The sequence below is a fragment of the Maribacter sp. MS6 genome (genome assembly GCF_056839185.1).
The window spans coordinates 3,766,716-4,487,472 of record NZ_CM166389.1; the positions used below are offsets into that span (position 1 = coordinate 3,766,716).

At 39.0% G+C, this 720,757-nt stretch carries 599 protein-coding genes, 5 tRNA genes, 2 other RNA genes and 5 pseudogenes (1 of these 611 running past the window's edge); 343 read left to right on the forward strand and 268 right to left on the reverse strand.

What is annotated here, in order from left to right:
- The 3 genes from MS6x_RS16485 to MS6x_RS16495 form a co-directional block, all read left to right on the forward strand.
- On the forward strand, window positions 1-1,229 hold the 3' portion of the coding sequence (locus tag MS6x_RS16485) for a glycoside hydrolase family 31 protein (RefSeq protein ID WP_482603579.1). Its footprint begins 1,171 nt before the window's first position; only the last 1,229 of its 2,400 coding nucleotides appear in the window; the start codon falls outside the window, past its left edge; it ends in the stop codon at window positions 1,227-1,229.
- Window positions 1,230-1,265: 36 nt separating this feature from the next.
- Window positions 1,266-2,081 carry a M48 family metallopeptidase gene (locus tag MS6x_RS16490; RefSeq protein ID WP_482603581.1) on the forward strand — a complete coding sequence of 272 codons (816 nt, stop codon included), beginning with the start codon at window positions 1,266-1,268 and terminating at the stop codon, window positions 2,079-2,081.
- Window positions 2,082-2,149: 68 nt separating this feature from the next.
- Window positions 2,150-3,502, forward strand: a complete 1,353-nt coding sequence (locus MS6x_RS16495) for an MFS transporter (RefSeq protein WP_482603582.1) — start codon at window positions 2,150-2,152, stop codon at window positions 3,500-3,502.
- 27 nt (window positions 3,503-3,529) lie between these two features.
- Here the strand turns inward: MS6x_RS16495 and MS6x_RS16500 are convergent, their stop codons facing one another.
- Genes MS6x_RS16500 through MS6x_RS16515 form a run of 4 tightly spaced genes read right to left on the reverse strand, consistent with a single transcriptional unit; the run spans window position 3,530 to window position 6,472 of the window.
- Window positions 3,530-4,255 carry a head GIN domain-containing protein gene (locus MS6x_RS16500; RefSeq protein WP_482603583.1) on the reverse strand — a complete coding sequence of 242 codons (726 nt, stop codon included), beginning with the start codon at window positions 4,253-4,255 and terminating at the stop codon, window positions 3,530-3,532.
- 30 nt (window positions 4,256-4,285) lie between these two features.
- Window positions 4,286-5,377, reverse strand: coding sequence for a DUF4097 family beta strand repeat-containing protein (locus MS6x_RS16505; RefSeq protein WP_482607186.1), 1,092 nt, complete (start codon window positions 5,375-5,377; stop codon window positions 4,286-4,288).
- A complete protein-coding gene (locus tag MS6x_RS16510) occupies window positions 5,358-5,918 on the reverse strand; it encodes a hypothetical protein (RefSeq protein WP_482603585.1) in 561 nt (186 codons plus the stop codon). The genes MS6x_RS16505 and MS6x_RS16510 overlap by 20 nt, the downstream gene beginning before the upstream one ends.
- A complete protein-coding gene (locus MS6x_RS16515; RefSeq protein ID WP_482603587.1) occupies window positions 5,918-6,472 on the reverse strand; it encodes an RNA polymerase sigma factor in 555 nt (184 codons plus the stop codon). The genes MS6x_RS16510 and MS6x_RS16515 overlap by 1 nt, the downstream gene beginning before the upstream one ends.
- 443 nt (window positions 6,473-6,915) lie before the next feature.
- Here MS6x_RS16515 and lon point away from each other — a divergent pair, with 443 nt between their 5' ends.
- On the forward strand, window positions 6,916-9,366 hold the full coding sequence (gene lon / locus MS6x_RS16520; RefSeq protein WP_482603589.1) for an endopeptidase La: 2,451 nt from the start codon (window positions 6,916-6,918) through the stop codon (window positions 9,364-9,366).
- Between the two features lie 25 nt (window positions 9,367-9,391).
- Window positions 9,392-10,081, forward strand: a complete 690-nt coding sequence (gene cmk / locus MS6x_RS16525; protein ID WP_482603591.1) for a (d)CMP kinase — start codon at window positions 9,392-9,394, stop codon at window positions 10,079-10,081.
- Window positions 10,082-10,190: 109 nt separating this feature from the next.
- On the opposite strand, the gene MS6x_RS16530 is transcribed toward cmk, so the two are convergent.
- On the reverse strand, window positions 10,191-10,571 hold the full coding sequence (locus MS6x_RS16530; protein ID WP_482603592.1) for a LysM peptidoglycan-binding domain-containing protein: 381 nt from the start codon (window positions 10,569-10,571) through the stop codon (window positions 10,191-10,193).
- Between the two features lie 260 nt (window positions 10,572-10,831).
- On the opposite strand from MS6x_RS16530, the gene rpsA reads away from it, so the two are divergent.
- On the forward strand, window positions 10,832-12,694 hold the full coding sequence (gene rpsA / locus MS6x_RS16535; RefSeq protein WP_482603594.1) for a 30S ribosomal protein S1: 1,863 nt from the start codon (window positions 10,832-10,834) through the stop codon (window positions 12,692-12,694).
- A gap of 159 nt (window positions 12,695-12,853) precedes the next feature.
- On the opposite strand, the gene MS6x_RS16540 is transcribed toward rpsA, so the two are convergent.
- The 3 genes from MS6x_RS16540 to MS6x_RS16550 all read right to left on the reverse strand — a co-directional run bounded on the left by MS6x_RS16540 (window position 12,854) and on the right by MS6x_RS16550 (window position 20,594).
- Window positions 12,854-15,385 carry a TonB-dependent receptor plug domain-containing protein gene (locus MS6x_RS16540; protein WP_482603596.1) on the reverse strand — a complete coding sequence of 844 codons (2,532 nt, stop codon included), beginning with the start codon at window positions 15,383-15,385 and terminating at the stop codon, window positions 12,854-12,856.
- A 13-nt stretch (window positions 15,386-15,398) separates the two neighbouring features.
- Complete coding sequence (locus MS6x_RS16545) at window positions 15,399-17,924, reverse strand: TonB-dependent receptor plug domain-containing protein (protein WP_482603598.1); 2,526 nt, start codon at window positions 17,922-17,924, stop codon at window positions 15,399-15,401.
- A 138-nt stretch (window positions 17,925-18,062) separates the two neighbouring features.
- Window positions 18,063-20,594, reverse strand: coding sequence for a TonB-dependent receptor plug domain-containing protein (locus tag MS6x_RS16550; RefSeq protein WP_482603600.1), 2,532 nt, complete (start codon window positions 20,592-20,594; stop codon window positions 18,063-18,065).
- Between the two features lie 404 nt (window positions 20,595-20,998).
- Between MS6x_RS16550 and pyrR the strand changes: the two genes are divergently transcribed.
- The 9 genes from pyrR (at window position 20,999) to MS6x_RS16595 (ending at window position 28,476) form a co-directional block, all read left to right on the forward strand.
- On the forward strand, window positions 20,999-21,538 hold the full coding sequence (gene pyrR / locus MS6x_RS16555) for a bifunctional pyr operon transcriptional regulator/uracil phosphoribosyltransferase PyrR (RefSeq protein ID WP_482603601.1): 540 nt from the start codon (window positions 20,999-21,001) through the stop codon (window positions 21,536-21,538).
- 3 nt (window positions 21,539-21,541) lie between these two features.
- The gene (locus tag MS6x_RS16560) at window positions 21,542-22,471 is read left to right on the forward strand and encodes an aspartate carbamoyltransferase catalytic subunit (protein ID WP_482603602.1); all 930 of its coding nucleotides are present in this window, start codon (window positions 21,542-21,544) and stop codon (window positions 22,469-22,471) included.
- A 4-nt stretch (window positions 22,472-22,475) separates the two neighbouring features.
- Window positions 22,476-22,808 (forward strand): ribonuclease Z, encoded by a 333-nt coding sequence (locus tag MS6x_RS16565; protein ID WP_482603603.1) that lies wholly within the window; start codon window positions 22,476-22,478, stop codon window positions 22,806-22,808.
- Window positions 22,805-23,710: a ribonuclease Z gene (locus MS6x_RS16570; protein WP_482603604.1), complete on the forward strand. Its 906-nt coding sequence runs from the start codon at window positions 22,805-22,807 to the stop codon at window positions 23,708-23,710. Before MS6x_RS16565 ends, MS6x_RS16570 begins: the two co-directional genes overlap by 4 nt.
- A 55-nt stretch (window positions 23,711-23,765) precedes the next feature.
- Window positions 23,766-24,257 (forward strand): hypothetical protein, encoded by a 492-nt coding sequence (locus tag MS6x_RS16575; protein ID WP_482603605.1) that lies wholly within the window; start codon window positions 23,766-23,768, stop codon window positions 24,255-24,257.
- A gap of 81 nt (window positions 24,258-24,338) precedes the next feature.
- Window positions 24,339-24,986 carry a pyridoxamine 5'-phosphate oxidase gene (gene pdxH, locus MS6x_RS16580; RefSeq protein ID WP_482603607.1) on the forward strand — a complete coding sequence of 216 codons (648 nt, stop codon included), beginning with the start codon at window positions 24,339-24,341 and terminating at the stop codon, window positions 24,984-24,986.
- Between the two features lie 14 nt (window positions 24,987-25,000).
- Window positions 25,001-25,486, forward strand: coding sequence for a SixA phosphatase family protein (locus tag MS6x_RS16585; RefSeq protein WP_482603608.1), 486 nt, complete (start codon window positions 25,001-25,003; stop codon window positions 25,484-25,486).
- Window positions 25,486-27,570 (forward strand): polyphosphate kinase 1, encoded by a 2,085-nt coding sequence (ppk1, locus tag MS6x_RS16590; RefSeq protein ID WP_482607187.1) that lies wholly within the window; start codon window positions 25,486-25,488, stop codon window positions 27,568-27,570. The genes MS6x_RS16585 and ppk1 overlap by 1 nt, the downstream gene beginning before the upstream one ends.
- 12 nt (window positions 27,571-27,582) lie before the next feature.
- Window positions 27,583-28,476, forward strand: a complete 894-nt coding sequence (locus MS6x_RS16595; protein ID WP_482603610.1) for a Ppx/GppA phosphatase family protein — start codon at window positions 27,583-27,585, stop codon at window positions 28,474-28,476.
- Here MS6x_RS16595 and MS6x_RS16600 read toward each other — a convergent pair.
- Window positions 28,473-29,054: a MiaE family protein gene (locus MS6x_RS16600; RefSeq protein ID WP_482603612.1), complete on the reverse strand. Its 582-nt coding sequence runs from the start codon at window positions 29,052-29,054 to the stop codon at window positions 28,473-28,475. The two genes, MS6x_RS16595 and MS6x_RS16600, sit on opposite strands and share 4 nt — an antisense overlap.
- Before the next feature lie 94 nt (window positions 29,055-29,148).
- On the opposite strand from MS6x_RS16600, the gene MS6x_RS16605 reads away from it, so the two are divergent.
- Genes MS6x_RS16605 through MS6x_RS16635 form a run of 7 tightly spaced genes read left to right on the forward strand, consistent with a single transcriptional unit; the run spans window position 29,149 to window position 35,942 of the window.
- A complete protein-coding gene (locus MS6x_RS16605; protein ID WP_482603613.1) occupies window positions 29,149-30,027 on the forward strand; it encodes an EboA domain-containing protein in 879 nt (292 codons plus the stop codon).
- Between the two features lie 3 nt (window positions 30,028-30,030).
- On the forward strand, window positions 30,031-30,939 hold the full coding sequence (locus tag MS6x_RS16610) for a TatD family hydrolase (RefSeq protein WP_482603615.1): 909 nt from the start codon (window positions 30,031-30,033) through the stop codon (window positions 30,937-30,939).
- A 1-nt stretch (window position 30,940) separates the two neighbouring features.
- On the forward strand, window positions 30,941-31,840 hold the full coding sequence (gene eboC, locus MS6x_RS16615; RefSeq protein ID WP_482603616.1) for a UbiA-like protein EboC: 900 nt from the start codon (window positions 30,941-30,943) through the stop codon (window positions 31,838-31,840).
- Window positions 31,841-31,845: 5 nt separating this feature from the next.
- A complete protein-coding gene (locus MS6x_RS16620; RefSeq protein WP_482603618.1) occupies window positions 31,846-33,009 on the forward strand; it encodes a 3-dehydroquinate synthase in 1,164 nt (387 codons plus the stop codon).
- 4 nt (window positions 33,010-33,013) lie between these two features.
- The gene (gene eboE, locus MS6x_RS16625; protein ID WP_482603619.1) at window positions 33,014-34,207 is read left to right on the forward strand and encodes a metabolite traffic protein EboE; all 1,194 of its coding nucleotides are present in this window, start codon (window positions 33,014-33,016) and stop codon (window positions 34,205-34,207) included.
- 1 nt (window position 34,208) lies between these two features.
- The gene (locus MS6x_RS16630) at window positions 34,209-35,582 is read left to right on the forward strand and encodes an alkaline phosphatase family protein (RefSeq protein WP_482603621.1); all 1,374 of its coding nucleotides are present in this window, start codon (window positions 34,209-34,211) and stop codon (window positions 35,580-35,582) included.
- A 6-nt stretch (window positions 35,583-35,588) separates the two neighbouring features.
- Entirely contained in the window at window positions 35,589-35,942 is a 354-nt protein-coding gene (locus MS6x_RS16635; protein ID WP_482603622.1) for a transmembrane 220 family protein, read from the forward strand.
- On the opposite strand, the gene MS6x_RS16640 is transcribed toward MS6x_RS16635, so the two are convergent.
- On the reverse strand, window positions 35,931-37,829 hold the full coding sequence (locus MS6x_RS16640) for a DNA polymerase III subunit gamma/tau (RefSeq protein ID WP_482603624.1): 1,899 nt from the start codon (window positions 37,827-37,829) through the stop codon (window positions 35,931-35,933). The genes MS6x_RS16635 and MS6x_RS16640 overlap by 12 nt on opposite strands.
- A gap of 107 nt (window positions 37,830-37,936) precedes the next feature.
- Between MS6x_RS16640 and rnpB the strand changes: the two genes are divergently transcribed.
- Both rnpB and MS6x_RS16650 read left to right on the forward strand, forming a co-directional pair.
- Window positions 37,937-38,276, forward strand: an RNA gene (rnpB, locus tag MS6x_RS16645) — RNase P RNA component class A.
- A 418-nt stretch (window positions 38,277-38,694) separates the two neighbouring features.
- Window positions 38,695-40,209, forward strand: a complete 1,515-nt coding sequence (locus MS6x_RS16650) for an NADP-dependent isocitrate dehydrogenase (RefSeq protein WP_482603626.1) — start codon at window positions 38,695-38,697, stop codon at window positions 40,207-40,209.
- A 304-nt stretch (window positions 40,210-40,513) separates the two neighbouring features.
- Here the strand turns inward: MS6x_RS16650 and MS6x_RS16655 are convergent, their stop codons facing one another.
- From MS6x_RS16655 to MS6x_RS16680, 6 genes are all read right to left on the reverse strand, one after another.
- Complete coding sequence (locus MS6x_RS16655) at window positions 40,514-41,056, reverse strand: 1-acyl-sn-glycerol-3-phosphate acyltransferase (RefSeq protein ID WP_482603628.1); 543 nt, start codon at window positions 41,054-41,056, stop codon at window positions 40,514-40,516.
- 56 nt (window positions 41,057-41,112) lie between these two features.
- Window positions 41,113-42,240, reverse strand: a complete 1,128-nt coding sequence (locus MS6x_RS16660; RefSeq protein ID WP_482603629.1) for an iron-containing alcohol dehydrogenase family protein — start codon at window positions 42,238-42,240, stop codon at window positions 41,113-41,115.
- A 5-nt stretch (window positions 42,241-42,245) separates the two neighbouring features.
- Complete coding sequence (locus MS6x_RS16665) at window positions 42,246-42,947, reverse strand: HAD family hydrolase (RefSeq protein WP_482603631.1); 702 nt, start codon at window positions 42,945-42,947, stop codon at window positions 42,246-42,248.
- Complete coding sequence (gene kdsB / locus MS6x_RS16670; RefSeq protein WP_482607188.1) at window positions 42,938-43,651, reverse strand: 3-deoxy-manno-octulosonate cytidylyltransferase; 714 nt, start codon at window positions 43,649-43,651, stop codon at window positions 42,938-42,940. The genes MS6x_RS16665 and kdsB overlap by 10 nt, the downstream gene beginning before the upstream one ends.
- A 123-nt stretch (window positions 43,652-43,774) precedes the next feature.
- Complete coding sequence (locus MS6x_RS16675; protein WP_482603633.1) at window positions 43,775-44,347, reverse strand: DUF4126 domain-containing protein; 573 nt, start codon at window positions 44,345-44,347, stop codon at window positions 43,775-43,777.
- 112 nt (window positions 44,348-44,459) lie between these two features.
- Complete coding sequence (locus MS6x_RS16680; RefSeq protein WP_482603634.1) at window positions 44,460-45,893, reverse strand: ATP-dependent DNA helicase; 1,434 nt, start codon at window positions 45,891-45,893, stop codon at window positions 44,460-44,462.
- 102 nt (window positions 45,894-45,995) lie between these two features.
- Between MS6x_RS16680 and MS6x_RS16685 the strand changes: the two genes are divergently transcribed.
- The 16 genes and pseudogenes from MS6x_RS16685 (at window position 45,996) to MS6x_RS16760 (ending at window position 66,262) form a co-directional block, all read left to right on the forward strand.
- Entirely contained in the window at window positions 45,996-46,649 is a 654-nt protein-coding gene (locus MS6x_RS16685; protein ID WP_482603636.1) for a hypothetical protein, read from the forward strand.
- A complete protein-coding gene (locus MS6x_RS16690; RefSeq protein ID WP_482603638.1) occupies window positions 46,624-47,460 on the forward strand; it encodes a DUF3822 family protein in 837 nt (278 codons plus the stop codon). Before MS6x_RS16685 ends, MS6x_RS16690 begins: the two co-directional genes overlap by 26 nt.
- Window positions 47,460-47,995: pseudogene (locus tag MS6x_RS16695) on the forward strand (RsmD family RNA methyltransferase). The gene MS6x_RS16690 and the pseudogene MS6x_RS16695 overlap by 1 nt, the downstream one beginning before the upstream one ends.
- Window positions 47,996-48,581: 586 nt before the next feature.
- Window positions 48,582-49,973, forward strand: a complete 1,392-nt coding sequence (locus tag MS6x_RS16700; protein WP_482603640.1) for an MraY family glycosyltransferase — start codon at window positions 48,582-48,584, stop codon at window positions 49,971-49,973.
- Between the two features lie 112 nt (window positions 49,974-50,085).
- Window positions 50,086-51,582 carry an O-antigen translocase gene (locus tag MS6x_RS16705; protein ID WP_482603642.1) on the forward strand — a complete coding sequence of 499 codons (1,497 nt, stop codon included), beginning with the start codon at window positions 50,086-50,088 and terminating at the stop codon, window positions 51,580-51,582.
- A gap of 26 nt (window positions 51,583-51,608) precedes the next feature.
- Window positions 51,609-52,835 (forward strand): O-antigen ligase family protein, encoded by a 1,227-nt coding sequence (locus MS6x_RS16710; protein ID WP_482603644.1) that lies wholly within the window; start codon window positions 51,609-51,611, stop codon window positions 52,833-52,835.
- Entirely contained in the window at window positions 52,832-53,929 is a 1,098-nt protein-coding gene (locus tag MS6x_RS16715) for a glycosyltransferase (RefSeq protein WP_482603645.1), read from the forward strand. Before MS6x_RS16710 ends, MS6x_RS16715 begins: the two co-directional genes overlap by 4 nt.
- 7 nt (window positions 53,930-53,936) lie before the next feature.
- Window positions 53,937-55,118: a hypothetical protein gene (locus MS6x_RS16720; RefSeq protein WP_482603646.1), complete on the forward strand. Its 1,182-nt coding sequence runs from the start codon at window positions 53,937-53,939 to the stop codon at window positions 55,116-55,118.
- A gap of 229 nt (window positions 55,119-55,347) precedes the next feature.
- The gene (asnB, locus tag MS6x_RS16725; RefSeq protein ID WP_482603647.1) at window positions 55,348-57,201 is read left to right on the forward strand and encodes an asparagine synthase (glutamine-hydrolyzing); all 1,854 of its coding nucleotides are present in this window, start codon (window positions 55,348-55,350) and stop codon (window positions 57,199-57,201) included.
- Window positions 57,198-57,899, forward strand: a complete 702-nt coding sequence (locus MS6x_RS16730) for a WecB/TagA/CpsF family glycosyltransferase (RefSeq protein ID WP_482603648.1) — start codon at window positions 57,198-57,200, stop codon at window positions 57,897-57,899. Before asnB ends, MS6x_RS16730 begins: the two co-directional genes overlap by 4 nt.
- The gene (locus MS6x_RS16735) at window positions 57,896-58,873 is read left to right on the forward strand and encodes a GNAT family N-acetyltransferase (protein ID WP_482603650.1); all 978 of its coding nucleotides are present in this window, start codon (window positions 57,896-57,898) and stop codon (window positions 58,871-58,873) included. The genes MS6x_RS16730 and MS6x_RS16735 overlap by 4 nt, the downstream gene beginning before the upstream one ends.
- A gap of 152 nt (window positions 58,874-59,025) precedes the next feature.
- Window positions 59,026-60,003 carry a GNAT family N-acetyltransferase gene (locus MS6x_RS16740; protein ID WP_482603652.1) on the forward strand — a complete coding sequence of 326 codons (978 nt, stop codon included), beginning with the start codon at window positions 59,026-59,028 and terminating at the stop codon, window positions 60,001-60,003.
- A gap of 20 nt (window positions 60,004-60,023) precedes the next feature.
- Complete coding sequence (locus MS6x_RS16745) at window positions 60,024-60,923, forward strand: polysaccharide deacetylase family protein (protein WP_482603654.1); 900 nt, start codon at window positions 60,024-60,026, stop codon at window positions 60,921-60,923.
- Window positions 60,886-61,983, forward strand: coding sequence for a non-hydrolyzing UDP-N-acetylglucosamine 2-epimerase (gene wecB / locus MS6x_RS16750; RefSeq protein WP_482603655.1), 1,098 nt, complete (start codon window positions 60,886-60,888; stop codon window positions 61,981-61,983). The genes MS6x_RS16745 and wecB overlap by 38 nt, the downstream gene beginning before the upstream one ends.
- Before the next feature lie 144 nt (window positions 61,984-62,127).
- Window positions 62,128-64,455, forward strand: coding sequence for a GumC family protein (locus MS6x_RS16755; protein ID WP_482603656.1), 2,328 nt, complete (start codon window positions 62,128-62,130; stop codon window positions 64,453-64,455).
- A gap of 145 nt (window positions 64,456-64,600) precedes the next feature.
- Window positions 64,601-66,262 (forward strand): glucosamine inositolphosphorylceramide transferase family protein, encoded by a 1,662-nt coding sequence (locus MS6x_RS16760; RefSeq protein ID WP_482603658.1) that lies wholly within the window; start codon window positions 64,601-64,603, stop codon window positions 66,260-66,262.
- Between the two features lie 24 nt (window positions 66,263-66,286).
- On the opposite strand, the gene MS6x_RS16765 is transcribed toward MS6x_RS16760, so the two are convergent.
- Both MS6x_RS16765 and MS6x_RS16770 read right to left on the reverse strand, forming a co-directional pair.
- Window positions 66,287-67,153 carry a hypothetical protein gene (locus tag MS6x_RS16765; protein WP_482603660.1) on the reverse strand — a complete coding sequence of 289 codons (867 nt, stop codon included), beginning with the start codon at window positions 67,151-67,153 and terminating at the stop codon, window positions 66,287-66,289.
- Window positions 67,154-67,344: 191 nt separating this feature from the next.
- Window positions 67,345-68,304: a hypothetical protein gene (locus MS6x_RS16770; protein WP_482603662.1), complete on the reverse strand. Its 960-nt coding sequence runs from the start codon at window positions 68,302-68,304 to the stop codon at window positions 67,345-67,347.
- Between the two features lie 536 nt (window positions 68,305-68,840).
- Here MS6x_RS16770 and MS6x_RS16775 point away from each other — a divergent pair.
- From MS6x_RS16775 to MS6x_RS16785, 3 genes are read left to right on the forward strand one after another with little or no spacing between them, the layout of a single operon-like run.
- Window positions 68,841-69,380: a hypothetical protein gene (locus tag MS6x_RS16775; protein WP_482603664.1), complete on the forward strand. Its 540-nt coding sequence runs from the start codon at window positions 68,841-68,843 to the stop codon at window positions 69,378-69,380.
- A 13-nt stretch (window positions 69,381-69,393) separates the two neighbouring features.
- On the forward strand, window positions 69,394-69,912 hold the full coding sequence (locus MS6x_RS16780) for a phage tail protein (RefSeq protein WP_482603665.1): 519 nt from the start codon (window positions 69,394-69,396) through the stop codon (window positions 69,910-69,912).
- A gap of 34 nt (window positions 69,913-69,946) precedes the next feature.
- Window positions 69,947-75,031 carry a Calx-beta domain-containing protein gene (locus MS6x_RS16785; protein WP_482603666.1) on the forward strand — a complete coding sequence of 1,695 codons (5,085 nt, stop codon included), beginning with the start codon at window positions 69,947-69,949 and terminating at the stop codon, window positions 75,029-75,031.
- 140 nt (window positions 75,032-75,171) lie between these two features.
- Here the strand turns inward: MS6x_RS16785 and MS6x_RS16790 are convergent, their stop codons facing one another.
- The 5 genes from MS6x_RS16790 to gcvT are packed head-to-tail and all read right to left on the reverse strand — an operon-like array spanning window position 75,172 to window position 79,070.
- Window positions 75,172-75,882 (reverse strand): YebC/PmpR family DNA-binding transcriptional regulator, encoded by a 711-nt coding sequence (locus MS6x_RS16790; protein WP_482603668.1) that lies wholly within the window; start codon window positions 75,880-75,882, stop codon window positions 75,172-75,174.
- Between the two features lie 53 nt (window positions 75,883-75,935).
- Window positions 75,936-76,223, reverse strand: coding sequence for a 4a-hydroxytetrahydrobiopterin dehydratase (locus MS6x_RS16795; protein ID WP_379933278.1), 288 nt, complete (start codon window positions 76,221-76,223; stop codon window positions 75,936-75,938).
- A 24-nt stretch (window positions 76,224-76,247) separates the two neighbouring features.
- Complete coding sequence (locus MS6x_RS16800) at window positions 76,248-77,069, reverse strand: sugar nucleotide-binding protein (RefSeq protein WP_482603670.1); 822 nt, start codon at window positions 77,067-77,069, stop codon at window positions 76,248-76,250.
- Window position 77,070: 1 nt separating this feature from the next.
- A complete protein-coding gene (locus MS6x_RS16805) occupies window positions 77,071-77,985 on the reverse strand; it encodes a glutaminase (RefSeq protein WP_482603672.1) in 915 nt (304 codons plus the stop codon).
- A complete protein-coding gene (gene gcvT, locus MS6x_RS16810; RefSeq protein WP_482603674.1) occupies window positions 77,985-79,070 on the reverse strand; it encodes a glycine cleavage system aminomethyltransferase GcvT in 1,086 nt (361 codons plus the stop codon). The genes MS6x_RS16805 and gcvT overlap by 1 nt, the downstream gene beginning before the upstream one ends.
- A gap of 132 nt (window positions 79,071-79,202) precedes the next feature.
- Between gcvT and MS6x_RS16815 the strand changes: the two genes are divergently transcribed.
- Entirely contained in the window at window positions 79,203-80,825 is a 1,623-nt protein-coding gene (locus tag MS6x_RS16815; RefSeq protein ID WP_482603675.1) for an aminopeptidase P family protein, read from the forward strand.
- On the opposite strand, the gene thrC is transcribed toward MS6x_RS16815, so the two are convergent.
- From thrC to thrA, 3 genes are all read right to left on the reverse strand, one after another.
- Window positions 80,822-82,138, reverse strand: a complete 1,317-nt coding sequence (gene thrC / locus MS6x_RS16820; RefSeq protein ID WP_482603677.1) for a threonine synthase — start codon at window positions 82,136-82,138, stop codon at window positions 80,822-80,824. The genes MS6x_RS16815 and thrC overlap by 4 nt on opposite strands.
- A gap of 34 nt (window positions 82,139-82,172) precedes the next feature.
- Window positions 82,173-83,093: a homoserine kinase gene (locus tag MS6x_RS16825; protein ID WP_482603678.1), complete on the reverse strand. Its 921-nt coding sequence runs from the start codon at window positions 83,091-83,093 to the stop codon at window positions 82,173-82,175.
- 81 nt (window positions 83,094-83,174) lie between these two features.
- Window positions 83,175-85,616 (reverse strand): bifunctional aspartate kinase/homoserine dehydrogenase I, encoded by a 2,442-nt coding sequence (gene thrA, locus MS6x_RS16830; protein ID WP_482603680.1) that lies wholly within the window; start codon window positions 85,614-85,616, stop codon window positions 83,175-83,177.
- Between the two features lie 256 nt (window positions 85,617-85,872).
- Between thrA and MS6x_RS16835 the strand changes: the two genes are divergently transcribed.
- Window positions 85,873-87,423, forward strand: a complete 1,551-nt coding sequence (locus MS6x_RS16835; RefSeq protein ID WP_482603682.1) for an NAD(P)H-hydrate dehydratase — start codon at window positions 85,873-85,875, stop codon at window positions 87,421-87,423.
- Between the two features lie 33 nt (window positions 87,424-87,456).
- On the opposite strand, the gene MS6x_RS16840 is transcribed toward MS6x_RS16835, so the two are convergent.
- Window positions 87,457-87,858, reverse strand: coding sequence for an STAS/SEC14 domain-containing protein (locus tag MS6x_RS16840; protein WP_482603683.1), 402 nt, complete (start codon window positions 87,856-87,858; stop codon window positions 87,457-87,459).
- A gap of 201 nt (window positions 87,859-88,059) precedes the next feature.
- Complete coding sequence (locus tag MS6x_RS16845; RefSeq protein ID WP_482603684.1) at window positions 88,060-90,612, reverse strand: ATP-dependent Clp protease ATP-binding subunit; 2,553 nt, start codon at window positions 90,610-90,612, stop codon at window positions 88,060-88,062.
- A gap of 256 nt (window positions 90,613-90,868) precedes the next feature.
- Between MS6x_RS16845 and gyrA the strand changes: the two genes are divergently transcribed.
- Window positions 90,869-93,406, forward strand: a complete 2,538-nt coding sequence (gene gyrA, locus MS6x_RS16850) for a DNA gyrase subunit A (protein WP_482603686.1) — start codon at window positions 90,869-90,871, stop codon at window positions 93,404-93,406.
- Window positions 93,407-93,438: 32 nt separating this feature from the next.
- Window positions 93,439-94,701, forward strand: coding sequence for a tetratricopeptide repeat protein (locus tag MS6x_RS16855; RefSeq protein ID WP_482603687.1), 1,263 nt, complete (start codon window positions 93,439-93,441; stop codon window positions 94,699-94,701).
- Between the two features lie 50 nt (window positions 94,702-94,751).
- Here the strand turns inward: MS6x_RS16855 and MS6x_RS16860 are convergent, their stop codons facing one another.
- Entirely contained in the window at window positions 94,752-95,498 is a 747-nt protein-coding gene (locus MS6x_RS16860) for a C40 family peptidase (protein WP_482603689.1), read from the reverse strand.
- Between the two features lie 18 nt (window positions 95,499-95,516).
- Window positions 95,517-96,692, reverse strand: coding sequence for an acetyl-CoA C-acyltransferase (locus MS6x_RS16865; RefSeq protein ID WP_482603691.1), 1,176 nt, complete (start codon window positions 96,690-96,692; stop codon window positions 95,517-95,519).
- 126 nt (window positions 96,693-96,818) lie between these two features.
- On the opposite strand from MS6x_RS16865, the gene MS6x_RS16870 reads away from it, so the two are divergent.
- The 18 genes from MS6x_RS16870 (at window position 96,819) to mgtE (ending at window position 115,770) form a co-directional block, all read left to right on the forward strand.
- Entirely contained in the window at window positions 96,819-98,855 is a 2,037-nt protein-coding gene (locus tag MS6x_RS16870) for an HD family phosphohydrolase (RefSeq protein ID WP_482603692.1), read from the forward strand.
- 241 nt (window positions 98,856-99,096) lie between these two features.
- A tRNA-Ser gene (locus MS6x_RS16875) sits at window positions 99,097-99,184 on the forward strand.
- 38 nt (window positions 99,185-99,222) lie between these two features.
- Window positions 99,223-99,297: transfer RNA gene (locus MS6x_RS16880), tRNA-Pro, on the forward strand.
- A 589-nt stretch (window positions 99,298-99,886) separates the two neighbouring features.
- Entirely contained in the window at window positions 99,887-100,594 is a 708-nt protein-coding gene (locus tag MS6x_RS16885) for a Crp/Fnr family transcriptional regulator (protein ID WP_482603694.1), read from the forward strand.
- 297 nt (window positions 100,595-100,891) lie between these two features.
- On the forward strand, window positions 100,892-101,299 hold the full coding sequence (locus MS6x_RS16890; RefSeq protein ID WP_482603696.1) for a PepSY-like domain-containing protein: 408 nt from the start codon (window positions 100,892-100,894) through the stop codon (window positions 101,297-101,299).
- 102 nt (window positions 101,300-101,401) lie between these two features.
- A complete protein-coding gene (locus tag MS6x_RS16895) occupies window positions 101,402-102,721 on the forward strand; it encodes an aspartate aminotransferase family protein (RefSeq protein ID WP_482603698.1) in 1,320 nt (439 codons plus the stop codon).
- On the forward strand, window positions 102,718-103,659 hold the full coding sequence (locus tag MS6x_RS16900; RefSeq protein WP_482603699.1) for a carbon-nitrogen hydrolase family protein: 942 nt from the start codon (window positions 102,718-102,720) through the stop codon (window positions 103,657-103,659). The genes MS6x_RS16895 and MS6x_RS16900 overlap by 4 nt, the downstream gene beginning before the upstream one ends.
- A gap of 9 nt (window positions 103,660-103,668) precedes the next feature.
- On the forward strand, window positions 103,669-104,076 hold the full coding sequence (locus tag MS6x_RS16905) for a VOC family protein (protein WP_482603701.1): 408 nt from the start codon (window positions 103,669-103,671) through the stop codon (window positions 104,074-104,076).
- Between the two features lie 3 nt (window positions 104,077-104,079).
- On the forward strand, window positions 104,080-106,830 hold the full coding sequence (locus MS6x_RS16910; RefSeq protein ID WP_482603702.1) for an aminotransferase class I/II-fold pyridoxal phosphate-dependent enzyme: 2,751 nt from the start codon (window positions 104,080-104,082) through the stop codon (window positions 106,828-106,830).
- A gap of 10 nt (window positions 106,831-106,840) precedes the next feature.
- The gene (locus MS6x_RS16915) at window positions 106,841-107,035 is read left to right on the forward strand and encodes a hypothetical protein (RefSeq protein WP_482603704.1); all 195 of its coding nucleotides are present in this window, start codon (window positions 106,841-106,843) and stop codon (window positions 107,033-107,035) included.
- Window positions 107,017-108,417 carry a biotin carboxylase gene (locus MS6x_RS16920; protein WP_482603706.1) on the forward strand — a complete coding sequence of 467 codons (1,401 nt, stop codon included), beginning with the start codon at window positions 107,017-107,019 and terminating at the stop codon, window positions 108,415-108,417. The genes MS6x_RS16915 and MS6x_RS16920 overlap by 19 nt, the downstream gene beginning before the upstream one ends.
- A gap of 74 nt (window positions 108,418-108,491) precedes the next feature.
- Window positions 108,492-109,847, forward strand: a complete 1,356-nt coding sequence (locus MS6x_RS16925) for an NAD-dependent succinate-semialdehyde dehydrogenase (RefSeq protein WP_482603707.1) — start codon at window positions 108,492-108,494, stop codon at window positions 109,845-109,847.
- A 185-nt stretch (window positions 109,848-110,032) separates the two neighbouring features.
- Complete coding sequence (gene corA / locus MS6x_RS16930; protein WP_482603709.1) at window positions 110,033-111,139, forward strand: magnesium/cobalt transporter CorA; 1,107 nt, start codon at window positions 110,033-110,035, stop codon at window positions 111,137-111,139.
- Between the two features lie 105 nt (window positions 111,140-111,244).
- Window positions 111,245-111,946 (forward strand): hypothetical protein, encoded by a 702-nt coding sequence (locus MS6x_RS16935; protein ID WP_482603711.1) that lies wholly within the window; start codon window positions 111,245-111,247, stop codon window positions 111,944-111,946.
- A 260-nt stretch (window positions 111,947-112,206) separates the two neighbouring features.
- Window positions 112,207-112,782: a mechanosensitive ion channel domain-containing protein gene (locus tag MS6x_RS16940; protein ID WP_482603712.1), complete on the forward strand. Its 576-nt coding sequence runs from the start codon at window positions 112,207-112,209 to the stop codon at window positions 112,780-112,782.
- A 57-nt stretch (window positions 112,783-112,839) separates the two neighbouring features.
- Window positions 112,840-113,628 carry a mechanosensitive ion channel family protein gene (locus MS6x_RS16945; RefSeq protein ID WP_482603713.1) on the forward strand — a complete coding sequence of 263 codons (789 nt, stop codon included), beginning with the start codon at window positions 112,840-112,842 and terminating at the stop codon, window positions 113,626-113,628.
- Window positions 113,629-113,631: 3 nt separating this feature from the next.
- On the forward strand, window positions 113,632-114,435 hold the full coding sequence (locus MS6x_RS16950; protein WP_482603715.1) for a CBS domain-containing protein: 804 nt from the start codon (window positions 113,632-113,634) through the stop codon (window positions 114,433-114,435).
- A gap of 21 nt (window positions 114,436-114,456) precedes the next feature.
- Window positions 114,457-115,770: a magnesium transporter gene (gene mgtE / locus MS6x_RS16955; protein ID WP_482603716.1), complete on the forward strand. Its 1,314-nt coding sequence runs from the start codon at window positions 114,457-114,459 to the stop codon at window positions 115,768-115,770.
- 861 nt (window positions 115,771-116,631) lie between these two features.
- On the opposite strand, the gene MS6x_RS16960 is transcribed toward mgtE, so the two are convergent.
- Complete coding sequence (locus MS6x_RS16960; protein WP_482603717.1) at window positions 116,632-118,686, reverse strand: helix-turn-helix domain-containing protein; 2,055 nt, start codon at window positions 118,684-118,686, stop codon at window positions 116,632-116,634.
- 441 nt (window positions 118,687-119,127) lie between these two features.
- Between MS6x_RS16960 and MS6x_RS16965 the strand changes: the two genes are divergently transcribed.
- The 11 genes from MS6x_RS16965 (at window position 119,128) to MS6x_RS17015 (ending at window position 129,033) form a co-directional block, all read left to right on the forward strand.
- Window positions 119,128-119,253 (forward strand): hypothetical protein, encoded by a 126-nt coding sequence (locus MS6x_RS16965; protein ID WP_482603719.1) that lies wholly within the window; start codon window positions 119,128-119,130, stop codon window positions 119,251-119,253.
- Window positions 119,254-119,339: 86 nt separating this feature from the next.
- On the forward strand, window positions 119,340-119,996 hold the full coding sequence (locus tag MS6x_RS16970) for a hypothetical protein (protein WP_482603721.1): 657 nt from the start codon (window positions 119,340-119,342) through the stop codon (window positions 119,994-119,996).
- Window positions 119,997-120,136: 140 nt separating this feature from the next.
- Window positions 120,137-120,787, forward strand: a complete 651-nt coding sequence (locus MS6x_RS16975; RefSeq protein WP_482603722.1) for an ankyrin repeat domain-containing protein — start codon at window positions 120,137-120,139, stop codon at window positions 120,785-120,787.
- A 21-nt stretch (window positions 120,788-120,808) separates the two neighbouring features.
- Window positions 120,809-121,909, forward strand: coding sequence for an acyltransferase family protein (locus tag MS6x_RS16980; RefSeq protein WP_482603724.1), 1,101 nt, complete (start codon window positions 120,809-120,811; stop codon window positions 121,907-121,909).
- Window positions 121,910-122,010: 101 nt separating this feature from the next.
- Window positions 122,011-122,943 (forward strand): NAD(P)-dependent alcohol dehydrogenase, encoded by a 933-nt coding sequence (locus MS6x_RS16985; protein WP_482603726.1) that lies wholly within the window; start codon window positions 122,011-122,013, stop codon window positions 122,941-122,943.
- A 41-nt stretch (window positions 122,944-122,984) separates the two neighbouring features.
- Complete coding sequence (locus tag MS6x_RS16990) at window positions 122,985-123,749, forward strand: DUF6090 family protein (RefSeq protein WP_482603728.1); 765 nt, start codon at window positions 122,985-122,987, stop codon at window positions 123,747-123,749.
- 39 nt (window positions 123,750-123,788) lie between these two features.
- Window positions 123,789-124,379, forward strand: a complete 591-nt coding sequence (locus tag MS6x_RS16995) for a hypothetical protein (protein ID WP_482603729.1) — start codon at window positions 123,789-123,791, stop codon at window positions 124,377-124,379.
- A 149-nt stretch (window positions 124,380-124,528) separates the two neighbouring features.
- On the forward strand, window positions 124,529-125,383 hold the full coding sequence (locus MS6x_RS17000) for a CPBP family intramembrane glutamic endopeptidase (protein WP_482603730.1): 855 nt from the start codon (window positions 124,529-124,531) through the stop codon (window positions 125,381-125,383).
- Window positions 125,384-125,422: 39 nt separating this feature from the next.
- Window positions 125,423-126,466, forward strand: coding sequence for a serine hydrolase domain-containing protein (locus MS6x_RS17005; protein WP_482603732.1), 1,044 nt, complete (start codon window positions 125,423-125,425; stop codon window positions 126,464-126,466).
- 26 nt (window positions 126,467-126,492) lie between these two features.
- A complete protein-coding gene (locus MS6x_RS17010; RefSeq protein WP_482603734.1) occupies window positions 126,493-126,984 on the forward strand; it encodes a thioredoxin family protein in 492 nt (163 codons plus the stop codon).
- 246 nt (window positions 126,985-127,230) lie between these two features.
- Window positions 127,231-129,033: a serine hydrolase domain-containing protein gene (locus MS6x_RS17015; RefSeq protein WP_482603736.1), complete on the forward strand. Its 1,803-nt coding sequence runs from the start codon at window positions 127,231-127,233 to the stop codon at window positions 129,031-129,033.
- Window positions 129,034-129,194: 161 nt separating this feature from the next.
- Here MS6x_RS17015 and MS6x_RS17020 read toward each other — a convergent pair whose 3' ends face one another.
- On the reverse strand, window positions 129,195-129,893 hold the full coding sequence (locus MS6x_RS17020; protein ID WP_482603738.1) for a LytR/AlgR family response regulator transcription factor: 699 nt from the start codon (window positions 129,891-129,893) through the stop codon (window positions 129,195-129,197).
- Window positions 129,893-130,684, reverse strand: coding sequence for a sensor histidine kinase (locus MS6x_RS17025; protein ID WP_071339928.1), 792 nt, complete (start codon window positions 130,682-130,684; stop codon window positions 129,893-129,895). Before MS6x_RS17025 ends, MS6x_RS17020 begins: the two co-directional genes overlap by 1 nt.
- A 207-nt stretch (window positions 130,685-130,891) precedes the next feature.
- Between MS6x_RS17025 and MS6x_RS17030 the strand changes: the two genes are divergently transcribed.
- From MS6x_RS17030 to MS6x_RS17135, 22 genes are all read left to right on the forward strand, one after another.
- The gene (locus MS6x_RS17030) at window positions 130,892-131,779 is read left to right on the forward strand and encodes an ABC transporter ATP-binding protein (RefSeq protein WP_482603740.1); all 888 of its coding nucleotides are present in this window, start codon (window positions 130,892-130,894) and stop codon (window positions 131,777-131,779) included.
- A gap of 2 nt (window positions 131,780-131,781) precedes the next feature.
- Complete coding sequence (locus MS6x_RS17035; protein WP_482603741.1) at window positions 131,782-135,060, forward strand: ABC transporter permease/M1 family aminopeptidase; 3,279 nt, start codon at window positions 131,782-131,784, stop codon at window positions 135,058-135,060.
- Between the two features lie 118 nt (window positions 135,061-135,178).
- A complete protein-coding gene (locus tag MS6x_RS17040; RefSeq protein WP_482603743.1) occupies window positions 135,179-136,285 on the forward strand; it encodes a sensor histidine kinase in 1,107 nt (368 codons plus the stop codon).
- Window positions 136,272-136,994 (forward strand): LytR/AlgR family response regulator transcription factor, encoded by a 723-nt coding sequence (locus MS6x_RS17045; RefSeq protein WP_482603745.1) that lies wholly within the window; start codon window positions 136,272-136,274, stop codon window positions 136,992-136,994. Before MS6x_RS17040 ends, MS6x_RS17045 begins: the two co-directional genes overlap by 14 nt.
- Before the next feature lie 118 nt (window positions 136,995-137,112).
- Complete coding sequence (locus tag MS6x_RS17050; RefSeq protein WP_482603747.1) at window positions 137,113-137,730, forward strand: hypothetical protein; 618 nt, start codon at window positions 137,113-137,115, stop codon at window positions 137,728-137,730.
- A gap of 37 nt (window positions 137,731-137,767) precedes the next feature.
- Entirely contained in the window at window positions 137,768-138,502 is a 735-nt protein-coding gene (locus tag MS6x_RS17055; protein WP_482603749.1) for a CPBP family intramembrane glutamic endopeptidase, read from the forward strand.
- 32 nt (window positions 138,503-138,534) lie between these two features.
- Window positions 138,535-140,760, forward strand: a complete 2,226-nt coding sequence (locus tag MS6x_RS17060) for a CocE/NonD family hydrolase (RefSeq protein WP_482603750.1) — start codon at window positions 138,535-138,537, stop codon at window positions 140,758-140,760.
- Window positions 140,761-141,285: 525 nt separating this feature from the next.
- Window positions 141,286-141,435, forward strand: coding sequence for a glycine zipper domain-containing protein (locus tag MS6x_RS17065; RefSeq protein WP_165586786.1), 150 nt, complete (start codon window positions 141,286-141,288; stop codon window positions 141,433-141,435).
- 65 nt (window positions 141,436-141,500) lie between these two features.
- Window positions 141,501-142,103 (forward strand): hypothetical protein, encoded by a 603-nt coding sequence (locus MS6x_RS17070; RefSeq protein ID WP_482603752.1) that lies wholly within the window; start codon window positions 141,501-141,503, stop codon window positions 142,101-142,103.
- A 102-nt stretch (window positions 142,104-142,205) separates the two neighbouring features.
- The gene (locus MS6x_RS17075; RefSeq protein ID WP_482603754.1) at window positions 142,206-142,958 is read left to right on the forward strand and encodes a type 1 glutamine amidotransferase domain-containing protein; all 753 of its coding nucleotides are present in this window, start codon (window positions 142,206-142,208) and stop codon (window positions 142,956-142,958) included.
- 216 nt (window positions 142,959-143,174) lie between these two features.
- On the forward strand, window positions 143,175-143,573 hold the full coding sequence (locus MS6x_RS17080) for a hypothetical protein (protein WP_482603756.1): 399 nt from the start codon (window positions 143,175-143,177) through the stop codon (window positions 143,571-143,573).
- 219 nt (window positions 143,574-143,792) lie between these two features.
- The gene (locus MS6x_RS17085; protein WP_482603758.1) at window positions 143,793-144,623 is read left to right on the forward strand and encodes an alpha/beta hydrolase; all 831 of its coding nucleotides are present in this window, start codon (window positions 143,793-143,795) and stop codon (window positions 144,621-144,623) included.
- A 228-nt stretch (window positions 144,624-144,851) separates the two neighbouring features.
- The gene (locus MS6x_RS17090; protein ID WP_482603759.1) at window positions 144,852-145,538 is read left to right on the forward strand and encodes a DUF4386 domain-containing protein; all 687 of its coding nucleotides are present in this window, start codon (window positions 144,852-144,854) and stop codon (window positions 145,536-145,538) included.
- Between the two features lie 130 nt (window positions 145,539-145,668).
- The gene (trpS, locus tag MS6x_RS17095) at window positions 145,669-146,751 is read left to right on the forward strand and encodes a tryptophan--tRNA ligase (RefSeq protein ID WP_482603761.1); all 1,083 of its coding nucleotides are present in this window, start codon (window positions 145,669-145,671) and stop codon (window positions 146,749-146,751) included.
- Between the two features lie 223 nt (window positions 146,752-146,974).
- Complete coding sequence (locus tag MS6x_RS17100; RefSeq protein WP_482603763.1) at window positions 146,975-147,544, forward strand: hypothetical protein; 570 nt, start codon at window positions 146,975-146,977, stop codon at window positions 147,542-147,544.
- Window positions 147,545-147,572: 28 nt separating this feature from the next.
- The gene (locus tag MS6x_RS17105; RefSeq protein WP_482603767.1) at window positions 147,573-148,502 is read left to right on the forward strand and encodes a TolB-like translocation protein; all 930 of its coding nucleotides are present in this window, start codon (window positions 147,573-147,575) and stop codon (window positions 148,500-148,502) included.
- Window positions 148,503-148,631: 129 nt separating this feature from the next.
- Entirely contained in the window at window positions 148,632-149,492 is an 861-nt protein-coding gene (locus tag MS6x_RS17110) for an alpha/beta fold hydrolase (protein ID WP_482603769.1), read from the forward strand.
- A 1-nt stretch (window position 149,493) separates the two neighbouring features.
- Window positions 149,494-149,784, forward strand: coding sequence for an alpha/beta fold hydrolase (locus MS6x_RS17115; RefSeq protein ID WP_482603771.1), 291 nt, complete (start codon window positions 149,494-149,496; stop codon window positions 149,782-149,784).
- A 174-nt stretch (window positions 149,785-149,958) separates the two neighbouring features.
- Window positions 149,959-150,723, forward strand: a complete 765-nt coding sequence (locus MS6x_RS17120) for a DUF6090 family protein (protein WP_482603773.1) — start codon at window positions 149,959-149,961, stop codon at window positions 150,721-150,723.
- 27 nt (window positions 150,724-150,750) lie between these two features.
- Window positions 150,751-151,848 (forward strand): adenylate/guanylate cyclase domain-containing protein, encoded by a 1,098-nt coding sequence (locus MS6x_RS17125; protein ID WP_482603774.1) that lies wholly within the window; start codon window positions 150,751-150,753, stop codon window positions 151,846-151,848.
- 105 nt (window positions 151,849-151,953) lie between these two features.
- Window positions 151,954-152,682, forward strand: a complete 729-nt coding sequence (locus MS6x_RS17130; protein WP_482603775.1) for an NAD(P)-dependent oxidoreductase — start codon at window positions 151,954-151,956, stop codon at window positions 152,680-152,682.
- A gap of 140 nt (window positions 152,683-152,822) precedes the next feature.
- On the forward strand, window positions 152,823-153,500 hold the full coding sequence (locus tag MS6x_RS17135) for a DUF6624 domain-containing protein (protein WP_482603776.1): 678 nt from the start codon (window positions 152,823-152,825) through the stop codon (window positions 153,498-153,500).
- Window positions 153,501-153,632: 132 nt separating this feature from the next.
- On the opposite strand, the gene MS6x_RS17140 is transcribed toward MS6x_RS17135, so the two are convergent.
- The 10 genes from MS6x_RS17140 to MS6x_RS17185 all read right to left on the reverse strand — a co-directional run bounded on the left by MS6x_RS17140 (window position 153,633) and on the right by MS6x_RS17185 (window position 164,678).
- Window positions 153,633-155,003, reverse strand: coding sequence for an MBL fold metallo-hydrolase RNA specificity domain-containing protein (locus MS6x_RS17140; RefSeq protein ID WP_482603777.1), 1,371 nt, complete (start codon window positions 155,001-155,003; stop codon window positions 153,633-153,635).
- 3 nt (window positions 155,004-155,006) lie between these two features.
- A complete protein-coding gene (locus MS6x_RS17145; protein ID WP_482603778.1) occupies window positions 155,007-155,849 on the reverse strand; it encodes an ATP cone domain-containing protein in 843 nt (280 codons plus the stop codon).
- 1 nt (window position 155,850) lies between these two features.
- Window positions 155,851-156,750 (reverse strand): mechanosensitive ion channel family protein, encoded by a 900-nt coding sequence (locus tag MS6x_RS17150; RefSeq protein WP_482603779.1) that lies wholly within the window; start codon window positions 156,748-156,750, stop codon window positions 155,851-155,853.
- A 380-nt stretch (window positions 156,751-157,130) separates the two neighbouring features.
- Window positions 157,131-157,970, reverse strand: a complete 840-nt coding sequence (locus MS6x_RS17155) for a universal stress protein (RefSeq protein ID WP_482603780.1) — start codon at window positions 157,968-157,970, stop codon at window positions 157,131-157,133.
- Window positions 157,971-158,133: 163 nt separating this feature from the next.
- The gene (locus MS6x_RS17160; RefSeq protein WP_482603781.1) at window positions 158,134-158,973 is read right to left on the reverse strand and encodes a universal stress protein; all 840 of its coding nucleotides are present in this window, start codon (window positions 158,971-158,973) and stop codon (window positions 158,134-158,136) included.
- A 234-nt stretch (window positions 158,974-159,207) separates the two neighbouring features.
- Entirely contained in the window at window positions 159,208-160,050 is an 843-nt protein-coding gene (locus MS6x_RS17165) for a universal stress protein (RefSeq protein WP_482603782.1), read from the reverse strand.
- Between the two features lie 17 nt (window positions 160,051-160,067).
- Window positions 160,068-160,913: a universal stress protein gene (locus tag MS6x_RS17170; RefSeq protein ID WP_482603784.1), complete on the reverse strand. Its 846-nt coding sequence runs from the start codon at window positions 160,911-160,913 to the stop codon at window positions 160,068-160,070.
- 261 nt (window positions 160,914-161,174) lie between these two features.
- A complete protein-coding gene (locus tag MS6x_RS17175; protein ID WP_482603786.1) occupies window positions 161,175-162,011 on the reverse strand; it encodes a universal stress protein in 837 nt (278 codons plus the stop codon).
- 96 nt (window positions 162,012-162,107) lie between these two features.
- Window positions 162,108-163,160 carry a response regulator gene (locus MS6x_RS17180; protein ID WP_482603787.1) on the reverse strand — a complete coding sequence of 351 codons (1,053 nt, stop codon included), beginning with the start codon at window positions 163,158-163,160 and terminating at the stop codon, window positions 162,108-162,110.
- A 6-nt stretch (window positions 163,161-163,166) separates the two neighbouring features.
- Complete coding sequence (locus tag MS6x_RS17185) at window positions 163,167-164,678, reverse strand: sensor histidine kinase (protein ID WP_482603788.1); 1,512 nt, start codon at window positions 164,676-164,678, stop codon at window positions 163,167-163,169.
- 357 nt (window positions 164,679-165,035) lie between these two features.
- On the opposite strand from MS6x_RS17185, the gene MS6x_RS17190 reads away from it, so the two are divergent.
- The 5 genes from MS6x_RS17190 (at window position 165,036) to MS6x_RS17210 (ending at window position 171,448) form a co-directional block, all read left to right on the forward strand.
- Window positions 165,036-165,830 (forward strand): universal stress protein, encoded by a 795-nt coding sequence (locus MS6x_RS17190; RefSeq protein WP_482603789.1) that lies wholly within the window; start codon window positions 165,036-165,038, stop codon window positions 165,828-165,830.
- Between the two features lie 175 nt (window positions 165,831-166,005).
- Window positions 166,006-167,640 (forward strand): phosphoenolpyruvate carboxykinase (ATP), encoded by a 1,635-nt coding sequence (gene pckA / locus MS6x_RS17195; RefSeq protein WP_482603791.1) that lies wholly within the window; start codon window positions 166,006-166,008, stop codon window positions 167,638-167,640.
- A gap of 12 nt (window positions 167,641-167,652) precedes the next feature.
- Window positions 167,653-169,656, forward strand: coding sequence for a fumarate reductase/succinate dehydrogenase flavoprotein subunit (locus MS6x_RS17200; RefSeq protein ID WP_482603793.1), 2,004 nt, complete (start codon window positions 167,653-167,655; stop codon window positions 169,654-169,656).
- A 19-nt stretch (window positions 169,657-169,675) separates the two neighbouring features.
- On the forward strand, window positions 169,676-170,416 hold the full coding sequence (locus MS6x_RS17205) for a succinate dehydrogenase/fumarate reductase iron-sulfur subunit (protein WP_482603794.1): 741 nt from the start codon (window positions 169,676-169,678) through the stop codon (window positions 170,414-170,416).
- A gap of 309 nt (window positions 170,417-170,725) precedes the next feature.
- Window positions 170,726-171,448, forward strand: coding sequence for an energy transducer TonB (locus MS6x_RS17210; protein WP_482603796.1), 723 nt, complete (start codon window positions 170,726-170,728; stop codon window positions 171,446-171,448).
- A gap of 141 nt (window positions 171,449-171,589) precedes the next feature.
- Here MS6x_RS17210 and MS6x_RS17215 read toward each other — a convergent pair whose 3' ends face one another.
- The 4 genes from MS6x_RS17215 to MS6x_RS17230 all read right to left on the reverse strand — a co-directional run bounded on the left by MS6x_RS17215 (window position 171,590) and on the right by MS6x_RS17230 (window position 178,045).
- Window positions 171,590-173,371: a Na/Pi cotransporter family protein gene (locus MS6x_RS17215; protein ID WP_482603797.1), complete on the reverse strand. Its 1,782-nt coding sequence runs from the start codon at window positions 173,369-173,371 to the stop codon at window positions 171,590-171,592.
- Window positions 173,372-173,964: 593 nt separating this feature from the next.
- Window positions 173,965-175,329 (reverse strand): aldehyde dehydrogenase, encoded by a 1,365-nt coding sequence (locus MS6x_RS17220; RefSeq protein WP_482603799.1) that lies wholly within the window; start codon window positions 175,327-175,329, stop codon window positions 173,965-173,967.
- 369 nt (window positions 175,330-175,698) lie between these two features.
- Window positions 175,699-177,045: a Gfo/Idh/MocA family protein gene (locus MS6x_RS17225; protein ID WP_482603800.1), complete on the reverse strand. Its 1,347-nt coding sequence runs from the start codon at window positions 177,043-177,045 to the stop codon at window positions 175,699-175,701.
- Window positions 177,046-177,070: 25 nt separating this feature from the next.
- A complete protein-coding gene (locus tag MS6x_RS17230) occupies window positions 177,071-178,045 on the reverse strand; it encodes a formylglycine-generating enzyme family protein (protein WP_482603802.1) in 975 nt (324 codons plus the stop codon).
- A 283-nt stretch (window positions 178,046-178,328) separates the two neighbouring features.
- Here MS6x_RS17230 and MS6x_RS17235 point away from each other — a divergent pair, with 283 nt between their 5' ends.
- The gene (locus tag MS6x_RS17235; protein ID WP_482603804.1) at window positions 178,329-178,871 is read left to right on the forward strand and encodes a DUF427 domain-containing protein; all 543 of its coding nucleotides are present in this window, start codon (window positions 178,329-178,331) and stop codon (window positions 178,869-178,871) included.
- A 41-nt stretch (window positions 178,872-178,912) separates the two neighbouring features.
- On the opposite strand, the gene MS6x_RS17240 is transcribed toward MS6x_RS17235, so the two are convergent.
- From MS6x_RS17240 to MS6x_RS17260, 5 genes are read right to left on the reverse strand one after another with little or no spacing between them, the layout of a single operon-like run.
- Entirely contained in the window at window positions 178,913-180,073 is a 1,161-nt protein-coding gene (locus MS6x_RS17240) for a metal ABC transporter permease (protein ID WP_482603805.1), read from the reverse strand.
- On the reverse strand, window positions 180,066-181,181 hold the full coding sequence (locus tag MS6x_RS17245) for a metal ABC transporter permease (RefSeq protein WP_482603807.1): 1,116 nt from the start codon (window positions 181,179-181,181) through the stop codon (window positions 180,066-180,068). Before MS6x_RS17245 ends, MS6x_RS17240 begins: the two co-directional genes overlap by 8 nt.
- 2 nt (window positions 181,182-181,183) lie before the next feature.
- Window positions 181,184-181,924 carry a metal ABC transporter ATP-binding protein gene (locus tag MS6x_RS17250; RefSeq protein WP_482603808.1) on the reverse strand — a complete coding sequence of 247 codons (741 nt, stop codon included), beginning with the start codon at window positions 181,922-181,924 and terminating at the stop codon, window positions 181,184-181,186.
- 36 nt (window positions 181,925-181,960) lie between these two features.
- Window positions 181,961-182,872 (reverse strand): metal ABC transporter solute-binding protein, Zn/Mn family, encoded by a 912-nt coding sequence (locus MS6x_RS17255; protein ID WP_482603810.1) that lies wholly within the window; start codon window positions 182,870-182,872, stop codon window positions 181,961-181,963.
- Between the two features lie 35 nt (window positions 182,873-182,907).
- The gene (locus MS6x_RS17260; protein ID WP_482603811.1) at window positions 182,908-183,561 is read right to left on the reverse strand and encodes a metal-dependent transcriptional regulator; all 654 of its coding nucleotides are present in this window, start codon (window positions 183,559-183,561) and stop codon (window positions 182,908-182,910) included.
- A gap of 93 nt (window positions 183,562-183,654) precedes the next feature.
- On the opposite strand from MS6x_RS17260, the gene MS6x_RS17265 reads away from it, so the two are divergent.
- From MS6x_RS17265 to MS6x_RS17295, 7 genes are all read left to right on the forward strand, one after another.
- A complete protein-coding gene (locus MS6x_RS17265) occupies window positions 183,655-186,021 on the forward strand; it encodes a TonB-dependent receptor (RefSeq protein WP_482603812.1) in 2,367 nt (788 codons plus the stop codon).
- A 10-nt stretch (window positions 186,022-186,031) separates the two neighbouring features.
- Window positions 186,032-186,541: a thioredoxin family protein gene (locus MS6x_RS17270; protein ID WP_482603813.1), complete on the forward strand. Its 510-nt coding sequence runs from the start codon at window positions 186,032-186,034 to the stop codon at window positions 186,539-186,541.
- A 142-nt stretch (window positions 186,542-186,683) separates the two neighbouring features.
- Window positions 186,684-187,730, forward strand: coding sequence for a zinc-binding metallopeptidase family protein (locus tag MS6x_RS17275; RefSeq protein WP_482603815.1), 1,047 nt, complete (start codon window positions 186,684-186,686; stop codon window positions 187,728-187,730).
- Window positions 187,731-188,132: 402 nt separating this feature from the next.
- A complete protein-coding gene (locus MS6x_RS17280) occupies window positions 188,133-189,572 on the forward strand; it encodes a circularly permuted type 2 ATP-grasp protein (RefSeq protein WP_482603817.1) in 1,440 nt (479 codons plus the stop codon).
- 67 nt (window positions 189,573-189,639) lie between these two features.
- Window positions 189,640-190,617, forward strand: a complete 978-nt coding sequence (locus tag MS6x_RS17285; RefSeq protein WP_482603818.1) for an alpha-E domain-containing protein — start codon at window positions 189,640-189,642, stop codon at window positions 190,615-190,617.
- Window positions 190,618-190,741: 124 nt separating this feature from the next.
- The gene (locus MS6x_RS17290; protein WP_482603820.1) at window positions 190,742-191,590 is read left to right on the forward strand and encodes a transglutaminase family protein; all 849 of its coding nucleotides are present in this window, start codon (window positions 190,742-190,744) and stop codon (window positions 191,588-191,590) included.
- 99 nt (window positions 191,591-191,689) lie between these two features.
- A complete protein-coding gene (locus tag MS6x_RS17295; RefSeq protein ID WP_482603821.1) occupies window positions 191,690-193,072 on the forward strand; it encodes a transglutaminase-like domain-containing protein in 1,383 nt (460 codons plus the stop codon).
- A gap of 41 nt (window positions 193,073-193,113) precedes the next feature.
- Here MS6x_RS17295 and MS6x_RS17300 read toward each other — a convergent pair whose 3' ends face one another.
- Window positions 193,114-193,365 carry a hypothetical protein gene (locus tag MS6x_RS17300; RefSeq protein WP_482603823.1) on the reverse strand — a complete coding sequence of 84 codons (252 nt, stop codon included), beginning with the start codon at window positions 193,363-193,365 and terminating at the stop codon, window positions 193,114-193,116.
- A gap of 242 nt (window positions 193,366-193,607) precedes the next feature.
- Here MS6x_RS17300 and MS6x_RS17305 point away from each other — a divergent pair, with 242 nt between their 5' ends.
- The 3 genes from MS6x_RS17305 (at window position 193,608) to MS6x_RS17315 (ending at window position 199,274) form a co-directional block, all read left to right on the forward strand.
- Window positions 193,608-194,810, forward strand: a complete 1,203-nt coding sequence (locus MS6x_RS17305; RefSeq protein ID WP_482603824.1) for a metallophosphoesterase family protein — start codon at window positions 193,608-193,610, stop codon at window positions 194,808-194,810.
- Window positions 194,811-194,814: 4 nt separating this feature from the next.
- Entirely contained in the window at window positions 194,815-197,850 is a 3,036-nt protein-coding gene (locus tag MS6x_RS17310; protein ID WP_482603826.1) for an AAA family ATPase, read from the forward strand.
- 98 nt (window positions 197,851-197,948) lie between these two features.
- Window positions 197,949-199,274: a vanadium-dependent haloperoxidase gene (locus MS6x_RS17315; protein WP_482603827.1), complete on the forward strand. Its 1,326-nt coding sequence runs from the start codon at window positions 197,949-197,951 to the stop codon at window positions 199,272-199,274.
- Between the two features lie 189 nt (window positions 199,275-199,463).
- Here the strand turns inward: MS6x_RS17315 and MS6x_RS17320 are convergent, their stop codons facing one another.
- Entirely contained in the window at window positions 199,464-201,281 is a 1,818-nt protein-coding gene (locus tag MS6x_RS17320; RefSeq protein ID WP_482603829.1) for a hypothetical protein, read from the reverse strand.
- 334 nt (window positions 201,282-201,615) lie between these two features.
- Here MS6x_RS17320 and MS6x_RS17325 point away from each other — a divergent pair, with 334 nt between their 5' ends.
- Complete coding sequence (locus MS6x_RS17325) at window positions 201,616-202,035, forward strand: CBS domain-containing protein (protein WP_482603830.1); 420 nt, start codon at window positions 201,616-201,618, stop codon at window positions 202,033-202,035.
- A gap of 112 nt (window positions 202,036-202,147) precedes the next feature.
- Here the strand turns inward: MS6x_RS17325 and MS6x_RS17330 are convergent, their stop codons facing one another.
- A complete protein-coding gene (locus MS6x_RS17330; protein ID WP_482603831.1) occupies window positions 202,148-203,698 on the reverse strand; it encodes a sulfatase family protein in 1,551 nt (516 codons plus the stop codon).
- 218 nt (window positions 203,699-203,916) lie between these two features.
- Between MS6x_RS17330 and MS6x_RS17335 the strand changes: the two genes are divergently transcribed.
- The 9 genes from MS6x_RS17335 to MS6x_RS17375 all read left to right on the forward strand — a co-directional run bounded on the left by MS6x_RS17335 (window position 203,917) and on the right by MS6x_RS17375 (window position 211,684).
- On the forward strand, window positions 203,917-204,549 hold the full coding sequence (locus MS6x_RS17335; RefSeq protein ID WP_482603832.1) for a Crp/Fnr family transcriptional regulator: 633 nt from the start codon (window positions 203,917-203,919) through the stop codon (window positions 204,547-204,549).
- Between the two features lie 448 nt (window positions 204,550-204,997).
- On the forward strand, window positions 204,998-206,413 hold the full coding sequence (locus MS6x_RS17340) for an MBL fold metallo-hydrolase (protein ID WP_482603833.1): 1,416 nt from the start codon (window positions 204,998-205,000) through the stop codon (window positions 206,411-206,413).
- A 261-nt stretch (window positions 206,414-206,674) separates the two neighbouring features.
- Window positions 206,675-207,343 (forward strand): peroxiredoxin, encoded by a 669-nt coding sequence (locus MS6x_RS17345; protein ID WP_482603835.1) that lies wholly within the window; start codon window positions 206,675-206,677, stop codon window positions 207,341-207,343.
- Window positions 207,344-207,434: 91 nt separating this feature from the next.
- Entirely contained in the window at window positions 207,435-207,779 is a 345-nt protein-coding gene (locus tag MS6x_RS17350; protein WP_482603837.1) for a rhodanese-like domain-containing protein, read from the forward strand.
- 73 nt (window positions 207,780-207,852) lie between these two features.
- The gene (locus tag MS6x_RS17355; RefSeq protein ID WP_482603839.1) at window positions 207,853-208,125 is read left to right on the forward strand and encodes a heavy-metal-associated domain-containing protein; all 273 of its coding nucleotides are present in this window, start codon (window positions 207,853-207,855) and stop codon (window positions 208,123-208,125) included.
- Between the two features lie 52 nt (window positions 208,126-208,177).
- Window positions 208,178-209,185 (forward strand): Tll0287-like domain-containing protein, encoded by a 1,008-nt coding sequence (locus MS6x_RS17360; RefSeq protein ID WP_482603841.1) that lies wholly within the window; start codon window positions 208,178-208,180, stop codon window positions 209,183-209,185.
- A gap of 8 nt (window positions 209,186-209,193) precedes the next feature.
- On the forward strand, window positions 209,194-209,874 hold the full coding sequence (locus MS6x_RS17365; protein ID WP_482603843.1) for an aspartate/glutamate racemase family protein: 681 nt from the start codon (window positions 209,194-209,196) through the stop codon (window positions 209,872-209,874).
- A 134-nt stretch (window positions 209,875-210,008) separates the two neighbouring features.
- Window positions 210,009-210,215: a YgaP family membrane protein gene (locus MS6x_RS17370; protein ID WP_482603845.1), complete on the forward strand. Its 207-nt coding sequence runs from the start codon at window positions 210,009-210,011 to the stop codon at window positions 210,213-210,215.
- A gap of 158 nt (window positions 210,216-210,373) precedes the next feature.
- A complete protein-coding gene (locus MS6x_RS17375) occupies window positions 210,374-211,684 on the forward strand; it encodes an NAD(P)/FAD-dependent oxidoreductase (RefSeq protein ID WP_482603846.1) in 1,311 nt (436 codons plus the stop codon).
- 91 nt (window positions 211,685-211,775) lie between these two features.
- On the opposite strand, the gene MS6x_RS17380 is transcribed toward MS6x_RS17375, so the two are convergent.
- Both MS6x_RS17380 and MS6x_RS17385 read right to left on the reverse strand, forming a co-directional pair.
- Entirely contained in the window at window positions 211,776-213,116 is a 1,341-nt protein-coding gene (locus tag MS6x_RS17380) for an OprD family outer membrane porin (RefSeq protein WP_482603847.1), read from the reverse strand.
- A 5-nt stretch (window positions 213,117-213,121) separates the two neighbouring features.
- On the reverse strand, window positions 213,122-214,093 hold the full coding sequence (locus tag MS6x_RS17385; protein ID WP_482603848.1) for a c-type cytochrome: 972 nt from the start codon (window positions 214,091-214,093) through the stop codon (window positions 213,122-213,124).
- Window positions 214,094-214,360: 267 nt separating this feature from the next.
- Between MS6x_RS17385 and MS6x_RS17390 the strand changes: the two genes are divergently transcribed.
- Complete coding sequence (locus tag MS6x_RS17390; protein WP_482603850.1) at window positions 214,361-214,888, forward strand: DsrE family protein; 528 nt, start codon at window positions 214,361-214,363, stop codon at window positions 214,886-214,888.
- A 249-nt stretch (window positions 214,889-215,137) separates the two neighbouring features.
- Here MS6x_RS17390 and MS6x_RS17395 read toward each other — a convergent pair whose 3' ends face one another.
- Entirely contained in the window at window positions 215,138-216,775 is a 1,638-nt protein-coding gene (locus MS6x_RS17395; RefSeq protein WP_482603851.1) for an ABC-F family ATP-binding cassette domain-containing protein, read from the reverse strand.
- 463 nt (window positions 216,776-217,238) lie between these two features.
- Between MS6x_RS17395 and MS6x_RS17400 the strand changes: the two genes are divergently transcribed.
- The 13 genes from MS6x_RS17400 (at window position 217,239) to xylA (ending at window position 233,864) form a co-directional block, all read left to right on the forward strand.
- Window positions 217,239-218,693, forward strand: a complete 1,455-nt coding sequence (locus tag MS6x_RS17400) for an NAD(P)/FAD-dependent oxidoreductase (RefSeq protein ID WP_482603853.1) — start codon at window positions 217,239-217,241, stop codon at window positions 218,691-218,693.
- A gap of 96 nt (window positions 218,694-218,789) precedes the next feature.
- Entirely contained in the window at window positions 218,790-218,927 is a 138-nt protein-coding gene (locus MS6x_RS17405) for a hypothetical protein (RefSeq protein ID WP_482603854.1), read from the forward strand.
- Between the two features lie 322 nt (window positions 218,928-219,249).
- Window positions 219,250-219,462: a hypothetical protein gene (locus MS6x_RS17410; protein ID WP_482603856.1), complete on the forward strand. Its 213-nt coding sequence runs from the start codon at window positions 219,250-219,252 to the stop codon at window positions 219,460-219,462.
- A 25-nt stretch (window positions 219,463-219,487) separates the two neighbouring features.
- On the forward strand, window positions 219,488-220,801 hold the full coding sequence (locus tag MS6x_RS17415; protein WP_482603857.1) for a TolC family protein: 1,314 nt from the start codon (window positions 219,488-219,490) through the stop codon (window positions 220,799-220,801).
- An 82-nt stretch (window positions 220,802-220,883) separates the two neighbouring features.
- The gene (locus tag MS6x_RS17420; RefSeq protein ID WP_482603859.1) at window positions 220,884-221,966 is read left to right on the forward strand and encodes an efflux RND transporter periplasmic adaptor subunit; all 1,083 of its coding nucleotides are present in this window, start codon (window positions 220,884-220,886) and stop codon (window positions 221,964-221,966) included.
- A 105-nt stretch (window positions 221,967-222,071) separates the two neighbouring features.
- Window positions 222,072-225,293, forward strand: a complete 3,222-nt coding sequence (locus MS6x_RS17425) for an efflux RND transporter permease subunit (RefSeq protein ID WP_482603860.1) — start codon at window positions 222,072-222,074, stop codon at window positions 225,291-225,293.
- Between the two features lie 147 nt (window positions 225,294-225,440).
- A complete protein-coding gene (locus MS6x_RS17430) occupies window positions 225,441-225,746 on the forward strand; it encodes a hypothetical protein (RefSeq protein ID WP_482603862.1) in 306 nt (101 codons plus the stop codon).
- Between the two features lie 19 nt (window positions 225,747-225,765).
- Window positions 225,766-225,957: a YgaP family membrane protein gene (locus MS6x_RS17435; protein ID WP_482603864.1), complete on the forward strand. Its 192-nt coding sequence runs from the start codon at window positions 225,766-225,768 to the stop codon at window positions 225,955-225,957.
- Between the two features lie 428 nt (window positions 225,958-226,385).
- Window positions 226,386-227,639 carry a cell envelope biogenesis protein OmpA gene (locus MS6x_RS17440; RefSeq protein ID WP_482603866.1) on the forward strand — a complete coding sequence of 418 codons (1,254 nt, stop codon included), beginning with the start codon at window positions 226,386-226,388 and terminating at the stop codon, window positions 227,637-227,639.
- 147 nt (window positions 227,640-227,786) lie between these two features.
- Window positions 227,787-229,487: a PorP/SprF family type IX secretion system membrane protein gene (locus tag MS6x_RS17445; protein WP_482603867.1), complete on the forward strand. Its 1,701-nt coding sequence runs from the start codon at window positions 227,787-227,789 to the stop codon at window positions 229,485-229,487.
- Between the two features lie 705 nt (window positions 229,488-230,192).
- On the forward strand, window positions 230,193-230,813 hold the full coding sequence (locus MS6x_RS17450) for a response regulator transcription factor (RefSeq protein WP_482603868.1): 621 nt from the start codon (window positions 230,193-230,195) through the stop codon (window positions 230,811-230,813).
- Between the two features lie 236 nt (window positions 230,814-231,049).
- Window positions 231,050-232,537, forward strand: coding sequence for a xylulokinase (locus tag MS6x_RS17455; protein WP_482607189.1), 1,488 nt, complete (start codon window positions 231,050-231,052; stop codon window positions 232,535-232,537).
- A 1-nt stretch (window position 232,538) separates the two neighbouring features.
- A complete protein-coding gene (gene xylA, locus MS6x_RS17460; protein ID WP_482603870.1) occupies window positions 232,539-233,864 on the forward strand; it encodes a xylose isomerase in 1,326 nt (441 codons plus the stop codon).
- Between the two features lie 125 nt (window positions 233,865-233,989).
- Here xylA and MS6x_RS17465 read toward each other — a convergent pair whose 3' ends face one another.
- Entirely contained in the window at window positions 233,990-235,342 is a 1,353-nt protein-coding gene (locus tag MS6x_RS17465; RefSeq protein ID WP_482603872.1) for a Gfo/Idh/MocA family protein, read from the reverse strand.
- Between the two features lie 305 nt (window positions 235,343-235,647).
- Between MS6x_RS17465 and MS6x_RS17470 the strand changes: the two genes are divergently transcribed.
- From MS6x_RS17470 to MS6x_RS17480, 3 genes are read left to right on the forward strand one after another with little or no spacing between them, the layout of a single operon-like run.
- Window positions 235,648-237,366, forward strand: coding sequence for a GMC family oxidoreductase (locus tag MS6x_RS17470; RefSeq protein WP_482603874.1), 1,719 nt, complete (start codon window positions 235,648-235,650; stop codon window positions 237,364-237,366).
- A 9-nt stretch (window positions 237,367-237,375) separates the two neighbouring features.
- Entirely contained in the window at window positions 237,376-238,092 is a 717-nt protein-coding gene (locus MS6x_RS17475; RefSeq protein WP_482603876.1) for a gluconate 2-dehydrogenase subunit 3 family protein, read from the forward strand.
- Between the two features lie 37 nt (window positions 238,093-238,129).
- Window positions 238,130-238,948: a sugar phosphate isomerase/epimerase family protein gene (locus MS6x_RS17480; RefSeq protein ID WP_482603878.1), complete on the forward strand. Its 819-nt coding sequence runs from the start codon at window positions 238,130-238,132 to the stop codon at window positions 238,946-238,948.
- A gap of 129 nt (window positions 238,949-239,077) precedes the next feature.
- On the opposite strand, the gene MS6x_RS17485 is transcribed toward MS6x_RS17480, so the two are convergent.
- Window positions 239,078-240,202, reverse strand: coding sequence for a glycoside hydrolase family 130 protein (locus tag MS6x_RS17485; RefSeq protein WP_482603879.1), 1,125 nt, complete (start codon window positions 240,200-240,202; stop codon window positions 239,078-239,080).
- 178 nt (window positions 240,203-240,380) lie between these two features.
- Complete coding sequence (locus tag MS6x_RS17490; protein WP_482603881.1) at window positions 240,381-242,201, reverse strand: arylsulfatase; 1,821 nt, start codon at window positions 242,199-242,201, stop codon at window positions 240,381-240,383.
- Between the two features lie 91 nt (window positions 242,202-242,292).
- On the opposite strand from MS6x_RS17490, the gene MS6x_RS17495 reads away from it, so the two are divergent.
- The 5 genes from MS6x_RS17495 (at window position 242,293) to fsa (ending at window position 247,243) form a co-directional block, all read left to right on the forward strand.
- Window positions 242,293-243,084 (forward strand): M15 family metallopeptidase, encoded by a 792-nt coding sequence (locus MS6x_RS17495; RefSeq protein WP_482603883.1) that lies wholly within the window; start codon window positions 242,293-242,295, stop codon window positions 243,082-243,084.
- A gap of 12 nt (window positions 243,085-243,096) precedes the next feature.
- The gene (locus MS6x_RS17500) at window positions 243,097-244,008 is read left to right on the forward strand and encodes an alpha/beta hydrolase (RefSeq protein WP_482603885.1); all 912 of its coding nucleotides are present in this window, start codon (window positions 243,097-243,099) and stop codon (window positions 244,006-244,008) included.
- A 174-nt stretch (window positions 244,009-244,182) separates the two neighbouring features.
- Window positions 244,183-244,259, forward strand: a tRNA-Pro gene (locus tag MS6x_RS17505).
- A 276-nt stretch (window positions 244,260-244,535) separates the two neighbouring features.
- On the forward strand, window positions 244,536-246,566 hold the full coding sequence (locus MS6x_RS17510; RefSeq protein WP_482603887.1) for a transketolase family protein: 2,031 nt from the start codon (window positions 244,536-244,538) through the stop codon (window positions 246,564-246,566).
- A gap of 23 nt (window positions 246,567-246,589) precedes the next feature.
- Window positions 246,590-247,243 carry a fructose-6-phosphate aldolase gene (gene fsa / locus MS6x_RS17515; protein WP_482603889.1) on the forward strand — a complete coding sequence of 218 codons (654 nt, stop codon included), beginning with the start codon at window positions 246,590-246,592 and terminating at the stop codon, window positions 247,241-247,243.
- Between the two features lie 216 nt (window positions 247,244-247,459).
- Here the strand turns inward: fsa and MS6x_RS17520 are convergent, their stop codons facing one another.
- The 4 genes from MS6x_RS17520 to MS6x_RS17535 form a co-directional block, all read right to left on the reverse strand.
- A complete protein-coding gene (locus MS6x_RS17520) occupies window positions 247,460-248,794 on the reverse strand; it encodes a GntP family permease (protein ID WP_482603891.1) in 1,335 nt (444 codons plus the stop codon).
- A 126-nt stretch (window positions 248,795-248,920) separates the two neighbouring features.
- Window positions 248,921-250,549, reverse strand: coding sequence for an alanine/glycine:cation symporter family protein (locus MS6x_RS17525; RefSeq protein ID WP_482603892.1), 1,629 nt, complete (start codon window positions 250,547-250,549; stop codon window positions 248,921-248,923).
- A 114-nt stretch (window positions 250,550-250,663) separates the two neighbouring features.
- Window positions 250,664-251,776, reverse strand: a complete 1,113-nt coding sequence (locus MS6x_RS17530; protein ID WP_482603894.1) for a hypothetical protein — start codon at window positions 251,774-251,776, stop codon at window positions 250,664-250,666.
- A 93-nt stretch (window positions 251,777-251,869) separates the two neighbouring features.
- On the reverse strand, window positions 251,870-253,972 hold the full coding sequence (locus MS6x_RS17535; protein ID WP_482603896.1) for a thioredoxin domain-containing protein: 2,103 nt from the start codon (window positions 253,970-253,972) through the stop codon (window positions 251,870-251,872).
- A gap of 7 nt (window positions 253,973-253,979) precedes the next feature.
- Here MS6x_RS17535 and MS6x_RS17540 point away from each other — a divergent pair, with 7 nt between their 5' ends.
- From MS6x_RS17540 to trxB, 3 genes are all read left to right on the forward strand, one after another.
- Window positions 253,980-255,758, forward strand: a complete 1,779-nt coding sequence (locus MS6x_RS17540) for an arylsulfatase (RefSeq protein ID WP_482603898.1) — start codon at window positions 253,980-253,982, stop codon at window positions 255,756-255,758.
- Window positions 255,759-255,783: 25 nt separating this feature from the next.
- Window positions 255,784-256,914: a formylglycine-generating enzyme family protein gene (locus tag MS6x_RS17545; protein WP_482603900.1), complete on the forward strand. Its 1,131-nt coding sequence runs from the start codon at window positions 255,784-255,786 to the stop codon at window positions 256,912-256,914.
- 107 nt (window positions 256,915-257,021) lie between these two features.
- The gene (gene trxB, locus MS6x_RS17550; protein WP_482603902.1) at window positions 257,022-258,005 is read left to right on the forward strand and encodes a thioredoxin-disulfide reductase; all 984 of its coding nucleotides are present in this window, start codon (window positions 257,022-257,024) and stop codon (window positions 258,003-258,005) included.
- 187 nt (window positions 258,006-258,192) lie between these two features.
- Here trxB and MS6x_RS17555 read toward each other — a convergent pair whose 3' ends face one another.
- The 8 genes from MS6x_RS17555 to MS6x_RS17590 form a co-directional block, all read right to left on the reverse strand.
- Window positions 258,193-258,642 carry a hypothetical protein gene (locus MS6x_RS17555; RefSeq protein ID WP_482603904.1) on the reverse strand — a complete coding sequence of 150 codons (450 nt, stop codon included), beginning with the start codon at window positions 258,640-258,642 and terminating at the stop codon, window positions 258,193-258,195.
- Window positions 258,643-258,740: 98 nt separating this feature from the next.
- Entirely contained in the window at window positions 258,741-259,793 is a 1,053-nt protein-coding gene (locus MS6x_RS17560) for a pyridoxal phosphate-dependent aminotransferase family protein (RefSeq protein ID WP_482603906.1), read from the reverse strand.
- Window positions 259,793-260,803 (reverse strand): dipeptide epimerase, encoded by a 1,011-nt coding sequence (locus MS6x_RS17565; protein WP_482603907.1) that lies wholly within the window; start codon window positions 260,801-260,803, stop codon window positions 259,793-259,795. Before MS6x_RS17565 ends, MS6x_RS17560 begins: the two co-directional genes overlap by 1 nt.
- A 189-nt stretch (window positions 260,804-260,992) precedes the next feature.
- Window positions 260,993-261,724, reverse strand: coding sequence for a head GIN domain-containing protein (locus MS6x_RS17570; RefSeq protein ID WP_482603909.1), 732 nt, complete (start codon window positions 261,722-261,724; stop codon window positions 260,993-260,995).
- Window positions 261,725-261,860: 136 nt separating this feature from the next.
- Entirely contained in the window at window positions 261,861-263,663 is a 1,803-nt protein-coding gene (locus MS6x_RS17575) for a PspC domain-containing protein (RefSeq protein WP_482603911.1), read from the reverse strand.
- 69 nt (window positions 263,664-263,732) lie between these two features.
- Window positions 263,733-264,062, reverse strand: coding sequence for a PadR family transcriptional regulator (locus MS6x_RS17580; protein ID WP_379936505.1), 330 nt, complete (start codon window positions 264,060-264,062; stop codon window positions 263,733-263,735).
- A gap of 175 nt (window positions 264,063-264,237) precedes the next feature.
- Window positions 264,238-264,750 carry a nuclear transport factor 2 family protein gene (locus MS6x_RS17585; protein WP_482603912.1) on the reverse strand — a complete coding sequence of 171 codons (513 nt, stop codon included), beginning with the start codon at window positions 264,748-264,750 and terminating at the stop codon, window positions 264,238-264,240.
- A complete protein-coding gene (locus tag MS6x_RS17590; protein WP_482603913.1) occupies window positions 264,750-265,232 on the reverse strand; it encodes a DUF4870 domain-containing protein in 483 nt (160 codons plus the stop codon). Before MS6x_RS17590 ends, MS6x_RS17585 begins: the two co-directional genes overlap by 1 nt.
- Window positions 265,233-265,424: 192 nt before the next feature.
- Here MS6x_RS17590 and MS6x_RS17595 point away from each other — a divergent pair, with 192 nt between their 5' ends.
- The 3 genes from MS6x_RS17595 to MS6x_RS17605 all read left to right on the forward strand — a co-directional run bounded on the left by MS6x_RS17595 (window position 265,425) and on the right by MS6x_RS17605 (window position 267,666).
- A complete protein-coding gene (locus MS6x_RS17595) occupies window positions 265,425-265,880 on the forward strand; it encodes a DUF4442 domain-containing protein (protein WP_482603914.1) in 456 nt (151 codons plus the stop codon).
- Between the two features lie 127 nt (window positions 265,881-266,007).
- Window positions 266,008-266,805, forward strand: a complete 798-nt coding sequence (locus MS6x_RS17600; RefSeq protein ID WP_482603916.1) for a TIGR00266 family protein — start codon at window positions 266,008-266,010, stop codon at window positions 266,803-266,805.
- Window positions 266,806-267,012: 207 nt separating this feature from the next.
- Window positions 267,013-267,666 (forward strand): DUF2461 domain-containing protein, encoded by a 654-nt coding sequence (locus MS6x_RS17605; protein ID WP_482603918.1) that lies wholly within the window; start codon window positions 267,013-267,015, stop codon window positions 267,664-267,666.
- 48 nt (window positions 267,667-267,714) lie between these two features.
- Here the strand turns inward: MS6x_RS17605 and fabV are convergent, their stop codons facing one another.
- The 7 genes from fabV to MS6x_RS17640 all read right to left on the reverse strand — a co-directional run bounded on the left by fabV (window position 267,715) and on the right by MS6x_RS17640 (window position 276,409).
- Window positions 267,715-268,905 carry an enoyl-ACP reductase FabV gene (gene fabV / locus MS6x_RS17610; protein ID WP_482603920.1) on the reverse strand — a complete coding sequence of 397 codons (1,191 nt, stop codon included), beginning with the start codon at window positions 268,903-268,905 and terminating at the stop codon, window positions 267,715-267,717.
- Window positions 268,906-269,051: 146 nt separating this feature from the next.
- Complete coding sequence (locus MS6x_RS17615; protein WP_482603921.1) at window positions 269,052-270,263, reverse strand: serine hydrolase domain-containing protein; 1,212 nt, start codon at window positions 270,261-270,263, stop codon at window positions 269,052-269,054.
- 32 nt (window positions 270,264-270,295) lie between these two features.
- Window positions 270,296-271,861, reverse strand: a complete 1,566-nt coding sequence (locus MS6x_RS17620; protein ID WP_482603922.1) for a M81 family metallopeptidase — start codon at window positions 271,859-271,861, stop codon at window positions 270,296-270,298.
- A 12-nt stretch (window positions 271,862-271,873) separates the two neighbouring features.
- Window positions 271,874-272,245 (reverse strand): TIGR04076 family protein, encoded by a 372-nt coding sequence (locus MS6x_RS17625; protein ID WP_482603924.1) that lies wholly within the window; start codon window positions 272,243-272,245, stop codon window positions 271,874-271,876.
- Window positions 272,232-273,641, reverse strand: a complete 1,410-nt coding sequence (locus MS6x_RS17630) for a Na+/H+ antiporter NhaC family protein (RefSeq protein WP_482603926.1) — start codon at window positions 273,639-273,641, stop codon at window positions 272,232-272,234. Before MS6x_RS17630 ends, MS6x_RS17625 begins: the two co-directional genes overlap by 14 nt.
- A gap of 2 nt (window positions 273,642-273,643) precedes the next feature.
- Window positions 273,644-274,687: an aldo/keto reductase gene (locus tag MS6x_RS17635; protein ID WP_482603927.1), complete on the reverse strand. Its 1,044-nt coding sequence runs from the start codon at window positions 274,685-274,687 to the stop codon at window positions 273,644-273,646.
- A gap of 3 nt (window positions 274,688-274,690) precedes the next feature.
- Window positions 274,691-276,409, reverse strand: a complete 1,719-nt coding sequence (locus MS6x_RS17640) for a DUF885 family protein (RefSeq protein ID WP_482603929.1) — start codon at window positions 276,407-276,409, stop codon at window positions 274,691-274,693.
- An 80-nt stretch (window positions 276,410-276,489) separates the two neighbouring features.
- Between MS6x_RS17640 and MS6x_RS17645 the strand changes: the two genes are divergently transcribed.
- Together MS6x_RS17645 and MS6x_RS17650 are read left to right on the forward strand one after the other, a co-directional pair.
- Window positions 276,490-277,077 (forward strand): NUDIX domain-containing protein, encoded by a 588-nt coding sequence (locus MS6x_RS17645; RefSeq protein ID WP_482603930.1) that lies wholly within the window; start codon window positions 276,490-276,492, stop codon window positions 277,075-277,077.
- Window positions 277,078-277,118: 41 nt separating this feature from the next.
- A complete protein-coding gene (locus MS6x_RS17650) occupies window positions 277,119-277,631 on the forward strand; it encodes a peptide-methionine (S)-S-oxide reductase (protein ID WP_482603932.1) in 513 nt (170 codons plus the stop codon).
- 44 nt (window positions 277,632-277,675) lie between these two features.
- Here MS6x_RS17650 and MS6x_RS17655 read toward each other — a convergent pair whose 3' ends face one another.
- On the reverse strand, window positions 277,676-278,944 hold the full coding sequence (locus MS6x_RS17655; RefSeq protein WP_482603934.1) for a D-alanyl-D-alanine carboxypeptidase/D-alanyl-D-alanine-endopeptidase: 1,269 nt from the start codon (window positions 278,942-278,944) through the stop codon (window positions 277,676-277,678).
- Window positions 278,945-279,089: 145 nt separating this feature from the next.
- Here MS6x_RS17655 and MS6x_RS17660 point away from each other — a divergent pair, with 145 nt between their 5' ends.
- Window positions 279,090-279,287, forward strand: a complete 198-nt coding sequence (locus MS6x_RS17660; protein ID WP_482603936.1) for a hypothetical protein — start codon at window positions 279,090-279,092, stop codon at window positions 279,285-279,287.
- 27 nt (window positions 279,288-279,314) lie between these two features.
- Here the strand turns inward: MS6x_RS17660 and MS6x_RS17665 are convergent, their stop codons facing one another.
- Window positions 279,315-280,253 (reverse strand): LysR substrate-binding domain-containing protein, encoded by a 939-nt coding sequence (locus MS6x_RS17665; protein WP_482603938.1) that lies wholly within the window; start codon window positions 280,251-280,253, stop codon window positions 279,315-279,317.
- 342 nt (window positions 280,254-280,595) lie between these two features.
- Between MS6x_RS17665 and MS6x_RS17670 the strand changes: the two genes are divergently transcribed.
- Window positions 280,596-282,230, forward strand: a complete 1,635-nt coding sequence (locus tag MS6x_RS17670; protein WP_482603940.1) for a carboxypeptidase-like regulatory domain-containing protein — start codon at window positions 280,596-280,598, stop codon at window positions 282,228-282,230.
- Between the two features lie 382 nt (window positions 282,231-282,612).
- Here the strand turns inward: MS6x_RS17670 and MS6x_RS17675 are convergent, their stop codons facing one another.
- The 4 genes from MS6x_RS17675 to MS6x_RS17690 form a co-directional block, all read right to left on the reverse strand.
- Entirely contained in the window at window positions 282,613-283,029 is a 417-nt protein-coding gene (locus MS6x_RS17675; RefSeq protein ID WP_482603942.1) for a DUF2141 domain-containing protein, read from the reverse strand.
- 136 nt (window positions 283,030-283,165) lie between these two features.
- Window positions 283,166-283,933 carry an SOS response-associated peptidase gene (locus MS6x_RS17680; RefSeq protein WP_482603944.1) on the reverse strand — a complete coding sequence of 256 codons (768 nt, stop codon included), beginning with the start codon at window positions 283,931-283,933 and terminating at the stop codon, window positions 283,166-283,168.
- Window positions 283,934-284,030: 97 nt separating this feature from the next.
- The gene (locus MS6x_RS17685) at window positions 284,031-284,528 is read right to left on the reverse strand and encodes a CIA30 family protein (RefSeq protein ID WP_482603946.1); all 498 of its coding nucleotides are present in this window, start codon (window positions 284,526-284,528) and stop codon (window positions 284,031-284,033) included.
- 150 nt (window positions 284,529-284,678) lie between these two features.
- Window positions 284,679-285,386 (reverse strand): class I SAM-dependent methyltransferase, encoded by a 708-nt coding sequence (locus MS6x_RS17690; RefSeq protein WP_482603948.1) that lies wholly within the window; start codon window positions 285,384-285,386, stop codon window positions 284,679-284,681.
- A gap of 260 nt (window positions 285,387-285,646) precedes the next feature.
- Here MS6x_RS17690 and MS6x_RS17695 point away from each other — a divergent pair, with 260 nt between their 5' ends.
- Window positions 285,647-287,233 carry an amidohydrolase gene (locus MS6x_RS17695; protein WP_482603949.1) on the forward strand — a complete coding sequence of 529 codons (1,587 nt, stop codon included), beginning with the start codon at window positions 285,647-285,649 and terminating at the stop codon, window positions 287,231-287,233.
- Window positions 287,234-287,690: 457 nt separating this feature from the next.
- Window positions 287,691-288,074 (forward strand): winged helix-turn-helix transcriptional regulator, encoded by a 384-nt coding sequence (locus tag MS6x_RS17700; protein ID WP_482603950.1) that lies wholly within the window; start codon window positions 287,691-287,693, stop codon window positions 288,072-288,074.
- A gap of 36 nt (window positions 288,075-288,110) precedes the next feature.
- Here MS6x_RS17700 and MS6x_RS17705 read toward each other — a convergent pair whose 3' ends face one another.
- The gene (locus MS6x_RS17705) at window positions 288,111-289,328 is read right to left on the reverse strand and encodes an RsmB/NOP family class I SAM-dependent RNA methyltransferase (RefSeq protein WP_482603951.1); all 1,218 of its coding nucleotides are present in this window, start codon (window positions 289,326-289,328) and stop codon (window positions 288,111-288,113) included.
- Window positions 289,329-289,400: 72 nt separating this feature from the next.
- On the opposite strand from MS6x_RS17705, the gene MS6x_RS17710 reads away from it, so the two are divergent.
- Complete coding sequence (locus tag MS6x_RS17710; RefSeq protein ID WP_482607190.1) at window positions 289,401-290,426, forward strand: WD40/YVTN/BNR-like repeat-containing protein; 1,026 nt, start codon at window positions 289,401-289,403, stop codon at window positions 290,424-290,426.
- Between the two features lie 70 nt (window positions 290,427-290,496).
- Here the strand turns inward: MS6x_RS17710 and MS6x_RS17715 are convergent, their stop codons facing one another.
- Entirely contained in the window at window positions 290,497-291,309 is an 813-nt protein-coding gene (locus MS6x_RS17715) for an MBL fold metallo-hydrolase (protein WP_482603953.1), read from the reverse strand.
- A gap of 338 nt (window positions 291,310-291,647) precedes the next feature.
- Here MS6x_RS17715 and MS6x_RS17720 point away from each other — a divergent pair, with 338 nt between their 5' ends.
- A complete protein-coding gene (locus MS6x_RS17720) occupies window positions 291,648-292,535 on the forward strand; it encodes a hypothetical protein (protein WP_482603954.1) in 888 nt (295 codons plus the stop codon).
- An 86-nt stretch (window positions 292,536-292,621) separates the two neighbouring features.
- Here the strand turns inward: MS6x_RS17720 and fumC are convergent, their stop codons facing one another.
- Window positions 292,622-294,019, reverse strand: a complete 1,398-nt coding sequence (gene fumC, locus MS6x_RS17725; RefSeq protein WP_482603956.1) for a class II fumarate hydratase — start codon at window positions 294,017-294,019, stop codon at window positions 292,622-292,624.
- Between the two features lie 242 nt (window positions 294,020-294,261).
- Between fumC and MS6x_RS17730 the strand changes: the two genes are divergently transcribed.
- Entirely contained in the window at window positions 294,262-294,435 is a 174-nt protein-coding gene (locus tag MS6x_RS17730; RefSeq protein WP_482603958.1) for a hypothetical protein, read from the forward strand.
- A gap of 235 nt (window positions 294,436-294,670) precedes the next feature.
- Here MS6x_RS17730 and MS6x_RS17735 read toward each other — a convergent pair whose 3' ends face one another.
- From MS6x_RS17735 to prfB, 3 genes are all read right to left on the reverse strand, one after another.
- Window positions 294,671-295,210 carry a hypothetical protein gene (locus MS6x_RS17735; protein ID WP_482603960.1) on the reverse strand — a complete coding sequence of 180 codons (540 nt, stop codon included), beginning with the start codon at window positions 295,208-295,210 and terminating at the stop codon, window positions 294,671-294,673.
- A gap of 71 nt (window positions 295,211-295,281) precedes the next feature.
- A complete protein-coding gene (gene arsC / locus MS6x_RS17740) occupies window positions 295,282-295,626 on the reverse strand; it encodes an arsenate reductase (glutaredoxin) (protein WP_482603962.1) in 345 nt (114 codons plus the stop codon).
- A 94-nt stretch (window positions 295,627-295,720) separates the two neighbouring features.
- Window positions 295,721-296,819, reverse strand: a protein-coding gene (gene prfB, locus MS6x_RS17745) for a peptide chain release factor 2 (protein ID WP_482607191.1) whose coding sequence is annotated in 2 segments (ribosomal slippage) — window positions 295,721-296,755 and window positions 296,757-296,819 — 1,098 coding nt in all. Because the reading frame shifts where the segments join, the coding sequence is not laid out codon by codon here.
- 139 nt (window positions 296,820-296,958) lie between these two features.
- Here prfB and MS6x_RS17750 point away from each other — a divergent pair.
- Window positions 296,959-299,355 carry a zinc-dependent metalloprotease gene (locus MS6x_RS17750; RefSeq protein ID WP_482603963.1) on the forward strand — a complete coding sequence of 799 codons (2,397 nt, stop codon included), beginning with the start codon at window positions 296,959-296,961 and terminating at the stop codon, window positions 299,353-299,355.
- 46 nt (window positions 299,356-299,401) lie between these two features.
- A complete protein-coding gene (locus MS6x_RS17755) occupies window positions 299,402-300,424 on the forward strand; it encodes a threonine aldolase family protein (RefSeq protein WP_482603965.1) in 1,023 nt (340 codons plus the stop codon).
- Here the strand turns inward: MS6x_RS17755 and MS6x_RS17760 are convergent.
- The 3 genes and pseudogenes from MS6x_RS17760 to MS6x_RS17770 form a co-directional block, all read right to left on the reverse strand.
- Complete coding sequence (locus MS6x_RS17760) at window positions 300,419-300,748, reverse strand: YegP family protein (RefSeq protein WP_482603966.1); 330 nt, start codon at window positions 300,746-300,748, stop codon at window positions 300,419-300,421. The two genes, MS6x_RS17755 and MS6x_RS17760, sit on opposite strands and share 6 nt — an antisense overlap.
- Window positions 300,749-300,925: 177 nt before the next feature.
- The gene (locus MS6x_RS17765; RefSeq protein ID WP_482603968.1) at window positions 300,926-301,387 is read right to left on the reverse strand and encodes a thioredoxin family protein; all 462 of its coding nucleotides are present in this window, start codon (window positions 301,385-301,387) and stop codon (window positions 300,926-300,928) included.
- Between the two features lie 21 nt (window positions 301,388-301,408).
- A pseudogene (locus MS6x_RS17770) lies at window positions 301,409-301,734 on the reverse strand (YbaB/EbfC family nucleoid-associated protein).
- Between the two features lie 138 nt (window positions 301,735-301,872).
- Between MS6x_RS17770 and MS6x_RS17775 the strand changes: the two are divergent.
- The 3 genes from MS6x_RS17775 (at window position 301,873) to capB (ending at window position 306,431) form a co-directional block, all read left to right on the forward strand.
- On the forward strand, window positions 301,873-303,930 hold the full coding sequence (locus MS6x_RS17775; RefSeq protein ID WP_482603969.1) for a S9 family peptidase: 2,058 nt from the start codon (window positions 301,873-301,875) through the stop codon (window positions 303,928-303,930).
- A gap of 83 nt (window positions 303,931-304,013) precedes the next feature.
- Window positions 304,014-305,054, forward strand: coding sequence for a cysteate synthase (capA, locus tag MS6x_RS17780; RefSeq protein WP_482603971.1), 1,041 nt, complete (start codon window positions 304,014-304,016; stop codon window positions 305,052-305,054).
- Between the two features lie 117 nt (window positions 305,055-305,171).
- Window positions 305,172-306,431 carry a cysteate-C-fatty acyltransferase gene (gene capB / locus MS6x_RS17785; RefSeq protein WP_482603973.1) on the forward strand — a complete coding sequence of 420 codons (1,260 nt, stop codon included), beginning with the start codon at window positions 305,172-305,174 and terminating at the stop codon, window positions 306,429-306,431.
- Window positions 306,432-306,492: 61 nt separating this feature from the next.
- On the opposite strand, the gene MS6x_RS17790 is transcribed toward capB, so the two are convergent.
- On the reverse strand, window positions 306,493-307,611 hold the full coding sequence (locus MS6x_RS17790) for a GTP cyclohydrolase (protein WP_482603974.1): 1,119 nt from the start codon (window positions 307,609-307,611) through the stop codon (window positions 306,493-306,495).
- An 84-nt stretch (window positions 307,612-307,695) separates the two neighbouring features.
- On the reverse strand, window positions 307,696-308,787 hold the full coding sequence (locus MS6x_RS17795) for a transporter (RefSeq protein ID WP_482603975.1): 1,092 nt from the start codon (window positions 308,785-308,787) through the stop codon (window positions 307,696-307,698).
- An 87-nt stretch (window positions 308,788-308,874) separates the two neighbouring features.
- Here MS6x_RS17795 and MS6x_RS17800 point away from each other — a divergent pair, with 87 nt between their 5' ends.
- The 5 genes from MS6x_RS17800 to MS6x_RS17820 are packed head-to-tail and all read left to right on the forward strand — an operon-like array spanning window position 308,875 to window position 315,196.
- Window positions 308,875-309,138: a DUF4834 family protein gene (locus tag MS6x_RS17800; RefSeq protein WP_482603977.1), complete on the forward strand. Its 264-nt coding sequence runs from the start codon at window positions 308,875-308,877 to the stop codon at window positions 309,136-309,138.
- Window positions 309,139-309,170: 32 nt separating this feature from the next.
- Window positions 309,171-311,603, forward strand: coding sequence for a YfhO family protein (locus tag MS6x_RS17805; RefSeq protein WP_482603979.1), 2,433 nt, complete (start codon window positions 309,171-309,173; stop codon window positions 311,601-311,603).
- A 2-nt stretch (window positions 311,604-311,605) separates the two neighbouring features.
- A complete protein-coding gene (locus MS6x_RS17810) occupies window positions 311,606-312,877 on the forward strand; it encodes a glycosyltransferase family 4 protein (RefSeq protein WP_482603981.1) in 1,272 nt (423 codons plus the stop codon).
- Entirely contained in the window at window positions 312,877-314,331 is a 1,455-nt protein-coding gene (locus tag MS6x_RS17815; protein ID WP_482603983.1) for a lipopolysaccharide biosynthesis protein, read from the forward strand. Before MS6x_RS17810 ends, MS6x_RS17815 begins: the two co-directional genes overlap by 1 nt.
- 28 nt (window positions 314,332-314,359) lie before the next feature.
- Complete coding sequence (locus MS6x_RS17820) at window positions 314,360-315,196, forward strand: RluA family pseudouridine synthase (protein WP_482603985.1); 837 nt, start codon at window positions 314,360-314,362, stop codon at window positions 315,194-315,196.
- Window positions 315,197-315,700: 504 nt separating this feature from the next.
- On the opposite strand, the gene MS6x_RS17825 is transcribed toward MS6x_RS17820, so the two are convergent.
- From MS6x_RS17825 to uvrA, 3 genes are all read right to left on the reverse strand, one after another.
- On the reverse strand, window positions 315,701-316,945 hold the full coding sequence (locus tag MS6x_RS17825; protein WP_482603987.1) for a hypothetical protein: 1,245 nt from the start codon (window positions 316,943-316,945) through the stop codon (window positions 315,701-315,703).
- Between the two features lie 195 nt (window positions 316,946-317,140).
- Entirely contained in the window at window positions 317,141-317,968 is an 828-nt protein-coding gene (locus tag MS6x_RS17830) for a sulfurtransferase (protein WP_482603989.1), read from the reverse strand.
- Window positions 317,968-320,745: an excinuclease ABC subunit UvrA gene (uvrA, locus tag MS6x_RS17835; protein WP_482603991.1), complete on the reverse strand. Its 2,778-nt coding sequence runs from the start codon at window positions 320,743-320,745 to the stop codon at window positions 317,968-317,970. Before uvrA ends, MS6x_RS17830 begins: the two co-directional genes overlap by 1 nt.
- Before the next feature lie 241 nt (window positions 320,746-320,986).
- On the opposite strand from uvrA, the gene MS6x_RS17840 reads away from it, so the two are divergent.
- From MS6x_RS17840 to MS6x_RS17850, 3 genes are all read left to right on the forward strand, one after another.
- On the forward strand, window positions 320,987-321,568 hold the full coding sequence (locus tag MS6x_RS17840; RefSeq protein ID WP_482603992.1) for an RNA polymerase sigma factor: 582 nt from the start codon (window positions 320,987-320,989) through the stop codon (window positions 321,566-321,568).
- A gap of 74 nt (window positions 321,569-321,642) precedes the next feature.
- A complete protein-coding gene (locus tag MS6x_RS17845; RefSeq protein ID WP_482603994.1) occupies window positions 321,643-321,786 on the forward strand; it encodes a hypothetical protein in 144 nt (47 codons plus the stop codon).
- A gap of 316 nt (window positions 321,787-322,102) precedes the next feature.
- A complete protein-coding gene (locus MS6x_RS17850) occupies window positions 322,103-322,684 on the forward strand; it encodes an RNA polymerase sigma factor (protein ID WP_482603996.1) in 582 nt (193 codons plus the stop codon).
- Window positions 322,685-322,911: 227 nt separating this feature from the next.
- On the opposite strand, the gene MS6x_RS17855 is transcribed toward MS6x_RS17850, so the two are convergent.
- Window positions 322,912-323,577 carry an endonuclease III domain-containing protein gene (locus MS6x_RS17855; protein WP_482603998.1) on the reverse strand — a complete coding sequence of 222 codons (666 nt, stop codon included), beginning with the start codon at window positions 323,575-323,577 and terminating at the stop codon, window positions 322,912-322,914.
- Between the two features lie 55 nt (window positions 323,578-323,632).
- On the opposite strand from MS6x_RS17855, the gene bcp reads away from it, so the two are divergent.
- Complete coding sequence (gene bcp, locus MS6x_RS17860) at window positions 323,633-324,088, forward strand: thioredoxin-dependent thiol peroxidase (protein ID WP_482603999.1); 456 nt, start codon at window positions 323,633-323,635, stop codon at window positions 324,086-324,088.
- Window positions 324,089-324,144: 56 nt separating this feature from the next.
- Here bcp and MS6x_RS17865 read toward each other — a convergent pair whose 3' ends face one another.
- Window positions 324,145-325,593 carry a TonB-dependent receptor gene (locus MS6x_RS17865; RefSeq protein ID WP_482604001.1) on the reverse strand — a complete coding sequence of 483 codons (1,449 nt, stop codon included), beginning with the start codon at window positions 325,591-325,593 and terminating at the stop codon, window positions 324,145-324,147.
- Window positions 325,594-325,789: 196 nt separating this feature from the next.
- Here MS6x_RS17865 and MS6x_RS17870 point away from each other — a divergent pair, with 196 nt between their 5' ends.
- Both MS6x_RS17870 and MS6x_RS17875 read left to right on the forward strand, forming a co-directional pair.
- Window positions 325,790-326,560, forward strand: coding sequence for an MBL fold metallo-hydrolase (locus tag MS6x_RS17870; protein WP_482604003.1), 771 nt, complete (start codon window positions 325,790-325,792; stop codon window positions 326,558-326,560).
- Between the two features lie 85 nt (window positions 326,561-326,645).
- On the forward strand, window positions 326,646-327,140 hold the full coding sequence (locus tag MS6x_RS17875) for a hydrolase (RefSeq protein WP_482604004.1): 495 nt from the start codon (window positions 326,646-326,648) through the stop codon (window positions 327,138-327,140).
- Window positions 327,141-327,306: 166 nt separating this feature from the next.
- On the opposite strand, the gene MS6x_RS17880 is transcribed toward MS6x_RS17875, so the two are convergent.
- The 5 genes from MS6x_RS17880 to MS6x_RS17900 all read right to left on the reverse strand — a co-directional run bounded on the left by MS6x_RS17880 (window position 327,307) and on the right by MS6x_RS17900 (window position 332,625).
- Window positions 327,307-327,966: an alpha/beta hydrolase gene (locus MS6x_RS17880; RefSeq protein WP_482604006.1), complete on the reverse strand. Its 660-nt coding sequence runs from the start codon at window positions 327,964-327,966 to the stop codon at window positions 327,307-327,309.
- Window positions 327,967-327,970: 4 nt separating this feature from the next.
- Entirely contained in the window at window positions 327,971-328,303 is a 333-nt protein-coding gene (locus MS6x_RS17885; protein WP_482604007.1) for a hypothetical protein, read from the reverse strand.
- Window positions 328,304-328,306: 3 nt separating this feature from the next.
- The gene (locus MS6x_RS17890) at window positions 328,307-329,566 is read right to left on the reverse strand and encodes a dihydroorotase (RefSeq protein WP_482604009.1); all 1,260 of its coding nucleotides are present in this window, start codon (window positions 329,564-329,566) and stop codon (window positions 328,307-328,309) included.
- A gap of 28 nt (window positions 329,567-329,594) precedes the next feature.
- Complete coding sequence (locus tag MS6x_RS17895) at window positions 329,595-331,517, reverse strand: BatA domain-containing protein (RefSeq protein WP_482604010.1); 1,923 nt, start codon at window positions 331,515-331,517, stop codon at window positions 329,595-329,597.
- Window positions 331,518-331,617: 100 nt separating this feature from the next.
- A complete protein-coding gene (locus MS6x_RS17900) occupies window positions 331,618-332,625 on the reverse strand; it encodes a glycosyltransferase family 2 protein (RefSeq protein WP_482604011.1) in 1,008 nt (335 codons plus the stop codon).
- Between the two features lie 174 nt (window positions 332,626-332,799).
- Between MS6x_RS17900 and MS6x_RS17905 the strand changes: the two genes are divergently transcribed.
- Window positions 332,800-332,884: transfer RNA gene (locus MS6x_RS17905), tRNA-Ser, on the forward strand.
- 1,170 nt (window positions 332,885-334,054) lie between these two features.
- Here the strand turns inward: MS6x_RS17905 and MS6x_RS17910 are convergent.
- From MS6x_RS17910 to MS6x_RS17935, 6 genes are all read right to left on the reverse strand, one after another.
- Window positions 334,055-335,518 carry a CocE/NonD family hydrolase gene (locus MS6x_RS17910; protein ID WP_482604013.1) on the reverse strand — a complete coding sequence of 488 codons (1,464 nt, stop codon included), beginning with the start codon at window positions 335,516-335,518 and terminating at the stop codon, window positions 334,055-334,057.
- A gap of 32 nt (window positions 335,519-335,550) precedes the next feature.
- Complete coding sequence (locus MS6x_RS17915) at window positions 335,551-335,793, reverse strand: hypothetical protein (RefSeq protein WP_482604015.1); 243 nt, start codon at window positions 335,791-335,793, stop codon at window positions 335,551-335,553.
- A 104-nt stretch (window positions 335,794-335,897) separates the two neighbouring features.
- Window positions 335,898-336,716, reverse strand: a complete 819-nt coding sequence (locus MS6x_RS17920; RefSeq protein ID WP_482604016.1) for a DUF4097 family beta strand repeat-containing protein — start codon at window positions 336,714-336,716, stop codon at window positions 335,898-335,900.
- An 80-nt stretch (window positions 336,717-336,796) separates the two neighbouring features.
- A complete protein-coding gene (locus tag MS6x_RS17925; protein WP_482604017.1) occupies window positions 336,797-337,663 on the reverse strand; it encodes a DUF4097 family beta strand repeat-containing protein in 867 nt (288 codons plus the stop codon).
- A 70-nt stretch (window positions 337,664-337,733) separates the two neighbouring features.
- A complete protein-coding gene (locus MS6x_RS17930; protein WP_482604019.1) occupies window positions 337,734-338,543 on the reverse strand; it encodes a HEAT repeat domain-containing protein in 810 nt (269 codons plus the stop codon).
- Window positions 338,544-338,547: 4 nt separating this feature from the next.
- Window positions 338,548-339,102, reverse strand: coding sequence for an RNA polymerase sigma factor (locus MS6x_RS17935; RefSeq protein WP_482604021.1), 555 nt, complete (start codon window positions 339,100-339,102; stop codon window positions 338,548-338,550).
- 441 nt (window positions 339,103-339,543) lie between these two features.
- Between MS6x_RS17935 and MS6x_RS17940 the strand changes: the two genes are divergently transcribed.
- Entirely contained in the window at window positions 339,544-340,761 is a 1,218-nt protein-coding gene (locus MS6x_RS17940) for a glycoside hydrolase family 18 protein (RefSeq protein WP_482604022.1), read from the forward strand.
- A gap of 21 nt (window positions 340,762-340,782) precedes the next feature.
- Here MS6x_RS17940 and MS6x_RS17945 read toward each other — a convergent pair whose 3' ends face one another.
- Entirely contained in the window at window positions 340,783-342,336 is a 1,554-nt protein-coding gene (locus MS6x_RS17945; RefSeq protein WP_482604024.1) for a sulfatase family protein, read from the reverse strand.
- Window positions 342,337-342,534: 198 nt separating this feature from the next.
- Between MS6x_RS17945 and MS6x_RS17950 the strand changes: the two genes are divergently transcribed.
- The 4 genes from MS6x_RS17950 (at window position 342,535) to MS6x_RS17965 (ending at window position 345,498) form a co-directional block, all read left to right on the forward strand.
- A complete protein-coding gene (locus tag MS6x_RS17950) occupies window positions 342,535-342,894 on the forward strand; it encodes a pyruvate kinase (RefSeq protein ID WP_482604026.1) in 360 nt (119 codons plus the stop codon).
- Window positions 342,895-343,007: 113 nt separating this feature from the next.
- Window positions 343,008-343,093, forward strand: a tRNA-Gly gene (locus MS6x_RS17955).
- 208 nt (window positions 343,094-343,301) lie between these two features.
- A complete protein-coding gene (locus MS6x_RS17960) occupies window positions 343,302-344,057 on the forward strand; it encodes a sulfite exporter TauE/SafE family protein (RefSeq protein ID WP_482604028.1) in 756 nt (251 codons plus the stop codon).
- A gap of 241 nt (window positions 344,058-344,298) precedes the next feature.
- Window positions 344,299-345,498: a DegT/DnrJ/EryC1/StrS family aminotransferase gene (locus MS6x_RS17965; RefSeq protein WP_482604029.1), complete on the forward strand. Its 1,200-nt coding sequence runs from the start codon at window positions 344,299-344,301 to the stop codon at window positions 345,496-345,498.
- A gap of 1 nt (window position 345,499) precedes the next feature.
- Here the strand turns inward: MS6x_RS17965 and ribB are convergent, their stop codons facing one another.
- The 8 genes and pseudogenes from ribB to MS6x_RS18005 all read right to left on the reverse strand — a co-directional run bounded on the left by ribB (window position 345,500) and on the right by MS6x_RS18005 (window position 355,249).
- Window positions 345,500-346,642: a 3,4-dihydroxy-2-butanone-4-phosphate synthase gene (ribB, locus tag MS6x_RS17970; RefSeq protein WP_482604031.1), complete on the reverse strand. Its 1,143-nt coding sequence runs from the start codon at window positions 346,640-346,642 to the stop codon at window positions 345,500-345,502.
- Window positions 346,620-348,134, reverse strand: coding sequence for an LptF/LptG family permease (locus MS6x_RS17975; RefSeq protein ID WP_482607192.1), 1,515 nt, complete (start codon window positions 348,132-348,134; stop codon window positions 346,620-346,622). Before MS6x_RS17975 ends, ribB begins: the two co-directional genes overlap by 23 nt.
- A 26-nt stretch (window positions 348,135-348,160) precedes the next feature.
- Window positions 348,161-348,805, reverse strand: a complete 645-nt coding sequence (gene lolA1 / locus MS6x_RS17980) for an outer membrane lipoprotein periplasmic chaperone LolA1 (RefSeq protein WP_482604032.1) — start codon at window positions 348,803-348,805, stop codon at window positions 348,161-348,163.
- 79 nt (window positions 348,806-348,884) lie between these two features.
- Complete coding sequence (locus MS6x_RS17985) at window positions 348,885-351,254, reverse strand: FtsK/SpoIIIE family DNA translocase (protein ID WP_482604033.1); 2,370 nt, start codon at window positions 351,252-351,254, stop codon at window positions 348,885-348,887.
- Window positions 351,255-351,316: 62 nt separating this feature from the next.
- Window positions 351,317-351,682 carry a diacylglycerol kinase gene (locus tag MS6x_RS17990; protein WP_482604034.1) on the reverse strand — a complete coding sequence of 122 codons (366 nt, stop codon included), beginning with the start codon at window positions 351,680-351,682 and terminating at the stop codon, window positions 351,317-351,319.
- A 16-nt stretch (window positions 351,683-351,698) separates the two neighbouring features.
- Window positions 351,699-352,202: a thiol peroxidase gene (gene tpx / locus MS6x_RS17995; protein WP_482604035.1), complete on the reverse strand. Its 504-nt coding sequence runs from the start codon at window positions 352,200-352,202 to the stop codon at window positions 351,699-351,701.
- A gap of 265 nt (window positions 352,203-352,467) precedes the next feature.
- Window positions 352,468-353,955 (reverse strand): annotated as a pseudogene (nhaC, locus tag MS6x_RS18000) (Na+/H+ antiporter NhaC).
- 73 nt (window positions 353,956-354,028) lie between these two features.
- Entirely contained in the window at window positions 354,029-355,249 is a 1,221-nt protein-coding gene (locus MS6x_RS18005; RefSeq protein WP_482604037.1) for an aminotransferase class I/II-fold pyridoxal phosphate-dependent enzyme, read from the reverse strand.
- A gap of 152 nt (window positions 355,250-355,401) precedes the next feature.
- Between MS6x_RS18005 and MS6x_RS18010 the strand changes: the two genes are divergently transcribed.
- Window positions 355,402-355,860, forward strand: coding sequence for an Lrp/AsnC family transcriptional regulator (locus MS6x_RS18010; protein ID WP_482604039.1), 459 nt, complete (start codon window positions 355,402-355,404; stop codon window positions 355,858-355,860).
- A gap of 47 nt (window positions 355,861-355,907) precedes the next feature.
- Entirely contained in the window at window positions 355,908-357,314 is a 1,407-nt protein-coding gene (gene lpdA, locus MS6x_RS18015; protein ID WP_482604041.1) for a dihydrolipoyl dehydrogenase, read from the forward strand.
- A gap of 94 nt (window positions 357,315-357,408) precedes the next feature.
- Here the strand turns inward: lpdA and MS6x_RS18020 are convergent, their stop codons facing one another.
- Both MS6x_RS18020 and MS6x_RS18025 read right to left on the reverse strand, forming a co-directional pair.
- Entirely contained in the window at window positions 357,409-357,639 is a 231-nt protein-coding gene (locus MS6x_RS18020; protein WP_482604043.1) for a CDGSH iron-sulfur domain-containing protein, read from the reverse strand.
- 55 nt (window positions 357,640-357,694) lie between these two features.
- The gene (locus MS6x_RS18025; protein ID WP_482604045.1) at window positions 357,695-358,888 is read right to left on the reverse strand and encodes an acyltransferase family protein; all 1,194 of its coding nucleotides are present in this window, start codon (window positions 358,886-358,888) and stop codon (window positions 357,695-357,697) included.
- Between the two features lie 117 nt (window positions 358,889-359,005).
- Between MS6x_RS18025 and MS6x_RS18030 the strand changes: the two genes are divergently transcribed.
- From MS6x_RS18030 to MS6x_RS18060, 7 genes are all read left to right on the forward strand, one after another.
- Window positions 359,006-359,542, forward strand: a complete 537-nt coding sequence (locus MS6x_RS18030) for an NADPH-dependent FMN reductase (RefSeq protein WP_482604046.1) — start codon at window positions 359,006-359,008, stop codon at window positions 359,540-359,542.
- Window positions 359,543-359,545: 3 nt separating this feature from the next.
- Window positions 359,546-360,844 (forward strand): anthranilate synthase component I family protein, encoded by a 1,299-nt coding sequence (locus MS6x_RS18035; protein WP_482604047.1) that lies wholly within the window; start codon window positions 359,546-359,548, stop codon window positions 360,842-360,844.
- A gap of 280 nt (window positions 360,845-361,124) precedes the next feature.
- Window positions 361,125-362,393 (forward strand): tRNA lysidine(34) synthetase TilS, encoded by a 1,269-nt coding sequence (gene tilS, locus MS6x_RS18040; RefSeq protein WP_482604048.1) that lies wholly within the window; start codon window positions 361,125-361,127, stop codon window positions 362,391-362,393.
- Window positions 362,390-364,354 (forward strand): protein-disulfide reductase DsbD family protein, encoded by a 1,965-nt coding sequence (locus tag MS6x_RS18045; protein WP_482604050.1) that lies wholly within the window; start codon window positions 362,390-362,392, stop codon window positions 364,352-364,354. Before tilS ends, MS6x_RS18045 begins: the two co-directional genes overlap by 4 nt.
- A gap of 109 nt (window positions 364,355-364,463) precedes the next feature.
- A complete protein-coding gene (locus tag MS6x_RS18050; protein ID WP_482604051.1) occupies window positions 364,464-366,857 on the forward strand; it encodes a penicillin acylase family protein in 2,394 nt (797 codons plus the stop codon).
- Between the two features lie 2 nt (window positions 366,858-366,859).
- Entirely contained in the window at window positions 366,860-368,395 is a 1,536-nt protein-coding gene (locus MS6x_RS18055) for a YifB family Mg chelatase-like AAA ATPase (RefSeq protein ID WP_482604053.1), read from the forward strand.
- Window positions 368,396-368,474: 79 nt separating this feature from the next.
- Window positions 368,475-369,455 (forward strand): hypothetical protein, encoded by a 981-nt coding sequence (locus MS6x_RS18060; RefSeq protein ID WP_482604055.1) that lies wholly within the window; start codon window positions 368,475-368,477, stop codon window positions 369,453-369,455.
- Between the two features lie 103 nt (window positions 369,456-369,558).
- On the opposite strand, the gene MS6x_RS18065 is transcribed toward MS6x_RS18060, so the two are convergent.
- From MS6x_RS18065 to MS6x_RS18080, 4 genes are all read right to left on the reverse strand, one after another.
- Window positions 369,559-370,419: a PIG-L deacetylase family protein gene (locus MS6x_RS18065; RefSeq protein WP_482604057.1), complete on the reverse strand. Its 861-nt coding sequence runs from the start codon at window positions 370,417-370,419 to the stop codon at window positions 369,559-369,561.
- A 350-nt stretch (window positions 370,420-370,769) separates the two neighbouring features.
- A complete protein-coding gene (locus tag MS6x_RS18070) occupies window positions 370,770-371,198 on the reverse strand; it encodes a DUF6526 family protein (protein WP_482604058.1) in 429 nt (142 codons plus the stop codon).
- A gap of 114 nt (window positions 371,199-371,312) precedes the next feature.
- Window positions 371,313-371,852, reverse strand: a complete 540-nt coding sequence (locus MS6x_RS18075; RefSeq protein WP_482604059.1) for a Cif family virulence factor — start codon at window positions 371,850-371,852, stop codon at window positions 371,313-371,315.
- Between the two features lie 64 nt (window positions 371,853-371,916).
- A complete protein-coding gene (locus tag MS6x_RS18080) occupies window positions 371,917-372,696 on the reverse strand; it encodes a 3-keto-disaccharide hydrolase (RefSeq protein WP_482604060.1) in 780 nt (259 codons plus the stop codon).
- A gap of 266 nt (window positions 372,697-372,962) precedes the next feature.
- On the opposite strand from MS6x_RS18080, the gene MS6x_RS18085 reads away from it, so the two are divergent.
- The 4 genes from MS6x_RS18085 (at window position 372,963) to MS6x_RS18100 (ending at window position 378,311) form a co-directional block, all read left to right on the forward strand.
- Window positions 372,963-373,535: a hypothetical protein gene (locus tag MS6x_RS18085; RefSeq protein ID WP_482604061.1), complete on the forward strand. Its 573-nt coding sequence runs from the start codon at window positions 372,963-372,965 to the stop codon at window positions 373,533-373,535.
- A gap of 267 nt (window positions 373,536-373,802) precedes the next feature.
- Window positions 373,803-374,681 (forward strand): alpha/beta hydrolase, encoded by an 879-nt coding sequence (locus tag MS6x_RS18090; RefSeq protein ID WP_482604063.1) that lies wholly within the window; start codon window positions 373,803-373,805, stop codon window positions 374,679-374,681.
- 295 nt (window positions 374,682-374,976) lie between these two features.
- Entirely contained in the window at window positions 374,977-376,629 is a 1,653-nt protein-coding gene (locus MS6x_RS18095) for a solute:sodium symporter family transporter (protein ID WP_482607193.1), read from the forward strand.
- 23 nt (window positions 376,630-376,652) lie between these two features.
- On the forward strand, window positions 376,653-378,311 hold the full coding sequence (locus MS6x_RS18100; RefSeq protein ID WP_482604064.1) for an alpha-glucosidase: 1,659 nt from the start codon (window positions 376,653-376,655) through the stop codon (window positions 378,309-378,311).
- On the opposite strand, the gene MS6x_RS18105 is transcribed toward MS6x_RS18100, so the two are convergent.
- The 4 genes from MS6x_RS18105 to MS6x_RS18120 form a co-directional block, all read right to left on the reverse strand.
- A complete protein-coding gene (locus MS6x_RS18105) occupies window positions 378,308-379,735 on the reverse strand; it encodes a M20 family peptidase (protein ID WP_482604066.1) in 1,428 nt (475 codons plus the stop codon). The two genes, MS6x_RS18100 and MS6x_RS18105, sit on opposite strands and share 4 nt — an antisense overlap.
- 95 nt (window positions 379,736-379,830) lie before the next feature.
- The gene (locus MS6x_RS18110) at window positions 379,831-380,949 is read right to left on the reverse strand and encodes a pyridoxal phosphate-dependent aminotransferase (protein WP_482604068.1); all 1,119 of its coding nucleotides are present in this window, start codon (window positions 380,947-380,949) and stop codon (window positions 379,831-379,833) included.
- A gap of 238 nt (window positions 380,950-381,187) precedes the next feature.
- Complete coding sequence (locus MS6x_RS18115) at window positions 381,188-381,751, reverse strand: hypothetical protein (RefSeq protein WP_482604069.1); 564 nt, start codon at window positions 381,749-381,751, stop codon at window positions 381,188-381,190.
- A gap of 10 nt (window positions 381,752-381,761) precedes the next feature.
- Window positions 381,762-382,205, reverse strand: coding sequence for a hypothetical protein (locus tag MS6x_RS18120; RefSeq protein ID WP_482604071.1), 444 nt, complete (start codon window positions 382,203-382,205; stop codon window positions 381,762-381,764).
- A 211-nt stretch (window positions 382,206-382,416) separates the two neighbouring features.
- On the opposite strand from MS6x_RS18120, the gene MS6x_RS18125 reads away from it, so the two are divergent.
- The 4 genes from MS6x_RS18125 (at window position 382,417) to MS6x_RS18140 (ending at window position 386,113) form a co-directional block, all read left to right on the forward strand.
- A complete protein-coding gene (locus MS6x_RS18125; RefSeq protein ID WP_482604072.1) occupies window positions 382,417-383,613 on the forward strand; it encodes an Nramp family divalent metal transporter in 1,197 nt (398 codons plus the stop codon).
- 193 nt (window positions 383,614-383,806) lie between these two features.
- Window positions 383,807-384,547, forward strand: coding sequence for a 5-oxoprolinase subunit PxpA (gene pxpA, locus MS6x_RS18130; protein ID WP_482604074.1), 741 nt, complete (start codon window positions 383,807-383,809; stop codon window positions 384,545-384,547).
- The gene (gene pxpB / locus MS6x_RS18135) at window positions 384,544-385,281 is read left to right on the forward strand and encodes a 5-oxoprolinase subunit PxpB (RefSeq protein WP_482604076.1); all 738 of its coding nucleotides are present in this window, start codon (window positions 384,544-384,546) and stop codon (window positions 385,279-385,281) included. The genes pxpA and pxpB overlap by 4 nt, the downstream gene beginning before the upstream one ends.
- On the forward strand, window positions 385,274-386,113 hold the full coding sequence (locus MS6x_RS18140; protein ID WP_482604077.1) for a 5-oxoprolinase subunit C family protein: 840 nt from the start codon (window positions 385,274-385,276) through the stop codon (window positions 386,111-386,113). Before pxpB ends, MS6x_RS18140 begins: the two co-directional genes overlap by 8 nt.
- Here MS6x_RS18140 and MS6x_RS18145 read toward each other — a convergent pair.
- Entirely contained in the window at window positions 386,110-386,841 is a 732-nt protein-coding gene (locus MS6x_RS18145) for a nitroreductase family protein (RefSeq protein ID WP_482604079.1), read from the reverse strand. The two genes, MS6x_RS18140 and MS6x_RS18145, sit on opposite strands and share 4 nt — an antisense overlap.
- Window positions 386,842-387,208: 367 nt before the next feature.
- Here MS6x_RS18145 and ilvD point away from each other — a divergent pair, with 367 nt between their 5' ends.
- From ilvD to MS6x_RS18190, 9 genes are all read left to right on the forward strand, one after another.
- Window positions 387,209-388,885: a dihydroxy-acid dehydratase gene (gene ilvD, locus MS6x_RS18150; RefSeq protein ID WP_482604080.1), complete on the forward strand. Its 1,677-nt coding sequence runs from the start codon at window positions 387,209-387,211 to the stop codon at window positions 388,883-388,885.
- Window positions 388,886-388,975: 90 nt separating this feature from the next.
- On the forward strand, window positions 388,976-390,709 hold the full coding sequence (ilvB, locus tag MS6x_RS18155; RefSeq protein ID WP_482604081.1) for a biosynthetic-type acetolactate synthase large subunit: 1,734 nt from the start codon (window positions 388,976-388,978) through the stop codon (window positions 390,707-390,709).
- A 32-nt stretch (window positions 390,710-390,741) separates the two neighbouring features.
- Window positions 390,742-391,326 carry an O-methyltransferase gene (locus tag MS6x_RS18160; RefSeq protein ID WP_482604083.1) on the forward strand — a complete coding sequence of 195 codons (585 nt, stop codon included), beginning with the start codon at window positions 390,742-390,744 and terminating at the stop codon, window positions 391,324-391,326.
- Window positions 391,327-391,466: 140 nt separating this feature from the next.
- Entirely contained in the window at window positions 391,467-391,991 is a 525-nt protein-coding gene (gene ilvN, locus MS6x_RS18165) for an acetolactate synthase small subunit (RefSeq protein WP_482604084.1), read from the forward strand.
- 70 nt (window positions 391,992-392,061) lie between these two features.
- Complete coding sequence (ilvC, locus tag MS6x_RS18170) at window positions 392,062-393,537, forward strand: ketol-acid reductoisomerase (RefSeq protein WP_482604085.1); 1,476 nt, start codon at window positions 392,062-392,064, stop codon at window positions 393,535-393,537.
- Between the two features lie 43 nt (window positions 393,538-393,580).
- Window positions 393,581-394,831, forward strand: coding sequence for a threonine ammonia-lyase IlvA (gene ilvA, locus MS6x_RS18175; protein ID WP_482604086.1), 1,251 nt, complete (start codon window positions 393,581-393,583; stop codon window positions 394,829-394,831).
- 11 nt (window positions 394,832-394,842) lie between these two features.
- Window positions 394,843-396,435: an NADP-dependent glyceraldehyde-3-phosphate dehydrogenase gene (locus MS6x_RS18180; RefSeq protein ID WP_482604087.1), complete on the forward strand. Its 1,593-nt coding sequence runs from the start codon at window positions 394,843-394,845 to the stop codon at window positions 396,433-396,435.
- A 268-nt stretch (window positions 396,436-396,703) separates the two neighbouring features.
- Window positions 396,704-397,978 (forward strand): serine hydrolase domain-containing protein, encoded by a 1,275-nt coding sequence (locus tag MS6x_RS18185; RefSeq protein ID WP_482604089.1) that lies wholly within the window; start codon window positions 396,704-396,706, stop codon window positions 397,976-397,978.
- Window positions 397,979-398,060: 82 nt separating this feature from the next.
- On the forward strand, window positions 398,061-398,936 hold the full coding sequence (locus tag MS6x_RS18190) for an NmrA family NAD(P)-binding protein (RefSeq protein ID WP_482604090.1): 876 nt from the start codon (window positions 398,061-398,063) through the stop codon (window positions 398,934-398,936).
- Between the two features lie 359 nt (window positions 398,937-399,295).
- On the opposite strand, the gene MS6x_RS18195 is transcribed toward MS6x_RS18190, so the two are convergent.
- Window positions 399,296-402,550: a WD40/YVTN/BNR-like repeat-containing protein gene (locus MS6x_RS18195; RefSeq protein ID WP_482604092.1), complete on the reverse strand. Its 3,255-nt coding sequence runs from the start codon at window positions 402,548-402,550 to the stop codon at window positions 399,296-399,298.
- A 371-nt stretch (window positions 402,551-402,921) separates the two neighbouring features.
- Between MS6x_RS18195 and MS6x_RS18200 the strand changes: the two genes are divergently transcribed.
- Complete coding sequence (locus MS6x_RS18200) at window positions 402,922-403,455, forward strand: hypothetical protein (RefSeq protein WP_482604094.1); 534 nt, start codon at window positions 402,922-402,924, stop codon at window positions 403,453-403,455.
- A 3-nt stretch (window positions 403,456-403,458) separates the two neighbouring features.
- Here MS6x_RS18200 and MS6x_RS18205 read toward each other — a convergent pair whose 3' ends face one another.
- On the reverse strand, window positions 403,459-404,052 hold the full coding sequence (locus tag MS6x_RS18205; RefSeq protein WP_482604095.1) for a methyltransferase domain-containing protein: 594 nt from the start codon (window positions 404,050-404,052) through the stop codon (window positions 403,459-403,461).
- Window positions 404,053-404,239: 187 nt separating this feature from the next.
- On the opposite strand from MS6x_RS18205, the gene MS6x_RS18210 reads away from it, so the two are divergent.
- Window positions 404,240-407,479, forward strand: a complete 3,240-nt coding sequence (locus MS6x_RS18210) for a S41 family peptidase (RefSeq protein ID WP_482604097.1) — start codon at window positions 404,240-404,242, stop codon at window positions 407,477-407,479.
- 159 nt (window positions 407,480-407,638) lie between these two features.
- Window positions 407,639-407,863, forward strand: a complete 225-nt coding sequence (locus tag MS6x_RS18215) for a hypothetical protein (protein ID WP_482604098.1) — start codon at window positions 407,639-407,641, stop codon at window positions 407,861-407,863.
- A gap of 65 nt (window positions 407,864-407,928) precedes the next feature.
- On the opposite strand, the gene MS6x_RS18220 is transcribed toward MS6x_RS18215, so the two are convergent.
- Genes MS6x_RS18220 through MS6x_RS18230 form a run of 3 tightly spaced genes read right to left on the reverse strand, consistent with a single transcriptional unit; the run spans window position 407,929 to window position 411,418 of the window.
- Window positions 407,929-409,176 carry a metal-dependent hydrolase family protein gene (locus MS6x_RS18220; protein WP_482604099.1) on the reverse strand — a complete coding sequence of 416 codons (1,248 nt, stop codon included), beginning with the start codon at window positions 409,174-409,176 and terminating at the stop codon, window positions 407,929-407,931.
- Window positions 409,177-409,184: 8 nt separating this feature from the next.
- Entirely contained in the window at window positions 409,185-410,615 is a 1,431-nt protein-coding gene (locus MS6x_RS18225) for an amidohydrolase family protein (protein WP_482604101.1), read from the reverse strand.
- 35 nt (window positions 410,616-410,650) lie between these two features.
- Window positions 410,651-411,418 (reverse strand): CDP-alcohol phosphatidyltransferase family protein, encoded by a 768-nt coding sequence (locus MS6x_RS18230; RefSeq protein WP_482604103.1) that lies wholly within the window; start codon window positions 411,416-411,418, stop codon window positions 410,651-410,653.
- Window positions 411,419-411,679: 261 nt separating this feature from the next.
- On the opposite strand from MS6x_RS18230, the gene MS6x_RS18235 reads away from it, so the two are divergent.
- The 7 genes from MS6x_RS18235 to MS6x_RS18265 all read left to right on the forward strand — a co-directional run bounded on the left by MS6x_RS18235 (window position 411,680) and on the right by MS6x_RS18265 (window position 423,832).
- The gene (locus MS6x_RS18235) at window positions 411,680-415,075 is read left to right on the forward strand and encodes a ThuA domain-containing protein (RefSeq protein ID WP_482604105.1); all 3,396 of its coding nucleotides are present in this window, start codon (window positions 411,680-411,682) and stop codon (window positions 415,073-415,075) included.
- A 226-nt stretch (window positions 415,076-415,301) separates the two neighbouring features.
- Entirely contained in the window at window positions 415,302-417,668 is a 2,367-nt protein-coding gene (locus tag MS6x_RS18240; RefSeq protein WP_482604107.1) for a PSD1 and planctomycete cytochrome C domain-containing protein, read from the forward strand.
- Window positions 417,669-417,670: 2 nt separating this feature from the next.
- Window positions 417,671-419,164, forward strand: coding sequence for a DUF1501 domain-containing protein (locus MS6x_RS18245; protein WP_482604109.1), 1,494 nt, complete (start codon window positions 417,671-417,673; stop codon window positions 419,162-419,164).
- Window positions 419,164-420,198, forward strand: a complete 1,035-nt coding sequence (locus MS6x_RS18250) for an NHL repeat-containing protein (protein WP_482604111.1) — start codon at window positions 419,164-419,166, stop codon at window positions 420,196-420,198. Before MS6x_RS18245 ends, MS6x_RS18250 begins: the two co-directional genes overlap by 1 nt.
- A complete protein-coding gene (locus tag MS6x_RS18255; protein WP_482604112.1) occupies window positions 420,198-421,007 on the forward strand; it encodes a chitobiase/beta-hexosaminidase C-terminal domain-containing protein in 810 nt (269 codons plus the stop codon). The genes MS6x_RS18250 and MS6x_RS18255 overlap by 1 nt, the downstream gene beginning before the upstream one ends.
- Window position 421,008: 1 nt before the next feature.
- On the forward strand, window positions 421,009-423,069 hold the full coding sequence (locus tag MS6x_RS18260) for a chitobiase/beta-hexosaminidase C-terminal domain-containing protein (protein WP_482604114.1): 2,061 nt from the start codon (window positions 421,009-421,011) through the stop codon (window positions 423,067-423,069).
- 82 nt (window positions 423,070-423,151) lie between these two features.
- The gene (locus MS6x_RS18265; RefSeq protein ID WP_482604115.1) at window positions 423,152-423,832 is read left to right on the forward strand and encodes a class I SAM-dependent methyltransferase; all 681 of its coding nucleotides are present in this window, start codon (window positions 423,152-423,154) and stop codon (window positions 423,830-423,832) included.
- A gap of 148 nt (window positions 423,833-423,980) precedes the next feature.
- Here MS6x_RS18265 and MS6x_RS18270 read toward each other — a convergent pair whose 3' ends face one another.
- The 7 genes and pseudogenes from MS6x_RS18270 to MS6x_RS18300 form a co-directional block, all read right to left on the reverse strand.
- Complete coding sequence (locus tag MS6x_RS18270) at window positions 423,981-425,618, reverse strand: M1 family metallopeptidase (RefSeq protein WP_482604117.1); 1,638 nt, start codon at window positions 425,616-425,618, stop codon at window positions 423,981-423,983.
- Between the two features lie 430 nt (window positions 425,619-426,048).
- Window positions 426,049-426,806, reverse strand: a pseudogene (gene ppk2, locus MS6x_RS18275) (polyphosphate kinase 2).
- Window positions 426,807-426,896: 90 nt separating this feature from the next.
- Entirely contained in the window at window positions 426,897-427,745 is an 849-nt protein-coding gene (ppk2, locus tag MS6x_RS18280; RefSeq protein ID WP_482604119.1) for a polyphosphate kinase 2, read from the reverse strand.
- A gap of 207 nt (window positions 427,746-427,952) precedes the next feature.
- Window positions 427,953-429,284 carry a M28 family metallopeptidase gene (locus MS6x_RS18285; RefSeq protein ID WP_482604120.1) on the reverse strand — a complete coding sequence of 444 codons (1,332 nt, stop codon included), beginning with the start codon at window positions 429,282-429,284 and terminating at the stop codon, window positions 427,953-427,955.
- A gap of 33 nt (window positions 429,285-429,317) precedes the next feature.
- Window positions 429,318-430,484 carry an MFS transporter gene (locus MS6x_RS18290; RefSeq protein WP_482604122.1) on the reverse strand — a complete coding sequence of 389 codons (1,167 nt, stop codon included), beginning with the start codon at window positions 430,482-430,484 and terminating at the stop codon, window positions 429,318-429,320.
- A gap of 8 nt (window positions 430,485-430,492) precedes the next feature.
- A complete protein-coding gene (locus MS6x_RS18295; RefSeq protein WP_482604124.1) occupies window positions 430,493-432,019 on the reverse strand; it encodes a nuclear transport factor 2 family protein in 1,527 nt (508 codons plus the stop codon).
- 33 nt (window positions 432,020-432,052) lie between these two features.
- Window positions 432,053-434,266, reverse strand: coding sequence for a bifunctional alpha,alpha-trehalose-phosphate synthase (UDP-forming)/trehalose-phosphatase (locus MS6x_RS18300; RefSeq protein WP_482604126.1), 2,214 nt, complete (start codon window positions 434,264-434,266; stop codon window positions 432,053-432,055).
- 204 nt (window positions 434,267-434,470) lie between these two features.
- Here MS6x_RS18300 and MS6x_RS18305 point away from each other — a divergent pair, with 204 nt between their 5' ends.
- Window positions 434,471-436,267, forward strand: coding sequence for a glycoside hydrolase family 15 protein (locus MS6x_RS18305; RefSeq protein ID WP_482604127.1), 1,797 nt, complete (start codon window positions 434,471-434,473; stop codon window positions 436,265-436,267).
- Window positions 436,268-436,397: 130 nt separating this feature from the next.
- Here the strand turns inward: MS6x_RS18305 and MS6x_RS18310 are convergent, their stop codons facing one another.
- From MS6x_RS18310 to MS6x_RS18340, 7 genes are all read right to left on the reverse strand, one after another.
- Window positions 436,398-437,825 (reverse strand): pyridoxal phosphate-dependent decarboxylase family protein, encoded by a 1,428-nt coding sequence (locus tag MS6x_RS18310; RefSeq protein WP_482604129.1) that lies wholly within the window; start codon window positions 437,823-437,825, stop codon window positions 436,398-436,400.
- 100 nt (window positions 437,826-437,925) lie between these two features.
- Window positions 437,926-439,737: an acyl-CoA dehydrogenase family protein gene (locus tag MS6x_RS18315; protein ID WP_482604131.1), complete on the reverse strand. Its 1,812-nt coding sequence runs from the start codon at window positions 439,735-439,737 to the stop codon at window positions 437,926-437,928.
- Between the two features lie 74 nt (window positions 439,738-439,811).
- Window positions 439,812-441,002, reverse strand: a complete 1,191-nt coding sequence (locus MS6x_RS18320) for an acetyl-CoA C-acyltransferase (RefSeq protein WP_482604133.1) — start codon at window positions 441,000-441,002, stop codon at window positions 439,812-439,814.
- 77 nt (window positions 441,003-441,079) lie between these two features.
- A complete protein-coding gene (locus tag MS6x_RS18325) occupies window positions 441,080-443,485 on the reverse strand; it encodes a 3-hydroxyacyl-CoA dehydrogenase/enoyl-CoA hydratase family protein (RefSeq protein WP_482604135.1) in 2,406 nt (801 codons plus the stop codon).
- A 16-nt stretch (window positions 443,486-443,501) separates the two neighbouring features.
- A complete protein-coding gene (locus MS6x_RS18330; RefSeq protein WP_482604136.1) occupies window positions 443,502-443,954 on the reverse strand; it encodes a MarR family winged helix-turn-helix transcriptional regulator in 453 nt (150 codons plus the stop codon).
- Between the two features lie 103 nt (window positions 443,955-444,057).
- Window positions 444,058-444,303: a hypothetical protein gene (locus MS6x_RS18335; protein ID WP_482604137.1), complete on the reverse strand. Its 246-nt coding sequence runs from the start codon at window positions 444,301-444,303 to the stop codon at window positions 444,058-444,060.
- Window positions 444,304-444,488: 185 nt separating this feature from the next.
- The gene (locus MS6x_RS18340) at window positions 444,489-446,258 is read right to left on the reverse strand and encodes an AMP-dependent synthetase/ligase (protein WP_482604138.1); all 1,770 of its coding nucleotides are present in this window, start codon (window positions 446,256-446,258) and stop codon (window positions 444,489-444,491) included.
- 258 nt (window positions 446,259-446,516) lie between these two features.
- Here MS6x_RS18340 and MS6x_RS18345 point away from each other — a divergent pair, with 258 nt between their 5' ends.
- Window positions 446,517-447,626, forward strand: a complete 1,110-nt coding sequence (locus MS6x_RS18345) for a glycoside hydrolase family protein (protein WP_482604140.1) — start codon at window positions 446,517-446,519, stop codon at window positions 447,624-447,626.
- 23 nt (window positions 447,627-447,649) lie between these two features.
- Here the strand turns inward: MS6x_RS18345 and MS6x_RS18350 are convergent, their stop codons facing one another.
- From MS6x_RS18350 to MS6x_RS18380, 7 genes are all read right to left on the reverse strand, one after another.
- Window positions 447,650-450,145: a TonB-dependent receptor plug domain-containing protein gene (locus tag MS6x_RS18350; protein WP_482604141.1), complete on the reverse strand. Its 2,496-nt coding sequence runs from the start codon at window positions 450,143-450,145 to the stop codon at window positions 447,650-447,652.
- Window positions 450,146-450,275: 130 nt separating this feature from the next.
- On the reverse strand, window positions 450,276-453,995 hold the full coding sequence (purL, locus tag MS6x_RS18355) for a phosphoribosylformylglycinamidine synthase (RefSeq protein WP_482604143.1): 3,720 nt from the start codon (window positions 453,993-453,995) through the stop codon (window positions 450,276-450,278).
- Between the two features lie 364 nt (window positions 453,996-454,359).
- Window positions 454,360-455,301: a carbon-nitrogen hydrolase family protein gene (locus tag MS6x_RS18360; RefSeq protein WP_482604144.1), complete on the reverse strand. Its 942-nt coding sequence runs from the start codon at window positions 455,299-455,301 to the stop codon at window positions 454,360-454,362.
- Between the two features lie 128 nt (window positions 455,302-455,429).
- Window positions 455,430-456,425, reverse strand: coding sequence for a UDP-3-O-(3-hydroxymyristoyl)glucosamine N-acyltransferase (gene lpxD, locus MS6x_RS18365; protein ID WP_482604146.1), 996 nt, complete (start codon window positions 456,423-456,425; stop codon window positions 455,430-455,432).
- 279 nt (window positions 456,426-456,704) lie between these two features.
- Window positions 456,705-457,880, reverse strand: a complete 1,176-nt coding sequence (locus MS6x_RS18370; protein WP_482604148.1) for a MalY/PatB family protein — start codon at window positions 457,878-457,880, stop codon at window positions 456,705-456,707.
- Between the two features lie 363 nt (window positions 457,881-458,243).
- Window positions 458,244-459,059 (reverse strand): DUF1853 family protein, encoded by an 816-nt coding sequence (locus MS6x_RS18375; protein ID WP_482604150.1) that lies wholly within the window; start codon window positions 459,057-459,059, stop codon window positions 458,244-458,246.
- 208 nt (window positions 459,060-459,267) lie between these two features.
- Window positions 459,268-460,077, reverse strand: coding sequence for a hypothetical protein (locus MS6x_RS18380; protein ID WP_482604152.1), 810 nt, complete (start codon window positions 460,075-460,077; stop codon window positions 459,268-459,270).
- Window positions 460,078-460,316: 239 nt separating this feature from the next.
- On the opposite strand from MS6x_RS18380, the gene MS6x_RS18385 reads away from it, so the two are divergent.
- Complete coding sequence (locus MS6x_RS18385; protein WP_482604154.1) at window positions 460,317-461,471, forward strand: vWA domain-containing protein; 1,155 nt, start codon at window positions 460,317-460,319, stop codon at window positions 461,469-461,471.
- Window positions 461,472-461,503: 32 nt separating this feature from the next.
- Window positions 461,504-462,973 carry a MoxR family ATPase gene (locus MS6x_RS18390; RefSeq protein ID WP_482604156.1) on the forward strand — a complete coding sequence of 490 codons (1,470 nt, stop codon included), beginning with the start codon at window positions 461,504-461,506 and terminating at the stop codon, window positions 462,971-462,973.
- Window positions 462,974-463,066: 93 nt separating this feature from the next.
- Here MS6x_RS18390 and MS6x_RS18395 read toward each other — a convergent pair whose 3' ends face one another.
- Together MS6x_RS18395 and MS6x_RS18400 are read right to left on the reverse strand one after the other, a co-directional pair.
- On the reverse strand, window positions 463,067-463,552 hold the full coding sequence (locus MS6x_RS18395; RefSeq protein ID WP_482604158.1) for a hypothetical protein: 486 nt from the start codon (window positions 463,550-463,552) through the stop codon (window positions 463,067-463,069).
- A 151-nt stretch (window positions 463,553-463,703) separates the two neighbouring features.
- A complete protein-coding gene (locus MS6x_RS18400; protein ID WP_482604159.1) occupies window positions 463,704-464,141 on the reverse strand; it encodes a hypothetical protein in 438 nt (145 codons plus the stop codon).
- 114 nt (window positions 464,142-464,255) lie between these two features.
- On the opposite strand from MS6x_RS18400, the gene MS6x_RS18405 reads away from it, so the two are divergent.
- The 12 genes from MS6x_RS18405 (at window position 464,256) to MS6x_RS18460 (ending at window position 476,833) form a co-directional block, all read left to right on the forward strand.
- Entirely contained in the window at window positions 464,256-465,041 is a 786-nt protein-coding gene (locus MS6x_RS18405) for a tRNA pseudouridine synthase A (protein ID WP_482604161.1), read from the forward strand.
- A 44-nt stretch (window positions 465,042-465,085) separates the two neighbouring features.
- Window positions 465,086-466,180 (forward strand): magnesium/cobalt transporter CorA, encoded by a 1,095-nt coding sequence (corA, locus tag MS6x_RS18410; RefSeq protein ID WP_482604163.1) that lies wholly within the window; start codon window positions 465,086-465,088, stop codon window positions 466,178-466,180.
- Window positions 466,181-466,325: 145 nt separating this feature from the next.
- On the forward strand, window positions 466,326-467,210 hold the full coding sequence (locus MS6x_RS18415; protein ID WP_482604165.1) for an alpha/beta hydrolase: 885 nt from the start codon (window positions 466,326-466,328) through the stop codon (window positions 467,208-467,210).
- Entirely contained in the window at window positions 467,197-467,994 is a 798-nt protein-coding gene (locus tag MS6x_RS18420; protein WP_482604167.1) for an alpha/beta hydrolase, read from the forward strand. Before MS6x_RS18415 ends, MS6x_RS18420 begins: the two co-directional genes overlap by 14 nt.
- 219 nt (window positions 467,995-468,213) lie before the next feature.
- Window positions 468,214-468,405, forward strand: a complete 192-nt coding sequence (locus MS6x_RS18425; protein ID WP_379934243.1) for a cold-shock protein — start codon at window positions 468,214-468,216, stop codon at window positions 468,403-468,405.
- Window positions 468,406-468,579: 174 nt separating this feature from the next.
- Window positions 468,580-470,517 carry a hypothetical protein gene (locus MS6x_RS18430; RefSeq protein ID WP_482604168.1) on the forward strand — a complete coding sequence of 646 codons (1,938 nt, stop codon included), beginning with the start codon at window positions 468,580-468,582 and terminating at the stop codon, window positions 470,515-470,517.
- Window positions 470,514-471,335 carry a DUF2490 domain-containing protein gene (locus MS6x_RS18435; RefSeq protein ID WP_482604170.1) on the forward strand — a complete coding sequence of 274 codons (822 nt, stop codon included), beginning with the start codon at window positions 470,514-470,516 and terminating at the stop codon, window positions 471,333-471,335. The genes MS6x_RS18430 and MS6x_RS18435 overlap by 4 nt, the downstream gene beginning before the upstream one ends.
- 24 nt (window positions 471,336-471,359) lie before the next feature.
- Entirely contained in the window at window positions 471,360-472,199 is an 840-nt protein-coding gene (locus MS6x_RS18440; protein WP_482604172.1) for an MORN repeat-containing protein, read from the forward strand.
- Between the two features lie 171 nt (window positions 472,200-472,370).
- A complete protein-coding gene (locus MS6x_RS18445; RefSeq protein ID WP_482604173.1) occupies window positions 472,371-472,820 on the forward strand; it encodes a KTSC domain-containing protein in 450 nt (149 codons plus the stop codon).
- Window positions 472,821-472,941: 121 nt separating this feature from the next.
- Entirely contained in the window at window positions 472,942-474,273 is a 1,332-nt protein-coding gene (locus MS6x_RS18450) for a DEAD/DEAH box helicase (RefSeq protein ID WP_482604175.1), read from the forward strand.
- A gap of 5 nt (window positions 474,274-474,278) precedes the next feature.
- The gene (locus MS6x_RS18455) at window positions 474,279-475,592 is read left to right on the forward strand and encodes a DEAD/DEAH box helicase (RefSeq protein ID WP_482604176.1); all 1,314 of its coding nucleotides are present in this window, start codon (window positions 474,279-474,281) and stop codon (window positions 475,590-475,592) included.
- Between the two features lie 83 nt (window positions 475,593-475,675).
- Entirely contained in the window at window positions 475,676-476,833 is a 1,158-nt protein-coding gene (locus MS6x_RS18460) for a PQQ-dependent sugar dehydrogenase (protein ID WP_482604178.1), read from the forward strand.
- Window positions 476,834-476,997: 164 nt separating this feature from the next.
- Here the strand turns inward: MS6x_RS18460 and MS6x_RS18465 are convergent, their stop codons facing one another.
- The gene (locus MS6x_RS18465) at window positions 476,998-478,299 is read right to left on the reverse strand and encodes a sulfatase-like hydrolase/transferase (RefSeq protein ID WP_482604180.1); all 1,302 of its coding nucleotides are present in this window, start codon (window positions 478,297-478,299) and stop codon (window positions 476,998-477,000) included.
- The gene (locus tag MS6x_RS18470) at window positions 478,296-478,988 is read right to left on the reverse strand and encodes a sulfatase-like hydrolase/transferase (RefSeq protein WP_482604182.1); all 693 of its coding nucleotides are present in this window, start codon (window positions 478,986-478,988) and stop codon (window positions 478,296-478,298) included. Before MS6x_RS18470 ends, MS6x_RS18465 begins: the two co-directional genes overlap by 4 nt.
- Before the next feature lie 286 nt (window positions 478,989-479,274).
- Here MS6x_RS18470 and MS6x_RS18475 point away from each other — a divergent pair, with 286 nt between their 5' ends.
- Together MS6x_RS18475 and MS6x_RS18480 are read left to right on the forward strand one after the other, a co-directional pair.
- Window positions 479,275-482,406, forward strand: a complete 3,132-nt coding sequence (locus MS6x_RS18475; protein WP_482604183.1) for a WD40/YVTN/BNR-like repeat-containing protein — start codon at window positions 479,275-479,277, stop codon at window positions 482,404-482,406.
- A 106-nt stretch (window positions 482,407-482,512) separates the two neighbouring features.
- Window positions 482,513-483,094: a fasciclin domain-containing protein gene (locus MS6x_RS18480; RefSeq protein ID WP_482604185.1), complete on the forward strand. Its 582-nt coding sequence runs from the start codon at window positions 482,513-482,515 to the stop codon at window positions 483,092-483,094.
- Between the two features lie 84 nt (window positions 483,095-483,178).
- Here the strand turns inward: MS6x_RS18480 and MS6x_RS18485 are convergent, their stop codons facing one another.
- Entirely contained in the window at window positions 483,179-484,039 is an 861-nt protein-coding gene (locus MS6x_RS18485; RefSeq protein ID WP_482604186.1) for a sigma-70 family RNA polymerase sigma factor, read from the reverse strand.
- Between the two features lie 197 nt (window positions 484,040-484,236).
- Here MS6x_RS18485 and MS6x_RS18490 point away from each other — a divergent pair, with 197 nt between their 5' ends.
- From MS6x_RS18490 to MS6x_RS18580, 19 genes and pseudogenes are all read left to right on the forward strand, one after another.
- Complete coding sequence (locus MS6x_RS18490) at window positions 484,237-484,596, forward strand: adenylate/guanylate cyclase domain-containing protein (protein ID WP_482604188.1); 360 nt, start codon at window positions 484,237-484,239, stop codon at window positions 484,594-484,596.
- Window positions 484,597-484,939: 343 nt separating this feature from the next.
- Window positions 484,940-486,031, forward strand: coding sequence for a nickel-binding protein (locus MS6x_RS18495; protein WP_482604190.1), 1,092 nt, complete (start codon window positions 484,940-484,942; stop codon window positions 486,029-486,031).
- A gap of 131 nt (window positions 486,032-486,162) precedes the next feature.
- Window positions 486,163-486,669 carry a YybH family protein gene (locus MS6x_RS18500; protein ID WP_482604191.1) on the forward strand — a complete coding sequence of 169 codons (507 nt, stop codon included), beginning with the start codon at window positions 486,163-486,165 and terminating at the stop codon, window positions 486,667-486,669.
- A gap of 203 nt (window positions 486,670-486,872) precedes the next feature.
- Window positions 486,873-487,967 carry a nickel-binding protein gene (locus tag MS6x_RS18505; protein WP_482604193.1) on the forward strand — a complete coding sequence of 365 codons (1,095 nt, stop codon included), beginning with the start codon at window positions 486,873-486,875 and terminating at the stop codon, window positions 487,965-487,967.
- A gap of 152 nt (window positions 487,968-488,119) precedes the next feature.
- Window positions 488,120-488,890 carry a methanethiol S-methyltransferase gene (gene mddA / locus MS6x_RS18510; protein ID WP_482604194.1) on the forward strand — a complete coding sequence of 257 codons (771 nt, stop codon included), beginning with the start codon at window positions 488,120-488,122 and terminating at the stop codon, window positions 488,888-488,890.
- Between the two features lie 5 nt (window positions 488,891-488,895).
- On the forward strand, window positions 488,896-490,284 hold the full coding sequence (locus tag MS6x_RS18515; protein ID WP_482604195.1) for an FAD-binding oxidoreductase: 1,389 nt from the start codon (window positions 488,896-488,898) through the stop codon (window positions 490,282-490,284).
- 303 nt (window positions 490,285-490,587) lie between these two features.
- Window positions 490,588-492,140: pseudogene (locus MS6x_RS18520) on the forward strand (DEAD/DEAH box helicase).
- Between the two features lie 181 nt (window positions 492,141-492,321).
- Window positions 492,322-493,575 (forward strand): NAD(P)/FAD-dependent oxidoreductase, encoded by a 1,254-nt coding sequence (locus MS6x_RS18525; protein WP_482604197.1) that lies wholly within the window; start codon window positions 492,322-492,324, stop codon window positions 493,573-493,575.
- 36 nt (window positions 493,576-493,611) lie between these two features.
- The gene (locus MS6x_RS18530; RefSeq protein WP_482604199.1) at window positions 493,612-494,505 is read left to right on the forward strand and encodes a sugar phosphate isomerase/epimerase family protein; all 894 of its coding nucleotides are present in this window, start codon (window positions 493,612-493,614) and stop codon (window positions 494,503-494,505) included.
- Between the two features lie 162 nt (window positions 494,506-494,667).
- Window positions 494,668-495,285 (forward strand): SDR family oxidoreductase, encoded by a 618-nt coding sequence (locus MS6x_RS18535; protein WP_482604200.1) that lies wholly within the window; start codon window positions 494,668-494,670, stop codon window positions 495,283-495,285.
- A 53-nt stretch (window positions 495,286-495,338) separates the two neighbouring features.
- The gene (locus tag MS6x_RS18540) at window positions 495,339-496,442 is read left to right on the forward strand and encodes an alkene reductase (RefSeq protein WP_482604202.1); all 1,104 of its coding nucleotides are present in this window, start codon (window positions 495,339-495,341) and stop codon (window positions 496,440-496,442) included.
- Window positions 496,443-496,664: 222 nt separating this feature from the next.
- A complete protein-coding gene (locus MS6x_RS18545) occupies window positions 496,665-498,215 on the forward strand; it encodes an SDR family NAD(P)-dependent oxidoreductase (RefSeq protein ID WP_482604203.1) in 1,551 nt (516 codons plus the stop codon).
- 76 nt (window positions 498,216-498,291) lie between these two features.
- Window positions 498,292-501,294 carry a WD40/YVTN/BNR-like repeat-containing protein gene (locus MS6x_RS18550; RefSeq protein ID WP_482604205.1) on the forward strand — a complete coding sequence of 1,001 codons (3,003 nt, stop codon included), beginning with the start codon at window positions 498,292-498,294 and terminating at the stop codon, window positions 501,292-501,294.
- A 189-nt stretch (window positions 501,295-501,483) separates the two neighbouring features.
- Window positions 501,484-503,181 carry a gamma-glutamyltransferase gene (gene ggt, locus MS6x_RS18555; RefSeq protein WP_482604206.1) on the forward strand — a complete coding sequence of 566 codons (1,698 nt, stop codon included), beginning with the start codon at window positions 501,484-501,486 and terminating at the stop codon, window positions 503,179-503,181.
- 221 nt (window positions 503,182-503,402) lie between these two features.
- The gene (locus MS6x_RS18560; RefSeq protein ID WP_482604207.1) at window positions 503,403-505,763 is read left to right on the forward strand and encodes a TonB-dependent receptor; all 2,361 of its coding nucleotides are present in this window, start codon (window positions 503,403-503,405) and stop codon (window positions 505,761-505,763) included.
- A gap of 230 nt (window positions 505,764-505,993) precedes the next feature.
- On the forward strand, window positions 505,994-506,395 hold the full coding sequence (locus MS6x_RS18565; RefSeq protein ID WP_482604209.1) for a hypothetical protein: 402 nt from the start codon (window positions 505,994-505,996) through the stop codon (window positions 506,393-506,395).
- Window positions 506,396-506,471: 76 nt separating this feature from the next.
- On the forward strand, window positions 506,472-510,803 hold the full coding sequence (locus MS6x_RS18570) for a CusA/CzcA family heavy metal efflux RND transporter (RefSeq protein ID WP_482604211.1): 4,332 nt from the start codon (window positions 506,472-506,474) through the stop codon (window positions 510,801-510,803).
- A gap of 10 nt (window positions 510,804-510,813) precedes the next feature.
- On the forward strand, window positions 510,814-511,950 hold the full coding sequence (locus MS6x_RS18575; protein ID WP_482604212.1) for an efflux RND transporter periplasmic adaptor subunit: 1,137 nt from the start codon (window positions 510,814-510,816) through the stop codon (window positions 511,948-511,950).
- Window positions 511,951-512,274: 324 nt separating this feature from the next.
- Complete coding sequence (locus MS6x_RS18580) at window positions 512,275-515,133, forward strand: M16 family metallopeptidase (RefSeq protein ID WP_482604214.1); 2,859 nt, start codon at window positions 512,275-512,277, stop codon at window positions 515,131-515,133.
- An 84-nt stretch (window positions 515,134-515,217) separates the two neighbouring features.
- Here the strand turns inward: MS6x_RS18580 and MS6x_RS18585 are convergent, their stop codons facing one another.
- The gene (locus tag MS6x_RS18585) at window positions 515,218-516,123 is read right to left on the reverse strand and encodes an EamA family transporter (RefSeq protein ID WP_482604216.1); all 906 of its coding nucleotides are present in this window, start codon (window positions 516,121-516,123) and stop codon (window positions 515,218-515,220) included.
- A gap of 78 nt (window positions 516,124-516,201) precedes the next feature.
- On the reverse strand, window positions 516,202-516,813 hold the full coding sequence (locus MS6x_RS18590) for a DEAD/DEAH box helicase (protein WP_482604217.1): 612 nt from the start codon (window positions 516,811-516,813) through the stop codon (window positions 516,202-516,204).
- 283 nt (window positions 516,814-517,096) lie between these two features.
- Here MS6x_RS18590 and MS6x_RS18595 point away from each other — a divergent pair, with 283 nt between their 5' ends.
- Window positions 517,097-518,971 (forward strand): CocE/NonD family hydrolase, encoded by a 1,875-nt coding sequence (locus tag MS6x_RS18595; RefSeq protein ID WP_482604219.1) that lies wholly within the window; start codon window positions 517,097-517,099, stop codon window positions 518,969-518,971.
- A 163-nt stretch (window positions 518,972-519,134) separates the two neighbouring features.
- Here the strand turns inward: MS6x_RS18595 and cysM are convergent, their stop codons facing one another.
- Window positions 519,135-520,019: a cysteine synthase CysM gene (gene cysM / locus MS6x_RS18600; protein ID WP_482604221.1), complete on the reverse strand. Its 885-nt coding sequence runs from the start codon at window positions 520,017-520,019 to the stop codon at window positions 519,135-519,137.
- Window positions 520,012-520,803, reverse strand: a complete 792-nt coding sequence (gene epsC / locus MS6x_RS18605; protein WP_482604222.1) for a serine O-acetyltransferase EpsC — start codon at window positions 520,801-520,803, stop codon at window positions 520,012-520,014. The genes cysM and epsC overlap by 8 nt, the downstream gene beginning before the upstream one ends.
- A 93-nt stretch (window positions 520,804-520,896) precedes the next feature.
- Here epsC and MS6x_RS18610 point away from each other — a divergent pair, with 93 nt between their 5' ends.
- Window positions 520,897-521,577, forward strand: a complete 681-nt coding sequence (locus MS6x_RS18610) for a DUF2461 domain-containing protein (RefSeq protein ID WP_482604224.1) — start codon at window positions 520,897-520,899, stop codon at window positions 521,575-521,577.
- Here the strand turns inward: MS6x_RS18610 and MS6x_RS18615 are convergent.
- Window positions 521,566-521,976: a glyoxalase gene (locus tag MS6x_RS18615; protein WP_482604225.1), complete on the reverse strand. Its 411-nt coding sequence runs from the start codon at window positions 521,974-521,976 to the stop codon at window positions 521,566-521,568. The genes MS6x_RS18610 and MS6x_RS18615 overlap by 12 nt on opposite strands.
- A 274-nt stretch (window positions 521,977-522,250) precedes the next feature.
- Between MS6x_RS18615 and MS6x_RS18620 the strand changes: the two genes are divergently transcribed.
- Window positions 522,251-522,643 carry an acyl-CoA thioesterase gene (locus MS6x_RS18620; protein WP_482604226.1) on the forward strand — a complete coding sequence of 131 codons (393 nt, stop codon included), beginning with the start codon at window positions 522,251-522,253 and terminating at the stop codon, window positions 522,641-522,643.
- Between the two features lie 5 nt (window positions 522,644-522,648).
- Here MS6x_RS18620 and MS6x_RS18625 read toward each other — a convergent pair whose 3' ends face one another.
- Entirely contained in the window at window positions 522,649-523,938 is a 1,290-nt protein-coding gene (locus tag MS6x_RS18625; protein WP_482604228.1) for a dipeptidase, read from the reverse strand.
- Between the two features lie 145 nt (window positions 523,939-524,083).
- Between MS6x_RS18625 and MS6x_RS18630 the strand changes: the two genes are divergently transcribed.
- The 6 genes from MS6x_RS18630 (at window position 524,084) to MS6x_RS18655 (ending at window position 533,751) form a co-directional block, all read left to right on the forward strand.
- Window positions 524,084-525,850, forward strand: a complete 1,767-nt coding sequence (locus MS6x_RS18630; protein ID WP_482604230.1) for an ATP-binding protein — start codon at window positions 524,084-524,086, stop codon at window positions 525,848-525,850.
- Between the two features lie 3 nt (window positions 525,851-525,853).
- Window positions 525,854-526,231, forward strand: a complete 378-nt coding sequence (locus tag MS6x_RS18635; RefSeq protein ID WP_482604232.1) for a response regulator transcription factor — start codon at window positions 525,854-525,856, stop codon at window positions 526,229-526,231.
- On the forward strand, window positions 526,228-528,744 hold the full coding sequence (locus tag MS6x_RS18640; protein WP_482604234.1) for a HEAT repeat domain-containing protein: 2,517 nt from the start codon (window positions 526,228-526,230) through the stop codon (window positions 528,742-528,744). Before MS6x_RS18635 ends, MS6x_RS18640 begins: the two co-directional genes overlap by 4 nt.
- Window positions 528,745-528,893: 149 nt before the next feature.
- Complete coding sequence (locus MS6x_RS18645) at window positions 528,894-530,174, forward strand: glycosyltransferase family 2 protein (protein ID WP_482604236.1); 1,281 nt, start codon at window positions 528,894-528,896, stop codon at window positions 530,172-530,174.
- Window positions 530,175-530,176: 2 nt separating this feature from the next.
- On the forward strand, window positions 530,177-532,531 hold the full coding sequence (locus MS6x_RS18650; protein ID WP_482604237.1) for a sulfatase-like hydrolase/transferase: 2,355 nt from the start codon (window positions 530,177-530,179) through the stop codon (window positions 532,529-532,531).
- Entirely contained in the window at window positions 532,528-533,751 is a 1,224-nt protein-coding gene (locus MS6x_RS18655) for a YaiO family outer membrane beta-barrel protein (protein WP_482604238.1), read from the forward strand. The genes MS6x_RS18650 and MS6x_RS18655 overlap by 4 nt, the downstream gene beginning before the upstream one ends.
- 523 nt (window positions 533,752-534,274) lie before the next feature.
- On the opposite strand, the gene MS6x_RS18660 is transcribed toward MS6x_RS18655, so the two are convergent.
- On the reverse strand, window positions 534,275-535,138 hold the full coding sequence (locus MS6x_RS18660; RefSeq protein WP_482604239.1) for a sigma-70 family RNA polymerase sigma factor: 864 nt from the start codon (window positions 535,136-535,138) through the stop codon (window positions 534,275-534,277).
- Between the two features lie 174 nt (window positions 535,139-535,312).
- Here MS6x_RS18660 and MS6x_RS18665 point away from each other — a divergent pair, with 174 nt between their 5' ends.
- The 4 genes from MS6x_RS18665 (at window position 535,313) to MS6x_RS18680 (ending at window position 539,900) form a co-directional block, all read left to right on the forward strand.
- Entirely contained in the window at window positions 535,313-535,756 is a 444-nt protein-coding gene (locus MS6x_RS18665) for a DUF6155 family protein (RefSeq protein ID WP_482604240.1), read from the forward strand.
- 66 nt (window positions 535,757-535,822) lie between these two features.
- Window positions 535,823-536,752 carry a 2-hydroxyacid dehydrogenase gene (locus MS6x_RS18670; protein ID WP_482604242.1) on the forward strand — a complete coding sequence of 310 codons (930 nt, stop codon included), beginning with the start codon at window positions 535,823-535,825 and terminating at the stop codon, window positions 536,750-536,752.
- Window positions 536,753-537,088: 336 nt separating this feature from the next.
- Complete coding sequence (locus MS6x_RS18675; protein WP_482604244.1) at window positions 537,089-538,600, forward strand: DEAD/DEAH box helicase; 1,512 nt, start codon at window positions 537,089-537,091, stop codon at window positions 538,598-538,600.
- Between the two features lie 67 nt (window positions 538,601-538,667).
- Window positions 538,668-539,900, forward strand: a complete 1,233-nt coding sequence (locus tag MS6x_RS18680; RefSeq protein WP_482604246.1) for a glycosyltransferase family 4 protein — start codon at window positions 538,668-538,670, stop codon at window positions 539,898-539,900.
- 46 nt (window positions 539,901-539,946) lie between these two features.
- On the opposite strand, the gene MS6x_RS18685 is transcribed toward MS6x_RS18680, so the two are convergent.
- On the reverse strand, window positions 539,947-540,543 hold the full coding sequence (locus MS6x_RS18685; protein ID WP_482604248.1) for a TetR family transcriptional regulator C-terminal domain-containing protein: 597 nt from the start codon (window positions 540,541-540,543) through the stop codon (window positions 539,947-539,949).
- Between the two features lie 118 nt (window positions 540,544-540,661).
- Entirely contained in the window at window positions 540,662-543,262 is a 2,601-nt protein-coding gene (gene clpB, locus MS6x_RS18690; protein ID WP_482604250.1) for an ATP-dependent chaperone ClpB, read from the reverse strand.
- 160 nt (window positions 543,263-543,422) lie between these two features.
- Between clpB and ytxJ the strand changes: the two genes are divergently transcribed.
- Window positions 543,423-543,818 (forward strand): bacillithiol system redox-active protein YtxJ, encoded by a 396-nt coding sequence (ytxJ, locus tag MS6x_RS18695; RefSeq protein WP_482604252.1) that lies wholly within the window; start codon window positions 543,423-543,425, stop codon window positions 543,816-543,818.
- 98 nt (window positions 543,819-543,916) lie between these two features.
- On the opposite strand, the gene MS6x_RS18700 is transcribed toward ytxJ, so the two are convergent.
- Window positions 543,917-545,101 carry a hypothetical protein gene (locus MS6x_RS18700; RefSeq protein ID WP_482604253.1) on the reverse strand — a complete coding sequence of 395 codons (1,185 nt, stop codon included), beginning with the start codon at window positions 545,099-545,101 and terminating at the stop codon, window positions 543,917-543,919.
- 249 nt (window positions 545,102-545,350) lie between these two features.
- Here MS6x_RS18700 and glyA point away from each other — a divergent pair, with 249 nt between their 5' ends.
- Complete coding sequence (gene glyA, locus MS6x_RS18705; protein ID WP_482604254.1) at window positions 545,351-546,640, forward strand: serine hydroxymethyltransferase; 1,290 nt, start codon at window positions 545,351-545,353, stop codon at window positions 546,638-546,640.
- Window positions 546,641-546,670: 30 nt separating this feature from the next.
- Here the strand turns inward: glyA and MS6x_RS18710 are convergent, their stop codons facing one another.
- From MS6x_RS18710 to MS6x_RS18745, 8 genes are all read right to left on the reverse strand, one after another.
- On the reverse strand, window positions 546,671-547,312 hold the full coding sequence (locus MS6x_RS18710) for a hypothetical protein (protein WP_482604256.1): 642 nt from the start codon (window positions 547,310-547,312) through the stop codon (window positions 546,671-546,673).
- Window positions 547,313-547,484: 172 nt separating this feature from the next.
- Complete coding sequence (locus MS6x_RS18715; protein ID WP_482604258.1) at window positions 547,485-548,162, reverse strand: response regulator; 678 nt, start codon at window positions 548,160-548,162, stop codon at window positions 547,485-547,487.
- Window positions 548,163-548,173: 11 nt separating this feature from the next.
- Window positions 548,174-550,291 carry an ATP-binding protein gene (locus tag MS6x_RS18720; protein WP_482604259.1) on the reverse strand — a complete coding sequence of 706 codons (2,118 nt, stop codon included), beginning with the start codon at window positions 550,289-550,291 and terminating at the stop codon, window positions 548,174-548,176.
- Window positions 550,292-550,361: 70 nt separating this feature from the next.
- On the reverse strand, window positions 550,362-550,541 hold the full coding sequence (locus tag MS6x_RS18725; RefSeq protein ID WP_482604260.1) for a hypothetical protein: 180 nt from the start codon (window positions 550,539-550,541) through the stop codon (window positions 550,362-550,364).
- Window positions 550,542-550,681: 140 nt separating this feature from the next.
- Window positions 550,682-551,416 carry a LytR/AlgR family response regulator transcription factor gene (locus MS6x_RS18730; RefSeq protein ID WP_482604261.1) on the reverse strand — a complete coding sequence of 245 codons (735 nt, stop codon included), beginning with the start codon at window positions 551,414-551,416 and terminating at the stop codon, window positions 550,682-550,684.
- Between the two features lie 149 nt (window positions 551,417-551,565).
- On the reverse strand, window positions 551,566-553,071 hold the full coding sequence (locus MS6x_RS18735; RefSeq protein WP_482604262.1) for a hypothetical protein: 1,506 nt from the start codon (window positions 553,069-553,071) through the stop codon (window positions 551,566-551,568).
- A gap of 69 nt (window positions 553,072-553,140) precedes the next feature.
- On the reverse strand, window positions 553,141-553,530 hold the full coding sequence (locus MS6x_RS18740) for an acyl-CoA thioesterase (RefSeq protein WP_482604264.1): 390 nt from the start codon (window positions 553,528-553,530) through the stop codon (window positions 553,141-553,143).
- 1 nt (window position 553,531) lies between these two features.
- On the reverse strand, window positions 553,532-554,587 hold the full coding sequence (locus MS6x_RS18745) for a glutaminyl-peptide cyclotransferase (RefSeq protein WP_482604265.1): 1,056 nt from the start codon (window positions 554,585-554,587) through the stop codon (window positions 553,532-553,534).
- Between the two features lie 144 nt (window positions 554,588-554,731).
- On the opposite strand from MS6x_RS18745, the gene ffs reads away from it, so the two are divergent.
- Together ffs and MS6x_RS18755 are read left to right on the forward strand one after the other, a co-directional pair.
- Window positions 554,732-554,830, forward strand: an RNA gene (ffs, locus tag MS6x_RS18750) — signal recognition particle sRNA small type.
- Window positions 554,831-554,953: 123 nt separating this feature from the next.
- Window positions 554,954-555,760: an SDR family oxidoreductase gene (locus tag MS6x_RS18755; protein WP_482604267.1), complete on the forward strand. Its 807-nt coding sequence runs from the start codon at window positions 554,954-554,956 to the stop codon at window positions 555,758-555,760.
- Between the two features lie 41 nt (window positions 555,761-555,801).
- Here MS6x_RS18755 and MS6x_RS18760 read toward each other — a convergent pair whose 3' ends face one another.
- Entirely contained in the window at window positions 555,802-557,184 is a 1,383-nt protein-coding gene (locus MS6x_RS18760) for a transaldolase (RefSeq protein WP_482604269.1), read from the reverse strand.
- Window positions 557,185-557,361: 177 nt separating this feature from the next.
- Here MS6x_RS18760 and MS6x_RS18765 point away from each other — a divergent pair, with 177 nt between their 5' ends.
- Both MS6x_RS18765 and MS6x_RS18770 read left to right on the forward strand, forming a co-directional pair.
- On the forward strand, window positions 557,362-558,990 hold the full coding sequence (locus MS6x_RS18765) for an ABC-F family ATP-binding cassette domain-containing protein (RefSeq protein WP_482604270.1): 1,629 nt from the start codon (window positions 557,362-557,364) through the stop codon (window positions 558,988-558,990).
- A 26-nt stretch (window positions 558,991-559,016) separates the two neighbouring features.
- Window positions 559,017-560,144, forward strand: a complete 1,128-nt coding sequence (locus MS6x_RS18770; protein WP_482604272.1) for a hypothetical protein — start codon at window positions 559,017-559,019, stop codon at window positions 560,142-560,144.
- Window positions 560,145-560,164: 20 nt separating this feature from the next.
- On the opposite strand, the gene MS6x_RS18775 is transcribed toward MS6x_RS18770, so the two are convergent.
- Window positions 560,165-560,887 carry a hypothetical protein gene (locus tag MS6x_RS18775; RefSeq protein WP_482604273.1) on the reverse strand — a complete coding sequence of 241 codons (723 nt, stop codon included), beginning with the start codon at window positions 560,885-560,887 and terminating at the stop codon, window positions 560,165-560,167.
- A 303-nt stretch (window positions 560,888-561,190) separates the two neighbouring features.
- On the opposite strand from MS6x_RS18775, the gene MS6x_RS18780 reads away from it, so the two are divergent.
- On the forward strand, window positions 561,191-561,673 hold the full coding sequence (locus MS6x_RS18780; RefSeq protein ID WP_482604275.1) for a fasciclin domain-containing protein: 483 nt from the start codon (window positions 561,191-561,193) through the stop codon (window positions 561,671-561,673).
- Between the two features lie 11 nt (window positions 561,674-561,684).
- Here the strand turns inward: MS6x_RS18780 and pheT are convergent, their stop codons facing one another.
- The gene (gene pheT / locus MS6x_RS18785; protein ID WP_482604276.1) at window positions 561,685-564,114 is read right to left on the reverse strand and encodes a phenylalanine--tRNA ligase subunit beta; all 2,430 of its coding nucleotides are present in this window, start codon (window positions 564,112-564,114) and stop codon (window positions 561,685-561,687) included.
- A gap of 126 nt (window positions 564,115-564,240) precedes the next feature.
- On the opposite strand from pheT, the gene MS6x_RS18790 reads away from it, so the two are divergent.
- A complete protein-coding gene (locus MS6x_RS18790; RefSeq protein ID WP_482604278.1) occupies window positions 564,241-565,467 on the forward strand; it encodes a TlpA disulfide reductase family protein in 1,227 nt (408 codons plus the stop codon).
- A gap of 6 nt (window positions 565,468-565,473) precedes the next feature.
- Here the strand turns inward: MS6x_RS18790 and leuB are convergent, their stop codons facing one another.
- The gene (gene leuB / locus MS6x_RS18795) at window positions 565,474-566,592 is read right to left on the reverse strand and encodes a 3-isopropylmalate dehydrogenase (RefSeq protein ID WP_482604280.1); all 1,119 of its coding nucleotides are present in this window, start codon (window positions 566,590-566,592) and stop codon (window positions 565,474-565,476) included.
- A gap of 2 nt (window positions 566,593-566,594) precedes the next feature.
- Window positions 566,595-567,767: a 2-isopropylmalate synthase gene (locus MS6x_RS18800; RefSeq protein WP_482604282.1), complete on the reverse strand. Its 1,173-nt coding sequence runs from the start codon at window positions 567,765-567,767 to the stop codon at window positions 566,595-566,597.
- 146 nt (window positions 567,768-567,913) lie between these two features.
- On the opposite strand from MS6x_RS18800, the gene MS6x_RS18805 reads away from it, so the two are divergent.
- Together MS6x_RS18805 and MS6x_RS18810 are read left to right on the forward strand one after the other, a co-directional pair.
- On the forward strand, window positions 567,914-569,458 hold the full coding sequence (locus MS6x_RS18805) for a hypothetical protein (RefSeq protein WP_482604284.1): 1,545 nt from the start codon (window positions 567,914-567,916) through the stop codon (window positions 569,456-569,458).
- A 14-nt stretch (window positions 569,459-569,472) separates the two neighbouring features.
- On the forward strand, window positions 569,473-570,339 hold the full coding sequence (locus tag MS6x_RS18810) for a DMT family transporter (RefSeq protein WP_482604286.1): 867 nt from the start codon (window positions 569,473-569,475) through the stop codon (window positions 570,337-570,339).
- Here MS6x_RS18810 and MS6x_RS18815 read toward each other — a convergent pair.
- The 4 genes from MS6x_RS18815 to panB all read right to left on the reverse strand — a co-directional run bounded on the left by MS6x_RS18815 (window position 570,336) and on the right by panB (window position 573,060).
- Window positions 570,336-570,866 carry a DUF4252 domain-containing protein gene (locus MS6x_RS18815; RefSeq protein WP_482604288.1) on the reverse strand — a complete coding sequence of 177 codons (531 nt, stop codon included), beginning with the start codon at window positions 570,864-570,866 and terminating at the stop codon, window positions 570,336-570,338. The genes MS6x_RS18810 and MS6x_RS18815 overlap by 4 nt on opposite strands.
- A 34-nt stretch (window positions 570,867-570,900) precedes the next feature.
- Window positions 570,901-571,599 carry an RluA family pseudouridine synthase gene (locus MS6x_RS18820; RefSeq protein ID WP_482604289.1) on the reverse strand — a complete coding sequence of 233 codons (699 nt, stop codon included), beginning with the start codon at window positions 571,597-571,599 and terminating at the stop codon, window positions 570,901-570,903.
- A gap of 133 nt (window positions 571,600-571,732) precedes the next feature.
- Complete coding sequence (gene lspA, locus MS6x_RS18825; RefSeq protein WP_482604290.1) at window positions 571,733-572,230, reverse strand: signal peptidase II; 498 nt, start codon at window positions 572,228-572,230, stop codon at window positions 571,733-571,735.
- 11 nt (window positions 572,231-572,241) lie between these two features.
- Window positions 572,242-573,060, reverse strand: a complete 819-nt coding sequence (gene panB, locus MS6x_RS18830) for a 3-methyl-2-oxobutanoate hydroxymethyltransferase (RefSeq protein WP_482604292.1) — start codon at window positions 573,058-573,060, stop codon at window positions 572,242-572,244.
- A 129-nt stretch (window positions 573,061-573,189) separates the two neighbouring features.
- Here panB and MS6x_RS18835 point away from each other — a divergent pair, with 129 nt between their 5' ends.
- The gene (locus MS6x_RS18835; protein ID WP_482604294.1) at window positions 573,190-573,648 is read left to right on the forward strand and encodes a nuclear transport factor 2 family protein; all 459 of its coding nucleotides are present in this window, start codon (window positions 573,190-573,192) and stop codon (window positions 573,646-573,648) included.
- Between the two features lie 29 nt (window positions 573,649-573,677).
- On the opposite strand, the gene MS6x_RS18840 is transcribed toward MS6x_RS18835, so the two are convergent.
- Window positions 573,678-574,736 carry a ThuA domain-containing protein gene (locus MS6x_RS18840; protein WP_482604296.1) on the reverse strand — a complete coding sequence of 353 codons (1,059 nt, stop codon included), beginning with the start codon at window positions 574,734-574,736 and terminating at the stop codon, window positions 573,678-573,680.
- Window positions 574,737-574,899: 163 nt separating this feature from the next.
- Here MS6x_RS18840 and MS6x_RS18845 point away from each other — a divergent pair, with 163 nt between their 5' ends.
- Window positions 574,900-575,427, forward strand: coding sequence for a hypothetical protein (locus MS6x_RS18845; RefSeq protein ID WP_482604297.1), 528 nt, complete (start codon window positions 574,900-574,902; stop codon window positions 575,425-575,427).
- Window positions 575,428-575,491: 64 nt separating this feature from the next.
- On the opposite strand, the gene MS6x_RS18850 is transcribed toward MS6x_RS18845, so the two are convergent.
- The 3 genes from MS6x_RS18850 to MS6x_RS18860 form a co-directional block, all read right to left on the reverse strand.
- Window positions 575,492-576,145 carry a hypothetical protein gene (locus tag MS6x_RS18850; protein WP_482604299.1) on the reverse strand — a complete coding sequence of 218 codons (654 nt, stop codon included), beginning with the start codon at window positions 576,143-576,145 and terminating at the stop codon, window positions 575,492-575,494.
- A 180-nt stretch (window positions 576,146-576,325) separates the two neighbouring features.
- Entirely contained in the window at window positions 576,326-577,132 is an 807-nt protein-coding gene (locus tag MS6x_RS18855; protein ID WP_482604301.1) for a TIGR03915 family putative DNA repair protein, read from the reverse strand.
- 176 nt (window positions 577,133-577,308) lie between these two features.
- A complete protein-coding gene (locus tag MS6x_RS18860; RefSeq protein ID WP_482607194.1) occupies window positions 577,309-578,571 on the reverse strand; it encodes a putative DNA modification/repair radical SAM protein in 1,263 nt (420 codons plus the stop codon).
- A 98-nt stretch (window positions 578,572-578,669) separates the two neighbouring features.
- Between MS6x_RS18860 and MS6x_RS18865 the strand changes: the two genes are divergently transcribed.
- Window positions 578,670-579,434: an XRE family transcriptional regulator gene (locus tag MS6x_RS18865; protein ID WP_482604302.1), complete on the forward strand. Its 765-nt coding sequence runs from the start codon at window positions 578,670-578,672 to the stop codon at window positions 579,432-579,434.
- Between the two features lies 1 nt (window position 579,435).
- On the opposite strand, the gene MS6x_RS18870 is transcribed toward MS6x_RS18865, so the two are convergent.
- The gene (locus MS6x_RS18870; RefSeq protein ID WP_482604303.1) at window positions 579,436-579,867 is read right to left on the reverse strand and encodes a GNAT family N-acetyltransferase; all 432 of its coding nucleotides are present in this window, start codon (window positions 579,865-579,867) and stop codon (window positions 579,436-579,438) included.
- Between the two features lie 161 nt (window positions 579,868-580,028).
- On the opposite strand from MS6x_RS18870, the gene MS6x_RS18875 reads away from it, so the two are divergent.
- Window positions 580,029-581,048: a transporter substrate-binding domain-containing protein gene (locus MS6x_RS18875; protein ID WP_482604305.1), complete on the forward strand. Its 1,020-nt coding sequence runs from the start codon at window positions 580,029-580,031 to the stop codon at window positions 581,046-581,048.
- Between the two features lie 71 nt (window positions 581,049-581,119).
- On the opposite strand, the gene MS6x_RS18880 is transcribed toward MS6x_RS18875, so the two are convergent.
- From MS6x_RS18880 to MS6x_RS18890, 3 genes are read right to left on the reverse strand one after another with little or no spacing between them, the layout of a single operon-like run.
- A complete protein-coding gene (locus tag MS6x_RS18880; RefSeq protein ID WP_482604307.1) occupies window positions 581,120-581,833 on the reverse strand; it encodes a hypothetical protein in 714 nt (237 codons plus the stop codon).
- 57 nt (window positions 581,834-581,890) lie between these two features.
- Window positions 581,891-583,579 carry a gamma-glutamyltransferase gene (gene ggt / locus MS6x_RS18885; protein WP_482604308.1) on the reverse strand — a complete coding sequence of 563 codons (1,689 nt, stop codon included), beginning with the start codon at window positions 583,577-583,579 and terminating at the stop codon, window positions 581,891-581,893.
- A 32-nt stretch (window positions 583,580-583,611) separates the two neighbouring features.
- On the reverse strand, window positions 583,612-584,196 hold the full coding sequence (locus MS6x_RS18890) for an acyl carrier protein phosphodiesterase (RefSeq protein WP_482604310.1): 585 nt from the start codon (window positions 584,194-584,196) through the stop codon (window positions 583,612-583,614).
- 95 nt (window positions 584,197-584,291) lie between these two features.
- Between MS6x_RS18890 and glmM the strand changes: the two genes are divergently transcribed.
- Window positions 584,292-585,680, forward strand: coding sequence for a phosphoglucosamine mutase (gene glmM, locus MS6x_RS18895; RefSeq protein WP_482604312.1), 1,389 nt, complete (start codon window positions 584,292-584,294; stop codon window positions 585,678-585,680).
- A 91-nt stretch (window positions 585,681-585,771) separates the two neighbouring features.
- Here glmM and MS6x_RS18900 read toward each other — a convergent pair whose 3' ends face one another.
- Window positions 585,772-586,785, reverse strand: coding sequence for a sterol desaturase family protein (locus MS6x_RS18900; protein ID WP_482604314.1), 1,014 nt, complete (start codon window positions 586,783-586,785; stop codon window positions 585,772-585,774).
- 98 nt (window positions 586,786-586,883) lie between these two features.
- Window positions 586,884-587,780: a lysophospholipid acyltransferase family protein gene (locus MS6x_RS18905; protein WP_482604316.1), complete on the reverse strand. Its 897-nt coding sequence runs from the start codon at window positions 587,778-587,780 to the stop codon at window positions 586,884-586,886.
- A gap of 58 nt (window positions 587,781-587,838) precedes the next feature.
- Between MS6x_RS18905 and MS6x_RS18910 the strand changes: the two genes are divergently transcribed.
- The gene (locus MS6x_RS18910; protein WP_482604318.1) at window positions 587,839-588,489 is read left to right on the forward strand and encodes a rhomboid family intramembrane serine protease; all 651 of its coding nucleotides are present in this window, start codon (window positions 587,839-587,841) and stop codon (window positions 588,487-588,489) included.
- Window positions 588,490-588,623: 134 nt separating this feature from the next.
- Window positions 588,624-590,267 (forward strand): LVIVD repeat-containing protein, encoded by a 1,644-nt coding sequence (locus MS6x_RS18915; protein WP_482604320.1) that lies wholly within the window; start codon window positions 588,624-588,626, stop codon window positions 590,265-590,267.
- Between the two features lie 76 nt (window positions 590,268-590,343).
- Here MS6x_RS18915 and MS6x_RS18920 read toward each other — a convergent pair whose 3' ends face one another.
- On the reverse strand, window positions 590,344-591,474 hold the full coding sequence (locus MS6x_RS18920) for a redoxin domain-containing protein (protein ID WP_482604321.1): 1,131 nt from the start codon (window positions 591,472-591,474) through the stop codon (window positions 590,344-590,346).
- A gap of 99 nt (window positions 591,475-591,573) precedes the next feature.
- Complete coding sequence (locus MS6x_RS18925) at window positions 591,574-592,068, reverse strand: hypothetical protein (protein ID WP_482604324.1); 495 nt, start codon at window positions 592,066-592,068, stop codon at window positions 591,574-591,576.
- 92 nt (window positions 592,069-592,160) lie between these two features.
- Here MS6x_RS18925 and MS6x_RS18930 point away from each other — a divergent pair, with 92 nt between their 5' ends.
- Window positions 592,161-595,076: an FAD-binding and (Fe-S)-binding domain-containing protein gene (locus MS6x_RS18930; RefSeq protein ID WP_482604326.1), complete on the forward strand. Its 2,916-nt coding sequence runs from the start codon at window positions 592,161-592,163 to the stop codon at window positions 595,074-595,076.
- 25 nt (window positions 595,077-595,101) lie between these two features.
- Here the strand turns inward: MS6x_RS18930 and MS6x_RS18935 are convergent, their stop codons facing one another.
- Complete coding sequence (locus MS6x_RS18935) at window positions 595,102-595,929, reverse strand: UDP-2,3-diacylglucosamine diphosphatase (RefSeq protein WP_482604328.1); 828 nt, start codon at window positions 595,927-595,929, stop codon at window positions 595,102-595,104.
- A gap of 190 nt (window positions 595,930-596,119) precedes the next feature.
- On the opposite strand from MS6x_RS18935, the gene aroC reads away from it, so the two are divergent.
- Window positions 596,120-597,184 (forward strand): chorismate synthase, encoded by a 1,065-nt coding sequence (gene aroC, locus MS6x_RS18940; RefSeq protein WP_482604330.1) that lies wholly within the window; start codon window positions 596,120-596,122, stop codon window positions 597,182-597,184.
- A gap of 265 nt (window positions 597,185-597,449) precedes the next feature.
- Window positions 597,450-598,778: a dicarboxylate/amino acid:cation symporter gene (locus MS6x_RS18945; protein ID WP_482604332.1), complete on the forward strand. Its 1,329-nt coding sequence runs from the start codon at window positions 597,450-597,452 to the stop codon at window positions 598,776-598,778.
- Between the two features lie 31 nt (window positions 598,779-598,809).
- Here MS6x_RS18945 and MS6x_RS18950 read toward each other — a convergent pair whose 3' ends face one another.
- Genes MS6x_RS18950 through MS6x_RS18960 form a run of 3 tightly spaced genes read right to left on the reverse strand, consistent with a single transcriptional unit; the run spans window position 598,810 to window position 602,999 of the window.
- On the reverse strand, window positions 598,810-599,217 hold the full coding sequence (locus MS6x_RS18950; protein ID WP_482604334.1) for a thiol-disulfide oxidoreductase DCC family protein: 408 nt from the start codon (window positions 599,215-599,217) through the stop codon (window positions 598,810-598,812).
- 39 nt (window positions 599,218-599,256) lie between these two features.
- Complete coding sequence (locus tag MS6x_RS18955; protein WP_482604336.1) at window positions 599,257-601,119, reverse strand: tetratricopeptide repeat protein; 1,863 nt, start codon at window positions 601,117-601,119, stop codon at window positions 599,257-599,259.
- Window positions 601,116-602,999, reverse strand: a complete 1,884-nt coding sequence (locus tag MS6x_RS18960) for a tetratricopeptide repeat protein (protein ID WP_482604338.1) — start codon at window positions 602,997-602,999, stop codon at window positions 601,116-601,118. Before MS6x_RS18960 ends, MS6x_RS18955 begins: the two co-directional genes overlap by 4 nt.
- Before the next feature lie 294 nt (window positions 603,000-603,293).
- On the opposite strand from MS6x_RS18960, the gene MS6x_RS18965 reads away from it, so the two are divergent.
- Complete coding sequence (locus MS6x_RS18965) at window positions 603,294-604,901, forward strand: thiol-activated cytolysin family protein (protein ID WP_482604340.1); 1,608 nt, start codon at window positions 603,294-603,296, stop codon at window positions 604,899-604,901.
- 77 nt (window positions 604,902-604,978) lie between these two features.
- Here MS6x_RS18965 and MS6x_RS18970 read toward each other — a convergent pair whose 3' ends face one another.
- The gene (locus MS6x_RS18970) at window positions 604,979-605,935 is read right to left on the reverse strand and encodes a cadherin repeat domain-containing protein (RefSeq protein ID WP_482604342.1); all 957 of its coding nucleotides are present in this window, start codon (window positions 605,933-605,935) and stop codon (window positions 604,979-604,981) included.
- A 9-nt stretch (window positions 605,936-605,944) separates the two neighbouring features.
- A complete protein-coding gene (locus tag MS6x_RS18975; protein WP_482604344.1) occupies window positions 605,945-608,113 on the reverse strand; it encodes an endonuclease MutS2 in 2,169 nt (722 codons plus the stop codon).
- 499 nt (window positions 608,114-608,612) lie between these two features.
- Here MS6x_RS18975 and MS6x_RS18980 point away from each other — a divergent pair, with 499 nt between their 5' ends.
- From MS6x_RS18980 to MS6x_RS18990, 3 genes are all read left to right on the forward strand, one after another.
- The gene (locus MS6x_RS18980; protein ID WP_482604346.1) at window positions 608,613-609,662 is read left to right on the forward strand and encodes a DUF6340 family protein; all 1,050 of its coding nucleotides are present in this window, start codon (window positions 608,613-608,615) and stop codon (window positions 609,660-609,662) included.
- 51 nt (window positions 609,663-609,713) lie between these two features.
- The gene (locus tag MS6x_RS18985) at window positions 609,714-610,379 is read left to right on the forward strand and encodes a uracil-DNA glycosylase (protein WP_482604348.1); all 666 of its coding nucleotides are present in this window, start codon (window positions 609,714-609,716) and stop codon (window positions 610,377-610,379) included.
- 69 nt (window positions 610,380-610,448) lie between these two features.
- Window positions 610,449-610,880 carry a response regulator gene (locus tag MS6x_RS18990; RefSeq protein WP_482604350.1) on the forward strand — a complete coding sequence of 144 codons (432 nt, stop codon included), beginning with the start codon at window positions 610,449-610,451 and terminating at the stop codon, window positions 610,878-610,880.
- A gap of 7 nt (window positions 610,881-610,887) precedes the next feature.
- On the opposite strand, the gene MS6x_RS18995 is transcribed toward MS6x_RS18990, so the two are convergent.
- The 5 genes from MS6x_RS18995 to MS6x_RS19015 all read right to left on the reverse strand — a co-directional run bounded on the left by MS6x_RS18995 (window position 610,888) and on the right by MS6x_RS19015 (window position 614,935).
- A complete protein-coding gene (locus MS6x_RS18995; RefSeq protein WP_482604352.1) occupies window positions 610,888-611,733 on the reverse strand; it encodes a substrate-binding domain-containing protein in 846 nt (281 codons plus the stop codon).
- Window positions 611,730-612,602, reverse strand: coding sequence for a nucleoside phosphorylase (locus MS6x_RS19000; protein ID WP_482604354.1), 873 nt, complete (start codon window positions 612,600-612,602; stop codon window positions 611,730-611,732). The genes MS6x_RS18995 and MS6x_RS19000 overlap by 4 nt, the downstream gene beginning before the upstream one ends.
- Window positions 612,603-612,608: 6 nt before the next feature.
- A complete protein-coding gene (locus MS6x_RS19005; RefSeq protein ID WP_482604355.1) occupies window positions 612,609-613,541 on the reverse strand; it encodes a DUF1835 domain-containing protein in 933 nt (310 codons plus the stop codon).
- Between the two features lie 114 nt (window positions 613,542-613,655).
- Entirely contained in the window at window positions 613,656-613,982 is a 327-nt protein-coding gene (locus MS6x_RS19010; RefSeq protein WP_482604357.1) for a translation initiation factor, read from the reverse strand.
- Between the two features lie 2 nt (window positions 613,983-613,984).
- Window positions 613,985-614,935, reverse strand: coding sequence for an isopenicillin N synthase family dioxygenase (locus MS6x_RS19015; RefSeq protein WP_482604358.1), 951 nt, complete (start codon window positions 614,933-614,935; stop codon window positions 613,985-613,987).
- Between the two features lie 125 nt (window positions 614,936-615,060).
- On the opposite strand from MS6x_RS19015, the gene MS6x_RS19020 reads away from it, so the two are divergent.
- From MS6x_RS19020 to MS6x_RS19065, 10 genes are all read left to right on the forward strand, one after another.
- Entirely contained in the window at window positions 615,061-617,037 is a 1,977-nt protein-coding gene (locus tag MS6x_RS19020) for an alpha-ketoacid dehydrogenase subunit alpha/beta (protein WP_482604359.1), read from the forward strand.
- A 154-nt stretch (window positions 617,038-617,191) separates the two neighbouring features.
- Window positions 617,192-617,674 (forward strand): lipocalin-like domain-containing protein, encoded by a 483-nt coding sequence (locus tag MS6x_RS19025; protein ID WP_482604361.1) that lies wholly within the window; start codon window positions 617,192-617,194, stop codon window positions 617,672-617,674.
- A 23-nt stretch (window positions 617,675-617,697) separates the two neighbouring features.
- On the forward strand, window positions 617,698-618,393 hold the full coding sequence (locus MS6x_RS19030; RefSeq protein WP_482604363.1) for a YiaD family glycine zipper/OmpA-like lipoprotein: 696 nt from the start codon (window positions 617,698-617,700) through the stop codon (window positions 618,391-618,393).
- A 75-nt stretch (window positions 618,394-618,468) separates the two neighbouring features.
- Window positions 618,469-619,590, forward strand: coding sequence for an NAD(P)/FAD-dependent oxidoreductase (locus MS6x_RS19035; protein WP_482604364.1), 1,122 nt, complete (start codon window positions 618,469-618,471; stop codon window positions 619,588-619,590).
- On the forward strand, window positions 619,590-620,312 hold the full coding sequence (locus MS6x_RS19040) for a methyltransferase domain-containing protein (RefSeq protein WP_482604366.1): 723 nt from the start codon (window positions 619,590-619,592) through the stop codon (window positions 620,310-620,312). The genes MS6x_RS19035 and MS6x_RS19040 overlap by 1 nt, the downstream gene beginning before the upstream one ends.
- Window positions 620,309-621,364: a type III polyketide synthase gene (locus tag MS6x_RS19045; protein WP_482604368.1), complete on the forward strand. Its 1,056-nt coding sequence runs from the start codon at window positions 620,309-620,311 to the stop codon at window positions 621,362-621,364. The genes MS6x_RS19040 and MS6x_RS19045 overlap by 4 nt, the downstream gene beginning before the upstream one ends.
- A gap of 139 nt (window positions 621,365-621,503) precedes the next feature.
- Window positions 621,504-621,950: a 3-hydroxyacyl-ACP dehydratase FabZ family protein gene (locus tag MS6x_RS19050; RefSeq protein WP_482604370.1), complete on the forward strand. Its 447-nt coding sequence runs from the start codon at window positions 621,504-621,506 to the stop codon at window positions 621,948-621,950.
- Window positions 621,943-623,217: a beta-ketoacyl-[acyl-carrier-protein] synthase family protein gene (locus tag MS6x_RS19055; protein WP_482604371.1), complete on the forward strand. Its 1,275-nt coding sequence runs from the start codon at window positions 621,943-621,945 to the stop codon at window positions 623,215-623,217. The genes MS6x_RS19050 and MS6x_RS19055 overlap by 8 nt, the downstream gene beginning before the upstream one ends.
- 105 nt (window positions 623,218-623,322) lie before the next feature.
- On the forward strand, window positions 623,323-623,577 hold the full coding sequence (locus MS6x_RS19060) for an acyl carrier protein (protein WP_482604373.1): 255 nt from the start codon (window positions 623,323-623,325) through the stop codon (window positions 623,575-623,577).
- Window positions 623,578-623,712: 135 nt separating this feature from the next.
- Entirely contained in the window at window positions 623,713-624,630 is a 918-nt protein-coding gene (locus tag MS6x_RS19065; RefSeq protein ID WP_482604375.1) for a TolB family protein, read from the forward strand.
- A 37-nt stretch (window positions 624,631-624,667) separates the two neighbouring features.
- Here MS6x_RS19065 and MS6x_RS19070 read toward each other — a convergent pair whose 3' ends face one another.
- From MS6x_RS19070 to MS6x_RS19080, 3 genes are all read right to left on the reverse strand, one after another.
- Window positions 624,668-625,609, reverse strand: coding sequence for a TerC family protein (locus MS6x_RS19070; RefSeq protein WP_482604377.1), 942 nt, complete (start codon window positions 625,607-625,609; stop codon window positions 624,668-624,670).
- A 142-nt stretch (window positions 625,610-625,751) separates the two neighbouring features.
- The gene (locus tag MS6x_RS19075) at window positions 625,752-626,288 is read right to left on the reverse strand and encodes a YceI family protein (RefSeq protein ID WP_482604379.1); all 537 of its coding nucleotides are present in this window, start codon (window positions 626,286-626,288) and stop codon (window positions 625,752-625,754) included.
- Between the two features lie 95 nt (window positions 626,289-626,383).
- Window positions 626,384-626,686, reverse strand: coding sequence for an HPF/RaiA family ribosome-associated protein (locus MS6x_RS19080; RefSeq protein WP_482604380.1), 303 nt, complete (start codon window positions 626,684-626,686; stop codon window positions 626,384-626,386).
- Window positions 626,687-627,048: 362 nt separating this feature from the next.
- Here MS6x_RS19080 and MS6x_RS19085 point away from each other — a divergent pair, with 362 nt between their 5' ends.
- From MS6x_RS19085 to MS6x_RS19110, 6 genes are all read left to right on the forward strand, one after another.
- Window positions 627,049-627,372, forward strand: coding sequence for a hypothetical protein (locus tag MS6x_RS19085; protein WP_482604382.1), 324 nt, complete (start codon window positions 627,049-627,051; stop codon window positions 627,370-627,372).
- 47 nt (window positions 627,373-627,419) lie between these two features.
- Window positions 627,420-628,019, forward strand: coding sequence for a DUF4251 domain-containing protein (locus MS6x_RS19090; RefSeq protein ID WP_482604383.1), 600 nt, complete (start codon window positions 627,420-627,422; stop codon window positions 628,017-628,019).
- 199 nt (window positions 628,020-628,218) lie between these two features.
- Window positions 628,219-628,647 carry an FKBP-type peptidyl-prolyl cis-trans isomerase gene (locus MS6x_RS19095; RefSeq protein WP_482604384.1) on the forward strand — a complete coding sequence of 143 codons (429 nt, stop codon included), beginning with the start codon at window positions 628,219-628,221 and terminating at the stop codon, window positions 628,645-628,647.
- A 329-nt stretch (window positions 628,648-628,976) separates the two neighbouring features.
- Window positions 628,977-629,738 carry an SDR family NAD(P)-dependent oxidoreductase gene (locus MS6x_RS19100; RefSeq protein WP_482604386.1) on the forward strand — a complete coding sequence of 254 codons (762 nt, stop codon included), beginning with the start codon at window positions 628,977-628,979 and terminating at the stop codon, window positions 629,736-629,738.
- Between the two features lie 4 nt (window positions 629,739-629,742).
- Window positions 629,743-630,252: a TlpA family protein disulfide reductase gene (locus MS6x_RS19105; protein WP_482604388.1), complete on the forward strand. Its 510-nt coding sequence runs from the start codon at window positions 629,743-629,745 to the stop codon at window positions 630,250-630,252.
- An 83-nt stretch (window positions 630,253-630,335) separates the two neighbouring features.
- Window positions 630,336-631,478 (forward strand): hypothetical protein, encoded by a 1,143-nt coding sequence (locus tag MS6x_RS19110; RefSeq protein ID WP_482604390.1) that lies wholly within the window; start codon window positions 630,336-630,338, stop codon window positions 631,476-631,478.
- Between the two features lie 21 nt (window positions 631,479-631,499).
- Here the strand turns inward: MS6x_RS19110 and MS6x_RS19115 are convergent, their stop codons facing one another.
- The 5 genes from MS6x_RS19115 to MS6x_RS19135 all read right to left on the reverse strand — a co-directional run bounded on the left by MS6x_RS19115 (window position 631,500) and on the right by MS6x_RS19135 (window position 639,056).
- Window positions 631,500-631,973: an FKBP-type peptidyl-prolyl cis-trans isomerase gene (locus MS6x_RS19115; protein WP_482604391.1), complete on the reverse strand. Its 474-nt coding sequence runs from the start codon at window positions 631,971-631,973 to the stop codon at window positions 631,500-631,502.
- Window positions 631,974-633,217: 1,244 nt separating this feature from the next.
- Entirely contained in the window at window positions 633,218-634,372 is a 1,155-nt protein-coding gene (locus MS6x_RS19120) for a DNA cytosine methyltransferase (RefSeq protein WP_482604393.1), read from the reverse strand.
- Entirely contained in the window at window positions 634,369-637,110 is a 2,742-nt protein-coding gene (locus tag MS6x_RS19125) for a BpuSI family type II restriction endonuclease (RefSeq protein WP_482604394.1), read from the reverse strand. Before MS6x_RS19125 ends, MS6x_RS19120 begins: the two co-directional genes overlap by 4 nt.
- A gap of 1 nt (window position 637,111) precedes the next feature.
- A complete protein-coding gene (locus tag MS6x_RS19130; RefSeq protein ID WP_482604396.1) occupies window positions 637,112-638,764 on the reverse strand; it encodes an Eco57I restriction-modification methylase domain-containing protein in 1,653 nt (550 codons plus the stop codon).
- Complete coding sequence (locus tag MS6x_RS19135) at window positions 638,757-639,056, reverse strand: helix-turn-helix domain-containing protein (protein ID WP_482604398.1); 300 nt, start codon at window positions 639,054-639,056, stop codon at window positions 638,757-638,759. Before MS6x_RS19135 ends, MS6x_RS19130 begins: the two co-directional genes overlap by 8 nt.
- A 504-nt stretch (window positions 639,057-639,560) precedes the next feature.
- Here MS6x_RS19135 and MS6x_RS19140 point away from each other — a divergent pair.
- Window positions 639,561-640,775: an FG-GAP repeat domain-containing protein gene (locus tag MS6x_RS19140; protein ID WP_482604400.1), complete on the forward strand. Its 1,215-nt coding sequence runs from the start codon at window positions 639,561-639,563 to the stop codon at window positions 640,773-640,775.
- Window positions 640,776-641,000: 225 nt separating this feature from the next.
- On the opposite strand, the gene MS6x_RS19145 is transcribed toward MS6x_RS19140, so the two are convergent.
- On the reverse strand, window positions 641,001-641,687 hold the full coding sequence (locus tag MS6x_RS19145) for a protein-L-isoaspartate(D-aspartate) O-methyltransferase (RefSeq protein ID WP_482604402.1): 687 nt from the start codon (window positions 641,685-641,687) through the stop codon (window positions 641,001-641,003).
- A 401-nt stretch (window positions 641,688-642,088) separates the two neighbouring features.
- On the opposite strand from MS6x_RS19145, the gene MS6x_RS19150 reads away from it, so the two are divergent.
- Window positions 642,089-644,275 carry an amino acid permease gene (locus tag MS6x_RS19150; RefSeq protein WP_482604404.1) on the forward strand — a complete coding sequence of 729 codons (2,187 nt, stop codon included), beginning with the start codon at window positions 642,089-642,091 and terminating at the stop codon, window positions 644,273-644,275.
- A gap of 214 nt (window positions 644,276-644,489) precedes the next feature.
- Here the strand turns inward: MS6x_RS19150 and MS6x_RS19155 are convergent, their stop codons facing one another.
- From MS6x_RS19155 to MS6x_RS19170, 4 genes are all read right to left on the reverse strand, one after another.
- Entirely contained in the window at window positions 644,490-645,545 is a 1,056-nt protein-coding gene (locus MS6x_RS19155; protein WP_482604405.1) for an NAD(P)-dependent alcohol dehydrogenase, read from the reverse strand.
- Between the two features lie 345 nt (window positions 645,546-645,890).
- On the reverse strand, window positions 645,891-646,778 hold the full coding sequence (locus MS6x_RS19160) for a DUF4382 domain-containing protein (protein WP_482604407.1): 888 nt from the start codon (window positions 646,776-646,778) through the stop codon (window positions 645,891-645,893).
- Window positions 646,779-646,985: 207 nt separating this feature from the next.
- Window positions 646,986-648,017: a M8 family metallopeptidase gene (locus MS6x_RS19165; RefSeq protein ID WP_482604408.1), complete on the reverse strand. Its 1,032-nt coding sequence runs from the start codon at window positions 648,015-648,017 to the stop codon at window positions 646,986-646,988.
- 247 nt (window positions 648,018-648,264) lie between these two features.
- Window positions 648,265-649,800, reverse strand: a complete 1,536-nt coding sequence (locus MS6x_RS19170; RefSeq protein WP_482604410.1) for an AsmA family protein — start codon at window positions 649,798-649,800, stop codon at window positions 648,265-648,267.
- Window positions 649,801-650,094: 294 nt separating this feature from the next.
- Here MS6x_RS19170 and MS6x_RS19175 point away from each other — a divergent pair, with 294 nt between their 5' ends.
- A complete protein-coding gene (locus tag MS6x_RS19175; RefSeq protein ID WP_482604412.1) occupies window positions 650,095-651,405 on the forward strand; it encodes an MFS transporter in 1,311 nt (436 codons plus the stop codon).
- Window positions 651,406-651,945: 540 nt separating this feature from the next.
- On the forward strand, window positions 651,946-653,826 hold the full coding sequence (locus tag MS6x_RS19180) for a hypothetical protein (protein WP_482604414.1): 1,881 nt from the start codon (window positions 651,946-651,948) through the stop codon (window positions 653,824-653,826).
- An 85-nt stretch (window positions 653,827-653,911) separates the two neighbouring features.
- On the opposite strand, the gene MS6x_RS19185 is transcribed toward MS6x_RS19180, so the two are convergent.
- From MS6x_RS19185 to MS6x_RS19195, 3 genes are all read right to left on the reverse strand, one after another.
- On the reverse strand, window positions 653,912-654,691 hold the full coding sequence (locus tag MS6x_RS19185) for a hypothetical protein (protein ID WP_482604416.1): 780 nt from the start codon (window positions 654,689-654,691) through the stop codon (window positions 653,912-653,914).
- 105 nt (window positions 654,692-654,796) lie between these two features.
- Window positions 654,797-655,705: a hypothetical protein gene (locus MS6x_RS19190; protein ID WP_482604418.1), complete on the reverse strand. Its 909-nt coding sequence runs from the start codon at window positions 655,703-655,705 to the stop codon at window positions 654,797-654,799.
- A gap of 404 nt (window positions 655,706-656,109) precedes the next feature.
- Window positions 656,110-656,517: a c-type cytochrome gene (locus MS6x_RS19195; protein ID WP_482604420.1), complete on the reverse strand. Its 408-nt coding sequence runs from the start codon at window positions 656,515-656,517 to the stop codon at window positions 656,110-656,112.
- 280 nt (window positions 656,518-656,797) lie between these two features.
- On the opposite strand from MS6x_RS19195, the gene MS6x_RS19200 reads away from it, so the two are divergent.
- From MS6x_RS19200 to MS6x_RS19215, 4 genes are all read left to right on the forward strand, one after another.
- Entirely contained in the window at window positions 656,798-658,825 is a 2,028-nt protein-coding gene (locus MS6x_RS19200; protein ID WP_482604422.1) for an oxidoreductase, read from the forward strand.
- A 30-nt stretch (window positions 658,826-658,855) separates the two neighbouring features.
- Complete coding sequence (locus MS6x_RS19205; protein WP_482604424.1) at window positions 658,856-658,984, forward strand: hypothetical protein; 129 nt, start codon at window positions 658,856-658,858, stop codon at window positions 658,982-658,984.
- Window positions 658,985-658,996: 12 nt separating this feature from the next.
- Window positions 658,997-659,497, forward strand: coding sequence for a thiamine phosphate synthase (locus tag MS6x_RS19210; RefSeq protein WP_482607195.1), 501 nt, complete (start codon window positions 658,997-658,999; stop codon window positions 659,495-659,497).
- Window positions 659,498-659,652: 155 nt separating this feature from the next.
- A complete protein-coding gene (locus tag MS6x_RS19215; protein ID WP_482604426.1) occupies window positions 659,653-660,213 on the forward strand; it encodes a DUF4494 domain-containing protein in 561 nt (186 codons plus the stop codon).
- A 182-nt stretch (window positions 660,214-660,395) separates the two neighbouring features.
- Here MS6x_RS19215 and MS6x_RS19220 read toward each other — a convergent pair whose 3' ends face one another.
- Window positions 660,396-663,692: a S41 family peptidase gene (locus tag MS6x_RS19220; protein WP_482604427.1), complete on the reverse strand. Its 3,297-nt coding sequence runs from the start codon at window positions 663,690-663,692 to the stop codon at window positions 660,396-660,398.
- A 117-nt stretch (window positions 663,693-663,809) separates the two neighbouring features.
- Between MS6x_RS19220 and MS6x_RS19225 the strand changes: the two genes are divergently transcribed.
- Entirely contained in the window at window positions 663,810-664,394 is a 585-nt protein-coding gene (locus tag MS6x_RS19225) for a pseudouridine synthase (protein WP_482604428.1), read from the forward strand.
- Here MS6x_RS19225 and MS6x_RS19230 read toward each other — a convergent pair.
- The 3 genes from MS6x_RS19230 to MS6x_RS19240 form a co-directional block, all read right to left on the reverse strand.
- Window positions 664,391-665,320, reverse strand: coding sequence for an EamA family transporter (locus MS6x_RS19230; RefSeq protein ID WP_482604430.1), 930 nt, complete (start codon window positions 665,318-665,320; stop codon window positions 664,391-664,393). The genes MS6x_RS19225 and MS6x_RS19230 overlap by 4 nt on opposite strands.
- A 28-nt stretch (window positions 665,321-665,348) precedes the next feature.
- Window positions 665,349-665,810, reverse strand: coding sequence for a cold-shock protein (locus MS6x_RS19235; RefSeq protein ID WP_482604432.1), 462 nt, complete (start codon window positions 665,808-665,810; stop codon window positions 665,349-665,351).
- Between the two features lie 799 nt (window positions 665,811-666,609).
- Window positions 666,610-667,380 (reverse strand): hypothetical protein, encoded by a 771-nt coding sequence (locus MS6x_RS19240; RefSeq protein WP_482604434.1) that lies wholly within the window; start codon window positions 667,378-667,380, stop codon window positions 666,610-666,612.
- Between the two features lie 168 nt (window positions 667,381-667,548).
- Here MS6x_RS19240 and MS6x_RS19245 point away from each other — a divergent pair, with 168 nt between their 5' ends.
- Window positions 667,549-668,178: a GntR family transcriptional regulator gene (locus MS6x_RS19245; protein ID WP_482604435.1), complete on the forward strand. Its 630-nt coding sequence runs from the start codon at window positions 667,549-667,551 to the stop codon at window positions 668,176-668,178.
- Between the two features lie 12 nt (window positions 668,179-668,190).
- Here MS6x_RS19245 and MS6x_RS19250 read toward each other — a convergent pair whose 3' ends face one another.
- Both MS6x_RS19250 and MS6x_RS19255 read right to left on the reverse strand, forming a co-directional pair.
- Window positions 668,191-668,790, reverse strand: coding sequence for a hypothetical protein (locus MS6x_RS19250; protein WP_482604437.1), 600 nt, complete (start codon window positions 668,788-668,790; stop codon window positions 668,191-668,193).
- A 3-nt stretch (window positions 668,791-668,793) separates the two neighbouring features.
- Window positions 668,794-669,282, reverse strand: coding sequence for an RNA polymerase sigma factor (locus MS6x_RS19255; RefSeq protein WP_482604438.1), 489 nt, complete (start codon window positions 669,280-669,282; stop codon window positions 668,794-668,796).
- 126 nt (window positions 669,283-669,408) lie between these two features.
- Between MS6x_RS19255 and MS6x_RS19260 the strand changes: the two genes are divergently transcribed.
- On the forward strand, window positions 669,409-669,552 hold the full coding sequence (locus MS6x_RS19260) for a hypothetical protein (RefSeq protein ID WP_482604439.1): 144 nt from the start codon (window positions 669,409-669,411) through the stop codon (window positions 669,550-669,552).
- A 6-nt stretch (window positions 669,553-669,558) separates the two neighbouring features.
- On the opposite strand, the gene MS6x_RS19265 is transcribed toward MS6x_RS19260, so the two are convergent.
- The 3 genes from MS6x_RS19265 to MS6x_RS19275 are packed head-to-tail and all read right to left on the reverse strand — an operon-like array spanning window position 669,559 to window position 673,482.
- Window positions 669,559-670,659, reverse strand: coding sequence for an amidohydrolase family protein (locus MS6x_RS19265; protein WP_482604441.1), 1,101 nt, complete (start codon window positions 670,657-670,659; stop codon window positions 669,559-669,561).
- Window positions 670,656-671,294: a nucleotidyltransferase family protein gene (locus MS6x_RS19270; protein ID WP_482604443.1), complete on the reverse strand. Its 639-nt coding sequence runs from the start codon at window positions 671,292-671,294 to the stop codon at window positions 670,656-670,658. The genes MS6x_RS19265 and MS6x_RS19270 overlap by 4 nt, the downstream gene beginning before the upstream one ends.
- 31 nt (window positions 671,295-671,325) lie before the next feature.
- Window positions 671,326-673,482, reverse strand: a complete 2,157-nt coding sequence (locus MS6x_RS19275; protein ID WP_482604444.1) for a DUF5916 domain-containing protein — start codon at window positions 673,480-673,482, stop codon at window positions 671,326-671,328.
- Between the two features lie 165 nt (window positions 673,483-673,647).
- Between MS6x_RS19275 and MS6x_RS19280 the strand changes: the two genes are divergently transcribed.
- The 3 genes from MS6x_RS19280 (at window position 673,648) to MS6x_RS19290 (ending at window position 676,141) form a co-directional block, all read left to right on the forward strand.
- Window positions 673,648-674,739 carry a vWA domain-containing protein gene (locus MS6x_RS19280; RefSeq protein WP_482604446.1) on the forward strand — a complete coding sequence of 364 codons (1,092 nt, stop codon included), beginning with the start codon at window positions 673,648-673,650 and terminating at the stop codon, window positions 674,737-674,739.
- 199 nt (window positions 674,740-674,938) lie between these two features.
- Window positions 674,939-675,766 carry an OmpA/MotB family protein gene (locus MS6x_RS19285; protein ID WP_482604447.1) on the forward strand — a complete coding sequence of 276 codons (828 nt, stop codon included), beginning with the start codon at window positions 674,939-674,941 and terminating at the stop codon, window positions 675,764-675,766.
- A 207-nt stretch (window positions 675,767-675,973) separates the two neighbouring features.
- Window positions 675,974-676,141, forward strand: a complete 168-nt coding sequence (locus tag MS6x_RS19290) for a hypothetical protein (protein WP_482604449.1) — start codon at window positions 675,974-675,976, stop codon at window positions 676,139-676,141.
- Window positions 676,142-676,155: 14 nt separating this feature from the next.
- On the opposite strand, the gene MS6x_RS19295 is transcribed toward MS6x_RS19290, so the two are convergent.
- The 3 genes from MS6x_RS19295 to MS6x_RS19305 form a co-directional block, all read right to left on the reverse strand.
- The gene (locus MS6x_RS19295; protein ID WP_482604450.1) at window positions 676,156-677,619 is read right to left on the reverse strand and encodes a M14 family metallopeptidase; all 1,464 of its coding nucleotides are present in this window, start codon (window positions 677,617-677,619) and stop codon (window positions 676,156-676,158) included.
- A gap of 64 nt (window positions 677,620-677,683) precedes the next feature.
- The gene (locus MS6x_RS19300; protein WP_482604451.1) at window positions 677,684-678,343 is read right to left on the reverse strand and encodes an N-acetylmuramoyl-L-alanine amidase; all 660 of its coding nucleotides are present in this window, start codon (window positions 678,341-678,343) and stop codon (window positions 677,684-677,686) included.
- Window positions 678,340-678,768 carry a 3D domain-containing protein gene (locus tag MS6x_RS19305; RefSeq protein WP_482604453.1) on the reverse strand — a complete coding sequence of 143 codons (429 nt, stop codon included), beginning with the start codon at window positions 678,766-678,768 and terminating at the stop codon, window positions 678,340-678,342. The genes MS6x_RS19300 and MS6x_RS19305 overlap by 4 nt, the downstream gene beginning before the upstream one ends.
- Window positions 678,769-678,932: 164 nt before the next feature.
- Here MS6x_RS19305 and MS6x_RS19310 point away from each other — a divergent pair, with 164 nt between their 5' ends.
- Window positions 678,933-679,334, forward strand: coding sequence for a DUF2452 domain-containing protein (locus MS6x_RS19310; protein ID WP_482604455.1), 402 nt, complete (start codon window positions 678,933-678,935; stop codon window positions 679,332-679,334).
- On the opposite strand, the gene MS6x_RS19315 is transcribed toward MS6x_RS19310, so the two are convergent.
- The gene (locus MS6x_RS19315; protein ID WP_482604457.1) at window positions 679,329-680,204 is read right to left on the reverse strand and encodes a pirin family protein; all 876 of its coding nucleotides are present in this window, start codon (window positions 680,202-680,204) and stop codon (window positions 679,329-679,331) included. The genes MS6x_RS19310 and MS6x_RS19315 overlap by 6 nt on opposite strands.
- A gap of 45 nt (window positions 680,205-680,249) precedes the next feature.
- On the opposite strand from MS6x_RS19315, the gene MS6x_RS19320 reads away from it, so the two are divergent.
- Entirely contained in the window at window positions 680,250-681,584 is a 1,335-nt protein-coding gene (locus MS6x_RS19320) for a serine hydrolase domain-containing protein (protein ID WP_482604459.1), read from the forward strand.
- Between the two features lie 331 nt (window positions 681,585-681,915).
- Here the strand turns inward: MS6x_RS19320 and MS6x_RS19325 are convergent, their stop codons facing one another.
- Both MS6x_RS19325 and MS6x_RS19330 read right to left on the reverse strand, forming a co-directional pair.
- Window positions 681,916-682,758: a 1,4-dihydroxy-2-naphthoyl-CoA synthase gene (locus tag MS6x_RS19325; RefSeq protein ID WP_482604461.1), complete on the reverse strand. Its 843-nt coding sequence runs from the start codon at window positions 682,756-682,758 to the stop codon at window positions 681,916-681,918.
- A 232-nt stretch (window positions 682,759-682,990) separates the two neighbouring features.
- The gene (locus tag MS6x_RS19330; protein WP_482604462.1) at window positions 682,991-684,691 is read right to left on the reverse strand and encodes a PorP/SprF family type IX secretion system membrane protein; all 1,701 of its coding nucleotides are present in this window, start codon (window positions 684,689-684,691) and stop codon (window positions 682,991-682,993) included.
- 83 nt (window positions 684,692-684,774) lie between these two features.
- Between MS6x_RS19330 and MS6x_RS19335 the strand changes: the two genes are divergently transcribed.
- Window positions 684,775-685,317 carry a SixA phosphatase family protein gene (locus MS6x_RS19335; RefSeq protein WP_482604463.1) on the forward strand — a complete coding sequence of 181 codons (543 nt, stop codon included), beginning with the start codon at window positions 684,775-684,777 and terminating at the stop codon, window positions 685,315-685,317.
- On the opposite strand, the gene MS6x_RS19340 is transcribed toward MS6x_RS19335, so the two are convergent.
- Window positions 685,295-686,044, reverse strand: coding sequence for a DUF6503 family protein (locus MS6x_RS19340; protein ID WP_482604464.1), 750 nt, complete (start codon window positions 686,042-686,044; stop codon window positions 685,295-685,297). The two genes, MS6x_RS19335 and MS6x_RS19340, sit on opposite strands and share 23 nt — an antisense overlap.
- 113 nt (window positions 686,045-686,157) lie before the next feature.
- Here MS6x_RS19340 and smpB point away from each other — a divergent pair, with 113 nt between their 5' ends.
- Window positions 686,158-686,619, forward strand: a complete 462-nt coding sequence (gene smpB, locus MS6x_RS19345; protein ID WP_482604466.1) for an SsrA-binding protein SmpB — start codon at window positions 686,158-686,160, stop codon at window positions 686,617-686,619.
- Between the two features lie 9 nt (window positions 686,620-686,628).
- Here the strand turns inward: smpB and MS6x_RS19350 are convergent, their stop codons facing one another.
- The gene (locus MS6x_RS19350; protein WP_482604468.1) at window positions 686,629-687,270 is read right to left on the reverse strand and encodes a protein-L-isoaspartate(D-aspartate) O-methyltransferase; all 642 of its coding nucleotides are present in this window, start codon (window positions 687,268-687,270) and stop codon (window positions 686,629-686,631) included.
- A gap of 146 nt (window positions 687,271-687,416) precedes the next feature.
- Between MS6x_RS19350 and MS6x_RS19355 the strand changes: the two genes are divergently transcribed.
- The 8 genes from MS6x_RS19355 to MS6x_RS19390 all read left to right on the forward strand — a co-directional run bounded on the left by MS6x_RS19355 (window position 687,417) and on the right by MS6x_RS19390 (window position 694,994).
- The gene (locus MS6x_RS19355) at window positions 687,417-688,397 is read left to right on the forward strand and encodes a Gfo/Idh/MocA family protein (protein WP_482604469.1); all 981 of its coding nucleotides are present in this window, start codon (window positions 687,417-687,419) and stop codon (window positions 688,395-688,397) included.
- 95 nt (window positions 688,398-688,492) lie between these two features.
- Window positions 688,493-689,386 carry a 3-hydroxybutyryl-CoA dehydrogenase gene (locus MS6x_RS19360; RefSeq protein ID WP_482604471.1) on the forward strand — a complete coding sequence of 298 codons (894 nt, stop codon included), beginning with the start codon at window positions 688,493-688,495 and terminating at the stop codon, window positions 689,384-689,386.
- Complete coding sequence (locus tag MS6x_RS19365) at window positions 689,387-690,616, forward strand: DUF1015 domain-containing protein (RefSeq protein WP_482604473.1); 1,230 nt, start codon at window positions 689,387-689,389, stop codon at window positions 690,614-690,616. It begins immediately after the preceding gene.
- Window positions 690,617-690,645: 29 nt separating this feature from the next.
- Window positions 690,646-691,299 carry a YggS family pyridoxal phosphate-dependent enzyme gene (locus MS6x_RS19370; protein ID WP_482604475.1) on the forward strand — a complete coding sequence of 218 codons (654 nt, stop codon included), beginning with the start codon at window positions 690,646-690,648 and terminating at the stop codon, window positions 691,297-691,299.
- A 55-nt stretch (window positions 691,300-691,354) separates the two neighbouring features.
- A complete protein-coding gene (locus tag MS6x_RS19375; RefSeq protein ID WP_482604477.1) occupies window positions 691,355-692,722 on the forward strand; it encodes an exonuclease domain-containing protein in 1,368 nt (455 codons plus the stop codon).
- 74 nt (window positions 692,723-692,796) lie between these two features.
- Window positions 692,797-693,594, forward strand: coding sequence for an ion transporter (locus tag MS6x_RS19380; protein WP_482607196.1), 798 nt, complete (start codon window positions 692,797-692,799; stop codon window positions 693,592-693,594).
- Complete coding sequence (gene miaA, locus MS6x_RS19385; RefSeq protein ID WP_482604479.1) at window positions 693,587-694,507, forward strand: tRNA (adenosine(37)-N6)-dimethylallyltransferase MiaA; 921 nt, start codon at window positions 693,587-693,589, stop codon at window positions 694,505-694,507. The genes MS6x_RS19380 and miaA overlap by 8 nt, the downstream gene beginning before the upstream one ends.
- Before the next feature lie 4 nt (window positions 694,508-694,511).
- Window positions 694,512-694,994, forward strand: coding sequence for a gluconokinase (locus MS6x_RS19390; RefSeq protein ID WP_482604480.1), 483 nt, complete (start codon window positions 694,512-694,514; stop codon window positions 694,992-694,994).
- 118 nt (window positions 694,995-695,112) lie between these two features.
- Here MS6x_RS19390 and MS6x_RS19395 read toward each other — a convergent pair whose 3' ends face one another.
- The 13 genes from MS6x_RS19395 to MS6x_RS19455 all read right to left on the reverse strand — a co-directional run bounded on the left by MS6x_RS19395 (window position 695,113) and on the right by MS6x_RS19455 (window position 707,552).
- Window positions 695,113-695,826 (reverse strand): response regulator transcription factor, encoded by a 714-nt coding sequence (locus MS6x_RS19395; protein WP_482604482.1) that lies wholly within the window; start codon window positions 695,824-695,826, stop codon window positions 695,113-695,115.
- A gap of 7 nt (window positions 695,827-695,833) precedes the next feature.
- Window positions 695,834-697,414: a sensor histidine kinase gene (locus MS6x_RS19400; protein ID WP_482604484.1), complete on the reverse strand. Its 1,581-nt coding sequence runs from the start codon at window positions 697,412-697,414 to the stop codon at window positions 695,834-695,836.
- An 83-nt stretch (window positions 697,415-697,497) separates the two neighbouring features.
- A complete protein-coding gene (gene coaE, locus MS6x_RS19405; protein ID WP_482604486.1) occupies window positions 697,498-698,082 on the reverse strand; it encodes a dephospho-CoA kinase in 585 nt (194 codons plus the stop codon).
- Window positions 698,079-699,044, reverse strand: a complete 966-nt coding sequence (locus MS6x_RS19410; RefSeq protein ID WP_482604487.1) for a CdaR family protein — start codon at window positions 699,042-699,044, stop codon at window positions 698,079-698,081. The genes coaE and MS6x_RS19410 overlap by 4 nt, the downstream gene beginning before the upstream one ends.
- Window positions 699,041-700,051 (reverse strand): glycosyltransferase family 2 protein, encoded by a 1,011-nt coding sequence (locus MS6x_RS19415; RefSeq protein ID WP_482604488.1) that lies wholly within the window; start codon window positions 700,049-700,051, stop codon window positions 699,041-699,043. The genes MS6x_RS19410 and MS6x_RS19415 overlap by 4 nt, the downstream gene beginning before the upstream one ends.
- A gap of 118 nt (window positions 700,052-700,169) precedes the next feature.
- Entirely contained in the window at window positions 700,170-700,979 is an 810-nt protein-coding gene (locus MS6x_RS19420) for an enoyl-ACP reductase FabI (protein WP_482604490.1), read from the reverse strand.
- A gap of 55 nt (window positions 700,980-701,034) precedes the next feature.
- On the reverse strand, window positions 701,035-702,687 hold the full coding sequence (gene recN / locus MS6x_RS19425; protein ID WP_482604491.1) for a DNA repair protein RecN: 1,653 nt from the start codon (window positions 702,685-702,687) through the stop codon (window positions 701,035-701,037).
- Window positions 702,688-702,742: 55 nt separating this feature from the next.
- Window positions 702,743-703,636, reverse strand: coding sequence for a type IX secretion system protein PorD (gene porD, locus MS6x_RS19430; protein ID WP_482604492.1), 894 nt, complete (start codon window positions 703,634-703,636; stop codon window positions 702,743-702,745).
- Window positions 703,629-704,834, reverse strand: a complete 1,206-nt coding sequence (gene coaBC, locus MS6x_RS19435; protein WP_482604494.1) for a bifunctional phosphopantothenoylcysteine decarboxylase/phosphopantothenate--cysteine ligase CoaBC — start codon at window positions 704,832-704,834, stop codon at window positions 703,629-703,631. The genes porD and coaBC overlap by 8 nt, the downstream gene beginning before the upstream one ends.
- 5 nt (window positions 704,835-704,839) lie before the next feature.
- Window positions 704,840-705,172, reverse strand: a complete 333-nt coding sequence (locus tag MS6x_RS19440; RefSeq protein WP_482604496.1) for a DNA-directed RNA polymerase subunit omega — start codon at window positions 705,170-705,172, stop codon at window positions 704,840-704,842.
- Between the two features lie 12 nt (window positions 705,173-705,184).
- Window positions 705,185-706,003 (reverse strand): outer membrane protein assembly factor BamD, encoded by an 819-nt coding sequence (locus tag MS6x_RS19445; protein WP_482604498.1) that lies wholly within the window; start codon window positions 706,001-706,003, stop codon window positions 705,185-705,187.
- Between the two features lie 122 nt (window positions 706,004-706,125).
- Window positions 706,126-707,016 carry a 4-hydroxy-tetrahydrodipicolinate synthase gene (gene dapA, locus MS6x_RS19450; RefSeq protein WP_482604499.1) on the reverse strand — a complete coding sequence of 297 codons (891 nt, stop codon included), beginning with the start codon at window positions 707,014-707,016 and terminating at the stop codon, window positions 706,126-706,128.
- Window positions 707,017-707,018: 2 nt separating this feature from the next.
- Entirely contained in the window at window positions 707,019-707,552 is a 534-nt protein-coding gene (locus tag MS6x_RS19455; RefSeq protein ID WP_482604501.1) for a DUF6913 domain-containing protein, read from the reverse strand.
- Between the two features lie 45 nt (window positions 707,553-707,597).
- Here MS6x_RS19455 and MS6x_RS19460 point away from each other — a divergent pair, with 45 nt between their 5' ends.
- The 3 genes from MS6x_RS19460 to MS6x_RS19470 are packed head-to-tail and all read left to right on the forward strand — an operon-like array spanning window position 707,598 to window position 709,791.
- The gene (locus MS6x_RS19460; RefSeq protein WP_482604502.1) at window positions 707,598-708,383 is read left to right on the forward strand and encodes a 5'-nucleotidase C-terminal domain-containing protein; all 786 of its coding nucleotides are present in this window, start codon (window positions 707,598-707,600) and stop codon (window positions 708,381-708,383) included.
- A gap of 39 nt (window positions 708,384-708,422) precedes the next feature.
- Entirely contained in the window at window positions 708,423-709,331 is a 909-nt protein-coding gene (locus MS6x_RS19465; RefSeq protein ID WP_482604504.1) for a metallophosphatase, read from the forward strand.
- 19 nt (window positions 709,332-709,350) lie between these two features.
- Window positions 709,351-709,791, forward strand: a complete 441-nt coding sequence (locus MS6x_RS19470; RefSeq protein ID WP_482607197.1) for a GNAT family N-acetyltransferase — start codon at window positions 709,351-709,353, stop codon at window positions 709,789-709,791.
- Window positions 709,792-709,871: 80 nt separating this feature from the next.
- On the opposite strand, the gene MS6x_RS19475 is transcribed toward MS6x_RS19470, so the two are convergent.
- Window positions 709,872-710,258, reverse strand: coding sequence for a hypothetical protein (locus tag MS6x_RS19475; RefSeq protein ID WP_482604505.1), 387 nt, complete (start codon window positions 710,256-710,258; stop codon window positions 709,872-709,874).
- A gap of 267 nt (window positions 710,259-710,525) precedes the next feature.
- Between MS6x_RS19475 and MS6x_RS19480 the strand changes: the two genes are divergently transcribed.
- A complete protein-coding gene (locus MS6x_RS19480; protein ID WP_482604507.1) occupies window positions 710,526-711,002 on the forward strand; it encodes a Dps family protein in 477 nt (158 codons plus the stop codon).
- 157 nt (window positions 711,003-711,159) lie between these two features.
- On the opposite strand, the gene MS6x_RS19485 is transcribed toward MS6x_RS19480, so the two are convergent.
- From MS6x_RS19485 to MS6x_RS19510, 6 genes are all read right to left on the reverse strand, one after another.
- On the reverse strand, window positions 711,160-711,468 hold the full coding sequence (locus MS6x_RS19485; RefSeq protein ID WP_482604509.1) for a hypothetical protein: 309 nt from the start codon (window positions 711,466-711,468) through the stop codon (window positions 711,160-711,162).
- Window positions 711,452-712,705 (reverse strand): cation:proton antiporter, encoded by a 1,254-nt coding sequence (locus tag MS6x_RS19490; protein WP_482604510.1) that lies wholly within the window; start codon window positions 712,703-712,705, stop codon window positions 711,452-711,454. Before MS6x_RS19490 ends, MS6x_RS19485 begins: the two co-directional genes overlap by 17 nt.
- Window positions 712,706-712,857: 152 nt before the next feature.
- A complete protein-coding gene (ligA, locus tag MS6x_RS19495; protein WP_482604512.1) occupies window positions 712,858-714,846 on the reverse strand; it encodes an NAD-dependent DNA ligase LigA in 1,989 nt (662 codons plus the stop codon).
- 5 nt (window positions 714,847-714,851) lie between these two features.
- Window positions 714,852-715,433 (reverse strand): LOG family protein, encoded by a 582-nt coding sequence (locus MS6x_RS19500; protein ID WP_482604514.1) that lies wholly within the window; start codon window positions 715,431-715,433, stop codon window positions 714,852-714,854.
- A 94-nt stretch (window positions 715,434-715,527) separates the two neighbouring features.
- Window positions 715,528-716,397, reverse strand: coding sequence for a peptide chain release factor N(5)-glutamine methyltransferase (gene prmC, locus MS6x_RS19505; protein WP_482604515.1), 870 nt, complete (start codon window positions 716,395-716,397; stop codon window positions 715,528-715,530).
- A 2-nt stretch (window positions 716,398-716,399) separates the two neighbouring features.
- On the reverse strand, window positions 716,400-716,885 hold the full coding sequence (locus tag MS6x_RS19510) for a GNAT family N-acetyltransferase (RefSeq protein ID WP_482604517.1): 486 nt from the start codon (window positions 716,883-716,885) through the stop codon (window positions 716,400-716,402).
- Window positions 716,886-716,983: 98 nt separating this feature from the next.
- Here MS6x_RS19510 and ribD point away from each other — a divergent pair, with 98 nt between their 5' ends.
- Genes ribD through MS6x_RS19530 form a run of 4 tightly spaced genes read left to right on the forward strand, consistent with a single transcriptional unit; the run spans window position 716,984 to window position 720,135 of the window.
- The gene (ribD, locus tag MS6x_RS19515) at window positions 716,984-718,069 is read left to right on the forward strand and encodes a bifunctional diaminohydroxyphosphoribosylaminopyrimidine deaminase/5-amino-6-(5-phosphoribosylamino)uracil reductase RibD (protein ID WP_482604519.1); all 1,086 of its coding nucleotides are present in this window, start codon (window positions 716,984-716,986) and stop codon (window positions 718,067-718,069) included.
- 7 nt (window positions 718,070-718,076) lie between these two features.
- On the forward strand, window positions 718,077-718,664 hold the full coding sequence (locus MS6x_RS19520) for an HAD family hydrolase (protein ID WP_482607198.1): 588 nt from the start codon (window positions 718,077-718,079) through the stop codon (window positions 718,662-718,664).
- Window positions 718,665-719,522: an EamA family transporter gene (locus tag MS6x_RS19525; RefSeq protein ID WP_482604520.1), complete on the forward strand. Its 858-nt coding sequence runs from the start codon at window positions 718,665-718,667 to the stop codon at window positions 719,520-719,522.
- A gap of 10 nt (window positions 719,523-719,532) precedes the next feature.
- On the forward strand, window positions 719,533-720,135 hold the full coding sequence (locus MS6x_RS19530) for an IMPACT family protein (RefSeq protein ID WP_482604522.1): 603 nt from the start codon (window positions 719,533-719,535) through the stop codon (window positions 720,133-720,135).
- A 26-nt stretch (window positions 720,136-720,161) separates the two neighbouring features.
- Here MS6x_RS19530 and MS6x_RS19535 read toward each other — a convergent pair whose 3' ends face one another.
- Window positions 720,162-720,557: an acyl-CoA thioesterase gene (locus MS6x_RS19535; protein WP_482604524.1), complete on the reverse strand. Its 396-nt coding sequence runs from the start codon at window positions 720,555-720,557 to the stop codon at window positions 720,162-720,164.
- Between the last annotated feature and the right edge of the window lie 200 nt (window positions 720,558-720,757).

Sequence of the window (720,757 nt, forward strand, 5' to 3'; positions counted from 1 at the left end):
AAGAGTTTATGTCAGACCTAGGTGTTCACGCCGTTTGGAACGATATGAATGAACCTGCGGTTATGGAAGTACCCTCTAAAACAGCGCCTTTGGATACCAGACATAATTATGACGGCCATCCCTGTACACACAGAAAGGCACACAATGTATACGGTATGCAAATGGTACGCGCTACTTATGAAGGTGTAAAAAAGTACGTGTACCCAAAGCGGCCATTTGTTATAACTAGGGCTGCTTTTGCAGGTACGCAGCGCTATTCCTCAACATGGACCGGGGATAATGTTGCCACATGGGAGCATTTGTGGATTGCTAACGTGCAAATGCAACGTATGTGCATGAGCGGCTATTCCTTCGTTGGCTCCGATATTGGAGGCTTTGCAGAGCAACCAAATGGGGAGCTTTTTACAAGATGGGTACAATTGGGCATTTTTCATCCCTTTTGTAGGGTTCATTCCAGTGGTGATCATGGTGATCAAGAGCCTTGGTCTTTTGGTACCGAGATTACGGATATTGTTCGTAAGTTCATAGAGATAAGGTATCAATTACTACCCTATTTATATACCATGTTCTACAAGTACAGCAAGGAGCAAAAACCAATGCTACAATCTTTGGTGCTTTTTGACCAAGAGGATGTACAGACTCATTTTAGAACCGATGAATTTATTTTCGGAGATCAAATACTGGTCTGCCCGATACAAGAGCCAAACGCCCAAGGTAGAAGGATGTATATTCCTAAAGGAAAATGGTATGATTTTTGGACTGATGCTGCGGTAGAAGGCGGAAAAGAATGTTGGGTTGCCGCAGATTTGGATCGTATGCCCATTTATATCAAAGAGGGTGCAATTATTCCAAAATATCCCGTACAGCAATATGTAGGAGAGTTAACGCTAACAGAACTGATATTGGATACCTATTATATATTGGGAACCGAAACCTCCGAGGTATATGAAGATGCCCAAGATGGCTACGATTATAAAAAAGGACGCTATTCCTTGCGTAACTTTAAGCTAACAGGTAAGGAGAATTCAGTTACTGTACAACAATTTAAGCAGGGTGATTTTGTTACCGGTTATGAAACTTTAAAATTCAATTTTCATGGTCTTCCGTTTAAAATTGATAAAATTACAGTTGACAATGAAGAGGTAGATGTTAAATCGGTAAAACCAAATGGTGCCCCAACCTTATTCATCAATAAAAACTTTACTGTGTTACACCTAACGGGAAAATAATAATTTTGTAATTTTCCGGTACTAAACACTATTAAAATGAAAAAAATACTATTAATATTAACTATTTTTCTTGGCGTCTCGGCCTGTAAGGTGAATCCGTTTACTGGACAAAAAACACTTAATTTTTATCCAAATAGTCAAATTTTTCCAACAGCATTTGCACAATACGATCAATTTTTAGGAGAAAACAAAGTGGTGTCCGGAACTGCCGAAGCACATATGATTACAAGAACTGGTCAGCGTATTTCTGCTGCTGCGGAACGATGGTTGGCAGCAAACGGGTATCCGGGATACCTAAGTGATTATCAATGGGAGTATAACCTGGTTGACAATGAAGCGGTAAACGCATGGTGTATGCCAGGTGGCAAGATTGTTTTCTATACAGGTATATTGCCAATTACACAAACAGAAACCGGTGTAGCGGTAGTCATGGGCCACGAAGTAGCACATGCCTTGGCCGATCATGGTGCCCAACGAATGAGTGCAGGAACCCTGCAACAAGTTGGAGCAGTTGGAGTTGCGGTCGCTACAAGTGGTAAAAGCGCAGAAACACAAAATGCATTCATGCAAGCTTATGGCATAGGTACTTCTGTGGGAGGAATGCTTCCCTTTAGCCGTAGCCATGAAACAGAAGCCGATCGAATAGGGCTACAGATTATGGCCATCGCAGGTTATGACCCTTATGAGGCAGCCAAATTATGGCAACGAATGAAGGCAAACAGTGGGGGAGAAGCTCCACCGGAATTCATGAGCACACATCCATCGAACGATACTAGAATAAACAATTTAACAGCTTGGGCGCCCGAAGCAGCTGAGGAAGCAGCGAAATTTGGAGTTACGGAGTTTAAGTAAATACAAATAGTAGTTTTATTGTATATTGAGAGCCGTTCTTCTTCAGGGAGCGGCTTTTATATTTTTTTATGACCAAAACAATACCAGCCAAGGGTAGTAAAAAGTTGTTGAATGCATGGGCCTTTTACGACTGGGCCAATTCCGTTTATGCCCTTACCATAGCTTCCTCTATTTTTCCCATTTTCTATTCCGCCTTATTTACAACAGAGGACGCGTTGGTGAACGCTTTTGGGTTTGATATGAAGCCCACCGTACTAATTGAGATAGTTACGGCATTTACATTTTTGGTGGTTGCAATTTTGTCTCCTATTCTTTCGGGAGTTGCAGATTATGTTGGGAATAAGAAGACGTTCATGAAATTTTTCTGCTATGTGGGCGGAACGGGCTGTATTGGGCTGTATTGGTTTAGTTTGGACCACATCCATCTAAGTGTGCTTTTTTATTTTATGGGGCTAATAGGGTATTGGGGCAGTTTGGTCTTTTATAATTCCTATTTGCCGGATATTGCTTATGAGGAACAACAGGATAGTATCAGCGCCAAAGGTTTCTCTATGGGCTATGTGGGTAGTGTATTCCTATTACTCGTAAATCTAGCTATGGTCATGAACCCACAATGGTTTGGATTCGACATTGGTACAACGGATGCAGCATTGAATGCTGCCAAATTTGAGGCCATGAAAATATCCTTTATTACGGTTGGATTATGGTGGATACTATTTAGCCAATATACCTTTTATGTGCTGCCCAAAGGAGCTGGGACAACGCACAAGGTAACAAAGGATGTTGTCTTTAACGGTTTTAGGGAATTACGCTCGGTTTGGCAACAATTAAAAGGTAATTTACCATTAAAACGCTACTTAAATGCATTTTTTGTATTTAGTATGGCTGTACAAACCATCATGTTGATGGCCGTTTATTTTGGCGAAAAAGAGATTGCCTGGGCTAGTGATGGTGAAAAGACTACGGGGTTAATTATTAGTATTCTTGTGATACAATTAGTAGCAGTACTAGGCGCGATACTTACCTCAAGAGCGTCCGCTAAGTTTGGGAATATCAAAACATTGATCTTTGTTAATCTGATATGGTTATGTCTTTGTTTTTATGCCTATTTCATGAAAACCCCTATGCAGTTTTATATTGCCGCAGGCTTTGTAGGACTGGTAATGGGCGGAATTCAGGCATTGGCACGTTCTACCTATTCCAAATATTTACCGGATACCGATGATACCACATCCTACTTCAGTTTTTATGATGTAGCCGAAAAGATAGGCATCGTAATTGGAATGGTTATTTTTGCCGTAGTGGACCATCTAAGTAGCATGCGCTACGCCATCCTCTTTTTATTCTTGTTCTTTTTGGTAGGGATTTTATTGTTGCTCCGGGTACCAAATAAAAAGTCCCTTTACAAAAGGGACTCTTAACGTTACTGATTGTTCGTGATTTTGATGTTAGTCTTTTGAAATATCTCCAGAACCGGACGTTTTGGTATCTAGTTTTTCCGGGTTTCCTCTGTAGGTAATATCTCCGGAACCGGAGACTCTGGCTTTAAGCATTTTATTTGCAGTTACTTTTATATCAGCTGATCCAGAAACGGTAGCATCTACATTATCGGCCTCTAGGTCAAAGGCTTTAATATCGCCGCTTCCAGAAATGGTTGCCGAGAAATCTGTAGTATTTCCGCTAAAGGTAATATCGCCAGAGCCAGACATACTTGCACTTACGGTATTGGTTTCTATATCCAAGGTAATATCTCCAGATCCAGACATTGCTGTATCCAGTGTTTCTGTTTTTAGGGTGGTTTTGCCTACAATGTCACCAGATCCAGATAATGAAATAGCGCTTATGCGTTCTACGGGTACCGTTATTCTGATACCGTTATTCCAATCCGATGGTTTTAGGTTTATATTATTTTCAGTTTTAATTTTCAGTTTGCCATTTTTTACCTCGGTAATAATGTATTCCAACAGATTGGATTCTCCTTCCAAGGTTAGCTCACCTTCTTTTCCGTCTACTAAATCTACATCAAACCATCCGGAAACTGCTATGTCATCATAATTGCCGGTAGACCGTTCTATGGTCACTTTATCTCCGTTTCCCTTAATTTTTTTACCCCATTGTGCGGAGCAAGATGCTGTGATTGCTAGTACTAATGTTACTACTATTACTTTTTTCATTTGTATTGTGTTTAGAATGATTAGATGTTACTATTTTTTGTTGAAGCTTATACCTCCATAATCGCTGTTCACAATGATTTGGTTTCCACTATTGGCACTGCCATAGTAACCCTCGTAGTGTTTGTTGTTTGATTTTTCCGTACTTACGTTTATCTCAAAATCATCCTTACCGCTAACTCCGGAATAACTTGTGGTAATATCAAAATCAAAATGATAGTTAGCATTATAACCAATTTTAATTCCGGTATAATCTGTTCGTATGGAAACATTACCTGCATCTTCGGCTAGTTCTGCTATGCGTATAGAGCCGTAATCCGAAACTAGGTCTACATTCCCATGAATAGTACCAAGTCTTATGGTGACATAATCCCCGTTTCCTTGAATATTATTTGCCTCCCCTACAGATAGGTTTCCATAGTCGCCCGTATACTCAAGATTTTCCATAGTGTCGATCGTTGCGTTAGTATAATCTGTATTTATGATTAAGTTGCCCGCTTTTTCAATGGTAAAACCAGAGTAGTCGGCGTCAATTTTACCACTATTTATATATCCTATGGTAGACTTGGAGGTATAATCAAAATTAAGCTGATTGTTTCTGCCGTGTAGTTCGCCTATTTCCAGTCTGCCGTAATCACAATTTATTTTAGCGTGGCCATCTATACGATTAAGGATAATGTTCCCGTAATCATTATCTAGGTTTACACTATTTTTAATGGGAACTTTTATGGTGTAATTAATTTGCATGTTCACATTGTTGTTTTTTCCCCAGTTCCAGCCCCAATTACTTTTTTGCTGGCCATAAGTGGTCCTAGCAGATACTAAACTGCTGCTCGCCTCAAAGTCTACCGAAATTTCATCTAGCTTTTTTTGTACCTTTTCTTGGTTGTCCCCGTTGGTTTTTATGTGCACCTCAATAACGATTCGGTTTTCGTTCCAAGAGGTAATGTTCAAATTGCCATAGTTGTTATTCACTTTTAATAGCGCATCCGCGTTTACATTAAACTCTTTTTTAATGGTTTTTTCTTTGGTGTATTTTCCTCCAAGTTTATCGTTGTTGGCTAATGTCACTACCGGAGCAAGCACTAGGAATAGTAGGGTGAATTTATAGAGTATAGTTCGCATCATTATAGTTTTTTAAATTTTTAATAGTTTCAATTTGTTCAAGTACATCTTGTAATAAGTCAATTCTTGTCTGAAAATTGGTAATCATCGCTTTTAGTAATAGTTTGTTATTTCCTCCAGATAGCATTTCTTGCTCCAATTGGCCATAATCTGTTTCCAATATTGCTAATTGGGTCATGGTATCGGCAATTATTTTTTGCGTCTCAGGAGTACTTTCAGATTGTAGTTCTTTTACTTGTTCTTCAATTAAGCTGGCAAAGTAAAACTGCGTATTGGAAACCTCTGGCGAAATATTGGCCATTTGTTCTTGCCTATCCCTAGTTTGGTTCAAAAGACCAATACTTACGGCAATAAGTACCGCTATGGATGCTGCTATGGACAAAGGTTTCCACCAGGATAATTTTTTAACTGGAGCCTTTGCAACCTCGTTACCAAGTTTCAGTTTTTCCAAAAACCGCTCTTCATGACCCTGGGCAGGCTCTTTTGTATCAAAAGAACCTTCAAGGCTTGCAAAAAGTTGTTCTATGTTGTCTTTTTCCATCAGTTTGTAATTTCTATTTTATTTCTTAAGCTTTCTTTTGCCCTAGATATCATGGTACGGCAATTCGCATAGCTAATATTCATGATTTCACTTATTTCTTCATAGTCGAACCCTTCTATTAAATGTAAGGTCAAAGAAACTCTGTAATTATCTTTTAAGCGGTTCATGGTCTCCATCACTTTTTGAGCCTTTTGATTTACAAACACATGATCCGAAGTAATTCCGTCATTATCTTCGACCTTATAAAGTATATCATCCAATGCAACTTCATTTTTTTTCCGTTGCTTTTTGTAATGATAAATACTGTTGTTTATAACAATTCGTTTTAACCAGGCTCCAAAACTTACTTCCGCTTTAAATGTGTGCAGTTTCGTAAACGCGTTCAAAAACGATTCTTGCATCACATCTTCTGCTTCTGCGCTATCCTTTACAATACGTATGGCCGTGTTGTACATGGCCTTATAATATCGGTTGTAAACTTCTAGCTGTGCGCTTTGTTTTCCACGCATGCACGATTGCAATAATGCATCAATATGTACTTCTTTTTGGCTCAAAAAAGTGATTGGTTTGTCTTATAGATGATGAAAGTTACGGATTGTTACAGTTTGCAATAATTTTTTTTAGTTATTCGTGAGGCTTGAATTTCAAAAGCCATAAGCATGTTGAAACTTGATAGTTGAGTGAAGCCTAGCTTTTTCCGGATGGATATTTTAGTACCTCTTTTGAAGTTTGGAGATGATTTCAGTTCCTTTTAATGGTATCAGTCCTAAGGGTGCTATTTATTGCCATTTCTTTCAATATTATGCAGCTTCGGTAAATTAAGCGGTAGATAGCTTACTTGGTAAGGTAAGGTTGGCATAGGAATTGAATTAAACGAGTAAAGTAGTGTCCTTATGCATAGCATATGAGGTATTTGAGGACATTGCCAGCGTATAAAACGAATTATAAAACTAAATTTTCTGTCACACACGTGACAGAATGGCTGATATATATTGAGATGGGAGATTCTAAATTTTCAAACTTTGACAACATGTCCTTACAGGGTATAGATGATGAAGCAGAATTGATTCCTTTGCTAACGGCAGAGGATGAAGAACAAATGAACGGAGAAACATTGCCCGAAACACTACCGATACTTCCCTTGCGGAACACGGTATTGTTTCCCGGTGTTGTAATACCAATTACAGCAGGTAGGGATTCTTCTATTCAACTGATAAAAGATGCGAACAGTGGAAATAAGGTCATTGGCGTTGTCTCGCAAAAAGATGAGGAAACCGAAAATCCAAAGATAAAGGACATTAATACCTTAGGAACGGTGGCCCGTATTCTAAGGGTGCTTCAAATGCCCGATGGAAATACGACCGTAATTATACAAGGTAAAAAACGTTTTGAAATTGCTGAGGTACTAACACAAAAACCTTATTTTACAGCTACAGTACGCGAAACCGCGGAAGTTAGGCCAGATAGAAATAACAGTGAGTTTTTGGCCATCATCGAATCGATTAAGGATTTGGCCTTAAAAATTATCAAAGACAACCCAAATATTCCTAGCGAGGCATCCTTTGCCATTAAAAACATTCAGAGCGACTCTTTTTTAATCAATTTTGTGTCCTCTAATCTTAATTTGGATGTAAAGGCAAAACAGGAATTGTTAGAAATAGGCGATCTTCAGGAACGCGCTTTGGCCACATTGAAATATATGAATGTGGAGATGCAGAAATTGGAGCTAAAGAACGACATACAGTCGAAAGTACGTAGCGATTTGGACCAGCAACAGCGGGAGTATTTTTTACACCAGCAAATGAAGACCATTCAAGAGGAATTAGGTGGCGTTTCAGCTGACGACGAGTTGGAAGAAATGCGCGCCAAGGCCAAGAAAAAGAAATGGGATACAAAGGTAGAAGAACATTTTATCAAAGAATTGGCCAAGATGCAGCGCATGAATCCGCAAGTAGCGGAATACTCGATTCAGCGTAATTATCTAGACCTTTTCTTGGATTTGCCTTGGAATGAATTTTCAAAAGATAAGTTCGATTTAAAAAGAGCGGAAAGAATTTTAGACCGCGACCATTATGGTTTGGAAGATGTAAAGCGTAGAATTATCGAATACTTGGCGGTATTAAAGTTGCGTAACGATATGAAATCCCCGATTCTCTGTTTATACGGCCCTCCAGGAGTTGGTAAAACCTCATTAGGGAAGTCCGTGGCGGAGGCCTTGGGTAGGGAATATGTTCGTATTTCATTAGGTGGTCTGCGCGATGAAGCAGAGATTCGTGGACATAGGAAAACTTATATTGGTGCCATGCCGGGCAGGATAATTCAAAGCCTAAAAAAAGCGGGAACATCAAACCCTGTATTTATTTTGGATGAAATTGATAAGTTATCCAGTAGTCACCAAGGCGACCCGTCCTCTGCCATGTTAGAGGTGTTAGATCCTGAACAAAACAGTGAGTTTTATGACAACTTCTTGGAAATGGGATACGATCTTTCTAAAGTAATGTTCATTGCCACGGCCAATAATTTGGGTACGATACAACCTGCGCTTCGGGATCGTATGGAAATTATTAACGTAACAGGTTATACGATTGAGGAAAAAGTGGAAATTGCCAAAAAACACTTGCTTCCCAAACAATTAAGAGAGCACGGATTGGATACGTCTCATTTAAAAATAGGGAAACCACAACTAGAAAAAATTGTGGAAGGGTACACCCGGGAATCAGGTGTGCGTTCCCTAGAAAAACAACTGGCCAAAATGGTCAGATACGCAGCAAAGTCCATTGCGATTGAGGAAGAATATGATGTTAAGGTAAGCAATGAAGTAATTATTAAAGTCTTGGGAGCCCCAAAAATGGAGCGGGACAAGTACGAGAATAATGAAGTAGCAGGTGTAGTTACGGGCTTAGCTTGGACCAGTGTGGGTGGTGATATTTTATTTATAGAATCTATTTTATCAAAAGGGAAGGGTACGTTGAGTATTACGGGTAATTTAGGTAAGGTAATGAAAGAATCTGCTACGATCGCCATGGAGTATATAAAATCCAATGCAGAGCGCTTCGGATTGGATCCCGAAATCTTTGAAAAGTATAACGTACACATTCACGTACCGGAGGGGGCTACTCCTAAAGACGGGCCAAGTGCTGGTATTACTATGCTGACCTCCCTTATTTCCTTGTTTACCCAAAGGAGGGTAAAGAAAAGCTTGGCAATGACAGGAGAAATAACGCTAAGGGGAAAAGTACTTCCTGTTGGCGGTATAAAGGAAAAGATTTTAGCTGCAAAACGCGCAAGAATAAAGGAAATTATCCTTTGTGCCGATAATGAACGAGATATTAAGGAAATTAAGGCAGATTATTTAAAAGGACTTACCTTTCATTATGTGACAGATATGCATGAGGTCATAGAAATTGCCTTGACAAATCGGAAGGTGAAGAACGCAAAAAAACTGTAACTAATTTTTGCTTATTTGTAATACAATGAAAAAAATAACCATAGCGATAGACGGATTTTCATCCACAGGTAAAAGTACCTTGGCCAAACAATTGGCAAAATCGCTAGGCTATGTTTATGTGGATACCGGAGCCATGTATCGTGCCATTACCTTATTCGCTATGGACAATGGTTTTATTGGTGCCGGTACTGAAGATATCCAGGGTTTAATTCAAGAACTAGATACAATAAAATTAAAATTTGTATTTAATGCCGAACTTGGTTTTTCTGAAATGTATCTGAACGGTAAAAATGTGGAGAGCGAAATAAGAAAGATGCGCGTTTCTCAGAATGTGAGCAGGATTGCGGAAATTGAGCAGGTTCGTATAAAATTGGTGGACTTACAAAGGGAAATGGGAGCTCAAAAAGGAATCGTTATGGATGGCCGTGATATAGGTTCCGTAGTGTTTCCGGACGCCGAACTAAAGATTTTTATGACCGCCTCTCCAGAAAAAAGAGCGTATAGAAGATATAAGGAACTGTTGGATAAAGGCGAGACGGTTACTTATAAAGATGTTTTGGAAAACGTGGAAAAACGGGATTATATAGATTCTCATCGTGAGTTTTCACCATTAATAAGAGCAAAAGATGCGATTGAGTTCGATAATAGCGATATGGGCCTTAAAGAACAGTTTGAGCGTATGTATAATTTTACGCTTCGTGTGATAGAAAAATAATAATAGTATAGGGTAAATCACATTACTTTCTAAAAATTAAAATGCCGCTGAGGGTTCAGCGGCATTTTTTAATTTACGAAATCACCTTACAAAAGGAAATCCCTACGTCTTATGGATTTGGAATTACCAAAACCTGGTCTGGATGAATAACATCTGGATTTTTAAGTACATTGGTGTTTGCTTCAAAAATTTGCTTGTATTTCATGGCATCTCCATAATAATGCTTTGCAATTTTACTTAAAGACTCACCACTAGCTACGGTGTGTCTGTGGTAAACAGAATCGTCAGCTATGGTAATATTGGCTTTGATATCCGAAGCTTGCTCGCCTCCGATCGCTTTTATTTTGTCCCAAAGCAAATCTTTTTCATAAGGTGTATTTGCTTCACCTTTTATTTTAAGTACATTCCCTTCTTCGGTAACGTTACCATTTTTAATTCCTAATTGCTCACCAAGATCTAAAACGCCTTGGTATTTTGCTTTAACACTCATAATACTTTATTTAACGGTTAATATTGTATGCGAAAGATACTAAATAATTGGAGGAATCAAACCAAATAAATGGTAATCCACACCTACTTTTTAAAGCAAGGATAAATAGTGTTTGTATTTAAGGATATAAGTTGTATTTTTGCACACCTTTTTTACGATAGTCTCAAGAGCAAAAAAAGGAATAAAACTAAAAATATAACAACTTCTACAATAGTCGTTTAGCTCTTGGATATTGTAGAATACAAATTTATAATCAGCAAATGGCTGAAGAAAAAAAACAAGCTGAAGCGGTAGAAACTGCAACAGCAACTCCAGAAACTACGGAAGTAGTTCAAGAAACAAAAGAACAGGCTCCTGTTCAAGATCCACAAGAATTTTTAGAAAACTTTAATTGGGAGAAGTACGAACAAGGAATTGAGCGTGTTGATGATTCCAAATTAAAGGAATTCGAAGAATTGGTAGCAGAGAACTTTGTTGATACTGCCGATGAGGAAGTAGTTACGGGAACGGTAGTGTACATTACGGATAGGGAAGCGATAATTGATATCAACGCCAAATCCGAGGGTGTAATTTCCTTGAACGAGTTTCGTTACAATCCAGATTTAAAAGTAGGTGACAAGGTAGAGGTACTTATTGATATCCGTGAAGACAAGAGCGGTCAATTGGTGCTTTCACACAGGAAGGCACGTACCATTATGGCGTGGGACCGTGTAAATGCGGCGCACGACAAAGAAGAAATCGTTAGTGGTTTTGTAAAATGCAGAACTAAAGGTGGTATGATCGTTGATGTTTTCGGAATCGAGGCGTTCTTGCCAGGTTCTCAAATCGATGTGAAGCCTATTCGCGATTACGACCAATATGTAAATAAAACAATGGAATTCAAGGTAGTGAAAATCAACCATGAGTTCAAAAACGTAGTAGTTTCCCATAAAGCGCTAATCGAAGCCGATATTGAGGAGCAGAAAAAAGAGATCATCAGTCAACTAGAAAAAGGACAAGTACTTGAAGGTGTTGTTAAAAACATTACTTCTTACGGTGTGTTTATTGATCTTGGCGGTGTTGATGGTTTGGTACATATTACAGACCTTTCTTGGAGTAGAATCAATCACCCGAACGAGGTGGTAGAGCTAGACCAAAAATTAAACGTTGTAATTCTTGATTTTGATGAAAACAAGTCTAGAATTCAATTAGGTCTTAAGCAATTGGAAAAGCATCCTTGGGAAGCCCTTAGTGATGAAATCAAAATTGGTGACAAGGTGAAAGGTAAAGTAGTCGTTATTGCAGATTACGGTGCATTTATCGAAGTTGTAGAAGGAGTCGAAGGTTTAATACACGTTTCTGAAATGTCTTGGTCTACGCACTTGCGTTCCGCACAGGATTTTGTAAAAGTAGGTGATGAAGTAGAAGCGGTGGTATTAACATTGGATCGTGAAGATCGTAAGATGTCCTTAGGTATCAAGCAATTGACGCCAGACCCTTGGACAGATATTACCACAAAATATCCAGTAGGTTCCAAGCACAGCGGTATCGTTAGAAACTTTACCAACTTTGGTGTGTTTGTAGAATTGGAAGAAGGTATCGATGGTTTAATTTACATTTCGGATCTTTCATGGACGAAGAAAGTGAAGCACCCATCCGAGTTTACCAACGTCGGTGATACCTTGGAAGTGGAAGTTTTAGAGTTGGATGTTGATGGTCGTAAGCTTAGCTTAGGTCACAAGCAAACTACCGAAAACCCATGGGATAAATATGAGACGGAATTTGCTTTGGGTACCGTTCACACGGCGGCTATTACAGAAATTGTCGATAAAGGTGCAACGATAGACTTTAACGAGGATATAACCGCATTTATTCCACAACGTCATTTGGAGAAAGAAGATGGTAAGAAACTAACGAAAGGCGATGAAGCCGAATTCAAGATTATTGAATTCAATAAGGACTTTAAACGTGTAGTAGCTAGTCATACCGCTATCTTTAGAGAGGAAGAGCAACGTAACGTAAAAGCAGCGGTCAAAAGACAAGCTGCCAGTGCAGACGAAGCGAAACCAACGTTAGGTGATGCGAACGATGCGTTACAAGCATTAAAAGAGAAAATGGAAGCAGATTCTAAAAAGAAGAAGTAAACTTTTAGATTTTCATTACGCAAATTAAAAACCCTTGACTACCTTAGTCAAGGGTTTTTTTAGTATTCAAATGTATTGGTTTGTTTTAATTATTATTGAGAATTACTAGAGGAGCGCACTTACTATACGGCATTTTTACAGCTTAACATCTGTTCATTTTCATTCCACCACCTCAAAATCAAAGAGGCCGTTAACGGGCCTTCCGTCATAGGTAATCCCTTCCACCCTTACCAGGAACGAACCTTCCTTGTCCCCGGTGAAGAAATCTATGTTGGATTTTCCCTCGTTGTCAAAGGCCAGTTCCGGTTGCCAGAACAGGGTGGTGCGGTAATCGGGCTTTTCCGGGTCCTCCTTGGTATAGTCCGGGGTGTAGAATTCCCGCGTCTTGTAAAACCCGGGTATTTGGAAAACGGTTATGCCCGGGGTTTCTAATTGGACGACGGCATCCTTATCGATTAGCGGATTGGTGTACACAGCGATAACACCGTTGGCACCCCTACTTCCCCAAAGAGTAGCATCAGGCCCAGTTACTAAATCAATAAAACTGACTTCCACTGCTCTTAATGTCCCAAGAAAGCCAAAATCTGCTGGAGTGCCATCTACAAGGAGTAAAGGATCTGTACCCGCCATAAAAGATTGTACATTGCTACTAATACGAATGCTTTGTCTTGGGTAAACACCTGTAACGATAACACCAGGTAACCTAGCTAGTAGGTCGATAGCGCCAAGAGCCTCACTGCCTGAAACATCCTCTTTGTAAACGCGGTTCGAGAAAAGTCCTTGGGTCAATTCAGATGTCGGATTCGCCTCTTGAGCAATTTGTCTTCTTGATTTTTTCTTTTCGGTCACCGTGACCTCCTCCAGCTGTGTCACCTTCGTTGGGTCGTACTTAAAATCGTTCACTTTTCGTACATATTCCTCCCTTAGGTATTCCTGGCCTAGCTCTATTGTTCCCCTGTCGGTACGTTCGGATTTCTTTAGCTTGGTACCTAGCTCCGGGTTCTGCCGGTCCAGGACGATCGAGATGTTCTTCTTTTTGTACTCGAACTTGGGCACGGAGTCGTAGGCCTCAACGGTCGCCTCGAGGCTATCGGTGAAGTAGAAGGGCCCGAACTCGAATTCGCCCTTGGCATTGGTCACCTTCTTTGAATTGACAAGTTCCTGTCCGAAGATGTTCAACGTAGCCACCGTTGGCCTGGGTTTATAGGGGTCCTGGAACTTGGTGGTCCTGCCGGTGACCATGATTCCCTTTTCGGGGGCATATTCGGGTAACTTGCTCACGTTCTTGGAGAGCACGTCCTTCCAGACGAACCGTCTCCATCCATGGGTGAGCATGAGTGCATCGAGCTCGAACTTGCGCTGTTTGGAATCCTCGGCGAAGAAATAATCGGGATTTTCTACCTTGCCGCCCAGATCGGAATCCAGCAACAGCCAACTCTTGATGTTCGTGGCGGTTCCCCTGGTACCGTTCCTTGAGACGACGCCCATGGAGAAATCCCCTTTTAGGGGCCGGCCCTCCGCATCGGTCAGGGCCATGTCCAGATCTACCCTGTCACGAAGGCCAAAGGTATTTTTGGGTGCGGAAATGTTCAGACGTGCATCGTTGTCCGGATCGTCCACAAATACGAGCCTTTCGCTTACGGGCTCGCCATCCCTGGTGAAGAGGGTGAACTGTGCCACCCCGTCCTGTAGCTTCTCGGTATAGATCTTTGTGGCATAGGATGCGTTGTCCTCGGAGCTTCCTATTCTCTTGAAAATAAGGTCTCCCCTTAAATGGCCCACGAGCAGGGTGCCCTGGAGTCCGTTCGGGGTGTTGCTCGCCACCTGCACCAGTACATGGTCCTCTCTGTTCTTAAGGCTCAGCACGTAACCGGATTCCTGTGCCTCTGGCAAGGGAAATTTAAGTTCGCTCCCGTTAAAGAGGACGCTCGCATAATATTCCTCTCCCTTCAAGGGAACGAAGCCCACGCTCCCCAGGCCGAACTCGAAGCTCTCGAAGGGCTCCACGATCTCGTCCCTGGAATTTTTGATATGTCCCTTCAGTGCAATTCCGTTCCCCTTGGCGTCGACTACCTCGATTCCCATGGTGCCGGGCAGTCCCTTGACCAGGTGGCCGCCTTCCGGGAAGAACCTGATGTTGGGCCTTCCGGCGATAGCATCGTCCCTGGTCCTGTCGAATCCGCGAAGGGATTTTGCCAAAGGCACCTGTTCCGCGCTAAGCCCGCTACGCACCTCCTGGACGAAGATGGGTATGCTCTTCTCGAAGATGACGGGATCCTCCTCGTTGAGCATGTACTTGGTGTAGGAGCGCAGTGTGTACTCGCCCTGTTCCATATTCCCGTCCAACTGTATATCCCCTGCGGCACCGATGTCCTCCACAAAGAGTTTGCGCTCGGCCACCACGCTGTCCCTGTCGTTTACCAGCTCCACATAGACCACCTTGCTCCTGTCGGACCGGTCGTGGGAGATACCGTCCACGAGGTAGGTCTTGAACCAGATGGTCTCCCCGTTGGTATAGAGGTCCTTGTCCGTATGCAGGTAGGTCTTCTCCGGTGCCAGGTTAAGGCCGTAATCCGTTAATATGGCCCTTATTTTCTGCAAGAGCATATATTCTTGGGCTATGCCGGAGAAGGAGAGCGTGGATAAAACGACTATTATTCCCAATACGATAGATACGCAAACTTTTTTCATAGTAGTAAATGTTTCATTCCATCACCTCAATATCAAAGAGGCCGTTAACGGGCCTTCCGTCATAGGTAATCCCTTCTACCCTTACCAGGAACGAACCTTCCTTGTCCCCGGTAAAGAAATCGATGTTGGACCTTCCGGTGCTGTCAAAGGCCAGTTCCGGTTGCCAGAACAGGGTAGTGCGGTAATCCGGCTTTTCCGGGTCCTCCTTGGTATAGTCCGGGGTATAGAATTCTTTGGTCTTGTAAAAACCTGGTATCTCGAATACCTTTATGCCCGGGGTTTCTAATTGGACTACGGCATCCTTATCGATTATCGGATTGGTATATACCGCGATAACACCGTTGGCGCCCCGACTACCCCATAGTGCGGTCTCCGGGCCAAAAACATAATCTATAAAACTTACCTCTAAGGCTCTTAAAGGTTGCAGCATTGCTATATTGGAAGCTATGCCATCTATAAGTATTAAAGGGGTATTGCCCGCCCCAAAAGAAAATGAAGTAGTCTCAACCCCCTGTTGTGGGTAATTACCGGCAATTCTAAGCCCGGGTATTCTGGCCATCAAATCCATTGCGCTCATGCCTTCGTTCCCTGTAACGTCCTCTTTGTACAATCTTCTTGAGAACAAACCGTTGGTCAACGCCGAAGTTGGATTAGCTTCAAGAGCAATTTGCTTCCTTGATTTTTTCTTTTCGGTCACCGTGACCTCGTCGAGCTGTGTCACCTTCGCTGGGTCGTACTTAAAATCGTTCACTTTTCGTACATATTCCTCCCTTAGGTATTCCTGGCCTAGCTCTATGGTTCCCCTGTCGGTACGTTCGGAATTCTTTAGTTTGGAGCCCAGCTCCGGGTTCTGCCGGTCCAGGACGATCGAGATGTTCTTCTTTTTGTACTCGAACTTGGGCACGGAGTCGTAGGCCTCAACGGTCGCCTCGAGGCTATCGGTGAAGTAGAAGGGCCCGAACTCGAATTCGCCCTTGGCATTGGTCACCTTCTTTGAATTGACAAGTTCCTGTCCGAAGATGTTCAACGTAGCCACCGTTGGCCTGGGTTTATAGGGGTCCTGGAACTTGGTGGTCCTGCCGGTGACCATGATTCCCTTTTCGGGGGCATATTCGGGTAACTTGCTCACGTTCTTGGAGAGCACGTCCTTCCAGACGAACCGTCTCCATCCATGGGTGAGCATGAGTGCATCGAGCTCGAACTTGCGCTGTTTGGAATCCTCGGCGAAGAAATAATCGGGATTTTCTACCTTGCCGCCCAGATCGGAATCCAGCAACAGCCAACTCTTGATGTTCGTGGCGGTTCCCCTGGTACCGTTCCTTGAGACGACGCCCATGGAGAAATCCCCTTTTAGGGGCCGGCCCTCCGCATCGGTCAGGGCCATGTCCAGATCTACCCTGTCACGAAGGCCAAAGGTATTTTTGGGTGCGGAAATGTTCAGACGTGCATCGTTGTCCGGATCGTCCACAAATACGAGCCTTTCGCTTACGGGCTCGCCATCCCTGGTGAAGAGGGTGAACTGTGCCACCCCGTCCTGTAGCTTCTCGGTATAGATCTTTGTGGCATAGGATGCGTTGTCCTCGGAGCTTCCTATTCTCTTGAAAATAAGGTCTCCCCTTAAATGGCCCACGAGCAGGGTGCCCTGGAGTCCGTTCGGGGTGTTGCTCGCCACCTGCACCAGTACATGGTCCTCTCTGTTCTTAAGGCTCAGCACGTAACCGGATTCCTGTGCCTCTGGCAAGGGAAATTTAAGTTCGCTCCCGTTAAAGAGGACGCTCGCATAATATTCCTCTCCCTTCAAGGGAACGAAGCCCACGCTCCCCAGGCCGAACTCGAAGCTCTCGAAGGGCTCCACGATCTCGTCCCTGGAATTTTTGATATGTCCCTTCAGCGCAATTCCGTTCCCCTTGGCGTCGACTACCTCGATTCCCATGGTGCCGGGCAGTCCCTTGACCAGGTGGCCGCCTTCCGGGAAGAACCTGATGTTGGGCCTTCCGGCGATAGCATCGTCCCTGGTCCTGTCGAATCCGCGAAGGGATTTTGCCAAAGGCACCTGTTCCGCGCTAAGCCCGCTACGCACCTCCTGGACGAAGATGGGTATGCTCTTCTCGAAGATGACGGGATCCTCCTCGTTGAGCATGTACTTGGTGTAGGAGCGCAGTGTGTACTCGCCCTGTTCCATATTCCCGTCCAACTGTATATCCCCTGCGGCACCGATGTCCTCCACAAAGAGTTTGCGCTCGGCCACCACGCTGTCCCTGTCGTTTACCAGCTCCACATAGACCACCTTGCTCCTGTCGGACCGGTCGTGGGAGATACCGTCCACGAGGTAGGTCTTGAACCAGATGGTCTCCCCGTTGGTATAGAGGTCCTTGTCCGTATGCAGGTAGGTCTTCTCGGGTGCCAGGTTACGGCCGTAATCCGTTAATATAGACTTCACCTTCTGCAGCAATATGTATTCCTGCGGGAGGCTCGTGAATGAAAATATGGACAAAACGACTACTAAACCAGATACGATAGCGATACGGACTTTTTTCATAAGGTATTTTTTAAATTTATCCATTAAAGTTCAATATTCTTATTGCCCAACACGGAGATTAAATGAACACTTAGAACGATTGACTGAAACTTTAGTGTCAATACCATCAAGGTATTACAACAATTGATCGTTACCAATCTATTCCACCACCTCAATATCAAAGAGGCCGTTAACGGGCCTTCCGTCGTAGGTAATCCCTTCCACCCTTACCAGGAACGAACCTTCCTTGTCCCCGGTAAAGAAATCGATGTTGGACCTTCCGGCGTTGTCAAAGGCCAGTTCCGGTTGCCAGAACAGGGTGGTGCGGTAATCGGGCTTTTCCGGGTCCTCCTTGGTATAGTCCGGGGTATAGAATTCTTTGGTCTTGTAAAAACCTGGTATCTCGAATACCTTTATGCCAGGAGTTTCCTGTTCCACAACCAAATCGGTATCGATTATCGAATTGGTGTACACTCCTATGACACCGTTGGCGCCCCGACTTCCCCAAAAGGCAGTGTCCGAACCAAAAACTACATCTATAAAACTGACGTCTATGGCTCTTAGTTGTTGTAGAAAGAAAAAATCTGACTGCATACCATTTACAAGTACCAATGGTTCTGTACCCGCCTCAAAAGATTGGCCCATACCATTAATCCTAACTTGTTGGTTAGGATATGCACCGGTAACTATTATTCCAGGCATTCTCTGCATGAGATCCATTGCACTCAACCCATCGCTTCCTGAAATGTCCTCTGTATACACTCGTCTGGAGAATAAACTGTTGGTCAACGCCGAAGTTGGATTAGTTTCAAGAGTAATTTGTCTTCTTGATTTTTTCTTTTCGGTCACCGTGACCTCGTCGAGCTGTGTCACCTTCGCTGGGTCGTACTTAAAATCGTTCACTTTTCGTACATATTCCTCCCTTAGGTATTCCTGGCCTAGCTCTATGGTTCCCCTGTCGGTACGTTCGGAATTCTTTAGTTTGGAGCCCAGCTCCGGGTTCTGCCGGTCCAGGACGATCGAGATGTTCTTCTTTTTGTACTCGAACTTGGGCACGGAGTCGTAGGCCTCAACGGTCGCCTCGAGGCTATCGGTGAAGTAGAAGGGCCCGAACTCGAATTCGCCCTTGGCATTGGTCACCTTCTTTGAATTGACAAGTTCCTGTCCGAAGATGTTCAACGTAGCCACCGTTGGCCTGGGTTTATAGGGGTCCTGGAACTTGGTGGTCCTGCCGGTGACCATGATTCCCTTTTCGGGGGCATATTCGGGTAACTTGCTCACGTTCTTGGAGAGCACGTCCTTCCAGACGAACCGTCTCCATCCATGGGTGAGCATGAGTGCATCGAGCTCGAACTTGCGCTGTTTGGAATCCTCGGCGAAGAAATAATCGGGATTTTCTACCTTGCCGCCCAGATCGGAATCCAGCAACAGCCAACTCTTGATGTTCGTGGCGGTTCCCCTGGTACCGTTCCTTGAGACGACGCCCATGGAGAAATCCCCTTTTAGGGGCCGGCCCTCCGCATCGGTCAGGGCCATGTCCAGATCTACCCTGTCACGAAGGCCAAAGGTATTTTTGGGTGCGGAAATGTTCAGACGTGCATCGTTGTCCGGATCGTCCACAAATACGAGCCTTTCGCTTACGGGCTCGCCATCCCTGGTGAAGAGGGTGAACTGTGCCACCCCGTCCTGTAGCTTCTCGGTATAGATCTTTGTGGCATAGGATGCGTTGTCCTCGGAGCTTCCTATTCTCTTGAAAATAAGGTCTCCCCTTAAATGGCCCACGAGCAGGGTGCCCTGGAGTCCGTTCGGGGTGTTGCTCGCCACCTGCACCAGTACATGGTCCTCTCTGTTCTTAAGGCTCAGCACGTAACCGGATTCCTGTGCCTCTGGCAAGGGAAATTTAAGTTCGCTCCCGTTAAAGAGGACGCTCGCATAATATTCCTCTCCCTTCAAGGGAACGAAGCCCACGCTCCCCAGGCCGAACTCGAAGCTCTCGAAGGGCTCCACGATCTCGTCCCTGGAATTTTTGATATGTCCCTTCAGTGCAATTCCGTTCCCCTTGGCGTCGACTACCTCGATTCCCATGGTGCCGGGCAGTCCCTTGACCAGGTGGCCGCCTTCCGGGAAGAACCTGATGTTGGGCCTTCCGGCGATAGCATCGTCCCTGGTCCTGTCGAATCCGCGAAGGGATTTTGCCAAAGGCACCTGTTCCGCGCTAAGCCCGCTACGCACCTCCTGGACGAAGATGGGTATGCTCTTCTCGAAGATGACGGGATCCTCCTCGTTGAGCATGTACTTGGTGTAGGAGCGCAGTGTGTACTCGCCCTGTTCCATATTCCCGTCCAACTGTATATCCCCTGCGGCACCGATGTCCTCCACAAAGAGTTTGCGCTCGGCCACCACGCTGTCCCTGTCGTTTACCAGCTCCACATAGACCACCTTGCTCCTGTCGGACCGGTCGTGGGAGATACCGTCCACGAGGTAGGTCTTGAACCAGATGGTCTCCCCGTTGGTATAGAGGTCCTTGTCCGTATGCAGGTAGGTCTTCTCGGGTGCCAGGTTACGGCCGTAATCCGTTAGTACGGCCTTTACCTTCTGCAAGAGCATATATTCTTGGGCTATGCCGGAGAAGGAGAGCGTGGATAAAACAACTATTATTCCCAATACGATAGATACGCAAACTTTTTTCATAGTATTACTTTTAATTTATAAATTAAATTTAACAATAAAACTCTTTCAATCTATAATTTTTAACAAATGTTTAATTAAAACAGACAAAACTGAACTTTCATTAAGCAAGTTGGGTCATAAGTTCTAGAAATAGAAAGGTAATATTGGTGGAAACTCCGATACTTTTTTAAGTGAGACATTAATAGTTTCCCAATTACTCGGACAATCAACCCCATGTTCAGTGCTGAAATATGTGGGCCATGTACTAACGTAACAAAACATATTACTAGCTAACTTAAGGAAGTGAAAATGGTATTGAAGTATTCTGACCTGCTTTTTGTTTTGAGAGTACGCAACAATTTTATGCAATGATGCTTTAAATAGAATTCCCTATTTTTGTGACGCTAAATGCGTGATGGACTATTATGAGTCAAAAAGTATTACTCTCCTCAAAAGAAATCAACATCATTCTACATCGTTTGGCTTGTCAATTATTAGAGAATCATCTAGATTTTAAAAATACTGTTTTAATAGGTCTGCAGCCCAGAGGAATATACGTTGCGGAACGTTTATGTAAGATTTTACAGGAAGAATATGCCGTTAAACATATAGATGTTGGTGTTTTGGATATTACCTTTTATAGAGATGATTTTAGAAGAGGAGATAAAACATTAGAAGCTACCAAGACTAAAATTAATTTTTTGATCGAGGATAAAAATGTAGTGTTGATAGATGATGTCCTGTATACTGGGCGTAGTATTAATGCGGCTTTAACTGCTCTACAATCCTTTGGTAGGCCGTCAGAAGTAGAATTATTGGCCTTAATAGATCGCAGATTTAGCAGGCACTTACCCATACAACCAAATTATAGGGGTAGGCAGGTAGATGCCATTGATGGAGAAAAGGTAAAGGTGATGTGGAAAGAAAATGACGGAGAGGATATCATATATTTGATTAATAGATAGAAAATGAGCGAACTGAGTGTACATCACTTGTTGGGAATTAAATACCTGAAAGAGTCGGATATTCAACTCATTTTTGAAACGGCAGATCATTTTAAAGAAGTCATCAACCGCTCTATTAAAAAAGTACCTTCGTTACGAGACATTACTATTGCCAATATTTTCTTTGAAAATAGTACGCGTACCAAGTTGTCCTTTGAGCTTGCCGAAAAGCGTTTGTCCGCTGATGTTATTAATTTTTCGGCTAGTCAGTCCTCAGTCAAAAAAGGCGAAACGCTTATAGATACGGTGAACAATATTCTATCTATGAAAGTGGATATGGTGGTCATGCGACACCCTAACCCAGGTGCGGGAATTTTCCTTGCTAAACATGTAAAAGCGTCTATCGTAAATGCGGGCGACGGGGCACACGAACATCCTACGCAAGCACTTTTGGATTCGTATTCTATCCGAGAGCGCCTTGGCGATGTGGCGGGTAAAAATGTGGTCATTGTTGGGGATATCTTGCATTCACGTGTTGCCCTTTCCAATATTTTTGCCTTAAAACTACAAGGTGCCAACGTCAAGGTTTGTGGGCCTAAAACGTTACTGCCGAAGCATGTAGAATCTTTGGGGGTAGGTGTAGAGACCAATCTTCGTAAAGCCTTGGAATGGTGCGACGTTGCCAATATGTTACGCATACAGAACGAACGATTGGATATCAGTTACTTTCCTACCACTAGGGAGTATACACAACAATTTGGGGTCAATAAAATGTTGTTGGATAGTTTGGACAAGGAAATCGTAATCATGCACCCAGGCCCTATAAATAGAGGCGTGGAAATAACTAGTGATGTAGCGGATTCCAAACAATCCATTATTTTAAACCAAGTAGAAAACGGTGTCGCCATCCGTATGGCGGTTATTTATTTGTTAGCTTCCAAGATTAAACAATAACTGTATGATATTTGATAAGGACGGAAATACATCCATTGTGTACCAAGAAAATAGTTCCATTACTACTTTTTTAGACAGTTTAAACAAGTCATACAATATAATCAAGGATGATAATTTGATCCTAAATCTATTTTCCTTTGAAAAACTTACCTCCGGCGATGTGCTGGAGTTTTTGGAATTATCCAACAAACATAAAGAAAACGGAAAGTCCTTTGTAATCGTTACCAACAAGGTTGCTTATGACGAAGTGCCAGAGGAAATAATGGTAACCCCAACCCTACAAGAGGCGAAGGATATTATTGAAATGGAAGAAATAGAACGAGATCTAGGCCTGTGAAGTTGACCATACTCGGTTGCTATGCCGCTACCCCAAGAACCCTTACAAATCCTACTTCTCAAGTACTGGAAATCAAGAACAATATGTTTTTGATAGATTGTGGGGAAGGAACGCAGGTACAGCTCCGTAAGCACAAAATTAAGTTTTCCAGAATTAGCCATATTTTTATTTCGCATTTGCATGGCGACCATTTTTTCGGACTTCCCGGTCTTATTTCTACATTTAGACTACTGGGCAGAGATAAGGAATTACATGTTTATGGACCAAAAGGAATAAAGGAAGCGATAACCCTGTTATTAAAATTAGGAAATTCATGGACGAATTATCCCTTATATTTTCATGAGTTAACGGCTAATGAAAGTGAAGTTGTTTATGAGGATGAAAAGGTTAGTGTTAAAACCATTCCATTGAATCATAGAGTCTATACCAATGGTTATTTGTTTCTTGAGAAGTTAGGGGAGCGAAAATTGGATATCAACGCTGTTACCAAGTATGGAATAGACAAGGCTTATTTTCAAAATATAAAAAACGGGAAGGATGTGGTTTTGGATAACGGAAAGATAATTGCCAATAGCTTAGTTTCTTTTGATCCGCCGAAACCAAAGTCTTATGCCTTTTGTAGTGATACGGCCTATAAACCAGATATTGTTCCCTTAATAAAGGGTGTAGATGCGTTATACCATGAAGCTACCTTTTTAGCATCGGAAGCAGACTTGGCGGTAAAGACCAAACATGCGACTGCAATGCAGGCGGCGCAAATAGCAAAAGATGCCGAAGTAGGCACCTTGGTGCTTGGTCACTATTCTACTAGGTACAATGGCATCTCTCTTTTTAAAGAAGAAGCCCAACAGATTTTTGAGAATGTGCAGCTTGCGGATGATGGGAAGTGTTTTGAGTTTTAAGTCCGGTAGACGCAACCTTTTTCCAAACAATCATCTTACAATTAAATGGATAGTTATGAAAACGGTAAGGATTTTGATCATTCTAGCCATGGGCTTAGTCCTCTCTTGCAATAGCGATAACGATGAAACTATTGATTTAGCCACTATTTCTGGAACTTGGAGTAGGGTAGATGTAATTCCGAGTGGGCGCTCAGCGGAAGATTTTAGGTATTTTGATATGGAAACAATCTATGACTTTAGTCAAGATGAGACGTTTTCGTTCAAGGTTAATTTTTATGGTTTTAAAGATGCCAACCCTAATGAAATCGTTGGGCAATCTATAAATCGTGGTACGTTTAAAGTTGACGGTGATAGTTTGTTTGTTAAGGCACTAACCAAGATATCTTGGGGCAGCGAATATAGTCCAGAACCTGAGACTATTCTTTTAGATGGGCGTTCAGACGGTTTTAGATATGAAATAAAAGACAATATTTTAACCCTATATTATGTTTCCTATCCTGCGGATGCGCCTGTAGATACTCAAATAAGTTATAGCAGAGTAGACTGAATTAAAACCTTTTAAACGTCTTATTAATCTTTTACTTCTCAGTATTTTTACTGATATTTAAATCGTTATTATTTAAGACAGATGCAGAAGGATTTAGGCAATTATAGAAAATCTTACGAGAAAAGTGAACTTATAGAGGAAAATGTATCGGATAATCCCATGCAACTCTTTCAAACGTGGTTTCACGAAACAGAACAATCGGATAGCGTAGATGAACCTAACGCCATGACTGTTTCTACAATCGGTCTGGATGGCTATCCAAAAAGTAGGGTGGTGCTCTTAAAACAGTACACCTATGAAGGTTTTATCTTTTATACCAATTACGATAGTGAAAAAGGAATGGCTATAGCCAAAAATTCACACGTATGTATTTCTTTTTTTTGGCCGGCAATGGAACGCCAAGTTATTATAAAGGGTAATGCTGAGAAAATAGCGGAAAATCTGTCCGATGGATATTTTGAATCTAGACCGGACGGCAGTAAGTTGGGTGCTATAGCTTCCGATCAGAGTACGGTCATAGCGTCGAGAGAAGTTTTGGAAAACAAACTAAAGTTGCTTGAAGAGGAGTATGAAGAAAAGGAAATTGCAAGACCAAAAAATTGGGGCGGTTTCATTGTAAAACCTATTTCTATTGAATTTTGGCAGGGAAGACCTAATAGGTTGCATGATAGGATTCGGTTCAGCCTACAGGAAAATTTTGATTGGAAAATAGAACGATTAGCCCCCTAAAAATAGAGATAGCTATGAAGAATCTGTTATTAATGCGCCATGGAAAATCTTCTTGGGAGCTCAATGTAAACGATGAAGATAGAGCCTTGCTGCAGCGAGGCATAAACGATGCGAAGTTGGTGGGGCAAAAGCTTTCTACGAAGGAACTGAACATTGATTATGTTTATTCAAGTCCTGCGAACAGGGCATTTCATACGGCGATGATATGTTTACGTCAATTAAGATTTCCACTAGATAGGTTTCAAGTGGTTCCGGAGCTATATGATTTTTCTGGGGACCACGTCCTAAATTTTGTTAGAAACCTCCCAGAGGGCATACATACGGTTTTAATTTTTGGGCATAACCATACTTTTACCCATATAGCGAATTCATTTGGAAGTAAACATATAGATAACGTGCCAACTAGCGGGTTTGTTCACCTTCAATTCAATGAGAAAACCTGGGCCGTTATCGAAAAGGGAACAACAGTACAAACTATTTTTCCAAAGCATTTAAAATGATGATGAAAAGCAAGAATCAATATATAAACAGAGAAATAAGTTGGCTTAGATTTAATGAAAGGGTGCTGCAGGAAAGCGCGGACGAAAACGTGCCTTTAATAGAACGTTTGCGGTTTGCCGGAATTTTTTCTAATAATCTGGATGAATTTTTTAAGGTGCGCTATGCAACAGTAAAGCGCATTGTTGAAGCAGGCAGGAAAGGTAAAAGTGTATTGGGTGGAGAAATCGCCAAGGATCTACTTGATGAAATCACCAAAATAGTCATTAAGCAACAAGCCAAGAGCATTGATATTATTTTAAAAATTGAAAAGCAGCTCGAGGAGCAGAACGTATTTCTGATTACGGAGACCGAGCTTTCAGAGTCTCAACAAACCTTCGTTAAGAAGTATTTCTTGCAAAATGTAAGTCCACAGTTAACAACGATAATACTCAGTGATTATGCCGAGTTTCCTACTTTAAAGGATACCGCGGCATACCTCGCCATTAAAATGTTGCTTAAACGGGACGACAGAACTCGCGAGACCTCAAGAAAAATCGAAAAGAGGTTTGCCCTTATCGAAATTCCTAAGGGTATAGAGCGTTTTGTTGTATTACCTAGAGAAGGGGATAAGGATTATGTTATTATGCTAGACGATGTAATTCGTTTTTGTATGGATAGTATTTTTACAATGTTCGACTATAGCTCTATCTCTGCACACATGATAAAAATTACGAGAGATGCTGAATTGGATATTGATAACGATTTGAGTAAAAGTTTTATAGAAAAAATATATTCAAGTGTAGAAGGTCGAAAAATAAGTGACCCTGTGCGTTTCGTATATGATAAAAAGATAGGGAAAGATACGTTGCAATTTTTGAAAGAGAAAATGAACGTTGAGGATACGGATAGTATTATTCCTGGAGGTAGGTATCACAATAAAAGGGATTATTTGAGCTTTCCGAGTTTGGGTCGGCAGGACCTTTTGTATGATAAGATAACGCCCTTACCTGTTAAAGGGTTGAGTTTAGAGGGTAGTTTATTGGAAAAAATTGCCGAAAAAGACTATTTACAATATACCCCATATCATACGTTTTCCTATGTTTTAAAGTTTTTACGGGAAGCAGCCTTAGACCCTAAAGTAAAGACTATTAAAATTACGGTCTATAGATTGGCGAATGATTCGCAAGTTGCAGCGTGTTTATCCAATGCCGTTAAAAACGGAAAACAGGTAACTTTACAAATAGAACTAAGGGCACGTTTTGATGAACATGCCAATATCCGTTATGCAGAGGAGCTGCAGGCGGAAGGTGTAAAACTTATCTTTGGTGTTCCAGGCTTAAAAGTACATAGCAAAATATGTCTAATAGAGCGGGAAGAAGAAGGAAATATGAAACGTTACGGTTTTATAAGTACCGGAAACTTTAATGAGTCTACTGCTAAAATCTACACAGACTATACTCTATTTACGGCCAATGAGCCTATTTTAAAAGAGTTGAACAAAGTTTTTGATTTCTTTGAGACCACCTATAAAATCAATAAATACAAACATTTGATAGTGTCGCCACACTACACTACCAAAGTGTTTAAGGACTTAATAGATAAAGAGATAGAAAATGCGGAAGCAGGAAAAGAAGCATTTATCAAAATAAAGATGAATAGTTTTACCTCTTACGCCATGGTGGATCGTTTATACAAAGCGAGTAACGCAGGTGTAAAAATTCAATTAATCGTTAGGGGTATCTGTTGTTTAATTCCTGGTGTGAAGGGAATGAGCGAGAACATTGAAGCAATCAGTGTCATAGATAAATTCTTGGAACATACTAGATTGTTCATTTTTTGCAATGATGGAGACACTAAAGTGTATATTTCATCGGCAGATTTCATGACCCGTAATTTAGAGAATAGGGTAGAAGTGGGTTGTCCTATCTATGATGCGGATATAAAGCAAGAGCTTATAGATACTTTTGAAACTTCATGGGCGGATAATGTAAAAGCACGTCTTTTTAATGAGGCTCAGAATAACGCATATCGTAAGAACAACAAAGAAAAGGTACGTTCCCAATTTGCTATGTATGATTATTATCTAGAGAAATTGAAGGACTAAAACAATCCAACATTGAATATAAGAAAGTTTGCTGCTATCGATATAGGCTCTAATGCTATACGTCTGCTTACGCACAATGTAATCGAAGAAGCGGGGAAAACAACTCAATTTCGGAAAAGTTCCCTAATAAGAGTGCCGGTTCGTTTAGGTGAAGATTCCTTTACGGTTGGTGAAATTTCCGAGCATAACGTGCAACGAATGGTAAAAACCATGAAGGCGTTTAAACTTTTAATGGAAGTAGCGGGTGTGGAAAAATATAGGGCTTGTGCTACCTCCGCAATGCGGGAAGCGAATAATGGGAACGAGGTAATAACAACCATTTTGGCAGAGACTGGAATACACATTGAGGTAATAGACGGTAAACAGGAAGCGGCTATTATTGCATCTACCGATCTCAAGGAGATTATTAGTCCCGATCAATCTTACCTTTATATCGATGTGGGAGGCGGTAGTACAGAATTTACGCTGTTTACTAACGGGATGATTGAACGCTCTAAATCTTTTAAGCTAGGTACGGTGAGGCTATTGAACAATATGGTGGATAACGGCACTTGGAATAAATTGCAAGAGTGGATTACCAACCATATAAAGCACGTTCCAAAACTAAGTATTATAGGTTCTGGAGGTAATATTAATAAGCTTCATAAGATGTCTGGTCGTAAAGAAGGCCAACCATTATCATATATTTGGTTGAATGCCCAATATCATTTTTTGGAAAGCCTTAGTTATAAGGAGCGCATCTCTGAACTAGGATTGAATCCGGATCGGGCGGACGTTATCATACCTGCCACCCAGATTTTCCTTTCTGCCGCCAAATGGAGCGGGGTTAAAAAGATACATGTTCCTAAAATTGGACTATCGGACGGTATTATCAAAAATCTATACTACGCACAGGCAAAGGACTAACCATGAACGGTTTCCTTGTGCCCTAAGTTTTTCATTAGTTGTGCTTCGTAATGCAGCAAGTCATCCCATTTTTGGTTTACCTCTTTTAAGTCACCGTATTGGCGAGCAAATTTCAGGAACATGGTATAGTGTCCGGCTTCACTGATCATTAATTTTCGATAGAATTCTGCTAATTTTTTATCCTCTAGCTCCTCTGAAAGTAAACGGAAACGTTCGCAACTTCTGGCTTCGATTAAAGCAGCATATAACAACCTATGAACAAGCTGCGTAGTTCTGCTCCCGCCCTTAGGAAAGAATTTTATGAGTTCAAGCACATAGTCGTCCTTACGGTCTCTACCTAAGGTTTGTCCTCTTTCCAATATTAAATCGTGCACCATTTTAAAATGACCCATCTCTTCTCTAGACAACGCAATCATTTCCTCGATAAGCTCTGGATACTCTGGAAACGAAACTATTAATGATATAGCGGTGCTTGCCGCTTTCTGCTCACAGTATGCATGATCCGTTAAAATCTCATCTATATTTTTTTCTACAATATTCACCCATCTAGGGTCCGTAGGTAGTTTTAAGCCTAACATAGTTTTTAGTTTTATTTAAAAAGAATCATCGTTATCAACATAAAGCGTTCTTTACACCACAAAAATAAGGCTAAATGGCTTTTAATAATTAATTTTGAGAAAAGCAATTTTGAAGTTACACGGAATGCAGAAAAGTAAGACGATTTACGAAATCTTGAACAAGAATACAGGCCAGGAAGCAATGGACTGGTTAACTAAAAAAACAACGGCTTTAGAGCATTCGGAATCTGCGCGGGATTTATTTATGACCTATAGTCTATTGGCATCCAAGCTTGATAAAACCCAAATTGTGCATTTTGGTGATAAGTCAAATGAAACCATTTCCTACTTTAAAGCTCATGGAGCTGATGCGCTTCAGATGTCTAGAATATACCTACTTACCAAAGTTCTTGAGGTAAATCCTGAATTTTACACTAAAGAGGTCGCTAAAATTATTGAGGTTGCGGATACCACTGAACTGGAAACTTTTTTAAGATATTTAACAATATTACCAGAATCTGAAAGTTTTAAACATGCAGCCGTAGAAGCCTTGCGTACGAATATATCTATTATTTTTGATGCTATTACTTTGGATAATCCCTATCCGGCATTATACTTTAATGATCAACAATGGAATCAGATGTATCTTAAAGCTGCCTTTATGGAGCGTGATTTAGCACTGATTCAATCTGTAGAGGAAAGGGCGAATGCAGATTTAACCCGAATTATCTCGGATTATGCACATGAGCGTTGGGCGGCTTCAAGAAAAATTGACCCTATGTTCTGGAGGCCGGTTTCTAAATTCATGGATGCTACTCTGCTTTCGGATATGGAGCGTTTATTAACAAGTGAAGACAAAACTGAAAACAAAGCCGGTGCACTTTGCTGTTACTTTTCTGAAGATGAAAGGGCATTGACACTGTTGGAAAAGTATAAAGAATTAAAGGAGCAGGTTGCTTCGGACCATATAACTTGGAACACTTTAAAAAATTAGACTATGCAAGATAAAATGATGATAATAGATCCCCATGTGCACATGAGTGCTCGTACTACGGACGATTATGAAGCGATGGCAGCGGCCGGCGTTGTTGCCGTCATAGAACCCTCTTTCTGGTTGGGACAACCTAGAACTCAAGTGGGTTCTTTTCAAGATTACTTTAGCAGCTTGGTGGGTTGGGAGCCCTTTAGAGCCGCTCAGTTTGGAATAAAGCACTATTGTACCATAGGTCTAAATTCAAAAGAAGCCAATAACGAAGCCTTGGCAGAACAGGTAATTGAACTTTTACCTTTGTACCTACATAAGGAGAACGTGGTTGCCATTGGCGAAATTGGTTATGATGATCAAACTCCAGCGGAGGACAAATTCTTTAGAATGCAATTGGATATGGCCAAAGAATTGAACATGACCGTTCAAGTTCATACACCGCATAGAGATAAAAAGGCAGGGACCATAAAAAGTATGGAAGTCTGTATAGAACACGGTTTGGATCCTGCAAATGTGATTATAGACCATAATAACGAAGAAACCGTTAAGGAAGTTTTAGATCGAGGGTTTATAGCGGCATTTACCATTTATCCTAAAACTAAAATGGGCAATGAGCGCATGGTAGAAGTCGTACGTAAATTTGGTAGTGATAATATTATCGTGGACAGTTCTGCCGATTGGGGTGTTAGCGATCCTATGGCCGTTCCAAAAACTGCATCCCTGATGTTGGAAAGAGGGATTGCAAAAGCCGATGTCGTTAAAACTTGTTACCAAAACGCCTTGGATGCCTTTGGTAAGAACGGAAGAATGAGAGAAGAACACTGGTTGAATCCAAACGGAATAGATCAATCTCAATTATTCAATGATAATAGTGTGCTTCGAGGACAAGTACCAAGAATAGATGAAAACCAAATAAAATAGGATGTCCAATAAACTAATGGGATTGGCGCGCTTGTGTAGGCCAGCGAATCTCCCAACTGCCGCCGCCGATATTTTGGCGGGTATTGCCATTTCCTGTTTTTTCAGTGGAATCGCTTCGGTAGATTATTTTTTGGTAGACACAGGAACCATTACCCTCTTGGTTTTTTCTTCTGTTTTTCTATATGCGGGTGGCGTAGTGTTGAACGACGTATTCGATGCAAAGCTAGATGCTGTTGAGCGCCCGGAACGGCCTATTCCTAGCGGCGTTGTTTCTATTAAGGAAGCAGCTGCCCTTGGGGCTATTCTTATGCTTTTGGGTTGTGCCTTGGCAGTTATGGTATCCGATATATCTGGGTATATAGCCATCATCCTGGCAGCAACCATTTATATTTATGATGCCATTGCAAAGCAACATTCCTTTTTTGGACCCCTAGTCATGGGAATTTGTAGAGGTTTAAATTTGTTGTTAGGTATCTCCATTCTAGGAGAACTTCCCATAATTTGGATTACGATTATCCCTGTACTTTATATATTTGCCATAACCCTGATAAGTAGGGGAGAAGTCCATGGAGATAATAAAAAACATATTGTAATGGCTGCTTTTATTTATGCGGCCGTAATCGCCTTGATTGCAACAGGTGTTGCTATACACAGTACTAATTTATTGATTTCTATACCGTTTTTAACGCTGTTTGCGGTTATGATATACATACCATTAGTAAAAGCCTATAAAGAAAATTCGTCCAAGCATATTAAAAAAGCTGTGATGGCCGGTGTGTTGTCCTTGGTAATAATGGATGCCTGTTGGGCGGCCGGTTTCTCCAATTGGTATATCGCTATAGGCATTTTGTTGCTTTTGCCATTATCAATAATGCTCTCTAAACTTTTTGCCATTACCTAAGACTTATGCAGTTATCCGCTATAAAACAATCATTTACCGTTCACTATGAGTACCAGTTACTTTTTACGCAAGGTGTATTTCATATTGACAATCCCCTCTTCGCAGCGAGTATCGCCAAGTACAAACCCAATGAAGCTGTAAAACTGTTTTTTGTAATCGATAAGGGACTAGCCAATGCACATCCGGATATCTTAATGCAAATTGATGCCTATTGCACAGCACATCGAAAACAATTGAAGCATACCCAAAGCATCGTTTTAGATGGCGGTGAGCAATCCAAAAATAGTAAGGAAGCGATAGAAGCGGTATTGAAAGGTATAAATGACAACGCTATCTGCAGGCATTCATTTGTTATCGCCATTGGTGGTGGTGCGCTTATAGATATGGTAGGTTATGCCGCTGCAATTGCACATAGGGGCGTAAAACTTATTCGTGTTCCCACGACTGTACTGTCTCAGAACGACGCTGCGGTAGGGGTAAAGAACAGCGTGAATATTTTCAATAAAAAGAATTTCTTAGGCACCTTTGCACCGCCGTTTGCTATTATCAACGATAGCAATTTTTTAAGTACCTTGGAACAACGGGATTGGATTTCTGGAGTAGCGGAGGCCATAAAAGTAGCGCTTATCAAGGATAAGGATTTTTTTAAATACATTGCGGACCATGCAATCGATGTAAAGAATCGAGATATGGAGGTAATGCACCATGTCATCTATAGGTGTGCGGAAATGCACATGCACCATATTTCCCAAGGTGGGGATCCATTTGAATCCGGATCTTCCAGACCTTTGGATTTTGGACATTGGGCAGCACATAAAATGGAATATATGACCAACTATAGTTTGCGCCATGGTGAGGCCGTTGCGAAGGGTATAGCCTTGGATGTTACCTATGCGTATTTGGTAGGCTTGATTTCCGAATCGGATTTGGAATATATTTTAAACGTTCTATTGGCTATAGGGTTTAACCTATCCCTTCCCTTGTCAACTGAAGCTGAAACAACGGAACTATTAAAAGGAATAGAGGAATTCCGAGAGCATCTTGGAGGGGAATTGACCATTACCCTTATTTCCGGCATTGGTGTAAAACACGATGTGCATACTATAGATATGAAGTTAATGTCCCAAGCTATATCCAACTTAAATCAGTATGCTACCGTAAACCAATAATCCCATGCATATTGACAATACATACCATCTTTCTTATTGCACCAACATACATCCTGGGCAGGATTGGAAAAATACTTTTGAAAGTTTAAAGCAACACGTACCCACAATTAAAGCCGCGGTCTCAAATTCGAATGCTTTTGGTTTAGGGCTTCGATTGTCCAATACCGCCAGTGAAGAATTGGCTATGGGGAATCATATGGAGCAATTTAAGGATTGGTTGCAAGAGAACGATGTATACGTTTTTACTATGAATGGATTTCCTTATGGAAATTTTCATGACGAGCACGTAAAAGATAATGTTCATGCACCAGATTGGACTACAGAAAACCGACTAACATATACGTTTCGGCTGTTTGATCAGTTGGCGGTTTTGCTTCCAGAGGGCCAATCGGGTGGAGTTTCTACCTCTCCAATCACCTATAAACATTGGTATAAAACCGATGATGATAAAAAATCAGCTTTTGTAAAAGGAGCGGAACAGATGGTACATGTAGCGAAACATTTGTACGATATTGAAAAGAGCACAGGAAAATATCTGCATTTGGACATAGAACCGGAACCGGATGGATTACTTGAAAACAGTGATGAGGTACTTGCTTTTTATTCTGATTATTTAGTTCCGATGGGAATGAAAATGCTTCAAGAATCTTTAAGGAAGAATGCTTCCGAAATTGAAGAGCTCATTAAACGTTACCTCACCGTTTGTTATGATATCTGCCATTTTTCATTAGCCTATGAGGAGCCGGAAGACACCTTTGCTAAATTTAAAAAAGCCAATATAAAGACTGGCAAAATACAAGTTAGTGCTGCTTTGAAAATTCTGTTTAATGGTACTAATGATAATGCGGTTTGGGAACTCCTATCACAATTTAATGAGCCAACCTATCTGCATCAAGTTACAGAGAACCGAGGCGATGAAGTAATTACCTATAACGATTTACCGGTTATTCTTGAAAATAAAGGAATTTTTAAAGAATTACGAGCGCATTTTCATGTTCCCATATTTTTGAAGGAATTTGGAGCTCTTTCTTCAACCCAAGATCACATTTTAAAGACCTTGGAATTTTTAAAGAAGCAGTCTATTACTGAACATTTGGAAATAGAAACCTATACTTGGGATGTATTACCGACCGATTTAAAGGAAGACCTGACCCAATCCATTATACGGGAAATCAACTGGTTAAAAGAACGTTTGTAATATGAAAAAGACCGTTGTAATTAATGTTGTGGGACTTACAAAACGGCTAATAGGGGAACATACACCTTTTATAAAATCGTTTTTAGAAAATGGCCAATCCACCTATATAAAACCAGTGTTGCCTGCGGTAACTTGTTCGGTACAATCAACATATCTCACGGGAAAATGGCCTTCCGAGCATGGTATTGTTGGCAATGGTTGGTATTTTAAGGAGGAATGTGAAGTCAAGTTTTGGCGGCAATCGAATCACTTGGTACAGCAACCTAAAATCTGGGATGCACTTAAAGCTACGGATGCCGATTTTACATGCGCTAATCATTTTTGGTGGTACAATATGTATTCTACCGTAGATTATAGTATTACGCCTCGGCCTAATTATTTAGCGGACGGTCGCAAGATTCCCGATATCTATTCCCAACCGGCCGAGTTGCGCGATACCATGCAAGATAGCTTAGGCACCTTTCCGTTATTTGAGTTTTGGGGGCCAAAAACAACTATAAATTCCTCGCAATGGATAGCCAACGCCGCCATTCAAACCGACGAACTGCATGATCCAACCTTAACCTTAATATACTTGCCGCATCTAGATTATAACTTGCAGCGTCACGGCTTGGATTTTAATATTATTTCCAAGGATTTAAAGGAAATCGATGCGGTGGTAAAACAACTGGTGCAACATTACGAGAATAAAAGTTCAAATATCATACTACTATCGGAGTATGGAATTACAAATGTGAAGAGACCTATACACTTGAATAGGGTATTGCGAAAGAACGGTTACCTAAAAATTAGGGTAGAGCGTGGATTGGAATTATTAGATGCTGGTGTTAGCGATGCCTTTGCGGTGGCGGATCATCAAATGGCGCATGTGTATGTTAAGAATAAAGAAGATATTACCGCTGTCAAGAAACTTATCGTACAGCAGGAAGGGGTAGAACAGGTGTTGTCGGGAGATGAAATTGCTTCAGAACACTTACAACATGAAAGATGTGGAGATTTGGTGGTAGTGGCGGACAGGGATTCGTGGTTTACTTACTATTTTTGGTTAGACGATGCTAAAGCACCAGATTATGCGCGTATGGTGGATATTCATAAAAAGCCCGGATACGATCCAGTAGAAATGATGACTGATCCAAAGGATAAACTGGTTATGGCGAAAGTTATTGGCAAGCTCCTTAAAAAGAAATTAGGTTTCCGAACGGTAATGAATATTATACCTATTGATGCTACGTTAATAAAGGGTTCCCATGGACGTATTCCAGAGGATACCGACGATTATCCTATTCTTATCAGTAATAGTGCTCTAGAAGCAAAAGATACAGTTGTTAAGGCCATAGATGTGTATAAAATAATTGAAAATCAAGTACTAAAATAATGGTGTATGAATCGGATTTTTAAAGGTATTGGCTTTTTATTTTTCCTACTGTTTGGTTTAGGAGCTGCGGTGCAGTATAATGATCCGGATTCCCTCATGTGGATTGTAATCTACCTTGTAGCTGCCCTTATTTCTTTATTTTTTGCATTGAATAAACTTAATATTTTAATTCCATTTATTTGTGGAGTGGCTTGCTTTATAGGTTTTACGTTTCTTTACCCTTCTGATTTTCAAGGATTTGATTTAAATGATGGTGATATTAAGACTGTTGAACTGGGACGTGAAGCCTTTGGCTTATTAATTATTGCTATAATCTGCTCGCTCTATGCGTACCGTTTAAAAGTAGCATCAAAGGTCTAGGTCAAATTCTTTCCGCAACAGGTCTATTGCCGGATTCTTCTCTCTTAATTTTTCATATTTTTCTTCAGGTGTAAATGCGAATTTTTTAGCACTTTTTTCGTTTACGGTAATCTGTAATTGTATGAAATGATTGTTGAGTTTTGCGCGTAGGTACTCCATCAACTCATAGTTTTCGCGCTCAATTTCCTTTTTCATAGTACCGTTGGGCATTTCGATACAGATGACTGAGCCATCTTTTAGTTTCGGAATATCAACGCTCAGGTTTGATGCTAGTATTTTTTGACCTTTGGCATCAATTTGATTTACAAATTCGTTCCAATGTAGTCGTAGTGTTTCTTCTGTAAACGTATCCTTAGGTAACGCATCTTCGTCGATTATGACTTCAATTTTATTTAGTTCGTGCTGCTTTTTCGCTTTTAAACTAGATATGGATAAACCGGAAACCCTTTTTGCCGTGGTCTTTATATTAATGTTAGGGGTACTTGGTTTTTCCTTTTGTGTCGGTAAAGCTATTGCTTTTTGTTCAGGAGATTGTGTAATCTTGGATTCAGGCTCGGATGCAGATGTGGGGATGTCCTTTTGATGGCGCTCTTCATTAACTGGTATTAGGGGTTCTGATACCAAATTTTCAGTAATTTCAACCTCATGAGCTTTAGGCGTATCATTTATTTTTTGGACTTTTGCTTCTTGATTTGCTACTAACTCTTGGGCACTAACCGTTGTTTTATTTGTCTTCGGTGCAGAAGGGATATTATGGTAAAAAGCTGCAGGAGCAATAAAACTGATAGTCTTATTGTGAAGTGCTACCGATTCAGGATTTTTTTTTTCTCCATCAAAATCGATAGAGGCAAGTTTCATTAGTGTAAGTTCCACCAGCAATCGTTGATTTTTACTGGTTTTATAATTGAGATCGCATTCGTTGGCTAAATCTAAAGCTTTGAGCAGGAAAGCGGAGGACGTTCGTTGTGCTTGGTCTCGATAGCTTTTTTGTGCGGCTTCCCCGACCTCTAGGAGCGCAATTGTTTCCTGATGTTGACAGACCATTAAATCCCTAAAATGTGAAGCCAATCCGTTAATGAAGTGATGTCCGTCAAAGCCTAGTGCTAAGGTTTCGTTGAATAGAAGGAGCGCCTGTGGAATATTATGTTCTAAAATAAAATCGGTAGTTTTAAAATAGGTATCGTAATCAAGTACGTTGAGGTTTTCCGTCACCGCCTTTCTGGTCAGTTCTTTTCCAGAAAAACTGACGACCCTGTCAAAAATAGAAAGCGCATCCCGCATAGCGCCATCTGCTTTTTGCGCAATGATATGTAAGGCATCTTCATCGGCATTGATGCCTTGACTTTCTGCAATGTACTTCAAGTATTCTGCAGCATCATTGACTGTAATCCGCTTAAAATCAAATATTTGACATCGAGATAAGATAGTTGGAATAATTTTGTGTTTCTCGGTTGTTGCCAAAATAAATATAGCATGGGCGGGAGGCTCCTCCAAAGTCTTTAAGAATGCATTAAAGGCATTGGTAGACAACATGTGCACCTCATCAATAATATACACCTTGTATTTTCCTACCTGTGGTGGAATGCGGACTTGATCGGTAAGTTCCCGTATTTGATCAACACCGTTGTTGGAGGCAGCATCAAGTTCGAATATATTGAAAGCAAAATCCTCATCCGGACTTTCTGTACCATCGGAATTTATCTGTTTGGCCAATATTCTGGCACAGGTTGTTTTACCAACTCCCCTTGGTCCGCAAAACAAAAGGGCTTGAGCAAGATGATCGTTAATAATCGCATTTTGAAGGGTATTTGTAATGGCCTGTTGCCCTACAACATCCTTGAATGACTGGGGTCTATACTTTCTGGCCGATACAATAAATGGTTCCAAATCTATTTGATTTTGTCCTATTACAAATATAAAAATAGCTTCCTATTCTTTGGTCGATTTAAAGTGTAGATCATCTTTAGTTATCAACAATTGCAGTACATTTGCCAATAGCAGGCCACCTTATCGCTGCGTGTTGAGCTTATGTTCGCACGGAGAGGAAAGTCCGGACACCATAGTGCAGTATAGCGGGTAACGCCCGTCCGCCGAAAGGTGAGGACAAGTGCAACAGAAAGCAAGTACAGTTCGGCTGTAGTGAAATCAGGCAAACTCTATACGGTGAAACGTCATGTAAACCGGCGTCCCGATTTCGATCGGGAAAGGGTTGCGCGCCCGAGCCGAAGGGTAGGCGGTTAGAGCCTTTGGGTAACCACTGGCCTAGATAAATGATAAGGTATTCCTAAACCTAGTTTAGGGTATACAGAATCCGGCTTACGGCCTGCTTTTTTTAATGAAATAGTAAATCTGCTATTTACGGGATTTAACTAGACTACAAGATTTGAGTTTACCCGATTAAAGAATGTAAAAAATACTTTGTTTGGCTACTTTGATTGGTGACACCGTTTTGTTTGTTATTCAAAGCGAGCCTCTGTTTTTCTTAAAAAGAGCCTTGTAATTATTTCCAATACTATAGACTCCCTACTTTGAAAATACCAATTACCACAAGTATTTTACCTTATAATTCAGATACTACATTACTATGTTCTTATTTTTCGGCAAGTCTTTCCTTAATCTAACTCCATGCGGATTACAGTTTACCATATTAGATTAATACCATTAAAATAATTTATAATTTATATGAAAAACATAAATAAAAATATATGGTTTAAATAGTTAATCTTTGTAGTGTTAAACAAATTAATCAACTATGAACAGCAAGGTATTACACGAAACAGTACAAAACAGTTCAAACAAAACAGCGGTTAAAGTAGCTGTAGCAAAAGGTGACGGAATAGGTCCGGAAATTATGGATGCTACCCTTAAAATCCTAAACGCTGCAGGCGCAAACATAGAGCCAGAATATATAGAATTAGGAGAGCAGGTATATTTATCTGGAAATTCTGCAGGTATTGCTAAAGAGACTTGGGAGGTTATAAATAGGAATAAACTGATATTAAAAGCACCGATAACCACTCCACAAGGCAAGGGTTACAAGAGTTTGAACGTCACTTTGAGAAAATCCTTAGGCTTGTTTGCAAACGTAAGGCCTGTTACTGCCTTGCATCCATATGTACATACTCACTTCCCAAACATGGACGTGGTAGTAATCAGAGAGAATGAAGAGGATTTGTATGCAGGTATCGAGCATCAACAGACGCAAGATGTAGTACAATGTTTAAAGTTGATTACAAGACCTGGTTGTGAAAAAATTGTGCGATACGCTTTCGAATATGCACGTGTGTACGGACGCAAGAAAGTGACATGCATGGTGAAGGATAATATTATGAAGCTTACGGATGGCCTGTTTCACCAAGTATTTGATGAAATTGCAGCAGAGTATCCAGAAATAATTAGTGATGCTCAGATTATTGATATAGGTGCTGCCCGATTAGCGGCAAATCCGGAAAATTATGATGTAGTGGTTACTTCTAACCTATATGGGGATATTATTTCGGATATCGTTGCCGAAATTGCAGGTAGCGTAGGAATGGCGGGCTCTGCAAATATTGGCACCAATGTGGCCATGTTCGAGGCTATCCATGGTTCAGCACCGGATATCGCAGGTAAGAACGTCGCAAATCCTTCAGGTTTGATTAACGCAGCCATATCCATGTTAGCGCATGTAGGACAAGCCGGTATTGCGGATAAAATAAAAAATGCATGGTTGGCTGCGATAGAAGACGGATACCATACCGCTGATATTTATGACGAAAAAATCAGCAGGAAAAAGGTTTCGACTTCTGAGTTTGCAGCTGCGGTTATAGCAAAGTTGGGTCAATTTCCTGACAAACTGCCAACAAGTAATATGGCCAAAGGTACTGGGACTATAACCATCCCAGCTTATAAAAGAAGAGTAGAAAAGAAAGTACTGTTAGGTGTTGATATTTTTATAGACTGGAAAGGTTCTGATCCTGAAGAAATTGGACAAGCCTTATCACACTTGGATGCATTTAAATTGAAGCTCAAGATGATTACGAACCGTGGGGTAAAGGTTTTTCCTGGAGGAATGAAAGAGACCTATTGCACGGATCATTGGAGATGTAGGTTTGTTGCAAATGACACACAGGTAACAGGCGGACAACCAGTATATGCCCCAGTTGATTATGAGCAGGTCGTTGCCTTATTATCCAAGTTGTTCAATAAAGGTTTTGATGTTATAAAAACCGAAAACCTTTACGAGTTTGATGGTAAACGAGCCTTTTCGCTAGGTCAAGGAGAGTAACAACCTAAAAAATAAAATTGAAGTAAAGTTAAGTTTGAGTTAGTTAACGTTAGTTAAAAAAGCCACGTGGAGACGTGGCTTTTTGTTTGCAAGAGACATGGACAAAAAGTGTTGTAAATTAGGCTATAGATGTATAATATATGTTATTCTACCAGTTGTGAATTTCCTGTCATCTGTCCGCTTTTTTTTTCATAGCTATTGATTCCATATGCATCTAGGGTAAGCAGTTATGGGATAGTTTACGTCTCTGATATTCATAATAATTGGATATCCTCGCAATCTTTGATTTTTAACTTGAAGACTACTAATAACTATATTCTGGAACCTTTCCTTTTATACCTTTAAAAAAAGCTGTGTAGTTTGCAAAATCTGCTTCTTGGTCACTAGTTGGGAAATGTGGTTTCGAAACTTTTATTTGTTTGTTTCCATAATCAAAGGCTACCAATACAATGGGTACTTTTGCCGCTTTGGCGATAAAGTAAAATCCGGTTTTCCACTGGGTTACTTTTTTGCGTGTACCCTCTGGCGATAAGGAAAGCCTAAACTTTTCTTTTTCCTTAAAAACTTGTGCAATGGCAGAAACTGTATCATTAGATTTACTCCGATCGATTGGCGTACCGCCGGTCCATCTAAAAAACCATCCAAAGGGCGAATCAAAGAGGCTTTTTTTACCTATGTAATTAATTTCCTCTTGCCATACACTACGTACAAGTAAGCCCAGTAAAAAATCCCACCAACTGGTATGTGGGACTACAATGATGACACATTTTTTAATTCCTGATGGAAATTCGCCCACCAAAGACCATTTTAGTATTTTAAAATATATGAATTTAGCTACACTCTGCATTCGCTATGTTTTGATTCTAATGATGGGTCGTTTGTATTTTTATAACAAAACGGAAGCTATATTTTTTTATAGATTGATATAATCTTTTCAGGCGTAATAATTGCTTTCCATTGTTCGCCCAACGCGTTTTCCCAAAGAGGTTCCATTCCCATGGCAATTGCTGCCATTTTATCAAACTCCGCATCCGTTAAGTGCATACAGATGCCTTTAGGGAGCTTAATGTTATGTTTATGCATCATTTCATTAAAAAGTGCCACCCCTTCCGGATAAAACTCCGCTAAATGTTGGAATACCAAACAGTTGCCAATACCATGTTTTACACCTAAAAGAAAACCTAGGCCGTAGCTAAGGGCATGGGCTACGCCTACTTGTGAGTATGCGATACTCATACCGCCATGCCAAGATGCCATCATTAGTTTTTCGCGAGATTCATTTTCTGGGATATCACCAAGAAAAACTTCTTTACAAAGGTCTAGGGCTTTTTCCCCATAACTTTGACTAAAGGCATTTAAAAATGTGCCTTTTAGCGATTCTACACAATGAATGAAACAATCCATTCCCGTATAAAAGAGCTGTTCTTTGGATACACCTTTGGTAAGCTCCGGATCTAATAGTACTTGATCAAAGGTGGTAAAATCAGAATTAATACCTAGTTTTTTATCTGGCCCTAAAAGAACCGTAGTTCTGGATACTTCAGCTCCAGTTCCGCTTATGGTCGGTATACCAACATGGTAAATGGCTTTTTTCTGTACTAAATCCCATCCTTGATAGCCAACAGCACTTCCTGGGTTGGTCAAAAGAATTGCAACTGCCTTGGAGAGATCTAAAATTGTACCGCCGCCAATACCAACGATACCTGAAGGTAACTCTTGGAAATTTTGCTTTATCATCGTTACCAAAGCATCTACTTGTGCCGTACTTGGTTCTTCTTCTGCGGATACATAAATGATTTGATCACAGAATATATTAGGAATCCTGGTCACAAGTTTCGATCCTTCAAAAACAGCATCGACTAGATATATAATAGGAGCTTCAGAATGCTTTCGTTTTGCCATTAGGATATCTCCCAACTGGTCAAAACAGCCGTTGCCGAAAACTACGCGGGGGACCATTGGGAAATTACGATACTTTTCTGATGCTTTAGTAGGTATGTTCTTCAATCTTCTTTCTTTTTTTAGCTCCATTTTACTCATGATAAATAGTCCAGTACATCTGTTAGTTTCTGAACGGTAATATATCCAGATTTCTTTTGTGGGGCAGTTACTTCCTCATGTTTCCAAGTAGTGTGAAAAGGGACGTGAATTGCACTGGCGCCAATATTTACCAAAGGTAACACGTCCGATTTTAAGGAATTGCCTATCATCAAAAATTCGCTTGTAGAAATTTCAAGATGGTTTAGCAAGTCCTGATAGTTTTTTTCTTTTTTATCGCTTAATACTTCTACGTGATGGAAATAGTCTGATAAGTTGGACCTTTCAAGTTTACGTTCTTGGTCTAAGAGATCTCCTTTGGTAAGGACTATCAATCTGTAGTTTCCATTAAGTTTTTTTAATACATCTTCCACACCTTCCAAAATATCTACTGGCTTGGCTATCATTTCTTTGCCTATTTCCAATAGTTTAGAAAGCGTAGCCTGGGGAATCTCATTGTTGGAAAGCTCTAGAGCACATTCTATCATAGATAACATAAATCCCTTTATTCCGTACCCATATAAATCCAAGTTTTTCATAACCGTTATAAACAGCTCCTGATCTATCTTGTTTTTGGTTTCATAAGGTTCTAAAAAATCCGCGAAACGCTCTTCGGCTTCCCTAAAGTAGGTTTCGTTGATCCAAAGCGTGTCATCGGCATCAAAGCCTATGACTTTTATTGGTTTGAAGTCTATTTCCATGCCGCTTGTGCTTTTTCCAAATCTTCCGGCGTATCTATTTCAATTCCCGAAACCGTAGTTTCCACCATTTTTATTTTTTTCCCATATTCTAAATATCTGATAGCCTCAATTTTTTCGGTCGCCTCCAAAGGTAGCATAGGTAGTCTTTGGAAATCCATCAAGGCACTTTTCCTAAAAGCGTAAATACCTTTGTGTTTGTAATACACCGTACCTACATTTTTTGCTCTAGGATAGGGAATAGGCGCACGCGAAAAGTAGAGTGCAAAGTTTCTAGTGTCCACAATGACCTTTACCGTATTGGGGTTATTGATTTCTTCTTCGTCGGTAATTTGTACCATGAGGGATGCCAAATCGATTTCTTTGTGTGTATCGTTCTTAAAAACGGCCAAAACACTGGCAAGACTTTCGCGATCTGTAAAGGGTTCGTCTCCTTGAACGTTTACAATAATATCCACATCCATATCTGTAATTGCCTCCGCTATGCGATCGCTACCGCACTCGTGTTCTTGTTTGCTCATGAGGGCCAAACCACCTGCGCTTATAATCGTGTCATGAATGATAGTACTGTCGGTAACTACATAAACAGCATCAAAGAGTTTGGTAGTAACCGCGGCTTCATAGGTGCGTACAATGACCGGTTTCCCGGAGAGGTCTTGCATTAATTTTGCAGGAAATCTAGAAGCCGCATAACGGGCAGGTATCATGGCGATAATTTTCACTTGCTTTAAAGGTTTAGTTCTATGTTGATTTCTATCGATTAGGTATGTTTGCTTGCTTAACTCTCATGCTGTCTGTATCGATGACGTTTCTACTTATTACATTTTTTATCACCGACCACTTTTTTTAGGTCTAAAGCCTCTGTAGATTCTAAAAATAAGTACTAAAATAATAATCACTAGAACCGAGGCGAATATCGGCGCAAATATAGAGGCTGCAGTAACTACGACGGCTGTTCCTGTTTCCACTGTAGCCAATACAGGATTTGCCATTCCACCTGTAGTTGTGGTCGAAGCAAGGCGCCCAGTAGCTCCAGCTCCTTTAATCGCAGTTGCTGTTCCACCACCGGCAATGATTGCCAAGGACCATGTAACGACGGGATCTAACCCTGCAACGGTAGACACCATCACCGCGGTACCCGCTATGGCTGCCAAGGGTATGGCTATGCTGTCCAGAAGATTGTCTACCCAAGGAATAAAATAAGCGAAAATTTCAACGATGGTAGCAACTCCCAGTGTAAGTAGTGCAGCTAGACTACCAATCCATTGCCAACTATCATTAAGCTCCCAAGTACCAAAATAAGCAGCGAGACTCAAGGCAAAAAGGGGCAGGAAGACACGAAACCCAACAGAGGCAGCCAACCCAACCCCTAAAAATATACTTAACATGGTTTCCGTTGTCATACTTTAAGTTTACTGATTTCTTTTTTTAGCTGTAGCGTTTCTTGTTTGAAACATTATTAACAACATCCCATTTCTGGCTTTAACACTACATAAATACTAAAATAGCCTTTTCTTATTCAACAAAAAAATCGTTCTTAAAGCCAATGAGATATAATTTTTGTTTTGCACGGGTAACCGCTGTATACAGCCATCTTAAGTACTCTTTGTCTATTCCGTTAGGCAAGTAGGGCTGCTCCACGAATACGGTGTTCCATTGGCCACCTTGTGACTTGTGGCAGGTAATGGCATATGAGAATTTTACCTGAAGCCCATTGAAATATTTGTTATTCTTTACGCCAAGGAATTTTTTGTATTTGGAGCTTTCGTGGGCGTAGTCTTTTAGTACTTCTTGGTACAACCTATTGCCTTCTTCGTAAGAAAGTGAAGGCGATTCCGCTTTAATGGTATCCAAAAGAAGGACTGTTTCAAAAGGTGTCATATTGGGGTAATCTACCATTTGTACTTTAACCTCTGCAAATTTAAAGCCGTAGATCTCCTTAAAGTTGAATATTTCTAGAATCTCAATGATATCACCATTAGCAATAAAACCGGCCTCTGAGCTAGGCTTAAGCCAGAAATAATTGTTCTTTACCACCATCATAAAATCTCCCGCCGCTAAATCGTTCTCGAGGAATAGGATACGTTCCCGTATATTAAGATTGTAAAGATTTGCCCTTTTGTTGGAACGTACGATAAAGGCTGTTTCTTCTTTACCGTTTTGTGCGTAGGATTCGTCTATGGCTTCTTGGATCTCGTGTCCGTCAATGAGTCTAACGATGTCTGTATAGGGGAGTACATCAAATTTGAAACTTTCAAAAAAATCGCCTTGTAGTTGTTCCCGTAAAAGGGTAGCATTCAACAAAATTCCAGAATTCTCTGCTTGGCGAACTACCTCGTCTAATTCTAGCTGAATAACTTCCTTGTTGTAGTTCAGGGACAGGGTGCCCGGATCTAGTGCGGGACTTAGACTAAGGTGAACCGGTGGTAATTGTGCGGTATCGCCGATCAATAATAGCTTACAATTATGACCGGAATAAACGAACATCATTAAATCGTTTAACAAGGAGCCATTGTCAAAAAGTTTAGAATCTGCAGCTCTGTCCGGAATCATGGAAGCTTCATCCACAATAAATAAGGTATCCCTATGCTTATTAGGTGCCAATACAAATTGAACACCTCCACCTCCTTGTTTTTTTGGAAAATAAATTTTTCTGTGAATGGTAAACGCTTGGGTTTTGGAGTAATTGGACATTACCTTGGCAGCACGACCTGTAGGAGCCATTAAAACGGCTTTCATACGTGATTTCCACAAGCTGTTGACCACCGTACCGATCAAGGTGGTCTTTCCGGTTCCAGCAAAACCTTTAAGTAGAAAAACTTCATCCTTTTCCTTAGATAACACAAAAGTTGCCAGCTTTTCTAAGGCTATCTGTTGTTTTAACGTTGGTTCATGTGGAAATTTGGTTATTAACTCCTTATAATACGTCGCTGATGTAAGTTGTTTCATGCAAGGTCAAAGATAAAGATGATTTTTTCCGCAAAAACTTTTCTCATTAAAAAAAAATTGTAGATTTGTTGGAACCACTAAATTAAATTAACACTTAACGAAATGAAGACCATTATTCAAATTGTACTTTGGATTGCATGTATTGGTTTAGGATACCTTATCTACAATTCGGTTACCGGACCTATTGAATTTAAAAAAGTTAAAATTGAACGATTTGGCAAAGTCGTTGCAAAGTTAAAGGACATTAGGAACTCACAAGAGGCCTATAAAACGGTTAACGGAAATTATGCCAAGGACTTCAATAGCCTTATCAAATTTATAGATACGGGTAATTATGTTATCACGCAACAAAGAGATTCTTCTTTTATGGAATTTGATAAGTCTTATCAAATTGATATGTTGAAAGAAGTAAAAATAATAGATACTTTAGGTTTTGTGTCGGTAAAAGATTCACTTTTCAAAAAGGACACACGATATAAGAGTTTAATGGACATACCAGGAGCGCCCAACGGCGAGAAGATAAGTATGGATGCTGGTTTTGTTGAAAAAAGTGGGTATAGAGCTCCAGTCTTTGAAGCCAAAGTGGCCAAAAGTATTTTATTGAGCGATCAGCCAAAAGACTTATTAGCACGCGAAAATGCTCAAATGAGTGTTGAAGAGGTAAATGGATCCGAAATTAAGGTTGGATCTATGGACGAAGTAAGTACAAGTGGTAACTGGCCACCGATTTATGACAAAAAAGAGAAAAAACAATAGTTCGGAGATACCGGATAAAAATTTTAAGAAATTGTCCATTCAGGTTAGCTTGAATGGACTTTCTTTTTGTGCGGCCGATACGGTCACACAACAAATTATAGAATCGGACACTGTAGTTTTTGTAAAAGAGCTTAACATTATTGAAGTGCTAGCTCAACTTGATAAACTTTTTAAGAGACACGACTTACACGAAAAACAGTTCGATGAAGTTACGGTAGTGCATAGAAACCATTTGTTCGGTCTGGTGCCAAAATCTCTTTTTGATCCTAATTCACTTTCAGATTACCTCAAGTTTAATGCACGTATTTTTGCAACCGACTCATTGGCCTATGATGAGGTTGAAAACCAGGATATGGTAAACGTCTACGTTCCATACGCGAATATTAATAACTACGTGTATGATGTTTTTGGTGAGTTTACTTTTTTACATAATGGTACGATTATCATACAATCTTTATTAAATGGTTATGGGAGCCATAAAGAGGCAATTTGTTACGCACATGTCAGTAAAAATCAATTGGATATCTGCGTAATCGCACAAAAAAATCTTCTATTGTATAATAGTTTCTTATATGAGACCGACGAAGATTTTGCCTACTATCTACTGTTTGTGTTAGAGCAATTAGAACTGGATACTAATCAAGTACCCGTAAAGCTCTTTGGCGCTATCGAAGAGGATGATCCTGTTTTTGAATTATGTCATAACTACATAAAGAATATCGTTATTTTCGCTCCTGTTTTTCCACAGCATTTGCAGTTATGTGAGCAGGAGGGCCCACGGATAGACTTCACCATTTTAAACACCTTATAATGCGTATTATAGCTGGTAAACATAAAGGAAGACGTCTTACAGCACCAAATAATTTGCCGGTACGTCCTACTAAGGATATGGCGAAAGAGGCCTTATTCAATATATTGAACAACCGTTTTTATTTTCCGGATTTGAAGGTTTTGGATCTCTTTTCCGGTACGGGAAATATAAGCTTTGAGTTTGCTTCTAGAGGCGTCGTACAACTCACTGCAGTGGATATAGAGGCTGGATGTGTAAACTATATAGATAAAATATCCAACGAGTTAGAATTAGGTATAAAAACAATTAAAAGCGATGTTTTTTCATTTTGGCTAAGCATACACAGCAATATGACATTATTTTCGCTGATCCTTTTTACGATATGGAGGAAATCGATTTTGCTAAAATTTCCGAGCTCGTCTTTGCAAATAATATGCTTATAGAGGATGGCGTGTTGATTATTGAACATTCGAAACGAACCAACTTATCTGGATTACCTAATTTTTCCGAAGAACGAAAGTATGGGGGTAGTGCTTTTAGTTTTTTTAGTACTTAAGAGCTATTGACAGACCCTTTTATTCACCTTTTTTTTGATATTTCTTATTTGCTTAAAAGCTGAATGATTGCTTTATATAAGATATTCCGAGACTTCTTCTATTGATCATTGGGATTTTGGTTTTGTTATTTTTTTCACGTTATATCGGAAGTTATAGCATTCGAGGCACAATTATACTTAGGAGCAGTATTCATCATATTGATTATTTGGAAAAAAATATAGCTGATAGGTTTCTTAGTTAAAGAGGAATACTACAAAAAGTGAAAGTGTACTAGTATAAGCTAGGTCAGAAGAAAAGGTAAGACTGTTGTTTATCGATAAGGCCCCAAATAATGGGCGTTTGCGTAAGTTATCGATTAAGGATGCAACATACCGATATATCTTCTAAAGTTTATTGCTTACCCATAGATTTAGCTCAGTAACGTAGTTAGATGTTATTTTTCCCCACAAGAATAATCTAAGAACATAACCTTAAATTTTTTAAGAAAGTCGTTTAGACCTGAGTGCTTTCACTTACTGAATGTTTTATTTAATTAATGAATGCTTGGGTATTGCGTGAAATTTCTTATCGTATTAAACCCTACGAATGAACACTATTAAGGATTTGTTTTTAAATGTGCACTACATGCCACTTTTGGCCGGTTTTTCTGCCTTTGTTCTATCTACCAGATTCTATTTATATCAGGTTATTATCAATGTATCTAAGCAAAAGGGACTCATGGATACTCCGGACAACAGGAAAATGCATAAAGATTTGACCCCTACTTTGGGTGGTTTAGGTATGTTTATAGCATTTTCCCTCTCTATTATTTTTTATGGATTGTTAATTGAGCTGGAGTCTGCAGATCTTATGAAGCTTTTAGCTTTATTGGGTTCATCAATTATTCTTTTGTTTTTAGGCGTAAAGGATGATTTGGTTTCAATGGCTCCAAATAAGAAGCTACTGGGTCAGTTAATAGCCGTTCTTAATGTTGTGGTACTCACGAATGTTAGAATTATTAGTTTTGAAGGAATGCTGGGAGTAGGCGAGTTACCTTACTTCATCTCCATCATGTTTACAGTTTTTGTCTTTGTACTTATCATTAATGCTTTGAACCTCGTAGACGGAATAGATGGTTTGGCAGGATCAATTTCAATTCTTTCAAGTATAGTTTTCGGTATTTTATTCTTTATTAACGAACACTATTTAATGACCTTGATTTCTTTTGTTCTCATTGGTTCTATCCTTGGTTTTCTGAGGTATAATTTGTCAAGTAAACAAAAGATTTTTATGGGCGATTGTGGCTCTATGCTTGCTGGGTTTTTGTTGGCATACCAAGGAATAAGTCTCTTGGCGTTAAATACTACAAGTATTTCATCTTCTTTGGTGTCCAATGCTCCAGTGATTTTATTGGCAATATTGTCCTATCCATTATTTGATTTATTACGGGTGTTTTCAATTCGTATCAAACAGGGTAAAAGCCCGTTTAGTGCAGACGCCAATCATATACATCACAGATTATTGCGAATAGGTCTGGATCACAAGGAAGCAACAATTGTATTAAGTTTATTAAGTATACTGATTATGGGAATTTCCTTTTTAGCCAACGATTTAGAAATTCATACTCATTTATTCTTAACCTTGATAATTGGGCTATTTGTGTACCTAGCTCCATTTTTATCGGTGTTTGACAAAAGGACTATCGAATCACCTTCAGAAATGAAACAACAACCTGTTCCGAATAAGATACAAAGTAAGGCTGGTGGCTTAACAGGCATTAATTCAGATTCGGTAGTCTATTCTAAAAGAAACGGTTTGTTCAAAAATGAGGAAAAGACCAAAATTTCTAAAGAGCCGGAAACAATCGAAGCTAACAATACCAAATTATTGGAAAATAGTTTTAAGCATATTACCCGTGACAGATTAAAAAAGATTCAAAGGCTCAAAGGAAAATTTGCAGAAGAAAAATCTTCAAACCCGGAAAAAATTGTGGACTAGGATTACAGGTATAGTTCAGTGGTTTGCCGTGTAAAATTTAATTGATCGTATCGTTTAAATCATACGCTTTAAGTATAAACAGTGTTAGCCTATTAATATTAATTTATCTAGGGTGTCTAAAGAAGTTCAGCAAAAAAATAGCAGTAGTTACAGACAAATAATGAAGGCTACTTCCATTTTTGGGGGTGTACAGGTTTTTAATATCCTTATTTCTATTGTTAGATCAAAAGTAGTGGCCGTACTTTTGGGACCCGCTGGTATTGGAGTTTTGGGATTGTTTAATTCTACTATTTTACTGATTAGTTCATTGACAAATTTTGGACTAGGAATTAGCGCGGTTAAGGATATTGCTGCAGCTAATGAGACCAACAATAAAAAAAGAATAGAAAAAGTAATTGGTGTTGTAAAGCGGCTGGTGTGGTTTACGGGTATTTTTGGCGCGCTACTAACGTTGGTACTCTCTTCTTGGCTCAGTGAAATTGCTTTTGGTAATAACGAGTATACCATTGCCTTTATTTGGCTTTCCATAACCCTTTTACTTAAACAACTTGCCAGTGGTGAATTTGTTGTGCTACAAGGGCTTCGCAAACTAAAGGAATTGGCAAAAGCCAACGTAGTAGGGTCTGCCTTTGGTTTAGCGGTCTCTATTCCGTTATATTATCATTGGCGTCTAGAGGGTATAGTTCCTGCCCTCATTTTAACAGCCGTTTTTACATATTTGGTAGCACGCTATTATGGAGCTAAAACAAAAATTGAAAAGGCAAAGGTTACGACCGCGGAAATAATGGTAGAAGGCAAGAGCATGATGATGATGGGCTTTATGCTTAGCCTTAGTGGCATAATGGTTCTGGGTGAATCTTATGTCATACGTATTTTTATAAATAATTTTGGTGGTGTCCAACAGGTTGGATTGTACAATGCCGGTATCGCATTGATTTCTACCTATGTAGGGCTGCTTTTTACAGCTATGGAGACAGATTATTACCCAAGACTATCTGCGGTGGCGAGTGATAATGTTAACTCCAACAAACTGGTTAATCAACAGGCCGAAATTGCACTGCTTATCTTGGCACCTGTATTAATTGCTTTTTTAATCTTTATAGAATGGGTAATTATTATACTCTATTCAAGTGAATTTGTTGCCGTAGATGTTATGATCTATTGGGCTTTTCTAGGGATGTTCTTTAAAGTGCCTGCATGGGTAGTAGGTTTTATTTTTATTGCCAAAGGAGAGAGTAAACTCTTTTTTTGGAGTGAGCTTATTTCCAATCTGTATTTGCTTGGGCTTAATTTATTAGGTTACTATTTTTGGGGATTGACCGGATTGGGAGTTTCTTTTCTCGTCTCCTATATCCTATATCTTATTCAAGTTTATTTAATTGCAAGTAAAAATTACGGATTTAGCTTTCATAGCGATTTTGTAAAATTATTCTCAATTCAGTTTGGTCTTGCCTTGCTATGTTTTGGTATCATCTCTTTCTTGTCCTTTCCATGGATTTACGCGCTTGGTGTCCCGATTATACTTTTATCCGCTTGGTATTCGTTTAAAGAATTGGACAAACGTTTGCATTTAAAAGAATTGTTAAACAGTTATGTGGGCAAAAAGTAGGCCTTAGTTTTATTGATGAACTATACATGAGAATTGCAAAAACCATTTTACCGTATCTCATTATTTTTTTCCTCATTTATTTGGGACCACAACCGGTGGGTCCAACAACATTTTCTCAGGTTTGGAAGTTACCCTTATTTGGATTTTTAATATGGCAGGTCATTGTAATTAGGAATAGGGAGAAACCGGGTTTTATAAAATGGTCGTATGCAAGAGCGGCAAAAAACTTGGTTACCGGAGGTTTTTCGGTGAGTTATGTGGCTGGCATCATAGATTTTGTCAGGTATATGATGTTCCCGTTGATGTATGAATATGTATCCTTGAAAGTAAAAGACCTGAAGAAGTTGGATACTATCTTGTTGGGCTTTGCCCAATTCATAATTATTTCTGGAATCCCTTTTGTTTTTGGATTGATTCAGTCAAAGGCCAAGGACGCTATACTTTATGAGGATTTTGATAGCTATGCGGGTATGTTTCAAAACACTCATGGAGCAGCAATTACCACCACTACAGCAGTTCTTATTCTATTGGCTTTCATTAAATTAAAATCTAGTATCATAAAATACAAAAAGCTGAATTACGTGCTTTTGGTATTTGGTATTTATTTGATTTATCTCACATTTATCAGAACTGGTTATGCTATGTTTTTTATTGGGCTTGTATTTATCTTCATGCCGAACAAGTTAACGCTAAAACAAATTTTAGGAGCTGTTTTGGCGGTTGCTATTTTAGTATTTGGCTTTATATATCTTTTAGAAACGAATGAAACCTTTTACAACCGTATTTTTGATATCCGAAATGGAAGACAGACTGCTGCGGGTTCCGGTAGGCTACTGTTTTGGAAAGCTTCCTTTGACCTATGGTTCAATGGTAGCGTATTTGAAATCTTTTTTGGATTTGGCTATGAGGGATTGCTTGATAAAATAGGGGAGGTAACTGGAATAAGGGTATACGCACATAACGAATTCTTTACCCAATTGGGGCAAAATGGTCTCTTAGGCGTTTTATTTTTTATAGGTTACTTAGTATCATTACTAAGGTTTATTTGGGAGCGACGAAAAATGCCGTCCTTTAGACTTTCTATAGCAGTCTATTTTTTATATGTTTCCTTAATGCTTACCCAAGGAGGGATGTGGTTTGAATTGGATGCGTTTATGGTGCTCGTTTTTGTGAAGTTAGAGTTTGAGAGTTTGATTTATAAAAAGGCTATGAAACAGCGTATGCAGGTTAATAACGAAAAGCAATTAGCATGATAAAGAAAGTGCTTATTACAGTTCCTAAGTTAAGTACTCCAGGTGGTGTAAGTGCTTTTTGGAACGCTTTATTACCCGAACTTTATAAGTCTGATACCATTCAGGTAAACACCTTGGAAATTGGTGGGCATGGTATAAATATTTTTGGTCCATTGCTCGATCAACGTAATTTCAGTAAAGCTCTAGGTAAGGACACGGACCTATTTTTTTTAAATCCGTCTTTGGGTTTTCGAAGCTTTTTTAGGGACGGATTGTTTGCCAGGCAACTAGCAAAAAAAGGAATTCCTTTTGTGGCTTTTTTTCATGGTTGGGATTTAGCTTTTGAAGAAAGGGTAGGCCAAAAATACCTACGTTTTTTTAAGACATCTTTTGGAAAGGCAACAACCCTGTTCGTGCTGTCTCAAAAGTTTGGAGAAAAGTTGCGGGAATGGGGTTACCAAGGTAATGTTGTGGTAGAGACCACCGCTGTTGATGCAAAAATGCTTAAAGATTTTAATATCGAACAAAAATATACTTCACAAAATAGTACAGCAAAAATTAGAATCCTCTTTTTATCTAGGCTATTAAAGGAAAAAGGAGTTTATGAAACCATAGATGCTTTTGAAAACATAAGACAAAAATTTCCCAATTTAGAATTGGTAATTGCAGGAGACGGGGAAGCGTTCAAAGCGGTATCGGATTATATAAAGCAAAAGGATGCTATTAGCATGAGCGGCCATGTAGTTGGACAACAAAAGATAAACCTGTTCACTTGTAGTCATATCTATTGTTTGCCAAGTTATAGTGAAGGTTTACCAACCTCCGTTTTAGAAGCAATGGCATTTGGACTACCAATTATTACCACTCCAGTGGGAGGGTTGGAGGATTTTTTTAAAGATGGAAAGATGGGATATTTTGTAGGAGTAGGGAGCGTGTTGGAATTACAGCATAGCTTGGAGCGTTTAGTTTCGGATTCTAAATTGACCGAAGAAATAGGACGTTTTAATTACAAGTATGCTCACGGGATGTTGATGAATACCGCGGTTTCCATAAGATTAACGGACTACTTGATGCAAAGCTTGAACAAGGAACAGAATGACCAGATCATAATCTAACAATTAAATGGATGTACACAAGGATATAGCACTTATTAAAAAGTTTACATTACGAAACAATTTGGAATGTTATGATCCTTATGATGTTTGGATGATAGATTTGGGCATCTATATCAAACAGCTTTACAACACAAATAGAGTTTTAGGTATTTTACCCGCCGCGGCGCTTACGGTTTGGGATAATTTTTTAAATAATAAAACCCGTGTTGTATATAAAAGGCAAGAATATCCAGCGGTACGGGCACAAGCAACTTTAGCTTTGCTTAACCTTTATGAAATTGAAAAGGATAAAGAATTACTCTCAGGAGCTAAAACTCATATAGACTGGTTGATAGCGAATACATGTAAAGGATATTCCGGTCTTTGCTGGGGATTAGGTTTCAAGTGGGCCGCAGGAGATGAACTTGATTATGACGAGAACACGCCATTTAGTACACATACGCCTTATGCTTTGGAAGCCTTGGATAGATATATAGAGTTATCTGGGGATACAAGCTACTTGCCGCATTTAAAAAGTATTTTTAACTTTTTTGAGCAGGATATTAAAATAATGTTTGAAGATGAAAACGTAATTGCTACTTCGTATGGTCCTACTAAAGATCGTTTGGTAACCAATGCAGTTTCTTATGCAATGCTTTCCTATACTATTTTTTTGAAACACCTTCCCGAACAAGATATCTTGCTAAAGGGTAAAATTAGAAAACTCTACCATTTCATTCAGGGCAAACAACGTGCGGACGGATCTTGGTTATATGAACCAGATAGTGAAGATTCCTTTATCGATTGTTTTCACTCTTGTTTTATTTTGAAGAATATCTACAAAACTTCAAAAATGTTCCCTTTGCAGAATAGTGAGGCTGTTGTCGCAATAGGTTATAGTTATGTGAAATCTAACTTTTACAATTCTAGGACCGGACTATTTAAACGTTTCAGTATTAGCAATAAACCCTCAATTGTAAAGTATGATTTGTACGATAATGCAGAAATGCTTCACCTCGCAGTATTAGTGAATGATACAGAATTAATTTTATCCTTATCGGAAAATATTAGTAAGGCATTTGTAAAATCTGGAACCGTGTATTCCATTATTGATATTTTCAATATAAAACGAAATAAAAATACCCTACGGTGGGCAGTAATGCCTTATCTGTATGCTTTATCTACCTGTTTTAAGAAACATCAATACTAGTAATTTTCAAGATTTTAGAACTACATTAAAATACGAAACCACTTTCTGTATTGTAGGTGGTTTTTTACATTATTTTAATCCAATATACACACGATATACAACTTCTTATTTTACTCGTATCTAAGTCGAGAGATACAGCGTTTCATCGGTATTATTGAGCCTCGCGAAGCCAATTAACTAATTTTGATTCTCACATAAGTCTCAGGACTTATATGTAAGAAAAAAAGTTATGTGTGGTATTCTAGGGTCTGTGAATCAAGCTTTTGACGAGGCTATGCTAAATCAAATTAAGCATAGAGGCCCAGATGATTTTGGTATTGATTTCTTTATGGTAAATGACCATAGTATTCAATTAGCACAACGACGACTTTCAATCATTGATCTTTCTCCCGCAGGGCATCAACCTATGATTTCTAGTTGTAAAAAATATGCCTTAATATTTAATGGAGAGATTTATAATCATCAGGATTTACGGAAAAAGTTACCTAAGGATATTCTATATAATGGACATTCGGACACGGAAACCATTTTATATTATCTAATACATTTTGGTGCCAATGCCGTACAGGATTTTAACGGAATATTCGCCATAGGATTTTTAGATGTAGATAAAGCTTCACTTACGTTGGCACGTGACCCTTTTGGCGTTAAGCCATTATATTATTTTGATGATGGTTCAAAACTGATTTTTTCTTCCGAGATACGACCAATAAAGGCCATGCTGAGTGCAGATGAGCTTAACTATGATGGCCTGGCCAGTCTGTTACGATTACGCTACAATGCCGCCCCGAACACACTCTATAGGAAGATTCAAAAAGTATTGCCAGGGCATAGATATGACGTACGATTAAGTGCTAAGCAACTTGACAGTGTTTCGGATTGCTTTTCCAAAGCGTTGCCAACGGCAAGTAAGGATACAAAGGAGCAGTTGGTTCAGCAATATGGAATTGCATTGGAAGAGGCCGTACAGAGACAATTACTGGCAGATGTTGAAGTAGGAATTCTATTAAGCGGAGGGGTAGACTCAGCCGTAATAGCCGCTTTGGCGAAAAAGCATTACCAAGGAAAGCTAAAAGCGTTTACAATCGGGTTCGAAGGTGATTTTGAAGAGGATGAAATAGCGGATGCCCAAGAAACCGCAAGAATTTTAGGACTGGAGCACTATGTTAAAAAAATTTCCTTTTCAGACTTTTTAGGACTTATTAAGGAATGTTCCAGAATAGTTGAGGAACCTCTCGCCACTACCTCAATGATTCCAATGTACTATTTGGCGCAACTAGCGGCAGAGAAGGTAAAAGTAGTTCTCACGGGACAAGGTGCGGACGAGCCTTTAGGTGGGTATACCCGTTATAGGTCAGAACATATAAGAACTAAAATTCCAGCTCCATTTCGTGGTGTCTTAAATCCGATAGCACAATTGGTTGGTAGCAAAAACGAACAGGTAATAAGGGGTGCTAAATCCATAGGGATTTCCGATGAGATAGAACGTTTTTTAACTGTTTATGAAATCTTTTCTAAAGAAGAGATACAAAAATTGATTGCTGTACCAGATGATTTAAGCAAAAAGGCGGTGGCTAATTTTTATGATGTATTGGATTGTGGTTCAAGAATACATTCTGCGGAAAAAATGATGGCCATTGATACGCGAATGAACTTAGCGGATGATCTTCTGAACTATACCGATAAGATCACCATGAATTTTTCAATGGAATGTCGGGTTCCCATGTTGGATGTTGAACTAGTTGAGTTTATGGAAAGCCTTCCGTTATATCTGAGAGTAAATAGTAGACAGGGGAAAATTATTCACAAGGAGTTTGCTAAGACTGTTTTACCTGACAGCATTATAAACAGAAAGAAAAAAGGATTTGAATCGCCTACGAACAGATGGTTTAGGGAGGAAATGGATAGCGTAAAGAAAATTCTCTTAAAAACAGGTTCGCAATTTTCTGAGGTTTTCGATCAAAACTACGTAGCAGAGATTCTGGAACAACATAGCATTGGTTACAATAGAGAAAAACAGATTTTCCTGTTATTGAGTATTTATTTCTGGTTTGAGTCAAATAGTAAAATTAAACAACAATGATTTCTCAATTGCTTAATGGAGTAAAAACTTATGTGCCCAAGTCCAGAAAAGAACTTATGGAATATGTTTTAGCGCATAAAAGTATTTTGGTGGCCGTAAATGCAGAAAAAATTTATCATGCCACAGACCAGACCCGAGCCATTATCAATAGAAATGTAGGCTATGCAGATGGTGTAGGAGCCGTCTGGGCACTAAAGCGCAAAGGGCACAAGAAGGTTGCTAAAATACCAGGCTGTGAACTCTGGCTAAATCTTGTAGAAAGCTATCATGACAGTAAAACATTTTATTTGGTGGGCGGCAAAGAAGAAACTATAGAGACAACGGTAGCCAAACTAAGGAATGAATTTCCTCAAATAAAGATTGTAGGATACAGAAACGGGTACTTAACAAATAATTCCGAACGTCAAGAGTTGATTTCAGACATTTCCCAAAAGAAACCCGATATCGTTTTCGTTGCCATGGGTTCTCCCAAGCAAGAACTTTTAATGGAGGAAATGTATCAAGAACATCCCGCTGTTTATCAAGGTCTGGGAGGCAGTTTTGACGTGTATACCGGTAATGTTAAACGCGCTCCTGAGTGGTGGATAAATAACAATTTAGAAGGGATATATAGAACCTTGAACGAGCCAAAAAAGCGCGTTATGGGAGACATTAGGGTAATGCCATATTTTGTAAGATTAGTATTTAATAGGTTATGATACAACTTTCTACATGCGAACAACATACTAAGTGGAACCAATTTTTAGAAAATCAAAAAGCGGAGCAGCTTATAACCATTGCCCACAACCCATGTTTGGGAAAAATATTGGCTAAAACATTTGGATATGAGAGCAAGAATATGTGGATTAAAAAGGATGGTAACATAGTTGGAGTGCTCCCAAAGGTAAAAATCGGAAGTACTTGGGTATCTATGCCACATTTCTCCTACGGGGGACCTGTTTTAGATGCTAATGCGGATTTAGAGTTTGACCTAACTGAACTTCTAGATAACAAAAAATTTGAGGCTAGGAGCTTTTCCAAATTGACAAAGTACAGATATGCCAAAAAAATTACTTCAATTGTAAAATTGAAGGCCACGGTAGAAGAACAATTTGCAGTTCTTAAATCCGGATTTAGAAGAAAAATACGAAAAGCGGAAAAGCTGAATTTTAGAGCTGCCTGTGGCGGAGCGGAACTATTGGATGATTTCTATACCGTTTATGCCAAAAAAATGTTGGAAAAGGGTTCTCCTCCTTTTGGGAAATCCTTTTTTAGAAATCTGCTTAGGGATTACGACTTTGGCTTGGCAAAAATTTTTGCACTATACGACGGTTCCAAGCCAGTGGCTGCCGGTTTTACCTTGTGTTACTTAGGTTTTAACGAAATGTGTTGGGTAAGTACCGATAGGGACTATGACAGGCTTAATGTAAACTCCTTATTATACTGGAACATCATAAAAAATTCCATTGAAAGGGACTGTGTTTATTTTTCCATGGGACGGTCAACCAAGGATTCTGGTAATCACCACTATAAAAAGCAGTGGCAGCCTATGGAAATACCCATATTTTATAACTACTCCGAACCAGTTGGAAAACCTTTGAAAGAATTTACATTTTTAACTAAGATTTGGAAACTGCAACCCCTACGAACGTCAATATTTTTTGGAAACATTATATCTAAATATGTGTATTGATGTTTTTTGAAAAAGGAAACACTTAACCCCATCTTTTAGCAGACTGTACAAAGAGAAGAACATAAGACAAAAGAACACTATTGATGAATAACAGTTCAAAAGGAAATTACGCTTTAAAGTTGTTTTTTTTAAGGATTCGAAACTAGTTTAACATGATTGAAATTAAGTCTGGTATTGAACAGGGTGTCTGGAACATTTTTTTGGAAAAGGAAAAGGGCCATCAAATGATTACGATAGCCCACAACCCCTCCCTGGGTCCTATTTTGGAAAAAACTTTTGGTTATAACTGCCAAAACCTCGCTATAATGGACGGTAGCAAGATAATCGGTGTCTTTCCCACGGTTCTATTTAAGAACAGAATAATATCGGTACCACATTTTTCCTATGGTGGTCCCATTTTTTCCAGTGCGGAGAACCTGGCTATCACCATAAAATCGATACTAGGAGAGAAAAAGTTCGAGATTAGAAGTTTTTCGAAGCTATCGGACTATGTATATGATAAAAAGGTAAGCTGTGTTCTAGAACTAAAGGACACGAAAGAAGAGCAGATTATGACGGTTAAATCCAAATTACGGCAAAAAATCAGAAAGGCCGAGAAGAATAATTTTACCGTAAAGCATGGGGGACTAGAGCTTTTAGACGATTATTATAGACTATACGCTCAAAAAATGTTACAGTTTGGGTCGCCCCCGATTGGAAAGATATTTTTTAGGAACTTGTTGGAGGACTACAACTTTGGCAAGGCTCAAATAACCGTTGTTTATGACTCAAACAAAGTTATTGCAGTAGGTTTTAGCCTTTCCTATCTGAATTTTAACGAAGTATGCTGGTCCGCAACAGATAATGATTATGACGGTTATAACATCCATGCACTTATTTGTTGGGAGATATTAAAAACGTCTATTGCAGAAAAATACCGATACTTCTCTTTTGGTAGATCTACAATCGATAGTAATAACCATAGATTTAAAAAGCAATGGAATCCAATAGAACTCCCCATTTTTTACAATTATTCCGAACCCTTAGGTAAGTCACTAAAAGATCTTACTTATCTAACTAAGGTGTGGAAACATCAACCCTTGGCAAGTTCAGTATACTTGGGTCATGTGATTTCAAAATATTTGTATTAACAGATTATTAAACTCAGGATATGAATATACTAACGTTTGATATAGAGGAATGGTTTCATCTTTTGGATAATAGTTCGACCAAAACCGAAGCGCAATGGACTAGCTTTGAGCCACGTATTCATCAAAATATGGAGACGATTTACGATATTTTGCAAAAGACCAAAGTGGAAGCTACATTTTTTGTGGTAGGTTGGATGGCAGAGAAATTTCCTGAGGTTATCCGTGGTATTGCCGATCGGGGTTACGAAATAGGTAGTCATACTCATTTACACCAATTGGTGTATGAACAAGACAGTGCTACTTTTTTTAAGGATGTAGAAAAATCCATCAAGACCATAGAGGATTGTACAGGAAAAAAAGTTACGGCTTTCAGAGCACCGGGCTTTTCTATTACCGAACACAATAAGTGGGCCTTTGAAGTACTTTATGAATTGGGAATTAAAGCAGATTCTTCTGTTTTTCCGGCAAGCAGGGCGCATGGTGGACTTCCAGCTTATAAGGTAGCGGCTCCATCTTTGTTAGAATATAACGGGGTAAAACTTCTGGAGTTTCCTATTAACACACATTCGGTCTTTAGTAAGCCTTTGGTCTTTTCCGGTGGAGGTTACTTTAGACTGCTCCCATACGGAATTATTAAACATTGCACCAGAAGTTCTAACTATGTTATGACTTATTTTCACCCACGGGATTTTGATTTTGAACAACCCATTATAAAAGGTTTGTCCCGAGCAAGGCAATTCAAATCCTATGTGGGTTTAAGATCCTGTAAGTCAAAATTAGAGAGATGGCTTAATGATTTCAATTTTATAGACTTAAATACTGCGATAAACGAGGTAGACTGGACAACAGCTCAAACGGTAAATTTAGACGAAACCCATAAAAATGAAAAAATTAACACTTATAGCCGGAGCACGGCCTAATTTTATGAAAATCGCCCCGATTATCCATGCTATAAAAGTAGCAAAGGAGACCGGTAAGGATATTTCCTATAGATTGGTACATACAGGACAACATTATGACAATACAATGTCTGGGAATTTTTTTGATCAATTACAAATTCCTGAGCCAGATGCAAACCTTAAAGCCGGTGGGGGAACCCAAGCGGAGCAAACCGCTAATATTATGATACGGTTTGAAAAGGAACTTCTGGAGAACCCAACCGATTTAGTGCTTGTAGTAGGAGATGTAACCTCTACAATGGCCTGTGCGATAACAGCTCAAAAATTACATACAAAAGTGGCGCATGTAGAAGGCGGAATTCGTTCTAACGATTGGACCATGCCGGAGGAAATCAATAGGTTGGTAACGGACGCCATCACGAATTACTTCTTTACTACTTCAGAAATAGCAAATAACAATCTAAGGAAAGCTGGAGTGCCAGAGGAAAGTATCATGTACGTGGGCAATACCATGATAGATACGCTTTTAAAACAAAGACCAAATTTTAGGAAACCCAAAATTTGGGATGTTCTAAGTTTAAAGGAAAAAGAGTATCTGGTTATGACGCTTCATCGACCTGCCAATGTGGATGAGGAAAGCCAGTTGAAATCCTTATTGGATGAGATAATTGAACATTCAGCTGATTTGCCTTTAATTTTCCCGGTTCATCCCAGAACCGGTAAAATATTACAAAAGTTGAATATAGGTCATGAAAGACTGCATATGATCGATCCCCTAGGTTATTTGGAATTCAATTATTTGGTGCAAAATTCTAAGGCAGTGATAACGGACTCTGGCGGTATTACAGAGGAAACTACCGTTATGGGGATTCCTTGTATGACCTTGCGAGATAATACGGAAAGGCCTGAGACAATTACGGAGGGTACAAACGAGCTTTTAGGTACCGACCCTAAAGCTATTTCACCTGCCATGCAGAAATTATTTTCTGGAAATTGGAAGCAGGGTAAGGTTCCCCATTTATGGGATGGGAACACGGCAACACGTATTATCGATAAATTATTAGAATTCAACGATTTATAAAATGTACATCACTAATAACGTCTAGTTTTGAAAACTAGGGTTTGTCCAAACCGTAGCATATGATAATGGAGAGTGTAGTATACATTTTTAGGTTGGAGATAAGTAGAGTAGAAGAAGTGTAAGAGCACGGATGATAGCAAAATAATGAAAGAAACACCCTATATTTTAGATTTTAAAGAGGAAGATAAGCCTACTTCTGTTAAGGAATTGATGCTAAAGTATCTAAAATATTGGCCGTGGTTTGTAGTTAGCTGTGTACTATTTTTAGCACTTGGGTTTTTTTATGAAAAATATACACCAAGAATATACACCTCAGAAGCCAAAATCAAAATACTTGATAATAGCCAGGAAGCTAAGGTTATTCCTAAGGATGTGCCTGTTGCAAACCAAAACCTAAAGTTAAATCTAGAAAATCATATAGAGGTTTTAAGGTCCAACCAATTGCTTGGTAACGTTGTTAATGAACTAAATTTGGACGTTAACTATTTTGAATATTCAAACTTTAGTTACAGCAGAATTGCCAGCGCACCTTTTGTGATTACCAAGAGTATTAATGAAGAAAAGATAGAGAAGCCTTTAACTTTTGAGATACTAATGAGTACGGCAGGATATCATATTACCGATGAAACGGGCAGAAAATATGTAGTTCCCTACGAGGTAAGTGCAGAAAGTTTAAAAGATATTCTTCCTTTCGGTATTTCAATTCCCACATCTGTAAATGTTGGTATGTACAGGCATAATAAATATAAAGTGGTCCTATTGCCCAAAAGATACGCTACCGCCTACCTTTTAGAAGACCTGAACATAACTACATCAGAAAAACAAAGTGATGTTCTTACGTTGTCTTTAAAAGGACAGTCTAGAAATTTATCGGAAAGCATTTTAAATACCATCATTGAAAATTTTGATGACGATGGTATGGAGAATAAACAATTGGTTACCAGACGTACATTAGAAATTGTAGACGAGCGGTTCAACAGTTTGTCTCGGGAATTGGATTCCATTGAAGCTGGCAAGAAAGATTTTAAAACCGCTGAAGACCTGTCTTATATTCAAACAGATGCGGGTGCCAGTCTACAAAGAAAATCGGAAACGGAGACTGAATTATTAAAATTGGAAACTCAGATTTCATTACTGAATCTATTGGACAGAACGGTTTCTGGCGAGGAAGATTACAACCTATTACCCGCGGATATTGGTTTGGCTAACAGTGCTTTGAACGCAATGGTTGAAAAATACAATGAATTAGCTAGGGAACGGCAAAAATTAAGTGCTTCATTACAAGCTAACCATCCCAATCTGGTAAACTTATCCGACCGTCTAGAATTTTCCAAACAAAATATCCTAAATACGGTTAAGGTGTATAAATCACAACTGGCAATTTCTAGAAGTCAGCTTAATCAACAAAAGAATAAGGTAGACCTCTCGTATTCCGAGCTTCCTGAAAAGGAACGTGTTTTGCGTTCCATAGAACGGCAGCAGGCAATAAAGGAAAACCTCTATTTGCTTTTATTGAAAAAGCGAGAAGAGGCTGCCATAGACTATGCATCTACATCATCTTCCGTAAAAGTGATAGATTATGCTTTGAGTAGTATAAAACCTTTGTGGCCCAAAAAAACAATCATCTACCCAATTTCTTTGTTATTAGGGCTTATGGTGCCATTTATATTTGTTCTTGTGCGCACCTCCTTTGATACCAAACTTCATGACCGTATAGAGGTGGAAACTTTAAATCCCGAAATCCCTACATTGATTGAAATACCCTCTTTTGAAGCGGAAAAGAGCTTTGATAAAGTATCGGTTGGCTCACCTTTGGCAGAAGCCTTTAGGATATTAAGTGCCAACACCGACCACCTTTTAGGTAATAGAGAAACAAGTTTTGGTAAGGTAGTATATGTAACCTCTGCCATAAAGAAAGAAGGCAAGACCTTATTAGCAACAAATTTGTCGTTGGCCTATGCTAGTATGGGCAAGCGGGTACTGCTTGTTGGAGCGGATTTAAGAAACCCACAGTTGCATACATTTACAGAATTGGATAAAGATATACCAGGTCTTTCTAATTATTTAAAAGATCAATGGTTCAGTTTTTATGATGGTATTCACTGTGGTTTTGAAGATTTCCCGCATCACCACATATACCTAAGCGGTAAGATACCTAATAGTGCTCCAGCTTTACTGTCCAGTAAACGATATTTAGAATTTATACAAAAGGCCAAAGAAGAGTATGACTATGTTATAGTAGATACTGCGCCTACGATGCTAGTTACCGATACACTTCTAATTTCCAAAAATGCAGATGCGACCTTGTTTGTGCTAAGGGCCGGCCTTACCGATAAAAAGCTAATGCAGTTCTCCAAAGAATTATCCAAAAATAAAAAGCTCAACAAAATGGCCTATGTCCTTAACGCAGTAGGGCAAATCAAAAAAGGCAACTATAACTATGGTTATGCATATGGTTACGATAACACATAGTAGCATAGATAGTTGGTAGCCCTTGTGTGAATAATGAAGACAACGCTGCTTTTGAATAGGAAAAAAATAGGATCGTACTACGAGCATACAAGTCGTATTGTAATAGATTCTTAAATTGGTATAAATTTTATAAGCTATACATAATTTGAAATTGAGCATAGGCATACTAGTAGAGGAATTACGGTGCTTATCCAACTGGAAACTAAGGATAATACAAGACCTTTTAAATCGTAATGAAATAGAAATTGTTTTAATTTACAAACGTGAAAACGATACTGTACTTCCTATAAAAGTATGCCAATCGAACTTCTTTCAAGAATCAGAATCACGCTTTAGTTTCGGCAAATCATTACTAAGGCGACAACTTTTGTTAGAAGAAAAACATTTTTTCAAAAGGCCGAACACTATAAAAATAAAAGATGTTGTTAGTCAACTTACACATGTAACTAGGGTAGCAGTGAATTTTGTATGCCAAAATGGTATAAAAACCGTTAGTAAAAAGGGTATTCGTAAGATTGAAAACGCCAAACTTGATTTTATAATAAATTTTGATAACATCAATGGTTTAAAAGAAATTACCAAACTACCTCCTTATGGTATTTGGGATTTCGTTTTTTCCGACTCAAAATTAGTCAATAAAGGTCCTATTGGATTTTGGGAAGTATTGGATAAACATGAAGGAATTGGTTTTTCGTTACGTGCATTTACAGGTAACCATAATGAAAAAACGGTGCTGGATACGGCATTTTTTAATCGGGGTTGGTCTATAACAGAAACCCGAAACACAGTTCAAGAAGGCGCGGTTTCTGTTTTTTTTAAGACCATAACAATCCTATTAACCGGGAATTTTCATCATGTAAAACAGAAGGTTACTCCGATTAGTGTTATTGAAGACTTTTCTTTTCTACCGGTGCTCAAATATTGCATGAGCTTTTATCTGACGGTAATTCATAAGATTTTAGAAAAATTGGGAAATCGTTTATTCGCCTTGAGACCGGAGCGTTGGTCACTTTTTTTAGGTGTTGGAGAATTTATGAAAGCAGACCTTGCACTTTCAAAGCCTTTGAATATGCCAAGTGATGAATTTTGGGCAGATCCCTTTTTGTTTAAATACCAGCACCGTACGTACGTTTTTTTTGAGAATTATTCCTATCGTACTAAAAGAGGTAAGATATCTTGTGGTTTGGTAGATGGTACCGACCTTATTGATATTGTTGATGTATTGAATATGGATTATCATTTGTCCTTTCCCTATATTTTTGAGGAAGCTGGTGAGATTTTCTTAATGCCTGAAACTTCTGAAAATGAGCGTTTGGAAATTTATAAGGCAATAGAGTTCCCTATGACGTGGGAGTTGTATACTACCGCATTTGAGGGGGAAAGAGTGGCAGATGCTTTCTTTTATACGGATGAAAACCAACAAAAATGGTTGTTCCTAAACAAGCAGGTTTCGCTAACTTCTCCCATGAATAGCGAGCTATATATCTACAAAGTAGATTCTATTAAGCTAAATGCTATTGAACCTCACACCCAAAATCCAGTGCTCATAGATGCCCGTGTTGCGCGTAATGGGGGCACTATATTCGAATATGAAGGGAAACTTTACAGGCCCTCCCAAAGAAATACAGATGCCATTTACGGTCGTGCATTAAATATCAATAGAATAGAGAAGTTGACTATAAGCGAATATTCCGAAATAACGGAGCGGGTAGTACGCCCCAGTTTTGATAAAGGGCTAATGGCCATGCATCACATACATCAAATTGCCGATGAGTTTGTTTTTGATGCCGCGTATAAAAGAAAATAGCGGCAATCTTATAGTAGGCTCATCTTAGTTCTCCTGAGGAAGTCCCTGCCATATTTCAATATCATCTATCCATTGGTGCATGGGATGCGTATTCCCATAAACCTGAGTTAAAATTATGAAATTCAAATCATCAGAGTTAGTAGTGGTAGGACCGTTGTGCTCTGCAATGATTTCGTTGTTTATGCTCATGGCCGCATAGCCGTTAGAACCAGAACTCCATTTGATATAATACGATACTTTAAACCATTCGTTTCTAATAACGGGAACTGTAGTGTTTTTTACTTGCCATATTGGTTCTGTCGGATTTTTATCTCCTTGAAACAACCAATGCAGCTGACCGTTATTGTCCGTAGCCATGAACGCAATCATTCGAAAACCATTTTGGTTATTTTCATTATAGGCTTTCGTCTTATATTCCCAAATGGCCCGCCATTTATTGGGACCTTGCAAAGAAGTAGCGTCCGTCTTCATCCAATAAGACATGAACAATTCTGTTGGGTTATTTTTTATCCCATTTATTTGATAAGGTGTTTGGGTTACACCAATATCATAGTTAACACGCTGAAATAGCGCTATTGTTTCTTCTCCATCTGGCCCTATAATGTTTTCCAAGTAATTGTCAATGGCCGGGCCTTCATCATCCTGTATGCGATGGATACCCCCAAAATTAGATCCTAATATATTTATGGGCCACGTAAAATTTGTTTCTGAGTCGGTTCCCCGTATTACTTGGTAGTTATCCTGAATGTCATTGATGAAAGTTCCTGCTTCAAATCCAGATTTAAACAATAAGGCAGCAGGTAAATTTCCGGGTGTTTCTAATGAATCGGATTTTTGACAGTTTGCCAACAGTATCAATATGCAGAGTATAGGGAGTGTTTGTTTTTTCATTTTCATCATCGTTGATGTTCGTGTTCGTCAAACTCAAAAGCAATAGATGGCAATTTTTTAGTAAATATAAGCGATTTATAAAACTTATAGATGTCTTTTTTACCCATATGGAGACGGTTGATTAAATCTTAATGCTATAAACGTAAATTACAGACTGTCAATAGGATAAGTAATTTTGAAATTCATTTGGACTAATCTGGTAGGGCATCCCATATTTCAATATCATCTACCCATTGATGCATGGGGTACGTATTTCCGTAGACTTGGGTCAGCATTATAAAATCCAGGTCGTCTGAATTGGCTGTGGTAGCTCCCTTATGTTCACCGATGAGCTTTCCGTTTACTTTCATGGAAGCATAACCGTCTTTTCCGTTGCTCCATTTTATATAATATTCCACTTTAAACCATTCCCCTAAGACAAGGGGTATGCTATAGTTTTCAGTTTGCCAGATAGGATTTTGAGGACTAGTGTCGCCTTGGAATAGCCAATAGGGCTTTCCTTGGTAATCGGTTGCCATAAATGCAATCATTCTAAAACCGTCTTTGTTTGAAGCATAGTCTTTAGTTTTATACTCCCAAATGGCCCTCCATTTGTCTATTCCCTTTACCGCGGTACTGTCTGTTTTGATCCAGTAACTCATATAAAGCTCCGTTGGATTTTCTTGAATGTTGTTTATCTGTAACGGAGTTTGGGTTACGTTTATATCGTATTTTACCTTTTGGAATAGGGCAGTTGTTGCGTTTCCTTTGGGACCATTTGTCTGCACTAGTTTATTTTCTATGGCCTTGCCATCGTCGTCGTTAATTCTATGGATGCCACTAAAATCTGAACCAAGTATGTACAGTGGCCAAGAGAAACCCGTTTTTTCGTCCGTTCCTTTTAGATATTGATAATCCTCAACTGGGTTGCTAAGTTGGACACCTTCAAAACCTGAGCGGAAAAGTAGAGATGGCTCGGTTTGGATTAGGTAACCGTAAGATTTTAGAAACACTTTTCCAGAAGGGTTTTTAATTTTTGTTAAGTAATCTCTAGAGCTAGTATATGTATCCTTACTCTTGTTTAAAGTTTTGGGTATGGTTTTTTGAACCGTGTAGAATGTAATTCCAACTAAGACAGTAAAGAGAAATATTTTATTATCGGGTATTTTCATTCAATATAATCTAGCAATTGCCTTTTGTGTTCATAAAAAATGGGTTGTTTAAAATAGACAAATATACAAGCTACTGTTTTCTTTGGAAAGAAGCCTTCGTTTGGTTTTTTAAATCGGTAAACCGCTTAAATAGAAGATAATAGCAGTAATGTTTTAAATGGATTAAGCAATTAAAATAATAATGATAAGAAACTCTTAGTGTTAAGTCAAGTGTATTTGCAAAATTTATCGTGTATGTAGTTCAAATGTTTTTGATGTCAAATGGGTATACTTAGGTTATAAAATTGAATCTTTTTGGTTTGCCGTTTAGCTCTTGTTTTAACAATAAATGAGTTGGTTTTGTGCTTTTTGAACCGTTTATCGTAAAAAAAGTACTGTTCATACCCTTTATGGTATATTAGTATAATAACCGTTTAACTTGATTGTCGTCAATGGTTTTGAGTTTAAGATTTGTTGATCTTTTTCTTTAGTACCCCATATTTTATTGAGCCACTTTACTTCCTATGGTTTGGTTAACAACAAAATGCAATAGGAATATGAAAAAAAACTACCTAAGAAGGAATTTTCTTAAGAATTCCATTATGGCCACAAGTGGTCTAATTCTTTTTCCAACTATAGCGAGTGCCTCTAATTCTAATAGAAGAAAAGCAAATGCGCTATCCCACCAAACAGATATCCGAAGGAATCTTTTTGGGAAACAAATAGAAATCTCAGGACAAATTTTTGATGCATCGGGTAAAAATACCTTAAACGGAGCTCAGCTAGAGTTTTGGCACCTTTCGCCAAATTCAGAAGAATTTGGCCATAAGGGTAAGCTGGTTACCGATGAAAATGGGTATTATCGATTATTGACAGATTACCCTGATCGGGAGTTTGGTAAACATACCACGATCCATTTTAAAATCTCAGAAGGGAAACAATCAAGTGAAACACAACTTAAATTTTCAGATTTTGGCCCCCATATAACCGATAAACATTGGGAAAACAATAATAGGTTGCCCCCTGACCTCCTTTTTCCTACAATGGAAAAAGCCTCATACAGAACTAAACTCAATTTCAATTTTATAATCAACTAAAAAAATAAAGACTATGGAACCATTTATAGGACAAATCATCATGTTTGGAGGAAATTTTGCACCCAGAGGCTGGGCTTTTTGTAATGGGCAACTTTTACCCATTTCACAGAACTCAGCGTTATTCTCGATTTTAGGCACCACATATGGTGGCGATGGGAGAACAAGCTTTGGACTCCCAGACTTGCGAGGAAGGGTACCTTTGCATTCTGGTTTTTCTACTGGACCAGGTTTGACCAATAGAGCCTTGGGACAAAAAGGCGGCACAGAGACCAATACATTGAACACTACTCAAATGCCAAGCCACAACCATGGGGTGTCACTACCCGGAAAAGAAGAAGCGGATACGGAAACCCCAGCTGGAAATTTTATTGCCGGTGCTGGTTTTGATGGTTTCGGTACAACATCAGACGTTACCATGGGGGCATTGCCACAGAACAATGTGGGTGGTAATTTACCTGTAAATAATATGCAGCCATACACATCTGTTAATTTTATTATTGCATTAGTTGGCCTTTTTCCATCTAGAAGTTAGACTACCACAACGGAATCAACCATAAACCAATTCTATGAAAAAATTTTTACTTTTTTTAGTTGTTATCTTGACAGTATGCTTTTCTAATGCACAAACAGTGTTGGAACCAGGCGATATTGCCTTTTTGGGCGTTAATACAGATGGTACTACAGATGCAGATGATTCCTTCGCATTTGTATTGCTAAAAGATGTTGATGCTGCCACAACCATAATCTTTACCGATCGTGGCTGGAATGATGGCACGGGATTCGTAACGCCTTTGGCTATAGGTGATGGGGAATTCACCTGGACAGCTGGGTCGGCACGTAGTGCTGGTGAAGTTGTCATACTGGATTTTTCTAATTTGAGCCCTGGAGCGGCATCTTTCACGGTCCTTGGGGACCAATTGTTCGCCCTACAAGGTACCATAGCAAACCCCGTGTTTATAGCAGGTATGCAACTTAATATTGGCACGGGAAGCGACGATGCCAACTGGGACGGTGCTTCTACCAGCAATACCACCTCGGCCTTGCCAGATGCATTAACTACAGGCGATACTGCTGTACGATTAACACCTGAGGCCGATAATTGGCAATTTAGTTGTGCGGTAGGATGCCCATTAACGGGTACTCCTGAACAGATACGGGCAATTCTTCATAATCCTACCAATTGGGTGAGTGATAATGATAATGTGTATCCGGGAACGGTTGATACCGAATTTTCAGTAACAAAAGTTCCATTAGGCACCATACAGTTTGCGAGTGCTACGTATTCCGCGAGCGAGGGCGACGGTACGGTCACGCTCGATCTCACCCGTGAGGGCGGCAGTCAGGGTGAACTTACGGTTCAGATTCAGACGTTCGATGGTACGGCCACCATCACCGACGACTATACGGGCATTCCCACCCCGTTGACATTGACTTGGGCGGACGGTAATACGAGCAATAAGACCGTGACCCTTCCTATAGTCGCCGATGCGCTTTCCGAGGGCGACGAAACGTTTACCATGGTGATCAGTAGCAGTACCAACCCGGACTGGGTCGGTGCACCCAGTACCGCTACAGTCACTATTACAGATGATCCGCCGGGCACCATACAGTTTGCGAGTGCTACGTATTCCGCGAGCGAGGGCGACGGTACGGTCACGCTCGATCTCACCCGTGAGGGCGGCAGTCAGGGTGAACTTACGGTTCAGATTCAGACGTTCGATGGTACGGCCACCATCACCGACGACTATACGGGCATTCCCACCCCGTTGACATTGACTTGGGCGGACGGTAATACGAGCAATAAGACCGTGACCCTTCCTATAGTCGCCGATGCGCTTTCCGAGGGCGACGAAACGTTTACCATGGTGATCAGTAGCAGTACCAACCCGGACTGGGTCGGTGCACCCAGTACCGCTACAGTCACTATTACAGATGATCCGCCGGGCACCATACAGTTTGCGAGTGCTACGTATTCCGCGAGCGAGGGCGACGGTACGGTCACGCTCGATCTCACCCGTGAGGGCGGCAGTCAGGGTGAACTTACGGTTCAGATTCAGACGTTCGATGGTACGGCCACCATCACCGACGACTATACGGGCATTCCCACCCCGTTGACATTGACTTGGGCGGACGGTAATACGAGCAATAAGACCGTGACCCTTCCTATAGTCGCCGATGCGCTTTCCGAGGGCGACGAAACGTTTACCATGGTGATCAGTAGCAGTACCAACCCGGACTGGGTCGGTGCACCCAGTACCGCTACAGTCACTATTACAGATGATCCGCCGGGCACCATACAGTTTGCGAGTGCTACGTATTCCGCGAGCGAGGGCGACGGTACGGTCACGCTCGATCTCACCCGTGAGGGCGGCAGTCAGGGTGAACTTACGGTTCAGATTCAGACGTTCGATGGTACGGCCACCATCACCGACGACTATACGGGCATTCCCACCCCGTTGACATTGACTTGGGCGGACGGTAATACGAGCAATAAGACCGTGACCCTTCCTATAGTCGCCGATGCGCTTTCCGAGGGCGACGAAACGTTTACCATGGTGATCAGTAGCAGTACCAACCCGGACTGGGTCGGTACCCCGTCCACGGCCACGGTCACGATATTGGAGCCATGTGAGGTTGCCATTCAAGAACAGCCCTGGGATGTTGTGGTCTGCGAAAGTGAGTCCTTTACTTTAGTTGTAGGAGCCACCGGTAACGGTGGGCTCTCGTACCAATGGCAAATTTCGAACGACAATGGGGCGAACTGGATACCCATGATGGTACCTAATTCAAACTCGGTCACCATAACCAATGTATCCATCGTCCAAAACGCCAACCAGTACAGGGTCATTGTTACATCCGATAACAGCACGCCCATTGACGCTAAGGACGACTGTTCGACGACCAGTGAAACGGCCACCTTAACGGTTAACCCAAAACCAATGGTCGCGATCACGGGAAACGATAGCTATTGTTATAACGGAAACGGTGTCGTCCTCGATGCCGGTGCAGGCTATTCTAGTTACCTCTGGTCGCCCGGAGGGGAGACCACCCAGACGATGACCGCCCTTGAAGGTAGCTATACCGTAACGGTGACCAATGGGTTTGGCTGTGCCACGACTTCAGAGGCCTTTACGGTCACCAATAACCAACAAATGGCATGTACCATTGTACAGGACGTGCTTACCACGGACCACTTGACGCAGGACGGTGTGGCCACGGTTAACCCTAGTGGTGGTAATGGTGTTTATACCTATATATGGGACAATGGCGAAACGACACAGACAGCGACCACGTTAACCTATGGCATGCACAGTGTAACGGTGACGGACGCCAACGGATGTGAGACCAGTTGCCAGATAGATATCGCGAAGGAACTCTACTGTTGGACAAATTTGATACAGAACGTAAGCTATAACGGTGGCAATGACGGTTCTGCCCGGGTAAAAGGTAATGGGGGTTATAGGCCCTATACCTTTGAATGGGAGGACGGCAGTACTGGAGAGGTCAACAGTTCTCTGAGTGCAGGCACCCATTATGTAACCATTACGGATGCCAAGGGTGCTACCTCACGGTGTAGTGTTACCATTACGGAACCCACGGGTGGTAATTGCGATTCGTTCATGGCCACAGTGGAACAGGACAAGCTTACCACGGATCACCTTACCCAGGACGGTGTGGCAACGGTGTACCCAAAAAGTGGTACGGCGCCGTTCACCTATCTCTGGGACAACGGGGAGACCACGCAAACGGCGACACGTTTAACATACGGTCTTCGCAGCGTTACGGTCACCGACGCTTCCGGTTGTGAGACGACTAGTCAAATAGACATTGCCAAGGAGCTGTACTGTTGGATCAACCTTCAGGGGAACGTTAGCGTACACGGCGGTAACAATGGTTCTGCCACGGTACATGGCAACGGCGGTTATAGACCACATACCTTTAGGTGGGACGATGGTTCCACTGCACAGTTGAACACTAACCTAGGTGTAGGAACACATTATGTGACGATAACGGATGCTACCGGTGCCACTTCACGATGTAGCATAACCATCACCCAACCCAACGAAGAGGTATGTGACGGTGTGGACAACGACGGCGATGGTATGATCGATGAGGGCTTCGATGCTGACAACGATGGTATAGCCGATTGTTTCGATACATGTGATAAAGGGGACGATACTGTTGATATGGACAATGACGGTATTCCCGATGCTTGTGATGACAATGTATGCGTAAAAGGGGAGAAGCCCCAGACGGAATGTTATCAAATGGCAGAATGGAACGAGCAGAACTGTAGTTGGGATGTTATTGGAGAAATGCCAGTGCAGCCAATAACGGAGTGCTATCAGACTGCGCAATGGAACGAAGCGACCTGTGAATGGGACATCATTGATGGGAAACCTGAGATGCCGATGACCCTATGCTACCAAACGGCGGTATGGAGCGATCAAATCTGTGGTTGGGAAATCAACGGTGAGAAGCCATTGGAGCCCATGACCGAGTGTCATCAGACTGCGCAATGGAACGAAGCGACCTGTGAATGGGACATAATTGATGGGAAACCGGAGAAGCCCATGACCCTATGCTACCAAACGGCAGTATGGAGCGATCAGATCTGCGACTGGGAGATTAACGGGGAGAAGCCTATTGAACCGGTAACGGAATGTTATCAAACGGCAGAATGGAACGAGCAGACCTGTGAATGGGACATTACCGGTGAGCAACCAACAGAACCGGTAACGGAATGTTACGAAACGGCAGAATGGAACGAAGTTAGCTGCGAATGGGACATTACCGGTGAACAGCCCAATATGCCGATGACACAATGTAATGAAACGGCGGTATGGAACGAAGCTACCTGTGAATGGGACATTATTGAAAACGATAATGACTGTGGCACGGGTACAATCGACCAATGTGAGACGGCATTCGCCAGATCGTCGGATGAGAATGTCCGGACCTGTTTCATAGGCGTTCCCGATGTCAGTGGCAACCGATGGGGATGGATAAATGAGTTCCCTTCCATCAATGGTACCTACCAAATGGAGGTATATGCGGCCGCAGGCCAGTGCGATATTTCCAAAGGTGCCTTGGTAGGAAACGTGGAGGTCATTTACACCGATGGTACTTTAGCGGTGACTGTTTCTACCCTACCTGGTTATAGGATGTCGGAGGCCCAGTTACATGTGGGCAGTCAAATCTTACCAACGCAAGGCAATGGGTTCACCACCGCACCGGGCCAGTACCCTTATGCGGATATGGTCGATGGGGATTTCATCACCTATACCTTTGAAGGCATCAGTGCTGGAGATACGGATAACTTCTATGTTGTGCTCCATGCCAACGTTTGTCCGGTAGCAGAAAATGAGAGTTTAACGGTAAAGCGACCTGTTGCCCAAGTTGAAATGAAGGCCTACCCGGTTCCGTTCAAGGAAAACTTGAACCTCAACGTAGTCTCTCCTAAGAACATGGAGGGAACCTTGTCCTTGTTCAATGGTATTGGACAAAAAGTAAAGGACTTTGGTCAACATAGTTTAACCAAGGGGGACAACGAGATTTACCTGGGTATGGACGAGTTGCCCGTTGGTACTTATTTCATACGTATGAACTCTGTTTATGGAAAAGAAACCTTACAGGTGCTACGAAAATAGGATAGAAGACGTGGAAGGGTTCTATTTTTAACAGGTAGAACCTACACTGAAAATACGGAAAAATGTGAATCTAAAATAAGTATTGATTGCATAAAAAAGCCACTCAAAAGAGTGGCTTTTTTTAGTATAACATGTATTGTTTATTCCTGCATGCTATGGTATACGTTCTGTACATCGTCATCTTCCTCTATTTTTTCCAATAGTTTTTCTACGTCCGCAGCTTCCTCTTCGGTAAGTGCCTTAGTAACTTGTGGAATTCGTTCAAAGCCAGAGGAAAGGATTTCCAATTCCCTATTTTCTAGTTCTTTTTGTATAGCACCAAAGCTTTCAAAGGGGGCGTAAATCAAAATACCATCATCATCTACAAAAACCTCTTCGGCACCAAAGTCAATCATTTCCAGTTCTAGCTCTTCTGGGTCCAAACCTTCTGCCGGAATCCTAAAATTGCACGTATGGTCAAACATAAACTCAACAGAACCGGAAGTTCCCAAGCTGCCGTTACATTTATTAAAATAGCTTCTAACGTTGGCTACGGTCCGTGTATTATTATCCGTGGCAGTTTCTACTAAAATAGCGATACCATGCGGTGCATATCCTTCAAACAGCACTTCTTTATAATCTCCTAGACTTTTGTCGCTTGCACGCTTTATGGCACGTTCTACATTGTCCTTGGGCATGTTTACCGACTTTGCGTTCTGTATAACGGCTCGTAACCTGGAGTTGGAATCTGGATCGGGTCCTCCTTCTTTTACCGCCATGACAATATCCTTTCCTATTCTAGTAAAGGCTTTGGACATGGCCGACCATCTTTTCATTTTTCGTGCTTTTCTAAACTCAAAAGCTCTTCCCATAGTTGTATTTTTAATTTAGGATTCTAAAAGTAATAAAATTTGAAACGACAGTCTTAGTCGCTTTCTACAATATCCTCAATAGCTCTTGCCAGTACAAAATCCTTTTCGGTAACACCGTTAGCATCGTGCGTATTTAATCGAATATTAACTGTTTTATATACATTGCTCCAATCTGGGTGATGCCCCTGCGCTTCGCATTCGAACGCAATGCGTGTCATAACAGAAAAAGCTTCCTTAAAATCCTTAAATTCGAAAGTCGTTTCTATGGCGCCATCTACATATTCCCATCCGTCTAATTGGCCAAGGTAATCCTGTATTTGTTTATCGGTAAATTTCTCCATGTGTATTATATTTAAAAATATATGTCAATTTAAAACGTGATCTTCTATAATATCCTGGTATGTGAACTGTAGGTTTTTTGGCAATTTATTGGTTTTTGGCAATACGGCCAAATAACGGTCTTCATTGGTCGTATATACACGTTTTAGTATTGGATTAAAGGTCCCTACGCGTTCCAAGACTTCTTTTATGAAATCTTCATGATGTACCAAATCTGTACTCCCTAAATGATAAATACCTGTTTTGTTTCTGTTTATAAGATAATGAATTTGCTGTGTTAGTTTATCATCATTCGTCACATTTAGAATTAAATTAGGGAAAACTTCCACAGGCTCATTGTTAAGAATCCGATTTTTCATTTCTTTAATTCTCGGTGATGCGTTTCCAAAAACCATAGGAATGCGCAATATGCCCGCTTTATTTGGAGGCAAGCGAAGTAGCATATTTTCAATTTTTATTTTCAGGCGTCCAAAAACACTTTCCGATAAGGTTTTGTCTGTCTCGTAAGAAGGATATTTGCTGTAGGTGTCAAACACATTTGCTGATGATAGGAAATAGAGTGTACAGGCAGTGTACGTTACATATTCAGTTAAATGTTGATGGGCGATTACTTGTGCCGCAAAATTTCCCCGTAAAGCAGAAATGATAATTTGAGGTTTTACTTTTTCTAACAGCTCAAAGATATCATCGTTCTCTATGTCATACCTAAAAAATTGTTTGTTGGAAGCAAAAGCGTTGGCCGCATGGCAATACGTCCCATAGGTGTCAAAGTAGTTGCACAGCTCCTTGTAAATGGCATTGCCAAGGAAACCACTACCACCCAATATGAGTATTTTTTTACTTTCCAAATTAGAAAATTGATAATCCGGATAGGGTGGTTAAACGTTCCAATGCGGCCATTCCACGGGCAGAATTTCCTTTTTTATTAAGTGGCGGGGACCATGTAACCACACAAAATTTATTAGGTAAAAGGGCAATAATACCACCGCCGACCCCACTTTTTCCCGGTAAACCTACCTCAAAGGCAAATTCACCTGCTTCATCATAAAAACCACAGGTAAGCATTAGCGCGTTAACCCTTTTGATTTGATTTATATTTAGGTGAGTCATATTTCTTTTGCACTTTCCTCTATTTATAAAAAGGTAAAATACGTTGCAGAGCTGGGCACAGCTCATATGTAGGGAGCACTGATGAAAGTAAAAATCCAATACCGTTTCTACATCATTGCTAAGGTTGCCATACGATTTAAGCAGATTGGCAGCTGCGTAGTTTTTAAACCCAGTTTGTTTTTCAGATTTAGCCACATCCTCATCATACGATATGGAGGTGTCGTTCGCCAATTTTCTAACAAACTCCAGAAAATCTTGTTTAGGATCTGCTAACTGGGATACCAAAATATCAGCTATTACGATTGCACCGGCATTTATTAGCGGATTTCTTGGGATACCGTTTTCTAGTTCCAACAAGGACAAATGGTTAAATGGATCCCCGGATGGCTCTACATCCACCCGTTCCCAAACAGCTTCTCCAATGCATTGCAAGGCCATGGAAAGACTTAACACTTTTGAGATACTTTGTATTGAAAATTTTTCTTTACTATCTCCTTTAGCGAATTCGTTTTGATGTATGTCCAGCAGTTGAATTCCAAATTTTGAGTCAGGTATATCAGCTAATTCAGGGATGTAAGAAGCTACTTTTCCTGTATTTGGAAGTTCTAGAACCTCCTTATAAATTTCATCGAGATAGTATTGAAAATTTTGCATTATTTTTTATAAAACGGAAGCTTAACGATGGTGGCAGGAATAGCTTTCTTGCGAATTTGAATTTGAATCTTGCTTCCAATTTCGGAAAATATGGTAGGGACGTAACCTAAACCAATACCTTTACCCATAGAAGGGGACATGGTGCCCGAAGTAACAATTCCTATCTTTTTTCCTTGTCCGTCAACAATGTCATAATCATGTCTTGGAATACCTCGCTCATCTAACTCAAAGGCCACCAGTTTGCGTTCTGGTCCGTGCGCTTTTTCTTTGGCCAATGCTTCACTGTTTACAAAGTCTTTTGTGAATTTTGTAATCCAACCAAGGCCAGCTTCAAACGGTGAAGTGGTATCGTTGATGTCATTTCCGTAAAGGCAATACCCCATTTCTAAACGTAGGGTATCCCTAGCGGCCAAACCTATTGGCTTTATGCCGAAACCAGCTCCTGCCTCAAATACCTTTTCCCAAATCTGTTTTACATCCGTGTTTTTACAATAAATCTCAAATCCACCAGAACCTGTGTATCCGGTCGCAGAAATAATAACGTGTTCTATTCCGGCAAAATCCGCTACGTTAAAATTATAGAATTTAATTTCTTCAAGATTTACAGAAGTCAAGGACTGCATGGCTTCTACCGCTTTTGGTCCCTGTATGGCCAATAAAGAATAATCTTCGGAAATATCGCGCATATCCGCTCCAATAGCTTCGTTGTACTTACTAATATGTGACCAGTCTTTCGCTATGTTCGATGCGTTCACCACCAATAAATACTGTTCTTCCTTTAGTTTGTATATAATAAGATCATCTACGATACCTCCGGTTTCGTTTGGTAAGCAGCTATACTGGGCTTTGCCAATGGTAAGTTTGGCTGCATCGTTAGAACTCACTTTTTGAATTAATTCGAGGGCTTCTGGCCCACTTATTAAAAATTCTCCCATGTGGGACACATCAAAAACACCAACACCGTTCCGAACCGTCTCATGCTCCGCGGTTACGCCCTCGTAGGAAACGGGCATGTTATAACCTGCAAACGGGACCATTTTAGCACCTAAGGACTCATGTGTTTGGGAAAGCGCTGTATTTTTCATCTTCTTTTTATATTTGAGACAAATTTATTCAATTTATTAAGTATTCCCTTCTAAGTCCTTCTTATAATTTTCAATCAGGTGGAGTGGTACAGTCAATGATATAAAAAAGCAGTAATTTACAAGTTTAAATAAATGAATATGTTAAAAAATAGCGCTTTACTTTTTCTGATTGTATCGGTTTGTTTTCATGTAAAGGCACAGGATATACCAACAGATTATTTATCTGCGGAATTTCATAAAGGTAGAAGGGATAAGGTAAGGGAACTCATGACGCCGAATAGTGTTTTGGTATTTTTTGCAAATCCAGAGCGCAATAGAGCGAACGATGTGGATTACATTTACCACCAAGATCCGGATTTTTACTATCTCACAGGTTATAAAGAACCCAATGCCGTGCTGCTCATTTTTGCGGAACCACAAAAAACTCCATCTGGAGCTGCCTATAACGAGCTGATATACGTTCAGAAACGGGATGTTAGGGCCGAACAATGGAACGGAAAACGCTTGGGAATAGCAGGAGTAAAAAATGCATTAGGGTTTGATATGGCTTTTAATGCCGAGGAATTTAAAGACCTGCCTGTGGATTTTAGTAATTTTGATACCGTGTCTTTTTTTGATTTTAAGAATGACTACAGGGATAAAAGCGGTAGCGCAGATTTGTTCGATTTGATCTATATGTTTAAGGATAAGGCAAATTATCCAAGAGATTACAGCGCAACAAAACAAGAATTATACACTAGGATTACCACTACTCCCATTGAGAATAGTGCTAATGTAGCACAAATTTTAGGCCGTTACTTGAGTAGTGATAAGACCCTTCAACAAGACCAACTTTTGCTGGCCTTTGCCAACTCTGATAATGATATTATCAGAAAAGAAATTCGCGAAAAAGTTCTTACTATTCAAAAGACAAATAATTTGGACAGCGGCATGATTAGCGAAATCATGAGGAATTTACGAGAAACAAAAACTGAGGAAGAGCTAGTATTGCTACAAAAGGCCATAGAAATTTCCGCGGTGGGTCAAATTGAGGTAATGAAGGCCATGCACCCTAACATGTCGGAAAGTGAGATTCAGGGTGTGCATGAATATGTCTATAAAAAATATGGTGCGGAATATGAAGGTTACCCTTCCATCGTAGGCGGAGGCAACAATGGATGTATACTGCACTATATCGAGAACAACAAACCCAAAGTTGGAGATGATTTGGTATTGATGGATCTTGGTGCAGAGTACCGTGGGTATACCGCAGATGTTACGCGAACCATTCCAGCGGATGGTACTTTTTCTCCGGAACAAAAGGCGATTTATGATGTGGTTTACGAAGCACAGGAAGCGGGCATAAATGCAAGTATCGTTGGTTCTTCTTTTCAATCGCCTGGGTTGGCGGCGAGCGCAGTAATCGCTGATGGTTTAGTAAGATTGGGTATTATAAGTAATGTTGGAGAAGCGCGTACCTATTTTCCGCACGGAACATCTCACTATTTAGGACTTGATGTCCATGACAAAGGAACTTACGGCCCCTTGCAGGCTAACACGGTAATCACTGTAGAACCTGGAATCTATATCCCGGAAGGTAGCGATTGCGATAAGAAATGGTGGGGCATTGCCGTACGCATAGAGGACGATATCTTAATTACGGATAATGGCCCCGTAAACTTGTCCGCTATGGCGCCTAGAACTACAGAAGCCATTGAGGCTATGATGAAACAGCCAAGCCCATTGGATGATTTTGTCCTACCGTCCTTGGATTAGCGTTTAAGCAGATAGCTTTTTAGTTCGTGATAGTTCTGAATTTTGATGGACTTTTTTTCTTTGTCCATTACTTTTTGAATTTGAGGAGGAATCGCCAATGTTTGTCCTATTGTCTGTTCCACAACATCTAAAAACTTTACAGGATGGGCGGTCTCAAGAAAGATTCCATAGGTGTTCGGATGGTGTTCCTGGTATTTTTTCAGACCCAGATATCCAACCGCACCGTGTGGATCTGCAACGTACCCAGTTTTTTGGTAAATGTCCAAAAGTGCCTTGCGTGTTTCTATGTCAGTAAAGGAGTAGGAGGTAAGCTGCTTTTTCAGTTGTGACAAATCATCTTGAAAAAGATGCCGTATTCTAATGAAATTACTTGGGTCGCCTACATCCATTGCATTTGAAATAGTCGCTTTGGATGGCTTAGGATCGTATATGCCAGTTTTCATAAACTCGGGCACGGTATCATTTACATTGGTAGCCGCTATAAACTGTTTTACTGGCATACCCAATCGTTGCGCAACCATCCCTGCACAGATGTTTCCAAAATTTCCACTTGGAACCGAAAAAGCAATATCTTTTGGGCTTACTTTTTCTTTTTCTACTTTTATACGTACTTGTTTGTAGGCAAATAAGAAGTAAAACAGTTGTGGTAGCCAACGTGCCACGTTAATCGAGTTCGCTGAGGTCAATTGCATCTTTCTTAGCAAATCCTTATCTAAAAATGCTGTTTTGACCATGGTTTGACAATCGTCAAACGTTCCGTCCACAGAAAGGGCGACGATATTTTGCCCTAAGGTAGTTAATTGTCGTTCCTGTATATCACTGACTTTACCGCTAGGATAAAGGATGACTACGTTCACACCCTTTACCCCTAAAAATCCGTTAGCAACAGCCCCACCGGTATCTCCTGAGGTTGCTACAAGGACAGTGACCTCATTGTTTTCGTCTTTTGAAAAATAGCCTAAACAATTGGCCATAAAACGTGCACCAACGTCTTTAAAAGCCATTGTAGGTCCGTGAAACAATTCCAAGGTGGCTACATTGGTTTCGATTTCAACTACAGGAAATTCAAAATCGAGCATATTGGCAAGAATCTCCTTTAATTTGTCATTAGGAATGTCTGCTGAAACAAATTGGTGTATGGCATTAAAAGCTATTTCTTGATCGGTAAGTTCTGGTATCTTATTAAAGAAAGATGCTGGTAGTGCTGTAATATGTTCTGGAAAATAGAGGCCGCGATCCGGTGCAATACCCTTAACTACGGCATCCTTAAAAGATACCACGGGAGCTTCTTGGTTTAGGCTATAAAATTTCATGTGTTAACTTCAGTTGTATGCGTTACTACCTGTATTATAATTGTCTAATGCCACTTGTATTTATCTTCGATATGTGCACATCAAAATCAATTCCTATTTTCTTGTATACTTCCTTCATTCCTGCTCCTACATTCTGTGCCGTGCGTTCTCCATTGCTAAAAGCAAAAATGGATGGGCCAGAACCAGAAATACCGCAGCCTAGGGCTCCGTTGGTCATTGCTGTAGTTTTTATCGCGTCAAAACCTGGGATTAAAATAGACCGAATAGGTTCTACGATATGATCTTCCAAAGAACGCCCGATTAAATTGTAATCCGATGTAAATAGACCGGCAACCAAGCCACCTAAATTACCCCATTGTTTAATACCATCTTCTAAGCTTATGGTAGTTTTTAATATTTTTCTAGAGTCAGAGGTCTTTACTTCAATCTGTGGATGAATAACCGTTGCATAAAGTTCTGTAGGACTTGGAATAGGAATGACATCTAAGGGCGTATAGCTACGAACCAAAGTAAAGCCTCCAAAAAGAGCTGGTGCTACATTATCTGCATGGGCTACGCCGCTAGCTAAGCGTTCACCTTCCATTGCGAATTTTACTAGTTCTACCGTAGAAAATGGTTTGCCTAATAAGAGATTCATGGCCCAAACGGCTCCAGTAGAGCTTGCGGCACTACTGCCTATACCGCTCCCTGCTTTAATTTTTTTATAGATTTCAATGTTAAAACCACCATCGTAATCGCTAACGGCTAACAAGGCTAAACCAGCTACTCCGGCTACGTTTAAGTGCGTTTCCATGGGCAGTTGTTGCCCTTCAAGTTTGGTGATTCGAATACCTTTTTCTCGGGTCTTTCGAACGACCATTTCATCCCCAATGGTGTCTAAGGCAACTCCAAGCACATCGAACCCACAGGAAATATTCGCTATGGTTGCGGGGCAGAATACTTTGATTTCGTTCATAAAAAATATTCTTTTATTTCAAGTTACGCCTATAATTTCGGTATCGATAGCTAAAGCCAAAACACTTGAAATTTGAAATTATCAATAATTACCGATTCGGATAACATCTGCAAACAGGCCAGATGCCGTTACATCTGAACCCGCGCCTGCTCCTTTTACGATTAACGGTTGCGTCGGATACCTATCAGTGAAGAACAGGACGATGTTATCACTACCTTCTAAATTATAAAAATCATGACCTTTTGGAATTTCTTGCAGTCCAACACTCGCATGTCCATTTTCAAATTGCGCTACATATTTTAACTTGGTATCCTTTTCCGCTGCTTGCCTATATATGTTTTGAAACTGCGTTTCGTATTTCTTTAAGGAAGCAAAAAAAGCTGCGTTGGATTCGGTGGCAAGACTTTCTTGTGGAAGAAAGGAGTTGTTGCCAATATCTGCTATTTCCAATGGCGTTCCACTTTCTCTGGCAAGAATCAGTATTTTACGCATGACGTCTACACCACTTAGGTCAATTTTTGGATCCGGCTCGGTATATCCTTCTTCTTGGGCTTGTTTCACAATAGCATGAAAGGTAGTTTTGTCACTAAAGTTATTAAACACAAAATTAAGACTGCCAGACAGTACGGCTTGTATTTTTTGAATCTTATCGCCAGAGGCAATAAGGTGTTTTAAGGTGTCAATAATAGGTAAGCCTGCACCTACATTTGTTTCAAACAGAAACGGAGCGTTATACGTTCGTGCCAGTTCTTTAAGCTCAAGATAATTCGAATATTGAGAGGAACACGCAATTTTATTGCAGGTGACTACAGATATGCTATTTCTTAAATAATCTTTGTATGTATTGGAAACGGCTTCACTGGCAGTATTATCCACAAAAATGCTATTACGTAAGTTTAAAACCTTGACCGTATTAAAAAACTCCTCTTTGCTCGCCTTTACTCCTGCATCTAAAAGCACTTCCCAGTTTTTTAAGGAAATTCCACCATCATCAAAAACCATTGTTCTAGAATTGGATATTCCGACTACCCTTACGTTTAGTTTCAGGGTTTCTTTTAAATACTTTTTTTGTTTTTGTATTTGACCTAGAAACTTAGAACCTACATTGCCCACGCCCATAACGAACAGGTTCAATTGCTTTACATTCTCTTCAAAAAATTCTTCGTGTAAGGCATTTAAGGCCTTTTTCACATCTTTTTCTTCAATAACGCAAGAGATATTCCGTTCAGAGGCCCCTTGCGCAATGACCCTAATATTTACATTATTCTTTCCTAACGTGCTAAACATTTTACCACTTAGCCCTTGATGATTTTTCATATTGTCACCTACGAGTGCTACAATGGCCAATGAGGTCTCTGGAACCACCTTATTTATACGTCCTCTTTCTATTTGATATGCAAAAGCCTCGTTTACAGCTGCTACGGCAACGGCAACATCCTCCACAGAAATACCAATACAAATAGAATGTTCAGAGGAGGCTTGAGTGATAAGCACCACACTAATGTTGGCCTGGGACAGCACTTCAAAGAATTGTTTAGATATTCCTGGTATTCCTACCATTCCGGGCCCTTCTAAAGATAAAAGTGCTATATTTCCTATATGGCTAATACCGCGCACCGTTTTTCCTTTCTCATTTTTAGATTTGGTAATCAAAGTGCCATGGTCATCTGGGCTAAACGTATTTTTGATACGGATAGCTATTCCCTTGGCTAATACGGGTTGTATCGTTGGTGGGTATAGGACTTTGGCTCCAAAATGTGAAAGTTCCATAGCTTCTTCGTAGGAGATATGTGCAATAGGCTTGGCCTGCTTAACCACTTTAGGATTAGCGGTATACATACCGCTAACATCGGTCCAAATCTCTAATGCTTCCGCGTCTAAAGCAGCTGCATAGAGTGCGGCCGTATAGTCAGAACCACCTCTACCTAAGGTTGTTGGGTCACCAATTTCAGATTTAGCTATAAACCCTGGGCAGATGACTACCTTATGTTTTGAAGCACTGAAATAGGCTACACAGTTGGCATTCGTTTTCTCCAAATTAACGATAGTCCTGCCATTTGCTATCCCTGTTATTATAAGGTCCCTGCTGTCTTTATGAGCACAATCGATTCCTTGGCTTTTCAAATATTCACCTATAATATAAGAGGATAGTAATTCACCGTAGGATACAATTTTATCCGATAGTTTTTTGGTTATCTCTCCAATAAAAAAGGCACCCTCTAAAAGGGTTTCCAAGGTATTCAATTCTTTTTTTACGTCACTCAATACTTTGCTTTGGTGCGTAATAGGAAGCAATGCTTTGATTGCTTCCAAATGCCGGGTTTCAATCTCTTTTAAAATCGTCTTATAAGAATCATCCTGTTTTTCTGCTCGGTTACCAGCAGTTATGAGTTCGTCCGTAACACCACCAAATGCGGAGACAACAACGATGATATTATCCGTATAGGTAGTGAGTATATTTTTTATCTTATCAATGTTTACCGGAGTGGCAACGGATGTACCACCAAACTTTAATACTTGCATATTGATTAATTATCAATTTTTATTTGGGATGATTATGTAGGGGTCTGAGATGGAAGATACTATTTTACCCCCTAGGGGTGAGCCCTAAAGGAGCAGTAACACAGCGAATAGCTTTGCTGTGACGAACAAATATTAAGTTAGAATCTATGTAACCCATGTTCTTTGATAAAGGTCAAAAGTAGTACATTTGACTTGCTAATCAAATGATTCTACAAATTTTTACCGAATCGTTATTTTTACTAAAATAAAATCACGGATGAAGCTTTTTAGTGCAGAACAAATATATACTGCTGACAAATTTACCATAGCAAAACAAAAAATTACAAGTGATGAGCTGATGGAAAGAGCTGCTGTTCAAATTTTTAATTGGATGCATTTGAGAATGCAAGGTGCTCCGGTTAAAATTCATTTGTTCTGTGGTATTGGTAATAACGGAGGTGATGGAATTGCTTTAGCAAGGCATCTTCAAGAACATGGCTATAATATTGCCGTATACGTGGTAAATTATAGCACCAAGCGTTCAAAAGATTTTTTAATCAATTTAGACCGACTTAAAGATCGAAAAATATGGCCCCATTTTATGGATTCGGATGGTGAACTCCCTGAAATTGGTGCGGATGATATTGTTGTAGATGCGATTTTCGGTATTGGATTGAATAGACCACCAGCCGCTTGGGTAGGGAAACTCATAAGTCATCTTCATGATTCTAAGGCATTTATATTGTCTGTAGACATTCCGTCTGGTTTGTATGCCAATAGTGTTCCCAAACAAAAGGATGCTGTAGTAAAGGCAAATTTTGTACTGAGTTTTCAAACCCCAAAATTGGTATTTTTTCTTCCGGAAACAGGAAGTTACATTGACCAATGGGAAGTTTTGGACATTGGCTTAGATCCTGAGTTTTTAACCACGGAAGAAGCGGACTATAAGCTGATTGGAAAAAATGAGGTACTACCAATATATATTCCTAGAACAAAGTTTTCGCACAAAGGAACGCATGGTCATGTATTGGCTATAGGTGGTAGTTACGGTAAAATTGGAGCAATTAAATTAACTAGTAGTGCTGCATTAAAAATAGGTAGTGGCCTGGTCACTGCTTATATTCCCAGTTGCGGGTATACTGCACTGCAAACTGCGCTGCCAGAGGCTATGGTGCTAACGGATGGCGATAATTATATTACAAATATAGACCTTGCCATAAAAGCTTCGGCCATTGCTATTGGAATGGGAATGGGTATAGAAACAAAAACTACTAATGCTTTTGCTAATTTTTTGAAATCCAATAGCGTACCCTTGGTTATTGATGCAGACGGTTTAAACGTTCTTGCGGCTAATAAAGAGCTGCTTAAGGATTTACCTAAATTATGTATACTTACTCCCCATCCAGGTGAATTGGAAAGGCTTGTGGGAAAATGGAAAGACGATTTTGATAAACTGGACAAGGTAAAGAAACTATCAAAGAAATTAGACTGTATAATAGTTATAAAAGGGGCCCACTCAATCACCGTTTATCATGATAAGGGATTTGTGAATACCACAGGAAATCCCGGAATGGCAACCGCTGGTAGTGGAGACGTGCTATCTGGAATAATTTCGGGATTAATAGCTCAGGGATATGAACCTTTGAAAGCAGCAATTTTTGGTGTTTATCTGCATGGAAAATCCGCAGACTTACAAATTGAAAATACCGGATATCAATCTTTGATAGCTTCCGATATTGTTGAGGGCTTGGGAGCTGCCTATCTAGACCTTTTTAAACTTCCGGAAGCAGTACAGCAACAGAATACGGATACCCAAGAAAAAAAGTAAAAACCGTAATTTTTAATTCTTTGATGGGATACTTTATTTTGACTTCAGTTTAGTTTTAATCCATTTAAGTGCATTGTCATACTCGATAAAGAATTTCATTGGCTTTTTATAAAACAACTTTTCAATTTTAAAGTTGTGCATATCTATTTCCTTAACGGATACAATTGCAAATGCCTTGAGATTCTCTAGTTCTTTTAGGTAGTTGTAGATGGTAGGGTCTACGGCATAGGAATTCTTACGAAGGCTGATAAAGCCAAAGTTTTTATCCCTAAAATGTATTTCTGAAATTCCAATAATTTGGTAAGCACGTTCAAGTGTTAACGTTGCACCTTCGTCGAAGATAGAAACCATATAATTCTCGTAAACCTGTACTTTTCCAATTTCCAATTGGTACTCTCTAACAATTACTTTTTTCTTCGTTGATCCAACGCTCATTTCGTCTGTATTATAGTGTCTGGGACGAAAGTAAATGTATACTATTACCTAGGATAAAAAAATAGATTAAAGACCTAAATATCGTTCATACTGCGTATAGCTAGAAAATGATATTTTTTAATGTTTACTCGCCTTACAAATTTGCGTAATAAAAAAGAGCCTTATTAAGGCTCTTTTTACTTAAGTTCTTATTAGTAGGATTTATTTTGTTTTAGACGATTCTTCCGCTTTCTTGATTTTAATAGTCAATTCTTCACTTTTTTTATCTAAATCCATAAGAATGCTATCTCCTTCCTCAAGTTTTGAATTTACAATTTCTTCGGCAAGGGCATCCTCTATATACTTCTGAATTGCTCTTTTTAGCGGTCTAGCACCGTATTGCTTATCAAAACCTTTTTCGGCAATGTAATCTTTTGCTTCATCAGTTAGATTTAAATCATAGCCTATGTCCTTAATTCTATTAAATAGCTTGGCTAGTTCAATATCTATAATTTGATGAATATGTTCTCTTTCTAGAGCATTAAAAACGATTACATCATCTATCCTATTTAAAAATTCAGGCGCAAATGCTTTCTTAAGCGCATTTTCAATCACACTTTTTTGGTTTGCGCTTTCCTGTTCCTTTCTGGCGCCTGTTCCAAAACCGACTCCCTGTCCAAAATCCTTTAATTGTCTTGCCCCGATATTGGAGGTCATGATAATTATCGTATTTCTAAAATCGATTTTTCTTCCCAGGCTATCCGTAAGAAAACCATCGTCCAATACTTGTAATAACATGTTAAAGACATCTGGATGCGCCTTTTCTACCTCGTCCAATAGAATTACTGAATACGGTTTTCTTCGCACTTTCTCGGTAAGTTGGCCACCTTCCTCGTATCCTACATATCCCGGAGGCGCTCCAACTAATCTAGAAATAGCAAATTTCTCCATGTACTCGCTCATGTCAATACGTATAAGCGCATCTTCGGAGTCAAAAAGCTCTTTGGCCATTACTTTGGCCAATTGTGTCTTACCTACACCGGTTTGTCCTAAGAATATAAAGGAACCAATAGGTTTGTTGGGGTCTTTAAGTCCCGCTCTATTCCGTTGTATGGCTTTGGACACTTTCGCAACCGCTTCATCTTGTCCAATAACATTAGATTTGATAAGATTAGGTAACTCTGCCAGTTTATTGCTTTCTGTTTGTGCAATTCTGTTTACGGGTATTCCGCTCATCATAGAAACTACATCTGCCACATTGTCCTCCGATACGGTTTCTTTGTTCAGTTTGCTGTCATCTTCCCAGCGTTCCTGAGCAATCGCCAGCTCTTTTTCCAGGCTTTTTTCATCATCACGTAGTTTGGCCGCTTCTTCATATTTCTGTTTTTTGACTACGGAGTTTTTTAACGTCCTTACGTCCTCCAATTTTTTTTCGAGCTCCAATATTTGCTTTGGCACATCCATATTAACGATATGAACTCTGGATCCCGCCTCATCTAAAGCATCGATAGCTTTGTCTGGAAGAAACCTATCTGTCATATAACGACTTGTTAGTTTTACACATGCTTCAATAGCCGCATCGGTATAGCTAACGTTGTGGTGTTCTTCATATTTTCCTTTAATGTTGTGGAGAATTTCTATCGTTTCCTCAATCGTGGTTGGTTCCACTATTACCTTTTGGAAACGTCGTTCAAGTGCTCCGTCTTTTTCGATATACTGTCTGTACTCATCTAAAGTAGTTGCACCTATACATTGTATCTCGCCACGAGCCAAAGCAGGTTTAAACATGTTAGAAGCATCTAAGCTGCCCGTAGCTCCTCCAGCACCCACGATGGTGTGAATTTCGTCAATAAAAAGTATTACATCATCATTCTTTTCCAGTTCGTTCATTACGGCCTTCATTCGCTCTTCGAACTGCCCTCGGTATTTTGTTCCCGCAACTAAAGAAGCAAGATCTAAGGTCACAACTCTTTTATTGTAAAGAATGCGTGACACTTTTTTATCGATAATGCGCAACGCAAGCCCTTCGGCAATTGCACTCTTACCTACTCCAGGCTCTCCTATTAAAAGGGGATTGTTCTTTTTTCTTCTGCTTAATATCTGCGATACCCTTTCTATTTCTTTTTCTCTTCCTACAACAGGATCTAACTTGTTTTCCTCTGCCATCTGGGTAAGGTCGCGACCAAAATTATCTAAAACTGGCGTTTTTGATTTCTTTGTGCCTTTTTGCCCTGAGCTATTTCCAAAAGTATTTTCCTTTCCTTCTTGGGGCTCTCCCGATTCGCTTGAGAAAGATTCCGCGGTTGGGCCATCTACCATATCATCGTCACTGGTAAGCATAAATTTAAATTGTTCTTTAACTCCGTCATAATCTACTTGCAGCTTGTGAAGCAACTTCGTTGTCGGATCGTTTTCATTTCTTAGTATACAAAGTAATAGATGCGCCGTATTAATAGAGGAGCTTTGAAAAAGCTTCGCCTCTAAAAATGTAGTTTTGAGCGCACGTTCTGCTTGTCTTGTAAGATGGAGGTTTTTTTTATCTTTCTGAACTCCACTTGCATTTGGGTTGGATGGACTTAGAATTTCGACTTTTCTTCGTAAATGGTCTAAATCAACATCCAAGGCATCCAAAATGCTGATAGCTTTCCCGTTACCATCCCGAAGAAGCCCTAGCATCAAATGCTCTGTTCCAATAAAATCGTGGCCAAGTCGTAACGCTTCCTCTTTGCTGTAGGCAATTACATCCTTTACCCTAGGTGAAAAATTATCATCCATAAAATATATTATCAGCTATAAAATTAATAAATCTCAGGCAATCCTGAGCAAATACTGTTCCTATAATCGTTAAAGTTCTTTTAATTACCGAAAAAGTAAATCTTTTTAAGCAATTTGTTTGTTAATCATGTTCATATGTTATCCATTTAAAGTGTTGATAAATTATTGAATAAATAGTTGGGCTTCTTCTTTGAAAGGCTTGATTTTGCGTATATTGCCATGCTTTTTTACTAATAAAATACAATAAGAATTTGAAATGGCTGACGGTGAAAAATTGATTCCTATTAATATTGAAGAAGAAATGAAATCTGCCTACATTGACTATTCAATGTCGGTCATAGTGTCACGAGCACTCCCAGATGTCAGGGACGGGCTAAAACCTGTTCACAGACGTGTGCTATATGGAATGCATGACTTGGGTGTTAGGAGCGGTAGTGCGCATAAAAAATCTGCTCGTATCGTGGGTGAGGTTTTAGGTAAGTATCACCCTCATGGAGACACCTCTGTATATGATGCTATGGTCCGTATGGCCCAAGAATGGAGTCTGAGGTATATGTTAATAGATGGGCAAGGTAACTTTGGCTCTATAGACGGCGATAGTCCTGCTGCAATGCGTTATACGGAAGCCCGAATGCGCAAGATGGCCGATGACATGTTGGCGGATATAGATAAAGATACCGTGGATCATCAGTTAAATTTTGATGATTCCCTAAAAGAGCCAACCGTTTTACCTGCAAGAATACCCAACCTTTTGGTTAATGGCGCTTCCGGTATTGCGGTTGGAATGGCTACTAATATGCCTCCTCACAATCTTTCAGAGGTTGTAGATGGAACGGTAGCTTACATTGAGAATAATGATATTGAAATTGATGAACTTATTACGCATATTAAAGCTCCGGATTTTCCAACAGGTGGAATTATATATGGGTATGACGGAGTAAAAGAGGCATTTCATACCGGTCGTGGCAGGGTAATGATGCGTGCTAAGGCTACTTTTGAAGAAGTACAGGGAAGAGAATGCATTGTTGTAAACGAAATTCCATATCAAGTCAACAAGGCCGACATGATCAAAAAAACGGCCGACCTCGTAAACGATAAAAAAATTGAGGGCATTTCTACCATTAGGGATGAATCCGATAGGAATGGAATGCGTATTGTCTATATTCTTAAAAGGGATGCGATACCGAATATTGTTTTAAACACTCTTTACAAGTATACAGCGCTACAAACTTCGTTCAGTGTTAACAATATAGCCTTAGTGAATGGCAGGCCAAAATTACTGAACGTTAAGGATATGATTCATTACTTTGTGGAGCACCGCCATGAAGTGGTTGTAAGACGCACTAAGTTTGAGCTTAAAAAAGCGGAAGACCGTGCGCATATTTTGGAAGGGTTAATCATTGCTTCGGATAATATTGATGAGGTTATCGCAATTATAAGAGCTTCTTCCAATGCTGATGAGGCTCGGGAAAATTTAATGGAGCGGTTTAAGCTTACAGAGATTCAGGCCAAAGCGATTGTAGAAATGCGATTACGTCAACTTACTGGTCTAGAGCAGGATAAATTAAGATCCGAGTACGAGGAGGTTATTGCTACCATAGCAGATTTAAAGGATATCCTTGAGAACAAGGACCGAAGAATGCAAATTATTAAGGACGAACTTCTAGAGGTTAAGGAGAAGTATGGCGACGAACGAAGGTCCGAAATCAATTTTGCAGGTGGCGACCTTAGTATGGAGGACATGATACCTAACGAGCAAGTTGTTATTACAATTTCTAGTGCCGGATACATAAAGCGTACTCCATTAACAGAATATAAAACACAAAATAGGGGCGGAGTCGGACAAAAGGCGTCTTCAACCAGAAACGAGGATTTCTTGGAGCACCTTTTCGTAGGTACCAATCATCAATATATGTTGTTCTTTACTCAAAAAGGAAAATGTTTTTGGATGCGGGTATTTGAAATTCCTGAAGGAAGTAGAACCTCTAAGGGCAGAGCCATTCAAAATCTTATCAATATAGAGCAGGACGATATGGTGAAAGCCTTTATCTGCACACAGGATTTGAAAGATGAGGAATATGTAAATAGTCATTATGTAATCATGGCAACTAAAAAGGGAACGGTTAAAAAAACCTCTTTAGAGCAATATTCAAGACCTAGGCAAAATGGAATAAACGCCATTACCATTAAAGATGACGATGAATTACTAGAGGCGAAGTTGACCACCGGAACGAGTCAAATTTTCCTTGGTTTAAAATCAGGAAAAGCAATTCGTTTTGAAGAAAGTAAGACCAGGCCAATGGGAAGAAATGCTTCCGGAGTCAGAGGAATTACCTTGGCTAACGATAAGGATGAAGTCATTGGAATGGTTTCTGTACATAATTTTGAAGACGAGCTTTTAGTGGTATCCGAAAATGGTTATGGGAAGCGGTCAAGTATCGATGATTACAGAATTACCAATAGAGGAGGTAAAGGGGTAAAGACCATAAGCGTAACCGAAAAGACCGGGAATCTGGTAGCGATAAAGAATGTAACGGATTCTGATGACTTGATGATTATTAACAAGTCTGGTATCGCAATCAGAATGAGTGTTGAAGATCTTAGGGTGATGGGAAGAGCTACTCAAGGTGTGAAGCTTATTAACATAAAAGGCAATGATTCTATTGCGGCTGTGGCGAAGGTGATGAAGGACGATGAAGATTTTGATGAGGCTGGAATAAAGGATATGGAAGTAAAGCCCGAAGAAGATGGCACGGCAATTGATAATACAGATACCGATGGAACCGAAGAATAATTTTTTAAACACTAATAAATAATTTAATACAGATGAAACGTAAGATTTTAATAGTAGCGGCCTTTTCTTTTGCAGTGGCAGGAATGGCTCAGAAAAACGAGATAAAAGCAGCTGAAAAAGCCTTGAAAGGTGGGGATATAGCTTCGGCTAAAACTGCTTTAGAGGCAGCTGAAGGAACAATATCCGGTGCGGATGAAAAGTTACAGGCCCAGTATTATTTTACCAAAGGTAAAATTTATAACGACTTGGCTAAAAAAGGCGATGATAGTGCTTTTCAGAAATCCGTAGATGCCTTTAAGAAGGTTATAGATATCGAAACCGCTAGTGGAAAACAAAAGTATACGAATGAAACCAATCAGTTGATGACCGCTATTGTAGCAGAACTAGTGAATGGCGCTGTATCTGATAACAATGAGAAAAAATTTAAAGAAGGAGCGGATAAACTCTATATGAGTTATCAGTTAAGTCCTCGGGATACCGTTTATCTTTATTATGCAGCAAGCAGTGCCGTAAACGGTGGTTTATATGATGACGCGTTAAAATATTACATTGAGTTACAAGATGTTGGTTATGACGGTAGCTCTGTAGTGTATAAAGCAAAAAATACTGCAACGGGTGAAATGGAACCAATGTCCAAGACGCAACGGGATTTAATGGTGAAATCCGGCACGTATACTGATCCAGTAGATGAGAAAGAACCCTCAAAAAAGGGTGAAATCGTTAAGAATATTGCTTTAATCTACACACAACTTGGTCAGGATGACAAGGCTTTAGGAGCTTATCAAGCTGCCAGAGAAAGTGATCCTGAAGATGTTAATCTTATTTTAAACGAAGCTAACCTTTATTTTAAGCAGGGGGATAAGGAAAAATTTAAGTCTTTAATGGCTGAGGCTATTGCTATCGCTCCTGATAACGCCGATTTATATTATAATGTTGGTGTGATCAATAGTGAGCAGGGCAACATAGATGAGGCTCGCGAAAATTATAAGAAAGTACTTGAGCTTAATCCTGGGTATACCAATGCCTATTTAAATCTTTCTACGACGTATGTTAACGAGGGTAATAGCTTTATTGATGAGATGAATTCTTTAGGAAACTCTAGGGCAGATATCGCTAAATACGAGGAATTAAAAACAAAAAAAGATGGCTTATTTGAAATGGGTGCTCAAACTTTAGAGGACGCCTTGAAAACAAATCCAGATAACCAAGGGATTTTAACGCAGTTGAAAAATATCTATGGTGCAATGGGTGACAATGAAAACTTTATGAGAGTTAAAAAGTTATTGGGAGAATAAATTATTCGCTCACGATTCTATAAAAAAAGGCTTCCATTGGAAGCCTTTTTCTATATTACCTTTTTAATGACCCTGAGCTTATGGGTATAGTTTCGTAGGTTGTTATTAAAAATACCTGTATGGTCTAATCTATCTATTCTTACAATGCCATTCACATGGATAATATAGTTGTTGTCCATGATGATACCTACATGATCTATTACTCCATTGGAATTATCAAAAAAAGCTAAGTCACCAGGCTCACTTTCTTCCACAAAACTTAACGGAGATCCTTGGGACGACTGGTCTAGAGCACTGCGCAAAAGACGATGCCCATTTATTCTATAGACCATTTGGGTAAACCCGGAGGCATCAATACCAAAAGGCGTTTTGCCGCCCCAGAGCTCTGGAGCATTCAAGTAAAGTAGTGCGATTTTAATTAAATTGCCCTTCTCTTTTTGGGTGGTTATCAAATTACCTTCAAAATTCCCACTACCTCCTTTGTCATTGATAGCAGACCCTAATAGCACGGGAGTTAACATAGAATTTTGTTGTTCTACATACGAAATAAGGTCAGATGCGTAATGCTTTGGTGTTTTTTCAATATCCTCATATTCCTCTTTTGTTATAAAATCGAGCTGGGTGTTAAGAATCCATCCTTCTTGCTTGTCAAAAGCCACTCTAATTTTTGACCAATGTTTTCTCGATTCTAAAATTTTGAAATGTTCGCCAAAAAGTAATTGGGTGACCATCTCGCTGGCCTCTTCCGTAATGGCTCTGACCGGGACTATACTTATGGGACAAATACCGTATTGCATTAGATCGTTTTCCGGTAATTACTTTCGTTCTATTACTATAGCTGAGGCTCCGCCACCGCCGTTACAAATTGCTGCAGCTCCTACCGTCGCATTTTTTTGCTCAAGGACATTTAATAGGGTAACTATAATTCTAGCTCCGGAACATCCCAAGGGATGTCCCAAGGAAACCGCGCCTCCGTTTACATTTACGTTTTTATCGCTTAAGCCAAGAAGTTTGATATTAGCGAGGCCTACTACTGAGAACGCTTCGTTAAATTCAAGAAAATCTACCTCCTTTAAAGTTATTCCGGCTCTATCCAAGGCTTTTGGTAGTGCCTTTGCAGGTGCCGTGGTAAACCACTCCGGTTCCTGGGCAGCATCTGCATAGCCTGTTATTTTGGCCAATGGCTTTATATTTAGTTCCTTGGCTTTATCCAAACTCATTAATACAAGTGCCGCTGCACCATCATTTATAGTAGAAGCGTTCGCTGCTGTAACTGTACCTTCTTTAGTAAATGCAGCCCTTAATTTTGGGATTTTTTCTAGCACTACATTCTTATATTCTTCGTCCTCGGATACAACAATAGGTTCGCCTCGTCGTTGAGGAACTGAAACAGGAACAATTTCATTTTTAAAATTCCCTTTTTCCCAGGCAGCCGCAGCCCTTTGGTAGGACTGAATGGCGTAGTTATCTTGATCTTCTCTTGAGAACTCATATTTTTCTGCACAGGCATCTGCACAGACACCCATAGCTTGTTCGTTATATACGTCAACTAGGCCATCTTTCTGCATGCCGTCTATCATAGTCACGGGGCCAAACTTGTTGCCGTTGCGCATCTGAACATAATGGGGAATCATGCTCATGTTTTCCATGCCACCGGCAACTACGATGGAGGTATCGCCAAGGGCAATAGACTGTGCTGCTTGCATTACTGTTTTCATGCCAGAAGCACATACTTTATTTATTGTTGTGCAGGGAACCGTATCTGGAATACCCGCAAAGATGGCTGCTTGTCTAGCTGGTGCCTGTCCGGTTCCGGCCTGAACGACATTCCCCATAAGTACTTCTTCTACCAGTTTTGGGTCTAGTCCAATTTGTTTCAAAGCTCCGGTAATAGCCGTAGCACCTAATCTCGTGGCAGGTACGGTAGACAAGGACCCCATAAAACTACCAATTGGTGTGCGTACCGCAGAAACTATAACAACCTCTTTCATTTTTAAATACTTTTATGTGTTGCGAAATTAGTAAATTCTTTGTCAACCCTATGGTAATACCTTTGATTCCTGATTATAAGGTTATTATTTTCTATTTTTGATCTAGGTTAATGAAATTTCTGCCCATTGGACAATCTTTATAAAAAACAGTCGCACATTTTTAAGCTATTGCTTTACATAGCATCTGTGGGTCTCATAGTTTTTTTCTTCCCGAAAGGAGGTAAATTTAAATACGAATTCCAAAAAGGAAAACCTTGGCAGTTTGAAAATTTATACGCACCCTTTGATTTTTCTATTCAAAAAACCGAAGATGAACTCGCCAAAGAGAAACAAGCAATTATAGATAATCAAACACTATATTACAGATACGACGAGAAAATCGTAAAAAATGTGGTTAGTTCGTTGGATACGAAGTTTGATGCTCAATGGCAAAATAGCGGATTTAAGGAGAAGCAAAAAAATAAATTAAAAGCTACCGCAACCATGATTCTTGATATCATTTATAAAAATGGTATTCTGGACCCGATGGAAACTACGCCAAAGGGGAATTCCATTTTCCTTGTAGTCAATAATGAAGCAAGAAAGGTGTCAGGTTCTGATTTCTATCGTATAAGTGATGTAAATCAATCAATAGAAGATGTCCTTGATAAACAAGGATTATCCGTATTTAACGATGAATTTAAGTCATTATTCTTTGACTTAATCACTCCAAATGTTACACTGGATAAAGAATTAACCGGCAAAACATTGGAGGATGCCCTTTCCAACTTATCCTACACAAGGGGAACCGTAGATGAAGGAACGCTCATTATTGCAAAAGGTGAGGTGGTAGAAGCGGATAATCTAAAAATGTTAGCGTCTTTAAAATCGGAATATGAGTCCGATCTTTGGACAGATTCCAATTCCTATTATATACTGGTTGGTTACACCGTATTGGTGGCACTGGTTCTCTTAATGTTATTCCTGTTTCTTAAGAAGTATCGACAAGAGGTATATGACAACAACACCAAGGTAACCTTTATTTTTTTCAATATTCTATTATTGGTATTTGTAACCACGTTGGTGGTCAACTATAATGAAGCTCTTGTCTTTGTTGTCCCTTTATGTATTCTTCCGCTTATTCTTAAAACCTTTTTTGATGCCCGTTTGGGTCTTTTTGTACACGTACTAACCGTTTTAATTCTCGGGTTTGTTGTTCCAAATAGTTTTGAATATATTTTTCTACAGATTATAACAGGTATCGTCACTATCCTTACCGTATCTGAGCTTTACAAAAGAGCAAATTTGTTTGTTTCCGTTGGTCAGATTACATTAATCTATATTGTAGCTTATTTAGCCTTTCACACCATTCACGAAGGTAATTTGGACAATATCGAATGGTTTACCCTTAGTTTGTTCCTGTTAAATGGGATGATCACACTTTTTGTACAACCGTTGATTTATATTTATGAAAAAATATTCGGTTTGGTTTCCGATGTTTCGTTGCTAGAGTTGTCCGATACGAACTCAAAATTGCTAAAAGAGCTCTCTAATAAAGCACCCGGAACGTTTAATCATTCTTTACAAGTGGCTAACTTGGCAGAAGCCGCTGCTAATGGAATTGGAGCCAATGCCATGTTGGTCAGGGTAGGAGCGTTGTACCATGATATCGGAAAAATGGATAACCCAACCTTTTTTACGGAAAACCAAATTACCAATGTGAACCCTCATGATGAAATTAGCCCTAAGGAAAGTGCACGGATAATTTTAAATCATGTAATTAAAGGAATAGAATTAGCCAGAAAAAATAATATTCCGGATAGGGTAGTGGATTTTATACGCTCGCATCATGGTACATCTTTCGTGTATTACTTTTATAAGCGACAATTAGAAATTGATAGTGAGGTGAACGAAGATGATTTTAGGTATCCTGGCCCGTTGCCCTTTTCAAAAGAAACAGCTATTCTAATGATGGCCGACTCAGTAGAGGCAGCTTCGAAGAGCTTAAAGAATCCTACCTTTCTGATGATAGATGAGTTTGTAGAAAAAATTATTACAGGTCAAATGAAATCCGATCAATATATTAACGCAGATATAACATTTAGAGAAATAGAAACAATTAAGAAAATATTTAAACTTAAACTGACGAATATTTATCATCTACGTGTAGAATACCCAGAGTAGATTATTTGGTTTAGGATATATTGATTTTCTTCCTGTATTTATGGAAATTTATTTGAATTTGCTATCCTACAATTTAGAAGATTTCTGTACCGTGTTGATTATCAATTCTATTTGTTGGTAGTTCGTAAGGTTATCTTGATCTATGAAAATTTTAATGAAAAAGTTTTTAAAATAGTTGGTTTATAGTGTTGTAAAAATGTACATTTGCAACCGCTTTAGGGCGATGTTCATATTAACAAAAGGAGAGGTGCCTGAGTGGCCGAAAGGAACGGTTTGCTAAATCGTCGTACCCCAAAAGGGTACCCAGGGTTCGAATCCCTGTCTCTCCGCAAGTATCTGTGAGAGACAGATAATTAAGATAACCATTCGGGGTGTAGCGTAGCCCGGTTATCGCGCCGCGTTTGGGACGCGGAGGTCGCAGGTTCGAATCCTGCCACCCCGACTAATTGAAAGTAAAACCCTGATAATCAATTGATTATCAGGGTTTTGTATTTTTAAGAGTACTGCCAAAACGTACCAAAACGTTACAAATTATATATCGAACGTGTCCTATTACGTGTCCTATTTTTATCAAAGATCTTCTTAAGTTCTGTGCATAAAGGGTTTTAATATTTGAGTTCTCGGGGAACTCGGACGAGAACTTTAAAATGATTTTTGGATATGAGAATATATTTATTACTAAGGTCTAGGCGTATTTAGAACAAATTATTAGTGTCCCGTAAAAGGTCAATTAAGGAAACTATTAAATGAGATCAAGAATGGGATACTCTTAATAAAGATTTTATTGTTTAGGAAAATTGTTTTGTAAAAAGGCCTAATAAAAAAACTATTAACATCCTGTAAACGAATCTTTTTATAGCCTTATAAACTAAAACTTCTGTTATCTGAAAAGTCCTAGGAAAGCATTTGGATTAGTATAAATAGCAATTTCACCTAATACCTATATAAACCCTTTTTAAAATCATTTTTGTTCATAGTAGATTTAATTGGGTTCGTATTTTAGTACCTTACGGAATAAAGCATTCAAGCTTATGAACAAAGATAATCCAGATTTTAGTCAATATCAAAAAGTGCTTCGGAACTCCGCTTTTTTTGAGGATTCCAGTACTGCTTCGATTGAGAACCTACTGGATTTAATGACCGCTGAGGAATGGAAGGTAAAAAGCTTTAAAAGCAGTTTGGAAGTTTCATCTACGTTTCATGTAATTGTTACTGGTCGACTTAAAGTATTTAAATCAAACCCTGATTCTGGTAGGGAACATACCGTTTTTGTCTTGTCCTGCGGAGATGTTTTCGATGTCTTGTCCCTGCTCGATACAAAACCACATGATGTGTATTGGGAGGCATTAGACACCCTTGAAGTCCTGAAAGTTTCTATGGAACGAATGCGTTTTTGGGTCAATCAAAATCCTGCAATGCATAAGGCTATAATTTACTATTTGGGAGACCGTATGCGACAGCTCATGGATATAGCCACTGACGTTACCCTTCATAGTACCTTAGTTAGACTGTCATCATTGCTGCTTAAAAACATAAATGGAGAAACAAGAAAACTTGAACTGATCAATAACCTGCCCAATGAAGAAATTGCAGGGCTTATTGGTACTACACGTGCAGTTGTCAGTAGGCATATTCAAGAACTAAAGCGGTGTGGCGCGATTTCTGTAAGCCGAAAACAAATAAATGTAAAGAATCTAGAGTTATTATTATCCATAGCCGAAGAAAAACATACTCCCTAATACCCTTGTTTAAGTGGCTTCCCGTTCCAATATATGAGTCTTCCATATTTTTTAAAACCACAATTTAATACAAGTGCTACCTAGGTAGCTGTTCTGACAAGCATAAAGACTTAAATTCAAATACTTGGTTAAGTTAATTCTGCTTCATTCTACCAGAATATCTAAATCGTGATACATCTGTTCCGTTTTTGAACTTAAAAAAGTTTTGGGTTGAGGCTTCAAGTCTTGCCGAAGTTCCAGTAGAATTTATATTGCACCAAATCGAATAGTAACCTTAAAACAAAACTTAACTAACATATGTCCTTATTGTTAAAGCGTTTATTAAGACGCAAGAAAACGTATACAAATCCTATTGTTTTAAACTCATTTAAGTTAAAATTTCCAACTGCAACAAATGTTTTATGGCAACAAGTGGATGTTTTTAAATGGCATGTCAATTTTACCGTGAAAAAGAAAAAATGTACGGCTTTGTTCGATAGTAATGGCACATGGATGGAAACAATAACCTTAGTGCCCTTGGATAAAATTCCAAAACGTTTAAAACTAACCTTGGATGAAAAAGATAATAAGGACGGTCTTCAGAAAATCTACCATATTCAAACTCCGGATAGTAATATATATGAGTTGAATTTAAACAATGGGCTATTTACGCTTAAACTGCTATATGATTTCTCAGGTAAAATTATAGGCAAGTTGTTACTGTAGAAGAAGGCTTCCACTTTAAAGTTTGGTAAACTTTTTAATAACCGAAAAATAATTGTAGGCCATATTATTAAGCGTGCATAATAGAAAACGAAATTAAATATTATGATTAAACAAGTAACTAAGTCACAAGAACTTTTTGAAAGGAGGAAAAGGGCTGTAGCAAATGGGGTTGGAGTGTTCAACACCGCTACTGTACAGCAAGCGAAAGGCGCTATCATCATTGACGCGGATGGCTGTGAACTCATCGATTTTGCAGGGGGTATAGGTGTCGTAAATGCAGGGCATTGTCCAGAACCCGTTGTTGCCGCTATCCGGGAACAGGCTGGAAAATATTTACATACCAGCTTCAATGTAGTGACCTATGAACCCTACATTCAACTTTGCGAAGAACTGGCTGAAATTCTTCCACATGGCGAGCAAACAAAAGTGATGTTGGTGAGCACGGGAGCAGAAGCTGTTGAAAATGCAATTAAGATTGCGCGGCAAGCTACCAAAAAGCAAGCTATCCTTTGTTTTACGGGTGCTTATCATGGGCGCAGTATGATGGCCATGAGCTTGACTAGCAAAGTGAGTTATAAATATGATTGTGGTCCTTTTGCCCCAGAAGTGTATCGATTGCCTTTCCCCAATTTTTATCGCTATCACGGGCAGCGTGATATGGATAAGTTTGTGGACGACGAACTCAAAAGACTTCATGAGAGTGCTTTAAACTTGGTAGACGTCAAAAGTGTTGCCGCTGTTATCATTGAGCCGATACAGGGCGAAGGCGGTTTTAATGAAGTTCCCCAAAGATATTTGGAGGGCTTGCGCGCCTTTTGTGACGAACATGGTATTATGCTGATTATTGATGAAGTTCAGAGCGGATTTTGTCGTACCGGGTATTGGGCCAGTTGGCAACACTATGGGGTAGAACCAGACATTAGTACGTATGCAAAATCTATGGGATCCGGACTGCCCATTGGTGCGGTCATAGGTAAAGCTGAAATTATGGATGCCGCGGCCATCGGATCAATAGGTGGTACCTATATTGGGAGTCCCATTTGCTGCGTTGCTGCGTCGGCTACCATAAAATACATGAAAGACATCAATTTGAACCAGCGTGCCGTTGAAGTTGGGAATACGATTTCCACCCGATTGAAAAACCTTATGCACGAATGTCCAGAAATAGGTGATGTTAGGGGCATTGGCGCCATGATCGGAATTGAATTTGTCAAAAACGGAGATCCCAGACAACCCAATACTGAAGTTTGCGGTAAAATCGTAAAAGGCTGTGCCGAAAACGGATTGGTGGTATTGAGCGCGGGCACATATAAAAATGTAATCCGTATACTTTCCCCCCTTGTGATTACAAACGAAGAGTTAGATAAAGGATTATCCATTTTGGAAAATGAAATTAAAAAGGCTTTAAGCCAAAAATTATGAGACCATTTGCAATAGCAGGAATACAGATGAAAGTATCGGCGGTAATTTCCAATGTGGAAATGATGAAGCTGAAAATCGATATTACCATGAACCTCTATCCATGGATAGAAATGATTATGTTTAGCGAGTTATGCGCCTATGGCCCATTGACACATACCGCCCAACCGATTCCCAATAATTTTGAGGCCGAAATGCAGGCCATGGCCAAAAAATATGGGATTTGGCTACTACCTGGATCTATATTCGAAAAAAGCGAAGGCAAAATTTACAACACGGCGACGGTAATCAATCCGAATGGCGAGATTGTTACCCGATATCGTAAAATGTTCCCGTTCTACCCCTATGAAGTAGGTGTTACGCCAGGAGATGATTATTGTACGTTTGATGTGCCCGGTGTTGCAAAATTCGGCGTATCGATTTGTTACGATATGTGGTTTCCAGAAACTATCCGAACATTGGTATCTATGGGTGCTGAGGTCATTATGCATCCTACAATGTCAGGAACTATTGACCGGGATATCGAATTATCCATCGTCAGAGCCATGGCATCTGTAAACCAATGTTACTTTTTTGATGTGAATGGTCTGGATACAGGAGGTTGTGGGCGCTCGATAGTTTGTGGCCCCGATGGAAGGGTGCTACATCAATCAGAAGGTACGGAAGAAATCATTCCGATTGAATTAAATATAGAGCGGGTTAAAAGAAGCCGAGAATTGGGCATCTTACGCCTAGGGCAGCCTTTGAAAAGTTTTCGTGACCATTTGAAAACCGGCAAGTTTGATATCTATCAGCCAGCCGCTGAAAGTCCATATTTAGATTCTCTTGGCCCGTTGATCAAACCAACAAGATTGGACAAACTAACTGAATTAAAAATCAAGGAAACCAGTCTTGAACAAGTTGCTTCAACGGTTCATTACAAAGGCGATAACTTAATTTAAAATAAAACTATGGGAGGTATTCGAACAAGTAAGAAGAAAAATCAACTAGCAATTAAGGATTACGTAAGTTGGTTTGAAATACCTGCCATAGATTTTCAACAGGCAGTCAATTTTTACAATCATATTTTTGATATTTCATTGGAGCAAAACCAGACAGATGTCAATGCAATGGCCTTTTTTCCTTCAACAACCGGCGTGGGTGGTGGTATTGTAGCAGGGCCTGGATATGTGCCTAGCGACTCTGGTCCATTGGTATATTTGAATGCGGGAAAAGATTTGAGCATTGTATTGAACAAGGTAGAAGAAGTAGGCGGGCGCATTATAATGCCCAAGACACTTATTAGTGAAGATATGGGGTACTTCGCCATTTTTATCGATTCCCAAGGGAACAAACTTGCCCTATATTCTAAAAACTAAATTGTGATAAAAACTAAAATTAAGAATGCACCATACTACAATATAGGTCAACTGCGTGTTGATTACTGGAACAAACTAAAAGTTATAACGGCCGAGTTGGCGAGATGTCACAAAGGTTCGAGGAATGAAAAAGAACATATTGGCGATACCAAATCGCTCTTGAAAGATTTAAAAGGGGTCGAAGTGTATTTTGCGGCTCCCGGTATGACGCGCCTTCAAAAACTTGAACGTGCACTTTCAAATCATGAACATACTTCTTTGGCCAATTTGGTGTCCGAGACTACAAAGCAATTAGTAGGCGATAGTTATAAGAGCAATCCCGATTTTATAGACTTTGATGAACACAGTATCGAATCGGTTGAGGCTCACGAACAGTTGAATACAGTCCGGAAAAACCACTTTGAGGTCTTGTTTGTCGATAATATGTCGATTGAGGAAGAAAAAGAACTGAAACATAGCTTTGGAAAACTACGTGCCCCGCACGATAAATTTACCTACGGTATCGTGGTACAACGGTCTTTTCAAGATGCCATGATAGCTTTGCTTTTTAACCATAATATTCAGGCCGTGGTAGTGCGGTACGCGCCACCGTATCATTCCAAGCTCGTTACACCTCTCATTAAGCCTTACATACAGCAGGTAACAAAGCTAGATTATGCATCGGTTTCAGAGAATGATCTGGGTCCCATAATAGGAAGCTTGATCAAACAATTCAGGCCTGAATTAGATGCGTATTACGTTACGGATACTTCGTTGGGGCGCTTAAAGGATAATACCATAAAAAGCTTCAGACGTATCTTCTATCAGACGGAAGATATTCAAGAATTACATTTAACCATTATGAGGGGGGTTGCGGAACGCTACAACACTCCTTTTTTCTCCGCTTTGGTAGAATACAGCCAAAAGCCGACAGGGGTATTCCATGCGATGCCCATTTCCCGTGGAAATTCGGTTTTCAAATCAAGATGGATCAATGATTTTGGCGATTTCTACGGAAGAAATATGTTTTTGGCGGAAACCTCGGCAACCACTGGAGGTTTAGACTCCTTGTTGCAACCTACTGGGCCAATCAAAAAAGCTCAGGAAATGGCTAGTGATGCCTATGGTTCCCAACATACCTACTTTGTTACAAACGGAACCTCCACGGCGAATAAGATTGTAATGCAAGCCTTGGTACAACCTGGTGATGTAGTACTTATCGATAGGGATTGTCATAAGTCGCACCACTATGGTCTGGTTTTATCAGGTGCCTATCCGGTGTATCTAGATTCTTATCCCATCGAAGAATATTCCATGTACGGAGCGGTACCCTTGGAGCAGATAAAAAGTAAATTAGTAAAGTTGAAAGAAGCGGGAAGGTTGAACAAGGCTAAAATGCTGTTGTTGACCAATTGCACTTTTGACGGACTGGTGTATAATGTGGAAAGAGTGATGGAAGAAGTCTTGGCCATCAAACCCGATATGATTTTTTTATGGGATGAAGCATGGTTCGCTTTTGCCGGCTTTGCTACTAATTACAAGCAACGTACGTCTATGTTCGTAGCCGGTAAGTTATATGAAAAGTATAAAAGCAGTGCCTATAAAAAAAGGTATGCGGAGTACATTAAAACGTTGAAGCCAGATAAGATATCCCTTTTACCGGATCCAGATAAAGTGCGTGTCAGGGCATATGGCACACAAAGTACACACAAAACCCTAAGCAGTTTTAGACAAGGTTCCATGATTCATATCTGGGACCAAGATTTTAGACGAAAAAGTGAAGAAACCTTTTTAGAAGCATATATGACACATACTTCTACTTCGCCCAACTATCAGATGTTAGCGTCGTTAGATGTAGGTCGACGTCAAGTACAATTGGAAGGTTTTGAGCTGGTGGAAAAAAGTATTGAAATGGCCATGGTACTGCGGGCTAAAATTAATGACAATCCTCAATTGAGCAAGTATTTTGACATCCTTACGGTGGCAGATTTTATTCCTTCCGACTATCGTCAAACGGGTTTGAAAGAATACTATTCCAAAGAAGACGGTTGGAACCGGATGGAGGAAGCTTGGGAAGAAGACGAATTTGTCTTAGACCCTACCAAAATAACCTTACATATTGGTAGAACAGGTGTGGATGGCGATACTTTTAAGAATAAGTACCTCATGGATAAATTCAACATCCAAATCAATAAAACATCTAGAAATACGGTGCTCTTTATGACCAATATAGGCACTACGCGTGGGAGCATTACCTACCTGACAAATGCGTTGTTACGAATTGCCGATGAATTAGATGAGGAGTTTAACTCTTTAAATTCCAAGGAAAAGGAAATTCTCCAAAAACGGATACATTCCCTAACGACAGAAGTCCCGCCTTTGCCTGATTTCAGTTATTTCCATCATTCGTTTCAAGCAGTTCCTGGAGTGCCGGGAGGTAATATCAGGGCCGCCTATTTCTTGGCTTACAAAGAAGAAAACTATGAATACGTGCCTCTTAAAAATTGCTTGTCCACAATGGAAAAAGGGAAGGTGCTGGTTGCATCTACCTTTGTAATCCCATATCCTCCCGGTTTTCCGGTATTGGTGCCTGGTCAGGTAGTGAGCGAAGAAATTATCAACTTCCTAACAGTTTTGGATGTTAGTGAAATACACGGGTACAGGGCAGATCTTGGATTGAGAGTGTTCAAAGAAAGTGTTCTTGACCGCCATAAAACAACAACGTCCATGGGCTCCATGCGAATGAACAAAATAAGTAAACCAACTAAAAAATAAAAGAAAAGATATGAGCGCGAAAAAAGTAATTCCAACGGTAGAAAAGACACCAGTCACTGCCAAGAAAACCAAAGCAGTAAAAAAGGCTCCCGTTAAGGTCAAAAAAGCTGCCATAGTTAAAAAGAAATCGGAACCAGAAATGCTGAACGGTGTAGCCGATATTCGAAGATTTTTTATAAGAATGAGGTGCCCTTATATTTTATAAGTGCTACCAATTTTAATATGTTGGGAGCGGATGAATGGATTAAAGGTTTTAAGTTTATCTGTCATATTGAATGTTTTGATGGGCAGCATCCCAATGTTTTTTCCCCAAAGGAAGAAATTCCACATGATGAATTTACAAGTATAGAAGATATCAACAACTACCTCTTGCAGCACCCTGAGGTGCAGGATTATTTAAAGACCCGTAAAACCGGCAAGACTACAGGGAAGGCGATGTTCTTGATGTTTGATGAAAAGACAGAGAAATTGGCTAAAAAATTGGGCTTGCAAGTCATGTTCCCTACAGCCAAGATGCGAACCTTCATGGATAATAAAGTGAACACCAACCGTATCGCTGAAAAGGCAGGTGTGCCATGTGTGCCCTATGTTTTAACTCCGGTAACGGATTATGCTCACTTGAACAAAGTATCTAAATCCCTAGGAACCGATCTGGTTATCCAAACCCCTTTCGGAGATTCTGGTCATACTACATTTTTCATTTCCAATGAAAAGGAGTTTAAAAAGCATGAAGCGGAAATTGTGAAAGAAAAAGAGGTTAAAGTAATGAAGCGTATCAATTGCAAGGGTTCTGCCATAGAAGCCTGTGTTACAAGACATGGTACCATTGTTGCCCCATTAATGACCGAACTTGTAGGTTTCAAGGAGATGACACCGTACAAAGGCGGCTGGTGTGGTAATGAGATATATCCCAACGCATTTACCCCTGAACTGAGAGCAAAAGCGACAAAATACACCCAGCTTTTTGGCGATCAATTACGAAAAGAAGGCTATAAAGGCTACTTTGAACTTGATTTCCTGATTGACCAAGACAATGGAGAAATTTACCTAGGCGAATTAAATCCAAGGGTTACCGGGGCAAGTTCCATAACTAATCATGCAGTATTCGCACTGGCTGATGCACCCCTCTTTGTATTCCATATTCTGGAATGGATGGATGTTGATTATAAGTTGGACGTGAAAGAACTGAACGCACGTTGGACCAAACAAGAGAATATTGACGGATGGAGCCAATTGATTATTAAACATACGGAAGATACCATTGAATATGTATCGGAAGCTCCAGCGTCAGGTATTTACAAGATGTTCGATAACGGCCATATTCAATTCGATAGGATGGATACCCACAGAAGAGCTGTAGAAACCGAAAGTGAAGCTTTCTTTTTACACATTTCAAAGAAAGGGGATTACCTCTATGAAGGTGCCGATCTAGGAATTTTAGTTTCAAGGGGTCGTATGATGACGGATGATTTCAAATTAAATGCTCGAGCAAAAAACTGGATAAAAGCCATTCGTTCAAAATATACCACCGAGTTGGTTGAGGACAAACGAAAGCAAGTGGTGCTTACGGGAAGTCTCACAAAATAAAAATATGAGTTTGGATGGCTAAAGGGAATACTAACGGTCATCCCATCCAATTTTACATATAGCCTTATAAAACAATGGAGTTCAAAAGTATAAATCCTTATAACAATCGTGAAGTTGCTTCTCATACAGCACTTACTAAAGAAGCAGTTACAGCTAAACTGGATAATGGATGGGAGGCGTTCCAGACTTGGCGAAAAGTACCGCTTTCAGAACGTACAAAGCTGCTAAAAAAAGCAGGTCAGATATTGCTGGATAATGTTGAAGAATACGCAAAAATGATTACCCTCGAAATGGGAAAACCCATTTCAGAGTCACAGGCAGAAGTAAATAAGTGTGCTTTGGTATGCGATTACTATGCGGAGAATGCCGCAGCCTTTTTGGCCGATGAAATCATTGCCACTGATGCAGCCCTCAGTTTTGTAAGACACGATGCCATAGGAAGTGTTCTGGCCATCATGCCATGGAACTTTCCGTTCTGGCAGGTTTTTAGGTTTGCGGCACCAACGCTAACTGCGGGTAATACGTGTTTACTGAAACATGCGCCCAATGTTTTTGGCTGTGCCAAACTGATAGCGGAAGTTTTTGTAAAAGCAGGATATCCTTCTGACGTATTTCAAAACCTGATTGTGCATCACGACCTAACGGAACATATCATCTCGCATGATAGCGTGCGGGCGGTAACCTTGACCGGAAGCGAAAGGGCAGGCGCTGCCGTTGCGGAAATTGCGGGCCGACACATCAAAAAATCGCTTTTGGAGCTTGGTGGGAACAATGCTTTTATTGTTTTAGAAGATGCAGACATAGACAAAGCTGTAAAAATAGCAATCACGGCCAGAATGCTCAATTGCGGACAGAGTTGTATTGCGGCAAAACGCTTTATTCTAGTGGAAGGTATCTACGACGAATTCGTTTCTAAATTTACTAAAGCCGTCAACGAGTTAAAATCTGGCAACCCGATGGACGAAACAACGCAAGTAGGCCCTCTGGCGCGAAAAGATTTGGCAGACCAGCTCAACCGTCAAGTTAAGGAGTCTGTAAAACAAGGAGCCAAAATATTGCTTGGAGGTAATCAACAAGGTTGCTGCCATGAGCCTACCATTTTGGGGAATGTAGTACCTGGAATGGCCGCTTTTAACGAAGAGACCTTTGGGCCTTTGGCAGCTATGATAAAAGCGAAAGATTTAGATCATGCATTCGCACTTTCAGAACAATCCAGATTGGGTCTTGGAGTAACTGTATGCACAACAAACACAGAACTAGCACTAAAATATGTGGATAGGGTCAGCGATGGCGCCTATTTTATAAACGAGTTGGTAAAGTCAGATCCAAGATTACCTTTTGGCGGAACCAAAAAGTCTGGCTATGGCCGTGAACTGGCTAAGGACGGGATGATGGAGTTTGTAAATAGAAAAACGGTGTATGTAAAATAATAACCTTGAGCAAGGAATAAAGCCTCCAAAGGTTTAAGATGATATGTCAATAGCCGTCCTAGAGAAATAATCAAGTTTTTTTTGCTTTTGGTGCGACTTGAACAATTAGCGAGCAAGGACTATTCTTTTGGCGTTTTATTCTAATCCGACAGCCTTTTTAAGATGAGCCATTTAAACCATAACCTATGAAGTTCATAACCAAGAATATTCTCATACCTACCAAAACAATGGCGAGATTTGTCCATAAGCGTAAAGAAGATATAGGTCTGTCTCCAGATGACATATCCTTCAGGGGTGAAAAAAAAATGGACAACGTAGTTCTTAGAGTTGTTGATTACGATTCGGAGAACCTTTCAGAGCAAATAATCCAGAACATCGATAATGTGCTTGAGCGCAAAAATAAACCCACAGTAACATGGTTTAATATCGATGGGCTACACGATTCTAACCTAATCGAAGAAATAAGTAAAGGGTTTGATTTTGACAAACTTATTCTTGCCGAAGTTATGGATACGCATTCAAGGCCAAAGGTTCATGATTTTGGGGATTGTATTCTATTATCCATTAAAATGCTGCAAGAAAATGAAGCGGGCAATATTATTTCTGTGGAAAATCTAAGTATCGTTTTGACCGATTCAATTGTACTTTCCTTTCAAGAAAAAAGGGGAGACGTTTTTGAACCTGTACGCGAACGTATCAGAAACCAAAAGAAACGAATCAGAACTGAAGGTACCGATTACCTAGTTTTTGCTTTGTTGGACATTGTGGTTGATAATTACATCTATCTCATAGGTATTTTGGGAGAAAAAATAGAAACCCTAGAAGAAACCCTGTTGGAAGAACCAAGAAAAAGTGTAATTGATGAGATTTATACCTACAAGCGGGAAATGAATTTTTTGAGAAAGAATATCACACCGGCAAAGGAAATGATTCTGGCCTTATCTAAACTGGAATCCGAATTAATTGAGGAAAGCTCACATATACATTTTAAGGAATTGTTGTCCAATATTAATCAAGCGGTAGATACATCGGAAACCTATCGCGAAATTCTTTCTGACCAGCTGAATATATATCATACCACTATCAGTAGTAAACTGAACGACGTAATGAAGTTCCTGACCATTTTTTCGGTCATATTCATTCCCCTGACCTTTATCGCCGGTATTTACGGTACCAATTTCGAAGTAGTACCCGAACTGAAATATCAATATAGCTATTTTATCATGTGGGGAGTAATGATAATTGTGGCGGCCGGAATGCTTCTATATTTTAAAAAACGAAAATGGTTTTAATATAATTTGTTTTGATATGAAATGAGCCATAATAACTCTTGATGTCAACCGAGATGTTTAATGGCGAATTACATCTGCACTTTAAAAAAAATAAAATTTGAACAGATGAAATCACGATTTAAAGTAGAACGACTTAGTTTTAAGACTATCCAAGAATTGCCCGATGCATGGACAAACCAAGATTATAGCAACTTGTTAGAAATCATGGATTATGGCGATACGTCTGAATTAACACCCCAAGAGTTTAAGGAACTGTGTTTAATGTCATTGACCGATTATGAACCGGAAGGTGCGGCCAAAATTGTTTTGGAATATGTTTTAAAGGATAAATTGACAAAGGGTCAAATAGAAAATCTTGCCAACGAAATGTTAGATGAAAAAATGTGGGAAGAGTATGCAGACCTTGCGCTTCATGAGGTGTTTTTCAATGTAAATCAATTGCTCTATGAAGCCTATAACGGAAAATTTCCACAGCCCGATGCGGTAAAATTTCAGGTCAAGGTTACTGCGTTTAAAAAGGATGGACTGTCGGTATTCCAACATTTTTCTGAAGCATCTTTGATAAGGTTACTTGTTGCCGGAATGCCGGATAACACCTTAATATTTAGGCTGTTCGAAGAACAAATCGATGGGGAAGAGTTTAAGGATGCCAAGGATATTATTTGGCAACTGAAATCCGAAAAGAACGGTGACCAAGAAATCGTATTTGATATTATCTCGTCAACCTATTGGTTTCATGATTTTAAATATGTTGAAGACTTTGAAGCTGAATCGCATGCTGATGAAACTGAAATCAAAACTGAATAGCACCTGCCTTTGAAATCTTAAAAGGTGCGATTTACGATGACAGCTTCCAGTATTAATGGTTTTTCTCTGGCAATTCTATTATGAACAATATACAAGAAGCTACTAAAAAGGGTGTTAGTGATTATCTTACCCGATACTTTGGTTGAAATGCAGTGGTGTCTTGCAACATCTAATGAAAAAAAGAGAATAGTATAATCGGAAAAACTATACTTGTATAGATAGAGGAAATAATTATATTACCGCTCGTAACAAACTTACCAATGGAATTATATTATACTAAAATCATAGAATCACTAGTAGTAATTACACTATTCATTCTTGTCCGGTTTATAAGCAATAAGTTAATAAACAGGACAATTACTGATAAGCATGTACAGAAATCTAGAAGCCAGCTGATTAAAAGAGCCATTAATTTTATCTCACTCACTTTATGTCTTATTATCCTCCTAGTTATCTGGGGTGTTAAGCATTCAGAATTGGCGGTTTTCGTTGGTTCTGTACTTACCGTCGTAGGTGTTGCGATGTTCGCACAATGGTCAATACTGTCCAATATTACTTCCAGTATCGTCATATTTTTTAACCACTCGGTGAAGATTGGGGATTCAATCGGTATTATGGAAACTAAGGATTACGAAATCAAGGGTGAAGTAATGAATATCGGATTATTCTTTGTAACACTTCAAATGATGGATACCCAAGAAGAAATAACATTGCCAAATAGTATATTTATTCAAAAGACGATAAAAAAGTTAAACGAAAATAGTCCGGTGATTAAAGATACCGTAGAGATTAAAAATGAGGCGGTAACCAAAGATAACGTAGTAAAAACAGAATAGTCTCTATTGTAAATTTATATAATGTATCGCTACTAATTAAGATTTCAATTCATAAATATGAAAGATATTCAGGACATTTTTCAAAATCTCAAAAGTCAATTTCTGGAACTGGTTCCAGACATCTTAGTGTCCCTCTTAGTGCTTATCATAGGATACTTCGTTGCGCGACTTGTTAAATACCTAGTCAAGAAATTCTTCGGTTATTTAGGGAATTTAGCTAGAAGAAAATTCACTAGTATCAATTTCAAACAGGCTGGTTCATTCTTGGGAACGGCCTTTTTCTGGTTGATTATGTTCTCCAGCATCCTTCTCATAACCGATATTCTTGGGCTTACCGTTCTAACCCAGTGGTTTCAAAGCATCATACACTATGTACCGAACATAGTTGCAGCCATATTGATTGTATTTGCCTCAATTGTGCTTGGTAATCTAGTTTCTGACGCACTGCTTTCCGTTGGTAAACGCACCGGTATCAGGTATAGCACTACACTAATAAGAATCATAAGATTTGTACTTCTATTCATGGCCATTGTAATAGCTTTGGATCAGATCGGGATAGAAATATCGTTACTTATTAATATTATCGACATTGTACTTGCCGCTTTGCTATTTGGTGCCGCTTTGGCCTTTGGTTTGGGCGCACGAACATCTATCAGTAATATTCTAGCGTGTTACTATCTTCGTAAACGCTACAAAATTGGCGATGAGATACAAGTAGGTAAAACCAAGGGGATTATTATAAAAATCGATGCTACCAATGTAGTGATGGACAACGAAATCGGTCAGGTTACAATTCCTGCAAAACTGTTTAATGAGACCAAGTCTTACTTAATTAAAAAAGACTAAGCAATGAACGCAAATCAGACCGTACTCAACGATTTCATAACCAAACATCCATTCGCAGCCGCACAGACTCTTGAGCTTTTGCCTAATGAAGAAATCGCATCGTATTTGGAAACCTTGACTCTGGAAAAAACTACTACCCTTTTCAGCCTTATGAATAGTAATAAGGCCGCTGGAAGCTTTTTACTACTTTCCTCCCGCAAAACCAAGGAATTATTGGAAAGAGGTGATGTATCGCTCCTGGCTTCCCTATTGAAACGTATAGATACACCAGGGCGAAATAAGTTATTAAACGTTATTTCATCCGATAGAGCTAACGACATAAACCGTCAGCTTGAAGTCCTTCCCAACACCATTGCTTCAATTATGAAAACGGCGGTTATCGTAACCAGGCGTGTGACTGTAAATGATGCGCTTCAACTTGTAAAGAGAAATACTGGAAAAGAGGAGTTTTATCTGTATGTTGTGGATTTGGAAGGTGTTTTCATAGGTATCGTAAGACCTACGGAACTCCTTAGGGCAGAACAGAATGACGCCATCGAAGATTTGATGATTACAGATATACAGAGTTTCCTAAAAGATATACCTGTTAAAAGCATTTTGGCCCATCCGGTGTGGCACGAATATCAAGAAATACCTATTCTAGATTCATCAGGTAAGTTATTAGGGAAATTACCCCATCGGGGCCTATTAAAACATGTAAACACCCCTGGTAAAAATGCAAGTAACGAAATTGCTGCAACGGGGAGCGCTATCGGCGAACTTTATCGCATAGGTCTTGCCGGATTATTACAAGGTGGCGAAAAATAATATGGATTAAATGTAACTGAAATGAAATCAAACACCGATAACCTAGAAAAGCTTTTAAGAAAAGAGTACCTCACAAAATTTCCAAAGGATGCAGCACATACCTTAGATTCACTTTCAACGGTTTCAATTTTAGAATATATAAAGGCATTACCTATTGAAAACGCTAGAACATTGTTCTTCAATTTGAATATGGAAACTATCGATGAATTGATTCTGCAGCTTGACGACGAGCTTTTCAAAGAGCTTTTCACCAAGGTGGATACACATTCGGCTGCTCGTATACTTTCACGATTCGATAAAAATTTAACTCATAAAAAACTGCAACTACTTCCCGATATCGTATCTAGGGAAATTCTGGATTTTTTGAATTACAATGAAGGTACGGCAGGTTATCTAATGGAAACTGATGTAACCACATTTTATATGGACGATTCGGTGGAAGATGTGTTAACCAGAATCAGAAAAACAGGAAATCGTAGGTTGCTGGTCATTTATATTATTGACAATGAGAGTAAATTGATAGGAAAAGTACCAGTGCATTACATCGCGATATCAAGACCCGATAAAAAGCTTAAAGACCTTATGGACAGTGCACCGTCTATCCCTGCACTCGCATCAAGGGAGGAAGTATTGGAAGCCATCGAGAAAGCAGACCTATTACAGATACCCGTAACGGATATCAACGACCATCTTCTGGGTATTATCAGAAACGATGCATTAATGTCGGCCTCAAAGGAGGAAATAACAGAAAATCTACAGGCAATGTTCGGTGCAGGTCGGGAGGAACACGCGTTGTCCAAAGTCTCATTAGCGGTCAAAAAAAGATTGCCGTGGCTTCAAGTGAACCTAGCTACCGCGTTTTTGGCATCCTTTGTCGTTGGATTATTTGAAGATACCATTGCACAGATTACCATACTAGCTATTTTTCTACCGGTTGTTGCAGGGCAATCTGGTAATACAGGTTCTCAGGCACTGGCGGTTACCATAAGAGGTCTGGCATTAAAGGAAATTAGGATTTCACAATGGTTCAGAGTGGCTAGAAAGGAAATCATGGTAGGTTTTATAAATGGTGTGGCGGTCGCCATTACCACGGGCACTATAGTTTACTTTTGGGCAGACTCTGTCGGCATTGCAATAGTAATTGGTATCTCGATGATATTATCGATGCTTATTGCAGGTTTTGCTGGTGCTATAATTCCAATAGGCTTAAAAGCAATTGGACAAGACCCGGCAACATCCTCCTCTATTATTTTAACAACGGTTACCGATATTTGTGGTTTCCTGAGTTTTCTGGGATTGGCCTCTGCACTGTCATCTGCCTTGGGTATCGTCTAACCCTAGAGTGAATCTCGATAACCAAACATTGATGATGAAAAGGATTATGTGCACACATTTTCAAGATTCATAACAAAGGAACGATTGTTGGGACTTTCTCTTTCCCTGGCAATTAGGGCTAAATGGAATAAGGCTATAAAAAATTAATTCCAACTCTGGTAAGTTAAGTTTTAAAGCAAAAAGTAAGAGTAATTAAATTTGAATCGATTAACATCGTTTTGGTATACCTTTCATATCTTTAAGGTACGAAAGCGTCAAAACGCTGAGAGACATGTCCTTAGACGTGTCCTATTTAAGAAAAAATATTGTACTAAGTTGATTATGAAAGGAATAGGGTAGGGGTTTCTAACTCTGCCACCCCGACTAATACATTTTAAAACCCTGTAAATATTTAATTTACAGGGTTTTTTGTTTTTAGACCTTACGCTAAAACAGTTCAAAACAATACAAAATTCATATCGAACGTGTCCTATTTTCATCAAAGATCTATTTAAGTTCTGTGCATAAAGGGTTTTAACATTTGAGTTATCGGGGAATTCCGATTCGAACTTAAAAGTGATTTTTAAATATCAGGATCAAGCTATTTCTTTTGGCTAAATGGATACATATCAAGTTGGCGGAACTTTTAGCAGGACATTGAACGAAACAACCGTACTATACCTTAAATAGGACATCCCGAAAGAAGATTCTACGCTTGGGGCAAACCGTCTTTAAAACGTCTTTTTTACTTGGCTATTAATTTTCTAATTTAAGCTGACCTTTATTTATAGCAGGCAGCACGTAATCGGTAATCATGTTGTAAGGCATACTATTCTGCTCCTCAATTGGTTTTTCTAAAGGTTCAACGAGAGGAAGCGTTGATTAGTTTATTAATCTTTTTTCGAGTAGTGATTTTCTCAGTTGTTTCTGATTTTCCCAAAATCTATCCTTAATTTTTTGCATAATACCGGCAAACTCTGGATGAGTTTTCAACGCTTTAATTAGTGGTTCATCTTCAATTAATAAAAACCAATACAGATAATTCTCTGTTTCGGAAAATATTCTAAGCTGTTCGATAGCCTCATTGATTTTTCCTTCATAAGCGTATTTCCAAACCAGATTCACACTTCTATAAATCGATTGATCCCTTTCGCAGTATTTAGAGAAATCGTTAAAAAATTTCTCGGCTTGGGTGTCTAAGCCCATCTTTTTATAGACCAGTGCAATTTTGGCGTTTTCCTCTAGATAAATATCCAGTCCATTCGCTTCCCTGGCTTCGACAAATTTTTTATAATGGGAATAGGCACTGTCATAATTTTCCTCGATATAATACAACTTCCCGATGTTCTGTAAAATATCAAGCCGAGTGGTATCCTTCTTCCATTCGTTTATTAGCGAATTTCTGGTCCGCCCAATGTTACCATCGCCGGCGAACAGTATAAATGCTTTCAAAAGTGGCGCATAATAATTTTCAGGGTGGTAATCCAACGACTTATTGATGTATGTTAAGGCCTCATTTATAAATCCCGATGACACAAGGGCGTTACTAAGCTGTAAATAGGTAAGGCTCTGAGTAACGGAATCATTGGCAACAGTAAGCCGAACCCCTTTCAAGGCGTACTCTAGGTATTTATTGGTATTGGGAAGCATATGAGAATAAAATTCCGCAAGCATTTGTACTGCCAGCGATGAATTAGGATTATACTCCAGCGCCTTATCAAGATGTGGCAAGGCCAATTTGTACTCCTTTGTTTGTATGTAGTAAAAGGCCTTGGCCACCAAGCTTTCAGCGGATTTTGAATCATAAAGTAAGGCCTTGTCCGCATAGCTATTGATCTTTTCGGTGTACTGTTTCTCTATTTGAAACATTTCGAGAAGATAGTATGAAATAGCGATGTTGGCATAAGCTAGGGCAAACTCCGGATCTTGCGCTATGGCCTTTTCGAATAATGAAATGGCTTTTTCCAGGCCTTCATTGGTCCTTGAATAATAGGGATCTAATGCTTGCAGGTAGTAATCATACGCCACCAGATTTTCAGTAGGCCTTTTTTCAATTTGCTCCAATTCGGCCGGTGTCACGACTGCTTCAATTGCATCGGCAATTTTCTTCGCGACATCATTTTGCAAAGTAAAGACGTCTACTACTTCTTGATTGTACTGTTCCACCCAAATGGGTGTATCCGATGAAGCTTCGATCAATTGAACATTGAGCAATACCTGATCTCCGACGCGTTGACCACTCCCTTCTACCAAATAGTTGACATTTAGTTCTTCGGCTATTTCTGGAATACCCTTGTCTGTTTTTCTGTATTTCTCTACGGAAGTTCTACTGATGACCCGCAAGGCTTCAATTTTCTGAAGGTTGTTCAGCGCAGATTCCATAAGTCCATTTACGAAATAAAGGTTGGTGGAATCCGCACTTTGGTTTTTAAAGGGCAATACTGCAATGGATTTTTCAATTTTTGGTTCATTTATAGCATCCTTTTTATTGAACAGCATTATGGCAACAGCTATCAATGCTAAGGATGTTGCAGCGATAAGCGGCCAACGGTATTGCTTCAAAAAGTTGGTTTGGACCTTTTCTGTTTCCATCACCACAGTACCTTTTCCAACTTCGCCAGGGGAATATCCGTACTGTTCCCGAAAGCATTTAATGAAATAGGAAGTGCTTCCAAAACCTACTTGATATGAAATTTCGGAAACCGTTGAAGCATCTTCCTTTAACAGATTCATTGCTTCTTTAAGACGGACTTGACGTATAAACTGGCTTGCAGAAAGCTGTGTCTGTTTCTTGATCTTGCGGAGCAGGTTGGATCGGCTCATGTTCGTAGCTTCCGCAAGTTCGGACACCCCAAATTGTTCGTTGGCCAAATTCTCTAGAATTAGGGCTTCCGCTTGTTCGATAAAGGTTGGTTTTTTGGACGCTGGATTTGACATGTTGTTTTTTTGCTGGCTCTAAATTAGGGAAAATCTAGAGAATTATGCGTTATCGCCAACGGCCATCGATTTAGTGGAAAAAGCATCTTTTGCATCATAAGTTACATCGCTGCGCCATAATTTTCATGGCCTCCTGAAACTTTACATAGTTCTCCGCATAGCTCATACGGGTTGCTTCAAGTTCTATAGCACCTTTGTAACATCAATAATTATAATAAACAATTTAAAACTTAACAGCATGAAAGCATCAGTCAACAGAACAGCAACGGAATCTAAAACAGGACGGTATTTCTCATCCTTTAGCGGAAGCAAAAGAAGCCAATGGGCACAGTATAGAAACTTTAACCGCTAATCACGGCTTGAAATAAATAGTAATCAAATAAAATCACAGTCATGAAATCGAAGATTCACGAATACCTATAAAGATTAAATAACAAAGCCATGAGTAAAACGTACATCTATCAATCGCCAACGGAATCTAAAAGGTTCACTTTCCTTACCCACTTCAAGGACAGCAAGAGAATCCGTTGGTCACATTCCAGACCTTACCTTCATTTAGAAGCCTAGTTTGTTGGTTTGGAAAAAGGGGTAGGCCCTAATCAAAGTCTATCCCTTACCACAACAAAATTATAACAATAATTAAAAATGTAATTATGAAATCAAAGATTCACGAATACCTATTAAAATTAAATAACAAAGGCATGAGTAAAACAATCAAAAAACAAATTATGTTAAAAATAGCATGTATTGCCTTTACTCTAGTATCTGCAATGGCATTTGCACAAAACAATACGAACACCCAAAACAGCTTTAACCGAGATGGTTTTATGTTCGAATTTGGTCTAGGTGGTGGTATAATCAGTATAGAAGATAGTGCTGGAACTCAAAGTTTTGATGATACCCAAGGCGGCGGCACTTTTCCTGAATTAAAGTTTGGCTATATGCTAAACAACCGTTTAGCCGTTACCGTTTCTGCACCTGGAATGATTTACACGCTTAATGATAACGACAGGCACTTTGGAGGCATTATACCTTCTGTTCAGTACTGGGTAAAAGACCGGTGGTGGATACATGGTGGTGCCGGTTTGGCCTTAGATGGCCCTGCCTTATATGATATTGAAGATAACATAAATGACGATTGGAATACAGGTTTAGCTGTTATGGCGAGCACGGGTTACGAAGTGTACAGAAAAAACAAATTTGCCTTAAACGTCCAATCCAAATTACTCCTGGGTGGTGTAAAGCTAGATAATAATAATGACAGAGAGGTGGTGCAATTTAGTTTAGGAATTGGCTTTAGCTGGTTTTAATCATTGGCACCGCCAAAGGGTATAATGCCCCAAGCCTTGCCTCGAAATTAAAAGTCAATTTCCTACGAATGCATTGCGGGCTTGCCCCGAGGTCGTTTACTAAAGAAAAAATAAAAGCAATAATCAAAAAAAATATAATCATGAAATCAAAGATTCAAGAATACCTATTAAAATTAAATAACATAATCATGAATAAACCATTTAGAATTAACACATTAAGAACCTTGGGATACATGTCATTAGGCCTTCTTTTACTTACGACCGCATGTGGTCAAACCAGCAGTAAATCAAAAACCGAAGTAACCACCAGTACCGAAACCAAGTCGGTAGTTGATGCACCAGAAATGGATATACAAGCAGCGATACTATCGGACAATCTTGAAGCCGTTAAACAGCATATTTCGGCAGGGACAGATTTGAACAAAAAAGACCCAATGACAGGGGCCACACCACTAATCACGGCAGCGAGCTTTGGTAAGCATAAAATTGCGCAAGCCCTTATTGATGCCGGTGCGGATTTAACGGCTAAAAATAACGATGGTGCAACAGCTTTGCATACCGCCGCATTCTTTTGTAGAGTCGAAGTCGTACAGTCACTTATTGATGCCAAAGCCGATAAGTCCGCTAAAAACAACTTTGGTATGACACCAAGGGAAAGTGTTATGGGGCCATTTGCAGAAATAAAACCTATTTATGAAATGCTTCAGCAACAATTAGGGCCGATAGGTTTACAAATTGAGTTGACGGAAATCGAAAAAACCCGTCCGGTCATAGCAATGATGTTGCAATAATCCATTTTAAAATTAAACACGATGAAAACTGAAAGAAGATATGATATTGATTGGTTACGAGTTATTGCAATTGGCCTGCTGCTCATCTATCATATTGCCATCATATTTCAACCATGGGCCATGTTCATAGGGTTTATCAGGAGCGATGAGTTTCTAGAAGGTCTATGGAAACCCATGACCATGCTGAATGTTTGGCGGATTCCGCTTTTGTTCTATGTCTCAGGTATGGGGCTCTATTTTGCCATGCGTAAGAGAAACTGGAAGCAATTGCTTCTGGAACGGACAAAGCGTATTCTTTTACCCTTCGTCTTTGGCTTTGTAGCCATAACCACCTTACATATGTATATTTTTCAGACGTATTATGATTTGCCGTTGGGCTATTATCCGCATGTAGGGCATTTATGGTTTCTAGGGAATATTTTTGCATACGTCCTACTGTTACTGCCCTTATTTTTCTATCTGAAAAAGAACGAGAATGGAAGATTTAAAAACGGCTTGTCCAAATTCATGGGCAATCCTGTTGGGCCTTTGTCAATTTCTTTATTCTTTGTAGTTGAGGCCTTGCTGGTAAAACCATCATTGTTCGCTTTGTATGCAGAGACCTGGCATGGCTTTTTTCTTGGATTGCTCGCCTTCTTTTTTGGTTTTCTCTTTGTGTACAGCGGTAAAACCTTCTGGCAGACCGTTTTAAAATGGAGGTATTTCTACCTCGCTATAGCAGCCGTTCTGTATAGCATAAGATATTTTGAGTACGCAACTGAGGCACCCGGTTATCTTACGGCCATAGAGGCCAATTGTTGGATTTTTGGAGTATTCGGTTTTGGTTATAAGTACTTGAACAGACCAAGTAAAATCCTAAGTTACCTAAGCCAGGCAGCATATCCCGTGTACATCATTCACATGTTCGTGCTTTATTTTGGGGCGATGCTCATATTACCTTTGCAAATGCCCACAGTGCTAAAATTCATAGCTATTACTGCCTTTACGAGTATTATTTGCTATCTTTTATACGAGTTTGTTCTTCGGAGAGTTGTTTTTTTAAGGCCTTTTTTCGGATTGAAATGGACATTTAACAGATCTAAACGCCTAGCTGCAAAAATCGTATCCGAATCAAAAACATGACGGTTTGTGCAGTTTCACGTAGTTGACACTAGACAGTTCCCCCTATAGTTAATAAAGTCAAATTTGTTGTACAAGACGAAATAAAAATGCTTGTTAAAGTTATGAAAGCAGCCATTTATAATACATACGGCCCACCCAATGTTATCAGCTTGGCAGAGGTAGAAAAGCCGCAGCCCAAGGATGATGAAATCCTTATCAAAATACATGCAGCTACCGTGACATCCGGAGACGTTCGTTTGCGTGGTTCAGATTTTCCGCCATTGTTCTGGCTCCCGGCAAGGCTGCTATTTGGTCTGTTCAAACCAAAAAAGAAGATTCTCGGGCATGAATTGGCCGGAAGTATCGAAGCAGTTGGAAAGGATGTAACCAAGTTCAGAATAGGCGATAAGGTGTTTGGAACAACCACCATGCTGAAGACAGGTTCTTATGCTGAATACATCTGCCTGCCACAAGAATGGAAACATGGGGTTGTCGAAAGGAAACCGGTAAACTTGAGTTTTAGGGAAGCTGCCGCCTTACCTGTGGGTGCGATGACTGCCCTGTTCCTCCTTGAAAAAGCGTACCAAAGTCTCGGTATAAAAGCGGGAGGGAAGGTATTGATTTACGGTGCATCTGGAAGTGTAGGAAGCTATGCCGTTCAAATCGCAACTCAGTATGGTGCAACCGTCACTGGGGTATGCAGTGGTTCTAATTTTGAAATGGTAAAATCATTGGGCGCTAAAAACGTAATAGATTATAAAGTAGAGGATTATTCACGGCGTGAAGAAAAATTCGACATAGTTTTTGACGCTGTAGGAAAGACCACAAAATCAAAGTTAAAGAAAGGATTACATGCCAAAGGCGCTTTGGTTTCTGTAAAAATGTTGACAAAAGAAAAAAGTGAACATATAGAACAGATAAAGGAATTTGCAGAAAAGGGAAAGTTAAAACCATTTATTGACAAAACCTATGCGCTAAATGACATTGTAAAGGCACATGAATATGTTGATTCAGGACGAAAAAGGGGGAACGTTGTCATTGATATCATACAATAACAAGAGTATTTCGTTCAATATTCGATTAAAAAATAATCACAATGAAAATCTTCAGAAAAATACGGTTTGAACTATTGGGTGAAAATAAGACTAAACATTATCTGCTGTATGCTGTAGGGGAAATTGTGCTGGTTGTCATCGGAATATTAATTGCTTTACAAATTGACAATTGGAACCAGTCCAGAAAAGATGACAATGCCCTAAAAGAATATTTAGTAAAAATCAAGTCCCACACTTTGGAAGATCTTCGGCAACTAGAGGAGATAACACAGGGCAGGGCACAAATAGCCGATTTATGCAAAAAGGCCCGTACAAGTATCTTGGATAAGACAGAAGATGAGAATCTCCATATCTTTAAGTTCAGTGGTCTTGCCTTTGCGGATTTCTATTTTAAACCGAATACAGGCGGATATGAAGCCCTAAAAAATTCCGAATATTTTGGAAAGATCAACAATACCCCGTTGGATTCGCTATTGACCAAATACCATAGTTTAGTAGAAGTCATTGCCGAAAACGAGAAAAGTTATAACGATTATATGGTGAATCAAGAGGCCTATCTTTCTACCCAGTTCGATGTATCGTTAATTTTTGCGTCGGCCGTTATGACACAAGATGCCTTAAGCATGAGGGCAACGCCCCAATCTGAGTACGATGAGGCCTTTAAGCAATATACGGCGTCCGCTCCTTACCGAAATGTTATTAGTTTGGCGGCCTTTCAATTTGATGAAATGATCAATCAGTATAATCAACTAGGAGCTATTGGACAAAGCGTTAGCAAAGAAATAGATGCAATTACCAATGATTAAATTTTCAAGGCCTATTTGTTAAATACTAGCACTAAAAAAATGACCAATAAAAAACCAAAACAAATAACCAAATTCTTTCAGAAAAATATTGCTGGTAAAAAAGTAGTATCACTTTTCATAATTACCAATGTAGTATATGTATTCATGCTTACTGTTACTATTCCCAAAACAATGGAATTTTCAAATGGCATGAAATTGCTTGATATGCTACCAATGGGATATGACTTCAATTATGTCGACCAACTATGCAACACACTCGGAGAAATTGGACGTAAGACTTATTTAAGCAATCAAATACCTGTGGATATGGTTTATCCACTTTTATTTGGAATAAGTTATTGCTTAGTACTTGCCTATTTTCTTAACAAACTCGACAAACTAAAAACGGTGTTGGCATATCTCTGTCTTTTGCCTTTATTAGCCGGAGCGATGGATTACGCTGAAAATATAGGAATCATTGCTATACTCAACAGCTATCCCGAAATAGACCATAGTACTGTAACAATAACGAGTAGTTTCAGTCTTCTTAAGAGTACGATCACGACACTCTATTTCGTGATTTTAATAATATCGCTGGTAGCACTAGGAATTAGAACTCTGAGAATAGGTAAAAGTACCAGGTCTAGTTAATGGAATGGGCTGTTAAGAATGATATCCAATTCATTGGGCAAAGGATAGCTATTGAACAACTATTTAGCACCATTGGCAAGAAAAACAAAGATGTAAAGACAATCAAATTAGCACTGTAAATAGACGTGTAGTCACCTAATAAACTTATTATGAGTAACGAACCAAAAAATCAGAAAAAAGTCCGGAAAACGATACTGTTGTTTTTGGGTATTTTGACCCTGCTAAGTACTATCTGTTATTACGCAATACTCAAGCTGAACCCTACAAGCATCTATGTCGGGGCTTTAATGATGAGCCCTGCATTATCCGCCTTTATTACATTAAAGCTACTGAAAAGACCGATTTCAAGTCTTCCATGGGGTCTTAAACGTTTGAAAAATTTGCGCCTATCCTATTTGATTCCGGTAGCCTATATTATGATTGCCTATGTATTGATTTGGGTTTTCGGTTTTGGAAATGTGCTCAATCAGGAAACTATCACCGAGTGGTCGCAAGAATTAGGCATGGAAGGTTTCAATAGTACTATTATACTATTGACTATGATTGTTCTCTTATCTATTGTTGGTGTTGTAAAGAACATTGGTTCGACATTGGGCGAGGAAATTGGATGGCGGGGATTCTTCATCTACGAACTTCGGAAACTATTTTCCTTTGGCACTGTTTCTATAATTAGTGGCCTAATTTGGGCGATATGGCATTGGCCAATTATCTTTTTGATATACAAGGGAAGTGGAAACCTGTTGCTACACATTACAGCTTTTACCGTAATGATAGTGGCAATTTCGGTCATTTTGGCCTACTATACTTTTAAATCCAACAGCTTGTGGCCTGCGGCCCTATTTCATTCTGTACACAATATATTCATACAGAAGATTTTCACGCCGTTGACGATAACAAATGACCGCACTACTTTTTGGATAGATGAATACGGACTCATGCTACCGATTATTACGACGCTATTTGCCATCTATTTTTGGCGAAAGGCGAAAATTGAGAATCTATAGGTTTTAAGACAATAAAATGAAAAAACAAACAACCGTATTATGGCAAAGAAACAATCAAAACGAATACTCAAAATCATATTAATTATGGCAAGCATCAGCTCACTATTCTTTGTACCATGGATTTTGCTAAGATTACTGTTAACACCATTACCAGATACGGTTCAGGAACAGGTCAATGATGCCATTGGATACGGTTTGGACGGCATGATTGTTTATGTAGACCAAGCTGGAAAGCCACCTGAGTTTTATGCCGCTGGCTGGCAGGATCGAAAAAATAAGATTCCTGCCAACCCAAAAGCTTTATTCCGGATTGCCAGCATTAGCAAGTTGTATGTTGCTGTTGCTGTAGCAAAATTAGTTAATGACAATCAGTTGTCTTTAGACAAAACGCTCGCTGATTATATGCCGGGACTGGTGGGACGAATTGAAAATGCGGATAAAATCACCTTGAGAATGATGGTGCAACATCGGTCTGGTATTCCGAACTATACGGACTTTCCGGGTTTTTGGGTAAACGATTATTCGAAAAACACCAAAGAATCGCTCGATTTGGTCCTCGATACTCCTGCCGATTTTAAACCGGATAAAAAATATAGGTACTCAAATACCAATTATCTGTTGATTGGCGAAATCTTGGATAAAACATTGGGATATAGTCATCACCAATTTATCAAAAAAGAAATTTTAATACCCCTTGGGCTCAACCATACCTACAGCTTGCTAAGTGAAGTGAATTTAGACGATGTTATGAGCGGATATGCCGTGGATTATGAGCCAGACCTTAAGCCCAATGATTTTGTAAGCCCTGCCGGCTCAATGGTGGCTACAGCACAGGATGTGGGTATATTCTTGAGGGCGTTGAACGACGGCTCCTTGCTCAATGATAAGGAACAAGCTATTTATACATCAATCTATGTATATGAACATACAGGATTATTACCAGGTTACAGCAGTATTGCCAAGTATCACAAGGATATTGATGCTGTGGTTGTTCAATTTGTAAATACTAGTGGCGGATACTCTTGGAACGTATCAGAAAAAATTAATAATAGAATTGTAAAAATCCTGAAAAGGAGAAAGTAACCAATACCTTAAAAGTAATATACGCAATGAAAAAAACAGATACTATAGTAACAAATGCATCAAACAATACCCCAAAGCGCATGAAAACTAAATCTCATCCTTTTTGGCGCTGGTTTTGGCTCACTTTCCTTGTTGTTTCTCTTTGGTATGCATGGTATTCATTCTACGTACCTTCAAATGATATGGTTTGGAATGATGACATGGTATCTGCTCAAAAGCTTGCCGACAGTTCTGACAAAAATATTATGTTATTTTTTACCGGGGAATGGTGTTCGCCTTGTCGCATTATGAAGCGTGAAATTTTTGGAGACAAAGAAGCCATGAATGCCATTAATGCGAAAGTAATACCCGTTGAGATTAATATTGATGACCCTAATGTTGAAGAACTCGTAAAGCACTATAACATTGGCGCTACCCCAACCACAGTTTTTATTGATCCTGAAGGAAACGTAATTGATTACGCTGTTGGAAAGGTTGGGAAAACAGAATTCCTTGAAATGCTTAAAAAGCAAAAATAGTTTTCAGAATAGCAATACTAAGGAACAAAAAAAATTAAATAAAAATGATCAATCAAAACCATCAAAAACGAACAATTACAAAATCAATCAATTATCAAAAAAAATGAAATCAAATTAATCAAAAGGCAAGGAAATTTAATTATAGAAATGCTTCTGGTGCTTGGTATCATGACAGGTGTAAAAGCCATTGGAGACCATTTTGATATTATAGCATCAGGCACCATAATCCGGGTTAAACTATTTTAAATGATTAAATCTATTATTTTACTTCTTTCCGTATTGTTTTCTAATATCTCGGTCGCGCAAGAGAAGAACACTTTAAAAGAAGATTTAAAAAAGGCTATTGCGAGCGAAAATTTGACTGGTGCTGTATGGTCAACTGTTAGTGATGATATAGTTACAATTGGAGCAATAGGCTTAAAGAATGCGGAAACAAATGAAATTTTAGACACTAATGATAGGGTATTAATTGGTTCAGTGACAAAAACACTGATTGCCACAGGTATTCTTTGTTTAGCAACCCAGGGAAAATTAGACATTGACTCCCCTGTTTACAAAATTTTATCCAACATAACTTTTGATAACCCCTGGAGAGAAAATAATCCCGTTACAATTAGAGATTTATTAAATCACACGGCAGGAATTGAAGATTCCAGATTTTGGCAGGTTTTCAGCACTAAATCAACTTCTACTACGCCACTAGAATATCTTTTTACTAAAAACCCTACTGTATTGAAAGTGAGAACCATACCTGGAACTCGATTTTCTTACTCAAATATGGGGTATTCCTTTTTAGGTTTAATTATTGAAAAAATCACTCAGGAACCTTACGAAAACTATTTGGATAAAAATCTTCTTGGTCCTTTAGGTATGAAGAACAGCACTTTTCAATTTACAACTCAAAAAGGAAAGAATATTGACCGGCACCTTGCTATGGGACATTTTGAAAATGGGATAACGCAAGAGAACATACCTATGTTTTTACGTCCAGCAGGTCAATTTACCACAACAGCAAAAGATATGGCTCAATATGCCAAATTCTTAATGAGTGATGGCACTATTAATGGAAAGTCGTTTATAGATAAAGCACTTTTAAATCTAATGGGGAATCCAACATCAACAGAATCTTATAAAAATGGATTAAAATCAGGCTATCAGTTTGGACTTAGTTACAGAGATAGATATGGGGTTGTAGGTAAATTCCATCGTGGAAATACAACTGGTTACAGAGCAACATTCTATCTATTTCCTGAGCAAAAAAAAGCATTTTTTATAAGTTTTAATACGGACAGTGAAACTGCTAATTATGAGAAATTTAATAGAATTTTTATAAATCACCTTGAGATTATTAAGCCTGACCAACTGAATGCAAAAGAGAACTTACCATCGAATATTGAAAAATTTGAAGGGTATTATAAAATGAACCCTGTTCGATTTAAACTCTTTGCGTATCTGGATTTACTTTTCAATTCAATAAAAGTGGAGAAGAAAAACAATAGCCTTCTTGTTAAATCTATTCAAATGGAAACTTACACTCTTGTACCTGTTGGAAGTAATTTATTCAGAAAAGAAGATAGAGTAAATTCTTCTCACGTTTTATACAAAAACGGAAGTGTACCAATAATTAGCGATGGATTAGCAACCTACGAAAAAGTTAATACAACTTATTTAGCTTTAATGTGGCTAAGTTTTATTCTGGGATTAATTGGTATAATCGTTATTTTCTTACGTGGATCCTATTTACTCTTTCAGAAAAAACTGTTTAAAAAATACCAGATAATAAGGTTGCCATTTTTATCCATTGTTGGGCTTTTGATTCCTTTTCCTTTTCTTCTAAATCAATCTTTTCTAAACTTAGGAGATTTCACATTTGCAAATATATTGTTGGCTATTGCAACAGGAGCTTTACCTCTGGCAATGATTTTTGGTAGTATAAAAATATGGAGAAACAAAACATTGACAATAGATGCACTAGGAACTTTATTTATCCTACAGTGGACCGTTATTTTAATTTACTGGGGGGTAATTCCTTTTAGATTATGGTCGTAGAAAAGGAAGATTGTAAGCCGTATACAGTTCAGTGTTTCTGATTTTACGATAGGCAAGCCTCGTATTTTACTATCTTGATTTATTACCTTGAAAACCCCATCCAATTTTCTCGCAACCAACCATAAACAAAAACGTTGGCATGTATTAGAGCAAACAATAGCTTATTTCAATAATTGAATGATATTTGTTTTATACAGTTTACCAATAGGCACAATATGATCTCCAATGTAAATTCTGTTGCCTTCTACACTACGTATATGCTTTTTTGCAACTGCAAAAGACTTATGAACTTGAAGAAAATCATTGTCTGAAAATAATTGGATCGTATCCGATATTTTTTCTCGGATGCTGATGATGCCATCAGTAGTAATAACTTTGGTATAGTTGCCAGAAGCTTCAATAAATAGTATGGAATCTATAGCTACCTGAACATGACTATTATTTTGCTTTAAAAAAATATGCTTTCCTTCAGGCTTTATATTCTGCTCCCTTCCCATACTTATTGTACTAATGGTCGAAGACGTTACTTTATTAATAGCACTCAAAAAACGTTCTAAACTAAAAGGTTTTAACAGGTAATCTACAACGTTTAATTCGTAGCCTTCAATTGCGAATTCACTATAGGCGGTCGTGACAATAACTTTAGGAGGTGATGATAAGGTTCTTAAAAATTCAAATCCTTTTAATTTGGGCATATTTATATCTAAAAAGATTAAGTCAACTTGATGTGTATTCAAATACTCAAGCGCTTCCAAAGCGCTATAACAGTTTTTCTGTAACTTCATATGCGGAAGCATTTCACAATATTCCATGATAATCTTGTGGGCTATATGTTCATCATCTATGATTAGATATCTCATTATTTTAATTTTAGAGATAGTTTAACTTTATAACTATTGGTGTTTACGTCAAAAGAAAGAGCATGCTTATTTGGATAAACTAGCTCTAATCTTCTCTTTAAGTTTTTTAAACCAATACCTTCTGTATTGGGTGTTTGTTGTAATTCAAAATTATTTTCAATTATGAAATTTACGTTATTATCCTTTTCGGTGAAGTTAATATGGATATACGCGTCTTTTTCTAAATTTTCCAAGCCATGCTTAAAAGCATTCTCTACCAGAATAATAAATAGTAAAGGCATAATTTTAGCTTGCGGATTCTCAATTTCAGAATTAAATTGAATATCAGACTTTTTATGATAGCGTATTCCTTGAAGTTCAATATAGTTTTTTAAGTAATCTAATTCTTGTTTAAGGGTAACCCAATCTTTTTGGCCCTCATAAATACTATATCGCATCATATCAGAAAGTTTAAGTACCATTTCCCTTTCCTTAGAATCTTTTTCCATTAATCCATACAAATTGTTGAGTGTATTGAAGAAGAAATGTGGGTTTACCTGACTTTTTAAATGCAGTAATTCTGTTTTTTCTTTTTCATTCTTTAATCGAATAATTGATTTGATCTGTTTAAAAACCCAGTGGGCAATTGTAATGATTAAGAGAATAAAGTACAATACAACAAACTCAGCAAACCCTTCTAATTTACCAAAAGTGTCATTAAAGATTACAATGACTATACCTATAATTACAAGGGATATCTTATAAACCCTGTTTATAATTTTCTTATTTCTATCTGATATTTTCAACTTCATAGGTCAAGATTAATTAAATAAAATTCCTCCTACAAATTAGTTGACAAACAATAGATAAGGAGGGATAAACACCTGCTTAGTAGGGATAAAGTACGTTTGCACCCTTCTTAAGGTCTTGTATCACGCTTAACATGAGATGTGTCACTTTTTGTTTTTTACAATTAAGGCCCACCATAAGTTTGCCTCAATCAATCAAAAACGAACAGTATGGAACTTAGAATTGACAATCTATCAAAAACGTATTCAAACGGGATTAAAGCTTTACAAAATATTTCACTAGATATACCAATAGGCATGTTTGGTCTATTAGGGCCAAATGGTGCAGGCAAGTCTACGTTAATGCGAACTATTGCAACACTGCAAGAAGCCGATGCTGGTTCTATTGTTCTTGGAGACATCGATGTATTAAAACAAAAAAATGAATTGCGACAGGTATTAGGTTATTTGCCGCAACAATTTGGTTTGTATCCAAAAATATCTGCCGAAGTATTACTTAATCATTTCGCAGTGCTTAAAGGCATCACTAATAAAAACGAACGCAAAGAATTAGTGAAAGCGCTTTTGTATAAAACCAATTTATATGACGTACGACAACAAAACCTTAAAGGATTTTCTGGTGGGATGAAGCAACGTTTTGGTATTGCGCAAGCCTTACTTAACAATCCGAAGTTACTTATTGTAGATGAACCAACAGCAGGATTGGATCCCGTAGAACGCAATCGATTTTACAACGTTCTAAGTGAGCTCGGAGAACATACCGTGGTTATTTTATCCACACACATTGTTGACGATGTCAAAGAACTCTGCACAAATATGGCCATTATTAATCAAGGACAAGTATGCTTAAAAGGGCAGCCGTTGCAAATACTAGAAGGTCTAAAAGATAAAGTCTATAAAAAAACAATCGAAAAATCAGAATTGAACCTATATAAAGAAAATTATCAGGTCATCAGTGAACGATTATTTCTTGGAAAACCAACCATTCATATCGTAAGTGATACGAATCCAGGAGACGGCTTTTCGCTTATTAATGCCGAATTAGAGGATGTCTATTTCTCGGAAATATTCAATAATACTAACCTTAAATCTTATTAGTTATGTGGTATACTATTTTTAAGTTCGAAATACAATACCGAATTAAACGACCGGACACCTATGTATTCTTCCTTTTTCTATTTCTATTTTCAATTGTTGGTGTTGACTTTATTTTTCAAGGTTCAGACATGGGGTTGATGAAAAATAATTCACCCATAGTGATTGCAAAAACTATGGGAGCCATTACCGGTATATTTATGATTTTAGCGTCAATGATTATGGGCGTTTCCGTACTAAGGGATTTTGAATACAATATAGAATCATTGCTATTTTCTGCACCAATCAACAAAAGAGATTATTTACTAGGTCGATTTTTAGGATCGTTTGCAGTTTTGCTATTTGCATTTGCAGGTATTTTATTTGGCATGATGCTAAGCGAATTTATGCCATGGCATCATCCAGAAGATCTATTAGGGTTTAATGCCATTGTTTATATAAAGACGTTTTTAATGGTAACGTTACCAACGTTGTTTTTTGGAGCTTCGTTATTTTTTGTTACAGGTGCTTTAAGCAGAAACCTGGTGGTAGTCTATACACAAGGTATTATTTTATTTGTGGTTTTTATGCTAACCAAAGCTATCACTAATGAATTTTGGCAAGCCATTCTAGATCCATTTTCGCTAACAACAACCACTTTTGCTACAAAGTCTTGGTCAGCGTTAGAAAAAAGTGCCCAAGAGCTTCCTTTTGTTGGAGCATTGCTGTATAACAAACTATTTTGGATGTCTCTAGGAATACTGGCGCTAATCTATGGGTATAAAAAATTCAATTTTAATGTTGTTAAAGAAAAGCGATCAAAGAGAAAGCAAGTTGAAAAATTAGTTGGTAAAAGCACTAGTGTTTTTAGTGATATAGAAATTCCTGAAGCTACAAAGCAATATGGATTACTTTCAAAATGGAATCAATTAAAACAATTTTCTTGGTTTTACTTTATCAGTATTTGCAAGCAAGCATCATTTTGGGGAATTGTTATTTGTGGGATGATTATCATTCTCATTAATTCCGTAAACCTTGGAACTGTATATGGTGTTGATAGCTATCCAGCAACCTATTTTATTGTTGAAGAACTCAAAGAAACATCCATTTATTTCTTCATAATTATTTTAGTGTTTTATTCAGGTGAATTGGTATGGAAAGAGCGAGGTGCCAAACTTAACTTAATATACGATGCAACACCGCTGTCCAGTTTTATAAAGTTAGCTGGTAAGTATATTGGATTACTCTTAGTGTATGTAGTATTAATGCTCGCATTAATTGGTTCAGGAATGCTATTTCAAACATTAAGTGGGTATTACAAATATGAATTCCAAGTCTATTTTTATGGTTTCTTCTTAGAGATTTTACCGTTTTTAGCACTGTATACATGCATTGCATTTTTTATTCAATCTGTGGTAAACCATAAGTTTGTAGGCATCATGTTGGTGATTGTATTTTTTATAGCCAATGTTGCTTTAGGTTTATTCGGGTTTGATCACGATTTATATTTTTTCGGAGGCAGTGCTTTAGGAACGTATTCTGATATGAATGGTTATGGTCATTTTTTAAAACCCTATCTGTTCATTAAATCATATTGGTTTCTCTTCGGAATACTATTACTAATTATTGGGTCTTTAGTAAACGTAAGAGGTACTGAAACCAATTTAATGCAACGCATAAGAGCTAGCAAAAACAGATTGAGCAAGCCGCTTTTTAGAGTTGCTTCTATGGTCTTTTTAGTATTTATACTAATGGGAAGTTTCATCTTTTACAATACGAATATTTTAAACACCTATTGGACCAATACTAAAGCAACTGAATTTAGAGTAGCTTATGAAAAAGAACTCAAACAGTTTGAATATATACCACAGCCCAAAATAGTAGATGTGAATTTAAAAGTGGAATTGTATCCTTCATCAAGAGATTATACTGCGGAAGGGTATTATATATTAAAAAACACCAATGCGCAACCCATTAATAAGATTCATATTCAGAAACTAATCGAAGAGAATATCACATTAGATACTGTCACTTTTGATGGAGGCGCAAGAGAAAATAATACATACGCTACCTACGATTATACCATCTATCAGTTGCATAGCCCTTTGAATCCTGGAGATTCAATTAAAATGAGTTTTAAGCAATCATTCACTACGAATGGATTTGAAGCAGGTAATTCAAATGCTAATATTGTAAAAAATGGAACATTCTTTAACAATAAAGACTTTCCAACATTAGGTTACAACAGAAAATATGAGCTAAGTGATAGGGATGAACGTTCAGAATATAATTTGCTTGAAAGAACGAATAGAGCTAATAGAAATGACCCTAAAGAATTAGTTAATGCAAGATCTGGTAGTGATTCTGACGGTATTCATTTTGAAATGGTCATAGGAACGGAAATTAACCAAACAGCTTTAGTTCCTGGGAATTTATTGAGGGAGTGGACAGAAAATAATCGCAATTATTTTCATTATAAAATGGAAATTCCAATGATTGATTTTTACTCGATTGTTTCAGCAAGGTATGACCTAAAAAAAGACAAATGGATTTCAAAATCTGATGCTATTTCGAAACAAGTAGATCTGGAAATTTACTATCATAAAGGTCATGAGTATAACATAGATAGAATGATGATGGCTATGAAAGCCTCATTGGATTACTATAGCACAAATTTCAGTCCGTATCAATATGAACAGTTACGTATCATGGAGTTTCCGCGTTATGCGCAATTTGCACAATCATTTCCGGGCACTGTTCCATTCTCAGAATCTATAGGTTTTGTTTTAGATATTGATGATGAAACCGATGTAGATATGGCATTTTATGTAACTGCACACGAAATTGCCCACCAATGGTTTGCTATGCAAGTAGAAGCCGCAAATGTAAAAGGGCAATACTTTATTTTGGAAACGCTTTCTCAATATGCAGCCATGATGGTTTTAAAAGCGCACTATCCAAAAGAAAAGGTTCAGCAATTTTTAGAGTTGCAATTAGAGAAATACGAAGAAGGCAAACTCAGAGAATCTGGAGCAGAACCAACGCTAGCATTAGTAGATAATCAAGACTATATTTATTATGCTAAAGGTGCCATAAACATGTATCAATTTCAAAAGGCAATAGGCGAGGAGCAGGTCAATAAAGCTTTAAGACGCTTTTTGGAAGATTGGAATACCACTAACGGTAAGCTTAAAATGAATACCAATCGCTATGCCACCAGTCAAGACTTGTTGGGCTATTTTAGAGCGGTTACACCAGATTCGTTACAGTATGTAATAGTTGATCTATTTGAAGAAGTTAATTAGGCCAATAATAACGTGGGGTACGGAGTATAGTTTTTATAAATAACACTTAAGCTTTATATTTCACGTTCCTGTACTTTTACTTTTCACTTTAAAAAGTATTTTGTGTCTTTGTCTAAACATGGGTAGCAACAAAAAAATAAATACTAATACTACTAGAACATCCCTTTACTGGAAGTGCCAGTTAATCGGTTGGGGGCTGGTTTCCCTTTTTTGGTTTTATATCGCCTTGTTAAGGGATGATTTTAAAATCTCTCATGCCATTATCAACTACTTCTTAGACATTTTTATATGCATAGCAATAACACATGCGTATAGGACTATGGCAGTACGGCGAAAGTGGAATGAACTAGGTATGAAAAATTTGATTTGGAAAGTAATTCCTGCATTGTTTGTTCTTTCCTTGGCATTTATGTTGTTCATGAATCTTAAAACGTCTGCCTATATTTCTTTAGTAGATAGGCAAAATGATGCTATTAGCAAGCTTTTTGTTTGGAATCCTATTTTTATATGGAATCCTGTTTTAATTACTGGCTTGAGGCATATGACCATTTGGCTACTTGCATATCATTTATATCATTTTTATCAAAGGGAGGTGCAAACTTCCAAAACTAATGCACAACTTTCTCTAATTGCAAAACAAGCGCAGTTAGATAATTTGGCAGCACAATTAAACCCACATTTCTTGTTTAACTCCTTAAATTCTATTAAATCATTAGTAATAGAAAATCCCAAAGGCGCAAGAAGAGCTATTGATTTATTATCAGATTTGCTGCGTTCTTCTTTATATGAAAAAGACAAAGATTTAATTCCTATTGAAAATGAACTTTCTTTAGTCTATGATTACATTGAATTAGAAAAAATGCGTTTTGAAGATCGGCTTCAACTTAAAACCGATATTGATGAGGAAGCACTTAATTACAAGATTCCTGCGTTAAGTATTCAGTTATTAATAGAAAATGCAATTAAACATGGAATCGATTTAAGAGTGGATGGTGGCGTTGTTTTCTTGAAAATAAAAAAGAGGGAGAATTACATTCAAATTAACGTTGAGAATCCTGGTGTAGTTCATAAAAACGAACGTGTTGGGTTAGGTCTGGAAAACTTAAATAAACGCCTGGAAATTCAATATAAGGGTAAGGCAAGTTTTAGTTTAACTCAAAATGAGAATGACTGTGTAGTTGCAGTAATAATAATTCCAATGAATATAGACGATGAAAAAATATAAAACTATAATCATTGATGATGAACGTTTAGCGAGAGAAGAAGTAAAACGCGCATTAGAAAAACATCAAGAGTTTGAAATTATAGGTGAAGCAAGTCATGTAGATGAGGCCATATCTTTAATTGAAGAACTACAACCCGATCTATTGTTTTTAGATATTCATATGCCAGGTAAATCTGGTTTTGATTTATTGGAAGAATTAACAAATGTACCGGACGTTGTTTTTACAACGGCGTACGATCAATATGCCGTAAAGGCTTTCGAGATGAATGCTTTAGATTATTTAGTAAAACCTTTACGAGATGAGCGTTTTTCTAAAACTATTCAAAAGGTAAAGGAAGAACTTTCTAACAGGGTAAAATTAGAGCCTACAACCTTACCCATGCATCAAAAGATATTTATAAAAGACGGAGAGAAATGTCATTTTATTCCGCTAACAGACATTCATTTTATAGAATCTTTAGAAAATTATGCACGGCTGTATTTTGGTTCAGATAAAGCAATGATAAAGCGTTCTTTAAATTTATTAGCAGAAAAATTGGACCCTAAAGTCTTTTTTCGCGTTAATCGAAGTCAAATGATTAACATACATTACATTAAAGAGATTCACCCTTACTTCAATAATAAATTACAAATTATATTAACTACTGGCAAAAAAGTAGAAGTGTCTAGTAGGCAATCAGTTAAGTTCAAAAATTGGAATAGTTTATAAACTCTTTTTACGCTTATTTACGTATATCTGCGTTCCTGTACTTTCCCTTTCTACATTGAAAAACTTACCATTTCTTTGCTTCATAAATGAGTATAATTTTAATGAATAAAATATTGCTATGAGGCATTTTAAAAGTAAATATCAGCTACCTATAATTCTAATTGTCTTTATAACTGGGGGACTTTATTCCTGTATAAATGACACCCTGCAAATCGCTAAGCAGCCAACGTTATCCGATTACTCCGTTGGAGAAAAATGGGTTTGGAAGTATAAGGGAGTTACAACCGAAGGCGAGGTACGTTCAGAGGGGGAGGATACAAGAGAAGTAGTTATTGCAGATGGTGTTTTGGGAATGATAATAGGTAATGATACGATTCCAATAACAGACATCGTAAAACCGGAAGAAAGCGAAACACCAAGATATAAATGGCCTTTAGAAGTGGGTAAAAAGTGGAAATATGAGAAAAATTGGACCAGTCAAGATGGTACCACAGGAAAGCAAAGTCAAGATGTCGAGGTTTTGTCGTTTAAGGAAGAAACAGTAGCAGCAGGAACCTTTATGGCGTTTACCATAGAATACAAGGGAACCGTTTCGAATTCTAGAGGATATAACGCACAAACCGATGAAGTTTGGTGGTATGCTCCAGAATTAAAAAACTTTATTAAAATGACACAAACTCAAGACGATTTTTTGTACAAAGAGGAGTTAAAACACTATTCAAAACCAAACAATTAAAATATATGGTTACCCATAACTTTTTAAATGAATCAACATGACTAAAGAGGTCAAATCGCAATTAACACTAAAAAGGGGAATTCTTGCCATTGTTGTCATGTATGCATGTCAGCTTTTAGCAGGAATTATAACCTCTTATAGTTTTAAGTTCTTTGTACCGTCAAAGACTGTTTCTATAGAGGTGATTGGAGTATCGTCTGCCTTGTTAAGTGGTATAATGATCTTGTTCCTATTCTGGTGGGACCTAAATAGGTCTGGCAAATCATTTTATCCACAGATAGGATTGCAAGCTAGTAAGATCAATAATAACAAAGGAGTTTTATTAGTGATAGCGGCATTGGTATCGACACATTTTTTAGCCTGGATATATAGGTCGGTTATTTTGCCAAGCTTTGACCAAGCAGGCATTATAGGCGGTGGTTCTAAAATGTTTAGTTTTATTCAGGCCAACGGAGGAGTACTTGAAATGAGTGGCTTTTTACTATTGGCACTCATTGTGGGCCCTATAATGGAGGAGGTTGTTTTTAGGGGGTATTTGCAATCGTCATTAGCAAAGCGTATACCTTCTTGGGCAGCAATCATAATTACCTCTGTTATTTTTGCTGCTGGCCATAGTCCCATGATTTTATGGCCAATGTATTTTCTCTTTAGCATTATTTGGGGTTGGATATATGTAAGAACAGGATCTTTAAAAATGGCCATTCTAATCCATGTCTTAAGCAACTTAGTTTATACCGTTATTGGTTTTGCAGGTTGGGATATTCTCGCTTGAGTGAATTTAGTTGCAATTTTGAAAAATAAGCTATGAAAAAGTCAGTCCTATTATCATTTTTAGTTGCAATTAGTATGACTTCTTTTGGTCAAGAATTGCCATTTACGAAGGTGAAACTATCGGATTCAATAGCGATTTCAAAACAGATGAAGCAATTAGCGGCATTATGTAATACTCAAAATTTATCGGATTTAGACTTGTTTAAGTTCCAGTTAATTAGAGGTGATTATGCAGATGCTTTAGTTACGTTCAAAAAAAGAATTGAAGAAACACCCATAGATCAAAGACAGTACTTAGATATATACATGCATTATGTGGAGGCAAAGCGTTCTAAGAACTTTAAAGGAGAGTTTAAAAAATCGTATAGAAAATACGTAAAGAATGCTGATGACATACAAGTTATTAATTTAGATAAAGCATTGATAATTAGAGATCCTACCGATTATTATGTGAATAATTTTAATACTACATATTCTAGTATAGAATCTGAAAATCTATCACAGGAAACCGCCAAGGATTTAGTAAAAAAATATTTTTTAAGAACTGTATTTTCATCAACTAGAGATCTTTATTTTGAAGAAATAAAACAAGACCATGAACGCAGATATAGTATAAACGATAGCATAATAGTACCAATGAAGGATGGTGCAGAAGTTTCTGTGGTAGTGATTCAACGAAAAGGAAAGGTATCGACTAAAAAGCCTGCTGTATTAATTGCTTCTGTTTACGCAGGTACCAATGAAACTGGGGCGATGTTATCTGTCTCAAAAGGTTATGTTGGAGTGATAACGAATACCAGAGGAAAACGCTTAAGTAGTGGAGAAGTAAAGCCTTTTGAATATGAAAACACAGATGTTTATGAAGTAATCGATTGGATTAGTAAACAATCGTGGTCAAATCAAAAAGTAGCCATGTTTGGTGGTAGTTACAATGGCTTTACACAATGGGCTTCTATGAAACACAAAGTGCATCCTGCATTAAAAACCATTGTTCCAATGGTTGCTATTGCTCCTGGTATTGATTATCCGATGGAAAATAATATCCTACACAATTATTCGTATTCATGGAATTTTTATGTGACTAATAATAAGTATTTAGACTTTGATGCTTCAAATGATTTTAATCGTTGGAATACTTTAAAAAACACCTGGTACAAAACAGGAGTTGCTTTTAATAAGCTAGATAGTTTAGACGGGCAAGTAAATACATTATGGAATACCTACATGGCGCATCCTAGTTTTGATGCTTATTGGAAAAAAATGATTCCATATAAACAAGAATTTGCAAAAATTGACATTCCTATTTTAACCATTACTGGTTATTATGATGACTCGCAGAGAGGAGCCCTATATTATTTTAATGAGCATTACAAATATGCAAAAAACCCAAATCATTATTTATTAGTTGGTCCTTATGATCATTGGACTGCGCAAACGAAGCCAGATGAAAGCCTTAGAAATTACAAATTAGACAAATCGGCTTTACTAAATATTGAAGAAGGTCTTCTTTATCAGTGGTTTGATTACATTTTAAAAGGAAAAGAAAAACCAAGCATTTTAAAAGATAAAGTCAACTTTCAGGTAATGGATACCAATACCTGGATGCATAAACCGAGTTTAAGTGCCATGACCAACGATACGTTGACTTTTCATTTAAGTGATGATAAAACGGATGATTTTTATGCGCTTAAATCGAAATCAAATACTTCTAAAATTGATTTAACTGTTGATTTTAAAGATAGAGAAAGCATGAATAACACAGGGTATTATCCTTGGCCTTTAGAAAAAGAAAACATCAATATAAAGGATGGATTGCTTTTTAAATCGGAACCCTTAAAGGAGGATGTGATTATAAATGGATCCTTCCTCGGAAATCTTGAATTTACTATCAATAAAAAAGATGTTGATTATTCCGTTATCCTATATCACTTAACGCCAGAAGGGAACTACTTTCATTTAAGTTATTATATAGGTAGAGCGAGCTATGCCAAAGATCGAGAACAAAGAAATTTATTGACACCGAATCAAAAAACGCAAGTGTCTTTCGACAATTCTAAACTCATTAGTAAAAAGCTACAAAAAGGAAGTCGGATGGTAGCTGTGGTCAATGTGAATAAAAACAATAATGCACAACTTAATTATGGAACGGGGAAGGATGTGAATGAAGAAAATATTAAAGATGCAGAAGTCCCGTTAAAAATTATATTTTCAGGTAATAGTAGTATTTCCTTACCGGTTTGGTATTCCCTAAAGGAATAACCAAATTCTAATAAGTATATCTTATCAATCATTCATCTAATGAAACGGATAAGGGTGAAAATCGGAAGAATCTTATGGCTACTACTCTTAGGTATTTGGAAAACTTAATCATCGAAAAAATAAACTACTGCTTAAGATGGATGTGAAATTAGAAAAATTAATACGAGATGTAATGGGAAGGCTTGTTTGCGTCATAATTTATAGTGCTGCGTCATAATTTTCAATCTATCATCAAACTTTTTATATAAGGCTACATAAGTGTTTATAGGCATATTACTTCTTGATCGATCTTTGTAGAAACGAAAATCAAGTTTTTAATTATTATGAATTTAATCATTTATGTATTTGATGAACTAAGGAAAAATAAGTACTAACAAATGATTATAACGTGCAAATTCTGTTTGTAACTAGTAAGAGGTAGTTTATCATTAACAAAGATTCGAATATCACATAAAGTTTAATTGATTAAAGACCTTTTTTAAGTTTACCCTAATAAAAAAACAAACAATCAAAAAGTGAACAATTATGAATTCAATTAAAAGTAAAAAAGGAATTAGACTTGCAATAGGCATATTTTCAGGGGTATTAGTAGGCTTATTAACCTCAAACATAGCTTTGTGGCTTCCCATTGGAATTGCCATTGGTGCCGCGTTAGAATACTCAAAAAAATCTTAATGTAACAACTGAGATTACAAAATAAATCATCAATCAAAAAACGAACAATTTTGAAATCAATTAAAATGAAAACAATCAAAAAACAAATGGTATCAAGAATTGCTTGTGTAGCCTTTGCAATGGTATCAAGTATAACCTATGCACAAAACGCAGATCCTGAAACAACAACACAAAGGGATGGTTTTATCTTTGAATTCGTTGTAGGAGGAGGTATTATAAGTACAGAAGATAGTGCTGGTATTCAAACGTTTGACACATATCAAGGAACCTTCGTTTTTCCGGATCTAAAGTTTGGTTATATGTTAAACGAAAAACTCGCACTCACAGTCTCTTTACCAGGAAACACATACGAATTTCAAGATAATGACAGGAATTTTGGAGGTTTTATTCCATCTGTACAATATTGGGTAAAAGATCGTTGGTGGATACATGGAGGAATTGGTCTAGCTATAGATTCGCCAGCACTATATGATATTAAAGATAATGTAAATGACGACTGGAACTTTGGCGTCGCTGTTATGGCAAGTACAGGTTATGAGATTTACAAAAAGAAAAATTTTGCACTCAATGTGCAGTCTAAATTAGTTTTGGGCAATGTGTCTTTAGATGGAGGTGCGGATAGAGATGCCGTAATTTTTAATATAGGATTAGGGTTTAGTTGGTTATAAAAATTTATCTATTGCATATATTCTATTGTTGGCATTAATTGTGAAAGACTGTAACATTCTTCTCCATTTATTATCTTATATGAAATTCAATCAATCAAAAAAATGAAAAAAGGACTCCTAGCATTATTCGCATTATTAATTTTTATCTCTTGTAACGATAACAAAACTGAAAAAGGAAGAATATTGGTTATAGTTTCAAATACAGAAGACATGGGCGACCCAGAAAACCATTTTGCTGGGAACAACCTTTGGGAAGTAGCTCCTCCATATCATATTTTTGTTTCTCATGGATATAAAGTTGATTTTGTTTCACCAACAGGAGGAAAAGTACCTTTCTCAATGGATCCTGTTGGAATAAGCAGTTATACTATAAAGTATGAAAATTTTAATGGCAATGTTGAAAATTCATTAACGCCTGATTTAGTAGATTATAAAAACTATAAAGCCGTTTTTATTGGTGGCGGATATGGACCATTATTTGATGTATCCAATAACAAAGACTTATTATCAATAATAGCCAAAATTTATGAAAATAGAGGAATAGTTGGAGGTTGCGGACATGGTCCTGGTGCTTTTGCAAATGTCAAACTTAGTAATGGTGATTATATGGTCAAAGGTAAAAAAGTAACTGGCTTTCCAAATTCGACTGAGATTACCAAAAGTTGGGCTAAAGAAGGTACTTTATTGCCTGTAATGCTGGAAGACCAATTGAGGGAAAATGGAGGAATATTTCAAACTAAAAGTAATTTGAATGATAAGCATGATGTTGTAATTGACAAAAGGATTGTATCAACCATGTTTCTTCCTTCTTCAGCAATAGTTGCAAAAGAAATGATTAAACAAATAGAAAACTAATGCCAACAATACCTATAGCAAATAGGACAAAAAGAGCTGATTTTAATGGCTTGGGCGTGTTTGCTAAGTCCGCCAAATCCTTTGGATTTGGCAATTAAAAAATGAAACTAATTACAAAACAAAAAGCTCTGGCTCGCAGACCAGACGGAAACGAAAAGTTTCCTTGCCTGCCCTACTTGCTATAGCCCGACCGTTGGCAACAATAAAACAAAAAAAATGAACACAAAAATATTAATGATTTCAAGCTGTATTTTTTTAGGTGCTCTGGGAGTCATTCTCACCTTTATGCCTGATGAAATCATCTCAGGTTTTAGCATAACACCAGATTCAATATCAATCTTGTTATTACAATTATTAGGTGCACTTTATCTTGGATTCGCAATTCTGAATTGGATGGCAAAAGGATCTCTAATTGGTGGCATTTACAATAGGCCTATCGCCATTGGGAATTTCATGCATTTTGCAGTTGGGGCATTGGCTTTGATTAAAATAATCACTAAAATTCATATCCATTCAGAAATAGTTATTTCGTTAACTATAGTCTATTCCATTTTTGCAATACTATTTGGTTATGTTTTTAGAACTAATCCATCCAGTATCGAAAAGAAGAATTAAAAACTATTACCAACACGGTATATAGCAAATAGGGCGTTCGGTGGTTTAAAAAAGTTCAATGCTGTTTACCAACACCGCCAAATTGTTGATTTAGCTTTTAAGAATGAATAAATTAAAAACAAAATATAATGCTTTGGCTCAGTGCAAACGTGAAAGTTTATCGCTTTCTACTGCCCTACTTACCATATACTAATCGTTACCAAACATATAAAGCAAACTATGAAAAATTTGACATTTGTAATTTTATATATTCTTCTTTCAGGAGTACAAACCACATTTGGACAGAATGCAACAGATGATATTATAGTAGGAAGTAAGTTCGTTATTAAATCTAATATTTTAGATGAAGAAAGAACCTGTTTAATAAGTCTTCCTGATTCATACAATAATTCATCTGAAGTTGATAAAAAATATCCAGTTATCATATTATTGGATGGATATACTCATTTTAAAACAGCATCTGGAATAGTACATTTTATGAGTTCTAATAGGAATCGAAACAATTTAATGCCTGAAAGTATTATTATAGCCATAGAGAATGTTGACCGAGAACGAGATTTTACAGTTACAAAAATTAAGACCAAACGACCGAATAATATGGGAGGTGGAAGGATTTTTTTGAATTTCATTGAGAAAGAACTAGTACCTTATATTGATAAAAAGTATAAGACAGAACCGTTTAGAACTCTTGTTGGGCACTCTTTAGGAGGACTACTTACACTAAATTCCTATATGGATGAAAATAGCGTATTCAATGCTTACATTTCTATAGACCCAAGTATTTGGTGGAATGAGGAGCTGATGAAAAACAAAGTTGATTCTACTTCCTCAATATCATTAGATAAAAAACTTTATATCGCTACTGCCAATCAAGGAGAGGCTAATTACGAAAGGAATAAACAAAGACACGACTCTCTCTATACTTTAATAACAAAGAAATCGGATAAACCTCTAAATATCGAAATAGAATATTTTGAAAAAGAAAACCATCGCTCTGTACCATTAGTAGCTCTATACGAAGGGTTAAAATATATTAATCAAGAGGAATGATTTCGAAGCTGGTAATATCAACAAATACGTTTGGTAACACCGTAAATAATTTATTGCTGGCTTTTTGCCTACTTGCGAAAGTCTTTGCGGACTTTCTTGGTCGGTAATTAGTTGCTTAAAACACGCAACAAACATATACAAACACGTTGTGTGCCATTAGGGCAAAATTGTAACAATTACCCTTTTACAGAGTCAGAATTAGTATAAAATAATAAAAATAAATAATCTATGATTGCAAATACAGAACAGAAAAATTTAATTAAGACCGCTAGAATAACTGGCTTATGGTATTTAGTGATGGCTATTACAGGAATTCTAGGGTTTATGGTCTTTCATTCTCAAATATTTGTGTCTGGTAATCCTGAACAAACGCTAACAAATTTAGTAGAATTAGAATCTACAGCAAGAATTAGGTTGCTATTAGAATTTGGTATAGTAATTTCTCAGGCTCTTACCGCAGTTTGGTTTTTCAAATTATTTAAAGATAATTATGAATGGGAAGCTTGGACTCTAGGTATATGGGGAATGGTAAATGCTTTAGCCATTATGATTAGTGCAATTTCAATCGCCTCAGCAATAGGTATTGCAAATTCTGAAATAAGTGCTATGGAAGACAAAGTTTTACTAATTCAGGTTTTTCAAAATATTATTTCGAATGCTTGGGGTATTGGTGGCCTATTTTTCGGGTTATGGCTATTTCCAATGGGATACATAGTTATCAAATCTAAAAGGTTGCCTGTCTGGTTAGGAAGAATAATTATTTTAGGTGGTATAGGCTATCTAATTTCTACAGTTATACACTACGCAGGAATTGATTTTAGCTTCAATAGATTTCTTACTATACCTGCAACCATTGGAGAATTTTGGATGATAGGTTATTTACTAATTTTTGGCATAAGACCTAGCTATAAGTAATTACTTTTCTCTCCTACTTCTGAAAATCCTCACGGATTTCAGTTTGGTTTGTACTTGCAACGTTAATTGCTTTTCCACGAAACTACTCATAGCCGAGATCGTTGTGGGTAATGAGAAAAATTGAACTTACTTGAGTAAAATTAAACAAAAAATGATTAATAAAAGTTTTGAAAAAGCAAAAGAGAAAAGCAAATTATTAGAAAATGATTTGTATAAGAATCCTCAAAAGTACCGCGTATTAACGGGAGATAGACCTACAGGTAATTTGCATCTTGGACACTATTTTGGCTCAATTATAAACCGATTAAAATTACAAAGCTTGGGAATTGAGACTTATATTTTAATTGCTGATTATCAAGTGTTGACAGATAGAAATGTTTTTAATGAAATTTCAAAATTCACCTATGAACTAACTTTGGACTATTTAGCCTGTGGATTAGACCCTGAAAATTATAAAACTCATATTTTTCCACATAGTCATATTCCTGAATTAAATCAACTAACTATTCCATTTCTGACATTAGTTTCCAGTTCAGAATTAAACAAAAATCCAACTGTTAAAGAAGAAATTACTGCTTCAGGACTGAGTAATATTAATGCAGGAATGTATATCTATCCAGTTCATCAAGCTGCTGACATTTTGTTTTGTAAAAGTAATGTGGTTCCTGTTGGAAAAGACCAATTACCTCATATAGAATTAACTCGGAAAATTGCAAAGCGCTTTAATACCAAATTCAATAAAAATATTTTTACGGAACCAGTTGCACTTTTTACTGATACCCCTACTATTCTTGGGTTAGACGGTATTCAAAAAATGAGTAAAAGTCGCAACAATTCAATTATGATAAAGTCAACCGATGACGAAACAGTAAAACTAATAAAATCTGCCAAAACTGATTCAAGTCGTTACATATCTTACGACCCCGAAAACAGACCAGAGGTTTCCAACTTACTTAAGTTAGCTTCCTTATGTTCAGATAAAAGTCCAACAGATATTGCTGATAAAATTGGCGACCAAGGTTCAGGAAAACTTAAACAGCTAACAGAAGAAGCCATAAACACATATTTTGAGCCTATTAGAAAAAAAAGAATAGAGCTTGAAAAAAATAAAGATTATGTCAGGGATATTTTGCTTAAAGGTATAAGTAAAGCGAGAGAAACAGCCATTGGAACGTTGAGTGAAGTCACTGAGGCACTGAATATGAAAATATAATAGCACTACATCCAGCAAAGAACTGAAATCGGACTCGATTCAATTTTTTTATTTTGAAAGAATAGAGTTGATTTTGAATGGAATCTCGAAGAACAAATAAAGCGAACGGAAGTATTTCAAAAAAACAAAATAACTAAAACCATCATTCAATTCTACTTTTTCAAGAAGGTAAACTTCATATAAATATCAATCAATAATCATCATTAATCAAAAAAACATCATCATGAAAAAAACTTTAATTACCTTGACTTTGTGCGGACTAACATTAATCGCCAAAGCTCAAAACACAAGTGTAGAAAAATCAACATTCGGATTACAAACTGGAGTTCTAGGAATCTGGGCATATAATGAAGCAAAACTATCAAATACCGTAGCACTGAGAACAGAGCTCGGTTTTGATTTTGGTATTTGGGAAACTACTTTTTACGATGATTATGATTCTCCATTTCTACTAACACCTGTTATAGTTGTTGAACCAAGATTCTATTACAACCTCGAAAAACGTTCAAAAAACTCAAAACCAATTGATGGAAATAGTGGCAATTTTATTGCGTTAAAAATGGGTTATCATCCAGATTGGTTTGTCTTATTCAATACTGACGATGCTCCTGTGGTAAGTGATTTTTCTATTATACCCACTTGGGGAATTAGAAGAAATTTAGGTAAACACTTTAATTATGAAGCAGGTCTTGGTGCAGGATTTAGTTACACATTTGCTAAACGCGCTGGTTATTTAAAGAACAAAAGTGAACTAGAATTAAATATGCACTTGCGAATAGGGTATAGGTTTTAGCAAAAACAATAATAATTTGAATATCAAAATGGAAAAGACCTTCATAACACTACTTATCGCTGGAATACTTTCTTTGCAATCTTGTGATGCAAAAAAACAAAAAACTAAAGATAATAATATACCAACCATTAAAAACCCATATCTGGGACAAAAACCACCAGGATTAATACCCATACCATTTGCCCCAGGTCTTGTATCTACAGATTTGTATGAAGTCAATAGTGCATTCACCCCAGATATGAAAGCGTTTTATTTTATTAGAAGAGGCGAAGAACATAAAAAATCAGCTTTTTACGAATACAAATACAACGAAATTAATGGGAAATGGGAAAAATCTGAAATAGCATCTCCATGGATAGGAAGACCTGTAATATCGCCAGACGGACAAACCATGCATTTAGGTGACAACTATCTAAAAAGAACAGAAACTGGATGGTCAGAATTACAAAAACTAGAACCTCCTACTGTAAGTAATGATTCTATGTATATTATGCGCCTTTCATCGTCTTCAAATGGGACGTACTATTTTGACACCTATAAAGAGAATGATTCAACTTTTCCAATTCGCTATTCGCGTTTAATAGATGGAAAGCATGAGGAACCTAGAGCTTTGCCTAAAGAAATAAACACTGGCACTTTTTTAAGCCATCCTTTTATAGCTCCAGATGAGTCGTATTTATTATTTGATGCTCAAAGGGAAAATGGTTTCGGAGACTCTGATATTTATATCAGTTTTAAAGAAAGTGATGGCACTTGGGGTGATGGGATTAATTTGGGAGATAAAATAAACACTAACGCTTGGGAAGCTTCTGCAAGTATAACGCCAGACGGTAAATACCTTTTCTTTAGCAGAAATGTAGGGTCAGAAGATTTTGAAAATGTAGATATATTTTGGGTACATGCAGAAGTTGTCTTTTCACTTAAAAATACCCATCAAAACATTAAATCAACGCATTAAAAATCATTAATCAAATCAAAACAATTTTAAAGCGAACAATTATGTATTCAGTAACAATTAACATGAGTAATTCGTCATAGTGTTCTACAATACATCAATCATAATCATCAATCAAAAAACGAACAGTTCATGTTTTTCAAATCAAAAGAAGGAAAAGAAAAAATCTTATCCCTTTACAATCAAAAGTTAAATAAGCTGAATATTGAATATTCAGAAAAATTTATAGAAACAAAGTTTGGAGTCACTAATGTTATCATTACTGGCGATACTAAAAACCCTCCATTAGTACTGATTCACGGCACAGGAGGTTGTGCACCACAAATTTTAGATTCTTTACCCAATCTAGCTTCAAAATATTGTGTCTTTGCAATTGATGTCTTAGCGCAGCCCAATAAAAGTGCAGAGAATAGGTTAGACATGAAATCTTTAGATTATGGAAAATGGCTTATTGAAGTAATCATAAAACTAAGACTGAAAGACGTAACCTTAGTAGGTTTTTCTTTTGGTGGTTTCATTAGCTTAAAAGCACTGGAGTTTAACGAGACACCATTTAGACGGATTTTCTTAATCGCTCCTGTCTATATCGTAAATGGCAATCCTCTTGTAGGTTTGTTTAAAATGTTCCTTCCATTAAAAAAGTTTATAAAAACTAACAATCAAAGGCACATTAAAAAGGTAATGAACGTACTTTTTTCTGAATACGATGATTTTGCATTAGAGTTTATGTCTACTACGTTTCAACACTGTAATATGGATTTTTCTCCTTTACCACTACTATCTAAAAATGATGCAAATAGAATAAAAACACCCATCACAATTTTCGCTGCTGAAAAAGACATCATGTTTCCGGGCAAAAAGATGATAAAAAGGGCAACAAAAATCTTTTCCTCTTTAGAACAAACTATTTTAATGGAAGGTTCTAAACATGTACCAAATTCAAAGGATTTTAAAAAAATAGAAGATTTAATTATTGATAAAAACAGGCACTGAAATGATACAAGAAATTAAATCTTTAAAATTTCCCAAATCCAATATAATTTCAATAAATGGAATTGAGTTAGAAGTATTTGAAGCAGGTAAAGAAAATATCGGTAATCCAATTGTACTTTGTCATGGCTTTCCCGAACATGCCTTTTCTTGGCGTTATCAAATACCCGCGCTTGCTAAAGCTGGTTATCATGTCATTGTTCCAAATCAAAGAGGATATGGCAATTCATCGCGCCCTAAAGAAGTAACGGCATATGATATAACCCATTTAACAGATGATTTAGTGGCTATTTGACAAATGATCACTCAAAATTCTCGCGGATTGTACTAACTACAATCAATGTTTTGATTATTTCAATCTGTTTACTAATAGCATATCAAGTAAAATATTTGAATATGGAAATGAATATTTCAAACTATTATTTTTACCCTTAAAAGGATATATTCAATAAGAAAAACTGAACCAATAATGAAATTCTTTAGAAAAATTAGACAAAAGCTTGTCGCTGAAAATAAACTTCGCAGTTATCTACTTTATGCGGTAGGAGAGATCGTACTTGTGGTTATTGGAATACTCATCGCCCTAGCAATCAATAATGGTCAAGAGAAAAAGATTCTAGAAAAAAAGGAGCAAACTTATTTAAAAGGATTACAGGGCGAGTTTGAAATCAGCAAACAGAAACTGGTTAAATTAATTGAGATTAACAGGCGTAATTACATAGGCGCCAAACAAATACTAGAATTCACTACCAATCTAGAAGTAGCGCCTACTGAAGAACAATTTTCAAACTTGTTGTACCAATCCTTCTCATTCGATATCGCGTTTAATCCAAATAACTCACTTTTAAATGAAATGATAAATTCCGGCAGCTTAAAAGACATTACAAATCCAGACCTAAGGATATATTTAACCAATTGGATTTCTACATTGGATGATATTGCTGGTCAAGAACAAGATTTGGCCAATGAAAGGGGAAAAGTACTGGATATGTTCCGAAGAGATGAAAATAGTATACGTACCGTTTTTGAATATGCAAACGCAAAACAACAAGTTAGCTTTCCTAAAAGCGATAATACCATTAGTAATTTGAATTTATTACATTCCGTAGCGTTCGAGAATAACATGTTTATGTTTTACCTAACTAGCTATTCTACAGAAGAAAGTCATTACAATCCATTGATGCAGAATCTAAATTCTATATTGAAATTATTAGAAGCAGAGATTAAGGAATAATCTTAGTTTCGAGTAAATCCGTTGGTTATGTTATCTCCAAAAACAAAGAGAAATATTTCGCGAATTATTCCTTACGCTGTAATTTGGCTCATTTTGGGGTGGGTCAACCTGTTTTCTCAGGAAGCTGTCTTAACTGCTGCACTCGAAGAAAATTCAAATCAGTCTGCCGTTATCAGGATGACTCCCACGGTTTTTCTTTTTGCCAGTATAGCAATTATTGTAGTCGGATCTCTGGTAGGTACCATCGAAGTCGTATGGCTTGGCAATCTGTTCAGCAAAAAGAGTTTTTCACGTAAAATTACCTATAAATTAATTTTTTATACCATTTTCTTATTGTTGGTCATCCTCATATCCTATCCGATAGCGGCTGCTTTGGAGTCGCAAATATCCCTATTTGATGGAATTATTCTTGACAAAATGTTGGACTTTCTAACCAGTATTGAATTTGCGAGTACTATGGTTTCTATTTCATTTAGTCTCTTTGTAAGTCTGTTCTATTCGGAGATCAGTGATAACATCGGTCATGGTGTATTGATGAACTTCTTCACGGGAAAGTATCATGAACCGATTGAGGAAAAACGAATTTTCCTATTTTCGGACATGAAGTCCTCGACCACTATAGCCGAGCAACTGGGGCACATCAAATATTTCGAATTACTAAAGGAATACTATTCCGATTTTTCGGATGCCATCATTCGCCATTCTGGGGAAGTCTATCAATATATCGGGGATGAAATTGTAGTTTCTTGGAAATATGAAGAAGGCATCAAGAACAACAACTGTATCAACTGCTTTTTCGCCATGAAAGAAGCCCTCAAAAAAAGGTCGGGATGGTATTTGTCGACTTTCGATGTAGCACCGACCTTTAAAGCAGGTATTCATGTAGGTAAAGTAACAACAGGCGAAATAGACGCACTTAAAAAAGAGATTATTTTCACTGGAGATGTGCTCAATACGACCGCTCGAATTCAAGGGCTTTGCAATACATACAATGTGGATATTTTAGTTTCTGAAGATTTGATTAAATCTTTGGAACTTGAACCTGAATTTAAAATCAATTCGGTGGGAGTGGTTGAATTAAAAGGAAAAAAAGAGCATATAGCCTTATTTACGATTCCGGAATAATTATCTGGAATTGCATAGGCGTAAATTCAATAAGTAACAAAGTATTGACCCTATCGTCTAATTACCAATCAATCAAAAATTAAAATGCAACAAAAACTCAAAAAAATGACAATACTGGTAGTAGGGGCAAGCGGAGCAACAGGGCAACATTTGGTAGCGCATCTTCTTGAGCAAGGGCATACCGTTAGGGCAGTAGTACGCTCAGCGGAAAGGTTACCGGAATCCATCAGAAATGAGGGTAATTTATTTATTATCGAAGCCAGTATCCTGGAACTCAACGATACGGAAATGGCAGAACATGTAGCCGGTTGTGATGCCGTAGCCTCGTGCTTGGGTCATAACTTGACCTTTAAGGGGATGTATGGCAAACCCCGAAGATTGGTAACCGATGCCGCGCGCAGATTATGTGCCGCGATAAAGGCAAACAAACCCGAAAAACCAATAAAATATGTATTGATGAATACAACAGGGAATAGAAATCGTGATTTGGACGAACCCATTTCTTTGGCTGAAAGAGGCGTTATCGCAGTATTACGCCTGTTGTTGCCCCCACACGTGGATAACGAAAAAGCAGCGGATTATTTACGGACTGAAATCGGCCAAAATAATCCTATCATAGAATGGACGGCAGTCCGACCAGATAGTCTGATCAATGAATCGGAGGTTACCGAATATGAAGTATATCCTTCCCCAACCAGAAGTCCAATTTTTAATGCAGGCAAGGTCAGTAGAATCAATGTGGGTCATTTTATGGCTGCTTTGGTAGACAATGATGATTTATGGCAAAAATGGAAAGGGCAGATGCCTGTGATTTACAGTAAAAAGGTATCTTAATCTTCAGCGCTGGTTTAGAACTATTGTTTCAAACAACTTTTATAGCGTGGAAAATCACTTGACCAAGATGTAACTTTTATCGTTTACATAGTTCAGTTGGTTTTGGTTAAAGAAACGTCGTAAATAAACTTTATTAAAGAATGAAAAATATTATAGTATTCAGTTTACTAGTAGCGATGAGTTGCTCTAGTAAAAACAAGTCAAAAAAAATAGCGACAGCAACGGATAAACAAGAAAGTTTGATTGCAGTTCTTGATACTATCTGGAGGACGGAACAGCGACCAATTACATTAAGAGATTCGCTTATGAATATTTATGGTGCTGAATCGGAATTAGTGAAGAAACAACAGGCAATCTATGAAAGCAATCATATCGTTAATGAACGAAAGGTAAAAAATATTCTAGATAAATACGGCTGGCCAACAAAAGAAATAGCAGGTGAACAAGGAAATTGGACCATATGCAATGTTATTCAACATTCAGATAACGAAGTTCGAATACAATACCTTCCAATGATGAGACAGGCTGTAAAAGATAAAAAATTAGAACCCCGTTTTTTAGTTAGAGCAGAAGACAGAATTGCAACTGAAAGAGGAGATTTACAAATCTATGGCGGACAAATGAAATACTACCCAGAAACTAAAAGTTTTAATCTGTGGCCAGTTTTTGAACCTGAAAATATTGATAAAAGAAGAACTGAAATAGGACTAGATTCAATCGCTATATTTCTAAAAAATAGATTTGAATTTGAATGGAATTTAGAGGAGCAAATAAAACGTACAGCGGAGTTTGAAAGAAACCGGGATACATTAAAATAATGCAATGAAAACAGTCTGGATGCTGTAATTAACTCCAGTACTTAAATATGAGAAGAGATGAATTCATGAAGTTTTAGAAAACGATGAAGTATTGAGCACTGAAAGCTTGCACCTAATGGAACCATCTAAGAATTATATCACAAAGCTCCTCGTATCGTTCAATTTTGGAATAGTGACCTGCCATCCATGAACATCTCTGATTTTAACCCTAAACGCATCCAGTGCTAAAGGTTCGCCATGGATAAGGAATACGGCTTCGGGAATATTCTTGATGTCATTTGTCCAAAGTAATAGTTCCTTCTGATCTGCGTGAGCCGATAGACTTTCTAGATGCCTAATGGTAGCTTTTACAGGATAGTACTTGCCGAACAGCTTTAGCTCATGCGCCCCTTCCAATAGCTGTCTTCCCCGGGTTCCTTCGGCCTGATAACCAACGATCAAAACTGTGGTACTGGGGATATCTATGAGCTGTTTTAGATAGGTTAATACCCTTCCTCCGGTAATCATTCCGCTTCCTGCAATTACAATTTTTGGCCTGGGGTCATCAATAGTTTTCCAAGTATCGGCATAGGAACTTATAATATTGAAATGGTTGCGCATGGCATAATATTCTTGTTTCGAAAGCTTATGCCAATCTGTAAATCGTTCAAAAACAGAAAGTACATTATTGCCCATGGGACTGTCTATGAAGATCGGGATATTAGGAATCTTGTTCTGCTTGTAGAGTTGCCAGAGTTGGTACATAAGCGATTGCAAACGTTCCACTGCGAAAGAAGGAATAATTAGATTTCCTCTTTCATTTATTGTTTTTTTAACAAGCTCCGTAAGGATATCTTCAATATCTTCTGTAGGATGCAGCTTGTTGCCATAGGTGCTTTCTATAAATAGGTAATCTGCCCATTTTGGACGTTTTGGCGGTGCTAATAATAAATCATTCGTTCTACCGATATCACCTGAGAAAACAAATAGCTTCCCAAAGATCTCCAATTCTATAAACGTAGCACCAATAATGTGTCCGTTATATTGGAATTTGAAACGTATGTTATCGGACAACCTAATCCAAACTTCCTTTTCCTCGAAACGAAATAAATCTATAGCCTTTTCTGCTTCCTTTAGGGTATAGAAAGGTAAGGCTGGATGGTGTTTGCTATACTTCTCTTTGTTAGCTCGTTCCGCTTCTTCTTCATGTATCTTGGCACTATCCATAAGAATAATCTGGCTAATGGATAGGGTAGGAGCTGTACCAAGAATGGTTCCTTTGAAGCCTTCTTTCACCAGTCTAGGAAGATACCCTGTATGATCTAAGTGACCATGTGTTAATAGTACGAAATCGATTTTTGACGCATCAATGGGTAAAGGTTGCCAGTTCAGCTGCCGAAGTTCTTTTAGCCCTTGAAACATACCACAATCTATCATAAGGGTTACTTCTGGAGTTTCCAGATAAAACTTAGAACCGGTTACGGTGTTGGAAGCGCCTAGAAAGTGAATTTTTACGGTATTCATTGTCTATTGATTACAAAGTTGTTTGATTTCTTCAAGAATTCTTTCTTTTCTTAGGTTTGAGACACCAAGGTGATCTAAGTAAAATTTATCTTTCCATAGTTGTCTACAGAGTACTACATCCCTACTTAACAAAAAGTTTTTTTCACGGTTGCTTAACAAGGTTGAAACAGTTATCGGATATAGTCCGAGCCTATCTATGCGATCTTTGAGACCATTATTCTTGGGATAGTCCCAACTTAGTAAATAGAGATCGGCGCACTTTCCATAGCGAATCGCATGTGTGGTAAACCGGGTATTGGTCACGACCCAACCACGATCCAAAGTGTTCGTTTGACTCTTTTTAGAGATCCAATGGGCTTTGACATCATTATATCGAGAATGGATATATAATGGTACTTTTACGTTGCAGTTACGTCCTTCTTCACCATGGAATTTACACTCAATAATAGTAGTACATCCCTTTTTTTCGGCTACTACATCTATCTCGTGCGTTACACAGTTACCCTCTAGAGTAACACCTACTTTGGTAGAAAATCCGGAGTATTCCAAAATGGCACTCATAAAACGTTCAAACGGAAACCCAGTTGGTCCGAGCTCATAAATTGCTTTTTTTAATTTGTATTTGGATGCAAAGACCGAGTTCTTTTCCTTTTTAAGCAGTGCAAAGGCTCTATTGTAGATTTCATGGGTAGTAATTCCTTCGTAAAGCTCATCGCGAACACTATCAACAATTTTTTCGACCAAATTATGATTGGCTCCACTATGCTTTAGAGAATTACGAAGTTTGTTCAAAGAAAATTTTACTTTCTCACCAGAGGATTTTATAATTTCAATGTCTTGATTCATATTATTTTTTTAGATTCACCTCCAATTCCGGTATTTTGAGTAATTGTATGGTTGTGGATGCTAAGGTTACCTTGCCATTCGTTTCGGAAATCCTGTTTTCTATTCGTTCGAATAATTGGTGTTTTGTACCTCTTCTTAATTTATAGTCGGTAATGTACCGTAGGTTTATCTGAATCCAATTATCTGTTAGGGTTACAGCCAGGCTAGGCTTCAAGGTTGCATCTTCTATGTAGTAGCGCGCTACCATTTCCTTCCATTTTGCTAAAGAGGTTTCGGTATATTCGGTTAGCAGTTCAGTAGCGGTTTCGAATATGATTTTCTTCGCCATTTCCACATCCGAACCATACGTAATAAGGATATTCAATTCGTCCCAAACAAACGGAAAGTCCATGGAGTAGTTCTTTATGGGGCCTTTGAACACAAAAGCATTACTGATCTTCACTATTCTCCCGGAATAATTATCACTACTGACCCATTCGCCCATTTCCATTAAAGTGGTATAAATGCTATCAATATCAATAACATCACCTTTAATCCCGTTTATTTCTATCCGGTCCCCTGGTTTATATACGCGAACAAAAAAGATATAGAAAGAACCTGCAATACTTAAGATTAGTTCTTGTAAGGTGAATGTAATACCAGCGGTAAATAGACCGATAATAATGGTATAATCAGCTAGGTTTTCTACTGTAAAACTCAAGAGTATTAAAATTACAATAAGGATATAACCTACAACTTCAACTCCTTTTTGAGCTTTGTAACGAATGGCGGCATCGTTTATTCGTCGCTTAAGGAGCTTACGTAAAAATGCAATGACTACAATTATGAAGAGTATCCATAGAATTAGTTTGGTGATCTTTAAAACAATAGGGCGATCAAAAAAAAGTAAAAGCTCATCCATACAGATTCTTTTAGTATATCAATTTGATTCAAAAACTACTCTTGCGGCCTTAGCGGTAACAAGTATTTCTATGTATACAATTCTGAGACAAAGCTTTCATAAGGTTCTTTTTTATGGCCAATTAAGCATAGCTATGGCCAATTAACGATAAACCATCATGGAAGTAACTTGCTATTCATGTTTAAATTTCGTGATGTTTGCTAAGGTGTGTTAGGTAACGTAATCTAAGTTTGCGGTCACTCTTCCATGTGAATATGACGGTTTAGAAAATGTCTTATTGACGCGTAACGGTTTAGTACCTTGACAGTAAGCTAGACAGCCTTCATTAATTGGTTTTTCCTTACCCTTCTAAATTCTCATGTATCTCTTAAACCCTAATTTTAATGTAATGCCAAGATGGGTACGGTAGCATCATACCCTAGCTCCTTTACCAATGGCCTAGAAAATACGCTGCCAAAGAAAAAATGTTTATGATTTATAAAGGCTATCATATCACTATTTCTACTTGCTACAAATAAAGTTATTCCATCTGAAACATCCTTTTCCGATAAGACGTGAAAACTGTGTTCCACGCTCATCAGTATTTCGGTTAAAAGATTTTTGTTCTTTTCCTGTAACGCACTGAGGTCGGTCTTTTTGCTTACATAAAGCACGCGGATTGCGGTCCCGTACATGAGTGCAATTTCAATAAGGTATTTTAGTTCCCTGCGCTTGAATGCAGTTTTATAATCCGTTGGAAAAACAATTTCTACCGGTGGTTTAAATTGATGGTCCGATGGGATGGCCAAAACTGGACATTCCCTGATTTTTTCCATTGCATTAACAGTATTACCACCAAAGATAACTTCTCGATTGGCCGTTGCGCCACGCGTTCCCATGACGACCAGGTCAATATCTTTTTCAGCTATGGTGCGCCTCAAGGCTTCCGATAAAAAATCAAATGTGGAAATTGTGTAATAAGTATGCTTAGGATTGTCATGATGTAACCCTACCATCTCCAATAGTTTTTTAAACTCCTCTTCAGACTTGAGTTTGGCAGTCTCGTACGCCGCGCTCCCAGGCTCCGCAATAGCTAAGTTGTTGGTAGTAAAGCTTTCTACCTTAAATACGTTCAAAAAATAGAACTCACAATTCAGTTTTTTGTATAAATCTAACGCGTACCGCACTGCTTTTAAGGCATTTTTTGAAAAATCTGTAGGTATTAAAATTCTTTTGTCCATAGTGATCTAATTCTTATTCCTACCATAAATATATTTTACTATTTGGTATTTGCCTATGATATATATCAGTCCGTTATAGTAGGTTCCTAGCATAAAATATCTGAATACGGTCTTTATTATTTTATACCTAGGTTCAAGAATAGATTATTATGGCGTCCATATTCTATTCGTGTAGTACCAAAAATGGAACAGTAGTATGATAACTTATTTTTTCAACTGTTGGTCTAAAGAGAATGCGTTCCAAAAAATTTAGATTCTTCGCAACCATTACTATCATATCCAAATTTCGACTTTCTACAAAAAGTTGAACCGCTTCGTCTAGTTTTTTTCCCTTTAGGGTATGAAAGGAATATTGGGTATTGGAGAAATAATCCTTTAAAAAATCACGATTTTTAGATTGAAGGGTGCTCAAGGTATCTCCTTGGTTGGAGAGGTGCATAAACCTCAAGGCTGCCTTATGTATGATCATCAGCTCTTTAATGTTTTCCATGACCTTTGTATCATAACCCAATTGGTAGTCCGTTGGAAACCCAATTTCCTTGGGCCTAGTATAACTTGCACCTTCTGGAACCGCCAAAACTGCACAAGGTATCTTTGTAATTACGTTCCCTGTATTGCTTCCCATAGAAACCGCTTTAAAACCGGACGCACCCTTTGTACCCATGACGATTAAGTCAATACTCTTGTCTTTGACAAACTGTTTAATATGGTCCGTAAAAAAACCATACAATAGTTTTGTTTTAAACGTATGCCTGGTGTTGACCGGTAACCGTTCTATCGATTGAAGTACCTCGTTTAATTTTTTTCTGCTTTCTTCTAAAATTTGGTCTTCAAGTATTTTGGGCGCGGTGATTACGGTTGCTTCACCACCTACATAGGTTGCCGTGGGATGCACATGAACAACATAAAAAGTACATTTCACCTTTTTGAATAAAGCAATACCATAACTAATGGCATTCCAGGCGTTGTCCGAGAAATCTGTTGGTATCAGTATATTTTTCATCTGAGACATTATTTATGCTTAAAAATAATTGGGGGGAACTTATTTTCAAATGATAATCGTCATTTGTATCTGTTTTTTGAATTGTAACGAAGCAACGTTTATTGGTGCTATAGTACTTTCAGAGCGTATTTTTGGCTATACCAATAATTTGGTTGCTTCGATAGTCGGTAAGATTCATATAAATAAAAACGCCTTTTCATCATAGTTTTTAATAACCGTAGGATTAAGGGCTTTCTATTCTGCAAGAATCAAAAGGGGTACGTTGGTATGAAAGGTCATTTTCTTAACCACTGGCTCGCCTATAATTTTTTCCCAGAAACTATGGTGGTACTTTACCAATACCATCATTTCTATCTGCGTGCTATCCATATATGTTTTGAGGGTATGTTCTACGTCGATTTCAAAATCGATATTGTTAAAGGTAACATTCAAATCGCCTAGGCGCTCTTTCAACAATTTTTTATAGATGAGCTGCTGCTCGTTAAGTTCAAATTCTACCGCTACGTGTACTATCTGTATATTGGTATTCCATAGCCTGGCCAACTCTATCATCGGTGCCAGTTGTTTCTTTTCGTATTTTTTCGAAAAATCTGTAGGAAAAGCTAGTGTTTTTAACTGTTGAAAATTAAATTCTTCCGGTACGGCTAAGATGCTACAGTCCTTAATTTTCTTTAATACTTTAACGGTATTACTTCCCATAAAAACCTTTTTTGCACCAGTAGCTCCTTTGGTACCCATACATATAAGGTCAATATCTTTTTTTAGGAGTAGGTACTCTATGGTCTCTTCTAGCGTATCCGATTTTGAGATAGTCTCAAACCTATGCTTAGGATTATGATGATTTTGGTTAAGGTAAAGCAATGTTTTACCTAACTCCCGTTTTGAATTTTCAGATAACGAATCGTAAATAACCCCTAATCTTTGCTGGCCTTTACGTCCTATCATGTTCAATGCCTGTGGTTCATAAGCGTGCACTATGTAGAACTTACATTCTGCGTTGGCATAAAGCTTTAGGGCTGTGAATATGGCGTTCCATGCGTTGTCTGAGAAATCCGTGGGAAGTATTATTTTTTTCATAATTTAAATCTTAATCATTATCGGGCTAGATTTTGCATAACTAAAAACGGAACCTTTGGCTGTAGGCCTATTTCATCTACTGTTGATCGATAAAGCATATCCTCTAAAAAGGAATGCCGTGAATTGACCATAACTAAAAGGTCAATTTCATTGTGTGAAATAAATTCCATAATGGCCTCACTTCTGTTCTTTACCGGTACATTTTCAAAAAATAGAAAGGCATCGGCCAATGATTCTTGCAGGAAACGTTTATTATCTACCTGCCTATGGCTTAAATCTTCAAAATCTGAAATGTAAAGGCAATATATTTTTGATTTAAATTCAGCTGCCAAAGTGTTCAAAAGATTTAATTCTCTTCGTTTATAGGGCAGCATATAGTTTGTAGGAAACGCTATTTTTTTTGGTTGCCGATACTGGTAATGTTCCGGAATAGCCAATACGGGACATTGTACATATTTGAATACCTGTACGGTGTGGCTACCGAAAGTAATCTCCTTGTTCGCCGTTGAGCCTTGAGTGCCCATAATTACCAAGTCTATATTTATTTGGTTCGCGAAATCATTGACCGCATCTACCAAAGACTCAAAGGCAGAAATACCCTCAAAGATATGTTTGGGATTATGGTGTTTTTGGGTTAGTTCCTCTATTATTTGCTTTAGCGATTCATCCGCTTGTTTTTGACTGCTTTTTTTTAGTTTGGCTATCGACTCGTCCGAGTTATTTTTAAAAGGACCATATACTTCATCCGCATAGGCATGCAAGAAGTAGAAGTGAGTTCGTTGACATTTGTAGAGTTGAATAGCATAATTTATGGCATGCATTGCATTCTGTGAAAAATCTGTGGGAATCAATATCGTACGCATAGTATGTCTTTTTATAACTATTCAAAAATATTTTTATTCTCACATAATTACTATGATATATATCATTTGTATACGAGGTGGCCAAAGAAGTATGACTGCGCGCTATGCTATAAATAACAAAAGCAGCATTTTTGCATCAAAACGTATCTCCTTAGCGAGTTACTTTAGAGAAAGCTAGTACGTCTTATACTCTTGTTAAATAGTTACTTGATAAAGGCGATAATAAGAACTATGATTTAGGTGAGTCACGAATTTAGAATGCTACTCATGTAGGACTAACATTGGTACTGTGGTGTGAAAACTTAACTTTTCAATGGTGGTATCAAACAAAAGCTGTTGGAAAAAATTTAGGTTTTTAGCTACCATCGCTACCATTTCTATTTGGTTATCGGCAATAAAATTAAGGATAGCCGTTTTTACATTCTTATCGGATATGTTATGAAAATTGTGGGAGCTAGGGAATAGTTCTCCCAAGTAGTCCTTTAAATATAGTTTGTGTATCTCTTGCGTATTTGTTAGAGGCGTTTTGCTTTTGGAAACATTCAAAACGTGTAAACGGGCTTTCGAAATTCGATACATTTCGGTAATTGCTTCTAAGATGCGGTGTGTATAAAAAAGATTGTAATCTGTTGGGAAGGCAATCTGCTTGGGTTTAGTGGCGGCTGCATTTTCGGGTATGACCAACACATTGCAGAGTACTTTCGTAATTACATCACCTGTATTACTTCCTATTACGGTTGCTTTAAGACCAGAGGCGCCTTTGGTTCCCATAATAATAAGTGCTATTTTTTTCACCTTTATTGTTTTGCGAATGATATCAATAAAGTTACCGTATTCCTGAAGCGCAATAAAATGATGTTTTTCATTAAAGGGTAACTCTTGGATACGTTTAAAAATCACATGTAATCGTTCTTTGGCAGACGGACTCTTTTTTTCGGAAGGTAATGTAAAAGAAGTACTCTTCGTATCCGAATCCTTTAATGAACCAATATGTAGCATATAAAAATTACAAGCTTCGTTCTTAAATAAGCATACGGCATATTTTAAGGCATTCCAGGAATTAGCTGAAAAATCTGTGGGTATTAAAATGTCTTTCATTTACAAGGCTTGGTAATCAAAAATAAGCCTATGAATGCGCGTATAAAATGATATTTGTCAGGTGAAACGGTTTTGATTTGTTAGGTGCTAACTGAGTTAATTTACGTATTGTAGTGCTTTTAGCTCCCTAATCCGAATATTTCGACCTTCGATAGCTATAAGTCCTTCTTTCTTAAAAGTGGAAAGTGTTCGGATAAGACTTTCGGGTGCAATACCTGCTACACTTGCCAAATCACTACGTGAAATTTTAATAGGCTCTTTGGAATTGGTGTTCATTACGTTAGCAAACTGCAATAGTGTTTGGGCTGTTTTTTTTCGTACAGAACTGTAGGCCATTTGTAACAATTGTGCTTTAATTAGGGTAATATTCTTAGTTAAAAGCTCCATCAATTCAAAAGATATATTTTTATTTTTCTCCAATATAGCTTTCAGGTTTTCTTTTGAAATCCCTGCTAATTTTACGGTTTCTATTGCAGTTGCGGTCTCGTTATAAGGACTCTTATTTAGAAAAGAGGTAAATCCTAAAAAGTCATCTGCCCTGTAGAGTGCGGTAATCAGTTCTTTACCATCAGTATCCATACTGTATCCCTTTACCAGCCCTTTTAATATCAAATAAATGTTAGCGGCGCGGGCTCCCTCTAGATAAATAGTTTCACCTTCCTCATAACTTGTAACTTCTCCATTGTCATCAAAAAAGTTCTTTAGTTCGTGCAAGGTGCGCATTTCATCTTCCGAAACTTCAGTATTGCTAGGGTTAGCGTCGGTCATACTGTTTAAAAGCTTAGTCCTGGCCAATCTACTCTCTATTGCGCTAATAAGGTCTTCTTCCAGGAATGGCTTGGTGAGGTAATCGTCCGCGCCCAAATCCATTCCTTTTCGTATTTCTTTGTGCTCCGTTTTAGCAGAAAGGAAGATGAAGGGAATTTGTTTGGTAGTTACATCGGCAGATAAATGCTCCAAAACCCCATAGCCATCGAGCACTGGCATCATAATATCACAAACAATAATATCGGGCAGATACTGCTTGGTTGCTGCGACACCAATTTTTCCGTTTGGGGCGGTTATCACGGAATAGCCCGAAAGCTCTAAAAGCTCCGCCGTGTTTTCGCGTAAGACGGTATCGTCTTCAATCAATAAAATTCGTTTCATTTTCTACTAGCTATTATGTTTTTTAGGAATGCTTACGGTAAAGATAGAACCTTGGTTTTCTTTACTTGAAAAGTCAAGGCTTGCACCTAAGTTTTCCAGGTGCTGTTTTGCTATGTTCAATCCAATACCGGTACCTTGGGTCAAAAGGACATTTTCTGCCCTAAAGTAGCGGTCAAAAATATGTTTTTGGTCCCCTTTAGGTATTCCTATTCCTTCATCGATAATCTTTAGAACTATTTTTTCTTTTTCAATTTCTACCTGTAAGTCGATTATCGCGTCTTCCAAAGAATATTTTATTGCATTGTGAATTAAATTGGATAAGGCCAACGCCAGTGTTTTTTCATCAAATTGTACAATAAGTTCATCTATATTATCTGGATACAGAATCTTTTGCCCATTTTTTAGTAACATATTGCAATCATATACCACTTCATTAATCACTTTGCTTAAAGGAAAACTTTCAATAGTGTAGTTTACTTTGCCAGATTCCAAACGTTCTACGGAAAGGAAGTCGTTTAAGATCGTATCCAAGTATTTTACTTTATTTTTTATCGTTTCCACATGCTTGTCACGTTTTGCTTGCTGCTCGGTCTGGGTATATTTGCCCAACAAGGTAATTGAGGTTAAAATACTGCTTAGAGGTGTTTTAAACTCATGGGAAACCAAGGACAGGAAACGTGTCTTTAGCTCGTTTAGCTCTTTTTCTATTGCCAGCGCCTCAGACAGTTGAATTGTGCGTTCTGCTACTTTTTTCTCAAGTGTTTCGGTATAGTTCTTTCGCTCTGTAATATCCAAAATAATGGCTACAAAGGACTTTTGTTCTCCTATCTCCGAAAGTTGTAGATGCACTTCTACTGGATAGGAAGTTCCGTCTTTTCTTAGGTGTGTGGTTTCGAAATCTACCTTACCCGTTTTGCCTTGTAATAAGGGTTGTATTAATTTACGAAAGGTAGGTCTATTCAATTCTGGCTTAATATCTACAGGGGTCATTGTTACTAGTTCCTCGATAGTATAACCAATGTTTCTTAACGCTTCTTTATTTGCATTTCTAAAACTAAAGGTATCGGCATCGAAAATATACATTTCGTTCAACGATTCATCAAAAATACGTGCCCAATGATGCAGTTCATTTTCTTTTCGTTTACGGTCGGTAATATCTATAATCAATGCCATAACGTATGTTGCACCGTAAACCTGAAAAGGATTGAGCCCTATTTCTACCGGAAATTCATGACTGTTTTTACGAATACCGTATAGATTTTGATCATGCTCAATTCTGCGTTTTTCGTTTTTAGCTATAAACTTCTGAACGTTCGTATTATGGGTATGATGATATTTTTTTGGAATTAGGACATTAAGTGGCTTTCCTAAAAGCTCATGTTTCTTATATCCGAACATTTCCTCGGCTGCGGTATTGGTTGCCACAATAAGCTGTTCTGTATTTACAACAACGATTCCCTCGGAAACTCCTTCCGAGAGAAGGTTGAAAATATTGCTGTTTTTCTGAAATACCCGCATAAACCAAATATAAACTTTTCAAAACGATTTTTAGGGTAGAAAATATAGCTTGTAGTTCATATTTTTTCGAAGTTAGTAACGTATCTCCTGTAATGCAAAAAGACTTATAATTTTAAAATAGGTCAACTGAAATCCATTCAAAATAGGAACATCTTTAGTACAGTAGCTTCCTATTTATTGGGCCATCTTTCATGTAATTAATACTTTAAGGTATGAGCGATTCATTGCGCTCAAAATGTGCTAAATTCTCACCAGTATCAATTAAATGGATTTTTTGTTTATATGACGCCTGTCATATTTTATTTGCCAAAGTGCGTTTATTTTTACAGTGTATCAAACGTAAAACCAAGTGTAGTCATGAAGAAAATCCGTAGCATTTTAATTCCGTTCAATTTTTCTAGAACTGCAAAACGGGCTCTTGCTTATGCGGTTGATTATATAGGCATAGATGAAAATCAAAAAATTGTTTTGGCCTATATTTCGGAGGATCAAAATTTAGAAAAACTGAGGGAGGAGTTTAAGACAACAGAGGAGAAACATCAAGCATCGCTTAAGCAGCCTATAGAATGGATCACTGCAAGCGGCAGCTTGACGGACACCATCATTGAAATCCAAAAAGCCAAAGAGATAGACCTTATCATAATGGGTACTTTTAGTTCTTTAGGCGTTTGGGACGAGGATCTAAGTAATACGTCAACATTGGTTTTAGAAGCAGAATGTCCTGTATTGGTAGTACCTTTTGTTTTGGAAGAATTTAGACTAAAGAACATTGCCCTGGTACTAGGTAAAGAGGAAATAGAAAACACTAAAGTACTGAATACATTATTACACGTAGCACGTAAATTCAATGCTAAGGTTCACGTGATTACCGTAGAAAATAAACCGGAATCTTATGGCTATTCTAAAATAGATGAAAAGAACGAAAATGCATTACAATACTATCTCGAAAATTTTTATTCAGAGCATGTTTTTATTAAAAATCCTGATATTTTGGAAGCAATCTTGACCTATACTTCCGAAAAGAATATTGATATGATTGCGATTCTTCCAAGAAACCATATGGCCAACGGTAAATCGTCAGAAGGCCAACTTACCCAAATGTTAACGTTACATTCCCCAATACCTGTTTTAGCAATTGATAAAACCATTTAATTTTTACACAGGCTATCGTTCAAATTCGTCATTACGAATATGTAGTTCGTTTTTAGAATAGTATTGCTGAATGTGGTCTCCTTTAACTAAAATAGTAGCTCTTTTCAGGTCCCCATTATTTTGGTGCCACGTTTACGAGCTTTTAATATAGTATTAATAATAAAACCTTTACGGTATGGAAATTAAATCAAAAACACCTAAAAATAGCAATCTCAGTAGGTATGGATTGCAAGATGTTACCGCCCACTGGAATTTGGATGCGGATACCCTACAAAAAATTACAATAGAAAAGGGGATGGGAACCCAAAGCGATAACGGAACACTTTGTATTACTACTGGGAAATTTACGGGAAGATCGCCAAAGGACAGATTCTTGGTAAAGGATGCCTATACCAAGGATAAGGTCTGGTGGGGGCGAATCAATAAACCGCTGGAATCCGATAAGTTTGAAATGCTATATAATGAAGTAGCGAAGTATTTATCGGGAAAAGAGGTATATGTACGTGATGCCTATGTATGCGCCCATCCAGAGTATCGGATGAACGTCCGTACGGTTACCGAATATCCATGGTCCAACTATTTTGTCAAAAATATGTTCATTGGCTTGGAAGATTATGAAATAGAGAATTTTAAGGAAGAGTGGTTGGTCTTATGCGCTCCTGGTTATGAGGCGAAAAATCCTGAAATGTACGGTCTAAGAAGCGGGAACTTTTCAATACTCGATTTTACGCGAAAGGTAGCTTTGGTTGCTGGTTCTGCTTACACTGGAGAAATGAAGAAGGGAATCTTTTCTGCTTTGAACCTTATCCTTCCCATTGAAAAAAATGTACTGCCTATGCATTGTTCCGCCAATGTAGGTGAAGCTGGGGATACTGCTATATTTTTTGGGCTCTCCGGAACGGGAAAAACGACGCTATCCGCAGATCCAGAACGAAAATTAATTGGTGATGACGAACACGGTTGGACTGCCGATAATGTCATTTTTAACTTTGAAGGTGGATGCTATGCCAAGGTCATTGACCTTACCGAGGAAAAGGAACCAGATATCTATCGCGCTATTCGTCCAGGAGCACTTTTAGAAAACATAGTGTTTAAAGAAGGTACCAAAGAAGTAGATTATTTTGATAGTTCCATAACCCAGAATACACGGGTAAGCTATCCGATAAAGCATATAGACAACATTGTAATGCCCTCTTTTGCCAAAAACCCGAAGAATGTTTTTTTTCTCACCTGCGATGCCTTTGGTGTACTGCCTCCGGTATCCAAGCTTACACCCGGGCAGGCCGCGTATCACTTTATATCTGGCTATACAGCAAAAGTCGCTGGAACAGAGGCTGGTATCAACGAGCCCGTACCGTCATTCTCGGCGTGTTTTGGTGAGCCATTTATGCCCTTACATCCCACTGTATATGCCGAAATGCTAAGTAAAAAAATGACCGAGGCAGGAGTAAATGTTTGGTTGATCAACACGGGTTGGAGCGGAGGTCCTTACGGTGTTGGTTCTAGAATTAAACTCAAATACACAAGGGCGATGATTTCATCTATTTTAGAGGGGGAATTGGAAAAGGTGGACTACGAGCAGCATCCCATTTTTGGGTTGCACATGCCTAAGTATTGCCATAACGTTCCTTCCGAAATGTTAGATCCCATGAATACTTGGTTGCAAAAAGGAGCCTATGTAAGTAAGGCCATTCAATTGGCACATTCGTTTCATCTAAATTTCGACAAATTTATTAATTTGGCATCGGAGGAAATTATGCATGGCGGTCCATTAATAGATGCGCATCAAATAATGGACAATAACTTGTAAACAATATTTTGGATGAACCGATTGGATGCTAAAATACCATCAGGACCATTAAACCAAAAATGGACGACCCATAAAAATAATCTCAATCTTATAAGTCCCGCCAACAAGCGAAAACTAGATATTATTGTTGTTGGTACCGGTCTTGCCGGTGGGTCGGTTGCGGCCACTCTGGCAGAACTCGGCTACAATGTTAAATCGTTTTGTTTTCAGGACTCTCCACGAAGGGCACATTCCGTTGCTGCGCAGGGAGGTATAAATGCAGCTAAGAATTATCAAGGCGATGGAGATTCTGTTTACCGTTTGTTCTATGACACAATTAAAGGAGGGGATTACCGGTCACGGGAAGCCAATGTATATCGGTTGGCCGAGGTTTCTTCGAACATTATAGATCAATGTGTGGCACAGGGTGTGCCCTTTGCCAGAGAATATGGTGGACTTTTGGATAACCGTTCTTTTGGAGGCGTGCAGGTTTCCCGTACATTTTATGCAAAGGGACAAACAGGACAGCAATTATTACTAGGGGTGTATTCGGCCATGAACAGACAAATTGCCCGTGGTAAAATTCAAATGTTCAACCGACATGAAATGATGGATGTTGTTTTGGTCAATGGCAAATCACGTGGTATTATTTCTAGAAATTTGGTCACTGGGAAAATAGAGCGCCATGGGGCACATGCGGTAATAATAGCGTCTGGTGGCTACGGAAATCTTTTTTATCTCTCAACCTATGCAATGGGGAGTAATGCATCTGCCGCATGGAAGGCACATAGAAGAGGTGCTTTTCTGGCGAATCCATGTTTCAATCAAATACATCCTACCGCAATACCGGTTGGCGGTCCTAACCAATCTAAACTGACCTTGATGTCCGAATCCTTGCGAAACGATGGTCGTATCTGGGTACCTAAAAGCTTAGATGATGCAAAGGCCATTAGAGAGGGGAGAAAAAAACCAGAGGATTTAGGAGAAGACGATCGCGATTATTATTTAGAACGGCAATATCCGGCATTCGGTAATCTCGTACCTAGGGATGTAGCTTCGCGAGCAGCAAAAGAACGTTGTGATGCAGGGTTTGGGGTGAACATAACTGGCCAGGCCGTGTTTTTGGATTTTGCTTCGGCCATTCAACGTTTTGGCAGAGAACAAGCGCACATCAAACGATTAGACAATACAGATGACAAAATTATAGAAGGATTGGGTAGGGAAATGATGAAACAGAAATATGGTAATCTGTTTCAGATGTATCAAAAAATTGTAGATCAAAATCCGTATGAAACCCCAATGAAAATATACCCCACTACCCATTATACCATGGGCGGGCTTTGGGTAGACTATAATTTAATGACAACCGTTCCAGGTCTTTTTGCTATAGGTGAAGCTAATTTCTCCGATCACGGTGCAAATAGGTTGGGTGCATCTGCCTTAATGCAAGGGTTGGCAGATGGATATTTTGTTTTACCTTATACAATTGCGGACTATCTTTCCGAAGAAATCGGTACCGGAAAAATTAGCACTTTGTCTGTTGAATTTGAAAAGGCCGAGATTGAGGTAAAAAATACAATAGATACGTTAATTGCCAATAAAGGATTACATCCCGTAGACTATTTTCATAAAAAGCTGGGCACTATTATGTGGAAGTATTGTGGTATTAACCGCTATAAAAAGGGGCTAGAAACTGCTATGATTGAGATTGCGTTACTTAGAAAGGAATTTTGGGAGAACGTTATTGTTCCAGGAACAGCAAACGAATTTAATGAAGAATTGGCCAAAGCAGGGCGTTTAGCCGATTTTTTGGAATTGGGTGAACTTTATTCCAAGGACGCGTTGAGCCGCAAAGAATCTTGTGGTGCGCATTATCGTGAAGAGCATCGAACCCCAGAAGGCGAGGCTATGCGCGACGATGAAAATTTTGCCCACGTAGCTGCTTGGGAATACATGGGAGAGCCGGGTAAATGGAATTTGCATAAGGAAAAATTGGTATACGAAAGCGTAACCGTACAGCAACGAAGTTATAAATAAACCAAAAAAGGAAATAGGAATGAAACTAACCTTGAAAATTTGGCGGCAAAAGAGTAGCAAGGAAAAAGGAACGTTGACCCAGTATTTATTGGATAATGTGAATCCCGATGATTCTTTTTTGGAAATGTTGGACACCCTTAATTACGACCTTATTTTAAAAGGCGAAAGTCCCATTGCTTTTGATCACGATTGTAGGGAGGGTATTTGCGGTATGTGTTCCCTTTTTATAAACGGTCAGCCGCATGGGCCGGATAGGGGTATAGCTACCTGCCAATTACATATGCGTAGATTTAACGATGGGGATACCATTTATATAGAACCATTCAGGGCCAGGGCTTTCCCGATTATAAAAGACCTTGTTATAGATCGCTCTGCTTTTGACCGCATACAACAGGCAGGTGGTTTCGTATCGGTCAATACTTCCGGCAATACACAGGATGCAAATACGATTCCAATTAAAAAGTCGATTGCAGAAGCCGCATTCGATTCCGCAACCTGTATTGGCTGTGGTGCCTGTGTGGCCGCTTGTAAAAATGCATCTGCCATGTTATTCACATCTGCCAAGATATCTCAGTTATCCCTGTTACCACAAGGAAAAGTGGAAGCAAATACCAGAGTGCAACATATGGTAAAACAAATGGATTTGGAAGGTTTTGGAAACTGCACCAATACCGGCGCATGCGAATTAGAGTGTCCCAAGGAAATAAAACTAACCAATATAGCCCGAATGAATAGCGACTATTTTGAAGCCCATATTTAAAAGTGGTATATAAAGTCTGAGATACACGCTGCTTAATTAAATGCTTTTATTTCTCTTTTCAGGGTTGTTTGGTACTAAGTGCCTCTTCAAATTAGAATCCTATACGCATCTCTATCTTAACTGGGTCGGTTACCTCTGCAGAATAATCGATTAGTAAATAAGCTGATAGCCTTCCTCATGGTTATTAGTTTATCCAGATTCATCCTCTTTTGGAAAATAAACATCGGTGACCAAACTGATATATATCATATTTACTCTTGCAAAATAAAATTAATTTTAAGGAAGTAACCCACTTAAAACCATCCTATTATGCAAGTTAAAAAGAATCCAAAGTTCGATTTGAATTTAAATAGTGGCCTATATTTTGTTATTGGGTTAACCCTTGTACTTTTCCTTACATGGCGGGCATTGGAATATAAAACCTATGATAAAGAAGATTTATTAGTAGAATCAATGAACGTTGTAGACGAAATAAAGGAAGATGTTCCAATGACAGAACAGGTAAAGACATTGCCGCCACCCCCTCCACCAGCAGCGCCGGAAATTATTCAAATCGTGGAGGATAATGATGATATAGAAGAAACCATTATAGAAAGCACCGAGACGGATCAAGAATCTGTAATAGAGGCCCCTGTTGAGGTAGATGATATTATAGTTGATGAATTAGAAGAAGAAATATCGGTGCCTTTTGCCATAATTGAGGATATTCCTATTTTCCCAGGTTGTGAGGACATAAAAATCAAGGAAGAGCAAAGAGCCTGTTTTCAAAAAAAGATTCAAGAGCATGTAGCTAAAGAATTTAAATATCCCGAGGTAGCTATCGAAATGAATATACAAGGTAAGGTATATGTGCAATTTGCCATAAATACTAAGGGATACATTTCTGATATTCGTGTGCGAGGACCTGATAAAAATTTAGAAAATGAGGCTGTTCGTATTGTTGCGGCAATACCAAAAATGACCCCTGGAATGCAGCGGGGTAGGGCCGTACGTGTTCCTTATAGTATACCTATTAACTTTAAATTAGAATAAGGACAATAGGAACAACTTATAAATTGTACGTGTAGCTTTTCTTATATAGAACCTTAATTTGAACCTTTTGATAACTGATCTTTTCGCTGAATAGATTCATTTTGACTGTTCTACTAGAAACAAAATTTAGAAGAAACAAGATTAGGTATTCTCCCGTTCTATTGGTTTTCCATTTTCCAATAAGGAATCTCTTTCTCCATAGAGAAGTTCTGCTACCGATATTAAATTTTTAATCATCTCGTTAAGGTTGTCCTTATCATTGACCAACGAAGAGGCCATGTCAGCATTAATTAGGTCTTTTCGTATTAAGATATTAATAGATTTTGTGTTTTGATATTTTGTTTCTTTTGCTTCGTTTCTAAGTTTCAATAGTTTTGAAAAATAGATTTCTTTATCCTCCTGTGTTCTGAACAAATAAATGACGCGTAGGACCCTAATGATTTTTTTTCGAAACTTATCGTATTCCTTTTCCATATGGCTATTATCCGAGTCTAAATAACGCGATACGTTTCTACCTAATTCCCTAACCGCATTGATAGTCTCCACCATTTTACGATTAGCGATTATTAGTTCAGAAATACGGTTATTCATACGCTCACTCATCTTTAGTTTACTTTGGGCTGTGGTAGCATATCTAATTATTTCTCCGTAGATCGTCTTTACCTTACTGTAGTATAAATCCCTGACATCGGTGTTAAAATTATTTTTTGATTTTTTGATGATATCCTTTGCTTTCAAATCGGATTTTATGTCTTCTCTATGAATGTTTAAAGCATGTGTAACAATTTCAAAGACTGCATTTTCGTACAAATATTTTGATTCATTTGTTAAGGCCAAAACAGCGGTACTCGGAAATTTTAAAACAGTTTCATTTAAATATTTGGGAACCTCTATTCCCTTATCTTTTTTCTCCCTAAAAAAACGAGTCAAGAATTTTTCGGTTGTTTTTATAAGCGGTAGCATTATAATTACACCTAAGACATTGAAAATTGTATGGAACATTGCGAGTTTTAGCGTAAAATCATCAGTGGAAATACCTACTAAATCTGCTAAGTAATCGACTAGGTCTGCTAGCGGAAATATGATGGCCAAGGCGACCACCCCTGTAATCAAATTGAAAATTAAATGCGCTCCTGCCAGTCGTTTTCCGGCAATATTAGAACTTATGGAGCCTAATACGGCGGTAATAGTTGTGCCAACATTTGCGCCTATGGCCAGCGCCAACGCATTTTCATATTCAATTTGCCCAGCGGCCAAAGCGGTTAAAATTAAAGCCAATGTGGCACTACTGGACTGGAGAATTGTAGTTATTACAATTCCGATTCCTGCATAAATGATAATACCTACATATCCTGGTATAGCATATTGGGTTAGATCAATGTATTCCTTGAACACATCAAAGCCTTCTTTCATGTAATGAATTCCCAAGAAGAAAAATCCCAAACCGGCAAGAATATTGCCAATGCCTTTTAGGTTAACCCTTTTCTGCAATGAGAAAACAATACCGAATACGAGCATAGGCATTGCCAAGGCCGATATTTTTATTTTCAAACCAAAAGCAGCTACTAGCCATGCGGTAGCAGTAGTTCCGATATTTGCCCCAAAAATTAAACCCATTCCACCACCAAGGGTAATCAATCCAGCACTCATAAATGAAATAGCAACTACCGATACCAAAGAACTTGATTGAATGAAGGCGGTAACCAAAGCGCCTGCGGCAATGCTTTTATATAGTTTATCGGTTGCTTTCTTTAAGATGTTTTGGAGAGGTCCTTTGGTGAAAACTTTAAAACCTTCCTCCAACATTATCATACCAAACAGTAAAATGGCAACGCCTGCTGTAATCGTTTGAAAGTTTGGGTTAATAAATAAAATAATCCCAAGCAGACTTAAAAAGATATAAAAAAAGGATTTTTTTATCATAGAACACCATAATTGGATGATTGTATTAGATTCATTTTATAAATCAATACTATGTAAATTTAAAGTAAGTATAATGTAAATTAATTACAAATTCCTTCGGAGATTTCTTATTTAAAATTAGAATTGAATTTTAATCGATTCTTTAAATTATCCAGTGCCTTTACCTTGTTCAATATACTTTCCTCTGATTTGACTTTCGTTATCATATAAAAGGGGAACAAGGCACTTACAATTAATATGACTTTAACATAATGCTCTTTTGAATAGCTCTTCGATAAGACTTTTCGGTTGTAACAAGTACTGTAACAACTGGGATGTTATATGGTCTGAATCTTTATAATTGCCGACATCCCATTCATTCCCTTTTACCTGAAAAAGAAGTGAAACAACCAGAAGTTCAATGTCATCTTAGCGTTAGTACTTTTGCCCTTATTGAAAAGAAATGCAGCGGTGGCTAAACCCCTTACTTGCACTTTTACTGGTAGCGTTATAAACGTCCAACACTAATATTTTGTATTGTTAGATTGAATGATTTAATAGGGTAAAATGAAGTGGAGTACTATTCAGGTTAGCGGTAATAAAAAATGTAACTATCAGAACAAGTGTTTCACTTTTTTAATAAACTTTAGGGGCAGCGTATAGGGCGGATAGCGCACAGGAGCCTCAAACCAATTGGCTTTTTTTACAATACTTTTATGGTGAGAAAACAGGTCAAAGGATGTTTTGCCATGGTATGCACCAATACCGCTGTTCCCAACGCCACCAAAGGGCAGATTTTTATTAGTAATCTGTATGATGGTATCGTTTATGGCGCCTCCCCCAAAACTATATTTTTTTATTATTTTTTTTTGGAATGATTTCTTATTGGAGAATACGTACGTTGCCAAAGGCTTGCCGTAGTTCATAATATGGCGCTCAATATCGCCATCGGTTTCGTATGCTATGATGGGCAGAATGGGGCCAAAAATTTCTCCTTGCATTAATTTACTATCTAATTTAGGTTCGTTGACCAAGGTAGGGGAGATAAAGTTTTCCTCATCTGTGGTATTGCCACCGAACAGGATATCCTGCCCTTCCAACATCCCTTTTAAGCCAGAATAGTGGTTCGCGCTTACCGTTCTGGCATAATCTGGTGATGCTTCTGGGTTTTCCCCATAGGAATCCGTAATACTTTGTTTTAAGGCGGCTACTAATTTATTTTTTACAGAATGATGAACCAAAACATAATCCGTGGCAATGCAAGTCTGCCCTGCGTTTAAGAATTTGCCCCATACAATACGTTTTGCCGCTTTAGATATAGATGCGGTTTCATCTACAATAGTCGGATTTTTACCTCCCAGTTCCAAGGTTACGGGCGTTAAATGTTTCGCGGCGCTTTCGTACACAATTTGCCCTACTCGGGTGCTTCCCGTAAAGAAGATGTAGTCCCATTTTTGGGCGAGTAATTCTTGAGATGTTTCCACACCACCTTGGATTACGGTAACGTGAGCTGGCTCAAAACTGGCGGCCACAATTTCCGAGATAATTTTTGCCGTATGTTGTGTCACTTCAGAAGGTTTAACAATGGCGGTGTTTCCCGCCGCTACCGCTGCAATTAATGGCGCAATGGCCAATTGAAAGGGGTAGTTCCATGGGGCAATGATTAAAACGTTTCCGTAGGGTTCTTTGTAGATCCAATCAGATGAGGGCCAATTCATAAGACTACTGGAAACCCTTTCCGGTTCTGCCCATCCGTCAATTTTCTTCAGGGTATTCTTTATATCTGCCAAAACAAACTGAGTTTCGGCTGCCAAGGTCTCGAACTTTGGTTTTTTAAAATCTGCATAGATAGCATCACAGATGTCGTCCTCCCTTGCCACGATTTCGTGTTGGAGTCGTTTCAAGGCTTTTTTTCGAAAAACGACATCCTTTGTTTGCTGGGTCTTAAAAAACTCGACTTGTTGTTGTAGCTGTTGCATCTGTCCTAACTCATTTCAAATTATGTTTCATAAAAATAAGGAAAGTCAACGGCTCTTGTAATTGTGAAAGAATCAAAAACGTGCTCTTTAAAATCCAAAATGATTCTAACTGCAAATGGAACATAAGGACAGGCTTATCAAAACCGCTGACACCGTTTTAAATCCCAATATGGTGCTCATTCTAGATTCTTCAATAATAACCACCTTCAGGATTTTTTTAAAAAAGTAATCCAATATCACATTTTGTAGTTTTTGGTTTTCAAACCAAACGCTAGTAATAAACCTTGGGCTACAAAACGTATTCGTCTTTAATCGTTTCTTTTTACCTAGCTAGTTTGTTCAACATTCACATGCTCCATTCCCATAGACTTAAACAAAAACATCCGTTTCACCTGGCGCAGGAATAGGATAGTGTCCGTTAGTGTCCGGCATTACAGGCGGTGTGGAATTCCAGTCCATATCTTTAGGTACCAAAAGCTGTGTGGATTTCATGGCCTCGTCCCATGTTACCACTTTGCCGGAATAGGTAGCCATTCTTCCCAAGATAGCGGTCATAGTACTTTTTGCTCCGTTTTCCGCATCACTGATGACTTCATTGTTTCGTATGGAAGCAAATAACCTATCGTGCTCTACTTGGTAGGGATTGGGGTCGTTTTTACCACGATGTTCAAATATGGAGTTACCTTCCAAGTCCACAATACTGGCCGTACCCGCGTCTTTCATATCGATACGTCCTTTGGTACCTTGAAAATTCTCGCCCACTTTGGACCAAGTCCCCGGTTGATGGCGGCATTGACTGGAAATTACCGCACCACTTGGGTAGGTAAATTCTACAAAATGATGATCAAATATTTCACCATGGTCAATGCCCGTTCGGATTTGACGCCCGCCCATACCTTGGGCGGCAATAGGATACTCTCCCAAGAACCAGTTGGCAACATCGATATTGTGAATGTGCTGCTCAAGAATATGATCGCCACAAAGCCAGTTGAAGTAGTACCAATTACGCATTTGATATTCCATTTCGGTTTGGCCAGCTTGTCTAGGTCGTACCCAAACGCCTGCGCTGTTCCAATACACTTGGCCGGAGGTTATTTTTCCCACGGCTCCTTCTTCGATTTTTTCGGCAATGGCTAAATAATTATCTTGATAATGTCTTTGTAGTCCGACGACCACATTCAATTTTTTTTCTTTAGCTACCTTGGCCATTTTCAATACCTTCCGTATGCCAGGTACATCTGTTGCCATTGGCTTTTCCATGAATATGTGCTTTCCAGCATTTACCGCATATTCAAAATGATGGGGGCGAAATCCGGGAGGCGTAGCAAGAATTACAACATCGGCTTGGTCTATGGCCATTTTATAAGCGTCAAAACCAACATATTTATGCTTGTCTTTTACGTTCACTTTACCCGTTCCCTCATAGGCTTTTTGGAGATTATTAAGGCTCTCGTCTAGCTGATCTTGAAAAGCATCTGCCATGGCTACCAGTTCTACATTTTCATCTGCTTTCAACGCTTGGTTGGCGGCACCTGTACCACGGCCACCGCAACCTACCACGGCTATTTTCAGTTTTTTATCGTTAAAGACATTTGCCATGGCGTTTAGTTCTATTCCCGGCAAGAGCATCCCTGCTGTTACTAATGCACTGCTTTTAACAAAACCCCGTCTGGAAGGTGTTATTAAATTGGATGTTGATTTTCCTGATTTTTCCATGCGTTTGATTTTTGTGGTTTTATACTTATTGGTTCCAATATTTTTTCATTTCTTTTGGGGCTGGTGCCGATGCTTGTCGCACGATTCTAAACCCTACAAATGGGGCATCGGTATTCCACCATTTACTTTTTGGAAATTGAGGGTCCCGCATTTTCCATTTTTCCATGGAAGGCATTCTAGCAGCACTCCGCAACCATTCTTCGTCATCGTCATATGAACCACCGCGCACTGTTCTTGGATATTCTGTAGTAGCAGTTTCCCAAGGGTTTTCAGTGGTCGATTTTCTATTTTGATATATCTTAGGCAGGTACTGGTCCAAGGTCCATTCTGCCACATTGCCGTGCATATCATATAATCCCCAGGGATTCGGTTTTTTCTGACCGACTTTGTGATAGGTGCCGTTACTGTTCGAATAGTACCAAGCATAGTCGTCCAAGTCCGAAACTTCATCTCCAAAATGATACGCAGTAGTACTTCCGGCCCGTGCCGCATATTCCCATTCGGCCTCGGTAGGCAATCTATAGAAATAGCCTGTTTTTGCGGACAGCCATTTACAAAAAGCAGATGCTGCTAGATGCGTTACATTTCCAACAGGCAATCCAGCATCCGTACCCATTCCCAGACTCATATCTACATAAGGAACGGTTGCCCCAGAGACGGCATCAACCTCCATAGTTAAATCATCACCTTTTTCATAGTTAGTCTCGTTATCTATATTTCGGTTGATGAATAGGTTGTATAATTCCCAAGTAACTTCATATTTAGACATCCAAAACCCATCGATTTCAACGCTATGTGTTGGACCTTCGTCCGTATCCCTGTTTTCTTCGGATTGCGGACTCCCCATCGTGAAACTTCCCTCCGGGATATAGACCATATCAATCGCTAGTTTTGTTCCGGGAAGTTCTTGCCGGTAATGGTGCCCATCTTTTGTTTGTGCATTACAGAAAAAGCTAGCTAACAGGACTCCAACAAGCATTGTGTTGTTACAAGTTATCATTTTCTAAATATAGGTTATTTTAAAAACTTGAAAAAGCCTTTTGTGGTTGATAAGGAAATGGCTATCGTAACTATTTCTTTGGGAGTCTCAAATCTAATGGAGTGGTCAAATTATTTGTAAATATCAGCTTACATCTTTCAAAACAACTATTTAGCAAAGCGCTTATGAGGATTGCACTTGATGCTAAACCGTAGTTTTGAAAAGAGGTTCTTTTAGGAGCGTCAACCATAATCAACTATTTTTAGTACCTTCTGGAAAAGTGTAGATTTTTAAAATTAATTGCATGAAAAATTGGTTGCAACAGGCTCGTGATAGCTGGAACAATACAGGAAAGGAAAGACCGCCATTCGCCATAGCTCCTAAAAAGGGGCAGCGTTCAGTCTGGGATTTTCCACGACCTCCTAAAATCGAAAAAGTACACAAAACCATAGTAGTGAGCATTAAAGGGCAGGTAATCGCAGAGACCGGTAAGGCATTGGCGGTTTTGGAGACGGCTAGTCCGCCTACATACTATATACCACAAGTGGATGTAGATATGGGTATGCTAGTAAAAATAGCAAACAGATCGTCCATGTGCGAATGGAAGGGTCATGCTGTGTATTGGGCTTTGAAAACCATGGGTGATCAACCGGTAGCATGGTCATATCCCAAGCCATTTTCCGAATTTGAAGCGGTAAAAAATTATTTTGCCTTCTATCCACAACAGTTAGAATGTTCGGTGGCCGGAGAAAGAGTGCGGGCACAACCCGGAGCATTTTATGCAGGATGGATTACCTCTGATTTGGTAGGACCGTTTAAAGGAGAAAAAGGTAGCGAACATTGGTAATTTGGAAAAGTACTATTCCATTTCGTATTATAGTTGTTTTACTAACCCCTAAACAGGAAAAATCGTTCTTTTAGCTCTTCAATAGCCGTAGCCTTATTCGTGGTGATATATTTCAATGCCTCGTCAGTAAATTCTTGACCTTTCTCGGTTAAGGAAACGACATCACTTGAAGTTTTTATCAAGTTATTTTTAGTGGCCAATTCAAGAACTGTTTTCGCACGAACTTTCTGCCAGTTAATGTGTTCCCTAAGGTGATTAACATGTCTTTCTTCTTGTTCTGTGTGGTTTTGAAGATGTAATAAGAATACAAGTAGGGAAACTTCTACACGCTGTTGTCGTTCCCTGAAAAAACCAAACAAAACCCCTTGCTTTGGTGAAAATAAATAGGCCGATAAGAATACAATTCCCAATACGGTGGTCATAGATCCAGCAATGGAGGCATCTAAAATATTTGCCATCCAATAGCCCGAAATTGCAGAAAAGACACCAAAGAGACAGCTCAAAACCAGCATTTTTCTCAAGTCGTCCGTAAGTAAGTAAGAAGTTGCAGCTGGCGCAATAATAAGCGCAACTACCAAGACAGCACCTACAGCATCAAAAGCGCCCACAATAGTGACCGAAGATACGGTCATAAGTCCATAATGAACTAATATGGGCGAAAATCCTAAAGTAGTTGCTAAACCTTTGTCAAAGGTGCTTAATTTTAGCTCTTTGAAAAATAGGAAAAGAAGCACTACGGAAACCAGTAAAATCGTGCCGATAACCCAGAGCGACTTAGGCCCAATGTCTGTTCCGGTAATCAGGAGTCGATCAAAAGGGGCAAAGGCTAGTTCTCCCAACAGTACGGCATCAATATCCAAATGCACGTCATTGGCATTCTTGGCAATCATGATAACTCCGATACTGAACAAGGCCGGAAAAACCAATCCAATGGCAGTGTCCTCCTTTACCAATCCTGTTTTTTGGATAAATTCTACCAACACCACGGTAATGACGCCTGTAAGCGCTGCCAGCAGTATTAATAGCGGTGAATTTAAATCTTGAGTGATAAAAAAGCCTAAAACAATTCCGGGAAGTATTGCGTGACTAATGGCATCGCTGATCATCGCCATTTTACGGAGCACCAAAAAAGTACCAGGTATAGCGCAGGCTACAGCAACCAACGCCGCAATGAGCTGTATTTCTAGTTGTGCGCTAGTCATTTTCTTTTCCTATTTGATTAAATATGGATTCTGCTGCTACATAGCCTTTTTCGGTCATTGCCCAATTGTTTCCTTGGAGCTGTATGAACTGTTGTTCCTCTAATTTGGTCAATGTTTTTCTGGTAAAGCCCTGAAAATTATTGAGGATGCGGATGGCATGCGGATGCGATACGTTTTCATGTGTCTTGGCAATGTGGTACATAAATGTCAATGTTTTTTTCAAGTGCAGTTCCCTTCGATTTTTGCGAAAACGGATTTCCCTGAGCAACAATCCCCGCCCAGGGGAAAAAACGAAAGAAATGACTACAAAGGCCGCGGCCACTAATACGATAACAGGGCCTGTGGAGAGGTTATTCTGACTGGCGCTGATCGCAGTACCAAAAACACCTGAAAATGCACCAAAAATTGCAGCCAAAATCACCATGATACCCAAGTTATTGGTCCATTGCCGGGCCGCAGCTGCAGGAGCCAACAACATGGCACTCATGAGTACGACGCCAACAGTCTGTAGGCCTAAAACAATGGCGAGGACTATAAATGTGGTAATCAATATGTCTAAAAAACGAGTATTAAAACCCAAGGTTCTGGTGTAGTCGGCATCAAAGAGCAGCAGTTTGAGTTCTTTCCAAAACAAAAGTAAAACGAGTAAACTAACTCCTGTAACCACGGCCATGATCCACACATCTTCTTCTACCAAAGTAGCAGCCTGACCGAAAAGATACTTATCCAACCCAGCCTGATTCGCGTTAGGCATTTTTTGGATAAAGGTGAGCAATAACATTCCAAAACCAAAAAATAGCGAAAGGATCAGCCCTAAAGCGGTATCGCTTTTTAGACGTGTTCTTTTAACGATACCTTTAATCCAAAATGTACCTACTAGTCCACTAATAAGAGCACCAATTAAAATAATATTGGCATCCTTTATTCCGGTGATCAAGAACGCAATCGCGATTCCGGGGAGTGCGGCATGGGAAATAGCATCACCTAGTAGACTCTGTTTTCGCAACACTGCAAAACTTCCCAACATGCCACAGATGCCACCTAAAATTGCCGTACCTAGTGTAATGGTACGAAGGGTGTAATCTGTGAAGAAGTCGGTTAGTTCCATTCCTATTGATTTACGGCTACTTTATAGTTTATCCCATAGGTTTTGGTGAGATTGTCGTCATTGAAAATATCCATGACGGGCCCTGAGGCTATTCCCTTGACATTTAGGAACGTAACCCAATCAAAATACTCGGGAACAGTTTGTAGATCATGATGTACCACTATTAGTGTTTTTCCTGCTTGGCGGAGTTCTTTCAGGATGTTGATTATGGCCTTTTCCGTGGTGGCATCAACGCCTTGAAAGGGTTCGTCCATCAGATATATTTCTGCATTTTGAACCAAGGCACGGGCTAAAAAAATGCGTTGCTGTTGTCCGCCGCTTAGCTGACTTATTTGCCGACTCTTAAATTCCAACATCCCCACTTTTTCCAAGGCTTCTAAGGACGCTTTTTTCTCTTTTTGTCCAGGACGCCTTATCCAACCCAAACTTCCGTAAGTCCCCATCATGACCACATCTAAAGCGGTGGTGGGAAAATCCCAGTCTACACTTCCTTTTTGCGGAACGTAAGCGACTTTATCCACTTGTTTCTTATAAGCTTCCCCAAAGACTTGAACGGTGCCAGCAATTGGTTTTATAATCCCTAGAATGGACTTTATTAACGTAGACTTTCCTGCACCATTAGGTCCTACGATGGCCATAAGAACCCCTTCAGGAATCACAAGGTCTATATCCCATAAGACCGGTTTGTAGTCGTAGGCTACGGTAAGGTCATCTATTTGTATTGCAGGAAGATTAGTATTCATATGGTCCTTTTTATCTAACTATTTTAATTCAATTACCTAGTCTAAAGCTTCAACAATGGTATTGACATTATACCTAAACATACCTAAATAGGTTCCTTCTTCCGTCCCTGCATTGCCTAAAGCATCAGAATATAAGGTACCACCAATTGCTACTTCAAAACCTTTGGATAGAACCGCTTGCTGCAACGCTTCAATGGTACGTTTTGGTACGCTGGTCTCTACGAAAATGGCTTTTACTTTTTTATCGATAATCAGTTTTGCCAGGTTTTGAACATCTTGCACTCCTGCCTCGGTTGCGGTGCTTAGGCCTTGTAATCCTACCACTTCAAAACCGTAAGCTTCACCAAAATAATTGAAGGCGTCATGAGCGGTAACCAATATGCGCTTTTCCTTGGGCAGCGTGGCGATTGTTTGCTTTATCTCATTTTCCAAGAGGTCCAATTTTTTTAAGTAGGCAGTTTTGTTCGCTTCGAAATATGTGGTGTTTTCTGAATTCAACCTGCTTAATTCTGAGGTTAAATAGTTAGTCAGTTGTTTCCAATAATCAATGTTAAACCATATGTGCGGATCATAGTTAGAAGCAAAATATTCCGAACCTATCAACTTGTTTTTATCCAATGCTTCTGCTAAGGCAATTGTATTGGTATTTCTGCCCATTTTTTCAAAAACATCTACCAGTTTGCCTTCTAAATGTAAGCCGCTGTAAAAAACGACATCGGCATTAGTAAGTTTGGTTACGTCGCCCTCGCTAGCCTTGTATAAATGCGGGTCTACCCCGCTGCCCATAAGACCTTGCACGTTAACCGAATCGCCCCCAATATGCTTAACAAGGTCCGTTATCATGGTAGTGGTGGTTACAATATTTAGTTTTCCATTTTTTGTTTTCTTTTCATCGCTACAACTTGCAAGGAGTATTATAACAAATAGTAATGGTATTATTTTTTTCATGTTTCTATTTAGAAGTGTTTTTAGTGCCTTATCGCTTAGCTTTCAATATAAATGTTATCTGTAGCGGTTTTAGACAATAATATTTCCTTTTTACCTACTAATACCGTCATACTATGGTCAAAGGATTCAATATTAACTACTTCGATAGGGGTATTTAGGCCAATGTCCTGCTTGGCAACGAATTGCAAAAAAGCTGATGAGTTATCATTGAAACCCTTGCAAACACCCTTATCGCCTTGTTTTAGGTGCGATAGTTTCTTTTTGGGGGATTTGGGAAGATTCCCATTTGCATCGGGAATGGGGTCTCCGTGGGGATCATATTCCGGTCGGCCCAAAAAGGCATCTAATTCCTCTACGAGTTTTGGGGATTTTATATGTTCCAATTGTTCCGCCACATCATGTACTTCATCCCAATTAAAATTGAGTCGCTCTACCAAAAAATATTCCCAAAGTCTGTGCTTTCTTACAATAAGCAGAGCATGCTTTCTGCCCGCATCCGTTAATTGTACGCCATAATACTTCTGATAATCTACCAATTCCTTTTCCGCCAATCGCTTTATCATCTCGGTGACCGATGCCGCTTTGGTATGCAGTTGTTCGGAAAGACTACTGGTAGAGATGCCACCATCCACTTCTTCCTGTAAATGAAATATGGCTTTTAAATAATTTTCTTCGGAAGGTGTAAACATAATTTTCAACTAGTATGTAAAGATACATTTTATCTTTTAATAATAAATTATTAGGTTTGCCTAAATATTATATTCAATAGTTTTTAAAATTACATGAAAGAGTCGGTTAAGCTGGTATTTATTATCATATTGGGGCTAGTTTCAGTTGTTCATGGGCAAAAATCAACTGCAACTATTGCGGGGCACATAACTGCGGACGGGAAACCAGTGCCATTTAGCAGCATTTATGTTCAACACATTGGTAAAGGAACCAGTGCCAATGGGGTTGGTTTTTATGAACTAAACCTGCCTGCTGGAACACATAGTATACAGGTTAGTTCACAAGGGTATAGAAGTACCGTTAAAAAGATTACCGTATCGGCTAAGGAACGAATCACAGTCGATTTTGAGCTGTTAAAGGATGCCTTAGGTTTAGATGAGGTTGTTATCAGTGCTACCCGGAACCGAGTAGAACGTAAAAATACACCTGTAGTGGTATCTACCATAAAACCTCGCTTACTTAATGCCACTCAATCGCTTTCTGTCGCAGACGGACTCAATTATGCTCCTGGTGTACGTGTAGAAACCAATTGTCAGAATTGTGGCTTTACCCAAGTACGGTTAAATGGTTTAGCGGGTGGGTATACCCAGGTTTTATTAAATAGTAGGCCTGTATTCTCCTCTTTGTTAGGTGTATATGGTCTAGAACAAATTCCCACAAATATAATTGAGCGAATAGAAGTGGTGCGCAGTGGGGGTTCTGCCTTGTACGGTTCCAATGCTATCGCAGGTACTGTAAATGTAATTACAAAAGATCCCATATTGAATACTTGGGAAATTGGTACCAACTTGGCTTTGATTAACGGGGAAGCTGCAGACCGTATGTTAACGTTTAATACGTCTGTTGTTGCAAATGATTTGAATAGTGGCGTAACGCTATTTGGAACGTATCGTAATCGTGAAGCTTGGGATGCCAATGATGATGGCTTTTCCGAAATGGTAGAGTTGCGTAATAACACAGTAGGTGGAAAAGCTTTTGTTAGACCAAATGACCAGAGTCGGTTATCCGTTAACCTAAACGCCATACGAGAGTACCGCCGAGGTGGAGATCGATTAAATTTGTCTCCGCAGTTTACAGATATCACAGAAGAACTGGATCATGACACCTTTATTGGCGGTATAGCGTATGAAATTAATAGTAAAGATTATACAAGTCAATTCCAAGTCTATTCTTCCGCTTCTTACACAAATAGGGATAGTTACTATGGCGGACTTGGTGGCGGTCGTACACGGCAAGATAGTATATTAGCTAACAATGCTTTTGGAACCACCAAAGACCTTGCTTGGGTGAATGGCGTACAGTTTACAAAAAGCTTTAAGAATAAAGACGTATTGACCATGGGTGCCGAATTTAACTATACCGAAACCGAGGACCGGATTCCTGGTTATAATCGTTTGATTGATCAACGCGTAAATTCATTGGGTGGTTATGCGCAGTATGAATGGAAACCTACCGAAAAATTTACATTACTAGCCGGAACTCGAATTGACAACGTACACGTAGATGGCGATTATTCTATTGGCGGAATTGACCGAGGAGTAGATATAAATCAAACCGCATTTTCGCCAAGGTTAACGGTCTCCTATCAAGTTTTGGAAGACTTAAAATTTAGAGGTGGCTATGCAAAGGGTTTTAGGGCACCACAGGCTTTTAATGAAGATTTGCATATTTCCAGTGTAGGGGGAGAACCTCAGTTTGTGATTTTATCCGATAATTTAGATACGGAATATTCTAATGCCTACACGGGTTCATTTAATTATTCTAAAAATATAAATCTGTTACAGTTAGATTTTCTGTTGGAAGGTTTTTATACCACCCTAGAAGACCCTTTTACCTTAGTGAGTACCGGTGCCGTACTGGAAAACGGTTCTATTCTTGAAGAAGTTCGTAACGGTGAGGGTGCAAAAGTATATGGCACTAATTTTGAGTTTGGTATATCTCCTAATCAAAAATGGCAGTTTCAGTTGGGTGGAACGGTACAGAAAGCAGAATACGATGCACCTCAACTTTTGTTTGAAACCGATGGAACACTTGGTGAAACAGATATTCTTGTAGATGAATTTGTTAGAAACCCTAATTTCTATGGCTACTTGAATACAGCTTGGATCCCTAGTGAACGTTTTAATGTAGATATTACGGGAACGTATACAGGCAGTATGACCGTTCCAAGAGTTATAAGCGATACGGGATTTTTACAATTGAACGATACCGGCTCTTTTTTCGATTTAAACCTAAAGCTGGAATCTCATGTGGATTTTAATGAAAATTTTATGATGACCTTTTCCTTAGGTGTAAAGAATATCTTCAATAGTTTTCAAGATGATTTTGATAGTGGCCCCACGCGGGATTCGGATTATGTCTATGGCCCGGGGACACCGAGAACTTTTTTCTTTGGTGTAAAAATTGGTAAGTTGCATTAAAAGTACGGTCATGGAACTGATGTTTAATAGAAAAGTTTTAGCTGTATTGGGTATGTTCTTCCTTACCTCTATATCACAGTTACTGCAGGCCCAAAACCAGGGCATTAATTGGTTAACCTTTGAGCAGTTGGAAGATTCCTTGGCGGTCAGACCAAAAAAGGTATACATCGATTTTTACGCGGAATGGTGTGCTTATTGCAAAAAAATGGATGAAGCAGCATATTCAGACCCGCAAATCATTAAAATGTTGAATACAGACTACTACGCCGTAAAAATGAATGCTGAAACTACCAATACTATTACTTTTGAGGGTCGGGTTTTTAAAAACAAACAGCTCGGTAAAACACGTAATCCAGTACACGAGCTTCCATTATTATTAGCTACTAGGGAAGCAGTTCCCTTTTCATTGCCTGCAATTGTAATTTTGGACGAATCGTTTCAGATTACAGCTCGTTACTTTGAATATCTTTCCCCAAAACGTATGGCATCTATTCTAAATACGGATTCAACCTTCGATTGAAATAGTAAACCATCGGACTATCTTTTTCAGAATATTAGCTGAATTAGTATGGTGAGGTTTAATTACCAAATTCTTTGCTATCTTTTTTAAGAGGTCCAAGGAAAATATATACCATCTTTGTTACAATACTAAACAAATGCAGATGAAAGTCTTTGAATGTGGTCATTGTAAATACCCCTTGTTTTTTGAGAACAATCATTGTGTAAATTGTGGTCACAATTGTGGTTATAGAGATTGGGACCGTACCATGCTAACGTTCAATCCTTATAGAGATTCTTTGATTTCCGATCGTGAAAATTGGAGTTATAAGTATTGTAAAAATAACCGACATGCAGTCTGTAATTGGGTCTTGGAGCAAAACGATATTCACGAATTCTGTACTGCATGCCAGCTCAACAGAACTATTCCCGATCTTTCCGATGAAGCCAATTTTCCGAAGTGGAAGAGTCTTGAAATAGCCAAACACCGCCTCATTTACCAGCTTCAAAAAATCGGTCTTTCCCTACCAAGCAAAATGGTACAGGAAGAGGGCCTATGTTTCGATTTTATTGGCGAGCAGGGTAATAGGGATGTTATGACAGGCCATGCCAACGGGGTTATTACCATTTTACTCAAGGAGGCCGATTCCGTATCAAGAGAACAGATACGTAAGCAATTAGAAGAACCATATCGAACTTTGATAGGACATTTAAGACATGAAGTAGGACACTACTTTTGGGAACGATTGGCGGCAAATAATCAAATGTTCTTAACTGACTTCAGAACTATTTTTGGCAATGAGCAGTTGAATTATGGAGACGCTCTTCAAACCTATTATGTCAACGGTGCGCCAGTTGACTGGCGCAATTCCTTTATTAGCAAATACGCAACTGCTCACCCCTGGGAAGATTGGGCAGAAACTTGGGCACATTACCTCCATGTGATGGATATGGTAGAGACGGCCCATTTCTTTGGTTTAAAGGTAAATCCGTCTAGTACGAATACAACTATGAACGCAGAGGTTTCCTTTGATCCCTATACGATTGAAAATTTTGAAACGATCGTTAATAAATGTATGCCCTTATCTTTTGCTGTTAACAGTATTAACCGGGCCATGGGCATACCGGATGTATATCCCTTTGTGATTTCGCCGCCCGTAATCAAAAAAATGACATTTATTCACGAAGTATTATGGGCAAAGCGCAGATAGGTTTAGAGCTAAAACGCCATTAGTTATGCCAGTATCTGACATTAAGGTAATTAGCTTTTTCAGCTCCAAGTCGGCATAAACCCTTGCAAAAATAGCTCATCTTAACTCGGGGATAGTGTGGTTCAAGAAACCCTTTAGTTTTCCCCTGGTAATTTTAGGATGTCGTTTGTTGGTTATTTCCGATTTGCATTAATTTCACTTCAACCCTACGAATAGAAAAATATCCGGATTAACTAAAATAGTGACTTAATTTTTACTAAAACATCAGCTTAGGTCCAATTATTTGTTCTATCTTATAAAAGAATCAGAGGATAAAGGTTGATACCCCAATTTTATTTATATTTCCATAGTTCAGATTTCCAACCACTTACTTAATTAGTATTTAAACAAGCACGGAACAATATGTCTAAAGTAGATTTTAGTGAATACCAAATTAGCGGATTTTATGATGAAATGTTCAATGATGGACATATCGTTAGGCCTAGCTACGAACTTTTTAAGAAGAGTTTGGAGGACATAAGCTCCAAAAAACTGAACATGTTGCAACATTCCACAGACCGCGCCCAGTTATCATTGGGTATGACCTTTAATGTGTATAGCGATAATGAAGGTATAGAGCGAATTTTGCATTTGGACATCATTCCCAGAATTGTGAGCGGTACGGATTGGGACAACCTATCTAAAGGACTTCAGCAGCGAATCGTTGCATTGAACTTGTTCATCGACGATATCTACAACGATCAAAAATGTTTAAAGGATAATATAATTCCTAGAGAACTTGTACTTTCCTGTGCAGGCTACCTTAAAGAATGTGTTGGTTTAAAACCGCCAGAAAATGTTTGGAGCCATATCTCTGGTACGGACCTTATTCGCGGTGGTGACGGTCAGTTTTATGTTTTGGAAGACAATTTAAGATGTCCTTCAGGCGTATCCTATATGCTGGAAAATAGGGAAATACTAAAGCGGACCTTCCCGGAAATGTTTGAAAAATTAAAGGTTAGACCTGTACATGATTATTCGCACTACTTACGGGATATGTTGGAGTCGCTTACTAAGGTAGAAAAGCCAACTTTGGTGGTGCTGACTCCTGGTATTTACAACTCTGCCTATTTTGAGCATGCCTATCTGGCGCAACAAATGGGAGCGGAACTTGCCGAAGGACGAGATTTGGTCGTAAAAGATGGCTTCGTGTACATGAAAACTACGAACGGATTGCAAAAAGTAGATGTAATCTACCGTAGGGTCGATGATGATTTTATAGATCCATTGGCATTCAATAAAGATTCTCTTTTGGGAACACCAGGCCTCTTTGGAGCCTATCTTAAAGGAAATGTAGTTTTAGTAAATGCACCAGGTGCAGGAGTTGCTGACGATAAGGCCGTTTACGCCTATATACCTCGATTGATAAAATATTATTTGGGTGAGGATGCCTTACTGCCCAATATTAAAACGTATATCTGTGCAGAAGATGAGGACTGCAAATACGTTTTGGAAAATATTGCGAAGCTTGTCGTTAAGCAGACCGATGGTTCAGGGGGCTATGGCATGTTAATAGGCCCACATGCTACAAAAGCAGAACAGGATGAATTCGTTCTTAAAATAAAGAAAAATCCAAGGAATTATATAGCGCAGCCCATGATTAATCTATCTAGGGTACCCACGCTTTGTGATGAAAGTATCGAAGGAAGGCACGTAGATCTTCGCCCTTATGTATTATACGGTAAAGATATCAAGGTAATACCCGGTGCACTCACCAGAGTCGCTTTGACAAAAGGGTCTTTGGTGGTAAACTCTTCTCAGGGTGGCGGCAGCAAGGATACTTGGGTGCTGGACAAACAATAAACTAATTCTCAAAACCAATAGTTTCCAAAATAGAATCATTTGGAGATTTTCAATTTAAAATAACACTATGCTAAGTAGAATTGCAGATACCATGTATTGGATGAACCGATACCTTGAACGAGCCGAAAATTATGCCCGTTTTATGGATGTAAATTTTAATCTTTCCCTAGAGTCAACACCAGATGCTACGCAGCAATGGCTGCCACTTGTGATGATTACCGGTGATTGGCCCTTGTACGAAAAGCTACATAAGACGGTAGACAAGCAAAACGTTATCCATTTTCTAGGCTTTGATTCTGAAAATCCAAATTCCATATACAATTCTATCTGTAATGCAAGAGAAAATGCACGTGCCATAAGGCCAGAACTGACCAAGGAGGTATGGGAACAAATCAATTACCTGTATTATTTTGTAAAAGAGGGATTAGAGAAAAAACGATGGAAAGAACAAGATCCCCGACTATTTTTTAAAACGGTAAAGGAAGGTATTCAACTCCTGTACGGTATTTTTGATATTTCCATTTCACGTAACGATGGTTGGCATTTTGGCAAAATAGGACAGTTTATAGAGCGTGCGGACAAGACCTCTAGAGTATTGGATGTTAAATATCATATTCTGCTGTCAACGCCCAAGGCGGTTGGTACTCCTTTTGATTTATCGCAATGGGCGGCGCTGTTAAAATCAGTTTCTGCCTACGATATGTATCGAAAAAAATATGGAAAACTTACGGCCGTTAAAATTTCTGAATTTTTGATTCTGGACACGGTTTTTCCAAGATCCATGAACTTTTGTTTGATAGAGGCAGAGAAATCTCTAAAGGCTATTACAGGGAATGATATAGGATTTACCAATAGCGCCGAAAAACAACTGGGAATGCTAAAGTCACAGCTAGAGTTTGCAGATATCAATGAGATTTTTGAAGGAGGCCTGCACGAATATGTAGATGGCTTTCAGAAAAAACTTAATGAGGTATCCGTTTCGGTTTTCAATTCCTTTTTTGACAATACGAACGAACGGATAAGCATACAAACGCAAAGCCAATAGAAAGCGCAACACATTGTTAGTCTATTCTATTACCATAGGATAGCTTTTTATTAGGTGAGCTATCGGATATTTTTTTGTCCAACAAAATCCTTACGTTGCTAATCATAATCAACACAAAGCTCTTATGCAGATTGAAATTATACACGTAACCGAATATGACTATGCAGCTGAGGTGTTTTTTGAACCGCATGTTTTTAGATTCAAGCCAAGGGCAACGCCCTATGCAGAATTATCCCATTTTAACCTAGAGGTGGTTCCAAAGCCCATTGGAATTTCCGAACAGACCGATGCCGAGAACAATACGGTTCATTTCGCGTGGTTTGAGGGCATGTTTCGTAAGATGAGTATTAAGGCAACATCTACACTAAGTGCCAAACCCTATAATCCTTTTAATTTTCTGGTGTCACCGGAACGTTTTAATCAACTGCCTTTTAATTATGGCGATAGTCTAAATTCATTACTAAGGTCCTATTTGGAAAAGATAGCAATTGGTATGGATTTGATAGCCTATGGAGATGCCGTAATGAAGCGCGCAAATAACGACACGTTGACTTTTTTGAGTGACTTGACCAATCGTATTCATAAGGATTTTATTTTGGAAATACGAGATATTGGGGAGCCTTACCTGCCAAATGAAACCTTCAACTTAAAAAAAGCATCCTGTAGGGACTTGGCCTGGATGCAGATTCAACTGTTACGCCATTACGGTATGGCCGCCCGTTTTGTAAGTGGCTATTTTTATGTGGATATCGCCGAACCAAAGTATGAACTCCACGGCTGGACGGAGGTCTTTATCCCCGGAGCCGGATGGATAGGATATGACCCCAGTAATGGCATACGAACTTCAAATATGCATTTTCCTATATGCACCAGCGCCAACTATCAACATACGATGCCCGTTTCGGGGACCGTACGTGGTGATGCGACTTCGGAACTTACAACAGAGTTAGAGATTAATATGGTTAAAACCTGACTTTAATTTTCAACCAGTTATCTTTTCTAAAAGTAGCTCCAGCTGTTCATATAATGTTTGAATTGTCGTACATTGAAGTAAAAATAAGGGAAAAAAGAAATGAAATATTTTAGCTTGGTTTTTGGTTTGATGGTGGCGATTTTGTTTTCCTGTAATTCCAGCCAAAAGAAAAAAGACACACAGAAAGCCTTGGTCACTATTGAAGTTCCCAAAGTAGTAACTGCCGATATTGAGGCAGGTATAAAAGCCAATATTGCCAAAAAGGTAGAAGAAGATGGTGGTTATTTTACTATGAATGCGAACGGAAAGGAGCTACGCCTGCAATTGGTTCGCGTGCATACCGAATATCTTTCCAATCTAGGGCCACGGCGCCATTTTGCTTGTGTAGACTTGGCCGATGTGAGCGGTGATGTCTACGATGTCGATTTTTTCTTGGAAGGGGACCCCGGAAGTATGACGGTGACCGAAACTACGCTTCACAAACTCAACGGAAAGCCATTTTATACCTGGAAACAGCGAGATGATAAAACATGGTATAAGATGCCCGTGCAAGATGCAACCAAGGATTTATTGGGTGTTGTGGAAGGTGAAGATCAATTTGAATTTAGCTACGAGGTTACCTTGCCAAAAATGGAAGAGACTACGAGTATGTGGATTCCCGTTCCCCAGTCCGATCGTTTTCAAACCATAGAACTTGTTTCCATAAAAACACCGGTAGATCATGATTCTCTAAAGGATAAATACAATAAAAACAAGGTCTTACATATGCGTTTTTCTCCCGAACATAGTGGAGAAATGGTAAAACTTGTTTACGATGTAAAAAGAAAGGAAAAACAAGCCTATGAAGATGACACCTCACCCAACGATTATCTGGGGGCCAGTATTTTAATGCCCATTGGAGACAGGTTTAAGATACTATCAGATTCCATTATCGGGAGCAAGCGTAAAGATGGCACAATAATGCAGGCACGAGCACTGTACGATTATATCATAGATAATATGCGCTATATGAAATCTGGAACCTACGGTACAGGAGATGCGGTCTATGCCTGTGATGCGCTAACTGGTAATTGTACGGAGTTCCATTCCCTTTTCATTTCTTTGGCGCGATCTGCTGGAATCCCATCCCGCTTTGCCGTTGGCGCTTCCATCCCGTCCGATCGTGATGAAGGCGGTATTTCCGGTTATCATTGTTGGGCAGAGTTTTATGCCGAAGGAAAATGGTGGCCGGTAGATATTAGCGAAGCAAATAAATATTCTGCCTTGGCTACCTATTATTTTGGCAGACATCCGGCAAATAGAATCGAGTTTACGAGGGGAAGGGATTTGGTTTTGGAGCCAGGGCCTAGTTCGGGACCTATAAATTTCTTGGCCTATCCCGTGATGGAGCAAGCGAACAAACCACTTTTTCCTAAAACATTTTTTTCATTTCAACGGAAAAAAGAAAATGAAGATTCAAAAGACCAAGTCAGTTTGCGCTAACTCTGGTCGTTTTAAATCTTCATTTTTTCAAGTATGTTTAATTATTTCGGATGTTCATCACCTCCAACAGAGTCTTTTTCTCCTGCAGTTGGATGCTCATCACCTCCGGTTGGATGCTCTTCTTTTGCGTCACCATCCTCCGTTGGATGTTCCTCGCTTGTTGGATGTTCTTCTTGTTGTTCCGTGGTTTCCTTCTTTTTCTCTTCCCTGCAAGAAGTTAACGATGTGGCAGCAACAAAGCTAAAAACCATCATAAACAACAATACGCGCTTTAATTCTTTCAATCGATTCATTTTATTTTAGATTTTGGGTTGATTTTATTTTGGAACTATTCCAATTGTTATATAGTAAATATAACGAAATATACCGCACGTATTGCTTTTGCCGTCAATATGGACAGGAGATTATTGTGTGCTGATAATACACTTACATTTGGTTTCTGACTTTACGTTAATATCTTTTTGAAACAGGAACCGAATCTATTTCTTTAAAAATCCATAATATTATAGATCGATACTAAAATGGACTGCCTTACATGAAAATTCTCCATACCTCGGACTGGCATATTGGTAAGCAATTACATAAATATGATTTGGCCGATGATCTAAATCTGTTTTTTGATTGGTTGATACCCTATATAAGGACCGAAGCCATAGACGTGCTCTTGGTCTCGGGCGACGTTTTTGATCAGGCCAATCCGTCACAAGCGGCTTTTAAGCAGTATTATGATGTCCTGCGGCAACTAGTGCAGCTGGATTGTAAGCTTATCATTACGGGTGGAAACCACGATTCTGCCGCTGTCCTTAACGCGCCGAAGGAATTATTGAACGCCTTTGAAATTACCGTTATCGGTGGGGCAACGGAAGAAATATCTGAAATGTTCATCGAAACAGATAAAAATGGGGAGCGACTCATAGTGGCCGCTGTTCCTTTTTTAAAAGACAGGGATATACGAAAATCGGTTGCGGGAGAAACATACGCTACCAAAATCGAGCAGATAAAAGCGGGTTTACAGACTTATTTTTCGGAGGTAAATTCCTACTATACATCAAATTATTCTAATGCATTTTTCGTAGTTATGGGACATTTATTTGTTCAGGGTAGTGTCGTATCCGAAAGTGAACGCGATATACAAATCGGGAACCAGGCTGGTGTTTCGGCAGGGATGTTTCAAGGAGTTCCTAATTATGTGGCCTTAGGGCATATTCATAAGCCGCAGGCTGTATCTGAAGAAGACTACATACATTATTGCGGTTCGCCGGTTTCCTTAAGTTTTTCGGAGAAGGAGGACCAAAAGCAGGTCAATGTAATCACGGTTAAGAATAATAGAATAGCCGAACTGGAAATGGTACCGGTCCCAAAGCAGCGAAACCTCTTGGCCTTTACAGGTACATTGGAAGAAGTAGAGCAACAGATTTTGGGGTACAGCGAAGTAACGCAACTCATATCCCTTGCGGAAGTGATCGTATATGAAGGAACAGAAAGTTTGGAAAGGCGCCAGGCCTTTGAAACTTTTGTAAATGAACAGCCAAATCCACTACTACAAATTGTAAAATCACGACTTACATTCAGTAATAAAGTACGCGGTGCGAGCGATGCCTTCGCTGTAGGTACTGATGTTTCTGACGTAACACCGATGCAAATGTTCGAAAAGAAATTAGAATTGCAATCCGGTCTGGACAATACCGAGGAACTCAAAGCCGCTTTTAGAGATATATTACAGGAACTTAATCTATAGGCTGATGAAAATCTTAAAAATAAGGTTCCAAAACATACACTCGCTCAAAGGAGAGCACGAAATAGATTTTTCCAACGGTATCTTGGCCGAGGCTGGTCTATTTGCCATTACAGGTCCAACTGGCTCGGGCAAATCTACCTTGTTGGATGTAATTACCTTGGCACTTTATAACCGTATTTCGCGGGTAGACCGCACCATTACCAATACCGTTTTGGAAGACGATGGCGGCATTATGACACGGAATATGAGCAGCTGTTATGCGGAAGTGGACTACGCTGTAAATGGAAAAGCATACCGCAGTCACTGGTCTATTGAACGCAACCGAAATAATAATCTGAATGCTAGAAAACAAGAATTAGTCGATGTGGGAACCGGAACCATTCTTGAAAGTGGAACCAAAACCCCGGATAAAAACGAGGAAATTATTCGCTTGAGCTATGAACAGTTTGTGAAGGCGATGGTACTTTCCCAAGGGGAGTTCAGTAAGCTGTTGCAAGCGCCCCGAAACGAACGTAACAAGTTGTTGGAAGATATTACGGGGGCAAAATCCTATCGGAATATTGGAAAGGCGGTTTTTCAGCGTTACGCCGCCGTAAAGAAAAAGGTAGAGTTAAAAGAAGCAGGTTTGGCTGTTATTGACATGCTTTCGGAAGAGGATATTAAGAATAAGCAAGCAGAACTGAAGACTTTGGAAACCGATAAACCCAAAGTGCAAAAGGCCTATGACCAGCAGCGCGAGAAAGTTGAAATTAGGAAGCAACTGGTAGAGGCGGAAAAAACGCAACAACGTTTAGCGGAAAAGGCGGTTGAACTACAAGGATTTTTTAACGATTTTGAAGCTGATAAAACACTGCTGGAACAACATGAACGCTTGGCGAAATATGCCGATTCCTTACGCAATTATGATACTTCCCAGAAAGAACTAGGAAAACTTGAACGGGAAGAAAAAAGGATTCAAAAAGCGAAAGATGAGGAGGAAGAGCAACTCAATAGACAGCTTAAAGCTATAGGAAGCTTAATCGGCGAACCGGTTACCCAGGAAAATGCCAATACCAAACTAGAAGTGTTTAGAAGTGCTATTGCAAAGCTACAGGCAGCAGAAATAGCTAAAAGGAAAGAAGTGCAATTGTATCGGACCCAGATAACAGGTTTGCTAAACAAGTTAGGCCAACTAGGCTATGCATTGCTACCGTTACAAACGCCTAGTGACTTGGAAAAGCAGCTACAGGGTTTGGAAATCGTACTTAAGGAAATAATTGAAAGTTCCGGAGCTGCCTCGCTACAACAATTGGAGACGCAATTGGACGAGTTCCGGAACTTGCAGGAAACTGCGGGACTAGTGTTGGAAAAAAAGAGCCAGCTCTTGAAGGTGGAGAAACTGCTCATGGATGCCTCTGCACAACTAAAGGCAGGGGAGGAAAAAGAGAAAGAGAACAATAATACCCTTGTTATACTTAACAAGGAATTGGTTGGGCTGGAAAGTGAGGTGGCCGGTTTACAAAAAACTTTGGAACACCAGCATAAACATCAAAGCTTGGACGCGCATCGGTTGAAGTTAATAGACGAAGAACCTTGTCCACTTTGTGGCGCCTTGCACCATCCGTATGCGACAAAAAAGCCGCATTTTGATGCCAACGAGGAAAGCTTGAAGCGAAAGGAGTCGGATTTGCACAAGCACCGAGGATTTATCATCAGCTTGGAAGAAAATAACAAGTTTAGGGTAGGGGAGATGCAACGTCTAAAAGTTGAAATCGAACTAAAAACGAAGGAAAAATCCGCTTTGAATACCCAATTGGATGCATTATTGCACCGTTTAAATTGGTCCCCAAAAGAAGATTTGGCTTCCTTGGAAACAAGGCGAAATGAACTGAATACGCAAATTCAAAATTTGTCGGGCTCCAAAAATGCATTTAGGGCAAATGAGGTGCTTCAAGAAGTAAAAGCATCCCAGCAGTTATGGCAAAAAGCACTTGCGGAATACCAAAATAAAGAGGCGGAGCGTGGCAAACGCTATGCAGGTACAAACATTGATACGGAGTCGAACAAATTGGGTACTGCCATTGCAGAAAGTAGTACCTCCAAAAGGAGTTTGGAAAAACAGCTGATGGCCGTCAAAGGGCAATTACAAAAAATTAAGCAGGAAGGAACCGAATATAGGCAGCAGCTAGATTCGATTTTGGCGAAAGAGGAAATCGATGATCTGGAACAGTTGCGGCTTGCCATTTTGCCCGAGGAAATTGCCAAAAAGCACCGCTACCGAAAAAACGAATTGGATCTTTGGAAAGCCAAACTGACAGAAAAACAGACAGCCAATATCGATGCCATCGCTTTATTGACGGCAAAGAACGACCCTAAATATTCTTTTGAGCAACTTTCTGAATTTTTCACGGAATCAAAGGAAAAATGGGAGACGCTATCCGTAAACTTGGGCAAGATTTCGCAGTTGCTGGCAGACGATCAAAAAACTAGGGAAAAGGTTAAAATCGAGCAAGCAGAACTAGGAAAGCTAAAAAAGGACCAATTACTTTGGAAGACCATGAACGACCTGATCGGTGATGCCAATGGTAATAAATTTTCAAATTTCGTTCAGGACCTTACCTTGGAGCAGCTTATTGGGTATGCAAACAAACGCCTATCCGAATTTACAGATCGCTACCTATTGGATATTCCCACAGCGGACGAGGCCGAGAAAAGCGACACCCTTAAAATCTTTGATACCTACATGGGCAATGCAAGACGATCGGTCAAAACCCTTTCGGGTGGGGAAACCTTCTTGGTGAGTCTGGCAATGGCTTTTGCACTTTCCGATATCGCTTCAAGAAACGTAAAAATAGAATCACTATTTATAGACGAGGGTTTTGGTACCTTGGATCCGGAAACGCTTGATCAAGCGATAACCATTCTAGAAAAAATGCAGAACGAGGGCGACCGCTCCGTTGGGGTCATTTCGCACGTTGGTGCATTAAAAGAACGGATTACCACGCAGATACAGTTAGAAAAGAGTAGTCTGGGGCATTCACAGATAAGGGTAGTGCAGTAGGGTAAGCTTTACATAAACTTTAACCTTATTCTAAGAGGGTTGATTTGCCTGTACTAGGCAGAAATATTTATTTTTAAGTCGTTATATATTTTAATTTTATGATTTGTACGTATCAATATTTTCATTTTAAGAATTTCTTTCTTATAACGCTATTCACTTGGTATATAGGAAGCTTAGCTGCTTTTGGGCAAGATAAAGAACCGACATATCGGGCATTTATGTTTCAGAGCGAAACTGCTAATTTTTCAGCTGAAAATTCTGGTTTGGAACTGGAAGCAAAGGCAATACACGAATCCCAGCAACAACTAAATGATAGTCTTTTGCAGGAAGTACGCTTTTGGAATGCCGCATACCCATCCTACCGATGGCACCAAATTATGGTCGCCGCGGGAGACCGTACCAAAGGCCATAAAAATGGCGGTCGTATGGCCATCCTGCATTTGGCAGTTTATGATGCAATGGTACAGGTATTGCAAATTAAGCATCGTACACCTAGGAAAGCTCCGTTTGAATTAAACAATGACATAAAAGCGCTGGCGGAATCTACTTCAGCTTCGAGCTTTATTTGTGAGTATAGTGCTGCGGCGGCGGCAAGTCATAAAATCATAGGTCATTATTTTCCGGAATATCGGTCCAAATTAGATAGTCTGTTAACCCGTTTTAAAACAGCTCGTTTACGGTCTGGGCTCCAATACGAAAGCGATATAGAAATTGGAATGGACATTGGAACTGCTATTGCTAAGAAGTACATTGCCTATGGCAAAACAGACCGTACCGATAAGGAATGGAGCGGGAAACTTCCAAATGATAAAAGGTTATGGAGCGGAACACCAAGCAAATGGGATCCTATGAAAGCGCAATGGAAAACCTTGACGCTAGAGGCCAATGATCAATTTAGGCCGGTACCTCCACCAAGTGATTGGACGGCCGATATGGAAGAACTTAGACAGTTTAACACCGAACATAAAAGCAGCGGCATTGCTTGGAAATGGCGCACAGAGCCGGTTTGGGATAGGGTGGTGGAACGTAAAATCTTGGAATATGGATTGGATTCCTTTCAATCCGCCTTTGCTAACGCCGTGTTCCATACTGCCCGTTTTGATGCAACTATTGCCGCTTGGGACGGGAAGTACCATTATTGGACTATCCGCCCGTTTCAGTATGATCCCAATTTTGAACCAATTTTGGTAGATACGCCAAATTTTCCCGGTTATCCTGCAGGTCATACCACGGTAGCGGGATCCTTGGCAAAAGTGTTATCCCATCTTTTTCCACTTGATAGCGACGAATTTGAAGCCTTAGCAAACGAATGTTCGGAATCCCGTTTTGAAGGTGGAGTCCATTTTAGAACCGATAATGAGGTGGGCCTGGAAGTAGGCAAAAAAGTCGGAGCACAGGTATGGAAGGCATTTTCGGAATTATGAAAATAGAAGAAAAGGCCTAGAGCTCTTAAGTTACTATGAAAAACATAAGATTCTTGGATGGTGCATCTAGTCATGCACCCCAAATTTCTCCGCAATAAAGTATATACCACAGAGAATTAAAATAGATAGGGATTCGGATTATTTCAGGATAGGCACTACGTGTTTGTTTTTATCGTGTTTGGATTTTTGCTAAACTTTAGGTGCTATCGCTGCCTCTATATCGGTTAGGGATTGGACCATTGAATTAACTATGATTCGCGAACCGTGCAGTTGCACCGCTATACAGGTGGGTGACGATTGGGATTCTTCTTTGTTCACCAAGAGGTTTTCATAATAGGCAATACCTTCCAAAAGGTTGGTTCCAAAGCCAATGAGTTGTTTTCTCCGTTTTTCGGTCGGCATTCTTTTGTTATCGGTAATTTGTTCTTTATAATACTGCAAATAGACCTGCAGTTCCTTAATGAACATATTGGGGCGGTCCGTACGGTTCATTATATTGGTTCTGCCGTACACATGGTCTATCATTTTTTTAAGAGAAGTAATTTTTGAGAAATAGGCCATGTTGGGTCCCGGGCAAATAGAAACCCCTTCACCTTCTTCTTTAGTATCCAAGTTATAGGCCAAAAGGGCCGCTGTTCCCAATCCTACACAGGTACAGGATTTTTCGGTAATCTTGATGTATTGGTAGTCAAATTCTGATTTTGATAACCCTTGCGATTCCAGTTCTTTAAGTTTTGCTGCCTGATACTGTCTAGATGCCGTACATAGACCCTTTTCCTTAATATCGGTGTTCAGGGCTACAAACCGCTTTGGGCAGGGGCTTCCCGGTTTGCCTTCTGCTATGCGTTTTGCCTTTTCCAAATCCTTGGTATTTCCCACAAGGCTGTGAAAAGGAATCCCTAAGGGTGATGTATTACTAAGGTAAAGGTCGTCTTCCTGCGCCGCTACCAATTTGTCCAGTGTAGCCTTGTCTACTGTCGTAGCTTCCGGTACCAAAAGAAACGCAGAACCCCAACCTACGGAATCCACGTCATATTCGTTTATCAGGAAATTATGTTCCTCTGCCGTGCCCACACCGCCTTGGGCACTAAGCTTTAAGGGGAGGGGGGTTACGGGTATGGCGCGTTCTTTATTTTTAAGTGCTCCGGATAATATTTCAAATACTGATGTGATAAGTTCCTCACGATTTTCCTTGAACTGTTGTAAGATAGGTCCCATAAGATGGCCGTCGGTGGCAAAAGCATGGCCACCGCAGTTTAAGCCAGACTCTATCCGGTACTCGGAGACCCAGATTCCTTTTTTGGCTAAAAATTTTCCTTGTATCAAGGCGGATCGGTAATCACTTACCTTAAGGATAATCTTCTTTTTTATGTTACCATTTGCATCTGGAAAAAAATCCTCAAATTGCTCTAGATAGGCATACAGTCTGGGATTCATACCAGCAGAAAGTACTACGGAAGATGCTAGGTTGCTATTCGCAAAACCTCTAAGTGCTGCATGGGCATCGTTGTACTCGGAGGGTAACTTATCCTTTTTTATGTAATTATCCTTGTCTACTTTGGTCATGATATTCACATCTATGCCACCCATAGGCATTTGTTCTTTTACCCAATTTGCGATTTCGGATACAGGAAAGGCGTCTTTAGTACGTTGTAAAAACTCCTGTTTAAAGGTTGAGGTGTCCGGCAGCATATTAAAATAGTCCTTAATATCGTTTGCCGTTTCTGTTGTAGCATGTTTGAATACCTCAAATTTTGATTGGGTTAATTCGTTGATTATATTGAGGTAGGAAGTAACCCGTTTTGCTCTAAAATCCTCCATTTTATCGGTGATTTCTTGGTAGGGAAGGTCAAACTTACCGCAGTACATCTTACGAAGTTTCTCCAATAAAATATCATCGACCAGAGAGATGACGGAATCCACCCCTAAATGCGCGACTTTTAAGGGAGAATCTATGGTAAAGCCTATGCCCATTACGGGAATGTGAAAAGAATGTGCGTATGCCATTAAAAATTATATTTTATGTTTTTTGAATAAGGTTACTCGATTGTCGAGTTTAAATTTCATGTTGGTACGCAATGCCTTTAGGGCTATCCCTCAGGTCATTGTAATACAGGTAAATACCCAACAAAAATCGTTGTTTTTGTAAAGCTTAAACATGATTTTTATCAGGTTTCAGTTTGTTTTTTAATACGTCGATATCAATAGTTTTAAAGCGCTCTGTTTCTTTTGCTATATTGTTTGTACAGGTGCGGCTCGTTCTTTTTCAAGAGTGACATTTATCATGTTCTGGGTAGTAGCAATAGTGTAATTTTATTCTATTAATTATAAAATCATCAGAATGAGAAAACGAGTTCCTGTTACCGAGATAATGACAAAGAACGTACTTACGTTAAGTACTAAAGATAATTTAGAAAAGGCTGAAGAACTTTTTAAAAAGCATAAAATCCGCCATGTACCTGTAACTGCGGGGAAAAAGATATTAGGGATGCTTAGCTATACCGATTTAATGCGAATAAGTTTCGCGGATGCCATTGGGGATGATGAATATGATGTAGATACTACGGTTTACAATATGTTCTCTATTGAGCAGGTAATGGCTAAGAACGTTGTTTCCGTTAAACCGAGTACGACCATACAGGAAGTCGCTGAATTTCTGACTAACAAGGAATTTCATGCGCTTCCCGTAGTAGATAATGAAGAGCTGGTAGGCATTGTAACCACTACGGATTTAATTAAATACCTGTTAGCGCAGTATTAAATTTTGCTTCAGGTCGATAAAAAGAATGTCTAAAAAAGTTTGGAAGGTTAACGTTACATGCGATACCGGCCACTTTCTTTTAGGCATTTTTTTTGATTTTGATTGCTGGCTTTTAAGGATGGGAGCTTACTTGGTCGTATGTAGCCTGTAAATCCAATGGATCATCCATGGTTTTTTGTAACTCCATCAAATCCTTAAAAAGTGCTTTTACTTTTTCTTTATACTGGGGATTATTAGCCAAATCGTTCATTTCGTACGGGTCATTTTTCATGTCGAACAAAAGCACCTTATCAATGGTAGGATATACCAACAATTTAAAACCATCCTTGCGGATCATGCGCTGCAAATTCATATAGGCACCATAGACTCCGTTGTAATTTCCTTTTACATTTTCTTCAAATAGCATATTCTTAAAGCTTTTGAACTGTACATAATCTGGTTTTTTAATACCGGCCAAATCCAAACTGGTCGCCATAATATCCTGAAGGTAAATGTCCTCGGTTATTCGTTTTCCTTTAGGAACACCCGGTCCCATAACCATTAGGGGAATACGAATACTGTGATCAAATAAACTTTGTTTTCCCAATAGGCCATGCTGCCCAACAGATAGTCCGTGATCCGCCGCAAAAAAGACATATGTATTAGCCATCTTGCCCGATGCTTCTAGGGCATCCAGAATTTTACCTACCTGTTCATCTAAATGTGAAATAATAGCGTAGTATTCTTGACGGTGCTTTTTAACGGCATACTCGGTTCTCGGATAGGGTGCCAAGGCCTCGTCTCGTAAAGTGGGCTCGTTTCCAATGGCGTCTTTCCATGGATATATTGGTAAAAAATTATCGGGAACGGTAACGGAATCCAATGGGTACTTATCTAAAAACCGCTGCGGTGCTTGTCTTGGATCGTGGGGTGCATTAAATGCCAAGTACATAAAAAAGGGATTTTCCTTTTTTTTAGTTTCTTGCAAGAAATCCATGGCATCGTTGCGTACCACTTCGCTCCAATGGGTGCCACCTTCCCAAAACCCTCCCTGTAGACTATCGGTGGGCGACCATTCGGCATCGTTTTTATCGGTAGGCCGTGCATATTCCATAGGTAGATAGCCGTTCCAATCGGTCATATCGCCCGATTCCGTTTCCCATTTTTTAAAAGCGGCTGACAATTCTCCTCGACGATCGCCAGGCATTCCGGGACGAATATGCTTAGTTTGTGAAAAAATAAGATTAGCAGGTGCCTGTACATGCCATTTTCCCGTCATGTAGGTGTCGTAACTAGCTTGCTCCATTAGCTTGGGCCAGGTTTGCTGTAGTGCCGTACTATCCTTTCCTCCCCACAAACTAGCCTTGTCCTTGGCATTCCATAAATACGCTCCGGAAATAATCATAGCCCGAGACGCAACGCACACGGCACCATGCCAGCCGCCCATATTGTATGCGTGGGTAAAAGTCGTTCCGGAATTGACCATCCGGTCCAAGTTAGGAGTGTAGATTTCTTTATTCCCTAGTGCATGTATTGTCGTAAAGGTCTGGTCGTCGGTAAACAGGAAAACAATGTTGGGTTTTGATGAGGGCTCATAGGCCACTAAATCTTGACTTCGTTTGCAAGCTATAAGGAAAATGGCTAGGCCAATTATTACTAATTTATGTTTAATGTAGGTTCTCATACTATTGGCATCAGAGTGATTCGTAAATTAGGCATAATTAATGGACATTCTCTGACATTAGATTCCCGAGCATAAGTTACCAATTTCAACTGGTTTCACGGCTGCGATTTTTGTAACAATCTTTTAAATACCTTATCTTTCGATACTTATTAAATACTGTTTATCTGCGTGTTGTAATCGAAGATATAAACACCCTACAATCGAAACTAATTTTAAAGATGATTCAGGACTTAAAAGAACACTACGGACATATTTTCGATGATGAACTTTTAAACGAAATAGACGCCTGTGCCGTACTAAAAGAAGTACCGGAGGGAGGGAAGCTCATGGAAATTGGAGACTACATAAAATCCATGCCCCTATTGATTTCCGGTGTTATTAAAGTGCTACGTGAAGATGACAATGGTGATGAGCTGTTGCTCTATTTTTTGGAACATGGAGACACCTGTGCCATGACCTTAAATTGTTGCATGACGCAAAGCCAGAGCGAAATACGCGCTATTGCCGAGACCGATACCAAACTCATTATGATTCCCATAAAAAAAATGGAGGAGTGGATGGCTAAATACCAACGGTGGCGCAATTTCGTATTGGAAAGTTATAATAACAGGTTAAACGAACTTTTGGAAACCTTGGACTCCATCGCTTTTCTAAATATGGACGAGCGTTTACTCAAATACCTAAAAGAAAAAGCTAGGGTAACGAACAGTGCAGCCATCAACAATACCCATCAAGAAATTGCCTATGAGCTGCATACCTCTAGAGTAGTCGTTTCGCGCTTACTCAAAAAGCTGGAAAACATGGGTAAAATTAAGTTGAATCGAAATCAGATTCAGCTATTGGACCTATAATTAAAATACAAATTCAATAAAATAAATCCGACTTTTTTTCGCTAGACGCTAGATACCCAGTCCTCGGTGTTTTATGTTTGTTTCCAATCCACTGTTATAAGGCGTTCCCCCTTCTCAAATTCCTATTGCTTTCAAATAAACTTGCAATTGCTTGGGTATCGTTGTTTTTATCAAACTATGGAAACGATTTGAACTTATGCCTCTGGCACGGAACCTCTAAACCAGAAACGTCAAAAACTTTCTTTATTTGATCCTTCATTCTGAATCATCGGAAATAAAATAAACCTACATTTCTTGAAACTTTAGCTTAATCCTTCCACTTTTAAAGTTGTCCTGACATTTATCATTTCTGAATTAATATGAAAATTAAACCTTTGTAACCTATGTTACTGTAGGTATTTAGGTGCCGTAGTACTTTTACAATATAAACATCCAAAGAAATAGAAAAATGAAAATAGAACAGATTTATACCGGATGCTTGGCACATGCTGCTTACTACTTGGAGAGTAATGGGGAGGCTGCCATTTTTGACCCCTTACGAGAGGTACAGCCTTATATTAACCGTGCCAAAAAGGATAATGCGAAAATAAAATATGTTTTTGAAACGCATTTTCATGCCGATTTTGTGAGCGGCCATCTAGACCTTCAGAAAAAAACAGGTGCAAAAATTGTTTTTGGCCCAACGGCAAAACCTAGTTATGAGGCTTTGATTGCCGAAGACGGACAACTATTTGAAGTAGGGGATTATAAGGTGCAAGTGATTCATACACCAGGTCATACCATGGAAAGTATTACGTATTTGCTCATAGATGAAAAAGGCAAAGAACATGGGATTATTACAGGAGATACATTGTTCATAGGAGATGTAGGAAGACCGGATTTGGCACAGCATGTAATTGCCGACCTTACCGAAGAGAAATTGGCCGGACATCTATTTGATTCCTTACGGAACAAAATTATGCCCCTTAGCGATGATTTGATAGTATATCCAAACCATGGCGCTGGTTCTGCATGCGGTAAAATGATGAGCAAGGAAACTACAGATACCTTGGGCAATCAGAAAAAAACGAATTATGCATTGCGGCCCGATATGACTAAGGAAGAGTTTATTAAAGAACTCCTAACAGGTCTTACAGCGCCACCAAGTTATTTTCCTCAGAATGTGCTGATGAACATCAAAGGATATGATAGTTTGGATACGGTGCTAGATCGTGGTAAAATTCCCCTTTCCCCAGAAGCTTTTGAGGCAGCGGCCAATGAAACGGGAGCACTCTTATTAGATACTAGGAGTGCGGAAGATTTTGCAAAAGGATTCATTCCTAATAGCATTAATATTGGTCTTGAAGGAAGTTTTGCGCAATGGGTAGGAGAAATGATTCCTGATGTAAAACAGGAAATTCTATTGATTACCTATCCCGATAAACAAGAGGAAGCAATTACAAGACTTTCACGAGTAGGCTATGACCATACTATTGGTTTTTTAGAGGGTGGTTTTGCTAGTTGGACCGCTGCGGATAAAGAATATGAAACCGTAGGACGCATTTCCCCTACCGAATTTGAGTCAATCTATAACGATTCCAAACCATTGGTCTTCGATGTTAGAAAGAAAAGCGAGTATGATTCCGAGCATATCGTTGGTGCTATTAATGTTCCTTTAAATGAAATAAATGAGCATTTATCCCAATTTCCTAAAGAAAAGTTTTTTGTACTACACTGTGCAGGAGGCTACCGTAGCATGATTGCGGCATCTATTTTAAAGCAACGGGGTTGGGAAGATGTAGTTGATGTGGATGGTGGTTTTGCGGAAATGAAAAATACATCCGTAGAAAAAACCGAATACGTGTGCCCTACTACCTTGCTTTAAACAAGGACTAGAGATTTTAGAGTTGAGACTAAAAAACTTCTGAAAGTTTTAGTCAGCTGGTTTTTGGTAAACTTTTACAAATACTAAAAACTAGGGATGTTAAATAGTACTTGGGGAATGAATTTAAAAGCTATACGATTAATGGAAAAAATGAAACCGCTTAAATTAAACAAATTAAGTACAGTCTAATAAGGGTTATAGACGCAAATAAGACCACATAGTGTTAAATCTAATATCTAAAATCCTAAATCTAATTTAAAAATGGAAACAACAGAATTAAAAATAACCACAATGCCCAGAATAGGAGATTTAGCTCCAGATTTTGAAGCGGTAACAACGAAAGGAAAAATTAGACTTTCGGATTTTGCGAAGGATAAATGGCTGGTCTTATTTTCCCATCCGGCAGATTTTACCCCAGTTTGTACTACAGAAATGAGCGGATTTGCGGTGCGTAAAAAGGAGTTTGATGCCTTAAACACAGAATTACTAGGTCTAAGTATAGATAGCGTTCACGCCCATTTAGGTTGGGTAAACAATGTAAGGGAGAAAACAGGGGTGTATTTTGATTTTCCCATCATAGCGGATATAGACATGAAGATTTCCAAATTATATGGAATGCTTCAGCCGAATGAGAGCGAAACCGCCGCAGTAAGAGCCGTTTTCTTTATAGATCCAGAAAAGAAAATCCGGTTGATAATGTACTATCCATTAAACGTTGGGCGTAATATGGACGAGATACTACGTGCATTGGAAGCACTCCAAATATCGGACAAATTTAAAGTGGCCATGCCTTTGGATTGGAAGAAAGGTGACCAGGTTATTGTTCCGCCACCAAAAACCTTGGCGGAAATGGATGCAAGGTTAAACGACGACTCCGTAGAGAAGGTAGATTTTTATCTTGCTAAGAAGGAGCTAAACTTAAACGAATAGTAAATTGATTTGGTTGGTTGTTTTTAAAGAAACGGTCAAAGTAAGATTTGACTGTTTCTTTTTCAAAAATCAATTCTTTAAAATATAATATATGTCATTCTTAAGTACCTTATTTGGAATTAGAAACGAAGCATCGGATAAAATCGAGATACTTGATGCAAACAGCTATAAAGAGGCGATTTCCGGTAAAAAAGTACAGCTGGTCGATGTGCGCACCGCCAACGAATTTAAAGGCGGCCATATCAAAAATGCCGTTAATATTGATTTTTTTAATGCAGCCGGATTCAAAAAATCTTTTGATAAAATGAACAGGGAACAACCAATTTACTTGTATTGTCGTTCCGGGGCGCGGAGCCAAAAAGCTGCGCGGAGATTGGTGGATATGGGTTTTTCTCAAATTTATGACCTAAAGGGAGGATATTCGCGTTGGTCGTGAAACCCCCGAACCTGCAATTGGGAAATTTAATACTCCTAGGTTGACCCTTAGGAGAAAATGAATTATTAGCGCTATGAAAACAGCAATAACAATACAGAATTTAAAATGTGGCGGTTGCGTAAAAACCATTACGTCCAAACTAGCGGAATTAGAACATATTTCGGACTTGAACGTAGATGTGGATTCGTCAACCGTAACATTTGAACATAACAACATGGAACATGCTTTAGCGGTTAAGGAGCGGCTAAAATCCTTGGGTTACCCATCCATCGATGATAAAAATTCTATAGGCACTAAGGCGATGTCCTTTGTGAGTTGTGCTACCGGAAAGATGTCCAAAGCATAATAGGAAACATGCATAGAAATAACATGGAACAAAAACCATTAAAACATGACTAATGAAACAGCTGTTATTTTTAGTATCGCTTATTTTAGTGTTCAGTTGTAAGGATGCCCCAAAATCCGGTGTTTCGGAAATAACTACTACAGCAGCGTTAGAGCGTTCTGAAAGGAACCATGAAGGTAGAAAAATCATGGAAACGGAGTTTTATATTTGTCATGATCCTAAGGTAGCGCAAGAAAGTATGATCGCACCGCCAATGATTGCCATAAAAAAGCACTATATAGGTGAAAAAACAACTAAAGAAGAGTTTACCCAAGATCTTATTAAATGGATAAATGATCCAGAAGCTATTACCAAAATGCCCGGTGCACAACGTAAGTTTGGGAAAATGCCTTATATGCCCTACCCGGATGATGTTGTGGAACAAATAGCGGACTACCTGTATGATAATGAAATAGAGAAGCCATCATGGTTCGATGCCCATTTTGAAAGTGAGCACGGCAATGGTAAGGGAATGGGAAAAGGAAAAGGAAAGGGTAAGGATAAAAAGAAAGCAGCAGAGGCACCCCAAGATGCTAATGCCAAAATTGGCATGCAATACGCCTTAGCCGCCAAAGGCGCACTGGGTAAAAACCTAATGAAGGCCATACAGGAACAGGGTACTATAGGGGCGTTGGAATTCTGTAACGTCAAAGCATTGCCATTAACCGACAGTATCGCGCAGCTTAAAAATGCAACTATCAAAAGGGTATCGGACAAACCACGAAATCAGGCAAATACTGCACGCGCAGCCGAGCTTGGCTATATCTCTTATTTCAAGGGGATTGTTGCTTCTGGAACAGAACCCAAACCCATATTAAAAGAAGAGAACAAAAAAGTAAATTTCTATTTTCCCATTACTACTAACGCGATGTGTCTTCAATGTCACGGAACACCTAACAAGGAAGTACAACCCGCAACAATGGCCAAACTTCAAGATTTATACCCTTCCGATAAAGCACTTGGTTATGACACAAATGAAGTTAGAGGTATTTGGGCGATTACTTTTGATGATAAAAAGTAAGAATAGACATGAAAACACTAGGACTAATTGGTGGTACATCATGGCATTCAACAATCGTCTATTATCGTTTGATCAATGAGTTGGTGGGAAAGCAAATTGGTACGCGGGGCAATCCGCCTATGATTATCCATAGTATAAACATTGAAGTTATGCGCGAACAAAATGTGGATAGAATAAATACTACCTATTTGGATGTCGCCCAAAAACTCCAGAAAGCAGGTGCAAAAGGAATTGTTATCTGTGCCAATACGCCGCATATGGCTTATGATTTTGTCCAGCCAAAAATCGACATTCCCATTTTACATATTGCCGATGCCACAGGAAAGGAAGCTGCAAGACTGGGACTCAAAAAATTAGGATTATTGGGTAACCGGCCAACCATGACTAAAGGATTTATTCCCAATGTTTTGATGAAAAAATATGGTATCGAAACACTAGTTCCCGAAACACATAGCATTTCAATGGCGCACGATTATGTTTCCAAGGAGTTGACACAAGGCCAGTTTACCGAAAAGGCCAAAGACTTTTTTCTTGACCAGATTAGTATGCTGATAAAACGTGGTGCCCAAGGAATCATTTTAGGCTGCACTGAGTTGCCCTTGTTGATCAAACAGGAGGACGTCGAAATCACCTTGCTATCTACCACAGATTTACACGCTCAATTGGCGGTAGATTTTATTTTAGATTGATTTTTTTCACTACTTTCAAGTAAGCTTTAACCTGATTATCGAATGTACAAGTAACCATATAATCCTCTTTTACCAATCACCCCTAACTCTTGGGTCGGTAGAAGCTAGGGAATAAAAACAAATAAAATATAATTATGAAAAAAAACATGGGCGGAACTGACCGCATAATTCGTATTATTGTAGCAATGGCCGCTGTAGGTTTGTACTATTTTAAAGTTATCGATGGCACCTTGGCATATGTACTTTTAGCATTGGCCGCCGTTTTTTTATTAACTAGTTTCGTCAGCTTTTGTCCGCTTTACACCCTTTTTGGAATAAATTCATGCAAATTGAAGAAGTAATTTCTTTGGCTTAATAAATTAATAAAGATCTATCCCATTTTTGGGATAGACCTTTTTTGATGCCTTGTTTCCAAGTTTTCAAAAGCTTTGTAACAAATGTTACTGTATTCGCAAAACCATTCGACTATTTTTAAGAAATCAACCAGAAAATAGCTAAAATGAAATCACATCATCAAATTTTGATTATTGGTGGCGGTACGGCGGGTATCATGGTCGCGGCTCAATTATTGAAAAAAGACAAGAACTACGACATTGGCCTGATAGAACCGGCCGATACACATTATTACCAGCCTGCATGGACGCTGGTCGGGGCAGGTACTTACGATTTTGACAAAACGGCCAAACCCATGGCTGAGGTCATGCCCAAGGGTGTAAAGTGGATAAAGGACTATGCCGATGGATTAAATCCTGAGAACAACGCAGTCTCAACTAAAAGCAACGGCACTATTACGTACGATTATTTAGTGGTCGCACCTGGCTTAACCTATGATTTTAGCCTAGTGCCAGGACTTGGTGATGCCATGGATAAGGGGATTGTTTGTAGCAATTATACGAACCCTAAACATACATGGGAGGTAATTAAAAATTTCAAGGGCGGCACCGCACTATTTACACAACCTACTACTCCTATAAAATGTGGCGGTGCACCACAAAAAATAATGTATTTGGCCGAAAGTCAGTTTAGAAAAAGTGGTGTTCGCGAAAAAACAGATGTGGTTTTTGCAACTGGTGGTACGGTCATTTTTGGGGTTAAGGAAATCGCAAAAACGTTGATGGAGGTGGTCGATAGAAAAGATATCAACCTTCGTTTTCACCATAAATTGGTAGAAGTTGATGCAGAAAAGCAGATTGCTTGGTACGAAATGGGCAAGGAGATTAATGCAGGAGGTTGTGTTGTCATTACCGGTGACCAAGCTGAAGAACTGGAGCTTGACGAATCTTTTCAATACAATTACAAGGATGTTAAGGTTACTAAGGATGGCGACCGGTACGGCATACATTACGACATGATACATACGGCACCCCCTTCCGTAGCCCCAAGATTTGTTCGGGAGTCTGTTTTGGTAAACGATGCTGGCTGGGTAGATGTTAATCACCAGACAATGCAGCACAATAGGTTCTCCAATATTTTTGGTCTTGGTGATGTGGCAGCTTTGCCCACGGCTAAAACTGGTGCGGCCATACGTAAACAAGTCCCGATTGTGGTAGACAATATCAACGTGTTGATAAACAAGAACCAAATGGGCACCAAGGAGTATAATGGTTATTCATCTTGTCCGCTAGTGACGGATTATGGAAAAATGGTTTTGGCAGAATTCGACTATAAAAATAACTTTACACCTGATCCAAAACTGAAACAGATGCTAGTTTTTGATTCCTCAAAGGAACATTGGCGTTTGTGGATGTTAAAGAAATATGGACTACCTTATTTGTATTGGAATAAAATGATGAAGGGAAAGAACGTATAATTCTTTTTTCAAAAGAAATTAACTAGCTCAATAAAAAAAATCTCTTTAGTATGGACTTTAGGGATTTTTTTTGATCGTAGTTTTTGGTTGGTTAGAAATTATAGTTCAAAATCAAATCTATATGTACCAGATCTGCTTTGTTAAAGAAGAAATTTGGATTATCCGGAACATCACCATTGGCAATTTTTGAGGTAATCAACAATTCTGGTTTAAGGTGTTTTAGTTTTTTAAAATTAAAGAATAGGTCCAGATTCAGATGCGTGTAGTCCGGCACGGCATATTTATTTAAAACAGCATCAAGTACCGATGGTTTCCAGTGTCGTCCAATGCTCCACGTAGAAACTATTTGAGCATTGTCCTTAATTAAGGGCAGCGTAGTATTAAAGTGAAAAACCAAGGCATGGTTGTCTGCCGTACCTTCACTACGCTCACGTTTTTGAAAACTAAAAAGGTCCTCGCGCCCCCATTCCCTTGGGGAAATAAATTGCCCATGAGGTAATATTCTATTGTAGCCCAAAGAAATTGAAGAATTCTTCCACCCAAAATCAAATTTAATACCTAGAATATCCGCTGAGTTATTATCAAAATAACGAAGGGATTCAATGGCATTGCCACCGTCGCCAATTTTATTTTGGTGTAGCCACTCCATCGCAATGCTAAAGTTTTTAGTCCAGTTAAATGTAGGTTTTAGATAGAAGTTGTTCGCTATATTGTCTACAAATTGATTCCAAAGATTGAGTTGTAGCTTATCCGTAATTTTTAGGTTCGAATTCAATAATATAATATAGTCGGAAACCGTATTGCCAAAATACTGACTAGGCTGTCCCGAGGCATTGCGTCCTACAGGGTAGGTACCAATACTTTCGCCGATTCCAAAAAATTTCCCGGTTGAGCGTGGCGCTATTTGATTTAATACGCCAAGTTGCACTATACTGCCCTTTTTTATCTCGTATTTATACCAGAAACCCTGTACCAAGGTAGGAATCATTCTACCATCTTGAGGATTGATTAGTGGCGTGTTAATTTTGATTCTTCCCAACTTAAAAGTATTTTTTTTAAAAGTGTACGAAGCATAGAGTTCCCCTAGTAAAAAAACGGATTCGTTGGCCAAATCAAGCCGATCGAACAGCCCCTCTTCATATCGGCTTATTCTTCCCGTAGTAGCGTCGGGCTCTTGTAAGTCCTGTATTCCCAAATTAGTGGTGTTGTACAATGCAGCACCCAGTTCAAACCGATTATTAAATTTATAGTGATATTTGATTTTGCCCCCAGTGGCTAAGGCGCGGAAGTCTTTTAAATCGCCTTTGTTTAAGGTATTCATATAATACGTTCTCCATTGTCCGCTAAACGTTCCCATGGCTTCAGTCTCATCGGATTCTTGAGAAACAACAAAAAGAGGAATTAGCAGCAATAAATATAATGGGTTACGCATCAGTCTTATTTGGTTTTGATGATATCGTATTTCTCTTTGTAGTATTCAAAAATCGGTAAAAAGGGACCGTATTTATGTTGTTCTGGCGAGAAATCGTCCACCCAGGGACCGTAAGGGGTAGAAACCGGCTTTAATTTTTTATCGGGATAATCCTCTTCTTTATTTTTCTTTTTGGGCCTATCAAAGCTATTAATGTACCCGGCAACATTGAATGCCTGCTCGTCGGTTAATTTCGGATTGTCCCATGTGGCTTGACCAAATGGCATATTTCCTTTTATAAATTCGGCTGAAGTGATTACCCTATTCATACCGGCACCATCATTATAGCTATCAGCTCCCCACAAGGGTGGATACTGATATCCTTTACTCGCATCAATATGGCGAATACCCTCACCATTTTCCTTGTGGCATAGCGCACACTCTTGGGTATATACAATCTTTCCTCTTTCGAGATTAACAGCGGTATTGGGAATCTTTATTGGAGCGTAGCCTTTAAATTCCTTTTTTCTTTCTTCTGGAATTCCTTCACCCAACCATTCCATGAACGCAACGATAGCTTTTATTTCTTTTGATTCCAAGGGTAGTTTTGTACCGTTCATACTTCGCTCAATACATCCGTTAATACGGTCTTCGATAGTACCTATGGTATTTGAACGCCCTCCAAATTGTGGAAATCGATCTGTAACCCCTACCCAAGATGCCGAACCAGCCTGAGTCCCAGCTTTTAAATGGCAATTGGTACAGGCGAGGTTGTTTCCTGTAAATTGCTTGGTCGTATCAATGACCATAGGCCCCATATTTTTTGATGTTTCGGTAATTAAAAAATAGCCTTGTTTTACTAAAGGGGGCATACTGGATAGCTCGGAAAGCACATTTTTAGGTTGCCAATTCGTTACCGTTTCAACCAGTTTGTCGCTCGCTGGAGGCAATAGATCCGAATTGAAGTAGGGCCCAGAGATAAATAAAAAGAGTAGCAAGGCAAATACGCTTAGTATAAGCAATACTAGTTTACGATAAAGAAGCCGAACCTCTTGCATGAATGATTGTGTGTTTGTGCTATCGGAAAATTTGACATCTAAATAAATACACTGCTAAATTAACCTTTTAGCCTTATTGATGACTGTAGCACAGATAAAACACAAATTTAAAATAACAAGGTGCTTTTTAAAAGGATAGAAAACAGTATTTTAGTACAGATTTATCTCATCTAATTTAGTTTTATAAAATCCAAATAAAACAGCACTATGACCAAATTTACAACTCTTTTTTGCTTGCTTATGGTAACAAGTCTTTTGACGGCTCAAGAATGGACAACCCCTGTAATAGAAGGGTATGGCAAAATAAAACAATTTGAAGATGTTGCCGTGCAACCTGACACAGCCTTGGAATATAAGTTAGTTTTCGATATCACGGGTGAGCGGGAAATGGATGGTGTTAACATTGGAATATGGAAAATTGCAAGGGTAATCAATATGCTAGGGGCAGCAAACGTTCCTAAGGATAACATACATATAGTTGCCGCCATTCATGGAGGTGCTACATTCATTACCTTAAACGATGAAAAGTATCAAGAGAAATACCAAAAAGCCAATCCCAATAACGAACTGCTGAAATTACTAAATGAATATGGAGTAGCGCTCTTTGTATGTGCTCAAGCGACTGCTTCACGAGGATACACTGCAGAAGATTTAAACCCCAACACGAAGTTAGCCCTATCGGCTATGACGGTCCTAGCAAATTATCAACTTCAGGGTTATGCATTAATGCCTTAATTTTTTTTGAATCAAAGATTTTTGAAATTTAAAGATATGCCGAGGATTTATTTACCTACGGAACCCTTCCTAATGTATTTTTTAAGCAGGAGCTCGATAAAATATCCCCAGGTGCTCTTTTGTTGCCTGCTAGGGTATGCTACCAGATTGTTACAGCTTGTTGATAGTTATGGTAAGGAGGAATCATCCTATGCAAGCAACGTTAATACTTAAAATTAATAGTTGTCATTAAAAAGTAGTTTCTTGTCCTTATTTCATCAGGTTGATTTCGGCAATGCTTTTTATCCTGTTTCGTTCTAAAAAGGCATCTATGGTCTCAAAATGTTCTATGACCCGTTGTTCCTTAAATTCAAATACTTTTTCAGATAACCCTTGCAAAAAATCGCGATCGTGGGATACCAGTATTAAGGTGCCATCAAAGGTAGAAAGTGCCTCTTTGAGCACATCCTTGGATTTTAGATCCAAATGGTTGGTAGGCTCATCTAAAATTAGCAGGTTAACCGGTTCCAGTAATAATTTTACCATGGCCAAACGGGTTTTTTCTCCTCCGGAAAGCATGCCTACTTTTTTGTCGATATCCTCTCCACTGAACATAAACCTGCCCAAAATATTTTTTATCTGGGTGCGGATATCGCCATAGGCAACCTCATCCACGGTCTGAAAAATAGTGAGTTCCGTATCTAATAATGCCGCTTGGTTTTGGGCAAAGTAGCCCACTTTTACATTATGCCCCAACTGGCAGGTGCCTTCTACAGGAATCTCGCCTAATATTGCCTTGAGCATGGTCGATTTTCCTTCACCGTTACGTCCTACAAAAGACACTTTCTCACCTCGCGAAATGGACATGTTCGCATTCTTGAACACCACATTATCTCCGTACGATTTGGAAACATCGGTAACTGTTACGGGATAATCGCCAGACCTGGGTGCTGGTGGAAAACGAAGTTTTAAAGAAGATGTGTCAATCTCATCTATCTCAATAATTTCTAACTTCTCTAGCATCCGCTCACGCGATGTTACTTGATTGGTTTTGGAATACGTGCCTTTAAACCGTTCTATAAACGCCATATTGTCCGCAATAAATTTCTGTTGCTCTTGGTAGGCTTTAATTTGATGAGAACGGCGATCTTCTCGCAATTGCAGGTAATGGGTATATTTGGCCTTGTAATCGTAGATGCGGCCCATGGTCACTTCAATTGTCCTATTGGTAATATTGTCAATAAACGCCCTATCGTGCGAAATGACCATAACGGCATTCGCCTTATTGATTAAAAAATCCTCCAACCAGATTACGGATTCTATATCAATATGGTTGGTAGGTTCGTCCAATAGGATAAGATCCGGTTTTTGTAACAGAATTTTTACCAGTTCTATACGCATACGCCAGCCACCACTGAATTCCTTGGTCTGCCGGATAAAATCCTCTTGTTTAAAACCCAGTCCTTTTAAGGCTTTTTCTACCTCGGCATCGTAATTTACGTCTTCGAGGGCATAATACTTTTCGCCCAGATCGGAAACCTTTTCAATAATGCCCATGTAGGCATCGCTTTCATAATCCGTTCTGGTTTCGAGTTCTTTGTTTAATTTTTCCATTTCGTCACGCATTTCAAATACATGGCTAAAGGCCTTGGCCGCTTCCTCAAAAACGGTACAATTGTCTTCCGTTAACAAATGTTGTGGCAAGTAGGCAATAACCGCATCTTTTGGCGCGCGTACATGACCACTATTGGTCTTTTGTTCGCCCGCAATAATTTTCATCATGGTAGATTTGCCGGCACCGTTCTTACCCATTAAGGCAATTTTGTCGGTTGGATTGATCACGAAAGAAACGCCGCTAAATAGCGTAGAACCGCTGAAGGAAACCTCTAAATTATCGACTGAAATCATATTCTAAATTTTAAAGCTGCAAAACTAGGGATAACTATTGTGCGCTTACCCTTGTTTCTGAAATAATTGCGAACAGCCTAGTATGATACTTTAACGATTATTCGATTTTATTAATTTGAATTTGAATTTGAATTTGAATTTGATTTTGTAGTTGAAAGCCGGCTTTACGACCCAGCAGCCACCGAAACCTCGAAGGTCAAACCTTCCGTTTGTTGTTTGAAATAGCTACAACGGATAGTACTTATCTAATTTCTAATAGTGATAAAGCCTAAATCACACCCTTCTTAAGGATTAGCACTCTAAAATTGATAGGTTTTAATTTCTTGTGTAACAAAAGTTGCTGTAGGCACCGTTGATAAGCCTGAACTTTATCATAAGTGTAAGAATGATGTTTAAAATCTAGTGACGAATATCATTTTGCACTTCCTTAAGTTGGATTAGCTTCACATTTAAAACTAATAAAATGTCAAAAATAGTCATCCTTGGAGCCGGTATTTCTGGTCATGTTGCCGCCGCCCACCTACGCAGAAAACTAGGTAAGGAACATGAAGTGGTGGTGGTTTCTCCCAATAGCAATTACCAATGGATACCTTCCAATATTTGGGTAGGTATCGGTAGAATGAAATCTGAAGAGATTCTGTTCCCTTTGGAACCCTTGTACAAGAAAAAGGGGATAGGTTATAAACAGGCCAAGGTGACCACTTTTCATCCAGAAGGTGATGCGGAAACTGCAAAACCTTATGTGAACGTTTCGTATGTTGTGGGTGAGAAAAAAGGCAGTACTGAAAAGGTAACCTATGATTACCTGATCAATGCAACCGGTCCCAAGTTGGCTTTTGATATGACCGAGGGGCTTGATCCCGGTACCAATAAAGCATATTCGGTATGTACATATGGCCACGCGGAACACGCATGGGGCGCTTTGAACGATCTCATACAGCAAATGAAGCAAGGCAAAAAGACGAAAATCCTTATTGGGACTGGACATGGAAAATCTACCTGTCAAGGTGCTGCATTTGAGTATATTCTGAACGTGGAGCAGGAGTTGAGAAGGCATAAGGTTCGGGATATGGCAGAGCTTACATGGATTGCCAATGAGCCAGAGTTGGGAGATTTTGGTATGGATGGCATGTTGCTCAGCTATGGTAGCAACATTATGAAATCCAGTGAAATGGTTGAGATGGTCTTTGAAGACCGTGGGATTAAATGGATTATTGGAGCCGGTGTCAACAAAATAGAGGATGGGTTGGCACATTATGAAACCTTGGATGGCGAATACGATTCGGAAACCTATGATTTTGCCATGTTAATACCGGCTTTTTCAGGTCATGGTTTTAAGGCTTTTGACAAAAACAATCAGGACATAACAGAAAAATTGTTTAAAGGTTTTATGATCGTAGATGCCGATTATACGCCTAAACCTTATGAGGAGTGGAGCGTACAGGATTGGCCGGAAACCTACCAGAATCCTTCCTATCCTAACATATTTGCCCCGGGTATTGCTTTTGCGCCACCACATGCCATTTCCAAACCAAGGGTCAGTAAGAACGGCACGGTAATTTCGCCTGCACCACCGCGTACGGGAATGCCTTCGGGTATTACGGCAAAACTAGTGGCCGATAATATCATAGATACTATTAAGGGAAAGAAAGAGCTGCATCATAAAGGCTCTATGGGGAATATGGGAGCTGCCTGTATTGCATCTGCCGGTTATGGTATGACCAAGGGTAGTGGTATTAGTATTACCACATTTCCTATAGTACCTGATTTTAAGAAGTATCCTGATACACACGGGCGCCAATTGGGAAAGACCTTTGGCGAAATAGGATTGGCAGGACATTGGCTTAAACTGGCCCTGCACTATGCGTTTATGTATAAAGCAAAAATGAAACCTTTTTGGTGGTTGATACCGGAGTAGGTTTCAGTCTTAAGGTTCAAATCTGAATATTTAAACTCTGGCTTCGTAGCGGATTTGTAAACACAAAAACAGACACTAGAAACAAAATAATTTGTTATGAGAAGAATATCAAAGTCGAAACGTTTTTTTATGATGAATCCCATAGTTCAATTTTTTAAGTTCGTTTGGTTGAGCCTAAAAATTTTGGTTATCGTCGCTGGCGGACATGGTGGTACACGTAAAGTAGCTGAATAATAAGCAAAAAGGGAATATATTAAAAAAGCGCCATGTGTAATTATAGGAGCCATTGCTATATTAGGGTTATGCTGAAGCGACACATGCTTACTTGCTCAAAGCCCTAGAATAGGAAGTTTTAAGGCGGATCAATAGGAGATAGCATTTTCAATACCTTTATTGTATCTATAAAAAATTAAGTAACGTATAAAAATTTTGGTTGGTTGTTTTAAAAAGGCATCTTGGTGAAACAGGGTGCCTTTTTTGTTGCTCTGGATTTAAAAGTGAATGAGCTTCAACGCTGAGCAGTCGATGCTATTCAAATGTCTACGATGAATCAAGGATGGAAAATAAATTAGCTATTCGTATGAATTCATTGGAATGGTGTACTAAAAACCGAATTCAAGGTATTATCTATTTTAGAACTAGTATTTCCGATGCTGGGGGTGTGCCCAATATTCCGCTATTTTTTTTTGGTAAACCTCATCATCCTTTTCATATAAATACTTTCCCTTCGGTAACATTGGTTACTGTACGGCCCAAAGAGCAAGCGTAATTTTGTAGTTAAATATTGAAAACAAATGAAGCGATACTTTTTATTAATCTGTTTCTTAACCGCCTTTCAATGGGCAAAGGCACAGGAACCACAATGGATTACCAAGGATGAGGTTCTTGTAAAAATGAAGGATGGCAATACTACTCTTAAAATGGCCGAAAGCGATATAATGGCTGCACAAGGAGACTTTAGGCAGACCAACGCGGTCATTCTGCCAAATATAGGTATTAGCCATACGGGCATTGCCACAACAAATCCGTTAATGGCGTTTGGCTCTAAATTAAACCAGTCCATTTTAACCGCCAATGACTTTAATCCTACTTTGCTTAATGACCCTAGACAAATAGAGGATTATGCCACGCGAATTACAATAGAACAACCCTTGTTAAATTTTGATGGAATATATCAGCGTAAAGCTGCCAAAGCCAAATTAAGGGCAACGGAGTTACAATCTGTTCGTAAGGAGCAATATATTACGTTAGAAGTAGACAAAGCGTACATGCAATTACAGCTGGCCTATAAAACGCTGGACGTATTGCAAAAGGTAAAAGAAACAGCCCTAGAAAATCAGCGTATAGCCATGAATAGTTTTGAACAGGGGTATCTTCAAAAGTCGGATATTTTGGCCGTAAACGTTAGGGTTGCCGAAATTGAAAACCAATTGCAGTATGCGGAAAGCGGCGTGCTAAATGCAAGTAACCAGTTATCTGTGTTGATGAACGATAGTACTTATGCACTGTTGAAACCATCGGACACATTAATGATATGGCCCGTGGAAACCGAGGTGCAAGCTATGGAAACCGTTACCGACAACAGAAGTGATATCCAAGCTATGGAGGCTGCCAGCCAAGCTTACGAACAAATACACAAAGCTGATAAGATGACTTTCTTACCTCGTTTAAACGCTTTTGGAAGGTATGAACTGCACGATGACGAAATTTTTCAAGGCGCTTCGGATGGATATCTTTTTGGGGCGGAATTAAAATGGAACATTCTTGAGGGTTCCAAGCGTTTTGGGAAGGCGCAGAAAAGTAAAGCGGAGTTTGAAAAATCAAAATTAGAACTAGAACAGTATAAAACAAAAAGTCAGGTAGAGCTGAACAGGGCCATGCGCATGCTACAAGACGCCCAAAATAATTTGGAACTCACTGCTCTTTCCTTAGAGCAATCTTTGGAATCGTTACGGATACGGACAAATCGCTTTGAACAGGGCTTGGAAAAAACAACGGATCTCTTAATGGCAGAAACACAATATGCCCAAAAACAATTGGAATATTATGCCACCATTTTTCAGCATAATTATGCGCTGGCCTATGTTCAGTTTTTGACGTCGCCCTAACTACCAATAAGAGAATACTTTAGTTATGAACAAAAAACAATCACTACATACATTGCACAAGACGCTTAATACCAACAATACAATGAAGAATAGAAAACATATAATCGCACTGAGCTTAGGGATAGTCATTTTTGCTACAAGTTGTGGCGATAAAGAATCGAAAGCGACGACCAACACAAGCCCAACAGTTTCTGTTGAAGTTAGGACCACTTCGCAAAATACGGACACCAATTTTTTATCGGTCAGCGGAAAAATCGAAGCTATTAATAGCGCTAATATAAGTACCCGTATGATGGGTTACGTAGATAAAATCTATGTGGATATGGGCGACAAGGTTACCAACGGACAACTGCTACTAAGCATAAATAATACAGATGTTGCGGCAAAATTGGCACAAGTGAATGCAGGTATCACCGAAGCGCAGGCAGCTTTCAACAATGCCAAAAAAGACTTTGAACGGTTTACTGCACTTTTTAATGAAAATAGCGCCTCGCAAAAGGAGCTGGATGATATTACGGCTAGTTACGAAATGTCCAAAGCACGTTTGAACGCTGCCAAAGAAATGAAAAACGAGGTAAACGCCCAATTGTCCTATGCCAATATTCGCGCCCCTTTTAGTGGTGTTGTAACGAATAAATTCATAAAAGCTGGAGATATGGCAAACCCGGGAATGCCTTTATTGGAGGTAGAAGCTCCTGGAAATTTTCAGGTTATGGCTATGGTTCCGGAATCTGAGATATTGGGTATTTCAAATAATAGTAAAGTAGCTATTTTAATTAAAGCATTGGACAAAGTAGTTAAGGGTACGGTTACAGAAATTAGTACTTCGGCAAAGAATACGGGCGGACAGTATATGGTTAAGGTGGTCTTGGAAGAAACCGATGCGAATGTACTTTCCGGGATGTATGCTACAGTGCAGTTCCCGATAGAAAGAAAAGAAGGTTCAAGTGCTATACTAATTCCCTTGGAAGCTGTAGTCGAAAATGGCCAATTGAGCGGCGTTTATACCGTAAGCCAAAGTAACACCGCCTTGTTGCGCTGGTTGCGTTTGGGCAGAACCATTGGAGATGAGGTAGAAGTGCTCTCGGGCCTATCTGCTGATGAGCAGTATATCATTAAATCCGAGGGTAAACTCTATAACGGCGCAAACATTTCAATTCAATAAAAAGCTTGCGTTAGGGATTGCAACGGTTACCCCACAGACAACGATAGTTGCCGAGGAGTAAGAGTGTAAAGCCCGCCCGAACGCCCAACTAATACTATAAAAAACATGAAGGAAGGAATAGCAGGCAAGATTGCCAAGATGTTCATAAGCAGTAAATTAACGGTGCTTTTAATGATCGTTTTCATGGTCATTGGGGTATACAGTTCATTTCTGATACCACGTGAGGAGGAACCACAGATAGATGTGCCTATGGCAGATATTTTTGTTGGTTATCCCGGTGCGAGTCCGACCGAGGTGGAGTCGCGTGTCATAAAGCCATTAGAGCAATTGATCAGTAATATTAAAGGGGTCGAATATGTGTATTCGACATCCATGAAGGAACAGGGGATGGTCATTGTACAGTTTTATGTTGGCGAAGATATTGAGCGCTCTTTTGTGAAGTTGTACAACGAGATCAACAAGCACATGGACCAAATGCCGAAAGGGGTAACTTTTCCTTTGGTGAAAACGCGTGCCATTGATGATGTGCCTATGTTAGGTTTGACACTTTGGAGCGAAAACTACGATAGTTACCAGTTGGGCCAGATGGCACAGGAGTTGGAGAGCGAGATCAAGAAGGTGAACGATGTGGCCGTAACCCATAAAATAGGGGGGCAGGACCGCCAGTTGAGCGTGGTGATGGATAAGGAAAAGTTAGCGGCCAGCGGACTGGACTTTTTAACGGTGGCCGAAATGATACAGGCGAACAATGCGCAATTAAGTTCGGGCAGTTTTGATAAGAACGATACCGAATTCCTGGTAACCACGGGGAACTTTCTGGCAACGGTTACTGACGTAGAGAATCTTGTAGTAGGCGTACAGCAAAATAGACCTATTTACCTAAAACAGGTTGCACAGATTATAGATGGTCCAGAGGTTCCAAAGGATTATGTGAGCCTAGGTTTTGGACAGGCAAGTGAAAAGGCTGCCGAGTACAAGTCGGAATATCCGGCGGTGACGATTTCCGTGGCCAAAAGAAAGGGTGCGGATGCCATGAATATTGCAGAAGTAATTATAGATAAGGTAGACCATCTGCGTACCACCTTGATTCCGGACGATGTACATGTGGAGGTCACCCGTAATTACGGGGAAACTGCTTCCCATAAGGTATCGGAACTATTATTGCACCTTATAGGGTCCATCATGGCAGTGACTTTTGTGGTGATGTTGGCCATGGGATGGCGTGGCGGACTTGTGGTATTTTTATCTGTACCCATTACGTTTGCATTGACCTTGCTGAGTTACTACATGCTAGATTATACCTTAAACAGAATAACACTTTTTGCTTTGGTATTTGTTACAGGTATTGTGGTGGATGACTCCATTATTATAGCAGAGAACATGCACCGGCATTTTAAGATGAAACGGCTGCCTTTTAAGCAAGCGGCACTTTATGCCATTAATGAAGTGGGTAACCCTACTATCTTAGCTACGTTCACGGTAATTGCATCGGTACTGCCTATGGCTTTCGTGTCTGGCTTAATGGGCCCCTATATGGCACCTATGCCTATAGGAGCATCTATCGCTATGATTTTATCTTTATTTGTTGCACTGACCATAACTCCCTATTTAGGTTATATCTTTTTACGTGAAAAGGATAAAAAAGGACAACCGGAAAAAGTGGAAAAGCCTTTGGAAGATACCCTTATCTATAGAATGTACGATAGATTTGAGCGCCCCTTGATCGAGAATTCTAAAAAACGATGGTTATTCTTGGGAGGTACGTTCCTTTTATTGATGGGATCCATGGTGTTGTTCTTCACAAAATCGGTAGCGGTGAAAATGTTGCCGTTTGATAATAAAAACGAATTTCAAGTGGTAATCGATATGCCCGAAGGCACTACATTGGAACGCACGGGAGTTGTGGCAAAGGAAATTGCTCAATATCTAGCTACCCGACCGGAAGTGGTCAACTATCAGAATTATGTGGGCACTTCTGCACCGATTACCTTTAATGGTCTGGTTAGGCATTATGATTTGCGTGGTGGTAGCAATATGGCCGATATTCAAGTGAATTTGGTAGATAAGGGAGAGCGTAGCGCCCAAAGCCATGATATAGCAAAACTATTGCGTCCGGAAATACAGCGTATTGCCGAGAAGTACAATGCCAATGTGAAATTGGTGGAAGTTCCGCCAGGACCACCTGTGTTGTCTACCATTGTAGCTGAGGTGTATGGGCCGGATTATGAAGAGCAAATGCGGATTGCAGATGAAATTCAAGGTATTCTAAAAAATACCGATGATGTGGTGGATATCGATTGGATGGTGGAAGCTGATCAAAAGGAGTATCAGTTTACCATTGATAAGGAAAAGGCTATGCTGTACGGAGTAGCACCAATGCAGATCGCCCATACTATGAATATGGCATTGAGCAACCGTCCTATTACTACCTTATATGATGCCGATGCCACCCAGCAAATAGGGTTGATCTTGGCATTGGATGAAAAGGAGAAATCTACGATTAACGATATTAGTCAGTTAAAAATAGCTTCTAAAATGGGTTCTATGGTTCCTATTGCAGATTTAGTAGCTATACAAGAAACCACCAGCGCAAAGAGCATTTACAGAAAAAATCAAAAGCGCGTAGTGTATGTCTTGGCAGATATGGCAGGTGAATTGGAGAGTCCGGCATACGCTATATTGGGTATGGAGGAGAAGTTGAAAGAGATTTCTTTACCTAAGGGCTACGAAATTCAAGAGTTATATTTAGGTCAGCCTGATTTTGAAGACAATTTTACGGTTAAATGGGATGGTGAGTGGCAGATAACTTTAGAGGTATTCCGAGATCTCGGAATTGCATTTTTGGGAGCCATTATCCTAATCTATATTTTAATAGTAGGATGGTTCCAGAACTTTAAGGCCCCCATTGTGATGATGGTGGCGATTCCTCTGTCATTGATCGGTATCGTTCTGGGACACTGGATCATGGGCGCCTTTTTTACGGCAACATCCTTTATAGGTATGATTGCCTTGGCCGGTATCATGGTGCGGAACTCCGTATTGTTGATCGACTTTATCAATTTACGATTGGCAGATGGTATACCGCTGAAGCAAGCTGCCATTGAAGCAGGTGCCGTGCGAACAACTCCAATTCTGTTAACCGCAGGAACCGTAGTAATTGGTGCTTTTGTCATCCTTTTTGATCCTATTTTCCAAGGTTTGGCCATATCACTCATGGGAGGTACCATAGTATCAACGGTGTTGACCCTCTTGGTGGTACCATTGGTCTATTATATGATTGAAAGGAAGAAGTATCCGGAGAAAGAAGTACAAAGAGAAGCGGAATAAACAATTTGCAGTTGAAAAACGAGTAAATAAAAAATGTGAGTATTATTTGTTTGGGTAGTGAGCATAGGAGCTGATGGATTTTATACGAGTTGTTGAATCCATGTTTTGAGCCTGACAATTGAAACCTTGAAAAATAAAAAAATAATAATGAAACTACTGATTGTAACCGTTGTAGAAGAGTTCCAGAAAGATCTCCTACGACTTTTTAAAGAGGCGAATATTGAGAGCTTTAGTGGTTCGGATATTGATGGTTATAAAAACCCGACCTCCATGGTGCGAACATCCAGCTGGTTCCCTAGCCAAAAAAGCGGGGTGGAATCTAGCTTGTTCTTTTCCTTTACGCAGGATGAAAATATTGATGCCATTTTTAAGGGTATTGAGGAGTTTAATGGTAATCTGGAAACCAACAATCCTATAAAGGCGGTCGTGGTACCAATAGAAAAATCAATTTAATTTTAAATAAATAGAAAACATGTTAAATACATATTTTAGAGTAATCGTAGGTACTATGGTGTTGATTAGCGTTGTATTATCTGCATACGTTAGTATAAACTGGTTATGGTTTACCGTATTTATAGGGGTTAATTTAATACAATCTGCCTTTACAAAATGGTGCTTGTTAGAAACCATTCTTTTGAAATTGGGAGTAAAAAAGGCGAAGTAAAGCGTTTAGGTAAGTATTTGGAGTACTGGTGACTTGAATCACCTAAGCCATTTCTTTTGCTTTATGGTTTAGGTGGTTTGAACGAATTTCCAATTTATTTGTCTCACATGTAAACTCCTGTTAAAAACAGTTGGTGCTTTTCGATTTCTATTTTGACTGTGTTTTTGCATTTTATCGCAAAATTGTTACCACTTGTCCATAAAAGCACAATTAATAGTATTGGTTTCCGTTGATTGCAATTATCAAAGGGTATTATCTGTCTTTTCATTACCTCCCCTGTTTTTTTTATTTTCTTCATCATTAGGTATCTAAAAATCCTGAATTCTCATCGATAATCGGTAAAAACACCAAAAACCTATGAATTTTTGTTAAGTATTGGGTAAAAATCTTTGTTCAACTTTGAAGTCTAAACCCAAAATCTTAATATCATGAGAAATCTTTTACATCAAAAAGTCTCGGTTGGATGCTTTACAGTATTATGCTGTATGGCCTTGAATGCACAAAGAACTGCTTATGCATCTATTGACAAACACAAAATGGATGCTACGGTAAAGCGAATGGAAAATTTCAAACAGTTGAAATCCATGGGCTACTCGGAAAAGGAAGTTTACCAAGACTTAGGAAACGCACATTTTTTATCTGAAAACTATGAACAAGCACTTTTTTGGTATGATCGGTTAATCGATTTAAGCGAGGATGGAATATTGGAAAGCTCCTATCAAAAGCGATACGATCATGCCGTATCTAAGCTGGGCAGCATCAATACTGCCGAAGAAGAAGTAGATGAGAACTGGACGGAGTTGGTTCGTGCCGATTACCAAATGACCCAAGCTTCTCCAAAAAAGAGTAGTGTTTCTTTCAGGGACAGGTTCAAGCCGTTGAATTTGGTGCTGGAGAAAGAAGAACTTGCCGCAAAGGATAAAAATGTAGATCCTGACTTTCTCAAAGAGGTTGCGGACGGTAAAAACAAGTTGGACTATGAAGCTCCCATATCATTAACCAGAGACGGTCAAACAGCCTATTATAGTAAAACTGTTTTCGTAAAGCCATCAACTGGAATCTTTTCAAAAAAAGAACCAGTTCATAAGGTGTATAGAGCGGATAAAGTAAAGGGCAAATGGAAAACTGTACGGGAACTTGCTTTATGTCCAAAGGAGTTTTCTGCGGTGCATCCTGCCATATCCCCTGATGGAAAACGCCTTTTCTTTGCATCGAACATGCCAGGTACCTTCGGAGAATTTGATATTTATGTAACCTCTATTCGTAGTAATGGAGGAATAGGAACCGCTAAAAACCTAGGAGAAAAAGTAAATACAGAGCGTAACGACATGTATCCAAAGGTTATGGAAGATAATACTTTGGTCTTTGCCTCCGAGGGTCATAAAGGTTATGGAGGTTTGGATGTGTATTCTGTACAAGTATCGCAAAGAAGTGTTGGTCTGGCCATTAATATGGGAGGTTCGGTGAATAGTTCAGAAGATGATTTTGCCCTGCAATTGGCTCCGCAAAAAGGAATGGCCTATGTGGTCTCCAACCGTGGAGGTAAAAGCAAATCGGCCCACAAGATTGCTTATACTTATGTAGGGAAAGAGGACATTCCCGAAGGTGATTTTCGATTGTTGGAAGCTATGAATTCTAGTGGACAAGAGAAGTATTCTTCATCCATATTCGAAGACGAATAGCGTTACACACTACATATTTGCGCAAGGAATACCCAACCTTTTAAATGCGCTTTTGATTGACCTTTTAACATCAGTTTATAATTCCAGGTTAATGGGATGGCAACTGTTGTAGGACAACATTTCATCTAAAACATAAAAAATATTCAAATGGACTTTACAAATAAAATAGCCGTACGAATAGTTCTTTTTTCCATACTAACCACAATAGCCAGTAGTTTATCCGTGTATGGTCAAGAGGCGAAAACAGAGATTGCTACTTCCGGTGCATACCATAATCAACTTTTTTTTAATCGATTTTTGATTAACCCAACCTTTTCTTTGGTTCGGGAAAACAAATCCTATCTGAACATACTGCACCGAAACCAATACGCCACGTTCGACGATAACAGTCAAAATTATTTTTTGGGCTTTAGCAACAAACTAAATGACCGAACCGCTTTAGGAATTGGGGTTTATAGTCAGTCGTCTGGTGTGATTCAGGAGTTCGGATTTAATGCAAACTATGCTACATCGGTAAACTTAGGTGCGAATAGTACCCTAGCATTTGGCACGAATATTACCTACGTTAGTAAAGGTGTAGATAAGAATAGAGTGGTCATATCGGAACAGGATCCAACGATTTCAGATGCTCGAAACGAAAGTAGGATTGCCATACAACCAGGGATGAATCTGTCTCTAGGTAATTTTGATTTCGGGGTATATGCTGAAGATTTATTTCGGTACAATCAGACTACAGAGGAGTTTATAATGAATTTGTCACTAAACAGTATCAAGGCATCTGTTCAATATACCCATGAGTTCAAAGCGACCAGAGGACTTTTTAAAAATGCACGATTAATGCCTTTGGCGCAGGTAGGTCAGAACTTGGATGGTAGTCTTTATTATTTAGGTTCTATGGTGTTAGATATGCCAAGTTATGGCTGGTTGCAGGCTACGGTTGATCAGGAGTATGGAATGTCTGCCGGTGTAGGATTTAATTTAAGTAAAACTATGTCGCTTGGGTATCTAATGGAGAAAGACCTGTCAAAGCAGGAAGCTAATTTAGGATGGAACCATGAGTTATCCTTGGCCTATACGTTTAAGAACGAAAATAGCATGGCCAATAGTTATGTAGACAGTTCCAACGATGCTAAGATAGACAGAATCGTACGCAATTACGAGGCACAGATTTCTGATTTATTGGCCGAAAAGGATAAAAAGCAAAAGGAAGCTAAGTTCAATGAAAAAATGGCCAATGGGACTATGGATGAAAACACCTTGGCCTATCAGAACAAGCTTATTTTAGATGAACTTATGATGCGCCAAGATTCTATTGAGACATCTCGTATTGCCGCTTTCGAGGAGCGTTTTGAAACTATTGTCCGACTTTTACGTAATGATATCAAAGACAATATAAAATCTAGCTTACAGGACTATAGCAAGGAAGAGGACACATATTTGGCCAGTACCAATGTAAATACTGCGAAGGAGAACAAATACAACGATTTTGATAGAACGGAATATGCTGAATTACCTGTGAAAGTGCTGGGTGACGCAGATGCCATCGGCATTAAATCGGGATACTACGTAATTGCTAACGTGTACAAGAATAAAAAATATTTGAATGCCTTCGTGGAGAGCCTAAAGAAAAAGGGGCTACAGCCAAAGCAGTTTTACAATAAAGAAAATGGTTTGCATTATGTCTATTTGGCTGATTATGATGTGAAACAAGAAGCACAATTTGCGTCAGTATCTGATTTGGGAGGCAAGTATAGAGACGAAAAATGGATTATGCAGGTAGACCGTTCCACAGCAACTGCTTCTAACGTATACGAAGATGATGAGGGGTACTATAGCAGGGAAGAATAGTGCAAGACAAAAAGAATGTATTTGGTTGTTTAATATATATGTTTTAGTGGATTGTCGATAAGAGGAGGGAAGGTATCCGGGGGGATGGCCAAACCCTCCTTTTTCATTAAAGTGTTTTTGTCTTTTACTAGAATTAAATCAACTATTTCATCCATTTGCATCGATAAACGGTAATCAATTCTTGTATTTGAACGAAAATAAGCACAAATTGAACTAACATATTTTGATATTACATATATTTCAGTTGTAAAAAGCTATTTAGCTAGTTGTTTAACCCCAAATCCCCCCAAGAATATGGATAATTTTTACCTACTATTCCGCTTAAAAAAAAGCTCTGGATTATTCCTGATTAGAGCTACACTTTTAAAGTTCTTAGAAAAACAGACTGCTGTTTTTAATTGGTATCGCTGCGAGTATCTTCTCAAGCATCAAATACCAATAAGATAAGACCATCACATTTTTTATTTTAGGAACGTACTCTTATATCAGTATATAATACATGAGTACGTTGTTATATGTCTTGGTATCCGTTTGATACTAAGCGTGGTATTCGTATGCTTTTTTCTCTAAACCGCTGAGGCTTAGGGAGTGTACTTACTGTTGCTATTTTATTGTAAAACAGAATTAGATACACCTAAACTAAAGACACCGTTAAACTTTGTTACCCTGCTATTTGTAAGCAGGTTATCATGCTAACCCTCTATTATGAAAACTCAAAATTCAAGAATTATTGTTATAGAAAAAGATGAACTTTTAAGTGCTGCATATCAATCCTATGTTGAACCTTTTAGCGAGTTTGTTTTAGCTAAAACCTACACAAATTTAACTAAGGCGTTAAAGGAGTTCAAGAAAACAAAACCGGATATTATTATTTGTGAAGTAGCTTTGGAAAACGGGAATGGCATAGACGCTATAAGCTTGTTTAAAAAGAAAGATAGGAACGTCCAAGTCATTATGATAAGTACAAATAATGATTTTGATGTTATTAAAAAAGCTTTCAAAGAGGGCGCCAACGGCTATCTTACAAAACCTATGAGCTCGGAAAAATTGCATTATGCATTGGTTAGTGTACAACGCGAAGGAGCTGCAATGAGCAATGATATTATTAAGAAAGTAGTGGCGAACTTCCATAAAAAGTCATTTAACTTCTTTTCGGAAAGAGAGAATCAAATTGTAGATTACTTGTTTAAGGGTGCTACCTACAAAATGATTGCAGACAAACTGTTTGTGACAACAAGTACTGTCAATTTTCATATTCAGAATATTTACTTGAAACTGGATGTAAACTCAAAGTCGGAAGCCTTGACCAAGTTGGAACAAATGTAAAAATTACATTTTAATGAAAAAGAAACATATATCTTCTTGTACCATACGGATGCCTTTCGGTTTCATGTTTAGGATTTTTTAATCTCTTATTTTGTTGCAAATCAACAATTTGTAATATTCTTGTAGATTATAGTTTTAACTGGATACCAGAAATATGGGAGCCATAGTTTCATCTGTGCATTTTTGTGCCTATTTTTAACGAGCCGATTTTTTTGGTGATTTTATAAATGAAGCTGATGTATTATTTAGGTCTCGACATAGGAAGTTCTTCGGTTAAGGTAGCCCTAGTGGATGCAGAAACAGGTAAGAGTCTGAGCGTAGTTCAGGAACCGGAAACCGAAATGTCCATTATTGCTGTAAAAAATGGTTGGGCAGAGCAAAACCCGGAAGATTGGTGGAAACATGCATGCGCTGGAATTGCTAAGGTTACCACTGAGAATAAAATTACAAATGCCGAAATAGGAGGTATCGGTATTTCCTACCAAATGCACGGTTTGGTTTTGTTGGATGTGGATGGTAACGTGTTGCGAAATTCCATTATTTGGTGCGATAGCAGAGCGGTAGAAATTGGACAAAAAGCTTTTGAGTCTATTGGAGAAGATAAATGTGCGGCACACTTGCTCAATTCACCATCCAATTTTACGGCTTCCAAGCTTAAATGGGTAAAGGAAAACGAGCCGGAGATTTATGCGCGCGTATATAAATTTATGCTGCCGGGCGATTATATTGCGTACCGTTTATCTGGAACTATGAATACAACGGTATCTGGACTTTCCGAAGGTGTATTTTGGGATTTTAAGAAAGACGACCTTGCAGCTGTACTCATGGACTATTATGGTTTTGATGGCAGTAAGGTTCCGGAGATTGTACCAACGTTTTCAGAACAGAGCACTGTGAACAAAAAAGGAGCTTCTGAAAGTGGATTACATATAGGAACGCCAATTTTATATAGGGCCGGGGACCAACCTAATAATGCCTTGTCGCTCAATGTCTTTAATCCAGGAGAGGTAGCCGCCACAGGTGGTACTTCTGGAGTTGTTTATGCAGTAACGGATAGCCTTTCGGTAAAAGAATATGCAAGAATAAATAATTTTGCCCATGTCAATTATGAATCGGGCAGGAAACTTCGAATTGGTAAGTTGCTCTGTATCAATGGGGCCGGAATTCAATTTCGATGGTTGCTGAACAATTTGGATGTTGCTTCCTACGAAGAAATGAACGAATTGGCAGCTTCGGTTCCTGTAGGCTCGGATGGGGTTTGTGTTATTCCCTTTGGTAACGGGGCGGAACGGATGCTAAATAATAAGGACATAGGTACCCGAACTCTTAACGTCAATCTGAACAATCATACGAAAGCACATTTGTGTAGGGCTGCTTTGGAGGGGATAGCATTTTCTTTTGTTTACGGAATGGATATCTTACGATCGGACGGAAGCCAGATAAATGTAATACGTGCAGGGAATGATAATCTCTTTCGTTCCAAAATATTTTCGAGCACGGTATCCACCCTTATTTCGCATGATATTGAAATATACAATACAACCGGTGCCATTGGCGCGGCAAGGGCTGCGGACCTTCACAAAGGTGATTTTGAGGTGTTCGGCAAACGAATCATGGAAAACGATTATGTAATGACCTACAAACCTTCCAAGGAAGTGGAAGCATACACAAAAGCATACGTAATATGGAAAAACGAACTAGAATTGGTATTAAATAAAAAATAATATGGCAGTAGCAGGAAATAAGGAATATTTTAAGGGCATTGGAAGCATTAAGTTCGAAGGAAGGGATTCTGATAATCCTTTGGCGTTTAAATATTACAACCCTGAGCAGGTTGTCGCAGGAAAAAAGATGCGGGACCATTTTAAATTCGCTGTCGCGTATTGGCATACCTTCTGTGGACAAGGTGCAGATCCTTTTGGGCCTGGAACACAAAACTTTGAATGGGATAAATCCACCGACCCTGTGCAAGCTGCCAAGGATAAGGCCGATGCCGCATTTGAGTTTATTGGTAAAATGGGGTTTGATTATTTCTGTTTTCATGATTTTGACTTGATTCAAGAAGGACCAAGCTTTGCAGAATCCGAAAAACGTTTGGCTACGATTACCGAGTACATCAAAGAAAAGAAAGATGCTACTGGAATCAAATTACTATGGGGAACAGCGAACTGTTTTTCCAACCCAAGGTATATGAACGGTGCGGCTACCAATCCAGACTTTAATGTAGTAGCGAGAGCTGGTGGCCAAATAAAATTAGCCTTGGATGCAACCATCGCCTTAGATGGAGAGAACTATGTGTTTTGGGGTGGTCGCGAAGGATATATGTCGCTTTTAAATACGGATATGGGTAGGGAATTAGACCATATGGGTCAGTTCCTAAGTATGGCGCGTGATTATGCAAGGGCACAGGGATTTCAAGGAAACTTCTTTATTGAACCCAAGCCGATGGAGCCTATGAAGCACCAGTATGACTTTGATACTGCTACGGCTATAGGTTTTTTAAAAGAATACGGACTGGATAAAGATTTTAAAATCAACATTGAAGTAAACCACGCCACTTTGGCGCAACATACGTTCCAGCACGAGATGGCCGTTGCCGCAAAAGCAGGCATGCTAGGAAGCCTAGATGCCAACCGTGGAGATTACCAAAACGGATGGGATACGGATCAGTTCCCGAATAATATTCTAGAAACGACCGAGGCGATGTTGGTTTTTTTAGAGGCCGGCGGACTTCAGGGTGGCGGCGTTAACTTTGACGCAAAAATTAGAAGAAATTCGACCGATTTGGACGATGTTTTCCATGCCCACATTGGTGGTGCGGATAATTTTGCCAGAGCATTATTGACAGCTGATAAAATAATTTCGTCTTCAGCCTATAACAGTCTTAGGGAAAAACGGTATAGCTCTTTTGATTCCGGAAAGGGAAAAGCCTTTGCCGATGGGAAACTAGATTTAAATGACCTGTATACAATTGCGAAAGAAAGTAGTGAGCTAAAATTGCAAAGTGGCAAGCAGGAGTTGTTCGAGAATATTGTGAATCAGCATATTTAGTCGCGGAACTATCCAATAGGCTATGGCTCGATAGCTTGATATATATCTAAAGTCTATATTTCATACCATTATATTTAAAGACAGTGGTTATAACTTAAAACCGTATTCAATCGTTAACAGGTTAGCTACACCTTATCCGGATGCGGATGCTGCCAGGGCGCCCTGTATTCCCGAGTCAATAATTGGGTAGCTTCGGCATCGTCTATAACCGTTCTTGTTTTTGGGTCGTAAACGAGGGGCCGACCAAGATCCATAGCTAAATTTGCTAAAATACAGCTTGCTGAGGAAATGTGCCCCTCTTCAATATCGGCAACGGGGCGAGTGCCATTTTGTATCGCTTCAAGAAAATTAATCATGTGGCCTCTTGTGGCAGGTGCGGCATGGAGTTCGTTATCTTTTTCGACGAGATCTTCTGGATATTTTTCCCTTTCGTACAAAACGTCAAAATGCTTGGGCGTTCCTTCTCCTCTCGGGATAAAATCGGCTTGCATTGGGCTTCCTTTTAGCACTCCCTTGTCACCATAAATGATAAATGCCCACGGATATTCCTTGTCTACCGGATTCCCCCATGATCGATGTTGCCATACGCAGTTAAGTTCAGGATACTCAAAAACGGCCGACTGGGTATCTGGCGTATTCGATTTCCCTTCTTTTTGTACAAAGATTCCACCTTGAGAGCTGACTTTTTGAGGCCAACCCAAGTCCAGCATCCATCGCACTGTATCTAGCATGTGAACGCACATATCGCCCATTATACCGTTGCCGTATTCCCTAAAGGTACGCCACCATCTTTTATGCGGAATCCCATCATAGGGTCTAAGCGGTGCAGGACCGGTCCACATCTCATAATCCAGAAAATCCGGTAACGATTGCTCTGGTGGATTCCCATTTGCACGCATGTGGTAATAACAGCACATTTCTACATGGGCTATGGTACCTAGAAGACCTGCATCAACTATTTCTTTTTTTACATCAATTAAATGTGGTGTGCTTTTTCGTTGTGTCCCTACCTGAACCACACGATTATATTTTCTTGCTGCGGCTACCATGGCCTCACCCTCCATTACGTCTACACTGGTAGGTTTTTGAACATATACATGAGCTCCTGCCTTTAAAGCAGCTATGCAGTGTAGCGCATGCCAGTGGTCTGGAGAACCGATTAGTACGATATCCAGTTTACTATGTTCAAGCATTTCTCTATAATCAGAATACAACTTAGGTTTTTTGCCAGATCTTTGACGTTTTGATATCAGTTCGGAAGCTTCATTTAAATGATTTTGATCTACATCACAGATTGCAATAACGTTTATATTGGCCACCTGTATTAGTTTAAAAAGGTCACTGGTGCCATACCATCCGGCACCAATTAGTCCAACGCGTTTGGGAATTTCATTTTTAAAATATTCAAAACCATAATTGCTTACTGAGGTAAGTAGGAGCGATGCTGAGGTACCTTTTATAAAGTGTCTTCGATTCATGATTGTGTTATTGTAGCGTTCTATACTTGGAATAATAGCAGAATTAATTGATTAAGATACATAATAGTTCAAAAGTAACGGCTTCGTTATTAAGGATTAGTTGATACAACCGTTTATAGAATATAGCCCAGTTCAGTCCAAAATTTAGATTTATATGCTTTTTATAAAATTGATAAAATGAGTAATCTATTTATGTCATTCCCTATGCTTTTGGTGTAACTGGACACTACATGTTTGGTCGTTCGTATAAAAAATATTTAATGTTTAAACCAAAAGCCTTAACTTAACTTCCAAAATTACTATACATGCAAATAAAAGAATCTTCAGAAATTTTTGATGTTATAATCGTTGGCTCCGGAGCTGGTGGTGGTATGGCTACCAAACAATTGGCAGATGCAGGCCTTAACGTTGCAGTAGTGGAGGCTGGGCCATTTTTTGACCCTGCAGATCCCAAAACAATGACCCAATTAAAATGGCCTTATGACTCGCCTCGAAGAGGAGCGGGTACCGATCGGGCTTTTGGGGAATGGGATATGTCCTATGGTGACTGGGAGGTAAAAGGAGAACCGTATACGGTTGAATCCGGAACTACTTTTAAATGGTGGCGCGCGAGAATGTTGGGCGGTAGAACCAACCATTGGGGTCGTATTTCCTTACGTTTTGGCCCGAAGGATTTTAAGGGCAAGACTAGAGATGGATATGGCGAGGACTGGCCTATAGGCTATGATGATGTAAAACCGTATTACGATAAGGTAGATAAATTGATTGGTGTTTTTGGTACTAACGAAGGTTTGGAAGATGATCCAGATGGCTTCTTTCTTCCGCCCCCTAAACCAAGATTACACGAGCTTTTTTATATAAAGGGAGCAAAAAAATCGGGTATTCCAGTAATACCTAGTCGTATGTCCATGTTGACAAAACGAATCAATAATGATCGTGGTATCTGTTTTTATTGCGGACAATGTGGACGTTCCTGTTCTGTGTATGCAGATTTTTCTGCGGGTAGCTGTTTGATATTTCCGGCGCAGAAAAGTGGCGGACAAGTAAAGCTATTCGTCAACGCAATGGTACGCGAGGTAACTACCAACGATGAAGGAAAAGCAACAGGGGTATCTTACATCAGTAAGGAAGATCGAAAAGAATATAAATTAAAGGCAAAGGTAGTAGTTCTAGCGGCTTCGGCCTGTAGTTCTGCACGTATCTTGTTGAATAGCAAAAGTAAGCAGCATCCAAACGGATTGGGCAATAGCAGTAACCTTATCGGTAAATACTTGCATGATTCTACGGGAAGCAGTGGTATGGCTTTTATACCAGATCTTATGAACCGTGATGTTTCCTACAATGAAGATGGCGTGGGAGGTATGCATGTGTATAGTCCTTGGTGGGGAGATACCAAGAAATTGGATTTTCCAAGAGGATATCATATCGAAGTCTGGGGTGGTATGGGGCAACCCAACTATGGTTTTGGCTTTGATCAAGGTGCTTTTAACAAGTTAGTGGGACTTCCTACTGGTGGCTATGGAGATAAGCTTCGTGATGAAGTAAAGTCTTATTATGGTGCAATTGTCGGTTTTGGTGGTAGAGGTGAAGGTTTGGCGGTAAAAGATAATTACTGTGAAATAGACCCTACGACCGTAGATGATTATGGTATACCAGTACTTAAGTTTAATTACAAGTGGTCTGATATTGAAGTGCGGCAGGCCAAACACATGCAAGACACGTTCGAAGAAATTTCACATAACATGGGCGGTATTTATTTGAATAAGCCCGGCAAAGATAGGGATTATGGCCTTCATGCCCCTGGAGAAATTATTCATGAAGTAGGTACGACTCGGATGGGTGATGACCCTACTACGTCGGTAACCAATAAATTTAATCAGTTGCATGATGTGGATAATGTATTCATTGTAGATGCAGGGCCATTTGTTTCTCAAGCCGATAAGAACTGTACTTGGACAATTTTAGCGCTGTCTTGGAGAGCAAGTGATTATATTATCGAACAATTAAAACAGCAAAATATCTAAAGTATGGCAATGGATAGAAGAAAAAGTATACAAACGATGATTTTAGGGGCGGGAGCTTCCGCTTTGGCTTTTCATGGTTGTAAAACAGAAGATAAAACTGCGGATGAGGCATTAACGATTCCAGAGGATACTAAATATTTTGGTAGGACACCGGATGAGTTGGAGCGAATCGAGAAATTGAAAGCAGAACAGCTTTTTAATGAACATGAAATGGAAACCATAGCGGTATTAAGCACTGTGATCCTTCCACCAAAAGAACCACACGGCGGACCGCTAGAAGCGGATGTGCCTGAATTTATAGAATTCATAGGTAAGGATATGCCCGATATGAAAAACACATTGCTTGGAGGCTTAATGTGGATGGATCATAAGAGCAATACCGACTTTGGAATTGAATTCAAGTCGGCTACCTTGGAACAACAAAAACAGATTTGCGATCAAATTTGTTTTCATGATGATGATATACCGCTAGATGAACAGCCTTTAGAAATACAATTTTTTGCTTTGATGCGTAATCTCGTAGTAACTGGGTATTATACGTCTAAAGTAGGTATTGCCGATTTGGGATATAAAGGAAACCAGCCAAACGTTTGGGATGGGGTACCACAGGATGTTTTGGATAAACATGGCGTAGCATACGATCCACAGTGGCTTGCCAAATGTATTGATCAAAGCACTAGGAATACGGTGGCCACATGGGATGATAAAGGGAACTTATTAACCTAATTTATTAGTTTACACTTGTAAATTTAACTTGCTCATAATGAAAAAGTTGTTAATACTTTGCATTTTTCTTAGCTCTAGTGCTGTTACCGTTGGACAGGAATTAGGTTTGCAGTTATACAGTCTTAGAAATCAGTTTAAAACAGACGTTCCGGGTACATTAGATCTTATTGAATCTTGGGGTATTACCAATATTGAAGGAGGTGATAGCTATGGCGTTCCATTGGCAGAGTTTAAAAAAATGTTGAAAGAACGTGGTTTAACCATGCGTAGTATTCAAGGTGGTTATATGGACCTTAAGAACGACGTAGAAAAGGTCATAAAAAATGCTAAGGATTATGATGTTACTTATGTGATGTGTGCCTGGATTGATCATAAAGGCGGTACCTTCGATTTCGCAAAGGCAAAGGAGGCTACAGAAGTTTTTAATAAGGCAGGAAAACGGTTAAAGGAGGAAGGTATTACGCTAGTGTACCATGCACATGGGTATGAGTTTCGAAATTATAAGGACGGCTCTCTTTTTGATTACATGGCTAAAAATGCAGAACATTTTGGCTTTGAAATGGATGTATATTGGGTACAACATGGCGGGGGAAACCCTATGATATTATTGAATAAATATCCAGATAAGTTTAAATTGATGCACTTAAAGGATATGGAACATGGTATGGTAGGCGATGTTTCAGGACATTCGGACGTAGAAACCAATGTTACTTTAGGTACCGGTCAAATAGACATGGACGGGCTTATTAAAAGAGGAAAAGAATTAGGCGTTGACTATTTTTTTATTGAAGATGAATCTTCAAGAGTAGTAGAACAGATGCCGGGAAATGTGAAATTCTTTAGAAGTTTGGAGTAACAAAATTTGATTAAAGAATAAAACCTCTGTTACCACGGTAACAGAGGTTTTTATTTGGATTTATTTCAAATGGGAATGGTGGCACCAATAAAAATCATGCTACTCAGACCTGGCTTCATTCAATTGTTCTTACTCTTTTACCGCTAATCCAACCATAGAGTCCGCCGTACCATAATACAAAAACCATTTATCCTTAAAATATACGAGCCCTTCTATAAATGTTGTGCCGGCTTTATACTGTCCACTAATTTCATGTGGGAGGCTAGGGCATATAAAAGGAGTTTCCAGTCTTTCAATCATCTTTGTAGGGTCATTTTTATCAAACAATACTTGTCCTCCACAGTATGTTCCTTCTGGATACTTGGAAGTCGCACCTTCCCCGCTAAGATTTTTTCCGTTATATAATAGCAGTATGCCGGCATCAGTGTATAGTGCAGGAGGCCCAGGTTCTGTTAAATGGCTGTCAAATTCATTTATGGTGGGGGTAAAGGAGTATAACAATTCGCCATCTTGGTTGAGGGTAGGCTCCCAATCAACTCCATTGGAGGAAACGGCAAGATTAACAAATAGTTCACCCCAGTACATAAGGTACTTACCATCAATTTTTTTAGCAATTAATCTTCCATCCACCAATTCTGTCACCATAGAGCCGGACTTGCTCCATACATCTAGAAATTTACTCTTATGGGCATCTTCAAAAACGGGGCCTTGCTTTGTCCAACTAATAAGATTATCAGAAGTGGCACTAGACAAACGGGCAACATCCTTGTTCCAACTTGTATACATCATAATGTAAGTGCCTTCCGGTGTTTCCACGACTCTGGGGTCTTCGATACCTCCAGGCTGATCCCATTCTGAGAATTCATCATTATCAGGATATAAGATAGGTTGTGGATGCTTTGTAAAATTAATACCATCTGTACTATAAGCTAGTCCAATTCGGGAAGTTCTTCCGCCAAGAATAGCTTCAGGATTATCTTCTGCCCTAAAAAGCACAAATACAGTATCATTACGCACGACCGCTCCTGGATTAAAGACATCGGCCTTTTGCCATTGAACGGCTTTGTTACTTACCGGATCATTGAATACGTACATAGAATCGGCGGTCATGATAGGGTTTACCTTCGTTTTTTTAAAATCTAACATCCATTTTTCATTTGAACTAGTTTGGCTAGTTACAGGGACTTCCTTTGCTTCTTTACAAGAGCTTAAAATAAGGAGTAATGGGAGCGCCACAGCTAAAATGTTTTTCATCTAAATTCGGTTTTGACGTTCAAGGTAAGAATAAAATTATCGGTAATTATATGTAATGGAACTTAAATGTTTACAAAGGGGTTTATGAATACATCTGTATAAAAAATGTACGCACACATAAAGGGTTTTAACTGTTTTAGCTAAGTTTTACACGAGTTTTAATGCATACATTCAAATACTACTCAACGCGCTTAAATAGCAGTAGACGCACATCCATAGCTTTATTTCCTGGAATTTTTACCGCTTCTAAAACCAGCGGGCTTCTTCCCTTAGCAAGAGAAATGTTTCCTAGTATTTTGGATTTAAAGTCCTTTACATAGGATTCCATTCTTGGGCTGCGGTCATGTTCCATACCTGTTAAGGGCGAATCATGAGATTCTGTAAGGGTGGTAATTAATTTATGCTTATCATGCTTTAGCTGAATAGCCACGCCTTCATCGCCCTTTGCCAAGGTATACATTAGAGTTACTTCATAAGTTCCACTTTCTAATACGCTAACATCCCAGGTTATAGCGTCGCTAATACTAGTCCAATTGGTAAAGAAAGTATCGTTTGGAAATCGATTACTTCGTTTGATGTTTCCATATGGTTTACCATCACGTGCCGGCAACTGCGTATACTTATGTTCTGGATGGCCTAAGGTAAAAGGTCTTTGATCTTGTAAGGGCTGCTTTGCTCCGGTGTCTTTTAACCACTTGGATTTAGCTCGCTCTAGCGAATACTTGATTAAAGGCAGGTTTTTGGAAATATCCGATGTTTGTCCTACATCATTTTTCATGTCGTATAAACGCCCTGTTTCATCTAGTCTATAGTGTTGGTTTCTAACACTTGTTCTTCCATTCCAGTGATTGAAGATGAATCTATCTTGTATGGGAAACGTTTCGTTCAAAAGTAGTTTTGACAAATCTATTCCATCTATGGGTTTCTCAATAGAAGTAGAAATTTGGAACAAACCTGCGAGTGTGGGCAGTATGTCAATCGCACTCGCTATCTGTGTTATGCGTTTTCCAGCTTTAAGGGTGCCTTTCCATTGCATGTGTAGCGGAGACCGCACACCCCCTTCATCCGTAGAACCTTTCTTGCCGCGCATGCCAGCGTTCCATCGCCATCCGTTGGGACCATTATCGGACATGAAAATAATCACTGTATTTTCTTCTAGGCCTAATTTGTTTAACCTACTTACGACTCGCCCCACGTTGTAATCTATATTTTCTACCATAGCCAGTGCGGCTTTAGTAAAAGTTAGATCTTCCTCCTCGTTCCCCGTGTATCGCTTTTCCAAGGTCGCATCCTTAAATTTGTTCCAATAGGCATCGGGTACTTGCATGGGACTATGTGGTGTATTGTAAGGTAGATATAGAAAAAACGGACCTTCTTTTTCTTTTTGAATAAATTGTAGCCCTTTGTTTGTAAGGTCATCTACCAGAAAGCCATTGCCTTTTACAATAGTTCCGTTGTACTCTAGCATGGGATCAAAGTAGCTGCCCCAGTGACCTGATGCGAATCCATAGAAATCATCAAAACCTCTGGAATTTGGATGATAAGGAGGTTGCATGCCATTATGCCATTTTCCGTAGGCTGCTGTCGCATATCCCTCTTTCTTTAAAACATCCGCTAACGTGGTTTCATCAAGGTTCATTCGCTCGCCTCCCTCGGATGTTGCGTATACTCCTAAACGTGTAAAGTGCCTCCCCGTAAGTAATTCTGCCCTCGTAGGTGAGCAAACGGGCTGCACGTAGAAATTATTAAAAGAAATACCATTTATGGCTAAACTATCTATATTTGGGGTCTGGATATTTGTATTTCCGTTATAGCTTAAGTCCCCCCAGCCTTGGTCATCTGCAACAATAAGCACTAGATTGGGCGGCGTTTTCTTTTTAGTTTTTAATGCTGAAGCGGTTGGATATTTTTCATTCTCAGATGGCTTTTCTTTTTTATGTTCACTACATGAAACAGCCATCAGAACGACCATTGTTAAAAGAGAAATATAGTGTTTCATAGTTTTTAGTTAAATTGCCTTTAGGTATTTTGTTTGTACAAGTTGGTAGAGAATACAAGCCATAAATGGTATTAGTTAAAACATATAATAGGTGTTAAATTTTCATAGATTTTTTTTCTTAAAAATAGGCATTAAAAAACCGATTGGTACTTCTACTGTCTTTTGTATAATTCTGTTAGGCGTACTTCTCGTCGCTTGCAATGGAGAAAAGAAGAGAGATGAAAAGAAAGACATAGGAATTCCAGAACAGGTAACAAAAGATACAATTAAGGTAATAGCCATTGAAGTTGCGGAACTAAACAAAAAAACGGGTCCAATACCCTTAACATCACTTGCGGATTCTACCTTTATCCGCTTGGCAGATTATAGTGATGGTTTCGCATATGATATGCGTTATGCTACGGAAAATAATTTTCTAAAAGAAAAAGTTTATGATTGCGCGGAGTGCTATACGCGTGTGAAGACTGCCAAGGCCCTTCTAGCCGCCAATGCTGATTTTGAAAAAAGTGGGGTACGAATAAAGTTTTTTGATTGCTACCGACCAAACTCTGTGCAATACAAGATGTGGAAAATTGTTCCAAATCCACAGTATGTGGCGAACCCCAAAAAAGGAAGTATTCATAATAAAGGAGGTGCAGTGGACATCACCTTAGAAACCCTAGATGGGGAAGAATTGGATATGGGAACAGATTTTGATTTCTTTGGAAAGCGCGCTTATCATGATATGACCGATTTACCACAGCAAATTCTAGACAATAGAATACTATTGAAAGAAACAATGGAATCCCATGGTTTTTGGTCTATTCGGACCGAATGGTGGCATTACAATCTTTCGTCCGCTTCAAATGATCGTGTGGCCAATTTTAAATGGGAGTGCAACTAAAATTAATACTGGATGAGAACTTTATTTTTTAGCCTTTTCGTTCTTCTATCGGGAACAATGTTCGCACAAGATGCTATTATTCCGCTTTGGCCTCAGGACCGCATACCAAACAGAGTAGACAGTAACGAAAAAGAAGCACAAGAACAAAATGGAATTTTACGTATTAGTAACGTACAAGTACCTTCTATAGAAATTTACCTACCCGCGGCACAGAACGCTACAGGAGAGGCTATGCTTATTTTTCCAGGCGGAGGATATCAAATACTTGCCTATGATTGGGAGGGTACGGATATTGCTAAATTTTTGAATGGTAAGGGTATCGCTGGGATTGTGGTCAAATATAGATTGCCATCGTCAGCATCGCAGAAGGATAAGCAAAACGTACCACTTATCGATGCTCAGCGCGCATTGCGAATGGTTAGGAGCAAAGCTGCTGAATTTAATATTCAAGCTTCTAAAATTGGAGTATTGGGATTTTCGGCCGGTGGTCACTTAGCCGCAACGTTGGGAACGCGTTTTGATGAAAAAGTGTATGACCCTGTTGACCAAATTGATGTGCTAAGTGCTAAACCTGATTTTATGGCGTTGGGTTATCCCGTGATTACTTTTGGAGAAATGACCCATAGGGGTTCTAAGGGGAATCTGATAGGGGAGAACCCGATAGCTGAAATGACAACATATTTTTCTAATGAGAAACATGTCACTAAAGATACCCCACCCACTTTTTTAGTTCACGCAAGTGATGATCAGGGCGTACCGGTTGAAAACAGTCTCATGTTTTATAAGGCATTGAAGGATGCCGGTGTTTCGGCTACCATGCATATTTATCCCAAAGGGGGGCATGGATTTTCTTTGGCTCGAAATGATGCTCATCTTAGGGGTTGGACGGAACGTATGTTTGAGTGGCTGGAGAGTCTAGAATAGTTTCTATTATTTTTCCAAGAAACATAGCACTACATCTATTCAACTTTTATATTTTTGCAAACTTCTACAAGGGGTGATTCCTTTGTAAAACTCAGGTTAAATGACACTGTGTTTAATTTTGAGTTTTTGAGATATAAAAATGTTGCATCTTATTTTAAGGTGCCTAACTAATTTCGGGATGTAGCGCAGTCCGGTAGCGCACTCGGCTGGGGGTCGAGTGGTCGCAGGTTCAAATCCTGTCATCCCGACCAGTTAAGAAAGTGAGCCATGTAAATGGTTCACTTTTTTGTTTAAAAAAAGTGGCACTTGATTTTCAGCGAATTTTTATACAAGAAAGAGGATATACTATTAATCTGAAGCTTTCTGCTACGACTAATTTTGGAAACAAAACAATTCGTTTTTTAATTTGAAATACCCAACCGTCAAATTCGATTTAAATTTTTGATAGCATTATAAATCGGGTATCTTTGATTTTTAAATTCATATTATATATTTAATCATACCGCGAAACGTAACCATAAGATAAAATGAACAAGGAATTAGATCAAGTAGCCGCAGATAACATTAGAGCTTTGGCGGTAGCCATGGTAGAAAAGGCACAATCCGGACACCCAGGAGGGCCCATGGGAGGAGCCGATTATATGCATATTCTATATTCAGAGTTTTTTAATTATGACCCTACCGATATGCACTGGCCATCTCGTGATCGTTTTTTTATGGATGCCGGACATCTATCTTCCCTTATGTATGCGCAGTATTATTTGTTAGGAAACTATAAAAAAGATGATGTTGCGAATTTTAGACAATGGGGTTCCGTTACTCCCGGTCACCCAGAAGTAGATGTGGAAAGAGGAATTGAAAATACCTCTGGACCACTGGGCCAAGGACATACCATGGGCGTGGGCGCTGCGATTGCCGCTAAATTTCTACAAGCACGCTTTGGAGATTGGATGAATCATAAGGTGTACGGTTTTATTTCCGATGGAGGTGTACAGGAAGAAATTTCGCAAGGTGCCGGAAGGATTGCGGGTCACTTGGGATTGAATAATTTCATCATGTTCTATGATTCTAACGATGTACAGTTATCCTCAAAAACAGATGAGGTAACCTCAGAGGATACGGCCAAAAAATATGAAGCTTGGGGATGGAAGGTAGTTACGATAGATGGTCATGACCATACGCAGATACGAAAGGCACTTACCGATGCGAACGCAGAAACGGAAAAGCCCACTTTGATCATAGGAGAAACCATTATGGGTAAGGGCTGTGTTACCGCAGATGGTTCCATGTATGAAGGATATACGGAACTTCATGGAAAGCCAATTGGTGATACGGGTGCGGATTACGCCAAGACGATGGAGAACCTTGGTGCTGATGTTTCCAATCCTTTTGACATTTTTGAAAAGGTGGCAACGTTTTATGCAGATATTATTGAGCGTAAAACAAAGGCAGCGGCAAGAAAAAAGGAAGAAATAAATAATTGGCGTGAAGCGAATACGGCACTAGCCAACAAACTGGATAAATTCCTTTCAGGGGATTTACCTAATCTGGATTTTGGCTCAATTACACACAAAGAGGGTCTGGCCACAAGAGCGGCTTCTTCTGGAGTCTTGGGCTACTTGGCAGAAAATGTGGAAAATATGATTGTTTCTTCTGCAGATTTATCCAATAGCGATAAAACAGACGGCTTTTTAAAGAAGACCACTATTCTTAAAAAGGGCGACTTTTCAGGGGCCTTTTTGCAAGCAGGGGTAGCAGAATTGACCATGGCGACTATAGCAAACGGAATTGCACTGCATGGGGGTATTATTCCTGTGGTGGCGACATTCTTTGTCTTTTCGGATTATATGAAACCCGCCATCCGTTTGAGCTGTATCCAAGAGCTTCCCGTAAAATTTGTGTGGACCCACGATGCGTTTAGGGTAGGTGAGGATGGTCCAACGCATCAGCCAGTAGAACAAGAAGCACAAATACGATTACTAGAAAAATTAAAGAACCATAGTCACGAGCAAAGTTTCGTTGCCATACGGCCAGCGGATTCAGCGGAAACCAATATTGCTTGGAAAATGGCGATGGAGAATTCAAAATCTCCTACCGGTCTTATTCTGTCCAGACAAGGGATTAAAGACGTACCGGCACAAACAGGGGATAGATATCAAGTAGCAAGAGGTGCCGAAAAAGGAGGTTATTTGGTAAAAAAAGTGGCCGATGCAGATGTGGTGCTTATTGCCAATGGTTCAGAAGTTTCTACCTTGGTGGAAGCTGCGGAACTATTGGAAAGCAAAGAGGGTCTAAAAGTGAATATTGCCTCCATCCCTTCAGAAGGAATTTTTAGACAACAATCTAAGGAATACCAAGAATCTGTAATTCCAGCCGACAAACCTATTTTTGGACTTACGGCAGGTTTGCCTGTTAATTTAGAAGGATTGGCGGGACCAAACGGAAAAGTATTCGGTTTGGAACACTTTGGATACTCGGCACCAGCAAAAGTGTTGGACGAGAAATTTGGATTTACCGGAGCACAGGTATTCACGCAAGTAGTGGACTTTTTAAAATAACGAATCAATTTAAAATACTAAAGATGAAATTTTTTATAGATACAGCAAATTTAAAGGAAATAGAGGAAGCTCAGGATATGGGTGTTTTGGACGGTGTTACCACTAATCCGTCATTAATGGCCAAAGAGGGAATTACTGGAACGGAGAATATCTTGGAACATTACAAGAAAATCTGTAGTGTAGTTCCAGGTCATGTAAGTGCCGAGGTTATTTCCACGGATTTTGAAGGCATGGTTACCGAAGGGGAAAAGCTAGCGGCATTGAACCCTCAGATTGTAGTAAAACTCCCTATGATTGCCGACGGTGTTAAAGCGTGTAAGTATTTTTCCGATAAAGGTATTAAGACGAATGTAACCTTGGTATTCTCTGCAGGTCAGGCACTATTGGCCGCAAAAGCTGGAGCAACTTACGTTTCACCGTTTATTGGAAGGTTGGATGATATCTCAACAGACGGTTTAGGTCTAATTGCCGATATCAGAATGATCTATGACAACTATGGTTATGAAACCGAAATACTAGCAGCATCCGTACGCCACGTAATGCATATTATCGATTGCGCAAAAATTGGCGCCGACGTAATGACCGGACCGTTGTCCGCTATAAAAGGTCTGTTGAAGCATCCATTGACCGACAGTGGCTTAGCTAAGTTTTTGGCGGATTACGAAAAAGGAAACTAGAAAAGTAATTTTTTAAGATATTTATGAAAGTGCAGTTATCTTAATATCAGCATGACTGCACTTCTGTATTAAAGTAAAAATTTAATCTATTATACATCTTTGGTAGCGCTCGTAAAGCTAGTCCTTTGTAGTGGGTATAGCCTCTAATTAACACTGATACGTAACAGCCAAGAATAAAAAATGCATGGGTATTTGGGGTGATGATGAAAACGTTCATTAGACGAATAAAGAAATACAAAAAACGACAAAGGCGGCAAAAACTCCAATAACTAGTGCGCCTCTAGTGTATAATTTATAGCCCGTTTTTACATTCATTCCTGTAAGTTGTGTCACTACCCAAAAGGAACTATCGTTCGCATGCGGAACAACCAAGCCACCCGCACCAATGGCAATAACTACCAAGGCCTTTAGCATTTCAGAATCAAAACCCATAGTGGTCATTAACGGAGCCATTATGGAGGCCGTGGTTATCAAAGCTACAGTGGAAGAACCTTGAGCGGTTTTAATCGCTGCACTTAAAAGAAATGGAAGCCAGATGCCTATCATGATTCCTTCAAATAATTGGGCCATATTGTCACCGATTCCTGAGTTTTGAAGGATTTTCCCAAATATTCCGCCAGCTCCAGTAATCAAAAGTATGGTAGATGCGCTTTGCAAGGCCTTCCCTGTCCAGCCCGCTTCGGACAGCATGGCTATATCAAACTTTTTAGGTAGGGTGAAAGCCAGTAGTAGCCCAAAGAGCAAGGCTATGAGCGGGGAACCTAAAAAAGAAATCAGTTGGAATAAAAAATCATCTTTAGCATCATCCGCGATATTGAATAAAATGATGGACTTGCTTATAATTAGTAGGATGGGGACAACAATAGGTAAAAATGATTTGAAGGTACTGGGTGCTGATTTGGTTTTTTCGATGATGTCTTCCTCTGTAAGGTCAGGATTGGGGTCTATGTAGGTTTTACTGGCAACTCTTTTGGCATATAGTATAGCAACGAAAAGGGAAAGGAGACTTACCACAATACCCAACACCATAACCAGTCCTATATCGGCGTCTAAAATACCAGCTGCGGCAATAGGTCCTGGCGTTGGCGGCACCATTACATGGGTAAGCATAAGGCCAAGAATTAATGCAATACTTGTCCCCGCAATTGATAATTTAGCCTTTTTAGACAAGGATTTGTTTAGTGGGTTTAGGATAATGAAACCACTATCGGCGAAAACAGGTATAGAAACGATATAACCAAGAATACCCATAGCAGCATGGACGTTCTTTTTTCCTATGATGCGCAGTACAAATTCCGCCATCTTGTATGCTGCACCGGTCTGTTCTAAAAAAGCACCTATCAGGACACCAAGCAAAATTACGAGACCTATTTTACCGAGTGTATCCCCAAAACCAGATTCAATGGAAGTGATGAGCACATCTAAAGGCATTCCGGTGCTTATCCCATAAAAGAGGGAAGCGACGAGAAGTGCCAAAAAGGGATGAACATTTAGTTTGGCCGTTAACACTACAATTATTAGGACACTGACAATCAATAAAAATAATAGCATAGGACTGATTTTGAAACTTTAGCTAAATCTAAGGAATTGGAGTTGAAAAAAACGAATGACCCATTTTTAAAAGTAAGCTTTTTTAGTAAAACCAAAGTCAGTCCGATGAAGCGTTCGATGGTCTTTTTAGCTGATTTTAGATTTTGTGCTTATGATATTCAAATATCTTGTAAGCTCCTGTTTTACTTTTGGGAATAAAAAGAACAGCCCTATCATATTAGGAAAAACCAGTGCTAGGAGCATGGCTTCCGAAAATTTGATTACCGCCTCTAAGGTTACTGCTGCGCCCAAGACGGTAAATAGTAAAAATAAGAGCTTAAAGGTCAAATCACTTTGTTTACTTCTTCCGAATAAAAACTTCCAAGCCTGTAATCCATAAAAGGACCAAGAAAGTATTGTGGAGAAAGCAAATAGGATGACAGCGACTACTAAAGCATATGAGGAGCCTGGTATGGCGGTATCAAAAGCTCTAGAAGTGATGTTTACACCACCAAGGCGCGATCCATCCTTCATCAACGCTAGTCCGTCTACAACATCACCATAAACAAAAGCTCCGTTTTCATTGAACATGATGATTACCAAGGCCGTCATAGTGCATATGACTACGGTATCTATAAATGGTTCCAATAGTCCCACCAAGCCTTCGGATGCTGCAAAACGTGTGTTTACTGCTGAATGTGCTATGGCAGCAGAGCCAACACCTGCCTCGTTTGAGAAGGCGGCCCTTCTAAATCCTTGAATCATAACGCCTATGAAACCACCTGTTATCGTTGCCCTTGGTGTAAATGCTTCTTTAAAAATAAGAGTGAAGGCATCATCGATATAGCTGTAGTTAGATAAGATTATGAATAAGGCAGCGCTAATGTAAAGTACCGCCATAAAAGGCACTACTTTTTCCGTGACTTTGGCAATTCTTTTGATACCCCCAATAATGACAATGCCTACGAATACTGCGAAAATAACCCCTATGATACTACCCATCCCTGAACCCCCTAAGGAAAAACGTTCTATAATTTGGGCGGCTGCTTGGTTGGTCTGAAATGCATTTCCTCCACCAAAGGAGGCGCCCACACATAATATGGCGAAAACCGTTGCCAGTACTTTTCCAAAATGTGTATATCCCATTTCGCTTAAACCACGGGATAAATAATACATGGGGCCTCCATATACATTCCCTTGTGCATCTATATCACGGTATTTTACCCCAAGTGTGCATTCTACAAATTTGGAGGACATACCCAAGAGTCCGGCAACGATCATCCAAAAGGTAGCCCCTGGTCCGCCAAAGGATATGGCCACGGCCACCATGGCGATGTTACCAAGGCCAACCGTTCCCGAAACGGCCGTTGTAAGGGCTTGAAAGTGATTGACTTCCCCAAAGTGGCCTTCATCCTTTATGGTGCCTTTTATGTCTTTTGTTGCTTTTAATTTTTGGTCATGAGTAACTTCTCCCGTTTTTTCCAGTTCATCATAGGTTCCACGTACTACCTGTATGGCGGTAGAAAAATGTCTTAGGTTAATAAAGCCAAAATAGATAGTAAAGAACAACGCACCCGATAAAAGAAAAATGAGCACAATAGGAATTCCAATGCCGGCAATGGGTATTTCTGTAAAGATTAAATCTTCCCACCACGTGGCAAGGGGCATAAACGCATCGTTGACCTGTTGGTCTAGTCCTTTGGATTGTCCTGCGGAGAGGCTTGGCAATAGAAATAAAAATAGGTTGGCTAAAGGATACTTCGTTTTGGTAGTCATATATCGGTTTTGACCGCAAAATGGGGTTCCTATTGAAAACAAAATGTGAACGTCAGAAAAAATATTCAAATGTCAGTAATTGCTATACTGACAAATCTTATGAATCGACCGTGTTTAAAGGAAAATATTCTCTGGCGGAATAGCCAAGCGAATTTTGCGCTCTCTTTTTTCGGACACTTCAAATAGTAGACCTTTTAGTGGTTTGAAGTGTTGCTCTCGGGTCCAATTTCCTTTTCCAAAAAGTCCATCTAGAATACCTGTTAAAAGTCGCTTGATCTGGTTATAGTCATTAATGTCGTATTGCTTGTTGCCTACATTAAAATTCTTAGGTCTAATTTCCAACCAGCTATCTTTGTCTTCTTTTTTGTGTTTGGCAAAGGCCAAAAATAAGTCATGAACATTGGGTGTAAGGTTTATTTCTCTTTCTGGCTTACCGGGAATGCCTAGAATGTAAACGCAGTTTGTAGCTTTACCAGCTGTAATTTTCTTATCAAAACGTATTTTAAAATTCACCACATCGGGCAAAATGTTTTCTGAAAGTTCCTTGACCCAACTTAAGGCTAAGGCGAAGAACAACATGATAAGACAGCTTTTGAAGATGGCTGAAAAGAGATTTAGATTTACGGGAGCATCGCTCAGTTTATAAAACTGTGCCACTAGCGTAATCCCGATACATACCAGTGAAAGCCAAGCCAGCAGTCGTAGTCTTCGTTTTGCAAAGGACTCCCATAACACGAGGCCTAAAAATCCTAATGTAAGCAACGCATAGTACACATCCAGTTCGCTTATGATGGCAATGGGCTTACCAGAATACATTTTACTAATGGTCGGAAGCAGTGAAAAAAGAAAAGGCAAGCCAACGATAACCCGCCAGTATTTTGATTTGATCAGCGGTGCAATTGATTTTGGTAGAAATCGAAACCACGGCAAGGCCAACAATATAAACAAGCTATTAAGCAGTGAGAGAACGCTGCGCCAACCTTCTAGCAATAATACATTTGGTACTGCTTGTTGATAGTGGTACACTTGTAGTACACCGGAAATACTCCAACAGAGCACTGACAGCGCAAGCCATACCTGACCAAAATCGTTTTGTTTTTTTCCAATATGCCACCAGATGGCGTATAGGGAGAGAAAGGCAAACAAACAAACCCCAAACTGCCACCAACCATAAAACGTTAGTATTTCTGTGTTTTGTATTAGGGTTGTTACTATGAAAGAAGTCATAAATAAAGAATGATTTAGCCAAATATAGCTAAATGACCTTAGGTTTTTGGCTCCCTAAAAATATTTGAGATGATACGAACACCCAGTCTACTATTAAAAATTTAAGGCAGGTACTGCGGATGTATTTTTTTTATCATCTAAAAGGTTCAACGCCTCATGTACCGTTTTTACAGGAAGCTTACAGGTATGGTCCCGGCAGACATAAATAAAGGTATCTTCATCGTTAAATCTACCTTCAAACAGCGCAAGCTCGCTTTCTACGGCACTACCTACCAATAAGGTGTTCGGTATATGTTCTGTATTCATTGACGCTATTAGGGATTTGGCTTCTCTTCCCACTATGGCTACCTCATAAAACGGATAGGTGCTTTGTAGTAAAATACTATTCCATTTTGCATACGAATACGGCTTTTCAGTAGCAAATGGTACCATTGAGGACAACATGGTCTTCGCTTTTTTTATGGCTTCTTTGTCATAATAAATGTGTCCTAATAATAATAGGTTTTGAGCCATCATAGCATTGGGCGAGGGGAGCACACCATCATCTGTTTTTATGATTTGGGCTATTAATTCATTGCCTTGATTGTAGCTGTACATGCCAGATGCCGTGTCATTGAATTTTTCCTGTGCTGTTTTCGTTAGGTTCTCAGCCAATTTTAGGTAGTCTGGATTTAGGGATACGCCGTACAGGTTTAGTGCCGCATTGGCCAAGAGACTATAATCTTCTAAAAAAGCAGGAATATGTTTGCTATCCTTTTTATAAGAATGCCCCAATTCGCCATCGGTATATCCATTTGTCTGCAGGCTATGAAGGATACCCAGTGCCGTTTCCAAATAGGATTCTGTTCCTAAAGCTTTGTAGGCGTCTACATAACCATTAATAAGTAGGGCGTTCCATGATATCAATATTTTATCATCGGTACGTGGACGTACTCTATTATCCCTTGCTTTTAAGAGTTTTTCGTGCCAAGTTGTTTTTAATTTTGCCAGTTGCGCTAGGGTTAACTTATGCTCGGTAGTAAATTGTGAATCGGCCAAGGTTGTATACAGCACATAGGTATCGTCCTCCCAAACACGTTCTTTTTGAATCGTATAATAGGCGGAAAATAACTCAAAATCTTGCTGAATTATATTCTTTAATTCGGCTTCTGTCCAAACGTAAAACTTGCCTTCCTTACCATCACTTTGTGCATCTAGGGCAGCATAATAGGCTCCATCAGGATTTTTCATTTCCCGTTCCAAAAACGAAATCGTACCCTGTACGACGTTTTTATATTTTTCCTTACGAAATACTTTATAGGCTTTCGCGTATAGACTTAGCGCCTGAGCGTTATCGTAGAGCATTTTCTCAAAATGGGGGATTCTCCATTCAGAATCTGTGCTATATCTGTAAAAACCTCCTGCCACATGGTCGTAAACGCCACCCATAGCCATCTTGTCTAGCGAGTGTTCCACATGTTGCAATGCTTCCGAATCATTGGCAAGTAGTGCATAATCAAGTAAAAAATTCAAGTTAACGGGGAGCATAAATTTCTCTTCGCTCTTTTCGCCACCCCATACGGTGTCCCAATTCGGTTTCCAGTTGTTTAAACTTTCGGTCAGTACTTCTTTATTTAGAATTTCAAAATCTGTGGAGGGAGAGATAAGGTTCATTTCATGAATCCCTTCTGCGACCATATCGGAATATTTTTCTGCTTTTTCCGGGTCTTCCTTGTATAGTTTACTTATTTCTGAAAGTACTTTTTCCCATTGCGACGTGGTGTGATAGGTTCCGCCGTATAATGGTTTTCCATTAGGCAGGGTAATTACGTTCAAGGGCCACCCTCCGTTTCCTTGCATCAATTGTACTGCGGTCATGTACACTTGGTCCACATCTGGGCGTTCTTCACGATCTACCTTTATATTAATGAAATTTTCGTTCATTAATTTAGCGATTGAGTCATTCTCAAAGGTTTCCTCCTCCATCACATGACACCAATGGCAAGAAGAATAGCCTATACTGACTAATACGAGTTTATTCGTTTTCTTAGCCTCGTCCAATGCATCTTGACTCCACGGTCGCCAATCTACCGGATTGTGGGCGTGTTGAAGCAGATAGGGACTGGTTTCGTTAATCAAAGCATTCGTGTATTGATGTTCCTTGGAGGCATTTTGTGTAGGCTCCTTACACGAGGAAATTGCCAATAACGCACTCATCAAAAAGATGAATGACCGAAGTGATTTTTTAGTTGACCAAAAGTTCATAGAAAAGGAGTTCCGTTCGTATATCGATTATTTGTGCAAGTCTACTTTATCAATTCGCTTAAAGGAGGCAGACAAAAGTCAGGAAACTAAAGTACACATTTTAGAAAATAGCATCCTAGTTTTTCTTGATTATTGGTATCTTTTGAATCTAAATTTTTACATTATGCGTCTACCGACATATTATCTGGTTGTAGTCATACTATTTAGTATTTCCTGTGAAGAAAAGAAAACTAATATAGCCACTGCAGAAGCTACTAAACCTAATATCATTTATATTCTAGCAGACGACCTTGGGTATGGCGAGTTAGGTGTCTTTGGACAGGAGAAGATTGAAACGCCACATATTGATGCACTTGCTAGACAGGGGATGTTGTTTACCCAACATTACACCAGTGCTCCGGTGTGTGCTCCAGCGCGTTATATGTTTTTAACGGGAAAACACTCTGGAAAAGCGTACATAAGGGGTAATCACGAATGGCGTGAACGTGGCAATGTTTGGGATTACAGGGAAATGGCAAAAGACTCTACCTTGGAAGGGCAGCACCCTATGCCTAAAGGGACTATAACCCTTGCACACCGTTTACAACAGGTGGGCTACACCACAGGAATGGTTGGTAAATGGGGCTTGGGTGCACCACATACCCATTCTATTCCAAATGAAATGGGTTTCGACTTTTTCTATGGATATAATTGTCAGCGGCAGGCACACACATACTACCCTTTACACTTGTACAAAAATAGGAACCGCATACACTTAAAAAATGATACCATTGCTCCACACACTTCTTTTTCGATGCAATTGGATTCGTTAGACCCTAAGAGTTATGCGAAATTCACACAACCGGAGTATGCCCCAGATCTCATGTTCAAAGAGATTTCTGCCTTTGTATCGGACCAGAATAAAAACCCATTTTTCCTGTATTGGGCAACCCCAATTCCGCATGTGGCTATACAAGCGCCACAAAGATGGGTAGATTATTACATTGAAAAATTTGGGGATGAATCGCCTTACTTGGCGAATAAAGGAAACGGGTATTTTCCACATAGAAACCCAAGGGCTGGTTATGCGGCTATGATTTCTTACTTAGATGAAAATGTTGGTAAATTAGTACAACAGCTTAAGGATCAAGGAATTTACGAGAATACCTTGATTGTTTTTACTTCGGATAACGGACCTACATTTGCTGGTGGTGTAGACCCCGATTGGTTCAATAGCGCAGGGCAGTTTCAAGAAGGGTATGGCAAGGGAAAGGGCTTTGTGTATGAAGGTGGAATTCGTGTTCCAAGTTTTTTTACTTGGCCGGCAAAAATAAAACCAGGTTCAGAAAGTGATCATGCTTCAACACATTATGATATGCTCGCCACCTTCGGAGAAATTACAGGCTACGATGTACCCGAAGAGACAGATGGTATAAGTTTGCTGCCTACCTTATTTGGACAAAAGAATCAAAAAAAGCATGCATTTCTATATTGGGAATTTCCCGAATACGGCGGACAAGTGGCTATACGCATGGGCGATTGGAAAGTGGTTCGCCAGCATTTAAAAGATAAAGAAAAACCTACTTTGGAACTCTACAATCTGGCCACGGACCCTACAGAAACGGTTAATGTAGCCAAGCAACATCCCGAGATTCTTGAAAAAGCCGCTTTGATTTTTAAACAAGAGCATACCAAATCGGAGTTTGAACGGTTTCAGATTCCACTGCTTGAACAGGGATTATTGAGTGAAAGGGATTAAATTTGAGCCATAAGTATTCAAAACCATGAAGTTGAATTTCAGTTCGAAAGTAGTATATAGTATTGGTGTTCTTATCATCTTGTCCTCTTGTAAGAATGAGGTAAAGACGACGGAAAAGATAATAGAAAAACCTGTACAGGTAGAAAAAGTGAGTACGCCGCTAGTGGTCAGTCCACCAGAAGATAGCACAACTCCAGAAGGTATGGTATGGATAGCCGGAGGTACATTTTTGCAAGGTGCGGTAGCACATGATAAGATGGCCATGGAGCATGAGAAACCTGCTTTTGAAGTAACGGTAGACGGATTTTATATGGATGTAACAGAGGTGACCAATGCACAGTTTGCCAAATTTGTAAAGGAAACAGGCTATATCACTACCGCAGAACGGGAAATTGACTGGGAGGAAATGAAAAGGCAAGTACCTGAAGGTACTCCAAAACCTCATGATTCTATTTTACAGCCGGGGTCATTGACCTTTAAAAAGGCTAAGGTATCAGTGCCCAATCTATATGATTTTTCACAATGGTGGAGATGGACCATAGGTGCGAGCTGGCAACACCCGAATGGACCGGATAGTGATATTGAAGGCAAGGATAACTACCCAGTGGTACAAGTGTCTTTTGAAGATGCGATGGCGTATTGTGAATGGTCGGGAAAACGTTTGCCAACCGAAGCTGAATGGGAACTGGCAGCCCGAGGAGGTTCTAATGGTACCATCTATTTTTGGGGCGATAACGCCTCCGTTCTTGGTAAAAAGGCGAATACTTGGGAAGGTGAATTTCCTGTTGATAATACAAAAGAAGATGGTTTTGAACTTCGTGCTCCGGTAAAATCCTATCCTGCCAATGCGTATGGACTTTACGATATGGCCGGTAATGTTTGGGAATGGACGAGTGACTGGTACAATACCAACTACTATAAGGAAATTGCGGCAACAAAAATAACCTTGCGTAATCCACAAGGAGCAGCGCGGCCTTTTACGGCCAACAACCCCTATGCAAAAGAAAAAGTAATTAAAGGCGGGTCTTTTTTATGTAGCGCTTCATATTGCGCTAGCTATAGGGTCTCGGCGAAAATGGGCTCAAGTACCGATTCTTCTTTGGAACATACTGGTTTTAGAACGGTAGTAACCGTGGATATGCTGAAACAACCCTAGCTGTCGGGTTTTTAATAATCGAGCTAAAAACTTTTAATAACTTCGCTGTAAGTTTTTCGACCAAAAACCTACTTTTGTATAAATAAATCGATTGAAAATCAAAGCATATGTCTGATACGATAGAACGATTAAAAACCTTGATTATAGGTTCTGGACCTGCGGGATACACCGCTGCCATTTACGCTGCACGAGCAGATTTAAAACCAGTGATGTACACAGGAATGGAGCCAGGAGGTCAACTAACGACCACTACCGAAGTGGATAATTTCCCAGGATATCCTGATGGCATCGATGGTCCAACAATGATGGTACAATTGCAACAGCAAGCGGAACGGTTTGGAACTGAAGTGCGAATAGGAATGGTTACCGCTTGTGAATTAAGTACTGAGGTTGGTGGTATTCATAAAGTTACCGTAGACAACGGAACCGTTATTGAGGCCGAAACGATAATTATTTCTACAGGAGCCAGTGCAAAATACTTGGGTATTCCTAGTGAACAGCGATTGCGAGGTGGTGGGGTATCTGCTTGTGCCGTATGTGATGGATTCTTTTACAAGGGGCAAGATGTGGCAATCGTTGGTGCAGGTGATACGGCGGCAGAAGAGGCTTCTTACCTAGCTAAAATTTGTAATAAAGTTACGATGTTGGTGCGTAAGGATCACATGAGGGCATCAAAGGCGATGCAGCACCGTGTGAATAGTCTAAAAAATATAGAAGTACGCTACAACACTGAAATAGATGAGGTATTAGGAGAGCAAGTTGTAGAAGGTTTACGCATGGTTAATAACCAAACAGGTAAAAAAGAGGAAATTGAGATTACCGGACTTTTCATAGCAATAGGCCATAAACCGAATACCGATATTTTTAAAGGTCAATTGGATATGGATGAAACTGGCTATTTGATAACCAAGGGAAAATCCACAAAAACAAATCTTCCGGGTGTTTTTGCTTCTGGTGACGCACAGGATAAAGAATATAGACAAGCCGTAACGGCAGCAGGTACAGGCTGTATGGCGGCCCTTGACGCAGAGCGCTACTTAGCGGATATTGGTTCTGTTGAAGAAGCGGTTGCAGATAGTTATAATTTGTAATTATTGAACTACTTAAGAGATAAAAAAAAGCGGCCATAGGGGCCGCTTTTTATTTGGTTGATGGTTGTTAAATTTTGTTCTAAGTTATTTTATTTTTCTAAAAATCGATACCCTATGACCAAAATACTACTGTTTGATACATATCATACGAATTAAGTTAATTGTAGTTATTTTGTTTGATGTATGCCTAATCTATTCTACGATAATTCTCTGAAAATGAACGGTTTCCTTCCGCGTCAGTTGTAATCTGGCTATAGGTGTCTTCATCTAAAATAAGATCAAATTCGAATATTTTAACAGTATCTCTTATGCCCATCATAACAGCGGAACCAAATTCCAGTCGTTCTGTTAATCGGGTTTCCGTATTCGAATAAGAGCCATAACCAAACCATTCTGCCGGGTCATCCGGTGAGTATCGTGTCCACATCACTTTTCCCTTACTATAAATTTTAATTTGTCGATACCCGTTTACGTTCTGTAAGGTATCCGATATACCACTATCATCATAGTTGTATCGGTTTACAAGTTCCCAAGTTCCTTCTAAGGAATTCGTAGCTGTCTGTAGCTTTGCCGAGGTCATACTGGTTACACAAACCAGTAATAACATCAAAAAAGCCAATCCAAGTAATTTTTTCATGGCTCAGTGTTTTAGTGATTATTATTAACATAAAAATTACAAAATATATGGGTATATTCATAATTTTTATGTTAATATTTAATTTATAATCAATCGAATTAACTTAATCGAAATGAATTTGCTAGTTGAGAAAGATTTGAAATATCCTTTTCCGTATGTGTTGCAGATAGTACAATTCTACTCATTACACTTGCATTCTCGTTTGGATATTTAAAATTTGTGACAATAATTTTATGTTGAAATAGAAAATCGGTCAGTTTTTGGTTTTGATATGAAAAGGTCGGATGTCCAGGCATATGGGTAAAACCGGCTAGTTGTTTTGTTTCTGCTAAGAACAAGGTTAGGTTTTTGTTTAAAATGCCTCTTTGTGCTTGATATATCGCTTTAGCTTCAATAAAAGTAGCTAGGGCTGCAGGACTGGCGGGACTGGCTCCTCCAAAAAAAGCGGTATTCTCCATTGTCGCTATTTCCATTGTACTTCCAAAGACAGCACCAGCTTGTATGCCAAATCCTTTACCTAAAGAAGAACATAAAAAAAGTTTTTTTGCGCCTAGTTTTTGAAGATTGTTAAAAACTCCCTCGCCATTTTCTCCTACAACACCTATACCATGGGAATCATCTACCACCAAAATAAGCTGAGATAGGGGTAAGACTTTAAGGTATTCAAAATGAGGGTAATTTAACCCTGAAAAGTCGATACTATCCAAAAATAAAACGGGTTCAGCTGAATTGGCCGAGGCTAAATGTTTGGTAAGCGCTGCACTAAGGTCTTCGTAGTTATCGTAATTCTTATTTTTTTTTGTGAATAGAGCCGAATGGGTGTTGGGAGCATAAAACAATTTATGCTTTTTGTTTTTTAAATAGCTTACCAAGAATTGACCTGCCAAGTACCCAGAAGACATGGTGAGACACCTTTCGCTTCCTACCAGTTCGGATAAATGCTGTTCCGCTTCCTCGAAAACTGTAAAACGGACATTGGATTTTCTTGATGCACCATAATTGGTGCCATATCGTTTCGTTTTTTCAATGAAAATCTCTTGAAACGGTTTGTGATTCTGGAGTCCTAAATAGGCGGTTCCTCCAAAATAGGTAAAGCTTATGTCATCAATTTTTATAATACGACCAGGAAAGGAATCTGTAAAATGTACCATTAGGAGAGGGTTATACCACTACCGGAAAGTTCAGGAAATAGTACTTTTCCATCTCTTAGAATGCGAACCCCATTGGCAATATCTTCTTTAAGGAGTAGGGCGCCATCCATATCTACATAATCCAATTGTGGTAGTAATTGTGCAATAGCGGAAATGCCAACTGTAGATTCCGTCATACAGCCCACCATGACTTTCAGTCCCATTTCCTTTCCTTTTTTGATCATTCGAAGTGCAGGGGTAAGTCCACCACATTTGGTCAATTTAATGTTGATACCGCTAAAATGTAATGCGCATTTTTCCACATCGCTTTCTACGATACAACTTTCATCAGCTATTATAGGCAATACACTTTGGTGCATTACTACTTCCATCCCTTCCCAATCATCTGCCTTTAAAGGCTGCTCCAAGAATTCTACACCTAAATCTTTTAAAAGTGGCGCATTTTTAATGGTTTCGGAAGCTGTCCAAGCGCAGTTGGCATCAATACGAAAAACGGCATCGGTATGTTTCCGTAATTCCCGTACTATGGCAACATCATCATCCGTACCTAGTTTAATTTTGTATATGGGCCAAGGGGTTTCTTTCATTTTCTCCACCATTTTTTCAATAGGAGCAATACCTATAGTATAATTAGTAATAGGGTAGTGGTCTGTTGTGGTTCCCCAGAGTTTGTGTAAAGGTTGCTTTTGTAGTTTTCCATATAGATCATGGGCTGCTAAATCCAAGGCACAAATGGCAAAATTGCTTAGTCCCTTTGAAACCAAAAAGGAATGAAAATTGGTCGGTAAGGAAAAATCATAATTTTCAATTTCAGACTTTAACGCTTTAATCTCCATGATCATGCTTTCCACGGTAATTTTATAGTACGGATTTGAAGTTGCTTCCCCATAACCCGTTTGTCCGTCTAGGGTAAGACCAACAATCATGGTGTTTTGAAAATCATGAGATTCTCTGCTGATACTAAAGGTATGTTTTAATGGAAGTGTGTGTTTGGAAAGACTGATTTTCATTTAAATTGTAATTCGCGAACCTTAGGATATACTATTATTAATATCGGTAGGTTTTAATATTAAGTAGTTAACCGCCCATTATGGGCTTTCATACCCTAAATATAGAGATTAGCAACATATTTTAACCGTAAAACCCAACGAAAAATACGTTGGGCTTTTTTATTAGTGTTGATTGATGAATAAATAGGTCTAGTACTTGTTTACATTACCGGAAACCGATTTGTTTTTGGTTACTTCGGCATCGCCGGAGTAGGAAATATTGCCACCGCTACTTGCATCTGCCGTTAGCGACTTGGATACGTGTATATTAACATTGGCACCGCTGCTAGCTTCTGCCTTACATTCGGTTGTCATAAGGTTTTTACCTCTTATGTTGGCTCCGCTACTTCCATCCACATAGACTTCCAAAGCAGTACCGGAAACATCGATGTTGGCACCACTACTGGCATCTATTTCCAGTTTATCCGCTGTTGTCTCTGCATTAAGATGCGCACCACTGCTGGCATCAAGTACTAAATTACTTGCGGTAATTTTATTTTGTGCTGTTAAATGCGCACCACTAGAGCTAAGTAGACCGGTTACCTCAGGTAGTGAAACAAAAACTTTTTTTGTGGCACGGCCAATATTCTCTATCGCATGTATCTTTAGTTTACCATTTTTTATTTCCGTTCCAATAAGATCAACAATATTTTCGTCCGCTTCTACGGATATACTAAAGTCGTTGGCTTGGGTCACATAAACATCAATACCTTCAGATGCATGTACCTCGGTAAAATCTGAAGTTACTTCTCTGTTTTCTTCTACTACAGTTCCATTCCCTGTTTTACCAGATCCAAAGTTTCCTATGTTGAGGTCAAATCCGCAGGAGGATAAAAATAATGCTAAGGCCAATGCGATACTAATTCTTACTAGTGTTGTCATGATCGTTGTTTTGTTGACCTCGATAGGTTGAGGTCTGATTAATGATTGTTTAGGTTTCTATTGTGTTGTTGTTTCAACACTGTAAATCTCTCTTTTTTTGAATGATTTTACCACTTAAAGTAACCCAACTGTTAGATTAAGGTCTTGAGTTGTTGTTACTGTTGTTGTCGTCTGCCTTTATCTTTATCCCGTTTTCATCTAACTTCATTTTAAAGGACTCCCCATTATCTTTCACATCGATATCGATACCATCTTCATTTATAATGATTTTGCCGTTTTCTCCATTATCATTGATATTGATATCGATACCATTTTCATTTATTCGAATGCGATTGTCCTCGGATTCCTCATCATCCTTTTCAAGTGGGCAATCCAAGCAAACAAGGGTTCCATCTGAAGTCATTTTCCAGATATGGTTATCCAGTTCGTCGGAGGAACGGTCGGTATCGGCACGCATCACCCAACTTCTTCCATTTCCATGATTGTATTTTAAAATCGTACCTACGGGTAACAAAAGATTTATACGTACCTCTTGGTCATTAAACTTACTAGCTCCATCTACGGTTAAGTAATTTTTAAGGTTCACAGTGTTACCCTCTATGGCATAATCATAAGCAATTCCCTCTGCGGTTTCCTTGGCTTCCTTAAACGAGCCACCGTTTGCTTCTTTCCGAACTTCCATTCGAAAAATAGAATCCTTTGATTTCGTCAGTCTAAAGCGAACATCTTCCGATACCAATAGTTTATCCCCATTCTCATCATGTGTAATAATCATATTGCCCATGTGCATAACATTGTTTCTGTCATAATCTGCGGTCACTAGATTAATTTGCAAGGTATCTTTTGGGTTTTCAATATAAAGTTCGCTTTCACTAGTTGTGCTTCCGGAATAGGCTCTTGATGCCGCCTCTCGGATACCAAAAACAATAAGCATGATAATCGACAATAACCAAAGACCTAACAAACTGAATTTTGCAATACTACCAATGGATTTTAAATTACCTACCAGTATTTTTAGACCTAAGTACAAAAGGAAGAAAAAAGGTATTCCAACAGCAAAGAAGGCCAATAAAGAAACTGCCCAGATGGGAAGGTTACTAGAGTTTACCAAGTGGTAGAAATCTATACCTGGTACATGAAACATATCTAATACTCCAACGGATAAAAGTCCAATAAACAAACCTATTAAGGTAGATCCACCGATGATGATCAGTAGGATACCTATGAACTTGGCAAATATTTTGAAAAAGAAAAGAATAATATCTCCAAGGGTATCAAAAAATGTTTTACCTCCTTTTTTGACGGTATCGCCCATTTTTTCATAGTCGACACTTTTTACACGATCCGCAACGTCATCAAAACCCTCTTTTACTTTACGCTCTATGTTACTGATGTTCACATCTTCTCCTCGCATATCAAGCTTTTGGGCTGTTGTAGTTGCTTCTGGGATAAGAATCCAAAGAAGTCCGTAAATAAGGATAAAACCACCGGTAGACCCTATGGTCAAAAGAATCCAAAGAACCCGTACCCATACTGGGTCTATACCAATGTAATGTGCCAAGCCAGAGGAAACACCTGCGACGTATTTACGTTCGGTATCGCGATATAATTTTTTTGATTTCTTGCTAGTGGTGTTCGTTCTCGAGGCTTTTGGTTCATCTTCGAAAATATCCTCATCTACCATATAATCCTCGGGCTGCCCCATGATGGCAATTACGGCATCTACTTCCTTTTCTGTAACCACTTGTCTTTCATTATCCAATTTTTCATTGAACAGTTCTGCGATTCGTGCTTCAATATCGGCAAGTATTTCATCGCTTCCCGGTGTATTGGCAAAGGACCGTTTTACCGATTCCAAGTACCTGCGCATTTTATTATACGCGTTTTCATCTATATGAAAGAGCGTATTTGCTAGATTTATATTAACTGTCTTGTTCATTATTTGATGTTTTATTATTCCGGTCCAAAATCTAAGTAGCGTAGTGGTCCAAGAGCTGTTGATTGATTGTTATTTGTTCTGTGTTACCAAATTAGTTGCCTTTCGTAATTCGTCCCATGTTGTATCCAACTCTTTTAAAAACAGTTTTCCTGTTTCCGTAAGGGTATAGTATTTACGTGGCGGTCCTGAGGTAGATTCCTCCCAACGATAATTCAAAAGGCCTGCATTTTTTAATCGCGTCAATAGCGGATAGATGGTGCCTTCTACCACCAACATTTTTGCGTCTTTTAGCGTTGAAAGTATCTCAGAGGCATATTTGTCCTGCCCGTTAAGGATAGACAAAATGCAATATTCCAAAACACCTTTTCGCATTTGCGCTTTTGTATTTTCTACATTCATAATTTCTTTTTGCTTTGTATGCAGCCCCTTTTGGTTGGGGGATTCTTTAAAATTTTTGGTAAACGTCTGCATGATTAACTATTCGTTTAGTTTTCTGAACTTGTCTACCAAAACAAGTTCTGACTTTAGTGATTGATGAATAAACTCCTAAGGGTGTGATGAGTACCCTGCTTAACTATGGTTCATATTGATGGTCGTAACTCAATTCCCGCTTTACTTTCCAAAACGCGTTTTCCTTGATCCAAACGTGTGTAAACTTTGCGATATCTCCTTTTTGGTATGTGTTGCTTTTATCCAAAGATTCAAACCAATGTATGCCGTGTTGAATGGCGCCGTAAAGTTCGCCGTTCTTATAAAGCGGATACACTGCTAAACTATTTTCTACCAATATCCTTTTAGAAGGCTGCAAATCCGCAGTATTACGTTTCGCGCAATTTGCTTTCATGGGATTTAAAAAGGCCTCCCTACCTTGAGTAAGACCACCTTTGTCGTGGTAAAATTCAAAGTCTTCGGTAAATATTTCTTCTAATACGTCTGTATCACAAGTATTAAAAGCGGCATTGAATAATATACTATCCTTTTTTGCCAATAGGAGGTGTAGCTCAGAATTTGCCTCTAACTGTCCAAAGCATAGGCTGGTGCAGAGCGCAATTATAAAATTTATAATGAGTTTTAGTATCGGTATCATTACTTAATAAATTTTATGGTTAAAGGATATTGAAAGACCTCGCCTTCATTAGTCTTTATCGTAGCAAGAATGGTGTATACAATATTTACCACGAACAAAGCTCCTTGTAATAAACTAGATATGCCCAACGGAAGTAGCCAAGAACCAAAATTGAAATTATCGCTATCAAAATGAATATTAAGATTGTTGTAGTTGCTAAGGCTGTGAAGTCCAAAAAAATCAAAATCAAAAATGTTTGGAAAAAAACCGATGAAGAAAGGGACGCTAATAATACCTGCAACAATAGAGTATAGTAATAGACTAATTTGAAAGTTAAGGGCCTGCTTGCCATTATAGTCTACAAATTCATATTCTTTTTTGTTCGCAGTCCATAATACCAATGGAATAATGAAATTTCCGAAAGGGAAAATGAATTTAGAGAACGTACTCGCATGGATGATCGCGGATAGGTTTCGTTCGTGTTTGGTAAGTGTTTCTGTCATGGCTCGTTTTCTATTGATGATTGATTTTGGGTTACTAGGTTTAGGCTATTTACATGGATTACCTAATAACTTACTATGCAAATATATGGCTAAAAGAAGGTACTATGCAAAACAAAGTACTAAATATTAACAATTAATTAACAATTTACATATCGAATATTTTGAATACTTTTGGGCAAAAAACACCGTGTAATGGCAGTAACTCCTAGCAAATTAAACCTATTTAGCTTCTTTAAATTACCATCTGCGTGGTGGTGCGGAGTTCGGTTAAAGTCCATTGATAAAACGAGGGCGGTTGTCACCGTAACCCACGGCTGGAGAAACCAAAATCCGTTTAAATCAATGTTCTGGGCAGTGCAAGGTATGGCTGCGGAACTGGCTACGGGTGCCATGATGATAGATCAAATTGAGGAGTCAGGACATAAAATATCTATGCTCGTACAAAATAATACTGCAAATTTCTCAAAAAAGGCAACCGGGAAGATTACGTTTACCTGTGAAGACGGTGACCTAATAAAGCAAGCTTTGGATAAAACAATAGCTTCTGGCGAAGGCCAGACTATTTGGATGAAATCTATTGGAGTAAATGAAGATGGGGTAGTGGTATCCACGTTTAATTTTGAGTGGACCGTAAGGTTAAAAGTTTAGGTTATTGTTTGGAATACGTAGTTAAAAGACTGTTTGCCTTAATTATATAGTGTTAGGATATTGTAACAAAAGCGATATTCTTGCAACTAACAAATGTCAATCATTACTTAAACTAAAATCATCAATTATGAACGCACACGAAATAGATTATCAAATTTTTGGAGAAGAGATGCAATATGTGGAGATAGAGCTGGATCCTCAAGAAGCCGTTGTGGCGGAAGCGGGTAGCTTTATGATGATGGACTCCGATATTCAAATGAATACTATTTTTGGCGATGGATCCAATCAAGATACCAGTGTTTTGGGTAAGATTTTTTCAGCTGGGAAGCGTATGTTAACAGGAGAAAGTCTTTTTATGACCGCTTTTTTGAATATCGGTCAAGGCAAAAAGCAGGTCAGTTTTGCTTCTCCATATCCAGGTAAAATACTACCTATAGACCTATCGGAAAAGAATGGAAAATTTATTTGTCAGAAAGATGCATTTTTATGTGCCGCAAAAGGTGTTTCTGTAGGTATAGAGTTTTCTAAAAAATTAGGTCGTGGACTTTTTGGCGGAGAAGGTTTTATTATGCAAAAATTAGAAGGGGATGGAATGGCATTTGTGCATGCCGGTGGAACATTGGCCAGGAAAGAACTCGCTTCTGGTGAAGTCCTAAAAGTGGATACTGGTTGTATCGTAGGTTTTTCGCAAACAGTTGATTATGATATAGAATTCGTCGGAGGTATAAAAAACACCATTTTTGGCGGGGAAGGTCTATTCTTTGCTACACTTCGCGGGCCTGGAACGGTGTATATCCAGTCCTTACCGTTCAGTAGATTGGCTGGGCGTGTCCTTGCATCCATACCAAGAGGGGGTAAGGATAAAGGTGAAGGAAGTTTACTTGGGGGTCTAGGGGATATTCTTGGCGGAGATAGAGGGTTTTAAAAACTTCCGTCATCCCTTTAATCAACGGAAAAGGTAGCTAAAAGCTCTTGGACTTCGTTCAGACTGACAACCTGCTAGTTTTCGGTATTTATGTTTTTTTCAACAAGCTACTTTGTTACGAAAAGCTCGTCATAAACACGATGCGAATTAAAAATTTTATTAGTTATTTTCGTAATTCTAAATTTTAAACTTTGTTTTTTAGACTTTATGGATTTTAAAAATCAGATTAACTTCTTAAAAGAGCTCCAAAAGAATAACAACAAGGAATGGATGGACGCAAACCGAAAATGGTATACCGAAGTTCGAAATGATTTTATACTGTGGTTGGATGGAATGAATACCCAACTTGCCGCAATAGACGATGCCTATTATGATACACCAGGTAAAAAGGGTATCAACCGCATCAATAACAATCTGATGTTCCACCCCGATAAACCCATCTACAAAGACCATTTTGGAGCGGGACTGGACAAGCGGCCCAATACAGGCGACTTTTATATAGAAATCGGTATCGAGCGTTGCATGTATGCAGGCGGACTTTGGCGACCAGACCCCAAGCGTTTGAGAAGTATCAGGGACGCTATTGATTACAATGGAGAAGAACTCCAGAAAATTTTAAATAAAAAGTCATTTAAACAAACCTTTGGAGGACTATGGGAAGATGTGAAACTCACCAATGCTCCTAAAGGGTTTTCAAAAGACCACACGCATATAGATTTACTTCGCAACAAAACCTTTGCAGTAGCCAAGGAATTCTCCAGTAAAGAGCTCTTTACCGGAGATTTTGAGAAAAAAGTCACCAAAGTCTACAAAGAAATGCTTCCGTTTAGACGTTATTTAAATCAGGCGGTTACGGTTTAAGTGTAGTGCTACTTATCCGAAATAAGACGGTGTTGCAACGGAGCTTTTTTACTCGGTAATACTAGGTATACCTGTCATTTCATTTGCTTCTTGATTATAATCCACAGTAGGCACCCTAAAGCCGAAAAGGTTAAAAAATTCGGTCGTGTAACCCTCTAAATCTCCTATTTTAGGAAGGGTTTCGGTTGTGGCTTCCTCCCACAACTTTGCTACCTCTTGTTGAACACTAGCTTTCATTTCCCAATCGTCTATACGTATTCTTCCTTCCTCGTCTGTTGGAATTTCGTCCAAATAGAGTCTTTCCTTAAAGAGCCTGTAAATTTGTTCAATACAACCTTCTTGTAATCCTTTGGCTTTCATCACTTTGTATAATAAAGAAATATATAACGGAATCACTGGAATAGCGGAGCTAGACTGCGTAACCAAGGCTTTATTTACGGATACATACGCTTTTCCACCATTAGTTTTAAGGGTGTCTGTAATAGTAAATGCAGTTTTTTCAAGATCGTCTTTCGCCTTGCCAATCGTTCCTTTACGATAAACAGGTTCTGTTAATTCAGGGCCAATATAAGAATAGGCAACTGTCTTAAAATCTGAAGAAAGTAAATCGGCGGCAAGTAAGGCGTTGATCCAACGTTCCCAATCATCACCTCCCATTACGGTTACGGTATTCTCAATATCTTCCTCCGTACCAGGTTCAATGGTGATTTCATTAACTTCCCCTGTATGAAAATCTACCGTTTTGTTGGTATAGGAATCTCCAATGGGTTTCAACGTAGATCTGTATCGCTTACCGTTATCTGGATGCGTTCTAACCGGGGAAGCTAAGCTATAAATTAGCAAGTCTATCTTTCCAAGGTCTTTTTTGATCAATTCGATTGTTTGTTCCTTAATTTCGTTTGAAAAAGCATCTCCATTAATACTTTTGGCATAAATACCCTCCTTGTTTGCCTCTGTTTCAAAGGCAGCAGTATTGTACCAGCCAGAGGAGGCTGTTTTGCCTTCTGCTGGCGGTTTTTCGAAAAACACACCAATGGTGGCTGCACTACTCCCAAAAGCACTGGTGATTCTAGAAGCTAATCCAAAACCCGTAGATGCGCCAATGACCAATACTTTTTTAGGGCCATCAACAGCTCCTTTTGATTTTATGTAAGCGATTTGATTTTTTACATTTTCCGCGCAGCCAACAGGATGAGCAGTCGTACATATAAATCCGCGAGTTCTAGGTTCAATAATCATATGATAAACAGTTTTATTTTGGATTAGTTATTGTTATCGTGAGGTTTTAAAGATAGTTCGAATTTTATTTATGTATTTGAAAATCGTCTCCAACTTAATTTTTAGGATAAGCTAAGTACTTATTTACCTTAGTTTACCTCTTTTTTTTATTTAGGTAAATGTAGTTTGGATTCATAAGAATCAAGCGTTTTGAAAATACTAATGAATTCCTGAACTCCTTCCTTTGTTAGTTCCGTATTTGCTAGTAGCAGTTTTCCTACTCCAGTTTGGGAATCAAAAAACATGAGCGTTGTTACGGCAGGGTCCCCGCCAGAATGACCAATTTTTCCTTGTGCCGATATTCCCATAAAAATACCCATATTATACTCGTCATTGTAAGTACTTACATTGCGGTCTTTATGATTTTCATCGTTTAGGTTTGGCGAGAAAAATTCGGCATAACTTTTCTTATTTAACAATGTGCCCTTTCCTTGGTATCCGGATATTAGTTCGCGAAGGTATGCTCCTAAATCCTTTGCTGAGGTAATTAACCCTCCATCCGGATAATTGACCAGTTGATAGGGTGCAAGTTCTGTTTCTTTGTCTGCATATAACTTTGTCTGTTTCGATGTATCAACATCATTTGACGACCAACCTGTATTTGACAAGTTCAAGGGTGTAAAAATTTGGGCCTTGGTAAACTGATGAAAAGGTTCATCAACTGCATTTTCTAGTACTAAGGCTGCCAAACCGGCACCAATATTTGAATACTCAAAAATTTCCCCTGGTTTCTTTTTGATAAAATTTTTCTTCTTGTACCATTCTCCTTTTTCACTTAACATATTTTTCAAAAAAAGGGAATAGTCCATTAGTTCGGTTGGTGGCCTGAAATTTTTATTCACCTTGACCCCCTTGTTTTCCTTTTCTTTCAAAACATAGCCTTTTCTTTCATATTCCCTCGCGTCTTTTATCGTTGAGGTATGAGACGCCAATTGTCTGATAGTTATAGATTCCTCTGGGAAATAAGGATTGATAACCTTAAACGGCAAGTATTTGTTTATTGGGTCGTCGAGCTTTAGTTTACCTAATTCCTGCGCTTTTAACAAAGATATACCGATCACTGTTTTGGAGATTGAAGCTATGGTTTGAATGGTATTTGCAGTATATTCCTTTTTTTGTGTGATATCTGAATACCCAAACCCTTGGGTATACACTATAGAATCTGAATTAACAATAGCAACTGAAAATCCGTTGATATGCCCTAGCGTATGAATTTCTTCTAATTCTTCGGTTAACTGCTTTAATGTCGCCTTTGTCGTTTGCGAATAGGCTATAAAAAAAACGGTATTACAAATCACCAGAAACACTAGTTTTTTCATCTGTTTTATCCTTAAAAACTAAAGCTTAATTTTTATTCGTCAGACGCCTTGATTAGTCTCGCACTTAAATCTGGGTCTTTCATTTCCCTATCCAGAGGGAACATTGGTCGTTTGATACGCTCGTATCCTAAACGTTCTAAATCTTGGTCTACACCACCAGGTGTTAATGCCATAACCCAATCGCCACGCATCTCATACAGTTCAGGAACCAGATAGCCTATTTTCACGACAACAATGTCCGAATCCCTTGGGTTTAAGTCTAAATCGGTAAAATCTGATTCTTGGTGGTAGGGTTTACGCTGGTCGGTGACGATTACACTTATGCTTCCAATTTTGACAACAACTTCTACCTTGGCATCTCGGTCGCCCTCCCTTATTGCGGTAACCGTTCCTTCTAACTTTAATGGTGGGGCAAAGCGGTCATCTACCTGTGCACCTGCCATAGCAGATACCGTACCGCCCACACCTACTTCCATTGCTGCTTCAACAAGCGCCGGCCCGGGAATGGAAGCGTAAATTAAGGAAGGTCCGTTTTCAGATTTAAATTCGGGTCGCTGCAATAGTTCCCTGAGCGTCCAAGTAACATCACCGGCACCACCAGCTGTAGGATTATCTCCCATGTCGCTAATCATATATGGTCTTTTGTCGCTCTGCAAAGCCATTTTCAGACTTTCGTCCAGCGTGGCAACTGGAGCTACAAATTCAAATTCATTGCGGACATCCCAAAAGGCATTGGCTAATTTTTCCGCCCCAGCGGAAACCTGTTCTTTGTCATCTCCGGTAACCATGACCACGGCATGATTACGGGGCTCATCGGCCCAAGCATAACCAATCCAAATGGCGGCATCGATAACACCGTCTTGTTTAGTAACCGAAGGTATTTTGGCATACAGGCTTTTACCGGGCTCTATGCGCGTACTGGTCTTTTCGCCCGGTAAGAGAATCGGAACAGGAATCCAAGCCTTGTAGGCGGGCTTACCTTTTCCGTTCTCCAATCGCTCCAGCATCAGATCTATGGAACGCTTTTTTGATTCCAGCGCATCTTCATGGGGTGCCATACGGTAACAAGTAATTAAATCGGAATGTTCCGCTAATCGCTCGGAAACATTACCATGTAAATCCATTGAAGTAGAAATTAATACATCTGTACCAACAATGTCACGAATACGTTTGATCAAATCTCCTTCGGCATCCTCTAAACCTACCACGCTCATGGCACCATGGATATCAAACCAAAGTCCGTCGTATGGGCCATCTGCCTTAAGCATGTTCAACGTTTTTTCAACCATAGATTCGTAGGCTTCTCGAGTTACGATTCCTCCGGGCAGAGATTTGCCCAATAACGTAGGTACCCATTCCGCACGTTTTCTTAGGTCCGAACCTTGATCGAAAAACGAATAGCGCCCAAAAATGGAATCCCCAATTCTGGCATGAAAAGCTTCTTCGTGGGTTTGGGCGGGGGAGAAGGTACTGGATTCTATTCCAATACCGGCAATAGCTACTCTGGGTAGTTTGGTTTCTTCTGAATTTTCAGTTTTGGACTTGCATCCAATTAAAATAAGTGTAATAAGGGCAAGGGTAGTACTGATTTTTCTCATCGCGTATTAGAATTATTTGTTGTTACTTTTTTTTGATTCCCACTTTACAGGACTTACATCATCGTGATTTAGCGTACGGAGACCATCACGATCTATACGCATAACTAATTTGCATTCCGGATCCGGACATACAACCCGAGCATCGGTTTCCATCCAGTCCGCAGGGTGGTTTTTGCGCTGCTTTGTTGGTAATAGGGGAATAGTAGATTGTAGCGCATACAAACAAAAATCGGAATTATCGGGCATAGATAGTTTGCCTCCTTTTAATTGAAAGTTATCACCAATCGTCATTTTACAAGTGCAATTACCGTCAATTTTTTCAACTACTATTGTTAAATCATAGAGTTCGAACTGGTCATCTCTTAAGGCTTTATCTTTTTTCATTTGTTTTTAATTTTGTTCTTCCCCAGCCAAAAATCAAGGTAATCAATGCCATAAGCAACAATCCCCAAGACATAAAATTATGAAGCCCTACATCTAAAGGACTTACTTGTGCGATGCCAAATTCAGTACCTGTGTTCGTCATATTCGCCATTAATATCACAGGAATAAAATAGGGGAGAACGAATGGAAAGATACAGGCGATCAAACTTAATAAATTTGCTCGTCTAATTTTGGATACGCCCATTTGTTCTCCTGTTTTTTTAGTAAAATCGGTCACCATTAATATTGCCACAATACTGTGTGTCGTTAAAAGAACAGCAAAACTCATCACAACAGCAATCCAGCTCTCGGCATGTTTTTCGGTTTTGGCCCGGACGGCGGCAAAGTCTACCAGTCTGTCCATGAGTCCGCTTGCTTTTAAGGTAGCAACCAACCCCATTAACAGGATAGTGAAAATACTCAATCCTACGGCTCTATTAATGCCATCAATTACAAAACTGCGTGCAGCGTAATTTTCTAAATCTAACGAAAGAACTTGTGATACGGGTAATAGTTCCAAAGATAGACCTAATGCGGTTCCGAACAACAATCCAAAAAGAAGGCCGTGTAGGAGGTGTTTTCCCTTTAGGAAAAGATAAATAATTAAAGCGGGCACTAACAGCATGGGCAGTCCGTTTGGATTTCCTAGATTTTCTGAAATGCTCATAGTGGTCAAACTAACATTTGAGTAGGCAGCAATGAAGTATCCGGTTAGGGCAATTAGCGCTGCAGCAATCAAATATTTTAGTCTACTTTTTATCGTAGTACCTATTTCTGCACCTTGGCTCAAGGAGCTAGCAATGGTAGTATCCGATATGGGCGCTATAAAATCCCCAAATGTAGCCCCACCGATTATGGCTCCCGCCAAAGCTGGTAAGTGTGCTCCTAAAAGTCCACCCGAGGGATATAGTAGGGGACTACAAATTAGAATGGTAGCAAAACTTGAACCTGTAGAAAGCGAAACGATACAACAGATAATAAAGGATGCTATCACAAAGCCGGATCCGGATAGGTTTACTTGGTCAGAAAGCCAAATAAGTGCTTCAACAAATCCCGTGAGCGTCATCAATACTCCGATAATGGAAGCTAGAATCCAAGCGGTTATCATAATCATGACAATCTTTTGTGACATTCCCGAAATAACGGCTTCAGAAAATGCCGTTCGATCTTTGCACAAAATAAGTCCCAAACCAAGAGAAAGAATCAATACGGGCCAAAACCCTCTTTCATCCGGTGCTCCTGAAAGAGCAATAGTTATGACACCTGTTACGAAAACTAAAAAAGGTAACAAGGCGCCAATTACACCACCGTAGAATTCGAGTATAGGAAGTTGTTCAGATGTTTCGTTGAGTTGCAAGTTTAGTCTTCGTTGAGGTTATATTTCATGATAGAACCATGTTTTCCCGTTTTGTCGCGTTCTAGTTCGTAAAATGGTCCCTTGGGCCCTTCACTTTGAGAAACGATAGCATTTATTTTAGCGATATCTTCAGTTTTTAACTGAAATGTGTTCAATTTTTGTAGGCTTTTCAAGTGAGTACGGTTACGCGCACCAACAATTACAGCACCTACCATAGGCTTTTGTAATATGTATTTACAGGCAACCTCCGTAATTCCAACCTCATAAATATTGGCGATTTCGCGCAGCGTTTGTAGTGCTTTTTGAAATAAATCATACCCACCAAATTCATCGATAATCAATCGGTATTTGGTAAGGGAACGATTTTCATATGGTGGTGTAGGGTCGGGAGCGTTCAAGTAGCGGTCACTTAGAAAGCCTCCTGCAACTGTACCATAGCAGAGGTACGGTATATTGTGCTGTTCTGCCAAGGCGGTAATGTTCGTTTCCACCCGCTGATCTAATACCGAATATTGAACTTGGTTTGATGCAATGATAACACCCGCATCCAGCATTTCTTGGATACGTTGGGCATCAAAATTTGTAACCCCTAGAAATCTGATTTTTCCGCTTTTTTGTAGTTCGGATAGATGTACCGCGGTTTCGAGATATTTTGGAAATTGATAATCCCACCAGGCAAATTGAACAAGGTCTAATTGTTCCACGCCTAAACGTCTTAACGACCGGTCGATTATTGCCGTAGTTTGTTCCTTTGTTAAACTTGCCAAAGCACTATAGTCAGGAACATATTTCGTATGCACTTGAATAGGGGCCAAATCTCCGTTACTGAACTGGGACTTGTATTTTTTTCTGAATTTACCGATCAGTTCTTCCACACCTGTATAAATATCGGCACAGTCAAAGGTGGTGATACCTGCTTCTACAAAATGCCGCATATCGGATAAGGCCTTATCTTCGGATACAGATCCGTGACCTCCCGCCAAGTGCCAGCCTCCCTTAATTACTCTAGAAACCGAGTAGCCTGGTCGTAGTTCTATTCTTTCCATGGGTTAATTAGGGTTGGTGTTTTTAAATAGCATATAAAACTCATTAATGGGTATAGGTCCTGCTTTCATAACCGTATCCATAAATAGTTTTAAGTTAAATTGATTTCCTAGGCGTTCTTTTTCAGTTTGCAGTAGTTCGGTGAACTGTGCTCCTCCCAAAAAGTAAGAGGTGAGCTGCATTGGAGAACTCTTGATTCGCCCCCACAGACTTTTGGCAAATTGGGGCGCCAACAATGAAGTTTCTGTTGAGAATTTTAGAACCCGCTGCTTGTCCCATCCGTTGCAATGCACCTGAACAGATGTATATGCTCTATTTGCGTTTTCCAAACGTTTGCGTAGGTGGGCAAGCAATGTCAAATGATTACCTGATTCCCAACCAGCATCTAAAAGTACTTTTTCCGTAAAGGTTGCCCAGCCCTCGATGTAAATTCCGTATGGAAATAACAAGCGGATTGGATGCGGCGTTTCCCTACTTATTTTCAATTGCATGTAATGCCCCGGGTACAATTCATGTATTACAATCATGCGATTAAAAGGTTTATTGAACGAAGCCCAAAAATCGATTTGTTCTTGTTTTGGTAGCGTTTCTGGAATAGAAGGTAAATTTAGCGTGGTCATAGGGTTGGGGTCAAAAGGCGGAGCGCTGGCAACCCAGCCTATTCGTGCAGCGGCACCTGCACTTTCAGGTGCGGTTTGTATGTGTAAGGTGTTGTTTTTGGGTAAGGTAGCGATGTCCTTTTCTTGTATAAACGTTATTGCGGAGTCTGCTAACTGTTGCCAAAATTGAAGATAGTCTGTAGCATTTATAGGAGCATCTTTTTCCATATCGGCTAAGGCCAAATTGATAATTTCCAAGTCGCTTTTCGGTATTGTCCTATCCGGATAGGTTTTTCTAAGGTATTTTCTGGAAACATCGGTCATCAAAGCTTTTACGGTCTGTATTTCTTCCAATGCTATTTCTGCCAATTTAGTCGAAGTAAGATTGCTATCGGTATACAATGCCAATCTACGGTCATATTCTTGTGTACCAAGAATAGAAAGCGCGTCACTTGTATTTTTTTGAAGTGTACCTTCAGCAAAGTCTATAAGGTCCGTAACGCTTTGTATGGCACTTGATAGATGTTTGTTGAAGCTGTCACAGGTTTTTAAAACTCCGTTTGAGTGTAGTTGGGTTTCTGCGTCTGTTTGAAGATACTGTTGTGTTTCGTTCAATTCTTCTAGGCCTTTTTTTAATTCGTTCTCTGATACATGTTTTAGATTTTTTTGTGCAGCTTCAGCCAGGCTCGTTATAGCTTGAAGCCGTTCACATAGTAATAATGATTTTTCGGAGCACAGTAGATAATCGGCTTTATTTATAGTGGGAATCGCTTTTGAAATTAATCTAGAGTATAACCGTAATGATGTCGTATGTTCCGAGAGCATTTTCCATTTGTCAACTTCTGACTGTGCCTGTACCCGTAAAAGTCGTCCGTCAATAGCATCAATATCGGAACTTGAATCTACTAACTTTTTTAATATCTCTTCGTTGTAGTCCAACCAATCTTTAACCGTATCTTCAAAGCGTTCTTCATAGTCAAAGATGGATGGTCTCATTCCGGCATTCAAAGCTTTTGAAGGGTAAAATTTCTTCCATTTCAAAATATAGTTTTCTCCCAAGTCTTGTGAAAATAGCGTGAATGGAATCAATAGCAGAATTAGCCAAATGCCGTTAAAGAATTTCATTTTAAAGTTGGTTTTGCTCTTAAACGAGAAAGATACTAATTAATGTGAAAAGATAACTTAAGAGTTTTTAATTTCACCCTGTGAAGAACAAACGTGTAAAGAATATCAAAAAAGAAGTGTTGTCCGATAACTGGTACAGCTTGAACAACTATACTTTTGATTATGAACGAGAAGACGGCAGCTGGGAAACACAACGCAGGGAGTCTTATGATTGTGGAGATGGTGCTGCCATTTTACTGTATAATCGTGAAAGAAAAACAGTAATACTTACTAGGCAATTTCGAATGCCCACCTATGTCAATGGTAACGACGACGGGATGATGGTGGAAGTATGCGCCGGACTTTTAGATGGACTATCACCAGAGGAGTGCATTAAAAAGGAAGCGTTGGAGGAGACCGGGTATAAGATTAGTGAGGTTCAGCAAGTGATGGTTACTTTTATGTGTCCCGGTTCCGTGACTCAGAAACTGTATCTTTTTATAGCTGAATATGACAGTGCCATGAAGACCGAAGAAGGTGGTGGCGCTTTAGATGAAACGGAGAATATCGAAGTCCTGGAATACCCCTTTACAGAAGCTTTGGAAATGATTTCTAATGGTCAAATAAAAGATGCCAAAAGTATTATGCTCTTGCAATATGCTGCATTAATGGGTATTTTTGAAGATTAATCTTGGTGTAATCGACACCAGTTTTTTACGACCAATAGGCCATGCAACAGCTACAGAAAATTGGATTAGGTGGTGGATGTCATTGGTGCACCGAAGCCGTATTTCAATCCCTGAAAGGCGTTTTTGAAGTAGCCCAAGGTTTCATTTCATCTACAGGAGAACATGAATCGTATTCCGAGGCGGTTATTGTTCATTATTCGGAAGATAGTATCCCTCTTAAGGATATTATCGCTATCCATTTACATACTCACAATAGTACCTCCCAACATTCCATGCGCAACAAGTACCGCTCCGCTATCTATGTATTTTCAGATAAAGAGGTGAATTCTATATCAATTATTTTAGAATCTTTACAGAGTGATTTTGACAAAAAATTGATTACGCAAGTCCTTCCGTTTGGTTCGTTTAAAGCCTCTGATAGTCAATTTCATGACTATTATTTCACCGATCCAGAGCGGCCCTTTTGTAAGACACATATTGCTCCTAAATTAAAAGTCTTAAAATCTAAATTCTCCAAAGAATATCGCTGGGACAAAAAGCTTAGCAGTAAATAGAATAAGCCCTCGTTATTTTCTAACATCTTTCACAGAGCAGCTATTCAATAGGTATCCCTAATTTTCTCAAATACCTGTTCCATTCTAGTCTTTACCTGTGATGACGGATGTCTAAAATGATTATTCATAAAACTAAAAATAACCGTCTTGCCAGAATTGGTTAATAGGTATCCACTGAGGCAGTAGTTATTACCTAGACTTCCGGACTTCGCATAAATGTATGGCATTGAGTTGCCTTTATACCAGTCACCCAATGTTCCCGAAATACCTCCTGATGGGAATATTGTAAAAAGGCGTTCTCTTGGAAGATCTTGGTATAAACGTTCCAAGACATGTACTATAGATTGCGGTGTAAACAGGTTATAACGCGAAAGTCCGGACCCATCTACCCACCTAGGTTCCTGTGGCAGGTTTGGCAGTAACTTATCCAAGGTATTGGTTATTGCGAGCTTACTATGTAACGTATCCGTAATTTGGGCAGCCGATAACAACAACAATTGTTCGGCGATAAAATTATCGCTTTCATGCATTAGTCTTACGTACAGGGAATCTGCTGGGATTCCGTATAGTGTTTCTTTAAAGCCTAGGGGCATTTCCTTGGCTATCGTAATTTTCGTTTTCAATTCCTTTTCTAGGATACTTTTTAGAGTACTGTCGCCTGTTTTAAATGGGATTTCCAAGATGTCTGTTCTAGCGGCATCAAAATAGAATAGGTTGCGATGTTCTTCACGGTTGGTCTTATTTGAAATTCGAATTACGCTGTCCTTAAAATATTCGGGAAATACTTTTGTTTCCGGTACATTCCAAATTGTAACAACATTTCCATAAGTTGGAAAACCACTACGCTCCGGTGAGTAGTAATATCCATAATCCTCCCAAGACCATCCAGGGCCAAACCTCGAATCTTGAAAGTTACCTGTGTATAGTGCAATATTTTTCTCCTGTTTAAGGAAATGAAATGCGGTACTATCCTTGAGATAGGGATGCAAAAAGGAGGGATCTCCGGTACCTTTAATAAACAAGGTGTCGTTTTGCCGCATGTATCGCAACGCCGGAATGGTATCTGGTACAGTGTTGAGTGCAGCAAATAAGGTGAAAATTTTGGTATTACTTGCCGGAGTAAAATATTTAGTGCTGTTTTGGTTAAATAGGGTGTCTTTGCTAGCCGCGTCTATAAATAAAACCCCAGTAAACTGACTGTCATAGAAGGAGGCTGTTAAGCGCTTGTTTAAGTTTTTGGAAACTATTTTTTTCGTCGATTTACAAGCAATCAAACCGGTTAGGAGGCAACAGCTTAGAAGTAGGTTTTTCATTTGGTGGGTAAAGATGGTTGTATTAGCAAGTGTATGTGAAGTTGATATGACGATTCTAAGATTTATTTAACGTGTTCATCGCAATATTATGTCCTATTTTTTGTTTAAATTTACGTAACAACTAATTAATAAACAAAGTACTACAATGGCAAAAACAATGCTTGAGTACAGTAAAACAGTACTTAAAAAAGTTAGTTTTGATGTAAAGTTATTTTGCAAGGAACTAAAGAAAGCCCTTCAACTTTTACTGCCAGAAGAGGTAGATGAATTGAGACTCTGGTTACAACAGTTCATAACGGACAAGCCAGAATTACAATCTAGTTTAATGTATTTAAAACCATAATAAAAAGCCACTGTAAAGTGGCTTTTATTATTTGTTCAACGGGCTTATTATTTTTACATCCTGAAACGTAATGGCTCCTTTTACGATACTGGTGATTACATCACGAAGTGCTTCTGTAATCTGAATTTTCAGTTCGTTTTTATGAAATATGATGCTTACCTCACGAGCAGGTGAAGGTTCTTTAAAGTATTTGATATTCTTCTTGTTCTCATGACTAAGTTCCATGCTGTTCAAATAAGGAAGAAGGGTCATCCCAAGACCCTCATTGGAAAGATTTACCAAAGTTTCAAAACTACCACTTTGTAACTTAAAGTGTTCCTCACCTAGCTTTTTTGGTGTTTTACATAAATTTAGAACGCCATCCCTAAAGCAATGACCATCTTGCAACAATAGAATATCCGAAACATCCAAATCTTCTACTGTTAATTCCTTCACATCTCGTAAACGATGATCTGGCGTTATGTAGCCGACAAAAGGTTCGTAATATAGAGGTCTTTCCTTTATGAACTCGATCTCTAACGGTGTAGCTGCAATAGCAGCGTCCAAATGACCATCTTGAAGGTTTTTTATAATACTTTCCGTGCTTTGTTCCTTGATAATCAGGTTAACCTTTGGGTATTTGGTTATAAAAGTTTTCAAAAACATGGGTAACAGGGTAGGCATAATTGTTGGAATGATACCTAAAATGAAGTCGCCGCCAATAAAGCCTTTATCCTGATCTACAATATCTTTTATGCGTCCCGCTTCGTTTACAATTACTTTTGCCTGTGCAACTATTTTTTTACCCACATCGGTAACGGAGATGGGTTTTTTACTTCTATCGAATATGAGCACATCCATTTCGTCTTCTAGCTTTTGCACCTGCATGCTCAGCGTAGGTTGGGTTACGAAGCTTTTTTCAGCCGCCAAAGTGAAATTTTGATACTCTGCTACCGCCAGTACATATTGTAACTGTGTGATTGTCATTAGTTATATTTTACATATCAAAGTTATACAAAAACTATCAATTATACTTATGATGGCAGGCGTGTTTATACGATTTTGTTATGATAAAAATCAGCTTTAATATATTAATTCCCAACTCAGCTAAATAAGAAATCATCGGTAAAGCACATTTATTTTTTAGTCATGAAGAGCTTCTTTTAGAACCGAATTCCAAAACTCTATATTTAAGGTATTACGTAGTTCCTTTGGTTGTTCGGCTCTTTATCTTGTAGATAATGGATTGTGATTAGTTAGGCATACTAAGTTGTTGACAACTCGTATTTAATAGGCTATTGTTTATCTTTATGTTTAATAAATAAGTGTATGAAACGTAGTATGACAAAGGGCTGGTTTTTTCTATTTCTGGTGTGGTCCACGACGGTTTTTTCACAAGGAGATGCTGGCTTTATCAATGGTGTTTTGTTGGACTCGATTACCAATGAACCCATCGTTTTTGCAACGGTAAAGGTAAAGGGTCTGTCCCTCGGGGTGATTTCCAATACAGACGGGAGCTTTCAGGTACCTACTAGTTTTCAATCTAAAGGCGATACATTGGTAGTCTCAAGCATGGGCTATGAAACAGGACAACTTGTCTTTTCTGTGTTGAAAAAAGGCGTTATCAACCAGGTATTCCTAAAACCATCCGTTCTTGAATTACAAGAAACTATTGTAACCGCCAATAAAAAGAGAGGACGGCTTACCAAGGTCAAGATTAACCTTACGGCAGAACAAATCATAAAGTATGCTATTGAACGTATTCCGGATAATTATGATATGAATCCATTTGAACTGGTAGGTTATTACAGGGATTATCAGTTACGAAAACAAAAGTATACCAATTTAAACGAGGCATTAATAAAGGTTTTTGATAAAGGTTTTGATGTAAAAGATCATCAAAGTTCGCAATTTGGTCTGTATAACTATAAAAGCAATTTAGATTTTGAGGTAGATTCCTTTGCGACCAAAGCCTATGATTACCAAAGTAAAGACAAGTACATACCCGATGCGGTATTTAGGCAACACCACATTCCGAATGAATTGGCATTGTTGTTCAATCATGACGCGATAAGAAACAACGATGAACGGACTTATTCCTACGTAAATACGTTTGTAGAAGATTTTATTAAGTCACACGATTTCATAACCTATTTTCTTACCAATTATGGCGATAAGAAGGTATATAAAATAAAATTCAACAAGAACAACGTTCCTTTCCAAGTAAAAGGGGATATATACATTGATAAGGATACTTACGCGATACGAAGATTGGATTATGCAGTTTTCAAGCAAAAACCGGATAAGAATTCCTCTACGAATTATAACGAATCGGAAATGGATTTACTTTATGAGATTTTGCTTGAATATCAAGACTCTAATGGCTACATGTACCTAAATTATATTTCTTTCCATAATAAGTTCAAGTTGATTCGCCCTCCTGAGTTCTTTATTAAGGATGCCGTGTTTGACCGACTTACAAAACAGGTAATAATAGTTTTAAACAAACCTGCTGTAAATTGGTTAGCATTGATTCCTAGCGATTTTAAGGTTTTTTACAAAAAATATCGGCTAAGAGTAAAGAAGGTCGTTCGAGTAGGAAATGTTGGCGACACTTATGCACTGTCGTTTCCCAGAAAGAAGAGGGCACAGCGTAAACGACTAAGACTACTTGAATCCGAAGAAAAGGATAAGCAAAAGGCTTCATTTAAAATTAGTGTTAATAAAATGCTGGACGCAGATGGCAACTATTTAGCGGAAAGAAAATCAGAATTGATAGATCAGTTCCGAGAATTTTTTACCCAGAAAATCATTTCTAGTGAAAATAGTGGTGTTAGCAGTATGTCATTTATGGACAAAACACTGTCATTGGGCAACGAGGAACAATTAAAAATAAAAATGAAAGTCGATGAAGAATTTTGGATGAATACCCCGTTGAAAAGCGTCACCAAAAAAAAGGACTAATTTTAAATTACAATAGATACTGTCTTTTTTGTTAATATCCCAATTGTCTACAGGGTTATCCGATCCAGTTGAAGAACTGTTCGTAAAGGGTGTCCCCTTAGATACTCAGAAAAACGACCCTATAATTTTTGCAACATTTCAAAAAATATGATAAGGCTATTGGGTTTGAGCTATTCAAGATTTGACTTTATAATCTCTAATTATATTCATAGCATAAGGACTACATTTATTTGAGCGAGCTTATTGGGAAGTTACATGCTGAAGATTTTTCAAAGCACTGGACTTATCATACATACCTGCTTTGTATTTAAATATCAGAGCCATTGAGAAATATACATAGCTCCTTCATGAGGAGCTATGTTTTAATTAATGAATTATTTCTTTAAAACCGAATCCTAAACTCTAAGTCTTCTCCGCCTACTTCAAATTTAGAATTAGCGAAACTCGGTGGGCCATAGGTGGTTTCACCGGAAGTGGCATAGTTCTCTTTTGGCATACCATTGGCTTCAAAATCCATTCTGTTGTTTTTGTTTTTGTCATGTAGTAACATTAAAGCGAAAGTGCCCTTTTGTACGTTTTCAAAGGTAAGTGTGAGTTCACCTTTGGTGGCATCCATTTCTTGGTTGACTATGCCGGGGCCTTTCATAAAGGTTTGTTCCGTATGTAATGCTCCCATTACTTTTCCTTCATCCGACATCACGTTTTCGATGGTTACCGTTACCGTTACTCCTTCGCTTTCTTGTGCGTTACTTGTTAACGTACTCAATACTACTGCTAAAATAAGTCCAATTGTTTTCATGTGATTTGTTATTTAAGTGTTTATCGTTGGGTCAAATCTCCAATAAAGCAAGAGGATTTTAAAAACGGAACTACCCAATTGTAGAATGATACCGACGAATTGTACCGAGCGGGTTTTTAAATGGAATTGGAATGTGCTAGGAAGCTTTGAGCGCTGGGTAAACTACTTCATCGGAAACACTAGCCACATTCCCTTGATATTCTTTTCCGCGGAGCCGTGCTACAGGATGTGCAGTAAGTTCCTCATCTGACAAGGGTGCAATGAGTTTTTGAATATCTTCTTTGTCCGTAGCAGTCACAATAGGTGCAAGCCATGCATCTTCCAACGCTTGTGGAAGAATTAAGGGCATCCGTGGTGCTTTTAGTTTGGGATTATTATGAATGTGCTGCATAAGGGCGTTGGCTTCTGTGGTAACAATGGTGAAGCTGCGTAATAAACCCTTGGTCTCTGGATTGCGCCATTCGCTCCATAGTCCTGCGAGGGCTAGGGGCTGGTTTTCTTTATGATGTATAAAAAAGGGGTAGGCTTTTCCTGCTTGGTGATGATGCTCATAGAAGCCATCTACATAAATTATGCAGCGTTGGAGCAGCGCGGCATCCTTAAACGCAGGTTTCTCAAATAAGGTTTCACCTCTGGCATTTAGGGTAGCGTTCCATAATGTTTTCTGTTGTATTTCGTCCTTTGTCCAATGTGGTACAAGTCCCCATGTAGCGACTTCTGGAAAATTGGATGAACGGTCCGTATAAATAAGTAGCTCTGGATGGCTAAACCCAGAAGCATGGTGCAATGGTAAATCGGTTAGAGGTGCTAAACGTTCACGGATTTCTGCAATGGCCTGCAGGTCCTGGTCTTTCTCCGCTCTTTTAAGCTGGGTTTCTAAACTGGTTTTAATGTCGTAGCACATAGGGGGTCGGTCATTATGCAAAAGCTAATTTGTAATAAGGTAGAAAGATATATAATTTGGGTTTTCATCTATTGTTCGTTTTTCTAGATAGAATTGATTATTTTTTTAAAACTGCTATAGACTCCAACAACAACTCAAACTTTTGCGGCTTTTTGTTCCCTATCAAAAACCTCATTTCTTCAATCGTATCTTGATCAAAGTTGGGCAGGTCTACTTTTCTCCCACGAAAGGTAGGGTGGAGGTCGGCCAAGGTAAATTCTAGGGTTTGCCAATCTCCCGTAGTCTCAAAGGTAGTGATGTAGCTGTAACTGTGGCGTCGTTTGTCCTTTATGCGAAATTGGTAGGAGTTTCCATCCCCTTTAAGGCGAATTCGCATGGTACTGTTACTTTTTACCGTTACAGTCCCTACATCGTACTTAACAGAAGAAAAGCCACCGTTATTTTCTAGAGAGACTTCTCCAAAGAATTTTCCATAGCCTTCATCAGAGAGTATAAAGTTGCCAGAAGAGCGGCCACCCATGACCACATCGTCCACCACGGTCCAATTTTTAGTTGTTGGATTTTCTTTAAAATCTATTAAGGTTTGTGCAGTCATACATAAGGATGTTAGAAAGAAGAATATAAGTTGTTTAATTTGAAAAATTTTTGTGCTATACATATTTTCTTGAACTACTAGGATGTCACTTTTGAGACGCCACTTCATCTGATATGATTGCTAATCCTAACCACCGGAAATAACATAAAGCTAACTTTTCACAAACACCATACAGTGCTGCCAGGGAAGGTTATCGTGATTATCTTCCAATTCTAGGTCTAGGGCTTTCATCTCCTTAATGGCTTGGGCTTCGGTCATTTTATGTAAGTCTTTAATGGGAACTGTCGGATCCTCGCCTCGGTATTCAATGAGATACAGCTTGGCATTGGCTCGCATGGCTTTCTTTATCGAGGCCATCATCTCAAAGGGGAAATTCATTTCGTGGTATACATCAACAATCAGTACCTTATCCACGGAATTGGGTTTTAGGTTCGCGCTTTTTTCGCTTCCTTTTACTAGGGCGACGTTCTCAATTTTACCTTCTAGTTTTTTACTCCGCATGGCGGCCAACATTTCATCTTGGATATCAACGGCATAGATGGTACCGGCTGTTGCCATGTCCGCCATTTTAAACACATGGTAGCCAGAACCCGCACCAATATCCGCAATATCGTCCGTTTTGGAGATATTCATATTTTCCAATAGGGTAGAGGTATTTTCCTCTTTTTCGCGCTCGTCTCGTTCTAGCCAAGACATGCCTTGGTAACCCATAACGTGTGAAATTTCACGCTCCATATACCACTTACCAATACCGTCGTAGGCACCCTTCTTAAATTCGTATCTACTTTCTTGGGCGTATAGGAAACTGGTGGTCAAAACTAGGAACAGACCAAGGAATAGCATTATTCTCTTTTTCATAGTCGTGATTTTTCTTTATTCATAGCGGCTTAAAGTTAAGAATTATGTGAATTTATACTCCTAAAGAAAAGCTTAAAGTTGCAGTTTTTTATGGCACTTATGACTCCTCGGTTTATTATAAACCTATAAAATGAATCTTGTACCGACTCAAACTTCTATTTAGGACTCCTTAGCATTGTAATTTCTCAAAAACATAGCCATTTTCAAAAATTGAACTAGTTTTTATGTATCTTTTTCCTGCTTAATTCAAATAACCAACCATGAAACAAAAAATTATACTAGTCGTACTTGCGCTAGGTGCTGTTACAACTACTTATTCACAAAAGAAACTATCCAAAAAGCAAATCGAAAAATTAAAATTAGAGGCCGCTGCCATTGTTGAAGCCAACAAAAAGCAGTCCCAAGTAATGGTAGACAAGATATTTAGTTTCGCCGAACTTGGATTTCAAGAGGTAGAATCCTCCAAATACCTAACTGGAATATTGGAAGAAAACGGTTTTGAAATTGAAAATTCAATTTCGGGTATTCCTACCGCTTGGTTCGCTACATGGAGCAATGGAAAAGGACCCACCATTGCACTGGGAAGCGACGTCGATTGTATACCAAAAGCATCACAATATCCGGGTGTGGCCTACCATAAACCGATTGTAGAAGGTGCGCCCGGACATGGAGAAGGACATAATGCGGGAATTCCAATGAACATCTCCGCTGCCTTAGCGGCCAAGGAGGTGATGGAACGCGAGAACATTGGAGGTACACTGCTTGTCTGGCCGGGAATCGCAGAAGAACTGGTTGCTGCCAAAGCCTGGTACGTAAGAGACGGATTGTTCGATGCTATAGACATGTGCATTTTTACTCATGTGAGTAACAATTTTAGTGTTTCTTATGGTCCTACAAGGGGTACCGGACTAATCTCGGTCGAATACTCTTTTGATGGTGAATCTGCCCACTCCGCTGGGTCTCCTTGGCGGGGTAAAAGTGCGCTCGATGCAGCCGAATTAATGAATATTGCATGGAACTATAAACGAGAGCATTTGCATCCGCTACGTCGTTCTCATTCTATTTTTACGGATGCAGGTGATCAGCCTAACGTGGTGCCCTCTAAAGCATCGATATGGTTTTATTTTAGAGACATTAAGTATGAAGGTATAATGGAGATGTACAAAGAGGCAAATCAAATTGCCGAAGGTGCCGCTATGATGACGGGCACAACCGTGAAACATAAAGTACTTGGCGCTGCTTGGCCCAGACATTACAACAAGGTGATAGCAGAAACGATGTACGAGAACATCAAAAATGTTGGCTTGCCTACTTGGTCCGAAGACGACCAAGCCTTGGCCGAAGCCGTACAGACAGAGGTAAATTCGGAAAAAATTGAAGGCTTAAGCACCGAGCTTGCTCCCCTAGGATTACCGGTAATTGAACCGATTAGTGGTGGTTCGGACGATATTGGTGATATTTCTTGGAAAGTACCTACGGTTACGATGCGTTTCCCGTCCAACATTCCTGGGCTGCAAGGACACCATTGGAGCAATGCGATTTCAATGGCTACGCCTATTGCACACAAAGGGGTAGTGGCAGGAGCCAAGGCAGAAGCAATGACGATTCTCGATTTCCTTTTAAATCCAGAGCTATTGACGGGAGCATGGGATTATTTTAACAATGAACAAACCAAGGAAACCAAGTTTATTCCTATGATTTCGGAAAGTGATATGCCGCCCATCTATTTAAATGCAGACAAACAAGGTCAATTTAGGTCCGATTTAGAGAAATTCTATTTTGACGAAACTAAGTTCGATACCTATTTGGAACAGTTGGGGGTGGAGTATCCTACTTTGAAAAAATAGAATCATAGTTTTATTCTTACAACCCGTTGTGCATTTTGATTGTATTTCTAGGAATAGATGTCATTTCGAGTGAATTTTGTGACCTTTTCGAGAACAAAATTTGTATCGAGAAACTTTTTAGCCTAAAAGGTTCTCGATACACTCGATTTTACCATTAAATAATTGTAAAATCCAGCACTCGAACTGACATGGTCTACAAGTTTATCCATAATGCACAACGAGTTCTTACAATATAATTCATGAAGGTGTTTCTTAATAGCATCTCCATGAATTCCGTTTTAGTTTAACAATCATACCATAAATCTTAAGCACTCTATTTTTGATTTAAGGTGATTGGTGAATTCATTTAAAACTATAGAATTCTGACGGTACTAATGTTATGATGGTAACTGGTATTCTAGTATTTTAGCCATCTTAAAGTTACATTCCTAAAATCGATTTGAAACCAAAATAGCGTATGGCCACGAAAGAAACGAAACAAGCAACTACCTGTGGAGTTACAACGTGTATGAAAACGTTGGATAGCAAATGGAAACCCATTATCCTATTTAAAATCGCAAAAGGAGCAAACCGATTTACGAAGCTGCTCACCGCCGTAGAAGGTATAAACAAACAAATGTTGAGTAAGCAACTGCGTTCGTTGGAGAAATCTGGGGTATTGGAGCGCAAAACTTTTCCAGAAATTCCACCGCGGGTAGAGTATTCAATAACACCTTTTGGGAAATCATTACTGCCTGTTGTGCAGTCCATGCAACGCTGGGGAGCTAAGCAAACAGGAGCTACAAAAGAGAAAACAAAAGTAGACACGAAAGCTGTATCGCAACAAACCGCCCTATTTTAAATTCAGTGCTAAAATCTGGGATTTGGCTACTTAAAACTATACCAACTTCTTTTCCAATAATGCCATATAGAAACCGTCAAACCCACTTTTAGAGGCATAGATTTTCTTTTCGCTGATAAGGGTGAAATCTGCACCTTCTTCACTGGATAAAAAAGACTTTACCTGATCGTTGTTTTCCTGTGGTAGAATTGAGCAGGTGGCGTACACCATTTTACCGCCGGGTTTTAAGATTTTACTGTAGCTTCCTAAAATTTCACGTTGTGTCTTTGCGATTTTCTCCAGGAACTCTGGTTGTAGCTTCCATTTGGTATCGGGGTTTCTTCTAATAACTCCCAAACCAGTGCAGGGTGCATCTATAAGCACCCTATCCGCACTTCCGTATAGCTTTTTGAATACCTTGGTAGAATCGATTTCCCTTGGCTCAATATTGTGCGCTCCGTTTCTTCTAGCGCGTCTTTTAAGTTCTTTTAGTTTACTGCCATAGATATCCATGGCAATCAACTGCCCTTTGTTTTCCATTAAGGCGGCAAGATGCAGGGATTTACCACCAGCTCCCGCACAGGTATCTACGACGCGTTGTCCGGGTTTAACATCTAACATAGCGGCTACCAACTGAGAAGAGGCATCCTGTACCTCAAAAAAACCATTTTTAAAAGATTGGGTTACGAACACGTTCGCTCGTTCCGGTAAGCGCAATGCCAGCGGATAACCTTTAATCGGTTCCGTAACAATACCTTCGTCCAAAAGGGCTTTCCGCAATGCCTCTCTGCTGGTCTTTAGCGTATTTGTTCTAAGGATAACTTCTGCAGGTTCATTCAGTTTTGCTATTTCGGCCGTCCATAGCTTTTCACCAAGCGATTTCTCGCATAGTTCATCTATCCAATCCGGTACCGCTTCACGGTATTTTCTAATTTTGGAAAGCTCATCGAACTTGCCTTTGATACGGCGTTCCGGTGTTGGTTCTATCTGTTTCCAATCTGGTAGGGCAATCCCTTTAAGTACGGCCCAAACAGCCCACATACGGAATAAATCGGGCCTACTAAACGGTTCCTTTACATCGGCGATTTCTGCATAGAGACGCTTGTACCGTACCATTTCGTAGGTAGTTTCGGCAATAAAACCTCTATCTCTGGCTCCCCAGCGCTTATCAAAACGCAATACTTTCTGAACTACCTTGTCGGCATATTCATTCTCATTGAATATTAAATTCAAGGCATCTATTACGGCAAATACGAGGTTTCTGTGCAGTTTCATTCTTAAAAATTAAGGGTGCAAAGGTATTGTTTTAGAAGCGATTCCCTTTATTTTTGAGAAACTTTAATGAAGATGAGAAACTTTGGCCTTTTACTAGTATTTGCTTTATTTTTTTCCTGTACGGAGGTGGTAAAGAAAGCTCCGTTTACGGAAGTGGAAGTAGATACGCTTTATACAGACTCTTTGAGTATACGCGCTATAGAAATTATGGGCAATAGCCTTGCTTTTGCGGCCAACAAAGGAACTTTTGGAACTATTGACCTAAACAACGGGAAAGTGAGAGCTAATGTTCAAAGGTACGACACTATACTACCCGAGTTTCGTGCCGTGGCGCATACGGCTACCGATTTTTTTATGTTGTCTGTTGCAAACCCTGCGCTACTTTACAAGACTGGTGATCAAGGAAGCATGGAGCTTGTATATAAAGAAGAAGATGATGCCGTTTTTTATGATGCGTTGACGTTCTGGAATGATAAGGAAGGTATAGCGGTAGGTGATAGCATGGATGGTTGTATGAGCATTCTCATTACCCGTGACGGAGGTAAGACATGGAAGAAACTGCCCTGTAATGAATTGCCTGAAGAAATTGAAGGCGAAGGTGCTTTTGCTGCGAGTAACACTAATATTGCTGTTGTTGGAGACAAAACGTGGGTTGCCACAACCAAGCGCATACTATTCTCTCCTGACAAAGGTCGAAGCTGGAAGGTTCAACATACGCCTATTAGTACTAAAGAACCTACCGAGGGTATCTACTCTATCCATTTTTATGATGAAAATGTAGGTGTAGCGATGGGTGGGGATTACACCGATCCGGAACGAAATACTTTGAACAAGGCCAAAACGACGGATGGAGGTTTGACTTGGAAGTTGATAGCAGACGACACTTTACCTAATTATAGGAGTTGTATTCAATTCGTACCAGGAACCGAGGGAAAAGAAATTGTAGCACTAGGGTTTACGGGCATTGTCCATTCTGCAAATCAAGGTGAATCGTGGACACAGCTATCGGACGAATCTTTTTTTACACTTCGCTTTCAAAATGATTCCATTGCGTACGCGGCCGGTAGAAATAGAATTGCCAAGTTGACCTTTAAATAAGCAGCATGATAATTATTGTTGATTGATTGTCATTTAGTTATGAGGATGAATGAAATGATTTCATGAAATCTTAATACGCTTCGGAAGGATACCAGTCCAGTTGAACAACTTCTATTTCCGAGCTTCCTTTTTGGACCATTTCCTTAAATTTTGATACATCGCTCACATCGGGGTTTCCTCTGTAGTGATAAGGATACACTTGTTTTGGGCTAAATTCCAACACGGCGCTGGCAGCGCTTTCGGGTGTCATGGTATAGGGCAGATTCATACAAACAAAAGCTTTATCTATGTTCTCTAAGGCCCTCATTTCAGGAATATCCTCGGTGTCCCCGGAGAAATAAAGCCTATTTCCGCCCATATTTAATACGTATCCGTTCCCTCTACCTTTCTCGTGAAATTTAAGTGATTCCTCGCGCAGATTGTACATAGGGATAGCTTCGACCGTGATACCGAAACGCTCTTTGGAATCTCCATTGTCCAATACATCTAATTGTGGTGTATAAGGTTCAGGAATCAAATCGGCTACGGCTTGCGGAACAATTATTTTTGCTTTGGAGGTGTCGAAAGCTTCAAGCGTTTCCAAGCTAAAATGGTCTCCATGAATATCGGTAATCAATATTAAATCAGGTTGTTTTTGTCCTTCGAATACAGATGCGCCACCAACCGGGTCAATATAAATGGTAAGGTCGTTCCACTCCAAAACCACCGTCGCGTGTTGGATAGGATTTATACTAATGTCTGTGGTTTGAACCTTATTTTCTTCTTTAGGCGCTACCTCCGACGCTAACTCAGCTTCGGCATCGATTATCGGTTTTTTATTTTGTTTTTCTTTACACCCGGTAAACAGTATGCAAGCAATAATTACGTAGCCAATTAGTTTCATGATAACCGTGGTTTAATTTTATTTGAAGTTAAAGATAGCTACAATTTTTAAAATCATTTATTAGGGTTTTGTATTTCTCATCCCATCCAAGTACCATTTTGAAGAAGCGATGTTCGGCGTTTTTATTCGAGACCACACTTTAACATTGGGGAGGATTTTTAAGAATATTTAAGATAAAATGGTATTTCATCTATGAAGTTGGTCCTTTAGACGAATAAAGGGCTAATCATGCATACATTTTTTTCAAGAAAAAATCTAAAAATAGATTCAGTACGTATATAGTCCGATAGAAAAACTAATTTTATCAAAACCAAAAAAAAACAATTTAATAGTTCATTATGACTGAAACGAAAAATAACAATGGGTTAAAGGTATTGGCAGCGCTACTAGGTGTTGTGCTAATAGCTACAATTATCTACACCGTAAGTCTTTATCAAGACAAGCAAAAAACTGAAAAAGACCTTACCACTGAAAAAGAATTGGTTGTTGAGGATTTAAATAGTCTAAAATCCGAGTACGACAAGGCAATTTTAGAGAGTAACGCAACCAATGAAGAATTGGTTTCTGCAAGGGATAACATTGCACGATATATCGATTCTGTAAAAACCATGAAAGCTGACATCTCTTCTTTAAGTAGATACAGAAGGCAAGTTGGTGTATTAAAGGCAGAAAGAGCAAAATTGATTAAGCAAGTAGATTCCTTACAAAGGTCTAATACTGCTATCGCCATGCAAAGGGATAGTACCTATGTAGAATTAGAGAAGCAAACAGTTTTTAACGATTCTTTAGTGGTACAGAATACCAGCTTGGCGCAGGCTGTGGAAAGAGGATCGGCATTGAATCTTTCTAAAATAAACGTAGATGCCGTTAGGGAAAGAAATAGTGGTAAGTTATCCTCTACGACAAGGGCCAGATCTACTGATAAATTTAAAATTTGCTTCACAATAGCGGATAACGTAATTGCAGATGCCGGCGATCGTGAGTTTTATTTAGAAGCCTTAGATCCACAAGGTAACGTTGTAGGTCAGAGTATGTCCAAGACTAATGATAATGGTGCATCTATTACCTATAGTCAAAGCACGAGTTTCTACTATGAAAACAAATCCTTGGATATTTGTGACTACTTGAACAAACCTGCGGGAGATTTCCAAAAAGGCCAGTATATGGTAAACGTATACGATGATAAGCTAAAATTATTGGGAACTTCACAGTTCACTTTAAAATAGAAAACACTAATCATATCTATAAAAAAGGGAGGTTCCAACTGGAACCTCCCTTTTTGCTTTTATAAACATATTGGCTAAATCCCTTTTTACTCTAAGCTGCCCACCATCTGTTCTGGCTTAACCCACTCATCGTACTGCTCTGCTGTCACATAACCTAAGTTTACGGCTTCCTCTTTCAGGGTAGTGCCATTTTCATGCGCCGTATTGGCTATCTCTGCAGCCTTGTAATACCCAATTTTGGTATTTAAAGCAGTTACGAGCATTAAGGAATTATTTAATAATTGTTTGATTACTTGATGATTTGGGGCAATGCCGGCAGCACAATTGATATCGAAACTTGTACATGCATCCCCAAGCAACTGAGCCGATTGCAAGATGTTCGCCGCCATCATCGGCTTAAATACATTAAGTTCATAATGGCCCTGTGTTCCTCCTACGGTTACTGCAACATCATTACCCATAACCTGGGCACATACCATGGTTAGGGCCTCACATTGAGTGGGATTCACTTTTCCTGGCATAATAGAGCTTCCCGGTTCATTTGCCGGGATAGTGATCTCTCCAATACCAGAGCGTGGTCCGGAGGCCATCATACGAATATCATTAGCAATTTTATTTAAGGAAACTGCTAATTGCTTTAGCGCACCATGACTTTCTACAATCGCATCATGCGCCGCCAAAGCTTCGAACTTGTTTTCAGCTGTTATAAACGGGAGGCCAGAAAAATCTGCGATATATTTTGCGACCAACACGTCATAACCTTTTGGCGTGTTTAAACCTGTGCCAACGGCGGTGCCACCTAGTGCAAGCTCCTGCAAGTGTGGTAAGGTATTCTGTAACGCCTTAAGCCCATGGTCCAATTGTGAGACATAACCGGAAAATTCCTGACCCAAGGTTAGGGGAGTGGCATCCATTAAATGGGTACGCCCTATTTTAACAACTTTACTAAATTCTTGAGCTTTACTATGTAAGGTGTTTCGCAATTGAGTAATGCCCGGAATAGTAACATCTGTAATCTTTTTATATGCAGCAATATGCATTCCGGTCGGAAACGTGTCATTGGAGGACTGCGATTTGTTAACATCATCGTTGGGCTGTATCGTCTTTTCGCCTTCTCCAATTTTATGTCCTGCAATTTCATGAGCACGGTTGGCGACCACCTCGTTAACATTCATGTTACTCTGTGTACCAGATCCTGTTTGCCAGATAACCAACGGGAATTGATTATCGTGCTTTCCTTCTAGAATTTCATCACAGACTTGTGCAATCAAATCTCTTTTTGTTTTGGAAAGTACACCTAGCTCGCAATTTGTGTACGCTGCAGCTTTTTTGAGGTAAGCGAAGCCGTAGACAATATCCAAGGGCATAGATCCAGAAGGTCCTATCTTAAAATTATTTCTAGAACGTTCGGTCTGTGCACCCCAATACTTATCGCTGGGTACCTTAACCTCGCCCATCGTGTCCTTTTCTATTCTGTATTCCATATGTTAATTACTTATAGTGGTTATAAAAACTGATAATACAATAGCACTAAACAAGCTTATGACTTTAGTATAGTAGTGTAAAGTCTAACTATTGCAAATTTAATACTTAGTGATTAAGCTAAAAATAAAGGTTCAAAATATATTTATAGCGTATAACGGAGTAAAATCTTGAATTAATTTTATTTTTTGCTTGCAAAAAATAATACGATTATGGTATCTTTGTTTTAGATAAGTAAGATACTATGTTTGAATTTGACCAATATTTAGGATTTTTAGCTTTTTTGACCATTTTAACAATAGGTTTTTGGTTAATGATTTTTTTGTTGCTGTTCGTTGTGCCTTACTGGTTGGGCGGTAACATAATAGAACTTTTGAAAGAAAAACGACAGGCAAAGAAAGCCGAAAGAGAAGCATAAAAAAAGAAGCCACTTTGGCTTCTTTTTTACTTTAACAATTATGCGATTGCCATTTCTTATCTAATATTCTATTGGCTAAAAAGCCTATACTTTACTAATGATTCAATAATTACTTACGGCTCCATTGAAATTACTCGTACGCAAATCATGTGGACCCTTTAATCATTATAATCTTTTACAGTCTTTAAGTTAGTGCAGAATGGTTTTAGTGCTCCACCTATTACTTTGAATATACTCAATGTAAATAGCTACCGTAGCAATTAATTTTGAAGGCTGGCCTAATTTTTGTCTTTCTTCCTTTTTTTCTTTTTATTTTTTTAATGGTTTTGTTTATCCCATCCTTCATTAAATCTAAAAAAGCTTCATATTTTTCTGGTGGTAAGCTCATTTTTAACTCTTCGTCTTGTCTTTCGGATATATCGGTAAAGGTCTCCGTCATCTTTTCTGGCGGAAGTTTTAGAATTTGGGCCTCAATCCTTTCTTGAACATATTTCTTTAGAATAGAGCTCATTACTGCAGCTTCAAAATCGTTTAAAACAAGTGCTTCTGTTATTGATGGCATTTGGTCTTCTACAATTTCCTCCGATGTTTTTGGTTTTGGTGGTTCTGGCGCATGCTGCGCCTGAGGGATGGCACTGCGTTGTCTTCCCATACCATTTCTTCCCATACCTCTTCCCATGCCTTGATTGAATTGGGCATAACATTCTGACCCCACCATTATAAGAGCCAAGACTAAAATACCTTTGAAAAAGCTAAGTCTATTCTGTGATTTCATACTGTAAAGTTAAATATTTTGGTTGGCCTTTGGAAATTGGAGCTTCTCGATACCATTTCCCAAGCAGTGTTTTATTTTAAAAGTACATCTATATTTTCTAATGGTCTGCCTATTACTGCCTTTTTATTGTATACCACTATGGGGCGTTCGATTAGTTTGGGATACGCAAGCATAGCATCCACTATCTCTTCGTCCGAAAGCAATTTACCTTTGAATTTTTCCTTCCAGATAGCTTCATTTTTTCGAATCAGATGTTCGGGAGCTATACCTAAACAGGCAACCACTTCTCTTAACTCTTCCTTGGTCGGTATATCTTCTAAATATTTTATTACCTCAAATTCCTTGCCAGATTTTTCAAGAATAGCTAAGCCCTCTCTTGACTTTCTGCATCTGGGATTATGATAAATCTTAATCATAGTTTTTAAAGTTTAAGTTTCAAGGTTGATTGGCTGGGCTACTGCAAACAATTCTATTTTGCTATTAAAGGGTTTCCTTTTTGGGGTAATGGATTTATTCCTCTTCCCGCTGTCCCATCATCATTAAAAATGCTTTCAAAAAACGGTCTATATCCCCATCCATAACGGCATCTACATTGCCTGTTTCTTCGGCAGTGCGAACATCTTTTACCAATTTATAGGGATGCATTACATAATTACGGATTTGAGAGCCCCATTCTATTTTCATCTTGGAGGATTCTATCTCTTGCCGAGCTTCCATTTTTTTACGCAACTCTATTTCATATAATTGAGACTTTAGCATTTTCATTGCTGTAGCCCTGTTATCATGCTGGCTACGGGAATCGGAACAGGAAATCTGTATCCCACTAGGATGGTGAACTAACTGTACTTTTGTTTCTACCTTATTTACATTTTGTCCACCAGCTCCACTTGATCTTGCTGTGGTTATTGTAATGTCTGCGGGGTTTACATCTACTTCAATACTGTCGTCTACCAATGGATATACATACACGGATACAAATGATGTATGCCGTTTGGCATTACTATCAAAAGGCGAAATACGCACCAGTCTATGCACTCCGTTTTCTCCTTTAAGCCAGCCAAACGCAAATTCACCATCAATCTCTAACGTAACGGTTTTTATACCGGCAACATCACCTTCTTGATAATTTAGTTCTTTTACTTTATAGCCATTTTTTTCTGCCCACATCATATACATGCGCATAAGCATGGCGGCCCAATCACAGCTTTCTGTACCGCCAGCTCCAGCTGTTATTTGCAGTACGGCAGGGAGTTTATCACCTTCTTCGGAAAGCATGTTTTTAAACTCCATTTTTTCTAGGACAGTTGAAGCTTTATCATGCTGCTTTTCAACCTCAGCTTCAGAAACGTCTCCCTCTTGAAAAAACTCTAGTAAGACCTCAAGGTCGTTTACGAGTACACTGGCCTCATTGTAGTCGTCTACCCACTGTTTCTTGGATTGGATAAATTTCATGTGTGCCTGAGCTTCTTGTGGATTATCCCAGAAGTCTGGAGCTAAGGTCTTCTCCTGTTCGTTCTCTATCTCTATAAGTTTGGCATCAATGTCAAAGATACCTCCTTAACGCACCAAGGCGATCTATAAGACCTTTATAGTGGTCTGTAGTAATTATCATTACGTTCAATTTAGAGGTAAAAATAATATTCTTTTAGGCAATTGAGACCGCTCTTGCCTTCTTTTATCATCTAATTCTATTTTAAAAATGGTATTTCCTTTATTTTATATAATTTTAGAAGCTAAACCACTTACAAATGAAAAACTATATCTTGTTATTGATAGGTTTACTTACCTATCAATTAACATCGGCGCAATTCTCTGAAAACAAATCCGATTATAAAAAGTACGAAGGTCTGTTTGACTTTTATTATGATGAGAAGAACGATAAAATTTTCTTAGAGGTCGATAAGTTAGACCATGAATTTTTATACGTGTACTCTTTAAGTAGTGGTATAGGCAGTAACGATATAGGTTTGGATAGGGGACAGTTGGGTAACGAACAGGTCGTTTATTTTAAAAAAGCAGGAAACAAATTACTTTTGGTGCAACCGAATTTAAAGTTTAGGGCATTAACCGATAACACTTTGGAGAAGAAATCTATAGAACAGGCATTTGCCAAATCTATTTTAGGAGGTTTTAAAATCGAAGAAGAAAAAAACGGTACTTATGTAATCGATATTACCGATTTCCTCATGCAAGATACCCATGGAGTTTCGAAAAGGTTAAAACGTGCAAAACAAGGTTCTTACAGCATGGATAGAACAAAAAGCGCATTCGCTCTTGAACGAACGAAAGCGTTCCCTAAAAATATTGAATTCGATATGACCATGACTTTTAAGGGAGAAGCATCCGGTGCCTACATTAGATCCGTGACTCCAAATGCTGATTTGATAACTGTTGCGCAACATGCTTCCTTTATAGAACTTCCGGATGATGGTTATAAAAAAAGAGAGTTTGATCCAAGAAGTGGTTCCTACCCTTTTTCTTACTACGATTATGCCACGCCGGTAGAAGATCCTATTTTAAAACGATTCATTACCCGGCACCGTTTAGAGAAAAAGAATCCTTCGGCAGCTGTAAGCGAAGCTGTTGAGCCAATTGTTTATTATTTGGATAATGGTACTCCTGAACCCGTAAGAACGGCTCTTTTGGAAGGCGGCCTTTGGTGGAACGAAGCTTTTGAGGCCATTGGATACAAAGACGCTTTTCAATTAAAAATGCTTCCCGATGATGCTGATCCGTTGGATGTTCGTTACAATGTAATACAATGGGTGCACAGGTCAACCAGGGGATGGAGTTATGGCAGTAGTATTACGGACCCTAGAACAGGAGAAATTATTAAAGGACATGTAAGTTTGGGAAGTTTAAGAATTAGACAGGATTTTTTAATCGCACAAGCGCTTATGGATAAACCTTTTGCGAACAGTGATGATAATAATCAACCTATGTTGGACATGGCCATTGCAAGGATACGACAGCTTTCTGCCCATGAAATTGGACATACCATAGGTTTTGCGCATAATTACGCGGCGAGCACCAATAATAGGGCATCGGTTATGGATTATCCACATCCTCAGTTCTCCGTTAAAAAGGGGGCTGTTGACTTTTCGAATGTGTATGCAACGGGAATAGGAGATTGGGATAAGGTCACCGTAGCGTATTCCTATGCCGACTTTGAAAACGGGACCAATGAACGAGAGGAATTGAACAAGATTTTAAAGTCCGCCCAAGATAAAGGACTACGCTATATTACGGACCAAGATGCAAGACCCCAAGGCAGCGCACATGTACTTGCCCATTTGTGGGACAATGGAACCGATGTAAGCAAAGAGTTGGAAGAAATGATGAAGGTTCGTAAAACTGCAATAGCTAATTTTTCTATTGACAATATTAGAACTAATGAACCAAATTCGGTTTTGGAAGATGTGTTTGTGCCGCTTTATTTCTTTCATAGATATCAAACCGAAGGGGTTGCTAAAATCATTGGTGGCTTGGAGTATAATTATGCGGTAAAAGGCGATGGACAGAATGTAGTGGCTATAGTAGATAGAAAAACCCAGGAAGATGCGTTAGATGCCGTTTTACAAACCTTGGATGCCGGAGAAATAGCTATTCCAAAAGAAAAACTGAGCTTATTTCCGCCCAGGGCGTTCGGATATGGTAGGACTAGAGAATCTATCAATGGAAAAACAGGAGTGTCTTTTGATGCACTTTCTGCGGCAGAAACAGCTGCAGATATGACATTAGGTTTTTTGCTTCACCCAGAACGCGCTTCTAGACTCATACAACAAAAATACCTTGACCCAGATAATCTTGGATTACAAGAACTTTTGAATACAGTGGTTACCAATACGTTGAATAAAAACCATAAGGATGATTACTTAAGCGGTGTTCAACAGAATATTAATTTTAGGGTTTTGTTTCATATTATGAACCTAGCGGCAAGTGATAAAGTTCATCCTCAGGTAAATGCCATAGCAAATCAACAACTAAGCAAATTGGCGTCTAGTTTGGGCTCATCCAGTAATGCGATGAACTTGGAAATGACAAGACGAATTAAGGAGTTCTATGCACATCCTGATAAATTTGAGGTAATACCCGCGCCAGTATTACCCGATGGCTCGCCCATAGGTATGGATTGTTTTCATTAAAAATTTGTAGCGACTGACGGAGTTTAACTTGTTTTGAAATTTACAAATGAAAATAAACCTGATTAGCGATACGGTTACCAAACCAACTCCTGGCATGTTGGATGCCATGATGCATGCAGAAGTGGGTGATGATGTCTTCAAGGCAGATCCTTCTGTTAATGCTTTGGAAAAAAAGGTAGCGAATATGTTTGGGATGGAAGACGCCTTGTTTTTTCCAAGCGGCACTATGACCAATCAAACGGCTATAAAATTGCATACCCAACCAGGAGAACAATTAATATGCGATAAATATGCGCATGTATTTAATTACGAGGGTGGTGGCGTCAGTTTTAACAGCGGTGTCTCTTGCAGATTGGTAGATGGGAATAGGGGAATGATGACGGCAGATCAAGTAGTTGCAGCCATTAATCCACCCGATTTCTATCACAGTCCGTTGTCTACGCTGGTATGCATTGAAAATACGACGAACAAAGGAGGAGGTGCCTGTTGGGAATTTAAGGAACTACAGAAGATAAAAACCGTTTGCCAAAATCATAATTTGGGGTATCATTTGGACGGAGCACGATTATGGAACGCCCTTGTGGCAAAAAACGAAGATGCTATGCAATACGGTCAGCTCTTCGATACCATAAGTGTCTGCCTTAGCAAGGGCTTAGGCTGTCCCGTAGGCTCTGTTCTTGTTGGTAGCAAGGAAATGATAGCTAAGGCCATACGCGTGCGCAAAGTACTTGGAGGTGGAATGCGTCAAGCAGGTTTTTTAGCGGCAGCAGCTATTTACGCATTGGACCATCATGTGGACAGACTTTCTGATGATCATGCAAGAGCAAAGGAAATCGGTACTACACTGTCAGGCTTAAGTTATGTCAAAAAAGTAGAACCGATTGAGACTAATATTATCATTTTTGAAATTGACGAAAATTCTCAATCCAGTGAAGAATTTACTAAGAAATTACAGGAAAAGGATATCCAAATCATCTCTATGGGTCAAGGGAAATTGCGCATGGTGACTCATTTAGATTATACTGATAAGATGCACGACCGTCTATTAAGCACATTGCCCAATTTATGATTGAATCTTGTGCGTAATAGATTGGCTCTTTAATTGGGCGTTCAAGTTTTTAATTCCGTTTTCCATTCCTGCTTCGGAACTATAAAGTCCACTGCTTCCTATTATTTTACCATCTTTATTTTTAAGTTCAAATAAAAACTGACCACTGAAATTCGTTCTCCGTTCAAAACTTTTCATAGGTGAAACCATTTTGGTTAAGATATCTACAGTCCTGCTTACTGACTTTTCATCTGTAAATGGGACACTTTTTAAGAGGACTTTTCCAGTTTCAGATTTCACAAAAAACTCAAATTTCTCTGATGCTGTTTTCTTTATTTCAATCATTGCAAAAGCTTTTTACTAAAGGTAAGCATTCTTTTTTGTATTGGAATTCACAAGATTTGCCATCAATTCGGCAACGAAACCAGGAATTAACACTTTACAGGATTCACATATGTCTTAAACGAAGTGGAGTTTAAAAGGATCCTACCAATAATCGAATTCAAAAAATTCAACAATGGGTTATTTTGCCTTATCGTATTTGCTAAGAAGCCTAAGATGTTGCCTTATATCACCGTTCATGGAATAACCGGAATATTCTCCCAATGATTTACCTTTATTATCTAAAACAACAAGTAGCGGGTATACTCCCTTTTTGTTATATGCGGTGGACACTTCTTTATTATGATATAATTGTTCGGTGGACACCATGTTCTTGTTTCTAGGCATATCTATATAAAGGAGAATATAATTTTGGGATGCTTCACTAAATTCCGGGGTATCAAAAAAATCCTTTTTCAACATTTTACAAGGCGGGCACCAATCGCTGCCCGTAAAATAGATAAGAATATGCTTATTCTGTTTTACAGCAATCTTTCTTGCGGCTTCAATATCAAAATGCCATTGGTTCTCTAAATTTGACTTACTGTACATTTGTGAGGATACCAAAAAAGGTAGTATGACTACTATAAACAAATGCTTCATAAAGATAAATTAAGTTCCTGTTTATTTTAAGAACGAATCCATTCCCGGAATATTGGGCATACCTTCTTTGGCTACCGCTGCAAGTTCTGTTTCATTCACCGTAGTTGCTTTTTTGATAGCCTTGTTCAAGGTTAGAATCAAATAATCTTCTAGTTGTTCTTTATCTTCCAATAAGCTATCGTCAATGATGATTTTCTTTACTTCACGATTAGCGGTTAGCGTTATTTCCAATAATCCGTCTTGGGATTTTTCATCTACCAATACCGTATCCAGTCTTTTTTGGTAGCTTCTACTTTTTGTTGGGTTTCTTTTAATTTACCCATCATGCCCATCATATCTCCAAACATAGCTTTCTATTTAAAATTTTATAATGTAAAAGTAATAAATCCGTAATAGTTCATCATTCCATTAAATCAAGATTAGTGTCAAAACCAGAAGGGATTTAGCGTTATTTTTGCATCCGTGACCAAAATAGAAAAGAGAAAATGATTAAGATAAATCCTCCATTGGCAAAAAAAATAACCGCAAGACTAGAAAAGCATGGAGACGTTCGCTTGGATAATTATTACTGGCTAAAGGATAGGGAAAACGCTGAGGTACTAGATTATTTACATCAAGAGAAAGCATATTACGATACACTTACGGCACATACCAAAACGTTTCAGGAAGAACTCTTTAAAGAGATGAAGGGTAGAATTAAGGAGGACGACGCTTCGGTGCCCTATAAATCCAACGGATACTGGTATAAAACACGATATGAGATAGGAATGGAATATCCTGTGTATTCTAGATGTAAGGAAACTTTGGAAGCCACCGAAGAAATTATTTTCAACGGTAACGAAATGGCCAAAGGACACGATTACTTTAAACTGGGAGGAATAGCTGTGAGCCCCAATAACGAATTGGCGGCTTATGGCGTGGATACTGTTTCTAGAAGGCAATATACCTTGCGCATCAAAAACTTAAAATCCGGAAAAGTATATGCAGAAGAAATTGAAAATACCACAGGTGGTGGTGTCTGGGCCAATGACAACAGCACTTTGTTTTATACAAAAAAGGACCCGGTTACGCTACGTTCGGACAAAATATACAAACATATATTAGGAACACCGCCAGATGAGGATGTTTTGGTGTTTGAGGAAAAGGACGACACTTTTAGCACATTTGTGTATCGAACCAAATCAAAAAAATATTTGGTCATTGGCAGTTTCAGTACCCTAACTTCCGAATTTCAGATTTTATCTACGGATGAGCCTGATGGACAATTTAAAATGTTTGCGCCTCGGGAGCGCGGTTTAGAATATACCATCTTTCATTATGAAGAGGATTTTTACATTTTAACCAACAAGGACGGAGCCACTAATTTTAAATTGATGAAAGTAGGTGAGGAGAACACCGCTGCCTCTAATTGGAAAGAATTTATTCCGCATAGAGAAATGGTGTTGCTAGAGGATATTGATATTTTCAAGGAGTATTATGTGTTATCTGAAAGGGAAAATGGACTCAACCGCATAAAAATAACAAGGTGGGACGGTGCGGATTCGTATTACCTCCCTTTCGAAAGTGAAACTTATACTTCCTACGTCGACGCAAATCCCGATTTTAATACTGAAATACTTAGATACGGTTATAATTCTCTTACTACCCCGAGTTCGGTTATTGATTTTAACATGCGTACCAAGGAAAAGGATGTAAAGAAAGAACAAGAAGTTTTGGGAGGACTTTTTATTAAGGAAAATTATAAGGAGGAGCGTGTTTGGGCCACGGCCAGGGATGGTGCAAAGATTCCTATTTCACTAGTATACCATAAAGATACTGCTTTAGGCGAGGATACACCCTTGTTACAATATGCCTATGGTTCTTACGGCGCTACGATAGACCCTTATTTTTCTACGGTTCGTTTGAGTTTGTTGGACCGTGGTTTTGTTTATGCGATAGCGCATATTCGTGGTGGCGAATATTTGGGAAGGCCTTGGTACGAAGACGGTAAGTTGTTCAACAAGAAAAATACGTTTACAGATTTTATAGATTGCTCTACCTTTTTAATAGAAAAAAAAATGACGAGTAACCGGCATTTATATGCCAGCGGCGGTTCAGCAGGTGGGTTGTTGATGGGAGTTATTGTTAATATGGAACCCTTGCTATACCATGGTGTCATTGCGGCCGTTCCGTTTGTAGATGTCGTAACGACGATGTTAGACGATTCAATCCCATTAACAACTGGCGAGTATGATGAATGGGGTAATCCGAACTTAAAAGACTATTACGAGTATATGAAGTCCTATTCACCCTACGATAATGTGGTTGAACAGTCTTATCCAAATATGTTGGTTACTTCGGGATTACACGATTCTCAAGTACAATATTTTGAGCCCGCTAAATGGGTAGCTAAACTACGAGAACGGAAGACTAGTGACAATTTACTTTTACTTGATATAAATATGGAGGCAGGGCACGGTGGAGCCTCTGGGAGGTTTGAAGCCCTTAAGGAGGTTGCCAAAGAGTTTGCTTTTCTGTTAGATTTGGAAGGTAAAATATCATAATAGAAAAAATATAGTAACTTTGTCCCTTAGGATTTATCAATATAAAAGAATTGCTAGGCCTATAAAACATCAGGATTTCCCTTATGAAAAAAGAGATAAAGGCATATAATAATATCTTGGAACTGGTAGGAAATACACCGCTGGTTAAATTAAAAAAAGTGACCAAAGGTTTTGATGGTGATTTTTATGCAAAAGTAGAAGCTTTTAATCCAGGACACTCTGCAAAGGATCGTATCGCGTTACATATTATCGAAGAGGCCGAGCGTAAAGGCATCCTAACCGAGGGCAGTACGATTATAGAAACTACTTCTGGCAATACGGGCTTCAGTATAGCGATGGCTAGTATTATTAAAGGATACGATTGTATTTTGGCCGTTAGCTCAAAGTCATCCAAGGATAAAATAGATATGCTGCGTTCTATGGGGGCAAAAGTATATGTTTGTCCGGCTCATGTGAGTGCAGATGATCCACGTTCCTATTATGAGGTTGCCAAACGGCTGCACAACGAGACGAAAGGTTCTATTTATATCAACCAATATTTTAACGAACTTAACATTGCCGCACACTACAAGTCTACAGGACCGGAGATTTGGGAGCAAACCGGTGGCCAGATTACGCATTTGGTGGCGTGTAGCGGAACTGGGGGAACCATTTCTGGAACAGCACGTTTCTTAAAAGAACAAAATCCGGATATCAAGGTTATAGGAGTAGATGCTTTTGGTTCTGTATTGAAAAAATATCATGAAACCGGAAAGCTGGATGAAAAGGAAATTTATCCCTATCGTATCGAAGGTCTAGGAAAAAACTTGATTCCTGGTGCAACAGATTTTCAGATAATAGATAAGTTTATCAAGGTTACAGATGCGGAAAGCGCCCACACAGCAAGGGAAGTCTCCAGAACGGAAGGGATGTTCGTAGGTTATACAAGTGGTGCCGCCATGCAAGCTTTAAAACAATTGAATGAAAGGGGCGAGTTTACTAAAGATAGTATTGTCGTTGTTATTTTTCCAGATCACGGGTCTAGATATATGAGTAAGATTTATAGTGATCAATGGATGGAGGACCAGGGCTTTATGAATACAACCCCGGTTGAGGAAACCCAAGAAATACAGTTTATAAAGTAACAGTATTTTAATAAGATTTTAAAGTGGGTCAATAGCCCACTTTTTTTGTATCTCGTAATTAAGTTATGAATGCTTCTTAAAAATATTTACTTTTGCCGGTAGAACCAAATTTAGGCGATGAGAGACTTATTTGATAGAATTATAGAAAATAAAGGCCCTTTAGGAAAATGGGCTTCACAAGCAGAAGGTTATTTTGTGTTTCCAAAATTAGAAGGACCGATTTCTAATAGGATGAAATTCCAAGGAAAAGAGGTAATTACATGGAGCATCAACGACTATTTAGGATTGGCGAATTTGCCAGAAGTCAAAAAAGTTGATGGTGATACTGCTGCGGAATATGGTTCTGCGTATCCTATGGGTGCCAGAATGATGAGTGGCCATACAGAATTCCATGAGCAGTTGGAGCAGGAGTGTGCAGAGTTTGTAAACAAGGAATCTGCTTATTTGTTGAATTTCGGGTATCAAGGAATTATGTCCGCAATCGATGCGTTAGTTTCTAAGGACGATATTATTGTATATGATGTAGACTGCCACGCCTGTATTATAGATGGTGTACGTTTGCACATGGGCAAACGTTTTACCTTCAAACATAACGATATTGAGAGCTTGGAGGTGAACCTGGAGCGTGCCGCTAAGATGGCAGAGCAAACAGGCGGTGGAATCCTAGTGATTTCCGAAGGAGTTTTTGGAATGCGAGGACAGCAAGGAAAACTAAAAGAAATAGTTGCGTTAAAGAAAAAGTATAATTTTAGATTTTTGGTCGATGATGCTCATGGTTTTGGAACCTTAGGGGAAACAGGCGCTGGAGCTGGTCAGGAGCAAGGCATACAGGATGACATTGACGTTTATTTTGCAACATTTGCCAAATCCATGGCAAGTATCGGTGCTTTTTTGGCGGCTGATAAGGAAATTATCGATTATTTAAAATACAATCTTCGTTCGCAAATGTTCGCGAAGTCATTACCTATGGTTTATGTTAAGGGAGCCTTAAAGCGTTTAGATATGCTTCGTACTCAGCCAGAGCTAAAAGCAAAACTTTGGGAAAATGTAAATGCATTGCAAAACGGACTTAAAGAAAAAGGATTTGACATTGGCACAACGACAAGTTGTGTCACTCCCGTTTATTTGAACGGTAGCATTCCCGAAGCCATGGCGTTGGTAAAGGACCTACGTGAGAATTACGGTATATTCTGTTCCATAGTTGTATATCCGGTTATTCCCAAGGGATTAATACTCTTACGTATGATTCCAACGGCAACCCACACTATGGAAGATATTACCGAGACATTAACTGCTTTTTCTGCTATTAGAGAACGATTGGAAAACGGCACGTATAAAAGACTTTCTGCTGCAGTTGCGGCGGCAATGGGAGAGTAACATACTATGAAAAATTAAAAAATGTCCGATCAGTTTTCATTGTTCGGGCATTTTTTATGAATTATAGCGGTTTTCGGTAGGTACGCCTTCTTTTGTAAACAACAGGACCAAAATGTTTCCATATTTGTTGGATAGCCGTATTATCGGCCAACTCTGGGGTACGGTAGCACATTTCTATTTTCTTTTCTTTAAAAGTTTTGCTGTATTCATTGAAAATTATGGCTGTAACCCCTTTGTTTTGGTACGCTGGTTGTATGCCGATTAGGTAAAAAATAACATCCTTACTATGCTTTCTGGCTTGTAGCAAATGAAAAATACCAAAAGGGAATAGTTTTCCTTTAGCTTTTTGTAACGCCTCTGAAAAAGAAGGCATTACAATAGCAAAGGCCACGAGAGCATCTTCCTTGTCAACCACGAATTTGATGTATTCCGGGTTGATAAAACTGATGTATTTCTTTTTAAAATAAGCTTTTTGAATGTCTGTAATAGGCACGAACGAGGAAAGTGAAGCGTATGACTCATTAAAAAGGTCAAACATCTTATCAGCCCAAGGCATTACATCTTTCGTTTTGTTAAAGTTTAAAGGGCGAAGTTCGTATCTTTTTTTTATGAGTTCATTGACGCGGACAAAATGCTTGGGATCTGCATTTTTTTCGGGAAACTTATGTTCTAAGTATTCTTTTTCCGGAGTAAAGCCAAATTGTTCTAAGTGATCTTTATAGTACGAGTGATTATACCAGGTGATCATGGTGCCAATATGATCAAAACCATCTACAAGGACACCTACCTTGTCTAAATTGGAAAAACCCACAGGACCTTCCATAAACTCCAGGTTATTTTTCGAACCAATTTCTGCGACTTTTTGGAGCAATGCTTCCGATATGGTTAAATCGTCTTCAAAATCGAACCATCCAAATCGCATCTTTTTTACGTTTTGTTGGTTAACCTCTAAATGATTCACGATTGCTGCAACTCTGCCTACTATTCGATTATTTTTGAAGGCCAAGAAAAATTGTGCATCCGCATCTTTGAAAACTGGATTTTTAGTTTTGTCAAAACTTTCTAACTCATCATTAATAATAGGAGGGACCCAGTATTTATTGTCCTTGTAAAGTGAAAAAGGAAAGGTTACGAATTTTTTAAGGTCTTTTTGTGAGGTAGCCTCTTTAATTACAATCATCTATCGGTTTTAGAATCACCAATATTAGGAATATAAATTTAATTTAAAAGAATAAAAAGTACCCAGCCCGTACAAAGGTAAAACCTAAAATTCTATTTCCCCGTTACCGTCTTTTTTCTTTTTTTGTGCTTTTTTTAGTTTTCGCAGCTGCTTTTTAGAAGGGCCTAAGTCTATATCCTCAGCACCGCTACCTCTATTTTTTTTCTTTTTTCCATTCTTTTCCATCTTCATGGCGTCCTTTTTAATCTCTCCGCCATTTTCGTCCGCTGCTTGGTCTTCAATAGCTACTAATTTGTCTTGGTGAAAATCAAACCGGTAAGAGCCACCTAGACTCATAAAAACACGGGAAGGCGTATTTTTAAAGCTTGCTCCTAGGTTCATGTCTACTTGTAAGCCTTCGTTTATAAGGTAGGCAATACCACTTCTCAACAATAGGTCGGAATAGCGATCGCTTTGTATGCCTTGGTGTTCTACAAAAACACTCCATTTGGGATTTCTAAACGCATGCGAAATGGAGATAAGATAATTCAGCTCTGGAAATTCCGTTCCAATACGGTCATAGGCAGTATTGGTAATCAATACCATTCTAGGTGTTAATTTGCTCTGTGTGGCTATCATGGCACGCGGAGAAATCTGTGCCTCTCCAGGATAAAAAGGATTGTCCCCTAAAACAAAATTCGCCCCTGCATAAAGAGATACGGCTGGCAATAAGTTTTTAAACTGAAACTTATTGTTGGCTCGCCAGCTGTACAAATTAGGTTTGTTTCGCTCTGGATTTTTAAAGGGATCGTAGATTAAAAATTTAAGGCCTAGTCTGTTTCTCTGAAAATCGGTTCGGGTTTCATTGATGTCAAAATTGTTGAAAAGGATATCTTGATGTTGAAAGGTGCCTTCGTAGTTTAGTTCTAATCGTTCAAAAAGGAGACCGTATCGCAATGAAATATCCGTTCCCCAGATGTCCGATTGTGTGTTTAAAAGTCCGTGATCTTGTTGTTCGTAGAAAACACCCATTTCCATTTGGACCACATTTTTACCTACGGCATAGGCACTTACGGAGAGCCCTGGACGGTTGGAATTTATTACATCGGTATACTGACCTGTGACAGTCGCCGTTGTAAATAGAAACAAAAAAGAAAGCTGTCCAATAATACTTTTGATGTATGTAGCAATACCCATGAATAGGACTTTATAATTATTTTAATACTTTACAATCTAGTATTACAACGTGATAATTGTATTTTTGATATATAAGGAATTAATTAAATGGCATTTTTAAAAACAATTTTATTTATCCTCTTGGGCTACTATTTGCTTAAAATCTTGGCCAAGATGTTTGCGCCCAAAATAATAAACTACGCAGCAAAGAAAACTGAATCCCATTTTAAACAGGCTTTTGAGGGTTTTAGTGAAGCACAAAGTTCAAAAGATGAGCAGGTAGGTGATGTAATTATCAAGAAAAAATCTACCAAACGAAAGATGGATAGCGAAAAAGTAGGCGAGTATATAGATTTTGAAGAAGTAGACTAGTTATCTTTACGTAACCAACCACCATCCGGCACATGAAGAAAGGTTTAAGATTCTTTTTCACCCATTTTTTTGTAACCGTTTTTTTTATTTTAGTAGCGCTGGTGTATTTCCACCCTGTGCTGCAGGGAAAGGTTATTTACCAGCACGATATAGCCCAATATACGGGCATGGCCAAAGAGCAGAATGATTTTCGAAAGAAGAACGATGCCGAACCCTATTGGACCAATAGTGCCTTTGGAGGCATGCCTACCTATCAATTAGGAGCCAACTACCCGCACAATTATATTAAGCAATTAGATCGTTTAATACGGACACTACCAAGGCCTGCAGATTACTTGTTTCTTTATTTTATAGGATTTTATATTCTCTTGTGTTGTTTAAGGATAGATTATAAACTGGCGATAGTTGGTGCCCTCGCTTTTGGTTTTTCTACGTATATGATAATCATCATTGGTGCAGGTCATAACGCAAAGGCGCATGCAATGGGCTATTTACCCATATTGCTAGCGGGTATAATTTTAGTATTTCGCAAAAAATATTTATGGGGCTTTCTGCTTACTGCACTAGCCATGGCCTTGGAAATTGTTGCCAACCACTATCAAATGACCTATTATTTTGGCTTGCTGGTATTGGTTTTGGGTGTTGTATACCTAATAGACGCCATAAAACGGAAAGAATTAAAACATTATTTCCTTTCCGTAGGCTTGTTATTGTTTGCCGTAGGTCTCGGGATTGCAGCTAACGCAACCGGGTTAATGGCTACTAAAGAATATGCAGATTGGAGTACCAGGGGTAAAAGTGAACTTACCATTAATCCGGACGGCACGGTAAAGGAAAATATCGGAGGATTAAGTAAGGAGTATATTACCCAATGGAGTTACGGTATTTCAGAATCCCTGAACTTGTTCGTACCACGACTGTTTGGTGGTGCGAGCCAGGAAAACTTAGGGGAAGATTCTAAATCTTTTAAGTATTTGATAGATAAAGGATTGCCTAGGAGTAGTGCCTTGGATTTCGTTTCCGGCATTCCACTGTATTGGGGAGATCAGCCCATAGTCTCCGGCCCCGCTTACATAGGTGCGGTGGTATTTTTCTTATTCGTTCTGGGCCTATTTTTGGTTCGTGGCAAGCATAAATGGTGGCTTCTTTTTGGGTCATTGTTATCACTTGTGTTGTCTTGGGGAAAGAATTTTAGTATCGTAACCGATTTTATGATCGATTACTTTCCGCTCTATGATAAGTTTAGAGCCGTATCTTCTATACAAGTTATCTTGGAATTGTGTATGCCTATTTTAGCCATCATTGCCTTAAAGAAAATATTATCTAGTAAGGTTGATGTAAAAGATAAGTTGAGCTCCTTAAAACTCGCCTCTGCGGTTGTTCTTGGATTGGGAGTTCTGCTTTTTGTATTCAAAGGGATGTTCGACTTTATTGGTCTGGCAGACGATAACTTGCGAATGACCGGTCTGGAAGAACTGCCCGAAATGCTACGATTAGATCGGAAAGCGGTTTACACCAGTGATTTATTACGTTCTTTAGGATATGTGCTTTTTGCAGCGGTTTTGCTCTGGTTCCTGATCAAAGAGAAATTGAAACCAAACTTGGCCATAATTGCGATCGGTGCTCTAATCGTTTTCGATTTGGTAGGCGTAAATCTCAGGTATGTAAACAGCGATAATTTTGTTTCTAAACGACAAATGTTACAGCCATTTCAAACCACTTCAGCGGATAAGGAGATTTTAAAAGACGATGGAATTTTTCGGGTCTTTGATCAAACGGATGGTTTCAATTCTGCAAAAACGGCCTATTTTCATAATACGATAACAGGTTACCATGCAGCCAAACCTGCAGGAATGCAGGATTTGTTCGATTATCATGTATACAACGGCAACTTATCCATTTTAAACATGTTAAACGTAAAATACGTGGTGCAACAAGATGAAGAGGGTAATACCTTTCCCATCGAAAACCCCAATGCCAATGGTAATGCTTGGTTTGTTAAAGAATTAAGGCAGGTATCCTCAGCAGATGCCGAAATTAGGGCATTAGATAGTTTGGATACCCGTAACATTGCCGTTGTTAATTCAGAAGTATTTAAAAATATAAATAGATTCGATTATCAAGTGGATTCCACTGCTCGTATTTCTCTTATAGATTATGAGCCCAATCATCTTACGTATGAATCAAAAAATTCCAATGCTGGGGTAGCAGTTTTTTCAGAGATGTATTACGCCAATGGATGGAACGCTTATATTGATGGTAAACTATTAGACCATTTTAAAGTGAATTATGTATTACGCGCTTTAAAAATACCAGAGGGCAGCCACACGATAGAATTTAAGTTTGAGCCTAAAGTAGTGCAGCTTGGGAGTCAGATAACTTTGGCAAGTACTATTATTTTATGTCTTGTTTTATTGGGAGGTATAGGCTTTACGTTTTGGAAAGCTAGGAAGGAGGGTGAATAGTAATGAAAAAAGTACTCATTATAGCTTATTATTGGCCACCTGCGGGAGGTCCTGGAGTACAGCGGTGGTTAAAATTTGTTAAATATCTTAGGGAGTTTAATTTGGAGCCCGTGGTTTATGTACCCGAGAACCCACATTACCCAATGACCGACAACACTTTTTTAAACGAAGTCCCAGATAATATTACCATTTATAAGCAGCCTATTTTTGAACCTTACAGGTTTGCCAATGTGCTTGCGAGTAAAAAAACCAAACGTATAAGCTCTGGAATTATTCAATCAACAAACCAGTCTTTTACAGAAAAACTATTGTTGTGGATTCGAGGCAATTTTTTTATCCCAGATGCGCGTAAATATTGGGTACGCCCATCGGTAGAATTTCTTCACAGTATTTTACAAAAAGAGGCTATTGATACTATTATCACCACAGGTCCGCCGCATAGCGTGCACTTAATAGGACATTTTTTAAAACAACATAATAAAGTACAATGGATGGCCGACTTTAGAGATCCTTGGACTTCCATTGGGTATCATAAAAAACTAAAATTGACCCCTTGGGCAAAAAGCAGACACAAAGAACTTGAAGCCTTGGTGTTAACAACGGCCGATAAAATAATGGTTACCAGCCAAACAACGAAGAAGGAGTTTCGTAAGCTCACCAATAAACCCATTAAAGTAATAACGAACGGTTACGATATCGTAAAACCGATAAAGTTAGCTTTAAATAAAAAATTTACTATTTCTCATATTGGTTCTATGCTCAGTGGCAGAAATCCCGAAAATTTGTGGCAAGTATTATCAGAACTGATAAAAGAGAACGAAGCATTCCGGAAAGCACTTTGTTTGCAATTTATAGGTGTTATCAGTAAAGATGTTCTGGAACATATAAAGGCACATGGTTTAGAATTACATTTGGATGTGATAGGTTACGTAAGCCATGAGGAAGCCCTAAGGTATCAACAAAGATCGCAAGTCTTACTATTGGCAGAAATAGATTCTCCAGAAACAAGAGGAATCATTCCCGGTAAATTATTTGAATATATGGCATCAGGTCGCCCTATTTTAGGGGTTGGACCCAAGGATTGGGAGGTTGCAAGTATAGTGTCGCATACCAAAACGGGTGCTATTTTTGAATATACTTCTCATGCTGATCTTAAAAATGTACTTTTAAATTGGTTTCATCAATACGAAAAGCAAGATTTAAAGGTGTCTTCCGTACATGTGGATAAATACAGTAGGCGCGAACTTACACGACAACTAGCGGAGTTTATCTAATGGGCATTATACTAAAACAATCTTTAAATAACACCATAATCACCTACATCGGCTTTGCTATTGGAGCGGTAAATACGTTGTTCTTATATACCAATTTTATGCAGGCAGACCACTATGGTCTGGTACAGGTAGTCTTATCCATAGCAACTGTTTTAATGCCCATTCTTGCGTTTGGAGTTCCAAATGCTTTAGTAAAGTTTTATAGTAGTTTTAATTCGGAAAAGGAACAAGAAGGTTTTTTGACTATGATGCTTTTGCTGCCCATGCTCTTTATACTTCCCATTGCGCTATTAAGTTATTTTGCAAATGAGGCCATAGGAAACCTAGTGTCCAATAAAAATCCTATAGTCCGTGAGTATGTATGGCATATATTCTTTGCAGGTATGGCAATGGCGTACTTTGAGGTGTTTTATGCATGGGCCCGCATACGAATGAAGTCTGTTTTCGGTAATTTTTTAAAGGAGGTTTTCTGTAGGTTGGGTCAGTCGGTTTTGTTACTGCTGTTGTATTTTGATCATATAGATATCGAAGGCTTTATAAATATGTTAGTGGGCTTTTATCTGTTGCGGATGCTTATTATGAAACTTTATGCCTACAAGCTTCGAATGCCTAAAATACAGTTTTCGTTTCCTGCTAATTGGAAAGGTATTATAGCGTATAGCGGACTTATTATTTTAGGAGGTTCTACGGCTATTGTACTCATGGAGGTAGATAAGGTAATGTTGAACAATTTTTTAAAGTTGGAAAATGTGGCGTATTACGGTGTAGCCGGGTTTATAGCCTCAACGATAGCAGTCCCTGCACGTGCCATGCATCAGATTACATATCCTATGACGGCCGAGCTTTTGAATAAAAACGATACGGTTTCTCTCAAACAATTATACCAAAAAAGTTCCTTGACCTTGTTTATAATAGCCGGTCTATTGTTTTTATTAATTTTATTGAATCTGGAGGATTTATACGAACTCCTGCCCGACGGTTATACAGGCGGATTTATGATTGTATTCTGGATCGGTCTCGTTAAGGTGTTCGATGCCCTTTTGGGAAATAATAATTCTATACTTTACAATTCGGACTACTACCGTTCTATTCTGTTTTTTGGCGTCTTACTTGCGGTGATGGCCGTTGGTTTTAATATATGGTTAATACCAACGTACGGTATTAATGGAGCAGCAATAGCTAGTTTTTCGGCATTTTTTATTTATAACTCCTTAAAGTTGTATTACGTAAAGTCCAAGTATCAAATATCGCCCTTTACGACGGAAACGGTAAAAGTATTGGCATTGTTACTTGTGGTAGGGGTGCTTTTTTTTTCGTTTCAATTCGAATTTCATCCGATTATTAATATACTCTTAAAAAGTATGCTTATTACCGCAATGTACACAGGGATACTCTACCGCTTCAAAATCTCCGAGGATGTATATGGTGTACTTTCCAAGTTCTTAAAGAAGTAATCTGAGGGTTATAGCATCGCATATCGCCGTGGAACAGAAAACACCTATTCGTTTACAAGAATATGGAGTTGGTATTTTTCATTTGATTTCGACAAAATCGGCCTTAAAAAAAGTATTAAAAAAACAGTTGCTTTTAGTGGATGGCAAAATTGGTACAACTGCTACATATATTACAGGAGGAGAACACATCCAGCTAAAACAGACTGTAACGGCAAAGAAAACAAGAGAAGTTCGGCTAGTTTTAAAAGTGCTTTACGAAGACGATTATTTGGCCGTTATTCAAAAACCAGCGGGAATAACTGTAAGCGGCAATCGCTTTTTGACCGTAGGGAAGGGCTTGGAACAAAACCTGAAAAAAAGTTCTGCTTTTGACGCTGTTGTTCCTCAACCCGTGCATCGATTGGATTACCCTACTACCGGGACACTTTTGATTGGTAAGACGAGTTCCGCTATTATAAAACTCAGTCAGTTATTTGAAGCCAAACAGATACAAAAAATCTATTACGCAATTGCCATAGGTAAGATGCAACCAAACGGAAGGGTAGAAGCTACTATAGATGGTAAAGGGTCCGTATCCTACTATGAAGTATTGCAAACCGTTAGCTCTAATCGTTTTGGATGCTTGAACTTGGTAAAACTACAACCCAAAACAGGCAGAAGACATCAACTTAGAAAGCATTTGGCATTTATTGGAAATCCAATCCTAGGAGATGTGGACTACGGAAAAGAAGGTTTAATCTTAAAAGGGAAGGGACTGTATCTTCATGCTTACGCATTGGAATTCATTCATCCTATAACTGAAGCTATTGTGCTTGTGCAGAGTGAGTTGCCCAAAAAGTTTTTGAAATTGTTTCCACTGCTCTAGTTTACCGATATTTCATTACTGGCATTACCGAAAATTGATTTGATTTAAAAGGTACAAATGTTGTGCTAAAGAATAAAAAATGACCTTCCTTAATCCCTCTCAAGTAGGGAGATTATGTCCGAATATTAATAAAATTTATGCCAAAAATAGAACCTTGTTATATTCATTCTCAAACGTACTTTTTGTCGAAAATTAAATTATTAGAATTCTGCGATGCTCTGCATTAGATGTATTTGAGGAAATTTTGACAACAGATGGTTTGCTAAATTGTTAATTTTTCCTGTTTTATACCTCGATTGTTCTGCATTGGGATAGTTCATAAGTAGTTAAGGGATATATGGTAAGGAGAAAGATAAAAATATACATAAGTCGTCCCCTCTCCTCTGGAGAGGATTTGGGAGAGGACTAAAAAAAGCCCCGAAATGGATTTATCCATTTCGGGGCTAAACAACTAACCAACCTAAAAACTATCGTTATACTGAACTCGTTTCAGCGTCTGTCTTATTACTGTCTTCTACTATTACTACTTCTACTTTTAGTCGCAGTAGACCTAGAAGAACTTCTAGCAGGAGCCTTGTTCACTGATCTAGAACTTTTACTTCTATTCACCGTACTTCTTGTTCTAGAAGGTGCTTTATTAACCGATCTAGACGTTGCACTTCTGTTGGAGCTCCGTGAAGTGGTGCTTCTCGAAGCGGGCTTGTTATACGTTTTCGTAGTTCTAGAAACGGTTTTACTCCTAGGGGTTCTGGTAACCGATGTTTTGGTAACCGTTCTCCCTTGGTTGTTTCTTACAGAACTGTTGTTACTGCGAGTTGTAGCCTTGCTTCTTTTTACCGCAGTAGCCCTATTGTTTCCACGATTTACAGTAGTTGTACTTCGTTTTACCGTAGCTGTTCTGTTCCCTACGTTCGAATTTCTGTTAGAACGCGTCGTGCTGTTTGAAGCTACGGTTCTGCTGTTACGCAATCCAGTACTTCGCTTAGCTACCGTTCTACGGCTATTGGTATTATTTCTATTTACAACATTTCTGTTTGCTCTTGTACCATTGTTTCTAACAGCTACTCGTCTATCATTTCTGTAGATAGTAGATCTTTCACGTCTTACCCTGTTATATCTATGTTCTCTACCAATCTGTGCATAGGCCCTTCTTACATTATGTCTGTAAGGTCTGTACCAAGTATATCTAATTGGGCTATAAAATTGTCTGTATGGTGTATGCCATACGTTAAAGAATCCAATTGCGGGTCTGGCAAACCATCTATGAAAAGGACGGTAGATATAGCGCCTGTTATGTATATTGATAAAACCATTGAAGTGGCTAAAAGCACCTCGGTTGTAAAATATGTTCATCCCACCAATTCTATTCACAAAACCATTGTTAAAGTTTAAATTAACTGAACCGATTTGATTTACACGACCATAAAAGTCATAAAATATAGGTACATTTTCAACTTGGATTACAGCTCCAAAATCATCGAACTGTACATAAGGGTTGTAATCAAATCCTGAATTAAAGGTGACGCCAACATTTCCAATTTGTCCTCCTACACCAACGTTCAATCTGTTATCTACATAAAAATCGAATTCGCCATCCGGGAATACGGAAAAGGTTACTCCATTTTCTACAAAAATGAATGAATTTCCAGCATTAAGGTTGACGTTAGCAACCTTATTCTCAGCTGTTGCGGCTTTGGCCATTGCTGTTCCAAAAAGTACCGCTGCGATAATAAGTACGAACTTTTTCATAATATAAGGTTTTAATGACCTACTACTTGGTAGGTGTATTCTGGAAGTAACTATTTACTTTCCGATTACCTTAGTGCAAACCGCGTGCCAAAAATTTAAATATATATTTATAGTACTGTAAATCAATTAATTATAAATTTGAAAAATATGGTATTTGGTAAGGTGAAACGGTTGATTTTTAAAATAGCTCCTTTTTTATCCTTCTATGGGATAGGTGTCGCCCTCTCCCCATTCCGACCAAGATCCGTCGTAGAGAAAAAGTTCATTTTTTAAAACCAAGGTAGCGGCAAATAAAAGGATGCATGCCGTAATGCCCGAACCGCATGAAAAAACTAAAGGGTTATTGGTTAAGGATACATTCTCGAAAATTTCTTTAAGTTCCTTTAGAGGTCTAAATTTGCCGTTCTTTAGTAGGTCCGTAAAGGGCAGATTGATAGATTTGGGTATATGGCCTCTTTTTAGGTGTGCTCTTGGTTCGGAAACATTGCCTAAAAAGCGTTCCTTACTACGAGCATCTATCACAAGATAAGCCCCCGTTTCAATATTCTCCAAAACGGCTTGGGCATCTTTTAATCGAGTGGGGTCAAAATTCGCTGTAAAATTTCCTTGTAAATAGTCTTTCTTGTATATTGCTGTGCACTTTCCCCCATGTTTTATCCATTCTGGAAGTCCGCCGTCCAATACGGCTACGGTATCATGTCCCATTGCTTTAAACAGAAACCATGCCCTTGGGCTAGAGTAAATTCCTTTGGCATCATAAACAACAACGAAGGAATTTGAGTTAATGCCTACCTTGCGACAGCCTTCTTCAAACTGTTTTGGGGAAGGGATGGTATTAGGAAAAAGCGCATCCGTAGCTGAGAATATGGTTTTCAAATCGAAGAAGCGAGAACCGGCAATAACAGGGTTAGTGGCAGAAACAATGTTTTCTGTTACTTCAGGTATTGTAGCATCCAATAGTACCAGTTTTGGATTGTTGCTATTCTCTTTTAACCAAGAAACCGATACTAGTTGTTTTTGCATTATAATTTCTCTTTCAAATATTTCGCAGTAAAGGACTTTTTGTTTTTAACTACTTCCTCGGGCGTTCCTTCGGCCAACAACTCGCCACCATTTTCACCACCACCAGGACCAAGGTCAATAATATAGTCGGCGCATTTTATTAATTCAACATTGTGTTCAATGACGATAACGGAATGTCCTTTTTTGATAAGGGCGTTAAAAGATTTTAATAGTTTTTGAATATCGTGAAAATGCAATCCGGTTGTAGGTTCGTCAAAAATGAACAGTGCTTTGTCTTTTGTAGTTCCTTTTACAAGAAAGGATGCCAATTTAATTCGCTGCGCTTCTCCACCGGATAGCGTAGAGGATGACTGGCCCAAGGTTACATAACCTAATCCAACATCTTGTAGCGGTTTTAACTTCGAAACGATTTTAGTTTGTGCTCCTGTCTCAAAGAACGCAATGGCATTATCAATGGTCATACTAAGTATATCATCGATATTCGCATTGTTGAAGGTTACTTCCAGCACCTCTTTTTTAAAGCGTTTGCCACCGCAAGTATCACATTCTAAATGCACATCTGCCATGAATTGCATTTCTACGGTAATTTCACCTTCGCCTTTGCATTTTTCGCATCTTCCGCCATCTACATTAAAGGAAAAATGCTTGGGCTGGTAGTTTCTAATTTTACTTAGTTTTTGATTAGCGAATAGGTTACGAATGTCGTCATAGGCCTTTATATAGGTAACCGGGTTGGAACGCGACGATCTCCCGATAGGATTTTGATCTACAAACTCTACATGTTTAATGTGCTTGTATTTGCCAGTTATGGAGCTATACTGTCCCGCTTTTTCGCCATAACCACCTACCTCCTTTAGTATAATTGGATATAATAACTTTTTAACCAAGGTACTTTTTCCGCTACCTGAAACTCCGGTAACAACCGTAAGCATATCCAAAGGAAAGGTTACATTAATATTTCTTAAGTTGTTTTCTCTACAGCCTATAATTTGAATATGGTTTTTTGAGGTACGTCTTTCTTTTGGGATTTTAATTTCCATGGTACCATTAAGATAGCTTGCCGTCAGCGAATTGGATTTCAGTATTTCGCTTAGTGTTCCTTGTGCTACTACTTCTCCGCCGTGTGTTCCTGCTTCAGGTCCAATATCTATAACGGTATCCGCAGCTTTCATAATATCTTCGTCATGTTCAACCACAATCACCGTATTTCCTAGATTTCGTAATGAAATTAACACGTCTATGAGGTTTTCGGTATCCTTGGGATGAAGTCCGATACTTGGCTCGTCCAAAATGTACATAGATCCTACTAAGCTGCTGCCCAATGAGGTAGCAAGGTTTATACGCTGACTCTCACCACCGGATAAGGTATTGGATTTTCGGTTCAATGTGAGGTAATTAAGTCCTACTTTATCTAAAAATCCAAGTCTGGTATTTATTTCTGTTAGTAACCGTTTTGCTATAATAGTGTCGTTATCGCTTAACGCTAGTTCTCCAAAATAGATTATCAATTTTTCGATGGATAGGCCTACCAGCTCAGAAATAGATTTGTCACCTACTTTTACGTAGTCTGTTTCTGGGCGTAATCGTCTACCGTTACAGGTGTTGCATTTGGTCTTGCCTCTATATCTTGAGAGCATCACCCTATTCTGGATTTTATAGCTCTTTTCCTCTAGGGTAGCAAAGAACTTATGTAATCCAATAAAATGGGAATTACCGTCCCAAACCTGTTTTTGTTGTGTCTCGGTTAGTTCAAACCAAGGTTTATGAATTGGAAAATCGAATTTATAGGCCGAGTTTACGAGTTGGTCTCTGTACCAGCCCATACTATCTCCCCGCCACGGGAAAACCGCGTTTTCATAAATGGATAATGCAGTGTTGGGAATCACCAAATCCTCATCAATGCCGATTACGTCGCCATATCCTTCGCATTTTGGACAAGCGCCGTAAGGATTGTTGAAACTGAACAAGTGCACATTGGGTTCCAAGAAGAGCATACCGTCCAGTTCAAACGTATTACTGAAGTACGTTTGTTGGGTATCATCTAGAGTTTCGATAATACACTTTCCCTTTCCTTCAAAAAAAGCAGTATCCACAGCATTTGCCAGTCTGTTATAGAAATCTTCGTCATCTTTGGTTATGATTCTATCTATGACCAAGTAGAACTCTTTGCCTATAGTTTCCGGTGCCTGATCTATTCTAATTACCTTGTCATCATATTTGATACGTGCATATCCCTGTTTGGAAAACAACTCCAGGGATTTTTTTGTGTCGCGATCTTCCCGGATGGTAATGGGTGCCAAAAGAAGGAGCTTGGTGTTTTCGGTAAAGGTTTTTACATGTTCAATAACATCGCTAACCGTGTCCTTTTTTACTTGCTTGCCAGAAACAGGGGAAAATGTTTTACCGATTCGGGCATACAGTAATTTTATATAATCATATATTTCGGTGGTTGTGCCTACCGTAGACCTTGGGTTGGTAGAATTTACCTTTTGCTCAATTGCAATGGCAGGAGCTATACCTTTTATATAATCTACCTTAGGTTTATCCAACTTTCCCAAAAATTGCCGTGCGTAGGAAGAAAGACTTTCGACATAGCGCCGTTGTCCTTCAGCATAAAGGGTGTCAAAAGCCAAGCTGGATTTTCCAGAACCCGAAAGACCTGTAATCACTACCAGTTTGTTTCTGGGAATAACCACATCAATGTTCTTTAGATTGTGCAGTTTTGCACCCTTGATTATAATATTCTCCTTGGGGTTTACTTCTATTAGATTGGGCATATTTTTAAATAAGGTTACAAAGATACACTAAGCTCTTTTTAATAGGAACTCAATAGATATAGATGTTGCAGTTCATCGATTATTTTCACATAATTTTTAGAATATCAATTTTTTAGTATCTTTGACTTTCAATAAACATTCGATACGCCTATAGCGCACTTTTACTTTTTAACGTAAGAATTTAACCTCAAACTACTCATTTTATAGAAATGGGATACGTTTAATACGCAAAAGTAAAGTTATGGAAGTGCAAATCGAAGATTCCCAACTAGTAAGTCATTATATACAAGGAGACGAAAGAGCTATGGCAGTTCTTATCAATCGGCATAATTCCCGCCTTACCGGTTTTATTTATTCCAAGGTAAGCGATCGGGAATTAACTGAGGATATTTTTCAGGATACCTTTATTAAAGTAATACGTACCTTAAAACGAGGTGCCTACAACGAAGAAGGTAAGTTTTTGCCTTGGGTTATGCGTATAGCCCACAACCTAATTATAGATCATTTTAGGAAAAACAATAGAATGCCCATGTTCAATGCTACGGAAAGCTATAATATTTTTGCAATGATGAACGATGATGGCTTGAATGCAGAAAAGCAATTGATAAAAAACCAGATTGATTCCGATTTGTTGAATTTGATAAAGGAACTTCCAGAGGATCAACAGGAGGTATTGCACATGCGCCTATATAAGGATATGAGTTTTAAGGAAATATCTGATAATACAGGTGTAAGCATAAATACGGCATTGGGTAGAATGAGATACGCATTGATCAACTTAAGAAAGCTAGTAGAGGCCAATAATATAGTTTTAACGAATTAATTTACCACAGGTCGAGTGGATCTACTATTTTTAACTGATTGCCGTTCTACTATTGAACCAAAACGAAAAGCATCATGGAGAAAATTTACTCTAAGAAAAAAGATAAGTGTACCCTGCTAAAGGCAAAACCTGAAACAGTAGATTTTTTGTTAGCGTACTCCAAATCTTTAAAAATTACCGAAGCAAAGGGTATAGAATTCGAAAGTAACTTAAACTAAATTTCAAGCTTAATCATATAAGACAGCCCCAAGGAGTATATCCCTGGGGCTTTTTTTTACCCTATTTTGTTATTCCCAATTACTAAACTGTAATTATTTACAATGGAGACAACCCTTGTCTCAGGTTTCCCACACAACTATCTATATATCCATTTATTGTATAAAAATTAAATATTCGTTGTTTCACATCATAAAAGGAGGGTTTGACAACATACTTTTTTGCACAGGGTAGGTTTTCTCTAGTTTTACTTCAGAATTAAATAACTAACTATTAACAGATTCCCAAATCGTTAAACCTAAAAAGAAAGTAACTCGTATGGAACTACAAATTGATGATTCAGAATTAGTAAGAGATTATATCAGCGGTGACGAAAAAGCACTTTCTGTATTAATTAACAGACACAACCAAAGAATTACAAGTTTTATCTATTCTAAGGTGTTGGATAGGGATATTACAGAAGATATCTTTCAAGATACGTTTATTAAGGTCATTAGGACCCTTAAAAAAGGTCGCTATAGTGAAGAAGGTAAATTTCTTCCTTGGGTTATGCGTATCTCACATAACTTGATTATTGATCATTTTAGAAAGAACAAGAGAATGCCCATGTTCGAAGGTAATGATGACTTCAATATCTTTTCCGTTATTGGTGACGATAAGTTAAATGCCGAGAAACAATTGATCAAAGATCAAATAGATTCAGATTTGCGTCACTTGATAGAGGAACTTCCGGATGATCAAAAAGAAGTACTATTAATGCGGATTTATAAGGATATGAGTTTTAAGGAAATATCTGAAAATACGGGCGTTAGTATAAATACTGCGCTAGGTAGAATGCGATATGCGTTAATTAACATGAGAAAAATAATAGAAAAAAATAATATCGTTCTCACCAATTAAATTGGACAAAGGTTAGCTAAAACAATATTTCTTTTTTTGTTGCGTTATTTAAATGTAACAATACTAGAAATATGGAAAAAATTTACTCTGATTACCAAGAACAAATTGGTTTCGACAAAGTCTGTACTAAAACCATCAATTTTTTGTTGAGTTATTCACAGGCGTTGTACGAATTTGAGCACAAAGATTTAAGGTTCGAGACTTTCTTAAACTAATAAAAAGACCCGTTAATTACGGGTCTTTTTATTTTTATAATAGGCATTCAACACTTTCTTTCGGCCTATTGTTTTGGTAATGAGGTCTTTTTCTAAATCCCAACCCCTTGCTGGGGAATATTCTCGTCCATACCAAATTATTTGCAAGTGTAGGTCATTCCATATTTCTTTAGGAAAAAGTCGCTTTGCATCCTTTTCTGTCTGTACCACATTTTTGCCATTCGTAAATCCCCACCGGTACATAAGCCTATGAATATGGGTGTCTACCGGAAAAGCAGGTATTCCAAATGCCTGAGAGACCACTACGCTTGCCGTTTTGTGTCCTACAGCAGGAAACTCTTCTAATAATTCAAGTTCCTGAGGTACTATACCATCATATTTTTCTATCAGTATTTTAGATAATCCATAAATACCTTTAGATTTCATGGGAGAAAGGCCAACAGGCCTAATAATATCTCGAATTTCTTCTACCGAAAGTTTTACCATATCATAAGGATTGTCTGCTTTCGCAAATAGTAGGGGCGTAATTTGGTTTACGCGAATATCTGTACTTTGCGCGGATAAAAGTACTGCGATGAGCAGGGTGTAGGGGTCTTTATGGTCTAAAGGAACGGGAATTTCTGGGTATAGCTCTTGTAGCGTTGAAATTGTAAAGGCAACTTTTTCAGCTTTCGTCATTTATTGTTTAATTTTACAAAATAAAGGTTAAACGTAATTAAACTATAAATATACTATGAATACATTAAAAGTAGGGGATACTGTCCCTTCGTTTTCTGCACCAGATCAAGATGGCAATACTATTGCCTTATCCGATTATTCAGGAAAGAATCTTATTGTTTTTTTCTATCCTCGCGCAAATACGCCAGGGTGTACGGCGGAAGCCTGTAATCTAAGGGATAACTATAAAGCCCTACAAGATCAGGGATACGAATTGCTAGGTGTTAGTGAGGATAGCCAGAAAAAGCAATCGAATTTTAAAAACAAATACGAATTCCCATTTCCGCTAGTAGCGGATGAAGAACATGCGGTTATTAATGCCTTTGGTGTTTGGGGCCCAAAGAAATTTATGGGTAAGGAATTCGATGGTATTCACAGAAAAACCTTTGTAGTTAATGGAGAAGGTAAGGTTTCAAAAGTTATCGACAAGGTAAAAACAAAAGACCACGCAGCGCAATTATTGGAAGAGTAAACTATAAAGAGCCTCTTCAAATGGAGGGGCTTTTTAATTTTAGTTTGTAGCTATTATTATTTTTCTAAAAGCTCTTTTTTAGAAAAAAGCTTCTTTTCTTTTATGATTTCCGCAATTCCTTCCGGAAGCATTTCTTCCCAGCCGTCCTCATCATTGGTAATCCTTTTAAGTACCTCCCTAGAGAAAATATGCATAATCTCCGGGTCGTAATCTATTATGTCCATCACTTTACCGTTGTACTTAAAGAACTTGTAAAGCTCTTTCATTCTTGGATGCACCTTTACATTGTTACTAGTCATTACCTGCCCGGTATCCGGATTTTTCATTGGATACAGGTATACCTGTAAATCTTTAAAGAACAATTTTCCAAAGGCCTCTAGAATACCGCCACTTAGATGGCGATAGTACTTTTCATCAAAAATATCTATAAGATTGTTCACGCCCATAGTAAGGCCAATTCTATTTTTGGTATAATTGTTAAAATACTCTACCAACTTGTAATACTCCTGGAATTTTGAAATCATTACCGAGTGGCCAAGCGAACACAATAGTTCTGCTCTACCCATAAAATCCTGTTCGTCTATCTCACCAGACGCCTTAAGGTTAGACAATGTAATTTCAAATATTACGATGGTATTATCTTGTTCTACCTGAGGATCGCGTACAAAAATGTCATACGATTTTTGAAACATGTCCAGGTTGACCTTGGTAACCGGTCTAAAACTACCACGCAAAGCAAGAATATTTTTCTTGTAAAGTACTGCCGCGGGTAATAGATTATTACCATCTGGACCAAACATGACGGCATCCGTCATATCATTTCTTATCAGCTGCAAACTCATCAACCTATTATCTACATCCTTAAAGTTAGGTCCCGAGAAATTTATCATGTCTATTTCTAAGGTATCTTTATCAATATGGTCATAAAGATATTTTAGCATTTTCCTAGGTTTATGATACTTGTAAAAAGCACCATAAATGAGGTTTACCCCAAGTATGCCCAGTGTTTCTTGTTGTAATCTCGCTTCGTTCTGTTTAAATCGAATATGGAGGACAATTTCATCAAATTCCTTTTGCTTGGGGTCTAATTGATATCGTATCCCTATCCATCCGTGCCCTTTATACCTTTTGGAAAAATCAATGGTAGCTACAGTGTTGGAATAAGAGAAGAACAATCTTTCTGGATGTTTTTTCCTGCTAATACGCTCTTCCATCAGCGACATTTCGTAGGAAAGCATGGTTTTAAGTCGTGCTTGGGTCACGTATCTACCGTCCCTTTCGGTACCGTAAATGGCATCACTAAAATCTTTATCGTAGGCACTCATTGCCTTTGCAATAGTTCCAGATGCACCGCCAGAGCGGAAGAAGTGACGTGCTGTTTCCTGTCCTGCACCAATTTCGGCAAAAGTGCCGTAGATATCGGGGTTTAGATTAATTCTTAAAGTTTTAGCCTTAATGGAAGGAATATTCTCGAAGGCCGATTCTCTTTTAACAATTGATGACATGTGGTTTGTTTTGCTTTAACAAAGTTATAAAGATCGTACTATCTAACGGTTAAACCATTCAAAAATTTGAAATTACTTTCAGGTAATCAATTTTTGTGATATTTAAAACAATCAAGTTCGCCTAAATAGTAGTAAATGCTTCTTGGTTTTGAGTTGTGAGTTGTACTATTAAAGCCCTAAATTTGTATACTGGAATATGGCGTTAAAAATTACTTTCTTAGGAACGGGAACTTCTCAGGGAGTGCCGGTGATCGGTAGTAAACATCCTGTTTGTTTAAGTGAAGACCCGAGGGATAAAAGACTACGGGTATCCGTGCTTGTATCTTGGGATTCCCATAACTGCGTTATTGATTGTGGCCCTGATTTTAGACAACAAATGCTTACTAACAAGGTTGATTCGTTGGGTGCTATTTTGTTTACGCATGAACATTCAGATCATACTGCCGGTATAGATGATATCCGACCGTTTTTTTTTAAGCAAGGCGATATTCCTATTTTCGCCCATAAAAAGGTAGTAAAAGCTTTGAAAAAAAGGTTTAGTTACATTTTTGATGAAAAGGATAGGTATCCGGGTGCTCCTGCTGTCGAAATCAATTATGTGAAAAAGAATGATGATTTTATGTTTGGGGGAAAAAAAATAATTCCGATACAGGCCTTGCATAACAGATTAAAGGTTTTTGGTTATCGCATAGATGATTTTACCTACCTCACGGATGTAAAATCGATTAAAGATAAAGAGCTTAAGAAAATTTTAGGCACTAAAATATTGGTGGTAAACGCGCTGCGAAACGAACCGCACCACTCTCATTTTAATGTAAAGGAAGCGTTGGATTTTGTTGCCATGGTAAAACCGGAAAAAGCATATTTCACCCATATTAGTCACCTAATGGGCTTCCATGCGGAAGTGGAAAAGAGCCTTCCTAAAAATGTTCATTTGGCCTATGACAATCTTACAATAGAAATTTGATAGATATAGGGTTGGCACAAACTGGTGTCAGATTAAAATGTAGAAACTTTAGAATCAAGAGTGTAAATATTGAATTATAGCTATTATGAAAAATCAAATCTTTCTTTATCTGTTTCTTTTTACGGCGTTAGTATGTCTCTATCTTTTTGTGAGCAGTGGGAACATGGCCGAAGCAAACATGGGTTCTATTTTAAAATTAAAAGAAGAAGTAAGTACGTTGGAAGATTCCTTGCAACAATCCAAGTTAAAGGTTTTAGAAATGCAGTATTTTTCATTGGAGAATAATGACGATGCCTTGGCCTATTATGAGCATCTTAATTTGGAAAACCCAACGCGATACATAGCAGATAAGCTACTAGAGACCAATGAATCCAAGGGAGACAATCCTTTGATACCTTATGAAGGTATGGAGAACGATTTTAAAATCAATAAAATTAAAATTTTGAATCATAAATGGATACTGGCCGATTTTTCAGATGGCAAGTATTGGGGCGAAGTGCTCATTGGTTATGAACTTAAGGATGACATGGGGGTTGATTTCACACTTAAAGATCATTTACTTTATACGAGAAGTAATTAAGGATAGACCGATATTAAGACGGATTGCTGAGTACTTTTTAGGTCTACGTATTTCGCTTTATCAAAAAACCAAGCCTAACGGTTCAATTAGTGATGGTTTCTAGTATTGTAATCAATACTAATGGTTTCAATTTTGCTGCTGTTATACATTAAAGATGTCTAAACTATTATATTCTAGTAGACAACCACTCTTTGAGTGCATAGAAGTTTTGTGGTGCGACTCCGTGTCCGACGGGGAATTCTTCAAAAACATGACGTATTTTTAGCCTTTTCAGTAGTTCTGGAGCTCGTTGTGCCCATTCCAAAGGAATCACCTGATCTACCTGACCATGGGAAGCATAGATATCCAGATTCGTGTAGTTTCCGTCCTCAAAGCCATCTAGCAAGATTCCTTCATTTATATATCCGCTAAGGGCGATAACATTTTTTATTTTGCTAGGGTAGGAGAGTGCAACACTGTAGCTTAATATGGTGCCTTGGCTAAACCCTAATAAGCTTATATTTTGTTTGTCCAGATAATACGCAGTACAGGCTTCTTCTATAAACTGCACTATTTTTTCGCGGGATACTATCGCTTGTTCGTCATCGCTCCATTTTCCTTTATCCGCATCAAAATTAATGGCATACCAAGCATATCCGTAAGGCTGTAATGAATAAGGCGCCCTAACAGAAACAATACAAAGTTCCTCTGGTAGCTCGGAAGCGAAAGAAAAGAGGTCGTCCTCATTACTGCCATAACCATGCAGCATAAACAAAACAGGTGCTTTTTTGTCTGTAATGGAAGAAGGTCTAACAATATGTTCTAAGGAAAGGGGGGCTGTAGTCATCGGATTAAGAAATAAAAGTGAACCATTTTTGAAAGTAGGAACCTAAAACGGGCACAGACTGTTCTTTGTTGCTAATAGCGCCTATAAACCCGTAGAACCAAAGTACAAGGTAAAAGATATAAAGGCCATAAAACCCATATATACTGCCCCATTGGTTATTTAAAAGGCCAAATGCAATAAATATTACATGTAAGCCAAAAGCTTGTCTGGTATGGAACCTAGCGAATCTATGTTTTGGTTCCGCATTCATACTAAGTGCAATTAACGAACCTATAATGGTTAGATAGGCAACGATTGCCGTGGTTTTACCAGCTACTTTATCGTTATTCATGGTCATAGCTTAAAAGTTTAAAAGCAGTTTATGTTGTGCAATTGTACCCAATACGGTTCCCTTTAACTTTTTACCTAAAAACATACTATTTTTAGAGGAACTCAAAATATCCGAATCCGAGAACTCATATTCCCTTTCCGGTTCAAACAAAGTTAATGATGCCTTCATTCCCTCTTTTAGCTTTGGTGTTTCCAAGCCAAATGTTTCTCTTCCTTTCGTTAAAAGTTCAATGGTCGTCTCTAAATCCAATATCATTTGTAGTGCACCAAAAGCAGTTTCGAGTCCAATAGTTCCATTTGCTGCATTATCAAATTCAATTTGCTTTAATTCAATATTCAATGGTGTATGGTCACTTGTCACAAAGTCGATAGTGCCATTTTTAACTCCTTTAATTAGTTCTTTACTGTCTTTTTCTGTTCTAAGCGGGGGAAGTGTTTTGAAATTAGTATCAAATTCACGTAATGCGGTATGGTTAAAAATTAGATTGTGTACGGCTACGCTGCAGGTAACATTGAGTCCCTTCTTTTTGGCGGCAGCGATAAGGATGACCGAATTTTTACTGCTTATGGTGGGGATATGCAATTTACCTCCTGTATATTCCAAAATATAAAGATCACGAGCCAATTGTAGTTCTTCTGCCAGTGCCGGAATTCCTTTTAACCCTAATTGCGTACTTTCTGTTCCTTCGCTCACGACACCCTTACCGGCTATTTTGGCATCCAAGGGAAAGGAACAAACGGATGCATCAAAACCCTGTGCGTATTGCAAGGCTATTTTTAACAGGTTGGAATTGGAAACAGCTTGTTTATAGTCATAAAACCCTACCGCACCAGCTTTCTGCATATCGTACAGTTCGGCCAAGGATTCGCCTTCGCCTTTCATCGTAAGATTCCCTAAGGGATGCAATCCTGTAAGATGGTCTTTAGCAGCGTTCTTCAAAAACACAATATCCGAACTGCTATCGGGAACGGGATGGCTACTTGGGTTCAATATTACATCCGTAAATCCGCTTTTTGCGGCACATAGGAGTCCGTTCGTAATCGTTTCCCTTTCCTCATACCCAGGCTCTCCAAAACTTACACCAGTATCGAACCAACCGATACTCACATGCAGATTATTGTGCGAAACCACCTTTGTTTTAGTAGGTGGGTCTATGGTAACAGCAATTTTTTCAATGATGCCATTGTTTATTAGGATATCCCTCTTTTTTAAGTGTAGCTCCGTGTTCTTGGAATCTATTATTTTGGCGGATTTTAAGAGTATTTTCATTTGCCTAATGCATTATTTTCGAACTGCTTTATTTCAATAATCGTTGGAATAGGGTTTCTAAAAAGACGAACAGCAACGCTAAAATAGCGAACCATTTCCAAAACTCGTTTATACTGTTTTTCTTTTTACCTTCCTCAAAAAAGCTTGGAACGTTTTGGTGTCTTTGCTCTGCTGAAATGCCATCAAGGTTTAGGTAGGATAGTACACTCTCTGTCCTACTGTAATTAAAACTAATGTTTCGTAACGGAACTCCATTATTTTCTATGTAGAATATGCCGTCCGTTGTAGGGTTTTCATCAAATGAAAGTACGACCTTCTTGGGCAACAGTCTTTGTTGTGGAATAATTGTTTCTGTTTCTTTTGTTAAGGTAAGGATATTATCCTTTGATAAGGAGATGGGAATTTCAACGGTTGTGCCTTCCCCTAAAGTGCTATACAATTGTGGTAATTTAAGACTGTTTCTGCCCATATTATAAAAGGTAGGAACGATCAATGGGGAATTCTTAAAGTTTGAATTGTCCTGTGATAAACTGGCCGTGAAAAAATATACATTACCGCTACCTGTAAGAAAGGGTGCGCCGTTCTGCAAACTTAGTGCCGTTGGACTGGAAGTAGTAATAGTGTAGGAAGTATTTACCTTTGGATATTGAAAATTAGTAACTCTTTTTTCAAAAACATTCTTGTAAATCGGGTGGTCGAATAGTACATTGGCAATTGCAATTTCCTGATTTATTTTACGGTCGTATCGAGTGTTAAAATAGTATCTTGAGAGTTGATTATAAGTTGGGATATCTATATCCTCACCGGGTATGATGATAATGTTCCCTCCGTTATCCGTATAGGATAGTATGGCAGTCGTTAGCGCCGTAGGAATCGATTTCAGTTCATTTAACACGATAAGATTATAGTTCTCTAAAGCAGCGTAATTCAATTGGGCCAAACTACTAGTGGTAAAGGAAAAATTGGGATTTGTAAATATTCTGGAAAGATAGTCCGTATCTGCCGGGCCCAGTGAGAGTACTTTTAGTTCTTCTGGGGTGTCTATGTTAAAGTAAAATTGGTTATCGTAGGTAAGGCCGTTATCCATTAGCACCACCTTCCCAATAATCGACAGATTTGCCGAAATCGAAAAACGGACCGTTGCCTTTTTGTTCGTGTTAAATTTGGCTGCTGTTTTTGCGATTAGGGTATCATTATTATACAAGGAAACCGCTGTAGTTTCCGCTTCATGAGTTGCAGAAAGTTTAGCGGTGAGCTCCACATTATCATTATCTGCCGTGCTAAGATAAAGGGAGTCAATTGAAATATTTGTAACTGATTCTAAACTTGGTTGAATATAGTGAAGGGTCGAATTCGAAAGGCTATCGAGAGGAACAGGACCCATACTCTTCTGAAAATCAGAGATTAATACTGTATTTTTTACAGTCCCAGCTTCGGGTTTAAAATAGGTTTCGGCTGCTAAGAGAATTTCTTCAATCGTCAATTGATTAGTGCTTATTGGTAGCTGTAACAAGTCATTTTGAATATCCTGTATCGTAACGGCTGTGTAAACGTTGCTGTTTGTAAACAGCGTAAACCGTTCTTCTTTTGGTACGTTTTTAATAAAATCCTGCACTACACTTTGTAGCAGTGTACTACCTTCTTTTTTGGCCTGCATGCTAAAAGAATTATCCAAAAAAAAGACGAACTCTTTTTCTTGTAGTGCATTGTTTTCTGCTTTAAAAGGTTGCGCAAAGGCTATAACTAGCATGGCTATAAGACCAAGCCTTGTGAACAGGATAATCCATTTTTTTATAGAACTACTCTTTCTGGACTCCGAAACAACCCTCTTAAGAAGTTTTACGTTGGTAAATGGTGTTTTCTTAAATTTTCTAAGCTGAAAAAGATGAATAATAATAGGAATGACTAGAAGTAGTAGCGCCCAAAGAAGTTCTGGATATTTAAACTGCATTCCTTATTTTGATTATGCAAAGATACTTATTTTGGGTGTACCAACTTAGGCCTGTTGGGGTTAATATTTGGCTAATTTTTAAAATTTGCAGTAGCGCCGTCTAACAGAAAAAAAAGTAGTCGGTCATTGGTTTTTTGTCCAGTTGATGTAAATGGGTGCGTATGTTTTGTTGTTCGCCCTCGTTGGCCACTGTAATGATACTTTGAGAATCGCCCATCTTTTCCAAATCCGAAAATGTTTGTAAGCGTATACCGTAAATATCCCTTCCTATTTTTTTGGGATTATCACAGACCCAAAGAAAAACTATGTTGGCAGCTAGTAGCATTTGTGCAATCTGTTTTCCTTTTTTTCCTGCTCCCCAAACGACCAACTGTTTGTTTTTGTCCCAGTGGAGTTTTAGAAAATAGTGCAGCTTAATATCTAGAAAATAATTTTGAGCGAAGTGCTCACTAGTGCGTGATGTACGGGAATCGTAATCTCGCCATAAGAGCAAAACTTCTTGACAGGGAATAATTTGGAGTCCGCCTTCATAAAACCGGAATGCCAGGTCGTAATCCTCGGGATAGCGATCACCATCAAAACCGTTACAGGCATCAAAGTCGCTGCGGTGCGCCATCCAGCAAGGTGAGGGGACTACGCATTCCTTATAAATTTCCGTAAAGTTAGAACCTCGACCTGTCAATCCATTGAGCCATTGTTCATATCGGGCGTAGCCATTGCTTATCCCTCGTCCAGAAAAATAACGTACCTGACCAACAGACAAGTATCCGCTTCCTTTTTCGGTTAGATGGGATACCATTAGACTAATTCTATTTGTCGTCATAAGGTCATCTGAATCCATACGGGTAATAAATTCCCCTTGGCTATGCTTGTACGCCATTTGTAAGGCTGAGATAATCCCTTTTTCAATATTGGCATAGGTGCATATCCGTGCATCTTTTTTGGAATATTCGGTTACCAACGCAAAACTATCATCCGTAGAGTTGTCGTCTATGGCAATAAGCTGCCAGTTGATATAACTTTGTGCAAGTATGGAGTCCAAACACTCTTTTAGATAGGTGGCGGTATTTTTATACGGCATAAGGATACTTACTAAAGGTTGCGGCATTATTTCAGTATTGAATTTAAAAATGGGAAACTAATACGGATAGTTAAGCTATCCAATAGAAAGAGGTGTTTAGTTTAGTAAATTTGTACAAATAATTTACCAAAAAGGCTTTACTAGGTAGAAAAATGGTTCTATATTTGCACCCGCATTCAGGCAATACCTGATGAGACACTTGGAGAAATGGCAGAGTGGTCGAATGCGGCAGTCTTGAAAACTGTTGAGGGTCACACCTCCGGGGGTTCGAATCCCTCTTTCTCCGCATAAAGAAACCCATCGCTTTTTAGTAATGGGTTTTTTGTTTGTTGGAATTGCTTAAGCATTTTTTACTTAAAAAAACCAAACAGCTCACCTAGCTTTTTGAGTGTGTGGTGTTTCTTGCAATGCTTTCCAAGGATTTCCTGTTTTTGGTTATCAAATCCCTATATCTCCTCGAATAGTCGTTTAACACGAAATAAAATCCTGTAACTATTTGAATTGTAGAGGTTTTCATTCACAAAGAAATAATAGCCACTTCGAGTTAAATAATGTGGGCTCAATTCCTTGTAAGAAATAAGTTTTGTATTTTAAAATGTACAGAGATAAAGGCGGGTAAGTTGTTTTGATAAAAGATATCGCTCACAAAACGGAAGAAGAACAGTTGCAACGCTTATTAGTAAGGAAATATTTACCAATAAGGATTTCACAGGATTGGAGTCCAAAATACGGTAGACTCTAGGGAAAATTAAAAATCTAATTGAATGAAGTTTTACAAGCGGGTAGTTGAATTCCTAGGAGAATACTAATTTTCGTGTTTGTATTTGAATAGGTAGTTTTGCTCGGGTGTGCCATAGGAATAGAAATGGAAATGGAAAGTGGGGCTTTCTTCTATAAGGAACAACCGCTAACCAAAATACTGGATGATCCAAATATCCTGAAGTCTGTAAAGGAAAAATTTGCCCGTGAATATTTATTCTTTGCAATACTAAATAATCCACTTCCCACTATTTTGTGTGCTTGTAAATAGCTCTAGGATCGCTAGATCATCGGCCCGGTTGAAAAGTAAATAGTTGTGTTTAACTCTATATTAAAGAGGAACTTCCCTAGACAGGACTTTCATGATGAAGAATACTGTTAACGATATAATCAAACAAACTATTGCTGCAGATGTGTCTTGACGCTCTACACTATTTTTTACTTTTAAATATATTGCTTTCATATAAACTAATTTTCTTCAAAACTATTTTATATACCAGTGGAACCATTAGAAAATCGGTAAAGCAGTACAATTTTGGATGTAGCGTAGCTAAAGTAAAGTTTGTCTGATTTGGGTGCATTGTAACGAATTTATTTTCTTGTGTTCCCAGACCCAATACTATCACTTTACAATGGGCCACTGTAAAAAGTAGTAGTGTGCAGAGTACTTTAATATCGATATGTTTTCATTACCAATTTAATCGCGCCAAATAGGAATGCTAATGAAACTACTAGTGAACCACTTGATATGCAGCGCTTCCTTTGCATCGGCAATAGTTTCGAGGCTTACATCGCTTCCCGTACCGTAGTTTAATTGTGAAAACGGATTTTTATTTACATCTAGCACTACGACTATCCGACTATCTTTTTCCAATAACTTGCTTACGAGGTGAGTGTTTTTTATTGGGATTGCTTCCTTTGTATCTGGTGTCAATAACTGTCTAGTTGTATTGTCCTTGGCATAACTAGCACGAAAAATAGTATAGGATAAATGAAAATACTGCCCGTTTGGCATCAACTCGTACAGGGTGACACCGATATCCATATCTTTCTTGTTGATACTTGCGACTATCTCACCCTCAAACGAACCATTAATCAAAAACGATTTTTGTATCGGTTCACTCATAAATATATACCCACTATTGGTGTTCAGTTCATTCAATACAATAGGATCGGGATAGTAGCCAGTGTTATTCCATTCATCCCTATCGTAAAAGTCAACAATTTGACTTAAATACGTTTCCTTTTCTGGTCTTTCCGATTTTAGGGAATAAAAGGCTTCGGTTTTTTCATCAATCAAATGCAGTTTTAGATAATCGGTGCTCATTTTTGGAACCGAGGAGGCACTTCGCCATTCATTCGTTCCCATTACCTGATAATTTATTTTATCCTTGAGAATATTGGGTTTAGCCCCAGCCTTAAAGATATAATCAAACCATTGATACGTAATTTTATGCGTATTTATAAGCGCGGCTTTATCTACTTCGTAACCATTTACTTCGGGGTAGCCTCCCCTTTGTGCACCAAAATGGGTATAGGGTCCAATAATCAAATAATGTTCAGCACAAGGATTGTACTTATAATGTTCTCTCAGATAGTATAAACTAGAATTTTGAGAGTCGTTATAATAACCATCGATAGTAAGAACGGGGATATCAATTTGAGCAAAATCCTGTTGATAAGGTGCCATCCTTTGCCAATACGAATCAAAGGACGGATGGCTGATCCATCTTTGAAACCATTTATTGGGTCTACCATCTATACTATCTAGCTTTTGATATGCGACACCGCTTTCCCACCAATCATTTTGCATTTTTCTGGTTCGCTGTCTGTCGTTACCAGCCAACGTATCCAAATATCTATTGTTCCCAACATAGAAGGCCCATTCGTAATTGGGATTTATGAAAATATTATTCTCCATTGGTAATCCCATCCCCGGCCTGTTTGCAACATATGGCACTATAGTTTTTAGTGCTGGATGTAGCTTTTTCGCTGCTGCCCATTGAGTAAATCCATTATAGCTACCTCCAAACATTCCAACCTTCCCATCAGACCACTTTTGTTTGCTAATCCAGTCTATTACCTCGTAGGCATCATTAGCATCGTTTTCATAGGGCCATATTTCGTCCGGACTGTTATATTTTCCGCGAGAATATGCCATTACACCTATATAGCCCTTATCTACGGACCCTTTTAGTGACTCGATATCGTTTTTCTGGCATATATTGTATACTGAAGAATTACAGGTAGGGCTTTGGTTACTCCTTTTTCCTTTACCACAATGGCAGAAATTGTTGCACCGTCCTTTGCTTCAATTAGAACTTCTTCAATATCATATTCAACTTTTGATGCAACTAAAGTGTTTTGTAGTTGATGATTAGTCATGCTGGTATCCGCAATGAGCAACCAGATAATCGTACTAAAAACAGTTTTCATAATGGTATCAAGATTAGTTATTAATAACTCGTCACTATAATCTCTATTCTAGGTTAATAGAAATCATAAGGCTACCTAAACTTGTTTATCTACAACCAGGCTAGCTATTTAGAACGGATAATAATATCTCCATTAAATGTCTTGAAGAGCATTTCAGGTCCACCACCATTGATTTTTCCGTACACCCATTGTTCTATCTTGACCTTATATTTTCCATTAGATGTATTTTCATCGACCACTGGTTTTTGCTTATCAATCGTCATATCAAAATCCGTATAGATATCACCTTGTTCAGACTTTAATTTCAGGTTCCCCTTTACCGATTTTGGAAAAGTGACTTCAAGATCACCGTTCATACTACTAAATGCCATACTGGCCCCATTTATTACTGTTAGGAAGTTTATTTTAATATCTCCGTTAACGGTATCGGCAGATGCAGACCCATTTACATTGGTCAACGTTATTTCCCCGTTTACGTTGCTAATTTCCATTTCTCCGTTTACACCAGTGACCGTTATATTTCCTTGGTTTACAGTCCCTAATTTCAACGAGAAGTTAGACGGCACTTTTATTTCAAGATTAGTGGCCTTGTTCCATTGTTCATTTATAATTTGAACAATGTTATTATTTTCTTCTGCACTAATTTTTAAGGAGCTATTTTCGATTTTCTTAAGTCCGTCTTTCTCATTTTTATCGTTGTAATGTGCTTTCTTATTTCCAAATGAGGCTTTTACGATTACGTCCTTCCCTTCATAGGCAATGACATCTATAGAACCCGTCAACTGTTCCACGATTAATTTCCCTGATGCGTCTGGATTACTTAAAGGTACAGTGAAGAGTTCAACGCTTTCTGTTTGCGCGTTTGCCAATAATGGTACCGTAAATAAGGCTACTACTAATACGACTAGTTTTATAAGTTTCATCTTTAATTGTTTTAAGGTTTCCATACCCTTGCTTAGAAATGTTTAGGGTAAGAAAATGTGTGTAACTGATTATACTATGATTATATTTTTTTAATGATCACATCTCCGTTCAGGGTTTCAAAATCGAACTCGATACCTCCATTGCCTATTTGAACAACAGGTTTTGTCTCGAACCTATATTTTGTACTTTTCTTGCCGGGCTCATCCTTTGTAGTTCTCGTAAACTGTTTGGCAATATCAAAATCGGTAAACAGTTCGCCATTCATGCTTTTGAATGCAATATTTGCAGATAAATTTTTCTGATAGGTAATAGTGATATCCCCGTTTAAGGAATAGTAGGTAGAGGGTTCATTGGGGTTTTTAGCGTACGATATCTTTACTTCCCCATTAATACAATGCACTTGGGTTTGCCCGGTAATATTTTCAAGTATAATGCCTCCGTTTATATTTCGAGCTTCGATATAGTTCCCTTCCGTATTTTTAATTAAAACTTCACCTTGGTTAACAGCGCCAACTTCTAATTTGATATTACTTGGTAGCTTAATCTTGAAATTTAGATTGTGTTCATAATCCAAGGCTTGCCAACGTTTGCGGTCTATATTGGTAAATTCTCCATCCCGGTATTCCATGTTGGGAACTTCAGGGTAAACGACAATGGTATTTCCTTCTTGAATGATATTTATCCCGATTTCACGTTGCCCAAGCTCCAAGTTAGCCTTGTTATCGGCAGAAATTGTTTTTACTACCTCAACTAAAATTACGTCCCCAGTATAGCCTTCTACCGTAATGGAGCCATTCAGATTCTGCACTTCAAACATTCGGTCTAAACTTCCTGTTTTATAGGTAAGTTCCTTTTTGATCAGTTCTCGAAAGGTCTCTTTTTGTGCCGTGGCGTGCTGCAGATTTAAGGTGGCCGCCAATAGGGCCATGATAGTAATTTTTTTCATTGTTTTTGATTTTATCCAGCACATGACTGGAATTGATGAATAAACTCGCCCGAAGGCCGTTAAGGATGATTTATATAATTGATTTAATAGTTATTTCTAGTTTCTCCTTTACGGAGGTATTCAAGTCTTTGTTTTGCATCAAGGTCTTAAACGGTTCAATGGACTCTTTCTCCTGTAATGCCATCATAAGGTTGGCTAACGTAACTTGTACGATAGGGGAATCCTGTTTTACTATTGATTGCACCAAGCCTTGACGTACCATTGGATTATCAATGTAGTTGGTCAAGGATTCTATGGCGGCCAACCGTACGTTTACGTTTGTATCGTTGTTCAATGTTTTTAAGAGGGCGCTAATTACAGTTTGGTCTGTTTTTTGAATCTTGTTAGCTTCGTTGATGCCTTTTAATCTTTGGTTTGCAGATGGCTGTTCCAAAAGGGTAAGTACCAATTGTTGTCGTACAACTTCTGTATAGGGTTCGCTAACTTTCACTACCGAGCTTTTTATTGGTTCGGGATTGCTTGAAGGTCTCAGAAAATAGCCTAAAACTAGACCTGTGCAAAGAATGAGGGTAGCATATGCCAACTGCGGCTTAAGCATACGTTCTATGATAATCCGAAAGCTAGATAACTGTTTATGGTTGGCATTTGTCGCCATTTCGGCTTTCTCGCTTAGCATATCATAGAACCGTTCATCCATTTTTCCGGACGGGGTAGGGATATTAATCGCATCTATATCTTGCCAGGTATCTTTAAGACCATCAAAAATGTTTTGGTATGCTGGATGATTGTTCAGAAATTCTTCGAAATCGTTTTGTTCGCTAGTTTCCAAATTCCCCGATAGGTAGTCAATTGCCTGTATTTCAAATTTTTCGAAATCCATAGTTTTATCGTTCTTGCATTTGTAAAAAAATCACTCTCAACTCTTTTAACGCTCTATGTGCCCGTACTTTAGCTGTACTCTCGGAACACCCAAGTAGTTCTCCGATTTCAGTGAACTTCAATTGTTTCTGTTTACTAAGAACCAATAGTTCTCTTTTATCTTTCGGTAGTCTTTGCATGGCCATGGTCAGTTGACTGAAATTATCCTTTTGATCCATTAGTTCGTTTAAGTCTTCATCATCTGCCAAGTTGTATTCTATGTCGTCAAGAGAACTGTTATTTTTTTCGTTTTTATTTTTTTTGAAATGGTCGTAGTTCACGTTGCGTGCCATACGATACATCCATGCCGAAAAGGACCCCTCTCCTGTAAACGTGTGCCTATATTTTAGTACTCTTTCGAAAACGTTCTGAACCAGATCTTCGCTAAGTGCTGCATTAGTATTCATATTGTAAAAGAATCCGAATAATCTCTTTTTATGACACTCGTATAGCAGGCCAAGTTTGTTTAGGTCTCCTTGTTTCACTTTAAGCATCAAGGCATTATCGGTCAGTGCTTGCATTCTCGGTTTTAGGTCTTCAATAGGGTAAACTGAAGTTTCATGAAAAGGTTACAGAAAAATTCTTTTTTTTAAATGTAGGGGAAAACATACCGTTTTATCTAATAGTCTTTCGGCTGGCCAACTTTACCACACTATTTTTTGAAGCAATTATATCATATTCACTAAAAGCTTTTTAATAGGTCATCTGGTATGAATTTTAAGTATATCGATTTAAGTGGGTTTTTTTAATTGATCTGAGGTATGCTTTCTTACTTTTTCAATGTACGATACCGATAGGTTGGTTAGAAATAATTTTATAACAAATAGTCAATCATAATCTAAAATTAGTTTTTATCTTCCTAATCAAATGAAAAGGTTGTATTAAGAACGTTTATAATTTTACTCGATAGCAATTTAATCTGCACGATTTAATTTTAGTAAACTAACAAGACAAAAAATAGAATGGACTATAAAAACACAATAATTGCTCATCTTTTAATCCTGGTATGTACAATTGGTTGTTCCCCAAAAACAAAGAAACAGACCGAACAGCCCAAGCAATCTAAAGCCGCTCAAGAGATTGTAATTATGGCGTATTATGTGCCGGAAGCTGATTATGAGCCAGAGAAGATACCCGTAGAAAAACTTACCCATATTATTTATTCGTTTACCAATGTAATAGATGGTGAAATGAAATTTAGAAAACCCGAAGATGCGGGGCTAAAACTGGAGGCGTTAGTAAGGCAAAAACAACGTAATCCGGATTTAAAGGTGATGATAGCTTGCGGAGGTTGGGGGGCAGATGGTTTTTCTGATATGGCACTCAGTTCTGAGGGTAGAGCAAAATTTATAGCTAGTGCATCGGATTTCATTAAAAAATATGAGTTGGATGGTTTGGACATGGATTGGGAATACCCGGGTATTTCTGGTGCCGGAACCATGGCGCGTGAAGAAGATACCAAAAATTTTACAGCTTTGATGAAAGGTTTACGTGAGATGCTAGATGAGTTTGATACCCCAAAAGTACTAACTTTTGCATCTGCTGGTTGGAAACGGTATTATGATTTTATAGAAATTAATGAAGTGATGAAGTATGCCGATTACACCAATGTAATGACCTATGATTTGGTGTCGGGTGTGTCTGAGTATACAGGCCATCATACGGCACTTGGAGATGTTACCATACAGGATATTGAGGGGACACCGTTTTATACACATTTGGATAGTTTGTATCAAAATGGCAGAAATTCAGACCCTAATCCACGTTCAACGCAAAAAATTGTAGACTATCTCATTAAAGAGTCTGTAGAGCCGAAACAAATCGTTATTGGTGGAGCTTTTTACGGTAGGGTATGGAAAGGAGTTGTGCCAGAAAATAATGGATTATACCAACGTAGTGGAGGTATGCATATTGGTTGGTTGGCCTATCATCAAATTAGAAAAGGGTATGAGGCCGATACAAATTTTAAACGGTATTGGGATGAAAATGCGGAAGCGCCTTACATGTATAATGCCATAGATAGCTTAATGCTTTCTTACGACGATACCGTTTCTGTGGCAAAAAAAACAAAGTATGCCATCGATAAAGGTCTGGGGGGTATTATGTTTTGGGAATTAGGCAATGATACTAAAGAAGAGGGAAGCCTTTTGGATGCCATTTATAAAGCAGCGCAAGAATAGTAAATATCTTGACAGAATCTCTTAATCTAATCTTAACTCCATTTCCGGACGGGCTGATTTGCCTACAATAGCTTCATAGTCTTCTATCATTTCCTTTAGTATTTCCGGGTTGGATGAGCCAAGGTTGTTTTGTTGCTCAAGGTCTACTTTAAGATTATAGAGTTGGTATATAGTGTCATTGCCAAGTTCAATATTTACCCATGTGTTTACCCGTCTACCCCTGTACGGAGGAATCATGGCCCAATCACCTTTTCTAAATGCAGTTCTAGAGGTCGCTTCAACTATTACTTCCTCCCTTCCAATTTTGTTAGTACCTAAAAAGGTGGACATGAGGTCTTCACTATCTTTTCCTCTTTCATCACTTCCGGTTAGAGATGCTATAGAGCTAAGTAGATCTAATTGGGACACCAGGGCATTGGATACACCGGGCTTTATTGTTCCTTTCCAATAGGTTATAAAGGGTACCCGAGTTCCTGCCTCAAAGAGACTATATTTACCTCCCCGTAATGGTCCGGCAGGTTTGTGACTGCCTAATTTTTCTACGGAATCGTCATGGTAGCCATCATCAACTACTGGGCCATTGTCACTGCTGAATACTATAAGCGTATTTTCTAAAAGACCCTCTTGCTCCAAAGTTTTAATGAATTCGCCCACACACCAATCCGCTTCGATGATAACATCTCCTCGAGGTCCCATTCCGGAGGCACCTACAAATCGTGGATGTGGAGTTCTTGGAACGTGTGGTTGTTGCAAGGCATAATACAGGAAAAATGGCTTTTCTTTATGTGTTTTTACATACTCCTGGGCTTTTTTTAAAAAATGGTCGGCCATATCCTCATCTATCCATTTTGCGCTTTCACCACCTTTCATAAAGCCAATACGGGAAATTCCGTTTACAATGCTATTATCATGTCCATGGGAGGGTTTCATTTTCAGCAGTTCCGGATTTTTCTTTCCGGTTACTTCTCCTTCGAAATTCTCTTGATAGTTAATTTCTATAGGATCGTTGGGATCTAAATTATCCACTTTTCCATTTTCTATATATACGGTAGGCACACGATCTTGTGTCGCCGCCATAATATAACTCTCATCAAAACCTACCTCGTTAGGTCCTGGGCCTATGTTTTGGTTCCAATCTACATTTCCGGTACCCAAGCCTAAATGCCACTTGCCAACAATTCCCGTATGGTAGCCTTTTGCGCTAAGCACTTTCGGAATCGTTATTTGCGAGGTATCTATAATTAAAGCCGCAGTACCTGGTAGTATTTTCGCGTTTTTGTTCCTCCATGGATAAGTACCTGTAAGTAAGGCATACCGACTAGGCGTGCAGGTTGCCGAAGATGCATAACCATTAGTAAAACGAATACCACCGTTGGCCAGCTTATCCAGATTTGGAGTTTTGAGTTGAGTGGCACCATAAGCACCCAGTTCTCCGTATCCTAAATCATCGGCATATATGATTATAATATTTGGTGGTGGAGAAACGTTTTCTTCTGTTTTAGGCAATCGCTTGCATGCCGCTAGTAATACCAAACAAGTGACACCGAGGCATATTGCTGGGTTTGAAACTTTCATAACTTATGGTTAGGTTTAATTTTGAACCTCTAATATAGACAAATTTTAAGGTTTGTTTTTTCTCAATTATTCTACTTGTTCTTAGGTTAAACTTAGAAAAAACGTAGGCCTGCCTTTTCTTTTTTTGTTGATAACAATTTTATAGGATGCTTGTTTGTAAGTTGATGAAGCTACTATTTTTGATCACTTTACAAGCTTATGAGAAAATTGGAAATAGGAGATAAAGTGTACAACGCAAAGCAAAATGGATTTGCCGATTTTATACGGTATTCCTTTTCTGAAGTGGTCTCGCTCACGAAAACATTGGCCATACTTAAAAATGGAGTTAAACTGTATAATGAGCCAAGAATCTCTTATATAACAGAAGAAGTGGGGTATTCTGTATCTAGGCAACGAGGCTTACATTGGCATTTAGTATCACTAGAAGCAATCAGAAAAGCACAGATAGAAAATGAAAAAATTGCTGCTTACGACTGGTTCGAAGGAAAGGAGTTTAGCTTGGAAGAAAAGAAATTTATTTACAAACAGTTTAAAAAAGTAGCAGCTAAAGATGTTTAGCTCCTGTACTATATATATTTTGTATGTATTAAAAATCAATCTTTAAAGGAATTTTTAGTATTAATAATACGAAAATAGTTCTAAGCTCGTTATACTTAGAGTTTTGAAATAATGGAGGAATGGCAGAGTGGTCTAATGTAGCAAATCCCCGGATTTGTGAAGTGTAAGCTTCCGAGGGTTCGAATCCCTTCTTCCTCCGCAATAGTAAGCCTCACGTAAATCGTGAGGCTTTTTTATTTTGAATATCAATATTTCTTGGATATAAAGTAATTATTTCATAATTATATTTTAAAATATTGTTTATCAATCTAATGTAAATTTAATAAACGGTATTATAAGTTTATTTTAGCGTAACATTACCAGTAGCTTGTTACCTTAAATTCTTCTCCATAGCGTATGTTTGTAGTATGGAAGAATGGTACCATTATCCGCTACTTATTTTGGTGGGTTTTATTGTGGGCTTTATAAATACAGTCGCAGGCGGCGGGTCGTTACTTTCACTTCCATTTTTGATTTTTATAGGCCTGCCGTCCAATATTGCGAATGGTACCAACCGAGTTGCCATTGTTGTGCAGACAGCTATGGCTACCGTAGGCTTTAAGAGTAAGGGTGTTACTACGTTTCCGTTCAATATCTATTTAGGTTCCGCAGCCTTTCTGGGTTCTATTATTGGGGCCTATATCGCTATAGATGTGAGCGGGGCGCTATTTAACCGCATTTTGGCCATTGTAATGATTGCCGTAGTCTTGATCATTGTGTTTAGCCCTAAAATTAGTTTTGTTCATTTAGAGGAACGTCTTATTGGAAAATACCTCTGGTTCGGAATGTTTGCGTTTTTCTTTTTTGGTATTTATGGAGGATTTATCAATGCGGGGCTCGGTTTTCTAATGATGCTTTTTTTACATTATGTAAACCGAATGTCCTTGGTACGATCTAATGCCACCAAAGTTGCCGTTGTTTTCTTCTATATGATTTCTGCATTAGCCGTTTTTGCATATAACGATAAAGTGAATTGGAAAATAGGTCTCATTCTAGCTATTGGTAATGGCAGTGGGGCCTGGTTGGCAAGTCGGTTTTCAGTAAAAAAAGGTGATGGATTTATAAAAATATTTTTGGTTAGTATGGTCGTGATTTTGGCTGTAAAACTATGGTTCTTTGATTAATTGTTTCTGTAGCCTAAGCGTAATTTTAATTTTTCAAAACTGCTCCGGTTTAAAGCCGTAATAAAACAATAGTAAAGTGAAATCTTAAAAGTTCAGATGCAATTTAAATGTTACTCATATCGGTCTTTTTAAGTATTTCTATTTTTTGAACTTGAACTTAATTATGTATTTGCCTTTAATAAGATGTATTGTAACTTTGAAACTTAGCTGCTTAAGGCTTTTTTTTAAAAAAAATAGATAAATGCCAGGATTTGAATTATTTGGAGAAGCAGAAAAGTCACAGGTACAAGATGTATTAGATTCTGGTGTATTAATGCGCTACGGATTCGATGGTATGCGAAACGGTCATTGGAAAGCAAAGGAATTAGAATATGCGGTAGCAGAGCGCATGCAGACCAAGTATGCACAATTAGTAAGTAGTGGTACAGCTGCACTTACGGTAGCTTTGCAAGCGGCAGGCGTTGGAGCTGGAGATGAAGTGATTATGCCTACGTTTACTTTTGTAGCAAGTTTCGAATCTATACTCGCTATTGGAGCAATTCCGGTTTTGGTAGATATAGATGATACCTTGACTCTTGATCCTCTAGCAGTCGAACAAGCAATTACCCCACAAACCAAGGTGGTAATGCCGGTACATATGTGTGGTTCTATGGCAAATTTAGCAGCATTGAAAGCTATTTGTACAAGCCATAAGTTGCTATTGTTGGAAGATGCCTGTCAAGCGATAGGCGGCACTTATGAGGGTAAGCCTTTGGGTAGTTATGGAGATCTGGGCTGTTTTTCGTTTGATTTTGTAAAAACAATTACTTGTGGTGAAGGTGGAGCGTTAATTACCAATGATGAAGCCTATTACAAAAATGCGGACCATTACTCAGATCATGGTCATGACCATGTGGGAACTGATAGAGGAGCGGAGACCCATCCCTTTTTAGGATATAATTTTAGGATTTCTGAATTGAATGCAGCAGTGGGTTGTGCCCAAGTACAACGATTGGATGAATTTATAGCGATTCAAAAAAATCATTATTCCATTTTGCGTAATGCGTTGACTGGAATAAAAGGCGTTACATTTAGACGTGTTCCGGAGGGCGGCGTGGAGAATTATTCATTTCTCAATTTCTTTTTGCCTACGGAACATCTGGCGCGAAAAGTACATAAGGGATTAAGCGAAGCTGGCGTGGATGTTTGCTTTTACTGGTATGATAATAATTGGCATTATTACAGGAAATGGCAACACTTAGTTAAACTGAAGACCCTTGGAAAGTTTCCTCAAGAAGTAATCAATGGCCTACCAGACTACAGCACATCGGATTTTTCAAGGTCTGATGCCTGGATGGGAAGAACGATATCCTCATTAGTGAAATTAAGCTGGACCAAAGAAGAAGTAGCGAAAAGAGCTCAACAAATGGCACAGGTTATTTCCGATGTGCTAAAAGGGTAATTTAATAGGATACATAATCAACTATTTCCAATCCGTAGCCTACAATACCAACGCGTTTGGATTGTTGACTATTGGTAAGCAGTTTCATTTTAGTAATACCTAAATCATGAAGTATCTGTGCGCCAATGCCAAAGTCACGCGTGTCCATCTCTATTTTAGGTGCTTTATAGGTTCCCTGTTTTTGTAGCTCCTTAAGTTCTTTTAAACGCGATAATAGGTTTAAGGATTCGTAATCTTGGTTGATGAACACAATGGCTCCTCTTCCTTCATTATTTATGGCCTTGAACATATTTTCCAATTTCTCATCGGGACTATTGGTCAATGTGCCTAAAATATCATTGTTAATTAAGGTGGAGTTGATACGGGTAAGCACTTCATCATCTTTGCTCCATAGCCCTTTCGTTAACGCTATATGAACATGGTTATTTGTCGTCTGTTTGTAGGCACGTAGTCTAAAATCGCCAAAACGGGTGGTAATATCGAAATCCGTTTCTTTATCGATCAAGCTATCGTGTTCCATTCTATAGGCCACCAAGTCTTCAATAGAAACGATTTTTAAATCAAACTTTTCTGCGACTTTCACCAGTTGTGGCAAACGCGCCATGGATCCGTCTTCGTTCATTATTTCTACAATAATCCCTGCGGGCTGTAGTCCTGCCAAACGCGCAAAATCTATCGCAGCTTCCGTGTGCCCAGTTCTTCTTAAAACACCTCCTTCTTTGGCTACAAGCGGAAAAATATGGCCTGGTCTTGCCAAATCGTGCGGTTTGGTCTCATCATCTGTAAGTGCCAAAACTGTTTTATACCTATCCGAAGCAGAAATTCCGGTAGTAACTCCTTTTCCTCTAAGATCTACTGAAACGGTAAATGCGGTTTCCATAGGGTCCGTGTTATTGGTAACCATCATATGAAGTCCCAATTCCTTGCACCTACCTTCGGTTAAGGGAGCGCAAATAAGGCCTCTGCCGTGTGTTGCCATAAAGTTTATGGTCTCAGGTGTTGCTAGTTGGGCAGCAGCTAAAAAGTCACCCTCGTTCTCTCTATTTTCATCATCAACTACAATAATTACCTTGCCTTCTTGAATATCTGCTATGGCATCACTTATGCTATTGAGCTGTATCTTATGCTGTGTTTTTGTTGTCATCAACTTTCTTTTTCTTCAGTTTTCTGAATATCATTTGGAAAAAATCTGTAATAGCACCAAAGTTCACCATTCCTTTATCCGCTGTTGCTCTTTTTGTAAAGAAAATACCCAAGGGCAACATGATTAGGGTAGATAACCAAGCCCCTAAAATAGGATTAATATTACCCTCCTTAGCATAATTGCCGGCGAATACCCCAATAAAATAGTAGATTAAGAACAATACGATAGCTATGACCATCGGTAGTCCTAATCCTCCTTTTCTAATGATTGCACCTAAGGGAGCACCTACAAAAAAGAGAATGATACAGGAGAATGCCAAGGCATACTTGTTATGAAGCGATAGGATGTGAAGGTTGTAATTCTTGTACCTATTACCCATCTCTTCTTTCTTGCCTCGTATTGACCCTAAGATTCCCGAGGTGGCGTTTTTTGCATTATTCACAACCTGAATTTGTTGCCATTCCGGAAACAAATGTAAAATATCTTTCTTTATGGAATCTTGTTTTATAGGGTCTTCTTTGACTGCTTTTATCTTCGCTGCTAATATGGAGTCTTTTTGAAGTCTCGCTTCATCTTTAACACGGGTAGTATCCTTGGGCTCTAATTCGACAAAAACCCCAACTCTGGAAGTTATATTTTTGGAAAACGCCCGTACAATTCTAAAATTATCATTTTTAATAGAATCTATATCCAAGGTCAACCTGGAGATATTCTTCATTTTTGCCGTGCTGATATCGCGCTCTTCATCTAAATCTACATTATTAAAGTCGGAGAGATCAATATTTATGATATATGTGTCAAAATCTCCTTGAGCGAACGGAAATTTAAGCTTGTTTTTGTTTGATTTGCTAACTACGTCCTTATAGTAGTGACCGTCCTTTAGTATGAGTTGAAGAATATCGGAACTTTCAGTGCTTTTTAGTTCTCCGGTTTTCGCCTTTATTACGGTATTATTGACATTCATATTAGATTTCTCATGAATGATCACGTTGCGAAGAAAACGATCATTCTCACCATATTTTTCATCGACCTTAATATTCATTCCAGTACCTTCAAAATCACTGAAAACACCTTCTGCTACAGCTACGGCAGGTTTAACTTTGGCAATATTACGTCTAAGATTAAATATTTTTCGTTGTGAAAGTGGAATTACATCATTAGCAAAAAAGAACGTGACTCCACCCAGAACAGTTACAAAAATAATTATGCTTAGCATTGCCCGTTGTAAGGAAATACCGGAGGCTTTCATAGCGGCGAATTCGTAGTTTTCCGCAAGATTTCCAAAGGTAAGAATAGAGGAGAGCAGTACGGTCAGTGGCAGTACCTTTTCCGTAAGGTCTGGTAAAAGGTAAAATAGGAACTTTCCAATAATGATAATGTCCAGCCCTTTGCCAGCTAAATCATCTATAAAAAGCCAAATCGTTTGAAATATGAAGATGAACATCAATATAACAAACGAGCTGATAAAATTAAAAACGAACCTTGATAGTATATACCGATCTAAAATTCTCAAATGTTCTAATTTCTTATGATATAGTACCCTTTGTCCTCATACTTAGACGTATCAAAAGTAAATAAGGTTTGCGATAAAGGTTGATTCGTTTTAAAAGAATTAACAGTAATGGTGGTTTTTGTACCATTTTTACCGGTTTCAATAAGTTTGTAAATATGCTTCGTTTCCTGATCGATACCCAATAGCCGGGATTTTATTTCAGTTTCTGAATCTATCGGCGTAAGTTTTACATACTGTATTTTACGACCCTGTACGTTTTGTAGGATATCCATTTCATAATTGTGTCCAGACCTGTAAAACGTTAGCATTTTAGATGGTGTCATGGCATTTTCATCCTCGGACTGGTCTTCTATGGTTACTTCTTCATTTTCTGGCACAACTGTATATACTTTGTTGCCGTCGTATAACTGTTGGGCGCCTAAATAATTAAAAATATACTTTTCTCCCGATAAGGTAACATCGCCACGCGTTTCCTGTTTTATTCCTGCTTCCGTGTTGTTTAGGTCAAATTTGAAATCTACAAATATATTGTCGTAGCTTTTTACTTTAGCATACACCTCGTCAAGCAGGGCTTTAGCCTTTGCCGAGCTTTGAGCATGAGAAACACTTGTTGCTAATAAAAACACGAATAATACAATTACTTTTTTCATTGATACGAATTTACTTCTTCTATTTATATTTTGTTTAAACGAATTATCCTAAGGTTTTTCTATACTAATTATGATCGTTTTATTCATTATCCAATAATAATTGTAAGGCTACGAGATCGGGAATTAGCACTTGCCTGGCTTTACTACCTTCAAAAGGACCAACAATACCTGCCGCTTCTAGTTGGTCAACAATTCGCCCTGCTCGATTATAACCAAGCTTTAACTTTCTTTGTATTAAAGATGCGGAGCCTTGTTGCGCAATTACAATAACTTCTGCTGCCTCCCGAAATTTGCCGTCTCTTTCGGATATAATATTATCAACACTCGTGCCAGAATCTTCGCCTACATACTCGGGTAATTCATGGGCTTCTGGGTAAGCGCGTTGGCTACCGATGTATTCTGTGATTTTAGCTACCTCTGGTGTATCTACGAAGGCACATTGTATACGTGTAACATCATTGCCTTGGGTAAATAACATATCTCCACGACCTATAAGTTGGTCCGCTCCTTGAGCATCTAAAATAGTTCTGGAATCTATTTTTGAAGTCACCCTAAAGGCTAATCTTGCCGGGAAGTTGGCCTTAATGATTCCAGTAATTACATTGACTGATGGACGCTGGGTGGCGATAATCAAGTGTATCCCAATTGCTCTGGCCAATTGTGCCAGTCTGGCAACCGGTGTTTCTACTTCTTTCCCGGCGGTCATGATCAAATCTGCAAATTCATCAATAACTAAAACTATATAGGGTAGAAATTTATGCCCGTCGTTAGGGTTTAGTTTCCTAGCCTTAAATTTGGTGTTATATTCCTTAATGTTTCGTACCATAGCTAGTTTAAGTAGCTCATATCGATTGTCCATCTCTATACAAAGCGAATTCAAAGTATGTATTACCTTGGTATTATCGGTGATAATAGCCTCTTCTGAATCCGGTAGTTTAGCCAAGAAATGGCGTTCTATTTTATTGTAGAGTGTAAGTTCCACTTTCTTTGGGTCTACAAGAATAAATTTAACCTCAGCAGGATGTTTCTTATAGAGTAATGAGGTCAATACCGCATTAAGTCCCACCGATTTTCCTTGTCCCGTAGCTCCTGCCATGAGCAAGTGAGGCATTTTTGCCAAATCTACCACAAAGGTTTCATTACTGATTGTTTTGCCAAACGCGATAGGTAGTTCCATTTCCGCGTTTTGAAATTTCTTGGATGCAATTACAGACCGCATGGAAACGATGCTTGCGTTTTTGTTCGGAACTTCTATACCAATAGTGCCTTTACCGGGTATCGGAGCAATAATTCGTATGCCCAATGCGGCCAAGGATAGGGCAATATCATCTTCTAAGTTCTTAATCTTAGAAATACGAACACCTGCTTCTGGTACAATTTCATATAAGGTAACCGTAGGTCCTATGGTTGCTTTTATTTGTGCAATCCCTATTTTGTAGTTCTTTAAGGTGTCTACAATACGGTCCTTGTTTTCCTCTAGCTCTTGCTGATTAATCGTGATACCACCGGTGACACCATGCGGATCCAGAAGTTCTATTGTGGGGAATTTGTAGTTGCCCAGTTCTAGGGTAGGGTCAAACTCACCAAAATCATCTACGAGCTTATTGGCAAGCAAATCCGACTCTTCTTGTTCTTCTATAATTTCCTCTACTTCCATATTCAGTGAAGGTTCTTCCTCTTCCGGTTCTTTAGGAACGGTAATTTCAAAATCGTTGGATTCCGGTTCTTTTTCTATATATGGAATTTCAGCTTTATGGGTGTAGGTATCAATAACAATTGGTTCTTCGTCCAGACTAGATGTCAGCGTTTCTTCCGTTTCTGAACGAGGTTTCTTAGCAGACTTGAATTCTGATGACAATGCTTCCTTCCTAGATTTGAAAAAAGAGGCAACTCCTTCTGGTGTAAGCTTAAATAAGCGGACGGTAATAAAAACAAGACCAAATAGCAGTAGTAGTAATACACCGATTTTTCCTGCATAGTCCTGTAGAAAGTCGTTGATTTCATAGCCTATCAAACCACCTAAAAGCGGACTTTCTGTAGCGAAAAATCCAAGGGTAACAGAAATCCAGATGATAAATATGAGTCCCCATATCCATTTTTTAAGGAGTCCTTTTTTCTCTAGCCCCAAAAACATATATATACCGCTTAAACAAAGTAAAAGTGGAAAAATCAGGGCCGATATGCCAAAACCTCGATACACAAAAAAGTGACTTACACTGGCGCCAAATTTGTTCAAAAGATTTTTTGCCTGTTCGTTACGGTCATTAAATTCCGTTAACAAGCTTTGGTCTTCTTGCCATGTAAAATAAAAGGAGATAAAGGAGAAAAATAGGGCAATACTAAACAGCGCAAGTAGACTACCCAAGATAATCTTATTCTGCTTGGACAAGATAAACGGTGTTTTCTTTTGAGTAGGTTTGGGCTTTCTTTTGGTTGCCTTCTTTGCCATGAATCGATTTGTTCTAGGGGCTAAATTACAAATTTACGACCTAAGCCGTCCAGTTTGTCTATTTAAAAAATCTTAGGGAAATATATAATACAGCCAATGATACTGGCTGCTATGGAAACTAACATTACGGCACCTGCAGAAACATCCTTTATTAGACCAATTTTTTTATCAAATTCTGGCTGTATGTAATCGGATAGTTTTTCTACTGCCGTGTTCATACCTTCCGTTCCTAATACAAGGGCAATTGCAAAAATTTGAATCATCCATTCCGAAGCGCTGATATCAAAATAAAAACCGGCCGCAGTCATAATCAGACCTAAACAAACCTGAATTTTTATACTGGCCTCTGTGCGTATTAAAAGTATGGCTCCGCGAATTGCGAAGCCAATACTCTTTATTCTATTTACTAGAAAGGATTCTTTAGGCATACTGTTTGGCTGTTTTCTATGCCATTAATGCTTCTAATGCAGCTTTATAATTTGGTTCGTCTACTATTTCCGGCACCTGTTCTGCGTATACTACGCTTCCTTTTTCGTCTATAACTACAACAGCTCTAGAGTGTAAAGGTGCTAAGGGGCCATCTGTAAAAGAAACATTGTAGGCCTTTCCAAAATTACCATCTTTAAAATCTGAAAGCATTTCAACGTTTTCTATGCCTTCCGCACCGCAAAAACGAGCTTGGGCAAAGGGTAGGTCTTTAGATACGCAGAGTACAATAGTGTTATCCAGTTCTGCTGCCTCTGTATTAAATTGTCTTACGGATTGCGCGCAGGTTCCTGTATCTACACTTGGAAAGATATTCAAGACTACTCGAGAGCCTGCATAATCCGAAAGTTTTACCGTAGCCAAATCATTGGTAGTCAATTGAAATTCAGGAGCCTTACTCCCGGCTGAGGGCAATGTTCCCAATGTATTTATAGTATTTCCTTTTAATGTAACTGTAGCCATTGTGTTGTCTTTAAAATTATAACGTGAAATTAAAAAATATAAGTAGAAAATGTAAGTGTTTAGTAAAGTAAATAATGAAAGCAGTTTATATTTAAACTTTGATTGTCCTAAGAACCTTTAATACGCCTTATATAGCAATTATTTTATACACTATAGATTACTCGTAAATTGATATCGTACAATTTAATGGGTTGTTTATGAAGTACCCAAAGATGCTAAATTGGACCATTTCTTATAAACGGAGTTTGGTGATACGCCTAGTAAACTATGCAGTTACTTTCGTTGCCAATTGTTTAATTTTAATTCCTAAACCTGCAAAAATCAATGTCATAATAGGGCTTAACCAATTAAAAATGGCAAACATAAAATAGTCTGCTACACTAACGCCCAAGACTCCACTGTGATAGGCGCCACATGTATTCCAAGGGATTAAAACCGATGTAACCGTACCAGAATCTTCTAGGGTACGGCTTAGGTTTTCCGGTGCAAGACCTCTGTCCGCATAGGCTTTTGCAAACATTTTACCAGGGACAACTATAGCTAGATACTGGTCAGAAGCAGTAACATTCAAGGCCAAACAGCTTGCTACGGTGCTGGAAAAGAGTCCAAACGTAGTTTTTGCCATACTCAAGAGGGATGCGCTAATGCGTGACAGTGCTCCAATACCATCCATAATACCCCCAAAAACCATAGCGCAAACTATAAGCCAAATTGTGCCTAACATACCTGCCATGCCTTTTGCAGCAAAAAGGTCGCTTAGTGCTTCATTCTCCGTGGGTATGGTCGTATTCACTGTTATTGCCTTAAGAATACCCTTGTAGCCAGATTCAAAAGTCAACTCTTTTGCATTGGTGATGCCCGCTACAATATCTGGTTGAAACAACAGGGCGAATACACCGCCTAGAAGCGTTCCGATAAGTAATGCCGCCAGAGGAGGTGTTTTTTTCACGATTAAAAGGATAACCACAAGCGGAACTATAAATAACCATCCATTGATGTTGAAACTTACCTCTATGGATTTTAATATACCATCTATATCTGCGGTTCCTGAAGTATCTAAATTTAATCCTATAATAATAAAAACGGTTAACGTAACTAAAATGGTTGGTATGGTAGTGATGGTCATATACTTGATATGACTAAAAAGTTCACCTCCCGCCATTGCCGGAGCGAGGTTTGTGGTATCGCTTAACGGTGATAGTTTGTCTCCAAAATAGGCGCCTGAAAGAGCAGCACCTGCAGTCATTCCCAATGAGATTCCCAAGGCATCACCGATACCTATTAGCGCAATTCCTACAGTAGCGGATGTGGTCCAGCTGCTTCCAGTCGCAATTGATATTATGGCACAGATGATTACACAAGCTGCAAGAAAAATAGTAGGGTTCAATATTTGAAGCCCATAATAAATCATAGCAGGGATAATTCCACTAATCAGCTATGTTCCTGCGAGCGCACCCACCATCAACAGTATGAGTAGGGCACCGGTTGTAGACTTCACATTTTCCGCTACCTCTGCAATCATTCTTTTGTAGGAAACTTTATTCAAGAAACCTACAATGGCAGCTACCGCTCCTCCTAATAATAATACAAACTGATTGGAACCACTTAAAGCGTCATCTCCAAAAACATATACATTGTAGGCTAACATTCCTACCAAAACAATCACGGGAATCAATGCTTCCCAGATACTTAGTTCGTTGTTTTCGACAATATTTTCGTTCTGTCTATGTTTATTTGGGTTTTGCTTGGCCATTAATAATCGGTTTGGTTATCCTGTAATATTACAACTTATGGCACGGATGTGCAAGCTGAGCGCGAAAGCGCTATTAGCGTGCCGCAGTCCTAGTTTCTAGAATTCCCAACGCTGCCATACATTCTTTCATTTGTTCGTAGGTGCGTTGAATATCGTGGTCCAATCCTATCGAAAAACGAATTAATCCATCGCCAAGTCCCATTTCTTTTTGTTCCTCCTCTGGAATTTCGGAGGAAGTTGAACTACCAGGAGCACTGAACAATGTTTTGTAGAATCCTAAGCTTACAGCCAAGTAGCCCAATTTCTTTTCTTGCATCAATTCCATTAGTGTGTTTGCACGTTCCAAGGAACCCACATCTATGGTCATTAGACCACCAAAGCCATATTGTGGATTCATTTGCCCTTTCATTTTTAAATGTCCGGGATGGGAGGGAAGCCCTGGGTATACCACACGTAACCCGTCGGCTACGAATTTTTCCGCAAGAAATAGGGCGTTTTCGCTGTGCTTCTGCATTCTGATGTGCAGGGTGCGCATATTTTTTAATATGGATGCTGCCCTTTGACTATCTAGCGTACTGCCCAGAAGCATTCCTGCACCGTTATTTACATCTTTCAGGCTTAGGCAAAAATCGGTAGTGCCGCAAACCACGCCTGCAACGCAGTCGCTAGTTCCGTTGATGAATTTAGTGAGGCTATGGATTACGATATCCGCTCCCAAAGTTGCCGGACGAATCGTTAAAGGTGAAAAAGTGTTGTCGACTACTAAAGGCATGTTATTTTTATGTGAAATCTTGGCCAAAGCAGCGATATCTGCAACTTCCAACAAGGGGTTGCTAACACTTTCGCAATATATCATTTTGGTATTCGGTGTCATGGCGTTTTTAACAGCTTCCATATCGGTGATGTCCACAAAAGAGGTTTCGATATTAAACTTCTTTAGGAAATTTTTCATGAAGGCATAAGTACCACCATATATGGTTCTGCTACTAATAATGTGATCTCCTGCGTTACATAGTTGTAGAATGACAGCGGTTATGGCACCCATGCCACTGGCGGTGACGTTCGCGCTTTCCGTACCTTCCAATGCCGCCAACGCTTCGCCCAAGTAAAGGTTGGAGGGAGAGGAATGTCGACTGTAAAGATAGCAGCCTTCCGTATTGCCTTCAAAAGTATCGAACATCGTTTTGGCCGATAAAAAGGTGTACGTAGATGAATCGGATATAGACGGGTTAACGCCACCATACTCTCCAAAATATTGCAAATCCTGTAAATCGTTTGCTGCTTTTTTACTCATAATAGTGTATTTTATAGGTAAATATATATTTTATAAGATTAATTGTCAATCGGAATGTATTTTACCAGAATATAAAACTATAATTTTAATATATTTAGATGATATAACTGATATGAAGGCTGCACAATACGTATAATAGAAAACGTTTCATCATGAAATTAGATAGTACCGATTTAAAGCTGTTGAACCTGTTACAGGAAAACTGTAAAAAGACAACCAAGGAATATGCCCACCAATTGGGACTTTCTACTACCGCAGTGTACGAGCGCATTAAGAGATTAGAAAAATCGAAAACAATAAAAAGCTATGTAGCTTTAGTCGATTCAACCCAAGTAGATAAAAATTTCACGGTATTCTGCCATATAAAACTGGTACAGCACACTAGGGATTACATCAAACAATTTGAACGGGAAGTTTTGCAATTGGAAGAGGTGGTAGAATGCCACCATTTAAGCGGCGATTATGATTATTTGGTAAAAATAGTGGTAAAGGATATGCAGGACTTTCGCGACTTCATGGTTTCTAAGCTTACGGCTATAAACCACATTGGGAGCACCCAGAGTTCCTTTACAATTAAAGAGGTAAAGCATTCTACCGTAATCCCGCTTTAAAAACAGAAAATAGTATTAATTTTACAATAATTTGAAAAATACAATTTATGAATCAATATGATGTAGCCATAATAGGCTCGGGACCTGGAGGATATGTTGCCGCAATCCGTTGTGCCCAACTGGGAATGAAAACCGCAATAATTGAAAAATATCCAACGTTAGGAGGCACTTGTTTGAATGTTGGCTGTATACCTTCGAAAGCGTTGTTGGATTCTTCGCATCATTATGAAGATAGCGTAAAGCACTTTGAAGAGCATGGAATTGAAATTTCTGGGGAAATCAAAGTCAATCTAGAAAAAATGATCGGCAGAAAGCAAGCTGTTGTAGATCAGACCACAAAGGGTATTGAATTTTTAATGGATAAAAATAAAATTGATGTACTGCAAGGTCTGGGTAGTTTTAAGGATGCTACCCACGTGAACATAACGAAAGACGACGGTAGTACAGATACGATAGAAGCCAAACATGTTATTATTGCAACAGGTTCAAAGCCTTCGACATTGCCTTTTATAAAAGTAGATAAGGAACGAATCATTACCTCCACAGAGGCTTTGAAGTTAAAGGAAATACCAAAGCACATGATCGTTATCGGTGGCGGGGTTATTGGATTGGAACTCGGTCAGGTATACAAAAGGCTCGGGGCAGAAGTCACGGTCGTAGAATATATGGATCGCATTATTCCAACAATGGATGCCGCACTTTCCAAGGAACTCATGAAAGTGCTGAAAAAGCAAAAAGTGAAATTTGCCCTTTCGCATAAAGTCAAATCCGTTGAACGAAAAGGGGCTAAAATTACGGTGAAGGCAGACGATAAAAAAGGGAATGAAGTGGTATTCGAAGGTGATTACTGTTTGGTATCCGTAGGAAGAAGCCCGTTTACCAAAGGATTAAACCTAGAGGCGGCAGGTGTTGCACTAGATGAGCGTGGTAGAGTAGCGGTAGATGGTCATCTTAAAACAAATGTGGATAACATCTATGCTATAGGAGATGTGGTAAAAGGAGCTATGCTAGCACATAAGGCAGAAGAGGAAGGTACCTTGGTAGCTGAGCAGTTGGCGGGTCAAAAACCACATATCGATTATAATCTTATTCCAGGTGTTGTTTATACTTGGCCAGAGGTTGCTGCCGTTGGCAAAACCGAAGAAGAATTAAAAGAAGCCGGAGTGGCCTATAAAGTAGGTCAGTTTCCGATGAGGGCTTTAGGTCGTTCTAGGGCAAGCGGCGATATAGACGGATTCGTAAAAATATTGGCCGATAAATCAACCGATGAAGTATTAGGCGTACACATGATCGGTGCACGATGTGCAGATTTGATTACAGAAGCGGTTACCGCAATGGAGTTTCGAGCATCTGCAGAGGATATGGCGCGTATGAGCCATGCCCACCCGACCTATGCAGAAGCCGTTAAGGAAGCGGCATTGGCCGCAACGGAAGACCGTGCCTTGCATATTTAAAAGTAACTATTTATGTAAATTAATAACGAAAAAGCAGCCCGAAAAGGCTGCTTTTTTATTTTTTAAACTCCATTAATTTTAACCTGGCTAAATGCTAATTCTTATGACTCCCATCACAATAAGGAGGATTACTAGTTTTTTTACAAGTGCATAAAAAGGACGATTTGTCCTCTTCAACGCTAAATCCTAAGGAAGGTGGTTTGTTGTGTGCTCTATGGGCTCCATCACAAAATGGTTGGTTCGCGCTATGGCTGCATGTACACCATGCGTATTTCTTGTCTTTCTCTAAGTCTACTTGAATGGGTGCGTATGTATTATCGCTCATGATTCTAATTTTTTTACAAATTAAGCCAAAGAAGCGACAACTAAAATAGCGGGACTCAATTCTTAATCAGTCCAAATAATTTTGCCAATTTCAGGGAAAAGTTCCGTATCAGGCTAAAACCAAACAAAAGTGAATATTCTAGTCGTTTTCGTACTACATTTAAATAATTGTGTAACGATAGCTTAATGCTTGCTTTGTGGTCTTCATATCGCAGTGCCAAATAGGAGCAAACCACCACAAACACGAGTACTCCTGGAATAAGAATGACGGGGCTTACAGCGTGATGAAAGAAGCCATACAGTCCTAGTCCAGTGAAGCTGCCATAGAGAATAATAAAATGAATAATATAGATGGATAAGGTACTTTGACCCAGTCGCAAGAGTGTTCTGTTCGTCAAAAAGTGTCTAAACAGCATAAATACGCTGAAAACCAACAAAACATCCCCAAGCCTAATGAAGAGATAATTATTATAAAAAATAGCTTTAAATAGGGATATACCCGTTGCCCCTGAAAATGCTAAGAAAGCATCGGAAGAATAAAAAATCAGCACAAAACCCAATAGTGCAGATATGCCAATGGCCATCGGATATAAGCGCTTACTGTTGCGGTAGCGATAAAATAGCACCGAGGCAAAACTGCCAAAGGTGGCGTATCCAAACCATGGTATAATGGTGAATACGGAACCGTTTGCTTTGGTAAGGTAATTCGCTAACCATTGTGGTAAAACTTGAAAATCAACTGGTTTGTACCAAGGTTCAAAGATGAACAAGACCATTGTGGTAGTTACTAAAATAATAGGAAGCAACCACTTCTGTCGCTTGGCTGTCAACAAATAGATGGTAATGATGCAAAGTATGGAAAGCCCTATACAATGTAGCACATCTACCAGATAAAAAGAGCTGTAAATTTCCCCTTTAAACAAGCCAAATAGATTTAGGCGAAGTAGATAACCAATTAGTAGTAGTTCCAAACCACGTTTAATTCCTTTTTTTACTCTTGGGTTGTCCCAGCCTTGTTCAGGTACTTTTATTAAAAGGTAGGTGAAGATAAATCCAGAAACAGTAAAGAATACCGGTGCGGTTATTCCTCTGAAATATTTCCAAATACCAAAAAACATGTTGGAATCATCACGAAAGGCATTGTCTAGCAGTCCGTCTATAAAATGACCTTGTAGCATCATCAGGATGGCCCATGCACGAATGGCATCAACAAAATATAGTCGTGTATTTTTAGCGTTAATTTTGTTCATTCTAAAGCTATATACTTCATTGCGAGCACCTTTGGACGTTTCGCGCTGCGAAATTAGACAAAATACTGGCAACTCAATGGTATTTGGGCTATTTTCGTAATCGAAAAAATGAGCCAGATGTCATATATATTAGGATTTGCAGGTAGTAATTCATCAACTTCTATCAATTATAAATTGGTACGCTACACGGCCTCTTTGATAAACGGGCGGGAACTGCGATTATTGGATATGGCCAAATATCCCTTTCCCATGTATAGCGAGGACTACGAAAAGGAACATGGTTTTTCCAATTCGTTGGTGGAGTATAAAGAAGATATTAAAAAAGCTTCTGGAATTATTTTATCCGTAAACGAGCACAACAGTAATCCTTCGGCTTATTTTAAAAACCTCATCGATTGGCTGTCTAGAGTAGATAAGGATTTTATTAGGGAGCAAAAGGTATTTTTAATGGCAACATCTGGAGGAAAAAGAGGTGCTCAGAGCTCTTTGGAAGTATGTGAAAAAGTTCTTTCACGTTTTGGTGCTGAGATTACCGATACTTTTTCGCTTCCAAGCTTTACGGATAATTTTGATGTAGACAAAGGAATTTTGGACACAGCGTTGGCATCTGAACATTCAGAAAAGTTAGAAACGTTCTTAGCTTCAATTCGCTAGTTCTTGAGAAAGACCCTTCGTTTCACGGTTGCTAATATCTCAAATTTCAAAGAGAATCTTTTGGAATGGTCACGTCATTTTAATGAGGTAGTTTGGTTGGATAGCAACTGTCATGAAAATCTATACACTTCTTTTGACTCCCTTATGGCCGTAGATGGATTAACTGCAATTTCTACCGATGCACATAACGGATTTAAAGATCTAGCGGAATATCAGGCGCAAGTAAAAGATTGGATTTTTGGCTACTTAAGTTATGACCTTAAAAATGATATAGAAGACTTATCTTCTACAAATTTTGATGGCTTGGAATTTCCCGAGCTTTATTTTTTTCAACCCAAAAAAATTATTAGTATTCAAGGGAATGAAGTTCAGTTCAGGTATTTGAATATGGTGGCAGAAGAAATATCGTCTGATTTTGAAATATTATCTTATGGAACGTTTCAAGAGACTGATGTTAAAGCCCCTGATGCCGATGTTCATATAAAAATGCGAATTTTTAAGGATGAGTATTTCACTAAGGTCAACCAAATGTTGGCGCATATTCATAAAGGTGATATTTATGAGGCAAATTTCTGTCAAGAATTCTATGCCGAAGATTTGCAGCTAGATGCATTGCACACGTACAAAAAACTAAATGCTATATCCTCCTCACCTTTTGCCACATACCTGAAACTGTTCGACAACTATTTGATGTGCGCCAGTCCAGAACGTTATTTAAAAAAAACGGGTACAAAAGTAGTTTCCCAACCTATAAAAGGGACTGCACCTCGTTCTAAAAATGTGGACAATGATGAGCAAAATAGCAAGGATTTGCAAGCCGATGAAAAGGAACGCTCAGAAAACATAATGATTGTAGATTTGGTTCGCAACGACCTGTCCAAAAGCGCATTAAAGGGAAGCGTTGTAGTAGAAGAATTATGCAAGGTGTATTCATTTAAGCAAGTACATCAAATGATTTCAACGGTTTCAGCCTTGGTTCCAGATGATATAGACCCGATTCAAGTACTCAGGGAAACCTTTCCTATGGGTAGCATGACAGGCGCACCAAAAGTATCTGCCATGAAAATAATAGAAGAGCTGGAATCCTTTAAACGAGGACTGTATAGCGGCGCTGTCGGCTATATTACTCCCTATGGTAATTTTGATTTTAATGTGGTCATACGCAGTATATTGTACAACGAAAGCAAGAATTATGTGTCCTATGCTGTTGGTAGCGCAATAACGGCCAAGTCGGTTCCCGAAAAGGAATATCAAGAATGTTTGTTAAAGGCCAAAGCCATGCGAGAGGTGTTGGAGGGGTAGGGTTCACGGGCCAAGTTCAAGTATCAAATATAATAGATTGTTACGCTACAATGATCGTCGTTCAGTACTTCAATCTTAATTTAGCGACTAACAAAACGAAGGATATCCTACTCATTATTAGTTTAGTCATTACTCATTGTTGCCCTCTTATAACTGAATCTGCACAATAAAGGAGTTCAAGTCTCATATTTCAAATCTAACAGCGGACGTCTATTAAAAATCCTACCTTTGCCCAATGCTCACCGAGTTTAAAGCACATATAGACCAACATTTCCCTTTTATGTTGAAGGACAGACTATTAGTAGCCTGTAGTGGTGGTTTGGACAGCGTAGTTTTAAGTCATCTTTGTCATAAGGCTGGACTAAATATAACACTGGCACATTGTAATTTTAGATTGCGTGGGTCGCAAAGTGATGCCGACGAGACCTTTGTTAAGGAATTGGCCCAACAACTGGATGTCGATTTTTTTGTAACCCGTTTTGATACCCTTGGCTATGTGAACCAACATAGGGTTTCCGTTCAGATGGCCGCACGTGAATTGCGATATACCTGGTTCGATGGATTATTGAAAACCAAGGGGTTTACCAAAGTGCTTACAGCGCATCATTTGGACGATGCTGTAGAGACCTTTTTAATTAACTTATCTAGAGGAACGGGGATAGACGGACTCACTGGAATACCACATCAAACAGAAACAATCGCACGCCCTCTCTTAAAGTTTTCAAGAGAAGAATTGTTGAACTATGCAAAAGCAAACAAACTCACGTGGCGAGAAGACGCTAGCAATTCAGATACCAAATATTTGCGGAACAAAATTCGTGCTGAGGTAGTTCCACTATTAAAGGAGCTGCATCCCAGCTTTTTAGAGAATTTTAAGTTGACCACTAGATATTTATCCCAAACTTCTTCGATTGCGAAAATGCAATTAGCCCAACAAAAGGCTAAGTTGTTTGAGCATGAAAACGGCGATTTTAAAATAGCCATAGAAGAATTAAGAAAGTTAGTTCCTCTAGAAGGATATTTGTTTGCACTATTTCAAGAATACGGTTTTTCCGAATTTGAAAATTTACGGGATTTGTTAGATGCTATGAGCGGCAAATATATCGAATCTAAAACCCACAGGTTATTGAAAGATAGGGATTACTTATGGCTTTCGTCCTTGGAGTCGGACAGGAACGATATCGATAATTTTTCTATTTCCAAAGAGGATAAAAAGATTGATACCCCTATTCCCTTAACATTTTTGGATGTAGTCGAAAGAAATGAGAACACTTCTACTATAATTTATGTTGATAAAAATGCGTTAAAGTATCCGTTACAGGTAAGGAAATGGAAGAAAGGCGACTATTTTTATCCCTTGGGGCTTAAAGGGAAAAAGAAGTTGTCAAAGTTCTTTAAGGATGAGAAAGTTCCTGTTCCCCTTAAAGGCAAGCAGTGGTTACTATGCTCAGGAGACGATATCGTTTGGATTATTGGTAAACGAGCCGATGAACGATTTAAAGTGCGAGCAGACACAACCGCGATTTTAAGAATAGAAGTACAATTATGAGAGTAGCAATTTTAAGTTTTTTCTTTTTTGTTTTGCCGTTTTTAGGGCAGTCTCAGGACGATGAAAATCCAGTAATCTGGGAAACCGAGGTAAATCAAATTTCTGAAACTGAGTTTGAACTCATCGTCAAGGGTAAAATCTTTGAAGGATGGCATGTGTATTCGCAGTTTACACCAGAAGGTGGTTCTAGACCGAGTGAATTCTATTATGAAAAGGATAGTGTTGATTATATTTTATTGGGGCCAACTTTGGAAAGTGAAACAGAATCGGAATACGTAGAGGTTTTTGATTTAGAAGAAGTTTTTTTTAAGGAAGAAGTTACTTTCAAACAGAGTATAAAGCTCATAAATTCAGAGATAAATCAAGTAAAAGTTAACTTATATTATCAAGTTTGTAAGGAGGTCTGTATTCCTGTCGAAATAGATTTTGTTTTTTCTTTGAATGGCGAAGCTGTAGTGAAGGAAATAGTTGACGTAGATGATCGTAGCAAAGCACTTTCCGAAAGTTTAAAATTAGACCTTAAGAATAAAGATCTGCTTACCCAGGGTCAAGAAAATATTGGAACGAGCACAAGTTTATGGGTCATATTTGCGCTCGGGTTTTTAGGGGGACTTATTGCTCTATTGACGCCATGTGTATTTCCGATGATTCCGTTAACGGTGTCGTTTTTCACCAAACATTCTCAAAAGAAATCCAAGGGAATCGCGAACGCCCTGTTATATGGTTTTTTCATTGTACTGATTTACTTTTTATTAAGTCTGCCCTTTCATTTGTTCGATTCGGTAGATTCACAAATACTCAATACCATAGCGACCAATGTATGGCTCAATCTGGCCTTTTTTGCCATTTTCGTCTTTTTTGCCTTTTCCTTTTTTGGATATTATGAACTAACGCTACCTAGTTCGTGGGCCAATAAAATGGATGCTGCCTCCTCAAAAGTAGGTGGCGCTTTGGGTATCTTTTTTATGGCGGTTACCTTGGCTATTGTTTCGTTTTCGTGTACCGGACCTATCTTAGGTGGACTATTGGGAGGTACTACCTTGGCAGAAGGTGATGTTGCCATTAATCTTACCGCAGGTATGACAGGTTTTGGTGTCGCGCTAGCCTTACCGTTTGCATTGTTCGCCTTGTTTCCTGCGTGGTTAAATTCCTTGCCTAAATCCGGTGGATGGATGACCACCGTAAAAGTGGTACTTGGTTTCTTAGAGCTTGGACTTGCCTTAAAATTCCTTTCCAATGCCGATTTGGTGGGCCATTGGGGTATTCTAAAACGCGAGGTATTTTTAGGTATTTGGATTCTATTAGGTTTGTTGATGACGCTTTATCTATTTGGTATTTTTCGTTTTCCCCATGATGGGCCGAAACAAAAATTATCCTTAGGAAGAAAGGCAACAGGCTTTTTAAGTGCTGTTTTCACGGTTTATCTTATTCTTGGCGTGAGCAACCTTACGAATTTAAAATTGTTGAGCGGATTCCCGCCACCAGAATTTTACAGTGTTTTTGAGCAGGAAAGCGATTGCCCCTTGGGTATCGATTGTTTTAAAGATTTTGATGAAGGCTTGGCGTTTGCCAAGGAAAATAATAAACCTATTCTGTTAGACTTTACCGGATGGGCCTGTGTCAATTGCAGAAAAATGGAGGAGAATGTCTGGAGCGAACCGGATATCTTTCCGATTCTAAAAAATGACTACGTGCTTATTTCGCTATATGTGGATGATCGAAAGGAATTATCTGAAGCCCAGCAATTCGATTTTCAGTATGATTCCGGTCGTGTAAAACGCATCGAGAACATTGCCCAGAAATGGGGAACGTTTCAAGACATTAACTTCAATGCAGTCTCTCAACCGTTTTATGTCTTGCTTTCCCCAGATTTAGAAGTGCTTAATAGTTCTATTCAGAATAGCGATGCGGATACGTATAGGTCATGGCTTTTAGAGGGACTTGAAAACTTTGAGAAGTAATCCACAGAATAGGGCTATTGTGAGCTTTTGTCAATAAAATACAGAGCTAAACGGTTTTTTTTCGAAAATTTAATCATACCTTGGAGGCAAACTTCCCCTAATAACTGATATGAAAATTCTAAAAAAAATCGGACTCATTGTATTGGTCTTGGTCATTGTTGTGATGATTGCCGGTGCTATTTTTATGCAAACTTTAAAACCGGATTATTCTGGCACAAAATCCCTGCCCCAACTACAAAACGAAGTACAGGTGTACTATGATACCTATGGCATTCCACACATATACGGAGAAAGCGAGGAGGACGCGTTTAGAACTTTGGGTTATGTTCATGCGCAAGATAGACTCTGGCAAATGGAGCTGCTGAGAAGAATTGGTAGTGGCGGACTTTCAGAGGTTTTCGGTGTCGATTTATTGGGAACGGATAAGTTTTTTCTCGCTTTAGGCATAGACGATGCTTCTGCGGTAACTGTTTCCAAATTGGATTTGAGCAAAGATGCGGTGAAAGTGGCTCAGGTGTATTTAGATGGCGTAAACCAATTTATAGCCGAGGGACCCACGCCGGTAGAATTTTACTTGACCGGAATCGATAAAGCTGATTTCACTTTAAAGGACATGTATAATACCATGGGCTATATGGCCTTCAGTTTTGCCATGGCCCATAAGACAGACCCTTTACTTACCAATATCAAGGATAAACTGGGACCGGCTTATTTGGAGGATTTGGAAATAGATTCTTCTACAGATTTAGAGTGGATCAAGAATTATCCTCCAACAGAGTCGGATTCCGTCCAGAATTCCATTACCGCAATGGTTTCGGATGCGCTCGGCAAGCTCAATCTCCCCATGTTCGAGGGTAGCAACAGTTGGGTGTTGGCACCTGAAAAAACAAAAAACGGAAAAGTAATCTTTACGAACGATCCCCATATTGGCTTTGCACAACCATCTGTATGGTATGAGGCACATATAGAAACGCCTACGTATTCCAAATACGGTTATCATATGGCAGGTATACCTTTTCCTGTTTTGGGGCATAATCGAAAGTTGGCCTACGGGATGACCATGTTCGAAAATGATGATGTTGATTTTTATTACGAGGAAAATAATCCGGAAAATGATAACGAATATAAAACCGCGACCGGATGGAAAGCTTATGAGACGACCAACAAAACGATAAAAGTAAAAGATGCGGATGACGTTTCTTTCTCTTATAAAAAATCGGTTCACGGACCTATTTTAAACGGAATTGCCGATCAGGTTACCGGAGAACGCCCTATTGCAATGTCTTGGGTATACACCGAAATGAAAAATGAGGTTATCGATGCGTTTTATGGTATTAGTCAGGCGAACAATTTAGAAGAATTTTATAAATCCTTACCTAAAATTCATGCTCCAGGGCTCAATATTATGTATGGTGATGCTATAGGGAACGTGGGTTGGTTTGGCAGTGCCCAATTGTATGAAATACCGGACAGTGTGAATTCCAAATTAGTTTTTGAGCCGAATCAGGGTTTGCCATTGGATAAAAAATTACTTGATTTTTCTCAAAATCCACAAGCCGTTAATCCGCCTTGGAACTACGTGTATTCTGCCAATAACCAACCCGATTCTATTGCCGGCATGTTATATCCAGGGTATTATTTGCCCGAGAATAGGGGTAAGCGTATCGTTACACTACTGGATTCAAAGGATGACTGGGATATGTCAAGTGTAAGTGAAATGATGCTCGATGTTACTTCTTCTGTAAATCCTTCAATAGTCAGTAATTTGATTAAGATGATTGATGTATCGGCGCTAACCCCTGAGCAGCTTAAAATGTTGGATACGCTTAATTTATGGCAGGGGGATTATCCAATCGAAAGCATAGCGGCTACCATTTATTCACGATGGGAATATTTTCTTTTGGAGAATATCTTTAAGGACGAATTGGGCAAGGCAATGTTCACGCAATTTTTAAGTACCCATTTCCACAAAAGAGTGATAGCCCCCATGGCAGGCAAAGAAAATTCTGTTTGGTGGGATAATGTCGATACGCCTGATACCAAGGAAACAGCTGAAAACATCATACAGGATGCATTTTTAAAGGCAGTAACCTCGTTGGAAACCGATTTTGGCCCCAATATGGAAAGTTGGACATGGGAGAAAGTGCATACCTTGGAACATCCACATCCGATAGGACAGGTAGAAGCGCTAAAATCCTTTTTTAATGTAGGACCTTTTCCAGCACATGGAACACGAGAGGTGATTAACAACATGTATTTCAATTACGATGGAACAGGTAGGTATAAAATTAGCTCGGGTCCATCTACACGAAGGGTAATAGATTTTTCTGATGTAGAAAATAGTGTAAGCATTTTACCTACGGGACAATCCGGAAATCCATTTAGTGACCATTATAAAGATCAAGCAGACCTATTCATCAACGGGGAATTCCGTAAAATGATGATGAATAAGGAAGAAATTCAAAGATCGACGGAAATCCTTATTTTTAGTCCAAAGGAATAAAAATGCTAACAAAGGTTTACGGGAGTGCTGTATTTGGAGTCGAAGCTACCACGATAACAGTAGAGGTCAATATAGATAAAGGAATCGGTTACCATCTCGTAGGCCTACCGGATAATGCCATTAAGGAAAGCAACTACAGGATTGCTGCCGCATTACAGAATAACGGTTACAAAATTCCTGGAAAGAAGATTACCATAAACATGGCACCGGCAGACCTTCGTAAGGAGGGTTCCGCTTACGACCTTACCTTAGCTTTAGGCATTTTAGCGGCATCTGGTCAGATACAGTCGGAGGAAATAGAGAAGTATATTATAATGGGCGAACTGTCCCTTGACGGTAGTTTACAACCCATAAAAGGCGCCTTGCCTATTGCGATAAAGGCTCAAGAAGAGGGATACACCGGATTTATTCTACCTAACGAAAATGCCAAGGAAGCTGCCATTGTAAGCGACCTAAAAGTGTACGGTGTAGATAATATCAAACAAGTCTTGGAGTTTTTTGACCAAGGAACGCCTTTAGAGCAGACCATTATTGACACCCGAGCAGAGTTTTACAAAAGCCTAGATTTTCCTGAGTTCGATTTCTCGGATGTAAAAGGACAGGAGAGCATCAAACGCTGTATGGAAATCGCAGCCGCCGGAGGTCATAATATTATATTGATTGGTCCGCCTGGTGCCGGTAAAACGATGCTAGCGAAACGATTACCCTCCATTTTACCACCCATGACACTACATGAGGCCTTGGAAACCACAAAAATTCATAGCGTGGTAGGGAAGATAAAGAATATGGGCTTGATGAATCAGCGGCCGTTTCGCAGTCCTCACCATACGATTTCCGATGTTGCACTCGTTGGTGGCGGTTCTTATCCGCAACCAGGGGAAATTTCGCTTTCCCATAACGGAGTTTTGTTTTTGGATGAACTACCGGAATTCAAACGAGGGGTGTTGGAGGTATTGCGCCAACCACTGGAAGACCGTGAGGTCACCATTTCTAGGGCACGCTTTACCGTTACCTATCCCAGTAGTTTTATGTTGGTGGCGAGTATGAATCCAAGTCCTGGAGGCTACTTTAATGACCCGGATGCTCCCGTAACCTCTTCACCAGCAGAAATGCAACGCTATTTGAGCAAGATTTCCGGTCCCTTGTTAGATCGTATTGATATACATATCGAAGTCATCCCAGTACCTTTTGAAAAGCTTTCCGAAGACCGAAAAGGTGAGGGTAGTGTAGAAATACGTAAAAGAGTTACAACAGCTAGGGAAGTACAGACCAAACGTTTTGAAGGACTGGAAAATGTCCATTACAATGCCCAAATGAACACCAAACAGATACGGGAGTTTTGTGTATTGGACGATGCTTCAAAAGCCCTTCTGAAAAATGCCATGGAGCGACTCAACCTCTCGGCCCGTGCCTATGACCGTATTTTAAAAGTTGCCAGGACCATTGCCGATTTGGCCAATGAGCCGGAGTTGAACGGGAATCATATTGGGGAGGCAATACAGTATCGGAGTCTAGATAGAGAAGGGTGGTTGGGGTAATAACACTATATATAGAACTGTTGGTAAGCTTACAACTGTGGGCAAGCACGGTGAACATAACATTAAATTTATAACGACAATGAGTATTCCGGACCTTAGTAATGATGCTTCCCGTGCCGCTAACCTATGTGAGAAATGGATGCTACAACATATAGCGCAATCAAACCTGTATAACAGTAGTCATCCTGATCCGGTTTCCTACTATAAATGGCCGCTAGCATTTATTGCTTGTGGTCAAAAGAGCGAAGCGGCCCGTCTACTAAATTGGATAAATGAGCAGTGCCTTCAATTCAATGGGGACTATTTATCACAGCGTTCCGGTTTTCATAAGGAATTTCACCTATATGCCAACTTGTGGCTTGTATTGGCTGCTATAGAACTTCGGGATACTACCCTTACCAATAAGTTACTAGGCTATGTATTGAAATATCATAACAGCGAAAGTGGGGGACTGGCAACATTCCCTTCGGAATTGGAAACGAGAACAGAGGACTTGTGTACAAGCGCATTTTTAGGCATGGCCGCCTGCGGTTTAAACGACAAAATACTAGCGGACAAAGTTCTTACTTATTTCGAAAAGATGTTACAGTTACAGGATGAAGAGGGTAGATTCTGGATTCGCTTAACCGCGGACGGAGTATTGGATAAAACCATACCTGTGAATGCAGATTCCAAAACCTACGTTATCACCATAGGTAATGAAAACGAATGTTATTACTTTTTGGGTGCTGCCTGCTATTTCTTCGCTCGGTATGCAGAAACGTTCGGTACTGTGGCATTACCCCTTGCGCATCTATATGCAGATGTAATTGAGCAGGTCGGAAATAAAGCGCTTCAAACTATATGGGCGGCAAAGGTTTCTCCCGGCTGTGCATCGCTTTATACCGTAACGCAAGACGAGCGCTTTTTGAGGCTTGCGCATCCTGTGCTAAACACGGTTCTCCAATTGCAAGCGCCCGGTGGGTATTGGCTAAAAGAGGGAAAGCCATGGATTACCGTGTCGGCTGAACAATGCTTTTGGCTTACCGAGATTTCAAAACGATTTAATGCCATGGACTAAGCGGGAGGCGGCCATCATTTTTAACGAAGCTATTTTTTAAACAAAACTGTTATCCAAAAAAGTGGTTTTTATCTTTCTCACTTGCTAGGTGGTGTGCCCTTTGCTAATCCCTCGGCGCATGCCCCATGGAATCGGGTGCTCCTTGGTAGTATCTAAACCGTTCGACCGATTTTCCGTCTAGTACCTTAATCCGCTTTCTAATGTTAGTAAACAGTTTTTCCTTTTCGGCGGCGGGATAGTTTTCAATATCATGTCCAAGATAATTGTTCCATCCTGATGTCCACTGACTTACATATTTGGAGCCTGCGTTGACGCGCTGTTCTACGAAATCAGTTATGTTTACAATGGTATTTTTGTCCGACACATTGCCGCCATAGAAAAGAAATTCAGGAATCACATGCGCCTCTAATTTATCCTGTATAATATGTCCCTCATACATCAACGGCCATTCTGCCGCCCGTACCGCATCAGCAGCTAAATAGGCTGCAGCGCGATGATCACTTTTGTGCCAAACCTGATAGTTGTACCCAGGATCAAAAGCCATTAAAACATCGGGTTGTAGCTTTCTAATGTAATAGACCAGTTTACCAATGGCTTCTTCCTTGTTTGCAAATTCCAGTCTACCATCGTCATACCCTAAATTAATGTATCTGTCTTCCGATAAACCAATTTGTTTCATCGCGTCCAATTGTTCGATTCGTCTGATTTTGGCCAAGTCATCTTTTCCCAGTTTTGGGTCTTTTGTCCCTACATTACCCGTACTCATGGTCAGGATATAGATATCATTACCATTTTTGTTTAGCATCGCCAATGTGCCATGGGACTGGTGGTCATCGTCTGGATGCGCACCAATTAACAGTACCGTCTTGCCTTTCCAGTTTTCAACAGTTTCCTTTGGTTGTGCAAACCCAGGTAGTGAGGTAAAAATCAAAAAGCCAAATAATAATGCTCTCGTAGTCTTCATCAGGATAAGGTTTAAGTCGTACATAAATATAAGAATTTTACACATTCAAATTCTTCTGTGTAAAATTGATCATCAATTCGTTGCCGTTTTTGGTGGGAAGAGCTTGGCTATCACATATTCGTTTTTCAATTGGAGTATTTTTAATAATCATATTACACATAGCTTGGTTCGCGCTCGTTTGCAACGAGTGCCCACAACCGTAGGACACTCCAACATAGTCTTAAGGCATCTAGTTACAAACTAGCGGGTGCGGTACGGGCATTGTAATGATAGGTATTGTTTTGTTGAATCAAAAAGCTACTTTTTCGAAATTTTAAAAGCGTATTGTTGGTAAAGTATATAATTAAATTTTAAACCCTGTAATCATCTGCCCTCCAATTTTTTATGAGCATTTTTATTTCTTTGTTCGTCAGGTTTTCTTGTAAAGCTCTTTCTACTAAGGGTGCCAACTCGGCATCACTCGCAAAACGTAGTGCTATAATTTGGGCTACCGTTAGGTCTTTAGGAAATAATTTACCTGTTAGTACATAATACCTCAAATTTTCTTCAGCTTTTATGGCCCTATCCTGTGCTTTTAAGGGAAAACTGCGTACATACCACGCCATAATTAAAAATATAACAGCGATCAGGACTACTAAAGAGGCCAAATAGAGGTTATCACTACTAGAACGTAAAAGATTGTTTATAGCACCGATCAATAAAGCTACTATGGCAATAAACAAGAGTCCATGGAAGCCTTTAACAAGTTTACCATGATTTTTAAAATTCTGTTCTTTCATTTTTTTAGTTTGATTTAAAGTTTGATTGTATATAGTAAATCCGCCCTCGCTCTGTGCTAATTAGCGGTTCTATGCTCAAGGAGCGGTTAGTTGAAATAAGTGCCATCCCGAGTATTATTCCAATAGGTTCCATTCCTCTTCGGAGGCCTTGGATTTTTGATACTCCATAACCAGCAGCCAAGAATTGTCTTTTTTCACGAGTAAGGCATCAAAATGCACGAATTGTTTTGGAGTTTCTTTAGCACTGCCATCGAGGGTCTGGAAGGCAAAAATTCCAGTTTCATGTGCCGTGTTTTCATCACCCAAACGCTGTGAAAAACGGAATTCCACACTATTTTGTGTTTTACCTGCTTTGGTATCTATAAAATCTTGCGCCCAGTTTTCCAGTGCCTTGGCAATGGATACTGATGTTTTGTTTTCTCCCGTAGTGAATACCACCACGGCATCTTCATGATACGTTGCTTTATACCCTTCAAAATCACCATCGCGAACAGTTCTCGAAACCTCGGCCCAGAAGGTATCCAGTTCAGCTAGTCGCAGGGAATCGTTGGAAATTTTCATTTTGTCCTCAATAGCATTAGTAGTAGTATTTGCGTTGATGGTCGCGAAGCTTAGCGTGAGCACGAGGCTTAGAAATAGTTGAATTTTTTTCATGTGTATGGTTGAATATGAATGGATATGGCTTTTCGGTTGTAGAAGGCGGATTCTAGTTCCTCTTTTAAAAATCGGTTTCGGCTTTTTTGAGATCTAGTTCTTTTATCCAAATATTTCGATATAGGACTTCATGGCCTTCGGCCTGTAATTTTATACCGCCTGGGATGTCTGTAAGTGCGCCTCCGCCATCCAGACCGGAATTTTCACCGCCCCACACTTTATCGATAGCGAAATTTTCATGTACTTTCTGGCCGTTGAAATATAGGGTGACCCTAGCTTTTTCGGTTCGGACACCATTTTCAAAGCGCGCTGCTCTAAATGTTACATCAAAGGCGTTCCATTTTCCAATGCCGTTGTAGGCATGGTAAGGAGATTCGGACTCATTGATTATGGCTCCCATTCCATGCTTGGTTTTATCCCCGTCCAATATTTGAATTTCGTATCGGTTTTGCAGGTAGACGCCACTATTACCTCCTTCTTTCACTATTAAAAATTCAACATGAAGTCTAAAATCACGGTATTTGGTTTTCGTTACGATATCCGCTGCTCCGTATTTTCCGCCAGCGGCAGATGGGTCATTGCTATTGACCACGGTACCATTATCTACCGGGTCTTTTTCTATTTGCCATCTTAACGGCAATCTAGCGGCCAATCTTGGACCTTCCCAATAGGTCCAGTTTTTATCTAGTAGCGCTTTGGAGCCATCAAATAGGACTTTTGCATCATTGGGTGCTGCTGCACCAACACCTACCTTTTTACTGTCTTGAGCTGTTAGGCTAACTAATATAAGTAACGTGATCATGATGCCTGTTGTGCGTAGCGCTTTTTTCAAATAATTTTTCATTTACCCTCTTTTCATAATTCGTTCAATGACTTTTCTCCTACGTTTCTAAAACATAGTGCAATGGAATCCTATTGCTTGTGCTTCCCTAGCCAAGTTACTGAATTATCTTTTACGGATTCGTATGACGTAATGAAGAGCTCCTAGCATACAGGCCAACGTTGTAGCTTTGACAACTGAGGGAAAATCTGTTACATCATTGAAAACCTATCAAAAACATGTCTAAACTTAAATGATTTTTTTATTTTGTAGGACACAACCCTACGCTTATGATTACCAAAAACTCCCAAGTATGGCAATACATATCTCATTTGTTCATATCCATAGACCAATTTGGAAATGCCCTAGCAGGTGGAAATCCCGACAATACGATCTCGGCACGGGTAGGATATTATAGCCATCATTACTACGAAACAAACAAAGTGCCTTGGTACTGGCTGCTCTTTGAACGAATCATTGACACGGCTTTCTATCCCGTTGATGGCCCAGCGCACTGTCATGAGGCGTACCACAACGACGCGGGAGAAGTTTTCGATAATCGGGTGACGAATTTTATGATTGCTATCGCGGCCGCCTTTGTGATTATCCCCAGCTGTGTGATTATTGCGCTAGTTTTCTATCTTTTGTCCGCCCTTCGTATTGTAAAGCGAAAGACTATTGAGCGCGATAAAAATTTGGTAAAACGTTTAAAATCGGCTACAATTTTACTAGAAAGTGCTTATCAGGAAATTCAGGAACATGGACTTGATTTTGAACTAGACGATGCTAAGAAACAATGTAAAGAACTTGTGGCAATATCAGTGGTGATTGATTCTTCAATCGATAGCAATACAGCTCAATAAATTAACGAAATTACTGCTGTACCTTGATTTTGTTTTGAACTTAGCTGAACCGAAAACCATACCGTGGCTTTGGTTGTAAACAATTATAACTTGGGTGCAAATCTGATTTAGAGCCCTTAAAGGAATAAAGATATTGATGACTTTTAACCAATTATGCTACGGTATTGAAATGCTTTCATTATCTTGAAAGGCTTAAAAAAGTTAGCAATATAGAGCATACCATCAAAACGGTTTTGCTCATTCTGTAAAATTCAAAAATTATTTTATATGAAGAACCGCGCCTTATTCGTTATTCTGTTTACGATTTCCTGTACCCTTTTTGCTCAAAGTAAGGTCTTGGAGAGTATTAGTATGAAAAGCGAATTATTGAATACGGAAGTGAATTATTCAATTTATCTGCCAGATGGCTATGATTTTTCCAAACGTCATTACCCAGTCGTTTATCTACTAAACGGATATACGGGCAACGAAACGGACTGGATTGAATCTGGGAGTATGAAGTATATTGTAGACCATGAAATTGCCGAAGGAAATATCCAAAAAATGGTTATCGTAATGCCTGATGGGGACGATAGACTTTATATGAACAGAACCGATGGCACCTATCCGTATGAAGATATGTTCATAAAAGAATTACTACCTCATATTGAAAGTGAATACCGCATACGAAAGGGTAAGAGATATACGGGAATCAGCGGTTTATCCATGGGAGGAGCCGGTTCCTTAAAATTAGCCTTAAAGTATGATAAAACGTTTGGAGTATGCGCAGCATTTAGTTCTGCTGTGTTTACGGAAGAAGAGGTAACTTCTTCGGAGCAAAACGGCATGGACGGGTATGTATCTAAAGCAATGCCAGATATGGTTGGTAAGAAAGGCAAAAGCAGGTTAAACAAGAGCTATGAGGATTACGATGTCCTCCATCTGGTTAAAACCAAGAACCCGGATCTTTTAAAAACAGTAAAAATCTATTTTGATTGTGGAGACGATGATTTTCTTACCTTGGGAAATGCCGAATTACACAAAGAGCTTATTACGCGTAAAATACCCCATGAGTACCGTGTTAGAGACGGTGCGCATACTTGGCCTTTTTGGCGGGAGTCTTTACCCATCGGACTACAATTTATAAGCGATTCTTTTTGGAAATAGATCAAGCGTTTTTACAAATTCGAGAAAGGGCTTTTACACGATAGTTGCCCGACACTTTAGTAAGTTATAGTACCTTTAAATTACCAAGAATTTTAGCGCTATAAACAATTTATGTGCAAGCCTTGGGCAACTAAAACGTAAAGCACCCTATTTTTTTATTCACTTTCTGCATTGCTATAACGTTTGAGTTCATCATTTCAATCAAAAATGAGGCGGGAACTGCAAAATTCCCATTAAAACAGAAGTATTTTCATTATTTTGCTAAAAAACCAACTAAAAACAAACAATTTTGGGAATACTTACCATTGCTTCTTTTTTAGGATTTACACTTTTTGTTGCTGTTGTTGCATGGTACGCCACGCGTAAAACAGATGAAAAATCGGCAGATGGTTATTATTTGGGAGGCCGTAGTCTTGGAGCGGTCACTATTGCAGGTTCTTTATTGTTGACCAACCTTTCTGCGGAACAAATTGTTGGATTGAATGGTCAGGCTTTTACCGAGGGACTCATGGTTATGGCATGGGAAACACTGGCGGCCATTGCGATGATCTTTACGGCAATTTATCTATTGCCAAAATACATGAAAAAGGGAATTACCACCATTCCAGAATTCATTGAAAAAAGATTCGATCAAGAAACCAAGGCGCTACTATCCTTATTGTTTTTGTTTGCCTACGGTATTGTGTTGTTGCCCACCATCTTATACTCGGGTTCCTTGGCGTTTAGCACCATGTTCGATTTACCAGAATTAATGGGGGTTGAACCATGGACCGTTATTTGGATCTGCGTGCTCACCATAGGAAGTATTGGAATGGTTTATGCGATTTTTGGAGGATTAAAAGCGGTAGCGGTCTCTGATTTAATTAATGCAATAGGACTTTTAATTGGGGGGCTCTTGATACCGGTTTTTGGATTGATGCTCATTGGTGATGGGGATTTGGGGGTTGGACTTGGAATATTATGGGATACCAATCCTGAAAAATTCCAAATGAAGGGTGCCGTTGATTCCTCCATTCCTTTTGGAACGGTATTCACAGGAATGATGTTGGCTCAAATCTATTACTGGGGTACCAACCAATCTATCTTACAGCGCGTTTTTGGGGCAAAAAGTCTTAAAGAAGGGCAAAAAGGAATGTTACTCGCTGCGTTTATAAAAGTGGTTATTCCCATTATAGTCGTGTTACCTGGTATTATTTCATGGCATGTTTTTGGTGGCGAATTGGATAATCCGGATCAAGCATATCCTGCTTTGGTGGCAAAGGTATTGCCCGGTGCGTTTACAGGTTTCTTTGCAGCCGTTCTCTTTGGTGCGGTACTTAGTTCTTTCAATAGTCTATTGAACAGTAGTGCAACCCTCTTTGGGTTTGATTTGTATCGCATGTATTTTAACAAAGAGGCTTCCGATTTACAAACCGTTAAAGCGGGTAAAACATTTGGTTTTGTCTTGGGGGTTATTTCTATGATTATAGCTCCATTTATTGCTTTTGCACCTGACGGATTGTTTAGTTACATACAGCAATCCCTGGGTAGTCTAAGTGTACCTATTTTGGCAGTGGTAATGACGGGCATCCTAACGAAAAGAGTACCTGCGCTGGGTGCAAAGGTGGTGATGATCGGCGGTGTGTTACTGTATTTATCCAGCTTGTTGTTTTTTGAACCCTACTTTAGGGAGACTGCCCTTGAGCTTGCCCAGTCACAAGGAATCACGAATGCAAAACAACTTAGTGTCATCGCAGCCGAAGCCTATCCGCATTATTTACATGTGATGGGTATTCTATTCGTGTTCAATATCATAGTGATGCTTATTTTTGGCAAATTGAAACCAAAAACCGAAATAAGCGAAGAGACTACTACAGATGCTATAGATATTAGACCTTGGAAATATGCTTTTCTAATCGGTGGCATTATTACGGTCATGGTATTCAGCACGTATTTTATTTTCTCCTAAATAATTAAAACAGTTTAGTGTACATGAATAAAACATGGTGGAAAGAGAGTGTAGTCTATCAAATATATCCTCGTTCCTTTAAGGATACTACAGGAAATGGAGTAGGGGATATTTATGGGATTATTGAAAAATTGGACCATATAAAATCACTGGGTGTTGATGTTATCTGGTTATGCCCCGTTTATGAGTCTCCCAATGATGATAATGGCTATGACATTAGCGACTACAGAACCATTTCGGATGATTTTGGAGGAAATGCGGCTTTTGACGAACTGTTGTTAAAAGTTCATGAAAAAGGATTGAAATTGGTTATGGACTTGGTCGCGAACCATACTTCGGACGAACATTACTGGTTTACCGAATCCAAAAAATCAAAAAACAATCCATACCGGGATTATTATATTTGGAAGGATGGAAAAGATGGGGGACCACCGAATAATTGGGAATCTTTTTTCAATGGCAGTACCTGGGAGTTTGACCAAAAAACGGAACAGTATTACCTTCATTACTTTACTAAAAAACAACCCGACCTTAACTGGGAGAACCCTAAGGTGCGCAAGGAGATTTACGATGTAATCAACTACTGGTTCCAAAAAGGGATAGATGGTTTTCGCATGGATGTGATATCCTTGATTTCAAAAAACCAGACCTACCCGAATTCGGAATTTGAGAAATTTCAAGATACCATTAACAACTACTATGCAAATGGGCCTAAAATCCATCAGTACCTTCATGAAATGAATCAAGAAGTACTTGATAAGTATGATATAATGACTGTTGGTGAGGGTCCTGGAATCGATTTAAAGAACGGGCCACTTTATGTGGAAAGTGCTAGGCAGGAATTAGATATGGTGTTTCATTTTGACCATATGTTTATTGATTGTGGCCTTGGTGGAAAATATGATCCTGTGCCGTTTGATTTCCAGACCTTTAAAGCGGTTTTTAACAACTGGGATACAGCTCTCAAAAACGGAGGTTGGGGAAGTATCTTTCTGGGTAATCATGACTTTAGTAGAATGGTATCGCGTTTTGGTAATGATACCGAATATATAGAGGCCTCGGCAAAATTGTTGGCAGCACTGTTGTTAACCCTCAGAGGAACGGTATACATCTATCAAGGCGATGAAATAGGCATGACCAATGTTGCTTATGAAAGTATTGAGGATTACAATGATGTAGAAACCTTAAATGCTTGGAAAGCAGCGGAGGAAGCCGGTCAGGATATGGACTTATTTTTTGATATCGTCCATTCACAAAGCAGGGACAATGCCAGAACACCTATGCAATGGAATGCAGAATTGCATGCAGGCTTTTCAAGAGAACAACCGTGGCTTGCCGTAAATCCCAATTACAAAAAAGTGAATGTAGCGGATCAAGAAACCAATTCAAATTCCATACTTAATTTTTACAGGGATATGATTGCATTTAGAAAGGCCCATAAAACCTTTGTCTATGGAGATTATGAATGCTTTGATGTGGAGCATCCTAGCATATATGCTTACAAACGATGGGATGATGCCCATGAGTTTTTAGTGCTCCATAATTTAGCGGATACCCCCGTTTTATGGAACATCGATTTTGAGCCTAACGACTACAGCTTACTTAAATCCAATAGTATTGAAAACCAAGACGAACATTTTTTATTGGCACCTTGGCAAACAAAAATTTTAAAACGTACTTAGTTCAATTGTTTGATTAGCTGATAGGTGAATTCAATAATCTCTTTGTAGTTTTCCTTGCTTATTTTTTCATCGATACCATGAAAACGAGTCATGGAATCCGGCGCCAAACGAATGGGGTAAAACCGATACACATCGTCCGATACCTCATAGAAATAACGCGCATCGGTACCACCACCAACCAGTCCGGGTACTACAACGGATTCTGGGAAAACGGAGCGTATGGTTTTTTCCAAAGCCCTGTAAGCATCCGAATCAATTTTGGAAACAGGGGAGGGGTTGGTCAGAAAACCTACAGGCTCAACCTTTATTTTGGGGTTAATCGTACTTTCAATATGTGCTTTCACGGATTCAATAGTCTCGCCAGGTAGGATTCTAAAGTTAATGGTAGCTTCGGCAACGGTGGGTATCACATTGTTTTTAACACCACCATCAATAATCGTGGCCGCCGTGGTTGTATGAGCGTTCAACCCTTCGAGAATTGGTTTTTTGAACAACCATGGATTAGCAAAAGCTACTTTTTTTATAAAAGGCAGTTCTGCACCCATATACTCCAATTGATGATTTATAGGTTCCACCAGTTTATAGGGCAATTGATTTGCTTCCAAATCAACTATCGCCTGCGCAAGCATCCCTATGGTATTCTCCTTTGGGGGCGCGGAACTATGGCCACCATTAGTTTCAACAATCAATCTAAAAGAGGCAAATCCCTTTTCGGCAAGGTTTACGATAGCTACTGTTTTATCTATTCCCGGGACTAATCCATCGGCTAGAAAACCGCCTTCATCCAAGGTCATGGAAGCTTTAATTCCTCTTTCTTTTAACACTTTGGCGATTTCAGAGGCACCATTTGCACCTCCAACTTCCTCATCATGTCCAAAGGCCAAGTAAATAGTTTGGGACGGTACAAAAGACTCCTTGAGCAATTGCTCTACCGATTCTAATAATGCAATCAAAGAACCTTTATCGTCCAAGGTTCCCCTACCAATGATATGTGTATCGGTAATTTTCCCTTCAAAAGGTCCGGCTTCCCAATCGGCTAGGGTAGGCTGATCAATAGGCACCACGTCTTGATGGGATAGTAAGATGATTGATTTCTTGTTGGTATCGGCACCTTTCCAGGTATAGAGCAAACTGTATTCGTTTATTTTTTCTAAGGATAGATTTGCATGAACCAACGGAAAAGTTTCCTCCAAATAGCGATGAAAACCATTAAACGCAGTAGAATCCGGTATCGCATCCTCACTATATGATATTGTTGGGTATTGAATGGCTTTAGATAAATTGGTGTAGACGGAATCTGAAACAGTTATCTTTTTAAAGGGTAAAGAGACTACTTGTTTGGAACTAAGCGATAGTGTGTTAAACAAAAGAATGGCGACAATTATGCCGACAATGACCAAAAAGGTATAAAAGATTTTTTTCATTGGTGGTTTGGTTAGAAGCTAAAGTCTAAGTAATATAGCTTTAAAGGAAAGGTGTATAGAATTAGTATTAGGAATTTTGAATGGAAATACATCTTTCAGCTTGCCATTACCTTTTTAAGTGCACTGTCAAACAATTTCATATCATCCATAGTCCCCGTACTTATTCTGGCCCATTCGTAGAATGGGGGAAATGGTCTCCCTATAAGGACGTTTTCTTTTTCCATGGCAGTCATCATTTCGTCAATATGTCTCCCTGTTTTAAAGAACACAAAATTAGTATGTGATTCAATGTATTCCAGTCCCAAATCATTTAAGGTTTTATAAATCGCATTTTTGGCTTCAACATTTTTAGCAATACTGAATTTATAAAATTCATCGTCTACCAAAGCTTCTTTTGCTGCTTCGATGGCAAGGACGTTAGTAAAGGCCATAATGTTTTGTTGTAATCTCGAGGCTATATCTGGCCGAGCTAGCAAGTACCCTATTCGGAGTCCGGCCATGCCATACACCTTGGAAAAGGTTTTTGAAACGATGACGTTCCTATTCTCCTTCACTAGTTCTACCATTGATGGATAATCGGGCTCGGTAATAAAATCGTAATATGCTTCATCGCTAAAAACCATAGCTTTCTTGCTTGCCGAAATACAAAAATCCCGTAGCTTATTTTTGTCCAACAGTGTACCCGTGGGATTATTTGGATTACAAATGAATATTAATCTGGTCTTGGAATTGATTCTTTTTTCCATTTCTTCCAAGTCATGACCCATCTTGGTATCGACGGGAACCCGATGCACATAAGCCCCAAAATTTTCACCATAGGTCATCATGGATTGGAAAGTAGGGTCGGCAGCTATAATTTCTCCCCCATCAAGACCGTATGTTAATCCGGTAGCTTTTAGGCCTTCCGTAGAGCCTCCCGTGACTACGATATGCTTCGTAGAAACCCCTTCTTTCTCGGCAATCTGCTCTAATAAGGGTTTGAATACCATAGAAGGATACCTACATGCATTATCAAAGGCCTCTGTAATCTTTTTACGAACAGCTTTTGAGGGACCAAACGGATTTTCGTTGGAATTTAGTTTTGCTACCGGATTAAGGGGGCTTTGGTTTATGTGTGGCAGGTCCTTGGCCATCGTACTTAATCCCCCTAAAAGCGTAAAACTACTGGAGAGTCCTGCAGTTTTTAACCATTGTCTTCGGTCTATGTTTTTCATGTGTTTCCCAATTTTGGTTTAAGATACAAAAATGTAGAGAAGTTGACGCACACTAATTATTGATTTAAAACCTCACAGATACCAGACACAAACCTTGCGGTATTAAAATAAAAAAAAGCTGCTGGAATTTCCAACAGCTTCTCGCCATTCTCTTTGCTCTAAATCCTTTGTCTAGTGAGTACTTAAGTCACTTTAAAAGAACTAGAAAAGTAGGTAATTAAAGATTCTGGGATTATTTTTATATGTGTAATTCTTTGTTATTTTCATTGTTAACGTTCTCCTTGCTGGGACTAAAAACATCTTTTAAAATATATGCAGTTACAATCGTAAGGCCTGTGGTCAATGTGGTTATGGAATATTCCCATTCTAGTAAGTGCATTAGTCCACCGCCAATGATGATCAGCACACCAACGACCATGGCAAAGTTCCAAAAAATCTCTACAATGCTATTTCTAGCTTTTCGGTCTTCATCCATAAAATAAGCGGTGCCCTCCATGGCAAACCAGGTGACAAAAGTAATTGCTGTTCCAATTTGAAAGACTAACGTATAGGGAAAATCCATTATACGCAATAAACCATTTGTGGTCCAAAAAAGTACTAAAATCACTTTTACAAAGGCTACCGGTTTTTTATTATCCTTTTTTAAAAATCGGATGGCATATAAAACCCCTATTGCTAAAAAGGCTGTAAAAAGCACACCGGCGGCGTAAGGCCAATCTAGCATACGCATTGCCATACCTATTAGAAGTGTAACAATAGAGATGCGCAACGGTGTTTTTAGAACTTTTTTGTTGGTTACCATAATTCTGTTTTTAAATCATCTTTATGTTGGCTTTAAGACCTTCCATAATTCCTATGATATTCTTTACGGTCTCATTTAAATAATACCGTACCACAATGTGGGGAATTCGAATCGTGGTAAATCCGTTTTTAAAGGAATGCATGGCTTGCTCTAAGTTATTTATGGCCTGCTCCTCGGTCAGTTTTTCATATTCCGAGTCTATTTCTATATTTAGTTTTACTCTAGAAATAGCAATGTCCACGGACTTGTGTCCGTCCCACCATTCTAGCATAGCATTTACTCCGGCTTCTTTAAGTCCGTAATAAAGCTGAATCGCTTCTAATGGGGTATCGTTTTTTACGATTAAGGCTTTCATGCGTTTATGGTGTTCAAAACAAAGTTCTACACCAAGGCTGTCCATTGCATTTTTATGGTCTACGTAGCCTAATTCTTTTTTACATTCTAAACAAATCATTAAGTAGGTTAATTTTAGGTTTGGGGAATAGTATAACCATGGATTTTTAGGATTAGTATGATTGATCGATGTATGGCACCCAACTTTTAGACGAACTGCAATTTTTTAGATGAACGGTACTTTAAAATGTTAAAATTGTGGTGAAAATGACCTTAGCTGTTTTCTTTATTTTTCACTTTTTGCATCTATATTTACAGAAATCCAATCATCTATGTTCAAAAATAGTGGGCCCGGAGTTTTAATTGCAGCGGCATTCATTGGTCCGGGTACCGTAACCGCCTGTATTCTGGCCGGTGTTGGTTTCGGGTATGCACTCCTATGGGCTATGGTGCTATCTATCGTGGCGACAATTGTGCTGCAAGGTATGGCGGCTAGACTAGGAATAGTTACCCAGCAAGGTCTTGCAGATGTGATTAAACAAGAATTACGAACAAAATGGTTGCGTTTTGCAGTAGTTGGGGTCATCCTTGCAGCTATTGTAATTGGAAATGCCGCTTATGAAGCAGGAAATCTTGGTGGCGCGGTTTTAGGAATGCAAGCCTTGTTAGGAAGTAAGTACAGTTTGGTGTATCCATATATCATAGGTTCCATAGCATTCGTTTTGTTGTATCTCGGTAGTTATAAGGTTTTGGAAAAGGTATTTGTTGCTTTGGTTTTGGTGATGAGTTTTTCCTTTATTTTAACGGCTTTATTAACGGGGCCTGCAGTGCTAGACGTGTTAAAAGGTCTCTTTATTCCTAATATTCCGCAAGACAGTATACTTACCATTATTGCGTTGGTGGGTACTACGGTAGTGCCCTATAATTTGTTTTTACATGCCTCTTTGGTCAGTGAAAAATGGAAAACAATAAAAGGCTTGCCGGCGGCAAGAAGAGATACTGTGGTTGCAGTGGTGCTTGGTGGCTTTGTATCTATATGTATTATTGTATCGGCTTCGGCCATAACCAACTCTGAAGTTTCCAATGTGATGGATATGGCTCAGGCCTTGGAGCCTTTATATGGAGCAAGTTCCAGATATTTTATGGGAGCGGGACTTTTTGCTGCAGGGATTACCTCTGCAATTACCGCACCCTTGGCGGCGGCGTACGTAGCTAATAGTTGTTTTGGTTGGAGGGCAGGCCTAAAAGACATCAGGTTTAGATTCGTTTGGATGCTAATTTTAGGATTGGGTTTATTCTTTTTGTCATTTAATATAAAACCAATAGAAATTATAAAATTTGCTCAAATTGCTAATGGTATTTTACTACCGGTTATTGCTGTGTTTTTGCTTTGGGTAGTAAACAGAAAATCGGTCATGGGTATATATAAGAACACAAGATTTCAAAATATTCTAGGAATTCTAATCATTGCTTTATCTATAGTTTTGGGAGCTAAGAGTATATTTAAAGTGATTGGAATTAGTTTATAGTGTATGATTTGCTCTAGTTAGTCGTTTCTATTGTTTGGATTATAAAGTGTATTTATCCATTTTAGATATGGTAGAAACAAGTTGTATTACAGTGAGTTAAAGTGCTTGATTAAAGAGGTCATTCCGACACTGAAAATGTGCCTAACGAAGACTGGTTATAGTAATCCTGAAACCTCATGTATTGAACCATAAATTGAAAAAATATATCGATATTAATTGTGATCTAGGGGAGGGTGTTGGCAATGAAGCCGAACTACTCCCACTGGTATCGTCTTGTAATATAGCTTGCGGAGGACATGCGGGAGATGAAGCTACCATGAAGTGGGTAGTTTCGCTCGCCAAGAAACACGAGGTTAAAATTGGAGCGCACCCCTCGTATCCGGATAAAGCAAATTTTGGAAGGGTTTCAATGTTTTTAAGCCCTAACGAATTAATAACAACCGTTCGCGAGCAAATAGCGCGATTAATTTCGATTTGTATTCAAGACGGCGTAAAATTACATCATATTAAGGCTCATGGAGCTCTATATAATGATATCGCCAAGGGAGGTGACTTGGCCCAGGTGTTTTTAGAAGCCATTGCACCTTATAAGGCATATCAATTCTTATATGTTCCTAGCGGATCTGGATTGGAACAACTGGCAATACTGCAAGGGTTTAAAATAAAAAAGGAAGCATTTGGAGATAGAAATTATAATGCCGACCTCAGTCTTGTATCTAGAAAAAAAGATAATGCACTTATTCACACACCCCAATCTGTTTTGGAGCATATGCTTAGAATGGTTATCGAAAGTAAGGTACTAACAGTTTCGGGGATGTTGAAAGATATAGGTGCAGATACGTATTGTATTCATGGTGATACAGTCAATGCTTTGCAAATATTGACGTATCTTTCGAAAGCTTTACCAAAACAAAATATCTTTCTACAAAATTGAAATCATCCCCTATACATATTAAACCTTTTGGAGTTCATGCCGTATTAATTGAATGGCCAAATGAGGTTAGCGAGGATATATTAAACAAAATTTTACAGTTCGAAACCATATTAAAAAATAAGCACTTAGACGGACCATATTGGGAATACGTGCCAGCCTATAACTCTCTTTTGGTTGTGAACAAAGAAGTAGCACTTGAGTATTTACCCTTTAGTAAACAGCTTCAAGATTGGTATCTAAACATGGGTGATATGGTACCTTATCAACGCCATTTATGGAGACTTCCGGTATCGTACGATAAAGAATTTGGAATAGATCTAGAAGAGATTTCTAATCAATTACACCTTGAGGAAACCGAGGTCATAGCGTTGCATACGAGTCATACATACACGGTTTACGGTATAGGGTTTTTACCTGGTTTCATGTATTTAGGAGGGTTGCCAAGAGCCTTGGAAACAGCACGTAAGGATACACCCCGCATGCTTGTGAAAAAGGGAGCTGTAGGTATTGCCGGGAAACAGACCGGTGTGTATCCGCAGGAGTCGCCAGGTGGGTGGAATATTATTGGTAACTGTCCGGTTCCTATTTTCGATGCAAGTAAAAAAGAACCCTGTTTTGTAGCTGTGGGTGATCAAATACAGTTTTACGAAGTTTCTAAAGCGAAATATAATCTTCATACAATAGAGGTTGAGGTAGGTATATATCAACCAGAAAAAATAGAAATCGATGCTTAAAGTATTAAAATCAGGTTTTTATACCTCGGTACAGGACTTGGGTCGGTTTCATTATCGGAACAAAGGAGTGCCGGTTTCAGGAGCAATGGATGATTTATCTGTTTTTAAGGCCAATACCTTATTGGAAAACGATCGCACGGATGCCGTACTAGAAATCACCATGACGGGACCTACACTGTTGTTTGAAGAGGAAACGTATATCGTTATGGCGGGTGCAGAAATGTCTGTTACGCTAAATAATCAACCCGTAAAAAATTATAAGGTATACCAAATAGATGCTGGCGATATCTTGTCCTATGGTAACTTGGAAGCCGGATTTAGAGGGTATTTGGCTGTCAAGGGCGGTTTTAGATCAAAATCCATATATGGTAGCCGATCATTTTATAAACCGTTATCATACACCAATAGATTGATGGACGGAGATGTGGTCCCCTTTGAGTACAATAACCTATTTAGACCAAAAATTTCTGAAATAAAAGTCGATTCCTTTTTAGGCGATACAGTTTTAGAGGTACATAGGGCACCTGAATTTCACATGTTAACGGAGAAGCAGTTAGAAGTGCTATTTAATACTGAATTTACAGTTGCTAAGGAAAACAATAGGATGGCATATCAACTTGATGAAAAACTGGGCAGTCATACGGTTAGTATGTTAACTTCAGCCACCTTGCCTGGCACCGTTCAGTTAACTCCAGCTGGCAAATTGATTATTCTCATGAAAGACGGACAAACAACGGGAGGTTATCCTAGAATTTTACAGTTGTCGGATAAGGCCATAGCTGTTTTGGCTCAAAAAAGAGCAGGTGCCATAGTTACATTCAACCTGGGTTAATCCAACTTTTTATACACTTCGTCAAATGGTACTCTAAAACGTGGACCATATACACCATTTTCCTCTCTAATTCCGCACGCAATCACCATATTTATTTCAGCTCCTCGGGGTAGTGTCAAGATCGACTTAATCATCTTGGTGTCACTTCCTTCCATAGGGCAGGTATCATAACCTATAGCTGCCATACTGGTCATAAAGTTTTGTGCGGCCAGTCCGGCGCTTTTGTGTGCTACAATTCGCATGTCCGAATTACGTACTTGGCGGTAAATAGGCTTAAAGAGACCAATAGCTTGAAAGATGAGATATTTTAACCCGCCAAGGATGCCTAAAAAATCAGTATAAATAGACGGTATCAGATTTTCGTAATAATTCAGTGCAAATTTTTCTCTCTTGGTATAGTCGGCCTTTTCTTTAGTCCCATATTGTGATTTTAAAAAAGCTATATTGGCTTTGGATCGTTTTCGCCACAAATCCTTTCTAGCAACGATTACGACTAGTTGTTGTGCAGTTTTGGCTGCATTTTGACCCAAACAGGCCTCGGTCATTTTCTTTAAAAGTTCAGGATTTGTTATGTGATAGAATTCCCATAGCTGTAGGTTACTACTGGTAGGTGCCAATACGGCGTTGGCGATACAATCCGTTACTTTACTATCCTCAAGCGGACTGTCAGATTTAAATACGCGAACAGATCTTCTATAGGTTATGGCTTCTGTTACTGTTCTCTCCATGGGTATACTGGTTTTTTATAACCGTGAAATTAGTGAATATGTAATTATCGGCTTTGTTTGCTAGCTAATTTTGTCTAGTAATATCCCATGCAAGAAAATACAATCAAAATTAGTAGCGTCATTATTATTCCGGTGAAGGAATGATATAGCCTTTCTTGTGCAAAAAATGAAATTGTAACGCTATGTGTTTTTATTGAATATGATATAAATATATATGTATATGTCTGATTAACAGTTGTTTGAATTGATTTTGATAAAATTGAATTTGAACTAGCGTTTTATGTTATCCAAAGAAGGGATTTTAAACTTTTATCTTTGATAGACATAGAAAATACAAGCTATAAACCCAGCATACCAGATTAAAGAAATGGAATTGAATAAATACAGTAAGAATGTAACACAAGACCCAACGCAACCGGCGGCACAAGCCATGCTTTATGCTATTGGTTTAACAGAGGAAGATTTAAAAAAACCATTGATCGGGGTGGCCAGTACTGGTTATGAAGGAAATCCCTGTAATATGCATTTGAACAATTTGGCTCAAGAGGTCAAAAAAGGAATAAATGAATCAGGTTCCGTGGGGTTAGTGTTCAACACTATTGGAGTAAGTGACGGAATTTCTATGGGAACTTACGGAATGCGGTACTCGCTTCCGTCCAGGGATATCATTGCAGACTCTATGGAAACTGTGGTTCAGGCCATGAATTACGATGGTTTGGCAACAATTGTTGGATGTGACAAAAATATGCCAGGTGCATTGATTGCCATGATTCGGTTAAACAGACCCTCTGTTTTGGTCTATGGAGGCACCATTGCTTCCGGATGTTTTAAAGATAAAAAATTAGATGTCGTTTCTGCTTTTGAAGCATGGGGAGAAAAAGTTGCCGGCACCATGAACGATGAGGATTATAAGGGTGTGATACAAAATGCCTGTCCGGGTGCTGGTGCATGTGGGGGTATGTACACAGCTAATACTATGGCATCGGCTATTGAGGCTTTAGGTATGGCCATGCCCTACAATTCATCAAATCCTGCAGTAGGTCCAGAAAAACAGAACGATGCCATTATTTCAGGTAAGGCTTTGCGCCACTTGCTGGAAAAGGATATTAAGCCTAGTGATATAATCACAAGGAAATCAATGGAAAACGCTGTCCGATTATTAACCTTGTTAGGTGGGTCTACCAATGCAGTACTTCACTTCTTGGCCATTGCAAAAGCAGCCGATGTGGAATTTACTTTGGACGATTTCCAACGCATAAGCGATACTACGCCATTTTTGGCCGATTTAAAGCCGAGTGGAAAGTATCTTATGGAAGATTTGCATAGGGCAGGTGGTATTCCGGCGGTAATGAAATTTATGTTGGAGAACGGAATGTTGCATGGCGACTGTTTAACCGTAACGGGAAAAACTATAGCCGAAAACTTAGCTGAATTACCTGGATTAAAAGAAGGGCAAAAGATAATGAAACCTTTAAGTACGCCGATAAAGGCCACAGGACATTTACGGATTTTATATGGTAATCTGGCCGAAAAGGGTTCTGTAGCCAAAATTACAGGTAAGGAAGGAACCTACTTTTCAGGCCCTGCCAAGGTCTATGAAGATGAATTTTATGCGAATGCAGGAATAGGCAAAGGGGAAGTTAAAAAAGGAAACGTGGTGGTCATTCGATACGAAGGGCCAAAAGGCGGACCTGGAATGCCAGAAATGTTGAAGCCCACTGCGGCAATCATGGGTGCTGGACTAGGTAAAGAAGTCGCCTTGATTACAGACGGTCGCTTTTCGGGTGGTACGCATGGCTTCGTGGTAGGTCACGTATGCCCTGAGGCGCAGGAAGGTGGTTTGATAGGACTTGTAAAAGATGGGGATATCATTACCATAGACGCGGAGAAAAATCAGATTTCTGTAGATTTAACCAATGAAGAAATTGCAGAACGAAAAGCGAATTGGGTGCAGCCGGACTTAAAAGTGAAACGAGGAAGTTTGTACAAATACGCAAGAACAGTATCGGAGGCATCCAATGGATGTGTGACCGACGAATTTTAAATCAATAGTCAATACCGGTGGCTTTTCGCTGCTGTGTTATAATAAAGGGATCGGGCTTTTTTCTGCTTGAAAACTATTAGATGTGTACGTATGGAAACAGTTAAAGAGAAAAAAACGGCAACCAAAACTAAAGAGACGATAACGATTTCAGGTGCTGAGGCTATTATCCATTGCCTTCTGGCAGAAGGGGTAGATTTGTTGTTTGGCTACCCGGGCGGTGCCATTATGCCGGTGTATGATGAACTGTACAAGTTTCAGGATAAGCTAACCCATATTCTTACTCGTCATGAGCAAGGAGCAACCCATGCAGCGCAAGGTTATGCACGTGTTTCCGGTAAAGTAGGTGTAGCTATGGCAACTTCGGGTCCAGGAGCTACGAACTTGGTCACAGGTTTGGCAGATGCACAAATAGATTCTACACCAATGGTCTGTATCACGGGTCAGGTACCAAGACATTTATTGGGTTCCGATGCCTTTCAGGAGACCGATATCATTGGAATATCTACCCCGGTTACGAAATGGAACTGTCAGATTACAAAAGCTTCAGAGATACCTGAGGCTCTGGCAAAAGCATTTTATATTGCTAAATCGGGTCGTCCAGGACCTGTTTTGGTTGATATTACCAAAAATGCCCAGTTTGAGGAATTTGAATTCTATTATGAAAAATGCATAGGTGTACGAAGTTATAACCCTAGGCCAAAACCGAGTATGGATGCCATCACCGCAGCCGCAGAGTTAATAAATTCGGCTAAAAAACCGTTTATCGTTTGGGGACAAGGTGTGATTTTAGGTAAAGCGGAAGAACAACTTAAAGCCCTTGTTGAAAAAGCTGGAATACCAGCGGCATGGACCATTATGGGAGCTTCCGCATTAGATACGGCACATCCTCTAAATGTAGGTATGGTAGGAATGCACGGAAATTACGGTCCTAATTTATTAACCAACGAATGCGACGTTCTCATTGCCATAGGCATGCGATTTGATGATCGGGTTACAGGTAGATTAGAGGATTATGCCACCCAAGCAAAAGTGATTCACTTTGAAATTGATCCAGCGGAAATAAATAAGAACGTTCATGCAGATGTTGCGGTACTAGGTGATGCCAAAGAATCTTTAGAACTCATACTTCCTTTGATTAATGCCAATTCACACGAAGCTTGGCATACGATATTCAAAGAAAAATATGCAATTGAATTTGATACAGTAATCAAGAACGATATCCATCCGACCAAAGCCGGATTAACGATGGGCGAGGTAATCGAAGAAATTAATATTGCCTCGGGGAATAAAGCAGTTATTGTTACCGATGTTGGGCAGCATCAAATGATCGGATGTAGGTATGCTAAATTTAAGGAATCCAAAAGCAATATTACCTCTGGCGGATTAGGCACTATGGGCTTTGCCCTTCCCGCTGCTATTGGAGCCAAGATGGGGGCAATGGACCGTGAGGTAGTTGCAATAATTGGAGATGGGGGTTACCAAATGACCATACAGGAACTGGGTGTTATTTTTCAACATAATGTGCCAGTGAAAATAGTAGTATTGAACAATGACCACTTGGGAATGGTGCGCCAATGGCAGGAATTATTTTTTGATAAACGCTATGCATCGACCGTAATGGTGAATCCCGATTTTGTAAAAATTGCGGAGGGCTACCATATTGAGGCTAAGTGTGTAAGTGAACGCAAGGACTTGAAAGCTACAGTACAGCACATGATGGCATCGGACAAACCCTTTTTTTTAGAAGTAAAGGTAGAACAGGAGGACAATGTGTTTCCTATGATTCCATCGGGAGCGTCGGTATCTGAGATACGATTGAAGTAGCAAATAGGTTTGTACAAGAGTTATATTATAACATGAACGATACCAACATAAAAGATATTCCAAGCATATACCCTAAGATTCAAAGTAAGTCCAAGGAAATCGGGTTTACCATGCCTTCGGATATATACATTGGTACGCTTTTAAAAACCTTGATTTCCAGTAAACCTGGAGGTCGGTTTTTGGAATTGGGAACGGGCATTGGCCTATCGCTTTCTTGGATGATTGATGGGATGGATGTTGATTCCAGTTTAGTAACTGTGGATAATGACAAGGAACTTATCCAAATAGCGCAGCAGTATTTTGGAACGGATACCAGATTAACTATAATCTGTGTAGATGGTTCAAAATGGATAAAATCTTATAAGGGGAAGCAGTTCGATTTAATTTTTGCGGATGCCTGGCCTGGAAAGTATAGCGAAATAGATGAAGTACTGGAATTGGTAAATCTTGGAGGGTTCTATGTAATAGATGATATGAAAGCGCAACCCAATTGGCCAGAGGGTCATAATCAAAACGTAAATAGATTGGTCTCTTATTTAGAAAATAGAAAAGATTTTAACCTTACTAAGATGAATTGGTCAACTGGATTGATAGTGGCGGTTAGGGTTTTACAGTAGTATATGATTAGCAACAGGAGCCGTAAACGGTATGAAAGAAAAGTAAATGCAAAAATAATGTTCTCCTGAGTGCAGCCGAGGGACTATAGATCAAAAAAGGTCTTTGACTGCGCTCCGATAGACAACTGGAACAATACAATATGGAAAAAAAATGGTTCACCATGTCGGTGTATTCCGAAAACAACGTGGGATTACTGAATAGAATATCTGGGATATTCTTAAAGCGACATATTAATATAGAGAGTTTAAATGTTTCCAAATCAGAAATAGAAAATGTTTCTAAGTTTACCATTGTGGTTCATACTACCGATAAATGGATACAAAATATTGTAGGACAGATAGAGAAACAAATAGAGGTGATAAAAGCCTTTTATCATACCGATGATGAGACTATTTATCAAGAATCTGCGCTATTCAAGATTGCGTCGGACCTACTTTTTGATGAACGTCAAATTCAGAATATCATTAAAGAAAGTAATTCTCAAATCGTAACGGTTGCCAGAGACTTTTTTGTTTTGGCAAAAAGTGGTAGAAGACATGAAATTGATGAAATGTACGATGAACTAAAGCCTTTTGGTATCATGCAATTCGTTCGATCTGGTCGTATAGCTGTGACTAAAGAAGAGATGCAGATATCGGCCTTATTAAAAGAGTTTCAACAGTAATAACCATAAATTTATCAGTAAAACTAGTACCGAATCTATTCGGTAAATAAACTAAAAACAGAACAGAAAAATGGCAAATTATTTTAATACACTATCGTTAAGAGACAAATTGAAGCAATTGGGAAAATGCAGATTTATGGAGTCTTCGGAATTCTCCGATGGTGTAACTGCCTTAAAAGGAAAGAAAATAGTTATCATTGGTTGCGGTGCGCAGGGTTTAAATCAGGGATTGAATATGAGGGATTCAGGTCTTGATATTTCATATACCTTAAGAGAAGCTGCAATTAAAGAGAAACGGCAATCGTTTTTGAATGCAACGGAAAACGGATTTGCGGTGGGTACCTATAAAGAACTCATTCCAAGTGCAGATTTAGTAATCAACCTTACACCCGATAAACAGCATACAGCCGTGGTAAGTGCTGTCATACCTTTGATGAAGAAAGGTGCTACCTTGTCTTATTCTCATGGATTTAATATTGTTGAAGAAGGAACACAAGTCCGTAAAGATTTAACGGTAATCATGGTGGCGCCCAAGAGTCCCGGTTCCGAGGTAAGGGAAGAATACAAACGCGGCTTTGGGGTGCCTACACTTATCGCGGTACACCCGGAGAATGACCCGGAAGGAAAGGGACTTGCCCAAGCTAAGGCTTATGCGGCCGGTACCGGAGGGCACAAGGCGGGCGTTCTGGAATCGTCTTTTGTTGCAGAGGTGAAATCGGATTTAATGGGAGAACAGACCATTCTTTGTGGCTTGTTACAAACGGGTTCTATCCTTTGCTTTGATAAAATGGTAGAAAAAGGAATTGATGCAGGCTATGCCTCTAAATTGATACAGTACGGTTGGGAAACCATAACCGAAGGGATGAAGTACGGTGGTATTACCAACATGATGGACCGTTTATCGAACCCTGCAAAAATAAGGGCATTTGAACTTTCTGAGGAATTAAAGGATATTATGCGACCCTTGTTCCAGAAACACATGGACGATATCATGACAGGTCATTTTTCTAAGACGATGATGGAAGACTGGGCCAATGACGATAAAAACCTATTAACATGGCGTGCGGCAACAGGGGAAACTGCTTTTGAGAAAACTCCGGCCGGTGACCAAGAGATTACTGAGCAAGAGTTTTACGATAATGGCGTTTTAATGGTAGCCATGGTAAGAGCTGGTGTAGAATTGGCATTCGAGGCAATGACTGAATCAGGGATAATTGCAGAATCTGCATATTATGAGTCCTTACATGAAACGCCACTTATTGCAAATACCATTGCAAGGAAAAAATTATTTGAAATGAACCGTGTAATTTCTGATACTGCAGAATACGGTTGTTATCTCTTTGATCATGCTTGCAAGCCTTTGTTGACAGATTTTATGAAAAATATAGATACGGATGTAATAGGCAAAAAGTATGGGGCAGAAGGGGACAACGATGCTGATAATGCGACGCTAATTGCTGTGAACGCTGCATTGCGCGAGCATCCGGTGGAAATCGTTGGCGCAAGATTACGTGCCTCAATGACCGCAATGAAACCTATTGTATAACGAACTTTTAAATTTAGGTTGAAGGGCTCTTCAACCGTACTGGATGGAATATTTTCCCAACGTAGCAGATATTAAAAAAGCGGCGTTAACCATAAGGCAAGTAGCCGAGGTAACGCCCCTTATGCATAGCATTCGGCTTTCCAAACAATACAATGCCGATATTCTACTAAAACGTGAGGACCTACATCGGGTGCGTTCATATAAGATACGTGGTGCTTTCAATAAAATAAGTTCATTAACTACTGCGGAACGTGAGAAAGGTGTGGTCTGTGCAAGTGCAGGAAACCATGCCCAAGGTGTTGCGTTTGCTTGTAATCACCTCGGAATCCAGGCAACTATTTTCATGCCTGCCGTAACACCTAAGCAAAAAGTAGAACAAACCAAAATGTTCGGAGATGCCTGGGTAACTATTGTTTTAGAAGGAGATACTTTCGATGACTCGTTTAGCGCGGCAATGACCTATTGTAAGGAAGAGGAGAAATCCTTCATTCACCCCTTTGACGACCCTAAGGTAATTGAAGGTCAGGCTACGGTTGGTTTAGAGCTTTTGGACCAGGTAAAAAAACCTTTGGACTATATCTTCGTTGCAGTGGGTGGAGGCGGATTGGCATCTGGCCTGATTGGTGTATTTAATGAACTATCGCCCAAAACCAAAATAATAGGGGTAGAACCGGAAGGAGCACCCTCTATGAAAAATTCAATTACGCTAGGAGTAAATACCGCGCTAGCGACAATTGACAAATTCATAGACGGAGCAGCGGTCAAAAAGGTAGGTGATTTAACCTTTTCTATTTGTAAGGATAGGCTTTACAAAATGATAACGGTACCTGAAGGTAAAGTATGCCAAACTATCTTAGATTTGTACAACCGGGACGCCATTGTAGTAGAACCGGCGGGTGCCCTAAGTATTGCGGCATTGGATATGTTTACCGATGAATTGGTAGGAAAGCATGTTGCCTGTATCATTGGAGGTAGTAATAACGATATTACACGTACTGCCGAAATAAAGGAAAGGGCACTGTTGTACGGACAGTTAAAGCACTACTTTATTGTTCGGTTTCCGCAACGTCCAGGAGCTTTAAAGCAATTTGTAGCTGAAATCTTAGGCCCTATGGACGACATTACGCATTTTGAATATTCTAAAAAATCAAGTAAGGAAAATGCACCGGCTGTGGTGGGCATTGAATTAAAGCATCCATCCGACTTAGCACCCTTAATGCAACGCATGAAACAAAATAATTTTTTCGGAGATTATTTAAACGATAAACCCGACCTATTTCAATATTTGGTCTAAAACTATATATCATGAGCAAAGCAGATACGTCAATACCGGCAGAATATGTAATAAACGAAACCATACATCAAAAAAAGTATTTGGTGGATGGGGAGTTAAAGCTGTGGGAGGGCGAAAACACCGAAGTGTATTCAACAATTTCTTCTACAGAAACCTATCGGCCTACCTTATTGGGTAGTATACCAGATATGCAGGAAACGGCTGCATTGGATGCTCTAGATGCAGCAGTAAAATCATTTGGCAAAGGTCAGGGTATTTGGCCTACTATGCATGTTAAGGACCGTATTGAATGTATGGAGGCGTTTGTAGCTAAAATGAAAACGAAAAGAGCAGAAGTGGTAAAGCTGCTTATGTGGGAAATTGGGAAGACCTTACCTGATTCACAGAAAGAATTTGACAGAACGGTTGATTATATTGTAGATACAATCGAAGATTACAAGCAGTTGGATAGGGACGCAGCTAAGTTTCATAAGCACGATGGCGTTTATGCGCACATCAAAAGAGGACCGTTGGGTGTTGTTTTATGTTTAGGACCTTATAACTATCCTTTGAACGAAACCTTTGCGTTGTTGATTCCTGCTATTATTATGGGAAATACCACCATATTTAAACCTGCTAAACACGGTGTGTTGTTGATAACCCCGTTATTAGAGGCTTTTCAGTCCAGCTTTCCAAAAGGCGTAGTAAATATCATTTTTGGAAGGGGTAGGGCCGTGGCCGCACCGATTATGAAAACCGGAAAGGTAGATGTGCTTGCCTTAATAGGAAATAGTAAATCTGCAAATGCTTTACAGGAACAACATCCAAAAAGCAATCGGTTACGCTTGGTATTGGGCTTGGAAGCCAATAATCCTGCAATTATTTTACCGGATGCCGATATGGATTTGACTATTAACGAATGTATTGCAGGGACGCTTTCCTTTAATGGACAGCGTTGTACCGCTTTAAAAGTAGTCTATGTACATGAAGATATTCGGGAGAAGTTTAATACCCGTTTTGCAACTGCTGTTGATGGTTTAGAATTTGGTAACCCGTGGGACGAGGGCGTAAAACTTACTCCATTGCCCGAGCCTCAAAAACCAGCATATATTCAAGAACTCATAGATGATGCACTTGCTAAGGGAGCAAAAATTCTAAACAAAAAGGGAGGACAGCATTTTGACAACTATATCTGGCCGGCAGTATTATATCCTGTAACAAAAGATATGCGCGTCTATCAAGAAGAGCAGTTTGGTCCTATTATACCTATTGTACCTTTTACAGATATTGAAGAGCCTTTAGATGATATGGCGGAAAGTAATTATGGGCAACAAGTAAGTCTCTTTGGAAAGGATGTTTATGCTTTGGCCCCATTAATTGATACCCTGGTTAATTTGGTATGTAGGGTGAACTTAAATAGCTCCTGTCAAAGAGGACCGGATGTCTATCCGTTCACAGGGCGAAAGGATTCCGCACAGGCTACCTTAAGTGTTCATGATGCTTTGCGTTCTTTTTCTATTCGAACCTTTGTGGCTTTTAAGGATAATGACCTTAATAATCAAACCATACAACAGCTTTTGGAAACGAAGCTTTCTAATTTTGTAAGTACGGATTATATACTGTAAAGCTTTGTATATTCATGGTAGGTAAACAATTCGTAGGCATATCATCGTTGCTTTTGCCATTTTCCTAATTACTTAGAGTACCTAAAAAGAAGGAATTTACAAGTAAATTCTTGTAGGTAAAATGGAATATGTATTTTAGGGGAGGTTTCAACTGAAACAATCCTGCATTACTGTCAAGAGATAAAACATTTTAAAAATTGAAACGTTAGAGTAACGTACAAACGTCAATTAAAAGTCATAATACGAACCAAAAGCCAAATCGAATTCCGTGAAGTATTTTAAGTTTTTATCAGTAATTACATTTTCTGTTATCGTTTTTGCTGTAACTACTGCATTTATTGAAGCCTCAAACAAAGAAGCCGAAACTGTATTAGTTCAAGATTTAGCGACGCACTTCATTGAAAAGGAAAAAACAAAAATCTACTTGGAACGGAAGACAGCGCTTAAAGAGGCGTTGGATATTTATTTTAAGACTGCAATTTCAGCTGGCGATATAGTTGGTGCGGGAGTAAGTATTGTACAAGGGGATTCTATTGTGATTTCGGATGGATTTGGAAAGCGAAATATTGAACAAAATACTAGTGTTGATGGAGAAACCATATTTAGACTGGGTTCATTGTCCAAAGGTTTTGGGGGAGTTTTAGCAGCTAGTTTGCACTCTCAAGGTATCTTAAGTTTTGACGATAAGATAGTAACCTACCTTCCGGAGTTTACCTTTGGTGACGAAAATAATACCAAAAGCATAAAATTAGCCCATATCCTTTCTCATACTTCAGGCACACCCTACCATAGCTTTACCAACTTGGTAGAGGCCGGAATATCGGTAGCTAAAATTGCGAATCGTTTTGGTGAGGTAAAGCCAATTAGTGCTCCAGGAGTACAGTATAGCTATCAGAATGCTATGTTTTCCTTAGGTCAAGAAGTGATGCGTAAAGCTACTGGTAAAGATGTAAAGACACTATTGACCGATATATTTTTTAAACCATTGGATATGTCACATATTTCCATGAACCATAAAGATTTGCTTAAAGAGAAGAATGTAGCCATGCCCCATAGAAGAAGTGGTAAAAGTTGGCACACTACACCGTTAACCGATAAGTATTATAATGCGGTCTTGGCCGGTGGTATAAACGCGAGTTCACTGGATATGGCCAAATGGATGCGATTTCTACTCGGCCACAACCCGGATGTTTTGGCATTGGGAGCTATAAAACAAGCTTTTGAACCCTTTATTGAACTTGGAAACAATAACAAATACTACCAACGATGGGACGGTCATATACAGTCTTCCTATGGTTTTGGATGGCGTATTCATGACTACAAGAAAACAAATTCTGATGCCATAGAAACAATTTTTCATCACGGGGGAAGTGTTAATAACTACAGAAATGAGATTGCTCTTTATCCGGAATCCGATTTAGGAATCTGTGTTTTAATCAACGGTAACTCCAAATTAGCAAGAAATGTAATTCCAGATTTGTATGCTATAGTGAAACAAGTCTACCGAGAGAAAGAAGCTGTTGGCGTTGCTGAAAAGGGATAATTTTTTGGATACAAAATTATAGGCACCAGTAGATTTAACAAACAAATAGCTACGGTCTTATGGTAGCTTGCGTCAAATATAAATGAAACGGATTCTAGTAACAGGAGCAACAGGAAACGTTGGGAAGGAAGTAATTAACTACCTTTATAAGTCGGACAATGCGTCTGTAATCATTGTTGCTGCCCGGAATATTAAAACTGCAAAAAATACATTTTCCAATTTCCCGAAATTATTCTTTAGAAACTTTGATTTTGAATCGCCGTATTCTTTTGATAGTGCATTTAGGGATGTTGATATACTTTTTCTACTTCGCCCACCTCAGATTTCGGAAATTGACAAATTTTTCCGACCGCTTTTAGAATCGGCCAAGAGAAATAGAATAAAAAAAGTGGTCTTTCTTTCGGTACAAGGAGCAGCAAAAAGTAAGGTGATTCCCCATAACAAAATTGAACGTTTAATTAAATTAAATAAATTCAAATATATCTTTATACGTCCAAGTTATTTTATGCAAAACCTGACCACGACGTTACTTCCCGAAATAGTAGAAAACCAAACAATAACACTACCCTCTGGAAGAGCAAAATTCAATTGGATTGATGTAAAAAATATTGGAGAGGTTTTGGCCATTCTAATCAATTCATTTGAGGAATTCCAAGATAGAGCATATGATATTACGGGAACAGAAAATAGGAGTTTTAAAGAAGTTACTGAGCTAATGACCCAAATCACAGGAACAAAATTTCGGTTTAATAACATCAACCCAATTAGCTTTTATTTCAAAAAGAGGAAAAGTGGAGTACCACATGGATTTGCCATGGTTATGACAATACTTCACTTCTTGCCAAGACTTCAAAAAGACCCAGAGATTTCAAACCACTATTTTAAACTTACGGGAAATAAAACAACTACCTTGAAAGATTTTATCCATAGAAAAAAAGGGAAACTCATGTCACTTTAACATTGTACTCTATAAGAAATATGAGGAACCAAAATTCAAGGATTAATAATGGTTGCTTGTATCATGTATTTAGTTTTGCCAACAGTTAAGTGTTCGGTGATTCCTCCTTTAATATATCCAACGATTGTGTTCATTATCCGGTAATTTTTAAAAACCGATTCGATAATAGGCTTTTAATAAATTGCAGCAGTGCGGAAGGGCTTATGGGTGGTCTTTAGCTCCAGATTAATACTGTTGGTACAAACTCTTACTGAAACAGCTCTAATATATAGCTGAACTATATACTAGAGCCGTCTCATAAAGAATCTATTAAGAATATCCGCAGTAATTCTATTTTCTGCTGGACTGTAGTTTATTCGCTACTTAAAAGAAAAGGTTTTCGTTTCCTTGAAAGGAGAACTATCTAGTTTCTCTATTGTTTCCCTATACGTTTTCCAATCATTGGTAAAAAACGAATTGGTTTTATCTAAGGCACTTTTAAGATCCGCCTCCGCATATTTTATAAGGTCGCGTTCTGTTTTGGTGATACCTGTTTTTCTGGTATTGGTGTAATAGCGGGCACTCCCAATGCGTTGCATAACGGTAATTTCAGGATTACGGGTTATGCCTTGTCGTTTATCCACAGTACCCAAGTACAAGGCAATCACAGAATCTACCTGTTTTACCATATCCTTAGACGCCTTAATTTGTTCTTTGTATTTCTTCTCGTCCAGTGTTTTTAGGTCCTTGCTATATTTCTCGGCAACCATTTTACTCTCCACAAGCTGTTTTACGGCATCTGCTGCCGTCTGGCTCATTTTTTCGATGCTTTTGCCAGTTTCATAGACTTCGGTTATAGCAACCAGATTCACAGGTAGTCTAGGGTCGGTTTTTACCGTAATCGTAGTCTCGTCCGTTACGTCTCCAAAACTCATTTTTATCGTATAGGTTCCTGGCTTTACATCCATACCACCAGATTCTCTTTTGTTTTTCTGGATTGTTCTTGAAGGCCTATCCGGACCTTTTTCATCCATTCTCCAATAGATTCGATGAAAACCTGCTTTTTCTGGTGTCTTGAATTTTAAAGTGCGTATTAAACGATCTCCGTCATAAAAATCGAATTGTACGGAATCCTTTTTCTGTACTCCGGTCAGCTTTTCCTTGGTTTCATTCATTGATTCTTTTGGGTCGCTGTCGTTTTCTTCCTCACCTTTTTCTGCTGCCGGACTTGTATCAGAATCCGATTTTTCTTTTTTCTTTTTTCCTTCTTTTAAAAAGTAGGTGATCATGGCGCCTTCTTTTTTGTTTTCGGCATTATACATCGCATCTGCACCAAACCGACTCCCTGTAGGTTGCTGATAAGCTGCTTGATACGCGGTAGGCGGCGAGAATAGTTTGGCATCCTTTTGAAGTAATGTATTGTCTGCTGCCAGTGACCTAAGCGGACGAATATCATCCAATACCCAAGCGGCGCGGCCAAAGGTACCAATCACTAAATCGTATTCTCTAGGGTGTATGACCAAATCTTTGGTAGAAACAGTAGGGAAACCTTCTGTCCATTTTTGCCAGTTAGCTGCACCATCCAATGAAACATAAAGTCCGTCATCCGTTCCTAAGAATAGTAGATTCGGATTTTCTAAATCTTCCACAATACTTAATGTATAGCTTTGGACATCATTTGAATCTACAATCCGTTCCCAAGTTTTACCGTAGTTTTTGGTGCGGTACGCATAAGGGGTATAGTTGAATCTTCTATAGTCGTTGGCAATCAAAAGTGCTTCCCCTTTGTTTTTGTTGGAAGCTTTTATTTGTGGAATCCAGCTGCCTACAGGAAGTCCTTTTATGTTTTGGGTCACCTCTGTCCAGTTGGCTCCTCCGTTTTGTGTATAGTGCACTTTTCCATCATCCGTACCTACCCAAAGCATATCTTTTTCCACTGGTGAAGGTTCTATCACCAAAATAGTAGTATGATTTTCAGCTCCGGTGGCATCCATACTTAATCCGCCACTTTCACTTTGTTTTTGTTTTTCAGGGTCGTTCGTGGTCAAATCTGGAGAAATAATATCCCAAGTAAGGCCTTTGTCCGTTGTTTTGTGCACAAACTGACTCCCAAAATAAGCGGTACTATTGTCAAATGGGTCTTGACCAATAGCCGAGTTCCAATTAAACCGAAGTTTGGTTTCGGCGTCCGGTGGCGTAGGGCGTACGGTGTAATTATTACCTGTAATATGGTCATAGCGCGACACACTTCCTTGCTGACTCATCGTATATCCAAATTGTGAATTGTCTAAATCCGGTACAACATCAAAACCATCACCAAAACTTATTTCCTGCCAGTAACTGTTACGAATTCCTTGATCTCGCCAAACATAGGCGGGACCTCTCCAGGAACCATTATCCTGCATTCCGCCATATACGTTATACGGAAATTCATTGTCTACGTTAATATGATAGAACTGTGCAACCGGAATGTTACCCACAAAACGCCATGATTTACCACCATCCCTTGTAATGTTCATTCCTCCATCGTTACCGTCCATCATAAACTTTCCGTTCTCCGGATGTATCCACCAGGCATGATGGTCTGGATGCACGCCATTGTTCGCTCTGTAGGCTGGCATAAGTTCTGTGAAGTTCTTACCACCGTCTTCTGAAACGTTTACATAGGTAAATACAGAGTAGACTCGATTTTCATTTTGAGGGTCTACATAGATTTCTGAATAATAAAAAGGTCTATTTCCAATATCGGCTTTGTTGTTGATCATCTTCCAATTAAATCCACCATCTTCAGATTTGTACAAGGCGTTCTTTTTAGCTTCTACTAAAGCGTAGACCACCTCTGGTTTACCAGGAGCAATGGCAATACCAATACGGCCAAGGTCACCTTTGGGAAGTCCGTCTTCCTCCGTTAGTTGTTTCCAATTTTTTCCACCATCATGGGTCATGTACATACCGCTACCTTTTCCACCTGAATTAAAGAACCAAGGTTCGCGTTTGTGTTCCCACATTGCTACGATTAATTTATTAGGATTGTTTGGATCCATAACCATATCTGCAACTCCGGTTTTGTTATTCACAAACAGAATGTTCTCCCAAGTTTCACCGCCGTCGGTTGTTTTGTAAACACCACGTTCTGGATGTTCGCCCCATGGTGAACCAATGGCACCCACATAAATGGTATTTGGGTCAGTGGGGTCAATTTTTATACGATGGATATGCCTTGTTTTTTCCAAGCCCATGGATTTCCAACTTTTACCACCATCTAAGGAGCGGTAAACGCCATAACCACCATTTAGGCTGTTTCTCGGATTTCCTTCACCCGTCCCCACCCATATAACCGATGGGTTGGATTGTTGAATGGCCACTGCACCAATTGATGCGGTAAGCTCCTTATCAAATATGGGCTCCCATTTTACACCTCCAGAGGTAGACTTCCAGAGTCCGCCCGAGGCTGTTCCCACATAAATGATATCCGGATTCGAGTGCACGGCATCTATAGCCGTAACCCTGCCGCTCATGCCACCCGGACCAATATTTCTTGGTTTCAGGTCTTGCATCAATTTCATATCGAAATTCTGTGCTAGTGCGGCACTAATGCTAAAAAGAAAAACTAAGGATCGTAAAATGTACTTCATTTAATTAATGTATTAGTTGTTGGTATTTAAATTGTTGATTTTTAATTATTTGTTTTTTAATTGAACTCCAGGTTCGGAGCTGTTTTATTTCTTGTACGCTACCTCATTAGGTTTGTGAGCAGTAGATTTTTGAAAAAAAACTATAGGAAGAATTAGTTCCATTATCATTGTTTGGTAGGTTTATTAGGCGCCTAATATAGGAAAAAGCAAGGGGTGTATTTCTTAAAAGGGTGTTAACAATACCATAGGTATTTATTCATTCGCTAGTAGTAATTGCAGATTAACGAAACATGTTTTTTTATTGGTCGTTGGAAAGTGTAACAAATAGTCAATCTTGACGTCCTAAGAGTACATCAATCAAATCAAAACCAATGAAAAATCTATTGACCCAAAAAGGAAGAATTTTAATAACTACCGTAGTCACTCTTTTGATATGGGGTCATGTTTTATGGGATTATACACATGAAGGGATACCTGTACATTTTATTTTACAAAGTAAAGATATGCCCGGTATACCAAATTGGTGGGGTGCTATTGTGTTGCCCTTCTTTACTTATTTTTTATTGTTTCGTATTTCTGAAAGGCTTAATCAATCAGAAAATAAAGAATCGCTACAACGCATTGGTCTACGTTTTTTAGGTGGAATCCTATTTGCCGTTAGCATTTCGGTCAGTTTTATGAATGGCAATGCCATTACCGATTACATTATGGGTCTAATTTTCATACTGGCTTTTGTATTTCCTATATATAAGTCAGAATACTTTTTGGGCTGGGTTTTTGGCAGTGCATTTTCTTTTGGGGCTATGATTCCCATACTGTTTGGAAGTATGTTATGTTTGATTTTCTTTTTAATCTACCAATTGGTTGCAGTTGTTAAGAGGGTACTGACGCCGAAAATTGACTAGAAATTATTTTTTGGTAAATAGCCCAAACAGTTCTTTTCCCTGCCTTGGCGTAATAGAATTATAGCAGGGTTCAAAAATTACGGTTTTAAAATAGGGTTCTAGATACTTTAAATAAAGTGTTTTATCCCCTCCAAAAGGTCGTTTTTCCATATCGTTTGTTAGTGGAAAATTGAACCAAAGGCCTACTAATTTTCCAAAAGGTTTTAAGAGTGATGCCATTTGTTTTGCATAAGCTGAACGGTTTTCATCGGTTGGAACAAAGGAACAAAAGAAGGTCTGTTCTATAATAACATCGTAATTGCCCTTATGTTCGAAAAAATTTCCGTGTACCAGTTGATTTTCAGGAAAATCGGGATTTCTTTTTTTAAAATTATTCAAAGGAAATTCCGAAATATCGATAACAACTACATTTTTAAAGCCTTTACGCCATAGATACTCCGCCTCATAGGCGTTTCCGGCACCCGGTATTAATAGTTGAAGGGATGTGTCTGTAAGTTGGTCTATATATTCTTTAATAGGAGTAGAGGGATACCCTATATCCCAACCGGTACTTAGATTGATATAGCGTTCTGTCCAATAGTTTTGTTCGTTTTTCATCTTATATGTAGCTTTTTTGCTAAAAGCCAGGTTAAGTTGGATTCAAATGTAAATTACAAGTTTTGGACTAATAAATTAACGCGGGACAACTAGTTTTTAATTCCGTTAACCACTTATACATTTCCTCTTTGTACTATAATAGCAATTACCTATCTTCCGTCACTTTTAATTTTCACCATAATAAGAAATGAGAAACCATTTATTTACCACAATTTGTATACTGCTCGTTACTGCACTCCAAGCTCAGGAAGCACCGCAATGGGCAAGGTATTCTGCTATTTCGCCAGATGGCACTACAATTGCGTTTACCTATAAAGGAGATATTTACAGTGTGGCCACCCAAGGAGGGGTTGCCAACCAACTTACGTTTCACACGGCACATGACCATGGTGTAGTTTGGAGTAAGGATAGCAAATCATTGGCTTTTGCTTCTAACCGCTTCGGTAATTTTGATGTATTTACAATGGACGCTAAAGGTGGGTCTGAAAAGCGATTGACCTTTCATAGCACAGATGAAATGCCATACACTTTTTCTGTTGATAATATGTCGGTTTTATTTGGTGCTGCTAGGCAAGATGCCGTTTCACATAGACAATATCCCATCAGTAGGCAGCCAGAATTATATAGTGTTGCGGTAACCGGAGGCAGGGTAAACCAGATTTTAACCGTTCCCGCGGAAGATGTACAGTTCAATAAAAATGGCACTGAAATGCTGTATCATGACAAAAAGGGATATGAAGATACGTTTAGAAAGCACCATGTTTCCGCCATTACTAGAGATATCTGGAAATACACTATGGAAACAGGTCAACATAGCATGCTTACCACGTTCAAAGGAGAGGATAGAAATCCAGTATATGCCAGCGATGAGCAAAGTATGTATTACCTGAGTGAATCTAGCGGGTCTTATAATGTTCACAAACTAAATTTGGATAATCCTTCACAAACTGAACAGCTAACTAAATTTAAGACGCATCCCATTCGTTTTTTAAGCATTGGTGGCGACACGATGGTATTTAGTTATGATGGGGAGCTGTATCGATTCAAAGAAGGTGGCGAACCAGAAAAAGTAGCTATTATCATCCGGACTCAAAACGCAGAAAATACAGTGGAATATGTAAGTGTGAATGGTGGGGTTCGGGAGATGGATATAGCACCAAACGGTAAGGAAATTGCTTTCATTAGCAGGGGAGAGGTATTTGTTACCTCTGTAGATGGTTCGCTAACGAAAAGACTTACAAATACGCCAGAGCAGGAGCGCTTTGTGAAGTTTACACCAGATGGTAAATCTGTGGCTTATGCGAGTGAAAGAGGTGGTAAGTGGACCATATATAAAGCATCAAAGACAAGGTCTGAAGAACCTTATTTCTTTGCGGCTACGCTGATAAAAGAAGATACTATGTTAGCGAAAAAAACAGATGTATATCTTCCGGAATTCTCACCTGATGGCGAATCTATGGCCTATATAGAAGGGCGTAGAACTTTGAAAATCAGAAATATAAAAACAAAATCGGACGTTACCTTGTTAACACCGGATGAATTATATCACTTTTCCGATGGAGATAAAAACTATAAATGGAGTCCGGATAGTAAATGGTTGTTGGTAGATTGGGGCGTAACGTTGAGCAATAATGAAATTTTACTAATTTCTGCCGATGGTAAAACTCGAATGAACCTTACGGAAAGCGGGTATTCGGATATTGCTCCTAAATGGGTAAATGAAGGAAAGCAATTGATTTGGTTCGCCAACAGAGAAGGACTTAAAAGTTATGCTACCAGCGGTAGCACGGAATATGATGTGTACAGTATGTTTTTAACCCAAGATGATTGGGATAAATTTAATATGTCCAAAGAGGAGTATGATTTGTTAAAACTTATTGAAGAGGGCGATAAAAAGGACGATGAGAAATCCGACAACGTATCGGACAAAAAGAAAAAGAAGAAGGAAGATACCAAAGAAAAGGAAACAGTAAAGCCGTTGAAGTTTGATATGGAAAATCTACGCGAGCGTAAAGCCAGATTAACCATACATTCTTCTAGACTTAGTGATGCCGTATTGTCCAAGGATGGGGAAAAACTATACTACATTACCCGTTTTGAAGACGACCTGAATTTATGGGAGACGGAGATACGAACAAAAAGTACGAAGATGCTGGTAACACTGGGTGCAAAATCGGGAAGTTTATCTTGGGATGCCAAACAGGAAAACCTCTTTTTATTGGCAGATGGCAAAATATCTAAAATTGATACCAAGGCAGCAAAAAACGAGCCGGTAAAAATCAACGCCGAAATGATTTTGGATGCAGATGCCGAACGCCAACATATGTTCGACCATGTTTGGTTGCGTACCAACGGAATTTTTTATACCTCGAATTTTCATGGTATCGATTGGAACATGATGCGTACAGAATATCAAAAGTACATACCCCATATCGGGAATTCCTATGAATTCGCGGAACTGTTATCGGAATTATTGGGAGAATTAAACGTATCACATGCCGGAGGAAGGTTTAATGATGATATTAAAAATGGAGATAAAACGGCGTCGTTGGGTATTTTCCGAGATTATGCGTATCAGGGTAACGGGATTAAGATTTTGGAGGTACTTAAAGGAGGGCCATTGGACAAGGCTGGTTTTGACCTTAAGCCAGGAATGATTATCGAAAAGATTAATGGGGAAACGGTCTTGCCATCAAGAGATATTGCCAGTTACCTAAATCGTATGGAAGGTCAGTTTACTTTATTGGATATTTTGGATGCCGATGCGAAACGAAAACAAATCACGGTAAAGCCGATAGGCTTGGGTGACGAGAGTAAATTATTATATAAGCGTTGGGTAAAACAAAACGAGGACGAAGTTGCTAAAACGAGTAACGGAAAGCTTGGTTATGTGCATATCCCTGGAATGAGCGATGGTCCTTATAGAACCATATATGACCGTATGATGGGTAAGTTTATTGATGCCGAAGCAGTAATCGTAGATACTCGGTTTAATGGAGGTGGTGATTTAGTGGCCGATTTAGCGATGTTTTTTACGGGAGTTCCCTTTTTGTCCTATGAAACCGAAGACAGAAAAGTAGGTGGTGAGCCAACCTCTCGTTGGACCAAGCCTACCTTGGCAATGTTTAACGAATCCATGTATAGTGATGGCTCTTGTTTTGCAAGCGGATATGTGGATTTGAAAATAGGGAAGACCGTAGGGATGCCGGTACCAGGTACCTGCAGTTTTGCCGGTTGGGAACGTTTGCCGAATGGTGGTGTTTGGGGTGTAGTGCCTGTAAGCGCCAAAAACAAAGCAGGGGAGTGGATGGAGAACAATGAGACTAATCCAGATATTTTGGTCAAAAATCAGCCAGAAGTAATAGCCAAAGGTCGCGATGAGCAGCTGGAACGTTCTATTGAGGTATTGTTAAAAGAATTGGAGTAGGCGGCGGTTGCTTGTTAGGCACTGTATACTGTTCCTTTAATAGGAAAATCTCGGATCGGAGCATTATGCAACTGTGGTTCCATAGTACGTCGGAGGTAAAAACTAGAAGCAGAAATAGAAAGCTTTAAAGTCCGTACCTTGCTATAATAAATAGCTACTATGAAACTAAATTTATTGTCATGCGATGCACAACGCCCGGATAAAAGAGCTATTGTTACTTGCCTTACGGATATCTCGCTAGGCGGTAATGATTCACTTTCTAACGAACTTATGTATATGCTACTGGAAGGCGATGCTGTTACCGTTGCGATAGAAGACAAGAATTCTGGCTCTGCCTTACGTGCGTTACGAAAACTAAGTATTGATTATGAAATAGTAGAATAGCAATTTTTAGGGGCCAAACTTATGAGGCGGCCATACCTGAATAAGATGGAATAATTTAAAAGGTATTAGTCTTTGTAGATTATCCCATTCTTCATAACAAAGCTTACTTCTTTCATTGCTGAGATGTTCTCTACTGGGTTACCTTTCACGGCGATAATATCCGCCAGAAACCCTTTTTTTAATTGTCCTAGGGTATCCAAATGAAACATAGTAGCGTTTCCCGAAGTCGCTGCCATAAGGACATCCAAAGGTTTCATGCCGTATGCCACCATTAATTCCATTTCCCTGTAATTTTCTCCGTGGGAAAACACACCAACATCACCTCCGAAAACAATAGGAACACCAGATTCTAAAGCGAGCTTAAAGGAGGCCTTCTTTTTCAAAATGCGTTCCGGATCGGGTTCTATACCTCTTTTCCAACCGCTATAACGGGTAATGGCATCTCCTGCTGCCAAGGTAGGACAGTAACCGATACCTTTTTCTTTCATAGATTTAAAAATTTCCATGGTACCTCCATCACCATGTTCAATGGTTTCTACGCCCGCAGCGATTGCCCTCCTCATGCCTTCCGGGGTGCTTGCGTGTGCTACAGCATATTTGCCTGCACTGGTTGCTGTGGCTACCATGGCGTCTAGTTCTTCTTGTAAAAACGTAGGTTGGGAGGCAGCACCCGGCGTCCAACGATAATCCGCATATATTTTGATTAGATCGGCTCCGTTACCCAATTGTCGCCTAACGGCCTCAATTACATTAGAAACCCCACTGGCGGGTTCTGCACCTAAAGGAACACTTACGCCGTCATGAAAACCCTTGGGACCATAGGCACCTGTAGCAACTATTGCCGGTCCTGCTACCAATAATCTTGGGCCAGGAACAATCGCTTGATCTATGGTTTTTTTAAGATATACGTCTGTATAGCCTGCTCCTTCCGCACCTAAGTCACGCATGGTGGTTATGCCAGCGAGTAATGAGGTACGGGCATGTATGGTTCCTCTAATGGCCCGTTCTACAGGTGATTCCTTCAATACTTGATCGTTCCAAGAAGTTTCATTGTACGGATGTAGTAACAAATGGGAATGTCCTTCTATAATACCGGGCATCAAAGTGGTTCCTGCAAGAACAAGAGTTTTTGCGTTTTTTGGCTTTTTAAGTCCACTTAACGGACCTGCATAGCTAATGCTATTCCGTTCCACGAGAACTACCCAGTCTGAATGTAACTCGGTACCATCAAATACGTGGTTGGGCTGTAAAACGGTTTGGGCATACGATAGCTGTAAAACCATTAAGGTAGTTAGTAGTACTAGTTTATTCATTTGTTTATTTACTTTTTGTCGTTTCTTAAAGATTCTAACCGTTCGATAAGTTCATTTTGCTCCCAGACTTTCCCTTGTTTAACGACCATTAGAATATTCTGTGTTTGTGAAATATCTTCAAGTGGATTTCCATTTAGCACTACAATGTCCGCTATTTTATTTATGGATATTTTACCATAGTCCTTATCTTTTTTTAGGAATTTGGCACCATTATATGCCGATGTTCTAATTGCTTCTAAAGGCGATATTCCAATGCTTACCATTTGCGCTAATTCTTTATGCAGCGAAATTCCGGGATAAGTATAGGAGTTATATGCTCCACTGTCAGATCCTGCTAATAAACCAACATCGGAACTGTGAAGGGATTTGGCAAGGCCACCGAAAAATTCTTGTAAAGCTTTACGGTCTTTCGTCTGTTGTTCGCTTGCATTTAAGGCACGCTGTATGCGCCCGTTATAGGTTTTTATAATGCCATCGTCCATATAGTGTAAATAGGGGTCGTTCTCATGATTAACTTCATCTAAGTAGCTTAAGGTCTCCCCGATGTGTAGTGTGGGAACAACATAGACTCCTTCGGTTTTTAACCTTGTAAACATACGTTGGGCGGTAGAATCTGAATAGCTTTCCATGAGTAAAGGCATGGCATCCCAAAACCCGATTTCTTTTCTCGCTAATTGTTCGGTTATCTCCCTTTCGTTGGAGGAACAGCCTTTCATAACGTAATATAAATGCTCCACGGCATCAACACCGGCGGAAATAGTTTCATGCAAGGTTACCGTAAAGGGCATGTGGCCAGAGCTTATCAAATTGCGCTTTTCAGCCTCTTTTATTGTTTTTAAATAGTTTTCGCCACTAATCTTGCTATCGTAGATTTTTACAAAGTCCACTGGAATTTTTTGTAGTGAATCCAGTGCTTTGATAATATCATTACTATCGGACACCTCCAAAGAACCTGCCCAAGTTCCATTTGGGCCATCTATTTTTGGTCCAGAAGTAAAGATGGTAGGTCCCAAGAGCTTCCCAGAGGCGATACTGTCTTTCCATTCCATTACGGAAGTGGTAAGGTCGCCACCGGCATCCCTAACTGTAGTGATTCCATTAGCCATAAATAATGTAAGAAAATCTTTATTTGCTTTAATCAAGGAATCCCCACCTCTAAAATGAACATGATTATCCCAAAAGCCTGGTAGGATAAATTTGTTGGACACATCCCTAATTTCTTTGGCGATTATATTCTGAGTGTCCTCAGTAGCGATTATACTCGTAACTCTGCCGTCTGTAATCAAAATATTCTGAACAGAAATAGTACCGGTTTCCAAGTCTATCACACTTCCATTTTTTAGAAGTAGGTCATAGGTGGTTTTTTTATCGACCTCGCAACTAACAATGCATAATAAGGCTAAAAAGATAGAAAATTGGCTGGTTAAATAGTTCCTCATAGTATCAATTAAGAATAGAGGGAAGGTAAAAATAATTACCGGTTTATAACCCTTCTTATCCCAATAAAGATGAAAATAAAGGCAGAATAACCGATGAAGAACGGTATAATATAGTGGTCAAAACCAAGAGCCAACATACAGCCGATGATTAATAACTGAAACCCGAGTCCGAAGGTAGATACTGCGGTCATGAACCACCGTGGGAGGTGTTCGCTATGCGCAGCTTTTCGGTCTAATGAATAGATGATGCGGTCAAAAACACCGTACAGCATTGTGTATAAATAAAATAGTAGGTCCACATTTTTCTGACTCTCGCCCTTTAGAGCCTTAGGTGTATCTGTTTCAAAAACCCTACTGGTGGTATCTCCGTCGTGCTTGTTCCTAAGAATTACATAGTAATAATTATACAACGTACCTTGTAATTGAATGCCAAAGAATGCAGTTAAAGTTAGACTTAGGGAACCATCGGTTACGTGCCAAATTGTGATAAGAATAAGTAGGTTTAAAATAATATCCGAAACCGAATCCAAATACCTACCGGTGTGAGAAGGGGTTTTCTTTTCTCTAGCGAGCTCTCCGTCCGCGGCATCCAAAACTGATTTTAAGAGAAGAAAAAATAGCGTCGCCCAATAGTACTGGTTCAAAAGACAGGCAATCGCTATAAAACCCGCAATTATGAACATGATGGTCACATGTATGGGCGTAAAGGAAGTATGTTTCAATGATTTTGCAATAACTCTTGCAGCAGGTCTACCGTAATCCGATAAATCCAAGAATTGATGTTCCTTGGGTAATTTTGACATGTGAATTGAACTTAGAAGGAAAACCAATAACGGAAACACGCTGGCTTGGTACACCTTTTAAATACCCTACAAAAATAGGGTTAATTTATAATCTATTAAAATGTAAGTGCTAATTGGGTATATAGCTTTGATTCGGTTGAATGCAATAAGATGAATACGATACTGGTGGCGATAATAAAAAAATAGAGTCCGAACCGTTGGTAAATCTTGTTTCTATGTTTACATTTAACTCTTGTTAATTTTTAAATGAAATACATTTCCATGAAAAAGTTCCCTGTTTTATTTGTATTATTTTTTGCTTTTGTTCTTTGTTCCTGTGATAACAAGAGGGAAGGGAGTCCTAAGGTTCTGGTGTTCTCCAAAACAATGGGCTTTAAACATGCGTCTATTCCTTCCGGGATAGCCGCCATTAACAAGCTAGGTTCGGAAAATGGATTCGTAGTAGATACGACAAAGAATGGGGAACTATTTACCGAGGAGAATCTAAAGCAATATTCCGCAGTTATTTTCTTGAGTACTACCGGAAATGTGTTGGACCATTACCAGGAGGCCGCTTTCGAGCGTTATATACAGGCAGGGGGCGGTTTTGTGGGAGTACATGCGGCAGCAGATACGGAGTACGATTGGAGCTGGTACAACAAGTTGGTAGGAGCACAGTTTTTAAGTCACCCTTCAGGAACACCGGAGGCCGATTTTCGTATTGCCGATAATACATTTATCGCTACTAAACATTTTAATGATGCTATTTGGCATAGGGCGGATGAAATTTATAACTATAAAAATATAAACCCAGACGTCAATGTATTGATGACCGTGGATGAAACTACCTACGAAGGAGGCGAAAACGGAGATAACCATCCCTTTGCTTGGTATCATGAGTTTGACGGTGGACGAGCGTTTTACACCGGCGCGGGTCATACCAATGAAAGTTTTACCGAGGTTCTTTTCTTGGAACATCTGTTAGGAGGAATTCAATATGCTATTGGTGGCAATGAGCGTCTGGATTATACCAAGGTTACCTCTCAAATACCACCGGAAATAGATCGTTTTTCAAAAATTACCTTGGCAGATGGGGAATTTTTCGAACCTACTGAGATGACCATTCTACCAAATAGCGATGTACTCATAGCACAACGAAGGGGAGAAGTCTTATTATATAGCGACGCGACCAAGGAAGTAACCGAGGTGGCCAAATTAGATGTGTACCATAAAACGTTAAATACGCCGGGCGTTAATGCGGAAGAAGGAATTATGGGGATACAGAAAGATCCTGATTATGCTACGAACAATTGGGTGTATTTGTATTATGCCCCTTCTGGAGATACAGATGTAAATAGACTGTCTCGTTTTAAATACTCGGACGGTGTTTTTGATATGGCTTCGGAACAAGTGATTTTAGATGTTGAGAGTCAGCGTGAAATATGCTGCCATACAGGGGGCTCTATCGCATTTGGTCCGGATGATCTGTTGTATTTGTCTACAGGTGATAATTCAACTCCATTTAATGAAAAAGGAGCAAAATATGTCAATAGTGGGTATGCGCCGTTGAACGACCTTCCCGGTCATGAGCAGTACGATGCCAGAAGATCCTCCGGAAATACCAACGATCTTAGAGGCAAAATTCTTAGAATAAAGGTCAATGAAGATGGAACTTATGATATACCGGAAGGAAACTTATTTGCGGTGGGCACGGAAAAGACCAGACCTGAAATCTACACTATGGGACACCGTAATCCTTACCGCATCTCCGTAGATAGCAAACGAGGGTATGTGTACTGGGGCGATGTTGGACCGGATGCCAGAGCGGATAGTCTTGAGACCAGAGGTCCTAGAGGCTACGATGAAATGAACCAAGCTCGCGAAGCAGGTAATTTTGGTTGGCCATTATTTATTGGCGATAACAAAGCGTATCGCGCTTATAATTATGAAACGGGTGAATCCGGTGACACTTTTGATCCGGAGAAACCGATAAACAATTCTAGGTTCAATACCGGGTTAACGGAGTTGCCAAAAGCCATGCCTGCTTATGCATTTTATCCGTATACGGCTTCCCAAGATTTCCCGCAATTGGGAACAGGAGGGAGAAACGCGATGGCCGGTCCAACGTATTATTCAGATTTGTATGAGGGCACCGAAAAACTGCCTAGTTACTATGATGGTAAAGTGATAATCTATGATTGGATGCGTGGTTGGATGAAGGCCATCCACTTGAACAAGGATGGTAGTTACGCTAAGATGGAACCGTTTGCGTCCGATATAAATGTGAATAACTTAATCGATATGGAAGTAGGCCCGAATGGAAAAATCTACTTGCTCGAATATGGAAGTGGTTGGTTTTCGAAAAATATTGACGCTGCTTTGGGTTATATAGAGTATAATGGTGGAAACAGACCTCCACTTATCGATAATTTAATTGTTGACAATACTTCTGGTCAACTGCCCTTGACAGTTACGGCAACCGTTGAAGCAAGAGATCGTGAAAAGGATGCGATGACCTATACTTGGGATTTAGGGAATGGGGAGGTAAAGGAAACTACAGAACCTCAAATATCTTACTCGTATGATAAGTCGGGAGATTATAGGATCAAGGTGGAAGTAAAGGATGCTGCTGGCGAATCTGCTAAAAGTAATGCGGTAACTGTTGTAGCAGGTAATTCAAGACCAGTTGTTACTGTTGATATTTTGGGAGGTAATACGTCTTTCTTTATTCCTGGTCAAGAGGTTCAGTACGCCGTAAGCGTAACCGATCCAGATGGTAATGGTGGAATTCTTGAAGATAATATTTTTGTGAGTGTCGATTATTTGGAAGGGATGGATAAAGTGGCGATGTCCGCTGGTCATCAGCAGGTATCTGCAGAGGTAACCGGTAAAGCACTTACACAGTCCTTGGATTGCAAAACCTGCCATAAAGAATTGGAAGCCTCAATAGGGCCCAATTATACAGATATCGCCAAAAAGTATAAAGACCAAAAAGATGCCATAGCGTACTTAAAAAAGAAAATAGTTTCTGGTGGTACTGGTGTTTGGGGAGAAGTGATGATGCCCGCCCATCCAGATATTACTTCTGATGAATCTAGGCAGATCGCCTTGTACATACAATCCTTGGCTGCGGATGGAAAACAGAAAGTATCCTTACCGATAAAAGGAAAGGTAAGGCCAGAGACTAAGAATCCTGGTGAACTCATGGTAATTACCGCAAGTTATACGGATGCAGGCGCCGAGGGAGCAATTCCTCTAACGGGCGCTACGACGGTAGCTTTGTCAAGTAACACAGTTGGGTTTTCAAAAACAACGAATACAAAGGACATGACCATTGTTACGTTTGGAGGACAGGATTTGCTACTTCTTGCAGGAGAAAGGGGATGGTTTGAAATCGACGATACAGATTTAACCGGGGTTAATATGATTATTTTAGGTGCAGGTTGGCAGGAAGCACCAAAAGCAGTCTATAATTTTGACGTCCGTTTAGATACTCCGGATGGGGCTATTATAGGCAATGGGTCTTTAGGTGTTCAGCCAGCAGGTTCACAAAGAGGGGCAATTCTATTGCCCTTGACGACACAGCCAAAAGGGAAGCATAAAATCTACGTTACAGGGGCAGTGCAAGAGGGCGAAACACCATCTATGCTCGCTATTGTAAATGCTACGTTCAATTAAGCACTATTATTTTTAGACACATAAGCCCGTTTTTGAGCGGGCTTTTTTCCCAAGTAGTTTGCCTGACCGTCTATTTTGCATCATGATGGAATAAAGATATTTTCAAGGATTTTTACGTGATAACCATCGTATTAGTGACTTATAAATTGTCATTAGTCGAATTTTAACTAGGTTAAAGGTTTTTTGTTGTTATTTTTAAGGGATATAATTAAGGATATCTACAGCTATGAAAGTCAATACTTATATCAGCACCTACGCAAGGGGGGCAGTCACGTTATCTCTTATGCTTCTCGTGGGCGCTTCGTATTATTCTTGCAAAGAAAATCCTTCTGTTTCTGAAAAAGTAATAGCGAAAGCTGATCTTGTTGGTATTCCGGATAAAATTGATTTTACTTTTGATGTAAAGCCTATACTTTCAGACCGTTGCTTTATCTGTCATGGCCCGGATAAAAATGCCATTGAGGCAGGGTTGTCCCTCCATAAGGCAGAAGACGCGTATGCCGCACTAGGAAAATTAAAGGATAGATTTGCGATCGTGCCTCATAAGCCCCAGGAAAGCGAATTGGTAAAACGCTTGTATAGCGAAGACCCAAATACGGTTATGCCTCCTCCGGAGTCTAATCTAATACTCACAGCAAAGGAAAAGGCTATTTTAGAGAAATGGATAGCACAAGGAGCCGAGTATAAGGACCATTGGGCCTTTATCCCACCAGTAAAACCTGAAGTTCCAGAAACTAAAATTTCGGATTGGGGCGTTAATGAAATTGATGATTTTGTTTTGGATAAAATTCAGTTGAACGGACTGTCACCCTCACCGCAAGCGTCAAAGGAAAAACTAGCAAGACGTGTTGCTTTTGACCTAACCGGACTTCCCCCATCCCCTCAACAGATAGAAGCATTTGTCAACGATACCTCCGATGAGGCTTATGAGCGAATGGTAGATACCCTACTTGCCACCAAAGATTTTGCGGAACACATGGCTTCCGAATGGATGGATATTTCACGTTATGCAGACACCCATGGTTATCAAGATGATTTTGAACGGACTATGTGGCCTTGGCGCGACTGGGTGATACATGCGTTTGACGAAAATATGCCCTATGATAAATTTGTAACCTACCAGTTAGCGGGCGACCTTATGCCCGATGTAGATTTAGAAAAAATGGTGGCTACTGGCTTCAATAGAAACCATAAAATAACCTTTGAAGGGGGTATTATTCCAGAAGAATACCATATAGAATATGTAGAGGACCGCCTACAAACATTTGGGACTACGTTTTTGGGACTTACCGTGGAGTGCGCACGTTGTCACGACCATAAATACGATCCGGTAAGTCAAAAAGAACATTTTGAGCTATTTAGCTTTTTCAACAATAATAAGGAAAAATTAATTGTTCCGCCTATAGGCTCAACTCCGGAACCTTATATAACCATTACAGAAAAAGATACGGAAGGTATTCTAGATTTTGTGAACATGCAGAATTCCCCTAAGAAGGAATTGGAATTAATGGTGATGTACGAGCGGGAAGAAAGCAAACCGGCGTTTATTTTAAACAGAGGTGCCTATGATCAACCTACCGATGAGGTATTTCCAGATACCCCTAGCTCGGTATTATCTTTCCCAGAGACCTATCCAAGAAATAGACTAGGACTTTCCCAATGGCTGTTCAATGATGAGAATCCGCTTACGGCTAGAGTTACCGTAAATCGACTATGGCAGCGCATGTTCGGAACCGGTTTGGTAAGTTCTTCTTATGATTTTGGAAATCAAGGAGCCTTGCCTACACATCCGGAACTATTGGATTATCTGGCCATAAAGTTTAGGGATGAAGGTTGGGACACAAAAAAAATGCTGAAATACATGGCCATGTCCGATACCTATAAACAAAGTGCGGTGACCACGCCCGAGCTCTTGGAACAAGATCCGGAAAATAAATTGTTGGCTCGGGCTTCTAGATTACGACTTACTGCGGAAATGATACGAGATCAAGCCTTGGCGATAAGCGGCCTTTTGGTAAAAGAAGTAGGAGGGCCTAGTGTAAAACCATATCAACCGGCAGGAATTTGGGAAGAAACTACCGGTGGTGGTGGTGGAAGTACCTCTAACTATGTAGAGGGTACTGGAGATGATTTATATCGTAAAAGTTTATATACTTTTTGGAAAAGAACGGTTCCTCCTCCGAGCATGATGACCTTTGATAGTGCTTCCAGGGATTTATGTTCCGTAAAACGGCAGGAGACCAATACCCCGTTGCAGGCCTTGGTTTTATTAAATGACCCGCAAATGGTTGAGGCTGCGAGGGCTTTGGCTGCAAATACGGTTAAAAAGTATCCTAAAAATATCGAAAAGCAAATCGGATATGTGTTTCAACGGGCTACCTCCAGATTACCTGATGCCGAAGAAACTACTATGCTTTTGGAGCACTACAAGGACATGCGCACAAAAATGGATAACGGGGTCTTTGAGGCATCCGAATATTTGACCATAGGTGAATTTAGCTCAGAAACGGGAGTACCGGAAAAGGATTTGGCCTCCTTGGCTTTGGTAGCGCATACCATACTCAATCTGGATGAAACAATTACAAGAGGATAGTTATGAGTGAAAAGAAAATTTTAGAGGACCGTTCACTTTTCCTAAATAGACGGTCTTTTTTGGGAAAAGCTGCACTAGGTGCAGGTTCTGTTGCCTTAGCCTCTCTTTTAGGAAATCAGTTTTTTAGGAAGGACGAAAACGGAATTATTACCAAGGCCAGTGATTTTGGTGGAAATAACGGGGTGATGAATGCACTACACCACGCTTCAAAAGCCAAAAGGGTCATCTACCTCTTTCAAAGTGGTGGGCCTTCACAATTGGAATTGTTCGATTATAAACCTACCCTTATCAAACGAAGGGGACAAGAATTACCGGATTCTATTCGACAGGGGCAACGCTTAACAGGAATGACTTCGGGTCAGTCCAGTTTTCCACTGGCCGGATCGGTATTCGATTTTAAGCAATATGGTCAGAATGGAACGTATATTAGTGATCTACTGCCCTATACCGCAAAAATGGTAGATGAACTTTGTATCGTAAAATCAATGTATACAGAGGCCATTAACCATGATCCCGCCGTTACTTTTTTTCAAACGGGTTCTCAACAACCTGGTCGCCCCAGTATGGGATCTTGGTTAAGCTATGGATTAGGTAGTGAAAATAAAAATCTACCAGCCTTTAGTGTTTTATTGTCCAGAGGTTCTGGAAGACCTAGTGGTCAGCCTTTATACACTCGGTTATGGGGTAATGGGTTTTTACATTCCCTACATCAAGGTGTTCAATTTAGAGCGGCAAAAGATCCGGTACTGTATTTAAACGATCCTAAGGGAGTTACTAAGGAAGGCAAAAGAGCTATTTTGGATAAACTGGCCGAAATGAACGATAAGCAATTCCAAGATTTTGGTAATCCGGAAATTCAGAGTAGAATAGCGCAGTACGAGATGGCCTATAAGATGCAAACTTCCGTGCCGGATGTAATGCGTACCGATGACGAGCCAGATTATATTTATAAAATGTACGGGGCAGATGCTAAAATTCCAGGGACATATGCCGCAAATTGCCTTTTAGCTAGAAGACTGGCAGAACAGGATGTTCGGTTTATACAATTGTACCATATGGGATGGGATCAACATGATAACCTTCCAGGAGCCATAGAAAAACAAGCTAAAGATGTAGATCAAGCTTCTGCTGCTTTGGTTGCAGATTTAAAACAACGTGGACTTTTAGAGGATACACTCGTTATTTGGGGCGGTGAATTCGGCAGAACTAATTATTCCCAAGGATTACTCACAGATACAAATTATGGTAGAGATCACCACCCAAGATGTTTTACCATGTGGATGGCCGGCGGCGGTATTAAACCAGGTATGGTATACGGCGAAACAGATGAGTTTGGCTATAACGTCGTAAAAGATCCTGTTCATGTACACGATTTTCAGGCTACCATGTTGCATTTACTTGGAATAGATCATGAAAAACTAACTTACAAGTATCAAGGTAGGAGGTTCCGGTTAACCGATGTGGAAGGTCATGTTTTAAATGATTTATTAGTATAATGGAGCGGCGTAAATTTATTAGAAACAGTAGTCTTTTTTCTGCTGGCATCGCTAGTGGGTTGGCACAGGCGAACTTGTTTGACGTTTATAAGGATACTATCATTGGACATAATTCGCATCAGTACAAAATCGACTTGCAATGGGGCGCATTGAATTCAAATTACTATCCTGTAAATGACTGCCATGAAATGGTTCAGGATTCGCAGGGTAGGATTCTATTGCTTACCAATCATGTTAAAAATAATGTCATTGTTTATGACCGTTCCGGTAAACTGCTTGAGGTCTGGGGAACAGATTATCCTGGTGCCCATGGACTCACACTACATGTTGAGAATGGAGAGGATATGCTCTATATCTCAGATAATAATCGGCACGAAGTCATAAAAACAAATCTAAAAGGTCAAGTAATTCAGGTATTCACTTATCCAAAGGAATCCGGTAAATACAAAACAAAAGAAAGTTATGTTCCCACAGAAACCGCAATAGCTCCAAACGGAGATGTTTATATTGCCGATGGTTACGGCGAACAATATATTATGCACTATAGTTCCAAAGGGGAACTTTTGAACGTGTTTGGAGGTAGAGGAAAAGAAGACCATCTTTTTAACAATGCACACGGTATTTGTTTGGACACTAGGGATGCAACTAATCCTACCTTATTAATTACTGCACGACAGCAGAATAAGTTAAAAAGATTTACCCTTAATGGTGAATATATAAACACCATCGATTTACCTGGAGCATACATTTGTAGACCGGTTATACACGGTAAAGAGATTTACTTGGCCACGATTTGGTCTGGAGACGGATCTGAGGGAACCGGTTTTATTAGCATTCTCAACGAACAAAACCAATTGATATCGGCACCAGGTGGCTGCACTCCCATTTATAAAGATGGTGCGCTGAATCCAATGAGCCAGACCATCAAGGTGTTTCACCATCCGCATGATGTTTGTGTAGATGAGGAGGAAAACCTGTATGTGGCACAGTGGAATTCGGGAAAAACCTATCCCATTAAACTATATCGTGTGTAATGCGGAGTATCATTTATTCTATCTTAGGTTTTTCTATGCTTTTTTCGTCTTGTCAGGACAAGGAAGGTGTCATGTATGCAGATACACAATTATTTGAATTAGCGCCGCCTAGAATTGAGGTAGACTCCCTACTGTTTAACAATAGTGCTGAGATAACCGCCACTTTTGTTATGGACGGAGCAGAAATAAGATATACCATAGATGGAAGCGAAGTAACTCCCGAAGCCTTACTTTATACGAATCCCATAACCGTATCCCAACCAACTGCATTTAATTTTCGTTCTTTTCATTCGGATTATGTGCCTAGTAAAGAAACTGGTACGCGTTTGATACAAGTAAAACAAAATGTGTCTGCCGCCAAAGTGACGCTTACACCCCAGCCAGATGCTAACTACAAAGGTAGTGGTGCCAAAGGCTTGGTAGATTTGAGGAAAGGGACAACACAATTTAGGGGAGGCGATTATTGGATGGGTTTTCAAGGTAGGCAGATTAGGATTTTGTTGGATTTTGAAACCGAAACAACGATTTCTAATTTAATTGTAAGTTCCTTGAACGACCATGGCTCTTGGATTTTTCTACCTGAATCTATTCGTGTATTTGCGAATAAAAATGAAGAAATAGGAACGTTATCTTTGGTAGAACCTACAGCGGCAGAACCAAAAGGTATGTCGCTATTGGATGTCCCGGTAACTACTGGGGATTATAAAAGCATAGAAATACATATTGAGTTAATGGAAGCGATTCCGCAATGGCATCAGGGAAAAGGTACCGCGCCTTTCTTTTTTGTAGACGAAATCTTAGTAGAATAATATGACCTATTTGTTTATCAATATCGGTAATTTTCATCCAGTCGTAGTGCACATGCCTATTGGGATATTAATGTTTGCCTTTATTCTTGAAATATATCAACGTATAAAACCATCCGAAAATCTTGGAAAAAGTATTAAGCTTGCCCTAGGTTTTGGGGTATTAAGTGCTTTAACAGCCATTGGAACGGGGCTTTTGTTAGAAGAAAACGGCGCCTATGATGCCGATTTATTGTTTAGGCATAAATGGATGGCCATTTCACTTACGATAGTTTCCGTCATCATTTTCTTTGCTAAAGAGGCCAAACAGGCCCTTTTAGCAAAACTATATTTTCCATTGTTTATCGCCGTAAATGTTATGCTGATCTTGGCAGGGCATTGGGGCGGAAGTATGACCCATGGGGAAGATTTTCTTACCAAAGCTTATGCCACGGATAAAATCAGTATTTCAAATGTGGATGAGGCCATCGTGTATCAGGATATTATTCAACCTATTTTAGATACCAAGTGCGTAAGTTGTCACAACCCCAAAAAAGCGGAAGGAAACTTGCTTATGACTACCAGAGAAGAACTTCTTGCTGGCGGAGATACCGGTAGTCCTTTGGATACGGTTAGTGATTTTGGCAAGCCTTTAATAGCGCACCGTGTTGGGTTACCGGCAGAAGACGAGGAACATATGCCGCCTAATGGAAAAGTGCAGTTAACGCCCAATGAGATTGCGCTGTTAAACTGGTGGATGGAAAATAAAAATTGCTTTGAATGCAAAACAGCCGATTTAATTCGCAGCAAAAAAATTCAGGAATACTTGAACGAGTTGGAAGAAGATACCTCTACAAGGGGTGTTTTGGCGAAGTCATTAGAGCCTGTTCCCGAGGCATGGTTAGCCACAGTAAGAGCTACCGGAACGGGTATTTATCCATTAAAGGAAGAGAGTCCGTTATACATAGTTCACTTGGCGAACAAAAAGGATTTGACTGAAACATCGTTTGAGCTTTTAAGTGACTATTCCGAACATATCGTAGAGCTTAGTTTGGCCAATTCTAATTTTAGCGATTCCTTGGTTTCCATCCTGTCCGACTTTGAGAATTTGACGAAGTTACAGCTGCAGAATACGGCTATAACAGATAACGGCTTTAAAGAAGTAGCAAAATTGGAGCATTTAGAATCGTTGAACCTTTATGGAACAACAATAACTGATACTGCGCTTGAAGATATTAAAACCTTATCAAAGCTTACGGATGTGTACCTCTGGAAAACCGATATTACTACCGATGCTATGAATAGTTATTCGGTATCCAACCCAAATACGACAGTGCATAGGATAGACATGGATATGTTTGCCGCTACGGAGCTGTTGCCACCTACCATTATGGCAGATAACTTCTTTATCAAGGATAAAATGACGGTAGAAATAAGTTATCCATTTGATGATACTGGGATCTATTATACCTTGGACGGTAGTGAGCCGGACACGACTTCGATTAAATACACGACACCAATTACGATTTCCAATACAACAAATCTTAAAGCAATAACAGCCAAGGATGGCTGGGGCATAAGTGAGACCGCATTGGCGTATTTTAAGAAAAGTACTATTGAGTATACGAATGTGTCCTTAAATAAAGCTCCTGCTGAAAAGTATACGGGTGCTGGTGCCGCAATGTTAGGCGATTTACAAAGAGGTTCCACTAATTTTGTTGACGGCAAGTGGCTTGGTTATGAGGCAACTCATTTTAATGCTACGTTTGAATTGGATAAGCCACAAGAGATAAGCGCTGTTTCTGTTGGGGCTTTGTCTATACCCGGAAGCTATATATTTTTCCCTACAGGTTTCAGTGTTTCTGTTTCCCAGGATGGTAAACGATTTACTAAATTACATAACGAGAACCTTGGACCACAAAAACCGGATTCTAGTATTCAACTCAAATTTTTCGATGCTGAGTTTGCTAAAACAACCGCAAAGTATGTACGGGTAGAGGTGAAGAGTATTCTTAAAAACCCATCTTGGCACCAGAATCCTGGAGCCAATAGTTGGTTGTTTGTAGATGAAATTGTTATTAACTAATATTCTCGTTCTAGCGCATTTAGCATAGATTCGTTTTCCTAGTTTAACCATTCAGATTAAAGGGTACAAGACGAGCATAGTAGTGAAAAAAAAGGAAATCCATATTGATAGGAGAATAAAAAGACCCTGGCCAACGAAAGATGCGATGGAGCAAGTATATGCCATGAAACTTTGGGGTAGAAATTTGTCCTCCTTCTACTCTGGAGAAGGTTCCCATCTACCTGATATTGTAAATCCTTATGTATCTATTGTAACTAGCTTTTTAAGTTCTTTTGAAACACCATTAGTGGTTTGTGATTTAGGCTGTGGTGATTTTAATGTTGGAAAGCAATTAACAGCCCATACAAAAAAGTACATTGCAGTAGATATTGTAGCGGATTTGATTACTTTTAACCGGAAGACGTTTAAAGCCGAAAATCTAGAATTCCACTGTTTGGATATCGCTGTTGATGAATTACCAAAGGCAGACTGTGTTTTGGTTCGACAAGTCTTACAGCACCTATCCAATGCAGAAATAAAGCATATACTTCGCAAACTAGCAGATTTCAAGTACGTTATTCTAACAGAACACCTGCCGGAGGGAGTTTTTAAACCTAATGTTGATATTATCTCCGGACAAGGAATTCGATTAAAAAAGAAAAGTGGAGTACAGCTTTTAGAAGCTCCTTTCCAATTTAAGGTAAAAGAGGAAAAGCAGTTATCGGTCGTTCCTCTAAAAAAGGATAAAGGGCTTATTGTTACAACTTTGTACACGGTCTTTTAAGATGGCAATGTATTTAATCAGTAGATGTTGTTTGCGAAATGTAAAACGTGATGCTGTAACTTCTTCTAGCGTATAATATCTGAGTCTTTCAAGCTACCAACTATAAGCCTCTAACAATTTTTCTCATGATCATAAACGTGGATTAACGCTACAACTTTTTCACATTTACATAGAAATTCTTATCGACCTCAAAAGTATCCTCTCTGCTAAATTCAGATACTGTTTGCCATTTGTCAGTTGGATTAAGCCACACGTCCTTTTCGCTAATTAATACCCTCATGGGCATATCAAATCCTGCAATAACATTGGTGTACCGATATTTTAATTGTTGTCCGTCTATTTGGTATTCTAAAACAGGAATCATCGGAGAGCGCAGGTATTGGTCAAATACGGGTTGTAAATCTAAAGCGGACTTCTCTATTATATAGTTCTCTATCTGCGCTGTGGTTACCGTTTGGTGATAGAAATCTTTGTTCAATCCGCGTAGTATTTGTCGCCATTTTTCATCATCGTTTACCAATTGGCGTATGGTATGCAGCATATTGGAGCCTTTATAATACATATCCTTACTACCTTCTTGGTTTACATTGTAAGGACCTATAATAGGGATGTCGTTTATAATGTTCTGGCGTAGTCCAATTACATATTCTTCTGAGGCTTTGGTACCATAGTGGTAATCTAAGTACAGATTTTCGGAGTAGGAGGTAAAGCCTTCATGAACCCACATATCTGCAATATCTATGTTAGTGATGTTGTTGGCAAACCACTCATGACCAACTTCATGTATGATTATAAAATCGAACTTTAATCCCCAGCCACTACCAGAAAGGTCCCTACCTAAATACCCCTGTTGAAATTGATTTCCATAGGTAACAGAGCTTTGATGTTCCATACCCAAATACGGCACTTGGACTAGTTTAAAGCTGTCCTCGTAAAAAGGGTAAGGCCCAAACCAATGTTCAAAAGCAGCGAGTGTTTTTGGAGCATCTTTGAATTGTTTCTTGGCTTTTTCCAAATCATCGCGTAGTACCCAATAATCCATATCCAGTGCTCCTTTTTCACCATCATACGTTTCACCAAAATGTACGTAATCACCTATATTGACATTAACGCCATAGTTGTTTATAGGATTGGATACAAACCAATGGGAGGTATTGGTTTTTTTGTCCAGTTTTCGCAGCCTTCCATTGGCTACATTGGTCAATCCCTTGGGTACTTTTACACTAATGAGCATACTATCTACCTCATCGTACATATGGTCTTTGTTAGGCCACCAGACGCTAGCACCCAGACCTTGACAGGAAGTGGCTACAAAGTGTTTGCCGTTATTGTCCTTTTTCCAAGAAAATCCGCCGTCCCATGGGGCGCGAATGGCTTCCTTTGGGTTTCCCGAATAATGCACTATTATTTCATTAAAATCACCTTTGATCTGTTTTTTGATCAAGGTTACAAAATGAGCATTTCCGTTGGTAAGAATTGCTAACTCTTTGCCGTCTTGAGTGATCTTTTCTATTTGTAAGGGCTGTTGTAAATCAACCTGCAATACTTGTTGGCTTTCCAGGACCTTATAGCGAATGGTATTTTTTCCGGCAATATATTTATCGTCCGGTTTTACTTCTATATCCAAATGGTAATAATTAAGGTCCCACCAAGCCCGTTCTGGGGTAATGCTACCTCTAAGGGTATCTTGTTGCGTAAATATGTTTTTGTTTGTCCCCAGTTGTGCTTGTAAACTACCGTTAGCACAAATCAGGGAGAGAGCGATAAGCAAGATGTAATTTTTCATTATCGAAATATTTATGAAATTTCAGATTTCACTACCATCTTCTAAAAATACGCTTATTTCTAGAAATCGAACCATCTGTTTTTTTTGTGTTTTCCCTTTAGGTCTACAAAACCCATTCTATGTTTTGATTGGCTACTTAAATTGAGATGGCTACAGTGTTTAAGACATTTTTGGCAAAGAAAGTTCAATAGAGAAGCTCTAGAGCTTTAGCGGCGTAAAGTTGCAATAAGGCTGGTTTTACGAGTACGGCACCATAAATAATCGTTATGATACGAGCTTGGAAGGATAAGTAATTAAAATGGTTTAGGAACTAATTTATGAATCTTTTCACAAGGAGAAGTAGCAAATTTTTGCTCTTTTCTTTGCATGTTTAGTGGCAGTACATGCTTAACTGATTGTGCTCTAGTGAATTCAGAAACTGACTTTTATTTTATTTATAAGGTACCGTTTCTAAAATATGTGCTATGGCAGCTACACGTGCTGTAGATTTTTTGTCGGCTTCTATGATGTTCCAAGGAGCCAATTCGGTATTTGTTTCTTTAAACATCCGTTCTTTGTACTTGGTATATTCATCCCACAGTTCCTGAGCTTTTGCATCTACCGCTGTCATCTTCCAACGTTTCAATGGATTTTTTTTAATGTCCTTAAACCTTTTGTTTTGTTCTTTTTTAGTAATCGAAAAATAAAACTTTATGAGGTACGTATCCGATTCAATAAGCATCTTTTCAAAATAGTTTACGTGCTTCATAAAGATTTCATATTCCTTAGGTTCACAAAAACCGTTTACAGGTTCTACCACGGCTCTGTTGTACCAACTGCGGTCAAAAAAAACGATTTGGCCAGGATTAGGTAATTCATTTACATAGCGCTGAAAAACCATTGCTTTTTTTCATCGGGTGTTGGCTTGTTCAGTGCTTTAATACTAAAATGCCTAGGGTTAAGATATTCCGTAATTCTGCGAATAGCACCGCCCTTACCAGCAGCATCCCTACCTTCAAAAAGAATCACGAGTTTTTTGTCATTTTCAATAACCCATTGCTGTAGTTTTATGAGTTCTTCTTGCTGCTTTCTTACTTCGGTAATGTAATTAACTTCTTCTAGAGCTTGTGCTATATTTACTTTTTTATTGCTCAATAAGGTATGAAGGCCAATTTTTGAATTGAGTAAGGTAAGTTCTTCTTGTGTCATCGGTTTTGTGTACGTGGTTAAAACTGACTGTTATGGTTAGGATTTTTGTTGGGTTTTTTCCCTTAATGTAAACCTGCTGGTTTATAATTCTTAAATATCTATATGGTTCAAGCTGCGGTGATAGCGCATTATTACGTTAGGATCGGGTAAAATAGTGGTATTTGTAGCCCCTTTTCCTTCATAATCAAACTGGGACAATACATGGCGCATACTTTCTAATCGTGCTTCCTTTTTATCGTTAGTTTTTACGATTGTCCAAGGGCTAAAATTGGTATGGGTCTTATTGAACATCAGTTCTTTGTAATGAGTGTATTTATCCCAAAGTTCTTGTCCGAGCATGTCTACAGGGCTAAATTTCCATTGCTTCAAAGGATTTTGCAAACGAGATTCAAATCTTTTTTGTTGTTCTTCTTTAGAGATTGAAAACCAAAATTTTATAATTTTAACATTATCCTCATACAAAAGGTGCTCAAATTCAGATACCTGGTTCATAAACTGGTTGTATTCGTCTTTAGTACAAAAATCCATGACGGGTTCTACCACCGCCCTGTTATACCAACTACGGTCAAAAAAAACAATTTCACCAGGATTGGGAAGTACCTTGATATAGCGCCTAAAATACCATTGTCCACGTTCCATTTCGGTAGGTTTTGTTAACGCGACCACTCTAGAGGTTCTTGGGTTAAGATGTTCCTTGAACCGTTTTATTGAGCCTCCCTTGCCAGCAGCATCTCTTCCTTCAAAAATAATTGCAACACGCATGTTATTTTGGGCTATCCACTTTTGAAGGTTTACGAACTCTGTCTGTAGTGTACGAAGTTCGGCTTCATATTGTAATTTTTTTATAGTGCTGCCTATAGCTATATTGTTCTTTTTTGCAATGGCTATAAGTTCCTTTCTGCTTTTTGCTCCTTGTAGTTGTTTTGCTGTAAATGACATAGGTTTATGTAAATGGATAAAAGGATAAAACTTTAAAACTGAAGATGGATAATTTACTTTCTTGACTTACTGTAACTTAATAAAGAATCCCAAGTATATATATCCAACGGTAGAAAAACTATTCGTTCCTATACCTAAAGGAAAATATTAGACCTCATTATAGTACTTTAATCATAAATAAGTTAATCTCCGCTACTTGACATTAAATTACCTAAAAACTGCATTGGGAAACACTACCTGGCTCTCAAAACCACTAGCGCCAACTGCTGAAACCCCGAAAAAGTAGTTGTCTATTACGATGCCGGTTAAGGTAAATTCATTTACATCGCCTACGTAGCGGTTGTTATCCCATGTAGGGGAGGTGGTATCCCTCCAATAGATTTTGTAACCTACAGCGCCTTCAACTTTACTCCATTTAAACTTGGCCGAAGGTTCTACGATACCGCCAATTTCGACCGTTTTCGGTGTGGGAGGTGCCCATGCCAAGGACGCCATGTTAATGGCGTTGACGGCAGTTAATTTTGCCGCATAGTCAAAATCTACATGCTCTAATACATCGCCATAGGCAATACCATCCTCCACTCGAATATCTTGATGCTGTTGGGTGTAATTTTCGTGTGCCTCCATAATACGGATGCCCGCAAAACCAGCATCGTTAAAAGGTCTATGGTGTCCACCTCTGCCAAAACGGTCTAGTCGATAAATCATCATGGGATTCATTTCTGGCATATAGGTTTTGGTGGTTTTGTGCACATAACGTGCCAGTTGTCTGGAAATACCATCAATTTCACCGCCATAAAAACGTCTGGCGTTACGTTCCTTTTCTGTTTCTGTTGGTGGTACGGGCTCGGAGAAAATTCGAAAATCGGTGCTGCTGGTAATACCATCTACACCAGTTATATTGCCAATCATATCATTATTGAAAATACCAATGATTTCCCAGCCTTGTTTTTTGGCATAGGCAGCAATTCCGCCACCACCAAAAAGGCCTTGCTCTTCGCCGGAAAGTCCCATATAGATGATGCTATTCTCGAATTTATAGTTAGAAAGTACTCGCGCTGCTTCTATAGCTCCGGCCATACCGCTTGCATTGTCATTGGCCCCTGGAGAATCGTCCGTAAAATTAGTTGGGTCGCTAACGCGTGAATCGATATCCCCGCTCATGATGATAAACCTATTTGGATATTTTGTTCCTCTCTGAATCGCCAATACGTTTACGATTTCTACATCTTTTATAATTCGGGAATTCGCTCCTTTTTTTACCAAATCTTTTTGGAACATCACATCTAAGCAATTATTGCAGGCTGAAGATGTTTTTTCAAATTCCGATTTTATCCACCTTCGCGCAGCACCTATGCCTCTGGTTTGTGATATGGTGTCGCTTAAGGTATGCCGTGTACCAAAATTGGCAAGGGTAGTAATGTCATTTTCTATTCGTTCTGCAGAAACAGCTTCAATTATGTCATAGATGCGTTGGTCCGTTTGGGCAGAAATTGTAAAGCAACAAAGTAATAAAACTAGTATTATATTTTTTTTCATTTTCATTTTATTTGGGATACAATGTATAAAAAATTAATCGATTTTATGTCCCGATAACTGCCATAATCCTACTAAGGGACCAAGGCCTAGAACTAAAAAGCAATAGTGGGGAGGCAACATTGTTGTTAAGCTACTCAGTAATTGTATGCTACCGATGGTTATTGCAAAGCCTATACAGTTGACCAGGGTAAGTCCCGTTCCCTTCACTTCTGGAGGAGCTGCTGTGGCCACCAAGTTGGAGAATTGTGGTGAATCTGCGGTTACGGCCATGCCCCATAAACACCAGCCGCCTATAAACAATCCAGTGCAAGATTGGAACAACAGGGGAGAGGTGAAGCAACAAATACCTGATAGTAGCAGTGACCAGAAAGCTACTTTTTTACTGCCATAACGTTGAGATAGCAATCCGCCTAATGTACATGATACCGCTCCAAGGGTAATCACAATGCCTGTCCAAATCGATACTGAAATCTGGTTACCGGTTAGGTGATTAAAACTTTGTATCGCAAAAGGCGTAAAGGCCCAAAATGCATAGAGCTCCCACATGTGACCAAAATAGCCGAAAGCCGCGCGTCTAAAATTATTAATTTTAAACAGTCGGAATCCAGCCGATAATTGCAATTGCATACTTTTTTTTCTATACGGGCCATTGGGTACGAACGTAATTAGCAGAAATCCTCCTGTTGCGGTAAGAATTGAGGTACTTGTAATAATCAGTAAAGGATTCTTCCCTAAATCCACTCCGTTGAGCATAAAAGGGAAAGCGGTTCCCAAGACCAGGGCACCGACTAGAAATCCTAAAGCTTTACCCAAACCTTTTTCATAGTAGTCTGCTGCAATTTTCATTCCTACAGGATAAATTCCCGCCAGAAAAAACCCTGTACCGAAACGTGCCAATAACAAGCTCCATGTTGTAATGGCATCCGTTAGCAAATACAAGTTGCATAAGGCAGCCAGTAAGGCGCAAATTAGGAATACTTTGGAAGGGGAGAAACGGTCGGCCAACATGAACAGCGCAAAAACCAAGGTTCCGGTAATAAAACCGAATTGCACGGATGAGAGGACGTAACCCACGAGTTCCGAACCTAGTCCTGTTTTGGAAATGAGATCGTCAACAATCGTGTTTCCTGCAAACCAAGGGGATGTGCAAGCGAATTGCGAAAGGATAATGACCGGAAGTATGTGGGATTTTTGTTTCAATGTTGCTATTATCGAACAAAGGTAACCTTGGAAATTTTTCCGTTAGCTACTTCGTAAATTGCAACCGCGCTAAATTTACTTCCATTTGCGGTAACTTCTTCTTGATCGATAACCATATTTCCGATAACGATGCGGTTACTTATAGCTGCATGTAAATCCGGAGTTGACTCAAACATACCACCATATCCTTCCCGCATGGCATCTAAACCATCTGTATTAAGGGTGCCGGGAAAATTGTATAGTTTAACATCGTTGGTATAGGTAGCTAAAAAACTTTCGATATCCCTAGCATTATAGGCGTCTAATTGTTTTTGCACGATAGGTTCGGGATTTGCGGCTTTTGGTTTATCGAAAATAAATGTCATGCGCTCTATTTTACTATTATTCACGTCATAGAGTGCCACTTGCATCTGAATTTGGTCGGTGCTGGTTACTTTTTCAAGATCAATTACCTTATTTCCAATCATTATTCGATTTACTACCGTTACATCATACTGCTTGTTGGCAGGTGATAGACCACCATATATTTCTCGCATTTTTATATGACCTTCATACCAAGTCTTATCCGGGAAATAGCTAACGACAACATCCTCTGAATAACAATTCACAAAGGCATCTAAATCTGCAGCATTGTAGGAATCGACCTGTTTTTGAACAATTTTGTCGGGACTGGGTTCTGCTACGATGGCCAATTTTTTACCATTTGGGCTCACTGCAATACGGGACATTTTGTACAGGGTGGAAGGGCCAAACTCATGTAACAACTCCCAAGTTTTAGTCGTATCCGCTTTTGCAAGAAACAACCCGTTATTGTCGCCGGCTAGAAGTTGATTTTTTGTTAGCCAAGCTACATCTTCTTTACCCTGACCTATATATTGCAAGGTTTCTATGGCTTTCGATGCAGCGTTCAGTGATTTAATCGCGGTCGTTACACCGGCTTTACTGATATAACTTACCAAATCGCTATTGGGAATCTTATGCAAAGATCTGCCAACATTTTTTTCTACAGTGTAATTTGTTCCTTCTTTTATATTGCAAACCACTAAATCCATCCGGTTTTCCTTCAAGACGGTACATACAAGAATATGTTTGTTGTACCAAACATGATAGCCGACCTTCAAATTATTAAGCAGTTCTTCTGATTTGCCGGTTTTTAAATCATACTGATACAATCTTTGTAGACCATCAGCGTCCAATCGAATAGCCGATACCGCCTCTTTTCCGGGAATTTTTAAAGGGGAGTATTCACTGCCGTTAGGAGTATTCGAAATCCATGTTTTGGTATCCTTGCTAATTGAATACAGGGCAATATCGGTCTGACCGTTTCTGGTGGAAGAAAATAGGATATGATCCTCATCTAAAAACGAAGGTTGATTGTCATAACCTTCGTTGTTCGTAATATTGATGGTTGTACCCAAGGTCGTTCCGTTTTCGTTGGATACTATATCCACCAGATATATTTCCGTTTCTTGCTGTGCCAACATAAAAAGTGGTGTGAGACTCGCAATTAATAGACGGAGGGCAGTTGGTTTCATAAGGATGAAATTTGTAATTAAGACGCCTGTAAATTAGCGTTTCTCTGCAAAACGTGCTAAAATATCCCGTACGTTTTTGGTATTGTCCACAAAATATTTTGCTTGTGTTTTTTGGCGTCCTACCTTGACGGTAACCGATTCCTCGGGCAATTCTTGGAACATGAACTCATCTGTCCAATCATCGCCAATGGCAAAAACAAAATCGTATTCCTTTTCGGCATAAACACGCATGGAGGCCCTACCTTTATTTACGTTGCTACTCTTTATTTCCATTACTTTATTACCGTTCAGGACACTTAAATCGTCATTAGCAATAAGGCTGGTTAATACCGTGTTGAGCTCCATAGCCCTTTTTTGACCAAAATCTGGGTCGGTGTTGCGGTAATGCCATGCCAAGGAATAGTTTTTTTCTTCAATAAAACTGCCTGGGGTACGATCTACAAAAGATTCTAGAACGGGTAATATTTTGGACATCCAGTCCTTTTTAACAGCTTCTAACATTCGGAACTCTTCGCCTCCTTGGGAAATCCATACCCCATGTTCCACAATCATATTGTACTTTTTGGGAAGGAACCATTTGCTAAAGGTTTCCTTGTCCCTTCCGCTAATAAGGTACATATCTGTATTTGGCTGGGATGAAATTTCATCTAACAATTTGTACAGTGCCTCATCAGGACTCGCTTTTTGCGGGTCGTTGTGAAACCCTGCCAACGTACCATCATAATCTAAGAATACGAGTCGTTTTTTAGCCTGGATATAGTTTTTCATTACTGTATTCATTAGGTCTACGGATAGTCTACGGGACACATATACATCCTCTTTTTCCTTTTGGTTGACCAATGATGTCATGAAATCGTTCGCCCATTTTTCTACATTATAGCGTTCCAATCTTTTTTGCAAAATACCATTACGTTCCTGCTGTTCTTTTTCGGGCATATTAATGGCTTGGTAAAGCGTATCGGCAATTTGTTCAAAGTTATTGGGGTTTATGAGGAGCGACTCGTTCATTTCATTTGCAGATCCTGCCATTTCGCTTAAAATAAGCACACCTGTTTTATCGGTTCTTGTGGCTATGTATTCTTTAGCTACCAGATTCATCCCATCTCTTATGGGTGTTAGCCACGCAATATCGCAGGAGGTGTAGAGATCTATTAAATTATCAAAAGGCATGGATCTATAAAAGTACCAAATCGGCGTCCAGCTTACGGTAGATAATTCCCCGTTAATGCGGCCAACGAGTTCGTCCACCTCTTTTTTTAACAATTGATATTGGGGCACGTTGGAGCGGGAGGGAACCGCCAAGATAATTAGGCGAACCTTCTCTTTGTATTGAGGATATTTATTCAAGAAATACTCATAGGCATTTAAGCGTTTTGCAATACCCTTTGTGTAATCTAAACGGTCAATGGACAAAAAGAATTTGGCATCTGGAGCCGATTTTTTATGAGTGTCCAATCGTTTTTGTAATTCGGATTTTTCACTCTCGCTACGCTGGGAATGTTCCTTGGCGGCAGCATTGAATTTTTTATAATCGATTCCCATTGGAAAGGAATCTACCTTGATGACCCTATCCTCTAAATAAATATCATTGAAACTAACCTCCAAGCCCAAAAGCCTGCGTACGGAGCTTAAAAAATGTCGTTCGTAGTCGTAGGTGTGAAACCCAATGAGATCGGAGCCAAGCAATCCTTGTAAGATTTCTTTACGCCAAGGTAGGGTCCTAAAGATCTCGTAAGAGGGGAAAGGAATATGCAAAAAGAAACCTATAGAAATGTTAGGACGCTGTTCCCGTACCATTTGCGGAACCAGCATTAATTGGTAATCATGTACCCATATAGTATCGTTCTCGTCCGCTTTTGCTAAAATAGCGTCTGCAAATTTTTGGTTTACCTTTTTATAGGTTTCCCAATTGGAAAGTTCAAATTCCGAATACTCCAAAAAGTAATGGAACAAAGGCCACACGGTTCTGTTGCTGAATCCAAAGTAAAATCCATCTACATCTTGTTGGGTCAACTTTACTTTAGATGAACCGTGTTCTGCTAATGCCTTATCAATTTTCGGTGCAAGTTCCTCTGGAATTTCTTCATCTGTTAGGCCACTCCATCCAATCCAAAGACTATCTCCACCAGAATGTACAGATTTCATTCCCGTTGCCAATCCGCCCACACTCGGTATCGCAGTAATGTCTCCATTGCTAATTTGTAATTGTACAGGCAGTCTATTTGAGATTATGATAGTTTTGGACATAAATAGCCGATTTTGTTTTGTTTTGAACTTAATTTCTCTCAATTTCGGCAAAAACATGGGTAATACCAATTGAAAGTTCATTTGAATCAAAATTTTTATCGAAACTGCAATGTGAAGGGCGTTTATTAAAGGCAGCCTAGAATATGAGTGAATAGGTTATTGATAATGAAATGGTAGTCCCAGAAATGAAATAGAAACACATACATGGATAATTTAGATTATGGAATTATAGGGAATTGTAGAAGCGCAGCCTTGGTATCTAAAACAGGGGCTATTGATTGGTGCTGTTTGCCAGAGTTCGACTCTTCTTCGGTTTTTGCAAAATTATTGGATGACGAAATTGGGGGAAGCTTTGAAATTCATGTGGATGATTCCTACTCCATAAAGCAACGTTATAAAAAGCATACCGCTATTTTAATCACACGATTTACGAACGGTAACGATATTTTTGAAATCCGTGACTTTATGCCTAGATACCGCAAGGAAGATGGGTATAATTCGCCGCCGGAGTTAATTCGATTTTTTAAGCACATAGCTGGAAAGCCTGTATTCAAGGTTAATTACAATCCAAAATTGGAATATGCCTTGGGTAAAACGGAGACGTTTGTAAAAAAGAACTTTATCGTAAGTCTTACCCACGGCGAGAAGTTTGACACCTGTTTTTTATACACCTCCTTTAACAAAAACGCAGTGTTGGAAGGAAGGGAAATAATATTGGAAGACGACGGTTATTTTTTAATGGGCTATAACGAAAAACTGTTTCAGCCATCTGTTCGAAAAATATATACAGAACTGGAACGTACGAAGGTCTATTGGCTGAATTGGAGCGATAAAACGCCAAATTACAAAAAGTACAATACTCAAATCAGCCGCAGTGCTATTACCCTTAAGTTATTAAGTTATGATAAAACCGGTGCGGTACTGGCAGCGGCTACTACATCGTTGCCCGAGACTATTGGCGAAGTACGAAACTGGGATTATCGCTTTTGTTGGATACGGGATGCCTCTATGGCCATTAAGGTGATAGGCGATTTGGGCCATAGGAATGTGGCGAAGCGCTACTTGCAGTTCATTGTGGACCTCATTCCGGATAAGGATGAAAAACTGCAGATCATGTACGGTATCAACAAAGAAAAAAAGTTGACCGAAATTACTTTGGAACACTTAGCGGGCTATAAAGGTTCGGCGCCTGTTCGTGTCGGAAATGCTGCTTACAAGCAAAAGCAGAACGATATTTATGGTATTTTAATGGATGTTATTTATCAGCAGTTATCCAAGTACAGTAATGATACCGAAAATGGGGAGGAACTTTGGGGCATTACCAAAGGAATTGTTTGGATTGTTTCCAACCATTGGAAAGAGGCCGATAAGGGTATCTGGGAATTTAGGGCAGAAGATCGGCATTTTACCTTTTCCAAGGTGCTTTGTTGGGTGGCTATAGACAGAGCAATTAAAGTGGCACGGATTTTTAAAAAGACAGCCAAAATTCAAAAATGGACGGCTTTGGAGCAGGAAATAAAAAATGACATCCATGAACATGCTTGGAATGCCGACGTGAGGGCTTTTACACAATCCTATGGTAGTTCGGATATGGATGCTTCTGTTCTATTAATGGAATCCTACGGATTTATCCATGCTAAGGACCCAAAATTTGTAAGTACCGTCAAAGCAATAGAGAAGGAACTAAGCAACGATGGTTTGCTGTATCGCTATAAAAACGAAGATGATTTTGGATTACCATCATCTTCGTTTACAATATGTACGTTTTGGTTTATCAACAGCCTCTTTAAAATTGGGGAAGAAGAAAAAGCCATGAAGCAATTTGATAAATTATTATCTTATAGTAATCATTTAGGTCTCTTTAGTGAAGATATTGATTTTAAGACAAAAAGGTTGCTAGGTAACTTTCCTCAAGCGTACTCCCATTTAGCTTTGATAGAGTGTGCAGTTCTCTTTTCAAATAAGGTAAGTGAGGAACAGGTTTTAGAGTCTATTAGCTAGTATTACGACAAAAAATAATGATAATTTTTCTGTCATTCTAAGCGCAGCCGAAGATTTATAGGTTGATTCATTCAAAGGCATTTCGACTACTCTTGATATGACACCTATTTAATTTTCAAAACTAGCTTAGTTATATCCTAACAGCTAGTGTACAAATTTTATCTAGCAAGTTTTTAAAATGGATTTTGGTTGTGAACGGGTTCATAACAGTAATCCTTAAATAGTGAATCCCTTTTAATTTTGTTTGTACAATATAGAATTCGCCATCTTCTAACAAGGCTTGCCGTATGGCTTCATTCTGATTGTTTTGGGCCTTGATGGATTTACTGTTGTCCATATATTTAAAACAAACAATGTTAGACATTGGTGCTACGGCCAATTCAAATAGGGAGTGTTCCTTAATGATTTCTGCAAACTGGGAACCCATGTCAAAAAGGTGGGTTACATAAGCATCAAAAACGTTTTCGCCATAGAGTTTGAGCATGGTAAACCAATGAATGCTCATCATAGTCTTGGTGCACTCAAAAGTCTTTTTGCCGGAGTTGCACCAATCTTCTAATTCGGATTCCGTTAAAAGGTAGTCTGCTTTTTGACTGAAGGTTACATTTGTATGAGCACTTTTATTGTACAATAATGCGGTAGTAATAGTGGGCATCATCATCATCTTATGACCGTCTATCACCACAGAATCAGCTTGGTCAATTCCTTTTAAAAGCGTTTTATATTTAGGGGAAAAAATGGCAGCTCCGCCATGCGCACCATCCACGTGAAACCAGATACCCTTTTCCTTAGCAAATCTTGCTATTTGTTCAAGGTCATCAAATGCTCCGGTCGCAGTACAGGGAGCACTACCGATAATGGCAAAAATATGAATGCCGGCTTCTTGGGCTTCTTCATACTTTTTCTTTAAAAGTGCTGTATCCATTCTAAAATCTGAGGTAACTGGGATTTTAATAATACCCTGTTCACCTAATCCCATAATCTTAGCGGCACGATCTACGCAGTAGTGTGCTTCTTCGCTTACCAATATGCCCAGTTGTTGTCGCGTTCCCTTGTTCCAGACATCATCTTCCACTTTTACCTTTCGTGCCGTGAGCAATGCAGTTAGGTTGGCCAAAGTGCCTCCTGAAGTTATAAACCCGCCAGAAGTAGTATCAAAGCCAATTTTTTTACACAGTATGTCGGTCACCACACGTTCTATTGCAGATGGGGACATACCCATTTCATATACTGCCATTCCGTTGTTAAGTAACCCACTTATCATTGCCGTGAGTGCGGTGATGGGTGCAGTTGGACTTACTTGGTGGCCTATATAGTGCGGATGGTGAATATAAGTGGTTCGTTTAGTGATTTCATGGAATAATTGATTCTTATCTCCATTTTGAAGGAATGTTTTCCAAAATTCCAGTTCCTTTTCAGGTTCGTTCCAATGTATGGCGTTTTCGGATTTCTGTTGTAGCTTATCCTCTAAATGATCTGCGAGCTGATCAATTAATTCGTGACCTTTTTTGCGGAAAGCTCCTGTATCGTAGACCTGTTGTAGAAGGGATGCATTCATTTGCTAAAATTAGACGCTTATCGGAATATGTGCAAATAAAAAACCGTCCGCCAATTTGGCGGACGGTTTAGCTTTTGCTTGAAAACAAAAGTACATTGAGTTAGTCAAATGTATAGCCGTTATCTGCCGCTACTTTTTCTGCAATTTGCGTACGTAAAGCAATGACATTAGGATTGTTTGTATACTTGGTAAAACGTTTTAGGCCCATTAGCATCATGCGCTGCTCATCTCCTTCAGCAAAAGAAACTATAGCTTCTTTTCCTTTTTGTATTACGATTTCTGTAGCTCGGTATAAATAAAGTTTAGACATGGCAATTTGGGTGGCTTGTGCTTCTTCTCCAAATCGTTTTGCGTTTTTTTCTGTTCTTAAAATTGCAGATTCCGCTAAGTACGCTTGAATCAGAATATCGGATGCGGCCATCATTAATTGTTGGTGCTCCTCCAATTGAGGACCAAATTTTTGTACTGCACTACCGGCGACCATTAAGAAAACCTTCTTTAATCTTTTGATTAAGTCTTTTTCTTCTGCAAAAAGTTCGGAGAAGTCAGGCGTGTCAAAAGAAGGAATTCCCATTAATTCTTCTCCTACCGCTGTCGCAGGTCCTAAAAGGTCTACATGGCCTTTCATTGCTTTTTTGACCAACATCCCCACCGCCAACATACGGTTAATTTCGTTGGTTCCTTCGTAAATACGGGCAATTCTAGCATCTCTCCATGCAGATTCCATTGGTGTATCTGCGCTAAAGCCCATACCTCCAAATATTTGAACCCCTTCATCCGTGGTTTGCTGTACGTGTTCTGAAACCGCAACTTTTAGGATAGAACACTCGATAGCATATTCCTCCACACCCTTTAATTCTGCTTCTTGGTGGGTGTTACCATCTGCCAAACGCATGGCAATACGATCTTCAATATTCTTAGCTGCACGATAAGAAGCTGCCTCGTCAACATAAACGTTGGTAGCCATATCTGCAATCTTTGCCTTAATGGCACCAAAATTCATAATGGCTGTCTTAAATTGTATACGCTCATTGGCATATTTTGTAGCCTCGTTAACGATCCGTCTTTGTGCGTCCAAACATGCGGCAGCCAGTTTTATACGACCCACGTTTAACGCGTTCATGGCGATTTTAAAACCACTTCCACGCTGCGAAAGCATATTTTCTACAGGCACTTTAGTATCACTAAAGAAAACCTGACGCGTAGAGGAGGAGTGTATTCCCAATTTCTTTTCCTCATCGCCCAATGAAATACCATTGCTTGGGTCGTTTTCTACAATAAACCCTGTAATGTTCTTATCATCTTCAATACGTGCAAAAACTATGAATACACTACAAAATCCTGCATTGGAAATCCACATTTTTTGTCCGGAGATATGGTAGTGTTTCCCATCATCGGATAATACCGCTTTTGTTTTACCTGAATTTGCATCAGAACCAGCTCCTGGTTCTGTTAAGCAATACGCTCCAAACCATTCGCCAGAGGCTAATTTAGGAACATACTTTTGTTTTTGTTCTTCGGTTCCGTATAAGGTGATTGGCATTGTACCAATACCAGTATGTGCTCCAAAAGCAGTGCTGAAAGATCCAGTAGCTCCAGAGATATAATCACATACTAACATAGTAGATACGAAACCCATACCCATACCACCATAAGATTCTGGTACGGCTACACTTAATAATCCTAGTTCACCCGCTTTACGCATGGTCTCTTCAGTATACGCATAGTCTTTTTGTTCAAAGCGTTCCCAATGTGCCCATAGTTCTCTATCTACGAATTCTTTCGTGCTATCACGCATCATTTTTTGCTCTTCACTTAAATCTTCTAAAGTGAAAACATCTTCGCAATTTGTTTCTTTTACTAAGAATTGCCCTCCGCGTAGTATTTCTTTGTTTGCTGTTTCTGTACTCATGTTAAATAGTATTAAGTAAAAAGTATCAAGTAATATGCGACTTGCTAAATAGCTTGGTACTTATGTTTTAGTTATTAGTTTAAAAATTCAAATATTCCGGCAGCACCTTGTCCGGTTCCCACGCACATGGTTACCATACCATACTGGCCTTGCATATTTCTTTTGCGCATCTCATCGAATAGTTGAACCGATAATTTGGCTCCTGTACAGCCCAGTGGATGACCTAGGGCAATTGCACCTCCATTGACGTTTAAGATATCTGGATTTAAATTCAGCTCTCTTATCACGGCCAATGATTGCGAAGCAAACGCTTCATTCAATTCAATTAAATTGATATCATTTTGTTTTAAACCAGCTTGTTTCAAAGCCTTAGGGATGGCAGCAACTGGTCCAATCCCCATTATTCTTGGAGGAACACCAGCAGCAGCATAATTAACTAATCTAGCAATAGGTTCAAGATTAAGCTCTTTGACCATATCTTCGCTCATGATCAAAACAAAAGCTGCACCATCGCTCATTTGTGATGAGTTACCGGCAGTAACACTTCCACCAGCCGCAAAAACAGGTCTCAACTTGTTCAGCACCTCTACCGAAGTTCCCTTTCTAGGACCTTCATCCTTGGTTACCGTATATTTTTTTATAGCCTTTTTCCCATCAGATCCCACAAAGGTCTCTTCCACTTCTATAGGAACAATTTGGTCTTGGAATCTATCCTCGGCTTGTGCCCGTAGTGCTTTCATATGCGAGTTGTAGGCAAATTCATCTTGGTCCTCACGAGATACCTTGAATTCATTGGCAACAGCTTCGGCTGTGTTTCCCATTCCCCAATAATAATCCTCATGGCCAGCTTTAACTACATCATAGTTTAATTCTGTTTTGTAACCGGTCATAGGTACAGCACTCATGCTTTCTGCGCCACCTGCGATGATACAGTCTGCCATGCCCGATTGAATTTTAGCCGTAGCTATACCAATAGTTTCAATTCCTGAGGAGCAAAAACGGTTGACTGTTACTCCGGGAACGTCTACTATATCCAATCCCATTAAAGAGATAAGACGTGCCATATTCAAACCCTGTGAACCTTCTGGCATTGCATTACCTACAATGACATCATCAATTCGTTTTTTATCAAAATCAGGCAGTTCCTTCATCATGTAGTCGATGGTTTCCGCTGCTAATTCATCCGTTCTTTTAAAACGGAATACTCCTTTGGGAGCTTTTCCGACTGCAGTTCTGTATGCTTTAACTATATATGCTGTTTTCATGTTTTATTATACTTTTAGCTATCGGCTTTTGGCTTTTAGCAAATTTATCTACATTGTTTAATAGGCTACTAACGCTCTTAATTTCTCAACGGTTTTCCAGTTTTCAGCATATGCTGAATTCTTTCCAAAGTCTTTCTTTCTGTGCAAAGTGAAAGAAATGCTTCTCGTTCAATATCCAACAGGTATTGCTCAGAAACTAGTGTTGGTTCAGATAAATCGCCACCCGCCATTACGTAGGCTAACTTATTTGCAATCTTTTTATCGTGCTCACTGATGTAGTGACTCGCTTCCATAGAATCTGTTCCTACTAAGAACATACCTAGCGCCTGCTTACCTAGAACTTTTACGTCATTTCTAGCAGGTGGTTGTGTGTAGCCGGCTTCTGCCATCAATTTTGCATGTGCCTTCGCTGTTGCAATTTGACGGTCTTTATTCACCACGACAATATCTTTTCCTTTTTGAAGTATTCCCATATCAAAAGCTTCATAAGCAGATGTGGATACTTTTGCCATTCCTATAGTAAGGAAATACTCTTGTAAAATATTTAACTCTACATCTCCTTTTCTAAAGGTATCCGAAGCTCTAAGTGCTAGTTCCTTGGAACCACCACCGCCTGGGATAACACCAACGCCAAATTCTACAAGTCCCATATAAGTTTCTGCCGCGGCAACCACTTTATCAGCGTGTAATGATAACTCACAACCACCACCTAAGGCCATTCCATGCGGGGCAGCTACGGTTGGGATAGATGAATAACGCATGCGCATCATGGTATCTTGGAACATCTTTATGGCCATATTTAGCTCATCATATTCCTGCTCCACTGCCATCATAAAGATCATACCAATGTTGGCACCTACAGAGAAATTTGCTGCTTGATTACCAACAACCAATGCTTGATACTCTTTTTCTGCTAGGTCAATAGCCTTGTTTAATCCCGCTAAAACATCACCGCCAATGGTATTCATTTTGGATTGGAACTCCACATTTAAAATTCCATCACCTAAATATTCAACAACAACTCCGGAGTTTTTAAATACTTCCTTGGATTTTCTAATGTTGTCCAGAATGATAAATGCATCCTGTCCTGGTATTTTAACCATTTTCTTAGATGGGATATCATAGAAATATGTGGCCCCATCTTTTACCGTATAAAAGGAGGTTATATCCGCTGCCTTCATTTCCGAAACCCATTTTGCTGCTTCTTGGCCTTCGGCACCAATAAATTCCAAACCTTTATCAAGACCAACAGCATCCCATATTTGGAATGGTCCATGCTCCCATCCGAAACCAGCCTTCATCGCATCATCGATCTTATATAATTCATCGGTTATTTCTGGAATACGGTGCGATACATAAGCGAATAATTCTCCGAAACTCTTTCTGTAAAACTCACCCGCCTTGTCTTTTCCGCCAACTAAAACTGAAAAGCGATCCACAACTTTATCCACTGTTTTGGTCAGTTCCAAAGTAGCAAACTTGGCACTTTTCTTAGACCTGTAGTCCATGGTATCCAAATCCAGGGTTAGAATTTCGGTGTTACCCTTGGCATCTTTAGATTTTTTATAAAAACCTTGACCGGTCTTGCTTCCCAACCATTTGTTTTCCATCATGGTGGAAATAAAGTCGGGCAGTGCAAATAATGCGTGTCTTTCGTCTTCTTTACAATTATCGGCAATACCGTTGGCTACATGCACCAAGGTATCTAAACCAACAACATCTACAGTTCTGAACGTGGCCGATTTTGGTCTACCGATTACCGGCCCCGTTAATTTATCTACTTCTTCAACGGTCATTCCCATTTCCTTAACGGCATGGAACAAGCTTTGGATACTGAAAATACCAATACGGTTTCCTATAAAGGCAGGTGTATCTTTAGCGACTACCGATGTCTTTCCTAAAAACTGTTCTCCGTAACCATTTAAGAAATCCAATACTTCTGGAGATGTTTTTGGCCCGGGTATGATTTCAAATAATTTTAAATATCTAGCAGGGTTAAAAAAGTGCGTTCCACAAAAGTGTTTTTGGAAATCATCACTTCTGCCTTCGCTCATGAATTTGATTGGAATACCTGAGGTATTTGATGTGATTAAGGTACCGGGGGTTCTGTGCTTTTCAAGATTTTCGAAGACCATTTTTTTGATATCCAAACGCTCAACGACTACTTCAATAATCCAATCTACTTGACTGACTTTTGCGATATCGTCTTCAAGATTACCCGTGGTAATTCTACTGGCAAATTTTTGATGGTAAATAGGAGAGGGCTTTGATTTCAAAGCGGCAATCAACGAATCATTGACCATCCTATTTCTAACCACCTTGTCTTCCAAAGTAAGTCCTTTAGCCTTTTCTTTGTCGTTTAATTCTCTGGGCACGATGTCCAATAATAAGACTTCAACCCCAATATTGGCAAAGTGGCAAGCGATTCCGCTTCCCATGATTCCAGAGCCAATTACTGCTACCTTTTTAATGTGCTTGTTCATGTACTATCCCCTGATATTAATGATTTGTTATATTCTTTATATATATCTTCTTATCTGCAATAAGCTTATTTATGGTTTCCGTAACCTCAAAAAAATGCTGTAGCTTTTCATTGTCCACTTCTTGTTTTACCACTTCATTAAAACGCATGACTACATCCTTGGAATCCTTTCTTTTTTCCAGTCCAAAATCTGTTAGGTGGATAAGGACACCACGACCGTCGGCAGGATTGGGCTTGCGCTCAATAAGTCCTTTTTCCTCCATACTCTTTAAAATTCTGGAAAGGCTAGTGGCTTCCATTCCCATAATAGGCCCCAAAGCTGTTGATGGCGTTCCGGTTTTTGGGTCTATACTTAATAAGGTAAAGCCTACCGCCATAGTGGTATCAAATTGTTTGGCCTCCTCGTTATACATTCTGGCAACTGCTTGCCAAGTTGCGCGAAGTGCGTAATCAATTGTAATTTCCTTCATTTAATTATTCGTTCGACATCAAATATAGGAAAATTTATTATGCATGCATAATAAATTTGTTGAAATGTATGGCTAAAATCCTGTTTAGTAGTAGTTAAGATTTTTAGTGCTTCCTTTTCTTTAGTTCGCTGCTGATTAGGGCCGAAAAAAGAATAGGAACAAATATGATAGGAAGTAGTATTGAAGGGGCTAGAGCTGTAAATACGGCATTTTCTGTACCATCGGATATTTGAAATAGCGCTACGCCTAAAAGGGCAAACATGGCGAGCAGGACTAGTATGGCTGCTGCAAAGCATATTTTATTCCAAGTCTTTAGCTGTGCCGATGTTTTGTTTTTTAGAAAGTTCATTCTTCACCAATAAGTTAGTACTACCCTTTTTTTTTATGTTCCTAACTCATATTATCTGATAATATGGAAGGTATAATGGCCACAGCGCCAAATACAGTTGGCACCAAATAAATTACCGTGGTATTACCGTATACCTTTTAAATGCCATAGTAGAGGAATCATTAATTTGAGATTAATGCCGGATGCTAATGACCATAAATAGAATTGTATAAGCTCTCATATTTACCTTTTACAATTTTGCGTCTTAATTTCATTGTAGGGGTTAGGTGGCCTTCATCAATAGTCCAAACATCTGGAGTTAAACGAAAAGCCTTAACCTTTTCCCATTTTGCAAAATCTGTATTTGCAGCATCTACTTCTTCTTGAAAACGTGCTAGAACTTTTTCATTCAGGATAATATCGGAATTTTCGCTTAAAGTAATATTATGCTTTTCTGCCCATTGATATAAAAATTCGAAATTTGGTTGTATTAACGCAGCTGGCATTTTTTCTCCCTCTCCTACGACCATAATCTGTTCTATGAATCGCGATTGCTTAAAGCGGTTCTCCAATAATTGGGGTGCCACATATTTGCCACCGGATGTTTTGAACATTTCTTTCTTTCGGTCGGTTATCTTTAAAAATCCATCAGAATCTATTTCACCTATATCACCCGTATGAAAATAACCATCTTTCAATACTTCTGCTGTTTTTTCAGCGTCCTTATAATAGCCCATCATGACATTGGGACCTTTACATAGTATTTCACCATCACTGGCAATTTTTACTTCTACGTCATTAATTACACGACCCACACATCCAATACGCCATCCACCGCCATCAACTTGGTTAACCGAAATAACAGGGGAAGTTTCGGTTAAACCATACCCTTCCATAACCGGGATATCGGCCGCTCCAAAGATACGGCCCAATCTAGACTGCAAGGCTGCACTACCGGAAACCATGGTATCTAAATTTCCGCCTAGACCTTCCTTCCACTTGCTAAAAATTAGCTTGCGTGCCAGGCCTAATTTTTGTTCATACCACCATCCGTTTTGTCCGTAAGGTTCAAACTTTAGGCCCAGTTCCACTGCCCAGAAAAAGAGACTTTTCTTTATACCCGTCAAAGCCGACCCTTTAGCAATTATAGAATCATATACTTTCTCCAACAGTCGCGGAACAACGGTCATTACATTGGGTTTCACTTCCTTTAGATTGTCACTTATTTTATCCAATCCTTCTGCAAAATGGATATTGATACCACAATATTGATATAAATAAAGAATCATACGTTCAAAAATGTGGCATACCGGAAGAAAGCTTAAGGCACTAGCTCCAGGTTCAAAAGGCACACGAGCCTTACTTGCAATTACATTGGATACAATGTTATTATGCGAAAGCATTACTCCTTTTGGTCGCCCGGTTGTTCCAGAGGTATAAATGAGGGTGGCTAAATCCCCTGGTTTTACAGCTTCCATTCTCGCTTCTACTTCTTGCTGGTTACTTTCATCAGCCCCTTTTTTTAAAACGCTCGTCCAACTTTCGCAATTATCTAAATCGTCAAAAGAGAAAATCTCTTTTATATTTTTAAGCCTTTCACCTATAGATAGTACTTTATCCAGTACCTCTTTACAAGAAACAAAGCAGTAGGTAGCTTCGGAGTGATTCAAAACATACTCATAATCCTCCTCCGAGATAGTAGGATAAATAGGTACGTTCTGTGCACCTACCTGCAAAATTCCGATATCGCAAATATTCCATTCCGTTCTATTTGTCATGGAAATGATAGCAATTTTGTCATTTTGTTTAACCCCTAATCGTAGAAGTCCGCGGCTAAGCGCATTTGCTTTATCAATATATTCCCGCGTAGACGTGGCTATCCATTTACCATCCTTTTTGCTCACCAGAGCTTTGTCCAAATTGTAGTTTTCCAATTGGTAATAGGGAAAATCGAAAAGGCGGGTCACTTTTTGCATGTCATGTTTCTTTTAGGTCATTGCAAAATAGCGAAAGAACCCCAATATTTAAAATGGTATTCCTAATTTGACGTGTATTATTTTTAAAAATTCTAATTGATGTTATAAATTTCATTAATGGAAATCTTTACCTGTATATAAATTGGGGAGAAAGTAGTTTTATGCTATTGGTATTCTCAACAGCGTCATATAGCTAAGAATCAACGTTTAGCTTAAGGTATTTTCTATTTTCACACCATAAATTTTAAATTGTTTATAATGAAAAAGTTTCTTCTTCTTTTCTCCTTTTTATGTCTTGCTAGCTCATGTATCAAAAAAGAATCTAAGATACCGGTATACGCATGGACTGGCGGTCCCGGTAATGCAACCGATGTAGAGTTGTCCGAACGGTTTCAAGATTATAAGGAGAAAGGTATAGATGGACTTATGTATAATGGCGGACATGATCCGGACACTTACAAAAGGGTAGGTGCTCTAGTTAAAAAAGCTGGAATGGAGTTTCATGCTTGGATTCCGACTATGGTTCAGGGAAAGAATCCAAAGATTTCGGAAGATTTATATGCTCAAAACCGGAAGGGAGAATCGGCATTGGAAAAACCGGCCTATGTACCTTATTATACCTTTTTGTGTCCGAGTAAAGAAGGAACTTACAACTTTCTGTCCAATCTATATGGTTCTGTTGCTACTGTTCCTGAAATAGACGGGATTCACTTGGATTATATCCGCTTTCCAGATGTGATTTTGGCAGAAGGATTGTGGGATAAGTATGGATTGGTTATGGACAAGGAGTATGCGGAGTATGATTACTGTTATTGTGATACTTGCACGGGAAACTTCATGAACAAGACAGGCATAGATATTAAAGCTGCCGGAGATGAGGCGCAAAACGTTGAAGAATGGAAACAATTTCGTTATGATTTGATCACCGATATGGTAGGGCGCTTGGCCAAAGTAGTGCATGAAAAGGATAAAGAAATAAATGCTGCTGTTTTCCCCGGACCAACTATTGCAAAAAAATTGGTACGACAAGAGTGGAACAAATGGGAATTGGATGCAGTGTATCCTATGAATTATAACGACTTTTATTTAAAAGGCCCTGAATGGGTGGGGGAGGTTGTTAAAGAGGAGGTGGCGGCCGTAAATGGTGTGAAGCCTGTTTATAGTGGATTATTTATTTGTCCTAATCCGGAGAATAAAACCAATGAAAACGATCCTGAAAACCATGGTCTTTTACCTTCGGAAATAGGAACGGCCATTCGCGTTTCCATGGAGAATGGTGCAACTGGTATTTGCCTTTTTACACCAGAACGGATGAAGCCAGAGCATTGGGAGGAATTTGAAAAAGCAATTTATGCTGAATATAAATAGTCCAGTTGTGAATATGTTAAATTTTAATTTACATTAAAAGTTGCGGTTTGGTAAATAGGAGTGCCCAAAGAGGAAATACCTTCCAATACAACTTGGTATGCTCCCGAAATATCTCCCGCATAGAAAAAGATGTTACTTTTCCCCTCTGGATTCAATTTTAAATAAGGCTCCCAATGTAGGGTTGTCCGTATGTCCAGGTCTTTGCCTACTTCTTGGTTTAAATTGTACTTTGGCGTATAGAATTTCCGAGCAGGGTAAAATCCAGGATGTTCAAAATTGAGCGATCCGCCCGCAGTATTGTTTGTACGAGATGATTCTGTACCGTTCTTGGAATAAACGGCAATAACACCGTTAGCGGCTCTAGAACCATAAATTGCTGCTCTGGGTCCTTTTAGTATATCAATGAAATCTACTTCCGAAGGCAACATTTGATTTAGAATATCGCTCCCTACTGGTGAGCCATTCAATAGAATCAGTGCAGCATTTGCATTCTGTGTTAGATTAGAAGCGGATCTTAAATACACGGTATCATCTCTAATGCTAAGTCCGGGTACCCTGCCCCTTAATGCGTCTAGAAGATTTGTAAAACCCATCTCTTTGAAGTCTTCAAAATCTACAGTTTGTGAAGGTGTTTTGTATAGGGATATCTTTCTTTTAACTTCATATTTATTTACCTTATTTTCCTTTTTACTAGCTATAAAAGCCTCATCCAGTTGTATGGTTTTATCACTATATAAAAATGATAAAGTTGTCTCTTGCGCTTGGTCATATGCTCCTGTAAATCGAGCCATGCTTTCTTTCCTGTTATTTAGGAAACCATTATCAGCGGAATTAAGATCAAAGGGATTGATGTAAGGTAAACTTACCGAATCTAATTTGATTTTATAAATAAGGGTAGGGTTTCTTTTCTTTTTAGGGTAATATACATTTGCACTTAACAAAACGTTAGTGGTATCCGTAAAGTCTAGGTTCATGAAACTAAATGTACCATCATCTTCTGTATTTACCTTATCCTGTAACATCTCTGTTGCGCTATTGGAAGTCAACGAAACGGATCCGGTTAGCGGTTCCTTTGTGTTGCTTGCATTGACTACTTTTCCAGAAATCATGATGCCTTTTTCAGGAAGAAAGTAGTTGGATGATGCCACCAATTCTTCTTCTAAAATATATTGCCGCCATCCCTGGGTACGCATTAAAATATCTAAATGTTGCTGTCGATTTGGGGCCTTCGAATAAAAGTAATAGCCCGGTTGCTCTATTTTCCCTTTTAGAGTGGAGTTGAGCAGTAGGTATGTTTTTATATCGGTCACATTGTTCGTTACCGCATTTACAGCTACATTGGAGACGGATAAAGAAATGTCCGGGGTAATTTTGGTAAGGTCCAAAGAGTCCAAGGCAATTTCCATGACCACCGGTGCTCTTTTGTCATAGACGTCTCTATCACAGGTAATTTTTACGATAGGCATGCCAGTTTCCTTTTCGTGAAATAGGAGTCGTTCTGCAATGGGTTTATTGTTTTGGTTTACCAAGGTGAGTTGTAAAATACCTTCATCCAAAATATTTTTTACCACTTTAACTATGGTCGAATTTTCCTGCTTATTGGTATTCACGGTCAGATTAAACCGCAACGCACCTCCCTGTTTACCAATTAGGAGATAGTCTTTGATTTTGTGGTCTTCTGTCGCTTTTAATTCTATTTTGTAGAAATCCTCTTGATTGGAAACGGTCATAAGCACTCCACTGGGAAGTGGTTTGGGCATTTCAAATCGTTGTTCTTTATCGCTTTGCGCTAGTATCGCATGGTATTTTCTATTCACCTTTGGAATAAAATGGAACAGGCCCATGCCCAAATGGCTGGTAGTGAAACGTGTGACCTCATTTCCGAGATCATCTACCAAGCTCCCGTTAACTTCAATGCTTTCACCGTTTTTACCAAGGGCTTTAAAGGCGATCGGATTTAAAAATCCGTTTATGATGTACCCACCTTCGGGAAAAAATTGAATATCTAAGTTTGTATATGGGTTGTCTGGGTCCTCATCGCTTTCTATTGCCGGGGAATTCGCGGTATTTACTAAAATTTCTTCGGTGAAGAACGTGCTGGTTCCAAAATTACGCATGTAATTCGTGTACGCCCTAATAGTGTAGGTACCCCTAGTGGATTTTACCGGAATCTTAAAATCACCGGCCGAGGAGCCCTTTTTCGTTTTAAGTGTCCTTTGCGCTATCACTTTGGTGTTTGGGTCTATGAGCTCCACATATACAATTTCGCTAAGGGTGTTAGGGGTATGGTCTCTAGCATCCATAAGATAGGCTTTAAACCAAATATCCTCTCCGGCGGTATAAAAACTCCTGTCTAAATGAAGGTATACTTTTTCAAGAGGAAGTTCCTTTTCCGATGCCGGATAGTCCTCTTGGGCAAATGTGTTTTCGAAAGGACAGAACAGAAAAAATAAACCAATAACTGTAATAAACCGATGCACAACGGATGCACATAGAAATTTCTGAACAGGATTTTTCATACTTCCTAAAAATAGGTAAGAAAAGTATGGTAAAATTATCCAAAAGTTAACATTAACAAAAATTTATGGAAGATGCATTAACCTATAAATCAAGGAAAAGCATCTTGCCGAGTATTCCAATCCAACTTTGTTATTTGCTGTGTTTTAACACCCATTGCTTCGCATTCACAAATGCCTCCAACCAAGGTGTAACTTCATCGCTTCTGTCGGTAGGATAGTGCGACCAGTTCCATGGGAAGGTAGAACGCTCTATATGTGGCATGGTAACCAAATGCCTTCCCGTTTTATCGCATAGCATAGCGGTGTTAAAATCGCTACCATTTGGATTTGAAGGATAGGTATGATATCCATACTTTGCTACAATATCATAATTTTCTTCGGAGTGTGGCAGGATGAATTTACCTTCACCATGGGAAATCCATACTCCTAAAGTGGCTCCGGCCATGCTGGATAACATTACGGAGTTATTCTCTTGAATTTGGACCGATGTGAAATTACTTTCGTGTTTGTGAGAATCGTTATAGGTCATCTTTCCGTGTGTTTCGTGCTCCGGATTTATGAGGTCCAGTTCCATAAACAACTGGCATCCATTACAGATGCCTACTGATAAAGTATCGGGTCTCGAAAAGAAATCCTTGATTACCTTATTGGCTTTTTCATTGTATTTGATAGCTCCTGCCCACCCTTTGGCACTTCCTAGTACATCTGAATTGGAGAAGCCGCCCACGGCTCCTAAGAATTGAATGTCTTCTAAGGTTTCACGACCGGATATTAAATCAGTCATGTGTACATCTTTTACATCAAAACCAGCAAGGAACATGGCGTTTGCCATTTCTCGCTCGGAGTTACTACCTTTTTCACGAAGGATGGCTGCTTTTGGCTTTGCTGTACCTTTTGTGTTTATTGTAGGCAATTTGCCCTTAAAATCAGTAGGGAAGAAGTATTTTAAAGGCTGTTCCTTGTAATTTTCGAATCGGTCCTTGGCTAGTCCATTCGCGGTTTGTTTGTCATCTAGCAAATAAGAGGTCTTAAACCACGTATCACGTAAGGATGTCACATTCAGCCCCATTTCCATACTACCATTTTTAATACGTAATGTAGGGTCGGACGTTACATTTCCAATTTTTTGAATATCGATTTTAGCGTCTATAAGTAGTTGTTCAATGACGTTGTCTTTTAGCTGAAAAACAATTCCGGAATTTTCTGAAAATAACAGTTTAATCGTATCACTTTCACCTAAACTGGACAAATCCAGATCAGCTCCTAAATCGGTATCCGCAAAGCAAAGTTCTAAAAGGGTCGTTATCAATCCACCAGATGCAACATCATGGCCGGCAAGGACTTGTCCTTCGGTAATTAAGGTTTGCATTAAATCAAAGACCGCCTTAAAATAAGCATCATTCGTTATGGTCGGTGCTTCATTTCCAATGGTATTACGTATTTGTGCAAAAGAAGAACCACCCAATTTGTAGGCATCTTTGGATAGGTTGATATAATAGATGCTTCCCCCATCTTTTTGCAATACGGGTTCTACCACTTTTGTAATATCGTTACAGTTTCCGGCTGCAGAAATAACTACGGTACCCGGAGCAATAACGTCGCCATCCTTATATTTTTGTTTCATGGAAAGGGAATCCTTTCCGGTGGGTACGTTAATACCTAGTGCGATCGAAAAATCGGATATCGCTTGCACTGCTTCGTATAATCGTGCATCTTCCCCATCGTTCTTGCAAGGCCACATCCAATTGGCAGATAAAGAGACTGATTTCAATCCATCCTTTAAGGGTGCCCAGATGATGTTTGTTAGCGCTTCGGCGATACTATTTTTGCTTCCTGCGGCCGGGTCGATCAATCCAGAAATGGGAGAGTGGCCAATGCTGGTCGCAATCCCTTCCTTTCCTTTAAAATCCAAGGCCATAACACCCACGTTATTCAAAGGAAGCTGTAATGGTCCTGCACATTGTTGTTTGGCTACTTTACCTCCAACGCATCTATCTACTTTGTTGGTGAGCCAATCCTTACAAGCTACAGCCTCTAGTTGTAGCACTTGCTCCATATAGTCATGGAAAAATTCCAGTTCGTATTCTGGTGCTTTATAATTTCGTATGATAGTAGTATCTGTCAATATGGTTTTTGGGGAACTCCCGAAGATGTCCGTAAGGTGCACGTCCATGGGTTTTTCTCCTGTGGTGGCAGATTCAAATGTAAAACGGTCATCTCCGGTAACATCACCTACTTCATACATGGGAGAGCGCTCACGTTCCGCAATACGTTTAAGTAAGTCTACATCCTCTTTACCTATTACCAAGCCCATGCGTTCTTGGGATTCGTTTCCGATAATTTCTTTTGCGGATAGGGTAGGGTCCCCTACCGGTAATTTGTCCAAGTCAATTTTTCCGCCTGTTTCTTCTACTAGTTCTGATAGGCAGTTGAGGTGTCCGCCTGCACCGTGATCATGTATGGAAACGATAGTATTTTTGTTACTCTCTACCATACCACGTATGGCATTTGCGGCACGTTTTTGCATTTCCGGATTGGAACGTTGAATCGCGTTCAGTTCGATTGCCGAACTAAATTCACCCGTATCTGCACTGGATACGGCGGCACCACCCATTCCAATGCGGTAGTTGTCACCACCCAGAATCACAATTTTATCCCCCGTTTCCGGTGTGTCCTTTAAAGCCTGTTCCGCTTTTCCGTACCCAATACCGCCCGCTTGCATGATTACTTTATCGTAACCAAGTCTTCTTACATCTCCTCTACGTTCAGAGCCACTGTCCGTAGCTTCATCGTGTTCAAAAGTTAGTACAGAACCTGTAATTAAAGGCTGGCCAAATTTGTTTCCAAAATCAGATGCCCCGTTAGATGCTTTTATTAGAATATCCATAGGTGTTTGATAGAGCCATGGCCGTTCTGCCATGCCTTTTTCCCAAGGTCTATCTTTTTCTAATCTGGAAAGTGCTGTCATGTATACTGCTGTTCCAGCGGAAGGTAAAGAGCCTTTACCACCAGCCAAACGATCCCGTATTTCACCGCCGGCACCAGTTGCCGCACCATTAAAGGGCTCTACGGTTGTTGGGAAATTATGTGTTTCCGCTTTTAAGGAAATTACCGAATTAAACTCCGTTTCCTGATAATAATCGGGTTTATCAGCTGTTTTTGGTGCAAACTGGACCACTTTAGGTCCTTTTACAAATGCTACATTATCTTTATAGGCCGATATAATATCGTTGTGGTTCTCTAAAGAGGTTTTTTTAATCAGCTTAAACAGGGAAGAGGGCATTTCTTTTCCATCGATGATAAACGTACCATTAAATATTTTATGTCTGCAGTGTTCTGAGTTGACTTGACTAAAACCGAACACTTCGGAATCGGTCAGTTTTCTGCCCATTTTTTTTGATAGCCCGTTCAGGTAGTCTACTTCTTCGTCACTTAATGCTAAACCTTCTTGTTGGTTATAGGCAGCAATATCATCAATATCCAGAATTGTTTCGGGTTGTACGTCTACTTTAAATATATCTTGGTACAGTTGCTCATACTTTTGAAAAAGCATGGGGTCAAAATCAGTACTTTCTTTCGAAGTAGCCTTAAATTCCTCTATACGGATAATACCCGTAATGCCCATATTCTGAGTAATTTCAGTAGCATTGGTACTCCAAGGCGTTATCATGGCCGCACGTGGACCAATAAAAAAAGCGTCTACCGACGCCATAGGGATATTAGTTGTTTCTGAAACGAGTTGGGGACATCCGAATAGCCATGTTAGTTTTTCAATGTCTGTTAGGTTGATTTCTTGAGTGGTTTGGACGGCAAAAACTTTGGTTGCGATATCCCCGAAGAAATGAATCATATGTGCTTAGGTATTGAGCGAGTTAGGAAAGTGCAAATTTACAATTTAATGTACTATTTTTTTGCTCTTGCACCAACAGTTTTCAACCGCTAATGTTGATAGCGTACTGAAGGATAGCATCTATTGATTATACGGGGAGTCGGTTGTATAAAAGTTCTTCTAAAAAATCTGGCGTATTCTCTTTTTATTACCTTCTGGTAATTGCGTTCGGGTATGTGGCACATTTACTTTAGGGCAGTGTGGCACTATTTTTTTGTTTGAATTTCACTTTTTACAAGCCAAATCATCTCTAAAAATTGAAATGTTTTAATGGTAAATGGTTGTTTATGAACCATTTGATTTTGGTGGTAAACGGAACTTTATTTCAAGTATTTTTTTTGATTTTTTTTTCTTGCTTAATTTCGGGCTGATTTAGTACATTAAAGTTGAAAATATCGTTTCGTGAATAATGACCAATAACATCAAAATCCAATTTGCTCATTTTTATGTCATCTAACTCTATTTCCGTAACCAAGGCCCCTGCTTCATGAAATAAGGGTCCTGCTATTATTTTGCCCAAAGGCGAAACAATAACACTTCCTCCAGCACACATGTTTTCCGGCTCCTCTTGCACTAAAGATCGGTATTTGGCGGGATACATAGATTTTGTAAAAAATTGATTACAACCTAGAACAAAACACCGACCTTCCAATGCAATATGCTGCATTGTCGCTATCCATTCTTCTCTTGAGTCTGCCGTTGGGGCAATATAGATCTCTATCCCTTTATTATACATCGCCATTCTCGCTAAAGGCATATAATTCTCCCAGCAAATAAGTCCTCCGAGCTTTCCTATTTTGGTTTCGAACGTAACCAAAGATTCACCATCAGCTTCACTCCAAATGGTGCGCTCCGTACCAGTGGGTTTAATTTTTCTATGTACGCCCAGTAGACCATCTGTTGGAGAAATATACAGCATTGAGCAGTATAAGCTTCCGTGCGTGTTTACCTTTTCCGTGACTCCAATTACCATATAAACGTCTTCCGATTTAGCAAGCTTTTCAAGCCTTTTTAGATCATTACTTTCTATGGCTATACTGTTGTCATAATATTCTGAATAAAGATTTCTGCCTTCATTTGACCTACTTCCCACTCTAGCGCCGAAAGAAAACCCTCTTGGATAACCAGGTATAAATGACTCTGGAAAAACAATTAGTTTACACGCTTGCTTTGCATATTTTCTTGTTAGTTTTTCAACTTTCGCAATCGTTTTTTCCTTATCAAAAAAAACTGGGCTGTCCTGAACTACGCATACCTTTAGTTTCATTTTATCGATTATATGATTTTAGCGCAATTGAATACAAAAATGGTCAACACTAACGGTCATTTGTTATTAATTAACGCTAAAAATAATACAATTGTTTACAAAGCAAACGTTTCTATAATCAACTCTGTCTATTTTGCCTTCACCAAACGTTTTATGGCGACCCATTGCCGTAGCATATCTTTTGCATCCTGTGCGGGATAGCCCAATACTGTTTTTCCTGCTTCCACATCGTTCATAACTCCAGAACCTGCACCTACCGTTGCTCCGGAGTTTATGGTCGTATGGTCTTTTATAGAAGCACTACCGCCAATAATAACGCCATCCCCTAGCGTAACAGATCCTGCAAGGCCGCTATGACCTGCCATGATGCAGGAACGACCCATAACGCTGTTATGTGCAATTTGTACCAGATTGTCTATCTTACAGCCATCGCCTATAATGGTCGACCCAAATTTTGCTCTATCTACACAGGAATTCGCACCAATTTCAACATAATGCCCAATAATTACATTTCCTATCTGTGGTATTTTAACCAGGCTTCTTCCATCTTCACTTGGTCTATAGCCAAAGCCGTCGGCACCAATACTAACATTGATATGAAATATACAATGGCTCCCGATTATACAGCGCTCTCGGATAATAGTACCCGACCAAACTATGGTATTATTTCCTATCACCGTCTCATCAAAAACGCAAACATTTGGGTATAGTACAACCTCATTTCCTAATTTAACATCTTTGCCAACATAACAGTTAGCTCCAATTTTACAACCGCTGCCTATGATTGCACTTTTATGTATTACGGCAGTTGGGTGTATGGCTGTTTCAAAAACAGGTGCAGCAGGACTAAAAACCTCCAGTAGTTGGGCCATGGCCAAATCAACATTTTTTACTCTAATAAAGGCACGATTATCACCAAGTTCAATTTTTAAATTGCATGGCACTAAGGCAACAGAGGCTTTTGAGTCTTTCCAAAACTTCGCGTATTTGCTATTTCCAATGAAGGTGATCTGTGAGCAGTTGGCATTTTGTATTTCAGCGGCTCCGGTAATTTGTTGAACGGTATGTCCTATTAATTCACCTTTAACAATCGTATTTAGTTCTGTTGTTGTGTATGATATCATTTGAGCCGTTTAGTTGGTTTATGGTATGTTGTATCGTAATAAAAAGTGTTCTGCAGCTTATTAGGTAAGGACATTCACTTCTTTATTCATTCCTTACTCATGTTCTTTGGTTATTTATTCGAAAGTATTTCTTATGTCGTCCATGCTATTGTTTAGGATAGTGAACTCTGTTTACGTCCATTAGCTTTTAAATTAAAACTGGACTTTAACAAGTAACGTAAGCTAAAACTTTCTCAACAATAATATCTTTCCTATTTCATTTATTTAACTAAATAGTAATTACTTATGTGGATTAGCGACATTAAGAGCCACCAGTTTTATCTTTTTAATTGATGAAAGGGATTTATCCAATGAAGTTGCAATATTCATTCTCATAAATAATGCGCCTTCTCGGCCAAACCAATGGCCGGCATTAAGACCAATGCCAGCGTCTTGCGTAATTGTGGTAAACATTTCGTTGGTATCCGTGAAGACCGCTCTAAAATCTAGCCATAATTGATACGTGCCTTCCGGTCTTATCATTTGTATTTTAGAAGTTGCTAACTGTTTCTCAATTTCTGTAACATTATGCTCAATTGTAGCGATTGTATTTTTTAGCCAATTAGAACCATCTGTATACGCAGCTTGTAGTGCAACCCTAGTAAGCGCATTTGTTCTGCCTAAGTTGTATTTTTTAAATGTGGTGCTTACTGCATTTCTGAGTTCACGATTTGGAATAATTGCCATGGAGTCGGAAATACCGCATAGATTAAAGGTCTTGGCTTCGGAGGTACATACAATAATGTTATCATACGCTTCTATAAAGCTTAGGGCCGATGTGAAGACATTATCAAAAAGGACAATGTCTTTATGTATTTCATCTGAAATCAGCAATAGGTCGTTTTGCTTACAAATACCTACTATTTTGGTTAATTCTTCTTTGGTCCAGACACGACCTACAGGATTATGGGGATTACAAATAATAAGGACCTTATTATATTCCATTTTGGCCTTTTCTTCTAAATCCTTAAAATCAATCTGATAGTGTTCTCCAATTAGTTTCAACGGGTTTTTAGTAATTCTACGTTTTGTGTTCCGTATCACATCTCGAAACTCCATGAAAACCGGAGGCTGAATTATGATGCCGTTCCCTTGGGAAGTAAACTGTTCTATTACAATAGCTATTGAGGTAGTGATGGTAGGGCTGTACAACACCTGTTCTTGAATGAGGTCTAGGTCGTAGTGTTGTGCATACCATTTCTTTTGCGCTACAAAGAAAGAATCCGGTTTGTATTCATAGCCAAAGCCTGAATTGGAGATGCGTTCAATTAAAACATTTTGTATAGGCGTTGCCATTTGAAAATCCATATCCGCAACCCACATGGGCGTAATATCTTCTTTTCCAAATAAGGATGCCAAGGTACTAGGCTTAGATTTGGTTAAGGGCAAATCATTTAGTTTCTGGTCTAGTTTCATAGGTTGTTTCTGTTGGGGCTCAATTTAAAATTCACTGTTTGTATTGTAAGGTAGCTTATCTATTTATTTATAAATAGAAAAGCTATGATTTAATTGATAGACCGCACTTAGTAATTAATTTTACGATTTAAACTAGGATAATTTAATTCTTATAATTGGTTTAAACTGGCCTTTCTCCTTATTTAGGTTCTTTGCATAATTAAGAAATTCAGGCTATTTGTATTCAGTTTGATAAGTGTTTTGGAAGATATGTACCCTAACGAGTTGGCTGTTTATAGTTTTTACAATCTACTTTCACTACATATTGACCTTATCAATTACATCTGGAAGTAATTCCCTCGATCGGATTTACCAAAGAAATTCTTATATCACCACAAAAAATTTTTCAAACTCCGCCTCGGATTTTTTCATCCATACCATGGGTGCATTTTGTTTGATTAAGCGCAGGTTGATTTCTAAGAGGGTTTCATAATGGGAAGTCCATTTAACTAGGGCATGTGGTACAATTACCCACTGACTCTTAAAAGGAATATAGAATTGATGTTTTTTGAAGGCATCGGTCTGTAAATCGGCTATTCGTAACCAGTAGCCTACAATACAATTGGGATTTAAAGGTCTTAAATTCAGGGGTTTACTACGGTAAGGTTCAAATAATTGTGCTTTGTAGCAGGCTTGGTGGTTTATTTCAGTGCTACTAATATTATTTTCGGCTAAAGCGGTGCTGCCTTCCTGCGTATGGAGAAGGGAAAATTGAGCGTTCTTTATTTTTTCCATTTTGCTAAAGAACATGTCTCTTCTGTTGGGACCCATAAGTTGGTGAATGGGTTCTGAAATTTCTGGGTTTATGATGTAGAATTTATAGGTCAGTTCCACATGTACTAATTGCCGAGTACTTACTTCTTTTAAGATAAAATCGATTTCCCCGATGGTTTGTTTTCCGTCTCGTATAGGTAAATTATGTAGTATTACTTCATATTTATCGCTATAATCCAACAACTGTTTACAGATGTGTTCCATTTGGTGACCCAAGCGTAAATTTTCAGGAATTGGCTTAGGGATAAAATTGGTTCTATCCACTTGTGGAAAATCGAATTGCTTAATCTTAAATTGAGTATTCAGCCATATTGGGGGCGTGTTTAAGAAACCAGTGATTTGTTGTTGAAGGTGTTTTTCATGCATAGCGGAACTAAAGTACAAGAAAATATATTCAGCTTAATGTAAATTTGCTTGTAGTCTTTAGTTATGCTCTAGTTAAATTATTTTACATTCTATGCTGATCTGCGTGTAGTCGAAGAACTTTAGATTTATTGTTCCGATAGCATTTTCACCAGGTTCATTGCGACCATTACTTTTGCATTATCCAGTTTTACATTTCACCTAGTTTAGGTTAATCACAACTAATTGCGCTAAAGTCCGCACTAGCAATGGCATCGTTTTTGGATAAGCTGGAATTAAAAAGCACAAATCTATCTATACCATGTCCAGAGGAGCGGGCTGATATTTCCATAAGGTAATTACCAGCGGTATTAAACACCACGAATACATCATGCGCGTCATTGTCAGAAGTAGATGATTGCCATTTAAAATCCGTCGCATTTCCACTTCTGAAAATTTTAAACCAGCCATCTTTGGTTGCTCCCTCAGGGTTAGGGGTTTTGCCGGTGCCTTTTGGATATACCGTGCTGCTACCATTACTTTTCTCGCCGTAAAAATCATCGGCATCATTAAAACGGAGCCAAGTATCATTATGTTCTGTTCCGTTATTGCCTAGCGTTACTGCCGAGTGCCATATAAATTGATAGGTGCCCGGGTTTTCAATTTTTAGTGTAAAGGTTGCGGTACCGTTTCCGGGATTTCCTAGACTTTGAGTTCCTTCCCAAACCATATAACCCTTTCCAGTATAGCTGTCGCCATCCGTTTTTAACTTCCAATCCTCGGTAAATTCAGCATCCTCAAATTCGGCCAATAGGAGTCCGTCTTGTTCGTTAAAAATATAGTTTAAAGGGTCTGTACAGATCTTTTCCTCCTTTGTAGCAGTATCACCTGGATTTTCCGGGTCGTTGTTATTTTCGGAATTATCTATTGTTTCTTCATCAGTAAGAACTTGATTATCATCGATTTCATCATCTGTGCAACCAATAAAACATAGAATTATAATTATTGAAGAGCAAAAATGGAGTAGCTTAAAAGTGTTCATAGTGGGCATATTTCAATTCTGGGCATTATTCCCTTTAGAACCGAACGCAATGGTGCAACTAATATTTCGCCGGCTAGATGTTATTCGATATACTACAGCTTTAATCAATAGATAGGTCAGGGATTATGTTTTAAATCCCTTAACGTGTTACGTTGAGAAGAAAATTACAACCTTAAACAACAACGTTAACATTTCCCTAATACGAAGTCCATCCAAGCTAAAAGTCTTAATTTTATAACATGGCTATGAATACAAGAAAAGGTTTCCGTTTTGTGCCTTATGAAGCAGCGGAAATTTCACCCTTCGAGAAACTTTTTGATATTTTTCAAGAACTCATTACCCATACTTCGGGCGATTTTGATGAGGCCATTGATTGGCTGCGCGAATTGGACAAAGAGTATGAACTCACAGATGAAAACTATACAATTGAGGATTTTATTGAAGATTTAAAGGCGAAAGGTTACATAAGAGAAGAATTTGAAAATGGAGGTGGTTCGGGAGCCGACGGTGAAGAGGGAGACGGAAGTGGAGGTGATATTTCTATTACCGCTAAAATGGAACGCATTATACGCCAGCGCGCATTAGATCAAATCTTTGGTAAACTAAAACGTAGCGGTGCCGGAAACCATAAAACAGGAAAATCTGGTCAAGGAGATGAGCATACGGGAGATTTTAGGGAATACCGTTATGGTGACGGACTTGAACATATTTCCATGACCGAGAGCCTTAAAAACGCTCAGGTAAATCATGGTATCGGTAGTTTTGAGCTAAGCGAAGAGGATTTGGTAGTCGAGGATACCCAATATAAGGCTCAGATGAGTACCATTCTGATGATCGACATAAGCCATAGTATGATTCTTTATGGTGAAGATCGCATCACACCGGCTAAGAAAGTAGCAATGGCACTTTCGGAACTTATTACAACACGTTACCCAAAAGACACTTTGGATATTTTAGTTTTTGGAAATGATGCTTGGCCCATTCCTATTAAGGATTTGCCTTATTTAAAAGTGGGACCATACCATACGAACACCGTAGCTGGTCTGCAATTGGCTATGGATATGCTCCGAAGAAAACGAAACACGAACAAACAGATTTTCATGATTACCGACGGCAAGCCCAGTTGTTTAAGGCTTCCAGATGGCACATACTATAAGAATAGCGCTGGGCTAGATGATTTTATTGTAGAGAAATGTTACAATATGGCTAGGCAAGCACGCAAATTGCACATTCCCATAACCACATTCATGATTGCTCAAGACCCTTATTTGATGCAGTTTATTCGTGAGTTTACGGAAGCAAACAAAGGAAAAGCATTTTTTACGGGATTGAAAGGACTGGGGGAAATGATTTTTGAGGATTACGAATCAAACCGAAGGAAAAGGCTTAAATAGCATTTTAAACAAATTAAGGTTTACCAAAAAAAATGAAATTGAAACATACAGAAATTAAAAATTTAGGTCAGTTAAAAACATCCGGATATACTAGCAAAAGCATCAAGGATGAATTAAGGGATAATCTACGAGAGCGTTTACAATCTGGAAAAGATAGTTTTGAAGGGGTTTGGGGATATGAAAATTCCGTAATTCCAGAACTGGAACGGGCTATTTTATCTAGGCATAACATTAATTTGTTGGGCTTGCGCGGGCAGGCTAAGACGCGTTTGGCCCGTTTGATGGTAGCACTATTGGATGAGTGGATTCCTATTGTTGAAGGTTCAGAAATAAATGACGACCCTTTACATCCTATATCTCGCTTCGCAAATGAGCTTATTAAGGAAAAAGGAGATGGGACTCCAATTTCTTGGATGCATAGGAGCGATCGTTTCTATGAAAAATTAGCAACACCAGATGTAACCGTGGCCGATTTAATTGGTGATGTAGACCCTATTAAGGCTGCAAATCTAAGACTGTCCTACGCTGATGACCGGGTTATTCATTTTGGAATGATACCAAGAGCGAATCGCTGTATTTTCGTAATTAATGAATTACCAGATTTACAAGCTCGTATTCAGGTGGCACTTTTTAATATTTTAGAAGAGGGTGATATACAGATTAGAGGGTTCAAATTACGTTTGCCATTAGACATACAATTTGTTTTTACCGCAAATCCAGAAGACTATACGAACAGGGGCAGTATTGTAACACCACTAAAAGATAGGATTGGTTCCCAAATTTTAACGCATTATCCAGAAGATATTGAAACCGCAAGAAAGATTACGGCGCAAGAGGCTAACCTAGAAGCACGGCAAACAGATGCCGTTTATGTTCCGGATTTAGCAATGGATTTGTTGGAGCAAATAAGTTTTGAAGCACGTGACAGTGAGTATGTAGATGCCAAAAGTGGAGTTAGTGCAAGAACCAGTATTACCGCATTTCAGAATTTGTTAAGCACAGCGGAACGTAGGTCCTTGTTAACTGGGGCTGAGACTACAATGGTTCGCTTAAGCGATTTCTTAGGTGTTATTCCTGCCATAACCGGTAAGATAGAATTGGTATATGAAGGTGAACAAGAAGGTGCGGACGGGGTTGCTGGTATTTTAATAGATGAAGCGGTTAAATCCATATTCCCAGAGTATTTTCCGGAAATAAATAAATTAGAACGTAAAGATGCCGAAACTCCTTATGACGAGCTATTACATTGGTTTTTTCAAGGGGAAGGTTTTGAGCTATTAGATGATTTTACGGACGAAGAATATAAGCGCACACTGGATAGTATTCCCGCACTAAACGATTTGGTGAAAACACACCAACCAGATTTTCCGGTAGAAGATGCCTATTTTTTAAAGGAATTGGCATTATGGGGTTTAGTATCTTACAAAAAACTGAACAAGCAACGTTTTGAGGATGGATTCCAATTTAAGGATCTATACAGCGGATTCATTAACGACTTGTAGCGTAAAGCTATTTTAGTCCCTCTATTAAAGCGCCATTGCTACTGCCCAAAAGGGGATGTAGCAATGGTGTTGTTGATTTATTCTAGTTACCTTTTAGTCTCCCCAATTATCTACATGTTGGTTCATGTCATCAAAATGATAGGTGCCCACTAAGTGCTTTCTGTGTGCTATGGTAATCATAGTAAGTAAGAGGAGTAGGAGGTAAAGGAACAGTATGCCAAGTCCTAAAGGGATAAAGGTATCTGGAATAAGGTAATTTTCGTATTCACTGTACGTTAACAGAATAAATAGGGTGTCAAAAAATTTAAAAGCATAGATGATTCCAATAATATAAAGTAAGTACTCTAAATTACGCATTGGAGGATCACTGAGTTCTTTTTCTTTTATTTTGAACCAGAGGACATAAAGGAAAACAAAATGTACAATGGATAATAGAGGTATGATGTAGTTATCTATCTTAAAGATATAGAATTTATTAGTATACAGACCGTAAAAACTAAATACATCAACCAACAATAAAATAAAAACAGACAATATAAGTGTCGATTTCCAAGGTAAAACTCCGTTAAAAAACTTCATTCTATATATTACTTTAGGGGGATATGGAAAAATAATAGCTGTGAAATTAACGCCTTAAATGTTTCTTTATTTCAATATAATCGATGAACGGTCTCAAATATAGTGGAATGTTGAAAAACATTTGTATTTCTTATTTGTTGATTCAAAAACCTTATTTGATCCAAGCTCTGGCAGTTGCTTTATTAGCAAAAAAGACAAGTGCAGTTCCAATATTCAGTATCAGAACTGGCATAATAAGCCCCACTGGACCATAAACTTCAAAAGAATTACTAAAAAAGATAGAATAGCTGAACTGGGCTATAATACCAAATAAGGACAGATATAATATAGGGCGTGCCCACTTATTACGTAAAAGTAGAAATATACTTCCCAGTGCACCACCCCATACGGCGATTGCATAAGCTCCGGTTACCCATGCAGGTTGAGATTCATAAAGCAAGCGTTCTGCTTGGGACATTTTCTCAAGAGCTTCAATTGATATATAGGCATCTGTCAGATAGGCAGCTACCCCCATTAAATTCCAAAGTAGTGCTACGGCACTAAGAATCCAAAACCACTTAGGTGGCTTTATGCTTGTTGTGGTTTTCATAATAAATTGGTTTAGATTAGTATGTTTAAAGTAAGAAAAATAAGTATTGATGCTAGCATCTAGAGGGTAATTATTTTATTATCAATTGTTTACTGCTTAAATAAGATAGGTTTTATGCATAAGAAACGTTTTTATTATATCGTCCGATTACAGTATTTGGGTTTCCGGTTTAGCGGTTGGCAAAAACAACCTGGACAGCTTACCATAGAAAGAATGTTGGTGAAAACATTAAAGTTTATACTTCCTAAAACTGACTTTAAAATACTAGGTGCGGGTAGAACAGATGCCAAAGTATCCTCATTAAACGGGGCTTTCGAACTTTTTGTCATGGAAAGGGAGCTCCCGCCCTTAAACGAATTTATAGATATGTTTAATAAAAATTTACCTTCGGATATAAGAGTAACGGACATATCACCAACGACAGCCGACTTCAATATTATACAGCAAAGTAAAAGTAAGGAATACGTTTATTTGTTTTCCTATGGAACAAAAAACCATCCTTTTTGTGCACCCTTCTTAACGAATGTCTTAGATGATCTTGACATTGCCATCATGAAAGACGCAGCATCTTTATTCGAAGGAACCCATGATTTTTCAGCTTACACTGCTAAATTAAAAGCCAATACTACAGTAGTACGGGAAGTACTAAGCTGTGAACTTTTACAAAATGGGATGTTAACCGCTAATTTTTTTCCAGACGAAAGCTTTGCGTTCATCGTAAACGGATCAGGTTTTATGCGGTATCAAATACGTATGATGATGGGGGCTTTATTTCAAGTCGGGAAAGGGGAATTGTCCATCAAAGATATCAAGGAGTCGTTAAAACCAAACTCGAACATAAGATTTACCACCGTAGCACCGGGATCAGGCCTTTTGTTAAACAAGCTTAGTTTTGATTAGCGCAGCTATCTGGTTTTAGTATCTTTAAAGCAAACAAAGTTTATATGCCGCAAAAAAGAAAAATTACATTTCCTAAAATAAAGAAGCATGTATCTCGTGTCCAGACAAAAATGGGAAAGGCCCCGGGTACAGTAAGCTACTTGGGAACTAAGGACAAAACCGATAGTAGGGTATATGCTACGCTTTACAATGCGGATAGCTTTGAAGAGGAAGAGACTATAGATATAGCACATATTTTAGATATAAAAGCATCGAATAAAACTACCTGGATTAATGTTGTTGGGATAAACGATGAGCCTTTTATAGAAGCTCTTGGTACCAAGTTTGGGCTAAATCCTTTGGTGCTGGAAGATGCCGTAAATACAGAACAAAGACCAAAAATAGATGAGTACGAAGATTATATTTTTGGCGTCTTCCGCATGTTATATCTTAATGGCGATCAAGAAATTGTAGGAGAGCATGTAGCTATGGTATTAATGGAAAACACAGTGCTTGTATTCCAAGAAGTGGAAGATGATGTATTCAATGGTGTGCGGAACCGTATAGAAGTAAAAGCGGGAAGAATACGAAGTAGGGGAGCGGATTATTTATTTTTTGCTCTTTTGGATGCAATAATCGACAATTACTTTATGGTTTTGGAACATATCAACGAAAAAATTGAAACCCTAGAGGATGAGGTGTACAACGACCCTAAACCAGTCGTAGCACAAAACATTCAGGAGCTCAAGAAAGAAATACTCAAAATACGCCGTTGGATTTTCCCGGTAAAGGAGTTAATAGGTAGGCTTATTGATTCAGAAAATAAATTAATTACAAAGGATACTAAGTTGTTTTTAAGGGATGCCTTAGATCACATGCTCGAAATTAATGAAAGTCTACAGATTTATAGGGAAATGTCCATGAGTCTTATGGAAATGTACATGAGTAACATGAGTAATAAGATGAATGAAGTTATGAAAGTACTTACTATTATGGCATCAATCTTTATTCCGTTAACCTTTATTGCAGGAATCTACGGAATGAATTTTGACCACATGCCGGAATTGCATGCCGAGAATGGTTATTATTACGTTTGGGGCGTTATGATATTTCTATTTATAGGTATGATGGTATATTTCAAAAAGAAAGACTGGCTTTAAGTTTAGTTTTGATATTGGAGTACCCTTAAGGTCCAAGAATAGTCAGCTTTGACAAGGCTGTTTAAGGTGCGTTTTAATATAATGCCGTGATACTTGTTAACTATGAAAAATAATAGTTACGGTTAATTTTTGTAATTTACTCCTTATGTTTTCAGGCACGGATTGGACTTATATTTTATTTATTGTTCTTGTGGTTTATGTGGCATTGAATATTCTGGTATATTTTTTACAGGATTATATCATGTTCAAACCAGAGAAGCTTCCCAAGGATTTCCAATTTTATTACGAGCACCAAGAGATAGAAGAATATAATATAGAAACAAGGGATGGGGCGGTTATTAACGGACTTAGATTTAAAACCGAAAACCCTAAGGGTGTCGTTTTCTATCTAAAAGGAAATTCTAAAAGTATTAAGGGGTGGGGTAAGTTTGCGGTTGACTTTACCCGCCATGGTTATGATGTGATTATGGTAGATTACCGTGGTTTTGGCAAAAGCACGGGCAGGCGTACTCAAAAAGCTATTAAACGAGATTTACAGGTAGTCTACAATAAACTTAAAGATAAAGTGGCCGAAAAGCACATCATTTTATATGGGAGATCTCTGGGTTCTGGATTCGCTACCAAATTGGCCTCCATGAACAATCCTAGAATGTTGGTGTTGGATGCCCCTTATTATAGTCTTAGTAAAATGGCCAAACGATATTTGCCTTTTATGCCCTTATCCCTCTTAATAAAGTTTCCTATGCCAACTTATAAGTGGCTTAAGTATGTGAACTGCCCTATCCATATTCTCCATGGCACGGATGATACGCTTATTCCCTATAAAACTAGTGTAAAACTATCGCGAATACGCCCAAAAAGTACGACTTTACATACAGTTATCGGTGGTGGACATAAAGATTTGAACACCTTTGAAGCGTATCACAAAATGTTGGCAGATATCATTACTTCCCGTCCAAAAGCCATAAATTTGGAAGGTTCCAGTATCCACGTAAAACACGGCTCAAAAAAGAAACATGCGAAGACTTAAAAAGCTGGCTAAATTTCTTGGAGTCCTTTATATTCTAAGTATACTTATGCTTTATTTTTTTCAAGAGAAACTCATTTTTCTTCCATCTCGGTTGCCGCAGGATTATGTGTACTCGTTTGCATTACCGCACAATGAGTTTAATCTAAGAACGAAAGATGGTGCCGTGTTAAACGGATTACATTTTAAAAATCCAGAACCTAAAGGAGCAATTCTCTATTTTCATGGAAATGCCGGAGACCTATCCCGATGGGGAGAAATAGCCCTTTATTTTGTTAAAAAACAGTATGATGTTATAATTATGGATTACCGTACCTACGGCAAAAGTACTGGTAAATTGAGTCCAAAAGGCTTATTCGAAGATGGCCAGTTATTCTATGACTATGCCTTGGAGCATTATGATGAAAACAAGATTACACTCTACGGTAGATCTTTGGGAACAGGAATAGCGACTAAAATTGCAGCAACAAATAAGCCAAAACAATTAGTATTGGAAACTCCTTTTTACAGTCTGTTGGATGTGGCAAAAGGAATGTTTCCCATTCTGCCGGTTTCTTTTTTTTTAAAATATACATTTCCTTCCTATGAGTATGTTAAGGATATAAGATGTCCTATTACCATATTTCATGGCAACAGTGATTCGGTAGTTCCCTATGAATCTAGTAAGCGGTTATACGATGTTATACCAAACAAACGAAAAAAATTTTTTACGGTAGAAAATGGAGACCACAACAACCTTATTACATTTCCTGCTTATCACGAAGGAATAAAACTTGTATTGCCCTAGAGATGTAACTGGTTATTTTTTAATTATTAGAGAAGGATTGGTTGGCTCTTAGATTAGGTTTAAATTCGTAAAATCGTAATGCATTCCTATTGATTCAAAAAATATCGAAGAATAAAGCCAGGGATAATTCATAAAATAATTGCTTTAAGATGTTGTAAGTCTAAAAAATGGCACCATCTTTGTTTCCTAAATTAGTATTATAAATTAAATTACATTACAATGGGTAAAGGAACAGTAAAATTTTTCAACGACACAAAAGGTTTTGGATTCATCACTGAAGAAGGAGTTGAAAAAGATCACTTTGTACACATTTCAGGTTTAGTAGACGAAATTCGCGAAGGCGATGAAGTTGAATTTGATCTTCAAGAAGGTAACAAAGGATTAAACGCAGTGAACGTAAAAGTTATCTAAACATATACTTTCAAGTTTAATAAAAGCCCTGTCAGCAATGATGGGGCTTTTTTGTATAACCATGTTATGATGCCTGTAAATGTGCATTAGGATAGTGGATAACCCTTAGTGATATGTTTATAAATTTAATTGATTAGACTCCTTACTTCCAATTTATTTTATTTTTTTTGCCGCATGATATGGTCGCCTAACAAATATCTATTAATTCCGATACTGGTTTGCGTTGTGCTTTGCAACTCCGTGTTCGCGCAGGAGAAAGGATTTTACGAGGGACCGTTCAAAGTACTGAACTACCAGGGTAATGCCGCTTTTGGTTATGAGCTTGATGGGAAGGACACAGTTTTAAATGGTTCTTTTCTGTTGCAAAACTCAAATCTGGAAGCGTTGCTCAACAAAAAAGATTCTACATTTTTAATAGATGGTGGTTTTGATAGTGGATACGCAACCGGATTTTGGAAGTTTCGTTTTGGTTTATTTGAAGCAAAACCAGAATCACGCGTGGTAGATTACCAATACCGCATTGCCGCTAGCGGAACCCAGGAAGAAGTGCAAGGACTTTTGGTAAAGGGCAAGCCAGAGGGTTCTTGGAATTATACAGTGCACGGCATCAAAGATGCGGAAATAATGAATACGCCGTTCAAAAGCAGTATCACCTTTGACGAAGGAATTCCACAACGAAATTTTCGGTTAGAAAACGATAGCACGGTCTTAGTGGGACGTTTTTTACGAAACGGCTTAGCTCAAGACGAATGGGTGCTCTACGCTACAAATCAACTAGACCCAGCTGAACGTTGGTTTTTTAAGGAGGGGATATTGGAAAAAATTGTACTTCGGATAAATGGAAGAGAACAATCCTTGCCCATTTTTGATTCAAATGTTAAAGAAACCAAGAGAATATTCTTAGACACACGCTTTCTTAGCGTGTTGGAAGTAAAGCTAGGAGGAATAGCTGACTTATCTCCAAATCCTGTAGCACAGTTGTTGTCGCAAAACAACAGGTATTATGAGAACCTAAACGCCATACTCGGTGCATTGGGAACAGCAGATCTTTCACCGAATTTTGGTGTAAGACTGCCGTTCTATCCAACAGATTCAATTACAAAAACCCATGTTTCTTCCCTAATTAAACGTGTAGAGACCGCTACTCTTGTTAGTGAGGCGTATATGGATAATCCACTATTGAATATTTTAAAATTATCGGATACGGAGGCCTCTGAATTGTACTTTGCCTTAGAACAAATTACAAAAGAACAATTGGCACCCCTACAAAAACTGGTAAGCTATCACGAAGGGGAATTATTGGAATTTCTGACCGATCAGGATATCTTAAGCAACCTATGGCCCAATGGAATCAATCAATCCCTTTGGGCAGAGATGGAAACTATTGCAATCCGGACTGGATTTAAGTCCGAAAAAGACGTAGCTATGGATTTTGGGGAAGAACCAATGGCATCAATTGTGAAATTAGCCCAATATACGGCAGCGCATACCACATTTATAGAAAAAGAACTCAAAGCAAAACTGTTAAAACAAGAACAGGAACAGGAACGTATCGAGTTGAATGAACAGTTACTTTCGCAGAAGAAAAAATTAACACAGCTTATTGATTCTGTTGGAAATTCGCTGCCGTGGGAATATCGGGAAACACTGGCACAAATCCAGACCGTAACAATCAACAACCTTAGCGAGCTATCCACATCGGATGATTTGGAACGCGCTAGACAGTTGGTCGTATGCCATGAAAACATGTATCTACTTGCCCAAACAGTTTCGGCCCAGCCTGCAAGGACGAAAGTGTTAACCAAACTTTATACAGACCGTATATGGAATCCGTTCATGGCTACATTAATGGATGAAGCGGTAAAAAAGCGAATAACAACGGCCTACCATAAGGTGTTAATTCCCTATTTCTTGGAACATATAAACACAGCGTTAAACTGTGATAAGGCGGAGGAGACCAACCTACTTCTGAATGCATCGTACGATAGAATGTTGGAGCTCCGTAATGAGGATACCAAAAAACTGGAGCGTAAATTAAGGAAAGAGACCGATGCTTTAAAAATACAGGAGTTACTACGATTAAAGCCAGAAGAAAAGAACTCTGAGGAATGAATCGGTCGTTTATCCATATCTGTTGTTTTCTATGCTTGTTTTTATCTATAGGTAGCGCTGCAATTGCTCAAGAAACGGTGCTCCCTGAGGAATCTGTCTTTAAAGAACCAAAAAGTAGACTTTGGCTGAACACCTACGGGAACATTCGTATTTCCAAACGTTTGTTCTGGGATGCGCAGACCCATTTTAGGTTTCAAGAAACGGAAAACATACCCTTTGCGGGACAAGTAGCTCAAATATACAACCGGCATGCCATTGGCTATATTTATTCCAAACAAATTGATTTCAGGCTCGGTGGAGTGGCACGTATCAATTTTAATACGGATGAAAGTTCCACCGATAGAAATGTGGTTCCGGAGTGGCGTATTTGGCATCAATATCAATTTGCACAACCTTTATATAGTGCTATGATTTACCACAGGATACGCATAGAGCACAGGTGGACCCAAAGTTTTCCAGAAAATAGCGAATATATTTTTCGAAATAGATGGCGTTATATGTTCCGGGCAAAAATTCCTTTGAACACTACCAAATTGGCACCTAAAACAATTTACGTGTCCCCAGAGGCCGAATTAATTATGCAAAGTGGCAAAGCGGTAGTGGGTAGCGCAATGGAAGACCTACGATTAACCTCTACCATTGGCTATATAGCCAATCCTAGGCTTACTTTTGCAGCTGGCCTAATGTATTCGCATGGACAAGAATTGTCGAACCCGGGTATTTATAAGCAAAACTGGACCGTGCGTTTTCACATGTATTTCTCACCGGATTTTAGAAAAGTTAGGAATAAACTTCCCGCGATACATCTAGAGGACTAGTCTCCTGCGTATATGAAGCAACGTATGAAAAAAAGAATCGCCCTTCCCTATAGTTTACTTTTGATAGCAACGGCTATTGCTGTCTACTTTATGTTCCGGAGTACCGGTTTGGAGCGTGAGTTAGCGAAACAGAAAAGTAAACTTGATGGTATCCAAAACGAAATAAACCAGTATGAGGATCTACTCGCTATAGATTCTGTTTTGGTGTCTGGGGATGTTGATGCCGCTTTAGGCTTGTACTCCCAATCACTGGAATCGAATAGGGGCAATAGGAGCGTGGAGTTACGTATGGCACTTGCCAAAACATTTTCAAAGCTCAAGGCGGATGCCAGTTCACCATTCCCTGATAGTTATCCTAAGGATTCAATTAAAGCAGAAAAGGTACTCAGTTCTAGGGAATTGAACAGTTACGACTCCCTTAATTTCATTATTGAAAAAAAACAGGTGCAGTTAAACGCCATACGGAGACAACTGGAACAAAAATCTTTTGGGGAGTACTTACAATTTAAGAGTAAAAAGAACAATCGGTTGCACTATGTGGGTCAGGTAAGGAAAGGAAAAGCCAATGGTATGGGAATTGCCTTACTGGATACCGGAAGCCGATACGAAGGAGAGTGGAAGGATAATGAGCGACACGGACAAGGTACATTCTATTGGCCCGATGGCGAACGCTATGAAGGCAATTATAGCGACGATAAACGTTCAGGTCTTGGAACCTATTACTGGCCAAACGGGGAAAAGTATGTAGGGCAATGGACAGACGACAAACGAAACGGAGCTGGTACGTTCTATGCCTCGGATGGGGAAGTGGTCACCAAAGGAATTTGGAAAAATGATAAGCTAAAAGAACAGCAAGATGAATAATCTTAATTTTTTTGGATAGTTAAGCGCGCCTTCTATAACCACTCCAATGGAATGCATTATTAAGAATTTAGGTATTTTACGTCAATTAAATGTTTTAGGGCACAAAAAACGCTATAAAGCACTTTGATTCACAATATTGATGTAGTTTCGCGCCTTGTAAAAAACATCGCTATGAAACGTATTGCCCAGTATAAGAAGTTGTTCGGTATCGAAAACGAAATTGATTTAAAAACACTAAAAGCTACATATCGCAATTTGGTCAAGGAATGGCATCCTGATAAATTTCAAGAAGGAGACGTGAAAAGGGAAGAGGCCGAAATACAAAGTCGCGCAATTATTGATGGATATCACTTTCTTGTTAGTATTGCCCCAGAAACAATAGCAGCCAATTTAGAAGCCTACACCGAAACCATTACAAATTCGGGTATTGCCGATTATATTCATGATGGTCTCGTGTTAGAAATTACATTTTTAGATGGAACTACATACGAATATTTTGGGGTTAGGAAGCCTATCTATATTAAAATGGTGAATTCGCCTAAGTTGAATCGTTTTGCAAAGCGAACCATCTATCCTAACTATCTATATAGAAAATCCAAACGCACCTTACAAGAAGCATAGTTCCGGACTATTTGATTCATTAGCTACAGGTTTGAGTAAGGTGTTTTTGTTTGACTACAATTGACCCAAGATTACAAGTAATCTCGAACTTGGTGTAACTATCTTTGCAGAAACGTATGTTATGTCAAAACAATTTGCTGATTTAGGTGTAGGTTCAAGCTTTTTAGAAAGTCTTTCCAAATTAAAGATTTCCGTTCCTACCAATATTCAAACGAAGACCATTCCTTTGCTGTTACAGCAAAAAGCCGATGTGGTTGCTTTGGCTAAAACGGGTTCTGGCAAGACCTTAGCTTTCGGTTTACCATTACTTCAGCTCATTGATACCAAAAAAACAACGGTACAAGTAGTCATGCTAGTACCTACTCGGGAATTGGGACAGCAGATTTTTAAAAATTTGGAAGCATTTGCTTCGCATGTTCCGGCTATTTCCATCGCAGGTACATTTGGTGGTATTCCCATAAAACCTCAAATAGAGCGTTTGTCACAGCCCACACATGTAGTAGTAGCTACACCTGGTAGACTCATAGACTTAATACAGCGCAGCGCAGTAAACGTTAGGGATATTAGTACATTGGTTTTGGACGAGGCAGATGAAATGATAACATCCCTAAAAAAGGATCTCGATGTTATCATAGCGGAACTACCAAAAAAGAGAAGAACACTCTTGTTTACCGCAACCCTATCTGGCGCGGTAAAACAAATGATACAGAATTATATGTCAAAACATATAGTGCAGGTATCTGCAGATATGGAACAATCTGGACATAGCGGTATAGAACACACTTATGTAGTGGTAAGACCCATAGAAAAATTAGAAGTATTACTACATTTTTTAAATTCAAAAGAAGGGGAGCGCGGTATCATTTTTTGTAAAACAAAGGCGGCAGTAAACAAATTGGCAAAAAAATTGGCAATCAATAAATTCTCTTCAGGAGCTATTCATGGAAGTCTGAGTCAAGGTATACGGGACCGGATTATGGGTCAGTTTCGTGAGGGATATATCGATATTTTAGTCGCCACGGATTTAGCGGCACGCGGTATTGATGTCAAGGAAACTTCGTATGTAGTTAATTACCATTTGCCAGATACCTATGATGCTTACGTTCACCGAAGTGGTAGAACGGCAAGGGCAGGAGCAAAAGGCCTTTCACTAAGTATCATACAACAAGAAGAGCGAAACGACATCCCGGATTTTGAAAAAGAATTAGGTCTTGTTTTTAGGGAGGTAAATAAACAGAATGCAGAGAATAGGGATGAAATCAACCTTCTTTTATGGGCAAAAAAAATATTTAAGACCAAGCCTAATCGAAGTATACCATTGGAAACCAAGGAAAAAGTGAAGACGGTTTTTCATCATTTAACTAAAGAGGAACTCGTAGAAAAAGTGTTAGCCGATTATGTGGTCCAAAATGGTATCAAGATTACAAAACCCCAATCTTCTGAAATAAAGTAGTGCCAATGGCAAATCACATCAGGAATCAAGAACAGATATTAAAAAAGCTCGGGATAACAGCATTGAATCCTATGCAAGAGGAAGCACTCGCTCGTATTGCAGAAAACGAAAATACGGTATTACTGTCCCCTACAGGTACCGGAAAAACACTAGCATTTTTGCTTCCACTTATTGATACTTTAAATGCCGAATCTACAGAGGTACAAGCATTGATACTAGTACCATCAAGAGAATTGGCCATACAAATTGAACAGGTCGTAAGAGCTATGGGGTCCGGGTTTAAGGTCAATGCCGTATATGGCGGTCGGGCCATTTCAAAAGATAAGATAGAGTTAAAACATACCCCAGCGATACTAATAGGTACACCGGGTAGAATCTTGGATCATTTTACTGCAGAGCGCTTTTCAAAAGAATACATTACAACCTTGGTATTAGACGAGTATGATAAATCGGTAGAAACGGGTTTTGAGGTGGAAATGAACGATATCATCAGTGAATTATCCCAGCTGAAGAAGCGGATTCTAACTTCCGCCACACAAGGGGTTCAGATTCCAAAGTTTGTTGGGTTGGAACGACCTTTTGTTATCAATTATCTACACAAAAAATCAGAATCCAACCTCAGCATTAAAACGGTGCTTTCAACGGATAAAAATAAGTTGAAGACCTTGGTAGATCTGCTGAAACATATAGGCAATGAACCAGGGATCATTTTTTGTAATTTTAAAGATAGTATAGAAAAGGTAAGTATATATTTAGCTGAAAATCAAATTAACCATGCTTGTTTCTCTGGTGGTATGGAGCAACGAGATAGGGAGCGTTCATTGATTAAATTCAGGAACGGTACCTGCCAATTACTTGTATCTACGGATTTAGCTGCAAGGGGTATCGATATTCCAGAAATGAAATTCATTATTCACTATGAACTTCCTAGGGCGGTAGAAGAATTTACACATAGAAACGGAAGAACGGCACGTGTGAATGAAAAAGGTACTGCGTATGTATTGCAGCATAAGCACGAGCAATTACCAAGCTTTATTCCAAAAGTCAAGCCTATTTCTATTTTAAATAAAGCCCCGTTCACCTCTCAATTCTGGGTAACGCTATTTATTTCCGGAGGGCGTAAGGATAAAATTTCCAAGGGGGATATTGCTGGGTTGTTCTTTAAACAGGGCGAACTTAAAAAGGATGAGTTAGGGGTTATAGAATTAAAACATGATTGTGCTTTTGTAGCTGTGCCTTTATCCATTGCAGCTACTTTGGTGGATAAATTGAACAATACGAGACTTAAGAAGAAAAAAGTACGGGTAACGTTGCTTTAAATGTAAAATTTAGCATTTTTTAAGAGAATAGTCGTAATCCGGCATAGATAGGATTACGTAAGTATACTAAAATCCTATTTTCTATGAAAATTTTCAATTTCCTTACAGTCTTTCTTTTTATTGGTCTTATATCGTGTGATTCCGACGAGACAAACACAGATATTGGCGGTAACGAAGGAGAAGTGCTTGCACTGGTCAACCCATTTCCAAATTTATCTTTTAATCAACCTTTAGATTTACAATCCCCTAATGATGATACAAATCGTATCTTTGTGGCGGAAAAACGAGGTCGCATTGTAGTATTTGAAAATGATGCTTCGAATACCTCCATGACCGATTTTTTAAACCTTACTGGTATTTCTACTGCAAGTGAACAGGGTTTGTTGGGATTAGCTTTTCATCCCAATTATAGAACTAATGGCTATTTTTATGTCTTCTATACCCCAAGTACGGCATTAGCTGTAGTTTCAAGGTTTACAGCCTCTGCAGATGTAAATGTTGCGGATGCCAGCAGTGAACAAGTCCTTTTGGAAATTCCACAACCCCTAACAAACCACAATGGGGGCCAGCTATCCTTTGGCCCGGACGGTTACTTATATATCGCCGTTGGTGATGGTGGTGGCGCTGGTGATCCGGATAATAATGCCCAAAACAGGACTAATCTCTTAGGAAATATCCTTAGGATCGATGTAGATAATGAGGGGAATGGATTAAACTATGCGATACCTTCAAACAACCCATTTGTGAATGAGACATCGGTAAGACCTGAAATATATGCTTACGGTCTTCGTAATCCTTGGCGGATGAGTTTTGATGCTCAAGATGGGTCCTTATGGGCCGCAGATGTGGGTCAGGGAGCACGTGAAGAAATCAATACCATTGTTGCCGGTGGTAATTATGGTTGGAAAATTTTGGAAGGAACTACATGCTTTTCAGGAGATTGTGAAACAACGGGACTAGAGACTCCTGTTTTTGAATACGGACATGATAACGGAGATCGTTCCATAACCGGAGGTTTTGTCTACCGTGGTACTGCGTTACCTTCCTTGGTTGGAAAATACGTGTACGGGGATTTTGTAAGTGGACGTATTTGGGCTCTAGATACTGAAAGCAACACCAATACACTGCTGTTGGAGCCTAGGTTGAGTATAGCCTCCTTTGGTACGGACACCGCGAATGAACTCTACGTTTGTGATTTTGGTGGAAAAATATACAAACTAGCCCTTACCACCGTGGATTAACCTTGTCGGCAAGGCGCCATTCTGCCGCACTCATTCATTTTTTTATAGTTAATGTATTGGGCAGAACATAAGATGATTTCCTCTAGCACATGGTTTTACAAAATGGGCTACATAGCCGGCTTTTAAAAGTCAAGGTGAACAGATGATTTACCAAAACAAAGGCATTACCGATACCCTTTGTAATACGTTGTGCGATTCGTAGAGGGTTTTCCATTTAATACGGCGTGTCTTGTTGTCTCCACAATCATTGTTGGCTCCCAAGGTGATCTGGTAGCGGGTTGCAGCCATATTGTTTGTGTAATCTTACTTGTCATCATTTTACCCGTTTTTGGACGTTCAAAAGAATATACTGTTGTAATGACCAACCGGTCTCCATCCCATTTGGTCGTTGATTTTGGTGCAGGCCAAGAGCGGCCAATATTTACGCTGTTTTCCGTAGGGGAGCCGTTAAGGTCAAATCGATAACGTAGCGGGGACTGTTTTTCCCTGGGTACAAAAACTACGCGTTCCACTTCTAACGTATCCGGGGTGTGTACAATGGAAATTTCGTTACCCCATCCACTGCCTAGAGTAGGCATTAGTTCAGGTTTGACACCTCGTCTTGGTGGTGTTGAAATAATTTCCTTGGTAGACCATGCCCCTGAGAAATTTGGATTACCCAAGGCCTTTGATCGTATTTTCGACAGATTTCTATCCGACCTTGTATATACCTTTACAGGTTCGCCGGAACCAATAGCAGGCGGGATGTAGGGATCCGGTTGCCTACCGGAAATTCTTGGATATTGTACGAGGGAAGTTTCGTAATCCGCAACAATACTATCCATTACCGGAATTACCCACGGATAAAAATCTTTCATATCAAATTCTTCCCTGGGATCTACGTTAAGGTCAAACAACCGCACTAAATTATCGGGATTAGGGTCTGGTTCCTCGGTGCTGTAATAATACCAAAGTTTCCAATTTTCCCATTTCACGGCCATGGCATAGCCTTGTCTTGCCAAAAAGATAGTACTTTCCCTATTAGAAGCTGTTTGGTTTCCACGAAGAAAATCCAACTGGTTTACACCGTCAAAAGCACGATCTGTCGGTACGGGTTCGGATAGTCCTGCCGCTTTGGTCAAGGTAGGGAAGATGTCTATCTCGTGCATCATTTCATTGGATACCTGTCCCGGTTTTATAGTGCCGGGCCACATAGCTACAAAAGGTGTGCGTACCCCTCCTTCCATGGCCGAGTTATAATAGCCACGCCATGGACCAGCTGCGCCTCTCCATGGTCTGCGCATTTCTGCGCCATTATCGGTACACCAGATGACGAGTGTGTTTTTTTCAATGCCTAATCTTTTAATTTCTTCTAAAATAAGTCCAACATTATGGTCTACGTCCGCCATGGCGTCGGCTATATCGCCCGCACCTGTTGTACCTATCTTATCCGGATGGGTAAGTGTGGGAAAATGAATTTGGGTCATGGGATAGTACAGGAAAAAGGGTTTTTTTTTTTTACGTTTTCCTGCATGAACCCAATCCCTTTTTGGGCAGCCTCCCTGTCAATTGTGCGTCTGGTATCAATATCATAGGGCTTTACTTTTTTCGAGGCTTGCCCTTTTCTCCCTTCCCAGATGTAAGAGGTTTCATAAAGATTCGGGTCAAAACCATCGAACATGGTATTTTGTGCGGTAGTACTCGTTCCCGGAATTCCCCACCATTCGTCAAAACCTTGGTGTGTGGGCTCTCTTTTTCCTTCCCAATGAGGTCCGCCTATGTGCCATTTTCCGAATAATGCAGTGGCGTAACCGGCTGTTTTGAGGCGTTCTGCAATGGTTTCTTCATATAATGTCATGCCATCGCCAGCAGCCCCTTCTCCGGTACGTACCGCATATCTACCTGTTAGAATCGCAATACGGGATACTACACAGGAATATTCTACATTAAAATTATTAAGTCGAATCCCTGCTTCTCCAATACCATCTATATTAGGGGTCGTAATACCTCTGGCACTTCCGTATGAACTGACTTCTCCAACGCCTAAATTATCGGGAAATATGAGCACGATATTAGGTCGTTCCTGTCCGATAGTGTAGTAGGTGTTAAAAAGGATTAATACAACGGTAAATAAGCGTACGCTATCCTTTAAACGCTTTAGTGTAATTAGTTTCATTAGGAGGTGTTTCTTGTTCGAAAATACGAAACTTATGTTCATCCGATTATCAAATTACAGATTTACAACAATGCTATAATTCCGGTTCGAAAAATACCCGTCAAATAAATGTATCTGTTTCATGCCAGTATACTTGGGGATTTTAATAGCAAAGGATAGTGCATATATTAGAAACAAATCTGAAGATAAACCTATTTACAGGGGAGTTAGATGCAAATCTGAATCGCGAAGTACTAAAATTATTAGTACCTTTTTGCTCTGATATATGAACTAATTTGACCGACCTATGAGAACACTACGGTATACCTTGCTAGTATTACTTTGCATTACATCCAATCTTTATGCGCAGCGAAATAAGAAAAGTACAACCCCTTTAATTAACGAACATCTCTATGAATCTATGGAGTATAGAATGATAGGTCCGTTTAGAGGTGGTCGTTCAACCACCGTTTCCGGTGTACCAAACGATATCTTTACCTACTATATGGGAGCTACCGGTGGTGGAGTTTGGAAGACCACGGATGGCGGAAATAGTTGGAATAACATTTCAGATGGTTTTTTTAATACTACGGGTATCGGCGATATCACTCCGGCACCATCCAATTCGAACATCATTTATGTTGGAACGGGAGAATCTCCGGTTCGTGGTGTAAAGACGTCCCATGGAGATGGGCTCTATAAATCTACCGATGCAGGTAAAACATGGACCCACATGGGTCTTGAGAAAACCAGACATATCAGTGATGTTTATGTACATCCTGAAAATCCTGATAAAGTATATGTTGCCGCGCAGGGAAATCCATGGGGTCCAAATGAGGAACGTGGTGTTTACCTTTCGGAAGATGGTGGTGTTAACTGGGAAAAAATCCTATACGTAAATCAAAACTCCGGAATTGTGGATATGACGGTAGATCCAAATAATCCGGATTTTATGATGGTGGCTTCTTGGGAGTTTTGGCGCAAACCATGGGTCGTTCATAGTGGTGGGCCTGGAAGTAAAATATACAAGACTACGGACGGTGGTAAGAATTGGAAGGAAATTAACAACGGTCTTCCTGAATTAAAAGGTAAGATGGGTGTTGCTATTTCACCTGCAAATCCCAATGTAGTTTATATCGCTATCGACGCCTTAGGAGATAAGGCAGGAGTGTATCGTTCGGACGATGGGGGAGAAAGCTTTAAACAGATGACCAATGATGCAACCACCTACGCACGATCATGGTATTACATGCATATTATTGCCGACCCCAACGACGAGGATGAAGTATGGGTTATGAACAGTTTTGCCATGAAATCAATAGACGGGGGAAAAACGTTTACGGGAATGAAGGGAAGTCATGTAGACCATCATGATCTTTGGATCAATCCCGAGAATAGCGATATCATGGTAAATGCTAATGATGGGGGTGGCTCCGTGACGTTTAATGGTGGAGAAACTTGGTCTACGATGTACAATCAGCCCACGGGACAGTTTTATCGTTTGATTACGGATAACGGACACCCTTATAGAATATACTCCGGACAGCAGGATAACAGCACCATTGCTATAGATAGCCGAGTCGCCGATAATGGGATTGGTGAAATGCACTGGGATGTAATGCGTGCCGGTGAATCTTCAACAGTCGCCGTTGACCCGGATAATCCTAGATTTGTATATTCTACTTACTTCGCCAGTAATTTTGTGGAATGGGACCGTGATATTGATAATACCCGTATGGTTATGCCTTATCCTACCCGCGTTACCGGGGAGCAGCCAAAAAACCTAAAATATAGGGCCAATTGGAATGGGCCCGTTATTGTTTCTCCCCACAATCCTAATGTGATTTATTACGGATCGCAATACGTTATGAAATCATCGGATAGGGGCACCACATGGGAAGAAATTAGTGAGGATCTAACACGAAACGATAAAGCGCATCAAGGAAAAGGAGGAGAGCCAATTAGCAATGAGCAGATAACCGCAGAGAGCTATAATAATTTATTTAATATAGAAGAATCTCCTTTAAAAGAGGGAGTAATTTGGGTGGGGTCTGATGATGGCTTGGTACATGTAACTCAAGATGGTGGAAATACCTGGTCTAACGTTACACCAAAAGGACTCAATGAAAGTATTATCAATGTAGTTGAACCTTCTCCACACGATGCTGCAACGGCCTATATTGCGGTCACTGGATACAAACTAAATGATTTTACACCTTATATTTTTAAAACAAACGATTATGGAGCAACGTGGATTAAAATTGTGAATGGAATTCCAGGAGATACATTTGCTAGAACAGTAAGGGAAGACCCGGACAGAAAAGGGTTGTTATACGCAGGAACAGAAACTGGCGTCTTTGTATCTTTCAATGATGGGGCACAATGGCACCCATTACAGAACAACCTTCCAGAAGTACCTATCACAGATTTACGGGTAAAAAGAAAGGACTTGGTAGTAGCTACCCAAGGTAGGGCGATATGGATACTAGACGATCTTACGCCATTACATCAAATGACGGAAGCTATTGCAAAAACCGACTACCACCTATTTGAGCCGAATGATGTGAATACAGAACTATCCGTAGCCTACAGTATTGATGGTGGATTAGGTGAAAATCCACCACAGGGTGTGCAGATACATTATGTGTTGAATAAGGAGGTTCCGGAAAACACGTCAATGTCCTTGGAAATACTAGATAGTTCCGGAGCGGTTATTCATGCAGAGTTTACCAATGTCAAAAAAGTGGCATGCGATACCTTAATAAAGTCTCAATTAAATAAATCAAGAGGAGCCCATCGATATTCTTGGAATATGAAAGTTGGTCGTTTCGATTGTTTAACCGAATTGTACACTACAAATCGAGATCTAACGGCATATAATGCAGCACCTGGCAACTATACGGCGCGTTTAAAGGTTGGGGATTTTACACAAGTTCAGGATTTTGAAATAAAAATTGACCCAAGAATAACCAGTAGTATAGAAAATGCTGAAGCAGCCTATATAGAACGCGATAAGTTGTCCAAATCAATTTACCAGGGAGCAACAGAAATGGCCAAAGGAGTTCGCGATTTGAGAAAGATAAAACAACAGCTGGATTTTATTTTAGGAGTGGCGGAAGATGATGCGATAAAAACTAAAGGGATGGAATTAAATGATAAGATAGATAATTGGATAGCGGAAATCTTGCAAAAGCAAATGCGCACGTACCAAAGTAACTACATGTTTGAAGCGCGGCTACTAATCAAGTTTAAAGATTTTTTAAATTCAATAGGTAAAGGAAATTTACCGGTAACCCAAGGAACTCGAGAAGTAACCGCTGATTATTTGAAGCAATGGGCCAATCTAAAAGCGAGCTTAATGAATCTGAAAATCAAAGAGGTTTCGTCTTATAATCAGTTGTTAGATGCTAGTGGTTTACCTGAAATATATTGGCCTTAGCATTTGGGATGACTCGTTTTAATTTTTTTGTTTAATCTTTTGTTAAAAAAAATAAACAAATGAAAATTCCATGTATCTTTGAGGGAACAAAAAACCTAAAATTTATATGAAAACAATTAAAGTATTAAGTCTTTTCGCATTTTCGGCACTATTATTTGTGTCTTGTGGTGAGAAGAAAAAAGAAATGAAGGAAGAAGCTACGGAAGCCGTAACCGCGGTAGAAGAGGCTGTAGTTGAAGAAGTTACTCCTAACATTGTAGGAGTTGCTGCCGGTAACGATAATTTCACAACATTGGTCGCAGCGGTACAAGCGGCTGGTTTGGTAGAAACACTTAGTAGTGAGGGTCCTTTTACTGTATTTGCTCCTACTAACGATGCTTTTGCCAAATTACCTGAGGGTACAGTAGAAGGTTTGTTGAAGCCAGAAAGTAAAGATGCACTTACCGGAATATTAACGTATCATGTTGTTTCAGGGAAATTTGAAGCGGCAGCTGTAATAGAAGCAATTAATGCGAATGATGGAAAATTTACAGTTGAAACCGTACAAGGTGGTAGTATTGTTTTGAGTTTAAAGGATGGCAATGTTATGTTGACTGATGCTAAAGGTGGAATGTCTACTGTAGTGATTGCAGATGTAGCAGCATCTAACGGTGTAATACATGCCATTGATACTGTGGTAATGCCATAAGCAACGATTTTTGAGAAAGAAAGAAAAAAAAAGCCATCGCAATAAGCGATGGCTTTTTTTTGTCTAATTACTAGCTGTTGGATGCTATAAATAACTTTGAAGTACTTTATTTTGCGACTTGCTTCGTAATCTTCGTATTGCTTTTTCCCTAATTTGTCGAACTCTCTCCCTTGTTAAATCAAATAGCTCCCCTATTTCACTTAAGCTCTTTGGCGTTCTTTCACCAAGGCCATAGTACAGACGTATTACTTCACTTTCCCTGTCAGGGAGTGATTTTAATGCCTGGTTCATATCTGTGTTCAGTGAATCTCTCATTAAATTGGCATCAGGACTTGTAGTATCCCTTGACTCGATGACATTATATAAGTTAGAAGATTCTCCTGTTTCAAATGGGGCATCCATGGAGACGTGCTTTCCTGAATTTTTCATGGCCAGTTTCACTTGGTTACTATTCATATCAAGTTCGCTAGCGATTTCCAATGCATTTGGTGGTCTCTGGTAGAATTGTTCCAATGAAGAGGAAGCTTTTTTTATCTTACTTATCTCTCCAATTTTATTTAAGGGTAAGCGTACCATCCTTGACTGTTCGGAAATCGCTTGTAAGATAGCTTGACGAATCCACCATACGGCGTAGGATATAAATTTGAAACCTCTAGTTTCATCAAAACGCTTAGCAGCCTTTACCAATCCAATATTTCCTTCATTGATTAAATCTGAAAGTCGAAGCCCGCTACCTTGGTATTGCTTTGCAGTGGACACCACAAAACGTAAATTAGCATTTACTAAGCTATTAAGGGCATTCTGATCTCCTTCACGAATTTTTCTTGCCAGTTCTACTTCCTCTTCCGCTGTAATTAATTCAAGTTTTGATATTTCTTGGAAGTATTTCTCTAATGATTTGGTATCCCTATTGGTAATTTGTTTCGTGATTTTCAGTTGCCGCATATATTTCTTATAGTTTTAAAGTTCGTTATATAATGTAAGCTTTTTTACGAGAATTCCTAATAAAACGGACATTAAATGATTGTTGTAAACTAGAACGGTTCTAATTGAGTTAATTTAGAAAATGTAAGTAGCAGTGTTCCGTTATTTGCCATAACGTTCTAAGTGAATCGTAATGTTTTTTTACCCACCCTTAACGTATGGCATGTGCTGCTTTTGAAATTGCCGCTTTTGTGGAAGAAACCAAAAAGGATGTTGCCGCCAGTGATTTGACCTTTGATATCCGTATCGACATCAATACAGGGCCTGTGGTAGCTGGGGTGGTGGGGACAAAAAAGTTTGCCTACGATATTTGGGGAGATACCGTGAATGTAGCCTCTAGAATGGAGTCCATGTCCGAGCCCGGAAAAATCAATATTTCCCATAGTACCTATGAGCTCATAAAAGAAGACGTGGATTGTGAGTATCGCGGAGAGATAGAAGCAAAGAACAGGGGAAAAGTAAAGATGTATTTTGCCAAAGCAGTTAAAAAACACACGGTAGCCATGGCTACTGGATAATTAGAACTATGATTCCAATTCAATGTCTAGGGTCAATTTGGGCACATTACCTAAAATTTTAGTGTTATGGTTGACTACTAAAATCAGTAACTATACCTTCAATTTATTCAGTTGAATTTGAGCAAAGCGATATCAAGCAATTAATATTGTAAATATAGATTGACCAATAGACTAATGGACCAAAATATTATTCACAGCGACAGAATTTTATAGTTATAAATGCCTGATATTCATAAAGTAGCAGACCTATTGTGAGGTGTTTGGTTTATAATACCTACATTTAGGCTACTCGAAAAAAATGCATCCCCCGTTTTTCAAGCCTTAACTTTTAAAACACTGAAGTATGCCATTATTTTTGGATTTACACGACCTACCCGAAGGCATTACAGCGGCCCATGTTGCAGAAATGCATCAAGCCGATTTGGATATTGAGCATAAATACAATTGTAGAGGGCTTACGTATTGGTGTGATGAGAAGAGAAAAACTGCTTTTTGCCTAATTGATGCACCAAATAAACAAGCACTGATAGACTTACACGAAAACGCACATGGTGCTATTCCCACGCGTATTATCGAAGTCAACGATACCATTGTAGAATCTTTTTTAGGGCGTATTGAAGACCCTGAGAAATCGAAAAACGTTCGTCTTAATATCATTAATGATCCAGCGTTTAGAACGTTGATGGTCGTAAAAATGAATCATAAAATACTGCGAACCAAGGAAATAAACACCCTAAAAGCTGCGATTAGGGGCTATACAACAACCATTAATGCTTTTACGGCTGAATACAATGGTCGTATCGTTAAACAGGAACAGAATACTTTTTTGATGTCTTTTAATGCAGTTTCGGATGCCATGCATTGTGGAATGAAAATTCAAGATGCCTATCATAGCGTTATTACGCCTGATTTGGAATTTAAAATAGGCATCAGTGCAGGCACGCCTGTGACGGACAAAGACGGTATATTTGAAGATACCATTGAATGCGCCGAGTATCTTAGTGACATTGGTACAGGTGGTATTTCTATAACTACGGTAGTAAAGGATCTTTATGAAGGAGAAAACCAAAATAAACCTTTAGCACATAAAGCAATTACCGTTTTGAACACAACGGAAGTTGATTTTATGATGCAATTGATGACCTACACAGAAAGTGTCTGGTCGCATACGAACATTAGTGTTGGTGATTTTGAAGAAAATCTAGGGCATAGCAAATCCAAGCTTTACAGAACTATGATGGCACTGGTAGGTAAATCTCCGAATATCTTTTTAAGGGACTATAGGTTAAATAAAGCTTTGAAATTATTGGAAAAACAAAGTGCGAATATTTCTGAAGTAGCGTATCAAACCGGATTTAGTAGTCCAGCTTATTTTTCAAAATGTTTTTATAAAAAATATCACGTTTTGCCTTCAAGTTTCGTTAAAAAAAATTAAAATACTGTTTTTCAATAAGTTATATGCGAATTGCCTTATGGTCTAAAATTATATTTATTTGATCTAAAAGTAGAATTAAAGTGAATTCTTCTATTCTACTTTTGTTGTGAACAAATTAAATAGATACAATTATGAAGGCAAAATTAATAGTAACGGTAGTACTTGCACTTGGAATTTCACTTACCACATTCACAACGCAAGTGGATTCCCATGAAGTGAAAATAGACCTGATCAATACCGAGTTTCCTGAGGCAAAACAAGAAGTGTTAGAAACCTTTGGCGCTATAGCTCAAAGTATTAAGGATGGGGATATAGATAAGCTTATTTCCTTTCATGGATATAGTCCAAAGTTTACCGAATTCAAGAATGGTGAGCTACGAAATGGAAGTATGGCAAATGAAAGCCATGAACGTAATGTATTTGGTTCGGTAACCGAAGTTGTAAAGTTTGATGCCAACGACTTACAGATCGCCGTTTATGGTGAGGTTGCCAATTTGACCTTTCATTCCGATTTTCAGTTAAAATTCGGAGATGACCTAGTGGTGGTAAATGACCAAATCACCTTACTTTTCGTAAACACAGCAACAGGTTGGAAAATGGTTCACGAACATCACTCGCCTTTAAAAGAAGAAAGTTGAATACCTAATACCGAGCGGTAACGCAAAAAGTGGAAACAAATACGATAGCCAAGTTCTAAGAGGTATTTCGGTTCATGGCTACTTGTATTTGGCTCTAGATGTATAAGCGTCTATTTTAATATGGATTTAATTACTTACTTTTAATAAGTAGAGATACAATACTTCCCTCGGTTTTTCTATTTGCTAACCCTTAAAATAGAGTAATGCCAATATTTATGGATTTGCATGTTTTGCCAGAAGGCATTACAGCACAAGATATCGCAGCGATGCATCAAGAAGATTTGAAAATTGAACATCATTTTCATTGTCGTGGCCTAACCTATTGGTGCGATGAGAAAAGGCAAACCGCCTTTTGTTTAATGGACGCACCCAATAAACAAGCGGTAATAGATTTACACCAAAAAGCACATGGTGCAATTCCGCAGCGAATTATTGAAGTGAATGAAACCATTGTGGAATCTTTTTTGGGCAGGATCGAAGATCCTGTAAAATCACAAAAAACAAGTTTGAATATCGTGAACAACCCTTCGTTTCGCATTTTGGTTGTTTTAAAATTAGAGAAAGATAAAGTTCAAAATTCCGTGGCCTTACTATCCAAATTGGCATTAGAGGAAATAAGTATTACCCTTGCCGTCAACGACGGTAGAATAGTCCGGCAAAGTGAAGATGCTCTTTTAATTGTATTTGATACAACAACAAATGCCTTAAAGGCAACTGTAGCTATAAAAAAATTATTGTCACAAATAAAAGAAACTTCTTTTCAATCTCACATTGGCGTATGTGCAGGTCTTCCCGTAACCGAGGCGCATGGTTTATTCGAAGAAACCATTAAAAACGCCGAATATTTGTGTGCTATTTCGCAAAGCCATATTCTCATTACTTCTGAAATAAGGGACTTGTACGAGGGGGAAAACCAAAACCGCCCGATTAACGAAGATTTGATTCAAGTTATATCCGTTTCCGATGAGCAATTTTTAAATGAAATGATGAATTATCTTGAAAAGGAATGGCGTAATCCTAATTTGGGCATCCCTGATTTTTGCTCCAATTTAGGTTTGAGTACTTCGCAATTATATCGCAAAATGACCGCTATTATGAAAAAATCCACTAACGGTTTACTACAAGAATTTCGATTGGCCAAAGCATTGCACTTACTTCGAAAAAAAGATCGGAACATTTCAGAAATCGCTTTTGAAACCGGTTTCAATAGTGCCGCTTACTTTACCAAATGTTTTCAAAAAAAGTATGGAATCTCACCTTCAACCTTCGTTAAAAACTTAGCTACTCGTACCACTTAGGAACTTGGGTTTCTAAGCGAGAGGAGTATCAGTGTTTGAAATAAAGGATAGTATGACCTGAACGAAAAGTGCAAATCTTTGGATGAAATGTACTGTTTTCTAAATAAAAGCATGTATAGTTTTGGAGTAAACAATTTATTATCGAAAACATAATGAAAAAAATCATCATTCTTATTTACGGAATCTTAGCGTATATCGTATTTCTGGTTTCCTTCTTATATGCGATTGGTTTTGTGGGCAATTTAATGGTTCCTAAGGGAATTGATTCAGGTATTGAAAGTGATATAACAACATCACTTTTGATAAACATCGGCTTGTTAAGTCTCTTTGCCGTCCAACATAGTGTTATGGCACGGCCAGCATTTAAAAAATGGTGGGTACAAATCATTGGAAAACCGGCGGAAAGGAGTACCTATATTCTACTGACCAGTTTAGCCCTGCTTTTGATTTTTTGGAAATGGCAGCCCATGACAAGCATAGTTTGGAGAATAGAAAACAATGCAGGTAGTATGGTCATCCAAGTTTTGTTCTGGCTGGGCTGGACAATTGTTTTGCTTTCAACCTTTATGATCAGTCATTTTGAGCTTTTTGGATTGACCCAAATTATAGACAACCTTAAGAACAAGGTTCCGAATTCCCCTAAATTTCAAACCAACTATTTGTATAAGATGGTAAGGCATCCGATTATGTTGGGGTTTTTAATCGCTTTTTGGGCGACTCCGACTATGAGCTTAGGCCATTTATTATTTGCCGTGGTTACGAGTGCCTATATCCTAGTAGCGGTAAAATTTTTAGAGGAAAAGGACCTCCGAAAAGCCCTAGGAGAAAAATATAAGATCTATCAAGAAGAAGTACCTATGTTGATACCCTTTACAAAAAAATCAAAAACCAAGTCACCTAAAATAACGAACCCTTTAAAATAAACAGTATGCAAACGATAAAAGAAATCAGTCAAGAAAGCATAGCCGCCTTTAAAAAGCAATTAAAAGGAAGTTTGGTTTTGCCCTCTGACACCAACTACAACGAAACCCGAAAAGTGTATAATGGAATGATAGACAAACAGCCTGGATTGTTTGCTATGTGTGCAAACTCGGAAGATGTAGTTGCGGCCGTAAACTTTGGAAGAGTACACAATTTATTAGTTGCAATTAGAGGCGGTGGGCATAATGGAGGTGGTTTGGGCCTGTGTGATGACGGCTTGGTGATAGACTTGTCAGGTATTAAGTTTGTCAATGTAGATACGTCAGATAACACCGTAAAAGTTGGCGGCGGAAGTATTTGGAGCGAAGTCGATAATGCAACGCATGAATACGGTTTGGCAGTTCCTTCTGGAATGGTGTCTTCAACCGGAGTTGGGGGTTTAACCCTTGGCGGTGGTGTTGGGTATTTAAGTCGGAAATATGGCCTCACCATAGATAATCTATTGGAGGCTGAAATGGTCTTGGCTGACGGATCTTTCGTTACTGTCAATGCAACACAGAACACCGATTTGTTTTGGGCTATTCGTGGGGGTGGGGGCAACTTTGGAGTGGTAACATCCTTTACATTTCAAGCACATGCTCAAAAGACGGTAATAGCCGGACCAACCTTTTGGCCCATAGAACGTGTTGAGGAGATTATGGCTTGGTACGATGGATTTATGCATAATGCATCAGAAGACCTAAGCGGTTTTATAGCGACTATGATTGTTCCAGAATCACCATTTCCGGCCGAACTGCACAACAAACAGTTTTGTGCCATTGTATGGTGCTATACGGGTGATGCTAACAAATTTGAAACCCTGTTTAAGAATGTATTAGCTCTTGAACCCGTATTTGCCCATGTTGGCGAAATGCCTTATCCTGCCTTACAGTCTATGTTTGATGGTTTCTTTCCAACAGGCATGCAATGGTATTGGAGAGCGGACTTTTTCGATGCTTTGACGCCAGAAATTGCTGCGCAACATTTAAAATTCGGGTCTAAAATTCCAACACCATTATCCCAGATGCATTTATATCATATAACTGGGGCAGCAAGTCGGGTAGGGGCAAAAAACACCCCATGGGCATTTAGAGATGCTAGATATGCGGGCGTGTATGTTGGTGTAGATCCAGACCCAAAAAATGCGGATAAAATCACCAATTGGTGTAAAGACTATTATGATGCCTTACACCCGTATTCGGCCGGTGGCGCGTATTCCAATTTTATGATGGATGAAGGTCAAGAGCGAATTAAGGCCAGTTATAAGCATAACTATAAACGATTGGTTAGAATTAAAAAGACCTACGATCCCAATAATTTATTTCAGGTGAATCAGAATATTAAACCTAATAGTTAAGTGCTAAGAATTGTATTCTGGAGACATGTAAATTGGATGAACAGGGTTGATAATACTTCAGTTTTCCTACTATTTTGAGCGTTAAAAATGGGTTGTTCATTCGCACTTCATAATGGATTAATTGAGGCTATTGGCGTGCGTGATAATCTTTGTCAGCTTTAATAAAAACCAGTCTTTGGGGATTTTATATGTCTTTAAAGGGCTCGTAGGGGTTTGTTTATCGGATGCTAACTGCTTTTCATCCTAATCATTAGTATAAAGCTACTTAAGATCGTATCTTTGCCCTCCTCCGAAAAAGATATGATGCAAGAGACTACGTTTGAGTTGCAAGAGCGAAAGACCGATAAAGAACTTTATAGTTATCAGCAAGGCGCTCTGCAGAACATTTTTGAAAAATTTGATGACGAACGAGAAGATTTTCATTTGTTATATCAACTGCCTACAGGTGGTGGAAAAACGGTTATATTCTCCGAAATAGTAAGACAATACCTTAAAAACCACAGCAAAAAGGTGTTGGTTATGACCCATAGGGTGGAGTTGTGTAATCAGACTTCAGAAATGCTTACTAGTTTTGGCGTGGTGAACAAAGTTGTAAACAGCAAAGCCAACTTAGATGATCAAGAGCGCTACAGTTGTTACGTGGCAATGGTAGAGACCTTGAACAATAGGCTTAACGACGATAAATTGGATATTTCCGATGTTGGTCTGGTCATAGTTGATGAGGCGCATTACAACTCCTTTACCAAATTATTTAAATTTTTGAGAACGCCTTCTTGCTTGGTGTTACAGCAACGCCTTTAAGTTCAAATAAGGATTTGCCCATGAACGGCAATTATGACGAACTTATTACGGGTGAATCTATTGAAAATCTTATTGAGAACGAATTTTTAGCCAGGGCGGAAACCTTCCAGTACGATATGGGACTCACTTCTTTAGAAGTAGGGTCTAACGGTGATTATACCGTTAAGTCCTCTGCCGATTTGTATACGAGTCCTTCCATGTTAAATAAGTTATTGGAAGCGTATGTGAAACATTCTAAGGATAAGAAAACATTGATTTTCAATAATGGTATTGAAACTTCAATACAAGTTTACCATACGTTTCAGAATGCAGGCTTGCCCATAATGCACTTGGACAATACGGCGACAAAAAAACAACGAAAGCAAATATTAAGATGGTTTCGGGAAACTCCAAATGCCATTTTAACTTCGGTAAGTATTTTAACAACAGGTTTTGATGAACCTACGATTGATACAATTATTCTAAACCGAGCAACTAAATCCTTGACACTATACTATCAAATGATTGGTAGGGGTTCTAGGATTTTAAACAATAAATCGAAATTTACGGTTATTGATTTAGGAAATAACATGTACCGTTTTGGTCCTTGGGGAGCCGATTTGGATTGGCAGGCAATTTTTAAGTCACCTAATTTCTATATGGATAGAATTAAGGATGACGAAGAAATTGAAGGAACTTTTAAACATGATCTTTCAGAAGAAATAAAGGAAGAATTCTCCAAGTCTGAAAATACTTATTTCGATATAAAAGCAACATATAAGGACGCCACCTTTGCGGGAGAATCTTCTAAAGTAGTTTTGGAAAAATCAATTGAGCACCATGCGTATATCTGCATTGAAAATAGTGAGGATGTTTATGATGCATTGGCCTTGGCAAAACTGTTAAAGGAGGATATTGATAATCGAATTCAAGTGTATGCCAAATGTATTAGTAAGAGTACCTTCAACTTTCTTAGCTGGCTTAAAGAAGATTACAAAAAAAAGTTAAACGCCTATTTACGTGAAAATTTTGATACCGTTTTTGAAGCTATTCATGGTCATCCGCCAGAGGATTAAAGGGTTAAAACGCAAGTTCAAGAATTGAGTAATGGTTCAAACACCAATAGACACAGTATAAAGTTCACTTCCATTGGTTTTTAAAGTTCGAGAACTATTTAGGGTTTGGTAATTTTTATTTTACCGCCGACCGCCAATTTTTACTTTTACCGTTCCCTGCACTTTCCTTATTTTTACACCTATGGAGAAGGAACTGAAAATCGCTATCGTTGGAGCAGGTATAAGTGGGTTGATCGCTGCCAAAGTACTGGAATCTCAAGGATATTCACCAACGCTTTACGAGGCGTCGGATAGAGTAGGAGGACGTGTTAAAACTGATGTAGTCAAGGGGTATCAACTAGATCATGGTTTTCAGGTGTTATTGGATGCTTACCCAATGGCAAAAAAGTATCTAGATTACACCAATTTAGAACTTGGCAAATTTTTACCAGGAGCAACACTGTTTAAAAACGGAAAGCAAATCACTATAGGTGATCCATTACGAAATCTTTCACTGCTACTTCCCACACTTTCTTCTGGAATAGGAACTTTGGGAGACAAATGGAAGATTTTCTTGTTGAATAGGGAGCTTAAGAAAAAATCGATAAATAGTATTTTTAGTGAGGAAGAAACCACAACACTTGATTATCTAAAATCTAAAGGCTTTAGCAATGAAATTATAGAGGACTTTTTCACCCCTTTTTTTAGTGGCATTTTTTTAGAACCGGATTTAAGAACCTCTTCCAGAATGTTCCAGTTTGTGTATAAAATGTTTGGGACAGGGAATGCTGTATTGCCAAAAGAGGGCATAGAAGCTATTCCAAAACAACTAATTTCAGGCTTAATAAAAACAAATTTTGTGTTCAATAGTCCAGTTTCAAGTTGTACGGATGGAACTTTAGTATTTTCAAATGGAAGAGAAGAAACCGTAGATTATACCATCATCGCGACCGAAGCTTCCTTATTGGTGCCTAACCTAAGAAATCAGGAAACACGTTGGAAAACATGCGATACGCTCTATTTTACAACTAAGGAAAAAGTAATTCAAAAACCGTTGATCGGACTTATTACCGATTCCGAGGCCTTGACCAACAATATTTTCTACCATTCTTCATTGCCAATGGAGCATGATGGCACCGAAAATCTACTTTCGGTTACCATCGTAAAAGCACATGAGTTATCTGAAACCGAACTGGCACAAAGAATACAAGAAGAATTGGATTCCCTTTGTGGTATTACAGACGCAACCTTTTTGAAACGTTATCAGATAAAACGAGCGTTGCCCGATTTATCAAATATTCAATACGATATCGCACCCACAGAAACGCGCTTAACGGCTAAAACATTTTTAGCGGGTGATCAATTATTGAATGGGTCTTTAAATGCGGGTATGCTAAGTGGCGAACGTGCCGCAAATGCTGTAGTGCAAGCGATAAACGATTCTATCGTTTCCTAGGTTTAGAGTCAACAAAAAATTCATATATTTCTATTCATGAAAAGAAGAGCTTTTGTAAAACATTCAGGTTTGGCGGTAACCGCAGGTCTGCTACCCATACCTACTTTTAGTATGAACGAAAAGAGAACATTTAAAATGGGCTTACAAGCTTTTACAATTCGTGATGCGATGGCAAAAGATCTTTTAGGTAGTTTAAAAACTGTAAAATCATTAGGATACGAGGATTTGGAACTGTATGGATTCGACGCGGAGAAAACAGCATATTATGACTATTCAGCAACGGATTTTAAAATGATTTTGTCGGATTTGGGGCTTTCTTCGTCCAGTTGCCATTATGGATTTTCGGATTATATTAATGCATCTACCGATGAACTTACAACGTTTGTGGATAGCTGCATCAAAGGTGCCCTTACCTTAGGTCATAGCTATGTCACTTGGCCTTGGATGGCTCCTGAACAAAGAAACTTAGAGACCTTTGAGCGTCTACCGGAACTATTAAATACTATCGGTGAACAAGTGACCGATGCAGGCCTTGGTTTTGCCTATCATAATCATGATTTTGAATTTCATAGGTATGGTGAAAATACAGGGTTCGATATAATTCTTAACGGTACGGACCCCAGTTTGGTTAAAATTCAATTAGACCTTTATTGGGCGGTACACTCAGCAAAAAAAACGCCCAAAGAATTAATTGCTATGGCACCTGAAAGATTTGTTATGTGGCATATTAAGGATATGGATAAAATTACACGAGATTATAGTGAATTGGGTAACGGTTCTATAGATTATGGCAATATGATACCAAACTTGGATACTTCTGGATTGGAGTTTTACTATTTGGAGCAAGGCGGCAATTTTGCTGAAAACTCCATACAAAGTATTACGGACAGTGCTGATTTTTTTAAAATGAACCTAAGGGAATACCTATAAGATTTTAATAAATCATACCGTAATAAGGTGGTAGGAGTACATAATCAGGTAGTATTCTTTTTATAGATTAAATAGCTATAGCTCGTATGCGTTAAGAATTATTTAGTTCGCACTAATAGGATTCTCTCTTATATCTCATCTTTGTATAAAATATAAGAAACTATGGAAAGAGTAATGATAGCAGGCGCAAATGGTACCACAGGAAAAAAAATTGTCCACCTTTTAAAAACATCGCAATATTTTGAGCCGGTAGCAATGGTTCGTAAGAAGGAGCAAATAGCACAATTCGAAAATATTGGAATAGAAACGGTATTGGCAGATTTGGAACAAGATATTACTGGTAGCCTAAAAAATATTGATAAAGTGATTTTTGCTGCTGGTTCAGGCGGAAAAAAAGTGGTAGAGGTAGATGAAAAGGGTGCTTACAAAATGATAGACGATGCTATTTCAAATAATATCAAAAAATTTGTAATGTTAAGCTCTATGGGTGCCGATAAACCTACGGAAGCAGAAGATTTGAAAGAATACCTAAAAGCAAAGCATAATGCAGACGAATATTTAAAATCAAGCAAACTAACGTATGCTATTGTAAGGCCTGGTAGCTTGACAGATGAAAAAGGTACGGGAAAAATTAAACTAGCCGAGTCGCTGAACACCTCTGGTTCTATAAGTAGGGATGATGTAGCTCAAACCTTGGTTCGGACCTTACATGATGATGCTCCAAAAAATACCACTTTTGAAATTTTGGAAGGAAATACGTTAATAGGTAAAGCCATTTAACTAAAATTTTAATTTGAGTATTGAATTTATAAACTAATTAAATTAATAGAACAGTGAAACACGTATTAAAAGCATATAATAGTAAAGATTTAAACCTGAAAAATAGAGTAGTCATGGCACCCATGACACGCAGTAGAGCTGATAATCCAGAGAATAAACCTACAGAAGGTTTACATGATGTCTACTATGCACAAAGAGCTTCTGCTGGGCTAATAATCACAGAGGGTTCCCAAGTATCTAAAGAAGCTGTTGGGTACATCAATACGGCAGGTATTCATACACAAGCGCAGATTGATGGATGGAAAAATGTGGTGGAAAAGGTACACTCCGAAGGGGGTAAAATATTTATTCAATTATGGCATGTAGGTAGAATTTCACATCCCGATTTTCATAATGGTAATTTACCGCTGGCACCATCTGCGTTGAATCCCAACGCAGAGGTATACACGCCAGAGGGTCCAAAGAAAACGGTGACACCTAAAGAAATGACCCAAAAAGATATCGATAGAACAATAAGCGATTTTCAACAGGCCGCTAAAAATGCGCTGGAAGCTGGTTTTGATGGGGTAGAAATTCATTCTTCTAATGGCTATTTATTTCATCAATTCTTTAATGCCACCTCAAATCAACGAACAGATAATTATGGTGGAAGTATTGAAAATAGGGCACGATTCTTTTTTGAGGTATTGGATGCGGTTAAGAAAGTAATTCCTTCATCTAAAATAGGTGCTCGGTTTAATCCGTCCCTGCATGGCTTGTTTGGTATGGATATGGATGAACACACAATACCTACGTTTGAGTACATTATTAATAGGCTAAACGAGTATGATTTGGCCTACATACATTTATCAGAGCCATTTACCGATGTTTCCAAGGTACCCTTTGCGGTGAAACATATCGCCAAGCATTTTAGACCCATATACAATGGTACCTTAATGATCAATACTGGCTTTGATCAAGAAAAAGCGAATAATGTAATCGAAGAAGGAAATGCAGACTTGGTTTCTTTTGGTAAACTCTATGTTTCCAATCCAGATTTAGTGGAGCGTTTTGAAAAGGATAGTGGATTAGCGGAATGGGATAACGATACATTCTATACCACAGGGAAGGAAGGGTATACGGATTATCCAAAGTTAAAAGAATTACAAGATGCGTAACACCAAGGCATAATCAATTGCTTACAGGCGTTCATTGCAAAATGAACGCTTTTATTTTATCAAATTTATAAAAGAGAAACCATATTAATTGTAGTTTCGCAGCCCCTTATAATTGTATTTGGTCTTGTCTAGAAAATAATGATTTCAACAATACTATTTCAATAAATAATTAAAGTCAATAATCGAAAAATATACGTCTTAGACGTGTACAAAAGGAGTGGAATGGATACTAGCGATGCACGTAAAAAACAAGAAGTGGATATAGCGGAAGTTTCCCGTTCTATTGCCCTCTTGGAAGATTTGGTAACCGATACCAATAAAATTTTCGAGATTCCCAAAGATTTGCGGATAGCCCTCATTAAAGCAGCTGGACAGTTGTCTAGACCAAGCCGCGAAGAATTTTCTAGACGTACGAAAGATGCTAAAAAAGCAGCTAAACGAAAGCAAGCGGCAAAGGACAAAAGTGCTCGGAATAAAACAGGTATTCGTTATGCGCGGGAGAATCCAATTTTTGAAGCTCCAAAATTGTTGAGCGCTGCCCAACTAGAACAAAAAGAAACTTTGCAATTGGAATCGGAACGCGATTGTTATGTCTGTAAAACAAAGTTTAATACGCTACATCACTTTTATGATACCATGTGCACTGAATGTGGAGATCTTAATTATTTGAAACGGTTTCAAACAGCCAACGTAAAAGGTCAGGTTGCGGTCATCACGGGTTCTAGATTAAAAATAGGTTATCATATTACATTAATGCTTTTACGTGGCGGGGCTACGGTAATCGCTACTACCCGTTTTCCCATAGATTCTGCTTTACGATTTTCAAAAGAGACCGATTTTATGGAATGGGGGCATCGTTTGCATATACATGGTTTGGATTTGCGGCATATCCCCAGCGTAGAAATATTTTGTAATTACGTGGAACAGAATTACGATAGCTTGGATATTCTCATTAACAATGCCGCCCAGACCGTGCGTAGACCTTCAGGATTCTATGCGCACATGATGGCCAACGAAGAAATTCCATTTGAAGACCTACCTAAGTTTGTAAAAGGCCTACTAGCCAATCATAAAGCGTGTTTGGAAGAGCTCCGGGGTATATCGGCACATATTTCATCGCAAAGGAATATGCCCGTTTCCTGGCATGGGCCCGAACCCGGTATTGGTCTAAGTGCTTCTGCAAAATTGTCACAAATCCCCTATAGTTTTGATGCTAGTTTGGTGCCGCAAGAAGTTTTCCCGGAAGGTGAATTGGATGCGGATTTGCAACAAATTGACTTGCGTAAAACCAACAGCTGGCGTTTGAAATTGGGCGCTATCGAAACTACCGAAATGGTAGAGGTACAATTGGTTAATTCTGTTGCTCCTTTTGTCCTATGTAATCGACTTTCGGAATTAATGAAAAAGGAGAACACCGGTCAGAAACATATTATTAATGTGTCTGCCATGGAAGGTAAATTCCATCGTTTTTTTAAAGAAGCAAGACATCCGCATACGAATATGGCAAAGGCTGCCCTGAATATGTTGACCCATACCTCGGCTGGGGAACTAGCAAAATTTGGAATTTACATGAATGCCGTAGATACAGGTTGGGTTACAGATGAAGACCCTGCGGAATTGGCCAAAAAGAAGCAAGAGGTGCACGATTTTCAGCCGCCTTTGGATATTGTTGACGGAGCCGCGCGCGTCATGGACCCCTTATTCGACGGTATCAATACCGGAAAACATTGGTGCGGTAAATTTCTAAAGGATTATTTTCCTATTTCTTGGTAAAAACGAAGGTGTGGTTATGCTATGAACTGTAGTTTTCCTAATTTTAAAGCAAATCAACTAAAGCTTTAGAATAACAATGAAATTCAAATTCTCCTCTTCGCTAGCAATCTTTTCATTTTTCCTCTCAATTTCTTTATTAGGCCAAGACTTTTCCGCTTTTGAATACCGTACCATTGGTCCGCAACGGGGTGGAAGGGTCACGACTGTTACCGGAACAGCTTTGCTTCCAGGTACGTTTTATCTTGGTGCATCAGGTGCCGGAGTTTGGAAATCCGATGACTATGGAACTACTTGGAACAATGTGTCCGACAGGTATTTTGATACACCTTCCATCGGTGCTATAGAAATAGCGGCCAATGATCCCAATATTGTTTATGTAGGTACAGGTTCAGACGGTTTACGCAGTAATATCATAATTGGTAAAGGGGTTTATAAATCTATAGATGGTGCAAAAACTTGGGAACATATAGGTTTGGCCAACGTGGGTCAGATAGGTGCGGTTGAAATAGACCCCAACAACAGCAACATTGTTTGGGTAGCAGCAATAGGCAATGCCTTTACGGCAAACGAAGAACGTGGTATTTATAAAACAACGGATGGTGGCGTAACATGGGAAAAAGTATTGTTTGTTTCGGACAAAACTGGCTTTTCGGATTTGGAATTATTGCCTGGAAACCCTAATGTGGTCTATGCCGCCGCCTGGAAAGCACAACGTACGCCTTGGACCATCATTTCGGGAGGGGAGAATAAGGAGGGCGGAATCTATAAGTCGGTTAATGGAGGTAAGGATTGGGAAAAGCTAGAAAGCGGTTTGCCAAAAGGACTGATCGGTAAAGTAGATTTGGCTGTTTCGCCAATAGATTCCAGTATTCTATATGCTGTTATAGAAGCACCCGGAAAAGAAGGTGGCGTGTATAAATCAATTGATCAGGGAAAAACCTTTGCCCAAACCTCAAGTAATAAAGGCTTGGTCAATAGACCTTTTTACTATACCAATATAGAATTAGACCCCACAAATCCAGATATTGTTTATTCCAATGCAAATCCATTATTAAAGTCTATGGATGGTGGAAAAACATGGAAAAGGATGAGTGTTCCCCATGGTGATAATCATGATATTTGGCTTAATCCCACCAATCCGGATTTATTGATTCAATGCAATGATGGTGGCGCCAATGTCTCGCATAATGGAGGAAAGACATGGTCTACCCAATTTAATCAACCTACTGCGGAGATATACCAAGTAGCGGTAGATGACCAATATCCATACTGGGTCTATGGAGCGCAGCAGGACAATACTACCATAGCGATTCCTAGTTCCTCTCCTAGTGGTACTTCTCCACAAGGCACACAGATAATGATAGACGCGGGCGGTTGTGAAACCGGACCTGTGATACCAAAACCGGGGAATCACAATATCGTCTATAACAATTGTAAGGGACGCTTTAGTGTTTTCAATAAGATCACCGGAGTAAATAGGGAGTATTCTATTGGAGCTTCTAATATTTACGGTCATAACCCTAAGGATTTAAAGTATAGGTTTCAACGCGTGGCACCCGTTTATGTATCGCCGCACGACCCAAATGTGGTTTATATGGGGTCACAATATGTGCATAAAACACGAAACGGCGGTGTAATTTGGGAAACGATTTCCCCGGACCTTACCGCTTTTGAAGCGGACAAACAAGTTATTTCCGGTAGTCCTATTACAAGGGACATCACCGGCGAGGAGTATTATAGCACCCTTTATTCTATACGAGAATCCAAACTTACCAAAGACTTGATTTGGACGGGTTCCAATGACGGAGTTGTTTCCTTGACCAAGGATGGTGGAAAAACTTGGGAAGACGTTACGCCCAAAAAATTACCGAAAGGCGGTAGGGTAGAGTCCATAGAGCCATCACAATTTAATCCAGCGAAAGCTTATATAGCGGTCGATAGACATTTGCTTGGGGATACTACTCCTTATTTTTATATGACGCAGGACTATGGAAAGAACTGGGAGTTATTGAGCACTGCTTCAAATGGAATTCCTTCTGATTATACCAGTAAAGTGCTAAGAGAAGATCCAGAAAAAGAAGGCCTATTATACGCAGGAACGGACTATGGTATGTTCGTTTCCTTTAATGACGGGAAAACTTGGAAAACATTTCAACAAAACTTGCCAATTACACCTATTACGGACATTGTCGTCAATAGGGGCGATTTAGTTTTAAGCACCATGGGTCGTGGTTTCTGGATATTGGACAATATCACTTCGTTACGAGATCCAAAAATGACAGCATTAACAGACAAGCCTGTGCTTTTTAAACCCGGTAATACTTTCAGATACAGGACTTCTAGAGCTTCGGGAGATTTTCCAAACTACCCCAGTACCAGCGTAGGAATTGATTATTATCTGCCGAAAGCGGCTGACACACTAGTTAGCTTAGTCATTTTGGACAAAGATAAAAAGGTAGTCGTAACCGTTGTTAGCGATTCTACACAGTTGCAATCTACTATGGAAGAAGTAGAAGATATGGGATTGAGCATGACCTTTATCTACGCAGACGAAAAACTGGAAACCAACGAGGGATTAAACCGTTTTCATTGGGATTTACGCCAAAAAGGGGCATGGAGCGAGAAAAAGGAGCGGAGTTTTAAAAATGGCCCTATGGTACCTCCTGGTAACTATACCGTTAAGTTAACGGTTGGTAATGAAACGTTTGAACAACCTTTTGAAATACTTTTAGATCCGCGTTTGGAGCAAGAAGGTATATCTAGGGACCACATTACGGAACAGTTGGCTTTTCAAAACAAAGTAATCGACCTATTGTCCGAGGCTAGGAAATTCCAGTCCGATTTGGAAGCCAAAATTAAGGACACCAAGAACAAGGCTACAAAAGCAGCATTGGAAAATGTCCTTAAACAAGTTAAAAATGATGAGGGGGCTTATCCGCTTCAGGTTTTGGAAGCGCAAATCTCTTATTTATCCTACATAATAAACGATTCGGATAAAGTTATTGGAAACGATGTTAGGGAGCGCTACACGGAATTATTTGAACAGTTGAACAACTTAAAAAGTAAGGTTTCCGGTTGATTAGTAGTTTGTATTCCATTACAGGTTACAAGTTCCGGAACGTAGAGCAAAGTGTTGAGACCTGACTTTGCTTGTTTTACGTCAAAAAAAATGGCACTACATTCAATGAGTTGAGTAAAAGAGTTTGATAATCAAATCATTAATTGACTAATTCTCTATGAATTGTAAAGAAAATAAAACGATTATAAGATGAAAAATTTAATATATACATCCCTATTCCTTGTCTTAAGTACTTCAATGATAGCTCAGGACAGACTTACAGGTGAAACTTTTACTACACGTTCTGAAATTATAGCGCAACAAGGTATGGCCGCAACTAGTCAACCCTTAGCGACACAAGTGGCCTTGGATATTTTAAAAAAAGGAGGCAGTGCCATGGATGCCGCTATAGCTGCGAATGCAATGCTTGGACTTGTAGAACCGGCCAGTTGTGGTATTGGTGGAGATATTTTTGCAATAGTTTGGAACGCAGAAGAACAAAAATTATATGGTTTTAACGGTAGCGGGCGTGCACCCAAATCGCTAACCATAGATTATTTTATGGATAGGGATATGAAGTACGTTCCGTTCTATGGTCCCTTACCGGTTACGGTACCAGGATGCGTAGACGGCTGGTTTACTATGCATGAAAAATTCGGAAAATTACCAATGGAAGAATTGCTGAAGCCAGCCATTGATTACGGTCGTAACGGTTTCCCAGTCTCTGAGGTAATTGCCTACGAAATGGAATCGAATTATGAAGCATTAAAAGACCAGCCCGGTTTCGAAGAAACATATATGGTGAACGGACGGACACCGAAAAAAGGAGACGTATTCAAGAATCCAAACCTAGCGAACACCTACGAATTGATATCCAAAGAAGGTAAGGATGCATTTTACAAAGGTAAAATTGCCAGAACCATTTCCGATTACATGAAAAAGCATGGCGGCTTTTTATCCTATGGAGATTTTAAGGCCCATACCTCTAATTGGATTGAGCCAGTTTCGGTCAATTATAGGGGATATGATGTATGGGAACTACCTCCTAACGGACAGGGTACAGCGGCCTTACAGATGTTGAATATTTTAGAAGGGTATGACATTGCCGCTATGGGCTTTGGAAGTACAGATTATCTTCATGTCCTTACGGAAGCTAAGAAATTGGCCTATGAAGATCGTGCTAAATTTTATGCAGATCCTGACTTTAATACAATTCCAATAGAACAATTGTTGTCCAAGACCTATGCTTCAAAACAGCGTGAAATGATTGATATGGATGCATCGGCAGATACCTATCCCGCTGGGGATTTTGAAATTGAGAGCGGTAATACAACGTATTTAACAATTGCGGATAAGGATGGTAATATGGTGTCCTTAATACAGAGTATTTATTCAGAATTTGCATCCGGAATGGTACCGGACGGTTTAGGGTTCGTACTCCAAAATCGTGGACAAATGTTCAATGTGCAGGACAAGGCCCATGCAAATGCACTGGAGCCCGGAAAACGACCGTTTCACACTATTATTCCCGCTTTTGTAACCAAAGACGGTAAACCACATATGAGCTTTGGGTTAATGGGCGGAGCCGTACAACCTCAGGGGCATGCGCAAATAATAGTAAATGTTCTTGATTTTGGTATGAATTTACAAGAAGCTGGTGATGCTCCCAGAATGCGTCATAGGGGAAGTTCACAGCCAACAGGGTCTGTAATGACCAATGGAGGAACCTTAAATCTTGAAAGTGGGTTCGATTATAAGACTATTCGCGAACTACGCAAACGAGGTCATCGTATCTCCTTCGCTGTAGGTATTTATGGCGGTTACCAAGCCATTGGAATAGATGTGGAGAACAAAGTATATACTGGGGCATCAGAATCTAGAAAGGATGGACAAGCAGCGGGATATTGATTAAGCACCATTACTTAAGGATACTAGAAAGCAGGAGGGATTGGCGTACATTTGTAATTAACGAATGATTGATGAACTTCATAAACTAAAACTTGTAAACCTAAGGTCTTTCTTCACGTAAATTTATATTTGAAAATAAAATTTAAGCACTTTTCAGAGCAGGTTTGTCTAAATAAGTTTTAATTTTGTTTCACATTAGTGTATAAAAATTAAACAAAATTATGTACGGAGGCTTAAAATCTATTATTATTGCTGGTTTACTGCTAATGGGAACATATGCAAGTGCACAAGTTAGTGTGAGTGTCTATGGTAGTGTAACCGATAATTTGGGAGAACCGATTGGAGGTGCCTCTGTCTTCTTGGAAGGAACAGAGCTTGGTGCTCAGACCGATTTTGATGGTAACTACGAAATCAGAGGCGTTCCTCCTGGCTCCTATAATTTAATTGCCAGTTATTTAGGATACGGCTCACAAACCCAATTTAATATCATTGTCCGCTCCAAAGGAACGCCTAATTATGATTTTAGATTGGAGGAAGCGGCTCAGCAACTGGACGAGGTAGTGCTTTCCAACGCGAATATCATTACCCGACCCAAAGAGACACCCTTGTCCACGCAAACCCTGTCAGCCGTAGAAATTGCTACTTACCCCGGAAGTAACAATGACGTGGTACAGGTAGCGCAGACCCTTCCCGGTGTTTCGCCTTCCATCGGGGGATTTCGAAATGATTTGATTATTCGTGGCGGTGCTCCAAATGAAACCGTATATTACTTAGATGGTATGGAGATTCCGAACATCAATCACTTTGCAACACAGGGTAGTGCTGGTGGTCCGGTTGGTTTAATTAACGTATCTTTTATTGATAATGTAACGCTTTCTACATCGGCATTTAATGCGCGGTATGATAATCCTTTATCCGGTGTGCTTCAATTTGAACAACGAAATGGAAATAACAGGAATTTTGCAGGTAACTTTAGATTAAGTGCCAGTGAAGCGGCCCTTACCTTAGAAGGACCTTTGTTTAAAAAGGAAGGGGAGGTTTCCAAGACTACCTTTTTAGCCTCTGTTCGTAGGAGCTACCTGCAGTTTCTCTTTCAGGTTATCGGTTTACCTATTAAACCGGATTATTGGGATTATCAATTCAAAGTCAATCATGAGTTGGACGACTACAACACCCTGACCTTTTTGGGCTTGGGCTCCATAGACGATTTTTCGGTAAACCCGCCAGATGAATTTGATCCAGATCAGCAAGCGACCTTAGACCAAACTCCATTTATTCAACAACGTACCAATACTATGGGCGTAACATGGCGCAGCCGTTTTAAGAATAGCGACGGTTTTATGCTCACTACCTTGAGCAACAATACATTGTCAAATGATTTTACACGCTATTCCGACCCTGTGAATGAAACAGGAGTGATTTTTGGGAACGATGCGAAAGAATCCGAAACCAAGCTACGCTACGAGTTGACGCAGTTTTTTGATGGATGGAAATTGAGTACCGGACTTAATTTGCAACATTCGGACTATACCAATACCACCAATGATGTCAGAAACAATTTGGTCTTTGATACCGAAATTGACTTTGTTAAATATGGTATTTTTGCTAATGTAACGCGTTCGTTCATAGACAACAAGCTGGATTTGTCGTTCGGTTTTCGAATGGATGATGATACATTTACAGAGAACGACAATCTCCTTAGTACATTTTCTCCTAGGATGTCCGCCTCTTATGAATTTGCGCCGAATTGGCGTTTAAACGGTTCCTTAGGTCGCTATTTCAAAATTCCGCCTTATACTATTTTAGGTTTTAGAAATAATGCGGGAGACCTCATCAATCAAGATGTTGATTATACATTAAGTGACCATCTGGTTTTAGGATTACAACATTATTTTACACCATCTTCCAGTATTTCCTTGGAAGGTTTTTATAAGCGTTATGAGGATTATCCAGTATCAGTACGAGACGGTGTTTCCCTTGCGAATAAAGGAGGTGGGTTCGAAGTATTGGGCAGCGAACCTATAGAAACTGTAGGTAAGGGTAGAAGCTACGGAGCCGAACTGCAGTTTCAGCAAAAATTGTCAAATAACTTCTACGGTATTTTTGCCTATACATGGTTTTATAGTGAGTTTACCGGTTTTGATACAAGCAATTTTATTCCGTCTGTATGGGATAGCAGGCACTTGGTGTCCTTCGTGGGAGGTTATAAATTCAATCGTAATTGGGAATTCAGCTCCCGTTATCGCTTTGCGGGTAGAACGCCATTTGTGCCAGCGGATTTAGATGCTACCTTAGCCAACTATCCTGAGGTTATTTTGGACTATTCCCGACTAGGTGAAGATAAATTAGAGATTTTTAGTGCCTTGGACGTGCGCCTAGACAAGAAATGGAACTTTGAAAAATTTGCTTTGAATCTGTTTATCGAAGCACAGAACATTTTAGGGCAAAACAATCCTAGTCCACCTGAATATGGCTTAAACAGAGATGCGAGCGGAATGGTAGTGCAGCCTAGGAGCCTTGCCATCATCGAACAGGAACCTGGATCTGTGATTCCGGGGATTGGTGTCGTAATCGATTTTTAATCTAAATAAACCTTATTTAACAGCTAAGGCTAAGAGCACAATCGGGAGCCAAAACTGTGTAATACTCATTAAAATAAGGGGTTCGGGTTATTTTTAATACAATCACCCCAGTCTGGTAGTAAGTGTAATTGTAGCATATACCTGTAGTTTTACGTACGTCCGATGTTTGTATTGATTTAAATTTTAAAGGAGTTTCTCCTAGTTCCTAGTTTTTTTCTAACTTTATGGCTATGACCAAGTTGTTGTCCATACTATTATCTTCTGTTATTCTGCTGCAAAGCTTTGGATTGCATGTAGATGACTTGGTACAGATAGACGAGTTTATAGAACATGCTCAGTTTCATAATGAGGAATATGGAGATAATGTCTTGGTCTTCATTTCCAAGCACTACGGGGAAATGAAGGCAGCTCATAATCAAGAGCATCAAGAGGAGAGGGAAGATCATGAGCAACTACCTTTTCAACAGCACTCCAATACCTTGTCTGTAATGGATTTTACTTTGAATAATGCGCTTTCAGAATTTCAGGGTATTGATATTGTAGAATTTAAAACGTTTTGCTTTTACTATCAAGCACCTTTTTCTTCTTTACATTCCGACGGAATTCTTCAGCCGCCTCGGCACTCAGCATAATAATCCGAACATAACTATTTTAGCATCAAGCATTAAGTTCGTTTGAGGCTGTTCACGTTTATTATTATATGCTACTATGCTTTCTTACATTATTAATTTCAGTTTACGGAACAAAATTCTAGTATTTCTTTTTACCGGTTTTATTGTTGGTTTTGGATTGTACGCGTTATCCCAAATCCCGATAGGAGCAGTGCCTGATGTTACCAATAATCAAGTTCAGGTCATTACTACCTCCAGAAATTTGGCTACAGAGGATATGGAGCAGTTTATTACTTATCCGGTAGAGTTAGAAATGGCAAATCTTCCTGGAGTAAAGGAGATTCGCTCAATTTCAAAATTTGGACTCTCAGTCGTTACCATTGTTTTTGAAGACGATATGGGTACCTATTTACCAAGACAACTCATTGCAGAAAAGATTAAATCTGCGAGTGAGAAAATTCCAGAAGGTTTTGGATCACCGGAAATGGGTCCTATAACCACAGGTTTGGGAGAAATATACCAATACATTTTAGATGTTAAGCCCGAGTATAAAGATCAATATAATGCGGAAGATTTACGAACTATTCAGGATTGGATCGTAAAGCGTCAACTATCGGGAATTCCAGGTGTAGTTGAAGTTAATACGTGGGGTGGTTTCCTAAAACAATATGAAGTAGCTATAAATACTGGAAAGCTAAATGCAATGAATATTTCGGCACATGAGGTATTTAGAGCTTTGGAACAGAACAATAGCGTTTCGGGCGGTGGCTATATTGAGAAAACAAATCAGGCATTTTTTATTCGCGGTGAAGGTTTAGTTTCCTCTTTAGAGGATATTAGAAATATTGTAGTAACCAATAGAGCTGGAGTTCCTGTTTTTATTAAAGATGTGGCAACCGTAGGTTTTGGAAGCGCTACTAGATTTGGTGCCATAACCGGAAATGGAGAGGGTGAAAAGGTGTTAGGACAGGTAATGATGCTGAAAGATGCCAATTCTAAAAAAGTCATAGATGCGGTAAAGTTACGAGTAGGGGAAATCTCCAAATCCCTTCCCGATGGTGTCTATATAAATGCTTTTTTGGACCGAAGCGAATTAATAAACAAAACCACGTTTACGGTCTCGGAAAACTTAATCCTAGGTTGTTTGATTGTTATTTTTGTAGTGGTATTGCTCTTGGGCAATTGGCGATCTGGGCTATTGGTAGCCTCGGTTATTCCGCTAAGTTTCCTTTTTGCCATTTCTTTAATGTATTTATTTGGTGTGGATGCGAATTTAATGAGCCTTGGGGCCATTGATTTTGGTATTATCATTGATGGTGCTGTAATCGTGGTGGAGTTCATAGCCTTTAAAATCGCTAGAAAGCATGATGAAATCCTGGCCCTAGGGAAAGAAGAACAACAGAAGTATAAGGATACTTTGGTATTCTCAGGAGCATCAAAAATGATGAATTCCGCTATTTTTGGACAAATCATAATCTTAATTGTATTTATACCCATTCTTACCTTAAGCGGAGTAGAAGGTAAAATGTTCAGGCCAATGGCACTTACCTTTTGTTTTACACTTTTAGGTGCCATGGTATTGGGATTTACCTTTATACCTGTAGCCGCTTCTTTGTTTTTAAGGCCATCCAGGACAACCGATAAAAATATTGCGGTACGCCTTATGAAATGGATACAAAGGGGCTATGAACCTATTATTGATTGGGCTTTACGGAGTAAGAAATTGGTATTTGCACTTGCAACAGTGCTACTTGGAGCAGCAATTTTAATGTATAGCTATATGGGTGCAGAGTTCGTACCTACCTTGGATGAAGGAGATTTTGTAATTCAACCTGTACTCAAAACAGGTACCTCATTAACAAAAACGGTAGAAATTACTACTAAAATCGAAGAAATCCTGATAAAAAAATTCCCTGAGGTAGATCAGGTGGTAACCCGAATTGGTGCGGCAGAAGTACCAACGGATCCCATGTCTATGGAAGAAAGCGATGTCATAATTACCTTAAAACCGAAAGGAGAATGGACATCGGCGAACTCCAAAGATGAATTGGCGGAAAAGTTTAAAGATGCCTTGGCAGTGATTCCGGGAATGGAAGTAGAATTTACGCAACCAATAGAAATGCGCTTTAATGAACTAATTACGGGGGTACGCGCAGATATTGCTATTAAGGTTTTTGGAGAGGATTTGGAGATTCTGGCAAAAAAAGGGAGCGAGATAGGCGATTTAATTGCAGCTGTGCCAGGTGCAGCAGATATTACGGTAGAAAAAGTGGATGGCCTACCGGAAATGAACGTGCAGTATGATCGTGCCAAGATTGCAAGATATGGGCTATCCATACAAGAACTAAATAATATGGTTTCCATGGGATTTGCCGGTAGTAAGGCCGGTAGTGTTTTTGAAGGAGAGAAAAGGTTCGATTTGGTCGTACGGTTGGACAAGGATAATCGAAATGATATTAATAACCTTCGAAATTTGTATGTAGACCTACCGAACGGTGGCAAGATACCGCTTTCAGAACTAGCGGTTATTGACTACAAGACTGGGGCGGCCAAGATTTCCAGGGACGACACCAGACGAAGGATTGTAGTTGGCGTTAACGTTCGTGGACGAGACCTGCAATCTGTAGTAGAAGATGTGCAACTACTTATTGGTGACAATGTGAAACTGCCCATAGGTTATACCATCAGTTATGGCGGCCAGTTTGAGAATCTGGAGAGTGCAAAATCACGATTGTTAGTTGCGGTGCCTATTGCCATGCTTCTCATCTTTATATTGCTTTATTTTGCCCTATCATCCGTTACCGAAGCCTTAATGATATACTCCGCTATTCCTTTGGCGGCAGTGGGTGGGGTATTTTTACTATGGTTACGGGATATGCCTTTTAGTATCTCGGCGGGGGTAGGGTTCATTGCCCTTTTTGGTGTTGTCGTCCTTAACGGTATCATCCTTATCGAACATTTTAAGGACCTGAAGAGTAAGGCCTACGATTCAATTGAGTCCTTGGTGAAACAGGGAACTTTGGATCGTCTACGTGCGGTAATGTTAACAGCTTCCTCCACGGCATTAGGTTTTTTGCCCATGGCCATTTCCACTAGTGCGGGTGCAGAAGTGCAACGTCCCTTGGCCACAGTGGTTATAGGGGGACTTATCAGTGCGACGTTACTTACGTTGGTAGTGCTACCTGTATTGTATGCCTACTTAAACAGAAAAAAGTTGGAACCTAAAACGAGCGGAAAAGTTTCAACTATTATGGTCACGTTTGCACTGATGTTTTGTATCCTGCCAAGTATGGCGCAGGAGGATCCCAAAAACCTGCAGGAACTTTTGCCCATAGCTTTAGAGAATAATATGGGATTGAAAGCCAGTAGCTTGCAGGTGGATAAGTCGGATGCAATGATAGAGAATGCATTTAGTTTTGACAAGACTCAAGTGTATTACCATTTTGATGAAAACAATCTTACCCTTAACGATGCTCCGCTACGGGTGTTCGGGGTACAACAAGATTTTCGTTTTCCCACCGTTTATTTTTCCGAGCGAAAACTAAACAAAGCAAAGTATGCCCTATCGGAAAATAGCTACGATATTCAGCAAAAGGGACTAGAAAGAAGACTTACTGTGGCCTATTATAGCTTTCAGGTAGCCAGGGAAAAGGAACGTGTTTATCAAAGGTTGGACAGTATGTATGCCAATTTCGCTAAGGTTGCTGCGAGACGTTTTGAACTGGGAGAAACCAATTACTTGGAAAAAATTACAGCAGCCTCCAAACAACAACAAATACATCTCAATTACAAAGGTGCTCAAAAGGAAGTTTTAGCAGCTTATACGGAAGTGTTAAAGACGATACAGACGAAAGACAGTATAACTATAGCGGATGAGCCTGTGCTTAAGGTATTGGTAGAAAATATGGTTATAGATAATAGTCCGGAAATAGACTTTTACCAAAACAGAATAGCGGTTTCCGAGGCCGAAAAGCGGTTTGAAAAGCAGCAATTACTCCCAGATATCGGTGTTGAATATTTCAGCGGGACAACGGCTAACACTAATGAACGCTTATCTGGCTATCAGGTAGGTTTAAAAATTCCTTTGCTTTTTGGGGGTACTTCCTCTCGCATAAAGGCCGCCGGTTTCGCAGCAGATATTGCCGTGGCAGAATCCGAGGAGTACACTATTCAGCTAAAGACCAAACTTCGTAACTTAAAAACGGAGCTTTCCCAACTGCAGGAAACACTTGATTATTACGAAAATACCGGAAATCAGGTCTCCGAGGAAATCCTAAAAACAGCACATGTAAGTTTTAGGAACGGGGAAATCAATTTTTATCAATATATCCAAAGTTTGGAAAGCGCCTATGGTATAACATTGGATTATCTGGAAAAGCTCCAACTGTACAATCAGACTGCCATCGCAATTAATTACTTAACCTTATAAACAACGCATTATGAATAATTCTATATCCAAAATTATATACTTAAGTCTTATCACGGTTGTTTCGTCTTGCGGCGATACAGCCCAATCTTCGGATTCGGAAACCATCGTCAAAGATGATGGTCTTATTCTTGTTACCGAAACACAGTTCAAAACAAACGGTATGCAGCTAGGCCCTTTAGAAGAAAAAGAATTTCCAATTACCGTTGATGTAAATGGGACCATAGATGTGCCACCAGAAAATAGGGCCGTTGTAAGTGCCACCATGGGTGGTTACATTAAAACCACCCCATTATTACAAGGAGATGTGGTAAAAAAAGGTCAGGTGTTGGTTACCATCGAAAATCCGGAATTTGTAAGGATACAGCAGGAATACATGGAAGTGCATCAACAATTAACCTATTTAAAGGCGGAATTTGACCGGCAGCAAACCATGCGTGAGGAAAATATTACCTCCCAAAAAAGTTATTTGCAGGCAGAAAGTACATATAAATCTGCCGTAGCAAGATATACAGGATTGTCTAGACAATTACAGTTGCTCAATATCGCTCCTGCCGAGGTAGAAAATGGGAATATTAGTTCTGTTGCGACCATTTATGCACCTATTTCTGGTAGTATTAGTAAAGTCAACGTAAACAGGGGAACGTACGTGTCACCCGCAAGTTCTATTTTAGAAATTGTAGATAATGAACATATCCATTTGGAGCTCTCTGTTTTTGAAAAGGATATTTTGAAAATCAAAAAAGGACAGCAAATCGACTTTAAGATTCCCGAAGCTTCCAAGGAAGTATTTAAGGCTGAAGTGTATTTGGTAGGTGCAGCTATGGAGGAGAATAGAACTATTAAAGTACACGGGCATTTGCTAAACGAACATGAAAATATTTTTTTAACAGGTATGTTCGTTGAGGCATCCATCATTACCAGTTCAAAAAATGAAAAGGCGTTGCCAAGTGAGGCAGTGGTGATGGTAGATGGGGCACCATATGTTTTGCTTTTAGATAAAAAAGAGGGGAACACGTATTACTTTCGATCTCAACAAGTAAAGCTTAGTGCCAATCGTGTTGGGTATTCGGCCATTGAAATGACCGACTCGTTTAATTCGGATACACAATTTTTGGTCAAAGGTGCTTTTGGATTGATGGGTATTTAGACAAACTAAATAGAGAGTTATAACCGTTGTGTTTGGCTATAATGGTAGCAATTGTTCTACAGATATTTGGGTCATCAGTTCTTATATGATTGTTATAGAAAGATTCATACAAAATAGGATAGAATCAAACAATAGCAACTGATTTTTCCTTGAATGCTATCCTCCATCTATCAAGCAGTGGAAAACACATATTCTTTGGATTTGAGTGAGTCTTTGATTAATTCTTAAAATAAAAGTACCTTGTAGGTTAACGTGGTGCTATCGTCTAAATAACGATCCGCTAAATGAGCCACCTTTAATATTTCATAAATCAAAGTCTATTTTATGCGTTATTTTCTATTCCTTGTTAGCCTTCTTCTTTTTACAACTTCAAATGCACAAGAATCTAGTTTAAAATTAGAATCCTATGAACTCGACAACGGTCTTAAGGTTTATCTAAATGAGGATAGGGAAGCAAGTACCATTTATGGTTCCGTTTGGGTAAATGCCGGAGGTAAGGACGACCCTGAGGATGCAACTGGAATTGCCCATTATTTGGAACACATGCTTTTTAAGGGTACCCAAACATTGGGAACCCAAGATTATGAAGCAGAAAAACCCCATTTGGATAAAATTAGAAAGCTTTATGATCAGCTGGCAAAAGAAAGTGATGATAAGAAAAAGGCTGCCATTCAACAAGAAATTAACGCAGAGGAGCGTAAAGCATCTGAATATGCCATTCCAAATGAGTTTGATCGCTTGATCAAATCTATAGGTAGCACGGGCGTAAATGCAAGTACCAGTAATGATTTTACAAATTACTATAATATATTTCCTCCTAATCAGCTCCCAAAATGGTTGGATATTTATGCCCATCGTTTCCAGAAACCTGTTTTTAGACTTTTTCAAAGCGAACTAGAAGCGGTCTATGAAGAGAAGAATAGGGCGGGTGACGATCTTGAACGCAGGATTTATGAAAAATTCAACACCTATATTTATGGTGATCATCCATATAGCACGCAGACCGTGTTAGGCAGTGTGGAACATTTGAAAAATCCTTCGTTAAAAAAAATGTATGAGTTTTTCGAAACTTATTATGTGCCCAATAATATGGCTCTGGTCCTTAGTGGTAATTTTGACAGTAATGAGGTAAAGCCGATGATAGCTGCTGCCTTTGGGCAACTTGTAAGCGGTCCCGAACCGGTTTTTAAAAAGCGTGAACTGAACAGCTTTAAAGGTAGGGTAGTTGAAAAGGTGCGTATGACTCCAATTAAAGTTGGGTTTATGGGGTATAAATTGGTTCCTTTTGGTCATAAGGACCGTGCAGCTTTAGAAGTGTTGGGTAAAATGATGTCCAACAGTAACGAGACTGGATTTTTGGATAAATGGAATTTACAGAACAAGGCACTTTACGCTGGGGGTGAGCAGGAATTCTTAGAGGAAGATGGAGTGGCTTTTATCTTTTTTGTGCCGAATATTTTTGGTAAATCCTTAAAATATTATGAAAAAGAGATACAAGCTTCCTTTCGTTCTATTGCATATGGAGCATTCGAAGATAGCTATTTTGAGGCCATTAAAAATGGTATGTACCGGGAATTTAGCAGATCTCTGGAAGATTTGGAAATACGTAGCGAATATCTCGGCCTCAGTTTTATCTATGACTTGAATCCCAATGAATTGCTTTCCTACTCCAAAAATATACAAAGTCTCACCAGGGAAGATATCCAGAAAGCTGCCGATACATATTTTGGTGATGATTATTTCACCTTGCAGTCCAGAACAGGATTCCCCAAGAAGACAAAACTAAAAAAACCATCGTATAAACCTATAACGGCTCGTACCGAAGAAACTTCGGTCTACGCCAAAGGGTTCGAGCAACTTCCTGAACAAGTACTTTCTCCAAGTTTTATAAAGCTTGATGAAGACGTTCAGGTAATAGACGAATACATGTACTATACCAAGAATCCTCAGAATGATGTTTTTACGTTACAGGCAACTATTGCAAAGGGATTGTTGGAAGATCAGATGTATCCAGAACTAACCGAAGCGTTGAATAATAGTGGAACGCCTACTTATACAACGGAAGAGCTTAAAAACAACTTTGCACGTCTTGGCGCTAATTTCAATTTTACTGCGAACTATAATTCCTTTGATATAACCTTAACCGGTATCGATGAAAATTTTAAGGAATCGGTACTATTGTTGGAACACTTGTTAACCGCTTTTGAACCCGATCAAAAAACTATTGATTATCTATCCAATCAACGAAAAAAGGCAAATAAACTAGTAAAAAACGATCCAAATACGGCAGGCCGTATGTTATATGTCTATGGTCTTTTTGGTGATAAGTCAAGTTATTCAAATAGAATTACTACCAAACAACTTAAAAAGTTGAATCCGGTAAGGCTTAAATCGTCATTAGGAAGCCTGCTCAAAAATGGTTTTAATAGTATTCATTATGTTGGTAGGCAAACGGCAGAGGAAAGCTTAGGGTTTTTAGCATCCATGGACCTGTTCAAGCAAAACAAAACGGACAATTATTCTTTTCAAGAAGCTAATAGCGTAAATGAAACCACTTTTTATGTAATACATGACAAAAAAGCAATACAGAGTTATGTGTATTACGTGGTAAACGGTGAAACATTGAATAAAGAAAACGATTTTAAGAAAGAGGCTTTTAACGCGTATTACACCAATGGGTTGTCTGGTTTGCTTTTTCAAGAAGTACGTGAGTTTCGATCATTGGCCTATGCCGTAGGCGGCAACTATGTTAATCCGGTATACGAGCCAAATAAAAAAGGGAGACTCGTATTGTTTACCGGTTCTCAAGCGGATAAGACTGCAGATGCTGTAAAGGTAGTAATGGGGCTGTTAGATGATATGCCTAGATATGAAGAGCGATTACCCTCTTTAAAAAACGGATTGTTATTGGAATCCAGTTCGGGTAAACCAAATTTTAGGCAGCTTTCGGCCACAGTAGAAAGTTTCTTGGAGACAGGCTACGAAAGTGACCCTAACGAACTTAACTACTTTAACTATCCCAATCTAACTTTTGAAGATATTCAGTCGTTCTATGAAACCAATGTAAAAGAAAAACCAGCGGTAGTTACCATTTATGGGGATACTTCTGAATTTGATTTAGAACAACTTCGCAAATTTGGTAAAATAATAGAATTAAAAATAGAGGATATTTGGACCAAATAGAGTGATACTGCTACCGGTAATTTATGCGATATTCACTAGTTCTAATTATTTCAATAAACTAGAGCTATTCACGTTAATGAGAAATTAGCTGCTGCTATACAAGATAAGCGCTACTCCAATCATAATTCCGGCTAGTGGGATGAGTTTTTTTCTCTTATTCTGTTCTTTGAAAATGACGCCTCCAAGAACTACAGCAATAAGTATCTGACTTCTTTTAATGGCCGACAATAGCATAATGAGCGCATCCGGATCTTGTAACGCTTTAAAATAAAAGTAATCGGCGAATACCAATAAGATACCTACTGCAGGGATGGACCAACGCCAAATAAAGGCGTTTCGTTTGTGTGGATAAGGAAACCACGTTATGCTTAGAATAATCAAAAGAACAAGCACCGTATACCAACTAAACCAAAATTGAAGGGTTTGTGGATTCAGTTGGAGATTCTGAATTAGGAATTTATCATAAAGTCCGCTGGAAGCCCCCAAGAAGGTAGCGCCAATAATGGCAAAAATCCATTTATTACTTTTAAAGATGATGCCTTCTTTTTTACCGATTCGGGAATAAAGCAGGACGGAAAAAATAATCAAGAAAAATCCTATCCATTGCGAACCTGTAGGTTGTTCCTTATATATTAAAATTGCGCCTATAAAGGTAAAAAAAGGACCGGCCGATCTTATCGGAGTAACAATGGTTATAGGCAAATGTTTTAACGCTTGGTACGCCAGTATCCAAGAACCTGCCATTAGGATTGCTTTAATAAAAATATAACCGTGGTCGGACCAAGGGATCCGCGTAATGGTCAGTCCAAGACCATCCAAATATTCAGGTGCATATAGCGAACCAAAAAATAGTGGTAAAAGTAATAGGAAGCCCGAAGAAACAGTTCCTAAAAGTACCGGAAACACTTCGTTTCCACGTACGGCATGTTTTTTACATAAATTATGTAGTCCTAAAAATAATGCGGCCAAAAGGCCCAAATACATCCACATGGCCGCGAAGATAGTTTTTCAAGAAATTCCCTTATGAAAAATTCCACAATAATATTTATAAATGGACTTCTAAAAGAGTTAGCCCTTCACGATTTTAGCACGTTCCATGAAGTAGGATTTAAAACGCTCTAATTTTGGATGTAGATTTTCTGAATATAATACATACTGACATTTTAGAATGCTCTGAGCTATTGAAAGTAAGGCACTCGATTCCATTTTCTGAATTAAAAAATCTGCATCGTCTACGCTAAAAAGCTTCAATTGAGATGTGCTGACTCCATTCAATAAAAACAATTTATTCATGGTCTTTGGTGTGGAAATCAAAACATCTACGCCTTCAAATATTTCCGATTTTTGGATGTCGATATGCAGTTCCTCATAACCAACATATACTCGAATATTACTATACTTGGTAAATTTTAAAAAGGCGTCGTATAGTTCTAGCGCTTTTAGTTTGTTTTCTACGATTACCACTGCTCTAGGGGCATTTCCTTCTGCCTTAAAACCTATTTTTTGTAACGTAGTGAGAATAAGTGCGGTTGTCTTTCCGGCATCCTTTGCTGCTACACAATACGCATTCGCACCGCTTTTCACCACTGGGATGGCCTTTTTTTGGAACGATGTTGGGGTTGAGATGGCCAATCGTTCCATGGCTTCAAGCAGTTCCGGATGTAATTTTTTAAAAGGCATAGGTTCTAATACTATAGGTCGTTCATCAAAAGCAATTCGCTAGTTAAATACAAAGATACTAAGTACATATAGATGTAAGCAATTGGTTATAGAGATAAGCTCTTAAAGGTTTAAACGTCAAGTTTCAATGTATGATTGAAGGAAGTAAATGCTTGTTCTCTATCTTCTAATTTTAAAACGGGTTCTTTAACAGGTGAAAATACAGTACCTATCCTAAAACAAATAATCATACAAGTCCTGAATTATAACTATTTTTAAAGACAACTTAAAACCGGAACACCTTATGAAAAATCTGTATCTAACCTTTTGTTTTTTGATATTTAGCGTTATGGTAGTCGCTCAGGAAGACAATAACATTCTTGAACGAATGGAGGAAATTGCGATCATTGATCAAAAAGTAATGATGCCCATGCGAGATGGAATTCGATTGGCAACAGATATTTACCGTCCCAAAACCGATGAAAAAGTACCTATTATTTTCTCCAGAACGCCTTATAATTTTAACTCTTGGGGTGACGGGGAACAAAAAACAAGAACCGTCCAAAGAGCCTACGAGGCCGTAAAACGTGGATATGCCTATGTTGTGCAGAATGAACGCGGACGTTATTTTTCCGAGGGGGAATGGGATATTTTAGGTGTTCCGCTTACGGACGGTTATGATGCATTTAGTTGGATGAAGGATCAACCATGGTCTAACGGTAAAATAGGAACATATGGCTGTTCCAGTACTGCAGAGTGGCAAATGGCTGTAGCTGCTTTGGATCATCCATCACACGCTGCCATGGTGCCCCAAGGTTTTGGTGCGGGTGTAGGGCGAGTGGGAGATATAATGGAACAAGGCAACTGGTACAGGGGAGGAGCGGAGCAATTGCTGTTTTTTTCGTGGTTGTATGGTGTGGAACACGACAAATTCAAGCCAAGAATACCAGAAGGCGCTACGCAGGAAGACTTGATCCGTATCTCCAGGTTTTACGACTTAGCGCCAGAAAATCCACCTATAGATATGGCGGAAGCTTTAAGCCATTTGCCCATACAGGACATTTTGAAGAACATCAATGGGAAAAAGGAAATTTTTGATAAAATGGTACGGCGTAAACCCAATGATCCTGATTGGTTTACAGGAGGTATTTATCATGACGATATGGAAATTCCCATGCCTAGTTTTTGGTTTGCTTCTTGGTATGATGTAAGTATTACACCGAATCTTAGTCTTTTTAACCATGTACATAACAACGCAAAGGATTCAGATGTACGGGATAACCAATATTTAGTGATTGCGCCAACGCTACATTGTGCATATACGAGAGCTACCGAGAATACGATTGTTGGTGAACGCAGTGTGGGTGATGCCCGATTAAACTATGACGAACAAATCTATGCTTGGTGGGATCTTTGGCTAAAGGGCGAAGCAAACGATTTTAAGGAAAAGACCCCGAGAGTGCAATATTACACGATGGGTAGCAACAAATGGCAGGCTGCAGAACAATGGCCACCAAAAGATAGTAAAATGACTACTTATTATTCAAATAGCGATGGAAATGCAAATACATTGAACGGTACAGGAACCCTTTCCACAAAGAAACCGTCCAAAGATAATCCGGATACGATTGTTTACGACCCTATGAATCCGGTTACCTCTTATGGTGGTAATGTTTGCTGTACTGGAAATGCAGTAAAAGGAGGGTCGTTTGACCAACAAGTAATGGAAGAACGTGACGATATTTTAGTTTACACTACTGACGTTTTAAAAGAAGGAGTTGAAATAACAGGTTTTATTGAATCTACCTTATTTCTTTCTTCCGATGTTAAGGACACGGATGTAACTTTAAAAATTATTGATGTTTATCCCGATGGTCGTGCATATAACCTAGATGAAACTATACAGCGCGTGCGTTACCGTGAAGGTTTCGATAAGGAAGTCTTTATGGAAGACGGTAAAGTGTATAAAGTAGATTTAACACCGATGGCTACGAGTAATTATTTTGAAAAAGGACACCGTATCCGTATAGAGGTATCAAGTAGCAACTTTCCAAGGTTTGCTCGAAATTTAAATACTGGCGGTAATAATTATGACGAAGCTGAAGGCATTGTGGCTACTAATAAGATTCACCATTCCAAAGCATATCCTTCACAAATTAAATTACCTATTAGAAAATAATTATCACGGTAATTACTTCAAAAGCCTTGTTTTCACTAGCGTGGAAATAAGGCTTTTATAATAATGGGCAGCACAAGGTTGATGAAATTTAATTTTGCCATTACGGGACGATATTAATGACTATTACTTTTTAAACTTCGCAGAACCGGAATCAGAAGAAAACTTAACTGAACAGGTCAGAGGACAGATAACGGTCTCCACGATCGCATATAATAGATACAATAACACCTTTATCTAGTTTTTCTGCAAGTCGAAGTGCTACAGTTGTAGCGCCGCCACTGCTCATTCCAGAGAAAATACCTTCTTCCTTGGCCAATCTTCTTGCCATTATTCGTGCATCGTTCTCACTAACTTCCATAATGGAATCTACCTTTTTAGCATCGAATATTTTAGGTAAATATTCCTTAGGCCATTTACGGATACCTGGTATTTTAGAATCGTCAGTAGGCTGTACTCCTATAATCTGGATATCAGAGTTCTGTTCTTTTAAATACGTGGAAGTTCCCATTATTGTTCCTGTGGTACCCATAGAACTTACAAAATGAGTTACACTACCTTGGGTATCGCTCCAAATTTCAGGTCCTGTTGTCTTATAATGTGCTTTCCAATTATCCGGATTCGCAAATTGATTAAGTAAAATAAAGCCATCGTTGAGTACTTTTTGCTCTGCATAATCCCTAGCACCTTCTATACCTATATCTGCTGGGGTAAGGGTTACTTTTGCTCCATAGGCCCGCATGGTCTGCACACGTTCTATAGTTGAGTTTTCGGGCATAACCAACTCAATATCCAATCCATAAATCCCTGCAATCATGGCGAGCGCAATTCCAGTATTTCCGCTCGTTGCCTCAATTAGTTTGTCCGTAGTTTTAATCACGCCATGTTCCAGTCCGCTTTTGATCATATTCAATGCGGCCCTATCCTTAACGCTACCACCAGGGTTGTGCCCCTCCAATTTAAAAAACAAGGTAACATCTGGATTTGTATTTAAAATACGAGAGGCCACCAAGGGCGTATTACCAATTAAATCTACTAAGGTATTAGGCATTTGAAAGGGTTTTTATCTTTATTTCCGGGGTATGAAAAACGGTTGAATCCGCAGGGACCGATGCAGTTAACCAAGCATTTCCTCCAATAATACTATTGGCGCCAATTACAGTAGAACCGCCTAAAATCGTAGCATTGGCATATACCGTAACATTATCCTCTATTGTAGGGTGTCGCTTTGTTTTTTGTAAATGCTTTGCAACATAGAGTCCGCCAAGTGTCACACCTTGGTAAATTTTTACATTATCCTTAATAATAGCGGTTTCACCGATTACAACTCCGGTACCGTGGTCTATATGGAAAGAATTTCCAATTTGCGCTCCCGGATTTATGTCTACCCCGGTTTGTCTATGTGCATATTCCGTCATTAGTCTAGGAACTAATGGAAAACCAATGGAATAAAGCTCGTGAGCCAGTCTATAGATAGCAATAGCATAAAAACCTGGATAAGCCATATATACTTCTTCTATGGATAAGGAAGCAGGGTCACAGTTAACCGTAGCTTCCGCATCCTTATTTAGCTTTTCTAAAATTCCCGGTAGTTTATTTACATAATTATCCCATACTTTTTTACAGGGCTTTTCACTTTCCCAACAGGCTAGTGCTACCAATTCGTCGAACAAAAGCTCTAAAACGCTGAGATTGTTTTCTACAGGTGTTTCAATATCAAATAGCATATAAAACAGTGTATCCGTGAAAGCTTCCGTTTGTCTTTTCAATCGAAATCTTAAATTAGGCTGTTTTTTATGCGTTTGTATCTTTTCTATGATAGATTTATGTTCCATGTAATTGGTTTAATATTCAAAATTAACCATTAAATCAAAAGCGCTTTATGACAATTGGTTAACTTTAGCTTAAAATAATACGCTTTACGTCGCATGATACAGCCTGTAATTACTAAAAGTACCCTTCAATTTTTAAACGAGCTCAAAAAAAACAATAATAGGGATTGGTTTACAGCGCATAAAGCAACTTTTAAGGTACATGAAAATGAAGTTAAAACTTTTTTAAATAAGGTAACCGAACTCGTTCGTACCCATGATGAAATTGAAAAACTAAAGGTTTTCCGCATTTATAGGGATGTTCGCTTTTCAAAGGACAAGACACCTTATAAATATAATTTTTCAGGTTCGCTCTCACGCGCAGGAAATGAACGTCGAGGTGGTTATTACATTCACGTGCAACCACAGGGTAGTTTTATCGCAACAGGATTCTGGAATCCAGAAAAAGAGGATTTACTTAGAATACGAAAAGAATGGGAAGTAGACGCCTCGGATTTCCGCAATATCCTTAATAACAGCAAATTTAAAAGTGTTTGGGGTGATTTAGCAGGAGAAGAGCTAAAGACCGCTCCCAAAGGTTTTGATAAAGAAGACCCAAATATTGACCTCATCCGCAAGAAACAGTTCATTTTTGTCAAAAATTTTACCGATGCCGAAGTAATAGCACCAGAGTTCGCACAAACTGTAAACGAATGTTTTATGGTTATACGCCCTTATTTTGACTTAATGAGCAACATTCTTACCACCAATCTTAATGGAGAATCCCTACTGGATTAAGCTAGATTCTTCAAAAAATTGTAATTGATCTTGTAGTCGTTTTACAGCCATACTCATCATTCTTTTATTAAAGGCGGATGAATTTGTAGCGTATATCTGGTATTCTTCTAAGGTAAATTGTCCTACAATCATACCCTTTAAGGTATTTCGATATTTGATATCCTTTTGAATGGCGTTGGAAATATAGTTTAAACGGTCATCCTTTTTAAGCTCATGAAATCTATTTTTACCTCTAACGATATATCTTTGGAACGAAGCCAGTAATAAATCGTTCTGTAATTTGAGGATAGGGCGCAGTGTTTTGTTCTGAAAAAGTTCCTCCTCACCCATATTGGGTACTATTTTAGCAGCACCAACTATTGGTCTTATATCTAAAAGTCTTAAAGATCTTTCGTTCATAGTTGTGTTTTTATAAAGATACCCATTCCGTTGTCCTACTTTTTCTTGCAGTCTAGAAGTTTTAAACGGATTATAAACAACAAACTTTTCCCTATTTAAAACACCCAGTAATTTTTGGAATTCAAATCAGCAATAAACACTATGGTTGATTAGTAATTTATCAATTATTCTATTTTACAATTTCGGTTTCGGTAAATATGAAAAGTAATGGGCCAAAGCTTTGCTATAGTTTTTCTTTTAGGTCTAATTTTACGCTATCAAAAAGACTAAGATTATGAGATTTCATACTAGAAAACTTGTTAAACCAGAAGATTTGAATTCTAACGGTACATTATTTGGAGGTAAAGTCCTAGCTTGGATAGACGAGGAAGCTGCCCTTTATACGATAGTACAATTAGAGAATAAAAAAATTGTAACCAAATACATTTCGGAAATTAATTTTATGAGTGCCGCTAAGCAGGGCGACGTGGTTGAAATAGGTATTGAAGTGGTTAAGTTTGGAAAAACGTCATTGACCTTAAACTGCGAAGTTCGAAATAAAATGAACCATGAAACTATTATAACCGTTGACAATATCATCATGGTAAATCTCGGAGATAACGGAAAACCCATACCTCATGGCAAAACAAAAATAGAGTACGTTAAGGATCGGTTAGCCACTGTATAGGACCTTTAACTTTGCGACATGGTATTAGCAACATTCTGCACCTCGTCTAAAACTCTAAGTAAATTCCCACTCCATAGCTTCTCAATTTCCTCTTCTGTATAGCCTCTTTTAACAAGTTCCAAGGTTACGTTGAAGGTTTCTGATGCATCTGACCATCCTTCTATACCGCCGCCGCCATCAAAATCTGAACTGATACCAACATGATCAATACCGATGAGCTTTACCATGTAATCAATATGGTCCACAAAATCCGCTACCGTAACGCCTTCTGGAGCGCCTGGCGTTTTTGCAGCAACATCCTTTCCGATTTGGGTCACTTTTGGATAGTTTTCCATAAAGGCCTCCTTTTGGGCATCCGTTAAGCTTCCGAATTGAGATCTTTCAAACCATTCAACACTTAGCGAATCTGCTACTTTTTGATAAATACCCTTCATGTAATCAGCTTTAGCCTCATGTTTTTTGGTATTCAAATAAGAGCTAAAAGCAACAGTCTGCACAACACCACCGTTTTCCTTCATCAACATTAGTTGTTCGTCATCCAAGTTTCTGCTATGGTCGCACAAAGCTCGCGCAGAGGAGTGGGAAGCTATGATTGGAGCTTTGGACAAGGCTATCATCTGCTTCATTGCCTCCTTAGAAGGATGTGAAACATCGATCATTATGCCTAATCGATTCATTTCTGTTACGGCCTTCTTCCCTAATTCACTGAGTCCATTATGTAGCCAAACGGAATCTTTTTCTCCAGTATTGGAATCACAGAATTGACTATGGCCGTTATGGGAAAGTGAAATATAGCGAGCACCCAGATCGTGATATTGTTTAAAACCTGACAGGTCCTCTCCTATGGGATATGCATTTTCTACCCCGATCATAGCTACTTTTTTGCCTGCAGCAACGATTCGCCTAACATCATCGGAAGAATAGGCAAGTTCCATCTTATCCGGTGCATATTCCTCACATAGCCTTCGGATGGCCGCAAATTTGTCCATAGCATTTTCTTTGGCTTTCGCATACCCTTCGGCATTTAAGGAATCCTGACCTGTATACACAATAAGCCATGCGACATCTAATCCGCCCTCTTCCATTTTTGGAAGATTTATTTGTGTTTCTAAACGCTGGGTATAGTTAACGGAATCTGTAAAATTTTTAGTATTGATATCGTCGTGCGTATCTAAGGTAATTGCTTTATCATGGATTCTTTTTGCCCGTTCCTCGGTAGTTTCAGTTGCGTTGGTTTTCTTCTCATTACAGGAAAACAGGGTTATTACGATAATTATGTAGCCGATTACTTTCATACGTGTTTTTTTTAGACCTACAAATATGGCGGTTTCACAACAAAAAAGGAAGCATAGCAAACAATTAATTGTCTACTGCACCTTAAAATGGGAATTTTAGCTTCAATTAAAGAGCAAAATCCCCGAAACCAAGGAATTGATAGCCATGTCCAAACTTAAAACTAAAGATTTATTAGGTCAACTTTCCGATTTAGAAGCATCCCTAAATGGTTTTTCCTTTGAAGAATTGAATGTAGAAGAGGCAAAGCACTTAAAAAATTCTTTCAATAGATTTAAATCCCAATTAAACAATAAAATATTTGGAACGGATGAAACATTCGAGGATAGTCAACCGCAACGAAAGAACAACATTCCACAACAAGGCGGTCAAGATAACAAGCTAATTGCGCATGTAAGCCATGAAATACGTACTCCGTTGAACGGGATTATTGGATTTGCTAATTTACTTAGGGAAGATAATCTCACTCTTGCACAAGAGAGAAAAGTGGACGCAATACAGTCCGCTTCCTACAGTCTTATGGAAATCATTAATGAGGTTTTGGAATATTCCAAACTTACAACCGACCTTGAAGAGTTTGAGAAAGTTGACTTTAATATTCATGGAATCCTAAAGGATGTCATGTTTTTGTGCCAAACGCTTATCATAGATAAAACGGTAATTCTCAATACGGAAATCGCGCCAAATGTTCCTAAGGTTCTTGTAGGCGATCCATCTAAGCTATCCCAGATACTTCTTAACCTAATGGGTAATGCTATCAAGTTTGTGGAAAAAGGACATATTACGCTTTCGGTAAAACTAAAGGAACAAGAAAAGGAAAATTATATATTACAGTTCGCCGTACAGGATACGGGCATAGGTATACCAGAGAACCAACTAGGACATATATTTGAAAGCTATAAACAAGCAGAAAATACTACGTTTCAAAAATATGGAGGTTCTGGCTTGGGATTAAGCATTGTAAAAGAAATTATAGAAAAACTAGGTGGCAAAATTTCTGTTACCAGCACAGTGGGAGTAGGGAGCATGTTCAAGTTTTACATTCCATTTGGCCAAGGTAACCCAAATAACATTCCCCAGAACAAACCAAAATCTATTAGCACCGCAAAAGGAAAGGAGTTATTAGGTGGTACAAAGATTTTGATTTTTGAGGATAACGAACTCAATCGCCATCTAATTAGCGAGCAATTAAATAAATGGGACTGCATTACTTATGTTACTGAAAACAGGAATGAAGGACTACAAATTTTGAAAACCAAGGCTATAGATATTGTGTTGATGGATCTTAAAATGCCAGAAATGAACGGTTTTGAAATTTCTAAAAGCATACGTGCCTTAAACGATGATAAGATAAGTCAGATTCCCATTATTGCTTTTAGTGCAGATTTTACTGCACAAGATAAGGAACGTTGTTACGAATCAGGTATCAACGACTTTTTATTAAAACCATATACTTTAAATGAGCTGATGATTAAACTACTAAAAAGAAAGAAAGAGCGAAACCTAACAGAGGCAAGTCTTAAGTTGTTAAAACAAGAGACGATTTCGGCATTTGAATCAACAAAGGAAACAATCGATCTTAATACCTTGTTGAAGGATTGCTATGGCGAATTGGATATGTTGCAAGAGTTAGTCCGGCTTTTTAAGCAAAATATCTACGAATTCATAGGAGCGGTTAAAATTGCCATCACGAACCAAGCGTTTGAAGACATCTATTTGGCCGCACATAAAATAAAGGCAGGATTAGCCCTTATGAACACCAATGATCTAAAACAAATTGTTGTGGCTATTGAAGACCAGGCCAAAAACTCTGAAATGGAAAAAGTGAAACTTCTTTTTAATCAATTCTTAGAAGAATTTCCGTTAAAGGAGTCGCTGATAGATCAAGAATTAGCAAGACTAAAGCAAGGATAGGATATGGATGGGAAGACGGTCCTTTTAGCGGATGATGATGAACTCTTAGCCTCTTTGCTACATTTTAGGCTAAAGAAAGCCGGGTATACCGTAGACCATGTCTTGGACGGAAAACAGGTAAAGGAATATTTGTCCCATACAATGCCGGATATTATTGTAAGCGATATCATGATGCCCTACTTTTCTGGTATAGAGTTAATTAATTATGTTAGAAAAGAGCTCAAATCTAAAACACCGATACTAATTATTTCTTCTGCTGGAAATGAAGAAAATGTGCTTAGTGCCTTTGAACTAGGTGCCAATGATTTTATTTCTAAGCCTGTAAGTCCATCGGAGTTATTGGTAAGGATAGCAAGAGAAGTAAACAAAACCCATATTTGAGTTTTAACCCAAGTACATACACGCAAAAAGCATTAATCAGCGCCCCAAAAATTCCAACAGATTTTTTGTGGGCACTTTCACTGTTTTTTGTATTGATAGCTTTGGTATATTTTGGTTCAGTTTTCTTTTTTCGGAATAAACTTTCCAGACGAGGCAAGCATGTTAAGGTAAAACGGAAAGTCTTCTCTCCCATGATATGTGAATTTTTGTTTTTTGAGGAAGATGGTGAAAAGAAGGAAAAAATAAATTATATCGATTTAAAAATTCAGATACGTGAACTCATCAGAAATAAATTTGATAGAGAAGTACTTACAGAAGTCCTAATGGATTTAAGAAAGGATGTTACGGGTAAAACTAGAACCGAACTGTTTCACATTTATCAAGATTTAGAACTTCACAAGGATGCGTATCAAAAGCTTAATAGCTGGCGATGGGAGTTGATATCCAGAGGAATTTTTGAACTAACCCAAATGGAAGTCAAGGATTCTTATAGCCTAATTACTCGTTTTATTAACGATAAAAGAACAACCATAAGAAAACAGGCGGAGATTGCTACAGTGAGCCTTAAGGAAGAAGGTATTAATTATTTTTTGGATCACACTAAGTATAGAATATCAGAATGGCAGCAGTTAAAGCTGTTGGATGTAGTTCGGAATAAAACCGATTACCAACCACCGGCGTTTAGGCTCTGGCTTACTTCTAAAAATAATGATGTTGTACTTTTTTCGCTACGGCTTATTAAGTATTACAACCAAAATGATGCAAGTGCATCTCTGATTCAATTACTACGGCATAAAAGTAATGCAATTAAAAAGGAAGCCATTTTTTGTATCCGTGATTTTAACGTTACCGAAGCAGTACCAATTCTAAAAACAATATTCTGGAAATGTACAACGGATATTAAAATGTATCTGCTTGAAGCCTTATCACAACTAGGCTCGGAAGAGGATATTGGTTTTCTTGAGGACATAATTAGCAAAGAAGTGGCTTTTACCGTAAAGGGAAAAGCCATAAGTGCTTTAAATACAATACGCCCGGAAGGAATGCTTCCTACTCAGGATATTGTTCCTACAGCGGACTTTGAAGTTTCAGCACCATCGTATAGTGCTAAAGTGACAGTAGCTAATGAAAGTACAATTCCCAATATCAAAAAAGAAAAACAAGTGAAGGAAAAAGAGATTGCCAAATCTGCTAAAACACTAGCAAGGAATACTGCAGATGTCAATGATACTTCAAGGAAAATAGAAGCAGATGAGATTTCGTTTTTACCAATTGTTACTGAAGGTATTACTGAACCAATTTCAAAATCAATAGAAAAGAATATTACGGAAGGAGCAAACCAAAAGGACTTGACAGATTTATCTGTTTGTTTTGAAGAGGTACCACCGTTACGTCTTGTAGATAAATTACATTATGAATTTCTTCCCATAGTAATGGCAGAACCAGTGAAGCAAAACAACGTAATGTTGAACGACTTACCAGTTCATTTTGAGGAAATAGAGGTAGGCGATCCATTGAAAATAGCACATCAACGAACATTCGAACATGAAATCAATGAATTTGTAGTACTGTTCGAGGAAGTATTGGCTCCTAAAAAAGCTCTTGATGAAACAGACGTACTAGAAAAGCATTCTAAAAGTGAGTCAGTATCCAGCAATCATAAATCTAAAATCAGTTTTTCTGATTCCATAGCCACATCTGAAATTTCAAATATAAACGTGGTCTATGACATTTTAAATGAAGCGAAAGGTTTAAGTTCAAAAGGCGGGCTGCAAGAAATTGATTGGTGCAACGCTTTTGATTTACCCAAATTAGAACAGTCACAGGAACTTAGCCTAGAAATTAATATTGAAAACGATATGGAGAAGGAACTAAGGACTATACCAAAACCTTTGTTTTACGAAGATACTGCACTTAATACTATGGCTTTGCTAGAGGATATAGCAGAACTTGGTGACCATAGAGAAATACCACATTTGAAAATGTTATTAGAGCATGAGACGAATGCAGTGGTTAAAATAAGAATTAACGAGCTATTGGCTTTTTTTACGATAACCGATGATTTAGAGGTTTCGTTTGAACCTACAATTACAGAAGAGCGCCAAAGCATATTCCATAACTTAATCGAAGTTAGCGATACAGAAGCAAAAATAATATTACTTGACGAGATTGCCGAAGTGGGCGATCAACAGGAAATTGCACTTCTGAAAAACCTCTCGTTAAGTAATGAAAGAGAATTACGGCGAGCGGCAAAACGAGCCTTGGAAAAGATTATTTCAAGGCAAACAAGTGCAGATAGAATTGAAGTTATACAGGAACCCGGTAAGATGCCAGCAAAAGAAATCATAACTAGCTCGGATGCCGCTGATAATCCGTTCACAGTCGATTTCGAGGCTATCAGGCCTCTTGAAACTGCTATAAAATTGCAAGACCATACTAAAGATCAAACCTATGGAAATACCTTGTTCGATCATTTATGTGCCATCTCCACTAAATTATACCAGAAAGAATAGTGAGTAGTGGGACCTTCAATATCATCTTAGAATATATAAACATCGTTTTTTTTGTGTTTACGCTTATCCTATTCTTATTATTTATAGGTATGGGCTATTTTTCGACAAGGAATTCCATACACTATAGAAATAAAAATAGTTTTGGGGATATGTCCAAGCTTATGGCATCACCCATGGCACCAAGTATTACCATAGTTGCTCCGGCATATAATGAGGGACTTACCATTGTAGAAAATATACGCTCATTAATGTCTCTACGATATGTTAATTATGAGGTAATGGTGGTCAATGATGGAAGTAAGGACGACACCCTTCAAAAAATGATTGATGCCTACGATCTAGTTAAAATAGAACAGGCAATTGACCCTAATTGGAAATCTAAGACTATACGCGGAATTTACAAGTCTCCTCACAAAGCATTTTCTAAACTTACGGTCATAGACAAGGAAAACGGTGGAAAATCTGACGCCTTAAACACGGGTATGGCCTTATCTACCAACCAATATGTTGGTTGTATAGATGTAGACTGTCTTTTACTGCCAGATGCGCTTTTGCACGTGGTCAAGTCTTTTTTTCAACGTTCGGAGAAAAGGGTTATCGCAGTCGGTGGCGTAATTCGTGTGGCAAATTCCTGTATTATTCAAGGGGGACAATTGGAAGAAATAAAACTTCCTTCCAACTGGCTCGCTAGGTTCCAATTATTGGAATACACCCGTTCGTTTATCCTGGGCCGTATGGCATGGGGAAGAATAGATAGTTTACTGATTATTTCCGGAGCGTTTGGTTTTTTTGATCGCGAAATTGCTTTGGCAGTAGGCGGTTATGATACCAATACCGTAGGAGAAGATATGGAAATCGTATTCAAAATGAGGCGTCATATGCATGAGAGAAAGCTGCCATATACCATTGAATACATACCAGATCCACTTTGTTGGACAGAAGTGCCCGAAGATCCTAAAATATTGATTAACCAGCGAGATCGTTGGGCAAGAGGTAACCTAGAAACCCTATTCAAACATAAGGACATGTTTTTTAACCCCAAGTTTGGTAGGTTGGGTATGTTAAGCTATCCTTATTGGTTCTTTTATGAATGGTTAGCACCCATTTTGGAATTTTTTGGCTTCTTCACCATTATCCTTTTTTATTGGTTGGGTATACTAAATTGGGATTTCTTTATCGCGATAACGGCAACAGTCTATATCTTTTCTGTAATGTTTTCTTTTTATGCCATTCTTTGGGATGTGTATTCCTATAACGAATACAATAAGACCAAGGATATTTTAATATTAATGCTTTGTGCGCTTATAGAACCCTTTGTGTATCATCCTTTTATGGTATGGGCAGCGATTAGGGGAAACTATAAAAAACTATTCAAGATAAAATCTGGTTGGGGCACACAGGTGCGTAAAGGATTTGCAAAAGCCACGTAACAATGCAGATGCCAGAAGAGAACATATCGCAAAATCAAAAGACACTGAAGGATTATATTCCTTTGGTGATTACCTTTTTTGTAGGGTTGCTACTCTTATCGGTCTACCAGAATATGGTGCTTTATATTACAGGTGTACTGGACAGTGTTATAAACAAAAGCCTTCTGCTTCATGGATTGCATCATCTTGGATATGCAGCTGTATGTTCGGTGGTTTTTGCCTTTTTGTTCAATGCATTAGAAAATAGAAAACCGAATCTCGGTTTTAGTACCATACGTTTAATTTTTGCTTTCCTACTTGTTATAGAGGGCTTGCTAATTACTTATTTTATTGACAATTACGAACCCTTAGATGTTACTGGGCTACTTGGTGGCAGTACCAGCTATATACAATTTAGTACGGTAAAAGCTTTTACTGCCATCGCTATTACATTGCTTGCCTGTCATTTCTTATATCGTTATACGGCACCGTTTTACCAGGTAATCAGTAGAATGTATCCCTTCACGATTATTTTGTTTAGTATGTTTTTGGCAACGTTATATTCCGATCGAAAACCAATTAATGAAAATAAGACCCAGTATCTTTTAGAAGGTATGTACACCGCTGTTTTAGAAGAAGATACTTATGAGGGCAGCGAAGCATACCCTTTGGCGAAAGCATATCGTCCAACTGAGGATTTGTCTTCGCTCTTTAATCTCAAGTCCGAAAAACCTCATATCAAAATTCTAATTATAGAGGGACTTGGAACTGATTTTGTCGACGACCAAGGAACATATAGCGGAGTCATGCCCTATATACAGGGAATGACAAAAGCATCGTTATATTGGCCAAATTTTATGAGTAATACTGGCGATGGCCAAGGTTCCTTTGCAACTATAATCGGTTCTTTGCCATTTGGTGAAAATGGCTTTACAAATACAGAAGGCTTTACACATAGGCACACCTTGTATAGTATACTGAAACAAAATGGCTATAAAACTTCGTTTAACTACGGCGGAAACAGTGCCCTAAACGGTTATGATCGATTTTTGGCACAGGAAGAGGTGCACCAGATATTGGACAAAACCGTATTTGGAAAGGAGTACACCTTGCAAAACGTGGATGCTGCAGGAATAACCTTAGGGTACCCAGATTACGCATTGTTCAAACGTTATGCTGCAACACCTAAATTTTTGAATGAAGAGCCACAGTTAGAAGTGTTCAAAACCCTTAGCACAAAAGCGCCGTATGCTATACCCGATTTTAACAATTATAAAGGAAAAGTCGAAAAATTCCTTGCCCGTTCGGCAGGTAACGAAACGACCAAAAGGTTCATGAGGCGTAACATAGAACTGTTTGCCAGTTATAGCTATACAGATGAAGCATTGGCAGCATTCTTTATTGAGGAGCGTAAATCAAAGTCATTTGAAAATACGATTTATGTAATCACAGGAAGTCATTTAAACCGGAACATGCCAGCAGAGAATCCATTGAAGCGGTATCAAGTGCCGCTGTTACTATATAGTCCGTTGATTAAGAATCCTAAAAAAATAACGAAACTTGCATCCCATGCGGATATTGCCCCTGCAATAATTTCCTTATTGGACAATGCTTATGATTTAAAAATACCTAATACGATTGCATGGCTGGGAAATGGGGAGCTAGCTAAAAACGAAGCAGATTTTGATAAAGAAATACCTTTGTATAGAGGCCCCAATAAAATCTTGGATTATGTGTATACTTCTTATTTTCTAACCGATGGCGAAATCAGAAAACTACAAGCAGACCTTAGTTTTTCGGACAATGAGATTGAAGAAGAAGTTAGTACAGCTATAATAAAGAGCTTTAGTTACAGTAAGTCCGTCAATACCTATGTTACCCAATATGATAAATTATTACCAAAAGAAGTAGCATCTGTGGTTAGTGATGAGCGAGAATTTACCAAGACTGAAATGGTTTGGCTACAAAGTGTTTTTAATGGTAAGGATTTTGACGATGCCTATACCACCGCTCAAAAACTGGCTTTTAATAAGGATTGGGACAGGGCATTATTGTTGTCCGATTACATCCTAACTGAAATACCTAGACACGCAGATACGGAAATACTAAAGGGACGTATTTATTCTTGGAAAAAAGACTATGGGAAATCTAGTGCTATCTTAAAGGAAGTAATACAAAAATATCCCGAATATATAGATGGCTATTGTGCTCTTTTGGACACCTACTATTGGGCGGATCCCAAGCAGGACATTAGTCCGGTCCTATATCAAATAGCGCTGCACGATTTACAGGACAACGTACTTCAGGCAAAAGTACAACGTGCAAACCAAGGTGTATTGAAGCTCGATAACCCAACAGTAAAAATGGATGTACAATGAAGCTGAATCTAATAACTACAGCTATTCTCCTTCTGTTCTTATTAACCACGGTAGCAGGCCAGGAGTATGTTTATAATGGTAATCCGGATGCTTCTTACTTTACAGCTAGGGATTTGGCTTTTACAGGAAATAGAAGTGATGCCAGAGATACTTTAATACAGGTGCTTACAAGATATCCAGAGTATACAGATGTGCACAGTCTTCTAGCAAAAACCTACACTTGGGACCAAAAATATGATAAGGCGAGGGCAGAGTTCAACAGCATAACCAGTAAGGAAAAACAAAATAAGGAAGCTTGGATCGGTGCCATAAAAAATGAGCAGTACGCTAACAATTTACATATAGCGTTGGGCTTATCAAACAAAGCATTGATCTATTTGAAAGGAGATTTAGAGTTACTTGGCCTCAAATCCGAAATAGTAAAACAAATTTCTGATATGCAGCTTTTACAGAATAAACTTAAGGCAACTAAGATTTCAGAAGAAAAAAAACAAGCTGTTACTTTGTATACGGAAGGTGAGGTGTTTGATCAAGTTTTAGACCCTATGTACTACGGTGCCATCGAATACAGAAAAGAAACAAAATGGGGCGTTCTATTGCCGCGTATTAATTTTAATAGGCGTTTTAATATTAATGGAGTGCAGGCAGAAGTAGATGCATATCCTAAAATTTCCAAATCGCTTAGTGGGTATTTTAATTATGGGTATTCAAATTCAGAGATTTTTCCAAAGCATAGAGTAGGGGCAGAACTAGTAAAGGAATTACCAAACGCCATGGAAGCATCGGTTGGATTTAGGCACTTGTCTTTCGCTACGGACGATGCTAGCATCTTAACAGGTAGTTTTGGATTGTACAGAGGTAATTATTATGCTTCTTTGAGACCCTTTGTCGTTCCGGACGCTATAAAGGGCATTGGTGTATCGGGAACTCTGTTAGTGCGACGCTATCTTAAGGATGGAAATAATTATTTGGGTATGAACCTAGGATATGGATTTGATACCGAAATGAATCAGTTTATCGTTGATGGAGAACTGCTGGCACAAACCTTGCTATTTCTAGAAGCTCAACGGTTGCGTTTGGAGTATCAGTTTACACCAAAAACCAACAGCAATCAATACAAGGTAAATGTTGGGATGAACCGCCAGGAACTAGCTTTTAGTTCCGGTAATTTCTTTTTATCAGTTACGGCAGGGCTTTCTTATCAGGTAAAATTTAAGTAATGCTCTAATTTTAGGGTCAAAGGACAGTTCTTTAGATCGCTCAGCATAAACAGGCATTACTACTTATTCAATTCCTTTACCGACTACAACCTATACTTTTACAACAAAAATAAAGGAGTACACCACAATTTATTGTGCAAGGCCTATGTTTCATTTATGTTTACTATGTAATACGGTAATGCCCAGATCTAATTACTAATCAATACAACAAACCATGCTTTACGATACCTACGGAGAGGAATATTTAGTGTTCCTTCAAGATTTAAACGAAATTTTAAGCCTTAACGAATTAGTGGAATTGGATTATATGTAATCCTTATTCAAATTAACCCAAAATCTTTATTTATGGCCTATCAAAACCAAGACAACAACGCGTATCAGAATTTTATTCAAGACTTAAACGACATTCTTGTTGATTTCAATATTAGCAAACTATCGTACTCTTAGTTTAGTGTTCAGTGTTTATAAAAGAAAAAGCACCTTTCAAAAGAAGGTGCTTTTTCTTATTTTATAAATCATTTGATTACCCTAAGTACGTCTTAAGTAATTTACTTCTAGAGTTATGGCGCAATTTACGGATTGCTTTTTCCCTAATCTGCCTTACGCGTTCTCTTGTAAGATCAAAGGTTTGTCCTATTTCGGCTAGTGTCATGGATTGTTGGTCGCCAATTCCGTAGTACAGTTTAACCACATCTGCCTCCCTAGGTGATAAGGTATCCAATGCTCTATTAATTTCCGTATTTAAAGATTGTTGCAATAACTGATTATCCGGTCTTGGAGATTCACCTGAACGCAATACATCATACAGATTAGAATCTTCTCCTTCACGCAATGGTGCATCCATGGATACGTGTCTTCCGGAATTCTTTAGGGATTGTTTTACCTCGGTTACCGTCATTTCCAGCTCACTCGCTATTTCTTCTGCAGATGGCGGCCTTTCATGTGCTTGTTCCAAATAAGAGAATGTCTTCTTGATTTTATTTATAGAACCAATTTTATTTAAAGGTAAACGCACTACACGGGACTGCTCTGCCAATGCTTGCAAAATGGACTGTCGTATCCACCATACTGCATAGGAAATAAACTTGAATCCTCTAGTTTCGTCAAAACGTTTTGCCGCTTTAACAAGACCTAGATTTCCTTCATTTATTAAATCTGGTAATTTTAAGCCTTGATTTTGATATTGCTTTGCTACTGATACTACAAACCTTAGGTTGGCAGTGGTTAATTTTTCAAGTGCAATTTGATCTCCTTTACGTATGCGTTGCGCTAATTCAACTTCTTCATTAGCTGTAATCAAATCTATTTTACTAATATCTTGCAAGTACTTGTCCAACGACTTGGATTCTCTATTCGTTACCTGCTTAATAATTTTTAGTTGCCTCATATATGTCGATGTCTCTAGGTTAGTAATTATACCAAGGAACATAATACATTATTATTGGCTCTTTTCCAAAGAGATACCTAGTTAATTATACATAATTTATAAGCTTTACCGATTATTTTCATGGATTCTCTTGTTTTTTAGATGCAAACCTTATTTTTGAGCATATCCTTTATCGTGAGTAAAAGAGCTTTAAAAAAATACGTATCAGAACTACCTGAACAGGAGCTAAGCTTGCAGCTTATAGATCTTTATGAACGGTTTTCAGATGTGAAAACGTATTATGATTTTATTTTCAACCCAAAAGAAGATAAACTGGTGCAAGAGGCAAAGACCAAAATTTCAAATGAATATTTTCCTTTAAAACGTAAACGGCCAAAAGCAAGACGTTCGGTGGCTAAAAAATTTATTAAACATTTTATAACCTTAGGAATGGAGCCCAGTTTAATAGCTGATGTCATGTGCTTTAATCTTGAAACCGGTCAAACCTTTACGATGGACAGAAATCTACCCGAATCCTTTTACAAGAGTATGGGTGCTTCCTTTACGCAAATGACTCAGTTTGTATCACAAAATGGACTGTTAGCAGAATTTAAGGAACGCATAGTTACCCTATACTAACAAACACAAGACAAAAACTGGCCTTATGAAGAAGAATTTTCGAAGGCCCTAGATATGATAGATTAAATGGCAATAGTACTAATTAGACAGGACGATAAGATAGCTGCATGGAAAGATGCCTTGCTAAGCGCAAACCCTCAACTAAGGGTATACAGTTATTTGGAAGAACATCCAAAGGAAGAAATAACCATGGCACTCATTTGGAAACACCCAAAAGGTAGTCTAGCTATATATCCAAACTTAAAATGCATAGCCTCGGCAGGAGCTGGAGTAGACTATATTTTTGAAGATGCCACTGTGCCTAAGCCTATTCCGATAACTAGGTTAGTTGACCCCTATTTGGCTAGCGATATGTCTGAACACGTACTAGCGGTCATTTTCGCAGAGCTAAAAAATTTTAATACCTATAAAATACAACAGACACAAGCCCTTTGGAAGACAAAAGAATATAGAAGAATTGCCGATGTTACTATTGGTATCATGGGATTGGGAGCCTTGGGCTCACTTACAGGAAGAGACTTGGTTAAAGTTGGTTTTAGTGTACAAGGATGGTCTAGAAGTAAGAAATCAATTGATGGTATTACAACCTATTCCGGTGATTCAGGGTTAAAAAAATTTTTAATGAAAACCGATTTTTTAGTTTGCCTTCTACCCTTAACACCGGATACCAGTGGGATTTTAAATACATCACTTTTTAAACAACTGCCCAAAGGTGCCTATATCATCAATGTCGCTAGAGGAGGTCATTTGGTAGACGCTGACCTAATTGCGCAGTTGGACAATAATCATCTTTCTGGTGCCTGTTTAGATGTGTACCATCAAGAACCATTGCCTAGTTCACACGCATTCTGGAATCACCCCAAAATATTCATGACACCTCATTATGCAAGCGTATCGGATACAAATTCCGTTATCCCTCAAATATTGGAGAATTATAGAAATCTGGAAAAAGGGAAAGCATTGATAAATGTTGTAAATCGTGAGAAAGGGTATTAATACGTTGGGTTTTAGGCAAACATATAAGGAGATATTTATCAACTATAATACTCTATATGAATCTTAATACTTTGTTTTTAATCGTAACAGTTAGGTGCGAATCAAGGCTTTATTCGCTGGTTTACTTATCCAGAAAATACGCCTTGGATAATGATTTCAATCAAAATGTAGCCCAATTGACTATTTAACCTTAGGTACGGAACAGAAATACGGGTGAAGCATTAAGCCTTAGGTTATTCCACTTTTTTGCATCCTAATATTTCTTTTACCCATAAAAATCTTCTAATTTCGTAAGGTTTTTGTGTTTTTACTCAACTCTAAATTTGTGCCTACTTTTTGAAATCATCAAAAGATATTGCTGAAAAGACCTTGTACGATTACCAGGAAGAAGACCTAAATGCGATTTTTAAGTATTTAGAGGATAATCCCGATGGTTCTAATTTGTTGTACCAATTGCCCACAGGTGGTGGTAAAACGGTGGTCTTCTCTGAAATTGCAAGGCGTTATATTCAAAAAACCAACAAAAAGGTGGTAGTTCTTACCCACAGGGTAGAATTAAGTGGACAGACCTCAAGAATGTTGCACGGGTTTGGTGTAAATAACAAAATTATAAACAGCGAGGTAAAGGAGCTTATAGATCAGGACGAGTTTATGTGTTTTGTTGCTATGGTCGAAACCTTGAACAATAGATTACAGGAAGAAAAGGTAGAAATTAATAATATTGGCCTGGTCATTATAGATGAGGCACACTATAATTCTTTTAGGAAATTATTCAAATACTTTGAAGACGCAGCAATCATAGGAGTAACCGCTACACCGTTGAGTTCCAATATTAAACTCCCTATGAAGGACAACTATAAAAAGTTGATTGTTGGCGAAAGCATAGGGTCACTTATAGAAAAAAAGTTTTTGGCGAAAGCCAATATGTTTAATTACGATGTAAGTCTACAAAGTCTGAAGCTGGGAATAAATGGTGATTATACGGTTAAATCGTCTGATGAACTGTATGGCAATCATAGTATGTTGGGTAAATTGATATCTGCTTATTCAGAAATAGCTTTAGGGACCAAAACCTTGATTTTCAATAACGGTATCAATACATCTCGTTATGTGTATGAAACCTTTAAAAAAGCCGGTTATAATATACAACATCTGGACAATAAAAATACGGCAGCAGAAAGGAAAGAGATTTTAAAATGGTTTTCTGAAACCCCTGATGCTATTTTAACCTCCGTAAGTATACTCACCACCGGTTTTGATGAACCCTCCGTTGAAACCATAATCCTTAACAGGGCAACGAGATCCCTTACTCTTTATTTTCAAATGATTGGCCGTGGATCACGGTATTTAACTCATAAAGAGGAGTTTACCGTAATAGATATGGGGAATAACATCGCGCGTTTTGGTATGTGGGATGCCGCTGTAGACTGGCAAGAAATTTTCCATTTTCCAGATTTCTATTTGGAAAATATCAAGAATGACGAGGAAATTGAGCGGGAATTCATTTACGAAATGCCACAAGAGTTGAAAGATGAGTTCGCAAAATCGGACAATATAGAATTTGATATAAAGGCGGAATATAAAAAGAGTTTCGCCAACGGCGAAAAATCTAAACTAGTCTTGGAACGTAGTATTGAGCAGCATGCCCAAATCTGTTTAGAAAATGCTGAAGATGTTTTTGACGCCCGTATACTTGCTAAAAAGTTAAAAGAAGAAATTTCGTATCGTGTGCGTCAATACTCCTATTGTATTATGAACAATACCAAGAACTATAAGGAGTGGTTGGAAGAAGATTATGAACGAAAGTTAAGAAGCAAGATTTCCAAAAAGTTTGCTGCCAGAATGTGAGAAAGGTGTCACGCGTTTATAGCCATATAACAGAAACAACAAATTCATTATCGAGCCATTTCAAAACGTGAACAATAACAAGGTTCTTATTATTGGTTGGGGTTGGCCTGAGCCTAATGCAACGGCCGCAGGGGTTCGTATGCTGCAATTGGTGCATTTCTTTTTGAATTCCAATTGCGACGTAATCTTCGTATCTACTGCTGAGAAAAGTGGTCATAGTCAATATTTGGATACCATAGGTGTGCGAACAGAACAGGTTGCTTTAAATTGTGATTCCTTCGATGTTTTTATTACTGATTTACAACCTGGGACAGTTCTTTTTGATCGGTTTCTAACCGAAGAACAGTTCGGTTGGAGAATTGCCGAACGTGCACCAAATGCACTTCGGATTTTAGATACCGAAGATTTACATTCGCTGCGTACCGTACGGGAAGAATGTTACAAAAAGGAAATTCCCTTTTCTGAAGCTATCTGGATACGGCATGATAAAACAAAGCGCGAAATAGCCAGCATATATCGTTCTGATATATCTCTCATTATTTCTGATTTTGAAATACACCTTCTTACAAAAACACTAGGAATATGTAAAAGCCTATTACTTCACCTCCCGTTTATGATCGATGAATCGGATATAGCTACGAAAACAAAATCTTTTGAGGAGCGTAGCGATTTCCTATTTATTGGAGGAGGTAAACATCTGCCCAATGTAGAGGCAATCAAACAGTTAAAAACAGTTCTTTGGCCAAAAATCAGGAAGCAGTTACCCAGTGCAAAGCTTTTTGTTTACGGTGCTTACTTACCACAGCAGATACTGGAGTTACATGATGTGTCCAATGGATTTATCATCCATGGTGTGGCCAAAGATGTATCTGAAGTAATGCAAAATGCTAGGGTATGTCTTGCACCTTTAGCCTTTGGAGCAGGTATTAAAGGAAAACTATTACATGCAATGCAATTTGGAACACCAAGTGTAACGACAACAATAGGTGCGGAAGGAATGCATGGAGGTTTGGAGTGGAACGGTACCATTGTAGAAAACCAAACGGATTTTGTGAGGTCAGCTGTAGCATTGTATCAAAATAAAAATCAGTGGGAGCAATCGAAAAAAAATGGTTATCAACTTTTAAGACTTAGATACAAAAAGATTTCTCTAGAACATAGATTAAGTACCAAAATTGATGGTTTACGCAAGAATTTAAAAGCACATCGAAATCAAAATTTCATAGGTAGTCTCTTACGGCATCAAACCATGACCAGTACCAAGTACATGAGTAAATGGATACAAGAAAAAAATAAATAAGTAAACTGGCTTTTATCGACTTATAATTAACCGAGACTGAAATCAGTTACTTTTTAAGCTCTCTTTTCATTAAAACATCCAAATAGGCAACTGTATTCAACAGATATTTTCGGTCATGGGTTACGGTCGCCATTACTATGGCCCCCTGTAGCATGGTAAACATCTGTTTTGCAAATTGTAGCGGCGTCACCGGAATTTTTATTTCTCCGTTGTTAAGACCAGTTTCAAGCACTAAAGCAATTTTCCCTTCTATCTCCTTGATAGTTTCCCTAGTAGCAGCTGCAAGCAGCTTGTTATTATGTTGTGCGTCCATACCCACGTTTAAAACAGGACAGCCTCCCATGGTACTGGTGAAAGTATCGTATTTCTTATAAAATTCAGTTAAATTGGATAATCGATCAAGGGCGGTTCCAGGAATTTCCAAACGACTATCAATTGCACCCAATAAGAGACTACGGTTATGTTCAAAAGCAGATAGTGCCAAGGCTTCCTTATTTTCAAAATTACCATATAACGCACCTTTGGTTAGTCCGGTTGCCTCTGTAAGGTCGCTCATACTTGTACCTATATAGCCATGCTTGTTAAAAATAGGGGCAACGGTCTTGATAATAAAATCGGTGGTTCTTTCGGCTTTTGTAGACATTAATCCTTGGTTTTATACGAAGATAAAAAATCTATACTGTACGGTATATAATGTTAATAAAAAAAAGCGCACTAAAAGATATTTTAGTGCGCTTTTTAAGATAAATAACTTCTATTATTTATGAAACCAGATCATTCTGATTTCTAAAGACCAATTCGTTATCAAAAGCATCCAACAAAATGATACTGTCCGCTTTTATCTCACCACTTAACAAGGATTTGGACATATTGTTAAGTACTTCTTTTTGTATGGTTCTTTTAACCGGCCTGGCCCCAAATTGCGGTTCATAACCTTTCCTTGCCAAGAAACTAATAGCCTCTTCCGTTGCATCCAAGGTAATGTTCTGTTTGTCCAACATCTTTTTCAAACCTTCTAATTGCAACTTTACAATTTCATGAATATTCTCCTCGTTCAAAGGCGTAAACATGATAATATCATCTATCCTATTCAAGAATTCCGGCCGTATGGTTTTATTCAATAAACCAAGCACCTCAATTCTAGCGGCTTCAGCAGCGCTATAACTATCATTTGAGTTTTCAAATTTCTCCAAAATTATCTGACTACCCATATTACTGGTCATAATGATAATTGTATTCTTAAAATCTGCCACGCGACCTTTGTTATCCGTCAACCTTCCTTCATCTAACACCTGTAGCAGAATATTGAATGTATCCGGGTGTGCTTTCTCAATTTCATCTAAAAGAACAACAGAGTAGGGGCGTCTTCGCACAGCTTCGGTTAGCTGTCCACCTTCGTCATAACCAACATATCCAGGAGGCGCACCCACCAATCTACTTACCGAGTGCCGTTCTTGGTACTCGCTCATATCTATTCTTGTCATTGCATTTTCATCATCAAACAGATAGGAAGCCAAGGTCTTTGCCAACTCTGTTTTTCCAACCCCAGTCGTACCCAAGAACAAAAATGAACCAATGGGCTTTTTCATATCCTGTAGTCCTGCCCTGCTTCTTCTTATGGCATCGGAAACAGCCTGTATGGCTTCATCTTGACCTACTACACGCTTGTGTAAAACCTTCTCCAGACTTAGCAGTTTCTCACGCTCACTCTGTAGCATTTTAGTCACGGGAATCCCAGTCCATTTCGCAACTACCTCTGCAATATCCTCACTAGTTACCTCTTCTTTAATTAAAGTTCCTGCATCCTGTTGCTGTTCCAGTTCCTCTTCCAATACGGTAAGCGTTTCCTGTGCGTCCTTTATTTTACCGTAGCGTAGTTCCGCAACCTTTCCATAATCACCATTCCGCTCCGCACGTTCCGCTTCGGCTTTGAAATTTTCGATATCCAGCTTGGTTTTTTGAATGTTATCCACAACCGATTTTTCACTCTCCCATTTCGCGAATAGTTCATTCCTATCCTCTTTTACATTGGCCAAATCAAGATTAAGCACTTTGAGCTTGGAGGTGTCGTTTTCGCGTTTGATAGCTTCAATCTCTATCTCTAACTGCATAATCTTCCGATCAAGGACATCTAACTCTTCTGGCTTGCTGTTAATTTCCATACGCAGCTTTGAAGCAGCTTCGTCCATGAGATCAATTGCTTTGTCCGGCAAGAACCTGTTGGTAATGTAGCGTTGTGAAAGTTCTACTGCTGCAATTACCGCTTCATCCTTGATCCGAACTTTGTGATGAGCCTCATATTTCTCCTTAATTCCCCTTAGGATAGAAATGGCACTTTCGGTATCTGGCTGGTCTACCACTATTTTTTGGAATCGTCTTTCGAGTGCTTTGTCTTTTTCAAAATACTTCTGATATTCGTCTAAGGTAGTGGCTCCAATAGCTCGCAGTTCTCCTCTTGCCAAAGCTGGTTTAAGAATGTTTGCTGCATCCATGGCACCTTCACCACCTCCAGCCCCTACTAGGGTATGGATTTCATCTATAAACAAGATGATATTTCCATCTGCATTGGTCACTTCCTTTATTACAGCTTTTAAGCGCTCCTCAAATTCACCTTTGTATTTGGCACCCGCGATAAGCGCACCCATATCTAAAGAATAAATTGTCTTATCCTTTAGGTTTTCAGGAATATCGCCTTGTACTATTCTGTGCGCCAAACCTTCTGCGATTGCGGTTTTACCTACACCTGGTTCCCCAACTAACATGGGGTTGTTTTTTGTTCTTCTAGAAAGAATTTGAAGTACTCTCCTAATTTCCTCATCCCTACCAATAACCGGATCTAATTTCCCGTTATCGGCCATTTCATTTAAGTTTTTAGCATATTTATTCAAGGAATTATAGGTTTCTTCTGCACTTTGCGAGGTTACCTTTGCACCATTGCGCAGCTCTGCAATGGCAGATAGTATATTCTTCTCTGTAATTCCTTGGTCTTTTAAAATCTGAGCGATTTTACTTTTAGACTTAAAGATGGATAAAAAGAGATGTTCTATCGAAACATACTCGTCTCCCATATTTTTGGCTACAATACTGGCATCGTTTAATGTTTTACCCGCTTCTCTAGAAAACTGTAAATCACCACCTTCAACTTTAGGGAAGGAGTTCAATTCCTTTTCAAGAATTTGTGCGATGAGACTTGCATTAAGGCCCAATTTTTTTATCAGGAACGGAATTGCATTTTCATCAACCTCGGTAATAGCCTTAAAAAGATGCTCGTTCTCTATTTGTTGATGGCCTAAACCTTGCGCAATCAACTGGGCCTTCTGTATGGCCTCTTGCGATTTTATGGTGAAATTATTACTGTTCATTTTTATATAGGTTTAAATTCTAATCTTACTTTTGTGGTATAGGTCAACAATCCTACCAATACAAAACAAGCGACAAAGTGTCGTTAATACAACAATAAAACAGGACATTACGTCAGTTTTAATAAGGAATTTTATAAAAGATTGACAAATACATAAAAATATGGGATTATTTAGTAACATGTTCGGGAACAACCATGATGAAAACAGTGAGGAGCCTAATAAGATTCAATGGATTCCCCTTGCGTCAGTTTCACAATTAGAAGATATTACGGCAGCATCCGTTGGTAAACCACAAGTTATTTTCAAACATTCTACCACCTGTGGTATCAGCCGAATGGTGCTTAACATGTTTACGGGTTCTTTTGTTATGGAGCCTGGGGCGATGGATATGTATTTTTTGGATTTACTAGCGAACAGGAATGTATCCAATGCTGTAGCGGAGAAATTTCAAGTCAATCATCAATCTCCTCAAATGCTAATTATAAAGAATGGGGTAGTGGTCGCTCATGATTCACATGGGGCAATAAATGAACTTCAATTGGACAAGTATATTTAAAACAGTTGCAGGTTAGGAATTGTCACTAATATGTGAGGCGGATATACTTTTGCATTAAGTATATCCGCCTCAAATAAGTGCTAAGCTATATATGTCCTTTAATTAAAACCCTGCCTTCCTAGAATATTCTTTAAATTATTCTTCAAATCCTCTCCAGCATCATACACCATTTGTTCATTGGTAGGAAAGGGTACCCTAGCCAATTGTAATAAAGCAATAAGTTCATTGTCCAAGGCACGCTTATCACCGTCATAGTTGGCATAAATGTGCTCGAACACAAAATTACTAGCTAGGGGATATTGGTTCAACTGCTGTTGCTTTCTTAGGTCGGTAAAATTAACAACACCAGTTACTTGTGCACTTTTAAATTGTGTAAACTGATAAAAATCTGCTCGGACTGTTTTAAAGTTGTCCGTTTTAATTCTGTTTCCAAGACTGTCCCTTACAACATTGCCCCGTACATCTTTAACATAGGTAAAACCATCTTTGACCTGTCTTTCTTTAATGATCTGCTTTTCATTAATCTGTTCTGGAGAAATGCTGATATCTTGAAAAGAGACCTCCATTTGGTAGTCATAATCCAAATTGTCCAACTTATTGGTGTGGTATTCCGTCCAAAGATTGTTTAATCCATAGGTGTTAAAGTTCAATAGCTCTTCTTCCAATCGAACAGGTATCACCTTGTCGGTATTGTTAAATATTTCTACAATAACATAATCCAATCCTTTTTGATACGCTTCATCGGTTTTTTGTCTTGTGTCTCTGTAATCTGGACTAATTTCTTGCAAATACTTTAAATCGTCATAGGCCTGTCTAAAATCCATTTTTGAGATTCCGGAATCCAGTAAGCCCACAGCGTTATTATACAAGTAATTTGACAGTTTTTCTTTAGATGCTATTATTTGAGCATCATAATTTTTAAAATTAAACTGTGCTTTTCTGTTTTCATCTGTAATACGTAATGGTAATAAAGGTCGTATTTGTTGCTGTACAGACTTTAATCGCTCATACGTTTTAAAAATCGTTTCGTAGTTCGCAGGATTACCTTCTTTCTTTAGAAAATTGATATGCTGTATTTCGCGCTCCATATTCTTTTTGTACGCATCTTCTAGCATAACTATGAAGGGTTGATTACTCTTTTTTTCCTTATTGTCAGCAATATTCGTAACAGCTTTGTTAATTGCTGTCCAGTAATTTCCGGAATTTAAAGCTTCCTGAGTCCTTTTAACCCCACTACAGGAAAACAATAGAGCTAGGGTGCTGTAAAGTAGAATTTTTTTCATGACTTTATCTTTTAACGTTTGTATGGTTATTTCAATCTCTATGCCACAAAGACATAAGACGATAACGCAAAAGAATCCCAATTAGTGTAAACACTGCATATATATACGTTAGCATAGTATTTAAACAAACTGAATTATATTTCAATTGTTAACTATTTAGTGATAAATACTATCATAAATCGCTTCAATAGACTATAAAAAATCATGTGCTATTTGTATTTTTACCATCTAATGTAACTATGAAAAGATATGCAAAGGGATAACCGCATTTTTGAGTTGATTGAAGAAGAAAAACAGCGCCAAATAAATGGCATAGAACTAATAGCTTCTGAAAATTTCACGAGTCCGCAGGTAATGGAGGCGTCTGGTTCTGTATTAACGAACAAATATGCTGAAGGATATCCAGGAAAGCGGTATTATGGAGGTTGCGAAGTGGTGGATAAAGTGGAGCAATTAGCCATAGACAGGGCCAAAGAGCTTTTTGGTGCTGCGTATGCCAACGTACAACCACATTCAGGATCCCAAGCAAATGCCTCTGTTTTTCATGCGTGTCTACAACCTGGAGATACCATACTGGGCTTTGATCTTTCCCACGGCGGTCACCTTACACATGGTTCTCCTGTAAACTTCTCTGGTAGGCTTTATAACCCGGTTTTTTATGGTGTAGAGAAGGAAACGGGCCTACTTAATTATGATAAAATTCAAGAAATAGCTTTAGAAGCCCGCCCTAAACTAATTATAGCTGGTGCCTCCGCGTATTCTAGGGATATGGATTTTAAGCGTTTTCGTGAGATCGCTGATAGTGTAGATGCCTTATTACTGGCCGATATTTCTCACCCATCTGGTTTGATAGCCAAAGGAATATTGAACAATCCCGTTCCTCATTGCCATATCATAACAACAACGACGCATAAAACACTTAGAGGACCTCGCGGTGGTCTTATATTAATGGGAGAGGACTTCGATAATCCTTTTGGTATTACCCTCAAGAATGGTAAACTCCGTAAGATGTCGGCCTTATTGGATTTGGCTGTCTTTCCAGGAAATCAGGGAGGGCCATTAGAACATATTATTGCGGCCAAAGCGGTTGCGTTTGGAGAAGCTTTAAGTCCGGAATTTTCTGATTACATGTGGCAGGTAAAGAAAAATGCGGACGCAATGGCAAAAGCATTTGTTGATTTGGATTACAATATCATCTCTGGTGGAACGGACAACCACATGATGTTGATCGACTTAAGGAACAAGAATATTTCTGGGAAAGATGCGGAAAAAGCACTAGTGCTTGCAGATATTACCGCTAATAAAAACATGGTGCCATTCGATGATAAGTCTCCATTTGTAACATCTGGCATACGATTTGGAACACCGGCGATAACTACAAGAGGACTCATAGAAGAAGACATGAAGACTATTGTAGGTTTAATTGATAAAGTTATTAACAATCCGGAAAACGATGCTATTATTTCAGCGGTAAAAACAGAAGTAAATACCATGATGCGGGCTAGACCGATATTTGCGGCGAGTCCTGTAAAAGCCTAACAGCTATAACACTTCTAAAAGGATTTTTAACTAAATATGTATATCCAGATTAGCAGGAATATACATGTTCCTACACACATCATAGATGAGTGCATCTTCTTGAGATTCTAAATAAACACCCCAGAATTCAAAATAACTCTTGGGTGTTTTTTGGTCAATTCCAGCTAGGCTACTCGTATCGGGGATGCTTTCCGTAATATTATCTTCAAAAACGGGAATAAAAATTTCATAAGGTTTTTCTGTTAATCCTTTGGTTAAATAGATATAGTGATTTGATATTTCAACTATAACTTCGTCCAACAGCTCGGGAATGCTACGATTATGTATTTTTTTAATGATAATGTTTGTGTCGTTAAGAAAAAATGTAAGTTCCTCGATATCTAGTGGTACGTTATTCTGTTCGGTCAACCTATCAAAACTTGAATTCAAAGGAGATATCAGACTTCCATTGTTACCCCATCTACCTTTATTATGAAAACGCAATAGTTCTGGAAGTTCTAGATTACAGCGCATGTCTATGGTCATTTCTAGTCCCCCATTGTTTGAAGTATAGCTTCTCAAAGATACTTCAGAAAAATAGTGTTTCTCTAAAGACTTTAAATAATGATCAAGCCCTTGCACACCTGAACTTTCATCTAATTTAGTTGGTGGGGTCAACTTAAAATTATCCATACATCTAACCTATTAGGAATTAATTTATTTATCCTTAAGTTAAAGGTATATGTAATCGTTAAAACTAGGTGCTAGGAAAACCTTAGAATTTTGGAGGTAATTGTATTTATTTGCTTCAAATAAACTACTTGTCTATGGTAGCAGGATTAAATTGGCTCTATTTTTAGATAAATTATAGAAAACCTCTTTTTCTAGCTTCTTCCATAAGCGCCAAATCATTTCCATTTTTAACCCCAAAAATGGACTTTAATTGTCTTTTCCTGGCTTCTACCGTAGTGTTCGTAGAAGCTATTAATGGCGCAATATCGCGCGTATTGACACCCAAGGATAAATGATATAAAATTTTTAAATCTTGATCATCAAGTGTAATATCAGTAGACATTCTTCGTCTTACGGCAGCTAATGCTCCTGCTGTATAATATGGTGGCTTGAAGAGTACTGTTTCAACCATGGTTTTTAGAGAAATCTCATCGATTTCGGATTTTACCATATAACCCTCCGGGTCTACCGTTTTAAATATATTGTTAATTCTATAATTGTCACTAAAGGAGGACATAAAAACAAGTTTGGATTTAGGTACCAACTGTCTAGCCAGCAAACCCAAATCGACACCGGTCCTCGGGTCTTTAGATTGCGGCGGAAACAACTGTATATCCAATAAAATAATATCATACCGTAAGGAACGGGAAGAAAATTCTATCTTGTGTTTACCAATATCGTAACTTTTGGCTATTTCGACTTTAACATTGAAGTTGTCGAACTCTGAATCTTCGAGAATATACTTATAACCCAAAGTAGTCATCTCATGATCATCTACTGCTAAAATACGAATGGTCTTTAAGTCTTGCATTGCTGCCTATTTTAATCAACACTTTGATATCTGGTTTTCATCTCAATGCTTGGTGAACTGCTATATACTGCCGGAATAGTTAATTTCATTAGAGTTCCCTTATTGGGAGCTGTTTCTATGGTCCAAGTACCATTTATTTTTCCGACTCTGGATTTGATATTTCGAATACCAATTCCCTTTCTTTCTTTATCAAAAACGAAACCTTTACCATCATCTCCAATGGTTACCACAAATTTGGTTTCGTCCAATTCAAAGTTAACAAAGAAATTAGAACAGCCAGAATGTTTTATGGCATTTTGCAGGTTTTCTTGAATAATTCGATATACATTTATCTTTATATCCCCAATAAGATCATCCCAATGTTCGTCTTCGTTGTAATTGAATATGGTATTTATGTTGGTTTTTTCTTTGGTAGATGCCAGTAGTTCATCAATAGAATTTGCAAAGTTATTTATTTTCTGGTAGGCCGTATGGCTTAGCTCATGAGAAATGGAGCGAAGTTCGTTTTCTATATTTTTTAAGGCGGAAATGGCTTCGTATCGTTCTTTTATGGCATCCTCGTCTGCTTTTTTATTAAGTCCTGTCAATACCATTCTAGCGCCTAGCATTTTTCCCAGTACACCGTCATGGAGCTCCTCTGAAATTCTTTTTTGTTCCAAGCGCTTAACTTCATCTACCTTTTGCTTTTGTGCGAGCATAAGGTTAAATATTTCTTGATTATTGGATTGCTGCTGTTGCTGAAATCGTAATTTTTGATTTTTAGCTCGCTGATTTATAATAATATAAATAGCAATTCCTAAAAGAAAGAATCCAGCGGCAAGAGCCGCCCAAATTTGCATTTGTCTGGAAAGAATTTCTTTCTCTTCTGACAGTACTTCGTTCTCGGCAATAAATTCATCGGTCTCAAAACGGATTCTGGCGAATTTGTTACGGGCTTGGCGTTCTTCTTGCTGTAATGTATTACTTAAATCATAATATTCAAGCGCGTATTCCGATGCATTTTCTGCATCAATTTTTGTTAAATATTCAAGCGTTTCTAAGAGCCTTTCGTTATTGCTTGTCTCTAGTGCAATTTCCCTGGATTGTAAAGCGGCCGAAATAGCGGTTGTGGTATCGTTTTGTAACCAATGGTATTCCGCAAGGCTTGCATAAGAACTAGCCAAAGAACTTTCTAATCCTAAGCTGTCTTTTAAATGAATTGATTCTGTAATTAATTGCACCACACCAACAGTATCTCTTAATTGCAGCTTGCTGTACGCCAAGTTATTTAGGGTTTTGGAGTATAATTCCGTGTTTTTGGGTTTAATACTATCTGTTTCTAAAATAGATTCGAAGTTTTGAATGGCATTCGTAAATTCCTTTTTGTGTTGGTACACCACACCTAAATTATTTTTGATCCGTAGTAGTTCGTGTGATCTAGCATCGAATTTGTTAGCATACAAGTGTGCCTGGTTATAGTGTTCGATTGCTTTATCGTATTCACCTAGGTCTTTGGCCACAATCCCCAATTGATTATAGGCGAAATACAACTGCTTAAAATCATCAATAGGCTTTAGTTGTTGTATAGCTAATATAATATTGGACTCACTTCCCACGTAGTCCTTTACCGCTTCTTGTTGCTTCGCCATTATTAGTAATAGTCTACTGGAAAGCAAAGAATTCTCATTTGCTTCATACAGCTGTTGAGCCTTTGAATAATTATAATAGGCACTATCTGGAACTGAAACTCTTTCAAAAAAAGCTCCAAGATCCCAATAGGCTTCCGCCAGAGCAATTGAATCCATTACTCTACTCGCTAATATAATAGCGGTACGGTTAGTCTTTCTGAATAAAATAGAATCACCTTGCTGATATGCAGCGAAAGAAAGTTTAGAGAACGCTTTGGATTTTAATTTATCGTCTTTTATTCTATCTGAATAATGCAGTCCTTTTAGTAATAGTTTGAGCTTTTCGGCATCCGAAACTGAATCGTTTTTGCTTTTTGTAATATATATGGATACACTATCTATTTTTTCGTTTTTTTCTGCCGTATTCTTTTGTGCAGTACTATTGCTTGAAGAAAAAACACTTAAAACTAGTAATACGTAAAAATAAATGGCATCCTCTAAAAATTGGTGTCTTAATAACATAGATTACAAGATAACAAAAAGCCTTAAACAAGATGTCTAAGGCTTTACAATATTATTAAAATGTAATTCTTTATGCGGTTTTCTTATTAGGATCATCTCGTTCACTTGATTGGGTAGAACAATTATCACAAGCCAACATCGTACTTAAATCGCTCATAAATTCAAACTCGTCTGCGGTGTTTTCTGCTACATAAGAAGTTAATCCGAATGCCATTAAGGCTACTGCTGCAATACTTACTAGTTTTTTCATCTTCTTTATTATTTTGGTTCAACATTTTTATTTGATGTTACCAAAGTAATATTCTTCCTACGTGGATTTAGCGAAACGAAGACCGTTTAAGGAAGTGGTACGAATCTGTGAGTAAATGGACGGGTTTTGAGAGTATTTGGTTAATTAAGGCTGGAGACGGATTTTTTAGACAAAATCTGCTTCAGATTATCCATATTCTCGCGATAGGATTTTGAAAAGGGGAGTGGCCTTTTTACCGATTTTAAGGCGCAGTTGTTCTTGCCAAAGTTAATACGGGAGATGTAATCGGTATTTACAATATAGCTTTGATGTATGCGCACGAAGTTCTTCGGAAGTTTATTTTCAAAGGTTTTTAAGGTTTTATAGGCATTATTAACGGTACCGTCTGCCATATAGAACTCAGTAGTATTATTGTCTGCTTGCAAATAAAGGATGTCATTGGTGTCTAAAAAGTGAAAGTCCTTATATGACTTAAGACATAAGGTATTCTGAACATCTTCTTTTTCAGGAATTGATTTTCTAAGTCGTAATATAGATTTGCGAATATCAAACTCGTTATAAGGTTGCAGCCAGTAATCGAAAAAATTATTCTTTATAGCCTCGTAAGCATAATCTTTTGTTTTTGCTATACCTATAAAAATGGGTAAACTAGACATATACTGATGTAGCTCGGTTACCATTTGAAAAAGAGTCGAAGCTTGGTCGTTTAAATGAACAAAAACAACGTCGGGGGTATACTTTAATATATGGTTGAGTCCATCATGCGATGTTTTTGAAAATCCGATACACTCAAAGTTGCCGTATTCTTCCAAAAATGACTGTAGTTGCAATTTGGAAGCGGCATCCGAATCTATAATTGTGTAAGAATACTCCAAAATATTAGTCTTATACAAGCAAGGTACCAATACACGTTAAGAATTGATATTAGAATGTCCTTATAAAAATGGAGGTTTTCGTCTTAATCGACCTCATGTTTAATGATTTGAAAGAATTTTCTTTCAATTTGCTTGCTGTGTTAGCAGTATTATTCCCGAGAAACGGCTTGATAGCTTCCAATATCCGGTGCTAAAGTCCGATTAGTTCCCAAAAGGTCTACTGGAACTTCTTGGGCAAATTCGAGGGAGGCATTGTTTATAGCTTCGGATTCTAAACCAATCCTAAAATCGTTTCGTGCCGAAAAGAAAAAATCAGCAGTACGGTTAAGAAACAAATTCGTATAGTTTTCGCTATCGTTAAAATTATATAGGGGATCAGTTGTAAATTGATTATTAAAATCGTTAAAGGTAAGGAGGCAGTGAGTAAGACTATAGTTAAACTGAGTCCCCTCGTTAAAACGCAGAGTTAGTTCTACTTGTGAATTACCAGCGATAATACAATTCTTAAAATCGGCTTTCACTAAATCTCTGGTAATCATATTCGTTGGTGATGAACGAACGAAATTATCTATTTCCAAAGCGGCTCTCGTTCGGAAGCCTTTATTCCAATAGTTCGCTATAGTGCAATGGGTAAAACTATAATTACCACCTAAATTACAAAATAAAGAAGCGCTTCCCGCGCCGCCTAGCACTACATTTTCAGCTTCGATAAAAGCTGTTTTAGCCCAAATGTTATGACGAGAATTATTAAAAATACGACTGTTGGCAATTGATAAAGTGGGTGATAGGAGTTGGTTATCTCCCTCTACTAATAGCCCAATACTTCCATTTTTAAGCGTTAAATGGGCTATACTATTATTGATGCTACCAGGTGCAATCCAAAAAGTGCCCCACTGACCTGGAGTTTCGGAAAATGCAGGTTCTAACCGATCACCTTCAAAAATCACTTCGCCTTCCATCAACTCCTTATCAACACTACGTTTTCCGCTAATAGTAATAGAAGCACCTTCTTTAACTAATAGTCCGGAATCTTTATGAAAATGAATCCTTGCCCCTGCATCTATTATCAATTCCTTATCAGTTGGAACGGCTGCATAGCCATAAACAATATATGGTTTTTCATTTGTAAAAAGCAGTTCACTATCGGTTAATTCAAAACCTTCGGCCCGTATCTCGTTACCCTCGGCATCAATAGACAGGCGTATCGTTTCCTTTGTGCCCTCTGCAGTTTTGTTTGGATACAAAAAAACGGCATCTTTTACCAAAGTCACCAATGCGACTTCTTGTTGGTCTACCCCAGAATCGAAAATAAGTTCGTCGGTATACAACATGTTATTATCAGAGTTATCGACAATATTAGCGGTAGTTTCAATAAACACAAACATGCTGTCCCTAGCTTTGATAGGTATATTCTGGAAACTCTTCCCCGCAACACCATCAACGTTAAGTCTGTAAAAACTAGCTGGCCCGTTGAAAAGTCTTATCGACGGTATGGATACATCATCTCGAGTTTCGTTGTAGATTTTTAAGGAATACGTACTACTTCCGATAGTGTTGAAAACAGTATCCAAAAAAACGGTATCCCTAGAAAAAGAAAGGTTGCCAGCACTAGGTGCATATTCAAAATTTTTTCGGCAAGAACTGCTCCAGAACACTATTCCTAGAAGTATGACAACAGTAAGACTTGATTTACGAAATTTAATAATAGCAAAAATTAGTAAGCGTTATAAAAAGATTTTCTCGATTTTTTCAGATATTCTCATTGGCCTAAAATTAGTTCTGTTTAATAGGCACCACTCTGTACTAGAACGTACCAAAAGGGTATTTGTTTTGGCAAGGTTAATTTCTACAACTCTGGTGCATTTGGCGCCTTTGCTATTTTCTATGTAGGTTGTCAACACTATTTCGTCATCTAGCACTGCTGCAGATTTATAGGTAATATGATGTGTCATCACCACCCATACCACTTCTTCTTGAATTTCTTTTGGGGCCTTCTTTTGCCAGTGCTCCTTAGAAATATCCTGAATCCACTGTACGTATCTAACATTGTTTACATGGTCTAAATCGTCTAAGTCATCTGCTGTAACTACTATTTTTGTTTGGTAGTGATTCATTTTACTTCTTATGAATTTGTACTTCAAAAAGCTTGTCCCATTCCTTACCGGTCACAAAAAATGTTTTTCTATCAGGATGATATGCAATCCCGTTCAATACGTTGTCACTAGCTACCCAAGTAGCGGTTTTCGTTACTTTATCACTTAAGCCTCCAAAATTCACAACACCTTCAATAGCTCCTGTGCTACTATCGATTATCATGACGCCAGCTTTCCCGTAAACGTTTGCATAGATTTTACCATCTACATATTCTAGCTCGTTGGTTTCGTTGAACATAGATGAGTTGGTAACTATTTCTATATACCCTTCTTCAATAAGGGTTTCTGGATTCAATGTCCATATTTTCTCAGAACCATCGCTCTTAAATAGTTGCTTTCCATCATTAGTAAGTCCCCAACCTTCCTTACTAGCTCCGTATTGAAAATTATCCAGTTTTTTTAAGTCTTTCCGGTCGTAGATGAAACCAATTCCACTTTGCCATGTCAGTTGATATATCTTATCATTAAGTATCGTTATTCCTTCACCAAAATAGGTGTCGTCCAAATCTATTTGCTGCAGCACTTTGCCCGTCCTAAAATCAACGCTGCGTAGAAATGACCTTCCTCTTTTGCCCGTTCCCTCGTAAAGCGTATCGTTATAAAATTCGAGTCCTTGGGTATAAGCTTTGTTATCATGCGGAAATTCATTGATAATAGTGTAGGTATACAATTCGGGTGCGTTTTTTGCAAGAACCTTAATGTTTTTTGTGACTTCAACCGTCTTTTCATCGTAGGTGATGGAAGCCGTGAGTATTTTATTTCCAAGTTTTGGAAAATTGAACGTTAACATGTTATTATCTAATTGTAATTTATTCTCATCAACACTATAAACAACATCTTGTATTTCTTCATCTGCGAGGTTTTTAATGCTTACCCTTACCTCATCTCCTTGCTGCAAAGTAGTTTTGTCCCCTTCCAAAACAATAGTAAAAAGAGCGGACGGCTTTTGGTTTCCGCTTCCGCAGGAGGAAATAACGGCGATGAGAAAACTGGAATATATAATCTTAAAATAACTCATTGGACAATAATTAAAACGTGAAATAACAAAAGTAATACATACAAACGGGAAGGCCTTAAGTCGGTAGCTGCTAAACCATGAGAATTCATAAAATTTAGTTTGGAAAAGAATTGTAAAAGTTTTAAAACATCGTATCTTTGCAGCCGGCAAGTCCTACACGACCAGCTCCTGTAGAATCCCCCAGGGTGGGAACGCAGCAAGGGTATATGGTTGTAGCGGTGCGATGTAGGTAGCTTGCCTTTTTTTGTGCCTTAAAGTCAACCATAAAAACTTTCTTCATTAAGTTTGACTTTTATTTTTTAACTACATTAAAAGAATTAAAAATCAGTACATTACTTCCCACGATATTTATTAATTACTATTACAATGGAATCTAAAATTGTTCTTATTACTGGTGGATCCTCTGGGATTGGAAAAGCAATTGGTACGTATTTAACGTCAAAAGGGCATACCGTTTATGGCACTACACGTAATAAAAAAAAGTATCCCAACTTTAGTGATTTTAATTTATTGGAAATGGATGTAAGGGAACCGAAAACTATTGAGCTAGCGGTGTCGGAACTTTTAAAGGAAGCGGGTCGTATAGACGTGTTGATTAACAATGCTGGGGTTGGGATAACGGGACCTTTAGAGGAAACGCCCCACATTGAAATCCTAAATGCTTTTGATACCAATTTTAACGGACCACTTAATGTAATAAAGGCGATACTACCCCAAATGCGTGTTCAAAAGAAGGGGTTGATTATTAATATTACATCTATTGCCGGCTATATGGGTTTACCGTACAGGGGAATTTATTCGGCAACCAAAGGTGCCCTTGAAACTATTACGGAAAGCCTAAGACTAGAAACAAGTGACTTTGGTATACAGGCAACCTGTATTGCCCCAGGTGATTTTGCAACGGCCATTGCAGCTGGGCGTTATCATGTACCAATTACCAAAGGCTCACCTTACGAAGTTGCTTATGGGAAAACCCTAGGTACTATAGACAAGCATGTAGACAACGGGGGAGATCCGCTGGACGTTGCTAAACTGGTATATAGAATAATGCTTAAAAAAAATCCAAGAATTCATTATAAGGTAGGGTCTTTTTTCCAAAAATTTTCGATTGTACTAAAGCGAATGTTACCGGATAAGTGGTATGAGAAGTTGTTGATCAATTATAGCAATTAATACTGAACTATGATTTAAACAAATCAAAATGAAACTTGTGCTTAGAAGTTGGCGTAAATATTGGTAAAAGCGTCTACGATAAGTGTATCATTGGTAATAATACATTTGTTCATTGGGTAGATGACTAATTTTCTGTTCGCTTCTTCAAAATTTTCTGTCCTAAATTGTTTATCTATATCCATTCCGGCATGTTCTACGATACCTTTCCAACTTTTCTTATCGGTATGAAAATTGATACCCACGTACTCAAATTGAGGCTTAGATTCGGAGAGTTCGCGTACTCTCTTAAAAATATTCTGGTAGTGTGTTTTGTTTGTAGCGGTCCAAAAATAAAAGACAGTATTTTTATTTTTACCAATTTCAGGTAGTGTTACATACTCATCACTTTCATTAAGAACGGCAATGGAAGGTATAGCATGATTTGGTTGTATATTTCTAATTCCTTCATAAAGATGCTCTATTTCAGCTATGTGCATATTATTACCGGAAACGGTTACGAAATCATCTAAGAAAGATTTATTATTCTCGGGAGAGTCATGTTCCTTTAGCAAGTAATCAAAAGCAACATTTCTGAATAAATTATCCCTTAATTCTTTTTCTACAACCAAACTATCTATAACATGAAGCTTATGCTGATTAAAATGAAGTTGATTACTCGTTGGTCGCATGGTATCACCACAGGCTTTTTTACAAGTCATGTAAGTAATATTGCTCAAATGCGATTTCATAAAATCGTAATAGGGCCTAAGATAGTTTAGCTCTTTATCGTTATAATTAATACTTTTTCTGTAGTCATAAAACGTATCGCTCAATTCTTGAAGACCGTGCTCCCTAAGCTTTCTTTTGTGTTCAAAAGGATACATCTCCATATAGCCGTAATAAGTGTAATCAACACTCGCGTTGGCTATCCTAACTGCCATGTCCGATAATTGAGACTCTTTTTTTATCGTTGCAACTGTTTGTAATTTGGCTTTTCTGAGTTGGTTTATTTTGGTTATAAATTCCTCGGATTCCAGTGCATAATAATCTTTACGTATCCTTTCCTGCTCCTCCTCATCCGACAAGAATAACTCCAATAAAAAATTATTTATTTCTTCATTGTTACCCGAAAAAACAAGCGACTCATCAAAATAGAGGGTATTTAAACGAACCAAAAGGCTATCTCCTTTTTCGAGATAAACGTATTGGTACTCAGGAGCATGATTGAAATTATACAAGCCGTCCTCAACAGATTTCAGTTTAAATGTAAAACGATTGGATTCATCTAGCTTTGCCGAATCTATTATCTGAGTACCCTTCAAGAGCACCACATAGTCGCTACTTGGATTAACGATTTCCCCAGCAAATAAAACGTAATCCTTCTTTTGTTCTGTATTGCAACCAAGTACAAAAAGTATAATTACAAGAGGTAAAACTCCCTTCATATCAAAAGCAAATGATTTGATTCAAATTTAAGGAACACCTATATCGCATCCTGTTAATGGTGCGTTAAATATTTTGCGCTCCTACGATAGGGATTGGCATGAACGAAACGCCTTAAGAATGTTAGCGTAAGCGTATAAAATTAGCTATTTTTGCACGGATTTTAAAAAGAAGTAGTTATGTTATCTGTATCTAATCTATCGGTTCAGTTTGGTAAAAGAGTTTTATTTGATGAAGTCAATGTTACCTTCACTCAAGGAAATTGTTATGGTATCATTGGTGCCAATGGAGCCGGTAAATCAACATTGCTGAAAATTATTTCGGGTCAGATAGACCCCACTTCTGGTCATGTACATTTAGAACCAAACAAAAGAATGTCCATCCTAGAGCAGAATCATAATTCTTCAGATGCCTTTACTGTTTTGGAAACCGTTGTTAAAGGAAATAAGCCTTTGTATGAAATAAAAAAGGAAATAGACGCTTTATACGCAGATTATGATGATAAGAATGCAGAACGAATAGGGGAGTTGCAAGTACAGTTTGAGGAGATGAACGGTTGGAATGCGGAGAGCAATGCTGCTTCGTTATTATCTAATTTAGGAATCAATGACGATCAGCACTATACATTAATGTCCGACTTGGATTCCAAATTAAAAGTAAGGGTGTTGTTGGCCCAAGCTCTTTTTGGGAACCCCGATGTTTTGATAATGGATGAGCCAACCAATGATTTGGATTATGAAACCATAAATTGGTTGGAGAACTTCTTGGCTGCTTATGAGAATACGGTAATCGTAGTTTCACATGACCGTCACTTCTTGGATACCGTATGTACCCATATTGGAGATATAGATTTTGGAAAACTAAACCTATACTCTGGAAATTATACGTTTTGGTATGAAAGCAGTCAGTTAGCGGCCAGACAGCGTGCACAACAGAACAAAAAATCAGAGGAAAAGGCAAAGGAGCTTCAGGAATTCATTATGAGATTTAGCGCAAACGTAGCTAAAAGTAAACAAGCTACTTCGCGGAAGAAGATGTTGTCCAAACTAAAAATAGATGATATAAAACCATCTAGCAGAAGGTACCCTGCCATCATATTTGATAGGGACAGAGAAGCAGGGGACCAAATATTAAATATTGATGGACTTTCCGCAACCACTGAGGAAGGCGAGCTGTTATTCGATAATGTAAATATTAACCTTTCCAAAGGAGATAAAATAGCCATAATATCTAGGGACTCAAGAGCTACAACTGCTTTTTATGAGATCATAAATAATAAGCGGCAAGCCGACAGTGGAACTTTTCAATGGGGCGTTACTACTACCCAATCTTATCTCCCTGCAGATAATTCCCACTACTTTGAACAAAATATAAATCTGGTAGATTGGTTACGCCAATGGGCTACCACAGAAGAAGAACGTGAAGAAGTTTATATCAGAGGTTTTTTGGGTAAAATGCTTTTTAGTGGTGAAGAAGCATTGAAAAAATGCACGGTACTTTCAGGAGGGGAAAAAGTGAGATGTATGTTGAGTAGAATGATGATGTTAAGAGCAAACGTGCTCATGCTTGACGAACCCACAAACCACTTGGACTTAGAAAGTATTACAGCATTTAATAACTCGTTAAAGAACTTTAAAGGCACCGTACTCTTTACTACCCATGATCACGAATTCGCAGAAACGGTGGCAAACAGGATTATTGAACTGACTCCGAAAGGCAATATTGACCGCTATTCTACGTTTGATGAATACATGTCAGATAAGGCATTAAAGGAGCAGAGGGGCAAGATGTATACTGTTCCGGTTTAGCATTACATCTAACCAATACATACATCATGAAAATCTGGAAATTGTTCACCAGTTTACTTTTGTGCGCTATACTAGTAGGTTGCAGTGAGTCAGATGATTCCTCATTACGAGATGATGAACTCATAATAAGCCCTGCTGATTACTATGTTGTTTTGTCGAATTCCAAGGAACTTTACACTAAAAATATTTCATCATCTTCCGAGGGTCTTTTTCTAACAGATGCCGAAAGCTTCCAATTTACGTCTAGTATATCTTCCCTAACAGTTGAAGACGGGACTACCCTTATGTCCTATCGTAATATTGGTAATTGTGAAGGCAATTTGGTTTTGTATGATTTTAAGGATACGGCAGGGTTTTCTGTTCCTATGTTTTCCGATTTATCTTCTTGTCTGCTAAGTGTAACTGCAATAACAAGGCAAGCTAATACGGTTTTCCTTTCCTACGTTATAACGATCGGACCTAAAGAACAAACGTTTTTTGTTAGAAGTGTAGATTTAGACACGAGCGAGTATAGGGATTACGAACTCACTAAAAAACCAGTAAAATTAGTGACATCCGATACCAGGCTTTATGTGTTAACCTGGGACGAGAACCGAACCGAAAAAAATGCACTTACCGTGTTTGATTTTGTAGAACATACAGAAATACTTGAAATGGACATGGGATTTGAGGTTGGCACTATATTTAAAACAGCGACTGGTGACATTATTGTAAGCTATCCAGATTCCCATATGCTATTGGATGGTAACTCCTTAGAAGCCACCTTTACAAGGTACGCCTTTGGTAGCCAGCCTCACTTCTATACCGCTGAAAACACTGCCTTTGATGAAAATGGAAACATGTACTATGTTAGAAATGATTCGTTAACGGGACAAACAAAAACAATAACTGCAATGCACGATTTTGATAAAAAAAGTACCGTGCTTTACTATTTCGAAAATTTTTTAAACGAAACGCAACTTAAGGTTGAATACAATGTTAAGTCCGCTACCGCGGTTAGTTTTGATAACATCAATAATCTAATACTAATCGGCTACGAAAAGAATTCGGTCCAAGGCGGCGGAATTATAAGGATATCACCAGCACCAAATTTGAAATTCGTAGACAATCTGGATGTGGCAGATATCCCCTTCTTAATAGTTCCTGCTAACTAAGCTCAGTTCAATGCTAATTATTACGCGTTAAAATACTTGCTGTTCCAAATTACCGGATTAAAGTTTTTCCCTGCGGCAAAGCCATAAAAAATTACGACAGAAGCGATAGACTTAAACATAAAGAAAAAGAGTATCCAAAATTCTGCAGATGAGTTAGATTTTGAGAACAAGCCTTCCGGAACCATCATTGTAACCAAAAGACTAATGGCAAACACGACCATTGCAAGATTTACTACATTCTTGAACGGCCACATTAGGGCCTTTCGTAATGGATGCAAGTCGTTGCCCCATTGATGAATTAAATAGAAATATCCGTTACCAATAGGTGCGAACAATAAAGGGTCGTCTTTGTCCTCTAACTTAAACAGTTTTGAAGGAGCGATAATCTTGAAACCTTTTAATTCTATTCCATGATTTTTTTCTAACGATTTTATTTCGGAAATGCCTTCTTTTGGTATTTCCCCCTTAAAATAGCGAGAATCTAAAAAACGCAGACGATAATCGATGCAAATGTTTTTGATATCCGTAATGTGAAATATTCTTGATGTTTCCAATAAATCGAATTCAAAATTATTTGTCGAAGCACCGCCTCCGTTAGAGATACTTTTTTTGATTCGGTTATCTTGAACATCTAAATCCTTTAGGATTGCAAACACTTCATCCAAAACTTGTTGTTCGCCAATTGGATTTTTAGCCTTTTCGTTAGCTAACTTTTTCTGAATGTTTGTTTTTTCTAGGAACATATTTTTCTTTTTTTTAGCAATGTTATCAAAGTTACCTAATAATTGATTTCAATAAAATTTTGTTTAATCTTTCAAAATGTTAATATTTTGTTAAATAGGTTATATTCGAACATTAAAATTATGTCACACTACACTTAGATTGTATCTTGACGGAGAAAGTTAACCTTTCATGGATTAGTTTAACCGTTCGCCCCGAACATAACCGCTTTTATGAAAAAATGGACATCCCCTGTGTCTCTGTGCATATTGCTATTTGGCCTCGTCTCAAACGCTCAAGAATCTTTACTGACCCAAACTCTTCCATTGGTTTCGAATTATGTTTTGACCCCTCAGAAGTCTCTTCTTACCAAGGCTGAAACGTCAACTAGGCATAGTGCCTTACTATCTGTATTGCGCGCTTCTGAGCTGGACAAAGTACTTGACTATAAGGGTCAATTTACCGTATTCGCTCCTTCTAACATGGCTTTTGAAAAGCTTTCGGAAGTTACCACCGATTGGTTAATGGACCCTAAAAATAAAAAAGAGTTAAAGTCGATTCTTTCCTGTCATATCGTAGCTGCAAGGCTCTCTGCTTCTGCTATTTTAAGAGCCATGTCCAGAGGAGGAGGAAAAGCAAGTTTTACCACAATCCAAGGTCAAAAGATTACGGCAAGCATGAAAGGAATTGATATTATATTAACGGATAAATACGGCAACAAAGCTAAAATTATATTGGCCGATGCCATTCAAAGTAATGGGGTTATCCACGAAATTGATAGCGTTTTTCTTCCTCTTAGAACGCTGTAAGATAATTCACACTACCTTAACTCCGCATTAAGTTCGTTCTCAAAACTGTTTTGCAGCTTTGACATTATTTTTTCTATTTGCTTGTCTGTCAAAGTTTTATTGTCATCTTGCAAGGTGAAGCTTACGGCATATGACTTTTTACCTTTAGGTAGTTTGTCACCTTCATACACATCAAAAAGATTTACATCTCTTAAAAGTTTACGCTCGGTTTTATAAGCTAGTTCATAAACTTCCTTAAATGTCACTGACTGATCAATAAGCAAAGCAAAATCCCTTTTAACCTCTGGGTATTTGGAAATTTCCGTGAATACAATTCCCTTTTTATTCATTAGTTTTAAGATGATATCCCAGTTAAAATTTGCGAAAAGAACATCTTGCTTAATATCAAATGGCTTTAAAATCGCCTTTTTAATAAGGCCAAATGAAACTAAAGTCATAGGGCCTTTTGCCAAAGAAAGTCCCTCGCTAAAGAAGCCCGTAGTATCGGGTTGACTAACGCTATCTTTTATACCCAACTTATCTAAAACAGTTTCTACAATTGCTTTTAATTGGAAAAACCCTTTTGGAGTTGCCGCTCCCGTCCAACTAGACGCATGAGTTGCCCCGCTTAACAAAATACTTAAGTATTTTTCCTCAATTCGGTTTTCACCTGTAGTATGGTAGGTTTTTCCAAACTCAAACAGGCTTAGGTTATGCTTTTTTCTGTTGATGTTATACGCTGCAATTTCCAATGAGGAAAAGATAGAATTCTTCCTTAAAATTGATAAGTCTCCACTTAGCGGGTTTATAAGGCTAACTTCTTTCTTAGATGGCTCGTTAGGTTCTACTAAGGTAAGGTAGCTGGGAGAAGTTAGACTATTTGTTAAAATCTCATAGTAACCTTTAGCAGCCAATAAATTCCCTATGGCATGTTGTACTTTATGGTCTTCAAAAGCGCTTGTGCTTGCAACGGAAGCATTTAGTTTTTCTCTAAATGCTACATTGTTATAACCATATACCCGTAATATTTCTTCTATAACATCAACTTGCCGTTGAACATCATTTCTATACGAAGGAACCGAAAGTCCCATTCCCGATTCGGTTACATTTTTAACTTTAATATCCAAAGAGGCCAGAATCGACTTAATGGTGTCCTTGGGTATTTCTTGCCCAATCAGTTTATTTATTTTTTCAAAAGCCAGGAACACTTCAAAATCCTTTTTCTTGTTAGGATATACGTCTACAATGTCGGAGGTTATATCTCCACCAGCAATTTCTTTAATTAACAATGCTGCTCGTTTTAGGGAATACTCAACATTTTCTATGTCGATACCGCGTTCAAATCTAAAGGATGCATCGGTGTTTAATCCATGCCGTTTTGCAGATTTTCGAACTGATATGGGGTCAAAATAAGCACTTTCTAGAAAGATAGCGGTCGTATGTTCCGATACTCCAGAATGCAAACCACCGAATACGCCTGCTATACACATTGGTTTCTCTTCGTTACAAATCATTAAATCTTCTTCGTGCAATTCACGTTCAATTCCATCCAAGGTGGTGAACTTTGTACCTTTTGGCATTCTTTTAACCACAATTTTGGCGCCTTTTATCTTTGCTGCGTCAAAAGCATGCAACGGTTGGCCTAAATCATGAAGTACAAAATTAGTGGCATCGACTAAATTGTTTTTTGGAGCAATTCCGATCGCTTTTAATCTATTCTTTAACCAGTCTGGGGAAGGCTGTACTATTAAATTACTTAAAGTTACCCCACAATATCTCGGAGCCAGCTCCTTGTCTTCTACAATTACATCTATTCTTAGCGAACGGTTGTCCACATTAAAATGACTTGTAGGTGGTGTTATTAATTCCGATTTGATTTCCTTTTGCAAAAGCCCAGCCTTTAAATCTCTCGCAACGCCAAAATGACTCATGGCATCTGCCCTGTTTGGGGTTAATCCAATCTCAAAAACTTCATCATTCTCTACTTCAAAAAGTTTGGAACAAGGTGTTCCTGGTGCAAGACTTTCTTCCAGAACTAGAATCCCCTCATGACTTTCTCCAAGACCCAATTCATCTTCGGCACAAATCATCCCATGGCTTTCCTCTCCTCTAATCTTACCTTTTTTAATGGTCCAGGCTTCACCTTCGGTTGTGTATAGTGTCGTGCCTATGGTAGCCACAGGAACTTTTTGTCCCGTGGCAACATTAGGTGCACCACAAACAATTTGTAACGGGGTAGCCCCGCCTATATCTACCGATGTTAATTTTAGTTTGTCCGCATTAGGATGCTTTTCACACGTAAGTACATGCCCTACCACAATACCTTTAAGTCCGCCCTTAACAGATTCAAACGCTGTTACGCCTTCTACCTCTAAGCCTAAATCTGTTAAAAGTTCCCCGGTTTTTTGGGAATCCCAATCAATATGTATAAACTGTTTTAACCAGTTGTAAGAAATTTTCATTCGTTAATTTTATAGCTTGTAAAGATAAAACAATGCAATAAGACATTCAATATAGATGATGTTGATTTGTTTTAAATTTATCTTCGCTTCATTATTCATATACTGCTAATTTACAAGTAACTTTTTATGAGAAAATATTTATGCTATTATGGATTGTTTTTAGCCTTATTAAATTGTAAAAAGCAGACTAATCCCATAGAACTCAATACAGGAATATGGCAAGCAGAGCTATGCCTTATGGACGGTAAGGTGCTTCCTTTTAATTTTAACCTTTACAAAACTGCTTCGGGCAGTTATCAATTGGACGTCTTAAATGCCCAAGAAAAAATTGTTGTAGACGAGATTGTAGTTGATAAGGATTCCATTAGGATTAATGCACCTGTTTTTGACGGTTATATAGCGGGTGTCATTACACCCAATAGCATAGTGGGTAGGTTTAATATTGAAAGTATGGACAGAAGCCTTCCGTTTAGTGCCATTTTTAATGTCTTGGATAGGTTTAGCGACAGCCAATCTCCTGAGGTGAATGTTTCTGGTACGTGGGAAACAGAATTTGGTCCAGATACGGCAGAAAGTTATTTGGGTAAAGGAACGTTTACCCAAAATAAAGGAAAGGTTACAGGAACATTTAGAACTTCGACAGGGGATTATAGGTTTTTAGAAGGGGTAATGGATAAAGACTCCTTGAAGCTCTCTGCCTTCGATGGAGCTCATGCTTTTTTATTTCTTGCAAAGGCTACCGACAGTGTGTTAAATGGTATGTTTTATTCTGGACGGCATTTTAAAACAGCCTTCAAAGCTAAAAGAAATGAAGGTTTTGAGCTGCCTAGTCCAGATTCATTAACATTTATAAAAAAGGGTTACGATAGATTCAATTTTTCATTTCGTGATAGCCAAAACCGTTTGGTATCCTTATCGGATGAAGAATTCCAAAACAAAGTAATTATTGTTCAGTTGATGGGAACATGGTGTCCTAATTGTTTAGACGAAACAAAATTTTTAGTCAATTATAAAAAGAAAAATGATAACGAAAACCTAAAGGTTATCGCTTTGGCTTTTGAATATGCTAAAACGGAAAAAGCTGCAATGAGAAGCATAGAAAGGCTAAAAGAAAGGATAGGAGTTACGTATCCAGTTTTACTAGCACAGTATGGTAGCTCTAATAAAGAAAAGGCACAAGAAAAATTGCCAATGCTTAATCATGTATTATCTTACCCAACCACCATTTTTATTGACAAGAAAGGACAGGTGAGAAGAATACATACTGGGTTTAATGGTCCTGCCACCGGTGACACGTTTGTAGTGTTTAAAGAAGATTTCAATAACTTTGTTACAGAATTACTTGAAGAGTAACTATGGTTAAATAATTGTAGATTTTCCTAATCCAATGTTCTCATCGTTCATTTTAAAACTACCGTCTAAGTCCATTATATTATCGGCAATAAAGTCGCCTACATAACTTGTTCCGTACTTGCTACTTCCCATAATGTCCGGAGTAACTATTTTTTTAGAGAAGGACTTTAGAACGGCGGCAACGACCGCATCGGATTCTTCATCCATTTTAAAATGCTGTAGCAGCATTGCCGTACTTAATATAGATGCCACAGGATTTGCAATATTTTTATCCTTTGCATTTGGATAGGAACCATGAATGGGTTCGAACATGGCGTAATCCGCTCCTACCGATGCGGACGGCAAAAGACCGATAGAACCTGCGATGACACTTCCCTGATCTGAAAGAATATCACCAAACATATTGTCCGTCAAAATCACATCGAACTGACTCGGGTTCAGAATCATTTGAACGGCTGCGTTATCTATAAAAAGTGCTTCCAAAGTCACTTCGGGATAACTTTCTGCAATGGTGTAAACTGTTCTTCGCCATAGTCTTGATGTTTCTAAAACGTTGGCTTTGTCTACTAATGTGAGCTTTTTTCTTCTAGATTTTGCCGCTTTAAAAGCTAAATGGGCTATTCTGCTAATTTCGGCCTCTGTATATGTACAGGTATCCGTGGCCGAGTTGGTAAGTTCATTCCTTGTCTTTTCACCATAATAGATACCTCCGGACAGCTCCCTATAAATAACCAAATCTGTATGTTGCACTACTTTTTTTGCAAGCGGCGACTGTTTTACCAAAGTAGGAAAAACTTTTACCGGCCTAATGTTCGCAAATAGGCCCAATTCTTTTCTGAGCCTTAACAGACCTTGTTCTGGCCAAACTTTTGATTTAGGGTTGCCATCATATTCTGGTGAGCCTATGGCCCCAAAAAGAATGGCGTCGGAATCCTTACATGTTTTAAGGGTTTTTTCTGGTAAAGGATCCCCGCTTTTCTTAATGGCGGCAGCTCCTACCAATTCTTTTCTAAAGGTGAAGCTATGCCCAAATGTTTCCTCAACAGACCTTAGGCACTTAATAGATTGCGCTACTACTTCCGGTCCTATACCGTCACCCCCTAAAACAGCTATATTTAAATGCATCCTTAACTTGCCCTTACTAGGTTTATATCGCTTGAGGTAATGATTTCATGAATATCACCATCTAGAATTTCTTTCTTCATATCGGCCAACTTTAAGAATTCACGATACACCTCGTCTAATTGAAGCTTGGTCAATTCATAACCTACATTTTTTGCACGATACGCCAGCGCCGCCCTTCCGCTTCTTGCTGTAAGTACAATTGACGATTCGGTAACACCTACGTCAGCAGGATCCATGATTTCATATGTTTCTCTATTCTTGATAACGCCGTCTTGATGAATTCCTGAACTATGTGCAAAAGCATTGGCTCCAACAATAGCTTTGTTAGGTTGTACAAGCATACCCATTTTGTTAGAAACCATTAAACTGGTATCGTACAATAGTTTACTATTAATGGTTGTATCTAAATTAAGGTCTGGATGTTGTCTTAGTATCATAACAACTTCCTCTAAGGATGTATTTCCCGCGCGTTCTCCAATGCCATTAATGGTACATTCTATTTGGCGCGCTCCATTAATAACACCTGCAATTGAGTTCGCGGTTGCAAGACCTAAATCGTTATGGCAGTGGCAAGAAAGGATGGCTTTATGAATTCCCTTTACATTTTCCATTAAATACTTCATTTTGGCACCGTATTCCTCTGGTAGGCAATAGCCTGTAGTATCCGGTATATTTAGTACCGTAGCTCCCGCCTTAATTGCCGCTTCACAAACTCGTGCCAAAAACTCATTGTCCGTTCTTCCGGCATCTTCAGCATAAAATTCAACATCTTCAACGAAAGATTTTGCATAACTAACGGCTTCTTTTGCTCTTTCGATTATAGCGTCCCGGTTAGAGTTAAACTTAAATTTTATATGGGAATCGGAGGTACCTATCCCAGTGTGTATTCTAGGCTTTACAGCGTACTTTAATGCTTCTGCGGCAACCTCTATATCTTTTTTCACTGCTCTGGTAAGTCCACAAACAGTTGCACTTTTTACTAGCTTACCTATGGCTTCGACAGATTTAAAATCCCCTGGGCTCGATATTGGAAATCCTGCCTCGATGATGTTTACACCAAGCTGGTCCAGGCGTTCTGCAATGACTAGCTTTTGCTCCATGTCCAGTTTACACCCAGGTACTTGCTCTCCGTCTCTAAGAGTAGTGTCAAAAATTTGTACTATATCTTTGCTCATTATATTTACGTAGTTTTAACCGGTCTAACGAATATATGACAGTATGTACAGAAGATGTAGATTTTGTCAAGGAATTTACAACGTTGAGACACTTTTTTGAATAATCAACAAATTGATTTTCAACCACTTAAACCGTTATTTTTACGATGACAAATGCCCATAAAGACGCGTTGTTCATTTTGGTGAAAGCCTTGTCAAAATCCGAAAAGCGACAATTTAAACTCTACGTTGGTCGCCTTGGTGTGAATACAGACGCCAAATTTTTAGCCTTATTCAATCTATTGGATAAAATAAAAAAATATGACGAAAAGGTGATATTGAGCAGTGTGAACGTTAAAAAAGCGCAACTATCAAATTTGAAGGCACATCTATACCGACAAATTTTGGTGAGTTTGCGCTTAAATCCAGTAAACCAAAATATTCGCGTACAGATACGAGAACAACTAGATTTTGCTACTATTTTGTATCAAAAGGGACTGTACAAACAAAGCCTCAAAATATTGGATAAGGCGAAATCTGTGGCCGTTGACAATGAGGAAAAGAATATCGCCTATGAAATTGTAGAGTTAGAGAAAATAATTGAAACGCAATACATAACCCGAAGTATTCCAGATCGAGCTGATGAACTGGCATTACAGGCAAAGGAATTATCGGGCCAAAATGTGATGACAAGCAAACTGTCCAATCTTTCGTTACAGTTATATGGAATGATGCTTAAGGTCGGATATGTTCGTAGTGATGACGATTTAAAAAGAGTAAAGGAATACTTTACCAAACATTTGCCAAAATATGACTTGGAAACCCTCGGTTTTAGAGAAAAACTTTGGTTGTACAAGGCTTATTTATGGTATAGTTTTTTAATTCAGGATTTCCTGTCCTGTTATAAATATAGCAGCAAATGGGTAGACCTTTTTAGTGAAAACAAGGAAATGATCTATTTAAATCCTGTTTTTTATCTTAAGGGAAATCATTATTTGTTAGAATCTTTATTTTATGTAAAGTATAGTTCACAATTTAAACAAACACTTGAGGAATTAGAAACTGTTCTAAAAGATAAAAATTTTCCAAAAAATGATAATATCGCATCATTGGCCTTTCTTTATTTAAATGCAAATAAACTCAACCTTCATTTTTTGGAAGGCACTTTTGAAAAAGGATTGTATCTCGTTAAAATTGTTGAGTATGGTATTAACAAGCATAAAGATCGGATAGACGCGCATCATGTGATGGTGCTATACTATAAAATAGCTTCTCTGTACTTCGGTATTGGTGACAATAAAACCTGTATTGTGTATCTAAAAAAGATTATCGACAACAAAAACCTGAAAATGCGAGAAGATTTAATGTGCTTTGCGAGAGTTTTGAGCCTTGTAGCACATTATGAAGCAGGGATGGACTATCATTTAGAAGTTCAATTAAAAAGCACCTATAAGTTTTTATTGAAAATGAACGATATGCATGCAGTTCAGAAAGAAATGATTAAGTTTTTAAGAAATCTTGGCGGCATTTACCCCAACGAACTTAGGGCCGAATTCCAAAAATTGCATACAGAGCTTAAAAAGTATGAAGACCATCCTTATGAAAAACGGGCTTTTCTGTATTTAGATATTATTTCTTGGTTGGAAAGCCATCTAGAAAATAAACCTGTTTCCCAAATTATTAGGGAAAAAGCCTTACTACAAACGCGTTAAGGCGTATCACTAAAATGAAACGCTCCCACTTTTCACATTTGCTAGAGATCAACCTAGCTATGGTATTTATTGGAACTTCTGGCGCATTAGGTAGATATGTTGACCTGCCTGTACCGGTAACGATTGTGTCAAGAGCTTTATTGGCCTTTCTACTTTTAGTGCTTTTTTGTAAGTGGAAGGGAATTTCTTTGCAGATCAAACCTGCACATAGAGGTGCTGTTTTTATTAGTGGTCTGTTGATGGGTTTACATTGGGTAACTTATTTTTATGCGCTACAATGGTCCAGTGTTGCCATTGGTATGCTTTCACTATTTACATATCCGGTGCTAACCGCCTTTTTAGAGCCGTTATTACTAAAAACAGCGTTTCAAAAAATTCATTTGGTGTTAGGAGTAATGGTGCTGGCGGGTATCTATTTTTTAAGCCCAGAGTTGGACTTGGATGACTCTAATACAATAGCTATTTTTATCGGCCTTTTTTCGGCACTATGTTACGCCCTTAGGAATCTAACCTTAAAATCAAAGGTGACAGATTATCATGGTTCGGCTTTAATGGTGTACCAAACAGGAATTATAGGCTGTATTCTCCTTCCTTCATTTTTTTTTACTGATTTAAGTATGGTTATGAACCAGTGGGAAGGCCTCGTTGCTTTAGCTGTAATTACTACGGCAATTGGCCATACATTATTTTTAATGACTTTTAAACACTTTAGCATTACTACCGTAAGCATCCTCAGCAGTGTTCAGCCTGTATACGGAATACTTATAGGGGTACTCTTCTTAAATGAAATACCAGAGCTAACAACTGTAGCTGGAGGACTCTTAATTTTAGGTTCCGTAGTTATTGAAAGTTTCAGATCTTCAAAAAAACGAGCAGATTAGTTCGTGGTATTGGTAGAAGCTCCGTTACCTGTAAATTGATTGATAATGCCATCTCCCAATATTTTAAAGCCGTCTTCTTTTGCCAACTGTCTCACTTTTGCAGGGTCAAAATTCCCATTGAAGTAAAGGAAAGACCCTGTCTGACCATTGTTATTGTAGATTAATATTTCCTTAACGGCTTCACGCTTTTCTCGGATAGAGACTATATTGCGTTTTAAGTTGTCATTTTTTCGAAACACCTCTATAAACGAATTACCTGTAATACCGTTCATCTGCTGATGCAAGAATTGGGTTCTTGTAGGAGTCGCGCTAGGAAACTGCATATATCTTAAGTCTTTGGTATTTCCCATAAAGGTTTTCATTTCGGGTGAAATTTCACTTAACATTCCCAACATAAATCGAGGCACGCGCACAGCAGTAACTTGGTCATCGTTTTTATGAGCGTTATAAAATGTATCAATTGAGTTATAGCCTCCACAACTTGAAAGCAATACTAAAAGGAAAATTGTTAAAAGTGAAAATCTCATAATTAGAAAAATTTAGTATCTAAATGTAACAAAATTAGAGACATGCATCCCAAACGGTTTCCTTTGGTGGTGGCGCCAGTATTGTAATTAACTCTTTTTTTACTGGATGTACAAACACTAATTTTCTTGCGTGTAGGTGTATACTACCATCAGGATTACTCCTATCAAAACCATACTTTAAATCTCCTTTTATAGCGCTTCCAATAAGTGATAGTTGTGATCGTATTTGATGATGTCTTCCCGTTTTTAAATCAACTTCCAACAGGGCGTATCTATCTAATTTTTTAATCAATCTGTAAGTTAAAATTGCCTTTTTACTATCTGGAACTTCATTTTTATGGGCATAGGACTTGTTCTGTTTTGGATTTCGTTTTAGCCAATGCGTTAAGGTGTCCGTAGTATTTCCAGGAATATTCTTTACTACGGCCCAATAGGTCTTTTTCGCCTCCTTTTCTGCAAATAACTTATTGAGTCTAGGAAGAGCTTTCGAAGTTTTTGAAAAAAGAACAATACCAGAAGTAGGTCTATCTAGCCTGTGCACGACGCCCAAATATACGTTTCCGGGTTTATCGTATTTTTCTTTTATATACATCTTGACTACTTCGCTCAATGGTATATCGCCAGTCTTATCTCCCTGTACAATGTCCCCTGGTCGCTTATTTACAGCTATAATATGATTATCCTCAAAAAGTACTTGAAGATTTTTCACATTGGAATGTTGATTCTTTGGCACTACAGAGTTTATTTTTTCAATTGTGTGAATATCATACTATAATTGCATTTAATACATGTAAAACAATCAAACCTAATTCAAAAGTAGATAACGCGTTTCTATACATTCATTGGTATTAAGAACAGTACCCACCTTAAATAGGCATCTTTTTCCCAAACAAACTTAAGAATAAGATGAGAAGCACTCCGGTAGTAACTGCAACATCTGCCATATTAAAAATTCCGGTATTAAACATACCCAACCGTATTTGAAAAAAATCGGTTACCGACCCATACGCTATGCGATCTATTAAATTTCCAATTCCGCCACCAATTACAAATGTAAAGGCGATTACAAGCCATGTGTGTATTGTTTTCTTCGTCAGAATACGATAGAAAAGTACCAGAAGTACCAAAACGGGGAGTAGCTGTAACAGGATGATTTTCACAAAAGGAGGAAAGTTGGCCCCAAAACCGAGCATAGCTCCCGTATTTTCTACATTGGTAAGAATCAGATTATCATTAAACACTTCAATATAGTCCCTACTCGTCACATTTTTGCGAACTACTTCTTTTGTAATCTGATCGCAACCAACATTCAACAAAACCAAGATAATAATGTAAAATCGATAAACTACAAGCTTTTGTTTCAACCGTTTATTTCTTAATATTGTTCATCATCACTAGGGAAATCCATGCTTTTAACATCCTTCACATAACTGGATATGGCGTTGCCCATTTCCTCATAAAGATTCATGTAGCGTCTTAAAAACCTTGGATTAAACTCATGTGTCATACCTAAAAGGTCATGGATGACTAAAACTTGGCCATCCGCATGCTTGCCTCCTCCAATTCCTATGGTAGGAATCGTAAGGCTCTCAGAAACTTCTTTGGTAAGATTTGCAGGTATTTTTTCCAACACGATACCAAAACAACCTAATTTTTCTAAAAGGAGGGCATCCTGCTTCAATTTTTCTGCTTCTAAATCTTCTTTGGCCCTAACGGTATAGGTACCAAATTTATAAATGGATTGTGGTGTTAGGCCAAGGTGCCCCATGACGGGTATGCCGGCGGCAAGAATGCGTTTTACGGATTCTTTTATCTCCGCTCCTCCCTCTACCTTAACGGCATGGGCACCACTCTCTTTCATAATGCGAATTGCGGAACGCAACGCCTCTTTTGGATCACTTTGGTAGCTCCCAAAAGGCAGGTCAACCACGACAAGTGCTCGTTCTATAGCTCTAATTACCGAAGAAGCGTGATAAATCATTTGATCTAAGGTAATGGGTAAGGTAGTTTCATGGCCGGCCATAACGTTACTCGCAGAGTCACCAACCAAAATAACATCTACATTAGCAGCATCTACAATTTTGGCCATAGAATAATCATATGCGGTTAACATAGAAATTTTTTCGCCATTTTTTTTCATGTCCACCAAGGACTTTACAGTTACTCTTTTGTATTCTTTTTTTGCTGTGGACATCTTATTGAATTAGTTCGTGTTAAAAATAAGGAGTTTTGATGAGAATGACGTCTAATTATAAGAATGCGTTATGCAGCATCTAGTTGGTTTATTATGTTTATTTTTAAATCGGTCAATCCATAAAACTTAATGATGAAAACCCTTATTACTACTGTTTTTTTGTTTTCCGTAACTATTTCCTTCGCGCAAACTCCAGAGGAAGCTGTTAAAAGTACGGTCAACTCGTTTTTTGAAGCTTTCCATGCCCGTGATGCAGAGGGAATGCAAAAATGGATTCATGAAGATGCACTACTTAGGCGTACCGCTCCAAATGAAAATGGCATACAAACATTAAGAGACCAAGATTTTCAAGATTTAATTAATGGAATTGTAGCTATGCCAGATGCTACAATTTTTGAGGAAAAACTCTTGAGCTATTCCATACAAGTAGACGGTCCTTTGGCTCATGTATGGACACCTTATGCGTTTTACCTAGATAATAGACTACATCACGCTGGGGCGAACTCTATACAACTCTTTGAGCAAAAAGGTATGTGGAAGATTATCTATCTGATTGATAGTAGAACTTCTGAGGGAGCTAAAGAATAGAGCACTATAGCTGATTTTGCAAAATATTTCTATTTATTCCATTTTCTACTCGATGTTTTTCCCTCAGAAGGAAAATCTTCAGGCAGTTCTTGTGTAACCTTCCCGGTAGCCGCCCATTCCGTACCTCGTTGGAAGGTGGTCATAAATCCTACGCATTCCATGGAATAGTCGAAATGCCCCAAAGCGGTATGGAAAACACGGCCGCTTCCATAGTTGATAGTCATTAGCATAGGAACATGTTGCCCTAAACCCTTTACCGTAGGGTCCCAGGGTGGTGCATTCTTTTCGACATCGGCAAAGGCAGTGGCCAATATTGTAGCATTTTTAAACGGACCGCGCATCCGTTCGTACAATTCGTCTTGGGTGTGTAACCATGTCTGAGGCATTCCTTTCATAATGGGGTGTTCTGCCGCTCTTGCAACAATTTCAAATTCGTATTCCGACCCATGGGAACCCGTTACACCGGCGCTACTGTCGCGGACGACGTTACCGGCATCGTTGTAATAGACATAAGGTCCTGAACTTTCGTCTCGTCCGCCCCAAGCACCTAGACCTATCATGTTATTATATTCCTCCCAATTACCAAAAGCATTGTTGGCAGCGTGTACCACTACTAGTCCACCACCGTTTTCCATATAAGTTTCAAAGTCCGCTCGTGTGGTTTCCGGCCATAAAGCAGCATCGAACCCCAAGTTGGAAACAACTACATCGTACTTCGTAAAATCTACGGTAAAGTCAGATGCCGTAATCGGTTGGTTGGAAATGCTATAAGAAGCATCTCCAACTGGATATTTCTCAATGAACATCGTATATGATTCCGGTCTCGATTCCTTATACTTGATACCTAGCCAAACCGAATCCATGCGTTGGATTTCCACTGCAAATAAATCGGTTTGCTCTAAATAATCTTTCATCATCATGGTCGTTTTAGGCCATATATAATGATTATTTTGACCGTCTATAATTAAAACCTGTAATTTTTGCGGTACGGCTGTAACCTTTGATTCATATTGTTTTTTATCTTTTTTAACATCTCCACAGGAGCTAGCCAGTATACAAATCAAGCCCAATAAAGTACTACTTTTCATATTTATTTGATTAGAACTAGTTACTAAAGTATGATTTTTTAACTCAAACTAACCTGCCATATTCGCATATTCAAATCTCAACCAAAGTAGATAAATGCATAACCAACTATTGCAGTTTAACTATACGGACTTTAACTTAGCATTTATTAATTAAATGTAGCAAATGGAATTGTTAGGGATAGGTTCGCGAATAGAACACAAAGAATACGGAAAAGGAGTGGTTACCAATGTTTCTTATAAACACTACTGGGTAACTTTTATAGATAAGGGATTGGAAACTATAGCACTAGATGCCGATTTTGAGGTAATTGAGCACTTACATGATGATGTGGACACCGTTAGTTTTTTTGATATTGAAAGTTCTCTCACAAAAATCCTCGAAAAATGGAGCGATACACATGAAAAAGTGGCTTTGGCCGACAAATGGCGCAATGGAAAACTAGTTCTAGATCCTGGGGATTCCAGTGCGAACAAAGAAATGCCGATAGATACTTTTTTTCATAAAATAGTTATGGTACGCGACCGTATCCGTGTGATGGAACAAAAAATTAATAGCAGTAAAAACCTGGATGATCAGGAGAAAATAGACCTACAGCAATACATTACCCGTATTTATGGTAGTCTTACCTCTTTTAATGTGCTGTTCAAGACCAAGAACGATTACTTTGTTGGAGAGCGATCGAAGGGTTAAACAAATAAGGATAAGAAACAAAAGCTCTAATCCCCTAAATGTTATCAAAATCGTGTGTCAGTACTTACTCTTCGCCCAGTTCGGTTATTTTTTTTTCATACAGCTTTTTACTTTCTACCACGGCAACATTCAATTCTTGCATAATACCGTCTACACGACCTTCAATGCTCTTCATTTGATCATTAATAGTATCAAATGAATTTAATGCGGCAGCTACTTCTAGAGCTTTTACAACCTCCACGGCATCGCCATGTAATATTTGTAATTTTTCAATCGCTTTAGAAGTATTGGCTAAAGTAGCATTGTATTTGGTGCGGGCTTTTTTTATGGCACTGTTTAGCGTATTTCGGCTTGTTTCATCACTAAGACTGTTCGTTTGTGTTTGCATGGCGTTGAATAGGTTGGCAGCATGCTCCTTTAAATCTTCATATTCCTTATTCAATCGTTCTACTCGCTTGTTTACTTTTTCCCAATCGCCATAGACTTTTGCAAATTCCTTATCCTCGTTCTTGGTATCTTCCAACGCCACCTTGAGCGCATTTAAAGTCTCTAAGCCTTTTGTTACATTTTTATTAGCGGTTTCTTTTCGCTTTTCAAAAGAGGAGACGGTAGATTTGAATTTATCCTTTAAACGTATAAGGTCCTCGGGACTTTTGTCCTTCCAACAGGAAACAAATAGCAGAGAGACAAGGGTTACAATTGTAATTCTTTTTAACATGGTTAGAGTGTTTTATAGAAGCACAAAAATAATCTTTTAGTCGACGTATGGAATTTTTTATACAGGCCTTCGATATTTTTCAAGAATTATAACTCCGGTTTTACAACATCCTTTGTACTGCGCTTGACGATAACACAGTTATAATTAGTATAAACTAATCGATAGCTAAATAATCTGAGTTTAACTTACTTTTTTTTCTGATAGATATTTCCAATAACGCTTAGGTACATGTTGCACGTGTAATTTTTTATTGATACGTGATTTAATATTCGTGCTTTGGAAGTAAGAATTCCATAACTCTTGATAAGCATATTCTTCGGATTTCATAATCGAACTTCGTTTTATGCTATTTGTTAGGTTTTCTTCCAAATCTAAGCTAATGAGTTCAACACCTTGTAAATTGTAGTAAAGCCCGTACTTACGTTTCGTATCGTAAATAATCCATTGTTGGTCTGCATATCTAGACCTAAAGTGCTTGGATAGTAAGGGTAGTACATCAAAGTCGGGGGTTATCTGGGAAAAGTATACATCATCTTTGGTCAACTGAAAGCGAACAAAAGCTTCCATTCTATGCTTTTCCCTACCAACTTTATGTGCAAGCTGATTAATTTTTAAAATACATTCGTCCGAAAAATCTGTACTGCGGTCCGCTTGGCAACCCATTAGTTTTCGAATATAGCAATAGAGTAGGGGTTCTATACCCTTATGCTCGCTTAAAAAGGCAAAATAAATATTCTTAATAGCAGCATTACTTCTATTTTTAATACCGTTCCAAACTCGTTTGGCCTGAATTGTATTCGTGAATATAGTTTCATTCTCGGTAAACAATCCGTTTTGTGAGGTACCTCGCCTCTGAATGTCGGCATGGATTACCCTTTGCTCAAAGCCAATGAGTACGGCGGTGAGAAATCCGTTGAAACTTCCGTCATAAATAAATGTTCTCGCTGTATGGTCGAATCTTGGAATTGTTTGTGTTTTGGTTGCCATAGTGTTCTTTTTAAAAATAAAATTGATTGACTTTTTTCTTAAAGTTAACAACCTGTTTTCTAAGCTTACTTTTTAATACTACGATGCGATATCCAGCGTTTAGAACAGTCTGTCTGCTTTTATTGAGCAAGTCTTGACGAGCTGATGCTTGTATTGTTTCCATTTGCTACACTTAATTAATTGAATAATGATAATTGACCGCTATATTGATTACGAAACTTTCCGGAAGAAGTTTGTAAAATCATTCCTTTTATACGATGTGCATCCAGATCTCTGCGCTCCCAGTATTTAGAATCGCATAGGATAAAATATTTGGCACGATTTAGCGCCACGCCCATTTTTCTCAGATGTTCCCAGTTTAATTTTCTAAAAGACCTTGCGTTCATGATTTTGTGAACGCTGCGCATACCAACACCGGGAATCCGGGCAAGTATACTTCTATCGGCAATATTAATATCTACGGGAAAGTGATTCAAGTTTCGTAATGCCCAACTTAGTTTTGGATCTACCTCTATGTCCAAGTTCGGATGGGATTCATTTAATAATTCCTGAACAGAAAATCCATAAAACCGCAAGAGCCAATCGGTTTGATACAACCTATTCTCACGTAGCATAGGTACTTGGGTTCCAATAGCGGGTAACCTTGTATCGTTTGCAACGGGAACATAACCCGAGTAGTAAACTCGTTTCATATTATAACTTTTATAGAAATGAGTAGCTGAATACATAATATCCTTATCCGATTCTCCTGTAGCTCCAATGATCATTTGGGTGCTTTGTCCTGCCGGGGCATATTTGGGTGTACTTTTTATAATTTTCTTTTCCGACTTGTAGCGTATAATCTCGTTTTTGACCTTTAACATTGGTTTTAAAAAATCTTCGTGCTTTTTGTCAGGAGCCAATAATCTAAGACCAGAGATAGTAGGGATTTCTATATTAACGGATAAACGGTCTGCATATAATCCGGCCTCATACATCAATTCATCACTTGCTCCGGGAATCGATTTTAAATGAATGTAGCCGTTGAAATTTTCTTCCTCTCTAAGCTTTTTAGCCACTGCTATGAGCCGTTCCATTGTATAGTCGGGACTTTTGAAAATACCTGAACTTAAAAACAGACCTTCGATATAATTTCTTCTATAAAAATTTATGGTTAAATCAACAACCTCTTGAATTTTAAACGCTGCTCGTTCAACATCGTTACTCTTTCTGGTAACGCAATAGGCACAATCAAAAATGCAATGATTCGTCAACAAAATCTTCAACAATGAAACACATCTTCCATCTTCGGTATAGCTATGACAAATACCCATACCGCTGCTATTCCCAAGACCTTTGTTCTTGTTCGAACGCTTACTGCCGCTGCTGGAACAGGAAACGTCATACTTTGCGGCATCTGCCAAAATGTTTAACTTTTCCTTTATCCGTTCAAAATTCATTATAATATGTATATAATCCAAAAATATGGATATATTCCTAATTATGGAAATAATCCAAATATTATTTTGGATATAATCCATAATTAGTATCTTTGAGTATGGAAAATGAATTGACTTTAAAGCGTTTTACTGATCTCAGAAGAGATTTAGGCTTCACCCAGGCAGAATTCGCGGCACTAATTGGTGTGTCGAACACTACAGCAGATATCGAACGTGGCCGTACAAAACTATCCGGAAAGGTTGTTTCCGAGCTTTTAAAGCAGTTTAAAATTAATCCGCTTTGGTTATTCGGTGAGAGTGATCAGCAGTATTTGGAAACTTCTAACACAAGCGTAATTCCGAAAGTGGTTACCGTAGATACCGAGCAGAATGATAATATGGTACTCGTAAATGCAAAGGCAGCTGCAGGATACCCCCAAAATATTGCTGATACCAGCTGGTACCAGCAACTTCCCGCCTTTGATTTACCTATTCCTGAATTTAGAAATGCTACCTATAGAGGATTTCAGATAGAAGGGGACAGTATGTTACCTAACTTGCATCCCGGAGAATGGGTTTTGGCAAGAGCGATAGAGCATATAGATCATGTAAATGCCAATAAAATGTATGTGGTAGTACTGCAGGATTCCATTATGGTCAAAAAAATAGAAAAACGTCCAAATTCAAACAACATTACTCTTGTATCCCTAAACGAAACATATCCACCTTACAGCATTAAACCGTTTCAAATTCAGGAAATTTGGGAGGTAAGTAGTAAAATCACCTTTAATGTAGATGCAACAACGGATACAGGATTGTTGCGTCAACTGCAGGAATCTATGAATGAGCTTAAAAATCAGTTACAACATGTGAAGAAGGTGTAATTTAATCCTTTAGCTTTTTAACGTAAAGACCACTATCCTTTAAGGTAAAGCCAAGACTTTTATAAAGTGAAATTGCAGGGGTTCTATGATGCCCACTAAACAGTAGTACATCATTCAACTTGCATTTTTTGGCACGCTCTAATAATAGTTCCATAAGCTCTCTACCAATACCCTTTCCTCTGTGGTCTTGTGAAACTACCACATCCTCTATCATACCTTTATGTCCGGAAATAACTTTGTATTTGGCCATCATGGCGATACCAATGAGTAAATTATCCTCGAAACAAGCGGCAACATCCAAATTTTCGGTTTCTTTTAAGATAGTTTGTAAGGGAAGTTGTTTCAGTTCCGAATTTAGTTGTAGGTAAAGCTCGGATAGTTGATTTTGCAACTGCTCTGAGATATCAGTTTTCTTTATTAGCTTAATTTCCATGGCACAAAGTTTAATTATAAAAGTATGGATTTTCTATTTTTCAGACTTAGCTTTCCAATGGCTTTTGGCTTATATTTAGCTCTAATTATGAAATAAGTCATATGTTTAAAAACATTACGTTGTTAGCGTGCCTTATAAGTTTTGTTGTACAAAGTCAAGTTGTGCGTGATACATTATTAGTTGGTTATACCCCAGCTGCTCCTTTTATCGTTAAAGAAGGAGAAAAGCTACAGGGTTTAAATATTTGGTTATGGAAACATGTGGCCAAAGACTTAGAGCTACACTATAGGCTTGTGCCTATGGATTTTTCTGATATGCTAGATTCCTTGCGTACCGGAGGTATAGATTTGAGTATTAATCCATTAACGGTTACAAGTGACCGTAGCAAGGAAATGGAGTTTACGCATTCATTTTTTGCTTCCAATGCAACTGCTGCGGTAGCAAGGGACTCTTCGTATAAAAAAATCATGGACTTTTTTAAAGGATTTTTTAATCTAAATTTTTTGAGAGGATTGTTGGTGCTCTTGATGATTATTTTTGTTTTTGGTCTATTAGGTTGGTTGTCAGAACGCAAAGAAAACCCTGAGTCCTTTAGGTATGGTGCAAAGGGTATTTGGGACGGAGTTTGGTGGTCTGCAGTCACTTTAACTACCGTTGGTTATGGAGATAAAGCTCCTAAAACAAAATCAGGAAAGATTTCTGCCCTAATTTTAATGTTTGGTGGCTTACTTTTTATTTCTGGACTAACAGCAAGTATTGCCTCTAGTTTAACGGTCACTCATGTGAATCAGTTCACCAATAATCCAGATGGGTTCAATACCTTTAAAAATAGAAAGGTAGGTACCGTAGCAAAGTCGGGAACACGGTCATTCCTATCCGAGCATTTTTTTAAAAATGTACAAACATATGGTGGAGCTCTTGAAGGTCTCCAAGCTGTAAAGAAAGGTGAAATAGAGGCATTTCTTTATGATGAACCTATTTTAAAGTATCGCATTAAAAATGACTCTAGTCTTATTAATTTAGAGGTACTTCCATTAAAATTTGATGTACAATTTTATGCTTTCGGACTACCAAAAACTCACGTTATGTTGGAGCAACGGATTTCACAACGTATTTTAGAAATAAAAGATACGAATGAATGGGAGGTCGTATTGAACGAATTTGGTTTAGCAGAGCTCTAGATTCGCTTCACGTACATTCTTGCCTAAAATTGTTGTTCATTCAAACCTCATGATTTTATCATATCAAGCGTCTAGTATTCTTCGTTATATCCCCTTATATCACCCATCATCAACTTAACAGGACCCATTTCGTGGGATTTTGGTAGGAATGCACCACTTTCCATTACTGCCCAATCGTCCCATGTTGCTTCGATACCACCAATAGGGATAATTTTCACCCACATTTTGAAGCTTTTGGGAAAGCCATTGGGTTGCAACATCCATAGGTAGGAATCACCAGGTGTGCTTCCGCCGGTTGTATAGGTAACCAGCAGCCCATCCGTGCCATCGGGTAGGGGAACTATACTTCGTTTGACACCGGTATCAAAAACCTTATAGGGAGCAACAAGCCAAAACGAGTCGTTATTAAATTTGTCTACTGCTTTTGCTATAATTGCTTCACTTTCTATATCCATAAGGCGTTCCCCATTTTTGAAAACTATACTGGAACCCTTTGAAATTAAGTCTAGGTTAACCAAATAATCATCCCATGAAACATCGACTTTGCGTTTTTCGGTATCCCATTTGTATTGATGTGCGCCGCCATTGAAAGACCACTCCAAATAATGGGTTTCCTTGAATTTATGATGGTTTAGCGTAGCGAGCATCTTTTCTGCCAAGGCATCGGCATCGGCACCTGGTCTTCCTTCAGGTAGCTTTTCATTATATACTGCATAAACAGTAATAAAGGCAATAATCAATAGGGCGGCGAGTACGCCAAGTATTTTGAGTATTTTTCGAATCATTTTTTTGTCGAGTTTAGATATTTTGAATAAGAGTTCCCCGTTTGTGGGCTATGGGCATTAATACCCAACCGCCGCATCGTCACCACGCTTATCGGCACCACCTTCTAATTTCCCATCGGGCAGCACTTTTATAGCATCTACCTTACCAATTATTGGCGTACGGTCTTCGTTTATAATATATCCTTTTAACTTCATTTGTTCCTTTAGCTCTGTTGTAAATCCCTCAGGTTCAAAGATGACCATGTCCGGTAACCATTGGTGATGAAAACGTGGGGCGTTTACTGCTTCTTGCATACTCATATTAAACTCGTACGAATTCAATATCGTTTGGGCCACAGCCGTAATAATCGTAGATCCACCAGGTGTTCCTACTACCATCCAAAGCTTTCCATCGCGCTCTACAATGGTAGGGGTCATACTACTTAACATTCGTTTTTCCGGGGCAATACTATTTGCTTCGGCACCAATTAAGCCAAACATATTGGGCACCCCTGCTTTTGCACTAAAATCGTCCATTTCATTATTCAGGAAAAAACCGAGTTCATCGGAGTATAGTTTTGAGCCATAGGCGCCATTTAATGTGGTGGTTACCGAGACCGCATTCCCTTCCGCATCTACGATAGAGTAGTGTGTCGTTTCCATACTCTCCATTATTTCTACTTCGCCATGCGAAACTTCAGATGATATAGTAGCTTTTTCAAAACTAAATCCTTCCATACGCGCGGTTAGGTAGCTTTTACTTAATATTACATCCAAGGGTATATCTACAAAGTCAGGGTCGCCCAAATAATAATTACGATCGGCATAAGCTCTTCGTGAAGCTTCGGTAAACAATTGTATCGCTTTTGCAGAGTTATGACCAAAGCCCGAAACATCGTAAGGCTCCATCATCCTAAATATTTGATTCATGGTAACGCCGCCACTACTTGGCGGACTCATTGAAATTATCCTAATATCCTTGTAATCGAATACGACAGGTTGTCTCCATACCGCCTCATATTTTTCTAAATCCTCTTCGGTAACATAGCCTCCCTTTTCTTGTATAAAGGCGGCTAACTTTTGCCCTGTTTCACCTTTATAAAAGCCGTCTCTACCATTTTGTGCTATGCGCTTCATGGTAGCGGCAAGGTTTGGATAGCTTATGGTATCCCCTTCTTTAAAAGGAGTCGCGAATTTGGTGCTGTCGCCACTTACCGCTATAATTTTTTCTCGCTGACTTGCTAATCTTTTTTCTTGATTTTCTGTAACGACAACTCCTTTTTCCGCCAAGGCAATAACAGGTGCCATAATTTCTTCAAGGGGCAGCGATCCAAATTTTTTGTGAACTGCAATGATTCCGGCTACAGTTCCAGGTACACCAACGGCGGTTGCCCCAAGGGTACTTTTTTCTGGAACAACGTTGCCGAGAGAATCCAAATACATGTCCTTATGAGCGGCTAATGGCGCCTTTTCCCGATAATCCAGTCCGCCTACATCACCGTCTGCACTTCTATAGACCATAAAACCGCCACCACCAAGATTACCCGCAAATGGATAGGCGACAACCAAGGCCATTTCTGTCGCTACCATAGCATCAAAAGCGTTACCGCCTTTTTTCATGATGTCCACCCCAATTTTAGAAGCCTCTGCACGAGCGGATACCACCATCGCCTTTTCGGCGACGAGTCCAGTAGGTATGATCGGCGCTTTCCTGCATTGGATAAACAAAACTGGTAAAACAATAAAAACTATAATTCTTTTAATCATAATGAAATGGTAGTTTTCTGGTTCGGTATTGGTTAAAGTGAATCAAATTTCTGCTTGGAAAAGATAATCAATTCCTCAAAAAAAGAGGTGAACTCGGTTTCAAATTCTTTGTAATGTTCTTCAAGATCTACAATCGCAAGATCCATTTTAGACTTGTTCTTTGTTCTTCTATTCATCCCGTTCAGCACATTGGCGATGCCCTCCATTTTCCTATAGTTTAGAAGCCAGTTGTCTGCGATCATGTAGGGCATCATGCGTTTTACGCTCTCCGGTAAAATGGCATAATAATCTTCTAACAAATCATAAAAATTATCAACGAACTCCTCCAAAGGAGCATCGGAATAACGGTCCCAGTTCTTTGCCAAATAATGATCGTAATAAATATCAACGATAACCCTACTATAGTGACTGTAGTTGGCATGTAGTCGTTTACTACTTTCCTTATGCAACCTATGCGCATCGGTAAAGGTATCTATCTGTCGATGTAATTTTATTCCTTTTATGACCCTTGGCGGTAGATGTTCAAACTTGTTTCCTCGAATACTATCTGCAATAAAGTTTCCTATGGTGATATCGGGATCACCAAACGATAGGTAAATATGTGCAAGGAAGTTCATTGACCAATAAAATTTTGTGCAGGTCGAATTTACGAATTGCTATCCTCCCAATTGCCAATAGACAATGTATATTTGCAAAAACTTATAGCGAATTTATGACACTGATTAAATCAATATCTGGAATACGAGGCACGATAGGAGGAAAGCCAGGGAATAACCTAACACCAATAGATGCCGTAAAATTTGCGGCAGCCTATGGCATATGGCTCAAAGAATACTCCAAGAAAGAAAAATTAAAGGTCGTTATTGGTCGCGATGCCCGTATTTCTGGAGAAATGATTCAGAATTTAGTGGTATCTACCCTAGTAGGGCTAGGGATAGATGTGGTAGATTTGGACCTGTCTACAACCCCTACTGTTGAGATTGCAGTGCCGTTGGAAAAAGCCGATGGTGGTATTATTTTAACTGCAAGTCACAATCCAAAGCAGTGGAACGCACTAAAACTATTGAACGAAAAAGGAGAGTTCTTAGATGCTGCCCAAGGTGCAAAGATTCTTGAGATAGCCGAAAAAGAGAATTTCAACTTTTCAGAAGTAGACGATTTAGGCGAAATTATAAAGAACGACAGTTATATTGATATTCACATTGATGAAGTTTTAAATCTGTCCTTGGTGGATGCTGATGTTATCCGAAAGGCTAAGTTTAAAGTAGTCGTAGATGGGGTAAATTCTACTGGTGGGATTGCAATTCCTGCTTTATTAAAGGAGCTAGGGGTAGAGGTAGTAGAATTGTATTGTGACCCAACCGGACATTTTCCCCACAATCCAGAACCCTTAAAAGAACATCTTAAAGATATCTGTGACCTAGTAGTAAAAGAGAAGGCAGATTTTGGTATTGTGGTTGATCCAGATGTAGATCGTTTGGCGTTTATAAGCAATGATGGCGAAATGTTTGGTGAGGAATACACCTTGGTGGCCTGTGCGGATTATGTATTGGGAAAAACAAAAGGGAATACGGTATCCAATTTGTCCTCTTCAAGAGCGTTACGCGATATCACAGAAAAACACGGTGGAACGTATGAAGCCTCTGCAGTAGGCGAAGTAAATGTGGTAACAAAGATGAAGGCGAATAAGGCTATTATTGGTGGCGAAGGAAACGGAGGCATCATTTACCCAGAAAGTCATTATGGTAGGGATTCCTTAGTTGGAACGGCATTGTTTTTAATGTTGATGGCAGAAAAGGGCGGCACCGTTGCAGAATTAAAGGCAAGCTATCCTAGTTATTTTATGAGCAAAAAGAAAATCCAGCTCACACCGGAACTTGATGTAGATGCAATTTTAGCGGCTATAGCAGCTACCTATAAAGACGAAGAGCTGACCACTATAGACGGCGTGAAAATCGACTTTCCAGAAAATTGGGTACACCTTCGAAAATCGAACACTGAACCCATCATACGTATTTATACGGAAGCGAAGAGCCAGGCAGAAGCCGATGACTTGGCAGACCGAATGATTGCAGAGCTAGAGCAAATTGCCCGGGCATAAAGCGTATGCTTTTCAAAAATGTATAATTAAAAATCCCAAAACTGAGTGTAGTGTTGGGATTTTTTAAGTTGTATCAACAAACAATGTTAAACTATCCTACTTTGGCTTTAAGAACTTTTACCTGCTCTTTTTTAAAATACGCTTCCCTTACAATTTTGGCGGTTTCATGCTGGCCAAGATGATGCCAGCCTGGCGGCATAAAAATATATTTTAGCTTGTTTATGATACCTGGTGCTTTTGCAACATCTTTGGCTAAGGCAACTATCTCTCCAAAGTAGACATCCAAGAAATTTCCAGAGTCCATTTTTCTAGTAATACCATATTCAATTTTTATCTCTTTCTGTTCCTCTTGATACGTTTTAAAGACACGGTCCCAGATATTTAACAGGTTACAAAAATTGGTATCCATATATAACGGATTTCTTGCGTGGTGCACTCTATGGTGCGATGGTGTTAAAATATACTTTCCTATGATTCCAAACCTTGCATCCTTAATTACGTTCTCTCCCACGTGTATAAAGGCGCCCCAAGTACCATCTATGAACATGATAAGGAACAATAGTTCTGGCTGTACGCCTAGTAAGATACACACGGTAGTCCTTATCGTATCTGCATACGGTCCCTCTAAAAAGAAATGTGCATAGGTAACCGAGAGATTCATATCCTCAGGTGCATGGTGCGTAGAATGCAAACACCAAAACAGGCGAACCTTGTGACCCCAATAGTGATATAGGAAGTGCCCAAACTCCCAAACGATATAGGCATAAATAAACCAATACCATGTAAAACTTGTTTGGAAAAGCGCTATCGGCTGTAACAAACCTATAATCCATGTTACCATAGCTATAGCAATAAACCTTCCTACAAATCTATTGAAGATGTAAATAAGAAAATTTACCTTGTAGACCTTTGTCTGTGGTTTTTTGTAGAGTAAACCTAGCGTTAGTTCCAGCAATACCAAAAAAGGTATAATTGGGTAAATAAGCGATACAATGCCATCATACGTCCTAAAGACTGTGTAATCGCCCTCCCGAATAATTTCCCAGGCTTGTGAAATACCTAAAAAGCCAATTATTTCGTTGTAGATTGTTTCTAAGATTTCCATCTCTTTGATTGTTAATGCATTAACGGTCTAAACAGCGCTAAATATAACCAATAACAATACATCAATCAATTCAAATGATAGAAATTTGGTGGCCTGTACTACGAAGTCTTGGCAAAATGTGCCGGTTGTTTGCCCCTGTGTTTCCAACGTTTATGGGTCCAAAAATAATGTTCCGGTCGCTCTCTTATCTGTTGCTCCGTGAGTCGCAAAAAAGTCTCTGTGATATAGTTTTCGTCGGTTTCTTTGCCTCGCTCTGCAATAGGAATAAATTCTGCTTGATAATAGCCTCGTTTTACCTTACTAACTTTGAGGAACACAACGGCGAGATCTAATTTTCTGGCCATGGTTTCCGCACCGTTGAAAACAGGTACTTTTATGCCCATAAAATCTGACCAATATTGGGCCCTATGCCTTTGCGGCGACTGATCGCTTACCATTCCGAAAATTCCGATAACGCCATCCCGTTTATCACGAACGACAGTTTTTACCGTCTCCTGTTGGGTAATTAGGGTGGTATTCCATCTTGCTCGTACTTTTCGGATAAAAGAGTCAAAATATCTATTGGTTATTTTTTGATATACAGCGTACCCTTTAGAGTTCACGTAATTATTTATACTTACGTTCCATTCCCAATTTGCATAATGGGAGCATAGGATAAGTATGCTTCTTTCTTTTTCTAATTCTCGTAGTACTTCAATATTTAAAACCTTATATTTTTCCTGCACTTGATTTTTAGTAAGTGCCATTGTTTTGATCATTTCAAGAAACATATCGCACATATGCTTAAAAAATCTCTTTTCTATTCGATTAATCTCCTCCCTGCTTTTTTCAGGAAAGACCAAAACCAAATTGTCTCTTACCACCCTTTTACGATAGCCAAAAATATGGTAAACAAAGAAAAAAACTACATCGGAAAATCCGTAAAATACAGTGTGGGGCAATATGGAAATCAACCATAAAAAAGGATATAAAAAGATAAAGGCAAGTAGCTGCATAGGCTAGATTATAATGAACAAATATAGCTATATTTGAAGCCAAAAATAAGGTTTACACATGAACAACTTAAGTATAGCTACCATGGCTATTATTGCTGCCAACGTTATTGTTTCTTTAAAAGGATTTAACGATACTTATTTTTTTGATCGTTACAAGTTTGGGATAGGAGCAATAAAAGCGGGACAGAAAGAACGCATGCTTACCTCTGGTTTTCTGCATGTAGATATTTCCCATTTATTCTTTAATATGTTTACCCTTTACTTTTTTGCAGAGGTGGTTATTAATGGTTTTGGTTCTGGGAAATTTTTGATTATTTATTTTATTAGTCTTGTTGCTGGCAGTCTGTTGGCGCTTTTCTTCCATAAAAATGAACCTTATTATAGCGCTGTAGGGGCTAGTGGTGCCGTTACGGGTATTCTGTATGCAGCCATTTTATTACAGCCAAATATGCAATTAGGCATTATGTTTATCCCTATTCCACTGCCGGCCTATATTTTAGGGATTGGATACCTTTTGTATTCTATTTATGGTATGAAAAGCAGACTTGGCAATATTGGACATACGGCACATTTTGGTGGTGCTGTTGGAGGCTATTTAAGCACTCTTATCTTTATGCCTTCACTTTTAGTTACGGACACCTTTATGGTCGCTATTCTAGCAGTACCAATCGTACTTCTGTTTATTTTGGCAAAAGCAGGAAAAATATAAAATGTAGGAAAATACTTTATTTTTGGCAACATTTTAGAGTGAATTAGGGTAATTCATCGAAAAACACATTTGTAATATATGTAGATAGGTTGTAGTTCGTTCTTATGGGACTTAATACCAATTGTAATAATATTATGAAAAAATTACCCCTTTTAATAGTTGCATTTGCGACTGTATTTATGTCATGTAGCGATGAAACTACCGTTTTTGAAGATCCGGACAAGAACGATATTAGAATGGAGACCAACGAAACCCTTCTCGAGAACAGTGTTCTTTTTGACAATGCCGGAGTGTTGGATATTTACGATGAAGAAAATATCGCTGGTAAATCCTACTTGACCGGTAAAAATGATTTAGCTGGTGATTACCCATTAACCTTGGTTGCACAGATCGATGTTCCTTCTTTTGACGGCGGAGCCAATTTAACTGCATCACATGTAGATGTTTCAGGTTCGTATGCCTATGTTTCCTATAATACCGCAGATGCGGGTTACGTAGGGGGTATAGATGTTATTAATGTGAGTGATCCAAATAATCCGATAGTTACCGCAAGGTTATACTATGTAAATGCGGATATTAATTCAATCAAATATGATAATGGATACATTTATATCGCAGGTGGCGTAGATTCCGAAAAGTCGGTAACGGCTACAGCCAACTCGTTTGTTGCACGATTACAAAGTTCTAACGGAAGAATAAATGTTGATGCAGGAATTATATATGGTTTCCAGGAGGGCTATAATGCTACAGATATCGCAGTAACATCAAACGAAGTACTGGTTACAAGTGGTCGTGAGGGTTTTGTTACAGTATATAACAAATCAGATTTAACTTCTACAAAAGAAGCACCATTTATGGATTTAAGATCCGTGGCCGTAAAAGACAATCAAATTGCAGTACTAGATGCCAGCCTAGGAGTTAGTATTTTAGATGCCAATTTGAATAGTATACGTGATATTGCCATAGATTCTGATTTTGGTACTAATACGAAAAGAACCTTAGACTTTTCAGGCGAACATATTGTTGTTGCAGAAGGTTCTAAAGGCGCAGGAGTATACAATTACGGTACAGGTTCATTTGTAGAATACATTCCTATTTTGTTAAATCCTGAAAGTGTGGATGACGCGGATGTTGTTACAAATGCCGTTGCAACAAACAAAGAAGTACTTTTAATGGCAAATGGGGGCGCAGGCCTTTGTTTATCGGAAGAACAGCAAAACAGCACTGACCTTGTTGGTATAATTCAATTGGAAGGTTCCATTAACTACGTAGCGTCTAAGGACGACTATATTTTCGCAGCTTCTGGTAAAGAAGGGTTACAAATCATTAAACTTAACCGGCCCAATGAGAGTTTGGTAACTCGATGTGCAGATTTATCATCATATAGCGGGAGTGCTAATTTAAATGTTAATGCAAACCAAAACCTAGCGTATAGAGGCGCTAAAAGGTTTAATAATTTTAATGTATCCGGGTCTTTATTGTTATGTGGTTCTTGGACCGTAAAAAACGATGTTAATTTAAATACCGATTCTCTTTTTGAAATGAACGGTACACTTGTTATCGGAAGAAATAACAAACGAAAAAATGTAAATATAAACAACGGAGCTACCATGCGGGTAGAAGGCAATCTAACCATTTATGGTGATCTTAATCTTAATGATGGAGCCACCATAGAATTTGTTGGAGAAAACGCTGTCGTAAATATTTTTGGTTCTGTAAACAGAAATGGAAACGCCGCTGTTAATGGGTCGTTCAGGGATCTAAAGAATAAGTTCTAATTCAATAAACAGTAGTATAAAAAAGTTCCTAGTAGCACCACAGTGCCGCTAGGAACTTTTTTTATTTAATTGAATCTTAGTCCAAAAGCTCGGAGACTTTCTCTTCTAGTTGTGTACCCCTAAGGTTCTTTGCAACGATAATACCATTTTCATCCAATAGAAAAGCCGCCGGAATTGCCTGTACATTGTACATTTTTGCAATTTCATCGTCAAAGTAGGCAATATTGGATATGTGATTCCAAGTAAGTCCGTCATCGGCTATGGCTTTTTTCCAAGCTTCCGCCGTCCTATCCAAAGAAACACCCACTACGTTTAGACCTTTATCGTGGTACTTTTCATAAACAGCAAGAATGTTTGGATTTTCCGCCCTGCAAGGTCTACACCAACCCGCCCAAAAATCTATTAAGGTGACCTTGCCCATTACATCGCTCAGGGCAATCGTATCACCTTCTGGGTTTGGGCCAGAAAACTCGGGAGCTTTTGCACCTATGGCCGTACTTTTACTGGCCTCTTCCAACTCTTTCTTTTTAGCAATTAACTCAACCACTTTCTTCCCGGACTTCGAATTCTTTATTTCTGGCGAAAGTGCATCATACAATGATTGTATTTCTCCTACTTCAACAGTGTTCATAGCCATTGCTCTATCCAATAGTAAAGCGGATATCAAGCCATTGGGATTGTTTTTTATGAAATCGATTTCAAAGGATTCATATTCTTCTTGCAGTTCTTGCATCTCATCGTTCAATGCAGCTAGCGTAGCTTGCCCGTTTTGATCAGCATTCGCTTTTTGCATATCTTCCTGAATGGACCTTGCCTGCAGTGAAAGTTCCTTGGATTTATCCAAATAATTAAAGAAAATCTCGTTCTGCAACGTACCCTCTACTTCGGCAAAACTAAGGCTGTCTTTTTGGGCATTAAAAGCGATAGTACCATTTTCTACTACAAAAGCCGCATAGCCCTGTAGCTTATCTACAAAAATGTAATGAATGTCCGGTTCTGTACTCGTACCTGTGAACTGAAACTTACCGTCTACAAGCAGTGTTGTATCCAGCTCTATTGGCTGTCCGTTATCTCCCGTTTTCTTTAGAAATACTTGGGTGCCTTCCTCAAAATCACCTCTAAGCTCTCCATTTATTATGAAACCCTCTGGATTTTGGTTACAGCTGAACGCAATTACAAGCACCATTAATAGTACAATCTTTCTCATAAAATTATTAATTTAAGGGCCAAATGTACTTATATAAAAGCATAAAAAAAAGCTACCACGAGTTAGCGCGATAGCTTCCAATACAATACTGTGGTTTCTTTAAAACTGATAGCGAATACCCAGCCCTATATCAAAATCAAAACTATCGGTAAATCCGTCATATCCAACAAGACCTAGTTCAGGTCTAAAATCCAATGAAATTACTAAAGGAATGTCAAAATCATATTCAACGCCAATATTTCCAGCTCCAAAAATAAAAAGTCCACCGACATCATCCCTATTCGGAAGTCTTGGGAAATCGGCACTACCCAAACCACCACCAACACCATAGTACCAATTAAAATCTCCTTCTATAGGGCGCACCCATTGGTAAAGACCAGCCAATTTAAACGCACTAAAATTTCTACTGTCGCGCCAGCCCAAATCGACTTCAACTCTGTTGGAGTTGCTTATCGATTTTTGATAGGAGATTTCAGCTCCAAATCCGTCACTATCTCCCAAGCGCAAGCCCAATGCATGATCTGAAATACTTTGAGCGCTTAGCGCAGCTCCGGTCAAAAAAAGAATAATCGTAAATGATTTTAACAATTTCATATGATTTGTTTTAATTAATGAATAAAAAATGAGCCGTTCTCGTTCATAGCTCAAACAATAAAACTTAATTTAGTAACCAAAATTGTGCCAATTTGAATAATAATATACTTTCCTCTTTATCAAAGGAACTTGAAGGAGATTTACGAATAGACACCCTTTCAAAAACCTTATACGCTACAGACGCTTCTGTGTATCGAAAAATACCAATGGCCGTGGCCTTTCCAAAAACAGTAGTCGATATTCAAAAGCTCATTGAGTTTGCGAATACTCACAAGATAGGTTTAATTCCCAGAACGGCAGGAACTTCCTTGGCAGGTCAGTGCGTGGGAGACGGAATTGTAGTAGATGTTTCCAAACACTTCACAAAAATTCTTCGATTAAACGAGGCAAAGAAACAAATAACCGTTCAGCCCGGAGTAATACGAGATGAGCTGAACCAATATCTAAAACCTTTTGGACTATTTTTTGGCCCCAATACATCCACTTCCAATAGGTGTATGATCGGTGGTATGGTGGGCAATAATTCGTCAGGTACCACATCCATACAGTATGGCGTCACCAGAGACAAAGTGGTTTCTTTAAATACAGTGTTGGCAGACGGTAGTTTAGCTACTTTTGAAGGGCTTTCCAGCTCGTCATATACCGATAAAATTAATGGTAAAGGTATTGAAGCATCTATTTATAAGAACATTCATAAAGAGCTATCTAACAATAATATAGTTAATGAAATAATTACTGAGTTTCCTAAACCTGAAATTCATAGGAGGAACACCGGCTATGCCGTAGACGAGTTATTGAAATCGGCTCATTTTGGAGGTGATGAAGACCGTGTTAACTTAGCAAAGCTGCTGTGCGGAAGTGAAGGCACCTTGGCATTTACCACGGAGATTACGTTGCAATTAGATGATTTACCACCACCGCTTTCGGCAATGATAGTGACTCACTACGCAAGTTTGCAAGATTGTTTGTTAGATGTAGCACCGGTAATGGCCCATCCTTTACAATTATGTGAGATGATGGATAAAGTAATCTTGGATTGTACCAAGAATAACCGGGCACAAATGGCGAATCGCTTTTTTGTTGCAGGAGATCCGGAAGCGCTACTAATGCTGCAAGTTAGTGCGAGCTCAGAGTTAGCGTTAAAGGAAAGGGTTTCAGAAGTCATGGAAACGATTGAAAAATCTGGGCTCAGTTACGCACATCCCGTACTTTTTGGCGACAATATCAACAAGGCAATAGAGCTTAGAAAGGCAGGTTTAGGGTTGTTGGGAAATATCGTGGGCGATATGAAAGCAGTTGCCTGTATTGAAGATACCGCTGTTGCCTTAGAAGACCTAAGGGAATTTATTGGCGAGTTTACGCAGATAATGAAAGGCTATGGCCAGAAAGCGGTCTATTATGCCCATGCAGGCGCAGGGGAGCTACATTTAAGGCCAATTTTAAATCTTAAAAAAGCTACAGATGTTGCCCTGTTCAGAAACATAACTACCGACGTTGCCAAATTAACGAAGAAATATAAAGGCTCCTTTAGCGGTGAACATGGCGATGGTATTGTGCGTGCCGAGTTCATTCCGTTAATGATCGGTGACAAAAACTATGAACTATTACGGCGCATCAAATCCTATTTTGACCCCAACAATATACTCAACCCAGGAAAAATAGTGGATGCGTACCCCATGGACGAGTCCTTTAGGTATGAAATTGACAGGGCTGAACCCGAATTAAAGACTATGATGGATTTTTCCGATAGCGAAGGAATTCTAAAAGCCGCGGAGAAATGCAATGGAAGCGGGGATTGCAGAAAAACACACCACATGTCCGGAGCCATGTGCCCTAGTTATCATGCCACTAAAAACGAAAAGGATACTACAAGAGGCAGGGCAAATGCGTTGCGGGAATTCTTGACCAATCCCCAAAAATCGACCAATGCTTTTGACAGCGAAGAACTTAAGGAAGTATTCGACCTGTGCCTTAGTTGTAAGGCCTGTGCGAGCGAGTGTCCGAGTAATGTAGACATCGCTACCCTTAAGACTGAGTTTCTGTATCAATATCAGGAACAGAACGGCTACCCCTTACGTGGAAAGCTCTTTGCGCATAACACCAAACTCAACCGCCTAGGTAGCAAGCTTTCCGGACTAACCAACGCAGTCTACGATTCTAAATTATTGAGCGGTCTAGTCAAGAAAGCCAGTGGTGTAGCGGAGAATAGAAGCCTACCAAAAGTTTATAGTTATAATTTCGATAGGAAGTTGCAAAACGTTGTTGGTCAGAATTCTATAACAAAGTCAAAAGTAGTTTTATATATCGATGAATTCACACGTTACCTCGATGTGGAAGTGGGTAAGGACGCTATAGATTTGTTGGTTCGCTTAGGGTACGATGTATCCTTGTATTACGCCGAAAGCGGCAGAACGTACCTATCTAAAGGTTTTTTAAAACAAGCTAAAGCCCTAGCGATAAAGAACAGTACCGAATTAAAAACTTTTGCAGATAAGGGCTTGCCAATTTTAGGGCTGGAGCCCTCCGCAATACTATCCTTTAGAGATGAGTACAAACGTTTAACGGAAAACGAGGTAACGGCGCAACGTGTAGCGGACCACTCATTTTTAATAGAGGAATTCTTAGCTAAGGAAGTGGAAAAAGGAAATTTAGACGCATCCGCGTTTACCGAAGACGCTAAAGATGTTAAAATTCACAACCATTGTCATCAAAAGGCGTTGAGCAATCAAAAAGTAACCTTTGATATCTTAAACCTACCCAAAAACTATAAAGTTTCCATTATTAGTTCGGGTTGTTGTGGTATGGCAGGCTCCTTTGGTTACGAGAAAGAGCATTATGATGTAAGCATGCAAATAGGAGAGCTGAAGTTATTCCCATCCATAAGGAAATCCAAAGAAGATGTAATTATTTCAGCAAACGGCACCAGTTGTAGGCATCAAATCTATGATGGCACCAAAAGAAAGGCCAAACATCCGGTAAGTATTTTAAAAGAGGCCCTTAAACCTTAGAAGTATACCTTGTTAAATTCAGGTCTTAGCTCGCTTTTTGACCTATGATGGCATTGAGTTGGCTCATGTCCATACCTTTAAGTGCTTCATCTACAAAAAACGGACTTAGCTTATCGTTTTCGTACCTGTACAGCTTCCATCGATTAAAGGAGTATTCCAATGCTGTCATATTTTCCAGCCAATCCCCAGAGTTTAAATACAATGTCTTTCCCTTTGATGTTTCCATATATTGCTTCTTCGGTTGGCATGTGTGCCCACAAACGACACAATCCACATAGTTTTCAATGGCCAAAAAAGTTACCATACGCTCAAAATCTAAACTATATTTTAATCCGGACGCATTGTTTTTCTTCCTCTTTTCAAAAAAGGGATATTCAGCTCTTTTTCGATTTTTGTAAATCCAATGCACTCCTCTGTTTATGGCAAAAAGCATTTTATATCCAGGACTTCCAAGTTTTGCAATCCATCTCATATGCGGCAACGGTGTATCTAAAATGTCACCGTGGAAAAACCATGTTTTCTTTCCGTTTAAATTTAATACAAGCTTTTCACGAAACTTTATTCCCTCAAAAGCCTTTATTGTTGAGCTACTTGACATATCATCTCGGCATCCGGTAATATAAAACACCTTGGTACCCTTAGACACCATAGCTGTAATTTTTTTGACAACGTTTTGATGGGAATGAGGAAAAGAGTTCGTTTTATAGCGCTTTACGTCCAAAATGCCCCCATTTAATATCAGCATATTAGGGTCTATACTACTCAAATAGGCAAGTAGCTCATCCGCATGACACCCATGATTCCCCAGGTACATATCTGAAATGACCGCTATTTCTAGTTTTCTTTTCTTCAAGGATAAATTTTAGAACAAAATTAAACCCAATGGTATATTGATTGGTTATCCTTTTCAATATCATATAATAATCAAAAGGTTAACTAATTATTACGAAAGTGGACAAAGGTTAATATAACTTTAAGAGCAACCGAAATTTTTCTTTAATGCATTTTAAAATTACATTTGTACCTCATTCATTTTTTTGAAGATGGCAGGAAACACCTTTGGCACCCTTTTTAAAGTAAGTACATTCGGAGAATCGCATGGTAAGGCCATAGGTGGCGTAATAGATGGGTGTCCGTCTGGAATTGAACTTGACCTAAATGCTATTCAGCAAGACTTGGACAGGCGTAAACCCGGCCAATCCGCCATAGTGACGCAACGTAAAGAGCCAGATGAAGTAGAATTCTTTTCTGGTCTCTTTGAAGGAAAAACTACAGGTACACCTATTGGTTTTGCTATTCATAATACGAATCAAAAATCACACGATTACTCGCATATCAAGGATTCTTACCGGCCTTCCCATGCCGATTATGTGTATGATAAAAAGTACGGTTTCCGTGATTACAGAGGCGGCGGACGTAGCTCTGCAAGAGAAACAGCAAGCAGGGTAGTAGCCGGTGCCATAGCCAAACAGTTTTTGCAGGGGATTAAAATCAATGCTTTTGTGACTCAAGTTGGCGATATGCGATTGAATAAGCCTTATACGGAGTTGGATTTATCGCTTACCGAGTCTAATCCGGTGAGGTGTCCAGACCCAGAAATGGCAGCCAAAATGGAAACCTATATTAAGGAAGTAAGAAAAGAAGGAGATACAATTGGGGGCATTATAACCTGCGTAGCCAAGAACGTACCTGTAGGCTTAGGAGAACCAGTGTTCGATAAGCTCCATGCAGAACTAGGAAAAGCAATGCTATCCATAAATGCAGTGAAAGGATTTGAGTATGGTAGTGGCTTCGAAGGTGTTAAAATGAAAGGTAGCGACCACAACGACCAATTCAACTCGGATGGGTCTACACAAACTAACTATAGTGGTGGTATTCAAGGAGGTATAAGTAATGGTATGGATATTTACTTTAACATTGCTTTTAAACCTGTTGCTACTGTTATTCAGGGCTATGAAACGATAGATAAAGAAGGAAACAAAGTACAGGCACAAGGAAAAGGAAGGCACGACCCCTGTGTGGTTCCTCGTGCAGTTCCTATTGTTGAAGCAATGACCGCACTGGTATTAGCAGACTTTGTGCTATTAAACCGGACAATTAAAAAGTAAACGATTTAAGATAGCTACCAAAGGACATAATAATAGGTAAGAATGTTTGCGTCCTTGATGTCAAAAATTGGAATCCTTAGCACCTTTTTGCTTATAGGAATTAAGCGGTTTTACCATTATATGAAGGTACTTTCTCTTAAAGTGTTGTACTTTTCAGGGTGTGGCTCATTAAAGCTAGGTCGCTAACTAAAAAAACGCTTTCGCAGTATCTCTTTCATGCTTCCGTTCAAAATAGTATCTTGTCTCCCTAAACGAACTTTTATTTATGAAGAAGCTTGAATTGCATTGGCAAATAATGATTGGGATGGTATTGGGACTATTTTTTGGTTTTGGTATGACCTTTTTGGATTGGGGAAAGGAATTTGTCATGGATTGGATAGCTCCCGTAGGCACCATTTTCATAAAATTACTAAAGCTTATTGCGGTTCCACTCATTTTAGCATCTTTGATTAAGGGAATATCCGACTTAAAAGACATATCTAAGTTTAGGAATATCGGCTTGCGTACGATCGGTATTTATATTGGAACAACTACCGTCGCTATTATTCTAGGGCTAGTCTTGGTAAATGTACTGGCGCCAGGTGATGGTGTTTCCGAGGAAACCATCGAGAAACTAACATCTACCTATGCAGGTGATGAAGGTATCGCGGCGAAGTTGGAAGAAGCATCGAGGCAAAAAGAGAGCGGCCCTTTGAAATTTCTGGAAGATATGGTTCCCGACAATGCTGTTGCCGCACTTGGCAACAATCAATTGATGCTTCAAGTTATATTCTTTACGATTTTCATTGGGATTTCCATGCTGTTGATAGGTGAAAAAAGCGCCAAACCATTAAAGGATTTCTTTGATTCCCTTAATGATGTTGTTTTAAAGATGGTTGACCTTATTATGCTTACAGCGCCCTATGCCGTATTTGCGCTCTTAGCCAACGTTGTAGTTTCGTCTAGCGATCCGGAAATTTTATTGGCATTGCTTAAATATGCGGGAGTGGTGGTCTTAGGATTGTTTTTAATGATTGTTTTCTATTGTACCTTGGTTGCAGTTTTTGCCAAAAAGAATCCATTTTGGTTCTTAAAGGAACTTAGTCCTGCACAATTGCTTGCCTTTTCAACGAGTTCTAGTGCAGCTACCTTACCAGTTACTATGGAGCGCGTAGAAGAGCACATTGGTGTGGACAAGGAAGTGTCCAGTTTTGTATTGCCTGTAGGAGCTACGGTAAATATGGATGGTACCAGCTTGTACCAAGGTATTGCCGCGGTTTTCATAGCACAGGCCTTAAGTTTTGACCTTCCCTTAAGCGGACAGCTAACCATTGTTTTAACAGCCTTGCTGGCTTCTATTGGAACAGCAGCAGTACCAGGCGCAGGAATGGTAATGCTGGTTATTGTTCTAGAGTCAGTTGGTTTTCCGCCGGATAAGTATGCCATAGGATTGGCTTTAATCTTTGCGGTAGACAGACCTTTGGATATGCTACGAACCGTTGTAAATGTTACCGGAGACGCTACCGTTGCCACCATAGTGGCCAAATCCGTAGGTAAGTTACATGATAATCCTAAAGCCAAGAATTGGGACGATCATTATGATGAGGTAAAATAGTTGATATTCGATATAACTCAAGAATTAGCTCCTATTCCAAAAACTTAGCCTTTAATTCAGGTGTCGGAATCATACAAGCGTCTTTTTTACCGAACCAAGCATAGCGGTACCTGGATATTAAATCGTATACGATATTTCGTAAACCACTAGGAATCAAATATAAGATTCTCGATATGCTTCGATATCCATTTAGATGACTTCCAATTTGCAAGGCGGCATCGGATTTAATGTAATAGGCAACGCCAGGCTCAATAAGCACTACGGAATCGATTGCGGATGTGTCGATATGACGTTCCGAAAGCAGTTTCTGACCTACTTCACTTTGTAGGGAGGCATATCGGAACACATCATCCCTATCGCGTTTTATGATAAACTGAACGAAACCGTTACAAAGGTTACAAACACCATCAAATAAGATTATTTTTTTGCTTTCTTCCACAAAGCAAAGATACACTAGGGTAGAAGGACCACCTAAATTTTATAATCTATTTAAGAAACTGGTCAAATCAGTATCCTTATCAAGGTTTAGTTTCTTCTTGAGCCGGTATTTTGATTTTAGTATACTATCCGGTAATACATTCAAGGTTGCGGCAATTTCTTTAGTGGTCATGTTCATGCGAAGGAAGGCCGCTAAGCGTATTTCTTTCTCTGAGATATCGGTATAGAGTGTCTTTAGTTTCTGGTCAAAATCGTTGTGTACTTCTGCAAAGTAGGTTTTGAATACCTCCCAGTCCTTGTCCGAAGCATTCTCTTTTTTTAACAGCATGACAATTCGTCGAAACTCCATTTTAAACTTCTCGGGCGAGTTTTTTATGTTCTCTAGATTTTCCATAAGTTCCTGGATGAAGATGTTTTTCTGAACAAGGTGGAGCGTCTGGCTAGCCAGTTCCTTTTGTTTGTGCTCTATCTCCTTTTGGTAAATAGCCTCCTGTTTTTCCCTGGCTAAACGGTTTTTCTTTATCCGTTGTCTAAAACTAAAGAATAGTAGTCCGGAGACTGCTAGGGCAGAAGCCATACCCCCGGCATATAAACCTTTTTGTAACCCATCTGCTTTGTTTTGTGCATTCAATGTATTTATTTCCTCATTTTGTAGGGCTATTTCAGCCTCCCTCTGTTCCGTCTCATAGATAATCCTTAATTCATTGATTCTTGTGGCGTTGGTCCTTTTTGATGTGGAATCCTCCATGGACTTGAAACGCTCATAACTTTCTAATGCTCTGTCAAACTGATTTTGCTCTTTTTGTATTTCACTCTTTATTCTATAAGCGGAGATGAGATATTCCTCGTCATTGGGAAATTTTTTAATGATACTATCCAGCAATACCAATCCATTGGTGTAAGACCCTATTTTTTTAAAATACGTTGCCAACCGCATTTTGAAATAGGAAACCATACGCTGGCTTCCCAGTTCGGCGGAAATACTGATGCCTTCATCTATTGTTTTCTTGGCTTTTCCATTATCATCAGTCTCTAGATAAACATCGGCAAAATGGGCAAGACTTACCAAATAAACGCTCTGATATCCGTTTGGATAGGAAATCTCCATGCTCCGGGTAAAATAATCTTTAGCCGTTTCAAACTCCTGTTTAAACTTATATGATATTCCCAAAATGTTAAGAATAACGGATTGATACTCAATATCCTCATAATCCTCATAAATTTTCAATGCCTTATTACTGCTTTTAATAGAGGAGTCAAAATTTTCCAGGGAATTTTCAATGATGGCTATTTTGTTATAAACATCTGCAATCCTTATACTGTCCTGAAGGATTTCATACACCTCAAGGCTTTTCATTACGCTATGCAAGGCCAAAAGATATTGCCCCTTCTCCGTTAAGATGGAGCTTTCCGTTTCGTACGACATAGCAAGGCCCAACGTATCTGCAATCTCTTGATTGAACGCTATGTTCTGTGTGTTAAGATGCATTGCTTTATCAAAATTCCCCCTATCAATTTCCATAATTACCCAACTATGTTTTGAAATGGATTGTTGCGCCAAATTATCGGTAGAAACAGCTAGTTCCAATGTTTTTTCGATATAGTATTGTGCAGAATCGTACTTACTTAATCTACTGTAGATTGTTGAATAATGGTTTAATGCTTTAATCTCCGCCTGCAAATCATTTATTTTTCTAGAAAGCTCAAGTTGCTCATAAGCGAATAATTTTGCTTTCTTAATATCACGATACATGTAATATGAAGTTAGTTTATTACTTGTTTTCAACTTAATGTTGTCTTCTGTAGTAGTCTTATGGACCTCCAACAAACTATCTATTGGTTTCTTTTTTTGCCCGATGACCAATAGGGATGGGAAGAATAGTAGTATGCAAATTTTTTTCATAAGGCATTTAAAAATTGATTCAAATCGGTTTCTTTATCCAATCCTAGTTTCTTTTTAAGGCGGTACTTCGATTTTAAAATACTATCAGGCAGCACATTTAGTGTGGCTGCGATTTCTTTGGTGGTCAGGTTCATGCGTAAAAAAGCTGCCAGCCGAATCTCTTTTTCTGAAATATCGTTTGAAAGGGTTTTGAGTTTTTGATCAAAATCATTGTGGACCTCTGAAAAGTAGGTTTTAAACACTTCCCAGTCCTTGTCCGAAGCATTTTCCTTTTTTAGCAGCATGACGATACGTCTGAATTCCATCTTGAATTTTTCGGGCGAGTTTTTGATGTTCTCCAGGTTTTCCATGAGCTCTTTAATAAAGGTGTTCTTCTGTACTAAGTGGAGGGTCTGGCTGGCCAGTTCTTTTTGCTTGTGGGCAATTTCCTGTTGGTAGATGGCCTCTTGCTTTTCGCGGGCAATTCGGTTTTTCTTCATTCTTTGACGGAATCCGAAGAACAACAAACCTGAAACGGCCACGAAGGTGAACATGCCCCCTGCATAGAGTCCTTTGGTTAATGTATCTACTTTGGCCTTTTCATTTAAAGTGTTGATCTCCTCTTGTTGAAGGGCAATGGCGGCCTCCTTTTTTTCGGTTTCGTAGATGGTCTGGAGTTGTTCTATCTGCAATGATTTACGAGTATTGAAGATACTATCTTTGAGAATGTTCATTTTTAGAAGATCTTCCAGCGCATTTTTTTCCATACCCCAAAGCGCATAGGATTTTGACCGGAATTCCAACGCATTTTTAAGTTCATTGGCTTGCCCAACTGAATCTGAAAGTGTGATAGCCTTATTTAGGTGAAATAAGGCAGAGTCTCTGTTATTTAATAAGGCGTGGGTGTACCCCACATGGTATTTATGCACGATTTTATTGGCCATACTTTCGTCATGTTCCGTATCAATAGCTGATTTATAAAAATTGTTCAAAGCTTCTTTGAGTTTTCCTTGGTCGCGAAGTGCGATGGCCAAGTTGCTTAATAATAATGATCTGGATTCCTTGAAGCCGAAGTCTTGGCAAATGGCAAGTCCTTTATTATAACTTTCGATAGCTTTGTCATACTGTTTCAGTGCCAAGTACACATTGCCAATATCTGACCAAACATAGGATTGGAATAGGTAATCTTCTACTTTTTCAAAGATATCATTCGCTTTATTTAAATAAGTGAGTGCATCTTCAAAATCTTTTTCCTGATAATTGAGTTTAGCAATATTTCGGTAAACATCGCCTTGACGAAAAATATCCCTCTGTATGGTGTCAAGTACATTCAATGCCGCTTTAAAACCTCTCATGGCATTTACGTAATCTCCTTGTTCATAAAAATGGTATGCCCTATTATTTAAGGTTACCCCGTAATTAAGAAAGTCCTTCTCCCTTAAATTCATTTTGGCGACCGTATCCATAAGCTTTATGGCTTTTAGGTAATTGCCATTTTGTCCCTCTATGACGCTTATATTGGCCATTGCACTGGCCAAATTTCTATTGGAGCCAATATCTTTGGAGGACTTAATGGCTTGTTGATAGTTTAGCATGGCACTATCCATTGTTTGCATTGCTCCATATGCATTTGCCTTTAAAAAATGGCCATCTGAAAGACCATTTCCATAATTATTGCTTTTACTAATTCTTAGTATTAAATCGGCTAGAGCAATGGATTTACGAGAATCATTATACATATGATAATCTGCCATTTTAGTTAAAATATCCACACTGTCCTTAAAATTTTTACTCCGTTGTAATAATTCACCAAGACTATCCGATTTCACCAAGGGTTGTTGCGGGAACACTTGTGAACTAAATAATATCAGAAAAAACAGTAATTTTTTAGTGAAGTTCATAGAATAGAATTGACATATCCATTAGAAACTACAAGTTAAAACTTAAATACTTCAAAATCAGTCTTGTCCATACTTTGTCCATACCAATGAGCTTCTATTTAAAATATGAAATGTATTTAATACGTTGATTACCAATAATATATATAAAATTTACTCCTATCCTTATTTTCTTTGTCCATGGGATTTTAGGGTAAGATTATGGTATTCTGTCCATACTTTGTCCATGGACAAAATTAGGTAAGGGGTTGATTCGTAGCTAGTTTTGAGGTGTTGAATCCTTAAAACCAAAAAATTATGAAGACAATTTCAAAACAAATCAAAATTGTACCCATCCTTTTAGTGATGGTCGTGGGACTTCTTTTTGTGCAGTCCTGTAGTAAAGATGAAAGTATAACAGACCCCATAGAAAATGGAAATACCAATGGGGAAAACCCCGATGGAGGGAATTCTGGGAGTGCAAATACCAATCAAGAGGATATAAATACAGTGATAGCAAATTTAAACTATGACCCAAATTCCCTTCTTAATGTTCAGGATACCGGTGGTGCCGCTTCGGAGCGGACTGTTACCAATGAAAGTAGTAATAGTACTGGCTGGGTACAGGGTGAAAAAACTATCTGTAGCGTAAAGGACTATGATTTGGAAACCAATTTTGACGATGTTGCCATAATGAGGCCTACCAACGGAATTGTATTTCCCGGGTCCTTGGTCATTGGAGATGGAAGCATGTTGGATGGGGCGCCAAATCCTTTGACATTGGATAGAAGTCCCATGACCTTAAGATTAGATCTGCCCGGTATTGGTGAACAGGGAACTATTGTTGTAGAGCAGCCAAATAATGCCAACTTTGGCACCGGCCTTGATAATGCATTGGAATGGTGGAATGCCAATGCTTACCAAGACGGCTATGTAAACGCAGCAAATTCGTCTTATCAGGCCACCACTTCTTATGCTTCAAAACAATTTAGTTTAGATGTTGGATTAAACTTGGAATGGGCTACAGGCTCGTTGGCTTCACAATTTAATTTTGAGACCAATACAGAAAGAAAAGTAGCGGCTATAGTGTTTCGTCAGGTGTTCTATACCGTCACAATGAACACACCCACCACCCCGGCCGCTGTTTTTGCTGCATCTGTTACTAAAGAACAGGCTGAAGCTGCATTTGGTTCAGATTCTCCACCTGCTTATGTAAGTTCTGTTTCCTACGGCCGTTTGCTTATGGTACGAATGGAGTCTACAACACAAGATACCTCTATTGAATTGGACGCTGTTTTGGAGTATGCTGGAGGCAAACGAAATGCAGGTTCCTTAGATTTAGAGTCTAAATATGACGAAGTCTTAAAAAATTCCAGTATTACTGTAGTTTCAATAGGCGGTAATGCAGAAGCAGCCTCCGAAGCTATAAGTCTGGCCAATATAGATTCTGGTTTTGGGGCTCTTAATAGTGTATTGACAGGAGCGAATGCTGTTTATACCCGCAACAACCCTGGCGTACCCATTGCCTATACTATTAGGTATTTAAAAGATAACTCTTTGGCAAAAATGGGCTACACGACAGATTATAGTGCAGAAACCTGTAATAAAACTAGCTATGATCATGAAAATGTGGATGTGGATAATAATTCCATATTTGATGTTCGTTTTCGATTTATTTATAAGCGAGAAGGTACCAATAATTCAGTCACTGGGGGGTATACGACCGTAAATAATGGTCAAAGAGAACTACGAAGCCCACCTAATGGAGCCCATGATGTTGAGATTGAATTTCAATTTCAGGATGCCTTTGTTTGGCGAGCCTTGGGTGATCCCATCTCCTATAACTATATTTCAAGTCAAAAATGTTTTGAAATCACAAATGACTTTTTGCTTAGGGTTTTCCGAAATTCAAGGTCTTGTAATTAATTGAACAAGCAGTCGGCATCTTAAGTTGTAGATTCAACAACTTGGTGTCGGCTGTTTTGTTTCTTATGTTAAGTGCATTAATCCCATTGCTTTATCGGTGTGCTTAGCCCTTGATAGATACACACACGATTTAGCACGTTAGCACTTGATAATTCATTCACATCACCTTCGCCAAAAAGATGCGTGCCGGCTGCATTCCCTTGACTATCATAAGAAACTCCATTTTGAGCGTATAATCCTAAGAAACCTCGGCTGGTGGTAGTAGATTGCCGAGCCCCCTTTAAAACGAAATATTGCTGACCTTGATTGTGAACGGGCAGCAAATTTCCTAAATCCGTATAGCCCTCCGTAACAATACCATCAGATACCTTTACTTGATTTTCTGCAATGGCATCTGCTAGAGAGAGATACTTAAAAGCAAACACATAACTATTTTCAGGTATACTGGAGAGATCGTTCGATACAGTAAAACCAGCGTAGGTATCAAACAGTTCTGAGTTTGAGCCTTGGCTATATAGGAGGTCCGTGGTTCCCGATTTACTGATGCTGTTCAGCTGTGTGCCTAGTTCTTCATATTCCTGTTCGGTGATCAGTACCCAATTTCCAGAGTTTTCTGCTTGATATGCCGCTTTTGAATCGCTAAGCCAATACTCGATATCATCAATATCTCGAATGCTGATTTGTAAATCCCAGACTTCACTTTCGCTACCATTTGTTGCCACTAACGTTCCTGTTATGGCCGTTCGCCTTTCGAAATCAAAGGCCAGCGAATTACCTACGGATAGCTCACCTGTTGTAACATTGAGTGTAATCGCATCTTCTATGGATAGGGAGCCGAGGGTATACGCTAACGTACCTGTCAATTTTGAATTTACCACAGCTATCGCTGTCCCTAAAACGGGGTTTTCATCAACTTCAGCCCTTACAATAAGTTCCTCATCCGCTAATGGGGTAACAACAGAGTCATCACTGCCGCACGAAATAAACCAGTTAAGACTGGCTACATAGCAGACCAGATATACCATTTTTTTCATAAGCTAATTCTATTTACGTTCTACCAATTCCAACTGGTCCACACTCACGTTGGTCGTAAACATACCATAATTGACTACGGCTTTCCCTTTTTCAAGTTTGTCAATGGTTCCAACGGCCTTACCGTCTGCCATCCGGACGCGATCATCGATTTTAAAAACAGGCCTTGGCTTGTTCTTTTCTTTTTGAACGGCCTTTTTCTTTGCGACCTGCTTTTTCTCGCGTATGACTTTTACTTCTTTTTGAACTTCTTGAGCCACTTTTGCCTTTTTAGAACGTTCCGCCTTTGCTTGATTAGCACTTTTTTTCTTTCGTTTGCTATTCTCCGTTTCTACAATACGCAGGAGTTCAGACACCAAGGGCCTCTTCTTATTATCCTGAAAATACTTGTCCGCCGCAACATTTACCTTATTTCCTAGCTGAATCATCCGCTGGTCATGGTCGTAAAGCTCTTGATAATTCTCCAGCTTGGATTTTACTTTGGCATTCAATTTCTCTAATCTGGCCGCTTCTTCCCTTGCCTTGGTTTCTTCTTCTTGTAATCTAGAGCCTGTTTGCGCCATTTTGCTGCGCTCTTTCTGCAATTTGGCTATGGTAGCGTCAAAACGGACTTTGCCTCGCTCTATCTTCTTCTTGGCCTTGTTGATCAGGGAGTAGGGAATACCGTTCTTCTGTGCTACCTCAAAAGTAAAGGAGCTACCTGCTTGTCCCAAAACTAATTGAAAGGTGGGTTCCAATGTTCTACCGTCAAATAGCATGTTGGCATTGCTCATGTGGGGCAATTCGTTGGCCAAGGCTTTTAAGTTGGCATAATGAGTCGTGATTACGCCATAAGACTCCCGTTCATAAAAGACTTCCAAAAATGCTTCTGCCAGGGCGCCTCCCAGTTCGGGGTCACTTCCCGTCCCAAATTCATCTATAAGAAAAAGCGTGCGGTTATTACATCGTTTTAAAAATTGGTTCATGTTCTTAAGCCGGTAACTATACGTACTTAAATGATTTTCAATGGATTGGTTATCTCCAATATCTGTTAATATCTTATCAAAAAAGCAGACTTCGCTGCGCTCGTGAACGGGAATCAGCATGCCACTTTGCAGCATCACCTGTAAGAGGCCAATTGTTTTGAGTGTAATGCTTTTGCCGCCCGCATTAGGTCCTGAAATGACAATAATCCTATTCTCCTCATGCAATTCAATGGTCTGGGGAAAGGTTTTCTCGTTGTTGCGTTTGTTGCTCAAAAACAAGAGCGGATGGTAGGCATCTCTCAAAAAGAGCCTGTTACCGTCGCTCAATTTGGGTAGTAGGGCATTAATATCTTGCGCATGCTTTGCTTTCGCGGCTGTGACGTCAATCTGTGTTAAATAGTTCTGATAATCGCTTAAAAGGGCTCTATAGGGTCTTATTTGGTCCGTGAGCTGCTTTAAAATGCGCTGCACCTCTTCTTTTTCCTCAAACTCCAGATTGTTTAGTTCCCTGCTGTATTTTAAAGCTGCCTCCGGTTCTATGTATACAATGCTTCCAGTCTTGGAGGTTCCCATCACTGTACCCTTCACTTTTCTGCGGTACATCGCCTTTACGGCAAGTACACGACGGTTCTCTACGACCGACTCGCGAATATCATCCAAGTAGTCAGATGAATTATAGGTTGCCAATGCCGAACCAAAACTCTGACTAATTTTTCCACGAGCATGGTTCATTTGGCGTCTTATGCTTAAAAGTGCGTCCGAGGCATTGTCCTTAACCTCTCCAAACCGGTCTATGACGCCATTAATAAGGGTGGGAATCTCGGTGTTGGATTCCAATTCGTCTGCGGATGCGAATAGCAACGGGTAATATTCTTTAAATTTCTTAAAGAACTTTTGATGGGTAACAATGGAGTCGCAAATTGTGCCAATTCGCTTAAAACCCTGAAGTTCCAAAGTGGTGTTCTCTATTTTTAACAATCTAAGTTCGGTATTGATAGCATCAAATCCGTGATTGGGAATTCTATTGTCGCTGATAAACGAAGAGAGGTACTCCGATGTCTTGCCAAGCGAAATTTTTATATCTTTTTCTGCGATTAAAGGAATTATTTCTAAAGCGAGCTGCTTGCCCAACTCTGTATTACAACGGGCCGCTACCTGCTGTAAAACTGTAGGAAATTCTAAATCTTGTAGGGTCTTGCTCTGTATATTTGCCACGCTATTATTTACTTAATAGCAAAGGTAGGCATTAGGCCTATAATTTAAAGTGCAGTTAGCGCATGATTATTTGCAAGCCGTCAAAACTTAATTTGCTATAGCACTGGTCTATACTGGGAAATAGCTTTCCGTAAAGGTCTAACGGCAAGGTTAAAAGAGGTCCTTATCTTCTGAATCCCAAATGTTTTTGACAAAAGGTGGAGATTTTATAGGGTGACTAACGTGTTGCGCCGTACACCACAAAATACAGGTAAACCTTTGGTATACTATACCAAAAAAAAATGATGTACTTTTTTCAAATAAAAGCAAACGAGCATCGTTAATAATTGAAATCTTTTCGCCTTTCTAACTAAAGGTCCAAAATCAGTAAAACTGTATGGACAGACTTAAAGAAACACTGAGGTTTTCTAATAAAATACAATAAATCCCTCCAATTTTTGTTCTTGAGGAGTCAGCTTTTGTGATTTTAATCTTCTGCCATTATTTAAGTAATCGTATCATGAACAACCCAATCAAGAGTATAGCTTATATCTTTGTCGCCGTTTTATTAACGAACTGCGCAGCAACGAACGGATTAACAATCGGTGTTACGGAGCCGGCCATGGTGCATCTTGCCCCAGATGTTAATAGTGTAGGTATTATAAATAGAAGTTCACCATCCAAAGGAAACAATGCCCTTGATAAAATTGATAAAATACTATCCGCTGAGGGGCTAAACCTAGATAAGAAAGGGGCCGAAGCAGCCATTTCTTCACTTTCAACGGAGTTATCCGTAGTAAAGGACTTTGAAGAAATTAAAATACTAAATGACATAGATGAAGTTAAGAAGGGCTTGGCCGTATTGCCCGCTACACTTTCTTGGGAGCTTGTCGAAAAAATATGTTTGGAAAACGAAGTAGATGTATTATTCTCCTTGGAGTTTTATGATACGGATACAAAAGCCGATTACCGCGTAACTACGATGAAACTGCCCAATAGTCTTGGGGTAGACGTAGATGTTCCTGCTCAAGAAGTTACCTTGGCTACCAAAGTCGTTAGCGGATGGCGCGTTTACGATCCCCATACAAAAGTGGTTGTTGATGAGCGACTCTACACTAAGCATATGGCTTTTAGCGGTAAGGGGATTAATCCACTAAAAGCGATTGAAGCCGTGGCCAGCAGAAATGAAACGGTACAAGAGTACAGTAGAAATGTTGGAATTGCGTATGCAGAACGCTTGATTCCTAGAAATATCCGAATAGCAAGGCAGTATTTCGTACGCGGTACGGACAACTTCAAAATTGCGCAGCGAAGGGCACAAGCAGGCGATTGGGGTGGCGCTGCAGAACTTTGGGAACGGGAATTGACCAATTCAAATGAAAGAGTGGCAGGCAGGGCCTATTACAATATGGCCATAAGTAATGAAATTAATGGTGATTTGGACAAGGCGATACAGTTTGCATCCAAGTCTTATACCGATTATAGAACGAATATGGCGTTAGACTACATAAATGTTCTCAGGCATCGGGTAAGGCAAAATCAAGTGCTGAATTCTCAATTGGCGCGTTAGCCAAGTCGTATAGGATTCACTAGTTTTGTGAAAATCTTGAGTAATTCCAATATGAAAGTAACCATTCATTCAAGCTGGAATGAACCTCTGGAAAAGGAGTTTCATAAACCATATTTCAATGAACTTATAAAATTTGTTAAGGAAGAATACACCTTAAACACCTGCTATCCGAAGGGAAAAGACATTTTCGCAGCCTTCGATCATTGCGCTTTTGAAGATGTCAAGGTCGTTATTTTAGGACAAGATCCGTATCATGGTCCAAATCAAGCGAACGGACTCTGTTTTTCGGTGCACGATGGCAACAAGCACCCGCCGTCGTTGGTAAATATTTTCAAGGAACTTCAAAGTGATTGCAATATACCGTACCCAGAAAGCGGTAACTTGGAACGATGGGCAAAACAAGGGGTCTTATTATTGAACGCAACGCTTACAGTTCGCGCTGGAGAAGCTGGTAGCCATCAAAAGAAAGGATGGGAAACATTTACAGATGCCGTGATTAAAACGTTGTCGGAAGAAAAAGAAGGATTGGTGTTCCTGTTATGGGGCGGTTATGCAAAGAAGAAGGCTAAACTTATAACTAGCGATAAACATCATTTGCTAACTTCGGGCCATCCTTCCCCGTTAAGTGCAAATCGTGGTTATTGGTTTGGAAATAGACATTTTTCAAAGACAAATCATATTTTAGCTGGGTTAGGTGATAAAAGCATTGCTTGGTAAGTTAACAGTATATTTATTTTCCTTAAGTTTACACCGTATTTTCTTACGAACTTAAATCTTAAAGGTTACATGAAGAAATTCGATTCTTTAAAATCCATTTTGCTTGTAGACGATGATGAAGCGAGTAATTTTTTACACTCAATTTTCATCAACAAATTGGAGATGGATATTGAGGTCAATTCAGCGATGAATGGTCAAGAGGCATTAGATTATATCTTAAATAAAGGACAGGATAAGATAGCTTTGCCATGTATGGTAATGTTAGATCTTAAAATGCCTTTAGTAGACGGTTGGGAGTTTGTGCGAATGTATGAGGAGCAGGTTAGTAAAGAACTTAAAGAACAGTTGACAATTGTATTGGTAACGATTAGCGACAATGAACAGGATAAGGAACGCGCTAGGAATAATCCGCACATTGTAGATTTTGCACAAAAACCATTATCGGACAACACCTTCAAAAAAATCATCGGCAAACATTTTTCGTTTTCCCCAGACCTCTAACTATTGTTTAAAGGAGATACTGCTTAGCTGGCAATTTTTCTTGTAGTAGTCCCAGCTTTATCAGGGTATCTTGAACAGTATTTAGGGTTCTTTCTGACAGTTGTTCGGAACTCCACTCCGTAAGTGCCATCCATTCCCGAATATCGTCTAATTGCTGTCCATAACGGTTCGCTAATGTTCTATCGATACTAGGAATAGATTTAAACTCCGAGGTATAGGTATCCAAGATTTCGCGAATATGGGAAACAATACCCGCATTTGCTTTTAGGAAACTGTTGGTGCCAACCAACATAAAACATGGCCATGGGGTGGGGCAATCCCCTAAATGCCTAAAGATTCCTTGGTCTACCAAAGGTTTTGTAGTAAAATGCTCCCACATAAAATAACCTGCTTCCTCATTTGTCAATGCCGTAACGGCTCCCTGTAAGGTATTGATTACCTCAAAAGAAAGGTTTTCGGTTTTCCAGTTGTTATTCTGAGCATTTACGTAAGCCATTAAATGACTACCACTCCCGAACCTACTAATAGCTGCCTTTTCATGCTCCAAATCAGAAATATCCTTAAACCTACTGTTTGCTCCTACATGAATCCCCCATAAAAGCGGAGAAGCGATATACTGTTGTATAATTTTTGTGGGATTACCCTCAGCTATACTTTTAATGATTCCCTCGGTTAAAATAATCGCCAAATCGGTTTCTTCACGCTCTAAGAGCTGACACATTTTACCTGTGCCCTCAGCAATATCTTCCCACTGCAGGTCTATTCCGCGTTCTGAAAATGCCCCTTCTTCAATGGCCAAATGCCAAGGAAGATTAAAGTGCTCCGGTACACCAATGATTTTTACAGTTTTCACGCTGAGGTAATTTTAGTTAAAACAAGTTGTATTAATTCTTGAACCGCAGCTTCGGGATTCGTTGAAAATTCTCCTGTGGCCCTGTTGGCTAGAATACAATTTAGGGAGACCGCTTGATGACCTAACAATTTTGCCAGGCAATATATCCCGGATGTTTCCATTTCCAAATTGGTTATGCGCTTATTTTCAAAGCTAAAACTGGCTATTTTGGATACACTACTAGTTGGGTTGGCCGCTAAGCGCAATTCGCGACCTTGTGGTCCGTAAAACCCTGTATTTGTTGCTGTGAATCCTAATCGTATACGATTTTCCATTAATTCCAAAGCTAAATCCTGATCATAATCCACTACATATGGTCGCGCTTTTTCAGTAGCCCATTCCGTATGCTTTATAAACGCATCTTCTAGTGGTCTGTATTTCGTATGATTGTGTTTGTAGAAGTGAAGAAGTCCATCAAATCCGATCACATGCTCGCTCATCAGAAAAGAGGCTATTGGAATATCGGGCTGTATGGCACCCGAAGTGCCAATACGTATCAATTTTAATCGTATACGATTTTTCTTGACTGTTCTTGTGATAAAATCAATATTTACTAAGGCATCCAATTCATTTAAAACGATATCTATATTATCTGTTCCAATACCCGTAGAAATAACACTGATTCTCTTTCCTTTTAGCATTCCGGTATGGGTCAAAAACTCTCGTTTTCCTTTTTTAATAGCTATCGAATCAAAATGTTGTGAGATATCAGAAACACGGTCAGGATCTCCTACGGTTATAATTGTAGTGGCTATATCTTCAGGTAATAGATTAAGATGATAAATACTACCATCTCTGTTTAAGATAAGCTCAGAATGGGGGATTTGCATCAGCAATTAAAGCTTAAGGATTCTGCTGTTGCCCGTGTTGTAGAGAAAATTATACTTTAAGGCTCCTCCTAGATAGACGTCATTGTCCTGTATGCAAGAATAATAACTGGTTTGCCCATCTAATATTTCCTTGCCCTTTTTGGAAAGTTTCACCGGGTTAAAGGCAGTAAATAAGGGCTTTAGTCGGGTAATAGCCCTATCGTATTGTGTATCTCCAAAACCAAGATTTCCTTGATTTTGTAAAATGGATTTTAAAAGCTCTTTTCTAGAAGTGGGTTTTTCATCTGCCGTTACCCTTAAAATACTATTTTCCATACTATTTAGGCCATTGGCAATACTTGGAAAACGTTGTAAGTGACTCTTAATGGCATCGCTTAAATAATCAAATTGATAATCATTAAAATCGGTTAAATTTTCTAAACGCATGGGATTGTTGCTACAGTACAGCTGCCATACGTAATCTGCATATTCTATATCATCTTGCGATAATACTTTTTTATTCTTGTAAAGTCCCAATAATTGCTCATCAGAAAGCTCATTAAGCGTGTACATTTTATCTGATTCATCTTCTTTTCCACTACATACCAATGAAATCTGTGCATATTTTCTATTCGCCAACAACCAACTAATCACGGCTAACATATTTACCTGGCAAAATAAATCGTACTCAAACCAGAGTACAATTTGGTCTTGTTGTTTGTGGTTACAAAGTGATCGATATTCTTTTAATGTTTTTTCTATAAACCAAGACTTGGATACCTTGTAATTTTTGTGAAGAAACTCGTAGCGCGTCTTCCAAAACGATTCGCTTCCAACGTTGGCCAATGTTTTGCCTTCACACAACATTTCACGCCAAGTAATAACATCTCCTTTAAGGTTTAGGGTGTTCAGCCGTTGGGTAAAACTGTCGCCGTTAGTAATATGCAGTAGGGAACTCATTTCCAGTTGGTTTAGGTTCTTAATAGTTAAATGTAAGGTTTATGTTAAATAAATAAAAAAAATTAACACAAAAAGAGCTGCAATAGCTTTTCGATAAATCAAAAAAACTCGGTATCAGCCGCCCACACGCTTAACTTTAAATCCCTTTTTTTCTAAGATCGACATGATTCTATCCCTGTAATCGCCTTGGATGATAATTTTATTGTCTTTAAAACTACCGCCAACACTAAGGTTTGTTTTTAATTCCTTTGCTAATTTTTTAAAATCATCGTCAGCACCGGTATAGCCCTCTAAAATAGTTATGGGTTTCCCTTTTCGTTTTTCATATTTACAGATAATGGGATCGTCCTGCATCCAAAGGTCATTCTTGGGCACTACGTTTGGTACGTCTTGCGGAGTGTGCTCTGGAAATAGGTTTTTTAGTTGATCTTTTAAGTCCATTGTTACTTTTTTATCAATCCTAATTCAATCAATCGTTCATGCAAAAACTCCCCCGCGGTAATATCCTCAAATTCTTTAGGATGTTTGGCATCAATACAGTTTTCCAAGCAGTTTAAGGGCATCTCACTTACCGGATGCATAAAAAATGGCACGGAATACCGAGAGCTTCCCCAAAGTTCCCTAGGGGGGTTCACTACTTGGTGAATCGTGGATTTTAGTTTGTTATTTGATAACCGTGATAACATATCGCCAACATTGATCATCAGCTGATCTGGTCGGGCAATGGCATCTACCCATTCGCCATTATTGTTTTGAACCTGTAAGCCCTTACCGTGCGCACCCATTAATAAGGTGATTAGGTTGATGTCCCCATGAGCTGCGGCGCGTACCGCATTTTTTGGCTCGCTAGTGATAGGCGGATAATGAATAGGTCGTAATATGGAATTTCCGTTGGTAATGTAGTCGTCAAAATAGGTTTCTTCCAGTTCTAAATGCAGCGCAAGTGCCCTAAGGACATACCTAGCGGTTTTCTCCAACATTTTATATGTCTGCTTGCCTACTTCGTTAAATTTAGGCAACTCGGAAACGATTACATTATCAGGATATTCTGCAGCTAGCTTTGGGTCATCGGTTACGTACTGCCCAAAATGCCAAAATTCTTTTAAATCACCTTCCGTTCTGCCTTTTGCATGCTCTTTGCCAAATGAGGTATAGCCCCGTTGGCCGCCAATACCTGCTATTTCATAACTATCCTTTACAGCCTCTGGAAGTTGAAAGAATTTTTTTATTTCGTCGTACAGATCCTCGACCAGTTGATCTGACAAAAAATGGCCACTCAACGCTACAAAACCTATATCCTCAAAGGCTGTTCCTATTTCCTTTATAAACCGTTGTTTTCGTTCTGGGTCTCCTGAAATAAAATCCGATAAATCTACACTTGGTACTAGACTCATGCTTTTAATTTAAGTATTTACGTAAAATTACAAATTATTGCTCAAGTACAACAGTGTTATAATAAGTAGCCATCTCCTGTTTTTTGTTACATTTATATCAAATTTATAAATACACGGCCAAACGTATGGATTACACGCAGTTTAAGGTAGCAAAGGATATCCAATTAGCCCTTTACCGGGACTTATTGCGTCCTAGGATGATAGAAGAAAAGATGCTGATTCTTTTGCGTCAAGGGCGTATTTCCAAATGGTTTAGTGGTATTGGTCAAGAGGCCATATCGGTAGGCGTTGCCAATGCATTACGGGATGATGAGTACATCTTGCCCATGCATAGAAACCTAGGTGTTTTTACCACCCGTAATATTCCGCTACATAGATTGTTTGCGCAATGGCAGGGTAAACCCAGTGGATTTACCAATGGTAGGGATCGCAGTTTTCATTTTGGGACACAAGCGTTTAAAATTATCGGCATGATTTCGCATTTAGGTCCGCAGCTTGGTGTAGCAGATGGTATTGCCTTGGCGCACAAATTGCGAAAGGAAAAGCAGGTTACGGCAGTGTTTACGGGAGAAGGAGCTACCAGTGAGGGAGATTTTCACGAAGCGTTGAATGTAGCCGCTGTTTGGGATTTGCCCGTACTTTTTTGTGTTGAAAACAATGGTTATGGACTGTCAACCCCAACCAATGAGCAGTTTAGTTGTACCCATATAGCCGATAAGGGCATTGGCTACGGGATGGAATCGCACAGTATTGATGGTAATAATATTTTAGAGGTGTATTCTAAGGTAAGTGCGCTTTGTATCGATATTAGGAACAATCCCAGACCTGTATTGTTGGAGTTCAAAACCTTTCGAATGCGTGGCCATGAGGAAGCCAGTGGCACGAAGTACGTACCACAAGAAATGATGGATACCTGGGCGGCCAAAGACCCGTTGGAAAATTTTGAGGGACATCTTCTTTCTACGGGAGCTTTAGCCAAAGCGGAGCGGGATGCTCTAAAGCAGGAAATAAGCACCGAAATAGAGGATAACCTGAAACTAGCTTTTGATGAAGAGGCAGTTGTATTTAATGAAAGTAAAGAATTAGATGAGGTTTATAAAAAATTTGACTATAAGGAAGTTACACCTTCCATACATAAGAAAAATATTCGACTGGTCGACGCTATTTCAGATGGATTGCGTGGGGCAATGGAACGGTATGACAATCTTGTTATTATGGGACAGGATGTGGCGGAATATGGTGGTGTTTTTAAAATTACCGATGGATTCGTGGCCGCTTTTGGCAAGGAACGCGTTCGTAATACGCCTATCTGCGAATCGGCCATTGTGTCCGCCGCGATGGGATTGTCTATTAATGGGATGAAGGCGGTTATGGAAATGCAGTTTGCCGATTTTGCTTCAAGTGGTTTTAATCCCATTGTGAATTATTTGGCCAAAAGTCATTACCGTTGGGGAGAACATGCCGATGTAGTCATTCGGATGCCTTGCGGAGGTGGTGTGGCCGCAGGACCTTTCCATTCCCAGACAAACGAAGCTTGGTTTACGAAAACCCCTGGACTTAAAGTCGCTTATCCTGCTTTTCCCGCAGATGCCAAAGGACTTCTCGCTACCGCAATCGATGACCCCAATCCTGTATTGTTCTTCGAACATAAGGGATTATACAGAAGTATATATGAGGATGTGCCAACAAATAATTACACCATCCCTTTTGGTGAGGCCAATGTGCTTAAAAACGGAAATGCAATAACCATTGTAAGTTATGGGGCAGGAGTGCATTGGGCTTTAGAGGCATTGTCCATTCATACGACTATTGATGCAGACCTTATAGACCTGAGGACCTTGCAGCCTTTAGATATGGAGAGTATCTACACCTCGGTACGGAAGACAGGAAAATTGATCGTCCTGCAAGAGGACAGTCTTTTTGGAGGAATTGCCAGTGACATCGCCGCAAGTGTTATGGAAAATTGTTTTGAAAGCCTTGATGCCCCTGTGAGGCGGGTTGGAAGCCTCGAAACTCCAATTCCGTTTAATGCAGAGTTGGAACGAAACTACCTCGCTAAATCCAGATTTGAAAAAGAACTACTGGCATTAGTCGCCTATTAAAGCTATTGGGCTACGTTTCATCTTAATTGAGCTAAGCCCATCTTTGGTCAATGCCTTCCTTTGTACGGTGTCATTGTTAATTAATATTCTAAAATGGCACATCCAATACCTTATGTATTCCGTATATACGGCTAACAACAAATCTATTTAGTTTATGAAAAAATTAATTTTGTTCATTAGCGCTTTCGCAATTACCTTTTCCTCATGCTCCGTCTCCAAAGATGCGCGGGCGAAACGTAACTTGCTTAGCGGCTCATGGATATTGAACGATGTTTCCTTTGCCAATAACACCGGGAATTTTAAGGCGATACTGTTTAATGATGTTGAAGATATTTGTTTAGAAGGGAGCGATTGGTTTTTTCGTGATAATAACAGCACGGGGAGATACACGATTTCACCTTCAACACTTTGTAATGGTGGAGACCGATTTATTCGTTGGTCCGTAGTAGAACGTGGGGACAATACCAGCAGTCAACTTCAGTTTAAGTTTATAGATGAGAAATTAAAAGATATCTCTGGAGGAGTCGGCTATCGATTGACCATTGAAAACTTAACGGAACAAGCGATGAGACTATCTTCTAATGTTATGGTAGACGGTTCATCTGTCTCGGTTGTGTACGAATTCAGTAAAAAATAATATACCTACTTAAAATAGAAAAAATGAAAACAAGAATGATTAGAAGTTCGGCTTACGTTATGGCTTTTGCAATGATTATGAGCTGTAGTACCATTAAAAATGCAAATAAAACCCAGAAAGGTGCTGGGATAGGTGCCGCGGGAGGTGCTGTTATCGGTGGTGTTATCGGGAATAATGTAGGCAGTGGGAATAATACGGTGTTAGGGGCTATCCTAGGAGCGGCAATTGGCGGTGCAGCCGGAGGCTATATTGGTAATCGGATGGACAGACAAGCAGAACGCATTGAAGAGGAAATACCCGGAGCGGAAGTGAAAAGGGTAGGAGAAGGTATAAACGTGACCTTTACCCAAGATGCAGGTGTCTTTTTTGACACAAATAAGGCGAATGTTAAAGGAGCTTCAGCTGCGACATTGGAGAAGCTAGCTGCTATTTTTAAGGAATATCCAGACTCGAACATTTTGGTAGAGGGCCACACCGATAGTAGTGGGGCAGAGGACTACAATATGAACCTGTCCAAACAACGAGCGGAATCGGTCGTTGCTTTTCTTCAAACTAAAGGTATCGCTGCCGATAGATTTACCACCAAGTGGTACGGCGAAGCACAACCTATTGGAGATAATACCACCACGGAGGGTAAAACCAAGAACAGAAGAGTTGAGCTTGCCATTGTTGCAAGTCCGGAACTAAAACAAAAGGCAATACAGGAAGCGGGCAACTAAAATTTCTTTGCTATCCTAAATTAAAATCCCTGTGAACGCAGGGATTTTTTTATGTAAAGACGTAACTTAGACTACTTGAAAAAGAAAGATGTGATTATTGTAGGTGGTGGACTCGCTGGGCTAACGGCAGCCATTGCTTTATCGGGGTTCGGACACAGCGTATTGCTTTTTGAAACCAACGCATATCCGCATCATAAGGTATGCGGTGAATACGTGTCAAATGAAGTAATACCCTATTTAGAACGCTTAGGTATAGACCTTGAGGTTGCGGGAGGAGTTGCCATTACAGATTTTGAAATTAGTTCCACAAAAGGGAATAAGGTAGCTACGACACTTGCTCTTGGCGGTACAGGAATCAGCAGGTTCTTATTTGACGATCTCCTATATAAAAAAGCGAAATCACAAGGGGTGCATTTCAACTTCACCAAAGTAACGGATATTACTTTTGCAGCAAATGCCTTTAGCGTAAAGAGCGAGGGCCAAACCTATACTGCAAAAATCGTATTGGGCGCTTATGGCAAGCGGTCTAGTTTGGACAAAACCTTAAACCGGGATTTTAGCTTCAAAAAACAGGATTGGTTGGCCGTAAAAGCTCATTATAAAAATGACAGCTTTGCGGAGAATCTGGTTGCCCTGCATAATTTTGAAGGCGGTTATGGGGGTCTTTCAAAAACAGAGACCGGCGCAGTCAACTTTTGTTATCTGGCGCATTACAGTAATTTTAAAGCGTATACCGATATTGATGGCTTTAATAAGGGGGTAGTTTCTAAAAATCCCCATTTAAGGGATTTCCTAGCACAATCGGAGCTTATCTTTGATAAACCTTTGGCGATTGCCCAAATAGCTTTTGACAAAAAAGCACCTGTTGTACATCATATTCTCATGTGCGGAGATACCGCCGGACTCATCCATCCACTGTGTGGCAATGGGATGGCCATGGCGATACATAGCGCAAAATTGGTATCGGAATCTGTGCAGACTTTTTTTAGCGATGCTACGTATGATAGACATCGGCTTGAAAAGGAGTATACCAGAAATTGGAATGCTGTTTTTAAGAATCGGTTATGGTTTGGAAGAAGATTGCAAGGCCTGCTTTTGGATGATCGATGGATGAATACAGGACTAGCAATAGCCGGTCGCTCGGAAAGTATCTTGAATTATGTAATTTCAAAAACCCATGGGAAACCTATCCTATAATGATTGATTGGACACAAAGAAGCGAAAAGGTAGAGCTCATGGATAACTTTACCGGGCCCATACAAGAGTTAGCGATGGTGCTCAATGACATCACTCGGGTAAATCGTATCTTGGGAGGAGATAAAATTACGGTAGACGCTGTATTTAAATTGATTTCAGCGTTTCCAAAAAAATCGTATACGATTTTAGACATGGGTTGTGCCGATGGAAATATGCTAAGAAACATAGCAAAGGAAGCTAGAAAAAGAAATATAAAAGTAATATTGATTGGTGTGGACTTAAACACGGAAGCTTTGGTTCTCGCTAGGAAAGCTTCACAGGATTTTCCAGAAATTAGCTATAAGGCAAAAGATATTTTAGAGGCAGACTTTTCAGATTTCAAATGTGATATAGTAACAACCACTTTAACCTTGCATCATTTCAAGGATGAGGGGATATTAAAGTTTCTTCATCAGTTTGAACGGCTCTGCACTATTGGAATCGTAATTAATGACCTGGAAAGAAACAAACTGGCCTACTTGCTATTCAAAGCCTTTAGCCTTATGTTTCTCCGTACCAAAATAGCAAGAATAGATGGGTTGATATCTATTACCAGAAGTTTTACCAAATCGGAATTAAAAGCATATGCACATAAGTTGCCTGGCCTCACGCATGAAATTTCATGGAAGTGGGCATTTAGATTTATATGGGTTATGCGCAAACAGAGATTAGACACTATATGAATACAACAAAAATTGTAGCCGTTACAAAAGCACTCCCCAAGTATTGTAGGGAGACAAAGGAAATACTTCCTTTTGTGGAGTTTTGGCTTAAAGATCAGGACGAGCGCTTTCAACGCAAAGTCATTAAGATTTTTGAAGGCGCCGCGGTAGATAAACGGTATAGCATCATGAATCCGGAAGAGGTGTTTTCGACAACTTCATTTGAGGATAAAAATACCATCTATGCGAGGGAGTGTAAAAAATTAGGTGCTACGGTGCTCCAAGACGCATTGTTAAAAGCTAAATGGACTCCAGAATCGCTAGACTACATTATAACGGTGAGTTGCACGGGAATAATGATTCCGTCCTTGGATGCCTATCTTATCAACGCCTTAGGTTTGCGACAAGACGTAGTAAGATTGCCCGTAACGGAGATGGGTTGCGCTGCAGGTGTATCCGGACTTATCTATGCCCATAATTTTTTAAAATCCAATCCTGGGAAACGAATAGCCATAGTTGCTGTGGAGAGTCCTACGGCCACCTTTCAATTGAACGATTTTTCAATGGCTAATATGGTTAGTGCCGCAATTTTTGGTGATGGTGCCGCCTGTGTCTTGCTATCATCTGAAGCGACCGCCGAGGGTCCTAAAATAGTGGGGGAGGAGATGTATCATTTTAAGGATACCGCACATTTAATGGGATTTGACCTTACCAATCACGGACTTAAAATGATTTTAGACCCAGCGGTGCCAGAGACCATTGCCGCCCATTTTCAAGATATCGTACACCCCTTTTTGGAACGCTGTGGAAGTGATATCTCTAAGGTAGACCATCTTATATTTCATCCCGGTGGAAAGAAAATAGTACAGACTGTTGAGGCCTTGTTCGGTAGCCTAGGAAAAAATATTGACGATACTAGGGCTGTACTAAAGCTGTATGGCAATATGAGCAGTGCCACGGTACTATACGTGCTGGAGCGCTTTATGGAGAAAACTATTTCAAAAGGGGAACAGGGATTGGTCTTAAGTTTTGGCCCTGGGTTTTCGGCTCAGCGTGTGTTGTTGGAGTGGTAGTTTTGACTTTGGACAGTGGCGGTTTTCAGTTGGTAGTGGCCGTAAAAAGTAATAAGCGACTAGTTTGTTTCTGGGGGAGCGGACCTATTGCGGGGTTTTAAATTTGTAGAAATAGAAAAGTGTAAGTCAACTAAAAACAATGATTACAAAAGAAATTCTGGACTTGGTGCCCTATACCAAACCATTCCTGTTCATAGATGAGCTGCTACACGTGGATAGTTCTGGTGCAGAGGGTGTTTTTACGTTTGATGGGAACTTGGATTTCTTTAAAGGTCACTTTAAGGGAAACCCGATTACCCCGGGTGTACTGCTTACGGAATGCTGTGCACAAATTGGTTTGGTCTGTTTAGGAATATTTTTACTTCAGGCCACAAATGGGAATACGAGGGTCAACATAGGAATGAGTAGTTCTCAAATGGAATTCCTAAAGCCGGTAGTACCAAACGAAACGGTGCGCGTAGTATCCGAAAAAATCTATTTTAGATTCCAGAAATTAAAATGCGATGTGCGTATGTATAATAGCAAAGAAGAATTGGTGTGCAAAGGAACGCTCTCAGGAATGATAATATCGGCTACGAATGAATAGACGTGTGGTCATAACCGGTTTGGGGGTCTGTGCGCCAAATGGTGTAGGCCTAACGGATTTTACCAAATCACTTACGAACGGTACAAGCGGAATTCGGTTTCAATCGGAATTGGAACGACTTAATTTTGGATGCCAAATAGCTGCTAATCCATTAGTTAAGGATAATATACTAAATAAATACTTTACACCCTTACAATTAAGGGGTTTGAACGCATCCGGAATTGTTTATGGGGTCATCGCGGGGACGGACGCTTGGGCGGATGCAGGTTTGGAGCCCAATACCACAACAACCCCATATTGGGATTATGGTGTTCTCTTTGGGACAGGCATTCTCGGTGTAGATAAGTTTCGGGAAGCCATTTTGCTGATTGATGACCAAAATGTAAGGCGCTTAGGCAGTACCAGTGTCCTGCAGACCATGGCAAGCGGTATTAGTGCCTATCTAGGAGGCAACTTAGGATGTGGTAATCAAGTAACGACCAATTCGTCTGCGTGCACCACGGGAACGGAAGGCATACTAATGGGGTATGAGCGAATATCGAGCGGAAAAGCAGAAGTCATGCTCGTAGGAAGCTGTAGTGATAGTGGTCCGTATGTATGGGGCGGTTTTGACGCTATGCGGATACTTCCCAGGGGCTACAATGCCAATCCTACGGAAGCTAGCCGGCCCATGAGTGCGTCTGCCAACGGATTTGTTCCCGGTAGTGGGGCGGGTGCGCTTGTATTGGAATCCTTGGAAAGTGCACAGAAAAGAGGTGCGACTATTTATGCAGAGGTGTTGGGCGGAGAAATCAATAGCGGAGGTCAACGGGGCGAAGGTTCCATGACCGCACCAAACAGTGAGGCTGTGCAACGTTGCATCAGTAATGCAGTGAAAAATGCTGGAATAGCGCCTGGGGATATCGATGTTATTAACGGACATTTAACCGCAACATCAAAAGACAGCCTTGAAGTAGCCAATTGGAGCACCGCCTTACAAAGGAGGAATACCGATTTTCCATATATCAACTCCTTTAAAGGAATGATCGGCCATTGTTTAGCCGCTTCGGGAAGTATTGAATGTGTAGGGGCCATACTCCAGTTTAAAGAGGGAGCGGTGTTTGGGAATGTAAATTGTGAGGATTTGCATCCGGAAATAACCGACATGGTATCGGAGACCAGAATACCACGTAAAACGATTCACTATCGCCCTAAAGTTGTTGCAAAAGCCAGTTTTGGCTTTGGTGATGTAAATGCATGTGTTATTTTTAAGGAATATTCCGAATAGGTGTAGTGGGTCTTGGGGGTATTGAGTCTGTGTCGACTCGCGTAATGGATAGAATTGTGATATTAATTCGTCTCGGTTTCGGCTATTGAAGTAAGAAAAAGATATATGAACAAAGAAGAACGTTATCAAAAACTAAAGGATATTGTTAAGTTGTACTTACCTGAGGATGTGGATGTAGCAGCAATTCAACCCAACAGTAACTTTATATCAGAATTAAATATTAATTCGGCTAATTTAGTAGATATTGTATTGGACGTAGAGGATGCTTTTGACATTCGCCTGGAAAATGAGGATATGGATGAAATGCAGACCGTTGCTAACGCTTTGGATATTATCAATAAAAAGCTTTCTGAAACATAAGGTACAATCCCAGTAATGCACGTTTAAAGGCATATAATGGCCCTTTTTGACATAAGTGTTCAATTGGGGTGTAAGCATGCTATCCAGTTGTAACGAATCTTCTGTTTTTATAGAGTTTCTTTTAATTATGGCCTTATGAAAAACGTATTTCCAGCTTTATTAATCCTATGCACTATGACAGTTGTAAGCGCACAACGTACAGATATTAGTTCTACATTAGAGGTTTTTAATCTCGAAACGAACCAACGAAAGACCATAGTATCGGAAGATGGCCATTTTGAAGCGCCGAACTGGAGTAGGGATGGTCGCTTTTTTATCATCAATCAAAATGGTGGCCTTTATAAAGTGGGTTTGAACGGAATAAAAGAAGCAATTGATACAGGATTGGCAGACAAATGTAATAACGATCACGGAATTTCCCCAGATGGAAACACCCTGGTGCTAAGCCACAGCTTAGAAGATGGCAAAGATGGCTGGCTCACGTCCTGTATCTTTACCGTTCCTATCACTGGCGGGGAACCTGTGCGTATTACTGATCATACGCCTTCTTTTTGGCACGGATGGTCACCGGATGGTGAAACATTGGTATACACGGCCAAACGTGGAGATAATTTTGATATTTATGCCATCCCCGTTGGTGGTGGAAACGAAAGACAACTCACCAATTCAGCAGGACTGGATGACGGACCCGATTATTCTCCCGACGGAAAACACATTTACTACAATGCCATACAATCTGGAACAATGGAAATATGGCGCATGAACGCCGATGGTAGCGATAAAAAACAGCTTACCGATGACCAGTATTCCAATTGGTTTCCCCATCCCTCGCCAGATGGTAAACATATTGTGTTTATCTCTTATTTAGAAGACCAAGGGAGTGCGCATCCTGCAATGAAAAAAGTAGCCTTGAGATTATACGATCTAGGGGATAAAACAATTCGGACACTTTGTTCGTTTACGGGCGGACAGGGAAGTTTAAATGTTCCGTCTTGGTCCCCGGACGGAAAGCGATTCGCATTTGTCAGTTATGCCTATAAAAACGAAAAGTGAAGCGATTTTAGAAGAAGCTTCGTGCCAAACACCTTAGTTATTCCTCGGTTTCCTTTAGCAACAAAGAGGCCAATACTCCGGCGATAAGCGCTATAGAAATAACGGACAGGGAAACCCATTCCGGAAACTTCACATGGTGCGCCAACAGCATTTTAACACCCACAAAGGCCAAAATGACAACGAGGCTATAATTAATGTATCTGAATTTAGCCAACATCCTTGAGATAAGGAAATACATGGACCGTAGACCCAATATGGCTAAAATATTGGAGCTGAACACGATAAAAGGATCCGCTGTAATTGCTAGAATTGCAGGGATACTATCGAGTGCGAAAAGAATGTCTGTAATCTCTATTACGACTAGGGCAACGAATAGGGGAGTAGCTGCCTTCACGCCCATTTTTTCTATAAAAAAGTTATGCCCTTCAATTGCGGTTGTAATGGGATATATTTTTTTTAATTGCTTAAAAACAAAGGAATCTTTGGGGTTAAAGGCGTCTTCATCGCTTTTTAGCATTTTATAGGCCGTAAAGAGCAAGAATACACCGAACACGTATATTATCCAGTCGAATTTCGTTATTAATGCCACGCCAAAAAGTATCATTAGGGCCCTAAATACGATTGCACCTAAAATTCCCCAAAACAGCACCCTATGTTGGTATATTGCCGGAATTTGAAAGGAGGTGAAAATAACTGCGATGACAAAAACGTTATCAACGCTTAGGGAAAGCTCAATTAGATACCCGGTTATATATTTAAGTACCGCATCGTTAGGGGTGAGTCCGGTTGGGTTTTCTGTCAAACCCGATGAAAATAACCAATAGATGACACCACTAAACGCTAGTGCCGTGGTTACCCAAATAGCGGTCCAGATACCTGCTTCTTTTGACTTAATTACATGGTCTTTTTTATGAAAAACACCTAGATCCAAGGCTAAAAAGACTATGACACATGCAATAAAAATAATCCAAACCCACATAAGCTATTCGTTTACGCGTGCGAAGTTAATCATCATTTTTAAAATGGAATACTACAAAAACAAAGATTATTGCAGTAAATGAGCGTCTAAGCCAAACCTAGTGGGTAGAATCAGTATCAGAGAAGGTCAATCGTGTATAAGGCTATTCTAGCTGCAATGTAAAGGTGACTACTACCTTATTGGCATCTCGTCCCTTTTTAAAAATCACAATATCAAAATCACTGGAATATAAAGTTGCATTACCTATTAGGGTGTTTCCATCTTTTTTAAAGGCTATGCCCAAAGGTTTGGAAATGCCTTTGAGCGTTAGCGTCCCCTGTACATCTATATCATCCTCCTTAACCTGTATATTGGTACTACGGAACGTAATTAAGGGATACGTATCTACATCAAAGTACTTTGACCTTCTTAGCGCGTAGTCCCGAATAAAATTACCGGTTTTTATGGTTTCAGCGGCTACCTGACCCTCGATTGTGGAATTCTCCAAATCGTTCCAATCGATAACTGTGGTAGATTTAAAATCGGATACCGTACCGGAGACCTCTTTTTTTATAAATGAAAAAGATATAGCACCGCTTTCTATTCCTGTGGTTTGCGCATTCATGGAAGCTGAAATACAAACAAAAAGAAAGTATAGTGAAAAATACCTTAGCGCTATATAGTGAGAAGCAGTACGCATAAAACGATTAAATAAAATTTTGGGTTACCGTAAAGATAGTTACGGTAACCCAAATTAACATTTTTAATTGCCTTTCAAGGCGCTATTACATAAATTTAGTGCGTTTTCATCTTAGCCTTACGGCGTTGTAGTTGACGATCAAGATCACTAACTGTTGAGGCTATGGAAGCTTCAAAACTTCCAGTACTGGACTCTGCAAAAAGTCTAGGCCCTGGCGCACTTAACCGGATGTTACAAATCATCCCCGTATCGGGAGAAGAGGTATTCTCCGTTTTAAAAAAAACATCTGCCCGGACAACAAAATCGAACTTATCCAATAATTTATCCAGTTTTTCAGCGGCCATAATTTCCAAACGGTTACTGGCCTTTACATCATCATATTCAAAATTAATATTCATACGTCAAATTGTTTAGTAAAAGGTATGAAATTCTAAGGAAATGGCGCATACATTTTAACGTGAATTTTAAGATAAGTTTTTTTTGAATTGTGTTACTGGCTGATACCCCGACTTTTATCACAAAGGAATAAAAAGCAGTGTCCTTCTTTTATACAAGAGTGATATATTTTGTTTTTAAAAGGCTATGCCATATCTTAATCACAAAGGCGATACAGTCCTATGGAATATGAGCGGGTCATCTCCTCGAAATAGAGGGCGAATAAGTCGCTAAACGAAATGCAATAGTGATGGTAACAGTAACGAGAACAGGGGTAGCTGTTTTATATGCGAAACACTAGAGCCGAGAACACAATAAATTGATAATGAACAAGTTAATCCTCTGTATGTTTTGCGCTTTGGGATGTATGGGCACCGTTATGGCGCAAGCACAACTAAAGAAAACCGCACAACAACCAAAGATTGAAGAGGAAGGGCCATTAGTCCTTAAATTTGAGCCTGGTTTGGATGTTACCGCCAACAGAAAGCGTGACCTGTTTAAATTAGAAAGGCGTACAATTGATACCATGCAGGTATCCGACAGGAAAAAACAACGTTTATTGAAGAAATTGTATAATGCTATTTACGATGGCACATTTGACAAAAAACGTACGACCAATACTACATTGGACAATGATGTAAACCCATAATGCTTGTCAAATCCTATTATATTTAATTGACGATATTAAAACACGAAATGAAAACTAAAAACTTAAAAGTCAGAGGGCTAGTTAAGAGCTTGATAACAGGAATGATACTTGTACTTATTTGTGGTATGTTTCTACAATGTGGTAGTGCTGTTAAACTGCAACAGAATGCGGAAACCCGATCAGCATTCATTAGCTTTATGGATGAAAAATCATTTGAATTCAGGGCAGATACGGCATACCCCATGATAACCCAGGCCTTTACTTCGGTGGCCAACTCCGGACTTTTACCACCCGGAAGTACTGCAGGGGCAATTCAAATTATTGATGTTGCCAATTACGTTAAAGTGTATGGCGATAGTGTGTCAGGGGTCTTGCCTTTTTATGGCGAACGGCAGTTTGGAGGAGGCCCCATGTCTCAATCAGGTATCGAGTTTAAGGGGGTGCCCGACACCTATACTCAAGCCTATAATGAAGACAAAGGACAGTATAACATCACTTTTGAGATATCTAGCGAAACAGGAAGGCACAGAGTCACTATGATGATATTTCCAAGCAAAACCGCTACCGTTTTGGTCACCGGAAACCAACGGAATTCCATTCGGTTCAAGGGAAAGATTATGCCTATCCAAACCGAGGCCACGCAATAAGCATTTCCTAGTTACCTTGGATATCAATCCCTATACCCAAATTTCAAAAAACCACTTTTCACGTCAAAATAAAGGGATTATCCCTTTATTTTCGTTAAATAAAGCTTAAAAAACTGAGCTTTCACGCTCGTATTCGTTATTCCCTGTTAAGATGGATACCTTTGCCCTTCGTTAAAGTAAACTATAAGAAATTAACAATATGAGTAAAGTAAAAGAAGGAGACGTAGTATTGGTACATTATACAGGTAAACTTGGTGACGGACAGGTATTCGACAGTTCGTTACAACGCGAGCCATTGGAAGTAAAACTAGGAGAAGGAAGTTTGATTCCGGGTTTTGAAAAAGGACTTTTGGATATGGCACCTAAGGATAAAAAGACCATTGTTATTGATAAGAAAGAGGCGTATGGCGAGAAGCAGGAAGAGCTTTTCCAAACCGTTCCTAAAGAGCATTTACCGCAAGAGATTACTCCGGAAGTAGATATGGCGCTTGTGGCTTCAAACGAAGATGGCTCTGAAAGACAATTGCGCATCGCAGAAGTAAACGAAAATGATATTGTCGTAGACGCAAATCATCCGCTGGCTGGTCATGATCTTACCTTTGAGTTGGAGCTGGTAGCCATAAAATAAGGTCAAACGAACATTTTAAACTATAACCGCCTGAATCTAGGCGGTTTTTTTATGGGCAATGGTTTGGAAAGTGAATACAACGCTTGAATAATCAAAGTAAGACGCACATGCCGGATAAAAGGGCAAAATTAGGTTCCATTACAATACTGAAGTCCTTGATACAATTTTGTACTTTTATCCACAAAGGCAAATGAATTGGGAATACTACCGTTGTACATAAGTGTTCCTTGGTAAATGAAACGGAATTAGGTTTCATGGACCAGAATAAAGGAACAAAACGGATTCATAACCCTCTATATACCAAACAGTATAAAATAAAAATGTAAGAAATGACCACCATAGATTTAAAGGACCAAAAGATACTGCTTACAGGCGCCTCCGATGGTATTGGTAGGGCAGTGGCCGACTATCTGATGCAGATGGGAGCGAGGGTAGCCGTTCATTATAACAGTAATAAAGGCGCAGCAGATGCCTTGATCGCAAAACATGGAAACGGTTCCAAGGCTTTTCAGGCCGATTTATCGGAAGAAAAAGAGGTAATCCGTTTATTTAAAGATGTGTTGGCCGATTTTGGAAACCTAGATGTAATTATCCTTAACGCAGGTGTGTTCTTAGCGCATCCGATTGACTTGGATACCGAATCGTGGCTCCGTATTTGGAAGCAAACGATGGCCGTGAATCTAGATGCCGTAGGCCTACTCACCAAATTGGGTGTAGATCATTTTGTAGGGCAGGGTGGAGGCCGCTTCGTGTATATTGGAAGTAGGGCCGCTTTTAGGGGCGAAACGCAAGAATACCTGGCCTATGCGGCATCTAAGGGAGGAATCACTTCGTTGGCCCGTAGCGTGGCACGTTCTTTTGGGAAACAAAACATAAAAGCTTTTGTGCTTGCTCCGGGATTTACCCGAACCCGAATGGCCGAGCAATTCATTGAAGCCTATGGGGAAGAAAAAGTGTTGAATGAAATTGCCTTGAACGAACTAACGCGACCCGAAGACCTATCTCCGCTCATTGCCTTGCTGTGTAGTGGGGACATGGACCACGCCACCGGCACTACCATAGATATGAACGCAGGAAGCCACATCAGATAAGCTTATGAATGTAAAGACAACACTATTTGCAGTGCTACTCCTCCTATGTGGTAGTTGTAAAGATGCTCAAAAAGCAAAGCCGATGGAACCCGAAAGTAACAGCGTTGCGATGGAAACCGCAGTCTCATCCACCTATGAAGACCTGGCCGGAAACCCAATAGAACTAGCGGATTATAAAGAAAAAAGAGTACTGGTAAATTATTGGGCAACATGGTGCCGCCCCTGTATCGAGGAAATGCCCGATTTATTGAAGTTGCAAGACATGCTAGCGGAAGAGAACTACGTTTTTTTATTGGCCTCGGACGAGTCCGTCAAAAAAATAGAGAAATTTAAAGAGGCCCGTGGTTTCGATTTTAATTTCATAAAATATAACGGTACCTATGCGGAGTTAGACATCGATGCCTTGCCCGTCACCTTTATTTATAATGAAGCAGGGGAGCAGGTACTACGTTTTGATGGAGCAATGGAATGGAGCACCCCAGAACTGATTGACCAATTAAAGAACCTGGACTAATGCGTTATTTTATAGGTTCAACTATTTTATTTATACTTTTGCTACTAAGCTGTAAACAAGATAGTAAGAAGGATTTACCGAAAGTGAAAGTTTATAAGGTAGAACGAGTGGAATCTCCAGCTGGCCCCTCTAGTTCCTTGCCCCATTTAGTATCGAATCCAGACCTTACCTTGCTCTCGTGGGTAGAGACCAAAGGGGATAGTTTGGCCACTTTCTACTATTCAAAATTGGAAGGCGGTACTTGGCAAGAACCCGAAATGATCATCCAGGGAACCGATTGGTTCGTGAACTGGGCAGATTATCCTATGGTAGCCGAAAACATGGGGAACTACTGGTCCCATGTGCTAAAAAAGTCGACCGAAGGCACCTATTCCTATGATGTAAAGATGAACCTGAAACCAAGGGAAGGTACAGGTTGGGAAACGAATCTGGACTTGCATACCGATGGTACGCCAACAGAACATGGTTTTGTAACGGTCTTGCCGTATCAAGATTCCTTTTTTGTGACCTGGTTGGATGGTCGTAATACCAAAGAAAATGAAGCAGGGGAGCGGGGAGCCATGACGGTAAGGGCAGCGGAAGTGGCTGCAGATGGTACGGTATCCAATGAGCAGGAATTGGATGTGGGCACCTGTGATTGTTGCCAGACCACCGCTGCGATAACCGATAATGGTCCGGTTGTGTTGTACAGAGATCGCTCAGAGGACGAAGTACGGGATATTAGTATTGTACGGCAGGTCAACGGGGAATGGACAGCCCCTAAAACCATACATGCAGATGGGTGGCAAATAAAGGGATGTCCGGTAAACGGACCAAAAGTAGCAGCTTTCGGGAATACTTTGGTTGCGGCATGGTTCACGGCGGCACAGGATACCGCAAAGGTAAAGTTGGCATTTTCTACCAATGGTGGTGAACAGTTTCAGGAACCCATCGTTATCGCAGAAGGAAATACCATTGGACGGGTAGATGTCGTATGGGCCGATGACAACACCGCCGTAGTCAGTTGGCTAGAATCCGAAGGAAAATTAGCGCGTTTCCAAATGGCCAAAGTAAGCATGAGTGGAACACTGTCCGAAACAGTTACCATAGCGGAACTGAACGGTTCGCGACAGTCTGGCTTCCCTCAACTAGAAAAGGTAGGTGATACGTTGTATTTGGCATGGACGGAAGTCGACCAGAAAGAAACCAGGATACGCACCGCCAGAGTTCCTTTAGCAGCGTTTTAGATTAAAAATAACTATTCCGGTTTAGTTGACAGAAATAAGGTTGATGTCAAACACCAATACAGAACCTGCCGGAATCCCATTAAAGTCAAAACTACCGTAGGCAAGGTGCGCAGGAATCAACAATACGCCGTTTCCGCCTTCGTTAAAAAGGGGAATGCCCTGTGTCCAGCCTGGAATGACCTGACCTAAGCCAATGGTAAGTCCATCTGGTGTCCCTGGGTCAAAAACAGTACCGTCAAGAAAATATCCGCGGTAAACCACCGTTACGCTAGAAGTAGCCGTTGGTTGGGCGCCATCTCCTTGATTTTCAATGATATAATGAAGACCTGACTCGGTTTTTTGGGACACCAGGTCGTTGGCGGCAAGATACTCTATTATTTGTGCTTCGTTGATAGCTGTATAATCAACCGGTTCTATGGGATCGGAAGTATTTGAGGAATCCGGATTACAGGACACTAGAAAAGTGAAAAGGAATAAAAAAACAGCGTATTTCATAATATTTTTTTTGCGAAGATAAAGATTGATGAAAAGGTATAGTGAATTTTGAACAAAATTTAACGAATAAGCGACAGCATACCATTCGTAAAGAGGGGATTGCCGTAAATCTAGGGGGAATGAAAAAACTGGAATACTAGGACCGCTTGAAATTTTCTATTTTACATAATATAAATTATAGTACAATTATAGCAAATTCCAGGATAGCGCATTTCCGTGCTATTTTACATAGTTGCGTTATAGCTCCTGTAAGCGAGTTATAACAAAGGAATTATGTAAAAGGGAATTTGCGGTCGGTTTAACCATATGTTCATCATAGTTACGTTATGGCTCTTGTAAGCGAGTTGTAACAAAGGAATTATCTAAAAGGGAATTTACGGTTCAGATAAACAATGCTTGTTTACATGGCAGCCGCATCAACTCGCCACCAAATGAAATCAGCCACTGGCTAATTTCTTTTGTCACGAATTTAAAAGCTAGCCTTTTAGATTCATTTAAAATTCTCGTATTCGAGGAAATGTATGCAAGATTATTTTCTACAGCATTATTCGCGAGATTTTTATTTGTTTTTAAAGGTGCTTATGAATTCTACGTATTTCTCGTCAGCGTGCTGCAACAGCTAACGGCAGTATTTTGAAAGGTCTAGTAGACCTTTTAAAATATGAGCGGGTCGGCGCGTCGGCATTGCGAGATTATTTCTTAGCCATTGCTAGCCTCTCGTCTTGATTGAAGCTTTTCTTTAGGTGCTTTTAACATTATGTAAAATACGGCATAAATTCTAGCAGCTAGATAATCTTTAGAATTTTGAGCGAGATGGCGTGCTGGAATCGACTATCTCGATGTTGAGTCCTAAGCTACGGCTGGCTCACAAAATAGAATCATCCTCAGGATAATTCTATTTTATGCCCTCTTTTTTTCTTGATACGGCAAAGCATGCTTTGAGCGAGATGAAGCGCTGGCGAAACAAAAAAATGCCAACGCTACAACCCGCCACCAAAAGTAATCAGCCCCTGGCTAATTTCTTTTGTCACGTAGATAATTTTAGAAACAATGTACGGCTCAGTCGCTATATTCTAGAAAGCATTCTAACTCTTAAGACCGCTTTGAACTAATTGAAGCATTATACAGGTTAAGAAACCTTATTACCAGCCCTCTAGAATATGGTCGCTCCCCTCGCCTACCGCGTCCGCCGTAGCTTTTTCGCGGAGGAGGATTGTTTAGCTAGAATTCTATGAGGCCATTCATTAAGAACTTAATACTACATCTTGAAATAGATTTTCATTATTTTTTAATGTTAAATAATAATCTTCTAAATATTGACGGATATGTTTTGCCCACGCTTTAGAAAGTAACGGAGGAACTGCATTCCCAACTTGAACATAATAATTTCTTTTAGTTTTCGAAATTAAATGAAAATTATCAGGAAATGACTGAAACCTTAACCCTTCTCTAATTGTTATCATTCTCTCCTCGTCATAATGAATATTACATCCAATATTTGGTCTATTAAAATGGGTATTCAATGTATAACTAGGCTTTTTAGGGTCTAATCTTCCATAAGTAGTAGTTCTGCCTCCAGTACTTTTAAAATACATTATTCTCTTTGTTGAGAACTCATCAGGAATATCCATATAATTCCCTCCTGGTTTAACGTGTTTCATAATTTCTCTGTCGGTTGGGCTTGAATAGGGAATTATCTGCAGTGTTGTTTTAGAAGCATTCTCTCTCATTAACATTTGATATTCGCAATTAGGCTTATGCTTATAAACTACCTTACCATTTTCCGTTGGTGATTCTAAATCCGATATTGCTTCGAATGAAGTAATCCATTGTTTTTTGTTTTCATCTTTGTCGAAATGTGTTTGAATCGGAGCAGTAATATTCACTCCAATTTTATTGCCAATAATAAACACTCTTTTTCTCTTTTGTGGTACTCCATAATCAGCAGCATTCAATGTATGAATGTCAATATGATATCCAATATTCTCAAATGCCTCTTTTAGATTATCTATTACTTTTGACCCATCAGATGATTTTGAGGACTTTAATCCTGTTACATTTTCAAATAGGAATATTTTTGGTTGTATTTTTTTTACTACGTTTAAATATGAATAAACTAATGCAGATCTATCGTCATCAGGATTTCTTTTACCGATTCCAGAGAAACCTTGACAAGGTGGTCCACCTATTATAACATCAGCATTGGGAATAGTTTCCAAGTCTATTTTGGTAATATCTTCATTGACAATATGATTGCCAATGTTAAGTTTATATGTTTCACAAGCATCTTTTAATATATCATTTGCCCATATTAAGTCATAACCTGCTTGTTTAAAACCTAAATCAAGACCTCCACAGCCAGAAAATAATCCGATGACTTTTATATTGTTGTTTTTCATAATCTTCTGTCTTCTACTAAGTCAGCTAAAAATAGTTCAAAGAAATCTGTTAATTGATTTACATTTTGAAACCCTAAGCTGTCTCGGTTAAAAATAATATTAGCAACTTCTATATCTAGTTGTCTTCTTGTTGTTGTGATTCCTTCGTCTCCACTAATAGCTAGATTTTGATTGTTGAATATATCAAATGCTGTATTTACAGAGTTAATTTCCGCATCTGTCAATTGATTGAGATTAGGAACTTTAAATTGTTCTATGTTGAATTTTTCAATTTTCCTAAGCCCTTCTTGAAAATTTGAATTTATCTCAAACTGAATTTGACCAAAGCAAGAATTCAAAAAAGCTGTGATAAATTTGATTTGTTCAGAATTTGAAATTGAGTTTTTTCCGTTTTGAAATCCTGATACATAAAAGAAGTTAGTTGTTAATACTACTTCCGATTGTAAAGGCAAAAAATAAACTATATGTTTTGTTCTTTCTGCTCTGGGAATTAAAATGTCAAAACTAACTTTACTATTGTAAGCACAATTAACAATTTTTTTCCATTTGGATGAAGAGTTATTGTTGTCAGTGAATATAGTATCTAAAGCAGTATCAGTTTTATGAATTACAGAAAGTCCGTTATTTGATGATTCATCATAATTTGAAGGAAAATGTATAGCTTGCTCTAAAAGCAAATCATTTTGAGTTAAAATAAAATTCCTCCTTTTTCTTCCATTTTTTATTCCAAATCCTCTATTGCTTAGTAGTAATTGAGAATATGGATTATTATTAAAATTTGGGTATATAATAGAAGAACCTCCACTATTTTCCGCTCCACCTCTTTTAAAAGTTCCAAAATAGCTGCTCAATGAATTTAAAAAAGATAAGTTGTCTATTTTTATGAACTTATCTTCTGGGTCGCATAAATGAGACCTCCATAAACTATTTGGTTGAATATTTCGATTAGTAATTTTTAATGTGTAATCAGACCTAATTGTTGTTACAGAGGTATTGGATAAAATGCTTTTTATGTTATTTGGGTTAGATAGTAAATTTGAATCTTTAATTCTTAGGAATTTAATTTCATTTGAAGGTAACTTACTTAGAATTATAATCGCTGTAGTAACTTTAAAATCTTCAAAATAATCTCTTGGGTAAAGAATTATCGCATCCACTTTGTCTAAAATGAATTGTTTTAAGTATTCACCCTCTTCATTATTAAGAAACTTAGCCATTAAAATAAAACCTGCTTTCCCTTGATTATTTAAATAGTGCCAAGCATAATTCACGAAATAATTATAAAGGTTAGGCTGAGAAGCAGAAGAAAAATAATTAGTCAAACCATTATTTGTTATAGCGCTATTCATAATCGTTTTTTCAGCACTGGTAATTGGAGCAACTTTATTATCATTTCTCAAAAATGGCGGATTCATTAAAATGACATCGTATCCAGAATTGTTAGGGTTTTCAAACATACTTCCTGTAGTTATGTTTGCATTTGTAGAACTATCAACACCCGATAGATTTTTTGAGACTAACCTAAATGTTGCTAACTGAGCTAAAAACGGGTCTATTTCAATACCATTAACTTGATTTAAAAGTTGATTATGAGTTAATGTATCACCATTAGTTAGATTCAGAATATTAAGATAATCGTATGCTGCATCCAATAAAGCTCCATCACCTGAACAAGGGTCTATAACTGATGAACTCGGATTGTCAATTGTCACTATAGATAATAATATCGATAACTCAGCATCCGACATAATTTTCCCCTTTTTATGAAGAGTTTCTTTATCATAAACTTTTGAAGTTAGCAAATTGAAAATGTATTCAGGGAAAGGGTTATCAGAAACAGCTTGAGAGCCATAACTGTTTAAGGCCTGAATTGTATTTTTAAAATATTGAATAATCGATGCATTAAAATTTTCAGGAAAAATTCTATTGGTAGAGTTTGGATGATTTGAAAAAACTTGATTAAAATCAAGTCGTAAAACTCTGTTATAGTTGTTCGAAAGCCCATTGGTAAATGCTTGTAAATTGTCATTTTGAGCTGGAAAACTTCTAAAATAACTTTGATTAGGGTTTTTAGTTTGATTGTAATAATCTTTTAAGTAAGTAAACGCTAAAAGTCTGAAAAATTCATATAAAGATAACTCGTCAGATAATTCCTTGCTATGACTAAGACCATTACTGACACTTTGATAGTTTTGATAAAAGGTATCTATGATTGGTTGCCAATTGTTAGCCCAGTCAGGAGGTGTTCGGTTTACAATTACTGGTAGTATTTGTTCAATAGTATTCTGAAACTCTAAACTTGTTTGAGTAGCATCACGCGTCTGAGGATTAAATCGAGTATGAGATTTTGGATTGCCTTTTAAAATACAAGTTGATATTGGACCTTGTCTATCGGCAAAAAGAATTAATTCTTCAATATTTGTTAAGCAAAAGTATTTCGGATAATTTGGTTCCCAATATGGTGAAAAATCAGAAACATAAGACCTAGTTTGATTTTGAAATCTTTGAGAAGTTACATCACGTGCAGTTTTCTTTACTTCAATTACAAAAATATATCTGTTAGAAGATTTTAATTTAAATGCAAAGTCAGGAATAATAGTGCTGTTAGGGATAGAAGGATGATGCTCTAACTCTAAAAGTAAGTCATAACCACAATTTGTAATAGCGTTTTTTATTGCAGTCTCAACAACTGGATGGAAGCCTGTAACTTCATCAGAGTTATACCATAGGTTTATCATATTATTTGATGTATTCTTTTAATTCATTTATTAACTCATCAATCCCGAAAGAGGTGTTATTGTAATTATTATATTCATTTAATAAAATAGAATCAATTTGCTCGATTATTTCATTTTGTTGGTTGTCATATCGATTTGAAATCATTAATGATTTACCTAATCCTTCAAGTTTATGAATGGTTTCAGTTGAGATGTTTTTTATATCAATGACTTTAATCTCTTTAAATTCATAAAGTTGTATTTTTCTTAAACCGTTACCTTGACTTCTGGAGTTATTTAAAATATTTAATCTAGTAAATGATGAGTTTAATATTGCTAGATAAGCTAACTCTGATTGTTCAATATTTACAGAATAAAAATTATCAGAAGAAAGATGTTTATTTGGGTTGTAAATAAAATCGATATTGTTCCTTAAATAGTAATTGAAAATAAAATTTCCAGACGTTTTTATTTTTATCGTATACCAATTTTTATTTTGTGTAATATTTCGCTTTACAGCTTTATATTTATTAAATGGAGTGTTAAGAATTTTATTTTTTACAGAATCTAGATATTCTTTGGTCACATCAGAAATAGAACCATTCACAGCCAATATAAACGCATTCTCTTTAGTAACTTTATAAGTCTTTATTCTAGAAACATTCTTAATTATGGGTTTAAGCTCTGGATACTTTTTTTCGGAAAAAATGAAGTGATTGTTTACAATTGCGGAAGTTCCACGCTGAATAGGTTTAGAAACAATGGAGTTTAGTGTTCTAAATAGTTTTGATTTAAAATTTATTACACTAGAATTGTTAAAAGAATAAGTCAATAATTCTTTTGGCCGGAGATTATGTGCTTTATCCGTTAATCCATTATATGTTTTTAAATCGTTTAAGTCATTTAAAGAGTAATATGAAGTCGATTTTCGACTATTTTTAGTTTTAACAAACTTGACTACTGTTGCTCCGACTTCTGCATTATCAAAGGCACTTTTCTTAAAGTGATAAATACTTGTTAAATGTCCTAATTTTAGAAATGATTCTTTTAAAAATATTCCGAAACTACTATAAAGCCAACTGTCATAAATTACGGCTACCATTATTCCATTTTCATTCAGGTGTAAAATACTTTTAAGCAAAAAATAGATATACAAATTTGATTGAGAAGGAACAGTTGAAAAACTTGATAATACGTCGTTTTTTATATTTGATTTTGAATTCACTCCATTTGCTAATAACTCTTGTCTGACATAAGGAGGATTTTGAATTATTAAGTCGAACTTTTCTGTAGAATCTAAATCAAAAAAACTTCCTTGAATTAATGTCCTCTTTGAATTATTATAGAATTTTTTAATTTCAGCATTAATTAGATTTTTATCGATTTCAATTCCTTTTAGATAGCAATTTGAAACTTCTTTTGGCAACGCTTTGAAAAAGGTATTTGGACCTATACAAGGATCAAGTATTTTAGATTTTGGATTGATGCTCTCATCTAATAAACCAATCATAAATTTAGCAAGAATGGGTGGTGTGAACACTTGTCCTAGATTTTCATTTTGTTCTGGGCTTTTTGTTTTGGATTCAAAATCTTTTGAAAAAAACAATTCTAGTTGCTCCTCAAATGATTGAATCAAATCATCAACTTTATATGGTTTTGAAATTGTATTAATCATTCTTGAGACCTTTATATTTTATTTGCTCTTCAGCAACTTTTAATGCATTTAAGCCTTCTTTTTCATTTTTGACAATATCATAAATTTTAGTTGCAATCCATAGTGCTTCCAATTCCTCAAATGAGAAATTGAAAGTTTGGCTTATTGTTTTCAAATGTTCACGTTTAATTGCTTTTTGGTCACTCTCAACTTTACTTAAATATCCATCTCCAATTTCAAGAATGGCTGCAAGCTGTCTTTGAAACATTCCAGAAGATTCGCGTAATTCTTTAATTTTTTGTCCGAGTGTCATTTTACCAATTTTTGACTTGACCTAATAAGGTCTAATACAAATCTAATTAAAAGTTCAAAAGAAACTAAATTATTTAATGCGCTTTATTACAATTATATCAACATTAATCTATTATTCCATTCTACACACATTACGCTTCCCTCCTACGTCGTCGCATAAAGAGTGTTTATTCATTATTTGTTTATCGTTAAATAAGGTATTCATGAACCTCGGAAAGAAGCAATTTTGGTTGTTTCAATATCTGGAAGTCGGATTCATTACCTTCTGAGAAGAAACTTTTAGAAAGAAAAAAATAAAAGAAGATTGTAAATACGTTGCCCGCTGACCATCTCGCTCAAAAAAGAAAAGGTCTACCAGACCTGTCTTTTTTATGCCGACCCACAGCTCAAGGTACATAACGCAAGAACAGTATAGTGCCCAGGGTGGTCAGGAAAATCCGGTAGACTTTATAGATAGCTGAGGGGCAAATAACTTATATTAGTAGTGAATCTCTAAAAAAAACCTATGTATAAGAGAATTATACTGTTGCCCGTGGCCCTTGTTTTTTTGCAGACGGGTTATGGTCAACATAATAAAGGAAACCAAGCTAGTTCCACTTCTTTCTATATAAACGTTACAAAAACACATTTGCCTTACAATGACCTGCAATTGCTAAGCATGGATGCCGGAATTGCTGATTTGGACCAAGATGGGGACATGGATATTTTGATTGCCAACGAGCACAGGCCCAACATTCTGCTCATCAATAATGGAAACGGAGGGTTCACTAACGAGAGTGCATTGCGGATACCACAGGTTGCCCATGATAGTGAGGATATTGGTATTGCCGACTTTGATCTGGATGGCGACCTGGACATCATCGTGGTCAGTGAAGATGACAAGACCAATGAGCTCTACTTAAACAATGGTGATGGTACTTTTATAGATGGTGGGGACAGGATTCCTGTTACCGGAACTTCCAATTCCGTAGTTGTTTTTGATATCAATGCCGATGGTTCCCCCGATGTTTTGATTGGGAACAACGGCCAGAACAATGTATTGATCAACACGGGCACGGGCCATTTTAAAGATGAGAGCCTTGAGCGCTTTGATGAGTTCATAGATGTTACACAAGACCTTACCCTTGCCGATGTGGACAACGACGGGGATGAAGATCTACTCGTGGGGAACGAGGATGCCAATAGACTATTGATCAACATAGGAAATGGTTTTTTTGAAGATCGATCTTCCGATAGGCTCCCTTACCGAAAAGAACCCGAAGAAACCCGTGAAGTGGACGTAGCCGATATTGATGGAGATGGTGATCTGGACATTCTATATGGCAATGTTCAGGCGTTTGTGGACAACGCCCTAAGGCAGAACAGGTTGTTGCTAAACGATGGAAAAGGGTTTTTCACTGATATTACCGACACCCGTTTGCCCAAAGATGACAATCGTTGTTTTGGAGTGGCCTTCTTGGACATTGACAATGATGGCGATCCAGATATTATGACTGGCAATACCAACGGTGACCAGTTTGGGGGCAACACGCCCTATAGCGTTTATCTTAACGATGGCAAAGGAAAGTTTATCGAAGGAACCGACAAAATAATTCCCAAGGGCATTGGTGGTAGAGGTTTTGATATCGATTTTGTGGATTTGAACGAAGATGGTATCAAAGACCTTTTTTTGAGTAATCGCGGCTCACAGGATTTTTTACTTTTTGGCAACAAACAGTAACCGTTTTGTAAGATGGTCCCTTTCCGTACACCGTTACACTCCCCCACGCTGCGGGTTCGGCAAAACAGTGTTTACTCGGGTAATTTCTTTTTTATGCCATATAACGCGGAACCTTATGATACAGATTGGTATAACCCTATGCATCGTTGTTACGATTGCCGATAACACTATTCTTCATTTTTAGTTGCAGCTCTAGGATGTTCGTGGCCTTTAGCACTACCAAATTTAGTCAGGTTTTTGCTCACGGGTAAAGGGGACAAAGCGCACGGGAATCAATTTTTTTCTGGTAATCTTGTTATTCTTCTTTTTAAGCAACACCAAATGACTGACCGCATCCTTTGGCCCAACAGGAAGAATCATACGGCCACCTTCGTTCAGCTGATCGATCAAGGGCTGGGGAACCGTAGCGGCCCCTGCGGTGACCATAATGGCATCAAAAGGAGCCTTGGATGGCCAGCCATCATATCCGTCGCCTTGTTTAACGATTACGTTGTCATAGCCCAACTTTTGTAGTCTTTCTTTCGCTGTATGTGCCAACTGTTTAACGATTTCTATCGTATATACCGAATCGGCCATTTGAGCTAAAATGGCGGCCTGATACCCGGAACCCGTACCGATTTCCAATACCCGATCACTGGGTTTTAGTTCTAGTTCTCGAGTCATATAGGCTACAATATAGGGTTGGGAGATGGTCTGCCCATCTCCAATGGGCAGCGGGCCATCGGTATAGGCATCGGATCTCAAATTTTTCGGGACAAAGAGATGCCGTGGGACCTTTCTCATGGCATCCAGGGTTTTCGAATGAAGAATACCCCGAGATTCCAATTGTGTTTTTACCATAAGTTCTCGCATTACGGCATAGTCATCTTGGGCACTACCACAGGCGCCCACCAAACATAATATTAGGCTCATACCGCCTTCAACTATAGTATTCAATCTACACATCATGACATCAAGGAATTTTTTGTTACACCATTTCTAAAGCTCGCTTCTCGTTTTTATTCTATCGCCAATGTAGTACCAGACGTAGAAGAAAACAATGATGTAAATCATGTTAGAAAAACAATGATCTTGCTTTGCAGCCACTTCATACTAGAAAGCCCATTTCACACCTGTTGCCCTCCCTCCTACTATACTTCGGTTACTATGGATGTACCTACAAGGTTTTTTACGTTAGTTCACGAAATTTTGTTTCCCGGAAGGGATTAAAATGATATTTATCATATCCAATGGCTTCATCAACAGCTAATTTTAAGCTATTAAATACCTGTGTAGCAACCTAGAACATAGAATATGGCTTAATAGCATCCTTCATGGAAAAAATCAAGGAAATCAAGAAATTCGGTATGATGGCAGGGGTATTCACCCCTACGTTTCTTACGGTTCTCGGAGTCATTATGTACATACGGCATCCTTGGGTGGTGGGGAATGCCGGGGTAATGGGAGCGCTGTTAATTATTGCAGTGGCGGTGGCGATTACCTTGTCCACAGCGTTGTCCCTATCAAGTATCACCACGAATATCCGTATCGGGTCCGGCGGCGCGTTCAGTCTTATTTCCCAATCGCTAGGACTTGAAATTGGCGGTGCCATTGGGATACCGTTCTTCTTCTCGCAGGCCATCGCTGTAGCGATGTATATTTTCGGTTTCCGGGAAGGACTACAATCGATTTTACCCGACGTTAGTCCGTTGCTGTTAGACATTTTCGTCTTTGCACTGGTCCTTACCATAGCCTTTATAAGCACCAGTTTTGCCTTTAAGATCCAATACGTGATTATGGCCATCATCATCTTGTCCATCGCGTCTATTGTAGGCGGACTCTTTGTTACCGATCTCAATTACGATTTTGTATGGTTTGGAAATTATCCAGGATCAAAGGAGAATAATTTTGGAGGCTCCTCATTTTGGTTAGTGTTTGCGGTATTCTTCCCTGCAGTGACCGGGGTAATGGCCGGGGCGAATATGTCGGGTGACCTTGAAAACCCTAGAAGAAGCATCCCAAGGGGAACCATAAGTGCCGTGCTTTTATCTACTTTGGTGTATATGGGGCTGGTTGTTGTGGCCGCATTGCTGGCTACTCCAAAGGAGCTTGTTGAAAATTATAATGTGTTTATCGATAAGTCCTATTTTGCCCCTGTTGTGCTTGCCGGTTTATTGGGGGCTACGCTTTCCTCCGCGTTGGGTTCGTTCGTAGGCGCTCCCAGAATATTACTTGCCCTGGGAGAGAAACGAATTCTTCCCAAAAGCGATTTTTTATCCAAAACCAATAAAAAAGGGGAACCCTTTAATGCCATGATCATTACGGCGATTATCGTACTTGTTGGGCTGTCGCTCCGCAATCTGAATACGATTGCTCCGTTGATCACCATGTTCTTCATGATTACCTACGCTATGGTCAACGTAGTGGCCTTAATAGAACAGTCGCTGGCACTTCCTAGTTTTAGGCCTACTTTGAAAATTCCTATAATTGTTCCCTTAATTGGGGCTTTTGGTTCGCTAACCGTAATGTTCATCATCAACGCGGCCTTTGCCTTGGCATCCCTCATATTGATTGTTTTCTTTTACTATTATTTGGTAAAGAAAAAACTAAAGTCCGATGCAGGGGACTCCCGTAGTGGACTTTTCACTGCCTTGGCGGCATGGGCGACGAAGAAAACAACAGAATTGAGTCCGACCAGGGAGGTGCGTTCATGGAGGCCGGATCTACTGATTCCCGTTACAGCACCCAAGGAAATAAGACGTTCCTTTAAACTGATTGAAAGCATTGTTGCCCCAAAGGGTTCTATCAAATTTTTGGCCGTAAGCAATTTGGACAAGGATTTTGGGGATAGGTTGATCAATTTCCTTCCTGAAGTAAGCCACCGCCTAAAATCAAAAAATATAGCGACCAGCTATACCTATGTAAGCGGAAACGATTTTGCGGAATCTATAAAAATAAGCATGCAGTCGCTTAATGCCGCCTTTTTCAAACCCAATACCGTCTTCTTATCGGTAAGTGGCGATGGGAAGTTCAACGAAAGTTATACGAATATCATTGAAATTGCCAAACGCAATGGCTATGGGGTGCTGCTGTATGTTCCTTTTGAAAATGTGGGCCTTTCCCTTGAGAAGGATATTACCCTTTGGCTCAAAGATTTTTCCCCGGCTTGGAAAACGAATTATGACATTAGTAACAATGATCTTTCAGTGCTGATCGCCTTGTTACTTCAAAAAAATTGGAAGGGGAATATCAACGTGCGTATGGCCATCGACCATCAAAATAACAGTTCAGAAAAAGATATATCCGTATTGAAAGATCTAGTACGTTTTCCAATAAATTCAAAAATAGAGCATTATGCCCTAGAGGATGAACTCATGTTGCTGACCACAAACCGCACCGACCTGAATATACTTCCGCTCTCAAATGATTTGGATATGGAGGACATGATAAAAATTACCGAGTTTTCGAGAACTTCTGCAATTTTTTGCATGGATAGTTTTAGTGAAAATGCCTTGGTTTAACCTATAGTTGAACTTCTTTTTTACTAGCGCTATGTTTCCATTTTTATGAAATATAGCCTTTATGAGAGCGACTTGTTATTTATTGCGATATTAAAAGAGAAAGAATCTTTGAAAATATAGTGACTTGTTACGGCTGGCAATCCTTACATGGGATTCCTTTTAATTAATTCACATAGCATCAAATCTTCCATAGGGGCGGGAAAACGCAAAACTTTTAGTTTTTAAGGGATTTCATATCAATCACAAAACGGTATTTTACATCGCTGTTCAGCATACGTTCATACGCCGTATTAATCTCTTGCATTTTAATGACCTCCACGTCTGAGGTTATATCATGCTTTCCGCAGAAATCCAATAATTCTTGTGTTTCGGCTATACCACCAATCAATGAACCGGCAACGGACTTACGTCCCATAATCATGGGTATGGTCATTAACATAGGATCTAAGGGGCCTAAATAGCCCACAACCACCAAGGTGCCATTGGTATTAAGCGTAGCAACGTAGGGGTTTAAATCGTGGGCATAGGGAACCGTGTCTATAATGACATCGAAACGCCCCATCGCTTTGTTCATTTGGGCCTCATCAGTGGAAATAATAACGGCGTCTGCGCCCAAGGCTTTTGCATCTGCTATCTTGTTTGTAGATCTTGAAAACAAGGTAACATGTGCTCCCAATGCATGGGCTAATTTTATCGCCATATGACCTAGTCCGCCCAAGCCAACAACAGCCACGGTACTATTTTTTCCAACATTCCAATGCCGCAAAGGAGACCACGTGGTAATGCCTGCACATAAAACAGGTGCGATACCGGCATGATCTAGATTTCCTGGAACGCGCAGGACAAAGGCTTCATCTACAACAATGCTTTCAGAATAACCCCCATGGGTATTCGTATCTAAGTGTTTGTCATAGCCACCATAGGTACCCACCCATTCCGGGCAATACTGTTCCAAGTCGTCTTTACAATTGCTGCAGGTTCTGCAAGAATCTACCAAACAGCCTACGGCAACCAAATCACCTACGGTATATTTCGTAACGCTTGAACCTATTTGACTAACCCTACCTACAATTTCATGACCAGGCACGACAGGGTATTGGGTCATCCCCCAATCGTTGCGTGCAAAATGCAAATCAGAATGGCATACACCACAAAATAAGATGTCAATTTCCACATCGGTTGGCGTTACTTCCCTACGTGTAATACTTACCTGTTCCAGAGACGCATCGGCAGCTTCCGTACCGTAGGCGTTTACTTGTTTTGTGTTCATTTTGATGCTATTTTATTGTTGGCTGTTAGTCCTTACCGATTCCTTTAAATATACAAAAAATCCTTATCGTATTGGAAGTATAGGGATTCCGTTTTGTGCGCCTTTGAGCATACTGCATTGTTGTATATTCATGGATTGGTAAACACCCGCTTTCGCTCTCCTACTGCCCTCGGTTCAAATAATACCTGTTTAGCCATACCTTGCTAGTTGTTTTTTAATGGTATTCATGCATCTTGCATTGACATATAATCTAGCTATAATATACTTATTGTTAAGTATTTAATTGTGTTTTAGAAACAAAAAAAGCGGGATAAATATCCCGCTTAATCCGTTTAATGGGAAAGCTTATTCTTCTTCTCGTACCAGTTGAAAGTCCTGCACCGTCTTATTTGCAGCGGTTATTTGGACGTCTTCAGCAGTTTGCATTATATACCCTTCTTTTTCAGTTTCTACGGTATACGAACCGGCTTCCAGTCCCATAATCATATAACCACCATCAACATCTGAAAAAGTGGTAGTATTAAGTGTATCTGCAATGAAAACTGCCACTTGGGCACCCTCTACACCAACGGTTGAGCCCTCTTCTACTTCTGTAATAAGGCCAGCAAGGGTTCCCGCCGTTGAGAGGTTACTTACCTTAATTACAGGTTTAAAGTTAAAACCGTTAAGATTATTAATTCCTCCCTTGGCCACAAAAGATTTGCTGACATCAAAATCAAGCAAAAGGTCAGAAGTTAGTCCGCCATTTACGATAAGTGTTGGTTTTATAAATATTTTGATACCCGATTGTGAACCACTTGGTACCTTTAAATCATAGGAAGTACCATCAGTTAGCACTACATTAATTCCCTTTACGTACACTCTAATTAAATCATATGATCCTACCGGCACATCTGTATCTACCAAGGTATTGGTAAGACCATTGGTAAGCTCTAAAAGATTAATCGGTACTTCATCTTCCATAAGGACGATAAAACGTTTTGCTTGGTTCGCTTCATCATTCATGTCATCACTGTCAGTACTCTCGTCATCTAATGCTATATCGCCTTTATAACGGGCGTCAATTTTAAAAACAGTCACATTTGCCTCCGCAACCAAGTCATGTGGAAATGGCGCATCTGTTAATTGCACCTTGAGTCGACCAAAGTCACTACTCGTATTATTATCATCTGAACAGCTTATAAATAGGCTACTTAAGCCAATTAGAAAAATTGAAAAGAAACTAAACTTCATCGTATACTAATTTAATAAGAGTTTATATATATCGGCCAATAAACAACTAATACGCTTTAGACCCTACTAGAAATTTCAGGTTTTCGATGAACTACTTCCACTAACATTATAAATGCATAAAAAAAAGCTTGTATACAACACTTTGGTTGTTACAAGCTTTTTATAATATCGTACTGCTTAATTTCTCATAAAGCAATAGGTATAATATTACTTCTTTATATTCACAAAACCAACAGGTTGAAGTAAGGTTTCCATTTTACCAATATGTATGCCTTCTTGAGGACCGAAAGATTTTGAAGTAACACCTTCTGTACCTTTTGGTAAATCATATGATTCCCCAACAGAAGCCGAACCATAACCAAGGTCTCTCATGGATCCTGCAGTGATACGACTTAAAGGATTTTCACCTAAGTTTAGGAATCCAGTCATCAATTCATTGTTTAAGGTATCTTCGTCCCAGTGACCAAAAGCTGTACCTGGGCCAAAATCACCTTCAATTGGTAATAAACCAGTACCTCCTTCCGCATTCCAGAATACATTTGCTTTTTTACCCGCAAAGAAAGGATCATCAACACTCCCTTGTAGTAACGTTCTATTAAAATTAGGTTCTACATTCCATAGCGTACCCACACCTAAAACATGACCCATTTCATGAACAATAACTTCCTCGAACAAGTCTAATTCCTCGAGAAAGTCAAGGTCGTCAACATCAAAAAACATAATGCCAGATAAAGTTAGAAAATCATCAGTACGTACAAATCGTGGTCCGGCTTGACCAAGTATTCCACCTGGCCCATCAATTGGAGCCAATGCCACTTCAATAATAATATCATCAACCGTTCCCTCGTCTACTAATGGCGGGAAACCTTCAAAAGCTGAAGGCAGCGTACCTGTAAACGATGGCTCATCTTTAATAATGATACGTTCCCACCGTGCCGCAGCAGCTTCAAAAACTTCAACTTGTCTAAGTGTTGGTGGTAAAAGATAACTAAGCGTAATATTAAAACGCCCACGGTCTACTCCGGCGGCCTCTGTTGTTTTTAATGCATCTGTACCTAAATCATTGATGATTATAGGATCTACAGATGGAGTCTTAAGGGCAATAGTTTGGTTTTGCGAATCAGCAACCGCTTGTGTTTCTATTGGTAATTCTTCCTGTGAACAGGATGATAGAAACAATCCGCTAAAAACTAATGCGCAACTAACTAGTTGCAGGGAACTTTTGAAAGTGTTCTTCATAATAAATTTAAGTGTTAGTGGTTAAAAATACTTTTGTAACAACCCGAAACGGTTGCTGTTAAATTTAACACAATAAGTAAGCAATTACAATAATTATTTAACATTTAATTAAATAATGTTGCTTGATGAGCATTCCATTTATATTAACCTCCCTCCTATCTTCGGTTTGTTAATCGCTATTTATTAATTGCTTATTAGGTGTTGTATCAGGTATTCAAGGTTTCCTACCAGCGCGCTTTCCCAATAGTTACAACAAAGCTTTTTTCATCCCTTCTTCAATATTTTTGAAAATATAGTTCCAAGAAGATTTCGTTTTATCTCTTTGGACATCAACAGATATCTCTTTAAACGTTTGATTCCCGTTTTTGGAGTTGCTGGACACAAAAATATTTACCAAGGCAGATAGCAGCTTCTTCTTTTCACGGGTATCCGGTTTTAATAGAAAAATACCAACATCGTTAAACTTACACTTTAAATCCATGGTCGAGGTTTCGCCATTGCCATAAATACTAAAATACACATCTTCCATAATCCCCTCCAGACGAGTATCTGCGTAGGGTTGTGTAAAGGGATTAAGCTCACTTAGGGCCAACCCATGCAATTCTCCTTTAAACGTAAAATCATCATTGGTATCCAACACCTTAAACCTCCAAATTGCTTCAAAAGGGGCACTGCCCATAAACAGGGTTGTAATATGGATTTTTGTATCATCTTCATACGTATTGCCTAAACGTGTTATGTCTACGTTCATATTTTTCAACGAAAGTAGCCCTCCGTCATTACCAGTCTTTGACTTTTCTACATAGGTAAATAAGGCGTCATTTATGCCAAGGCTATCTACTTGGATATTGATGGGAGAATCTCTTAATAGTTTACTATACATCGGTTTTTCACTATAGCTATCGGGCAGTAGTTTGTTACGATAGATCGCTATTTCCGGTTCTACGATAGTTATTTTTTGAGCTGAAAAAGAAATGAGATCTTCCTCGCCTACACTGTTTAATCCCAATTCGTGAAATTGGACGGAATCTATGGCTATGGTATAATGGTCTTTTTCTTGGGCGATATCCGCATCAAATTCTGTTCTGGAAAGTGTTGTAGCATACGTTATACCAGATAGATACGTATAGTGGTGATCTCCATTGACTTGGGCGATATTTAAATTCTCATAGGGAGAGATTTTTATAAAAATGGAATCTGATTGTACAGCATAGTCTTCTCCGATAAATGGTATAGATTGTGCAATAGTCCTATCCGATATTTCAATATCCAATACATCCAAATTAAAATTTTTAAGCGAAAGTAAGAGCGAATCTGTTTCACCATCTGTTATCGTTACCTGACCTTCTTTGAGGACCAAGTCTTTCAATTTAATGGCCAAACCTAATTTCTTTCCGGCACTATTGGTGTCTAAATCTGTGCTGTCCAATAAAGCCGTTTTAAATTGGGCAATGGGTTTATTTAACGAAATGGACTCTATATCTAAATTACCGGAAAAGAGTAACTTAAGATAATGAATATCGTTGATATTGAAACTCTCTAAGGTCATATCGCCAACGAAACCAATGTTGGCTTCTTGGCTTAGTTGTACCATGGGATTTTTAAAACTGGCCGATCCCTCAAAAATTTCCAAGCTTATTTTGTCATGGCTAATATGAATACCATGTATTTCTTGGGCCCTCAACAACTCATTTAATCTAAATTTTAAGACTTGTCTAATGGCTATATAGAAGAATGCAACAACAGCGAGGAAAATCAAAATGGTCCTTAACCTTCTATTCATGAATGGGATGGAATTACGTAATGTTCCTTTAAATATAGCTAAATATTATATCGCTATTCCTTGTGGATACCAAAGAATTAGAGAACTCTTTAAAATCATCAAAACACGACTATTAAAAAGTAGCATTAGGAAACCCGTTTCGCGTATCGTATGATACTCTCCTACTCCTCGTACAATTAATAAGTGTTTTCTCCTTTCATTCCTGTAGTAAAACTAGGACCTCGTGAACCTCCTACATTAGTCTTACATTTAGACGTTAAAAACCCTAATTACGTTAGCCCTTATATTTGTACCATGAAAAAAACCATTTGGACAGAACGATTATATGATTATCTGAACAATGAAGAAGATGCACGCTCATGTGACGACATAAGTGAAGATGCCTGCAGGGATTCCCCAAGAAACTATTTTTTAATTATGCTCAGCAATATATTCACGAAACTTGGTGACACGTTGAGCAACCCTAAGACGGTTTTGAGCTGGGTAATGAGCTATGTAAATGCTCCTGTCTACATGATAAGTTTTATCGTACCCATTCGTGAATCTGGCTCCATGCTGCCCCAAATACTGATTGCAAGCTATATTAGAACTAAAGAAAAACGGAAATGGGTCTATATTATAGGCAGTGTGTTACAATGCTTGAGCATCATGGCTATAGGTCTGGTAACACTACATACTACGGGTGTTACGGCAGGATGGTTGATCATGCTTTTTTTAGTGCTATTTAGTCTATCGCGTGGTTTGTGCTCCGTTGCCTCTAAGGATGTATTGGGAAAAACGATTGCTAAAAAGAAAAGGGGGAAATTGAAAGGATACACCGTTTCCGTATCGGGGGTTTTAGTTTTGATAGCTGGCCTCTATTTGATGTATGCATCTAAAAATGGCGCGGATGTCACCTTTTATAGTTATACTATTTTCTTTGCGGGTAGCATGTGGTTAATTTCGGCCATCATCTATGCCTTTATCAAGGAATTTCCAGGAGAAACTTCTGGGGGTAAAAACGGATGGAAAGAAGTGAAGGAACGCATAGGTATCGTTGGGAGCGATACTAATTTCAGAAACTTTATCATCGCCAGATCCTTATTGTTATGTTCTGCACTTACGGCGCCATTTTATGTGCTGCTCGCACAAACCTATTTGGGAAAAGAAGGGTATTTACTTGGATTGTTCATTTTAGCGAACGGGCTTGCGGCCATTATTAGTGCCCCTATCTGGGGCAGGATGGCGGATGTCTCCAGTAAAACGGTCATGGTTATTGCCGCGAGCATTGCGGCGATGCTGGGCATTATCATGTTCCTGTTAATCGCATACGTTCCTACCTTACGTACGGAATTCTGGTTATATCCCACCGCTTTTTTTTTATTAGGTATTGCACATAGCGGTGTGCGCTTGGGCCGTAAAACGTATATCGTTGATATGGCCAGTGGCAACAAACGAACGGATTATGTTTCCGTAAGTAATACCATTATCGGATTTATTCTATTGATTACCGGAGGAATAAGTGCCCTGGCTTCCCTAATCTCAACGGAAGGAGTAATTTTGGTCCTATCCCTATTCGGAATTTTCGGCGCCTATCGTAGTTACCTATTACCCAATGTCGAATAAAGAATCGAACGAGTTAAAACTAGTCGCTAAGTGAATTCGTCAATCTCTAATTAACTTTTAGAAATTCATATAGCATCCAAATCGGCCTAAAGGTCATTTATAATGGACGTTAGGCCCTACAATTACACTTTTTTTCAAATATCCCATTTGAAGAATTCAAAAAACGCCTTATCAAAGTGAACATTCGAATATTCACTTATATTTTTTTTAAAAAATAGGTTGTAATCCAGTACCCAACCAAGCTTGTAAATATTGGGTATTTCTTTGAGTTCGGATAACGTATCAGTTTCCCTGTTTTTCTAAATTTGTATTATATATTTAAGCTAACCCCCAGTAGCTGAATAGACGGTTAGCTAGGCATACGGTTTTTTTTTAAGAGATGTACGCCAGGGTGTCGATTTGGGAGGTGTTCCTTCTTCTATTCATAGAAATCAAGCACACACAAAATAGCCGTAGACCAACCGGATACCTGCTTTCACAACATTTATTTGAGTGAAGCCCCATCAGGGCTTAATTTGGTTGCCGTTAATGGATATACCCATGAACTATCGTACTTATTTTGGAAAAAATAAAGGACTACGCAAAAAGGTTGGGTCTTTTTTTGCCGGTTTGTTCTTATTTGGCCTAGGTTTAGCTCAAGCACAACAAACCTATGGGGATACCTTTGCTACGCGGGAATATGATCGTAATGACGGTACAACAAATTGGGCTACCGATTGGATAGAGAGCGGGGATACGAACAATGGTCCAACCGCTGAATACATACAAATACAAGGAGGTGAATTATACATGTATTGGTTGTGGGCAGAAGATATTCGACGTACGGCAGATTTAACCGGAGCGACATCGGCAACCTTAAGTTTTGATTATACATCCAGTAGTTTAGGCGGAACCCGACAACTAGGGGTTTATCTTTCAAATGATGGTGGTGCTAGTTTCGTGCCAATCGCCACACTTTCGGGAAATGGAAGTTTTTCTCAGGATATCTCAGCATATATAGCAGCAAACACGGTCATCCGATTTGCAAAATCCAATGCCAATTGGAATTCCGATGATAACGCCTTCATTGATAATGTACTGTTATCCGCCGTCGTACCTGTACCCCTAGCGGATACAGATGGTGATGGTATTCCGGATATAACCGATTTAGATAATGATAATGATGGTATTCTGGATAAGGATGAGTGTGCGTTCATCCCTACGGTAACACAAAGTTTTACATCCTCTGGTGGCACCACGATAACAAACACTGCCGCTAATGGTAGAGGGAATCTAATAATTGATTTTATCAGTATTGATAACTCCTTTAATTTAACCATCAACGGAACAGATATTGCGACGGAATTTCAATTTCAACCAGGTGCACCTGGCAATTTTGCACGGTTTGATACCGGATTTACCTATGGTCAAAATGGAGTACCACAATTATGGTCCATCACCGGAACAGCCGCCAACCCAATATTACGTGTTTTTATTGATGCCGATGGAAACTTGGAGCTCTTTGGGGCCCAATCATCTGGTGGAACTTTGGTAACATTGACTTTAGATACTCCACCAACAACGGTGCCTTGGAATCCAACAGGAAATAATACCATAAGTATCGGTCAATTTGTTACAGGACCAACCAATATGAACGGGGAGCTACGTTTTAGTGAGGAATGTGATACCGATTTGGATGGTATTCTCAATCGCTTTGATCTTGATAGTGATAACGATGGTATTTATGATGCCGTAGAAGCGGGTCATGGCCAAACCCATACCAATGGTATTCTGCTTGGCGCCGTAGGCACAGATGGTGTTCCCAATAGTGTTCAAACTAATCCGAATAGCAAGGCGGTAAATTATGTGCTTCAAGATTCGGATGGAGACACCATATCCGATACTACTGAACTGGATAGTGATAATGATGGGTGTACGGATGTTTTAGAAGCAGGATATACCCAGAGTGGCACGGTCACAGGTGAACTCCAAGGAACTGGTTACAACAGCAATAATGGCCTCGTAACGGGTAATGATGATGGGTATACCCTTCCAAACAATTTAAACGGTGATGGTACCTTTGATTTTCAACAGGGAATTATTCCTGCGATTACAGGAGAGCCTACCACGGCAACCATTTGTACGAGTTGTACGGGAAACCTCTCTGTAGTGGCAACCGATACGGATACCTATCAATGGCAAATTTTTGATGGTTCCGTCTGGTCCAATGTAATAGCGTCATCTATCTATAGCGGTACAACGAGCAGTACTTTGGTTATCACGAATCCACCTGTGGGTATCAGTGGTACTCAATTTAGAGTTTTGGCCTCCAATACCGCCAATATATGTACCGAACGAATTTCAAACACAGCTATATTAAACGTTAATGTACCCACTATAATTACCAACAGGCGCATTACGTATAGAATAAACAAAAATTAGCGAAGGCTATTGTTAGATAAGGTAGAGCGAGGGCTCCATTACTATATCTAATAAACTGGATGTTATTTTTTATGCCTGAGCACTGCTACAACACCACACCCTTGTCCAACCAACGTTGCAACAGGATATCGTTTTGTGAAATGGCAACTAGATGAAAGGTAGTAAAACGTTTAAAAACCCGAGATTCTTGAAGTGGTTCCATACAGACCGAGACTGGAGCTAGGTAATTGGAATGAATCAGCAATAGTCTGCCTTCACGTTTTAACAGATAGCCTACATGACCGGCATCAAAACCTATAAAATAAAGCCCTTCTTCTGTTAACCGATCTATCTCTTCAAAAGCTTTTTCAGGTGTATCCTGTGTGACCTTGTTAATTGCAGTACCGCAACTGATCATTTTGGCCTCATCTACAGGAGATTTTTGTGCAAGTCTATACCGGTTAAGGTTCACACCCATATCGCGTAACGTGGTAGATATGAAGTATCCACATGCAATTTTGCCTTCGTTCGGTATCGCCGTATGGCCGCCAAAGCTCCAAGGAGTACCGTACCAGTGTGGTATAATCTTGTCTACGAGTTGATTGGTAAAAGCTAATTTAACTTGGTCAAAAGAGGTGGTACCTAACCGAAGTCCTTCTTTCAATCGCAACCGAAGTTGGTTCGCATCTAACTTGGTATTGGCATAAGAGGCTGCTATACTGTCCGAATCTGTTATCACACGAATCGGATTACCGATTTTAAAATTATCGTTTGGCTTTGTAGAAAAAGAATCTTCGATAACAGCGCTAAATTCCACCTTCTTTTCTAAACTGCTGGGCAGTTCGGAAACAAAACTTAAAGAAAGTAGTACCGAGAAAAATAGCATAGGTAATTGTAATTAACAAAAGTCGTTCGTTACTTTGGTAACGTAGCATTTACTAAGAAATTATAGTACTACTGTTAAAATACGCTTCGTTATGGTACGTGTGTATTAAACACTCAGGTTTACGCCCCACCAAACTTCATAATCGCCTGGTATTAATGGCCTATAGCTCTGAAAGCCTTGATCCGCTATTTGGAGACCAACGATAGCGTTTTTTTCATCACGTAGGTACCTTATAAAAATGAATGAATGTCCGTAAGGATCTAATTTTTTTACATTAGTCCCACGTACTACCTCTTCATAATCGTCTTTAAAACGCCACACTTGCATCAGCGCACCCGGTCTTAATTCACCGCTCCAAATTTCTGATGTACCTACCAGCGTGCCCATACCGGCATACGCAATAGCACCTGCATTTCCCTTGCCCCTATAAATTTCAGGAAGGCTTCGCCATCTCCTATGTTTTTCCGAAGCGGAAATGTAAAGCAAGTCAAATACCTGTTTAGGCGTATTAAATTTAGAAGCCATAGAATCTGGTAAATCTTGATAGGGTGAATGGCCATGAACCTTTAGGTATGCACGTTCAAAACGTCTTTTACTTACAGAAAGGCAATGACCTTCCGGTTCCTTGTTTTCACTTTTTAAGTAGGTTTCTACCATGGTATTCGCTACGGGACTACTGTTCGGGAAAACAGTCTCTAATATTACTTTTGATGGTACCGTAGCTGCGGTAAGTTGCGCCAATGAATCTTCACTGTTGACTAGGGCCGGTGCTTTTAATTCTGGTTGTAGGCTAATATATCCGTGATCATCAATTCCATACCTATTTCCGGGTGTTTGCGAATTGCCAGCACTAGTTTGCGCTAGAGCAGTATGCGTATCGGATCTTAAAGAAGTCGGTTGCTCTTTGGTTGATTTGGTCGTGGCACAGCCTAACAATAATAGTGGTATGACGAGTATACTAGCGTAGTATATCCTTACTTTTTTTACTATTATTCTTAAGAGAAAACTCCTCATGGATTGAACTTCAATTTACTTTATTCAATTACTATAGTGCACGCTAGGATTTAGGGTCCTCTCTTTTCATCACTCTAACAATACAGCTTTAAAGATACTACAATTTGCGAGGTATTTTTCAGCTGTATTGGTATCAAAAATAATGGCAAAGAGAAGCGAAAGTGTATGCACAAGCGTAAGTTTTTAAAGACCTAAAATACGCTTGAATAAGCGTATCTCACATCGGTAAAATTTTAAAAGGATTGCTTTGAAGCTTTTTTCTTTAGATGCTTTGTTCATGATAGTTTAAGGTTTTGTTTCCCTATAGGTATACAAACTCTATAAAGAATCACAAAAAACATAATAAAAATTTTCAGAAAACTGTTTTGTATGTTGATTGTATCCCTAAATATGGGGTATTAATCCTAGTTCATTTGGTCCACATGCATCATATAAGTGGCAATGGTTTTCAACTCCTCATCGGAGATGTTTTGTAAAAATCCATCGATATTCGCCTGCATAATAGCAACTTGACTAGCGGTCGTATCCACGATTGGCTTGGTCTGGCCTTTTAAAAAAGCGACAATATCCCCATGTTGCTCCGCATAGACTCTCATGATTTTCTTAACTGAAGGGCCAATTTTTTCGGTATTGATATCGTGGCAGGTAATACACGTTTTTTCTGAAAACAATCGGTTCCCAAGAAAAATTTGTGAGTCTTTGCTCAACTCGGCACGCTTGGGTACTACATGTTCTATAGTTTTTTTTGATTTCTTATCCGTATTACAGCTAAGTGTGATAAGAATCAATATTAGAAGTGTGATGCGGCACATACGTTCAACTATTGGTGACGAGCTATAAATATAGTGAATAATTGCCGGTGTTTAAGCGGTACGTACAACCCCTGATGTTTGATTGGTTTACATGAATGTTTTGGTAACCTTACCTTGGAAACAACTCATCGTACAGACGTTGAAAAACAGGTGCTAACCTTCTTTAATGCGATTGGACACAAAACTTCAAAAGTGAATCGCTCTTTTATTTTTCATCCTAAAAAACGTACCTTACCATCTGCTATGCACGCATAACAATAGCCCTAAAACGAACTGACAAATGACCAAGTATCCACATATTTTCGAGCCCTTGGATTTGGGCTTTACTACGCTTAAAAATAGAATCATTATGGGTTCTATGCACACAGGTCTGGAAGAGAAGAAAAATGGATTGGAAAAAATAGCTGCCTATTATGCCGAACGCGCCAAAGGTGGCGTTGGTTTAATCGTATCCGGGGGAATTTCGCCTAACATACAAGGTTGGACTGCTCCATTTTCTGCACGAATGAGTACTAAAAAACATGCAAAACACCATAAAGTTATTACAGATGCCGTACATGCAGCAGGTGGCAAAATATGTATGCAAATTTTGCACGCAGGTCGCTATGGCTATCATCCTTTTGCGGTGGCACCATCGGCCATTAAATCGCCCATAACTCCATTTAAACCTTTTAAGCTGAAACCATCGGGGATCAAGCGTACCATTCGCGATTTTGTAAACTCGGCTACCTTAGCGAAAGCTGCCGGTTATGATGGTGTGGAAATTATGGGCTCGGAAGGCTATTTAATCAATCAGTTTATTGCGGAAAAAACAAACAAACGGACCGACGATTACGGCGGTAGTTATGAGAATAGAATGCGTTTGCCCATTACTTTAGTGAAGCAGACACGTGATGCCGTGGGAAGCGACTTTATCATCATTTACCGTTTGTCCATGTTGGATTTGGTAGAAAAAGGAAGCACATGGCAGGAAGTGGTTTCTTTGGGCAAAGAAATTGAAAAAGCAGGTGCCACCATCATCAATACAGGAATCGGTTGGCACGAAGCACGCATCCCCACCATAGCGACTTCGGTACCGCGAGGGGCATTTACCTGGGTGACTAAAAAAATGAAAGAAGAACTATCAATTCCCTTAGTAACTTCCAATAGAATAAATATGCCGGAAACCGCGGAACAGGTCTTGGCGGAAGGTCACGCAGACCTAATTTCTATGGCACGGCCTTTTTTAGCGGATTCAGAATGGGTGAACAAAGCCAACGTAAACAAAGCAGATGAGATAAACACCTGTATAGGCTGTAACCAAGCCTGTTTAGACCATGTTTTTAAACAAAAAGTGGCTAGCTGTTTAGTAAACCCCAGAGCTTGTCATGAAACGGAACTCAATTACCTACCAACAGAGAATAAGAAGAAAATAGCTGTTGTAGGTGCGGGCCCTGCTGGTTTAGCTGCTTCCACCATTGCGGCACAGCGAGGACATGAGGTTACGCTTTTTGATGCAGATACTGAAATTGGAGGACAGTTTAATATGGCGAAGCAAATACCTGGGAAAGAGGAATTTTATGAAACCATACGCTACTTCAACAAGCAACTGGAATTACATCAAGTCACGCTTAAACTAAATGTTCATGTAACAGCTGATACACTACAAAACGGAAACTTTGACGAGATTATCCTAGCAACAGGAATACGGCCAAGAACGCTAAAGATGGAAGGTATTGATCATCCCAAAGTGTTAAGTTATATTGATGTGATAAAGCTGAAGAAACCGGTAGGTAAGCGGGTTGCCGTAATTGGTGCCGGAGGAATTGGTTTTGACGTATCGGAATACTTGGCGCACGAAGGGGAAAGTACGGCATTGAATATTGATGCGTGGTTAACCGAATGGGGAATTGATAAAACATTGGAAGCTAGAAGCGGTATTGAAGGTATTACAGCACAAGTGCATCCATCGCCACGAGAATTGTTTATGTTCAAGCGCAGTAAGGGCAAGTTTGGAGGTAACCTAGGCAAAACTACGGGTTGGATTCATCGGTCTACATTAAAGAAAAAAAACGTACAGTTCATCAACGAAGTACACTACACAAAAATTGATGATGACGGGTTACATTATGTACAAAACGAGGAACATAAACTGCTTCCAGTGGATAACGTCATTATTTGCGCTGGCCAAGTACCGTTAAATGACTTAGCAGGACCATTGGAAGCGAATGGTATAAAAGTACACGTAATAGGTGGCGCAGCCGTAGCGGCAGAGTTGGATGCTAAACGTGCTATAAATCAAGCGTGTAGATTGGCGGCAACAATTTAAGCAACTCCTACTATGTATAAAATATAAACTATGACCATACCTAAACTGCATTATATCTGTCAGGGAAATTCACCCAAAGCGCTATTGGAAAATATACAGAAAGCATGTACTTCTGGGATAGAATTAGTGCAGCTAGAACTACAACTAAACTCCAACTAACAAAAGTTAAAGATAGCGCAAGAAGCAAGAGAAATCACTGGACATTTTCAAACAAGATTACTTATTGCCAATGATTATAAGCTAGCCATAGCCATAAAAGCGGATGGTGTTCATATAGCGGATGGCACCTCCCCTACCATCTTGAGAAAAGAGCTATACTCGTGGCAAATGCTCGGCGGTACGGCAAACAATATTCAGGATTGCGTACGTTTAATCGATAAAGAGATAGATTACATTCGATTGGGTCCTTTCCGGTCTAATGCAAGTGATATATCTAGAATTCCGGGTATCGGATTAAATGGATACACAGTAATAGCCGAAGCGTTGCATACCAAAACCCCGTTATTTGGAGTTGGAGGAATTGTTACTGCCGATGTTGATGCTATTTTAGAAACGGGTATATCGGGTATTGCCGTTTCAGAGGCCATTACCCAAAATTTCGAAAGCATACGAACGTTTCATCGGTTACTAAATGCATCTGCCACTGCAGAACAACGGCATACCTTTGAGTAAAGATTAGTTCTAATAAAAAACTGTACAAAAACACCTAAACTCCTGAGCTTAAAAGCGGTATAAATATCGTCTTTAAATTGTGAATATCTATTCCATATATTAGCTTCCTACGCTACGAAAGCATCCTATATTTGCCATCCTTAAAAGAAAAAGATATGAGTGCAACGTGGTATGAGTGTAAGGTAAAATATAGAAAATTAGATGAAGCATCTGGAGTTGCAAAAATGAAGACCGAACCTTTTTTGGTCGATGCAATAAGCTATACCGAGGCCGAAACCAAAATTACCGAAGAAATGGCGGCCTATTTGAGCGACAGCGATGAAATTACGATTACGAACATTAAAGTAGCAAATTACGCTGAAATACATCCGTTCGAAAATTCGGATAGGTGGTTTAAATCTCGGGTATCGTTAATTGCCTTTGATGAGGAGAGCGGAAAAGAGCGTAAAACCAATCAATACCTTTTGGTACAGGCAAATGATGTAAAGGAAGCCTTTGACAATACCGATAGCGTAATGAAAGATACTTTGGGAGACTATACGATTCCTGCAATTTCTGAATCCCCCATCATGGATGTCTTCCCTTATTTCTCTGGTGACGAAAACGAAATGGAACGTGTGAAAAAGTTCACTGAACTAAAAGATTCGTTACCCGCAACTAAGGTAATGGATGAAGCATTGGAGCTGGCAGATGTATTTGCTACCGAGGAAGAATAACAACTGCTTAATTCAAATGAAAACATCATAAAGAAAAGCGACTGTTTACAATTTTGTAAGCCGCCGCTTTTTAGTTTGTAAAAACGAGATGTGCCGCACTAAAATTTGAATTTATACGCCTTTTTTTTAGTTTGCTACATCTCTAGTGTATCGCTTCAGCTAAAATAGAAGATTACTATCCATTACTGCTTCCTTGATTTTGAATTATTCCCAAATGATTTATCTGGATATGCTGGAGGTGCCGGGACCTCGCGCGGGTCTTCTTTGATTAACTTTTGAAGGTGTTTAATGGCAGCATCAAGTTGTGCATCTTGTCCGTTAAAGGTAGCATGTGGCAAGTTATCGACTTCGATATCCGGAACAAAACCATGACCTTCGATCAACCATTCACCGTTATCACCGTAAACACCCATCATAGGAGCTCTTGCAAGACCGTTGTCACTTAGCCTATTACCCCCGTGCAGCCAAATCTCACCGCCCCACGTCCGCGTTCCGATCGTAGTTCCCAAACCGAGTTTCTTAAACCCATCGGCAAAGGCTTCTCCATCTGAATATGTATTTTCATTTACCAATACTACGATATGACCTCTAAAAGCATAAGGCATATTCCAATACGGCTCCCCTGCCCTAGCCTTCCAATACATCCAAGCTTTTCTTAGCAGTTTTTCTAGGATAAAACTGTCAATATTCCCACCACGGTTAAATCGCACATCCACAATTAATCCCGATTTATTAAACACGGGATAGAACTCGCGATAGAACTGACTGATATCGTTATTACCCATTGCCCGAAGGTGTAGGTACCCTATTTCATCTTCCCCTTTTTCCTCTACTTCCAATCGCTTGCCATATTCCCAATCGCTGTAACGAAGGTTCAACGAACCGGCAATTGGGGTAACGATAATATCGCGGGACACCGCTTCTCTCATTATCGTTAAACGCACTTGCTTACCCACTTGATTTCTAATAAGTGCTCCAATGTCTACAGCGGACAAAGCGGGTACACCATTGATATTGGTAATAATATCGCCAATACGCACATCCAGATATGGGTCGTCCAAGGGAGATTTACCATCAGGATAGTCGGGATCTACCTTATAAATATAATCTATGCGATACCCATCGTTTTCCTCATTACGGCTGAATTCGCCACCTAAACTGGCAACGGTGATATTTTTATCGTCACTTCGGGTGTCACCTCCTCGCACACTGGTGTGCAGTGCCGATAGTTCTCCAACAAAACGGCCAATAAGGTCTGATAATTCATCACGCGTTGTGACCCGGTCCACTAGCGGCAAGTACTTGGCATGCATAGCATCCCAATCTACCCCATGCATGTTTTTATCATAAAAATAGTCACGCTCCATGCGCCATGCATCTGTAAAAATCTGTTTCCAGTCTTCCTTAGGCGTTATGGCAAAACGCCATCCACTTACATCAATCTTATGTTTTGAAATGTCTTTTAGCTCACTCGTACCAGCATCTACCATGTACATGTTTTTTTGTTTTAAAACCAACAGTTTTTCTCCATTACCGGTTAACTCATAGCTGTCAATATCGTTAATCATAGTACTGAGTTCTGCATCCTCATTTCCTATTTTTAGTACAGCTAAATGACTTTTGGCGTTACCCCCCGTTTCGCTCGAAACAAGATATATCGCTTTCCCATTTACCTCTAATTGACTGTAGTTCCCAGCTTTTATGGGCACTTCTGTAATGCGCTCTTTGATTCCGTTTTGATCAATAGTTACGATTACTGTTTTTTCATTAGTGCCGGCTTCATCTTTTTTACCCTTTTTCTTGGTCGTATCCTCCGTTTTCTTTTCTTTCGAAGCGGCATTAAGTTCGTCTGCCTCCCTGAATGGAGATCTGGTTCCTTTTTGAAGTGCAATATGATATAGCTTTTCGCTCGCGTCAAAATAGGGCTCCGGTTGCCGTGGGCCCCATGGACTGCCAACCAAAGATGTGAAGCTTCTATCGGAAAGGAAATAAATAAACTTTCCATCTGGACTCCACCTAGGACTTGTACTGTTTGCCCTATCCGTAGTAAGGTCGAATGAATTTCCAGAATCTGTATTATAAATCTTGATTTGAGCCATAGTATTGGCGGCCGTCTGAACAAAGGCCAACCATTTGGAGTCAGGAGACCATTCGTATTCCGAAATACCTTCTTGGTTGGTTGATATTTTTTTACTGACCCCAGTATTGACATCAAGCGTGAACATATTGTTTTCTAGGTCGGAATAGGCAATCCAGCGGCCATCTGGGGAAGGTATTCCTTTAAACCTAAGCAGGTTACCGTCCTTACTGATTTGTTTCTCATTACCCATCCCGTTAGATGGCATGCTGATGAATTCAAATTCACCAGTCTCATCGGATAAGGTATAAATATCCTTTGCATCAGCTGAAAAAACGGCATCCCTAAACCGAACGTCTTTCTTTTCCGTGAACGATATAAACCGACCGGCTTTTGTTGGCGCCACAAAGACTCGACCCCTAGAGGTTATGACGACATGTTCCCCCTTGGCATCTGGCTGGACGGAAGTAACGTATTGCATTGGATTGTCGTCCCATTTTTCCCTGCGTTGATCCAAATCCGATACCAAATGAATGTTAATTTTATTCGCTTTGTTTGACGCAATGTTGTAGTGCCAAAGGTCTGCCCCCATTTGATATACCAGATTTTCATTTGAAATATTGGCATACCGCACATCAAACTCGGTATGGGTCGTATGTTGTTTGAGGTCTCCTCCAGCATCATCCATGGACCAAATGTTCATGGTGCCATCCCTATCGGATATGAAATAGACTCTTCCGTTAGACCACATGGGATGATGGCTTTCTCCTGTATAATCATTGGTAAGCTTTATGGCCTCTGCTGTACCTTTCGTGAATTTGTATAGCTGCCTAGCGGTACCGCCCTTATATCTTTTGGTCACGTTATTATGATAGGCCGGTCTTACGAAATATAGGGTATTACCTGTAGTATCGAAGGAGGCTTCACTTGCCTGGGCTAGCGCAATTCTCGACTTATCTTTCGTTTCTAAATCTATTGTGACCAATTGGTTATCGGGAACCTTGTTATACGCTCGTGTTTGATAAACGACTTTACCATCTGGTGTCCATGTAGTTACAACGGAAGCATCGGCTTCATACGTCCAACGAACGGGCAAGCCACCATTCACCGGCATGGTGTAAACTTCGGTTGGTCCTTCGTAACTCGCAGAGAACGCAATTTGAGTTCCATCTGGTGAAAACGAAGCGAAACGCTCTTCTTCTTGATGGGATGTAAGGCGCTGTGCCAAGCCTCCTTGCAGGGGTACTGTCCATAAATCTCCTTCGGCAGAAAACACGAGTGTGTTCTTATGAATATCCGGGAATCTATAATATCCTTCAAAACCTTGGCAAAAAACAAGGGAAGAGATAAAAATGGAAATAAGAAGCGAAAGGACGGTTTTAGATACGGTTGTCGTACACATTGGTATTGGATTTTGATGAACAATAAATAAATAGCCTAAATGTAATCAACAAAACTTTAATAGAACCGCATGCCTATTATTTAATGCTGTTGTAACTTTGTAGCTATGGCTATGGCTATGGCAAAGAAACATTATCATTATAAAGCATATAAACCTTTTGGTGTGTTGAGTCAGTTTACCTCTGGTGAAGAAAGACAATTGCGAAAAAAAAGATTTTTATCGGAATTGTATCCGTTTACAGAAGGTACTATGCCAATTGGCCGCTTAGATGAAAAATCGGAAGGTTTGCTGCTCTTAACGACCGACGGTAAGCTCAGTGATGAAATTAACAGCAGCGGAATAGAAAAAGAGTATTATGCACAATTGGATGGCGTTATTACTGCAGATGCTTTAAAAGAGTTAAGAAAAGGTGTTACTATTGGGGTTCTAGGAAATACCTACACAACAAAATCATGTTTGTCGGAAACAATAGTACCACCAGATTTTTTACCAGCGGCACATCGGAAACTGCGCATTGGTGTTCATAGGCCTACGTCTTGGATTTCCATTACCATTACCGAGGGAAAGTTTCGTCAAATACGTAAAATGACGGCTTCAGTTGGCTTTCCCACGGTAAGGCTTATTCGTGTACGCATAGGGGAGATTGGCTTAGATGGCCTACAGGAAGGTGCTGTATTGCCTTTGACCGAAGCCTTGGTTTAAGCTTTAGGTTTTGCAGAAGAAAACCTAGAGAAAAGGGTTAATTTTTTCTTTGTATTGATAAAATAGACACCGGTAAGTAATATCAGCGCAGCAATGGCGGACTGTATTGTAATCTCTTCCTTTAGAAAGTACCAACCTAACAGCATGGCTATAATTGGGTTCACATAAGAAGAAGTCGCTACCTTTTCAGGAGAAACGACACGTAGTAGGTAATTAAATGAAGTAAAGGCAACGATACTACCGAATATAATTAATAGAAACATAGACCATTGTACCGGTGTACTCCATGCTAAAGGAGAAACCCATTGCTCGCCTAGAAGCAAACTGATTAAAAATAGTAAGATACCGCCGGTAAACATTTGATATCCGGTATTTACAAAGTAGTTGACCGGTAAGTCTGCGGTACCAACAAACAAGCTGCCATAGGCCCAACTTAACATACAGGCAAAAATGAGTGCCATTCCGAGCAAGGCACCTTCTTGGTTGATAATCTGTTTTTGGCTTACCAAAAGGAAAATACCAATAAACCCCAATCCGATTCCTACTAAGGACATCGGCTGTATTCTTTTACCTTGAAGTATTCGCATTAAAAGTAGCACAACCAAAGGCTGTGCGGAGACTTCGAGTGCGGCAAAACCACTATCTACATATTTTAAGGCCCAAACAATAACACCATTACCGAAGGTTAGGAAAAGGAAACCGGCAATACTAGTGTTTATGAGTTGTGTTTTTGTAATTTTCAACGAACGACCGGAGAGTTTGGCAATAACAAAAATCAGGAGGCCCGCTACTACAAAGCGCGTGCCTGCCAACATAAATGCCGGGAGTTCCGTGACCGCTATTTTATTGAGAAGGTACGTTGCTCCCCAGATAACATAAATCGCAAAAAAGGCCAATACGATAAGAAGTGTGTTTCGTTTGGCCATATACTTATGAGGCGTTAACTAGTAACTACTATTCAATTTTTTTAACACGAACGGCATTCATACCTTTCATTCCTCGTTCCAACTCGTAAGAAACCTTGTCGTTTTCGAAAATTTCGTCTATTAGTCCGCTTACATGAACGAAATATTTCTCATTATTTTCCGAATCGATAATAAAACCAAATCCTTTAGAAGAATCAAAGAAAGATACTTTCCCGTTTCTTACAGGATCAAACTCCTCTACATCTCCTTCTTCTTTCTTAGGAATGCCTAATACAATATCCTCTGCTTCGATCTCTACCTTCATGGACGGGTCTGGTGGCGTATCTACTAGATTTCCATTGAAATCTACATAGGCCATGGGAATTCCCGAGGTTCCATTTTCTTTTGCTTCTGCCTTTCTGGCAAGCATTTTCTTTCTCTTTTCCTCACGTTTCTTTAAACGCTTTTTTTCTTTTTCTGTTTTGTTAAATGTTTGTTGCGATTTTGCCATTCGTATTTTTAAATTTTTAAATATCCTTTGTTAGAAGAGAAAATGAAGTAAACCGCTGCCTGTAGATAATGACAAATAAATAGTTACATCTATACTATTTGGAAATCCTTAAGGTCATTGCAAGATTGTTCTGCATCCCTTTTTAACGGTAACAAAGATACATTATGTATTTGAATTTTGAGGTATAATTAGCGCTAAGTATAACTTATACTACTAAATGTTTAAAGTACTTGTTCTAGTAAAAAAACATACATTGAGCTATCCTACAGCAAGCTGTCGCTATTTTTTCGAAATAAAATTGTCGGAAGTAACAAAGGTAAGTCGCAGGTAAGTGAAATAGTGAACACGGAGTCGCTTGTATAGCGTGCTAGTAAGAAATCATAAAACCCTTAAAATCAAATTAGTAATTGAAACGATTAGATAGGGTTGTTTACCAAAGTATAATTAGGTGTTATTGAAACGGTAAGCTGTATCTCTAGATAAGCTACAGCAACTTTTGTCAGCATATCCCATAAAAAGAACGGTAATCAAGTACAGCGGAAGATGGAAGTACTATGAAGAGAGCCTCACTACCCAACACCCAAAGACATTAGTTCCGTTGTCTTTTTAGAATGTGTTAACGCGTATGACAACTTAAACCGAAGTAGTATGCTTAGTATATATGATTAAGTATTTAAACAAAAAAAAGGGATAGTACCGCTTTGGAACTATCCCTTTATTATCAACCATTATAAATGGAGTTTATATGCTTAGGAGCTTTAAGTAGCACGTAGAATGGCTCTTCTCAATGCCCCTTGGTTTAATCTCTTAAAGACACTTCTGCCTTGGCTCCGTTAGGGTAGGTAATCGTTGCCATATCGTCACAAGTTCCGTCTCCGAAATCTATGGTAACCGCCAAACCGTTTTTATCCAAACCTAATAGTCCCTTGGCTACGTAGGCACAGCCTACATTGGTCTGTAATTCATTGATTACGTTTATCGTATATACATCGCTTCCAGCATTTAAATTCCAATTACCGGAAAGGGTTATTGCGATATCCTCTATGTTCTCTCCAACCGTAAAACCGAAAACACGCTCTCCATTTTCTGAGACATTAGTGCCGTCTGCAAGTACCAGATTCATATCACTGGTAACCGTATACGAAAGAGCATTTTCAGCTGTATCGCTTAACAATAGAATGGTCCTTGTACCGTTCAAAACAGCTTCATTTACGTAAAAATTAGTGTAGGCAACGGAGTAAGATGCACTTTCGGAGTCAAAGTCGTAAGTAACAACCAAGCTTCCGTCAACATTATTGGTTCCGTTTAAAATGCAGTTGTTGAAGGTTACGCTAAACCCGGTATCCGTATATTCAGCAACATAACAATCGTTTGCTAGATTATTCTTGCCAGCTGCGCCATTATTCAAAAAAAGTTCGGATAGCACTTGATCTGCGGCACCGGAAAGCTGGTCTGATTCTAAAACCAATTGAACTTCTTGAGCAGTTAGCATTTCGGTATCAAGCATTGTATCCTTATCGGATTCATCGGTACTACAACCTACAGCAAGAGATGCAATAAGGAGTATCATACTAGTATTTTTAACTATAGCTAAAACATTCTTCATATCTATTATAATTTGATTACTAGCTTTTTAACGCAGAATAAAACACTTTAGTGTACGTTTAAAGCTTAGGTTAGCTTATTTCCTTCTATTTTGATTTGATTATAATCGTATACGATTTAGTACATTTGTTATATGGGTAAAAAATTAAATTTACGCGACCAGGTACGAAATTATCTCTTAAAAGAAATGACAACGGGTACGCTAGACCTTGGAAAAACGATAAACTTGGCTGCTTTATCTAGGGAGTTAAATGTCAGTGTTACACCAATTCGAGAGGCCTTGGCACAATTACAACAGGCACGCATTATTAAGGCAGTACCCAATCGTGGTTTTATTATCGCTGAATTAGATGTAAAAGAAGCCGAAGACCTTTATGATCTAGTTGCTAGTTTAGAGGTGATGGCCATTGAAAACAGCGAATTTAACGACGCAGATATTATCAATTTAAAAGCCCAACAAGAGGTATTTGAAAATGCCGCTGACGCGATTACGCGAATACAGGCCGATATGGAATTTCATAGGCTATTGACTAAAGGTTTTGAAAATGAGTTGGCACTTCAGTTATTGCACGACTTAAAAACAAGAGTGTTCTTTTACGAACGTGCTTTTATGCAAGACGATTTTTTCTATAATAAATCGGATAATCAACACGAAGCCATTATTTCGGCCATAGCAGATGATAATGTTCCTACGGCTTCCCTCCTACTCAAAATGAATTGGATGCTCATATTAAACTATATTCAGAAGAAGCTTACCGAGTAGTTATCGTCAAGGCTACTTCAAATCCTCCAATAGTAAAGCAGCAGAATCTGTTATTTTCCTATAACTTCTATAACCCCATCTGCAGAAGAACAACATCACTACAAACACTATAGAAAAAGCTATCCATTTTTGTGGATTTAAAGGTATCAAGAACAAGTCTTTATCCTTAAAGATTTTAAGAGTAATAGGGATGATTAAAAACATCATAAAAAGTGATAGCGCAATACCAATTTGTTGCAAGCCTAGTAATCGAGATCTCAACTTGGTATATTTTATTAAATTCTCTTTATAGGTTCCTTTCAAAATATCCAAGTTTTGTATTTTTTTTAAACTTGAAAGAACGAGTATGGGCAGGGCAATTAAAATTGCTAAAGTAGCAACACCACACGCCTGAAGGTACCATGTATCTAGCTTATTGAAATGAAGCAGGATATATAGGGCCGCACCAAAACAAACAACCGCACCCACTTTTTCATAACTACTGATCTTTTTAAACTTATTTTTGTACCTAGTACGTGTCATCTCCATTATAATACTTTCCGTAAGTTTTTTTTGTGTCTTGAGCTCCTTGTCCATTTGGGTCCAAGCTAGTTGAAGTTCTTCTAAATCCATATGCTACGGTTTTACAATGTTCTTTTTTAATTTCGTTTTAATACGCGATATCCTAGTTCCGACGTTAGAGGCTGACAATCCAGTTATCTCTGCTATTTCACTATATCTTTTACCCTCTAAAAGTAAAAGCATTAGCCCTTTTTCTAATTGATTCAAATTTTGAATATAGGTGTGTAACAGCGCCAGGCGCTCTTCGTAAATAGGATCATCGGTAGTGGCACCGAATACTAGTCCTTCTGATACCAAACTTGTAGTAGCAATTCTTTTTGACCTTTTTAAATGGGTAATGGCCGTATTCATACCTACACGGTACATCCAAGTGGTAATTTTTGATTCCCCTTTGAAGGAGTCAAAACACTTCCAAAGCTGATACACAATTTCTTGAAAGAGATCTTCTCTATCCGGTATTGTATTGGTATACACCGAAGCTACCTTCGTAAGTAAGCCTTGATGCTCTTGTATAAGTTTTGTGAATTCGGTCTCCCTGGCCATTTAGTGCTTTGGTTTTTTATATTGGTATCCATATCTCCTTAAAAATCACATCAACTTTAAATTCTTATACGAATTAATATACAACATGTTAAGGTATAGGCCGTTATACAGCTAAAATTTCGTAGCATGCAATACTTAAATCTTGAAATTGAGGCATTGACCAAAAGAAAAAAGACTCCTTCCTTGGTAAAACCAGAAAACTCCTGCGGTATATTTCAGGACGTAGAGAAGTTGGTAAATGCCAAGTTGAATCGCAACGAAGACCTCTAACCACAATTATTCGAATAGCGAGGCATCGAGTCCGGGAACGATTTTTAGGGCGTTCTTATAATAAACCTTTTTGAGCACCTCATCCGGTAAGTCAAGGCCGTACATGGCCCAAAAAGCATGGTATTTTTTATAATATGGGAAATACTCATCATTACTTTCCAATACTCTAAAGTAGGTCGGGAATTCTTCAGGCTTCCAGCTATCCTTACCAAATAGGATACGATCTTGATATTTTACAAAAAATGCTCTCGCATTTTGTGGCTGTCTTCCCAATTCTGCAATAACTGCGGCAATGCCCACGTACATATTAGGCATTTCATCCAGAAGCTCACCCAACTTCCCTAGGTTATTCGCGTACCAACCCATATGTGCATTAATAAAGTTGGTGTTTGGGTGCCTTTTGAACATTGTATGCTGTTCCTCTATAATTTGCTCCCAAGGGGCTGGATCTGTAGCAGACCTTTTTCTTCTCGGTCGTGTCTTTAGCTCCAACCATCGTTCGTTTTTACTATCCATATCGTCCCAAAACGATTTTGGGTCGGCTGCATGTATCAGAACCGGAATACCCAATGCTCCGCATTTAGCCCAAATTGGATCTAAACGCTTGTCATCAATAGCCACCCTATTCCCATTTATATCGGTATAACGAAGTCCTAGACTCTTAAATATTTTAAGCCCCTTCGCACCATTCTTTACATCCTCTTCTAATTGCTTAGCTGCCTTTTCGCCCCAATCAGCTGTTCCTACACCTTCAAAATCGACATTGGCAAATACTGCAAAACGGTTCGGGAAACTTTTCGCTATGTTTTCTACTTTTTCTTTTAAACTTGTCCCAGAACCGCCGCTCAGGTTTACCATAATACCCTCGTTAAGTGCATCCATATCGGAAAGCAAACTCGTTAGTTTTGCTACGGACATGTCGCGTTGATGGCTATGAATATCTATAAAGCGAAACTTTGCCTGCTTTATCTCTTTTCCAGGGACTACCAGGGTTGAGGTAGGATTATACTGCTCAAAACTCATTTCTTGACTTAAAACCGATGGTACTGCCATGCTACTGATTATAAGAAAAAGGATACTGGACTTCATTACACTGTTACGGTTCATTCTTGACTTTTATTATGCTGTTCGTATACTCGTTTATAGGTTTCTGGGGTGTCAATATCCACTATCTGATCCCCCGCATCTAGAGCAAGTACTAGTTCCTTGTATTTAGACATCATGTACTTTGCTCCATGGTCTTCCTTCAAATGTATCAATTCTTGTGCTATTTCTGTTTTAAAAATAGCAGGAACCCCAAATTTATTTGGGTAACGTGTAGCTACAATAGGGACATTATTCGAAGTGAACACACGTATCAATTCCTTATAATAACTACTGGTTAGTAAAGGTTGATCTGCCAGACAGATTACTATACCATCAATGGCATGCTCTTGCTTTAAGATCGCATCAATTCCGCAAGCGATACTGCTCCCAAGACCCATTTGCCACGCTTCGTTTTTAATAAGTGTAACAGGATACGATTCGAGTTTTAACCGTTTCTGTATTAACGCTGAATTGGCACCTAGTACCATAAACACCTTTTCTTTTTGAATATCAAGTATAGTGTTAAGGGCATGTAACAATAAGGTAGTCCCTTTCCACGGTAATAACTGTTTAATTGCCTTCATGCGTGAGGATTGCCCTGCAGCCAGTAGTATAATGGCTATATTTCCCTTAGTATTGAATGCTGATTTTTCCATTTATTTTAAAGTAACCCCATAGTTGAAATCATCACTTGTTTAACCAGTAGGTGAACTTCAAGGTAAGTCCCCAATTACGACCTTCGAAAGGGGCAATAAAGTAATTGTTGGTATAGACCAAGAATAAATCCGATGCGGGACTATAACGCCATTGAAACCTAGAATTCACATTGAGGTTACCCGTTTGCTCATTGTATTGGAAAAGGTTGGAAAAGAACACTTTATTGGTAAAAGTAATATCCACTTCCGAACCAACCAGCCAAAATTGAGAAGTATTCCATGGTTCCGGTAAATTAATATGATTGTAATTCACATTTGCACTTAAGCTCACATAGGGCTGAAATCGGTATCCTAACTCTGTGGATAGACTGGTGCGGCTACCATCCAAATAATAGCCTCCTAACCTGCCTTCAAAATTATACGTAAAAAGGCTCTGCGGTCTTGAATTAAATTCCCAACCAAAAGCGTTCCAATTATGTTTGGTTCCACTATCAAGCTCTTCTTTGCCCAATCTGGTAGGATCAAAAGGTGCGAGCAATTCCACATAATCATCCGACACAAAAAAGAATAAATTACTGCGATTCCTAAAATCGAAATTATATACCAAGAAATTGGTACGATCTGTCTGCTTAAAAGACTCGTTAAAGAAGTAATTGAAGTTTAATTGCGGTCCGTGACTTACTAGTTTGCTACTTTTTGGAAAAAAAATATGACCAACGGAAGAACTCAAGCTCACATAACCTGTTCGCGGCACAAAACCTACTTCTGCAGTGTAATCTTCTGCTACCCATTCCTGTTTAAAGCCCCAGTTCCATTTTCTACTATTATAATCTATGTTCATGGCTTGCGTAACTCCATTCCCACGCTGCTCCGGTCCAAACGATTTTAAAAAAAAGGCCTTTCCGTTCCAAAGGTTATTGGAGGAAGCTAAATTATACTCCACACCTATATTCCTATTGAATTTTGGAAAAACAGCTTGTATCGAATCACTATCGCTAGGATAGTTCAGGGATTGTTTGTTCACCAGCATTAAACCAATGTTGGACCGCTTAAAGACTTTTCGTTGCAGTGATAGAACCCCAAAATTTTGACTTGGGAGGCCTGTAGCATCTACACTGGAGGTTTGCATATTCAAAAGACCTACACGCCATTTATCGTTTAAATTACCACTTATTCTTGCTCCTGCCTGTATAGGAACGCCAAGTCCAATTCTACGGGAAAAAAAAGGACGGATGTTGTCGTACCCAAAATTGGCAAAAAGGTCGCTGTTTTCTAGGAAAAACTGCCTACGTTCCGGAAAGAATAGTTCAAAACGATCTAGATTGGTGACTTGTCGATCTACCTCTACTTGTGAAAAATCTGGATTAACGGTTAAATCTAAATTAAGGGATGATGTAAGACTAAACTTTACATCACCGCCTACTTTTACCTCATATTCCGAATCTTCGTTGGCTTCTAAGTCTTGGGACACATTTCCTAACACGTACGGAATAATGGAATAGTTAATACCAGGTGCCGGTGGTGGTTTGTCCCAGATCAAAGTACCGGTATAGGCCAAAGAGGCCGTGGGAAATTGTCTAGGAATGGGAGTCCAACTCGATTTTTCACTCGACTTTAAATCAAGCCGGCTAAAATTAATTCCCCATTCCGTAACGCCAGCCTCATACCGTATAGATTTAAATGGTAAGGCCATTTCAAAAACCCATTTTTCTTCATCTTGAACCACTTCAGAAATCCATTTGGTATCCCAATTAAGATCTATTCTTCCTCCAGCAAACATAGTGCCGTCCCACTGGGCCCCGGCCGCATTGCTACCAAATGAAAAACCGGTTGTTTGGTTATTAAACGGATCTAGGAACAATAAAAAGTTATCATTTTTACCAAAGGAGAAATCTCTTCGAAGCGACTCTACAAAATTTTTACCCTTTTGTTCGTTAAAAAAAGTAGCTAAAAGATAGATATTCCTATCATCATATGCCATTCGTATTTCAGATGTATTCACCGCTGGGCCATCATCCATGGGTAGCACCATAAAAAAATCTTTTGCCACATCTGTGCTAAGCCAAGCAGGTTCATCACCCACACCGTCAATAGTAATAGGTCCTGTTATCTCTTTTATGGTTAAGGTAAAGTCAGCATTTTTCTTTTGGGACCATGAGGTATTAAACCAAAATACTAATAGTGTCAATAAAACGGTATTTTTCAATGGTATGGTGGTTGTTATGGATACTTCAAACTTACAATTATTGGAATTAATTTATATCCTTTAACATTGTTTAACATAATAAAAAAAACTACCCATAATTTCTAAGCAGAAAGTGCGTTAATTTTGTTGAACACAAAATGTAATTTTATGAAAGCGTTCTTTAGAACTTTTAGTACCCTTTTTATGCTTACCCTTATCGTATCATGTGGCAATGCAGATGACGATATTGACTTGGATTTAAATCTAGGTGAAGGTCTTGGACAAGGAAAGCCCGTTGATGAATGTTTGGGATTGGAAGAAGGCGAATTGGTACTATCCATTCAAGATCAATTTACTACGGCACCCGGAAAGGTGTCCATTTTCTTTAAAGTTTCAGATACTAATGGAAATCCAGTCTCCGGATTAACCGCAAATCAATTTACCATTTACGAACAAGGCCGAAACGATGATTGTTTCAATACCATTTCTACTTCGGAATCTTTTGCGCGAATCTCCCCGAACTCTCAAATATTCAATAATAATACCTTGTTGGTCCTAGATTTGAGCAACAGTGTATTGGATAGTAGTCTTGAGGAGCTCAAAATAGCAAGTACGAGCTTTGTTAACAATGTAATGCCCGAAACGCCTCAAGAATCCAATCAAATGGCAATCTATTGGTTTGATGGAGAGGACAAATTACATTTGTTAAATGAACTTACCTCATCACGTACAGAACTTATAGGAGCTATAGAGGGTATTACCGATGATATTAGCTCAGATCCTTCAACAGATTTATATGGTGCTGTTATCAAAGTAACCGATATCGCCTCCGATTTGATTAAGGAAACAACGGCTAGAGATAATATTGGTGCGGCATCGGTAGTTATTTTTACAGACGGTACAGACCAAGCCTCTCGCTTTACGGAAACGGCAGCCCTTAAAAAAGTAAACGATGCAAATGCAAATATATCCTTCTTTAGTATTGGTCTAGGAAGTGAAATAGACACCCAAGTCTTATCCGATATCGGGAAAACTGCTACAGTGTTTGCTACGAACAAGGAAGAATTGGAAGATACCTTTAATGATATTTCCGATAAGGTATCAGAAAGAGCGAACAGTTTTTACTTATTCGAATATTGTAGTCCTAAACGAGATGGGAGCGGTGAGAGCAACCTTGCCATACAGGTAAAGACTGGTGCCAGAGAAGGTGCAGTGCAAACAAAATTTGATGCTAAAGGTTTTACCGGCGGTTGCGAATAACAATAAATAATGAACATTAAAAAGAGGCCGGTCGGCCTCTTTTTTTTGCTTTTTATTCTTATCACAATGCCCTAGAAACCAATTATTAAGGGTCTAAGTAGGTCTAATTTTATAAAGTACGCTAAAATGAAAACATCCGTTCATCGACTTTTTGCGTACATGGAAATGAGAATAGTTAATAAATTTAAACAACTATAAAATGAAAAAATCAGCAGTAGCAGGAATTCTTTCCATCGCACTTTTAGCTTCATGTGTTTCTAAAAAAAAATACGTAGCCTTGGAGGACAACTTGTCCGAAACCACCAGTATGCTTACTAAAACCAGAGTAGAAAAGGAAGAACTTGAAGATAAGTTCGCTAAGATAGAAGCGCGCGTAGCCGAGTACAATTCTAAAATAAACTCCTTAAAAGAAATCAACGACACACAGTATACCACTGTAGACGATGTTGCGGTAATGAGCAACAATACAAAAGCAAATATGCGTAAGACCTTGAAAAATGTGGACCCTGCCAAATTGGCTCAGGCAACCACACTTCAAGATTCTATGAACTTGGCCGTATCCTATAAACTGCAACAGTCTATCTCTGACGAGAATGATGATGTTAATGTGAGTATAGATAAAACCGTTGTGATGATCAATATTTCAGATGAATTGTTATTCAACACGGCAAGTTATAAAGTGAGTAACAAAGCGGATAAAATCCTTAAAAAATTAGCAGAAGTCATTAAATCCGAACCCAGCATGGAAGTGATGGTAGAAGGCCACACGGATGCAAGGACAATAAACACACCTATGGTAACCGATAACTGGGACCTAAGCGTTAAACGTGCTACTTCCATTGTGCGTGAACTACAAAAATCCTATGATGTGAATCCTAAGCAATTGATTGCAGCAGGCAGAAGTAGCTATCTACCTTTGGCAGAAAACGATTCTAAGGAGAACATGGCCAAAAACAGAAGAACAAAAATTGTAATTCTTCCTAATTTAGATAAGTTTTTTGCGCTATTAGATACGGAAACCTTATAATATTTATAACCATTACGATTAAGGGAAGCTTTTGCTTCCCTTTTTTTTTGTCCGATTTTAAGCTAGCTTACTAGGTATTCGTCTTCGTAGTTGATTTTAATAGCTTTGAAGTAGGGTTTTTACGTCTTCAATTGTTATAATAATGACCCCGAACAATACCAACGAACATCCTTTAAACTATGATACAATCTCTAAAAATTAGAAATCATGGATGTATTCAACGAAATTATAAGAAATAGTGCCTTAAGCCTATTGTCTAGCACTTACCGGAATATCGTATTACTACTTTTTTCTATCATTATGGTCACCCTATTTTCTATGTTGGTCATTTTATTGCGTTACGGCTCTCAAATGACCCTTCAATACGGGTATTGATACAAATCTTGAAATTACCTGTAAATCATCGCGTTCGGTATCGTGGGCATTTCCTGTTTTAAATCCATTAAAAATCCATTTATAACCGCATACTCCAATTCACCATTTTTTTCTAGGAAAAAGGTTGGATTTACGCCGGGCTGTAGTCGTAGTTCGGGTACTTTGTAGTTTTTTCCAATAATATGAAACGGTAAAGGTGAATTCAAAGCTTTAGGTGGAATTGTATTCATCCTAAGGTAGCCGTATCCTTGTTTTAAAAGTGCTGCGGTATTTAGGTCCTTGGCGTTAGACATAGCATCTAAAATCTCTGGATATACTTTAGCCGGCTTTATGGTAAAGGCGCTGGCATCCAAGGTTTCATAACCGTAATAGGTAGATAAATCGCCTTGGTCTATTACCCGACTGCTATACCAAAAACGGTTATGGTCCTCGTAATCAACTTCTAACTGATTAATTCCTATATCTAAGGTATATGTATTTCCCATGAGTTCATATTGCGCTCCAATAAGTTTTAAATCGAACAGTTTGCGATCGTTCTCAGGAATTTTTTCGTAATCCGAAATTGGAATCTCCTTGTAGTTTTCTTTGGCAATCGTGTATATGGCCGATAAGATAGACACATAATTCAGTTTTCTTATCTCTTGTTTTTCGATATCCTTAGGATATCCGCCAGACTCTATCAAAATAGTGCTTGTCCCCCATTTTTGAATGTTGTCTCCAAATGCCCGTGGTTCAAAATCATCGTTGTACCTTCCTACCTGACCAGGAGCATACTGCTGTAAAATGTTGTTCATGAAAACAATGATTTTCATGGCGTTACCGCGTACTTTGTTAATGTCCTTTTCGTAATTATATGCCGGTGCCAGATAAGAGATGGTTGCTGGTTTATCTGTACGTTCTGCATTGTAGTAGGTACTTTGGTCGTGTAGGTTAAAGCCAAAATCAGCTTCCAGACTATCACGAACGCGCTTTAGGGTGCGTCCTTCTGGAGATTGTAAGCGTACTGCGTCCCTATTGATATCTATACCCAAAAGGTTTCTTCTTTGAAACAGTTCCGCCCCATCCGGATTCAGCATCGGTAAAAAATGAATAGTCAGATTTTCCAAAATAGCCTCTTTTTCCTGTTGAAAATCTGGACTATCTAAGAAATTTAATATATCAAAAATGGCCTGGGTAGCTGTAGGTTCATCACCATGCATCTGGGACCAAAGAAATACACTGGTTTCGCCTTTCCCCAGACTGATTAAGGAAAGGTTTTTACCAACAATAGAGGTTCCTACTTTTGATACTTTAAACTTGGGGTTGGCAGCGGCATTGGCTATTAAGGGTGCAATTTCCGAGTGCTTTACCCGTCTTTTGTTCAAAGACCGTTCTTTGTAGGTTTCATAGGTGTCGTAAAGTTCTGTCGTGATATTTTGGGTTTGGCTCGCTCCAAAAAATGGAATTAAAATAATAAGTAAGGATGCTAAGTATTTCATTCTTGTAGTTTAGTTGTCTTGTGTTATACTGGTAATAGCTTGTAATCTTTAGGAATTGGTTGGGTTACAATTTTGGAAGCGGTTTAAAATTAAGGTCATCTACTGCTTTTCTAACCTTGTTCATAAACTCTGGGCCTGGGTCTGTTTTTACGGTTCTATAGCCACTATCTTTCTCCAGCCAAAGGGGATGGTTTTCAAAAAGGGTATACTCATAATGCCCGATTAGGTAATCGATTTCGTATTTTTCGGTCAAGTAGCGTACCAATTTTATATTTGATTTTAGTTGTGCCTTTGTCAATGGTTGTCCTTCGCTACCCCCTACATTCTCTACGCCAATAGCACAATGATTTAACCCAATAACGTGACGCGCCATAGTGGTTTCCGGTAACAGCTTATAAATTGTACCGTCGCGATCTACCATAAACTGTGAGGACACGTTTAAACCACTTACGCTATTAATATCCGGCCTCCAATTGGGTAAGGTCGGATTTTTAAAAGCTTCAAATGACTTTTCGAAGGTTGGTATAACGGTCCAATGCAAGACAATCATCTTAGGGGTAATTTCTGGGGTATCCACATCTAGTCCATACCGTTGTTCCAAATACTCCAGTGTTAAAAGTTCGCGATTGGTATCGAAAATTATGGGTTTATCTACAATACTTACCGAAGCTTTACAGGACCAAAGTAAGAACGAAACCATAAAAAACAGCAGTCGTATGTTCATTTCTCAGCGGTATAAATGGTATCTTTTGGTACTCCGTATTTGATATCAATCTTCCGTCTTCCCCATTCCCTTGCCTTGTTTATATCTTTTCCCATATAAATATCTATACGATTACGCCACCTTGGATGCATTTTATCTTTTACAATGTAAACTCCGTTAAAAGTATCAATTTTGACCAAGGTATTGTAACGTAAACCTTTTTTTAGTAAATCCCGTGATACGGCTATCCATTTTACACCAGGGGTAATAGAATCTCCCCACGCTGTTATCTCAGGATGTTCATAAGAAGTTTGTGCAGGGGTAGAATTATAAGCCGTGGCAGTTACGCGTAATGGGAGCCATTGATACGGGTCTTCTTGCTTCGTTTTTTCTTTGCAAGAGGAACACAGACATATAGTCAAAAGTACTAACAGAGGTTTACGCATAGTATCATTTTAAGTGAGAAATGTACCTGGTCATATAATCGTGTTTTCAGTTGTTAAAATATGAATTTATTTTTAAGGATGGAAAACCAGTTCTCTTAGGTCTACAGGTTGAATTCTGATCTTCTATTCTAAAATTCAGCGGTTTTTGTTAATTTTGTTCCGCTATGACAAAAGAGAAAAAACCTGATTATATCGTTTTTGACGAGGAAACACAGTCCTACAATGGCAAACTGCTCCCCTATTCCAGTAGTGTTGCCGCGCCAAAAATTACGCCCCCAGATGTCACTTCGTGGAAAAACACCAATATTGTTAGCGCTAATAATCAGTTTAAGGCTCAATACGAAGCCATTCAGGAAGAGTATAAACGCCTAATGAAGGATTTTGAATTGAACAATTTGGTATACAGTGCTAAATTTAGTTTTGAGCCTATCGTAGGTAAGACCTATCATTTATACCGTTCCAAAGATGATAGTACGTTTTTATCTCTAATTCTGCCCAACGAGTGTACTTTTGAGCACTTGGGCAGTTTTAAATTGGGCCCAAATAGAACCTGGGAAAAACTATAGTCCGGGTAAGGTTACGTAGCTGGTATCATTGGTCATCATAGGAAAGGTTCTTGCCTTCCAAGCAGCCTTGGCCTTTTCTATCTTATCTCTGTCATGAGAGACAAAATTCCAATAAATGTGTCGCTCTTCTGACAGGGGTTCACCTCCAAAGAGCAATAAATGGGTGTTTGCATGTACGATGGTCTTACAGGTATCCGAGACCTTACTCACTAAAATATTGCCCTTTTCTACTATTTCCCCACAAGCCTCGATACTGCCTTCCACAATGCAGATACCTATTTCTCCTTTAAGATGATCCATAGTATTAAGCTCATAACGCTCTGTAGTTTTAACTTCTACCATAAATAAAGGGGAATGAACGGGTACGGGCGACTGTCTGCCAAATCCTGTTCCTGCAACTAGGGTAAAACGCGCAGCGGCATTACGCCATGTAGGTAATTCTGCCGCTTCAATATGATGAAATTCCGGGTTTATATCCTCTAATTCTTTAGGGAGGGCAACCCAGATCTGATATCCGTGTGCCGTAAACTGTTTGCCGTTTCTAAGCTTAGCGGGTGTCCGTTCGGTATGTGAAACCCCTTTACCGGCAACCATCCAATTTACCGAACCCGGTCGAATACGTTGCTTCGTGCCTATACTATCTTCATGTTCTAACTCGCCCTCCAACATATAGGTAAGCGTAGAGAGTCCTATATGCGGATGCTGGTCTACATCCATATAATTAGTAGGGCCTAATATAGTGGGACCCATGTGGTCTATGAAGATAAAAGGACCGATCATTCGTTTCTTTCGAAAAGGGATGAGCCTTCCTACAAGAAAATCACCGATATCCCTGCTTCGTTCCTCTATAATCAATCCAATGTTTGACATGCCTAGCTTTTTGCTAAATTTACGACAATCTATAAAACGTACCTTTTGAAAAAAGCAAAGTTTATCCTCCCTCTTGTCCTATTGATACTTGGTTTTGTTGTTTGGACAAATTATCCCAAGCTAAATCTCATCTCTGGGTATTCGTCCAAAAACCTGGCCTCCAATCATTTTATTGCGAATAGAGCCCTCTCGGATATTCAAGAAAATGATAATGATATCCCCTTGGTTACATTGGCCAGTTTAAAAGCAGCCAACAGCAACGCTGTCGTTAGTGCCGTATACGGCCTAATGCCTAGGGAGACTATCTATAGGGAAGGACTTGGTTGTGTCTTGATTACTGAGGATTACGACAAAAATCAGAAATTGCTAAAGCCTAAGCGAACCGTATTAAAAAATGACAGACCGTTCCCATACGGCAACGCTGGAAAGAAGGATACCGTTTTTGAAAATGTAGACTATACTAAATTAAACAAAGCGGTTGCCGGTGCCTTTAGCGATTATGAAAAGCAGAAAACCAGAACCGTACTCGTTGCTTACAAAAATCAAATTATAGCAGAAAACTATAGGGAAGGATTTACTTCAGAAACACCTATATTGGGATGGTCTATGACCAAAAGTGTTCTGGCTACATTATATGGTATGCTAGAACACGAAGGTAAGATTACGATGGATTACCGACCCTTTGCAGATGATATTCGTATGAAAAATACCAAGATTGGAATTACCCTAAATCACTTACTACGAATGCAAAGTGGCCTGGCGTGGGAAGAAGATTATACCCAAATATCCGATGTTACAAAAATGTTGTTTTTAGCTGCCGATATGACCAAAGCTCAGGCGACAAAACAGCCTATTGCCTCCCCTACCGAAGTATGGAACTATTCCTCTGGCACAAGCAACCTATTATCAGGTGTTTTACGGGACCAATTTTCAAACCATCAAGCTTATTTGGATTATCCCTATACCCATTTAATCGACAAAATAGGAATGCACTCCATGCTGTTGGAAACTGATATGGAAGGTAATTTTGTTGGTTCTTCCTATGGATGGGCGAACACCAGAGATTGGGCAAAATTTGGTCTATTGTACCTCAATAAAGGAATGTGGGACGGGGAACGTATTTTTGCCGAAAACTGGGTAGATTATATCACAACCCCTACCGCACATTCCGATGGTGTGTACGGCGCTCATTTTTGGCTGAATTCTGGTGGTAAATTTCCCGATGTGCCCAGAGACATGTTTTCGGCTAATGGATATCAAGGTCAGTACGTATTCGTAATTCCTTCAGAGGATTTGGTAGTGGTGCGAACCGGCTTGGCCGAGGACCCAGAATTTGACGTCAACACTTTTTTAAAGGAAATTTGTGCTGCGATCAACTAAATGAGAAAAGCAGTTCTTTATATTTATGTGCTGAATTGAAATAGGGCTTCTGTAATCTAACATGATTTTTGCAACGCAAAGGGATTACGTAAGACTTTTGAACGCTTAAAATCGACTTTCATCCCCTACACCACAAATTTGCCTTATCTCACAACAATAGTTTCTCGACTTTGCATTCTGGTAGTATATTTACCATGTAATAAAAACGAAATAAAATTTTTCATTTTCATATAGTGTTCTCGTAAAAGAGTCTAATCTTCACAGATTAGACTCTTTTTAGTTTCTACATGTTGTGCGTATGACTTACCCTACAATAAACGTTATGTATTGCCTACGGTAACCACTTATCCTTGCCAAAATCTGGTTTTCTTTTTTCCAAGAAGGCATTTCTACCTTCTTTTGCCTCTTCGGTCATGTACGCTAATCGCGTGGCCTCTCCTGCAAAAACTTGCTGCCCTACCATGCCATCGTCGGTGAGGTTCATGGAGAACTTTAGCATCTTTATAGAAGTTGGCGATTTTTCCAGTACCTCTTGTGCCCACTGAAATGCAGTATCTTCCAATTCATCATGAGGTATCACAGCATTTACCATTCCCATATCAAAGGCATCTTGGGCGGAATAGTTTCTACCCAAAAAGAAAATTTCACGTGCTTTTTTCTGTCCTACCATTTTCGCTAAGTAAGCCGATCCATAACCCCCATCAAAACTGGTAACATCCGCATCGGTCTGTTTAAAAATGGCATGTTCCTTACTGGCCAAGGTCATGTCGCACACCACGTGAAGACTATGTCCGCCACCTACGGCCCAACCAGGAACAACGGCAATAACTACTTTTGGCATAAAACGAATCATCCGCTGTACTTCTAAGATATTCAATCGATGTTGTCCGTCGGCTCCTACATAGCCCTTCTCTCCCCTAGCTTTTTGATCACCACCACTACAGAAAGACCAGATACCGTCTTTAGCAGAGGGGCCTTCAGCAGATAATAGTACAACACCAATGGAAGTATCTTCTTGCGCATCATAGAACGCTTTGATCAGTTCACTTGTAGTATGGGGCCTGAAGGCGTTGCGTACATTGGGCCTATTAAAGGCAATGCGGGCAACCCCATCACATTTTTTATAGGTGATATCTTCGAAATCTATAGCTGTTTTCCAGTTTGGACTTTTCATATGTGATTAACGTTTTCTACCATCAGTACATTCAGTATGTTACAAAAATAAGACACAGAAGAGAATAAAAATAAGCTTTGCCCTACTATTCTAAATGATTCGTTTACAATTTTGAGGAGCTAGTTTTCTGAAAATTTAGGATATAGTGACACTAGCTGGCACGATTCGTTTCTACATATTAAGATTCTCTTGATTACAAGTGCATAACCCTTTTTATAAGTAGTATTAATACCTATTCCCCAGTAACCCTAAAAATCCATGTTTTTTCCAGGTATTTTCCGTCCAGTTTAGATTCCCTGGCTTTTCGTGCATCGTTAATTGAAGAATAGCGACCTAGGTAAACGTAATTATACTTGTTGGCCTCCCTGTAGAAAGAACCGGCATTGATTCCTCTCTTTTTCATATCGGCCATAAAGGCATCAAAATAACGTTTGGTTCCAAAAACATTGGCTATAAGGTAATAGCCCGGCGCTAAATTCCCTTCCTTGGTCACTTCCTCGTACCGTTCCCCTGCTCTCGGTTTTACCACTTCATTCTTTAAGGCCAAACGTTCCGCTTCTGCCTTGGCTTCAGCTACAGCTGCCACAGAATCTTGTTGTCGTTTTAAGTTTGCGGCCACAGCCGCTTCACGTGCTTTAGCAGCTGCGCTTATAGAATCTTGACGCTGTTGCTTTTTTAGCGCGATCATTTCTTGGTAGGCCATGGCTTCAGCAGCACGATTGATGGAATCCGCCCTTCGTTTAAGCTCTCGTTTCGAAACTTTTTTAGCAACGTCAGAAGTTCCTCTGGATTGTCTGACCGAATCCTTATATTGTTTCGCCCTTTCCTTTTCTAAACGCTTTTGTGCTTTTTCCTCTTGTTCGGTAAGCTGGTTGGAATTATCTACAGCCTGTTCTAATAATTGCTCTTGTTCTGCTAAAAGTGCTTTTTCTTTCTCTTCCTGTTCCGCTAAAAGTTTTTGTTCTGCTAATAGCGCCTTTTCTTTCTCTTCCTGTTCCGCTATGAGTTGTTCTTCCGGCTGCTCTGGTTCGGCAGCAGGGCTACCAAATCGGTAAGAAGTCACCAATTCAAAAGTTGGGTCGGTACCCTCCAACTCCGGACTTGTTCCAAACTCCACCAAGGCCCCGATAGAAAAGTTTTTGAAAAAACGCCCGCCAACTCCACCTGAAATCCCATAAAACGAATTATAACCGGCCTGTGCCCAAAACTTTTCGTTGCTTAAAATAGAATTAAACCCAAACTGTGTATCAAACCCTGGGATGGATTTAAAATAAACTGCAGGGCGCAAATACGAATTACCATCAGTATTCATAAAACCCATGGCAATATCATAACTCGCCATTGCAAAGAACATTCTATCCTGTGGCCTCGTATTCCGTTGGCTTGTTCCAAAGTTATAATCGAACATATTTTCCGATACAACTCCTATGTTAAATTTATCTACCCTTAAATTTAACCCGGGTGCCATTTGAAGCACCATGTCATTTTCAGGTGTTAGTTGTATTGGGTTGGGTTGAAAAAAACGATCATCTGCCAATTTTTGTTGGAAAACGAACAAGTTTAAGCCCACGCCAAGTTGTACTTTTGGACTAAAATCGATTAAATAAGCATAATTGATAGCACCGCCCGTATTGATGAAAATTCCGGTATTATTTTGAAAAAATGCCCCTCCTACGGCGGATGCATCATTTAATTTATGGGTGTAATTGAAGAAAACTGAGGTGGGATCGGCATCGTAAGTTTGCCACTGCCATCTTGCCCAAAGCGCTGCTGAAGGCGGATTGTTCCGATCTAAGGCATACGCCGGATTTAAAAGGCTAGAGTTGTATTCTGTGATGTTCTGCTGCCTAAAATCATTAGGCAAAGGTGTAGTCTGCCCATGAAGACCGAAAACTACAAAACCAATAAGAAGTGCCCCACAAAAATTTTTCATATGCAAAAAAACAAAAAATAGCCTATTGAACGTACTATTTTACCGTATTTTTAGTTTTATACGTACCAAACAATAGTACAACAATGAAATTTCTAAAACTAATTCTGCTTACAGGATTTATTTTTTTACAATCCTGTAAGGAAGAACAACCGGTGACCATTATTACAGAAGATACGGGCGTAACGACCTTTTACCTTATACGTCATGCAGAAAAAGACAGAAGCAATCCGGATGATGCCTACCCAGAATTAAATCAAAAAGGCTTGGGACGTGCCATGCATTGGGCAGAAGTGCTTAGGGATGCCAACATCGATGCCATTTATTCTACAGACTATTCCAGAACATCCATGACGGCCGCACCAACATCGGTAAAAAACAATATAGACGTTCAATACTATGATCCAAGAAATTTGGATCTAGAACAATTTAAAGCCGACAATCTAAACAAAAACGTATTAGTGGTAGGCCATAGTAACACAACACCGCAGATGGTGAATATGCTGCTCGACGAAGACAAATACGAAGCGTTGGACGATAGTGAGAACGGAACACTATTTATAGTGAAACTAGTAAATGGAAAAGCTACAGATTCTAAATTAATTTTTAATTGTAATTGCCCGGACTAACGCTGATATTCTCTAGCTTTATTTCTGATAACAGTTCTAATGTACCCGATTGGTACAACTTATCTATATCGTGAATGGGTTGATCTAACCGCATGTTCTTAAAATTTTGGTAATCTACAAAGCGTATACCTCCCACTACTCTTTCATTAAAAGCTTTTCTAAAGCGTTGACCACCACCATTTACTTGAAATTCATAAGCCAGGAACTCCGGTTTATATGTCTTTGAATTAAACCAATAGACATAAATATCGTCATAATCCTCACCTCCACCCGCTTGGTCAAACGTAACTTCGACTTTATAATATTCCGTGGTATCCAATGCTACTTTGCCTAAATACCTTTTATTCACGGCCGCATCATTTAAACCGTAAGGTAAGTATGCGAAATAATGTACTGAATTTATAGAATTGGCGTATACATTGGCTAACGAATCGGAAAGAGTTACAAGACTATCGTTCACATAACGTTTAAAATCATTCGGCGTGCGAACGTCCTTAAGCTTTGAACTATCTTTTATAAAACTACGTGTTAGTATTCTATTGCTTGCAGGTCCTGAAGCGGTATACTTCATATCGCGAAAGCGAAAAGAAATATCGTTAGCAACATAATTCTCCCCACCGCTTGCCGCAATACTTTTATCAATAATTTCTTGTGCTGTGGGTTCCTTTATCCTTTCGTTACAGGCAACTACACATAACCATAATACTATACCGTACCATTTATTCATTACTTCTATTTTATATACTTGTTCGTAAACCCCATAGTTTCTTTACAGATAGAGGACTTTAAATCGGTGTAAAAGTAAAGCGGATTATTTAATTGTTCTTATTTTTGTAAGGTATGCAGAAGAATATTAATATTAAAAACAAAAAAGCACGGTTCGAGTATGAACTTCTTGATAAATACACTGCCGGCATTGTTCTAGGTGGCACAGAAATTAAATCCCTTAGATATGGCAAGGCATCCATTACGGAAAGCTTTTGCGAATTTAACGATAGGGGAGAGCTTTTTGTCATCAATATGCAGATAGATGAGTATTCCCACGCGTCACATTACAATCACAAGCCCAAAGCGCAACGTAAGTTATTACTACAGAAAAGAGAGCTAAAAAAATTGCACAAAGAAGTAACAGCTTCTGGACTGACGATAGTTCCTTTAACCTTATTTATAAACGACCGCGGACTAGCAAAAATACAAATAGCCCTAGCAAAGGGGAAAAAACTTTATGATAAGCGAGAAACGATGAAAGACCGTGACAACAAACGCGAATTGGCACGGGTAAAAAAGAGCTTTAATAATTAAGGCTATCTTTTAATTTTTATCTTCCAATAAAGGCACAAATTTAAAAGAACCAAATTCGTCCTTTTTAAATTCTTTTTCCGAGGTTCTTACATAGAGCGTCATAATCTGTTCCTCAAAGCCAACCGGTATAACCAACCTACCTCCAATTTTTAATTGGGACAATAAGGCCTTTGGAACTTCTGGAGCGCCGGCAGTAACGATGATACGGTCAAAAGGAGCATCTTTGGGAAGTCCTTTATAGCCGTCACCAAAAATAAACTTTTTAGGGCGATACCCCATCTTCTTAAAAAATAAGCTTGTTTTCTTAAACAGTTCCAACTGTCTCTCTATGGTAAAAACTTTTGCCCTACATTTTAAAAGCACAGCAGTCTGGTAGCCACTGCCCGTGCCAATTTCCAACACGGTCATATTAGGTTCCAGCTCCAATAATTCGGTTTGAAACGCCACAGTATACGGTTGGGAAATAGTTTGGTTCGCAGCAATCGGAAATGCCTTATCCTGGTAGGCATGCCCTTCAAAACTACTATCCATGAACAAATGTCTAGGAATCTCTCGGATAGCATCTAGCACCTTGGTATCTATAATTCCTTTCTCTATCAATAGTTGCGCCAATTGGTTGCGCATTCCCCTGTGTTTTAAGGTATCTTTCAATCGTAGCTGGTTTGGTTTTCAAATGTAACAAAGTTCCCCGTATGAACGAAACACAATAAAAAAAACGTAGCTGATTCATCTGGATTTTGACATGTGCGTTCCTGCTAACTTCTAAACTATGCGTATTTTTGACAAAAAAGAGAATCATGCTAAAAGCAGGTGTTTTAGGAGCGGGCCATTTAGGAAAAATCCATTTGAGATTGCTTCAAGAATCCAAGAAATATGAATTGATAGGATTTTACGATGCAGATCCAAGTAATGGAAAAAAAGTAGCAGCTGAATTTGGGTATACCTACTTTGATACGATTACCGAGTTAATAACAGCAGTTGATGTTGTAGATATCGTTACGCCCACACTTTCCCATTACGAATGTGCCAAACAGGCTATGGAAAGTGGAAAACATATTTTCATAGAAAAACCGATTACCAATACCTTGGCCGAAGCCGAGGGACTGTTGGTATTCGAAGAAAAATACGGTGTAAAGGGGCAGGTGGGACATGTGGAGCGATTTAATCCCGCTTTTACCGCAGTAAAAAATGCCATTCATGAACCTATGTTCATTGAAACGCATCGCTTGGCAGAGTTTAATCCAAGAGGCACGGATGTTCCCGTAGTGCTTGATTTAATGATTCATGATATTGATGCCATTCTAAGTGTAGTGAATTCAAAAGTAAAACAGATAAACGCTAGCGGCGTTTCGGTCATTAGTCAGTCTCCCGATATCGCGAATGCTCGAATAGCGTTCGAAAATGGTTGTGTAGCGAACTTAACAGCCAGCAGAATTTCCTTGAAAAACATGCGTAAATCGCGCTTTTTTCAAAAGGATGCCTATATCTCGGTCGATTTTTTGGAGAAAAAGGTAGAGGTGGTAAAAATGAAGGATGCACCAGAAAACCCAGGAGATTTTGATATGGTTCTACAAAATGCCGAGGGTATTAAAAAACAGATTTATTTTGAAAATCCAACCATAATCTCCAATAATGCAATTTTAGATGAGTTGGAAGCTTTTGCAGATGCCATTAATAATGATACTACACCTGTAGTGTCACTGAAGCAAGGTACGGAAGCATTAAAAGTAGCTTTGCAGATTATAGCATCTTTTGAGGATAACAAAGTGCAGCTTTAGCACGCTACAACATTGGTAGTGAAGGATTGCAACGTCAAAAGGAATACTAATTTACCTAAAGGATTCAATACCTTAGGTTTACTAAAATAAAAAGGATGAAAAATATAGCGGTAATAGGTGCCGGTACCATGGGCAATGGGATTGCACACGTTTTTGCGCAAACCGGTTTTTCTGTGCGCTTGATCGATGTTTCACAAGAAAGTTTAAATAAGGGTCTTACCACTATTTCCAAAAATTTGGACAGAATGGTCGCCAAAGAAAAAATTACGGAGGCTGATAAAACCAGTACCTTAGGCAATATCAAACTATTTACAGATATAAAGGAAGGTGTGGCCCAAACCCACTTGGTTGTGGAAGCGGCTACGGAGAATAGCGACCTAAAACGGAAAATTTTTAAAGATTTAGATACGCTTTGTGAGGCTAAGACTATCTTAGCGACCAATACGTCTTCCATATCCATTACGCAAATAGCCGCAGCGACATCAAGGCCAGATAAGGTGATTGGTATGCATTTTATGAATCCCGTACCCATTATGCAGTTGGTGGAAATTATACGGGGCTATAGTACATCGGATGAAACCACTGCTACCATTATGGAGCTCTCTAAAACCTTGGGAAAAACACCGACCGAGGTCAATGATTATCCAGGTTTTGTGGCCAATCGTATTTTAATGCCTATGATTAATGAAGCTATAGAAACCCTACAGCATGGCGTAGCTGGCGTGGCAGAAATAGATACTGTAATGAAATTAGGCATGGCACATCCAATGGGCCCGCTACAGTTGGCGGATTTTATTGGTTTGGATGTTTGCCTCTCCATTTTAAACGTAATGCATAACGGATTCAAAAATCCAAAATACGCGCCCTCTCCCCTCTTGGTAAATATGGTGATGGCCGGCAAGCTTGGTGTAAAATCAGGTGAAGGCTTTTATGATTACAGCAAACATAGAAAGGCCGAAATCGTTTCTAAACAGTTTTTAAAGGTATAAATGGCAATTGTTAAACCATTTAGAGCAATTAGACCTACAAAGGATAAAGCACCTTTTGTTGTCTCACGTTCCTATCAATCCTATTCTGAAAAAGAGTTAAGTGCCAATTTAGAATTTAATCCGTTTTCGTTTTTACATATTATTAACCCTGGCTATAAATTTGACAAACAGGTAACCGGTTCTAAGCGTTTTTCTTTGGTAAGAAATCGCTATCTAGAGTTTTTAGAAGACGATATTTTAATCCAAGATGAAAACCCTGGGTTTTATCTCTATCAAATAGAACAGGACAATGTAATCTGTTGCGGACTTTTTTGTGCTACCTCGGTTGATGACTATAGAAAGGATGTTATTAAAAAGCATGAGGATACTATTAATGATAGGGAGGTACTGTTTGCAGACTATCTACATACGGTACGATTTAATGCGGAGCCCGTTTTAATGACCTATACCAATTCTGATGAACTTAAGGCACTATTGGAAACAGAAAAAACGAAGACTCCAGCACATCATTTTACGACAACGGACAGGGTAACCCATACCCTTTGGGTAATTTCGGACGCAACGATAATAGCGCATATACGGCATCACTTTAATGGAATAAAACAGTTTTATATTGCAGATGGTCATCACAGAAGTGCATCGTCCAATCTGCTAGCAGAAATGTTATCGGATGAGCCGATAAACGCAGAAAAACGTGCCGACTACTTTATGAGCTATCTCATTCCCGAATCGGAAATACGGATTTACGAATATAACCGTATGATAAAAGACCTGAACAATTTAAGTAAGGAGGAGTTCTTAATGCGATTAGATACGTATTATAGGATAGAAAACAAGGGTAATATCCTTTATAAGCCCACTCAAAAACATAATTTTTGTATGTATTTAGATGGTGAGTTCTATTCTTTATATTTAAGAAAAACAGCCTATAACTTTACCGATTCCTTAAGTGAATTGGATACACAAATATTATTTACAACCATTTTACAGCCTATTTTAGGAATATCAGATCTCAGAAACGATAAACGCATTTCTTACGGCTATGGGAAACATAACATTGTTCGTATGAAAAGTGAAATTGATGCTGGAAACTACGTGGTTGGGTTCAATATGCTTCCTGTTGGCATTTCCGAATTAAAACATATCGCCGATGAGGGTTTGGTAATGCCACCAAAAAGCACATATATAGAGCCAAAACTTAGAAGTGGCATAGCCATTTACGAACTTTAAATTTAAATAACCTAGACACTTTTTATAATATGTCGATACAAAATAAATTAAAAATAATACAAGAATCCATTCCCCAACACGTAACCCTGGTTGCAGTGTCCAAAACCAAGCCGGTTAACGAATTACTTGAAGCTTATGAAGCAGGACAGCGGATTTTTGGCGAGAATAAAATTCAAGAAATGACCCAGAAATGGGAAGAGATGCCAAAAGATATTCAATGGCATATGATTGGTCATGTACAACGGAACAAGGTGAAATATATGGCAGAATACATAGCACTTATTCATGGGGTAGATACGTTAAAGTTGCTTAAAGAAATAGATAAGCAGGCCAAAAAACATGAACGTGTAATCTCGTGTTTGTTGCAAGTGCATATTGCAGAAGAGGATAGCAAATTTGGTTTTGATGAAACGGAGCTACAGGAACTTGCCGTAGACCCCGAGTTTTTACAATTGACAAACGTACGTGTTATGGGTCTCATGGGAATGGCCACCTTTACCGATAATAAAGACCAAGTTCGACGAGAGTTCAAAGGCCTCAAAGCACTTTATGAAGCGCTTAGCGAAAAAATACCAAACATGAATACGTTATCTATGGGAATGAGTGGAGATTACCATATTGCTATGGAGGAAGGAAGTACCATGGTACGTATAGGAAGTAGTATCTTTGGTGCAAGAAATTAGAATTAACCGTTTCAGAAAGTCGATTCACGAAAAGATATAATAGCGAAAAAGGAAGATGTACGCAATTTTAGATATTGAGACAACGGGCGGAAAATATAATGAAGAGGGTATCACTGAGATTGCCATACATAAGTTTGATGGTCATAAGGTTGTAGATACCTTTATTAGCCTAGTAAATCCTGAGAAGGCCATACAGCCCTTTGTAGTGAACCTTACCGGAATCAACAATAAAATGCTACGTACCGCCCCAAAGTTTCATGAGGTGGCTAAACGCATTGTGGAAATTACCCAAGATAGTGTTATCGTAGCACACAATGCCCAGTTCGATTATCGGATTTTAAGAACGGAATTCAGGCGACTAGGTTATAATTATCAGCGTAAGACACTTTGTACCGTTGACCTTTCAAAAACCTTGTTACCGGATGCGGAGTCGTATAGCTTAGGAAAATTGGTGCGGTCGTTAGGTATTCCCGTTACCGATAGGCACAGGGCCAATGGCGATGCGCTCGCAACCATTAAACTTTTTCAGCTCTTATTGGCAAAGGATAGCGAAAAAATAATCATACAAGACGTTATTAGAAAAGAAGCACACGGAGAGCTTTCTGAAAAGCAATTGGATATCGTTCAAAGTATGCCCAATGAAACGGGTGTATTTTATATGCATAATAAGGACGGTGACATTGTGTACCTAAGCCGCAGTACCGACATTAAAAAACGGGTAAATCAATTGTTTACCAAAAGCGGTGATCGGTCTAGGAAATTAGTAAAAGAAACCAAAAAAGTAACCTTTGAGCGCACAGGCAATGAGCTGGTTGCACTATTAAAGGAGCACCAAGAGTTACTTAAGAATAAACCCAAATATAATTCCACTCCTAAAAAGCGAATGTTCTCCCACACCCTATGTTCCTCAATTAACCCAAACGGTTACACGGAACTTAGGGCGGTACCGGTATCCGATTGCCAGCAATTGAATGGTGTCTTTAATGGTATTTTTAGTGCCAAAAATCACCTACACAAGATAACCAAGGAATTTGAGCTCTGCGATAAACTCAATGGGATGAGCGAAGCGCGAAAAAATTGCGCTGCGTATGAGAATAATGAATGTCGTGGTGCCTGCATTCAAAAAGAAGATGTAGAAACCTATAATGTTCGCGTTGCGGAGGCACTCACAAAATATACGTTAAAGGGCAAGGATCTACTGCTAATTGATAAAGGCCGAAAAATAGGTGAAAACAGTGTTATTTTAATTAGAAAAGGATCGTTAGTAGGGCTGGGCTTCTACGATTTAAACCATCAAATAAATAATATGCCTATCTTAGAAACATTAATCACACCTATGAACGGAACGGCGAATGCCAATTTTATTATAGAAGCTTATCTTAGAAAGAAGCGTATATTGAAAACTATTCCTATCAACACGTGAATTCGAAAGGGGAAAAATCAAAGTATAATTGGAAAAATAAACTTCATGAGATCATTTATGAAGCGGATACCCCTATGGGGAAATGGTTTGATCTCATTCTAATTGTACTCATTCTTCTTAGCGTAGTATTAATTATGCTGGAGAGTGTAAAAGAAATCGATGTAAAGTACCATACAGAATTACTTTTTTTAGAGTGGGTCGTCACTATATTTTTCACCATAGAATATATCGCGCGGATTATTTCGATTAAAAAACCCTTCCGTTATATTTTTAGCTTTTATGGGATTATAGATTTTATTTCTACAATTCCATTATATCTATCCTATTTGTTCGCAGGATCACAAGTTTTACTGGCATTTAGAATCTTTAGAATGCTCCGTATCTTTAGAATACTAAAATTAGTAAAATTCATTGGTGAGGCCTCTCAGCTAAAACAAGCATTAAAAGCCAGCAGAACAAAAATTGTGGTATTTATATATGTGGTGCTCATTCTTTCCGTAATTATGGGTACTATAATGTATTTGATTGAAAGTGAAGAGGCTGGCTTTACCAGTATTCCCAGAAGCATCTATTGGACCATTGTAACCCTTACCACAGTTGGTTATGGAGATATTGCCCCACAAACAAACCTGGGTCAATTTATTGCAACTATCATTATGGTTTTAGGTTACGGTATAATCGCCGTACCTACAGGTATCGTTAGTGCAGAATTTGCAGCAGGGTTTAAGCAAAATGGTGAAAATAAAAATAATGCCCCTGCCAAGAGTCACGGGGTACATTTAAATACCCAAAGCTGTCCTTATTGCACCATAGACGGCCATAGGGACGACGCTTCGCATTGCTACAGCTGCGGTAACCTTTTAAATGAGTAATTTGCTTATATCCATAGTGGGCCCTACGGCCATAGGCAAAACTAAGCTCGCTATAGCCTTGGCCAAATACTACAATACGGAAATCGTATCTGCCGATTCCAGACAGTTTTATAAAGAGATGACGATTGGCACCGCAGTACCATCGCTAGACGAATTGAGTGCTGCAAAACATCACTTCATACAACATAAAGGTATTACCGAAGACTATTCCGTAGGAGATTTTGAACGAGAGGCCATTGCACTTTTAGATTCTCTTTTCGCACATTATGGCATCGTAGTGATGGTCGGTGGAAGTGGATTATATGTCGATGCTGTTACCAAGGGATTGGACAAATTTCCTGCAGTAGATACTAAAATACGTGAAAAACTAAACCTAGAACTAGAGGTTGCCGGATTAACATCGCTTCAGAAAAAACTAAAAAAACTTGACAAAAGTTATTATGAAAAGGTGGATATACACAACCCACATAGGTTAATACGTGCCTTGGAAGTATGTATTGGCACTGGAAAACCGTATTCGAGTTTTTTAGGTCAACCAAAGAAAAAGCGAAACTTTAGGACGATGACAATTGGCCTGCAAGCGGACCGCGAACTAATTTACGATAACATTAACCATAGGGTAGATCTTATGCTGGCCCAAGGTTTGGAAACAGAAGCAAAGTTACTATTGCCTAACAAACATCTGAATGCCTTACAAACAGTCGGTTACAAGGAGCTTTTTAACTATTTTGAGGGTAAGTGGGATTATGAAATGGCAGTATCCGAAATAAAGAAAAACACTAGACGTTTTGCAAAGAGACAGCTTACCTGGTTCAAAAAGAATCAAAATACGTTATGGCTGAACGCATTAAACAGTTCAGATGAACATCTGGCAATGATTGCCGAGGCAGTACAAAAACAACATAATACATAAGCCAATGATTATTTACGTAATGGGTGTTTCGGGTAGTGGGAAGTCTACTATAGGCAAGCTATTAGCAGAACGCTTGGGATATCCATTTTTCGATGGTGACGACTATCATCCCCAAGCTAATGTAGACAAGATGTCTCGCGGGGAGGCGTTAAACGATACCGATCGTAAAGGATGGTTGCAAACGTTAAATAAAATCGCTAAACAACATAAAGAAGAAGGAGCGGTAATCGTATGCTCAGCTCTTAAGGAAACATATAGAAATGAGCTCAAAAAAGGTTTAGGTAAAGAGTATCAATTCTTATATTTAAAAGGGAGTATGAAGGACATTAGGGAACGTCTCTCCAAACGAACAGGACATTATATGCCCGTAGCACTGTTACAATCGCAATTTGATACTTTAGAGGAGCCATTTGATGGACTACACTTGTCTATAACTAATACGCCAGAAGAAATTGTCACTAATTTTATAAACAACACATCCCTTTAAGACGATTCTTCGCGTTAAAGGGATGTACTTTGGTATCTTGCTAAATCTCATTAAAGTTCAAAACACAAAACTTATTTATCCATTATAGTTTGCACTGCATCTTGAAAGGAGAGAACGTTTATTCGCCTTCCGTTTTTACGACCAATCGGAAACCTTCTCCATGAATATTTAATATTTCTACAGTATCATCTACCTTCAAGTATTTACGAAGCTTGGCAATATATACATCCATACTTCTGGAGGTAAAATAATTATCGTCCCTCCATATTTTAGTCAAGGCGAGCTCTCTGGGCATTAAATCATTCTCGTGTAGGGCTAACAAACGTAATAGCTCATTCTCTTTTGGAGATAATTTAATGGATTCTGTATCCTTGTATTTTAAGAATCTAAGTTTAGAGTTTAAGTGAAAACCACCTATGGTAAATTCAAACTTTTTACTATCTGCTAAGCTATTCGAAGCTTTTCGTTGAAGAATTGCCTTTAGTTTCATTAAAAGCACTTCAGAGTCAAAAGGTTTATTCAAATAATCATCCGCGCCAGCTTTATACCCTTTAAGCACATCTTCCTTCATTGTTTTTGCGGTGAGAAAAACTATGGGAACGTTCTCGTTCTTCTCTCTGATTTCCTTAGCTAAGGTAAAACCATCCTTATACGGCATCATCACATCTAAAATACAAATGTCATAATTATCCTTCTTAAACTTTTCAAAGCCTTCCATGCCATTTTTTGCCAACGTAACGTCAAAATCGTTCATTGACAAATAATCCTTAAGCACTATTCCAAAATTTGGGTCGTCCTCTACTAAAAGTATTTTCTTGTTTACTGTTTCCATACTATTTTTAAATTAAAGGTAGTTTAATAAAGAAAGTGCTTCCTTTTCCTTTTTCACTTTCTACATAGACCTCCCCTTGGTGATCATCAACTATTTTCTTTACGTAGGCAAGACCTAAGCCATGTCCTTTAACGTTATGTACATCTCCGGTATGTTCTCTATAGAATTTTTCAAAAACTCTTTTTAGAACTGCTTTACTCATCCCGGAACCATTGTCCTGTACCTTGATTATAATATAATTTTTTACCTTTTCGGTAAACACATCTATTTTTGGTGCTTGTTCGGAATATTTTATTGCGTTATCCAATATATTTACGATAACGTTGGTAAAGTGCATCTCATTTGCCAATACTTCTGAACGTTCTGCATCCAAATGCGTATGTATATAGCCGCCTCTATCTTGAGCAATCAAATCTACGTGCGTTATTGCTATAGCTATTATGTCGTGAACATCTACCCTATCCTTACTAATATCTAACTGGTTCTTTTCCAGTTTTGAGATTCGTAACACATTTTCTACCTGCGCGTGCATTCTTTTGTTTTCGTCCCTAATCATTGTAAGGTACCTATTTACCTTTTCGTGATCTCCAATAATCTTTGGATTCTTAATGGCTTCTACGGCTAAATTTATGGTTGCAATAGGCGTTTTAAACTCATGCGTCATATTATTGATAAAATCTGTTTTAATCTCTGATATCTGCTTTTGTTTTATCAATTGATAAATCGCTCCCGAATAAGCGATAACGATTATTAAAGTGAATAGCAGCGACAATAACGCCATACCTAGAATAGAACTGAGCAAAAAGCGCTTTTTTTCGGGAAAAGTGACCAAAAGGTCAAAATTTGAACTCCCTTCCATATCGGTAAACATGTGTGCTTTATAAATATTCTTCTCGGAATATTTAAACTTTTTCGACTTTACCTTGGTAGGTAAGCCATTGCTATATACCCCATACTCAAAACTTATATCTACTCCCCTATTTTCCAATTCCCGTTGCATCAGCAACTCTATCTCTTGTTTAGAAACCCGTTTGTGTATGGGCTCTCTTTTAGCGTAGGAATTAAAAAGATCTTTCAATGCCAGTTTGTCAAATTCCGAAAGACCACCAATTTTTTCATACCGTTCCTGCGGAGTTAACGTAAAACTTCGCTTGCCGTCTAAGTCGTAGTCCTCCGTGAAAATAGAAGTTCTACGCTTACTGGTGTAGTTTTTAATTATGGTATCGTTACCACTCGGGTTATCAAAGAACGTTGAGGAAATACTATAATCCTCCTCTAATATGCCGTGTTCGTATAGTAATATCTCATTGGAATTTACATCCCGATCAATGAAGAAAAAGTTCTTAAACTGCGTGTCCACTAATTCCCCTACACTATCTCGCGTCTGCAAATACCTGTCGAAATAATTTTTAGTTTCGCGTTCCGAGATTTTATCGGTTACACTGTTCAATGCTTCGGAAACCATATTCGAGAATTGCTCTTCCTTGTCTTCGACCGATTTATTTATCCAAAAACTTTGGACAACTATCAACCCGATAAGCGATGAGCTCATCAAGATAACCAAGAGCACAAATAACCTCTTATTCATTATATGTTAAAATTACAGATTTAGTACTAGGAAAATAGCGTGTTTAACCTAAGCTTAACATAAATGTTAAAATCTTGGAGATGCTAGCAATATGCAAGCAGAGCGATGTTAAGCGCTTTGACTTTTGACTTGGTTTTGTCATATTCGGTATTCTCTAGCACATAGTCGGACAATGGTAATTTTATACTATCATCTAGCTGATTGTCCATACGTTCCAAAACTTCTTGTTTTGTACTGCCGTCCCTAGCCATTATCCGCTCTATTCGGATATTCTTAGGGGCCGTAACCAAGACGATTTTATCATAAAAGTCTTCCATCCCATTTTCGAACAATAGAGCAGTTTCCTGCACCACATAAGGCTTCTGTTTTTTTTTTGCCCATTTTAAAAAATGCTTCCGAACCGCAGGATGTACGATATCGTTTAACTTACCCAAAAGCACCTTATCGTTAAAAACCCTTTGAGCAATGTAGGACCTGTTAAGTTGGTCTTTTACATAGGACTTCTCTCCTAATAGTTCAACTACCTTTTTACGCAACACTTTAGAGGTATTCATTAATCGTTTGGCTTCTGTATCGGAGTTATAAACCGGTACACCTAGCTCTTCCAATAGTTTGCCAATGGTAGATTTACCACTACCAATTCCGCCTGTAAGTCCAACGATCATCATTCCCTTCTCAGTATAAATTCTACTTCCTTTGTCACTAACGTCGCTTTGCTTAGCCTCTCGGGAAATGCTTTCATCTCCAATGGCAATCTGTTTTCATTGGCGGATGCTATTTGGTCATAATCAGAAATGATATTAAAATCTCCTGGCTCTAAATCCTTTAATGCATCAATTGTACCTTGGCAGAGGACTTTAACTTCATTTGGAAACATTCGTACCTTTACATTGTCCGGGACATTAATCATATGCACGGGTACGGAAAGAACCTTCTCTGAAAAGCGCAGCACCCTTCCGGAAATCGTTACGCTAGACGGCGTTACCTTAGACTTTTTTAAATCTCTATGCAGTACCAAAGCTTGTTTTTGAGCAAAATCAACGGTAATGTTCTCCAGGTTTATAAAAGAAGTTCGAATAGCGCTTATGCTGTCTACTTCATTTTTGGGTCCCGTAATGGTAACACGTTGCGGCTCAACACGAATAGGACCGTCCAACATATAGTTTTTAGCTAAATCAACGGTGGTTCTAGGAATTACCGGAACCTCCTTTATTACAAGTTTTGTGAGCTCAACAAATAAGGTATCCCTGTCCATTTCCAAAACCTCAATGCTATTGGGTAGTTGATTGTCTATTTGCTTCCGATACACTTTAGGTAAGATAAAATAACGATCATCCATTACGTTTACCTTAGAGAGGTCTATTTGTACTTTACGTTTACGTATTTCAAACGCGACAAACTGAAAACCTATTGCCTTAAGTCGAACATCGACAGTGCTTTTTGGCGTTTTGGCGAGTAAAAACTCTTCGGGGGTATTTACATATTCCAATGCAAAAGAGGTATTACTCACAAAGGACTGCGAAAGAGTATTGATGAGCCAAGCAAGGGCAGAACAAACCAAGAAAAGCAAGAACACCTTTACTTTTCGTTTCTTTAATCCGGCTCTTACACGCTCTACAATCAAAATCAAGAATTAGTTTTAAAAAATAAGTTAGGGAAAATTTCCTGTGGTTTACTGGTATTGTATGTAATATACAGGGTAGATTTTAAAAAGCCATAGCCGTATCCTAAAAACTGAACTCCTGTTGCGAACAAGGCCAAAAAAGCGATAAATATACTTTTAGTCTTTGTTAAAGCGTCTAAGAAAAGAATAAAAAAGTAGATAGCAAGTAGTGCTATTGGCAATAAAACTCCTAAAATAGCCAGTATGATCGATACGATTAAGGCTATACAGAAAAGTGAAGGAAACCAGTAGGTAGCCTTTGCCGTTTCCGGGTGCCATTTGTTCAAAATAGGCCGTACCATTCCAAATTTATTAACCTGTACATAAAACTTATGCCAATCGATACGTCTTTTATGATATACAAATGCCTCGGGTATCAATTTGGTCCTATATCCATGGTTCCAAATACGAATGGTTAGATCAGGATCTTCTCCAGGATGAATATTTCCGTAGCCACCTACGGTGTCAAAAGCCTCTTTAGAAATTCCCATATTAAAGCTTCTCGGCTGGAATTTTTCAACGGACTTCTTTCCGCCTCGTATCCCTCCTGTTGTCCAGAAAGAAGTCATCGCGTAATTAATTGCCTTTTGAATATCTGAAAAGGAATCGTGGGCGGCATCGGGACCACCGTAGCAGTGCACAAAATCCTCCATTAAACTTTGCTCTGCTTGTACCAAATATGGGGGCGGAACTATACAATCGGAATCCAATACAATAAAATAATTACCTTTTGCCAAGCGCATTCCGTAGTTTCTGGAATCGCCAGGACCAGAATTAGGTTTGGCATAATACGAAATATCCAAAACATCCTTGTACTTGGAAATAACGGCATCCGAGGCTATGGTAGAACCATCCTCTACGACTACCACCTCAAAGCGCTTTGTATACGTTTGTTTGGAAAGACTTTCTAAAAGCTCGTTAATTTCTTCGGGCCTATTATAAACAGGGATGATAAAAGAAAAAGATAATTCCATTTTTACTTTTATATCGATTAATCAAAACTTTCGTGCATCTGCACCAAGTATATGTTCTGAATGACTAGTAATTCTGCAAGAAATCCTAAAAGCAGTCATTTGTTGCGTTTGCAATGTGCTACGAAAACTTCTCTATAACTTCCTGACTAACACCTGTATTAGAAAAACCTCCATCGTGAAAAAGATTTTGCATGGTTACTTTACGGGTCAAATCCGAAAATAGTGTTAAGGTGTAATCGGCACAATCTTGTGCAGTAGCATTGCCTAATGGAGACATTTGCTCTGCATAGCTAATAAAACCATTAAAACCTTTTACCCCTTGTCCGGCTGTTGTAGGCGTCGGGGACTGGGAAATAGTATTCACACGTACCTTCTTCTCTTTTCCAAAGAAATATCCAAAACTACGGGCTACGGATTCTAAATACGCCTTGTTATCCGCCATATCATTATAGTCCGGAAATACACGTTGTGCGGCCATATAGGTAAGGGCTACAATGCTGCCCCATTCGTTCATGGCATCCGCTTTGTATAAAGACTGCATTACTTTATGAAAAGATAGTGCCGAAACATCCCAGCCCTTACTCGTAAAATCATACTTTTCATCGGTGTAGGCCCTACCCTTTCTAACGTTTACGGACATTCCTATAGAATGCAATACAAAATCTAACTTACCTCCTAAAATCTCTTGAGCCTTGTTAACTAAGTTATCCAAATCATCAACATCGGTAGCATCCGCAGGAATAATTTGGGAGCCTGTTTTTTCTGCCAACTCATTTATTTGGCCCATTCTCATTGCAATAGGCGCATTTGTTAAAACAAAAGTACCACCTTCTGCGTGTACGCTCATCGCCGTTTTCCAAGCAATGGATTTTTCATCCAAAGCCCCAAATATTATTCCTCGTTTGCCTTTTAATAAATTGTACGCCATGTATGTTGTGCTCCTATGTTAAATTTAATGTTCAAAGATATTTAAAATATGTCTATTACGTAAGTAGCTCTCTTGCGTGTGCCAAAGCAGAATCCGACAGGTCCTTACCCCCTAACATTTCGGCAATTTCCGCAACGCGCTGGTCATGAACAAGTTTTTTCATGTTGGTGCGTGTTCCTCCTGGTTCCTCTGTTTTGTAAACCTTAAAATGGTGATGTCCCTTTGAGGCCACCTGCGGAAGATGCGTTATGGAAAAAACCTGCATTTCTGCACTCATGTCTTTCATAATATCTGCCATTCGGTTCGAAATCTCTCCAGAAACCCCTGTATCGATTTCATCGAACATGATGGTAGGTAATTTTTCGTATTTGGCCAAAATTGCTTTAATGACCAACATTATACGGGAAAGTTCCCCTCCTGACGCTACTTTTTTAAGTAAACCATAGGAACTACCCTTGTTTGCAGTAAACAAAAATGAAAGTTCGTCCATTCCGTTCGCTTTAAAACTATCTGTAATATTTAAGGTAATTTGAAAGGAAGCGCTTGGCATTCCCAAAAGGGAAAGGTCTTCTTCAAGTTGTTTTTTTAATTGTGCAATTACCTCGTTTCGTTTTTCGTGCAATACGCTACCTTGTTCCTTCAGTGCTTTTTCTAGCTCCTGAAGCTTTTTGGTTTTTACCGCTATTTTTTCGTCTACGTTTGCGCTTTCAAAAAGACTATCGGAAAGTTGGTTTTTGATAGCTATTAATTCTGATATTTCTGAAACCCCATGTTTTTTTTGTAAATTATAAAGTAGTTGCAGTTTCGTATTTACCTCTTCTAACAAGGCTGGGTCAGATTCAACGGCTTCCTGAAAAGCTTGCAATTCTGAATTTACATCCTCCAGTTCTATGACAACGGATTGTATTCTTTCAAACAAACCTGCATACTGCTTCCCAAAACCGGACAACCTAGACAAAGCCGCCCGTGCCTCTGAAAGTAAGGAAAGCACCCCAATCTGATCATCATTAAAAATTTGGTCGCCCTTGGATAGCTCTTCTTTGATCAACTCCACATTGTTCAACTGCTCATACTGTGTTTCCAATTCCTCTTGAATTCCTTCCTTAAGTGGCGCAGATTCCAACTCGGTTAATAAAAATGCATTGTAATCCTGTTCTTTTGTTGCGTTCTGTTGAAAAGCGATTAGAACTTCCAATTCTTTTTGTACTTCGGAATAGGCTGTTAATGTAGTTGTATACTCAGAAAGTCGTGTCCTATTGTTGGCAAGTGCATCGATTAGCTTAAACTGAAAATCGTTCTCCGTCAGTCGCATAGTCTGATGTTGTGAATGTACATCTATCAACTGGTCTCCCAACCTGGAGAGAACATCTAAGGTTACGGGCGTATCGTTAATAAAAGCACGTGATTTTCCACTGGGCAGTAGCTCTCTTCGTATAATCGTGGTTTCCTCATAATCCAAGTCGTTCTCAGAAAAGAAAGACGGCAGACCATAATCCTTTATGGAAAATTGAGCCTCTACAATACACTTTTGCTCTTTGTTACGTAAAGAGGCTAAATCTGCACGCTTACCTAGGACCAAGGAAAGTCCACCTAGTAATATAGATTTACCCGCTCCGGTTTCCCCAGTTATCACGGTAAAACCAGAGGCCAAATCGACTTCTAGACTGTCTATTAATGCATAATTTTCAATGGTGAGATTGACTAACACTTGTTCCGCTTTTAGAGAAACAAAGGTAGGCTATATTCCGAAGTGAAAAAAGTGGCTAATAACTAATATCGTTCCATGTACCGGAGTAAAAAGGAGCCACGCTATTCAATGTTTCTTTTAGCTTTACGATATCTACTTTGGGACCGTCAGAAAAAACATTCTGTATTTCCTCAGATTTGGCATCAAAGAAAGTTTGTACCAAAAAGGCGTTGGGCCTTCTTTTGACCATAATCTCAAATAAATTGATAGTGCCTGCAATAACCTGTTTGCCCGTGCTGTTATTATCGCCTAAAATATCCAATCCCTTTCTATGGTAATTGTACATGGCAACACGATATTCCTTGTAGGTATTGGAAAGTATATCACTTATAAAATCGAATCGTGTTCTATTATCGGACGTCGACTGGTTCCAACCAGCAAAATTACTGCCTTGGGCCTGCGTTGTAATCTGTTGCGCCTTTCTAAAATAATCCGTACCGCCTTCCAATGTAAACGTATCGGCATCCAGACCTAAAATGATATAGGCGTAGTATGCCAAAACAGCTACAAGGTTAGACTCAAAGACATTCTCGTTAAATACCAAGGGCTGAAATTCGATATACTGAAAATTGAACTGATTGTCCTTATAATTAAAAACCGTGCTTTCATAAGACGTATTAAACACGGGTCTGGATGACTGTAACTGTATCGTACCTGTAAAACGATCGGAATCATATTCGGTGATGGTAATAAATATTTGGGCATTTACCTTCTCATTCTCCTTATATACCCTATTCGTCCATTTTGTCTTGTTCACAAAATCAGTTACAGACCGTTCCAGTGTTTGAAAAATCTGTTGGTTGGTCTGGGATACCTGATCGGCATTTACCGTAATGGTAGCGTTTAACTCCTGTGCGTTTGCAGTGCTGTATATCAGACAGAGAGTAAAGAAAAATAATAGCTTACGCATAGCGTTTTTTAATGATTTCATTAAAAATATCCTCGGCAACGGCTGCCTTGGTTTTTAATTCAAACGTTTGTATTGCGGAATTGGTATCTAAGAAACTTATTTTATTGGTAGTACCACCAAAACCTGCCCCTTTATCCTTAAGGGAATTAAGAACAATGGCATCTAAATTCTTTCGTTTTAATTTTCCTATTGCATTTTCTACCTCATTTTCTGTTTCTAATGCAAAACCTACCAAATATTGGTCTTTCTTTTTTTGTCCTAGGGAAAATAGGATATCCTTGGTTTTGACCAAATCTATTGATAAATCGCTATCAGATTTTTTGATTTTCTGTGTAGCGGCAACCTTAGGCCTGTAATCCGCTACGGCTGCCGCACAAATAACGATATCGGCGTCCGCATAGAATTTATGAGCGCTTACATACATTTCTTCTGCTGATACCACCGGCACCAATAAAATGTTATCCTGTTCCACGGTGTATTTTGTGGGACCAGAAACGAGCACCACCTCCGCCCCTAGCCGTGCGGCACATTTGGCTAACTCAAAGCCCATGAGTCCGGAAGAGTGGTTTCCAATAAAACGCACTGGGTCAATGGCTTCGTAAGTTGGTCCTGCCGTAATCAATACTTTCTTATCCTTTAGGGGAAGCCCTTTTATAAGTTGATTCTTTATGAAGGCAACAATAGCCTCTGGTTCTGCCATTCTACCTTCGCCGTGAAGTCCGCTTGCCAATTCGCCCGATGTTGCCGGAACCATATAATTGCCATAGGAGCGCAATGTTTCTATAGTGGTTTTGGTACTTGGGTGCTTATACATATCCAAATCCATTGCAGGAGCAAAGAAAACAGGGCATTTAGCGGATAAGTAGGTAGCCAAAAGTAGATTATCACAGTTGCCGGAGGCCATTTTAGACATGGTATTCGCTGTTGCCGGAGCAATAACCATAAGATCTGCCCAAAGGCCAAGTTCAACATGATTGTTCCAATCCGTGGTATTGTCTTCGGATTTTACAAAATCGGATACGACCGGATGTTTGGAGAGCGTGGCAAGGGTAAGTGGGGAAACAAAAGAGCTGGCGCTTTCCGTAAGAACAATCTTAACGTTAGCGCCAGCTTTTATGAATAAACGAACAAGGAATGTAGTTTTATAGGCCGCAATCCCTCCGGTAATGCCTAAAAGGATGTTTTTGCCGCCTAACATATACCTTATCCGTCTTTCTCTGTATTTCTATGGTAAATCCTATCCATTAACCACTCTTCTACCGCCATGGCATGTGGTTTTGGTAATTTTTCATAAAACTTGGAAACCTCTATCTGTTCCTTGTTCTCAAAAACCTCTTCAAGACTATCGCTGTAGGTAGCAAACTCCTCCAACTTCTCCAACAATTCCTTTTTGATTTCGGAATTGATTTGCACAGCACGTTTAGATGCTATGGAAATTGCTTCGTAAATATTATTGGTTTTACTATCAAACTCATTTTTATTAATCGTTACCGTAGATACGGCAGCTTTAGAGTTCTTTAAGTCGTTCGTGTTCATAATGTCAACTATTTATTTTGATTCTGCTGTGTATTGTAATAATCCGTTTTCTACTTTGGCCATCAAGTCGGTCACTTCTTTATCTAATGTAGAGTTCGGATACTGTTTCTTAAACGCCATTATCGCATCTTTAGCGTTCTGCAGCCGCTCTTGTTGTAAACTCTCAAAGCTGTTCATCGCCATGTGAGTGAGTGCGTCTGCCTTTACAAATAACGCTTCCTCTCTGTAAATAGATCCTGGAAAATCGGAAACAAAATTTTCACTTGCGGCAACGGCTGATTTAATCATGTCGTAATTAAACTCTCCGAGCTTATTATACTGCTTAAGAATTTCGTACGCTTTACGCTCCTTTTTCGTAGTAAGCTCTTGGGCCATTGCGTTTGCCTCCGCAAAATACTCGGACTCGGAATAGGCATTAATAAAGTTCTGTAGTTTTAGTAAGGCTTTATCCGTATCGGTTTGGTCCAAAGAATAATTTGGAGAAAGCTCGTAATAACTTTTTGCTCCTAAAAATGCAGCTTCTGTACTTTTATCGCTTTTGGGATAGGATTTAATAAATCGCTCGAACTGATAGCCAGCGGTATTATAGTCTTCCAACTCAAAATAACTATTAGCCAAAAAGAACATTACACGCTCTCCTTGAGGCTTACCGATATACTTTGGTGCAATCTGCTCTAACAATCTGTTAGCACGCTTATAATCACCTTCCTCATAAAATTTTTCGGCCATGTCATACTTCGGCTTCACCTCCTCGTTTTTAAGTACTTTTTGGTACTCACTACAAGATTGAAAGGCAACTGCCAAAACCAAAACCATAAAATAGTGCTTCATTCTAAAAAACATTTTGCAAAATTAGTGATTCCCGATGGATTTAAAAAACATTTTTATAACATCAAAAATAAGCGCATTCCATTGCCGCGGTATAGGTTTTAGGTAAGTTTTAACGTAAACGTTTATGCTGTAATTTTTGATGCAGCATGCAAAAAGCGATTTATTTTCTTTTTGAGCGCTATTGATGCGGCAATGAGCGGCAACCTTACCACACCTAACCCTAGCCCCAAAAGCTCTAGAATAGCCTTTATTCCCGCTGGGTTCCCCTCTTCAAAAATAAGGTGCATTCCTTCTTGTAGCCGGTAATGATAACGATACCCTTCTTTGGCATTACCTGCCAATCCTAAGCGTACCATTTCTGAAAATTCTTGGGGTAGTCCCTGTCCAATAACAGATATAACCCCATCTCCACCTGCCAAAATAGTAGGTAAGGCGGTTAGGTCATCACCAGAAATAAGCATGAAATCAGCCGGTTTGTTTTGAAGTAGCTCCAATAGTTGAGCCATGTTGCCCGACGCTTCCTTTATGGCTACAATATTCGTTACATCCTTTGCTAAACGCAATGTAGTCGAGGGTAGCATATTGCTACCTGTTCTACCCGGTACGTTGTAAACAATTATTGGTAAGGGCGATGCTTCCGCTATTGCCTTAAAATGTTGGTAAATACCCTCTTGTGTAGGTCTGTTGTAATACGGTGATACCGAAAGAATGGCACAAAAATCACTAAGATCTAGGGATTGAATCTCCTTTAGTACCGCCCTAGTATCGTTTCCACCAATACCCACTACTAAGGGCAATTCTCCATTGTTGGCTACTATTATGGCATTTAAAACAACTTGTTTCTCTTCTTTGGTAAGGGTAACAGACTCCGCCGTAGTTCCTAGGGCAACCAAATAATCTACCCTACCCTTTTTACAATGAACAACAATGTTGGAAAGGGCTTCCACATCAACACTTCCATCTTCCTTAAATGGCGTAACCAAAGCAACACCAGTACCCCTTAATTGTTCCATAGCTATAATTCTTTAAGTACCCCCAAATATTTTTTAAGTTCTGTTTTAAAGGTTTTAAAATCAGAAATTTTTGTTTCTAACATTAAATCATTAAACTCTGGCCCCACCTCTTTAAAACCCACTTTCAAACGAGCCTTTGTTTTCAAGGACATAATATTTAATAGTAAATTACTTTCGTTATAGTAATTAACCAAAACATCATATTCCCCATTCAAAAACTCAAGCGCATAACTATTTTCTATATCTCCGTTCCAGCCCAAATCCTTATCGGAAAAAACAGGGGTGGCGTATGGTGAATTTTTGTCGTAGTAGCTTTTGTAGCCAATGATTTTAACCGCATTGGGCTGTAGGCCAAACTCTTCCAAAAATTCATAGAACTTATCCGTTGAATCAAACTTGTCAAGATTTACAATACATCCTACTTTGCGAACTCCTTTTTTTCTGGTGCTTTCGGCGGTAGGTTTAGCCAGTGTCTGCTGTATAAATTTACGGGCAGATTTCTGTTTAAACTTGTCCTTAATTCCTTTTAAAAACATGTATTTTTACATTTCTACAAATGTAAATAATATACATAGAACTCTATGGCGAAGTTAAAACACTTTCCAATTTTATATATTAAACATTTTGTTATATTTATAACATTTATATGTTTTGCGTCTTGCAAGGATTCCGAGAATACATTAACCTCCATCACAGGTGCACAGCTCAGCGTTGACTCCACTGCTGTTTCGGTCCAAGCTATTGAAGATTATGTGAAACCTTATCGAGAAAGGATAGATGTTATTTTGGATAGCGCCCTGGCCTATGCGCCTTACACCATATCTAAATCAGATGGTAAGTACAACAGTTCCGTTGGGAATCTAATGGCGGATATTATCTTGTCTGAAGGCAACCCAATATTCAAAAAAAGAACGGGCGATCCCATTGATTTTGTATTGATGAACCACGGCGGTATACGGGCGAGTATTTCTAAGGGTTATGTAACGGAACGTACTGCCTATGAAGTGATGCCTTTTGAGAATTACATTTCGGTCGTTGGACTAAAAGGAACATCCGTACTGGAACTGGTTGACTACCTTGTGCAATCGAAACGGGCGCACCCGGTATCTGGCATTCAAATTGTACTGAATAGCGACGATACGGTAAAAGATATTAACATACAGGGCAAACCTTTGGAAAACGATAAAGTGTACTACGTTGCTACATCCGATTATTTGGTGAGTGGCGGAGATGACATGGTATTTTTTAAAAATGGTGTTTCTGTTACCACATTGGACTACAAAATACGTAACGCAATGATCGATTATTTTTCTAAGGTAGATACGCTCACGACAAAAGTCGATAACCGTTTTTATAAAATAGACTAAGACATGAAAACCTTTTTAGGACATTTAATTTTTATGTAAATGAAACGAAGAAATTTTATACAAAACACTTTTGCTTCGGCATCCTATATTGGTGCAGGTGGATTAAGCCTAAATTCTTGTTCGGGAGGTTCAAAAAAGCATATTACCATTTTGCACACCAACGATGTGCATAGCCATATAGATGCTTTTCCCATTGAACATTCAAGTTTTCCGGGACTTGGTGGCCTCGCCCGAAGAGCAGGATTGGTCAACAGCATACGGGAAGAAAATCCGAACACCTTATTGTTCGATGCTGGAGATATTTTTCAGGGTACACCCTACTTTAATTTTTACGGTGGCGAATTGGAAATGAAATTGATGACTATGCTTAACTACGACGCCGCTACCCTAGGCAATCATGATTTTGACAACGGTGTAGACGGACTCTTGGCACAGCTACCTTATGCGAAATTTGATTTTGTTTCTTCTAATTACGATTTTAGTAAAACTATTTTGGACGGTTTTACCAAACCCTACCAAACCTACCTACGAGATGGTATCAAAATTGGCGTATATGGTCTTGGTATTGAGCTCTCCGGACTGGTTACCAAAAAATTATATAAAGAGACGGAGTACTTGCAACCCTATGAAATAGCGGTAGATGTAGAACGTATCTTAAAAGAGGATGAAAAATGCGACCTGGTCATTTGCCTTTCACATTTAGGATACCAATATAAGGGCGGCCAGCGTCCGGACGATATGACCTTGGCGACCAAAACCAAACATACCGATTTAATCATAGGCGGCCATACACATACCTTTTTGGAAAAGCCCAGTGTAGTACAAAATGCCGCTGGGCGAGATATTCTCGTGAACCAAGTGGGTTGTTATGGGGTTCGTTTAGGGAGAATCGATTTTTACTTTGATACTGGTGGAATTGCAGTAGAAGGGGTTTCTATAACCGTATAAAGACCTTGGTTTGGAAAAAGTGATACGAACAGACTCGGCAAACCTAGATTTTAAAAAGCTCGTTGCATTGTTGGATGCTGATTTAGCCAAGCGCGATGGAGCAGAAAATGCATTTTACGCTCAGTTTAACGGTATTACTAAATTAAAGCATTGTGTTATCTACTACAAGGATGCTATTCCCGTTGGCTGCGGCGCCTTAAAGTCATTTAACAACGATAGTATGGAAATCAAACGAATGTACGTTGCCATGGACTCCCGTGGAAAAGGTGTTGCCTCTCGCCTACTGATTGAATTGGAAAAATGGACGAAAGAGCTGGGATATACACATTGCGTTCTAGAAACAGGCTTGCGGCAACCCGAAGCTATTGCATTGTACAAAAAGAACAATTATGTTCGTATTCCCAACTATCCACCTTATGAACAAATGGCAAATAGTGTTTGTTTTAGGAAAGTGATTTAGGTAATTGTTTTAGTGATGACTGAACACGGAACAAATCAAAGGCTAATCACAAGAATTAGTAAGATACTTCTTTAATTGGATTATTTTTTATTGGTCAATCTACCTTTAATCACAGGGTACAAATCATAGGTAGGATAAAATTCGGTATCAAATGCTCCCCAGGCCCCTTTTTCTATTGTTAAATTAAGTTCGCGTAAGGCCCCTCCCGGTATTTTGACGGTTACAACCTGACCAATACCCATCATGACATACCAAGAAACTATTTTGGCAGATTTCGGTGGAAATTGTTCCCAAAACTTGTTCTTTTCGAGAATCTCGCCTATTTCGGCCAGGTTTTTATCCTGTTGGTGCTTTAGAAAAACGGTAACCATAACACTGTCGGCTACCGGAGCATCAGGAGCCATATTCTGTGCAAAAATCGATAGTGTAAAAAGAAAACATGTAAGAAAACAAGCTATATTTTTCATCTGGTTTGGTTTTTAAAGAATGAATCTTCCCGAAGATAGCTCAAATTAAAACATTCCATATTCCTAAGGTTTTCAATCTAAAACAATCACCTTTTTATATGAAACACTATTCAAACCCGCCCAAGCACAAGGTGTCAAACGCGTGCCGTACTTAATAAAAAAACGTGCTACAAATAAAATTTGACTTATGTAATCTTTGTTACCGTATTCGGTAAACATAAAAAGTACCTTTGTTTCATTAATTTAAGACATTTAAAAAACAGAAAAATGAACAATACAAATCGGATTGGGCTAGACAAAGACAAAGCAAAGCATTTAGCTGAAAAATTAAATACACTTTTAGCAACCTATTCTATTTTTTATCAAAATACGCGTGGGTATCATTGGAATATAAAAGGAGAAAAATTCTTTGAACTTCATGTAAAGTTTGAAGAATTATATAATGACCTAATGCTAAAAATTGATGAAGTAGCGGAACGGATTTTAACCTTGGGACACACCCCGAAACACAACTATGCGGATTATAGTGCTACATCTAAAATCAAAGCTAGTCTTCAAGTAAGCGATGGAACTATAGCTGTGGAAGATATTTTGAATTCTTTTCAGACTATAATTATACTTCAGCGCGAATTACTGACTATTTCTGCTGATGCAGATGACGAAGGTACAAATGCCTTAATGAGCGACTATGTAAGTGAACAAGAAAAATTAGTTTGGATGTATTCTTCTTTTCTAAATAAATAGCTTTAAAAAATCAACAGGTATTACGAAATATAAGCCGTAGCGCAGTTCTAACTCGTGCTGTGGCTTTTTTGTTCTAACCTGTAAACTAAAAGATTTGTGCATAGGAACAGCTATGGTTTATCTATAACTCCAGAACCCAATGTAACAGTGTTTTGTTTTAGTTACCTTCCAAAACCATGGCCACCATTTCTCGTAGCTCATCTTCCAACGAGATTACAGGATAGCTTCTCCCCGCTTGCCGGTACCAGTAGCCAGCATTAAATTTATCACCTTCTTTACGGTGCAAATAGGCATGCAACCAACTGCCAAATTCGGTATACATATCCTGTGCAATGTTATGCGAGGCTACCCAATCGCCTTTGGCATCGAACCAAAGGGCTTTAAGCGCATCAGGCCAGGGTGCGGGCGGGGTTGGTAGGACTAGGGTCTGTTCAAATTCTGTATAGTTTTTAGGCAGCATCGACATTTCCGGTTACTTTTTTAACCAACCTACCTACAGTTAAGCCTTGCGCCACAATTGAGAAAACGACTACCACGTAGGTAATCACCAAAAACAAGTCGCGGTGCATCTCTTGTGTGAGCCCCAATGCCAAGGCAATGGAAATACCGCCTCGGAGTCCGCCCCAGGTCATGACCAAATTGGTTCGCGGTACGAAGTTGAGCTTTTTTTCAAAGAATTTTATAGGGAGCAACAGCGAGATATAACGGCAGGCCAGTACAATGGGGATGGCGAGCAATCCTGCGATTACATAATCGAACTCAAAAGAAATGACCAACATTTCCATACCAATCAGCACAAACAACAAGGTGTTCAGCAGAATATCCAGCAACTCCCAAAATTTATCCACATAGGTTTCGGTAGTTTTAGACATAGCGGAATCACGAACCTTGTCGTTGCCTATAACCAAACCGGCGGTTACCATGGCCAAGGGTGCGGACAGATGGAATTTTTGTGCCACTACGGTACCCATCATCACGGCAGCAAGGGTAATGATTACTTCAATATCATAATCGTCTATGGAGCGCATTAAGCGGTATGTTACCCAACCGATCAAGAGTCCCAGAACAATGCCTCCGATTACTTCCACGCCAAAAAGCTCTAGAATAGCCAATGGGTCTATTTCCCCAGTGGTAGATGAAGCCAATTGAAAGATGGTCAAGAAGACGACAACCCCTACCCCATCGTTAAAAAGAGATTCTCCTACAATCTTGGTTTCTAGGTTTTTAGGAGCTCCTGCTTGTTTTAAAATTCCAAGTACCGCAATAGGGTCCGTTGGGGAAATCAAAGAGCCAAAAAGCAGACAATAAATAAAATCTATCTGTAATCCAAACGCCTGTAAGACATAGAACATGATGGTTCCTACCAAAAAGGTAGACACCAAAACGCCCATAGTAGAAAAAGCCAATATGGGCCAACGCTGTATCTTCAGTTGTTCAAAATTGGTATGCAAGGCCCCTGCGAAGAGCAGAAAACTTAGCATCACATCTAGCAAGAGGTACTTAAAATCGATCTGACTAATTATATACCGTTCGGCATCCAATAGCGTGTCATCAAAATAACTGATGCCAAAAACCGCTAGGGTAAACACAATGGTTATCAACATTAGGCCAATGGTATTGGGAAGTTTTAAAAATTTCACATTGATGTAGCCAAAAATGGCGGAGATAAATACCAGTATCGATGCGATGATAAAATAGTCCATAGGTTGTTTTTATTCTGTTTATAAAGTTACTATACTAGGTAATTACACAATGAATTACGTTTTAATTGCGTGTCAGTCCAAGCAGAGTCTAAAACCATTTAATACCAAGACGGGGCTTTGACTCCATTCAGCTAGACATTATCATTTAAGGCTTATACCATCGACAAAAAATCCTGCTCGGTAATGATAGGAACATTTAACTTCTCTGCCTTGGTACGTTTGCTAGGTCCCATCTTATCGCCTGCAACCAAGTAACTGGTCTTTGAGGATATGGAAGAACCTACCTTGCCCCCATTGTCCTCTATCAATTTTTTCAGCTCGTCCCTACTCACCGTGTCGAACACGCCAGATACAACCAAGGTTTTTCCTTTGAGAATATCGGTCTGGTTTTCCAGTTTTTCGGCAGATAGGGAAAACTGAACCCCTTTTTCCTTGAGTCTCGTTATGGCCTGTTGGTTCTTTTCGTTGCTGAAAAAATCGACAACACTTGCGGCAATGCGATCCCCTATTTCATCTACGGCAACGAGCTCCTCCTTTGTTGCGACGGCCAACGCATCAATATTTTTATAGGCTTTCGCCAGTTTTTTAGCGACCGTTTCACCCACAAATCGAATGCCCAAGGCAAACATGACCCGCTCAAACGGGATGGCAACGGACTCGGCTACGCCTTTAATCAAATTGTCGGCAGATTTCTCTGCCATGCGTTCCAAAGGCAAGATTTGTTCTTTGGTAAGATCATATAAGTCGGCATAATCCTGTACCAACCCTTCTTTAAATAATAGCTCTACAGTTTCCCCACCCAGTCCTTCAATATCCATGGCCTTACGGGAAATAAAGTGCTGAATGCGACCTGTAATCTGAGGCGGACAACCATATTCATTGGGACAGTAATGCTTAGCATCGCCTTCGGTTCGTTCCAAAACCGTATGACATTCCGGACATTCCGAAATATAAACCGTTTCCGTAGACCCTGCCGGACGTTTACTTAGATCTACACCGATTATCTTCGGAATAATTTCACCCCCTTTTTCCACAAAAACAGTATCGCCCTCTCGAATATCCAATTTAGCGATTTGATCTGCATTGTGCAAGGAAGCCCGTTTTACCGTGGTTCCGGCCAAGAGCACAGGCTCTAGATTGGCAACCGGCGTTATGGCACCTGTACGCCCTACCTGATAGGTAATCTCGTTCAATACCGTTGAGACCTGCTCCGCCTTAAACTTATAGGCCATGGCCCAACGCGGCGCTTTGGCGGTATACCCCAATTCCTCTTGATGTTGTAAGCTATTTACCTTAACCACAACACCATCGGTCTCATAGGGCAATTGGTGCCGCGCTACATCCCATTCGTCTACAAATTCCATCACCTCCGCTGTGCTATGGCACAATTTGGCCACGGTAGGAACTTTAAAGCCCCATGTACGCGCTTTTTCTAGCATTTCAAACTGGGATTCGATTCCAGTATTCGTACCGACGATACTATAGAGCAAACACTCCAAAGGTCGTTGGGCCACCATAGCACTATCCTGTAATTTTAAACTGCCGGAGGCCGTATTCCGTGGATTCATATAGGGTTCTTCCCCATTGGCAAGGCGTTCCTCGTTCATCTTCAGAAAACCGTCAAAAGGAAGTACAATTTCGCCACGAATGTCAAATTTCGCAGGATAATCGCCTTGTAATTGCAAAGGAACCGATTTAATCGTTTTTATATTTGTGGTCACATCATCGCCTTGGATTCCGTCTCCACGCGTCACGGCACGCGCCAGTTTCCCATCTTCATAGGTGATACTGATGGAGGCACCGTCATACTTTAGCTCGCAGGTATAGGCAACAGGAGCATCCCCCAGATTACGTTGAATGCGTTTTTCCCAATCCTCCAGATCTTCTTTTGAATAGGAATTATCCAAGGAGTACATGCGGTGTTCATGCGCAATAGTATCAAAATTCTTTGTGACCATACCGCCCACACGAATAGTAGGTGAACCCTCGTCATAAAACTCCGGATGTTCGGCTTCCAAACGTTGTAATTCCTTCAATTTCATATCAAAATCAAAATCTGAAATTGTTGGATTATCTAGTACATAATAGTTATAATTGTGCTCCCTTAACTCATCTCGCAGTGCGTTTATCTTTGCTTCCATACCTATCAAAATTCTTCTTTAGTCATCCATTGCGGTATCGGGAGGGGTTTAAAAGCCTCCATCTTTTTCAATAGTATATCGATATTCTCATCTACAAGAATCGCATGTAAATTCTCATGTTTCACAAAACCCTTATCCACCATCTTTTTCATCATGTGCAGCAATTCATCATAAAATCCGTTGGTATTCAGAACTGCGATGGGATATGGATGTAGTCCTAGTTGTGCCCACGTCAGCATTTCAAAAAATTCTTCTAAGGTGCCAAATCCGCCTGGAAGCATGAGTATGCCATCACTAAGCTCGTGCATTTTAAGTTTACGGTCATGCATGTGCCGCGTGATAATGAGTTCCGAAAGTCCATCATGATACACCTCCTTTTGCTTTAAAAACTCAGGAATGACACCTATGACTTTACCCTTATTATCCAATGCGCCCTGAGCTACTTTGCCCATGATGCCAATTTTAGCACCGCCATAGATTACATCTATTTGCTGTTTAGCAAGTGTTGCGCCAAAGTTATAGGCATCTTTTGCAAATTTAGCATCTGTTCCTTCACTACTTCCACAAAAAACGACAATTCCTTTCATTACAATTTTTTTACGTTCAAGTCCAAGGGTCAAATTCAAAAAAAAAATACAAAAATCAAATTCGAATACCGACTGATTACTATTTATTTCTAAACTACCACCCTCTAAAAACCCCTTTTACCAACCGGTCGTTTCCAAAGATATCCTTTCGTAATTCCACTTCCCCAAATCCACTGGATATTAACAAGTCCACCATCTCTTTTCCTAAATATTGATTTATTTCCAAGTACAAACAGCCGTTATTGACTAGATGTCCGGTAGCGAAAATAACAATCGCCTTGTAAAATACCAATGGGTCTTTATCGGGCACAAAGAGGGCGATCTCCGGTTCATGCTCCAAGACGTTCGCACTCATTTTATATTTTTCCAACTCCCTGACATAAGGTGGGTTAGAAACTATGATATCAAATTTTGATTCAATTTTATTCGGTGCGATACGACTTAAAATATCAACCAGTTGAAAATCGATTTTTACTTCATTTTTGTCGGCATTTATCCTGGCCATGTCCAAAGCTTCAGTGGAAATATCCAATCCAGACACTTTAGCAGCTGTTAGGTACTTGGCAAGGCTAATGGCAATACATCCACTACCCGTTCCGATATCCAAAATTCGTAGGGATTCATTATGGTTTTTTGAATGATTTTCCAGTATCCACCGTAACAAATCTTCAGTTTCTGGCCTAGGAATCAACACCTTGGGTGATACTTTGAATTTTAGGTCCATGAACTCCGTCTCGCCTATAATATGTTGCACCGGAACATCCTGCTTTAACTCACTAAGGGCTTTAAAAAGCAGTGCCTCATCTTCTTTGGAAACCATTAAATTTGGTTGCAGTACCAGAACAAATTTTTCCAACCCTAAAAAATGATCTATCAACATGGAAAAAAAGCTAGTAACTTCTTGGGTGCCATAAAGTGCATCTAGTTCAGTATGAAAAATCGTCTGGATTTCTTTCAGTAACATTTTTAAACCGTTTTTAGCATCCAAACCGGACATGAAAAATGTCCTGTATTTCCCATACGAGTATCAATATATTTAAATCCTGATTTTACATAGAGGTGTTGTGCCAGTTTCATATCCGGCATCGTTTCCAAGTAAATTTCCTCAAAATCAAATAATTTGGCTTTTGCAAGGCAGGCCTCCATAAGCTGTCTCCCTATACCCCTGCCCCTTGCTTGGTTCAGCAGATACATTTTTTGAAGTTCACAACAGTTCCCTTTATAATTTTCTAACTGTGCTAGCCCTGCGCAACCAAGCACTTCACCATCCTCTTCCACTAGGAAGTAAGCAGATCTAGGAACATCATAATTTTCAAACATGTGATCTAACGCTTTATCGGAGTAGGCTGTACCTACTTTTGGGACACCTAAGTCCACCAGCACGGTTCGTATTACCTGGGCAACCCTAGCGTTATCCGATTTCTTTATTTTCCTTATTACGGCCGTTCCCACAGTATCCTTTGTTATAGGTTTTAAAGTATTATTTTTGGTGCGTGAAGATACATGAAATGTGTAAAATCATAAACCCTAAGCCTAAGTAAAAACAAAAGATGCAAACAACGGCGAATACTAATAGGAGTCAACTTGCGATAGATGAAACATTTATGTACCGTTGCATTCAATTGGCCAAAAATGGGTTAGGGACAACCGCACCCAATCCTATGGTAGGCGCTGTTATCGTGCATAAGAACACTATTATTGGCGAAGGATTTACGAGTGCGTTTGGTGGTGCGCACGCCGAGGTAAATGCAATAGTATCGGTTAATGACCATGGCCTGCTATCAAAATCGACACTATATGTAACCCTAGAACCGTGTTCCCACTTTGGAAAAACACCGCCCTGTGTAGATTTAATCGTTAAACATAAGATACCAAGAGTAGTTGTGGGTTTAATAGATCCGCACCACAAAGTAGCGGGAAAGGGCATCCAAAAACTAAAAGATGCAGGATGTGAAGTAATTACTGGGATTTTAGAAAAAGAGTGTACAGAGCATCACAAACGCTTTTTAACGGTTCATGAGCGACAACGACCTTACATTATTTTAAAGTGGGCGGTATCCGAAGACGGGTTTATTGCACCTCAAAAAGAACTTCGGGATACCGTTCCACAACCTTTTTGGATTACCGGTAATTTATCGAAGCAAGTGGTACACAAATGGCGAAGTGAAGAACAGGCCATCTTAGTAGGTACGACTACCGTTTTAGAAGATAATCCCAAGTTAAACGTGCGTTTATGGACAGGGAAGTCACCTAAGCGCATCCTAATAGACAAACAACTTAAAATACCTGCCAACTATCACGTTTTGAACAGGGAACATAGAACCATTGTTTTTACAACCGTCGCAGATAGTTCCAAATACATTCCTGGTATTGAATATGTATTGTTAGAAGAAGCTATAGAGAGTGTGGAGGTGATATGTAGCGAACTATATCGACTACAGATTCAGAGCGTTATTGTTGAAGGAGGCGCAAAAACATTACAATCGTTTATAGATGCGAATTTATGGGACGAAGCACGAATATTTAAGGGGGCATCCCGTTTTAAAGGAGGCATCAAAGCCCCGAATATTAATGGAAGCTTGATGTACACTAAAACAATAGAAAAAGACCAACTAACAATTTTAAAAAACGATTAAGAACATCATATTTGATTTTGGGGATATTTTTATCAATTTGGATAAACCAGCGGTCTATAAACAATTGGCCTTATTTGGATATCCAGAATTGACTCCTGAAATGGATACCTTGGCCAAAAGCTATGAGGTAGGTAAAATAAGTTCTTCTAATTTTATAGTACAACTTCAACAATTGGTTCCCTCTGCAACTACGGAACAGCTAACCCATGCATGGAATTCTATTCTTTTGGATTTTCCCGAATCTAGATTACGCTTCCTAGAAAACCTAAAAACAGAAAGTGCATACCAACTGTTTCTATTAAGCAACACCAACGAATTACATATAGATTATGTAAAAAAAACCATGGGTAAGGAACGCTGGAACCGTTTTAAGGCATGTTTTGAGCAATTTTACCTTTCCCATGAACTACAGATGCGAAAACCAAATACCGAAATTTTTGATTTTGTACTGGCAAAGAACGGATTGAACGCCACCGATACATTTTTCATTGACGATACACAGGAAAACACAGATGCAGCTGCATCGATTGGAATAAATACTTGGCACCTGAATGTTGGTAAGGAAGATATTACCGACCTAAAGAAAGAACTTTAAATGCAATATCTGGCGCTCAGTATTCTTTTTTCCAGTCTCATTTTTGTAGTATTTAAGCTATTTGTACGGTACAAAATTCAAACTTTATACGCGATTATTACAAATTATGTGATAGCCTGTTTGGTGGGTCTTATTTTTTATCAAGGAGCCTTGGATATTTTAACGTTGCCTTTAAAAAGTTGGTTCTGGGGAGCTATGGCGCTAGGCGTACTATTTATATTAGTGTTTAATATCATGGCGGCAACTTCCCAAAAACTTGGAGTTTCCGTAGCCTCTGTCGCTACAAAGATGTCCTTTGTAATCCCTGCTATTTTAAGTGTGGTTCTTTACAACGATGAGATGAATGGAATTCAGTATTTTGGAATTGTTATTGCCATTTTGGCCGTATATCTGGCCTCTATGAAACAAGCCGCAGAAAGCTTTCATTTTTCTGCACTTCTTCTTCCTTTTTTAGTATTCCTAGGTTCTGGTATTATCGATTCTGCCATTAAATATTTTCAGCAGGCTCATGTGCCCGAGGCGGAATTTGCACTGTTCTCTTCCCTAGTGTTCTTTTTTGCAGGGGTTACAGGCCTATGCTTTATGATAGTCCAATCTTTTAAACATCCCGTAAAGATTAACTTTAAAAATATTTTTGGAGGAATAGCCTTGGGCGTACCTAACTTCTTTTCCATTTATTTTCTGTTACGTGCTTTAGGTTATGAGGGTTTAAGTAGCGCTTCTATATTTACCGTAAACAATGTAGGTATCGTAATACTATCTACCCTTTTTGGAATTACATTATTTAAAGAAAAACTTAGTGCCAAAAATTGGCTAGGCATTGGTTTGGCAGTGTTAAGCATTGTTTTAGTACTTTAAAATAATAGAAGTGATAGACTCGTATAAAACCATATCTAAACCCGTTAGCGCCATTCTATTAAAGGAAAGAAAAAGTAAATTTTATGGATATGCTTTCCCTATTCAGGAGGAGGAGGATGTAAAACCTTTATTGGAGGAATTACGAAAAATATATCCCACAGCCAATCACGTATGCTACGCATGGCAGTTAGGGGTAGAAAATGTATCGTATAGGGCAAATGATGATGGGGAGCCCAATAATTCTTCGGGTATGCCCATTTATGGTCAAATTCAATCCTTTAACCTAACAAATGTACTTGTAGCGGTTGTCCGAATTTTTGGTGGAACTAAATTGGGCGTAGGAGGATTAATCTCAGCATATAAAAATACGGCACAATTGACCTTGGAAAGCTCTAAAATAGTAGAAAGAATAATCAAGGAACGGTTTACGCTTAATTTTGAGTACGCAGAAATGGATATAGTAATGCGATTTATTAAGAAGAATCAATTAGAGCTGGTAGCACAGGATATGCATATGAACTGCGATATAATCATTGCCGTAAGGAGGAACGAGGTGAAGAAAATATTGGAAGAGTTAAAATCACTTCACAAGATTACCGTAACTAAGCACTAGCCAATTTGCGCTTATTTGTGAAAAGATTATTTTAGTTTATTAAAAATATCCTCAGGGCATTTTATAGGCGTTTTTTTAATTGAATCCATAAAGGCCAAAACGGTATTCGCTGTTGCCAAAATTTCATCGTTTTGATTGGTTAGCTCATAATCAAATTCTATCCGCACCATGGGCAACCTTTTGAGGTTTGTTTTCACCGTAACCAAATCATCAAAAAGTGCGGGTTTTAAAAATTTCATTTCTAAGCTTACTACTGGCAACATAATGCCATTTGCTTCCATTTCCTTATACGACAAGTCCAAAGCACGTAGCCATGAGATTCTACCCATTTCTAAATATTGTGCATAATTACCGTGATACACAACACCCATTTGATCTGTTTCACCATATCTAATCCTAAAAGTAATTTCGTTTGCACCCATTTTTTCAAGTAAAAAAGTATATATTTAAATGCTCCCCCAATGCGCAAGCGAACATGAGAAAAAAAAAGGTCAAATTCAATAGCGATTGATTTTTTTTTAGCTTATTTGTTCACATATTTGTCCACTACATAATAAGGAAACAACACACACTTATTTTGTTTGACTATTATAACTAACCATTAAACAAGGGCTTTTTTATT

Bases quoted from the DNA above. Each gene is read 5' to 3' on its own strand.
- MS6x_RS16490 (WP_482603581.1), top strand. From the start codon at position 1,266: ATGAAAAAAATACTATTAATATTAACTATTTTTCTTGGCGTCTCGGCC.
- MS6x_RS16495 (WP_482603582.1), top strand. From the start codon at position 2,150: ATGACCAAAACAATACCAGCCAAGGGTAGTAAAAAGTTGTTGAATGCA.
- MS6x_RS16500 (WP_482603583.1), bottom strand. From the start codon at position 4,255: ATGAAAAAAGTAATAGTAGTAACATTAGTACTAGCAATCACAGCATCT.
- MS6x_RS16505 (WP_482607186.1), bottom strand. From the start codon at position 5,377: ATGCGAACTATACTCTATAAATTCACCCTACTATTCCTAGTGCTTGCT.
- MS6x_RS16510 (WP_482603585.1), bottom strand. From the start codon at position 5,918: ATGGAAAAAGACAACATAGAACAACTTTTTGCAAGCCTTGAAGGTTCT.
- lon (WP_482603589.1), top strand. From the start codon at position 6,916: ATGGGAGATTCTAAATTTTCAAACTTTGACAACATGTCCTTACAGGGT.
- cmk (WP_482603591.1), top strand. From the start codon at position 9,392: ATGAAAAAAATAACCATAGCGATAGACGGATTTTCATCCACAGGTAAA.
- MS6x_RS16530 (WP_482603592.1), bottom strand. From the start codon at position 10,571: ATGAGTGTTAAAGCAAAATACCAAGGCGTTTTAGATCTTGGTGAGCAA.
- rpsA (WP_482603594.1), top strand. From the start codon at position 10,832: ATGGCTGAAGAAAAAAAACAAGCTGAAGCGGTAGAAACTGCAACAGCA.
- MS6x_RS16540 (WP_482603596.1), bottom strand. From the start codon at position 15,385: ATGAAAAAAGTTTGCGTATCTATCGTATTGGGAATAATAGTCGTTTTA.
- MS6x_RS16545 (WP_482603598.1), bottom strand. From the start codon at position 17,924: ATGAAAAAAGTCCGTATCGCTATCGTATCTGGTTTAGTAGTCGTTTTG.
- MS6x_RS16550 (WP_482603600.1), bottom strand. From the start codon at position 20,594: ATGAAAAAAGTTTGCGTATCTATCGTATTGGGAATAATAGTTGTTTTA.
- pyrR (WP_482603601.1), top strand. From the start codon at position 20,999: ATGAGTCAAAAAGTATTACTCTCCTCAAAAGAAATCAACATCATTCTA.
- MS6x_RS16560 (WP_482603602.1), top strand. From the start codon at position 21,542: ATGAGCGAACTGAGTGTACATCACTTGTTGGGAATTAAATACCTGAAA.
- MS6x_RS16565 (WP_482603603.1), top strand. From the start codon at position 22,476: ATGATATTTGATAAGGACGGAAATACATCCATTGTGTACCAAGAAAAT.
- MS6x_RS16575 (WP_482603605.1), top strand. From the start codon at position 23,766: ATGAAAACGGTAAGGATTTTGATCATTCTAGCCATGGGCTTAGTCCTC.
- pdxH (WP_482603607.1), top strand. From the start codon at position 24,339: ATGCAGAAGGATTTAGGCAATTATAGAAAATCTTACGAGAAAAGTGAA.
- MS6x_RS16585 (WP_482603608.1), top strand. From the start codon at position 25,001: ATGAAGAATCTGTTATTAATGCGCCATGGAAAATCTTCTTGGGAGCTC.
- ppk1 (WP_482607187.1), top strand. From the start codon at position 25,486: ATGATGAAAAGCAAGAATCAATATATAAACAGAGAAATAAGTTGGCTT.
- MS6x_RS16600 (WP_482603612.1), bottom strand. From the start codon at position 29,054: ATGTTAGGCTTAAAACTACCTACGGACCCTAGATGGGTGAATATTGTA.
- MS6x_RS16610 (WP_482603615.1), top strand. From the start codon at position 30,031: ATGCAAGATAAAATGATGATAATAGATCCCCATGTGCACATGAGTGCT.
- eboC (WP_482603616.1), top strand. From the start codon at position 30,941: ATGTCCAATAAACTAATGGGATTGGCGCGCTTGTGTAGGCCAGCGAAT.
- MS6x_RS16620 (WP_482603618.1), top strand. From the start codon at position 31,846: ATGCAGTTATCCGCTATAAAACAATCATTTACCGTTCACTATGAGTAC.
- eboE (WP_482603619.1), top strand. From the start codon at position 33,014: ATGCATATTGACAATACATACCATCTTTCTTATTGCACCAACATACAT.
- MS6x_RS16630 (WP_482603621.1), top strand. From the start codon at position 34,209: ATGAAAAAGACCGTTGTAATTAATGTTGTGGGACTTACAAAACGGCTA.
- MS6x_RS16635 (WP_482603622.1), top strand. From the start codon at position 35,589: ATGAATCGGATTTTTAAAGGTATTGGCTTTTTATTTTTCCTACTGTTT.
- MS6x_RS16650 (WP_482603626.1), top strand. From the start codon at position 38,695: ATGAACAGCAAGGTATTACACGAAACAGTACAAAACAGTTCAAACAAA.
- MS6x_RS16655 (WP_482603628.1), bottom strand. From the start codon at position 41,056: ATGCAGAGTGTAGCTAAATTCATATATTTTAAAATACTAAAATGGTCT.
- MS6x_RS16660 (WP_482603629.1), bottom strand. From the start codon at position 42,240: ATGGAGCTAAAAAAAGAAAGAAGATTGAAGAACATACCTACTAAAGCA.
- MS6x_RS16665 (WP_482603631.1), bottom strand. From the start codon at position 42,947: ATGGAAATAGACTTCAAACCAATAAAAGTCATAGGCTTTGATGCCGAT.
- kdsB (WP_482607188.1), bottom strand. From the start codon at position 43,651: ATGATACCTGCCCGTTATGCGGCTTCTAGATTTCCTGCAAAATTAATG.
- MS6x_RS16675 (WP_482603633.1), bottom strand. From the start codon at position 44,347: ATGACAACGGAAACCATGTTAAGTATATTTTTAGGGGTTGGGTTGGCT.
- MS6x_RS16680 (WP_482603634.1), bottom strand. From the start codon at position 45,893: ATGAAACAACTTACATCAGCGACGTATTATAAGGAGTTAATAACCAAA.
- MS6x_RS16685 (WP_482603636.1), top strand. From the start codon at position 45,996: ATGAAGACCATTATTCAAATTGTACTTTGGATTGCATGTATTGGTTTA.
- MS6x_RS16690 (WP_482603638.1), top strand. From the start codon at position 46,624: ATGACAAAAAAGAGAAAAAACAATAGTTCGGAGATACCGGATAAAAAT.
- MS6x_RS16700 (WP_482603640.1), top strand. From the start codon at position 48,582: ATGAACACTATTAAGGATTTGTTTTTAAATGTGCACTACATGCCACTT.
- MS6x_RS16710 (WP_482603644.1), top strand. From the start codon at position 51,609: ATGAGAATTGCAAAAACCATTTTACCGTATCTCATTATTTTTTTCCTC.
- MS6x_RS16715 (WP_482603645.1), top strand. From the start codon at position 52,832: ATGATAAAGAAAGTGCTTATTACAGTTCCTAAGTTAAGTACTCCAGGT.
- MS6x_RS16720 (WP_482603646.1), top strand. From the start codon at position 53,937: ATGGATGTACACAAGGATATAGCACTTATTAAAAAGTTTACATTACGA.
- asnB (WP_482603647.1), top strand. From the start codon at position 55,348: ATGTGTGGTATTCTAGGGTCTGTGAATCAAGCTTTTGACGAGGCTATG.
- MS6x_RS16730 (WP_482603648.1), top strand. From the start codon at position 57,198: ATGATTTCTCAATTGCTTAATGGAGTAAAAACTTATGTGCCCAAGTCC.
- MS6x_RS16735 (WP_482603650.1), top strand. From the start codon at position 57,896: ATGATACAACTTTCTACATGCGAACAACATACTAAGTGGAACCAATTT.
- MS6x_RS16740 (WP_482603652.1), top strand. From the start codon at position 59,026: ATGATTGAAATTAAGTCTGGTATTGAACAGGGTGTCTGGAACATTTTT.
- MS6x_RS16745 (WP_482603654.1), top strand. From the start codon at position 60,024: ATGAATATACTAACGTTTGATATAGAGGAATGGTTTCATCTTTTGGAT.
- wecB (WP_482603655.1), top strand. From the start codon at position 60,886: ATGAAAAAATTAACACTTATAGCCGGAGCACGGCCTAATTTTATGAAA.
- MS6x_RS16755 (WP_482603656.1), top strand. From the start codon at position 62,128: ATGAAAGAAACACCCTATATTTTAGATTTTAAAGAGGAAGATAAGCCT.
- MS6x_RS16765 (WP_482603660.1), bottom strand. From the start codon at position 67,153: ATGAAAAAACAAACACTCCCTATACTCTGCATATTGATACTGTTGGCA.
- MS6x_RS16770 (WP_482603662.1), bottom strand. From the start codon at position 68,304: ATGAAAATACCCGATAATAAAATATTTCTCTTTACTGTCTTAGTTGGA.
- MS6x_RS16775 (WP_482603664.1), top strand. From the start codon at position 68,841: ATGAAAAAAAACTACCTAAGAAGGAATTTTCTTAAGAATTCCATTATG.
- MS6x_RS16780 (WP_482603665.1), top strand. From the start codon at position 69,394: ATGGAACCATTTATAGGACAAATCATCATGTTTGGAGGAAATTTTGCA.
- MS6x_RS16785 (WP_482603666.1), top strand. From the start codon at position 69,947: ATGAAAAAATTTTTACTTTTTTTAGTTGTTATCTTGACAGTATGCTTT.
- MS6x_RS16790 (WP_482603668.1), bottom strand. From the start codon at position 75,882: ATGGGAAGAGCTTTTGAGTTTAGAAAAGCACGAAAAATGAAAAGATGG.
- MS6x_RS16795 (WP_379933278.1), bottom strand. From the start codon at position 76,223: ATGGAGAAATTTACCGATAAACAAATACAGGATTACCTTGGCCAATTA.
- MS6x_RS16805 (WP_482603672.1), bottom strand. From the start codon at position 77,985: ATGCAAAATTTTCAATACTATCTCGATGAAATTTATAAGGAGGTTCTA.
- gcvT (WP_482603674.1), bottom strand. From the start codon at position 79,070: ATGAAAAATACAGCGCTTTCCCAAACACATGAGTCCTTAGGTGCTAAA.
- MS6x_RS16815 (WP_482603675.1), top strand. From the start codon at position 79,203: ATGAATATGTTAAAAAATAGCGCTTTACTTTTTCTGATTGTATCGGTT.
- thrC (WP_482603677.1), bottom strand. From the start codon at position 82,138: ATGAAATTTTATAGCCTAAACCAAGAAGCTCCCGTGGTATCTTTTAAG.
- MS6x_RS16825 (WP_482603678.1), bottom strand. From the start codon at position 83,093: ATGAACGAAATCAAAGTATTCTGCCCCGCAACCATAGCGAATATTTCC.
- thrA (WP_482603680.1), bottom strand. From the start codon at position 85,616: ATGCAAGTATTAAAGTTTGGTGGTACATCCGTTGCCACTCCGGTAAAC.
- MS6x_RS16835 (WP_482603682.1), top strand. From the start codon at position 85,873: ATGAAGCTTTTTAGTGCAGAACAAATATATACTGCTGACAAATTTACC.
- MS6x_RS16840 (WP_482603683.1), bottom strand. From the start codon at position 87,858: ATGAGCGTTGGATCAACGAAGAAAAAAGTAATTGTTAGAGAGTACCAA.
- MS6x_RS16845 (WP_482603684.1), bottom strand. From the start codon at position 90,612: ATGGATGATAATTTTTCACCTAGGGTAAAGGATGTAATTGCCTACAGC.
- gyrA (WP_482603686.1), top strand. From the start codon at position 90,869: ATGGCTGACGGTGAAAAATTGATTCCTATTAATATTGAAGAAGAAATG.
- MS6x_RS16855 (WP_482603687.1), top strand. From the start codon at position 93,439: ATGAAACGTAAGATTTTAATAGTAGCGGCCTTTTCTTTTGCAGTGGCA.
- MS6x_RS16860 (WP_482603689.1), bottom strand. From the start codon at position 95,498: ATGCAATACGGTATTTGTCCCATAAGTATAGTCCCGGTCAGAGCCATT.
- MS6x_RS16865 (WP_482603691.1), bottom strand. From the start codon at position 96,692: ATGAAAGAGGTTGTTATAGTTTCTGCGGTACGCACACCAATTGGTAGT.
- MS6x_RS16885 (WP_482603694.1), top strand. From the start codon at position 99,887: ATGAACAAAGATAATCCAGATTTTAGTCAATATCAAAAAGTGCTTCGG.
- MS6x_RS16890 (WP_482603696.1), top strand. From the start codon at position 100,892: ATGTCCTTATTGTTAAAGCGTTTATTAAGACGCAAGAAAACGTATACA.
- MS6x_RS16895 (WP_482603698.1), top strand. From the start codon at position 101,402: ATGATTAAACAAGTAACTAAGTCACAAGAACTTTTTGAAAGGAGGAAA.
- MS6x_RS16900 (WP_482603699.1), top strand. From the start codon at position 102,718: ATGAGACCATTTGCAATAGCAGGAATACAGATGAAAGTATCGGCGGTA.
- MS6x_RS16905 (WP_482603701.1), top strand. From the start codon at position 103,669: ATGGGAGGTATTCGAACAAGTAAGAAGAAAAATCAACTAGCAATTAAG.
- MS6x_RS16915 (WP_482603704.1), top strand. From the start codon at position 106,841: ATGAGCGCGAAAAAAGTAATTCCAACGGTAGAAAAGACACCAGTCACT.
- MS6x_RS16925 (WP_482603707.1), top strand. From the start codon at position 108,492: ATGGAGTTCAAAAGTATAAATCCTTATAACAATCGTGAAGTTGCTTCT.
- corA (WP_482603709.1), top strand. From the start codon at position 110,033: ATGAAGTTCATAACCAAGAATATTCTCATACCTACCAAAACAATGGCG.
- MS6x_RS16935 (WP_482603711.1), top strand. From the start codon at position 111,245: ATGAAATCACGATTTAAAGTAGAACGACTTAGTTTTAAGACTATCCAA.
- MS6x_RS16940 (WP_482603712.1), top strand. From the start codon at position 112,207: ATGGAATTATATTATACTAAAATCATAGAATCACTAGTAGTAATTACA.
- MS6x_RS16945 (WP_482603713.1), top strand. From the start codon at position 112,840: ATGAAAGATATTCAGGACATTTTTCAAAATCTCAAAAGTCAATTTCTG.
- MS6x_RS16950 (WP_482603715.1), top strand. From the start codon at position 113,632: ATGAACGCAAATCAGACCGTACTCAACGATTTCATAACCAAACATCCA.
- mgtE (WP_482603716.1), top strand. From the start codon at position 114,457: ATGAAATCAAACACCGATAACCTAGAAAAGCTTTTAAGAAAAGAGTAC.
- MS6x_RS16960 (WP_482603717.1), bottom strand. From the start codon at position 118,686: ATGTCAAATCCAGCGTCCAAAAAACCAACCTTTATCGAACAAGCGGAA.
- MS6x_RS16965 (WP_482603719.1), top strand. From the start codon at position 119,128: ATGAGTAAAACGTACATCTATCAATCGCCAACGGAATCTAAAAGGTTC.
- MS6x_RS16970 (WP_482603721.1), top strand. From the start codon at position 119,340: ATGAAATCAAAGATTCACGAATACCTATTAAAATTAAATAACAAAGGC.
- MS6x_RS16975 (WP_482603722.1), top strand. From the start codon at position 120,137: ATGAAATCAAAGATTCAAGAATACCTATTAAAATTAAATAACATAATC.
- MS6x_RS16980 (WP_482603724.1), top strand. From the start codon at position 120,809: ATGAAAACTGAAAGAAGATATGATATTGATTGGTTACGAGTTATTGCA.
- MS6x_RS16985 (WP_482603726.1), top strand. From the start codon at position 122,011: ATGAAAGCAGCCATTTATAATACATACGGCCCACCCAATGTTATCAGC.
- MS6x_RS16990 (WP_482603728.1), top strand. From the start codon at position 122,985: ATGAAAATCTTCAGAAAAATACGGTTTGAACTATTGGGTGAAAATAAG.
- MS6x_RS16995 (WP_482603729.1), top strand. From the start codon at position 123,789: ATGACCAATAAAAAACCAAAACAAATAACCAAATTCTTTCAGAAAAAT.
- MS6x_RS17000 (WP_482603730.1), top strand. From the start codon at position 124,529: ATGAGTAACGAACCAAAAAATCAGAAAAAAGTCCGGAAAACGATACTG.
- MS6x_RS17005 (WP_482603732.1), top strand. From the start codon at position 125,423: ATGGCAAAGAAACAATCAAAACGAATACTCAAAATCATATTAATTATG.
- MS6x_RS17010 (WP_482603734.1), top strand. From the start codon at position 126,493: ATGAAAAAAACAGATACTATAGTAACAAATGCATCAAACAATACCCCA.
- MS6x_RS17015 (WP_482603736.1), top strand. From the start codon at position 127,231: ATGATTAAATCTATTATTTTACTTCTTTCCGTATTGTTTTCTAATATC.
- MS6x_RS17020 (WP_482603738.1), bottom strand. From the start codon at position 129,893: ATGAGATATCTAATCATAGATGATGAACATATAGCCCACAAGATTATC.
- MS6x_RS17025 (WP_071339928.1), bottom strand. From the start codon at position 130,684: ATGAAGTTGAAAATATCAGATAGAAATAAGAAAATTATAAACAGGGTT.
- MS6x_RS17030 (WP_482603740.1), top strand. From the start codon at position 130,892: ATGGAACTTAGAATTGACAATCTATCAAAAACGTATTCAAACGGGATT.
- MS6x_RS17035 (WP_482603741.1), top strand. From the start codon at position 131,782: ATGTGGTATACTATTTTTAAGTTCGAAATACAATACCGAATTAAACGA.
- MS6x_RS17040 (WP_482603743.1), top strand. From the start codon at position 135,179: ATGGGTAGCAACAAAAAAATAAATACTAATACTACTAGAACATCCCTT.
- MS6x_RS17045 (WP_482603745.1), top strand. From the start codon at position 136,272: ATGAAAAAATATAAAACTATAATCATTGATGATGAACGTTTAGCGAGA.
- MS6x_RS17050 (WP_482603747.1), top strand. From the start codon at position 137,113: ATGAGGCATTTTAAAAGTAAATATCAGCTACCTATAATTCTAATTGTC.
- MS6x_RS17055 (WP_482603749.1), top strand. From the start codon at position 137,768: ATGACTAAAGAGGTCAAATCGCAATTAACACTAAAAAGGGGAATTCTT.
- MS6x_RS17060 (WP_482603750.1), top strand. From the start codon at position 138,535: ATGAAAAAGTCAGTCCTATTATCATTTTTAGTTGCAATTAGTATGACT.
- MS6x_RS17065 (WP_165586786.1), top strand. From the start codon at position 141,286: ATGAATTCAATTAAAAGTAAAAAAGGAATTAGACTTGCAATAGGCATA.
- MS6x_RS17070 (WP_482603752.1), top strand. From the start codon at position 141,501: ATGAAAACAATCAAAAAACAAATGGTATCAAGAATTGCTTGTGTAGCC.
- MS6x_RS17075 (WP_482603754.1), top strand. From the start codon at position 142,206: ATGAAAAAAGGACTCCTAGCATTATTCGCATTATTAATTTTTATCTCT.
- MS6x_RS17080 (WP_482603756.1), top strand. From the start codon at position 143,175: ATGAACACAAAAATATTAATGATTTCAAGCTGTATTTTTTTAGGTGCT.
- MS6x_RS17085 (WP_482603758.1), top strand. From the start codon at position 143,793: ATGAAAAATTTGACATTTGTAATTTTATATATTCTTCTTTCAGGAGTA.
- MS6x_RS17090 (WP_482603759.1), top strand. From the start codon at position 144,852: ATGATTGCAAATACAGAACAGAAAAATTTAATTAAGACCGCTAGAATA.
- MS6x_RS17100 (WP_482603763.1), top strand. From the start codon at position 146,975: ATGAAAAAAACTTTAATTACCTTGACTTTGTGCGGACTAACATTAATC.
- MS6x_RS17105 (WP_482603767.1), top strand. From the start codon at position 147,573: ATGGAAAAGACCTTCATAACACTACTTATCGCTGGAATACTTTCTTTG.
- MS6x_RS17110 (WP_482603769.1), top strand. From the start codon at position 148,632: ATGTTTTTCAAATCAAAAGAAGGAAAAGAAAAAATCTTATCCCTTTAC.
- MS6x_RS17115 (WP_482603771.1), top strand. From the start codon at position 149,494: ATGATACAAGAAATTAAATCTTTAAAATTTCCCAAATCCAATATAATT.
- MS6x_RS17120 (WP_482603773.1), top strand. From the start codon at position 149,959: ATGAAATTCTTTAGAAAAATTAGACAAAAGCTTGTCGCTGAAAATAAA.
- MS6x_RS17125 (WP_482603774.1), top strand. From the start codon at position 150,751: ATGTTATCTCCAAAAACAAAGAGAAATATTTCGCGAATTATTCCTTAC.
- MS6x_RS17130 (WP_482603775.1), top strand. From the start codon at position 151,954: ATGACAATACTGGTAGTAGGGGCAAGCGGAGCAACAGGGCAACATTTG.
- MS6x_RS17135 (WP_482603776.1), top strand. From the start codon at position 152,823: ATGAAAAATATTATAGTATTCAGTTTACTAGTAGCGATGAGTTGCTCT.
- MS6x_RS17140 (WP_482603777.1), bottom strand. From the start codon at position 155,003: ATGAATACCGTAAAAATTCACTTTCTAGGCGCTTCCAACACCGTAACC.
- MS6x_RS17145 (WP_482603778.1), bottom strand. From the start codon at position 155,849: ATGAATCAAGACATTGAAATTATAAAATCCTCTGGTGAGAAAGTAAAA.
- MS6x_RS17150 (WP_482603779.1), bottom strand. From the start codon at position 156,750: ATGGATGAGCTTTTACTTTTTTTTGATCGCCCTATTGTTTTAAAGATC.
- MS6x_RS17155 (WP_482603780.1), bottom strand. From the start codon at position 157,970: ATGGACAAAAGAATTTTAATACCTACAGATTTTTCAAAAAATGCCTTA.
- MS6x_RS17160 (WP_482603781.1), bottom strand. From the start codon at position 158,973: ATGAAAAATATACTGATACCAACAGATTTCTCGGACAACGCCTGGAAT.
- MS6x_RS17165 (WP_482603782.1), bottom strand. From the start codon at position 160,050: ATGAAAAAAATAATACTTCCCACGGATTTCTCAGACAACGCATGGAAC.
- MS6x_RS17170 (WP_482603784.1), bottom strand. From the start codon at position 160,913: ATGCGTACGATATTGATTCCCACAGATTTTTCACAGAATGCAATGCAT.
- MS6x_RS17175 (WP_482603786.1), bottom strand. From the start codon at position 162,011: ATGAAAGACATTTTAATACCCACAGATTTTTCAGCTAATTCCTGGAAT.
- MS6x_RS17180 (WP_482603787.1), bottom strand. From the start codon at position 163,160: ATGAAACGAATTTTATTGATTGAAGACGATACCGTCTTACGCGAAAAC.
- MS6x_RS17185 (WP_482603788.1), bottom strand. From the start codon at position 164,678: ATGCGGGTATTTCAGAAAAACAGCAATATTTTCAACCTTCTCTCGGAA.
- MS6x_RS17190 (WP_482603789.1), top strand. From the start codon at position 165,036: ATGAAGAAAATCCGTAGCATTTTAATTCCGTTCAATTTTTCTAGAACT.
- pckA (WP_482603791.1), top strand. From the start codon at position 166,006: ATGGAAATTAAATCAAAAACACCTAAAAATAGCAATCTCAGTAGGTAT.
- MS6x_RS17200 (WP_482603793.1), top strand. From the start codon at position 167,653: ATGAACCGATTGGATGCTAAAATACCATCAGGACCATTAAACCAAAAA.
- MS6x_RS17205 (WP_482603794.1), top strand. From the start codon at position 169,676: ATGAAACTAACCTTGAAAATTTGGCGGCAAAAGAGTAGCAAGGAAAAA.
- MS6x_RS17210 (WP_482603796.1), top strand. From the start codon at position 170,726: ATGCAAGTTAAAAAGAATCCAAAGTTCGATTTGAATTTAAATAGTGGC.
- MS6x_RS17215 (WP_482603797.1), bottom strand. From the start codon at position 173,371: ATGATAAAAAAATCCTTTTTTTATATCTTTTTAAGTCTGCTTGGGATT.
- MS6x_RS17220 (WP_482603799.1), bottom strand. From the start codon at position 175,329: ATGCAACAGCTACAACAACAAGTCGAGTTTTTTAAGACCCAGCAAACA.
- MS6x_RS17225 (WP_482603800.1), bottom strand. From the start codon at position 177,045: ATGGAAAAATCAGGAAAATCAACATCCAATTTAATAACACCTTCCAGA.
- MS6x_RS17230 (WP_482603802.1), bottom strand. From the start codon at position 178,045: ATGATAACTTGTAACAACACAATGCTTGTTGGAGTCCTGTTAGCTAGC.
- MS6x_RS17235 (WP_482603804.1), top strand. From the start codon at position 178,329: ATGAAAAATTGGTTGCAACAGGCTCGTGATAGCTGGAACAATACAGGA.
- MS6x_RS17240 (WP_482603805.1), bottom strand. From the start codon at position 180,073: ATGACTAGCGCACAACTAGAAATACAGCTCATTGCGGCGTTGGTTGCT.
- MS6x_RS17245 (WP_482603807.1), bottom strand. From the start codon at position 181,181: ATGGAACTAACCGACTTCTTCACAGATTACACCCTTCGTACCATTACA.
- MS6x_RS17250 (WP_482603808.1), bottom strand. From the start codon at position 181,924: ATGAATACTAATCTTCCTGCAATACAAATAGATGACCTTACCGTAGCC.
- MS6x_RS17255 (WP_482603810.1), bottom strand. From the start codon at position 182,872: ATGAAAAAAATAATACCATTACTATTTGTTATAATACTCCTTGCAAGT.
- MS6x_RS17260 (WP_482603811.1), bottom strand. From the start codon at position 183,561: ATGTTTACACCTTCCGAAGAAAATTATTTAAAAGCCATATTTCATTTA.
- MS6x_RS17265 (WP_482603812.1), top strand. From the start codon at position 183,655: ATGAAAGAGTCGGTTAAGCTGGTATTTATTATCATATTGGGGCTAGTT.
- MS6x_RS17270 (WP_482603813.1), top strand. From the start codon at position 186,032: ATGGAACTGATGTTTAATAGAAAAGTTTTAGCTGTATTGGGTATGTTC.
- MS6x_RS17275 (WP_482603815.1), top strand. From the start codon at position 186,684: ATGAAAGTCTTTGAATGTGGTCATTGTAAATACCCCTTGTTTTTTGAG.
- MS6x_RS17280 (WP_482603817.1), top strand. From the start codon at position 188,133: ATGTCTAAAGTAGATTTTAGTGAATACCAAATTAGCGGATTTTATGAT.
- MS6x_RS17285 (WP_482603818.1), top strand. From the start codon at position 189,640: ATGCTAAGTAGAATTGCAGATACCATGTATTGGATGAACCGATACCTT.
- MS6x_RS17290 (WP_482603820.1), top strand. From the start codon at position 190,742: ATGCAGATTGAAATTATACACGTAACCGAATATGACTATGCAGCTGAG.
- MS6x_RS17295 (WP_482603821.1), top strand. From the start codon at position 191,690: ATGAAATATTTTAGCTTGGTTTTTGGTTTGATGGTGGCGATTTTGTTT.
- MS6x_RS17300 (WP_482603823.1), bottom strand. From the start codon at position 193,365: ATGAATCGATTGAAAGAATTAAAGCGCGTATTGTTGTTTATGATGGTT.
- MS6x_RS17305 (WP_482603824.1), top strand. From the start codon at position 193,608: ATGAAAATTCTCCATACCTCGGACTGGCATATTGGTAAGCAATTACAT.
- MS6x_RS17310 (WP_482603826.1), top strand. From the start codon at position 194,815: ATGAAAATCTTAAAAATAAGGTTCCAAAACATACACTCGCTCAAAGGA.
- MS6x_RS17315 (WP_482603827.1), top strand. From the start codon at position 197,949: ATGATTTGTACGTATCAATATTTTCATTTTAAGAATTTCTTTCTTATA.
- MS6x_RS17320 (WP_482603829.1), bottom strand. From the start codon at position 201,281: ATGGCATACGCACATTCTTTTCACATTCCCGTAATGGGCATAGGCTTT.
- MS6x_RS17325 (WP_482603830.1), top strand. From the start codon at position 201,616: ATGAGAAAACGAGTTCCTGTTACCGAGATAATGACAAAGAACGTACTT.
- MS6x_RS17330 (WP_482603831.1), bottom strand. From the start codon at position 203,698: ATGAGAACCTACATTAAACATAAATTAGTAATAATTGGCCTAGCCATT.
- MS6x_RS17335 (WP_482603832.1), top strand. From the start codon at position 203,917: ATGATTCAGGACTTAAAAGAACACTACGGACATATTTTCGATGATGAA.
- MS6x_RS17340 (WP_482603833.1), top strand. From the start codon at position 204,998: ATGAAAATAGAACAGATTTATACCGGATGCTTGGCACATGCTGCTTAC.
- MS6x_RS17345 (WP_482603835.1), top strand. From the start codon at position 206,675: ATGGAAACAACAGAATTAAAAATAACCACAATGCCCAGAATAGGAGAT.
- MS6x_RS17350 (WP_482603837.1), top strand. From the start codon at position 207,435: ATGTCATTCTTAAGTACCTTATTTGGAATTAGAAACGAAGCATCGGAT.
- MS6x_RS17355 (WP_482603839.1), top strand. From the start codon at position 207,853: ATGAAAACAGCAATAACAATACAGAATTTAAAATGTGGCGGTTGCGTA.
- MS6x_RS17360 (WP_482603841.1), top strand. From the start codon at position 208,178: ATGAAACAGCTGTTATTTTTAGTATCGCTTATTTTAGTGTTCAGTTGT.
- MS6x_RS17365 (WP_482603843.1), top strand. From the start codon at position 209,194: ATGAAAACACTAGGACTAATTGGTGGTACATCATGGCATTCAACAATC.
- MS6x_RS17370 (WP_482603845.1), top strand. From the start codon at position 210,009: ATGAAAAAAAACATGGGCGGAACTGACCGCATAATTCGTATTATTGTA.
- MS6x_RS17375 (WP_482603846.1), top strand. From the start codon at position 210,374: ATGAAATCACATCATCAAATTTTGATTATTGGTGGCGGTACGGCGGGT.
- MS6x_RS17380 (WP_482603847.1), bottom strand. From the start codon at position 213,116: ATGCGTAACCCATTATATTTATTGCTGCTAATTCCTCTTTTTGTTGTT.
- MS6x_RS17390 (WP_482603850.1), top strand. From the start codon at position 214,361: ATGACCAAATTTACAACTCTTTTTTGCTTGCTTATGGTAACAAGTCTT.
- MS6x_RS17395 (WP_482603851.1), bottom strand. From the start codon at position 216,775: ATGATTTCAGTCGATAATTTAGAGGTTTCCTTCAGCGGTTCTACGCTA.
- MS6x_RS17400 (WP_482603853.1), top strand. From the start codon at position 217,239: ATGTCAAAAATAGTCATCCTTGGAGCCGGTATTTCTGGTCATGTTGCC.
- MS6x_RS17405 (WP_482603854.1), top strand. From the start codon at position 218,790: ATGAGAAGAATATCAAAGTCGAAACGTTTTTTTATGATGAATCCCATA.
- MS6x_RS17410 (WP_482603856.1), top strand. From the start codon at position 219,250: ATGGAAAATAAATTAGCTATTCGTATGAATTCATTGGAATGGTGTACT.
- MS6x_RS17415 (WP_482603857.1), top strand. From the start codon at position 219,488: ATGAAGCGATACTTTTTATTAATCTGTTTCTTAACCGCCTTTCAATGG.
- MS6x_RS17420 (WP_482603859.1), top strand. From the start codon at position 220,884: ATGAAGAATAGAAAACATATAATCGCACTGAGCTTAGGGATAGTCATT.
- MS6x_RS17425 (WP_482603860.1), top strand. From the start codon at position 222,072: ATGAAGGAAGGAATAGCAGGCAAGATTGCCAAGATGTTCATAAGCAGT.
- MS6x_RS17430 (WP_482603862.1), top strand. From the start codon at position 225,441: ATGAAACTACTGATTGTAACCGTTGTAGAAGAGTTCCAGAAAGATCTC.
- MS6x_RS17435 (WP_482603864.1), top strand. From the start codon at position 225,766: ATGTTAAATACATATTTTAGAGTAATCGTAGGTACTATGGTGTTGATT.
- MS6x_RS17440 (WP_482603866.1), top strand. From the start codon at position 226,386: ATGAGAAATCTTTTACATCAAAAAGTCTCGGTTGGATGCTTTACAGTA.
- MS6x_RS17445 (WP_482603867.1), top strand. From the start codon at position 227,787: ATGGACTTTACAAATAAAATAGCCGTACGAATAGTTCTTTTTTCCATA.
- MS6x_RS17450 (WP_482603868.1), top strand. From the start codon at position 230,193: ATGAAAACTCAAAATTCAAGAATTATTGTTATAGAAAAAGATGAACTT.
- MS6x_RS17455 (WP_482607189.1), top strand. From the start codon at position 231,050: ATGTATTATTTAGGTCTCGACATAGGAAGTTCTTCGGTTAAGGTAGCC.
- xylA (WP_482603870.1), top strand. From the start codon at position 232,539: ATGGCAGTAGCAGGAAATAAGGAATATTTTAAGGGCATTGGAAGCATT.
- MS6x_RS17465 (WP_482603872.1), bottom strand. From the start codon at position 235,342: ATGAATCGAAGACACTTTATAAAAGGTACCTCAGCATCGCTCCTACTT.
- MS6x_RS17470 (WP_482603874.1), top strand. From the start codon at position 235,648: ATGCAAATAAAAGAATCTTCAGAAATTTTTGATGTTATAATCGTTGGC.
- MS6x_RS17475 (WP_482603876.1), top strand. From the start codon at position 237,376: ATGGATAGAAGAAAAAGTATACAAACGATGATTTTAGGGGCGGGAGCT.
- MS6x_RS17480 (WP_482603878.1), top strand. From the start codon at position 238,130: ATGAAAAAGTTGTTAATACTTTGCATTTTTCTTAGCTCTAGTGCTGTT.
- MS6x_RS17485 (WP_482603879.1), bottom strand. From the start codon at position 240,202: ATGAAAAACATTTTAGCTGTGGCGCTCCCATTACTCCTTATTTTAAGC.
- MS6x_RS17490 (WP_482603881.1), bottom strand. From the start codon at position 242,201: ATGAAACACTATATTTCTCTTTTAACAATGGTCGTTCTGATGGCTGTT.
- MS6x_RS17500 (WP_482603885.1), top strand. From the start codon at position 243,097: ATGAGAACTTTATTTTTTAGCCTTTTCGTTCTTCTATCGGGAACAATG.
- MS6x_RS17510 (WP_482603887.1), top strand. From the start codon at position 244,536: ATGAACAAGGAATTAGATCAAGTAGCCGCAGATAACATTAGAGCTTTG.
- fsa (WP_482603889.1), top strand. From the start codon at position 246,590: ATGAAATTTTTTATAGATACAGCAAATTTAAAGGAAATAGAGGAAGCT.
- MS6x_RS17520 (WP_482603891.1), bottom strand. From the start codon at position 248,794: ATGCTATTATTTTTATTGATTGTCAGTGTCCTAATAATTGTAGTGTTA.
- MS6x_RS17525 (WP_482603892.1), bottom strand. From the start codon at position 250,549: ATGACTACCAAAACGAAGTATCCTTTAGCCAACCTATTTTTATTTCTA.
- MS6x_RS17530 (WP_482603894.1), bottom strand. From the start codon at position 251,776: ATGACTTCTTTCATAGTAACAACCCTAATACAAAACACAGAAATACTA.
- MS6x_RS17535 (WP_482603896.1), bottom strand. From the start codon at position 253,972: ATGAGTGCGTTATTGGCAATTTCCTCGTGTAAGGAGCCTACACAAAAT.
- MS6x_RS17540 (WP_482603898.1), top strand. From the start codon at position 253,980: ATGAATGACCGAAGTGATTTTTTAGTTGACCAAAAGTTCATAGAAAAG.
- MS6x_RS17545 (WP_482603900.1), top strand. From the start codon at position 255,784: ATGAAGTTGAATTTCAGTTCGAAAGTAGTATATAGTATTGGTGTTCTT.
- trxB (WP_482603902.1), top strand. From the start codon at position 257,022: ATGTCTGATACGATAGAACGATTAAAAACCTTGATTATAGGTTCTGGA.
- MS6x_RS17555 (WP_482603904.1), bottom strand. From the start codon at position 258,642: ATGAAAAAATTACTTGGATTGGCTTTTTTGATGTTATTACTGGTTTGT.
- MS6x_RS17560 (WP_482603906.1), bottom strand. From the start codon at position 259,793: ATGGTACATTTTACAGATTCCTTTCCTGGTCGTATTATAAAAATTGAT.
- MS6x_RS17565 (WP_482603907.1), bottom strand. From the start codon at position 260,803: ATGAAAATCAGTCTTTCCAAACACACACTTCCATTAAAACATACCTTT.
- MS6x_RS17570 (WP_482603909.1), bottom strand. From the start codon at position 261,724: ATGACAACACTAGTAAGAATTAGTATCGCATTGGCCTTAGCATTATTT.
- MS6x_RS17575 (WP_482603911.1), bottom strand. From the start codon at position 263,663: ATGAACAAGACAGTTAATATAAATCTAGCAAATACGCTCTTTCATATA.
- MS6x_RS17580 (WP_379936505.1), bottom strand. From the start codon at position 264,062: ATGAATGTAGAAAATACAAAAGCGCAAATGCGAAAAGGTGTTTTGGAA.
- MS6x_RS17585 (WP_482603912.1), bottom strand. From the start codon at position 264,750: ATGATACCGATACTAAAACTCATTATAAATTTTATAATTGCGCTCTGC.
- MS6x_RS17590 (WP_482603913.1), bottom strand. From the start codon at position 265,232: ATGACAGAAACACTTACCAAACACGAACGAAACCTATCCGCGATCATC.
- MS6x_RS17595 (WP_482603914.1), top strand. From the start codon at position 265,425: ATGGCAGTAACTCCTAGCAAATTAAACCTATTTAGCTTCTTTAAATTA.
- MS6x_RS17600 (WP_482603916.1), top strand. From the start codon at position 266,008: ATGAACGCACACGAAATAGATTATCAAATTTTTGGAGAAGAGATGCAA.
- MS6x_RS17605 (WP_482603918.1), top strand. From the start codon at position 267,013: ATGGATTTTAAAAATCAGATTAACTTCTTAAAAGAGCTCCAAAAGAAT.
- fabV (WP_482603920.1), bottom strand. From the start codon at position 268,905: ATGATTATTGAACCTAGAACTCGCGGATTTATATGTACGACTGCTCAT.
- MS6x_RS17615 (WP_482603921.1), bottom strand. From the start codon at position 270,263: ATGAAAAAACTAGTGTTTCTGGTGATTTGTAATACCGTTTTTTTTATA.
- MS6x_RS17620 (WP_482603922.1), bottom strand. From the start codon at position 271,861: ATGAGAAAAATCAGTACTACCCTTGCCCTTATTACACTTATTTTAATT.
- MS6x_RS17625 (WP_482603924.1), bottom strand. From the start codon at position 272,245: ATGAAAAAAGATAAAGCCTTAAGAGATGACCAGTTCGAACTCTATGAT.
- MS6x_RS17635 (WP_482603927.1), bottom strand. From the start codon at position 274,687: ATGGAAAGAATAGAACTACGACCAGGCTACTCGGTTTCTAGAGTAATT.
- MS6x_RS17640 (WP_482603929.1), bottom strand. From the start codon at position 276,409: ATGAAATTCTTTAACGGCATTTGGCTAATTCTGCTATTGATTCCATTC.
- MS6x_RS17650 (WP_482603932.1), top strand. From the start codon at position 277,119: ATGCAACAGCTACAGAAAATTGGATTAGGTGGTGGATGTCATTGGTGC.
- MS6x_RS17655 (WP_482603934.1), bottom strand. From the start codon at position 278,944: ATGAAAAACCTACTTCTAAGCTGTTGCCTCCTAACCGGTTTGATTGCT.
- MS6x_RS17660 (WP_482603936.1), top strand. From the start codon at position 279,090: ATGGCAAAAACAATGCTTGAGTACAGTAAAACAGTACTTAAAAAAGTT.
- MS6x_RS17665 (WP_482603938.1), bottom strand. From the start codon at position 280,253: ATGACAATCACACAGTTACAATATGTACTGGCGGTAGCAGAGTATCAA.
- MS6x_RS17670 (WP_482603940.1), top strand. From the start codon at position 280,596: ATGAAACGTAGTATGACAAAGGGCTGGTTTTTTCTATTTCTGGTGTGG.
- MS6x_RS17675 (WP_482603942.1), bottom strand. From the start codon at position 283,029: ATGAAAACAATTGGACTTATTTTAGCAGTAGTATTGAGTACGTTAACA.
- MS6x_RS17680 (WP_482603944.1), bottom strand. From the start codon at position 283,933: ATGTGCTACGACATTAAAACCAGTTTAGAAACCCAGCTTAAAAGAGCG.
- MS6x_RS17685 (WP_482603946.1), bottom strand. From the start codon at position 284,528: ATGACTGCACAAACCTTAATAGATTTTAAAGAAAATCCAACAACTAAA.
- MS6x_RS17690 (WP_482603948.1), bottom strand. From the start codon at position 285,386: ATGAAAAAGAGAATAATGCTATTCCTTGGTCTGTTCCTAGTTTTGACC.
- MS6x_RS17695 (WP_482603949.1), top strand. From the start codon at position 285,647: ATGAAACAAAAAATTATACTAGTCGTACTTGCGCTAGGTGCTGTTACA.
- MS6x_RS17700 (WP_482603950.1), top strand. From the start codon at position 287,691: ATGGCCACGAAAGAAACGAAACAAGCAACTACCTGTGGAGTTACAACG.
- MS6x_RS17705 (WP_482603951.1), bottom strand. From the start codon at position 289,328: ATGAAACTGCACAGAAACCTCGTATTTGCCGTAATAGATGCCTTGAAT.
- MS6x_RS17710 (WP_482607190.1), top strand. From the start codon at position 289,401: ATGAGAAACTTTGGCCTTTTACTAGTATTTGCTTTATTTTTTTCCTGT.
- MS6x_RS17715 (WP_482603953.1), bottom strand. From the start codon at position 291,309: ATGAAACTAATTGGCTACGTAATTATTGCTTGCATACTGTTTACCGGG.
- MS6x_RS17720 (WP_482603954.1), top strand. From the start codon at position 291,648: ATGACTGAAACGAAAAATAACAATGGGTTAAAGGTATTGGCAGCGCTA.
- fumC (WP_482603956.1), bottom strand. From the start codon at position 294,019: ATGGAATACAGAATAGAAAAGGACACGATGGGCGAGGTTAAGGTACCC.
- MS6x_RS17730 (WP_482603958.1), top strand. From the start codon at position 294,262: ATGTTTGAATTTGACCAATATTTAGGATTTTTAGCTTTTTTGACCATT.
- MS6x_RS17735 (WP_482603960.1), bottom strand. From the start codon at position 295,210: ATGAAATCACAGAATAGACTTAGCTTTTTCAAAGGTATTTTAGTCTTG.
- arsC (WP_482603962.1), bottom strand. From the start codon at position 295,626: ATGATTAAGATTTATCATAATCCCAGATGCAGAAAGTCAAGAGAGGGC.
- MS6x_RS17750 (WP_482603963.1), top strand. From the start codon at position 296,959: ATGAAAAACTATATCTTGTTATTGATAGGTTTACTTACCTATCAATTA.
- MS6x_RS17755 (WP_482603965.1), top strand. From the start codon at position 299,402: ATGAAAATAAACCTGATTAGCGATACGGTTACCAAACCAACTCCTGGC.
- MS6x_RS17760 (WP_482603966.1), bottom strand. From the start codon at position 300,748: ATGATTGAAATAAAGAAAACAGCATCAGAGAAATTTGAGTTTTTTGTG.
- MS6x_RS17765 (WP_482603968.1), bottom strand. From the start codon at position 301,387: ATGAAGCATTTGTTTATAGTAGTCATACTACCTTTTTTGGTATCCTCA.
- MS6x_RS17775 (WP_482603969.1), top strand. From the start codon at position 301,873: ATGATTAAGATAAATCCTCCATTGGCAAAAAAAATAACCGCAAGACTA.
- capA (WP_482603971.1), top strand. From the start codon at position 304,014: ATGAAAAAAGAGATAAAGGCATATAATAATATCTTGGAACTGGTAGGA.
- capB (WP_482603973.1), top strand. From the start codon at position 305,172: ATGAGAGACTTATTTGATAGAATTATAGAAAATAAAGGCCCTTTAGGA.
- MS6x_RS17790 (WP_482603974.1), bottom strand. From the start codon at position 307,611: ATGATTGTAATTAAAGAGGCTACCTCACAAAAAGACCTTAAAAAATTC.
- MS6x_RS17795 (WP_482603975.1), bottom strand. From the start codon at position 308,787: ATGGGTATTGCTACATACATCAAAAGTATTATTGGACAGCTTTCTTTT.
- MS6x_RS17800 (WP_482603977.1), top strand. From the start codon at position 308,875: ATGGCATTTTTAAAAACAATTTTATTTATCCTCTTGGGCTACTATTTG.
- MS6x_RS17805 (WP_482603979.1), top strand. From the start codon at position 309,171: ATGAAGAAAGGTTTAAGATTCTTTTTCACCCATTTTTTTGTAACCGTT.
- MS6x_RS17810 (WP_482603981.1), top strand. From the start codon at position 311,606: ATGAAAAAAGTACTCATTATAGCTTATTATTGGCCACCTGCGGGAGGT.
- MS6x_RS17815 (WP_482603983.1), top strand. From the start codon at position 312,877: ATGGGCATTATACTAAAACAATCTTTAAATAACACCATAATCACCTAC.
- MS6x_RS17825 (WP_482603987.1), bottom strand. From the start codon at position 316,945: ATGAAAAAGTTCGTACTTATTATCGCAGCGGTACTTTTTGGAACAGCA.
- MS6x_RS17830 (WP_482603989.1), bottom strand. From the start codon at position 317,968: ATGCAAAAACAACTAGTATCGGTTTCTTGGTTAAAAGAGAATAGCAAC.
- uvrA (WP_482603991.1), bottom strand. From the start codon at position 320,745: ATGCCCAATCTAATAGAAGTAAACCCCAAGGAGAATATTATAATCAAG.
- MS6x_RS17840 (WP_482603992.1), top strand. From the start codon at position 320,987: ATGGAAGTGCAAATCGAAGATTCCCAACTAGTAAGTCATTATATACAA.
- MS6x_RS17845 (WP_482603994.1), top strand. From the start codon at position 321,643: ATGGAGAAAATTTACTCTAAGAAAAAAGATAAGTGTACCCTGCTAAAG.
- MS6x_RS17850 (WP_482603996.1), top strand. From the start codon at position 322,103: ATGGAACTACAAATTGATGATTCAGAATTAGTAAGAGATTATATCAGC.
- MS6x_RS17855 (WP_482603998.1), bottom strand. From the start codon at position 323,577: ATGACGAAAGCTGAAAAAGTTGCCTTTACAATTTCAACGCTACAAGAG.
- bcp (WP_482603999.1), top strand. From the start codon at position 323,633: ATGAATACATTAAAAGTAGGGGATACTGTCCCTTCGTTTTCTGCACCA.
- MS6x_RS17865 (WP_482604001.1), bottom strand. From the start codon at position 325,593: ATGTCATCAATTGTTAAAAGAGAATCGGCCTTCGAGAATATTCCTTCC.
- MS6x_RS17870 (WP_482604003.1), top strand. From the start codon at position 325,790: ATGGCGTTAAAAATTACTTTCTTAGGAACGGGAACTTCTCAGGGAGTG.
- MS6x_RS17875 (WP_482604004.1), top strand. From the start codon at position 326,646: ATGAAAAATCAAATCTTTCTTTATCTGTTTCTTTTTACGGCGTTAGTA.
- MS6x_RS17880 (WP_482604006.1), bottom strand. From the start codon at position 327,966: ATGACTACAGCCCCCCTTTCCTTAGAACATATTGTTAGACCTTCTTCC.
- MS6x_RS17885 (WP_482604007.1), bottom strand. From the start codon at position 328,303: ATGACCATGAATAACGATAAAGTAGCTGGTAAAACCACGGCAATCGTT.
- MS6x_RS17890 (WP_482604009.1), bottom strand. From the start codon at position 329,566: ATGAAAATACTCTTAAAATCCGCCAAAATAATAGATTCCAAGAACACG.
- MS6x_RS17895 (WP_482604010.1), bottom strand. From the start codon at position 331,517: ATGCAGTTTAAATATCCAGAACTTCTTTGGGCGCTACTACTTCTAGTC.
- MS6x_RS17900 (WP_482604011.1), bottom strand. From the start codon at position 332,625: ATGCCGCAACCTTTAGTAAGTATCCTTATGCCGTATAAAAATACCGCC.
- MS6x_RS17910 (WP_482604013.1), bottom strand. From the start codon at position 335,518: ATGGCATATTCTCGCGGAAAATATAACAGTCCGGACGAAATATGGCCC.
- MS6x_RS17915 (WP_482604015.1), bottom strand. From the start codon at position 335,793: ATGAAAACTGTTTTTAGTACGATTATCTGGTTGCTCATTGCGGATACC.
- MS6x_RS17920 (WP_482604016.1), bottom strand. From the start codon at position 336,716: ATGAAACTTATAAAACTAGTCGTATTAGTAGTAGCCTTATTTACGGTA.
- MS6x_RS17925 (WP_482604017.1), bottom strand. From the start codon at position 337,663: ATGAAAAAAATTACTATCATGGCCCTATTGGCGGCCACCTTAAATCTG.
- MS6x_RS17930 (WP_482604019.1), bottom strand. From the start codon at position 338,543: ATGGATTTCGAAAAATTTGAAATACAGGCAATTGACTACCTATCGGGG.
- MS6x_RS17935 (WP_482604021.1), bottom strand. From the start codon at position 339,102: ATGCAAGCACTGACCGATAATGCCTTGATGCTTAAAGTGAAACAAGGA.
- MS6x_RS17940 (WP_482604022.1), top strand. From the start codon at position 339,544: ATGGACTATAAAAACACAATAATTGCTCATCTTTTAATCCTGGTATGT.
- MS6x_RS17945 (WP_482604024.1), bottom strand. From the start codon at position 342,336: ATGAAAGTTTCAAACCCAGCAATATGCCTCGGTGTCACTTGTTTGGTA.
- MS6x_RS17950 (WP_482604026.1), top strand. From the start codon at position 342,535: ATGAGAAAATTGGAAATAGGAGATAAAGTGTACAACGCAAAGCAAAAT.
- MS6x_RS17960 (WP_482604028.1), top strand. From the start codon at position 343,302: ATGGAAGAATGGTACCATTATCCGCTACTTATTTTGGTGGGTTTTATT.
- MS6x_RS17965 (WP_482604029.1), top strand. From the start codon at position 344,299: ATGCCAGGATTTGAATTATTTGGAGAAGCAGAAAAGTCACAGGTACAA.
- ribB (WP_482604031.1), bottom strand. From the start codon at position 346,642: ATGACAACAAAAACACAGCATAAGATACAGCTCAATAGCATAAGTGAT.
- lolA1 (WP_482604032.1), bottom strand. From the start codon at position 348,805: ATGAAAAAAGTAATTGTATTATTCGTGTTTTTATTAGCAACAAGTGTT.
- MS6x_RS17985 (WP_482604033.1), bottom strand. From the start codon at position 351,254: ATGGCAAAGAAGGCAACCAAAAGAAAGCCCAAACCTACTCAAAAGAAA.
- MS6x_RS17990 (WP_482604034.1), bottom strand. From the start codon at position 351,682: ATGCCTAAAGAATCCTTTCTAGTAAATAGAATAAAGAGTATTGGCTTC.
- tpx (WP_482604035.1), bottom strand. From the start codon at position 352,202: ATGGCTACAGTTACATTAAAAGGAAATACTATAAATACATTGGGAACA.
- MS6x_RS18005 (WP_482604037.1), bottom strand. From the start codon at position 355,249: ATGAGTAAAAAAGCAGCAAACGATTTACAGGATTTGCAATATTTTGGA.
- MS6x_RS18010 (WP_482604039.1), top strand. From the start codon at position 355,402: ATGAAATTAGATAGTACCGATTTAAAGCTGTTGAACCTGTTACAGGAA.
- lpdA (WP_482604041.1), top strand. From the start codon at position 355,908: ATGAATCAATATGATGTAGCCATAATAGGCTCGGGACCTGGAGGATAT.
- MS6x_RS18020 (WP_482604043.1), bottom strand. From the start codon at position 357,639: ATGAGCGATAATACATACGCACCCATTCAAGTAGACTTAGAGAAAGAC.
- MS6x_RS18025 (WP_482604045.1), bottom strand. From the start codon at position 358,888: ATGAACAAAATTAACGCTAAAAATACACGACTATATTTTGTTGATGCC.
- MS6x_RS18030 (WP_482604046.1), top strand. From the start codon at position 359,006: ATGTCATATATATTAGGATTTGCAGGTAGTAATTCATCAACTTCTATC.
- tilS (WP_482604048.1), top strand. From the start codon at position 361,125: ATGTTGAAGGACAGACTATTAGTAGCCTGTAGTGGTGGTTTGGACAGC.
- MS6x_RS18045 (WP_482604050.1), top strand. From the start codon at position 362,390: ATGAGAGTAGCAATTTTAAGTTTTTTCTTTTTTGTTTTGCCGTTTTTA.
- MS6x_RS18050 (WP_482604051.1), top strand. From the start codon at position 364,464: ATGAAAATTCTAAAAAAAATCGGACTCATTGTATTGGTCTTGGTCATT.
- MS6x_RS18055 (WP_482604053.1), top strand. From the start codon at position 366,860: ATGCTAACAAAGGTTTACGGGAGTGCTGTATTTGGAGTCGAAGCTACC.
- MS6x_RS18060 (WP_482604055.1), top strand. From the start codon at position 368,475: ATGAGTATTCCGGACCTTAGTAATGATGCTTCCCGTGCCGCTAACCTA.
- MS6x_RS18065 (WP_482604057.1), bottom strand. From the start codon at position 370,419: ATGAAGACTACGAGAGCATTATTATTTGGCTTTTTGATTTTTACCTCA.
- MS6x_RS18070 (WP_482604058.1), bottom strand. From the start codon at position 371,198: ATGAAAGAACAGAATTTTAAAAATCATGGTAAACTTGTTAAAGGCTTC.
- MS6x_RS18075 (WP_482604059.1), bottom strand. From the start codon at position 371,852: ATGAAAAAAATTCAACTATTTCTAAGCCTCGTGCTCACGCTAAGCTTC.
- MS6x_RS18080 (WP_482604060.1), bottom strand. From the start codon at position 372,696: ATGAAAAATTATTTGAAAAAAGCGCTACGCACAACAGGCATCATGATC.
- MS6x_RS18085 (WP_482604061.1), top strand. From the start codon at position 372,963: ATGATTACCAAAAACTCCCAAGTATGGCAATACATATCTCATTTGTTC.
- MS6x_RS18090 (WP_482604063.1), top strand. From the start codon at position 373,803: ATGAAGAACCGCGCCTTATTCGTTATTCTGTTTACGATTTCCTGTACC.
- MS6x_RS18100 (WP_482604064.1), top strand. From the start codon at position 376,653: ATGAATAAAACATGGTGGAAAGAGAGTGTAGTCTATCAAATATATCCT.
- MS6x_RS18105 (WP_482604066.1), bottom strand. From the start codon at position 379,735: ATGAAAAAAATCTTTTATACCTTTTTGGTCATTGTCGGCATAATTGTC.
- MS6x_RS18110 (WP_482604068.1), bottom strand. From the start codon at position 380,949: ATGAAAAACATAGACCGAAGACAATGGTTAAAAACTGCAGGACTCTCC.
- MS6x_RS18115 (WP_482604069.1), bottom strand. From the start codon at position 381,751: ATGGTAACCAACAAAAAAGTTCTAAAAACACCGTTGCGCATCTCTATT.
- MS6x_RS18120 (WP_482604071.1), bottom strand. From the start codon at position 382,205: ATGATTTGTTTAGAATGTAAAAAAGAATTAGGCTACGTAGACCATAAA.
- MS6x_RS18125 (WP_482604072.1), top strand. From the start codon at position 382,417: ATGTTCAAAAATAGTGGGCCCGGAGTTTTAATTGCAGCGGCATTCATT.
- MS6x_RS18140 (WP_482604077.1), top strand. From the start codon at position 385,274: ATGCTTAAAGTATTAAAATCAGGTTTTTATACCTCGGTACAGGACTTG.
- MS6x_RS18145 (WP_482604079.1), bottom strand. From the start codon at position 386,841: ATGGAGAGAACAGTAACAGAAGCCATAACCTATAGAAGATCTGTTCGC.
- ilvD (WP_482604080.1), top strand. From the start codon at position 387,209: ATGGAATTGAATAAATACAGTAAGAATGTAACACAAGACCCAACGCAA.
- ilvB (WP_482604081.1), top strand. From the start codon at position 388,976: ATGGAAACAGTTAAAGAGAAAAAAACGGCAACCAAAACTAAAGAGACG.
- MS6x_RS18160 (WP_482604083.1), top strand. From the start codon at position 390,742: ATGAACGATACCAACATAAAAGATATTCCAAGCATATACCCTAAGATT.
- ilvN (WP_482604084.1), top strand. From the start codon at position 391,467: ATGGAAAAAAAATGGTTCACCATGTCGGTGTATTCCGAAAACAACGTG.
- ilvC (WP_482604085.1), top strand. From the start codon at position 392,062: ATGGCAAATTATTTTAATACACTATCGTTAAGAGACAAATTGAAGCAA.
- ilvA (WP_482604086.1), top strand. From the start codon at position 393,581: ATGGAATATTTTCCCAACGTAGCAGATATTAAAAAAGCGGCGTTAACC.
- MS6x_RS18180 (WP_482604087.1), top strand. From the start codon at position 394,843: ATGAGCAAAGCAGATACGTCAATACCGGCAGAATATGTAATAAACGAA.
- MS6x_RS18190 (WP_482604090.1), top strand. From the start codon at position 398,061: ATGAAACGGATTCTAGTAACAGGAGCAACAGGAAACGTTGGGAAGGAA.
- MS6x_RS18195 (WP_482604092.1), bottom strand. From the start codon at position 402,550: ATGAAGTACATTTTACGATCCTTAGTTTTTCTTTTTAGCATTAGTGCC.
- MS6x_RS18200 (WP_482604094.1), top strand. From the start codon at position 402,922: ATGAAAAATCTATTGACCCAAAAAGGAAGAATTTTAATAACTACCGTA.
- MS6x_RS18205 (WP_482604095.1), bottom strand. From the start codon at position 404,052: ATGAAAAACGAACAAAACTATTGGACAGAACGCTATATCAATCTAAGT.
- MS6x_RS18210 (WP_482604097.1), top strand. From the start codon at position 404,240: ATGAGAAACCATTTATTTACCACAATTTGTATACTGCTCGTTACTGCA.
- MS6x_RS18215 (WP_482604098.1), top strand. From the start codon at position 407,639: ATGAAACTAAATTTATTGTCATGCGATGCACAACGCCCGGATAAAAGA.
- MS6x_RS18220 (WP_482604099.1), bottom strand. From the start codon at position 409,176: ATGAATAAACTAGTACTACTAACTACCTTAATGGTTTTACAGCTATCG.
- MS6x_RS18225 (WP_482604101.1), bottom strand. From the start codon at position 410,615: ATGAGGAACTATTTAACCAGCCAATTTTCTATCTTTTTAGCCTTATTA.
- MS6x_RS18230 (WP_482604103.1), bottom strand. From the start codon at position 411,418: ATGTCAAAATTACCCAAGGAACATCAATTCTTGGATTTATCGGATTAC.
- MS6x_RS18235 (WP_482604105.1), top strand. From the start codon at position 411,680: ATGAAAAAGTTCCCTGTTTTATTTGTATTATTTTTTGCTTTTGTTCTT.
- MS6x_RS18240 (WP_482604107.1), top strand. From the start codon at position 415,302: ATGAAAGTCAATACTTATATCAGCACCTACGCAAGGGGGGCAGTCACG.
- MS6x_RS18245 (WP_482604109.1), top strand. From the start codon at position 417,671: ATGAGTGAAAAGAAAATTTTAGAGGACCGTTCACTTTTCCTAAATAGA.
- MS6x_RS18250 (WP_482604111.1), top strand. From the start codon at position 419,164: ATGGAGCGGCGTAAATTTATTAGAAACAGTAGTCTTTTTTCTGCTGGC.
- MS6x_RS18255 (WP_482604112.1), top strand. From the start codon at position 420,198: ATGCGGAGTATCATTTATTCTATCTTAGGTTTTTCTATGCTTTTTTCG.
- MS6x_RS18260 (WP_482604114.1), top strand. From the start codon at position 421,009: ATGACCTATTTGTTTATCAATATCGGTAATTTTCATCCAGTCGTAGTG.
- MS6x_RS18270 (WP_482604117.1), bottom strand. From the start codon at position 425,618: ATGAAAAATTACATCTTGCTTATCGCTCTCTCCCTGATTTGTGCTAAC.
- ppk2 (WP_482604119.1), bottom strand. From the start codon at position 427,745: ATGTCATTTACAGCAAAACAACTACAAGGAGCAAAAAGCAGAAAGGAA.
- MS6x_RS18285 (WP_482604120.1), bottom strand. From the start codon at position 429,284: ATGAAAAAAAATATAATACTAGTTTTATTACTTTGTTGCTTTACAATT.
- MS6x_RS18295 (WP_482604124.1), bottom strand. From the start codon at position 432,019: ATGAAACCAACTGCCCTCCGTCTATTAATTGCGAGTCTCACACCACTT.
- MS6x_RS18300 (WP_482604126.1), bottom strand. From the start codon at position 434,266: ATGTCCAAAACTATCATAATCTCAAATAGACTGCCTGTACAATTACAA.
- MS6x_RS18305 (WP_482604127.1), top strand. From the start codon at position 434,471: ATGGATAATTTAGATTATGGAATTATAGGGAATTGTAGAAGCGCAGCC.
- MS6x_RS18310 (WP_482604129.1), bottom strand. From the start codon at position 437,825: ATGAATGCATCCCTTCTACAACAGGTCTACGATACAGGAGCTTTCCGC.
- MS6x_RS18315 (WP_482604131.1), bottom strand. From the start codon at position 439,737: ATGAGTACAGAAACAGCAAACAAAGAAATACTACGCGGAGGGCAATTC.
- MS6x_RS18320 (WP_482604133.1), bottom strand. From the start codon at position 441,002: ATGAAAACAGCATATATAGTTAAAGCATACAGAACTGCAGTCGGAAAA.
- MS6x_RS18325 (WP_482604135.1), bottom strand. From the start codon at position 443,485: ATGAACAAGCACATTAAAAAGGTAGCAGTAATTGGCTCTGGAATCATG.
- MS6x_RS18330 (WP_482604136.1), bottom strand. From the start codon at position 443,954: ATGAAGGAAATTACAATTGATTACGCACTTCGCGCAACTTGGCAAGCA.
- MS6x_RS18335 (WP_482604137.1), bottom strand. From the start codon at position 444,303: ATGAACTTTCTAAAAAACAAAACATCGGCACAGCTAAAGACTTGGAAT.
- MS6x_RS18340 (WP_482604138.1), bottom strand. From the start codon at position 446,258: ATGCAAAAAGTGACCCGCCTTTTCGATTTTCCCTATTACCAATTGGAA.
- MS6x_RS18345 (WP_482604140.1), top strand. From the start codon at position 446,517: ATGAAAAAGTTTCTTCTTCTTTTCTCCTTTTTATGTCTTGCTAGCTCA.
- MS6x_RS18350 (WP_482604141.1), bottom strand. From the start codon at position 450,145: ATGAAAAATCCTGTTCAGAAATTTCTATGTGCATCCGTTGTGCATCGG.
- purL (WP_482604143.1), bottom strand. From the start codon at position 453,995: ATGATTCATTTCTTCGGGGATATCGCAACCAAAGTTTTTGCCGTCCAA.
- MS6x_RS18360 (WP_482604144.1), bottom strand. From the start codon at position 455,301: ATGAAACTAAAGGTATGCGTAGTTCAGGACAGCCCAGTTTTTTTTGAT.
- lpxD (WP_482604146.1), bottom strand. From the start codon at position 456,425: ATGATATCATACACAACAACAGAACTAAATACGATTGTTAAAGGTGAA.
- MS6x_RS18370 (WP_482604148.1), bottom strand. From the start codon at position 457,880: ATGAAACTAGACCAGAAACTAAATGATTTGCCCTTAACCAAATCTAAG.
- MS6x_RS18375 (WP_482604150.1), bottom strand. From the start codon at position 459,059: ATGCATGAAAAACACCTTCAACAACAAATCACTGGTTTCTTAAACACG.
- MS6x_RS18380 (WP_482604152.1), bottom strand. From the start codon at position 460,077: ATGAACACTTTTAAGCTACTCCATTTTTGCTCTTCAATAATTATAATT.
- MS6x_RS18385 (WP_482604154.1), top strand. From the start codon at position 460,317: ATGGCTATGAATACAAGAAAAGGTTTCCGTTTTGTGCCTTATGAAGCA.
- MS6x_RS18390 (WP_482604156.1), top strand. From the start codon at position 461,504: ATGAAATTGAAACATACAGAAATTAAAAATTTAGGTCAGTTAAAAACA.
- MS6x_RS18395 (WP_482604158.1), bottom strand. From the start codon at position 463,552: ATGAAGTTTTTTAACGGAGTTTTACCTTGGAAATCGACACTTATATTG.
- MS6x_RS18400 (WP_482604159.1), bottom strand. From the start codon at position 464,141: ATGAAAACCACAACAAGCATAAAGCCACCTAAGTGGTTTTGGATTCTT.
- MS6x_RS18405 (WP_482604161.1), top strand. From the start codon at position 464,256: ATGCATAAGAAACGTTTTTATTATATCGTCCGATTACAGTATTTGGGT.
- corA (WP_482604163.1), top strand. From the start codon at position 465,086: ATGCCGCAAAAAAGAAAAATTACATTTCCTAAAATAAAGAAGCATGTA.
- MS6x_RS18415 (WP_482604165.1), top strand. From the start codon at position 466,326: ATGTTTTCAGGCACGGATTGGACTTATATTTTATTTATTGTTCTTGTG.
- MS6x_RS18420 (WP_482604167.1), top strand. From the start codon at position 467,197: ATGCGAAGACTTAAAAAGCTGGCTAAATTTCTTGGAGTCCTTTATATT.
- MS6x_RS18425 (WP_379934243.1), top strand. From the start codon at position 468,214: ATGGGTAAAGGAACAGTAAAATTTTTCAACGACACAAAAGGTTTTGGA.
- MS6x_RS18430 (WP_482604168.1), top strand. From the start codon at position 468,580: ATGATATGGTCGCCTAACAAATATCTATTAATTCCGATACTGGTTTGC.
- MS6x_RS18435 (WP_482604170.1), top strand. From the start codon at position 470,514: ATGAATCGGTCGTTTATCCATATCTGTTGTTTTCTATGCTTGTTTTTA.
- MS6x_RS18440 (WP_482604172.1), top strand. From the start codon at position 471,360: ATGAAAAAAAGAATCGCCCTTCCCTATAGTTTACTTTTGATAGCAACG.
- MS6x_RS18445 (WP_482604173.1), top strand. From the start codon at position 472,371: ATGAAACGTATTGCCCAGTATAAGAAGTTGTTCGGTATCGAAAACGAA.
- MS6x_RS18450 (WP_482604175.1), top strand. From the start codon at position 472,942: ATGTCAAAACAATTTGCTGATTTAGGTGTAGGTTCAAGCTTTTTAGAA.
- MS6x_RS18455 (WP_482604176.1), top strand. From the start codon at position 474,279: ATGGCAAATCACATCAGGAATCAAGAACAGATATTAAAAAAGCTCGGG.
- MS6x_RS18460 (WP_482604178.1), top strand. From the start codon at position 475,676: ATGAAAATTTTCAATTTCCTTACAGTCTTTCTTTTTATTGGTCTTATA.
- MS6x_RS18465 (WP_482604180.1), bottom strand. From the start codon at position 478,299: ATGACCCAAATTCATTTTCCCACACTTACCCATCCGGATAAGATAGGT.
- MS6x_RS18470 (WP_482604182.1), bottom strand. From the start codon at position 478,988: ATGAAACTAATTACACTAAAGCGTTTAAAGGATAGCGTACGCTTATTT.
- MS6x_RS18475 (WP_482604183.1), top strand. From the start codon at position 479,275: ATGAGAACACTACGGTATACCTTGCTAGTATTACTTTGCATTACATCC.
- MS6x_RS18480 (WP_482604185.1), top strand. From the start codon at position 482,513: ATGAAAACAATTAAAGTATTAAGTCTTTTCGCATTTTCGGCACTATTA.
- MS6x_RS18485 (WP_482604186.1), bottom strand. From the start codon at position 484,039: ATGCGGCAACTGAAAATCACGAAACAAATTACCAATAGGGATACCAAA.
- MS6x_RS18490 (WP_482604188.1), top strand. From the start codon at position 484,237: ATGGCATGTGCTGCTTTTGAAATTGCCGCTTTTGTGGAAGAAACCAAA.
- MS6x_RS18495 (WP_482604190.1), top strand. From the start codon at position 484,940: ATGCCATTATTTTTGGATTTACACGACCTACCCGAAGGCATTACAGCG.
- MS6x_RS18500 (WP_482604191.1), top strand. From the start codon at position 486,163: ATGAAGGCAAAATTAATAGTAACGGTAGTACTTGCACTTGGAATTTCA.
- MS6x_RS18505 (WP_482604193.1), top strand. From the start codon at position 486,873: ATGCCAATATTTATGGATTTGCATGTTTTGCCAGAAGGCATTACAGCA.
- mddA (WP_482604194.1), top strand. From the start codon at position 488,120: ATGAAAAAAATCATCATTCTTATTTACGGAATCTTAGCGTATATCGTA.
- MS6x_RS18515 (WP_482604195.1), top strand. From the start codon at position 488,896: ATGCAAACGATAAAAGAAATCAGTCAAGAAAGCATAGCCGCCTTTAAA.
- MS6x_RS18525 (WP_482604197.1), top strand. From the start codon at position 492,322: ATGGAGAAGGAACTGAAAATCGCTATCGTTGGAGCAGGTATAAGTGGG.
- MS6x_RS18530 (WP_482604199.1), top strand. From the start codon at position 493,612: ATGAAAAGAAGAGCTTTTGTAAAACATTCAGGTTTGGCGGTAACCGCA.
- MS6x_RS18535 (WP_482604200.1), top strand. From the start codon at position 494,668: ATGGAAAGAGTAATGATAGCAGGCGCAAATGGTACCACAGGAAAAAAA.
- MS6x_RS18545 (WP_482604203.1), top strand. From the start codon at position 496,665: ATGGATACTAGCGATGCACGTAAAAAACAAGAAGTGGATATAGCGGAA.
- MS6x_RS18550 (WP_482604205.1), top strand. From the start codon at position 498,292: ATGAAATTCAAATTCTCCTCTTCGCTAGCAATCTTTTCATTTTTCCTC.
- ggt (WP_482604206.1), top strand. From the start codon at position 501,484: ATGAAAAATTTAATATATACATCCCTATTCCTTGTCTTAAGTACTTCA.
- MS6x_RS18560 (WP_482604207.1), top strand. From the start codon at position 503,403: ATGTACGGAGGCTTAAAATCTATTATTATTGCTGGTTTACTGCTAATG.
- MS6x_RS18565 (WP_482604209.1), top strand. From the start codon at position 505,994: ATGACCAAGTTGTTGTCCATACTATTATCTTCTGTTATTCTGCTGCAA.
- MS6x_RS18570 (WP_482604211.1), top strand. From the start codon at position 506,472: ATGCTTTCTTACATTATTAATTTCAGTTTACGGAACAAAATTCTAGTA.
- MS6x_RS18575 (WP_482604212.1), top strand. From the start codon at position 510,814: ATGAATAATTCTATATCCAAAATTATATACTTAAGTCTTATCACGGTT.
- MS6x_RS18580 (WP_482604214.1), top strand. From the start codon at position 512,275: ATGCGTTATTTTCTATTCCTTGTTAGCCTTCTTCTTTTTACAACTTCA.
- MS6x_RS18585 (WP_482604216.1), bottom strand. From the start codon at position 516,123: ATGTGGATGTATTTGGGCCTTTTGGCCGCATTATTTTTAGGACTACAT.
- MS6x_RS18590 (WP_482604217.1), bottom strand. From the start codon at position 516,813: ATGCCTTTTAAAAAATTACATCCGGAACTGCTTGAAGCCATGGAACGA.
- MS6x_RS18595 (WP_482604219.1), top strand. From the start codon at position 517,097: ATGAAAAATCTGTATCTAACCTTTTGTTTTTTGATATTTAGCGTTATG.
- cysM (WP_482604221.1), bottom strand. From the start codon at position 520,019: ATGCCTAATACCTTAGTAGATTTAATTGGTAATACGCCCTTGGTGGCC.
- epsC (WP_482604222.1), bottom strand. From the start codon at position 520,803: ATGGAACATAAATCTATCATAGAAAAGATACAAACGCATAAAAAACAG.
- MS6x_RS18610 (WP_482604224.1), top strand. From the start codon at position 520,897: ATGATACAGCCTGTAATTACTAAAAGTACCCTTCAATTTTTAAACGAG.
- MS6x_RS18615 (WP_482604225.1), bottom strand. From the start codon at position 521,976: ATGAACGAAAGATCTTTAAGACTTTTAGATATAAGACCAATAGTTGGT.
- MS6x_RS18620 (WP_482604226.1), top strand. From the start codon at position 522,251: ATGAGATTTCATACTAGAAAACTTGTTAAACCAGAAGATTTGAATTCT.
- MS6x_RS18625 (WP_482604228.1), bottom strand. From the start codon at position 523,938: ATGAAAGTAATCGGCTACATAATTATCGTAATAACCCTGTTTTCCTGT.
- MS6x_RS18630 (WP_482604230.1), top strand. From the start codon at position 524,084: ATGTCCAAACTTAAAACTAAAGATTTATTAGGTCAACTTTCCGATTTA.
- MS6x_RS18635 (WP_482604232.1), top strand. From the start codon at position 525,854: ATGGATGGGAAGACGGTCCTTTTAGCGGATGATGATGAACTCTTAGCC.
- MS6x_RS18645 (WP_482604236.1), top strand. From the start codon at position 528,894: ATGTCCAAGCTTATGGCATCACCCATGGCACCAAGTATTACCATAGTT.
- MS6x_RS18650 (WP_482604237.1), top strand. From the start codon at position 530,177: ATGCAGATGCCAGAAGAGAACATATCGCAAAATCAAAAGACACTGAAG.
- MS6x_RS18655 (WP_482604238.1), top strand. From the start codon at position 532,528: ATGAAGCTGAATCTAATAACTACAGCTATTCTCCTTCTGTTCTTATTA.
- MS6x_RS18660 (WP_482604239.1), bottom strand. From the start codon at position 535,138: ATGAGGCAACTAAAAATTATTAAGCAGGTAACGAATAGAGAATCCAAG.
- MS6x_RS18670 (WP_482604242.1), top strand. From the start codon at position 535,823: ATGGCAATAGTACTAATTAGACAGGACGATAAGATAGCTGCATGGAAA.
- MS6x_RS18685 (WP_482604248.1), bottom strand. From the start codon at position 540,543: ATGTCTACAAAAGCCGAAAGAACCACCGATTTTATTATCAAGACCGTT.
- clpB (WP_482604250.1), bottom strand. From the start codon at position 543,262: ATGAACAGTAATAATTTCACCATAAAATCGCAAGAGGCCATACAGAAG.
- ytxJ (WP_482604252.1), top strand. From the start codon at position 543,423: ATGGGATTATTTAGTAACATGTTCGGGAACAACCATGATGAAAACAGT.
- MS6x_RS18700 (WP_482604253.1), bottom strand. From the start codon at position 545,101: ATGAAAAAAATTCTACTTTACAGCACCCTAGCTCTATTGTTTTCCTGT.
- glyA (WP_482604254.1), top strand. From the start codon at position 545,351: ATGCAAAGGGATAACCGCATTTTTGAGTTGATTGAAGAAGAAAAACAG.
- MS6x_RS18710 (WP_482604256.1), bottom strand. From the start codon at position 547,312: ATGGATAATTTTAAGTTGACCCCACCAACTAAATTAGATGAAAGTTCA.
- MS6x_RS18715 (WP_482604258.1), bottom strand. From the start codon at position 548,162: ATGCAAGACTTAAAGACCATTCGTATTTTAGCAGTAGATGATCATGAG.
- MS6x_RS18720 (WP_482604259.1), bottom strand. From the start codon at position 550,291: ATGTTATTAAGACACCAATTTTTAGAGGATGCCATTTATTTTTACGTA.
- MS6x_RS18725 (WP_482604260.1), bottom strand. From the start codon at position 550,541: ATGAAAAAACTAGTAAGTATTGCAGCAGTAGCCTTAATGGCATTCGGA.
- MS6x_RS18740 (WP_482604264.1), bottom strand. From the start codon at position 553,530: ATGAATCACTACCAAACAAAAATAGTAGTTACAGCAGATGACTTAGAC.
- MS6x_RS18745 (WP_482604265.1), bottom strand. From the start codon at position 554,587: ATGAGTTATTTTAAGATTATATATTCCAGTTTTCTCATCGCCGTTATT.
- MS6x_RS18755 (WP_482604267.1), top strand. From the start codon at position 554,954: ATGGAATCTAAAATTGTTCTTATTACTGGTGGATCCTCTGGGATTGGA.
- MS6x_RS18760 (WP_482604269.1), bottom strand. From the start codon at position 557,184: ATGAAGGGAGTTTTACCTCTTGTAATTATACTTTTTGTACTTGGTTGC.
- MS6x_RS18765 (WP_482604270.1), top strand. From the start codon at position 557,362: ATGTTATCTGTATCTAATCTATCGGTTCAGTTTGGTAAAAGAGTTTTA.
- MS6x_RS18770 (WP_482604272.1), top strand. From the start codon at position 559,017: ATGAAAATCTGGAAATTGTTCACCAGTTTACTTTTGTGCGCTATACTA.
- MS6x_RS18775 (WP_482604273.1), bottom strand. From the start codon at position 560,887: ATGTTCCTAGAAAAAACAAACATTCAGAAAAAGTTAGCTAACGAAAAG.
- pheT (WP_482604276.1), bottom strand. From the start codon at position 564,114: ATGAAAATTTCTTACAACTGGTTAAAACAGTTTATACATATTGATTGG.
- MS6x_RS18790 (WP_482604278.1), top strand. From the start codon at position 564,241: ATGAGAAAATATTTATGCTATTATGGATTGTTTTTAGCCTTATTAAAT.
- leuB (WP_482604280.1), bottom strand. From the start codon at position 566,592: ATGCATTTAAATATAGCTGTTTTAGGGGGTGACGGTATAGGACCGGAA.
- MS6x_RS18800 (WP_482604282.1), bottom strand. From the start codon at position 567,767: ATGAGCAAAGATATAGTACAAATTTTTGACACTACTCTTAGAGACGGA.
- MS6x_RS18805 (WP_482604284.1), top strand. From the start codon at position 567,914: ATGACAAATGCCCATAAAGACGCGTTGTTCATTTTGGTGAAAGCCTTG.
- MS6x_RS18810 (WP_482604286.1), top strand. From the start codon at position 569,473: ATGAAACGCTCCCACTTTTCACATTTGCTAGAGATCAACCTAGCTATG.
- MS6x_RS18815 (WP_482604288.1), bottom strand. From the start codon at position 570,866: ATGAGATTTTCACTTTTAACAATTTTCCTTTTAGTATTGCTTTCAAGT.
- panB (WP_482604292.1), bottom strand. From the start codon at position 573,060: ATGTCCACAGCAAAAAAAGAATACAAAAGAGTAACTGTAAAGTCCTTG.
- MS6x_RS18835 (WP_482604294.1), top strand. From the start codon at position 573,190: ATGATGAAAACCCTTATTACTACTGTTTTTTTGTTTTCCGTAACTATT.
- MS6x_RS18840 (WP_482604296.1), bottom strand. From the start codon at position 574,736: ATGAAAAGTAGTACTTTATTGGGCTTGATTTGTATACTGGCTAGCTCC.
- MS6x_RS18845 (WP_482604297.1), top strand. From the start codon at position 574,900: ATGGAATTGTTAGGGATAGGTTCGCGAATAGAACACAAAGAATACGGA.
- MS6x_RS18850 (WP_482604299.1), bottom strand. From the start codon at position 576,145: ATGTTAAAAAGAATTACAATTGTAACCCTTGTCTCTCTGCTATTTGTT.
- MS6x_RS18855 (WP_482604301.1), bottom strand. From the start codon at position 577,132: ATGGCAACCAAAACACAAACAATTCCAAGATTCGACCATACAGCGAGA.
- MS6x_RS18860 (WP_482607194.1), bottom strand. From the start codon at position 578,571: ATGAATTTTGAACGGATAAAGGAAAAGTTAAACATTTTGGCAGATGCC.
- MS6x_RS18865 (WP_482604302.1), top strand. From the start codon at position 578,670: ATGGAAAATGAATTGACTTTAAAGCGTTTTACTGATCTCAGAAGAGAT.
- MS6x_RS18870 (WP_482604303.1), bottom strand. From the start codon at position 579,867: ATGGAAATTAAGCTAATAAAGAAAACTGATATCTCAGAGCAGTTGCAA.
- MS6x_RS18880 (WP_482604307.1), bottom strand. From the start codon at position 581,833: ATGATTCGAAAAATACTCAAAATACTTGGCGTACTCGCCGCCCTATTG.
- ggt (WP_482604308.1), bottom strand. From the start codon at position 583,579: ATGATTAAAAGAATTATAGTTTTTATTGTTTTACCAGTTTTGTTTATC.
- MS6x_RS18890 (WP_482604310.1), bottom strand. From the start codon at position 584,196: ATGAACTTCCTTGCACATATTTACCTATCGTTTGGTGATCCCGATATC.
- glmM (WP_482604312.1), top strand. From the start codon at position 584,292: ATGACACTGATTAAATCAATATCTGGAATACGAGGCACGATAGGAGGA.
- MS6x_RS18900 (WP_482604314.1), bottom strand. From the start codon at position 586,785: ATGGAAATCTTAGAAACAATCTACAACGAAATAATTGGCTTTTTAGGT.
- MS6x_RS18905 (WP_482604316.1), bottom strand. From the start codon at position 587,780: ATGCAGCTACTTGCCTTTATCTTTTTATATCCTTTTTTATGGTTGATT.
- MS6x_RS18910 (WP_482604318.1), top strand. From the start codon at position 587,839: ATGAACAACTTAAGTATAGCTACCATGGCTATTATTGCTGCCAACGTT.
- MS6x_RS18915 (WP_482604320.1), top strand. From the start codon at position 588,624: ATGAAAAAATTACCCCTTTTAATAGTTGCATTTGCGACTGTATTTATG.
- MS6x_RS18920 (WP_482604321.1), bottom strand. From the start codon at position 591,474: ATGAGAAAGATTGTACTATTAATGGTGCTTGTAATTGCGTTCAGCTGT.
- MS6x_RS18925 (WP_482604324.1), bottom strand. From the start codon at position 592,068: ATGAAATTGTTAAAATCATTTACGATTATTCTTTTTTTGACCGGAGCT.
- aroC (WP_482604330.1), top strand. From the start codon at position 596,120: ATGGCAGGAAACACCTTTGGCACCCTTTTTAAAGTAAGTACATTCGGA.
- MS6x_RS18945 (WP_482604332.1), top strand. From the start codon at position 597,450: ATGAAGAAGCTTGAATTGCATTGGCAAATAATGATTGGGATGGTATTG.
- MS6x_RS18955 (WP_482604336.1), bottom strand. From the start codon at position 601,119: ATGAAAAAAATTTGCATACTACTATTCTTCCCATCCCTATTGGTCATC.
- MS6x_RS18960 (WP_482604338.1), bottom strand. From the start codon at position 602,999: ATGAACTTCACTAAAAAATTACTGTTTTTTCTGATATTATTTAGTTCA.
- MS6x_RS18965 (WP_482604340.1), top strand. From the start codon at position 603,294: ATGAAGACAATTTCAAAACAAATCAAAATTGTACCCATCCTTTTAGTG.
- MS6x_RS18970 (WP_482604342.1), bottom strand. From the start codon at position 605,935: ATGAAAAAAATGGTATATCTGGTCTGCTATGTAGCCAGTCTTAACTGG.
- MS6x_RS18980 (WP_482604346.1), top strand. From the start codon at position 608,613: ATGAACAACCCAATCAAGAGTATAGCTTATATCTTTGTCGCCGTTTTA.
- MS6x_RS18985 (WP_482604348.1), top strand. From the start codon at position 609,714: ATGAAAGTAACCATTCATTCAAGCTGGAATGAACCTCTGGAAAAGGAG.
- MS6x_RS18990 (WP_482604350.1), top strand. From the start codon at position 610,449: ATGAAGAAATTCGATTCTTTAAAATCCATTTTGCTTGTAGACGATGAT.
- MS6x_RS19000 (WP_482604354.1), bottom strand. From the start codon at position 612,602: ATGCAAATCCCCCATTCTGAGCTTATCTTAAACAGAGATGGTAGTATT.
- MS6x_RS19005 (WP_482604355.1), bottom strand. From the start codon at position 613,541: ATGAGTTCCCTACTGCATATTACTAACGGCGACAGTTTTACCCAACGG.
- MS6x_RS19010 (WP_482604357.1), bottom strand. From the start codon at position 613,982: ATGGACTTAAAAGATCAACTAAAAAACCTATTTCCAGAGCACACTCCG.
- MS6x_RS19015 (WP_482604358.1), bottom strand. From the start codon at position 614,935: ATGAGTCTAGTACCAAGTGTAGATTTATCGGATTTTATTTCAGGAGAC.
- MS6x_RS19020 (WP_482604359.1), top strand. From the start codon at position 615,061: ATGGATTACACGCAGTTTAAGGTAGCAAAGGATATCCAATTAGCCCTT.
- MS6x_RS19025 (WP_482604361.1), top strand. From the start codon at position 617,192: ATGAAAAAATTAATTTTGTTCATTAGCGCTTTCGCAATTACCTTTTCC.
- MS6x_RS19030 (WP_482604363.1), top strand. From the start codon at position 617,698: ATGAAAACAAGAATGATTAGAAGTTCGGCTTACGTTATGGCTTTTGCA.
- MS6x_RS19040 (WP_482604366.1), top strand. From the start codon at position 619,590: ATGATTGATTGGACACAAAGAAGCGAAAAGGTAGAGCTCATGGATAAC.
- MS6x_RS19045 (WP_482604368.1), top strand. From the start codon at position 620,309: ATGAATACAACAAAAATTGTAGCCGTTACAAAAGCACTCCCCAAGTAT.
- MS6x_RS19050 (WP_482604370.1), top strand. From the start codon at position 621,504: ATGATTACAAAAGAAATTCTGGACTTGGTGCCCTATACCAAACCATTC.
- MS6x_RS19055 (WP_482604371.1), top strand. From the start codon at position 621,943: ATGAATAGACGTGTGGTCATAACCGGTTTGGGGGTCTGTGCGCCAAAT.
- MS6x_RS19060 (WP_482604373.1), top strand. From the start codon at position 623,323: ATGAACAAAGAAGAACGTTATCAAAAACTAAAGGATATTGTTAAGTTG.
- MS6x_RS19065 (WP_482604375.1), top strand. From the start codon at position 623,713: ATGAAAAACGTATTTCCAGCTTTATTAATCCTATGCACTATGACAGTT.
- MS6x_RS19070 (WP_482604377.1), bottom strand. From the start codon at position 625,609: ATGTGGGTTTGGATTATTTTTATTGCATGTGTCATAGTCTTTTTAGCC.
- MS6x_RS19075 (WP_482604379.1), bottom strand. From the start codon at position 626,288: ATGCGTACTGCTTCTCACTATATAGCGCTAAGGTATTTTTCACTATAC.
- MS6x_RS19080 (WP_482604380.1), bottom strand. From the start codon at position 626,686: ATGAATATTAATTTTGAATATGATGATGTAAAGGCCAGTAACCGTTTG.
- MS6x_RS19085 (WP_482604382.1), top strand. From the start codon at position 627,049: ATGAACAAGTTAATCCTCTGTATGTTTTGCGCTTTGGGATGTATGGGC.
- MS6x_RS19090 (WP_482604383.1), top strand. From the start codon at position 627,420: ATGAAAACTAAAAACTTAAAAGTCAGAGGGCTAGTTAAGAGCTTGATA.
- MS6x_RS19095 (WP_482604384.1), top strand. From the start codon at position 628,219: ATGAGTAAAGTAAAAGAAGGAGACGTAGTATTGGTACATTATACAGGT.
- MS6x_RS19100 (WP_482604386.1), top strand. From the start codon at position 628,977: ATGACCACCATAGATTTAAAGGACCAAAAGATACTGCTTACAGGCGCC.
- MS6x_RS19105 (WP_482604388.1), top strand. From the start codon at position 629,743: ATGAATGTAAAGACAACACTATTTGCAGTGCTACTCCTCCTATGTGGT.
- MS6x_RS19115 (WP_482604391.1), bottom strand. From the start codon at position 631,973: ATGAAATACGCTGTTTTTTTATTCCTTTTCACTTTTCTAGTGTCCTGT.
- MS6x_RS19120 (WP_482604393.1), bottom strand. From the start codon at position 634,372: ATGAAAAACAACAATATAAAAGTCATCGGATTATTTTCTGGCTGTGGA.
- MS6x_RS19125 (WP_482604394.1), bottom strand. From the start codon at position 637,110: ATGATAAACCTATGGTATAACTCTGATGAAGTTACAGGCTTCCATCCA.
- MS6x_RS19130 (WP_482604396.1), bottom strand. From the start codon at position 638,764: ATGATTAATACAATTTCAAAACCATATAAAGTTGATGATTTGATTCAA.
- MS6x_RS19135 (WP_482604398.1), bottom strand. From the start codon at position 639,056: ATGACACTCGGACAAAAAATTAAAGAATTACGCGAATCTTCTGGAATG.
- MS6x_RS19140 (WP_482604400.1), top strand. From the start codon at position 639,561: ATGTATAAGAGAATTATACTGTTGCCCGTGGCCCTTGTTTTTTTGCAG.
- MS6x_RS19145 (WP_482604402.1), bottom strand. From the start codon at position 641,687: ATGAGCCTAATATTATGTTTGGTGGGCGCCTGTGGTAGTGCCCAAGAT.
- MS6x_RS19150 (WP_482604404.1), top strand. From the start codon at position 642,089: ATGGAAAAAATCAAGGAAATCAAGAAATTCGGTATGATGGCAGGGGTA.
- MS6x_RS19155 (WP_482604405.1), bottom strand. From the start codon at position 645,545: ATGAACACAAAACAAGTAAACGCCTACGGTACGGAAGCTGCCGATGCG.
- MS6x_RS19160 (WP_482604407.1), bottom strand. From the start codon at position 646,778: ATGAAGTTTAGTTTCTTTTCAATTTTTCTAATTGGCTTAAGTAGCCTA.
- MS6x_RS19165 (WP_482604408.1), bottom strand. From the start codon at position 648,017: ATGAAGAACACTTTCAAAAGTTCCCTGCAACTAGTTAGTTGCGCATTA.
- MS6x_RS19170 (WP_482604410.1), bottom strand. From the start codon at position 649,800: ATGAATAGAAGGTTAAGGACCATTTTGATTTTCCTCGCTGTTGTTGCA.
- MS6x_RS19175 (WP_482604412.1), top strand. From the start codon at position 650,095: ATGAAAAAAACCATTTGGACAGAACGATTATATGATTATCTGAACAAT.
- MS6x_RS19180 (WP_482604414.1), top strand. From the start codon at position 651,946: ATGAACTATCGTACTTATTTTGGAAAAAATAAAGGACTACGCAAAAAG.
- MS6x_RS19185 (WP_482604416.1), bottom strand. From the start codon at position 654,691: ATGCTATTTTTCTCGGTACTACTTTCTTTAAGTTTTGTTTCCGAACTG.
- MS6x_RS19190 (WP_482604418.1), bottom strand. From the start codon at position 655,705: ATGAGGAGTTTTCTCTTAAGAATAATAGTAAAAAAAGTAAGGATATAC.
- MS6x_RS19195 (WP_482604420.1), bottom strand. From the start codon at position 656,517: ATGTGCCGCATCACACTTCTAATATTGATTCTTATCACACTTAGCTGT.
- MS6x_RS19200 (WP_482604422.1), top strand. From the start codon at position 656,798: ATGACCAAGTATCCACATATTTTCGAGCCCTTGGATTTGGGCTTTACT.
- MS6x_RS19205 (WP_482604424.1), top strand. From the start codon at position 658,856: ATGACCATACCTAAACTGCATTATATCTGTCAGGGAAATTCACCCAAA.
- MS6x_RS19215 (WP_482604426.1), top strand. From the start codon at position 659,653: ATGAGTGCAACGTGGTATGAGTGTAAGGTAAAATATAGAAAATTAGAT.
- MS6x_RS19220 (WP_482604427.1), bottom strand. From the start codon at position 663,692: ATGTGTACGACAACCGTATCTAAAACCGTCCTTTCGCTTCTTATTTCC.
- MS6x_RS19225 (WP_482604428.1), top strand. From the start codon at position 663,810: ATGGCAAAGAAACATTATCATTATAAAGCATATAAACCTTTTGGTGTG.
- MS6x_RS19230 (WP_482604430.1), bottom strand. From the start codon at position 665,320: ATGGCCAAACGAAACACACTTCTTATCGTATTGGCCTTTTTTGCGATT.
- MS6x_RS19235 (WP_482604432.1), bottom strand. From the start codon at position 665,810: ATGGCAAAATCGCAACAAACATTTAACAAAACAGAAAAAGAAAAAAAG.
- MS6x_RS19240 (WP_482604434.1), bottom strand. From the start codon at position 667,380: ATGATACTCCTTATTGCATCTCTTGCTGTAGGTTGTAGTACCGATGAA.
- MS6x_RS19245 (WP_482604435.1), top strand. From the start codon at position 667,549: ATGGGTAAAAAATTAAATTTACGCGACCAGGTACGAAATTATCTCTTA.
- MS6x_RS19250 (WP_482604437.1), bottom strand. From the start codon at position 668,790: ATGGATTTAGAAGAACTTCAACTAGCTTGGACCCAAATGGACAAGGAG.
- MS6x_RS19255 (WP_482604438.1), bottom strand. From the start codon at position 669,282: ATGGCCAGGGAGACCGAATTCACAAAACTTATACAAGAGCATCAAGGC.
- MS6x_RS19260 (WP_482604439.1), top strand. From the start codon at position 669,409: ATGCAATACTTAAATCTTGAAATTGAGGCATTGACCAAAAGAAAAAAG.
- MS6x_RS19265 (WP_482604441.1), bottom strand. From the start codon at position 670,659: ATGAACCGTAACAGTGTAATGAAGTCCAGTATCCTTTTTCTTATAATC.
- MS6x_RS19270 (WP_482604443.1), bottom strand. From the start codon at position 671,294: ATGGAAAAATCAGCATTCAATACTAAGGGAAATATAGCCATTATACTA.
- MS6x_RS19280 (WP_482604446.1), top strand. From the start codon at position 673,648: ATGAAAGCGTTCTTTAGAACTTTTAGTACCCTTTTTATGCTTACCCTT.
- MS6x_RS19285 (WP_482604447.1), top strand. From the start codon at position 674,939: ATGAAAAAATCAGCAGTAGCAGGAATTCTTTCCATCGCACTTTTAGCT.
- MS6x_RS19290 (WP_482604449.1), top strand. From the start codon at position 675,974: ATGGATGTATTCAACGAAATTATAAGAAATAGTGCCTTAAGCCTATTG.
- MS6x_RS19295 (WP_482604450.1), bottom strand. From the start codon at position 677,619: ATGAAATACTTAGCATCCTTACTTATTATTTTAATTCCATTTTTTGGA.
- MS6x_RS19300 (WP_482604451.1), bottom strand. From the start codon at position 678,343: ATGAACATACGACTGCTGTTTTTTATGGTTTCGTTCTTACTTTGGTCC.
- MS6x_RS19305 (WP_482604453.1), bottom strand. From the start codon at position 678,768: ATGCGTAAACCTCTGTTAGTACTTTTGACTATATGTCTGTGTTCCTCT.
- MS6x_RS19310 (WP_482604455.1), top strand. From the start codon at position 678,933: ATGACAAAAGAGAAAAAACCTGATTATATCGTTTTTGACGAGGAAACA.
- MS6x_RS19315 (WP_482604457.1), bottom strand. From the start codon at position 680,204: ATGTCAAACATTGGATTGATTATAGAGGAACGAAGCAGGGATATCGGT.
- MS6x_RS19325 (WP_482604461.1), bottom strand. From the start codon at position 682,758: ATGAAAAGTCCAAACTGGAAAACAGCTATAGATTTCGAAGATATCACC.
- MS6x_RS19330 (WP_482604462.1), bottom strand. From the start codon at position 684,691: ATGAAAAATTTTTGTGGGGCACTTCTTATTGGTTTTGTAGTTTTCGGT.
- MS6x_RS19335 (WP_482604463.1), top strand. From the start codon at position 684,775: ATGAAATTTCTAAAACTAATTCTGCTTACAGGATTTATTTTTTTACAA.
- MS6x_RS19340 (WP_482604464.1), bottom strand. From the start codon at position 686,044: ATGAATAAATGGTACGGTATAGTATTATGGTTATGTGTAGTTGCCTGT.
- smpB (WP_482604466.1), top strand. From the start codon at position 686,158: ATGCAGAAGAATATTAATATTAAAAACAAAAAAGCACGGTTCGAGTAT.
- MS6x_RS19355 (WP_482604469.1), top strand. From the start codon at position 687,417: ATGCTAAAAGCAGGTGTTTTAGGAGCGGGCCATTTAGGAAAAATCCAT.
- MS6x_RS19360 (WP_482604471.1), top strand. From the start codon at position 688,493: ATGAAAAATATAGCGGTAATAGGTGCCGGTACCATGGGCAATGGGATT.
- MS6x_RS19365 (WP_482604473.1), top strand. From the start codon at position 689,387: ATGGCAATTGTTAAACCATTTAGAGCAATTAGACCTACAAAGGATAAA.
- MS6x_RS19370 (WP_482604475.1), top strand. From the start codon at position 690,646: ATGTCGATACAAAATAAATTAAAAATAATACAAGAATCCATTCCCCAA.
- MS6x_RS19375 (WP_482604477.1), top strand. From the start codon at position 691,355: ATGTACGCAATTTTAGATATTGAGACAACGGGCGGAAAATATAATGAA.
- MS6x_RS19380 (WP_482607196.1), top strand. From the start codon at position 692,797: ATGGGGAAATGGTTTGATCTCATTCTAATTGTACTCATTCTTCTTAGC.
- miaA (WP_482604479.1), top strand. From the start codon at position 693,587: ATGAGTAATTTGCTTATATCCATAGTGGGCCCTACGGCCATAGGCAAA.
- MS6x_RS19390 (WP_482604480.1), top strand. From the start codon at position 694,512: ATGATTATTTACGTAATGGGTGTTTCGGGTAGTGGGAAGTCTACTATA.
- MS6x_RS19395 (WP_482604482.1), bottom strand. From the start codon at position 695,826: ATGGAAACAGTAAACAAGAAAATACTTTTAGTAGAGGACGACCCAAAT.
- MS6x_RS19400 (WP_482604484.1), bottom strand. From the start codon at position 697,414: ATGAATAAGAGGTTATTTGTGCTCTTGGTTATCTTGATGAGCTCATCG.
- coaE (WP_482604486.1), bottom strand. From the start codon at position 698,082: ATGATGATCGTTGGACTTACAGGCGGAATTGGTAGTGGTAAATCTACC.
- MS6x_RS19415 (WP_482604488.1), bottom strand. From the start codon at position 700,051: ATGGAATTATCTTTTTCTTTTATCATCCCTGTTTATAATAGGCCCGAA.
- MS6x_RS19420 (WP_482604490.1), bottom strand. From the start codon at position 700,979: ATGGCGTACAATTTATTAAAAGGCAAACGAGGAATAATATTTGGGGCT.
- porD (WP_482604492.1), bottom strand. From the start codon at position 703,636: ATGCGTAAGCTATTATTTTTCTTTACTCTCTGTCTGATATACAGCACT.
- coaBC (WP_482604494.1), bottom strand. From the start codon at position 704,834: ATGTTAGGCGGCAAAAACATCCTTTTAGGCATTACCGGAGGGATTGCG.
- MS6x_RS19440 (WP_482604496.1), bottom strand. From the start codon at position 705,172: ATGAACACGAACGACTTAAAGAACTCTAAAGCTGCCGTATCTACGGTA.
- MS6x_RS19445 (WP_482604498.1), bottom strand. From the start codon at position 706,003: ATGAAGCACTATTTTATGGTTTTGGTTTTGGCAGTTGCCTTTCAATCT.
- dapA (WP_482604499.1), bottom strand. From the start codon at position 707,016: ATGGAACAATTAAGGGGTACTGGTGTTGCTTTGGTTACGCCATTTAAG.
- MS6x_RS19455 (WP_482604501.1), bottom strand. From the start codon at position 707,552: ATGTTTTTAAAAGGAATTAAGGACAAGTTTAAACAGAAATCTGCCCGT.
- MS6x_RS19460 (WP_482604502.1), top strand. From the start codon at position 707,598: ATGGCGAAGTTAAAACACTTTCCAATTTTATATATTAAACATTTTGTT.
- MS6x_RS19465 (WP_482604504.1), top strand. From the start codon at position 708,423: ATGAAACGAAGAAATTTTATACAAAACACTTTTGCTTCGGCATCCTAT.
- MS6x_RS19475 (WP_482604505.1), bottom strand. From the start codon at position 710,258: ATGAAAAATATAGCTTGTTTTCTTACATGTTTTCTTTTTACACTATCG.
- MS6x_RS19480 (WP_482604507.1), top strand. From the start codon at position 710,526: ATGAACAATACAAATCGGATTGGGCTAGACAAAGACAAAGCAAAGCAT.
- MS6x_RS19485 (WP_482604509.1), bottom strand. From the start codon at position 711,468: ATGTCGATGCTGCCTAAAAACTATACAGAATTTGAACAGACCCTAGTC.
- MS6x_RS19490 (WP_482604510.1), bottom strand. From the start codon at position 712,705: ATGGACTATTTTATCATCGCATCGATACTGGTATTTATCTCCGCCATT.
- ligA (WP_482604512.1), bottom strand. From the start codon at position 714,846: ATGGAAGCAAAGATAAACGCACTGCGAGATGAGTTAAGGGAGCACAAT.
- MS6x_RS19500 (WP_482604514.1), bottom strand. From the start codon at position 715,433: ATGAAAGGAATTGTCGTTTTTTGTGGAAGTAGTGAAGGAACAGATGCT.
- prmC (WP_482604515.1), bottom strand. From the start codon at position 716,397: ATGTTACTGAAAGAAATCCAGACGATTTTTCATACTGAACTAGATGCA.
- ribD (WP_482604519.1), top strand. From the start codon at position 716,984: ATGCAAACAACGGCGAATACTAATAGGAGTCAACTTGCGATAGATGAA.
- MS6x_RS19525 (WP_482604520.1), top strand. From the start codon at position 718,665: ATGCAATATCTGGCGCTCAGTATTCTTTTTTCCAGTCTCATTTTTGTA.
- MS6x_RS19535 (WP_482604524.1), bottom strand. From the start codon at position 720,557: ATGGGTGCAAACGAAATTACTTTTAGGATTAGATATGGTGAAACAGAT.